The organism is Rhodococcus sp. SG20037 (assembly GCF_031763325.1).
GTDB classification, from domain to species: Bacteria; Actinomycetota; Actinomycetes; order Mycobacteriales; family Mycobacteriaceae; genus Rhodococcus_F; species Rhodococcus_F qingshengii.
On record NZ_CP134497.1, the window covers coordinates 3,832,479 to 4,755,224 of the forward strand.

The following is a 922,746-nucleotide window of genomic DNA, read 5'->3' on the forward strand; positions in this document are numbered from 1 at the left end:
AGCGATGCGGGCCGTTCCGGGGGTGTCTAACCCGATGGATTGCCCGACGGGGATTCTCGGGGGCGATCCGCCGGAGCTTCTCGCGGTGAAACCGCAGGTGAAACATGGTGGGCGCGGAGGGTTTCGAACCCCCGACCGCTGGTGTGTAAAACCAGAGCTCTACCACTGAGCTACACGCCCGAACTCCCGGTGAGACCCTCACCGGGAGTGCTCTAAGACTCTAGCGCGGCAAGCGCGTTTGCCCAAAGTCCGTGGTCACGGGCTTCTCCGGGGCCATTCATCTCGGCAAAACGAATGATTCCGTCTTTGTCGATGACAAAGGTGCCACGATTCGCGAAGCCCAACTTGTCGTTGAACACCTCGTACTTCTGAGCGACCTCACCGTGCGGCCAGAAGTCCGACAGCAAGGGAAATGTGTATCCCTGCTCAGCTGACCAGATCTTGTGAGTCGGCGAAGCACCGACAGAAATCGCGAGAATGGCGGTGTCGTCGTTCTCGAACTTCGGAAGCTCGTCACGGACCTTGCAGAGTTCCCCCTGACAAGTCCCGGTGAAGGCCAACGGATAGAAGACCAGCAGAACGTTCTTCTTACCGCGGAAATCTGCGAGCGAGACTTCCTGGTTGTTCTGGTCCTTCAAGGTGAAATCCGGTGCCTGGGCACCAACTTCGAGAGGCATGTGCGATTCCTTGGGAAAGTGCGGAAAGGACCGGGTCAGCGCTTGTTGGCCGGACGAGCCTTCGGCTGAACCAGTCGACTTCCCGACCAGTCACCGAGGTTGGCTGCCGATGTCTGCGTCAGGCCGGCAGTCGGCGCCGATTCGGCGATCTCGCTGGGCTCGACATGTCCGTCGAGACCGGTCTTGGGAGTGAGAACCCACACGAAGCCTTCGTCGGCGAGGGGCCCGATGGCATCCATCAAAGCATCTACCAGGTCACCGTCCTCGTCGCGCCACCACAGCAGCACGACGTCGATGACCTCGTCGGAATCCTCGTCGAGCATTTCCCCGCCGATGGTTTCCTCAACCGCGGCACGAATGCCGTCGTCGGTATCCTCATCCCAGCCCAGTTCCTGCACCACCATGTCAGTGGTAATCCCGAGTTTCTGAGCGTAGTTCTGGGCATCCGCCGCGGCGACCACGGTGGGGTCCTCCTTTTGTTGATGGTGTGTGGCGACCCCGCACACCTACCGTTTGACGATCAATTAGGGAAAGCGAACATGGTCTGAGGCGTTAGCGCAAGCCGACCACGCCGAAAACTTTCACCAAAGATCGTCTTCTGACACTCGGCGAACCTTACGCCTGCGGATTACCGCAGGTCACAGGGATCCACATTCATCGAAGATCGACTTGCGAATCGAATTGCTCGTATCGCTGATCGAATTGATTTCATCGGCCGAATGATCACTCTCGATCACGACAGCAGATGAACGTAGGTTCGCGGCCAATTCGGCGAACAGCCCGGAAAGTTGCGTCGGAAGTTCACTCGAGACCGAGTCGAACCACGAGGCCGTCTCCCTTGCCGAGGAAGCAGCAGCGCTTGCTTCGGCTCTCAGGTCGGTCTCACCATGATTTCCGGCGTCGACGTAGGCATTGAACGCAACCACGTCGTTTTTCGATCGAGAGACCGCTTCCTCACAGATCGCGAACGCCGCCTCTGCCGCATCTGCCGCCGCTTTCGACGAGGACGCGGCGGCCATCGAAATACTCACCTCGGATTGGTATGCAGCCACGTGCGCTTCATTGGGTACTGCCGATCCGGTCACCGCCGCCGAACATCCCACGATCACCGACAGTCCCACTGCGATCGATCCGACCGAGACCCACGCCCCGACCCTGCCGTAATTGATTTCTTTGTTTATTTTTTCCCACCCCTTCATACGTTCCGATCGATCCCCCAAGCCTGTGACTACGGGGAACCATCACACCCCTGCGTCACGCCGAAAAACGCTACCCGAGAGTAACCAGAGGCGAGGTGTGCCGGACCGACCGGGATGGTGAAAGATGAGGTACGCGCCATATTCACGATGGAAGTGCGTCGGACCTAACAAGGCCTCGATCACCTATGTAAGGACGCCCCACCACGCGTCCCCAAACCAATGAGGAGCACACGTTGTCTGACCTGATCCAGGGTCCCGCGTCCGGGCAGAACGCCGATTCCGGCGCCGCCGGCGAGTCGGGTTCGCCCGCGTCGAATACGCCGGGGGGAACCGACGGTCGCGTTCGCGTCATTCGCGAAGGTGTTGCGTCGTACCTGCCGGACATCGATCCGGACGAGACCACCGAATGGCTCGAATCATTCGACGGACTTCTGGATCGATCCGGACCCACGCGTGCCCGCTACCTCATGCTCCGCATGCTCGAACGCGCCGGTGAGAAGCATGTCGCACTCCCCGCGCTCACTTCGACCGACTACGTCAACACGATTCCGACCGAAAACGAGCCGTGGTTCCCCGGTGACGAAGAGGTCGAGCGCCGCTATCGCGCCTGGATCCGTTGGAACGCCGCGATCATGGTCCACCGCGCTCAGCGACCGGGCGTCGGCGTCGGCGGTCACATCTCGACCTATGCATCCTCGGCAGCGTTGTACGAGGTCGGCTTCAACCACTTCTTCCGCGGCAAGGACCATCCCGGCGGCGGCGACCACATCTTCATCCAGGGTCACGCCTCCCCCGGCATCTACGCCCGCGCCTTCCTCGAGGGCCGGATCCCCGCGGAACAGCTCGACGGATTCCGCCAGGAGAAGTCCCACGCCGACTTCGGCGGCGCACTGCCGTCCTACCCGCACCCACGGCTGCTTCCCGACTTCTGGGAGTTCCCGACGGTCTCGATGGGCCTCGGCCCGATGAACGCCATCTACCAGGCCCGGTTCAACCACTACCTCAACGACCGCGGCATCAAGGACACCACCGATCAGCACGTGTGGGCGTTCCTCGGCGACGGCGAAATGGACGAGCCCGAATCACGCGGCCTCGCTCACGTCGCGGCAACCGAAGGCCTCGACAACCTCACGTTCGTCGTGAACTGCAACCTCCAGCGCCTCGACGGCCCGGTCCGCGGCAACGGAAAGATCATCCAGGAACTGGAATCGTTCTTCCGCGGTGCCGGCTGGAACGTCATCAAGGTCGTCTGGGGTCGCGAGTGGGATGCGCTGCTGCACGCCGATCGCGACGGCGCACTCGTCAACCTGATGAACGTGACGCCGGACGGTGACTACCAGACGTACAAGGCCAACGACGGCGCGTTCGTACGCGATCACTTCTTCGGACGTGACCCCCGCACCAAGGAACTGGTCAAGGACCTCACAGACCAGGAAATCTGGAACCTCAAGCGCGGTGGCCACGACTACCGCAAGGTCCACGCCGCCTACGCAGCGGCCATGGCACACAAGGGCCAGCCGACGGTCATCCTGGCGCACACCATCAAGGGCTACACCCTCGGTAAGCACTTCGAGGGCCGCAACGCCACGCACCAGATGAAGAAGCTGACGCTGGACGATCTCAAGGCGTTCCGCGACATGCAGCACATCCCGATCTCGGATGCCGAGCTCGAGAAGGATCCGTACCTGCCTCCGTACTACCACCCGGGCGCGGACGCTCCCGAGATCAAGTACATGCTCGACCGTCGTAAAGCACTCGGCGGGTTCCTGCCTTCCCGCAACACCGACGCTGCTCCGCTCAAGCTCCCCGAGGACAAGACGTACGACGTCATCCGCAAGGGTTCGGGCAAGCAGGAAGTCGCCACCACCATGGCGATCGTGCGCATCCTCAAGGAACTGTTGCGCGACAAGGAAATCGGCAAGCGCATCGTGCCGATCATCCCGGACGAGGCTCGCACGTTCGGTATGGACTCGTGGTTCCCGTCGCTGAAGATCTACAACCGCAACGGGCAGCTCTACACCTCCGTCGACGCCGAACTCATGCTCGCCTACAAGGAGAGCCCGATCGGCCAGATCCTGCACGAGGGCATCAACGAGGCCGGCTCGACGGCATCGTTCACCGCAGTCGGCACGTCGTACGCCACCCACGGTGAACCGATGATTCCGCTGTACATCTTCTACTCGATGTTCGGTTTCCAGCGCACCGGCGACGGCCTGTGGGCGGCCGCCGACCAGATGGCTCGCGGATTCGTTCTCGGCGCCACCGCCGGTCGTACAACTCTGACCGGTGAAGGTCTCCAGCACGCCGACGGACACTCCCTGCTCCTGGCATCCACCAACCCCGCAGCTGTCACCTACGACGCCGCGTTCTCGTACGAGTTGGCGCACATCGTCAAGGACGGCTTGCGCCGCATGTACGGCGGCACCGAGGGCGTCGACGGTTTCGGTGGCGAGAACATCTTCTACTACCTGACCATCTACAACGAGCCGTACGTTCAGCCGGCCGAGCCCGAAGGTCTCGACGTCGAGGGCTTGCTCAAGGGCATCTACCTCTACAAGACGTCCGAAGCATCCGGCCCGAAGGCACAGATCCTCGTATCCGGTGTCGCGATGCCCGAGGGGCTGCGCGCGCAGAAGCTGCTCGCCGACGAATGGGGCGTCTCGGCCGACGTCTGGTCGGTCACGTCCTGGGGTGAGCTGCGCCGCGAAGGCGTCGAGTGCGAACGTCAGGCGCTGCTCAATCCGTCCGAGGATGCTCCGGTTCCCTTCGTCACCACGGCGTTGTCCTCGGCCCAAGGCCCCGTCGTCGCGGCTTCGGACTGGATGCGGGCGGTCTCGGATCAAATCCGTCAGTGGGTTCCCGGCGACTACACCACGCTCGGCACGGACGGGTTCGGGTTCTCCGACACCCGCACTGCAGCGCGTCGCTACTTCAACGTCGATGCCGAGTCCATCGTCGTTGCCGTGCTGATCGGTTTGGCGAAGGAAGGATCGATCGAGCGGTCGAAGGCCGTCGAAGCAGCGAGCCGATACCGCATCGACGACGTGAATGCTGCTCCCGAGCAGACCGGGGACACCGGTAGCGCCTAAGTCGTAGGGCAACAGTCCCAGCGATCGAAAACAGACCTACGCCCATCGCCGCGGGTGTCATCTCGACATCCGCTGCGGCGATGGGCGTAGGTTTTTCTCATGCCCGAACCTGATCCCGAGAAACCCGAAGAGGGCGTACGCCGCACTCGACCACAGTCGTCCGGGTTGCAGGCTGTACTCGCCCGCCGTCGTCAGGTTCGCGATCCACTTCCAGAAGCCTTGCTCCGCCGCGTCAAACAGTTCTCCGGCCGGCTCTCCACCGAGGCCGTGACCGTGATGGAGGAGCAGCTTCCGTTCTTCGACAGTCTCGACGCTTCGCAACGCGCCGACGTTCAACTGTTGGTGCAGACGTCGGTGGTGAATTTCCTGGAATGGCTGCGGCAACTCGACTCGGAGATCAGCTTCGGATACGAGTCGTTTCCGGTCATCCCTCAGGATCTTGCTCGACAGCTCACGCTGCGCCAGACCGTCGACATGGTCCGGGTGGCGATGGAGTTCTTCGAGAAATGGCTGCCGGCTCTCGCCCGCAACGATCAGCAGCTGATCGCGCTGACAGAAGCCGTCCTGCGCTACGGGCGTGAACTCGGTTTCGCAGCAGCGACGGTGTACGCAAGCGCTGCCGAGTCGCGGGGTGCCCTGGACACGCGACTGGAAGCGCTCGTCGTCGACGCCGTCGTGCAGGGAGACACCGGCTCGGACATGCTCTCTCGCGCCGCCACCTTGAACTGGGATGCCACGGCTCCGGCCACCGTCATCGTCGGGTCTCCCCCGCCGGACGAGCGGGTCTCGGTTGCCGGCACCGTCCACGCGACTGCCGCCGCGCACGGGCGCGCTGTTCTCGCCGTGGTGCAGGGTCCGCGACTGGTGATGATCGTCAGCGGCGAGCTGAGCAGTAAGACGGAAGGCAGCCAATTCCTTCAAGACCTGCTCATGAGTTTCGCCGACGAGCCGGTGGTGATCGGCCCGACGACACCCTCGTTGAGCGCAGCGCACTTCAGTGCGTCCGAAGCTCTGGCGGGAATCAAGGCTGTTGCCGGGTGGCGCGGCGCACCTCGTCCCGTTTTCGCGACTGAACTGCTCCCGGAACGGGCACTACTGGGAGACGCCGCTGCCGTGAAGGCTCTTCGCGATTTCCTCGTCGCACCTTTAGCTGAATCCGGCACAGTCTTGACCGATACTTTAGACAGTTATCTCGACTGTGGAGGTGCGGTTGAGACTTGTGCACGTCTTCTGTTTGTTCATCCAAATACCGTTCGGTACCGCTTGAAGCGAATCGCCGAAGTTACCGGCCGGGATCCAACGAATCCACGCGACGCGTATGTACTACGGATCGCCGCTACCGTGGGCCGATTGACACAAATCGATCTCAAATCGAACAATTCGGTTACTTCAGTCACATCTTTAACATCCGGACAAACAAACCTGTAACCCCTGAGCGTCCAATTTCGATGGCCGAGCGCGACGTGGGATTTTGTGGGAACCCTACAAAACACTTCGCCAGAGTTCATCGCGACCGACATCTCGCAGGTCGCTCGCGGCGGTGTTCTCTTAATAAGTGATTTCGTTGCTCGCCCCGGGACAGGGCTCTCAGACACCCGGCATGCTCAGCCCCTGGCTGGCACTGCCCGGAGCACAAGACCGCCTCGAAGTGTGGTCGAAGGCAGCCGGCCTGGACCTCGTCCGACTCGGCACGACCGCGACCGCCGAAGAAATCACCGACACCTCGGTAACCCAGCCCCTCGTCGTTGCCGCTGCTCTGCTGGCATACGAGGAAATCGAATCACGTGGGCTCCTCGGCGCCGACGTCATCGCTGCCGGCCATTCGGTGGGTGAACTTGCCGCTGCTGCGGTCGCCGGTGTTATCTCCGCTGACGACGCGGTCGCGCTTGCCGCCCTCCGTGGCGCCGAGATGGCCAAGGCTTGTGCGCTCGAGCCCACGGGCATGTCAGCCGTTCTCGGTGGAGACGAAGCCGAAGTGCTCGCACGAATCGAAGAACTCGGGCTGGAAGCAGCCAACCGCAATGCGGCCGGCCAGATCGTGGCGGCCGGACTGCTCACCGCGCTCGAAGAACTCGCAGCAAACGCACCCGAAAAGGCCCGAGTCCGCGCACTACCCGTCGCCGGAGCTTTCCACACCCGCTTCATGGCGCCTGCGCAGGACGCCGTCGCAGCTGCTGCCGCCAAGATCACCCCTTCCGATCCGACGCGCACGCTGCTTTCCAACTCGGATGGCGCACCCGTCTCCTCGGGCGCCGACGCCCTCACCAAGCTTGCCGCGCAGGTAACCCGCCCCGTTCGTTGGGACCTCTGCTCCGCGTCGTTGCGGACAGCAGAAGTCAGCGCGATCGTGGAACTCCCGCCGGCCGGAACCCTCGTCGGAATTGCCAAGCGTGAAATGCGTGGCACACCGACGGTGGCCCTCAAGAACCCGGAGGATATCTCCGCACTGTCCGAGCTGACCTAGCTCGGACGCCCACCCGGCCGATCAGCCCGAACGGCGGCCGGACGTTTCACCCCACCTCAATCGATCAAGAAGGGAGCCACACCAGTGGCCCACACTCAGGAAGAAATCATCGCGGAACTCGGCCAGATCGTGGAGGAGGTCACCGGTATCGAGCCTTCCGAGGTCACCGTTGACAAGTCCTTCGTGGACGACCTCGATATCGACTCCCTGTCCATGGTCGAGATCGCCGTTCAGACCGAAGACAAGTACGGCGTGAAGGTCCCCGACGAGGATCTTGCAGGTCTGCGCACCGTCGGCGACATCGTCGCGTACATCCAGAAGCTCGAAGCCGAAGGCGCCGAAGCCAAGAACGCAGAGTGAGCCGACCGTGACTTCCGCTTCTACCCGCAAAGGGAAATTCCCCGACATCGTCGTCACGAGCCTCGCGACGTCGACCTCGGTGGCTGGTGATGTGGATGGCACGTGGAAGGCGCTACTCGCCGGCGAAAGCGGCATCGGAATCCTCGATGACCCGTTCATCGACGAGTTCGACCTTCCCATTCGCATCGGCGGGCACCTGAAGGTTTCACCGGACGAGGGCTTGTCCCGCGTCGAAATTCGACGGATGAGCTGGGTGGAACGCCTTGCCCTCACGTTGAGTCGCACGGTCTGGAGCAACGCCGGCAGCCCTGAAGTCGATCAGGACCGCCTGGCCGTTGTCATCGGCACCGGACTCGGCGGCGGCGACACGCTCATCGACGCCGTCGACAAGCTCCGTGGCGGCGGATACCGCAAGGTGTCCCCGTTCTCGGTGCAGATGGTCATGCCCAACGGACCGGCCGCAACAGTCGGGCTCGAACTCGGGGCCCGCGGTGGCGTCATCACTCCGGTGTCGGCATGTTCATCAGGTTCCGAGGCAATTGCTCACGCTCACCGCATGCTTGTCATGGGTGACGCGGACATGGTTGTGGCTGGTGGAGTCGAGAGCTTCATCGACGCCGTTCCGATCGCGAGCTTCGCCATGATGCGTGCGATGAGCACCAACAACGACAATCCGGCCGCAGCTTCACGTCCTTTCGACAAGGACCGCGACGGATTTGTCTTCGGCGAAGCCGGCGCCCTGATGATCCTCGAAACCGAGGAGCACGCCAAGGCACGCGGGGCAACGATTCACGCCCGCCTGCTTGGTTCCGGAATCACTTCGGACGGGTACCACATCGTGGCACCGCATCCGGAAGGCCTGGGCGCGGCGCGAGCCATGACCCGAGCAATCGAGATGGCCGGACTGACGAAGTCCGACATCAAGCACATCAACGCCCACGCCACTGCGACGCCGATCGGTGACATCGCAGAGGCAAAGGCAATCAACGCAGCGGTCGGCAATCACGCTGCGGTGTACGGCCCGAAATCCGCGCTGGGACACTCGATCGGCGCTGTCGGCGCCCTCGAATCAGTCCTCACGGTTCTGGCAGTGCGTGACGGGATCATCCCGCCCACGCTCAATGTTGACAGCCAGGATCCAGAAATCGATCTCGATGTCGTCAAGGGTGAACCCCGAACCGGCTCTTTCGATTTCGCACTGAACAACTCGTTCGGTTTCGGTGGGCACAATGTCGCGCTCGCCTTCGGTCGGGCCTAGCCCGAACCGCGGTTTGCACCTGTCCGCGGGTGTCGTTGCAACACAACGCCACCCGCGGACAACACCGACCTTTCGTTCCACCCAAGGCTCGTACTGAAGGAGGACGCGATGACCATCCTGGCCCCCGTGACAAAGTCCGAATCATCGACAGACCCGCGCGATCCTCTTGCGCGCCTGGAAAATCTGTTCGACCCCGGCACAACAGTGCCGCTCCACGCCCGTGACAAGTCCGGTGTGCTCGCTGCGTCCGGAAACATCGACGGCGTCCGCACCATCGCATACTGCTCCGACGCCACTGTCATGGGTGGCGCCATGGGCGTCGACGGTTGCAAACACCTCGTCAAAGCCATCGATACCGCCATCGAGGAAGAGTCCCCGATCGTGGGCCTCTGGCACTCCGGTGGCGCGCGTCTGGCTGAAGGCGTCGAGGCGCTCCACGCCGTCGGACTGGTCTTCGAGGCCATGGTCCGCGCGTCGGGTCTCATACCTCAAATTTCCGTCGTGCTCGGCTTCGCGGCTGGTGGAGCCGCATACGGTCCAGCCCTCACCGATGTCGTGATCATGGCGCCGGAAGGCCGAGTGTTCGTCACCGGCCCAGACGTAGTTCGTAGTGTCACCGGCGAACAGGTCGACATGGTGTCACTCGGCGGTCCGGACACACACACCAAGAAGTCGGGTGTCGCGCACATCGCCGCACACGACGAGGCCGACGCATTGCACCGCGCGCGCCGCCTGGTCTCGATGATGTGCGAGCAGGGCGAATTCGATCAGCGGGCAGCGGAACTCGGCGACAGCGATCTGCGCGCCATGATGCCTGCCTCCGCGAAACGCGCGTACGACGTTCGTCCGATCGTTCACGAAATGCTCGACAACGTCGAAGGCGAGTCGAGTTTCGAAGAACTGCAAGGCAATTACGCTCGGAGCATCGTCACCGGTTTCGGCCGGATGGCCGGACGCACCGTTGGCGTCATTGCGAACAACCCACTGCGACTCGGGGGGTGCCTGAACTCCGAAAGTGCAGAGAAGGCCGCTCGATTCGTGCGACTGTGCAACGCATTTGGCGTGCCGCTCGTGGTCGTCGTCGATGTTCCCGGGTATTTGCCGGGCGTCTCGATGGAGTGGGAAGGCGTTGTCCGACGCGGAGCGAAGTTACTTCACGCCTTCGCCGAGGCAACGGTCCCCCGCGTCACCGTCGTCACTCGAAAGATCTACGGCGGCGCCTACATCGCGATGAACTCGCGAGCACTGGGAGCCACGGCCGTATTCGCTTGGCCCAACTCCGAAGTAGCCGTGATGGGTGCGAAGGCTGCTGTCGGCATCCTGCACAAGCGGGCCCTCGCAGCTGCACCGGACGACGAGCGTGAAGCATTGCACGACCGACTCGCTGCCGAGCACGAGGCAATCGCGGGCGGCGTCGACCGCGCGGTCGAAATCGGCGTCGTCGACGAGGAAATCGACCCGGCGAAGACTCGCAGCATCGTGACCGCTGCCCTCGCGTCTGCACCATCTGTCCGCGCGCGGCACAAGAACATTCCGCTCTGACAACCCTGGACAGCAAGGTGGGCCTCGCCGATACGGCGGGGCCCACCTTTGTCATTCGAGTCTTTGTCGTTCAAGCCGCGAGAGCGCTCAGGGTTCAGGATGGACCTCGGTCAGCTGACACGCCTTCGCAGCCATGTCACTTCGGCACCTTCGCCTGAACTCCGGAAGGGTTCGAGTTCCTCGTCCCACGGTGCGCCTATCGCCCGATCGATTTCCGCGGCGATGTCTCCACCGGAATTCATGATGGACCGCAGTTTCATCTCCCCTACGACGACATCACCGTTCGCACTGGTGGATCCGCGCCACAGGCCCAGACCGGGCACATGGCTGTACCGTTCGCCGTCGACGCCGTGACTCGGGTCCTCGGTGACCTCGAACCGCAACATCGGCCACGCGCGTAGCGAGTCGACCAGGCGGGCACAGGTTCCGACGGGACCCGTCCAGTCCGTCGTCGCACGCAGAAGCCCGTCGTAGGCAGGCTGTGAGGTCCATCTGAGCTTGGCAGGGCTGTCCAACGTGGCGGACAAAGCCCAATCCACGTGCGGGCACAGCGCCGCGGGCGACGAGTGGATGTAAACCACACCAGTCGTCACGTCCGCGAATTGATTCATTTCGCGCACTCGAGCCTCCTGCTTCGACGAGGGACGTCTTCCCCAACGACCTCTGTCGAGTTCGTGCAGCACGCTCGATTGAACAGTGTGCCTTGTGTTACCCGTGTTGCGCCAGTGGAAGGAGAGAAATTTGTGCTCTACCGCGAAACTTCACCGACCACGCCATCCGACAATTCGGTCCACAAAGGCTTGGCCCAATCACCGAAATCGCGATCGGTAAGCACGACGCACGCAGTATCGATCGTGGGATCGACCCACAGGAACGTCCCGGACTGGCCGAAATGACCGAAGGTAGCGGCCGAGTTCTCGAGACCCGTCCAATGCGGACGCTTGTCGCCCCGAATTTCGAATCCGAGCCCCCAGTCGTTGGGGCGCTGAGAGCCGTAACCCGGAAGAATTCCGTTGAGCCCCGGGAACTGCACAGTTGTCGCCTCTGCGAACGTCTGCGCCGAGACCAGAGTCGGCGAGAGCAGTTCAGCCGCGAACTTGGCCAAGTCGTCTGCCGATGCCTGCGCACCGTGACCGGCCGGACCGACAAGAGCCGCGCTGGTCATCGCCAACGGCGCGAACACCGCCTCGGCCAGATAGTCGGCAAATTCGATCTCGGTCTCCCGGGAAACCAACTCGGCAAGCACCTCGAACCCCGCACTCGAGTAGATCCGCTTCGACGCCACCGGCGCCTGAACAACACGTTCGGCGAATGCCAATCCCGAAGCATGTGCGAGGAGATGACGAACGGTCGACCCCTCAGGCCCGGCCGGCCCATCCAACTCGACCGCCCCCTCCTCCACTGCCACGAGAATCGCGTAGGCGCACAACAGTTTTGTCACCGAAGCCAGGGGGAAAACATGCGCCTGGTCGCCACTGAAACCACGAATGCGGTCGCCCTCACCGGGATTCTTCCCGGAGAGGACGACCGCTGCCGCATTGTCGACCGGCCACTGCTGGATTACGTCGAGACTGTGAGTACTGGGCACCCGATCAGACTACTGGCACAAGAGTTGCGCTTCCGATCACCAGTCAGCTTCGGTGTAGCGGATGACGCCGCGGATGTTCTTGCCATCCAACATGTCCTGGTAGCCGTCGTTCACGCCTTCGAGCGTGTAGGTCCGAGTGACCATGTCGTCGAGGTTCAGCTTGCCTGCCTTGTACATCGCGAGGAGGTTCGGCACGTCCTGGCGAGCGTTGCCACCGCCGAAAATGTTGCCCTGAAGGTCCTTCTGAAGCATCGCCATCAGGAACAGGTTCAGCTTCACATCCATGTCCGTCAGGTGCCCCATTGCGGTGACGACACAACGGCCGGCCTTTGCCGTCAGAATCATCGCTTCTTCGACGTACTCACCCCTCATTTCGCCGACGGTGATGATCGTCTTCTGTGCCATGCGGCCATACGTAGCGTCGATGATCGGCTGAATGGCAGCGGCAGCGCTTTCGAAAGCGTGCGTTGCGCCGAACTTCAGAGCCTGCTCACGCTTCCACGGCACGGGGTCGATGGCAAAGATGTACCGGGCGCCCGATGCAACTGCACCCTGTAGCGCACTGATACCGACGCCGCCGACACCCATGATCACAACGTCTTCGCCGGGCTTCACATCGGCGATGTGGGTTGCCGATCCCCAACCGGTCGGGACGCCGCAACCGACGAGTGCGGCAACCTCGAACGGAATGTCCTTGTCGATCTTCACCACTGACGACTGGTTCACGACCATGTAGGGCGAGAACGTCCCTAGCAGGCACATCGGGATCACGTTTTCGCCGCGAGCCTGGATCCGGTACGTGCCGTCACTGATGGCCTGGCCGCTGAGGAGGCCCATCCCGAGGTCACACAGGTTCTGATGACCGGCCGAACACGCCGGACAGGTTCCACAAGCCGGAATGAAGGACAGAACGACGTGGTCGCCGACCTCCAGACCCTTGACCTCCGGGCCGAGCTTGGTGATGACGCCCGAACCCTCGTGCCCACCCATGACGGGGAACGACGGCATCGGGGTCGCGCCGGTGACGATGTGGTGATCGGAGTGGCACATTCCGGCCGCTTCCATGCGAATCTGAACTTCGCCGGCTACCGGCTCGCCGATCTCGATCTCCTCGACGGACCACTTTTCATTGAGGCCCCACAGGATTGCACCCTTGGTCTTCACGTCACTTCACCCTTTCATTCGCACACCCGCATCTAACTCTGTGACCATAGCCACAAATCTGCGAAATTGGAACGTGTTCTAACAAAAGATTTTGCGGTGCAGGTCAGCCGTCCAAATGACCTGGCACAACCGGCGCGGCAACAACGGAATAATGACCCACTGAGTGGGACAGGCCACACGGGCACCCGAAAGTAGAGCCGCCCCGAAAGCACGCAACCATTCGACTCCACCTCCCACCAATCGGTCGGACACAGAGCAGCGGGTCTGAAACAGACCTGGGCATGTTCTGGTGCATCTGAGGTTCGTCCTCAGGTTTTGAAGGTGGTGTTCGCCGGCCGCGGGTGCTGCCCGGGGTCGATCGAGGGCGGCGGGATGAACCACGGTTTGTTGTCGACACCGATTCGGATCGCCCATTTGCCGACGAACCCGGATTTGCGGTGCATCAGTCGGTGATGTGAACGGCACAGCAGGACCAGGTTGTTCATCACCGTCGGGCCACCGTTCGCCCAGTGCCGGATGTGGTGCGCATCAGTCCAGGCCGGCACGCATGTGCAACCCGGGAACGCGCAGCCTCTGTCGCGGGCAATCAACGCAGTCCGTTGTTCGGCGGTGACCAACCTCTTTCCTGGTTTCGCATCCAAGGGCGCGCCGTGATCGTCGAGCAGAACGGTCGACAGGAAACAATCACACCCGAGGAGCCTGGTCTGCGACACCGACAGCGGGCCCAGCCAGGGCATGTGCCCGACATCGAGATCCGACACAGCCATTCCGTCATCAGAAGCAGCGGGTGCGGCGGCGCAGTCCCGATGCTCCGCCAGATCCCGAGCGTTGATGTGCACGTTCACGTGCGGCCGCTGACCACCATCGGTGCCGGTCTTAGCGCAATCGAGATACCGCCGGATCAGTTCCGTGAACCCGTCCGCGGTCCGCTTCGCCGCCGACCGAGAATCCGGCGTCCCATCCGGTGCCTGGGTCGGCATCGTCAGATTCGACAACGCCGACAACAACATTTCACCGGTGAGGGCGTCGAAATCACCGCGCACCACCACTCGACCGTTCAATGTCGACGCGATCCGCAGCTCGTTGAGGTCGGTATCCTCGGCGGGTGGAATCTCATCCGATTCGAACAACCTCTCCAATGTCGCGATCACGTTCCGCACCTTCGTCGTCGTCGCCTCCACACCCGACGCAGCCGCCAACAACAAATCGATGCACTTCGGTAATGCCTCCTCCGGCATGCCTTTCGGCGGTGACTCGCAGAACGCCACGATCAACACGGCATGCTCGAACGAGCAATCCCCGCCATCGAACCGAGCAGCCACCGCCGGAAACGGCCGCAAAGCTGCACCTAACGCGGCGATCTTCTTCCCGTCCCGAACCTGCAGCATCGTGTTAGCCGCCAACCACGCACCCACCCCGCGACTGGCGATCACCTGATCATCCGGGCGCAACGAGAGTTCGTCGACCACCGCCACTCGAACGGCTTCCAGGCGCAGAATCTCCGCACACGCCTCGACAGCAGCCTCACGCAACTCAGAAGCAGACAACTGCCACAGGCGTCCGCGTAACCCCACCGCAGAACCCGAAACCACGTCCGACAGATAGACACTCATTGAATCCCCCGATCCCCTCCCCATATCGTACTCGAACACCCGTTCGAGTCAAGAGTTTCTCGAGTCAATCCACCGAGCGTCCCGGAATCACCACACCGCATTGATATGCGAGAACCACCAGTTGCGCACGGTCGGGAACATCCAGTTTTGTCATCGCACGATTCACATGGGTTTTTGCCGTGACCGCGCTGATCACCAATTCCGCGGCGATTTCGTCGTTGGACATCCCGAGGGCAACGAGGGTTACCACTTCGAGTTCGCGTGGGGTCAACTGACCGAAAATCCCAGAAGTCGAGTCGGCCCGCGACGGAGTGGAAAGGAACCGAGAAATCAACGCGCTGGTCGCAATCGGCGACAGCAAAGAGTTCCCACCTGCGACCGTCCGAACAGCATCGAGTAGATCCTCGGCTCGGATTCCTTTGCCGATGAAGCCGCTGGCTCCAGCCCGGATCGCCTGTGCCACATGCTCATCCACTTCGAAGGTGGTAAGGATCAACACGTGCACGTCGGTCAAATCCGGATGATCGGCAATCATGGCGGTCGCTTCGACTCCGCTGGTGCCTGGCATTCGAATGTCCATCAATACAACGTCGGGTCGGTGCTCGAGCGCCGCCTGGAATGCCTGCTCTCCGTCTGCAGCCTCGGCGACCACCTCCATGTCCTCTTCCGAACCGATCAGCAGCGCAAGCGTTTGACGGAAGAGCGCCTGATCGTCTGCCACTACCACCCGAATACTCACGACTCCCCACTCTCCGAACCCCTGGACACCGAGACAAGCGGCAGTTGGGCGTCCACACGAAATCCCCCGTCCGCGCGGAATCCTGCTGACACTTCGCCTCCCATTGCCTGAGCCCTCTCTTTCATTCCGAGCAGTCCGTACCCGGGTGGCGACGTCGAAGGCACTGCTGTTCCGGAGTTTTCGACCGACAGCACCAGAACCTCGGCTTCGTACGACAACGACACGGTGACGGCCCCTGGCAACGCATGCTTGCTCGCATTCACGAGTGCTTCCTGGACAATTCGGTACGCCGTGAGGTCTACTGCTGGCCCGAGAGGGCGCAGCGAACCCACAGCGCGCACTTCGATTTCCATTCCCGCACTGACGAATTGATCCACCAGTGCCGGTAGATCCGAAAGCCCCGGAGCCGGTTTCATCGAGCGATCACCGTCCTGAGCGTCACGGAGAACTCCGACCGTGGCCCGAATTTCATCGAGTGCCGCCTTGGACGTTTCCTCCACTCCGCGTAGTGCAGTCGTCGCCTTCTCGGGGTCTTTCCCGATCAAGTGCGACGCGACCCCGACTTGCAGGTTGACCAAGGCAATGTGGTGCGCGACAACGTCGTGCAGGTCTCGCGCAATCCGCATCCTTTCTTCGACGACGCGGTGTCGGGCCTCGTCCTCGCGCATTCTTTCCGCTTGCACCGCGCGCGCCTCGACGGACTCCAGATAGGCTCGGCGAGAACGGACCTCGGCGCCGGCAAAACTTGCCATCAGCAACCAAGCCAACAACCCCAGTGCCTCCTGCAGGAGATTGTTCCCCACTCCCAGGAAGATTGTGACGAGCATCAGCGGGCTGACTGTGCTCGCCGCTGCGAAGAAGGTCCTCCGGCGGTCACTCGTGCTGGCAACGTAGTAGAGGCACACCATCGCTGCGGAACCTGTGCCGGCATTCGGCGGCGCTGACAGTGCAATCATCAATACGCCGAGGAGTACTGCCACCGCCAGTGCCGAGAACGGATAGCGCCTTCGGAACACGATGGTTGCCGCTGCGATCGCTGTTACAAGCACTCCCACAACCGTGACCTCGCGGGTGTCATTGCCGTCGAGCGCGATGCGGTGCGCCGTCCACGTGGCAAGGAGCACGAGAATCGCCAGTGCCAGGTCGATGGTGCGCGGGTGTTCCGCACACCATCGACCCCACGTCGATGTCGAAGTCATCGATCTACCGTATCCGGGTCACACCGACAACTTGTCGCTCGTGGGTTCACTGGATTCCTTCGAATCTGCGAGCAGCGCAGTCAACTGCTCCCCCTCGACATCGACGTTCGGGACCAACCGGTCCAGCCATGAGGGGAACCACCATGCCTTCGAGCCCAACAGGGACATGACGGCCGGTACGACGGTCATACGAATCACGAAGGCGTCGAACAGAACCGCGAACGAGAGTCCGAGTCCGATCTGCATGATGAAGGCGTCGCCGCCGAAGATGAAGCCCGCGAAAACGGCGATCATGATCAGCGCCGCGGCCGTGACCACTCGGGCACCCTGGTCGAAGCCCTTCACGACTGCTTCATCCGGTCCGTCACCGTGGACGAACGCTTCACGCATTCTGGTCACCAGGAACACCTGGTAGTCCATCGCCAACCCGAAGACGATGCCAATCATGAAGATGGGCAACATCGCCACAACTGATCCGGTTTGACCTTCGATTCCGAGAATGCCGGCGAACCAACCCCACTGGAAGATCGCGACCAGCACACCGAACGTCGCACCGATCGAGAGCAGAAATCCGAGAGTTGCCTTGAGTGGTACCAAGATCGAGCGGAACACCAACATCAGGAGGATGAAGGCGAGGCCGACGACCAATGCGAGGTAGGGAACCAGGGCGTCGGCCAGGCGATCCGAAACGTCGATCGTCAACGCTGTCTGACCGGTGACCGACATCGTGGCTCCGGTCTCGTCGGTCAGTGATCCGGCGACCTCACGTATATCTGCGACGAGCGCCTTTGTTGCCTCGGTTTCCGGGCCACTCGAGGGAACCACCGTGATGACTGCTGTATCGCCGGCCTGATTGAGTGCTGGCGGCGTCACTGCCGCTACGTCGGGCAGAGCACCGAGCTTTTCCTGGGCGCCGCTCAATGCCGCTGCCGGATCTGCGGCGTCGGCAACGTCGACGACCACCATGAGCGGACCGCTGAACCCGGCACCGAACCCCTCGGATAGTCGGTCGGTAGCCCTGGCGGCAGTTGTGTCGGGCACTGGTGGGCTCGCCAAACTCAGGTTGATTCCGAATGTGGGGATCGCCAGCAATCCCAGCCCGAGGACTGACGCGAGCAAAACCGGAACTCGACGCCGGATCACGAACTTGGCCCATCGCGAGCCCGCCCCCTCCGACTGTTTCCGGTGTGTCAGTTCACCGCCGGACGCCAGCAGTCGACGATCAGACCGACTCATGACGCGCGACCCTGCAAATCCGAGTGTGGCGGGCAGCAGCGTCAGTGAAATCACCACTGCAACAGCAACTGCGAATGCTGCAGCCAGACCCATGCTCGTCAGGAACGGGATGTTCACGACGAACAGTCCTGCCAATGCGATGAGCACCGTCAACCCCGCGAACACTACGGCCGAACCCGCAGTCCCCGCTGCGCGGCCCGCAGCAATTTCTGGATCATGTCCGTCACGTAGTTCGGAGCGGTAGCGCGAGACGATGAAGAGCGAATAGTCGATCGCCACGGCGAGCCCCAGCATCATTGCCAGGACGGTTGTGCTCGAACCTAATTCGATGAAACCAGTTGCGATTGTGATCGTGCAGATCGCGATGCCGATGCCGATCAACGCGCTGATCAAGGGAAGCCCCGCCGCAACCAAGGAACCGAAGGTGACGGTCAGCACCACCGCGGCGATCGCGACTCCGATCACCTCTCCCATCGATTCGGCGCTGCTTTCCATCAGCACGTTGCCGGCAACATCGACTGCCAGCCCTGAATCCGCGGCGTCGTGGACGGCGGACTCGAGCAGTTCTTTCGAACTGTCCGGTAAGTCCATCGAGTCGGCGGTATAGGAGACCTGCATGTATCCGATCGTCCCAGTCGGCGACACTCCGCCGGAGGCATACGGATCCGATACCGCTGCAATCTCAGGATCCTTCCCGAGCGCAGAGACCAAGTCACTGACGGATTGTCGAATCGCCGGATCGGTGAGCGTCGTGCCCGCCGGAGATTCGAAGACGATGCGAGCACTGGCTCCGTCGGTGGACGATTGCGGAAATCTTTCAGCCAGAAGATCTTGCGCCGCTTGTGATTCGGTGCCCGGAATCGACAACGTATTGACGGTCGGACCGGACAGCGTTGCTGCGCCTACTCCGCCCGCCACCAGCAGGACGACCCAGAAGCCCACCATTGCCCAACGGCGCCGAAACGCGAGTCGCGAGAGTTTGTACAGGAATATCGACATGCGTGTCACTGTGCCGATACACGACCCCGTCGCACATCGTGCACAGGTAGGCAGTTCGACGTACTGCGCTCGCAGTAGGGCGGTGGTCCCCAGTGCTAGACGGGCAGGCCCAACTCCCTTGACCACGGCGGATCCGCCCCGGGACGTGACACGGTGACGGCTGCCGCGCGTGCGGCAAAGGTCAACGCGGCCGACCAATCTGCCTCGGTGAACGCACGCACAACAGCGACGTCGAGTGCGTCGTGACGATCAAGGTAGGCCAACAGGGCTCCGTGAACGGTATCGCCCGCACCGATCGTGTCCGCGACGTCGACCGCGGGCGCCGGCACCGAAACATCGAGTTCCTCGGTGATCAACCGCAACCCGTCACCACCACGGGTGAGCAGGACGGCGCCGACGCCTTCGTGGAGCCACTCGGCGCCGTCGACCGAACCCAACCACTTCGCGTCGTCGTCGCTCACTTTGAGAATATCGATGGCGGGCAACCACGAACGAAACCGTCGTCGATACGCGTCCGGGTCGGAGATCACCGCCGGACGAATGTTGGGGTCGACCATGGTGAGTCGACCGCGGGCGTGTGCTTCGTGCAGCAAAGCTTCGTAGGCAGAGGCCCCGGGCTCGAGCACCAGCGACAGCGTTCCGAACGAGAATGCCCGGGCAGAGGGAAGTTTCGGCAGCGCGAACTGTCGATCCGCCGTTCCCTCGAGGTAGAAGGAATACCGCGCACCTCCGTCCGCTGCAAGGTTCACGACGGCCAGAGTTGTCGGCTCGGGCCCACGTTCGACCCCAGTTGTGTCGACATTGGACGCGGCCAGCGAGTCGATCATCCGATCTCCGAAAGCGTCGGTGGACAAGCGAGAGACGAATCCCACGTCGGATCCGAGTCGACCCAGTGCAATCGCAACGTTGAACGGTCCACCGCCCAACTTGGGTGAGAAGTTCTCCCCCACCGGAACCAGATCAACCAGTCCCTCACCACACACCACGACGGATCGTTCGCGTGTATCACTCATCGGTAGACCCTAACCTTCTCACCAGTCGAAGATAGATGTGATGGGATTCAGCTACCCACACGCTCGCCCGTAGCCGGGTCGAAGAGGTGAACGAGGCCGTCCACCCGCTCGAAGCCCAGCGTCTGGCCGTACTGCAGCTTCGATCGACCGCCGGTGCGTGCAACGAGCGAGATCGGGTCGGCTTCGGTACCAGGCACGTGTGCGTAGATGTACGACTCGTTGCCCAGTTCCTCTACCAGGTCGATCTGAGCTGCGATTCCGTCTCCGGCAGCAACCACCTGGAATTGCTCGGGCCGAATTCCCACTGTGACCGAAGCCAGACCGGCCGCGGCGATTGCCGCCATCTGCTCGCGGTCCAGCGGAACCTCGACGTCGCCGAAACGCACCCCACCCGAACTGACCGGCGCCGTTACCAAGTTCATACCTGGAGATCCGATGAAGCCGGCAACAAACGCATTGGCCGGCCGATCGTAAAGTTCGGTCGGAGAAGCGAATTGTTGCAACTTGCCGCCCTTGAGCACTGCCACGCGATCACCCATCGTCATCGCTTCCACCTGATCGTGCGTGACGTAGACGGTGGTGGTTCCGAGACGACGCTGCAACGCCGCGATCTGCGTGCGGGTCTGGACGCGTAGCTTTGCGTCGAGGTTGGAGAGCGGCTCGTCCATGCAGAACACTTGCGGTTCACGAACGATAGCTCGGCCCATGGCAACTCGCTGCCGTTGACCACCGGAAAGCTTGGCCGGCTTGCGGTCGAGATAGTCAGTCAGGTCAAGCAGTTTGGCCGCTTCGGCCACTTTCTTCTTACGCTCCTCGACGGGCACACCGCGCATCTTCAACGCGAACCCCATATTTTCCCCGACGGTTTTGTTGGGGTACAGCGCGTAATTCTGGAAGACCATTGCGATGTCGCGATCCTTGGACGGGACATCGGTCATGTCCTTGCCGTTGATGGTGATCGCGCCGGAATCGATGTCCTCGAGCCCTGCCAACATGCGCAGGGCCGTGGACTTTCCGGAACCTGACGGACCGACGAGCACGATGAACTCCCCGTCGTTGATGTCGAGATCGAGTGAATCGACAGCGAGGGTCCCGGCACCTTCGTAGATGCAAGACGCTTTCTGGTAAGAGATTTCAGCCATGACGAACTCCTGAGAGGGTGAGGAGAATTATTTGATTGCACCGAAGGACAGGCCGCGCACCAGTTTGTTCTGGGCGAACCAACCGGCCAGGATGACGGGCAATGCCGCCATGGTCGCTGCCGCGGAGAGCCGAGCCCAGTACAGGCCCTCGCCGGTGATGAACCCGACCAGGAAGACCGGAATCGTCTGTGCTTGAACAGCTGTCAGGTTGACGGCGAAGAAGAATTCGTTCCACGAGAAGATCACGCAGATCAGCGCAGTCGCAGCAATTCCGGGCGAGATCAGCGGGAGGATCACCTCGCGAACCGAGGTCCACAAACTCGCGCCGTCCATGCTGGCAGCTTCGAGAAGTTCGCCGGGGACTTCGAGAAAGAACGAACGCATCATCCACACTGCGATCGGCAGATTCATCGATGTGTACAAGATGACCAGCGCCCAGATGTTGTCAAGCAATCCGATGTCGTTGACGATCACGTACAGCGGCACGATTGCAGCGACGACTGGGAGCATCTTGGTACTGATGAAAAAGAACAGAACGTCCTGAGTCTTGGCTACCGGGCGAAGCGACAATGCAAACGCAGCCGGAACACCCAGTAGCAGAACAAGAATCGTCGACATGGCCGTCGCAAATGCGGAGTTTGCCAGCGTCGTGCCGAGACCGGAGTCGAGGACGGCACGGAACTGTTCGAGGGTGGGAGTGAAGAACAGCTTCGGCGGATCCGTGTAGGCGTCTGCCTCGGTCTTGAACGCGGTCAGGACCATCCAGAAGACCGGGAAGAAGAATCCGAGAGCGGCGATCCACGCCACGACCGACCACGGACTGAACTTACTGCTCTTCTTTTTCTTGACGACGGGTTTGTCGGTCGTCGCGCTTGTCGTCTCTACGGCAGTCATCACGCCGCCTCCTCGTTGCCGGTGAAGCTCTTGAAGATCAATCGGAGCGCAAGTGTCGACACGATGATCGTCGCGATCACTGTCACGACACCCATCGCCGCAGCTTGACCTACGTCGAAGCCGAGGAACGCGCGCTGGTAGATGTAGAACGGCAGGTTCGAGCTGGCCACGCCGGGCCCGCCCGACGTCATCATGTACACCGCGTCAAAGGTGTTCACGAGGTAGATCGCACCCAGAACTGCACCGAGTTCGATGAAGCGGCGCAGGTGCGGCAACGTCAGTTCGCGGAACATCGCAAACGGCTTGGCTCCGTCCACTCGTGCGGCTTCGAGAATGTCTCGGGGCATGGACTGCAAACCGGCCAGAATGAGCAGCATCATGAAGGGCGTCCACTGCCAGATCAGATTGATCATGACGGCGGCGAGCGGAAACTTGCTGACCCAGTCGACCTGGCCGACGCCGAAAGGCTGGAGTACGAAGTTCACGATACCGAACACCGGGTCGAACATTGTTGTCTTCCAAAGCAATGCGCCGGCGACGGGAGTGATGAGAAACGGCGTGATCAGCAGTGTCCGGACGATGCCCCGACCAAGGAATGCGCGGTCGAGCAGCAGCGCCAGCGCGAGTCCGAGGATCACCGAAACGATGACCGTACCCACGATCATGATGACCGTGTTGACCGCGACTTCCCGAAACTGACTGTCCTTGAAAACCTCTATGTAGTTATCGAACCCGTTGAAGTGCCGCGATCCCGGCCGGACAAGGTTCCACGACTGCGTCGAGTAGTAGAGGGTGAACAGAAACGGAATCTGAGTGACGACGATCGAGAAGATCAACGCCGGCATCAGGGGACCTCTACGACGCCAACCCTCGGCGCGGGAGATCTTCTTTTCGACACGGACCGGTGGCGCGTCGTCCACCGTAGTTCTGGGCTCGGCAACCGTAGTCATCGGTTCTCCTGATAGGTCTTGCCGACCACCTCGGCATACTGCTGGGATTGTTCGAGTGCTTCTTTCACGCTCTTCTGACCCGCGATGGCCGCACTGATCTGCTGGCTGACGCGAGTGCCCAGGTCCTGAAACTCAGGGATGGTGAGGAACTGGACGCCGGTGTACGGAACCGGTTGCACTGTCGGGTTTTTCGGATCTGCATTATTGATCGATTCGAGGGTGATCGGACCGAATGCCTGTGCGGCCTCTTGATATTCCGGAATCTCGTAGGTCGATAGGCGACTTCCCGGAGGAACTCTCGACCAGCCGAGTTCGGTTCCGACCTTCTGGATGTAGTCCTTGTTCGTCATCCAGGAAATGAACTTCCAGGCGTCATATTTGTTCTGTGCCGACTCCGGGATTCCGAGCGCCCACGTGTAGAGCCAACCAGGATCGGACTTCTCGACCTTCGGGGCCTTCGCATATCCGATGTTGCCGACTACCTTCGACGACGCAGGGTCCTCGAGAACCGACACAGCCGACGTCGCGTCGTACCACATCGCCGTGTTGCCTTGCGCGAATTGTGTTGCACATTCACCGAATCCGCTTGTGGCAGGACCCGGCTGACCGTGCTCCTTGACCGTGTCCACGTAGAACTGAACCGCATCCTCGACCTGCGGACTGGTCAGCTGCGCATTCCAATTCTCGTCGTACCAGCGTCCACCGAAGGTGTTGATCACGGTGTTCAGCGGTGCGAGTACCTCACCCCAGCCAGGCTTTCCGCGCAAGCAGATTCCCGCCATCTTGGCGTCCGGGTTGTCGAACTGTGCTGCCCAACCTGCAACTTCTTGCCACGTCGGGTCTTCGGGAACTGTAATCCCCGCCTGATCGAACAGATCCTTGCGGTACATCAGGAACGACGACTCCCCGTAGAAGGGGACCGCGTACATACTGTCCTCGTACGACAGAGAAGTCTTGATCGACGGTACGAAGTCGTCCTCGTCGTAACCGGGCGTCGTGTCTGCATAGTCGGACAGGTTCGTGAGCCAACCGTTGGCGGCCCACTGAGGTGTCTCGTAGTTGCTGATCATCACGACGTCGAACTCACCGCCGCCGGTTGCCGTCGACGCCGTGATCTTGGCGCGCGCCTGGTTCTCGGAAAGGCTGACGAATTTGAGGTCGATGCCAGGGTTCTCGGCTTCGAAAGCCGGCGCCAGTTTGATGGCGTCCTGCATCTGCGAGTTCGACACCATCGCGATGGTGACTGTTCGTTCGCCGGAACCACCGAGCGCACCAGCGCCCGCACATCCCGACACCAGGAGGCAGAGCGCCGCCGCGGCAGCGCCCCACACTCGTCTTCCTGTTTTCACGGATTACCTTCCTTCACACTTGCGTGTCAGTCGCGCGCTCGGACCGCGAAACTCGTGAGATCGCTAGCCTTCGAGCAGCCACTGGGCGCACTCGACGTCGGTGACGAGTACGTTTGCCAAACCTCCGCGCAATGCGCCCAGAACGGCCTGGCGTTTGTGTGTTCCTCCCGAAATCAGAATCGTCTGATCGCAGGATTTCACTGCGTCGAGCGAGACGGAGACCGTTCGCTCAGGTAGTGGCCCCTCCACTGGATTGCCGTCGACCGAGTAGAAACGGCCGCCGATTTCACCGACAGCGCCTCGACTTTCCAACTCGTCCAGCATGGTCGAGTCGACGAAGCTACCGGCAAACAAGGTCGTCGCGGTCGAGACGGCACCGACTCCGAAAACCATGATGTCGGAATCAGTTCCGGCTTGCAGCGCCTTCGAGATCACCGAGTCGTTTCGCATCGACTCCACGGTCGCCGGGTCGGCATACAGCGGAGCGTTGAGACGAATAGGATTGGCCTGCAACTGTTGTGCACATCGGCCGATGGTGAAGTCGACACCGGTTTGGTAGTCGGTCACCGTCATGGAGCCGTCAAGTTGTACCACAGCCGAGCACTTCGCGGCCTTGTCCGGCAAAGATCCTGCTACCGCAACGGTTTCCGGACCCCAGGTAAACCCGAGAACGCTCGAAGGCTGCAGACGACGAACCAGAACTTCCGCTGCTCGTCGACCGAGTGCGTCGAAGTCCGGGTCGTCCGCATCCGAAATCGCTTCGGGGACGATCAACACTTCGGCCAACCCGAAGTGCTTCTCCAGCTTCGATTCCAACTCCGTGTTCACCGAACCTTCGAGCTCCGGCGGTACCAAAATCTCGACCCTGACCAAACCTTGCGTCCGCGCCCTGGCCAACAGTCGCCCGGCTGTCGGCCGCGAGACGCCCAATTTCGCTGCAATCTCCGCCTGAGTGGCGCCTTCGAGGTGATACATCGTCGCCGCCCGCAAGGCGAGCCGCACATCCTCGGAAGCGGGCAACTTCGACGACTTGAGTCCTGTGGGCTGAGCCGACTGGTTCACACGGTCTCCTTGTGTATCAGGTTCAAAGTTTCTGGATCGTGAGCAAATGCTCACTAGATGTTCTTATGCTCATTAAGCTAACATCTACGTTGTGACCCACACAACAGTTTCCGGAGAATCCGTCGATCTACCTGCGACAATTCGGGCAAATGTCCTCGTCGAGACCGGAAAGATGCAGATGGTCGAGAGACCACGACCGTCCCCGAAGGCGGGTGAAGTCCTCGTTCGCATCCATGCCGTGGGCGTGTGCGGGTCGGACGCGCACTACTTTCACGAAGGTCGCATCGGCCCTTACGTAGTCAACTCACCGCTCGTTCTCGGACACGAAGCATCGGGACGCATCGCTGCGGTCGGTGACGGCGTCGACCCAAGACGCATCGGGCAGCGTGTCTCCATCGAGCCTCAGAAGCCCGATCCGACAAGTCCCGAATCCAAGGCAGGCAGATACAACCTCTGCCCTCATATGGAGTTCTTCGCGACGCCGCCGATCGACGGTGCGCTGACCGACTACGTCACGATCGGTGCCGACTTCGCCCATCCCATCGCAGATTCCGTGTCCTACGAGGCAGCTGCGCTGTTCGAGCCACTTTCCGTAGGGATCGCCTCAGCCCAGAAGGCGGGGATCACTGCCGGCTCTCGGGTGTTGATCGCCGGCGCCGGCCCGGTAGGAATCGTGACGACGCAGGTGGCCAAGGCATTCGGCGCGACGGAAGTCATCGTCTCGGACATCGACGCGGCCCGGCGTGATGTGGCACTGAAATTCGGCGCAACAACCGTCGTTGATCCACGTGAGAGCGACGTACGCTCGCTGGCCGTCGACGCATTCATCGACGCGTCGGGTGCCACGGCCGCAGTGATCGACGGGATTCACGCAGTTCGGCCCGCTGGAACCGTCGTTCTGGTCGGAATGGGTGCCGACGAGATACCGTTGCCGGTCCCGATCATTCAGAATCGCGAACTGATGCTGACCGGAGTGTTCCGGTACGCCAACACGTGGCCGATCGCCGCCGCATTGGTCGCTGCCGGGCGCGTCGATCTGGACTCGATGGTCACAGCACGCTTTTCACTCGAACAGTCGCAAGAGGCCCTGGTGGCCGATCGCATTCTCGGCAGCATCAAAGCCGTAGTCATCGTCGCCGAAGGAGACTAGTACTTTCATGGAACTCAATACGAAGACCCTGTTCGACTTCGATGCTGCACTCGAAGTGCCGAACTACGACCGGAGCAAAGTCACTACTGGCATAGTGCATTTCGGTGTCGGAGGCTTTCACCGTGCACACCAGGCCATGTACATCGATGATCTCCTGCGACGCGGTGAGGGCTTCGACTGGGGAATCTGCGGAGTGGGAGTGATGCCGTCGGACAAGCGGATGAAAGACGCTCTCCGCGCGCAGGACTGCCTCTACACGCTGGCGCTCAAGCATTCTGACGGAACCCTCGAGGCCCGGGTCATCGGGTCGATCGTCGAGTACCTGTTCGCTCCGGAGGATCCGGAGGCGGTGATCGAAAAGATGGCATCCGAATCGACGAAAATCGTATCTCTCACCATCACCGAGGGCGGATACAACATCTCGCACACTACGGGTGAGTTCGACGCGTCCGATCCCGATGTAATGCACGATCTCGAGCCGGGAACACTCCCCCACACCACCTTCGGTCTGATTTGTGCGGCACTCGCACTCCGTCGCGACCGGGGCCTCGCCCCGTTCACGATCATGAGTTGCGACAACATCGAAGGCAACGGATCGGTCGCCAGGACGGCAGTCGGAGCGTTCGCCGCCCTGAAGGATCCCGAACTTGCGGAGTGGATCGACGAGAACGGCGCCTTCCCCAACTCCATGGTCGACCGGATCACACCCGTCACGACAGCCGAGGTGACCACCGAGATCGCCGAGACGTTTGGCGTGGAAGATCAGTGGCCGGTCGCGGCTGAGCCGTTCACCGCGTGGTTCCTCGAGGACGAGTTCACCTCAGGCAGGCCACCTCTGGAGAATGTCGGCGTCAATCTCGTGCCGGATGTTCGCCCGTACGAACTGATGAAACTGCGCCTTCTCAATGCCGGCCATCAAGGCATCGCGTACTTCGGCTACCTTGCCGGATACCGCCTGGTCCACGAGGCATGCCAGGACGAACTCTTGTCGGGGTTCCTGCTCGACTACATGAATCTCGAAGCGACGCCGACCCTTGACCCGGTACCCGGCGTCGACCTCGATCAGTACAAGAAGACCCTCATCGAAAGATTCTCGAACCCCCAGATCCGCGACACGATTGCACGTCTGTGCGCCGAGTCGTCCGATCGAATTCCCAAGTGGCTGTTGCCCGTCATCCGGAACCAACTCGACACCGGTGGGTCGATCAACCTGTCCACCGCAATTGTCGCTAGCTGGGCCCGCTACGCCGAGGGCACAGACGAGAACGGAGATCCCATCACCGTCGTCGATCAGCTGTCGGACACTCTGGTGCCGCTCGCCCAGAAACAGTCGAGCGACCCGTTGGCCTTCATCGGGTACCGCCAAGTGTTCGGCGATCTCGTGGACGATCGCCGATTTGTCGCTAGCTTCCGAAAGACCCTCGACTCATTGCACTCCGTCGGAGCCAGAAGAACCCTCGAGGAGGTGCGCGGGCTCTGACTACACCGAGACGTCGTGCAGGTGATGGATCGGATCGTGAATGAAGTAGGCCGCCAACGATTCGACGGTGAACGCCGATCCGTCACTGCGGAGACCCCGTCGTTGGCGGCTACCCTCTGGCACGGTTTCGAAGGCATTCGCGACCTCCGCCGCGGCGTCGGACAATTCCGATGCCACCTTTGCCGGATCTTGGTCGTTGTACCGCTCGGCCTCAGCTGTTGCGTCTTGATCCCAGTTCTCGAATAGCGGATCGTCGAATTCGAGCATCTGTTCCAACCTCACCTTGAAGATCCTGAACACGTCGCGTACGTGGGCGGAATACTCCAGCGCTGACCATGTTTCGCTGTCCGGTCGCTCCGTCACATTCTCGCCCTCCAGTACCTCGGCCCACGAGACGGCATTGCTACGCACAAGATCTGGAACATCCGCGAACGCAACAGCGGACGAATCAAACCCGCACTCGCCGCATGGGCGTTCGAGGACCCAGGTCCAGTTCTTTGTATCCGGGGTGATCGGCATGCATCGAGAATAGTCCGCGGGAGCGGAGTCGGTCTGCTTCGATTGGCCGATGAAGCGCATCATGGTCGGTATTGCGATTCCATTCGTGCTGATGCTTACTTCGTGTGGCGGGGACGGGGGCGACGCCGAACCACACGAACTCGCCTTCACATGCGACGACGCACATGCGTACCTCGAAGTTTTCGGGACGGTCGAGGCGGCGTTGGCCCGGCTACAGAGCCCTGGATGGAACGATGTCCCTGAACTCGCGGGTTCCGCCAGCGCCTGGGCAGCGTTCACACCACAACAGCAGACTGCGATAGTCAATTCACTTCATTCGGCTTCCCGAGGTGAATGTTGATCCGTATTTCGGTGCCGGTATCCGGCATCTGACTCCGTCGACAAGATTTGCCGGTCGATACTCGGATCGGCCGAAGAACTGGACATACTCCGACTGATTCCACGTCGCCGATCGATCAAGTCCGCGATGACATGAGCGGGCCGCACGACGACTGGAGAGGATTCGACGCTGAGGCGCGTGAGCGCACCAAGAAGCCTTCGAAGCAGCGGAATCGGGATCGTGCGACTGAGCAACGCCGGAGGCCTGATTCGCCGGTCGCACAACAGAATTACAAACGACGACGTAACTACGTCATTCCGATCGTGACAAAATACTCGTTCGTCGGCGACGGACCGATCACTTCGATTTCCTCGACGGGTCTCGTCGCCCCTCAAGTGAAGGGCGTCGAGTCGACATGTACCCCTTCCGAACGCAGTAAATGCTCGGCCGCACAAATCAACAGGGAAAGGGATTCGTACGAGAGTCCCTCGATCGCATGCATCAGCCTGTCAGGCGCCGGAATCGACCGGTCGACCGGCGAACCCTCGGATCTCCGCACAGAAAGCACGGTCGAGAGTTCTCGTTGATTCACCACCTGACCTGCGCTGTTCGCTCGCTCGAACATGGCATTCAGCCGCTGGACCAGTTCCTCACCTTCAGCTGATCGAATAGTGTTGCCAAACAGCCTGTTTCCATGATCGGCTTCGACACCAGGCCCGATCGAGTTCTTGATTGTCACAGTATGTTCTCCGTTACGTTGGTCTGTCAGGTTGATCAGGGGTGCGACCCGGCGCAATTCACAGAGCCTTTATCCGTGCCGCCCAACGGCGTCGCGTCCATCGACAGCAGACGAATCTCCCCCGGCGCCCATCGGCTTCCGGTAGCGAGACCTTGAAGTTGCTGTTCACTTGCAGTTCGTCGTTACACTTTAACAATATTTGTAACGCATCGACAAGTGTTTTGTTCCGATTGCCCGGTTTTGCACCCGATCGAGGCAACTACTGAGCTCTCACGGGCTGCGGATTCTGCAATTCACGAAGCTCGGCAAAATGGATCCGACGCAGACAAGGACGGCGAGACAGCCCTCGTTGGCTCTCATTTCCAGTGATCGAGCACGAAGTCCTCAATGGTGATGACCCAAGTCCGACAGCGCTTTTCAGACAGGGAAAGGGCCCCGCAGTTGCGGGGCCCACTATCGTTGCCGTTCCTTGCGTAGAGTCGTTTCCGACAGTCGGCTGCCGGTCAGCGCGTCAACATTTGGGTGCAGCCGAGCCGCGGGGGGGACGGCTCGACTGCCTTGTACCTACACCGGTAGGCACGTCTAAAGCGTGACACTTCTGTACGTCGAGCACATACGCTGAAATACCCGGATAGGTACCTACTTTTCCTTCACGTCCGGCACGTCGCTCGCTCGGTTGCGCCCAATTGCACTGCGCTCCCGATACTTGTCGAGGATTGGGTATCCGGATCCGAGACTTTCACCTCGTCCGAGATCGACGATCGCGGTACGACATTTACTTGTGTAGCCACGAAGGATCAACTCAGCCGTACCCGCATGCGCGTTGCGTGCGATTCAATACCAACTACGTGTGGGCAACTGCACCAACTACCTGTGGGCAACTGCCCTGTTGATTGCACTCTGCGCACTTGTCGCCGTTGCGATCGTCGGCAGCATGACTTTCGACAAACGTCATTGGGTCTGACCTGCGGGCTCACGGCAACTGAACGTGGGGCGGGCGGGGCTCGAACCCGCGACCAATGGATTATGAGTCCACGGCTCTAACCGACTGAGCTACCGCCCCATCCGGATGCGATGCATCGCGGCGAATCCGAATGTTACCGGCACATCCGACGCGGATCACAATCGGGCAGGCGGTGACGCGTTGCACTCTTTCGAGTCGAGTCTTCCAAGGTTGGTCGGCACAGGCGCGATGAGCCGATACCGTGGGAGTGCACACCCCACGGAACAGGATCACCACATGAAGCTTGCACTGACCGAATTCAAGAACTCGAAGGCCACGATCCGGATCATCATGTCCGACGGCGCGAAACTGAACGGCACCGTCACCGATTTCACCGAAGACACTCTCGTTCTCAATTCTCCGAATGGTGTCTACTACATCAACCCCAGCCACATCATCCGGCTGTTCGAGCCGTCGGATCGCGCAGCGAAGTAGGCGCACCGGTCAAACAGTTCGACGGTTCCACCGAAAGCCCGACGCAGACACTTGCGTCGGGCTTTGGTGTATCTGTCGCCAATATCTTCGCGTCGCGTTCACGGGTGCTGATGCCGCCTATCCTCTCCGACATGGCGAACGACAGCGGACCACCTGAACTCGTGTTGTTCGACTTGGGCGGTGTGCTGTGTCGATTCGAGCCTGACCGTCGCGCCGCAGAACTGGCTGCGGCCATCGGCGTCACGGAAGACGAGATTCATGCCCTCGTGTTCGCGTCCGGGTTCGACCAGGAATGCGATCTCGGCATTCACTCCGAAACCGCGATCCTGGAACGCTTTCGACGACTCGGGTTTCCTGGTGACCGCGACGAGCTACGCCGAGCCTGGGCCAAGGCCTTCATCCCGGACCGCGCGGTCATCGATCTCGCAATCGCGCTTCGAAGCGAGGGGGTCGTGGTCGCCACACTCTCCGACAACGGACCTGTTCTCTTGGCCGCCATCGAGAGTGTCGTAACTCCATCGGCAATCGACGAGCATGTTTTCTCCTGCATGCTCGGAGCTACCAAACCCGAACCTGCGGCCTTCCTGGCTGCGCTGGAGTTGCTCGATGCGCGTCCACAGCAGACCTTCTTCGTCGACGACAACCCGGTGAACGTCCTCAGCGCTCGACGGCTGGGAATTCGCGGCGAACAAGCAAACAAGGCGGCAGACGTCGAATCGGCACTTCGATCGGTGGGTCTGCTGCGAGCGCACTAGGTCAGACAAAAACAAGGTCAGACCACAACAAGAAAGCCCCCCACCCGATTTCTCAGGTGAGGGGCTTTGCTGCTCCCCCGGCTGGACTCGAACCAGCAACCGTCCGATTAACAGTCGGAAGCTCTGCCAATTGAGCTACAGGGGATTGTCTTGCTCGCTTCGCCCGTTCCGGCGTTGCCTGAGAAACTGTAGCGAATCCTTCACCGAAGTACCAAATCGCCTGCCCAGCGAGTCATCAGGCAGGATGGAGTCAGGACGATCGGTGCTGGAGGGAAGCAGGAATGATGCGTTTGTTGATCGGTGTTGCAGCTGGGTACGTCCTGGGAACCAAAGCGGGCCGCGCACGATACGAGCAGATCAGCCGGGCCGCGAAGGCGGTGGCCACCAGTCCGGCCACCAAGAAGGTGTTGGACGCGTCACGGCAGAAGCTGGCCGACTCACTGAGTACTCAGCCCAAGCTCGAGCCGATGAAGCCGATCAACGAGGAGACTACGATTCTGGTCCCCCACGACCAGTTGAAGAAAAACCGCTAGGTCAGACGCTTTGGTCGCCGACAGCCTGCTCACGCAGCTGTCGGCGATACTGCTCCAGCGCCACGAGGTCGCCGAACAGTGAGTTGTACTCCTCGGGGGCTGCAGCAGGTGAAACGCGCTGAAGCTTGGATTTGAGGTCGGCAACCTGCTCGCCCACCCACGCTTCCTGCAGTCGTGCGAGCACTCCGTTGATGTAGCGCGGAACCGTGTCTTCGTCACACGGCATCGGTTCGACGGCCAGCTCAGATACAACCGAGGCCACCGTCATGTCTTCGACGCCCTTGGTGACGACTTCGATCCACTCGGCGCCGCCGAGTCCCTTGCTCGTTCCACCGGCGTCAGCCATTGCCTGTCTGATGACAACGTAGGCGGGGTGGGTGAACGTCTCGGGCGGCAACGAGTCGAAGACACTGCCGGCGATGCCAGGGTGCTGCAATGCGGCCTTGAGGACAGCTCGCTGCGTCGAGAGCGCGGGATCGTTGGGCCGGGGCCTGGAGATTCCGATCGGCAGCGCAAGCGCATCGGCAGCAGGTTGGTCGACAACCTGACGACGCTTGGGCGCCGGTGACGATCCGCGCGTCGACGCCCGTTTGCGAGCTTCGTCACGCACGCGTCGTCGAACCGACGGAAGATCGTCCCAACCGACCCATCCGCACAACAGATTCGCGTAGCTGTCGCGCAGAGTTGATTCCTTGATCTGCGCAACGACGGGCACGGTACGACGCAGTGCCTCGACACGACCTTCAGCGGTCTCCAGATCGTGTTCGGTGAGGATGGACTTCACCACGAACTCGAACATCGGAGTGCGCCGTGCCACGAGGTCGCGAACGGCGGCGTCACCAGACTTCAGACGCAGATCGCACGGGTCCATTCCGTCGGGCGCGACGGCGACGAACGTCTGCCCGGCCATCTTTTGATCACCCTCGAACGCCTTCATCGCAGCGGCCTGCCCCGCGGCATCACCGTCGAAGGTGTAGATGATTTCACCGCGAAAGTAGCTGTCGTCCATCAGGAGTCGACGGAGCATCGCAAGGTGCTCCTCACCGAAGGCGGTCCCGCACGAAGCGACGGCGGTCTTGACGCCGGCCAAATGCATCGCCATGACGTCGGTGTAACCCTCGACGACTACCGCCTGGTGTCCCTTGGCGATGTCGCGCTTGGCGAGGTCCAAGCCGAACAGGACCTGAGACTTCTTGTAGAGAATCGTTTCCGGCGTGTTGACGTACTTACCCGGCATGGTGTCGTCGTCGAAGAGCTTGCGGGCACCGAAGCCGATGACGTCACCGGCGACGCTGCGGATCGGCCACAGAAGTCGGCGATGGAACCGGTCGATCGGACCTCGCCGGCCTTCTTTGGACAGCCCGGCTGCTTCTAGTTCTTTGAACTCGAAACCTTTGGACATCAAGTGTTTTGTGAGAGTGTCCCAACCTTCTGGCGCGTATCCACACCCGAACTGCAGGGCCGCTGCACCGTCGAAGTTTCTCTCGGTGAGGTAGTCGCGAGCCGCCTGGGCATCGGGTTCGCGCAGACGAGCGGCGTAGAACTCCTGAGCCGCCGCGTTTGCTGCGATCAAGCGTGCACGGGTGCCGCGATCGCGCTGAACGGACGGTCCGCCGCCCTCGTACGAAATCGTGTAGCTGAGTCGATCCGCCAACTGCTCGACGGCCTCTACGAAGCTGATGTGATCCATCTTCTGCAGGAACGAGTACACGTCACCACCCTCACCGCAGCCGAAGCAGTGGTAGAGGCCGTGGTTGGGTCGCACGTGGAACGACGGCGACTTCTCGTCGTGAAAGGGACACAGACCTTTGATCGAATCGCCACCGGCACGCTTGAGTGAAACGTATTCACCGACGATGTCCTCGATGCGAGTGCGTTCGCGAATGGCCGCGATGTCTCTGTCAGAAATTCGGCCCGCCACGTACATCAGTCTAGGCGGTCCCCCGGCACCTCCTGACAACGATATGTTGATGGCCGACTCTGCACCGCAGCGATGGGACCGACGATGACTGAAAACGCCTCGAGCGCGCACGAAGGGCGATCAGGAACCCGATTCGGCGTGTACGAGTTGCGTAGCCTCCTCGGCCGAGGCGGAATGGGTGAAGTGTACGAGGCGTACGACACCTCGAAGGATCGCCTGGTCGCACTCAAGTTGCTCCATCGAGAGCTTGCGGCCGACCCGTCATTCCAAGCTCGTTTCCGCCGAGAATCTCGCGCCACCGCCGCCCTGAACGAACCGCACGTGATCCCGGTGCATGACTGGGGCGAAATCGACGGAGTCCTCTTCATCGACATGCGTTTGGTCGAAGGCCACACATTGCGAGCCGAGTTGACCGAATTCGGCCGACTCACCCCGGCGCGAGCCGTCGACATCGTCTCGCAGATAGCGTCAGCGCTGGACGCAGCGCACGCGCGCGGACTCATCCATCGCGACGTCAAACCAGACAACATCATTATCACGAAGACCGGCTTCGCGTACCTCGTGGACTTCGGAATCGCATATTCACAGACAGACACGAAAATCACCACCGAGGGAAGCGCGGTCGGTTCGTATGCGTACATGGCGCCGGAGCGATTCGGTATCGAAACACCGACGGCCGCAGCGGATGTCTACTCCCTGGCTTGTGTTCTCTACCAGTCCCTCACCGGAACAACGCCTTTCAACACCACAAGCATCGGCCATCTCGTCAATTCGCACCTGAACGCTCCGCCGCCGCGCCCCACCCTGACGGTTCCGTCGCTCCCGCAACGTTTCGACACTGTCGTGGCCCGCGGTATGGCAAAGGATCCCGCACACCGCTATCCGACCACCGGAGCGCTCGCACTCGAAGCGCGGCAAGCACTCTCGGCCGACAACGCCACCAGTGCGGCCGGCGGACTGCAATCCACAATCGTCGGGCCGCCCGCCTACACCACAGTGAATCCCGCTTACGGGAACTACACGCACATCGCGACAAAGACCAAGCGAAACCGAGCCCCGATCGCGATCGGAGCGGCTGGAGTTGCACTCGTTCTGGCCGCAGGAGGCGCGGCGGCTTGGGCGATACAGGGAAGCTCGGGGCCCGAATCACCAACCGCTGTAACAGCTTCCACCGCCACGACGGAACCGGCACCCATCCAGGAGCCGGTCAGAACGCCAAACCTGGAGCCGCTACCCACCGCCGGACTGCAGGCAACCACGACCACGCAGGCGTCCACCCCGTCCACGAAGAACGGCGATCTCGGGGTGAGCAAGCCGATCACCGTCCCCTCGTGCAAGGGAACCGGAATCGTGGTGTTGGCCAATGCCACCGATCCGGCCACGTATGCCAGTGAGATTCAGAACTACCTTGACGCGTTCCCGGGCTCGAAATACCTACGCACAGACCAGTCCTGCCCGTCACTGCGTCAAGTCTCGGATTCCGGGACTGCGATCTACACCGTGTATCGCGAATCCGGAAACAGCGAGTCGAAGATCTGCAAGGACGTCCGCGCAGCAGGAGGCGACGCTTACGGCAAGTGGCTCGACACCACTACCGATCCGTCGACGCGAATGACCTGCTGAGAGCGCGGCCGGCTCAGCCCCAACTGGCCTGCGCGCCCAGGCTTGCCTTGTCCACCCGCTCCAGCCGACTTTCCGTGTACGACGCGATCTGATCCACCACCACGCGGACCCGAGCACCGTCGTCCGCGGCGCGCTCCCATGCGGGCAGCAAGATCGGATCGAGCCCGGCGGGCGCCGTGGCCAACAACCATTCCGCGACGCGATGAACACGATCACGTTGCCGATCCTGACGCGCCTTGTGCCCGGCGTCGGACATCACGTAGTAGAGCGCCACGGTCTTGAGCAACGCGACCTCGGATGCGACGGCCTCGGGTATGTCGAGGTCGGCTTGATAGCGCGAGAGGGGTCGGTTGCCGTTTGTGAGCCGAGTGCTGGCGATCGCGGCCGTGGCGAAGCGTCCCACCAATTCACTTGTCAGGTTCTTCAACGCGACGGAACTTCCCAGCGTCCCGTCGAAACTTCCGACTCCGCGTACGACGGGGAGTTCGGACAACCGCTGAGCGGCTTCGATCAGATCGTCGACTACCAAGCCGCGGAACTCGGAGGCCCCCAGTTCTGCCAGTGCGCGCTGCTCGGACGGATCAGCAAGCGAGCGAAGGTCGATCCGGCCTGCGATCACCCCGTCCTCCACGTCGTGCACGGAATAGGCGATGTCGTCGGCCCAGTCCATGACCTGAGCTTCCAGGCATTGCCGTCGCTCGGGCGCTCCCTCGCGAACCCAGGCGAGCACCTCTGCGTCGTCGTCGTATGCCCCGAACTTCGCGCCGGGCTCAGGGCGGGTCCAGGGATACTTGATAGCTGCGTCGAGTGACGCCCTGGTGAGATTGAGGCCTGCGCTCAGACCGTCGGGGCGCAGGATCTTGGGTTCGAGGCTGGTCAAGATCCGCAGATTCTGCGCATTGCCCTCGAAACCTCCGCAGTCCTTGGCGACTTCGTCGAGGGCCTTCTCGCCGTTGTGACCGTACGGTGGGTGCCCGATGTCGTGCGCGAGACCGGCGAGGTCCACCAGGTCCGGATCGCAACCGAGTCCGTCGGCAATCCCTCGCCCGATCTGTGCGACCTCCATCGAGTGTGTCAACCGCGTACGAGGCGTGTCACCGTCGCGCGGGCCGACAACCTGGGTCTTGTCGGCCAGCCGCCGCAAAGCCGCGGAGTGTTGGACGCGGGCCCGATCTCGCGAGAAGTCCGAACGATGCTGCGCCGCTGCGATCTGCGAACCCGGCAACCCCGCTCGCTTCGGCGCCTCGACGACACGACGTTCGAGGTCGTGTTCGGAGTAGGTGCCGCCTCCGTAGGTGGTGTGAGCTGTCATGGTCTCTATTGCCCTGCCGTGTAGGGGAAGTCTGCCGAGAAGTGCGTGAGCTGATACCAGAGCAGTGCGCCGGTTTCGCGAGCGATTCCGTGTAACTGGGATTCACGGGTGAACACAGCCGGGCCTTGACGAGTAGGTGCGGTCCACGCTTGAAGGCCCGTGTCGCGGGCCATCGTCCGTGTTCGCAAGGAGTGCCACGGATCACTGACCAGGACGGCGGAATTGATTCCCTGCGAAGACATCTCGGCACTGACTGCGTCGATGCTGAGCAGTGTGTCCGAACCGGTCTCCACCGCGGTGATCGCACTCGAAGGAATTCCGCGATCGGTCAGATACATCTTTCCCGACGCCGCTTCGGTGTACTCGTCGCCTTCTTGTTTACCGCCGACAGTGATGATCTGCGGAGCCACTCCGCGCTTGTACAGCTTGTACGCCTGCTCGAGTCGGGCCTCGAAGACGGACGACGGAGTGCCGGAATACTGAGCCGCGCCCAGAACGACTATCGCGTCGGCCGGCCGCGTGTCGTCGATGCGCGCCACCTGCCACACCCGGAACGCAGTACCCCCGACCAGAACCACGGCCATCAACACCGCACCGGCGATCAGACGGCGCGTCCAGCGAGCCAATCCTGCCCCGAAGCCGCCCGCCCGCGAGGGTGATGGGTCGTGGGGGCGGTTACCGAAAGCAGGTTTCACTCCCGCAATTCTGCCAGTTCGCAGCGATCACCTCCGATGCCGACGCGCCACAACGGATAGATTTGCGTCATGGCCCTCGCACCACACTTCGCGCAGTTGTCCTCGGTAGAGCAGAGTCGGACAACCACCCGACCCGTTCGGCGTCGGGGAAGCGCCGCCGCCGTCGCTGCGATTTTCGCTTTGCTGGCGCTCGTCTTCAGTCCTGCGCTCGCCTCGGCGGACGCCCCGATGGTGTTGCCGAATCACATCACCGACACCTCCGGGGTCCTCGATTCCGGGCAACGCAGCGACATACAAGCCGCGATCGATCAACTCGGCGAGGACCACCAGATCGATCTGTGGGTCGCGTTCGTCCCCGATTTCAACAACCTGGGTGGCCAGGCGTGGGCACAGCAGACAGCCACGAAGTCGACGCTGAGTACCAAGTCCGTCCTGCTTGCAGTTGCCACGGCAGAGCGTGCTTACTACCTCGACGTCCCGGCCGAGCTGCGCAACATCACGGATTCCGACATCGAATCGATCAATACCGACGCGGTGGAACCGGCTCTCGCCGAGGATGATTGGACCGGCGCGGCGATTGCCGCGGCCGGCGCACTCGGCGACGCGAACAACACGAGCGGCGGAATGGGAGTCGGAACACTCCTCATCGCGGGCGGCGCTGTGGTGGTCGGGACGGGCGGCGTGGTCCTGTACTCACGCAAGCGCAAGAACGACAAGAACAAGGCAAGCGTCGAAGCCGCGAAGAACATCTCCCCCGACGACATCGCCAGCCTCAACGCACTCCCGCTGCCGACGCTCGACGAACGCGCGAAGGAGATCCTCGTCGAGACGGACAACGCGATCGCCGGCAGCCAGGAGGAGCTCGATCTGGCCCGCAGCGAGTTCGGAGATTCCGCCGTCGCACCCTTCTCGGCAGCATTCGACAAGGCCAAGGCCACCCTCGCCGAAGCCTTCGCGATCAGGCAGCGACTCGACGACGCCATCCCGGAAACTCCCGATCAACGCCGACAGATGCTGATCGACATCATTTCCTCGTGCGGTCGAGCCGACCAAGAACTCGAAGCTCGCGTCGAGGAGTTCGACGGGCTTCGCGACCTTCTCATCAACGCCCCCGCACGTCTCGATGCGTTGACGCAGAGTGTTGTTTCTCTCAGCGTGCGCTTGCCCGAATCCGAGGCGATTCTGACCAAATTGAAGGATCAATTCCCCGCGCCGACGCTGGCATCTGTCGTGAACAACGTCACGATGGCGAGTGAGCGCCTGACGCTCGCCGAGAAGTCGATCGAGGAAGGACGAGACGCGACGGCACTGCCGGCCGGTAAGCAAGGCGCTGCCGTCACTGCGATTCGCACCGCCGAAGCCGCCCTCGATCAGGCACGCAAGCTACTCGACGGCGTCGATCACGCCGCCGACGACATCCGAAACGCCATCGCGACACTTCCGTCCGCGATGGACGACGTCCAGCAGGGCATCACCGCTGCGGACGCTTACCTGGCGCAAGGCGGGCAGAAGTTGGCGGACGCGAAGGCCGCAGCCCAGGCAGCGTTGGCGAATGCTCAGACGTCGAAGGACAGCGATCCGCTGACAGCCTTCAACCAGATCGTCGCAGCCGACGCCCAACTCGACGCGCTTCTTGCCGACGCTCAGGAGCAGAAGCAGCAGCTCGAACGTGCACAGCAGCGCCTCGCCCAGGACATCCTGGCCGCACAGGCTCAGGTGACCGCTGCAGGCGACTTCCTCGGAACCAGGCGCGGCGCGATCGGGGCGGAGGCGCGCACTCGCTACGCCGAGGCTCAGCGGCACCTGCAGGCGGCCCAGCAATTGCAGGCCTCGGATCCGTCGAAGGCACTGCAACACGCCCAGGCCGCGACCACCTTGGCGACGCACTCACTTCGCGCCGCGCAGAACGACGTCAACACCTGGGAAGCAAACCAACGACCCCGCGGTGGCGGCGGCGATGCGACGGGAGCGATCCTCGGCGGCATCCTGATCAACAGCATTCTGCGAGGTGGCGGAGGGCCCCGCTCGTACGGCGGACCGAGCAGCAGCGGACGCTCCGGTCGCGGTGGCGGCGGCGGTGGTTTCGGCGGCGGGGGCGGCGGCCGAACCAGTCGAGGCGGCGGCGGCCGGTTCTGACGGATCCCGTCGAGGTAGTAAAATCCCTACTTTGTTCACGACCGCACTCGTCGTACGCTTCATCCGGCAAGTCGGGATCACAGATCATACGAAGGTGTTATGGAAAGCGTCGCCCCGCAGATAACCGTCGTTGTACCTACATACAACGAGCGTGAGAACCTGCCAAAGCTCGTCGATCGCCTCGCCGCGTTGAAGATCCCGAACCTGCACGTCCTCGTGGTGGATGACAACTCCCCCGACGGCACGGGTGAGGTTGCGGACAAGTTGGGTATCGACGGTCCCATCCCGGTCGGAGTGCTTCACCGCACGGTCAAGGACGGACTCGGCCGTGCTTACGTCGCGGGCATGAGCCGGGCTCTGGCGGAGAACGCAGACATCGTCATTCAGATGGACGCAGATCTCTCGCACCCGTCCGAGGCGATCCCCGCCATGATCGAGATCCTCACCACTACCGATGCGGCAGTCGTTCTCGGCTCCCGCTATGTCGAAGGCGGCGCAGTCGCCGGCGACTGGCCGTGGCACCGCAAGGCTTTGTCCGCCTGGGCGAACTTCTACGTCAACGCCATTCTGCGACTGCACGTCAAGGATGCGACCGCCGGCTTCAAGGCGTGGCATGCAAAGACCTTGCGCGACATCGACGTCGAATCGGTGCAGAGCAACGGCTACGCGTTCCAGGTCGAGATGAACTACCGAGTTGTTCAGCGCGGCATGAAGATCGCCGAAACGCCCATCCGCTTCGAGGAGCGCACCGAAGGCGTCTCCAAGATGAGTCTCTCGGTTCAGTTGGAGTCTGCACTGGTGCCGTGGAAGCTCAAGTTCGGCAAGAAGTCCCTGTGACCTCGGCGGCCGATCGAAAGTAGTCGGCCGTCTGCGTGTCCGACGGGTAGAACGATTCGATCGCAATCTCTGCGAGCGTGACGTCGCGCGGCGTACCGAACACTGTGGTGGTGCTGAACATCGCCAGTTCGGTATCGCCGACGCGTAGACGCAACGGAACCAGCAGGGAATTCGCGCGGTCGTCGTGCCAGTCTCCGCCGCTGGGATAGGCGCGCAGCTCGTCGAGCAACGACGACAGCTGCGCATCCGCACTGACCTCCACTTCCCGAGCCAGCCTTGTGAGCAGGTGGGCCCGCCACTGCGCGAGGTTCACGATCCGCGGCGCCATGCCCTCGGGATGCAAGCTCAGACGCAATACGTTCACCGGTGGTTCCAGGAGGAAATCAGCGGCGCCCGCGGTCAAAATTCCCACGGCCTGGTTCCCGGCGACCATCTCCCACTGCTGATCGACCACCACGGCCGGATACGGGTCATGCGCGTCGATGATGCGATCGATGGCCTCACTCACCGCTGACATCGGCGCTTCTGCCAACGACTTCTGCGAGTACTCCGGCGCGTGGCCACTTGCCAGCAGAAGCGTGTTCTGTTGTCGTAGAGGAACATCCAGACATTCGGACAGGTGAAGAATCATGTCCCGGCTCGGCTTGGAGCGGCCGGTTTCGATGAAGCTCAGATGCCTGGTCGACACTCCTGCCGCCGCCGAGAGACCCAACTGAGTGAGCCTTCGCCGCTCCCGCCACCGCTTGAGTTCGGAGCCCACGTCCATCGTCTCGAAGGTCATTCTTTCAAGTTAGCGACCCGAGGTAGCCGAGGCCATGACCTCAGAGGTAATCGACCCGAAGCAGTTTCGGAGGAACAGTGGTCTCAGCCGGCGAGGCCGCCGGACATTCACCACCGGAAACTGATCAAGGGAGCGACCATGAGCGACTTCGACGCAATCGCCGACGCCTACATCGACATGTGGAACGAAACCGATACCACCGCCCGTAAAGCACGGGTCGAGCAATTGTTCGCACCCGGCGGTCGCTACACCGATCCGCTCGCGGACGTCACCGGACACGATCAGATCGACGCGATGATCAACGCTGTGCAGCAACAATTTCCGGGCATGCACTTCACCCTCGTCGGACCGGTGGACGCGCATCACCGACAGGCCCGATTCGGTTGGGCTCTCGGCCCGTCGGGGGCCGAGTCACTGATCGACGGATTCGACGTACTCGAACGCGACGACGACGGCCGGGTGACGCTTGTCCTCGGGTTTCTCGACAAGGTGCCTTCGGCCTGAATCGGGACTACCACCGACAGCGTTCGTCACGAAGGTTGTCGGTGGTTCGTGGCATCATCGGTGCCGATGAACGCCGACGGATTTACCTGGTCCACACCGATTCCCGAGTCCGAGGGTGCTGAGTACGACGCTCACACGCTGACCGTCAACGGCCTTCCCACCGTCTATCGAACCGCCAAGACGACGCCGACCAAGCTCGGTCAGTTCGTCACACTGTGGCGCCGTTCAGAGGCCGGGCCCATCCGCCCATTCGACGCCAGCGACCGCGTGATGCTGTTCGTGGTGAAGGTATACGACGAAGAGCATTCGGGGCACTTCGTCTTTCCCGTCGAAACCCTCGTCGAACACGACATCGTCTCGACGAACTTCTCCGGCGGTAAGCGCGCTGTCCGGGTCTATGCACCCTGGGTTACGCCGACCAGCGCGCAAGCAGTCAGAACTCAGCGCTGGCAGATCCGGCATTTCGGCGAGTTCCCTGATGTACTCAGCTCGACTGTGTTCAGCTCAACTGTGTTCAGCTCAACTGATACGTCGCGATGATGACGCCTGTTGTCGTGGGGACGCTGTCGGTGAGGGTGAACTGAGCGAGCGCAGCTCCGTCGGGGAACAATCTGCGCCCGGTTCCGAGAACCAGCGGATGTATCAGCAGAGTGTAGGTGTCGACGAGACGTCGCTCGGCCAAGGACGTGATCAAGTCGCCGCTGCCCAGAATCACCAGATCCGGGCCCTCACTTTCCTTGAGCGTGGCGACCGCGTCGGCGGCATCACCTTTCAACAAGGTCGAGTTCTTCCACGGCAGCGGTTCACCCAAAGTCCTTGACGCTACGTACTTCTGCGTGTTGTCGAGCACCTCGGTGAACGGATTGTCGGTCTGAAACGGCCAGTACGAGGCGAAGTTTTCGTAAGTTCTGCGACCGAACAGCAACGCCGATTTCTTCGCCATCCCCTCCCCCATCTTCTGCGCCATGACGGAATCGTTGAAGGGTGCTGCCCACCCACCGTGCTCGAATCCGCCACGACGGTCCTCGTCCGGCCCACCAGGTGCCTGCATGACACCGTCGAGAGTCACGCTGTTGGTCACGCTGAGTTTTCTCATAACTTCGATCCTGCGCCTGAAGGACCATCGGGGAAAGAGAAAACGGGCGGTCCTTCTCGATTGAGAAGGACCGCCCGTCAGCTTCGAACGAGAATCAGGAGCCGATCAGCCGTGCGGCCAGGTAGCTTTCCACCTGATCGAGGGCGACGCGTTCCTGCGCCATGGAGTCACGCTCACGCACCGTCACAGCCTGGTCTTCGAGAGTGTCGAAGTCGACCGTGATGCAGAACGGTGTGCCGATCTCGTCCTGGCGACGGTAACGACGACCGATGGCGCCGGCGTCGTCGAACTCGACGTTCCAATTCTGACGCAGCTGCGCTGCAAGATCTTTGGCCTTCGGCGTCAGGTCCGCGTTACGCGAGAGCGGCAGAACGGCAGCCTTGACGGGAGCGAGTCGACGATCCAGGCGGAGCACTGTGCGCTTGTCGACGCCGCCCTTGGAGTTGGGCGCCTCGTCCTCGGTGTAGGCGTCGACCAGGAAGGCCATCAGCGAACGCGTGAGACCGGCCGCCGGCTCGATGACGTACGGCGTGTACCGCTCGCCCGTCGTCTGGTCGTAGTAGTTCAGCTCGGTGCCCGAATGCTTGGAGTGCGTCGAGAGATCGAAGTCGGTACGGTTCGCGATGCCCTCGAGCTCGCCCCATTCGCTGCCCTGGAAGTGGAAGCGGTACTCGATGTCGGTCGTGCCCTTCGAGTAGTGCGAAAGCTTTTCCGGCGCATGCTCGTACAGACGCAGGTTGTCCTTGTTGATACCGAGGCCGGTGTACCAGTCAAGGCGGTAGTCGATCCAGTACTGATGCCACTGCTCGTCCTCGCCCGGCTTGACGAAGAATTCCATCTCCATCTGCTCGAACTCACGGGTGCGGAAGATGAAGTTGCCGGGGGTGATCTCGTTGCGGAAGCTCTTGCCGATCTGGCCGATGCCGAACGGCGGCTTCTTACGCGAGGTGGTCAGCACGTTGGCGAAGTTCACGAAGATGCCCTGAGCGGTCTCGGGGCGAAGGTAGTGCATACCCTCTTCGCTCTCGACGGGGCCGAGGTACGTCTTGAGCATCATGTTGAAGTCGCGCGGCTCGGTCCACTGGCCGACGGTGCCGCAGTCGGGGCAACCGATGACATCCATCGAGACGTCGTCCGGGTTGTCGAGCTTCTTCTTCTCCGCGTACGCCTCCTGCAGGTGATCCTGACGGTGACGCTTGTGACAGTTGAGGCACTCGACGAGCGGGTCGTTGAAGACACCGACGTGACCGGACGCGACCCACACCTCGCGGGGCAGGATCACCGACGAGTCGAGGCCGACGACGTCCTCGCGGCTGGTGACCATGTTGCGCCACCACTGGCGCTTGATGTTCTCCTTGAGCTCGACACCCAATGGGCCGTAGTCCCATGCGGACTTGGTACCGCCGTAGATCTCACCGCACGGGTAGACCAGGCCTCGCCGCTTGGCGAGATTGACAACGGCTTCGATCTTGGACTTGGGTGCCACTCGATTGCTCTCCATCTGGGTAATAGATGCATGATTTTCGTGCGCTTTTCGCACCATCAGCCTATCTGGCGGCTGCCACGCACTTCCGTCCAAGGTTGACATGCATACTTGTGCATATCAAAATGAAAGTGATTTGCAATAATGTGGTGAGATGGCTATGCCCGGACATCATGATCTACCCCTCGAAGGAGCCTCGCTGTGAGCATTGCGGATACCGGCGATCTCCACAAAAGCCATGATCATTCCGACCTCGGACACGCGCACGACCCGTTCGAAGCCGCACCGCCCGCGCCCGTGCCGCCCAAGGAAACCCTGGCGGCCGCCGGCGAAATTCTGCGGGCGCTCGCTGCACCCGTTCGGATCGCGATCGTGCTTCAGTTGCACGAGTCGGAGCGTTGCGTTCACGAACTCGTCGGAGCTCTCGGTGTCACTCAGCCACTCATCAGCCAGCATCTGCGCGTACTCAAAGCAGCGGGCGTCGTCCGCGGCGAGCGCAACGGACGAGAAGTTCTCTATCGACTCGTCGACGATCACCTTGCACACATCGTCGTCGACGCTGTCGCCCACGCCGAAGAAGGATGAGATTCCACCGCATGAACACCCCGGGCAGTACGACCTCGAAACGTGGACCGGCCACAGTCGGCGTTCGTTCCACGAAACAGCGCAGCGCCATCTCCGCCCTGCTCGACGACATCGACGAATTCAAGTCGGCACAGGAATTGCACGACGAACTGCGCAAGCGAGGTGAAGGCATCGGCCTGACCACCGTCTACCGCACGCTGCAGGCACTCTCCGACGCCGGAACCATCGACGTCCTACGCACCGACACAGGTGAGTCCGTCTACCGACGCTGCTCCTCCGGGCACCACCATCACCTGGTGTGCCGCAACTGCGGATTCACCGTCGAGGTCGAGGGCCCGACGGTCGAGCAGTGGTCACAGACCATCGCCGAGGACAACGGTTTCACCGAAGTGAGTCACACCGTCGAGATCTTCGGCACCTGCCGCGACTGCGCCGCCGCCTGAGAGCGTCAGGGAATCAAACCCTGCCGGGCGGTATCGGCACCGGTGAGCGCCAGTAGCAACATCGTGGTCAGTGCCTCGTCGTCCAGTCCGGCGGCAGGGAACGTGTAACGCAGGATGACGTCCGCCAGACTGCCGTGGCCGAACACCGCGATGGAGCCGAATTGGATGGTGCGATTTCGCTCGGCCACCTTGCGATGCAGTGCCGCGCTGACCGGTCGGTCCCATGCGAGAACGCACGTCATGGACAGCACGTCCAGACCCTCGGACAGATTCATCGCCTGGATGGAACACAGCGCGCCGGAGTACTGGAAACCCAGTGATCCGTCGGCAGCCACATCGACCGTCACGAAATGCGCCAGCGAGGCGGCCGCGCGTTCTTGTAGGCGGGCTGCTTCGTCGGTGGTGTCGGTCATGTTCTCCCCTGTCATTTGACGCCACCGAATCTACGGTCACGTGAGGCGTACTCGACGCAGGCGGCCCAAAGGTCGCGGCGGTCGAAATCGGGAAACAGCTTCTCCTGGTACACCATTTCGGCGTAGGCGGATTGCCAGATCAAGAAATTGGACGTCCGCTGTTCCCCCGACGGACGCAGGAAGAGATCGACGTCGGGCATGTCGGGTTCGTCGAGGTACTTGGCAACCGTCGCCTCGGTGATCTTGTCCGGATTGATCTCACCGGCCGCGACACGCTTCGCGATTTCCTTTACCGCATCGGCAATTTCGGCCCGGCCGCCGTAGTTCACACACATGGTCAAGTTCATGACGGTGTTGTTCTTGGTCAGTTCTTCGGCGATCTCGAGTTCCTTGATCACGCTGGCCCACAGGCGTGGCTTACGACCGGCCCAGCGAACACGCACACCCATTTCGTTCATCTCGTCGCGTCGACGGCGGATGACATCACGGTTGAAGCCCATCAGGAATCGAACCTCGTCGGGACTGCGCTTCCAGTTCTCGGTGGAGAAGGCGTAAGCGGAGAGCCACTCGACACCCATCTCGATGCACCCGCAGACGGTGTCCATCAGGACAGCTTCGCCGCGTTCGTGCCCGGCGGTTCGGGGCAGACCGCGCTCCTGCGCCCATCGTCCGTTGCCGTCCATCACCAAAGCGACGTGGCGCGGGATCAGTTCGGTCTGCAGGATCGGCGGGGTCGCCCCGGACGGATGTGGGTCCGGTGGTCGGATCACCCGGTCAGCAGCAGAATCAAGCGGAGTTCGCGGTTCGCGTCGTCGAATCACGTGTTCCATCCTGCCTCACGGGCAAGTCGACCTCGACGGCTGCATGCGGCCTCGAACGCTCGATCAGCGGCAACGTCCGCAATTGGCGCTCGAGATGCCACTGCAGGTGTGCCGCGACCAGTCCGCTGGCTTGCGTCCGCAGCGTCGCGGGCGCCGAATCGGTACCCTCCCACTCCCCTCGGAGCAGGGCTTCCATCAAGTCGAGCACTCCGGGCGACGGCGTCGCAGCACCCGCCGGGCGGCAATAGGTACACACGGCTCCGCCTGCGGCGACATGAAAGGCCCGGTGCGGTCCAGGAGCACTGCAGCGGGCGCACTCTTCGAGGGCAGGCGCCCAACCCGCATAGCCCATGGCTCTCAACAAGAACGCGTCGAGCACGAACTCGACCGGTCGTGCCTGCTCGGCGATCGCACGCAGTGCTCCCACCGTCAATCGCTGAAGCTGCGGGGCCGGCGCGCGTTCCTCGCCGGCCAACCGCTCGGCAGTTTCGAGTACGGCGCAGGCCGTGGTGTACCGGCTGTAGTCGTCGACGATGTCGGTGGCGAATGCGTCGACCGTCTGCACCTGAGTGATGATGTCGAGATTCTTGCCCGGAAGTAGTTGCACGTCGATGTGAGCAAACGGTTCGAGTCTGGCACCGAATTTGGAGGTGGTTCGGCGGACACCTTTGGCCACGGCACGTACCAACCCGAACTGACGGGTGAGCAACGTGACGATGTGGTCGGCTTCGCCCAGTTTGTGCAGGCGCAGCACCACCGCCGTGTCTCGATACAACCTCACTCGACCAGTGTCCCACGTTGTACCGACGACCGATCCCGATGCCGCGCCCGATGACAAGTCGGAAACACGGCAGGTCCGTCCGGATAGACTGGCGCGATGCCGAGCGACGCAATTGTGCAACCTGTCACTGCAGAGTTGACCGGTCGCGAAGCGCGGTGGGAGCGACACAACTCCGAGCGTCAGAAACGGATACTCACCTCGGCGGTCGAACTGATCGAAGAGCGTGCGGCAGGTGCCGAGGTGTCCGTCCAGCAGATCGCCGATCGTGCCGGCCTCGCCAAGTCGGTGGTGTACCGCCAATTCAGCGGCCGAGACGACCTCGATCGACGAGTGCGAGCGTTTGTGCTCGGCCAATTTGCGGCGGCCCTGGATGCTTCGATGAGCATTTCGGTAGGCACTCTCGACCAGATCCTGACCCGAACCATCAGCGCCGTCGCCGAGTGGATCACCGAGCATCCGCGGATTCACGAGTTCATGGGTACCGGCCCCACCGACTACGACGACGAGAGCATCGACGCGATCAGCAGTCTGAAGGCCACAATCGCCGACTCCGCCCGCACCACTATCACCGAAGTCGGTCGATCCGTGGGGATCGACTCCTCACCCTTCGATTCACTACCGTTCGCAGTGGTGACAATGGTCGAGGGCACGCTCACCCACTGGGTCCGAAGCACCGATCCGAAACCGAGCCGCGAAGAGATCGTCGCCGACCTCGCGAAATACACCTGGTACATGTTCGACGGCGTTGCCCGCTCGAGCGGACTACAGATCGATCCCCATGTCGAATTGTCCACGCTCATAGCCGAGCTGGTGTCCTCCGACGGAGGAACTTCGCGGCCGGACTAGATCCGGGTCTTGTCGGAACGCTTCGGCTCGCCGCGGTAGCGGGCGTAGTCGCCGTCGATGCGCAGCTTTCGCCACGCACGCTTCGACACCGGATTCATCAATCCGAGTTCGTCTGCCAGGGCTCGCATTTCGCCGAAGTAGTTACCCAGGATGCGGCGTGAATGCGGGCTCCCCCAGAAGGCGCTCTTCATCACCTCGTCCGGGATTCCGAATTCTTCGGCGAATTCCTTTGGCGGTGACATGATTTCACCCGCAAGCCAACGCATCGCGCCGGGGAAGGCGACCGATGTGATGGCTCGACTCGTACGACTGAGTCTGGGGACGTGATTGCGCAGGAACTCGTGAGCAAACGAGATGTGTCTCGCTTCTTCGGCGATGTGGATCTCCATGGTGCGGAGCATCGCCGGCGGCGTGTCCTTACCCTCACGGATGAGATCCTTCTGGAAGTGGTCGATCGGTTCTTCACCAGCCAGAATGCCGATGAAGAAGATGACCGGGAACTTTGCTCCCAGCACTCCGATGATCGGCGACAGTCGCCGGAACATCGGACGCATACCCGGCACGTCGATGTCCATGCGATTGACGAGTTCCTGGAACATCTGGATGTGATTGCACTCTTCGGTCATCTCGTGCAGGCAGTACCGAAACTCAGGCGACTGGTTGGGTAGCGCCATGATGTATTGCAGCATTCCCCGGATCAAGATGCTCTCGAAGGCCGAACCCACCTTGGTCACGTTCGCCTGACGCCACATTCCCATGGCGATTCGACGCTCCAACGACTGATCCTGGTACCACTGCGTCGCCCCGAGGGGGTCCGACACGGACGAGAGCACCCATCTCGGATCATGCGGATCGATCGCGAACTCTGGTGAATCCCAGTCGATGTCGAGATAGGGATCGAAACTGCGGGCAACTGAGCCCTCGGACAAAGTCTGCAGTACCTGGTGGTACGGCTTTTCCACTTCGATCGACGCTGACCGAGCCATCGGTGTCTCCTCACGGCCAGTCCGTCGATTGCAGTCGACGGACTTGAATGAGGTCAAACATAATGGGACACCGCGTCCCACGCAACCCCCTCGGGGCCTATTTCAGGCCCGACGCAGCGGGATGATCTCGCGAACCTTCTCGTCCCGGAGATACAGTCCCGCCCACATGACGATTCCGGTGTAGACGGCAAACAGGGTCGTGCTCAGCAGAGGCTGTTCAGCTCGAAGGTTGGTCAACACCGCTCCCCCCAGGTAACCGGTGAGCAGAATCGCGCCGAGTATCGACGTTCGCGGAATCACGTACAGCGCAAGGCAGATCAGTTGCACCACCCCAGCCGTCAATGCCAGCGAGTCCGGCAACCCAAGTTCAGCCGACGCATCCTTGACTGTCTGAAGGTTGAGAATGTGGATGATGCCGTCGAAGAGCATGAAAACGACGAACAGCCCACTCAGGACGTATCCGAGCTTGCGAGCCGTGGCCGAAGGTGTCGTCGTCGTGGCGTTACCGGAAACAGTGTGGACGGGCTGGGTGGTCATCGGAATCTCCTGGGGCGAAGGCGAGCGGCCGGTTGCCACTTCGCTTGCAATTACGACTCCCGCGCGATCGAAAACTCATCGCGCCGGCCGTTACAACGCACCCGGCGTTCAGGACGATTCACCTCACGTGGTCTGATGGACGGTGACACGGGGTGCCGAAAAAGTCGGCTGAGATCAGACCCGATGAACCTGACCAGTTAGCACTGGCGGAGGGATGTCGACGTGACCGAACAGCAATTTCAGCGCGCATTGAACCTCGACGAGCAGATCGTTCTGATCACCGGTGGCGCCCGCGGGCTCGGCGCCGCACTGAGCCGAGCATTCTCCCGCTCGGGCGCCCGCGTAATCGTGAACTACAACAAGAGCCGCGATGCCGCCGAGGCCCTGGTCGCCGAACTGGGTGAGGATCGCACCTTCGCAGTCCAGGCGGACGTGACGGACCGCAGTTCCGTCGACCAGTTGTTCTCCGCTGCACGCGAGAGATTCGACGCACCGATCTCGACCGTGGTCGACAATGCACTGGTCGACTTCTCGTTCAACGGCGATGCACGGCCGAACGCGGACACGATCACCTGGGCCGACTTCGACTCTCAACTACGCGGAGCTGTTGCCGGAACACTCAATACCACCCAGGCAGCGCTACCAGGCATGCGCGAACTCGGCTTCGGCCGAATCATCACTGTCGGAACCAATCTGGTCCAGAATCCGGTAGTTCCGTACCACGACTACACCGCTGCCAAGGCCGCACTGTTGGCACTGACACGGACGCTGTCCGCCGACCTCGGTCCGGACGGGATCACAGTCAACATGGTCTCGGGCGGCTTGCTCCGCACCACCGATGCGAGCGCCGCAACACCGGAAGCCGTGTTCGACATGATCGCGGCAAGCACTCCCCTGCGCCGAGTCACCACGCCGGACGAATTTGCCGACGCTGCACTCTTTTTCGCCTCCCCATGGTCGCGGGCCGTGACCGGCCAGAACCTGGTTGTCGACGGCGGACTCGTCAAGAACTGATGGGCGCACAGCTGCGGATAGGTGCGTTCCTGCTCGGTTGCGGACATCACAGTGCGGCATGGCGTCATCGCGACTCACCGGTCGAAAGTCTCGGCGACATAACGTATTACGAGTCGCTCGCCCAGATCGCCGAACGCGGCAAGCTGGACGCCGTCTTCTTCGCTGACGGTCACAGTGTTCGCGAACCCGAGTCGGGTGCGTCGTGGTTTCTCGAGCCGATCACCGCATTGACTGCCATGGCACGAGCGACAGCGGACATCGGCCTGGTGACCACCATTTCCACCACTTTCTACACGCCGTTTCACGCGGCGCGACTGTTGGCCTCGCTCGACCACATCAGCGGCGGACGGGCCGGCTGGAACGTCGTGACCTCGATGTTCGACCAGGAGGCGCGCAACCACGGACTCGAGGCGATGCCCGATCACGCATCCCGATACGAACGAGCCGACGAATTTGTCGAAGTGGCCCTCGCATTGTGGGATTCATGGTCGGAAGACGCGCTGATTCTCGACCGGTCGGGGCGTTTTGCCGACGCAAACAGGATTTCTCGAATCGATCACGACGGCAAACATTTTCGGGTGGACGGGCCGTTGACGGTTCCGCGCTCCCCGCAAGGCCGGCCGGTGTTGTTCCAGGCCGGGGCGTCCGAGCAGGGCCGCGATCTGGCGGCGCGTCGCGCCGAGGCAATCTATTCGGTTGCCTACGACTTACCCAGCGCACAGGCCTACTACGCGGACGTGAAATCGAGAATCGAGCGAGCCGGCCGGGATTCGAACTCTGTCGCCGTGATGCCGGGACTGGTCACCTACGTCGGCAGCACCGTCGCCGAGGCCAGGGCGAAGAAGGCCGAACTCGATCTCCTGCTGCCCACCGAACAGTCGATACGCCAACTCTCGTTGTTCACCGGACAGGATTGCGAGAACTGGGATCTCGACGGGCCCGTGCCCCCGTTGCCTTCACTCGAAGCGTTCACCGGGCCGCAGGGACGCTACGCCACTATTTTGCGGATCGTCGAGAAGGACGCACCGACTGTGCGGGAACTCCTCGGGACGCTCGCTGCGGGTGGTGGTCACGCAACGATGATCGGAACACCGGAGTCGATTGCCGACGAGATGGGATCCTGGTTGAACGGCCGCGGTGCCGACGGTTTCAATCTGATGCCGCCGACCTATCCGCAGGGCCTGGAAGATTTTGTCGATCACGTGATTCCAGTGCTGCAGGCGCGTGGGTTGTTCCGTCGCGAATACGAGGGAGCGACTCTGCGAGAAAACCTCACCTAGTCCGGCAGTAGCGGCACCGACAGATCCGGATCGCGTCCCAGGAGCACTCCCCTCGTGAGGGCCGCGGAGCCGAACTTCTTCCGGACACTGTCCATTGCCGAGTCGAGGGCGGCAGTGTCCGGACCCGCGAATCCTGGACCGTCGAAGGGCAATTCGAGTTGTTCGGCGCCGTCCCGATCCAGGTTGGAGACAGCGACGCCGATCAACGTGATGCCCTTGTCCGCGATCATCGGTATCGCTTCGTCCAGCAGCACCATCGAGGCGTTCAGCAATTCCGCTGTGTCGGCGGTGGACCGGCGCAGCGTGTGAGATCGAGTTGCCCGCGTGAAATCCGCGAAGCGGAGCCGGAGCGTGACCGTGCGCCCCGTCCGCTGCGCCGAACGCATGCGTCGACTGACACGGTCGACAAGGGACATCAACGACGCATCGAGTTCTGCGCGGGGATGGGATCCGCGACCCAGCGCATGCTGAGCACCCATCGAACTGCGGCCACGATAGGCGCGGACGGGGCGCGGATCTCGATTGTGTGAGAGTGCGTAGAGATGGCGACCGGCGCCGCCCCCGAGAATCGAGACGATCGAGGATTCGTCGTGCCGAGCGATGTCACCCACCGTCACGATGTCGAAGTTTCGCAGCTTCTGGGCCGTGATCTTGCCGACGCCCCACAGCTTCTCGACCGGCAAGGGATGCAGGAACTCGGTCTCGCCCTCCGGCGGCACTCGCAGCAATCCGTCGGGTTTCGCGAATGCACTGGCGACCTTGGCCAGGAACTTGGTGCGTGCGATTCCGACCGTGATCGGTAGTCCGACCTGCTCGGCCACATCGCGTCTGAGGTTGGCTCCGATCTGCAGCGGGTTTCCCACGATCTTGGCGAGCCCGCCGACCTCGAGAAAGGCCTCGTCTATGGAGATTCCTTCGACCAGCGGCGACGTGTCGTGAAAGACGTCGAACACGTCTTTGCTCGCCTGCGAGTACGCCGACATTCGCGGAGGGACGACTATCGCCTGAGGACACAGTGATCGGGCCTGACCACCGCTCATGGCTGTGCGAACCCCGAACGCCTTGGCCTCGTAGCTTGCCGCCAAGACCACCCCACCACCGACGATGACCGGCCTGCCGGCCAGAGTCGGGTCGTCGCGTTGCTCGACTGATGCGTAGAACGAATCGAGGTCCGCATGCAGGATTGTTGCGTCACCTGTGGACCGACTACCGCCAGAATGATTACCGCCGGAACGAGCACCGCCAGGGTGATTACCTGGCGTTTCTTGATCCAGCGGTTCATGCGACACGAACATATGTTCCCATGCGCCACCGACACAATGAAAGGCCGCAAATAGATTCCATGGAATTAATCACGAATCGGGCGTACGGTGAGAAAATGATTCCACGGAATGCATATCGGTTCGGAGTCTGCTCTTGACCAGATCAGCCCTGAGCAGGCACTTCGACAACCTCGTCCGCTTCGAAACCGAACTGTGGACGGCCGTCGACCAGCGACTCCGAATCGAGCACGACCTGCCACTGAGTCGATTCGAGCCGATGCAGATCATCGACAGGCTCGGCTCCTGTCGGGTCTTCGACATCGCCGAGGCCCTCGCGATCACCGTCGGTGGCACGAGCAAGCTGGTGGATCGAATCGAAGCGGCTGGACACTGCCGTCGAAAATCCAATCCCACCGACAAACGATCCTCACTCATCGAGTTGACTCCCGAGGGCAATGAGCTGTTGCGGCGGGCGAAGGCAACGTTCGACGACGAATTGGAGCGCCGTCTCGGTTCCGTGCTGACGCCCGACGCTCTCGATCGATTCGGCGCCACACTGGCCACGCTGCGTGAAGCCAATCGAAACCTGACACCGACCACGAAGGAAAAAGCATGACCGACACAATGCGCGCAATCGTGCTCGACGCCCCCGGCCCGCCAGAAGCATTGACTATCAAAGTGATTCCGATACCCGTGCCGATTGCGGGCTGGGTACTGGTCCGGGTGAAGGCTTTCGGCCTCAATCGATCCGAACTTCACACCCGCCTCGGCCTCGCCGAAGGCGTGACATTCCCGAGGGTGCTGGGCATCGAGGCCGTCGGCGAAGTGGTGAACTGCCCCGGCGGGGAGCTCACCGAAGGCCGGCAAGTCGCCGCCATGATGGGTGGGATGGGGAGGACGTTCGACGGCGGTTATGCCGAGTACACGTGCGTTCCCGTCAGTCAGGTCGTTCCCTTCTCGAGCGAACTGGACTGGTCGACAGTGGGAGCTGTTCCCGAGATGCTGCAGACGTCCTACGGCTCGCTGACGGTAGGACTGGACGCGAAATCCGGTCAATCCCTGTTGATCCGGGGAGGAACCTCCTCGGTCGGCATGGCAACCGCAGTCCTGGCGAAGCAGTGGGGACTCACTGTCCTTGCGACCACCCGAGATGCGAACAAAGCGTCGTCGTTGACCGCGATCGGGGTTGACCACGTTATCGTCGACGACGGTGCTGTGGCCGGCCAGGTTCGAGACATCCTCCCGGGCGGTGTTGATCTGGCCCTCGAATTGGTCGGAACACCAACACTTCCCGACACGTTGCGCGCGACCCGCGTCCACGGCACCGTGTGTTTCACGGGAATGCTGTCCAACGAGTGGACAGTCAAAGACTTTTATCCGATCGACTACATTCCACGCGGAGTGCGATTGACCTCGTACGGTGGGGACGCGTCCGACCTGCCTGCCGGCGTACTGCAAGACTTCCTCTCCGCTGTGGCGTCAGGCGAGGCGGTGGCACCGATCGACGAGGTGTTCGCGTTCGAGGACATCGCGCGAGCACATGCCAAGATGGAAGCCGGTACGGCACGTGGCAAATTGGTAGTTGTGCTCTGACCTGGCTTCTCACACCACGAATCGATAACCCATTCCTGCCTCGGTGATCAGATGCTTGGGGTTCGCCGGGTCATCCTCGAGCTTCCGACGAAGTTGAGCCAGGTAGACACGCAGATAGTGGGTCTCGGTGTCGTACGCCGGTCCCCACACTTCCCGAAGCAACTCCTTCTGCCCGACCAGCTTTCCGCGGTTGCGCACAAGCATCTCGAGCATGCCCCACTCGGTCGGAGTCAGGTGCACCTGTTCACCGCGCCGACTCACTGTTTTCGCAGCCAAGTCCACCGTGAAGGACGCGGTCTCGACCGACGGTTCCGAAGTGTCCGCCGCGGAGGTTCCCCGCCTCGCCGCAGCGCGCACGCGGGCCAGAAACTCGTCCATCCCGAAGGGTTTGGTGACGTAGTCGTCCGCACCGGCGTCGAGAGCCTCGACCTTGTCCGCGGAATCCGTGCGCGCCGACAGCACGATGACCGGCGCCGTGCACCAGCCACGCAGGCCGGCAAGCACTTCGGTGCCGTCCATGTCGGGCAGTCCGAGATCGAGTACCACGACGTCCGGTGGACGCTCGGCAGCAGCCCGCAAGGCACCGGCGCCCGTCGACGCGGTCACCACCTCGTACCCGCGCACCGAAAGATTGATACGCAGAGCTCGCAGAATCTGCGGTTCGTCGTCCACTACCAGGATTCGACTCATGATCCATTCCCATTCGTACCGGCCGCAGCCAACTCCACGATCATCGTCAATCCCCCACCAGGTGTGTCTGTGGCGCTGACCGTTCCGCCCATCGCATCGACAAACCCGCGCACCACGGAAAGTCCGAGGCCCACTCCGCCGGTGTTGTCGCGATCTCCCATCCGTTGGAACGGCTGGAACATCGTTTCGGCCTCACCTCGCGGAACACCTGGGCCCGTATCGGCAACACTGATCACCACACGATCACCGAGTTGCGCCGCCCCGACGCGCACCGGGGTTTCTCCCCCGTAGCGCAGAGCGTTGTCGACGATGTTCGCAATCACCCGCTCGAGCAGACCTTGATCTGCTTGCACTGCAACGGTACCCACGTCGACGACTACACTTCGAGCCCGCGAATCCGAGCGTCCACCGATGCCGAGGCCCAGCAACGCGCGGTGAACCACCTCGTCCAGATACACCGGCCGCAGCGTGGGTTTCACCACCCCGGCGGCAAGTCGGGACGAGTCGAGCAAGTTCCCGACCAGCGCCGTCAACTGATCCGCCGACTCCTCGATGGTTGCCAACAATTCAGCGGTGTCTTCGGGCGAGAACTCGATGTCGTCGCTGCGCAGACTCGACACCGCCGCCTTCACTCCGGCGAGAGGCGTTCGCAGGTCATGGCTTACCGCTGACAGCAGGGCTCGACGCAGTTGATCAGCCTCGGTGAGCGCGGCAGCCTTGCTCGCCTCGACTGTCAGTTTCTCCTGGCGGATCATCCCAACTGCTTGGTGAGCGACCACCGTCAGCACTCGTCGGTCCCGCGCGCTCAGGTCGGGCCCAGCCAACAACAGCGCGTATTCCCCGTCGTTGACCTCACAGACCGTATCCGCTTCGTCGTCCGTGGTCGGCGGCTGCGTACCGACGGCAGCGATGACTCCGTCGTCGTGATGAATGACGGAAACCCCTCGCTGGCGATAGATTTCGAGTGCCTTCGCCAGAAGTGTCGACAGATCCGCTCCGCGGAGAACTGATCCCGCGAACAGTGTGAGCAGTTCGGCTTCCTCGGATGCGCGCTTCGCCTCGCGGGCGCGCTTTGCTGCGGCGTCGACCAGAACGGCAACTGCCACAGCCACGATCAACAGCACGACAGTAGTGATGAAGTTGTCAGGTTCGGCGATGGTGAAGCTGTACCGCGGATCGGTGAAGAAGTAATTGAGCAGCAGTCCCGAGATCAGTGCCGACAATATCGCCGGGCCGACGCCGCCGAGGAGGGCAACCAGAACGACCACGACGAAGAACAGCGCGTTCTCGCCGTTGACCCCGGAGATTCGGTCGACGAGACCCATGATCGCGGCCGCGAGCGAAGGCACGACGATCGCCGCAATCCACGACAGGACCCGGCGCTCCGAGCGCCCCAGCACCGAAATGCGTCGTCGCGCCGTCGCTTCCTCGTGCGTGACCATGTGAACGTCGATACCACCGGACTGCTGAACCACCGCAGCGCCGATCCCCTCGTCGAGGATGCGAGCCAGGCGGGAACGCCGCGACGTTCCCAGCACCAACTGTGTGGCGTTCTCCTCACGCGCGAACTCGAGGAGCGTCGACGGTACGTCGTCACCGACAACAGTGTGAAGCGTGGCGCCGACTCCGACAGCCAACGCGCGCACCTTGCCCATCTCGGGGGCTGAGACACCGGTGAGTCCGTCACCGCGTACGACGTGGACCACCATCAGCTCGGCGCTCGACTTCGACGCGATTCGAGATGCGCGTCGTACCAGGGTTTCCGACTCCGGTCCCCCGGTCACGGCAACGACGACACGCTCGCGCGCCTCCCAGGTATCGGTGATCTTGTTCTCGGCCCGGTATTTCGCCAGTGCGGCGTCCACCTGATCGGCCACCCACAGCAGTGCCAGTTCGCGTAGCGCCGTGAGGTTTCCGCGTCTGAAGTAATTGCCCAAGGCCGCATCGACCCGTTCCGGTGAATACACGTTTCCGTGAGAAAGTCTGCGGCGCAGCGCCTCCGGGGTGATGTCGACCAGCTCGACCTGCGCCGCACTACGTACTACCGCGTCCGGAACCGTCTCCTGCTGAACCACGCCGGTGATGTGCGCGACAACGTCGTTGAGGCTTTCGAGGTGTTGCACGTTGACCGTGGACAGAACGTCGATCCCGGCTTCGAGCAGTTCCTGTACGTCCTGCCAGCGCTTGTGATTCTTGCTCCCTGGCGTGTTGGTATGTGCCAACTCGTCCACCAGGACAAGGGCCGGACGCCGAGCCAACACGGCCTCGACGTCCAGTTCCGGCATCCGTGTTCCGCGATAATCCACCAGCTTGGGCGGCACTATTTCGAGGTCTCCGATCTGCGCCGCGGTGCGGGCGCGGCCGTGTGTCTCCACGACGGCCGCGACCACGTCACAGCCACGATCTCGACGCCGATGAGCCTCACCGAGCATCGCGAAGGTCTTTCCGACGCCAGGCGCAGCGCCGAGGTAGATACGCAATTCACCACGTTTGCGTGCCCTACCGAAAGATTGACCGACCTTCTCCGAAGAACTCACGTGACAATCATCCACCAGTCGTCGGTGCAGCACACGTAGGTGCCGTCAATCCGAGTGCCAGGTTCAATTCCAGTACGTTGACTCGCTCGGCTCCGAGAAATCCGAGTTGCCGACCGTCGGTGTGCTCGGCCACCAAGTCCCGCACCTGGTCTTCCGAGATGCCGTTGTTGGCCGCCACCCTCGCGACCTGCAGTTCGGCGTACGCCGGACTGATGTGGGGATCGATACCCGAGCCCGAACCGGTGACTGCGTCGACGGGAACCGATGCCGGGTCGACACCCTCACGTGCCGCGATGGCTGCCCGGCGCTCGATGACGAATCCGGCCAGAATCTCGCTGCTCGGCCCCTGGTTGGACGGCAGTGCCGCAGCGGGATCACCGGTGGCAAACGGATCCTCGTCCGAAACGGATCCGACAACACGATTGTGGAAGAACGGGTCCTGCTGCCCTTCGGCGACCTGCGGATCGACACCCACCCAGGCACTGCCGACCACGCAACCGGCGGCATCGGTGACCGGTGAGCCTTCGGCAGATCCGGAGCTGATCCGGCTGACACCCCACACCGCGGCGGGATAGACCACACCGAGAACGACGGTGAGCGCGAGCAATACGAGCAAACCCGCCCACACCTGTTTGGCAAAACCGATAGTGAAACGCATGTCAGGTCACCCAATTCCAGGAATCAAACGTACGACGAGATCGATCAACCAGATACCGACGAACGGTGTGATCACACCGCCGAGACCGTAGACGAGCAAGTTACGTCCGAGCAACTGCGATGCCGTCGACGGTCGGTATCGAACACCCTTGAGTGCCAACGGAATCAAACCGATGATCACCAAGGCGTTGAAGATCACGGCCGAGACGATCGCCGATTCGGGGGTGGCGAGACGCATGATGTTCAACGCGTCCAGCTGCGGGTAGATGCCGCTGAACAAGGCCGGCAGGATTGCGAAATACTTCGCCAGGTCGTTCGCCAACGAGAATGTGGTCAACGCGCCGCGGGTGATCAGCAATTGCTTGCCGATTTCCACCACCTCGATCAGCTTGGTGGGATCGGAGTCGAGATCGACCATGTTCCCGGCCTCTTTGGCTGCCGAGGTTCCCGTGTTCATCGCGACCCCGACATCGGCCTGGGCAAGGGCGGGAGCATCATTGGTCCCGTCACCGGTCATCGCGACGAGACGTCCGCCTTCCTGTTCCTTCCGGATCAGGGCCAGTTTGTCTTCCGGGGTGGCCTCCGCCATGAAGTCGTCGACGCCCGCCTCGTCGGCAATCGCCTTCGCAGTCAACGGATTGTCGCCGGTGATCATGATCGTGCGAATACCCATCGCCCGGAGTTCGGCGAACCTGTCAGCCATTCCCGGCTTTACGACGTCGGACAACGCGATCACGCCGAGGATCGAGGTACTCTCACCATGCTTGACGGCAACTACCAGCGGCGTTCCGCCCGCTTGGGCGATGTCGTTCACGGTGTCGGTCACCGCGCTCTCCGCGTGTCCACCGCCACTGACGACCCAGTTCATCACCGCATCTGCTGCACCCTTTCGGATTTGGCGTCCGGAATGGTCGAGTCCGCTCATCCGGGTTTGTGCCGTGAACGGAACGAACTCTGCGCGTTCCTCGTCCAGCGTCGGCTCGGCAGCGAGACCGAAATCCGCTGCGCACAGCTCGACGATGCTCCGTCCCTCGGGAGTTCCGTCGGCCAGGCTCGACAAGCGAGCTGCCGCAGCAAGATCGTCGGCGGATACACCGGGCGCCGGATGGAGTGCGGTGGCCCGGCGGTTACCGAAAGTGATGGTTCCGGTCTTGTCCATCAACAGGGTGTCGATGTCGCCCGCAGCTTCCACCGCGCGTCCCGACATCGCGAGAACGTTGCGCTGGACGAGGCGGTCCATGCCCGCGATACCGATCGCCGAGAGCAGCGCTCCGATGGTCGTCGGGATCAGGCAGACGAGAAGTGCGATCAGCTTGATCGGATCCTGCTCGTGCCCCGCGTACAAGCCCATCGGGCCGATGGCTACGACGGCGAGGAGGAAGATGACGGTCAACGACGCGAGCAGGATGTTGAGCGCAATCTCGTTGGGTGTCTTCTGACGTGAAGCACCCTCGACGAGCGCGATCATCCGGTCCACGAACGAACTGCCCGGTGCTGCGGTGATTTCCACGACGATGCGGTCCGAGAGAACCGTCGTACCACCGGTGACGGCGCACCGGTCACCACCGGATTCACGGACCACCGGCGCGGATTCACCGGTGATCGCCGATTCGTCTACGGAGGCAATACCTTCGACCACGTCGCCGTCGCCGGGGATGACCTCGCCGGCAACCACTATCACCCGATCGCCGACCACCAGTTCGGTGCCGGAAACCGATTCGATCGCACCGCTCATCGTGATCCGATGTGCTGTGGTGTCCTGCTTCACCTTTCGCAGGCTCGCCGCCTGCGCCTTGCCGCGCCCTTCGGCCACGGATTCGGCGAGGTTCGCGAAGATCACCGTGAACCAGAGCCACAGGGTGATCACCCAGGAGAACACCGAGGGATCGGCGATCGCCATGACAGTGGTGATGACGGAACCGACGAACACCACGAACATGACCGGGTTGCGGGCGAGGTGGCGTGGGTCGAGTTTGCGCACGGCCCCCGGCAACGCGGTGATCATCTGCCGCGGGTTGAAAATGCCTGCGTGTACTTGACGGGACTGCCCTGGATCAGCCTTGTCGGCGGCGTCTTGCGCTACCACGGGTTTCTCACTGATACGCACGGTCATTGAAGAGCCTCCGCTAGCGGGCCCAGCGCGAGGGCCGGGAAGAATGTAAGTGCAGCAACAAGAACGACGGTGCCGGTCAACAAACCGGTGAACATCGGTCCGGACGTCGGGAGGGTGCCGGCCGTCGGCGCCACCTTCTTCTGCGAGGCAAGAGCACCGGCCAAAGCGAGAACGAAGATGATCGGCAGGAATCGGCCGAGAAGCATGCAGATTCCGAGAGACGACTGGAACCAGTCGCTGGTGACCGTCAGACCGCCGAAGGCGCTGCCGTTGTTGTTGGAGGCGGAGGCGAAGGCGTAAAGCACCTCACTGAACCCGTGGATCGATCCCGGCGTGCCCGGATCTCCCCCATTGCCTTGATAACCGGTGGTCGAACCGAGGATGACGGTGATGGCGGTACCGATCAAGACCAGCGCGGGCATGACCAGAATCGACAGCGCCGCAAGGGTGATCTCGCGTCGACCCAACTTCTTGCCGAGATATTCGGGCGTGCGACCGACCAGCAGTCCGCCGACGAACACTGCGATCAATGCCAGCACAAGAATCCCGTAGAGGCCGGTTCCGACTCCACCTGGCGCAATTTCGCCGAGCAACATGTTGAGCAGGACCGCGCCGCCGCCGAGGGGTGACATGCTGTCGTGGGCCGAGTTCACCGCGCCCGTCGACGTTCCCGTGGTCGCCACCGCGAACAACGCCGATCCGGGGATTCCGAAGCGAACTTCCTTGCCCTCCATCATCGAACCAGCTGCTGTGGCGGCAACACCGCGTGCGCCGGATTCGGCAGCGAGCGTGACTGCGAGCAGCCCGCTCCACAGGATTCCCATCACTGCCAGCAAGGTGAGGCCTTGCCTACGATCCCCGACGAGAGTTCCGAACGTTCGGGTGAGGCAGACCGGAATCAACAGGATCGCCAGGATCTCGACGACATTGCTCAACGGGGTGGGGTTCTCGAACGGGTGCGCCGAGTTGGCAGCCAAGATCCCGCCACCGTTGGTGCCGAGTTCCTTGATCGCTTCCTGGGACGCGACGGGGGCCAGTGCATTGGTCACCGCATTGCCGTCGAGGCCGGTGGAGGCGAAACCGCTGTGGAACGACTGGATCACACCCTGGCTCAACAGGATCAGGGCGATCACGAAGGCGAACGGGAGGAGGATGCGCAGAGAACCACGCGTCAGATCGACCCAGAAGTTGCCGATCTCGCCGCCCCTGGCCACCCGAATGAAGCCGCGAACCAATGCGATGGCCACCGCCATGCCGACCGCTGCCGAGACGAAGTTCTGCACCGCCAGACCGACGGGCTGAACGAAGTTGCTCATCGTCGTTTCCGGCGTGTACGACTGCCAGTTGGTGTTCGCCACAAACGAAATCGCGGTGTTGAACGCTACGGCGGGACTGACCCCGGACAGACCGTCACTGAGCGGCAGTACTCCCTGAATCCGTTGCAGGAAGTACAGGAACAATGCGCTGGCCAGCGAGAATCCGAGAACGCTTGCGGCGTAGCCGTACCACGTCTGCTCGGCCCTGGAGTCGATCCGACCGACGCGGTAGATCACACTCTCGACCCGAAGATCTCGCGTCGACGAGTAAACACGCGCCATGTAGTCGCCCACCGGGACGTAGGCGATTGCCAGAACGACGAGGACAAAAGCGATCTGCAGGCCGGCTGCAAGAGCGGGCGACATCAGAACCTCTCAGGATCTACGAGTGCAACGAGCAGGTAAATGACCAATGCCGCGGCGACGGCGATCAGAACCACGCTGACCACACCGGCAACCGTCATTTGGGAGCGCTCGCCTGTAGGGCGCGCAGTACCAGCGCGCACACGAGAAAACCGCCGAGAATCAGAGCAACGTAGGCCAGATCGGCCATGAGCTTCCCTCTTCGAAATCTTTTGCCGTGCTGCTGTGCATCGCAGCCATGACGCGCGGTCGCCCTCGACCGGATGCGCTCTCTCAGCTTCGACCTCCGGAAAGGCCGATTCCGCGTCTCTGACGATCCGCTTACGCACTGACCTGGCGTCTTGACGCGATCTTGACGCGAAACCGAAGTTCACTAATACTGAAACAAGTTACTGTTCGTTCGAACGAACAGTTTTGCGAAGGGAACCTGATGACTTCTCGAACCGACCACGATCTCGCCCCCGGTCTTGTCGACCAGGTTGCGAGTCTGGCCTCGGGCGCCACCTCGTCCGTCGCGGCCACGGAGGCAACGCTGAGCCGGATCGAGGCCACTCAGCCTCACCTCAATGCGTTCAAGATCGTGCGGCGAGAGAAGGCACTCGAGGAAGCTGCCGAGGCCGACAGACGTCTCGCACGCGGCGAGCGTCTGCCGCTGCTCGGTGTGCCGATCGCAGTGAAGGACGACGTCGACATCACTGGCGAACCCACGGCCTTCGGTTGCCCTGGCGATTTCCCGGCCAAGACCGAGGACTCGGAGATGATTCGACGCCTTCGCGACGCCGGCGCAGTGATCGTGGGCAAGACTAACAGCCCGGAATTGGGCCAGTGGCCCCTCACGAGCGGTTCAGCCTTCGGTTACACGCGCAATCCGTGGTCGCGTCACCACACTCCAGGCGGATCGTCGGGCGGCACCGCCGCGGCCGTCGCCGCCGGATTGGTCAGCGCCGGAATCGGTTCCGACGGTGCCGGTTCCATCCGAATCCCTGCGGCCTGGACCAACCTCGTCGGAATCAAACCGCAGCGCGGGCGCATCTCCACCTGGCCCGACGCCGAAGCGTTCTACGGCCTGACGGTCAACGGCCCGCTCGCTCGCACCGTCGCCGACGCGGCACTGCTGCTCGACGTCGCTGCCGGCAACCATGACGGCGATCTCCACAAGCCGACACCGGTAACGGTCAGCGACGCGGTGGGACGCGACCCCGGAAAACTGAAAATCGCGCTTTCCCTTCGCAATCCGTTCACCGCCACTCCCGTGAAGCTGGACCCGGAAGTGCGCCTGGCCGTGCATTCGATCGCCGACACGCTGCGGGAACTCGGACACCACGTCGTCGTCGACGATCCCGCATACGGCCTGATCTTCGGCCTGAACTTTCTGCCCCGCTCACTCGTCGGGGTCCACGACTGGCTCGGACGCGTTCCCGACCCGAAACTGGTCGATACCAGAACACGCGGAAATGCCCAGAACGGCAAGCTACTTCGCGGCGCACCTCTGCGCGCGGCCCGCGCGGCCGAGCCGCGGATGCGAAAGCGGATCGGAGCGATCTTCGACACCTACGACGTCGTCCTGGCACCCACGACGGCAACTCCACCGATCATGGCGACCGCGATCGACGGCATCGGTGGCTGGGACACCGACAAGGTCATGACCGGCGCCTGCCCCTACGCGTGGCCGTGGAACGTCCTCGGCTGGCCCTCGGTCAACGTGCCGGCCGGATTCAGCAACACCGGCCTTCCCATCGGTGCGCAGTTGATGGGCAACGAGAACACCGAACCTCTGTTGGTCTCCCTCGCTTCACAATTGGAATCGGTCCTGCGTTGGGATCAGATCCGACCCGAGCCGTGGTGGTGACCCGATGAGTAACCGGGACGTCCGCGAGCGAATACTCGACGCCGTTCTGCACGTCGTCGGTACCGACGGCATCCCGGGTGTGAGCAACCGGCGCATCGCCGCGCAGGCCGGCGTCTCACTCGGATCGATCACGTATCACTTCGCCAGCCAGTCGGACATGCTCCGCGCTGCTCTGTCTCGTTTCGTGACCGACGAGACGACGCGCCTGCGCGCCTTGGCCGAGGAGTACCGCGACAAAGGTCTGAGCGTCGAGGACGCCGCGGCAATAGCCGAAAAGGTGACGCGAGATCTTTCGTTCTCGGCCGAGCGGATCGCGCCGTTCGAGATGTACATCGCCGCCGGGCGCGACCACGAACTCCACGAAGTCGCCGTCGAATGCTTCGCCGCCTACGACGATTTGACCGTCACGATTCTGACGGCACTCGGTGTACCTGATCCGGAGTCGATTGCATCGACGCTCGTCGCCGTCATCACCGGGCTCCAACTCCGACGCCTGGCCACCGGCGTCGACGAGCAGGACATCGGCGCGGCGATCCTCAGGGTCCTCCGGCCCTAGAAGCCCAGCCGGCCGAGCTGCTTCGGGTCGCGCTGCCAGTCCTTGGCGACCTTGACGTGCAGCTCCAGGAAGATCCGCACACCGAGCAGCTTCTCGATCTGCAGGCGCGCACTGGTACCGACTTCCCGCAGACGCGCCCCGCCCTTACCGATGACGATGCCCTTCTGACTGGGCCGCTCGACGTAGAGCAACGCATGCACGTCGAGCATCTCGCCCTGCTTCTCGGTGCGACCCTCACGCGGGATGACCTCCTCGATCACCACAGCCAGAGAGTGCGGCAATTCTTCGCCGAGCCCCTCGAGCGCAGCCTCACGGATCAGTTCGGCCATGAGCACCTCTTCGGGCTCGTCCGTCAATTCGCCGTCCGGGTAGAAGGCCGGGCCCTCGTCCATCAGACCGGCGAGGACGTCGACCAGGATCTCGACCTGTTCACCCGACTTCGCGGACACCGGAACGACCTCGGATTCGGGGCCGAGCAGGGTGGACAGCGCGAGCAACTGCTTTCCGACGGCGTCGCGGCTGACCTTGTCGATCTTGGTCACGATGCCGACAAGCTTGGTCTTGGGCGCCATCTGACGGACCTGCTGCACGATCCAGCGGTCTCCGGGCCCGATGGCCTCGTCGGCCGGGATGCACAGGCAGATGACGTCGACCTCGGAGTACGTGTCGCGAACCAGGTCATTGAGGCGCTGCCCGAGCAAAGTGCGGGGCTTGTGCAGTCCAGGGGTGTCGACCAGGATCAGCTGCGCATGCTCGCGGTGAACGATGCCGCGAATCGTGTGGCGCGTCGTCTGCGGGCGCGAGGACGTGATCGCGATCTTGCTGCCGACCAACGCGTTGGTCAGCGTGGACTTGCCCGTATTGGGTCGACCCACGAAACACACGAAGCCTGACCGGAATTCGTTCTTGCTCATAACTGCTCCTCGCTGAACTCTCGCTCAGTCATCGGTGTCTTCTGTCTCTTCGTCTTCGGACGGCGGGATGCGCTGCACGAACACCGTGCTGATGCGTACCCGGCCTCGGCCCGTATTGGTTCCCTCGCCGCGCAGGATCAAACCGTCGTACTCCACTTCGGAACCGGGAAGTGGCACTCGGCCGAGTACGTATCCGATCAGCCCGCCGACGGTCTCCACCTCGTCGAGTTCGAGTTCGAGATCGAACAATTCACCGAGGTCTTCGATGGGAAGTCTCGCGGATACGCGGAACATTCCGTCTCCGAGATCCTCGATGGGCGGCGTCTCGTCCTCGTCGTACTCGTCGGCGATCTCACCGACGATCTCTTCGATGACGTCCTCGATCGTGACGAGCCCGGCGATTCCGCCGTACTCGTCGACGAGTATCGCCATGTGGTTGCGGTCGCGCTGCATCTCGGCCAGCAAGCTGTCGAGCGGCTTCGAGTCGGGAACGAAGACGGCGGGCCGCATGACGTCGCAGACGTTGACGTTCCGGCCGCCGTCGGGCAGGTGGTAGGTCTGCTTGACCAGATCCTTGAGGTAGACGACACCGAGCACGTCGTCGACGTTCTCCCCGATGACCGGCAGGCGCGAGTGACCACTGCGGACGGCCAACGACGTTGCCTGCCCGGCATTCTTGTCGTTCTCGATCCACACCATGTCGGTGCGCGGCACCATCACCTCGCGCGCCGACGTGTCTCCCAGTTCGAAGACGGACTGGATCATTCGGCGTTCTTCGTCGGCCACGACGCCGCGTTCCTGCGCCATGTCCACGAGTTCACGCAACTCGATTTCCGACGCGAACGGGCCGTTGCGGAAGCCCTTACCCGGGGTCAATGCGTTACCCACGAGGATCAGGACGCGACTGATCGGCCCGAGCAGAACCCCGATCCACAGCAGTGGCAGCGACGCGGCCATCGCGATGGAGTACGCATGTTGGCGCCCAAGCGTTCTCGGTCCGACGCCGATGACCACGTACGAGACGAGAACCATGATCACCGCGGTGACGGTCAGTGCCCAGCCCAGCGAGAGGACGTCGATCAGGCCGCCCACGAGTACGACGGTGGCCGTGATCTCGCACAAAATGCGAAGCAGGACCATCAGATTCACGTATCGCGGACGATCGGTCAGGATGCGTTGCACTCGCGCGGCGCCGGCTCGCTCTTCCTTTGCCATCTCGTCGATCCGCGCCGACGAAATGGTGTTGAGCGCCGAGTCGACGGCCGCGAACACACCACCGACCGGGACAAGAGCAATCGCCAGAACAAAGAGCGCTATGGCGCTACTCACTACAGAACCCCCGGATAACTGTTATCGGTCCACTCCGTCGACGAAACCGGTCTTACCGAGCAGCTTCTGATCGCGTTCGGCCAGTGCTGCTTCGCGGTCGATACGGCGAAGGTCTTCGTACCACTCTTCGAGGAGGCTGTTCTGCAAGCCGAACATCTCCTTCTCCTCTTCCGGCTCCGCATGGTCGTAGCCGAGAAGGTGCAACACACCGTGGACGGTCAGGAGGGCAAGTTCGTGAGCCAGTGAATGCCCGGCCTTGTCAGCCTGATCCGCGGCAAAAGACGGACACAGCACGATGTCGCCGAGCATCGACGGCCCCGGCTCGGGGGAATCGGGACGGCCACCCGGCTCGAGTTCATCCATCGGGAACGACATGACGTCGGTCGGACCCGGCAGGTCCATCCAGCGAACGTGCAGATCCGCCATCGTCGCGGAGTCGACGAGAACCATCGACAGCTCGGCCGCCGGATGGACATCCATCCGAGCGATCACGAAACGGGCAACGCTGATCAACTCCGGTTCGGAGATGTCCATGCCCGATTCGTTCGAGACCTCGATGCTCATGTGCGACGCTCTTTCCTGGGAAAAGTAGGGGTTGATGCGTCGCTCAGCCTACCGTCGCGGTGAATGAGCATGTGCAGCGCGGCGCTGCGCCCGGTTTCCGACCGCCAACTCGCCGGACCGATCCGATTCGTGACGCTCGTAAGCGTCGACGATGTGAGAGACCAGCCGATGACGTACGACGTCGCTGCTGTCGAGAGTGGCGAAATGAATATCGTCGATCCCGGTGAGGATTTCGGATGCCGCGCGCAGACCCGAACGGGCCCCGCCCGGCAGATCGACCTGGGTCACGTCTCCGGTGACCACGATCTTGGAACCGAACCCGAGGCGGGTCAGGAACATCTTCATCTGCTCGGCCGTGGTGTTCTGCGCTTCGTCCAAGATGATGAAGGCGTCGTTGAGCGTCCGGCCACGCATGTAGGCGAGCGGAGCGACCTCGATGACTCCGGCCTGCATCAACTTCGGAATCGCCTCGGGATCCATCATGTCGTGCAATGCGTCGTGCAGCGGGCGGAGATACGGATCGATCTTCTCGTGCAGCGTGCCGGGCAGAAAGCCCAGTCGCTCCCCGGCCTCGACTGCCGGCCTGGTCAAGATGATCCGAGAGACCTGCTTGGCCTGCAACGCCTGAACGGCCTTGGCCATGGCGAGGTAGGTCTTGCCGGTACCGGCCGGGCCGACTCCGAACACGATGGTGTTCTCGTCGATGGCGTCGACGTAGCGTTTCTGGTTGAGGGTCTTCGGCCGAATCGTCTTGCCCCGACGCGAAAGAATGTCGAGGGAGAGCACCTCGGCCGGAGACTCGCCGACCTCGTTGGTGAGCATGCCGATGGTTCGTCGAACAGCGTCCGGGGCAATGGGCTGCCCTCGACCGGCCAGCGACGCCAATTCACTGAACACACGTTCTGCCAGCGCCACGTCTGCAGCCGTCCCCGACAAGGAGATGGTTCCGCCACGTACATGAATGTCGGCACGAAGCTCACGTTCGATCGCGGTGAGATTCTCGTCCGTCGCCCCCAGGATTTGACGCACGGTCTCCGGCGCCAGATCCATACTCGAACGGACGGTGCGCTCTGCGGGCAGAGCGCGCTCGGTGATGGTGGTTACACGGTTCCCGTCGAGTTCACTGTGTTCACTCACGTGGTGAATATGGCCTGCTTTCTGGTCCGATCAGCCCACTCGACTCGTGAGCCTCGATACTTCGAAGTCTAGCGCCAGAGTCGGACACGGCCCACTTGTTAATCGTCCCGGCCTAATCCTCGCGGCGACCGGACGGCAGCGATTCGCGGATCCATTCCGACGCTTCGGCGACGATCTCGGAGCTTCTGTCCGGACTGATACCCGCGATGACCAGGCACACGGCGGCAAAGGATTCGCCCGAGTCCGTGATCAGCCCACTGTTGGCCTGATCGAACAAAGTGATCGTGATCGCCTCGGTCATCGCTACCAGAGTCTCGGCCGGCAGGTATTTCGAGAAGGTTCCGTCACGCTGACCGCGCTCGACGACGCTGATACTCACGGCGCGCGCGGGCTCCATCAGATCGAGAATCCGCTGCTCCCCCAACTCTTTGCGAGCAAAGCTGAGCAGCATCCGGAAGCGATCACCGACCGGCCATGACAGCAATGCCAGTACGGCAGTCGCCAGATCCGGGCGCTCGGGCGGCTCGCCGGCTTGGCTCAGCGCAGCTACGAGATCGGTCGACGCCTCGTCCACGATGCCGTTGATCAGCGCCTCTCGGCTGTCGAAATGCGCGTACACGGTTCGCCTGACCACACCGGCGGCCTTTGCGACGTCGTCCATGCTCGCATCCGGATCAGCAGCGAACGCCGTGATCGCCGCCTCGATGATGCGATTGCGATTGGCCGCGGCCTGACTACGACGCTGCCGTCCGCCCGATTCGGCAGTTCCCGAAACGACTGTGCCCGAATGCGTCAATGCGCGTTCCACCTCTTTCGACTGCCCAACTGTGATCTAGGTCAATCATAGTTGCACATCGGTGTGCAAGTTATTAACTTACACATCAGTGTGCAAATAGATCGAGGAGTGTCTTCGATCATCAGGAACGGAGTCGCGTCATGACGACACTCATGAGCAAACCTGTCTCGGAGATGGACCAGCCGTACTCACGGCGGTGGGCCGCGCTCGGGGTGTTGTGCCTGAGTCTGCTGATCGTCGTGATGGCGAATACCGCGCTGATCGTCGCGGCGCCGGACATGACCAGAGACCTCGGCCTCACCAGCACGCAACTTCAATGGGTCATCGACGGCTACACCGTTCCCTACGCCGCATTGATGCTGCTGTTCGGCGTGATCGGTGACAAGTACAGTCGCCGCGGCGCACTTCTCGCCGGACTCGCCGTGTTCGCCGGCGGCGCCGTCTTCGGCAGCATCGCGGACACCACCAACGCCGTCATCGCGGCACGAATGATCATGGGCGTCGGCGCCGCGATCATCATGCCCGCGACGCTTTCGCTTCTGGTCGCTACCTTTCCCAAAGCGGAGCGATCACGCGCCATCGCGGCGTGGGCGGCGACATCGGGTCTCGCGATTGCACTCGGTCCGCTGTTGGCCGGATGGATTCTCGACAGTCATTCCTGGAGCATCACTTTCCTGATCAACGTCCCGATCGCCGCAGTCGCTGCCGTCGCCGCCGTAATTCTGGTGCCGCCGAGCAAGGCCGAGCACCTGGGCCGGATCGACTGGATCGGCGGCGCACTCTCGGTGGTCACCATTGGCTCGCTCGTGTACTCGATCATCAACGGATTCCACTTCGGGTGGACCGGCGGACCCATCGGTGCCGCCGTACTCGCTGCGATCGGCCTCGTCTCGTTCGTCGTCTGGGAACTGCGTCACCCGCAGCCACTGCTCGACGTCCGTAAGCTCGGCCAGCGCATGGTCGGCGGCGCGACGCTCGCCGTACTTCTGCTGTTCCTGGCCGCCTTCGGCGCCATCTACTTCATCTCACAGCAGTTCCAGTTCATCCTCGGCTACGGCGCACTCGAAACCGGTGTTCGTCTGCTGCCCTTGGCAATTGCCGTCTCGATCGGCGCCGTTGTCAGTGGGCGGATCACTCCGCTGATCGGCGTCCGGGCATCCATCGTCGGCGGCATGGTGGTCGCCGCGATCGGCGTTCTGATTCTCACGCAGGTCGACGGCGATTCGGGCTACTGGATGTTCGCAGTCCCACTGATCCTGCTCGGCCTGGGCATCGGTCTCAGCGAACCGCCGGCCACCGACGCCATCATGGACAACTTCTCCGAGGACGATCTCGGTGCTGCGGGTGGCCTCAACGACACCGCCATCGAACTCGGCGGCTCGCTGGGTATCGCGATCCTCGGCTCGATCCTCGCTGCGAGCTACAAGGATTCGATTGCCGGATTCATCAATGGAATGCAGGTTCCGCAGTTGACGGGCGAACTTGCACAACAGGCTGCGTACGCGATGGAGGTGTCGGGCGAATCCGTCGGCGGCGCTTCGTTGGTCGCCGAAGAGATGGCAGGCAACCCGTTGGCTGCAGCTCAGGCAGGGCCGCTGCTCGACGCCGCAGGCAGTGCCTACGCCGACGCGATTTCGGCGGCCAGTTGGGCGGGCGGTCTTGCACTGTTCGTGGGGGCAGTTGTCGTGGCGTTCATCCTGCCGGGCAAGAAGGCCCCTGTGGAAGTGGACCCCGCGTCAGTCTGACGTGCTCGGAGCCAGCGGGTCTTCGGCGAGAACCAACTCGCGGGAGACCCGCCACGACTCGGTCGAGGGTGAGAGAAATGCGTCGTGTCCTTCGCCCTCGATCACACGCAGTGACACGGGATCACCAGCCGCTTCCGCGGCTTTCGCGTACCGGGAGCTCACCTTGGCCGGCACCTGCAGGTCCTCCGCACCCGTAACGCACACAACGGGGACGCCGATCGGCAATCGATGCTGCGGCGACGCACTGCGATACAGATCCGGGTCCGCGTCGAACGGAACGCCGAACAGATCCTCGATGAAGCTGATCCGTCGTCCACGCTCGCCTGCCGACGCCAGATCGAGTGCGGCCGCCTGGGCGATGACCCGTTCAGGCCGGGTGAACGTGTCCTTCTCCCCCGCCAGCCACACTGCAAGATGTCCTCCGGCCGAATGCCCGAGCAAGCGAATCTGATTCAGATCCAATTCGGCCGAGGACTTCGCGGCAACCAGTCCGGGGATTTCGTCGTATGCCGTTTTCACGTCGGCGGACATCTCCGGCCAACCACCGCCCGCCCCGAGACGGCGGTATTCGATGTTCCACACCGCGACGCCGTGCCGCGCGAGTTCGACAGCAAATGCGGTGCCCAGAGTCAATCCGTACTGCCCGCTCCAGAAGCCGCCGTGGATCTGCATGACGACCGGGATCGGGCCGTCAACGACTCCGTCGGGAACGTAGAGATGCCCGAACTGCTGCTCGTGTCGGCCGTACGGAATCTTGAATCGAGGCACCGAGGAAATCTATCTCAGGCGAGGGCGCTGCCTGCGGCCCAGTCTGCCCAGGAAAGGGTCCAGTCGCCGTTCTGCCACACCTCCAGCGGAGCGCCGCCGGTGTTCTTGATCTCGACGACATCTCCCGGCTGCGAGAAATCGAAGAACCATTTGGCATTGGCCGCACTGAGATTGAGGCAACCGTGCGAGGTGTCGGTGTTTCCCTGCGCCCAGACGGTGCTCTCCAACTCGTGAAGATAGATACCGTCCGTGCTGATGCGGGTGGCCCAGTTGATGGATTCCTTGTAGCCCAGGCGCGAGTTGATCGGCAGACCGTAGGTCGACGAATCCATGATGACGGGATTTGCCTTGTCCATCACGGTGTACGTGCCGGGCTGGGTCCAGAACGAGAGCGTCGTGCCGCCGATCGTCTCGGTGCCGCCCATTCCCATCGAGGTCGGCATTTCCTTGATCACCTGACCGTTTTCGTAGACGGTCACCATCTTGGTGTTGTCGTCGGCGACCGAGACGTGGGAGTCGCCGATCTTGAAGGACACGGTGTCGTCCTGCTGGCCGTACAGTCCGTTGCCGAGCTGCTTGCCGTAGATGTTCGCGTTCACCGAGACCGTCGTGCCTGGTGCGTAGTAGTTCTGCGGTCGCCAGTGAACGTTCTGACCGTCGACCCAGTACCACGATCCCTGTACGGGCGGATTGGTTGTGACCAGCAGAGACTTCTCGGCCGCGGCCTTGTCACCGATCAACTCGTCGAAATGAACGGCGACGACGGTGCCGACACCGTACGTGCCACCGTCCGATATCGAGGCGCCACCGGTGGTGTTGATGTACGCCCGGGTCTGGTTACTCGGCGCGACGGTGGTCAGCGTCGTGTTCTTGGTCGTGGCAACACCGTTCGCGTCGACGGCGTCGACGACCAGCTTGTAAGTCTTGCCGTATCCGAGTGGTTCGCTCGGTTTCCAGGACGTCTTGTCCGGCGTGGTGATACCGGCGACTTCCTTACCCTCGGGATTGGTCAGCGCGACGGTCGTCAGTGTTCCCTTCGCGACCTGGACCTCGATGGGGTCGAGTGGACTCACCGGAGTTCCGCCGTCCGCCGGTGTGACGGTGACGAGCGCCTCGCTGGTCGGAGTAGTGGTGACGGCGCTGCTGGAGGAACCCGTGTTGTCTCCGGTGGAGACCGTGCACCCCGCGACGAGCATCAACGCCGCCGCGGCACACACCGCTCCAACGATTCGCATATGCGCACGTGACAACATCTGGCCTCCTGAAATCCCCGAACCAACTCACGCCGAAGGCGACCCCCGACGTCTTTACGATAGTGCGCAAATCTGACACTTCGCTGAGCGCCGGATCCGATTCAGCTCGGGATCACAACAAGATCAGTGCAGTGGCCGTGGTCCCCAGCGATCGGTCAGCACTCCGATCGCGCCCAGAGCAACAGCCCCGGCGGTCGACGTGCGCAGGACCGTCGGGCCGAGAAGCACCGGAGTGGCCCCGGCCTCCGACAACGCGCTGATCTCCGAATCGTCCAGCCCACCTTCGGGACCGACAACCAGAAATACCTCGTCCGCGCTCGCCAGCGGCAAACCGGCCAACGGCGTCGTCGCCGATTCGTGAAGCACCGCAACCACAGCGCCACGGGCAACGGCGTCACGAACCAACGCGATCACCGCCGGCGTCTTGTGCAGTTCCGCAATTTCCGGGACGAACGCGCGTCTGGACTGCTTTGCCGCAGACACTGCCGCACTTCGCCAGCGTGCGACGCCCTTGGCGAGCTTGGGGCCCTCCCACTTGGCGACACAACGCAAGGACTGCCACGGGATCACCGCGTCGATCCCCGCCTCGGTCGCCAGTTCGACGGCCAACTCGGAACGCTCGGCCTTGGGAAGTGCCTGAACGAGGGTCACCAACGGCTTGGGCTGCTCGAGAACCTGAACGTCACTGACCAACAGTTCCAGGCGGTCCTTGCCGACGCTCGTCACCTCGGCGTCGGCTACCCGGCCACGGCCGTCGGCCAACACCAATCGCTCGCCGACGCCGATCCGGCGGACAGTGGCCGCGTGGCGACCCTCCTGTCCGTCCAGAACTGCGATTTCACCGACGCCGGGAACCGGGTCGAGAAAGAAGACCGTTGCGGCCACCGTCAGCGGCCGCTGAATGCTTCGCGAAGACGCGAGAACAATCCACCGCTGTTCTGCGAGGCCGTCGAGACAACCTCGGCCTCGTCGCGATCGCGGAGCAGCTTGAATTCCTTGAGCAGCTTGGACTGCTTGTGATCGAGACGGCTCGGGATGACCACCTCGAGGTGAGCGTGCACGTCGCCGCGCACTCCCGACCGCAGTTTCGGCATGCCATGACCGCGAAGAACAGCAACGTGTCCGGGCTGGGTGCCTGGCTCGATGGTGATTTCCTTGGGTCCGTCGATGATGGTGTCGACGGTGACAGTCGTACCGAGCGCTGCGTCGACCATCGGAACGCGGATCGTGCAGTGCAGGTCTTCACCGTCTCGAACGAAGACATCGTGCTGCTGCTCGACGATCTCGACGTAGAGGTCGCCGGGGTGTCCGCCACCCGGGCCCACTTCACCCTGCGCGGTCAAACGGATGCGCATGCCACCGGCGACGCCCGCGGGAACCTTCACGGTGATGTCACGCTTGGCCCGAACTCGGCCGTCGCCGCCACACTTGTGGCAGGGATCCGGGATGGTCTCACCGGCACCGCGGCACGTCGGGCAGGGACGCGAGGTCATGACCTGACCGAGGAACGAGCGCTGGATGGATTGAACTTCGCCGGCACCGTTGCAGGTCTCACAGCGGACAGGCTTGGAGTCGCCGTTGGTTCCGGCTCCGGTGCAGCTGTCGCACAGAATGGCCGTCTCGACGGTCACGTGCTTGCTGACTCCCGTCGCACATTCTGCGAGGGTCAGCTTGGTGCGAAGCAACGAGTCGGCTCCGGGCTGAACGCGACCGCGCGGCCCACGACCTGCGCCGCCACCGCCGCCGAAGAATGCTTCGAAGACGTCGCCGAGGCCGCCGCCACCGAATCCGCCGCCGAAGCCACCACCGCCGCCACCACCGGACTCGAGCGGGTCTCCGCCGAGATCGACGATGCGACGCTTCTCCGGGTCGGTCAGGACCTCGTAGGCCGTCGAGATCTCCTTGAACTTGGCCTGCGCCGCCTCGTCAGGGTTGACGTCCGGGTGCAGTTCGCGTGCCAGCTTGCGGTAAGCGCGCTTGAGCTCCTGGTCTGTCGCGTTCTTGTCGACGCCGAGCAATCCGTAGTAATCCCGTGCCACGTTGAGTCTCTCGTCCTTCTCTTACTTCTAGGTTTTCCTCAGTCCTCGCGAGGAGGCGTGCCGACGAATGTCGACGTCCTTCATCGCTCGGAGAGAACTTCGCCGATGTATCTGGCAACGGCGGCAACCGATGCAATTGTTCCCGGATAGTCCATCCGAGTGGGTCCGAGCACACCGACACCACCGAAAACGGTACCGGCCGCGCCGTAGCCAGTCGAAATCACAGAGGTTCCGCGCATCTGTTCGACCTGCGTCTCTTCACCGATCTGAACGGTGACCGTGCCGGAGTTCTGCGTCGCAGCGAGCAGTTTGAGGACCACTACCTGCTCTTCCAGTGCTTCGAGCACAGCGCGCAGCGAACCGGGGAAGCCGGCCAGACCGGAGAAATCGGCGGCGTTGCGCGTGAGATTCGAGGTTCCGCCCAGAACGAGACGATCTTCCGGATGTTCGACCAGGGTCTCGACCAGAACCGTTGCCGAGCGGATCACGGCGTCGCGAAGGTCGGCCGGAGACTCGTCGGCCAGTTCCGCCACGGCAATCGACGCGGCGGCCAGGCGCTTGCCTTCCAGTGCTCCGCCGAGAAGCGTGCGCAACCGGGAAAGGTCTTCGTCTTCGAGGACGTCTCCGAGTTCGACGATTCGCTGATCGACGCGGCCGGAATCGGTGATGAGAACGAGAAGCAGGCGCGCCGGCGTCAACGCGACCACCTCGAGGTGGCGAACCGACGACGCGGACAGCGACGGGTACTGGACAACCGCGACCTGACGGGTCAGTTGCGCGAGCAGTCGCACACCGCGGCGCAGAACGTCGTCGAGATCGACACCCGACTCCAAGAACTCGAGGATCGCTCGACGCTCGGGCCCGGACATGGGCTTGACGTCGGCGATGCGATCGACGAATTCGCGGTATCCCTTGTCGGTGGGGACGCGGCCGGAACTGGTGTGCGGTTGGGCGATGTAGCCCTCGGCCTCGAGGAATGCCATGTCGTTGCGCACAGTGGCGCTCGACACTCCGAGGTTGTGACGCTCGACCAGTGCCTTGGATCCCACCGGGTCCTGGGTGGAGACGTAATCGGCCACGATTGCACGTAAGACCTCGAAACGCCTGTCGTCGGTACTCGACATCGTTGCCACCTCCGTTTCCTGAAAAGAACGAACACCGACATTTACACATCGGTTTCCACTGGCAGTCTAATCGCCCGAGCGCCAGAGACGGCTGTTGCCCTTACTGTGGAGTGAGATCGGCGAAAGGTCGATCGCACAACCATGGACAAGGCGGCACATGATCTTCAAAGGCGTGATGGACGGCAAACCGTATCCCGATCACGGACTGTCTCTACGCGACTGGTCGAAGTTCCCTCCACGTCAGGTTCGACTCGACGAGATCGTGACCACCACGAAGGTCCTCGAACTCGATCGCCTGCTGTCGGAGGACTCGACCTTCTACGGCGATCTGTTCCCGCACGCAGTGCAGTGGCGCGGCACTCTCTACCTCGAGGACGGTCTGCACCGAGCGGTTCGTTCGGCCCTGCGAAACCGCGTCGTGCTGCACGCGCGTGTCTTCGACTTCGACGCGATGCCCGGTGTCATCGAGGGAGTCCGCTGACGCTCAGGCGATAGTCACGAGCAACGCAGGTGTCGTTTGCCCCGGCCAGGTTCCGGTGAGCGTCGCCGAGCCTGACACTCGATCTGCGTCGATCACTCTCACCACGGTCAATTCCAGATCTCCCGCGCTGATGATCGTGTCGGTGCCGACTGTCGAGCAGGTCACGGATTCGACTGCCGGTACGGAAGCGCCGGCCGTACCGCTGCCTACTACGTGAGCCGTCACGGGGATGCGATCGGCGGTGTCCGCGAAGACCAGTTCGACTCCGGCCCCACCGGTCAGAATCGCGGTCGCCACCGCGCTGACGTAGACCGGATCACAGCATGCGTCGTACACCCACCGTTCGCCGAGTACCGAATGATCCATGGTCGCGATCAGTGCGGCGTCCGCCACGTCCAGCGGAGCACCACGATAAGTGAGCGGGACCTGAAGAATTCGACCGTCGGCAGAGCGCATCAGGTGCGTCTCGATTCCGACCTCGCCGTCCGGGTCGTCGAAACGATAGGCGTCGACGCGTTCGAGCGTCGAACAGTCGACCGACCCGAGCCACGGCTGCTTGGGCACCCACGCTCGGAGCAGGTCGTTCTTGGACGGATTCAGCTGCGCACGATGAATGATGGCCACCACGGCCACATTACGCGGCGAAGGATGGTTGCGCGTCAGGTCAGGATCGTGCGAATCACCGCATCGGCGAGCAGGCGACCACGGTCGGTGAGAACCACGTGATCGTTCTCGATCACGGCCAACCCGTCGACTACCACCTGTTCGGCCGAAAGACGTTCGGATGCAGACAGTTCCGACAACGGAAGTCCCGTACGCAACCGTGCGGTCAGCATGACTCGCTCCATGTGTTCGTCCTCGGCGGTCAGTTCTTCGCTGCCGCCGACGGGAAGTTCGCCGAGCGCCAACTGTTCCGCGTACCGCGCCGGGTGCTTGACGTTCCACCACCGCACTCCGCCGACGTGGCTGTGCGCGCCCGGACCGGCACCCCACCAGTCACCGCCGTCCCAGTAGCCGAGGTTGTGACGACACCGGGTGTCACCGGAGTCCGCGGTTTCCGCCTTTGCCCAGTTGGAGACCTCGTACCACCGCAAGCCTGCCTCGGACAGGCGTGAATCGATTCGTTCGTACCGCGAGGCCAGCACGTCGTCGTCCGGGGCGGGCAGCTCGCCGCGCCTGACCTTGCGAGCCATGGCGGTGCCGTCCTCGACGATCAACGCGTAGGCCGAGACGTGATCGACATCGGCGGAAAGGACCGCATCGAGTGAGGCGTCCAGGTCTTGATCGCGCTCCCCCGGGGTTCCATAGATCAAATCGAGATTCACGTGCGAAAAACCAGCTGCGCGAGCCTCTTTCGCGGCAGCGACGGCGCGACCGGGGGTGTGCGTGCGGTCGAGGATCTTCAGAACGTGCTGGGCGGCCGACTGCATGCCGAGGGAAATCCGGGTGAATCCAGCGCTGCGGAGAGCACCGAAGAACTCCGGCGACGTCGATTCGGGGTTCGATTCCGTGGTCACTTCGGCGCCGGACGCCAGGCCGAAGCTGCTCCGCACCGCCGACAGCACGTCGGACAATCCGTCACCACCGAGCAGCGACGGCGTTCCACCGCCCACGAACACGGTCTCCGCCGCCGGGGCGCCCGTCATCTCGGCCGCGAGATCGAGTTCGCGCCGCAGACCTTCCAACCACGATTGCGGCGAGGCGGAAGTTCCGAGCTCTCCGGCCGTGTAGGTGTTGAAATCGCAGTACCCACACCTGGTGGCACAGAACGGGACGTGGATGTAGATCCCGAACGGCCGTTTCCCGACACCCTCGAGCGATCGCGCGGGCAGGGCGAAGGGCGTCGCCTCGCTCTGTCGAGTGGGAGTCGTGCTGGTGGCATTCACGCCTCCAGTGTCCCAGCATCCGGAACGCACACCTATTCAGCCTGCGATGCAGGTCGGCGTACGGCTTGAACTCGATATTTCCCCCGTTTTTCGTGGAAATACGCACCCGAGTCGGAATTATCGAGTTGACGTGGCACAATGGTCCGCATGACCGGACTCGGAGTGCGACTTGTGGCGCGTCGCCATGTCGACTTCAAGCGTGTGTGCAGCTCGTCGTGTCTGCACCTGTGTAGCTGTTGATCTTTCACTGATCTTCCAGCCTTTCCCGCTCATCTCCATCTGCTTCACCGAAACACTCTCTGCAGAGACATGCCTTTTCAGGGACGCAGCTTCTCCAGCTGTTCGTTTTCGTGAGCACACCTGCCGGCCGCGAGCTTTCCGAGACCGAGGACAGCCCCCTCGATTTCCGACACGGACCGGTGCGTCCCGATCAGACACCGCCACAGTTCATCGATAGTGCGTGCCGCGTGCCGATCAACCGCCCAGATCCAGGAGTTCATCGATGACGTCGACCACCGACGCCGCCACACCCGCCGATTCGGCAGCAGCTGCCGAAGCCCGGCCTGCACGCGCTGCGCGTCCCGCCAAGCGTCGCGCCGAAGGTCAGTGGGCCCTCGGTTACCGCGAGCCGCTCAACGCCAACGAGCAGGCCAAGAAGGACGACAACCCGCTCAACGTTCGGGCCCGCATCGAGAACATCTACTCCAAGCAGGGATTCGACAGCATCGACAAGGGCGACCTTCGCGGCCGCTTCCGCTGGTGGGGTCTCTACACCCAGCGCGAAGAAGGCTACGACGGCACCTTCACCGGCGACGAGAACATCGACCTGCTCGAGGCCAAGTACTTCATGATGCGCGTGCGTTGCGACGCCGGCGCTCTCAACGTCGAGCAGTTGCGCACCATCGCCGGTATCTCGAAGGAATTCGGCCGGAACACCGCCGACCTGTCCGACCGCGAAAACGTCCAGTTCCACTGGATCGAGGTCGAGAACGTTCCGGAGATCTGGAAGCGCCTCGAAGCCGTCGGACTCAAGACCACCGAAGCGTGCGGTGACTGCCCTCGCGTCGTCCTCGGTTCTCCCCTGGCCGGCGAATCGCTCGACGAGGTCCTCGATCCCACCCCGGCGATCGACGAGATCGTGCGCCGCTACATCGGCGACCCCAAGTACTCCAACCTGCCGCGCAAGTTCAAGACCGCTATCTCCGGTCAGCAGGATGTTGTTCACGAGATCAACGACATCGCCTTCATCGGCGTGAACCACCCCGAGCACGGCCCGGGCCTCGACCTCTGGGTCGGCGGCGGACTGTCCACCAACCCGATGCTGGCGCAGCGCGTCGGCGCCTGGATTCCGCTCGACGAGGTCCCCGATGTCTGGGAGGGCGTCGTCTCGATCTTCCGTGACTACGGCTACCGCCGTCTGCGCGCGAAGGCCAGGCTCAAGTTCCTCGTCAAGGACTGGGGTATCGAGAAGTTCCGCGAGGTTCTCGAGACCGAGTACCTGAAGCGTCCGCTCATCGACGGCCCCGCGCCCGAGAAGCCCAAGCGCCCGATCGATCACGTCGGTATCCAGAAGACCCGCAACGGCCACAACGCAGTCGGTTTCGCTCCGATCGCCGGCCGCGTCTCGGGAGACATCCTGGCTCAGGTCGCCGACGCCGCCGAGAAGGCCGGCAGCGACCGGATCCGCTTCACTCCGTACCAGAAGCTGATCATCCTCGACGTCGCCGACGAGACGCTCGAGCCGCTCATCGCCGATCTCGACGCGCTGGGTCTTCCCGCCCGTCCGTCGCACTGGCGCAAGAACCTGATGGCCTGCTCCGGCATCGAGTTCTGCAAGCTCTCGTTCGCCGAGACCCGCAAGCGTTCGCAGGTGCTCGTGCCCGAACTCGAACAGCGTCTTGCCGACATCAACAGCCAGCTCGACGTGCCGATCACCATCAACATCAACGGTTGCCCCAACTCCTGCGCTCGCTCGCAGATCGCCGACATCGGCTTCAAGGGCCAGCTCGTCGACGACGGTGAGGGGAATCAAGTCGAGGGTTTCCAGGTTCACCTGGGAGGCAGCCTCGGATTCGACAGCGCCTTCGGACGCAAGCTGCGCCAGCACAAGGTCACCAGCGTCGAGATGGGTGACTACATCGACCGCGTCGTACGTCAGTTCGTCAAGAACCGCAACGAAGGTGAACGGTTCGCCGAATGGGCAGTGCGCGCAGACGAAGGAGATTTGCGATGACAGTGGACATTTCGCGAGCAACTGCCGACGAGCTTCGGTCCATCGCCGAGCGCGGTGCAATAGAACTCGACGGAGCCAGCGCACAGGAACTGTTGCAGTGGACCGAGGACACGTTCGGTGACTCGTACATCGTGGCGTCGAACATGCAGGACGGGGTGTTGGTTCACCTTGCCGCACAGGTGCATCCGGGCGTCGACGTACTCTTCCTCGACACCGGCTACCACTTCCCCGAAACCATCGGCACGCGTGACGCGGTCGAGCAGGTGTACGGCGTCAACGTCATCAACGCTCGTGCGCTGGCAAGCGTCGCCGAGCAGGATGTCGCCGAGGGCAAGGATCTGTTCGCCCGTGATCCCAACCGCTGCTGCGCACTACGCAAAGTCGCGCCGCTCAAGCAGACACTGTCCGGGTACAGCGCGTGGGTGACCGGCATCCGCCGCGTCGAAGCGCCCACCCGCGCCAACGCTCCCCTGATCTCCTTCGACGAAGCCTTCGGACTCGTGAAGATCAACCCGATCGCTCCCTGGTCGGACGAGGAGATGCAGAACTACATCGATACCAATTCCATCCTCGTCAATCCCCTTGTCGACGAGGGATATCCGTCCATCGGCTGCGCACCCTGCACCAGCAAGCCAGCCCCCGGCAGCGATCCGCGTAGCGGTCGTTGGGCCGGTGCCTCCAAGACAGAATGCGGGTTGCACGCATCATGACAGTTGACTTGACACCTTCGCGGCCTCAGCTCGACGGCACACAGTTCGATACTCTCGATGCCCTCGAGTCCGAAGCGATCCACATCTTCCGAGAGGTGGCCGGCGAGTTCGAACGCCCGGTCATTCTCTTCTCGGGCGGTAAGGACTCCACCGTGCTGCTGCACCTGGCGATCAAGGCATTCTGGCCTGCGCCGTTGCCGTTCACCCTGCTGCATGTCGACACCGGCCACAACCTGCAGGAAGTCCTCGACTTCCGCGACCACGTGGTGGCCAAGTACAACCTGCGCCTGCACGTGGCCAGCGTCGAGGAGTACATCGCGGACGGCCGCCTCACCGAGCGTCCCGACGGTATCCGCAATCCTCTGCAGACCGTGCCGTTGCTGGACGCGATCTCCGAGAACCGCTTCGACGCCGTCTTCGGTGGCGCTCGCCGCGACGAGGAGCGGGCCCGCGCCAAGGAGCGGATCTTCTCGCTGCGCAACGCTTTCGGTCAGTGGGACCCCAAGAAGCAGCGCCCGGAACTGTGGAACCTGTACAACGGTCGCCACTCCCCCGGCGAGCAAGTGCGCGTCTTCCCGCTCAGCAACTTCACCGAGCTGGACATCTGGCGTTACATCGCCCGCGACAACGTCGAACTCGCCAGCATCTACTACGCCCACCAGCGTCCGGTGTACCAGCGCGACGGCATGTGGATGACGCCCGGCGTCTGGGGTGGACCGGCTGACGGCGAAGAGCTGCAGACCCTTTCGGTGCGTTACCGCACCGTCGGCGACGGTTCGACCACCGGTGCTGTTCTCTCCGATGCCGCTGACAACGAGGCCATCCTGGCCGAGGTTGCGGCATCACGTTTGACCGAGCGCGGCGCGACCCGTGGCGACGACCGAGTTTCCGAAGCGGCCATGGAAGACCGCAAGCGAGAGGGCTACTTCTGATGAGCGATCTGCTCAGACTGGCAACTGCCGGCAGCGTCGACGACGGAAAGTCCACCCTCGTGGGCCGCCTGTTGTACGACACGAAATCCGTTCTCGCCGACCAGATCGACGCCGTGACCCGTGCGTCGGTGGACCGCGGTCTCGACACCCCTGACCTCTCGCTCCTGGTGGACGGACTGCGCGCCGAGCGTGAGCAGGGCATCACGATCGACGTGGCGTACCGCTACTTCGCGACCCCCAAGCGCACCTTCGTGCTCGCCGATACACCGGGCCACGTGCAGTACACCCGCAACACTGTCTCCGGTGCCTCGACGGCTCAGCTCGTGATCCTGCTGGTCGATGCTCGCAAGGGCGTCATCGCGCAGACTCGCAGGCACGCAGCGGTTCTCGCGTTGCTCGGTGTCCCGAAGCTCGTTCTCGCCGTGAACAAGATCGACCTCGTCGAGAACCCCGAAGAGGTCTTCACCTCGATCTCCGCCGAGTTCAACGAACTCACCAGCTCACTTGGCTGGGCAAGCGAAGACGTCGTCGAGATCCCGGTGTCGGCACTGCACGGTGACAACGTCGCCATCCGCTCCGACAAGACCCCGTACTACACCGGCCCCACACTGATCGAGCACCTCGAGTCAATTCCGGTCGACGCCGAGCCACATCGCGTCGGTCTGCGTTTCCCGGTGCAGTACGTGATCCGCCCCCGCACCGCAGAGTTCCTCGACTACCGCGGCTACGCCGGTCAGGTCGCTGCAGGTTCCGTCGTGCCCGGCGACGAAGTGGTGATCCTGCCCTCGGGTACGCGCACCACCGTCACACGTATCGACACGGCCGACGGCGAACTGGACGTCGCCCACGCCGGACGCAGCGTCACGCTGATCCTGGCCGACGACGTCGACGTCTCTCGCGGCGACACCATCGCATCGCCGTCCGACGCACCCGAGCCGATCGGCGAATTCGACGCCACTGTCTGCTGGCTGGCCGAGAAGTCGCTGCGCCCCGGTGCACGTCTGCTGCTCAAGCACGGCACGCGAACGACGCAGGCCATCGTGGGCAGTTTGGTGGAACGCTTCAACGAGCAGGACCTCACCACGGATCAGGGCCCGGACACTCTCGAGCTCAACGAGATCGGCAAGATCTCCATCCGGGTGGCCGAGCCGATCGTGGCTGACGACTACGCCGTCAACCGCCACACCGGCAGCTTCCTGCTGATCGATCCCGCTGGTGGAAACACTCTCGCAGCCGGCCTGGTGGGCGACGTCATTTCCGCTGTCGAATTGGGCGAGCGCGTCTAAGTCGATGGTTCCGCTCATCGCTGTTGCGCACGGTAGCCGTGATCCCCGTTCTGCTCGGGTGATCGCGGCTGCTGTGGCAGCTCTTCGTGAAGTCCGGCCAGACCTCGATGTCCGGCTGGCGTTTCTCGACCTCAATGCACCGTCCATCGATCAGGTCCTGGACGGGGTTGCACACGACGGCCACACTCACGCCGTTGTTGTTCCGATGCTGCTGGGCAATGCCTTCCACGCCCGGGTAGATCTGCCCGGACTCTTGGCCGCTGCCGCGACACGCCACCCCCAGTTGACCGTGTTCCAAGCAGACGTACTGGGTCGCGATGCTCGGCTGATCGAGGCAGTACGCGAGCGAATTCTCGAAGCGGGTGCCCGGCCGGACGATCCGTCGGTCGGTGTCGCTCTTGCGGCAGTCGGCTCGTCCGATGCGCGCGCCAATGCCGCGACCGCAGAATTGGCGTCCACTCTCCTCGGCGGAACCAACTGGTCGGGCGTTCGAATCTGTTTCGCGACATCCGCGGAACCGACAGTTGCCCAGGCGATCTCCGCACTCGAGCAGGACGGCGCCGAACGTGTTGTCGTCGCGCCGTGGTTCTTGGCTCCCGGCCTACTGACCGATCGACTCAGCGCTGCCGCAGCAACTGCATGTCCGCGCGCGCGTTTCGCCGACACGATCGGTGGGCACTCTCTACTGATCGAAACGATGATCGACCGTTACCGACAAGTCGCTGATGCACTACCCGGCCGTCTGGTCCGCTCCGCCTGATTCGGTTTCACAGGCCGTTATCAGATTGTTACCGTAGTGTTGGATCTGTCCAGCTCGCGAAGGTACCTCCTTCGCCTGCGAAACAGATCTTTGGGTGCAATCCCCTCAGAGCGCCGCGAGAGGGAACACCATCACTCACAATCTTCGCCTCGGCACAGCCGGCATCGCATGGGTCCTGTCGGTGCTCTACCTGCTTGTCGAAATCTTCACAGCCGGAGCATGGAAGACGCCGTACAGCTTCGCGCGCGACTCCATCAGTTCGCTGGGCGTGACGACATGCAGCGTGGATTCATGTTCGCCGATGCACGACGTGATGAACGCGGCCTTCATGATCCTCGGTGCGCTCACCATCCTCGGTGCGGCCTTGCTGCACAAGTACATTCCGGACGGTCGTGCGAAGAAGTGGATTCTCGGTCTTGCCGTCGTCGTTGCATTGAGCACCGCGGCCACCGGCCTCTTCCCGGCGAACGACGGGACCTTCGTTCATTGGACCGCCGTACTTCCCGGCTTCGTCGCACGTCATGCCGTTCTCGTCCTCATGGCAATTCAATTCTGGAAGCACAGCAAATGGATCGCAGTGTGGTCAGGGCTGTGCGCGGCTACCGGAATCGTCGGTGCCGTACTGCTTCTCGGACGAACCCTCACTTTCGGCCTTGGTGAACGCCTGACGCTGTACCCGCTGCCTATGTGGATGGCCGTCACCGGCGTCGCGGCCCTGCTCGCGTTGATGCGCCGAACCGTGTTGAAGAACGTGGAACTGACACTGTCCGGTAACGGATTCATCACCGCTCTGTTGTCGTTGCGCCCGCGTCGATCTCGCGCGGCAGTGCCCACCGACGTTCTCGCACCACGGGAGCTGACCGGTTTGTAGCGAACCGGGGGTGAGCAGGGACACACTGGTAAGGAGGCGACGCGAGGAGACTTCCATGACCAGTGCATCTGTTCGACACGGAATCGTGGCCGGTATCGACGGCTCGGCAAGCGCGGTCAACGCCGCGAGGTGGGCAGCTTCGGCTGCAAAGAGATTCGACGAACCACTTCGCCTGACCCACGTGCTGCCAGGACAACCCGAGTCCGGTGGCGGTACCAACGTCACCGACGAAGAGATGTTCGACCACCACCTTCGCGTCGAGGGTGCAAAACTGCTCGACGAGGCCGAGGACGCCATCCGCGATGATCACACCGACGTCACCGTCGAACGTGGCCTCGTGACCGGTACTCCCGCAACCACACTCGTCGAACTCTCGAAGTCGGCTCGCATCGTTGCACTGGGTCAGGCCGGTACCAGCGAAATGCAGTCCGTGTTTCTCGGATCCGACACCATTCGGGTGGTCAACCGTGCGCACTGTCCCGTGGCCGTATTCCGCGGTACGGGTGATCACGCGATGGCCGACACCAGGCCCGTCGTCGTCGGCGTCGACGGGAGCAAGCTCAGCGAACTCGCCGTCGCGCATGCCTTCGAATTTGCCGCGTTCCTCGGCGCACCTTTAGTTGCGGTCCACACGTGGAACGAGCACGCCTCGCTGGGCGGGTACTCCGAAGCCAGGCGCTTCGTCGACTGGGGACCGTACGAACAGCATGAGCATGCACTGCTGTCCGAGTGCCTCGCCGGCTGGACGGAGAAGTACCCCGATGTCGAAGTCACCCGCAGTGTCCAGCGCAGCGGACCGATGAAGGCACTGCTCGAGCACTCGGCGGAAGCGCAACTCGTAGTCGTCGGTAGCCACGGCCGCAGCCCGTTCATGGCGTCGATAGTCGGATCGACCAGTCAGAGCCTCATCCACCACGCCCAGTGCCCGGTCCTCGTCTGCCGAGAGGGCTGAACTCGTCTCGCTGTTGCCCGACCACCTGCTCTGAGCGAACGGCACTTTCGGCGCCATCAGGAGGCCGAAAGTGCCGTTCGCTCAAACAGGAGTGGGGGTACAACAGGTCAAACAGGGCGAGCGGGTCATACCTGGCCGACCACGCTCACCGTGACCGGCTCCTGCACCGGCGTCGACACCGGGGTCTCCGGCAGATCCGGCACCCGGGTAGCACGCGCGTACACCGTCTCCCCCGCCTCGAGGTGCAGCGCTGCACTGTCACCGCGCGTGACCTGAGCCGAGAAGAGCTCGCCGGTTGCCTCGTTGCGCAGGTCCACTCGAACCTCGAAGCCGAGGTACACGACGCGCTCGACTGTTGCGCGTGTGACGCCGAGCGACTCGGCCGTTCCGGATTCCTGCGCGAGAGCCATGCTCGGATCGCGGCCGAGGCGGATGTCGTGCGGACGGACCAACTGCCCGTTGAGCTTCGCGACGGATCCGAGGAAGGACATCACGAAGTCGTTGGACGGGCGGTCGTACAGGTCGGCAGGTTCACCGATCTGCTCGATCCGCCCCTTGTTCAGCACCGCGATGCGGTCGGCGACGTCGAGAGCCTCTTCCTGGTCGTGTGTGACCAGGACGGTGGTGACGTGCACCTCGTCATGCAGGCGACGCAACCACGTGCGCAGGTCGGCACGGACCTTCGCGTCGAGGGCGCCGAAGGGCTCGTCGAGCAGGAGCACCTGCGGATCCACCGCCAGAGCGCGCGCCAACGCCATGCGCTGGCGTTGACCACCGGACAGCTGCGCGGGGTACCGATGCTGAAAGCCGTCGAGGCCGACGATCCCCAGTAGTTCGTTGACCTTCTTCTCGATCTCCGGCTTCGGGCGCTTGCGGATCTTGAGCCCGAACGCCACGTTGTCTCGCACCGTCATGTGCTTGAACGCTGCGTAGTGCTGGAACACGAAACCGATGTCACGCTTCTGCGGCGACACGCCGGTGACGTCCTTGCCTGCGATAGTGATGGTTCCCGAATCGAGTTCTTCGAGCCCTGCGATCGAACGCAGCAACGTCGACTTTCCCGAGCCACTGGGCCCGAGCAATGCCGTCAACGAACCCGAGGGAATGTTGACCGTCACGTCGTCGAGCGCCGCGAAATCACCGTAGTTCTTGCGGGCCCCGGTCACTGTGATCATGTGGTGCTCCTCTTACGGTCCAGCAGCGTCATCAGCAACAGGACAATGATGGCGATGCCCATCAGCAGCGTTGCCGCCGAATACGCACCAAAGGTGTTGTGGTCGTCGATGTATCGCGAGTGCACCAGCAACGTCAGTGTCTGGGATACCCCCGGGAAGCCGGAAGAGACCATGATGACTGCGCCGAATTCACCGAGCGAACGCGCCACCGTCAACACGATTCCGTACGTCAGGCCCCAACGGATCGCGGGCAAGGTGATCCGCCAGAACGTCTGCCAGCCCGAGGCACCGAGCGTCGCGGCCGCTTGTTCCTGCTCGTCGCCGATCTCGTGAAGTACGGGTTCGACTTCCCGGACGACGAAGGGCAGCGTCACGAAAATCGTCGCGATCACCATGCCTGGCAACCCGAAGATGACCTTGAACCCCAACGATTCGATGCCTCCGAACCAACCGTTGGCACCCCACAGAAGAATCAACGACACACCGACGACGACGGGCGAGACTGCGAAGGGCAGGTCGACCACCGACTGCAGAACTCCGCGGCCCGGGAACCGACCACGCACGAGTGCCAGAGCGGTGACCACACCGAACACGACGTTGATCGGGACCACGATCGCCACGATGATCAGCGAAAGATTCAACGCGGAGATCGCTGCCGGTGTCGTGATCGATTCGAGAAACGGGCCGATTCCGTTCTCGAACGTTCGCGTCAGGATCACACCGATCGGCACGACCAGCAACACGAACAGGTAGACGAGAGCGATGGTCCGCAGACCGATCTTCGATCCTCTGGACACGTTCATCGGGAACTCTCCTCACGTCGCTGTCCCCGCGATGCGAAGATTCGCAGGACGAACAGCGTCACGAATGCGATGGCCAGCAACGCTACCGAGACGGCAGCGGCGTTGGTCGGACGATCGATCTCGATCTGCTGCTGAATGTACTGCGACGTCATCTGTGTCACGCGTGGGATGTTGCCGCCGATCAGAACGACCGAGCCGTATTCACCGATCGCTCTGGCGAACGCGAGGCCCGCACCGGAGATGACGGCAGGCGCCAACGTCGGGAGAACAACCGAGCGAAAGATCGTCCAGTTGGAAGCTCCCAACGACGCAGCGGCTTCCTCGACTTCGCGGTCGACCTCCATCAGCACCGGCTGCACGGAACGGACGACGAACGGCAAGGTCACGAAGGCCAATGCCACGATCAGTCCGGGCTGAGTTGCATTGAGATGGATGTCGATCGGTGACTGCGGGCCGTAGAGGGACAGCAGCACGATCGATGCCACGATGGTCGGTAGCGCGAACGGCAGATCGATCATCGAGTTGACGATGCGCTTGCCCGGGAAGTAGTCCCGGACCAGCACCCACGCGATGATCGTGCCCATTACGACGTTGATCAATGCCACGATCACCGAGACCAACAACGTCACGCGCAACGACGCCAAGGCGACGGGTGCGGTGACGGCGTCCCAGAATCCGGAGATCCCCTCGTCGAACGCGGTGGCGGTCAACGCGGCGAGCGGAAGCAGAACGATGACGGAGAGCCACAGGGTGGCCACTCCGATTCCGAGCGGCCCCACACTCCCCGTGACCCGCGCGAGTTTTCGCCGACGAGCCACGGGGGTGGGGTCAATAGTGTCAGTCACGTCAGTCTTACTTGGTCGCGTTGTCGTAGATCACTGCGATCGAACCGGTGTCCTTGGTGAACAGAGCACTGTCCACGGCCTTCCATCCGCCGAGGTCTGCAATGGTCCACAGCTTGGTCGGCTCGGGGAACTTGTCGGTGAACTTGGCAGCGACGGCGGGATCAACGGGACGGAATCCTGCTTCGGCCCAGAGCGTCTGACCCTCGGTCGTGTACAGGTAGTCCTTGAACGCGGTCGCCTTGTCGAGGACCTTGCTGTTCGAGATCACGGCAACGGGGTTCTCGATCTTGAAGGTCGTGGGCGGGGTGACGTGCTCGACCGGGTCGCCGTTGCCTTCGATGAACAGTGCTTCATTCTCGTAGCTGATCAGAACGTCACCGCTGCCCTGCAGGAAGGCTTCCGAAGCCTCGCGTCCCGACTTGGGCTGGATCTTGACGTGATCGTTGACCAAGGCGGTGACGTAGTCGAGCCCCGCCTGCGGGTTCTTGCCACCGTCGCTCTTGGCGGCGTACGGCGCCAAGAGGTTCCACTTGGCCGAGCCGGAGCTGAACGGGTTCGGCGTGACGACCTCGAGGCCGGGCTGAAGCAGGTCGTCCCAGTCCTTGATGCCCTTCGGGTTCCCCGGACGCGTCACGATGGTGACTACCGATCCGAACGGAATTCCGTTGTAGGCGTCCTGGTTCCAGTTCTGATCGACCAGACCGGCATCGACCAGGCGGGTGATGTCGGGCTCGACGGAGAAGTTGACGAAGTCTGCCTCGGCGCCGTCCTTCACCTTGCGCGACTGGTCGCCCGAGGCGCCGTAGGAAGGATTGAAGTTGACGTTCTTGCCCTCGTCGGTCGCCTGGAAGGCTGCGGTGAGCTTGTCGAAGCCAGGCTTCGGCACGGCGTAGGCGAACAGGTTGATCGTGCCGGCGCTACCGTCGCTGGCGGCGCTGTCACCACCCACGGTGTCGCTCGAGCCACCACTGCACGCTGTGAGTACCACGGCCCCCATGGTCGCGATAGCAGTGAGAAGTGTGCGGGAACGGCGTTTCATTGCAGATACCTTCCTGAAAGGACTGACAAACGAGGGTTGGTCAAACGACAAGTCCGAGACCTCTGGGGCTGATTCCATCGGGATGTTCAGACATGGAGAGCCGACGGGCGATGAGCCCTGAATCGGGGGCGCGAGTTACGCGCAGAGAAGTTCGAGTGGGGTGCGCAGCACCACCGGAGAGGTCGAACTCAGGAAATCAACAACAGGCGACGTCAGCGACGTCGAGCATGCCGACAGCAATCAACGCCAACTGGTGGCGGATTACGGGAGCTGTTGCTTCGGACACGCGGTGGACTTTAGCAGAGCACCGGCGCCCGCTCTAATCGGGAGAACTAACGGGTGAGAAGCCACGCGACGATCACGAGGAGAATCAGGGCTATCAGGGCGAGAGTGACCCGTGAGCGGGGCATCAGCTTTCCTCTACTTCTCGAGAATTCCTACGCAACCAGCCGAAGAGCGGCAGAGCGAGAACGGCGGCCAACGCGCGATCCAGACCGATGGCCACCAGGCGGCACAGCGGAACGACGACGACCAGGACCAACGCGACCTGCGGGATGAACGGGAGCCCCGCCATCCACAGCTCGAAGCTGTCCCACCAATCCGCAATCCGATCCACGCCAACACCCTATCCTTCGGACGATACGGTCCCGACAGCGTGTGGATTGGACGTGTGCCGATTCTGGCCGGATGATGGCCGAATGAGTGCTGACGACGAAGTGGTGCAGACGATTCCTCCCGCCTCCACGGGTCACCATCGAAGCAACTTTCCCCCGATCGACGACTATGCGTTTCTTTCCGATTGCGAAACCTCGTGCCTGATTGCCCGTAACGGATCTGTCGAGTGGATGTGCGTTCCCCGCCCGGACTCCCCCAGCGTGTTCGGTGCCATCCTCGACCGCAGCGCAGGCCATTTCCGTATCGGCCCCTACGGCCAGAACGTGCCGGCCGCTCGGCGCTATCTGCCGGGTGGACTCATTCTCGAGACCACCTGGCAGACCGAGACCGGCTGGCTCGTCGTCCGCGACGCCCTGGTTCTCGGTCCCTGGCACAACGTCGACAAGCGATCGAACACGCACAAGCGCACACCGACCGACTGGGATGCCGAACACACCCTTCTCCGTACGGTCAAATGCGTCAGCGGCACCGTCGAACTCGAGATGAGCTGTGAGCCCGCGTTCGACTATCACCGTGGCACGGCGAATTGGGAGTACACCGGAAAGGTCTACGAGGAAGCAACGGCAACGTGTCGCTCCGCCAAGCCCGGCGACCATCCCACTCTGCGCTTGACCACCGATCTCCGACTGGGTCTGGAAGGTCGTGAGGCACGGGCCCGGACGCGACTGGTCGAAGGCGACAACGTGTACGTCGCGCTCTCGTGGTCGGATCTTCCCGCGCCGCAGACGTTCGACGAGGCCGCCGACAAGATGTGGCAGACGTCGAAGTCCTGGCGTGAGTGGGTGACGATCGGCAAGTTCCCCGATCACCCGTGGCGCGGATACCTGCAGCGCAGTGCGCTCACACTCAAGGGGCTCACCTACGCACCGACCGGAGCCCTGCTTGCGGCTTCGACGACCTCGCTACCGGAAACACCAGGCGGAGAACGTAACTGGGACTACCGCTACGCGTGGGTTCGCGATTCCACCTTCGCGCTGTGGGGCCTCTACACGCTCGGGTTGGACCGTGAGGCCAACGACTTCTTCAACTTCATCTACGACGTGTCGAGTTCGGACAACGGTCAGCCGCATCCCTTGCAGGTGATGTACGGCATCGGCGGCGAGCGCACGCTCGAGGAATCCGAACTCAACCATCTGTCCGGCTATGACGGCGCCCGTCCGGTGCGTATCGGCAACGGGGCGTTCGATCAACAGCAGCACGACATCTGGGGCACCATGCTCGACTCGGTGTACCTCCACATCCGTACCCGCGAGCGTGTCCCCGAAGCGCTGTGGCCGCTACTCAAGAAGCAGGTCGAAGAAGCGATCAAGCACTGGCGCCAACCCGACCGTGGGATCTGGGAGGTGCGCGGTGAACCACAGCACTTCACGTCGTCGAAGATCATGTGCTGGGTCGCACTCGATCGCGGCGCCAAGCTGGCGGAGATGCAGGGCGAGAAGAGCTTTGCGCAGCAATGGACGGCCATCGCGGACGAGATCAAGGCCGACATCCTCGCGCACGGAGTCGACTCGCGTGGAGTTCTGACGCAGCGGTACGGCCACGATTCACTCGACGCGTCGCTCTTGTTGGCACCGCTGCTGCGCTTCCTGCCGGCCGACGATCCGCGCATCCGGGCGACGGTGCTGGCGATCGCCGACGAGCTCACCGAGGAGGGGTTGGTCCTGCGCTATCGCGTCGACACCACCGACGACGGTTTGAGCGGTGAAGAAGGAACATTCACCATCTGTTCCTTCTGGTTGGTGTCCGCCCTCGTCGAGATCGGCGAACTGGATCGCGCGAAGCATCTCTGCGAGCGTCTGCTCGGGTTCGCGAGCCCGCTCAAGCTGTACGCGGAGGAGATCGACGCGCACACCGGTCGCCATCTGGGTAACTTCCCGCAAGCGTTCACACACCTGGCGCTGATCAACGCCGTGGTCCACGTGATCCGCGCCGAGGAAGCTGCCGAAGCCGGAGCTTTCCAGCCCGCGCACAACGCGACCTAGACCCCCTGCTGTGGCCTTTATTAACCGCCCGCGGTTAATAAAGGCGCACAGCAGGTCTAGCCGGCCACCGCTTCGAGCTGCGGCGTGATCGATTCGAGCGAGTACTTCAGCGACAGCGACGACGGAGTGTTCAGGCCGGCAACAGTCGGATAGTCGACGATGGCCAATCCGCCACCCTTGACTGCAGGCAGGTCGGCAAACCCCGGCAGCTTCATCATGTCGTCGAGCGACCCGCCGTTGGGCAGCAGCACCACGACGTCGGCGCTGAGAGCGTCGACCCGTTCCGGGCTGAGTATCAGCCGGCCACCGGTCACACCGGCCTCGTCGACCAGCTTGGGCGGCAACGACATTCCCAGACGCGTGAACAGTCCCGAAGCACCGTCCTTGGGATCAGCGACGATCACCAACTGCGACGTCGGGAAGACGTACTGCGACAAAAGAGCGGTCTTACCCTTCAGCCCCGGCAACCGCTGTGCGAGCGCATCGATCTGCCCGTTTGTCGCCTCGACGATCTCGTCGGCTCGCGACTCCTTGTCGAGAACCCGGCCGAGAATCTCCACCTGGTCCTGCCACGGATCGACCTGGACGTCGGACAGACCGGCAATGGTCGGAGCGATCTTGCTCAACTGGTCGAAATCGTCCTGATCGGCGACGGAGAACCCGCCGAGAATCAGATCGGGATCCAAGGCTGCAATTTCTTCAGCTTTGAGCGGGACACCGAACTGCTGGATCGCCGAGCGATCGAGTTCCTTCGCCGACGCGTCCACGCCACTCTCCCACGGGAACAGACCACGCTCGTCGCCCATCGGGCCGGCAGCCAGGTACCCCACCGGCTGGATTCCGAGTTCGAGCAGAGCGTCGAGCCACTGGGTGTCGGCCGCGACGATGCGCGTCGGCGTCCCGGTGATCGTGGTGGCGCCGAACTTGTGGTCGATCGTGGTGACCCGACCGCCCGCGATCTCGTCGGCGTCCGAGGACGAACATCCGCTGATACCTACGACCAGCGCTCCCAAGAGAGCCACCGCCGAAAACTTCATCGCACGCACGAAAATACTCCTCCACTAGTTAGCAGAGGCTTACCTTCTCATATGGGACCCGGTTGTGTCCGACCTTGCTTTCAGGCGAAACGAGAGAGCAGACGCTCCGCATCGGCGCCGATGCGTCGAACCACGTCGCCGGCCGGATGGGTTCCGTGTACGAGTCCGACAGCTTCTCCGGCGTAGACGACTCCGCTGTGGGGATCCGACGGGTCGTACGCCTTTGCCAGCATTTCCTCATCGGCGTCGACTCCGTGCCAGGCGGCAGTGAACTCGTTGGCCACCGCGCGGCCACCCCACCGCTGCGGCCACGGTTGACTGCGCGCTCGGTCGAACACCGAGGTGTAAATCGTGTCGGCACTTCCGGCTTCGACGACGCGGTCGCGGGCATAGTCCGGCCCGACCGTCTCCGGGCTGGCGAGCAGCGCCGTTCCGATCATCACGCCTTCCCCGCCGGCTGCCAGGACTGCGGCCAAACCGCGGCCGGTCCCGATTCCGCCGGCCGCCAGTACTGGAAGTGATGTCGTTTCGAGGATCTCCTGCAGCAGCGGCAAGGTTCCGATTCGGCCCGTGTGACCGCCTGCCTCACCGCCTTGCGCGATCACGCCGTCGACACCCGCGGCCTCGACAATGCGAAGGTCTTCGAGCGTATTGATCTGTGACACAACGGGAATGCCCGCATCGTGGATTCGTCCGACATACGAGGCGGGATCACCGAACGACAAGGTGATCATGGTCGGCTCGACGGCAATCGCGGCGTCGAGCATCAACTCGTTCTCGGGCAGCGACCACGTCATCAGGCCGACGCCGAACTTTCCGCCGATCGAGCGGGCCACTTCAGCTTCGGCCTCGATCCACTCCGGTGTGTTGTACCGAGCCGCGCCGAGCAGCCCCAACCCGCCGGCCGCCGATACAGCTCCGGCGAGCGCGCCGCCCGCGCGACCACCCATGGGCGCCCCGAGAACCGGGATTTCGATTCCGAACTCTCGGGACAACCAGGTGGTGACCATGCGCTCCTACTTCTTGGGCTTCTCGCCGACCGATTCCGATGTCAGGGCCGCCACGAATGCTTCCTGCGGCACCTCGACGCGACCGATGGTCTTCATGCGCTTCTTGCCTTCCTTCTGCTTCTCGAGCAGCTTGCGCTTACGGCTGATGTCGCCGCCGTAGCACTTGGCAAGAACGTCCTTGCGGATTGCGCGAATGTTCTCGCGCGAGATGATCTTCGCGCCGATCGCGGCCTGAATCGGAACCTCGAACTGCTGGCGAGGAATCAGCTCGCGAAGCTTCGACGTCATGCGTCCGCCGTAAGCACCAGCGTTGGAGCGGTGCACGATCGAGGAGAACGCGTCGACGGCCTCGCCCTGCAGAAGGATGTCGACCTTCACCAGGTCGGCCTGCTGCTCACCGGCCTCCTCGTAATCGAGGCTGGCGTATCCCTTGGTGCGGGACTTGAGGGCGTCGAAGAAGTCGAACATGATCTCGCCCATGGGCAGTTCGTAGCGCAGTTCGACGCGAGTCTCGGAGAGGTAGTCCATGCCGCCGAGCTCACCGCGACGGGACTGGCACAGCTCCATGATGGCGCCGACGTACTCGCTCGGGGCAATGACGGTGCACTTGGCGACCGGCTCGTAGACCTCGCGCACCTTGCCTTCCGGCCAGTACGACGGGTTGGTGACGATGACCTCGGCCCCGTCCTCCATCACGACGCGGTAGACGACGTTGGGCGCAGTGGAAATCAGTTCGAGGCCGAACTCACGTTCGAGGCGGTCGCGGGTGATCTCCATGTGGAGCAGGCCGAGGAAGCCGCAGCGGAAGCCGAATCCGAGGGCAACCGACGTCTCGGGTTCATACGCCAGCGCCGCGTCGTTGAGACGGAGCTTGTCGAGGGCATCGCGCAGCACGGGGTAGTCCGAGCCGTCCATCGGGTAGAGGCCCGAGTAGACCATCGGCTTGGGATCGCGGTAGCCGACCAGCGGTTCGGTCGCGCCGTTGCGGGTGGTGGTGACGGTGTCACCGACGCGCGACTGACGGACATCCTTCACACCGGTGATGAGGTAGCCCACCTCGCCGACGCCCAGACCGATACTGGCCTTCGGCTCGGGGGAAATGATGCCGACCTCGAGCAGTTCGTGTGTAGTGCCCGTGGACATCATCGTGATCTTCTCGCGGGGACGGATCCGACCGTCGACCACACGCACGTAGGTGACCACGCCGCGGTAGGCGTCGTAGACGGAGTCGAAGATCATCGCGCGGGCGGGACCGTCAGCATCGCCGACAGGCGCAGGTACCTGCTTGATCACCTCGTCGAGCAGTTCCTTGACGCCCATACCGGTCTTACCCGAGACGCGCAGGACATCACCGGGCTCGCAGCCCGTGATGTGCGCGATCTCTTCGGCATAGCGGTCGGGATCCGCGGCCGGGAGGTCGATCTTGTTGAGGACGGGAATGATCTTGAGATCCTTCTCCATCGCCAGGTAGAGGTTCGCCAGCGTCTGAGCTTCGATGCCCTGAGCAGCGTCGACCAGCAGAATTGCGCCCTCGCATGCTTCGAGCGCACGGGAGACCTCGTACGTGAAGTCGACGTGGCCGGGAGTGTCGATGAGGTGGAGGACGAACTCTTCGCCGTCGACGGTCCAGGGCAGACGAACGTTCTGAGCCTTGATGGTGATGCCGCGTTCACGCTCGATGTCCATGCGGTCCAGGTACTGCGCACGCATCGCCCGCTCTTCGACCACACCGGTGAGCTGAAGCATGCGATCTGCCAGCGTCGACTTACCGTGGTCGATGTGCGCGATGATGCAGAAGTTCCGGATCTGCGCAGGATCCGTGAACGTCTTGTCGGCGAAGCTGCTGATGGGAGACCCCTTAGTCGGACCGGCACCGGCCCGGATCCGGGCCACTGTCAACCCTCAGGATATCCAAGTCTCGGCGCCGCCGTACCAGGGGTTCCCACGGGTGGGTGATTATGCTCGAACGCTATGGCAAGCATGTGGAAGCAGATCGGCAGAACCCTCGGCGCCCTCGCGGTGGAGAAGGGCCCTGCGTTGCTGCGCCAGCTGCAGTCGTCCACGTCCCAGTCGTCTGCCTCGAAGCCGGGTCCGACCGGCCGCCCGATCGCCGCGCGAACGTCTCCGACCGCACATCGCGCCCGCAAGGTCGAGTACTCCCCCGACCTCGACGGCAAGGCCGATCCGGGCGAGATCGTCTGGACCTGGGTTGCCTACGAGGAGGATCCGACCCAGGGCAAAGACCGCCCAGTGCTGGTTGTCGGCCGCGACGGCGACACGCTGCTCGGCCTGATGTTGTCTTCGCAGAGTAAACGCGAGGGTGAGCGCGATTGGCTCGCAATCGGTTCGGGTCCATGGGACGGCGAGGGAAGGCCCAGCTGGGTCCGGCTCGACCGGGTGCTCGACGTTCCCGAGAGCGGGATCCGGCGCGAGGGCGCCGTCATGGATCACAAAAAGTTCGACGCGGTCGCGGCAAAACTTCGGGCCGACTTCAGCTGGAGCTGAAGCCGACCCGGACGATGGAAACAGTGTCGATCAGCTGTCCATACGGTTGAACCGTCCGAAGAGTGCTCGATAGATGAGTGCACCGAGCGCACCGCCGATGAGCGGGAACACGATGAACAACCACACCTGACCGAGTGCACCGTCCTGGAACGGCGCGACAGCGAGGCTTCGAGCAGGGTTGACGGAGGTGTTGTCGATCGGGATCGAGATCAGGTGAATGACGGCCAGGGTGAAGCCGATGGACACCCCGGCGAGCGGCACGTCGGAGATCTGGTCGGTCGACGCGAGAACGACGAACACGAGCAGAGCGGTCAGGAGAATCTCGATGATCATCGCGGCACCGATGCCGTAGCCGTCGGAAACCACCTGTCCGAGAAGATTCTTCTCGGCCGACGGACTGTGTGCGCCCCAACCGTTTGCGCCGAGGCCGTCTGCGGCCCGGTTGTACGCCGGGAGACTGTTGGCCACCGTGTAGATCACGACGCCTGCGACCAAGCCGCCGATCACTTGCGCGACAACGTAAATCGCCGCATTGACGGCTGAGATTCGCCCGATCACGAATTGGCCGAGAGTCACGGCTGGGTTGACGTGGCAACCGGAAATCGGGCCGATCGCATATACGAGGAACAGCAGGGTCAGGCCGAATGCGAAGGCAACTCCGAGGTTGCCGACTTTCGCACCTGCAAAGACGGCAGTTCCGACTGCGGAGAACACGAGCACAAATGTTCCCACCGCTTCGGCCGCATACTTCTTCACATCCGAGATCGGTTCGATCTCAGTCAATTCCTGTGCAGTTGGAGACATATTCCCACCTTCTTCTCATCGAACGGTAGTAATGCTCACGCGCCTAGATTTGCCGGACTTTACGCAAGCCTGGTGATCTCCACAACAACTTCGAGATCTGTGGAGCGTCCACCGGAAAAGATTCCCTTCAAAGGCGGCACATCCGAATAGTCCCTTCCTATTCCGACCGAGACATGCTGTTCATTCACAGCTATCGCATTGGTCGGGTCGTATCCCCACCACGCGCCGGTCCACGCTTCGATCCACGCGTGCGATTCCCCGACCACCGTGTCCCCGACTGCCGCATCACGTTTGGGGTGGAGATAGCCGGAAACGTATCGACACGGTATCCCCATCGTTCGAAGCAACACCAAGGTCAGATGCGCATAGTCCTGGCAGACACCTTTCCTGGCCGACCACGCCTCGACCGCCGACGTATGCACTCCGGTCGTACCCGGCACATATGACATTTCACCGTAAACCCATTGCGACGCAGCCACTACTGCATCTTCAGGTGATTTATCTTTGCGCAATTCCTTGGCAATTGTCGCCAGCTTACGATCACGCGGAACATATCTCGTGAAACTCAGTTGTTCGTTGAATCGATCTTTAATCGCGTTTCCCGACAATTCATCCCAGTCGACGGTTTCCTCGGGCTGAACGAACGGTTCCGTCTCCACCACCGACAGTCCGGTCACTTCGAGTTCCGTATGCGGGGCGTGCAAGTCGAAGGCGGTCACCGCGGTGCCCCAGTAATCGGTGTATCGGTAGGAACGCGTTGCCGGCTGGGTTTCGACGCGCGTGAGTATCACCGTCTGCCTGGTGTCGCCGCGAGGTGTCAATCGCGCTTCGTTGTACGACGACGTCACCGGGGCGTCGTACGCATATCCCGTGGTGTGCACGACCCTCATCCGCCAGCTCACAGCTCTCCCTCCACCGTCGACTCCGCATACGCGGCGCCGGCATCCGTCCACGCGACCCACGGCGCAGCGTGGAAGTACTGCAATGCAATTGCCTCACCCAGTTCGCGGCAGGTCTCCTGCCAACCGAGCAACCGTCCCTGCAGATCCTCGAGCAACACGCCCTGCGGCAGGAACTCGAGTTCGCTGCGTGCGCGGCCCAGAAGCCGCGGCGCCTCCGCCCGGATTCCGACGCGACTGCCCGGCTGCGGGTCGAGCTCCTGCAGGCACTTCTCGGCCTGCCTGATCGAGTGGAACACCGAGCGCGGAAAGAGCCTGTCCAACAAGATGAACTCGACGACGCGATTGGCGTCGAGTGCTCCGCGATACGTACGCAGATACGTGTCATGTGCGCCCGCCGAGCGAAGAACGCTGACCCATGCCGGCGACGACGGGCGGTCACCGGCGCGCGCCAGAAGCATCCGCACGATCATGTCGACACGTTCGATCGACCTGCCCAGCAGAAGGAACCGATAGCCGTCGTCGCGACTGAGCGTGGAATCCGCCAGGCCCGCGAACATCGCTGCGCGTTCCTCCACATAGCGGAAGAACTCGTGTGGCCCCAGCCTGCGTGAGGCACGTTCACGCTCGGCCAGTCCGTTGTACGTGGTGTTCAGGCACTCCCACATCTCACTCGACGTGACCTCACGCGCCCCGCGAGCATTCTCACGAGCACTTGCCAGCGAGTCCACGATCGAACCAACCTGGTTGCGGCTGAACGCAACCAGATCGGTGAGCGAGCGCACGTCGAGCTTGCCCTCCGGCGCCTCGATGCCGAGGACACGCAGGAGCAGACGCGACGTGCGGTCCGGGTCGACGGTGGCGTCGTCGAGCAATTGATGGACGGCGACGTCGAGGATCCGAGCAGTGTCGTCGGCGCGCTCGACGTAGCGGCCGATCCAGTAGAGGGACTCTGCGTTGCGAGCAAGCATCGGTCACCACGCTCCGTTCACTGATAGTTCTTGGTAGCTGGGCACTTCCGAGGTGTTCACTGTTGCTGCTGCTGTTGTTGCTGCGAGGTGCTCAGTTCGGGACCCTGCACCGGCTCCGCGGATTCCGGGGGCTCGGACACCAGTTCCTCGCCTGACAACTCTGGGTCTTCGTCAGAGGTGCGACTCGCAAGCACCCACGTGTCCTTGCTTCCGCCGCCCTGGCTGGAGTTGACCACCAGCGAACCTTCCGGAAGTGCCACCCGGGTCAGGCCGCCGGGCAACACCCACACGTCCTCACCGTCGTTGACGGCAAAGGGCCGCAAGTCCACGTGGCGCGGCGAGAGAACATCGTCGATCTTGGTCGGCACCGTGGACAACTGCACGAGTGGCTGCGCAATCCACCCGCGCGGGTCTGCCTTGATCTTGCGGGTTATCGCGGCGAGTTCCTTGGGGCTCGCGTCGGGTCCGAAGACGATTCCGTAGCCGCCGGACCCTTCCACCGGCTTGATGACCAGTTCGGCGACGCGGTCGAGGACTTGCTCGCACTCCTCGTCCAACCAACAGCGGAACGTGTCGACGTTCTGCAAGAGCGGCTTCTCACCGAGGTAGTAGTCGATGATCTGCGGAACGTAGGTATAGACGAGTTTGTCGTCACCGACTCCGTTGCCGACGGCGCTCGAGATCACCACGTTGCCCGCCCGCGCCGCATTCAGTAGGCCTGCGACGCCGAGAATCGAATCCGGACGGAAGTGCATCGGGTCGAGATACTCGTCGTCGATGCGGCGATAGATGACATCGACCTGGCGCTCGCCTTCCGTAGTGCGCATGTACACCATGTTGTCGCGGCAGAACAGGTCGCGACCTTCGACGAGTTCCACACCCATCTGACGAGCGAGCAACGAATGCTCGAAATAGGCGGAATTGGCGATACCCGGTGTGAGAACAACCACTGTCGGGTCCGCTTCGTTGAGTGCAGCACCCGCACGCAGCGCCCTCAGCAGGTGTGTTGCGTAATCACCGACCGCCCGCACCTTGTGGGACATGAACAGATCCGGGAACACCCGAGTCATGGTGCGACGGTTTTCCATCACATAGGAGACACCGGACGGAGATCGCAGATTGTCCTCGAGGACTCGGAACTCTCCCGCCTCGTCTCGGACCAGGTCGATACCCGCGACGTGAATTCGCACACCGTTGGGCGGCACGATGCCGGCTGCTTCACGGTGGAAGTGCTCGCACGAGGTCACCAAGCGGCGCGGCAACACGTGATCGCGCAGGATTCGCTGCTCGCCGTAAATGTCCGCGAGGAACAACTCGAGCGCCTTCACTCGCTGCTTGATGCCCTTTTCAAGCCGCGACCACTCCTGCGCGGCGATGACGCGCGGCACCAGATCCAACGGAAACGGTCGCTCCTGCCCGGACAGCGAGAACGTCACGCCCTGGTCGATGAATGCGCGTCCGAGTGCGTCGGCACGCGCGGCAAGGTCGGCGCTGCTCGTCGGCGCCAGGGCTTTGTACACACCCTTGTACGGACCACGCACCGAGCCGTCGGGCTCGAACATCTCGTCGAAAGCCAACTCGTAGCGACCGATGTCTGAATATCCGTCGAACACTGCGGCAGGACGCGCTCGGGTGGTGGTCGAACCTGTTTTACTCGAACTTTTCGAAGGCGGCGGCGTCATAGGGCAACATGCTGCTACAAGTGGGGCTATTCGGCAGCGCGGCGAGAAATCGGGCGCTCGGTGTACCCTTCTCGACAGACGCAACGTGCGACGGTTTGGGTTCTTGGGCCCTCGGCTGGTAATCTTGCCAGTCGGTGCATCAGTGCGCCCACAGCTTTCTCGACCGTAACCAGCTAAAGACGACAAGGATTTTACGCGTGGCCAACATCAAGTCCCAGGTGAAGCGAATCCGTACCAACGAGGCGGCCCGACTCCGTAACCAGTCGGTGAAGTCCTCGCTGCGTACCGCGATCCGTTCATTCCGCGAGGCTGCGGCAGCCGGTGACAAGGACAAGGCCAACGAGCTCCTCGTCTCCACCAGCCGCAAGCTCGACAAGGCAGCCAGCAAGGGCGTCATTCACGCCAACCAGGCTGCCAACAAGAAGTCTGCACTCTCGCAGGCTGCCAACAAGCTCTGACGTTTCCACTGTGACGGTTCGCCGTCACACTGGTTCGTCTCGATAGCCGCCAGGTCGAAAGACCAGGCGGCTATTTTGCGTATTCAATCGGGTCAGTGCGAAGACCCGCCATCCATGTCTTGCAGCGAATATGTGGAGCAAGCTGCAACCATCTGATGATGGCGATCAACGGGCACGGGAAGCGCCCTCGCAGCTGGTTGTTCACGACTGTCTTCTGGGCGGTCGTCGCTTTCGGCGTAGTGGCCGCCCTGGGAATCCCTCGTTGGTGGGAATCATTGACGGTTGCAGTCGTCGGAGGTGCCGCAAGCTACGGATGGTGTAAGCGCAGGCAACGTAGCGAATTCCGGATCTTCTTCGGCGTGATGTGTTCACTCGTTGCGATTCTGGCGTTTCTCGCCGTTGGACGAGCGCTACTCACCACCGTGAAGGTGCCGGTGGACAGCATCGGCCAAGAAACCATTGTCTGCGGCAGTGTGGTGAATCCGGTGTCGCACGACTCACTACGGGTGACCGACATCAGAACAGGTGAACCAACGACACGGCCTCAGGCCATTCCGCATACTCAGTTGGAGCAAGCCTGCGTGAAACGCCTCGACTACCGGGCGGGTGAGGCCACGGCCGCCACTGTCGTCGGACTACTTCTGACCGGACGCGCAGTAGGCCACGTTGTACTCAGTTCTTCCGCAACGCGCACACTTTCCGCACTGCCATCTCCAGGGCGAAGGACGAGTCGACTGCGGCACCCTTCACGTCGGCATTGAGGGCGGCGACGATCTGCATCGCAGCGCCGATCGACGTGGGATCCCAGCCGCCGACCTCCTTGATCGCCTTCTTGACCTTCCACGGCGGCATTCCGAGATCCGACGCCAACCGGAACGGGTCACCGCCCCGTGCAAACGGGCCGACCTTCGCGATGGTGTGGACTGCGTCAGCGAGGGCGTCGGCGAGCAGAACATGGGCTGTTCCGATCTGATCTGCCCATCGGAGCGCCTCGAGCGCACCCCGGGTATCGCCGACGATGACTTTGTCGGCCACGTCGAATCCGGAAACCTCGGCCTTGCCCGAGTAATACTTGTGGACCGCATCGACGTCGATCTTGCCGCCCGTATCTGCCGCCAATTGCGAGCAGGCCGACGCTAGTTCGCGGAGGTTGGAGCCGACGCTTTCGATCATCGCAGCGATCGCATCTGGCGCAACCCTGACGTCTGCGGTCCGAAACTCACCCCGGACGAAGTCGACAAGCTGACTCTTGTTCAGTTTTCCGCAGTTGTGAACCGTCGCGCCGAGCTTCTCGAGGGCCGGCGCCAACGCTTTCGCGCGACCGCCGCCCGAGTGCACGACGATCAGAACCACACCTTCTGCCGGCTCGCGTGCAGCCTCCAGGACAAGCGCTACGGCATCTTTGCCTGCTTCTGCAGCCGATTCCAAGACGATCACACGGTCTTCGGCAAAAAGAGAAGGGCTGAGCAACTCGGCCAACTCGGGAGCATTGGTGTCGCCCGCACGCATCTTGGTCACCGGGAGATCCGAAATACCCTGGCCGCGGTCACCGCGGACAGCTCTGATGAGCTGCGATACCGTGCGGTCGATCAGGAACTCGTCGTCCCCGAGAACAAGATGCAGCGGATCGACTCCAGACGGATTACTCACCCGAAGATGGTCCCACGAGGAACCGACACGATCGACACAGACCCGCCGCCCCCGCCGTACACAGCGACGGTGCCGTCGACGTCGGTCCGAACCACCGCCCCGCCCAATGAATCCAGTTCATCGAGAACCTCCGCATTCGGGTGCCCGAAACTGTTGCCGACGCCGACGCTGATCATCGTCAACCTCGGACGCACCGCTTCCAGAAATGCCGACGACGTGGTCCGAGAACCGTGATGGGGCAGCTTCAACACATCGGCCTTCACGTCCGCTCCCGATCGGAGGATCGCCTCCTCCCCCGCAACTTCGGCGTCGCCCGTCAACAGAATTCGACCCGCGCCCGTGTGCGCCATCACCACCAGCGACTGATCGTTGGCTGCATCTGCGGCACCGACGGAATCGCGGGGAGCTGGAACCAACGGACCGAGAACCTCCACGTTCACCGATCCCAACGTCAACTCCATACCTGCGAGCAACGAGACAACCGGAACGGCCTGCGAGTCGGCGGCATCCTTCACCGCCCGAAAACCTGACTCCGGCAACAACATCGACCCGACTCCGATCGCAGCGACCGAACGCCCACTCAGGACTGCTTCCAATCCACCGATGTGATCGGCATGAAAATGACTGATCATCAGCAACGCGATGTCGTTGACGTCCAACATGTTCAGGCAACGATCCATCGACGTGGGATCAGGACCGACATCGATCACGATCACCCTGCCGTCTCCAGTCGAGAGCACAAGACCGTCCCCCTGACCGACGTCGCACATCACCAGTGCCCACCCCGGAGCAATGCGGCCACCCCCGAACACGTGTTGAAAGATCAGGGCCAGAACAACTCCCAGAACGAGAACGCCGAGCACCCATCTCGAAATCCGATTCCACAGCGTCAGGGCCGCTGCCAGTAGGACTCCCACGACGACGAGAGCACCGATGAGTCCTGACGGCACTACCACCGACGCTCCGGGAAGCGCCGCCGCCCGCTCGGACACGCACAGCAGCCACCCCATCGGCGGCCGCACCAATGGCGCGACGAACACCGCGATCGGTGGACAGATCAGCGCACACAAGGCAATCACCGCACCGAACACCGTGATGATTCCGATCACCGGCGCCACCGCCATGTTCGCGGCAATCGTGACCACGCTGAAGGTTCCCGCCATGGCGCCCACCAACGGTGCAGTCACGACAAACGCAGCACCCGAGACAGCTGTCATCTCCGAAAACCAACGGGGCCAGCCTCTTCGGCGAAGCACGTCCACCCACACCGGAGCAATGATCACCAGCGCGCCCGTGGCAGTAGTCGACAGCGCAAATCCCCAGTCGACGGCCAGCTCGGGCCTCACGACTACCAGAACGATGACGGCGGCGGCAAGCGCAGGCAGCGCCTGTTTGCGCCGACCAGTGACCAGACTGAGCAGGCCTACCAAGCCCATCACCGACGCGCGTAGAACACTCGGCGACGGCCTCGCGACGACAACAAAGGCAACGAGGGCTACCACCGCCAAAGCGGCGCCGACCCGTGGACTGAGCGCCGCGGCTCTGACCAACAGCAGAACGGCCCCGAGCAGAATGCTGATGTTGGCGCCGGACACCGCGGTGAGATGGGAAAGTCCGGCAACGGTGAAGTTGTCCTTCACCACCGGCGACAGCGCCGACGTGTCTCCGACGACGAGGCCAGGCAGCAGACCCGCCTGATCCGGCGGGAGTGCAGCCGAGCACGCAGCGGCGAAACGAATGCGCACCACACTTGCCCACCGCTGATACCAGGGCACTTCTCCCACCGCGACGGGAGGCCCTTCGGACGTGATCACGGCGAGCGTGGAATCGCTACGCCATGGCTGACTCGCCCGGCCACGAACCGTGAGGCTCTGCCCTGGAACAACTTCGAGCCACGACGAACTGGGCGCCCGGATGGTGACCAAGCCGCCTCCGGAGTACCTGCGGTTCTGGGCAGTCACCGAATTGACGGTTGCCCTGAAGACGACCTGACCTTGACCCACCGCGCCGGAGACCGCGTGCGGATCCTCCGAGGGTTCCACTTCGACACTCACCCAAGCTCCCTCGAGAGAAGCTCGGGTCAGTGGGTGCCTCTCCGCCTCGGACGCCCGCCACCCGCCGACGGCACTACACCCGGCACCGAACAGCAATGCAACCAACATGATTCGTACCCACCCCGCTGATGTCCGGCGCACAACCACGTAAGTGAGGAGTGCCGCTGGAACCGCACACGCCACCGCCAGTACCCACGCGGCGACCGGGCCGAACAGGATCCCCACCGCACTGCTCCCCCACACCGCGACCGCCGACAGAAGCAGTCGAGCGTCGAGGACCGGCGAGGCTTCCGGTTCGTTCACACCGACACCAGCACTCGCAATTTGGCCAACCTTGCCGGGCCGATCCCGTCGACTTCCCCCAATTGTTCTATGTCCGTGAATTTTCCGTTGGATGTGCGCCAGGAGATGATCGCCGCAGCCGTTACCGGCCCTACCCCGGGAAGCTCGTCCAGTTCGGCCTCGGTGGCGGTATTGAGGTTCACCAGCCCAGCCCCGCCGGATTCCCCCGTAGCTGCGGGGCTGGTCCCTCCTGCAGTGGTACTCGAAGAAACACCACCGGACTGATCGGCCGCACCAACCACGATCTGATCGCCGTCGACAAGTTTCTGAGCCAGATTCAGGCCCACCGTCTCCGCTCCGTCGAGCACGCCACCTGCCGCAGCAAGCGCGTCGGCGATGCGCGAGCCCGAATGTAGATTGACAAGCCCAGGCGTACGCACCAATCCGACGACACTGACCACCACAGCCTCAGGCGGCTGCTCTGTTACGACGCCGGTCGGTACAGGACTGGCTGATTCACCATCGCCGGCAGTCACATTCTCCGCCGTGACATTCTGGGGCGAGGGCAGCGGTGGGACCGCCTGCATACTCGGAGAATCCCACCATACGGCGAACAAGCCGATTGCCGTAGCCAGAACTGCAATGATCGCCAACACCCAGGTCGCCGACCGACTCGGGCGCCAACGTGTACCGCGCCAATGTTCGGGCAATCGGTCGAACCGTGACGAGTCGGGCTGAGCTTCGTAGTCGTCCTCGTCGAAGTCCTGAAGCCACTCGGGGGATCTCTCGAATGGCTGCGGGGATCTCGCGAAAGACGCTGAATCCTCGAATTCGTCGACGTCCTCGTGTCGCCGCCTGTAGTTGCCGTCCATCGCCGCGAGGCGATCACGCGCCCGCTCGCGCTCCTCGCTGATCCTCATGACTGGACGCTAACGAGAGACCTCGCCGCCAACGACGAACAATTTCTGTCTGTGGAGAACTCGCGGATTGTGGAGAAACGATCAGGCGCTCGTGTCGATCTCCGGCAACGGGCATACCACAACACCGATCGCGCCGACACCAACGTGCGCTCCGATGACCGCGCTGAAGTCGGTGACCACGGATTCCGCTACATCGGGAATGCGCTCGGCCAACTGTTCCGCTATCCCGTCGGCACGCTCTCGTGCTCGCATGTGATGCACGGCTATCGCCACGCGGCCGAGACCGGCGCGCTCGACTGCCGAATCAACCAAGCGTGCAAGCGCTTTGGTGGTGGTGCGCGTTTTTTCGCCGAGCACGAGTTTGCCGTCCACCAGATGCAGGATCGGCTTCATCGCCAATGCAGTACCCAGCAACGCAGCGGCGGTTCCGATTCGTCCGCCCCGACGCAATTGATCAAGTTTGTCGACGACGATGTAGCAGCGCCCACGGCTGGCGACGTCGACCGCCCGGCCGTACGCCTCTTCGAGTGAAGCGCCCTTCTCGGCCAAGCGTGCAGCTTCGAGAGCCGGATAGCCCAAACCCATACCGGCGGACTGTGAATCGACGATCCGGACGGCGCCACCGAATTCCTGGGCTGCGACTCGTCCGGCTTCCCACGTTCCCGACAGTTGACGTGAAATGTGAACGGCGAGAACGCCGTCACCGTCGCTCATGTCCAGGGCGCGTGCATACGCTTCGGACAACTCGGCGGGCGACGCTCCGGCCGTTGTCACTCCCGACAGGTCGCTCGGCATTGCGTCGACGCCCTCTCGCAAGTCGCAACCGTCACGGAGCACGTGGAGCGGAACAACCTGAATGCCACATGCGTCGGCCGACTCCTGCGGGATGCAGGCGGAGGAATCCGTGACGACGACGACCGGCATTCTGCTACCCGACTTCGCTCGGCGGTGATACCAGTTCCGGCGAAACCAGTTCCGGCGAAACCGTTTTCTGCGACTCGACCCCGCGAATCGCAGCGATCATCGCGCGGGCTACACCGACGTGACCGTCCCAACCCCAGTGAATGCCGTCAGGATTGCCGTTCTCGGAAAAGACGTTGTCACGCACTGCATCTGCAAGGTCGACTACGGGAACGTCTTTCTCCGTAGCCCACTCGGTGATCGCGGACACCGCGGCAGGTCGTCCGGCATGCACGCTGGCGTAGGCATCACTGCGGTGCACTGACGGCAAGGTCGCGATCATCGGCAGTTCCGGCCGCATGTACTCCAACGCATTTCGCGAGCTTTCCAGATACTCGACGCTCAGCTTGGGAGGAAGTGCGACCGGGCGGCCCAGAGGTGCAAGCCGCGGCTGCAGCCATTGATAACCCTCGCGCACCACGCGTCGAAGCGCGGGTGGCCGAACGTAGCGAATGGTCTCGCGGAGCGCGGTAGGCAGCGGAGACGGTAGCGAGTCCATCCCGCCGACCGCGAACACGACGGCGCCGGCCCGCGGCACCGCCGCCCACACACGAGGATCCTGAGTCAGTGCCCACCACGCGTCGCGACACGTCCATCCGATACGGGCGACCAACTCGACGTCCCAGCCGAGTTCGTCGGCCACGATGTTGGGCCAGATGCGTGGATGATCTGCCGCGAGGCCGCCTTTGGGGCCGAAATACGACAGCGAATCCGCGAGTACGAGGAGGACGGGGCGCTGCCCGTCGGCACTTTCAGAGGACGTCATTTGCGACACTCGCAGAAGCATTCCATACGTCGAGTCGCCACTCGATCGACTTGACGTCACCATGTCCACTGAGTTGCACCCAACTGGTGTTTCCCAATCCGCCGAGGACGGCCCAGCGATCGACGGGTAGGTCGAGCAATGCCGCTGTCAGTGCCGCGATCAAGCCTCCGTGCGCCACCAGAACCACGGGCCGCTCGGCCCAGTCCGGGTGCGTGTCGAGCAATTCGTGAACTACGGGGAGGCTGCGATTCGCGACGTCGATTCGGCTTTCGCCGCCGGGCGGCGCCAACGTGGCATCCGCTCGCCACGCAGATCGCACACCGGGAGTGCGCTCGTCGACGTCATGATGAGTCAGGCCCTGCCATTCCCCCAGGTGTGTCTCACGCAGACGCGTGTCGGTGAGGACCGGAAGTCCGGCGGCATCACCGACTGCGACGGCCGTGAAGTACGCCCGACGCAGATCCGAGGACACGATCGTCAACGGCCTGCGGTCGGCGATCACCGGACCTGCACTCTTGGCCTGCGTGCGTCCCAACTCCGACAGGTCGGTGTCGAGTTGCCCCTGCATCCGAGAGTCGGCGTTGTATTCGGTCTGTCCGTGACGCAGCAGGATGAGCCGGCGGACAGGGTTCGACGCCGCACTGGGCGCCGACGAAGTCACAGCGAGGGATCCTGCGCGTCCGGCTCGGAAACCGTGTCGGTCTCGAACACCGTGTTGGCGTCGGCGGGGCCGGGACGGTTCTGTCCGAGGCCTTCGACCTCGACCGTCGGGCAGTCCTTCCACAGTCGATCGAGAGCGTAGAAGTTGCGCTCCTCGTCATGCTGGACGTGGACGACGATGTCGGCGTAGTCGAGCAGTGCCCAGCGGCCCTCGCGGGTGCCTTCACGGCGGACCGGCTTGTGTCCCGCTTCGCGGAGACGGTCTTCGATGTTCTCGACAATCGAGTTGACCTGACGCTCGTTCGTCGCAGATGCGATGACGAAGCAGTCCGTGATGACCAGCTGTTCGGACACATCGAGCACCACCACTTCGGTGGCCAGCTTCTCGTCGGCTGCCAAGGCCGCGATGCGTGCCATGTCGATGGCTTCGGTGTTTGCGCTCACTCGATGTTCTCCAGTTTCGTCTTCAGAAAGTACTTGTTGTGCTCGGCTAGCTCGATTCGGCGCCCGGGACGGCTTCCGACTTCCCCGGTGCGGGCTCCGACATCGTTGTAGCTCCGTCGCGGCGCTCCGCGTCGACAGGTCGATACAGGTTCCGCTTCGAGATGTACTGCACCACTCCGTCCGGCACCAAGTACCAGACGGGGCGGTCTTCACTTGCCCGACGCCGACATTCGGTCGACGAAATGGCAAGTGCCGGAATCTCTATCAACGTGACCGCGTCGGCGGGCATGGTGTCGAGGTGACCGGCCAGGTGCTCTGCATTGAGATCGAAACCCGGTCGCGATACCCCGACGAACTTCGCCAATGCGAACAACTCTTCCCAATCTTGCCAGGAAAGGATGCTGGCCAGCGCATCGGCACCGGTGATGAAGAAGAGTTCGGCGTCAGGGTGGTAGGCCCGGAGGTCTCGCAGCGTGTCCACGGTGTACGTCACTTTTTCACGGTCGACGTCGACCCGAGAGACGGAAAACCGCGGGTTGGAAGCGGTGGCGATGACCGTCATGAGGTACCGGTCCTCGGCAGGACTGACGCCCTTCCCCTGCTTCTGCCAGGGCCGCCCGGTGGGGACGAAGATCACTTCGTCGAGTCCGAACCGGTCGGCGACCTCACTGGCCGCAACGAGGTGGCCATGGTGAATGGGGTCGAAGGTGCCACCCATCACTCCTAGGCGTCGAGCACGTTCCACCGATAGTCCCTTCTGCACGAGTGTCGAGCTTACGGGTCAGACCGGCAGCAGACGGGACACGACGTCGGCAAGCTGCTGGGCCGAGCGGCACTCGTGCATGCTGATGACCTCGTTGTAGACCTTCGCCGCGGAGTCACCCGTTCCCCATTGCCCCTTCGGCTCGGGGTTGAGCCAGTGCGCGTGCTTGGCTACTGCCACCATCTGCGACAGCGACTGAAGGTTGGGATCGCGGTAGTTGTTGCGACCGTCGCCGAGTACCAGTAGCGACGTGCGACTGGTGATCGACTGCGCGAACTTCTCCTGGAACACTGCGAAGGCGTGTCCGTAGTCTGAGTGGCCGTCGTAGGTGATCAGTTCGGCCTCACGCACCATCCGTGACATCGCTGATCCGAGGTCTGCGTTCGAGTCGAAGAACCGCGTGACCTCGTCGGTCGTGTCGATGAACGCGAACACCCGCACGCGCGAGAACTGCTCACGCAAAGCGTTCACGAGCAGCAGAGTGAAATGGCTGAACCCCGCCACCGAGCCGGACACGTCGCACATCACCACAAGTTCGGGCCGCGCCCGCTTCGGCTTGCGCTGCACCAGATCGATCGGCACTCCGCCCGTCGACATGGACTTGCGCAACGTACGACGTAGGTCGATCGAACCCGCGCGAGAGCGGCTACGACGCACGGCGAGACGACTGGCCAACAAGCGAGCCAGGGGTGCGACGTTCTTCTTCAGCGTGGTGAGTTCGGCATCGGACGCTCGCAAGAAGTCGACTTCCTCGGCGAGTTTCGGAACGCCGTACGTGGCGACCCGCTCCTTGCCCAAATTCTCGGCTGTGCGTCGACGCGTTTCCTTCTCGACCATCTTGCGGAAGTCCGCGATGCGCTGCGCTGCCGTGCGCTTGGCGACCTCGGATTGATAGTCGGAGTTGTCCTTGCCCTCTGACCCGGAACCCTCCTGGTTGCCGAGCAGGCCCTGCAGGATCTTGTTGAGCAACGTCTCCGGGGCGACGTCACGCAGCGCCTGATAGGCGGAGAACGACGGGCCGTTACTCGACTGGTACTGCCCGAGTTCCTCGACCATCGCGGCGGTCAGGAGTTCGGTCATCTCCATCGCCTCGTCACTGCCGTCTGTCAGCAGTTCGGCAATGAGCTCACGCAAGGCCTGCAGGTCGATCGAGCCGTCTGGCTTGCGCGGCAGTGTGACGTCGACGTCGCCGACCGCACGGTCACCGATCGCCTTGGGGAACCACAGGTCGAAGACGGCGTCGAACGTCGCCCGGTGGGTCGGCCTGCGCAGGAGCGAGCATGCCAGCCCTTCACGAAGCGCTTCACGATCGAGCAGGTCGAGAACAGACATGACCTGACCTGCGTCGACTGTCTCGGACGGGCCGACCATGATTCCGCGTCGTCGCAGAGCCTCGACAAAATCGACGAGGTGACCGGGAATCCCGTGCGGCGCTGCCAGGCCGCCAGGTGAGAGCGGCGACGTCGATCCTGCGGGAGCCATGTCAGACCTCAGTTCAGCCGAAGTTCAGCGGCGGCACGCACCTGGTCCGACTGGTGCTTGAGGATCACGCCGAGCGTGGCGCGAACGGCATCGTCGTCGAGAGTGTCCATGCCCAGAGCAAGAAGGGTGCGTCCCCAGTCGATGGTCTCGGATACCGAAGGGACCTTCTTGAGCTGCATTCCGCGAAGAACACGAATGGTGTTGACCAGCTGCTCGGCAATCGCTTCAGGAAGCTCCGGCACACGGCTTGCGAGGATGCGACGCTCGAGGTCGGCGTCCGGGAAATCGAGATGCAGGAAGAGGCAACGACGCTTCAGAGCCTCCGAGAGTTCACGAGTGGCATTCGAGGTCAACACCGTGAACGGCTTGCGGGTGGCGGTGATCGTTCCGAGCTCGGGGATCGTGACCGCGAAGTCGCTGAGCACTTCGAGGAGCAGACCTTCGATCTCGACGTCTGCCTTGTCCGTCTCGTCGATCAACAGCACCGTCGGGTCCTCGCGGCGAATGGCCTTGAGCAGTGGACGTGCGAGCAGGAACTCCTCCGAGAAGACATCCGCCTTCGTCGAATCCCAGCTGTGGTCGACCGCGACATCACCCCTCGCTCCGCTCGCCCCGCCCGACTGAATCCGAAGAATCTGCTTCGCGTGGTTCCACTCGTAGAGTGCACGAGCCTCGTCGACGCCCTCGTAGCACTGCAGACGCACCAGTTCTGCGCCCGTGGTCTGGGCGACTGCGCGGGCGAGTTCCGTCTTTCCGACACCGGCCGGGCCCTCGATGAGCAGCGGCTTGCCCAGACGATCGGCCAGGAAGACTGCCGTCGCGGTGGCCTTGTCGGACAGATAGCCGGTTTCGGCCAGCCGTTCGATCACGTCGTCGACGGTCGAGAAGAACGGCGTCGTGTCGGGAAGTGCTCGGTCCACGGTTAACTCCTTGAGAGGTGGGGCAAGTCTGGTGAACTTTTCAGGCGGGTCGGGTATGCCCGTCGCCCCAGACGATCCACTTGGTGGACGTCAGTTCCGGCAACCCCATGGGGCCACGCGCATGCAGTTTCTGGGTGGAGATGCCGATCTCGGCGCCGAACCCGAACTGCTCACCGTCGGTGAAGGCAGTCGACGCATTGACCATCACTGCCGCAGCGTCGACTCGAGCGGTGAACTCGCGGGCAGCCGAGAGATCGGACGTCACGATGGCTTCGGTGTGGCCGGTCCCGTACTGGTCGATGTGCTCGACGGCAGCGTCCAGGTCCTTGACGACCTTGAGGGCGACGTCGAGGGTGAGGTATTCCTTCGACCAGTCGTCCTCGGTCGCGGGAACCAGTCCCGGCAGATCACCGTGCACGACGACGTCGTGCATCTGAAGCGCTTGGAGCAGCTTCGGCACGGCCGTCTCGGCAATAGCGGCGTCGACCAGCACCGTCTCTGCCGTGTTGCACACACTGGGCCGACGGGTTTTGGAGTTGAGAAGAATCTTCTCGGCCATCAGTAGATCGGCGGCCGAGTGAACATAGACGTGGCAGTTACCGACACCGGTCTCGATGGTGGGCACGGTGGCATCACGCACGACGGCGCTGATCAAGCCGGCACCGCCGCGCGGGATGACGACGTCGACGAGGCCGCGGGCCTGGATGAGGTGCGTGACCGTCGACCGATCCGCACTCGGCAGAAGTTGAACGGAATCCTCGGGCAGTCCCTGGTCAATCAACGACGCGCGCAGAGCCGCCACTAACGCTTCGTTGGACTTGACCGCCGAGGACGAACCACGAAGCAGCGCAGCATTTCCCGACTTGAGAGTGAGCCCGAAAGCGTCGACGGTAACGTTGGGGCGAGCCTCGTACACCATGCCGACGACACCGAGCGGAACGCGCTGCTGGCGTAGCTCCAAACCGTTCGGCAAAGTAGATCCACGAAGCACTTCACCGATCGGATCGGGTAGTCCGGCAACCTGACGCAAACCCGACGCGATGCCCTCGATCCGCTCAGCGGTCAGACGAAGACGGTCGAGCAGCGATTCCTCGGTGCCGCCCGCCTTCGCGGTGTCGATATCGAGAGCGTTGGCCGCGAGAATCCGATCACTTGCCGCGAGTACCGCGTCGGCTGCGGCGTTGAGCGCAGCATCCTTCTGCGCGGTGGTCAGCAGAGCCAGGACGCGCGAAGCCTTACGGGCTCGGCGTGCGGCGTCGTGCACGACGGACTTGGTGTCGGACGCGTTCGAGTCGACGGTTTCTGCGTTGGAAGTCACAGCGGTCATGAATACACATTAACCACCCACCGTGACGGCCTGCTCGGCGGAACGAGGCTGTGACCACCCGGGACCATTCCGGCGGACCGCCTGCGAACATTTCGGCGGACCGCCGGGGAACAATTCCGGCGCGCGACACTGTTGCACCCACCGACCTTCTTCTTCGAGTCAGGAGCCATCCGTGAGTGTGTTGTTCGAGCCTTTGACCCTGCGCGGCGTCACCATCCCGAACCGCGTCTGGATGGCACCGATGTGCCAGTACTCCGCTGACGTCATCGGCGACCAGGTCGGAGTGCCCAACGAGTGGCATCGCACGCATCTGGTGAGCCGTGCAATCGGCGGCACCGGCCTGATTCTCACCGAGGCGACGGCCGTCAATCCCGAAGGCCGCATATCGGCAGCTGATCTGGGGATCTGGAACGACACGCAGGCGCAAGCCTTCGCCGAGATCAACGCGCAACTCGCGTACTTCGGCGCAGTGCCCGGAATTCAGCTGGCGCACGCCGGACGCAAAGCGTCGACGCAGGTTCCGTGGCGCGGCGGCAAGAGTCTGCCCGCCGACGACCGACTCTCGTGGCAGACGGTTGCCCCGAGCGCGGTTCCGTTCGGTCACCTTGCCGATCCGGTCGAGCTCACCACGGAGGGCATCGAGAAGGTCGTCGCGGACTTCGCAGCGGCGGCTACCCGCGCATTGAAGGCCGAATTCAAGGTCGTGGAAATTCACGCGGCCCACGGATACCTGATCCATCAGTTCCTCTCCCCCGAGAGCAACAAGCGAACGGACCGCTACGGAGGCAGCTTCGAGAACCGCATCCGATTGCTCCTCGAAATCCTGAGCGCAGTCCGCGAGGTGTGGCCGGCCGAGCTACCGCTCTTCGTCCGGGTCTCGGCGACCGATTGGCTCACGGAAGAACGTGGGCTCGAGGTCGACAGCTGGACCGCGGATCAGACCGTTGCCCTCGCCAACATCCTCTCCGACTACGGCGTCGATCTCGTCGACGTGTCCACCGGCGGTAATTCACCGGCGGCCGAGATTCCGGTGGAGCCGGGATACCAGGTTCCGTTCGCCCGTCGCCTGCAGAACGAGAGCCTGCTACCGGCCGCCGCCGTCGGCCTCATCACCGAACCCGAGCAGGCCGAGAAGATCGTCGAAGACGAAAGCGCAGTGGCGGTGCTCCTCGGCCGCGAACTGTTGCGAGATCCCTACTGGGCGCGCCGGGCGGCCCGTGAACTGAACGCCGAGGTAGGACCGCATATCCCGTCGCAGTACGCCCGCGCCTTCTAGCCCGAAAATCGGCTCCCGCGCACAACTTTGATAGCGTAAGCGTCTTACTTGCCGGTAGTCCGGAGCCCTGAGGGCTCCGGACACTGCCGCGGGCCAGAGCCGTGCGACGGGGGTCGCAACGAGCCACAGGGCACGCGGACGCTCGATTTCCCGACCGGCTCATCGGCGAGTGGGCAACGAAAAGATGCGTGCATCAGGTACGTGCCCCGCTCGGTTCGATGATTGCGCTGGGGAGCGCATGTCATGACTACACCAGAGAACTCGATCAGCGCTCTCGAAGTGGCCGAATCACCCGATGTCTGCGTCACCGACAATGCGTCCGTCAAGCGCGCTGTCAAGGCAACGATGCTCGGAAATGCCATGGAGTGGTTCGATTTCGGCGTTTACGCATATCTAGCTACCACTATAGGAAAAGTGTTCTTCCCGGACGCGAGCGGCAGCGCTCAACTCCTCTCTACCTTTGCAATTTTTGCGGCAGCCTTCATCGTCCGCCCACTCGGCGGATTGTTCTTCGGTCCACTCGGTGACCGCATCGGACGCAAGAAAGTCCTGGCCACCACCATCATTCTGATGGCGGGCAGCACCTTCGCCATCGGCCTCATCCCGAGCTACGAATCCATCGGTATCGCCGCCCCGATCCTGCTGGTACTCCTACGCCTACTGCAGGGCTTTTCCACCGGCGGCGAATACGGCGGAGCCAGTACGTTCGTCGCCGAATACGCACCGGACAAGCGCCGCGGTTTCTTCGCCAGCTTCCTCGAATTCGGGACTCTGGCAGGATATGTGGCGGCAGCGGGCATCGTGACGATCATCCAGACCGTCGTCAGTGCCGAGGACCTACTCCAGTGGGGCTGGCGCATCCCCTTCCTCATTGCCGGACCTCTGGGTCTCATCGGCCTGTACCTCCGTCTGCGTTTGGAGGAAACCCCCGCATTCCAGATGATGGAGCAGGCCGAAGAGCGCTCCCTCGCAGATGAATCCACAGGCAAGAAACTACGCGAAACTCTCGTCGACAACTGGCGTCCGCTTGTTCTGTGCATCGTCCTGGTGGCCACGTACAACATCGCTCACTACGGACTGCTCAGCTACATGCCGACGCATCTGACCAACACGTTGGGTTACGACGAATCCCACGGACTCGTTCTGATGATCATCGTCATGATCGTGATGATGATGGGAATCAGCTACGTCGGAAAGTTCTCGGACCGCGTCGGGCGTAAACCCTTGCTGCTCAGCGGTTTCATCGGATTCTTCGTCCTGTCCCTGCCTGCCTACCTTCTGATCGGCGTCGGCAACTACGTGACGGTCTTCCTGGGACTCGCAATTCTCGGCGGCTTGCTCCTGCTGTTCGTCGGTGTGTTCCCGTCCGTGCTTCCCGCACTCTTTCCGACCGGAATCAGGTACGGCGGCTTGGCAATCGGATACAACCTCGCGGTCTCCATCTTCGGCGGGACCACTCCCCTGGTGCTCACCGCCCTCGAAAGTGCAACGGGCAGCAACTTGGTCGCACCGATGTACATGATGATCGCCGCCGTGATCGGCGGTATCGCAGTCCTGATGATCCCCGAGACCGCACGCAAGCCACTCGACGGCTCTCCGCCCTCCGTCGCCACCGACGAGGAAGCACGTCGGATCATCCGCAAGGTTCGTCGAAAGAGAATGAAGGCCGATAACCTCGAGGTATGAGCACGCCTCGAATCGTCGTCGTCGGCAGTATCAACATGGATCTGACCACGTCTGTGTCCAGATTCCCAGCTCCGGGGGAAACGCTGCTCGGCACTGCCTTTGCCACCGCGGCGGGAGGCAAAGGCAGCAACCAGGCCATCGCCGCCGCGAAGGCCGGTGGGGACGTGTCGTTCGTCGGCGCGGTCGGCGACGACGGTTTCGGCACCCAATTGCGCGAGACCCTGCAAGACGCCGGGGTCGACACCGCGTTGCTTCGTAGTGTCGACGGCCCGAGCGGCGTTGCCGCCATCACCGTGAGCGAGGACGCGGAGAACAACATCATCGTCGTCCCGGGCGCCAATTCCTCGGTCACCTCGTTGTCCGAAGTAGACCTCGACGCGATCGCACACGCCGACGTTCTCCTGTGCCAACTCGAAATACCCCTCGACACGGTCACCACAGCGGCCCGGCACGCGCGTGCCAACGGAACAACTGTCATCCTCAATCCTTCACCGGTACAAGACCTTCCGGGCGCCCTGATCGAGTCTGTCGACATCCTGATCGTCAACCAGACCGAGTCGGAGCAGTTGTCCGCGGTCACCGGTCGCGTCCGATACCTCGTCACGACGCTCGGGGCCGGCGGCGCGGATCTCCGGTCGGGCGAGGAGACAATCCACGCCGACTCCCCGGCCGTGACACCCGTGGATACAACTGGCGCAGGCGATGCTTTCACCGGCGCCTTCGCCGTGGAGTGGGTGCAGGGCCAGGACCGCGCCCTGCAGTTCGCTGCCACGGCGGGAAGTCTGGCGACGACGGTCCGCGGCGCGTCGGTGTCGTCACCCACTCGCGCTGCGATCGAAAAAGTCCTGAACCGACAGCTTGACTCTGACACCGTGTGAGGTCGTAAACCTGTAGGTATCGGGTTTGTGAGAGAGAAACGGGGCGAGCAAGGTTGTTGAGCATCGGAGACTTCGCGAGAGCAGGTCGTGTGTCGGTGCGCATGCTCCGCCACTACGACGCCATCGGTCTGCTCAGACCCGCGAGGGTCGACGCATCCACCGGGTATCGCTCGTACACCGCGGGCCAGTTGGCGCTGCTCAACCGCATCGTCGCTCTCAAGGAGTTGGGCCTGACTCTGGCCCAGGTCCAGCAAGTGGTGGAGTCAGCGGTCACCGTCGACGAGATCCGCGGGATGCTCACGCTTCGCCGAGCAGAACTCGAAACCCGAATCCAGGAAGACACCGCGCGACTGGCGCATGTACAGGCGCGCCTACGGATCATCGAAAGTGAGGGACAGATGTCCGCATACGAGGTTGTGATCAAGTCAGTTCCGGCGCTGCGGGTCGCGGAGTTGGCCGGTACCGCCAAGACGATGGATCCGTCGTCGATCGGCCCGGTGGTTCGCGGGTTGTACGAGCGCCTTTGTACCGGTTTGGATCGTGCCGGTATCGCCGCGATCGGACCCGCTGTCGCTTACTACGAGGATGCCGGTGACGACGAGAACGTCGTCGTCCATGCGGCGCTACCGGTAGACGCGAATCCCGATGGCGACTACGAGTTCGCTGTGGTGGACCTGCGGGCCGAAGAGCACGTGGCCTCGCTGCTGCACAAGGGTTCGATGGACAACTGCCTGCCCGCTTATCAGGCGTTGGCCCAATGGATCGACGCAGCGGGATACCGCAATGCCGGCCCCAGCCGTGAGGTGACGCTGGCGTGCCCGGAGGATGTCGACGGCTGGGTCACCGAACTGCAGGAACCTGTTGCCAAGGCCTGAAGCCCGCACGTGTCGGCAGGGTCGTGCACCATGGGGTCCATGACCACCGCCACTGCCCCAGCCATGCGCGACGAAGCCGAGCGACTGCTCCGCGAACTCGCGGGGCCGGATGCCCGCCTACGCGAGGACCAGTGGACGGCCATCGAGGCGCTGGTGGTGCAGCGCAAACGCGCGCTCGTCGTACAGCGGACCGGCTGGGGCAAATCTGCGGTCTACTTCATCTCGGCGAAGCTGCTCCGGGCAACGGGCCACGGCCCCACCGTCATCGTCTCTCCGTTGTTGGCCCTGATGCGAAACCAGGTCAGTTCTGCCGAACGTGCCGGAGTGCGCGCCGCAACCATCAATTCGGGCAACGTCACCGAATGGGACGACATCCATGCCCGCGTCGCAGCCAATGATCTCGACGTCCTTCTGGTCAGCCCCGAGCGCCTGAACAACCCTGACTTCCGCGATCAGGTGCTCCCGGCCCTGGCAGCTGATGCCGGCCTGGTCGTAGTCGACGAGGCTCACTGCGTTTCCGACTGGGGCCACGACTTCCGTCCCGACTACCGCCGCATCAGGACCTTGATCGCCGAACTCGGCGAGGGCATTCCCGTCCTCGCAACCACGGCGACGGCCAACAACCGCGTCGTCGAGGACGTGTCCGCCCAACTCGGCGTCGGCGGTGAGGAAACCCTCGTCCTTCGCGGCGGGCTCGAACGCGAGTCGCTTCACCTCTCTGTAGTCCACATTCCGGAGGCGACGGCGCGCGCTGCCTGGCTTGCCGACATGCTCGAGACGCTGCCGGGTTCGGGCATCATCTACACGCTGACGGTTTCGGCCGCGCGCGACCTCGCAAGCCTGCTCTCCGAGCGCGGCCATACCGTCGCCGCCTACACGGGCCAGACCGATCCCACTGAACGTGAATCTCTCGAGCAGGACTTGTTGGGTAATCGCGTCAAGGCTCTGGTGGCCACCTCGGCACTCGGGATGGGCTTCGACAAGCCTGATCTCGGGTTCGTCGTCCACCTCGGCGCACCGTCGTCGCCGATCTCGTACTACCAGCAGGTGGGCCGCGCCGGTCGTTCCACCGACAGGGCAGACGTGATCCTCCTGCCTGGCGCCGAGGACAAGCAGATCTGGAGTTACTTCGCCTCGGTCGCCTTCCCCCGCGAGCACCTGGTCCGCAGCGTCATCGAACACCTCGACACCGAAAAGGCCACGTCGACACCGGCACTCGAACCTCTGGTGGAGCTCAATCGCACGCGTCTCGAGATGGTCCTCAAAGTCCTCGACGTCGACGGCGCGGTCAAACGCGTCAAGGGCGGGTGGATCAGCACCGGCGAACCCTGGGTGTACGACGCCGAGCGCTACGGCCGACTCGACGACGCTCGCCAGGCCGAGCAGGCCGCAATGGTCGAGTACCAGAGCATCACGACGTGTCGAATGACCTTCCTGCGTGAACAACTCGACGATCCTGGTCTGACCTCGGAGAACTCACAGTGCGGTCGCTGTGACAACTGCACAGGCAATCGCTACGACACCACTGTCGACACCGCCGCCCTCGACGAGACTCGGGCGCGCTTGCAGCGCCCCGGATTCGACCTGGAGCCGCGCAAGATGTGGCCGACCGGCCTGAGCAAGCTGGGCGTCAAGCTGTCCGGGAAGATCACCGAGGGGCCCGAAACCGGGCGCATTCTCGGACGGATGTCGGACCTGGGCTGGGGTCAACGTCTCCGCGCGCTTTTCGACGGTCCCGACGCCGAGGTACCCGATGCGGTGGTCAGCGCGTGTATCAGCGTTCTGGCCGCCTGGAATTGGGCCGAGCGACCCACCGGTGTCATGGCCCTCGAATCCACAACGCATCCTTTGTTGGTGTCGAGCCTGGCTGCCAAGTTGGCCGAGGTCGGGCGATTGACCGACCTGGGCACTCTTCGCTTGCGCCCCGACCACCCTCCGGTGTCGGCAGCGAACTCCGCCTACCGCGTGTCCGGACTGGTCGATGTTTGGGAAGTCCCGGACATGAGCATCCACCAGGGACCGATACTTCTTGTCGACGCAATCGCCGATACCGGTTGGACTTTCACGATGGCCGCGCGCGCACTTCGACAGGCTGGTGCTCACTCTGTACTTCCGTTGGCGCTCGCAAGCCCGAAATAGCGAGTTTTTGCCCGAAATAGTCGCTCCGACAACGGCAAAAGTTACATAATGTGAGCACCATCACATTCATGTCCTCACCTGGGGCGCAACGGGTTCCACACGGCCCGAAACGGACATCTGCATGACTTCGACAGCAATGATTGTTACGTTCAGATGACCGATGAAGCCTGTTGATACGAGAGCTATCCCGACCACCGCGCCGGACGCGGTGTTGTTCAGAAGCCCACAGATCGATGACGGAGTCCGGCTCTGGGAGATCGCACGTGATTCGAAGGTGCTCGACCTCAATTCGAGTTATGCATACCTGTTGTGGTGCAGGGATTTCAGCGCGACGTCCATCGTCGCGGAGGTAGACGGCCGCGTAGTCGGATTCGTTTCCGGTTATACCCGTCCCAGCGCGCAGGAAACCCTGTTCGTGTGGCAAGTTGCGGTCGACGAAGACCAGCGCGGCAAGGCAATTGCTGCCCGCATGCTGTCCGACTTGATGGATCGCACTGCCCCACTGGGTGTTACACATCTGGAGACCACGATCAGCCCCGACAACGAGGCTTCGATCGCACTCTTCACCGCGCTCGCACGTCGACGCGAAGTACCGATAACCAGGCAGACCTTGTTCTCGCCCAACGATTTTCCCGATGGACACGAAGCCGAAGATCTTTACACGATCGGCGCCTAGCGCACTTCGCGCTCGGCATACAGCATGCCCCGGAGGAACAAAGAAGATATGAATATCAACGAAGCAAGCATTTTTGAAACCCTCGAGTCCGAGGTTCGCAGCTACTGCCGTGACTGGCCCGCAGTGTTCACCAGCGCATCCGGATCCTGGATTCGTGACGAGAACGGACGCGACTACCTCGATTTCTTCGCCGGTGCCGGCGCCCTCAACTACGGCCACAACAACCCGGTGCTCAAGTCCGCACTGGTCGACTACATCATGAGCGACGGCATCACGCACGGCCTTGACATGTCGACAGTCGCCAAACGCGAATTCCTCGAGACCTTTCAGCGCAACATCCTCGAGCCGCGCGGCCTGGACTACAAGGTCCAGTTCCCCGGCCCGACCGGATCGAACACCGTCGAGGCTGCACTGAAGCTGGCCCGCAAGGTCACCGGACGTTCGGCAGTCATCAACTTCACCAACGCATTTCACGGAATGACACTTGGTGCACTCTCCGTGACCGGCAACTCGATGAAGCGCGCGGGCGCCGGTGTCCCCCTCGTGCACACGACACCGATGCCCTTCGACAACTACTTCGACGGCGTCACCGAGGACTTCCAGTGGTTCTCCCGCGTTCTCGATGATTCCGGCAGTGGAATCAACCGCCCCGCGGCAGTGATCGTCGAAACCGTGCAGGGTGAAGGTGGCGTCAATGTCGCTCGCCCCGAATGGCTTCGGGCGCTGGCAACACTGTGCTCGGATCGCGGAATCCTGTTGATCGTCGACGACGTCCAGATGGGTTGCGGCCGTACCGGCCCGTTCTTCTCCTTCGAAGAGGCCGGAATCGTTCCCGACATCGTCACGTTGTCCAAGTCGATCAGCGGCTACGGAATGCCGATGGCGCTCACGCTGTTCAAGCGTGAACTCGACGTCTGGGGACCGGGCGAGCACAACGGCACCTTCCGCGGCAACAACCCGGCGTTCGTCACCTCCAAGGTGGCACTCGACCACTACTGGTCCGACGACGCACTCACCAAGACGACGTTGAAGAAGGGCGCACGCATCAGCGAATGCTTCGCCAACCTCTCCGATCAGTTCCCCGGCGAGGTCTCGCACCGCGGGCGTGGCTTGGTTCAGGGCCTCGTCTTCGAACAGCCCGAGCGCGCCGGCAAGGTCTGCCAGTTGGCATTCGACGAGGGATTGCTCGCCGAGACCTCCGGACCCTCCGACCAGGTTGTGAAACTGCTTCCCGCACTGACGATTACCGACGACGAGCTCGAGCACGGCCTCTCCATCCTGGCCGAGGCGACACTCAAGGTCTGCAGCTAGAGGAAGGACTCTCCCATGATCGTTCGCACCACCACCGAGATCACCGACACCGACCGCGACATCACGAGTGAGGACGGAAACTGGCGCAGCAAGCGCATCGTCCTCGGCGGCGACCGCGTCGGGTTCTCGTTCCACGAGACCACCATCAAGGCGGGTTCGGTCAACGAGTTCCATTACGCCAACCACGTCGAGGCTGTCTGGCTCGTCGAGGGCACCGGCAAGCTGATCGACCTCGACAACAACAAGGAATACGATCTCGCACCGGGGTCGATGTACCTGCTCAACGGCCACGAGCGTCACCGCGTCGAGCCGGACACGCAGATGCGCATGCTGTGCGTGTTCAATCCGCCGGTCACCGGGCGTGAGGTGCACGACGAGAACGGTGTCTACCCACTGGTGGAGGTCCCCGCGTAGCGTCTAGTCATGGCGACTGACACCTCTCCACGCGTAGCGATCGGCCCCGTCCCCGATGCACTGCTCGACAGCGCGGTGCTTCGGGGCGGTGGTCTGATCAGTCCGATCGACACTGCGGACGCCCTGATCTGGGCGGGCTCACCCGAGACCTTTCCGTCGGAGTTACCGGCGTCGGTCAGGTGGGTGCAGCTTCCGTCGGCGGGAATCGAGGATTGGTTCGACTCCGGTGTGATTCCGAAGGACACAGAAATCACGTGGACCTCGGCGGCCGGTGCGTTTTCGGCGTCGGTGGCCGAGCATGCACTCATGCTTCTCTTGGCCGGAGTTCGTCACTTGCCTGCACACATCGAGGCTCGAACGTGGCGTCAGTTCGAGTTCTTTCCCAAGATCGGCACCCTTCGTGGCTCGACGGTTGCGATCATCGGCGCGGGCGGTATCGGCCGCGCGCTGATTCCGATGCTGGCCGCGCAGGGGGCGGACAGCATCGCAGTCAATCGTTCCGGTAGCCCGGTCCCCGGGGCGATCTCCACGTACCCCGCATCCAGAATGGATGAAATCTATTCTCGCGCAGATCACTTCGTGATTGCTGCGCCCGCCACCCCGGCCACCCGTCACCTCGTGGGCCGTGCGCAGTTGGCGGCGATGCAACCCCATTCCTGGGTGATCAATGTCGCGCGCGGATCACTGGTCGACACCGACGCACTGGTCGAGGCCATCGAGTCGGAACAGATCGGCGGCGCCGGTCTCGACGTCACCGATCCCGAACCCCTCCCGGACGGTCACCCACTGTGGGATCTGACGAATGCGATCATCACACCCCACGATTCCAATCCGCCAGGCGTTCGCCCCGCCGCGTTCGCGGATCACGTCTCCAAGAACGTGACCCGCTTCGCGAAGGGTGAGGCGCTGGCTGCCCTCGTGGACCCCGTAGCCGGATACTGAGAACGCCGCCGAAGCTCGAATTCTCGGACCACGGTTGCCACAAATTACTGTGGCGACTGCGTCTCCGGAAAGAAGAGCGCCCGCGCCCGGCGAGCGACCTCTTCGGCAGGTACATCCTCGACCTTCGTGCATACTGCCCACCTGTGGCCGAACGGATCGAGAAACACTCCATGCCGGTCGCCCGAAAATGTATCGGCCACAGCCGTGACCAGCGTGCCCCCCTCGGCGACTGCCCGAGCGACAAACTCGTCCGTGTCCTCGGTGTAGACGACGATCGACGAATGCACCCAGCCGTCCTGCGGTGATTTGAGACCGAAGTTCGGCATCTCCTGCGAAAGCTGCAGCATCGAATCGCCGATCCGGATCTCCGCATGCATGAGGGAGCCGTCAGGTGCATTCATCGCATCGACTATCTCAGCTCCAAGTGCTCGTTTGTAGTAGTCGAGTGCGGCGTGGCCGTCCGGCACCGCAAGGTAGGGAGTGATCGTGCGGTAACCAGCGGGGATCGGGTTCACTGTGTTCATGTGTACGAGTATTGGCGATCGCACACGTGTTCTATTGAACATTTCGGACTTCCTCCGCGCCTCCGTCTCGCACACGCGCCTATCCTGGAACGGTGCCTACCGACAACAGCCGCCTCGACGCCCTTCCCGAGCTCCTGGCCGGCCGTCGCCTGGCAGTTCTGACGGGCGCCGGCATCTCCACCGACTCCGGAATCCCGGACTACCGCGGACCTGATTCACCCCCGCGCAATCCGATGACGTTCCAGCAGTTCATCGGCGATCCGGCGTTTCGGCGGCACTACTGGGCGCGCAACCACATCGGCTGGCGATACATGGACAGCTCCCGCCCCAACCAGGGCCACCGGGCCGTCGCGGCACTGGAACGAACAGGGCGAGCCGTCGGCGTGATCACCCAGAACGTCGACCTCCTGCACACCAAGGCCGGCGCGCGAAACGTCATCGACCTCCACGGCACCTACGCGCAGGTTCGATGCCTGAGCTGCCAGCGGCTGATCTCCCGTACCACTCTCGCGGAGAGACTGGAAGAAGCCAATCCTGGATTCGCCGAAACAGTCGCTGCTGCAACAGGAGTCGAAATCGCACCCGACGCAGATGCCGTGATCGAATCCACCGCACACTTTCGCGTCGTGGATTGCGCCGTGTGCGGTGGCTTACTCAAACCGGACATCGTCTACTTCGGCGAATCCGTCCCCAAGGAACGCGTCGCCCGTGCATACAGCCTTGTCGACCAATCCGACGCTCTGTTGGTAGCCGGGTCGTCGTTGACCGTGATGTCCGGCCTACGTTTCGTCCGGTATGCCGCCAAGACCGGGAAGCCGATCGCCATCGTCAATCGAGGCACGACTCGCGGCGACGAATTCGCCGACCTCAAGCTCGAAGTCGGTTGCGCTGAAGCACTTTCCGCCCTCGTCGAACACGAAAGCTACAGCGCCACCAAGTCGTCCGCGTGAACCACAGGACGCTGCATGTCGGCCGGTAGATCGGTGGTGGAGCGCCCCAGGATCTCCTCGATCTCCGCAGCGTCGAACGCAACGACACCCCGGGCGACGGGCTTCTCCCCCGGCCCCATCAGGGACACTACGTCGCCGGCGTGGAAGTCACCGGATACACCGACGATGCCAGCGGACAGAAGGCTTCGACGCTTGGACACGACCGCGCGGACGGCGCCTTCGTCGAGGTGGAGGTCACCCGATGTGTCAGCGGCGTGACGAACCCAGAATCGGCGGGCCGACAATCGCGTCGGCCGGGGCGCAAATGCCGTTCCGACATCGGCACCACTGAGTGCCTGCGCAGCGTCCGATGCTGCCGCGAGCAGAACCGGCACGCCGGAATCAGCGGCCAGGCGTGCTGCTGAGAGCTTCGACGCCATGCCTCCGGTACCGAGGGCGCCACCCGAACCGGCAACCACACCGTCGAGATCCTCGGGACTGTTGACCTCGGGAATCAGTGTGGCATCGCCCTTTCGGGGATCCCCGTCGTACAGTCCGTCCACATCCGACAGCAGGATCAACGCGTCGGCGCCGACCAGATGAGCAACCAGTGCAGCCAGCCGATCGTTGTCACCGAATCGAAGTTCGGTGGTGGCAACGGTGTCGTTCTCGTTCACGATCGCCACCGCGTGCAATGCCCGTAGACGATCGAGTGTCCGTTGGGCGTTGCGGTGCTGCGTCCGTCGAGCGATGTCGTCAGCCGTGAGTAGAACCTGCCCGACGGTACGGCCGTAACGGGCGAACGACGTACCCCAGGCGTGAGCCAGAGCCAACTGACCGACGCTGGCCGCAGCCTGCTTGGTCGCGAGATCGCGAGGCCGCTTGGTCAGTCCCAGCGGCGCCAGTCCGGCGCCGACGGCACCGGACGAGACGACGACGACATCGGAACCCGCACGCATGCGAGCCTCGATGGCGTCGGCCAACAGATCGAGTCGGTGAGTATCGAGTCCCGCCACCAGACTGGTGAGCGCAGACGACCCGATCTTCACGACGATACTGTGAGCCGACGCTATCGACTCCCTGGTGGACCCGAGCACAGTCCCGTTCCCTCTCTTCGGTTTTCGTCCTGAAATCGCGTGGGTCAGGCGTCTTCGTCGAGCAAGCCGCGGCGGACACGACGCGCGTGCTTGCGCTCGTCGGCGCCGATGCGCTCCACCTGATCGAGACGCGGGTCGGTTCCACGGCCCGTGCGGGTCAGATCGATACCGGCCGGCGTCATCGGCTCCCACTCGAAGCTGACGTCGCCGATGGTGACGGAAGCTCCTGGCTGAGCGCCCTTCTTGACCAATGCGTCCTCGACGCCCAATCGAGCAAGACGGTCGGCGAGGTAACCAACGGCCTCGTCGTTGTCGAAGGCGGTCTGACGAATCCACCGCTCCGGGCGGGTGCCTCGGACGACGAACCCACCGGGAATATCGGGATCCTTCTCGATGGTGAAGCTGGAATCCTTGACCTTGACCGGGCGAATGACCTGGCGCTTCGGCTCGGGCTTCGGATGAGCTTCGCGGTAGTCGCGGACCATCTTCGCCAGCGCGAATGTCAACGGTCGCAATCCTTCTCGGCTCACCGCCGAGATGGTGAAGACCGGCCATCCGCGAGCTTCGATCTCAGGCGTGACCATTTCGGCCAATTCGGCGGCCTCGGGAACGTCGGTCTTGTTGAGGATGACGACGCGCGGGCGCTTGTCGAGGTCGCCGAGTCCCGAATCGCCGGAGAGCGCAGGCGTGTACGCAGCCAGCTCTGCTTCCAAGGCGTCGATGTCGGAGATCGGGTCACGTCCCGGATCGAGGGTGGCGCAGTCGATCACGTGCGCCAATACGGCGCAGCGTTCGATGTGGCGCAGGAAGTCCAGGCCCAAACCGCGGCCTTCGCTGGCACCGGGGATCAGCCCGGGCACGTCGGCGACGGTGAAGGTGGTGTCGCCGCTCGAGACGACGCCGAGGTTGGGGACCAGAGTGGTGAAGGGGTAGTCGGCGATCTTCGGCTTGGCCGCAGAGAGAACGGACACAAGCGAAGACTTACCGGCGGAGGGGAATCCGAGCAGACCGACGTCGGCTACCGACTTGAGTTCGAGAACCAGGTCACGCTCGACACCGTCCTCACCGAGGAGTGCGAAACCGGGAGCTTTGCGGGCTTTCGAGGCGAGTGCTGCGTTGCCGAGTCCGCCGCGGCCGCCCTGAGCGGCGTCGAAGCGTGAACCGACTCCCACGAGGTCGGCAAGCACGTTGCCGTCGGTATCGAGAACCACAGTTCCATCCGGAACCTTGAGGATGAGGTCTTCACCGTTTGCACCCTCGCGGTTGCTGCCGGCGCCCTGCTTGCCGTTGGTCGCCTTCGCGTTGGGATGGAAGTGAAAGTCGAGGAGGGTGTGGATGTTCTCGTCGACCACAAGGATGACGTCGCCACCGCGACCTCCGTTGGCACCGTCCGGACCGCCGAGCGGTTTGAACTTCTCGCGGTGTACGGAGGCGCAACCATTGCCGCCTTTTCCAGCGCTGACGTGCAGCACAACACGGTCAATGAATCGGGACATGACTGCCGGATCCTTCCTCAGTCAATTGCGGGTCTCACGCGATGAGCTGAACTTCTGGTGAGCAGGGTTGCTCGGGGCAAAACGGGTACTGCTTAAACAAACGATAGGGGCGGACCGGGTTATTTCAACCCTGGTCCGCCCCTATCGGGAGCTTGGAACGCGTCACTCTCTTACCGAAAGCAGAACCGGCTTACCGAAGTAGAACCGATGACGCACAACTAGCGAGAAAGACTAGACCTCAGCCGCAACGACGGCCGGAACGATGTTCACGGTCTTGCGTCCACGCTTCTGGCCGAACTCGACTGCACCGGCAGCGAGAGCGAACAGGGTGTCGTCGCCGCCACGGCCGACGTTGACGCCGGGGTGGAAGTGCGTGCCGCGCTGGCGAACCAGGATTTCGCCTGCGCTGACCGACTGGCCGCCGAAGCGCTTCACGCCGAGGCGCTGGGCGTTTGAATCGCGACCGTTACGGGAGCTGGATGCACCCTTCTTATGTGCCATGCTATTGACCCTCCTCGGGTGAAATTAGCTAGAAAGAACTGGTTACTTGATGCCCGTGACCTTGAGCACCGTGATCGGCTGCCTGTGGCCCTGACGCTTGTGGTAACCGGTCTTGTTCTTGAACTTGTGGATGCGGATCTTCGGGCCCTTGGTGTGCTCGACGATCTCACTGGTGACTGCGACCTTGGCCAGCTTGGCCGCGTCGGTGGTCAGGTCAGATCCGTCGACCACGAGAACGGGAGCAAGCGAGACAGCAGTGCCGGGCTCACCCTCGATCTTCTCGACCTTGACGAGGTCACCAACAGCGACCTTGTACTGCTTTCCGCCGGTCTTGACGATCGCGTACGTTGCCATCGGAGGGCTACCCCTTGCTTCTTCGAACTTGCTCGCGCTGCTGCCTGAGGCTTCAAATGCATCGCGACTGGTCTGGTTTATGTCACCTCGGCTCGGCACTGACGTACCGGGACATTCACGCGCACTCTAGGCACACGGAATCTCTACCGCCGGGTGGCGACCCTCCAAGGTTACGGGAAAGCAACCGTCAGGGTCAAACCGCCCCGCCGAGGGGTGGTGCTTACTACTCTGTACTGCTTCTACCAGCTGAAACTTCGGATAGCGGTTGGATGTCCTCGCTCATCGCGAAGTCATCCAACCGACCGAAAGCCAGTAGTTCTTACTCTCCGTCTACCGGAGGACCTGCGGGACGTGCTGCTGCACGCCTGCGACGGGGTCTCTTGACGACGACAACTTCTTCCTCGGCCGGAACTTCGGTGGCCGGAGCCGGAACGTTTTCCGCGACCGCGTCCACCACGGGTTCCGGAGTCGGAATCACGAAGACCGTGCCCACCTCGGGAGCTGCCTCGGCAACCGGTGCCGACGCTGCCCGCGACGCCCGGCGACTACGCCGACGACCGCGCGGAGCTGCTTCGGTCGAAGCTGCGGCCGACTCGTTGTCCACTGCGGATACTTCTTCCGCAGCAGAGTCCACAACAGGAACGTCATGGTGCTCAGCAGCAGCAGGAGTATCGATCGGCCGATCTTGTTGCCGATCGGCACTTTTGGATGCATCGTCCCCCGAAGACACACCGGCGGAATCAGACTCGGTCGAGTCGGCCGCGACGGTCTCGTCGTCGTCGTGGTGATGCGAGGCCATCGCCAATGCCACCGGATGAGCCCGCTTGACCGTCGCGTCGACGGCCGGAACCTCCGGCGCCGGAGCTTCCTGTCCGTTGGACTCGGTCGAAGCCGACTTGTCTCCGCGGCCACGCTTGTTCTTGCGCGAGGTACCGGAATCACTGCGCTGCGAGCCCGAACGCGATCCTCCGTCGTCCGAGGACTTCACCTCGACGGGCTCGGAATGGACGATGATGCCGCGGCCGTGGCAGTGCTCACAGGTGGTCGAGAAGGCCTCGACCAATCCGGTGCCCAACTTCTTGCGCGTCATCTGCACGAGCCCGAGTGACGTGACCTCCGACACCTGATGGCGCGTGCGATCGCGACCCAGGCATTCGGTGAGCCGACGCAGGACCAGGTCCCGGTTCGATTCGAGAACCATGTCGATGAAGTCGACGACGATCATTCCGCCGATGTCCCGCAGGCGCATCTGGCGAACGATCTCCTCGGCCGCTTCGAGGTTGTTACGGGTGACGGTCTCTTCGAGGTTTCCGCCGGCTCCGGTGAACTTGCCGGTGTTGACGTCGACGACGGTCATGGCCTCGGTGCGGTCGATCACCAGGGTGCCGCCGGACGGCAGCCACACCTTGCGATCGAGTGCCTTGGCCAACTGCTCGTCGATACGGCGAGCCGCGAAGACGTCGATACCGTTGTTCGGCGTGTACTTCTCGAGCCGCGGAAGCAGGTCGGGCGCAACGGAGTTGATGTAGTTCTCGACCGTCGTGTGCGCCTTCTCGCCCTCGATGACCAGCTTGGAGAAGTCCTCGTTGAACAGATCACGAATGACCTTGACCAGCATGTCAGGCTCTTCGTACAGCGCCTGCGGGTTGCCGGACTTACCGGTGTCCGCAGCCGCAGCCTGCTCCTCGATGCCGGCCCACTGAGCCTGCAGACGAGTCACGTCGCGCGCCAACTCTTCTTCGCTGACGCCCTCGGACGCCGTGCGAATGATCACGCCCGCGTCGGCGGGCACGATGTCGCGCAAGATTTCCTTGAGACGCTTGCGCTCGGTGTCCGGAAGCTTGCGGCTGATACCCGTGGACGTACCACCGGGCACGTAGACGAGGAAACGACCGGCAAGCGAAATCTGTGTCGTCAGTCGAGCACCCTTGTGGCCGACCGGATCCTTGCTGACCTGAACGAGCACCTGATCGCCAGGCTTGAGAGCCTGCTCGATCTTGCGCGAGTTGCCACCGAGACCGGCAGCCTCCCAGTTGACCTCACCGGCGTAGAGAACACCGTTGCGGCCACGTCCGATGTCGATGAACGCAGCTTCCATGCTGGGGAGCACGTTCTGGACACGTCCGAGGTACACGTTGCCGACCATCGACGCGGACGCCGAGTTGGTGACGAAGTGCTCGACCAGCACTCCGTCTTCGAGGACTGCTACCTGTGTAGTCGCATGCGGCTGACCGCTGTCTGCCCGATCGCGCACAACCATGACGCGATCGACGGCCTCACGACGCGCGAGGAACTCCGACTCGGTCAGGATCGGTGGGCGACGTCGGCCCGCGTCACGACCGTCGCGGCGACGCTGGCGCTTCGCTTCCAGACGTGTCGAACCACTGATGCCCTGGACCTCGTCCTTGACGCGGGTCTTGTTGCGCGGCTCGCGCTCGTGAACGACGGTGTTCGGCGGATCGTCCTCGGACGTCGCAGCCGCGTCGGTGGCGCCGTCGGTGCCGGTCTTGCGACGACGACGACGACGGCGACGGCGGCTCGATCCGTCGGCATCGAGATCGGAATCGTCGGCGTTCTCGGAATCCGCATCAGCGGTGGACTCGGACTTATCACCGGATTCTTCGCCGGCAGCGTCGTCGGTTTGCTTCTCGACTGCCGCAGGGGCAGATTCCTGCTCCGATTCGGTAGCGGTATCCGACTCTTCGTCCGAACCCTGCTCGCCACCCTGTTCACCGCGACCACGTCCACGTCCACGGCGTCCACGACGACGGCGACGCGGCTGATCGTCGTCCTCGTCCTCGGACTCGGCGCTCTCGCCCTCGGTTTGCGGTGCGGTCACAGCCGGCTCTTCGACGGCAGGAACTGCAACCGGCGCTGCCTCGGGAACGACGGTTTCGGCTTCCGCGGTTGTCTGCTTCTCTTCGACGACCGCCGGTGCAGCAGGCTCGCGGCGTGCGCGACGGCGACGCGGAGCTACCTCGGCGGCTTCGAGATCCGGCTGCAGGAACAGCGGGACCTGCGGCGCGGCGGGAGCCACCTCGGGCTGATGGGTCTGCGGCGCCTCGAAGGAAGTGAACAGATCGGACTGCTCGGCTTCCTTGCTCTGCAGCGCAGCAGCGGCGTCGAGTCCAGCGCTGATCTCGGCGACAGCCGGATCCACTGCTTCTTCTGCTGCAGGTTCTTCGACGACGACCTTTTTGCGGGTGCGACGAGCCCTGACAGGCTTCTCGGCCGGAGCCTCTGCAACAGGAGCCTCCACGGGAGCTTCTGCAGCAGGCTCCTCGGCAACCGGCGCCTCGACAACCGGGTCGATGAGGGTGTCGAGCTCGGCGACGACGGGCTCGATGGCCTCGGCCGCGGAAGTCAACGAGGCATGAATCCGCTGAGCGACGTCACGGTGGAGACTCGACTGCGCGCTGCGCAATTCGGTACCGAGCGCTGCGGCTTCGGCAAGGACCTGCTTGCTGGTGACGCCGAGCAACTTCGCCAGCGCGTGTACGCGCATCTTGTCGGGAAATTCCGGGGTGGTGCTGGAATCTGATTCGGTTGGGGATTGATCGGCCACGTAAGTCTCCTCAGCCCCCGGGCGCGTCCAACCCAGAAGTCGAGTTGTCACGCGGCCACGCGGGAGCGTGCTGTGTGTACTCGCACTCAGAAGTGAGTACGAGATTGTAAGGTCTCGCTCCGCATGGTCCGCAATGCCCGTTATTCACTGCGAGCACATGAAGTGCCTGGCTGGATGGCCGTTGTCCTGTGCGCGAGCGCCTGATCATCCAGCGTGCAGAGGTCCAGGGATTTCCTGTTGACCTGGAGCAGCGATGAAAGGGCATCGAACCTAGGTGTCATCCGGTTGAACGTGCGTAAAACAAATTGCGGTTCAACTGAAAGCAGTATCCCACACCAACGCGCCTGCAACTGCAAAGGGCGCACCGATGTGGGATACGTGCCGAGAATTCGCTGTGGAGATGTGGGCCGAAGGCCCGTTCATGTGGGCCAGAGGCCCGATCGGAGATTCAGATGGACGACAGCGCCGGGAACCACAGAGCGATTTCACGCTCTGCCGACTCCACGGAGTCGCTGCCGTGAACGAGGTTCTGCTGCGCTTCGAGTCCGAAGTCGCCGCGGATCGTACCCGGAAGAGCCTTGTCGACCGGGTCGGTTCCGCCGGCCAACTGACGGAAAGCAGCGATGGCTCGGGGGCCTTCGAGCACTGCGGCCACCAGCGGACCGGAGGTGATGAACTCCAACAAGCTCGGGTAGAACGGACGCTCGGCGTGTTCTGCGTAGTGGCTACCAGCCACCTCTTCGGAAGCTACGCGGAGGTCGAGTGCTGCAATTGTCAGGCCTTTGCGCTCGATACGGCTGAGGATTTCTCCTACGTATCCACGGGCAACGGCGTCGGGCTTGATCAGTACGAGGGTGCGCTCAGTCACAGCGGACAGCCTAAATGGTCAGTCCCGCTGACCGGGAAGCAGGCCCTTGTCCATCCGGCGCTTGATGTCTCTCTGCAGGTAGACGAGGTATCCCCAGACGATCCCGAAGGTGATCGCCACACCGGCGATCGACGGGTGGACGAAGAAACCGAACAGAAGGATCACCTGCAGCGCGACGTTGAACCCCATCGCCCACGGCTTGCCCTGGATGCCCGCACCCAGAATCATCAGTACCGCCAACCCGATGATGAATCCCGCGGAGGCCGCGGTGAGGCCTCCGCCGACGACCGCGACAACCGGCAAAGCCAGCAGCACGACGATCGCCTCGAGGATCAGGGTTCCGGCCATCACTCCGCGGAAGCTTTTCCACGGGTCCTTGGTCGGCGGCCCGAACTCGCCGGCAGTGTCTCCGGGCTCGTGGTCTCCGGACTCGGGATTGGCATCTGACGGGGTACTCACGCGGGGTCCTTTCCGAACAGCGTGCGGGCGGCGCCTGCGGTCACGACGGATCCCGTCACCACCACACCCGCCCCTGATACGGCCTCACCGGGTTCGGCGACCTGCTCGGCGATTTCGATCGCGACTTCCAAGGCGTCGGCAAGCACCGGCGCAACGACGACCCGCTCGTCGCCGAACTTCGCGACGGCGATGTTCGCCAGTTCTTCGACGTCCATCGCCCGGGGTGACCCGTTGTGGGTGACGACGATCTCGTCGAAGACGGATTCGAATGCAGTCAGGATGGCGTCGACGTCCTTGTCCGCCATGACGCTGACCACTCCCACGAGCTTGCGGAAGTCGAACTCGGCGGCCAGTGCGGCCGCGAGAGCGCGGGCACCGTCTGGATTGTGGGCGGCGTCGAGAAAGACCGTCGGCGCACTCCGAACACGTTCGAGGCGACCGGGATTGACGACCGAGGCGAACCCGTTGCGGATTGCATCCTGATCCAGTTGTCGATCCGGACCGGCACCGAAGAACGCTTCTACGGCAGCGAGCGCGAGCGCGGCGTTGCGCGCCTGATGCTCACCGTGAAGGGGGAGGAAGATGTCGGTGTACACACCGCTCAAGCCTTGAAGTTCGAGCTGCTGTCCGCCCACCGCGATCTGGCGAGCAAGCACCTTGAACTCCGAGCCTTCACGAGCGACCGCGGCCTCCACCTCGACAGCACGCCGCAGCAATACCTCCATGACTTCGGGAGTCTGCTCGGCGATGATCGCGACGGTGTCCACCGGAACCAGGTCCTCGCGGCCCTTCTTGATGATCCCGGCCTTCTCCTCCGCGATCCCGGCCAGGTCGGTGCCCAGGTACTCGGCGTGATCGAGGCTGATCGGGGTGATCACCGCAACCTGCCCGTCGATCACGTTGGTGGCGTCCCAGCGTCCGCCGAGGCCGACCTCGACCACGGCGACGTCGACCGGCGCCTCCGCGAAGGCCGCATAGGCCATGGCGGTGAGCACTTCGAACTTGCTCATCGCCGGTCCCCCGGCTTCCTCCGACTGTGCGTCGATCATCTGCACGTACGGCTCGATCTCGCGGAACGTGTCCACGTAGAGCCGCGGCGAGATCGGATGACCGTCGATGCTGATCCGCTCGGTCGCGATTTGCAGATGAGGGCTGGTGGTTCGCCCGGTGCGACGATGCAGAGCCGTCATCAACGAATCGATCATGCGCGTCACCGACGTCTTACCGTTGGTTCCCGTGACGTGCACCGACGGATAGTTGTGCTGAGGCGAGCCCAGGACATCCATGAGCGCCTCGATACGAGTCAGTGACGGCTCGATCTTGGTCTCGGGCCAACGCTTGTCGAGTTCTGCTTCCACCAGCGCCAGTTCGGCGATGTCGACCGGAGTCGGAACCGAACTCTGAGCGTCGAATTGGGACGGCTCGTACGAACTCACTTGTCGGCCAGCTCCTTCAGACGTCCCGTGATGCGCTCGATCTCTTCGACGGCGATCTGGCGACGTGTCTTGATCTTGTCGACGACGGCGTCGGGCGCCTTCGCCAGGAAGGCCTCGTTCGCCAGCTTGTTGTCAGCGGTGACGAGCTCCTTCTGCGCTGCCGCGAGGTCCTTTTCGAGCCGCTTCTTCTCCGCGCCGAGGTCGATGGTGCCCGAGGTGTCGATGTCGACAGTGACGGTGCCCTGGCTCAGGCGCACCTCGACGGAGATCGACGCGGTGAATCCCTCTTCGGGTTCGGTCAGCTTGGCCAGCGCCGCCACGTAGGCGAACTGGCCGTCCATGCCGGCCTCCGAGAGCCCGGACGCACGAGCCGGGACCTTCTGGGAAGGCTTGAGTCCCTGATCGTTTCGGAATCGTCGCACCTCGGTGATCAGCTTCTGCGTGTCTTCGATCCTGGTTGCGGCCTGGGCGTCGACTGCCTCACCGGACAACACGGGCCATTCGGCGACGACCACGGACTCGCCGCCGGTGAGCACCTTCCACAGGGTTTCGGTCACGAACGGAATGACCGGGTGCAGGAGGCGGAGCAGTGCATCGAGAACGTTGCCGAGCACGGCGCGGGTGTTCGCGGCGACGGCCTCGTCGGCGGCGAACTGCACCTTGGCGAGTTCGAGGTACCAGTCACAGACCTCGTCCCACGCGAAGTGGAACAGGCCTTCGCACGCCTTGCTGAACTCGTAGCGATCGAATGCGGCGTCCGCCTCGGCCTGGACCGTGTCGAGACGGTCGAGGATCCAACGATCGGCGTCGGTCAGTTCGCTTCGAGCGGGCAGCGGCGCGGGAGCAGCGCCGTTCATCAGAGCGAACTTGGTCGCGTTGAACAACTTGGTCGCGAAGTTGCGCGAGGACTGCGCCGAATCCTCACCGACGGACAGGTCGCTGCCCGGGTTGGCGCCGCGTGCAAGTGTGAATCGCAGGGCGTCGGCGCCGAAACGATCGACCCAGTCGAGTGGGTCGATACCGTTGCCGCGAGACTTCGACATCTTCTTGCCGTACTGATCGCGGACCAGTCCGTGCAGGAACACGTCCTTGAACGGCATCTGCGCGCCGGACTTACCCGGACCGGCGGTGATCGACTCGTCCTCGGACACGTAAGTGCCGAACATCATCATGCGGGCGACCCAGAAGAACAGGATGTCGTAGCCGGTGACGAGAACACTGGTGGGATAGAACTTTTCGAGTTCGGGCGTGTTGTCCGGCCAGCCCATCGTCGAGAAGGGCCACAGTCCGGAGGAGAACCAGGTATCGAGGACGTCGGGATCCTGGACCCAGCCTTCCGGCGCCGTTTCGTCAGGACCGAAGCACGCAACTTCACCCTCGGGGCCGTACCAGACCGGAATGCGGTGACCCCACCAGAGTTGACGGGAAATGCACCAGTCATGCATGTTGTCGACCCAGTCGAACCAGCGTGGCTCCTGGCTCGCCGGGTGAATGACGGTGTCCCCGTTGCGAACCGCGTCACCCGCAGCCTTGGCGAGCGTCTCGACCTTGACCCACCACTGCAACGAGAGACGAGGCTCGATGGCCTCGCCACTGCGCTCGGAGTGCCCGACGCTGTGCAGGTACGGGCGCTTCTCGGCGACGACGCGTCCCTGCTCGGCGAGAGCTTCGCGAACCTTGACGCGAGCCTCGAAGCGGTCCATTCCGTCGAATTCGGTTCCGGTGTCGGCAATCTTGCCGGTCTTGTCCATGATGGTGGGCATCGGCAGGTTGTGCCGCAGGCCCATCTCGAAGTCGTTGGGATCGTGAGCCGGCGTGATCTTCACAGCGCCGGTTCCGAACTCGGGGTCGACGTAGTCGTCGGCGATGATCGGGATCTGACGCCCGGTGAACGGATGATCGAGAGTGGTGCCGATGAGGTGCTTGTAGCGCTCGTCCTCGGGATGGACCGCTACTGCGGTGTCACCGAGCATTGTCTCGACGCGAGTGGTCGCGACGATGACGTGCGGCTCGTTGTCGTCGAGCGAGCCGTAGCGCAGGGAAACCAGCTCACCCTCGACGTCCTCGAACTTCACCTCGATGTCGGAGATCGCGGTCTGCAGCACCGGCGACCAGTTCACGAGACGCTCGGCGCGGTAGATCAGGCCCTCGTCGAACATGCGCTTGAAGACGGTCTGGACGGCGCGGGAGAGGCCCTCGTCCATCGTGAAACGATCACGACTCCAGTCGACGCCGTCACCGATGCGCCGCATCTGGCCACCGATGGTTCCACCGGATTCGCGCTTCCAGTCCCAGACCTTGTCGATGAACAGCTCGCGGCCGAAATCTTCCTTGGTCTTTCCGTCGGCAGCGAGTTGCTTCTCGACGACGGACTGCGTGGCGATACCGGCGTGGTCCATGCCTGGCAGCCACAGCACCTCGTAGCCCTGCATCCGCTTGCGACGGCTGAGCACGTCCATGAGGGTGTGATCCAGGGCATGGCCCATGTGCAGGCTGCCGGTGACGTTCGGGGGCGGCAGCACGATGGAGTAGCCGGGCTTGTCGCTGGTCGCGTCGGCCTGGAAGTACCCGGCGTCTACCCAGCCTTGATACAGATCGGCCTCTACCGCGCTGGGGTCCCAGCTCTTGGGTAGGGCGTCGGCGGGGGTCTGGGGGTTCTCTGGAGCTGCACTGGTCACCACTTGATCCTAATGACTCCCCCGTCGTGAACGAATTCGCCCGTCGGCCGCCGCAGCGCACACGAACGACTGCCCCGCGGTCCGGGGTCAGCCGAACAAACGATATTCACCGATCCGCTCCGCTGACAGGATCGCTCTGAAGGACGACCGACCAACTACCCGTGGAGCAAATATGTTGAACAACTGGAGTTCTCGCCGTCCCGGCGTTCGAACCTTGGCGGCGGCCGCGACGATCGGAGCGGCGGTTGCCCTCGTGCTTCCGGCGACTGCGTCCGCTGCCCCCGGCATCGAAGAAAGTGTGCAAGGAAGCATCGACAGTGGCAGCGCCACGATCAACGGAAGCGTCGGCGATATCGGGAACGACATCGCAAACGGCATCGCCAGCGGCAGCGTGGGTGACATCGTCGGCGGGATCGCCACCGGGAACCTCAACGACGTCCTCGGCGGCCTGAACGCCGGCTCGACCAGCGCGACGGACATCGTCAACGGCCTGGCCAGTGGCAACGTCAGGGACATTCTCAGTGGCCTGGCCAGCGGCAGCGGCGGCGGCGGATCGTTTGCGCCCACGCAGCGCTGCGACGCCTCGACCGTCTCGGGCGGCGCAGGAATCACCAGCACCAAGCACGAACTCGGCCGCGGTGGCCCGACCTCGTTCGTGCTCGGCTACGAGACCGAAAACGTCCCGGACCTGATCGAGGTGTACTACGAAGGTCGGTTGATCCACAGCACCGGATACATCGGCGACAACATCAACGAGGGAACTGGTTCAGCTGTCGTCAACGTGCCCGCCGGTGGGGCGTCGTCCGTTCTGGTTCGCGTCACGGGCCCTGACCACACCGAGTGGTCGTACACCGTTCGTTGCCCCGGCGCCTGATTCCGGTCCGGATCCACGCGAAGACGCTCGTGCCTCGTTCGGTGTTTCATCCGAACGAGGCACGCGCGGGTTCAGCCCAGAATCTCCGGTAGCGCGACATCTTCGCCGAGAACGTGCTCGGAGAGGAACGCGGTGACCACCTCGTACCAGATCTTGGTGTGCTGCGGCTTGAGCACCCAATGATTCTCGTCGGGGAAGTAGAGGAAGCGATGGTCCGTTTTCCCGTCGTCGTCGGCGGGCAGACCTGACTCGGCAAGCAGTTCGTACCAGAGTCGCAAGCCCTCACCGATCGGAACCCGGTAGTCCTTGTCGCCATGGATGACCAGCATCGGAGTCGTGATGTCCGCGACGTACAGATGCGGCGAATTCTCGACGGCCATCTCAGGCGACATCTCGCGCTGCCAGTACCAGGCAGCGTCCGTCGTCGGGCCGAATTGATCGAGTGCCCACAGACTCGCGTGGGTGACGATGGCGTCGAAACGGTTGGTATGTCCGGCAATCCAGTTGGCCATGTAACCACCGAACGAACCACCCATCGCGCCGGTTCGCTTGGGGTCGATCTCGGGCTGGGCGACAGCAGCATCGGTGATCGCCATCAGATCGGTGAAGGGCGCCTTGCCCCACTGACCCCACCCCCGCTGGACGAAGTCCTGGCCGTATCCGGTCGAGAGCGCGGGATCTGGTAGCAGTACTGCATAGCCCTTGGCGACGAGCAGCCACGGATTCCACCGCCAGGACCAGGTGTTCCACGAACCGAGTGGGCCGCCGTGGACCCAGAGAAGCAATGGCACCGGTGCATGCGGCGCGGCGCCCGTCGGCAGCGCCAACCAGCTACGCACCGTCGAACCGTCCTCGGCACGCGCGGTGATCTCGGTCAGTGTTCCCGGCAGCTCCGGCAAAGTGTCGGGCCCACGAAGTGCGGTGATCTCACCTGATCGCAGATCGACCCGCACCACGTGCGGGGGCGCTTCGTACGAGGCTCGCAACGCGTAGATCGACTCACCGTCCGGCGCCACTCGAAGGTCGGTGTACGCCGCGTCGTCGGCTGTCAGGCGCACTGGTTGGCCCCACAGGTCGATGGTGAAGATCGGACCGCGGCCGCCGTCGTCAGCGGTGACGACCAGCCCGGATCCGTCGGGTAGCCAGGCAAGTGAGGTAGGCCAGCGATCCCAGCCGTCGGCGACGCCGGTCACGGCACCGGATCCGAAGTCGTAGAGCTGCAGAGTCATTCGTGGTGCGGACTCCGGTGTGGTGAGTGTCTCCCGGATGAACGCGAGCTTGGTTCCGTCCGGCGAGAGCACCGGGTTGTAGACGTCCGCGTCGGCCTCGTCGACAAGCGTGACTCGGTCACCGGTCACCGTGTCGATCCGAACCAACGTCGATCGGCGGGCGGCACTCGCATCGCCGACAGTCCACGTGGTCACGACGAAGAGACCGTCGTCGGAAATCGTGGTCGACGTCTCCCGCAGCGCTGCGCCTGCCGTCGATGTGATGTCCCGCAACTCGACGGATTCCTTCGAATCCGTCTCGGCCACAACCAGATGCGGATGATCGGGGCCCAGGTCGTGGTCCCAGTGGCGCACCGGATAACCGGTGTGCAGCATCGCCGTGACTTTCTTGTCCTTGCGCGCCGATCGCACCTGATCGTCCTGGTCGAGGCTGATCGCCGAAGCCATGACCGACGTCTGGGCCACGAACGTCGGCGCCGCCTTCGCCGCTGATACCGACGAGACACCACCGGGACGCGAGATCAGCAGCTGAGCTTCTCCGCCCGCCGCTGGTAGGCGCCAGAGTGCTGGTTGCGGATCACTCTCGCCCAGCACGGCTCGCGTGGCAGTGAAGAGCACGTCGCCGTCGAACGCGAAGGCAGCACCGGACTCGCTGGTCGAACCCCAGGTCAACCGACGCGCAGGACGCCGGCCTTCCGGGTCGATCTCCCACAACGAGGACACGTATTCGGCGCTCTTGTCGTCGAGAACGGCGCGCGCGCAGATCAGCAGCGAGCCGTCAGGTGACAACACCAGGCCGGACAACCTGGCCAGAGCGATGTAGTCGTCGAGTTCGTCGAACGGTGTGCCTGCGTGGAGCTCGGGAATCTGGGTCACCACTAGTTCGTATCACGCGCCCCGCGGTTGACGCATCATTGCGTAGATCGTCGGCCCGCCGCCTGGCATGACGATGTCACGGGTCACTTCGAAACCGAAGCGGTTGTAGTACGGGATGTTCGATTCCTTGCTGCTCTCGAGGTAAGCGTCGACATGTTCACGGTCACAACGCTCCAACCGAGAGTTCAGCAGCGCTTTGCCGTATCCCCCACCGCGCGCCGCGCTGCCGGTCCCGACGGTCGCGAGATACCAGTGCGGCGAATTCGGGTGTGCTCCTTCGAGAACGGAGCTGACCTCGGCCGCGTGTCGTAGCCCCCTGCCGAAGACACGCACCATTGCGGGCAGGCTCACGAGCCCGGAAATCCACGACTGCTTCCACCGCCCCGGCGGATCCCACAGAGTTGCCCCGCCGATCAGGCCGTTGTCGTCGGTGGCCACCTCGACGCCGCCCCCGGCGAGGTGGTGGTAACGAGCTTCTGCGGCAAACAGTTTCGTCAGGCGATCAGCCCTGGTGGCCTCGTCCGGCAACATCCACGCCATCAAGGGATCATCTTCGAACGCCTCGGCCAACACTGCCGACAGTGCCGGAATATCGGATCGGACAGCCGGCCGTACGTGTACACCCATGAGGCGAGAGTACCGCCGACTGTCCGAATCACTGGACTTTGAACAGCGCTGTCCTTGAACCGATCAGACGAGCAAGCCCGCAATCCGCGGCGGAATCTGTTCGAGCGCGTACGGCAAGCTCAGTACGGTGCTCCACGTCATGGCTTCGGCAGCAGCGTCTTCCAGAATGATCGCGCGGCCGTCCTTCACGACGTCGAGTTCCTGGTAGATCGGGGTCTTGTCCAGCTCCGCGCGAAGCTTGTCGCCGTAGCCGCCACCGGCGTACCAGACGAGTACGTCGACGTCCGCGAGCGAGAGTTGCTCGGTGCTGATCTCGGCGAAGTTACCCGTGATCTGATCGGTGACAGGCGGATTCACGAATCCGAGTTCGGTGAAGAACCGCACCTTCGGGTCTTCCGGTCCGTAGACCCCGAACTGCCCCGGCCCCTTCAACGCGCCGACCAGAACGGTCTTGCCGGCAAACGCCGGATTGGCCGTCTTCACGTCGGCGAACTTCTGGTCGACGCCGGCGATCAGCTCGGTGGCCTTACCCTGCTGCCCCAACGCTTCGCCGATGATGGTCGTCTGGTTCTGCCAGGGGATTCCGTAATCCGCGAACTCCTTGGGCTGCGCCACCGTCGGCGCAATGGCACTGAGTTTGTCGTATTGCGCCTGAGTGAGCCCGGAGTAGGTGCCGACAATGAGGTCGGGTGTCGTGGCCGCGACCTTCTCCATCTGAATGGTGGTGCCCGCAGTTCCGATGATCTCGGGAGTCGCCCCGTTCAGCAGCGGCTGCGCCCAGGGCCACACTCCGTAGGGGTAATCGCCGTACCAGTCGAAGGTTCCGACCAAGGTCCCACCGAGCGCCAGGATCGCATCTTGATCGTTGTATCCGACACTGACGATCCGCTGCGGATCCTTGGGCAACTCCGTAGCCCCGAACTTGTGGGTGATCGATTCCGCAGAGTCACCGCTGGGAGGTGTGTCCTCGTCGTTCGAACTGGAGCAGGCTGCGGCGAATGCCAGCAACGCTCCCGACGTGCCGATCAGAAATCCGCGCCGGGTCAGCCGACCTGCGTCCGTTCGATCCATGTTCCTACCCCTTAAAGTCTGCTGGTTCGGTAGGTAAGGCTAGCCGATGAAAGCTTCATTCCGGCTAGTTCGACCGGCCCATTCGATGGCAGTACCGCGCCGTTCGGGCCACTATGGAGACATGACGCGCCAGGGCCCCTCGAAGGACATCGACGAATCGGATCTCGAAGTCACGCACCCCAAGGACTACGCCGCCGGAGTTCCGGCCGTTCTGGTGTCGCTGCAACGAGGAATCGAGCAGATGGGAGCCTTGCGGACCGCCCGAACGCTCACCAGACTCAACCAGCGACACGGCTTCGACTGCCCGGGGTGTGCGTGGCCGGAGACTCCCGGACATCGCAAGCCCGCCGAATTCTGCGAGAACGGAGCGAAGGCTGTTGCCGAGGAAGCAACGCTTCGCACCGTCACACCCGAATTCTTCGCGGAGCACTCGATCGCCGATCTCGAAGGCAAGACCGACTACTGGCTCGGACAGCAGGGGCGACTGACGCACCCGATGGTCCTGACGCCGGGAGCAACCCATTACCGGCCGATCGACTGGGACGGCGCGTACGCACTGATCGCCGAACATCTGAACGGCCTCGCATCGCCGGACGAAGCGGTGTTCTACACCTCCGGTCGCACGTCCAACGAAGCCGCGTTTCTCTACCAGTTGATGATTCGCAGCTACGGCACCAACAACATGCCCGACTGTTCCAACATGTGTCACGAGTCGTCCGGAAGCGCACTGACCGAATCCATCGGCATCGGCAAAGGCTCGGTGACGGTTCCCGACCTCGAGAACGCCGATCTCATCCTCATCGCCGGACAGAACCCCGGCACCAACCACCCTCGAATGCTCTCGACGCTGGAGAAGGCAAAGAGCAACGGCGCCAAGATCATTGCCATCAATCCTCTACCCGAGGCGGGATTGCGCAGGTTCAAGGATCCACAGAAGGTGTCCGGCGTGATCGGGCACGGAGTCGACATCGCGGACGAGTTCCTGCAGATCCGGCTGGGCGGCGACATGGCGCTGTTCCAAGGCCTGGGGAAGCTGCTGCTCGAGCAGGAAGATCGCGCTCCCGGGACGGTCGTCGACCGCGCTTTCGTCGACCGGTACTGCGCCGGTTGGGACGAATACGAGAAGCACATCCGCGCGGTCGATCTCGACACGGTACTCGAGGCAACGGGTCTGTCGATGGCACAGCTCGAGGAAACGGCTGCCGCACTTGCCCGATCCGAGCGAACCGTCACCTGCTGGGCCATGGGGATCACTCAGCACACACACGGAGTCGCCACCATCGAAGAAGCAGTCAACCTGCTGCTCATGCGTGGAATGATGGGCAAACCCGGTGCCGGCGTTTGTCCGGTGCGAGGACACTCCAATGTCCAGGGTGACCGCACGATGGGCATCTGGGAAAAGATGCCGGAAGAGTTCCTGGCCGCGCTCGATACCGAGTTCTCGATCTCGAGTCCCCGCAAGCACGGATGGGACACCGTCGACGCGATCCGCGCCATGAACGCAGGCAAGGCAAGCTTCTTCATGGCGATGGGCGGCAACTTCATCCAGGCAAGCCCGGACACCGCAGCGACCGAAACAGCGTTGCGTCAATGCGAACTCACCGTGCAGGTGTCCACCAAGCTGAACCGCAGTCACGTCGTCCACGGGCAGACCGCGATCATCCTCCCCACCCTCGGACGCACCGACCTCGACGTCCAAGCCGGCGGAAAGCAGCTTGTCTCCGTGGAGGATTCGATGTCCATGGTGCACCTGTCGCGCGGACGCCTCACACCGGTCAGCCCCTACCTGCGTAGCGAAGTCGCCATCATCTGCCAACTCGCCCGCGAACTACTCGGCAACGATCACTCCGTCCGCTGGTCGGCCTTCGAGGGCAACTACGATCTGATCCGCGATTCCATCTCACGGGTAGTGCCAGGCTGCGAAAACTACAACTCCCGCGTTCGAGAGCCAGACGGATTCCAACTCCCCCACCCGCCGCGTGACTCGCGTGAGTTCCGCACGCACACCGGCAAAGCCAACTTCGGCGTGAACGACCTGCACTGGATACCCACTCCGAGTGGGCGCCTGATTCTGCAGACGATGCGCAGCCACGACCAGTACAACACCACGATCTACGGCCTCGACGACAGATACCGCGGCATCAAGGGCGGACGCAAAGTCATCCTCGTCAACGCCGAAGACATCACCGCGCTCGGATTCCGTGACGGCGATCTCGTCGACATCGTGTCCGAGTGGACAACACCCGACGGCACACTCGAAGAGCGTCGGGTCACGGAATTCCGCATCGTCTCCTACGACACCCCGCGCGGCAATGCTGCGGCGTACTACCCCGAGACAAATCCGCTCGTTCCCCTCGAACACGTTGCAGCCAAGTCGAACACGCCGGTGTCGAAGGCCGTCACCGTTCGACTCGAAGCATCGGGCGCCTGAGATGGGACGAGTCACCGCACGAACACCGGTCGTTCGAATCTCGGGTGATCGGGTCGTCACGCGCCCCGACACGCTGGCCGTCGAGGAACCACTCGAAATGAGAGTTGGCGGTCAGGTGCTGGCAGTGACGATGCGGACCCCCGGCAACGACGTCGATCTCGTGCACGGATTCCTTCTCAGCGAAGGTGTCATCGCCACCCGCGACGACGTGAGCGTCGTCCGCTACTGCGACGGCGTCGACGAATCCGGTGCGAACACGTACAACGTCCTCGACATCGCTCTCGCTCCCGGAGTGCCGTTGCCCGACCACACCACCGACCGCAACACCGTCGTCAGTTCCGCGTGCGGAGTGTGCGGCAAGACCTCGCTCGACGCCGTCCGAACCACGACGCGACATCCGCTGGTCGGTGACACGACTTCCGTCACCTCGACCATCCTGTCGGCCATGCCGGTCACACTGCGGGAGAGCCAACGGATCTTCGAGCGCACCGGTGGCCTGCACGCGGCCGGATTGTTCACCGCCACCGGCGAACTCCTGGCACTGCGCGAGGATGTCGGCCGTCACAACGCCGTCGACAAGGTGATCGGTTGGGCCATCACCGACGGCCGAGTGCCCCTCTACGACACGATCTTGATCGTCAGCGGGCGGGCGTCGTTCGAACTCGTCCAGAAGGCCGTCATGGCCGGCATTCCGATCCTCGGTGCTGTCTCCGCGCCGTCGTCGCTGGCAGTGGAACTAGCGCAGGAGTCCGGGCTGACTCTCGCCGGTTTCATCCGCGGCGATTCGATGAACGTCTACTCGCACCCGCACCGAGTCGAGGTCACGTCGAACTCGCACGCAACTGAGCCGACAGTCGCACAGCGGAGTTGACTTCCCCGTAGCCCTCGTATCCACCCACCCGCTGCACGACCTCGAAGAACAGGTCTCCCCCGACGGTCGGGGTGAACAGGTGGAAGAACTCGCCGTGAGCGTCCGCGTCGTAAAGAATTCCGGTGCTGCGCATCCGGTCGAGCAGTTCCGGATTCAGTCCGAAACGCGCGTCCAGATCGTCGTAGTAGTTCGGGGAAATGGGTAGCGGAGCAAATCCCCAGTCCTGCATGGACGCAGCGGCACCGAAGATGTTCTCACACGCGAAGGCGACGTGGCTGACGCCGCCGCGACGGACCGTCGGCAGCCCACTTCGACTTCCCTCCACCATGTTCAGCGAGATGCGCAGGGTATGTCCGTCACCGCCTTGAACGAGCGTGAGCGCCTGGCTTCGCATGAGGCCGACAGAATCGGTGACGTCCTGCCCCTCGTGTGGTTGCATCTCGAACACGGACCGTAGGAGCAGCATGATGCCGTCCCAGCTCTCGGCCGGAACCGCCAGTGCCACGTGGTCGATCCCGGTGAACACTGCGCCCTGTTCACGATTGCGCTCGGCGGGCAGCGGGTAGATCTCGAATGCCGATTCCCACGCTGCAGCGCTGCCGGGGCCACGAAGGTCGATCGATGTCGCATCGGTGACCTTCAGGCGTACGACGTCCGGTACCTCGGAGTTCTCGTCGCTCGACCCCGGCAACTGCACGCGCGTCGCCGGCACTTCGAGAGCCAGAGCGCGCTCTCCCCACACCTCGGGTTCGGTTGCCCGGATGCCGATCTGAGTGAGAACCGGTAGATCCGCAGGCAGCCCGGGCGCCGTCCACACCGTGCCCGCAGTCGCATCCACGGCAACGGTGAGCGGTCCGTGCCGCCACAACTGCAAATCGTGATCGTGGTGCCGTCCGACCAGATGAAAACCGACGCGAAAGAGCATCGAGTGTACCTGGTCCTGTTTCGCCGGACCCGCCGCGATTCGCAGAGACACGATTCCTTCGAGCGGTGTGCGCTCCGGGGCGGTGAACAGCGTGGGTCCACCGGCGGCAGGGTTCGCGGCGGCGACCTGTTCTTCCAGATGCAGGAGCGACCGATGAGCGTCGATTGCCGTCCGCTGGGTGTCGGCGCGGCGGAATACGTCGTTGAAGATCTCGAGCGACCACGGTCCGTCGTAACCGGTGGCGTAGACATGCTGAGCGAACGCATTGAGATCGAAGCTGCCCTGCCCCGGGAAGTTTCGGTGATGCCGGCTCCACTGGAGGATGTCCATCGCCAAGAACGGAGCGTCCGCCAACTGGAGGAAGAAGATCTTCTCGCCGGGAATCTCGCGAATTCCGGCGGGATCGTCACCGCGCGAGAGGATGTGAAAGCTGTCCAGACAGGTACCGAGCGAAGGATGGTCGACGCCCTCGACGATCTGCCACGCATGGCCGTACGTGTTGACGTGGGCACCCCACGCGAGCGCCTCATAGGCAACCTTCTTGCCGTGCTCGGACGCCAGTTCGGCGAGAGCTCCGAATTGCCCTGTCAACTGACCGTCATCGTGACTTGCGGTCGGCAGGGGCGAGGAGCACACCAGGAGCGTCTCGCACCCCAGTTGATCCATGAGCTCGAATTTGCGTTGCACTCGAACAAGATTCCGAGCAAATTGGGCCTCGTCCACCGTGTCGAAGTCACGGAACGGCTGATACAGATCGAGGGTCAAGCCCAGATCCGCAGCCCTCGTTCGTAATTCCTTCGGGGACCACGGCGAAGCAACAAAATCCGGCTCGAACACCTCGAAGCCGTCGAAGCCGGCAGCAGCGATGGCGTCGAGCTTCTCCTCGAGAGTGCCACTGAGCGATACCGTCGCGATCGACGTCCGGACCGGGGCACTCACAGCGCTGCCGCAGTCTGTTCGCCGTGTACAAGTTCCGTCATGTGCGCGAGCATGCGCTTACTGTCGGGCTCGATGCCCGTGAAGATCCGGAACGCGTCGACGGCCTGGAAGACAGTCATTCCGCCTCCGCTGAGCGTCGGGGCTCCGATCAACCTTGCCTGACGCAACAGTTCGGTTTCGAGTGGACGGTAGACGATTTCGGCCACCCACAGATCAGGGCGAAGCAGATCTGGCGAGAACGCCATTCCGGGATGAGCCGCCATTCCCATCGGCGTCGCGTGGATCAATCCGTTTGCCTTGCCGAGCACTTCGGCGAGGTCGCTCGTATGCCGCGCCTCGACAACCTGCGCCGGAAACTGCTGCGCGAAGGTTTGTGCAAGTTCCTGCGCGCGAGGCAGGCTCGAATCGACCAACGTCAGTGTCCCGACGCCACGGGTGAGCGCGGCATAGGCAACCGCCGCACCGGCTCCGCCGGCACCGAGCTGCACGACACGATCGAGCTGTGCTCCGGGAAGTCCGTCGTCGAAATTTCGGCCGAAGCCCGACCAATCGGTGTTGTGTCCGATCGCCTTGCCGGAGTCGAAGAGGACCGTGTTCACCGCGCCGAGCCGGCTCGCATCGGGCGAGAGCTCGTCGAGGTGCTCGATCACCAACTGCTTGCACGGGTGAGTGATGTTGAGGCCGCGGAACCCGAAACGTCGTGCATAGGTGAGAAGTTCACCGATGTCCGACGGCGCCATGCCCATCACGTCGAGATCGAGGATGCGGTAGACGTACGGAAGACCCTGTCTGCGCCCTTCTTCCTCGTGCATGATCGGAGTCAAAGAGGCTCCGATTCCGGTGCCGATCAGACCGCAGAGCATCGAATCGCTCATCAGTTCTTCCCTTCTCGGATGCAGACGAATTCGACTGCGGCGCTGTATCCGTCGATTCCCAATCCACAGATGACGGCGTCGGCGATGCCGGAGACATACGAGTGGTGACGGAATTCTTCGCGACTGTGGATGTTGCTGATGTGCACCTCCACGACGGGGGCATCGAGTGTGACCAGAGCGTCACGCAACGCAACGGAGGTATGCGAGTACCCACCGGGATTGATGACGATGCCCGCGACTCTTCCCCTGGCCTCGTGGATCCAATCGATCAGTTGGCCCTCGTGGTTCGACTGCCTTGCCTCGACCACCGCTCCGAACTTCGCGGCCGCCGCTTCACAGCGGGAAACGACGTCGTCCAGCGTGTCTCTCCCGTAGAACTCCGGTTGGCGCTGGCCCAACAAATTCAAGTTGGGCCCGTTGAGGACCAGGACCGGTAGAGATGAAGTCATCAGGGGCACCTCGGGGTTGACGCTCGAAACTAATGTACGAACTAGTGAGTTAGTTCACTGGACGTTACTCCCCCGACGCGGACTCGACAAGCAAAGTCGACAAACTGCTGACAGATAGAGTGAGCACATGGTTTCCGAGCAGTCAGTGAACTCCGTGGTGTCGAAGCCGGAGAAACGACGCCGAAACAGCGATCTGACCAGGGTGAACATCATCGCCGTCGCCACCGAGGAGTTTGCCGACAAAGGCTTTGCCGGCGCCCGAGTGGACGAGATCGCAACCAAGACTCACACCACCAAGCGCATGATCTACTACTACTTCACCGACAAGGAAGGGCTGTACAAGTCCGTCCTCGAACACGCGTACAGCGTCATTCGTGCGCAGGAACGTGAACTCGACCTCGAGGGGTTGAACCCCACGGCAGCAGTCCGCGCCTTGGCCGAACTCACCTTCGACCACCACGAACAACACCCGAACTTCATTCGGCTGGTAGCCAACGAGAACATGCTCCGCGGTGAGCACATCGAGAAATCCGAGCTACTCAGCGGTCTCGGCGCCCCCGCCGCCGACCTGGTCTCGCAGATCCTCCACGACGGACAGCAGTCGGGAGCATTCCGCTCCGACGTAGATGCTCTCGATATTCACATGTTGATCAGCAGTTACTGCGTCTTTCGTATCGCCAATCGTTACACCTTCAAAGCGCTCTTCGACCGCGACCTGACCGACTCGACGCATCGTGAGCATCTTCGAACCATGCTCGGCGACATGGTTGTTGCGTTCTTGACCTCGAAGGCGCCGTCCTGACCCACCCCGAAGTCCGAAAAATCCCCCTACGGTGGTGAGTGGAACTCACAGCTGCCACCGGGAGGAATGACGTGACCGAGAATTACGTAGACGGGCTTTCACTCGAGGAGAAGGCGTCGTTGACGTCGGGCTCGGATTTCTGGCACAGCCAGTCCGTTCCCGGAATCGAATCGATACTCCTGACCGACGGTCCGCACGGAGTCCGGAAACAACCCGAGGGCGGCGACGCACTCGGACTCGGCCACAGCATTCCAGCGACATGTTTCCCACCGGCGGTCGGGTTGGGCTCGTCGTGGAACCTCGACCTCATCCGCCAGGTCGGTGAGGCTCTGGGCGACGAGGCCAAAGCCGAACAGGTCTCGGTCCTCCTCGGCCCAGGCATCAACATCAAACGATCACCCTTGTGTGGCAGGAACTTCGAATACGTCTCCGAGGACCCATTCCTCTCCGGCCGCGTCGCGGCAGCCCTGATCACCGGCATCCAGTCTCGCGGCGTCGGAACCTCGCTCAAGCACTTCGCTGCCAACAACCAAGAACACGACCGGATGAGAGTCAGTGCCGACGTCGACGAACGGACACTGCGCGAGATCTTTCTGGCCGGCTTCGAATACGCCGTCAAGACCGCGGCCCCGACGACGGTCATGTGCTCGTACAACAAGATCAACGGTGTGTACTCGAGCCAGAACCATTGGCTGCTCACCGAGGTACTCCGCGAACAGTGGGGCTTCGACGGCCTCGTCGTTTCGGACTGGGGAGCGGTCAACGACCGCGTGGCGGCACTCGCCGCGGGCCTCGACCTGGAAATGCCGCCGACCGGAACCGATACCCAGATCGTCGACGCCGTGCGCGGCGGCGACCTGGACGAATCAGTGCTCACCACTGCCGCCGAGCGCCTGGCGACGCTGGTGGCACGCACCGCCGCCGCGCGCACCGAAGGCCACACGTACGACGTCGAGCGTCACCACGAACTGGCACGGACCGCTGCAGCGGAGTCCGCTGTCTTGCTGGCCAACGACGGAGAACTACTGCCGCTGACCCCCGGCGGGCAAACCGTCGCGGTGATCGGCGAATTCGCGTGCAGCCCGCGGTACCAGGGAGCCGGCAGTTCACAGGTGGTCCCGACCAAGCTCGACAATGCCTTGGACGCGATCCTCGACCGCGAAGGCGCCGACCGCGTCACTTTCGCACCGGGCTTCACCTTCGACGGCACTCTGGACGACGACATGGTCACCGAGGCTGTCGACGCCGCACGCCGCGCCGACGTCGCGGTGCTGTTCCTCGGACTACCGTCCGCCACGGAATCCGAAGGATTCGACCGAACCGACATCGAACTGCCGGCTGACCAGATCGCCCTGCTGGAAGCGGTCCACGGCGCGAACCCGAACACGGTCGTCGTGCTCGCCAACGGCGGTGTGGTTTCGATCGAGCCTTGGAAGGATCATGCCGCCGCAATCCTCGAGGGCTGGCTACTCGGCCAGGCGGGCGGCTCGGCGATTGCCGATCTTCTGTTCGGCATCACGAATCCGTCCGGCCGCCTGACGGAGACCATTCCGCTTCGCCTCCAAGACAATCCGTCGTATCTGCATTTCCCGGGATCACAGCAGCACGTCCGCTACGGCGAAGGACTGTACGTGGGATACCGCTACTACGACTCCGCACTGCGTGAAGTGGCGTACCCGTTCGGGTTCGGGCTGAGCTACACCACCTTCGACATCACCGATACCTCCGTCGAGGCCGGTGAGAACTCCGCCGAAGTGACCGTCACCGTGCGCAACAGCGGCGACCGATCGGGCAGCAGCGTCGTTCAGGTCTACGTCCACGACGCCTCGGCAAGCATTGATCGACCCGCGCAGGAATTGAAGGGCTTCGCCAAGGTCCACCTCGACCCCGACGAATCCGCGAGTGTGACCATCACGCTCGACACCAGGGCATTTGCCTATTGGTCCGTCGCGGCGCAGGACTGGGCGATCGAACCTGGCGACTACGAGATCCGCGTCGGCTTCTCGTCTCGGGACATCGCAACCACCGACACGATCACCCTGGCCGGGAACGTCGGCGTCGGCACGCTCGACGCCATGTCGACCATCGGCGAATGGCTCGCCCATCCCGTCGGCAGCGCAGTTCTCGGCGCCGCCATGGCTGCCGCAGCGGACGACGGTGCACAGGCGGTCAGCCCCGAGATGATGGCACTCGCAGGCTCGATGCCGCTCGGAAAACTCGCCACCTTCGGCCTCGGGATCACCGAGGAACAGGTGGAGCAGTTGGTGGCGGCCGCAGCACAGCCGGCCTCCTAACTCTCTGAACTGCGGTTTCGACGAGCAGCGTGACCGCCAGTAGATTTTTATGAACTATTTGGTTAATAATCTTGTGTAGTTGCTGTGGCGTCGGTTACATTCCTTGTATCGCTCTCCGCACAGACGTTCTTGATACGAACACAATCGGCGGATGTAGAGCCTCCACGACGCTTCCACCCAGGAGATGAGCATGTCAGCTAGCACGGTTACACCGTCCGGGCCCGAGGCGGGATCCTTGGCAAGGCCGGATACGACCAAGGTCAAGCGCGCCGCAACGTCGTCGTTTCTCGGCAGCATGCTCGAGTACTACGACTTCTACATCTACGCCTCCGCCGCTGCGCTCATCTTCCCCACGGTGTTCTTCCCGGACAGCGGGCATGCGGCTCTACTTTCGCTGGCCACCTTCGGTGTCGCGTACGTCGCGCGTCCCCTCGGCGCTGTAGTCCTCGGCCATTTCGGTGACCGCGTCGGCCGCAAGAAGATCATGCTGCTCACGCTCATTCTGATGGGCGCAGCCACCTTCCTCATCGGATGTATTCCCAGCGCCGATTCGATCGGAGTTCTTGCACCGATCCTTCTTGTCCTGATGAGAATCGCCCAGGGCATCTCCGCCGCGGGTGAACAGAGCGGTGCCAGCTCACTGACGCTCGAACACGCCCCCGAAGGCCGACGCGCGTTCTTCTGCAGTTGGACCCTCAACGGCACCCAGGCCGGCTTCATCCTCGCCAGCCTCGTATTCCTGCCCATCGCCGCGCTCCCCGACGACATCCTTTACACGTGGGGTTGGCGAATCCCGTTCTGGGGCAGCCTGATCGTTCTGGTCGCGGCATACATCATGCGTCTCAAGCTCGAAGAGCCCGAAGAGTTCACCGAGCAGCAGGAATCCAAGACCGTCGCCAAATTGCCTGTTGCCGATCTTCTTCGCACCCACAGCGCAAATCTGATTCGCGTGATCTGCTGCGCTTTCATCGCCGTCGTCTCGACCATCTTCTCCGTCTTCGGTCTCGCTTTCGCCACCACCGAAGAAGTGGGGATTCCGAAGTCGACCATGCTCTGGGTTGCCATCGCAGCCAACGCCGTAGCCCTGCTCAGTCAGCCCGCCTGGGCGATGCTCTCCGACCGGATCGGTCGCAGGCCGTTGTTCATCGGTGGCGCCCTCGGTAGCGCGGTGTTCATCTACGTGTACTTCGGCGCAATCGCCAGCGGCAACGTTCCCCTGATCTTCCTCGCCGCAATCGGATTGATGTCCGTCTTCTACGCTGCCCCGAATGCCATCTGGCCGTCGTTCTACTCCGAGATGTTCAACACCAAGGTCCGCTACTCGGGCATTGCGATCGGCACCCAGGTCGGCTTCGCCCTCGCAGGCTTTGCCCCCGCCATCGGCAACGCCCTCATGGGCGGCGACAAGACACACTGGATGCCCGTTGCCATTCTGACTTCGGTGGCCTGCGTCATCTGCGCGATCTCGGCGTTCACCGCCAAGGAGACGTTCCGCACCCCCCTCAAGGAGCTCGGCAACCCGATCTAGCCGAATACCCCACAGACACCCTGCACGAACCACTGTGTTGCACGAACCACTGTGTTGCGCGAACGACTGTGGCCCGGCATCTCGCGAGAGATACCGGGCCACAGTCGTTTTGAAGTTCTACGCCGTCTTGTCGCGACGCTCGCCACGTTCCGGCTTACGCGGAACGATGGTCGGAAGTACGTTGTCGTTGACGGTCTCCGCGGTGACGACCACCTTTTCGACGTCGTCACGGCTGGGAATGTCGTACATCACGGGAAGAAGAACCTCTTCCATGATGGCGCGCAGGCCACGAGCGCCGGTTCCACGCAAGATCGCCTGATCGGCGATAGCGTCGAGCGCTTCTTCGGTGAACTCGAGTTCGACGCCGTCCATGTCGAACAGGCGACGATACTGCTTGACGAGAGCGTTCTTGGGCTCCGACAAGATCTGAACGAGCGATTCCTTGTCGAGGTTGGTCACCGACGCGATCATCGGCAGTCGGCCGATGAACTCCGGAATCAGACCGAACTTGATCAAATCCTCCGGCATGACCTCGGCGAAACGATCGACCGTATCCAGTTCGGCCTTCGACCGAACCTCGGCACCGAATCCGATACCGCGCTTACCGACACGATCGGAGACGATCCGCTCGAGACCTGCGAAAGCGCCCGCGACGATGAACAGCACGTTCGTGGTGTCGATCTGAATGAATTCCTGGTGTGGATGCTTACGGCCACCCTGCGGCGGGACGCTTGCCTGCGTACCTTCGAGGATCTTCAGCAACGCCTGCTGAACACCTTCGCCGGACACGTCACGCGTGATCGACGGGTTCTCGCTCTTACGGGCGATCTTGTCGACCTCGTCGATGTAGATGATTCCGGTCTCGGCGCGCTTGACGTCGTAGTCGGCAGCCTGAATCAGCTTGAGCAGAATGTTCTCGACGTCCTCACCGACGTAACCGGCCTCGGTCAACGCCGTCGCGTCAGCGATGGCGAACGGGACGTTGAGCATCTTCGCGAGAGTCTGAGCGAGATACGTCTTGCCACAGCCGGTGGGGCCGAGCATCAAGATGTTGGATTTCGCGAGCTCAACCGTCTCACCCCGCGCGTCACGGCCCTTGTCGCCGGCCTGAATGCGCTTGTAGTGGTTGTAGACGGCCACGGCCAACGTCCGCTTGGCGGAGTCCTGACCGATGACGTAGTTCTCGAGGAATTCTCGGATCTCCGCAGGCTTGGGAAGCTCGTCGAGCTTGACCTCGCTCGATTCGGCCAATTCCTCTTCGATGATCTCGTTGCAGAGGTCGATGCACTCGTCGCAGATGTACACCCCGGGTCCTGCAATGAGCTTTTTGACCTGCTTCTGACTCTTACCGCAGAAAGAGCACTTGAGCAGATCCCCGCCGTCGCCGATGCGTGCCATCTCGTGAGGTCCCTACTTTCCATCATGTACGTGCACTCGCCGCCACTCGATCGGTCGAGACGCTCCGCAGTACTTCGGTAGTTGTCAGATCAGACAAACTGATCGAACAAATCTGGTCGAACAATCGCAGAACGCCGGTCGAGAACCAGCCCGTGAAGTGACGGTACCCGCAGATCCCGAACGGGGTCGACCTGTTCTCGGCGTTTCGTCTGCGGATAAAAAAGAAAAGAGTCGAGATTTCAGCCTGGCAAGCGCTCCACCAGGCACTTCTCGACGTGTCCGCCTCGTGTCGGGAATCGGGTAACAGATCCTCGACACGAGGCGGAAATCGACTACTTCTGTGCGCTGAGCTTCCGGTAAGCCAGCACGTCGTCGATGATGCCGTACTCCTTGGCCTGCTCGGCCGTGAGGATCTTGTCGCGATCGGTGTCGACGCGGATGGTCTCCGGATCCTTACCCGTGTGCAGCGACAGCGTGCTCTCCATGAGCCGACGCATACGCTCGATCTCCGCAGCCTGGATCTCCAGATCGGAAACCTGACCCTGGATGCCGCCCGTAGCCGGCTGGTGGATCAGAATGCGCGAGTTGGGGAGCGCGAAGCGCTTGCCCGGCGTACCGCCGGCCAGAAGCACGGCAGCTGCCGAAGCAGCCTGACCGAGGCAGACGGTGGAAATGTCGGCACGGACGTACTGCATCGTGTCGTAGATCGCCATCAGCGCGGTGAAAGAACCACCGGGCGAGTTGATGTACATCGTGATGTCGCGGTCCGGATCCTGCGATTCGAGAACCAGCAACTGCGCCATGAGGTCGTTGGCGGACACGTCGTCGACCTGCGAGCCGAGGAAGATGATGCGCTCCTCGAACAGCTTGTTGTACGGGTCGGACGTCTTGACGCCGTAGCTGGTCTGCTCCGTGAACTGGGGCAGGATGTAACGCGATTGGGGGCCCGACGGCGCCTGGCCGCCCAGCGAGTTAGCTCCGAAAAGATTGGTCATCAGTTCTCCAAAGTATGAATTGGGCAGCGAAAGGATGGGCGAACCGGCTCAGTTGCCGGTGCCGCCGGCCTGATTCGCACGGGAGACGACGTGGTCGACGAAGCCGTACTCGAGAGCTTCCTTCGCCGTGAACCAACGGTCACGATCGGAGTCCGCGGTGATCTGCTCGACCGTCTGGCCGGTGTGCTGAGCAATCAGCTCGGCCATTTCGCGCTTGGTGTGCTTGAACTGCTCGGCCATGATCGCGATGTCACTGGCGGAACCACCGATACCGGCGGACGGCTGGTGCATCATGATGCGGGCGTGAGGCAGCGCGTAGCGCTTGCCCTTGGTGCCTGCCGAGAGCAGGAACTGACCCATCGACGCCGCAAGGCCCATGCCGAAGGTGGCGATGTCGCACTCGGCGAACTGCATCGTGTCGAAGATCGCCATACCTGCGGTCACGGATCCACCGGGCGAGTTGATGTAGAGCGAGATGTCTCGCGTCGGGTCCTCGGCCGAGAGCAACAGGATCTGTGCGCACAGCTTGTTGGCGATGTCGTCGTCGACCTGGGTACCGAGGAAAATGATGCGCTCTCGCAGCAAGCGCTCGTACACCGAGTCGCTGAGGTTCAACCCAGCGGTCGCTGAAGTCATGGCGGGACTCTGCAAAGTCTCCAGGTGATTGGAAGTCACGGTACCTGCCTTCTATGTGGATCTACTTGTGCGGTGGATCGTCTATGCGAAACACTTCTACTGACACAGACAGTAACGAAGTAGGGCGGCACCGGAGTCCCGGTGCCGCCCTACTTCGCTCAAAGCGGAAAACTCAGTGCAGTCGATCGTGGTGAAAACACCCGTCCGCCTGCGTTTTTACTTGTCTTCGCTCTCGGCGGAATCAGACTCGTCCGCTTCGGTTTCGGCCTCACTGCTGCCGAACAGCTCCGCGGTGTCGACAACTGCGCCGGAGGTGTCCTTGACACCGGCCGACTCGACGACGGACGCGAGAGCCTTGCCACGACGGACGTCTGCGAAGACGGCGCCGAGCTGGTTGGCCTGCTGGATCTGCTGGATGAACTGCTCAGGAGCCATACCGTAACGCTGCGCCTGGAACAGGATGCGCTCGGTGAGCTCGTCCTGACCGACGGTGACGTTGCCCGCATCGGCAATCGAGTCGAGCAAGAGCTGCGTCTTGACGGAGCGCTCAGCGGCTTCCTGTGCATCCTTGTCGAACTCTTCGCGGCTGCTGCCCTGCTCTTCGAGAAGCTTGTTCAGTGCCTCTTCGTCGTGATCGAGACCGTGAACGGCGTCGTGCAGTGCAGCGTCGACCTCAGCCTTGACGACAGCCTCCGGCAACGGAACCTCGACGGTCTCGAGCAGCTGCTCGAGAACCTTGTCGCGGATCTGACCGGCCTGCTCGACCTTGCGGACGCGTGCGACGCGCTCACGGAGGTCAGCCTTCAGTTCTTCCAGGGTGTCGAACTCGCTGGCGAGCTGAGCGAACTCGTCGTCCTCAGCCGGAAGCTCGCGCTCCTTGACCGTCTGCACGGTCACGGTGACAACAGCTTCCTTGCCTGCGTACTCGCCGGCGACCAGCGTCGACGTGAAGTCCTTGGACTCCCCCGCCTTGAGGCCGATGATGGCTTCGTCGAGGCCCTCGATGAGCTGGCCCGAACCGACCTCGTGCGACAGTCCGCTCGCGGTTGCCTCGGCAACGTTCTCGCCGTCGACGGTGGCCGACAGATCGATGGAGACGAAGTCGCCGTCCTCGACTGCGCGGTCGACGCCGGTGAGGGTGCCGAAACGCTGACGCAGCGAAAGCAGCTGCTCTTCGATGGCTTCGTCGGTGATCTCGATCGGATCGACCTCGACGTTGATGGAGCTGAAGTCAGGGAGCTCGATCTCGGGGCGCACGTCGACCTCGGCGGTGAACTCGAGGAGCTCGCCGTCTTCGATCTTGGTGACCTCGATCTCGGGCTGGCCGATGGCCTTCACGCCGGCGCTGGTGACAGCCTCGGAGTAACGCGACGGCAGAGCGTCGTTGACGACCTGCTCGAGCACAGCGCCGCGACCGACACGCGCTTCGAGGAGGCGGGCCGGAGCCTTGCCGGGACGGAAGCCGGGGAGACGAATCTGCTGCGCGAGGGCCTTGTAGGCCTTGTCGAAATCAGACTTGAGTTCCGCGAAGGGCACCTCAACGTTGATACGGACTCGCGTCGGGCTGAGCTGCTCGACGGTGCTCTTCACGAAACTTCGCTCCTTCGTCTGGTCTTGCTCACAACTTGTGTTGAATCGGTACTGCTGTGTGTTCGGTACTGCTGCCTGGCGCGGCACTTCACTCCCGGACTTACTGGAGGTGAAGTGCCATGTACGTACTTGTCGGGATGACAGGATTTGAACCTGCGACCCTCCGCTCCCAAAGCGGATGCGCTACCAAGCTGCGCTACATCCCGTTTCCGATCACATGAAACACACGATACGGCCATCCGAGGCCACTAAGACAGCGGGCCACAAAGGCAGCCACCATCGGTGACCGCGCACAACCCTATCGCGCTCACTACTCTCTCACGAACCCGACCGCCATTTGTACACGGCCCGGCTGTCGACCCCGTCAGTATGTCATCCGACGGCAGCCACATACAGCCTTGCCTCAATTGCCATTCAGAGCCGGAATCAGAAGCCGCGCCTGCGGCCGAGACACCCCGACTCGCCGAGCAATTCGCCAATTCCCCAGGTGAACGACGATCTCGAACTTCTCCGACCCCCCGATTATGAAATCCGGTGGGGCATTGGGTACAGTTTCGTATCGCAGACGACGAACACGGCGATCCCGAGTTGTCGTATGCACGGGGATGTAGCTCAATGGTAGAGCCTCAGTCTTCCAAACTGATCACGCGGGTTCGATTCCCGTCATCCCCTCCATCAGGAGGGAAACTCCACAAAAGATCCGCATCGGCCCAGCCGGTGCGGATTTTTTGTATTCCGACTTTGTCCACTCAGACCACCCCCCTGCGGTCCGTATCCTGGAGTTGTCCGGATCGATTCTGCTCGGGAGGCCACTCGTGACCACGATTCTTCTCATACTCGTCGTTCTGGCCGTAGTCGTATTTCTGGTCATGAAAAGCCAGCAACGCGGTTCCGGCCACAGCGCAACACAACTCGACGATGCGAAAGCCGATGCCCGGCAGGCGATCGAACGCCTCGGCGGTCAGGTCTACAACCTGACCGGCAGTGACGACGCGTCGCGCCAAGCCCTCGCCGACGCGGCCGAACGGTACAACGCCGCAGGCTCGCAGATCGATCAGGCCGCAACGCCGGTCCAAGCACGTCTCGCGAAACAGACTGCACTGGAAGGGCTTTACTACATCCGCGCGGCACGGGTGGCGATGGGCATGGATCCGGGACCGGAAGTTCCTTCCATCGACGGACAGAAGGCTGCCGGTTCGGTCACCGAAGACCGTGAGGTCGAATTCGAGGGCCGCAAGGTCGCGGCATCACCCAATCCGTCGTCGCACACACCCAACTACTACCCCGGTGGCCGAGTCGCCGGACGCCCGGTCCCGGCCGGCTGGTACTCCGAACCCTGGTGGAAGCCTGCACTCGTCGCCGGCGCCTGGGGTCTGGGTTCGATGATGCTGTTCTCGACCATGTTCTCCGGCATGGCCGGGGTTCCTTACGGCGCAGAGGCTTTCGCCCAGGGTGGCGATCCCGGCGCCGACACAGGCTCCGGTGACTCGGGAGATCAGGGTATGGACGCCGGTGATCCCGGCGCCGACCAAGGAAGTATCGACAACACGGACTACACCGCTGACGGCGGAAGCGACTACGGGGACTTCGGAGGCGGCGATTTCGGTGGCGGCGACTTCGGAGGCTTCGACTTCTAAGCCGACTGACACACCGGGCACCAGAACAGGTTTCGTGCCTTCATGACGGAATGCAGGATCGGTGTGCCGCACACGCGGCACGGCGATCCTGCTCTTCTGTAGACATAGGTACGCGGACGATCCTTCGCGTACGCCGGATCTCCGTTGTCGTGCTCGGCGCGAACGACGTGCATCTTCCCCCGTCTGACGCCGACTTTCATCAATTCGACTAGGTCTGCCCACATGGCGGTCCACTCGCCGTGAGAGACGAGATTCCCCGGTCGTTCAGGGTTGATTCCGTGACGAAAGAGAAGTTCGGCGCGATAGACGTTGCCGACACCCGCCAGGACCGCCTGGTCCATCAGCAGGGCGCCGATTGCCGTCTTGGACTTGGAGATTCGCAACCAGGCCTTCTCTGGATCCGCGTCGCGGCGCAGTGGGTCCGGCCCGAGTCTGGCCTCGATCGCGGCGACCTGAGGAGGTAGCAGGACTTCGCAGGCGGTGGGACCACGAAGGTCGGTGCCGAAGTCGGCACCGACCATTCGCATCCGGACCTGGCCTACCGGTTCTTCCATCGGCAGGGTGGCGTCGGTGAACTTTCCGTACAACCCGAGGTGTACGTGAACTGTCAGACCGTTGTCGTACGTGTGCCAGAGGTGCTTTCCCCAGGCATCCGAGGACGTGAGTACGTGTCCGTCCACCAGGCGCGCATCCTCGGCGAATCTGCCTTGCGGACTGAGGACGCGGACCGGTGAACCGACGAACTTGCGGGCATGCAACCGTGCCAGCCGGTGCAGGGTATGACCTTCAGGCACGGAACAACTTTCGGATCAGGCTTGCGGCAGAGCCGGTGCGACGCCGGTCTTCTCGTACTCGGACAGGATGTCGATACGACGCTGGTGGCGCTCTTCACCCGACCATGCGGTGGCGAGGAAAGCGTCGACGATGGCAAGCGATTCCTCGAGGGAATGCATACGTCCGCCGATGCCGATCAGCTGAGCGTTGTTGTGCTCACGTGCCAGCTTCGCCGTTTCGACGCTCCAAGCGAGGGCGCACCGTGCGCCGGGAACCTTGTTCGCGGCGATCTGCTCGCCGTTGCCACTGCCACCCAGGACGATTCCCAGGCTGCCCTCGTCGGCGACGACGCGCTTTGCGGCTTCGATGCAGAAAGCCGGGTAGTCGTCCACGGCGTCGTACTCGTGAGCACCACAGTCGATGGCCTCGTGGCCGTTCGCTTTCAGGTGTTCGATGATCTCGTTCTTACGTTCGAATCCGGCATGGTCGGCACCCAGGTATACGCGCATGGCGACAATTCTCTCAGGCCCGACCAGCCGGGCGCACCCGGGTCGACGTCACACTTTCAGGAACACGCATCGCCGCGCGAGCACACCTATCGTGGTGCCCATGTACCCCGTCAACGGCCAGGCCGCTGCACCCGCCGTTCGTGTGTCACCGGGCAGTGACGCCGTTCGCCACCCGTGGGAAATCCCGCTACTCGTGCTCGCGGTGCTGACGACGGTCGTCACTTATGTGGTGGCGATCGTTCTGATCGCTGCGGGTGATCTGTCGACGTGGATCCTCGTGGTGCTCGCGGCTCCGATCCTGCTGTTCCTCGCGCGAGGTCAGCTGTACGGATCGCAACAGGTCAACGGAATCAAGATGACGCCTTCACAGTTTCCGGAGGGGTATCAGCTGGTTGCCGAGGCTGCGGCACGGTTCGGCATGAAAACTCCGCCGGATGCCTACGTCGTGCTGGGGAACGGACGGATCAACGCGTTCGCGTCGGGGCACGGATTTCGCCGTTTCGTCGTCGTCTACAGCGACCTGTTCGAAGTCGGTGGGCAGGCACGCGAGCCCGATGCGCTCGCATTCATCATCGGCCACGAGGTCGGCCACATCGCTGCCGGGCATGCGTCGTACTGGCGCCAGTGGGGACAGTTCGCGTCGAACTACATTCCGGTGATCGGGTCTTCGCTGTCGCGTTCCATGGAGTACACGGCGGACAACTTCGGCTTTCACATGCGTCCGCAGGGTGCACCGGGCGCGATGGGCGTCCTCGGCGCGGGAAAGTATCTGGTGGGTCTGGTCGGGTTCGACGAACTGGCCGATCGGGCGACACTCGAATCCGGGTTCTTCCCGTGGTTCGTCAACATCTTGTCGTCGCATCCGGTGCTGACCTGGCGTGCGGCTGCGCTTCGCAACCGCACGCACTCAGGGCATCTGTTCTTCCGGCCGGGTCAGCTCTACCGAAATCCGGCGCTCACTGCCGCTCAGTCGAACTGAGGATCCTCGTTGCGGGTCCGCTTGAGCTCGAAGAAGTGGGGGTAGCCGGCCAGCGCGACTGCGCCGTCCCACACCTTGCCTGCGTCCTCGCCGCGCGGGATGCGTGAGAGCACGGGGCCGAAGAACGCCACACCGTTGACATGGATCGTCGGGGTTCCGACGTCGGGTCCGACGGCGTCCATGCCCTTGTGGTGGCTCTCGCGCAGAGCCTCGTCGTACTTGTCGGTGTCGGCGGCCTCGGCCAGTTCAGGTGGCAGGCCGACCTCGGCGAGGGACGACTTGATGACGTCGGCGAAGTCCTTGTTGCCCTCGTTGTGAATCTTCGTCCCCATAGCCGTGTACAGCGGCAGCAGGATCTCGTCACCCTTCAGCTGCGCTGCAGCGATGGCGACACGGACCGGGCCCCAGGCCTTGGTCATCATCTCCCGGTACTCGTCGGGAAGGTCACGGCCCTCGTTGAGAACCGCAAGGCTCATCACGTGGAACTTGGCCTCGATGTCGCGTACCTGCTGGGCCTCGAGAATCCAGCGTGAGGTGATCCAGCACCACGGGCAGAGCGGATCGAACCAGAAGTCAGCAGTGTCCGTGGTCTTGCTCGAGGTTGCGCTCACGAAGAAACTCCCTATCAGTTCATGTCGGTCAGGTCATATCAGTTCGGGGACATACTCCCGTTCTGCCAACAATCATGAACCCGCAATCCTTCCCGCGCTTTCCCCCGAACCACCTCCCGATCGCAGTAGTGTCGAAAAGAAACGAGTACGAAGGAGTGGTTCAGTAATGAGCACCAACCGGAGATTCGTGATCGTCGGCGGCGGGCTCGCGGGCGCAAAGATCGCAGAAGCCCTGCGTGACAGAGATTTCGACGGTGAGATCACCGTATTGAGTGAAGAAGACCACCTCCCGTACGAGCGTCCGCCGCTGTCGAAAGAGTTCTTCGCAGGCAAGAAGACACTCCCCGAATTCACCGTCCACGACGGCGAGTGGTTTCGCGACCATCGCGTCGATCTTCGCCCGGGAACGACGGCAACGGCCATCGACCCCGCTGCGCACACCGTGTCACTTCCGGACGGTTCAACGATCAGCTACGACAAGCTCGCCTTGGCCACCGGTTCGCGGTCGCGGCGCCTCGACATCCCGGGGTCCGACGCCGAGGGTGTTCACTACGTGCGAACAGTCGATCAGGCCGCCGCGCTGCTGCGCACCCTGGCCGCCGACAAGAAGCTCGTCGTGGTCGGTGCCGGCTGGATCGGCCTCGAAATTGCCGCGTCGGCTCGCGGTTTCGACGTCGACGTCACCGTGCTCGAGCATGCCGGACTTCCGCTCGAATCGACCCTCGGCCCGGAAATGGGTGAGGTCTTCGCCGCACTGCACCGCCAGAACGGGGTGGACTTACGCACCGGCACGGACGTCACCGCAATCTCTGTCGACGGCGGTCACGCCTCGGGCGTCACTTTGAGCGATGGAACCGTGATTCCGGCCGACGCCGTGTTGATCGCTGTCGGCGCATTGCCGAACACCGAGTTGGCATCGGAGGCGGGTATCGACGTCGAGAACGGGGTTCTCGTCGACGCCGGTCTGCAGAGCAGCGACCCCGACGTGGTCGCAGTGGGTGACATCGCGGCCGCACAGCATCCAATTCTGAATGCACGAATTCGGGTGGAGCACTGGGCAAACGCACTCAACCAACCCGAGACGGCCGCAGAGACCATGTTGGGACGGCCCGCCGAGTACGTCCGCATGCCGTATTTCTTCACCGATCAGTACGACCTCGGAATGGAATACGTAGGTCACGCACCGCACGGCGGCTACTCGAGTGTCGTCACTCGCGGCGACGTCGACAAGCGCGAGTTTCTGGCATTCTGGCTCGATTCCGCGAACAAGGTGCTCGCCGGCATGAACGTGAATATCTGGGATGCCGGTGACGCCATCAAGGAATTGGTCGCGTCTTCGCGTCCCGTCGATCCGGAGCGGTTGGCCGATCCGGAGATTCCGCTGGCAGAAGTGTCCGCTTGAGTGAAGTCGTTCTCTTCGTGATGGGATGGACGTAATAGATCCGCACCATCTACGAGGAGATCTTTGTGGTCGCACCGAACCTGACACGCGAAACCGCAGCGCAACGGTCAGCAATCCTGACCGTCGAGAACTACCTGATCGAACTCGATCTCACCGACGGCAAAGACGCACCCGGAGAGGAGACGTTCTCCTCGAAGACCACCGTCACGTTCACCGCCACGGCCGGAGCAAGCAGCTTCATCGACATCGTCGCGGCCAGAGTCCATTCCGCGGTCCTCAACGGCACCGCGCTCGACGTCTCCGGCTACGACGAGTCGACGGGCATCAGCCTGCCTGATCTCGCTACCGACAACGAGTTGGTCATCGAGGCCGATTGCATCTACTCCCACACCGGCGAGGGACTGCACCGATTCGTCGACCCGACCGATGACTCCGTCTACCTCTATTCACAGTTCGAGACGGCCGACGCCAAGCGCATGTTCGCGTGCTTCGATCAGCCTGATCTCAAGGCCACGTTCGACGTCCGCGTCACCGCTCCCACGTCGTGGAAGGTCATCTCCAACTCCGCGGTCGTCGAGACCCTTGCCGCCGATCCCGGCAAGCACGTTTTCCGGACCACCCCGAAGATGAGCACGTACCTGGTGGCACTCATCGCCGGTCCCTACGCGCAGTGGACCGACAACTACTCCGACGAGCACGGCGACATCCCGCTCGGAATCTTCTGCCGCGCTTCGCTGGCCGAGTTCATGGACGAGGAGCGACTGTTCACCGAGACCAAGCAGGGATTCGACTTCTACCACCGCAACTTCGGTGTTCCCTATGCTTTCGGCAAGTACGACCAGCTCTTCGTCCCCGAATTCAATGCGGGCGCGATGGAGAATGCCGGCGCCGTGACATTCCTCGAGGACTACGTCTTCCGTTCCAAGGTGACCCGCTACTCGTACGAACGTCGTGCCGAAACGGTCCTGCACGAAATGGCGCACATGTGGTTCGGCGACCTCGTCACGATGGCGTGGTGGGACGACCTGTGGCTCAACGAGTCGTTCGCGACCTTCGCTTCGGTCCTGTGCCAGACCGAGGCCACGGAGTACACGAACGCCTGGACGACGTTCGCCAACGTCGAGAAGTCGTGGGCGTACCGCCAGGACCAGTTGCCGTCGACGCACCCGATTGCCGCGGACATTCCGGACCTGGCCGCCGTCGAGGTGAACTTCGACGGCATCACGTACGCGAAGGGCGCCAGCGTCCTCAAGCAGTTGGTGGCATACGTCGGACTCGAGCCGTTCCTCGCCGGACTGCGTGAGTACTTCCGTGAGCACGCATTCGGAAACGCAACCTTCGACGATCTGCTGGGCTCACTCGAAAAGTCCTCGGGCCGTGACCTTTCCGACTGGGGTCGGCAGTGGCTCAAGACCACCGGTTTGAACATCCTGCGCCCCGACTTCGATGTCGACGCAGACGGAAAGTTCACCCGCTTCGCCGTCCTGCAGGACGGTGCTGCACCAGGCGCCGGCGAGCGGCGAATCCACCGGATCGCCATCGGCATCTACGACGACGTCGACGGCAAGTTGGTACGAAGCCATCGCGTCGAACTCGACCTCGATGCTGTGGAAAGCACGGATGTCCCCGAACTTGTCGGCGTCGCCCGCGGTGCACTCGTGTTGGTCAACGACGACGATCTCACCTACGGCTCCGTGCGACTCGATCCCGAATCGTTGGCGACGGCGATCGAGCGGGTCGGCGACATCACCGACTCACTCCCCCGCACCCTGGTCTGGTCGGCGGCGTGGGAAATGACCCGTCAAGCCGAACTGAAGGCACGCGACTTCGTCGCGCTGGTCGAGCGCGGCATCAGTTCGGAGACCGAAGTCGGTGTGGTGCAACGTCTCTTGCTCCAAGCCCAAACCGCCATCGGCTCCTACGCAGATCCGGCCTGGGCCGAGGCCGAAGGCGCGGCGAGCTTCGCCAATCGGTTGCTCGAACTCGCACGTGAGGCAGAGGCCGGGTCCGACCACCAGCTGGCATTCGTCAACGCACTCACCGGCGCAGCACTCTCCCCGTGGCACACCGAGGTACTGCGCGAATTGCTCGACGCCGATCCCTCCACCGTTGGGCTCGACGGCCTGATCGTCGACACGGACCTGCGCTGGCGCATCGTCGGGGCACTCGCGGCCGCCGGTGAGATCGACGCCGAAGCAACCGCAACTCCATTCATCGACGCCGAAGCTCAGCGTGACCCGACCGCTGCGGGCGCTCGTCAAGCCGCGGCGGCCGCGGCCGGACGTCCGCAGGTCGCTGTCAAGGAAGAGGTCTGGGCAAAGGTCGTCGGCGACGACTCCGTGCCCAACATCACCGCGCGATCGATCATCGGCGGGTTCGCTCGCGAAGGCCAGGACGAATTGCTCGAGCCCTTCGTCTCCCGCTACTTCGCCGATATCGCGGCGGTGTGGGAACGACGCTCGAGCGAAGTGGCACAGACGGTCGTCATCGGGCTGTACCCGTCGTGGTCGATCTCGGACGAATCCGCAGCGGCAGCAGACCGGTTCCTCGAAGGCGACATCCCTCCCGCGTTGCGTCGCCTGGTCGTCGAAGGCCAGGCCGGCGTGGTTCGTTCACTCGCAGCACGAAAGTTCGACGCGAGCTGACATGCGAAAGGCCGGTGCCCGCGTCGATTCTCACGAATCGAAGCGAGCACCGGCCAGTGTCTTACAAGTCAGGGCGCTGAAATCGCGGCTGCCATAACGCGGATAGCGCTGATCAGTCCGTCGATCAGGTTGCCTTCACTGAAGGATGCAACAGCTGCCGTTGCTCCGAGCTGGGTAACACGATCGGTGACCCGATCGGCGATTGCCCGACCGCTGCGAACCTCGACGGTGCGCTGGTTGGGCGAAACGGCGATCAGGACGGAACGCTCGGCTTCGGGCGTGGTCGGGAACAATGCGTCGGCACCCGCTGCCGGATCAGAACCGAGATCACCGACGTACGCGTTGAACCGCACCTTGGTGGCCCGCGTCGCTTCGGTCATCGCGACGTCGAGCGCGACCAGATCCATGGTCTCGAACGGAAGATCGTCGGTGAACGGCTCGCCGATGCGATGCACACCGGATACGCGTCCACTGGACGTGACGACGCTGCCGACGGGCAGGTCCTCGGGCGCTACTGCGAGCGCGGTCGAATGATCACCACTTGCCACTTGCGGACCCTCCGATCAGATCAGCCGAACCGGCTTCGATTGCGTGTGCACTGCCGTGATGGCCACCGCGAACGGTGACCTCGTCGACAGCACTCCACAGCACGGGAGCGTGATCCCACGACTCACCGAGATGGAACGCCGGCGGAACCGGTCCCGGCGTCTTCTTCCCGAGGAAGGACGCAGCCGCGAAGAACGCGGTGATCAAGGCCGGAATCCCAACGTATATCAGTACTACCTCGAGAATGCTCACACCAGATAACGTAGCCCAGAACGCCAGGAAGGAAAGCGTCAGGGCCACAAATTCTCGGGCAATTTCGTTTCGGTGACGCTAGAACTCAATTCAGGCTGCGCCCACGCCGACACATTGCTCAGGCTGCGCCCACGCCGACACATAGCTCAGGCTGCGCCCACGCCGAGATAAGGCATCCACGCCGGATGCAATTCCTTGGTCGCCGCGAGCAGACGCCAGTGAGGTCCGGACGGCGGGACCAATTCCGCACGGAGGGTCCATCCGAGTTCGCTGAGCATCTTGTCGGCCTTGCGGTGATTGCAGGGGGCACAGCACGCGACGCAGTTCTCCCACGAATGCCCGCCACCTCTGCTGCGAGGAACGACGTGGTCGATGGTTTCGGCTTTGGCTCCGCAGTACGCACATCGGAAGTGGTCACGATGCATCAGCGCGGCACGAGTCATGGGGATGCGGGCGCGATACGGAACACGCACGTAGGTGCGCAATCGAATGACCGAGGGAACCTGCACCGACCAGTCCGCGGAATGGACTACCGGGCCCTGTTCGTCCTCGTGGACGGTATCGGCCTTGCCGCAGGCCATCAGTACGACCGCGCGCCTGGCAGGAAGGGCGGTCAGCGGTTCGTACGTGACGTTGAGCAGTAGCACCCGACGTTTCACCCACTCGGGGACTACGCGATCGGGAGGGAACATCTCGAGGTGAGAATGCTCGTCTGAAAAGAGTGGGTCGGCAGTGTGCGCGAACCCGTCAGGAACAACTTCCAGAACAGCCCCTAACGCGTGGTCGTTCCGCGCGCTAGTGGGCTGGAGTTGTCGGTGATTGCGTGCAGCATGTCGGTTCTTCATACGACCTCCGGGAGACTGCCCCCAAGTTGACCACGGATGATCGCGTTACGCACTCCCATTTCGAACAAAATTGCCAGGACGGCCGGTGAATTTCCGGTGAATGGGTACGCACTCCGACTCGATACAACCGTCGTCGACCCGGAAACCGACCACTACGGCCGTCAGGCACAATGGAACTTGCCATGAATGACGTACAGCACGACGTGCAGCAGACCTTCTACGACGCCGTCGGCGGAGCCGAGACGTTTCACAAGCTCACCGCGCGATTTTACGAAGAGGTCGCGAAGGACGAGGTTGTGCGCCCGCTCTACCCCGAGGCCGATCTCGGCCCGGCCGAGCGGCGGATGCGGATGTTCCTCGAGCAGTACTGGGGCGGACCGCACACGTACTCGGAGGAGCGTGGACACCCGCGTCTGCGGATGCGCCACAATCCATTCGTGATCGGCCCGATCGAGCGTGATGCGTGGCTGCGGTGCATGCACGTCGCCATCGCGTCCATCGACGAGAAGACTCTGAGCCCGGTGCACCGCAAGCAGTTGATCGACTACATGGAGATGGCTGCCGCGTCCATGGTGAACTCCGCTATCTGACCGTCTACTTAGCCTTCGGCCTGAACACGCGCGCGACCCGGCGGACTGCTCGTACCCCGAACGACACCGTGGGATGCAGGGGCGAACTCAAGATTGCATGCTTGCGCACGTACTCTTCGACCTCCCACTCCGACCAACTGCCCGCACGGAAGAGTGCGGCATCGCCGACACTCAGGGTTCGCTCGGCGATTCCGTCGGCCTGAACGGTGACCGACCCTTCGATGATGTGCACGATTTCGTCCGCGTGGAAGTACCAGCGGAAGCGCCCCTTCGTGCAATCCCAGACGTGTGTAGTCGTGGTCCCGTCTTTACTCGCCGACCATTGCGCCGACCGTGCAACCGGTGTGCCGAAGATTATCCAGTCGCGGTTGATCGGATCATCTTCGAGCAGTACATGATCCAAACTGACCGCTTCGATTGCCGACAAAGTCAAGGCCAAGCCCCCTTGGTTGAATTCCCGAATACTTCTCCCCCGGCAGTAACACCAAAGTTGCCACATGGTGTCACCGCGTGAATGCAAAGTACACCAAGGCTAGGTAAAGAGTCACGCTTTTGCCGTGTCCAAGTCGTGAGAGTGCCAGACGTTTGGCACTATGAACTGCTGTGAGCACCCCCGCGGATTCGTCCTCTGTAAGCCGGCCCGAAGCCCCGTGGTGGAACGAGGCGGTCTTCTATCAGATCTATCCGCGTTCTTTTGCCGATTCGGGCAGCGACGGTATCGGCGACCTCGGCGGAGTCGAGGAGAAACTCGGCTACCTCGAACTGCTCGGCATCGATGCAATCTGGTTGAGCCCGGTGATGAAGTCACCGATGGCAGACCACGGCTACGACGTCTCGGATCCTCGCGACATCGATCCCTTGTTCGGCGATCTGGCGACGATGGATTCACTGATCACGTCAGCCCACGAACGCGGAATCAAGGTCACGATGGACCTGGTCCCGAACCACACGAGTGATCAGCACGAGTGGTTCAAGGCAGCCCTGGCGTCGGCGCCCGGTTCTGCGGAGCGATCCCGTTACATCTTCCGAGACGGCAAAGGTGAGAACGGCAACGAACCGCCGAACAACTGGCCGAGCATCTTCGGCGGCCCGGCGTGGACCCGCGTCACCGAAGCCGACGGAACACCCGGCCAGTGGTACCTGCACATCTTCGCCAAGGAACAGCCCGACCTGAACTGGGACAACCCCGAGGTCTTCGACGACCTCGCCAAGACTCTGCGGTTCTGGCTCGAGCGCGGAATCGACGGATTCCGCATCGACGTGGCCCACGGAATGGCAAAGCCCGACGGTTTGCCGGACCACGACTGGGAGCTCAACGAGCTCATGCGCAATTCCGACGACGACCCGCGGTTCAACAACCCGGCAGTTCACGAAATCCACCGCGGCATCCGCAAGGTCATGGACGAGTTCCCGGAGGCGATGACCGTCGGCGAGATCTGGGTGAAGGACAACCAGAAGTTCGGCGAATACATCCGGCCAGACGAACTGCATCTCGGATTCAACTTCCGACTTGCAGAAACCGAATTCTCCGCCGAGTCCGTCCGGGAGGCCGTGGAGAACTCTCTTGCGGCCGTCGCCGAGGTCGGGGGTGTGCCCACGTGGACGCTGTCGAATCACGACGTCGAACGTGAAGTCACGCGCTACGGCGGGGGTGAGATCGGAACGCAACGCGCACGGGCGATGATCCTCGTCGAACTGGCGCTTCCGGGCGCGAGCTTCATCTACAACGGAGCCGAACTCGGCCTGCCGAACGTCGACCTGCCCGACGAGGCACTACAGGACCCGGTCTGGGAACGATCCGGACATGCCGAGCGAGGACGCGACGGCTGCCGAGTGCCCCTTCCGTGGGAAGGAAGCGAACCCCCGTTCGGATTCACCACCGGCGCGAGCACCTGGTTGCCGATGCCACGCGAGTGGTCGACACTCACGGTGGAGGCGCAGATCGAGGACGTCGACTCGATGCTCTCGCTTTATCGCGCCGCCCTCGAACTTCGTAGCGCCAGGCCGGAGTTCTCCGGCGCCGACATCGATTGGTACGGCAGTCCCCCCGGCTGCCTCGCTTTCCGTCGACGCGGTGGTCTGATCTGTGCTCTCAACACCACGGAGGTGCCGATCGCACTGCCGAGCGGGCAGCTGCTGTTGAGCAGCGCACCACTCGTCGACGGTCAACTACCCGTCAACGCTGCGGCGTGGCTGATCTGAGAGAACACGCACCCGCCACCTGAACTCCTATCGTGCGACCATCAGCGGTATCGAACCACCGCGGTGACGGTAGATCGAACCGAACCGTGCATCGAGCCGCACCCAGGATTTGCTCGCCCGCACCCGAACCAGTTCCGAGGCGTCGATCTGCTCGAGGTCGATGTCGGCGGTCATCGCCTCGGACCCGGCGTGCGGAACGAATCCCATTGCGGTCAAGGCAAAAATAACCCGCATCGAGATCCCGACCGTGCCGGACGGACCACTGACCTCGAGCACGTCCTGATCGAGCAACGACGCCGGCGGACCGTGACTACTTCCATGCTCCAGTGCCAAGGCGTTGCCCCGCTGCGCCAGTTCGATCAGCACCCGGGCGGGTACGTCGTCCAGGTGCTCGAAGCCGTCCATCGGCGGCAACGCCCCACGCCACGCCGAATCCATGGCGAACCCCGGATCGATCAGCTCACTTGTCGCCTGCTCCACCGCCGAGAGCAACTGATCGCCGGCAGCCGAGGTGTCGTCAGGGTTGATGGTGCCCGCCACGGTTCGCGTAGCGAGAGCGTCGAAACCCGTTGACGCCCAAACGCTCAGGTGAGCATCTCCGCGTCGACGCATCCGGATGACCGTGGACTCGTCCAAACGCAAGGCATGACCGATGAAGCCGGCCAAGTTCTTTCGCTCGGCCTCCTCGGGCACGGTCAGTACACGTTCATGCACGTTGCCAGCTCTCCAAGTACTCGCGCTCGGGCCCGCTGAGGCGACGCAAACGTTGAGTGTCGATATCGAAGGCCGCGATCTGAGTCGACGCCACGATGGACGGCGGGACACTGAGATCCGCACCGCGGGGGCGAACCTCGTACGCGATGGTGAAGTCCACCGCGCGCACCTTTTCCACCCACATGAAGACGTCGAGCGGCGAATCGTCGTGCCGCAGTTGGCCGCGGTACCGCACATGGAGATCGGCAATCACGGCCCCGTCGCGCAGGGTGACCGTCGGGCGCGAGTCTTCGAACAACCAAGGAATCCGCGCCTCTTCGAGCAACGTCACCATCCGTGCGTGGTTGATGTGCTGGAAGGCATCCATGTCGGACCACCGAACCACAACTTCGGCGTGGAATCCTTCGCTCAACGTCCTACCTCCGATCGGGTGCCCATGCTGCGCACCATGCTACGAACCTGACGCGCCGCCACCGAGAGCGTCGCGAGGTCAAGCGTCCCAGACTCGAAGATCTCGACGAGAGCTGCCCTCGCCCGGCTCAGACGCGAGGCATTGGTCGACTCCCATTCGTCGATCTTCTCCTGCGGCGACTCCCCCGGTTCGCCGCCGGCCAGAACCTCCATCGTCAGCTGCCGAAGCGAACTGTAGAGGTCGTCTCGCAACGCGAGCCTCGCGAGCGAGTGCCATCGATCGCCGCGCTCGAGTCCCGAGACCGCGCTCAGCAACCAGTCGATTCCCAGATGCGCGTCCAAGGCGTAGTACAGCTCCGCAACTTCGGCGATGTCGTGATCTGCGATGTCGGCGATATCCGCGATGTCGAGCAGGCAGTAGACATCCAGCAGTCGGAACACGTCCAGCGCCAACGCTTCCGGAGCCCCGCGATCGATCACCGATTGAGCCCGCACCAGCAGATCGTCGAGTTGATGGCCCGCAAGCAGCCCCGGGACCAGAGGTGCCGTAGCCCGATACGCCGCCGAGTAACGCGCAACCTCGGCACCGACGGCGATCGGCTGGGGCCGATTGGCCAGGAACCACCGCGACGCGCGGTCGAGCAAGCGGCACGACTCAACGATCAACTCGTTTTCGATCTCTGCACTGACGCCCGCCGAGCGGATTCGCGACCACACCTCGTCGAGCGCAAACACCTCTCGCACAGCGGCGTAGGCACGGATCGAGTCCGTACTGCTCGCTCCGGTCTCCTCGGCCAAGCGGTAGGCGTACGTGATTCCGCCGTTGTCGATCACTTCGTTCACGAGCATCGTCGCGACGATCTGCCGCCGCAACGGGTGTGCCTTGATCTCCGTTTCGAACCGATCGCGAACAGCGGTCGGGAAGTACTGCGGGATCTGCTGGGCGAAGAAATCGTTGTCCGGCAACTCGGTTGCGAGCAGATCGTCCTTGAGTGAAAGCTTCACGTGCGCCGTCAGCGTCGCCAATTCCGGCGACGTCAGACCCACACCGGCCTCGAGTCGACGCTCGATCTCCTTGTCGGTCGGCAACGCCTCGAGTTTGCGGTCAAGGCCACGTGCCTTGGTCAGATCCGTCAACTGACGGCGGTGAACACCGAGCATCTGAGAAGCGGTCACGCGGGAGATTCCGAGCAGCGCGTTCTGAGCAATGTTGTCCGCCAACACCAGCGCCGCCACGTCGTCGGTCATCGACGCCAGCAACGGATTCCGTTCCTGCGTGGGCAGTAACTGCGAACGCACGAGCGAATCGAGAAGAATCTTGATGTTCACTTCGTGATCGGAGCAGTCGACGCCGGCCGAGTTGTCGATGGCGTCGGTGTTGATGTGACCGCCGCTGGCGCTGAACTCGATTCTTCCCAGAGCAGTGACGCCGAGGTTGCCGCCCTCCCCGATCACCTTGACCCGCAGATCTTGACCGTCGACACGCACGGCGTCGTTGCTCTTGTCGCCAACCTGCGCATTGGTCTCGGTCGACGCTTTGACGTATGTACCGATTCCGCCGTTCCACAGCAGATCCACCGGTGCCGACAGAATCGCCTGCATCAATTCCGGCGGCGAGAGCTTCGTGACCCCCTCGGCCAGACCCAGTGCGATCCGGACGCTTTCGGCGATCGGAACCGACTTGACCGTGCGGTCCCATACGCCGCCACCTTCACTGATCAGGCTCTTGTCGTAGTCGGCCCATGACGACCGTGGCAACTCGAAAAGTCGTTGACGTTCGACGAACGAGCTCGCTGCATCCGGGTTCGGATCGAGGAAGATGTGTCGATGATCGAACGCGCCCACCAGACGGATGTGCCGACTGAGGAGCATTCCGTTGCCGAACACGTCTCCGCTCATGTCGCCGACGCCTACCGTCGTGAAATCCTGCGTCTGCGTGTCGACCCCGAGTTCGCGGAAGTGCCGCTTGACGCTTTCCCAGGCGCCGCGAGCGGTGATACCCATGCCCTTGTGGTCGTATCCCACGGAGCCACCGGAGGCAAACGCGTCGCCGAGCCAGAAGTCGTACTTGGCGGCAACCGAATTGGCGAGATCCGAGAACGTCGCCGTGCCCTTGTCCGCGGCGACCACCAGGTAGCGATCCTGATCGTCCTTGCACACCACTCGATCCGGCGTCACAACTTCGCCGGTAGCCGCGTGCACGTTGTCGGTGATGTCGAGCAATCCGGAGATGAACGTGGTGTAGCAGGCCTTGCCGGTTTCCAGCGTCGCCATTCGATCAACGGCCGGATCACCCGTCGGCAGGGGCGGATTCTTCACGACGAAGCCGCCCTTGGCGCCGACCGGCACGATCACCGCGTTCTTGACGGCCTGAGCCTTCACCAAGCCGAGCACCTCGGTGCGGAAATCTTCGCGCCGGTCGGACCAACGGAGCCCGCCGCGCGCGACTGCGCCGAATCGCAGGTGGACGCCTTCGACCTCGGGTGAGTACACGTAGATCTCGAAAGCCGGCCGCGGCTTGGGCAACTCGCTGATCCGTGAGGGATCGAGCTTGACCGACAGGTAGTCGCGAGAGCGGCCATCGGCGTCGACGACGTAGAAATTGGTACGCAAGGTCGCCTTCACCAAGGAGAACATTCCACGCAGAATGCGATCGGCATCCAAGCTGAGTACCTCGTCGATGGACGCACGCAACTGCTCGTCCAATTCGGCGACTCGGATGTCGTCCTGCTTCTCGGGGTCGAACATGGCCTCGAACAACTGCACCAATGCAAACGCGGTCTGCGGGTGTGTAAGCGCGATTCCTTCGATGTGGAACTGACTGTACGGAAATGTGGCCTGGCGCAGATACTTTGCGTAAGCACGCAGCACCACGGCTTGCCGCCAGGACATTCCGGCCCGCAGCACCAACTCGTTGAATCGGTCAGCTTCTGCCCGGCCGAACCAGACTGCACCGAATGCAGCCGTGAATCGCTTCTGGACCTCGGTCAGCGGGGCGGAACTGGTCTCGAGCGGCACCTGCGCATCGAGGTCGATCTCGACCGACGCCCGAAGATCCGCCGGTACCGACAATCCGAAATCGTAGATCCAGCACTGAACGCCGTCGAGGCGCTGCACGACGTGCGGCCGCTCGTCGAGAACTTCGACGCCGAGTGACTGCAGCACCGGCAGCACCTGGCTCAACGAGATACCGTAGCCGCCGACGAAGAGCGTGAAGCGCCAGGCACCGGGCGCGGAGTCCACGGCACGATAGAGCAGCACGTCGATCGCGCCTGGCGCCAACGCCTCGAGCCTGGCGATGTCGGCCAGCGCACGTGACGGTTCGAAGTCCTCCTTGTATCCATCGGGAAGCACCCGCGAATACCGCTGCACCAGTTCCGGATCCACACCCGGACTTTCACGAACAAGGTCGTTGATGCGGTCGTCCCAGCTACGACTGACTTCGGTCAACAGAGCCTGAACTCGCTCGCGGTTGGCCTCGGAGACATCCAGATGAACCGGCTCACTGTCCGGATCGCGCCGGATCGTCACGTGCAACAGCGCAAGATCGTTCTCGGTAACCCGGGCGGTGTAATCGACTGTGCCTGGTCCGAATTCGCGCCACAACAGGTTTTGCATCGCAAGTCGCACCCGCGTCGTGTACCGGTCGCGGGGTAGATACACCAAGCAGGATACGAACCGTCCGAACGTGTCCTCGCGGACAAAGAGTCGCACCTGTCGACGCAGCCCGATGCTGTGCACGGCGTGCACAGTCTCGAACAAGGTCTCGGCGTCGCTCGAGAACAACTCGGTGCGTGGGAACGACTGGACGACCTCGAGCATCGCCTGACCGGAGTACGAATGCAGGTCGACACCGGCACGCGCGATGACCTCGCGGACGCGGCGCTCGATCAGAGGAATCGCGAGGACGTTCTCGTGGAGTGCGACCACGGTGAACACACCCAGGAATCTGTGTTCCCCCACGATGTTTCCCTCGTCGTCGAGGATCGAGACACCCACGAAGTACGGGTAGACAGCGCGGTGCACCGTGGCGGGGAACGATCCCTGCGTCAGGACCAGAAGCGGTCGATCCGGGAGATCTGCGACGGGAGGCAAACTCATCGGGCCTTCGGTGACCGCGTCGGAGCGCAGCACGCCGAGTCCACTGCCGGCTACCGTGCGTGAACCGTCCTTCGTGCCCTCGAACCGCCGGTATCCGAGCACGGCATAGTTTCCGTCCGCCATCCACCGCAGCAGCCGGGCGGTGTCGGAGAATTCTTCGGGGGTGATCCTCCCGGAGGCAGTTTCTGCGGCACTCTCCAACTCGTCGGCAACGCGCAGTTGCAATGCCTTCATGTCCGGGGTGTCACCAACCACCTGGCGGACGTCCGCGAGCACCTTGCCGAGGTGTGCTTCGATCGCGTCGAGAGCGGAATCCTCGACTTCGGAGTCCAACTGGACGTGCATCCAGGATTCTTGGATACCGCTGTCGCCCAAGGACATCAGATTGCCCGAGTCATCGCGTTCAACCGTCAGGATCGGATGGGCGAATTGACTGATTCCCACACCTTGTCGGTTGAGCATCGCGGTAACGGACTCGACGAGCAACGACATGTCGTCGGTGACGATCTGGACGGCAGCGCCGAGACCCTCGGATCCTGACGGGCGGTACACACGCCATACGGCCGTGCCCGGGGTCCGCTGCCTCCCGAGCGCAAGATGCGCGAGCAGGACTCGATCCGATCGACCGTTGATGACGTCGTCGCTGTCACCCTCGTCGATATGCGTGAAAAAGGCCTCGCGAAGACGCGTCAACAACGTCGCTTCGTCGAGGCCTGTGCCCTGCTGCCGTACACGGTCTGTCATTCCTGGCTCACATCCTTGTGGGTTCTGATCGCCGCGACCAATCTCTGACTCGAGACTAGCCGCGGCAACCAGTACCTAGGGTGAACTGAGAAACGAAATCTACGATGTCGTCATCTGAACAAGCGATGCTTCGAGCACCGCGCGTTCGCTGTCCGCCAGCGGTCTGGACTTTTCGGACACCGTGTCGAATCCGACCATCAACGCGTCGCCGAAAGCGCATTCGACACCCGCGTTGTCACGGATGACGTGCCGAACCGTGAACGAGGAAGTCCCGACGTGAGTCGTGAAGATCTCCACGTTCAAGGGACCGGACCGATCGGTGACCGGCTTGAGGAACTCGACGGTCATCTTTCGAACCACGAGGTATCCCGGCCGGCCGCCGAGCGGCGCCAGTTTCGCTTCCAGGAACTGGATGCGCGCTTCCTGCATGTACTCGACGTAACGCGTGTTGTTGACGTGACCCAACCGGTCGGAATCGCCCCACCGGACCTGGATCTGCGCCGTGTATACGTCGGACACCGGATCAGTCCCTGGTGAGCTTGCGGTGAGTCACGCGGTGCGGGCGTGCGGCGTCGGGGCCGAGTCGCTCGACCTTGTTCGCCTCGTAGCCCTCGAAGTTGCCCTCGTACCAGTACCAAGCTGCCTCGTTGTCGCCGAAGCCACCTTCCCACGCGAGGATGTGGGTACAGGTCCGGTCCAGGAACCAGCGATCGTGCGAGATCACGACGGCGCAGCCGGGGAACTCTTCGAGAGCGTTCTCCAGCGAGCCGAGGGTTTCGACGTCGAGGTCGTTGGTGGGCTCATCGAGCAGGATCAGGTTGCCGCCCTGCTTGAGCGTCATCGCCAGGTTCAGGCGGTTGCGCTCACCACCGGAGAGGACGCCGGCCGGCTTCTGCTGATCGTGGCCCTTGAAACCGAACGAGCTGATGTACGCGCGCGAGGGGAACTCAGTCTGGCCGACGACGATGAAATCGAGCCCGTCGGACACGGTCTCCCAGACCGTCTTCTTGGGGTCGATTCCGGAACGGTTCTGGTCGACGTAGCTCAGCTTGACCGTCTGACCGATCTTGACCTCACCGGCGTCAGGCTCCTCGAGACCGACGATGGTCTTGAACAGCGTCGTCTTACCGACGCCGTTGGGGCCGATGACGCCGACAATTCCGTTGCGCGGCAACGTGAACGAGAGATCCTTGATCAGAACGCGACCGTCGAAGCCCTTGTCGAGGTTCGAGACCTCCACGACCACGTCACCCAGGCGCGGCGGTGCCGGGATCTGGATCTCGTCGAAGTCGAGCTTGCGCGTCTTCTCTGCTTCGTTCGCCATTTCCTCGTAGCGATCGAGACGAGCCTTGTTCTTGGCCTGGCGGGCCTTGGCGCCGGAACGAACCCATGCGAGCTCGTCCTTGAGGCGCTTCTGCAGCTTCTGATCCTTCTTGCCGGCAACTTCGAGGCGTGCAGCCTTCTGCTCCAGGTAGGTGGAGTAGTTGCCCTCGTACGGGTACAGGCGTCCGCGGTCGACTTCACAGATCCACTGCGCGACGTGATCGAGGAAGTAACGATCGTGAGTCACGGCGAGGATTGCGCCGGGGTAAGCAGCGAGGTGCTGCTCGAGCCACAGGACAGATTCGGCGTCGAGGTGGTTGGTGGGCTCATCGAGGAGCAGCAGGTCGGGCTTGCTCAGCAGCAGCTTGCAGAGCGCAACGCGTCGCTTCTCACCACCGGAGAGGTGGGTGACCATCTCTTCCGGCGGGGGGCAGCGCAGGGCGTCCATAGCCTGCTCGAGCTGCGAGTCGATCTCCCACGCATCTGCGTGATCGAGCTTCTCCTGCAGCTCGCCCATCTCTTCCATGAGCTCGTCGGAGTAATCCGTGGCCATCAGCTCGGCGATCTCGTTGTACCGCTTGAGCTGGACCATCGTCTCTCCGAGACCGTCCTCGACGTTCTCGCGAACAGTCTTGGTCTCGTCGAGCTCCGGCTCCTGCATGAGGATGCCGACGGTCGCGCCCGGAGCCAGGAATGCCTCGCCGTTGCCCGGCTGGTCCAGTCCGGCCATGATCTTGAGGATGCTGGATTTACCAGCGCCGTTCGGTCCGACGACACCGATCTTCGCGCCGGGGTAAAAGCTCATCGTGACGTCATCGAGGATGACCTTGTCACCGTGCGCCTTGCGCACCTTCTTCATCGTGTAAATGAACTCAGCCATGACCGCCAGCCTATCGGTGTTTGCCCTATAACCCACATTGCGCGTTGGCCGTCACTCCGATGCGGGTTCTGCGGACAGTCCGAGGTCATCGACCAGATTCACCGACATGCTCATCGACCCCCACGAAAACCGCGATGGGGACACCTCCGGGTGTCCCCAGGACGGCTCAGATCATTGCCCTGTGGATGCCCTTCGGCTCGCCACCGAGCTGCGAGAGCGTCGACGCATGGAAAATGGAGCCAGGTACGTGGATCGCATGTGCCAAACCGGCATGAGCATCACGCCAGAACCGCTGCATCGGCGTGTTCAACTGCAAAGCCCCACCACCGGAACGAGCAAAGATCTCGTCCACCGCCCGCACCGCCCGCCACGCCGCAGCAGTCTGCGTACGCCGACCGATCGCACGAAGCTCGAACGAAACTTCCTGCCCCTTCTCCGTCATGTCCCAGAAACGATCCACCGTCTCCAAGATCGCAGCCCGAGAAGCAGCGATCTCGGCCGCCGCCTCACCGATCGCGAACAGCACGTACGGATCTTCCTTGATCGGAACACCACTGACCGTCACCCGCTCACGCTGCGCCGCCATGTTGCACGCCAACGCACCTTCGGCGATACCGATCAACGACGAGGTGATCCCCAACGGGAAAATGCACGAGAACGGGAACTTGTACAACGTCTCCGTACGACCCGCTTCCTTCCACGCCGTCCCGTCGAAAACCTTTCCGGCGTCGATCGTGCGGTACGTCGGCAAGAACGCATCCTTGACGATCAGATCCTTCGACCCCGTACCGCGCAGACCCACGACATTCCAGCTGTCCTGGTCGATGTCGTAATCCGAACGCGGCAACAACACGTGCAGAATCTTCGGCGGCATCAACGGCTTACCGGACTCGTCACCGACCATCGCACCGATCATGATCCAGTCACAGTGATCGGTGCCGGAGGAGAACGACCAACGACCGTTGAGGATGTACCCACCCTCGACCGGCCTCGCCACACCCATCGGCGCATACGGCGACGCCATCCACGTATCAGGATCGGTTCCCCACACCTCTTCCTGAGCCTTGCGGTCGAAGAACGCAAGCTCCCACGGATGCACACCGACGATGCCGCTGACCCAGCCCGTGGCACCATCCATCGCACCGATAGCCATTGCCGTCTCGGCGAATTCACGCGGATGCGCCTCGAGGCCACCGAACTCCTTCGGCTGCAACATCCGGATGACGCCGGAGTCGCGCAAACGCTTCGCGCTGCCGTCCGTCAAGCGCATCAGCTTGTCGCCCTCGACCCCGTCAGCGCGGATCTCGTCGGCGAACTGTGAGATGTTGTCCAGAACCTGACCCATGATCTTTCCGCCTCCACTGATAGTCGATCAACGACCATTAAAGTAGAACACGTTCTAGAAACTTGCGGAAGTGAAATGGCCGACATTTCTTACACTCACACGGTCTGCAGTTCCGACGGGAGTTCGACGGCGTCGCTACCCGAGGCCGCAAGCAACTGTGCGTATCGCCCACCTTGTTGCACAAGTTCGTCGTGGGTGCCCTTTTCCACAACCACGCCCTGGTCGAGGACCGCGATGAGATCCGCATCTCGAACCGTGGAGAGTCGGTGCGCTACAACAAGAGTGGTGCGTCCGACCATCAGCTCGTCGAGCGCGTCCTGCAACGCACGTTCAGTGCGATTGTCCAAGGCGCTCGTCGCCTCGTCGAGGACGAGGATCGGCGGATTCCGCAGGACTGTGCGCGCGATCGCTATGCGCTGTTTCTCACCGCCGGAGAATCGGTAGCCGCGCTCGCCGACCATGGTGTCGTACCCGTCGTCGAGACCGGAAATGAACTCGTGGATCTGCGCGATGCGCGCTGCCTGCTCGATCTCGGCGTCCGTGGCGTCGGGTTTCGCGAACCGAAGGTTCTCACGAATCGTCGTGTGGAAGAGATACGTCTCCTGCGACACCACACCTACCAGGTCGGAGACCGTCGCCAGATCGAGGTCCCGCAGATCGACGTCGTCGATTCTCACCGATCCCGCAGTCGGGTCGTACAGACGTGCGGCCAAGTATCCGAGAGTGGTCTTGCCCGAACCCGTGGAGCCGACAAGCGCCAAGGTTCCGCCGGCCGGGACCGTGAGGTCGATGTTGTCGAGGGTCTTGCTGTCGGTTCCTGGATACGAGAAGTCGACGTGGTCGAACCGAAGTTCGCCGGACATCTTGGTGCGGTCGAAGCTCTTCGACTCTTCCGGATCCGCGATGTCGATCGGCAGATCCAGGTACTCGAACACGCGACTGAACAGTGCCATCGAGCTCTGCACCTCGACGCCCGTGTTGAGCAGCATCATGGTGGGGCGGAACAATTGTGTTTGCAGCGTGGTGAATGCGACGAGGGTGCCGACGGTGATGGTGTTGCCGTGATCGAGAGTGAAACCGGCAAACCAGTAGACCAGTGCAGGCATGGCTGCGAAGGTGATCGACATGGTCGCCATGCGCCACTTGCCGGCCATCATGGCTCGGAGTTCGACGTCTGCGACTTCCGCTGAACGCTCGGTGAATCGATCCGTCAGAGCCGACTTCGCGCCGGTCGTCTTGCCGAGGAGAATGCCACTGACGGAGAGAGATTCCTCCACCTGGACCGACAGATCACTGAGTAGCTTCTGCCGCTTACCAGAGATCTTGCGGCGCTCGTCACCGATCTTGCGTGCGATACGGATGAACACCGGCAAGATCGCCAGCGAGAAGATGGCAAGCCGCCAATCCAGAAGGAACAGAGCAACAATGGTGGCTGCCACGGTCGTTGCATTCTGCGCGATGGACGTTGCCGTGTTGGTGACCACCGACTGCATACCGCCGATGTCGTTGGCAATACGCGACTGAACTTCTCCGGTTCGGGTTCGAGCGAAGAATCCGAGCGACTGATTCTGCAGATGCGAGTAGACCCGCACGCGCAGTTGGTGCATCAGTTTCTGGCCGATGCTGTTGGACATCCATGTCTGGGCCACGCCGAGACAGCTCGTGATCACGGCAATGGCGATCATGCCGATGGCCAGAACGCTCACGAGTCCGAGGTTCTTGTCCGGGATCGCCTTGTCGAGCATTTCGCGTAGGAGCAGCGGGCTGCCCAGCGCCACGATCGCGCTGAGTGTGATGACCGCGGTGACGATGGCGATCTGAGTTCGATACGGCGCGAACAGTCCGAGTACGCGCTTTGCCGGTACGGATTCCGCCGGAGTGATCTCGACAGCGGATCGTTCGATGTTTCGCATGTGATCTGGTTTCACGTTCTACCTCCTGGAGGCTTTCTCACCCTAGTTTCATATTGATGAGGTTACCTCACTATGAGGCTGACACCAACAACGCTAGACTGACGCCATGCATTCCCGAGAGCGCGAACTCACCGACGTCGTGATGTCCGTGGCACGGCTCATCCGCCGACGTCAGGTGGCAGCGCTGGAACCATTCGGTCTCTCGCCGTCGCAAAGCCGAGCGCTGCGAGTACTGACCCGAGTGGGCGAGCCGGTTCGACTCGGGTTTCTTGCCGAGCGATTGCGCATCGTTCCGCGGTCGGCGACCGACGTCGTGGATTCCCTCGAAGAGGCCGGATGGGTGCGCCGCACTCCCGATCCGAACGATCGGCGAGCCGTGTTACTCGAGCTCACCGACGCCGGCGCTACCCTCGCTGCCGACGTCGCAAAAGCTCAACGACGCGAATCTTCGGATGTGTTCGACGACCTCGACGAATCGGAGCGAGCAACTCTCACCGAACTTCTCGAGCGAGTGGACGCGGGGCACGACTCGCGGCCCCGCGACTGCCCGAAACCTTCGGTCTGATTCCTCACGCAGCGACGGTGTCGACTGCGTCCTCGACATTCTCCGCCGACGTCGGCTTGCTCTGACGCTCGATCTTCGAGATGCAACGAGCAAGGTCCGCGCCTACCGCAGTCGCCCGTAGCTCGAGATCGGAACGAGGCACACCCTCTTTGGTCGTGTACTCGTTGGTGCGCAACTCCCCCGCCACCATGACCGGATCACCCTTCATGATGGATGCGCCGACGCCGGTGACCAACCGCCGCCAGCAGCTGACCGTGAGATAGAGGGTCGCTCCGTCCGTCCACTCTCCGGTCACCGCGTCTTTGCGACGCGTGTTGCTCGCCATCCGAAAGCTCAGCACCTCTTCGCCATTGGTGGTCTGCCGCTTCACCGGATTGGTGATGACGGTTCCGACAACCGTTGCATGCGTTTCGTACATGTCCGATCCCCCTTCGAACTCCAGAACCCGCCAACTGCCGCGGGGCCGATCACTGCGTCGGCAGTTTCGATTGTGGAACGACAAACGCGTGGCTCGGGATCTTCGATTTCCACCTGTGCATCGGTGGAACAGCTGTGGAGAAACAGCACTGCCCGAGCCAAACGGCCCGGGCAGTGTCGGAGCTAAGTGCTAGTGGAGGATTCGTCGGATTTCTTCTCGCTGGGTGTCTCGTCCGCAGAGTCCTCGCTTGCAGTCTCCGCGTCAGCAGCCTCACGGGGTTTCCACCCTTCGCGGTCTCGCCTGGCCAATTCGGCGAACATCGCGTTGTGCGCGGCGAGGTCGGCGTCGTGGTCGCGCTCGGCCGCACGGTCGGTTCGGCGCGCTGTCCTGCCATCGCTGCGCGACCACTGAACCAGTAGCGCGAGCATGACCACCATGAGCGGGATCTCGCCGGTCGCCCACGCGATGCTGCCGCCCAGCTGCTGATCGCCGATCAGGTCGTTGTTCCAGCCGAGGCCGAGCGAACGGAAGTACGCGCCGCCCATGACGGCGGTGGTGCTCATCAATGCCACGCCGAAGAAGGCGTGGAACGGAAGTGAGCCGAAGACCATTGCCAGCTTGGTCACTGGCTGCAATTGACGTGGTGACGGGTCGATTCCGATCGCCACCCAATAGAAGAGATAGCCGCTGAGGATGAAGTGCAGGTTCATCAGCAGGTGAGCGCTGTGCGAGTCGACCGTCGCACCGTAGATTCCGCCGAGATACAGCGCGTAGAAACCGCCGACGAAGAGAACTGCCGCCACGATCGGGTGGGTGATGAATCGCGAGAACGGGCTGTGCAGAGCGGTCAGAATCCACTCGCGAATGCCGGGCACGCCGTCCTTGCCTGCCGGATCCAGGGCCCGCAGAGCCAAAGTGATCGGCGCACCCAGAACCAGCAGGACTGGGCCCAACATCGACAGCGCCATGTGCGCACCCATGTGAACGCTGAATACTGCCGGCGCGTACTTGCCGACGCCCGAAGACGTGGCGATCAAGAGCACCGCACAACCGCTCATCCAGGCGATGGTTCGGCCGACAGGCCAGGAATCCCCACGCTTGGCCAGCTTGCGCAGGCCGATTCCGTACAGAATCGCCGCGGCGATCGCGGCGGTGCCGAACATAAGGTCGAATCGCCAGTCCGTCACGAAGGCCATGAACGACGGCGGGTCCGGAAGGTTGTAACCGAGTTCGACCTCGGGGATCGAGGGAATCGACAGCGGCGGGGGCGGCGGGGTACGACCGAGGCCGATCGCGAGACCGATGGTTGCCGCCATCACGATGCCTTCAGCGCCGGCAAATCGAACCAGGGCAGAGCGACTCTTGGGGTTCTCCGCCAGCGCCGGTAGCGCCCGACTCCGCTGAGCCCAACCGAAGAACCCGAGGATGATCAGTGCAACGGTTTTCGCGACGATCAATCGTCCATACGTCGTGGTGAATACGTCGTCGAGAGGCAGACGGACAATCGCATTGATGACGCCGCTGAATCCCATGACGACGAAGCAGATGGATGCGACCGTCGAAAAGCGTCGGGCTGCTACGTCGGTGTAATCGCCGCCGCGGCGCGCGTGTGCCAGTAGCGCGAACAACCCGCCGGCCCAGAGCGAAGCCGCCACGAGGTGCAGGATCAGACTATTGGTAGCGATGTCATGCGAGCCGCCCGAAGACGAGTGACCGGTGAGAGCAAGCGGCATCAGTCCGAGGAGACCGACCAGCAGCAGGAGCGGAGTCCACCACCAGCGCAGTGTCAGTCGGGCCAGGATCGCCAGAACAACCGCGATGATCGCCGTCCAACGCCAAGCGCCGGCGATCTCGACCTGATCGAGTCCCGACCACAGGTTCGCCGGTTTGATCGCTTCGGCAAACGGCTGACCCGACGTGTCAGAGAGCGTCAGAGGCACCATCATGAACGAACAGATCGCCCACACGATCGCGGCGTGCGATGCAGTTCGGACTGCCCGATAGCCGTCGACGTCGAGGACACCCGACTTCTGCGGCGGCACGAAGAACGCGGCCAGCAGCAGTGACCCGATCGCAATAACCGCGGCGATCTCCCCCAGTGCCCGCATCGCGGGCAGGCCGTACGTGGTGATCGGGCCTGGATCCGGGATACCCAGAAGAGTCAGTGCCTGCGACGCGGAGAATCCCACCACGATGGCTGCGGTGAGCCCTGCGATGAGTCCACTGACCACGAATATCGCGGTCGAAGAAGCGGGTGCACCGCTGTGCTGTGTGGACTCCGGTGGGGAATCTGTCGGCGCGAGGTCGGGTGTAGCCATACCTCAAGGGTAGGACCTTCGCGAACCGACTACGACAACGCGTCGGAGTTGGGCGGCGCGCGTCACATCCCGAACCCTCGAGTATGATGTTCCACGCGCCTCCGTAGCTCAGGGGATAGAGCAAGAGCCTTCTAATCTCTTGGTCGCAGGTTCGAATCCTGCCGGGGGCACTTTTGTATCGTTTTCCCAGGAACGAATACCCTCTACACCTGCACGTACGAAGCCATGACCGACGCGGCATTCCTGCGTTATCCCACTCAATCCCGGCCAAAGTGTTGAGTAAGTGTTGTTGTGCGGTTCTCAGGTGAGTCCAGTGGATACACCATAAGTTGGGCGCCGAATCCCGGCTTGTCATCGACAATCTTGCTGTCCAGCGGCGGAGCGAATTGGTACGGAAGACGAGTTCTGGAAAGCCCTGCAATGCTTCTGTCACACCCGGAACTCCAAAGGGAACCAGGCTATTTGGGCCCACATCAGTAATGGGCCTCTCAGATTCAAGCTCGGGCGCCAGCACGTCTGGCGCAAGAGTGTCGTACTCGCGTGGGCGCCGAACAGGAACCCCCGTGGTGTCAAGCGCGGCACCCGACCCTCCCCTGAAGTTTGGGCGCAGCGTTCGTTCGAATGGTGGAACTCTGTACGATCCGCACGCTAATCGGTAGATCGCGAATTACTTTCGTTGAGTCGGACGCTGCGGTGGCCGATCAAACGCACGTCGCGATTCGTCATTTCGCCCTGCATTGATCCACCGGCCTCGACCTGGCCGGTCGCCCAGTGGGTCATCCTGGGTGCACGTGTTCCCGACAGCTCAGGTGCGCCGACCTGCCGGTGTGCACGCGGGGGCCACCCCGGCAGGCGACCCCACTACAAGGGGCAGCCACAAGGCAGCTCGTTCTCACTCGCTGAGAAATCACAAGTGCCGATTCACACAAACCTTGATCGTAATTCGCGCGGGAAACCGAAATACGTTACTTGCCAGCCTTTTTCCTTGGACAACCTTGGGCAATCGTTCCCCATCCTCAACATTCACAAACCGAACAGTCTGTGCTAATTTTTACAGACCTTCACCCCCGTTTTACCCTCCGAGAGGTTCATCACGCATGTCTAAAGCCACCCGCCGCGCCGGAATCGTTGCCGCACTTGTCGGCTCCGCTGCATTGATTGCACCGGCTTTCGCGGGCGCAGCACCCACTGGTTCACTCGGTTCCGCAGAGCCGGAAGCGGGCTTCACCTGCTCCACAACGTCTACCGAAACCACCGCGAACGGCTGGGGAATCCCGTTCACCGACGAGAAGGACCAGATCGCCTCCTACGCGGCCGATAATGTCTTCGACAAGGACGGCTCACTCAAACTCGAAGTCACCGACGTCAACGACCGCTCGGTGTCGTACCACGCGGCTGGAAGCATCAAGCTCGCCGACGCGGCTGCCAAGGAAATCGGGTTCTCCGAGCGCGCCGTAACCACCAGCGCCGCGTTCCAGCTGCGTTTGACCGGTACCACGAATCCGAAAGACAACGGTTTCACCACTCTGGTGTGGGTGCCGAGCCAGAACGACGCACCTGTCACGGACATTGCGGTCAAGCACGAGAACATCCAGGACGGACTCTGGTGGAGCACCCGTACCATCGGCGGTGCAGTAAAGGGCGAGCCCACCTCACTCGATGCCATCGTGGCAGCCAACCCCGGCGCGAAGGTCGAGCACTACGGTGTGAGCGTCGGCACCGGCTCGGCGGCCTCGAGCGTCTTCGTCGACGCGGTGAAGTTCAACGGCTGCACCACCAACTTCGCCAAGAAGGATCCGAAGCCCGAGACAGGCACCGGTTCACTCGGTTCACTCGGCGACATCTTCGGCAGCTAGCAGCAACAGTTCTACTGCGGATGACGAAAGCCCCCCACCCTCATTGCGAGGTTGGGGGGCTTCCCTATCGAGACATCGCAAGGAAAGACAGGACTTTCGTCGCACAATCCGCGCACCAAAATCCATAGGCCAACACACCGGTTTACCGGACAATGAAACGATGGCTCACCTTGCGCAGGACCGTGTCGATGCTTGAACCTGAAACAGTAGACACCGCGATCCTCGCCATCTTCATCGGAACGGCCATTTCGGCAGTCACTGCGAGCGTCATGCCATGGGCATTCGGAAGGGTGCCACGAACCAAGTCGACGACATATGACAATTACCGACGAGTTTTCGGATTGCTTGCCGCCGTGCCTATGCCGTGGTTTCGCTCCGCGTTCTGCGCAGCATCAGTACCTGGAATATTTCTGATTCCGATAAAGCCCCTGAATGGATGGCCCCGATGGAGTAAGGCGCTCATTGGGGCGGCCATCGGGGCTGCATCTATGATCGCCGTCAGCGCTTTCCTTCAAGGAGTGCCGCTTCCCGTGACAGCGGTCGTATCGCTTCTCGCTGCGGCACTGTTCGCATCATCGGCGGTTAAGTTGACGGCCGGCGAACGAGATGCAGGGCAATTGATCGCTTGGACCGCTGCTGGCCATGCCTTGTTTTTCATCTTGATCGGCACTAGCAATACATCAGACTCATTTGAACACTTGTGGAAGTATGGGATCGCCACACCCGTGACGATAATTCTGATTTACATGGCCGTGTCGACTGGTAAAACATGGGTGTCAGTTGTACTGCTCGCAACCCTGGGCGTCACCAGCATGTCTCTAGGGTTCCGGTCCCACGCACTCGTCTGCCTGATTTCTGTGGTCATGCTGATAGCGAAGGGTCCATCAAGCCGTCCCAGATGGGCTAAGATTGGGGTCGCACTAGTCGGCATCTATGCTTTGGCGGTGCTCCTGCCGAATGCTATTTCGTCTGGCACTTTCGGAGCTGACGTACAGGCTCGGACCATTGCTCAGGAACAAGTTTCCGACGCGCCATCCTTTCTCGCAGGCCGGGTCGAGCCCCCATTCTCAATCGCGGCCATCTCAGAGAAGCCGCTAATAGGGTGGGGCAATCTGAACAAGATTGACCGCGCCACCGAAGCGTCGGGCGTCCAAATCGCCAAAGACCTCGGAATGGCAAACCCCGACTCGTACCGAAAGATCTGGATTCGAGACGGGGGGCAAGTCTCCCTGCATTCGGTATTCTTCGAATCGTGGGCCGCTGGTGGAATCTTGGCCGCCGGATTCCCTGCCTTGCTAATCTTCCTATTTTCCGCTGCAGCCATCCGAGCGCGAGGGCAATACGCCGCGTTGGTGATCCTCGTGTCGATACAAGGCCTTTGGGATGTAGTATTTTCACCCTGGGGCTACAACCGCCCAATCCTTTTCGCGACCTCGGCAGTGCTCGCGTGTTGGTCCATCGCGGAGCACCGCCGAGTGAAGAGTAAGCCTCAGCCATATCCTTCGTCGGACGCGGGCCCTAGCCATTTGGTTGGGGATTTCGCACAGAATCCCACGTAGGAGAATCTTGCGTCACCGCGACTCTCCGACATGTCGCCAGTCATGGCACACTGCACGGTCGAAATCGGTCTAGATTGCGGCGCCCGCTGCACCACAGCCCGCCAGTTCGCGAGAGGTGTCTTGTCGGTGCTGTGGTGCACTTAGTTGTGTGGCCGCAGGTTCGAATCCTGCCGGGGCACCACAAGATTTGCATCACGAATAGTCACGCTGCGTGGATAAAGCGATCTCTCTTCAGACCGATCCGATCCGGACCGAAACCTAGCCCACAAATTGCGTACCGTCCGCAGTAATCTGCCTCGCATGAAGAAGGCGCTTCCGAAGACCCTGAAGTCACTCGCCCGGACCGTTGGAATCCTGGCACTCGCGATCGTCGTTGTATCCGTCGTCGAGCGGTTCACCGGCGCACACCAACCGACTACCGGTCCCGCCTCGTTGACCGGACCCGACCAATCGTTGTAGCCCTTCCCTGCGACTCGTTGTAGCCCTTCCCTGCGACAAGGTCGTCTCACGAAGTTCTACGACGACGAGTCGGTAGGCAAGAGTCCACCAATGGCGGCTGAGTCGCATGCAACACGCTGCGCGGAGCGGCCGCGACTGTCACAGAATCTCTGCGCTCCGGATCCCAAGGCGTCACAGCAGCCGGGGCAGTCAAACCTTGCGGGCAGCCGCGGGTGTAGCGCCATTGACACAAGCTGCGTCAGAATGGTTGCGCGAGAACTCGATTCGAAGGTCCGATTTCGCGAAGTGTCCAGAGAGCTGCGAAAAGTACCGGCTGAGGGACCTCGCGGCCACTCGGTGCGGTTGCTCGGATGTGGCGACTGCACGCCGATCGAACCGGTCGCATCCACCGTCAGCAACTACGCAACGACCGTCACCATTTGACTCCGGGCATCGAAAGCGCTTGAAAAGTAAGCCAGTTCATCGTGCCGAGGCGCGCGAGAACGACCTGAACTTGCGAGGTCTCGAGATCTTCGAAGAAGCCTCCGACGTGGCATTTTCCGAGATCCACACACATCCCAGACAGTGCCTCATCCGTGCGCACAAGAGCGTCGCCCAAAGTCGCTGCGGCGCGTGATCAGCTGGACTGACGTAACCGTACCGAAGGCCTTCTACGAAAAGCTGGGCGATTCTTCGTCTCGAAATGCCATGTCGGCCCCCGAAGCATTATCGACAGTTAACTGAGGCCGGAATCCAATCTGCTAAGAAAAACGAATCTAATGTGACCCCTATCTCTGGATCATTTCAGAACAGGGGTTTCGATGACCCGCGACTGAATTCACCCCCTAATTCACCCTCCTCCTATACACAGAAAAATGATTTGCATTTATGTCGAGCGTGTGTACACAGATAATTCGCTCCACACCTTGTCGTTCCGACAGCAAATAAGGGGCAGTGAACTGCATAAAGGCTCATTCGGTACAGCAGCGCCGACTCGGCTCGGCCGCTCACCGATTGTCGACAAGTGCCAAGGCAGGCATGCAACTGATGGTCGAGATCGAATTGTGATGAACCAGCCAGTTAACTTGAAAGAAATCAACGGAAGATAGATATACCCAGGTAAGCGCAGTTTTTCTTGCATGGACGCACGTCCATGGCGTGTCCAGCTATGCGATTTGCTCGTGTTAGATTCCTGATTGCGCATCGCCCGGTTTGCGCCTTCTGCGTTGTTTGCGCGGAATTTGCATCTTCTCGCGAACGGCCCCGCGCACATTTCTTTACGTTGTGCCAAAGAAAGGAATTTCATGAAAACCGTCACGGCAGCGAAGCACGTAGCACGAAGACTCCCCCCTCGGAGCCATCGCACTGTTGCTTTTGCTATCCGGGATGGTGCTCATGCTCGAACTGCAATGAATCGCGCAGGAAAGATCCTCGGCCGCAGCCTTTAGTACCTCGAAGGTCGTCGCGTTAGGTAATACCGGCGGTCGATTTTTCTTGGAATTTCCTGGCCTACCCAGAGCCGGCCGTCGGTCTGCGCTGGCGCCAACCAGGTCCGATTACCAACTGTTCGGCTCCGCAGTAGGTCGCCTGAGAATCACCAACGCTCGCAACCAGGCTCCAGAGCGGCTCAAAGGTCCCGTTTCCCTATTCGACGGCCCCGGAAACGGGGCCTAAATCATGTGTTCTGAACGAAAGGTGTTCGTCATGCGTAACCGTGTCTTCCCACGCCGTGCCGGGGAGGGGGTGGTGTCTCGGTGGGCAGCTTTGGGGATGATCGTTGCGGTCCTGGCGCTGGTCGTATCGTCGTTCTCTTTCGTCCAGGTTGCCTCGGCCGATGACGTCGGGACCTCGACCACCATAGTTCCGACCACAATAGTTCCGACCACACCGAAGCCGCCCGCGACTACGACGGAGGCGCCACTGAAGACGACGGCACCGCCTACTTCCACGTCGGAGTCACCCACTTCTGCGAAACCGCCGATCACGACGGCGTCCTCGTCGACGACTCCTGTGGCGGCGCAGCGACTGGCCGCACGCGGAGTCAATCCCGGCATCGATGTGAAAATCACCGACATCCAGGTCGAAGGAAAGAACGACCAGCAGATCACGGTCGGGGACTCCGTCACGGTGAAGGGCATTTGGGACGCGTCAAGCGCGAGTCCGCAGCCGGGCGACCAGTTCACCATTGAATTCCCTGGCGAGCTGAAGCTTCAGTCCAACCCGACGATCGCGCTGGAGGGCGACGATGGGACGGTTTGGGGCACATGCGATCTGGCTGCTTCCACCAATCTCATGACCTGCGTGCTCTCCGACGCTGTGGCGGATCGGCCGGACGAGGTGAAGGGCGATTTCTTCGTCTACACGAAGGCAGTCGAGTACACCACGTCAGAGACTGTGGATTTCACGATCAACAACAAGGTCACGCAGGTCGACCTGCCCGGCACGGGCGGCATCACCGACGGCCGCGTAATCGGCGAGTCGACGAAGTCCGGCAAACTCCAGGACAACAAGCAGTCAGTGCGGTGGACCATCGACATCCCCGGCGCAGATCTGGCCAAGTTGGACACAGGCAACACCGGTTCGGTGACCCTGAGCGACGAGCTCTCCGACAACATGAAGGTGTGTGCGGGCAGCCTGCTCAACGCGAAGCTGTGGTCCGGTCGCCCGGGCGATCTCAAAGAGACCCCTGGCGGCGTCACCGTCACCCAACCCGACGCGGGTGATCAGGTCACGATCAACATCAACAACGGCGGGCCCTTCGAGGGCAGCAAGCTCTACCGCATCGAGTACACCTCATGCACGACCAGCGGCGTTGTGGATCTCAAGGGGACTCAGTACACCAACTCCGTGACGATCGGTGACAACACGGTGGCTTCGGATGGCGTGGGACAGGACTACGCGCCGCAGACCGAGCCCTGGAAGGGCGGCTACCTCGACGGTGGTAAGCGCAATATGGAAGCCGTCTGGACGATTGTGGTTCCGGGCACCGACATTGCCGCCAACAACCACAAGATCGACATCACCGACACCTTCGGCGGCCCCCATGCGGTCTGTGCCTCGGGCGTGCAGGTAGTCATCGAGAAGTCTGACTACCTCCCAGGGCGGGAGAACGAACCCAACTACCGCACTCCTGCCGCAGGATTCACCATTGCTCCCATCGGCGCAGTAGCCGGCGCGAGTACCTTCACCGCGGCGATCACTGTGGATAACCCGGACACATTCAACGAAGAACAGTATTACTACTTCACGTACCGGACCTGCCTGACCACCACCGAGGTGCCGGACTCCGAGGACCATCTCACCAACTCGGCGGTCGTCAACAAGACGTCGATCACGGGAAAGACTGAGGGACCTGGGTTCACGAGCGGCAAGAACGGCGCGATCAACACCACGTCGCAGACGATCGGCGGTGTGGAGCAGCCGGCAGGCACCACCCTCAATTGGACCGTGGAAATCTCCGGACACGATCTCGAGGGCCTTACGGAACCGGCGGTCATCAACGACAGGTTCTCACCGAACATGACGGTGTGTGAAATCGGCGGCGATCTCAAGAGCAACCTCAATCTCAAGGTCGTCGCGCAAGACTTCTTCGACGGCAACAAGAAACGCGATATAACCGACGCCACCTCGGTGGCGCGCGCCGACGGCGGTTTCGATCTCACCCTCCCTCGGGACGCGGACGGTTACAGCCGTCAGACGAAGTACCTCGTCAGCTACACCCTGTGCACCAGCAGCGGCGGACTGGACCAGCGCGACACGGAATACTCCAACACCCTCACCTATGCCGGCAAGCAGACGCTGTCGAAGAGCGTCAAGCAGGAATGGGGCGGCGGCGGCACCGGCCAAGGTGTGTCGCGGGGCTCGTTCTCGCTTCTGAAGGAGATCGCTCCCTTCTCCGAGAAATTCCCGGAAGACACCGAGTTCACTGTGAAAGTCGAGGAGTTCGCCCCCGGGCAAGATCCAGCGACCGACGCCCCGGTGAGCTCCTACGAGATCAAGGTGAAGGCTGACGGGACACCCGTCAGTGGGATCAACCCCCGCGGAACCGGCTGGCAGATCCGCCTGTCCGAGATCAACCTCCCGACCGTTGACGGTGTGTACTTCGAGAGAGGGACGTTCCGCCCGTCGGAGGGTGTGACGCTCAACGGGGACCGCACCGAGGCGCTGGTGACCATCACGCCGAAGAGCAATGTCGGTGTCACACTGCTCAACAAAGCGAGCCTGGGATCGGCGAGGATCACCAAATCCGTCATCGGTGACGGAGCGCGCACGGGGCTCGAGGCTTTCGTCGTCAACGCAGAGATCGCCTTTGGTGACGACGCCGCCGGCAACGAGCTGCGTCAATTCACCCTGAAGGACGGTCAGCACTACGACCTGGGCAAATTGCCCATCGGAGCGAAAGTCACCTTCACCGAGGTCCAACCGACGAACACCGACCTCGTGACGTGGTCGCTGCCGGTGATCAGCCCGAAGACGCTCACCATCGGCACCGACGCGTCGGCGAACACGGTCTCCGTCACCAACGAGGCCACGATCACGCAAGGCACCTTCGAAGTGAGCAAAAAGCTCACGGGCCCGAAGGCTTCCGACAAGGCCGTACCGGCCAGCTTCGACGTGATTGCCACCTGGCTCGATACGGACGACAACCCGCAGAGCAAGACGCTGTCTCTTCCGTCCGACGGCACCACGGTTCCGTTCGGCGAGAACCTGCCGGGCGGCACCGAAGTCACACTGACAGAGCTGGTTCCGGCAAACGGTGATGGTCTCGCCTATGGCGTGCCCGCATACTCCGGGAATGTCAGGATCAGTCCGGACAACGAGGCCGTGGTGACCATCGGCAAGGATCTGCGCAAGATCGAGGTGTCGAACTTCGTCGACGTCAACGACGGCACTCTGCGCATTGCAAAGCAGGTCGGCGGTGAGGCCGCCGAGGCCGTCGGCGACGACGTGGAGTTCACGGTCGAGGCGCGTTGGCGCGACGGTGTGGAGTACCGCACCCAGGTGCTGAGCGTCAAGCAGGGACAGACCACACCGCTCGGCGTCGACCTCCCTGTCGGCACCGAGGTGACCTTCACCGAGACCGGCCGTCCCGATGTCGACGGAGTCGAGTGGGGCACGATCTCCTGGGGCACCAGCCCGGAAGGCGAATCGTGGCTGCACTCGAACCTCGACGGCACCGCGACGGGCATAGTCTCCGACGACCCGACCGACGGTCGGCTGATCACGCTGTCGAACGAGGCGCTGTGGAAATTCGGATCGGTCGAATTCACGAAGTTCATCCTCGACGCTGACGGCAACCCCGTCCGCGCACCCGAGGCCGACCTGCCTGACAGCGCGACGTTCGAGGTCCGCATCGACGGAATCGATCCGGCACTCCCCGCTGGAACTGATTTCCCGGCAGTGGGCCAGAGCATCACCCTCGATGCCGGAAACGACTGGAGCTGGACGTCCGACGAGGTTGTGCCGCGGAACACCGTGATCACCTTCTCCGAGGTCGACCCCAAGCCACTGGCCGGTATCGACTGGGCGCGGCCGTACTACTACGTCTCCGCGGATGCCGGTGACGCCGATTACCGCGACACCGTCAAGGCGGTGGCCGGTGAGAAGGCTGTGGTGGAGATCCACAACCGCCCGATCCCGACCACCGAGGTGGATATCGACAAGATCGTGACCGGCCCCAAGGGCAGCCAGGTGGCCAAGGACGGATCCACGATCTTCCAGGTCACGGCTACGTGGACGGACATCGACAATGAGGCGCGGTCTTGTGTCCTCGATGTCAAGCCGGGCGCTTCGGTCACTCCGACCGCCCAGTGCGACGCAGCCGTCATCGACGGCCGAGTCCAGTTCCCGCTGAACACCGACATCACTTTCACAGAAACCGGTGCTCACACCGACGTCACCAACGTCAAGTGGGGTGACGTGATCTGGGGCGTCAAGGAAGGCAAGGCGGACGTCTCGACGATCGACGGCGAACCGACCGCAACTTCCGTCGAGCTCACCGGCGAAGCAAGCAAGTCGGTGGTTCTGGGACTCGAGAACAAAACCAGCAGCAATGGGCTGATCATCATCCCGATCCCGATCCCGCTGCCGCCGTGGGAAATCCCGACATGGCCGGGCTCTGAAGTACCCGGAGGACCAGGCACTGACGTGTCGACTCCCGGCAACAACGCTCCCGGCAACAACGGTGGTGGACACAACGGTGCTCCGGGCACACCTGCTCCGGGAAATCCTGCTCAGGCCAAACCGGACCAGTCCTCGTCCCTGCCGGTAACCGGCGCGAACGTCATCTGGCTCGCCGGTCTGGCGCTGGCACTGATCGGCGGTGGCGCATGGCTCACCCTGCGTAACCGCAAGCGTGGACCCGGCCAGGAGTAACTCCCAACCAGGAATACCGAAACAGGGCGGGTGCGACATACGCCTGGTCGCACCCGCCCTGTCACCGTCACGACGTATTCATCTCGCGGCCGCCCCCGTGGCCCACCCTTCGAAGGAGAAACACCATGTCATTCCTCCCGTTCCCGATCGTCATCGAAGGCATCGAGACCACTGGTTCTGCCGCGATCGACGGCCTCGGTCGCCTGTCCGTACTCCTTTACGATCTCCTCGGCGGTACCGGAAGCGCCACGATCAACGCGGGCAGCTAGTTCGATACGGCACCAATTCGACACATCAGTTAGCTCGGTAAATCTGTGAAGAGGAGACCCCGGTCCGTGAGCGATACCGAAGTTCCAGGGCGTCGTCGGCCGGGCGCAGGCCAGGTAATCGGCGAACTGCTCCTCACGGCCGGGGTCGTCATCCTGCTGTTCGTCATCTATGAGGCGTTCTGGACCAATATCGTCTCAGGGCGGCTGCAGGACGAGCTCAACAACAGTCTGGAGGAATCCTGGGCCGAAGTCCCCGAAGCCTCAGGAGCGATCGATGGTCAGCCGGTGTCCCCGCTGATCCCTGTGCTCGGCGAGGGATTCGCGCGCGTGCATTTCCCCACACTCGGCGCCGCGTACGCAATCGTCGAGGGCACACGCAACGAGGACCTGCGGGCCGGCCCCGGCCACTACCCGGACTCGCAGATGCCCGGCGAAGCCGGAAACTTCGCGCTCGCCGGGCACCGCAATGGTTCCGGCGCAGTCTTCCAACACCTGGATCGACTCGATGCATGCGATGCCGTCGTCGTGGAGACCGAGTTCCAATGGATGACGTACCGGTTGCTCCCACTCGACCAGGCCTCGCCCGAACGTCGCGCTGCGGCGAAAGCCTGCTTGAATCCCGAGCAAGCCGATCGTGTTTCCGAAGGCGACTACGTCCATCTCCTCGGGCGGCACATCACCGTGCCCGGGGATGTTGCGGTCGTCAACCCGCTGCCCGGAAACCCTTGGGCCGAGCCCGACGCCACGCTGGAAAGTATGTTGACACTGACCACGTGCCATCCGCTCTACTCGAACAGCGAACGCTTGATCGTCCACGCGGTTCTCGTCGAAACAATCTCGAAGACTTCGGGCACCATTCCCGCGGCATTCCAGGAGCAATGAATGTACGGATACCTCTGGGGAGCGCTCCCCGGCCCCCGACCAGTGAAGGCCCTGCTGGCGATCGTTCTCGTGGTCGCGGTGGTGCTGCTACTCATGGAATTCGTATTTCCTTGGGTGTCAGAGCATATGCCCTACTCCGACGTCACCGTATAGAGCGCCCGTGCAGGTCGGCCGACACCGGCACGAGGCCCGGCTGGCGCCCGAAGGCGCTGTCCTACAGCGGACTCGACGGACCTACGATGATTCTGGCGTGTCGATGCAAACCAGTTTCCGCGTGTGTCGGAACGGGTCGCCTAGTTGACACTCGAGGCTCTCCGGAATGTTCGTTCGACGCCTGAGCGAGCACTGAGACCTGACTCCGCCGCTACAGAACCTTCGTGAAGATCTGCGCCGGCGCTGCCGTCTCGAGCTTGGCCAGCGCCTCAACCAACCTGACGAAGTGCTCGGTATGGGTGTGGGCGTCGAGGTGCTCCTGAGATTCCCATTCCTCCACCAACACGAGCTCGCAGGGATTGTCGGTGCGCTGCAGTAACTCGTAATTGATGCAGCCGTCCTCTTTTCGGGTCTCGGTGACAAGTTCGTCGTACAACCGAAGCACTTCCGCGAGATCGCCCTGCTCCACTGTGGTTGGCACCAAAACCCTGATCACAAAGACTCTCCGATTCGTCTGACCCGCGTTGAACCCTCCGCTCGAAGTCTGCCGTAGACCTCCGACAGATCGACATTTCCGTTGTGACTCGAAGTTTGCGGACAGGCGCAATACCTACGAAACACCCCCGATACCGGAGGTTCGTAGGGTTTGCCGAAGTCGGGCTCGCAATCAGCAGCGCAGCCCTGGGCCCGGGCGAGGGGTAAGCACATGAGTGGAAATGCAGTTCGCTTGCAAGCGATCAAGGACGTCGAGGCCTACACACCTCCGGTGGTCAGTTTCACGACCGACGAGACACCCGGAGAGGTGTTCGGAGCCAACGTCTTCAACAAGGTGGTCATGCAGAAGCGACTGCCCAAGCTTGTCTACAAATCGGTGATGGCGACGATCGAGCAAGGCAAACCGCTTGATCCCATGGTCGCCGATGCGGTCGCGTCGGCGATGAAGGACTGGGCGTTGGAGAAGGGCGCAACCCACTACGCCCACGTCTTCTATCCACTGACCGGGTTGACGGCCGAGAAGCACGACAGCTTCCTCGAGCCGGTCGGCGACGGCAGTGCACTGGCGGAGTTCGCCGGCAAGATCTTGATCCAAGGTGAACCCGACGCTTCGAGTTTCCCGAACGGCGGGCTGCGCAACACATTCGAGGCTCGCGGATACACCGGCTGGGATGTCACGAGCCCGGCCTACGTTCTCGAAAACCCCAACGGCAACACACTGTGTATCCCGACCGTGTTCGTTTCGATGACCGGCGAAGCGCTCGACCACAAGACTCCCCTGCTGCGTTCACAACAGGCAATGGGTTTCCACGCCGAAAGAATCCTGAAGTTGTTCGGCCACGACGACCCCGAGCACATCGTATCGTTCTGCGGTCCCGAGCAGGAGTACTTCCTGATCGATCGACACTTCTTCCTCGCCCGCCCCGACCTCCTCAACGCCGGCCGAACACTCTTCGGCGCAAAGCCGCCCAAGGGCCAGGAGTTCGACGACCACTACTTCGGGGCGATCCCGGAACGTGTGCTCGGATTCATGATGGACACCGAGCGGGAACTTTTCAAACTCGGTATCCCCGCCAAGACACGGCACAACGAGGTTGCGCCCGGCCAGTTCGAAATCGCCCCGATGTTCGAGCGAGGCAACATCGCCGCGGACCACCAGCAGTTGCTGATGACCACCTTCAAAACCATCGCCAAGAAGCACGGCATGGAATGTCTGTTCCACGAGAAGCCGTTCGACGGTGTCAATGGCTCCGGCAAGCACGTCAACTTCTCGCTGGGCAACTCCGAACTCGGCAGTTTGCTTGTCCCCGGCGACAATCCGCATGACAACGCCCAGTTCCTCGTATTCTGCGCCGCAGTCATCCGGGCCGTCCACAAATACGCCGGCCTCCTGCGCGCGTCGGTCGCATCGGCAACCAACGATCACCGTCTCGGTGCCAACGAGGCTCCCCCGGCCATCATCTCGATCTTCCTCGGCGATCAGCTGGCCGACGTCTTCGAGCAGATCGCCAAGGGCGCAGCGACATCGTCGAAGGACAAGGGCACCATGATGATCGGAGCCGACACCCTTCCCGTCCTACCGACCGACCCGGGCGACCGCAACCGCACGAGCCCATTTGCCTTCACCGGCAACCGTTTCGAGTTCCGCGCGCCAGGATCGCTGCAAACAGTCAACGGCCCGATGGTCACCATCAACACGATCATGGCCGAGGCCTTGGACTACATGGCCACCGAACTGGAGGCCGCGGTCGCCGACGGCGCCGATTTCGACACCGCCGTCCAGAATCTGCTCACCGAGATCATCACCAACCACGGTGCGGTTGTCTTCAACGGCGACGGGTACTCGGAGAACTGGCAGATCGAGGCCGAGTCTCGCGGCCTGCCGAACCTTCGCACGACGCTGGACGCCCTTCCTGAACTGATCACCGAGTCCTCGATGGAACTCTTCGAGAAGTACAAGGTCTTCAACCACCGGGAGATGCACAGTCGCTACGAGGTCGGACTCGAACAGTACGCACTGAGCATCGGCGTCGAGGCACGCCTGGCCGCCGAAATCGGTACGACGCTGATCCTTCCGGCCGCAGTGCGCCACCAGACGGAAGTTGCGCAGAACTTCGTCGCACTGAAGTCCGCCGGCCTCGAACCGGATTCAGCACCGCTCGAAGAAGTGTCGGCGCCCGTTGCGGCTCTGCGCACAGCGCTCGCGGCCCTGCGCGCAGCAATCGACACCGACGCCGGCGAGTCGCCATTCGATCAGGCCAAGCACGCACAGGACGCACTCCTGCCCGCCATGGCAGAGGTACGTGCAGCGGCCGACTTCCTCGAAACCATCGTCGCCGACGATCACTGGCCACTCCCGACGTATCAGGAAATGCTCTTCATTCTCTGAGCATCACCCGAATATCACTACCCACAGAACTATGGCCTGCAACTCGATCGAGTTGCAGGCCATAGTTGTCGAATCTTGCTCGGCTAGCGGTCTTCCGGCATCGTGACTTCGAGGACGCGAGCCTCACCGGTGGTCGCGGGGTCAGGACGATCGCGCGAATCCGACGACGCCATCTGGAGTCCGTTCAAATCGGTCCGCATGTAGATGACGTTGTAACGGTCCCACGTGGTGGCGACGAATTCGAGGAACTGTCCGCTCGCCCACGGGTGCATGAATCCGCCGTACAACGCGGGCAACGTGATTCCACTCAACAGGGTCTGCGTACCACTCCACGGGCCTTGCGGTTGGTCGGCCTGACGGATCACCAGGTTGCCCTCGGCACTGGTGTACATGGCAACGTACTTGTTCAGGTAGTCGTTCCACTGCACTGCGAGTTCACTGACCGGTGCCTTGATGACCTGAACGGCATCGGTATCTCGCGGACTCCAACCGGAGCCGTCCCAGTATTCGTAGGCGCCGAGGTTTCTGATGTCGGCGCCGGCCACTCGCGCCAGGATCGCCTTACCGAAACGACCTGAGGGAGTTCCGTATTCGTAAATGTAGCCGTCCCGACCGTCGAGGAAGGCGCTCTGCTGGAAGTTGGAATTGATCGGCGATACTGCCGGAATCCCCGGAATGCCAAGTCCTTCGGTATTGGCGCGAACTGTCGCCGGATCGAGTTCCCAGTTCTCACCGTTGTCCGTGGAGAAAGCCAGAGCCGAGTAGTTGGTGGTCCAGGCTCCGGGTTCGTCCCACGACCGAACGGACATGAATCTGATGTACTGCACACCACCGTAAGAGATTCCAGCGGTCGGGATGGTGGTGAACTCACCCGGAATGCCGAATCCCGGAATGATCTCCTTGGAATGATTGGGGCCGTCCAAAGGAGAACTGTCGATCTTCATCCCGTCGGCAATGGCGGTGTCGTTGCTGCGGAACAATACGTTGCTGCGCCAGTCGTCACCCGGGGTGTCGCAGTCGCCCACCGTGTCGCCGAATGCCATCAGCACGTCGTGATCCGGCCCCGAAAGACCGTTGTCCCACATGATTCCGAGGTCGGTACCCGACACGTTGAACCGCTCGATGGTGTTGTTGGGACTGCCTGGGCCAGTGACCATTTCGATCGCCTTGGTCCGGCCGGTCAGCACCGGCAGAGCACCGTTGGGGGCGCCGGTGATCCAAGGCAGCGCGTTGGCGAGGGAGCCGGTACCGGCGGAACCACTGCCGAGCGATCCGGTCAGCGAGCCGAGCGAACCCGTCATCGATCCGGCGGAACCACTTCCTCCCGAACCGCACGGTCCACCGATCGCCGACGCAGACGGTGCTGCGGCAATCGTCGCGGCAATCGTGACGACGCCTATCGACAACATCGCCGACATGGAGTGTTTATTACGCACGTGCAGCCCCTCTGATCATTTCGACTCGTTCGGACCACAGGCACAGTGATCCCCGACCGCAGAAGCAAACCATTTGGACTGTGTTAAGAGAGTGAAAGCTGAGCAAATTGTTATAAATCGCCCGTTCAACTGACACAAGTGACAGCTGTGTCCGATTTCACCTTCACAGGACAGTTGTCCGATACAGCAATAAAGGCGCCTAGTATGTAACGGAAATGTAAAAGAGTTCTCACAACGAGGTAGGTGAGCGGTGTCCGTACGTGACCGCGTAGCGCAGATTTACGATCAGGTTTTGGTTCGCAATGCAGGAGAGCCCGAGTTCCATCAGGCCGCCGCAGAGGTCTTCGAGTCTCTTCACGTAGTGCTCGAACGCCACCCCCGCTACGCCGACGCCGGACTCATCGAGCGGCTCTGCGAGCCGGAACGCCAGATCATCTTCCGCGTGCCGTGGACCGACGACCAGGGCAACGTTCACGTCAACCGTGGCTTCCGCGTTCAGTACAACAGTGCACTCGGCCCCTACAAGGGCGGCCTGCGCTTCCACCCCAGCGTCAACCTGGGCATCGTGAAGTTCCTCGGCTTCGAGCAGATCTTCAAGAACTCACTGACCGGCCTGCCCATCGGCGGCGGCAAGGGTGGCTCGGACTTCGATCCCAAGGGCCGCTCCGACGCAGAGGTCATGCGCTTCTGTCAGTCCTTCATGACCGAACTGCAGCGTCACATCGGTGAATACACCGACGTTCCGGCCGGCGACATCGGCGTCGGCGGTCGCGAGATCGGCTACCTGTTCGGTCAGTACAAGCGGCTGACCAACACGTACGAGTCGGGCGTCCTCACCGGCAAGGGCATCACCTGGGGCGGATCGCAGGTTCGCACCGAGGCCACCGGATACGGCGTCGCGTACTTCGTCGCCGAAATGCTCAAGGCGAAGGGTGAAGGCCTCGAAGGCAAGAACGTCGTGATCTCCGGATCCGGCAATGTCGCCATCTACGCAATCCAGAAGATCCACCAGCTCGGCGGCGTCGCGATCGCCTGCTCGGATTCCTCGGGATACATCGTGGACAAGAAGGGCATCGATCTCGACCTCCTCAAGGAGATCAAGGAAGTTCGCCGCGGCCGCATCAGCGAGTACGCCGACGCAGTTCCGCATGCCGAGTTCATCGCCGACGGTTCCATCTGGGACGTGCCGTGCGACGTCGCACTCCCCTGCGCGACTCAGAACGAGCTCGACGAAGATGCCGCAAAGACCTTGATCGCCAACGGCGTTCAGGCCGTTGCCGAAGGCGCGAACATGCCCACCACCCCCGGTGGCATCCAGCTCTTCCGTGACGCGAACGTAGCCTTCGCACCCGGCAAGGCGGCCAACGCCGGTGGCGTTGCAACCTCCGCTCTCGAAATGCAGCAGAATGCTTCGCGTGATTCCTGGAGCTTCGAGTACACCGACGAGCGTCTCGCCGGAATCATGCGCGGCATCCACAAGCGCACCATCAACACCGCTGCCGAGTACGGAAAGCCCGGCGACTACGTGCACGGCGCGAACATTGCCGGCTTCGTGAAGGTGGCCGACGCCATGATTTCACTGGGCGTCATCTAGAGATTTCCGCACCACAGACAGCAGTACAAAAAGGGTGATTTCATCCTGAACCGGTTCCCGTACATCGGACTGGTCGAATCAATACCTAGGCCTCGAGGGCCCTGGGTCCGCGAGGACCCAGGGCCCTCGAGCTTGCTCCGAGCAAATCGCCCGCGACGAGCACCGTAGGCGCGGCAATGATCCCAGACCGAACTCGTGGTGTCCTCCGAAACCGTTTTCCGCTCTGACGTCGAAAAACACCGTAAGTGGACGATTGTTTAGGTCCGCAGCGCGTGGGGCATATGGACTTATCTTCACATTTGTCCATTTCACAGTTGGACGATCGTTCATGTGGTAGAAATCACAACGCCTGGCGCAATTCGATCCGCAAATTTCAGCGGCGAGTATGCCCCCGAACAAGGCCTCAGCGTGTACCCCGCTTCGTAACGCGCCGAGCCTCCGGGTGCCTGTGCCAGGCGACGCACCTGTCTAGAGGAGGCCACCCATGTCCCCAGCGCTGCTGAACAACCCGGGACCGCTCATGTTGGGAGGCAAGCCCGCCTCCACAGCGGTCAACGACGTCATCCCACTGGCAAGCGATCTCGTAGATCACCTGTCCCGTGCCAACCCGACGTTGACTTCCCTCCAAACGGAGGCAGTACGTCGGGAACTGATTGCGGTGATCGTGCAGGGGCTCCAAGTGGGGATCCAGCTATTGGATCACCGCAAACTTCCCACCGACCAAGAGTTGGACGGCATTCACACGATGACCGTCCAACAAGCATTGAAAGGCGTGCCACTCAGCGCGATCCTCAACTTGACCAACGAGGGCATCAGCACTTTTCGCACCCTCATCCTCAGCCGGGCCGACGCCGAGGACTCCGCCAATCTCGGGGATCTCAACGAGTTCTTGTTCGCACTTGCGCAGCGGCTTCACTCGTTCATCTCGATCAGCTATCTTTCGGCTCTTCCTGCCGGTTCCCAACTCGGGGAATACTCCGCCGGCGCTCTCGTGAAAGCCATGCTGGACGGCGACGATCCCACCCAGCTTGCGTTGCAGATGGGCGTTGAACTCGCACCCCGCTATCTCGTCCTGCGGCTCCTGGTGAACCTGCCGCCCATCCGCCCGGGAGCACGCAACGGCAACCACCAGCGCATACAGGCCTACCGTGACCTCTCCGTCGCTCAATCGAAAATCGCGGCCCACTTCGGGTCGGCACTGCTCGAAGCTCCTGCACCGCAACGTGGTCTGGTGCTGATCGAGGGCACACCCGACTGGGGAACAGTGTGCGAGGTCATCCAACGCGCACGCGCAACGGTCGGGGTGGAGATCACAGCAATCGCCGAGAACGCCGCGGTACGAGATATCGCCGCCGCCCAAGCAACCACTCACGAATTGGCGCAACTCGTGCGGCGCCTGAGACTGCCGGCGCGGTCCTACCGAATGGAAGACCTCGCGCTCGAGTATCAACTCACTCGGGGTGGCGCAGGCCGCGACAGCTTGATCAATCTTCTCAAGCCACTCGACGGCAATCCGGAACTGCTGCAGACATTGTCCATACATCTCGCCAACGGCCAGCATCGTCAGCGCACCGCGTCGGCGCTCGGCCTGCACACCAACACCGTCGACAATCGAATCAAGCGCATCGCAACCCTGACCGGATTGGATCCGGCCCTGCCCTCTGAACTGCTCAAACTGCGCGCTGCCATGATCTCGCTGACCTTCGCAAGCACTGATGTGGACAATCGTCCAGCGAAAATGTGAACACTCACATCCTCGCTATTAGCTGTCCACGTGTGGCGCCTGGACCCCACTTTTCCGCTCCGAACCGGGCTATAAAAGTGTGGTGCGAATCACCGCGCAAACCAGTAACAATTAAGGGGAAACACATGATCAACGGCCAGGATAACGCTCTCCTCGGTGCCTTCTTCGACACCATCCTGCAGCTCTTCAACGCGGGCAGCACCGGCACGGGCTCGACGGATGGCGGCGGCGTCTCCTAGGACGAATCTCGGGCCCTGTGCGAGAGAATTTCTCGCGCAGGGCCCGCTCCAAGCCGCCTGACACTGTGATGGCGGTGACCACGGTGACCACCACGTCGCCACCGCTGAAACCAGGAGCAAGCACATGATCGCCGCACCAACCACAGGCGCTTTGGCCGTCGTCTTGAACACCGTCCTACAGATGTTCAACGCCGGCAGCAGTTTCCTCTACACCGACAACTCTCCGATTGGCGGCGGCGGCGGAACTCCCACGACGCCTGCTCCCTGATCGACTTACCCGCTCGCATCACACAGTCGCGGCACAGACAGGAACCACCGTGATAAACCAGCACACCCTGGGCAGCCTGGTCATCGACTTCGGCTCACTCTCCCGAGCACTCGGCTTCGGCAACGGTTCCATCGTGTCGCTCGGCAGCACCGGAAGTGGCTGAAACAGCCCGCCTGACCACGTCGACGATCCCGTCGCCGCTCACCTTCTCACCACATCTCGAAACAGAAAGCAGGTCCCCCTGTGCCTACAATTCCGCTCACCGGCGACCCCATCGTCATCAACATCATCGTCCAGCTACTGAGCGCGGGCAGCAGCAATGCACTCGCACTGGGCGGAGTCGGGAGCAGCGGTCTCGGTAGCACCGGGCTCGGCAGCTTCGACTCGGCGAGCCTCGGCAGCGCTGCTTAGGACCTCACTTGTGATCGGTGTTCGATCCGCGTCTTCGGCCGCCGAAACAGTCCACGAAACCCACGTTGCCCTCCGTCATCTGTGACGGAGGGCAACGTGGTCGTTCAGGCGAGACGGCTCGCGGTTGCGCGATCAGGCCGTCCGCCGCGATGAATCAACGCCAGTCTTCAGGTGGATCGCTGTCGTCGTGCTCGATGGTCACGGACTCCGAACGATCGTCAGCTGCAGCCTTTTTCGCTGCTTCACGCATCTCGATTCCGTCGGACACCCAGTCGCCGATCTCGCGCGTCACGTCTCGAACGGCCCCGGCGATGATCATCGCGATCGAGCCCACGTGGTTGGCTGCACTTTCGGTCAGTTCCTGGACCGTGTCCTTGCGGCGTTCGAATTTCCCGACCATCAGTGTGTGCCTCTCAGGCTGCAGTTCGCTGGCGCTCGACGATAACACCGGGAGGGGTCGTCGACTTGACCAAACCGGGCGGAAGAGCGAGCTTGAAGATCTTGCCCCATACCGAACCGATCTGCTTGAAGAACCCACCGGTGTTGTACGGCAAACCGTACTTCCCACACAATTCTTTCACCTGGGGAGCGAGTTCCGGATAACGATGCGCAGGCAGGTCCGGGAACAGGTGGTGCTCGATCTGGTGCGAGAGGTTGCCGGACATGATGTGGAAGAGCGGGCTTCCCTCGATGTTGGCGCTGCCGAGCATCTGACGCACGTACCACTGCCCGCGAGTCTCGTCGGCCGTCTCGTCCTCGGTGAAACTCTGGACACCGGTGGGGAAATGGCCACAGAAGATGATCGAGTACGTCCACACGTTCCGGACCAGGTTGGCGGTGACATTCCCCGCGAGAGTGGTCACGAACAGCGGCCCCGTGAGAACCGGGAAGATGACGTAGTCCTTGAGGACCTGCTTGCCCGCCTTGTTCCACCAGCCCTTCAGAAGCGGCTTGACGTCGTGCCACTTGCGTTTGCCCTGGATGACGTTCTCGATCTCGAGGTCGTGCATCATCACGCCCCACTCGAAGAGCATCATCAAGGCAAAGGCCCAGACCGGATTACCGAGGTAATAGGGGTTCCACTTCTGCGCGTCGTCGATACGCAGGATGCCGTATCCGATGTCACGGTCTTTGCCGAGAATATTGGTGTACGTGTGATGCATGTAGTTGTGCGAGTGACGCCACTGGTCGGCCGGGCACACCGTATCCCATTCGAAGACTTCGGAATTGAGCCCTGGTTCACGCATCCAGTCGTACTGACCGTGCATGACGTTGTGGCCGATCTCCATGTTGTCGAGGATCTTGGACACGCTCAATGCACCGACTGCCGCGAGCCACACCGGAGGCAGGAAGCCGAGATACATCAAGCCGCGACCTGCGACCTCGAACCCGCGCTGCGCCTTGATGATCTTGTAGATGTACTCCCGATCCTCCGCCCCGAGCGAGGCGACGGTGCGATCGCGCAATGCGTCCAACTCGCGGCCGATCTCCTCGACCTGCTCGTACGTCAGGACGACGGGAGCGTCGTCCTTCGCATCGGAACCGTTGCCGAGGAACGGGAGGGTGGGAAGTGAAAGTCCAAACATGTCGGTCTCCAGACAGTCGTGTGGAAAATGGGACTTCAGATGTCGACGGTGACGTCGCCGACGGGAGCACTGACGCACAGCTGGATCTTCTTGTCCGGCTCGTCGTCTGTCTCACCGGTGCGCACGTTTCGGGTACGGCCCGCCTTCTTGACGGAGGTGCAGGAGAAGCAGATTCCCATCCGGCATCCGTACTCGGGATTGAGGCCCGCAGCTTCTGCTTGTTCGAGAAGTGTTTCGCCGGAGTTCTCGGCCGCCACCCCACTTTTGGTGAATGACACCTCGCCGCCGGCCTCCCCCGGCTCGGCCACCGCCGGCGCGAACTCCTCGGTGTTGAGCAAGTGCTCGACGTCGACCTCACGGAACACCTCACGCACTCCCCGCATCAGACCGGGAGGTCCGCAGAGATAAGCCTGGGCGTCGATCGTGTCCGGATCGGCGATCCACGGAGCCACGGCGTCGAGGTGCCCGCGATCGAAGAAACCTTCGAGGTCACCTCCACCGCTTTCGGTGTACACGAGTACCAGTTTCACGTTCGGGTTCTGCTCGGCGATGGTCTTCAGCGCGCGCGTGTATGCCACGTCGGCATCGGTGTTCGCGTAATGCACGAACACGATCTCGCCCGAGTGATCCTCCTCCACCAGCGTCCGAAGCATCGACATGACCGGGGTGATTCCACTGCCGCCACTGATCAACAACACCCGACGCGGGCGGTCGACGGGAAGGGAGAACACACCGTCTGCCTGCGAGAGGCTGACAACGAGTCCGGGTGCCGCGTTGGCGTACAGATACTGCGACACCAGGCCACCCGGATGCGCTTTCACGGTGAGCTCGATCAGCCCGCTGCGCGTAGACGCACCCCCGGCCGGCGAGTAGCAGCGAGTGTGACGAACACCGTCGATCACCACGCCCAACTGCACGAACTGGCCCGCCTGAAAACCGCGCCACTGGCGAGTCGGGCGCAGCGTGAGAGTGACTGAGTCAGCCGTCGGATGGTCGACGGCGACAACCTGCGCGCGGATGTCACGAACGGTCGCCATCGGGTTGACCAACTCGAGGTACCGATCGATCTGATGTGGAGCAGCCATGGCTTCGATCAGTCCCACCAAGGACAGTCCGCGCCGAGGTGCGGACTTCGGTGTCGTGTTCTCAGGAGCAGATGCGATTGTCATGACCCTCCTCGTACTTCGATTGCCGGGTGTATCGATTGCTGGGCTAGCTTCCCCCGACTGCGTGAATTCAGTGTACAAATGTTCACCGAAGATAGTGTGACAGGTGCACACAAGTACATGTCAACAAGAATGTGATCCGAGTTACACGAGTTGCCGAAAGGAGCCGGAATGCCTGTACCTACACTCGACGTCGTGACGAAGGCCGGACCGGTGAACCCAGAGCGCAGGGAACCCGACAACAGGGAGCCGGAAAGTCGTGCCGCCAAGAAGGAACGCACACGCCAAGCACTCCTGGACACTGCCATGGACCTCTCGGCCGATCGCGGCTTCGCCGGAATCAGCTTGCGAGAGGTAGCCAGGGAAGCCGGGATCGTTCCGACGGCGTTCTACCGCCACTTCGCTTCACTGGAGGACGTCGGTGTCGTCCTCGTCGAAGAGAGCATGCGCATGTTGCGCCAGATGCTGCGCGACGCAAGGCGTAATCCCAGCACCAAGGACGCCGCTACGTCACTGGGCATCCTTGTGCGACAAGTGCATACACACGAGCGACAGTTTCGCTTCCTCTGCCGCGAACGCTACAGCGGCGTCAGTGAGGTACGACGTGCGATAGCCACTGAAATGCGGTTGTTCGTCAGCGAACTGACCATCGACCTCTCCAGAATTGCCGGACTGGAAAGCTGGTCGTCGGACGATCTGGAAATGGCTGCCGACCTGATCGTCTCGACGATGTTCAGTGCTGTCGTCGAACTGCTGGACGCCGGGACCGCCGGGTATCGCGACGAAGCCGCCGTCATCACACGAGCCGAGAAGCAACTGCGAGTCATCATGCTCGGAATGGCCACCTGGAATCCACCTCGAAACTGACCTCGGGTTCACCTTTTCGACGTACGGTGAGAGTCATGTCTTCCACGAGTACATACGAAATCCCCGTTGGCGACCTCACCTTCGACGTACTGATCTCGGGCCCGGACGACGGCATTCCGCTGGTAGCGCTGCATGGCTTCCCGGAGAGCGCCGCATCCTGGGGCAAGGTCACACCACTGCTCACCGCAGCGGGCTACCGCGTAATCGCACCGAATCAGCGCGGTTACTCCGCCGGCGCACGCCCCGAAGGGGTGGATGCCTACAAGATCGAGCACCTGGTAGCCGACGTCGTCGGATTGCTCGACGCGCTCGGCCTGTCCGACGCGCATCTTGTCGGTCACGACTGGGGTTCGGCGGTCGCCTGGCAGGTCGCCGGTCGCCATCCGAACCGGATCCGCAGCCTGACGGCGATCTCGGTCCCCCACCCCACCGCCTTCGGTTGGGCACTCCGCGAGGACGAGGACCAGAAGCAACGCTCGTCCTACATCGGACTTCTCCGACAGGAGGGAAAAGCCGAGGAAGTGTTGTCGGAGGACAACTTTCGCCGGCTGCGTGCCATGTTCGACGGCCAGATCGATCCTGAATTCGCCGACGAGCACATTCGTGTCCTGAGCGGGGAGGGCGCGCTGACCGGCGCCTTGAACTGGTACCGCGCGATGACCCGCGACTTCGGCGACATCGATCGCACCACTGTGCCGACTACGTACGTCTGGAGCACCGGCGACACAGCGCTCGGCCGCGCAGGCGCAGAACGCTGTGGCGAATTCGTGGACGCCCCCTACGAGTTCGTCGTGCTCGACGGCGGAAGTCACTGGATTCCGGAAGAGCGAGCCGAAGAGTTGGCCGAGACGATCCTCGCACGTGCAGGATCCTGATCGCCGCGACGAATTCGGCTCTATGTATGTTGTCATACATAGAGCCGAATTGATTCCATCACCAGGAGTTCTGCGATGACCGAGACCGTTGCACCACCCCATCCTTTCGACGCTGCTGTCGGATTGACGCCACTCACCGCCGGCCTGTCGACCGGCGAGACCAATCCGGCGTACAACAACATGGTCGGGCCGTTCGGCGGCGTCACCGCTGCCACGTTGCTCGAATCTGTACTGAAGCACCCCGAACGCCTCGGCGATCCGCTGTCGTTGACCGTCAACTTTGCCGGTCCGATCACCGAGGGCGCCTTCGAGATCTCCGCCCGGCCGGTGCGCACCAACCGCTCGACGCAACACTGGTCCATCGAACTTTCTCAGGACGGAACCGTCGCCACTACCGCGACGGCAGTGTTCGGTACCAGGCGTGAAACCTGGTCGTCGACCGAAATCACGATGCCGGAGGTTTCGTCGGCCGAAGACGTTGCGCTGCTGCCGTTCCCCGAGTTCATCGCCTGGGCACAGAACTACGAGATGCGCTTTGTCGAAGGTGCAATCCCCGACCTGGAGTCGGGCGAGCATCCCGACTCGACCACGACGCTCTGGGTGCGCGATCGGCCGGCTCGCGCTCTCGACTTCACGTCGCTGACTGCACTGTGCGATGTCTTCTTCCCACGAGTTTTCTTGCGCCGAGGCAAGATGGCACCGGCTGGGACGGTCTCGATGACCATCTACTTCCACGCCGACGCTCAGACGCTGACCGAACAGGCAGACAATTCCGTGCTGGGAACCGCGCGGACCCAACGGTTCGGCAACGGGTACTTCGATCAGTCGGCCGAAATTTGGGGCAGTGACGGCGCATTGCTCGCTACGACACACCAGTTGGTCTACTTCAAGGATTGACGGGAAGCGCACTGTCCCCTTCCGGCGCCTTCACCATCGACAATGCGGCAAGACCGACGCCGAGAACCACCAGCAGTCCGATGATGCCGGCACGGTCTGCACCGAAGAGCCATGCGAACAGGCCGAACAGTGTCGGTGCCAAAAACGACACTGCTCGGCCTGTGGTCGCATACAGGCCGAACATCTGACCTTCACGACCAGGCGGGGTGATGCGCGCCAGGAAGGTTCGTGCCGAAGACTGAGCGGGCCCGACGAAGAGGCAGAGCGCGAGACCGAAGATCCAGAACATCACCGACCCTGACACCGCGATCAGGATCGCGCCGACCACGATCATCGACGCCAGCGAGACGGTGATGACCTGTTTCGGTCCGATCCGATCGTCGAAACGTCCGGCCACCAATGCACCGATTGCGGAAATCACGTTGGCCGCAACACCGAACAACAGCACGTCGGCCGCACTGATTCCGTAGACGTTGACAGCCAGCACGGCTCCGAAGGTGAACACGCCCGCGAGACCGTCACGAAAGAGCGCGCTCGCGATCAGGTACCAGATCGTGCGCCTGTCGACGTTCCAGAGTTCGCGCAGATCGCGCCACAACACCCGATAGGAGTCGAGGAACCCGGCCTTGGACGCTCCCGGATCGACCGCGGGGCTGGGCAACTCGGGAACCTTGAAGAACACCGGAATCGCGAAGACCGCGAACCACACTGCAGCCAGCAGTGCCACCATCCGGATGTTCATGCCGCCGTCGGTGGTCAATCCGAGGAATCCCCGAGTGTCGCCGTCGCCGACGATGAACCCGAAGTAGCACAGCAACAGCAGCACGATTCCGCCGAAATATCCCATGGCCCAGCCGAAGCCGGAGACTCTACCCAGATTCTCCGGTGTCGACACCTGCCGCATCATGGCGTTGTAGGGAACGCCGGCCAGTTCGAAGATCACCGAACCGATTGCGAGCAGAACCAATCCGAGCCACAGATAGCGGTAGTTGTCTTCGACGAAGTAAAGGCCCGCCATCGAGAGCACGGTGATGCCGGTCAGTATCGCGAGCGAGAGTTTACGTTTACCCGACGCATCGAAACGTTGTCCGGTGATCGGAGCGAGAATCGCGATGAAGAAGCCGGCGATTCCGAGTGCCCAGCTGAGCCACGTAGTTGCCGAAATCGTGCCGGGAAGGTCGTCACCGACCGCGTCGGTGAGATAAACCGAGAAGACGAACGTGAGGATCACTGCGTTGAATGCGGCCGATCCCCAATCCCACAGCCCCCATGCGAACACTTGACTCTTCGTGGCCGCACCGCCGATGCCTGCGGGTGGCTCTGCCTGCGTGCTCGTGGACTCGGCGCTCATACGGCGAAGCCTAACTGCGCGCGGGCGACTCGGCGCCTCTCTCCGAAGTCGACATACAAGACGCTCTATGCACCCGAGTTAGTACGCACTTAGTTGCATACGCACCTGAGTGCATAGATACTTTTTCCATGGCACTCGAACATGCGTTGCTCGTCTCCCTTTCCGAACAGGATGCGTCGGGATACGACCTCACACGCCGGTTCGACAAGTCGATCGGCTTCTTCCACAGCGCGACGCACCAGCAGATCTACCGAGTCCTCAAGCGAATGGACGAGGCAGGCTGGGTGGAGGTGGAGGCCATCGCGCAGGACGGCCGACCGGACAAGAAGATGTACCGCGTCAGCGATTCCGGCCGCGCCGAACTGACCCGATGGATCGCAGAGCCGTCCGAACCGAACCACCTGCGCAACGAGTTGGCCATCAAGATCAGGGCCGCTGCGCACGCCGATCTCCCCGCTCTACGACGCGAAGTCGCTCGCCACCGCGACGGCCACGCCGCCCGCCTCGACGTCTACCGACTCATCGAAAAGCGTGACTTCCCCAATCCAGCAGCGCTTTCCGGCTCTTCACTGCACCAGTACCTCGTACTTCGCGGCGGCATCCGCGTCGAGGAAGGATTCACCGACTGGTGCCAGGAAGTTCTGGACGCACTGCCCACTGGCGAGTACGCCACCGAAGACACTGGCGAGTACGCCACGGAAGGACATCTTCAGTCATGACGGATACACAGTTTCCCCGCCTGCTCGAACCGCTCGACCTCGGATTCACGACGCTGAAGAACCGCGTCGTCATGGGATCGATCCACACCGGCCTCGAAGATCGCGCGAAGGACACCGACCGCTTGGCCGAGTACTTCGCCGAACGTGCCCGTGGCGGAGTCGGCTTGATCATCACCGGCGGCTACGCGCCCAACCGCACCGGTTGGCTCTTACCCTTCGGCGCCAAGCTGACCAACCGCATCGAAGCGCGCCGTCACCGCCGGATCACCAAGGCGGTTCACGACGCGGGTGGAAAGATCGCCATGCAGATCCTGCACGCCGGCCGCTACAGCTACCAGCCGTTCAGTGTCTCCGCGTCGTCGATCAAGGCCCCCATCAATCCGTTCCGTCCGCGCAAGCTGACCGGCCGTGGGGTGCGTTGGCAGATCCGCAACTACGTTCGCTGCGCGCGTCTGGCCAAGTCCGCGGGTTACGACGGCGTCGAAATCATGGGCGGTGAGGGCTACTTCATCAACCAGTTCCTCTGCGAGCGCACGAACAAGCGCACCGACCAGTGGGGCGGCAGTTCCGAGAACCGTCGACGCATGGCAGTCGAAATCGTGCGACGCACACGCAAGACCGTCGGCCCGAACTTCATCATCGTGTTCCGGTTGTCGATGGCAGACCTGGTCGAGGGCGGTCAGACCTGGGATGAAATCGTCTCATTGGCAAAGGAAGTCGAAGCTGCCGGCGCCACGATCATCAACACCGACATCGGATGGCACGAGTCACGGGTGCCCACCATCGTCACCTCGGTTCCCCGAGCAGCCTTCGTCGACATCACCGGCAAACTCGAGAAGCACGTCGACATTCCGGTAGCCGCCTCGAATCGGATCAACATGCCCGAGACTGCCGAAGAGATCCTCAACCGCGGTGACGCGCAGTTGATTTCGATGGCCAGGCCGATGCTCGCCGATCCCGACTGGGTGAACAAGGCCGAGCGCGGAGCGTCCGACGAGATCAACACGTGCATCGCCTGCAACCAAGCCTGCCTCGACCACGCCTTCGTTCACAAGCAGGTCTCCTGCCTGCTCAATCCGCGCGCGGGCCGTGAGACCACGCTGATCCTCTCCCCCACTCGGCGGACCAAGAATCTCGCCGTCGTCGGCGCCGGTCCTGCCGGACTTTCCGCAGCACTCAATCTTGCTCAGCGTGGTCATTCGGTCACGTTGTTCGAGGCCTCGGACAAGATCGGCGGACAGTTCGGGATCGCACAGCTCATTCCGGGTAAGGAAGAGTTCGCCGAAACCATTCGCTACTACACCCGCATGCTGGACGTGGCCGGAGTGACAGTCAAGCTCGAAACCCGCGTCGCACCAGCAGATCTCATCGGATCCTTCGACGAAGTCGTGGTTGCCACCGGCGTGACGCCGCGCGTTCCCAAGATCCCCGGCATCGAGAACCCGAAGGTGCTGACCTACGCCGAGGTCGTCCGAGAGGGCAAGCCCGTCGGCAAGTCCGTCGCCGTCATCGGTGCCGGCGGCATCGGCGTCGACGTGAGCGAATTCCTCACGCACCCCACTTCCCCCACTCTTCATCTCAAGGAGTGGAAGCAGGAATGGGGCGTCACCGAACCCGAAATGGCCCCGGGCGCTCTCACCACTCCGGTACCAGAGCTCTCCGAGCGGGAGGTCTATCTCCTCCAACGCAAGCCAGGACGCATCGGCGCCGGCCTCGCGAAGACCACCGGCTGGGTCCACCGGGCGGCCCTCAAGAACAAGGGCGTCCACGAGCTCTCGGGCGTCAACTACGAGCGCATCGACGACGCCGGCCTGCATATCACCTTCGGTGAGAAGCACGAGAAGCCCCGACTTCTCGAGGTCGACACCATCGTCATCTGCGCCGGGCAGGAGTCGGTTCGCGATCTGGTGGACGAACTGACCGTCGCGGGTGTGGTGACCCACATCATCGGCGGCGCGGATGTCGCTGGCGAACTCGACGCCAAGCGTGCCATCGAACAGGGCACACGACTGGCCGCGAAGATCTGACCGGCTACGCTGACTGATCGTGAGCCTGCCGACACCCACAACCACAGCCCGCGCCGTAGTGACCGGCGCCTCCTCCGGCATCGGAGAGGCACTGGCCGCTGATCTGGCATCACGCGGACACTCCCTGATCCTCGTTGCCCGTCGTGGCGAGGTCATGGAGGCCCTCGCCGAGAAGCTTCGCGCCGCGCACGGCGTCGAGGTGGAGGTCCGTGCATCGGACCTCTCCGACAGCGCGGCGCGTGCCGTTCTGGTCGAGGAACTCGGTGGCCGCGACATCAGCATCCTGTGCAACAACGCCGGTATCGCCACCTTCGGGCCGATCGCCGAGCTGGACCCGGCCTACGAGCGCGACCAGGTCGAGCTCAACGCCGTTGCAGTGCACGATCTCACGCTGGCCGTGCTGCCCGGCATGCTCGCGCGCAAGTCCGGAGCCATCCTGATGGTCGGGTCCGCGGCCGGCAACATGCCGATCCCCAACAACGCGACGTACGCAGCCACCAAGGCGTTCGTGAACACCTTTGCGGAATCGTTGCGAGGTGAACTCAAGGGCACCGGAGTGAACGTCACCCTGCTCGCCCCAGGCCCCGTACGCACCGAAACCCCGGACCCGGCCGAAGCGTCGATCGTCGACAAGCTCGTCCCGGACTTCTTCTGGATCTCGAGCGAGTACACCGCCAAGGTCTCGCTCGACGGCCTGGCCGAGAACAAAATGCGCGTCGTACCGGGCATCTTGAGCAAGGCGATGTCCGTCGCGGGCGGTTACAGCCCGCGTGCGGTCGTTGCGCCGATCGTGGGCACGTTCTACAAGAAGCTCGGCGGCTGATTCACGCAAACTTCTCAGAGCAGGCCATAGCAGACCGTATAGTCGGTTAATGGCGATGCGAAGAACACTGGCAGTCGGGGCAATCCTTCTTTTGACCGGAGGGTTGCCCTTACTGCTGCCCACGGCAGCGAAGGCATGTTCGTGCGCATCATCGGCTACCCCGGAAGAAGCCGTGAGCGTCTCCAGCACCGTTTTCCTCGGGACTCCGACGGAGAAAACTTCGGACGGATTCGAGGACACCTACCTGTTCGACGTCAGCCGGGTCTACAAAGGCGATCTGGCATCGGTGACGTCGGTGGGGACACTCGCGAACGGGAACGGTTGTGGCACAAGCTACGTGCTCGGCACCGAGCAGCTGATGTTCGTTTCTGCGCCGTACGACGTCGACGCCGAGCACGAGGGGCACAGCTGCGGGCCGGCTACCGAAACCGGGTTCGACATCCAAGCGGCGGTCGAGTCCGTGTACGGCGCCGGTTACGCCCCGAGCCCCGGCGGAACTCCGTCCGTTGGTGTGTCCGCCGACCGATCGACGGTCATCGGCGGAGGCGCCGCGGTGGCATTGCTCGCGGTGCTCGGTTGGTTCGGATGGAAGCGGCGGCGAGCACAGTGAGTCGACAGGCACAGTGAGTCGAGCCCGTCAGGGCCGCGTCAACCTCGTTCGGCGGCGCGTCAAGTAAGCGTCAAGAACCACCCCACCGGTGATCTTCGGGAGTAGATCTGAAGGTAGCCCGCAACACGGCGGGTCACCTTCAGGAGATCGACGTGACGCTACTCGAAATCTTCCCCTCCCTACGCGGCGCAATGACACCGCGTATGGATCCTGCGTTGTGGCCCATCAGTACTCGCCACGACCACAGCGGGCGTGTCTGCATCGGCGACGTCTCCCTCGAAGAGATCGCGGACCAGTACGGCACACCGACGTACGTCGTCGACGAGGCGGACGTGCGGCACCGCTGCCGCACGTATCGAGAGATCTTCCCCGACTCGGAGATCGTGTACGCCGGCAAGGCACTGATGATTCGAGCGATGGCTACCTGGGTCTCCGACGAGGGACTCGGGGTGGATGTCTGTTCCGCCGGTGAACTCGCCGTCGCGCTTGCCGCGGGCGTGGACCCCCACCGAATCATCCTGCACGGCAATGCCAAATCGGTTTCCGAACTGAGGGCGGCGGTCAACGCGGGTGTCGGCCGGATCGTCCTCGACTCCCCCAGCGAAGCGGTACGGCTCGCGTCGGTGTGCACCCACCGACAGAAGGTGTTGGTCAGAGTCACACCCGGCATCGACATACACGGACACAGGGCAGTGTCCACGGGCATCGTGGACCAAAAGTTTGGCCTACCAGCGTTTTCCGAAGAACTGGAACATACGGTATCCGTCGTCGCCAACGCGACGCACCTGCAGCTCATCGGCCTGCATTGCCATCTCGGCTCCCAGATCACCGATCCCGAACTCTTCCGCCCCGCGATCGAGACGATGATCGCACAGATGGACGACATACGACGCACGCATCGAATCATCCTCACCGAACTCGATCTCGGCGGTGGCCATGGGATCGCCTACGTGCCGGGAGATGCCCAATTGGATCTGACCCGCCTCGCTCACGTCATCGACGAAACTCTCGACGACGCGTGCACCCGAAACCGCTTCCCTCGCCCCGAAATCGTGCTCGAGCCTGGCCGAGCGATCGCTGCGCGGGCCGGAGTCACGCTCTATCGCGTACAGAACATCAAGTCGATCAGCGGGGGACGAACCTTCGTCTCCGTCGACGGCGGGATGAGCGATAACCCTCGGGTGTCGTTGTACGACAGCCACTACGACGTCGAACTGGTGAACCGACATTCGCGCGCACCGCTCCAGGAAGTCACCGTCGCCGGGCGCCACTGCGAATCGGGCGACGAAATTGCCGTCGGAGCAAGGCTTCCCGCCGACCTACATGAAGGTGACCTGTTGGCAGTGCCGTGTACGGGCGCATACCACCACAGCATGGCCTCCACCTACAACAGCGACGGCCGGCCGCCGGTCGTCGCCGTGCTGGGCGGGATTGCGCGGCCGTTGATCAGGCGCGAATCGATCAACGACCTGCTGGCCCGCGAGGTCGGCATCTGACCTCGCGGGCGCCTGAGCCTCAGCGCCTGCGGCGACTACCGGTGCCGAAGATGTTTCGCGAAATCTCGCGTCCCGCAGCCGAAGCCGCCGAGCGCAGGAAACTCTTGACAGCCGAGTTGCCCAAGATCTGCTCGGCGATGTTGGGGCCCTCCGGCTCGGCCGGCGGCGGTGGCGGCAGATCGGGCAGCGACGGAAGATCCAGAGACTGATCCGCCGTCGGAGCACCGGCCACCTTGGCCGTCAGCTTCTCGTACGCCGACTCGCGGTCGATGGTCTGGCCGTACTTCTGATTCAGCGGACTCGACGACGCGGCCGCCTTGATCGCGTCGTTGCCGATGGTGTCCATCAGCGACCTCGGAGGACGAATCTTGGTCCAGGCCACCGGCGTCGGCGCACCCTTTTCCGAGAGTACGGTCACGATGGCTTCACCGATGCCGAGTGAAGTCAGTGCCTTTTCCAGGTCGTAGTGCTCGGTTTTCGGGTACGTGCGGACGGTCTTGTTGAGGGCTTTCTGATCGTCGGGCGTGAAGGCACGCAGGGCGTGCTGAACCCGCGCACCCAACTGTGACAGCACCGAATTCGGAATGTCGGTCGGAAGTTGCGTGCAGAAGAACACACCGACGCCCTTGGAACGAATGAGCTTGACCGTCTGTTCCACCTGCTGAAGGAAGGCCTTCGACGCGTCCGCGAACAGAAGGTGCGCCTCGTCGAAGATGAACACGAGCTTCGGCTTGTCCAGATCTCCCTCTTCGGGCAGCGTCTGGAACAGGTCCGCGAGCACCCACATCAGGAAGGTGGAGAACATTGCCGGGCGCGCCGCCTGGGCACCGAGTTCGAACAGCGTGATCACACCGGCACCGCCGACGACACGCAGCAGATCCTCGGTTTCGAGTTCCGGTTCACCGAAGAAGGTGTCACCACCATCTGCTTCGAGGTTGACCAACGCGCGCAGAATCACTCCCGCCGTCGCCGAGGAAACTCCGCCGATACCCTTCAGATCGGCCTTGCCCTCAGCGCTCGTCAGGTGCGCGATGACCGAACGCAGATCCTTGAGGTCCAGCAGGGCCAGGCCCTGAGTGTCGGCCCAGTGGAAGATCAGCCCTAGAGTCGACTCCTGGGTCTCGTTGAGGCCCAACACTTTACTGAGCAGGATCGGCCCGAAACTGGTGATGGTCGCGCGCACCGGGATACCGGTTCCGTCCGTTCCCAACGACAAGAACTCGACTGGCATCCCAGCGGGAGTCCACGAATCGTCGCCCGTCTCGACTGCGCGAGCCTTCATCTTCTCGCTCGGATCCCCCGCCTTCGACAGACCCGAGAGATCGCCCTTGACGTCGGCCATCACAACCGGCACACCCGCGGCGGACAGCTGCTCGGCGATGCCCTGCAACGTCTTGGTCTTGCCGGTACCCGTCGCACCGGCGATCAGACCGTGACGGTTGATCGTCGCCAACGGAATCCGCACCCGTGCGGTGGGATCTGCCACACCGTCGATCACCACCGAGCCGAGCTCGAGTGCCCGCCCCTCGGATGAATAGCCCGCCGCGATTTCAGCGGCAGCACCCGAGGGCACCTGAGCAGCGGGGGTGGCTCCGGCCGATGCTTCGGCCTCGGCGGCAGCCGCTTCCTTCTCTGCTTCCTCAGCTGCTGCAGCGGCTTCAGCTGCAATCCGAGCGGCTTCGGCAGCGGCAGCCTTGGCAGCTTTCGCCTTCTCCGCCGGCGTCGGCGGCGCGGCTCCGTCCTTCGGATCCACGGTCATCGAAAAGCCCTCCTCGTTGCAATGCGGCGAAGTTCTTGTCATCACCCGAACGCCGTCTTACACACGTCGAGTTTCCACCGCAGACCTTATCCCGCTCCCGCGCGCACTACTGTGTTCCTGGTGCAGGACAAATTGGTATGGATCGATTGTGAAATGACCGGGCTGCGACTTGAGTCGGACAAACTCATCGAGATTGCGGCTCTGGTGACCGACAGCGACTTGAACATCTTGGGCGAAGGTGTGGACATCGTCATCCACGCCGACGACGACGCGTTGGCTGCAATGCCCGACGTCGTGAAGAAGATGCACGCAAAGTCGGGACTGACCGAAGAGGTTCGTAAGTCGACGGTCACCCTCGCCGAGGCGGAGAAAGAGGTGCTCGCGTACATCCGCAAGCACGTTCCCGTCGCCGGTACGGCTCCCTTGGCAGGCAATTCAATCGCCACCGACCGCGGATTCATCTCACGGGACATGACGGCACTGGACACATACCTGCACTACCGGATGATCGACGTCAGCTCCATCAAAGAACTCTCCCGCCGCTGGTACCCGCGAATCTACTTCGGCCAGCCCGAAAAAGGTCTCGCCCACCGGGCACTCGCCGACATCAAGGAATCCATCCGCGAACTCAAGTACTACCGCGGCACTGCATTCGTCGCGGCGCCCGGACCGTCGAGCGCGGAGATTGCAGCCGTCGTAGAGGGCTTGGGTCCCGCCTGACCTGCCGATTGGCTTCCTGACCGACTTTCGCGCTAGTATCTCTTTCGTCAAAGCAGCCGGGTCGAACCGGTGGCCGAGGCAATGGTGGGCGTAGTTCAGTTGGTAGAGCACCAGGTTGTGATCCTGGCTGTCGCGGGTTCGAGTCCCGTCGCTCACCCAAGCGGAACCCCCGAGAATGTCGGAAGACATTTTCGGGGGTTCTTTTGGTTTGTGCGCCAGCCCCAATCTCCCCTTCCACAGCCGGGTGGGGTGGCGACCGCGACAAATCGCGCGCTCCCGAGCAACCCGTGCCCGGGCCGAGCGAACGTACCTCTCGTCGCCTCAGACAGACCGAAAGCCACTTTCGCTCACGTCGGGGTAGCTGGAATTCGCCGCAAATAGCCCCAGCCGTCGATCACTCGGGCGACGGTTGCGGCTCCCAGACACCTGCGACGGTCCCCTCGCGAACGTGTCGCTCGTATGCCGAGACCTTGTCGTGGATGACGGTCAGGTTGTCCTGCAGCGCAGAGATCCTGGATCGAATCAACTCCTCATGCGACTGCAAAAGTGAAAGCCGCTCCTTCTCGTGTCCTGGACCTGACCTGACGAGAGCGGCGAATTCGCGGATCGTGGCGATCGGCATACCCGAGTCTCGGAAGCGATTGCACAGCTTCAACCAAGCGACATCGCTTTCGGAGTACACCCGACGCCCACCTGCCGAGCGCGCCACCTCGTGAACGAGCAATTCCTCACGTTCGAAGTATCGAAGGGAATCGATACTGATTCCGGTCCGGACAGCGACGTCACCGATTGACAGTTCGCGCATTGCCTGGCGACCTTTCCTTGACCTGGAGTGCACTCCAGATTTTACGGTCGCAGTCATGAATTCCATCCAGCGCAAAATCAACACCGGATTCTCCCGAGTCTCCACTGCCGACGACGTACTTGCCGGACAAGATTTAACGGGCACTACGGTTTTGGTCACTGGCGGGTACTCCGGACTCGGATATGAGATTTCGCAGTCACTTTCTTCGGTCGGCGCGCGAGTTGTAGTTCTTGCCCGCCGACCAGAACAGGCACGGAGGGCGGTGGCCGACCTTCCGGGTATCGAAGTGCGAGCGTGCGACCTGTCGGACCCGAGCAGTGTCAGATCGTGTGCGCGAGAAATTCTCGAATCCCGGATCACTCCGGACATCATCATCTGCAATGCGGGGGTCATGGCCTGCCCGGAACTCCGTGTCGGCTCCGGATGGGAATCACAATTCGCGATCAATCACCTCGGGCACTTTGTAGTGGTGAACCTGCTTGTGCCAGCCATGCCCGCAAACGGTTCTCGCGTAGTCGCTGTCTCGTCGGCGGGACATTTTCTGTCGGGAGTGCGTTGGGATGACATACATTTCCGCAACGGTTACGACCGCTGGCTTGCGTACGGTCAAGCCAAGACTGCAAATGCTCTATTCGCTGTACAGCTGGCGAGCTCCGGTGCTTCACGCGGTATCAGTGCGTTCTCCGTCCATCCCGGGAGCATCCTCACTCCCCTTCAACGTCACTTCTCGGCATCGGAGAAACACGATCTCGGATGGACGACGTCGAATGGCGACGCCGTGCCGGGGTTCAAGACTCCCTCCCAGGGCGCCGCTACAACGGTGTGGGCAGCGACGGCACCGATACTCGCCGATCACTCCGGCGCGTACCTCCAGGACTGCAACATCGCGGACGTCGCGCAGACTGATGACATGAGCGTCGGCGGAGTGAAACCTTGGGCTACCGATCCCGCCGACGCACGCAGATTGTGGACACTGTCCGCTGAGATGACCGGAGTGGACGCGTTCGGTCGACGCTGACACCGAGCGAACGTACCTCCCGTCGCCTCAGATAGACCGAGAGGCACTTTCGCCCACAAAAGGTGTGCAGATGCAGAATGCCCCCAACCGGACGGTCGGGGGCATTCTGCCGTTCAAGGCTTCAGGGACGCACTCAGACGTCCGCGTTGCCGGTCTTCCAGACGCTCCAGGGGATGTTCCAGTCACCGAGGCCGTCGGTGCCGGAGAGAGTGCCGCCGACGGTGTTCTTGACGACGACGATGTCCCCACGCTTGGTGTTGTCGTAGACCCACTTGGCGTTGGACGGGCTCAGGTTGAGGCAGCCGTGACTGGTGTTGGAGTAGCCCTGCTGCCCGACCGACCACGGCGCCGAGTGGAAGAAGATACCGCTGTAGGACATTCGGGTCGCCCAGTCGACGGGGGTCTTGTAACCCTGCGCCGAGGTGACCGGGACGCCGTACGTGGACGAGTCCATGATCATGTTCGCGAAGCGGTCACCGATGATGTAGACGCCGTTGTCGGTAGGAGTGCTGTCCTTGCCCATGGAGGTGGGCATGGTCATGACGGTCTCACCGTTGACCTGGAAAGTGACCTGCTTGGTGTTGTCGTCCGCCGTGGCGATGACGGCATCACCGATGGTGAAGGAACTCTTCGCGTCTTCCTGCCCGAAGACTCCCTTGCCGAGATTGCGCCCGTACACGTTGACGCTCACGTCGACCTTGGTGCCCGGTGCCCAGTAGTTCTCCGGACGCCAACGGACCTCACGATTGTTGACCCAGTAGAACGCACCTTCGACGGCCGGAGTCGTGGTGACGGTGATCGCGGCTTCGGCAGCCTTGCGATCGGGGATGTTCTCGTCGAACTGCACCGCGATGGGCTGACCGATGCCGACCACGTCACCCTCGTTGGGCAAGACGTACGGCTTGGTGACGTTGCCGGGTGCGCTGGTGGTGAAGGACGTGACCGTCGTACTGGCGCCACCCAATCCGAATGCGCGGGCCTCGATTTTGTACTTGCGGTTGTAGCCGAGTGGCTCGGTGGTGGTCCACGACGCACCGTCGGCAGCAATCGCGCCGGCAACTGCCTTGCCGTCCTGATTGACCATCGTCACGTCGGACAGAGCGCCGTCAGCGACGTTGATCTTGACCGGGTCGCCCGGCGAGAAGCCGACAGCGCCGTCGGCAGCGGTCGAGGTGAGTTTCGGCTTGATGAGTTCGGTGAGCGGATTGGAATCGATCGGCGCCGACCCTTCGGTACTGACGTCCTTGCCGCCCGACGTGCACGCGGTCATCAGAACGAGAGCACCGAGAGACGCCGCGATCATCGCCGCGCCCTTCGACGCTCGACCGTTCCCCCCGCGCACGGACAGACCCCACCTTTGACGACTCATCGTTCGACTCCGCTTCACAATTTCTCCGACTAACTTCCGCGTCACATGCGAATCCCACTTACCGGAAGGCAAGTGGGACTTGCGGTATGACTGCGCTGCACCAATGATGCCAGGCGCGCTCGTTACCAACGGTCATGAAAGGCCACGCCGTCAGTAACGTTCAAGTATCAATCGCTCCGAACCGTCCGTTTTGTTACCGCTTTCAGCGGATTTCCTCCGATCGGACTACAGCGGTGACGCCTCCACCTGGCGATTTGCTCCCGAACCGGCGATTCGGCTAATGTTCTGTCTCGCAAGAGCGAGCGCCTATAGCTCAGTTGGTAGAGCAAGTGACTCTTAATCACTGGGTCCGGGGTTCGAGTCCCTGTGGGCGCACTTGCAAAGGTCCCCACCTTCTTCGGAAGGTGGGGATTTTTCTTTGTGTCGTGGTGGACAGGTTGTGGTGAATAGACTTCACAGTTATCGGAACCACGGCCTGGAGGATTGATGACCGAGCGCGAAACCACACCGGGCAGCGAGCTGGCATTTGCCGGGGTTGCGGGTCAGGCCGCTCTGATCCGGTCCGGAGAATTATCGGCCCGCGAGCTCACCGAGAACACACTTCGCCGTATCGAACGCCTCGATTCGACGCTCAATGCTTTTGTGCGGGTTCTCGCAGACGAAGCGCTCGACGAAGCGACACGTCTCGATCAGCGCCAGGCCGACGGCCACAGCCTGGGCCCACTGCACGGAGTCCCGATCGCGATCAAAGACGAGAACGACGTCGCCGGAACGCCGACGACGTACGGCGGTGCGGCAGCAACTCGCATCGCATCGGCCGATTCAGAGGTCGTCCGGCGGTTGCGCGAGGCCGGCGCGGTGATCGTCGGCAAGACGACGATGCCCGAGTTCGGCATCTGGCCCTTCACGGAGACTGCTGCAAACGGCTACACCAGAAACCCTTGGGACACCGGCGTATCCACGGGCGGATCGAGCGGAGGATCTGCGTCGGCCGTCGCGTCGGGCATGGTCGCAGCGGCAATCGGCGGCGACGGCGGCGGTTCCATCCGACTGCCTTCGGCGTTCTGCGGGTTGTTCGGACTCAAACCGCAGCGCGGTCGGGTGAGCACCGCGCCGAACCGAAACCTCTGGCGCGGACTCGGCACACTAGGGCCTCTCACTCGTTCCGTCGAGGACAGCGCGCTCGTGTACGACGTGATAACCGGTACCACCGGGATCGACGACTACACAGCCGAAACGCTCCGCACCAGCTTTGCCCAGTCAGCCGCGTCGGCGCCCGGGCCGCTTCGCATTGCAGTGTCCACCCGGAGTCCGGTCCGGGGCGTCCGCCCGTCCCCGGAGGTCGTTGCCGCGGTGCATTCGATCGCAGAGATGTTGAGCGCGTTGGGACATCACGTCGAAGAGCACGATCCCGAGTACCCGGACGCAACTGCAGCATTTCTCCCCCAGGTGCTCGGCGGCGTCCGCGACGAAGCACTGCGCGTCGATCATCCGGCGCTCCTCGAGAAGCGCACACGAGCACTCGCGTCGATCGGCCGGATAGCCGCTCCCGCGCGCGTCGGGAAATTCGCTTACCGCAAAGGTGAGCGAATCGCAGCGACGGTCAACCAGGTCTTCGACACCTTCGACCTGGTCCTGATGCCGACCACGCCCGCGCTGCCACGCCCGATCGGACAACTCGAAGGAACCGGCCTTCTGTCAGCAGTCCGCAAGGCGTTGCCGATCGCCGCCTACTGTTCGATCTGGAATGTCTGCGGCAACCCGGCGGCCGCTGTGCCCGCCGGGTTCTCCGAACGCGGACTCCCCCTGAGCGTCCAACTGGTCGGGCGCAGCGGTGGTGAACCGACGATTCTCGCCGTCGCACAGCAGTTGGAAAGCACCGTCCGCTGGCCGGATTCGCACCCTCCACACTCGTGAATTCCGGAAGCGATGTAACCATCGTCACCACGATGAACACGCGTTTTGCAAACTCCTGAGCCTGTCGGCTAATGTTCTGTCTCGCAAGAGCGAGCGCCTATAGCTCAGTTGGTAGAGCAAGTGACTCTTAATCACTGGGTCCGGGGTTCGAGTCCCTGTGGGCGCACTTGCAAGAAGGCCCCCACCTCACCAGGTGGGGGCCTTCTTCATGTTCTGTCTTCGACAACTCGGGTCAGCGAATGATCTTCCGGACCACGAGTAGTCCCACCACTGAACCGACTGCGATCAGCGCGTACTTCACTGCCGGCTCGTTGAGCTTGGCGAGCACCGTCTTCTTGGTGTTCTCGACCAGCCGCTTCGGGTTGGTGCGGACCGTCAGTTCGTCGAGTGTGCTCGCGAGCTGGTTACGCGCCTTCTCGATCTCGCGTTCGATGCTCTCGGTGTCCCTGGGCACGTGTCCTCCAACTTGTCTGTGTTCTGCTGCTCTGTGTGCGGGTCTGCTGTGCGGACGCAGCGCGCCGACACTTCGCTCTACCGTAGAGGAGCAGAATGCCCTCGCGCCCACCTGCCGCGCAATTTCTCGACTAACCTCGATTCCCGTGACCGAGAACAGTAGATTGTCCGCCGGCGACGTCGCGCCGGATTTCACGCTCCCAGACGCCGATGGCAACGAGGTTTCCCTTCACGATTACCGCGGCCGCAAGGTCATCGTGTACTTCTACCCGGCGGCCAGCACCCCGGGGTGCACCAAGCAGGCCTGCGACTTCCGTGACAGCCTCGCCGAGCTGAACGGCGCCGGCCTCGAAGTCATCGGAATCTCGCCGGACAAGCCCGCAAAACTCGCGAAGTTCCGCGATACCGAAGAGTTGACCTTCCCGCTGCTCTCCGATCCCGAGAAGGCGACGCTCGAAGCCTGGGGCGCGTTCGGTGAGAAGAAGATGTACGGCAAGACCGTCCAGGGCGTCATCCGCTCGACGTTCCTCGTCGACGAGGAAGGCAAGATCGAGGTGGCCCAGTACAACGTCCGGGCCACCGGTCACGTCGCCAAGCTACGACGCGATCTGTCGGTCTAACTCCCGTACCGGCTCAAGAACAGAGCCTCCGCGAAAGCGAGATTCTCGATCTCCGACGGGTCGACGCTTTCGTCGGGCGCATGAATGCGGCATTGCGGTTCCTCGACGCCGATCAACGCGATCTCCGCGTCGGGGAACTGCTCGGCCAGTGCACTGCACAGCGGTATCGATCCCCCTTGGCCGGCAAATCCGACTTCGCGGCCGTAGGCATCGGTGAGCGCGGACTTCAGCTGCGCGAAACCTGCACCCTCCGTCGAGGACGAGAACGGCGATCCCGTCGATTCCGGAACGACCTCGATGTGGACGCCCCACGGCGCCGCCGCGCGGAGGTGGTCCGTCAACAACTTCTGTGCCTGCGCCGGATCCGTGCCAGGCGGGACACGAAGATTCAGGCGTGCCGACGCGCGGGGCGTGATCGCCGCCGCCGAACCCACGACCGGCGGGCAGTCGATACCCAGGATGGTCAGCGCCGGACGAGCCCACACCTGCTCGGCGACCGAACCGGAACCAGTCAGCTGCACCCCTTCGAGCACCCCGGCGTCGGAGCGGAACTGATCGCCGTCATAACTGACACCCGCCCATTCCTGGTCGTTGGTCAAGCCTTCGACAGTGGTGTTTCCGGCGCTGTCGTGCAGCGTCGAGAGTATGTGCACCAGCGCGGTGATCGCATCGGGCGCCGGTCCACCGAAGACACCGGAGTGAATCTCACCCTCGAGCGTCGACACGTGGACCACAACGTTCGCGATCCCGCGCAATGACGTCGTGATCGTCGGCTCCCCGACTTCGGTGTTGCCGGTATCGGCGATCAGGATCATGTCGGCTGCAAAAAGTTCGGGCCGCTCTCGCACCAGATCCTCGAGACCGCCAGTGCCCATCTCCTCGGATCCTTCGGCGACGAGCGTCAGGTGGACGCTCGGATCCACACCGGCTGCGGCGAGCGCTCGCAGAGCTGTCAGATGCATGACGACGTTGCCCTTGCAGTCGGAAGCGCCCCGTCCGTACCACCGTCCGTCGCGCTCGGTGAGCGTGAAAGGCGGGGAGCCCCAGAGCTCTTCGTTTCCGGGCGGCTGAACGTCGTAGTGGCAGTACAGCAGAACGGTCGGAGCACCGCCCGGGCCTGGTCGACGCCCGACAACCGCGGCCGAACCGTCGGAGGTCTCGATCGCCTCGATATCGGCGAAACCCTGAGCCCGGAATGCCTCCAGGACCCAATGCGCAGCGGCCGCGCATTCTTCCGGCGGGTACTGCCGCGCATCGGCGACGGACTTCATCGCCACAAGTGCACTCAGATCCTCACGGGCACGCGGCATGAGTTCACGTACCGCGGTTCGCAGTTCTTCCGTCATCGTCTCCCTCTCCTCGGCATCGAATCTCGGTGTGCCCGAAGAATCTCAGTCTGCCCGAATCGGACGTAGGCAGGCGCCAGGATCGCCGTTGCGCCACACCGCGCAGCAACCTCTTCGGCTACTGGACAGTTGGTCACCTAGTATCGAGGTGTGGCAACAGCATCGGGACTCGTGTGCGCGCACCTGCGCGGTGCGTTTCGACCGATCACGACCGCCGAAGTAGGTGGCCGATGACACCGGATAATGCACAAGTCCCAAATTCGACAGAAAACACCGATAGCCTGGAAGACGTGCAGCCCACGACTCGTCACCGCGCGCGGCGACGAGTCGACCCAGCACTGGAGAATCCCCAGAGCCTCGAAGAACCGCAGGAACTGCTGCCGCGCAAGCGTCCGACGCAAGAGCGCAGCCAGCGTAAATTCGACGCACTCCTGGCTGCGTCACGGGAACTCCTCACCGATGTCGGTTTCGAATCGTTCACCTGTGAAGAAGTCGCGGCACGTGCTGACGTCCCGATTGGGACGCTTTACCAGTTCTTCGCAAACAAGTACGTCATCGTGTGCGAATTGAACCGCCAGGACCTCGTCGGGGTCCAGCACGAGCTTGCTCAGTTCGGCGGCGAAGTACCCTCGCTCGACTGGTTGCGGTTCCTGAACAGTTTCGTCGATCACATGGCCGGGCTGTGGACGTCTGATCCGTCGCGCCGCGAGGTCTGGCTGGCGATGCAGTCGACGCCGTCCACGCGGGCAACCGGAGTCATTCACGAAAAGCAGTTCGCCGAGACCGTAGCGAAAATGCTCGGCCCGTTGACGCCTCGTACGCGGCGAGATCGTCGCCTGATGATGGCGGAAGTTCTTGTCCACGTGGTGTATTCGATGCTCAATTTCTCGGTTCAGGACGGTCAGTCGCATGCCGACGCCGTCGCCGAACTGAAAAGGTTGATGATCGCGTATCTCCTCGTCGCCGAGAAGGAATCCCGCACGAAGGACTAGTCGAACGACAAAGAGCCGGTCTCCCCTTGGGAGACCGGCTCTTTCGTGTCCGGCAGTGCTACTCCGGGTCGGATTCGATGACCGCGAAAGCGCCCGCCATGTCCCCGTCGTGCGTGAGCGAAATATGAATCTTCACTCCGGTCAGGTGTTTGGCCACGTCACCGCGAAGCCGGATGCCGGGGCGCCCCCAGGCGTCCGAGACGACCTCGATCTGATTGTGGATCATTTCCCCCAGCACCGGTGGGCCGGCGAAGAGAGCAGTGGACCATGCCTTGATCACTGCTTCCTTCGCAGCCCACCGGGCGGCGAAATGTCGTGCCGGTTCGGAGCTCCGGGTAGCGGCGTCTCGACGCTCGCCCGGTGTGAAGTTGTCGAGCATTGCCGTTCCCGGCCTGTTCAATTGCTCGGCGAACTCCGACACCGTCACGAGGTCGAAACCGATACCCAGAACTCCCATACCGTGACTACTACTTGCAGCCGGGCAGATTCGAGCGGTACACCTGGTCTGCGCCGAGTCGTGCGTCCTCGCTCAGCAGCATGTCCGCTTCGAGCTGACGCGACGCCTTGGCCGGCGTTCCGTCGGCACCGAGGCGACGATCCGCCGGGCGCTCGTAGAGGCTGTCGCCACCGCACATCGCCTTCGCGAGGCGACGCTGACCGTCGATCGTCCGCTGCTGGGCCGCAGCAACATAGGCGTCACGCTTGTCGGCCGGAACCGACTCGACGAATGCCTGCGGGTGCACGACTGCGATCAGTCCGGAGACGTGACCGAAGCCGAGGCTGGTCAGCAGGCCCGCGCGCAGCGGAAGATGCTCACCGAACTTGAGCGGCTGACGTGCCCACACGAGGTGCTCGAATTCGGCCATCTTGTCGTCGACGCAGTCGAGGCTGCGGTTCGGCGGGACGATGCCCTGGCTCAGTACCTGGCAGAGCCCGATCAGCTGGAAGGCTGCGGCACCACCCTTGGCGTGACCGGTCAGGCTCTTCTGCGAGACCACGAACATCGGCGCGCCTTCACTGCGTCCCAATGCCCCGGCGAGGCGCTCGTGCAGCTCTGCCTCGTTGGGATCGTTGGCGGCAGTGGAGGTGTCGTGCTTGGAGATCACGGCGATGTCGTCGGCGCTCACGCCGAGAGCGTTGAGCGAGAGTGCAAGCTGTGAATCCGCTCCCCCACGTCCGGCGCCCAGTGCTCCGAGTCCCGGTGCCGGGATCGAGGTGTGGACACCGTCGGCGAACGATCCGGCCCAGGCGACCACACCGAGGACGGGAAGACCCATCTCGAGTGCCAGGTCACCGCGAGCGAGGAGAATCGTTCCGCCGCCGGCCGACTCGACGAATCCGCCGCGGCGACGATCGTTGGCCCGCGAGAAGCGGCGATCCTCGATGCCCTTGGCATGCATGTCCTCGGTCTTGGCAGTGGCCGACATGTCGCCGAAGCCGATGATGCCTTCCGTGCTCAGATCGTCGAACCCGCCGGCAACAACCAACTGCGCCTTGCCGAGTCGGATCTTGTCGACGCCTTCTTCGACGGATACCGCTGCCGTGGCGCAGGCGGCGACGGGGTGAACCATCGCGCCGTAACCGCCGACGTACGACTGAACGACGTGCGCTGCAATGACGTTCGGCAGCGCTTCCTGCAGGATGTCGTTCGGACGGTTCTCGCCGAGCAGCGTGTCGATGTACAAGCTCCTCATGGAGGTCATGCCGCCCATGCCGGTGCCCTGCGTGTTGGCGACCAGGCTCGGGTGTACCCAGCGGAGCAGTTCGCTCGGAGTGAAGCCGCCGGTGAGGAAGGCGTCCACCGTTGCGACGATGTTCCAGAGGCCGACGCGGTCGACCGAATCTGCCATGTCGGCGGGGATGCCCCACTTGGTGACGTCGAAGTTGGTCGGAATCTGACCGCCCACACTACGAGTCAGCTTCATCTTGCGCGGGACGCGGATCTCGGTGCCTGCGCGGCGGGTGACCGTCCAGTCGCCGGACTCGGCGGAAACCGTCGCCGTCGTGTTCTCCGGATCGGATTCGACGAAGGCCTGAGCCTCTGCCTCACTGCCGACCACGAAGCTCAGATCCTTGTCCAGGAACACGGAGGTGAGCAGCGGAGCGGTGTTGTCGATCATCGCGCCCTCGTCGACGTAACGACGGATGCCGCAACGCTCGACGACTGCGTCGTGGTACTTGTCGGCGATTTCCGCCTCGGGTACCAGGTCACCGGATTCGACGTCGTACCAGCCCGGCTTGGGGTCGTTCTCCCAGACGATGAGTCCGGTGTTCCACGCCAATTCGAGAACGCCTGCGGCAGAGAGCTGCTCGTCGACCTCCATCTCGAAGCGGGTACGCGAGGAACCGTAGGGTCCGAGCTCTCCGGCACCCACGATGACCACGAGGTCCGCGGGGGTGACGTCCAGTTCGGGCCAGCTCGGAGCCTTGACCGAGTCGTCGATGCGAGCCGGCGCGGGCAGCGCCAGGATGCTGGACTCGTCCACTGCTTCGTCGACAGCTTCGGCGATCTCGGCAACCTCGGCAGCTTCCTTGGCCAAAGCACCCAGATCCAGGTTGGCCTCGGACAGTCCGCCGGTCAGGTCGACCTCGAGCGGGGCCTCTGCTGCAGCGCGCCGCGACTCGCGGGTTGCCGTCTTCAGCAGTTGGGTCGCCATCTCCTGGGTGGACCAGGTGCGGACGCCCGCAGCTTCGACTGCGTCGACGATCGGATCGTTGTGACCCATGAGTCCGGTTCCGCGAACCCAACCGATGATTGCATGTGCCAACGTGACCCGCTCGGCCCAGTTGCGCTCGGCCTTCCAGCGGTTGACCACGGCGATCAGCGAAGCCTTGGCCTCACCGTAAGCACCGTCGCCGCCGAACGTTCCGCGGTTCGGCGAACCGGGCAGCACTACGTGCAGGTGCGTGTCGACATCGCTGTCGTAACCGATCTTCGACAGACCGCCGATGAGGCGCTCCACCGACCAGAGCAGCACGCGCATTTCCATTTCGGCGCGAGCGCCGGCGTCGGAGAGTTCGCCGCCGACACGGGGAGCTGCGAACGGGAAGAGCATCGTCGGCGTCATGGCCGGCTTGATGAGCTTCTTGGCGCCGCCTGCGTTCTCGGTGGCCTCGTTGCCGATCCAGTCGATCAGTGCGTCGACGTCGGTGTACGACGCCATGTTCGCGGGAACCACCCAGAGGGCGGCACCGGCGCGAGCGTTCTCGCGGTACAGGTCGCGGTAGAAGCCCAGACGCTGACCGTCGAGTCGCGAGGTGGTCACGAATACCGTTGCGCCACCGGCAAGGAGCTTGCCCGTGACCGCTGCCGCGATGGAACCCTTGCTGGCGCCCGTCACTACTGCGACCTCGCCTGCCCACTCGGGTGCGTCGGATTCTGCCGCAGCAGCCGCATCAGCGATGCGGGTGTAGACCTCGGCGAGTGCGGTGCGGCCTTCGTCGGTTGCACGGGTGGCCCACCACTTCGCCTGTGCGGCGACGGTGGAGCCGGCACCGATGAAGTTCTCGACCGACAACGCGGTGTCACCGAGCCAAATGCGAGCGAGATCCTCACGCGCACTTGCCCAGCGGTCGTCGAGCAGCACGGCCTTCTGCGCGTCGAATGCCGGAGCAACCAGACGCGGCCAGTCGGAGCCGAGTTCAGCCGAGACCAGGTCGACCAGTTCGGTGTCCTCGACCGTCGCGACTGCCGTTTCTTCGTTCAGTCCGAGCTGCTCGAGTACCAGGCGTGCGGCCGAGGCCAGAACGCCGTTGCGACCGGTGATGTTCTCGGTGAACTCACCCAGAGCAGCTGCGTCGACAGTTCCGCCGCTTCCGCCGCCGGTAGCGGGCAACGAGACACTAACTCCACGAGCAGACCCGACCGAGGCAACTGCGCTGTCGATGACTGCGTCCACTGCTGCCGCGTCGGCCAGTGCGCCGGAGCTCAGGCCACCGAGGTCGCCGCCGCGGATGCTGGCGCCGTCACGGGTACCGAGAGCCACTGCTGCGGTGACGTGGTGTGCCCAGCCGTCGCCCAGTTCCCAGACCTTCTTGACGCGGTCGGCGATGTAGCCGGGACGCTTGCCCGAGGGGCCGAAGACCTTACGCAGGTGATCGTTGATCGAATCGGAGAGCACCGGTCCGAACGGCTTGTACGTACGGGCGAGCTTGTCGACGGTTGCCCCCAGGGAGCCCATGTCGGCGTCTGCGGCCCCGTCGATGGCACCGAGGGAGAGCTCGGAGCCGAGGTCGACCAGAAGCTGGTTGCGACGCGAGGAAACGCCGTCGCACAGTGCCTCGATCGTGTCCGCGGGGCCGACCTGATCGGGACGGAGCTTGGTCCACAGGCTGATCAGGACCTTCGTGGCGTCGGGCGCCTTGAAGGTGAGGTCGTCCGGACGCGGTCCACCCGAAGGTGCAGCCGGCGCGGCAGCGGCAACCGGAGCAGCGGCCGCGGCGGCCGGAGCAGCCTGCGCGGCAGGCGCTTCGATCTCGTCGTCGTCATCGACAGCGGGGTCGACGTCGGTGCCGTAGACGATCGCGGCTTCGCGCTCGACGTTGAGAACCTCGACCGGGTAGCCGAAGCGGCCCGGCAGCTTGAGGGTCTGCGACGCGAGGTTTGCAACGGTCGGGGCAGCGCCGAGACCGATCTCGACGAAGCGTTCGACCCCGAGTCTACCTTCGGACTCGTCACCGAAGAGCAGGTCCTGCGTCTCGATCCAACGGACCGGGCTGGCGAACTGCCAAGCCAGCAGCTCGATCAGGATGATGCGGGACAACTCGTGAGTGCGCGTTGCGTAGCTGTCGAAGTCTGCGAGGACTTCCTGAAGCGGCTCGGACGGCACCAGGTCGGCGATTTCCTGAACGAAGTCACGACGCAGCGAGAACGGCTTCGGAACCAGGTTCGGGATGTAGCGGCCGATCAGGATGTCCGGATCGATGTCGTGCGGGAGCAAGTCCTGCAGGCACACGCGGAAGTCCGCCACGCCACCGCGAAGGACGGTGGAGTGGAACGGCACGTCGATGCCGGGAACCTGGATGTATGCCCGCTTGCCACCGAATTCTGCTCGGCGACGATCGATTTCGACCTCGAGTGCGTCGAGACCGGCTACCGAACCGGCAATGGCGTACTGGCTGCCGCGCAGGTTCAGGTTGACGATTTCGAGGAACTCACCGGAAGACTCGGCGACACCGGCGACGAAGCCCTGCACGTCGTCGTCGGAAACACCGATCTGCGACGGGCGGATAGCGGCCATGCGGTAGTCGGAGCGTCCGGCTTCGTCGCGGGGAACGAGCTGGTGCATGGCCGAGCCACGCTGGAAGACGACCTCGAGAAGCGCTTCGAGCGGGAAGACCTCGGCGACAGCGGCGAGTGCGTTGTACTCACCGACAGAGTGACCGGCCAGAAGCGAATCCTCGATGAAGGTTCCGGACTCGCGCAGCTCGGCAACCTGGGCAACACCGAGAACGGCCATGGCCACCTGGGTGAACTGGGTCAGGTGCAGGACACCGTCGGGATGCCTGTGCTCGACACCACGGGCCTTGACGGTCACCGGGTTGTCGCGCACGACAGCGAGAATCGAGAATCCGAGCGCCTTACGAGTGTGCTTGTCCGCGCGCTCCCAGACGTCGCGGGCGGCCTTGGAGCGTGCGCGAGCGTCGAGGCCCATGCCCGGGCGCTGAATGCCCTGGCCGGGGAAGGCGTAGACGGTCTTCGGTGCGGCAGTGCGGCCGGTGGCGACCATGACCAGTTCGCCGTCGATGCGGCAGCCGACCTCGACGATTTCTGCGCCCTGGTCGATGCCGACACGGTCGACGCGGACGTCGATCTCGGCGCCGGGGCGAACCATCCCGAGGAAGCGGGCGGTCCAGGCGGTCAGGCGGCGCGGCGGGACGCGGGTCTCGGCCGGGTCGACTGCGGTGACTACCTGCTGCGCTGCGGCGGAGAGCCACATGCCGTGCACGATCGGCGTTCCGAGGCCGGCCAGCAGAGCGGCGTTGTCGGAGGTGTGAATCGGGTTGTGGTCACCGGAAACCTGAGCGAACGCGCCCATGCTGACCGGAGCGAGGATCTTCGCGTCACGGCGACGACGACGCGAGGTGTCGACAGCCGCATCGCTGATCGATCCACCGGCGCGAGCCGGGTCGGCGAGTTCGCCTGCACCGGTGCGTCCGCGGATCGCGAAACGCTCGGTCATGGTGACGACTGCGGGGGCGTCGAGGCCCTCGCCGAGCATGGCACCGACCTCGACCTTGACCTCGACGACACGACCGAGGTCGGTGTCGAGAACCGAGGCGACCTCGGCATTGACCACGAGAATGCTTGTCTCGGAGGGAAGTTCACCGACGAAGTCGACGGTGTGGTCGAGGTGGACCAGGTCGAGCATGCCTTCGATAACGGAAAGACTGTCGAGCTTGGCTGCGCCGAGGACTGCGAACACTGCAGGCCAGCATGCTCCGACGACGACGTCCGGAACAGCCTTGCCGCTGACACTGAGCGTGGCGGGCAGACCCGAACCGGTGACACCGGCGTGATCGGCGATGCGATCGGGAACCCACGCGACGTTGAGGCGAGCCTTGCCGTTCTTGACTGTCGGAAGTTCCTGTCCGGCAGCAACTGCCAGGAGCGCGGACATCGCACCTTCGGCATCGGCTTCGGTGACAACCGGAGCGCCGCCGTCGACGACGGACTCGGGGATCGTGATCGTGATGTCGACGGACTTGCCTGCCACCAACGGAACCGAAAGCAGCACGTGCGAGGAATCGACGACGGTCAGACTGGAACCGGTGGTGCCGTGAACTGCCTTGTCGGCAGACTCTGCACTCCACTCGTCGAGGTCGCCGAGACGACGGACGGGGTTCTGGGTCAGGCGGCCGGCCCACTGGAGGTCAGGAGCCGAGAGAACGGCGTCGAGAAGTCCGGGTGCGGAATCCTGGTGGCGACGGCTCGCGAGTGCAACCGGAGTGGTTCCGGCAGCAACCAATTCGTCGTAGGTCGCCTTCTCGAAGCGATCGAGCAGGTCACCGACCGGCTCGTCGACACGGGTGATGCCGGCGACGGCAACGGTGCCGGGGATGACGCAAACCTGATCGGCGGTGTAGCGGGGGTCGTGTGCCTGCCACAGGGAGTCGCTGCGCCACCAACGACGCACGTCACCGTCGACGACGGGAACGAAGTTGACCGGCTTGCCCGGCGTCTTGCACAACGAGATGAAGAACGAGACGTCTGCGGGATGCAGAACGGTGGTCGAGTAGTCCGGGTACGACGCCTGCAGTGCGCAGATTGCAGCCTCGGGGCGCTCGAGGGTCTCGGCGTCAGCGAACAGCGTGGGGATCGGGCCGCGGTCGACCGGGTGCAGACGCGCCTCGGTGCGCTGGAGCATCTCGCCGAAGCGAGCACGCCAGGTGATGTCGAGCCACGGGCTCGACGTCGCCTCGACGATGGCGTCCTGAAGATCGGCGCCGCAGTCGAATTCCTTCGCCGCGTCGATGCCGACGGTCAGCTCGAGGTAGCGGCGCAGCCACTGTGCGTACGTCATGGTCTCGACGTCGCCGAAGTACGGCTTGGCGGTGACGTCGAGGGCGGCGATGATCTCGTCGCGGCGCTCGGCCACTGCCTCGGAATCGCCGGCAACCTCGTCGAGGAGGCGCCCGGTACGCGAAGCCGCGTTGTCGATCTCGTGGATGTCGGCACCGAGCTGGCTACGGCCGGAGGCCATTCCGCCTTCAGCGGTACCTGCACCGACCCAGTCCGGCGTACCGGGTGTGTCGACGAGGAGCTGCTTGACCTCGGGAGAGGTGGTGGCCTCGAGAGTCGCCATGGCTGCGGTGCCGACCAGGATGCCGTCGACGGGCATGGCCGGGAAACCGGCTGCGGCGGACCAGCGACCGGTCAGGTAATCGGCTGCGCGCTCGGGTGTTCCGATGCCGCCACCGACGCAGATGACCAGGTTCGGGCGTGTACGCAGCTCGGCGTACGTGTCGAGGAGCAGGTCGTCGAGGTCTTCCCACGAGTGGTGTCCGCCGGCGCGGCCGCCTTCGATGTGGACGATGACCGGGAAGTTCGGAACCTCGTTGGCGATGCGGATCACGGAGCGGATCTGCGCCACGGTGCCGGGCTTGAATGCAATGTTGGTGATGCCGATCTCGGACAACTCGTCGATGAGAGCAACAGCCTCTTCGAGTTCCGGGATACCGGCGGTGACGATGACGCCGTCGATGGGAGCACCGGCGGTACGGGCACGCTGCACGAGGCGCTTGCCACCGAGTTGCAGCTTCCACAGGTACGGGTCGAGGAACAGGGAGTTGAACTGGACCGCGCGGCCCGGCTCGAGCAGCATCTTCAGCTCTGCGACACGGTCTTCGAAGATTTCTTCGGTGACCTGCCCGCCACCGGCAAGCTCGGCCCAGTGACCGGCATTGGCTGCCGCGGCAACGATCTTGGCGTCGACCGTCGTCGGCGTCATACCTGCTAGCAGGATGGGTGAACGACCGGTCAGCTTCGTGAACGCGGTCTCGACGCCGATACGGCCGCCGGGAAGCGCAACGGGCTTCGGCGCGAACTCGGACCACGAACGTGAGACCTCAGGTGCTGCACCGGGGGTGAGCAGATTGCGGTGTCCGCCGCGGGTGGCTGCGGCAATGATGCCGATGCCCCGTCCACGCAGCGAAGAGGACGTCATACGGGTCAGCTGATCGCTGGGTCCGAGATCGAGAATCCACTTGGCGCCGGCGGAGATTGCGCCGTCGACAGCCTCGACCCAGTCGACCGGATCGACGAGGACACCCTGCGCAAGTTCGCGCGCACGGTCCGCGTCGAGACCGCAACGGGTCGCCCAGCTGCCGACGAGTTCGACGGCCTCGGTCAATGCGGGGTGATGGAAGCCGATTTCGGTGTCGAGCGGATCGAAGGACGGCGCGAAGACGGAACCGCCACGCTTCTTGCCCTCACGCTCGCGGGCTTCCTCGGCTTCGATCTGTTCACAACGCTCTTGCACGCGTGCCAGCTGAGCGGGCGGCCCGGCGAGAACGACGCGGCGACGGCCGTTGCGGATGGCGAGGACAGCCGCGCGCTCAGGCGCCACACCCTCGGCAAGCTCGGCGACGATGGCGGCGAGACGCTCGGGATCGACGCCCGAGACCGCAACCATCGGCTTCGCGGAGGCGCCGGCGATGACGCCGCGGCGACGGCCGACCAAGCTGGCAGCAGCACCGACGAGCTGTGCGACGGCGAGGAGTTCACCGTCGTCGTTGCCCTGCGCGGCTACGGCAGCCGTGGCCAGAAGGCCCTGCGAGTGGCCGATGACGGCAGCCGGCGGGTTACCGGCTACATCCAGACCCTGAGCGGAGAGTGCACGCAACGCCGCAAGCTGCGTGAGGAAGACGCCGGGGAGTGACACCGGAGCTGCGGTGAGCGCGGCAGCCGAAGGCCCGGCCGACTTCTCACCTTCTTCTTCGTCGACGATCTCGGCTTCGAGCATCCACGCGATCGGATCGAATCCGACCGGGCGAACCACGAGGAGATCCTGTGCGACGGGCGCGAGGCGTGCGGCTGCGTCATTGACCAGATCGGTCAGAACGGGCTCCAGTCCGTTGTCACGGCTGAGCTCCTCGAGCGAGGTGAGCCAGGGAGCGCCCTGTCCACCGAAAGCGATTGCGTAGGAAACGCCGTTGTTCAGCGAATCGACGAGGGCACCTTTGCTGGTCGTGCGGGACTGTCCCCCATCGACGCCGAAACGGCGTCCACCCTTCGAGTCGCGTCCGTTTCCTGTAGGTGTCGTGTCATCGATCGTCACGCGTACGTCCTCTCCTGGTCACCTCTGCGGCGAGGTGGGATTTGCGGTGTGCTGCCCGGCTGAAGTGCTCGCGAATTCGTCGAGAGAATCGACGGAGTCAGGGCGTTCGTGCAAGACAAGGTTTACACAGAATCATGAGGATTTCCTCACGTTTGTCGGCACCCTGGAAATCTGGACTTTCGGGGCCGTGATCTTCCTCACGAGACTTCGAGAAAGTGACTCGCGAGTAGGTCGCGAACGCCCTGCCTGGGACTGTTACCGGGATTTTCAGAAACCTGAGGAACCCCTCATATTTATTGTTACCAATTCGTGACCTCCTTGACGGACGGTCGATCCCGTGCGTTCCGGGCCACAATCTGTCGGACCCCCTCGCTACGTTCAGCGCGTCCACACCGGACAACTTCTCGGGGGGAGAAATCATGAAAGACACAGACGTAGTCAGAGCGGCCGAATTCATCGGCGCCGAGCTTCCGTGCGAGGCGTGGCCGCATTGGAACCAGGGATGGCCGCGCGAGTCCGAAGCCGCCCTTCTCGATGCGATCTTCTCGTCGCGCGCCGCCTATGGAACACCGAAGACCGGAGTCCGCGCCGTCGTCGACCGTTGGCGCACACACCGCTCGGTAGCCGCCGACGATCGCCTCGACAGCTTGCCCGCTCTCGCCGCCTTCACCGACCGTGGCGACGAGCTCGCAACGATTCTCGGCAATCGCCAGCGCGTGCCGGGCAACTACTTCACCAAGGCCGAGGGTGCGGCTCGTGCGGCCAAGGCGCTCGTCGAATCCGGTTGCCGGTCCAGTGCCGACGTCGAGGACACCGAAAGCCTCCGTTCGGCAGTCGTCTCCGTTCCGGGGCTCGGCCCCAGGACCTTCGAGACACTGATGTTCCTGTCCGGGAGGTTGACGGTAACTTCGATCGACCTGCTTGCACGGTTCGCCACCGAAGCAAGCAGTAGCGAGAAATTGTTGTCGAGCACCGACGCAGCCGAGTTGCTCGTTGCGGTTGCCGAACATCTCGATGTCGATGTTCAAACGCTCACCCACGCTGCGTGGCGGTATCAACGCACGGCCGAGCAACCTCGCCGGTCGAAGAAATCCACCATGCCGCCCGCAGCGGATCCACTCGCCGAAACGGCCTGAGAGCGGGCGGGCGCATCCCGACCAGGGTGGTGTGCCCGCGAGCGATTCCACTCGCGTATCCTTTGAATTCCGCGCGCGAGTGGCGGAATTGGCAGACGCGCTGGATTTAGGTTCCAGTGTCTCAGGACGTGGGGGTTCAAGTCCCCCCTCGCGCACAACGAAGAGCCCCGCCGGATCTGATCCGGCGGGGCTTTTTCGGTTCTCGTGAGCAAGGTCAGCGCTTTCGATCCTTGACCGGTGGAGTCATGTACGTCGTCCGACTCGGTGTCAGCCCCAGACGGACCGAGCTCTCCAACCAGGTGATCGCCGAGGCCGTCGGATCCACAACCGGAACGTGAATCCCTTTGCCATGCAGTTTGTCTCGGACCGCACTGGTCACACCGAGCATCCCGGTGCAACCGAGAACGACGGTGTCGGCCTCGCCGTTCTCCACTGCCGCAGACGCCTGAGCGGCCAGTCGATCGATCAGTTCCTCCCGATCGGTGAGGCCCAGCACCGGCATGTCCACGACCCGAATACTGCCCAGCCGATTGTCCAGCCCATACCGCCGAGTGAGCGATCGGAGCATCGGCACGACATTCGGCAGGATGGTCACGACACCGACGCGATCGCCCAGACTCATCGCTGTCAGAAATGACGGCTCGAAGCCGCCGACCACCGGAGCGTCGATGATCTCTCGGGCGGCATGCACTCCGGGATCGGCGAAACACGTGATGAACACACCGTCGACGCCGTCGGCTGCCGCCTCCTCGACCCGCTGCACGATCCCGGGGCCGGCAAGTGCCTCGTCGTACTCGGACTCGATGCTCGCCGTGCCAGAGAGCAGTGACACGACGTCGACCGTCGTACCGGGCGCCGCCCAGTGCTCCACATCGGCTGTCACCGCCGGAGTCAGTGTGGTGTCGATGACCGGGCGAATCACTCTGATGTGCATGAAACACTCCCCTGCTTTCGGATACGCGCCGAGGTTATCGATGCAGCACAGCCGGGAGAATGTGTTCAGTGCCCTGGCGTTGCGGGTGAGGATGGGCATAGCGCACAGGTGCTGCGGGACGGCCTCTACGACACGCCGTGGCACGGCCTCTACGACACGCCGTGGCACGGCTCCTACGACACGCCGTGGCACGGCTCCTACGACACGCCGTGGCACGGCTTCTACGACACCGTGTCGGAGATCGCAGGGCGAGGCACTATAGCTCTCAGGTACCGTCTTAGTGTGTCCAAGAACGCTACTAAACGCCGACCTGCGCTGATTCTGCTGGTCATCGTGTCAGCTGCCGGCTGCCTCGCGCTCGGCTGGTGGCAGTGGGAGCGCTTCGAAGCCGTCGGAGGCTCGGGACAGAATCTCGGGTACGCGTTCCAGTGGCCGCTGTTCGCGGCGTTTGTCGTGTACGCGTATCGCAAGTTCGTTCAGCTCGAAGACGTGGACCCCGAAGAGGCCGAAGCCGAGGAAGCCGCCGCGGAGCCGCGTGAGATTCCCGCCGACCTCTTGCCGCAACGCCCGCGGGCCGAGTTCGACGATGTGAACCTCGACGTCGACGACCCTGAAGCCCGCCAAATGCTGGAATACAACGACTACCTTGCGCAGCTCGCCGCTCGCGAGTCCGATAGGAGCACGACGTGAGTACCGGTTCGGAAGCGAGCATCGCTACCCCCGCAGTCAACGCAGAAAAGCAGAAGAAGGTTGCGTCGGCGCTGGTCCGATACCGCGTTCTCGCCTGGATCACCGGCCTCTGGCTGCTGTTCCTGACCGGTGAGATGGTCTACAAGTACCTGATTCTCGACAATTCGGCGGACGCACCGTCGTGGTTGTTCTACATCGGCCAGATCCACGGCCTGTTCTACATGCTCTATCTCGTGTTCACGATCGACTTGGCGATCAAGGCTCGGTGGAAGCCCGGTACGACGGTTGCCACCGCGCTCGCCGGCACGATCCCGTTCCTGTCGTTCGTGTTCGAGCACAAGCGAACTGCCCAGGTGAAGCAGGCTTACCAGCTCTGAGAGTTTCAAAAAGTGGAGCCCTGAACGCAGACGCGTTCAGGGCTCTACTTTTCGGATTCGGTTCAGCCGGCCAGTGCCGCCAGCGCGGGAACGAGCTGTACGAGCGCGCGCCCTCGATGTGACGCCGCATCCTTCTCGGCCGGGGTGAGTTCTGCGGCCGAGCGGGTGTCGCCGTCCGGACGGAAGATGGGGTCGTATCCGAAGCCGCCGTCGCCGGCTGGTTCGCGGCCGATCACCCCGCGCCATTCGCCGCGCACGACGGTCTCGTCGCCGCCGGGGATCACCAGTGCACAGGCGGAGACGAATGCCGCGCCTCGACGCTCGTCCGGCACGTCTCCCAGCTGAGCCAGGACCAGAGCCGTGTTGGCGCCGTCGTTTCCGTGAGTGCCCGACCATCGCGCGGACAGCACACCGGGCATACCGTTGAGTGCGTCGATCTCGACACCGGAATCGTCTGCGATGCAAGGCATTCCGGTTGCAGCTGCTCCGTCACGCGCTTTGGCGAGCGCATTCTCCTCGAACGTCGCTCCGGTCTCGGGGGCTTCGGGGAACGGCGGGACCTCGTCGAGCCCGACCAGTTCGATTCCGTTCACTCCAGCGGCGTCGAGCACCCGGTGAAGTTCCTTCAGCTTCTTGGCATTTCGGCTGGCAACCAGTACTCGTACGCTCACAGCTCAGGCACCGAACTTCTTCTTGGGTTCCGGATTCTTCGGTTCGGGTAGCACCCCGGGATACGGCTCGGCCAGCGCTTGACGCTGGATCTCGAAAAGTTGCTCACAACCAGCCAGAGCGGAGTCGAGCAGCTTGTCCAGCGTCGAGCGTGGGAACGTGGCGCCCTCACCGGTTCCCTGGATTTCCACCAGCGTGCCGGTATCGGTGGCCACGACATTCATGTCGACCTCGGCGCGCGAATCCTCTTCGTACGGAAGATCGAGGCGCACTCGTCCGTCCACGACGCCGACGCTGACGGCCGCTATGCCACACGAGATGGGCTGCGGGTCGGAGAGCAGGTCGGCTGCGCGCAGGTACGTCACGGCGTCGACCAGGGCTACGTATGCCCCCGTCACTGCCGCGGTGCGGGTGCCGCCGTCGGCTTGGAGGACATCACAGTCGAGGGCGATGGTGTTCTCACCGATTGCCGCGAGATCGATGCACGCTCGAAGTGATCGGCCGATGAGTCGACTGATCTCCTGCGTGCGGCCGCCGACCTTGCCCTTGACCGATTCGCGGCCACTGCGTGTGTGCGTGGCGGCGGGAAGCATCGCGTATTCGGCTGTCAGCCAACCCAAGCCGGAGCCCTTGCGCCAGCGGGGTACACCCTCTTCGACGCTGGCCGTGCACATGACGCGAGTGTTCCCGAACTCGACCAGAACGGATCCGGCCGGGTGACTGGTGAACCCGCGGGTGATCTTGACCGTGCGGAGCTCGTCGTCCGCCCTACCGTCTTCTCGTGTAGTCACCTTCGTGAGCCTAGCGGTCGCCCGGTGAGCGCTGCACCGAATGTGAGGGGAATCAGATGTCGTAGACACTTCCGGCGGAGACGGCATGGACCGGTCCGGAGAATTCGGATTTCGCTTCGGCGATCACGTCTTCACGCGATGTCCACGGCGGGATGTGCGTTAGGAGAAGTTCCTTGACGCCGGCGAGCGCAGCCACACGGCCGGCTTCCTTACCGGAGAGGTGAACTCCCTCGGGGCGATCCGGACTGTCGGGCCACGACGCTTCGGAGAGCAACACGTCTGCACCACGCGCGAGTTCGACGACGTTGTCGCACATTCCGGTGTCGCCTGTATAGACGAGGACGCGGCCGTCGGCGCCGGTGATCCGGAAACCGTAAGCCTCGGGTGGATGATTCATCCGGCGGGCGACGACGCTCAGTTCACCGAACGTCACCGGCTCGTTCTCGGCCCAGAGCCGGACGTCGATGGTGTCGGAGATGTCGTCCATCTCGCCGGCGCACTCGGCGGAGGACACTCCGATGCGGCACGCGGTGTCGGTGGGGCCGTAAACCAGAGCACGGCCGACCGGCGGGTTGGGGTGATAGCGACGCCAGACGAGCAGGCCGGGCATGTCGAGACAGTGGTCCGCATGAAGGTGCGAAAGCAGGATCGTCACCTCGCCCGGATCGGCGTATCGCTGCAACGCCCCAAGAACTCCCGGGCCGAAGTCGATCACGAGCGGCGGAGTTCCCGGTGCCGTGAGCAGGTATCCCGAAGCCGGTGAATCCGGACCCGTGACGCTGCCGGAACACCCCAGGACGGTCATGCGCATACCGGTCATGCTGCCACGTCTACCCGTCTGGGAAAAAGCTCTTGGTGGTTTTGGCGCGTCGAAGTCACACCGCAGTGAGGGTGTGACCCACGTCCGTTCAGAAACTCGGTGGTCGAACGGCCGGCGCCGACCCGGCGCGCTTGGCCCTCTCCCCCGACGTGAGCGCCCAGGCGGCCACCACGCCGCCGATCGCTCCGAACAGATGTCCTTGCCAGGAAACCCGTGGATCGCTCGGCAGAACGCCCCACAGCACTCCGCCGTACACGACGAAGACGGCAACGCCGATCAGGATCTGTGTGAAGCTCCGCGTGAAGAACCCGCGCACCAACAGGTAGGTGACCCAGCCGAAGATCAGCACGGACGCACCGACGTGATTCGAGTTCGAGCCGGCGAACAACCAGGTCCCGACGCCGCCGATCACCCAGATGATGCCGGTCGCCGCGAGTCCTCGCGCAATTCCCGACACCAGCACGAGGTATCCGAGGATCAGCACCGGAATGGTGTTGGCGATCAGATGACCCCAGTCGTCGTGCAGCACCGGGGCGAACAGGATTCCCCACAGGCCGTCGAGCGTGCGCGGGGTGACGCCGGCGTTCTGGACATTCTGACCGGAGATGACATCCACGATCTCGATCACGTAGAGCAGGATCGCGAAGCCGCCCACCAACACGGCCGACTGCTTCCACACCGAGGGCGGACCGGATTTCGGTGCCGGCGTCCGGGTGCCGAAGTCCGGACTGTTGAAATCCATCGTCATCGTGTGCGTCCTCCACCGTCGATCCGGTCTTCTGATCCGGTCACTCGCGACCAGGCTCAATTCGAGATTACCGCCGATTCCAGGAGTGCTGCCTAGAGAAATGCGGACGGGAAGAGTTCGCGGTAGCTCGGGATTCCGGCTACCGACGTGGCGTCGAGAATCGCTGTGACGATCGCACGTTCGACCACCTGGGCCGAAGCCGCGCACACCGCGTCGAGTATCGGCAGATCGTTCGGGAAAGCGTCCGGAACCGTGATCTCCGAATTCGGAGTGTGATCACAGGTGGCGAGCGCAAAGATCGTGTCGCCGTCGAGCGGCGAATGTGCGGGCCGAATCGCTCGGGCCAGGCCGTCATGACCTGCGACGGCGACGCGTCGGCACCCGGCTTTCGTCAAGGCGGCGTCAGTGGCGACCACACCGATCGTGGTGTTGAGGACGGTTCCCTTGGCTGCAACGGCGTTGGCCGCCGCGAGTTCGGACGCGTCGGGGAGCCTGAGGCCGAACGACTCCGCGCCGTCCGAGCCGACGCCCCACGGCAGGCCTGTTCTGGGGTCGAAGACCGAACCCACCGGATTCGCCACGATCAAGGCGGAGACCGTCGCCCCCTCGGCGGGGCCGTCGACGATCACGACGCTGGCCGTTCCCACCCCACCCTTGAGCGCCCCGGCTCTGGCACCTACCCCCGCGCCGACCGTGCCGGTGGCGAATTCGCGCGAAGCAGTGTCGGCAGCGAGGAATCCGAAATCGCCGGTCGGACGAACGGTCCAGTCCCCCACCGGCAGATCGAAGATCACGGCGCCGGGCACGATCGGTACCACCTGGCCGGGAGCGCCCATCGCGATCCCGTGATCGTGTTCCTCGAGCCAGCGCATCACTCCGTCGGCCGCGGCAAGTCCGTAGGCACTACCACCGGTCAACAGCACGGCATTGACCTGCTGAACCGAATGGCTCGGGTCGAGCAGGTCTGTCTCGCGGGTACCCGGACCGCCGCCCCGGACGTCGACTCCGGCGACCACACCGGCCGACGCGAGCACGACCGTGCAGCCGGTGGCTGCGCCGCTTCCGAGAGTGGCTCCCTCGTCGAGCTTGTGGTGATGACCGACGGCGAGGCCGGCGACATCTGTCAGTGAATCAGTGGGCCCGGTCCGCGTTGTGGTCATGGCATGAGCGCCTGGACGAGGGAGTCCTGCATCCACGTCAACCAGTGATAGACGTCGAGATGCGGGGCTCGCGGGTCGTCGGGTTCGAGGCTCTCCGGTGTGTCGGCGTCGATGCCGAGATTGGTTCCGAGCGCGAGACGGACGTCGTTGAGCGAGGACAGCCAGGCGTCGGCCTGTTCCTGCGTGAGAACGACCTTGCCGCCGGCCTCCGGAAGCGAAGCCAACAACATGCGAGCGGACTCACGCTTGGCGTCGATGATCTCGGGTTCGTGCAAACTGCGCAGCGCGCCGTTGACATTGGCGCCGGCGTCGTCGAGATCGTCACTGTCCGGAGCGACCTTGTCCGGATCGGTGCGCTGGAAGTCGGGCAGCAAACGCGCCAATACCGGATTGTCGGGTGTCTCCGAATTTCCGGTACGAAGGCCCGTCAGGGCGGCGAGCTCGTCTTGCGGCGCCGAAGACGCACGCTCGTCGAGAAGCCCGGTCACCGACTCCACGAGCGAGCGCAGAACCGCCGCCTCGTGGCCGTCCATCTCGGACTTGAACTTCACTCCGCCGAGTGAACTCTTCCTACTCCACGTCCGCACGCGTCGGACTCCCGTCTACGAGTTAGGCGAACAAATCGGTCGAAAAAGTGCTTTTCTCAGGTGTCGTCGCGTTGCATCGTGGCCCAGAGACCGGCAGCGTGGAGGCGACGAACATCGGCCTCCATCTTGTCGCGCGAACCGCTCGAGACCACGGCCTTGCCCTCCGAATGGACCTGCATCATCAGGTCGGTGGCCTTGGCTTTGCTGTAGCCGAACAACTTCTGGAACACGTAAGTCACGTAATGCATGAGATTGACCGGGTCGTCCCAGACGATGGTCACCCAGGGCCGATCTGCGGCTTCGATGGTCGAAACAGCCTCCGACTGCTCGGGCGTGGCTTGAGGAGAGGAAGCCGTAGCGCCTCTCATCGTTACGTTCGCCGAGTAAGTGCCGGACACGGTCGCGCCGCCGAAAACCATGTATCCAGGGTACGGCGCGACGAGAGGCGACAACACCCACCCACGTCGTCTCGCGCATAGAGTTGTGTGCGTGCCTACGCAAATTTCCGACATCCGCGACGCCGGTGCCAGCACCGCACTGCTCACCGATCAGTACGAACTGACCATGCTCTCGGCGGCTCTCGCCGACGGATCTGCCTTCCGCAACTGCAGTTTCGAGGTATTTGCACGGCGGCTGCCAGACGGCCGTCGCTACGGCGTCGTCGCCGGTACCGAGCGCCTTCTCGACGCACTCGAGCAGTTCCGGTTCGGTGAACCTGAACTGGCGATCGTTGCAAAATTTCTCGACGACACGACCGTCGAGTGGCTGCGCAACTATCGATTCTCCGGTGACATCGACGGCTACCGCGAGGGAGATTTCTACTTCCCCGGATCACCGATCCTCTCGGTCCGCGGAACGTTCGCCGAGTGCGTCATCCTCGAAACCTTGATTCTCTCGATCCTCAACCACGACAGCGCGATCGCTTCGGCCGCTGCCCGCATGGTGAGCGCAGCGGGCGGTCGACGGATGATCGAGATGGGCTCGCGTCGTACACACGAACAGGCCGCCGTCGCCGCTTCACGTGCCGCCTATCTCGCCGGCTTCGACGCCACCTCCAACCTCGAAGCCGCGCGGCGTCACGACGTACCCAGCGCAGGTACCAGCGCGCACGCCTTCACGCTCCTGCACACCACCGAGCACGGTCCGGACGAGGCAGCGGCATTCCGCGGTCAGGTCGCCGCTCTGGGCGTATCCACCACCTTGCTCGTCGATACCTACGACATCACCGAGGGTGTGAAAACGGCTGTCGCCGTTGCCGGTCCCGAGCTGGGCGGGGTTCGCATCGACTCCGGCGATCTCGGCGTTCTTGCTCGTCAGGTACGCCAACAACTCGACGATCTCGGTGCTACCAAGACACGCATCGTCGTCTCCGGCGACCTGGACGAGTACGCGATCGCGGCTCTGCGCGCCGAACCCGTCGACTCGTACGGCGTCGGTACTTCCCTGGTCACCGGATCAGGCGCCCCCACCGCAGGCATGGTTTACAAGCTGGTCGAGGTCGACGGAATCGCGGTCGAGAAGAGAAGCACCAACAAGGCATCTCGCGGCGGCGCCAAGAAGGCACTGCGCGTAGTGCGTCCGACCGGCACGATCGTCGAAGAAGTCATCTACCCCGCCGGATCACCGTCACCTGTCTCCGAGGCGGACGGAGCGACCGAACTGCTGATCCCGCTGGTTCGCGAAGGCAAGGTCGTCGACAGCGCGCCGACGCTCGAAGAGAGCAGAGCGGTTCTGAAGGCAGGGCTCGTGAGCCTGCCGTGGGAAGGCCTCAAGCTCTCGCGCGGAGACTCGGCTGTGCCCGTTCGATTCACCGGAGGTGAGCACCAGTGAGCGCAAAAGCACTGATAATTGTCGACGTTCAGAACGATTTCTGTGAAGGTGGCGCTCTTGCAGTCGACGGCGGTGCTGCGGTTGCGGGAGCCGTCAACGATTTCGTCAACTCCCACGAGTACGACGCCGTAGTCGCGACTCGCGATTTCCACATCGACCCTGGGGCGCACTTCTCCGAGAATCCCGACTTCATCGACAGCTGGCCGGTTCACTGCGTCGTCGGGACAGCCGGCGCCGAGTTCCATCCGGCGTTCGACGCTTCCGTCGCCGGGTCGGCGATCTTCTCCAAGGGCGCCTACAGCGCGGCCTACTCCGGTTTCGAAGGAGCAGCCGAGGACGGCACGACGCTCGAGGACTGGCTCCGCGCCCACGAGATCACCGACGTCGACGTGATCGGAATTGCCACGGATCACTGTGTCAAGGCCACGGCCGTCGATGCCGCGCGCGCGGGGTTCGCCACGACTGTCCTTCTCCCCTTCACCGCTGGTGTGTCGACCGCCACGATCGAGTCGGCATTGGTGCAGATGCGGGAGGCGGGAGTGCAGCTGATCGGGCGAGACGAGGCGTCGCCGGAAGAAGACTCGAATGCCGGGGAACTACCCCGGGAATCATCCGTGGACGTTTCTGACGTAGGGATCCATTAACCTTCGTGGGTGGCCGATCAACTCCCGAACGTTCCCGAACTGCTCCAGACAGCGGTGCGGTCGCTCGGCGGTGCCGAACGAACCAGTCAGCTGACGATGGCGTCCGCCGTGGCGCACTCGATCGACACCGGCGAGCATCTGGCCGTCCAGGCCGGCACCGGTACCGGTAAGTCGCTCGCCTACCTCGTTCCGAGCCTGCGCCACGCGGTCGAATCGGGACGCACCGTGGTCGTGTCCACCGCCACCATCGCGCTGCAGCGTCAGCTCGTCGACCGAGATCTGCCTCGACTCGCCGATGCCCTGAAGAAGCCACTCGGCCGACGCGCAGAGTTCGCAATCCTCAAGGGCCGCAACAACTACCTGTGCATGAACAAGATCCATACCGGCGCGTCCGAGCAGCCACCCGAGGACGAGTTGTTCGATCCGTTCACGGTCTCGCGTCTCGGCCGGGAGGTCGTCCGCCTCACCGAATGGTCCTCAGACACCGAAACCGGTGATCGGGACGAATTGGTGCCGGGCGTATCCGATCAGGCGTGGCGGCAGGTCAGTGTCACCTCCCGCGAATGCATCGGTAAGAACCAGTGCCCGGTCGGTGAGGACTGCTTCGCCGAGCGCGCCCGAGTCGAGGCGTCGAAGGCCGACGTAGTGGTCACCAACCACGCACTGCTCGCGATCGACGCCATCACCGGCATCCAGATCCTGCCTGACCACGACGTCGTGGTGATCGACGAGGCCCACGAGTTGGTCGACCGCGTCACCGGCGTCGCCACGGCCGATCTCACTGCCGCCTCGATCAGTGCCGCGGCCCGGCGTTGCGGCAAGATCGCCGAAGAGCAGGATGCCGATCGCCTCGAAGCTGCCGGCGAGGGGTGGGCTGGACTCCTCGAGGAATTGCGCCCAGGTCGCTGGGAAGGCCTCCCGGACGGGGCGGCACCCGCACTGGCTGCGATCCGCGACGCGGCCTGGTCGCTGCGCACCGCTATCGGTCCGGCCAAACCGGGAATGGCTGCTGCAGATCCCGAAGCCGCTGCGGCCCGCAACGCCGCACTCTCGTCCGTCGACGACGTCCACGACAGTGCCGTGCGTATTCTCACCGCTTTCGACGAACCCGACCCGGCCAAGCGCAAGGACGTCGTCTGGCTGTCCTCGGACGAGTTCCGCGGATCGGTGCGGCGCTCCGTCCGGATGGCTCCGCTCTCGGTCGGCGGATTGCTGCGCTCGCGACTGTTCGCCGAATCCACCGTCGTTCTCACTTCCGCGACACTGACCGTCGGCGGATCGTTCGACGGTCTCGCCGTCAACTGGGGTCTTCCTGCGGAATCGTCCGCGCGCCCCGACTCGGGTACCGCCATCGGCACCGAAGCACCTTCTGACGCTTCGGCTTTCCGCTGGAACTCACTCGACGTCGGGTCGCCCTTCGACCATGCAAAGGCCGGCATCATCTACATTGCCCGCCACCTGCCCACGCCCGGCCGCGACGGCCTCTCCCCGGTCTATCTCGACGAGATCGCCGAACTCGTCGAGGCTGCGGGCGGACGCACCCTCGGCCTGTTCTCGTCGATGCGCGCCGCCAAAGCCGCCTCGGAGGCGATGCGTGAACGCCTCGACACCCCCATCCTGTGCCAGGGCGACGACGCCACCGGCACCCTCGTCAAGGCCTTCGCCAAGGACGAACCCACGTCACTGTTCGGCACGTTGTCCCTGTGGCAGGGCGTCGATGTTCCGGGTCCGTCACTGAGCCTCGTCATATTGGACCGGATTCCGTTCCCGCGCCCGGACGATCCACTGTTGATGGCTCGCCAGCAGGCTATCGAATCCCATGGCGGTAACGGCTTTCTCAGCGTCTCGGCCAATCACGCGGCGCTGCTCCTGGCACAGGGCGTGGGTCGCCTGCTTCGTAGCACCGACGACAAAGGTGTGGTGGCCGTGCTCGATCCGCGTCTGGCCACGGCGAGATACGCGGGTTACCTTCGCGCATCACTGCCTCCGTTCTGGGAGACGACCAACCCCGAAGTCGTCCGCAAGGCACTCACCCGCATCCGCGACTCACGTCCCTGAGCCGGTTCTCACGCGGGCACAATTCTGCCCCGGTACCGACCGAACGGACCGGGGCAGAATGCAATACGTCAGACGCTCGGAGTGGTCACCAACCCGAGTTCGGACGCATCGACCAACAACCGGTGATGCGGCAACACCCGCACGGTGTAACCCACGGAGCCGGAGACCGGAAGCGCAACCTCGGCTTCGAAGATCTCGGTTCCGTCCTCGGCGCCGAAGTGCGTCATCGGGAACGTCACCACGTCGGTGAGTTCCTCGCCTGGGCTGACGCGTCCCAGGACTGCCTGAACCTCCACATCCGAGACCGACAAGCCGCCGAGGCGGACCTTGGCCTTCAAAGAGATGGTCGCACCGATCTCCGGAGTGTCCGGCAAGCCAGAACCGTCCACCTGCTCGACGGCGACCGACGGCCACTGCGACTCGATACGGCGACGGAACTCGGCCACCTCACGCGCGCCGGCAAAATCATCCGCCACTACCGCTCGAGCTGATTCCGCCGAAGGGGCGTAGTAGTCGACGGCGTAGTCACGAACCATGCGTGATGCCAACACCTTCGGGCCCAGATTCTCGAGGGTGTGGCGAACCCTCTCGACCCAGCGCGTCGGCAGATCGGCTGCATCACGGTCGTAGAACGTCGGCAGTACCGCGTGCTCGAGAAGTTCGTAGAGGGCGCTGGCTTCCAGATCGTCACGCCGCACGTCGTCGAGAACACCGTCGGCCGTCGGAATGGCCCACCCGTTCTCGCCGTCGTACATCTCGTCCCACCATCCGTCGCGAATGGAGAGGTTGAGGCCGCCGTTGAGCGCGGATTTCATGCCGGAAGTACCGCACGCCTCGAGGGGGCGAAGCGGGTTGTTGAGCCACACGTCGCAGCCCCAGTACAGGTAGCGGGCCATCGACATGTCGTAATCAGGCAGGAAGACGATGCGGTGACGCACATCCGCTTCGTCGGCGAACCGCACGACCTGCTGGATGAGTGCCTTACCGCCGTCGTCGGCGGGGTGCGACTTGCCGGCCACCACCAACTGCACCGGACGTTTCTCGTCGAGCAACATCGCACGCAGACGCTCGGGATCACGCAGCATCAGCGTCAACCGCTTGTACGTCGGAACGCGCCTCGCGAATCCGACTGTCAAGACGTTGGGATCGAATACTCCAGTGGTCCAGCCGAGTTCGGCCTCGGTCGCGCCGCGTTCGAGCCAGGACGCTCGGACGCGACGACGAACTTCGTCGACCAACTTGCCGCGCAACGCATTACGTGTTTCCCACAGTTCGGTTGCCGACAACTCGTGCAGGCGCTCCCACCCGCGTGCTTCTTCGAGTTGCTCCTGACCGACGATCCGCCTGGCCACGTCCATCCACTCCGGCGCCGCCCACGTCGGCGCGTGAACACCGTTGGTGACCGAACCGATCGGCACCTCGTCGGCGTCGAAGCCCGGCCAGAGACCGTTGAACATGTCGCGGCTGACGATGCCGTGCAACTTCGAGACGCCGTTGGCTCGCTGGCCCAGGCGAAGACCCATGTGCGCCATGTTGAAGATCGACGGATCGGCTTCACGCCCCATCCCGACGATGCGGTCGACGGTCAGGCCGGGAAGCAAACTCGATTCGTTCTCGCCGTTCGCTCCGCCGAAGTAGTGACGGACCAGATCCGCCGGGAAGCGGTCGATTCCGGCGGGAACCGGAGTGTGCGTCGTGAAGACCGTTCCGGCACGGACCGCGGCCAGAGCCGAATCGAAGTCCAGACCGCTGGTGGTGACAAGTTCCCGAATCCGTTCGATGCCGAGGAATCCGGCATGCCCCTCGTTCATGTGGAACACCTCGGGATCGGGCAATCCGTACGCCGCGGTGTAGGCGCGCACCGCGCGGACGCCGCCGATACCCGCGAGGATCTCCTGCTTGATGCGGTGATCCTGGTCCCCGCCGTAGAGACGGTCCGTGACGCCGCGCAGATCCGCGTCGTTCTCGGCGATGTCGGAATCGAGCAGCAGCAACGGCACTCGTCCGACCTGAGCGATCCACACTCGCGCACGCAGCACCCGGCCACCGGGCATGGCGACGTGAATGACGACCGGCGATCCGTCTTCGGAAGCCGGGCCTGCGTCCGTCAGCAAACGAAGAGGCAACCCTTGAGGGTCGTGCGGCGGGTAGTGCTCGGCCTGCCAACCGTCGGCGGTCAGCGACTGGCGGAAGTAGCCGGATCGGTAGAGCAGTCCGACGCCGATGAGCGGCAGCCCGAGGTCGGACGCGGCCTTGAGGTGATCGCCCGCCAGGATGCCCAATCCACCGGAGTAGTTGGGCAGAACTTCGCTGACTCCGAACTCCATGGAGAAGTACGCAATTCCGCTGGCTAACGATGTGCCCTTGGCCTGCTGGGATTGGTACCAGCGCGGGGTGCTCAGATAAGCGTCGAGATCGGCTGCTGCAGTGTCGAGGTCACCGAGAAATGCCTCGTCACTGCTGAGTTCGTCGAGACGGGTGGGGTCGACTTCCCCGAGCATGCGGACCGGATCGAACTGGACTGCTTGCCAGAGTTCGGGGTCGAGTCGCGAGAACAGATCCTGTGTCTCGGGATGCCACGACCACCGAAGGTTGGTGGACAGGGGGCCGAGCGCGGCGAGGCGCTCCGGAAGGTGGGCTCGGACAGTGAACCGACGCAAGGCTTTCACCCCGCGAACCCTAGTCGAGTTCCTTGCACTCTGTCCGGTGGAACCGAACGCCCGAGCCGACCTGACCACCGACAGACCCGAATTCGTCGTTATCAGCACTCCAGCGCCGCACCCACTACGGTTGAACCCGGCGAAAGAAAGTTTTACCGCGATCCATCACCAGAAATGGAGCTTCCCGTGTCAGGACGCCTCGGTATCGACGACGTGGTACCCGAGATCTCGGGTAACTATCCGGCAAAGGCCGTGGTCGGTGAAGTCTTCCCAGTGCACGCCACCGTGTGGCGAGAAGGCCACGACGCCATTTCCGCCACTCTTGTCGTGCGTGGTCCGCGCGGTACCAAGCCGCTGCGCATTCCGATGGACCCCGGCACCGAACCGGACACCGTCGACGCGGTGTTCACACCGTCCGCCGAAGGCATGTGGTCATTTCGGATCGAGGCGTGGAGCGATCCCATCGCCACCTGGAAGCACGCCGTGGAAGCAAAGCTCGCCGTCGGGCAGGGGGCGGCCGAGTTGGCCAACGACCTGGAAATCGGTGCGCGCCTGTTCGAACAGGCCGCGCACGAGGTACCGCGGGGCAACAGGTCCAGGCTCGAGGCCGTCACGGCGTCGCTGCGCAGCGATCAGGCGCTGACTGCTCGCGTCGCGCCGGCCTTCGCCTCCGACGTCGCCGAACTGCTCCGCGCCACTCCGCTCCGTGAACTGGTCACCAAGGGCGAGTCCCACCCCGTCGTCGTCGATCGCAACCGTGCACTGTTCGGATCGTGGTACGAGTTCTTCCCCCGCTCGACGGGCGGTTGGGACGAGAACGGGGTGCCGCAACACGGTACTTTCCGAACCTCGGCCGAAGACCTACCCCGCATCGCCGCAATGGGTTTCGACGTCGTCTACCTTCCGCCGATCCATCCCATCGGCGAGATCAACCGCAAGGGACGCAACAACACTCTCACTCCCGAACCCGGTGACGTCGGCTCGCCGTGGGCCATCGGCTCGGTCGACGGCGGGCACGACGCTGTTCACCCGCAACTCGGCACGCTCAAGGACTTCAAGGCCTTCGTCGCGGCGGCCCGCAAGCTCGATCTCGAAGTGGCACTGGATCTCGCGCTGCAGTGCGCCCCGGATCATCCATGGGCCAAGAAGCATCCGGAGTGGTTCAACGTCCTTCCCGACGGCACCATCGCCTACGCCGAGAACCCGCCCAAGAAGTATCAGGACATCTACCCGATCAACTTCGACACCGATCCTCGCGGTCTGGACAAGGAAATCCTGCGAGTCGTCCGACACTGGATCAGTGCCGGAGTCAAGATCTTCCGGGTCGACAACCCACACACCAAGCCGCCGAACTTCTGGGAGACGCTCATCTCTGAGGTCAAGAAGACCGACCCCGACGTCCTGTTCCTCGCCGAGGCATTCACTCGTCCGGCGCGCATGTACGGCCTTGCCCGGCGCGGGTTCACGCAGTCGTACACGTACTTCACCTGGCGAGTTGCGAAGTGGGAACTCACCGAATTCGGTAACGAGCTGGCGGCGAAGGCCGACGAAGCCCGACCGAACCTCTTCGTGAACACGCCGGACATCCTGCACGAGTCCCTCCAGCACGGTGGGCCCGGAATGTTCGCTCTACGAGCAGCTCTCGCCGCCACCCTGGCGCCGACGTGGGGCGTCTACTCCGGTTACGAACTCTACGAACACCAAGCCGTTCGCCCCGGCAGCGAGGAATACCTCGACTCCGAGAAGTACGAACTTCGGCCGCGCCGTTTCGCCGAAGCAGCAGCGCGAGGCGAATCTCTCGAGCCGTGGATCACCGCACTCAATCGCATCCGGCGTGCACACCCGGCCCTGCAGCAGTTGCGGAACCTGCACTTTCACCACATCGACAACGACGCGTTGATCGCCTACTCGAAGTTCGACGCCTCGACCGGTGACGCCGTCCTGACGGTGATCAACCTCAACCCGTTCGCTGCAGAAGAGGGCACCGTCTGGTTGGACATGCCGGCGCTCGGACGCGAATGGCACGACCACATGACCGTGCTCGACGAGGTAACCGGTGAGCAGTTCAATTGGGGCCAAGCCAATTTCGTCCGCCTCGAGCCCTGGCGTTCGGTGGCGCACATCCTCGCGCTCCCACCCGTTCCGTATCCGGCCCGGATCTCTCTGGCCTACCAAGCACGCAATGCGCACCGCGCAGGTGGAGGCAAGTGATGTCAACCGAGAAGTTCCCTTCGGGTATCGCACCGGACAATCACGATCTGGAGCTGTTGGCGCGCGGTGAACATCACGATCCGCACAGTGTCCTCGGCGCCCATCCCCACGCCGACGGCACCGTTCTGAGAGCGTTGCGTCCCAACGCCGAGTCCGTCAGCGCCGTCATCGGCGGCAAAAACTTTCCTCTCGAACATGTTTCGAACGGAATCTTCGCGGCTCTGGTCCCCTACCCCGACCTGATCGACTATCGCTATTCCGTGACGTACCCGGGTGGACACACGGTTCTCGCAGCCGACCCTTACCGGTTCCTGCCTACTCTCGGTGAACTCGACCTACACCTGTTCGGCGAAGGTCGGCACGAACGACTGTGGGACATCCTCGGTGCACATCCGCGTTCTTACGAGACACCGGACGGCCCCGTCGACGGCACCTCGTTCGCCGTCTGGGCTCCGGCCGCCCGCGGCGTGACCGTCGTCGGCGACTTCGACGGGTGGAGTGGGCAATTCGCCCCCATGCGAGTCCTCGGATCCACTGGGGTCTGGGAACTCTTCCTGCCCGACATCGCAGTCGGTTCGCTGTACAAGTTCCGGGTCCACGGCCACGACGGCTCCGTTCGCGACAAGGCCGATCCCATGGCATTCGGTACCGAGGTCCCGCCGGCGACTGCATCGCGAGTGACCACCAGTTCGCATGAGTGGAACGACGCGGCCTGGCTCGAAACCCGCGCCGGTGTCGATCCTTCGCAGTCCCCGATGAGCGTGTACGAGGTGCACCTCGGATCGTGGCGTCCCGGGCTCGACTACCGGCAGATGGCCGAGCAACTCGCCGTCTACGTCACCGAAACCGGATTCACCCACGTCGAACTGCTGCCCGTCTCCGAGCATCCGTTCGGTGGATCGTGGGGATACCAGGTCACCTCGTACTACGCACCGACCTCCCGCTTCGGCACCCCGGACGACTTCCGCTGGTTCGTCGACCACCTGCACGCCGCAGGGATAGGTGTCATCGTCGACTGGGTGCCTGCACACTTCCCCAAAGACGAGTGGGCCCTGGCTCGTTTCGACGGAACTCCCCTGTACGAGCACGCCGATCCGCGTCGCGGCGAGCAGTTGGACTGGGGCACATACGTATTCGACTTCGGTCGCCGCGAGGTGCGCAACTTCCTCGTCGCCAATGCACTCTTCTGGCTCGAGGAGTTCCACATCGACGGACTTCGCGTCGACGCTGTCGCATCGATGCTGTACCTGGATTACTCACGCCCGGAAGGTGGATGGACTCCCAACATTCACGGCGGCCGCGAGAATCTCGAAGCTGTTGCGTTCCTGCAGGAGATGAACGCCACCGTCCACAAGAACCATCGAGGAGTCGTCACCGTCGCCGAGGAGTCGACGGCGTGGCCCGGAGTCACTCGGGCGACCAATGTCGGCGGCCTCGGATTCAACATGAAGTGGAACATGGGGTGGATGCACGACACCCTCGGGTTCCTCGGTCACGACCCGGTACACCGGACCTACCACCATCACGAGATCACGTTCTCACTGATGTACGCGTGGAGTGAGAACTACCTGCTACCGATCAGCCATGACGAAGTGGTGCACGGCAAAGGAACTCTGTGGACCCGGATGCCCGGGAACGACTTCGCCAAGGCGTCCGGCCTGCGCTCACTGCTTGCATACATGTGGGCGCATCCAGGCAAGCAACTGCTGTTCATGGGACAGGAATTCGGTCAGAGTGCGGAATGGTCGGAAGAACGCGGCCTCGACTGGTGGCAGCTCGACGATCAGTACACCGGCACTCTCCATCGCGGCGTCCAGCGACTGGTCGGCGATCTCAACTCCGCGTACCGACGTCATCCGGCCATGTGGACCCTCGACACCTCGCCCGGTGGATACTCCTGGATCGACGCCAACGACACCGAGAACAACGTCCTCAGTTTTCTGCGTTACGGTACTGACGGTTCGATTGTCGCCTGCCTGTTCAACTTCTCGGGCAGTGAGCACTCGAGCTACCGCGTCGGGCTACCAGAGCCCGGCCGATGGGTGGAAATTCTCAACACCGATGCCGAGGTGTACGGCGGCTCCGGAGTCGGGAACCTCGGAGCGGTCACAGCAACGTCGCATTCGTGGCACGGTCGGCCAGCCTCCGCACAGGTGGCGCTGCCAGCTGCTGGAGCGATTTGGATAAGTCTGGAGCGTTGATGGTCGGCCGGCGAGTAGTCATTGTCACGTCGTCACTGTTGGCAGTGGCAGCACTGCTCGCCGGTTGTGCCCAGGGAACGAGTGGCCACGCCGTCTCGATTTATCACGATCCCTTCCGCGTCGCCGGACTCGACGCAACGGCAGGACCAAGTGGGTTGCGTCCGGGAGCCCCCAACGCCGACCGAGCAATCACCGGCACCGACGGCGGGGACATCGACGCGCTGGCAGCCAACGCCATCACAGACATCGAAACCTACTGGGCCGCCGAGTACCCGGCTCTGTTCGACAAGCCCTTCGAACCGGTCGACGAGCTGATCTCGTGGGACCCCACCGAATCGAACGGCCCGGACTTCTGTGAGGAGACCACCGAAGAACTCATCAACGCCGGGTACTGCAGCATCGATCACACCATCGGTTGGGATCGTGAATTGCTGCTGCCCGAGGTGCGGGAGAAGTTCGGTGAAGTGGCCGTCGCGTTCATCTTTGCGCACGAGTACGGCCATGCCGTTCAACGCAAGGCCGGGATCGTCGGCGGTAAACGAGACGCAGCCCTGGTGCGCGAACAGCAAGCCGACTGTTTCGGTGGCGCCTTCTTGCGGCACGTCGCCGAGGACAAGGCCGCGCACTTCACGATGAACACCTCCGACGGACTCAACAAGGTGTTGGCGTCGGCGGTCGCCATCCGCGACGAAGACCCTAATGATCCTGAGAGCCACCATGGTTCGGCGTTCGAGCGCGTCACCGCCACTCAGATCGGCTTCACCGACGGCGCCGGTGCGTGCGCGAAGATGGACGCCGACGAAATCGAGTCACGACGTGCAGACCTCCCGCAGCAGTTCGCCGAGGGCAACGATTCCGGAGAACTGCCCGTCACCGAGGCAACTCTCGACGAGTTCGTGAAGACCTTCCAAGCGATCTTCGATCTACCTCAGCCACCGAAGGTCGTGTTCACCGGCGCAGACACCGGGTGCAGCGATGCCGTTGCGACCGAACCCGTCTCGTACTGCCCGTCGACGAACACCATCGGAATCAGCGTCGACGACCTTGCCGAGCGCGGCACGCCGGGTCGCGTCGGGCGACGCGAGTTGATCCAGACCAACATCACCGGTGACTACAACGCTTATGTCCTGCTCGCGTCGAGGTACACCCTCGCGATGCAGAAGGAGAACGGCCAATCGCTCGACACTCCGCAGACTGCCCTGCGCGCGGCCTGCTTGTCCGGCGTCATCACCGCAGCACTCAGTCCCACCAACGCCGCGGCGTCCGGAGCACAGGTCACACTCTCCCCCGGCGACCTCGACGAAGCCGTATCGGGGCTGCTGACCGACGGCCTGGCTGCCAGTGACGTCAACGGTGAGACGGTCCCGAGCGGGTTCGCACGTGTCGACGCGTTCCGGACCGGCGTTCTCGGTGGCCGGGAAGTGTGCGACAGCCGCTACACGGAGTAGCGACTGCCGGTCCACACGTCAGTAGAGAGCGGAAGCCAACTTACGACGGGCCGCGATGACGATCGGTTCTGCCGGGTCGAACAGTTCGAACAGTTCGAGCAAGCGCGTCCGAGCGGCAGCCTTGTCGTCGCCGGCAGTTCGCGAGACCACCGAGATCAAGCGGGCGAACGACGCCTCGGGTTGCTGGGCGAACATTTCCAGGTCGGCCGCAGCGAACTGCAGTTCGAGATCGGACGGATCAGCATCCGCGGCCGCAATCGACTCGGGATCGACACCCTGAACCCGAGCCATGAACTTCACCTGGCGGACAGCGCTCTTGGCCTCCGCATTGTTGGGTTCGGCGTCGAGAATTTCCTGGTACGCAGCGATGGCGGCGTCGAGATCGCCCTCGTCCAGCGCGGTTTCAGCGGCCACGAAGCGAGGATCCTCGACCTCCTCCACCGGTTCGTCCGCGTCGGAGACCGGCCCACTCAACTTGCCCTCGACAGCTTGGAGGACTGCGTCGAACCACTGGCTGAGCTGCGCCTCTGGCTGAGCGCCCTGAAAATCGGCCAACGGCTGACCAGCCGCGACAGCAACAACCGTCGGAACCGACTGGACACCGAATGCCTGCGCGATACGAGGGCTCACGTCGACGTCGACGTTGGCAAGAATCCACTTGCCGCCGGCTCGCGCTGCAAATGATTCGAGAACTTCGGTGAATACGACCGAGGGCTCGTATGCGCGGCCACCGATGTTGACGATCACCGGCACCTGGCTCGACTTCAGCAGGACTTCGCTTTCGAAGTTCTCCTCGGTCACCTCGATCACTGCCCCGGAGACAGCAGAAACGGCCCCGTCGCCGCTGGTGTTACGCGGCGGTGGTAGGGCCGTGGCCCGCTCTTTGAAGGCGGACAAGTCGACTGCGCCGCTCATGGCGGCAGCAACTGCGGACGAACGCGCGGGGGGCCTGGAACCTGGTCGAGTCACGGCTCCCAGTTTGTCACGAGTTGCGAGAAGCTACGTAGAGGGATGCAGCACTCAGACGAGCGCCGCGTTGCCCTTGGACGCCTCGAACTCCGTGGACAGCTCACCGAGCTTGCCGTTTCGCACTGCCCAGCGTTCGAAGATGACGGTGCCGAAGGGCGGAACGCTCGAGATCAGCGCAAGGATCGTGGTCTTGACGTCCCACTTGAGCGACCACGCGGTCAGGAGTGCAACAACGATGAACACCAGGAAGCCGGCGGTTCCGTGGACCATTCCGGGGATGCGAATCGCTTCTTCGTGTCCGAGGACCCACTTGAAGAACATGGCAACCAGCAAGGCCGCCCAGGTCACAGCTTCCCACCACGCCACCAGACGGAAGCGTTTCGCGGGAGTGGATACGTCAAAGATGTTCGCCATGAGGCCATTGTGCCCGAACAACTACGACGCCCCGTAGTTGTGTGAGGAAAACCACGGGGCGTCGCAGAGCGAGAGCGCTCGTTCAGGTGTATTTAGACACTCACGCCTTGGGGACGCGGACGATGAGTGCGTCGCCTTGTCCGCCGCCGCCGCAGAGTGCGGCTGCGCCGATGCCGCCGCCGCGGCGTTGCAGTTCGAGGGCGAGGTGCAGGGCGATGCGGGCGCCGGACATGCCGAGGGGGTGGCCGACGGCGATGGCGCCGCCGTTGACGTTGACCTTGGCGGGGTCGAGGCCGAGTTCGCGGGTGGAGGCGATCCCGACGGCGGCGAATGCTTCGTTGATTTCGACGAGGTCGAGGTCGGTGGGGTCGATGCCTTCCTTCGCGCAGGCTTTGGCGATGGCCCGGGCGGGTTGGGACTGGAGGGTGGAGTCGGGTCCGGCGACGACGCCGTGGGCGCCGATTTCCGCGATCCAGGTCAGGCCGAGTTCTTCGGCTTTGGTTTTGCTCATCACGATCACGGCGGCGGCGCCGTCGGAGATCGGGGAGGCGGAGCCGGCGGTGATGGTGCCGTCCTTGCTGAACGCGGGACGCAGTTTGCCGAGGGATTCGGTGGTGGTGTCGGCGCGGATGCCTTCGTCCTGGGCGAAGACGATGGGCTCGCCCTTGCGTTGGGGGATGGAGACGGGGACGACTTCGTTGTCGAAGAGGCCGTCTTTCCAGGCGCGGGCCGCGTTCTGGTGTGAGGCGGCGGCGAAGGCGTCCTGCTCGGCGCGGGTGATGTGGGCGGTTTCTTGTTGGTTGACTTGTTCGGTGAGCAGGCCCATGGCCTGGTCGGTGAAGATGTCGTGGAGGCCGTCGTAGGCCATGTGGTCGCGGAGGGTGACGTCGCCGTATTTGAAGCCTTCGCGGCTTTTTTCGAGCATGTGGGGTGCGCGGGACATCGATTCCTGCCCGCCGGCGACGACGATGTCGAATTCGCCGGCGCGGATGAGTTGGTCGGCGAGGGCGATGGCGTCGATGCCGGAGAGGCACACTTTGTTGATGCTCAGGGCGGGGACGTTCATGGGGATGCCGGCGGCGACGGCGGCTTGGCGGGCGGGCATCTGGCCGGCGCCGGCGGTGAGGACCTGTCCCATGATGACGTAGTCGACCTGTCCGGGTGCGACTGAGGACTTGTCGAGGGCGCCTTTGATGGCGATGCCGCCGAGGTCGGACCCGGAGAGGTCTTTCAACGATCCGAGGAGTCGACCCATCGGGGTACGAGCTCCCGCAACAATCACAGAACTGGTCACGATTTCCTCCGGCTGCAAAAGAGAGATAGTCGTCGGTTCCGTGCGGCCTAAGAGCCAAGTCACATCCCGACGTGTACTCCTCAAACGGTAGCGCTACCGTGAAAGGTATGACACAGACCTCCCCCAGTTCTGCACTCGCACCTTTGTCGTCCGACCTCGTCGTCGCGATCGATCACGTCGGGATCGCGGTGCCCGATCTCGACGTGGCAATCGAGTGGTACACGCAGCACCTGGGCATGGTGTCGACCCACGAGGAAATCAACGAATCGCAGGGCGTGCGTGAGGCCATGCTCTCCGTCGTCGGCTCCCCCGCCGGATCCACTGCCGTTCAGCTGCTCGCGCCTCTGGACGAGAACTCGACCATCGCCAAGTTCATCGACCGAAGCGGCCCCGGCCTCCAGCAGCTCGCCTACCGGGTCACCGACATCGACGCCATCTCCGCCGAGCTTCGCGACCGCGGGGTTCGGTTGCTGTACGACGCTCCCCGACGCGGTACGGCCAACTCGCGCATCAACTTCATCCACCCGAAGGACGCCGGCGGCGTCCTGGTGGAACTGGTCGAACCCGACGCGAGCCACTAGCAGACCCGACTCCAGCTCGTATGCCAGGTAGATTGTCGCCATGGCATACGAGCAGGACCGCGGTTCGATCCAACTTCCGTTCCAGATCGCACGGAAGGGATACGACCGCGACGAGGTACGTAACTACTTCGAGCGATTCGACGCGGAGCTGCGAGTTACCGCGGCTGATCGTGATGCTGCCGCTGCGCAGGCCCGTGACCTCGCCAAGCAGCTCGACGATGCACGCGACGACATCGACGACCTCCGCAAGGACGTAGACCGCCTCTCGGTACCGCCCACCACTGCGGAGGGCATGAGCGATCGCATCAGCCGCATGCTGCGCCTTGCCTCCGACGAGGCCTCGGAGGTGCGCGCGAAGGCCGAGGCCGACGCAGCCGAGATGACCTCCATCGCCGAACAGGACGGCGCCCGCCTTCGTGGTCACTACGAGTCGCTGATCGCCGAACTCGAGGACCGTCGCAACGCGATGGAAACCATGCACGAGCAGACCATGGCACAGGCCCGTACCGAAGCCGCCCGGATCGTCGAAGCCGCGCAGGCCGAGCGGGATCGACTGGCTGCCGAGTCCGAGGCCAAGCGCACTCAGATCCGCGAAGACTTCGACATCTCGATGTCGGAGCGCCGCGCCAAGGTCGTCGCCGCCGTCAACGAGCTGGAGTCGTCGAGCAAAGCAGAGGCCGAGCGTCGACTCGCCGATGCGTCGCACGAGGCTCAGCGCAGGCTGCAGGCCGCCACTGATCAGTCCGAGCGCAAGATCGCTCACGCGAAGGAACTCACCGAAGAACTGCGCGTTCTCCGAGGCCGAATCCTGGCTCAGCTCTTGGGCATTCGCGGACAACTCGATTCGGTTCCGGCCATGCTCGCATCGGTCAACCGGGAGAGCGAACTCCTCGATGCACCGCCCGCTCCGGTCATCGTCGAAGCCGAGGAAGATCTCGAGATCGAAGACAAGAAGGCCGACGCAGATCCGGTCGACTCAGATAAGGTCAAATCAGAACCGAGTATCGACGAAGACGACGTTCTCGAGGACTCGGACGAGACGAACACCGCCGAGATCGACACCCGCGCCGTCGAGCAGCGAGCCCAGTCCAGGAACTGATCGACGCTCAGGACCACCGTCTGGTCAGGCTGCGCGTACCGCGGCCTGACCAGCATCCGGTGTGCCAGTGTCGACGCTCGTTCGCGCCGCCCGGTTCCGAAGGCCACGTCACCACGTGAGCGACGCCGGGTCTGATGTCGTGATCACAACCGGGGCATCGATAGAACTTCGTCGCGTTGGAGCCGGGTATCGGCCTGACCATGTACATTTCACCGCCCGGCCCGGGTTCCTCCCGGACCAGCGCTCCGCCGAACAACACGCCGCTTGGTGACGCCGACTCCGCGCTCGAATCCCGAGCACGCCGAGTATCCGTTCGACGGGTTTGCTTCGGCGAAGGTTTGCGGCGCGGCATGGTTCGAGTCTAAACAGCGTCAGAAGAGGCGGAACTCGGTGCTTTCGGTGCCCCGCAAGGCCTCGTAGTCAAGGACCAGGCAACGGATCCCACGGTCGTTGGCCAAAGTCTTTGCCTGCGGCTTGATCTGTTGCGCTGCAAAAACTCCCGTGACCGGCGCGAGCAGCGGATCGCGGTTGAGCAATTCGAGGTAGCGCGTCAACTGCTCGACGCCGTCGATCTCGCCGCGACGCTTGATCTCCACCGCCACCGATGCACCGTCCGCGTCTCGGACCAGAAGATCGACCGGCCCGATGGCCGTCATGTACTCACGCCGCACCAACGTGTAGCCGGGGCCGAGTGTCTCGACATGCTCCGCCAGAAGTTCTTGAAGGTGTGCCTCGACACCGTCCTTGATCAATCCCGGATCGAGACCGAGTTCATACGACGAATCGTGCTCGACCTCTTCGAGAGTGATCCGCAGTTCCTCGCCCGCCTTGTTGGTGACGACCCACAGGATGTCGTCGCCGTCCCCGGTGGTCTCGACCAACCAGCACGGCGGACTCATCCAGTTGAGCGGCTTGTACGCCCGATCGTCGGCATGGATACTGACCGAGCCGTCGGCTTTGACCAACAGCAGTCGTCTTGCGGTAGGGAGGTGGGAGGTCAGGCGTCCCACATAGTCGACACGGCAACGAGCAATAACTAGGCGCACCGGACCACCCTAAGCGATCTTTACGACTACTCTCGACACACTATGCAGCGAAGCCGTGTCCCGAGTGCGCCCCTGGGGTCGTGGCTGCTCGGATCCACCGACGAAAGCCCCAGGCGCCGCCGAATCCGCGTCCAGGCACTACTCACCGCGCCCCTCCTGGTCACAAACCTGATCGGAGCGGTACTGGCGATCGTGCTCATCGGATTCGTGGTTCCCGGACCCGAGATCATCCACCCCGAATTCGCATGGATCAACTTCATTGCCGTGCCCGTCTTCATCGGGTGTGTCTTTCTCATCGGACTTCTGTGGGGCACCAAACGGCTGATGCGGGATCTTCGATGGGCCACCGAGGATCACCCACCGACAGAGCAGAATCAACGCGCGGCGCTGCGCGGGCCGTGGCGACTGACCCGAGTGCAAGCCGTCCTGTGGACGGCCGCGCTCATCACCTTCACGACCATGTACGGAATCGTCGACCCCGACACCATTCCGAAAGTTCTGTTCACCGTGGCTTTCAGCGGTATCACCACGTGCGCTTTCTGCTACCTGCTCAGCGAGTTCGCACTCCGCCCGATTGCTGCGCGTGCACTCGAATCCGGAGCACCCCGCAAGGCTGCCGTTCTCGGACTGACCGGCCGGACAATCCTCGTCTGGCTGCTCGGAAGCGGAGTCCCCGTCACCGGTTTGATGCTCGTAGCGGTCTTCAGCTTCATCCGGCCTGCTTCGTGGCAAGCCCTCGCGACCGCGATCCTCGTCATCGGCGGGATCACTCTGTGCGTCGGACTCGGGCTGACATACATCAACATTCGGTCCGCCGCGGCCCCCATTCGGTCCGTGCGACGAGGAATGGAACAAGTCACCCGTGGCGACCTCACCGCGTCCGTCGTCGTGTACGACGGAACGGAACTGGGACTACTGCAGGCCGGCTTCAATCGCATGGCCGAGGGTCTGCGCGAGCGAGAGCGAATACGCGACCTCTTCGGGCGCCACGTCGGACACGAGGTTGCCGCAAACGCGGTTCGCCGAAACCCGGAACTCGGCGGTGAAGAACGTGACGTTGCCGTACTCTTCGTCGACGTCATCGGATCGACCACGATCGCGGCCACCAACTCCCCTACGGCGGTGGTCGCTCTACTCAACCGTTTCTTCGACGTCATAGTCGACGAGGTCGACGCACACGGCGGATTCGTCAACAAGTTCGAGGGCGACGCAGCGCTGGCGATCTTCGGAGCGCCGACGACACTCGACGATCACGCCGGCAGCGCACTCGCCGCTGCCCGCAAGATTCAGCAGCGCCTGCGTGCCGAGGTTCCGGAAGTGAGCGCGGGAATCGGCGTCGCCGCAGGTGTTGCCGTAGCCGGGAACGTCGGTGCGCGAGAAAGATTCGAGTACACCGTCATCGGTGATCCCGTCAACGAAGCGGCGCGACTGTCCGAAGTTGCCAAGACGGTTCCGGGTAACGTCGCCGCATCCGGTCGGGCTGTGGCTGCCGCTGACAGCGCCGAGGCTGCACAGTGGTCGATCACCGAGAACATCACCCTTCGCGGCCGCCTCGAACAGACCGAGCTCGCGATTCCGTGCGACGCTCTGGAGTCCGAGACCAGCCCGTCAGACTCCGTGCCCGTTCAGCCCTGACCCCACCTCCCCCCCTGAGCGAACGGCACGTTCGGTCGGTCCAAGGCGATCAACGCCACGTTCGCTCGATGACTTTCCCGCTTCTCGACGGTCTATATCGGCACAGCGAAAATCCGACGACGCCTGGGAGATGGGTACGACTATGAAACTGACAACCTTTACCATCGTCACCCTCGACGGGGTGATGCAAGGACTCGGTGGTCCGGACGAAGATCGCCGTGGCGGATTCGAGCGGGGCGGCTGGTCCGCGCCATTGGTGGACACCGAAGCCATGGATTATCTCGTCCAGGTCTACCAGCGAGCTGACGCGTTCCTGTTCGGGCGACACACGTACGAGATCTTCGCCGGCTATTGGGGCGCGTTCGAGAATCCCGACGTCAACCCCATTGCAAGCGCACTGAATTCGCGGCCCAAGTACCTTGCGTCGACGACGCTCACCGATCCGCAATGGAAGAACACGACAGCCCTTTCAGGTGACACCGCCATCGCTCTCGGCGAACTGAAAGCCAGACCCGGCGGTGAGCTTCAGGTGCACGGCAGTGGCAACCTGTGCCGCTGGCTTCTCGCGAACGATCTTGTCGACGAGATGATCCTGCTGATCGTTCCGGTGGTGGTAGGCCAGGGCACGCGACTGTTTTCCGACTCCGGACCGGACATCGCACTCGAGCTGGCCGAATCGCGAGCCACATCAAAGGGCGTGACGATTCAGAGGTATCTGCCGGCCGGCCGGCCGAAGTATGCGACTGCCACCGCCGACGGCATCGACTGATCCGGGCAAAGCGCCTGTCGTCCTCAGGCGTGTTCCCGCCCCTGATGGTGTGAACGTACCGTTCCCCTCGTCTAAGAGGGTGAGCGTGTCGTTCACTCGATCCCGGACGGGGTGGTGAGTCGGCGGAGTGCCCGCCCCTTTGATGGTGTGAACGGTACGTTCGGTCGATCTGAGGCGACGAACGTACCGTTCGCTCGAAGTCGGGGGCCGGCGGGGGTGTTTTGGTGGGGTGTTTTGGGTACGAGAAAGCCCCCCAACCAGTACTGGTTGGGGGGCTTCTCTAATGTGTGTTCGGCGGTGTCCTACTCTCCCACACCCTGTCGAGTGCAGTACCATCGGCGCTGAAGGGCTTAGCTTCCGGGTTCGGAATGGGACCGGGCGTTTCCCCTTCGCTATGACCGCCGTAACTCTATGAAACTGTCACAGTAACCTTCTTCTGATCACCTGGTTTCACCACCCGTCAACACCAGTTTCTGGTGTTGGGGGATGGAGAAAACAGGGTTTCTCATCAGTATCTGTGTGTTGTTTCAGATACCGCACAGTGGACGCGTAGCTTCTTTGTGGTAAGTCCTCGGCCTATTAGTACCAGTCACCTGCATGCATTACTGCACTTCCAGTTCTGGCCTATCAACCCGGTGGTCTGCCGGGGGCCTTACCCCCTCGAGGGGGTGAGAAACCTCATCTTGGAACAGGCTTCCCGCTTAGATGCTTTCAGCGGTTATCCCTTCCGAACGTAGCTAACCAGCGGTGCTCCTGGCGGAACAACTGGCACACCAGAGGTTCGTCCGTCCCGGTCCTCTCGTACTAGGGACAGCCTTCCTCAAGTTTCTAACGCGCGCGGCGGATAGAGACCGAACTGTCTCACGACGTTCTAAACCCAGCTCGCGTGCCGCTTTAATGGGCGAACAGCCCAACCCTTGGGACCTACTCCAGCCCCAGGATGCGACGAGCCGACATCGAGGTGCCAAACCATCCCGTCGATATGGACTCTTGGGGAAGATCAGCCTGTTATCCCCGGGGTACCTTTTATCCGTTGAGCGACACCGCTTCCACTTGCCGGTGCCGGATCACTAGTCCCGACTTTCGTCCCTGCTCGACCTGTCAGTCTCACAGTCAAGCTCCCTTGTGCACTTGCACTCGACACCTGATTGCCAACCAGGCTGAGGGAACCTTTGGGCGCCTCCGTTACATTTTGGGAGGCAACCGCCCCAGTTAAACTACCCACCAGGCACTGTCCCTGAACCAGATCATGGTCCGAGGTTAGAGGTCCAATTCGATCAGAGTGGTATTTCAACAACGACTCCACGATAACTGGCGTCACCGCTTCACAGTCTCCCACCTATCCTACACAAACCGAACCGAACACCAATACCAAGCTGTAGTGAAGGTCCCGGGGTCTTTTCGTCCTGCCGCGCGTAACGAGCATCTTTACTCGTAATGCAATTTCGCCGAGTCTACGGTTGAGACAGCTGAGAAGTCGTTACGCCATTCGTGCAGGTCGGAACTTACCCGACAAGGAATTTCGCTACCTTAGGATGGTTATAGTTACCACCGCCGTTTACTGGGGCTTAAATTCTCAGCTTCGCTCCGAAGAACTAACCGGTCCTCTTAACCTTCCAGCACCGGGCAGGCGTCAGTCCGTATACATCGTCTTACGACTTCGCACGGACCTGTGTTTTTAGTAAACAGTCGCTTCTCACTGGTCTCTGCGGCCCCACCCAGCTCAGACAGTAAATGTCGTCACCAGACAGGGCCCCCCTTCTCCCGAAGTTACGGGGGCATTTTGCCGAGTTCCTTAACCATAGTTATCTCGATCGCCTTAGTATTCTCTACCTGACCACCTGTGTCGGTTTGGGGTACGGGCCGTGTGAAAGCTCGCTAGAGGCTTTTCTCGGCAGCATAGGATCACTGAATTCGCCTCAATCGGCTACGCATCACGTCTCAGGCTATGTGCGACCCGGATTTGCCTAGGTCACGCCCTACACGCTTACACCAGTATTACCACTGACTGGCTCAGCTACCTTCCTGCGTCACCCCATCGCTTGGCTACTACCAGATCAGGTCCCATGCATCCACCAACTCGAGACCCGAAGGTCTTCTCGTGGCTTCAGGATGGTTAGTATCACTGATTCACCATGGGCGCGTTCACACGGGTACGGGAATATCAACCCGTTGTCCATCGGCTACGCCTGTCGGCCTCGTCTTAGGTCCCGACTCACCCTGGGCGGATTAACCTGGCCCAGGAACCCTTGGTCATTCGGCGGACGAGTTTCTCACTCGTCTTTCGCTACTCATGCCTGCATTCTCACTCGTGTGGCCTCCACGGCTAGGTCACCCTGCCGCTTCCATGGCCACACGACGCTCCCCTACCCATCCACACACCTGCCAGAAAATCCTTGGATCAACTGGGGGCTATTGCGTGAATGCCGCAGCTTCGGTGGTGTACTTGAGCCCCGCTACATTGTCGGCGCAGGATCACTTGACCAGTGAGCTATTACGCACTCTTTCAAGGGTGGCTGCTTCTAAGCCAACCTCCTGGTTGTCTTCGCGACCCCACATCCTTTTCCACTTAGTACACGCTTAGGGACCTTAGCTGGCGATCTGGGCTGTTTCCCTCTCGACTACGAACCTTATCGCCCGCAGTCTCACTGCCGCGCTCTCACTCACCGGCATTCGGAGTTTGGCTGATTTCGGTAAGCTTGTGGGCCCCCTAGACCATCCAGTAGCTCTACCTCCGGTGAGAAACACGCGACGCTGCACCTAAATGCATTTCGGGGAGAACCAGCTATCACGGAGTTTGATTGGCCTTTCACCCCTACCCACAACTCATCCCCTCAGTTTTCAACCTAAGTGGGTTCGGTCCTCCACGACGTCTTACCGTCGCTTCAACCTGGCCATGGGTAGATCACTCCGCTTCGGGTCTAGAGCATGCCACTACGATCGCCCTATTCGGACTCGCTTTCGCTACGGCTACCCCACACGGGTTAACCTCGCGACATGCCACTAACTCGCAGGCTCATTCTTCAAAAGGCACGCCATCACCCCCAGCAGTAAACTGCTCGAAGGCTCTGACGGATTGTAAGCGCACGGTTTCAGGTACTATTTCACTCCCCTCCCGGGGTACTTTTCACCTTTCCCTCACGGTACTAGTCCGCTATCGGTCACCAGGGAGTATTCAGGCTTATCGGGTGGTCCCGACAGATTCACACCAGATTTCACGGGCCCGGTGCTACTTGGGTTTCCATTACAACAGTCACAAAGTTTTCGTGTACGGGATTCTCACCCTCTACGACAGGCCGTTCCAGACCACTTCCACTAACCCTGTGATTTCTTACTGTTGGCCAACACGGCAGTATTGACAAAATGAACCCCACAACCCCACGAATGCAACACCTGCCGGCTATCACACACCCATGGTTTAGCCTCTTCCGCTTTCGCTCGCCACTACTCACGGAATCACGGTTGTTTTCTCTTCCTGTGGGTACTGAGATGTTTCACTTCCCCACGTTCCCTCCACACGCCCTATATATTCAGGCGCGGGTAACACGACATCACTCGTGCTGGGTTTCCCCATTCGGACATCCTCGGATCACAGCTCGGTTGACAGCTCCCCGAGGCTTATCGCAGCCTCCTACGTCCTTCATCGGCTCCTGGTGCCAAGGCATCCACCGTACGCTCTTCATTACTTACAACAAAGATGCTCGCGTCCACTGTGCAGTTCTCAAACAACACACAACACTCAGGCTCCAAGCAGACACCAACAAGAAAAAATTCTTGCGGTATGACCGCGCCTGAACATTGTCGTTACTTCCTAGAGAGGAAACACTCGCGTGTTCTCTCAGGACCCAACAGTATGTCGATATATTGCACTCGCCGGCAGATCATGTGATCTGCCGTGATGCGAGGAAGTTTGTCAGCGTCCACCCATGAGCTCCTGCCGGACCACAAGTGGGTCCGAAACAGGCTCTGCCAACCAACCATCCACCTGTGTGGATATTGGATTGGAGAATGCTCCTTAGAAAGGAGGTGATCCAGCCGCACCTTCCGGTACGGCTACCTTGTTACGACTTCGTCCCAATCGCCGATCCCACCTTCGACGGCTCCCTCCCACAAGGGGTTAAGCCACCGGCTTCGGGTGTTACCGACTTTCATGACGTGACGGGCGGTGTGTACAAGGCCCGGGAACGTATTCACCGCAGCGTTGCTGATCTGCGATTACTAGCGACTCCGACTTCACGGGGTCGAGTTGCAGACCCCGATCCGAACTGAGACCAGCTTTAAGGGATTCGCTCCACCTCACGGTCTCGCAGCCCTCTGTACTGGCCATTGTAGCATGTGTGAAGCCCTGGACATAAGGGGCATGATGACTTGACGTCGTCCCCACCTTCCTCCGAGTTGACCCCGGCAGTCTCTTACGAGTCCCCACCATAACGTGCTGGCAACATAAGATAGGGGTTGCGCTCGTTGCGGGACTTAACCCAACATCTCACGACACGAGCTGACGACAGCCATGCACCACCTGTATACCGACCACAAGGGGGGCCACATCTCTGCAGCTTTCCGGTATATGTCAAACCCAGGTAAGGTTCTTCGCGTTGCATCGAATTAATCCACATGCTCCGCCGCTTGTGCGGGCCCCCGTCAATTCCTTTGAGTTTTAGCCTTGCGGCCGTACTCCCCAGGCGGGGCGCTTAATGCGTTAGCTACGGCACGGATTCCGTGGAAGGAACCCACACCTAGCGCCCACCGTTTACGGCGTGGACTACCAGGGTATCTAATCCTGTTCGCTACCCACGCTTTCGTTCCTCAGCGTCAGTTACTGCCCAGAGACCCGCCTTCGCCACCGGTGTTCCTCCTGATATCTGCGCATTTCACCGCTACACCAGGAATTCCAGTCTCCCCTGCAGTACTCAAGTCTGCCCGTATCGCCTGCAAGCCAGCAGTTGAGCTGCTGGTTTTCACAAACGACGCGACAAACCGCCTACGAACTCTTTACGCCCAGTAATTCCGGACAACGCTTGCACCCTACGTATTACCGCGGCTGCTGGCACGTAGTTAGCCGGTGCTTCTTCTGCAGGTACCGTCACTTGCGCTTCGTCCCTGCTGAAAGAGGTTTACAACCCGAAGGCCGTCATCCCTCACGCGGCGTCGCTGCATCAGGCTTTCGCCCATTGTGCAATATTCCCCACTGCTGCCTCCCGTAGGAGTCTGGGCCGTGTCTCAGTCCCAGTGTGGCCGGTCACCCTCTCAGGTCGGCTACCCGTCGTCGCCTTGGTAGGCCATTACCCCACCAACAAGCTGATAGGCCGCGGGCCCATCCTGCACCGATAAATCTTTCCACCACCCACCATGCGATAGGAGGTCATATCCGGTATTAGACCCAGTTTCCCAGGCTTATCCCGAAGTGCAGGGCAGATCACCCACGTGTTACTCACCCGTTCGCCGCTCGTGTACCCCGAAAGGCCTTACCGCTCGACTTGCATGTGTTAAGCACGCCGCCAGCGTTCGTCCTGAGCCAGGATCAAACTCTCCGTTGAAGACTCTAGATTTCGCGGGCAAGCCCACTAATCAGTCATAGACAAAAAGAGTCAAATCACTAGCAAAAAACTCAACTAGCAAAAAATGTGTCGGCAACCATTCAGACGGAAGAATGAACAATCACCGACGAAAAATACTCACACCACACACAAACCAACCAAACCCCAAGAGGCGGTTGATCATTCGCGGATGTGAAGTACCAAAAAAATTTTGGCACTGACATTCATCGACACACTGTTGAGTTCTCAAAGAACACGCACACACCATCACCACGACCCTATGGCCGCCGCTCCGGGGCAACTTTTCCAGCCTATCCCATCATGATCATCGGCGCAAACCGCTGAACATTTGGGGAAGAACTGGAGGTGAAGAACAACCATACACGATGGAAACTACTTCGAAATTTGGTCAGGCACTTCGTACAACCTCGTGTCACTCGCCGTGAAGCGGGAGTCGGTGTCCGTGTCGCTCTGACTTGGAATAAGTTACGCGAACCTTCAATCAATTCACAAATCGCCTGGTCACTACACCGAATTGGCCGATTAAGGCCAGGTCAGACCGTTGAGCCTTTCCGCCAACTGCGAATAGGCCCGAGTGTGACGCCGAGCACCGATACCTAGTCGGTGCCCACCCGCTCGATCACTCCCCCGAGTCCACGGAGATTCTCGACGAATCGCGGGTACCCACGGTCGATGTGGAAAATATCGTGAACTTCGGTGGTTCCGTCCGCAACCAACCCCGCAAGCACGAGCCCGGCGCCGGCCCGAATGTCCGAAGACCACACCGGTGCACTCGACAACACCGGAACTCCGCGGATCACCGCATGGTGACCGTCAGTACGAGCGTCGGCGCCGAGTCGGATCATTTCCTCGACAAATCGGAAACGCGATTCGAATACGTTCTCGGTGATCATCGACGTGCCTTCGGCAACCGCAGCCAAACCGATTGCCATCGGCTGCAGGTCGGTCGGGAATCCGGGGTACGGCAATGTTGCGAAATTGACCGCTTTAGGCCGTTCACGCTGAATGACGCGGAAACCGTCAACCTCGGGAGTCACCTCCGCGCCGGCCGTCCGAAGCTTGTCGAGGACCAGTCCGAGATGCTTGTGGTTCACCCCACGAACGCGGACGTCACCCCTGGTCATGGATGCCGCGACACCCCACGTTGCAGCGACGATCCGATCGCCGATGACACGGTGCGTAGTCGGTTCCAACTTGCGGACGCCTTGAATGGTGAGCGTCGAACTTCCGCCGCCAGATACCTTGGCGCCCATCTCGTTGAGCATGTTGCACAGATCCACGATCTCGGGCTCACGTGCAGCGTTGTCGATCACTGTCTCACCACGGGCGAGGACCGCTGCCATCAAGATGTTCTCGGTTGCACCCACAGACGGGAAGACCAGGCGGATGTTCGCTCCATGCAGGTCGTCTGCCTCGGCAACTACACATCCGTGTTCGATCTCGCTGCGCGCACCCAACAGGCGGAGCCCGGATTGGTGCATGTCGAGGGGCCTCGAACCGATGGCGTCACCGCCAGGCAAGGCAACAACAGCGCGTCGACAACGCGCGACCAGCGGACCGAGAACACACACTGACGCTCGGAACTGTTTCACCGCATCGAAGTCAGCGTGATACTTCGGCTCGGCCGGCGTCGTGATCCGCACTTCGGAATCTTCGAGTTCGACTTCGCAGCCCAGACCTCGCAGAACGTCCGCCATCAGCGGTACGTCGAGAATGTCCGGGCAGTTGGTCACGACAGTGGTGCCTTCGGCCAACAGCGCCGCGGCCATCAGCTTCAGCACACTGTTCTTGGCCCCTCCCACCAGTACTTCACCTTCGAGGCGGTTACCCCCGGTCACAAGAAAGTGCTCACTCACGGTTCACAGCCTAGAGCCACAACCTCGTCGGCACCGCGCCGGTACCGTAGCCCTATGTCTGTTCACCTGACGAAGATCTACACCCGGACCGGCGACGACGGGACCACGGGCCTCAGCGATTTTTCCCGCGTGTCCAAGAACGATCCGCGTCTGATCGCATACGCGGATTGCGACGAGACCAATGCAGCGATCGGTGTGGCCGTTGCCCTCGGCACTCCCCCGGAGAATCTCCTCGCAATGCTGCGCCAGATCCAGAACGACCTTTTCGACGCAGGGGCCGACTTGTCCACCCCCGTGGTCGAGAACCCGAAGTACCCGCCGCTACGAGTGACTCAGTCCTACATCGATCGACTCGAAGGATGGTGCGATGAGCTCAATGAGCAACTGGCACCGTTGAATTCGTTCATTCTGCCGGGCGGTACCGCCTTGGGGGCCCTGCTTCACGTAGCAAGAACCGTCTCGCGGCGTGCGGAGCGTGCGGCTTGGTCCGCCATCGATGCGAACCCGGAAGACACGAGCATGCTCCCCGCGAAATACCTCAACAGATTGTCGGATCTGCTCTTCATCATGGGAAGAGTGGCAAATCCTGAAGGTGACGTGCTCTGGAAGCCCGGCGCCGGGGCTTGAGCGGGACCGGTCAGGCGGTGCGTCGCCTACGGGCGCGCCCGTCCGGCCGCGATTCCACCCAGGACAGGAACGCTGTCAATGCTCCACTGTCCAAAGCGATTTCGTAGGCCGACGAGCCGTCATTGACCTTGACCACGACGATGTCGTCGCTCATGATGTCGAATTCGGTACCCGAGGGAGAACGACGGCTCTCGACCTCGATACCTTGACGATCGATCCTGGAGTCCGGGCCCGGCCGCAGACTCGACAGTTTGAAAAAGACAAAGGTGCTTTCGCCGTAGCGAATGATTCCGTGACGCCACCCGCTGTCCCCCGGAGATGGCAGAACACGAAGCAGTGCAGCGGTACCGCCGCGACGCAGAACCAGCAGACGATACAGAAAAGCCGCGACGAGAACCGCGAGCAGCACAACCAGAATGATCAACACAGTCATTCCGAATGTCACTGTTCGTCGGCTCCCGTCGCGGCTTTACTCGAGTAACTTACGCGCGCTCGACGGCCCGGAGCTGACCCTTGGCGACCGCAATCGCTTCGAGGTCGCCCGAGTTCTCGGCCAAGACAGCCTTGGCTGCCTCGACGTCGATGTCCTGTGCCATGTCCGCGGACTCGGCAAGGATCGTCACCGTCGTCGCAGTGACGGAGAGAAATCCTCCGTGTACCGCAGCAACGATACGCTCGCCGTCGACCGAGGTGATCGACACGGTTCCGCCCTCGATCAGCTGGCCGAGGACCGGCTCATGCCCAGGCATGATTCCGATTTCACCCTCGGTGGTCTGAGCGCTGACCAGCGTCGCCGAACCAGACCACAAGCGCTGCTCGACGGCAACGAGTTCTACGGTCATCTCAGCCATCGTGGACTACTTCCCGGCCATCTTCTTGGCTGCAGCCTCGACGTCGTCGAGTCCACCGCAGCTGTTGAATGCCTGCTCGGGCAGGTGATCGAACTCGCCCTTGCAGACGCGGTCGAAGGCTTCGATCGTGTCGCGGAGCGGCACGACGGAGCCGGGCTCACCGGTGAACTTCTCGGCAACGATGAAGTTCTGGCCGAGGAACTTCTGGATACGACGGGCGCGGCCGACGAGGACCTTGTCCTCTTCCTGAAGCTCGTCCATACCGAGGATGGCGATGATGTCCTGCAGTTCCTTGTACTTCTGCAGAATGCGCTTGACCTCGTTGGCAACGCGGAAGTGCTCGGCACCGACGATGCCGGGCTCCAGGATGCGGGAGGTCGAGCTCAGCGGATCCACAGCGGGGTAGATACCCATCTGCGAAATCGGGCGCGAAAGCTCGGTGGTGGCATCGAGGTGCGCGAACGTCGTAGCCGGCGCGGGGTCGGTGTAGTCGTCGGCGGGCACGTAAATAGCCTGCAGCGAGGTGATCGAGCGACCGCGAGTCGAGGTGATGCGCTCCTGGAGCTCACCCATCTCGTCCGCCAGCGTGGGCTGGTAGCCCACTGCCGAAGGCATACGGCCGAGGAGGGTGGAAACCTCGGAGCCTGCCTGCGTGAAGCGGAAGATGTTGTCGATGAACAGCAGAACGTCCTGGCCCTGGACGTCGCGGAAGTACTCCGCCATCGTCAGTGCGGACAGGGCGACGCGCATACGCGTTCCGGGCGGCTCGTCCATCTGGCCGAAGACAAGGGCGGTGTCCTGGAGGACGCCCATCTCTTCCATTTCCAGGTGGAGGTCGGTGCCCTCACGGGTACGCTCACCGACGCCTGCGAACACCGAGGTGCCCGAGAACTCGCGAGCGATACGCGTGATCATTTCCTGGATCAGAACGGTCTTGCCGACGCCGGCGCCACCGAACAGGCCGATCTTTCCACCCTTGACGTACGGGGTGAGAAGGTCGATGACCTTGATGCCGGTCTCGAGGATCTCGGTCTTACCTTCGAGCTGATCGAAGGCTGGTGGCTTGCGGTGGATGCCCCACTGCTCGCCGTCGCGGCCGAGGCCGGGGGTGTCGAGGCAATCGCCCAGGGCGTTGAACACGTGGCCCTTGACGACGTCACCGACGGGAACCGAGATCGGCTTGCCCGAGTCGGTCACTGCAGTGCCGCGGACGAGGCCGTCGGTGGGCTGCATGGAGACGGTGCGGACCAGGTTGTCACCGAGGTGCTGTGCAACCTCGAGCGTCAGCGTCTTGGCGACCGAGGGAAGCGTGATCTCGGCGTTCAGGGCGTTGAACAGTTCAGGAACAGCGCCACGCGGGAATTCAACGTCCACGACGGGACCGATGACCCGCACGACGCGGCCGGCTACGGCCGAAGCCGAACCTGCCCCGTTGTTTTCGGTTACTGCTGCGGTCATGTGCTAGTCACTTCCTGCGCTCGAGGCGAGCGCGTTGGCGCCGCCGACGATCTCGCTGATTTCCTGGGTGATCTGGGCCTGGCGAGCCTGGTTGGCCTGACGGCTCAACGTGTTCACCAGTTCGTTTGCGTTGTCCGTCGCGGCCTTCATGGCAGTACGACGGGCTGCCGACTCCGATGCCGCAGCATCGAGAAGCGACGAGAAGATACGAGTGCTGACGTACTTCGGGAGAAGAGCGCCGAGAAGCTTCTCGGGCTCGGGCTCGAAGCTGAAGTCCGCGACGGGGCCATTGTCATGGTCGTCGTCGTGGCCGTTGGTCAGCATGTCGTCACCGAGTTCGATGCGCTCTTCCGACACGAAGACCTCGAGAGGAGCCATACGGCGAACCTCGGGAGTCTGCGTCAGCATCGACACGAAGCGGGTGTAGACGATATGGAGTTCGTCGACGCCCTCGATCGTGCCTTCACCGTTCGGAGCCGCAACCTGGTTACCCGAACCAGCCATGAACAGCTCCACCAGGTGGCGGCTGGCCTTCGCTGCATCCGAGTAACCCGGATCCTGCGAGAAGCCCGTCCACGCAGCACCGATGTCGCGGCCGCGGAACGTGTAGTAGCCGAGCCCCTTGGAACCGAGCACGTACACGACCGGCTCCTTGCCCTCGCTGCGGAGGAGAGCCATGAGCTCTTCTGCCTGCTTGAGAACGTTGGAGTTGTAGCCACCACACATGCCGCGGTCACTGGTGACAACGAGGACCGCTGCCCGCTTGGGCTCCGGACGCTCGTTGAGCAACGGGTGATCGAGCGAAGCAGACGCACTCGCCAATTCGGTGAGTACCTTCGTGATCTCCTCGGCATACGGCTTGGACGCGGCGACGCGAATCTGAGCCTTGGTGATACGCGAAGTCGCGATCAGTTCCTGTGCCTTGGTGATCTTCTTGGTCGAGTTGACCGACTTGATACGAGACCGCAATTCGAGAATGCTCGCCATCGATCAATCACTCTCCCTTCGGAATTCGCAGTGTCATGGGCGCGTACGTCACTTGCTGACGGTCTTGCGCTTGACGTTGATCTGCTCGTTCGCGACCTCGTCGGCGCCCAAAGCGTCAGCCTCGGCTTCGTTCACGACCCGGCTTCCGTCGGATGCGATGAAGCCTTCCTTGAACTTGTTCGTCGCGGCGATCAGCTCAGCAGCGTTGTCGGCATCAAGTGCCTTACCGCCGTTGATGCTGGAGTAGACGCCAGCAGCCGAGTGCTTGAGGTCTTCGAGCAGTTCCTTCTCGAAGCGACGGACATCGCCGATCGGAACGCTGTCGAAGATGCCTTCGCCGGCCAGGTAGATCGAGACGATCTGGTCCTCGACGGGGATCGGGCTGTACTGATCCTGCTTGAGCAACTCGACCAGACGGGCGCCGCGCTCGAGCTGAGCCTTGGAGGCAGCGTCGAGGTCGGATGCGAAGGCGGAGAACGCTTCGAGCTCACGGAACTGAGCCAGTTCCAGACGCAGCGAACCGGAAACCTTCTTCATGCCCTTGGTCTGTGCAGCGCCGCCGACGCGGGAGACCGAGATACCGACGTTGATCGCGGGGCGAACGCCCTTGTTGAACAGGTCGGACTCGAGGAACACCTGACCGTCGGTGATGGAGATGACGTTGGTCGGGATGTAAGCCGAGACGTCGTTCGCCTTGGTCTCGATGATCGGCAGAGCCGTCAGCGAGCCACCGCCGAGTGCGTCGGACAGCTTCGCCGAACGCTCCAGCAGACGGGAGTGCAAGTAGAAGACGTCACCGGGGTAAGCCTCGCGTCCCGGCGGGCGACGCAGCAGCAGCGAGATGGCGCGGTACGCCTCTGCCTGCTTGGTCAGGTCGTCGAACACGACCAGAACGTGCTTGCCCTGGTACATCCAGTGCTGGCCGATGGCCGAGCCGGTGTATGGTGCGAGCCACTTGAAGCCTGCGGAATCAGATGCCGGAGCAGCAACGATGGTGGTGTACTCCATCGCGCCCTTCTCCTCGAGGGCAGCCTTGACGCCCGCGATGGTGGAACCCTTCTGACCGATGGCAACGTAGATGCAGCGCACCTGCTTGTTGACATCGCCGGAATCCCAGTTGGCCTTCTGGTTCAGGATGGCGTCGATGCAGACCGCGGTCTTGCCGGTCTTGCGGTCGCCGATGATGAGCTGGCGCTGGCCGCGGCCGATCGGGGTCATGGCGTCGATAGCCTTGATACCGGTCTGGAGCGGCTCTTCGACCGGCTGGCGCTCGAGCACCGAAGCAGCCTGGAGCTCGAGTGCACGGTTCTCGGTGCTCTCGATCTCGCCGAGGCCGTCGATGGGCGCACCCAGCGGGTCGATGACGCGGCCGAGGAAAGCATCGCCGACGGGAACCGACAGAACGTCGCCCGTGCGCTTTACTTCCTGGCCTTCTTGAATGTTCTGGTAATCGCCAAGGATGACGGCACCGATTTCGGTGGCATCCAGGTTGAGCGCGACGCCGACGATTCCACCGGGGAACTCCAACAGCTCGTTGGACATAGCCGAAGGCAGGCCAGAGACGTGCGCAATGCCGTCACTGGTGTCGGTCACTGTGCCGACCTCCTCACGGGAGGCCTCCGGGGAGTAGCTCGCGGTGTAGTTGTCGATCGCGCTACGGATCTCGTCGGAGGAGATCGTCAGCTCCGCCATGTTTTTCCTGCTCTCGGTGTCTGGTCTTCGAAAAGATCTGGAGTATGTGTTCGGCTGAAGGACTACTTGAGGTTCTTCCGCAGTGCTGCGAGTCGACCCGCTGCGCTGCCGTCGATAACCTCGTCGCCCACCCGGACGACCAAGCCGCTGAGGAGTTCTGGATCGACCTCGACGTGCACTGCTACCGGCTTCCCGTAGGTGCGGGTAAGAGTGCTCGCCAAGCGATCCGACTGCTCCGAGCTCAACGCCGAGGCGCTGCGAACGTGAGCAACGGTGGTATCGCGCTGCGCTGCGGCAAGATTCGACAGCTGATCGAAAGTGTCTGCGGGTGCAGACTTCAACCGGCCGACGGCCTGTCCGGCGAGTGCCTCGGTGACCGCGGTGACCTTGCCGTAGAGCAAGCGGGAGAGGAACTCACGCTTGCGGGCTGCGGGAACCGACAGATCCGAGAGCGTCTGCTCCAGGCTGGGATCCCCTGCCACGATGCGACCGAGACGGAAGAGCTCGTCCTCAACGGTGTCCAACTGGCTCTGATCGGCTGCGGCGCGGAGCAGAGCTTCGCGTCCGAGCAGTTCGAGCGAGTTGACCAAGTCGCGGGCCGCAGACCAGTCCTGGCCTGCAGCTGCCTTCACGGTGGCGAGCGCCTCGGCGCCGACCTTTCCGGAGAACAACTGCTCTGCCAAAGCCTGGCGACCAGCGGCCGGTGCCGAAGCGTCAGCCAGCGCGCTGCGAAGAGCGCGCTGGCCGTCGAGTACCTCGACCACCGAGAAGAGCTCGGACCCAGCCTGAGCAGAAGCAGCAGTTGCGGCTCCTGCAGAGACGGCGCCCAGGGCACTGCTCAGCGCAGAACGAGTCTGCGCCAAGGCTTCACGGCTCGCTGCGTACATGTTGCTCACTTCCTGGCTGAATCAGCGCTGACGGTGTCGAGCTCGTTGAGGAAACGATCAACCGTTCCGGCGCGCTTCACGTCGTCGGCGAGGGACTCCCCGATGACCTTCTCGGCCAGGTCTACAGCGGTCTTGCCGAGATCCGAGCGGAGCTCAGCGACAATCTGCTGACGCTGGGCGACGAGCTGGCTGTGGCCTGCGGCCACGATGCGGTCGCTCTCGTCCTGCGCCTGAACCTTCATGTCAGCGATGATCTGCTGACCCTGGGTACGCGCTTCCTCACGGATCTGCGCTGCCTCGGTACGAGCTTCGGCGAGCTGCGCGCGGTACTGCTCGAGCGCTGCTGCTGCCTCCGCCTGTGCGTCTTCGGCTTTCTTGATGCCGCCCTCGATCTGCTCGGTGCGTTCGGCCAAGACCTTCTGGAACTTCGGAAGAACGAGCTTCCAGAAGACGAAACCAACTACTACGAGCGCGACCGCGGACCACACGATGTCGTATGTCTCGGGGATGAGGGGATTGTGTTCAGTCGTCCCCTCCGCCGCGAGAATTGCGATGGTGGCTGCCATGTCGGTCTTAGAAGATGAAGCCGGCGACGAGGCCGATCAGCGCGAGGGCCTCGGTGAATGCAATACCGAGGAACATGGTGGTACGAACCTGGCCGGCCATCTCGGGCTGGCGGACCATGCCTTCGATTGCCTTGCCCACAACGATGCCCACGCCGATGCCGGGGCCGATTGCTGCGAGGCCGTAGCCGATGGCTCCGTAGCCGCGCGACTTGGTCTCGACAACTTCCTGAGCGAGGTAAGCGATGCTCATGGTGTTCCATTCCCTTTCTGTTGACCTCCGCCGGATTCGGCAAGAGGCTCAGTTCTTGGTGTAGCTGGTGAGGAGGTAAAAGGTCAGTGCTCGTCGGCGTGGAGCGCCAGATCGATGTACACCGCGGTCAGCAGCGCGAACACGTAAGCCTGCAGGAAGATGACCAGCAGCTCGAAGAACGTGAATGCGATACCGGCAATGATCGACGGAACACCGAAGATCGCCTGGAATCCGCCGGACACGAAGAAGAAGTAGTTCGTCGCGCTGAAGAACAGCACCAGCAGGATGTGGCCGGCCAACATGTTGGCCATGAGACGAACCATCAGCGTGAACGGGCGCAGGATGAAGGTCGAGATGAACTCGATGGGCACCAACAGGAAGTGCAGGGGCAGCGGGACGCCGGGAACGACGATGCTGCTCTTGACGTACTTGAAGAAGCCGTACTTCTTGATTCCCACGTAGTTGAACACGATGTAGGCGAGCGCTGCGAGTACCAGCGGCATACCGATTCGTGCGTTCGGCGAGATGTTCAGGAAGGGAATGACGCTGGCCAGGTTGCTGGCGACCACGATGAAGAAGATCGTCGTGATGACCGGCAGGAAGCGCTTGCCCTGTTCCTTGCCCAGGATCTCCTCGGCGATGTTGATACGAACGAAGTCGAGCGCGAGCTCAGCTGCGTTCTGCAGTCCACGGGGAACCAGTCGAGGGCTGCGCATTGCGATCACGAAGAAGGCTGCGACCAGCACCGACATCAGCAGACGAATCAGCATCAGACGGTCGAGCTCGAAGGGGCCCGCGTGAATCAACACGGAGGGCGGGAAAAAATCGTCTAGTGACGGCGCATGGAATTCATCCGCGGCCAGGGTGGTGACGCTCAGCGTTCTCTCCCGTAGTCGGTCCGCAGCCATCATTGACTGCGGTTCGATCGGACATTGACGATCTACAAGTCGACAAGTTCGACTCGCGCATTCGTCAGCAGCTGGAGAACCCTAGAGGGGCCTGGCGTCTGTCGGTGTCGGCGACTCTCGTCGACTCAGTGGTCAGAATTTCGACCACCTGCGAGCACATGGCATCGTCGGCTGAGTGTTACTCGGCCCACCATTGCTCTCGCTTGAACCGAACCTTATCAAGTCATCTACGACATTGTGTAGATGGGGTACCTGGAAGTCCGATTAGTTACCTCTTGTAGTACTACTCGTCGTCGTCGACGTTGCTGCTGGGAGCGGGATCGACGTACGGAGTTTTGGTTCCCAGGACGCCGTAAGTCTCCGCACCGAGCACCACGACCAGCGACATGATGATGACCAGGACGAGAGCGGTCTTGTTGTAGAAATCCATGTCCGAGAGGACAAAGAGAACCACCATCGCGAGAATCATCTTCAGCAGCCAGGTACCGAGCAGAACGGCACCGGCCGTGAGCGCAGGCAGCTTCGCTGTGAGCAGCACGCCCAACGCCGTGAACAAGATGAACCCGCCGCCGACGGCTGCGCCGATCAGAGCGCCGTAGACGCCTTCCTTACCGGCGAAGAGCCCGCCCAGGAGCGCGCCGACCACGGCCAGCGCGATCAGCCCCATCACACCCCACTTCACGGCCGACTTCATGGCGGCGGTCGAATCAGGGATGGGTTGCGAGGCAGGTACAGGCTGCGGCGTGTTCGTCACGATGCCCAAGGGTAATGGATCGGAAAACTTGGCTAGCGACGCTGCTGCTTGCGATCGATCAGCGAAGGCACCGCAGTGAAGAACAACGCAAGAACCAAACCGGCCGCGACGAGTACAACAACCAGCTGACGATTGAGCAGCGAGGATCCGACGGCACCGAACGCCAGGACGCTGACCCACAGGTAGATGACCAGCACAACTCGTCGGTGCGTGTGTCCGATCTGCAAGAGGCGATGATGCAGGTGCATCTTGTCCGGACTGAACGGACTGACGCCCGCTTTCGTCCGGCGGATCACGGCCAGGAGCATGTCCAGCATCGGGATGAACATCACAGCCCCGACCAGCAACAACGGCGCGAGGAGGCCGACGAGGTCGCGGGTTCCGTAAGCAGCGAGCGGAATACGACCGGATGCACTGGTGGAGATCGCGGCCAGCATGAGACCGATCAACATCGACCCGGAATCGCCCATGAAAATGCGCGCTGGATTGAAGTTGTGTGGAAGAAAACCGAGACAAGCGCCTGCCAAAGCCGCCGCGATCATCGCCGGCGGGTAGACACTCGCGTCGCCGCCCTGATCGTGGAGAAGACCGATCGAGAAGATGAGGATGGCGAGCGCCGCAATCAGACCCAACCCGGCGGCCAATCCGTCGAGACCGTCGACAAAATTCATGGCGTTGATGGTCGCGACGGCAACAGCAACGGTGAACAGTCCGGATTGAATCTGATCGAGGATGATGGTGGACCCACCGTCACCGCCGAACGGGTTGTAGATGATGAACCAGCTGACGCCCATCACCACGAGAACGCCGGCAGCAGTCACCTGACCGACAAATTTGGTGAGGGCATCGAGGCCCCACCTGTCGTCGATCACACCCACGAGGACGATGACGGCGCCAGCTACGAGCGCAGCGTGTACGTCAGGACTGCCGAAGCCGAAACCTCTTGTGAGCGCGGGTAATTGCTGCGCGAACAGCAGACCGACAGCCATGCCGACATACATTCCGACGCCACCGAGGCGCGGAATCGGCTCGACGTGAACGTCCCGATCACGAGGAATCGCGACAGCGCCGAACCTCAGCGCCAACAACCGGACTGCGCCAGTCGCCAGGTAGGTCACCACCGCCGCCGTACACAGCACGAGCAAAAGTTCACGGATGGGAACACCCGCTCCCCCGCCACCCTGTGCCAGATACGTGGTCGCCTCGTAGGAAGTGATCACTGCTCGAGATCACCCGTCTGGCGGGCATAGGCAGGCTTTGCCCGGACCAGTTCGCGAACGCCGTCGGCAACTGCTGCCAACTCGGCCTCTCCTGACGTGGTGGCGGGGTCCGCGACAACTGCGCGCGCGATCAACTCCCCCACCACGCTCATGTCGGAGAGGTTGAAACCCTGGGTCGTCACGGCCGCGGACCCGACGCGGATTCCGGACGTGACGGCGGGCGACTGCGGATCGAACGGAATCGCGTTCTTGTTGAGCGTGATCGAAGCCAGTCCGCACCTACGCTCGGCGTCGACGCCGGTGACACCGCTTGCGCGCAGGTCGAGAAGCGCCAGATGTGTGTCGGTTCCACCGGACACGGTGCGCAGACCGCGAGCTTCCAACGACAGCGCGAGCGCCGATGCGTTGGCAACCACTTCCTGTGCATACCAACGATATTCCGGCGTCGACGCTTCCTTGAAGGCAACCGCCTTCGCAGCGATCGCATGCATCATCGGGCCGCCTTGAATGAAGGGGAACACCGCGCGATCTACAGCCGAGGCGTGCTCGCTGCGGCACAGGATCATTCCGCCGCGCGGGCCTCTGAGGACTTTGTGCGTCGTCGCGGAGACGACGTCGGCGTACGGAACGCACGACGGTATCGCCCGGCCTGCCACGAGTCCGATGAAGTGGGCGGCGTCGACCCACAGGATCGCACCGACCTCGTCTGCGATCGAGCGGAAGGCTGCGAAGTCGATGGTGCGGGAGTACGCGGTCGCGCCGGCGACGATGATTTTCGGCTTGTGCGCCAGAGCCAGGGTGCGAACCTCGTCGTAGTCGATCAATTCGGTGGCCGAATCGACGTGATAGGGAACGGTGGTGAACCACTGCCCAGAAAAGCTGACGCGAGACCCGTGAGTCAGATGCCCACCGTGCGGCAGACTCATCGCCAATACGGTGTCGCCGGGCTTGGCGAATGCGGCGTACACCGCGAGATTCGCGGTGGCCCCCGAATGCGGTTGGACGTTGACGTGCTCGGCGCCGAACAGTGCCTTTGCCCGGTCGATCGCCAGATTCTCGGCTACGTCGACGTACTCGCACCCGCCGTAATAACGCCGACCCGGATAACCCTCGGCGTACTTGTTGCTCAGGGTCGAACCCAAGGCAGCCAGTACCGAGGAGCTGGTGAAGTTCTCGCTCGCGATGAGTTGAAGTCCGTCGCGCTGACGCTCGAGTTCGGCCAGCGCAACAGCCGCGATCTCGGGGTCTGCCGTGGCAAGCTCACCGAAATCCGGTCCCCAATACGTGGATTCCCCCGCGCGCTCGCCGCCGGCGCCGACCATCGTTACGAAACTCCCTCTACGAGACTTTCCGGACTGGTGCCCAATACCTCGGCGATGGATTCTGCCGAGACGGCACCCACTCGCAAGATACGCGGTGAATTGCCGGTCAGGTCGACGATCGTCGAAGCAACGGCATGTTCGGCCTTGCCCCCGTCGAGATACACGCTGGCAGATCCGCCGAGCTGATCTCGGGCTTCCTCGACGGTAGTTGCCGGCGGACGCCCCGAAATGTTGGCGCTCGAGACGGCAAGCGGTCCGACATCGCGCAACAGTTCGAGGGCAACCGGGTGGAGGGGCATGCGGAGCATGACGGTTCCGCGGGTATCACCGAGGTCCCAGGCAAGTGAAGGCGCCTGCTCGACGACCAGGCTCAGTCCGCCGGGCCAGAATGCGCGGATCAGATCCCGTGCCTGCGGGCGCACGCTGTAGACGAGCCCGTCGATGGTGTTCCACGATCCGACCAGTACCGGGACGGGCATGTCTCGCCCGCGTCCCTTGGCGCGCAACAGACTCGTGACAGCTTCGCTGTCGAACGCGTCGGCGGCGAGTCCGTAAAGGGTGTCGGTAGGGAGAACTACGAGTCGGCCGGCCTTGAGCGCGTTCTTCGCGGCGGCCAAGCCTGCGGTTCGGGAATCTGTCTGACTGCAGTCGTACACGGTACTCACTCAGCCATCCTTTCACTCTGCGCTTCGGGCGTTCGATTCCGCTGTGCTTCGACGTCGGTGGCGACACGTCTGGCGACGACGAATCGCGGACGACCGGCAAGATCTGGATGCTGCGCGACCTCGCCGAATACCCGGCGCGCAGAGAACAGCGCAGCGACGCCGTCCCCGTTGGTGTCGTCGTGCTCGATGCCTGCCGCGCCGCCGATTCGAAGCCACCGCGCGATGTTGCTGATCATGGGTTTGATGACGGACAGACCGTCGACGCCACCGAACAACGCGGTGTGCGGGTCGTAATCCATGACCTCAGGCTGCAATTGCGCGCCTTCGGGGATGTACGGCGGATTGGAAACGACCAGATCGACGCCGCCCTCGAGTCCTGGCAACAGGTTCCGATCGGTGACATCGCCCTGATGCAGATGGATCGGTGTATCACCGGCGGCCTCGCGGTCGGCAGCATTACGACGCGCCCACGCCAACGCGGCGGGCTCCTTCTCCACGGCGTGAACGACGGCGTCCGGACGGGCCTCGGCGATGGACAGCGCGAGTACACCCGATCCCGTGCACAGGTCCAGAACTACCGGCGGCTTGCTTCCGCAACCTTCGAGGAACGAGAGTGCCCAACCCATGAGCAGTTCGGTTTCCGGCCGCGGAATGAAGACACCCGGCCCGACAGCGACGTCGATGTTGCCCATCGACGCGACTCCGATGATGTGCTGCAACGGAATCCGCTTCACCCGTTGCGCAACCAACTCGTCGAACGCCGCGATGACCTCGGGATCGACCAACGGAATCAGCCCGAGACGCGTGCGTTCGACCCCGAGCAGGTGGGATGCCAACAACTCGGCGTCGGTGCGTGGGCTGGGCACACCTGCGGCGTCGAGCTGTTTTGCAGCTTCGATCAGCGCCAAACGAAGTGGAAGTCGACTCACGGGTACAGCCTGCCACGCTCGACCGACACGCGGTTCACCGAGTTCCCGGCGGGATGGAGGTCAGTCATGGTCTGCATCTACTCGGCCGCGAGACGCGCCTCTCGGTCCGCCTTGCCCAATGCATCGAGAAGTGCGTCGAGCTCACCGTCGAGCACCGCGTCGAGGTTGTGCGACTTGAATCCGATGCGGTGATCGGTGATGCGGTTCTCGGGGAAGTTGTAGGTGCGGATGCGCTCCGAACGGTCCACCGTCCGAACCTGACTCTGGCGACCTGCCGACGCTTCAGCGTCCGCGGCTTCCTCGGCGACTACCTGCAAACGGGCTGCAAGGACCTGCATGGCGCGCGCCTTGTTCTGGAGCTGCGAACGCTCGTTCTGGCAGGTGACGACGATGCCGGTCGGAAGGTGCGTGATTCGGACAGCAGAGTCGGTCGTGTTGACGCCCTGACCGCCCTTGCCGGACGAACGGTAGACGTCGATACGCAGGTCACTTTCGTCGATCTGGACCTGCTCGACCTCTTCGGGCTCCGGGTAGACCAGAACGCCGGCAGCCGAAGTGTGAACGCGCCCCTGGGATTCGGTGACGGGCACTCGCTGGACGCGGTGAACGCCGCCCTCGAACTTCAGCCGCGCCCACACTCCGTCCGGGGTGTCCGACTTGCTCTTGATCGACAGCGTGGCTTCCTTGTATCCGCCGAGATCGGAGACCGTCGCGTCGAGAATCTCGACGCGCCAGCCATGCCGTTCCGCGTAGCGGACGTACATGCGGGCCAGGTCCGAGGCGAAGAGCGCGGATTCTTCGCCGCCCTCACCGGACTTCACTTCGAGGACGATGTCGTCGCCGTCATGCGGATCACGCGGCGCCAACTGATCGGTAAGCGTCTGCTCGAGCTGCGCGACCTCGGCTTCGAGATCGGGGATCTCGGCGGCGAAGCTGGAATCGTCGGCGGCTAGTTCGCGCGCGGCTTCCAGATCGTCCTGCGCAGCGGTGAGCTTGTTGTACGTCGACATGATCGGCGAGAGCTCGGAGAACCGCTTACCGACGCGCCTGGCAGCGGCAGGGTCGTTGTGCAGCGCCGGATCGGACATCTGTGCTTCGAGACCGGCGTGCTCCGCCAAGATGTCGTCGATGGCCGAGGGCTGGGTTGCGCCTGCCATGGTTCGCTCCGCTCTGAGTTTCGATTCCTACGGTGCGCGCTTGAAGGTATTTCGACGCCGGGACCCGGGAAACGCGCAAACCGAGTGCAGGCACAAAAAAGCCGACGCCCGATCTGCGCATGGCAGATCGGGCGTCGGCGGAACAGCTAGGACTCGGTGGCCGGGACCTTGCTGTCTGCGCGCTTGCCGTAGCGAGCCTCGAAGCGAGCGACGCGTCCACCGGTGTCGAGAATCTTCTGCTTGCCCGTGTAGAACGGGTGGCACTGCGAGCAAACCTCGACGTTGATGCGTCCGGACTCCTTGGTGCTGTGGGTCTCGAACGTGTTACCGCAACCGCAGACGACGGTGGTCGCTACGTAGGTTGGGTGGATTCCTGCCTTCATGGTGTCCCTTTCAATGGTCGCCGGGTCGACGTCGCCAATCGACATCGTGAACCGGAACCGGACTCGGCCGTTCAGTATGCCAGATGCGGTACCTCACCGGATAATCCGCGTCTCGCACGCCTCGGGGTGGCTGTACGAAGTTGTCAACGCACTGCCCCTCGGTTTTGTTCCGCCCACGCAAAAGGCCCACAACCAGCTGGTTGTGGGCCTTTTGACGTCGAATCGATCAGTCGTCGATCGCACCCGGTGCGGTCTTGGAGACCTGCATCAGGAACTCGAGGTTGTTCTTGCTCTTCTTCAGTCGATCGATCAGCAGATCGATGGCCTGATGCGAGTCCAGACCGGACAGGACGCGACGGAGCTTGTGCAGCACCGCAGCTTCGTCCGGGCTCAGGAGCAACTCGTCCTTACGCGTGCTGGACGGGTTGACGTCCACGGCCGGGAACACGCGGCGTTCGGCGATCTTGCGATCGAGCTTGAGCTCGGCGTTGCCGGTGCCCTTGAACTCTTCGAAGATCACGGTGTCGCCGGTGGATCCGGTCTCGACCATTGCGGTAGCGATGATGGTGAGCGATCCACCGTTCTCGATGTTGCGGGCAGCACCGAGGAAACGCTTCGGCGGGTAGAGCGCCGTCGAGTCGACACCACCGGAGAGGATGCGTCCCGACGCCGGCGAGGAGTTGTTGTACGCACGACCCAGACGCGTGATGGAGTCGAGCAGTACGACGACGTCCTTACCCATCTCGACCAGGCGCTTCGCACGCTCGATTGCCAGCTCGGCAACTGCGGTGTGATCTCCCGGCGGGCGGTCGAAGGTGGAGGAAATGACCTCACCCTTCACGCTGCGCTGCATGTCGGTCACTTCCTCGGGACGCTCGTCCACGAGGATGACCATCAGGTAGCACTCAGGATTGTTGGTGGCGACGGCATTCGCGATCGCCTGCAACACGCTGGTCTTACCGGCCTTGGGCGGGCTCACGATGAGGGCGCGCTGGCCCTTACCGATGGGCATCACCAGGTCGATGACACGCGTGGTGAGAATGTGCTGCTCGGTCTCGAGGCGCAGACGCTGGTTCGGGTACAGCGGCGTGAGCTTGTTGAACTCGGGGCGCTTCTTCGCGGCCTCGACGTCGCCGCCGTTGACCGTGTCGATACGGACCAGCGGGTTGAACTTCTGACGCTGGCTGCCCTGCTCACCGTCACGCGAGACGCGGACGGCACCGGTGATGGCGTCGCCACGGCGAAGGCCGTTCTTGCGGATCAGGTTCATGGAGACGTAGACGTCGTTGGGACCGGCGAGGTACCCGGACGTACGCACGAAGGCGTAATTGTCGAGGACGTCGAGGATGCCGGCGACCGGCTGCAGGACGTCGTCCTCACGAATCTCGGTCTCGCGTGAATCGTTGGGTGCGCCACCCTCACCGCGGTCACGACCACGGCCACGGCGCTCGCGGAAACGGCGTCCGCGGCGTCCGCGTCCACCCTCTTCGTCGTCGTCCGGCCCGTTGTTGCGGTTGTCCGTGCGAGGACCGGCGTTGTTCTGGCCGGCGTTGTTCTGATTGCCGCGATCCTGACGGTCCTGGCGATCCTGGCGATCCTGGTTGCCCCGGTTGCCCTGGTTCTCGCGCTGGCCCTGGTTGTCCCGCTGGCCCTGGTTGTCCCGGTTTCGCTCGCGGCGGGGACGCTCGTTGCCCTGCTCGGCGGGAGCCTGATCAGCGTCGGACTTGCCCTCGGTGCGCGCAGGACGCTCGGCCGGAGCCTCGGCCTTGGCGGTCTCGGCGACCTTCGAAGAATCGGCGGCCTTCGCGGTGTCCGCGTCGGACTTCACCGAAGGAGCTTCCTGCTCGATGCTCAGTTCGCCCTGGTCGGGTGAACCTGCACGACGAGCGGCGCCACGACGCTGACGTCCGCGACGGGGTGCGCTCTGATCGGAATCCTCGGCGGATTCCGTACGCGCAGGCGCGGCCTCGGCAGGAGCCGACTCGGCTGCCGGAGCTGTTTCGGCTGCGGGGGTTTCGGTGCGTGCGGCGCGAGTGCTCTTGGCACGAGTGCGCGCAACGGGTGCGTCGTCGAGAGTGAGTTCACTCTGTGCGGGTGCAGCCTTTGCGCTGCCGCCCTGGCGCTCCTTGATGGCTGCGATCAGATCACCCTTGCGCATGCCGGAAGTGCCTTTGATGCCCAGTTCACCCGCAAGAGTGCGGAGTTCGGTGAGCACCATGCCGGAGAGTCCGGCACCACGGCGCGTTTCGGCACGCTTCGTGGAGGTCGCCACCGCACCGTTCGATGCTGAAGATGACGCCTGAGAATTGTCGCCTGATTCCGACCCGGCGGGTGCAGAAGTGGCGATGAGGTCCGTATCGGTCACGGAGGTCCTTTCCTTCCCTCACTCGCACTGCGCAAAGTCGAGGGTTCGTCCCGCAGTTCGATTGAATACCGAACTCGGTGGTGCCGTACGTGGTTGCTGTCCAGAACTGCCGGCTTGTCCGCCGTCACATGATTGTCGGAAACTCTCGCCTCAAACTTTTCATGCGCTCGCAAACCTGCCCAACGCGCCTTCGTCGACGATTCACTCCCCCGTGTGTTGAACCCCAGAGTGATGGAACCTCTGAGTGTTCGATCCGCGGAGGATTCAAACCTTCGGAGAAGGTACAAGCGTGAGGATCATGCCTGCGAGAATCATGCCAAGGACTGTGGACCCCGATTGGGAAGGAGTTTTGCCCCCTGGTGATGCACCGGCGACTGACGCGCACGATGTACGGACATAGCCCAGGATAGCGCCCAAACCTGAGTCCGGCAAGAATTTGGACGACTGGGTGTGTCAGTTCACTACCGATCGGTAGTGGGCGATCACCAGGACCAAGGCAGGGATCAGACCGTCGTCGTGGATACTTCGACGCCGTCGGCGATGTCCAATTCGAGCACACGTAGTCCGTCTGCCCGCGCCGCTTCCGCGAGTTCGACGGGGAAAGGTTCTGTGCTGAGCGCCAACACGGTGGGGCCGGCTCCCGAAACGGTCGCAGCAATACCCGCCTCGCGCAGGATCCCGATCCATCGCGTCGTGAGCGGAAGCGCGGGTGCGCGCTGTGCCTGATGCAGGCGATCCTCGGTGGCCGCCATCAACAGATCGGGCCGAGCAGTGAGCGCAACGACGGCGAGCGCGCTGCGGCTCGCGTTGAACGAGGCATCCTGGTGCGGAACCAATTCGGGCAGGAGCCCGCGAGTGTGTGCGGTGGACGACCGCTCCTCGGGAACCAGTGCCACAGCACGGATGTCGGGATGGACGTCGAGTTTGGCCGCGGAGTAGATCGGCTCGTCGCCTTCGACGGCCGGTGGGCAACTCCACGAGACGACTGCGCCACCGAGAACACTGGCAGACGCGTTGTCCGGGTGACCTTCGAACTCGGACGAGAGTTGAACCAACTGCTCTTCCGTCAAGCCGATCTCGGCATCGAGAGCGCGCGCCAGACCGTTGGCTGCTGCCAATCCACCGACAGCCGCGGAAGCCGAGGATCCCAACCCGCGCGAATGTGGAATCGCGTTGCGGCACAACACGTCCAGGCCACTGGCCCACACTCCGGCCGCCTCGAGACCACGCTCGATGGCGCGGACCACGAGATGCGAAGGACCCCAGGGCACGTCGGCAGCGCCTTCACCTTCGACGCGAATCTGAAGGCCTGAATCCGTTGTGGTGACCACGATTTCGTCGTACAACCCCAACGCCAGACCGAGGGTGTCGAACCCCGGCCCCAAGTTTGCACTCGAGGCCGGGACGCGAGCAGTCACCGAAAGGCCGATAGGCAGGGTTATAGTCATGTCAGACACCGGATTCCGCGGAGTGGTCGATGAATCCACGGACACTATGCAAGCTCGAGGGCAGCCGCGACGGCAACGGGATCGACACCGATCGGCTCGACGTTCGGCATACCCTTCAAAGCCGTGTCAGGATCCTTGAGACCGTTACCGGTCACCGTGCACACGACGGTCAGGCCCGGCTCGAGCCAGCCCTCTGCACGTGCGGCGAGCAGGCCGGCGACGCTGGCTGCCGACGCCGGTTCGACGAAGACGCCCTCGGTGGCGGCGATCAGACGGTAAGCCTCGAGGATCTTCTCGTCGGTGGCGGCACGGAATGCACCGTTCGACTCTTCCTTCGCGGCGACAGCGCCGTTCCAGGAAGCGGGAGAACCGATTCGGATTGCCGTGGCGATGGTTTCGGGATCCTTGACGGGTGCACCGTTGACCAGCGGAGCCGCTCCGGCTGCCTGGACGCCGAGCATGCGGGGCTTGACCGTGGTCAGACCGTCCGCGTAGTACTCGGAGTATCCGCGCCAGTACGCGGTGATGTTACCGGCGTTTCCGACCGGGAGTGCGTGCACGTCGGGAGCCTTGCCGAGGACATCCATGATCTCGAATGCCGCGGTCTTCTGGCCTTCGATCCGCACCGGGTTGACCGAGTTGACGAGACCGATGGTGGGGAATTCGGCCGTGGTCTTGCGTGCCAGCTCGAGGCAGTCGTCGAAGTTGCCCTGGACCTGAATGATCTTGGCGCCGTGCATGACTGCCTGCGCAAGCTTGCCCATGGCGATCTTGCCCTGCGGGATGAGCACGGCGCAGGTCATGCCGGCCTTGGCTGCATACGCAGCGGCCGAGGCGGAGGTGTTGCCGGTGGACGCGCACAGAACTGCGCGCTGGCCACGGGCCAAGGCGTCGGTGACGGCCATCGTCATGCCGCGGTCCTTGAAGGAACCGGTGGGGTTGAGGCCCTCGACCTTGAGGTAGACGTCGCAGCCGGTGATCTCGGAGAGGTGGCCGGCCGGCAGGAGCGGGGTGCCGCCTTCGCGCAGGGTGACGGTCTTCCAGTTGTCACCGATCGCGAGACGGTCCCGGTATGCCTCGATGAGACCCGGCCATGCCTTGTGGACGGGGTTGACGATGCCGGTCATTGTTCAGTGCCTTCCAGTCGCAGCACGCTGGTCACAGCGGTGACGAATTCGAGTTCGTTGAGGGCCGCCACGGTCTCGGAGAGAGCCGCGTCGGTTGCTACATGAGTGACGACCACCAGACGCGCGCCGGCGCCGGCGCCCTCCTGGCGGACTACGGAGATGCTCACGCCGTGCTTGGCGAACTCGGCGGCGACTGCGGACAGCACACCTTCCTTGTCCGCGACCTCCATGTTCACGTAGTAGCGCGTGAGGATGTCGCCCATCGGGGCGACCTTGAGCTTGGCGTACTTGGACTCGCGGGGGCCGCGGCCGCCGTGAACCTTGTTGCGCGCAGCCATCACCAGGTCACCCATCACCGCGGAAGCGGTGGGGGCGCCGCCTGCGCCCTGGCCGTAGAACATGAGCCGGCCGGCGTTCTCTGCTTCCACGACAACGGCGTTGAACGCGCCGTTGACCGAGGCCAGCGGATGGCTGAGCGGAACCAGCGCCGGGTACACGCGAGCGGAAATCCGCTCCTTGCCCTTGGGCGTGACGATGCGCTCGCAGATCGAGAGCAACTTGATCGTGCAGTCGAGTGCCTTCGCCGACGCCAGGTCGGCGGAGGTGATCGTGGAGATTCCTTCGCGGTACACGTCCGCGGCAGTGACGCGGGTGTGGAACGCGATCGACGCGAGGATCGCTGCCTTCGCCGCGGCGTCGTAGCCTTCGACGTCCGCGGTCGGGTCGGCTTCCGCGTATCCGAGGCGTCCGGCTTCGGCGAGGGTCTCTTCGTAGTCGGCGCCGGTCTCGTCCATCGCGGAGAGGATGAAGTTGGTGGTGCCGTTCACGATTCCGGCGACCTTGTTGACACGGTCTCCGGCTAACGACTGTGTGAGCGGGCGGATCACGGGGATCGCGCCGGCAACAGCGGCCTCGAAGTACAGGTCGACAGAGTTGGCCTCTGCAGCCTCCGCCAATTCACCGGTGTGGTCCGCGAGCAGCGCCTTGTTGGCGGTCACGACCGACTTGCCGGAGTTGAGCGAAGAGAGAATCAGCTTGCGAGGGAGCTCGATTCCGCCGATCACCTCGACCACGATGTCGACGTCGTCACGACCGACCAGGGACTCGGCGTCCGTCGTCTGCAGTTCCTCGGGAATTCCGCGGTCCGAGCCGATACGGCGGACGGCAACCCCCCGCAGTTCCAACGGGGCGCCGACGCGAGCTTCGAGTTCCTCGGCCTGCTCACGAATGATCCGGACGACCTCGCTCCCGACGTTGCCGAGGCCGAGAACGGCCACACCGATAGCGCGATGCGCCGATTCGCTCGTCACTGCGATACCTCCAAGCTGAGCAGATCTTCCACTGTTTCCCTCCGCAGAATCACGCGTGAGACTCCGTCACGCACCGCCACCACGGCTGGGCGGGTGAGCAGGTTGTACCTGCTCGACATCGAATAGCAGTATGCACCGGTCGCTGCTACCGCTAGTAAATCACCGGGCCCGACGTCCTCGGGCATCCAGGTGTCCCGAATGACCACGTCACCGGACTCGCAGTGCTTACCGACGATACGTGCAACGACGGGATCAGCCTCGGAAGTTCGCGAAACCAACTTGGCTTCGTACTCCGCACCGTAGAGGGACGTGCGGATGTTGTCGCTCATCCCGCCGTCGACGCTGATGTAGCGGCGTGTCAGCGAGCTACCCACCGTGACGTCCTTGATGGTGCCGACCTCGTAGAGCGTCACCGTGCCAGGTCCGGCGATGGCGCGGCCGGGTTCGACGGCAAGCGTCGGCTCCGGCAATCCGGCCAGTGCGGACTCGTTGCGCACGATGTGGCCGAGCTTTGCTGCCAGTTCGTCGACGGGCGGCGGGTCGTCGGAGGGGATATACGAGATCCCCATGCCGCCGCCGAGATCGATGATCGAAATCTGCTTGGTCTTCTCGACTCCGAACTCGGTGACGACGTCGCGGAGCAAACCGATCACGCGGTGCGCTGCCACCTCGAAACCGTCGACGTCGAAGATCTGCGAACCGATGTGGCTGTGCAGGCCGACCAGTCGCAAGTTGTCGGCAGCGAAGACGCGACGGACTGCGTCGATCGCCGCTCCCCCGGCCAGCGAGAAACCGAACTTCTGGTCCTCGTGTGCGGTGGAGATGAATTCGTGGGTATGCGCTTCGACGCCGACGGTCAGTCGGATCAACACGTCCTGAACGACACCGGCCTCACCGGCGACACGATCGAGTCGGTCGATCTCGATCGACGAGTCGAGCACGACGTGTCCGACGCCCGCGGCGACACCAGCGGCCAGTTCGGCGACTGACTTGTTGTTGCCGTGCATGGCAATTCGCTCGGCCGGGAAGTCCGCGTGCAACGCGATCGCCAGTTCGCCGCCGGAGCAGACGTCGAGCGAGAGGCCTTCGTCGGCGACCCAGCGTGCGATCTCGCCACAGAGGAATGCCTTGGATGCGTAGTGCACCTTGGCATCCGGGCCGAAGGCGCGGGCCATGTCACGGCAGCGCGAGCGGAAGTCGTCCTCGTCGATGACGAACAGCGGGGTGCCGTACTTCTCGGCAAGTTCACCGACCTTGACACCCGCGAGGGTCACTTCACCGTCGTCGCCACGAGAAGCGTTGCGCGGCCACACCTGCGGTGAGAGTTCGCCGAAGGCTTCGGGGCTGGTCGGACGGTCGGGCAAGCCGGGGGCCTGCAACTGCTCGGCGTGCTTGGGGCCGGCGGGGTGCGCGTTCACATTTGCTCCGGTGCGGTGACGCCGAGCAGTTCGAGACCGTTGGCCAGGACCTGTCGGGTGGCGGCGCAGAGAGCCAGACGCGCGCGGTGCACGTCGGTGGCGTCTTCGTCGCCTTGCGGAAGGATGCGGCACGCGCCGTAGAAGCGGTGGTACGCACCCGCGAGTTCTTCGAGGTAGCGGGCAATACGGTGCGGCTCACGCAGATTCGCAGCGCTCGACACGACGCGTGGGTACTCGCCGATCGTGCGGATGAGGTCACCCTCCTGCTCGACGGTGAGCAGGGCGAGGTTGCTCGCGTCGGCGGACAGACCGAGGTCTGCGGCGTTGCGAGCGATCGCCGAGAGGCGTGCGTGCGCGTACTGCACGTAGTAGACGGGGTTCTCGCTGCTGGTCTTGGTCCACAGGTCGAGGTCGATGTCGATGCTCGAGTCGACCGACGAGCGGATCATGACGTAACGCGAGGCGTCGACGCCGATTGCCTCGACCAGGTCGTCGAGGGTGATGACGGTGCCTGCACGCTTGCTCATCTTGACGGCAGTGCCGTCCTTGACGAGGTTGACCATCTGGCCGATCAGCACCTCGACGGTGTCCGGATCGTCGCCGAATGCGGCAGCGGCAGCCTTGAGACGGCCGATGTAACCGTGATGGTCGGCGCCGAGCATGTAGATACAGAGGTCGAACCCACGGGCGCGCTTGTTCTGGAAGTAGGCGATGTCACCGGCGATGTAGGCGGCGTTGCCATCGCTCTTGATGACGACGCGGTCCTTGTCGTCGCCGTAGTCGGTGCTCTTGAGCCACCACGCACCGTCTTCGTGGAAGAGGTTGCCCGAACCCTTGAGGGATTCGACGGCCTTCTCGACCGCACCGGATTCGAAGAGCGAGTTCTCGTGGAAGTAGACGTCGAAGTCGACGCCGAAGTCGTGCAGGGTCTGCTTGATGTGCGTGAACATCAATTCGACGCCGATGGCGCGGAAGGTTTCCTGCTGCTCGTCGGCAGGCAGATCCATGACGTCGGGACGCTGCTTCAGAACCGAGGCGGCGATGTCGGCGATGTATGCACCGGCGTAACCGTCTTCGGGAGCAGGTTCACCCTTCGCTGCAGCGATCAGCGAACGCGAGAAGCGGTCGATCTGGGCACCGTGATCGTTGAAGTAGTACTCACGTGTTACCAAACCACCCTGCGCGGACAGAATGCGTCCGAGCGCGTCTCCGACTGCGGCCCAACGGGTTCCACCGAGGTGAATCGGTCCGGTGGGGTTGGCGGAGACGAATTCGAGGTTGATCTTCTTGCCGGCGAGGGAGTCACCCGAGCCGTACGACGCACCGGCTTCGAGAACCGACACGACGATCGCGCCCTGGGCGTCCTTGTCCAACCGAATGTTGAGGAAGCCGGGCCCGGCGATCTCGGCGGATTCGATTCCGTCGGCAGCGGTGAGGGCTTCGGCGATCCAGCCCGCCAGCTCGCGGGGATTCGTGCCGACCTTCTTGGCTACCTGCATGGCAATGTTGGTGGCGTAATCGCCGTGCTCGGGGTTGCGTGGTCGCTCGACGGTGAGGGTTTCGGGTAGCACGGATACGTCGAGGCCACGATCGGCAAGGACGCTCGCTGCGGTTCCGCGGAGCAGTTCGGCAAGGTCAGCTGGAGTCACAGGTATTCATCCTATTGCCTGCACACCGGAAGTGGAGACTCGCCTCACGCCTCGCTCTCCGTGAACGTGCGCGGGGCCGCTGTGGCGTGTCGCACGCCACTCTCAAAGTTTGCCCTCAGACTCGGAAAGTACAGTGGTAATGCCCGAGCTACCACCGCGTACCTTCATGCGCGGGCGCGCCACACCTCAAGCCCACACACCGAAAGAGCCCAATCGATGCCAAGCGGTTCCGATAGTCGCGGTCCCAACAAGAACTCCGGGGCCAAATCAGCCAAGGCCATCAAGGCCGCCAACAAGAACAGTCGGCCGGCCAAGAAGGGCAAGGGCGGCGTCCCCGCTCCCCGCCAGATCCCCTGGCTGTCGATCGGCGCCGGTGTGGCTGTGCTCGCACTCATCGCCGTGCTCGGTATCAATCTGTGGCCCAAGGTCGAGGAGCGGCAGGCCCTTGAGCCGTACAAGTACAGCTCCGAGAACAAGGATCCGTCCGACAAGATCGACGGCGTCCTCAAGATCGAGTACCCGGCCGGCCAGCACGTCGATTCCACTCAGCGCGTGGCGTACGACCAGACCCCGCCGTTCGGTGGCCCGCACGACGCCACCTGGGCTAACTGCACCGGAACCGTGTACGCCGACCCGATTCGCACCGAGAACGCCGTCCACTCGCTCGAGCACGGCGCCATCTGGATCACGTACAACCCCGATCTCGTCGACCAGGACCAGATCGACAGTCTCGCCGGACGCGTGAACGGCAAGTCCTACATGCTGATGTCGCCGTACCCCGGTCAGAGCAGCCCCATTTCTCTGCAGTCGTGGGGCCATCGCCTCGAGATCGACAAGGCCGACGACGATCGCATCGATCAGTTCATCACTGCGCTGAACCAGAACCCGAACGTCTACCCCGAGGTCGGCGCGAGCTGCACCAACCCGCTGTTCACTCCGTCGACGTCGCCGTTCGATCCGACACCTCCGGGCGCCGACGCCATCCAGATGGACGGCACGGGCGCTACCCCGGCCACCGACGAACAGATTCCCGCCGGTGGATAGTTCGACGAACACCGATCAGTCTTCGAAGCCGAGTCAGCGCACCGCACTGCTGATCATCGGTCTGATCGGCGCGATCGCCGTCGGTTTTGCGCTCGGCGCACTGACCAACCTCCTCGGACCCGATGCGAAGTCGTCACTGACCGTTCCGGCTTCGGATTCGGTGGACGTGGGCTTCGCGCAGGACATGAGCGTGCATCACAGCCAGGCCGTCGACATGGCGTCCATCGCCCTGACGAAGTCCACGGACAACGACGTACGCACGCTGGCGTTCGACATCTTGACCACGCAGCAGAACCAGCTCGGTCAGATGCAGGCGTGGCTGACCATGTGGGATCAGCCGCTGTCCAAGGTGGGCCCGTACATGGAGTGGATGTCGTCGGATTCGGGCTCCGGCCATGGATCGCACGGGACTTCGGCCACGATGGACATGAGTCATTCCGGGCCGGTCCACACCATGCCCGGCATGGCGTCCCCCGAGGACCTTGCGGCTCTCCGCGCAGCGGAAGGTCTGCAACTCGACACTTTGTTCCTGCAGCTGATGCTTCGTCACCACGAAGGTGGGCTTCCGATGATGGAGTACGCAGCAGCCGACGCCACCGAGGGGCCGGTGCGCAGCCTGGCGCAGACGATGGTCAACACGCAGCAGAGCGAGTCCAAGCTGATGACCGACATGTTGGCAGCTCGCGGCGCAGTGCCACTGCCCATGAACTGAGCAGAACTGAACTGAGCCGAGAATGTTCAGACCCAACTGGGCCTGGTCCTGAATTTCAGGACCAGGTCCAGTTTTCTACTTCCGGCATGTCTTCGAGGTGCTCGACGATGTAACGCGAGTGCTTTTCGAGTTGTGTGCGGCAGAACTCCGCCAACTCGGACGCCCCGGCCGGCCGACGCTTGGAGCGTCGTAGCGCCTCGATCACCAGGTGGTAGCGGCTCATCTTGTTGAGGACGACCATGTCGAACGGTGTTGTGGTTGTTCCCTGTTCACTGAATCCGCGAACGTGGAAGCGCTCGGGACTCGGACGCCCGTGAATCAGTTCGTGCACGGCACGCGAGTATCCGTGGAATGCGAACACGACGTCGGTCTGCGCGGAGAACAGATCGAGGAAGACCCGCTCCCCGAATCCGTGGGGATGCTCGGTTGGCGTCAGCAAGGCCATCAGATCGACGACGTTGACGACGCGGGTGATCAGTTCGGGTGTGTGATCGCGCAGCAACTGTGCAGCAGCCAGGATCTCCTGCGTCGGCACATCTCCCGCGGCGGCCAGGACCACGTCCGGTTCCTGTCCGCGAGCCTCGGTTCCGGCCCATTCCCAGACCGAAGCGCCCGCCGCGCAGTGCTCGTGCGCTTGCTCGAGCGTGAGGTACTGCAGGTGCGGTTGCTTGTCCACGACTATCAGGTTGACGTGGTCGGTACTACGCAGGCAGTGATCCGAGATCGAGAGCAACGTGTTGGAATCCGGCGGCAGCCACACGCGGATCACACTGGGTGCCAAGGGAATAACGGCGTCGATCATGCCGGGGCCCTGATGACTGAATCCGTTGTGGTCGTTGCGCCAGCACGTACTGGTCAACAGCACGTTGAGCGAAGCAACAGACGCCCGCCACGGCAGGTCGACGGCATGTTGGAGCCACTTGGCGTGCTGGATGAGCATCGACACGCTCACCATCGCAAATGCTTCGTAGCTCGCGAACATCCCGTGTCGGCCCGACAGCAGATAGCCCTCGAGCCAACCCTCGCAGAGGTGCTCGCTGAGGACCTCCATGACACGACCGTCCGCGGACAGCCCGTCGTCGTAGTCGGTGATCGGCAGTTGCCAGCAGCGATCGGTTGTCTCGAATACGGCGCCGAGGCGATTGCTAGCCGTCTCGTCCGGACAGAAGAGTCGGAAGATCCCGCCGCTGTCCTCGGTTTCCGTGGCGGCGTAGATGTCGCGCAGAAGCTCGCCGAGCACTCGCGTCGTCTCGTGGAAGGTCGAACCCGGCGATTGGATGGGAAGCGCGTACTTTTCGAGCGGCGGCATCGGGAGATCGACGCGAAGTCGTCCACCGTTCGCGTAGGGAGTGCTCCCCATGCGCTTGTCCCCCGTCGGCGAGAGCGCCGCCAGTTCCGCGGCCAGTGATCCGTTGGCGTCGAACAACTCGTCCGGACGGTACGACCGCATCCACTCTTCGAGTTGCCGCAGATGCGATTCGGTGGTTCGCACGCCGGACAACGGCACCTGGTGCGCACGATGTGTGCCCTCGACCAAAATTCCGTCGACGGTGTGTGGACCGGTCCATCCTTTTGGCGTCCGCAACACGATTGCCGGCCACGAACCCGTCCACTCCTCTCCGCGGCGTGCGGCACCCTGCATCTCGCGGATCTTCTCGTGCGCCTGCGAGATCGCTTGATACAGCTGAGGAAACACCGCGTCGGGGTCGTCACCGGAGACGACGATCGGCGCCCACCCCTGTCCACCAAGATAGGCCTGGATGTCTTCGTCGCTGCTGCGTCCGTAGACCGTCGGCCCGGCGATCTTGGCACCGTTCACGTGCAGGATCGGCAACACCGCGCCGTCGCGTCGTGGATTCAGGAACGCCGGGAGCTTCCACGAACCGGACAACGGCCCGGTCTCCGCTTCGCCGTCGCCGATCACACAGGCCACCACGAGGTTCGGATGATCGAAGGCAGCGCCGGCCGCATGGGCAAGGGCGTAGCCGAGTTCGCCGCCTTCGTGGATGCTTCCGGGTGTCTGCACACTCACATGGCTGGGCACTCCGCCGGGAGCGGAGAATCGCCGACACATCCGGTGGATGCCCTCGGCGTCGTCCGAGACTTCCGGATAGATCTCCGAGTACGTTCCCTCGAGATACGTCGACGCGACCAGCGCCGGACCGCCGTGCCCGGGACCGGTCACGTAAAGCCAGTCTGCGCCGGTGGCGACGATGTGCCGATTGAGGAGCGTGTAGATCATCGACAAGCCGGGGCTGGTCCCCCAGTGCCCGAGCAGTCGGGGCTTGATGTGCTCGGCACGCAACGGTTCCCGCAGAAGCGTGTTGTCCTTCAGATAGATCTGCGCGACGGTCAGGTAGTTGGCCGCTGCCCACCACTTCAGGTCGAGCGCGAGCTGGTCTTCGGAATAGTGGTGATCGGTCATCAACGACTCCCGTACCTCACGAGGGTGCCCGAGCAGTCCGCCCGAGCCTGTGCTCAGAGCCGAGCCTAGGCGTAAAAAGCATCCGAGTCAGTCGGTACAGATGATTCGACGACCATGGTCCCCGGCCGCATCCTCGACTACCTCACGCGAGGACGCCATGCCGAGACGGGTGCCGGTTTGGTCTTGTCCCCCCGTGATGCGCTACGCTAACGCAGCCCAATCGGCACACCGAAAGTTCGGTGCGCCCCCGTAGCTCAGGGGATAGAGCGTTCGCCTCCGGAGCGAAAGGTCGCAGGTTCGAATCCTGCCGGGGGCACCACGAAGACGCAGGTCAGCGATTGATCGTCGACCTCTTCACGGTGCCACACCAAAATATTCAGGGCAATCTACCCGACTACTGTCGATCTCATGCCTCGCATCGATCCTGCTCCCACGTACACGATGCGTCAGCTTGCTGCGTTTGTCGCGGTAGCCGAGACCGGAACGATCAGTGCCGCGGCCGAGCGCCTGCACCTCTCTCCTTCCGCCCTGTCCGCGGCGCTCACCGAACTCGAACGCGCGCTCAAAGTTCAACTGTGCGTTCGCCGTCGCTCATTCGGCATTCAACTGACCCGCACCGGTGAATCCGTTCTGGTGCGCGCCCGGGCGCTACTTCAGCAAGCCGGGGAACTCGAATCCGATGCGCTCGGAACCGGCGGAAGCGTATCGGGGCCCATCGCGATCGGCTGTTATCCCGCTCTGGGGCCGACGGTGTTGCCGTCGATGATCGCCGGGTTCACCCGTGAGAATCCTGACGCGCAGGTGGAGTTCCGCGAGGACACTCAGAATCGGCTCCAGACACATCTCGAGAACGGCGAGTTGGACCTCGCAATCGCTTACGACCTGGACCTGTCTCCACAATTGCGCACAGTTCCGTTGGCCATCCGCGAACCCTTGATCGTCCTGGGTGCAGAACACCCACTCGCGCGGTCCGAGCGACCGATCCATCTTCCGGACCTCGCGGAACACCCGATGGTTCTCCTCGACGCGCCGCCGAGCACCAAACACGCGCTCGACGTCTGTCGCGCAGGCGGATTCGCCCCGAAGGTTGCCTACAGAACTGCGAACTTCGAGACGGCGCGGGCATTTGTCGGCCGTGGCCTCGGCTGGACGCTGCTACTCCAGCGGCCCAAGATCGACGTCACGTACGAGGGGCTCGAGGTGGTCGTCAAGACCATCGCTTCCCCCGCCGTGCCGTCGGTGCACGTAGTTCTCGCTTGGCACCAGAACACTCGCCTCAGCCGCGTCGCACGCGCTTTCATAGAATTCGTTTCACCCTCAGAACCTGCCCAATAGTCCCGCTACCAGGCAGCGGAGCTGGTTCCACGTATTTTCCGTGCAAGAACCTCCATTTCTTTCGCTTTTCAATTGTTGTGGCGCACGTCATTGTTTCTTCAAGCCACATTCATCTCGAAAGGCACTTCATGACCTCCATCGCCTCACCGACCGCAACGCGCGCCGCCGCGACGGTCAAGGCGCGTAAGGCCGCCCTCGGCAGCTTTGTCGGCACCGCCATCGAGTGGTACGACTTCTTCATCTACGGCACCGCCGCCGCACTCGTGCTCGGCAAGCAGTTCTTCCCCGGCACGTCCGATCTGGCCGGCACCCTCGCCGCCTTCGCCACCCTCGCCGTCGGATTCGTCGCGCGTCCCATCGGCGGAATCGTGATGGGCCACTTCGGCGACCGCATCGGACGCAAATCCATGTTGGTCACCTCGTTGATGCTGATGGGCTGCGCCACCGTTGCCATCGGGCTGCTACCCAACTACGCCGCTATCGGCGTCTTTGCCCCCATACTCCTGGTGACCTTGCGATTCGTTCAGGGACTCGGTGTCGGCGGCGAGTGGGGCGGCGCAGTTCTGGTCGCCACCGAAAACGCACCGGAGGGCAGGAAGGGGCTGTACGGCAGCGCACCACAAATCGGTGTTCCCGCAGGAGTACTGGTGGCCAATCTCGTCTATCTCCCCCTCGCCGCCTTCATGGACGACGATGCATTCAACTCCTGGGGATGGCGAATCCCGTTCCTGCTCAGCGCAGTTCTGGTGGGCGTTGCGATGTGGATCCGTCTCGGCCTCGAGGAAAGTGACGAGTTCACCGCGTCCAAGTCCGAGGCACCGGCGGAGTCCATGCCGATTCTCGAGGTTCTCACCAGACACTGGAAGACTGTGCTCCTCGCCGGTGGAACCTTCATAGCCACCAACGGAATCGCGTACGCGTACATGGTTTACGTCCTCAAGTACGGCGAGACCGAACTCGGCTTCAGCAAGACCACGATGCTCTTTCTTCTCATCGCATCCTGCCCGTTCTGGATGGCGGGAATGGCTTTCAGCGCTCACAAGTCGGACACTCTCGGACGCCGGACCGTCTACATCCGCAGTTCGATCACCCTGGTAGTGGCGGCAGCGGTGTTCTTTCCGCTGATCGACACAGCGATCGTTCCGGTGATGCTCGTATCGATGATCGCCCTCGGCTTCACGCTCGGCTGCTGCGCCGGCCCACAAGCGGCACTGTTCGCCGAATTGTTTCCCGCACACATCCGCTACAGCGGAGCGTCACTCGGCTACCAGATCGGCGCAATCCTCGGCGGCGGTCTGGCCCCGATGATCGCCACCGCGCTCTACGCCGCCTTCGGCACCTCGTTCGCCATCACCGCCTACTTCGTGATCATTGCCGTGATCAGCCTGGTTTCCATCCTGCTGCTCCCGGAACCTCAATTGATCCCGAAAAACACTGCCGCACAGAAAGCCTCGTGACCATGTCGACCTACTTTCATCCGAAGAAGTACGCACCCGAGGACTTCGCCTCCCTGGCGCCTTCGGCCGACGCACTTCCCGTCGTGATCGTCGGAGCCGGCCCAGTCGGCATGGGCGTAGCCATGGGCTTGGCGCAGCGCGGCATTGCCGTCACGATTCTCGAAGCGGCCGATCAGGTCTCGTTCGGCAGTCGCGCGATCTGCGTGTCACGCCACAGCCTCGAAGTTGCCGAACGCCTCGGCTTCGGTGCCGAGCTCGAAGACATCGTTCTGCCGTGGGTGGGTGGTCGGAGTTACTACCGCGATCAGGAAGTACTGCAGTTCCGCATGGCATCCGCCGAGCACGACGCGCGTGGACCCATGGTCAACGTCTCGCAATCAGAGTTCGAGCAGATCATGACCGACAAGCTGCTCGCTCACCCACTGGTGAACTTCCACTGGTCGTCGTCGATCGCCGGCATCTCCGTCGGTGACGACGAGGTGACTCTGACCGTCGACACCGCGTTCGGAACCCGCGAACTGCGCGCGGCGTGGGTCGTTGCCGCCGATGGTGGACGCAGCAAGATGCGCGAACTCAGCGGAATCCGCTTGCAGGGCAACAGCTACGAGGGCAACTACGTCATTGCCGACATTCATTGGGAATCGGAACTCCCGGCCGAGCGCCTGGTGTGGTTCGACGCACCCAGCAACCCGGGGTCCACGATCATCATGCATCGCCAACCACGGGACATCTGGCGCATCGACTACCAGCTCGACGCCTCGGACGATCCGGAAGCGGAGACGCAAGAAGATCGCATCCGTGACCGCATCACGCGTCACCTCGAATGGCTCCAGAGCGACATCCCCTGGACCCTGGAATGGTTCGGCTTCTACCGCGCCCACGCACTCGCTCTGGAAGATTTCACTCACGGCCGTGTGCTTTTTGCCGGCGACGCCGCGCATCTCGTTCCGATCTTCGGTGTTCGCGGCCTGAACTCGGGCATGGAAGACGCCGAGACCTTGGTGTGGCAACTAGCCGCCGTCATCAACGGAGCTGCCGATTCCACCATCCTCGACGCGTATTCGAAGGAACGTCGCAGCGCGTGGCAGCAGAACGTCGACAACGCAGGCAAGTCGACGCTCATCATGTCGCCGGGAAGTCACGGCTACCGGACCACCCGCGATGCCGTACTCGAAATCGCCACCAAGCGAAGCGAATTCGCGCACCTCATCAACCCGCGCCAGTCGAGTGCGACGCACGCCCGGCTCTCCCCGCTGACGTGGCCGACAGCTGCGGGCGCCGAGGGCGTACTACCCGGCGATCCGTTGGAAGACAGGGTCGTCCAGGTCTCGGCGGACGGTTCATCTACCTCCTTGAACAGTCTGCGCGGTACTGGATTCGGCCTGCTGGCTTTCGGACTGTCAGCTGAGCTGGTATCCGAACTCGACACGCAAGCCGAAATCCTTGCTCAGGCCCTTGCACCGGAAACCGTACGCGTGATCACCGTGGGAACTACCGACTCCACGGTTCCCGATGCCGAAGGCAATCTCGCATCTGCCCTCGGCGCTCGTGTCGGCGAAATCTTCGTGATTCGGCCCGACGGATTGGTGCTGTGCCGCATCAGCGATCCCACGCAATTGAACGACGTGGCCAAACACCTCACCGCCGGCACTGCGCCGACGCACTTCGATACGGCACAGTCGGCGACAACTGCGGTGGTCGACGACGAGGGCCACCGCGAACACGTCTGGTTGGCACTGTCGAATGCACTGGATCAGGCTGATCCGTCCGACCGCGAAGCCATGTTGGCGCGCCTTGCCTTGATTCTCGGTTCGCAAGCTACGTCGACGACCTTCGACGTAGCACTGAAAGACGCTGCCCTGAAATCTGCCACGCGATAGTTCAGACACAGCAACTCGGCCGCGCAGGATTGTCCCCTACGCGGCCGAGCGCATTCGCGGATGAAGCGAGTATTCAGTTGACCTCGGCCAATTCCTTTTCTTCCTCAGCGCGCATTTCACGCACGGATCTTCCCCGCTGCGACCTTCCACGTAACAGCGGCGAGACGGTGATCGCCAAGCCCACCAGCGCGACTCCGGTAACCAGGATCAGTCCGGGATGGAACTGCTCGAATCCGGCGGTACCGGCGCCGGACGCGGCGTGCGATCCAGCGGTTACGAGGGCAGTGGTGAGAGCGAGCACGAGCGCCGCACCGACCTGAGCGGAGGTGTTCACCAGCCCGGACGCCAAACCCTGCTCCGAGTCGTCGACACCCGAGGTGGCCTGGGCCATGATCGAGGTGTACCCCAGCGCGAATCCGAGTCCGAGCAGGATGACGCTCGGCAGAATCGCCACGACGTACGACGGTGAATCGCTGCCCGCGAAGAGGAACCAGAGGTACCCGACGCTGAGCGACGTCAGTGCCGCGATGATGAGCTTGGCACTGCCGTACAGGTCGACCAGCCGTCCGACGAACGGTGATCCGAAGGCGACGATGATGCCCGCGGGGAGCAGTGCCATCGCCATCTTCAGGGGCGACCAGCCGAGGGCCGACTGCAGGAAGATCGTCATCATGAACTGGAAGCTCAGGTAGGAACCGAAGAGCGCGATGATGGCCAGATTTGCACGAACGATAGTGCCGACGCGCAGAAGCCCAAGTCGCACAAGCGGATGCGCCACCTTCTTCTCCACGAAGAAGAACGTCGCCAGAAGCACGGCTGCGACGGCGAACGAACCCAGCGTCATCGGGTGTGCCCATCCACGGGTCGGAGCCGAAACCATCGTGTACACCGTGAGAAGCATTCCCGTCACCAGGGTGACGGCGCCGACGAGATCGTGTCCCCCGGTATCTGCGGGACGGTCCCGCGGAATGAGGAAGTACCCACCGATCAGCGCGATGACGGCAAACGGAACCGGCATCAGGAACGTGAATCGCCAACCGGCACTGGTCAACAGCCCACCGAGGATCAGACCGGACGAGTAACCACTGGCGCCGAACACGGAGAACACCGACAGCGCACGGTTACGGGCCGGACCTTCCTTGAACGTCGTGGTGAGAATGGACATTGCGGTCGGAGCGGTGAAGGCCGCGGCCAATCCCTTCACGAATCGTGATGCGATCAGCAGTGTTCCGTTGTCGACAAGGCCACCGACCAGCGAGGCGATTGCGAACACGGTCAGTGCGATCAGGAAGACCTTCCTGCGCCCGAGAAGATCGGCGGTACGTCCACCGAGTAGCAACAGGCCGCCGAATCCGAGGACGTAGCCGTTGATGATCCACTGCAGCGAGGTAGTGGACAGGCCCAGTTCATTGCCGATGGACGGAAGCGCGACGCCCACCATCGACACATCGAGACCGTCGAGGAACAACACGAGGCAGAGCACCGCGAGGATGCCCCACAGCTTGAGGGACCAGCCCTCCCCTGTGGCCGGATCCGAGGATTCCGTAGAAACCGGGGCGTCCGGCGAATCGAATGGTTTGAGTGTCGAGTCTGTGCAAGTCACGTCAGCGAGAATAGATGCACATGCACATAATGCACAAGCATTTAATGCAATTGCACGTAATCGAGTCTTCAACTAGAATGCGGTCGTGACGTCGGAATCCGAATTGCGCAACACCTGGCGCTCGCTGTCGACCAGCTACAACGACATCGCGTGCGAACTCGATCGCCAGATGCAGTCGGCGCATGGGCTGAGCATGAGCGACTTCGAGGCTCTCGACCGACTCATGGACGCCACGTGCGAACGTCCACGCATGCAGGAGCTTGCCTCGGAGATGTACCTGAGTCCCAGCGCGCTCTCCCGTAGCGTGGCCCGTCTCGAGAAGGCCGGACTGGTTCAGCGAGCACTGTGCGAGGCCGACCGGCGCGGAGTCTTCGTCGACGTCACCGACAAAGGACGTCAGGTACACGCGGACGCCAGCAAAATTCAACTGGCCGTACTGGATTCACGCCTGCGCGAGCAGTAGCCACACGTCAGCGGAGCACAACACAGCGCCCGGCCACCGGGCGAGGGCCGTTCCGGACTAGACTGAGCACATACCGACGCGCCTTTCTGTTGCCGTCGGCGATCGACAGCAGCGCAGCCAGCACGCTTTCACGCGGTCCTGGCCGAGGCAATCTGCCAGCGTTCCTGCGGCTTCTGCTAGTCCCTCAGGCTCCTGCCTGACATCTCTACCTGCTCCTATCGAGAGATACACAATTGAACAACGCACGCACCCTTGGAGTCATCGGACAGTCGAGCAAACCGGCAGAACGCCGGTTGCCGATCCATCCTGCGCATTTCGATCGCATCGATGCCGAACTACGTTCTCGGATCTACCTCGAAGAAGGCTACGGTCACCCCTTCGGCTACTCCGACGACTACCTCTCGCGCCTCGTTGCCGGAATCCGCACGCGCAAGCAGATTTTGGCGGAAACCGATGTGGTTCTGCTACCGAAGCCGTTGGTGCGTGACCTCGCCGAGCTACGATCAGGTCAGGTTCTCTGGGGCTGGCCGCACTGTGTCCAGGACACCGAACTGACACAGATCGCGATCGACAAGAAACTGACTCTCATCGCCTTCGAGGCCATGAACTTCTGGCACAGCGACGGATCGTTCAATCTGCATGTGTTCCACAAGAACAACGAGCTCGCCGGTTATTGCTCGGTACTGCACGCCCTGCAGTTGATCGGTTCCACCGGTGACTACGGCCGGCGTCTCACCGCTGCCGTGATCGGTTTCGGAGCCACTGCACGCGGCGCGGTCACAGCACTCAAGGCGCACGGTATCCACGAAGTGGACGTCCTCACCCAGCGTGGAGTCACCGCCGTCAGCTCCCCCATCCACTCGGCGCGCATGGTCTCGTTCGACAACAACAACGGTGACGTCCGTGGCAGCCACGTCATGCTCGACAACCACAGCGTGCCGGTGCCCGGCTTCTTGGCCGAGCACGACATCGTCGTCAACTGCGTACTGCAGAACACGGACGCCCCACTGACGTTCTTGACCGAGGAAGACCTCATGGACTTCCAACCCGGCAGCCTCATCGTCGACGTCTCGTGCGACGAAGGCATGGGGTTCAGCTGGGCTCGTCCCACCTCGTTCGCGGATCCGACCTTCATCGTCGGCGACAACATCACTTACTACGGCGTCGATCACAGCCCGTCGTACCTGTGGAACTCCGCGTCGTGGGAGATCAGCGAATCACTTCTTCCCTACCTGCCCACTGTGATGGCAGGAGAGACGGCCTGGAAGGCAGACGAGACCGTCGATCGGGCCATCGAAATCCGAGACGGCGTCATCGTGAATCCCGCCATCACACGTTTCCAGCACCGCTCGTCGGACTACCCGCACGCTTTCATCGCGGAGTAGGCGCCCCGATCAGGCCTGGCCGGCTGCCGCATTGATCGGTGCCATGTCGAAATAGTCGCGCCAGGCTTTGATCTTTCCGTCCTCGACTTCGAACACCCCCATGACCGGGAGCGCTACGTCGGCGCCGTTGATGGTGAAGACGTCGACGCGCTCGTTCATGACGGTGTTGCCGTCCGCGACCTGACGCTTGATCTGAAAGTCGATGTTGCCGAAGGCACCGACAAACTGCTCGATGAACGCCCGGACGGCCTCGCGACCGACCACGGGCTCCATCGGGATGTTGTGATAAACGACGTCATCGGTGAAGTACTCGACGATTTTCGCGACATCGGCATTTGCCCACAGTGCGCAGAATTCGGCGACCAGCTTGTCCGGTGTCATTGTGTGCCAGCCTCTTTCGAATCGTCTCCGTGGGGTTCGATGATTGCCATGATGCTTTCGATCTCACCTGCCGGTATCCCGAAGTACTCGGTCACGAAAACCGTGACGGCCCGTGCCTGGCCAGGTGTTCCGAGGTCGAGCAGATACCGGGCTACGACGCTCTCGCCCCACTCACGCAGCGCGAGTTCACGTATCGCCACGATTCCGCGATATTGCTGGCCTTGTTCGAGCTCGTTGCTGATGAATGCGCCGCTGTCACCGGTTCGCTGACCGTTCTCGACCCGCCAGGCGTCGGCGGCGAAGCGGACCTTCGTTGCGTCATGAGTGAGCAATGCGTTCACGTATTCACGCGCCATGGCGACGCGTCCGCTGACCGCAGACTCCGTGGAGTGCTTGGCAATTGCGCCCAGGATCGACTCCGACAACTCAGGTCGGCAGATCACGAGATCCGGCAGGTACGGATGAGATTCGTTGTAGAGCAGCGGCGAACCGTCGATGCGGCTGCAATGCAGTCCCGCCGCCTGTGCGACGCCGACGGGTGCAGCCGAATCCCATTCCCACTGCCCACCGGCGTGCAGGTACGCGTCGACCTCGCCGCGCACCACCGCCATCGCCTTGGCGCCGGCCGATCCCATGTGCACCACGTCGGCGCCGAGTTCGGCTGCCACCGCTTCGGTGAATGCGGGTGGTCGCGATCCGCTGACTACTACGCGGAGCGGCGAGTTGGCGGCAACCGAAGCTGCCTCGTCGCCACTGGAGTACACCGCTCCGAGCGCCGGCTGAGCAACCGCGGCTGCGGTAATTCCGCTACCGCGCTCCCAAAGCGCCACGTGCACTGCCCAATCCGCATGATTCGGCAAGCCGTATTCCTTGGAGCCGTCCAGCGGATCGATGATCCAGACCCGAGCTGCATCCAGACGACTGCGATCGTCGGCAGATTCCTCAGAGAGCACGGCATCGCCCGGCCGCTCGGCAGCCAACCGGTCGAGGATGTAGGAATCGGCGGCCTTGTCGCCCCGGCGACCCAGTTCACGACCGTCGTCGACACCCAGACCCTCGGCTCGGATCCCCAGGAGGATCGCACCGGCGGCCTGCGCCAATTCCGCCGCGAGTGCCTCGTCGGCGATTCTGCTGTGTGTGGATTCGCTCACCGGTCCAACACTTCCATAATTTGCAGCGCAAGTTCGGTAGGCGTTCCGTCTTCGGGTCTGATCACCAGCTCGGGACTTTTCGGAGCTTCGTAGGGATCGTCGACTCCGGTGAATCCCGTGATTTCCCCGGCCCTGGCCTTGGCGTACATGCCCTTGGGGTCTCGGGCTTCACATTGCTCGATCGGGGTGTCGACGTAGACCTCGACGAACTTCAGCCCGGCGGCCTCGTGCGCCGCCCGCACTCGATCACGATCTTCGCGGTACGGGCTTATCAGGCAGGCCACTGCCACTGCACCTGAATCAGCGAACAACTGCGCCACCGAGCCGACTCGGCGGACGTTCTCGGCGCGGTCATCGGCACTGAATCCCAGATCCGCGTTCAATCCGTGCCGGAGGTTGTCGCCGTCGAGGCGGTACGCCGGGATACCCGCGGCCACCAACCGCCGCTCCAGTTCCACCGCGATCGTCGACTTACCCGAGGCCGAGAGACCGGTGAGCCAGACGGTGGCGCCGGCAGTCGCACGTTCCTCGCGAGAAACCTCCGAACTGTGCCAGACGACGCGCGATTCCTTGAGTGTCGGACCATTGATCATTCCGGCGGCGACGGTATTGCCCGTGGTCTCGTCCACGAGAATGAAGCTGCCCGTCACGCGGTTGCGGCGGTAGGGATCGAACATCAACGGCTGCTGCGTCTTGATCGAGATGCGGCCGATCTCGTTGAGGGACAGAGATTCTGCCTTCTCGTCGCGGTGCAGAGAATTGACGTCCAGCCGGTAGTCGAGCTTGACGATCTGCGCTTTCGTGGAGCGCGTGGTGTGCAGCAACGAGTAGCGATTGTTCTCCGACAGAGTTGTCTGTTCGGTCAACCAACAGACCATCGCATCGATTTCCTGCCCGACCTGCGGCCGGTTGTTGAGCCGACACAATTGGTCCCCGCGGCTGACGTCGAGGTCGTCGGTCAGCTCGATGCATACGGCCGAGGGCGCAAACGCTTCGTCGATCACGTCACCGCCCGGCCCGTGGACTGCCTTCACCGTCGAGGTGAATCCTGAAGGCAAAGCCACGATTTCGTCGCCGGGCTTGAAGACGCCACTGGCCACCGTTCCGGCGTATCCACGGAAATCGTGGAGGTCGGCGTCGGTCTGTTTCTGCGGACGGATCACGTACTGCACCGGGAAACGCGCGTCGATCAAATTGCGATCCGACGCGATGTGCACCTGCTCGAGATGGTGCAGCAGAGAAGGCCCGTCGTACCAGGACATGTTCTCGGTCCGGGCAACGATGTTGTCCCCCAACAGCGCCGAGACCGGAATGAACGTCAGGTCGTGGACGTCCAACTTGATCGCGAACTGTCGGAATTCTTCCTTGATCTCCTCGAACCGTTCCTGAGACCAGCCCACCAGGTCCATTTTGTTCACACACAGCACGAGGTGGGGTATCCCCAGGAGAGTGGACAAGAAGGCGTGCCGCCGCGTCTGTTCGAGCACCCCTTTGCGAGCATCCACCAGGATCAGGGCAAGGTCGGCCGTCGACGCGCCGGTCACCATGTTGCGGGTGTACTGCTCGTGCCCGGGAGTGTCCGCGATGATGAACTTCCGATGAGGGGTCGCGAAATACCGGTGGGCCACGTCGATCGTGATGCCCTGTTCACGCTCGGCGCGCAATCCGTCGGTCAGTAGCGCGAGGTTGGCGTACTCGTCGCCGCGTTCTCGACTGCTCCGTTCCACGGCCTCGAGTTGGTCCTCGAAGATCGACTTGGAGTCGTAGAGCAAGCGGCCGATGAGTGTCGATTTTCCGTCGTCGACACTGCCCGCTGTAGCGACTCTCAGCAGTTGCGGCATCAGAAGTACCCCTCTTTCTTACGATCTTCCATGCCAGCTTCGGAAATCCGGTCATCAGCTCTGGTTGCGCCACGCTCCGTGATACGGCTCGCCGCAACTTCTTCCACGACAGCGCCCGGTGTTTCGGCCGACGATTCGACACATCCGGTACACGTTGCGTCGCCGACCGTACGGAAGCGCACCAACGCCTCGTAGGACTCTTCGCCGGCGCGAAGCTCGAGGAAACGGGTGCGTGCCAACAACATTCCGTCGCGTGGAACCACCTCGCGACGATGGGCGTAGTAGATGCCGGGGAGGTCGATCTGCTCGCTCTCGATGTACTGCCAGATGTCGAGCTCTGTCCAGTTGGAGAGCGGGAAGATCCGAATATGTTCGCCCTTACGGTGTTTGCCGTTGTACAGGTTCCACAGTTCAGGTCGCTGCACCTTCGGATCCCATTGCCCGAACTCGTCCCGGAAGCTGAACACCCTCTCTTTGGCGCGCGCCTTCTCCTCGTCTCGGCGAGCACCACCGAACACGGCGTCGAACTTGTTGTCGCGAATTCCGCGCAGCAACGCGTGCGTCTGCAGGCGATTGCGACTGGAACCGACTCCGGTGTCCTCGATGACGCGTCCGGCGTCGATGTCGTCCTGCACGCTGGAGACGACAAGACGCAGGTTGAAGCGATCGACCGTCTGGTCGCGGAATTCGATCACCTCGTCGAAATTGTGACCGGTGTCGACGTGCATCACAGCGAACGGCAGTGGGGCAGGCCAGAATGCCTTGGCCGCTACGTGCAGCATCACGACGGAATCCTTACCTCCGGAGAACAGGAGGACCGGCTTTTCGAAAGTCGCTGCGACTTCGCGGAAAATATGGACCGCCTCCGCTTCGAGTGCTCGCAGATGCGACAACTCGTAGGCGGGCGGGGTCTGGAGTGTTGCCATGTCTTTCGCTCCTGAGCATCACGTACTCCGTGCGGAACACCATTTCCGCATCGGTACATTTATGTACCGGACTGGTTCTAAATTGAACGCAATCACAGAATAGAACTCGTTCTACCCAAAGGTCAATGACCGGCAATAAGACGTCACAGACCGCGAACCGGACTCCTGCCACCAACTTCCGCCGTCACCGCATCCGCCGCCGCAACCAGCACCGCGGCGCGGCGCTCGATCTCGGCGCCCGTGATCGCCCCACCCACATAAAGTGTCAGCACAAGGGCCTGATGCCCCTCGGCGTCGTAGGTCGGGGCCGCGATGAGACTGACGGGATGCTCGTCGTCAGAGCTGATGTCGCGTCCGAGATACACCCTCTCGCCCAGGCTCGACACCATCTCACCGAGCAGTTCACGCACCTCCGGCGGAAGATCGTGCGTCGCAACGCCCGCCATCAGCGTGTGCAGTCGCTGCCCGACGGGATCCAGACTCTCGACCAGGTACCCCGCGGCGCGACACTCCCGGACCACGTTCCACAGACGCTCGCGATCCAAGCGCACCGGCAAACTGGGTTCCTTGCCCAGCCAACTATCCATGTCGTGATCCGAACCCCAGAGGACGTACATCAGCCCGACCGGCGGAGCGAACGGGTACACCTGACCGACCTTGGCAGCGCGACGCGCGCCGATCGGTCCGGTCACTTCGAGAACGCTGATCTGATCACCGATCACACCGGACGCCGTGCACGTCGTCCCGAACTCCGTGCTCACTTTCTCCAGATGGGTGCGGGCAATGGGTCCGACGGCAAATCCTCGCTGAGCTGCACGTCCGGCCGCGATCAAGGCCGGACCGAGCCCATAGGTCTTCGACACCTCGTCCCGAGTCAGGTATCCACGATCAGCCAGCGCCGTGAGGATTCCCAAGCAGGTGGGCTTGCTGATCTCGAGCGCGCGGGCCAGTTCCGACAGCCCGAACCGCTGATCAGGGCGGCCGACGAGGTAGTCGAGCACCTGAACCACCCGTTCGGTGGGAGGCGATTGTCTCCCCCTCGGGCGTCCCTCTTCAGGCGTCTTCTCCGGTCCACCCATTGACCACTCCCTAGAACGCGTTCTATTGTCGAAATACCCAACATCTACCAAATAGGTACATATTTGTACCACGACGCTCTGGACCGGCGACATAGTCGGAACTGTGAGGAGCCAGCGTGCTGACGGACCCGTTTGCCGAGGCGATCGCCGAAGCCGAGAAATTGATCGAGACTGCGCCGCACATCAGATCCGAACAGGATCTACTGGAGGGATACCAATATCTGGCCGGCGGAATCATCGCGACGACGCATGCCGCCTGGGCCGGCGAAAAGACCCATCCGAGTTTCATCCAGGGCACCGGACCATTCACCAAGATGGGCCTCGACAACCCCGACACTCTGTACTTCGGCGCCCGAATCAACGACGACAAGGAATACAAGGTCACCGGAAAGCGCGGCACCACAGCCGATCTCAGCTTCCAGGTGTTGAGTGGGAACTACACCAACTCGAACGTTCCCGGCAGCGAAATCGCCTTCGACGACCGCGAGCTGGAGATAGATGACGACGGTAACTTCGTCGCTTGGTTCGGCCCCGGCCCTGCCGACGGCCGAGCCAACTACTACACCCTGGCGCCCGGATCCTCGCAGCTGGTCGTTCGCGAGGTCTACAGCGACTGGAGTCAGCAGCGCGGTGTGATCCGCATCGAGCGCACCGATTCGATCGGGATCGCGCCGCCACCTCTCACCGCCGAAGAGACCGAGAAGCGTTACGCCCGGGCTGGGAAGGCACTGGTCACGCGGGTCAAGACGTGGCTCCAGTTCCCGGAGTGGTTCTACCTCAAGCTCACGGTCAACACCATGACCGAACCACGCCTGACACCGGGCGGGCTGGCAACGCAGTACTCGTCGGTGGGACATTACGAACTCACCGACGAGCAGGCGATGATCATCACCGTTCCCGCCTCCGACGCACCGTATCTCGGCTTCCAACTGGGGAGCCTCTGGTACATCTCACTGGACTACGTCAATCATCAGACCTCCCTCAACAACGGCCAGGCACAGGTCGATCCGGACGGGATGGTTCGAATGGTGGTCAGCGAGAAGAACCCCGGTGTCACCAACTGGATCGAAACCGTCGGACATCCGCGCGGCATTCTGCAGTTCCGTTGGCAGCGCGTGTCCCGCGAGCTGACGCCGCAGGACGGTCCCACCGTCGAAATCGTCGCCGTCGCAGATATTGCGAAGCACCTGCCGCATTTCGACACCAACGCCATCACCGCCGAGGACTGGGCAGCACGCATTGCCCAGCGCCAGGCCGCCATCGACAACCGAATGCTGGGGTAATCATGACCGCCTTGCTCGAAGACCGTGTAGTAGTCATCTCCGGAGTCGGCCCGGCACTCGGCCGCGCTCTGGCCCTTCGATGTGCGTCGGCCGGCGCGAGTCTTGTTCTCGCAGCACGTACGCAATCGCGACTCGACGACGTTGCGAAAGAAATAGTCGATGCCGGTGGGCGCGCCGTCACCGTTGCCACCGACATCACCGACCAGGCTTCCGCCGAGAATCTGGTGGCCGAGTCCATTGCCACCTACGGCAAAGTGGACACTCTGATCAACAATGCATTCTCGATTCCGTCGATGAAACCGTTGGCTCGCACCGATTACCAGCACATCCGCGACAGCATCGAACTGACCGTTCTCGGGGCGTTGCGCCTGACTCAGCTGTTCACGCCGGCACTTGCCGAGTCGGACGGCTCCGTGGTGAACATCAATTCGATGGTGTTGCGGCATTCGCAAGAGCGTTACGGCAGCTACAAGATGGCGAAGTCGGCCCTGCTCGCCATGTCGCAGTCCCTGGCCACCGAACTCGGCCCGCAGGGAATTCGTGTCAATTCGATTGCACCCGGCTATATCTGGGGCGACACCCTCAAGGGATACTTCGCGCACCAGGCGGAGAAGTTCGGCATGACCGTCGAGCAGATCTACGAGCACACTGCGTCGAACACCGACCTCAAGCGCCTGCCGACGACGGATGAAGTATCCGATGCGGCGATCTTCCTGGCGTCCCCGATGGCCAGCGCGATCACCGGCCAATGCATCGACGTCAACTGCGGCGAATTCCATCACTAGGAGCACCATGACTGAACGCACTCACGTCGGCACCGTCGAGGATCTCCACGCCTCGGCGACGCGGATGACCGGCCTGACGGACTTCGGCGTCGACGATTACACCGAGGCTCTGTCGGTCCTCCTCGAGTCTTACGACCGCGACGAGGATCTGACGCCCTTCGGCAGCAAGATCTCTCGGGTATTCCTTCGCGGCGCCCTGGTGGCCCGTCTCCTCAGCGAATCGGCGTGGAAGGAGCATCCGGAACACGCCGACGTCAAGATCGAGCGGCCGATCTTCGTCACCGGATTGCCACGCACGGGCACCACTGCCTTGCACCGCCTCCTCACGGTCGACCCGGCTCACCAGGGCCTCGAGATGTGGCTGACCGAGTTCCCTCAGCCTCGCCCGCCTCGCGATACGTGGGAATCGAACCCGGTCTTCGCCAAGATCGAGGAGACATTCGGTCAACACCACGTCGAGCATCCCGAATTCATGGGCGTGCACTACATGTCGGCCAGCGAAGTCGAAGAATGTTGGCAACTCTTGCGTCAGACGTTCAAGTCCGTGTCGTACGAGTGTCTGGCCAATCTACCCACGTACTCCGCATGGCTGAAGGACCAGGAGTGGTCGAACGCCTATGCACGACACAAGAAGAACCTGCAGCTGATCGGTCTGCCCGATCAGGATCGACGGTGGGTCCTCAAGAACCCGAGCCACCTGTTCGCGCTCGACGAATTGATGGAGGCGTACCCCGACGCGCTTGTCATCCAGACTCACCGCTCCCCTTCGACGATCATTCCGTCGGTATGCAGCCTGGCCGCCCAGGCGACAGAGGGTTGGTCGAACACGTTCACCGACAAGGTGATCGGCGAAAGTCAGCTCGAATTGTGGGCCAGGGGGCTCGAGCAGTTCGACAGTGCACGCGCACACCATAATCCCGCGCAGTTCATCGACGTCGACTATCAGGACTTCGTCACCGATCCGCTGGGAACCGTCGAGAACATCTACACGCATTTCGACATCCCGTTGACATCTACCGCCCAGCAGTCGATGGAGGCCATGCACGAGGAAAGCCGCTCGGGTGCTCGCAAACCGTCGCACAAGTACACGCTCGAGGAGTTCGGCCTGACGAAGGAGCAGGTGGAAGAGCGATTCGGAGCTCGCTGACCACGGTTGGTCGACGACCTTGCTGACGACTGAAGCCCCCGCCGAACGGCGGGGGCTTCAGTACGAAACTCGGTCAGCTGCTGAAATGCTCACCGAGCAACCGATCCAACTCCGTCGGCGCCTCGTCGGGGATCCAGTGGCTCACACCCCGGAGAACTTCGAACCGGTACGGACCGTCGACAAACGCGGGGGTGAGCGCAGACCCTTTGGGTCCGATGGCGGCGTCGCCGTCACTCCAGACGTGCAGGGTCGGCACGGTGACCCGGGCAGCTTCCGGGTTCGGCTTGGTCATCCACATCGCGCGATACCAGTTCAGACCACCCCGCAGCCGGCCGGGAGCCAGCATGGCATTCAGATCGCGCCGTGCGTTCTCCGGCGTCTGCCCGCTCGAGATCAGGAACTTCTCACCCGCCGAGGTGGAGGACAGAACCTTCTCGGGAACGAACGGCAATTGGAACGCCCCCATGTACCACGACTTCAGTCCTTGTGTGCTGGTCACCATCGCCTTGATGAACGCCAGTGGGTGCGGAACCGACACCGCGGTCACGGTATCGAGCAAGTCCGGCCGTTCGGCGGCCACCTGCCATGCGACTGCGGCACCCCAGTCGTGGCCGACCAGGTGCACTTTGCCCACCCCGAGTGCGTCGATCAGTGCGACAGTGTCAGCAGCTAGTTCGGACCCGCGGTACGCCCAGCGCGCTTTCGGCCGCGCGCCGGGTGAGTACCCTCGCTGATCCGGTGCGACGGTCCGGAAGCCGCGGTCGTGCAGTAGCGGTGCGAGCTGATCCCACGAGCTCGAATCCTGCGGAAATCCGTGCAGGAGAACCACGACCGGACCGTCGGCGGGTCCTTCGTCGCGTACGTCGAAGGTCAGCCCGGACCGGGAGTACGAGGAGAGGCGATCCGCCGGTGTAGTCATAGCGCCACGCTAGTCTTCGCGGCCCGCGTAATCGGAGCCTTTTCACCGGCGCGCAGGAACTGGCCTGTCTTTTCGATGCCGAATCCGGGGGCGAATTCGCCGTCGCGGTAGACGAGTCGGCCGTTGATCACCGTAGCGACGGCTGCGTCGTCGCTGCGGTTGACCATCCGGCTGATCCCGCCGTACTCGGGAACCTTTGCCTCGAACAACCCGTCCACCGACTCGTCGAGGCCGGCCGGGTCGATGACAACGAAGTCCGCGCGGTCACCCTGGCGCAGATGTCCGGCGTCGATGCCGTACCAGTCCGCCAGTTCGCCGGTCAGGCGGTGGATTGCGCGCTCGATGGTGAGGAACGGCTTGCGGTCACTCTGAGCGTCCTTGACGCGCTTGAGGAGTCGCACGGGGTAGTTGTAGAACGCCATGTTGCGCAGATGTGCGCCGGCATCGCCGAAGCCCATCTGCACACCGGAACTCGCGGCGAGTTTCTTCGCGAACTTGGGCCGGTGATTGGCAATGGTGGTGCGCCAGCGAAGATCTCGCCCGTACTTCACGACCAGGTCGAGGTACGCGTCCACCGGGTGCACTCCGCGGATGTCACCGACCTGACCGAAGTTCTTGCCGATCAACGTCTCGTCCGGGCATCCCACGATGACCGCATCGTAGAAATTGCGATGCCAGATGCGGGGTGAGAACTTGTTGTCGTAGTCCTTACGGAATGCGCGACGGTACGACTCGTCCTGGAGCAGTTCGTTGCGCTCCACCTGGTCCTTGAGGTGCAAAGCGGCGGCGCCGGCACCGAACTCCTCGAACACGACCAGGTCGATTCCATCCGCGTAGACGGTGAAGGGAACCGGAAGGTGCTGCCACTTGAAATCGGTCTTGGCGAAGCGATTGAGCAGTGGGGCCACAGCGAGCATGAAGTACACGATCACCGGGTAGGCCTTCGAATCCGCACCGGAGAGCAGCGACGTCTTGAGCGGCTTCTTGCGTCCGATCGCCGAGCTTTCGGCGAAGAACGCCGCGACGTTCGGATGCAGGTTGATGGTCGGAGCGCTCTGCAAGATCTTGCCGCGATCGCGAAGGATGCGGTTGAGGAATCGGAACTCTTTCCACCGTGCATACGTAGACGGCAAAGAGCGAGAACGATATTCGTCGCCGTCGATCTTGTCGAGGGCATTGGTCATCGACGACAGGCCGAGCATCCCAGCGTCGATGGCGTCCTCGAGCATCGAGCCCATCCGGCCGAGTTCCGAGCGAGTCGGCTTGACCTTCTTGTCGGTACCGCGCCCCAGTCCGAGTACGTGCGTGCGGATATCGGAATGACCGATGAAGGCCGCGACATTGGGTCCGAGGGGAAGGGCTTCGAGGGCGGCGGTGTACGCCGCGGGACCGGTCCAGGTCTTGTTCGCTTCGAGGATGCGCAGCACCGCGTCGTGGGGAACTGCTTCGACCCGGCTGAACAGATCCGCGATCTCGCGCGGCGTCGAATACACCGTCGACAGCGAGCAATTGCCGAGCACGACCGTCGTGACGCCGTGGCGAACCGATTCCGGAAGCCCTGGACTGACCAAGGCTTCGGCGTCGTAGTGCGTGTGGACGTCGACAAAGCCGGGGAGAACCCATTTGCCGGCCGCGTCGATCACTTCTGTGTCCGGCCCGATCTCGAGGCGCGTCGTGGACACCTCCGCGACCACGCCCTCTCGAATTCCGAGATTACGACGCAGACCTGGAGCCCCCGTCCCGTCGAACCACAACCCGTCGTTGACCACGATGTCGAAAGCAGACACTGTTGGACTCCTCGCCTCACGTATGTGTTACCTCACGTTATAGACAGCGTTGAGTAAAAGTCAATGAACCATTCGAACCAATACATAAGATGACGGAATGGCTGCAGTCCCCCGCTCCCCCGAAGACCGTCAGAGGCAAATCCTCGAGGTGGCAGTACACATGTTGCGGACCGAGCCTTTCGACCAACTGTCGATGGATCGCGTCGCAGCCGAGGCCGGTGTCTCGCCGCCACTGCTGTTCCACTACTTCAAGAACAAGAAGGGTTTCCAGAACGCCATCCTCGAGGCCGCCTCGGCCGATCTCGAAGATCAAATGCGACCGGATCCCGAGCTACCCATCACGTCCCAGCTGCGCTCAGGTATCGAGACATTCGTCGACGCCGTTATCGAGCACCCCACCATTTACCTCGCCGTGATGCGTATGGCCGGCAGTGGCGACGTTCGAATGCGCACGATCTACCGAGGCATGCGCCGCACTTTCACCACGTGGATCGTCGCTGCGCTGACGAATCTAGGCATCGAATCGAATGCGACCGTGGAGGCGACAATCGCCGGGTGGCAGGCATTCATGGAGGAAATCGTCGTCAACTGGATCGACGAGCCGACGCTCGAGCGAGGCGAAATGGTCGACCTCTGCGAACGAATCTTCTACCACTGCCTACCGGCAGCGGGCATCAGCGTGGAGCAAATAGTGGCAGCCACCGTTGTCGCGACGGCCAGTGAGTCCGGCGCAACACAACTGTGATCTTCGTGCCGGGGTTTCACAGGTGGTCACGATTGGGTATCTTGCTTGCAGTGGCACTGGACCACGACCCCAACACATGAAGGATCCAACATGGAGTCTGTCGAAAACGTATTGCCCGAGGGTGTCAAGCTCGAAGACGTCTTGAGTGTCCTCAAGGTCGCAGTTGCGGGCATCGGCCTCATCAGCGCACTTTCGGCATTCAGCTGATCGCAAAGCGTCATCGACAGGCCGGACTTCGGGGAGTCCGGCCTGTTTTTTGTTTACGTTCCTGAACAATCCGTGAACTTTTCAGCAACTTCAGCGCAAAGCGGTCGTTTCGACCCAAACAAGCGTCCAGTTTGCTAACTTGTGTCTGCGACACAAGGTCGTACAGAAACCCCACGCAGACACAACCTTGTACATACACACCTGTACATACGACACGGAGGACCGAAACATGGGTTCCATCAACACCCTCAGCGCCGTCATCGACATCATCAAGGTCGTCCAGCCGTTGATCGCCAAGCTCAACCTCAGCTGATTCGCTTGGACCACACCCCTGCCAGGGCGTAACTCGAAATGGGGCCGACATCGTCGGCCCCATTTTCCGTAGGTGCCCTATCTCAGCCGAGTGCCTTCTTGATCTCTCCTGCCAGTACCGACGCCAGCTGCGGCGGCACCGCATTGCCGATCATCGTGCGCACCGCTCCCCACTTACCCTCGAAGACGTAGTCGTCGGGAAAGGTCTGGAGGCGAGCAGCTTCTCGAACGGTCAACGATCGCGTGTGTTTCGGATGCACGTTGCGTGAAGCCGAGATCATCCCGAAAGTGGTTCCGACCGTGGACGCCGGCTCGTCCCACCGGAGGCGCTTGTACGTCGTGTTGTATCCGGACGACGGTCGCATCGCCGGATCTTCGTTGTCGTGAGCCGACATTCCTTCTGGTACATCACGCAGCCACCGCAAGACGTGCTCGGGATGTTCGACGGCCCAGTGCAGCGGGTCCGTCTCGCAGGCCTGCCCGGATTCCAGCGGGGCCAGATCGACGGTGGCATCGCGGAAAGTCCTCAGCGGCGCAACATCATTCACGCCGTGAGTCTTCGACGGGAAACGCAGCGGCCCGATACCACTGTCGCGGCGGGTCGCCACGATGAACACTCGTTCCCGGAACTGCGGGACGCCGTAATCCTGCGCATTGACCGTGTTGACCGACGCGTCGTAACCGCATGCAGCCATCTCGCCGAGAATCCGGTCGACGACCATCCCACCGTCCGGGTCTTTCATGCTCAGCAGCAGCCGAACATTTTCCATCACCACGACCTTCGGCCTCACCAGATCGGCGAGCTCGAGTAGGTTCCGGAAGAGATGGTTACGCGGATCGTCGCGGTCTCGCCGGCCGGCGAGACTGAAACCCTGACACGGCGGCCCCCCGGCCAACACATCGATATTCACCTGTGCCAGAAGATCTTTCACCCGGGCTTCGTCGATCGCCCGAATGTCCTCGCCGAGGCACTTCGCGCCGGGGAAGTTCCGATCGAAGGTCGCGCGCGCCTCCGGCACGACTTCGATGTATCCCTCCACCGAAAACCCCGCCATCCGAAAGCCTTCGGCCATACCGCCACAACCGGAGAACGCCGTCAATACGGTGGGGCCACCGTTTCCTGCCCCCGCGACCGCACGCCTGGCCACCGAGGCGGGGTCGTTGACCGGTGTCGCTCGACGCGCACGGGTACTACCGCTCGATCGCTTCCGGGGGGCCGCGTACGTGCCCTCACGCTTGGCCGCTTCCAACGCGGAGAGGGCCGTGAGGACTGCTCGCTCAACCAGCGGCTTCGGATATGCCTTGTCGAGTTCCCACGCGGAGACGACTGCTGACGAGACTCCCGCTTGGCGGGCGAACTGGAACTGACTGATTCCCACGTGCAAGCGCCGCGATCGCAGGTCCTGTCCCGAAATCAATTCAGTGCCTCACTCATGTGGTCCGCTCGCTCCGGCAGCCCAGACTATCGCAGCCGACCCCGCGAACCGGGACCACACAAGAGAGACCGGCAGGCGATATGCCTGCCGGTCTCCGACACGAGCGGATGACGGGACTCGAACCCGTGTGAACGGCTTTGCAGGCCGGTGCCTAGCCACTCAGCCACACCCGCGTCAGTGAGTAACTCTGCCCTGAGTGACGATCTCGAACCACAGTTCCGCTCAGCATGATTCGAGTGCATTCTCACCAAGCGTTCCAGTCTCTGGGAAAAGTGCGGGCCTTTCGGGAACAAATCGGTCAGTCTCGATGCTGACTCCCTCGGTGGGCGCAGGTCATTCGATTGCGGCCCGAATTTCGCCCGAACGACCGAGCAGTTCGCCAGACCCAGACAACCCAGAAGGTTTCATGAGTGCCGAGAACACCGCCATCGCCCCGCTTGTGAAGGCAGCCCCGCTGGAAACGAGCAGTATCGACCGTAAGCCGAGCGTCGGGAAGATTCTTGCCCTCGGTTCCATGACTGCACTCGGACCCTTCACCATCGACATGTACCTGCCCGCGCTGCCGGATATCGGTGCCGATCTCGGAGTCTCGTCGTCAACGGTTCAGCTGACGATCACCGGAACCCTCATCGGCCTCGCACTCGGACAGCTGTTGGTCGGGCCGCTCTCGGACACTCTCGGCCGCAAGAAGCCGCTGCTCGCCGGGATCGGTGTGCACATCCTGGCTTCGCTGCTGGCGGTCTTCGCACCGAGCATCGCTGTCCTCGGCATCCTGCGGGTTTTCCAGGGCATGGGCGCGGCGGCCGCGGCAGTGGTCACCATGGCGATCGTCCGCGACCTCTACAGCGGTAACACCGTTGCCGTCGTGATGAGCCGGCTGATGCTCGTGCTCGGCGTTGCGCCGATCCTGGCGCCCAGCATCGGTGGCGCCCTCCTCGTCGCCCTCGACTGGCGCGGGATCTTCGTCGTCCTGGCACTGATCGGCGTCGGCACGGCGATGATCGGTGCGTTCGGACTGTCCGAAACACTGCCGAAGGAAAAGCGTCGCCCGAGCGGATTGACGTCGGTTCTCCGCACCTACGGTTCGCTGCTCGGCGACCGCACGTTCATGGTCCTGACGCTCGTCTCCAGCGTCGGTATGGCGTCGTTGTTCGCGTATGTCTCGGGCGCGTCGTTTGTCTATCAGGATCAGTACGGCCTCAATCAGCAAGAGTTCGCACTGCTCTTCAGTGCGGGCGCGATTGCGTTGATCGGCGCTTCGCAGGTAAACGTCCGACTGCTCGACCGCTGGACTCCTCAGCAGATCACCAAGTGGGCCCTCGTGGCTGCCGTTGTCTCCGGGGCCGTCGTCATTGCTGTCGCGGTCCTGGAACTGGGCGGGCTCGCCGGATTCGTGATCGCACTGTGGGTCATGGCCGGCGCCATCGGGTTCGTTCTGCCCAACGCCCCGGCACTGGCACTCGCTCGTCACGGCGAAGCGGCCGGTACTGCCGCGGCAATGCTCGGTGCATTCCAGTTCGGCGTCGGTGCGGCCATCGCGCCCGCCGTCGGCCTACTGGGAAACACGAGCACAGCCCTGGCCGTCACGATGACGACGTGTGTGTCGCTCGGTCTGATCGCTCTTCTGGCTACGACCCGAAAGAGTGAATCGGTCTAACCGGCAGCGGAGAACCACTCGCTGTAGAAGGTGGCAAGTCCCAGGACGCACGAGATCGCGACGAAGATCCAGAATCTTGCGATCACGACGGTTTCCGGCCAACCGAGTAACTCGAAGTGATGATGGATCGGGGCCATCTTGAATACGCGTCGACCGGACGATCGGAAGACCAGAACCTGGATGATCACCGACAGGATCTCAGCGACGAACAGGGCGCCGATGATGACCATCAGCAGCTCGGTGTGCGTCGTGACGGACAGGCCGACAACCAGGCCGCCGAGTGCCAAGGAGCCGGTGTCGCCCATGAAGATCTGAGCCGGGGCGGCATTCCACCAGAGGAAGCCGAGGCACGCCCCGCCTGCTGCGGCAGCGACGATCGCTAGATCGAGAGGGTCACGAACGTCGTAGCAACCGGCGGCAGGCTCGAGGACACACGAGTTCCGGTACTGCCAACCGGCGATGACGACGTAGGTCCCCAGGATCATGCCCATCGAACCGGCCGCGAGACCGTCGAGGCCGTCGGTGAAATTGACGGCGTTGGACCAGGCGAACACCAGAATGCAGAAGAAGACCACAAAGCCGATGGCACCCATGGAGAACACCGAGATGTCACGAACATGGGACAGGTACTGGCTTCCGGGAGTGACTCCGTTGTTGTTGGAGAACTGCAGGAACAAAATGCCGAAGATGATGGCACTCGCCAGCTGACCGACGGTCTTCGCTGTCTTGTTGAGCCCGAGATTGCGCTTCTTACGGATCTTGATGAAGTCGTCGAGAAAGCCGACGATTCCCAGTGACGTGGCGAGCGCGAGAACCAGCCAACCGGATGCAGACAGCCGCGGTAGCCGCGAGCCGAATCCGATGATGTGTGCCGCCAGGTAGCCCGCCCACATACCGGCGATGATCGCGATCCCGCCCATCGACGGGGTGCCACGCTTGCCCTGATGACTCTGCGGACCCTCGATCCGAATCTCGTGCCCGAGCCCCTGCCGCGAAAGCACACGAATGAGAAACGGAGTCAGGAAGAGCGCGACGAACAACGAGACGCCACCCGCTACGAGGATTGAAATCACCCGTGGGACTCTACAGACGTAAGCGGCTGCGACACACAATCAGACAAGGCACCCGACCGCTTGCCAGCATGGGATGATCGAACTTATGTCTCCCCCCGCGCCGCTCCCCCTCGACCCCATCGAAGAGGCGCATCGTCAGTGGACGAAGCACGGTTGGAGCGATGTCGCCGACGGTATGGCTGCGGTCACGTCGGTGATGCGTGCGCAGCAGATCATGATGGCGCGGGTCGAAGAGGTACTCAAGCCTCTCGGGCTGACCTTCGCCCGCTACGAACTGCTGACGCTTCTCACCTTCACCAGGTCGGGCGCACTCCCGATGGCCAAGGCAAGTGCCCGACTCCAGGTTCACCCCACCAGCGTCACCAATGCCGTCGACCGTTTGGAGAAAGCGGAGTTGGTCAGGCGGGTCCCGCATCCCAGCGATCGCCGTGCAACGCTCATCGAGATCTCGGACGCCGGTCGCGCACTGGCCCTCGAAGCGACCGAAATGCTCAACAGCAAGGTGTTCGCTCACCCCGGACTCCAGCAGGACAAGCTCGAGCAATTGGTGACGATCCTCACTGAACTTCGCAAGACTGCGGGTGACTTCGACACCGGCGGCGCACCGACCAAGTGGTGAACCGACCACCCGTACACACAAAGAAACTGCCCTCACACTCTCGACGAGTGTGAGGGCAGTTTCAGCGCTGTTGAAATTCAGCGGTGCTTGAATTCTGCCGACCGCTTCTCCACGAACGCGGTCATGCCTTCCTTCTGATCCTCCGTCGCGAAGGTCGAGTGGAACACCCGACGCTCGAAGCGGACGCCCTCGGCGAGGGTGGTCTCGAAGGAGCGGTTGACTGCTTCCTTGGCCATCATCGCAATCGGCAGCGACATCTCGGCGATGGTGGTTGCGGTCTTCAAGGCATCGTCGAGCAGATCGGCGGCCGGAACGATCCGGGCAACCAGGCCTGCACGTTCGGCTTCTTCTGCGTCCATGTTGCGGCCGGTGAGGCACAGCTCCATGGCCTTGGCCTTGCCCACGGCGCGCGTAAGGCGCTGCGAGCCACCGATACCCGGAATGACACCGAGCTTGATCTCGGGCTGGCCGAACTTCGCGGTATCCGAAGCGATGATGAAATCGCAGAGCATCGCAAGCTCGCAGCCACCACCGAGCGCGTATCCGGAGACGGCGGCGATCAGCGGCTTACGAGCTGCTGCGACGCGATCCCACGGGGTGAAGAAATCCTCGACGTATGCGTCCATGTACGTCTTGGACTGCATTTCCTTGATGTCGGCACCGGCGGCGAAGGCGCGCTCGGAACCGGTGATCAGGATGGCTCCGATGCCGTTGTCCGCTTCGAGGTCGGCAACCGCGGCGACGACCTCGTTCATCAGCTCGGAGTTCAGCGCGTTGAGAGCCTTCGGGCGGTTGAGCGTGATGACGCCGACGCGACCCTTACGCTCGAGGATGATGGTGTTGAAGTCGGTCACTACTGTCCTTCGGTCGAACGGTCACGGATGTCGTTGATGATGGCAGAGAAGTCCTGACCGCCACCGCCCGCGGCATGGAAGCGACTGTAGAGTTCGGCGGCCTTGAGTCCGATCTCTGCATCGACGCCGTTGTTGCGCAACGCATTTGCTGCCAGACCCAGGTCCTTGTCCATCAGTGCAACAGCAAAGCCGGGCTGGTAGTCGTTGTTGGCCGGGCTGGTGGGCACAGGTCCCGGTACCGGGCAGTTGGTAGTCAGTGCCCAGCACTGCCCCGAGGCGTTGGACGCCACGTCGAAGAGCGCTTGGTTGCTCAGGCCGAGCTTTTCGCCCAACACGAACGCCTCGCTGATCGCGATCATCGAAATGCCGAGGATCATGTTGTTGCAGATCTTGGCTGCCTGGCCGACACCGGCGTCGCCGCAGTGAACGACCTTGCGGCCCATCACGTCCAGCAACGGTGACGCGGCTTGGAAGTCAGCCTCGGAACCGCCGACCATGAATGCCAGCGTGCCTGCGGTAGCCCCGACGACTCCACCGGAGACCGGTGCGTCGACGCTGCGGTGACCGGCCGCTTCGGCCTTGTCGTGTGCCTCGCGGGCGTCGGCGACGTCGATGGTGGAACAGTCGATGAACAGCGTGCCCGGTGTTGCCACCGGCAGCAGCTCTTCGTACAGACCCAGAACGTGCTTACCGCTCGGCAGCATCGTGATCACGACGTCGGCACCGCGAACGGCGTCGACCGCCGAATCCGCCACCGATGCACCGTCTTTGACTGCCTGCTCCAGCGCCGCAGGTGCCAGGTCGAAACCGACGACCTTGTGTCCGGCCTTGACGAGATTGGCCGCCATCGGGCCACCCATGTGACCGAGTCCGATAAATCCAATGGTGCTCATTAGTGATGCTCCTTCGGCGGTGATCAGTTGCCTTGCGGTTGAGGGGCGAGTCCGAGCTCGTTGTCGCCCAGCCGGGCGAAGTAGGCGTCGACGGATTCTGCCGTGACGTCGTCGAGAGTTGCCGGCAACCACTTCGGGTTTCGGTCCTTCTCCACGACCTGGGCGCGAATGCCCTCGACCAGATCGTGTGAGGCGAGCGCAGCGGTCGAGACCCGGAACTCCTCGTTGAGGACTTCTTCCAAGCTTGCTGCTTCCTTGGCATGCCGCAGAGATCGCAGGGTCACCGACAGTGCAATCGGGGACTTGCCGAGAATCTGCTCCGCTGCCTTCTCCGCTTCGGGGATTCCACTTGCGCGAAGACGCTCGACGATGGTGGATACGTCGTCGGCGGAGTACGCGGCGTCGATCCAGCTCTGCTGGGCCAACAGTTCCGACACCGGAGCCGGCTCCGCGTACTGCGCCACGGCGTCGGCAACCGAAGACGACGCGAGTGCGGCGATGAACGTCTCGATGTTCTCCGACGGGATGAAGTGGTCAGCGAAACCTGCTGCGATGGCATCGCCGGCGCTCAGTCGCGCCGTGGTGAGCGCGATGTGCGTCCCGAGTTCACCGGGAGCACGCGAGAGCAGGTAAGTTCCGCCCACGTCTGGAATGAAACCGATTCCGGTCTCGGGCATTCCGATCATCGAGCGCTCGGTCACAATGCGAATGTCGCCGTGTGCGGACACTCCGACGCCACCGCCCATGACGATCCCGTCCATGATCGCGACGTACGGCTTCGGGTAGTTCGCGATCTCGGAGTTGAGGATGTACTCCTCACGCCAGAAGTCGAGCGAACCGGTCTTGCCGTCCTTGGCGTCATGGTAGATCGAGACGATGTCGCCGCCGGCGCACAGACCACGCTCGCCGGCGCCCGTGAGTACGACTGCCTTGACGTCGTCGTCGGACTTCCATTCCTCGAGGGCCTTGGCCATCGCCTTGACCATCGAGTGGTTGAGGGCATTGATCGCCTTGGGACGGTTGAGAGTGATGAGCCCCAGCCCGTCACGCTTTTCGATCAATACCTCGAGCTCGTCGCTCATGCTGCTCCCTGCTTTCCCTGACCTGATGCGACCACGCTGCGGGCGATGACCACCCTCATGATCTCGTTGCTGCCTTCGAGGATCTGATGAACCCGAAGATCGCGGACGATCTTCTCGATCCCGTACTCAGCAAGATAGCCGTACCCGCCGTGAAGCTGGAGGGCCTTGTTGGCTACGTCGAATCCGGTGTCGGTGGCAAAGCGCTTGGCCATCGCACACAACTCCACGACGTCGGACGCTCCGTCTTCGAGTGCGGCAGCGGCGCGCCACAGCAACGTCCTGGCCGCTTCGAGTTCGGTACGCATGTCGGCGAGCTGGAACTGCAGGGCCTGCGACTCGATCAGTGCCGAACCGAAAGCTTTGCGGTCCACCAGATATGCGACTGCCTTCTCCAGCGCTGCCTGGGCCCCACCGACCGAACAGGCGGCGATGTTCAGCCGGCCGCCGTTGAGACCTTTCATGGCGATGCGGAATCCGCTGCCCTCTTCACCGAGCATGTTGGCGGCAGGAACTCGCACGTCTTCGAAGATCACCTGACGGGTGGGCTGCGCGTTCCAGCCCATCTTGATCTCGTTGGCACCGAACGACAGTCCGGGCGAATCCTTGGGCACGATGAACGCCGAGATCCCCTTGGCACCGGCAGATCCGGTGCGTGCCATCACGACGTACACGTCGGAAGTGCCTGCGCCGGAAATGAACTGCTTGACGCCATTGAGGATGTAGTCGTCGCCGTCACGAACGGCCTTGGTGCTCAGGCCCGCAGCATCGGAGCCAGCGCCGGGTTCGGTGAGGCAGTAGCTGCCCAGTTGATCCATCGAGCAGAGTCCGGGAACCCACTTGTGGCGCTGTTCGTCGTTGCCGAACTGGTCGATCATCCACGTGACCATGTTGTGGATGGAGATGTACGCGGCGATCGACGGATCGCCCTTGGCCAGCTCTTCGAAGATCCGTGCAGCGTCGACGCGGCTCAGTTCACTGCCACCCACGTCTTCACGAATGTAGATACCGCCCATCCCCAGGGACGCCGCCTTACGGAGGACGTCCACCGGGAAATGCTTGGTCTGATCCCACTCCACTGCGTTGGGCGCCAGATGCTCGGCCGCGAAGTCGCGGGCAGTGTCACGAATCGCCCGCTCGTCATCGGTCAGAGTAAACATGGAAAGTGTTCCGATCAGTTCATCGTGGGGATGACGAAGTGGTTGTCAGGAGCGGAGTCTACGGAGCGACCCTCCTGACCTGCTTCCTTCTTGCCGGAAGGCCAGCGCTGCGTCACGGTCTTGGTCTTGGTGTAGAAGCGGAAGGAGTCGGGACCGTGCTGGTTCAGGTCACCGAATCCGGAGCGCTTCCAGCCACCGAAGGTGTGGTACGCGATCGGGACCGGGATCGGCACGTTCACGCCGACCATGCCGACGTTGACGCGAGCGGTGAAGTCACGCGCGGTGTCGCCGTCGCGGGTGAAGATGGAGACGCCGTTGCCGTACTCGTGTTCGGTCGGAAGACGCAGTGCCTCTTCGTAATCGGCAGCGCGGACCACCTGAAGGACGGGTCCGAAGATCTCTTCCTTGTAGATGCGCATGTCCGAGGTGACGTTGTCGAACAGGGTTGCGCCGGCGAAGAATCCACCTTCGTGGCCTTCGAGGGTGAAGCCGCGGCCGTCGACGACTGCCGTTGCGCCCTCGTCGATGCCGATCTGCACGTAGTTGTTGACGCGGTCGAGGGCATCCTGGCAAACGAGCGGTCCGAAATCGACGCCTTCGTCGTCACTGCGACCGATCTTGAGCTTCGCGACGCGCTCCTTCAGCTTCGCGACAAGAGCGTCCGCGGTCTCCTCGCCGACGGGAACGGCAACCGAGATGGCCATGCAACGCTCGCCGGCGCTGCCGTAGCCCGCACCGATCAGGGCGTCGGCAACCTCGTCGAGGTCGGCGTCCGGCATGACGATCGCGTGGTTCTTGGCGCCACCGAAGCACTGTGCGCGCTTGCCGTGAGCTGCGGCCGTCTCGTAGATGTACTGAGCGATCGGCGTGGAGCCGACGAAGCCGACGGCCTTGATGCGATCGTCGGTGAGCAGAACGTCGACAACTTCCTTGTCACCGTTGACCACGTTGAACACACCCGCGGGCAGTCCCGCTTCGAGGAACAACTCGGCCAGGCGCAGCGGCACGGAGGGGTCGCGCTCGGAGGGCTTGAGGATGAAGGCGTTACCGGCGGCGAGGGCGGGGCCGGCCTTCCACAGCGGGATCATCGCGGGGAAGTTGAAGGGCGTGATGCCGGCGACGACGCCGAGCGGCTGACGCATGGAGTACACGTCGATGCCGGTGCCGGCACTCTCGGTGAATTCACCCTTGAGCAGGTGCGGAGCGCCGACGGCGAACTCGATGACCTCGAGGCCGCGCTGGATGTCACCCTTGGCGTCGGCGACGGTCTTGCCGTGCTCGGACGAGAGGAGGCGGGCCAGAGAATCCATCTCGGCCTGAGCGAGCTGCAGGAACTTCATCAGCACGCGGGCGCGCTTCTGCGGGTTGAACGCTGCCCACACCTGCTGCGCCTCTTCGGCATTGGCGATGATGGCTTCGGTCTCGGCCTTGCTCGCGAGGGGGACGCGGGCCTGCACCTTGCCGGTGTTGGGATCGAACACGTCCGCAAATCGATCAGATGTCCCGGGAACACGCTTGCCACCGACGAAGTGCGTCAACTCGTGAACCGTCGCATTTTCAACCATTGTGCTAACCCGTTCCTTGCTCGTATGGACCGCCCAGGAGGCAGCAGTGAATATGTCTACCATCCTATAGTTGGATGTCCATGTATGTCTAGAGCCCAAGGGCTGTGCGCCTTTATTAACCGCGGGGGGTTAATAAAGGCGCACAGCGCGGAGCGCGGCTGCCGCTTCCTGCGCGACTACTGCATCGGTGACGTCGTATCCGTCCGATCCCCCACCAGGTCCGCCGGAAACTGCGACAACCTTGCGCGCCGAGAGATGCACCGCATCGACGCCGACGGCGGCGATTGCCGGGATGTCGTCGACGGTTATTCCGCCACCGGCCATGATCTGGATCCGGCCCGCGGCATGTTCGACCATTCGACCGATCTCGTCGAGTCCCTCATTGCAAGTGTCCGCACCCCCGGACGTCAGCACGCGGGTCACGCCCAGGTCGATCAGTTCGTCCAGCGCGGTCAGACGGTCGGTCACCACGTCCATCGCACGATGTACTGTCACCTCGACTCTCGCCCGGTCCACGCATCCGATGATGCGGCGCAGCACGACGGTGTCGATCGAATTGTCTTCTGTCAGCGCGCCGATCACGATGCCGGAAGCTCCACCGGCCACAGCAGCATGTACGTCGTGCTCCATCACCCACACTTCGTCGGGTGAGAACACAAAACCTCCGGCGCGCGGACGGATCAGCGGGTGAACCGCGATCCCCACTTCCGACACAGCCTCGATCACTCCGATGCTGGGCGTCAATCCCCCCGTCGGGCCGAGTGCCGCACACAACTCGACTCGAGTCGCTCCCACCGAACGCGCGATCCTCGCCCCCCGCACGTCCTGCACAGCCAGCTCCAGAACCGTCATGTCAGAAGGACTGCCACGACGGCTTGTGTTCGAGCGCATACCGGTAGTAGTCGGCAAGTTTGAGTGAACTGGCCGCAGCTTCGTCGATGACGACGGTGACATGGCGATGCAATTGCATCACCGAAGCCGGGCAGAAGGCAGACAACGGACCTTCGACGGCAGCGGCGATCGCGTCAGCCTTGCCTTCTCCGGTCGCGATCATCACCAGATGCCTTGCATCGCTGATGGTTCCGAGCCCCTGGGTGAGCACGTGATGTGGGACGTCGTCCACACAGTCGAAGAAGCGTGCGTTGTCGATCCGGGTCTGCTCGGTCAGCGTCTTCACGCGGGTTCTCGAGGTCAACGACGATCCGGGCTCGTTGAAGCCGATGTGGCCGTCGGTACCGATGCCGAGCAACTGCACGTCCACTCCCCCGGCCGCCGCGATGCTCTGGTCGTACCGGGCGATCTCCTGCTCCGGGCACGGCGCTTCACCGTTGGGACTGGACACCATCGCGGGATCCAGGTTGACGTGATCGACGAACTCCGACCGAATCACCGAGTAGTACGACTGCGGATGGCGTTTCGGCAATCCCAGGTACTCGTCGAGCAGGAATGCCCGAGCCAGCGAGAAGTCGAGTTCGGCGTCGCGATGCCTCGCTGCCAGTTCACGATAGGTTCCGATCGGCGACGACCCCGTTGCGAGACCGAGCGTCGTCGCCCCGGCTCTGACGTAGCCTTCGACGATGTCCGCGACGGTCGAGTCGACCTCCGCGGGTGTCGGCTGAATTACGATTTCCATGATTTTTCCTTTCCGGCGACTTTTCCGCCGAGTAGTACACGCCCCAGGCGCAAGTGACGATCGGTGATCAGGATGTCGGCTCGGCAGCCCACGGCTAGCGATCCGATCAGGTCGCCAAGTCCCAGCAGACGCGCTGGGCTCCGAGTTGCCGCTGCCACAGCGTCTTCCAGCGCGACGCCGCCGTCGAAGACAGTGCTGCGAAGCACGTCGAGCAATCTTGCAGTCCCTCCGGCGATGGCACCGGAACTGCCGTCGGTGGTCGCGAGTCTTGCCACTCCGTCGGCAACCGTGACGTCGAGCGCACCGAGTTGGTAGTCGCCGTCGTCCATTCCCGCCGCGGCCATCGAATCACTGACCAAGGCGATCTGGTCCGGTCCGACAGCGTCGAAGACCATCGACACGGTCTCGGGCGCAAGATGCACACCGTCTGCGATCAGTTCCACCACCATCTCGCCTCTCGCGGCAGCCGCCAGGCACGCCGCGACGGGACCCGGAGATCGATGGTGCAGGGGCGGCATCCCGTTGAAGAGGTGGGTCGCGCTGATCTGTCCGGCCCAATCCCCCTGCACCGCAGCATCGATCCGCGCCGACGTCGTTGCCGCGTCGGCATCGGTGTGACCGAAACTCGGCACGATGTTGCGATGACGCATGATCGCGAGCAACTCTTCGAAATTCTCGGTCTCGGGCGCCAAGGTCATGGACCGCACGGTCCCACGCGCGGCGTCACACACGGCTTCGAGCAGATCCGGATCACCGGGAATGATCGCCGCCGGATCCTGGGCACCGCAGCGGACGCCGTTGATGAACGGCCCCTCGAGGTGGATACCCAGAAGTTCTCCGCGTTCGACCAGATCGGCGAGCATCGTTGCTTGTCGCACCAGATCTGCGCGCGGTGCGGAGACCAGGCTGGCCAGCATTCCGGTCGTGCCGTGCTCACAATGATGCGCCGCCGCGCGGCTCGCTCCATCGGCGTCGGTGTTCGGGAAACCAGCACCCGCGGCGCCGTGGCTGTGGACATCGATCAGGCCGGGCATGATCACCGCGTCGGTGCGTTCCGGAATGACGACGACGGGTGTGGACGCCACATAGTCCGCAGCCGAGCCGACCCAACTGATCTTTTCGCCGTCCACGACGACGACTCCGTCGTGAATCTTCCCGGCCGGAGATCCGATCACAGTTCCCCGCAATACGATCGGATCGCCGACAGTAGCCGAGCCTGATGTACTCATGCCGACTCGCGAATCCGCGCGACGGCCGCTCTACCCTCGATCGGGTTTCGCGCGCCCCGCGCCGCCGCGGCCATGTCCTTGCACACCGCCAGATCGAGAGAGACCAGTTGCGCGCGAACTGCGCCCAATGCCGGGACCGACATCGACAGACTCGTCACGCCCAAACCGACCAGAACCGGAGCCAACAGCGGGTCCGACGCGGATTCTCCGCACACACCAACAGGTTTTCCGGCATCGGCGCCCGCCTGACCGACCATCGCGATCAGATCGAGGACCGCCGGCTGCCACGGATCGAGCAGTTGCGCCAGGCCTCCGGCCATACGATCCACGGCGCAGGTGTACTGGCTCAGATCATTGGTACCGATACTGACAAAATCGAGGTGCTCGAGGATATCCTTCGCCCGCAACGCTGCAGCTGGAACCTCGATCATTGCTCCGACCTTGCCGATCCCCCGCGAACGCGCAAGTTCTGCAAAGTCTTTCGCCTCGTCGGCCGTAGCTACCATCGGCGCCATGACCCACAGATCGGCACCCGTCGCATTGCCGGCCGCCGCGAGGGCGTCGAGCTGGCTGATGAGGGTGTCGGGATAAACCGTGCCGACACGGAGCCCGCGGATACCAAGGGCCGGATTCTCCTCGACCCCGAGATCGAGAAACGGCAACGGCTTGTCCGAACCCGAATCGAGAGTGCGGACCACCACCTTCTGTCCGGCGAAGTGCCCGAGCACCGACGCGTACGTCTGTGCTTGCTCCTCCACCGACGGTGCGTCGTGACGCCCGAGATACGAGAATTCGGTACGGAACAGTCCGACGCCCTCGCAATCCGCCGCTCCGGCCCGCGCCGCGTCCTCGAGGGTTCCGATGTTGGCCGACAACCTCACCGCGAACCCGTCACGCGTGCGTCCTGGACCCTGTGCCGAAGCCGACTGCTCTGCCACGAACGATGCTTCGAGGACTGCGCGCTCGCGCGTTTCTGCCGAGGGATCGATGGTGACCGTCCCGGTGGTGCCGTCGAGGATGAGAGGTTTCCCCTCCGCCAGCAGATCGGTTCCCGAGCAGTTGACCACGGCCGGGATTCCGAGCGACTTCGCCAAGATAGCCGTATGGCTGGTCGGACCTCCTTCGGCAGTCAACAATCCGACCACGTCACTGCTGCCCAGCGTCGCCGTATCCGCCGGAGCGAGGTCGCGCGCCACCAGTATGTACGGGTAACCGGGAGTGGGGATTCCGGGCATCGGCTCCCCTCGAAGAACGGCCACGGCTCGCTGCCCGAGATCGCGCAGATCGGTTGCCCGTTCGGCCATGTACCCGCCGAGCGCCGTGAGCTTTTCACAGAAGGCGTCGAAGGCGACTGCGACGGCGTGTGCGGTCGGCAGCCCCGATTCCAGGTTCGCCTTGGCCGCCTTCACGATGCCCGCGTCGCGCGCCATCGCAGCCGACGTCGTCAGGATCTCCGCGGAGACGCCCTCGACTGTCTTTGCACGCGAGAGCAGTTCCTCCGCGACGGCGTTCAGTGCCTCACGGATCCTGATCAGCTCCGCCTCGGGACTGCCTGTGATCGGGTCCGACGCCGAGGTCGGCTCAGGCGTGGAGAATCGCAACCACGGCGCGCAGACCGAACCCGCGCTCACTCCGATACCCGCGATGCGGTGGTCCACACTCGCCGTCATCAAGCTTCGTCCAGTTCGGATGCGAGAAGCTCTGCGAGCGAACCGACCGCAGCGTCGGCGCCGTCACCGTCAGCACGCAAGGTCACCGAATCCCCGAATGCTGCACCGAGAGTCATGACAGACAACATGCTGGAGGCATCGACGGGTTCGCCGTCGCCGAGCGCGATGGTGACGTCTACCGGTAGATCGGCTGCGGCGCGCGCGAAGAGCGCTGCGGGTCGTGCGTGGAGTCCGACGCGGGATCCGATTGTCGTGGTTGCGATCGCCATGTTCAGCGTCCTTCCAGTTCCTTGTCGAGCTTGTTTTCCAGTTCGGCGACGAGCGGGGCGTCGGTGCGGCTGTCACCTTCGGCAGCCAGTGCCAGTTCGGCCTCGAGCAGCGCTGGGTCGGGCTCACCTGCGGCCACCTCGACCTCTTCTTCTCGTCCTGGCGTGCGCAGATTCCACTTCTTGATGACGAAGCTGAAAAGGAAGTAGTAGATCACGGCGTAGCCGAGTCCGATCGGGATCAACATCCATGCGTTGGTTGCCTTGCCGAAGTTCAACACGTAGTCGAAGAAGCCTGCGGAGAACGTGAATCCGTCGTGAATCCCGAGCGCATTGACCAAGGCCATCGACGTTCCGGTCAGGAGCGAGTGGATGACGTACAGGGGCCACGCGACGAACATGAAGGAGAATTCGAGCGGCTCGGTGATACCGGTGAGGAATGCGGTCAGGCCGGTGGAGAGCATGATGCCGCCGACGAGCTTCTTCTGAGAAGGCTTGGCGTTGCGCCAGATTGCGAAGGCTGCAGCGGGGAGGGCGAACATCATGATCGGGAAGAAGCCGGTCATGAACGTACCAGCGGAGGGGTCGCCGGCGAAGAACCGGTTGAGGTCACCGCGAACGATCTGACCGCTCGCGTCCTGGTAGTCGCCGATCAGGAACCACACGGCGGAGTTCAAGATGTGGTGCAGGCCCGTGGGGATCAGGAGGCGGTTCGCTGCGCCGTAAATGCCGCCGCCCACAACGGTATTGGAAGCAACTGCTTCACCGACCCAGTTGAGGCCGGAGTTGAACAAGGGGTACACGAATGCCATCAGGACACCGACCACAAGACCGGTGATCGCTGTCAGGATGGGAACGAGCCTGCGCCCGTTGAAGAACCCGAGATAATCGGGAAGCTTCGTTCGATAGAACCGCTGCCACAAGATCGCCGACAGCAAGCCCATCACGATACCGGCGAGCACACCGTAGTTGATCAGGGATTGATCCCCGTTCGGGTCCGTCTTCCCTTCGAGGACGATCGGCGACATCGCCTTGAACACGCCGTCGATCACCATGTAGCCGACGACGGCTGCCAAGGCAGTCGATCCGTCGGCCTTCTTGGCCCAGCCGATCGCGATACCGACGGCGAAGATCAGCGGCAGCCACGTGAAGACTGCTTGTCCTGCCGCAGAGATCACTGCAGCAGCACTGTGCATCGAACTGAATCGCCCGAGCAGGTCGTCCTGGCCGAGGCGGAGCAAGATTCCCGCAGCCGGCAGAACGGCGATCGGAAGCATCAAGCTTCGGCCGAGGCGTTGAACCCCGGCGAACACTTTCGATTCCTTCTTCGGGGTGTCTTCGAGAGTCATCAAGGACCTTCTTCGTTCGCCGGGCCGCGTCGCGATCGGCCGCTGGTTCTGGAAATTCGGGTGTCGTACACGTGCAGGTTTCGTGAAAATGCAGGTCACGGTTCTTGCTCGGAAGTGAGGCCGAAACCGTTTTGTCGAAACTGTTGTGGAGCCGGACTTCCAACGGGTACTGTCCGGTCATAACCAGTTGTAGTTTTACCTGGTGGAGGCGAGTTGTCAACACCCAAATGTGACATACGTAACCGGGATAGCCTTGACCAGCAACTAGTCAGCCCACCTGTACGACCGTTCAACGATCACGACCAAGCCGACAATCAGGAGCAGCAAATGTCGAAAGCGGAAGCAATCATCAAGGGCCTCGGCGGCGCAGAGAACATCGTCGAGATCGAGGCTTGCATCACCCGCCTGCGTACCGAGGTCAAGGACGGAGCGAAGGTGAACGAGTCCGCTCTCAAGGCTGCCGGCGCACACGGCGTGCTCAAAGCCGGAACGGTTGTCCAGGTCATCGTCGGGCCCGAGGCCGACACCCTTGCCGAGGACATCGAGGACATCCTGTGACGGTCGTCCTCGCCCCGCTGCCCGGCCGGGTCGTCGCACTCGCGGACGTCCCGGACCCGGTGTTCGCTCAGCAGATGGTCGGCTCGGGCGTCGCGATCGAACCCGCCCGCGGTCAAGGCCCGCTCACGGTCGTGGCGCCGATCAGCGGAAAGATCCTGAAACTGCACCCCCACGCGTTTGTGATCTTCGGCGAGAAGGCCACCGGCGTGCTGGTCCATATCGGCATCGACACGGTCAAGCTGGAAGGCGACGGATTCACGCTCATCGCCGCCGAGGGTGACACCGTCGATGCGGGTGATCCCATTGTCAGCTTCGATCCAGCGCACATCGACACGACCGGCTACTCGGCGATCTGCCCGGTTGTCGTAATGGATTCCAAACCGGACACCGTCGAATCCCCTTCCGTCGGTAGGGACGTCACCACTGGCGACACTCTGTTCGACTGGTCGGCGTAGCGCAAAGGGCGAGCACACCGGAAGGTGTGCTCGCCCTTTCGCTTCGAACGATGACTATTGGTCGCCGCGCGTTTTGGGCCGCGCTTGGCCCTGGACTTCCATCTGCAACTGGTAGCGGTCGGATCGGTACCAACTGCGAGTGTGCTCGACCGGTGCGATCTCGCTGAACGACACTCGATCGAAGTACAGAACCGGAGCGCCTTTACGAGTGCCCAGGAGAGTCGCGATCTCCGTACTGGCACCATCTGCACTGACTGTCTGCTCTGCCCGATCGATCGGCTTGTCGTACTTGTCGGCGGTTGCCCGATAGATCGAACCCGTCAAGTCCATGTCGAGTAAACCCGGCAACAGTTCGGGATTGAACCAGCCGTCGTCCACGCTCACCGGCTCGCCGTCGGCAAGGCGCAAGCGCTTGACGTGGTAACCGTCGGAACCCGGTCGCATATTCAGTGCGGCAGCAGTGTTTTCGGGGACCGGCCCCTGTTCGCTGACCAGGACCACCGTCGTGGGGTGATGCCCCTGGGCGCGCATTTCCTCGGTGAAGGATGCAAGGTGCAGCTTGGATTGGACAGCACGGTGCGCAACGAAGGTTCCCTTGCCACGCACGCGAACGAGGTGTCCGTCATTGACCAGTTGCCCGATTGCCTCGCGAACCGTGATCCGACTGACGCCGTAGTCCTGCATCAGGTTTCGCTCGCTGGTCATCAAGTCGCCAGGCTGGAGCTCTTGGGTGCACTTGCGCAGGAGAATGGTGCGCAACTGCTCGTGTTTGGGTATTGCGCTGTCGCGCAAATGAACGGGCATCACAGCGACTGTCCCTCCGAGAAATGAATAGTCGTCTATTCGCCGACGACAACGACCTGAAATCGCAGGCAGGTCCCGACCGGACCGGTCCAATTAACGATACTGGAATTTACGACAGGAAACTAGCACCAGTCCGGAGTTGTCCGATTTCAACCGTCCAACCGTCGGTAGATGGACCGTATTTCGTCCAAGGCGACGTTCTGCTGAGCCATGTCCAATCCCAATGCCGCAACCGCCTCGCGCAACCGCCTGATATCCAGATCGTCGATCGCCGCGCGAAAAGGCACCTTCGGTAGCGCAGGGAGGGCAGCCGCGATTCCGAACCAATTCTCGACGTCCACCGAAACAGTCGACTCGTCTTCCACTCCCCCGATCAACTGCTCCAGGTCGACCCCGCGAAGTCTCAGCAACCTGAGCGGATCGGTGTCGATCCGCTCGGCAGTCAAGAACGCCACGGCCGCAGCGTGTTTGCACGGCCAGCCGACATCGGGGCAGGTGCAGTCGAATCGGAAAGCCGACGGGCCGTCCGGTATCAGTTGGGCAGCAAGCATGTCCGGGACAGTGCCGGACACCAGCGCGGCAAGGCTTCCCGGCACTCGGCGGATCTTGGTGATGATGTCGTCGATATCCGATTGATCAAGAGTGTCGATCGACAGCGTGGAAACGAAAGGTTGAAGTTGGCTGCCCTGAACCTCGGCCGTCACCACTCCCGGTTCGATGTCGAGCGCCAAAACCTGACCCGAACGCGCATACGTTCGCCCACGCGTGACACGAGGTTTGTCGCCGATCTCTTCGACGACGCGGACAAAAGCCTTGCCCCAGAATGTTCTCCCGAACGCTGGACGAGGCTTGACCGGCGCGGGTGCTCGCCGTCGGGACCCGGTGTACTCACTGAAATCGGGGCCCTTACCGCGCGGACTCATTCGCCCACCGCGTCGTCGCCGAGTCGCAACAACTCGTCCAGTTGCTCGACGCTCATCTCCGTCACCCAGTTCTCACCGGTCCCGACTGCAAGTTCGGCGAGTTCACTTTTACTCGCGATCATCGTGTCGATTCGCTCTTCCAAGGTTCCGACGCACACCATCTTGCGTACCTGAACGTTCTTTCTCTGACCGATGCGGAAGACACGGTCCGTCGCCTGGTTCTCTACCGCCGGGTTCCACCATCTGTCGAGGTGAACCACATGGTTGGCCGCCGTGAGATTCAGACCCGTGCCGCCGGCCTTGAGCGAGAGCACCATGATGGGCGGGCCGCCTTCACCTTGAAATGCCTCGACCATTGCGTCGCGCCCGGCTTTCGACACTCCGCCGTGGAGAAACGGAACTTCGGTGGTGAACCGGTCGGCCAGGTACGGCACCACCAATTCGCCGAACTCACGAAACTGTGTGAACAACAGAACCTTCTCGTCGTCGCCGATGACCGACTCGACGATGTCCTCGACCAGTCCGAGCTTTCCCGAACGGTGTTGCCCGCGGCGCATCACCGGCGAACCGTCGCGCAGGAAGTGCGCGGGATGATTGCACACCTGTTTGAGTTTGGTCAGCGCAGACAGGACGGCGCCCTTGCGCTTCATCCCTTCCGTCCCCTTGATCTGCGCCATCATCTCGTCCACCACGGCGCGGTACAACGCGGCCTGCTCTTCGCTGAGATTCGCTCGAACCGTCATCTCCAACTTCTCCGGGAGATCCGCGATCACGGCGGGATCGGTCTTCACGCGCCGCAGCACAAAGGGGGACGTGACGGCTCGCAGTCGCGAGACGGCAAGCTGATCTTTTTCCCGCTCGATCGGCACGACAAACCTTTTGCGGAACATCTGCTCCGAGCCGAGTACACCGCGATTGGCAAAATCGAGGATTGACCGCAGCTCGTCCAGTCGGTTCTCCACCGGCGTTCCGGTCAGAGCAACGCGATGATCCGCGGGGATGCTGCGAGCAGCTCTCGCCTGAGATGTCTTGGCGTTCTTGATGTGTTGAGCCTCGTCGAGCACTACGCGCCGCCAGTCGATATCCTTGAGGGCCGCGACGTCGCGGGTCATGAGCGCGTAGGTGGTGATCACCAGATCACTCTCACGAACTGCCTGTTCCAACTCCGCCCCGGTAGCGCGATCCGAACCGTGATGAACGTAGACGCGCAAGCTCGGCACGAATCGCGCCGATTCACGCTGCCAGTTACCCACAACCGACATCGGGCACACCAAAAGGGTTGCTGTCTTGGACTTCTCGTGCGCAAGTAACGCCAACAGTTGCAGCGTCTTACCCAGACCCATGTCGTCGGCCAGAACAGCGCCGAGCCCGAGAGCACTCATGTACGCCAACCAGTCGAGACCGCGTCGTTGATACGGACGCAAAGTCGCGTTGACCGTCGACGGTACCGCGACCTGCCGCGGAGCCACCGACTGGTCGAGCAGTGCCGAGGCCCATCCAGTTGCTTTCACTTCCTCGACCGGCAGGTCTTTGAGGTCGTCGGCGATCAAGTCCTTGATCAGATCGACGATCGCTCGGTCCCCGCTCGAGTGCCGCTGACTGACAAAACGAGCCGCGCGGGCCAGGACGTCTTTGTCCGCCTGAACCCACTCGCCGCGCAACTGGACCAGATCGGACTTCGCATCGACGAGTCGGGTCATTTCCTCGGCGGTGAGTACCTTGTCTCCGAGCGCCAATTCCCAATCGTATTCCAGCAATTGGTCCATACCGACCGTACGATTCTCCGCAACGATCGGAGATGCCGCCGAGGTCACGCGCACACGCAGGGATGGAGACACCACGTTCCATGCGCGAGGAAGCAGCAGCGTGATCCCTCGCTCTCGCAGGACAATCGCGCCGTGTCCGACCAGGTCCATCACGACAGGTGTGGGCAGCAACAGGTCGAGGCTGTCCTCGTCACGCGGCACGTCGCGAAAACGTGGGTAAGCCTTGATTGCCTCTTCGAGTTTGCGGCTGCCGAGCTGGATACGTTTGGGATCTGCCCGGTGCAGTCGAACACGTTCGGGCGCTTCACCTTCAGGACGCAAACACACTTGCAGACGCCACAGCGCATCGTCGTCGGGATCGGAATTGTCGTCGAGTTCAGGCTCGATCAGCCGCAGAACCAGGTCCGGCTCTCCGGCGGTGAACGTCGACCCCCATTCGGCGAGTCCCTCGGCCGCTCGTACCGACACGTCGTCGAAAGCATCCCCGGACAATACGGCCTGCCACAGCGGGGTCTGCACCACCGGATTTGAGTCCCCGAGAGCACGACGGACGATCGGGTCCGTGAGTTCGTTCGTGATGTCTTCGATCGTCGCCCTCGGCGAACCGACCGCCCGCTGCACCGGCGGCATGGCCACTACCAATTCGCCGATCCAGGCGCGCTGGCGTTCCCCCACAGACAACTGCCACCGCGGCCACCAACTACCCTCGGCTCGCGTCAGCGCCGGCACCACCCGTCCGGCGCGCACCCACCGGTCTATTCCTCGCGCCACATGTACGAGAAAGTGCAGGTCTCCCGCAATTCGCTGATCGTCGGCCTTGAACCGCAGCAGGAGATCGACTGCGTCCGGCGGCGCCAACGCAACAGCTGCGTACTCACTCTGCAAAGGCCCGCCAGGTACGGGCGGCATAGCGACATTCACACGATGACGGAACTTGCGATGCAGGACAGCACTGACCGGATCACGGGGATCGTCGGTCCCGGCACCGTCGTGCCCGTCGACCCACAGTTTGAGCCCCGATCCCGGTGACCAGAGTCCATGCAGCATCCGACCATCCAATCAGGTGCCACCGACACCACTTCCCGCCTACCGGGCAATAGGCTGGCAGGCATGACGACGGCATACGGCTTCACCGAGTACGGCGGACCCGACACACAGTCCTACTTCGACGTCACCTTGCCCCCACCGGGTGCCGGCCAACTGCTGGTGTCGGTCCGAGCGGCGGGCGTCAACCCCGCTGACTGGAAAGTTCGCGCGGGTACTCGAAAAGATACTGTCCCGGTGACGCTGCCTGCGGTTCTGGGCCGCGAAGTGTCCGGTGTTGTCATCGGAGTAGGTCCGCGGGTCACCGAGTTCGAGGTCGGCGACGAAGTGTTCGGCGCTACCGCGACCGGCTTCGGCGGCTACGCCGCGTCGACATTGCTCAACGTCTCCTCGACAGCACACAAGCCGCCTACCGTGTCCTGGGCCGATGCCGCAGTGCTGACGGTTGCGGCAGGAACGGCCTACGACGCACTCCACGATCTCGGTCTGAAACCCGGGGCGACACTCCTGCTGCTCGGCGCCGGCGGCGGCGTTGGTCGCAGCACGATCGCGCTTGCACTGGCGCGGAGTATCAACGTGATCGGTGTCGCGAGCGAGTCCAAGAGAACCGCGATCGAGGAAGCGGGAGCACGTTGGGTTGCGTCGGGGGACGGCTTCGCAGACGACGTGTCCGCGTTGTCCCCAGTCGGAGTGGACGCGGTTTTCGACCTGGTCGGCGGGGACACTCTCACTCGCGGCGCTGAGCTCGCCCGACCGGACGCACCGATCCTGAGCATCGCCGATCCTCTGGCTGCGAGCCGACTCGGCGGCGGTGGTGTCGAACGCCGAAGAACTACAGCAGTATTCACGGAGGTCGCGGCGCTCGTGGCCGACGGGATCCTCGACCCGTCCGTGTCCGGGCGGTACCCATTCTCCCGCGCTGGGGAAGCGCTCGCTGCAGTCGAAGACGGCCATGCCGCCGGCAAAGTAGTGATCGAGTTCGGCTGATTCCTGTCGGCCCCCGATGGTTCAATCACCGTCTACGACGGACGGCGTTGAATCACCGTCTACGACGGACGGCGTTGAATCACCGTCTACGACGGGCGGGGGCACAGGTGGTTGCACGGTTATTTGCGATCCTGTCGACGCTCGCGCTCGTATGTCTCGTCGCGTCCTGCGGATGGTTCGGGGACGAGCGTCTCGAGTCGGCCCCTGGCAGCCCCACGCGATCGGAACTGGAAGAGTTGCTGTCCCGGACAGCGATTGTCGACACCCGACCACATCCGGGTGGATACCAGCGCGGCTGCGGTAACGGCGAGGCCCCGTTGACTGAACTAAATGCCGAATGGTGCAGGTCTGAAGGGGTGGGGTCGATGTGGGTCGGTAGCTTGCGGACATGAGCGAAGGGGAAAGTTCGAGAGATCTGTCGGGGCTTGTGGTGGCCCGAGTGGGTCGGTTGATAGCGACAGGTCAGGCGGCGGAGCCTTACGTCTTGCAGGGCAGCGACGATGAACGAGTGGAGTCCGTCGAGGTGTTCTTCCGGGAGCTGATCGCTTCCGGGAGGTCGGTGGCGACGGTGCGTTCATACGGTATGGATCTGCTCAGATGGTGGCGGTTCCTTCACGCTGTGGACGTGGCGTGGGATCGTGCCGATCGGGTCGATGCCCGCGATTTCAGTTGTTGGATCCAGTTGACGGCGAAGGCACGACAAGGATCAGTGGTGCCGGCCAGCGCCGAGGCGGCTGCTACTGCTGCGGCATCGCCGAATCCTGTCACCGGCAAACCGGCTCTGGGGGCCGGGTACTCGCCGGCGACAGTGGCGCACAGTGAGACGGTGCTGCGAAGTTTCTACGATTTTCATCGGGACGCAGGTACTGGCCCGCTCCTGAATCCGTTCCCTCTCGATCTCTCTCGCCGGTCGAGACGGGCTCATGCGCACCACAATCCGATGGATCATTGGGCACCTGAGCGTGTGGGACGCTACCGGCCTCGGGTCTCGCAGCGGATTCCCCGAGCGATTCCCGAGGATCTGTTCGATAAGTTGTTCGCGGCATTGTCGTCGGATCGGGACCGGGCGTTGGTGGCGTTCTGGATTTCGTCGGGGGTGCGAGCGTCGGAGTTGTTGGGAGTCCGCGAGTGCGATGTCGACCCGGGGCAGCAGTTGATTACTGTGGTGCGCAAGGGAACACGTGCGGTGGAGCAGGTACCCGCGTCGGCGGACGCGTTCGTCTGGTTGCGGTTGTATCAGGAGCAGGTGTGGGGCGAGGTGCCACTCGGACGGACGCAACCGTTGTGGTGGACACTGCGGAAACCTCGCCGCCCGTTGAATTACCATGCGGCGCATCGGATGTTCGAGCGTGCGAACGCCACTCTCGGTTCGGATTGGACTCTGCACGACTTACGTCACAGTGCAGCGAGGCGGATGGCCAACGACCCGCACTTGTCCTTGGTGGAGGTCAAAGAGGTGCTGGGGCACGCACATTTGTCGACGACCGAAATTTATCTGACACCCGACAAGGACGAGGTGATCGCCAGCGTCCTGGCCCACCACGCTCGTACTGCTGATCAGCGGGAACATCCGAGGACTCCTCCACCGCCTCCTGCACCTGGGTACGATCCGGCAGCGTTGAGCGTGCTGTTCGGGAGGTCGTTGTGAGCACTGCCGTCAAGCACATGACCCGCCCGGAACGCTTCGAGGTCACACCGGTGCCACATTCGAGGATTCACCAACTGCACAAACAGTTTCCACCACGCGAATTTGAACTCTGGTGGCCGCACACCGCTGCCTCTGCCGAAGCTGTCGAGGCCCGACTGAACTGCTCGGTGCTTGCCGAGGCTGCGGTCACCACCCGAGCCGGACGGCACCGAGGCGTGATCAAGATACTGACCTGGTTGGCTTCGGTGCCCGGCGATACCTGGCAAGCCCGGTGGCTCGCCAGCGGCGCCGAGAACATCCGCGGATCTCGTTACGGCGCGACAGCCTCATGGGCCGATCTCCCGGTGGAATGGATTGCCGGACACGGGCGCCCTGTCAGACACGATCGCAACGACCTGGCTGCAGGACTGCTGATGTTGCTGTGCCTGGACGTGATCCGGCCACAGCTGTCGTGGATGCTCTCCCGGGCGCACCCGTTTCTCGCGCCGATGATGGCAAAGCTGCGAGATCCGGACGGATTCGCGCGGTTGGACGAGCTTGCTGCCACTCAGCCGGATACCTCGCGAGACGATGCACGAATCGCAGCGACCAGAATCGCGACCCTGCTGGTATCCAAAGGCGGGACTGTCGCAGAGATCACTGTCGGCGATTGTGTGGAGCTGATCGACACGATGGCGCAGGTGCACTCCCGCCGCGGTCAGAAGAAGATCGATTTCTACCTGCGACTACGTGCGATGGGCATCTTTCCCGAGGACGCACCACACAGCATCCGCGCGTTCGGCGCTCCGGTCGGACAGCTGACGATCGAACAACTCGTCGACCGCTACCCGATCGAGAACCAACCGATCCGAGATCTGCTCATCGACTATCTGCGCGAGCGTCAACCCGCGCTGGACTACACCAGCCTCAACTCTCGTGCCCGAGGACTTGCCGGGCTGTTCTGGAGCCGCGTCGAGACACTCGCCCCCGGTATCGACACCCTGCACCTGCCGCCTGACGTCGCCCGCGCATGGAAGGACGACCTGAGATCGATCACACGCACCGCCGTCGACGCGGCGGGACGAAAGCACGAAACAACTTCGCCCCGAAAGAATTACAAAGACAATCTGTTGCAAGTGCGCGCGTTCTATCTCGACCTCGCGCACTGGGCCGTCGAAGATCCGTCCCGCTGGGCGCAGTGGGTGGCGCCCTGCCCGATCAGTGACGGCGAGGTCAAAAGAGGCAAGGAACTCAAACACCGCAAAGCGCGGATGGACCAACGCACCCGCGAGCGGTTGCCTGTCCTGTCTCAGTTGGTTCGGTCCGCCGCTGACCGCCGCGCGGCCGCAGCGGCACTACTCGTTGCGGCGCAGAACACCGAACCAGGTGAGGTGATCGCGGGAACCGACGGAGAACTGCGACGATCCTTGATCCGTCGGGGAACCGGCCGCGTCGTATGGGCCGACAATACTGTCAGCGGTGTTCGCCGCGATCTCACCTACGAGGACGAGGAAGCATTCTGGGCATTCGCCACCATCGAAGTGTTGCGGCTCAGCGGTATCCGTCATGAAGAGCTCCTCGAGCTCAGTCACCACAGCATCACCGAATACCGACTACCCAGTACCGGTGAACTGGTTCCGCTGCTGCAGATAGCTCCATCGAAGACCGATACCGAGCGGCTGATCTTGGTCAGTCCCGAGCTCGCGGAAGTCCTCAGTGCGGTCGTTCAGCGTTCGCGGCAACCCAACGGATCGATACCTCTCGTGGCTGCCTACGATACGCAGGAGAAGCTGTGGAATCCGCCGATGCCGCTGCTCTTTCAGCGGGGAATCGGAAACGAACGCCGAGCGATCCCACCGAGTTTCGTCCGCAAGCTCCTCATCAATGCGCTCACCGTGGCAGCTCTCACCGATGCCAGTGGCGATCCGTTGATGTTTCAGCCCCACGACTTCCGGCGAATATTCGTCACCGACGCGATCATGAACGGCCTGCCACCCCATATCGCACAGGTTATTTGCGGGCACAAGACAATTGACACGACGATGGGCTACAAGGCCGTCTACCCCTCGGAAACTATAGAAGCGCACCGAGCGTTCATCGCGCGTCGTCGTTCGATGAGGCCCAGCGAGGAATACCGGACACCGACCGACGATGAATGGGATGCGTTCTTGTCTCATTTCGAGAAGCGGAAAGTATCGGTCGGGACCTGCGCACGGTCGTTCGGCACACCCTGCATCCATGAGCATGCTTGCGTCAGATGCTCACTCCTGCGGCCGGATCCAACGCAGCGAGGCAGGCTCGAAGAAATCCGAGACAACCTCGAAGCCCGCATCATCGAAGCCAAACAGGAAGGCTGGCTGGGTGAAGTCGAAGGACTGCAGGTCAGCTACACCGGAGTCAGGGACAAGATCGCACAGGTCGATGCCACGATGAAACGAGGATCGGCAACAACTGACCTCGGAATGCCTGGATTCGGATCGATCTCGGGAAGGACTTCCACATGATTACCAAGCTTGAATTCTTGTTCAGAGAAGCCTGCGTCTTCGGCCCCGCGTGGTCCGACGACCAGGACGCACCTGGTGGCCACGACGGGTGCGATACCCGCAACAACGTCCTGGCCCAAGATCTCTCGGACGTGGTGTTCAAACCAGGAACACGTGACTGCGTCGTACTGTCCGGCGCGATGACCGACCCGTACTCCGGAGATCGCATCGAATTCGAACGCAGCCAGGCCAAGTCCGTCCAGATCGACCACGTCTTCCCGCTCGCCGCGGCCTGGGACTTCGGCGCGAACTCCTGGACTCCTGCGTTGCGGATGAGGTTCGCGAACGACATGTCTCTGAACCTGTTGGCCGTCAACGGCCCCGACAACCAGGCGAAAGGCGACAGCACGCCCAGTGACTGGTTGCCGCCCGATCCTGCGTACCGATGCTTCTACGCCGGCAAGTACCTGACCGTCGCGATTTCCTATGGCTTACCAGTCAGCCGAGCTGATCATTCGACCCTGACGGACCTTGCCACTCGCTGCTGATCTAGCGGCAGTCCTTCACCACTCGCCCACTCTGGATGACGAGTGCGATCCGCTCACGATCGGCAAAGATCGAGGGATCCGTCAACGGATTGCCGCGGAAGGCAACGAGGTCGGCGAACTTACCGACTTCGATGGTGCCGACCTCGTCGGCGATACCGAGAATGTCGGCGTTGATCCGGGTAGCGGAAACCAATGCGTCCATCGGGGTTTCGACCTTGGCGCGCAGGACCAGCTCCATTCCCCGGCCCGTTTGATCGGTACCGATGAGGTCCGATCCCAAGCCCACTCTGACGCCGGCATTTCGAGCAGCAAGAAGCCCGTCGATCTGACCCTGCATCATCTGGCCGATCCGAGCCGAAATCGATTCGGGTAGACCTGCTGACGCCGCGCTGTCCGAGAGTGCCTGCACCACAGCCAACGTCGGCACCAACGCGACGTCGTGCTCGGCCATCAACTTGGCAGTCTCGTCGTCGATACCTGAGCCGTGCTCGACGCATTTCGCGCCGGCAGTGACAGCGTTTCGGATTCCCTCGTTGTTGTGGGCATGCACCGTGACATAGGTACCGCGCGCATTGGCTTCCTCGACGGCAACTTCGATCTCGTCGACCGTGAACTGGGTATCGGTGAGCTTGTCATGAGTCGATACCACTCCCCCTGTGACACACAGTTTGAGGAAGTCCGCACCCCTGCGGAACGTCTCGCGAACGTTCTTTCGCATTTCGTGCGGACCGTCGGAAAGCAGAGACATACACCGTAATCCGGGGATGTCATGATCGGACCAGTCCGAAGTCGGCTCCCATTCGGCCGCCAGGTGTCCGTGTCCACCGGTCTGGCACTGGATCGGGCCGCACTGAATGATCCGCGGACCCGGAATCTTGCCCGAGGCGACAACTCCGGCGAGTCCACCGTCGATTCCGCCGCAGTCACGAACAGTGGTGAATCCCCCGTCGAGGGTCGATGCGCAGGTCGCGAACATGTCTGCAGCGAGCTCGGCTACCGAGATCTGACGCCGCAGGCTCGGTGCGAGATCGCTCGATCCACCGAGATGAACGTGTGCGTCGATGAGGCCGGGCGTGATTGTCAGCCCAGCGCAGTCCAGCACCTCCGCCCCCGTGGGTGGCGTGCCACCGAGTGCACTGATGCGCCCGTTTTCCACAGCAACAGCGCAGTTCTCGATCGGGTCGGCGCCCGTCCCGTCGATGATCGTTGCACCGGTCAGCCATACGACAGACATATTGAATGTTCCTCCGACGTGTACCGATCGCCGGAAGATTCCGCCGACATACCGAATAGGGTTCGGTTAGTATGATGCATATCGGCTCCCGAAATCAAGGAGTTGTCATCAATCGATCAAGTCCGAGATTGCCGACGAATCCCTCACCAGGAGAATCGATGCCGCGTCCCACTCAGCCGATACTGTCCACGCGAAACATCACCGACGCGGCTCTGGATGCTGTCGACGCAACCGGCGACTTCACCATGCCCGGGATCGCCAAGCAACTGAACGTGACTCCGTCTTCGCTCTACACACATATTTCGGGTCGATCCGAGATCGTCGAACTCATGCGCATCCGCGTGATGTCGTCGATCTCTGTCCCCGAACCACCCGCAGGATGGAGCGAGCGGATCAGCGCGTGGGGGTGGGCCTATCGCCGAGCTGCCGTCGAACATTGGCGCCTCATCCCGCTACTCATGACACGCAGCGTCCGCACCGAGGTGACTTTTGATATCGATACTGCACTGGTTCAAGCATTTTCGGACGGGGGTTTCAATTCGGCCGATACTCGTCACGCAATCTCCACGCTGGACAGTCTGGTTCTCGGATCCGTCGTGAAACTCTCGACGCCGGATGTCGCGTGGACTCAATCCTCCAATCCGAGCGAGATCACGCGCGAGGCTACGACCCCACTGCGAACCGACGACACCTTCGACTTCGGACTGCGAACCCTGATCGCCGGATGGATGGCTCAGCGAGTCGTTCGCCTGTATACCGAACCCCATTCGGATTTTCCCGTCACTTCACGGTGAACGACCTGGTGTGCCATCCCGTGGCTCCACCGGGGATCGGCGGAGTGCGCTCTTCCACCTGAACGTTCCCGTCCAAATCCGTCGCTCTGACCTGCACGGTGTGTAAACCTGAGCCTGCATCCCACATCCACGACCATTGACGCCAGGTGTCGATCGAGTACTCCTGGGCCAGCGTCGCCGGTTGCCATTCACCGTTGTCGACGCGAACCTCGACCTTCTCGATCCCGCGATGCTGAGCCCAGGCCGTTCCCGCCACCAGCACCTGGCCCGGCTCGATCGGCGCCAAAGCTGCCGGCACCTCGATACGCGAGGACGTCTTGATCGGTGCCTGCGCACCCCAACCGCGCTGGGTCCAATAGGCCTCGACCTTGTCGAAACGCGTCAACTCCCACTCCGTCACCCATTTGGTGGCGGAGACGAAACCGTACAGACCGGGAACGACCTGCCGAACGGGATAGCCGTGCTCGAACGGCAACGGCTCACCGTTCATCGCCACGGCGAGAATCGCGTCACGGCCGTCGGTGACTATCTCGACCGGGGTGCCGACTGTGAAGCCGTCGACGCTGGTCGAGAGGAGCATGTCGGCGTCGGGATGGACACCGACTTCGTCGAGCAGGTCCTTCATGGGATAACCGATCCACTTCGCGTTTCCGGCCAGAACGCCGCCCACCTCGTTGGAGACACACGTCAGCGTGATGACCCGCTCGATGGGCGTTCGCGCCACCAGATCGTCGAACGACAACGTCATCTCCCGGTCCACCATTCCGTGAATCCGCAGTTCCCACGAATCCGTCGTCAATTGCGGAACGAGGAGAGCCGTGTCGATTCGGTAGAAGTCGTCGTTGGGCGTGATGTACGTCGATGCACCCGAAATCCCGATGTCCGCACCCGCCGGAATCGGCGGCGCCGGGTCAGCGGCGGTGGGCACGACAAAATCTTCACGATTCGCTACTGCTCCGGCGATTCTCTGCCCCACGAACTTCCCGGCCGCACCCGCTGCCGCAGCCACTGCCAACGCCGCACCTGCCAGCAGAAGAAACTGACGACGAGGCAACCACGAGTCGGCGACGCCCGGCGAGAGCGGCACTTCGAGTTGTGTGATCAGCAACCGCAAGGTTGCGACGCCCGCCACCACACCGACCAGCGTCGGGAACACGTACATCGCATCGGCAGTCGGGCGCTGTATCGCCGCATACACACCAACCGCGCCCAGAAGAACGAGAATGACGCTGCCGATCGGGCGGCGTCGCCGTTCCAGGAGCCCGGCCACCGCACCGAGCAGAACGATCAAGATCGACATTCCGATGAACAGCGCCGGCTTGTCATTGGTACCGAAAGTATCGATCGCGAACTCGCGAGCCCACGCCGGCGTTCGGTCGACGGTAGTCGCACCTACCGCGTAGAAGGGCGACGCGTCCGGGTTGATCGGCAACGCAACCAGTTCACCGACGCCCAGGACGACAGCCGCGGCCAAGACCCCGGAGATCGCGTGAGCAGCCCATCTACGACGCGGTGGACGAGATTCGGTGCTCGGGTGCTCGTCGATGTTCTGTGTGACCATGTCGTCTCGGCTCTGTCGGTGCGAGTGGTGCTTCGATCGGATACCCGACATTCGGCGCTGCGGGCCATCCGGATGGGTGCACTCCTCCATCAAGAACTACTCCGAACTCGCGATTAGAGTGGGAACGATGACCGTCGACCTCAACAAGGACACGCTCCTGTGCATGTCGCTCTCCGGGCGACCGAGCAACATCGGCACCAGATTTCACAATTACCTCTACGAAGAATTGGGCTTGAACTTCGTCTACAAAGCCTTCACCACCGAAGACGTGCCAGCCGCGATCGCCGGCATACGAGCACTCGGGATTCGAGGCTGTGGGGTGTCGATGCCGTTCAAGGAACAGGTCATCGAGCACATCGACGTCATGCATGATTCGGCCAGCGCCATCGACTCCGTCAACACGATCGTCAACGAGTCCGGAGTGCTGCACGCCTACAACACCGACTATCAGGCGGTGGCCGATCTACTGCGTGACAACAACGTCGACACGAGCCTGTCCGTCGCTGTCGCCGGCAGCGGTGGCATGGCAAAAGCAGTCGTCGCCGCGGTGCGCGACACCGGATTCACCGACGTCACCGTGATCGCCCGCAACCAGCAAGTGGGGTCATCGCTTGCGAAGCAGTACGGCTTCGACTGGCAGGCCGAACTCGGTGAGCTTCGTCCCGGTGTGCTGATCAACGCCACCCCGATCGGTATGTCCGGCGGCGCAGAAGCAGATGCACTGTCGTTCCCCGAGCACGCAGTGCGCGCAGCCGATGTCGTCTTCGACGTCGTCGCGATGCCTTCGAAGACGCCACTGATCGCGTTGGCGACCGAACTCGGCAAAACGGCGATCACAGGAGCATCGGTCATTGCCCTTCAGGCCGCCGAGCAGTTCGTTCTCTACACCGGTGTGCGCCCGAGCGCGGAGCAGATCCAGCGAGCGTCGGAATACTCACGGGCGTAGGAACCACGTCGCCGTGAACGAGACCGGGGAGACTCCACCTCAACAACTCGCGCGGAACTTCAACGAGTTGTTGCAAGAACTGCGCGTCGCGCTCTCTGGTGTGCAGATCCTGTTTGCCTTCCTGCTGGCCGTGGCATTCACCGAACGCTACGAGGAAGCGTCGGCGTACATCCGCGGCATCCACTTGGTGACGGTGATCCTTGTTGCCATCTCGTTCGGGTTCCTGATGGCACCCGCGGTCTGGCATCGCATGCTTTTCCGCCGTGGGCACCGCGAGAACATATTGCCCGTGGCCAACCGATTCGCCCTGTGCGGCATAGCCTTTCTGGCCGCCTCCATGACCGGCACGGTCCTGTTGATCGCCGAGGTCGCCGTCGGCGGAGTTGCCGCAAAGGTTTTGGCAGCGTGCGCCGCGATCATGTTCACGGCGCTGTGGTTTCTCGTGCCGTCATTCATCGATCGCACCAAGAGCTGACTCAGGCTCCGGTGTCGACGGCGCGAGTGCTGTCGTTGGACCACTGTGACCACGAGCCCGGGAACAGCGTCGCGTCGTAACCGGCGATCGCGAGCGCCGCGATCTCGTGCGCTGCAGTCACTCCGGATCCGCAGTACACCGCCACCTTGTCTCCGACGCCCAGTCCGGCGAATCGCTCACGCAGGTGGGTCGTATCCAGGAATCGCCCGTCGCCGGTGATGTTCTCGGCGGTCGGCGCGTTCACCGCACCGGGGATGTGCCCTGCGACGGGATCCATCGGCTCGACCTCGCCGCGGTACCGCTCCCCGGCTCGGGCGTCGAGAAGCACACCGCCCGCACGCGTCCAGTCGCCGACGCCGTCGATGTCGACCGTCGGCATGTTGCCGCCGGTGAAAGTCACGCTGCCCGGAGTGACCGACTCACCGATACCGGCCGCCAACGGCAGTCCCGCGGACTCCCAGGCCTGTAGCCCGCCGTCGAGCAGTCGGACATCCGAGAGCCCGGCCCACCGCAGCAGCCACCAACCACGGGCAGCGGCCGTGTTGCCGGTGGCGTCGTAGAGCACCACCGAATCACCGTCGTCGATTCCCCAACGACGCGCAGCGGCCTGCAGGTCTTCGAGACTCGGCAGCGGATGCCTCCCCTCGTCCGGCGACGGCGGCGAGGCAAGTTCCTCGTCGAGGTTCACGAATACCGCACCGGGAATATGGCCGTCGCGAAAATGCTGCTCGCCGTTCGAATCACCCAGCGCCCATCGGACATCGAGCAATCGCGGCGCAGCGCCGGCCTCGATGAGAGCGGACAGTTCTTCGACGTCGATCAGCACGGGAAGTGTCATGAGCCCATCCTGACACGACCACTCATGCAACCCCGAAGAAGGCACCGAGGCCCACCAACAACACTCCCGTCACCACGTCGATTCGCTTCCCGACGCCAGGGCGACGCAGCTTCTTGCCGGCTCCGGCCGCCAACACCACCACGATCGCCCACCACAGTGCCGCGGCGACCACCGTCGCGCCCGCCAACATCAACGTCCGCAGCCCTGCGCCTTCACCCGGCTCGATGAATTGCGGGAGTAGCCCGAGAAAGAACAACAACGCCTTCGGGTTCAGCAGGTTCGAGAGGAAGCCGTAGCGAAATGCCGTGGTGACCGCGATCGGTTCTTTCGCTGCCGGAATTCCCTCGTCCGAGGCGCGGGCTTTGAAAGCACTTCGAATCGCGGAGATGCCGAGCCAGGTCAGATATGCCGCCCCGGCGTAGGTGAGCGCGGAGAGCAACTGTGGCCGTGTCGCCACAAGTGCGGAGAGACCCAGTGACGCGGCAGCGGTGTGAACGAAGAGCCCGGAAATCACACCGGCGGCCACCACCGCGCCGGTCCGACGATCTGCTAGAGAATGACGCAGGATCAGGACAAAATCCGGTCCCGGCGTGAACAGGACGATGGATAGCAGGGAGCCGAAAGCGAGCCATTGACCGACACTCATCCGAAATACCTCACACCCGAGCTGATTCGAGACACATGTTCATGCCAGGAGTGTGCAACTGGATCCGGGAAGTTCAAAACGACTCCGGATATAGTTCGGCAGATGACGAAGAATGAGCCTCTGGATCCGGTGGACTGGAAGATTTTGGCCGAATTGCAGAACGACGCGTCGATCACCAACAAGGTGTTGGCCGATCGAGTCGGTTTGGCGACGTCCTCGTGCCACGAGCGCGTACGACGCCTACGCGCCAACGGCACGATCAGCGGCATCCATGCGGTTGTCGATCCGGCAGCCGTTGGCCGGTCGATGCAGGCGATCATCGCCGTTCAATTGCGACCACACCGCCGCGACCTCGTCGACCGGTTCACCGCCGACGCGCTAGCGCTGCCGGAAACGCTTGCGCTCTTTAACGTCTCGGGGCCCGAGGACTTCTTCCTCCACGTCGCGGTCCGTGACAGCGCTCATCTACAACGGGTATTGATCGACCACCTCGCCGCACATCCCGAGGTCTGGCACGCCCAAACGCACCTCATCTACGGCAAAGCGGTCACCTCACCCATCCGACCGGACAGGTAAATCGGGTCTGGGGCGGGTCGGGCAGAATCACTGACCATGTCGGACTCCACAGATACCACCGAACCGGAAGCCGTTCGCAGCAACTCGCAACCGATGAGCGCAGGCATCGTCACGGCCCTCGTCGGCTTCACCAGTTCGTTCGCGGTGGTGCTCACCGGCCTCGCGGCTGTCGGTGCGGACGCAACCGAGGCGGCGTCCGGACTGCTGGTTCTGTGTGTGACCCAAGCGTTGGGAATGCTCTGGCTCTCACGCCGGTATCGGATGCCGATCACCCTGGCCTGGTCGACGCCCGGTGCCGCTCTGCTCGCCGGCGCGGGAGCCGTCGAGGGTGGGTGGCCGGCGGCGGTCGGAGCATTCATCGTCGTCGGAATCGCGATTGTTCTGACCGGACTGTGGCCGACGCTCGGAAGGATCATCTCGGCAATCCCGACGCCCCTCGCGCAGGCGATGCTCGCCGGGGTTCTGATGCCGTTGTGCCTGGCGCCGATCATCGCCGTCCGGGACGCACCGGCAGCGGTCGCGCCCGTCATCCTGGTTTGGCTTGCCGCGCAGCGCTTCTCCAAGCGATGGGCGGTTCCGCTCGCGTTTCTCACAGCAGCGGTCGTGATCGGGATCAGCCTCGTCACGTCGGATCGAGTGCTCGACGCCGGCGCCATGATTCCCCGCATCGATCTCACCGCGCCGTCGTGGACCTGGCAGGCAATGATCGGCATTGCGATTCCCCTCTACATCGTCACGATGGCTTCGCAGAACATTCCCGGTGTGGCCGTGATGAATTCGTTCGGCTACACCGTTCCCTGGCGGCCGTCGATGATCGTGACGGGTATCGGCACCATCGTCGGCGCACCGGCCGGTGGCCATGCGATCAACCTCGCGGCGATCAGCGCAGCCCTGGCCGCCGCCCCCACCGCACATCCGGATCCCAAACGTCGATGGATCGCTGCCTTCACCGCAGGCTGGGCGTATCTCGTTCTCGCTGCCGGCGCGGCCGCGGTGGCCGCTCTGGTAGCCGCCGCACCGGCCGGAGTCGTGGAAACTGTTGCCGGACTGGCGCTCCTGGCAACGCTTGCCGGCGCCCTCACGTCGGCGCTGAGCGAGGCGAGTGAACGTGAAGGCGCCGTGGTCACGTTTCTGATCGCCGCATCCGGGGTCAGTATCCTGGGAATCGGATCGGCATTCTGGGCGCTGTTAGTGGGGCTGATCGTGCGTGCAGTCCTAGAGGGCACCACCCTGCCCCCACTCTCTCGAAAGTCCTCACTACAGTCGAAGCCGTGAGCACAGCGCAGACGCCCCCGTCGATCAGCGAGTTTCCCGTTCTCTGGCCCGTCCCGACGCGGTGGGACGACAACGATCACTACGGCCACGTCAACAACGTGACCTACTACTCGTACTTCGACACCGCGGTCAACGCCTGGCTGATGTCTTCCACTGGAACCGACATCCGCACCCTGCCTGCCATCGGCGTCGTCGCCGAGACGTCGTGCCGGTACCTGAGCGAACTGTCGTTCCCCGAGCAGTTGCAGGTGGGTATCTCCGTCGAGAAGCTGGGCACCAAGAGCATCGTCTACGCCCTGGCGATATTCCACGAGGTCGACGGTGGCAATTGGGAACCCGCTGCCACCGGCCACTTTGTCCACGTCTACGTCGACGCCGACACCCGTAAGCCGGTGGAGATCCCGGCGGCCATCAGATCTGCAGCCGGGACCTTGACCGAAAACTAGCTCAGACCGAGCTGATCTGCCGTCAAGACGGCGCGTGCAACGATTCCGTCGATCAGCGCGACCGTCGGGCCACCGTGCTCGGCCTTGTTGCGCGGATCGTCGAGGATACGTCGCAGCACGCCCTCCGCGATGATCGAGAGCTTCCACAGAGCGAGTACGTGCCAGTATCCGACCGCTGACACGTCGCGGCCAGTCGCCTCGACGTAGGCAGCGACCAGCTCGTCACGGTTCGGGAAGCCTTCCAGCGTGGACGCCATGAACGGACCGGCAACCTTGTCACCGGCTTCCGGCCAGTACGCGAGTAGCGCACCGAGGTCCGCGAGCGGCTCCCCCAACGTGCACAGCTCCCAGTCGACGACGGCAACGATGCGCCCCTCGGCCGGATCGGTGATGACGTTGTTGAGGTGGAAGTCGCCGTGAACCAACGTCACTTCGTTCTGTTCCGGAATGTTTCGGTGCAGAATCTCGGCCAATCGGTCGACATCCGGAACATCGCGGGTCTTCGACTTCTCCCACTGCGCCGACCACCGCTTGAGCTGACGCTCGGCAAAGGGCTTGCGGCTGGCCAGGTCGTCCAGCCCGGTCTCTTCCAGGTCAACTCCGTGGATGCTGGCGAGGGTTTTGGGCATCGCCAAGCCGACCGCGCGACGCTCGTCCTCGGTCAACTTCTGAGCCACCGGAACGCCGTCGATCACAACGCCGTCGATGTAGCTCATGAGGACCAGCGGAGCGTCCGTGATCTCCGGATCTTCCGTGATGCCGAGGATCTTCGGAACCGGCACTTTGGTTCCCTGGAGCGAGGACAGGATGCGGTGCTCGCGAACGACGTCGTGCGCGGAAGCCAACAATGTTCCCAGTGGAGGTCTGCGCAGTACCCACCGTCCTCCGCCCGCATCCGTCACGGAGTAGGTCAGGTTCGATTGCCCGTTACCGATCCTCTCGAAAGTCAGTGGTGTCGTGGCGCCGACCCCCAGTTCGGCGATCCACGCGGAAACAGCTTCTTCGTTCAAACCGACTGCAGTCACCGCACCGATGCTAGCGGTTGAAGTCCGATCGGTTGGCCGTACCGACACGTTTGTTACTCGTCAGTTCGCAGCTCAGGTCTTGATACGGCAGTGAAAATACTTGCGGATTTCCCAATCAGGGGGATCCTGATGGTAGAGCGACAACTGCATACAACACATCGGGATTGTGCGGCGTACTCACGAGGCGCGCCGGGCATGAGCAGAAACCGAGGTGAGCGAAGATGGTCGACAACCTCGATTATCCGGTCCAACTCATCCAACCGAACGGCGCACGGGTGTGCCGTCCCGAATTCGACCGCCTGATAACGGACATCGGGCCTGACGAACTGCTGTCGTTGTATCGCGATCTCGTCGTGAGTCGCCGCATCGACACCGAAGCTGTTGCCCTGCAGCGTCAAGGCGAAATCGGGTTGTGGGCTCCGATGCTCGGTCAGGAAGCCGCGCAGGTCGGTTCCGCGAGAGCGCTCGCCCCAGGCGACTTCGCCTTCACCAGCTATCGCGAACATGCCGTCGCGTGCTGCCGCGGAGTTCCACCCGAATTGCTGACCACCATGTGGCGCGGAATCTCCCATTCCGGTTGGGATCCAGAACAATTCAACGTCACCAATCCGGCGATCGTCGTCGGCTCCCAAGGTCTGCACGCCACCGGATACGCACTCGGCGCACACCTGGACGGCGCCGAGATCGCAACGATCGCCTACTTCGGTGACGGCGCAACAAGTCAGGGTGACATCGCCGAGGCGATGGGATTTGCCGCCAGTTTCCGTGTCGGCGTTGTCTTCTTCTGCCAGAACAACCAGTGGGCCATCAGTGAACCGGTATCCCTGCAGTCCCGTACACCCATCTCGCATCGGGCGATCGGTTACGGTATTCCGGCGATCCGCGTCGACGGTAACGACGTCCTTGCCGTGCTCGCCGTGACGCGCTCGGCGCTCAATCGCGCACGCGAAGGCAGCGGCCCGACGTTCATCGAGGCGATCACCTGCCGGATGGGCCCGCACACGACCTCCGACGATCCGAGCAGGTACCGCACCGATACGGATATGTCGGAGTGGAAAAGCCGCGATCCGCTCGAGCGAATGCGTCTGCTCCTCGGCCGTCGCGATCTTCTCGGAGAAAACGAACTCAGCACCATCGCGGCAGCCGCCGACGACGTCGCCGCTGGACTGCGACGCGCAACCATCGCGCTCGCCGATCCGCCCCCGTCAGCGCTCTTCGATCACGTCTACGCCGAGGCACACCCACTGATCGACGCTGAACGCGAAGAGCATCGCGCGTATCTGGGCAGCCTGGAAGGGGCTTCGTCATGACCGTCATGAATCTGGTGACAGCGCTCAACACCGGCCTGCGACGCGCACTCGAAGACGATCGTCGCGTTGTCATCATGGGCGAGGACGTCGGCCGTCTCGGCGGTGTATTCCGGGTTACCGACGCCTTGCAGAAGGACTTCGGCGATACTCGGGTGATCGACATGCCCCTCGCCGAATCAGGGATCGTGGGAACAGCTTTCGGTCTTGCCTTGCGCGGATATCGGCCTGTCTGCGAAATCCAGTTCGACGGTTTCGTCTACCCGGCTTTCGATCAGATCGTCTCGCAGGTGGCCAAGATCCAGTACCGCACCCGAGGCGCTGCGTCTGCGGCACTGACGATCCGGATTCCCAGTGGCGGCGGAATCGGTGCGGTGGAACATCATTCGGAGTCGCCGGAAGCGTACTTCGCTCACACCGCGGGACTGCGGGTGGTGTACCCGAGCAATCCGAGCGACGGTTTTCACATGATCCGCCAATCCATTGCGGCCGACGACCCGGTGATATTCCTCGAACCCAAACGGCGCTACTGGGACACCGCCGACGTGGATACCGATGCCGCGCCCGAGCTTCCGCTCCACCGTGCCCGCGTCGCTCGCCCTGGAGACGACGCGACAGTGGTTGCGTACGGATCCATGGTCGCCACCGCACTCGAGGCCGCGCGGATTGCCGAAGAAGAAGGCCACGATCTGGAGGTCGTGGATCTGCGTTCACTCTCCCCCATCGACTTCGACACGATCGAGGCGTCGGTGAACAAGACAGGCCGGCTTGTCATCGTCCATGAGGCGCAGAAGTTTCTCGGCGTCGGCGCCGAAATCGCAGCACACGTCGCGGAACACTGCTTCTATCAGCTGGAGTCACCGATCCTGCGGGTCACCGGATTCGACATCCCCTACCCGCCCGCCAAGCTCGAGCGATTTCACCTTCCGGACGCCGACCGGATCCTCGCAGCACTCGACCGGACGCTGGCAGCATGAGTACAGGGCACGAATTCCGGTTGCCGGATCTCGGCGAGGGCCTGACGTCCGCCGATCTGGTCGAGTGGACGGTCGGCGTCGGCGACACGGTGGCACTCAATCAAGTTCTCGCCCAGGTAGAGACAGCCAAAGCTCTTGTCGAACTGCCGTCGCCCTACGTCGGCGTTGTCAGAGAACTCCTCGTCGAACCTGGCACTACCGTTCCGGTGGGTACTCCGATCATCCGTATCGAGGAGCCTGCAGATTCACCGTCTCCAAGTGATTCACAGTCTCCGAGCGTGCTGGTCGGATACGGACCCGCGGCGGAGAGACCGAGCCGACGACGGAGCAGGATCACGCCATACTCGCAATCCGCGGCGAGTGCCGAGCGTCGGCCCGCAACCCCCGCGGCGCGGCGCGCGGCCCGCGAAGCCGGCATCGATCTGAGCGAAATCACCGGCAGCGGATTCGACGGTGCCGTCACCGCGGCTGACGTCGCAGACGCGCTTACCGTGCAGGCGCCTTCGGATAACGCGACACGCCTGGCCTCGTCCGGCATACGAAAACAGATGGCGTCGGCGATGGTTGCCAGCACCCGTGCTCCGCAGGCCAGCGTCTTCCTCACCGCCGATGTCACGCCTTCGATGGAACTGCTCGGCAGGCTCCGTTCCTCGGAGGCGTTCACCGGACTGTCTCTCACTCCGCTGACACTCGCTGCCAAGGCAATGGTGGCCGCCATCGCCTCGCACCCGATGGTGAACGCGCATTGGGACGAGGCCCGCGGCGACGCCGCCGTCGACGATGACGTGAATCTCGGCATCGCCGTCGCCTCCGAACGTGGACTGTCCGTGCCCAACATCAAAAGCGCCGAGACACTGAGCCTGGTCCAACTCGCACGCGCGGTGACCGAACTGACCGTTGCTGCCCGTGAGGGAAAGACGGACGTCCGTCACCTGACGGGTGGCACCGTCACGATCACCAATGTCGGAGTCTTCGGCGTCGACGGCGGCATTCCGCTTCTCAATCCAGGAGAAGCCGTCATCCTCTGCCTGGGCTCGGTGAGCGAGCGTCCGTGGGTGATCGAGCGCAAGATCGAAGTGCGGAGCGTCGTGACACTGACGTTGACGTTCGACCACCGCGTGCTGACCGGTGAGCAGGCCGCGAGATTCCTCTCATTTGTCGCAGAGATGCTCGCGAACCCGGACCTGTTGCTGACTCACCTGTAGAAAGGAACGAGTGAGCGTCAACCCCACCGACCGCGCAGTCCCCACCTCCGCCCTGGTGCGCGCCCGCGCCGGCATCTTCGGCATTTTCGGCATCAACGGATTTCTCCTCGCGATGTGGGTCGTCCACATCCCGTCCATCGAACACCGAGTGGGGATCAGTCACTCGACGCTCGGCTCACTTCTTCTCCTTCTTGCAGTCGGAGCCATTGCCGGCATGCAGTTGAGCGGCCCGCTCGCAGATCGATACGGCAGCAGACGCATGGTCGTCCTGGCGGGTAGCGGGCTGGCATTCGCCACTCTCGGCCCGGGGTTTGCCACGAACACCTGGCAACTGGGCGCTGCACTTGTCGTGTTCGGCTTCGCGAACGGCGCGTTGGACGTGTCGATGAACTCGCAGGCCGTCGAGGCCGAACAGTTGTACCGGCGCCCGATCATGGCGGCCTTTCACGGCATGTTCTCGGTCGGTGGCGTATTGGGCTCTGTCATCGGATTCGGCACTCTCGCACTGGATCTTCCGCCGTATGTCACGCTCAGCATCGCGTCGGCAATCGGCTTGCTGGCAGTCTGGTTGTGCTCGCGACCCCTTCTCCCTCACGTCGACGTGCATGCCGAAACGGCGTCGACTGCCGGAAAGACGCACGGCAGATTCTCGGCTCGCGTACTTGCCCTCGGAACCCTCGCCTTTGTTCTGATGCTGGCCGAGGGAGTGGCAAACGACTGGAGCGCGCTGCAGGTCAAGGAAGATCTCGGTGTTTCGAATGCCGTTGCTGCACTGTCGTTCGGCGCATTCTCCGCCATGATGACCGTCGGTCGGTTCACCGCGGATCGGATCAGCGCGGCAGTAGGCCCGGTGGCCGTGGTTCGCTACGGCGCGTTGCTCTCGTCGGTCGGCATGCTGACCGTCGTGGTGTCCGGCTGGCTACCGCTGACGCTGCTCGGTTGGGCACTGTTCGGCGCAGGCCTGTCGGGATGTATTCCACAGATCTTCACCACGGCCGGAAATCTGGGCTCAGGTTCGGCCGGTACCAACATGTCTCGCGTAGTCGGCATGGGATATATCGGATTTCTCGCCGGGCCGGCAACCATCGGGTGGGTCACCAAGCTTGTGCCTCTCACCACAGCGATGTTGATCCCGTTTGCATGCGTCCTGGTCGCAGCGGGTTGTGCGGGTGTCGTTCGGCGCGATTCTCCGACCGCCTACAGACCTCACAGCTGATCCTCACGATCGGCACAGACTCAACAGGGATGCTGGTACTCGTGACCGTCTCGACCTCCACCCAGCACCCCGCTCCCTCCACAACCACTCGCTTCCTCGTCCTTGCTGCGATCGCCGTCGTAGCGTTGGGCGTCTTGTATTTCGTGCGACCCACCTCGCCCGGTTTGAGCGTCCCGGAACAGGTGCGCGCACTTGCCGAGTGGACGGTAAGCCGATTCGACGTCACCGCTGTACTCGCAGCTACTACCGCTCTGGCCGTCGTCTCGATGGTCCGCGGACTGCCATACGGCATCGGCGCGATCCTGCTCCTCGGAATGGGCGCCAATCTCACGAACGCGGCATTCGGTTCCTGGCTTCCCGATGTTCCCCAGGACCTATTACCCAGCGGTCACGTCGCAGCGGCGACCGCGCTGTACGGCTCGGCGATCTTGATCTCCGCCCCGCAGTGGCGTCCAGTGGTCGCCGGACTCGGGTTCGCCGGGGTTGCTGCGATCGGTGCCAGCGCACTAGCCGCCGAGTTGAGCGGCCTTTTCGGAGTGATAGCTGGAGTTCTGATCGCTCTGGTATGGGCCTGTGCCGCAGCCATTTTGATGGCACGATCGCCCATCGCCGCGAAACGTGAAGAGTTACGCCCGGATACGGCTGCAATCGCGTTCTCCAGACACCGGAGCATCCGACTTTAGTCCTAAATCTTTGTGATCCAGAGATTTTCGCCGATAGCTCTCCCGCCACGCTCGGACATGACGTACGTTCGGAAATGTCCGAATCAGGTAGTTCCACAGCGAAGGAGTCTTTACCGTGAGCCTCGAAGATCTGAACCCGCTCGAACTGATCCAGAAGTTGATCGAACTACTTTCCGGCTTCTCTTCCGACCCCGAAACCCCCGAGGTTCCGTAAAACGTCGCCAGAGGCGCCTGTTCCGAGTTTCGTCTCGGAGCAGGCGCCTTTGTCGTTTCAGCACAAGAAGTCGTTTCAGCACAAGAAGTCGTTGCAACACACGACATCTTTGCAACACACGGCCACGAAAAAAGGCGTCCACTCGCAGCTGCGAGTGGACGCCCCTTCCGAGTACCAGCGCTAGAGCGCCTTGAGCTCCTCGGTTACTTCGGAGACCGACTTCTTGGCGTCACCGAAGAGCATCGAAGTGCCCTCGGCGAAGAAGAGCGGGTTCTCGATACCGGCGAAACCGGAGTTCATCGAGCGCTTGAGCACGATGACGGACTTCGACTGGTCGACGTTGAGGATCGGCATTCCGTGAATCGGTGAGCTCGGATCGTTGCGCGCCGCCGGGTTGGTGACGTCGTTCGCGCCGATCACCAAGGTGACATCGGTACGAGAGAACTCGTCGTTGATGTCGTCCATTTCCTTCATCGCGTCGTACGAGACATCCGCCTCTGCGAGAAGAACGTTCATGTGACCGGGCATACGGCCGGCGACCGGGTGAATGGCGTACTTGACCTCGACGCCCTTCGACTCGAGCAGTTTCGCCATGTCCTTGACGGCATGCTGAGCCTGCGCGACGGCAAGTCCGTATCCGGGTACGACGATGACCTGGTTGGCGTAGGCCATCTGGATAGCCGCGTCGGCGGCCGAGGTCGCCTTTGCCGTGCGCACGACGCCGTCGGAGGATGCGGCTTCACCGCCACCACCACCGAAGCCGCCGGCAACGATGGCCGGGATGGACCGGTTCATGGCCTTGGCCATGAGGTTGGTCAAGATGGTGCCCGAAGCACCGACGATCATGCCGGCGACGATCATCGCCTGGTTGTTGAGCGCCAAACCTGCAGCAGCAGCTGACAAACCGGTCAGAGCGTTGAGCAGCGAGATGACGACGGGCATGTCCGCGCCGCCGATGGGCAGCACGACCATCAGTCCGAGGATGCCCGAGAGCACGAGCACGCCGACGATCCACAGTGAGCTGGTCGGGCCTTCCGGTGAGATCGCCTTGATACCGATGATCACCGAGAACGCGACGGCGGCAATGAGCAGCAGAGCATTGAGCGGCTGCTGGAGCTTACCGATTCCGATCGGACGACCAGGCAGAGTTTCCTGCAGCTTCAGGAACGCGATCACGCTGCCCCAGAAGGAGATCGATCCGATCACCGCGGCAAAGAGCGACGCGATGACGATGTGTACCGTCGGCGACTCGCCGTGCTGGAATGCGGTGAAACCGTCCGAGTCCAGGAACTCCGCGTACGCGATCAACGCGACCGTGCCGCCGCCGACACCGTTGAACAGTGCCACCAACTGCGGCATGGCCGTCATCTTCGTCCGGAGCGCCGGCGGAACGCCGAGCACGACACCGATGACAAGGCCGGCAGCGATGAGGATCCAGTTCCCCATCTCCGCATCACGAATGGAGATCAGAGTTGCAACGACGGCGATGAGCATGCCGACCGCGGCGATCTGGTTGCCGCGGACTGCGGTCTTCGGGCCGGTAAGACCCATGAGGCCGTAGATGAACATCGAGAACGCGACAATGTAGAGCGCATTGACCAGGTATTCCATTACTGGTCACCATCCTTCGACACAGACTTGGCGGCCGGCTTGGCCTTGAACATCGCCAACATGCGGTCCGTGACCACAAAACCACCGACAACGTTCACGGTTCCGAAGACGAGCGCTACGAACAAGATGATCTGCAACCCGATCGAGGGATCGTGCACCTTGCCAAGGACAACCAACGCACCCAGGACGACGATGCCGTGGATGGCGTTCGTACCGGACATCAACGGGGTGTGCAGGGTGTTCGGAACTTTGGAGATCACAGCGAAACCGACGAACCCGGACAACACCAGGATCGCGATGTTCGCCAGCAGTGATGTGTACATCAGGCGCCCTTCTCTTCACGGGTGACGCACGCACCGGCCAGAACCTCGTCGGAGAAATCAGGCGCCAAGGCGCCTTCCACCAACATGAGTTCGATCAGCGCGGAAATGTTCTTCGAGTACAACTCGGACGCATGCTCCGGCATGGACGCCGGCAAATTCAACGGAGAGCAGATGGTCACGCCGTGCTTGACGACGGTTTGACCCGGCTCGGTCAGCTCGCAGTTACCACCGGTTTCACCCGCGAGGTCGACCACGACACTGCCCGGCTTCATGCCTTCGACCGCGGCAGCGGTCACCAGGCGCGGCGCGGGACGACCCGGAACCAGAGCTGTGGTGATCACAACGTCGAAGCCCTTGATCGCATCTTCGAGTGCTTGCTGCTGCTTCGCTCGCTCGTCGTCGGTCAACTCGCGGGCGTATCCACCCTCGCCCGCCGCATCGATTCCCAGGTCGAGCCACTGTGCACCCACCGAACGCACCTGGTCGGCGACCTCAGGACGCACGTCGTACCCGGTAGCGCGGCCACCGAGACGCTTGGCTGTCGCCAGCGCCTGCAGACCTGCCACTCCCACTCCGAGGACCAGAACCGTCGCAGGCTTCACCGTGCCCGCAGCGGTGGTGAGCATCGGGAAGAACCGCGTCGACTCCGATGCTGCCAACAGAACAGCCTTGTACCCGGACACGTTCGCCTGCGAGGACAACGCGTCCATCACCTGCGCGCGGGAGATACGAGGAATCGCCTCCACGGCGTATCCCTCGATGCCGGCGGCCTTCAACTCGGCGATGCGGTTGTCCGCATTACGCGGATTCAGGAAACCGATGAGCTTCGCGCCGGTACTGATCCGGGCGATCTCTTCTGTGGACGGAGGCGCAACCTTGACCACCACGTCAGCAGTCCACGGATCGCCGATCTTCGCGCCGGCAGCGGTGTACAACTCGTCGGGAATCAACGCCCCGAGACCGGCCCCGGACTCGACGACCACGTCGACACCCTTGCCGATCAAAGCGGACACAATTTTCGGCACCAATGCGACCCGACGCTCACCATCACTCGATTCTCGAGGGACGCCGACCGACGGACGCACTTGTGCGCTCTTCGATGTTTCCATTTTCCATTACCTTCTGCGGTTGGTGGTTCGCCTGCTGCGACGAGCGGCAACCAGCATGTGATGAGCGGAAGATGACCCGCTTTTGGGTGAATGGTGACTGATAGTAGCCAGAGTTAACGCGGCGTAGGGAAACCGACGACGCACTTTCTCCATCTGAATCGAGTCCGAACAGTATGTTTGGACATACCTGAAGAAGCCTACTGTGAGGCCGATCACACCGGAATGGCGGACTATTCCACTATTTGAAACGGCCGAAAGACGTAAAGGCATCAGAATGACGCGCCGAATAATCACCCTCGAGCGAGTTTACGAACCAGCTTCCGAATGTAACGCCGTCCGACTCCGCGTAGACCGACTCCGGCCACGCGGCCTCAAACGTGAAAACCTGCAGTACGCCTCGCACCGGCCTCGGATGCTCGACCCGTTGTTCTACTGACAGCAAGCAAGGACCTGCCATGCAGTCACGCGCAGGTCCTTGCCGACTATCTCGCAGAATTACTCTGATGTCCTAGTATTTCACTAGAGCATCAATTGCTCACATATTGAGACCGCAACTTGTGCTTGACGAGCTTTCCTGTAGCGGTCCTAGGCAATTCGTCGGCAAAGTCAATGCTTCTCGGAGCTTTGAAATGTGCGACCTGACTGCGAACGTATTCCAGCAATTCCTCGGCGACATGGGCACCAGGCTCGATTCCCTCCGCTAGTTGGACAACCGCCTTGACCTGCTCACCCATTTCCTCGTCGGGAACACCGATGACCGCCACGTCGAACACCTTCGGGTGCAAAGTAAGGATGTTCTCGGACTCCTGTGGGTAGATATTCACACCACCGGAGATAATCGTGAACGCGGCGCGGTCGGTCAGATAAAGGAAACGCTCGGAGTCGATATAGCCGATATCTCCACTCGTCGTCCACGTCGGATGATCCGGATGCTGCGCGGCAGCCGTTTTCTCGGGATCATTGTGGTACCGGAACGGCAAAGTCTCCCGCTCCCAGAACACGGTACCGATCTCGCCGACCGGAAGATCGCGCCCGGCGTCGTCACAGATGTGCACGATCCCCATCACTCCGTCACGCCCGACGGAACCCGGATGCGACAAGGCCTGCTCACTGTTGATGAAGGTAGCGCCCGAACCCTCGGTCGAGGCGTAGTACTCGTAGATCACCGGCCCCCACCAGTCGATCATTGCTGTCTTCACTTCGGGCGGGCAGGGAGCAGCAGCGTGAATGGCGACCTTCACCGTCGAGACGTCGTAACGATCACGGGTCTCCTTCGGAAGTTTCAACATTCGAACGAACATCGTCGGTACCCACTGACTGTGCGTCACAGCGTATTTACCGATCAACTCCAGCGCGGTTTCGGCTTCGAATGCATCCATCAAGATCACGGTTCCGCCGACCGAATTGATCACGCCGCAAAAACGCAGGGGCGCCGCGTGATAGACCGGAGCCGGGCACAAATAGACTGTGTCGGAATCGAACCCGTACATCGGTGCGAACACCGCGGTGTACGGATCCATGGTGGTGTTCACCTCACCCTCCGGGAGATCTCCTTTGATCCCCTTCGGCCTGCCGGTGGTTCCCGACGAATACAGCATGTCAGCCCCACGCGGCTGCGAGTCGAGTGGAGCAGTGGACTGCGCATCGACCGCTTCTTCGTAGTCGTCGAAGCCCTCGAGGGCGCCGCCGTACACCAATCGGTGTCGCACGCGTGGAATCAGCTTCTCGTCCAACGGAACTGCTGCGGACGCCTGCCCCGACGCCACCAGAATTGTCGCCTCGCAGTCGTCGACGATGTAGGCAGCCTCCGAAGCCGTGAGATGCCAGTTCACCGCGGTGATGTAGAGGCCGGATCTCAACGCTGCCCAGTACACCTCGAACGCCCGGAGATCGTTGTTCGAGATGAGAGCGACGTGGTCCCCAGGCTTGGCACCGACACTTCGGAAGTATCGCGCCAACTGCGTCGACCGTTCGTCGAGTTCCCGATAGGTGATGGACTCACCCGTCGCAGGGCGAATGACGGCGGGCTTGTCCGGCGTGGACTGGACAAAATTTCCTGGAAACACGAAGACTCCTCTGTCGGTGACGACAACGCCGCGTGAGCCTGCTTCGGCGTCGACAATCCTGGTCTACCACAGGAACTCTGCCACCCTCGGAGGTTTGGTGACACCGACTCGAAGCATGGGAATGTCCGCTCACTTATCCGCCGGGACATACAGTGAGGAGAACCGCACCGTCCGAAACAGGAGATGTCCACATGAGTGGTTGGCCCCAGGACTCAGTAGTCGACGCATTGACCGAGGAATGGAGAGTCATCGACGCACTGCTGGCCGAACTCGACGGCGATCAGTGGTTGGCACCGTCGAACCTTCCGGGGTGGACGGTTCACGACATCGTGTCCCATCTGATCGGTACGGAATCACTGCTCTCGGGCATCAATCCGCCGTCGATCAATCTGGACGTGCACGCATTGCCCCACGTCCACAACGAGATTGCGGCGTTCAACGAGCGCTGGGTCGAAGGCCTGCGGCGGACACTGCACTCGGACCTGCTGACCCGATATCGCGAGATCACCGCCGAACGAACCGAAGCGCTGCGCTCGATGACCAGCGCGGACTGGGACGCCGAGACACAAACACCGGTCGGTCTTGCGCCCTATGGCCGGTTCATGCGTATTCGGACCTTCGACTGTTGGATGCACGAACTCGACATCAGAGATGCAGTTGGCATTCCGGGTGAGGAAGGCGGATTGCGCGCGGAGACTGCATTCGGCGAAATCACCAGCGCGCTCGGATTCGTCGTCGGAAAACGAGGAAAGGCGCCAGAGGGAGCACGGATCACTTTCGAACTCGAAGGGCCACTTGCCCGTTCACTTCACGTCTCGGTCGACGCGCGAGCAACACTCGTCCCGGAGTTGGACGGTCCGGCGACCACGACCATCTCGATGAGCTCACCGCTCTTCACCCGAATTGCCGGTGGCCGCGTCCACGCGTCGGATCACCGAACCGACATCTCGCTTCGCGGTGACACCACGGTGGGCACACGCGTCGTCGACAATCTGGCGTTCACGATTTGAGGGCTGGGTGGGTAGGTCGCGAAGGTACTGAGAAGTGAAACTGTTTCTCTCGTCCTACCGATTCGGCGACCACCGCGAGGCTTTTGTCGATCTCGTAGGCCGCGGCGCTCGCATCGCGGTCATCGCCGCGGCTGCAGATTCGTGGCCCGCGAATGCCCGCAGTTCAGCAGTCACCAGCGAATTGACTCCGCTACGGGCAGCGGGCTTCACCGCAGAGGAAGTGGATGTCCGAGACTTCCTGGGTGCATCGGAAGCACTGGAACTCCGGCTCCGCGAATTCGACTGCCTGTGGGTTCGCGGCGGAAACACGTTCGTCCTGCGAGCTCAGCTAGCTCGAAGTGGCGCTGACAGGGTCATCGAGATGCTGGTTCGTTCAGGCGTCGTGGCCTATGCGGGATACAGCGCCGGAGCGTGCCTGGCGACTCCGACTCTGATCGGGCTGGACGCGTCGGACGACCCCGCTGAAGTCATGCCAACGTGCGGTATCGACCCGATCTGGTCCGGGCTCGCGCTGATCGACTTCGCGATAGTGCCGCACGGCGGCGATTCGCTACTCGAAGATCCACAGGTGACTGCGCGGACGGTTGCGGCCCTGACCACGGCGGGCGCGCAATTCACCGTGCTTACAGATCACGAGGCGATACTCGTCGACCGTTGATGTAACGCAGACGGTTGATCTTGACGCAGACTGAGCAGTCGACTCGGCCCGACCGGATCAGCCGTGCTCTGCCACCGCGGTTCCGGCTGCCGGCGACTGACGCTCGAGCCTCGTCCACGCGATCTCCCAGCGCTTGACAGAGACCTCGTCAGCGTCCTCGAGAAGGGCGTCGAGGAGCAGGCGTGGATTTTCGCGCCATGCCAGTTCAGCGGCATGGACTTCCGCAGCCGAGAACAACCCGGAAGCCTCGAGATCACGAATCCATTCGCAGATCTCGCCTCGGTGAATCCGTGCGATGGTCTCGTATCCCAGACCTTCGTCAAGGAAGTCGTACGAAAAAATTGCGGCAAAGTAACTGTTCGACTCACGCTGCCCGAAAATCATGTGCGTTCCTTCCTCGAAGTTGTCCGACGAAGACTCGAAATCGAACCGTTGAGCAGCGACGCCAAAGTTTTTTTGGCGAAGTTGTAACGCTTCTTCTATCCCCGACGATTCAAACGCTAACCCCCCGAGCGGGTCTTTGGGATCACGTCCGAGAAACGATCTGATGACCAACGCAATACCCCTGGGGTTTCCGGCCACTCGCACCCATCATCGACACGCAACCAGCGCGCCGCTGACCTGCAATTTGCCCGTTTCAGGCCCTCCACTTAATCCATCCGAACAGACGACAAAAAACTTTGTGACCGGTCCCACATATTGGGATAGTTACGATCGTGATGCATATGTATCACCCGTTGTGGGCACAAAAGTACGGGCAAATCGGCACGTACAGACCAGTTTTGTTCGTTCTCCATGGCGACGAAGGTCCCTTGAACGGTCGTCCAGTTGTAGTTGCGCTAAGTAACGGATCCCACGTCGGCAACCGATATTGCGGACGGCCTGCCAGGTAGCGTGCTCCAGAGAACGTAGACGCGGCGCGGCGCAACCGGCCGCCCTTTCGAAACGGAGCCCGAAGATGACCGAGACAGTGGCGCACAATCCCGCGGAAACGCGTTTCGAGATCCGAGTCGACGGCGAACTCGCCGGTTTCGCCGAGTACTCGGACCATTCCGGCGTCCGTGATTTCCACCACACGGTGACCTATCCGCAGTTTCGTGGGCGCGGGCTTGCCGCCATCGTGGTGCGTGAAGCGCTCGATCAGACCCGGAACGAGGGATTGAAGATCCTTCCGACGTGCTCGTACGTCGAGAAGTTTGTTGCGGAGAACCCCGCCTACCAGGCATAACCGAACGAGAACGGCCGGCGAAAAACCAGTCGCGAACCTGCAGACCCCGCTGCTAGCGTCGATGGTGCCGTCGTCGAAATCCTGGGCGGCACCATCTCGGGGAAGGAAAGAACGTGGTCGCCTCAGCAGATCGGCGTCCACCTGCGTCCACGGACGTAGTTATCCCCAGCTATCTCCCTCTCGTACTGGTCAATCTCGCGACGCTGTTCTCGGCGATCGGCAACGGTATCGCCATCGTCGTGCTCCCCTGGCTGGTTCTCGAACGAACCGGTAAGGCTACCGACGCGGCGATAGTTGCCGGCGCAGCAGCCATTCCGCTACTCGTGTCGAGCCTGTTTTCGGGGACATTCGTCGACAAGTTCGGACGCCGTCGAACGTCGATGATTTCCGACGCTCTCTCTGCGATGTCCGTTGCAGCGATTCCGATCATCGCGGCCACCGCGGGCTTGACGATCCCGGTGATCGCGGCGTTGGCCGCACTCGGCGCCGTGTTCGACCCCGCCGGAATGGCGGCGAGGGAGTCCATGCTGCCTGCAGCGACTCGGACCGCCAAGTGGAAGCTCGATCGAACCAACAGTGTGTACGAGGCCAACTTCAACGTCGCGTATCTGATCGGCCCTGGCATCGGCGGTGTCCTCATCGCAACGATCGGAGCGGTGAACACGCTCTGGGTCACGGCGGCAGGTTTTGTGTTCTCGATAGTCATGGTCGCCTTCATCCGGCTTCCCGGCGCCGGAGTGCCCGAACACGAACACCGTCCGAAATCGATCTGGCACGGCACACTCGACGGTCTTCGGTTCGTCTGGAACAACAAACTGCTGCGCACCCTGGCGCTGATCGACATGGCAGTCGTCGCGCTCTACATGCCTGTGGAGAGTGTCGTGTTCCCGGTGTACTTCACAGAGTTGGATCAACCGGCCCAACTCGGATCGGTGTTGATGGCCTTGGCGATCGGCGGCATCATCGGCTCTCTCGCCTACGCCCCACTGGCGCCGATCATGTCCCGGCGGCTGATCATGATTTTTGCCGTCGCCGTTCTCGGCATAGCGATGCTGGCCATGGCGCTCCTACCTCCACTGTGGGTGATCCTCGTACTTGCCGGACTGCAGGGCCTCGTCTACGGACCAGTCGGCCCGATCGCCAACTACGCCATGCAGACGCACAGCCCGGAGCACATGCGTGGACGCGTCGTCGGTGTCATGACGTCGACGGCCTACGCCGCAGGCCCGCTCGGCTACCTCGCGGTCGGCCCGCTGCTCGATCAACTCGGAATCGCGTCGACCTTTGTGGCCCTGTCGATTCCGATCATCCTGATCGCCGCAGTCTGTGCCTCTCTGCCGGTGCTTCGCGAACTGGATCGTCCGCGGCACTCGACCGACGTCAGTTGAACCCCATCACGTCGTTGCCCCAGGCGACGCGCAATCCGTGATCGGGGTCGCTGACGAGGGTGTCGGCGGAGTCGATCAACAGCGTCGACCGCTTCTCTTCCTCGTACGGCGCCCAGTGCTTCGAGCCGTCGAGGGCCGCCGGCACGGCATGCCTGGCGAAGGCCAACCATCGCCGTTGGATACGGCCGGCCACCTCCATCGCGGCCTTCCGACCGCCGAGCCAGAACGTGGGGTCGACGTTCAGGGTTCCGAAATTGCCGAATACATAAGGTAATTCGGTCGCGTGGCCCGCGCCGATCCGCGCCGCCTTGAGCATCGGCGTCGCGTGATCGAAGCGGTAGACCCATGTAGGGGAATGCCTGCAGTGCGCGTCTGCGATCCAGAGGGTCGGCATGCGAAACGCAGCGTCCCGTGACAGTGCCAGCGCGCCACTCGGTTTCGCATGGTCAGGGTAAGCCGACATGATCTCGGCAAGTTTGGTCGCGGAGATGTCGGGGTGATCGTCGGCCAGTAATTGGAGCATTGCCTCGACGGACTGCGCACTCACCGGCATCAGCGGAGACTTCATGAACTTGAAGATCGACGCCTCGTCCTTGTTGGAACCGATGATCAGTGGGATTCGGTGCGCGTAACCCTTCTGGAAAGCCGCAACCGGGTAGTGCGGCACCAGATCGCGATCGACAACGGGTGCCATCGCCAAAGTTCCCGGAATCCGGGTCGGAATTTCGTTGACCAAATCATCGCTTGCCTTGACGAGCAGTTCCAGATCCGTGGTCAGCAGATCGCCTGCGTCTTCGGGGTCGATCGAGAGCAGTTCGAGAAACCGCTCTGCAACGGTCTTGGCGCGCTCGGCCCCGTAGACGGAGGTCGCGGGCGGACTCTGGGCAATCGCACGATGGAACAGACCTTCGGCGCTCGGACAGGTCATGAGCGTCGTGATGGATCCTGCGCCGGAGGACTCACCGAACACGGTCACCGCACTCGGGTCACCACCGAAGGCGTCGATGTTGTCTCGAACCCATTCGAGTGCCGCAATCTGGTCTCGCAGACCACAGTTCGATTCGAAAACAGTATCCGCGGTGGAGAATGCAGACAGGTCCAGGAATCCGAGTGCGCCGACGCGATAGTTGAAGGAGACGAGAACGACGTCACCGGTTTCAGCCAGATGACGGCCGTCGTAGATCGTTTGGGCGGCGGATCCGAGGCAGTAGGCGCCGCCGTGAATCCACACCATCACCGGTCGCGGCGTGCCGTCGGGTCGCGGGGCCCAGACGTTGATCGACAGGCAGTCCTCGTCGATTTTGAAGGCCCGATCGATCGGAACCGCCGGACTCTGGCCTTGCGGCGCGATCGGCCCGAACTCACGACAGTCGCGCACCCCGTCCCACGGCTGTGCGGGTTGTGGCGCTCGGAACCTCCGCTCACCCACCGGCGCCGCTGCGTAGGGCATGCCCTTCCACGCGAATACACCGCCATCCGGATACCCGCGGGCTTCTCCGCCTCGCGCCCGGATCACCAGAGTTCCGTCCTCGCCGAGATTTGGTCGAACGTCGGTCTCCATGTCTGAATCCCCTCCCGACCCGCGCGTGTGGCAATCAAGACCAAACCTACCAATCTCGGACGGGTGTGCGCCGAGTACGCAACCCCTCGGTGTTAAGGTCGCCTAGTTCTGACACGGGGTGCTCCGCATGGGCGGGGCTGAGAACACACCCGGGAACCTGATCAGGTAATGCTGACGAAGGGATGTCATGGCTACTACGCAGCCTGCATACAATTCTGCCGAAAACTCGGTGGCCACAGCGCCGTCGACGGATCGGTTCACAGATCGACTCTGGGCCGAGACGAAGGCCCTCCGCGAGTCGATCGACTCACTGGAGTTCCTCCGCCGCCTCGGCGACGGAACATTGCCTCTCGACGCGTTCCGCACGTACATCGAGCAAGACAAGCTTTATCTCGAGGGGTATTCGAAAGCGTTGTCCCTGGTCGCGGCCCATGCCCCGGATCCGCAGTCCGCGGGCTTCTGGTCGAATTCCGCGTCCACGGCAGCGACAGTGGAATCTGCGCTTCACGACGGACTTCTCACCGGTGGAATTCTTCCAGCGGGATCGGGAAGGCTCGAGCATTCGCAGGCCTGCCTGGGATACGTCTCGTATCTGACGGCGACTGCAGCAACTGCGCCTTACCCGGTCTCCGCAGCGGCAGTACTCCCCTGCTTCTGGATCTACGCCGAGGTCGGCCGCGATCTTGCCGCTTCAGCGCGCGAGGTACTCGACGCCGATCCGTCGCATCCGTACGCACAGTGGGTCACGACCTACGACGCACCCGAATTCCACGAGTCGGTGGCGCAGGCCCGCGTACTGGTCGATGCTGCGGCCGAAGCTGCCACCGAGACAGAGCGTGAGGCGATGAGTGAAGCATTCCGCATCGCCAGCCGCTATGAGCTGATGTTCTGGGATTCCGCACTCCACCAGCAGCCTTGGCCGGCGTCGTGATGTCGTTTGCGGCGCTGCGCCGCACGCTTGCCACGTCTGCCGCGATCGCAGCCGCGTTCACAGTTCTGACCGGATGCGCCTCTGACACCGGCTCTTCCGACGGGACCATTCGGTTCGCACTCGACTGGACACCGAACACGAACCACACCGGTTTGTACGTAGCACTCCAAGAGGGCTACTTCGAGGACGCCGGCCTGGACGTCTCGATCCTGCCGTACAACAACACCTCGCCCGACACCCTGGTCGATGCCGGCAATGCCGAGTTCGGCATCAGCACACAGAGTCAGGCCACGTTCGCCCGTGCAGCCGGCGCCGCCACGAAGTCCGTCATCGCGCCACTTCAGCACCGCGCCACCGGCATCGGCGTGAAGGCGGATCGTGCGGACATCACGCGCCCACGTGATCTCGACGGGAAGACGTACGCCGGGTTCGGCGATCCCGGCGAAGTCGAAACGCTGCAGCAGATCATCCGCAACGACGGCGGGACCGGGAACTTCACGACGGTCACGCTCGGAACTTCCGCGTACGAAGCCGTGTACTCGGGCCAGGCAGACTTCACCGTCTCCTACTTTGCTTGGGAAGGCCTCGAAGCGGAGCGAAACGGAACTCCGATGCGGTACTTCCAGTACACCGATTACGGCTTCCCCGATGCATATTCGATCGTGATCAACGGCAACCAGCAGTGGTTGAAGGACCATCCCGACGAGGCACGCAAGTTCGTCAAAGCCGTTCAACGCGGATATCAGACTGCTGCCGACAACCCGGACCAGGCCGCGCAGGATCTCATCGACGCGAACCCCGGAGCATTCACCGACGAAGACCTCGTGCGTGAGAGTCAGCGGATGCTCGCCGCCGACTACATGAAAGACGCCAACGGTGTTGTGGGCGCCCAGAATCTCGAAACCTGGTCGGGCTACTCGGGATTCCTCTTCGAGAACGGATTGCTCGCCGGACCCGACGGGAAGCCGTTGACCCAGAAGCCGGACTGGTCGGAGTACTTCACCAATGAGTATCTCGACGCGTCCTGACGTGAGCGGACGGTTGGTCTCGACCATGCGGCGGGCGCTTCCCGCGCTCGCCGTGGTGGTGCTCCTCGTGGCGGCGTGGCAGATCTACGTCGAGATCAGTGGGATTCGGCCGCAAGTACTTCCGTCTCCGGGGCGCGTTCTGTCCCAGGGGTGGGACAACCGCGAGATCATCTCCGGCCACGCCTGGTCGACATTGCAGGTCACGTTGGTCGGCTTCACTGTTTCATTGGTGTTGGCCTGGATTCTTGCTGTGGTCGTGGACTTTTCGCCGTGGTTGTCACGCGCGCTGGTACCACTTTTCGTCGTCTCGCAGACGCTGCCGATCATCGCCATCGCGCCGCTGATGATCATCTGGTTCGGCTTCGGGCTGTTGCCGAAGGTGTTGGTGATCGCCCTTGCGACGTTCTTCCCCATGACCATCGGACTCATCGAGGGATTTGCCGCGGCCGATCGGGAAGCGGGCGCTCTCCTGCGCAGTATGGGCAGCACTCGCTGGCAGGAGTTCCGATACGTTCGCCTTCCTTCGGCAATTCCGCGATTCTTCACTGCCCTGCGCATCGGCATCACGTATGCGGTCGTGGGTGCGGTGTTCTCCGAATACGTCGGCGCTACTTCCGGTTTGGGTATCTACATGAGCACCCAGAAGAACTCCTTCCGCACCGACCTGGTGTTGGCGGCCGTACTGGTGACCGCGTTGATCAGTGTCACGCTGTACTTGCTGACGTTCGCCATCGAGCGCATCGTTGCACCATGGGCGATGAACGAAAGGTCGCGGACATGACTGACCCGATGGTCGAGGATGCAATGGTCGAAATCCAGGACCTGACCAAGAGGTTCGACACGGCCGGAGAACCGCGTCTCGTGCTCGATTCGGTGTCCTTTGGCGCCGACGCGGGCGAATTCGTGTCGGTGATCGGGCCGAGCGGCTGCGGCAAGAGCACGATCTTCAACGTCCTGGCCGGGCTCGAATCCCCGACCGCGGGTTCGGTCCGTGTGGGCACGCGCGCAACGGAATCCGAAGCAGCCGCCGAGGTGCACACCGCGTACATGCCGCAGAAGGATCTTCTGTTCCCTTGGCGCTCGGTACTGGACAACACGGCCCTCGGTTTGGAAGTGCAGGGAGTCGGCAAGAAGGAAGCACGCGAGCGCGCTCGCGAGTTGTTCCCGGCGTTCGGACTGTCCGGATTCGAGGACGCCCGGCCGTCACAGCTGTCCGGCGGCATGCGCCAGCGAGCGGCGATGCTGCGCACCGTTGTTCAGGGCAAACCTGTCCTGCTGCTCGACGAGCCGTTCGGCGCACTGGACTCGTTGACCCGCACCGAGATGCAGGCCTGGCTGCAAGACGTGTGGCAGCAGTACCGGTGGACCGTGCTGATGATCACCCACGATATTCGTGAAGCGATCTATCTGTCCGATCGCGTGGTCGTTCTGTCGGCGAGGCCGGCAACGGTCAGGTGCGTCGTCGACGTTCCCTTGCCGAGGCCACGCGAACTGGACATGATCACCTCGCCCGAGTTCGCCGACGTCGAGCGTGAGCTGCTTGCCGTACTCCACGACGAGACTCGCAAGTCGCTACAGCCCTAGCGGTTACTGACAATGCGCTGAGAGCGCGCCGATTTCACCTGCCGTTCAAGAGAAAGTGCATCGCAACGGTGCAACTTCGCGTAGGATGTCGCGGCGCGTTCGCCCAAAACGCCTTAATATCAGCAAGATCCGAACGCTCGACACGCAATCCGTCAACGCTGCACAATTCTCTGTACTCTTCGGTAACGTACACTCGGTCGCCTACGAGACCAACGGCCAGAAGGTAACTGGACGGTAAAGCGGAATCGTGGAGGCACAGTCATCGCAACAGATTTGGAAAGGGACAGCGTGAGCACACTGCAGTCAGGTCAGAGCCTCGGAGTCGGCCAGGAACTCAAGTCCGACAACGGCGCATACACCCTCACCTTGCAGGACGACGGCAACCTGGTTCTGTCCGAGGGCGGACAGGCTGTTTGGGCCGCAGGCACCAACGGATCCGGCGCCAACCGCGCCGAGGTGCAGGCTGACGGAAACTTCGTCATCTACAAGGACTCCGACGCCGTGTGGGCATCGCAGACCGCAGGCAACGACGGTGCCTCCCTCTCGGTTCAGGACGATCGCAACGTCGTTCTGTCCGCCGGTGGAAATGCTCTGTGGTCTTCGGACACTGCAATCGAGGCTCCGGCCGCCGAGGCTGCCCCGGAGCCCGCTCCGGCACCGGAGCCCGAGCCTGCACCCGCCGCTCCGGCAGCGCAGAGCTACACCGTCGAAAGCGGCGACACCCTGTGGGCAATCGCGGAGCGTTTCTACGGTGACGGCAACCAGTACCAGCGCATCGCGGATGCAAACGGCATCCCGAACCCGGATCTCATCAACGCCGGTCAGGTACTGACGATCCCCGCCTGATTCACTGCTTGACCTGGCCCTGGGTGCCGACGTCCGCGTCGACGCCCGGGGCCTTTTGTGTTCTACGCCACACAGATTCGCGTCCCGCCCAGCAGGCCCTGATACTCCATTGCGGCATCTTTTCGCCTACAGTACTTCCGTACTGCTCCCGAAGGACAGGTGTGCATGAAAGACAGAACAGTCATGATCGGCGCTGTCGCAGTGGCCGCTCTCTCTCTGACATCAGGCCTCGTTTTCGGCGGAGCAGCCGGCGCATTCGGTTCCGGCGGCCCTGTGGTGAAGCCTCCCGCTCTGGTCTCTTCGGTTTCCGTGGAGTCCGTCGCCGGGATCGAACCGGCCGCGTTCTACAGCTCGGTTGCAGTTCCCACGGTTGTCATCCCGCCGACGCCGACCTGGCGAATCGCCGACGAGACGACTGCTCCTCGTAATCAGCCGCTGGTGGTGACCGCGACAAGCACGAGCTCCGCCACCTCGACTACGACGGCCACCAGTACGACAACACCGGTCTCGTCCACGACAACTGCGTCGGCTACCGCGACCTCGTCACCGACCGCGACGGCCACAACCACCAAGACCAGCACCACCCCCGTTGTCACGACCGGATCCACGCCGCCCGTCGTCGAGGTCTCGCCCGTTCTCGCCGGATAACCCTCGCTCTTTCGCCCGCACACCGCCTGGCGTGACGGCGGTTACAGGCACACTTCAGTCGCCGCTCTCGAATAACCGATCTACCTGCGACTACCTTCCTCGTCCTCACGGTTCGTGGTCCGCTGCAATCCGGTCGACCGGAAAAGGACAGCAGCATTGTCGGAGCCTCGCGATACCGTATAGGTCTGAGCTTTTGCGGAAGGAGGTGGCTGATGAGCGCAATGGGCTTCGATCTCGATGTCAGTGTCGACCGGGCGTGGGCAGAATTTCAACGTCGCCTCGGCGATCACATTTCCATCATGGTCGACGGCGACGTTCTTGCCGTGGAATCGTCCACCGGCGACTTCGATCCAGCTGACGGCGCAGCGCCATGCGTTCAGTTCCTCGTGTGGGACGAGAACACAGTCCGCTGCGAGGTTCCTTCCAACGACTTCCTTCATCCGCGCTATCGACTCGAAGATGCCGACGAACAAAAGTTGATCGCACTCGGCTGGAATCCGCCTTCCGAGAATCTGGAGGATCCGAACAACTCCCCCGCCTTCTGCGTCGACAAGGCGCAGAACTGGGCCGATCAGCTCGCAGCGATGACTGTCGCTGCATTCCGTGATGTGTTCGGTGTGCACCACCCGGCTTTTCTATCCAGCGATCTCACCGGCAACGAGCAGACTCCGGATTTCGATCCGTCGGTCGTCGAGTCGACAGAACTTCCGACACTCGACCCCACCGCGGCCTACATGCCCAACGACATCGACCACCTCAAGGAGTTGGTCACTCTCGCTTTGCTTCCCATGCTCGGCACTCTTCCCGAGCGAGACAGCGACGGCGACATACCCATTCGTGTCGGTTCGACTGTCATGTTCGTCGGTCCGCTTTCCGAGTCCATGGACGTGCAGTTGTTCTCCCCACTCGTTCAGGACATCAGCAACCGCACTCGTGCAGCCGAGGTCATCGCCGATCTCAACCGCAAGTGGTCGCGCATCAAGTTCGTCTTGATCGACGACCGTCTGTCGGTGTTCCTCGAGGTGGCGGGTTCGCCATTCGTTCCCAAGCAACTCACCGATACGTGCGCCGCCCTGACGTCGTTCCTGCGTACCGTGGACGACGAGTTCGCCGCACGCGTCGGCGGAGACCTCTTCTTCGCGAACAAGAGCGGTGACTCCTCCTCGCTGCAGCCCGATCTGACGGCCGAGGACCTGCCTCCCGAACTCGAGACCCTGCTGCACCTCGATCTGGACGTGGCCGAGGATCTCGACGCGGTAGCCGATGTCTGTGGTCGTGATCGCGATCTGATTCTTCAGCTCCTCCACATCAGCAACGAATGGCAGATTCAGCTGCGTAGTCAGGCTGTGGACGCCCACAGTCGCGGAGACGCCGAAGAGGCTGCGGGATACGAGGATCAGGTCGGCGGGTGGGAACTCATGGTCGACCGTCTGCGAGGGGCTTTGCGACTGGTGGTCCTGCCCAATTCTCGAACCGAGACGCCGGCAAAGCCGCAACCTGAGCAGATGGGCTTGTTTGCCGATCCCTTGCAACAGAGCCTCTTCGACGATCCGTCCTGACAACACGGATCGGCTTTCCCGCTATTCGAAGTGGGATTTGAAGATCTGTCCGTGGACGCCCACGGTTCGATCGACTACCTGTGAGACCGTGAAATCGGCTGCGGCAGAAAGATACGCGTAGGCCGTCGCTCGATCCATACCGCGATCATGCTCGAGGAAGTCGAGTGCGTTGACCACCGCACGTCGCATGGCACCGTTGAGGTCACTGTTCTGCCCATCGACCGAACCGTTGGGGTCGGACAGGCCGATCGGAATCCAGGCCTCCTCGGTCTCGGCGAACGGGTATCCGAAAGCCACCGATGGAGCCTCACCGGAGTTCTTCTTGCACACGCTTAGTCGGAACGTGCCGCGCAGCGAACCTTCCATCGCCGTCAGCGCTGCCTCGCCGTCGCCCATGGCCATGTGGGGGTCACCGACGTAGAAGAGGGCGCCTTCAGCGAATACCGGCAAATAGAAGGTTGATCCGACACCGAGATGCCTGATGTCGATGTTTCCGCCGCCCAGGGTCGGAGGAATGGAGTTCGACGACGGGGATGTCGGGTCTGCATCCGCAGAATAGGCAACTCCCATCATTCCCATGAAGGGCCGCAGGGGAAACCGCACCTTCGACTGTCCGAAAGGCATCACGCCCTTGCCGTCTTCGATCGCCGTGAAAGTGGAAACACCGCCGTACTTCAACGGGTCCTTTGTTGCGCGCCCGTCTGTGGCGACCGGCGGCATGACTTCGTCCAGAGTGATTCCCGCTGGAGCGGTTCCGTCTGCTGTGACGGCGAGAGCGCCCTTGCCGTGTCTGCTCGACACAACGCCGTACGGCACGCGGGGAATGGCTTCGAGAGTCTCGATCTTGAGTACGTCTCCAGGCTGGGCGCCTTCGACGAAGACCGGGCCGGTGACAACGTGCGGTCCGTCCTTGTCGAAGTTTCGTTCGGTTCGGTTGTATTCGGCCGCAACGGCAATCGCATCCTCGAGCACGTCCTTCTCGGAAACGCCTTTGCTACCGAAGTATTCGAGAGGATTGCGCCCTTGATCCTCGAGAATTCCCTCGTGCGAGAGGGCGTCGATCGTGACGGTCTGGCCCGACTTCATCCGCATCACCTCGCGGGTGTGGATGTTGGGCACATAACCCCACATGACGTCCGACGGATCCGAACTCAGATAGTGATCGCCACTGACGTTTCCGCTGCCCGGTTGCAGAATCGGAATGCCATCGGCGAACGGTAGTGCAGAGGAGGACGATCCAGCCGGTGACGCGTTCGAGTGCGCGCATCCCGAAGCCACACCGGCAACTCCTACGCCCGCACCGAGGGCAGCGACTGCCCTCATGAATCCGCGTCGGCCAAGACCTTTCGTCAGGTCTTCGGCTGCGTTGCGGGCAAGAGTGTATTCCATCGAGATTCCTCCGGAGTGCGTGACGATGTGCGACTGCGAAGAAAGCTAGACCCGATTTGTTACTCGTTCATTACCATTTCATGGCAAGGAAATACCGCTGACTGAGAATGAATTCAGCGACGGCGAAGCCGCCAGAGCGAGGTCGTCTCTCGTGCCCGGGCAGCGTGAAGCGCATCGGTTCGGTCACTGACCTTTGCGTGCGTCGGTTTGACGTCCATGCGATCGACAACAGTGAGCCCACCGGCCGCAATCAGATCGTGCAGTTCGGATCGCGTTCGGAGACCGAGGTGTTCGGCAATGTCCGAGAGGATCAGCCACGCTTCTCCCCCGTCGTCCAGATGCGCTGCGACACCAGTCAGGAAGCCCTTCAGCATCGCTCCAGCGGGGTCGTAGACGGCGTATTCGATGGGCGAGGTGGCCTTGGCCGGAATCCAGGGAGGATTGCAGACCACCAACGGAGCGGTGCCTTCGGGAAAGAGGTCTGCTTCCACCACGGTCACCTGATCGCCGTAGCCAAGCCGCGAGAGGTTGCTACGAGCGCATTGCAGTGCCCGGGGGTCCTGGTCGGTGGCCGTCACCGTCTGAACTCCACGCCGCGCCAGGACGGCAGCAAGAACGCCGGTGCCGGTGCCGATGTCGAAAGCCGATTCCGTCGACGGCAGTGGCGCAGACGCGACAAGATCGACATACTCCCCGCGGACGGGTGAGAACACTCCGAAGGCGGGATGCACTCGTGCGTCGAGAGCCTCGATGAAAACACCTTTGCGGTGCCACTCGTGAGCGCCGATCGCGCCGAGGATGTCACGCAACGAGCGAACCGAAGGCTCACCGGTAATCCCGAAAGCTTCGGTCAACGCGACTTGCGCGTCCGGGGCTCGCCGGAGTGGAATCGACAGATCTGCATCCAAGGGAATTAGCAGCATGCCGAGGATCTGCGCGCGGCGTCCTTGGGTCTGCCGGTGGAGATGGAAGGCTTTGGCTGGGTCGTCGGACGCTCGGCGCGGCTTGCGGTCGATGCGCGACGCGACGGCCTTCGACAGTTGGCGAGCGTTCTGAAAATCTCCGCGCCACAACAACGCCGTGCCTTCGCATGCCAAGCGATAGGCGTCGTCGGCCTTCATCGTGTCGTCGGCGACAACGATGCGCTTGGGCACCGGGGCATTGCTCGTCGAACCCCAACGGGCCGATTGCTCGACGTCGTTCTCGGTCCACACTGCGAATTGTTCAGTCATGTAAGCCCTTCCGGCGTCCGACGCATAGCGGCCGGTCTACCGGCTGATGTGGTCCAGATCTGCAAAATCTGCTCGTCTGGTGTCCACACTAGTCGGGACCGGCCGCGCTACATGACTGCGAGAGGGATGTCAGCCCTTGGCTACGCGAGCTGCCTCGGCGATCCGAGCCTCGGCGACCGCGTCAGCAGCCTCGCCGGCGAGGATTCCGTCGTTCTTCGACTTCGCGAAGATCTCGGTGACCGTGTCGAAGATCTTCTCGACCTTGAGCTTGACCTCTTCGGCCGAGTTGCCCTTCAGCTCGCCGGCAACCTGGATGAGGCCGCCGCCGTTGGCGACGTAATCGGGGGTCCAGGTGATGCCGCGGTCGCGGAGGATGTTCTCGACCTCGGGCACGGTGAGCTGGTTGTTGGCAGCGCCGCAGACAACCTCGGCCTTGATCGAGCGTGCGGTCGTGTCTGTGAGGGTTGCGCCCATCGCGCAGGGTGCGTAGACGTCCAGATCGGCGTCGATGATGCTGTCGACGATGCTCACCTGCGGGAAGTCCGCCTTGACGCGATCGAGCGCTGCGGCGTTGACGTCGGTCGCGAGAACGGTTGCGCCGTCTGCGAGGAGGAGCTTGATCAGCTCGTAGCCGACCTTGCCTGTGCCCTCGACACCAACAGTCTTGCCTGCGAGCGACGGAGTGCCCCAATGCGACTGTGCCGCGGCGCGCATCGACTGGAATACGCCGAGGGCCGTCATCGGAGCGCTGTCGCCGGAACCGCCGACCGTAGCGTTGCGGCCGACGACGAAGTCGGTGTTACGACCGATGATGTCGAGATCGTTGGAGTTGGTTCCGACGTCACCAGCGGTGATGTAGCGGCCGCCGAGGGTCTGGACGAATTTTGCGTAGGCGCCGAGCAATTCGTCGGTCTTGGCCGTTGCGGGGTCGCCGATGATGACAGCCTTGCCGCCGCCGAGGTCGACGCCGGCAACCGCAGCCTTGTAGGTCATGCCGCGCGAGAGGCGCAAAACGTCTGTGACTGCGGCGGATTCGTCGGAGTACGGGTAGAAGCGCGTTCCGCCGAGCGCGGGACCGAGCGTCGTGGAGTGGATGGCGACGATGGCCTTGAGGCCGCTCGCGGGATCCTGGAAGAAGCTCACCTGCTCGTGGGGGTAATCGCGCAGGTAGTCGGCGCGATCGAACACGCCCGCAGTGTCGTCATGGGAAACAACGGAGTTCACGGGCTCGGCGGTGAGAGTCATTGTGGGATAGACCTTTCCGAAGGATAAACGGGGCGCAGTCGAAATATTGGGACGAATTGGCCGTTGGGTACTATTAGGGACAAATAACCCAAAGAGAATCCCGCTGAGCAATTCGTGGAACCAATGCTCTGCCTGAGTTACGATTTGGTCAATGCAAATCTCTTGAACTAGTCAATTCGATCATCCAGTGACTCATATCACTGAGGAGAGGTTCACAAAGTGCTCAGCATCGACAAGCTCGACGTCCAGTTGCTCGGACTGCTCAGCAAGGACTCGAGGATGAGTGTGGCCGAGTTGGCCAACTCGTTGGGCGTCGCCCGCAACACCGTCCAGTCGCGAATGAAGCGCATGGAATCCAACGGACTTCTCACCGGGTTTCGGCCGAATCTCAATCTCCCCGAGGTCGGTATCCCGATTCAGGCATTTGTCGGTCTGGAACTCGAGCAGGGCAAGATCAGCGCAGTCGCTCGGAGTCTGACCGAGTTGCCCGAGGTGATCGAAATTCACGCCACGACCGGTCGCGAGGATTTGCTCGTTCGCGTCGCCACCTCGACGCACGCGGCGCTGCAGAAGTTGGCCGAGCAGATCGTGTCACTTCCAGGCGTCACGCATTCGACCACGACCATCGCTCTGACCAATCCCCTTCCGTATCGAATTCAGCCTCTCCTCGAGCACCTCACCAATGACGCCGGCTGGGGTCGTTCGACCGCCTTCCCCCGTCAGCAGGACTAGGACGGGTGGTCGCGTCGATGCTTCCCAGTGCGCTAGTTTCATGGTTATGAGTGAGATCCAGGGACAGCGCATCGCGTTCATTCAGGCGACGTGGCATCGCAACATCGTCGACCGTGCACGCGACGGATTCACCGACGCGATCGTCGAGCTCGGCTACCCCAAGGACACGGTTGATTTCTTCGAGGTACCGGGAGCTTTCGAGATCCCGCTGCACGCCCGGCGGTTGGCCAAGACCGGCCGCTACCAGGCGATCGTTGCCGCAGGTCTGGTCGTCGACGGCGGTATCTACCGGCATGACTTCGTGGCGACGGCTGTCATCGACGGTCTGATGCGCGTGCAGCTCGACACCGACGTTCCGGTTTTCTCCGTGGTCTTGACGCCGCATCACTTCCACGAGCACGCCGAGCACGTCGACTACTTCAGCACGCATTTCGTGAAGAAGGGCGCCGAGGCTGCGCGCGCGGTCGACGCCACCGTCAAGTCGTTGAAGGCCCTGCCCACCAACTAGTCGTTACCCAAGTCTCGCTGAGTCGAATGCCATCGACTCAGCGAGATTTTTTGTGTCTATCGAGGGGTCTCGACGCTTGCCAGTGCAGAGGCATTCGAGTCGTCGACTTCGCCGTAGCGGTCGACGCATTGCTGGAAGAAGTCCCGCATCTCGGTGATCACCTGGATGTGGCTGCTCAACGACTTCTCCAACGAATCCTCACCGCCTACCGCCTTCTTGGAGAATTTCGCGGCGAGGTTGATTCCAGACTGGAGTGTCCCCATACCTGAGACATTCTCAATCCCCAACAGATTCCTATGCGCCTCGTTTAGTACGCCGAGAAACTCAGCACACGCCAACACGACATCCCGCGCAACGTCTGGAGCAAGGTCCAACTGAGAACCCGCCGTCACATTGTTCCAACCTGATCTAGTCACAGAGACCTCACTTTGGTAGGACATGTTCAATATCGACCGATACTCGCTGCGCTACAACACAACTGGGCTCTTCCTGAGCTTCGGACAGCATTCTTTCGATATTGACCCAGATTGAGCCTTGCTCGACTGGGAACGCAATATAACAACCATTACCGTCCACATCGTCAACGCGTTGGAATTGGATACCGTGCCGTGAACCGGCGCGCAGTTCCTCGACACCTCGGTAGTCAGCATTCCGTCGCACATCGTCGACGGCGCGCGCTGTTGAATACACGGTTAAGAAGTACCAGGACCCGCTCCACCCACAGATCTTCCATCCTGGCTGCTCAACGCCCGCGATATCAACTTCCTCGGTAGCCGGATCAAGCCCCACTTCTTCCAACACCGAGTCCGGGATGTCCTTGCACGGATCGAACAGACCCTCTTGGCCGGATGCAGGCTCAGCCGCCCCCTCCACGACTGAGCTGCATCCTGCCGCAGCCCACACCAACACCCCAGCCATGAGCAGTCGCCCAACCCCCACCGACCCCCGCATGACACCCCCTGTTGATGTGGACCCACTGTATTGGATGCACCGGAGGCTCGATCGGTTCCCGCAATCTTGAAATTCCCAGTTCAGGTTCGCCGGTTCACTCAGAGCGCATCTTCAGCGATTGACGCTCAGCTCAGCAGTCGCATACTGGAGAGGTTGACTACAACTTCGGGAAGGCACCGAGTGAGCGCACCGAAAGCCCCGGCCAAACCAGCGATCCTCAGCGTCGACGACGATCCTGGTGTTTCGCGTGCCGTCGTTCGAGACCTCCGCAAACGGTACGGAGAGAAGTACCGAATCATTCGTGCGGAGTCCGGCGACCAGGCTCTCGAGACCTTGCGTGAAATGAAACTTCGCGGCGATGCAGTCGCTGTCATCGTCGCCGATTACCGCATGCCTGGTTTGAGTGGAATCGAGTTCCTCGAACAGGCAATGGACCTGTATCCCGTAGCTCGGCGCGTTCTACTGACCGCCTACGCCGACACCGATGCTGCGATCGACGCCATCAACGTAGTCGACCTCGACCACTACCTCCTCAAGCCTTGGGATCCGCCGGAGGAGAAGCTGTACCCCGTCATCGATGCGCTGCTCGATGCCTGGGCAAGCTCGAGTCATCACCCCGCCGAGGAAACAAAGGTGATCGGCCATCGTTGGTCCGAGCGATCATCCGACGTCCGAGAATTCTTGGCACGCAACCAACTTGCCTATCGCTGGTACATGTCGGACGAGCCGGAAGGCCAACGACTGCTCTCGGCCGCCGGTACCGAGGAACTGCGGCTTCCCGTCGTCATCGCATCCAATGGGGATGTCCTCGTCGAGCCCACTGACGCCGAACTTGCCGACAAACTCGGGTTGAGTACTACTCTCTCCGAAGACTTTTACGATCTCGTTGTCATCGGCGGCGGCCCTGCGGGTCTGGGAGCTGCCCTGTACGGCGCTTCGGAGGGACTTCGGACGGTCCTCATCGAACGGCGAGCGACCGGCGGTCAGGCCGGCCAGAGTTCACGAATCGAGAACTACCTCGGCTTCCCCGACGGAGTTTCCGGCGCACAGTTGGCCGATCGGGCGAGACGCCAGGCAACCAAGTTCGGCGCCGAGGTCATCACCGCTCGCGACGTCACCGGTTTGGAAATCAACGGCTCTGCCCGCACAGTACGTTTCGACGACGGTTCGTCGGTCGACGCCCATTCGGTCATCTTGGCGACCGGTGTTTCCTATCGCCAACTGTCGGCGCCGGGGCTCGATACCTACACCGGCCGAGGGGTTTACTACGGATCGGCCGTCACCGAAGCTGCACGGTGCAGCGAGCAGGATGTGTACATAGTCGGCGGCGCCAATTCGGCCGGCCAAGCTGCGGTCTATCTCTCCCGCGGAGCTAGGTCCGTCACCATTCTCATTCGCGGCAACTCGCTCGAAGCCTCGATGTCCTACTATCTGATTCAGCAGATCGAAAAGAATCCGAAGATCACCGTGCGCACGTGCACGGAGGTAGTCGGCGCTGAGGGTGACGATCACCTCGAACGAATCACGCTGCGTAACAGAGCCACCGGAGAAGAAGACGCTGTCGATGCTCAGTGGTTGTTCATCTTCATCGGAGCCGCTCCCCTCACCGACTGGCTCGGCGACGTGGTGGTCCGCGATGGGAATGGCTTCGTTCTTGCCGGCCCGGACCTTCCGTCCGAAGGTGTCACCCCGGACGGGTGGCCGCTTGATCGCGCACCACATCATCTCGAAACCAGTGTCCCCGGAGTATTTGTCGCCGGGGACGTACACGCCGAATCGGCCAAGCGCGTCGCGTCGGCCGTCGGAGAGGGCGCGATGGCCGTGATGTTCGTCCACCGCTATCTCGCTCAACAATAGGGAGATTCGATGTCCATTCCTGAATGCAGCCCAGACTTGCTCCGCACCCTGTTCCTGTTCGAGAAGCTCACCGACGATCAGCTCGAATCACTCTGCCAGGCAGGCCATATCACCGAGATCGATCGAGGTCAGGTCTACCTCGAAGGTGAGCCTGCCACCTGCTTCTACGTCCTCATCGAGGGCGAGGTGGTGCTGTCCAAGCTGTCGGGCGGCGAAGACATCGAGATCAACAGGACCACCCAGCGCGGCGTCTACTCGGGAGGATGGACGGCGTATCTCGGCGATCGGGTACCGCAGGTGTACGCCGGTTCGATGCGGGTGACGACGCCCTCGACGTTTTTCGTCCTGGACGCCGACAAATTCGGCAATGCGATGCGCGAGTGGTTTCCGATGGCGGTTCATCTACTCGAAGGTGTTTTCTTCGGCAAGAAGAACACCCAGCAGATCATCGACCAACGAGAACGGCTATTGGCGCTTGGATCACTGTCGGCGGGATTGACTCACGAGCTCAACAACCCTGCAGCTGCGGCGGTTCGAGCGACGGCGTCGTTGCGTGAGCGTGTTGCAGGTATGCGTCACAAACTGGGAATGGTTGCATCGGGCACCTACGACCGCGATGCCCTCGTCACTCTCATGCGACTTCAAGAGGAAGTTGCAGAGGTTGTCGCCAAGGCGCCGACGCTCACTCCCCTCGAAGCCTCGGATCGAGAGGATTCGTTGGGTGAATGGTTCGAGGATCATTCGATTCGAGAAGGTTGGGATCTGGCTCCGACCTTCGTGCAAGCTGGTCTCGACACCGCTTGGCTCGAGAATGTTGCTGCAGCCGTTGACGAGTCCGTACTCGAAGGCGCAATTCGCTGGCTGAATTACACCATCGAATCCGAACTCCTGATGAACGAGATCGCCGACTCCACAACGAGGATTTCGACTCTCGTCGGTGCAGCCAAACAGTATTCTCAGATGGACCGCGCACCCTTCCAGACCATCGATGTCCACGAATTGCTTGACAGCACGTTGATCATGTTGGGGCAAAAGATCGGAAGCGGAATGGAAGTCGTCAAGGAGTACGACCTTGCGTTGCCTCCGATCGACGCCTACGCCGCCGAACTCAATCAGGTGTGGACCAACCTCATCGACAATGCGGTGTCTGCCATGGACGGATCGGGAACACTCACCGTTCGGACAAGCCGCGATGGCGACCGCGTGTGCATCGAGATCTGCGACACCGGCGCCGGGATTCCCGATGACGTCATCGACAGGATCTTCGAACCCTTCTTCACGACTAAGCCTGTCGGTGAGGGAACCGGTCTCGGCCTTGATATTTCGTGGCGAATTGTGGTCGGCAAGCATCGTGGTGAGCTGCGGGTCACGTCTGAGCCCGGTAACACCCGGTTCAGAGTTTTGTTGCCAATCGCGGGCCCACCGCGGGATACGCGCGACGACTAGTCGCCCTTGCACGGCCGGTAGGCAAAGCGCACGATGAAATGACCGACTTCAGTCAGCGAGAGGGTGGACCATGACCGACGGACTTCCAGCGGGGATCGATCCGAGCGTGCCGCCCAGTGGCGCGGGATGCGTTGAATGCGATGCGAGCGGCGGCTGGTGGGTGCACCTGCGTCGATGCGCGCAGTGCGGGCACGTCGGTTGTTGCGACTCGTCACCGTCACAGCACGCGAGCAAGCATGCGGCCTCGACAAAGCATCCGTTCATGCAGAGCTACGAACCCGGTGAGGATTGGTTCTGGAGCTTCGAAACCAACGAGGCGTACGACGGACCTGAATTGGCGGCGCCCACTTCACATCCCGTAGATCAGCCGACGCCGGGACCTAAGGGTCGTGTCCCAGCCGATTGGCAGCAACACATCCACTGACTCAGTTCGGTTGGTCGATCGACCTCAAAGTCGAGGCGTTCGACGACTCCTGATCCAATGCGTTGTCGATGCAGGCTTGAAACTGAGCCTGCATTGCCTCCACGACCGCGATATGACTCGCCAACACATCGACGAGCGCATCCGGGCCGCCAACCGCCTTTTCCTCGAACTTAGCCTGTAGCGCCTGTGCGGATCCTAGGGTTCCAAACCCTGTCAATTGACCGAGTAGTGCGGCGGAGTTCAATGCTGCCTCGAACTGCGCGCGGAGTTCAGCGCAAGCCGCGATCAGCTCGCCGGCGACTTTGGCATCGAGATACAAATTCGACATGTAACTCCTGTGTTCGAGGGTGAAGCTGCAATCAGGACCGCTGTCACGGGAGCAATGGAATCACTGTCTCGGCAATTCGTTCCACCAGCGTGCACGGCGTCTCGGGGCGCGCCACACCGACCTTGGCGCCGACGCGGATCAACGCAGTGGATTGAGAGGTCGCGAAGGCGACGTTGCAAGCAGAATCTGTTTTGTCATTGCGTTCCTGGTATTTCAGAACGTCGCGCCCGGCGATTTGGGCTCGATGAAGGTCGCGCATGACTGGATTCTGTTCGACCTCTACGAGCGAATGATCGGTCGATGTCAGAGACAAGAAGTACCACTCACCGTTCCACGAGCAAATGTTGAAACCATCGATATGCGTGTCAACGATGTCAACCTCTTTTGTTGCCGGGTCGACTCCGAGTTTCTCCAATTCCTCATTGCCGAGAACCTCACACGGATCAAACATCCCAATCACATCGACAGGGAAAGCCTCGCCCTCGACCGTCGACGAACACCCCCCAACCAACAACGCGGCCGCGACCAAGACCACTGCACCCCTCACTCCCACAGCACTCCCCCTCGTTCGCGGCCCGCTCACAGTATTGGACGCTCACCAGCACCGATCGGTTCCACCCCATTGCATTCCGTTGCAACCCTTCACCCACGCCGATAATCGGCCTAGCGTCGATCTACCAGGGGATTCACAACGAAGTGAGGTGCGGATCAATGAAGGCAGCACGGTTCCACGGGCAGAAAGACATCCGGATCGAAGAGATCCCTGAGCCCGAATTGCGGCCAGGAACAGTCAAGCTGAAGGTCGCATGGTGCGGAATCTGCGGCACCGATCTCCACGAGTACCTCGAGGGACCGATCTTCATCTCCGCACCGGGCCACCCGCATCCACTCTCACACGAGAATGCGCCGGTCACGATGGGCCACGAGTTCTCCGGCACCGTCGAAGAGGTCGGCGAAGGTGTCACGGACGTCGAGGTCGGTGAAAATGTTGTCGTCGAGCCGTACTTCGTCTGCAACGAGTGCGCCCCGTGCAAGGCGGGCAACTACCACCTGTGTACGAAGATGGGGTTCATCGGCTTGGCCGGCGGCGGTGGCGGACTCAGCGAGAAGGTCGTCGTCGACCGTCGCTGGATCCACAAGATCGGCAACATCCCGCTCGACGAGGCAGCTCTCATCGAACCGTTGAGCGTCGCCCATCACGCCGTCGTACGCAGTGGAGCCGAAAGCGGCAACGTCGCCATCGTGGGCGGAGCCGGACCGATCGGACTCCTCGTTGCGGCAGTCCTCAAGGGTCTGGGTGTCACGACGATCGTCACCGAACTCAGCGAGGCCCGCAAAGCCAAGGCCCTCTCCAGTGGAGTCGCCGACTACGTCATCGATCCCACCACCGAAGACGTCAAAGCGCGCGTCCTCGAACTCAGCGGAGGCATCGGCGCAGACATCGGTTTCGAGTGCGCAGGCGTCAACGCAGTACTCGACACCATGCTCGACACGGTCAGGCCTGCTGGAGTTGTTGTCAACGTGTCGATTTGGGGCAAGCCCGCGACCATCGACATGCAGAAGCTGGTCCTCAAGGAGATCGATCTACGCGGAACCATCGCGTACGTCCGTGACCATGAAGCGGTCATCAAGATGGTCCAGGACGGTGTCGTCGATCTGGCGCCATTCATCACCGGTCGTATTCAGCTCGAAGAGTTGATCTCCGAAGGATTCACCACTCTGATCGAGCACAACGACACTGCGGTCAAGATTCTCGTCAGGTCGTGACCGGACGGGGCACCTCGGGACCCACCGCGGTCAGCGACCCTGGTGCCCGCCCCTTGCCCCATCCGATCTTCTCTCGGTAGCGGCCGATGTGATCGTCCTCGATCACATCGGCCGTTTCCAACGGTGTGGATTGCGGATGCACATACAACGCATCCGTCGGGCAATATGCCTCGCACATGAAGCAGGTCTGGCAATCCGATTGGCGCGCAATCACCGGGACGCCCGAGGGCGTCCGGTCGAAAACATCTGTAGGACAAACGTCTACGCACTTGTCGCAACCGATGCAGTCAGGCGCGGACACCAGCTCGATCATGACGCCACCAATGCAGACCCGACAGGTTCCGACGTTCGGGTCCACACCGAATCCAAACCTCCGGTGAGAACGTGATGATGCTGCGTTCCATCGAGTTCGGGATAATCGTCACGCTTGCTCATTCCCCGAGTCTCGGTCCGCGCCAACGTCGAGTGGTACATCCAGCGACCGACGGCCGTGATCGCGGCAGCCTGCCGCGCCGCCATCCGACCTGCTGGATCCGCGCCCAGATCCGCACTCACTGCACCCCACAGCGATTCGAGCTCACCGAGCGCTGCGGATACTCGATCACCGCTGCGGAGGTAGTTCTTGTCGAAGGGAATCAGCTGCGCCTGAGCAGCTTTCACCACATAGTCGGCAGTAAACCCGGTACGTACAGGATTACGCAATCCGACGGTTCCGGCTCCGCGAAGAACACTGGCAGACCCGCGTCCGGCCGACAGCGCATAGCGCGCAGCACCGGTTCCCGCCCACGAACCAGAAGACATCGCCCAAGCTGCGTTGTGACTTCCCCCGCCGGTAAACCCTCCGCAGATTCGCTCTCGGGTTGCAGCGTCCCCGGCGGCAAACAGTCCTGGAACGGATGACGCGCAATCGTCATCGACGACGTTGATTCCCCCAGTGCCGCGCACCGTGCCTTCAGCGAGCATGCCGACCTCGAATTTGTCGGTGAAGGGATCGATTCCGCGGCGATCGAATTGCAGGAAGAAGTTGGGTTGCCCCAGCCTCATTCGACGCTGTACATCAGCGTCGGCCCGATCGATCTGCGCGAAGACCGGCTCGTTCCGCAACGTGCTGGCGATGACGGACCTCCCCTTCGCCGAACCGGCCCCTTCGAGCACGCTTCCGTCTGCGTGAAAGAACGTCGCGTACGCGTAGTAAGCCGTCTTGGTGATCGTCGATCCGGCCGCTGCGATTCCGTACGCGTTGGAGAACTCCATCCCAGAGAACTCCGCTCCGACTTCGGCTGCCATCAATGCACCGTCACCGGTATCGACGTTGGTACCCAACGCACCGGACAGAAACGCACAACCTCCGCTGGCGACAACTACCGCGCCTGCCGAGACTCGGTAATCCTGTTGCTCGTGGCGTTGGTAGCCCGCCGCTCCGCGAACTCGCCCGGCGTCGTCCACCAACAACTCCAGTGCCGGCGAATGGTCGAGGATCCGCACCCCGGCTCGACGAATCCAGGTGCGCATCCGTCGCATGTACTCAGGTCCCTGCAAGCCGGTACGGATCTGCTTGCCCGTGCTGGGGTCGATGGGGAACGGATATCTGCCCTCCACCGCGAGGAGATCCATGTTGGAGTAGGTCTGCTCGAGAACGCGGTCCATCCAATGGTGGTCTGCAAGATATCCGCCGAGCGCCTCACGACCGGCCTTCGCCCGCTCACGGGCAGTCGTATCCGGTTCGACGTACCAAACACCTGTTCCGGAGGGGGCCGTTGCGCCGCTCGTTCCGCAGTAGCCCTTGTCGACCAGGACGACGTCTGCACCGGCCTTGGCCGCGCGCAACGCTGCCCATGCGCCGGCGGGGCCACCACCGATCACCAATACATCGGTGGAGAGTTCGAGGACGTCCGTCACTGGCCAGCTCCTGTCAGAGGTCTACGCAACACTTCTGTTGCCGCAATATTCCTCGAACGAACTACGCAGCGCCACAGTCAGAATCACTGTGAACTCAACCGGTCGCTACGACGCTTCCCGCTCCTCGTCGGTGCACAACGCGGAGTACTTGGCGAAGGCTTCCTGCAAGGTCAGCGATTTGCGTCGCTCGGCGATGTCGCGGGGCTTTCCCTGTGCAACGCATCGACGAGCATGCTCGATCACAGCTTCACGAATGACGCTGGAAATGTCCGCGCCCGTGAGCTCTTGGAGGGTCTCTAGGGCCCTCAGTTCCTCTACGTCGAATCTCACCGTTACCGATCGTCTAGCCACGCTCAGGATGTTACTTGCGGGTACACCAAATTTGGTGAGTTACATATGCGTCGAGTCGAATATCTTTGGGCGCCAAACCCTTCGAATTCCGATCTACGTGGGTAAATAGTTTTCCACTCACGGCACTCATGTAATGCAACGCACACGGCGCTAGCCAGCGTGCCGACGGACACTGTCGCTGTCTATGCTTGCGAAACACTGCCTTCGATCGGAGATATACCGCGTGAGCATCGACCACATCGTTTCCGCAGTCGACGGCGATGCTGCCGAGCGAATCAAAACGGCCCTGACCCAGAGAGCCGCAACCTCGACGGACACGACCACGCTGGTGTTCGACGGCGTCCGGATCGAGATTCCACCGTCGGTCGGCGACGCCGTCGTGCAGCTCCTGACCTACCTCGCTGCCGGGGACAGCGTCGCCCTCGGGCCAGTCGCAGAGCTCCTCACCACCTCGCAGGCAGCAGAGATCCTCGGCGTTTCGGACACGTATGTGCGCAAACTCGCCGACGCCGGGAAACTCCCGATCGAACTACGCGGCACCCACCGCAGGTTCCGCCTCGACGACGTGATGGCTTACCGCGAGCAGTTCCCCAAACGCGCCTAGCTCTTCGCGTACATTCCTTCGATCTCTTTCGAGAACCGATCGACGACGACATTGCGCTTGATCTTGAGCGTCGCTGTCATCTCACCGTCTTCCTCGGTCAGATCGCGATCGAGAATGACGAACTTCTTGATCGACTCTGCATGTGAGACAGCGGCATTGGCGTCGTCGACGGCCTTCTGCAGCTCCGCTCGAAGGTCCTTGTCGTCACGTAGTTCGGCGACGGTGGCACCAGAAGGCTTGCCGTTCTCCGCCTTCCACTTCTCGAACACCTCGGGGTCGACGGTCAGCAACGCCGTGATGTAGGTCTTCCCGTCGCCGACGACGACTGCCTGCGAGACGATGGAATGCGAACGGATACGGTCTTCCATCGGGCCGGGCGAGACGTTCTTGCCGCCCGCCGTCACCAGAAGATCCTTCTTGCGTCCGGTGATGGAAAGGTAACCTTCGCTGTCGAGTTCACCGAGATCACCGGTTCGCATCCAGCCGTTGACGAATGTCTCTTCGGTGGCCTTGTCGTTCTTCCAGTATCCCTTGAAGACGACTCCACCGTTGAGTTCGATCTCGCCATCCTCGGCGATGCGAACCCCGTTGCCGCCCATCGGCTGTCCGACGGTTCCGATCTTCTGAGCACCCGGGACGTTGACGCAGTGCGCTGCTGTGGTTTCGGTGAGGCCATAGCCTTCGTAGATCGGAACTCCGAGCCCACGGAAGAAGTGCCCCAGCTCAGGAGTGAGGGCGCCGCCGCCGGAGATCGCGAACCAGCACTCGCCGCCGAGAGCCGCGCGAAGTTTCGAGTACACGAGCTTGTCTGCCACTGCGTGCTTCACCTTCAGGATCAGCGAGGGACCGCCCTTGTCGAGAGCCTGGCTGTACTCCTTTGCAGTGGCTTCTGCGAAGGCGAAGATCGCGCCGGGAATCTTTCCACCGGATTCCGCCTTGCGTGCTGCGCCGTCACGAACTTTTTCGAAGACACGCGGAACACCGAGGATGGTGTTGGGCTTATAGCGCTCGAATTGCGTTGTGATGGTGGCAAAGTCGGACCAGTGCGCCTGCGACGCACCAGCTTCGAACGTCGCAAGGGACACCGCGCGGGCCAGTACGTGCGCGAGCGGGAGGAAGGTCAGGACTCGGTTTCCCGGAACCGCCACCTTGCCGATCGATGCCGTGAGAATCCCGCGCACCTCGGACAGGAAGTTACGATGCGTGAGGATGCATCCCTTGGGACGGCCTGTGGTGCCGGAGGTGTAGACGAGTGACGCCAGATCGTCGGCCTTGATGCCCGCGAGTCGCTTCTTCAACTCGGTATCGTCAACGTCGGCGCCCTGTGCGGTCAGCTTTTCGACTGCTCCGTCGTCGATCTGCATGACGGCCTTGAGAGAGCTTGGCGCGTCCTGGAACAGCTGCTCGTGCGCGCCGGTTTCGACGATCGCGATGACGGCCTCGGAGTCTTCGAGGATCCAGCTGACCTGCCCCTGAGACGACGAGTCGTAGATCGGAACGGTAGCGGCGCCGGCAGCCCAGATGGCGAAGTCGAAGAGCGTCCACTCGTATCGGGTCGCGGAGAGGAGTGCGACGCGGTCGCCTGCCTGCACCCCGGCTGCAATGAGACCGTTTGCGACGCCGGTGACCTGCTCGGCGAACTCTTTGGCTGTGACGTCTACCCAACCCTCTCCCTTGGGGCGGGAGAACACCGTCAGTTCGGGCGTGCGCTCGGCGTGAGTGAAGACGGTGTGCACCACGGACTCATTGTCGGAGATGGTGAACTGGGCTTTGGCGCTGTACTCACTCACAGGGTGTCATCTCCGTTGGTCTGCGATTCGATGCTGATTCTGAAGCGGTGGAGTGCGCGGGCGAAGTCTGCGACCTCGGACTCGGTCCAATCGTGCAGCCTGCCGGCGACTTGGTCGAGCCGACGCGCGTCGGCGGCGTCGAGGTATTTGCGGCCAGCCTCCGTGAGGTGCAGCGGATTGCCCTGACGAACGGATCCCGGATCGGCATATACCCAGCCTGCCTCGATGCACCCGCGCACTTGGCGCGAGATGGTCGAGCGGTTGACGCCGAAGACTTCGGAGATCTCCGTGGCCTTGCATCCGTCATTGCGGCCGATGAAGGAGAGGAACGAATGCTGGGCGATCGACGGGTGGTCATCGGAATGCCGATCCCCCGTCATCAACTGCCGCGTCAGGTGCACCAGCTCGTCATGAACGGCTGGTGGACCGGTGAGCGCCATTGCTCCGTCGTGTTGCACTGGGCAACTATAACGCTGCCCCCAGTCCCGATTGCAATATGACCGCCGCCACCGACAAGAAGTCCGTCGGTGGCGGCGTGAAAAGTTAGACCAGATCCTCACCGTTGCGGCGAGCAGTTGCCCAATCCTTGAAGAATCCCTTGCTGATGACTCCCAGCACGACCAAGACCAACGCCGGCCAGATCAGAACATAAATGGTCAGTAGAGCTGTACTCATTCGTATTCCTTCCACTTGTCTCGACGGTTACTTTCCGGACGCTCCCACGGCAGGAAGCTCGTCATCGTCGAAGTCTCCCGTCCGCTGCTTGATCAGTTCGAAATCGAACGTCTCACGCTGATTGACGGACATCGCAAAGCACACGACGGTACTGACGGCATAGGCCACCAAAGATCCGCTGAGCGTTGGGTAGTCGTGGAGGAAGCCGATTGCGAACGGCGCGGACAGCACGATCGCCAGGCCACCGACGATCTGCGCAACCTTCAGACCGAAGAATCCAAATGTCATGAGCCCCAGCACCACTCCGATACCGACAACGGCGACGATGTCGGAGAGTATCCCGAACATCCCATCCATCGGCACCCAACTGAATCGGACGGGCAAGAAGGCAGCAAGAGCCACCAGCACCGACACAGTGAAGGCTTTGTTGGTGACCTTGCCCCAGTAGAAGCTCGCAATAACCGGGAACACCAAAGCGCCCCACAGCGCGCCGACGAACACCAACAGATCCAGAATGCTCAATTGCAGACTTGCCAAGGAGATAGCCGCCGCCGTGGCAACAATCATCGTTACTCGGCCGATGAGCAGCATCCGTCGAGGGTTCGCATCAGCCTTGCCTGCGACGGCTTGGCCGTAAACGTCGGTCATCACGATGGACGAGAGCGCAGCAAGGTCCGAGTCCGCCGTCGATGACAGCGCGCCGATGATCATGACAAAGAAGACAGCCAGCAAAATTCCGGGCAGGTACGACGCGGCCATCTGCGGAATCAGATTGTTGACGTCACCATCCATCGGCTCGATTCCGAGGTACAGCGCAAGAACACCCAGCATTCCGACACCAATGACCGTTGCGCCGTATCCGACGGTTGCGGTGATGAAGGTGGGCTTGATCAGGTCTTCGCGGACCGCGAACAGACGTTGGGCAATGGTCTGGTTGCCGATTGCGTAGGCAAGAACTGCCGCGATGTACGGCGCGCCCTGCTCGAAGAAGGCAACGCTCGAGAAGAAGTTGCCGTGCTCAGCAGTAAGGTTGACTGCCCCGGATTCGAAGGCTGCCGGGAACCCTGCCGCAAAGAAGATGAACGGCACCAAAACCGCTACCGCACCGAGCATTCCGATCAGCTGAACGAAGTCGGTCAACACCGAAGCGCGGAAGCCCGACCACAACGTGTACAGCAAAACGCCCAGCGCAACGATGAACACACCCTGGATGAAGTTGAACGGCGAAAGCAACGCGATCAGCAGACCACCAGCGAGGAAGTTCGACATCAAACTGATGAGACTGCCGACGATATTGGAGCCCGCGAGCATCAGCTGACTCGAGCGTCCGTGCCGCGCGTACATGACCTCAGCCAGGGTGTGGGCTTTCGGCGCTACTTTGCGAATTCGCTGGCCAAACGGATAAATGAAGAGAATCATCAACGCACCCCATAAACCGTAGTGAATGGGGCCAGAGATTCCATAGGTGTAACCAGAAGTGGCAGATGCATACATCGACGACGCCCAAATCCAGGTGGCCGTCATACTCGCGGCCGAAACACCAAATCCTAACTTATTTCCGGCGGTCATAAAACCGTCGGCATTTTCCTGTTTCTTACCAATACGAAGAGAAATCAGAAAAGTTCCACCATAAAAAGCAACAAGCAGTGAAACAATTACCAAGGTACTGAACTGGACCATGTCGGACCCCGTCACATGCCACATCCTTCGCACATAATCGGCAGAACAAAGCACAAAACCCCTGTTCAGGATCTTTGCGCTTCGTTTCTGCACGCCCTAGGAGCGACCGCCATACCAACACCGGTCACATATTCAATTGACTAGCAACACGCACTTCGTCTTTTCGGAAACCCAACCTCCACAAAATAAATCTTCTGCGCAAGCTTTTGGCTCGACCACGCAATTTAACAACCGAGAATCGACCATAGCATGATGGCAATTTCGAGCAAAAACTCCAATATTTTCCCACCCGAAAATATTCATGATTCCGCCGCAGAAAAATCATGCGCTTCCAGCGCATATAACAACTCCGCATCGATTGAAATCGATGCTCGATTCGATCGCTCAGCTACTTCGACAGGACCATCCTGGCAAACCGTCGACCCCACTCGGGATCGGCGGAAACATGCTGGTCCAGCGGATTGGAGACAATCGCCCCGATCATTCGCAGGTACACGAGAGTGTCTCGCACCATCCACGTCCAATCGTCGTCCCCGAGTCGTGTTCCGTCTGTTGTCGACCAACCCAATGCCGTGAGGCCTTCGATCATCACTTCACTACGTTCGGACTCCGACAAGCCGGCAGCCAACGTAAGGAACAGAATTCGGCCGGCTTCCTGCGCCAACTCACCCTTTCCCAACGGCATGGCCGTCACGATGTGACGCCACAGCTCGCCTTCATATGCAAGCACTGACGCTCCGAGTCGAGTCAGAATCAAAGTGCCTCGGAGTTTCCGGACAAATAGCAGTGTCTTGGCGGCTTCAACGAGTACTGCCAATTGCGAGTCACTCCCTGCCGTGACATCGATCCAGTCACCGCCCCAATCGAGTTCGTCTCGGGCGTCCGCAACATGGTCCGAAGGAAGTGCCCCGGACGCCGTCAAAACAATCCCACCACCTCGCGCGGAGTTCAGCAGCCACAGCAGTTGGCGGGTTACTCCTTCACGCATCACCTCGAAATAGTTGTCATATCCGCCACGAAGCTCCGATTTGGCAACTGCGGCAAACAGTTTCGGCGCGGAATGAACCGACAGGCGGCGCAAGAACTTCTCGAACACCGAGCTTCCCACAGGTGGTGACTTATGCAGTGCCACTGCAATGGTGACTGCTGCATTGGACTCTGCGGGAACAAAACGTTCGGGATCGAACAGTCCGGTACTCGCCTGCACGTTCAGGAACTCGCGATACCCGATCGGACCGCCAGAATCCTCCGGCGGGCACGCTCTCTCGCCGTCGAGACAGGATGGCTCAGAAATCGGCTGGTCTTCGACAATCTGCTCGAGAACCAACGTGTGACTCCACCTTGCGCGGGCGTTGTACTCATAACGGACGTACTCCCCGACCGCGGTAACTGCCTCGTCGATCCGGACTTCGTCCTCACCAAACTCGTCTTCCTGGTATCCGTCGCGCTCGATCACCTCTGGCGCGATATACCGATCTGGGCCATTGTCCGTTGAATGATGGACACTCACCCACTGATGAGCGTGTTGATCTCCCCACCCCATCACCGCCTGCACAATCGAATGAAGTTGGTCCAGTTCGATATTCGACGGGACCGAAAACCGTCTCCAAATAGGCGGCGTGATGCAATCGAGTTCGATCCGCATGACAAAGTTCGCCACCTCCGGCCGTCGACGCTGATTCCGCATCTGCCTCGGCGTAAGGACCTTCATCTGGCTTTGCGTCGCTTGATGTGCAGGTACCAAACGCAGATGTGAAGCTCGCCGAACTCGCTGACCCGTCATGTATGGAGGCTAGATCTACCTACCGACAGCCGAGATACTCACTGGCACAAGGTTGCCCGATTTGTCGGGGCTCGCATCTCGTCGCTGGTCGGCTGTCAAGTCCAGATCAACACGGACCTACCCAGGCATCTTTGATCATCCACTGCGCGGACAATAGTGTGCGCCGATTACCGTAGACCTGACAGCTACCGTACGAAAACAGTGCCCAGCGCCTGCTCGGACTGGCACAGAACATGAGGATCCATGAGCGACCAAGACACGACCGCCGACCAGCCCCTCCACATCAACGGCGCAATTGCCTTGGTGACGGACGAGCGCGACGAGTTGGTTCGCCTGTGCGTCCAGACCCTCGCCGAACTACTGGGTAGTGAGCCTGCCACCGATGACGATGGCGACATCGTCGTACCGGTTCACGGATTTGTCGTCTACGTGACCGTCGCCGACGACGGACCCCAGATCAACGTCTGGTCCTCGGTCCTTACCGGCCTCGGCAATCCCTCGCACGCTGCGACTCGACTCATCGAACTCGCGCAGGAATGGCCGCGCCTCCGTTTCGCCTTCAGCGGTGACCACCTGCTGGTCTCCACGATGCTCGACGCGGACCCCTTCGCTCCACAACATCTGCTGAACCTGATCGACGAGGTTCACGACTTCACTCACGAACTCGACGACGATTTTGCTGAATCTTTCGGCGGGTCCCTCGACTGCGACGCCGATGACGACAGCTACGCCGGAGGCTGCAATCCCGGCGGTTGCGGCGGAGACTGTGACTGCGCGTGCGGCGATGACGCAGACGGCGAGCTCAGCATCAGGGCCGTCACCTCGACGCCCAGCAAGTAGTGACTGTCCGTCCTGATCTTGAGTCGGAATCGACAAAGTCGACCCTGCAGGCGCATGCACCTCCGCAAGGTGCATGCGCCGCGAAGTACTTGATTATCGAGCACGCAAATCCACGATCATCCACCGGCGATCATGCCAAGCAGCAAGTCCGCGTCAGCATCGACAATATTGATTACCTTGTACCCATCTGCACCCAGTCCGCTGTCTCGATCTGGATCATCACCTTCCACGAGCACAATCCGCGAGTCAGGCCAGACGGCCTCGATTGGCCAATAGTGCGTGCCGAGATCTATGCCGATATCTGGCTTCACCGCGCCACGCAACGACAGTTCGAGTAGCAGTTCGACAACGGATTCTGGTGTGTGCACGAGGTTTTCACCCCATGGTCCGGCTACCGCACCATCAACGCCGACGACCTCGAGCCATTGGAAGATGGCCAACGCTCCATCCCTCGTAAGCCGTTCATGAAATCGTTCGTTGCGGAATGAGCGTAGGCATCCGTAGCACGATGTTTCCGAGCCACAATCACAATGACTAACCCGATCGACTGCAAACTGAATAACCTTTTCAAGATTCTCTGCAATCTTCTTTGCAGCGCCGGCACCGGCGGGAACAGTGTCAAAGAGAACAATGCTTCGTTTACGTTCCTTACTCCACGACAATGTGCCATCAATATCGTCACGGCTAATCTCTAGCGCCTCTGAAGCGCCTTCCAGGAGGGCGTACAGCACCGATAGCCAACGTGATTCAGATTCCTTGTCATAGGACATGTCTCCGAACGTGAACTCTGCGACATCAGTCTCGTAGCGATGTGCCAGTGAAACTACCTGTGGTCGTCCCTCGCACGCACTCCCGGTCGCAGGCCGCTGGTGCCCGCCCTTGATTGGCTTTCCTGTCGACGCCTCGGCCCACCCACACCAGCCGCAGAGGTAGAAACCGGCTCCATTGCCCTCGGATATCACGGCCATCCGCGCGCGCGTGCCTGCACGCGCCTTCACTTCCATTCCACCTGTCGATTGCCACTCGAAAGTCTCAGTAACTTTGCCGATGCTCTCAACGTAACTTGCACCACCCCAAAGCCTCTGGGGAGGTTCTGTTTTCACATCGTCAACCTTCCTGTCGGCCACAAATCCGAACTCAGGCACGACGAACGTGCGGATCCTGCCAAACTCCTGCTCACAACTGGGACACTGAGTCTCGACATCAAGTTCGTGTCCGCACTCAAACTCGTTGCAGTTGCGACACACCCGATATTTGAGTTCCTCAAGTTCCCGTTTAGGTAGCTTGTGGAGTCCGCGGGAGGTCCACAACTTGCCCCCTGCTACCACCTGATTGCCTGGCGCGTAGTCGAAAATGGCTTGGCTCAGATCACGAGAAAGCTCAAGCCGCGCACCAACGTCACCCTCACAATGCGCGGTTCGCAGTTCGACGGTGTCCACTGGGAAGCCGTACTTAGGAAGGATGTTCTTGTTCGCTAGATATCCGAGTAACTGACGTTCTTCAATGGTCTTGAGCGTCTTCTGCAGCCGTCCACCGAATGCGAGTTTGTCTGATGTCTTGGCTTCCTCAATCAACGCTTTGAAGGTATCAATGTCGTTGCACATCTCTTGCTCAGCTGTCGCCATGAGCTCACAAAGCCGATCAACCCAGGTCTCGTCGTGCACTCCGATGATCTCCGCAACTGGCGACGGAAGAATTTGTAGGAGTGCATCGTGGATGCTTTTGGGAACTGGAGTGAGGAACATTCGAACCTGGGACGCCGGAGAATCCTGGCCGTCATCACTTGGCGAGAAGAATGCGCCCGCATGCTTCCACGTAAGCCCATCTCGTTCAAAGCGATGACGGAAGTATGCAGAAAGCGCGACAGAATGCGCATGCCTGCGCCCGATTCGTTCGTTCTCGATGGGGATCCAAGGGATGCGCATCTCACCAGCGATCATGGACTCCGGCTTCTGGAACTTCGTCAGGTCGTGGGAACTACGTTTCGCATAAGTCAGGACCAATGCCGCAGATGCGGCGCGACGACCTGCCCGTCCAGCCCGCTGGACGTAATTCGCTGTCTTTGGTGGCATGTTCCGAAGAACCACGGCCTGCAGTTCACCTACATCGACGCCGAGCTCAAAAGTCGTAGAGCAAGAGAGCACGTTGATTCCGCCAGAGACGAACTCGCGCTGGATCTCCGCTGCCTTTGTGGCTTCCCACTGGGCCGTATGCTCCTCGGCGGCAAGTGGGACTGCGTTAAGAGTGCGATAGACCGAGCGGTAGTGATTGGCATCGTGCTCCACTGGTGGGACTTCGAATTCACGCAAAGTCCCATCGCAGGTTCCATGCGCGCAGAGATCGCGAACGTTGTTCGCGCTCAGGCGTCTGCACGCGGAACACTGGTGCCACCTGCTCTCGACGCCAGGTCGAATACGGAGTTGTTCGTGATCTACCTGATAGACATCACCGGCAAAGTTGTCAGTCTTGGGAGTCACGTATCCCTCGTCAAGAAGAAACTTCCAACAACTGTTCAGAACCTTATCTGCAGGCACGTCGGAGCCGAGTGCGGCAAGCACCTTCCGTACGAAAAGGATTCGATTGTTCGTTGTGCCCGCGTGGCCTCCCGGGAGCCAGCTGATAATGCGCTTGTTTCGATCCGAATCCATCGACCGAATACGGATCTGAGTATTCCGTGGCTCGAAAATCGACGCTTTGATATCGACCTCGGGCAGCAAGGTCATCGCGCCTTGCAATCGAATGGTTTTCAGAAGTTCTTCGAACAAGCCCCATACTTCGTCCGGCGTGAGCCCCAAATGCAAGAACCCCTTAGGCAGTTCAGTCTTCCGCGATCGAAACAAGGAAACTCGCATCAGTCCCAAACCTTCGAGCGACTGACGTTCGTCCATACTCATCAGTTCCGCCATTATCCAAGGATTTACGACGCGAAGGGTAGTTTTCCGGGTGGCCCGCTCGTCGAAGTACTGCGCCTTCGTCGCAATTCTTCGAGTTTCATCGGCGAGATCCTCTACCGAGAATTCCTCGTCGATATTCTTCGGATCCGACAGCGCTTGAGTGACGTATCGACGCTCAAGCATCCGACCATACGTGCGCGCAAGATACGGCGCAGCGAATGCTGCGGCTTGCCGCGAGTCGGAGAACATCAGGAGCTTGCGTCCCTCGCCGACCTGTTCGACGGTTTCGTCGGCTGCACGCGGCAGATGTTGATAGAGCGCCGTGGTAATCACTGCAGGCGCAGCATTGGTATCGGTCCGAAGTCTACGAATCACCTGGCGGGACCGCGCTCCGCACTCGGTGCACTTGCTCATCACGCGAGTCGCCGCAGCATGTTCACGTACTTGCAGTACTGGACCGCCTGGGCATTCACTGTCTACACATTCAGACGAACCGCTCAACAGGCCGCAGCCTGTGCAGAGGTTTCTCATACCGGTCGACACCCCGGTATCGAGATCCTCCGCAAGTGTCGTCTCATCCTCGTCGACCATGCCGACGTCGTCGGTACCTGTCAGTACGAGCCAACGTACCGACGAATCGTTTTTCGCTGGACGGAAGAACTGGCGACCCTGATGCACAGAAACATTCCCGGCCAAATGCACTGCGCCGCAACGTAGACAGGTACCGAATTCAAATACCGCTCTCCTCGTCTCGGGATCAATCTCATGACGCCCAAGAAAAACGCGGGGTAGCTCGTCGGTGAAACTGACGTAAGCTCCTTCCGTTGCGCGCACAAACATGTGATAGCGCGCAGACAGAACTGGATTACCACTTGCATCACTCACTTTGGAACCGAGCGCCACTAGCGCCTCAAGCCTTACCATCGCTTCAGGGTCGTCTGGCCACAGCTTTGATGCCAATGTACGGACGTCGGCAGGACCTCGGGAGACTATCGACTTGAGATCCGCAATCCGCTGTTCATCATGGAGTGCGTCTGCGAAATCCCCGCTAACAGAGTGCCCACCCAGTGAACTTAGATCAGCATCAGGCCGAGCAAGATCCATCAACGAATCGTCATCGATGGTCCACGTCGGTGCGCCGCGTCGCGGTAGCCGTGCCGCCGTCACTAAGTCCTGTCGACTGTCGTCGTCGCCAACGAACTCGAAAGGTACGTCAAAAAGTTTGTGGGCGAAGGTCGTTGCCTCTGAACCTTGAGTTTCCGCGCTCTTTCCCGTCAGCGAGGCGGACGTCGCAATGCACTGCAGCGATTTCCCGCGCGCTACCCGTTCCCGCAGGCGCCGCAACAGCAACGCAACTTCCGAGCCCTGTGCACCGTCGTAGACATGCGCTTCGTCTAGTGCAATGTACTTCCACGTGCCAGCGTGCTCACCGTCGAACAGATCCAGATCGGCAGGTCGCAGCAGTAGGTACTCAAGCATCGCGTAGTTAGTCAGCAATATGTGCGGTGGCCGTTCGCGCATTTCCTCACGACTGAGCATCTCGTTCGGCAACGGCGCCTGCCCCGGGTGGAGCGTTCGAAAGATTGATCGTGCGTCCTTCTCTGATTCCTTAGTCTCACCCGTATATCTACCAAAGGTGATGTCCGGCATCGTTGCGAGCATTGTCCGTAACCTCTTGAGCTGGTCGTTGGCAAGCGCGTTCATCGGATACAGCAGCAACGCCCGCACACCCGGCGTCAACGTTCTATTCGCCCGCTCCTCAATCAATGAGTTGAGAATGGGAAGCAGGAAACTCTCGGTCTTACCAGAGCCAGTACCTGTACTGACAACTAGGTTTCGACCCGCAACGACCTTGCGGATTGCGCTCTCCTGATGTCGATAGAGCGGACGATCGACCGGGACTGCTTCGCTGTCCAATTCAACAAAATCTGGGTGCAGTACACCATCACCAATTAATTCTCGAAGCGACGCACCGGGCGCGTACGGCGGCGTCAGCTCGAGCATCGGCCCCTTCGTGAGCAACGAAGTATCGTCCACCGCAGCGTCAAACGCGGCCGCAAGCTTCGGATCTCTAGGGGCAAGAAGTGTTTTCAGATAGCGCTTATAACTAGCCTCAATCCCTACACCAGCCGCCAAAGGATCGAGTCGGTCTGTCATGCGATTTCTCCGATCAGGTCACCAAAGATTGTGTGAGTAACAAGTGCATCCGCGATTAGGAGATCCGTTGCGACCATTGCTGGGAAGAGATCAGCCATCCGCGCCCACCCTTCGCGCATGTCGGACGTCATCGGTGAACACTCAAACTCACCTCGCGCGTCCAACCGCGCAACTGCTGCCATGGTCAGAGACTGTACTGAAAGCGCCATCCATGGGTACTCGGCCAAGTCAACGCCGGCTATTGCGACATTCCGGACCTGGATGGCATCAAATATCTGTGGTGCAACTGCTTTGATCTCTCGCAAGGCCCTCCTCGAGTCAGCTGCAAAGTCCGTCTGCACTGGATCAGAAGACCACTCACCACGTCGATGAAAGGCGTCAACCGTCGCCGCTGTCCTCATATCAGCATCCAACAATGCCCCAGGTGCCAGCTCGAATGTAAGAAAGAATTCGTCTCTTGCTTCGTGCGTCCACTCGGCGATAACCAGTGCTGCCCGGTCTAATACACCGGGCTTGGGCAAGGAAGATTTTCCATCGCTCAGAAGTTCAATTAGCGTCGTGCCACCCTGATTCTCCAGATACCCGAGCGTTTCTGATCGTTCGGCAAACACCTTGTCCCTGCGGGAATACAGCGAAGGCAAGTCAGCGATCTCCACCATGCACCCCACCCACGCGTGCGAATGCACTTCATTGAGGGTGAAGCTAGCGGAGAATGCCATTCCAACTAAGTACGTTCGTATAAGCAGCCCCATCATCTCGTCTGATGGAATTATGCTGTCGCCCAATGCTTCCAGCGAGGAGCGTGGATGCCGGCACAGAATCCTGGTGAGAGCACCGCGAACTCGTTCACTGTGAGCGTCAGTCGGTTCCTTCGGCAACAGCACCAATGCCGCTACGGCAGCCGACACCACGTCCTCGGACATCGGTGGCGCACCGTTTCCGGACAAGAATCGGGAGAGGGCTTCGTAGCCGCCAGCATCATCCCGAACCCAACCCTGTTGCTCGATCCGATGCGCGGTCCAGTCTGGGCGACTAGGACGGGCGATCGTTACCCACGGATCATCGACGAAAACTTGCACGAGCAACGCGCCCGCGGCATGTAGGCCTTCCGGCAAAGTTGCCCGATTTCCCAAGATGTCGATCCGGGCCACTGGCTTCCAGGGCGCAGTAGCGGCCCAGAGAAACACTGCCAGGTTTTCCTCGTCGGCAAGATCTTCAAATACAAGATCTTTCCCGCTCAGTCGAACTGATCCACACAGTCGTGCTTGTCGAATCTGGGCAATTGTGAGCGTATGGGTACAGTCGCGCTGGTCGTCAATTCGCGCTACCAGTTGGCAAGCCCCGTTTTTCCGAGCCGTGTCCACGAAAGTTCGCGTAGATATCTGAAAGATATTGTCCGCCCGCGCTTCCGAATCTTCCTCCTGGAGAACAGAACCAGCATCATCTGTCAAGGCGAATTTGACCGTCACCTCGCCCGGAACCCGGGCTGCAGCTACTGCATGCACCTCGAGGTCTGAGGGCTTGAGAATCTGGGCCGTGGTCCGCCATTGCGCAGGCGTTCCCATTGTATCGATTCGCGATTCGAAGTACGGCGGCGTCACAACTAGCTTGAATGATGCTGTGCCACTATCAATTCGGACATAGCTATCCCGAACATCAGTCGAAAAATTGATCGACGCCTGGTCGACAGAAAGCGGTTGCGCACATTCCACGTTTGTAGCGCTGGGCGTCAAACCACCAACGACCGGACAACGGAATTCGATTCCATGGTCGACGTGTAGCCCTTCGGCAATGAACAACGTATGGCGAAGGTCTGATCCCACCGCGCCACTGACCACAATCTCATACAGTCCGAGCAACCCCGCTGGCACACCGTCGAAGGGATCGAGATAGGTGTCCACGCTGCCCGATTCCCATTGCTCTTGGGCTATCCAATTCGTCTCACCCGAGCGCCGAACCTTCACGCTCCACACTTCGGGATGACTCCCCAGATGCGGCGGCAGCTTAATGGTCGGCCTCCCTCCGTAAACCGACAATCCATTGGTCGTCTTGAGGCCCTTGACCGGGTCGGCGGGCTCGTAACGTGGAGCGCCGAGCGAACGCACACCACGTATCGGCGCGTCGATGCCCACTCGCTTGACCACTATCGACGTTTTGGCACTTAGATCGATGCCCCAAACTTTCCAGCCTCGCCAACCCGAAGGAACCCGCGGGTCGGCCAGCGGCTCAAGATTATCTCCGGTCATCGCGTCGATAATCGTTGCGTCGTGCGGGAATACCGCCCACACGACCCCACGAGGAAGAGGAGTATGTCGCTGAATTAATCGACCATCTGCGGTGAACAACAAGAGTGGATCTGCCTTGTCCACCAATGGTATTCGATAATTTGCCCCCGTAGATTCGTGACGTAGGAGTATTTCCCGAGCAGGGGCCGTGACTGTCACTGGGGTCAAAGGATGCTCACCATCAGCATCGACGCCCCAGCCACGGTCGGCATAGATCTCACGCGTATTCCCATTGAGCGAAAGTTTCCAGGGCTTTTCAGCGGAGTCGGCCGGGTAGGGCACACCAATCATGATCTGGTCGTCTTGCACGGAAAATGACAGAGTAGGCTTGCGTGATCGAGTGCGTCGCATCGGCTTGTCAATAGATTGCCCAAACGGCCGCTCCTGCAATCTCTCGATCAGCCCATCGAGGATCAGAGTAGGTAACCCCGTTGTCGATGTTTCAAGGTCGAGGTCATTCCACACATCAGGTTTCACAGATGTGAAGCACACGAATTCGATAATTCGGTCCAGAATGTCAATCGCAACCTCGCCACCTAGCTGAAGAAAGTTCCGTACGGGAGAATCGAGCCTGTTTAGCCGATAACCCATTCCAGGTTCAGTGAGCCACTCGAGAAGTGACGCCCCACTGGGATCGCGCCCATGTAAGAGATGTTCCTCGATCAGGTCGATCACATCATCTAGACAATGCACTGGAATTCCCGCGTGCATAGCCATCACCCTGATGTAACTGCCCGAAATCTCGGGAAACTCCCTCAATCCGAACTTCTTGAGTAGGCCAGCGAGCGCACCCCTCAGAGCATTTTCGACCTCGGCGTCGTGCTCTAGGTCCAGCTCTGCCCAGAAACTCTCCCAGTAACGCCCTTGTTCATACGCGAGACCTGCGTGCCCCACCAAAGTCGTCAGCGTCAGCGCCGGATACTTCTTAATCAGTGCGGCAGCACCATGCAACGGAAGAAATCGCACAGCAACCCGGCCGTACAGCTCTTGCGTTCTACGAATTTCATCCTCGTCAAGATTCATTTCGAAGAAGAGCGCAACCTTGTCCAGCTCACGGGCCAAGCGAAACTCCTCGTCATTCGCCTGGTCTGACAAATACCCATTAGTCACGATCAATCCGCCCTTAGTCCCAGTTACTCCGACTGTGCCACAGGTCACCGACAAACCTGCCGAACCAGGCGTCACACACTCAATCGCGTCCGAACGCTAAGTTGATACGTCAGACCGTCAATCCTCAGGAGTAACCACAGCATGACCATCGCCGAATCTCGTGAGGCCCTCAACATCGCCCCTGGCTCGATAGTTGTCGTTCGCGACGAGGAATGGCTGGTCACCTCAGCCGAGCAGGGGTCCGACGGATGGCTCGTCCGGGCCCGTGGCCTATCGGAGCTGGTGGCAGACACGACTGCGTCATTCTATTCAAGTCTCGACCACATCGAGGTTATGGACCCAGCCAAGACCGAGGTTGTTGCTGACGGATCCTCGGGATACCGGGATGCACGGCTGTGGCTCGAGGCACTGCTCCGCAAAACGCCATTCCCCTACGGCGACCAGACTCTGACGGTCTCGACGCAGATGCTGGCCGATTCGCTCGGCTACCAGCGCGCTGCGGTCGCAAAGGCCCTTGATCCGCAACATATCCGTCCGCGCATCCTCATTGCGGATGCGGTGGGCCTGGGCAAGACCCTCGAAATCGGCATGATCCTTTCGGAGCTGGTTCGACGTGGCCGGGGCGAACGCATCCTCGTCGTGACGCCCAAGCATGTGCTCGAGCAGATGCAGCATGAGCTGTGGTGCCGGTTCGCGTTGCCATTCGTGCGCCTCGACTCTGCTGGTATCCAGAAGGTTCGGCAGAAGTTGCCGGCCACCCGTAACCCGTTCACATATTTCAAGCGCGCAATCATCTCCATAGACACTCTCAAGAGTCCCCGATACAAGGCGCATCTCGAACGTCAGCATTGGGATGCCGTGGTTATCGATGAGTCGCACAACCTCACCAATGTCGGTACGCAGAACAACGAGCTGGCTCGGGTCCTCGCGCCCAACACCGAGGCACTGATCCTCGCCTCCGCTACACCGCACAACGGCAAGGAAGAATCGTTTGCGGAGCTGCTCCGCCTTCTTGACCCCACTGCGGTCAAAGCGGATGGCACGTTCACCAAGGACGATGTTGCCTCGTTGTTGATTCGACGCCACAGGCACCACCCGGAGGTAGCGGCAGAGGTGGGCAGCGACTGGGCCGAGCGCGCCGAACCCGTCCACAAACTGATCGCACCATCGCCTTCGGAAGATGCTGTGGCGAGGGAACTCTCACACACTTGGCTGCACCCTCAGGAAGGCCGCTCACCATACTCGGGCGAGACCAAGGCACTATTCCCCTGGACGCTGGCAAAAGCCTTCCTCTCTTCCCCTGCTGCGCTGGCCGAGTCAATCAAACAGCGCCGTTCCAAACTTGACCCACTTGTTCCCGAGCAGCGAATCGAATTGGATGCTCTCGAAACTCTCGGTGCCCTCAACGACTCCGCTTTGAACGACTCCGCCGGCAAGTCCTCTGCGCTAGTCACACGGCTTTCCGAGATCGGCATCGGACCGAAATCGTCCACCCGAGCTGTCGTGTTTGCCGAACGCATCGCGACCTTGCATTGGTTGCGCGAACATTTGCCCAAGGCACTCAAACTCAAGCCGGAAAACATCGCCATGCTGCACGGCGGGCTCTCCGACGTAGAGCAGCAGGAAATTGTGGACAGCTTCAAGCTGGAGACCTCCCCGATCCGAGTGCTCATCACGGGCGACGTGGCATCGGAAGGCGTGAACCTTCATGCCCAGTGCCACCATCTGATTCACTACGACATCCCGTGGTCGCTGATCCGGATCGAGCAGCGTAACGGCCGCATCGACCGTTACGGGCAGAAGTTCCCGCCCGTCATTTCTTCGCTTATTCTTGAGCCGTCCGATCCGAATTTCTCCGGCGACCTGAGGGTGCTCTCCCGCCTCCTCGAACGTGAAAACCAAGCACACACCACCCTCGGTGACGTTGCGTCATTGATGGGCAAACACAGCGTGGGAGAGGAAGAGTCCGCGATCCGCGACGTTCTTGCACGACGCACAACACTCGACGAACAAGTCCGGGAAGTCGACGATGTTGCAGACGGCGACGATCTCGACGCCTTCTTCGCACAATTCGACGCGGTAGAAGACGAGCCCACAGCACTACCCGAATCACCGCGCCAAAGCCTCTACACCGACGACATCACATTCCTCGACGAAGCCCTCCGCGCTGCATTCCACGACGTTCCGCATGCTTCATTGGACGACGGTGGCGTCGGTTGGAAGATCCATGCCAATCATGCGATCGCGGAACTAACCCCACCGAAAGATCTGCGCCAGCGGCTCATTCAGTTGCCTCAGAACTACCTACAGCACGGTCGTGTCCTCGAACGTCTGACGCTCGCGACCTCCCACACCGTCGGCAACGCGCAGCTCCGCGCTGCAAGGGAAGGCAAGGGCGTGGCCGGCACTACCTGGCCTGAGGCACACTTCCTCGGTCCCCTTCACCCCGTGCTCGACTGGGCGAGTGATCGTGCTCTGAGTGCACTTGGTCGAGGACAGATCTTTGTCATCCGCGGCGACGTCGACTCTCCCACAGTGCTGTTGATGGGCACCTTGATGAATCGACGAGGACAGCTGATCTCACGAGTGTTCTCCACTGCCGAATTCCCGAACCTGGACCGCCCTTCCTTCTGCCTAGTAGAACCTCGGGAGGACCTCGACTTTCTCGCCGATGAGACGGGACTCAAACCAGGCTCCGCCAATCCCGGGCCAATTGAGAACCCTGAGACGTACCAGGCGCTGATACCTATCGCCGTTGAAGAAGCCAGCAAGGCCATGTCCATGGTTCTAGCCGCTCAAGAGGACGCCGCAAACGAACGGCTGACGCGCTGGCGTCAGCGTGCCGACCGCTGGCGCACCGGTGCAGAACAGCTTGAGCTGTTCCCGGGCCAGAAGAAGAAGGTCGACAAACTCTCTCGCCGCATTGCAGTGGAACAACGCCTCGCCGAATCTCTCGCGCCCACCCAGCAACTGGTCCGCCCGCTGCTCGTTATCGTTCCCGGTAAGGACCTGTAATCATGGCCTCTTTCGATTCCATCGTCATCGGCGAAGACTGGATTAGCGAGCACTACTTCACCACCGATTCGGTGAAAGAGTCTTTCCACGGCAAAGTGATGGAGCTACGCAAGGTCTGGGATGCCGAGGCAAAGGAAGCTCGCTCGACAGTCCGCAGCGAACTGCTAGCCACCTGTGCTGAACTCCAGGTAGCTCTCGCAGGTTTGGCCGAGAATCCGGAAGGAGCCCCGAAGGCACATGCAGTGGTGCGCACAGCCTTAGGTTACCCGGCTGTCCTGACGAACTTCACTGCCGAGCGCGCAGGATCAGACCTTGAGATCCCCGATGCACAACTCGACGGCATTGCGAGTGCGCTCTTCCTACAAGCTGTTCCCCTGGATTCAATCGAAGACCTACTTGATCCGGCAACCGGATTGCTGCTCACCCCTGCTACCGAAGACGGTAAGCCGATCGCATCGGCATCCAAGGCCATCTCCGCAGCATTCCGTTCGGATACCCCACCTGCATTTGTGGTGGTGCAGGCCGGTCAGTGGATGCTGCTCGCTGAGGCGGAGCGCTGGGCAGAGGGTCGATACATGGCCGTCGATCTGCTGGTTGTCACCGAACGACGCCACGAAGCCCGTGGCGGTGAAATCGACCGGGTCGCAGCCATCTTTGGCAAGCAGGCGCTCGTTCCCAACGCTGACGGAAACCTCTGGTGGACTGGCGTTCTGGAAGATTCGGTCAAGCACACGGTGGGTGTGTCGAAGGATCTGCGTGAAGGCATCAGGCTTTCCATCGAAATCATCGCCAACGAGGTAGTGCGCCGACGCAGAGAGAAAACCCTGAGCCTAGAGAGCATCAACGGCCAGGACCTGGCGAAGCATTCGTTGCGATTCCTGTACCGAATTCTCTTTCTTCTCTATGCAGAAGCATCGCCCGAGATGCGGGTTCTGCCCACTGGCGCAGCAGAATACGAGGAAGGTTACGGCCTGGATCGGTTGCGTGAGCTGACGCTCACCGAGCTGGTGTCAGCTCACGCGCGGACAGGCACACACCTGTACCAATCTCTGGCGACGCTGTTCCGACTTGTCGATCGAGGCCATACTCCCGTTGAGCGAGAAGACATTCTCGATGATCCTGCGCCGGGCTTGTTGTTCAACCCGCTCCGTGCAGACCTGTTCGATCCCAAGTCGACATCGCTGATCGACGAGGTCGGCCTCGGCAATGAGGTAACCCAACGGGTACTCGAGCACCTGCTGCTGTCCAAGGAATCCAAGAACCGCAAGGGCAGTGATCGCGGCTTCATCAGCTACGCCGAGCTGGGCATCAACCAACTTGGCGCGGTGTACGAGGGATTGATGTCATACACCGGCTTCTTCGCTGAGGAAGATCTATACGAGGTCGCAAAGAACGGTGACCCTGAGAAGGGTTCGTGGGTTGTTCCCGTCGACCGCTCCGATCACCTTTCCGAATCCGACTTCGTCCGGGTGATCGACGAAACCACCGGCGAAGAAAAGCCAGTTCTACACCGCAAGGACACCTTCGTATTTCGACTCGCGGGTCGTGAACGCCAACAATCAGCCTCGTACTACACACCGGAAGTATTGACGAAGTTTGTCGTCTCCCAAGCATTGGAGGAATTGCTCGATCAGGATGGTAGCTGGACCGCTCCGGAGCAGATCCTTGAGCTGACCATCTGCGAGCCGGCCCTTGGTTCAGGCGCATTCGCGATCGAGGCAGTTCGCCAGCTTGCGGCCGAGTACCTCAAACGCCAGCAGGAGGACTTGGGCGAGCTGATCGACGCTGATAAGTATCCGATGGAATTGCAGAAGGTGAAGGCGCACATCGCTTTGCACCAGGTTTACGGCGTGGACCTCAACGCCACTGCCGTCGAGCTTGCGGAAATCTCTCTGTGGCTCGACACCATGGTGGCCGGGTTGCAAGCCCCGTGGTTCGGGCTACACCTGCGCCGCGGCAACTCCCTGATCGGAGCCCGGCGATCGGCCTACGCACCAACTCTGCTGACAAAGAAGCAATGGTTGAAGACTCCCGCCAAGGACGTACCGCTCGGCGAGGAAATCGGTGCAGGCATCCATCACTTCTTGTTGCCATCCGACGGTTGGGGCGCGGTGATCGATACCGCCGAGGCCAAGACTTACGCACCGGACAAGCGCGAAGAGCTACGTTTGTGGCGCAACGAGATTCGCAAGTCGCCAAGTAAAGAGATCACCAAGCGGCTCGCCGCCCTCTCGAAGCGCGTCGAGACGTTGTGGGAATTCACATTGCGGCGCTTGACAATTGCCGAATCGGAGATCCGACGCGACATCAACCTCTGGGGTTTGGAACCCGCCAACCACACGCCAGCAGTTACGCGCGAAGACATCGAAAATGTTCTCAGCAATCCGAATGGCGCCTACCAACGTCTACGGCAAGTCATGGACGCGTGGTGCGCAATCTGGTCTTGGCCGCTGACTACCGATACTGAGCCGCCAGACTGGGATCAGTGGGTTGGCGGACTCGAAGCTGTATTGGGCGTGCCTCCCAAGGTCGGGAAGTTCGAAAAATACGGCCAGACCAGCCTCGCGGGCGACATGAGCTGGCAGGAACTCGACGTTGCCGAGGACACCGATCGAACCTTCGCGCAGGCCCAGTCAATCGATGATGCGCTCAACGGGTTCCCATGGCTGACCCTTGCCGCTGAGATCGCCGACACTCAGGGCTTCTTTCATTGGGAACTCGACTTTGCACCCGTATTCGCGAAGGGTGGCTTCGACCTGCAGGTTGGTAATCCACCGTGGGTGCGGCCAGATTGGGATGAAGCTGGCGTACTGGCTGAGTTCGATCCGTGGTGGCAACTCGCCGAAAAGCCTTCTGAATCTGTCAAACTCCGTAAGCGCGAGGAGACACTTGCCCAGTCGCGTGCACTTATCACCCTCTTAGACGAGCGAGCCCTGCAGACCGGAGTCATTGAGAATCTCGGGTCCGGCGTGGATCGTCCGGTGCTGACCGGACTCCGCACAGACCTATACCGCTGCTTTATGGAACACACCTGGCGTGTTATGGCACCGAGCGGGATAGTTGGCCTAATTCATCCAGAAAGCCATTTCTCCGAACTGCGCGCAAAAAACCTCCGCAGGGAGAGCTACCAACATCTACGCCGACACTGGCAGTTCCGAAACGGTCTCCGACTTTTTGAGATCGGCCACGCTCGTGAGTATGGGGTACATATCTACGGGTCGGCTTCCGAGATCCAGTTCCTTCAAGCCTCATCGATATATCACCCGGATACAGTTGAGCGTTCACTCCTCCATGACAGTTCCGGCCCGGAACCTGGAGTACGCGACGAAGATGGGGTATGGGACCTACGACCACATGCCCATCGCGTCACGGAGATCACCGATGTCAACCTCCAAACTTGGGCTACCATCATTGACGAGCCCGGGACCCCGCCCAACGAAGCCCGCATGCTGTATCCAGTAAACCTGGCTAGCGCCAACGTACTCGGCAAAATTTCTGTGGCTTCACGCTTGGGTGACGTCGGATTCGAGTGGACTACAGGATGGAATGAGACGACCGACCGGAAGCGGGGCTTCTTCGAATCCAACCAGGCCATTCCGTCGCGGTGGGAGGAAGCGATCCTACAAGGGCCGCATTTGACAGTCGCCACACCACTGCATCAGCAGCCTGATAACCAAATCGGGCGTAGTCACCTCTACCTTCCGCTCGACCTTGAGACTATTCCCGAATCTTTCATCCCCCGTACTAATTACCAGGTCGCAAAGCCATTCGCCGAATATACGGCCGCGTACACGAGATGGCATCAACGTCCGTCGTCGACCTACTTCCGCGTTGCCTGGCGTGAGATGTGCGACATAGCAACCGTTCGCACACTACAGACCGCAATAATTCCGGCAGGCCCAACCCATGTCCACGCTGTCAATTCATTCACGCTACCAATGCAAAACCGGACCCTAGCCGTAATGGCAGGCGTGAGCCATTCAATCATCGCCGACTTCATGGTCAAAGTCATCGGAAGTGCACACGTCAAGTCTTCGATCTGGAAGCAGCTCCCTCTACCCATTGGGCATACTCTTGAACCCGAACTCATTCACCGAACACTTCGCCTGAACTGCATTGTCCGCCCGTACGCTCCGTTCTGGGAGGAGCTGTACAGCCCAACCTGGCAACAGGATTCGTGGGTCCGTGGTATCTGCATCGATTACTCAGGCCGCAAATCACTAGGTGCCATACGACCAGAATGGGAGTGGGCCACTCCCCTTCGACGCGCCGCAGACCGCCGCCAAGCCCTCATCGAAATTGACGCAATCGTCGCAGTCATGCTGGGAATTACGGCAGCGGAGTTATTGACGATCTACCGTACTCAGTTCCCAGTGCTGCAGAAGTACGAGCGCGATGCTCTCTACGACGTCACCGGCCGCCAGCTCCCCACAAAACTCGCGTCCGAGTACCGCAAGAAGGGCGCCCTCAAGCCCGCCGATCTCACCGTCGACGGAGTCACATATCAGGAACCGTTCACAGGCGTCAACCGCGAGCGAGACATGGAACTGGCTCATACACACTTCATCGCACTGCTGAAAGATTCCGAAGCGTCGAACCCAGGAGAACTTGCCAAGTGAAGAAAATCGACGGAGAGGCGTTGTCTCTCAACGCAATTCTGAAAGATAATAAGTTCTCGATCGACTACTACCAGCGCGACTACAAGTGGGAACAGAAGCAGCTCCAGGAGCTCATCGACGACCTCACTTCGAAATTCCTGGAAGCTTACGATCCGGCGCACACCCGGGAACAGGTCGCCCACTACCCCTTTTACTTCCTCGGATCAATTGTCATCAGCGACCGAGGTGCACAGAAATTCATCATCGATGGTCAGCAGCGGTTGACTACTCTCACACTCCTTCTCACGTATCTGAGACGCCTGCAAGGTGATGCGCGGGAACCTAACATCGACGACCTCATCGTGTCTATGAAGTACGGAAAAAAGTCATTCAATCTTGATGTTGAAGACAGGATTTCGTGCATGACAGCACTTTTCGAAGGTAAACCATTCTCTCCGTCTGATGACGACAGCGAATCCGTTCAGAATCTCCACGCCCGATTCGAGGACATTGCAGAGCTTTTGCCTGACGAGGTCCAGGACAACGCGTTGCCCTATTTCATCGACTGGCTCCTCGAATGCGTACAGATTGTTCAGATCACCGCATTCAGCGACGACGACGCCTACACGATCTTCGAGACCATGAACGACCGTGGCCTGCAACTACGTCCGATCGACATGCTCAAGGGTTACCTGCTAGCCAGCGTCGACGCTTCAAGTCGGAAGACCCCGACGACATTGTGGACGACGCGGGTACAGGAGCTCGCGGCGATCGGCAAGGACACCGACACTGACTTCTTCAAGTCGTGGCTGCGCAGCCAGTACGCCGACACAATCCGCGAGCGGCGCAAAGATGCGGAGCCGCTCGACTACGACCGCATTGGCACCGAGTTCCATCGATGGTTACGTGCAAACACCGATCGTATCGGACTCGCCCGGTCGGATGACTTCGAGCAATTCATCATGCGCGACTTCGAGTTTTACAGTCGCACCTACCGAACGATCATGTCGTCCATCAAGAGCGATAGCCTCGTTCCCGGCTATGAGCACGTCCGATACAACGCGGATCATCGATTTACCTTGCAGGTGCCGATGCTGCTCGCACCGCTGGTCCCGACCGACAGTGACGCTGTGGTCTCGAGAAAGATCGAAATCGTCTCCAGATTCGCAGATATCCTCCTGGCTCGTCGAATCTGGAACCACAAAGCGATTGATCACTCAACCTTGCAATACCGAGTCTTTGTAGCCACCAAGAATATTCGAGGTCTCGACATCGCTGAACTGAGCCAGGAACTGTTCAAACAGCTCGATGAACTCGACGAACGATTCGACAGCATGGATCGTCTACGCTTGAACCAGCAAAATCGCAAGCCCCTTCACCGTGTGCTTGCACGACTCACCGACTACCTCGAAGTCGAGTCCGGCAATGGCCCGACATACCTGGAGATGACTGGCGGCGCACGCGTCAAATACGAGATCGAACACATCTGGGCGAACCACGCCGAGCGCCATACAGACGAGTTCGCTCACCCAAGCGATTTCGCGGATCACAGAAACCTAGTTGGTGACTTGCTGCTGCTGAATAAGAAGTTCAACGCAAGTTTTGGTGACAAAACGTACGAAGAGAAGCTGCCGCACTACTACGCCCAGAACCTTCTCGCTCGATCACTCAATTCCAAATGCTACGAGAACAATCCAGGATTCGTTGCCTTCGTCAAGCGAACTGGCCTGCCGTTCAAGCCGTACGAGAGTTTCAACGCCGAAGCGGTCATCGAACGTGGGGAGCTGTATCGGCAGCTTGCCGGTGTCGTTTGGAATCCAGATCACCTGATTGCTCTCGGCCACAAAGCCCTCTGAACCGTCTGCCCTGCTTTCACCGCCCGAACGAACCGAGGAGAAGTCGACCATGGGAGCCCTACTTCCCACCCTCCAAGCCAAGCACCTGCGCGAGGGCCTCACCGACTACCTCGCAACCACATTCGCGCTCACTGACCCCGACGCTCAAGGGTCATTGAGCGACTTCGTGGGTGACCCCGCGTCGGGAATGTTCAAGGGACCTTATGTGCGGCTGCGACTCCCCTTCGCACCAGCCCGAGGAAACTGGGGCATGCACCTCGACTGGCGCCCAGACGACTTCACCCCGTACGGACACCAGACCAGCGCATTCGAGCGGCTCTCCTCCAAGTTCCAGACCCGCCCGCAGCCGACCCTCGTCACGACGGGCACCGGCTCCGGTAAGACCGAAGCATTCCTCCACCCGATCCTCGATCATGTTTTGCGCGCCAAACGGTCCGGCATCACCGGAATGAAGGCGCTCATCCTCTACCCGATGAACGCTCTGGCCAACGACCAGGCAGAGCGTCTCGCAGGGCTCATCACCAATCATCCTGAGCTGTCAGGAATTTCCGCCGGCCTCTACACGGGCGAACAATCCGCTGGCGGACGCACCAAAGTCTCCGAAGACGGCCTCATCACCGACCGTCGACTGATGCACGACTCTCCCCCAGACATCTTGCTCACCAATTACAAGATGCTCGACCACCTGCTCCTGCACCCCGACCGCGCTACTATCTGGCGACTGTCCGCAGAGTCTCTGCAGTACGTCGTCCTCGACGAGTTCCACACCTATGACGGCGCTCAGGGGACTGACGTCGCGATGCTTTTGCGCCGTCTCGGGCTCACAGTCAAAGCGCACTGGACGGACTTCTCACCCGTCACCGAAGACGACCGCGCTCGACCGCTCGGCCGAATCACACCCGTTGCCACCTCGGCAACCCTCGGGTCCAAAGCCGAACCTACGGCGATGCTCGACTTCGCACGTACAGTCTTCGGCGAAAGATTCGATGCCGACGCCGTTATCGGTGAAACTCGCCTCACGGCTGCTGAATGGCTCGCTGAGCGAGACGCCTCGCTGGACCGCCTGTACCGACCAATTGCCCCTGCTCTCACCGACGCCGTCAAGAGTATCTTCGACGCCGCCGATTCTTCAGCTGGTAATGCAGGCATCACCGCGGCCGTTCTGGCCGAAATGTTTGAGCGCGCTGATGATCTCGATATCGATCGCCGCCTCGGCGCAGCAGATATCCGTGCCCTCACCGACATCGAACAACTGAACCTCCTCAAAGCTCACCCGCTGGTGATCTCACTCCTCGACCACGCCGTCAACGCCATCTCCCTTGCTGACCTCGCCGAAAAACTGTTCCCCACTGCTGCACTCGCCGGCGATACACGACACACCCACTCAGATCAGCAAAAGTTTCTCGACTACTTGTTCGCAGCACTATCTCACTTGCGAGCAGAGGTTGGTCGCGCGGGATTGAATGTTGATGTGCACCTGTGGATTCGGGAACTTTCGCGAATCGATCGAGCTGTCGCTGCCGCGACGTCGTACCGCTGGTCCGATGACGGCGCCCACGAGGACGCCGACGGCATGCACCTACCTGCCGTCTATTGCCGGCATTGCGGCCGCTCCGGCTGGGGCGCCCGGCTGGCTCCTACCGGCACTACCCTCGATGTTACTGACGAGTCGATTCGTGCAGACCACGCGTCGGGTGGCTCGCGCTTCCGCGCCCTGATCTCTGCCCCAGCTGAGGCGTTACTCGACCCCACCACCATGGACCAGGCGGTCGAAGGATTGCGCTGGTTCCGCATTGATGACCGAGAAATCACTGATGTAGCACCCGATCCTGACGGGACTGAACAACTCGAAGGAAAGATTCTTCCTGTCCTCGTACTCACCGGCGATGATGTCGAAGAGAACTCGAAGAAGGACATGTGCCCGGCCTGCGGCACCGCCGACGGCATTCGATTCCTCGGTAGCGCAATAGCTACCCAACTCTCGGTGACACTGTCAAACATGTTCGGAGACAAGAACCTCAGTGCTGATGAAAAGAAGGCACTCATGTTCACCGACAGCGTGCAGGATGCCGCGCACCGCGCCGGATTCGTCCAGGCTCGCTCCCACACGCTGAGCCTCCGTTCCACCCTGCGTAGCGCCTTGAACGAACCCGACAGCTCGGGTTCCGGCGTCCTCGCTCTGGACGAGCTTTGCCGGGCAGTCGTCGCCCGAGCAGGTGAAGATCCGATTCGTCGTTACCACCTGTTGGCACCCGACATCGTCGATCATGATGACTTCACTCCGTTCTGGAAGGCCGATTCGTCCACGCAGGCGCGCAAGAAGGCCACCGAAAAGGTGCTCACGCGCCTACTGTTCGACATCGACCTGGAATTCGGTCTCCAGTCCAGACTGGGTCGAACCCTCGAGCTAACCGGCAGCGCCGTTGCTGAGGTCAATCTAGGATCAGTCGAGCGTCCCGCCAGACTCGGCGCTGCAGCACTGAATGCCACCGAACATCAGATGACCATCACCGCACCGGATTCCGCCGCAATCACCCGCTGGGTTCGCGGAACCGTCGAGCGCGTCCGAACCCGAGGCGCCATCCACCATCCGTGGCTGCGCACCTACGTCGAGAAAGACGCCAACCGCCGCTGGGTGTGGGGAGCTCGCCCCAAGGGGGGCGGTATGCCGGCTTTCCCAAAAGGCCGGCCCGCACCTGCATTTCCGGCCGTCGGATCACGCACTGTCCCCGAAGGATTCGATGCGATCACCGCGCCATCCTCCTGGTACGCACGGTGGGCGTCGCAATGCCTCAACGTCTCCCCCGTCGACGGCGGCTTCCTCGCCAAGTCACTGTTCTCGGTACTCGCCGAACAGCGCGTACTCGCCGCTGTCCTCACCGAGACTGGTCCTACTGCCTACGGTTTGCCCCCTGCCACAGTGCAGGTGAGCGCTCCCAGCCTTGATGATCTCGAGAGTGAGAAGCATCTGCTGGTGTGTGGGGTTTGCCAAACTCCCACGCCTGGCAGCTTGACTGTCATCGACCAGCTCGACGGTGCGCCGTGCCTTTTGGTCCGCTGCCCCGGAACGCTCGGACGAGCAAAGAAGCTGCAGAACTTCTACCGCAAGCTCTACGACTCTTCCGAGATGAAGCGCGTCGTTGCTCGCGAGCACACCTCACTGCTCCCTACCGAAACCCGTCTGAGCTACGAGACCGCGTTCAAGCGCGGCGGCGCTGACCCTCAAGCACCAAACGTCCTGGTCGCGACACCGACTCTGGAAATGGGTATCGACATCGGCGACCTCTCCACAGTCATGCTCGGATCGCTGCCCCGTACAGTCACTTCGTACCTTCAGCGTGTCGGCCGAGCGGGGCGCCTGACCGGAAACTCCCTGGTTCTCGCGTTTGTCAGAGGTCGCGGTGAACACCTTCCCAAACTGTTCGATCCCACTTCGGTCATCCAGGGCGACGTGCGACCACCTGCCACGTTCCTCACCGCCGAAGAGATCCTGCAACGCCAGTATGTCGCCCACATTGTTGATCGTCTGGCACGCGATCCCAACACCATCGCACCGCGAGACGCACGCGCCGCCCTCGGCAGTTTCGACGAGGGAAGTTGGATGGCAACACTTCTCGATTCCGCCGATGTGCAGTCAGAAGTTCTTCTCGACGGATTTCTCACGCAGTTCGACGATGAACTCGACGACGTCACCGTAAATGCACTGCGCCAGTGGGCGACTACACCCGGCGACGGTAATCCCAGCAAATTGGTGGCCGACCTGAGGGAAGCCGTTCATCGCTGGAATCGCGATCTGGTGGAACTGACAACCCGCCGCGCCACCATCGAGGAGGAACTACCCGAGTTCGAGCGTCGGGCGGCCGCACCTGCATCAACCGACGATGACCAGCGAGACTTACGAACTGCCTACGGATCAATCAAACTTCTGGGCAAGCAACTGGTCGAGCTCAATTCGGTGTATTGGATCAGCGCACTCGAACGCTACGGCGTTCTACCCAACTACACGTTGCTCGATGACTCCGTAGTGCTCGACGTAGGTATCACTTGGATCGACCCTGAAACCAACAAATACATGGGCGATGCCACCAGCTATCAGCGCGGCTCCCGAGTTGCACTCACTGAGCTGGCTCCCGGCTCCACGTTCTACGCACAAGGTCTCGCCGCGAAGATCGACGCCGTCGACCTCGGCGCCGGCGAGTCCAACATCCATACCTGGCGACTGTGCCCACAGTGCGGCTGGGCCGGGATCACCCATGCAGGCGAAGAAGCACCGACCCTGACTGCGTGCCCACGATGCCAGAACAGCGCCATCACCGACGTCAGCCAGCAGCTTCAGGTCGTGGAGATGGCACGGGTATCTGCTGAAATCCGTCGCGACGAGGCATCCATCAACGATGGTCGCGATGAGCGGCACAAGGAATCGTTCACTGTAGTCACCGCTGCGGACATCGATCCCGTCAACGTCGGTCGGTCCTGGTTTGTTGAAGGTCGCGATTTCGGCGCGGAATATCTGCGCCGCATGGATATTCGCTGGATTAACATGGGCCGACGCACATCTCAGGGAAGTAAGCGGACAATCGCAGGACAGGAAACTGCCACTGGGCTGTTCCGAGTGTGTTCCTCGTGCGGTCAGCTCGACCGCACTGCCGGCCGCAACAACAGATATGAGCATCGCAGCTGGTGCCGTCACCGCAACTCCACTCTCGAGAGCGTCCGTGAAATCGCGCTGGCACGGACTTTGCGAACCCAGGGAGTGCTCCTGCACCTACCCGCTTCGCTCGAATACGACTCGTTTGCGCATCCGAGCCTGAGCGCAGCAATCCTGTTGGGCCTGCGGCAGGTGATCGGCGGCTCACCCGAACACCTCGACGTCGCCACCATCACCGACGCCCTACATGCTCCTGATCAACGCGCGCTGCTTATTCACGACACTGTTCCTGGTGGCACCGGGTATCTCGCTGAGTTTGCCGACCCTGCAAAGGTCTGGGCAGTATTGGCGGCAGCTAGGAAGCTGGTGCATGAATGCAGCTGCGCCGCAGAAGATCGTCTCGCATGTCACATGTGCTTGCTGCCGTTTGCTCCCCCACATGAGTTGGACAAGGTGTCCCGCAAGACAGCAGCCAAGGTGCTCGACCTACTCCTGGGCACTTCAGACGGATCTGTACCCACCCTTGAGCCATGGTTGGCGGCTGTTACCGAAGAGGCACCGGCTGAACGAGTTGGCAGCGAGGAATCACACCTGGAGAAAGAGTTCTACGTCGCTTTCGTCGAACGCCTCCGAGCGATGGGTGCCAGCGTCCGGGAAAAGCCCGGGACGTACGGTCCTTCTGCAACCATCATCATGCCAGGAACGAAGATCCGTACGTGGAAGCTGACCCCGCAGGTATTGATGGCAACATCCAAACCTGATTTCGAGCTCAGCACAAACGATTCCGAGATCCCTCGAATTGCACTCTTTGTGGACGGCCGCAGGTTCCACGCTATGCCTGGCTGCAATCGAGTTGCCGACGACGCCACCAAACGCGCCACTCTGCGAGCCACCGGCCATCTCGTATGGTCTTTCGGTCACGAGGATCTGCAACGTTTCAAGAACAACGAGACAGTGACGCCGTCCTGGTACACGGAAGGTGCCGCGTCAAACACCATGAAAGCGGGTAACTTACGCCCCGCACTCCTCAAGTTGCTGACAGCTGACCCCGTGACGCAATTACTGGCGTTCATCACCGACCCGGATGTCGACGCATGGGAATCGATGAGTCGTTCGCTTCCGCTCATGTTCGTGCGCAACAACAATCGTGCCAAAGCAGATGCCGAATCCGTAGCCGAGAACGCCTTGGCTGAGCTGAACGGTCAGCAACCGTTCTCGTCACCGGGAACCGACATGTGCTGGTCCTTCACCGACGGTTCGCTGACCGTCGTTGCGGCAATGCGACCAGGAACTCGCACCAGCAACGCAGTTCTCGCAGTGGACGACCGAGACGAGATGCTCGAGATTCTTGACGGGAGGGCCTGGAAAGAATGGGTCCGACTGTCCAATTGGTTGGGCATCAGTTCCCACCACCGCGTCACGACCCACAGCTTGCTCACCGCTGATACCTCAGCACCCACAGCCGCACCATCCGCAACCAGTGCGCAACTGACGCCGCAATGGCAGTCGTTGTTCGACGAGACCATTTCTGACGCGGAAAAAACACTCGTTCTGGCATTGGCGGCGACCGGAATCGAGCTGCCAGTGCCTGTCCTCGGATTCGAGACCGACGATGGCGAGGTCCTCGACCTTGCTTGGAGCGCCGCCCGAGTCGGCGTAGTTCTCGACCCGGATTCCGAGGCTGCCAATACGATGAACCAACAGGGGTGGACCATGTGCCCACCGGACGCAACACAAATTGTGAACGCATTGAAGACGAACGGGGTGCTGTAAGTGGCAAATCTGGTATTGGCGACCAACACCAAGGCGATGCCCAAGCTCGACGGGTCGATCAAACACAAGGTGTACGACTTCTTCGAGAAGGTCCGAGCCGACGACACGACCCCGGGCCTCCACATCGAACCGATCAAGGGCGCCGTCGACTCCCGAGTTCGGACCGGCCGCGTCGATCTGCAATTCCGCGCCATCATGTTCCGCGTCGACAGCAAGCTCGGCGACACCACCTACATCTACATGGGCACCTGGCCACACGACGAGGCCAACTCACTTGCTGAACGGTCGACACTGCGCGTCAACCCGATCAACGGCGCACTCGAGGGCATCATCGGTGAACTCGACGGCAACGCCGACCGCAAGAAGCGGTCCGTGGTCCATGATCCCAGCGGGCATATCGGGAAACTCGTCGCCGAGGAAGTGAAGCCATTCCTCCTTGCCCTTGGATTCACGTTCGACGATTTGACCGAGAAGCTCGGCCTCGACCCCGAACTTGCCACCCTTGCACTCACGGCCGCAGACGACCATGCCATTACGGCCATCGCTGCCGACGTGATCGGTTGGCAAGGCAGTGCCCTTCTCGAGCTTGCTGTGGGCACCAGCATCGATACCATCCGGGAAAAGCACGGATTCACTGAAACTCCCATCGATCGCACGCTCGATGAAGACGAGCAAATTCTGGTGGCGCTGGAACACCCTGCGTCGAAGATGCAGTTCACCTTCATCGACGACAACGAGGAATTGCGACGCGTCATCGAAGGTGGCGACTTCGCCGCATGGCGAACCTTCCTGCATCCGGAACAGCGCACGTACGCAGAAAAGGACCACAACGGCGCCTTCCGGCTCTCTGGCGGAGCGGGTACCGGCAAGACCGTGGTCGCGATCCATCGCGCGCGTCACCTCTCCAAGCGCAATCCGGACGCACAAATCATCCTGACTACCTACAACAAGACTCTTGCGATGGGACTCGAAGCAGACCTGCGTGCGCTCGATCCCGATGTAGTAATCGCCAAAAAGCCGGGTGACCCCGGCGTGTATGTCGCGGGCATCGACAAGCTGGGCAATGCCGTATTGAGCCAGTCAGGTGCTATCTCGGATGCCTGCGAGTCTGTTCTCGGTTCTCGCAGCGTCGAGGTCACCAACAACCGAACCAATTCCGATAAGGCATGGCGCGAGGTGGTGCAATCGGTCGCGAGTGGACTCGATCCCAAGCTCGCAACGCCAACATTCCTCGAAAATGAGTATGTGGCAGTGGTTCTCGCCAACCGCGTGACAACCCTCGAACAGTATGCAAAAGTTGCCCGGCCGGGACGAGGTGTACGCCTGAGCAGGCCACAGCGAATTGCAGTGTGGAAGTTGGTAGAGGCATACCGCCGTTACAGCCGAATGGATGGCAGCCTCAGTTTCCCCGAAATCCTGGCGCTAGCCGCCGAGCATCTCCGATCGCGAGGTGAACAAGGTAAGGGATATCTGGCAGACCATGTCATCGTCGACGAAGCCCAGGACCTCCATGCAACTCACTGGGCAGTGTTGCGTGCGCTTGTCGAAGAAGGTCCCAACGACCTGTTCATCGCCGAAGACTCACATCAGAGGATCTACGGGCAACCAGTCGTGTTGTCTCGCTTCGGAATCAAGATCATCGGCCGATCACGCAGACTAACCTTGAACTACCGGACCACTGCACAGAACCTGCACTTCGCCGTGAGTATCCTGTCCGGTGCCGACTACAAAGACTTGGAACAGGGCAACGAATCCACCGAGGACTACCGATCCGCACGTCTCGGCCCCAACCCTGAACTACTCGAATGCGACTCTGTACCTGATGAACTCGACAAGGTTGCCGAGAAGGTGCGAAGCTGGCTCGACGACGATGTCGATCCATCGACGATCGCGATCCTCACCCGAGGCAAAACTGACAGGACTCAGTTTGTTCGCGCACTCGGCGAGCGTGGCGTTGATGCCCGAGCTCTCGAAGACAACCCAGCCACGATCGGCCATGTTCAGGTTCTGACTATGCACCGGTCCAAGGGCATGGAATTCTCGCGTGTTCTGCTCGCCGGTATCGACGACACTCATGTTCCTTCGGCAGCAACGCTCCGGACCGTGCCGGAGGAAGAACAAGCAGAAGCACTCCTGCGTGAGCGGTCCCTTCTCTATGTCGCCGCCAGTCGAGCTCGAGATGAACTTGTCGTGACGTGGAGCGGCAAGCGTTCGGAACTTCTCGGCACCACTTCCATGTCGTAGCCCATCTGTACAGTCGCAATCCGAACAGGTGGAAGGGACACGACGCCAGGTACGGACAGTACCCTCGACGAGCTGACGTCACGGCTAAACTGCCCCGGCCCGGCCCCTGCGACAACAGGGAACATCCCGAATCGAGTTGGGACAGCTATCGCTGTCCCGTGTGCAGAGACATCTATCGGGGTTTACCTCGTCAGGTGCTCTGCTATGGCTGGGTGAGATCGGCGTCGACGGCACGACGCCCATTGACGGTGACGCCCCGAATTTGTCAGACCTCACTCTGCGGCATGTTGATCCGAGCAAGCTACTCTTCGAGCATCACGACCCGGTTGATCCCGAATGGCGACCATCCTGGTTCGGGCTTGTTAACGACGGCGTTCTTGCTCCTACCGGTTAGCTCGGCGCCCCCAATTCAGATACCGTTGAGGTAGACGACTCTGTGTCGTCGCGCGACAGACGACGAGCGACTGGAGTCTTGCATTCGGGCGATCCGAGAGTTGTATCCGTATCTCCTTGCAGAACTTCAGATCCTAAGTAGCCGAATGTCGGGCTATTCCGGGATCGCGCTACAGCCCGAACCGCAAATCAATGTGGCACTCGACGACGTGTAACCGAAGCTCGTGCGTCAATCCAATCGACTCGCGGCCTAGCAACCACTCTACAAACGACACGAAAATTCGTCCGCTCACCTTGAGCTAGGCAGTCTCAAATACCCCAACCGATTTCTCGTAGGTGCATCCAACATCGTTCTCCGCCAGTAGTTTCAACAAATCTTCGACAGGTCGCTCAGGAAGCAGAACCGACACTTCAGGACGAAGGTCAAAGCCTCTCCGATAATCAAGTAACTGCCCCAACGCCATTCGTACCGCCTCGCGCGACGCTGACGCTTTCGCCTCGTACAAGTGATTATTCGAGACGTCGTGAATATCTACGAAGAGTGGACGGGTAGTGCCCTCTGGCAGAATTCGGTAGCCTTGCACTTTGTGGTTCAGAGCAGTTAGATAGTCCGCAAACCTGCTGACCAGTTCCGACTCGACCTTCACCGCCGTCGTCGACGCAAAGCCTGTGAGGTCGTATGACCCAACCCTATGCCTTTCGAGTGCACATGGACCGGAATGTCGCCCACCCGCACGAGTGACACTTCCACCCAGCCAGGGATTTCCGTCGCGCAGGGCCAGCTTCCCAACATGGTCCTTCCACATCGAATCAAGCATCTGGTCCGATGGGCTGTAGACTTTCCGTCCCGAACTCTGAACCGGGAACTTGAAATCAGTAAGGGTGCTTTTCATCTGGTCGTACGGAAGTCGATCAGACGGATCGATCAACACCTCCCATTCCGCGGTGATGTAGGGTGCCATTTTTCCGGGTTCTGACCAATGCGGGTGGAATTCCACACCACTGGAAAGTATCTGGCCACTGGCGATTATCCCATTTCTAATACCGGTCTTGTGAAGGAAGATTTGATCACCAGGCTCCGGATCGCCGTGACCCTGACCGAAACTCCACCGTATCGGCGCCGTATATCCTTGGGCAGTAAGCCGAACGTGTTCGGCGAACTCGTCGGGGTCGTAGCCCCCATCGCTCCCGTCCCAGAGCACAACGAACGTCCTTGATGCGCGTGCTTCCATGGAACTGATCCTTCCGCGGACCCTAAACCGGTTTGACAAACTACAAATCGTCTCGCCAGGTCCTGCTGTTACACGAGGACCACTGTTAGCCAGCCGACTGAAACTTCTTGTAGCTCAACGCGAGCAGCTCCGGATCAGGCCGCTCAGCTCGTAGGGCTGGTATCACCATCAGTTTCTGACGGTGCCGTTCCTTGAGTCCATGTTCGAGCATCGGACCATCGATCTCTTCGAGAAGATCCTGCCTGATCTCAACTACAAGATCGGGACTGATTCCAAGAATGTGCACGTCGAAGGCCGCATGGTGAATCTTGCACATTGCCAATCCATTTCGAACCGAGGCAACGCCGGCCTCATCTGAGTCAGGGACGATATGCGCTGCATCGAGCAACGAACTGTGCCCCAAAGCGCAAACAGCACATCGAGTTTCGTAGGCTCGCATCACCGTCGCCCGAAATACCGGCTGGTGCAGACGTCTCTTCGTTTCGGAAATCAAGTGGCGTCGCAAGTGGGACTCGATCGGAGAATCCGTCACATGGAGATCACGAGCAAATTCGGTAGCGACAACAAACTGATGGAGACCTACCTCCTCATCAACGAGGTACACGGGAAATATCGGCTGAAACTGGCCCGGCCCGACACCGAAGAACCAGATCAACGGCACCTTCTGCTCCATCGCCGCGCGCAGCCCACGATTGTCCTGGTGATCCGGATCCACACCACTCCACTTGTAGCGGAGAAAGCCATCGGCTCCGACTGCATCCTCATACGGCCGATCGGCACCTTGGCGGCGATAAACTGTACTGATCGAAAGAGCTGACGAGAGCTGACGTGGCTTGCGGATACCTCGCTGAGGATCCATTAATCTGAACATCTCACCGTCGATGGTGAAGTCCAGCAGTTCCTGCTTGCTAATCGAGTCGAGTCCGTCGTTGGTTCGTACTGTGAGGAACTGCATTGCTTCTCGCCGAAGCCGCGTATCAAAATCCTCAGCACCGTGCGCAATACTCACAATGTCAGTCAACTAAGCGTCCTCTCCCCCACGTGTTGGCCACACGCAGTGATGTTCACGTTATCCGAGGCAACGGACTCGATCCCTGGCACCACGCCGGCGAACGGCAGTCCATATGTCGGCGAGGCGTGCCAGGATCTGCACATCGCGCACTGATAGCGCATTCGACGACCAGCTGTCGCGTCCAATCAAATTTGCGGCGGGTACGGTTGCCCCGGGGGTGTACTCGACCGACGCGTAGGTTGCACCCGCGGATACAGGACAAGATTTCGGGGGCTGGGGATGATTCGAGATGACTATAGGGCGATTGACGTCGTGCGATTCTGGAGAGCTGTCGAGTTATTCAGTCCTCAATCGGTACCCAAACCAGATCCCACCGAACCCAATTTTCCGGTAGAACTCATCCGAGACGACCGCCCCCTGCCGTGGGAATGCGGCCATCGACTGCACGCGCCCCCAACACGAAAAGGTTTCACTCGCCGACACACGATCTACCTCGGCATATATCGGATCGACGATGTTTGGAAGTCATTGGACGGGATCCTCGACCCTGGTGCCGAGAATTTCGATCCGCGACCGAGTGGCGAGTGTGCACTCGCCGCAATAGTCGTGGATGAACAAGGTTGCTATGTAACAGAATCCGGTGTGATGTCCAGTCTTGCATGGGCTGCCGGCCGCGCATTCAACCCGGGCCCGAAATGCCGCGGTTGGCTCGATGGATTCGACCAAATGGCAGAAAAGTTCAATCTCGCCGTCGCTGATGTTCTCAGCCACACGGAATTCGTCGACGATCAACTACCTTTCGACCACGACACCCTTGAAGTGCTGAGAGTGCGTTGTGCAGCGTTACTCGGAGCCGAAAGCCTCGGCATCAACGTCAACACAATCCGAATTGCATCACGTGAAGTTGCAACGCCCGCTGACGAAGGACAAGGCGACTTCCTGAACAGCTTTATCGCCAACGACCTCGCACATGTTGTCGAGCACATGAATACTGGCAACACTGGCCAAGGTCTCACGCAGTATCTCACCGAGGACGCTGCGATCAACCACACGCAACGAGTCGACCTTCGTACGAACGTCAGCGCAACGCTCAACGGTTGCAGACCCGCCGCAACCCCGCCAGGTCGGTGGCCTAGTCCGTTGGACCAACCACTCGCGCTGAGTCAGCAGTTTGCAGTGAATGCGATTATGGGCGAATTAAACAGCTCTGCGGGGATATTCGCGGTGAACGGCCCGCCTGGAACAGGCAAAACAACTCTCCTCAAGGATCTGGTCGCTGGAATCGTTGTTGAGCGCGCGCAACGAATCGCAGCCCTCATCCACCCCCGCGACGCCTTTGTCTCGAACTCGCCACATCGCTGGAACTCCGGCGACTACCCGCGAACTGTCCAACGATGGAACAGTGCATTTCACGGATTCGAGATCGTCGTCGCTTCCTCGAACAACGGTGCCGTCGAGAATATCAGCAACGAAATACCTTTGGTCGGAAAGCTCGCTGCATGCACTGACGATGCTGACTACTTCGCAGAGATCGCAACCGACTTACTGAACGTCGACAACGCGCCAGGTCCGCAAGCAGAACCCCAGACTGCGTGGGCGCTGTTGGCTGCGCGACTCGGAAAGAAGTCGAACCGTACTCGCTTCGTCGACACACTCTGGTTCGACAAAAAGATAAAATCCGCCGACGATCACACGCGACTCGGACTTCAGTCCATGTTGAAAGAGCTCGAGATTCGCGGACCCGAGCGGCCATGGCTTGATGCGACCAACGCGTTCAAGAAGGTTCACGACAATGTCACTAAAGCCATGCATGAACGTGACCGGGCCTACTCGACGTGGAATGACCTCATCACGTTGGAAAAACAGCTCCCAAATACTGTTCGCCGGCTCGACATCGAAAACACTCGTCTCGCTACGGCGGCTGCCGCCGAACAGGAATGCGCCGAAATTCTTCGCCGTGAACTCAACGGCCGTCAACACTTCGAGGAAGAGTTGCGCCGCCATGCCGAACGGCGCGGGCAGTGGTGGCAACGCCTCGGTAAGACCGCCCGTGCCCAGCACCGCCAGTGGCTGACTCAACTGAGCCAACTCACCGCGCATCTAGGTCGATACGAACATGCCTACACACAGGCCTGGACCGACCACCAAGCAGCCTCCGCGACATTGGTCGGCACCCAAAATGACAACTATATCGTTGCCGCGGAACTGCACTCACTCACCACGCACATCGCACATCTCAACCTCACTATGGCGGAGTACCGCACTCGATGGGGCGACGCAGTGCCGAACCCAGAACTTCTCGAGGACCCGCAGCGCCGCGAGAAATCAGCATTATGGGCCGATCAAGAAGTCAACGAACTTCGATCGCAGTTGTTCGTCGCCGCACTCGAGTTGCATCGCGAGTTCCTCGGCCACGTACCGAAGCAGATGAGGCAGAGCCTTCATGGCGCCATGGACGTCGTGGGAGGTTCCGCGCCCAAGGACCTCGCTCCAGATATTGTTGCCGACGCCTGGCGTGCCTTGTTCTTTCTGGTGCCGCTGGTCTCCACAACGTTCGCGTCGTTCGACCGGGTATTCCGCGGACTCGACGCGGCAAGTCTCGGTTGGCTACTCATCGACGAAGCCGGGCAGTCGACGCCGCAGAATCCCGTCGGCGCGATCTGGCGATCACAGCGGACCGTCATAGTTGGTGATCCTTTGCAACTCGAACCCGTGGTCACGATCCCGTTTCGCGCTCAGCAGGCCGTTCGTCAGGAGTTCGGCGCGAGTGAAACATGGTTACCTGCACATGCTTCGGCGCAATCGATCGCAGACCGCCTGAACCGATGGGGAACAACCCTCAACAGTTCTGACGGGCCGATCTGGGTGGGCGCACCACTGCGAGTACACAGGCGATGTAAGGATCCTATGTTCACTGTCGTGAACGAGATCGCCTATGCCGGAACGATGGTTCACGGTGGAAACCCCAAGCCTCAGGACCCTCTTCGGCCTTCTCAATGGCTCGACGTCACGGGTCCCGCAGTAGGGCATTTCGTGCAGGCGGAGTACATACTTCTACTGCGGTGCCTAGAGTCATTGGTCGCTGAAGGCCAACCGATGAGCGAAGTGATCGTTATCAGCCCCTTCCGTGATGTAGCACGCAGACTCACCAACCTCCCAGAGAAATACCCGGGCATCAAGGCCGGAACAGTCCACACCGCGCAAGGCAAAGAGGCCGATATAGTCTTTCTCGTCTTGGGTGGAGACCCGTCAAAGGCCGGCGCGAAACGATGGGCGTCGTCGAAGCCCAATCTGCTCAATGTGGCTGTCAGCCGGGCGAAGCTGCGACTGTATGTAATCGGGGACCGCGCGGCGTGGTCTCAGCACGCGCGATTCGACGTTCTTGCCCGGGAGTTGGACCGAACCGGGGCCGCATGATCTGATCATCAGTCACTGCGTTTATCCCGAGTGGCCGACAAGCCGTGACTGGCCGAGCACGTCATTGTCGACGAGGCAAAAGATTTGCACGCCACTCATTGGGCCCTGCTGCGCGCGTTGGTCAATGAAAGGCCCAATGATCTTTTCATTACGGAGGATTCTCACCAGAGGATCTACGGACGTCCTGTGGCCCTATCGCGACTCGGCGTCAAGATCGTCGGTCGCGCACGCCGACTCACACTCGGTTACCGGACCACCGCACAAAACCTCAATTTTGCCGTCGGCATCCTGGCTGGAGCCGAGTACAAGGACCTCGAAACTGGCACCGAATCAACCGCGGAATATCGCTCGGCACGCAGCGGACCGATACCGAAGATGGTCGAATGCACTAATCAGAGCGACGAGCTCGACCAGGTGGCGCAGCACGTCTACGAATGGATCGAAGACGGAATCGTTCCCGAGACGATCGCAGTTCTCACTCGCAGCCATGATGACCGACTTCGATTCGTCGACGCGTTGGAAGAGCGAAGCGTGGAGACACGGGCCTTGGACAGCAATCCCCAACTCCTGGATACGTGCAGGTCCTGACTATGCACCGCTCGAAGGGTATGGAGTTTTCCCGCGTCGTGCTCGCCAGTGTCGATGACGCCAACATCCCGTCTGCGGCATCGTCGAAGGCTGCAACACCCGAAGATCGTGAGGAAGCTCTTCTGCGGGAACGCTCACTGCTCTACGTCGCCGCAAGCCGCGCCCGCGACGAATTAATCGTCACGTGGAGCGGCCAGAGATCTGAACTGCTAGGCAAGATCTAGGTCAGTCCTCGTCCACCTCGACGCCGTAATCGACTGCCATGACGCCGAGGTCGTGGTTGTGTCCCTGGCCTACTGCCCGGAGACGCCAGACGTCGCCGCGGCGGTAGATCTCGGCGAGCACCATGGTTCGTTCGACAGTTCCAAGATCGAGCACAAATGTGGCAAATGTTCCGTCGGGACCATCAACGCAGACCGATACGGCACCCAAATCGCCGAAGGTCCGTTCACCGTCCACTGCAGCCGCGATTACAACACGCTTGCATTCGGCAGGCAGAGAGTCGAGATCTGCACGAATACTCTGCTCGCTGTCCCCGTCGACGGAAAGCTCCACTGCGCCGTCCTCATCCACGGTGTTGTTGTAGAAGACAAAATCCTGATCGGAATCAACCTTGTTCGCGCCGTCCAAGAGGAAGGCAACTACGTCAACGTCGAATTCGTCGCCGACATTCTCGGCCCGCCAAGCAACATTGATCGACCACGTCGGCTGAGCTACAGGGAGATCAACAACCTCGCCCCGCATCAAAATCGGTGCAGACAAGCGTGATTCGAGCTTCATGTGTGCCGGAACAGCGCCCGAAACCAGGGACTCGTTGACATCGGATTCCTTGATCTGCGGAAGCCCTCGTTCGATGACCCGTGCCATTCGTTTGTCAGACTCTGCGCCCTCCAACACCAAGACCTCGGTGACAGCGGTTGTCAGGTTGAGAGACGGCCTGGCACCCAATTGGAGAATGCGCGACCGCATGATCACACCGTCGAGGTGATTGCCACCAAGAATGAGCACGCGACGACCCTGCCACGCCTTCGCCTTCCGATTCGCGAGAGGCGATGCGGCTGCAATCATCGCGGGACGTGCAACGGAGTTCGGCTCAGCGGGGCGCGATTGTGCCGGCACGACGATCTCCGGAACCAGAGCGACTGCACGCTCAGGCTCGACGATCTCCGGAACGAGAACGACTTCCGGTGCCGCAGGGAATACTGGCACTTCAACCGGATCGATGACGACGGTGCCACCGTTCTTGAGCTCACCAGGGAGTGCACGTACCAACAACTCTTCGAGTTGCTGCTCCGAGATAACGGGAATCCCGTCTGCACCGGCCTTACGCACCTTGCTGCTCTGCGATGCCGCGTTGTCGCACACCACAACGCTGGTCTGGCGGCTCACCGAATTCATGACATCGAGTCCAGCCTCCGTGAGGCGAGCGGCCAATTTGATTCGAGGAGTTTGCGTCGACCCGCTAATCACGACCTTCATACCCTGAACCAAGCCGTACGCCATATTCAGGCGTCCAGGATTGGTGAACGACGACGGCACCCGCTTGATCTGATCAGGATAAACTGCGACGCGGCGATCCTTGCAACTGACTACAGGGAGCGGGAGCTGCAGAGAATCTGCCAGGGATGCACTCCGCCCGAAGATCTCGACAAGCACGCGGGCATCGTCGTACGCGTCATGTGCGTTGAGTTGCTCGATCTTCCAGTACTCGGCCAACGTTCCGAGCCTGTGGTTGGGCACGTCGAGTTCCAGACGGCGCGACAGTGCCAATGTACAGAGGCGTTTTTCGATCGGAGTTCCGAAGCCAGCTCGCTGAAACTCTGCGTCCAAGAAGCCGTAGTCGAATGACGCGTTGTGAGCCACCATGGTCCGGCCCGAGAGCAACTCACCGAATTCCTCGGCGACGTCTTCGAAACGCGGCGCACCGGCCAAGCGGTCGGGAGTGAGGTTGTGAACGTGGACGGGCCCCGGATCGCATCCCGGATTGAGCAGCGTCGAGAACTGGCGCTCTACCGATCCATCCTCACGCAGGACTAATGCGGCGATGCTGAGCACACGATGCGACGCCGACCGCATTCCTGACGTCTCGACATCGAGAACGACCCAGCGGTGGTCCGCAGGCAGACAAAGCGTCTCGGCGTGGCTCAACGCACTAGTCATCGAAATTCCTCCATCAGAAAACTATGCAAGAGATATTGTCAAGACCTGTGGATGAGGGTGTTTCAGGCGACCTCCGTTTCGCTTGATTCGTCGGGCTCAGCGGGTGAGATGTCGATGGGTCGTTCGAGCAGCTTGCCTTTGTGGAACACCGCGCCGGCACGGACCAGCGCGACCAGATGGGGGGCGTTGACCGCCCGCCAGCGGGCTTGTGCGGCGTCGATCAGCTTGTAGGCCATGGCAATCCCCGCTGCGCGTGACCCAGGGCCCTTGGTGACCTTGGTTCGCAACCGCACGGTCGCAAACGTCGATTCGATCGGATTCGTAGTGCGCAAGTGGATCCAGTGCTCGGCCGGGTACCGGTAGAACTCCAGGAGCACGTCGGCGTCGTCGACGATCTTGGCGACCGCCTTGGGGTACTTCGCGCCGTAATCTACCTCGAAGGCCTTGATCGCGACCTGGGCCTTGTCGATGTCCTCGGCGTTGTAGATTTCCCGCATCGCCGCGGTCGCACCTGGATGAGCCGACTTGGGCAGCGCAGCAAGCACATTGGCCTGCTTGTGAAACCAGCAGCGCTGTTCACGGGTATCCGGAAACACCTCCCGCAGTGCCTTCCAGAACCCCAGCGCCCCATCACCGACGGCCAGCACCGGGGCGGTCATCCCGCGGCGTCGGCATGAGCGCAGCAGATCAGCCCACGACTCTGTGGACTCCCGGAACCCATCGGTGAGCGCGACGAGCTCCTTGCGGCCGTCGGCGCGGACGCCGATCATCACGAGCAAGCACAGCTTCTCCTGCTCCAGGCGGACCTTGAGATGGATGCCGTCGACCCATAGGTACACGAAATCGGTGCCCGAGAGATCCCGGTCGGCGAAGGCCTTCGCCTCGTCCTGCCATTGCGCGGTCAGCCGGGTGATCGTCGAGGCCGACAGCCCGGCACCAGTGCCGAGGAACTGCTCCAACGCCGCACCGAAGTCGCCGCTGGACAGCCCGTGCAGGTACAGCAGCGGCAACACCTCGGTCATCTGCGGGGACTTGCGTGACCACGCCGGCAGGATCGCCGAGGAAAACCGTTGCCGTTCACCGGTCTCGGCGTCGACACGGCGGTCGTTGACCCGCGGTGCGGTCACCGTCACCGCCCCCGCCGCGGTGAGCACGTCACGCTCGTGGTGATAGCCGTTGCGGACCACCAGCCGCCGGCCGTGCTCATCGAGATGCTCGGCGAACTGCTCGATGTATGCGGCGACTTCGGCGGCCAACGCCGCCGCGAGCATCTGCCGGGCACCGTCGCGAACGATCTCGTCAAGCAACGACCGACCAACACCGCTGTCGTCGTTGGAGGATTGCTGATCCTGAACTACCGTGAGCATGGGCGTACCTTCCCGAACCAGCGCGCCAACGCCGGTCCTGATCAGAGCTGATGGAATTTCAGATCATTCCCGGGAAGGTGCGCCCACTCACGCCGCCTCGCCGAGAACCATCCACAGGTTCTGATCATTGCTCACTATGCAAACGATCGGCTCGGTGGTCGATTGACATCGACATCATTCCTGAACCGTCCGACAAAATCGTATTACGAGATACTGACAGTCTGTTGGCCCTATCGAAATGGCCCGATCAAAAACCGTCCGGAAGCGGCCCCCGCACTAATCTAGCGAACACTCATAGCAATCTTGCGTTTGGAATCAGATGAAAGTTGAGTCTCGATAAAGTCGTTCAACCGTTCCGGCGTCGTTTCGACGCGGAGCGCGACTTCCAGGATCGACCATGTGTCGTAGTTATCTTGTTCTCCGAAAGTTATGACACCGACTCCATGCTCCGCTGCAACACTTCGCACTGACAACAAGTCATCGGCCAAGGAATCTCGGCGCACCTGTGGAATATGCAGCAATACATAGGCATGGGTGGCACTCCTCCTGTGCGCTAGCGCCTCGTAAACCGCCGTAACATTGATCTGATCAGCAGTCTTGACCTCGAATGACACCACTTCGATGTACTTGCCTGGGAGGTAGTCGTACTCCTTCAGATTGATGGCGACGATGTCAGGGCGGGTCCAGCGACCGCCGGTGGAGCGCCTCCCTTGGTCCGAGGTATCTTCGACAACAATCGAATTCGAGCGAGTCTCGCGGCTCCATGATTCACGAAGCGTGTCGACAAGTGGGCCGTACAGGTGACGTTCTCTAACCCGCGCGGGAATACGCACCCCACCAACCGATTCAATGACCTGGCCTGCGAGTTCAATTCCATCGACTTGGTCCGGCGCGCGGCGCAGAGTTCCCCCACCACCAAGCCCCGCAATCGCGGCCTGTTTCCGGATCAACCCTTCACGAGTTTCCCAGTATTTTGTCTTCCTCCAACGTAGAGCTTTTCGGGTAGTGATATTCCCCTGGGCAGATCCGTCCTCAGGCAATGCTTGGTAGAGCGTGTATTCGTCGGTATTCAACTGAAAGTCGATCACTGCGGTCTCCAATACGAGAGGAAATTAGGACATCTCTGTTTGAAGTGAAATCAGCGGAACGCACTCCCCTTCGAGGTCAGTGCCTTCACGCGCTCGACAGTCCAGATCGCAAGCACATCCACCTTGCGCTTGCGACCCGTCTCCTTGTGCGTATCCATTTCCTGTTCCGCAATGATGTCCTTGATACCGTCTGCGTCGAGTGCCGAAAGACGCTCCAAGAGAGCCTCTTCCCCATCGAGCTTGAAGACCTCGAACGGGTCGAAAGCCCCCGGCTCCCGCTTCACCTTCGGAGCCGCCGCACGACGGCGCGGCGCCGGTACTGGGGCAGCTACTGCAGCGGCGGATCCATCGGCCGGAACCGCAAAAGCCTCTTCGATTGCCTTCGCGAAACGCGGGGTACGGGCAGCTTCCTCCGCGACTACCTGAACCAGCTTGGCCAGCAACACCGATGCCGAGGCATTAGTTGCACCCAACTTCAAGAGCGCAGCACCGGTCTCCTGAACCTGCACCCGACGACGCGCCTCATCGATACCCGCACTCATAGCTTCGCCTGCGCTTCCGTGAGAATGTTCTGCGTAATTGCACGCATCTGATCGAACTGACCTGCATTGCCGTACTTCACCTTCAAAGTGCTGTACGGGTGAAACTCCGCCGACGCGGCAATCTGATTCGACTCCGCGAGATATTCCGGCAATACGTGAGGGACGTTGGGATCGCGTCGAAGATTTCGCACAGTCGTACGGTGCACCGCTGAGTTGGACTTGTACTTGGTGATCACCAGACCAAGTTCGAAGAGTTCCCGACCAAGTTCCTTGCCGAACTTCGCGATGTGCGTCTGGATCTGCGGAATGCCGTACGTGGAGAGCACATCCGGGATCGTGGGGATCACGTAGCCGTCAGCCATGGCCAATCCGTTGAGTGTGATCGGCCCGAGATTCGGCGGGCAATCGATCAGGACGTAGTCGTAGTACGGCATCACCGGTGCGACGGCATCCCTCAACAATTCGACCGGCTTGGTGGAGTTCCGATCAGCAACCCGAAGGGCACTGATCTCCTCCTGCAGCTCGATCAAATCGAGAGATGAGGGAAGCAGATCCACACCCGTCACTCGCTTGACCGGCGAGACTCCGCGCTGAATCGAGGCTTCGAGATCGAAGTTCGACGTGCCATCGACGGCGTCGCGGAAAATGGTTGCGCTGGTCAGCCCTTGCTTGTTGAGTTCGAGCCAGTGATCCTCACTGATCATCATCGTCGTCAGATTGATCTGCGCATCGAGGTCGATCAGCAGCACGCGCTGACCGAATTCGAGCGACATGAACTCGGCCAACCCCGCGGTGATCGTCGTCTTACCGACGCCGCCCTTGAGGTTGATCGTCGCAATCGTCTTAGCCATCAGAACCCATTCCTGTCTCCCACCACAACACACCTAGTTCGCATCGACGATCGCCCCTGTCCCTGACTGCTTCACCCGAAAACCGATTCGCCCCAACGGCTCCGCCGCGTGCGGAAGCGCGTACGAGAACAACGTCGCAAAATCGCGCGAGTCCACGGGACCAGCCTGTGCCCGTTTCAACTGACGAGGAGCCGGATCGTTCGCAAATACCAGAATCAATGCACCGCGAGTCTTCCGATGAAGAGCACGCGCAAGCGGTCCACCGTTCTTCTTCGGGCTGCCCGCAATGTGCTCGATCGCATCGCGCTCACGGACGGCCGTACCGGTGAAACCTGTTCGGTACTCGCGTTCCTGACGCTTGCGATTGACGATCGGAAGTTTCTCGTGCCAACCCTTGATCTCGATCGGCTCCCGGGTCTTGGGGTACGGCAGCAGAACTGCGAAGTCTTCGAGCAATCCGGATTCGATTGCGGTCGAGAGCGCTTCGCGGTGGGGACCGAAATCCCACCCGTTCGCCCACTCGAATCGGTCCACAGCGGCCAGCACCACATGGGCAGGGACGATGCCGTATCGCGCAGAGAACGATCGCGAAACATCATCCTTGTCAACGAAATTGAAGGACCCTGTTTCGCCCAACGACTTCAATAATGGTGCAACCGCGTCGAAGTGCCGGGCGTTGATCGAACCGTCGCCTCGCGGGGGCTGCATCGTGAAACTGAAACTTTCACCGCCCATACCGCGATAAACCAGATCGGCGTTGAACATCTTGTTTCGAGCCGTTGGCCTCAGCCACGGTAACTGCTGAAACACCATCGGCGGCACATCGCGTGGAGTGACCCACGGTTCGCCCTTCTCGTTCACGCCGCTGAACCTGGTGAGCTCGTTCCGGAACTCCTGCTCGTCCCGAACGATCGCCTCGAATGCCTTGTACATGTCGTAGTCCGCGCCGGCGGGTCCGCCCACCGTGCGGCCGATGAACAGGCGCACCAGGTCTCGGTACCCGGGGCGGAATCCGAACCAGCGTCCCATCTGCATCAACGTGTCAGCTTGGCCCGTTCGACGCGTGTAATAAGTGATGGTCAGGCCCTCGACTGTGAAGCCGCGACTCAGCTTTGTTCCGCCGACAAGGATCTTCCATACTCCCCGTTCCTGGAAGTCAAGGGAATCCTGTTTGTAGTCCTTCTCGGCCGCCCCGTTGACCACGATGACGGGGCTGGTTCCCTCGGAAATCTTGTCGTAGGCGGCGCCGATGAACTCCTCCAGCTCACCGAACGAGCTGGGATTAGCCAACTCGCTACCACGCGCAGCACTCACCACAGCAAAGTCCTCGGCCCAGAGCTTTTCCAGCCTCGAGAGACTCTTAGCCTGGCTGTACCCCGCCGACTTCCACAAGGCCTTGAAGTCGTCGGCTACGGCGTCATGCTCGGCCTGCTTCACCGATTCGTGCACCAGCATCGTGTGGTGCCGATACGGCTTGGCGCCCTTCGATTCCCGGAATAGCTTGATCGCCCCCGTCAGGACAAACGAGTCGAGCGCTCGCAACTGCTCGGCTGAGCGATCCTCGTCGCACTCGGCCCGGAGATCCCGTACGTACGCTTTCTGGTTCGAATTGGCCGGAGTCTTGTCGTCGTCTTCGAGATCGTCTAGATCGTGGAAGTCCGCACCACCCATGTACGGGCCGGGCCGCTCGAGACTGACGATGAAGTCCGAAGGAAAGACGTTGACGCTGTCTTCCGGATCGACAAACACATTGGCAAAAGGTGTTGCGGTGTAACCGATGTACTGGGCACGCTCGAGTCGACCGAGGATCTCAGCAATCTGACCGTTGATCGCCGTCCGCTCGACCTGCTCGGTTTTCATCTTCTTCGGATCGATCGTGTTCACCGATGCCTGATCGGCTTCGTCGTCGATGATCAGGGCAGGAATCTGATCGAGTTCGGTCGGCACTTTCTTCAGATCGGCCACCAGCTTCTTGAGGCTGGAGACGTTCTTCTTCACGACCGCGATGCGAATATTGCTGGGGTACAGATTCTTCGGATCATTCAGCGGAAGGGAGTGATCCACGGTTTCGAAGTGCAGTGCGCTCAGGCCCGCGAGCAGGCTCTTGTAGTCAAAGGTCGAGGTGGTGAGTCGACGGATAGCCGGGATTTCATTGGTCTTGTTCGGATCGATTTCGTGTTCGAGAAAGTTCCCGTTTCGCCAGTCCTCGTCGTTGGCGTAGTCGTCATCCACGCCTGCACTGATGTTTTGACGACCGACCAATTCCATGTCGAGGCGTCGCTGAGTCTGGCTCCGGAGAATCTCGATAGTGCCGGTCAGAACGATGACCAAGCGGTACCCAGCGTCGATCGCCTTGGCCACTACGCCACTGAAATTCGCCGTCTTCCCGCTCTGGACGTAGCCGACCACCAAACCTTTGGACTGATACGGCTCGGGCCGCGTCGGATCCGCAAGCCGGTGCACAACCTCAGTGGTTGCAATGTCCAGCTTTCCGATTGTCGCCTCGTCCCAGTTCTTGTCGGCTAGAACTCGCTTGTAAGCGCGCCAATAGAAGTCGTGCTCGCGCCGGCGCTCGGAGGTGTACCAGGGGTCCCACGGCTGCTGAGCAGCAATGACAACCGGCCCACCTTCGCGAGGGAAGTGCGCATCCATCTCGGCGTGGGTGTCGACCGGCAATCCCAACAAGTCGTAGATCCGAGCTCGCCGTTCCGGGCTCTGCGGAACAGTCGAGCCTACCCACGTCTCAACACTTTCCGCATCCCACTGCCGGAGACGCGAGGTGAGCGCCGTTCGTACACCGACAGCACTGTCGTCGAGGAACACATCGATGATGTCCGCGATGGTCAGGCCGTCCGGATAGCTCGCTCGCAGGCGCGCGTTCACCGGGTACAGCACGTTCTCGGGCGGAAACCCGTCACCGAGTTCACGTGCAACCGCACGGAATACTTCATCACTCACTGCACTACCTGCTCCCGGTGCGCTGCCACTGCGGAAATCAACACTTCCTGCCACGCCTGCATCTTTTCCCTCTGACGAGCGCCGATTCTCGTTCCTTCGAACATCTCACTCACCAACAGGAAGACAAGCGTCTTGAGCACCGGAGCATCAGCCGGGTCGAGACTGCGACGTCCGAGCAGATCACGCCGAAAACGCGCATTGATCCACAAAGTCCGAGTCTTGAGGTCGACTTCGAAGAACTGATCACGCGCCAAGGCTCGCCAACCCACAGCAACAGGATCATCACCGACGCTGAATTCGAAGGCGTCGCTGAAGGAATCGAGCACGTCTTCCGGAAAGCCGGATGCCGGCTCGATGACGCTGATCGGCCGAGGTGCAGAACTTCGGGCTGCCCGCACGACGCGCTCGGCATCGATCAGATACGAACGGAATCCACCGTTGCAATCCGTGAAGACGGCCCCGTCGACGGCAGCCGACGCAGTGGCGTCGAGCGTCACCCCCGATTTCTCGGGATTGATGGTGATGTGCTGCAGCAGAGAATCGTTCAGATCGACAGCAATTCGTGCCAATCCGTAGTCCGGTCGGCCCCGCACTATCGCGTTCCAGCCGCCGATCTGCAGGAGTCGATCGTGCCGATAGAAGTAGAGCCCCTGCTGGTCGCGGCCGGGGGCGCCGTGGATGCGAAATTCCGGTGCATTGCTCCGGGCGGGCCACAGGTGAGCTTCGGCGGTTACTGTGGCACCGGCGATCGACACGGTAAGTGTCCGAGGGTAGTTGGGGTCGCCGGTGCGCGGATACCGGAACGGGTCGATGGCACTGACTGTGCGCAGCGCGCCGGCGCGTCCCGCTTCGACGTCGAAGACATCCACAGTCAGAGCGATCCGGCCGGATTCGATGAGACGGTGAAATACGACGCCGAGGTGACTGCGCACGTCGTTGATGGTCTGTTCGAGCCAGCTGGTCTGCTCGTCCGCGTGCGCGGACATGAGAAATGTTGTGATGCCGCGCCATTCGACAACACTTCCGGTGTCGAAGGGAAAGCGGGGCGTGACTGCGTCGAAGAATTCTTCGGCTTGCCGGTCCTCGATCACCGAAACTGACTGACGCCCCTGCACTGAGGCCGAGTCGATCTCGCGGCCCTGCGTCGGGTGCCCGGACTTTCGAGACCACACTCGGAGCAACCGAGCCTGACTCAACGACGCCGCCTTCATCCCTACACCGAAATGACCCAGGTCCCCGGCGGCATAGTCGCGTCGGCGGCCGTAGGTCATCGCGGAATCAATGGTGTCACTGTCCATGCCGGAGCCGTTGTCGATCACCATCATCGACACGATCCGTGTGCCGTCCTGAACGAACCTGATCAGCACGTGGGAGGCCTCGGCGTCGAGGCTGTTGTCGATCAGATCGGCGAGCGCTGTCGCGATGGTGTGGTGCAATCCGATGGCGCCGGCGAGGGACTCGTCCGCAGCAAGGATCTTGGTGCCCACTATGCGGGTGTCCGCGACGTCAGTCATGGGATGCATCCTTACCCTCTACCTCGTCGATTTCGGATGCTTCGCCGCGCCTCCATGCCGCCTCCAGGAAGTCCAAAACCACGTCTTCACCACGATCTTCGTACGCGCGCAGTATCTTTCGTGGACGGTCTTCGCCGTCCAGACACACGGCTTCGGCGAGAATCCGCACCACATGTCTCTCGGCAGTTCGCAATGGCTCGCGATTGCCAACCTCTGCAAGTGCCTGACGTAGTGGGTCGATGTCAGAGTGAACGATCGCCGGTCGGACCACGCGGAAGGTTCCGTCTTGCCACAGCTCGAGCAACACGTCTTCGCCCTCCACAGCGGAGAGTTCACGCAGGAATCGGCGGATAGTGCCGAACGTCGGCTGCGCTCCGGTCCACCGAACTGCTTGAACGCCGAGGTGGCTCTCCAACTCGATGGTCTCACCGCGCACACAGCCGGCAGCGACTGCAACACCGGCGGGTACAGCAAATCCGGAGCCCCGCAGATGATCTGCGGTCACAGTCAGTCGATACCGCCACGTACTACCTGACCGGTACAGGCGGCGAGTCAACTCTGGCGTCTTCGCAGTGTTGCGTGTCCGCTTGCGCCGGACTATCCCGTCACCACCAATGTTGAACTCACTGGCTTCTTCAGCCTCTCCCGAAGAAACCGGTTCCTCCCCAACGGAATCCGCGCTTCCCCAGGCGTGCAGCCGCCACACTGCGCCGTCGAGCGCCACGCGATCGTCGGCCTCGAGCGCGCGCTCGATCGACCGCTCACTGCGATCGGACTTCAGTAAGTCCACTAGCTCGACGACGGACTTCGGCGATCCGACGGCTTCGAGCGCGCCGACTGCCAGATCGGAGATCCGACGCGCACGCGTCAGCGCAGACTCCGCCACAACGACAACGCCGCACCACGCAAGCCACTTCTCCAGTTCGCCGCGTGACATCGACACCACTTCGGCGACGTCGTCGAGTGCAACCACACCGTTCGGGGACTCAAAGTCCTCGAGCAAGGTCTGAGTCCGCTTCTTGGCCTCCGCGACGCCCGGAGCGGCAGCCCAACCGTCAGTCACCTCGAAGTAGTCGTCGAGACGGTCCAGAACCAACCACAGCGGAACTCCGTAACCAGGCACCTCCGCCGCGATGCTCGGATGCACGTCGAGGAGGCGATCAAGCGAAGCTACCGGCTGAATCTCGACCCGCAGGCTGGCAAGCAGGTTCCCCACCGCCGTCCCGAATCCGCACGCCGCGTTGAGTTTGGCTTTCACGTCGGCCTCGATCTGCCCGACTCGCCCCGAGCCCACACCGAGCTTGGCTCCGATCGCTCCCCTGCGCTGCGGAACTCGCGCCACGATCCGCTCACGCAACACCAACGACTCCCGCTCATCCAGCTGCGAGAAGAGATTGTCGATCTCGTCCATCGCGTCGGTACGGTCCGTGTCGGGCAAGTCGTTCGGCGTCAGAGCCGAGATCCGGGCGGCAACTTCCTGAATCGAGGCCGGAGATTCGTCGTCGATCTCGACGGTGACGAGTGGTCTGCTGTCCTGACCTCGGACCCGTCGCCACATAGCAAGCTGAGCGAGATCGTCGAGCAGCGCTGTGATCGCGGGTGGGGCACCTGCTTCCTCATTGGCCTCGACGCGGGCGAGCGGAGTCGTCATGACCGCACAGACCAACAGGTTGAGCACTATGTCGTGCACCGTCTGTTCGCTCGTTCCGCGCACGCCGAAGATCTCAGCGGTCGTGTGCATCAGCAGTCCGCCGATTGCTTTGTCGGTGGTGAGCCGAGACAGTGCAGTCACTGCGCGAGTATCGAGACTCAACACCTCCAGCGGGAGATCTTCACCAAGTAGCGGAAAGCTCGCTCTTAATACCGCTGCCGCGTGGTGAGCGATGTAGAGGGACGCCAGCTCGGAGAGAACCTTCTCGAGATCGACCTCGAGAACAGTGAACGACGGCGCTTCGCTGAACCACCAATCAGGTGACGGTGCCAGCGGCTCGAGCAGCGCAGCACGATCGGATACGTAGTCGTCCAGCCAAGGAAACAGATCGACCCACAGCGTCTGACTCAGCTCGTTCGCGGGAAGCGAGTTCACACCCAACGTCAACGCACTACTCCCACTCACGGATACCTTCATTGCGGTCAAAACCGACCGCGATGTCGGTAACAAGTTACTGCAGCTCGTGAGCGGTCGCAGCGCCGGACCCGCTTACCCGACAGTCAGACTTCTCCGCTCAGTCGACGGCGGTGAAACCCTTCACCCGATCTTTGTCGGCCGAGGTCCACAGCGTCGTCGACAGTTCCGCCTTCACCAGCGGGATGACCTCTTCCGCAAAGCAGCGCAAAGTGTCCTTCTGCTGCTCGAAGTCGAGCACGTGATTGACCGACACCGATTGGAAATCGTGGCCGTAGCTCTGGTGGTAATCGAGGATCTTCTCGGCGACTCGCTCAGACGACCCGACCAACGCCGGCCCGCGATCGACGGCCTCTTCGATGGTCCGGAAACTCGTCGACTTTCCGACAGCTTTGGGATCGTGCTTGCGTTTGTCGGCCTGCGCAACGGCGCCTTCGTAGATCGGACGGAACTCTTCGATCGCTTGTTCGGTCGTGTCGGCGAGGAACAATCCGCCCGAACCCGATCCGACGTACGCCTTGGACGGGTCGTGCCCGTACGCCAGGTACTGCTCGCGGTAGTGGTCGATCAGCACTTTGTAGTTCTCACGAGGCTGGAAGGCGTTGGCGGTGACGATGGGGTCGCCCCACTTCGCCGCGAGTTCGACGGCCTCGAACGAGGTAGCCGATCCGTGCCAGATACGGAACGGGCCGTCGAAAGGACGCGGTAACGTCGTCGCGTCCTCGAGCGAAGGCCGGTGCGTTCCCACCCACTTGACGTTTTCCTCGCTGATCAGCAGTTTGAGGAGTTCGTAGTTCTCGGTGAGGTACTCGTACTGCTTGGTGATGTCCAGACCGAGGAGCGGGTATTGAAGAACCTCGTTGCCCTTGCCGATCACGATCTCGAGGCGTCCCCGGCTGAGTTGATCGATGGTTCCGAAATCTTCGGCGACTCGGATCGGGTCGAGTAGCGACAGGACGGTGACACCTGTAGACAGCAGGATTCTGTCCGTGGCCTGCGCAATCGCCCCCAAAACGACGGTTGGCGCCGACGAAAGAACCGGCCCGGCATGGCGCTCACCCACCGAGAACGAATCGATACCCAGTTCTTCGGCGAGAACGGCCAGTTCGACGACGCGGTTGAGCCGATCGGACGGGGCAACTTCCTCGCCGGTCACTGGATGGGGTGGGTTGAAAATGATGTCCAGAACCTGAAAACGCATGACCCGTCTTTCTCGATAACCGCACAGCGCGCCTGTCCCTCGGAGGCTAGTGCGCGACTCGTCGACGGATCCGCCATCCGAGGACGCCCCTGACACGACGAGATCACGAAAAACCCTATTCAACAACTACTTTCGAATCAATGGCACTATTCGGTCAATAAAACTCTCCCCGATCCGAAGTCGCCCGAAAACATGCCGAACTCCCGCCAGGCAGGACCTGTGTCACCAACCAAACGAGCGCACGGTAAACATGAAGTACTAAGAGTGCGTTCCCTTATCGTTAAGAGGTACTTGTTATGAACGGTGCGGCGGCCATCGGTGATGGCATATTCCAGATTCCTGTCCCGATCACGGACAACCCGCTCGGGCACACGCTCGTCTACGCCATGGAATCCCCCGGCGGACTGATCTTGGTCGACGCTGGCTGGGGTGACGACAACGGCTGGCAGGGCCTCAACGCGGGGCTCGCCGAGATCGGGCATTCGGTGACCGACATCGAGGGCGTCGTGGTCACGCACTTCCATCCGGACCACACCGGACTGTGCGGACGGGTCCGCGAGGCATCCGGCGCCTGGATCGCCATGCACGAGGACGACCACTACCTGTTCGATCAGATGGCCACTGCGCGTAACGAGGAGTGGATGGCGTACCAGCTCGACAACATGAAACGTGCCGGAGCGCCCGCAGCTGACCGTGATGCCTTCCGACTGGCTGCCGCGGGTGAGTCTCCGGTGGGCCCCGAGTCGGCTCCCGACCGCCTTCTCGCGGACGACGAGATCATCGCACTCACCGGCCGAGGCCTCCGCGTTGTCTACACCCCCGGCCACACGCCTGGTCACGTCTGCTTCTACCTCGACGACGCCGACGTCATGTTCACCGGCGACCACGTCCTGCAGAAGACGACACCGCACGTCGGCAATTTCGTGTACCCCCTCGACGAGCGTGACGCCCTCGCCGATTTCCTCGACTCGCTCGCACGGGTGCAGAACATGAACATCACCCGCGGTCTCGGCGCTCACGGCATTCCGATCGACGACGTCGGAGGTCGCGCCGGCGAGTTGATCGAGCATCACCAGGAGCGACTCGATCATTTGCTCCAGGAGTTCGCCGACGACAAGCTCACCGTGTGGGACGTCGCGGCAAAGATGAAGTGGTACAAGCCGTGGGCCGAGATCTCCCCGATGGGAAAGACGATGGCGTTGTCCGAAGGTGCAGCTCACCTTCGCCATCTGGTTGCCCGAGAACAGGTCTCTCAGGTTCCCGGCTCCGAGCCCGCGCTCTTCGCCCGCTCGATCTGAAAGATCAGGGCCGACAAGCACTCCGCTCGTCGGCCCTGATCTCTATTCCGCTTCGGCCTGATCGACTATTCGGGTCGACGCCGATCGCGGGACCACCACCACCGGAACCGGTGAGTACCGCACGATCTTCGCCGCCCGACTGCCGAGGAACACCCGCGCCAGTGGACCTGCCTTGCTCGAGCCGACAGTCAGAACGTCACCTCGATCCCACTCGACGCCCTCGAGCGCCTCAGCCCAGTTACGACCATGGCTGATAACCGATTCCATGACGTCGGGTATTTCGGGCAGTGCACGCACGCGCTCGAAGGCAGCGTTGGTCTCACGCTCGACCACCTCGGCCCACTCAGAGATGATCGGTGAATCCCCCTCGGTCCCGAGTGTGGTCGTGTACTGCGCGTTCGCACGAACTGCAAACGCCGCCAGCCTGAGTCCGGCATCGACACGCGCAGCCACGGTCGCGGCGGCGAGCACCAGATCGTCTTGATCGGGTGTGCCCGAGTATGCGGCGGTGACGCGGCGAACCACCTCACCGGGCTTGGTTCGAAATCCCCTCGGCGCCAGGGCGACCGGAACGTCGGAGCTGTGCAGCAAGCGTGAGGTGACACTGCCGAGAGCCACATGACCGAACACCCCGTCGGTCGACGAATCCAGGACGATCATCTTGGCTTCGTGCTCGTGAACGAGATCAAGTAGGCCACTCGACGTCGACTGAGCCTCATGCACGACATAGGTCACGTCGACGTCCGAGGGCATGTCGGCCCGCGCTTTCGCCAGCGCCGCTTCGGCTTCGGCTCGCAACTGCTGGTGGTATTCGGCGTCGACCCGCGCCATTCCGGGCGGTGGCGGCGAGGGAATCACCGCGCAGATCACCAGCGGTTCACCGGACGAGCGCGCCAACAGCGTTGCAAGATGGACGGTTCCGGAACTGTCACCGTCGGGTGCGTATCCCGCGAGCAGCGTCATGACTCGGACTCCGATCCCAATTCGGCGCGGTTCTTCGCACCGAGGCGCGAGTGCTTCATACCGTAGGCGAAGTACCAGATGATCGCGACGGTCACCCAGACGAGGAACACGTAGATCGTGACGGTTCGGAGGTCCTTGATGATCCACAGGCAGCCCAGGATCGAGAGGATCGGCGTCACCGGATAGCCGGGAACTTTGAAGCTGCGCGGCAGGTCCGGGTCACTGCGCCGCAGGATGATGACCCCGACCGAAACCACGAGGAAGGCCACCAGGGTTCCGATGCTGGTCATTTCGGCGAGGAAGTTGATGGGAATGAAACCGGCCAGAATGCTGATGACGACGCAAACGATGATGGTGTTGGGCACCGGCGTCAGAGTCCGCGGGTTCACCTTGTGGAAAATCGACGGAATCATGCCGTCGCGTGACATCGCGAACAAAATACGGGTCTGACCGTAGATGACCACGAGCGTGACGCTGCAGATCGAGATCACCGCACCGGCGGCCAGAAGCGTTCCCGGCCAGGTAGATCCGGTCACCTGTTCGAGGATCGCGGACAGTCCGGCTTCCTGACCTTCGAACGATGCGGAATCCTGTGCACCGATCGCGACGGCGACAACGGCGATGTAGATCGCGGTGACGGACACGAGTGCAATGAGGATCGCAAGAGGGAGATTGCGACGTGGGTTCTTCACTTCTTCGCCGGCGGTGGACACGGCGTCGAGGCCGATGTACGAGAAGAAGATGATTCCGGCGGCGGACATGACGCCACTGAATCCGAACGGTGCGAAGTCGGCGAAGTGATTGCTGTTCCATCCGGCGATGCCGACCACGATGAAGAGCAGCAGAATTGCGAGTTTGATCGAGACCATGATGGCGTTGGCCTTGGCCGATTCACTGGCGCCGCGAATGAGCAGAACACCGCACAGGCACACCAGGATCACTGCGGGCAGATTGATGATGCCGCCCTGCTCCGGCGCTTGTGACAACGCGTCGGGAATCTGGAACCCGAAGAGGTTGCCCAGTAACTGGTTCAAGTATTGCGACCATCCGACGGACACCGCCGCGGCCGAGACTCCGTACTCGAGAAGCAGACACGCGCCGACGGCCATGGCCGGAAGCTCTCCGAGCGTCGCGTAAGCGTAGGAATACGACGAGCCCGACGCCGGGACAGCTCCGGCCAACTCCGCGTAACAAATCGCTGTGAGTCCCGCGACGACACCGGCAACAACGAAGGAGATGATCACTGCCGGACCGGCAACCGGGACCGCCTGCGAGAGGACGAAGAAAATACCGGTGCCGATCGTGGCGCCGATGCCGAACATGGACAACTGCGCCAAACCGATACTGCGGGTCAGCTCACCGCCGTTGGTATCTGCGCCGGTCTCCTGGTCTATCTGCAAAGCCGGCTTGCGCCGAAGTACGTGTTTGACGAGAGTAGCCATCGACGCTCCTCTAGAGTGCCTGGTAGGAAACTGTTGTATCCTCATACTGCACGTAAGTGTCCTGCGACACAACAGTTGGAGCAAAGTTGCCCAGCTCACGCCAACCGTCCGGTCTGGAATGCCCGGATCGTAAACCGCCTTCGGAGAAAACGGGGAGATCATGACCGGACCGACCATCACCGTCGACCTGCGTCGTATCGAACAGAATGCGCGCGTCCTCGTCGAAGCGTCCAATGCCAAGGGTATTGCGGTGGCGGGCGTCAGCAAATCTACATGTGGCTCCCCCAAAGTGGCGCGAGCAATGGTCCGCGGCGGCGTCGCACAGATCGCCGACTCCCGCCTGGACAACCTGGCCCGCATCCGCCGCGACGGCATCACCGTTCCCCTGATGCTGATCCGCGCACCGTCGTTGAACGAGATCGACGACACGATCCGCTACGCGGACATCAGCCTCAACTCGGAGTTGACGACGATTGTTGCTCTGGGCAGAGCAGCACGGGCGCGAGGAGTAATCCACGACATCGTGCTGATGATCGACCTCGGAGATCTCCGCGAAGGGATCCTGCCGGCGGAGGCGTTGGATGTAGTCGCCGAAATCCTTCCCATCGAGGGCATCAGACTGATCGGAATCGGCGCGAATCTCGCGTGCGTCGGCGGCATCCAGCCAACCGTCGACAACCTGTCGAATCTGGTCTACATTGCCGACGAAATCACGAAGCGGTTCTCGATCGAACTGCCGATCGTTTCCGGCGGCAATACGTTCTCTCTGCCACTCCTCGAGACCGGAACGATGCCCGAGGGGATCAACCATCTGCGTTTGGGTGCCAGCATCGTTCTGGCCGAATCACCGACTCCCCCCGGACTGTACGAACTGCTGAACAACGACGCCTTCACTCTCACCGCGGACATCATCGAGGCCAAGATCAAGCCGTCGCGGCCGTATGGAGTCTCAGGCGAAGACGCGTTCGGCCGACGCCCCGTCTTCGACAACGAGGACAAGCCGAGCCGACGCCTGATCTTGTCCATCGGCCGCGAAGACATCTCGCCGGAAGGCTTGACCCCGATAGATCCGCGCCTGAAAGTGATCAGCGCCAGCAGCGATCACCTCCTCGTCGACGCCGGAGAAACAGGTGACGAATACCGACTGGGTGGCACGGTCGACTTCACGATCGACTACGGCGCGCTCTTGATGGCAATGACATCGCCCTACGTCGAAAAGCGATACGTTCTGGGCACCGAACCGATCGATGCCAATGCGACCGTCGAATTGATCGACCTCGAAACTACCGGCCTGGCAAGCCATCTCCTCGATCACGGTCTACGTGAGGACATGTCCGGAATCGGTTTCGACTGCATTCAAGCAGAGAATGCCGCCGCGGATCTCACAACGCTGCCGCTGTGGCTCACTGCCGAAGCCTGGCAGAACACCAGAATTCCGATCGCCACCGAACCTGGAACCGATTTGGGCGCAATCATTTTCGCTTCACACGGTGACATCGAACAATTGCTGTCGTCGGCGGCGGATCTGCACGGCCCCAGTTTGGAGAACACCGTCTTGGTGGGCGTCAAGAACGCCACGGTCGATCACAAGCGCGCACTCGACGAGTACGGGGTATTGCTGGTGACGATCGACGAGATCGATCGCCATGGCATGGCGGCCTTGATGCCTCGCGTTCTCGCCGCGGCGGGCCAGGGTGTGAACGGCGTCCACGTCCATTTCGACATGGACATCATCGACGGACGTGTTCTCGGAGTCGACGACACGACACATCTGGGCGGCCTCACATTCCGAGAAGCGCACCTCGCCGCCGAATTCATCAGCGAGACCGGCCTGACGAGATCGATTTCGATCGGCAGCGTTGCGGCAGCGGATTCCGATCCTCTCGGCCGTCAGGCGATCTTCGTCGACGGACTGGTTGCATCGCTGCTCGGGCGCAAGGTGGTCAAAGCCTGACGTTGTCGGCAGCCCTTGCGAGAATCGTTCGATGATCACGCGGAGCTCCGGTCAGCACGTATTCATCGCACTCGGCACGCCATGGATCGATGCCGTGGTCGCGTTTCTCGAACCCCGGGCCCGTGTCGATCCCTGGATCATGCACGGAAAGATGGTCATCGGTGACCTGCTGGTCACGGTTCTCGACACCACTCCTCGCACGCTGCTCTGCATCGAAACCGTGGCTGCGCCGTTCGACGGCACGTCGCGGATGGAAGTCGATGAACGCCCGTACGAACTCCACGGTTTGCCCACCGTTCCAGAACTCGAACAACGATGCTCCATCACGTTTCCCACGGATCCAGGGCCGGTCGACGACGCACTGGCCGACCGGATTCTCACGGCCGGCCAGTCACACTATGCGCACTACTTCGGCGACATCGACACGCTGGATCCGACGTCCACAGCTGCCCACGCCCGAACGTTGATGAACGAGAGGGGAAACTGCACAGGTTGCCGCTCACCGCTACCGTTGCGAATGTTCAACAGCGGCGATCGCCTTCACTTTCATTCCGCATCACGGATCTTCAGGCAGGCTGAACCTGGTGACGACTACCCAGCCGTCCTGTGCCGCAAGTGCACCGGAAGGATGGCCACGTCCGGGCACACCAACTTCATCGACTACATGCTGTCGAAGAATCCGTCGTGCCCACTCTGCGGTGCACACAGAACCGCTCAGTGTTCCCCGGGGATGCCGGTCCATCCATTCGATCACCTACCGTGGCTCGCCGGAACAGGCTGCGTCGTGGGACCGGACACCCCGGAATGGACGTGCCGAGCATGCAATCACTCATGGGGACAGATGTTCCCGCCGGATCACCCGCAGCACGACTGATCAGTTCGCGACAAAGCCGGGAAGCCGATCGATGTCCGCGATGATCGAATACTCCGCGGCGTCACCCTGGAGGATTCGACTCTGCTCGCCGTGGACGTCGACGGGGACGTCGCCGGCCAATGTCACACGGTGCACACTGCGGGCCTGAGTCCCGTAGTCGGCGATACCGTAATGCTGAGTCGCCTGGTTGTCCCAGATCGCCAGGTCGCCGGCCGACCAGTTCCATCGAACAGTGTTTTCCAACTTGATGATTCGTGCCTGCAGGATCTGGTAAAGAGCGACCGACTCTGACGGCTTGAGCCCGACGAACTCCTTGAAGAAGTGACCGAGCAGGAGGGTCTTCTCCCCCGTCGCCGGATGGATACGCACCACCGGGTGTTCGGTCTCGTAGATCTCACGGGTGAATTCGGCGTAGTAGGCCTGGCGCTGCGCGTCCACCGGGTTCGCCTGATCGACAACCTCGGCATAGTCGTAGGCATTGGTGTGAACGGCCCGCAAATTCTCGACCAAGACTTTGAGCGAAGGCGGCAGTTGGTCGTACGCAGCGGTGGTCGACGCCCACGTGGTCGCTCCGCCGTACTCGGGAATGGTCGTCGCTCGCAGAATCGAGGCTTTCGGAATGCGGTCGACAAACGTCACGTCCGTGTGCCAGCTGTTGGCGGCACGGTCGAGCACCAACAGCTTGTCGCCCCTGGACTTCACCGTCGGATGCGGGGTGGTCTGGGTGCCGAGGGTTCCGGCGAATTCGTACTGCGACGTGTCGTCGAGATGATGCTGCCCACGGAAGAACACAACCTTGTGCGCTGCCAGCGCATAGTTGATCGCGTAGGCGGTCTCTTCGGACAGATCCCCAGAGAGGTGTACGCCGTCGATGCGGGCGCCGATCAGCTCACCGACCTTGTGGACAGTGATTCCGCCGGCAGCGTAGATCTGCTCCGGGGTCTGGGTGACACGTTCGAGTTCGGTGACGGACATGGCGATCTCCTGTGAGTCGGTCAAGCCTACGGGCGCGGCAGTCGTCATGGCGCCGCCTACTGTGAACACTCAATCATTTACGCTGCGGGCTCGAATACGGTTGAACTCGAGGTGATCTCAAAGTTCGCCGCTCCCTCGCCAGAGAATATTGCCGCTCACTGGGACGAGGCCGTCGTCGTTGTCGTCATGAGCTGTAGCGTGCGATCTGCCGCACCCACGTCTACGGAGGACAGCATGCAACCCGAGGGCCCTGCCGAACAGATTCGTTCAACGCTCGCTCGCATCGCGCATCTTGCCGATACCGGCTCGGTCGAGGATTACGTGGAGCAGTTCACGCGCGAGGCCGAATGGAACATGCCGGCCAATCCCGATCGCGGTATCCCCGCACAGGTACGACGTGGCCGTGAAGAAATTGCTGCTGGAGTTCGCGAGCGTCGCGCGGCCGGCATTCAAGGGCCTGGCACGTTCACACGTCACGTCACCACGGCGATCGCCGTGGACGTGACGTCGGAAACTACAGCCCGCGCGGATGCGGTGTGGACGTTCTACGTCGACACGACCACAACCCCCAAGCTCAGCGGCGTCGGGAGCTACGCGGACGAGTTCGAACTCGAAGATGGGCGGTGGCGACTCTCGCGACGGGTGATTTCGCGCGGCTGACGCTCAGTCTTCTTCGCCGGTGATCGCCTCACACCAGTCTTCGACCTGATCGATCCCCTCTTCCGTCCATTCCGGGCTCATGTCTTCGAGTGCATCGAAGACAACCTCGCAGGTCAGCATCTCCGGTGAACCCTCCGACCCCGCTGCCTCGGTTCGCTCCGCAGACGCTGTCGCAACTGGGCCGGCGGCCAGCGCAACCGCCATCGCGCCTGTTCCGACCATCGCTTTCACACGCATCGGTTCTCCTCCTTCACTCTCGCTTCGGTCCTCGGGGTACCCGACTCGCCCCGCGCTACCCATCGCCGTCACTCATGTCCGACTTTCGGCGCCGACGGCATAGACTGAGCTCGTCGCCACCACGCTCTCGCAGCGTCGGGGGCGACAGATACACAGCTGGATCAGAATCGGAAGGCATCCCATTACAGAATCTCCCGCTCCGCACGACATCTACTTCGTACCTCCGGAGCAGGACAGCCCCAATCCTGTGGAGCCGGCGTCGGCCGCGTCACGCGCACGGATGGGCGAGCTACCCGAGACCGTCCGATTCAAGAATCGTTTTGCCCTCGCGATCACGACCACCACGCCGCTCGAAGCGATGGTCGAAGATCTCCTCTTCATCCGCGACATCCTCGACGCCGCAGGAATCGAGTATCTACTCGTCCGCGGAAACGACGAGCGCCCGGTCATCGCGGTCAGCTGGACGGAACGCAAGAACCTGCGGCAGGCACTTGTCGAGGGATGCGCAAACGCACCCTTCTATTCCAAAACCGTCGACGCGAAGAAGAGTCCAGCGCTCCTTGTCGCGGACGGTGCCCTGTCGAAAACCAACAAGTCACGGATCTTCCGCTTGTTCCGTCCGAGGGTTCACGTCGCAAGCGGTATGAACTACGGCGCGAACATCGGCGTTCAGATCGAATTGTGGTCGATTTCCGACGAAGAAATCGTCCTACCCGTCGAGAACTCACTGACACGACGAACCGTCCTCCCCGAAGAAGCTGTCCGAGGAACCGTCGAGCGATTCGGCCGGATCTGGCCGACCATCGAGAACATGTTCGCCGATCATGCCTCCGATATCAGCTTCGATATCGATCTTGTCTTTTCCTGGGTCGACGGTTCTTCCAAAGAGTTTCAGGCTCAGCGCGCCAAGCGCATGCAGAACTACATCGTCGGCGAGGGCGACGAATCAGAGGCGCGCTTCCGTCAGATCGACGAGCTCAAATACGCACTTAGATCTATCCACATGTACGCGCCGTGGATCCGGCGGATCTTCGTCGCAACCGATTCCGATCGTCCGGACTGGCTTGCCGACGATCCGCGAGTCACGTTCATGCCCAGCGAAAAGTTCTTCGCCGATCCAAGTGTGTTGCCCACCCACAATTCTCAAGCTGTCGAGTGCCAGCTGCACCATATTCCGGGTCTGGCAGAGCATTTCCTCTACTCCAATGACGACATGTTCTTCGGTCGCCCCGTCGGCCCTGACATGTTCTTCTCCCCCGGTGGGATCAGCATGTTCATCGAGGCCGACACCAGAATCGGATTGGGACACAACGACAACGACCGCAGCGGGTTCGAGAATGCGGCCCGCGTCAACCGCCGTCTGCTGCAGGACCGCTTCGGTCTGATGACCACCAGACATCTGGAGCACGCAGCGACGCCACTACGCAAGAGCGTGATGGCCGAGATGGAACGCGAGTTCGCCGAAGACTTCGCGGCCACTGCAGCAAGCACCTTCCGCGCGAGTTCCAATATCTCGGTGACCAATTCGCTGTACCACTACTACACGCTCATGAGTGGACGGTCGGTGGTGCAGAAGTCCGCCGCCGTCAAATACGTCGACACGACGGTCAAGGCCGGTTTGCGCGACATGGACTCACTGCTCGCCAAGCGCTCCATGGACTTCTTCTGCCTCAACGACGGCAGCGCTCCGGAGATCGATCTGGAACTTCGGACACGCAAGATCACTGAGTTCCTGGAGAGCTACTACCCCATCCCGGCGCCCTGGGAAGCCTAGACGAAACAAGGGCCCAGCCGATTTCGGCTGGGCCCTCGCCACTTCGGTCGATCAGCGTGCTGTCACATGCTCCCGTTGCACCGGAATGGGCAGACCGAGATTGTCACGCAACGTCGTTCCTTCGTAGTCACTGCGGAGAACACCTCGATCCTGCAGCAGCGGCACCACGTCGTCGACGAACTCGTCGAGGCCGGTCGGCACAAGGTGCGACCCGAGGATGAACCCATCCGAACCGTCGTTGCTGACAAACGAATCTATTTTCTCGGCAACCTGCTGCGGTGTACCGACGATCGGTCCACGCTCGAACTGATCGATCACCACTTCGCGCAGATTCAACTTCTTGCTCTCCGCTACCGCGCGCAGTTTTGCGACGGTCGCGAAACGATCTTGGTGAATGAAGGCGCGGCCCTGGATGATCGGCGGAGCCTCGGGATCCGGAGCGATATCGGGTAGTGGTCCTTCGGGGTCGTACTTCGACAGATCGAGATTCCAGATCTGTTCGAGCAGAACCAAAGCGGTCTGGCCGGTGACCTGCTGGTCGCGAATCTCTCGGTACTTCTCGATCGCATCTGCCTCCGAGGTGCCGAGAACAAAACTCGCCGACGGCAGGATCTTGATGTCACCCGGGTCACGTCCGGCCGCAACGGCACGTGCTTTGATATCGCGATAGAAATCGGCCGCCTCGGGCAACTGACCGTACGGTGAGAAGATCGCGTCGGCATTGCCGGCAGCAAAATCGCGCCCCTGCGGCGACACCCCGGCCTGCAGAATAACCGGGCGCCCTTGCGGGCTACGCGGCACTGTGAATCGGCCGTTCACGTCGAAATGCGATCCATGAAAAGCGAATTCACCGGCATCCGGTCGCGCGAGAAAGCGCCCTGATGCCTTGTCGGCCACGATGTCGTCGCTTCGCCACGAATCCCAGAGTTCACGCACCAGCGCTACGGTCTCCTCCGCACGCTCGTATCGTTGCGCGCGGTCAAGGTATCCGCCGCGGCGAAAGTTCTGGCCGGTGAATGCGTCGAACGAGGTGACGACGTTCCAGGCGGCACGTCCTCCGGACAACTGATCGAGCGTCGCGAATTGGCGGGCCAGTTCATACGGCTCGTTGAACGTGGCATTGATAGTGCCGGCCAATCCGAGGTGTTCGGTTACCGCCGCCAACGATGCAAGGACCGTGAAGGTGTCCGGCCTACCGATGATGTCCTGATCGAAAATCTGTCCCGCACGCTCACGAAGGGCAAGGCCTTCGGCGAGGAAGAAGAAGTCGAACTTCCCACGCTCGGCGGTTCGAGCGGTGTGTTCGAAGGAATCGAACTCGATCTGGCTGCCCGCCTGCGGATCCCACCATGCAGTGTGATGGTTGACGCCGCCGAGGTAGGCACCCAGGATGACCTGCTTACGCTTCTGAGAACTCATGAAAATGTATTCCTCGTCTGTCAGGCGGCCGGAGTACCGGCGGCGTAGCGGTTGGGAACGTCGATGGGTAGGCCAAGCAGTCCGCGAAGATTCGTCTGCGGATACTCGGTGCGGAATACGTTGCGTCGCTGCAATTCAGGTACCAGCTCACCTGCGATCGCGTCGAGGTCGTCCACGACGACGCCCGGCCGCAACCGGAAGCCGTCGATTCCCAACTGCTGCCACCGGAGCAGAAGATCTGCCAACTCAGCCGCGGTGCCGGTGAAGGTCAGCGCGTCCGAACGGTATTCGGCGCCGGCCTGCGCGTCGAGGCGAGCGAGCCGTTCCTTTCCGGTTTCTTCCGGAGCATCGAAGAATACGACGATGTCGGTGAAGACCCGAAGCGGTTCGCCGGTGCGCTGCACGTGTTCTTCGGCTGCTCGCACTTCACCCAGGATTGCCGTGACCTGCTCGTCGTCGAACGGCGTCACGAACACCAGATCGGCCGTCCGCGCCGCCAGCTCGTACGCGACCCGCTGATGTGCCAATGCGGTGACGACGGGATGCCCCTGCGGCGGGCGCGGAGTCACCGACGGTCCACGGACCGAGAGGTACTTTCCCTCGAAGTCGATGTAGTGCAACTTGTCTCGGTCGATGAACCGGCGCTGCTCCACGTCGCGGATCTCGGCGCCGTCCTCCCAGCTGTCCCAGAGTCGCCGGATTACGTCAGCTGCCTCCGCAGCTTCGTCGAACAGGTCGCGCACGAAGTCCGGGAGGACGCCTGAAACGATCGACTGACGGTCGGCATCGGTGAGCGCGGGGATGTCGCGACGCCCGAACTGTGCTGCCTCGGATTCCGACGCCGACACCTTCACCTGCCACCCGGCGCGACCGCGCGAGGTGTAATCCAGCGTGGCAACGGCTTTGGACACGTGGAACGGCTCGGTGTGAATGGTGGTGATGGTCGGGATCAATCCGATGTTGCTCGTGATCGGTGCCAGTCGGGCGGCCACGAGATGCGCGTCGAGCCGAGCGCGCACCCGGTCAACCGCGTCGTCGACGGGCGCGAGTGGGTCCGCAGGAACCGAGAGACTGTCCTCGATGGTGACGAAATCGAGCAGACCACGCTCGGCGGTCGTCACCACGTCAGTCCAATACGACGCGCTGAACAGCTCACTCGGGCGCGAGTGCGGCTCTCGCCAGGCTGCAGGGTGCCAACCGGCACCGTCCAGCGCTACGGCGAGATGCAACGGAGCAAGATGAGAGGAGGGGGTGGAGGTCATCGGCGCATACTCCTGTTCGAGAACTACTCGGGAGCGCACAGTGCCGACCGCAGAAACCGTCAGCACCCGACTGACGGTTCTCGTGGCGACTGCCGCTTGCGACACGCACCGCGCGTATCGCCAGGTGTGATTCCGGGGCACCCCATCGGCATGAAGGGTTGCCGTCCAGCTAGCCGGTCCTTGTTGCTGGAGCTCTGCACCTACCTCGACGGTAGTGAGTACGCGACCGCCCGGCAATCACCCAGAACTGCGCGTGGGTGTCGGAAACCGCCTGCCACCTCAGATGATCGAACGTGCCGCCTTTTCGCTCTCGAGGATTCGAATGCCGGCAGCGCTGAGCCTCCGGGCACCCTCGGCCGCGTCGACGGGCTCACCGACCGTCACGTGCGCGCCGAGTGGAACGACCGAATGAACAATTGTCTCGTCGTACACGTGCACCAGATTGCACCCCTGAGCCCCGTCACGACCACGCTGACCACCGACTTCCACGTTCAAGTCCTGGGTGTAACACGTCGACGACGCCACGGAAACCGGAATGCCGGCGAACGTCGCCGTCGTCGAATAGTGCAGGTGCCCGGCAAGAATCGCCCGGACGTCGCTGCCACGCAAGACGTCTGCCAACCGGGACTGATCGCGCAACTCCACCAGAACCGCGAGATCCTGAATACACGGAACAGGCGGATGATGCAGCGCCAGAATTGTTCCGTCGGGCGCCGGCACCGCCAATTCTGCTCGTAGCCAATCCAATTGGACATCCGTTATCTCACCGTAGTGATGCCCGGGAACCGACGAATCCAGGGTGATCACCCGCAGTCCGTCAAGGTCGTAGACGTTGTCGACGGGATGATCGGTGGCGTCCTCGCCCAACAGCAGAGATCTGAACGTAGGGCGGTCGTCGTGGTTGCCCATCGCCCAGACGACCTGCGCATCGATCTCGGCCGCCACGGGTTCCACGATGGCTTTCAATTCCGCGTATGCGTCGGGGTGTCCCTGGTCGGTCAGGTCGCCGGTGAATATCAGTGCATCCGGGCGTGCGCCCGAGGCCACGATCCCGCTGAGAACTTCCCGCAATCTCGTCGACGCATCCACGGCGTCGTACAACTCCCCCTGAGCCACCAGATGCGTGTCACTGAGGTGCACCAGGAAATGCTTCGGACGCGGGTACTCGGCATTCCGAACGCTCATCGGTCTCTCGCTTCCGCTTGCCGACGCGTAGGCGCCGGTGCGGCACCTACTGATCGTCGAGACTAGTCAACCGACCAACAGTGACTGATCGGGGCACACCCGACGAACACGAAGCGAACTCCCGCGGCGACCCTCGGGATCGAGTAGTTGAAGCTGCGAGTAGTGTGTGGACAGTGTTGTTCCTGACCAGTCGGCGTTACGTCGACCTTCGCCTGCAGGCGAGCGCAATGTGTACGCGCTCGCTCTGACCTGACGCGTACCAGGAAACATTTCTTCGAATCTGCCCGGCCTCTGGTGCCGCGCTGCGTTTCGCTCCCTTGATTTTCGAAAGGCATAGTCATGCCCAGCTCCACCTCCACCGGCGTGCCGGAAAAGTCCACGTCCCGTTTTCCGTCCTGGGCGACGGCATTCGGACCGCAGATCGTCGCCGGTCTCGTACTCGGCGTCATCATCGGTCTCGTCGCCCGGGCAATGCCTGATGCGGCCGACGGCAACGTCAACTGGTTGGTCGGCACCGTGCAGACCATCGGTTCGAGTTACGTCAAGCTGCTCACCGTTGCGGTGATCCCGCTGGTGTTCACCGCCATTGTCAGCTCCATCGCCAACCTGCGCCAGGTCGCCAATGCAGCTCGCCTGGCCGTACAGACCTTGCTCTGGTTCGCGATCACCGCTTTCATCGCTGTGATCATCGGCATCATCGTCGGCCTGATCACCGATCCCGGTTCACGGACCGACGTCGCCGCCGAAGCCGCGAAGGAACCCAAGAGTTCCGGTTCGTGGTGGGCGTTCATCACCGGACTGGTTCCGAACAACTTCCTGGGGTTGGGTGCAAAGACTTCCGTCGCCGAAGGCGTGGCGACTACATCGCTGAGCTTCAACGTCCTGCAGCTGCTCGTCATCGCCGGCGCAATCGGCATTGCTGCACTGAAGATCGGCCCCAAGGCTGCGCCGTTCCTCGAGTTCAACGCTTCGCTGCTCGCGATCGTCCAGAAGGTCCTGTGGTGGATCATTCGCCTCGCCCCAATCGGTACGGCCGCACTGATCGCCAACGCTGTCGCCACCTACGGCTGGGATGCAATCGGCTCGCTCGGCGTATTCACCGCGGCCATCTACATCGGTCTGGCCATCGTCTTCTTCGTGGTCTACCCCATCCTGATTGCCGCGCACGGCCTCTCGGTCCGAAGCTTCTTCTCCGGTGTCTGGCCTGCAACTCAACTCGGCTTCGTCTCGCGCTCGTCGATCGGCACTCTGCCTCTGACCGAACGCGTCACCGAACGCAACCTCGGTGTTCCTCGTGAGTACGCCTCGTTCGCCGTTCCGCTCGGTGCCACCACGAAGATGGACGGTTGCGCCGCAATCTATCCCGCGATCGCGGCGATCTTCGTCGCAGGCTTCTACGACGTTCCGTTGACCTTCACCGACTACCTGTTGATCGTCGTCGTTTCGGTCATCGGCTCGGCAGCAACGGCCGGAACCACCGGTGCGACAGTCATGCTCACACTCACGCTCTCCACCCTGGGTCTTCCCCTTGCCGGCGTCGGACTGCTCCTCGCAGTCGAACCGATCGTCGACATGGGCCGCACCGCAGTCAACGTCACCGGCCAGGCTCTGGTTCCGGTCATCGTCGCAAAGCGTGAGGGAATCCTCGACAAGGAGCGCTTCGACGCTCCCCGCAACGGTGATCCCTTCGCCGAGGAACTTGTCGACGCGTAACCCTCGATGACAACAGCAGCGTCCCCGCACCTGAGCAATACGTTGCGGGGACGCTGCTTTTCACCCCAGATTTCACCCTTACCGAAATAAACCATTTGGTCGTTATGACAAGTATGCTCAGCCGGCACAGCCCTCAGAAGTGGAAGGGCTGCCCAGTTGAACACGAGGTCACATGAAGCTCCGCCGTCTGGCATTCAGCGTCGCAGGTTGCGCCGCAATCACTCTGGTTGCCGCACCCGCCGCTCAGGCATCCACGGTTTTCGATTTCCTACCGATCGAGATCGCACGCATGATTCCGACTGGCTCTGCCGACGCAGTCCAGCCGTTCCTTCCCCCGGTCTTCGCACCGCCGGCGCCGCCCGCTCCGCAAGCGCCCCAGAACCAGCCGGCGCCGCAGAACACTCCCGCACCAGCGCGGTACTACCAGAACTGCACAGCCGTTCGTAATGCCGGCGCAGCTCCGTTGTACCGGGGCCAGAACGGATACGCCCCGCATCTCGACCGCGACAACGACGGCATCGCCTGCGAGTGATCCAACGCTCGGGTTGTGGTGCATCCACAACCCGAGCACTGTTGTCGAACCGTCAGACGCCCAATGCCCGGGACAGAGTCGGCCACGCCTTCGGCAGTCGTTCACGCCAATACGCCCACGCGTGCGTGCCGTTCGGCTCGTAATCCACCTGCGCCGGAATCTTCAGCTCCTGCAACCGCGCGTCGAACATCGTCGTGCAGGCGTGGGCGGCAACCTCGATGCCGCCGCCGATCACCAGACGCTCGAGCAGTTCAGGAGTCTGCAGCGTCTCGTCAGATCCGGGACGACCGTTTGCCGTCGACACGTAGATTTCCTTGCCACGCAACTTCTCTGCGTTGATCAACGAATCGTGTGCCTCCCACTCCGGGCCCCCTGGCACACCCCAGATGTTGGCCGGATCTCCGCTTCGAGAAGAAATCGTGGCCTGGATGGCAGTTCGGCCGAGCGGATCCATCGTGGAATAACAACCGCTGAACACGGCAACGCCGCGATACATGTCCGGAAAGCGTTGGGCGAGCATCATTGCACCCATCGCGCCCATGGAATTGCCGGCAATCGCGTTGATTCCGTTGGTCTCGAGTCGCGCGTCGATCAGCGGTGGCAACTCCTCGGTGATGAAGGTTTCCCACTTGTGCAGTCCCAGCCGCGGATCCGGATTCTCCCAGTCCGAGTACAGGCTCGCGATTCCGCCATTGAGCATCACGACGTTGACGTTCTTGTCGGCGAAGAACGCCGGGGCGCCGCCGATCGTCATCCATCCGCTGCTTTTCTCTCCGGCGTCGACACCCTCGAGCATGTACAGCGCTGGGCGCGGAACCGAATTGTCAGCGGGTAGCAAAATCTCGACGCCGACCTCGCGTCGAAGTGCAGGCGACGCCACCGTCAGCCTGACCGCCTGTGGTGCGGTCACCTTCTCGCCGACGATGGCCGGGACGACGATGTCGTCGCGCAGGTCCGGTTTGGGGCCCGGATCCTCCTGAAGTGGTCCCGGGATCGTCGACCCCGAGCTCACGCTTCCCTCGACGCTGCCCAGACTTCCCGAGCTTCCCGAACTACCCGAGCTTCCGGAACTCGGCGCTGCCGTCGACAGTCCGCCCAATTGCAAAGAAAGTGCACAGACGGCCAAACACACCGCACCTGTGCGCGCAGATCGAATCCACGCACGCCGCTCAGTCCTCATGAAACTCCCAAACCAGTCAAAGATGTTTCCGTGAACATACCGTGCAGTTCGGACTTTCTTGGACAAACGACCACGACAAGATCTGTCGGTCGCCGCTACTAGGCTGGCCCCCGTGCAACCGGATTCAGTCAGGGCCCTCGACCTCGACCGAATTCGCGCTGTCGTGGGCACAACCACCTACGACCGCGGACTTGTCTACCTGCGGGAGAATGCAGTCGAATCCATCGGATGGAACGACACCGCTGACATCTTGACCGGCGCTGTATCGGGAACTGCGCGAGAGCCGTACACCTGCACGATTTCGGTAAGTCGCGGCGCGGCCGGTACAGCAACGTTCACGCGTGGCCTCTGCACGTGTCCCGTGCGGATGAACTGCAAGCACGTAGTCGCGTTGGTGCTCGCAGCGGTTGCCGAGGCGAACAAGACTCCACAACACCTCGGATGGGACAGCTCGCTCGAGGAGTTGCTCCGACCAGACCTGGCCGGCCGCACTACACGTGGACTTGGCATTCAATTCACCACCCGAACCAAGGGCGCATCGACAAGGCTCATCATCAAACCCGTACAACCAGGAGCGAGAGGGTGGATCTCCGGCGGGCTCGCCTGGAACAAACTCGGAAGCACTTTTCAGTTCCCCGCAGATCACCTCCGGGTTCTACGCGACATACATCTCCTCCACAGCGCCGGCAACTACTACCGAAATCAAAATGCCGCGGAAATCGATCTTGCCGGGTTCGCGAGCCCGCAACTCTGGTCGCTTCTTCGTGAGGCCATCAGCGTCGGCGTTTCACTCGTTCACTCGAAAGCCGGCCTCGGCAACATCTCCCTACTCTACGACGCCAACATCTGCCTCGACGTCCACGGAGCGGAAGACAACAACCTCCGTCTCACTCCCCGAATTCAGACCGATGGGCACATCGTGACTCATTCCGACTGGGGACTGGTCGGCACGCCGGCACATGGCGTCTTCGCGCTCGACGCCGCCAACGCGATCACTCTCGCACCACTGCACACGCCGATAACTCACCAATTGAGGCAGTTGATCGACTCCGGAAAATCGGTCGACATACCCGCCGAGCATCGGGATGCATTCACGTCGCGGTTCGTGTTCAAACTCGGAAACCTCGCTCCCGTCATATCTTCCGACGGTGCTTACAACCCACCGACTGTGTCCGGTCCTCGGCTACAACTGATGGCCACTTACGCGGACAACCACCGCATCGACATCGAATCGGCATGGAAGTACACCGTCGATGCCGACGAACTGATCATTTCTACCGCAGACACAACCACCGACGAGTCCGAGATCCGCAACCACGTTGCCGAAGATGCCATTGCCAAGAGCCTCGGTGCGGCCGCGGCGAAGGCCACTCTCGCGGGAACTTTGACCGGCCTCGATTCCATGCAGTTCACACTCGACCTCCTGCCCCAACTCGAAGCGCACGACGCCATCGACCTCAAGGTTGCAGGAACCCCTGCCGACTACCGGCCTGCAGACGACGCTGTCGTGATCGGCCTCAGCACATCAGCCCCCGACGGGGACAGCGGATCCGACTGGTTCGACCTCGATGTCACCGTCGATGTTGCGGGACAAAGCGTTCCGTTCACAACACTGTTCTCTGCTCTGAGCAAGGGCGAGACTCACATACTGCTACCGGACGGCGCCTTCTTTCGGCTCGACGCACCTGAACTACTCGGCCTGCACCGTCTCATCACCGAAGCGCGGTCGCTACTCGATCGGCCTACCGGCAAACTCGGGATCAGCAAATTTCAGGCCGGACTGTGGGAAGAATTGACGGCGCTCGGAAGAGTCGAACATCAAGCAGCAGCATGGAAGAAGCAGATCGCAGGATTGCTCGGCAGTTCGGGCATCGATCCGGTCGAAGTCCCGGACACGTTGACGGCAACGCTACGTCCCTATCAGGTCGACGGATTCCGTTGGCTCAATTTCTTGCGCCAGCACAGCCTGGGCGGCATACTCGCCGACGACATGGGCCTGGGCAAGACACTGCAGACCCTCGCAATGATCTGCGCTGCAAGGCAATCGAATCCAGCCGCGCCTCCCTTTCTGATCGTCGCTCCCACCAGCGTGGTCTCCAACTGGAAGTCCGAAGTGGCGAAGTTCGCACCGACCCTCCACACCGCTGTCATCACGGATACTCTGCGGCGCAGAAGAACCGACCTGGCAACACTCGTCGACGGGGCGGATATCGTCGTGACGTCGTACGCTCTCTTTCGCCTCGACACCGATGCGTATTCCGCCGGCCGCTGGTCCGGACTGGTGCTCGACGAAGCCCAATTCGCCAAGAACCACAAGTCCAAGGTCCACCAGTGCGCGAGGGCGGTGAACGCACCGTTCAAACTCGCGATCACCGGTACACCCATGGAAAACAATCTCATGGAGTTGTGGTCGCTCCTCGCAATCACTGCACCAGGACTGTTTCCCAGCCCCACGACCTTCACCGACGTCTACCGCACTCCCATCGAAAAAGACGGTAATGCAGAACGATTGGCGCAACTGCGACGACGCGTCAAACCGCTGATGGTGCGGCGCACCAAGGAACAGGTGGCTGCAGACTTGCCGCCCAAGCAGGAGCAGGTACTCGAGATCGAGTTGCATCCGAGCCATCACGCGATATACGACACCCACCTGCAACGCGAACGGCAGAAGATTCTCGGACTGCTCGACGACGTCGACAAGAACCGATTCACGATCCTGCAATCGCTGACGCTGCTACGCCAACTCAGTCTCGACGTCTCGCTGGTCGACGAGGAAAGCGGACCCGTCCCATCGGCCAAGGTCGACGCTCTCGTCGAGCAATTGGACGACGTCATTGCCGGCGGACACCGTGCGTTGATCTTCAGCCAATTCACCGGGTTCCTCGGTTCTGTCCGCAACCGACTCGACGAGGAAAGAATTCCGTACAGCTATCTCGACGGTTCGACGCGCAATCGCGGTGAAGTGTTGGAGGAGTTCAAGTCTGGTGCAGTCCCCGTCTTCCTGATCAGCCTCAAGGCTGGTGGCTTCGGCCTCAATCTCACCGAGGCCGACTACTGCTTCATTCTCGACCCCTGGTGGAACCCGGCCGCCGAGGCACAAGCGGTCGACCGTACTCACCGCATCGGGCAGACACGAAACGTCATGGTCTACCGCCTCATTGCCAAAGACACCATCGAAGAGAAGGTCATGGCGCTCAAAGCCAAGAAGTCGGCATTGTTCTCGAATGTCATGGACGCCGAAGGCACACTGGGCACCGGACTCGACGCCGAGGATCTTCGCGCGCTGTTCGAGTGAGGTGCCTATTCGGTCGAACCGCACCTACCCGCTCACGGTAATGTGAGTCGCGAACGGACAACACAGAACTCCCGAACGAAGAAATCCACTTCGTTCGAACGAGAGGAACCTGAATGGGCGTCACACTTGCCAAGGGCGGCAACGTATCTCTGTCGAAGGCCGCACCCAATCTGACCAAGGTCGCAGTCGGTCTCGGCTGGGATGCACGCAGCACCAGTGGTGCCGACTTCGACCTCGACGCCAGCGCGTTGGTCACCGGCCCGGAACGCAAGGTCCTTTCCGACCTTCACTTCGTCTTCTACAACAACCTTCGCTCGCCCGACGGATCCATCGAGCACACCGGCGACAACCTCACCGGTGAAGGTGACGGCGACGACGAGGTCATCAACGTCGACCTCCCGGCTGTACCGCCCAACGTCACCAACATCTTCTTCCCCGTCTCGATTCACGACGCCGATGCGCGACTCCAGTCCTTCGGACAGGTCACCAACGCCTACATCCGCGTCGTAGATCTGTCGAACGGCTCCGAACTGGCACGCTACGACCTCTCCGAAGATGCATCCACCGAGACAGCCATGCTTTTCGGTGAGCTCTACCGCCACAATGGCGAATGGAAGTTCCGTGCAGTCGGACAGGGATACGCATCGGGACTAGCCGGAATCGCCCGCGACTACGGCGTGAACATCTGATCTCTATCGGTAAACTAAACGGGGTTCGATTCGGCATTGCCGGATCGAACCCCGTTTCGGTTGTCTGCGTCGACGCGCGAGTTAACGCCGCAGGATCGCCCTCGCGAGGTGAACAGCCCAGGGCGAGTCCGCTTTGCTGCCGAACTTCCCCAACTCGTACCCCGTAGCGCCGATCAATCCGAGCACCTCTACGGTGCTCCCGGACGTGTCACGTCTGGAAGTCTGAGCTCCAGCCATCAGGATGCTCGACGACCGAATCGACTCCAGCGCTCCCGCGACGAAACGATGACGATCCGCCGGCGACATGCCGGCGGCTACGGCAAGGAGGACGAGGAGTTCCACCGCTCTCTGCGAGCCGCCGGGCGCAACCGGAACTCCCTCGACGATCACCGACCACGTCATTGACGCGTCCCGCTCTGCCGACTGTCCCCGCTTCGTCAGAACAATCTGCCCTTTGTGCTTTCGCACCAGGCCGAACTTCTTGAGCACTGCGAAGAGTGATCGCCCTTGGGGAAGGTTTACAGGTCCCAGTTCAGGTTCGTCGAGCATCGCGTCGACCGTCGTGAAGAAATCATCGGCACCGATCCCTTCGACACCGATCAGAGCCAGAACCGCTTGAATGCGTTGGCCCGCCTCGACGTGGACCAACTCCCCGATTGCCGACTGATCGTCAATGCCTGCTCGGGCGAGGACCGCATGCAGTTCCGGGACTCGCGAGGGTCCCAGGCATTCGACGAGCTTCGCAATGTCGTACGACGCAGCGATCTCGTCCGGTCTAGGACTATGCAGTCGATTATTGACCTCAGCGATCTCGAATCGTGTCGGCTCGAAATCAGTTTGTGGCCATTCGAGGGTCCATTCATGGGAGCGCAGCTTCTCCGAAGCGAGAACACCGAGGAGTTGCTCGTACTCGTCAGGTCCGACGCATTCCTCCGGCGGACAAGCACCGCGACCCGCGGCACACACAACTTGGAACCCGTCGGGCAGTACTTCGGAAGATTCAAGTGTCAGCGTGTGGCGCCAGTTCCCGAAGCGTCCATAGCGATAACTGATTTCATCGCCAGGCGAGACCATGACCTCGTCCAGGCGTACCGCGGACTCTACGATCGCCGCTCGGCCGGCCCGACGCTGCTCGGCGTTGCTCCCGGAAGCTACGTACTCTTCGACCTCGCCGGGAAATCGGCTGCCGGACTTGGACCACGCGTGCGATTGACGGTCACTCCACCCCATTGCCCGTTGAACCACCGAATGCAGGTCATCCAGATTCAGATCCGACGCGACGAGGATTCGTCGCCAGATCTGAGTGGAAACATTGTCGACACTGATACGTATCGCGTATTGCGCCGGTACCGCGCGCCTCTTCGAACGCAACGATCGCGCAATCTGAATGCCCCCACGCCCTCCGCCAGCTTCTTGTACAAACCTTTGCAGTTCTTCAGGTTCCGTCGGAACGAGTCGCAAATGCGACACCCTCGAGCTGCTCAACCCCACCATGAGACTCAGCCTAGGCCAAAGTGCTAGGGACGAAGGCACAAAATCGGAGAGTACTTCGGACTTATGAGACGGTTCACAACCTATACCTTGGCTAACAAGTCGCTACGTGCGTCGGCGACGGCATCTTCCTGGCCCAATTCCTGCCCTGATGGTGAACGGCACGTTCGGTCGATCTGAGGCGACGAAAGTGCCGTTCACTCGATCCGGGGGTGCCGGCGACGGGATGTTTCGGGGTGTTTTGGGTACGAGAAAGCCCCCCAACCAGTACTGGTTGGGGGGCTTCTCTAATGTGTGTTCGGCGGTGTCCTACTCTCCCACACCCTGTCGAGTGCAGTACCATCGGCGCTGAAGGGCTTAGCTTCCGGGTTCGGAATGGGACCGGGCGTTTCCCCTTCGCTATGACCGCCGTAACTCTATGAAACTGTCACAGTAACCTTCTTCTGATCACCTGGTTTCACCACCCGTCAACACCAGTTTCTGGTGTTGGGGGATGGAGAAAACAGGGTTTCTCATCAGTATCTGTGTGTTGTTTCAGATACCGCACAGTGGACGCGTAGCTTCTTTGTGGTAAGTCCTCGGCCTATTAGTACCAGTCACCTGCATGCATTACTGCACTTCCAGTTCTGGCCTATCAACCCGGTGGTCTGCCGGGGGCCTTACCCCCTCGAGGGGGTGAGAAACCTCATCTTGGAACAGGCTTCCCGCTTAGATGCTTTCAGCGGTTATCCCTTCCGAACGTAGCTAACCAGCGGTGCTCCTGGCGGAACAACTGGCACACCAGAGGTTCGTCCGTCCCGGTCCTCTCGTACTAGGGACAGCCTTCCTCAAGTTTCTAACGCGCGCGGCGGATAGAGACCGAACTGTCTCACGACGTTCTAAACCCAGCTCGCGTGCCGCTTTAATGGGCGAACAGCCCAACCCTTGGGACCTACTCCAGCCCCAGGATGCGACGAGCCGACATCGAGGTGCCAAACCATCCCGTCGATATGGACTCTTGGGGAAGATCAGCCTGTTATCCCCGGGGTACCTTTTATCCGTTGAGCGACACCGCTTCCACTTGCCGGTGCCGGATCACTAGTCCCGACTTTCGTCCCTGCTCGACCTGTCAGTCTCACAGTCAAGCTCCCTTGTGCACTTGCACTCGACACCTGATTGCCAACCAGGCTGAGGGAACCTTTGGGCGCCTCCGTTACATTTTGGGAGGCAACCGCCCCAGTTAAACTACCCACCAGGCACTGTCCCTGAACCAGATCATGGTCCGAGGTTAGAGGTCCAATTCGATCAGAGTGGTATTTCAACAACGACTCCACGATAACTGGCGTCACCGCTTCACAGTCTCCCACCTATCCTACACAAACCGAACCGAACACCAATACCAAGCTGTAGTGAAGGTCCCGGGGTCTTTTCGTCCTGCCGCGCGTAACGAGCATCTTTACTCGTAATGCAATTTCGCCGAGTCTACGGTTGAGACAGCTGAGAAGTCGTTACGCCATTCGTGCAGGTCGGAACTTACCCGACAAGGAATTTCGCTACCTTAGGATGGTTATAGTTACCACCGCCGTTTACTGGGGCTTAAATTCTCAGCTTCGCTCCGAAGAACTAACCGGTCCTCTTAACCTTCCAGCACCGGGCAGGCGTCAGTCCGTATACATCGTCTTACGACTTCGCACGGACCTGTGTTTTTAGTAAACAGTCGCTTCTCACTGGTCTCTGCGGCCCCACCCAGCTCAGACAGTAAATGTCGTCACCAGACAGGGCCCCCCTTCTCCCGAAGTTACGGGGGCATTTTGCCGAGTTCCTTAACCATAGTTATCTCGATCGCCTTAGTATTCTCTACCTGACCACCTGTGTCGGTTTGGGGTACGGGCCGTGTGAAAGCTCGCTAGAGGCTTTTCTCGGCAGCATAGGATCACTGAATTCGCCTCAATCGGCTACGCATCACGTCTCAGGCTATGTGCGACCCGGATTTGCCTAGGTCACGCCCTACACGCTTACACCAGTATTACCACTGACTGGCTCAGCTACCTTCCTGCGTCACCCCATCGCTTGGCTACTACCAGATCAGGTCCCATGCATCCACCAACTCGAGACCCGAAGGTCTTCTCGTGGCTTCAGGATGGTTAGTATCACTGATTCACCATGGGCGCGTTCACACGGGTACGGGAATATCAACCCGTTGTCCATCGGCTACGCCTGTCGGCCTCGTCTTAGGTCCCGACTCACCCTGGGCGGATTAACCTGGCCCAGGAACCCTTGGTCATTCGGCGGACGAGTTTCTCACTCGTCTTTCGCTACTCATGCCTGCATTCTCACTCGTGTGGCCTCCACGGCTAGGTCACCCTGCCGCTTCCATGGCCACACGACGCTCCCCTACCCATCCACACACCTGCCAGAAAATCCTTGGATCAACTGGGGGCTATTGCGTGAATGCCGCAGCTTCGGTGGTGTACTTGAGCCCCGCTACATTGTCGGCGCAGGATCACTTGACCAGTGAGCTATTACGCACTCTTTCAAGGGTGGCTGCTTCTAAGCCAACCTCCTGGTTGTCTTCGCGACCCCACATCCTTTTCCACTTAGTACACGCTTAGGGACCTTAGCTGGCGATCTGGGCTGTTTCCCTCTCGACTACGAACCTTATCGCCCGCAGTCTCACTGCCGCGCTCTCACTCACCGGCATTCGGAGTTTGGCTGATTTCGGTAAGCTTGTGGGCCCCCTAGACCATCCAGTAGCTCTACCTCCGGTGAGAAACACGCGACGCTGCACCTAAATGCATTTCGGGGAGAACCAGCTATCACGGAGTTTGATTGGCCTTTCACCCCTACCCACAACTCATCCCCTCAGTTTTCAACCTAAGTGGGTTCGGTCCTCCACGACGTCTTACCGTCGCTTCAACCTGGCCATGGGTAGATCACTCCGCTTCGGGTCTAGAGCATGCCACTACGATCGCCCTATTCGGACTCGCTTTCGCTACGGCTACCCCACACGGGTTAACCTCGCGACATGCCACTAACTCGCAGGCTCATTCTTCAAAAGGCACGCCATCACCCCCAGCAGTAAACTGCTCGAAGGCTCTGACGGATTGTAAGCGCACGGTTTCAGGTACTATTTCACTCCCCTCCCGGGGTACTTTTCACCTTTCCCTCACGGTACTAGTCCGCTATCGGTCACCAGGGAGTATTCAGGCTTATCGGGTGGTCCCGACAGATTCACACCAGATTTCACGGGCCCGGTGCTACTTGGGTTTCCATTACAACAGTCACAAAGTTTTCGTGTACGGGATTCTCACCCTCTACGACAGGCCGTTCCAGACCACTTCCACTAACCCTGTGATTTCTTACTGTTGGCCAACACGGCAGTATTGACAAAATGAACCCCACAACCCCACGAATGCAACACCTGCCGGCTATCACACACCCATGGTTTAGCCTCTTCCGCTTTCGCTCGCCACTACTCACGGAATCACGGTTGTTTTCTCTTCCTGTGGGTACTGAGATGTTTCACTTCCCCACGTTCCCTCCACACGCCCTATATATTCAGGCGCGGGTAACACGACATCACTCGTGCTGGGTTTCCCCATTCGGACATCCTCGGATCACAGCTCGGTTGACAGCTCCCCGAGGCTTATCGCAGCCTCCTACGTCCTTCATCGGCTCCTGGTGCCAAGGCATCCACCGTACGCTCTTCATTACTTACAACAAAGATGCTCGCGTCCACTGTGCAGTTCTCAAACAACACACAACACTCAGGCTCCAAGCAGACACCAACAAGAAAAAATTCTTGCGGTATGACCGCGCCTGAACATTGTCGTTACTTCCTAGAGAGGAAACACTCGCGTGTTCTCTCAGGACCCAACAGTATGTCGATATATTGCACTCGCCGGCAGATCATGTGATCTGCCGTGATGCGAGGAAGTTTGTCAGCGTCCACCCATGAGCTCCTGCCGGACCACAAGTGGGTCCGAAACAGGCTCTGCCAACCAACCATCCACCTGTGTGGATATTGGATTGGAGAATGCTCCTTAGAAAGGAGGTGATCCAGCCGCACCTTCCGGTACGGCTACCTTGTTACGACTTCGTCCCAATCGCCGATCCCACCTTCGACGGCTCCCTCCCACAAGGGGTTAAGCCACCGGCTTCGGGTGTTACCGACTTTCATGACGTGACGGGCGGTGTGTACAAGGCCCGGGAACGTATTCACCGCAGCGTTGCTGATCTGCGATTACTAGCGACTCCGACTTCACGGGGTCGAGTTGCAGACCCCGATCCGAACTGAGACCAGCTTTAAGGGATTCGCTCCACCTCACGGTCTCGCAGCCCTCTGTACTGGCCATTGTAGCATGTGTGAAGCCCTGGACATAAGGGGCATGATGACTTGACGTCGTCCCCACCTTCCTCCGAGTTGACCCCGGCAGTCTCTTACGAGTCCCCACCATAACGTGCTGGCAACATAAGATAGGGGTTGCGCTCGTTGCGGGACTTAACCCAACATCTCACGACACGAGCTGACGACAGCCATGCACCACCTGTATACCGACCACAAGGGGGGCCACATCTCTGCAGCTTTCCGGTATATGTCAAACCCAGGTAAGGTTCTTCGCGTTGCATCGAATTAATCCACATGCTCCGCCGCTTGTGCGGGCCCCCGTCAATTCCTTTGAGTTTTAGCCTTGCGGCCGTACTCCCCAGGCGGGGCGCTTAATGCGTTAGCTACGGCACGGATTCCGTGGAAGGAACCCACACCTAGCGCCCACCGTTTACGGCGTGGACTACCAGGGTATCTAATCCTGTTCGCTACCCACGCTTTCGTTCCTCAGCGTCAGTTACTGCCCAGAGACCCGCCTTCGCCACCGGTGTTCCTCCTGATATCTGCGCATTTCACCGCTACACCAGGAATTCCAGTCTCCCCTGCAGTACTCAAGTCTGCCCGTATCGCCTGCAAGCCAGCAGTTGAGCTGCTGGTTTTCACAAACGACGCGACAAACCGCCTACGAACTCTTTACGCCCAGTAATTCCGGACAACGCTTGCACCCTACGTATTACCGCGGCTGCTGGCACGTAGTTAGCCGGTGCTTCTTCTGCAGGTACCGTCACTTGCGCTTCGTCCCTGCTGAAAGAGGTTTACAACCCGAAGGCCGTCATCCCTCACGCGGCGTCGCTGCATCAGGCTTTCGCCCATTGTGCAATATTCCCCACTGCTGCCTCCCGTAGGAGTCTGGGCCGTGTCTCAGTCCCAGTGTGGCCGGTCACCCTCTCAGGTCGGCTACCCGTCGTCGCCTTGGTAGGCCATTACCCCACCAACAAGCTGATAGGCCGCGGGCCCATCCTGCACCGATAAATCTTTCCACCACCCACCATGCGATAGGAGGTCATATCCGGTATTAGACCCAGTTTCCCAGGCTTATCCCGAAGTGCAGGGCAGATCACCCACGTGTTACTCACCCGTTCGCCGCTCGTGTACCCCGAAAGGCCTTACCGCTCGACTTGCATGTGTTAAGCACGCCGCCAGCGTTCGTCCTGAGCCAGGATCAAACTCTCCGTTGAAGACTCTAGATTTCGCGGGCAAGCCCACTAATCAGTCATAGACAAAAAGAGTCAAATCACTAGCAAAAAAACTCAACTAGCAAAAAATGTGTCGGCAACCATTCAGACGGAAGAATGAACAATCACCGACGAAAAATACTCACACCACACACAAACCAACCAAACCCCAAGAGGCGGTTGATCATTCGCGGATGTGAAGTACCAAAAAAATTTTGGCACTGACATTCATCGACACACTGTTGAGTTCTCAAAGAACACGCACACACCATCACCACGACCCTATGGCCGCCGCTCCGGGGCAACTTTTCCAGCCTATCCCAACCAAGTCACCGGCGCAAACCGGAACCCCGTGAAGAAAAACTGGATTGTGTTCGCCAGGCACTTCGTACAACCTCGTGTCACTCACCCTCGCAGGTGGGAGTCGGTGTCCGTGTCGCTCTGACCTGGACAAAGTTACGCGAAGATCAACACAACACCAAATCGCCAGGTCAGAGCACTGACGCCGGTTAACAGGCGATACTTTTCTCGAATTTTTACTTCTCGCGATGACTTTCTGCGCCCACTGCGGTCTGTATGAGCAGGAACCAACAGGAACCGAAGCGTTCAGTAATCAGTCAACCGAGTTCAAGGAGCACCCAATGTCTCGTCTTCTCTTCGTCAACATGCCTGTCAAGGACGTCGTCGCTACCCGTGCATTCTTCAGTGGCCTCGGCTTCGAGTTCAACGACATGTTCAGTGACGAGAACACTGTCTCGATGATCGTCAGCGATTCCGCCACCGTCATGTTCCTGAACGAACCGCGTTTCGGGGACTTCATCGCCGACGACATCTGCGACACGTCGAAAGCTCGTGAAGCACTGATGTGTGTGTCGGCCGACAGCAGGGAGGAAGTCGACACCTTCGTCGACGCGGCGATTGCTGCCGGCGGCAGCAAGTGGATGGAGCCCCAGGATCACGGCTTCATGTACGGACGCGCATTCCGCGACCTCGACAATCACGTCTGGGAGGTCATGTGGATGGACCCGGCTGCGACTGTTCCCCAGCAGTAACGCACAGCAACAGCAGTAACGAGCAGTCGCGCGGGTCCCTCCATACTGGGGGGGCTCGCGCAACTCCTTGCCCCTACAACTCGGCAGGGCCCCTACAGCTCGGCAGGCAATCCGAACCGTGCGAACAGACTCAGATCGAAGAAACACGTCACGTGCGAGATCCCGGACTCGGTGACATCGAGAACGTGCAACTGGAAAGCGCGGTGAACACCATCGGGCTCGCGCATGTAGAGGCCGAACGCCGGCTGTCCGTTCGCAGCGGTCGGAAGCAGGCGCATCGCTCCTGGTCCGTCGGCCGGGCATTTGGTTCCGATGAGTTGCCCGATTGCCTCGGGGCCCTGGTACCAACCCTCGAACGGAGGCATCTCCCAGATGGCTTCGCGCGTGAACAGTTCGACGATGGCCTCGACGTCGTAGCTCTCGAAGCTGTGCACGTAGTCGCGAAGCAACTTCCGGGCAGCCTCGGTAGTCGGTTCCACGAGATCGTCCTCGGTGGGTCCGATGTGATTGATCTGCGCGCGAGCCCGCTGCAGCAGGCTGTTTACCGCAGTGGTTGTGGTGTCCAGCGCCTCCGCAACTTCCGACGCCTTCCACTGGAGAACGTCACGTAGAACCAGAACCGCACGTTGGCGCGCGGACAAGTGCTGCAAAGCGGCAACAAGCGCGAGCCTGACCGAATCGCGATTGACGACCATGACGGCCGGATCATTGACGTCGCCCAACGCAGAATCGGCGATCGGTTCCAACCAGGCAATCTCGTTGCGCTCGATCAAATCGTCGGCCGGGTCCGAACTAGGTGCGCCGAGGCCGGTCGGGAGGGGACGCCTCGATCTCCCCTCCAGCGCGGTCAGGCAGGTATTCGTCGCGATGCGGTAGAGCCAGGTCCTGAGAGATGACTGGCCCTTGTAACCGTCGAACCCGCGCCAAGCCCGGATGAACGTCTCCTGGACCTGGTCTTCGGCGTCGTGAATCGACCCCATCATGCGATAGCAGTGCGCCAGCAACTCGCGGCGGTACGGATCGGCAAGAGTGAGGAAATCACTGTCCAACGCCTGATCGACTGTCATTTGTTCAGACTAGTGGCCGAGCGCCCGAAACACAGGCGTCGGCGAGAATTCGATCAGGCAGGCGCCTGCACCGCAGTCAACCTGGATCTCTTCCGGAGAACGAACCCCAGTGATTCGTAGAGTCTGATCGCATTCGTATTCGATTGCACTGCATGGAGAAATGGCAGCTCGCCGCGCTCGCGAATCCCGGCAGCGACGGCACGGATCAGCGTCGTACCCAGGCCTCGCCCCCGAAAGTCGCTGTCAGTGCACACCGCACTGATTTCCGTCCATCCCGGAGGGTGCAACCGCTCCCCCGCCATGGCAACAAGTCTTCCGTCGACGCGAATGCCGTAGTAACTGCCCATCTCGACGGTACGAGGAAGAAACGGTCCTGGCTTGGTGCGCTCGATCAATGCCAGAATTTCGGGAACGTCGCCCGTTCCGAGAAGTTCGACCGACGGATCAACGGAGACTTCGAGTGCGGATCCGTCCATCTGCACCGAGCCGAACTGATCCACAACGCGCCACCCTTCCGGCGGGCGGTGATCAAATCCTCGCAAACCTACTGTGCCGCCAGGACCTACGAGCGTGAGTAGGTTCTCCCAGTCCTCGGCGTCCAACTCGGGCGGATGACCGACAAACGGCGCGACCGTCGGGTCGTATCGCGCAACTCTCCCTGCCCAGCGAGCGAATTGCGCATGATGTCCGCGAAGTCCTTGTCGCACAGGATCGTCCAGCGGATGGGTGTCGACATCCGTGTCAACTGTCTCGACAAACGACGCCAGGGTCGCCTCCGTGGTCATCGAACCTCTTCCTGCCCTATTTGCCTGTGATGGAGGCGAACGAACCTCCCCGCCCACCTCTATGACAACGCTAGGAACACTTGCTGTCGTAGTCGCCAGATAGAATCAAGATGATTCTGACCTCGACCTGTATTTCCGGCGTCAATCAGGGCTCGATTGCAGATCTGCACCAGGACATTCGTCGCGACGCCTCACCAACCGGAAGGCTATTTGGCATGAGCAACTCCGACCCGATCAGGTCTGCATTCGACCAGTTGCCCCTGAAGGAGATGGACGCTGCAACGCTGGTCTTCGCCATCGAGAGCGCCGTCGACGAGCTGGCGATCTCGGGTGAAACCCTACGGCTCGCCATGGAGGTCGCGACCCTTGCGCACCTCGATCAGTTCAGAAAGAACGGGATCAAGTCCGACGAGGATCCCTACATCGTTCATCCCCTACGAAATGTATTGCGGCTGCTTCGGTACGGGTGCTCCGATGTCGAGATCCTGAGCGCAACCGCGCTTCACGACACGGTCGAAGACCGACCACACGCCGTCATCGCGCTCCTCGGTGGCCAGACTGCAGACGACATGTCCGCATCCGAAGCGCAGGAACGTGCGTCAACACTCATCGCCTCGCGCTTCGGCCACAGAATCTCCGAACTTGTTGAGGCAGTGACCAATCCAATCGACTACCCATGCGACAACACCACCGCCGGATATCAGGATCACGTCATCCGCGCGATAGCGGATCCCGCAGTGTTCCTCGTGAAGTTCAGTGACTTCGTCGACAACGCGGGAAGCGTGAAGTACCTGAGCCAGACCGACAGGCTGAGACTGGTCACGAAATACGAACCACTCGTGGAGCACTTCAAGCGGACTTCACTTGCTCTCGGCAACGGATTGCACCTCCCCCCCCTCAGGACTCGACGCGATCGCAAAGCACATCGCAACCATCGAAGGCGATTTCTCGAATACGGTCCGACCGGACATAAAAAATACTCGCCAGTAGTACCGATCAGTAATAATCGAGCAACCCAGAGAATTCTCCGAATATGCGATTTTGTTACCAGTGAGTATTCACTTTCTTGCCGATTTCATTACCATCGTGATCCGTGTCACAAGTCCGAATTCGATTGCACCGCAATGATTTAACGCCATATGTGTAACCGTGGTTCACGTTGACTAATATTCTTCAATTCGCCCAGGTGACATGAGCGTCGACATACTGCATTCTTAGATAAACCAGGGATTCCCTGGAAGCAGACACAATATGTTGCTGATTCGTGATTGGAGCGGTTCTGAGTCCACGCCTGCAGGGTGGCGCACAAGGCACACAGTGTCTCAGCGCACACAGCGCCTCGGTGCACACAGTGCTTCAGCGCAGGGGACTCGACGAACCGGAAGGGCAATCACTTGCCGACGCGCAACCGGGGGAAACACAGCGCATCGCGGCGTAGTTCACGAACCGGGGAATCCGGGTATGTGGGACACGGTCGGCTCATATCGCAACGTACGTGACGAAGAATCTCATCAAGGACGGTGGCAGTGACAATGTTCAAACGAATCGCAGTGGTCAATCGAGGTGAGGCCGCGGTCCGGCTGATCAGGGCTGTACGCGAACTGAACGCCGAACACGACTACGGCATTCGCGTCATTGCACTGCACACCGAGGCCGAGCGCCGCGCCATGTTCGTCCGCCAGGCCGATGAGGGCGTGACCCTGCGCAGCACCGGCACCGGTAGCCCGTACCTCGACTACGCCGAACTCGAGCGAGCACTGCTCGCAGCCAAGGCCGACGCAGTCTGGGTCGGCTGGGGCTTCGTGGCCGAGGATCCCGCCTTCGCGGAGATCGTCGCGAAACTGGGCATCACGTTCATCGGCCCGAGCGCCGACGCGATGCGCCTGCTCGGCGACAAGGTTGCCGCCAAGATCCTGGCCGAGAAGGTCGGCGTACCGGTCGCCCCGTGGAGCGGCGGACCGGTCGAAACGCGCGCCGACGCTCGTCGTCATGCTCAGTCCATCGGATATCCCCTGATCATCAAGGCCCGAAGCGGCGGCGGCGGACGCGGTATCCGCAAGGTCTGGGCCGAAGACGAACTCGAAGTTGCACTCGAGCGCACGCAGGGCGAAGCAGAGCGGTCCTTCGGCGACCCCGTCGTCTTCCTCGAACGCCTTGTCACCGATGCACGCCACGTCGAGGTACAGGTCATCGCCGACAACCACGGCAATGTCTGGGCTCCGGGCGTTCGCGACTGCTCGATTCAGCGTCGCAACCAGAAGGTCATCGAAGAATCCGCCTCCCCCGTCCTGACCGAAGAACAGTCGGACCACCTCAAGAAGGTGTCGGCCGAACTGGTCAAGGCAGCCGGATACCAGGGCGCAGGCACGGTCGAATACCTCTACCAGCCCGAGAACAAGCTCTTCACGTTCCTCGAGGTCAACACCCGTCTGCAGGTCGAGCACCCGATCACCGAGGTCACCACCGGAATCGATCTCGTCAAACTGCAGATTCTGGTCGCCAGTGGTGACGAATTGGTCGGTGACTGCCCGCCCGCATTCGGCCACGCCGTCGAAGCCCGCCTCAATGCCGAGGACGCGGACAACGATTTCGCGCCGGCACCCGGCACCGTTCAACTCCTCAAGTTTCCGCTCGGCTCCGGCATCCGGGTCGACACCGGTATCGCTGCCGGGGACGTCATTCCGCCCGACTACGACTCGATGGTCGCGAAGGTCATCGCCTGGGGCCGCAACCGCTCCGAGGCACTTGCGCGCCTGCGTACCGCCCTTCGTGAAACCACTGTCGTACTCGACGGCGGCACTACCACCAAGTCGTTCCTCCTCGATCTACTCGATCGCGACGAGGTCATCTCGGCATCCGCGGATACCGGCTGGCTCGACCGCACAGGCGCCCTGACCGGCACCACTCGTCGCGCGGACGTCGCACTGATCGCCACCGCCATCGATGCTTACGACGCCGAGGAGTCCCTCGAGCGTGCGGCCTTCCTCGCCTCGGCACGCGGCGGCCGTCCCCGCGCCAACCACGCGATCGGCCGTACCGTCGAGCTCAACTACCAAGGTCAGGCATACAAACTGACCGTCGGGCGTATCGGCCCGCACCGCTACCGCGTCGACGGAGACGCCGGCGACATCGAGGTCGACGTCGATCGTCTCGGCGACTTCGAGTCACGGCTGGTGATCGGTGATCGGCGCTTCCACGTCGTTTCCGTCGTGAGCCCGGCTCGCTATCTCGTCGAGGTCGACGGCATCAGCCACCAGATCAGCCAGGACGACGCCGGAGTGGTCCGCGCGCCGGCTCCCGCCGTAGTGGTAGCAGTACCGGTCGCGGTCGGCGACGACGTCGAAGCCGGCTCCACCCTGGTCGTACTCGAATCCATGAAGATGGAGACCGCCGTTCGCGCACCGTACGCGGGCAAGGTGCGTGAAGTTCTCGCTACCGTCAACTCTCAGGTCGATGCCGGCGCGCCGCTCCTGCGCGTCGACCAGGTCAGCGAGGAAGCTGTCACGGAGAAGGCTCCGCGAGTCCAATTCGATCTTCCGGCGGCAACTTCCGGTTCCGATACCCGCGCAGATGCATTGGCACAGCTGGAAGCACTGACCGCGATGATCAGTGGCTACGACGTCAGCGGTAAGCACGCAAATGCTGTTCTGGCCGAGTACGACGCACTTCGCAGCGCACTCGAATCCGAGGACCGCGAACTGGTACAGGCCGAACTGGCTGTGCTGACCACCTTCGCCGACATCTGCGAACTCTCGCGCAACAAGCCCACCTCGGGTGAGTCCGCGAAGGACGAATCCGTCCACAGCCCCCGCGAGCACTTCCACACCTTCCTGCACTCACTCGACTCCGAGCGCGAAGGTTTGCCGGCGTCGTTCCGCACGAGACTCGAACGGGCACTTCGCCACTACGACGTCACCGATCTGGAAGATCGCCAGGCCGTCGAGGAAGCGGTGTACCGACTCTTCCTGGCTCTGCAGCGCATGGAAGCCCAGATCCCCGTCATTGCAGCACTTCTCGAAGGCTGGCTCGTCGGCGACAAGGCTCCCGGTTGCTCGGCGCAGGAGCTCAACGAGGTTCTCGATCGACTCATCGTCGCGACGCAGGTCCGCTACCCCGTCATCGGCGACGTCGCCCGCAACCTTCGCTTCCGGTTCTTCGACGAGCCGCGCATCCGCAAAGTTCGCGAAGACGTCTACGACGGAGTACGCGGCAACCTCGCCTACCTCGAAGAGCAGCCGGACGCTGCAGATTTCGACGAGCGAATCGCCAATCTCGTCGCCACTCCCGAACCGCTCCTGGACCTGTTGGGTCGAAAGATCGGCCTCGGCAACCGCGATGGCGGCCCTCTGCTCGAGGTCATCACGCGTCGCTACTACAAGATTCACTCCTTCGAAGACGTCCGCGTTTTCGAGCACGTCGACCGCCGTTTCGTGACCGGCAACTTCGACCTCAAGGGCGACGGGCTACATCTGGTCTCGACGGTGGCCGAATTCGACGCTCTCGGAACGGCTCTCGACGATGTCGCAACAATCGCGCAGGATGCTCCATCCGGTCGCGGCCTGGTAGTCGACATCTACCTCGACTGGCCGAATCAGCCCGCCGACGGCGACACGCTCGTCGAGACGCTGCGCACCGAACTCTCGCGCAACGAGACGATCACCCGGTCCCGCCGCGCGACTGTGATCATCTGCAATCCGAATGGGGAGCCGGTCCGCTGGGTCACCTTCCGCCCGATCGACGGTGAACTGGTCGAGGACAACATCATCCGCGACATGCATCCGCTCACGGGTCAGCGTCTGGACATGTGGCGTCTGAAGAACTTCAACGGCAAGCGTCTGCCGGCTCCGGAGAACACCTACCTGTTCCACCTCTCCGCCAAGGAGAACCCGAAGGACGAGCGCCTGATCGCTCTCGCGGAAATCCGTGACGTGACACCGCAGCTCGACGACGAAGGCCAGATGGTTGCGCTTCCGGCCATCGAGCGCACACTTGCCGCGTGCCTCGACGGCATCCGCCGTGCGCAGTCCCAGCGCGGAGACAAGCGTCGACTGGCAGCCAACCGCGTCGTGCTGTACGTGTGGCCGGTCGCCGACGTTCCCAGCGAACGCTTCTCCGTGATCGCTCAGAACGCAGCCCGACTGACCGTCGGCGCCGGGCTAGAAGAGATCACACTCATCACCCGCCTGAAGGACCGAAAGGGCGGCGCGCCGAAGGAAGTTGCGCTGCGATTCTCCTACCGCGCAGGTGCCGGTGTGGTCATCAACAAGACCACGCCTCCCACTGAACCGCTGCTCCCCCTCGACGCGTACGCCCAGAAGGTCCAGAGTTCGCGGGCACGCGGCACGGTGTACCCGTACGAGCTGATTCCGCTCCTGACCGGCACCAAGGGCACCTTCGTCGAGCACGACTTCGACGAAGCGGGCGTCCTCTCACCTGTCGAGCGTCCGTACGGGCTCAACAAGGCCGGCATCGTCGTCGGCCTCGTGAACACTCCGACGCCGCGCCATCCCGAGGGAATGACCCGTGTCGCGCTCTTCGGTGACCCCACCAAGGCGCTCGGTACCGTGGCCGAGGCCGAATGCTCACGCGTGGTCGCTGCCATCGACCTGGCCGAGAAGTTGAACGCCCCGGTCGAGTGGTTTGCACTGTCCTCGGGTGCCACCATCTCGATGGAGAGCGGCACCGAGAACATGGACTGGGTCTCCCGTGGCCTGCGCCGGATCATCACCTTCACCCAGAACGGCGGTGAAATCAATATCGTCGTCACGGGAATCAACGTCGGCGCTCAGCCCTACTGGAACGCCGAAGCCACCATGTTGATGCACACCAAGGGCATTCTGGTGATGACCCCGGACAGCGCGATGGTGCTGACCGGCAAGCAGTCTCTCGACTACTCCGGTGGTGTGTCGGCCGAGGACAACTTCGGTATCGGTGGTTACGACCGCGTCATGGGCCCCAACGGCCAGGCGCAGTACTGGGCACCCGACCTCACTGCGGCGTGCGAGATCCTGTTCCGTCACTACGCACACTCGTACCTCGCTCCCGGCGAACGGTTCCCGCGCCGCGCAGCGACGACGGACCCCGTCGATCGCGACGTGCGTAGCTTCCCGCACACCCACCCGTCGAGCGACTTCGAGACGGTCGGCGACATCTTCTCCTCGGCGAAGAACCCGGATCGCAAGAAGCCCTTCGACATTCGCACCGTGATGCGTTCGGTGGTCGACCAGGACCACTCTGTTCTCGAGCGTTGGGCCGACATGGCCGGCGCCGACACGTCGGTCGTTCTGGACGCGCACCTCGCCGGACATCCGGTCACAGTGGTGGGCATCGAATCCCGCGCGATCCCACGTAAGGGGCACTTCCCCGCCGACGGTCCCGACACTTGGACGTCGGGAACGCTGTTCCCGAACTCGTCGAAGAAGACTGCCCGCGCGATCAATGCTGCGAGCGGCAACCGTCCGATCGTGGTGCTGGCCAACCTGTCCGGCTTCGACGGTTCCCCGGAGTCGCTGCGCAACATCCAGCTCGAGTACGGCGCCGAGATCGGCCGCGCCATTGTCAACTTCGACGGACCGATCGTGTTCTGCGTCGTCTCCCGCTACCACGGCGGCGCGTTCGTCGTGTTCTCCGGTGCGCTCAACGACAACATGGAAGTTCTTGCTGTCGAAGGCTCGTTCGCGTCGGTACTCGGCGGCGCCCCCGCCGCCGCAGTGGTCTTCACCCGTGAGGTGAACACCCGCACCAACAACGACCCGAAGGTGCAGCAACTGGAGGCAGACTTGGCAGCAGCCAAGGATGACACGGAGAAAGCACATCTGCGCGTAGAACTGAACGCTCAGCGCATCGCCGTCCGCTCCGACAAGCTCGGCGAAGTGGCATCCGAATTCGAAGCGATCCACAACATCCAGCGGGCCCGAGAGGTCGGCTCGGTGGATGAGATCGTCCCTGCCGCAGAACTGCGTCCGCAGATCATCGCAGCAGTCGAACGCGGCATGAAGCGCGCACTCGCGCAGTAAGTTTCTCCGCACGTCGAGCGGTCCCGCGAAATGCGGGGCCGCTCGATTTGTGTCCAGGCAGCGCCTGCGTCAGACGCCCTCGAGCGCCTCTCCGATCTCTTCGAGGACGTGATTGTGCTGCTCTGTTGCGAGCAGATGCCCCGCTGCAATGGTGACTGCCACGGGCCACTCGATGATCTCGAAGGCGACCATCAGTCCCATCACCGCAAAGTAGGCGATCTGCTCGGGTCTCGGAACAGGGATGGCACCGACGATCGGTAGCTCCAACTCGATGCTCCGTGCCGAACGGACGGATTCGACTACCGCGCGGTGATCGACGGGGTTCGTGTGGTCGACGGTGTTCTGGGACATGTCACGATTCCTCAGGATTCATCTCGGGTCGCCCGGGAGTTCGGCGACGTGTCACTTCCAGCAGCGACGCTCACAAGCGTGTCCGATTCACCGGTTTCCGCTTCTTTGATTTCCACGTCGCTGATTTCCACGCTGTCGCGGGCGCTGACTCCCCCGGTTCGGGAGGTGTACGCAGTGCTCGTTCGCGTCGGGATCTTGCGAATCGTCGACTGACCGTTCGCGTTCTCCTCAGTTGCGGCAATCCGCTCCAACGCCCGCGGGGCCAGCGCCGCGAGCAGCGTCGCCGCCGACGCGCAGACCACCGCTTGGCCCCAGGCGATGGGACCAAGCGGCGTGCAACCGAGAAATTGGCTCACCACGGGTGTGCTGACGAGCGTCGCCAGCGCCGCAGCGGATCCGGCAACGGTTGCGACCACCAGCGGACTGCGTGATTCGAGCAGCGTCTGCCCCAGTTGGGTGCCCACCAGGGCAACCAACGCCACCGTCGACGCTCGCCGCCTCCTACCGCTCGCCCGGGCCAGAAGCCACGCTGCCAGCGCACCGATTGCCGTGGCACCGCCGCGGACAGCGATCGTCTGCCACAACGCATGAGCGTCCATCTGTTCGGACTTCTCGGATCCGTTCTCGGACGGGGTGCTCACCGCAAGCGCGGCAGCGGGCAAGGCGTCCGTCATCAGATTGACCAGTAGCAACTGCCTTGCGTTGAGCGGTGATTCGCCGGACAACGCAGAACCGATCAGCGCGAATGCGACTTCACCCGCGTTGCCTCCGAGCAAAACCCCTACCGCTGATCTGACCCGCCGCCACAATTGACTGCCCTCGTCCAATGCGTCGGTCACTCCGCCGACACGGCCGTCGAGGAGCACGATGTCTGCGACGCCGCGCGCCGGATCACTGTCGGTCGACGCCACCCCGATTCCCACGCTGGAAACTCGGATCGCCGCAGCATCGTTCGCGCCGTCACCGACCATGGCGCACACCCGCCCGTCGGTCTCCAACGCTTGCACGATCTCGACCTTCTGCTCGGGTGTCACGCGCGCAAAGACGCTGCTGCCGCGGACCGCATCCCGTCTTTCGGCGCGAGAGAAGTTCTCCCAGTCAGGACCGGTGACAACATCCTCGCGTGCGACGTCCAACCCCAGTTCGGTGGCGACCGCGGCCGCTGTTGTCGGATGATCCCCGGTCAGCACGCGCACTTGCCGTCCGTCGCCTCGAAGTTCTCGAACAAGTTGCGTTGCTTCGGGTCTGAGCGTGTCCGAGAGTCCGAGAAGGCCGACCGCTTCCAACCCCTCGGAGCAACACTGTTCGAGAAATTGCGAGTCTTCGCCTGCGCGTCGCGCGTCGTGTTCCGACAACTCGCGCTGGGCGACGGCAACCACCCGCAGTCCGCGTCCGGCCATGCTTTGAACGTGCTTCGCCGACACAGCATTCGGATCTCGTCCTGCTTCGGTCACGAATTCCGGCGAACCTTTGAGTGCGATCCGCCTGCCGAGCAAAGCTGCCGAGTACGGCCGCCCCGACCTGAACGGAACGAGGTTGTTCGCCTCGACGTCACCGAAAACCGAAGCATCGTCCAGAGCTTGCTGGGCTGCATCGACGACGGCGGCATCCGTCGAATGAAACACGCGATCGTCGCGACTTCCCAAGGCACTGCGCGCCGCAACTTCCAGAATCTCGCTTTCGTCCCAGCCGTCGACGCGTTCGACCGCGGCCACCCGTAGCTTGTTCTCGCTGAGGGTTCCGGTCTTGTCGAAGCAGACCACGTCGACACGACCGAGCGCTTCTATCGATCGTGGCGCACGAACCAACACTCCTGCTGCAGTGAGCCTTCGCGCTGCGGCCTGCTGAGCCAGAGTGGCAACCAGAGGCAGCCCCTCCGGCACGGCAGCCACAGCTACGGCCACACCTCCGGTGACGGCGCGGCGCAGACCGGTACCACGAAGCAGACCCGCGACTGTCACCAACGCCCCACCGCCGATACTGGCCGGCAGGGTCGCCCTCGTGAGTTCGCGAAGTCTGTTGGTCAGGCCCACAGCAGGTCCGGATCGGGACACACCGACATCGGCACGCCTGGTCACCGTTCGGGCTCCGATGGCCGTGACCACGCCACGACCGGATCCGGCAAGCACTGTTGTCCCTGCGTAGGCCATGCACCGTCGCTCGGCCAGTGGCATCCCAGGGGTCGGGTCGGTCTGCTTGTCGACGGGCAGGGACTCTCCCGTCAACGACGACTCGTCGACTTCCAGTGATTCGACGCTCAACAGGCGACAATCTGCGGGCACGATGTCCCCGGACTCGATTGCCACGACGTCACCGAGTTCGAGCGCGTCGGCCGCTGTCTCGACCGTGCCGTCGTTGGTTACTCGCCGAGCTACCGGTTCCTGAGTCCGCAAGAGCCGCTGCACCGCCCGCTCCGAATGAAGCCGTTGAACAGCGGACATCGCGGCATTGCCGACCAAGACCGAGCCGACCAGGACGGCGTCTACCGGTGAACCGAGGACTGCACTGGCAGCGGAGCCGGTCGCCAACACAGGCGTCAGTGGATCCGCCAATTCTGTTCGCAACGCCGACAATCCGTCACGGATCAACCTGAACCGTGCGGGCGCTCGCACACGAGCTTCCGCACGGTGCGGTGTATGTCGGATGGATTCGGATAGTTCGCGAACGACAGCATCACCGTCCATCTCATGCCAGGTATCGCTCGGAGTACCGACAGGGACGGGCGCTTGAATCACAGATCGGGACAGGGTGTATCCGGTCCACAGTCCCGCGGCCGAACCAGCCGTGACCGGCCCCGGCCCTGCCCCTCGAACTCCCGGAAGCATGATCAAGGCACCCAATGCCGAAGAACCTGAGGAGAGTTCGACACCGCGCCTCGTCGCTGTTCGAGCAGCCGGGAGCGCATGGACAACCCGCCACGCCCCGGCCAAGTCGGTGTGGATGTCGGCACTCACGTGCTCGCCACTCGGTGGTGAAATCCCGATGCGTAGCACTGCCTGCCCCGCTATCGCCCTACTCGACACGATCGCAACTGTCCGACCCTCGGCCACCAACGCCGAGAGAGCCTCGCGCAGGCCGGCTTCGGCAGTCGATTGCGCCGGATAGAGCTCGTCGAATCCACTTCGCAGTGATCCGAGCCCGTCGTCGTCGATCGTGACGGCTGCGACCCCGGCCGCACGTATTTCGCCTATCAGTTTTTCCGCCAGACCTTTTCGCACGGGTCGCACGACCACTTCGGCGCCGCCGATGCGGTGCCTTCCCACTCCGACAGTTCCGTCGTTCAGAGCTTTCCTGGCTTGTTCCCACACTGCGACGCGATCCGACTCGGCCACCTCTCGTATGTCGGAAACCCGGAGCGAGTCGTCGAAGAGGACGCTCGGATCGACGAGGACGGTGTCAATACGATCGAGCATGCGTAGAGCCGCAGAGTCCGAAACGGCGGTGTGGTGCGTCCGACACAGACCGTATGACACACCAGCAGCGAATGATTCGCGCGACATCCGAAGCGGCCGCGGCGCCGAAACCTTGATACTCGTCGCGACGGTGTCACCGCCGGCGGACACGGTAGCCAGTGCAGCCCCGGCCGCCAGCTGAACCCCAGCGATCCTGTCGGCATAACGCTCCCCCGGACCACTCGGGTCAGGCCTCGTGGAAGCACCGCGACCGCCAGGTTCGAATGACCACACCCGCCGAGAGTTTCGCGCCGCCAGAGTTTCGCGCAGCAGCATCGTCCGCAGCCCGAAATCCACGCCCAATGACGCAGGCGCATAGGTCAGAACATCCGCGAACGACGTCGCCGACTCCAATGCGAAGTCGGTGAGCGAACGGCCAAGGCGCTGTTCGATTCGCCGACGCACCCGGGGTTGATAATTGATCGCCGACGCGGCCGCCGAGACATAGGCGGAACCTGGGATTCGCGGGGCACCGAATATCGATCCCGCTGCTGCAGGAATCATCCCCACACCCGCCAACGCGAGGGTGCCGGTCCGCAACGCCACGTCACTGACAGCGGTTCGCGGAATCGTCGAACCGCCCACCAACGCGAGTCCCGACAACGCCAGGCGCGGCGGCAAAGTTGCCACCGACACCGCACGCCGGGCCATCGCTGAGAACATCAGTGAGAGGATCGAGTGTGCGAAGAACTGTGAGTTCGATCCTGTGACCGGCCGGCCGCCTTGTGGGAGTTTCCGCTCGATTCCTTCTTTACCTGTTCCGGCTTGCTCGTGCGGCCAACCGCCTTGACCTCGCGATCCGGCCGACCGCTCTTGCGATCCCATTCGTGGAGTACCAGGGCCGTGCCGCCGACTGCCAAGAGCACCGGCCATTCCACCAATCCCGCCGCACCCACGGCCGCCATCGTGAGAACCGCCGTCGGCGTCGAGGAACTACCCGCACGAATTCCGTCTCGGACACCCTCCGCCGATCCGCGTATCCCGCCCGTCACTCCACCGATCACTCCACCACCGACGGCTCCGGCCACCGTCGTCGTTGCGTCTGCCACACCACGAACGACGCGGGTGGCTTCGTCCACAATCATCATCGGACGCTCCTATCAGCAGTCCATCGAAGAATTCAGTATTTGAGGCCATACCCAACACCGACGGCGGCAATCACGATCCGATACATTTTTCGGCGAACCTGGCGAGGGCGCGCCATCGCCAGCGCCGTGAGAGGGTACGGTGCGGGATGCAGCGACCACCTTCATCGACGGGAGTTCCACACAGTGGCGATCATCGGAAATTCGGACCTCGACATCTTCCGTCTTAGCTTGGGCGGCAACCCTTTCGGATGGACAGCAGACGAGAAGACGTCCTTCGAGATCCTCGACTCGTTCGCCGAAGCCGGTGCAAACTTCATCGACACCTCCGACTCGTACACGGCGTCGGCTCCCGGCAATTCCGGCGGGGAATCCGAAACGATCATCGGGAAATGGATCACCGATCGGGGACTGCAGAACGACATCGTCGTCGCCACCAAGGTGGGTAGCCATCCCGATTTCAAGGGCCTGAAGGCCGACAACATCGCGGCCGCAGCTGAGGCGTCGCTGCAGCGACTGCAGACGGACTGCATCGATCTGTACTACGCACATTTCGACGACCCGCAGACTCCGCTCGAAGAAACGCTCGAAGCCTTCAACGCGTTGGTCGTCGCCGGCAAGGTTCGCTATCTCGGAATCTCCAACTACAGCCCCGACCGCGTCCGGGAGTGGCTGCGGATCACCGAGGAGAACGGTTACGCCGCGCCCATCGCGCTGCAACCGCACTACAACCTGGTTCACCGCAAGTCGTACGAACCCGAACTTGCCCAGATCGCCACCGACAACAACATCAGCGTCTTCCCGTACTTCGCTCTCGCTTCCGGCTTCCTGACCGGAAAATACAAGACCCGCGCGGACATCGAAGGCAGCTCCCGCGAACGACTGACCGCCGGATACTTCAGCGACGCCGGACTCGACGTCGTCGCGGAACTGGCGACAATCGCGCAGGCACACGACAGCGAGATCTCGACCGTCGCGCTGGCCTGGTTGCTGACTCGACCGGGCATCACCGCACCGATCGCGAGCGTCAGCCGGCCCGAGCAGCTCCCGGCGCTACTGGATGCCCCGAATCTGGTGCTCTCGTCGAATGAACTGGACACTCTCGAACGGGTGTCGGCGGCAGTCGGAGCCTGAGATCAGGCAGTTTTGAGATGAGCGCCGAGGGCCGTGTTGTTGATCGTCCAGAACGACCAACCGTCATGGCTCTCGGTGTCGCCTGAGATGTGACCGGTGACAGCATTTGCGGCCGCGGTCGGATCTGGGAATCGGCGGCCTTCCATCGGTCCGCGCATGATCTCGACGACCTCGGTGGTTTCGTCGAAGCGCCCGACCCAGCGATATCCGTGGCAATCGGCTGTCATCTCGAGGCGATTGTCGACGACTTCGATCTCCTCGACACCGCTGGCGCGACGCTTCTTCGCGGCAACTGGCGACGTCTTACGCTTGGTCGCAACCGGGGTCTCGACGTAAATGCTCGGATCCTTGACCGCGGCCAAGCCCAGCGCATCCCAACGATCGTGACCGTGCACGACGCGCCCACGCGGAATCGCGTGATGGCCGGTGCGATTACGTCCGGGGCTGTCCATGATCCACAGGTCGACCTCGGCGCGGATGTCGTCGGCGACCTCGTTGGAGGGCAACATGTAGAACTCGTGCGGATCTGCTGCCAGATCGACGAACACCCAGAACTCGGAGCGGGTGTCGTCACTCTCGAGCGACTCGTCCTGACGCCTGGCCTGCCAGTCACCGTCGAGCTTGGACCGCACGCGGACGATTCGGCTGACACCGTCAGCGCCCGTCACCTCGACGGGATTACGACGTGAGTGCGTGAGACGGACAGCCTTGCCCCCACGCTGCGTAGCTTCGGAAATGAACGCATTGATGCCGCGGCTTGCGGTGTCTTCCATGATCGACCTGTCTCGAGCGGGTACGCCCGCATCACCGGATCGGCATCGGGGTCGAGCATTGAGCGAAATCCCGGCCTTTACTTCGATCGTGTGGCCGGTCAGTACCCCCGACCTTACAGCTCCGGCGACGGCCTGACTACGGCGCCCGACGCTCGTTCCCAGAGGTCAGCAGTGCAATGTCCCCGTAAAGCGCCGCCCGGTGAGCGAACATCAGCTCTTCCACACCGTCGAATTGATCCCCGACGTAGTGCGTGTTTGCAGCCGAAAGTTCACGTGAGCCGGAGCGCGCAAGTAGGTCGTCGATCCGGCTGTCGAGGCTCGCTGCATGCGCAACCGCGCGCTGCGAACTCAACTGATCCTCGGCCCGTGCGACCAGGTCACCGATCCGCGCGAGGGCCGCCACGCGCTCGACCAGCTGGTCCCAGACCGCGCCGAGCGCTTCCCTGCGCGAAGCGATTCCGGCTCGGGTTCCCTCGTCGCGTGCCAGTGTTTCCGCGTCGTCCAACTCCGCAAGAATCGAACGCAGCGCGACGGTGTCGACCGCGATCTGGGTGATCTCGTCGGCCAGGTCGAGTTGGTTGCGTTGAATGACGAAGTGGTCGGAATGCCACGCGCTGGAGCTTTCGATCCGGTCGAACAGATTCCCGGCGAGGTAAAGCAAGGCGTCGTACTCACCGGCGCGTCCCTCGGGTTCTGAATCGACCAGTCCGTCGAGGACTTCCGCGATGCGCCTTCCGGCATCGGCGATGACACCGGTTCCCTGGACCTTCCCGAACTGGGCGGCAAGTTTGTCGAGTGCTGCGTTTCCACTGCTGGCCACGACACCGAGCCCCACCGGCAGCTTGGCTGGAACCGGTGTACGGGTGAGCCCGGCAAAGAGAGCCTCGCGTTGCTCGACGTCGAGATGCAGGCCGTCGCGCCGGTCCTTGCGGATGGCACGGACACTGCTCGCGAAGTGACGATTGGAATGCACGATCGCCGATCGCATCGACTGAACGCGCTTGTCGAGCGCCTGCACCCGTCGTTCGAGGACAACCTGAACAGGGCCGATGCGAGTCGCGAGCAGTCGACGTCTGGTGCGGGCCAGCTCGTCGGTGAGATACCGCAACTCCGAGAAGCCGCCGATCTCCGGGAACGAACGTCCGACACTGCGCCGGTTCGCCAGGATCGATCGCGTCGACTCGTCCCCATACCCCCCGGCAATCAGCAGCGCGACATCATCGGACAACTCCGGCCGGTTCGACTCGACGGTTCCCGCCGCACACCACTCCCTCACTCGGGTGGAGATGAGCGTTCGCCGTTCGGTCACCGATGCCACGACAAAGACGTCGTCAGTTCCGTCTCTCATCTCACGGCCATCCGTCATCTCACGCCTCCTGCTGGGTGCCGGTTACCACTGTTCCAGAATCTGCCGACACGCGCCGGACCCCTGCGACCCAGCTCGACGCACCCCTGCCATACCGTAGGCGGGTGACCTCCCTGCGATCAGACGCGCACGCAGGTCACTCGCGCGCATCGAAGACTGATCCAGCAGTTCAACCGCTGCTTCCCGACCTCGCGATCGAACAACTTCAGTCCTTGTTGCAAGTACGTTCCTGGACTCTCGCGGAATGGTTCGCGATGGCCGACCAACGCGGATTCCTCGCGCCCGCTGCCAGCGTTCCGCTCTTCATGGAAGCCGCGCTGAAGTATCCCGAGCACCGCGAGGCGCTACTTCGCCTCGCCGGTCGACGCGGGCAGTACCTGGCGGAGCAGAACCCGGATTGGGCCCAGCTACGACGAATCGGATCACGCCGGGACGAGCTGTGGCTTTCGCCCGATCCGGACGACCGTACGGCCTGGTTCGATTACATACGTACGGTCGACCCGGAACTGGCGAGCGAAGAGCTCGAGATCGCTTGGGACGACGAGGCCACGGCAAGCCGGCTGCACTTCCTCGACCATCTCGACGTCGGGCTGGGTGAACACGACTACGCACTCCTCGAGCGTGCACTCGACGATCCAGCCGTGCGGGTCCGTGAGCGTGCAATTCAACTACTACGGCAACTCCCCCGATCTCCGTTTGCCTCTCGAATGGTCACTCGGGCTCGGTCCTGGGTGCGGCTCGAGACGAAGCCCTTGCGGCCGCGCCTTGCCGTCCGATTGCCCGGCTCGCTCGACGACCTCGCATTTCGTGACGGCATCGAAGACGTCCACTACAAGAACAAGGGCATCCGGCGCTGGTGGTTACGGCAAGTCGTGACCGCCACTCCGCTGACGCTGTGGGAATCTATGGCCGGTTCGCCACGCGAGGCCCTCACCATCCCCATCGAGAAGCAATGGCGCGCGGTGATGATCGAATCATGGATTGCCGCAACCGTTCTCCAGAAGAACACCGCGTGGGCGTCGGCATTTCTGGAGCGGGACGGGCGCACGACCGACCGGAGAATCGTCGCCATCGCGGACCCACGCGAGCGCGTCGAGTACATCGTTGCCGGCCACGCGGACGAGTACCTTCTGGGCGTCGACGGCAGCGCACTACTCGACGGCATCGACCGCCCATGGCCCCTGGCCGTCGCCGAAAAGTTGTTGAATGCCTTGGAGAACGAAGCGATGGAGCATGCTGCGACGGGTGAGGACTTGGGCATCCACTCGCGTCACAGTCACTTTTCCACCCTGCGAAGCGTGCAGGCGCGCTTCCCTTTCGACGCCGTACCGCTTCTGCAGGACGCGGCGGCCCGAACGAGTGACCCCGGGTGGCAACACGCATTCACCGACAGCGCCGTCAACATCGAGCAGCGCCGACTCCGCTTGGACATTCTGCGCAATCACCGCTGAACGACGAAGGGGCCGCATCCTTGGAACGGAATGCGGCCCCTTCGTCGTTCGTGAAAGATCAGACCACGCTGACCATCTCGTGATCAGCCACACCGGCGGCCAACACCCGAAGGTGATCTTCGGTGCTGCCGAGGGTGTGCTCGATGGCGACGAGTCGGCTCACGTAGTGCCCCACCGGGTACTCTGCGGTCATACCGATACCACCATGCATCTGGATCGCCTCCTGGCCGATGAGCCGAGCCGGACGCCCGATCTGCAACTTCACCCGCGAAGCGATCACTGGATCGACGACGCCGTCGGCAAGGGACATCGTTGCGTACAGACTCATGCTGCGTGCCAACTCGAGCGAGACGTACAGGTCGGCGGCGCGGTGTGTCAGTGTCTGGAACTTTGCGAGGGGAACCCCGAATTGCTTACGCGTCTTGAGGTATTCGGTGGTCAGGCGTAGCGCCTCTTCCATCGCTCCGACAGCCTCGGCGCACAGCGCGGCCTGCTCACGGATCTGCGCGGCCTGGATCAGAGCAGTAGCGTCACCGCCCTCACCGAGTGCTTCGGCCGGCGTATCGGTGAACTCGATCTGCGCCCCGCGCAACCCGTCGTGAGTGGCGTAGGACTTGCGTACCAAACCGGAGGCATCGCTCTTGACGAGGAACAGTCCGACGCCACCGCTGGGGAGCGCAGCGCTCACGACCAAGATGTCCGCCGTCGCGCCGTGGCCGACGGGATTCTTGATACCGGTGATGGTCCAGCCGCCGTCGACCTGGGCCGCCGCGGTGGCCCGTTCGGTTGCCGGCCAACGGATTCCGGGTTCCTGGTCGGCGAACGCGAGGAACGTGGTGCCCTCGGCCACTCCGGGAAGAATCGACGAGCGCTGCTCTGCGCTGCCCCCTTCGGAGATGAGCCCGCCCGGCGTCACGACCGCGTCGAGTAGCGGCTCGGGTGCCAAGCGTCGACCGATCTCGGTCATGACCGCGCCGATTTCCACTGGGCCGGCGTCCATGCCGCCGTCGTCCTCCGAGAATGTCAGGCCGAGCAAGCCGACCTCGGCCAACTGCTTCCAGACCTGCGGGCTCCACCCGGGATCGGAGTCGATGATCGCGTTGCGCTTCTCGGCGTCGTAGCTACGCGCGAGGAGATCCTTGGTGGTGTCGCGGAGAAGTTTTTGTTCGTCGTTGAGTTCGAAGTCCATGCCACGCCTCACAATCCGAGGATCGAGGAGGCGATGATGCTGCGCTGCACTTCGCTCGATCCGCTGTAGATGGATACCTTGCGGTAGTTCAGGTACGTCGGGGCAGTGTGCTGCGCCCAGCTCGCGGAGGCGATGTCGCTGCCCGCGTCGTACGGCAGTGAATCAGGGCCGGCCACGTCCATCAGCAGTTCGACGCTCGCCTGCTGCAATTCGGAGCCACGAAGCTTGAGCAGCGACGACGCCGGGTTCGGCTGGCCGTCAGCGGAACTGGCTACCACCCGGAGCTGAGTGAGCTCGAGGGCAAGCAATTCGTTTTCGAGTTCGGCGAGGCGAGCAGCGAAGAGCGGATCTTCGAGCAGTGTTCCGTTGCCGACCTTGACCTCGGCAGCGCGGGCCTTGGCCTGGGCCAGACGAACCTTCGAGAACCCGACGCGGGTGACACCGGTTCGCTCGTTGCCGAGCAGGAACTTGGCGTAGCCCCAGCCCTGGTTCTCTTCACCGACCAGGTTCTCTCCCGGAACGCGGACGTCCTCGAAGAACACTTCGTTGACCTCGTAGCCGCCGTCGATCAGCTTGATCGGGCGGACCGTGACGCCAGGCGTCTTCAGATCGACAAGGATGAACGAGATGCCGGCCTGACGCTTGGGCGCATCGGGATTGGTGCGCACCAGGCAGAAGATCCAGTCGGCGTACTGTCCCAGCGTCGTCCAGGTCTTCTGACCATTGATGACCCAGTCGTCGCCGTCGCGGACCGCACGGGTCTTGAGCGAAGCGAGATCGGAACCGGCCTCGGGTTCGGAGAATCCCTGGCACCACCAGATGTCGAGGTTCGCAGTCGCCGGAAGGAACTTCTCCTTCTGCTCCTGCGAGCCGAAGGCCGCGATGACCGGACCGACCATGTTGGCGTTGAACGCCAAAGGTTCGGGAACCGACGCAAGCTGCAGTTCGTCGAGCCAGATGTTGTGCTGGACCGGGGTCCAGTCCTTGCCGCCCCACTCGACCGGCCAGTGCGGTACCGCCAGACCGTGAGCGTTGAGGATCTGCTGCGCCTCGACCATACGGTCGCGCCCCAACTCCTCGCCGTGGGCGTACGCCTCCCTGATGTCCGCGGGGATTTGCGTACGGAAGAACGTCCGCATCTCGTCGCGGAACGCTAGTTCCTCGTCGGTCAATGCCAGGTTCATCGGGATTCCTTCGCACTCGAAACCGGATTCATGTTCGGTTCGACCGTACCCCGACAGCTATGGAGGCGGAACAGGTACCGCAAAAGACGGCACTCAGGGCCGACCCCCTACACGGTTTTCAGGACCAACAGGTAACCCCCGCCCGCGGCGTCGATACTTGTTTCGACATTCAACGCGGGAGCCAGACGCGACAACCGATCGATCAACCAATCCGACGCTTCCTGGGCGTCGTCCTTGCCGGGGCAGCGAGCGACGGCGACGCGGCCACCCTTTCGCTCGAGCTGCTCCACGACCCCGATGATCGGAGCGGGATCCACGACGAACAGCCGATCCGGCCATTCCACAACAGGTTTGACCGCACCCTTCTTGGTGTTGCATGCGCGGTGCGCCAAGCGTTCGACGCCGCCTTTGGTCTTGCCACCCTTTTTTGCGGTGTTGATGCTGTCGATACTCGGGCCGCGCGGATCATTGACGGACATGTCGGGATCGACCGGTTCGTCACACAGCCAGCAGCGCCAGGATTCACGTTCGCCGACTTCTTGAAGGGTGCTCATGTGGCAACGGTACCGTGCGCACTTTCGGCTGTTACCGCTACCAAAAGTGCGCACGGGGGCCGAAGGCCCTACATGTCTGCAATCGCCTCCAGCGGCTTTGTCTTGGCCGCTCGGTTGGCCGGCCACAGCGCCGCCAAGACACCCACCACACCCGAGCCGATCAGCATTCCGACCACCTGACCCCACGGGATCGTGATCTTGTCGAGGCCCTGATCCGCGAGAGTGCTCACGAAGGCCCAACCGAACGCGATGCCGAGAACAACTCCGACCGCCGCGCCGTACACCGCGATGAGGACCGACTCGAGGTAGATCGTGCGTCGCATCTGTCCTCGCTGCATGCCGACAGCTCGCAGCATTCCGATTTCTCGTCGCCGCTCGACCACCGAGAGTGCCAGGGTGTTGATGATGCCCAGGATTGCGATCACGACCGCGAGTGCAAGCAGTCCGTAGAGGATCGCCAACAACGTGTTGATCTGCTGGCCCTGAGTTCCCTTGAACTCCTCACGATCCTGCACCTGGACGACGACGTACTTCTCCGTGGCCGTTTCGAGCTCGGATCGCAGCGTTGTCAGATCCGCGCCAGGCTTCGCCTTCACCAGCACCACGAAGTCCGGCAGACTCTCGGCCGGCATCAGCTTCCTGTACGCCTCGTCCGAGACGATCCACGAGCCGATCAGCTGGTTGTCCTCGAACACTCCCGCGACAACGGTCTGGTACTCGACGCCGCCAGGACCGGTCAACGTCTGGGTCGAGCCGACAGTCCAGCCCTTGTCATCCGCAGTCGACTTCGAGACGAGCATGTTGTTGCCGGTCAGATCGACCGTGCCCTCGAGGATCTTGTACTCGAGCACGCCTTCGATCGGGCCGTCGAACGAAGCGCCCTGCTCGTCCTCACCGTCGACCTTCGCACGCACTCCGTGCAACGACGTCGCGCTCTGCACGTCGGGCACCTGTCGGACCGCGTCGGCCGCACCTCGCGGCACGCCGATCGCGTTGGGACCGGTCAGGATGTAGTCGGCCGAAACACCCACGTCGACAAGAGCATTGATGCTCGCCTTGGCCGAAGAACCGAACACTCCGATGACCGTCACCAGCATCAGACCGAGAGTCAACGCGAATGCCGTTGCGGCCGTGCGACGGGGATTGCGCACCGCATTGGTACGAGCCAATCGCCCGATGGCACCGAACGGCTTGGCGAACACGGCACCGAGCGCGCCGACGATCGGCCGCGACAGCGCGGGAGCCCCGAGAAGCACCGCGATGATCAACGAGAACGCACCGAGCCCGACGATCAGCGCCGCGCCACCACCGGTACCGCGAGAGCCGAACACGAGCAGTGCCACACCGATCACGCCGAGAATCGCACCGATCAACGTCCGCACTCGCAGTGAGTCGCCGGTGGAGGCGAACTCCTCACGCATGGCCGCCACCGGCGGGATCTTCGACGCACGACGAGCCGGGGCGTAAGCGCTGAGCGTCGTGACGACGACGCCGACCACCAACGCGACGATGATCGTGCGGGCACCCACCTGGAGCGGGCCTTCCGGCAGACCGACGTCGAATGTGTTGAGCAGACTGCGCAATCCGTAGGCGAGACCGATACCGCCGAGCAGACCGATGATGCTGCCGATGAGTCCGACCACGAGCGCCTCGGTGACCACCGAACGGCCGACCTGCGCTCGGCTCGCACCGATCGCGCGCAGCAGCGCCAGCTCACGAAGACGCTGCGCCACGATCATCGAGAAGGTGTTGTAGATGATGAACGTTCCGACGAGTAGAGCAATCGCGCCGAACGCCAACAGGAAGTAGTTGATGAAGCTCAGCGCCGAGTCGACCTCGGCCTTGGTCTCCTCACGAACCTGGTCGCCGGTCTGCACCTTGAGATCGGGGAAAACCTGCTCGACGCGTTGCTGCAGTTCCGTCTGCGACACCCCGTCGCCCGCGACGTCGATGTACTCGACGTGTTGGCCGTCGGTGAAGAGTCCACGGGCCTGCTCGTCGGTGAAGAGCGCGCCGATGAACCCGCCGGTGTCACTGCCCGCCCCCTCGTAGATGCCGGACAACGTCACGTCCACGATTCCGCGGGCCGGTGCCAGAACCTTGGCGGAGTCCCCCACCTTCAGTCCGGCTCGCTCGGCGGCGCTGGTGTTCAGCGCGACCTGACCGGTCTGCGTCGGAGGCGCGCCCTCGACGAAGGTGTCGGGTTCGGCAATCGCCTGGCCCGGCGGTAGGTAGGACTGCCCGATACTCGGCGCGCCGCCGGTCTGAACAGCGCCGCCGTCTGCGTTGATCAGGACGATCTGTCCGCTGACAGCCGGCGCCACCGCTCGGACACCGTCGACTGCGGCAAGTTTGTCGACATCCTCGACCGGAACGCCACTGGTGTTGCGCTCTTCCATCGATACCCGGACGTCGACGCCCTGGGCGGTGTTCTCGAAGATCGAATCGAAAGTCTTCTGGAGGGTGTCGGTGAAAACGAACGACCCCGCGACAAAAGCCGTGCCGAGCACCACGGAGAGAACCGTCAGCGCAAGTCGCACCTTGTGTGCCGCCAAGTTGCGCAGGGAAACCTTGCGCATCGGCGAGTTACTTACCGAAGCCATGTGCTCAAGCCCCGGCTTCCACGTTCACGACCGCCTGCGGAGCGTCCAGACGCTTCATCCGGTCGAGGACCGAATCCGCCGTAGGCTCGCGCAATTCGTCGACGATCTTGCCGTCCGCGAGGAACACCACCCGGTCGGCATACGCCGCTGCCCGCGGATCGTGCGTCACGATCACCACGGTCTGGTTGAACTCGTCGACGGCCGCCCGCAGGATGGAGAGCACCTCACCGGAGGACTTCGAATCGAGGTTTCCGGTCGGCTCGTCGCCGAAGATGATCTCCGGCTGACCCGCCAGCGCACGCGCACACGCCACACGCTGCTGCTGACCACCCGAGAGCTCTCCCGGCCGATGATCGAGGCGATCCCCGAGACCCAGCTTGGTCAGGACGCTGTTCAACCAGGTCGGGTCCGCTTTGCGTCCCGCGATGTCGAGCGGCAACGTGATGTTCTCGAGCGCGGTCAGGGTCGGCACCAGGTTGAACGCCTGGAAAACGAAACCGATGCGATCGCGTCGCAATTGGGTCATCTGTTTGTCGGAAAGCGTCGTGAGTTCCGTGTCACCGATGAGAACGGAACCCGAACTTGCGGAATCCAGACCGGCGAGGCAATGCATCAGCGTCGACTTACCGGAACCGGACGGCCCCATGATCGCCGTGAACTCACCGCGGGCGAAATCTGCGGACACCGAACTGAGGGCGTGCACCTGGGTATCTCCGGTGCCGTAGGTCTTGGACAGGCCGACTGCGCGGGCCGCGACATCCTGGGCGTGCGAACTCATGATCGCCTTTCCTGTTCACTTCGGTGCTACTTTGCGGGCGTGACGGGCGCCCGTGAAAACACGGACGCCCGCAATGGTTGGTTCCATCCTGTCGGGTGGCGGGCGCGCCCGCCATCGGGGACCACCCTGATATCTGCGGCCGAGCCGGTCAGGGTCGGGGGAATGCGACCCCTCCTGCTTGTGCGCATTGACTGGAAACAGCGATACGAAGACCGGGCGCACATTAACCTTGTGACACCAATCACACGAGAGAGGCGGCCGAATGTCCGACGCCACCGCTGGAATCATTTTCGATCGGCTAGAGCACTGGGCGACGGTCAAGCCTGATCAAGCAGCGATGACCTTCCAAGGGACCGAATTCACGTGGGCTCAGTGGCGGGACCGCATCTTGCGTATCGCCGCCGCCCTCGCCGAATCAGGCATCGGTGCCGGCGACACTGTCGCGTTCGTCGACAAGAATCATCTGTCCTGTCTCGAAGTCACCTACGCCGCCTCACTACTCGGCGCCGCGAATGTCGTTCCCAACTGGCGACTTTCGAGCGAAGAGCTGGATTACGTTCTCGCGGACTGTGGCGCTCGCATTCTGTTCGTCGGCAGCGAACTACTCCCCCAGGTCGTCGCGATGCGAGACCGCTTGACGGCCGTCGAATCGATCTTCGCCGTCGGCGGTGAACACGACGAATTCGAGCCGTGGATCGACGAGGTCACACCGCTGCACTCCCGCCCCGAGGTGAGCCCCGATGCCACCGCTCTGGTTCTCTACAGTTCCGGGACGACCGGTCGCCCCAAGGGTGTCCAGCTCACGCATCGAAACCTGTTCGCGCACAGCAACAATGTCCTCGAAATCCTGCCGGCCCACGAGGATCACCGATTCTTGATCGCGATGCCGATGTTCCACGTCGGCGGAACGTGCTACGCCATCATGGCAATTCACACCGGTGGCCGCTGTTACTTCACGAGAGAAGCCGACGGACCGTCGATCTTCGCCGGTCTCGCCGCCGGAGCCAACATCGCCTTTCTCGTCCCACCGGTCATTGCCGGAGTCCTGGCCGCAGGCGAGCAGACGGTCGCCGCCTTCAAAGCATTCAAACGCATCACCTACGGCGCCGCCCCCATGCCGCTCCCACTGTTGCGCGCGGCACTCGCAGCGTGGCCGGACACCGAATTCGTGCAGGTCTACGGCATGACCGAAATGGCAGGCGTCATTACCGCGTTGATGCCGGACGTTCACCGCGACGAGTCGCAGGTCGAGCGCATGGCATCAGCAGGTACGGCGATCCCCGGCGTCGAGATGCGCGTGGTGGACCCCGTCACGCTCGAGGACGTGCCCACCGGAACGACCGGTGAACTGTGGTGGCGATCCGAACAGTGCACACCCGGATACCTGGGCAAGCCTGAGGCGACGGCCGAAACGATTACCGCAGACGGGTGGCTACGTAGCGGCGACATGGGCCGCGCCGACTCCGACGGCTTCGTCTTCATCGAGGACCGCCTCAAGGACATGATCATCACCGGCGGCGAGAACGTCTACTCCCCCGAGATCGAACGAGTACTGGTGGAGCATCCGGCAATCGCCGAGGTCGCGGTCATCGGCGTTCCCGACGACCGTTGGGGTGAAACCGTCAAGGCTGTCGTGGTTCTCACTGCCGAAGCGCAGATCGACGAAGCCGAACTGATCACCTATACACAGGAACGCCTCGCAAAGTTCAAGTGCCCGACCAGTATCGACGTCGTCGAGATTCTTCCCCGCAATCCCACCGGAAAGATCCTCAAACGCGACCTCCGCAAACCGTACTGGGACAACCGCGAACACAAACTGGTCTGAGTTCGCGTGCTGTAATGGGGCGGTGACTTCGCGCCGCCCCACCACACCCAATCCGACCGATCCGTGCCCGTGCGGCAGCGGCAACGCGTTGGCCGAATGCTGCGGCAAGTACATCAGCGGAGTAGCGCACGCACCGACCGCCGAAACCCTGATGCGTTCGCGTTACACGGCTTTCGCTGTGATGGACGACGAATATCTCACGCGGACTTGGCATCCCGACCATCGCCCAGCCCAACTCGATCTCGACCCCGACCAGAAATGGCTCCGGTTGGAGATCCTGGACACCGAACGGGGCGGGCTGTTCGATTCCGACGGCGTCGTGGAATTTCGCGCTCACTACACATTCGGACGCGAGCGGGGAATGCTCCACGAACGCAGTCGATTTGCGCGAACAGAGGGTAAGTGGCTCTATGTCGACGGCGATATCGGTTAGGTAACTCCGGGCACCGCCGCCGCGGATCCCGATAACGCGAGCCCTACGATCGAGTCATGACAACGAACCGGACGAGATCATTTGCCGCTGTCGCTGCCATCGCAGTGGGCGTGAGCCTGACTGCCTGTTCGCAGGACGCGGAGACCACTCCCACGGCAGCCACCTCGGCCGTCACCTCGACCTCGAGTGCAGCAGCGTCGACCACAGAACCAGTCCCGACGGACAGCTCCGACAAGACGTCGGCTGCGGGCACCGAATCCAAGCTCACCGTCGTCGACATCCGAGTGGGCGAGCACGACGGATTTGATCGTGTCGTCTACGAAATGGGCGGAACCGGCACACCCGGTTGGCGCGTCAAGTACGTCGACGCGGCGACGCAGGAAGGCAGCGGTAAGCCCGTGGACATCAAGGGTGCCGCAGTGATCCAGGTCCTGATCGACGGTTCCGCATATCCCTTCGACAGCGGAGTCGAGCAGTACTCCGGCCCCAACCCGGTCCCCGGCGTCGGCGGAGTCGTGACCGAGGTCAACGGGTCCAACGTCTTCGAGGGAGTCACGCAGTCGTTCATCGGCGTGACCGAGAAGCAGCCGTTCACGGTCACGACGCTCAGCGACCCTCCTCGCGTGGTGGTCGACGTGGCCCGCTGAGGCCGCACTTGACCTGAAGTTTGGTTGAGGTTCTACCTTCGTGTCGTACCGGCCACGTAATCTTCGTGGCCGGCGACCGGAGGGGCGAAGTCATGAGTATGGAAGTCACCGCGTGGAACGCGATGTACAACGCGATGCACGCGCAAGAAGATCGGCGCCCGTTCTCGAAGGCGACACTGAAGCGGATCGCGACGTTCGCAGTTCCACAGAAACGCAACCTCAGCTGGTACCTCGTACTGAGTGTCGTCACTGCTGCGCTTGCCGTGGCAACACCTGTCCTGGCCGGGCGTGTGGTCAACGCGATAGTCGGCGGCGACGCCGTCGACGTGGTCGTCAAACTTGCCGCCCTGATCGCACTGGTAGCACTTCTCGAAGCCGCTCTGGGCCTGTTGACCCGGTGGCTCTCGGCCAGCATCGGCGAAGACCTGATCCTGCATCTGCGCACCACCGTCTTCGATCACGTCCAGAAGATGCCCATCGCGTTCTTCACCAGAACTCGAACCGGAGCACTGGTCAGCCGTCTCAACAACGACGTCATCGGCGCTCAGCGCGCCTTCAGCGACACCTTGTCCGGAGTGGTCAGCAATCTGGTCACCCTGGTGATCACGCTGATCGTCATGCTCGGGATCTCCTGGCAGATCACCGTCCTCGCGCTGCTACTTCTCCCGATCTTCGTCATCCCCGCACGGCGCATGGGCGCAAAACTTGCAGCACTCAATCGTGAAGCAGCCAACCATAATTCGCTCATGAGCACCCAGATGACGGAGCGGTTCTCCGCTCCCGGCGCGACTCTGGTCAAGCTGTTCGGCCGCCCGTCGCAAGAGTCGGCGGAGTTCGCGGTTCGCGCCCGGCGTGTGCGCAACATCGGAGTCCGGACCGCAATGCTGCAGTCCGTCTTCGTCACAGCGCTGACACTGGTCTCGGCCCTTGCTCTTGCCCTCGTCTACGGACTCGGCGGCTTCTACGCGCTGCGCGGACAGTTGGACGCAGGCGCCGTCGTGGCGATGGCACTGTTGTTGACGCGGCTGTACTCACCGTTGACCGCACTGGCCAGCGCCCGGGTCGATGTCATGAGCGCCCTGGTCAGCTTCGAGCGGGTATTCGAGATTCTCGATCTGGCACCGCTCATCACCGAGAAGCCCGATGCACGCACGGTGCCGGATGGCCCGGTGTCCGTCGAGTTCAAGAACGTCACTTTTGCGTACCCATCCGCGGACAAGGTGTCACTAGCTTCTCTGGAGGAAGTCGCGATCCTCGACACCCGCGGCAGCGAGGACGTGTTGCACAACCTGTCGTTCCGCACCGAAGCAGGACAGATGGTCGCCTTGGTCGGCACGTCCGGTGCCGGAAAGTCGACCGTGGCGCAGATGATTCCCCGCCTCTACGACATCGACTCCGGATCGGTCGAACTGGGCGGTGTCGACGTCCGAGACCTCAGTACCGATTCCATCCGGGAGACCGTCGGCATGGTCACGCAGGACGGGCACCTGTTCCACGAGAGCCTTCGATCCAACCTGCTCCTCGCGCGACCGGATGCCACCGAAGAAGATCTGCGTGAGGTTCTGGAGCGCGCACGGCTCACCGACCTGGTTGCGTCGCTGCCCGACGGACTGGAGACCGTGGTGGGTGAACGCGGTTACCGCCTCTCGGGCGGCGAGCGTCAACGCCTGACCATCGCACGCCTGCTCCTGGCCCAGCCTCGCGTCGTCATCTTGGACGAGGCCACCGCGCATCTCGACTCGACGTCGGAAGCTGCGGTTCAGGAAGCACTCGGCGAAGCACTCGCCGGGCGGACTGCGGTGGTGATCGCTCACCGATTGTCGACGATCCGTTCCGCGGACCTGATCCTTGTCGTCGAGGCAGGCCAGATCGTCGAGCGCGGCAACCATGAGGAACTGCTCGCGCGCGGTGGCCGCTACGCCGAGTTGTACCGCACGCAGTTCGACACCAACGCCCGGAAGAACGGCGCCCTCGCACCGACGCCGATCTGATACCGCGCAGCGCCTTGCCCCCCCACACAGAAAACAGGCGCTGTCCTCCTCGCGGAGGGCAGCGCCTGTTTCAGTCTTCATGACAGTCGTTGAAGCTGTATGTCAGTCGTTGTAGCGATCGCGTCCGCCACCGCGGCGGTCGTCACGTCCACCACGATCGTCCCGGCCACCACGGTCGCCACGGCCACTCGGACGTCCCTGCGGCGGCCCGAAATCAGGCTGCAGCTGGATCAGGACGCCGGAGATGCGTGTGCGACGCAAAGCTTCGAGAGTCTCGTTGGAGAGGTCGGCCGGCAGCTCGACGATGCTGTGATCCGGGCGAATGCTGATGTGCCCGAAGTCGCTTCGACGAAGCCCACCCTCGTTGGCGATGGCACCGACGATGGCACCCGGAACGACGCGGTGACGCTTGCCGACTGCAATGCGGTACGCGGCCAGCTCCTGGCCCTCGGGCCCACGCGAGCGCGGGGCCGGGCCATCGTCGAAACGACGGGGAGGACGTGGTTCACGAGGCTCGCGCTCACGACGCGGCGGTGCCGGCGGCTCGGGAGAAAGCAAGAATGCTTCGCCGTCGCGCGACTGCAACGCCAGAGCGGCAGCGATGTCGATGAGCGGAACGTCGTGTTCCTGGTCGTAGTCCTCGATCATCTTGCGGAACATCGCGAGATTCTCCGAGGCCAGGCTCTCGGTGATGGAGTCACCGAACTTGGCCACGCGCTGGGCGTTGACGTCGTCGACACTGGGAAGCTGCATCTCCGCAAGCGGCTGACGGGTCGCCTTCTCGATGGACTTGAGCAGATGACGCTCACGCGGGGCGACGAACAGCAACGCGTCACCCTGACGACCGGCGCGGCCGGTACGACCGATGCGGTGGACGTACGACTCCGTGTCATGAGGGATGTCGTAGTTGACGACGTGGGAGATTCGATCCACGTCGAGGCCTCGAGCAGCAACGTCGGTCGCGACCAGGATGTCGAGGGCGCCGTTCTTGAGCTGACCGATGGTCCGCTCACGCTGGGCCTGGACGATGTCACCGTTGATCGCGGCAGCCGAGTGCCCGCGGGCGCGCAGCTTCTCCGCCAGGTCTTCGGTGGCCTGCTTGGTACGGACGAAGATGATCATCGCCTCGAATGCCTCGACCTCGAGGACTCGGGTCAGTGCATCGAGCTTGCGCTGATGAGCAACCTGAATGTAGCGCTGCGTGATGTTCGAGGCGGTCGACGTCTTGGACTTGACGGTGATCTCGACCGGATTGTTCAGGTACTGCTTCGAGATCCGGCGAATCGAGCCGGGCATCGTTGCGGAGAACAGGGCGACCTGCTTGTCGCCGGGGGTGTCGCGGAGGATGCGCTCGACGTCCTCCTGGAACCCCATCTTGAGCATCTCGTCGGCCTCGTCGAGAACGAGGTACTTGAGATTGGTCAGATCCAGGGTGCCCTTTTCGAGATGGTCGATGACACGACCCGGGGTACCGACGACGACGTGTGCGCCGCGGCGCAGGCCCGACAGCTGGACGCCGTAGCTCTGGCCACCGTAGATCGGCAGGACGTTGAGTCCGGGGATGTGCGCGGAGTACTTGCCGAAGGCCTCGGCAACCTGAAGCGCCAGCTCACGCGTGGGAGCAAGCACCAGCGCCTGGGTCTGCTTGATCGACGTGTCGATCCGCGACAGAACGGGAACTGCGAAGGCTGCGGTCTTGCCGGTACCGGTCTGTGCGAGACCGACGACGTCCTTGCCTTCGAGCAGTGGCGGAATGGTGGCAGCCTGAATGGGCGAGGGCGACTCGTAGCCCACGTCTGACAGTGCCTTCAGTACCCGATCATCGATGTCGAGGTCGGCAAATGTTGGGGGTTCGGGGTCACGCTCAATATCACTCATTTGACCAGCAGTTTAGCGGATAGAGTATAGACACGACGACATACCGGGGGTGCATTTACGACAGATCCACCCTCCCAGCGGGTTTCGCCTAGCGTAGGAAGCATGACCGCAGCCACCGCAGCCACCCCCTCCCAGACCGTTGTCGCGATTGCCCAATTCGCCCCGGGGACGGACAAGAAAGCCAACCTCGAATCACTGCGATCACTGGCTTCCGATGCAGCAGCACGCGGCGCGAAAGTTGTCGTGGCGCCGGAATACTCGATGTTCACCGCACCGAAGACGGATGAGCGTTTGATCGAGTCCGCGGAGGACCTGGACGGCGAATTCGGTTCGGCGCTGGCGTCGGTCGCCGCGGAGTTCGGAATCTTCCTCGTGGCAGGAATGAACGAGCGGATCGACGACGTGAGCAGAATCTCCAACACCCTCGTCGCGATGGACCCGAACGGCGAACTGGTGGCGACCTACCGGAAACTGCATCTTTACGACGCTTTCGGTTACCAGGAGTCGGCCGTGATCCGCGCGGGCGAGATCACCGAACCGCAGACTTTCGGGTGCGACGGCCTGACCTTCGGCCTCCAGACCTGCTACGACCTGCGCTTCCCGGAAGTCACCCGGCGCATCGTCGACGTCGGCGCAGACATCTTGCTCCTGCCCGCCCAGTGGGTGCCGGGGCCGCTCAAGGAAGACCACTGGACCACTCTCGTGCGCGCCCGGGCCATCGAGAACACGATGTACATCGCAGCGGCAGATCAGAGCGCGCGCGGCGGCGCGGGTGCCAGCATGATCGTCGACCCGATGGGCGTCGTGATGTGTTCACTTGGCGAGCAGGTCGGGGTCGCCACCGCACTCGTTTCGGCTGCTCGCATCGCCGAGGTACGCGAGAAGAATCCCGCTCTCGCGCTGCGGAGGTTCACAGTCTCGTCGCGGTGACCTGCAGCGAGTAGCGTCGAACTGGTCGGGGTTCGAGCTTCTCGAGGACAACGCAGTGACCCAGTATCGGGATCGATCTTCCGCCGGCAAATTTCTGGCCGGGCGGCTCGAGACCTTGCGTATCGACAAGCCCGTCGTTCTCGGACTCCCGCGCGGCGGAGTTCCGGTCGCAGCCGAGGTGGCTGCGGCACTGAACGCTCCGCTCGACATCGTGGTGGTGCGCAAGCTCGGCAGTCCGTACAACCCGGAACTGGCGATGGGCGCTATCGGTGAGGGCGGCGTGCGGGTCCTCAACCACGACGTCATCGCAGCGGTTCGCGTCTCGAAAAGAGAACTCGTCGCCGTCGAACGCGATGAGCGAACCGAATTGGAACGGCGGGCGCATCTCCTGCGCGAGGGGCGGACCCCGGTTTCCCTCCACGGACGCACTGCGGTGATCGTCGACGACGGAATGGCTACGGGCGCGAGTGCCGCGGTTGCCTGCCGATGCGCGCGCACCGCGGGTGCTGCCGCCGTGATCGTCGCGGTCCCAGTAGCCTCCCCCGAAGCCATGAGAGTGATCGCGTGCTCCGCCGATCGGGTCGTCTGCCCCTTCGTTCCTGCCCTGTTAGGCGGCGTCGGTGCTGCATTCGAGGACTTTCATCAACTCAGCGACGACGAAGTGCTGTCCTTCCTCGCCTGAGTGCACACCTCTCCAGCCTGAGCACAGTCCAAGAGATCCCTGAGAATTTGTGATGTGTGCAACATTTCGCTCCTCGGTGCCGATAGCCCAAATGGAACAAAAAGAATTCGGCTTTCTGGAGGAACCGTGACCATCTCGACCGATACCGTCGACGCCGTCGCAGCTGCGTGCCGTGACCGCCTGGGCGACCCTTCCGCCTGGGTTGCGTCAGACGCTTATCGACAGAGCCTCGCCCTGTGCATCATCGAATCCGTTCAGTCCACGTCGGGTCACAGCGAAGTGACCGTCGTCGATCGCTACCTGGCGTACCGGAAAGCCCGCGAGGACAAACCCGTCACGGATGGCGCACGTGAACTACTCCGCACCTTCGAGGAAGCCGGCAGTTCGGACCAGTGGGCAGGCAAGATCGGCTCGTACAAGCGTCGCTACACGGCGACGGGTGTCCCGATCGAGGCACGGCACATCCAACAGGTCGCCGAGAAACTCCATCACTTGCGGATCAACAGCGTCGAGGACCTGCTGTCGGCCGCTGATTCCGACAACGCTCTCGAAGCCGTTCACCATGCCTGGGTGGACGCGTGCGGAGACGGTTCCGAAGTGACCTGGGCCCACCTGTTGATGTTGGCCGGAATTCCGCACACCGATCTGGGGACCGCTGCCGACACCTTCATCAGCGCGACACTCGGCACCACCGAGTTGCCGGGAGACACCTCGGAGATCCTTGCAGCTACTGCAGAGCAACTCGGAGTGGATCCGGACCGATTGGACTACGCAATTCGGCGGTGGCTGTCCGTGCACGGTCGCGCGCTCCAACACGTCGCCTGAGTACCTGTAAACAGGCGGTCACACTAAACTGCAGGTCAGCGCCCGACCATTTCTACCGAATAGTAACGACAGTGCAAAATGACGACTAATGTGATGCAATGCACATCAGAAATGTCAGTAGTCACTGGAGGGGTCAATAGTGCGCGAGTTCTCAGTTCCACAGTCGTTCTCAATTCCGGAGAACGTATCCATGGCCGACTCCGTGTTCCGTCACGCCGAAGAAGACCCCACATTCGTGCCGTTCAAGAGGCCGTCGAACGGTGGATGGGTCGACGTCACTGCAGCTGAATTCGCGAAGCAGGTCTCCGCAGTTGCCAAGGGCCTGATCGCGTCAGGTGTCGAGCTCGGCGACCGCGTCGCTATCCTGTCCGCGACTCGCTACGAGTGGGTCGTTCTCGACTACGCCATCTGGACTGCCGGCGGATGCACCGTCGCGATCTACGAGACCTCCTCCCCTGATCAGGCGCAGTGGATCCTCGAGGATTCAGCGACGACACTTCTGGTCGTCGAAACGGCCAAGCACGCGGAGACTCACAAGGAAGTCACCGACGGCGCAGAAGCCCTCCGCGAGGTTCTTGTCATCGAGTCGGGTGCGATCGACGAGCTGTCCAGTCGCGGTTCGGCAATCACCGACGAAGAACTGCACACTCGTCGTCACCAGGTCACCGCCGCCTCGCCCGCGACCCTGATCTACACCTCCGGAACCACCGGACGCCCCAAGGGTGTCCAGCTGACGCACTCCAACTTCTACGCCGAGTCCAACGCCTGCCGCCTGGCGATGCCGGAGTCCATGGTCCCCGGCAAGAAGACTCTGATGTTCCTGCCGCTTGCCCACGTATTCGCGCGGGCGATCTCCTTCGGCGCTTTCGACGCCAAGGTCACCGTCGCCCACACGTCGGACCTGACGACGCTGCTCGAGCAGTTCGCCGGCTTCAAGCCCAACTTCATCCTCTCGGTGCCCCGCGTGTTCGAGAAGGTGTACAACTCGGCTCGCCAGAAGGCAGTCGACGGCGGTAAGGGCAGCATCTTCGACAAGGCTGCTGCCACCGCCATCGAATACAGCGAATCCCTCGAAAAGGGTGGCCCCGGCCTGGCACTCAAGCTCAAGCACGCGGTATTCGACAAGCTCGTCTACTCGAAGTTGCGTGCAGCTCTGGGTGGCGAGTGCGAGCGTGCAGTCTCCGGTGGCGCAGCCCTCGGCGCGCGCCTCGGCCACTACTTCCGCGGCGTCGGCATCCCGATCTACGAGGGCTACGGACTCACCGAGACCAGCGCCGCAATCACCGTCAACACCTCGAGCGCGCAGCGCGTCGGCACCGTCGGCAAGCCGATCAACGGCCATGCAGCACGGATCGCCGAAGACGGCGAACTCCTCCTGCAGGGCCCGGTCGTCTTCGCCGGCTACTGGCACAACGAGAAGGCCACCGCCGAATCCATCGTCGACGGCTGGTTCCACACCGGCGACCTCGGATCGATCGACAACGAAGGCTACGTCTCCATCACCGGACGCAAGAAGGAAATCATCGTCACCGCGGGCGGCAAGAACGTCGCACCGGCAGGCCTCGAAGATTCCCTGCGCGCGCACGCTCTGATCAGCCAGTGCCTCGTCGTCGGCGACGGTCAGCCGTTCATCGGTGCACTGATCACCCTCGATCCGGAAACACTGCCCGGATGGGTCGAGCGCAACGGCCTACCCGCCGGCACCCCGATTGCCGATCTGGTGAAGAACGCCGACCTGATCGCCGAGATCGACTCGGCCGTTGCCGACGCCAACAAGAAAGTCTCCAACCCCGAGCAGATCAAGAAATACACGATCCTCGAGGTCGACTTCACCCAGGAGACCGGCGAATTGACGCCGACGCTCAAGCTCAAGCGCAACATCATTCACGAAGCTCACAAGACCAAGATCAGCGACCTGTACGCCTGATCGATCGTCTTTCACGAGTCTGGCCCGGTTCGAATGCGAACCGGGCCAGACTCGTTTCACTGTCCGGCGCAGAGTAGTTCCTCTTCGATCTCGGATGGAAGGCCGTGCACCGCACGATCCTCCCGCTGAGTCGGCAGAGTTTCTCGCTGCATCCACTCCCAGGTATCGCGCACGGTGTCTTCGACGGGCCGGCACCGCAGCCCTGCTTGCCCCGCCTTGGCGGTGTCGGCTTCGAGGAAGCCCGCGAACTCGCCCTCTTGCGGAACCCAACACGGAAGTTGTGTCCACGGCTGCACTCCCGCAGCGGCCAGCCTGTCCTCGTCGATCCACACGAGTTCAGCGTCCGAACCGGTGGCATCCACGCACGCCTGGAGGAGCCCGGAGGTAGTGGTGTGGCCGGACGGGCTGATGACGTCGTATGCCCCGCTGATCCCGGCGGCCAGTCCGGCCAGGACAAAGGTTGCGATGTCGCGGGCATCGACGTACTGCAACGGTCTGGTCGGCACTCCGGGAGCAACGACACGTCCGCCCGCCGCGATGCGCTGCAGCCACCACGGCAACCGCCCGATGTCCTCGCGCGGGCCGAGGATCAAACCTGCCCTCGCGAGTAACGCGTCCGGGAAGGATTCCAGGACAGCGAGTTCGGCCCCGCGTTTGGCGGACGCGTAATCGCTGTAGTCATCGGAGGTCGCAGATGCGGCCACCACTGGTGAGGTCTCGTCTACGTGCAAGCCCCATTGGTAGACGGATCCACTGGAGATGTATGCGTACCGGTCGACGTGACCGCGCAAAACGCGTGCATTCTCACCGACCACTCGGGGGCTACCCGACCAGGTGTCGACGACAAGATCCCATCGACGATCACCGAGCGCATCAACCATCGCACGCTGATCGGTGCGATCCGCGAACAGGACCTCCGCTGTAGGTGGTGGCGCTCCGGTGAGCCCACGATGGAGCACTGTCACTTCCCAGCCCCGAGCCAAAGCGTCATCGACGAGAGCGTGGCCGAGGAACCGTGTTCCTCCGAGCATCAACAGCTTCATGAGGGCCATCGTCACTTGAAAAGCGTCGTGCGGCAACACGTTCGTCTGGTAGCGCAATTTCCGGCGACTGAGGCACGGACGAACCGCTCAGATACCTCGTCTGGGATTGAGAACGTTCTTCGGATCGAATGCGGCCTTGACTGCAAGCATCATTTCGCGTTCGGTCTGGCCGACCATGTCCGCCATGTACGGCGCTTTGAGAACCCCGATACCGTGTTCACCGCTGATCGTTCCGCCCAACGCCAGTGCGCCGGCAACGATGTCGTCGAAAGCTCCGCGCGCACGATCCTGCGCACCCGATTCGGCAGCGTCGAACACGATGGTCGGGTGGAGATTGCCGTCGGCGGCGTGACCGAAGGTTCCGATCGTGACGCCGTGGCGATCGGCCGCTTCACGAATGCATTCCAACATGGACGGCAACGCCGGCACCGGCACCGCGACGTCGTCGAGAAGTACCGTGCCCAACGCCTCGAGAGCCGGCAAGGCCATGCGGCGCGCGGCGGTGAACTCTTCACCTTCCACCGGATCGTCGGTGTGGAAAACCTCTCGGGTCCCGGCACTTTCGCACGCCGCGGCGCAGTCCGCTGCCTCGGCGGCCGCCGACCTACCGTCGCACTGGATGAGCAGCATCGCCCCGGCCGATTCGTCCAGCCCCATCTTGGTCAGCCGATTGACGGCGCCGATGGTGACGTCGTCCATCAACTCCATCTGACACGGTTCGGCCACTGCCGACACGGCGAGGACGGCATCGATCGCGGACTCCGCGGAATCGAAGAAGGCGACCACAGTGGTCGCGGCAGTGGGCGCCGTACGCAACCGCATCGTGGCTTCGACGATGACCGCGAGAGTGCCCTCCGACCCGACGAGCAGATGTGTCAAGTCCAGCCCCGCAACATTTTTGCGCGTCCGTGCACCGGTACGGATCACACGCCCGTCGGCGAGTACCGCCGTCAGGGCCGCAACGTGATCACCGGTGACGCCGTACTTGGCGCAACAGATGCCGCCTGCATTTGTCGCCAGGTTGCCGCCGATACTCGAGATGGACCGGCTTCCCGGATCCGGTACGTACCAAAGTCCCTGCTGTGCAGCAGCTTCCGCCAGGTCACCGTTGATCACTCCAGGCTCCACCGTGGCGGTGCGCGCGGCAGGATCGATCTCGAGAATGCGATCCATGCCCGCGACGCTCAAGACGATGCATCCGTCGAGTGCGTTGGCGGCGCCGGCCAACCCGGTACCTGCCCCTCGTGTCACCACCGGAACGGCGAGTTCGTGGGCCACCGCCATGACCGCAACGACGTCGTCGACCGTCTTCGCCTTGACCAGCGCGGCGGGCCTTCCGGCTGCGGTGAGCAGTGATTGATCCCGGACGTACGCACCCATTCGGTCGGGATCGGTTGTCGCCCTGTCCCCCACCGCTTTCTGCAAGCGTTCACCCAACAGATCGATACTCGTGGTCATTGTGTTCGTCCTTCGTAGAATCCGCGCACATGGCGCTCGACCAAAACGGCGGCCTCGTCAGCTGCACCGCGCTCGATCGCGTCGGCGATACCCTCGTGCTCGGCCAACAGTGCGCCGAGCGTGGCCGCCGAGTTCTCGCGCGAGTCGAGTTCGCTCAGCAGGTAGCCGGCGATGCTGTCGCGGAGAACCGTCATGACCAACCCGAACGCCTTGTTCCCGCCCGCTCCGGCCAGCGCAACGTGAAAGTCGACATCGGCGTCGTGGAATGCGACCGAGTCGTCGGCAAGGGTTGCGACGCGCATCCGCTCGATCGCATCCCGGGCGCCGTTCGGCACCGCGACGACAGTGCGCAGCGCAGCAGCTTCGAGCAGCACTCGCAATTCGACAAGATCGCCCAATGGAACTGCACCCACCTGCAACGCCGTGCTGAGAGCTGTGGCCGCGGAATCGGCCGTATGCTCGTGCGTCACCCGAGGCCTGGCAGTAGAAGTGGTGTCCGCGCCGGTCAACAATCCCTGCGCTTGCAGGACACGAAGCGCCTCACGGACCGTCGATCGCCCCACCGAGAACGTCTGTGCAAGTTCCTGTTCGGTGGGCAATGCCTCGCCGACGGGAAGCGAGCCGTCGAGTATGGCAGCACGGATTCTTCCCGACACGGCAAGGCTGAGCGGCATGCGCGACAACGGAGTCGTATCCATGCCGCGACGCTACCACCCCTTGCCTGCTTGTCTGACAAACTGTTTAATTGAGGAGATTCGTGACCCGGACCACAACAGAGAAGGTGCCGACCATGACCGACAAGCTCGAATTGGATCCCGCGACCACCGCCGTCGTGCTCATCGAGTACCAGAACGACTTCACCACCGAGGGCGGTGTTCTTCACGAGGCCGTCGCACCGGTCATGGAATCGAACGGACTCCTCGCGAACACCGCCGCGCTGGTCGATGCGGCCCGTGCGGCGGGTGTCACCGTGATGCACGCACCGATCACCTTCGCCGAGGGGTACAACGAAATCACCTCGCATCCGTACGGAATCCTCAAGGGCGTCGTCGACGGAAAGGCCTTCGTGAAGGGTTCGTGGGGCGCCGCTATCGTCGACGACCTCACTCCGAAAGACGGCGACATCGTCATCGAGGGCAAGCGTGGACTCGACACTTTTGCCAGCACCAACCTCGATTTCATTCTGCGCAGCAAAGGAATTCGCACGATCCTTCTCGGCGGTTTCCTGACCAACTGCTGCGTCGAATCGACCATGCGCACCGGATACGAGAACGGTTACCGGGTCATCACACTCACCGATTGCGTGGCAGGCACTTCGGTCGCCGAACACGAGAACGCGATCACCTACGACTACCCGATGTTCTCGCACCCCGTCACGTCGAAAGAGGTGCTCGGCGCGCTCTCCTGAGAGGACTACCTGGAATGCGCGAGAAGGAATTCACGGCTGACGTTGGTGACACTGGCGTGAACCTTCTCGTGCAGCAGGTCGTGACCGGCGTCCTCGAACTCACGCATCTCGACGTTGCGCAGCGTCCGCGCCCAGTCCCGGACGGGATCGACCGGGGCGATCCGGTCGTCGGTACCGTGAACGACCAGGACTGGGATGCCCGCGTCGGAGAGTTCCGCCCACCCGTGTTGCTCGACCGCACTGCGCGGGATGCCGCACAACACCGCGGACGCGAATTCGTGATCGCGATGAGCCAGCACCGTCAGCGCAGTCACAGCACCTAACGAATGACCCATCACCGCCTGCGGAACGTCGGGCAGTTCCGCCAAGGCGATGTCAGCCAGCGCGGCTGCATCGGCAGCAAGATCGGAGAGCGGAGCCCCGACTCCCGGATCACCCTCCGACAAACCGTGCCCGGTGTGATCGATCGCCCACACGTCAATCCCCGACGCCGTCATTGCGCTCGCGAAACGGTGATACTGCCCGCTGTGCTGACCGAGGCCGTGCAGAAAGACCAAAGACACAGTGGGCACTGCGCCCCCTGCCGCCGGCCAATGCCGAAAGTGCACCTGACCGGTTCGTCCGTCGAAGAAGGGCATGCTCGTCATTCTGCACTCTCCTACGGGTATCCGCGGGCGGTGGGCGATTACTGGTGGGTTGCCTTGTCGGTGAGCGATGGCACAATCTCCGTGTGTTCCTACTCGATGATCAGATCGTCTACAGCGCCAGCGACCTCTCGGCCGCGGCCTCGTGCGAGTTCGCACTGTTGCGGCAACTCGACGCCCGAACCGGTCTGATCTCAGCCGAGGCGGCCGAGGCGGATCCGATGCTCGAGCGGACGTCGAGCCTCGGCGACTCGCACGAGCGCGAACAGCTTCAGAAGTTCATCGATCAGCACGGAGACGGCGTCGTCGTCATGGCGCGACCGGAACACTCACGCGCAGGCCTGACCGCTGCCACGTTGGCCACCGTCGAGGCAGCACGATCGGGCGCGCCAGTCATTTATCAGGGAACCTTTTTCGACGGCCGATTCCTCGGGTTCTGCGATTTCCTCGTCCGCGAAGGCGACACCTACGCGGTCTACGACAGCAAGCTCTCCCGGCACGCCAAGGTGTCGGCACTTCTACAACTCGCCGCATACGCGGATGCGTTGGAGCGCAATGCAATTGCCGCCTCCGATCAAGTTCATCTACTGCTAGGCGACGGCAGCACGTCGTCGCACGACATCGGAGACATCGCGCCGGTATTCGCGGCACGTAGAGCTGAACTCGAACGAGTCCTCGACGAGCACCGCGCCGAGGGGAAACCGACACAGTGGCTCGACGATCGGTACCTGCGTTGTGGTCGATGCGACACCTGCAGCGTCGAGGTCGAAAGCCATCGAGACCTGCTGCTGGTTGCGGGTGTCCGCGGCAATCAGCGTGAACAGCTGATCGTCTCGGGGATCACGACAATCGACGAACTCGCCGCGAGCACCGGCCCAGTCGAGGGAATCCGCCGGGAAACACTCGACAAGCTCCGTGCACAGGCAGCGGTTCAACTACGCCAGGAACTGTCCGGCGACGCCGAATTCGAGGTCTACGAACCCTCGGCGCTCGGCGGACTCCCCATCCCCGACGACGGCGACATCTTCTTCGACTTCGAGGGCGATCCGCTCTGGGCCGAGGACGGGTCCACCGATTGGGGGTTGGAGTATCTGTTCGGTGTGGTCGAAGGGCCTGCGGACGACTACGTGTTCAAGCCGTTCTGGGCACACGATCGCGAGGGTGAGCGCCAGGCGCTCCTCGACTTCCTCGATTACGTCACCGCGCGTCGAGAAGCTCATCCAGGCATGCACATCTACCACTACGCCGCGTACGAGAAATCGGCGCTGTTGCGCTTGGCCGCACGTCACGGTGTCGGCGAGCAGACCGTGGACACCCTGCTCAGCGAGAACGTGCTCGTCGACCTGTACCCGATCGTCCGCGCGTGCCTGCGGATCGGACAACGCTCGTACAGCATCAAGAAACTCGAGCCGCTCTACATGGGTGAGCACGGCCGTGACGGTGACGTGACCAACGCCGCCGCCTCGGTCGTCGCCTATGCCGACTACTGCGAATTGCGCGACGGCGGACAAGCCGACCAGGCCCGGGAACTTCTTCAGGGCATCTCCGACTACAACGAGTACGACTGCGAATCCACTCTCCGCCTGCGTGATTGGCTCGCCGAGCGCGCCGCAGAACATGGTGTCGAACTTCGAGAGCCGACCGGACAGATCAAGATTCCACTCGAAGAACTCACCGAATCGGAAATCGCACTCCGCGACTTCGCCGGCCACAAGGCCGGTTCGACACGCACCCCCGATCAGCAGGCTGCTGCTCTATTGGCCGCAGCAGTCGGTTACCACAATCGCGAGCGGAAGCCGTACTGGTGGGCCCACTTCGACCGATTGGTCACACCGATCGAAGACCTCGTGGACATCCGCGACGTCATGGTGGTCGAACAGTCCGAAATTGAAGCGGACTGGCACAAGAGCACCCCGCGGCAGAAGAAGTTTCGTCGCCACATCCAATTGACCGGAAGTTTCGGCACCGGAACATCTTTGAGTCCGGGCAGTGATTTGTTCGCTCTCTACGCAACCCCCTCCCCCGATGCCGTTGCCAGCGAGAACCCCACCCAACGCGGCACCAGCAGCGTCAAGGTCACCGCCGTGGTCAAGTCCGAAGGGCTCGACGTGGTCACCGTGGAAGAACTGCTCGGCGGTGACGAATACCTCGATACCCCAGTCGCATTGGCACCTGGTCGTCCGATTCCCACGGGACGTATGGAGAAGTCGATCGCCGCTGCCGCATCCGACGCCAGCGAGATCCTGCCCGAACTGCCATCCGTCGCAGCGGTCGACATTCTCCGGCGCAGCACCCCGAGGACACGCTCGGGTTCACCGCTCCCTCCCGTCGGGACCGACAACAACTACGCGGAGGCCATCACCGCCGCACTTCTCGACCTCGACGATTCCTACGTGGCAGTACAGGGTCCCCCTGGTACGGGCAAGACCTACACGGGCGCTCGTGTCGTCAAGACACTGATCGAACAACATCAGTGGCGAATCGGAGTGGTGGCACAATCACATTCGGTGGTCGAGAACATGCTCGGCGGCATTCTGAAAGCCGGCGTGGACCCTGCACTGGTCGCAAAGAAGGGCAGCCGCAGCAAGACCGCGGAATGGCAGGACATCGCGTCCGAAGAATACGCCGGATTCATCGCCGAAGCGGAAGGCGTCGGCTGCGTCATCGGCGGCACTGCATGGGACTTCGCGAACACCGATCGTGTTCCCGCCGGCAGTTTGGACTTGCTCGTGGTCGACGAGGCAGGTCAATTCGCGCTGGCCAACACGATTGCCGTCGCGATCTCCGCGCGAAACCTGTTGCTACTGGGCGATCCACAGCAACTGCCGCAGGTCAGCCAAGGTACTCACCCCGAACCTGTCGACGAATCGGCACTCGGTTGGCTCGCCGAGGGACACGGTGCACTGCCACCCGAACTCGGCTACTTCCTCGAGAAAACGTGGCGGATGCACCCCGATCTGTGCGCCCCCGTGTCTGCACTGTCGTACGAGGGCAAACTCCACTCCCAGGAAACCGTCAGTGCAGCAAGGAAACTCGACGGACTCGCTGCCGGAGTGCACACGGTGTACGTCGATCACCGCGGCAATTCCACGTACTCCCCGGAAGAGTCGCAGGAGATCGTTCGCCAGATCCAGGGCCTTCTCGGTACGCCTTGGACCGACCCGAGCGAGTTCGAGGGAACCAGGCCGCTGGAGCAGTCGGACATTCTCGTGGTCGCGGCGTACAACGCCCAGGTGGGCACCGTCGAGCGCGATCTCACCGAGGCCGGTCTCACGGAGGTCGAGGTCGGGACCGTCGACAAGTTCCAGGGCCGCGAGGCTGCGGTGGCAATCGTGTCGATGGCCGCATCTGCCGTCGAGGACGTCCCGCGAGGGATGTCGTTCCTGCTGTCGCGAAACCGCCTCAATGTTGCTGTCTCACGCGGCAAGTGGTGCGCGATCATCGTCCGATCGCACGCGTTGACGCAGTACATGCCCAGTACGCCTGCGGGATTGGTCGAACTGGGCGCGTTCATGAGGCTGACGAGCTAGCCGAAGCCTGTCTTACCCGAAGCACTGCCTTACCCGAAGCACTGCCCTTCGCCGCGATAGGTGGGAACCGAGGTTCGGGTGCCGTCGGCTTCGACCACGTACACGCGGTCGAAGCGCTCGCACAGCTCGCCGGCTTTGGCGTGACGGAACCACACACGGTCGCCGATCGCGATGTTGCCGGCTTCCTTCCCGGTGACCGGCGTCTGGACTTCGCCGGCACCTTCGTTGCGGAGCAGTTTGAGACCGGCGGGCCAGACCGGCGACGGAACGCGGGTGGCTCCCGCAGGTCCGGACGCGATGTATCCGCCACCGAACAGGGTCGTGACGGACGGCGTCGGTTTGCGCACTGCCGACAGTGCGAAGAACAGCGCCGGATCGGGACGGAAGGCACGGTAGCGGTCGAACAGGGTCGGTACGTACAGTCCGGAGCCTGCTGTTACCTCGGTCACCACAGGATCGGCCGAGCTGACCTCCAGCGACCCCGTACCGCCGCTGTTGACGATCTCGAGTGCACCCACGGCATCGGTGACGGCCGCGACCACAGCGCCCCTTCTGGACGCCAGTTCGCGGGCAGAGGCCTTCTTGACCCAACCGATCGGAGCGCTGGTGTCCGGGAGGCCGGCGATCTGGGCTTCGTAGAACATCACTCCGACGACGGAGAATCCGCGTTGGCGCGCACGCGCCGCGAGTGCGGCGACCGCGGCAGGTTCGCGCAGCGGCGAGCGTCGTACGCCCAGATGGATCGGACCGATCCGAAGCGACGCATCGACGTCGAGACACACCCGGACAGGCGCATCCCCCGTCGACGCCGAACGAATGAGGTCCAACTGCGCATCGTCGTCGACCATCAAGGTGATCGATGCGAGTGCTGTGTCATCGGCAGCGAGATCCGCGATGGCGCCACGATCGGCGGTCGGGTAACCCATCAGGATGTCCCGTGCGCCCAGCCCGACCAGCCACAGAGCCTCGCGCAGTGAGTACGCCATGATTCCGCGGAATCCGCCGGACGCGGTCAGTGTGTCGCCGAGAGTTTCAGCCAGAACCGTCCGACAACGAACCGATTTGCTCGCCACTCGCACCGGGGTTCCACCGGCGCGGCGCACCAGGTCGGCTGCATTACTGCGCAGGGTGGTCAGATCCAGAGCAGCCAGAGGCGGGTCGAGTTCTCGCGTGGCAGCAGTGAGTCGATCAAGGGTCCGGGTCACAGATGATCCAATCGTCGCGGCGTGCGACCAGTCAATCACCAATCCTGGACGTATGTCCAGGATGGCGGTTCTACTGAGGCGCGACCACGGCTTTATTGGCGATTACCTGAACCATTTCTCCGAACTCGGCAATAGTCGCGTCGGAGTCACGATCGACCAGCCATCGCAGAACAAGGCCGTCGATCATTGCAAGACTCAGTCGCGCAATCGAACTCAACGGCTCCGTCCACACCGTGCCCGATATCTTGGCGCACTCTTCGAGAAACGACACCGCGAGCTCATCCATGATTCGGTACTGCTCAAATGCAACCGCCCCAGCACGTTCGGCTCCGAGATTGCGACTACGCAGTGCCTGCGCGGTAATTTCGTAGGTCAACAACTGGCGATCCGGGGTTGCCTCGATGGTCGGCCACATTCCGGTCAGGCCGATGTGCAGCAATTCCCTGAGCCCCTGCACGCCACTGAGATCCGGCGCATGGCGGACCTGCGCGAACGCATACTGCATCGACGCACTGAGCTGCAGAATGAGCGTTTCACCCATTGCCGCGATCAGCGCTTCCTTGCTCTCGAAGCAGTAATGAACGACGCCGAGCGATACCCCGGCCTCCTCTGCCACCGCCCTTACCGTCACAGAACTGACACCGCGCTGTTCCGCAATAGACAAGGCGGACTCGACCAATTGTGTGCGGCGTTCGTCCGCCGGGAGCCTGTTCAGCATCCAATGATCGTAGAACGCAAATGACAAAATCTTCGCGCAATACTTGCCTGGACGACCGTCCAAGTACATTATTGCGTAATGGCTTCGGACACTTGGCAGAACTGGGCGGGCACTCAAAGCGCCGCGCCGCGTCGCTTTGCGACGCCGACAAATACCCGTGAACTTTCGTCGTTGGTCGCCGAGGCCGCTTCGCGTGGCCAACGTGTGAAGGCCGTCGGCGCCGGCCACTCGTTCACCGGTGTCGCGGTCACTGACGGTGTCCTCGTCAGCCTGGACAACTTGAGCGGAATCGACTCGATCACACCGACCGACGACGGTGCGCTGGTCACTGTTTTTGCAGGCACTCGCCTTCATGCTCTCAACGACGCCTTGTGGCAACGCGGATATGCGATGGCCAATCTCGGTGACATCGACGTCCAGTCACTGGCCGGCGCGACGTCCACCGGCACACACGGCACCGGCGCACGATTCGGCGGTATCGCCACGCAGATTCGCGGAATCGAGATCGTTCTCGCCGACGGATCCGTCGTTACCGCAAGCGCCGACGAAAACGTCGAATTGTTCGAAGCAGGCCGCCTCGGATTGGGCGCAATCGGCATCATTTCGAAGATCACTCTCGCCTGCGTCCCGCGATTCACACTTCGCGCAATCGAGGAACCCGACACGCTGTCTCACATACTGGACACCCTCGAGAGCGATCGTCTGGGCTTGGACCACTTCGAGTTCTACTGGTTTCCGCACACCGACCGTGTCCTGACGAAGAGCAATACGCGACTGCCCGGAGATACCGAACCCGATCCAGTGGGCAAGGTCCGCGCGTTCGTCGACGACGAACTCCTCTCGAACACACTCTTCGAAGGCGTCAACCGCGTTGCCACCCTGGCGCCGGCCGCGATCCCGAGAATCAACAACGTGTCGTCTCGATTGCTCGGCGCCCGGGAGTTCACCGATCGCAGCTACCGAGTATTCGCGTCTTCGCGCCGGGTGAAGTTCAAGGAGATGGAATACGCGATCCCCCGCGAACACGTCACCGAGACACTCCACGAAATCGACCGCTGGATGAAGAAGTCCGGAACTAACGTCGCATTCCCCGTCGAAGTACGTTTTGCTGCCGCCGACGACCTCTGGCTCTCCACTGCTCACGGACGCGACACCGCATACATCGCCGTACACCAGTACCACCGACGCCCCGAAACCGAATACTTCGCCGCAGTGGAGGCAATCGCGCGCGCCGTCGACGGCCGGCCGCATTGGGGAAAAATGCACAACCGGACCGTCGACGACCTGCGTCCTACGTACGACCGACTAGACGACTTTGTCGCCGTTCGAGACAAGTACGACGCGAATCGTGTGTTCGACAACGAATACTTGCGTCAGGTACTCGGCGACTGACGGTCAGTACCGCAGTAGTTCCGCTTTTCGCGCATCGCTCGCAAACGAGGCCTTGATCGAGTTCCGGGCGAGGGTGTCTCGCTCGGCCTCCGTCAGACCCAGGGCTCGGCCCAGTTCGGTGAAATTGTCGTCGACATATCCCCCGAAGTAGGCCGGGTCGTCGGAGTTGACCGTGACGATCAAACCCATCTCGAGCATCGATCGAAGCGGATGATCCGACAGCGAATCGAACACCCGCAGACGAACGTTCGACAACGGGCAGACCGTCAGTGGAATCTCCTCGTCGACCAGACGCTCGATCAGGGCAGGATCCTCGAGTGCCCGGACTCCGTGGTCGATCCGCTCGGCGCCGAGAATGTCGAGCGCCTGCCAGATGTACTCGGGCGGTCCCTCTTCACCGGCGTGAGCCACAACGTGCAAACCCTCGGCACGCGCGCGGGCGAACACGTCCTCGAACAGTGACGGCGGGTTGCCGACCTCCGCGGAGTCGAGTCCGAGCCCGACGATCGGAGCCTGCAGGCGAATTATCTCGGAGAAGATCTCCTCGGCGTCTTTGACGGGCTGATCTCGGAGGATGGCGGCGATTGCCGCGCTGCTGAGCCCGAACTCGCGCTCACTCGATGCCACCGCATCCATGATCCCGTCCAGGACCTCGGTCAGCGGAACACCACGGACCACGTGCGCCTGTGGATTGAAGAAGAACTCGGCATGCGCGACGCCGGCGGCAGCCGCGCGGCGGAAGTACGCTCGCGTCAGGTCGGCAAAATCCTCCGCGGTGCGCAGGACGGCCATGTTGGCGAAGTAGAGATCGAGGAACGACTGCAGATCGGTGAACTCGTACCTCGACTTCAGATCGTCGATATCCTTGTACGGCAAGTCCATTCGATTGCGCTCGGCAAGTCGGTAAATCTGTTCGGGTTCCAGAGAACCCTCGATGTGCATGTGCAGCTCTGCGACAGGTGTAGCCATGTCGGTGTTACCGCCCCTTCCAGACCGGGGCGCGCTTCTCGGCGAACGCCGTCGCGCCCTCGCGTGCATCTTCGGACGCGAACACCGGCGCCATGACCTGCAACTGCTTCGCGAAAGCTTCGTCGTCGGACCAACCGCCGGCCTTGACGATGATCTCCTTGGTGACCGCAACCGCGAGCGGTCCGTTGCGGGTGATGCGCTCAGCCAGCTCCAGCGCGCCTTCGAGCGCCTTACCTGGCTCGGTCAACGTGTTCACGAAGCCGTAGCGGTAGGCCTCCTCGGCTGTGAAACTGTCACCGGTCAGGGCCAGTTCCAATGCCTTCTGGTACGGAATCCGCTTGGGCAGGCGCAACAATCCGCCTCCACCTGCGACCAGCCCTCGCTTGACCTCCGGGATACCGAACTTCGCTTCGGACGACGCGACCACCAGGTCGGTGGCAAGCACGAGTTCCGTGCCGCCTGCCAACGCGAAGCCCTCGACCGCCGAAATGATCGGCTTACGCGGCGGCCCTTCCGTGAATCCGAGACCGCGTCCCGGCACGAGTACGTTCTCGCCGGCCACGAATGCCTTCAGATCCATACCGGCACAGAAGTTTCCGCCGGCTCCTGTCAGCACCGCCAAGGACAGATCGTCGTCCGCATCGAGCTCTTCGACCGCAGCGGCCAATGCGTGACTGACCGCCGAGTTGATGGCGTTACGCGCCTCGGGCCGGTTGATGGTGATGATCAGTGTCCGCCCGCGCCGCTCGGTGAGAACCTCGTCCGCCATGATGTCCCTCTCGTTTGTCGACCACGCTCGCGTGACTACGCGACGTTGCGTTCGACAATACGGACGAAGCCATCGGGGTCGATCTGCGCGGTGTCGTGAGTGCAGAACCACCCCTGGGTGAACCTCGTCGAGGTCGCTTGCGGCGAGTTCCAATACCGACGCGTGACACTCGGTCCACGGCACAGCAACTCACCGAAACCACCTGGAGCATCCGGGCCGTACAACGCCACTTCCATTCCACCGAAAGCGATTCCGACGCTTCCGAGGTGGGTGGGTGCCGACTCGGTTGGCAGAATGAGACCAGCCCCACAGGTCTCGGTTTTGCCCCACCCGATCACATGCCGAGCGGCCGGGAACAGGGTCAGCAGCTTGGATTCCTGTTCGGCCGTGATCGGCGACCCGCTGCAATCGATCCACTGAACCGACCTCGAACCGGCACGCGCCGCCGGTCCAAGGGTGAGCAACCGTGGCTCGAGCAGGTCCTCGGGCCGCCCGGTCACGATGTCGACGGTATGCACACTCTCACGCCAGAAGTCGCCGGCGAGGACCACCGTTCCACCGACCACCAACGTCGCGAGCACGTGCACGAACTGCCGCACCGACTTGAAGTCATTGTCCACCAACAGATTTCGCACACCTTCGACGCCGTAATCGCGCGAGTGCAGAATGCCGACGATGGCGGAGAGCACGTTCTCGTTGCTCAACTCGACGCCCAGCATTTCGCCCGAAGAATCGGCGGTGTACGCGAGGATCGCCATCTCCTCCGGGGCGGCACCGTCGTCGATGAACGGAACACCGTGTGGGAGTTCCCCGTCGAGCACCAACACCGAGCCACTGTCCGCGATGACGAAGTCCGCCGCGTCGTCGCTCAGATGAACACCCACGGAGACTGGAACACCGCCGGCGAGAATGACGCCGAGGCACGCCTCCATCCACCTCACCCCGGCGGCGACGCGAATGGCCACACGGTCCCCGATCTCGACGCCTCGCGACTTCAGCCCGCCTGCGACCCGCGACGCCTCGGCCCACAACTCCGCGAAGGTGACCTGTTCGCCGTCGACCTCCTCCACCGCGATGCGTGAGGAGAATCGATGAACGGCGATATCGAGGAGTTCGGACAGCGACGGGTCGAGTTGGCTGTACCGAAGCACCCCGTCACCCGCACGGGTGACACGGGCGTCGGCGAGGAGCTGAGTCGAACACGGGTATTCCACAAGCGTCGACCGCATCGATACCTCCACGTCACTGACAACCCACCGGCCATTCGACTATATGACGTGGATCACAGTTCGTGGAGGTCTCTGGCGATAATCGTCGCAAACTTACTTTCCGGAGTAGACCGCTTTGCCCGGTCCGACCTCGAGGAAACTGCGGACAGCGCCGCGTAGGTCATCGGTGGCGAACAGCGCACCGGACACCCCGGGAGTCACCGAATCCGCGTGGGCGATCCCGCCGGAACGCCAGGCCGCCACGATCTGCTTGGTGGCGTCGTGGGCTCGCGTGGGCCCGTCCGCCAACCGGGCCGCCAGGGCACGCGCCGCAGCATCGACATCGTCGTGAACGGCATTGACGACGCCCCACGAGTGCAGAGTTGCGGCGTCGTAGAGATCGCCGGTCATGACCAACTCCCGAGCCCGTCCAGAACCGGCGCGCTCGGCCAAACGCTGCGGTCCACCCATGGACGGCGTCAGACCGACCACTGTCTCGACCAGTCCGAACTTCGCCTTCGGCGCCGCGAGGATGATGTCGCAGGCCAAGGAGATCTCGAAGGCAGCAGTCAGCGTCAGCCCGTGCGCCGCGTAGATGACCGGGCACGGCAACGCCTCGAGCGGATGGCAGATCTGGGCGAACAGTTCGCGCCACAATTCCGCTCCCTGCTCCGGGTTCAGTCCGTCGAACACATGGACGTCGACGCCGGCCGAGTTGACCTTGCCCTCGGCGCGCAGAAGCACAGCGCGCGGTGGGTTTTCGGTCAGCGCTGCAACATCGGCGATGACGGCGTCGAACATGGCCTGATCGAACAGATTGAGTGGTCCGTGCGCGAACGTCAGGACAGCCACCTCGGCACCACCATCGGTGGTGAAGCGCTCGAGACGGGTGGGATGCGATTCGGGAGCAGTCATGCCGCCACACTGCCACATCGAACCGGCCTACGATCGTCGGGTGGACGGTCTGAGAAATGCACTCGCGGACGTTGTGGGACATCGGTTCGTCGTCGACGACGCCGACGTGTTGGCGACCCGTTCCACCGACCAGACAGGGCGCTACAGCGGGCGCGCCAGCGCTCTGGTCCGACCCGGAAATACCGCCGAAGTCTCGGCAGTGCTGAACGTGTGCCGCTCGCGCGGCGTACCGGTCACCATTCAGGGCGGGCGAACCGGTCTGGTCGCCGGGACGGTGCCCGAGCACGACGACGTCCTGCTCTCCACCGAACGCCTCGAGGCGATCGGCGAAGTCGATGTTGCCGCCGGTCGGATCACCGTCGGTGCGGGAGCGACACTCGCGCAGGTACATTCGGCGGCCGCCGCCGCCCGCCTGAAATTCGGGGTGGACATCGCTTCTCGGGATACAGCGACGATCGGCGGCATGGTCTCCACCAATGCCGGTGGGCTGCACACGGTTCGATACGGGAACATGGCCGAACAGGTGCTCGGCCTCGAGGTGGTGCTCCCCGACGGGACCACGGTGCGCCGGTCACCGAAAGTGTTGTCCGACAATTCCGGATACAACCTGCCCGCACTGTGGGTGGGCAGCGAGGGAACTCTAGGGGTGGTCACTTCCGTCGACCTGAAATTACGGAAGATACCGACTCACCGCGTCACATCGCTGACCGGTTTCGACACACTCCAAGACGTCGTCGAGGCGGGGCGAGTGTTGCGCACTCTCGACGGCGTCGACGCACTGGAGTTGTTGGACGGGCGCGGTCTCGAACTGGCCGCCCACCATTTGAACGCCGCGGTTCCGACGGGGCGACCGTGGTACCTCCTCGCCGAGGTGTCCGCGGCCCACGATCCGCTGGAAGACCTGGCCGAGCTGCTCGAACGCATCGACCCACCGCAGACCCCGGCCGTGGCGGTCGACGATCCCGGCTCGACGCGTTTGTGGGCGGCGCGGGAGTGTTTCGCCGAAGTGGTCGGACTGTTCGGCCCCCCACTGAAATTCGACGCGGCGCTGCCGCTGGACTCGCTTGCCACCTTCGCCGAGGACGCCGCGGCGGTGATCGCGAGTCGTGCCCCCGCGGCAATTCCGATCCTCTTCGGACACGTCGCCGAGGGAAATATCCACCTCAACGTCCTGAACTGCCCGAACGCCGACACCGTGTACCGCAGCGTCCTCGAACTGGTTCGCGATCACGGCGGAAACGTCAGTTCCGAACACGGGGTGGGCTCGCTCAAACGCAACTATCTGAACCTGGCCCTCTCTGCGGAGGACATAGCCACGATGTGGGCGATCAAGCGAGCCCTGGACCCGAGCGACTATCTCAATCGTGCAGTGATGTTTCCCGACGCGCTTCGGCACTGACGGCCATCGCGTCGTCGTGTGCGTCGCCGCGCAGAGGCCGAGCGAAGCACACCGAAGCGACGAAGCCGATGAGCAGCACGCCTGCGGGCAGCCAGATCGACTCCGACATCGCCGTGCTGAACGGTTCACGGACGAACTCGGGTAGGTGACCCACTCCGGCTTCGGAACTGCCGCCGGTCAGACCCTGAGCCGCCAATCGTGCGGTGATCAGTGCTCCGATCGCGGCACTGCCGAGAACCGCACCCACCTGCCGGGTGGTGTTGTAGACGCCGGCGCCGGCGCCGGCCTGCATCGGAGGCAGGTTGTGTGTGGCGGTGGCCGCGAGCGGCGACCAGATGCATGCGTTGGCGAAGCCGATCAGGCCGATCGGCAGGAGCAGTTCCCAGATCGCGACGTCGGGAGACATAACCAATGCCAGCCAGCCCAGGGCGATCGCGAACAGCAGGAAGCCGGTGCCCGCGATGTAGCGCGGATGCGTCTTGTCGACGAGCTTGCCGATGATCGGCGCAAAAATGCCGGTCAGCACGGCCATCGGAACGAGGAGGAGCGCCGACTGCGTCGGGGAGAGTCCGCGAACTGCCTGGGTGTAGAACATCAGCGGAAGGACCATCGATGTGATCGCGAAGCCCATCGCGGTGATGGCGACGTTGGCGAGCGAGAAGTTGCGGTCCTTGAAGAGTTCGAGTGGAAGCAAGGGCTCGTTCTTGTTGCGCGACTGGTAGAACACGAACACCGCGAGCAACACCACACCGGCGCCGATCAGGCTCCAGACGAATCCGTTCCAGTCGTACGAACTGCCTTCCTGGATTCCGAACACGAGCAGGAACATGCCTGCGGCGCTGAGAATCACGCCGGGAATGTCGAACTTGTGCTCGCTGGTCGGCAACGACGGAACAAGCTTCCACGCGAGGAGGAAGGCGATGACACCAACCGGGACGTTGACGATGAAGATCCATTCCCAGCCGAGATTGTCGACCAACACACCACCGGCAAGCGGACCGACCAGCGTCGCAACACCGGCAACCGCGCCCCACAGGCCCATTGCGGCGCCACGCTTGTTCGGCGCGAACGTGCGTGTGATGACGGCCATCGTCTGAGGCGTCATCATTGCGGCGCCCAGACCTTGGAAAGCCCTTGCCACGATGAGCATCTCGACGCTGCCGGACAGACCACACCACAGTGAAGCGCCGGTGAACAGTACGAGGCCGATCATGTACAGGTTCTTCGGTCCGAACCTGTCACCGAGCCGGCCGGTGACGAGCAGCGGCACCGCGTACGCCAGCAGGTACGCGCTGGTGACCCAGACGACCTTGTTGATGTCGGTGCCGAGGTCCTCCATGATCGCAGGGTTGGCGACAGCGACGATGGTGCTGTCCACCAGAATCATGAAGAACCCGATACACAGCGCCCACAGCGCGTGCCAGGGATTGACCTGCTTTTCCATCTTCAGTCCTTAGGTAGTGCGGACGAGCCTGCGGAGCCGGCCAGCCGGTCGAGAAGTTCTTGTGAGAGCCAGGGCATTTCGCCGCTCTCGATGTCTGTCACCAACGCGCCGATCCACTCTCTTTCGGCGACGGTCAGTGCGTGGGCGTAGTCCGCGCCCACCGTGAAGATTCGTGGTTTTTCCGCCGCCTTCACCGCTTCGTAGTCGACCTCGAATTTCGCGATCGTCTTGTCGAGGTGCGCGAGACGAATTCGAAGCATCTGACACGCGGTGGACGCGGAGAGGTTGTGCATTTCAGCGAGCGCGAGCGGCAACCGCGGATACTCCCGCACCGGAACCGCCAACATCTCACGTAGTTGATGCTCGAGGGCCTCACGGCCCCGGGCGGTGATCTCGTACGTCGTCCGTTCGGGCCGGTTGCCCTCACGATCGGTCCCGATCGAAGCCAGAAGTTCCTGCTTCTCCAGCCGGGAAACCGTGTGATAGAGCGATCCCGGCTTGATCTTCACCAACTGATCGCCCCGGCGAACCGAGGCAAGTTGATACATCTCGTACGGATGCATCGAACGCTCGGACAGCAGGCCCAGAACGGTGATTCCCAGAGGCGTCAGTGACACGTCACCCATGAGTCCCCCTCCCTGACAAGCCGCAATTGACTATTTCTTGACTATTCCACCTGAAATAGTCCACATGGAATATACGACCTCTGTCCATCTCGATCAACCCGTTCGAATCGGACTAGCCTGTAGCGAGTGGACGAACATCACCTCGACATCATCCGACTCGCTTGGGCACGTGAACTGGGCCTCGGCGACTCGGCACTTCGGCCGGCACACACGGCCCGCGTCGTCGGCGACGACATCCACGTTCTCGATCTGGCAGGCTCAGGTGCAATCGTCGGGCCGCAGTGGTTCATCGAGCGCACCGAGGACATCTCCGTCGACGCCCTGCTGCAACCGGCGCGTCTACTCGAGATCGCCGGCGATCACGGCGGCAGAATCACCGGCCCCGTCGATCTCGCTTTCCTCGGCGACTACACGGACGCGCCACCCGACGAGCAACTACTGATTTCCCACGACATCGACGACGCCCTCGCCGTCGCTGCGCTGTGCCCACCCGACGACAGCACCACAGCCGACCTCGGGAACCGGACGCGGTGGTTCACCGCCCTCACCGATTCCACCGAGGTGCTCGGATGCGCGGCGTACTCCGAATTTCAGGGATTCGTGGCAGATCTCACGACCCTGACTGCTCCAGCGCATCGCCGTCACGGAATCGGCTGCGCAGTAACGCTTCTCGCTGCGGAGGATGCTCTCGATTCCGGATTGATCCCGCAGCTACGCACAAGTCGCGGCAGTGCGATCGGAGCGACGCTTCCACGTAAAGCCAAATTCGACGTTCTGGGGGCATACGCTCGGGTACACGTGCACCTGCCCAGTTGACACTCGAACGAGAGGGACCGCAGATGAGTACGGAAGACGGCGCGAGCGAACCGACATTCGTCGAAGAGGGTCGTGAATTCAAACGCGACACCAACTACATCCCGACCCGGATCACCGAGGACGGCCGCGACGGTTATCCCGTCGAACCCGGGCGATACCGGTTGATCGTGGCACGTGCCTGCCCGTGGGCAAACCGCGCCATCATCGTACGCCGCCTGCTCGGCCTCGAAGACGTACTGTCGATGGGCATCTGCGGTCCGGTTCACGACAAACGAAGCTGGACTTTCGATCTCGACCCGGGAGGCGTCGATCCCGTACTGAAGATCCCGCGACTGCAGGACGCATACCTCGCCCGAGATCCCCACTACCCCAGGGGAATCACGGTGCCCGCCATGGTGGAGATCGCCACGGGCAAGGTGATCACGAACGACTACCCACAGATCACCCTCGACTTCTCGACGCAATGGAAGAAGTACCACCGCGAAGGCGCACCGGATCTGTACCCGGAGCCTCTGCGAAACGAAATCGACGAAGTGGCCGAGTACGTTTTTCGCGACGTCAACAACGGCGTCTACCGCTGCGGTTTCGCCGGTTCACAGCAGGCGTACGACGAGGCATACGACACGCTGTTCGCTCGCCTCGACTGGCTCACCGAACGTCTTGCCCGGCAACGTTTCCTGGTGGGCGACACCATCACCGAAGCCGATGTGCGCCTGTTCACCACGCTGGCGCGGTTCGATCCCGTCTATCACGGCCACTTCAAGTGCAACAGAAGCAAACTCAGCGAGATGCCGGTGCTGTGGGACTACGCGCGCGATCTGTTCCAAACCCCCGGATTCGGTGACACCATCGACTTCACACAGATCAAAGCGCACTACTACATCGTGCATTCCGAGATCAATCCCTCCGGAATCGTGCCCAAGGGACCGGAATTGACACACTGGCTCGAACCGCACGGACGCGAACAGTTGGGTGGCCGACCGTTCGGGGACGGCACACCACCTCATCCGCCCATCCCGTCGGAAGTGGTTCCGGCAGAGCACTGGGCCACCAGGTAGGTCGCGGGGGGCTACTCCCCTGCGTACGTGCCGAAACTCCAGTACACGCCTTCGGGATCACGGCAGGTGAACCCCCGCGAACCGTAGTCCTCGTCGCGCAATCCCTGCGTGATCGTGGCGCCCGCCGCGACAGCGCGTTCGTGGAGTGCATCGGCGGCGTCCGCGTCGTCCACGACGATGTACACCGAACCGATTCCAGGCGGCAGGCCGGCGATCGCAGAATCGGTGCGCGGCGAACCCAACATGATGCCGCCACCGCCCGGCCAGTCGAGTTGGGCGTGGTCCACCACGTCTCCCTCTCCGTAGACGGCCTTCTCCACGAAACCGAAGGTGCTCACCAGAAAGTGGATTGCCGCACGGGCGTCGAGGTAGCGCAGCGTCGGCCAGATGGTCGTCGAACGAGATTCCGAAGTGGCGGTCATAACACTCGAACTCCTGCCTGGGAAAACTCACGAAGAAAACCGAGTCTCGTACGAGCCTATGGCCCCGGTGATCACCGCCGCCAGCGAAAACTTCACCTATTCTCGAGATACGGTCCACCTCGCTTCAGAGGAGGACAACTGTGGAGGGGCAGCAATGAGCAAGTCGACGAACAACGACAGCGGGCGTATCGAGAAGGTCCTCGTTTCCGTTCTCGACAACGGAAGCCGCCTGCAAGCGCCCGCAGTGGCCAAATACGTCAACCATGTCCGTAAGGCCCACCCCGACGAGTCACCTGCTCAGATCGTCGAGCGGATGGAGAAGATGTTCATTCTCGCCGTGACCGGAAGCGGCAGTGCCGTCGGCGCCACCGCCGCCGTGCCGGGCGTCGGAACGGTCGCGTCCATCGCTGCCGTCGGTGCGGAATCCGCTTTCTTCCTCGAGGCGTCAGCGCTGCTGACGTTGGCAATTGCATCAGTGCATGGAATCTCCGTACAGGATCACCAGCAAAGACGTGCCCTGGTCCTGGCAGTCGCCCTCGGCGAATCCGGTATGGAGATCGTGCAGAAGGCCACCGGAATCACAGCCAAGAACTGGGGAACGGCAATCACGAGCAAGATTCCCGGACCCACGATGAGGGGAATGAACAGCACCCTCGTGCGGAAATTCGTGACCAAGTACGCCGCCAAGCGCAGCGCACTGATCCTCGGCAAGCTCGTTCCGGCCGGAATCGGTGCGGTCATCGGCGGTGCGGGCAACCGTGCAATCGGCAAGGGCGTCGTCAAGAATGCGCGCGAAGCCTTCGGACCGGCACCGGCCAGGTGGACCGACCACCTGATCGTGATGCCTGCCGACGATGCCGCAGTGCTTCCCCAGACGGAGACACGCCGGGCCATCCGCAGATAGCCGTCCGGGCCGTAGGCTCGCATCACGTATTCGCCGCCGACCCGGGAGCAGCATTGACGAACACCGCAATGGGATCCTTCTCTGCCCCCATCGAGATTCGTGGGTTGACGAAGACGTTCAAGGCGGCGCGCGCGGTCAACGACCTGAGCTTCGACGTTCAGGCGGGCTCGATCACCGGGTTTCTCGGCCCGAACGGTTCGGGCAAGACGACCACGTTGCGGATGCTCCTCGGACTGGTGTCACCGACGTCGGGATCGGCCACGATCAACGGCACCCCGATGCGTTTGCTGCCCAACCCGGCTCGGACCGTCGGCGCAGTACTCGACGTCGGCAGTCTCCATCCGAAACGAACGGCGCTCGGACACCTCGAGATCTACGCGGCCGCTATCGGCATGCCGACTCAGCGCGCGGCGCAGGTGCTGGACATGGTCGGTCTGAGATCGGTCGGAGCCCACAAGACCGGCACCTTCTCGCTCGGGATGCGCCAACGCCTGATCCTTGCCACCGCGATGCTCGGTGATCCCGAGATCCTCGTGCTCGACGAACCCGCGAACGGACTCGACCCCGAGGGCATGGCGTGGCTTCGTCAGTTCCTGCAGACCTTCGCCGGTTCCGGCCGAACGGTTCTGATCTCGAGTCACGCGCTTCGTGAAGTGGAAGCGACCGTCGACAGCGTGGTCATCGTCAGCGCCGGCTCACTCGTCTACCAAGGGACCATGGACGAACTTCGCCGCTCGCAGCGCAGTCGACTGCTCGTCTCGTGTTCCAACCCAGCGCTCCTCGCCACGGCATTGGCCGCTCGCGGAATCATCGACGCCCAGATCACGCAGAACGGACGGCTCGCCGTGGGCGGCACCGACACGTCGGTGCTCCCACCGGTGGCATCCGCCGCCGGTGTCACGATCTTCGGCGTCGCAACCGAAGGCGCAGATCTCGAGCAACTGTTCCTCGCGATGACAACACCGCAGTACGCGGTTCCCCAGGTCGGATACCACCGCCCACCCGGTCCCGGTTCCGGACCGGGCTATTACGGCCCTGCCGCATACGGACCTTCCGGAGGACACCGATGACCACGCTCGTGCGCGCGGAGACACTCAAAGTTCTCACCCTGCGCTACTGGTGGGCACTGGCCATCGCACCGGTCGTCGTGGCCGTGCTGATTGCTGCCTCCACCAGGACGTTCGTCGAAGCCGTGGCCGATTCGGCAGACACCACCTTCGACGTCGATGTCGTGTCCACCGGCGTCAGCCTCGGTGTCTCCAACACGCTTGTCCTGGTGTTCGCGGCTGTCTTCGGAGCACTCACCGCCGGATCCGAATTCGGCTACAAAACTCTCACCACGACGTTCCTCACAGCTCGCGGCCGTGACGGAGTTCTCGGCGCAAAACTTGCCGTCGTCGCGGTATTCGCCGTCGGCTACGCGTTGGCGGTCGAAGTAGTCAGCATCGGCGCGATGTTGCTCTTCGGCCGGGACTTCAGCTTCACCACCGATCTCTTCGCCATCTGCGCCGCAGGCATTCTGGCGTGCGCTCTGTGGGCACTGCTCGGCGCCGGGGTGGCACTGCTCACCGGTTCGTCGATGGCCGGTGCCCTCTCGGTCATCCTGTGGTTCGTCTTCGGTGAATGGATCGTCCGCGCAGTGCTGCTCGCGATGGATCTCGGCGGGGTCGGGGCCGCGCTTCCGGTGTCGGCCACGATCGGCACGATCATCAATGCGGCCCCGTCGATCGACGTCGACGCGTTTGCGTCCTGGCCGAGCGGCCCGATGATGCTGGCAGCTTGGGTGGTTCTGTTCTGCGGGCTCGGTTGGCTGCGGACCAGGACCCGCGACATCACCTGAAAAGGCTGTCTGGGGCCGGGTCTACCGTGGATCTCGATGAACACGATCAACACGGACAGTCCGGTAGCTGGAGAGGTCGATCGAGCTCCGGGCTGGATCCGCCGCTTGGCGCACGCATGCTGGTTGCACCGAAGAGTTGCCATCGGCGCGCTTCTGGTGACCGTCATCGCTTCGGCGATCGACATCTCGTTTCCTCTTCTGACCCGCTATGCGCTCGACGCCGCAAGCCAGGAGAACCCAGGCAAGGTGATCGGGTTCGTCGCGCTGGCGATCGCGCTGCTCGCGGTCGTCCGCTTCGCGTGCCAGTACGGCCGACGGATGCTTGCCGGCCGACTCTCGCTCGATGTTCAACACGACTTGCGGCTCGCCTTGCTCGGCTCGCTGCAACGCCTCGACGGACGAGGGCAGGATCAGATCCGCACAGGCCAGGTGGTATCCCGGTCCATCACCGATTTACAACTCGTCCAGGGTTTGCTCGCGATGGTGCCGATGTCCGCGGGTGCGCTCCTGCAATTCGTGCTCGCGATCGGCATCATGGCGTGGCTCTCGCCGCTGTTGACTCTCGTCGCTGTCGCCGTCATCCCCGCAGTAGGGCTGGTGGTGTTCCTGATGCGACCGATGCTCTTCGCCGCAACATGGTCCGCGCAGCAGCGGGCCGCCGACCTCGCCCAACATGTCGAGGAAACCGTCACGGGCGTGCGCGTCGTCAAGGGATTCGGGCAGGAACAACGAGCCGTCGACCAACTCGAAAAGCACAGCCGCACGCTGTATTCGGAGCGTCTTCGCGCCGCGTGGTTGAACGCGAAATTCGCGCCGACCATGGCCGCCTTGCCCCAGCTGGGGCAGGTGGGAGTGATCGCCCTCGGCGGGTATCTCGCACTGCACGACAAGATCACCGTGGGAACGTTTCTCGCGTTCGCCACCTACATCGTGACGATGACCGGCGTCACCCGAACTCTGTCGTCGGTCATCGTCATGGCGCAGCTTGCGCGCGCCGCTGTCGAGCGTGTCTACGACGTCATCAACGCTCAGCCGGACATCGCCGATCCTGACCATCCGGTGGACCTGCCCGACGGTCCGCTCGGCGTCACCTTCGACGACGTGGCATTCGGATTCGACACCGAACGCGACGTCCTGACCGGGCTGAACCTCCGCATAGAACCGGGCGAGACCGTCGCCGTCGTGGGGCCGGCCGCGTCGGGCAAGACCGCGTTGTCCTTGCTTCTCCCCCGGTTCTACGCACCGACTTCGGGTGCGGTGACAGTCGATACCGCCGGCGAGACGTTCCCCATCGGCGAACTGCGCAGTGAGCAGCTTCGTGCCGCCGTCAGCCTCGTCTTTGACGAGCCCTTCCTGTTCTCGGACACCATTGCCGCCAACATCGCACTGGGTCGCGAGGACGCCTCCGACGAGGACATCCGCGACGCAGCAGCACTGGCACAGGCAGATTCGTTCATCGAGGCACTCCCGGACGGATACGACACCGTTGTCGGTGAACGAGGTCTGACGCTGTCGGGCGGCCAGCGTCAGCGCATCGCACTTGCCAGGGCACTGCTCGTCGACCCACGGATCCTGGTCCTCGACGACGCGACCTCCGCAGTCGATGCGGCTACCGAAGCCGCGATCTTCGACGCGTTCCGGGCCAGACGGCGCCAGACCACGCTCATCCTCGCTCACCGGCGGTCCACCCTGACGCTCGCAGACCGGGTCGCGGTTCTCGACGGCGGACGGATCATCGACTCCGGAACCGTGGACGAACTGGAAGCGCGATGTCCGCTCTTTCGTGCCCTGTTCTCCTCGCCGCCGGAACTACCGGCCGAACTCGACGACGTCGACTCCGATGCTTTCGGACGTGACCGCAGCGAGCCGACAACCGAGCAGTTGTGGCCGCAGGCGCCGGAATCCGAAGCCGACAGCACAGCCGCTACGACGCAGGGTGCGGGCGGACCGATGGCCGGAGCGCTCAGCGGAATCGCGGTGACGCCGTCCCTGCGGGCAGCAGTCGACGCTCTCCCACCCGCACGCGAAGACCCCGGAATTGCTCCTGAGAGCCTGCGCGAATCGAATCCACAGTTCTCACTCCGACAGATCTTGAGGCCGGTCCGGTGGGTTCTACTGGCGGTTGTCGTGTGCCTTGCCCTGGACTCCGCAGCGGCGATCGCATTTCCCTCCCTCGTCAGATACGCGATCGACCACGGAGTCGTGACCGCGGACAGCAGCACGCTCTGGATAGCGACGGCATTCGGCGCGCTCCTGGTCGCAGCGGACTGGGTCGTCGTCGCGGTCATGACGGTGCTCACCGCCCGGGCCGGCGAACGCGTGTTGTTCGGGCTCCGCGTACGCAGCTATGCACACCTGCAGCGCCTGGGTCTGGACTACTACGAACGGGAATTGTCCGGCCGCATCATGACGCGTATGACCACCGACGTCGACGCGCTCTCGTCGTTCATCCAAACCGGTATGTCGACGGCGATCGTGAGCGTCCTGACCGTCGGCGGAATTTCGATCGCCCTCCTGGCGACCGACGTGACGCTCGGCCTGGTGGCGCTGGCCGTCATCCCACCGCTCGTGGTCGCGACCGTGGTCTTCCGCAAGATCTCCTCGGTTGCCTACAGCCAGTCCCGCGAACGGATCTCGCTCGTCAATGCCGACTTCCAGGAGAACATCGCCGGTCTGCGAGCGGCTCAGGCCTACCGCCGCGAAGAAGGTGCTGCGCGTAGGTTCGCAGAACGCTCCGAGAGCTACCGCCGATCGCGGATGCGGTCGCAGCGAGCCATTTCGATCTACTTCCCTTTCATTTCGTTCCTGTCCGACCTCGCGTTGGCCGCGGTCGTGTTCGTCGGTGCGCACCAGATCGCCAACGGATCGACTTCGCCCGGCGTACTGATCGCTTTCGTGCTCTACCTCGGTCTGCTGTTCGGACCGATTCAGCAACTCTCACAAGTGTTCGATGGTTACCAACAGGCAAACGTCGGATTGCAACGAATCGGCGACCTACTACGCACTCGCAGTTCGATCGAGACTGCCGACAGCGAGGATTTGATCGCGATCTCCGGACGACTCGACGGCGCCGTCCATCTCGACGGGGTCGGGTTCCGGTACTCGGGTGCGGACGTCGACGCCCTCTCCGATTTCGATCTGCAAATCCCGCCGGGCACGACCGTCGCTCTGGTCGGCCGAACCGGTGCCGGGAAGTCGACGGTCGTGAAGTTGCTCGCCCGCTTCTACGACCCGACGTCCGGATCGGTCGACGTGGACGGAACCGACATCCGGAACTTCCACCTCTCGCAGTACCGACGTCGCCTCGGCGTGGTCCCACAAGAAGCCCATCTGTTCACCGGCACGGTCGCCGACAACATCGCGTACGGCAGGCCGTCGGCGTCGCACGCGGAGATCGAGGAAGCGGCACGTTCCGTCGGCGCACTGAATTCGATAGCCGACATGCGTGGAGGCATGAATCATCCCGTCGGCGAGCGCGGCCAGAGGCTCTCGGCGGGCCAACGCCAACTGATCGCATTGGCCCGTGCCGAACTCGTCGACCCGGACCTTCTGCTCCTCGACGAGGCGACCGCGACGCTCGACCCCGCGACCGAACGAATGGTGCTCGAAGCAAGTCGGTCGGTCACCCGGAAACGGACTTCCGTCGTCGTAGCTCACCGCCTCGCGACAGCTGCCCGAGCGGACCTCGTTGTCGTAGTTGACCGGGGACGTATCGTTGAATACGGCCCGCACGATGTTCTGCGGTATGCCGGTGGTCACTACTCGGGACTCTGGGATGCATCGCAGGCGCGTGAGGGGAATAATCTGACGTCGAGAACTGTCATCGAAGGCAACCCCGTCGCGTGACAGTCGGCACGGATTTGTACCGCCGAGAGGTAGTGCGCGATCGCAAGATCACGGACTTCCGTGAGACAGCTCACAAATTGTGTGCCGCACAATTGCTCGTCACACGCTCGGGCTAATCTCATGTATATAGGCGCTCTGATCGGGTACCGAAATAGAAACGAGGCGAACACCTGCCGTGAGCAGCAGTTCTACATCCCAATTCGGACAGAACCAGTGGCTGGTTGACGAGATGTACCAACGCTTCCAGGACGATCCGTCGTCCGTGGATCCCAGTTGGCACGAATTCTTGACCGATTACTCGCCGGACTCGGCGAACACGGGAGGTGGAAACGGGACTGCCTCGAACGGCAACGCGGCTGCACCCGCCGCTGTTGTAGCTCCGCCTGCTGCTCCCAAGGCCACGCCTCCCGCCCCCAAGACCGCACCTCCTGCGCCGGCTGCCAAGGCTGGCGCTCCGGCCCCCGCGAAGACGGCAGCGCCCGCCGCCAAGGCCGCCCCGGCCCAGCCCGCAGCAGCCAAGCCCGCGGCCGCTACTGCCAAGCCCGCCCCTGCCGGCGGAGCCGAGGAAACCAAGGTTCTCCGCGGCGCCGCAGCCGCAGTCGTCAAGAACATGTCGCTCTCGCTCGAGATCCCGACTGCAACCAGCGTGCGTGCCATCCCCGCGAAGCTGATGTTCGACAACCGCATCGTCATCAACAACCACCTCGCGCGTACCCGCGGCGGCAAGATCTCGTTCACCCACCTCTTGGGTTACGCGATCGTCCAGGCAGTCAACGCGTTCCCCAACATGAACCGGCACTTCGCCGAAATCGACGGCAAGCCGAACGCGGTCACGCCCGAGCACACCAATCTCGGACTCGCGATCGACCTTCCCGGAAAGGACGGCAACCGCTCACTGGTAGTTGCCGCCATCCGGAACACCGAGTCGATGAACTTCGTCCAGTTCCACGCGGCATACGAGGACATCGTCCGACGCGCCCGTGAAGGCAAGCTCACCGGCGAAGACTTCACCGGCGTCACCATTTCGCTGACCAACCCGGGCGGTATCGGCACGGTTCACTCCGTTCCTCGCCTGATGAAGGGCCAGGGCGCCATCATCGGTGCCGGCGCGATGGAATACCCCGCCGAGTTCCAGGGCGCCAGCGACGAGAAGCTGGCCGAGATGGGCGTCGGCAAGTTGATGACTCTCACCTCGACCTACGATCACCGCATCATCCAGGGTGCCGAGTCGGGCGATTTCCTGCGCACGATCCACAACCTGCTGATCAGCGACGAGTTCTACGACGAGATCTTCCACGCGCTCGGCAACCCGTACGAGCCGGTGCGGTGGCGCAAGGACGTGCCGGAAGGCGCTGTCGACAAGAACACCCGCGTTCTCGAACTGATCGCTGCATACCGTGACCGCGGCCACCTCATGGCCGACACGGACCCGTTGCAGTTCGTCAAGGACAAGTTCCACAGCCACCCCGACCTCGACGTCATCAGCCACGGCCTGACGCTGTGGGATCTGGACCGTGAGTTCAAGGTCGGCGGCTTCCACGGCCAAGAGAAGATGAAGCTGCGCGACGTGTTGAGCGTGCTGCGCGACGCGTACTGCCGCCACGTCGGCGTCGAGTACACGCACATCCTCGAGACGGATCAGCGTCAGTGGATCCAGGACCGCGTCGAGGGCCATCACGCCAAGCCTTCGGTCGCTCAGCAGAAGTACATCCTGAGCAAGCTCAACGCCGCCGAGGCCTTCGAGACGTTCCTGCAGACCAAGTACGTCGGCCAGAAGCGCTTCTCGCTCGAAGGCGCAGAAGCAGTCATCCCGATGATGGACGCCGTGATCGACCAGGCCGCCGAGCACCAGCTCGACGAGGTCGTCATCGGCATGCCGCACCGTGGCCGTCTCAACGTCCTTGCCAACATCGTCGGCAAGCCGTACTCCAAGATCTTCACGGAGTTCGAGGGCAACATGAACCCGGCAGCCGCTCACGGCTCCGGCGACGTGAAGTACCACTTGGGTGCCAGCGGAACGTACATCCAGATGTTCGGTGACAACGACATCGCTGTCTCCTTGACCGCAAACCCGTCGCACCTCGAGGCCGTCGACCCGGTTCTCGAAGGCCTGGTCCGCGCCAAGCAGGACATCCTCGACAAGGGCGAAGAAGGCTTCACCGTCCTGCCGCTCATGCTGCACGGTGACGCTGCATTCGCCGGTCAGGGTGTTGTCGCCGAGACGCTCAACCTCTCGCTGCTTCGCGGTTACCGCACCGGTGGCACCGTGCACATCGTCGTGAACAACCAGGTCGGCTTCACCACCGCTCCGGAACATTCACGCTCGTCCGAGTACTGCACCGACGTCGCGAAGATGATCGCCGCACCGGTCTTCCACGTCAACGGCGACGACCCCGAGGCTTGCGTCTGGGTTGCTCAGCTGGCCGTCGACTTCCGTGAGAAGTTCGGCAAGGACGTTGTCATCGACCTCATCTGCTACCGCCGTCGCGGTCACAACGAGGGCGACGACCCGTCGATGACCCAGCCGGCCATGTACGACGTCATCGACACCAAGCGCAGCGTTCGTAAGAGCTACACCGAGTCCCTCATCGGCCGCGGTGACATCTCGCTCAAGGAAGCCGAAGACGCACTTCGCGACTACCAGGGCCAGCTCGAACGGGTCTTCAACGAGGTCCGTGAACTCGAGAAGTTCCAGCCCGAACCGTCCGAGTCCGTCGAACTCGACCAGACTCCCCCGGCTCGCCTGACCACGGCTGTCGCTCCCGAGGTTCTCGAGCGCATCGGAGACGCGTTCGTCAACGTCCCCGAGGGCTTCACCGTTCACCCGCGCGTCAAGCCGGTTGCCGAGAAGCGCCGCGAGATGGCCCGTGAGGGACATGTCGACTGGGCGTTCGCAGAATTGCTTGCGTTCGGCTCGTTGGCCGAGCAGGGTGCCTTGATCCGCCTCGCGGGTCAGGACTCCAAGCGAGGAACGTTCACGCAGCGTCACTCGGTCCTCATCGACCGCAAGACCGGCAACGAGTACAGCCCGATCGCCAAGATCGCTGCCGACGCCGAAAACGGCGGCAAGTTCATGGTCTACGACTCCGCACTCACCGAGTACGCAGGTCTGGGCTTCGAGTACGGCTACTCGGTCGGTAACCCCGACGCTCTGGTCCTGTGGGAAGCGCAGTTCGGTGACTTCGTCAACGGCGCGCAGACCATCATCGACGAGTTCATCTCTTCGGGTGAGGCCAAGTGGGGTCAGCTCTCCGACGTCGTGCTGCTCCTGCCGCACGGTCACGAGGGTCAGGGTCCGGACCACACCTCCGGTCGCATCGAGCGTTTCCTTCAGCTGTGTGCAGAAGGCTCGATGACCGTTGCGGTTCCGTCGACTCCGGCCAGCTACTTCCACCTGCTGCGTCGCCATCACCTCGACGGCATCCGCCGTCCGCTGGTGGTTTTCACGCCCAAGTCGATGCTGCGTAACAAGGCTGCCGTCAGCAACGTCGAGGACTTCACGACGGGCAAGTTCCGTTCGGTCTTCGAGGAGCCGGCATACGAGAGCGGCGAAAGCGCACGCGAATCGGTCAAGCGGGTTCTGCTGGTCAGCGGCAAGCTGTACTGGGAACTCCTGGCGAAGAAGCACAAGGACGAGCGTGACGACATCGCCATCGTGCGCATGGAGCAGCTCTACCCCGTGCCGAAGCGTCGCCTCAAGGAGACCCTGGACCGTTACCCGAATGCGGATCAGTTCCGTTGGGTCCAGGAAGAGCCCGCAAACCAGGGTGCGTGGCCGTTCCTCGGGCTGGCTCTGCCGGACCTTCTGCCGGAGACCTTGACCGGTATCAAGCGCATCTCGCGTCGTCCGATGTCCGCTCCCTCTTCGGGATCGAGCAAGGTCCACGCGGTGGAGCAGCAGGAGATCTTGGACGAGGCGTTCCTGCCGACCAACTGATCTCAGTAATTTGACAAGGGCCGGGCCCCACATTCCGCAAGGAGTGTGGGGCCCGGCCTTTCTGCGTTCACGTCAATTCGATTGCAGCAGACCCAGATCCGGCCCGGCATCGAAGCCGACGGCGGCCAGTGCCAACGCGGGCAACGACTGAACCGTCAGGTCGATCAGCTCCTCGCGGGTGATGGCGGGCGCTCGGAGCCAACTGATGGTGGCTTCCTCGACAAACGCGATCCAACCGCGAACGGCCAACTCCACCTGAGGTGTTCGAGTCAGGCCGATCTTCGGGAGCTGATCGAGGGTTCTCTTGGCCATGATGTCGCGAGTCTGCTCGAACACCTCACGCATCTGCGGATCCCCGCTGGCGGTCCCCCGGAGCAGCGAGACGTAGGTATTGCGGTTCTCGGTCACGTAGTCGACGTACGACGCCAGCACCGAGCGGAGGGTGAGCATCGGATCGTCCGACTCGCTCGGCTCGGTGCGCTGGAGCATCTGTTCACTGCTGTGTCGGACGATCGCCAGATGGAACTCGCTTTTCGACGCGAAGTAGTGGAACAGAAGCCCCCGCGAGACACCAGCCTGATCGGCGATGTCCTCGACGGAAATCTGTTCGAGCGGCCGTTCGGCCAGCATCCGCGCCCCGAGGTCGATGAGTTGCGCTCGGCGTTGCGCAGGGTCGAGCCGCGTTCGCTTTACTGCGTCCATGCCCAATAGACTACTGAATATTCGTCAATAAGCTATTGACCGTGACTCAATAAAGGCATATCGTTCCCTACATGAGTCTTCCAGTTACAGATACCTCAGCACCTGCCGCGGATACTCGCCACGTCGGCACACTGATCATCGGCAGTGGTTTCGCCGGTCTCGGTGCGGCGATCAAACTGGCACAGGCCGGCATCACCGACTACGTCGTTCTCGAGCGCGGCAACGACGTCGGCGGGACCTGGCGTGACAACAGCTACCCGGGCGCCGCGTGTGACGTGCCGTCGCATTTGTACTCGTACTCTTTTGCACTCAATCCGGAGTGGACGCGCTCCTTCTCCACTCAGCCCGAGATCTACAAGTACATCCAGTCGGTGGCCAACCGCCACAAGGTGCTCGACAAGCACATCTTCGACTGCGACGTTCTCTCCGCACGCTGGGACGAGGCGTCTGCTCGGTGGCACGTCAGCACCAACAAGGGCGAATTCGTCGCAAAGATCGTCGTCTCGGCCGTCGGCGCATTGTGTGAGCCTTCACTTCCGGACATCAAGGGCATCGACGGCTTCAAGGGCGAGATCTTCCACTCCTCGCGTTGGAACCACGACGCCGATCTGACCGGCAAGCGTGTGGCCGTCATCGGAACCGGCGCCTCGGCCATCCAGATCGTGCCGGCCATCGGCAAGAAGGTCTCGCATCTCGACGTGTACCAGCGCACGGCGCCGTGGATCCTGCCCCGCGCAGACCGCGAGTACACCAAGATCGAGCACCTCGCGTTCAAGTACCTCCCCGGCTTCCAGAAGTTGTGCCGCACCGGTATCTACTGGATGCGAGAGACGCAGGTCGTCGGCCTGGCCAAGGCGCCGGTCTTCATGAAGCCGCTGCAGTTCGCCGCCGAGCGTCACCTGAAGGCCCAGATCAAGGACAAGGATCTTCGCAAGAAGGTCATGCCCAACTTCCAGATCGGCTGCAAGCGCATGCTGATCTCGAACAACTACTTCCCCACCCTCGCCCAGGACAATGTCGACCTGGTGACCGAAGGCATCGAGGAGGTCACCGCCAACGGGATCGTCTCGAAGACCGGCACCACGCGTGAGATCGATGCCATCGTCGTGGCGACCGGATTCCACGTCACCGACTCCCCCACCTTCGCGGGAATCTTCGGCAAGGACGGACGCTCGCTCGCCGAGGTCTTCGAAGAGACCGGCATGCAGGGATACAAGGGCGCGGCAGTTGCCAACTTCCCCAACATGTTCTTCCTCGTCGGACCCAACACCGGCCTCGGACATTCGTCGATGGTCTTCATGATCGAGTCGCAGATCAACTACCTGGTCGACGCGATCGCCACCATCGACAAGTACGACATCGGCACCATCGAGGTGCGCAAGGACAAGCAGGACAAGTACAACAAGGACCTGCAGGCAGCTATGTCCAAGAGCGTGTGGAACAACGGCGGTTGCGCCAGCTGGTACATGGACAAGCACGGAAACAACACCACCCTGTGGCCTGGCTTCACCTTCCAGTTCCGCAATGCCACCAAGCATTTCGACCTCGCGGCATACCGCAGCGTCGCCACCTCGGATCTTGGCGCCGTCGGCACCGCGACCACTTCACAGATCGACCTCGACGACGAGAAGGCAGTAGCACAATGAGTGATTTTGCAGGCAAGGTCGTAGTCATCACCGGAGCGGGATCGGGCATCGGTCGCGCACTAGCACTGAACCTGGCCGGCCAGGGCGCCAAGTTGGCAATCTCCGACGTGGACACCATCGGGCTCGCCGAGACAACGCGTCTGGTGGAAGCCATCGGCGCCGAGGTGAAGTCGGACCATCTCGACGTCACCCAGCGCGAAGCGGTTCTCGAGTACGCCGACGCGGTTGTCGCCCATTTCGGCAAGGTCAACCAGATCTACAACAACGCCGGAATCGCCTACCACGGCACCTTCGAGAAGTCCGAGTTCAAGGACTTCGAACGTGTCATGGACGTAGACTTCTGGGGAGTTGTCAACGGCACCAAGGCATTCCTTCCCCACGTCATCGCCTCCGGTGACGGGCACATCGTGAACGTGTCGAGCCTCTTCGGTCTGCTGTCGATGCCGGGTCAGAGCGCATACAACTCGGCCAAGTTCGCCGTTCGCGGTTTCACCGAGTCGCTTCGCCAGGAAATGCTGATCGCCAAGCACCCGGTGAAGGTGACCTGTGTGCACCCGGGCGGAATCAAGACGGCCATCGCACGCAACGCCACCGCAGGCCCGGGTGAAGATCTTGCGGTCTTCTCCGAGTTCTTCGACCGCAAGCTCGCACGCACCACACCGGAGGACGCCGCCAAGACGATCGTCAACGGTGTTCGCAAGAGCAAGCCGCGAGTTCTCATCGGGATGGACGCAATCGCACTCGACGCCTGGGTTCGCCTCGTAGGATCGGGCTACCAGCGCATCGTCGCGATCGTCGCCGGCCGAATGATGCCCAAGTCCAGCTGAGTTCGTTTCACAGCGCAGTTCGCACAAAGAGTTAGGAGCCCTGCCGGTGAGCACGTTCACCCTTCCGCTGCCCGTGGTCGCATTCTTGTTGAAGCCGTACTTCCGTCTGGCTTTCAACTCGCGGCTGCCGTATCGGATTCAACGTCTGTTGCTCGAGGCCGGGGCACCGCTACAGCAGGTTCCAGCGGGCGCCGTCGTGCGCCCGCTGGAGCTGGCTTGCCGACCGGCAGAGAAGATCACCGTCGGCGCAACCGAGCGCCCCACCGCAGTTCTCTACCTGCATGGCGGGGCGTACACGCTCGGTTCGCTGTCCACACACCGTTCTCTCGCAGCTCATCTCGCCCGTGAGTCGTCCAGTGCGGTCTTCACCTTGGACTACCGTCTCGCGCCGGAGAATCCGTATCCCGCCGCTCTCGACGACGCGGTCTCGGCCTTCATGCAGTTGGTCACCGAGTTCGACTATTCGGAAGACCGCGTTGCCATCGCCGGCGATTCGGCCGGTGGCGGCCTGGCCGCGGCGACCGCTATTCGTCTGATCGAGCGTCACGGCGTGACCCCCGGCGCGCTTGCACTGATCTCACCGTGGGTCGATCCCGGCGATCGGGGTGCCACCAAAAAGGCCGACCTGGTGGTCAACACAGCGTGGTCCTTCGACGCCGCCGACGCCTACCTTGCGGGAGGCGACCGTACTGATCCTGGCTACGCGCCGATGCACGGCAAGCTCGACGGGTTGCCGCCCACCAGGATTCACGTCGGTTCCGAGGAAGTCCTCTACCCGCAGATCATGACGTTCACCGACAAGCTCTCCGCTGCCGGCGTCGACGTGTCCCTGGTGGAGTACGCGCGACTGTGGCACGTGGCTCACGCACAGGCGTCACTGGTGAAGGAAGCAGCAGACGCCGTTTCCGACCTCGGCCAGTTCATCGCATCGAAACTGATTCGTGCCAAGGATGATTCGAGTTCAGCAGTGGGCTCGAACAGTCACTGACGGGTGGCCCACTCCGTCCATGTCACTGACGGGTGTCCCACTCCGTCCATGTCACTGACGGGTGTCCCACCAGGTGCGGGCGACTTCCGAGGCTGACGCCCTGCCGGTCCGCACCTGCTCGATCATTGCGGCGAGATCGGTGGTGGACAGTTCACCGGCAACGACGCTGAGCGCCTTGACAGCCGAATCTCCCAGTGCGCCCGCTCGAAAGAGCGGAACGACATTCTGCGCAGCCAGAACGTGATTCGAATCAGCGAGCACTGTGACGGCATCGGATTGTGCCAACGCCGACAGCGTCGTGGTTCCAAATACTTGTGCACCGGGTACGTCTGCCGGCGTTGCCTGATCGACACCGGCGAAGACACACTCGGCGCCCTCGGCCAACTGTTCCACTGCCCCGTCCTCGACGAATCTCGCGGAGACGAGCGGCGTCGCCGCGGCACACGAAGGAGCAAAGGCTTCTATCGTCTTCGCTCCCAACGACTGTGCGTATCCGGTGTCGAGTGCGAGGACCGCACGATCTTCGGCCATCGCATAGTCGGAAACCGAAAGACCCTCCGGCAGAGAGCGACTCAAGGCTTCGAAGACGTCGTCGGCCTTGCGGGCCGGGGATGACGGGTCGTAGTGATCGAGCAGCGCGCCGGTGAACTCGGGCACCAAAGTGACTCGCGCTGCGTCCAGAGCCTCGAGTGATTGGTTTCGGCCACCACCCACCGATTCGACGCGAGCCGACAGGCCGGAGGAGGAGAGCACCGTCGAATACACCTCGGCCAACACCGAACTCTCCACCGATGCGTCAGCAGCCACCACGATCTGGTCACGAGACTCCGCTTCGACACCCTCTACCACCGAATCACCGTTTGCGCATCCGCTGAGAATCGGCAGGACCATCAGTGCTGCAACAACAGTCGAATACTTCGTGCGTGTGCTCTTCACTGAAATCCTCACATCCAATCCCATGGATCGAAAACCGTGCCATGTCGGTACCTATCGTTACACTTGTCGGGCGATGCGCGGTAACCAGTCCTGACGCAGCCACTCGGTGGCGGCGCCGTCGAAGTCACTCGGGTGGCTTCGCCACAAGGGAATGGTTTCCGACGCCCGAAACACGGGACGCCCGAAAAACCGGAAGGACGCTCATGCGCACCTCACGATTTCGTTCCAACCGTTGGCTCGTAGCCGCGGCAACCGTTGTCTCTCTGACTGCACTGACAGCGTGCGGTAGCAGCGACGGCGACTCCAACAGCGATCCCAACGCGATCGTCGTCGGCTCCGCCAACTTCACCGAATCCGAGACGATCGCCAACATCTACGCCGAAGCACTGCGTGTCAACGGGTTCGATGTGTCCACGTCGTTCAACGTCGGCAGCCGCGAGGCGTACATTCCGGCACTCAAGGACGGGTCCATCAGTGTCATTCCGGATTACACGGGAAATCTCCTGCAGTACTTGGATCCCGACAGCACGGCCACCAGCTCCGCTGACGTCCTCGCTGCTCTTCCCGCAGCTCTCGGGTCGGAATTGGCAATTGCGACGCCTGCATCCGCCGAGGACAAGGACGCCGTCGTCGTCACGAAGGAAACGGCTGACAAGTGGAACCTGAAGACGATCGCCGATCTGGCTCCGCATTCCGCCGAGGTCAAGTTCGGTGCTCCGGCCGAGTTCCAGGAACGTCCAGCCGGATTGCCCGGTTTGAAGTCCAATTACGGCCTCGACATCTCGGCAGCCAACTTCGTTCCGATCGCCGACGGCGGTGGACCGGCAACCGTGAAGGCTCTCTCCTCCGGTGACATCACCGCGGCAAACATCTTCACGACGTCGGCCTCCATCCCGGAGAACAACTTCGTGGTTCTCGAAGACCCGAAGAACAATTTCCCGGCTCAGAACGTGGTGCCGGTGCTGCGTGCCTCGAAGTCTTCCGACAAGTTGAAGACGGTCCTCGATGCGGTGTCCGCCAAGCTCACCACCGAAGAGTTGTTGGCACTCAACGTCCAGGTGTCCGGCGACACCAAGACGGAGCCGGCAGCGGCGGCCAAGGCGTGGGTGACGGCCCAGGGCCTCGACAAGCCGGTCTCGTAGTCACGTGATCACCTTCGAGGGCGTCACCAAGCAGTATCCGGACGGCACCACCGCCGTCGACCGTCTCGATCTCACCATCGAGGCCGAGTCGTTCACGGTGTTCGTGGGGCCGTCCGGGTGCGGCAAGACGACGTCAATGCGCATGATCAACCGGATGATCACACCGACGTCGGGCAAGATCTTCGTCGACGGTCGTGACATCGCCCAGACCGACGCGGTGAAGCTGCGTCTCGGCATCGGGTACGTCATCCAGAACGCCGGCTTGCTTCCGCATCGCACCGTGATCGACAACGTCGCAACAGTTCCGGTACTGCGCGGTGAGTCCCGCCGCGCAGCGCGCAAAGCCGCGTTGGGGGTACTCGAACGAGTCGGTCTGGACATCTCCCTTGCCACCCGCTATCCCGGACAACTCTCGGGTGGGCAGCAACAACGTGTGGGAGTTGCGCGAGCATTGGCTGCCGATCCGCCGATCCTGTTGATGGACGAGCCCTTCAGCGCCGTCGACCCGGTGGTGCGTGAGGATCTGCAGACCGAAATGCTCCGTCTTCAAAGCGAACTGAAGAAGACGATCGTCTTTGTCACCCACGACATCGACGAGGCAGTCAAACTCGGTGATCACATTGCCGTCTTCGGTCCCGGCGGGCGGCTTCAGCAGGTTGCGGCACCTCGCGACGTGTTGGCCGCACCGGCAACGGATTTTGTCGCCGGATTCGTCGGACGCGATCGCGGCTATCGGGGATTGTCGTTCCGCGCTGCCGACGAGGTTCCGTTGCACCCTGTAGGCACGGCCGTCGAGAACGAATTGAAGGCTCTGCGTCTCGAATTGGGCGAATGGGTTCTCGTGGTCACGGACAACGGAACTCCGCAGGGATGGATCGACGTGACCGGCGTCGAAGGCCTGCGCTCGGGACGAACCCTTGCTCAGTCGACGTCTGCCGGTGGTTCGCTGTTCTCCCCCGGCGGCGATCTCCGCCAAGCACTCGATGCGGCAATCTCGTCGCCTTCCGGTATCGGCGTTGCCGTCGACGGCGAGGGAGCGGTCATCGGCGGGATCCTCGGTTCCGAAGTCGTGGCGAAATTGGCAGATCAGCGTCGACGCGAGGACGAGGAACGCAACCGCGTCGCCTTCACCGAGGGATTCGGGTCGTAGCGGCATGCGCTGGCTCATCGACAATTTCTCGACGGTCGTGGATTACTCGAAGACCCATCTGTATCTGGCACTGCTTCCTTTGCTGATCGGTCTCCTGATTGCCGTTCCGGTCGGAACAGCGATCCGCAACGTCAGATGGCTGCGCCGAATCACGTTGACCCTGGCGAGCATTGCGTTCACGATTCCGTCGCTCGCGCTGTTCGTCACCATCCCCCAGTTGTTCGGACTCAAGACCCTTGATCCTCTCAACGTCGTGATCGCACTCAGCGTGTATGCGACGGCACTGCTCATCCGGGCTGTACCCGAAGCACTCGACTCGGTGCCGGACAACGTCATCGACGCCTCCACCGCCGTCGGTTTCACACCGCTACGACGCGCTCTGACGGTCGAGTTGCCATTGGCGCTGCCGGTGATGATCGCGAACATCAGAGTTATTGCCGTTACCAATATTTCGCTGGTGTCAGTCGGATCTCTGATCGGAATCGGCGGGCTTGGAGTCCTGTTCAAACAAGGCTACGACCGCGACTATCCCGACCAGATCGTTGCGGGCATCATCGCGATCGTCGTGCTGGCACTGGCGCTCGATCTGATCCTGTATCTGATCGGCCGATTCCTGACCCCGTGGACCAGAACGTCGACCTCGTCGAAGGTTCCCGCCGTCCTGTCAGCCGAGGGGGAACCCGTATGAGCATCTTCACCGGGGCCTGGGACTTCATCGTCGATCCCGGAAATTGGAGCGGCGACACCGGAATCGGCACCCGCATCCTCCAGCACCTCTGGTACAGCGTTCTGGCCGTGGCACTTTCGGCTGTGATCGCGGTGCCCATCGGATTACTCATCGGCCATCTGCGTCGCGGTGAGATCGTGGTCGTCAGTCTGGTCAACGCACTGCGGTCACTGCCCACTCTCGGCCTGCTGACCTTCCTCGTTCTTCTCATGGGTCTGGGAGTGATGCCGCCGATTCTCGCCCTCGTCATTCTTGGTATTCCCCCACTACTCGCCGGCACGTACGCCGGAATCGCCAGCGTCGACCGCGGCGTCGTCGAGGCCGCACGGGCGATGGGTATGACCGAACTCCAAGTGCTCTTCCGCGTCGAGATACCCAATGCGCTGCCATTGATTCTCGGCGGACTGCGTAACGCGACACTACAGGTGATTGCCACGGCAACGGTCGCCGCCTACGTCAACCTCGGCGGCCTCGGCCGGTACATCTTCGACGGTCTCGCGCTCTACAAGTACGACCGAGTGGTCGTCGGCGCAATCCTGGTCGCGGTTGTGGCTCTCGTCGTGGACGGCTTACTGGCGCTGGTGGTCTGGGCATCGGTTCCCGGGACCGGCAGGCTGCGCCGAACACCCGACCTCACTCGTCTGTAGCTCTCGGTACACACGAAAAAGCCCCGATCGGAACCTTGTGTGCGGGTTCCGATCGGGGCTTTCGTAGTCCCTCTTAGCTGGTCACGCCCTCAGCATGCGCTGCGGCCGCGACGGCTTCCGCTACTGCGGGTGCCACGCGAGGGTCGAGTGGGCTGGGGACGATTTTGTCCGCCGCCAACTCGTCGCCGACCACCGACAGGATTGCCTCGGCGGCAGCGAGCTTCATACCTTCGGTGATGCGACGGGCGCCGGCGTCGAGCGCGCCCTTGAAGACACCGGGGAAGGCGAGAACGTTGTTGATCTGGTTCGGGAAATCACTACGGCCCGTCGCCACGATCGCCGCGTACTTCGACGCGGTTTCGGGGTGAATCTCCGGGTCCGGGTTGGAGAGTGCGAACACGATCGACTCGGGAGCCATCGAAGCGATGAGCTCCTCGGGGATCTTGCCCGCCGAGACACCGAGGAACACGTCAGCACCTTCGAGAGCCTCGATGGCACCACCATGCAGGTCACGGGGATTGGTGCGGGCCGCGAGTTCTGCCTTCACGTCGTTGAGGTCGCTGCGCTCACCCGAGATGATGCCCTTCGAGTCCAGCACGATGACGTCGCTGATTCCGGCGGCGAGCAGGATGTTCGCGCAGGCAACACCCGCAGCGCCGGCGCCGGAGATGACGACCTTGAGTGTGGTGATGTCGCGGCTCTGGACCTTCACGGCGCCCTTGAGTGCCGCGAGGACCACGATGGCGGTTCCGTGCTGATCGTCGTGCATGACGGGGCAGTCGAGAGCTTCGATGACGCGCTTCTCGATCTCGAAGCAACGCGGCGCCGAGATGTCCTCGAGGTTGACCGCGCCGAAGCTCGGACGCAGTCGGATGAGTGTCTCGACGATCTCGTCGGGATCCTTGGTGTCGAGAACCAGCGGAATGGAGTTCAGTCCGGCAAAGTTCTTGAACAGCGCCGACTTGCCCTCCATGACGGGCAGCGACGCGCGAGGGCCGATGTCGCCGAGTCCGAGAACCGCGGTGCCGTCGCTGACCACGACGACGAGTCGGTTGGTCCACGTGTATCGATCGGCAAGGGTTTCGTCTGCAGCGATGGCGCGGCTCACCTGAGCAACACCCGGCGTGTAGGCGATCGAGAGTGCCCGCTGCGTATCGAGCGGTGCTGTGGTCTCGACCGAGAGCTTGCCACCGACGTGAGCGGCAAAGATTTCTTCGTCGGTCAACTCGACCTTGGGTACGTTGATGGCTTCAGTCACGAGGGACACGATGACACTCCTGATTAGTCCAGCCTCAAGCGGGGCTGGGTTACTGGGAAGTAATCCTTCAGACCGCTGCGAAACTACGTTCACAACGGTCAGAGATCATTTCTTCCGCGAACGACTACTGAGAAGAAGAGCATTCGGCGTGCGCGAGAAAGTGGGCCGCAATACATCCGAAGCGTCATGGTGTGGGGCGGGTGAGCCCTGGCGTATCCATGCAATCTAGGTTTCGGGAGAAATTCTGACGAAACCTGCACTTCGGGGCCGGGCTGTGGCGCCGCCTCGAAGTAACTCCAGTTTGCCACCAGAGTCGGATCACAATCAAATCCTCCAAGCGGTCGGATTCCTCACCACACTCGAACCCGAGCCGTCATCCCCACCGTGTCATCCCCACCCAGTCATCCCCACCACTGCGTCACCAACAACAGCCCCGCCACCACGAGCACGACCACCGATCCGGCAACCGCCGCGATACCCCGCCTGCGGTCGCACCAGATCTGCGCGGCGAGAGCAACCACCGAGGCCGCAATGTGCGCGGTGATCGACGTTGTTCCCGGACCCGGGAATCCGCGGTTGCCGCCCAGATATGCCGAACCGATGATCACGAGTGTCAAGACCACGATTCCGGCCGCCACGGTGCCACTCAGGGCGCGTAGAGCGCGGACCAGCAGCCATTGTCGTTTGTCGGCGGGATAGCCGTAATCGTCTTCGTACTGATAGTCCTGATATTCCTGGTACTGGTAGTCGTCCTCGTACCTGTCGTTCCGGTCGTACCTGTCGTCGTATGTCATCTCTTACGCTCCCGCGACGAATCCGCGGACTGATTCCGCAATGAGTTGAACCGCGATGGCGGCGAGCAGAAGACCGGCGATGCGTGCCAGCAGACTGATGCCACCCTCGCCCAGTATCCGGATCAGTGCGGTCGAGAAGCGCAGGACCACGAACAGCACGAGGTGGATGGACAGAATCGCCAACGCGATCGCCAGATACGACGCCGCTTCACCGTCGGCCTGGGCGACAAAGACGATGACGGCTGCAATCGCACCGGGACCGGCCATCATCGGCGTTCCCAGAGGAACGAGTGCGACGTTTACGTCGTCGGCTCCCTGCGGACGGTTGGAGGCCTTGCCGGTCAGCAGTTCGAGTGCGATGAGAAGCAGCAGCAATCCGCCGGCGCCCTGCAACGCCGGAATGCCGATGTGGAGGTAGTTGAGGATCGCCTGACCGCCGATGGCAAAGACCGAGATGACCGCAAGGGAGACGGCGGGGGCCTGCCATGCCGCTCGGTTGCGATCTTCACGGCTTTTGCGGCCGACCAGTGACAAGAACACCGGGATGACTCCGGGCGGGTCCATGATCACGAACAGCGTGATGAACACGGTGAGGTAGAGCGTGGTGTCGAGCATCAGCGCCCAAGTACCTCCACGCCGGTGGCAGCCGAGACGAGTTTGTCGAACTCGGCCTCGTCCGTGAGCTCGTCGCCGAGTCCGATCGTCTTGTTCTCGCCGTGGTAGTCCGAGGATCCGGTGACTGCCAAACCCAGGTCCACAGCCAGGCGGCGCAGGACGTCACGATCGTCGCTGCGATGGTCTGGGTGATCGACTTCGAGACCCCCGAGACCCAGCTCGGCCAGATCACGGATGTGGTCGAGCGCAAGCAATCCGCCGCGCGAACGGGCCCGTCCATGCGCAAGGACAGTTACTCCCCCGGCCGCTGCCACCAGTTCGACGGCGTACTCGAGCGGAGTGTCGTACTTGGGAACGTCGTATCGCCCTCGACTGGACAACAGGTCGGAGAAAGCCTCACTGATGCTCGACACCACTCCCGCTCGCATCAAGGCCGCTGCGACGTGCGGGCGTCCGACGGACGGACCGGCGTCGGCGAGGATCTGATCGGGATCGACGGGCAGACCGTCACGCGCCATCATGGTCGTCATCACCCGGATACGTTCGACGCGTTCGGCGCGCAGTCGCTCACGTTCTTTTGCGAATTCGGGGTGCGTCGGATCGAACAGGTACGCAAGCAGATGTACAGCGACCGGCCAACCACGCTCACCTCGACCTTCGCACGACATCTCCATCCCACGAACCAGGCTGACGCCGGCCGGCAAGGCCTGCGCCGCCTCGGCCCAGCCCGAAGTCGTGTCGTGATCGGTGATGGCGACGACGTCGAGTCCGGCGTCGGCTGCGGCGCGCATGAGGGCAGCCGGGGTGTCGGTGCCGTCCGATGCGTTGGAGTGGGTGTGAAGATCTATTCGCACTGTTCCAGTGTGTCAGCAATCGGCAACTTCATCGCGCTCCGGTGGGCGAGCCGGAAGCTGACGTACGATTACGCCGCAGCGGCAGCGCAATTCGATCAGGTGTCGCTGTAGTGCCGTTCCCCTGCCGTTCCACTGCATTACAGACCGAGAAGGAGCGAGCGTGCCAACCATGCCGTCACTGCCGAATTGGTCGAACGGCAAATCGACGCAAGCCGATGCGCCCAAGATCCCCGTTCCGGCTGCCCGCGCGATCGTCGACTGCGCGGTCTACGTGGATGGCGTGCGGTTGCCGGGCAAGTACACGCACCGCGCCGCGTTGGCCGAGGTTCGTAGTCGCGACAACGCGTTCGTCTGGGTGGGCATGCACGCTCCCGACGAAGGTCAGATGCAAGATGTCGCAGCAACTTTCGGACTCCACGAGCTGATGGTCGAGGATGCCGTCCATGCACACGAGCGCCCGAAACTCGAACGCTACGACGACGTCATGTTCCTGGTGCTGCGCACGGTCGTCTACGTACCGCACGAGTCCGTCGCGACGGCGAGCGAGATCGTCGAAACCGGCGAGATCATGGTGTTCGTCGGCCCCGACTTCGTGGTGACCGTCCGGCACGGGGATCACTCCGAACTGGCAAGCGTGCGCAAGTCACTCGAGCAGAACCCCGAGCGCCTCACCATGGGCCCGTTCGCGGTGTTGCACGCGATCACCGACCACGTCGTCGACAGCTATCTCTCCGTCATCCAACTCGTCGAACAGGACGTCGACAGCATGGAAGAGTTGGTGTTCAACCCGCGGAACACCGTTGCCGTCGAGCACATCTACCTGCTCAAACGTGAAATCGTCGAACTACGACGCTCGGTCACTCCACTCGGATTGCCACTGCTCCAGCTGACCCAGCCCGCGGGCGGCCTCGTCCCGAAGGAGATCCGGCGATACTTCCGTGACGTACGAGATCACCACACGATCGTGGCCGAACGTATCTCGGAATACGACGAGGTGTTGAGTTCGCTGGTCGACGCCGCACTCGCGAAGATCGCGGTGCAGCAAAACACCGACATGCGCAAGATCTCCGCGTGGGTCGCTATCGCCGCCGTGCCGACCGGCGTTGCCGGTATCTACGGGATGAACTTCGAGAACATGCCGGAACTCGGTTACAAGTACGGCTATCAGTCCATCCTGTTCCTCATCGCGTCGGTGTGTGTCGGCTTGTTCTTTCTCTTCCGTCGCAACAACTGGCTGTGAACCTCGCACGCTGACTCCCTGTACTTGCCACCGTCGCAGGCGGACAATGGATATGGGTACGCATTTTCATTCCGTTCCCGAAATCCATTTTGCGACAAGCAAATTCAGATCCAAAGAGAAGTGGAGGAGCAACCATGCCTACAGTCGAGCAATCCGTGGAGATCGCGTTGCCACCCAAGGACGTCTGGGAGTACGTCGCCGTCGCCGAGAACTGGCCCAACTGGGAGAATTCGATGGTCGAGTGCAAACAGATCACCGACGGCCCGATGGGCGTGGGAAGCCGCTGGCACGGTGTCTCGCGAATCCTGGGCAAGCGTCTCGAGTGGACATCCGAATTCACCGAGTACGACCCACCGAGATCGTCGAAATCGACGTCCGTCGAAAGTCCGGTCAGCTTCTCGCAGACCACGACCTGCGAAGAAGTCGGTGACGGCACTCGGGTCACCTACCGACTCGACAGCGAAAGCGGCCTGGGAGGAGTATTCGGCAAGATGGCCGACCCGATCGTCACGAAAGCATTTTCACGGACGGTTCGGGTAAGTCTCGAGAACTTGGCGGACATCCTCGTGCACGCCGAATGATCTGACGGACAAAGCGCCAGCGCAGCTAGAGCGAGGCAGCGGAACGGTGCGGATCGCGGATGTCGATCCCCGCCTCGGTCCACGCTTCCCTCAGTGCCTCCGCGCCGCGCAGACGCACCCAGGCGGCTTCGGTACCGGTCAGGGGGACCACACCAAGGAAGCGCACCGGGTCGAACGGCTCCGGCAGCGTCAGGTCTTCGATCCCGCTGTCACCGAGAAGCACCGCCGTGAACGCAGTGTCCTTCCACAGCGGCTCGCCCAGGTCCAACAGTGCGTCCTCGAGCAGCACGACGCCTTCGACGGACGGCGCCGCGGCCAGCACCGCGAGCGTCCTGGCCACACCTGACGCCACACCGGTGCCACCGCGCAGCGTGAGTACCAACTCGGCGCGGGGTCCGCGTGTGGGGTCTGCGACCAGTTCGTTGGGGTCGCCCATCGGATGACGCGAGCACCCCAGTGTGACGTAGCGGACCAGGCCGTCGGGTGATTCGAAACGCAGCACGTCCAGCGGTTCGACACCGAGGAACGTCACCGAGGCCGCGGTGGGGTCCGGCCCCTCGATGCTGCTGACGAGATGGGCCCGGACGGAAGATACGACGCTGTCTGACACTCGTCCATCTAAACACCGTGCCCGCGAGGTTCGCAGCGCAGATACCTCGCGGTGGCGGTAGCGTCGTCGAAATGGTCTCCGTTCTCGCTGTCAGCGACGAGACCGTCGAATTCCTGTGGAGCAGTCAAGTTCGTTCACTCGGAGTCGACGTGATCCTGGGCGCGGGCGATCTGCCGTTTGCGTATCTGGAGTACCTGTCTGACCAACTGAATGCGCCTTGCGTGTTCGTTCCCGGAAACCACGACGCCGATCTGTCCGGATATTCGAACAAGAGATCGGGTTGGACGCGGGCCGGGATGCCTGCGCAGTGGCCGGGGCCTACCGGCGCAGTCAACGCCGACGGACGCATCGTGACCGTCGCCGGTCTGCGGATCGCGGGCCTCGGTGGTTCCATCCGATACAACACGGGTCCCAATCAATGGTCCGAGCGCCAGCAGAGCCGACGCGCTCGCTCGCTCGCTTGGCGAAACGCCTGGCAATCGCGACTTCCCGGCGGCCGGGCGGGCGTGGATGTGCTGCTCACCCACAGCCCCGCCCGCGGTGTCGGCGACGCCGAGGATCGGCCACATCGAGGGTTCGAATGCTTCACGCCTTTGATTCACAACCTCGATCCGACGGTGATGGTCCACGGACACATCCACCCGCACGGGCGAACCCCTCTCGATCTGGCGGTAGGCCGGACTATCGTGCTCAATACCGTCGGCTTCACGCTGATGGAGATTTCCCCAGGTACTCCGCCGACGATCGTGAGGCGCCGACATGGCTCGTGACACCGGATTTCCCACAGCCGACGCGGAAAACGACTTCGCTCGTCAGCGTCGACGCGCCGACGTGGCACGTCTGGTCAGTTGGCTACGACGCGAACCGGACGACGTCAACGCGATCCTGCCGTTCGACGAGGTTGTCGCAGCTCTGGGCAAGGTCGGCGAGAAGTCTCTGGGGCTGCAGGTCGTCACCATCGAATCAATAGTCGGAAGTGTCGACCGCACAGGTGATTTCGACAGGTACTTCCGTCCGACGTCCACTCACTCGCGCGCTCGTTGGGAGCGACTTGCGGTGGCGCAACGACGCGGCGAATCGGTACCACCTGTTCAGTTGTATCGCGTCGGCTCCATGCATTTCGTGATCGACGGGCACCACCGAGTGTCCATTGCGTGTGCGATGCACCAGAAGACAATCGACGCGTACGTCACCGAGATCATCACGCGTATCTCGCCGGAAGGCATCACTCAGCGCGCCGATCTGCTCATCAAGGATCATCGTCGACTCTTCCTCACCCGCGTTCCGCTGCAGGGTTCACAACGCGAAGCCGTCCAGGTCACCGACCCGTGGGAGTACGCCGAACTCAGTGAGTGTGTGGAGGCGTGGGGTTTTCGGCTCATGCAGGAGAAGGGTGAGTTCCTCGGCCGAGACACCGTCGCCCGCCGCTGGTTCGGCGAGGAGTTTCTGCCCGTCGTGCGAATGCTGCGGGGTGCCGACATGTTGCCCGAGCACACCGACGCCGAGGCCTACTTGTGGATCGCCCGGGAGCGGTACCGACTGGTGCGGCGGCACATGTGGAACGACGAGATCGTGGCCGAACTACGCGATCGAGCACCGCGAAAGCACAAGCCCGCTACGTAGATGCAGTGAAGCGAACCTCGCGGTTCGGGATCTTCGGGTGCATGAACTTCAGCAACGAACGCGCTTCTTTCTCGATGGACGCGAGGGCGGTCTTCGGTTGCTGCGCAAACAGAGTCGCACCCAACTCGACCGTCTCCTTTGCCGGCGTCACCGTCGCATATCCCACCACCTTCCCGCGCACCAGGATGGCGGGCTTGATGATGCCGTTCACGGTGACGACGCGAGTTCGGTACTGCTCGTCCATGATTCGAGATCGGTCGGCGTGCGAGAGCAAGATGTTGTCGAACGGTGCAAGTATGCGAACCGGGGGTGTTCCGGAGGTCGGTCGTGGCGCGTCCGGCAGGTCGAACACCTCGACCCCTTTCGCGTTGACAAAGGTGATCAAGCCGGGTCGTAGCCGCTCGAATACTTCGGCGAGTCTGGTCAGACCCGACCACGCCTGAGCGTCCTTCACGCTCGCGGGGCCGAAGGCCGCCAGATAGCGCAGCACCATCGCGTCGGGATCCGGCGATGAACTCACTTCCGTGCCAAGCCAATTCTCCAAGGTCGTCAGTGCCGGTACTCCGGATCGTCCCCACAGGCCTCGCGGTGGGACCTGCACCATCGGCAGAAGTCCTCGAACGCCGTGCGCCAGCCCCTCGGCCGCGTGGCCGGGAAAGCGCTCTGCCAGTATCGGTCTCATCTGCATTTGGGTGAGCGGCCCGTCCGCTACGAGGTCCCGTCCCGCCCGCGCCAGAGCGTCGAGATCCAACCCGGTGAGCGCCGCACGCTGTGTGCTGTTGGTGTGGAGATCGCGTTCCATGATCGTCTGAACCGTGGCCCGGAATGGGCCCGCATCCGCGGCCGAAAGAGCAAAGACCGTGCCCCGCATGGCAACAAGCCGCACCACCTGGCGCTTCTCGACAAGGGTGGAGAGGTCTTCTGCCGCAAAGTTCTTCAGCCGCGCCCACAGCGCCAGGTAGGGCGGGTTCGGCGCCTGGGCCTGCAGACCTGCCAGGTGCTCGATCGCATCCAACGCACTGACCTCGGCCCTCCGCAGCAGGAACTGCCGCGCCAGAGTCGCCAGGTTGAGCTCGCGATCGGTGATCAGTGCAGCCATCGACAACTCCTCAACGATCGTGGTCAGTGGCGGTGACGATCTGGAACGGTATCTCGACTCGCGCGAGGGTTCCAGACTCTTCACCCGGTCCGACCGAGAACGAGCCACCCGCGGCAACCACTCGCAGTTCGTGCGAGAGCAGTCCGATGTGCCCGGCAGCCCGTCGTTCGGCAATCCGATCGGCGCTGATCCCCCGACCGTCGTCCGAGACCACGAGCACCGCACGGTGGTCCAGTCGTGCAAGCTCGATCCGGACGTTCTGCGCGCCGGCATGTTTGACGACGTTGCCCAGAAGCTCTCGGGTGGCGCCGAACAAGACCTCGTCGGCAGACGTGCGTAGATCGTCGTTCCAGCCCGAAGTGTCGACGTCGACCACTACTCCGCCGCGTCCCTGCGCCGATCGCGCGAGGTCCCCGATCGCGCGGGCAAGACCCACGTGAACAAGGACAGTGGGATGCAGTTCCGAGACGGACGATCTCAACAGCGTGGTCGCTTCACCGAGCGCTTTTCCGGCTCGCGCCAAAGCGACAGGCTCCGCACTGTCTGCCAATTCGTCGAGATCCATCCGCGCGGCGAGAACGTACTGGAGCGCCCCGTCGTGCAACTGCTCGGACAGTTCCGTGCGCTCTCGCTGCTCGAGCCCCATGAGTTCGGCCAGAAGGCTGGTTCGATGCCCGACGAGTTGTCCGATGGTCAACACGCGTGATCTTTGAATCCGAGTCAGTCCGATTGCGCCTGCGCCCACTCCGGCCAAGGCCATGGTGCTCAGCAGGATCGACGGCCACGGCTCGGAGTTCGAAGTCATCGTTGCCCAACTGGAAACGAAGAACACACCGATCGTGCAGGCAACGACGCCGACACACACGTCCGTCCGCAGTTGCGTACACGCCAGAACCGGAATGACGAAGAGCCCGTTACTCAAGATGTCGGCGGTCCAACTCTGCTCGGCCGCGAGACCGGTCAGCAATGTCAGAGTTGCGAGCACGGCAAGGTCGACGAACAAGCCGAGCCAGATCATCGTCACCGGGCCGGTGCCGCCCTTGCGGATCCACAGCGCCACGGCTGCCGACCAGAGTGCATAGGCGCCCAGAATCGCGAAACACCATCCCGCGTCGTTCATCGGCGGGACGAAAATCAGTGTCAGGGCGATGAACAGCACCAGAGCGCCGCGCACCGTCAGTTGGAGGTACGCACCGCGGTAGGCGTGTTCGCGCATGATCCGCTCGAGGTCCGGGCCACCGGGCAGGTGCTCGGTTCGTACCGAGGATTCGTTCATCTGTCCTCCTGTGCCGCCCATCCCAGTTCCCTGTGAATGAGCTTCGCACACGAGATTTCACAATCAACCCGCAATACCGTGAATGGCACAGCATTCACCGAACCTCGAAACCACGCAGGAGTGCTCATGATCTCGACCCGAGCAAGCAAGCGCCGCATCGCCACTCGATTTGCCGTCGCCGGCGCCCTGGCAGCGGCGCCGATCGCCGTGGTCGCCGGGACAGCGCAAGCCGCCCCGGCCTCCACCCATCACGAACAATTCGGCCGCCTGGTCCCCCTACCCGAGCCGGCCGACGCAGCGCCCGGCCCCGAACAGGTACCGCTCACCTGGGGCGCGACGTATTCGGTCACCTTGCCCGGGTAAAGGTCACAGCAGCAGATTGGCTCCCGTACCGCCGTCGAACACTGCGATCTTGGCGGGATCGAACCACAGATCGACAGACCTGCCCTGGGCCACCGTGGACTCGGACGAGAGCCTGGCAACCAGTTGACCGCCACCAGCGACGGCCGTTCCCGAATCGGCGGCGAGTTCCTCGAGTTCACGAGAATTGACGGCGGGGCCACCAGCGAGGAAATACGCGTACTTGTCCGAACCCATCGATTCCAGCACGTCGACGTCGACGGTGAACGTCCCGCCGTGCGGCTTCTGCGCTGCATCGACCAGCGCCACGTCCTCGAAATGTTCCGGCCTGATACCGACCACGACGTCCTTGCCCGAGCCGCTGCCCGAGATCTTCGACTGCGCCGCCGCGGGCAGGCGAACATCGCCGATCGGCGTGCTCACACCGTCGGCCGTCAACTGTCCGGGGAAGAAGTTCATGGACGGGGACCCGATGAACCCCGCCACGAACAGATTGTTCGGTCGATCGTAGAGTTCCTGCGGCGCACCGATCTGTTGCACGATTCCGCCGCGCAGCACGACTACCCGATCGCCGAGCGTCATCGCCTCGGTCTGGTCGTGGGTCACGTAAATCGTTGTCGTACCGAGTCGCTGCTGCAGACGGGCGATCTCCGTCCTCATCTGCACGCGCAGTTTGGCGTCCAGGTTCGATAGCGGCTCGTCCATGAGAAACGCCTTCGGGCTGCGCACGATTGCGCGTCCCATCGCGACACGCTGACGCTGACCGCCCGACAGGTTCGCCGGTTTGCGATCGAGATGCTGGGTGAGGTCGAGGACCCGCGCCGCGTCGTCGACCTTGGCGTTGATCTCGTCCTTGGACATCTTCGCCAAGGTCAACGGGAACGCGATGTTCTGGCGCACCGTCATGTGCGGATACAGCGCATACGACTGGAACACCATCGCGATGTCGCGGTCCTTGGGGGCGCGTTCGTTGACGCGTTCACCCGCGATCCGCAACTCACCGGTCGAAATGTCTTCCAGCCCGGCAATCATGTTGAGAGTCGTGGATTTTCCACAACCGGACGGGCCCACGAGAATGATGAATTCTCCGTCGGCGATGGTGATGTCGACATCACTGACCGCCTTGGCTCCGTCCGGGTACAGCTTGGTCACCTTGTCCAGCACGATCTCGGCCACAGGCTTATCCCTTCACTGCGCCGGAAGTAAGCCCGGCCACGATACGACGTTGGAAGAACAGAACAAAGATGATGATCGGAATGGTGATGACCATGGCGGCCGCGGCGATCGACCCGGTGGGCTCCTCGAATTGTGAAGCGCCGGTGAAGTTTGCGATGGCCGCAGGGGCGGTGATGGAGCGTTCGGTCGACGTCAGCGAAATCGCGAACAACAGATCGTTCCAGCAGAAGATGAACACCAGAATGCCCGCAGTGACGATGCCGGGCGCGGCCAGTGGAGCCACCACCTTCCGGAACGCCTGCCCCGGCGTCGCGCCGTCCATCTGAGCCGCCTTCTCGAGTTCCCAAGGAATCTCTTTGAAGAACGCGGAGAGCGTGTAGATCGCCAACGGCAACGCAAAGGTGATGTACGGCAGGATGAGTCCGGCCCAGGTGTCGAAGAGTCCGAGCCGTCGTTCGATGTCGAACAGCGGGCTCACCAATGAAATCTGCGGGAACATCGCGATCAGCAGGGCAACAGCCACCAGCAGCTTCTTGCCCGGAAAATCCAGGCGCGCAATCGCGTAAGCAGCCATGGTTCCGATCACCACGGCGATGACCGTCGAGATGAGTCCGATGCCGATGGAGTTGATCAGAGCACTGGTGAAGGCGCTGGTGTCGAAGATTCCTCGGTAGTTGTCCAGGGTCCACTTCTCCGGAATGAACTTGCCGTCCTTGATGGTTCCGGCGGGCTTGAAGGACAGGCTCGCAATCCACAGGACGGGAACCAACGCGTACAGCAAGACCAGAAGGTTGACGACGGACCAGCTGATCTTGAGTCTGGGAGTCACGGTCATGTCAGCGTCCTTCCGTATCGGATCCGGGAGCCGAAGCACCGAAAAGTTTGATGAAGATGAACGCGATCACTGCCACACACACGAAGATCAGCACGCTGATCGCGGATCCGATGCCCAAGTTGAATGCCTTGAACAGATTGTCGTAACCCAGAATCGACACCGACCCGGTGTCGTTCGCTCCCTTCGTGAGCACGTAGATGTTGTCGAAGATGCGGAATGCGTCGAGTGTGCGGAACAGCAGAGCGACGAGGATGGCGGGCTTCATCAGCGGAAGGATGATGCGTACCAACCGGGTCCACGCGCCGGCGCCGTCCACCTGAGCCGCCTTGAGAAGGTCATCGGGCACGAGCGCCAAGCCGGCGAGCAGGAGCAGCGCCATGAACGGCGTCGTCTTCCAGACCTCGGCAAGGACGATGATCGCGAGCGACGGGATCTGGTCGGTGAGCGGCGCACTGCCGTCGGGCAGGAGATTGGCGAGGTAGCCGGTCCCCGGCGTCCACGCGTAGTACCAGCTGTATGCCGCCGCGACGGTGACGATGCCGTACGGGATGAGCACAACGGTGCGGACGAGCCCCTTACCCACGATCGTTCGGTGCATCACCAGTGCGATGGTCAGTCCGAGAACGAACTCGATGACGACCGAGACGACAGTGATCGACGTCGTCACCGCGAACGCTTGCCACCAGTAACCGTCGGTCAGCACCGACACGTAGTTGTCGAACCACACGAACTTTCGTTGATCCGGGAAGCGCAGGTCGTAGCGCTGCAAACTCAGCCACACGGCGTAGACCACCGGATATGCGGTCACCGCGATCATGAGAATCGCGGCCGGGGCCACCAGCCAGAGACCGAGGCGACGCTCGGCCGCCTTTCCGTCGGACATCTTCGTTTTCGCGGAGTGCTTCGGCTCCGGCGATGCCGTCGCGACTGTTGGTGCAGCTCCCGAATTCTCGCTGTCGATCGTCACGGAATCAGCCCCTCGGAATTGACTGCCTTGCGTACCTGCTCGGCAAGATCGTTCACGGTCGATTCCGGATCGATGTTTCCCACAGGGTTCAGCGTGGCAGTGATGAGCGTCGAAATACTCTGATAGGCAGGAGAAACCGGACGAACCGAAGCGGTGTCCAGGCTGTCGCGAACCTCACGCCACGCCGGGTACGCCTCCTGGAACGCCGGGTCGTCGTACAGGCTCTCGAGAGTCGGCGGAACGCCACCGGCTACCGCGTTGTTGCGCTGATTCTCCTCGTTACGCAGACAGGTGAGCGCCTCGAACGCGAGGTCCGGATGCTGGCTGGTCTTGGCCACCGCCACGTTGAAGCCGCCGATCGTGACCTCGGCCGGCTTACCCTCGATCACCGAGGGATACGGAGCGGCAAGGAAATTCCGTTCTCCGTTCACCGTGAGCACCGTGTTTCCGGTGTTCTCACTGGTGACGTTGCCCTTGTCGTCGATGTACGGCAGATCGCCCTTCTCGGCATTCTCCATGATGCCGGGCAGCACGAACGGCCAGTTGACCTGGAAGGCAGATTTGCCGCTCTCCATGCCCAGTCGCGACGACGCTTCATCCCCCTGCGAGATCGAGGGATCCGCACCCTTGGCGGTAGCGACGCGCTTCATGACGGTCAGCGCTTGCTGGGCAGCATCACCGTCGGCCACCGTCACGGTTGTTCCGTCCGGCCCCACCACCGATCCGCCGGCACTGGCGAGAAGAGTGTTGAACCAGACCATCAATCCTTCGTACTGCTTGCCCTGCACACCGATCCAGCTGGGGCGCCCCTCCGCGGCCAGGCCTTCGGAGATGTCGATCATCTGATCCCAGGTCTGGGGTGGTTGCCCGTCCGGCATCAAATCCTTTCGATACCAGAGCAATTGGGTGTTGGTGTTCAATGGCGCCGCATAGAGTTGGTCCTGCCACTTCGCCGACTCCAGCGGACCCTCGAGCGTCCCGTTGCTGACCTCGGCCGCCACGTCGTCAGGAAGCGGCAATGCCCATCCCGCTTCGGCGAATTCGGCAGTCCACACCACGTCGAGCGTCATCAGATCGAGTGACTTGTCGTTGCCGGTCAGACGCCGGGCCAACTGAAGTCGCTGGTCGTCGGCACCCTTGGGCAGAGTTTTCTGCTCGACCCGGTACGCGCCGTTCGACGCCGCCGAGCAATTGGCGGCGGCCTCCGCATACTGCTCGGCGCCGTCGGCAGCGGTGTAGAAGGACAGCACCACGCCGTCGTCATTGTCCGATCCGCACGCACTGAGCAAGGGCGCCAACAACAATGTTGCCGCGCCGAGCAGCCCCGCCCGCAATTTCTTCTTCTGTCCCGCCCGCGATCTCTCGTTCTGCCCCGCCCGCGATCTCTTGTTCTGCACAGCCGTCCTCCTCGGGCGGCGAGACGGCGCAGTCGTTACGGCTGGCCGACGCACCACACATCGGCACTTTTGCCGGAGAAGGGACCTATTTCCTTGTCCGGCAAACGGTCACGGGAAGCGAGTACTACCTCGCCCGCGTGTACATAAAGTAACCGAGATCACACAAGTTGGCAGCCCGAGCGAGAATGTCAGATGGCGAGCTTGGCGAGCAGGTCGCGCGCCGACTCCGCCGTCTTGGGCTCACACAGTACGTCGTAACGTCCGGCGACCAACTGCATCGTCGAGGCGAAGTCCCGCTGCCCACGCGTCGCGGCGTACGGAATCGTCGTGGAGATGACACCGAAGATGATGCCGCCCACGATGCCCGCGATCAGCGGAGCGAGGAAACCACCGGTGACGATTCCGAGCACCAGGCCGAAGAAGACACCGAGCCAAGCACCGGAGACGATGCCGCCACCGATCACCTTGGCCCACGTCAACCGACCGAGAACTCGCTCGACCTGCATCAGGTTCACGCCGACGATCGTGACGTCCTGAACCGGGAATTCCTGATCGGAGAGGTAATCGACTGCGCGCTGCGCCTCGGCGTAGGTGGGGTACGACCCGATGGGCCATCCCGAAGGCGGTGTCGGCAACGCTCCACGGCGCGACCCATTCGACGATTGACCGAGCGGATTGGACATGGCTGGCTGCGCTCCTCTTTTCGGGCACGTCATCCACGCGGATGACGCAAGTACATCTACCCCCTATTGTGCCCTTTACAGACCTGATTCGTTCGGCTATGCGAGCGTCAGGCGTGTTCGGGCGGCGTGAATTCCGAGGTGCGCGTCATCCCCGCGGCGCGGCCCTTGGCCGAAATCACCAGTGCCATCTTGCGACTCGCCTCGTCGATCATCTCGTCGCCGAGCATGACGGCGCCCCGCCCTCCCCCGGCAGCCGAGGTGTGGAACGCGTACGCGTCCAAGATGAGTTCCGCACGGTCGTAGTCGGATTGGCGCGGACTGAACACCTCGTTGGCCGCCTCGATCTGCGTGGGGTGCAGAACCCACTTGCCGTCGAAACCGAGCGCTGCCGTTCGCGCAGCCGACCGAGTGAAAGCCTCGACGTCGCGGATCTGCAGGTACGGCCCGTCGATGGCCTGGACGCCGTGCGCCCGCGCGGCCATCAAGATGGTCATCAGGATGTGGTGATACGCGTCACCGCGGTCGTAGCCGTCCGGTTGCTCACCGACGACCAGAGTTCGCATGTTCAAGCTCGCCATGAAGTCGGCCGGGCCGAACACGAGCGCCTCGACGCGGGGACTCGCGGTGGCGATCGCGTCGATGTTGGTCAAGCCGATCGCGTTCTCGATCTGCGGTTCGATCCCGATCCTGCCGACCTCGAGACCGTTGGCCTTCTCGACCTGCGTCAACAACAAATCGAGCGCCTGGACGTGACTCGCATCGGGAACCTTGGGCAGCAGAATGGCGTCCAGATGCGCTCCGGCGCGGCCCACCACCTCCACGACGTCGGCATACGTCCATTCGGTGGTCCAGTCGTTGACCCGGACGACCTTGACCTGTTTGCCCCACCCGTCCTCGGCCAACGCGTCGCCGATCGACTCCCTGGCCGCCTGCTTCGCCAGCGGCGCCACCGCATCTTCGAGGTCGAGAAAGATCTCGTCGGCGGGCAATCCCTTCGCCTTGTCGATCATCTTCCGACTGCTGCCGGGAACTGCCAATACCGATCGACGGGAACGGTTGCGTGAAGTCATTGCGGACTGCCCTTCTCGATTTTCGGTGGCGCCGTTGCAGATTTTGACGCTGGACGAATTAGCCTTGCAATCATGGCAGCAGCAGGCAAGGTATTTGCAGCCAGGCTTGCCGGCCTGGTTGTACTCGGCCCGGACGGCGAATCGATCGGTCGTGTGCGCGACGTCGTCATCACGGTCCGCATCGGACGCCAGCAACCCCGCGTTCTCGGTCTGGTGATCGAAATGTTCACGCGCAAACGCATTTTCGTTCCGATGTTGCGTGTGACAGCAATCGAACCGAGTGCAGTCACCCTCACCACCGGTAACGTCAGTCTGCGGCGCTTCAACCAGCGCCCGGGCGAAGTGCTCGCTCTGGCGCAGGTACTCGATTCGCATGTGCGCGTGGACGACCCGGAACTCGAGGAGCTTCACGGCGTCGACACGATAGTCGTCGATCTCGGAATCGAATCGACGCGGACGCGAGACTGGGTGGTCTCCAAGGTCGCGGTTCGCGGCCATCGCGGACGCCTCGGTCGACGCGCGGCGATACACATCGTCGACTGGCAGCACGTCGCCGGCCTCACCCAGAGCGATCTCTCACTCCCCGGCCAGGGCGTAGCTCACCTGCTTCTCCAGTACGAAGGCATGCGACCCGCCGATGTGGCCAACGCCATGCGCGAACTGCCGGAGAAGCGCCGCCACGAACTGGCCGTGGCGCTCGACGACGAACGCCTCGCCGACGTCGTGCAGGAACTGCCGGCGGACGACCAGACCGATCTGCTGATGCACCTGGAAGTCGAACGCGCCGCCGATCTACTCGAAGCGATGGATCCCGACGACGCCGCCGACCTGTTGGGCGAGCTGCCCGAAACCGAGGCCGAGTCACTGCTTCAGTTGATGGACCCGCAGGATTCCGAACCTGTTCGACGCCTGCTCGAGCATTCCCCGGACACGGCCGGTGGTCTGATGACGCCCGAACCGGTGGTACTGACGGCCTCGACGACGGTCGCGGAGGCCCTTGCCCGCGCCCGCAACTACGACGTGACCCCGGCGCTGTCGAGCATGGTCTTCGTCGTACGTCCGCCGACGGCGACTCCGACCGGGCGGTATCTCGGCTGCGTCCACTTGCAGAAGCTTCTCCGCGAGCCTCCCGCCAGCCTGGTAGGCGGACTACTCGACACCGACATGCCCCGGTTGGCCCCGGACGACTCGTTGGCGTCGGTCACCCGATATTTCGCGACGTACAACTTGGTATGCGGGCCGGTCGTGGACGACGAGAACCACCTGATCGGGGCCGTGACGGTCGACGACGTGCTCGATCACCTCCTGCCGGAAGACTGGCGTGAGGATTACTCCGACGACGAGGAACTACTCCGATGAGCGAACGGGCGTCGAGCACGACCGCACGGCAACGACTGGAAACGCCTCGCGGAAGCCGCCGGTTCAATCTCGATTTCGACGTCGAAGCTGTCGGGCGCGTCAGTGAACGCATCGCCCGCTTCCTCGGCACCGGGCGTTATCTCGCAATCCAGACGATCATCGTGATCGTCTGGATCCTGATCAACGTGTTCGCGGTGGCCCTGCAGTGGGACCCGTACCCGTTCATCCTGCTCAACCTGGCCTTCTCCACCCAGGCCGCCTACGCGGCGCCGCTGATCCTGCTGGCCCAGAACCGTCAGGAGAACCGCGACCGGGTCTCGCTCGAGGAGGACCGCTCACGCGCCGAGCAAACCAAGGCGGATACCGAATTCCTCGCCCGAGAACTCGCAGCTCTGCGTATCGCCGTCGGCGAGGTTGCCACCCGCGACTACCTGCGACGGGAGCTCGAGGAGATCAAGTCGATCCTTGCTGCCGACGGCGAACCGACCCCGAAGAAGAAGCACCGTGACTCGAATACTGCGAAACAAAGTCACAACTAGCTGAGCGTTCGCTGAGTTTTGCTGCACGCACCGTGACCGATATGTAACGTAAGTCACAGCAATATGGATATCACGGTGGGTACTCCGGAGCGGGAGCGCCAGCAAAGGGGAATCGTGCGAGTACGCGGAATGATTGCAGCATCCACACTGGTGGGGGGACTGCTCGTCGTCACAGGTCCAGCGGCCCTCACTGCCGGAAGCGCACCGACCGGAGGGTCACAGGTTCCGATCGCACTGGCGGGCTCCGCCTCGATTGCGCAGCCGGACTCTGTCGACTTCCTCCCGACGCCCCGCACGGTCCGAACGCAAAGATCGGCCCCGCCCAGCGATACGGTCGCCGGCGCCCCGGCAGCGCCCAACGCTGCGGCCGTCGTCCTCACCTCTCTGGGCATCCCCGAGATCGTCCTGAACGCGTACCGCTCCGCGGAGCTGGTGATGATGACCGAGGCACCGGGATGCGGAATCCCCTGGCATCTTCTGGCCGGCATCGGACGCATCGAATCCGGTCACGCCAACGGCGGCAAGACGACCTCGGTGGGTACGACGGTCACCCCGATCCTCGGCCCCGTCCTCGACGGACGGCTGGCAGGCAACGAAGTCATTCGGGACACCGACAAGGGCGCAATCGACGGCGACCCCACTCACGACCGCGCCGTCGGGCCGATGCAGTTCATTCCGGCCACCTGGGCCGGATATGCCAGCGACGGCAACGGGGACGGAATCAAGGACCCCAACAACGTCTTCGATGCGGCACTCTCGGCAGCGAAGTACCTCTGCAGCGGCGGACTCAACCTGCGCGATGTCGCCCAGGAGACCAAAGCTGTTCTGCGATACAACAACTCGGCCGCTTACGCAGCAAACGTGATCATGTGGTCGACGGCATACAAGAACGGTGTCATTCCTTCCGGTCAGCTGCCGTACACCTCGGGCATCAACACCGGCAGCTCCGCGATCAACGCCGCCGCCTCGGCAGACTCCGCCGCTTCGGCCGTACTCGCCGCGGCTGCGGCTACCGATCCGGCGGCCGGCGACAAGGAATCAGCGTCGACGACGCCGACCCCGACCACCGCTCCCCTCTTCCCGGGTCTGCCGGACATGCCTGCACTCTCACCCGAGATCCAGGCACTGATCCCGCCGGGCGTCATGCCAACCAGCCCCGCTCCGGGACCCAACGCCGCCCGGAACGCAGCTCCCGGTCCGATCATCCCGCTCCCCGTCCTCACCTCACGGGGTCTCGTGTGGCCGATTCTGACGGCCGAGGGATGGCGCTGGCCCGACGACATGTGTGTGATCCTTCCGGACCCCGCAGCCCTCGACGCCTTGCAGGACGGCATCCTTCTGCCGTGCACGATCCCGGGCATGGCAGTGGCCGCCACGGCACCCGCCACCACCGACGCGGCTCCCGCGGAATCCTCTCCACCCGCCGCCCCCTCTCCGGAGCCCGCACCGGCACCGGCACCCGCACCGGAGCCCGCTCCGGCCCCGGCTCCGGCATTCGTGCCGTTCTTCCCGGGCCTGCCCGGCATGCCCGCTCTGTAACCGAAAAATCACGAAAGAACAGTGCATATGCCCCAAACTGCCCTTCTAGATCACGGTTGAATAACGGAAACGCAACAAATCAGGTAGCCTCGACTCCGTCAGTTGAACGGAAAACCTCCTCGCGGAGGTTCAGGAGGCATACACAGTGGGTCGGCACAGCAAGAAGACAGATTCGCACATCCGTCGAAATTCGGTCATCGCGCTCACCGGACTCATCCCTATCGGACTCGTCACCGCAGCCAACACGGCCGGCGCCGCTCCCAAGGTCCCGTTCTTCAACACCAGCTCCGCCGAAACGGTGGACACCGCCGCACAAGCCACGCAGGAGCCGCAGGCGCAGATTCTGCCCGCCGTCGAAGCAATCGCCGAGCCGGCTCCCGCCCCCGCGCCGGAACCCGCGCCGCTGGCTCCCGTGCAGGCCACTCCCCCGCTCCCCGCGTCCATGGCCGAGGGAGCACTCGGAATCCCGAGCGTGAGCGTCGCCGCCTACCAGAACGCCGAGCGGATCCTCGCTGTCGAGAAGCCCAACTGCAACATGCACTGGACGCTCCTCGCCGGTATCGGCCGCGTCGAATCCGGCCACGCCAACGACGGCAAGGACGCCGACGCGAACGGCAACCTCTACAAGCCCGTGATCGGCCTGCCACTCAACGGCAGCCTCCCCGGCCAGGCCGTCATCATGGACACCGACGGCGGCGCCCTCGACGGCGACACCGTCTACGACCGCGCAGTCGGCCCGATGCAGTTCATCCCGTCCACGTGGAACCAATACGCCGGTGACGGCAACGGTGACGGAATCGCCGACCCGCAGAACCTTTTCGACTCCGCACTGACCACCGGCAAGTACCTGTGCGACGGCGGACTCAACATGCAGGACGTCACCCAGGTTGCCTCCGCGATCCACCGCTACAACAACTCGGCCGCCTACGTCGCCAACGTTCTGGCCTGGTCGCTCGGGTACTCCACCGGCATCGTGCCCGCCGCATCGGACCTGCCGCGCATCCACTGACCTACCTGGACTTACCATGGAGTCATGTCTGTACTGACCGAGTCCGACGTTCGCTCCGCGCTCGCGCGAGTTCTGGACCCAGAGATCCGCAAACCCATCACCGAACTGGGGATGGTCAAGGGGATCTCCCTCTCCAGTGACAACAGCGTCGACATCGGCATCTATCTCACGACCGCCGGCTGCCCGATGCGCACCGAGATCACCGAACGCGTCACCAAGGCCGTCGCCGATGTCGCCGGGGTCGGCGCGATTCGCGTCGAACTCGACGTCATGGACGACGCTCAGCGAACCGAGCTTCGCAAGTCGCTTCGCGGCGATTCCGCCGAGCCCGTCATCCCGTTCGCCCAGCCCGGTTCACTCACCCGCGTCTACGCCGTGGCCTCCGGCAAGGGCGGAGTCGGAAAGTCCAGCGTGACAGTCAATCTCGCGGCAGCAATGGCCGCGCGCGGACTGTCCGTGGGTGTACTCGACGCGGATATCTACGGCCACTCGATCCCCCGCATGCTCGGCACCGACGCCAAGCCGACTCAGGTCGAGCGCATGATCATGCCGCCCGTCGCCCACGACGTGAAGATGATCTCCATCGCGCAGTTCACCCAGGGCAACACACCTGTCGTCTGGCGCGGACCGATGCTGCACCGCGCGCTCCAGCAGTTCCTCGCCGACGTGTTCTGGGGCGATCTGGACGTGCTGCTGCTCGATCTGCCGCCCGGCACCGGTGACATCGCCATCTCGGTGGCTCAGCTCATCCCGAGCGCCGAGATCCTGGTCGTCACCACACCGCAGCAGGCTGCTGCAGAGGTCGCCGAGCGCGCGGGCGCGATCGCCCTGCAGACCCGCCAGCGCGTCGCCGGCGTCGTCGAGAACATGTCCTGGCTCGAACTTCCCGACGGCACCCGTATGGACGTCTTCGGCGAAGGCGGCGGGCAGACCGTCTCCGATCGCCTCACGAAGGCCGTCGGCGCCAAGGTTCCGCTTCTCGGACAGATCCCGCTGGATCCGTCCGTCCGCGAGGCAGGCGACGCCGGGACGCCGATCGTCCTCAGCGCTCCCGATTCACCCGCAGCCATCGCACTCAAGGACATCGCCGACAAGTTGGCCGTCCGTCAGCGCGGGCTGGCCGGAATGTCGCTCGGTATCAACACGGTTCGCAACCTGTAGAACCCCCTCATACGGAAGGGCGCCTGTCACCGATCGGTGACAGGCGCCCTTGCGTATGTCGAATCTAGGTGGCGTCGAAGTCCACAGGAGGACGTTCGCCGGCGGTGAGTGGCTTGTCCTTCGACAGCGTCTTCGGCTCCTGCACTCCGCTCTGCGGCTTCTTGTCGAAGTTGCCCGTGAAGATGGAGTCGTCGCCGTCGAGGAGGTGCTGGGTGATCACAGCGCGCGGCGTCATTCCGCGCAGCTTGTTCAGATCTGCGAGCGGTTTACGCAGATCCTCGAAATCGGTGCCCAGTTCTTCCTTGAGCTGATTGGAAGCGCCCGAAGCATATTCGCGCACCTGCCTCAGGGATTTCGTGACCCAGGAGACCGCACCAGGAAGCCGCTCAGGTCCCAAGATGACCAGAGCCGCTACGAGGAGGATCATGAACTCGCCCCAACCGATGTTGCCAAACACAGGGTCAGCCTACTGTGTGCTCGCTCGGTGCGCGCATGTCCGGATCAACCTCACAGGAAGATCGCAGGGTCCGATCAGTCCGACACCGGCGTGACCGAAATGTCGACCTGCCGTCCGTCGCGGATCAACTGAACGTTGACAGGCTGATCGACGGTCGTCGCGTTGACCGCAACCACCAATTCGTCGGCGCTTGTCACCGGTCGGTCACCGACCTTGACGATGACGTCACCCTCGACGATCCCCGCACGTTGAGCGGGGCTGCCGTCGCGCACGTTGGCCACCGCAGCACCACTGGTCGCGTCATTGACCGCGGTGCGGGCATTCACGCCGATGTCGGGGTGATGAACCTTGCCGTCACGGATGATGGTCTGAGCCACCTCGGTGACCGTGTCGATCGGAATCGCGAAGCCGAGCCCGACCGAACCACCGGACTCACTGAGCATTGCGGTGTTGATGCCGATGACGCGGGCTTCATCGTCGACGAGCGCACCACCGGAGTTGCCGTGATTGATCGCCGCGTCGGTCTGGACGGCGTCGATGACGGCGTTGGTGTCAGTGCCTTCACCCGACAACCGCAGAGGCCGGTTCAGTGCACTGACGATCCCGCGGGTGACAGTCTTGCTCAATCCGAGCGGTGAGCCGACGGCGACGACGTCGTCGCCCACCTGAACATCCTCGGATTTTCCGAGCTGAGCGACCGTCAGATTGTTCGCCGACACCTTGAGCACTGCGAGGTCTGTCTTGACATCACGTCCGACGATCTGGGCGTCGGTCTTGGTTCCGTCGGAGAAGATCACCTGGATCTTCGCGTCCTGAGCGGGCGGAACAGCCGAGGAGATCACGTGGTTGTTGGTGACGATGTATCCGGCGCCGTCGATGACCACACCGGAACCCGTGCTGCCCTGGTCGCCGACGGCGACCTGAATCGACACCACGGATGGCAGTACGGCGTCGGCGACTTTCGCCACCTGAGACTCCGGCTGTTCCCCACCGCCGGATTGAACGAGCGTGACACGTGAGCTGGTGAGTGAACTGCGATCGGCAGTGATGACAGTGGCAAGCAATCCACCGACGAGAGCGATGACAAGCGCAATGCCCGCAAGCGCGGCCAGTGCCGAGGGGGCGACCTTGCGACCGAACAACAGCTCACGCACGTCGAGTTTCTGGGCGGGAGGCAACTGCACCGGCGCCTCGGACTCTGCGGGCTTGCCCAGCGAGACGGCGGATTCAGGATCACGCCACGGATCACTCGGCGTTTCTTCGTCGGGTGTGTTGTTCGCCGACGCCTCGGGATCGCGACCGATCGACTCGGTGGCGTCTGCCGGTCGACCGAACGCTTCGGCCAGAACCGGGTCCGGATTCCCGATCACGACGTCGGAAGACGGGGTCGATCGCGTGGCAATCGGAGTGAACGAGCCCTCGACTCCACTCGGCCGACCGAACACCTGGCGCGAGGCCGGATCGATCTGGGGTCGATAGACCGGACGGGGGTCGAGAACCGGCGCATCTGCCGGTCTGTCCACCGAACCGTTTGCCGAAGAATCCGAACTCACTCCGGAGTGCCCCCTTTTTCCGTCAGTCACATGGTCCAGTATCACTGATCCGCGCCGGGAAGCTGGCGCGCGGCGTCATTTGCGCCAGCGACGGGACAACCTCTTGCTGATGGTGGAGAAGCCGGCGGGTTGATTACCGACGGAACTGTCGGCGTTTTCCGAATTCGGCCCGGTAGTCGGACTGTTGCACGAAGGAATCTGGCTGAGAAGTCCCACCAGGGACAACGGCATCGTCATCTCGCCGCTTCGACGCAGCGCACCACGTGCCTGCTGCTGAGCATCGACGGCCGCAGCGCACTCGGCGCAGATCGAGATGTGATGCGAGGCCCGCAAGTAGGCCTGCATTCGGAGTTCTCCGTCGACGTAGGCAGCGATTGCCTCGCTGGCCAGATGTTCGGTCGAACCGAACTGGCGATGTGCCCGCGCCTCCGTCATTCGTCCCTCCAGGTGATTGACCACGTCCCGCTCTGTAGCTCGAACCCGACCGTCAGAAACCGACGAGTTCGGATTCGGCTGCGCGCTGCGCTGCCAGATGATCACGAATCGCCTGTCGCCCACGATGGATACGGCTACGAACCGTTCCGAGCTTCACTCCCAGTGTGGCACCGATTTCCTCGTACGACAGACCTTCGATGTCACAGAGCACGACAGCGGCACGAAATTCAGGTGCGAGTGAGTCCAGTGCGGCCTGCAGACCTGCGTCGAGGCGCGCGTCGTGGTAGATCTGCTCGGGGTCGGGACCGGGCGAGGGAACGCGGTCGTAGTCCTCGGGCAGCGCTTCCATACGGATGCGATTGCGTCGGCGAACCATGTCGAGGAACAGGTTTGTGGTGATGCGGTGCAACCAGCCCTCGAAAGTTCCGGGCTGATAATCGGAGAGCGAGCGGAACACCCGGATGAAGGTGTCCTGCGTCAAGTCCTCGGCGTCCTGGGCATCGCCTGACAACCGGTAGGCCAGGCGGTACACCCGGTCACCGTGCTGACGCACGAGTTCGTCCCAAGACGGCATGGAGGACTTCTCACCAGTTGCATCGAACACAGCAGTGCCGATCAATTCGGAATCCACAGCCGATTCCGTCGTCAAAACTTCCGACTCTCGAGGGCGAGGCTCGTCGTTGACCTGGTAAATAAGTTGATCCTCCTGCTCGGGATCGCGTAGTTCGATCACCGCGTTGTCCGAATCACGTGATGCGCGATATTCGGGAGAACCAGCCGTTGCTGTGATTTGTTCCCGATCACCGAGCTGCGAAAGATCAACTTGGTAGAAATCGATACCGCCGTGCGATCTTCGATCCGGCGATGTATACACCTTTTCTCATCGCGGTGTGCACGCCATATGAGGAGCCTGAGGGATTCCTGAGAATCCTGGTGACTGCGCGCCTTGCAGCGACAATCCGAACCGCCCGATAACCTCATGAGCGTGACCCACGCCGAACAGATACTCCGCCACGTCGAGGACGTAGTTTCCGAGGACGAGATTTTGACCGCGGCGCGAGATCGAGCGCTGGATCTCGGAGCCCATCCGGTGACGCCCGCCGTCGGTGCGACGCTCGCGATGTTCGCGAGGATGCTCGACGCGAAGACGGCCGTCGAGGTGGGTACCGGAGCCGGCGTGAGCAGCCTGTGGCTTCTGCACGGAATGCGCGACGACGGCGTCCTGACCACGATCGACAGCGAACCCGAACATCAGCGGGCCGCCAAGCTGACCTTCCGCGAAAGCGGAATCGCTCCGGCACGCACTCGCCTGATCAACGGACGGGCTCTCGACGTGCTTCCCCGGCTCGCCGACGGCGGCTACGACCTGGTATTCGTCGACTGCGCCGCGATCGACCACCCGCACTACGTCCGCGAAGGTGTCCGCCTGCTGCGCTCCGGCGGTGTCATCGTTCTGCACAACGCCCTGGCCGACGGCCGCGTTGCCGACAGCTCCGCACGCGACGCGACAACGGTTGCGGTCCGAGAAGCGGCAAAGGCCGTGACCGAGGACGAGCGACTCATTCGAGTCCTCCTCCCCCTCGGTGACGGCCTCCTCTGCGCGAGCAAGCTCTAGATCCAGACGCCCTTACCGATGGCGACGACGCCACCCTGACTGACGGCAAATCGTTCGCGGTCACGTTCGAGATCGACGCCGATGATTTCGCCGTCACCGACGACGACGTTCTTGTCGAGGATCGCTCGCCGTACGACGGCACCCTTGCCGATGCGCACACCCGGCATCAGCACGCTGCCCTCGACGGTCGCACCGTCCTCGATCATCACGTTGGAACTGAGTACCGAATTGCGCACGGTCGCCGCGGACAGGATCGACCCCGCACCGACGACCGATTCCTGCGCGAGTCCGCCCTTCACGAACTTTGCGGGCGCGAGATTCTCGGTGGCGCCGCGGATGGGCCAGCGACGGTTGTAGAGATTGAAGATCGGGTGCACCGACACCAGGTCCATGTGAGCGTCGTAGAAGGCGTCGAGGGTACCGACGTCACGCCAGTAGCCGCGGTCTCGATCGGTGGCACCGGGAACGACGTTGTCCTTGAAGTCGTAGACCGACGCCTCACCCGCGGCGACCAAGGCGGGAATGATGTCTCCGCCCATGTCGTGATCGGAATCGGAATTCTCTGAATCAGCGCGGATGGCGTCCACGAGTACCTTGGTGGTGAACACATAGTTACCCATGGACGCGAACGTCGAATTGGGGTCGTCCGGTGTCCCGGGAGGATGGGCGGGCTTTTCCAGGAACTGGGTGATGCGTCCGGACTCGTCACTGTCGATGCAGCCGAAAGCAAAAGCCTCACTTCGCGGTACACGAATACCCGCGACCGTCACGCCTGCCCCGGATTCGATGTGGTGCTGAACCATCTGTTCCGGATCCATCCGGTACACATGGTCGGCACCGAAAACCACGATGTACTCGGGGTCCTCGTCGTAAACGAGATTGAGCGACTGCAGGATTGCGTCGGCACTGCCGGTGTACCAGCGCGGCCCGAGCCGCTGCTGGGCCGGGACCGGGGTGATGTACTCACCCGCGAACCCGGACAATCGCCACGTCTGCGAAATGTGGCGGTCGAGTGAATGTGACTTGTATTGCGTCAACACACAAATACGCAGATATCCCGCGTTGACAAGGTTGCTCAACACGAAGTCGATAAGTCGATATGCACCTCCGAAGGGCACTGCGGGCTTCGCTCTGTCCGCGGTCAGCGGATACAAGCGTTTGCCCTCGCCCCCGGCGAGCACGATTCCAAGCACATGCGGCTGGCTTCTCACACCGCTAACCTATCCGCACTGGTGAACTCCCGCTAGCGAAGCAGTCCGAGAGGTCCGATCGTGTCCCCCTCCGAACGGTCGGGGATAACGTGATCGGTAGCCGGATCGACCACGGGCGGTTAGGTTTAGCGCGTGCGAGTCGCGATGATGACCAAGGAATACCCGCCGGAGATCTACGGCGGCGCAGGAGTACACGTAACCGAGCTCGTCGCTCAGATGAAACGGCTGTGCGAGGTCGACGTGCACTGCATGGGCGCCCCGCGCGAAGGCGCGATCGTCCACTCTCCCGACCCCGCTCTCGCCGGATCCAACCCGGCCCTGACGACGCTCTCCACCGAACTGCGCATGGCGGACGCCGCGGCCGGTGTCGACATCGTCCACTCCCACACCTGGTACACCGGACTGGCCGGGCATCTCGCGTCGGCTCTCTACGACGTGCCGCACATCCTCACCGCGCACTCACTCGAGCCCAGACGCCCGTGGAAGGCCGAACAGCTAGGCGGCGGCTATCGGATCTCGTCGTGGTCCGAACGCAACGCCGTCGAGCACGCAGACGCGATCATCGCCGTCAGTTCCGGTATGCGACTCGACGTCCTCGACGCGTACCCCGCTGTCGATCCGAGTCGCGTTCACGTAGTCCGCAACGGAATCGACACCGAGGTATGGCATCCCGGGGGATCTGCGCCGGGAGCACAGTCCGCACTCGCGTCGATCGGCGTCGACCCGGCAAAACCCATCGTGGCCTTTGTCGGACGCATCACGAGGCAGAAGGGCGTCGGGCACCTCGTCGCGGCAGCCCACCACTTCGACCCGGAGATTCAGCTCGTGCTGTGCGCCGGCGCTCCCGATACGCCGGAGATCGCCGCCGAGACGGAGAAGGCGGTGGCCGAACTCGCCCGGCACCGGGGCAATGTCTACTGGGTGCGCGAGATGCTCCCGACCGAGCAGATCAGGGAAATACTCTCGGCAGCAACGGTATTCGTCTGTCCTTCGGTGTACGAACCCCTCGGGATCGTCAATCTCGAAGCCATGGCGTGTGAGACCGCCGTGGTCGCTTCCGACGTCGGCGGCATCCCCGAGGTGGTCGCCGACGGCGTCACCGGTCGACTCGTGCACTACAACGCCTACGAGCCGAACGCATTCGAGGAATCGCTCGCGGCCACCGTCAATGCCGTTGTCGCCGACCGAGAAGGCGCCGACGCGATGGGTCGTGCGGGCAGGATCCGTGCGATCGACGAGTTCTCCTGGGCCGAAATCGCCAAGCAGACGCTCGAGGTCTACGCGGACGCCGTCACGAGACGCTGATCCGCGTCAGATCTTGCGATAGGTCGAGACCGTCGCCGACGCGGTGACGGTGCTCGGCTGCGGCAGCTTCGCCACGGCGGCAGCCAGATCAGCGGGCGTCAGGTGTCTCGCCGACGGTCCCATCCCCACCAAGTCGAGGACGTCCTGGTGTGAGAGTGACATCGTGAACTCGACCTCGTCGCTACTCACACGCTCGAAGTATCCGGCCATCGACGATTCGAGACGTTCCACTTTGCGGTCGTCGACCCGGACCATCGCGAGAATGTCGATCAGCTCGCGCAGATGCCTGTCGGTGGGCGTCAGGACCACCAGAACTCCGTCTTCGGCGAGAACTCGATGGGACTGCGGACCGTTACGAGGAGCAAACACACAGAGCACGTGAGAGAGCGCTGCGTCGCGAATGGGTAGTGGTTGCCAGACGTCTGCGACGATCGAACCGATTCTTTCGTGGACCTTCGCGGCACGCCGGGCCGCGAACTTGGACACGTCCAACGCTATCGCCCGAGAATCAGGCAGCGAATCCACGACGTGTGCGAGGTATTGTCCTGTGCCTGCGCCGATTTCGACGATCCGCGCGGGGTCCGACCCCGCCGTCGTCGCGCAGGCCCGGGTGACGGCATCCATCAGCGGGCCGAAGTGGCCGGCGCCGAGCAATCGTGCACGCGCGGCAATCATCTCGGCACTGTCGCCGGTGAACTTCGTGGCACCGCCACTGATCAGGCTCACGTAACCCTGACGAGCGATATCGAATCGATGTCCGCGGTCGCACTCGGCGGCGCCGTCCACCAATTCCAGATCAGCAGCACACTGCGGGCAGGACAGAAGATCGATCACGGCGGCAAGCATTGATCCGTCCTTTCGGCTACCGGCGGTGCGCACACACTTCAGGCCCCGTACCGAAACGGATACGGAGCCTGCGTGCAATCACGTGCTGTTGTTCGTACTGCTACAACCTGGACCCGACTAGCTGGTGACGTTCGTGAGTTCCACACCGAGCGCTGCAGCTTCATCCGGGGTCAGCTCGACGACGAGGCGTCCGCCACCCTCGAGTGGAACCCGCATGACGATTCCTCGTCCCTCTTTGGTTGCTTCGAGGGGACCGTCCCCGGTCCGGGGCTTCATGGCCGCCATCCTCTGCTCCCTCCAGATCTGCGCTGCATTGCTCTGCGCCTCGACTAACGGTGCGCCCCGCCAACAATCAGCGAGGCTCGTACCCTCCATTGTTCCCTATGGATGCGGGAACCGGGAATCTGAGTCACATTTAGGGGTGTTCAGTCGACCGTCACACCTGCGCCGGAACCCAGCAATCAGCCACGTGATCATCGACCATTCCGGTGGCCTGCATGAGCGCATAAGCCGTGGTAGGACCCACAAACTTGAACCCGCGCCGCTTGAGTTCCTTAGCCATGGCAGTCGACTCGGGAGTGACCGCGGGAACCTCTGCAATTGATGTCAGTCTTCTGGTGCGTCGAGGCGGCGAGAACGACCAGAGTAACGAATCGAGGTCCAGATCGGGCGAATTCACGAGCACTCGGGCGTTGGAAATCGTCGCCTCGATCTTCGCGCGATTGCGGACGATCGCGGCATCGGAGAGCAATCTCTCGACATCCGCAACTCCGTACGCTGCGACCTTGTCCGGATCGAACCCGTCGAAGGCTTCGCGGAACGCCTCGCGTTTGCGCAGAATCGTGATCCACGAAAGTCCCGATTGGAATGCTTCGAGGGCGAGTCGTTCGAACAGTTCGTCGCGCCCGTGCAGCGGACGCCCCCACTCCTCGTCGTGATAGTCGCGGTAGAGCGTGTCGCCGGGCGTCTCGACCACCCAGCCGCACCGAACCAGTCCGTCGGCCATCAGCCCTGGGAATCCTTCGATTCGGATACGGTCTCAGGCTCCTCCTGCGATGCTTCTGCCTTGGCCGGAGCATCCGCTTTCGCCAGGACCTCAGACCGCTCGTCACGGCCCAGTTGTGCACGCAGAGAATCGATTTCCAACCCGAGGCGATGCAGGGCCCAATCCACTTCACTCGCCTTGTAGCCACGCAGCACCTGCTGAAAACGCAGCGCGTCGACATCCGCCCCGGTGACGTCCTCTGCCGGGAGTACGGTCGCCGTCGTGCCAGGAGGCAGCGGCGGCAGCTCTTCCGAGCGCCCGAACACAGCGCTGGCGGCGAGGAAGATCATCGCGCCGACCAGAGCCATGACAATCAGGTACAGGAGGATCGTCATCATGGACCGATACTCCCATACCCGAGTGTGAGCGGTCAGACCCCCGCGGTGCGCACTATCGAATTCATCGGGGGTCGATCGAGTAGCGAAACCTCGGTGGTCTCGGGCACGAAAGAATCGCCGTCGACCAGGAATTGGGTCAACCCGGCACCCGAATCCTCGATCCCGCACCGCCTGAGCATCGTTCCGATGATCTGCCGGCTCATCACGCCGAGGTCGGCGAGCGGCCGGTTGCGATGCTTGCGCACGCCGAGATTGACCTGACCGATCGCCGCCAGCCCCAACGTGTCGTACGTGTCGAGCAGCAAACCGATCTCGACGCCGTAGCCGGGCGCGAACGGGACAGCGGACAGCAGCTCACGGGTGCCCGCGTATTCACCGCCAAGCGGTTGCAGTACCGACGTGAGTTCCGGCCGCAGCGCGGCCAACATGGGCCGCGCAACCAATTCCGTGACTCGCCCGCCGCCGTTGGCATCCTCCGTGCCGCTCACGCGCAGCGGACGGCGGTAGTAGCCCTTCACCAGATGGATGCCGTCAACCGTGAGCAGTGGCCCCAGCAGTTTGGGCACGAACGCCGGATCGGGATTGATGAGATCGGAGTCGACGAATGCGATCAGATCACCGGTCGTTGCGGCGACCGAACGCCAGAGCACCTCACCTTTGCCCGCAGTCGGCGGGATGGACGGGACCGCGCTCTCACGACTGATCACCGTTGCTCCAGCAGCGCGAGCACGCTCGGCGGTTCTGTCGGTCGAACCGGAATCGAGAACGATCAACTCGTCGACCAGGCCACCGAGCAACGGATGAATGGTGTCGACCACCGCGGCAACGGTGTCCTCTTCGTTGAGTGCGGGCAACACCACCGAGACGGTTCGGCCACCCTTCGCCCGTTCGAGCTCGGCGACCGTCCAACTCGGATGGTCCCAACTGTTGGCGTCTGCCCATACGCGGGTCGGGCCCGCACCGGTGATGCTCATGCCAGACCTCGAACCGTACGTACCGGGGCACGGCGTCCCTGGATCGCGGCCACCATGTCGACGACTCGACGGGTGGACGCCACCTCGTGAACACGGAACACCCGGGCGCCGCCCGCCGCGGCCATTGCTGTCGCTGCCAATGTTCCCTCCAACCTCTCGGAAAGCTCCACACCAAGAGTCTCCCCGATGAAGTCCTTATTACTCAGCGCCATCAGCACTGGCCACCCGGTGTTTACAAGAACGTCCACTTTCCGCAACAACTCGAGCCCGTGAAAGGTGTTCTTACCGAAATCGTGGGTGGGATCGATCAGGATCGCGTCACGCGGAACCCCGAGTGCCAGGGCGCGCTCTGCCGCCGACACGACCTCGGTGACCACATCTGCGACGACGTCGTCGTAGCGGACACGATGCGGGCGGGTGCGCGGAACCGCGCCACCCGTGTGCGAGCAGACGATCCCGGCACCAGTCTCGGCAGCAACCAGGACGAGGTCGGGATCCGCACCCGCCCACGTGTCGTTGATCAGGTCGGCGCCTTCGACGCGTGCCAACCGCGCGACGCCGCTCCGCCAGGTGTCGACGCTGATGATCAGCTCGGGGTACTTGGCTCTGATCGCGGCGACGAACGGAACGACTCGCCTGACCTCTTCGTCGGCGTCGACGAGGTCACCGGGCCCAGCTTTCACTCCCCCGATGTCCACCAGATCGGCGCCCTCGTCGACGGCCCTGTCGACGGCAGCCATCGCTGCCGAATCCGAGAACGTCGCGCCTTGGTCGTAGAAGGAATCGGGAGTGCGGTTGACGATGGCCATCACCAGTGCACGGTCGACCGCGACCGGACGCCCACACAGGGTGGGCGCCGGACCTGGCTGCGCGGTAGAACCGGGGAGTGAAGACATGCCACTCATACTGGCATGACGGAACTCGGTCTAGCCCTTGGGTACCGAGCCCGCCGCGACCTTTCCGACGTATTCGTCGTACGAGTCCACGTAACCACCCTCGCGGCCTTCGAGAACGTGCAGAGTGTCGGCGCCGACGTCGTAGCCCTCGTTGCGCAATTCCACCTTGCGCGACTTGAAAGTGCTGGTGTGTTCGAGTGAGTCGACGATGCGGATGAACAGCGGGACCGCGTAGTTGGGGAGCTTGCCGTAGAGGTGTGCCGCGACTTCACTTCCCTCCAAGCTTTGACCGTCCCGCAGCTTGACCGCCGCCATGCCCGCGCGACCGTCGGTGCCCGGAATCTCGACGCCGTAGACAACTGCTTCCTCGACGGCCGGGTGCGAACTCAGTGCGCCCTCGACCTCCGTGGTGGCGACGTTCTCTCCCTTCCAACGGAAGGTGTCGCCGAGGCGGTCGACGAAGGCGACGTGGCCCCATCCCTGCTTGCGCACCAGGTCTCCGGTGTCGAACCAGGTGTCGTCGTCCTTGAATCCGCCGCGTACCAGTTTGCTGTTGCTCGCCGCTTCGTCGGTGTAACCGTCGAAAGGCGCCCGGTCGGTGACCTTCGACAGCAGGAGTCCGACCTGACCCGTGGAAACCTTGCGGAGTCGACCGTCGGCTCCACGCAACGCTTTTCCGGTGTCCTCGTCGAACTCCACGACGGCGTGCGGCAACGGGCAGATGCCTGCTGTCTTGTCGACGTTGAGTGCGTTGACGAACGCGATGTTGCATTCGCTCGCACCGTAGAACTCGGCGACGCGGGGTATGCCGAACCGCTGGGTGAATTCGGCCCAGATCTCAGGGCGCAGACCGTTACCCACCATCAGCCGAACAGCATTGTCGCTGTCGGTCGGCTTGACCGGCTGGTTGAGCAGATAGCGGCACAGTTCGCCGATGTAGGTGAACGCGGTCGCCTTGTTGAGTGCGATGTCGTCCCAGAACCGCGAGGCCGAGAACTGACGTCCGATCGCGATTGTCGCACCGGACGCGAGCACCGAGGACAGCGAGACCGTCAACGCGTTGTTGTGGTAGAGCGGCAGGCAGCAGTACAGGGTGTCCGAGCCGCGCAAGCGCACGCCCATCAACCCGAGCCCCGACATCGACTTCAACCAACGGAAGTGAGTCATCAAGCTGGCCTTGGGCATTCCGGTGGTACCCGAGGTGAAGATGTAGAACGCCTTCTCCTTTGCCAGCACCTCGGGGGTGACCGCGGGGTTGGACGGATCAGCCGTCTTCGCCAGATCCGCGAGTTCGCTGACGAGAAGTTGGTTCGGTCCGCTAAATCCGGCGGGCAACGATTCGAGGGCTTCTTCGCACTCGTCGGCGACCACCAGGACCCGCGCATCGAGGAGAGTAAGGCTGTGTGCCAGAACGTCGTCGCGCTGGTTGTAGTTCAGCATGCCCGCTGCCGCGCCGAGTTTTACCGCGGCCAAGGCGATCAGCAGCGCTTCGGGAGTGTTCTTTGCCAGCACTCCGACGACGTCTCCGCGGTCGACTCCTCGACCACGGAGAACGTCCGCGTAGCGGTTCACCAGTTCGTTGGCCTCCGCGTAACTGGTCGCGTGGCCCTCGAACCGGATGAACGGGCGCGACGGGTGCGCGTGCGCGGCCTTCTGGAAGATCAACCCGATCGATTCCTTGGCCGAAGGCTTACGGGTGAGCCCGGCGGCCCCCCGCGCCAGGATCGGCACCTCGGTGATCATCGACGGCAGTTTTGCCGCCAGATCGAGCAGGCCGACGGTCGAACGGGCTTCCGAACTCATGGCTCCCCTAACACGTATCCGGCGCCCATTCGGCCGCCCAGTCTGCGGCCACCTTACTGCACGGTAATAAAGCCCGCCATGCCCCAGGTCAGGGTTTCACGCACGCGTCTGATCAGGATTTGACGCACGCGTCGAGCGCGGCCTCGACGTCCGTCCTCACCAGCAGAGTGTCCAGCGCCTGACGCCCGACGAAGCCGGTCCCGTCGAGCTTGTTCAACCACTCGAGCAGGCCGGTGAAGTGGCCGACGGGATCGAGCATCACGACAGGTTTCTCGTGCATTCCCAGGTAGCCGGCTGTCCACGTCTCGAACAACTCTTCCAGCGTCCCGATTCCGCCGGGCAGCGTGATGAACGCGTCGGCGTGGTCTTCCATCAGCTTCTTGCGTTCGCGCATGGTGTCCGTGACGATCAGCTCGTCGGCATCGACGTCGGCAACTTCCTTGTGCACCAAGGCCTTCGGGATGACGCCGACGGTCCAGGCACCCGCCGCGCGAGCGGACTCGGCGACAGCGCCCATCATCGACACGTTGCCGCCACCCGAGACCAACTGCCATCCGCGTCGACCGATCGCGGTTCCCACCTCGGCAGCCAACGCCAGGAACGATTCGTCCACCGGACCCGACGCGCAGTAGACGCAGATCGAGTACTTCTTGTCGGAATCGGTCACCATTCTTCTTCTTTCCCCAGATCTGCGGCCTCGTCGACGCCCTTGTCGGCGTTGAGGACGATTCGTACTGCTTCTTCCACGCTGTCGGTGACGTGCAGCAGATTCACGTCACCTTCGGAAATCTTGCCGTCCCGCTCGAGGGTGCCGCGAATCCAGTCGACGAGTCCGGACCAGTACTCGGTACCGAACAGGACGATCGGGAAGCGCGTGACCTTGTGGGTCTGGACCAGGGTGAGTGCCTCGAACAGCTCGTCGAGTGTTCCGAAGCCGCCGGGCAGGCAGATGAATGCCTGGGAGTACTTCACGAACATCGTCTTGCGTGCGAAGAAGTACCGGAAGTTGATTCCGAGATCCACCCACTCGTTGAGTCCCTGCTCGAACGGCAACTCGATGCCGAGGCCGATCGAGTACCCGCCGGCCTCGCTGCAACCGCGGTTGGCAGCTTCCATCACTCCTGGCCCACCACCGGTGATGACGGCGTACCCGGCCTCGGCCAACGCCGTTCCCAGCTCGCGCCCGGATTGGTACTCGGGATGATCGACCGTGGTGCGGGCCGAACCGAACACCGTCACCGCACGCGGGACCTCGGCGAGTGCGCCGAAACCTTCGATGAATTCGCTCTGGATACGCAACACACGCCACGGATCGGTGTGTACCCAATCCGTGGGTCCGCGCTTGTCGAGCAAGCGCTGATCCGTCGTGGTCTTCTCGTCCTTGCGCTTGCGTCGAAGCTGAACCGGCCCGCGGTGCTTGATCGACGAGCTCTGCTTCTTCGAAGCCGAATTCTTCTCTGGTGCCATGCGGCAAGGCTAACGGTCAGGCCGACAGATACTTCCTCAGCACGGCCGCGACGTCGGTGATCTGCTGCACCGGAACGTGCTCGTCGCGCTTGTGCGCGAGGTTCGGATCACCCGGTCCGTAGTTCACGGCAGGAATGCCGAGCGCCGAGAACCTGGACACGTCGGTCCACCCGTACTTCGCACGGAACTGACCACCGGCCGCCTCGATCAGGGCGGCAGCGGACGGGTTCGCCAAGCCAGGCAGCGCGCCGGGCGAGGAGTCGGTGACCTCGAATCCGAGGCCCAGACCGTCGAACACTTCGCGCACGTGCGCCTCGGCTTGTACCTCGCTGCGATCGGGTGCGAATCGGAAGTTGACGTCCATCTCGGCTTCGTCCGGGACGACGTTTCCGGCGACACCGCCGGAGATCCGCACCGCCGACAAGCCCTCGCGGTAGCCGCAACCGTCGATGTCGACCGAGCGCGGCTGGTACGCCGACAACCGCTCCAACGCTCCGCCGAACTTGTGAATGGCATTGTCCCCCAGCCAGGACCTGGCCGAATGGGCGCGAGTTCCCGAAGCCGTCAACCGCACCCGCATCGTGCCCTGACACCCGGCCTCGATGAAACCGGCCGTCGGCTCACCGAGAATTGCGACGTCCGCCGCGAGCCATTGCGGGATCTCGCGTTCGATCCGTCCAAGGCCGTTGTACGTTGCGGCGATCTCTTCGCAGTCGTAGAAGACGAGGGTCAGATCGTGGGCCAGGTTCTCGATGGTGGCCGCAAGGTGCAGGAAGACCGCGTCGCCCGACTTCATGTCCACGGTCCCGCAGCCGTGCAGGATGTCGCCGTCACGCCGCGAAGGAACGTTGTCCGCGATCGGCACCGTATCCAGATGTCCGGCGAGCATGACCCGACTGGGCAAACCACGCGACGTACGCGCCAACACGGCATTGCCGTTGCGGATGATCTCGAAGCCCGAAGTCTGCTCACGCAGCGCATCCTCGACAGCCTGCGCAATGACGGATTCGTCGTGCGAGACGCTGGGGATGTCGACCAGGGCGGCCGTCAAGTCGATGGGGTCCGAAGCAAGATCGAGGATGCTCACACGCACCAGCCTAGGCCGGTGCACCCACCACCCAGTAATCTCTAGTCCCGTGAGCGCACAGGGAGCAACAGCAGTAGGTATCGCCAACGTGACCGCGGACGGAACCGTCCTCGACACCTGGTTCCCGGCACCGGAGCTGGGAACATTCGACAAGACCGGTACCGAGAACGTCGAGGGAACAGATATTCCTTCCGATCTTGCACTGCTGGCAGGCACTGATGACGCTCGCGAGGTATCGCAGGTCGTCGTGCGCACCACCATCGCCGATCTCTCCAAGGCGCCGGTCGACGCACATGACGTCTACCTGCGCCTCCATCTCCTCTCGCACCGTCTCGTCGCACCCCATGGTGTCAACCTCGACGGCCAGTTCGGCCTGCTCAGCAACGTCGTGTGGACCAACTTCGGCCCGTGCGCCGTCGAAGGTTTCGAGCAGGTTCGCTCGCGTCTGCGCATCCGCGGCGTCGTGACCGTGTTCAGCGTCGACAAGTTCCCCCGCATGGTCGACTACGTCGTGCCGTCCGGAGTTCGCATCGGTGACGCGGACCGTGTCCGACTTGGTGCACACCTCGCCAGCGGAACGACCGTCATGCACGAGGGCTTCGTCAACTTCAACGCCGGCACCCTCGGCAACTCGATGGTCGAAGGTCGCATCTCGGCGGGCGTCGTCGTCGACGACGGATCCGATGTGGGCGGCGGCGCCTCGATCATGGGCACCCTCTCCGGTGGAGGCAAGGAAACGATCTCCCTCGGCAAGCGCTGCCTCCTCGGTGCAAACGCCGGCCTCGGCATTTCGCTCGGCGACGACTGCGTCCTCGAAGCGGGCCTCTACGTCACCGCCGGCACCAAGGTCACCGGCCCGGACGGAACCGTCGTCAAGGCCAAGGAACTGAGCGGCAAGTCGAACCTTCTCTTCCGTCGTAACTCGGTCTCGGGTGCCGTCGAGGTCGTGCCGTGGAAGGGCACCGGCGTCGAACTGAACGCTGCTTTGCACGCTAACGACTGATGAGTAGCACCGACGTCTCCGACGGAACAACCACTGCTCTCGGCCACGGTCTCAAGGTCCGCCATCTGACGATGATGGGCTTGGGCTCGGCCATCGGCGCCGGCCTGTTCCTCGGAACCGGCGTCGGTATCGCCAAGGCCGGGCCGGCCGTGCTGATCTCCTACATCCTTGCGGGCGCCGTCGTGGTGTTCGTGATGCGCATGCTCGGCGAGATGGGCGCCGCGATCCCGGCCAGCGGTTCCTTCTCTCACTACGCGCGCCTGGGGATCGGCGAGTGGGCCGGCTTCGTGATGGGCTGGCTCTACTGGTTCATGCTGATCATGGTGCTGGGCGCCGAGATCACCGGGGCTTCGGCGATCGTGAACGACTGGGTGCCGTCGATCCCGCAATGGGTTGTCGCCCTGGTCTTCGTGGTGTTCTTCGCCGTGGTGAACCTGGCGAAAGTCAGCAACTTCGGTGAGTTCGAGTTCTGGTTCGCCGCAATCAAAGTCACCGTCATCATCGGCTTCCTGATCATCGGTGTCCTGCTGGTGTTCGGCATCCTCCCCGATACCGACCCGGTCGGTACGAGCAATCTGTTCGGGCAGGGCGGCTTCATGCCCAATGGATTGTCCGGCATAGCCGCAGGACTTCTCGTCGTGGCATTCGCCTTCGGTGGGATCGAGATCGTCACCATCGCCGCAGCCGAATCCGAGAATCCGGAACGCTCCATCGCCGTCGCTGTCCGGAGCGTCGTGTGGCGCATCAGCGTCTTCTACATCGGCGCCATCTCGATCATGGTTCTGGTGCTGCCCTGGAACGACCCCGAACTCGAGAGCGGCCCGTTTGTGGCCGTCCTGAACAAGGCGAACATTCCAGGCGTTGCCGGGTTCATGGAACTCGTCGTAGTGGTGGCGTTGCTTTCCGCCTTCAACGCCAACATCTACGGCACCTCTCGCATGGCGTTCTCACTTTCGCGCCGCGGCGACGGACCCGCCTTCATGGCGAAACTGTCGAGCACCGGAGTTCCGACCAATGCCGTTCTGCTGTCGGTGTTCTTCGGCTTCGTCAGCGTCCTGCTCAACTGGCTGCTCCCCGACGACCTGCTCGGCATCCTGCTCAACGCAGTCGGCGCTGCGCTGCTGGTCATCTGGATCTTCATCGTCGTCTCGCATCTGCGACTGCGAAAACAACTCGAAGCGTCGGGCAAGCTGACGGTTCGGATGTGGCTGTTCCCGTATCTGAGCTACGCGACACTCGCGATGCTTGGCGTCTTCGTCGTCCTCATGCTCTTCGACGCCGATGCCCGTGCACAGTTGATCTCGACCACCGTGTTGTTCCTCGTGATCGCGGCATTGGGTTTCCTGAACGCCCGTTGGCGTAAGCAGAATCAGCCCGTCTGATCCGTGTGCCTATGCATCCCGCCTGTTCACGACGACGATGCTGAGACCGAATACGACGAGCACGAAGAGGGCGAAGTAGATCAGGCTGCCCCAGGGTCCCCAGTGGAAATCGACGCTACCGCCGGAACCGAGAAAATTGTTGGCGTTCATGAACGGCAGGAACGGCATGATCTTCTCGCCGATACTTCCGAACAGGTTGAAAAGATTCTCGATCAGCAAGGGCCACAACAGCAGAAGCGCGATCGCACCTGCAGACTGCCGGAGCAACGCGCCGACTCCGACTGCTAGAACTACGCAGAAGAACGCGTAGATCGGTGTTCCGTAGACGACCCGCCAGTTCTCGTCGCCGGACAGAGTCAGGAATCTTCCGGCGTCACCTGATGTGGCCTTCGTGAGGCCGAAGGCGCCGAACGACAACACGAGAGTCAGCACCGCTCCGAACCCACCGATGAGGCCCGCTTTGGCGACGAGCACCGAGGCGCGGTTCGGAACCGCCTGGAAGGTGGTGCGGATGGTCCCGAAACGATATTCGCTGGTGATCGCGAGAGCCGCCATGATCATCAGAACCAACACACCGAAGCCGGTCACTCCACTGAGTGCCCCCGAAACTGTCGGCATCATTGCAACGTTGGGGTTGCTGACCGACGACTTGGCGCTCAGTCCGAAAACGGTAGCGAGTCCCAACCCGAGCACGATGATAATGATCGTGCACCACAGCGGCGACTTGGTCGTGGTGATCTTGATACGTTCAGCACTGAGAACAGCCATTACAGTGCACCTCCCATAGCCTGCTGCGTGTTTGCCTGCTGCGTGTTTGCCTGCTGTGTATTTGCGTGGTGTGCACCGACACCCGGATCGATACCGGATGCGTGGTACTGGACATCGTCCCCGGTCAACTTCATGAACGCATCCTCGAGCGACCCCTGCTGAGAAGCCAACTCGTACAACACGATCCCCTGCGAACCAGCCAACCCACCGATCACATCAGTGGTCGAATCCACCACCACCAATGCCGGGGCAACACCGGAACCGTCCTCACGCACCGTCAACCCCTGCGAGAGCAACACACTGCGCAACGCATCGAGCTGAGGACTACGCACCCGCACCGTCGACTCCGACGAACGATCCACGAACTCCGCCACCGTCGAATCCGAAATCAACCGACCCCGACCGATCACCACCAACTGCTCCGCCGTGAGCGCCATCTCCGACAGAAGGTGACTCGACACCAACACCGTGCGGCCCTCGGCCGCCAACCGCTGCATGAACTTACGAATCCAGACGATGCCCTCCGGATCGAGACCGTTGACCGGCTCGTCGAACAACAACACCTTCGGATCCCCCAACAACGCACCCGCCAACCCCAGACGCTGCGACATACCCAACGAGAACCCGCCGGCCTTCTTGCCCGCCACCTCGGACAACCCGACCAACCCGAGCACCTCGTCGACGCGGGACTTCGGGATCCCGTTCGAAGCAGCCATCCACTGCAGATGCGCACGCGCACTGCGATTGGGATGCACCCACTTCGCATCCAACAACGCACCCACCGTCCGCAACGGCGTCTTGAGCTCCCGGTACGGCTTGCCCTCGATCAACGCCGCACCCGACGTCGGCTGATCCAAACCCAGGATCATCCGCATCGTCGTCGACTTACCAGCACCGTTCGGGCCCAGAAAGCCCGTCACGATGCCCGGCTTGACCGTGAACGACAAATCGTCCACCGCTTTCGTCGGTCCGTAAACCTTGGTCAATCCCCTCAGCTCGATCATGAGGACCAGTCAACCACGAAAACCGAACTGTCGGAACTTTCAGACGCCAACAGAGAAAGGCGTTGCGTCCGTTCGCTGTCGAGGCTAGTATCGAATGTATGTTCGACACTACCGGGGGGTAAAAGTGACGACGCAAGTATCTGAACAGGCCATATCCAAACAGGCGATATCCGAAGAGACCATCGGACAATTCCGGGCATCACTCGCCAGCATGGATCGATCCATCGACAACGCAGCACGCGTGGATCTTCTGCGCGCATTGGAAGAGTTGAAGGCCAGTTGCGCTGGTGCCCAGGCATTGCTGGCTGCCGATCTCGACGCGTTCACCCGCAACGACCGCGGCGAACGGGGAGTGCCGCGCGCATACCAAGGCCGTGGAATCAACGCGCAGATTGCCCTCGCACGGCGAGAGTCGGCTTGGTTCGGAACTCAGCATCTGAACCTGGCCCGCGCACTGAACGACGAGATGCCTCACACACTTCGACTACTCGTCGACGGCTCCATCAGTGAGCATCAAGCGACGATCCTCATGCGCGAGACTTCATGTCTCACCGCCCAGGATCGCGCTACATTGGATCGCGAGTTCTGCTGCGACGCTGCAATCTTGGACGGATGCGGCAACCACCAACTGACACAAAGAATCCGCGCACGCACTGCCGAAATAGACTCCGACAGTGTTGCCAGACGAGCACGCAAAGCCGTGGGAGACAGACGAGTGACGTCACGGCCTGCGCCCGACACGATGTGCTGGCTCAATGTATTTCTTCCCGTGGCCGAAGGTATCGCCGTGCACGCCACGCTCAGGCGCGACGCAGATTCCGTACTTGCCGGCGGGGACAAGCGCACCCGAGCGCAAATCATGGCTGATCTCCTGGTCGAGCGAGTTACCGGAATCGGCCGCGCCACACCGACAACCGTCACCGTGAATCTGGTTGTCTCCGACCAGTCATTGTTGGGCGAAAATTCCGACCCGGCGTACGTCCACGGGTACGGACCTGTACCAGCCGCTATTGCACGCGAATGGATCACCAAGGCCAGCGAAGACTCCGAAACGGTGGCAACGCTCCGAAAGCTCTACGCACGCCCCGATACGGGCGCACTGACCGCAATGGAATCCACGGCGAGAACCTTCCCGAAGGGGTTGGCGCGATTGATCGAACTCCGTGATCGAAGCTGCCGTACTCCGTGGTGCGACGCGCCGGTTCGCCACCGCGACCACATTCGCGATCACTCGAGGGGTGGCCTCACCAGCGCAGCCAACGGTGCCGGGTTGTGTGCGGCATGCAATTACGCGAAACAGGGCTCGGACTGGACTGCCGAACCTGTACCAGGTAACCGGCACACCTTCACCACAACGACACCTACCGGGCACCGGTATTCGTCTGAGGCTCCGCCACTTCCGGCACCCTGGACCAGTCCGGATGCGGCCTAAGTTCCTCGGTGAGCCAATGCGTTCACGAACACCTCGGAAATCTCCGAGGGGTCACGAGCGATGTACGTCGAACCGCCCGTCACGCGGGAGATATCGGCGAGCGCCGCCGCATCTGCGTCATCGGTGATGCCGATGGTGACGATGATGACCGGACGCGCCGGATCCTGCTCGCGTGCAAGAACATCGAGCAACTGTTCACGGCTGATGCTGTCAGGATCTTCGTTTGCGCCGTCGGTCAAGATGATGACGCTGTTGACTGCTCGCGGATCGTACGATTCCTGAACCTTACGGAATGCGGCCAGCGTCGTGTCGTACAAACCTGTGGCGCCACGTTTGAGTTCGGTGAGCCGGTTCGCCTGATCTGCCATCAACTTTCGTTGAGTCACACCGTCGACGATCGTGTCGTAGCGCCTGATCGGCACCAATTCCTGGAAGTCCTGGGTTCCGTTCATACCTTGGGAAAACGCCCAGAGACCGGCAGCGACGCTGTCTGGGAAGACCTGATTGCCGGCCAGAGCAGCAGCAGTGGTCAACTGCATGCGCGTCTTGCCGCCTGCCGCCGGGTAGTCCATCGACGCAGACACGTCGATCGCAACGAGTGTCCGGATCGGCTTGGCCATCAGAGCCCAAGCGCCCAGCGTTTGATCGGCCACCGACTGTTCGGACACGGTCAGTGCCGTGACGTCACCGACTCCACCTTCGACGGCTCCACCGCCGGAAGTACGGAACCCGCTGCGCGTCAGCACTTCCTGAGCAGATTCACTGTGCAACAGCTCGGCGATGGCGTCACCCTTCTTGGCTGCGGCGTAGTGCCGGTCCGGTGCCGAAGCACTGACCACCAGGGGGTAATCCATGATCATGGTTCCCGTCGCCGGTACTGTCGCGGAAATCTTCGACTCAGCCTTCGTGAACTCGACGACCTGTTGCTCGGTCGAAACACCGACCTTTCCGGAGCTGACCAATTCGGTGAGCATCTTCTGTCCTACCGGCTGATCTTCGGTACGAACACTCTCCGCTTGCGCATGGGGTACGAGTGCCGCTCGAACGGATTCGGAGGTGGCCCCGGTCTCCGCGAGAGCTCCGAGAATGGGCGCCGACGCAACCCCTGTGAACAACGGATTGCCCAACGCCAGGTCGGGAACCTGAAGCGCCGTGAGCCAACTGGCAAACTGTTCGCCACCGCCGGAGGCGAGAACGACAGGCGAGGTGGCGATCGAACCTCCCGCGGCAGCAACCGGCCCCTTGGCCGTCAATGCAGCTTTGCCGACCCACGCTGTCGAATCCGGTATCCACATGTCCGGAGCGTCCACGCCCTTACCTAAAGTTCCCGCAACGTCCCCGGGCAGCGCAGAGGTGACCGTGATCCGTGAACAGCCTGTCTGCTCCGGCGACGATTCTGCGAGGATCTCCGTGACTGCCGGCGCGATCGCAGGATCCGCTGCCAGCGAGTACTCGTCGACGCTCTCGCAGGAATCGGACTGTGTTGCCTTGAAGACCACCACCCCGGTGGCGACTACCGCGACGGCAACCAACCCACCCACTGCGTAGAACCCGATCGACCGCCCGCTGTCAGGACTCGAATGCCGTCCGCCCGCCATGAAATCTGCCCTTCCGAGGCCACTCGCACTCAGGCATACCGACGGTATGCGCGCGACTGGAACTGTCCCTACCGGGCGGTAGTGTAGCCAAGAACACAGAAATTCCAACTAGCGCTGAATCGTCGGAGAACCGGCGAGCCCACATTTCGGGACAGGCCGGCCGAATTCACGAACCTTCAAGCGTCGCAGCGACTTTTCAGCAAACTGACCTGCCTAGAGCAGCTCACGCTTCTGAACCTTGCCCATCGCGTTACGTGGCAGAGTCTCGGCAAATCGAACCTCACGGGGACGCTTGTGCGCCGACAACTCCGCCCCGACCAACTCGACCAATTCGGCTTCGGTGACCTCGGGAGTCCCGGGCTTACGGACTACGACGGCGATGATCCGTTGCCCCAGATCGGCGTCGGGGACACCGATCACCGCAACTTCGGACACCGAAGGGTGCCCGAGGATGGCGGTCTCGATCTCGCCGGCGCCGACTCTGAATCCACCGGATTTGATCAAGTCGATGGATTCGCGGCCGACGATTCGGTGGAACCCACCCTCGTCGATGACGGCGACGTCACCGGTCTTGAAGTAGCCGTCCTCCGTCCAGGACTCGGCGGTTGCGTCCGGACGGTTCAAGTAGCCGTCGAAAAGCATCGGCCCACGTACCTGTAGGCCGCCGATACTCTCGCCGTCGTGCGGCACATCGTTGCCCTTCTCGTCACGAAGACGAGTCTCGACTCCGCGCAGCGGCACGCCGACCCACCCCGGGCGTCGCTCGCCGTCGAAACGCGTGCTCAGGGTCAGCATCGTCTCACTCATGCCGTAACGCTCGATGAGCGTCAATCCTGTTCGCTCCCGCAGCTTTTCGAAGACAGGCACGGGAAGCGGCGCACTACCGGAGACCAGAAGTCGGGCACCGGACAACGCGCGGGCAGCTTCTTCGTCTTCGGCGATACGCGACCAGACGGTGGGGACACCGAAGTAGAGGGAGCCTTTGGCCCTTGCGTAGTTTTCCGGCGTCGGCTTGACGGTGTGGATCACCCGGCTGCCGATCCGGAGGGGGCCGAGGATTCCGAGAATCAGTCCGTGCACGTGGAAGAGCGGAAGCCCGTGTACGAGGGTGTCTCGCCACGTCCAGTCCCAGGCCTCGGCGAGCGCGTCGAGCCCGGCTGCGATAGCCGAGCGACTGAGCAGAACGCCCTTCGGTGGGCCGGTAGTTCCGGACGTGTACAGGACGAATGCTGTGGACTGCGGTGCCGGTTCGGGATAGCTGTGCCACGAGCGAGCGTGCAATCGGACGGGAACCACGGGCAGACCTTCGCAGTGGTCGTCCGTTTCGCCGAGCCACGCCTGGGCACCGGAGTCACGCAGAATGTGCTCTCGCTCAGCCTTCCCCGAGTCCGGCGGGACCGGCACCACGGTGACGCCGGCAATCAACGCCCCAACGACGGCGAGAATCGTTTTTGCTGTGGGAGTTGCCAATACGGCAACCCGATCGGCCTGCGCCACTCGCTCCGCGACCGAGGTCGCGGCACCGAGAATGGCACTCCGCGAGAGAACCGTGTCACCGATCGTCACGGCGTCGTCGAGGTCGTCACCGCGGGCAACAGCAAGGGGGTTCAAGGATCTCAGCAGCACCACGACAGCATCTCACAGCGCGGATGGTCGCAAACTTTCTCCTGCCCGACGCGCGTCCATCGAGTGCGGAGGGAACAGCGTCACCAGCGCAGCCCCCAAGAGCGCCCCGGAAAGCACCGCGAATCCGTGTGCGTCGTCGACCGTCACCAATGTTGCGCCGCCGACGACAATCACGACCGTCAGAACAATCTCAGGCATTCGCGGGCGCACCAGAACGCCGATCCCCGCGGCCGCCGCTGCCAGAGCAAGCGTGGCACCGGAGTTGCCTGCGCCGGTCGACGGGAAGACTGCGGTGGTGAGCAAACCGAACAACAGTTGACCGAGCAGGAAGAGAGCCCAGCCACGTGCGGCGCCCCAGAGCCGAAAAGCAGGCGGCGCCACCACTGCCAACGTGAGAAGGTTGGCAACCGTCCCGGCAAGGCCGCCGTCCTGGACGAACACCGACGTCAGAATCCGCCACCACTGACCGTCGCGGATCAACGTGGGATCACGGCGAAACATGTCCAACAGTCCCGGCATCAGCGCCTGCAAAATTGACGGCACTGCCACCACGAGCCAAAGCACAACGGCCGAAAGAGGTAGGTCTCCGAATATTCGACGATCCTTCAGCCACGCGAGCATCAGCGCGATCGAGGCAACAACGACGGCGACAATCAGTACCGCGTCCAAGCCGCCGGTCCCTGAGGTGGTCACAGCGCGACCTTACATCGGACCGATACCGACATCAGGGAACCTGACACCTGGGAAGCACACGATTCAGGCGGAGAGGCGCTTTGCTGCCGCAGCGATTCGTTCGTCTGTTGCAGTGAGCGCGATCCGCACGTGCTTGCTCCCGCTCGGTCCGTAGAACTCACCGGGGGCAACGAGGATCCCACGATCGGCGAACCAACTGACCGTCGCTCGACATTCCTCGCCGCGCGTCGCCCAGAGGTACAGACCTGCCTCGGAATTGTCGACGGTGAATCCGGCGCCTCGAACAGCTTCGATCAACACACTACGACGCTCGCGGTACCGCTCGCGCTGGATGTTCTCGTGTTGGTCGTCGCCCAAGGCTGCGGTCATCGCCGCCTGGATCGGTAGCGGCAGGATCATGCCCGCGTGCTTGCGCACCTCGAGCAGTTCCGACACCAGAGCCGGATCACCGGTGACGAACCCGGCGCGATAGCTCGCGAGATTGGACGTCTTCGAAAGTGAGTGGACCGCAAGCAAACCGGTCAGATCACCGTCGTTGACACGAGGATCGAGAATGGAGAGCGCATCCGCTTCCCACGTCAATCCGAGGTAGCACTCGTCGGAGACGACAATGGCGCCGCGCTCGCGCGCCCAGGCCACGACCTTCTGCAAGTGCTCGAGGCCGAGCACCTTGCCGGTGGGATTCGAGGGCGAGTTCACGAAGATCATCGCCGCCGACTCGGGACCGAGCTTGTTCAAGCCGTCGGCGCGCAGGACGCGAGCACCTGCCAGTTTCGCTGCGACCTCGTACGTCGGGTACGCCAACTCCGGAATGACCACCAGATCGTCGGCTCCGAGACCGAGCAATTTCGGCAGCCACGCGATCATTTCCTTGGTACCGATGGCCGGCAGCACCGCTGCCGGATCGACGTCGGGAATGTTGTAGCGGCGATCCAGTGACTCCGCCACGGCCTCGCGAAGCGCGAGCGTGCCATGAGTCGTCGGGTATCCGGGCACCTCGGCAACAGAGGCCAGAGCCTCCTGAATCACCGGGTCCACCGGATCCACCGGCGTCCCCACGGACAGGTTCACGATGCCGTCGGGATGAGAGTGCGCCTTCGCCGTGACATCGGCAAGCGAATCCCACGGAAAATCAGGAAGCCCAGCGGCCACCGGAGTACGAGACAAGATCTCTATTCCTCACCCATGGGAGGCAGCGCCTTGATGAACGGCGTGTCGTAGTCGACCTTGCCGAGCTTGGCCGCTCCACCCGGTGAGCCGAGATCGTCGAAGAAATCGACGTTGGTGCTGATGTACGCGTTCCACTGGTCCGGGACGTCGTCTTCGTAGAAGATGGCTTCGACGGGACAGACAGGCTCACACGCGCCGCAGTCGACACACTCGTCGGGGTGGATGTAAAGCATGCGTCCACCCTCGTAGATGCAGTCGACAGGGCATTCTTCGATGCACGCCTTGTCCATCACATCTACACACGGTTCAGCAATCGTGTAGGTCACTGCCGATCTCCCTGCCTTCCTGTCGTGCATCGCCGCCGCAACACGCAGTTGCAAGGGGCCGAAAATCCGATACGACTCTCACGTACCGCGGGAACAGCCTATTATCCCCCTGCCGACCGACTCTGAGCACGCGGGGGTAACACATTTCAGCCTACTGCGGTGATGTTCCTCGACCGAATCGCGATCCACTTCTCCCCCAGAGCGGCCGCGCGTACCAGTGCGCCCCGCTCACCGAGGTAATCCGCCACGACGCCGACCACCGGAATCTTGCCGAAAATCTCGTACGGTTTTGTCCGAGACGGCCGCTTGTGCAACTCGTCCGTGATGGCACGAAAAGTCTTGGACGTGCGCCACAACGTTCCGATGAGCGCGAACGGGCGCCAGGTCTCGTCGGCGCCGCCGGCTGATTTCTCGGCGAAGTCCTCTCCGGTGAGAAGCTCTCGAGACTTCGTCTCACGCCGGCACAGCACCGACGCCAGGAGGTCCACCTGCTGATCCCGTTCGGTCACTCCGTGTTCACGGGCAACCGCAACGAGCACAACGGCCTGATTCGCGAAGGCCAGCAGGTCCTGGATCGGCAACCGATTGAGGAGGACGCCGAAGATGCCGGGGAACGCGACGGCAACGGTGTTGAGTGCACCCAACCGGGTCGTCCACCACTTCGAGCGCTGCTCGTCGGTCATCACCGACCACGCCGCCGTCCCGGGGAACTTGACGACGTCGAGGACCCAAGCGGCCGCGTCCAACACCATCGCAGCAGCGTTTCGCTCGGGATCGGTCGGCTCGAACGTCCGACGCTTGATACCGAGCAGATCGCTGTAGGCGAGGTCGAGAACCGGGTTGATCCCCCACACCGCTCGATCGAGAACCTCGACGACCTTGCGGTCCCCCAGTACGTCAGCCATCAGGCAATCGCTCCTTCGCGTCGTGCATGTGTGGTGGTTCGTTCGCGTGCCGGACGTCCGATTCCCTCGGCGATGGCGCGCAGTTCTGCGACGGTCTTCTCGGAACCGTGTTCGGAGCCGGCCATCCGCGAGATCGTCTCTTCCATCAGCGTTCCGCCGAGGTCGTTGGCGCCGCCGTTGAGCATCATCTGCGTTCCGGTGATGCCAAGTTTGACCCAGCTGGTCTGGATGTTGGGTATGCGGCCGTGCAGCATGATGCGTGCCAACGCGTGTGCAGCGCGGTTGTCCCGATTGGTCGGCCCTGGCCGGGAAGCGCCCGCCAGGTACAGGGGCGCGCTCTGGTGAACGAACGGCAGCAGCACGAACTCTGTGAATCCGCCTGTACGGTCCTGGATTCCGCGAAGAACGTTCAGGTGCCCGACCCAATGGTGCGGCTGATCGACATGCCCGTACATCATCGTCGAACTCGACCGCAGCCCCACCTCGTGCGCCGTGGTGACCACTTCGATCCATTCCGCCGTCGGCAATTTGCCCTTGGTGAGGATCCAGCGCACCTCGTCGTCGAGGATCTCCGCTGCCGTACCGGGAATGGTGTCCAGGCCCGCCTCACGAAGGGCCGTCAGCCAATCCCTGATGCTCTCACCACTGCGCGATGCACCGTTCACGATCTCCATCGGAGAGAACGCGTGGACGTGCATCGACGGCACGCGCTTCTTGACGGCCCGGACCAGGTCGGCGTAACCGGTGACGGGAAGTTCCGGATCGATACCGCCCTGCATGCACACCTCGGTTGCGCCGGCGACGTGCGCTTCCCACGCACGGTCGGCGACCTGCTCTGCCGACAGCGTGAACGCGTCGGCGTCACCCTTGCGCTGCGCGAACGCACAGAATCGGCAGCCCGTGTAGCAGATGTTGGTGAAGTTGATGTTCCGGTTCACCACGTAGGTGACGTCCTCGCCGACGGCATCCTTGCGCAGCGCATCCGCCAGTGCCACAACGGCTTCCAGGCCCGGGCCCTCCGCCGTGGCAAGGGCCAGGTACTCGTCGTCGGAACATCCGGCCGGGTCGCGTTCGGCACTGCGGAGCGCAGCCAGCAGATCGGTGTCGACGCGAATCGGAGCACTGAGTTCGAGGACCTGTTCGCGCACGGTCTCCCAGTCGCCGAACGCACTGCCCAGGTCACTGCGGGTCTCGGTGTTGCGCCCGTCCGTGTCGATCTCGGTATTGAGATCGACGCGTCCGCTCGATTCCCACGACTCGTCCGGTTCCTGCCACGGCCGGCCCACCGGCTTGGTGTCGGGCAGGGCGAGGCCGGTCTTGGGATCCGCCAGCGCCTGCACGTGGCCTGCGATGCGCGGATCGATCCACGGAGCCCCCGCCAAGACATACGCCGGCTGAGCTGCGGTGCGTTCGGTCAGGATGAAGCCGCCCTCGGCGCTGATCTCGGCCAAGGTCTCGAGGTTCGGCCACGGACGCTCGGGGTTGACGTGATCGGGGGTCAACGGTGATACCCCGCCCCAGTCGTCGACGCCTGCGCCGAGCAGCGCGAGGCACTCGCTGTTCGAGACGAGATTCGGCGGACTCTGAATCCGCATCGTCGGCCCGAGCAACAGGCGTGCGACGGCGATGGCCGCGAGAAACTCGTCGAGTCCCGCATCAGGCGTATTGCGCATCGCGGTATCAGGCTTGGCCAGGAAGTTCTGAATGATCACTTCCTGGATGTGGCCGAACGCCTTCTGCGACTTGCGTATCGCCATGATCGACTCGGCACGTTCGAGGAAGTTCTCCCCGATGCCCACAAGAATTCCCGTGGTGAAGGGGATGTTCAGTCGGCCTGCGTCGGTCAGGGTGCGTAGCCGAACCGCCGGGTCCTTGTCCGGGCTGCCGTAGTGGCACTCACCCTTGTCGGTGAACAGCCGGGTAGCGGTCGTCTCGAGCATCATGCCCATCGACGGCGCAACGGGCTTGAGCCGCGAGAGTTCCTGCCAGCTCATCACACCGGGATTGAGGTGTGGGAGCAGGCCTGTCTCCTCGAGTACCCGGATCGACATCGCTCGCACGTAGTCGAGGGTGGAGTCGTAGCCGCGTTCGTCCAGCCATTGCTTGGCTTCCGGCCAGCGAGCCTCGGGGCGATCCCCCAGCGTGAACAACGCTTCCTTGCAGCCCAATTCGGCGCCTGCCCGGGCAATGTCCAAAACCTCGTCCGGTTCCAGGAACATGCCGTGCCCAGCGGCACGCAGCTTCCCCGGCACCGTGACGAATGTGCAGTAGTGGCACTTGTCCTGGCACAGACGGGTCAGCGGAATGAAAACTTTTCGCGAATACGTCACGGTGTTCGGCCGACCCGCTGCCAGCAGACCGGCATCGCGAACCTTGGCCGCCGAAGAACACAGATCGGTCAGATCGGTTCCCCGTGCCTGCAGCAGCGTTGCCGCCTCGTCGACGTTCAGGGTCGCTCCGTCGCGTGCACGACGGAGAACTCGCCGCATCGCCGACGCTGACGGGCCGGGCGACGGACTGGACGAGGCGGACGCGGAAATACCTGGCATCGGAAGCATGGTGGGTTTGCCGGAGTCATCACCAGTTCGGTTCACCTAGCGATCATGCGCCATGTGGGACGACTAGTGCCACCCGGTGCCAGAAGTAGGAGGCCTCACCGCCCCCACACCGCCTCGATCACGACGGCCGGTAGTCGTCGTCGACCGCAACCTCGACTCGTTGATCCACCACGTCAGCCACTGGCGCGTCGAGCGGAATGTCGGTCAGATCGGGTTCTTCAGGGGCGTTCGGATCTACGGGTGTCGATTGTTCGAGCGCATCTGATTCCGGAGCCTCCGGGTCGAATGTCGCATCTTGTTCGGTCATCACGTGCTCCCTTCGCGGTCGCCACACTCCACGATAGGGCCGATGTCGACAGATCGCCCCTCACTCGACCAAAGTAGTGCCCATGACTGCGCCGCAACCGCTGACCATGGCCGACCCGTTATGGCGACCCAGCACCAAAGCCCCGAGGCTGTGGGCAATCACTGCCTCACTGTTCTGGGTACCCGTCATCGTCGCCGAAATCGTCTGTGCCGTCTTGGTACCCGGAATCCCGTCCTGGGTGGTCGGCACCGTATTCGCAGTCACCGTGCTCTTCGCTGCCACCTACATTCTGATGGTCCCGGCGTGGCGGTATCGCGTCCACCGATGGGAGATCAGTGACACCGCGGTGTACACACGCACCGGCTGGTTCACCCAGGAGCGACGCATCGCACCGATCTCGCGCGTGCAGACCGTGGACACCGAGCGCGGACCGATCGACCGCATGTTGGGTCTGGCAACCGTCACGGTCACGACAGCGTCGTCGGCCGGGGCCGTGAAGATCTCCGCACTCGACCAGGAAGTCGCCGACCGCACGGTGGCTCAACTGACGGAGATCGCGGGTACCAACGTCGGAGACGCGACGTGAACGAGAAACAGTTGGGCGACCCGACCGCGATCGAGATCCCGGTAGAGGCGGAAACGGCAGCTGCCGAGGCCGCGGAAGAGGAACAGCCCTGGCTCCGCCTCGACCGACGCATGCTTCTGGTCCACCCCGTCAACGAAGTCGTCAAACTGCTCCCGGTCCTACTCGTCTCCGTAGTTCTCGGCAGCCAATCCGGAAACCACTGGTGGGGACTCGGCGTCGTCACTCTGCTCGTCATCTTCGGTTTGTTGCGGTATTTCACCACCACGTACCGAATCGGACCCGTCCACGTTCAACTGCGCACCGGGGTCTTCCAGAAAAAGCTGCTCTCCGTCCCGCGTAGCCGCATCCGATCCGTCGACGTCGAGGCCGGGGTCATGCACCGGTTGCTCGGACTGTCGATCGTGCGCATCGGTACCGGCCAGCGCGCCGGGAGCGGCCACGATTCGAACAAGTTCGAGCTCAACGCCCTGTCGACCGCCCTGGTTCCGGACCTACGCGCCGCACTGTTGGCCGGCGCCCAGCAAGCACGGCGACTGGAAACCCCGGGCACGCCGGTCGAAAGCATCACCGAACCGGTCGACACCGAAATCGGTCACTGGGAACCGAGTTGGGTTCGCTACGCCCCCTTTTCGTTCACCGGAATCGCCATCATCGCAGCCATCATCGGCATCTCGTTCCAATACGGCATCGGCACTGCCGTCGCGAAATCCTCGGCAGTGAGCGACAGCTTCGACTCACTCGAGAGCCTCGGCATCGCACTGATGGTCGTCATCGCACTCGTCGTGCTGCTGGTGCTGTCGAGTGCACTCGCCTGCGTCCAGTACCTGATCGCGTTCGGCAACATGAAACTCACCGACAACGGCCGCATCCTGCATGTCAGTCACGGCCTGTTGAAGACTCGGCAAACCACACTCGACCGCGCCCGCCTCCGTGGCACGACGCTCAAGGAACCGCTCCTGCTGCGATTGGCCCGCGGCGCGCGTCTCGACGCCATCATGACCGGGGTCAGCGCCGAGAAAAAGGAATCTTCGCTGCTACTCCCACAGGGACCACGCAGGGAAGCCGAGCGAGTGATGGCCACCGTGATCGGTGACTCACGCCAGGCGTCCGCCCCGCTGATCCCGCACGGCCCGGCCGCGCGGCGTCGCCGGTACACCCGAGCACTGTTCCTCGCCGCGGTGGCGTTCCTGGTCTGTGTGGCGTGCGCGGCTTCTGGACTCGATGTACCGATCTACGCGTGGTTCGGGGTCGCCGTACTCGCCATCGGTGGCACCGCCCTCGCCTTCGACCGATACAACGGCCTCGGCCACGCAGTACTACCCGGATGGTTGATCACCCGAAACGGCTCGCTCGATCGCCAGCGTCACAGTCTCGAATCCGAAGGTGTCATCGGATGGACGGTGCGCGAGACGTTCTTCCAACGACGCGCGGGAGTGGCAACCGTCGTCGCCGCGACGCCCGCCGGCACCGGAAGCTACGAGGTGATCGATCTCCCCGCCGAGAACGCGTGGGCATTGATCGAAGCCGTCACTCCGGGCGGTGGCGACGTGTGGGCAGGTCGTCGATGATGAGCCGCGCCAGCGAACCGAGCCGCGATCGCTCCGGCTGGATGGTCGGAACACCGAGGAGTTCCAGCGGGGCGGCCGTCACCGGTCCGACGCAGTAGGTCGGTACCGGTCCGCGCATAGCTGCGACGAACCGCTCCAGCTCGCCCATTTCTTTTGCCGTGCTGAGCATCGAGGAGACCGCGGGGGCACTGGTGAAGGTCAGCGCGTCGATCGCACCGGAACGAACTGCAGCGACCAACGCGCGGACCGGCGACTGATCCGGCGGCCGGATCCACCGATAGACCGATACCGGAGTGACAACCGCGCCGATGTCGGCGAGGGAGGCGCTCAGGTCCGTCAACGGCTCCCATTCGGTGATGGTGCCGTGCAACTGGACTGCGATGCGCAAGCCTGCCACTCCCTCGCTTCCGAGATGTGCCAGAACTTCCTCGGACGACTCACCCGAAGGCGACCATTCCTCGCGCAGTCCGGCGCCTCGGATGGCACCCGTCGCCTTGGGGCCGCGGGCGATGATGCGCGTGTGGGCGAGAGCCCCGAGGAACTCCTCGGTCAAACCCCACGAGGCGACGGCGTCGAGCCAACCCCTGAAGCCGATCCCGGTACTGATCACGACCAATTCCGGAGGATCGGCAATCAAAGCGGACGTCTGAGTCCTCAGGTCTCGATCGTCCACCAACGGCAGCACATGGATCACCGGTGTCCGCACGATCTCCGCGCCTCGACGTTCGAGGAGCGTCGCAAATTCTTCGACACGCCGTTCTGCGGTCAAGGCGATAGTCGCACCCGCCAAATCATGTTCAGCCACAGGCTGAGTGTCCCTTATGCACGGGTCAGTTTCCTACGCGCGCGCCGAGAACTATTGCGAGCTGAGGGTGGCGAGTCTGTTGATCGCCACTTTGAAGAGGAAAACGGCGGCCGGAGCGATCGCACCGACCAGCAGCAGGAAGGTCAGAGGGGACGAAAGCACGAGTACGTCGCCGCCGGGGCCGCCCACCATGCACACCAAGAACCCGACGATCCAACCGGCGAGCGGCAATGCGGCCCTACCCGGCGTCGTAACCGTGCGGGCGGCGATCACCAATACGAGGTTCGCGGTCGCGGCTACGAGAATGCTGATGGGAAATGCCGTCGTACCGAGATGAGTCGGCAAGAACAGGACGGACAACACCGCGCACAAGAACCCGTCGAAAATCAGGACGCCGAGGATGACAGGGTCGAGCCACGACAGCGACGTTCCTGTCGAGGCGTCCGTGTTGTTCTCGACCGTCGTCATGGTTTTGATAGTGGTCTATCGGTCGTCATCGCGCGAGCGCGGGGTCCCTCCCGACAAGCACCCCGGCTCGCGCCCGAAAAGCACGAAGCTGATCAGGGAACCGGCGGGAACCCGAGCAGAGTCAGCAAATGACTCTGCTGATCTGCGAATGCGTAGAGCGACCCGTAATACAAGTCGTGGTAATAACCAGCCATCGGACGCAACGAATCGACGAAGGCGACGATCTGGTTCTGCAGGTCCCAGTTGTACATTTCTTCAGCCCCCAGGCTTTGCTGTTACCGAAAGGACCACCCATCCGGTGACACGCATCACACACCACTACGGCGTCGATCGCAATGCCTGAGAGCCGACGCCCAGGTCAGCTGTGCAGCCCGCCGAACAGATCGCGCTCGCGGCCGTCCTCACCCACCGGACCGAGCGCGCCGGCGGCCAATACGAAATGCTCGACCGTCAGGATCGGTTGGACCACGTTGTTCGACAATGCGAACTCGGCTCGGCTCGGGGCTACCGTCACCTGAGTGGCGTGGGCGCTCAATGCCCTCGCCTTCGCATCGATGACGCCTCGAACGTCGATTGCCGTCGTCACGTCTGCGTCCTCGACACTCGGCAATTCCCCGGGCTCGGGCAGACGCCAGTTCTCCGGGAACTCGGAAATCGCCGCGATGCCGCGTTCGAGTCCGCTGCGCTCGGTCACGGTCCAGTAGAACTTCGGAGTCGACCACGGCTCGCCGGTCTCGGGATACGCGGTCGTTCCTGCAGCTTCGACCGCCGCTGTCGTGATCGCGTGCGCCTGGATGTGATCCGGGTGCCCGTAGCCGCCGTTGGGGTCGTACGTGATCACGACGTGCGGCCGAATCTCACGAATGACGGCGACCACCGCGCCAACTGCTTCGTTGAGTCGAGCATTGACAAAAGCACGGGGATTGGCGGCCGAAGGTGTGCCGATCATTCCGGAGTCGCGATACCGACCGGCACCGGCGAGGAAGCGAGGAGCGGCACTGCCCAAAGCCGACAAAGCAGCGCTCAGTTCCGCGATCCGGTAGCCACCGAGTTGATCGGCCTCGGAAGCCACGAGCCCGGCCCACGCATCACCGATCACTTCGCCTTCCTCCCCCAACGTGCAGGTGAGGACTGTGACCTCGACGCCTTCGGACGCGTATCGCGCGATGGTGCCACCGGTGGTGATCGTTTCGTCGTCCGGATGTGCGTGTACCAACAGAAGTCGCTTCGCCGACGCGGTCACTTTTCCACCCTCACCCAGTCCGTAGCGTTTCCGAATATCCCCACCTGCACCGGCCCGTCGAGGACCACGCCCTCGACTCCGGTCCCGACCGCGACCAGCGCTCGGCTCTGCACGATCGGCAAAACCGCCGCAAGATCCCACAGCCTGGGTTCCGCATCGGCGATCAACGACCCCAGATCCCCGATGCCACTGAGCGCTTCGTCGATCCGACCTTGCAACGCCGGATCACACAGCCCGGACAGGTTGCTCGGAGCCTCGACGCTTGTCGTTCGGATGGGCTCCGGTGTCTGCGACGGCGTCGGTGCGGGCACTGCCGAACTTGTTGCCGGAGTGGAAGGTGCGCTCGGGCAACTGAACCGCGAGGCCAGCGAAGTGGCCGTGTCGGCGCCTGCCCGGCTCCAACCGACGATCATGTCGACGCGTCCTGTCGTCAGGTCCTCGCCGTAGAGTTCCTCCGGCGCCACCGATTCGACGGTCGCCAGGATTCCCACGTCACGCAATTCGTCGGCAGCGGTGTTTGCCACGGCGATCGCGATGTCGTCGTTTTCGGGAGCGCCGATCAGCAGTGTCAACTGGGCGCCGTCACGGACGATCGATCCGACCGTTCCAGTGCCCGTGACGATTCCGGTGGGCGGTGCCGTCAGGTAGCCGGCTGCGGTCAGCTCGCCCAGTGCTTGCTCCCTGCTCGGTTTCGGCGGCGCGGTGGGCGCATATCCCGGATCCGACGGAGCGAGGATCTGAGCTTTCACCGGGGCGGACGCCGATTCACTCCCTGCCGCCACCACGGCGAGCAGGTCCGGATCGAGCAGTCCCAGAACACCTTTACGCACCCGAACATCCGCGAAGTTCTTGCTTCGCCCGTTCACGTTGATGTCGAGAGTGCGCGGAACGTAGGAGAATGCCGTCCTGACACCCGGGATTGCAGACAGCTGAATATCCGTGGCACTACCCGAATGAACCTGCGCCACTTGGGCATCGTCGGTACGCAGCGCATCCGCCAACTGCGCAGCCGTTCCTCCGCGTCGCAGAACTATCTGATCCGGGTCTGAAGGCTTGCCCCAGAATCGGTCGTTGCGTTCGAGCACGATTTCGTCCCGGCCGCGGTCGACCGAGCGCACGTGAAAGTGGGCTCCCGACACCGGAATCCCCTCACTCAGGCCGGTGCTGAAACCGCCGGGAGTGTCCTTGATCAGGTGGGACGGAAGAATATCGGTGAACAACTCTCGCCATGCCGGATACGGCGCACGCATCACGACGTTGACCGTTTTGCCGCCGCCGGACGAGTTCACGTCGTCGATCATCTGATAGCCCGCGGGATTGACCACACCGGGAACCGAGATCATCTGCTGCCACAGGTAGCGAAAGTCTTCTGCCGCAATGGGAGCGCCGTCCGACCATTGGGCTTCGTTGCGCAGTTGGTAGCGAATCGTGAACGGGGCCTCCGACGTCACTTCAGCGGAAACGAGGAAAGAATCGTCGATCGCCCACTCCGTCGCGCCAGGTTGTGTGGGCGAATTGATCGGGCGAAACGCACTGGGCAGTACGAGGTTGCCGACTGCGGAGTTGACCGGCGACTGATCCGCGAGCAGGTGCGGGTTGAATCCGCCTCCCACCTCGTCGATTGCCACAGTGACCTGCTTCATCGCCGGAACGACCGGAGTCGGTGTGGGCTTGACGGTTTCGGTGCTCTCGACCGGAGGCGGCGGATCGGCTGTACATGCAGTCAGTGACAACGCCGTCACTGCCACTGCCAACGCCAGGTAGCGACGTCCTGAGGCCACAGACAATTCCTTCCGTACGGGGCCGCGTCGCCCCTTCGCACTCGATTTCCAGGCAGAACTTTGCCTGGAAACCATGAAGGCGAATGTACCTTTCCGCCGAAAACTCGGCTGAAAGGCACATCCGCCTGTCAGGTTGTAACCGACGAAAGACTACAGAGCAGCCTTGTCGCGTGCCTTACTACGTGAACGCTCGCGAGCGCGCTCGGTTGCGTTGAGGTGCACCTTGCGGACGCGAACGTCCTCCGGGGTGACCTCGACGCACTCGTCGCTGGAGCAGAACTCCATCGCTGCTTCGAGTTCGAGCTTGATCGGCTTTGCGAGGGTCTCCATCACGTCTGCGGACGACTGACGCATGTTGGTCAGCTTCTTCTCGCGGGTGACGTTGATGTCGAGGTCTTCCTGACGCGGGTTGATACCGACGACGTGTCCCTCGTAGGTGTCTGCGCCGGGCTCGACGAAGAAGGTTCCGCGGTCGGCCAACTGGATCATGGCGAACGGCGTCACCGTGCCGGAGCGGTCCGAGACGAGCGAGCCGGTGTGGCGCGCACGGATCTCGCCGGCCCACGGGCCGTATCCGTCGAACACGGCGTTGGCGATACCGGTTCCGCGGGTTTCCGTGAGGAAGTCCGTGCGGAAGCCGATGAGGCCACGCGAAGGAACGATGAACTCCATGCGAACCCAGCCTGCGCCGTGGTTCGACATCTGGACCATCTTGCCCTTGCGGTTGGCCAGGAGCTGCGTGATGGCGCCGAGGTACTCCTCGGGGCTGTCGATGGTCAGCTCTTCGAAAGGCTCGTGAACCTTGCCGTCGACGAGCTGCGTGACAACCTGCGGCTTACCGACGGTGAGTTCGAAGCCTTCACGACGCATCTGCTCGACGAGGATGGCGAGCGCGAGCTCTCCACGACCCTGGACCTCCCACGCATCGGGGCGACCGATGTCGAGGACCTTGAGCGAGACGTTACCGACGAGCTCCTGGTCCAGGCGGGACTTGACCATGCGTGCAGTCAGCTTGTGACCCTTGACGCGACCGACGAGCGGTGACGTGTTGGTGCCGATAGTGACCGAGATTGCCGGCTGGTCGACGGTGATGCGGGGCAGTGCGACCGGGTTCTCCAGATCGGCGAGGGTGTCGCCGATCATGATGTCCGGGAATCCTGCGACGGCGCAGATGTCACCGGCGACGGCGACCTCACCGGGAACGCGCTCGACACCGATGGTCGTGAGGAGTTCGGTGATCTTGGTCTTCGTGACGACGGGCTCGCCGTCGACCTCGCGGCACCAGGACACGGTCTGGCCCTTGCGCAGCTCGCCGTTGTGGATGCGAACGAGTGCGAGGCGACCGAGGAATGCGGATGCGTCGAGGTTGGTGACGTGAGCCTGCAGCGGTGCGTCGACCGAGCCCTTCGGCGCGGGGACGTACTCCATCAGCACCTGGAAGAGTGCGGTGAGGTCCTCGGCGTCGGGAGCCTTGCCGTTCTCGGGCTGCACGGTCGATGCCTTGCCTTCGCGACCGGACGCGTAGAGGACGGGAAGTTCGAGTGCGAGCTCAGCGGCTTCGGCGGCCTCGTCGGACAGGTCCGATGCGAGGTCGAGGAGCAGGTCCTGAGCCTCGGTGACAACCTCTTCGATGCGGGCGTCGGGGCGGTCCGTCTTGTTGACGACCAGGATGACGGGCAGCGAAGCGGCGAGTGCCTTGCGCAGCACGAAACGCGTCTGCGGCAGGGGTCCCTCGGAAGCATCGACGAGCAGGACGACGCCGTCGACCATGGACAGGCCGCGCTCGACCTCGCCACCGAAGTCGGCGTGGCCGGGGGTGTCGATGACGTTGATGACGGTGATGGAACCGTCTTCGTTGACCTTATGTACTGCGGTGTTCTTCGCGAGAATGGTGATGCCCTTCTCGCGTTCGAGGTCGCCGGAGTCCATAACGCGATCGACCAGCTCGGCGCGCTCCTCGAACGCGCCGGACTGACGAAGCATGGCGTCGACGAGGGTGGTCTTGCCGTGGTCGACGTGTGCGACGATGGCAACGTTACGGAAGCTGGTGATGGTCACGCGATGGCTCTCCTGGCTGAGTTGATTCGGCCACGCGAAAGTCAAGTCGCACGGCTCTTCTGGTGGCCGCTGCACGAGTGTGTGATCCGAATCAGGGCACGAATCGCCTGAGAAGGCACCGCGGCCTAGTAAATACTACTCGCTCCGGGCTGATACTCCTGCATTGTGCGGCCTCTATCACCGCCCCCACCAGCGAATAGTGATCTGCACCACGCCGATGCGCGTAGGATTACGACCTGGAGAAACAGGTCATTTAAGGGTACGCTAACCTCGTTCCAAGAGCGGGCTCTCCGCCGTAGTGAAACAGGAAAGCCGCAGCGTCACATGGGAAAAGTCAAGGCAAGCAAGGTCTCGCAGCTCAAGCCGAAGAAGAAGTGCTGCCGCAAGAAGACGCGGTGCATCAAGTGTCCCGTCGTCATCATGCGGATGAAGAAGCTCGAGAACGAGGGCGCATCCAAGAAGGAACTGAAAGCGGGTCTCAAGAAGGCTCGTGCGGCGTAAGCGCGCTCAATTCCGCGAGTAACTCGGGGATCCAGGCTCGATCGTTGTCCACCAGATCCATCGACAACAGTTCTTCGGCGTCGACCCATGTCAATTGAGCATGGTCGAGCGCGACCGGTTCTCCCGACACCAACTCCGCCCGGTAGGCCCGCAGGACCAACCCCGGCGACAGTGGCACGTCGACACCGATTCTGGCGCCGCATCTCACCTCGACCGCCAGTTCCTCGAGCAGCTCCCGCGCCAACGCGTTCTGTGGCGATTCGAATTCTTCGACCTTCCCGCCCGGCAGCTCCCAACGACCGGCCAAAGCCGGCGGACTCGTCCGCTGCGCGAGGAGCAGCCTTCCCTCGCGGAAGATCGCACCGGCGACAACTTCCCGATCCCTTGCAGGTGCATCACTCATCGCACCATGATGGAGTATGGCCACTTTGTTGTCCGACTCCGCGATCCAAAACGCTCTCGACGAACTGCCCGCCTGGCAACTGTCGCCAGGGTCGATCACTCGCACGGTCGACTCCGCGACATTCCCGGACGCCATCGCGCTTCTTCAACGCATCGCGGCAGTCGCCGAGGCCGCGGATCATCATCCCGACATCGACGTTCGCTGGCGAAAGGTCACGTACACGCTTTCGACACACTCGGCGGGCGGTCTCACGGAACTGGACTTCGACCTTGCCCGTCGAATTGACGTACTCGTCGACGATTCGGTCCGTTTCGACTGATCTTCGAGTGAACAAACCTCGCAATCTGACGTAACAGTTGCATCAACTTTCACATAGATCACTTCAGTCACAGGTATGGTCGCCGTAAATCACGATCGAGGCCGGTCATGCCATAGACTCCCCCCGGTGCGTAGCTGCTCAGCAACTGAACAGCTGTACAACCCGGGGGCTCTGTACATAGAGTGACCCCTCGAGCCGTCAAACGCGGAGCTCGCCTAGGCGCCCGCGCGGTATGACTAAGGATGGGGAAACAGTGCTTCGAACCCGAGGTATGCGAAAGGCGTTCACCGCCGTCGCTATTGCCGCAGTAGCAGGACTGGCATTGCCGGCACAGGCAATGGCCGATCCGGCAGCACCGCCCGCACCCGAAAGTGTGCCGATCGAGTTCCTCGCATCGTTTGCGCCCGCCATCATCGGCGCCGCCGCAGGTCCGGCCGATGTTGCAGGCGGACCGCAGCAAGCGTTGCTCGACCAGGCTCGCGCGATCCTGAACTCCCCCGGCATTCCGCCCGAGATCAAGGCCACCCTCGAGAAGGTCATCACCTTCCTCGACGGCAGCGGCGGCGGCGGACCGGCGATCCCGGACGAGAACGCCCCCGTCATCGCGCAGTTCCTCTACCCGACGCTTGGCAAGGGCTGCATCTCGGCCACCGCCGATTCGGTCGGAACTGCACTTGCCGTTCCCGGCCCGGCTCACCTGCCTCCTCCCGGTCCCGCTGCCGGTCAGGCCGGATTCGTCTTCACCGCTCTCGGTACGGCTCCCGCCGTCGACGACCAGCCGGTGCCGATGACCGTCACCTGGGTCAACATCGACAACCAGCGCAGCGCCACCCAGAACTTGACCAACGCCGCACGCATCAACCCGGACGGCCCAGCCACTCTGTCGGCTATCGCCGATACCGGCCCCGGACGCGTTCTCTCGGTGATCAGCGGTTCGCTGACCACCCAGCCGGAAGGCGCAGATCGCATCACCTGCAGCTTCCTTCCGACCGTGGGCATGTTCGCGGTAGCTTGATCGAAGTCTTGTGAAAGGGACCCACCGAATTTCGGTGGGTCCCTTTTACATCTCCGATCACCGTGATAGACCCGATAGATGGGACATCTACGAGTGGACATCACGCACGGTCGTCCAGAGAAGAAATCCGGCCCAGACCAGTCGATACGGTCACACAAGTCGACGCGATCGATACTGTCCATCCGATCCGAGGGGTCCATTCTCTCGATCGGATCGGCGTACTCGATCCTGTCGATCGGTAGCGTCGGCTCTTTTCTTTCGATCGGAAGCATCGGGTCTACGGCGTCGGTCCTGAGTTCGGGCTCGTTCGCCAGTCTCGGGTCCGCGCTGTCCGGTCTCTCACGTTGGTCACTGCTCTCCTGGCGTGGAAATCATGCAGCCCCCGAAGAGCACCCGAAACTTGTTGTCATTGCGCCGGAATCGGATTCGAGCGATCCGGACCGCTCACTACGATCCGTCTCGCACTCTCAGACCTGATTCGGTCGCGGCCATTCGCGGCCTTCCAGCGCTTCGACCGAGGTATTGAATTGCCGCAGTAGGTCACCGAGCGCGAGACGCTGCTCCGGCGTCCACTCGCGGAGGACCTTTTCGACACCGGCTGTCGAATGTTCGCGATCAGCACGAAGTTTCGACAGCCCCTGCGCCGTCGGCCGGACCTTTCGCGCGAGCCCTCCGTCCGGATCCTCCACTCGCTCCACCAAGCCCTGACGCCTCAGCGCGCCGATCTGCCGGTTGATGGTGGAGATGTCGAGCGAGAAAGCGCAGGAGAGTTCCTTGAGGCTCATGGGATGTTGCAATTCCAGTCGACCGAGCAGTAGATACGCCGACCGGTCCAGATGAAGTTCGGCCCGTTGTGCGAGCGCGTGGTAACGCGAGAGCAGAGTCAACTCGTACTCGATATTCACCAGATCAGGGTCCCGGTCCATCCTCATATTGTGCAGACTACACACGATGTGTAGCGTGCACACTGGGGCGAACGCACCAATCAGAACACGCCATGGCGGGAGCCGCATGTCCGTTCACGCAGGGTCGTCCAATGTCGACGAGAAAATCCCCGACACGAACTACGCATCCTCGGGTCCAGTGCTCACCGTTCTAGGACTGTGCGGAATCGTCGTCGCCTTGATGCAGACGCTGGTAGTCCCCATCATTCCGCAATTGCCGCACCTGTTGAACTCCACTCCCGCCGACACCTCGTGGGCGGTCACCGCAACACTCCTCGCCGCCGCGGTGATCACGCCGATCAGCGGGCGCCTCGGCGACATGTTCGGCAAGAAACGAATGCTGCTGGTCAGTCTCGCGATGGTCGTTCTGGGCTCGGCCATCTGCGCGATCGCACCTTCACTGATCGTGCTCGTTGTCGGCCGTGCACTTCAAGGAGCATCGGTCGGGGCAATTCCATTGGGCATAGCCATCATTCGTGACGTTCTTCCACCGAAGAAAGTGGCCGGCGCGATGGCGGTCATGAGCGCCACCCTCGGCGTCGGCGGTGCGATCGGACTGCCGATCGCCGCGGTGATCGCCCAGAATGCCAACTGGCACTTCCTCTTCGTCACATCGGCAGCGTTCGGGCTGATCTGCATCGCACTGGTTGCGTTCGTCATTCCCGAATCGACCGTACGACGCCCGGGACGTTTCGACTTCGTCGGTGCGCTCGGCCTCACCGTTGGTCTGATCACCCTGTTACTCCCCATCACCAAGGGCGGAACCTGGGGATGGGGCGACGCGAAAACCCTGGGGCTCCTTGCGGTTTCCGCGCTCAGCTTCCTGGTGTGGGGATGGTGGGAACTTCGACGCAACGCACCGCTGGTGGACCTCCGCGTATCGGCCCGGCCGCAAGTTCTCTTCACCAACTTCGCGTCGATCGCCGTCGGTTTTGCCATGTACGGCAATTCCCTGACGCTCCCCCAACTGCTCATGGCACCGACGTCCACCGGTTACGGACTCGGACTGTCCATGGTTGCAGCGGGGCTCGCACTGGCCCCCGGCGGACTCGTCATGATGGCGCTCTCGCCCGTCTCCGCTCGAATTTCGGCTTGGCGCGGCCCGCGAATCACGTTTATGCTCGGCGCCCTCGTCATCGGATTGGGTTACGCCTTCGCATATTTCACGGTGTCGAGCGTCTGGCAGGTCGCCGTGGCCGGAATGTTCATCGGAGCGGGCGTCGGGCTCTCGTACTCGGCCATGCCGGCCTTGATCATGGGCGCAGTCCCCATCACGGAATCTGCAGCCGCGAACGGACTGAACTCACTGATGCGATCGATCGGCACGTCGACGTCTGCCGCGATCGTGAGCGTCGTCCTGGCCGGAATGACCATCACCGTCGGCACCGCAGTGATCCCCTCGTTCGAGGCGTTTCGTGCCACGTTCCTGATCTCCATCGCCGCCGCCGTCGTGACGATGGTGTTCGCCGGGTTGATTCCCAAACAGAAAGTCTCGTAAGGGAATCAACCCGGCGGAGGACTCACTTCTCCGAAGAGCCTTCGATGCTGCCCGTCTGCAACTTCGACAGAAGTGTGTAGATGAAATTGATGATGATATCCACGTGGTGCCCTCTCACATAACGGGTCCCCGACCCGACAACGACGGTACCGCAGAACTCTTCTCCATCGAATCGCCGACAATCAATTCTGCAACGTGTTCTAATTTGAGGCGACGACTACCCGAGGAGCCTTTCATGACCTGGACACGCACCGAACTCGAAGACGCCTTCGCGGGTTACCAGAACACCGTTGTCGAGTGCACTCGTTCCGGCGATTGGAACGCCTTCGCGGACATGTTCACCGAGGACGTCGTCTACGTGGAACACGCTTTCGGCACCCTCAATGGCCGAGAGGCCGTACGCAAGTGGGTTACTCGCACGATGACGGAGTTCCCGGGGCACCGCATGACCGAATTCCCGGCCAACTGGTTCGTGGTCGACGAGCAGCGCGGATGGATCGTGTGCGAGATCGACAACCCGATGGAGGATCCGGGTGACGGATCCAAGCACGGAGCCGCCAACATCACGATCCTGCACTACGCCGGCAACGGACTGTGGTCTCGCGAAGAAGACGCCTACAACCCGATGAACTTCCTGTCGATGGCAAAAGCATGGTGCCTCGCCGCGGAAGCGGCGGGCACCCTCCCCGACGACGCCAAGGCCTGGCTCGCCAAATTCGGCGCTATGGTGCGATAGATCCTGTCGGCAACGAGGATCCGACCGGCTGGGCCGGACCGACCGCACCGGCCAACGACCACTGCCCGTAGTCCCGAGTGAGGATCGAGTTCAGATCCACGCCGACGCCGTCGACCTTGCGCTTGTCGATCTCGAACTGATGCAGGTTTGCCCGCGGGTGCACATACCCTGCGGGCGAGCCCCAGTTGTGCTGCCAGAACCAGGTTCCGACGCCGGCACTGATCATTGCGTCGATCACGCGAGTGTTTCCGTAGACGCCGAGCGCTCCGTTGCCGACAACCGAGGCCCACCCCTCGAGGTACGGCGTGATCAGCGTAGTGATTTCAGTAGTGGTCGGGTTGTCGTCGATCGACGCGTAGATCGGCCGACCGGACGGCCCACCAGCCGCCGCATGTAGTTCGAGGCCACGGGCAGCATGACGCTTGCCCGCTTCGCGGGCCCCGCGCCAGTCCGCCGTTCCGCCCTTGCCGAATTGATAGCAAGAAACGACTTGAAGTCCGGCCGCGGTCAACGCGTCGGTTTCCCGCGCCAGTACGGGCTTGCCGACCATCCAATCGGCGCCCGGGCGCCTGTCCGAGACGTATCGAATGGCGCCCGCATACCCGGCGGCCTTTATCGCCTGAGCGGACGGCACACCGGCGGCGTAATCGAGCAGGGTCCCGAGCGAACCGGCATTGGCCACCGACGTCGTACCGCTCAATGCAGCGAGTCCGGCAGCCGCCGATCCAGCCGCTGCGTACTTGAAGAGGTTTCTTCGCGAGACGTGCACAAAGCTCCGATCATCGGCGTGTCCCGCTCGAAGTGGCGGGCAGGCAAGCTATCTTCTTTCGCTCGCATTCCACCACAGTCACATCAACCCCGCCATGCACTTGGTCAACAATGCTCACATTGTCACCAAATTGGACGCCTGACAGACAACAGTGGCCCCCGAAGGCATCGCCTTCGGGGGCCACTGAGTCGGCCTAGCGGCCGGAAGCTATCAGCTGAGCGAGGTGAAGAAGCTCAGAGCGCTGAAGAGATCAGACGCGTTGCTGAAGAAGTCGTTGAGGAAGGTGAAGGCATCCGAGAATTCTGCGCTGCTCATGCGATGTGCTCCTGTCGAAGATACGGTCCAGAGGATTGCCGCCACGTGAGTGGCTGCTGGCGATAAGAGTAGAGGCCTTCCGTTACTTCCGCGACACCAAATGTGTCCGGGACGTTACATTTCGACCCCTTCGGGGCGCGGACATACACACAGGTAACACCCACCGGCAGTGATCAAACTGTCACCTAAGGACGATTTATTGACGTATTCCGAACATCATTCCCGATAGCAGCTACCGAGCAGCATCAAACCTGTAGGCCGACCACAAGATTGGCAAGCCTTACTTAACAGGATGGGTGTTGCTCCCGATAGAGGGCGTACCAGCAGATTGGCCAAATCCCCCGCGGCAATGTAGCCACGCGAGCTTAGTGCGGGCGCAAACATTCAGCCACAGTTCGAGTTAGCGAGATCTTTACGCCGAAAACGACCGGCCCGACGGCCCGCGGGACCATACCTATCGGTCATCATGGTGACGCTATTCACACTGATTTGAGGAACTCCCGGCACCGATAACAACCGGATCTCGACACCGATTGGACGTTCGAGGGCACAGTGGAGTTCATGAACCTCACAAAGAAGAAGTCCTGGAGTGAGCTGTCACCCGCGCAACGCCGCGTCGTCGCCGTGCTCGCAACGATTCAGTCCCTGTTGGCGATCGCCGCGTGGACAGACCTGGCGCGACGCCCTGCCAATACGGTCAACGGCAGCAAGAAGAAGTGGGCGGCGATCATCTTCGTCAACTTCTTCGGGCCACTCACCTACTTCCGCCGAGGCCGGATTCAGTCGAAGTAGTCCCAGAACTGCAGCCACTTCACCGACGCGAAGAGCGTCAGAGTCACTGCGTACACCGCAATTACCGCCGCGACGCCGCGCCAGTTGGTGCGGGGAACGGCGCCGTCGACCGGGTCCAGCCAATGACGGAACCATCTCGTGACCGTCGGCATCAGGAACCACGTCATGGCGCCGACGCTGACTATCTGGCTCAACCACATCGACAGCCACGGCGGCGCTCCGATCCCGTCGAGCAACGGCCCGAGAAACCTCGACAGCGTCATCACCGTCGGATAGAGGACGAGCAGGATGATCATCGCCGTCTTCCAATTCGGCGTCGCGCGAGTCTGCCCGTTCTCCGTACGCAGAATGGTGCCGAACGGTGTCGACCGCGTGGTCTCGGTGAAGTCCTCGGCCAACTCGGCCCGCAGTTTCGGTAGTGCTGCGGCCCTCTCGGGCGACGCCATCCACACCGCCAACTGCTGCTCTGTCCGAAACCGAAGGACGGACTTCCACTGGGTGGAGTCGGTGACCGACCGCAACAACATCACCGACTCGTAGCCGGAGAATCGCGAACTGAGATCGATGAGGTGTCGTTGCGTTCGCAGAAACTCGTTCTCCTTACCCACGACGACGGCGTGGTCGTACACACCGATACCGGGCGGCGGCAGCACGCCGTCGATCAGAACGAGATCACTCGTCTGCGCCAGAATTCCCGTTGCAGCAGCTGATCTTTCGAGATCGCGGCGATCAGTCGACTCCAGCCAACGATGAAGATCGTCGGCACTGTCGAAAGTGACGGACACGCCGTGCGACACCGGTTCCGGTTGATCACTGATGCCACAGCTCAGGTAGCCGTCGAATCGACCGGCGGTCTCGGCCGCACGCTCGACCCACGCCCGGAATCCCGAACTCGTTCGGTGGTACCCGGTGATGGCAGTTGCGGACACGTCAGCCCGATATCCGGCGCCCTTGCACGTACACGTGCGCAATCGCGGGCTCGCGCATCGCCATCAGGAGCCCGAAGAGCGTCTGGTCGCGGGCGAGTATCGGATCATCCGAACGCGTTCCGTAGTTGACGAGCCCGGCGAGCGGCGGCCACCCGGACGGATCGATCACCAGGAAGTCGGCCTCTTTGCCCTCGTCGAAGTTGCCGATCCGGTTCTCCATGTCCAGCGCGCGAGCACCGGCGAGTGTTCCGGTGAACAGCAGTTCGGCAGGGTGCATCGACACTCCGTCGTCGCCGGCTTCGGAGATGTGAACCTTGAAGGCGTCGCCGAGGACTCGGGTGAGCAGGCACTCGTCGCCGCCACCGAAGTCCGATCCGATCGCGATGTTGACCCCTGACGCAACGGTTCGTTTCCACGGCATGGTGCCGGAGCCGAGAAACTGCTGGGAAGTAGGGCAATGTGCGATCGAGGTTCCGGTCTCGGCCATTCGTGCGAGTTCGGAGTCCTGGCAGTGCACCGAGTGCGCGAGTATCGCGCGTGGACCCAGGAAGCTCTTTCCGCCGACCTGTGAGCCGGGGAGGAACTTGCCGTCGTACGTGTCGAGATAGGTCTCGACCTCGTACTCGGCGAGTGTGGTCGCCACCTCGCCGGTTCCGGGCCGATTGTTCTCGTTGAGATGACTGTGGAAGTAGACGCCCCGGTCACGGACGGAGTCGTACAACTCCCCCAAGTCCTTCAGCGTCCGTGTTGTCACCGCGAGAGAGAAGCGGGGAACCACTGCGACGTGAATGAGCGCAGTGTTCACGTCGCCGGTGTCGGCCGCGTGCCACTTGTCGATCTCCTCGCGGGTGAGTCTGATCGCGTCCTCTTCCGAGGTGATCAGTGCAGCGGCGGAGGCCGGGCCGGTGGTCTGAATCCCGCGTCCGCTGACCACTCGAAGGCCGCGTTCCAGAGTTTCCGAGAACAGGGCGTCCTGCGCGTGCGGGAAGGCCGATCCGAACACCATCGCGGCCGTGGTTCCCGTGGCGATTCGGCGAGCGCAGAAGGCCTCGGCAGCGTGCTGGGCGAATTCCGGATCAGCGAATCTCGATTCGGAGGGAAAGACGCACAGGTCGAGCCACTCAAGGAGTTGGCCGCCGCCGTAGGCGTCGCCGGCGTAGGTCTGCGGGAAATGAATGTGTGCATCGACGAATCCGGGCAGCAGGAAACCCGGTCGGTGGTCGTGAATTTCGCCGCCCGCGAGGTCTCCGGGGAGCGATTCGAATTCTCCGCAGTAGACGATCGTTCCGGCATCGTCGATCGCCAAGACGCCGTCGGGGATCGAGACGAGCGACTGCGCCGCATCCTCTACCGTCGGACGACCGGAGATGTGGAAGACATGGCCTCGATGAAGGTGCGTCACTTACTGAGCAAAGCACAAAACTACCCGGCGCCGCGCGGCGAATGCTGTCCTTTTTGTCAGATATTGGGATCAAGCAAGAGTTGCATGCCAAACAAGAGCCGCAGCCAGCGCACCTGCACCGTTCAACGACCAATGCAGAGCAATCGGCGCAATGAGGCTGCCGCTGCGATGACGAAGCCAGGTGAATACGAGACCGGCCGCAGCGGTGGCGAGAACAGCTCCGAGGATGCCGGCGACCTGGCCGACGACTCCGGTACCGAGAAAGCCGGACAGCCCTTCGTTACCACTGGTCAAACCCATCGAAGACGCGATGTGCCACAGTCCGAACATCAGAGAACCGGCAGCGGCGACGCCGCGGAATCCACTGACCCGGTTCAACGTGCCGTGCAGGACGCCACGGAAAGCCAACTCTTCGGGAATGACGGTCTGCAGCGGGATCACGATCATCGACGCGACGATCGCGCCGGAAATTGTGGCGTAGCGATCCGCCATGAAGAAGGGGCGTGTGAGCGGAAGCAACGCGCCGACGGCGACAACGGTCAGGACCAGGCCGACGGCGGCAAGGGCGTACTTCGAACCCCGTCGGAGATCGCGAGGGGACAGCCCCAATTCCGCCCAACCCATTCCCCGGCGCTTGGTGAGCGCCAACAGGACGAGAGCAGAGATGGGTACCGTCGCGATGCTTGCCCAGGCGGTGGTGAAATGCGCGATCAGATTGGTTCCCACCAGCACCACGATCACAACAGCGATATCCACGTATGCATGCATCCGCGGAAAACGAGGAGCGGTCGCTTCGATCTCCACTGGGCCGCCGCTCGTTAGCTGAAAGTTCACTTTGTCCAGTGTACCGGCGCACGAGAACTGCCCGCCACTGTTTGCGAACACGCTCACAGTGACGGGCAGGTCCCGAAACAGCTCTGATCAGGCGCCGAGCGTGCTCGCAAACTTCGGAACGGCGTTGTCGATTGCGTAGGTCAACCCCGGTACCGAGCCACTCGAGAACGCATTGACGAGTGCCGGGTCATCGAGGATCAACAGATGTCCCTCCTGAGCCGACGGGATTGCGCGCAGTAGCGGATCGTTCGCAAACGCACTGCTGTCGAGGAAGATCGGAAACAGCACCGTGAGATCCGCGTCGAACAGGTTCAGGTTCTCGTTGGCGACCGGGATGTAGAAGTTTCCGGTGGCTTTTTCGGTGATCGCCGTCGGGATCGTGAAGCCGAGGCGGGTCATGAAGTCTGCGCGTGCGTCGCCGGGTACGTAGGCGCCGTAGCCGTCGGAACTGTAGGCGCCGACCGCCGCGGTCTTGCCCGCGAAGTTCGGATTGGCGGCAATCGCGGCCTCGAACTTGGCGTCGAGGCCGTCGAGTAGCGCCTTGCCTTCCGATTCTTTGCCGAGTGCCTTGGCGACGAGTTCGGTCTGCTGCTCGACCGTCGTCCCGTAGGCCGTGGCGAGACCCGGCGGCGGCCCGACCGTCGGTGCGATGGCACTGAGCTTGTCGTAGGTGGCCTGCGTGTTGTCGCTTCGCGTCCACAGAATGAGGTCCGGTTCGAGCGCGATGACGTCTTCGACGCTCAAGTCCATCGTTCCGAGGATCTTCGGGTCGGTGGTGAACTCGTCCGCAATCCACGGTCCGACGCCCTTGCCGCCGAACGCCATCCAGTCCGCGACGCCCACTGGTTGAGTGCCCAGAGCGAGTGCCGTCTCGGCATCCGACCAACCGAGCGCGACGACGCGCTCCGGGTTGGCCGGGACCTCGACGTCGCCGAACATGGTCGAGACGGTTGCTCCCGCCTCCGCGGGTGCGTCAGCGCTGTCGCTGCTGCAGCCGGCAAGTCCGGCGACGGCGAGCGAGGCGGCCAAGGCGGTGACTGCAATCTTCATTCGAGAGACTTTGATTCGCATGGTTACCAGCACTCCTCCAACGCTCCAGCGAGAATTAGGGAAGGCTAGCATCAGCTAACGAAGGCTGTCGCCCATCGGCCAGATCGTGTTCAGGACGCGTCTGCGGCCCGTTCGAGCTCCGCGATATCGATCTTCTTCATCTTCATCATCGCGTCCGTGGCGCGTTGCGCCTTGGCCCGATCCGGATCCTTCATCAGTTCGAGAAGGCGATTCGGGACTACCTGCCAGGACAATCCGAACTTGTCCTTGGCCCATCCGCACGGGCCCTCTTCCCCACCCTCGGTCAGCCTGGACCAGTAATGATCGACCTCAGCCTGATCGACGCACGGAATCTCGAAAGACACTGCTTCCGAGAACGTGAACATCGGTCCGCCGTTCAATCCGGTGAATCGCTGACCGTCGAGCTCGAAGCTGACGGTCATCACCGATCCCGCCGGCATTCCGGAAGGCGATCCCTCGACGTATCTTTCGATTCCCAGGATCTGCCCGGAACCGAACACCGAGATGTAGAAGTTGGCTGCTTCTTCTGCTTGGTTGTCGAACCACAAACAGGGAGTGATGGAAGGCATGTTCTGTCCTTGTCGGAGAGGTTACGAAACAGGTGTACAGGGTTATAGACCCGGCCCGAACCGGAAACTCATCGCAAGGAATTACTCAAGCCGACAACGCAGAGTCAAGCATCGGCCAGGAGCGAACGAGTTCGTCGCGCCAGTACGGCCAACCGTGCGTCCCCACCGGTTGAGCGCTGCGGGTGACATCGACTCCGCGATCACGCAACACCTGAGTGATCTGGTTGGTGCACAGGTTCGATCCCAGTTCCATGACCCCGCCGACGACCAATACCCGGCCCAGGGCAGGAGTATCGAGAGTTTCGTGCGGACCTGGTAGTCCCGATCCCGAGGCGAGATACACCTTGGTGCCGCGCAGCTTGTCGGCATTGGCGAAAATGTCGTGCTCTTGCCAAGCCTCACTGCCGGCCGGACCCCACATCTGCTCCGAACGGGCATTTCCGTTGATCACCACAAGATCGGTCAACGCCTTGCCGAATCCTCCGACGGTTGTGTAGCAGCCGCTGTAGCCCGCGACCACGTCGTACAACCCGGCCGAGCGTTGGGCCAGGATCAGCGCGGCTTCTGCACCCATCGAGATCCCGCCGATTGCGTTGTGCCCGTTGGTGGCGAACCTCGTGTCGATCAGTGGGGGAAGCTCTTTTGTCAGGAATGTCTCCCACTTCAGACGACCGAATTTCGGGTGGTCTTCCTGCCAATCGGTGTACATGGTGCCGGTTCCACCGATGGGGAGTACGACGTTCACATTCTTGTCGGCAAAGAACGGGACGATATCGCCGTTAGCCGGGGCCAACCAGTTGTTCTCTTCGATCTGCCCGGAATTGCCGTCCAGGAGATACAGCGTCCCGCGCGGTTCCGAGCGGTCGGCAGGAAGCAGCACTTTCACCGCCATGGTGCGCCCCATGGCGGGACTCGCGACGTCGAGAAGCACCAAGCGCGAAGACAGTTCGGTGACACTCGTTATCTGCGGAGTCTCGTCGGCGAGCGCGGTCGAAGGCGGCGCCAGTACTGAAATCAAGGCGAGCGCGCCTACGAGAACGACGCTTCGAAGACTTGCTCGTTGGGGCCTCACACGCCGAGCGACGCGGCGATCATCGGCCACGAGTCGTGTAAGTCGTCTTCCCAGTATCCCCATGAATGCGTTCCTGCCGGCTTGAAGTTGTAGCGAATGTTGTTCATACCCAATGCGTTCGTCCTGTCCGCAAGCTGGGTGGTGCAGTAGTGAGTTGCCGCCTCGATTCCGCCACCGAGAACAAGCTGCAACGCCAAATCTGTGACGTCGTTGTCGATCCGCGGATCGGCAAGTGTGTCGTACGGACCCGGAATTCCGGTTGCGGTTGTGATGTACATCGGGATTCGAGGTAGCTTGTCCGCGTTGACAACCGGATCGTGAGCCGGCCAACCCGGGCCGTCGTACGGACCCCACATGTTTTCCGCGTCACCCCCACCGACGGCAACCACGAGTTTCACGAAGTCCTGCCCGATGCCCGGACTCGTCATCGCGCACCCGCTGAAGGACCCGACACTGTTGTACAGCGCGGGCGCCGCCATAGCCAGATCCAGTACCGACGTGCCTGCCATCGACAGGCCTGCCAGTGCGTTCTCGCCGGTCGTCCCGAATGTCGAATCAATGACTGGCGGTAGTTCTTCCGTCAGGAACGTGGTCCACATGTTGACCCCGTTGTTGTTGCCGGATTTCGCGAGGCCGGGGTCCGGCCGCTCCCAATCGGTGTAATAGCTGAATGCTCCACCGAGAGGGGTGACCACGTTGACGTGCTTGTCCGCGAAGAACTTCGGTGCGTCGGTCCGCACCGACCACGTCGCGTCGTCTTTTCCTCCGTCTACTCCGTTGAGTAGGTAGAGCGTCGGAGCAGGCGTCGAAGTATCAGCCGGCCGCAAGACCTGCAACGGAATGTCGCGCCCCATCGACGGTGAGTACACCGAGATGTCGACCAGCCTGCTGTCCGCCGACTGCGCGTGACCCGGTGCTGTGAGGAGCTGGAACCCACACACTGACGTGGCCAACGCCACGAAGACACGGAAAACCCTTCGTAACGCACGAGTCTCGATCATCCGGGTCACTCTCTTCCGCAGCGGAACCTTTCGAACGGTACCGCCTGAAACAGGCAAACCCGACGTGATCGGAAAAACTCGATCCGGTCGACACGGAAAGGCTCACGCACCGAGTGCGTGAGCCTTTCGGAACCTATAGCCCTCCGATCAGGCCGGAGGGGTTCCTCCGCTGAGCGAAGTCAACAGGTTGACGATCTCGGTGCCAATCGCACTCGAACCCGTGGTCAGAATCTTGATGATGTCGAGCGAACCCATGTGAACTCCTATGTTGGTGGGCGCTTTGTACGCCAAGCTGAAGCAGATGACTGCAGACCCCTGAGAGGCCAGACTTTTAGCCGCCGAAGCTACCGAGGTTGGTCTCAACCGAACCCATGAAAGTTTCGAGAAGACCGTCAGCAGCAAACAACGAGCCCAAGCCGCCGAGGGCAGCGGCGAGAATCGATTCCATCGAACCCATGTGAATCTCCTTGAGAGGTCAGAGGTCAGCTGCCAAAAGCACCCGACAGTGCTGTGACAGCTGCATCACATCTGTAATGTATCCGTGACGTGGGTAACAGTAATCATACGAACGACCAGTTGGCAAAGGATTCCGACAATGGGGTCATTATTTCGACTAATAAGGTCTGCTACTGAAAAAATTCCGGCGAATCGGTCGAATTTGACCAATTCTGTCGCCGCATTGATCAACCGCCCTAAATCCTGCGGTTACCCACCAGTAAACTGAAATCATGTCTAGCGCAACCTCACTCACGCAGGTAGCTAATTTCCGGTGGCACCGCCATCAACTCGACCGAGCGGTTGTCGGTGACGCCGATCACAGCGATTGCAGCATTCTCGATCTCGGGATTCAGAACACCGGACCTGACGGAGCCGCCTGGGCCCTGCGGATCCGCGGCATCCGCGGCGACGCCACTGAGCTCGCTCTTGCCTGGACGTTGCGCGGAGCTCCCCACTATTACCGTCGGGGCGACCTGCCTGCCATCGCCGTCGCCACGTCGCCGTTCAGCGAAGCCGATGCAGCCAAACGCATTTACGACGCGAATCGGCCACTGAAGGCCGCCGGCATCCCGACGATGACCTCCCTGCAAACAATTGCTGCAGCGATGCGGGACATCATCTCGAAACCAACCGTCAAGGGCGAGATGTCCGCGCAATTGACCAACCGAGTGACCGAGCCCTATCTGAGATTCTGCCGCCCGTGCAATGCCACTCATCTGTACGAGATGCCGTTCCGGCTCGCGGCACTCCAGGCAGGCCTCGAGCTACAGCCGGACACATCTCCCCCAGTGCTCGAACGCATTCCGGGTTGGCGCCGACGCCCATTCAGCGCCACGGGCGCAGACGCAGATTCCCGCTTCGACGTGATCCGGGGTTATCTGCGGTTCTACGGCCCCGCGACTCCTGCTCACGTCGCGTCGTTTCTCGATGCTCCGGTCAGGGATGTCAAAGCCCACTGGCCAGTCGATGCCGAGGAGATCGAGGTGAACGGCGAGAAGCGGTGGATTCTCGAACAGGACCGCGAAGACTTGTTCGGCTCCCCCACCGATTCGAGTACGCGCTTGCTCGGGCCTTTCGATCCGTATGTACAGCTCAAGGATCGGGAGACCCTGGTTCCCGATCCGACCGCCCAGAAGACGGTGTGGCCGACCCTCGGGCGACCGGGCACGGTGGTGGTCGGTGGCACGATCACCGGATTGTGGCGACCACGAGCATCCGGAAAGAAGCTGAAGGTCGCGATCACCCCGTGGGGAACGTGGTCTCGATCGGCCCGCGCAGCAGTGGCCGAGCAGGCCGAAATACTTGCCGAATTTCGCGGCGTCGAGCTCTCCGAACTGGTCGAAGTATCTTGATCGAGCCAGTGGCATCCGGATAATTCCAGCTCACACCCGCCCCGATTCGGAGAAGGAAACCCCCAACGATAACCTGAATGCGACCTTCGCACGCACCCTTGTTCAGGAGAGATGATGGCCGACTTCCTCTATGAGGACCTGTTGCCGATCGGTGATGACACCACCGAGTACCGATTGCTCACCACCGAAGGGGTGTCGACAGTCGAGGGACCGGACGGCCGCACCTTCCTGCAGGTCGAGCCGGAAGCGATGCGCTTGCTGACCGAAACGGCGCTGCACGACATCTCTCATTACCTGCGCACAGATCACCTGACGCAGCTCGCGAGCATCCTCGACGATCCCGAAGCGTCGAACAACGACAAGTTCGTCGCGCTCGATCTGCTCAAGAACGCCAATATCGCCGCTGCCGGCGTTCTGCCGATGTGCCAAGACACCGGAACCGCCATCGTCATGGGCAAGCGTGGACAGCATGTGCTCACCCCCGGCGACGACGAGAAGTCCATTGCCCGCGGTGTCTACGACGCCTACACGCGTCTGAACCTGCGCTACTCGCAGAACGCCCCCATCACGATGTGGGACGAGAAGAACACCGGCAACAACTTGCCCGCGCAGATCGAGCTGTACGCCGATACTGCTGCCGGACATGAGAACTCGTACAAGTTCCTCTTCATGGCCAAGGGCGGCGGAAGCGCCAACAAGTCCTACCTGTACCAGGAAACCAAAGCGATCCTGAACCCCGACTCGATGATGCAGTTCCTCGAGGCGAAGATCCGCTCACTCGGCACCGCAGCCTGCCCGCCCTACCACCTTGCAATCGTCGTCGGCGGTACTTCGGCCGAGTTCGCGATGAAGACGGCGAAGTACGCGTCGGCGCACTATCTCGACGAATTGCCCACCGAAGGCGCCATCACGGGTCGCGGCTTCCGCGATCACGAGCTCGAGAAGAAGGTTTTCGAGCTGACACAGAAGATCGGCATCGGCGCACAGTTCGGTGGCAAGTACTTCTGCCACGACGTCCGCGTCGTCCGACTCCCCCGCCACGGCGCTTCGTTGCCCGTCGCCATTGCGGTGTCCTGCTCGGCAGATCGACAGGCGAAGGCCAAGATCACCCCGGAGGGCGTGTTCCTGGAACAGCTCGAATTCAACCCGGGCCGTTTCTTGCCCGAGGTCACGGACGCTCAGCTCGACGAAGAGACGGATGGCATTTCGGGTACCGGCAAGGGTGCTGCGGTCAAGATCGATCTGACCAAGCCGATGTCGGAGATCCTCGCCGAGCTTTCCAAGCACCCGGTGAAGACTCGTCTCTCCTTGACCGGTCCGCTCGTCGTGGCACGCGACATCGCGCACGCCAAGATCAAAGAGCGTCTCGACGCAGGCGAAGAGATGCCGCAGTACCTCAAGGATCACCCGGTGTACTACGCCGGCCCCGCCAAGACGCCCGACGGCATGGCGTCGGGTTCGTTCGGCCCGACCACAGCCGGCCGTATGGACTCGTACGTCGAGCAGTTCCAGGCCGCCGGTGGCTCGATGATCATGCTCGCCAAGGGAAACCGCTCCAAGCAGGTCACCGACGCCTGCAACTCGCACGGCGGTTTCTACCTCGGGTCGATCGGTGGACCGGCCGCTCGCCTGGCGCTCGACTGCATCAAGAAGGTCGACATCCTCGAGTACGCCGAACTGGGAATGGAAGCCGTCTGGAAGATCGACGTCGAGGACTTCCCCGCCTTCATCGTCGTCGACGACAAGGGCAACGACTTCTTTGCGCACACCGGTGAAGTGACCCTGACGATCGGCAAGCGCCCGGGTCTGTAGACACGTCAACAGCAAAGAGCCCCGGCGAGTTTCGATCGCCGGGGCTCTTTTGTGTCTTTGTCAGGTCCAGAGCGCGGCCACGAATACGGTCACGATCGACAACCCGCCGACGACGTGTACCAGATTCGGATTGGGCTGGCCCTTCTTCTGCTTCGCCCGGGTGATCTCGGCAAGCGCCACGATGACCAGCGAAAGCACCAGCTTCACAGCGATCTTCGCGTGAATGTAGTTCTTGTCCAGGGCGCCTTCGCCCAACCCGACGATGATCAGGCCGGACACGAACTGCATCCTGGCACCCCACACCATGACCTCGGTGATCGAAGGAGCCTTGAGGACGGTGAAGTAGCTACCGACCAGGGCAGCCATGCCGAGTAGGTGAATCACTACAAAGACGTTGTATAGAACAGACATACAAGCACTTTAACTTGTACCTTGTTCTGGCCGAACGGAACTGCGACTTCTCTCAGAGAATTCCGGCTTCGGATGCGGCGGAACGATATTTCGCTGCCAAGGTGTCCACCGTCTCGTGTGCGTTGAGACCACTGGGATTGGGCACGATCCACAGTTTTGCCCCCTCGAAATCACGGTCCTGACGCCCGGCCTTCGCCTTCTTGTCACCGAAAGCTGTTCGATAGGCGGTGATCCCGGCGAAGGCAACGACTACTGGATTGGTTGCGCGCACGATGTTTCGGACCCGAACTCCGCCAGTTGCGAGTTCCTCCGACGTCAATTCATCGGCGCGCGCAGTTGCCCGCACCGCCAAATTGGTGATGCCCACTCCCCGATCGATCAGATGCTGTGTGTCAGCGTCCGACATACCCGCGGAAGGATCGATCGCATGCTCGATTATGCCTGCCCGCAGCAGTGCCGGATAGAACCGATTACCCGGTCTGGCGAAATGCGCGCCGGTCGCCGCCGTCCACAGTCCCGGATTGATACCGACGAACAACAGCCGGCAATCCGGCCCGATCAGATCCTCGATCTCGGCGTCTCGGAACGATTCCAGTTCGGCGCGCGTGAATCCCATGCAGCCAGTACATCAGGCCGTCACGACAGCGCTTCGCGCACCTCGTCGATCGCGTCGTGCATCATCTGCTCGTACACATCGATGTCCGGAATCGAGGCCGGACTGCTGGTGATGCTGATCGTCACAGTGTCCCCGATCCCGTGTACGCCGTGGGTCAACGACATGACCGGCGACAAACTCGGGAAGCCCGCTGTGAACCGAACGACGCCGCCTCCGAGCACCAGATCCGCGTCACCGCGCGCGACACTCGACACCACGGTGTTTCCAGTGACCTCGTCGGGTACTGCCGTGAAATCGTATTGCTGCACGCCCCAACGGACCAGCGGGCCGGGAACCGCGTTCAGCGCGAGATCCGACGCTGCGCTGGATGGATGGGACGCACGTGCGCGACGCTCGTCCATCGACTCCCTGATCAATTGGGCTCGCTCACGAAGATCATCGACTTCCGGGAACAGCCCGACACCTGCATTGCGGAAGTGATTGCGCGCCGTGGGTGTACCTGCCTTGGCGATGGTCACCTCAGCTCCCAATTCGGGCGGTACCGAGCCGTCTCGCTCGGTGAGGTAGTTCGCCATCGCTACCGAGATGGCTGTCATCGCTCCGACTGTGACGGATACGCCGTCGCCACGGAAATCTGCGCTGTCCCGCACGACCATGCGCACCAGTCGGTGCGGTCCGGGAGGGATGTTCGAGCGCACCTTCGGACGGCTCGCCGCTTGCGGCGCAACAACTCCCGATTCGGTGTCCGCCTGCAGCTGTAACTGCGCGCGGTGCCCCGCCCGGCCGTCGCGGAACAGCGAAACAAGTTGGCCCGGAAGGCGCAGGGCGGCGCGGCCCAGAATCTCGGCTGATCCGCTACGCCGCACGTCCGTCTTCTGCTTCGCGGGCGGTTGCGGCGAGAACAGCTGGCGAGCAATCGCTGACGCGCGTTTGCCGTCCGCCAGAGAATGAGCGACCTGCAGAACTGCGATCAGCGCCGGGCCACTGCAGCGCGGCACGCCGGTGACGCCGTGAAACAGGTGCAGCGTCCACGGGGACTCGCGCGGGTCGACGTGGTTCTCGAGTAGTTTCTCGATTCCGTGAATGCACGAGAGCCACGAGTTTTCGGGCAGCTCATGCACTCTCACCAAGGAGGCGTCGACCGGCATGGGCTCCCACACCGGATAGTCGAGGTGCCACGGTGATTCACGAATCCGAACATTGAGATCCGGAATGAGCGACGCTCTTTCGACCACCGAGCGTCGTAGCTCGTCCATGTGCTGGCTCTGCCCGTCGAAACAGTAGAGCAGCAGCTGATCGTTCGGGATCTTCTCCGAAATCCAGAAGGTTTGGGCATCGGTGGGCGTCATCCGTAACACCGGGAGACGGTACCACCGGCTTGTCAGCTCTTTTCTGCAGCAGCTTTCAGCTGGGACAGGCCCTTCTCGAAATCCTTTCCGACAAGCTTGTCCATGCTGAAGATGAAACCGAAGATCTTGAAGAACAGATTCTTCTTTCCGGTCATCTTCCACGTCACCTGAACTTCACCGGAATTCGGCGAGATGAGAAACGTGGTGACGTTCTGCGCCTTGAACGGCTTGAGGAAGGCCAGGTCCAAAACTACTCGTTCATTCGGGACGGATTCGGTGATCACCATCGAACCGGAGCCCGCCTTCTTGTTTCCCGCCCAGGCGTACGAAGCCCCGACGCCCGCGTCAGGACCCGCGTACGTACGCTGCATCGCCGGGTCGAGACCTTCCCACGGCGACCACTGAGTCCACTGATGGAAATCGTTGATCAACGCGAAGACGACCGGTGCTTCTGCCTTGACGATCGTCGTACGTTCTACCAGGAATTCGTCGGAATTCTGCGAAGCCATCGTCGATCTCCAATTCTCGGGCGTGACAAGTGTTCGGAATTATCCACAGTCGACGAGATCGGAGCGAGTCGACACTCAGTCCCGCAGGCACAGGCAGAAATAGTGACCGACCGGGTCGCGGTACACGCGGAAAGTCTGATGCTCCGGAATGTCGGTCACCCGCTGCGCTCCAAGGTTCGTCACCCAAACCTCGGCGGGGTCGAGAGAATCCACGAACAGATCCAGATGGATCCCGACACCGGAGGTCGGCCAGTCCACCGGAACGAAATCCGGAGCGAGCTGAAACGCGAGCCGTTCCCCGCCGGGTCCTTCGATCACGTGCCAATCATCCTCGTCGCGAACACTTTTCCACTCGAGGACCTGGACGTAGAAGCTGGCCAATGCGGCCGGATCCGGGCAGTCCAGGACTGTGTAGTCCATACCGATGTTCGGGCGCGTCACTGTGCCTTCTTCTCCTGAACTTTCTTACGCACGAACAACAACGGAAGAACCAGCGTCGCAACGGCGGTTACCAGCCACACGACGACGGTTCCCAGAATCCACGTCGAGACACCGGAGATCGACAGATTGGAGAAGAGCGACGCCACCAACAGCGCGACAAATGTCGACACCAATCCGATTCCGCCGAGAAATGCCGGTGCATGGCGCTTTGCCACCGTGGCGATGAACGGCGCCAGGACCGACTGCGCAATCGCAAAGATCACGACCGCAACGATGAATCCGGATGTGGGCGCCGAGAAGCCCGAAAGAATCAACGACGCAACTAGAAGCCCGACAGCGGCAGAACCCAGGAAGATCGCGGCGCGAATCAGGAAGCTGATCATTTGTTGATCCTATATGTCGGATATCAAGGAGAACAGATATTCACAATCCCAGAGATTCCTGCACCTCTCGCAATGTCCGGGCAGAAGATCGGAGCCCCGAAGCCTCCTTTTCCGATAGCGGCACTTCGAGGACTCGGCCGGCACCAGCACGACCAACCATCGTGGGAAGGGACAGGCAAACGTGCTCGAGTCCGTGGACGCCGCTCTGCAAAGTCGACACCGGCAGAACCCGTTGTTCGTCCCGCAACACGACTTCCGCGATGAATGCGCTCGACAATCCGATGGCGAGGTTGGTCGCGCCCTTACCCTCGATGATCTCGTAAGCACTCTCGACTACAGACTTCGCTACTTTCGCGCGTAGGTCGGGGCCGAGGACGCCACCCGACGGTCCCACGAACGAGGTTGCCGGCAATCCGCCGATGGTTGCGCTCGACCAGAGCGGAATCTCGGAATCCCCGTGCTCGCCCACGATGAAGGCATGAACGTTCTCCACCGCGACTCCGAGTTCGGTAGCCAGCAGGAATCGCAATCGGGCCGTGTCCAGCACGGTCCCAGATCCGAAAATTCGGCCGCGGTACGACGGTCCCGCGGCCTGGATCGCTGCGTAGGTCGCCACGTCGACCGGGTTGGTGACGAAGAGAAGGACCGCGTCCGGTGACACCGCCAACAGTTGTTCGGTCAGTGTCTGCGCGATCTTGACGTTCACCGCGGCAAGTTCGAGCCGCGACTGACCGGGATGCTGTTTGGCGCCCGCGGTGACGACGACCAAGTCGGATCCCGCGGTGACCGAGATGTCATCGCCTCCGTCGACAGTGCACGGCGGTGTGAACTGGGTGCCGTGGTTGAGATCGAGAACTTCGGCCCGGACCTTTGCGCTGTTGGTGTCGTAGAGGGCGAGCGCGTCGGCCGATCCGCGTATCAGGCACGCATACGCAATTGCGGTGCCGACACTTCCCGCACCGACAACGGACACTTTTCGTCTGGATGAACGATTCGGCGTCGTCATGGGTAAATGGTGCTCGCTCGATAACGATTTCGCAGTACAACGGATTGCCAGTCTCTTCTCAGGGTTTGGATGCAGACCTCTCAGAATCGACGTGGATGATCGCTGACATGGCTGAGGTAACCGTTCTTGCAGTTGGCGGCACCGGCGAATCCCACGTCGGCGACCACGGCGCCCGTGTGCGCGGACTCCTCAGTGCCGTCACCGACGAACTCGACAGTCGATTCGATTCTCGCTGGGTCGCTTATCCCGCATCGTACGGTCCGGTCGCCGACGGCGGCCTGAGCTTTCGGCACAGCACCGCGATGGGTGTGAAAGCCCTCACCGCCGAAATCGCACAGACAGACGGCCCGGTCATGCTGATCGGATACTCACAGGGATGCACCGTGATCCGCTCGGCTCTTCCGACGCTGAACCGCGCCAACATCATCGGAGTCGGACTGATCTCCGATCCTCAACAACCGGCAGGCATGATCGAAGGTTGTGAGGGACACGGAGTTGCCGGCGACGGACCCGATATCCAGCCGTGGATTCCGGTCAAGTGGATCGGGCACCCGCAGGACATGATCTGTAATGCCAGCGACGACAGCTACATTCGCGACATCGCAGACTTGACGCGCTGGATGTCCTTCTCGCAGGCACGCGTGTGGGCAGGAAAGGTTTGGGAACTACTTCGTAGCAATGCTTTCCAGAATGCGCAGAAGACTCGTTTCAGTCCCAAACAGTGGCGTACCGATCTACGACGCATTCGCACCGCGTTCCTCGAAGTGCTTGGTTACCTGCCGACGAAGTTGAACCTGAACCGATTTCAGCTCAAGAACCCTCGCGGCGGTAGACACATCAGCTACGCGATCGAACCTCTCGACGAGAGCGGACTGACCGGGTGTGAGCTTCTGGCGTCGTGGATGAAGGTCCACGCGAGCGGCGTCGGGCAGCACATTCACGCGGCCTGACCTTTACCGTTAGTTTACCTAACGAACCCCGGCGAGCCATTCGACGCCTCTACGTTCCTTTCATGCAACTGAGCAGAATATTGTCGTGCGCCGCCGTGACCGTCGCACTCCCCCTCACCGCCCTGGCGGCCCCGGCCGCCGCATCGCCAACCGGCAGTCTCGACTGGTCCGGTTCGTTCGGTAGTTCAGCGCCCCAGCCGGTTTCGACGTTCGACGTCCAAGCCCACCGCGGCGGGCTCGGCCTGTACACGGAAAGCAGCCTGGCCGCGTTCGCGAATGCCCTCGAAATGGGCGTCAGCACACTGGAACTCGATACCCAGATCACCGAGGACGGGATCGCTGTCGTCACGCACGATCGTAAGATCTCGAACAAGAAATGCCTCGACACCGAGCCCGCAACTGCGGGTGACCCGGAGTTCCCGTACGTCGGCAAATTCGTCAACACGCTGAGCCTGCAGCAGATCAAGACCATGGACTGCGGCACTCTCCCCCTTGCCGGATACCCTGAACAGCAGAATGTTCCGGGAGCGAAAATGCAGACGCTCGAAGAAGTGCTTGCCCTGGTGAAGTCGTACAACGCACCCGGAATCAAGCTCAACATCGAGACCAAGGTGGAAGCGGGAGCGCCTCACGAGACCGCCCCGCGTGAGCAGTTCGTCTCTGTAGTCCTCGATACGATCCGGGCAGCCGGATTGTTGGACAGCGTCACCATTCAGAGCTTCGACTGGGGCTCGCTCATGCTCACCCGTCAACTCGCGCCGAGTGTCCCCGTCGTTGCGCTCACAAACGGCGACTTTCTCCAGGTAGGCAAGGACGGAGCGTCACCGTGGCTCGGCGGTCTGGACATCGATGATTTCGGTGGCGACGGCATCGCGGCGGTAGCAACCTTTGGTGCCTCCGCCTACTCCCCCGTCCAAGGAACTCCGCAGGGCGGAAAGGTCGGGGATCCCGGTTTCACCCTCTATCCGACAGCCGACATGATCGCGAGCGCACATGCGCGTGGCATGAAGGTCATCCCGTGGACCGTCGATGATCCCGCCACCATGCACGCCCTGATCGACCTCGGTGTCGACGGGATCATCACCGACTACCCCGATCGTCTCCGAGCCGTTCTGGCCGAGCGAGGCATGCCACTACCTGCACCTGCGGTCAAGAAGTAGCCTCCACCGCGCACCGAAGCAGGTACCTGAACAGGTACTACGGCCGATGTCCCCGGGGTCCCGTCGGCCGCATCCTGGACAGGTACTTGCTCGGGTGATCGGAGGTGAATTCTGATGATGTCTTTGAAGGATCAGTTGGACAACTGCGAATACCTACTTGCCGACGCGGAAATGGCCGGCGACTGGAATGCTGTCCGGCGATTCAGGGAATACCGGCTCAGGCTCGTTCGACAACTGTGCAGGCAAAGGGCCGCCGGCCTCTGCGCCTAGAGGCCCGACCTCAACCGTATCTGAGCTGGTCCCTCTGGGCGGTTACGATCCGCCGTCGCCCGAGTCACAGTCGGGTGCTCTCACCAATTGAGCTACAGAAGGTATGGCCCGCAGTGCTTTTCGACTGCGATCTTTCTCTGCCGAACCATACGGGCCCGCATCTCTTCCGCGCTACTGATTTTCGAGTAGACGATCTACACCGACCACCGCTGCGAGTTCGGTTTCCGCGTCCCCGCGGGGACGTCCCCGTCGAGGCCACACCGAATCACCGCTGACCAGTAGTCGATGGGATGATGACCTGCGTGTCCATGTCCCCACCGCTGCCCGTCAAGAACGGGGTTGGCCCGACGCGCCTACGCATCCCGCTCTCTGGGCCGTGGGCGACGATCGCCGAGTACGTCGTAGCCAAGTTCGACCATCTGGACGCCGAGAACCTGTATCGGCGGTTCGACGACGGCGAGTTCGTAGATACCGACGGCCACTCGATCTGCCTGAACACAGAACTCAGCGCGCACCGGTTCGTCTGGTACTACCGCGAGTTGCCGGCGGAGGACCCGGTGCCGTTCCACGAGGAGATCCTGCACACCGACGACGATCTCGTCGTCATCGACAAGCCACATTTTCTCCCGACCACTCCGAGCGGGCGATACCTGCGTGAGTCGGCGCTCATCCGCCTGCGGGTTCGTCTCGACAACCCAGATCTGACCCCGATCCATCGACTCGACCGCGGCACCGCAGGGGTGGTGATGTTCTCGGCCCGCCCCGCGACGCGCGGCGCGTACCAGTCACTGTTCGAGAAGCGTCAGGTCACGAAGGTTTACGAGGCGGTGTCGGCGCGACCGACCCGGCGGGGCCGGGATGCACCAGCGCTCGACGTCCCTCTCGTTTACCGCAACCACATCGAAGCTCGACGCGGCGAGTTGCGAGTCGTCGTCGACGACAGCCGTGAACCCAACTCCGAGACCATGATCGAGGCGCGAGGGATGGGCGTGAGTGCCTCCGGACGTGCTGTGCTGCACACGGTTCTACGTCCGCGCTCCGGACGGATGCACCAGTTACGGGTGCATCTGGCGGCTCTCGGCGCCGGGATCCTGGGCGACCGGCGATACCCCGACCTGCTTCCCGACGCCCCGGACGATCATTCTCTCCCACTCCAATTGCTCGCGAGGGAACTCGAATTCACCGACCCGCTGTCGGGGAGAGCGCGGCGGTTCGTCACCCGTCGGACGCTCAGCGAGATGCCCGTGGGGTGACGACCAGAAGCCGCGGATTTAGACGTTGAAGCGGAACCCTAGCGACGCACCCAACACAGCTATCTACCTGAGCTAATACAGTTTTTTTGCGTTGGTCTTAGCCCCGCTCCAGCCCCACCTACAGTGCGACGTCCGGGTCTTCATTGCGTGCCCGCGCAATCACGTTGTTCACGGCGTTTGGGTGGCCACGCAAAAACTCGTCGATTTCTTCGGCAGGGCGAACGAAGGTTTGAAAGTCCTCATAATTCCTTTGCTTCGCTTCCCAGTCTGCCTCAAGGTGTTCCATCGGCCCTCCGGTGAAAGCGCGAGCAACATCGGCAAGATCTTGATGCCACCGGGGGTCCATAATCTCGTCGTTCGCCATAGCATTCCGGAAGCAGTACGCCACAAATATCGCCTCAGCTGTCAACTCATAAACTACTGCGCGCAGTTCATCTTCGTCGAACACTGGATAGGGACGAGGGCGAAATTCTGCGTCCGGGGTGAACAAAAACGGTAGTGAACTCTTTGCCGAAGGGTGTGCGTAAGCACTCGCGTGTTTGTAATACTGCTGATATGGAATCTTAGCTTCCTCGTCACCACCGGATAGTGCCACTGCGAAGTCTCGCGACGCGCGGTCTGGAACCCACTCCGCCTTGCGCAGCCACCTTTCTGCCAGAGGCACGTCATGAGCCAGCATCCGCGACAGACCTCCCGACTCGTATGCTCCTCGGATTACGGCACGAGCATCTGTATAGAAGCCAGTTGCCGCCAATTGGGCACCCGATTGGAGGCCCTGATATGCCCTAATCAGGCAACAGAGGGCGGCAACCTCGTTGGCAAACGCCGCACGCAGGTCAATCGCGTTGCTCGCGAATCTGAGTCCATGTTCGATAATTCCCATAACTCTGTCGAGCATCTGCCACTCCGGCTGAATTGCCTTTTCGGACTTCTCAAAAACTGAGAATCCGCTAAACAGCCGATGCAGTGGTGCGGGGTCACCGTCGGCGTGTATCTCGCTCATCCGCTAAGGGTAGATCGCCAGCCCGACCAATTCACCACGATGTCAACCACTGGCGCTCTTCTGCCTCCGACACTGTCGAGGAGTATAGGCAAGTACCTAAAAGATGCACTGCGGCGTAGCTACCGTTTCTGAACAACCCAGGATTCCCGGTGCCACTGCATAATTGTCGCCGCCAACGCCACCACTGCGCGCGCTTCCGCCTCAGACGGCGTGCGCTTTGCCATGATTCCTCCATGCCGATCATGGTTCGGCCACATGAGGCGCAACATCGCGACCAAGGGCGCAACATCGCGAGACTTGTCAGCGCCGGGCAAGATCATCTGCCACAGCCCCGAGGTCTTCCTGTTCTCCAACTCGTGAAGTACCTGTCCTAGCGTTGCCTTCGGTTTACTCGGCAGAACAACAGGTATCAAAATGTCCTCGACGGCCTTGATCGCGTGATCCCAGGCGTCCGAAGGATCGCCATTGCGGCCGAATGCGTTCGCCCACGCGGTGCGCAGCTCGTCAGACGCGTCGTCATGAACGGACGTTGCTTGCTCGTAAGCAGCTTGGGTCTCATCTTGCACCACCAACATCAATGAATCATCGCCATCAGCGACCGTCCAAACAGATGCTCCCAGAGCAAGGATCAATCGGAGTCTGTCCGCTGCACCCCCATAATTGCCCACGAAGTGCAGTACCGCATCCGCCATGTCCAAGCACAGGTTTTGATCCCCAGAGGCAGCTGCTACCAAAAGTCTGGCCACCTTAAACTCTGGAAGTCCGGACGACATACCCACGCGAAGCTGAATAGCAACCGTCGACGCAATTGACGCATTTTGCAGAATTTCAAAAAGCCAGTCGCCTAGCGGACCAGAAATATGGTCTGGAACCCCCTCGTACGGGCCGTCCGGTCGAGTTCCACTCGCTCTCTGCGAGAGCCGCTGCCACGTCATGCCCTCAAGTTAGCGGTGAACACCGACACATCGGGCACTAACTCCACATCTGTCGTACGTTCGTCGGCTTCGGCATGGGCGGGGCCGCGAATGCAGCGCCCATTGCGTCGGTAACGGCGTCGCTAACGTTCTCATACAGGTGACCGTAAATATCCATCGTCACCTTGAACGATGTGTGCCCCAGATGTGCCTGGATCGCCTTGGTCGGCACGTTGGCCGCGATCAGCAAGGCCGCGCAGGTATGACGGAGGTCGTGTGCGCGGAGCTTGTTCGGTAATCCCGCGAGCTGAACGGCCTTCTTCCAGTAGGTCAGGTAGAAGTCGCGGCCCCAAGATCGCCTCTACCGCTAAAGGCGCTCGCACTGCAACCAGGACTGCGACGACGATCGGATCGAAGAAGGTGGCGAGGGGTATCGGCAACAGTTACGCGCCGGGCTCCCTCTCCAAGAACCTCGCCGTCGACCAGGGTAGCGAATACAAGCGCATTCGCGTCGGCGCTGAGTTCAAGACGCCGAAGGGCCGGGGCGTGGTCGTCAAGGGCGTCGTGGGATTTCACGGCAAGCCCAACCGCCGCTTCGACATCACGCCCACTAACCTTCACGGCCAAGCCGAACCCAAACCGCAAAGCTGCCGCAGGCACGAAATTGAAGCGATAACGCTTGACGTTTGTGCCGGGTGCGCGCACCCGGCACGGCCAACCCGGTCACATACTCGGTAGGCCTGTCTAAAAGGCATTGCAGGCCAGTAACCACCAGCCCGCTGCGCACAACTGCACAGGCATTTCCGAGCGATACGCCCGCGACGATTACTTCCCTCCATCCCAATCGCTCGACTAAAACCGGACGCATGGTTCAATTCTGGCATTATCGCCCGGTGATTCCGCTGGGCTCTTCACATCAGGAGTCAGAATGAAGAGATTATTTGCGGGTGCGTTTGCTGCCCTTGCTATATGCGGACTCGCTGGATGTGGGAGTGAAACCGCGAATGATGTCAATTCAGCCCCCACTCAGACCGTCGCCGAGGACGCCTCTCTCCGCGCGAGAGCGTGTGATGCGTATCAGGGAATGGGTGAGCGGCAATTGAGGCAGAGTGAGACGCTCAGGGAATCAATGGACAAGTCTCTGTCGGCCGAGCAACGTGCGGATGCACAGCGGCGACTCGACGCGATTCTCGCTGATAAATCGGTTTACGACGCGAATGTGAACCCTGACGAGTGCAGCGGGCCTACTTGGGAGAAATACCACGCATCGGTCATACAGAACTCCGCCGACATTACCGCGACGTCCGCAGCCAAAGCATCGGTCGCGGAAACCGGCGTGATCAATTGGAAGTATCTCCAGAGCGAATACTCCAAGTTCCTCGGCATGGATTGTGGCAATGACTCCAAGGCGTCGTCGTACGTTGTGTGCCTCGGACTTCAGAACGCAGGGATCAATTCATTCGCACGCGATGCAGAGGAGCTTCCTAAGAGCAAAGCCAGGTCCGACCTCCTGGGTTCAATCGACAGCTACAAGGACGACCACGATAAGTACACCGATGCTAGGTGTGAGATGTCGAGAACACCGTCAGCTGGCTGCATGACGGCATCCCTCGGTATGTCGCTGACTTATAACACAATCGTGGTGATCGTCAACCGCGAAGCCGCAGCCCAGTAAGTACGCCTTCCAACAAGAGAACCCCGCCGTACTCACGGCGGGGTTCTTTCGTATTCGAGGTCGGTGCTGCTAGCCCGGTTCTAGCCCCATCGCGAGGCGTTTCAGGGCTAATACGGGGTGCGCACGAAGCGAACACAGGATGACAAAAAACGTACTCTCCCCAGCATTCTTGCCGGAGGATCGCACTGCCCACCTGGGAAACACAGCACTGCTAAACGTTGAAGCGGAACTCCACCACATCGCCGTCGGCCATGACGTATTCCTTGCCCTCCATGCGGACCTTGCCGGCAGCCTTGGCCGCGGCCATGGAACCCGCCTCGACGAGATCGTCGAAGGACACGATTTCAGCCTTGATGAAGCCACGCTCGAAGTCGGTGTGAATGACGCCGGCAGCCTGGGGCGCGGTGTCACCCTTGTGGATCGTCCAGGCGCGAGCTTCCTTCGGACCAGCCGTCAGGTAGGTCTGCAACCCGAGAGTGTGGAAGCCGGTGCGCGCGAGAGCGTGCAGGCCGGGCTCGGTCTGACCAATGGAGTCGAGCATTTCCTGGCGATCTTCCTCGTCGAGCTCGAGCAGTTCCTGCTCGACCTTCGCGTCGAGGAACACGGCGTCGGCAGGAGCGACGGAAGCGCGCAGTTCCGCGATCTTCGCCTCGTCGGTGAGCACCGACTCGTCGGCGTTGAAGACGTACAGGAAGGGCTTGGTGGTGAGCAGGCTCAGCTCACGCAGCAACGAGAAATCGAGCTTGTCCTTGACGCTGAAGAGCGTCGTGCCCTCGTTGAGGAATGCCTGAGCCTTGAGTGCCTCGTCGTGGGCCGGCTTGAGCTCCTTGTTCTTGCGAGCTTCCTTGTCCAGACGCGGGAGAGCCTTCTCGAGAGTCTGCATGTCGGCGATCACGAGCTCGGTCTCGATGACCTCGATATCGGAGGCCGGGTCGACCTTGCCGTCGACGTGGATGACGTCGTCGTCGGCGAAGACGCGAACTACCTGGCAGATGGCGTCCGCTTCACGGATGTTGGCCAGGAACTTGTTACCCAGGCCTGCGCCCTCGGACGCGCCCTTGACGATGCCGGCAATGTCGACGAACGACACGGTCGCGGGGAGGATGCGCTCGGAGCCGAAGATCTCGGCGAGCTTCTGCAGCCGCGGATCGGGCAGCTCGACCAGACCGACGTTGGGTTCGATGGTCGCGAACGGGTAGTTCGCTGCCAACACGTCGTTGTTGGTCAGTGCATTGAAAAGGGTGGACTTGCCGACGTTGGGCAGTCCGACGATTCCGAGGGTAAGGCTCACGGTCTGTGGATTCTACGGCCTCGCGGCGACGTGACGGGTACTCGCCCCACCGTCACGTCGCGGCAGGTGATCAGTTGTAGGTATACGAATCGACGGACGACACGATCGCAACCAGGAAGATCACGTAGAACGCGATGAACAGCACCCAGCAGATGACGGCTATCAGGAGCGAAATCTGCCCGAGCTTCTTCACCCGCTCGGACGCGTACTGCGCGCCCTGGTGATCGCCCATCGCCCACTTCGGGTAGATGTCGTGGAGATGGTTGAACGCGGCGAACGCGATAGGCCAGAAGAAGATGATCGACGCGACGGCCCATCCCGCGTTGGACTTCGGCGGACCGTACTGAGGCGCCGCGTACGTGGGAGCAGCGCTGTACTGCTGGGCTGCGCTGTACTGCTGACCGGTCGGATACTGCTGTCCGGCTGAGTACTGCGGGTCGGTCGGGTACTGCTGGCCCGTCGGATATTCCTGGCCTGCTGAATATTGCTGACCGGCTGAATACTGCTGGCCCGCCGGATACTGCTGCTCCTTCGGATCCTGCGGGTCGGTCGGATATTGCGGTTCGGTCATCATTCCCCCAAAGAGTCGGATTCGGTTCTCTATCGCAGAACCTAGTGGAGACTTACCGCTGCCGTGTCACAGTGAGCGCCTACGCTCTCGAGGTGACTCGGATGCTGATCGTGCTCTTGATATGGATAGTGGGTCTCGGCACCGCCGCGCTCGCAATTGTCGCCTCGCCCGGATGGTGGGTGATCGCTGTCGTCACACTCGCGCTGGCGGCCATGGGCACCTACGACCTCACTCAGAAGTCCCACAGCATCCTCCGTAACTATCCGGTCCTGGGGCACGCGCGATTCCTCCTCGAGAAGATTCGACCGGAGATCCAGCAGTACTTCGTCGAATCATCCACCGATGGAATGCCATTCGATCGCGAAACGCGAGATCTGGTTTACGAGCGGGCAAAGGGAACACTGGCGGAAGAGCCCTTCGGGACCGAGCGCGACGTCAATGCGATCGGCTACGAGTTCATGACGCATTCGATTCGCGCACGGACCGCCCCCGACACCGTTCCCCGAGTTCGCCTCGGCGGACGCGATTGCACGAAGCCGTACGACATCGCTCTCCTGAACGTCTCCGCGATGAGCTTCGGGTCGTTGTCCGCCAACGCAATCGAAGCCCTCAACGCCGGCGCCGCCAAAGGCGGCTTCGCCCACGACACCGGCGAAGGCGCGATCAGTCCGTATCACCGCAAACACGGCGGCGATCTGATCTGGGAAATCGCCTCGGGATACTTCGGATGCCGAACCGAGGACGGCCGATTCGATCCTGACCGTTTTGCCGAGCGTGCCGGACTCGATCAGGTGAAGGCCATTTCGATCAAGCTCTCGCAAGGTGCGAAACCCGGGTTGGGTGGCGTGCTTCCCGGAGTCAAGGTCTCCCCCGAAATCGCCGAAACCCGCGGGGTACCCGTCGGCCAGACCGTGATTTCGCCACCCGCGCACACCGCGTTCAGCACCCCGGTCGAACTGGTCGATTTCATCGCGACCCTGCGAAAACTGTCTGGAGGCAAGCCGGTCGGGATGAAACTGTGTGTCGGCTCGCGTCGTGAATTCCTCGGAATCTGCAAGGCGATGATCGAACGCGGTATCACGCCCGACTTCATCATCGTGGACGGTTCCGAAGGCGGCACCGGCGCAGGTCCGGTGGAGTTCGAGGACCACATGGGCATGCCGTTGACCGAGGGCCTGATGCTGGTGCACAACGCTCTGGTGGGAACTGGTTTGCGCCCTCTCGTGAAAGTCGGCGCTTCCGGAAAGGTGGCGAGCGGTTCCGACATCGTCAAACGCATCATCCAGGGCGCAGACTTCACGATGGCGGCCCGCGCAATGATGTTCGCAGTGGGCTGTATTCAGGCCCAGATGTGCCACACCAACCGCTGCCCGGTCGGCGTTGCCACTCAGGATCCGGCACGCACCCGCGCACTCGACATCCCCGACAAGAGCGAGCGCGTCTACCGATTCCAGAAGGCAACCGTCGCCAGCGCGCAACAGATGATCGCGTCGATGGGCATCGATTCCTTCGACCAACTGCAACCGGGAATGCTCAACCGCCGCGTCGACGGTCTCACCACTCGCACCTATGCCGACCTGTTCGACTGGCTGATGCCGGGCGAACTGCTCGACTCCCCGCCGCAGAGCTGGCTCACCGATTGGATCGACGCCGACGCTCACCGATTCTGACGTCGGTCGACTCCCGCGTTTCAGATCGCGCGGATTCACCCTTCTGGTCCTACAGTGACAGATGGCCCGCTGTGACGGCGGCCACACGTGCACTAGTGGACGGAGTTCGACGATGAGCTTGACGACTGCGCCGGAACCAAATGTCGAGTACCTGAAAACCGATCCTGACCTGCCACCTGTCGGCGTCATCGACAAAACACCCATCTCCACGACTGCGCGCGTCGTCTTCCTTGTTCTCGGACTGGTCGGCGCGGGCGCCTGGTACATGATTGCGATCGTCCGCGGTGAACACATCAGTGCCGTCTGGTTCGTGTTGGCCGCAATTTGCACTTATCTGATTGCCTACCGCTTCTATGCGCGGTTGATCGAACGCAAGATCGTCAAACCCCGCGACGACGTCGCCACTCCCGCCGAGATCATGGAGAACGGCGCCGACTACATGCCGACCGACCGTCGGGTGCTGTTCGGTCACCACTTCGCGGCAATCGCCGGTGCCGGCCCCCTGGTCGGACCCGTGTTGGCCGCGCAGATGGGATATCTTCCGGGAACGATCTGGATCATCGTCGGCGTCGTGTTCGCCGGGGCGGTGCAGGACTTCATGGTCCTGTGGATCTCGTCGAAGCGCCGCGGGCGCAGCCTCGGTCAGATGGCCCGCGAAGAACTCGGCCTTGTCGGCGGCGTCGCCGCACTGATCGGCGTGTTCGTCATCATGATCATCCTCATCGCGGTGCTCGGACTTGTGGTCGTCAATGCGCTCGCCGAGTCCCCGTGGGGAGTGTTCTCGATCGCGATGACCATCCCCATCGCGCTGTTCATGGGCGTGTACCTGCGGTATCTGCGGCCGGGCAAGGTTTCCGAGGTCTCCCTGATCGGCGTCGTCCTGCTTCTCCTTGCCATCGTCTCCGGCGGATGGGTTGCCGATACCGGTTGGGGCGCAGACTGGTTCACACTCTCGAAGGTCACCATTGCGTGGCTGATGATCGCGTACGGATTCGCCGCATCGGTGCTGCCAGTCTGGCTGCTCCTGGCACCGCGCGACTACCTGTCGACGTTCATGAAGGTCGGCACCATCGCGCTGCTGGCCATCGGAATTCTGGTCGCACGACCCGCTCTGAACATGCCGGCAGTGACGCCATTCGCCTCCAACGGCGAAGGCCCGGCCTTTGCCGGTTCACTGTTCCCGTTCCTGTTCATCACCATTGCCTGTGGCGCACTCTCGGGCTTCCACGCACTGATCGCGTCCGGTACGACGCCAAAGCTGCTCGAGAAGGAAAGCCAGACCAAGATGATCGGGTACGGCGGCATGCTGACCGAATCGTTTGTCGCGATCATGGCTCTGGTCACCGCCTGCATCCTCGATCAGCACCTGTACTTCGCACTCAACGCTCCCGCGGCACTGACCGGTGGAACACCGGAAACCGCAGCCGAATACGTCAACAATCTGCCCCTCGGCACTGCCCCCATCACACCGGACGTGCTGACTCAGGCAGCCGAGGCCGTCGGCGAAGAATCGATCATCTCGCGAACCGGCGGCGCCCCGACGCTCGCGTTCGGAATGTCCGAAGTGCTCAGCGACGTCTTCGGCGGCGACTCGCTGAAATCGTTCTGGTACCACTTCGCGATCATGTTCGAGGCGCTCTTCATCCTCACCACGATCGATGCCGGCACCCGCGTCGCTCGATTCATGCTCTCCGACTCGCTCGGCAACTTCGGCGGTCCGGCAAAGAAGTTCAAGGACCCGTCGTGGCGCATCGGCGCGTGGCTGTGCTCGCTGATCGTCGTCGCTGCCTGGGGCGCGATTCTGCTCATGGGTGTCACCGATCCGCTGGGCGGAATCAACACACTCTTCCCGCTCTTCGGCATCGCCAACCAGCTACTCGCCGCGATCGCGCTGACGGTGGTCATGACGATCGTCATGAAGAAGGGCCTGTTCAAATGGGCCTGGATTCCCGGCGTGCCGCTGGTGTGGGACCTGGTCGTAACCATGACCGCGTCGTACCAGAAGATCTTCTCCGACAACCCCGCGATCGGGTACTGGGCTCAGCACAACGCGTTCAAGGACGCGAAGGCTGCCGGCGAGACGGCGCACGGTTCCGCGAAGACTCCGGAGGCCATCGATGCCGTCATTCGCAACACCTTCATCCAGGGCACGTTGTCGATCATCTTCGCGTCACTGGTGATCGTCGTGGTCATCGCCGGGATCATCGTATGTGCCAAGGCAATCCGAGCGGGCGGGCTGCCGACCACCGAGTCCCCGGAAGAACCGTCGAAAATCTTCGGACCCGCCAGCTTCATTCCGACGCCCGCGGAGAAGGAAATCCAGAAAGAATGGGACGAGCTGATCAAAGCCGGGAAAGTCCGGGCGCCCGGCGCCGCACACGGAGGTGGGCACTGACCATGACGACGGCGACCATGACGGCAAAACTCACCACAGCGTTCCGCGGAACGCTGTGGTGGGTTCGCTCGGTGATGGGTGATCTCGACTATCAGCGCTACGTCGAGCACACCCGACGCCACCACGCCGACTCACCGGTGATCAGCGAACGAGAGTTCTGGCGCCGCCGACACGCAGCAGCCGACGCCAACCCAGGCGCCCGCTGCTGCTGAATCCGGTCAGGGGCAGGTGGCCTTCGCGAGTTCGTAAATGTGGCCGGCCTGCTCGTCGGTGGGCTTGTTGCCGTTGTTCTCGGCCAGGTCGGTGATCTTGGTCTTGACCTCCGCCTCGTCCGTGCCGTTGGCGACCTCGGTACACGTGGTCGTCAAGATCTCCTCGATGTCTGCGTCGTCGCGGTTCTCCGCCAACGGTGCGTAAGCCCCACGGAACGTGGCGACGAACAGCGCCGTCTTGCCCTGATCGATGGCGTTGCCCGCTGACTGTTTCGCCGTCTCGAGCGCCTGTTGCCCGCTCGTGACTGCCTCGCTGATCTTGTTCTGCGCGTTGTCCTGATCCTCGGTGCTACACGCGGTGAGCCCGAGAACGACGATTGCTGCTGCCCCGACTGCTGCTGCGATTCTCATGACGGAAATGTTAGTCCGATCAGCATGCTTCAAAACACAGTATTGCAGCGCAACACACGAGTTATCGCATGCAGTCGTTACGATCAGCTCAGCTAGATCACCGGATTCGCACATCGGCGAGGAGATCCCTGCGCCGACGGAAAGGACGATCAGTGAGCGAGCAAGACAAGGGGACGTCCGCAGTGGTGCGCAAGCGCGACCGCGGCGAGATCATCGGGCAAGGGGGTATGTGGCTCGCAAAATGGTCGTTGGTGTTGGCGTCGATTTCGCTGGGCGCCTGGATTTTCGGCTGGCTGATCGAAAAGCTCTGGGTCATCATCCTGCCGGTGGCTCTGGCTATCGTTGTTGCGACAGTCATGTGGCCGCCGACCCGCGGCATGATCAAGCGCGGTATGCCACCGGCCGCGGCAGCCGGCATCACCCTGGTGCTCTCGATCGGAATCCTGGCCGGTGTGATCGCCGGCATCGTTCCGTCAGTGGTCAGCCAGGCCCCCGAGCTCGCGAACAAGACCACCGAGGGCATCAACCAGGTTCAGGACTGGCTCCAGGGTCCGCCGCTGAACCTGAAGGACGACCAGATCGACAACGCCGTCCATGCCGTCATCACCAAGGTGCAGGAAAGTGGAACCGCCATCGCTTCAGGCGTTTTCAGCGGGGTGAGCACAGCGAGCTCGTTGTTGGTCACGCTCGGTTTGGTCCTGATTCTCGCTTTCTTCTTCATCAAGGACGGACCGAGGTTCATCCCCTGGCTCCACGCTGTCGGCGGCGGCCGTGCCGGTCGGCATCTCGAAGAGGTCCTCACCCGCATGTGGGACACGCTCGGCGGATTCATCAGGACACAAGCACTGGTGAGTCTGATCGACGCGGTCTTCATCGGCGCCGGATTGCTGATACTCGGGGTCCCGCTGGCACCGGTGCTGGCAATTCTCACGTTCATCGGTGGCTTCATCCCGATCGTCGGTGCCTTTGTCGCCGGCGCCCTGGCCGTGTTGGTTGCGCTGGTGGCCAACGGTCTCACCACCGCCATCATCGTGTTGATCATCATCCTGGCCGTTCAGCAGATCGAAGGAAACGTCCTTCAGCCTGTGCTGCAGAGCAAGTCGATGAAACTCCACGCCGTCATCGTGCTGCTTGCCGTGGCCGCCGGTAGCTCGCTGTACGGCATCGTCGGCGCCTTCCTCGCAGTGCCCGTCGCCGCTGTGGCAGCAGTTGTCATCCGGTACATCGGCGAGCAGATCGACGAACGCGCAAGCGACAACGAGCCGATGCCCGCCGGCGATGCGTCGGACATCCTCGAGGATCAAGACGACGACGCCGAGTCAGAGGTAGAGAACAAAAAGGCCTGATCAGCCCGCGATCACCTTCACCGAGGAGCCTGCACGTCCGCGAATGACGTGCAGGCGACTCGGGATTCGCTGCCTCATCTCGTCCACGTGACTGACGATGCCCACCACTCGTCCACCGTCGCGAAGCTCGTCCAACACAGCCATCACCGAGTCGAGGGTGTCGGCGTCGAGAGTGCCGAATCCTTCGTCGATGAACATCGTGTCGAGAACGATTCCGCCGGACTCCGCCGCAACCACATCGGCAAGTCCGAGGGCCAAAGACAATGACGCCAAGAATGATTCACCGCCCGAGAGCGTCTTCGCCGAGCGAACGACACCCGTGAAGTCGTCCCGGATGTCGAGCCCCAGACCGCCGCGGCGACCCCGAGAACCTGCCTCGTCACTGTGCACGAACTCGTATCTGCCCCCGGACATCCGCTGCAGCCGAACCGATGCCGACACCGCGATCTCTTCCAACCGCGACGCGAGTACATAAGCCCTCAGCGACATCTTGCGACTGTTCTGCCCTTTACCGGCGATCACGTCGGCGAGGGCAGCGAGTTCGTCGTGCAGTTCCCGCTCAGGTGCAACCGCTTCGTATGCTTTCTCGAGTTGTCCGCTGAACCGTTCGAGATCCGACACACGGTTCTCGGCCAGGGAAGCAGCTGCAACAGCCGAGTTCACCACCTCGGCGCACTGAAGAGCACGCTCGCGAGGACCGTCGACGTCGACTGTCTCGACTTCGCTCACCGCAACGACCTCGGGGTCGTCGAGGACCGTCCGAGCGGCCACCTCGAGGTCGCGTGCTTTGGCGAGTTCCGTTTCGATCGCTGCGATTCGGGCCGGCGATCTCACCCCTTCGATCGCAGCCTCGACCGAATCGAATCCAGCAGCGGCCGCCGCAGCGGCCAGTTTGGTCGACAGTTCCGCCGATCGCGCCTGCGCACGAACGGCGTCGTCACGCATCTCAGACGCCGCCGAGGCAGCGGAGGCAAGCCTCTCGAACCGCGAGCGCTGAGCAGCGATGGTCGAATCTTCTCCCACCGCAGCGACGATCGCCGCTCGAATCTGCTCGACCGTGGCCGACAGAGTCGTCGTACGCTCGGTCAGTGCCGCCAATTCGGCCGTCAGAGAAGCGGATTCCTGTTGCAGCTCGCCGTCACGCTCGTTGAGATGCCCGAGCTTGTCGGCCAACCCTCCAACCTGACCGGCAGAGTGGGTCGCCTCGTCAACGGCGTTCCGAGCCGCGGCGCGGAGCCTGTCGAGTTCTGCGACGTCGCCGTCCCCGCCGCGGGCGATCACCCGGTCGATGTCACGGTCGACGGTTACCTGGCGGTCGACTACCTTGCTCAGGGCTTTCTCGGCCGCACGCTCGGCTGCGGACGCGACTTCCAGATCGGGCTCGGTGACCGTCACGACATCAGACTGCGCCGGCGCAGGGTGTTCACGCGAACCACACACCTGGCATGGGTCACCGGGCGCGAGTGAACTCGCCAACTCCGCAGCCATGCCCTCGATACGCTTCTGCACGAGGTCGAGCCAGCGCCCGCGAGCACTCTGATGGGCGTCGCGCGCATCCAACACCTGCACACGAATCTTCTCGGCTTGCGCACGCAGAGAGACGAATTCATGAGCCGCTGTCGCAGCATCCGATGCTTTGGCCAGTGCAGCTTCGAGGCCGGGCAGAGCCGCGTGCGCGCGTTGCGCATCCTCCAGTCGTTGGCCGGCCGAGCGCACCATTTCTGGCAGTTGAGTGCGTTCAACCGCGATGGCATCGATGCGCTCGGACAGAGCGTCTCGCCGAACTCCGAGTTTCTCGATCTCGGCTTCTGCCGCATCGGCTCTGCGAGCATCCTCCGCCATTGCGTCCAGGCGAACGATCTCGTCACGCCAGGTCCGGATCCGAGCTACGACGCGTTGACGCTCGTCGTCGGTGGGTGGCCACACCTCCGGCACGAAAATCTCCGGACCGCCCGTTGCGGAGTAGGTCGACATCGCTGCGGTCATCGATTCGAGTGCGGCAGCGAGGTGCAAGCCGGCAGCGTCCACATCGCCGGCGACAGCGGCCACCGGCAGTGCGCGCTTGGCGGTCTCGAGTTCAGCGCCGATCACAGCTCTTTGGGCGGCGCCCGTATTGAATGCTGCGAGTTCAGCGGTCGCACGATTACGACGAGCGACCAGATCTGCGGTTCGCTGCGCCGCCGACAGAACCCGATTAGCCTCGGCTGCTGCATCTTTCGCGGTCACCAGCTCCGCAAGACTTGTATCGCGGGTGTCCTGAGCCTCGGCGAGGAGTTTGCGCGACCATTCCAGTGGGTGTGCCTCGGCGCCTACCTCGAGTCCCGCAGCTGTCTCGACCTTCGCGAGCAGCAGCCGCACGGATTGCTCCCTGGCCGCGAGCGCGGTCGCACTTGCCTTTCGCTTGGCGTCGAACCATGCCTCGACGGAGACAAAACGCTTGGTGTCGAACAGACGCTCGAGCAGTTTGCCTCGCTCGTCACTCTCGGCACGCAGGAATTTGGCGAACTCACCCTGCGGCAAGAGCACCACCTGGAAGAACTGATCAGCGCTCATGCCCATGAGGCGGTTGATCTCGTCACCGATGTCAGGGATGCGCGAAAGATTCTCGCCGCGGCCGTCCAACCACGTCAGTGTGGCCTTTGCATTCTCGGTGATCGAACCGGTGCCACGCTTCTTCGGGCGCGAATACTCTGGACTACGAACAAGTTTGATTCTGCGACCACTGATGGTCGCTTCGAGTTCCACGCGCGGCACCGAACCGGCGGGCGCGTGATCGGACAGTAGCCGTTTGCCCTCGTTGCGCGTACCCGGCACCCGCCCGTACAGGGCAAACGCAACCGCGTCGAGGATCGTGGTCTTGCCTGCCCCGGTGTCACCGTGCAGAAGGAACAGCCCGTCTGCACCCAAACGGTCGAAGTCGACTTCGACCGTGTCGGCGAAGGGCCCGAAAGAGCTGACTTCGAGTTTGTGCAGCCTCACGCGGTTTCACTCAGTTCTACCGTGGACTCCTCGGCGCGCGCGGCAGCGCTGAGCGCTTCGGCCATCAACGTGACCTCACGCTCGGACGGGTCACTACGCACTGCCGAGACAAAGCCGCGGGCGATCTCCATGTCGGATCGACCCCGTACCGCGTCACGGTACTTGAGATCCGATTGCCCTTCCGGCCTTTGCCATTCGAGATGAACGGCAAAGGGAAAACGCGCCTGAAGTTGCCTCATGGCATCGACGGGACGAACCGGATCAGTGAGCAATGCGGAGAGGTAGCACTGCTCGGAACCGGTGTACTTCGACTCACCGAGTAGTTCCTCGAGAGTTCCCGTCACCTGGCTCAGCCCCCGAATGACCGGGAGATCCAGGCGCTGCACCGACGACAGGCCGGCTGCGTCGAGTTCTATCAGCAGCGCCGCCTTACGGTGGCTGCGCTCACCGAACGAATACGGCAACGGTGAACCTGAGTACCGCACACTCTCCGAGAGCATCTGCGGAGAATGCAGGTGTCCGAGGGCGACATAGTCGACGCCGTCGAATTCGCCCACTGCGACGGTCTCCAGTCCGCCGACCGAGATGGAGCGTTCCGATTCAGAGGCCTCACCGCCCACGACGAAGGCATGGGCGAGCAATACCGATCGAGTCGCGGGGTCGGCAGCCGTTCGTTCGGCGAGATCTCGCCGAACACGCGACATGGCCGCTCCGAGGATGTCGGAATGAGTACGAGCCCGGGGCACGTCCAACTCCACGCGCGTGATCTCCGGCTCGAGGTACGGAATCCCGTAAAAGGCGACAGGACCGAACTGATCGCTCAGCATCACCGGAGTACCGATCTGGCCGACGCGAGTGATCAAGTGCAAGCCGCCGGCAGCGGCAAAGGATGCCCCGGCTCCGAGCCGCACCGCGGAATCGTGATTGCCGGACGTCGCGACGATGACCGCCCCCGCCGCCCGGATTGCCTCGAAGCCTCGATTGCACACGGTGACCGCGTCGGAACTGGGAATCGAGCGGTCGTAGATGTCACCGGGCACGACCACGACGTCGACGCCGTGTTCGCGGACGGAATCTGCGATGGAACCGAGCACACTCGCCTGATCGGCCAACAGATCGACGCCGTGAAAGGTGCGACCTATATGCCAATCGGAGGTGTGCAGAATCTTCATGAATCCGACGGTAGAGCAGCCCACCGACACCGCCGATCTCCCACGCTGACGGCTTCGTCGGTGTGCCCCAACCCACGAGCGTCCGGTGACCCTGCACACAATCCGTCCGGTTCGTTTGGCGAAGAACCCGAAACCATCGCGCCATCGCGTCAATAAATGCGCCAGCCACGACCCGCACAAACTCGGCCGACAACGCAAGAACCGCTAATGTCGTTATGTGTCTGCAACCCAACGTGCTCGCTCCGGGGTACCGCTGGACAAGCGATCGCTCATCGTGACCGTCCCCGGCCTGCCCTGGTGGGGAGTGATCCTGCTTGCTGCCGGTGTGACCGCCGTCGGCGTACTGATCGATGCCACCGGAGGCGGCGGAGAGCTCACCGCGGTGTTCTCGACGTTCTACTTCCTGGGCTGTCTCTTCGCTGTGGTTGCCGCTTCGAACAAGGCCCTCTTCACCGCGATGGCCCAACCGCCGTTGCTGCTCTTCGCTGCGGTGCCGATCGGGCACACGCTCATCGGCAAGGACAACAGCACCGCGCTGCGCGATATCGCGATCAACATCGCGTATCCGTTGGTCAACCGCTTTCCGATCATGTTGGCCGCAACCGTGGTCGTGCTGATCATCGGTGGCTTCCGATACTTCCTGCTCAATCAGCGCCCCACCGGACCCGCGCGCTCGACCCGCTCCCGCCGCTCGGCGGCCACCACTCGTGACTCCTCTGCAGCTGCCACGCGAGAACAACCCGCACCCGAGACCGGGCGTCGACGCAGAGTCTCGGACGCGCCCGTCCCCGGGCCCCCGCGTCGCCGCGCCCCCGAGGTGGACGAGCAGCCCGCCTACCGAAGCACCCCCAGGCGCGAGCCGATCCAGGACGAGCGTCCGCTGCCGCCTCGGAGAAGCCCTCAGCCACCCAGGGTCGATCGCACGCACCAACCGCCTACGCGTCGCCCCCAGCCCGACAGTCGGCCCGTGGCAGACGACGACTACCCGTCGTACGGTCGCCGCCGGGCGCCCGAGCCCACTCCGTCGCCCAGACGTGAGGAGCGGATGGAGCCCTTCTTCGCTTCGGGTGACGACGTATCGCCGCCGCTGCCCCCTCGCCGCCGCCCACCCGGAGTCGATCTTCCCGCGTATCCGCCGCCGCGAGTTCGGTACCGCGATCGCGAAGAGCCCTGAACAGACGCGCCCGGTAGCACAAAAATGCGGGGCACCTTCCAGATGGAAGGTGCCCCGCATTTTCTTGTTTCAGGACGTGCGCGCTGCTCGCAATTCACGGGGAAGGGCGAACACCAGAGTCTCGTTGGCAGTGGTGACGGGTTGAACGTCGTTGTATCCGTGCTCGGCAAGAAGTTCGATCACGCCGCGCACGAGCACCTCGGGTACCGATGCGCCTGACGTGATGCCGACTGTCTGGACACCCTCGAGCCACGCGAGATCGACCTCACGGGCGTAGTCGACCAGGTACGACGCGGCAGCGCCCGCCCCGAGCGCGACCTCGACCAGGCGAACCGAGTTGGACGAGTTCCGCGAACCCACCACGATCACGAGATCGCACTCGGGAGCCATCGCCTTGACCGCGACCTGACGGTTCTGCGTGGCGTAGCAGATGTCGTCGGACGGCGGGTCCTGCAGATTGGGGAAGCGCTCACGCAGGCGCGCGACGGTCTGCATCGTCTCGTCGACGCTCAGTGTGGTCTGGGAAAGCCAGATGACCTTCGACTCGTCACGAACCGTGACCGCGTCGACCGAATCCGGGCCGTCGACGATGGTGACGTGATCGGGAGCCTCACCTGCGGTGCCCTCGACCTCCTCGTGGCCTTCGTGGCCGATGAGCAGAATGTCGTAATCGTCGCGGGCGAATCGCTTTGCTTCCTGGTGCACCTTCGTGACCAGGGGGCACGTTGCGTCGATCGTGCGCAGGTTCCGCTCGGCAGCCGAGTCGTGGACGGCCGGCGACACACCGTGCGCCGAGAACACGAGCAACGATCCCTCGGGAACCTCGTCGGTTTCGTCGACGAAGATCACGCCTTGATCTTCGAGCGTCTCGACGACGTGGCGATTGTGGACGATCTCCTTACGCACGTAGATGGGTGCGCCGTGCTTCTCGAGGGCCTTCTCGACGGTCTCGACCGCGCGGTCGACGCCGGCGCAGTAGCCGCGAGGCTCGGCGAGGAGCACGCGCTTGGCGCTGCCCTTGCGGGTGGACGGCGAATCAGCCGAGTGCGCGATACCGAGATTGAGAGGAACAGCCGAAGACATGTGACCAGCCTACTGGCACCTCGAACGTGAGACACTCCGGCAAACGTGAACACCTCGGTTTCGGGCTCCGATCGAAGGTTCCGAAGTAAACGAGTACGGCCGTCACAGGCAAGTCGGCTACCGATTGTCGGAGCTTTGCGGCAAGCTGTGGGAATGATCCGACCACCGTTCGTGGCGCGCGTTGCCGCGGGACTCGCCGTCACCGCGATGGAAGAGGCAAAGAAGTTGCCCACCACCGCCGTCGCCCTGCCGATGACCGCCGTGAGCCAGATGCTGCAGACAAGCATGCGCGTGCAGCAGTCGATCACCTCGTTGGCCATCAAGGGCGATCAGGCATTTGCACTGATCAACTGGTCTTCCGAGGACGAACAGCCCGAGTGGGCGGTCTTCGACGAAGACGTCGACGCGCCTGCTGACCCGACGTCTTCCACCGGATCGACCACCGCTGACACCCCGACCAACGCCGGTCGCTTCGCGCTCTACTCGCTCGAGCCGACTGCCCCCATCGAGGAACCCGCACCCGTCGCCGAGTCCGAATCCACGGCAGCTACGACGGACGGACCTGCCGAAGAGCCCGAGATCGTCACCGAACTCGACTACCCCAACCTCACACTCGCACAGCTCCGTGCGCGCATCCGGACGCTCAGCATCGACGAGCTGACCGCAGTCCTGGACTACGAGAATGCGACGCTCGCCCGGGCACCGTTCCAGACCATGCTCACCAACCGCATCACCACAGCCAAGGCAAAGTGACTTCCGCAACGCCCCCCGCTTCATCGCAGCGATCGTCCGGCGCCAGCAGCGCTGAGCAGCCGTGGCCGGTCCGCACGGTTTCCGCCAAGGTCGCCGGCTGGATCGATCGGCTCGGCAGCATCTGGGTCGAAGGCCAGATCACCCAGATCAATGCACGCCCCGGCACCCGAACGGCCTTTCTCGTCCTGCGTGATCCGTCGGCAGACATGTCGCTGTCGATCACGTGCTCACCGCAGTTGTTGCACAACTCCCCGGTGCCGTTGACCGAGGGCTCGCGTGTCGTGATGTTCGGCAAGCTCTCGTTCTACACCGGACGCGGAACGGTGTCGTTGCGTGTCACCGAGATTCGCGCCGTGGGTATCGGTGAGCTGCTTGCCCGCATCGAGAGACTGCGCGCCTTGCTCGCCGCCGAGGGCTTGTTCGATCCGCGGCTCAAACGGCCGCTTCCGTTTCTGCCCGGCACGATCGGCCTGATCACGGGCCGAGCCAGTGCGGCCGAGAAGGATGTCGTCTCAGTCGCCCATCGTCGTTGGCCAGCAGTTGCCATCGCAGTGCGTAACACCGCGGTTCAGGGCCCGACTGCTGTTCCCCAGATCATCGAAGCGCTGAAGGAACTCGACGCCAACCCGGTAGTCGACGTCATCATCCTCGCTCGCGGCGGCGGTAGCGTCGAGGATCTCCTGCCGTTCTCCGACGAAGCGCTGTGCCGCGCCATCGTGGCCTGCACGACGCCGATCGTCAGTGCCATCGGACACGAGCCGGACAGCCCGCTCAGTGACCACGTCGCCGACCTGCGCGCAGCCACACCCACGGACGCGGCCAAGCGCGTCGTACCCGACGCGGTTGCGGAAGCTGCCCTGGTTGCGGATCTGCGTGACCGCAGCGCTGCGGCACTGCGCAGCTGGGTCAAGCGTGAGTCTCATCTGATCGAACAGTTGCGCACTCGACCGGTCATGGCATCGCCGCTGCTCGCGGTGGACCGTCGCGCCGAGGAGGTCGAAAGGCTCCAAGCCGCCGGGCGACGCGATGTGACTCGGTTGATCGACTCCGAGTCCCGAACGATCGAGCATCTGCGCGCCCGGCTCACCACGCTGGGCCCCGCCGCGACGCTGGCCCGCGGGTACGCAGTCGTGCAACGTGTTGTCGCCGATGGCGATCCGGAGGTTCTGCGCTCGGTCGAGGACGCGCCACCCGGTACCCAGATTCGAGTTCGACTTGCAGACGGCGCCGTTCGCGCCGCAGTGATGGGAAGAGAAAAATGAGCAACGCCACCGACACCGACATCAACGAACTCGGCTACGAAGCAGCCCGGGACGAACTGGTGAGCGTCGTGAAGATTCTCGAACAGGGCGGTCTGGACCTCGACGCGTCACTCTCACTGTGGGAGCGAGGCGAAGCGTTGGCCAAGCGCTGTGAAGAGCACTTGGCCGGCGCGAGGGCCCGCGTCGAAAAGGCTCTGGCCGAAGCGGACGAGTAGCGTCCGCTCCGACCGCAAATCCTATGGCGTGATCGGCTGCGCTGCGCCGACCTTCTCGGCAAGTATCCGGAACTCTTCCGGCGTCGCCGCGCCCGTGAGCAACAGGCGAACATCCCCGACGTCCGTGACCCAGATCGACTCGACACCTTCGCCGCCGAAGACGTTCCACGTATCGGCACCGACGGTCTCGACTCCGGTCGCGAATCGCTGTCCACCGGCAACATGTGACACCAACGGGAATTCCTCGGCGTTGCTCTGTGTCAGCTGGATGTAGCGACCACTGGTCGTGATGAATCCCACAGTGCTCGAATCTCCGCCGCCGTCGCCGGAGATGATCTTGCGACTGCCGGAGTTCGGAGTCCACCCGTCCGGAACACCGGGATTACGGATGGGAAATCCGAGTTCCTTCGCGTCGTAGTTCAGAGCTGCGTCCACGTCGACGCTCGGGATAGGCCCCTGTGTCGGGCCGCCAGGACTGAACGTGCACTGGCTGGCGATGCCCGCAATGATGATGCAGAACAGCACCAACGGTACGAGAGACCAGACCATGTCTTTGTTGTCTTCGAGAATGCGGGGTTTCTTCGATGCCACACCCCCAGTATCCAGGTACTGCGCAGTAGATACGATTCCCGGTCCCCCTCGAGCGAGACAAAACGTCTCTGCGGCGACCCGACAGCGCACGTAGCCGCTCCCATCTGGGACAATGACGCCTGAAGAAACCACTGCGTCGACACACCCCGTCGACCGCGACCGCGCCAGGAGGCACCGCACATGACGGCCAGCAGCACTCATCGTGAGACCCCGGACCGTAACCTCGCACTCGAATTGGTCCGAGTCACCGAAGCCGGTGCTATGGCTGCCGGCCGCTGGGTAGGCCGCGGCGACAAGGAAGGCGGCGACGGAGCAGCCGTCGACGCCATGCGTCAGCTCGTCTCGTCAGTCTCGATGCGCGGCATCGTCGTCATCGGTGAAGGCGAGAAGGACGAAGCGCCGATGCTGTTCAACGGCGAAGAGGTCGGAAACGGCGACGGCCCCGACTGTGACTTCGCCGTCGACCCGGTCGACGGCACCACCTTGATGTCCAAGGGCATGCCCAACGCGATCTCTGTTCTGGCTGTTGCCGAGCGCGGCGCGATGTTCGATCCGTCGGCCGTGTTCTACATGGAGAAGATCGCTGTCGGGCCGGATGCCGCAGATGTCATCGACATCAGCGCACCGATCGCCGAGAACATCAAGCGCGTGGCCAAGGTCAAGAAGGCGTCGGTCTCCGACATCACGATCTGCATCCTGGACCGCCCGCGTCACAACCAGCTGATCCAGGACGTTCGCGACACCGGCGCTCGTATCCGTCTGATCTCCGACGGTGACGTTGCCGGCGCGATCGCCGCAGCGCGTCCGGAGTCCGGCACCGACATGCTCGTGGGCATCGGCGGAACGCCAGAGGGCATCATCGCCGCAGCAGCCATGCGCTGCATGGGTGGATCGTTGCAGGGCAAGCTGGCCCCCACCGACGACGAAGAGCGTCAGAAGGCCATCGACGCCGGTCACGATCTCGATCGGATCCTGTCCACCGAAGATCTCGTCTCGGGCGAGAACGTCTTCTTCTGCGCCACCGGCGTCACCGACGGTGACCTCCTGCGCGGCGTCCGCTACTACGGCGGCGGCGCCAGCACGCAGTCCATCGTGATGCGTAGCAAGTCCGGCACCGTTCGCATGATCGACGCGTACCACCGTCTCGAGAAGCTGCGCGAGTACAGCTCCGTCGACTTCGACGGCGAAGAGGGCGCGGTTCCCCCGACGTTCTGATGGGCTCCGCCCCGTGAGTGGTTAGGGAGTCCCTGCATTCCTCAACCGCTCACGGGGGACGTAGTCCCCTACCCGCTCTCGAAAAGTGGCAATGTGGAGCCATGACGGAGAGCAACGATCAACAGTTCCGAATCGAACACGACACCATGGGCGAAGTTCGGGTGCCCATCGACGCACTGTGGCGAGCACAGACCCAGCGTGCAGTCGAGAACTTCCCGATCAGCGGGCGCCCGCTCGAGCGCACCCAGATCCGCGCAATGGGCTTGCTGAAAGCAGCGTGTGCGCAGGTCAACAAGGACCTCGGACTCCTCGACGCGGACAAGGCCGACGCAATCATCGCCGCCGCGAACGAGATCGCCGAAGGCAAGCACGACGATCAGTTCCCCATCGACGTCTTCCAGACCGGCTCGGGAACCAGTTCGAACATGAACGCCAACGAGGTCATCGCATCCATCGCGAAGGCCGCCGGTGTGGACGTACATCCCAATGATCACGTCAACATGTCGCAGTCCTCCAACGACACCTTCCCCACCGCCACGCATGTCGCAGCTACCGAAGCAGCGGTCACCGATCTTGTTCCGGCACTGGAACATCTGCATGCTGCGCTTGCCACGAAGGCGACCGAGTGGAAGACCGTCGTCAAATCCGGGCGCACCCATCTGATGGACGCTGTGCCGGTCACGCTCGGTCAGGAGTTCGGCGGCTACGCACGTCAGATCGAGGCCGGCATCGAGCGCGTCAACGCAACACTCCCCCGCCTCGGCGAGCTGCCGATCGGCGGAACAGCAGTCGGCACCGGTCTCAATGCTCCGGATGGATTCGGCCCCAAAGTTGTTGCCGAACTGGTCAAGTCGACCGGTGTCGACGCGCTGACTCCGGCGAAGAACAGCTTCGAAGCGCAGGCCGCGCGTGACGGACTGGTCGAGGCATCGGGCGCGCTGCGGACCATCGCCGTCTCACTGACGAAGATTGCCAACGACATTCGGTGGATGGGATCGGGTCCGCTGACCGGACTCGGCGAGATCGCACTCCCCGATCTGCAGCCGGGAAGCTCCATCATGCCCGGAAAGGTGAACCCGGTCCTGCCCGAGGCAACCACTCAGGTTGCGGCTCAGGTGATCGGAAACGACGCCGCCATCGCGTGGGGTGGCGCCGCCGGAGCTTTCGAACTCAACGTCTACATCCCGGTCATGGCCCGCAACCTGCTGGAGTCGTTCACCTTGCTGGCCAACGTCTCTCGACTGCTCGCCGACAAGTGCGTCAGCGGACTGGTCGCGCACGAGGAGCACCTCAAGACACTCGCCGAATCGTCGCCGTCGATCGTGACGCCCCTCAACTCGGCAATCGGTTACGAGGAAGCCGCAGCCGTCGCGAAGCAGGCGCTCAAAGAGAAGAAGACGATCCGTCAGGTCGTCATCGAGCGCGGACTCGTCCCGGACAAGCTGAGCGAGGAAGAACTCGACAAGCGTCTCGACGTTCTGGCGATGGCGAAGGTCAAGGACTGAACAAACAAAAGAGTGGCGGTTTCCACTTCGGAAACCGCCACCCTTGCACTCACACCGCAGCGGTTGCCCGCCACTCGTCGGTGCGATCGGGGCTCGCCTCGGCCAATGCCTTCAACGTCGCTTCTCGATCGAAGTCCTTGCCGTACACCGGAGTTCCCGGCTGCTGACGCCAGGAATCGTCGATCGTTCCCGCATCGACGGGATCGAAGCCCAACTGATTGATCAGATCGAAGACGACCTGCTTGTTCGCGTCGTCGTCGCCGGCGACGGGTAGCGCAATGCGCCCCTCTGCACCTTCGGGAAGCCCCTTCTCGAGGAGATGCTTCCACCAGATTCCGTTGAACGCCTTGAACACCGGTACACCCAGGTGTTCCTGCACCCATCCGCTTTCGGTCTGTCCGTCCTCGATGGCGGCGATCAGACCGTCACGCTGTTGCGGGTAGTAGTTGTTGGTCTCGATGACCGGGGCACCGGCGACCGCACCGCTGAGAATCCCCGCCGGTAGATCAACCACGTTCTTCTGCGGAATGCTCACGATGACCAGCTCGGCACCCTCGGCGGCCTCGGTGCTGCGGACTGCCTTCGCACCCGTCTCGGCTTCCAGTTCTGCAAGCGTGTCCGGTGTCCGCGAGTTCGAGACGCGCACGTCGTGACCGAGCGCAGCGAGCCTACGTGTGAGCGTGCCACCGATCTGACCGGCTCCGATGATTCCGATGCGCATGATCCTGCTCCTTCGTCGTGTGGAGTGGCGATCGCGCCACCGCTGCATTCGTCAACGACGAGAACGCACCGGGTCACTCCGCACCGGCCATTTCAACTCCCGTTGATTCAATCGGTTGACGAATCGAGTGCGAGTTTGATGCGAACACTGACCGGGTCGGTCTGCAATCCGCGAAAGGCAGAGGCCGTCAGCGCCGATCTGATCTTCCCCGACGCAAATGTCTTCACCCGCGCCGGCACGTCGTCGTCCGGCATGATCTGGGCCTGTCCGTCCACCCACTCGCCGCGGCGACGGATCCGAACCTTCGGCGTCGCAGAGATATTGGCACCCCACCCCGTGCCGGTGCCATGCTGCGCAATGACCCACGCCTCGTCACCGTCGTAGGTGATCGCAACGGGCACTCGGCGGGTCAGACCGGTTCGGCGTCCAACCGTCTCGATCTCGGTCATCAACGACGGCATCAAACCGATCCGATTCAATCCGGTGACCAGCGGATTGGCGAAATACTTCCCGACTGCGACTTCGATTCTTCGTTTTCGTGCAACTGACGTCGGTACCGGCATGTCGTTTCCTCTCCTCCGAAGCTGGTGCTCGAAGCAACAGCTCTATACCGCACGATATAACCACTGTTCGGGGAGTTTTGCCACCAAGAATCTCCGTCGATACCCACCACCTGCACACAACACTTGACTGTGTCTGTCGGTTACATCTAGTCTCAGATTCGTTCCTATACCGATCGACATACTGGGAGGCAGTGATGAACACACCTCGAGACGCCTCGTTGCCATGACCGGCCCGCAGACGCGTTGTCCGATCGCCGCAGCGCGTCGCAAGTGGGGAGTACCAAGAGAATCAGCGGCACCAGATGATTCGAACAGCACTGCGATTGCATACGATGGCGGGATGGCCGACTCCGATTCCCGCACTCTGATGCTGGTCGGCGCCATCAATGCCTTCCGTGAACACGGGATCGCGACGACCTCGCTCACCGAGATCGTCGAACGCTCGGGAGCTCCCCGAGGGTCGGTGTACCACTACTTTCCCGAGGGCAAAGGACAGCTGGCCGGCGAAGCAGTTGCCTACTTCGGCCGGGGCGTCAGTGCCGCCATCAGTTCGATGATCGCTCAGTCTTCCCCACCGGAGATCATCGACGCGGTTGTCACGATATTTCGAAACAGCTTGGTAGAGAGCGATTTCACCTCCTCCTGTCCGGTCGCAGCCGCGGCAGTGGAGGGCGCGTCGACGCCGGCGGCATTAACTGCTGCGGGCGAATCCTTCACCTCGTGGGAATCGCTTCTCACATCGTTCTTCTGGCAGCAGGGACAGCCGTCCGAGACTGCAGCACAGTGGGCAACCGTCGTGATCGCGTCAATCGAAGGCGCAACGCTGATGGCAAAAGCTCAGCACACCACGGCGCCTCTCGATCGCATCGGCGCTCACCTCAAGGCTCTGGTCTCGGCCCCGAGCTGACCAACCCTCTTTCTTCCAACCGCTGCTGCCGTCCGCGCAGGAGCAGAGATGGCGTACAAACATGTCTCACACACTTGCACCGGCGCCCTCGGCGCCCATGATGACCAAGTCACGTCGATTCACTGCGCTGATCTTCATCTGCCTCGCCGAACTCCTTGTCGTGCTGGACAACACAGTGGTCAACGTCGCACTGCCGACGATGAGCGTCGACTTGTTCGCCAGCGTCAGCGACCTGCAGTGGATCGTCGACGCGTACACGTTGACCTTCGCCGGGTTCCTACTCACTTTCGGCCACCTGGGTGACCGCTTCGGACGCCGCCGAGTGATGATCATCGGCTTGATCGGCGTCGGTGCGATGTCGCTCGTCGGCGCCTTGGCTTCCAACCTCGAACAGGTGATCATGGCGCGAGCCGCCATGGGTGTCTTTGCCGCAGCGGTCTTTCCGGCTACATTGGCCATGATCACCAACATCTTCACCGACGCCAGAGAACGAGCCATCGCCATCGCGGCCTGGACCGCAATGGCCGGCTTCGCGATTGCCATCGGCCCGACTGCGGGCGGCTGGCTTCTCGAGCACTTCTCCTGGCACTCGGTGTTCTGGATGAACGTTCCGGCAGCATTGTTGGTCATCGTGGGTGTGCTGCTGGTTGTTCCGGAATCGAAGGCGCTCCACGTCGGCCGATTCGATTTCGTCGGAACAATCTTGTCGCTACTGGGCATCGTCATTCTGGTGTGGACCATCATCGACGCACCACATCGCGGATGGGTGTCGACATTCAGCATCACGGGATACCTCTCTGCGACAGTGTTGTTGGCCGCATTCGTCGCATGGGAACTGCGCACCGACGCGCCGATCCTGAACATGAATCTCTTCCGAATCCGGCGGTTTTCTTTCCCCGCCTTGGCTATTGCTGTCAGCTACTTCAGCATGTTCGGATTCTTGTTCCTGATCACGCAGTACTTCCAGGGCGTTCGGGAGTACTCGCCGCTCGAATTCGGCATCCACTCTTTGCCTTTCGCTGCAGCTGTCGCCGTGGGCGCCCCAGTCGCCACCTTGGCGGCACAGAAACTCGGCACGACTGCAGTGATGGTGTTCGGCCTCCTGGTACTCAGCGGCGGGATGTACCTGGCGGGTCGGACGACCGTCGAGACGCCCTACCTCGGACCCGTCGTGATCTCGATGGTCCTCATGGGTCTGGGCCTCGCAATTGTCCAGGGACCGGCGACCGACTCCATCATGTCCTCGGTGCCCCTCGACGAAGCGGGGGCAGGTTCGGCAGTCAACGACACGACGCGTGAGCTCGGCGGGACCCTGGGCGTCGCCGTCATCGGTTCGATCGTCGCCTCGTACTACACGTCCAAGGTGGCTCCGATCGTCGACGCCATTCCCGACGCCGTGATGTCGGCGCAGGAGAAAGGCTTCGCTCGTGAGTCCGTGCTCAGCGTCATCGAAATCCGCTCCCGCGACATCAGTCCGCTCTTCGAGCAGCAGAAGGACAGTCTGATCTACACGATGAAGACCGCATGCCTGGAAGGCTTCGCCATCGCGTCGTACTTCACGGTCGGAGCAGCATTGATCACCGCTCTGCTGGTCGCGTTGTTGCTCCCTTGGAAGCCGGTCACGGAAGGCTCCATTCTCGGCAGTCTGACAACCAAGACCCCGAAGTAGCTACAAGGTTTCCCGATTTGTCCCAATATCAGCCCGCCGTTCCCCGATACTGGATTGACCGAGTGGTACCGACGACAACCCTGCTAGGGAGAATCTCGTGTCCATCACCAGTAGAAACAGCTCGCGACTGTCGGCAGCGGCGGTTCCGGTAGTACTGACGGTCGCCCTGCTCGCCGGATGCTCGTCCGATTCAGACACCACCTCGGCGCCCGAGCCGGTCGTCAGCGACGCCAGCCCGGGTCTCGACGCCGGGGTGCCGATCCCGGACGGGCAAATCGACGACGCGGTCGGGAAGCTCGACGACCTCGCGAACGATCTCATGGCAAGTTCCGGTGTTCCCGGCATGGCGGTGGCCGTGGTGCACGGAGGTAAGACTGTGTACGCAAAGGGATTCGGGGTTCGCGAGTTGGGTAAGAGCGCCACCGTCGATGCCGACACCGTGTTCCAACTGGCATCGGTGTCGAAATCGGTCGGGGCCACGGTGGTCGCCCACGAAGTCGGAATCGGGACCGTCGACTGGGACACTCCGGTGATATCGAAACTGCCGGGGTTTGCGCTTGCCGATCCGTGGGTGACCGACCACCTCACGATCTCCGATCTCTACACGCATCGGTCGGGGTTACCGGACCACGCCGGCGACGGGCTGGAGGACCTGGGCTACAACCGGGCCCAGGTACTCGAAAAACTTCGCCAACTACCGCTCAATCCATTCCGAATCACATACGAGTACACGAACTTCGGCGTCACAGCCGGTGCGGAGGCCGTTGCAGCCGCGGCGGGCACCGATTGGGAAACGCTGTCGCAGAACACGATCTACGGTCCGCTCGGTATGACTTCGACGTCTTCGCGGTTTGCCGATTACCAAGCCCGAGAAAATCGAACAGTCGGCCATATCCTCGAAGACGGAAAGTACAAGGTAGGGCCGGTTCGGGACGCCGACGCCCAATCCCCCGCCGGTGGAGTCAGCTCCTCGGTGAACGACATGGCCAAGTGGTTGGACATGGTGCTGTCTGGCGGTCGGTATCAGGGGCAGCAGGTCGTTCAGACGGATGCGCTCGTGCCCGCAGTCAACCCGGAAATCGTCTCGCGCCATGCGCAGGAAATCGGGGAACGTTCCGGCTTCTACGGCTACGGGTTCAACGTTTCCGACAGCGCGGCAGGCCGTGTGACCGCCAGCCACTCCGGCGCCTTCCTGCTCGGTGCCGGGACCAATTTCGTGACGATTCCCTCCGCTGACGTCGGCATAGTCGTTCTGACCAACGGCACGCCCACCGGCGTCGCAGAGACTTTGACCGCCGAATTCGCCGATCTGGTGCAGTTCGGGAAGATCACCCGCGAGTGGCGCCCGCTGTACGAAGCGTCCTTTGCCTCACAGGCCGACCCTGAGGGCGAACTTGCCGGGAAGACGCCGCCGGCCTCCCCCGCTCCCGCGCCACCGACAGACCAATTGACCGGCGACTACGGCAATCCGTACTGGGGTCCCGCGCTCGTGACGCAGCAGAACGGTGCGCTGACCTTGACCATGGGTCCCGCGGCCGCGACGTACCCTCTGACCCACTGGGACGGAAACACCTTCACGTTCCCGCTCAGCGGCGAGAACGCACCGGCCGGGACGGTCTCGAAGGCCACCTTCGACGGAAACTCGCTAACCTTGGAGTACTTCGATCACGATCATCTCGGTACCTTCATCCGGGCAACACCGGCCGAATAATCAGCCAAGGACACCCCATGAGTAGTTCGACAGCCACGGTGAACGCAATGTTCGCGGCCCTCACCGATTTCGACGTGGACGCCGCAGCCGAATTGATGACAGACGACATCGTCTGGCAGAACGTCTCGCTCCCCACCCTGCGAGGCAAGAAGACCGTCGTGCGAGCGCTACGTCTGGTCACCAAGCCTTCACTGAAATTCGAGGCGGAGATGCACCACATCGTCGGCGACGAGTCCACGGTGCTCACCGAACGCACCGACATCCTCACCGTCGGACCGCTGCGCATCGAGTTCTGGGTATGCGGAACTTTCGAACTGCGCGACGGCAAGGTCTGCGTCTGGCGGGACTACTTCAGTCTGCGAGACGTCGCGTGGGGCGTGGTGACCGCGGTCGGCCGCGCAGTCGTCGGGACCGGGACACGAAGTAGGCTTGCTCCGGCCTGAAATCACCTGCCGAAAGCGAGCGAACCTGCCATGTCCGAAAACACCACGCCTGACTCCTTCGACGCCGGATTGGCTGTGCGCACCGAAGTCATGGGGGCCGATTTCGTCGACGCCGCCTTCGAGCGCACCCGGGGAACGGACAGCGAAGAACTGCAGAACTTCGTGACGGCCAACGTCTGGGGTTCGGTATGGACGCGTCCCGGACTCGATCGCCGCAGTCGCAGTCTGATCAATCTGGGGATGCTGATCGCGCTGCGCGCCGAGAACGAACTCAAAGGCCACGTACGTGGGGCATTGCGAAACGGCTTGACGCGCACCGAGATCGTCGAAACCGTGATCCACGCGAGCGCGTATTGCGGCGCTCCGGCCGGACTGGCGGCGATGCGTGTGGTGCAGGAAGTTCTCGACAACGAACTGGGACCGCTGCAAAACTGAACAACTTCAAACCCAGGCATCTCCCCGTGCAGACCGAAGTCCGCACGGGGAGATCACTTCTCAGGAAGTGGGGCCGAACTCCTCGAGCATGTCGGTCACCAACTCGGCGATCGGCGAACGCTCACTGCGCGTGAGTGTGATGTGCGCAAAAAGCGGGTGCCCCTTGAGCTTCTCGATGACGGCCGCAACTCCGTCGTGCCTGCCCACTCGCAGGTTGTCACGCTGCGCGACGTCGTGCGTGAGGACCACTCGCGAGCCGGTTCCCAGACGAGAAAGCACTGTCAGCAGAACATTTCGTTCGAGCGACTGCGCTTCGTCGACGATCACGAACGAATCGTGCAGCGACCGACCGCGAATATGCGTCAGCGGCAACACTTCCAGCATTCCGCGGGCGAGAACCTCCTCGAGAACCTCTGGCGAGGCCAACCCGTCGAGAGTGTCGAAAACGGCCTGAGCCCACGGGCCCATCTTCTCGCTCTCACTACCGGGAAGGTAGCCGAGTTCTTGTCCGCCAACGGCATACAACGGACGGAAGACGACAACCTTGCGCTGAGTGCGGCGCTCGAGAACCGCTTCCAGACCTGCCGTCAGAGCCAAGGCCGACTTACCGGTGCCCGCCTTACCACCGAGAGAGATGATGCCGATGCTCTCGTCCATGAGGAGATCGAGCGCAATGCGCTGCTCGGCGGAGCGGCCGTGCAACCCGAACGCCTCGCGCTCACCGCGCACCAACTGGATGCGCTTGTCGGGAGTCACCCGACCGAGGGCGCTCGACGAACCACCGAGCAGGCGAAGACCCGTGTGACACGGCAGATCTCGCGCTTCGTCGAGGTCCAGGAAACCCTCGTTGAACAGCTCGTCGATGTCCGTCGAGGCGACGTCCAGCTCAGTCATGCCCGTCCATCCGGATGGCACGACGTCGTGAGCGTGGTACTCGTCGGCAGGTAGTCCCACCGCGCCTGCCTTCACGCGAAGCGGAATGTCCTTGCTGACGAGGACTACATCCTTGCCCTCCGCAGCAAGATTCAGCGCACACGCCAGAATCCTCGAATCGTTACTGTCCGTGCGGAATCCGACGGGCAGCACCGCAGGGTCGGTGTGATTGAGTTCGACCTGCAGTGTCCCGTTCTCGGTGCCGATCGGCACCGGACGGTCGAGGCGGCTGTATTCGATCCGTAGATCGTCGAGCATGCGGAGCGATTCTCGGGCGAACCATCCCAGTTCGTGGTGGTGCCGTTTGCCTTCGAGTTCACTGATCACGACCAGTGGGAGTACCACGTGGTGTTCGGCGAATCGAGTGACAGCCCATGGATCGGACAGTAGTACCGAGGTATCCAAGACGTACGTGCGAAGTGCATCTCCCGAATGATTCCCGGCTGATTGATCAGCCCGGGCCGAGTGGGCAGAGACGGAGCGTGATGCAGTCACGTTGGGCTCCTAGGTCTGCGCGGCACCCGCGCAAACTCAGCTCGCTGGGCCGGACGGCTCTGGTGTCAGGTGACGCTGTGTCAGCTGAAACAAGGGCCGGGCGCCGGCCCTCTCGTACTGAGTGTTTCAGTCACGATCAGAACCTCCCGCACAAGTAACTTCTGGTTACTCGTTACTGCCGACGGTACTGCGGATCGGACACTCGCGCCACGGAACGAGCCGCACATCTGGTGAACGCCAGGTAACAAAATGCCACTCGTGTGATTCGGCGTCACTCAGGACTCGATCAGACCCCACTTGGCGGCGCGCACCGCTGCCTGAACCCGCGAATTGGTTCCGGTCTTGACGAAGATGTTCTCGAGGTGGGTGGCGACGGTGCGACGGCTGACGAACAACTCCTCGGCGATCTCGACATTGCCCGCGCCCCTGGCCACCAATTGCAGTACTTGGATCTCCCGTGGGCTCAGATGGACACGATCGAGCGCCACCTGGTCCCCCACGACGCGCGAGCAGGCCGCGCTGGACGCCGCCACCACCTCGCGCACGCGGTCGACGACGCCGGAATCCGCGAAGCTCATGTGCAGCAATCCGGTCACCTCACGGCCGGAGAACCCCAATGCGACCGACGCGCCCTCGGCGTACCCGGACGGCCGCAGAACATCGGTAACCATCTCGACCTGCTCGAATCGTGGCACGTCCTGCCAGAACACGGGCACGCCCGAAGCCTCGCGAATGATGCCGAAGAGATTGCGATCGGCGACGAAGTCGTCGAGCAGGAACTCGAGCACCCTGGCGTCGTATCCGGAACTCGCCAGAGCCCGATGCCTTCCGCTCGACGGGTCCCGGTACGTGACCGCCGCAGCCGAGTACGCGAGTCCACGTGCGCGGAGTTCTTCGGCGCACAGGCCGAGAATGCCGTATGCCCCGGCCGCCGGCGATCGCGGCGCGAACATGTCAGGTCCAGCGCCGCGATCAGGCAGTACAGACGTCATCACACCAATCTAGCCAATCGTGTGAGCTAGGCCACCACCAGTGAACCGGCCGGCTTCCTGTCCGCCCACGGACGCACCGCTTCGAAGTTCGCGGCAGTCCGCAGGACCAGTGCGTCCTGGCGGTGGCGTGCGGCGATCTGCAGCCCCACCGGTCGACCGTCGGCGGTGAATCCGGCCGGCACGGTGATCGCGGGGGTGTTGAGCATGTTGTACGGGTAGGTGAAGAGCCAATCGAGCAACTGCTCACGCAACGACGCACCTTCGAGCCACGACGGCGCGAACTGACTGAGCGGGAACGTGGCCGAAGCCAAGGTCGGCGAGACCAACACGTCGTAGTCGTTCATGAACGCGGTCCACGTGTCCCACATGACGCCGCGGAATGCGTCGGCCCGCCCGACGTCGACACCGGTGAGCCGCTCGGCCTCGTGCATGATCTCGATCAGGTTGTCGTCGACCTCGCCGCGCTGGTTCTCCCAGTCGAGCAAGTCGTATTCGGAAGCGAAACCGGGAACCCAGATGCCGTTCCACATCGACTCCGACGGATTTCCCCACTGCGGGGTCGCCTCGGTGATCCGGGCACCCAATTCCTCGAATGCCGACAACGCGTCGAGACACACCGCCAGCACCTCCGGATCAACATGGCCGAGACCGAGATTCGTCGACCACGCCACGCGAAGGCCCTTCACGTCGCCCTTCGAGGCTTCGACGTACGAGGTCTCGGCACGCTCGATCGAGAGCGGGTCCGCATTGTCCGGCCCGGCCATGATGTCGAGCATCAGCGCGTTGTCGGCAACAGTCCGGGTGATCGGACCGTGATACGCCCAGTTGTAGAAGCGCCCGGCCAGGATGGTCTGCGGGATGACGCCGGTGGTCGGCTTCAACCCGACGACCCCGCAGAGCGCCGACGGGATACGCACCGATCCCGCGCCGTCACTGCCCTCGGCGAGTGGCCCGAGGCCTGCAGCCACGGCAGCCGACGCACCGCCACTGGACCCGCCCGCGCTGTTGCCGAGCTTCCACGGGTTGTGCGTCGGCCCGTACAGGTGGTTGTCCGTGCCACCGTAGTAACCACTTTCGGGAGTGTTCGTCTTTCCCAGGAACAGTCCGCCGGCGCCTCGCAGCCTGTCCACGACGACGGCATTTCCCGTCGCGATGTTGTCGGCCATCGGCTTCATCCCGAACGTGGTCGGCAGCCCGTCGACTGCCGTCAGATCTTTGATCGTGAACGGAACGCCGTGCAGCGGGCCGAGTTTCTCGCCCGCTTCCTGTTGCCGTGAGAGTTCGGCCGCATCGCGCGTCACCTGCTCGCGATCGAACTGGACTATCGCGTTGATCGACGGATTGACGGCGTCGACGCGCTGGATCATCGCTTCGGCAATCTCGTTGGGCGAGAGACTGTTCGACGCGACCGACGCCGCCATCTCGGTAGCGGAGAGCCAATGCAGATTCTGTTCGGTCATGGGGTTTCCTTCGCCGGAGGGGTGATGCTCTCAGGCTAGGAAGCACCGAACTCGGCCACCATCGGTCATGTGACCGATGCCACAATCCGCGACTGGAAAAAACCAGCGGCCCGGCCCCTCGAAAGGGACCGGGCCGTCGGTGAAGGAATTCCTAGACGTTCTTGCTGAGCAGGCCCCAGTTCTCGAGACCGTCGTACAGCGGAAGGTCGAGAGCGAGCTTGGCGACGCGCGCACGCAGCGCCGGCAGATCCGCGTTGCCGGCCAGAGCGGTACCGATGATGTCGGCGACCTCGGTGAACTCGGCATCACCGAATCCGCGAGTGGCCAACGCTGCGGTACCGATACGCAGACCGGAGGTGGTCATCGGCGGGCGGGGATCGAACGGAACAGCGTTGCGGTTGACCGTGATGCCGATTTCGTGCAGAAGGTCCTCACCCTGCTGGCCGTCGAGCTGCGAGTTACGCAGGTCCACGAGCACGAGGTGGACGTCAGTGCCGCCGGTCAGGACGCTGATGCCCTGGTCTGCGACGTCCTTGTTGCCCAGACGCTCGGCAAGGATGCGCGCACCGGAAAGGGTGCGTGCCTGACGATCCTTGAACTCTTCACCGGCAGCGATCTTGAAGGTGACTGCCTTGGCCGCGATGGCGTGCATGAGCGGTCCACCCTGCTGACCGGGGAAGACAGCGGAGTTGAGCTTCTTGGCCCACTCTTTCTTCGCCAGGATCAGGCCCGAACGCGGACCACCGAGGGTCTTGTGGACGGTCGAGGAGACGACGTCTGCGTACGGGACGGGCGACGGGTGCAGGCCTGCGGCAACCAGTCCGGCGAAGTGAGCCATGTCCACCCACAGGTACGCGCCGACCTCGTCGGCGATCGCACGGAACGCCGCGAAGTCCTGCTGACGCGGGTATGCGGACCAACCGGCAACGATGACCTTCGGCTTCTCGGCGAGGGCGATCGAGCGCACCTCGTCCATGTCGATGCGGTGATCTTCCTTGCTGACGCCGTAGGACGCGACGTCGTACAACTTGCCGGAGAAGTTGAGCTTCATGCCGTGCGTGAGGTGACCGCCGTGTGCAAGGTCGAGGCCGAGCAGCTTCTCACCCGGGTTCATCAGTGCCATCAGAACAGCAGCGTTGGCCTGTGCGCCCGAGTGCGGCTGAACGTTCGCGAACTCTGCACCGAAGAGTTCCTTCGCACGGTTGCGCGCCAGATCCTCGATGACGTCGACGTGCTCGCAACCGCCGTAGTAACGACGTCCCGGGTAGCCCTCGGCGTACTTGTTGGTCAGGACGCTGCCCTGAGCCTGCAGAACCGAGCGGGGAACGAAGTTCTCCGACGCGATCATCTCGAGCGTGTCGCGCTGACGAGCCAATTCACCAGCCATCGCCTCGGCGACTTCGGGGTCGAGTTCGGCGAGTGATGCAGAGTTGACGTCGGAGCCGGGCACAGCGGTCATCGAGGAATCTCCAAGCTGGATGCGGAAACGAATGCGTCCAGTCTACGAAGTTCGCTCCCGCCGTCTCCACCCGGCACTAGGCAGCACGCAGAGAGCTGGGGACCAGCGGCTCGTCGAGCAGCCTGCGGAAGCGTTCGGTGCGCTCCGCGCCCACCGGCACCTCGTCCAGCCAGCCCCCGAGCAGCCGGTATCCCTCGACATACGTGCTGGTGTATGCCCGCCACAGCGGCGAAGACAGGAACTTGAGCGATTGGCGAGCGCGTTCCGGCGTCGACAGCGACCACCGTTCGAGGAACAGCGCCACGTCGTCGAGGCTGCGCCCCTCGTCGTGCAACATCAGCGCCGCATCCTGCCGGACACTCAGCAGTTGCCCCGACGCGGCGGAGAGCCGTTGCGCCTTTTCCCCGTCGAAAGACAAGCCGAGATCGGCGTAGATGTCCTGCGCCCACAAACCCCAGTCCGGGCCGACAATCGCTTCCAGCGCCAAATCCGCGAGGCCTTCGGCCATGATGCACTGCGGCGTGTTGACCAGGAACAGTGTCTGCTCGAGCTGGCCCGAACCGACCAGACCGGCTTCCTTACGGCAATGCTCGGTGTGATGGCCGGGGTAGGACTCGTGCGCGATCAGCCGCGGCAGGTTGGCCATGAACTGCGGCAGATCCGAATTGATCGCAACCTTGGAGCGGTAGTCACCGAGGTAGTAGTTGAAGCCGGACCACGGCTTGTCCCCCACCACTTCGTATTCGACGGTTTCCGACGCGGGAAGCCCGAACGTGCCGCGGACCAGATCGCGCAGCGCACTCGACATTGCCTCGACGCATTCGTTCAGTTTCGCCGCGGGGATCTCGTCGGCCTTGCGATGGGCCTGCACCCGCTCGGCCAACGGTCCCGGACCGGGCAGAACTTCACCCATCAACCGGTGAGCGTCGCTGTAGGCGTCCTCGTTTCCCTTCTCGATTCGGACGTCGAAGTACGCCTCGACCTCGTCCACGAAGCCGATGTCCTCACCCGCGAACTTGCGCCCGGAGCATTCCAGGGCGCGAAGGTGTACGTCGACGAAGTGGGAGCGTTCGGCATTTAGACCACTTCCGGCCAACTCGCCCCGCAATTCACGTGCCGTGCGGGCAAGTTCACGCGGATCGGGCTTCGGGGCGCTCTCGATCTGCTTTCGCAGCGCCGGGTCACCGGTGAACGCGTCGACGAACCCGTCTTCGAGACGGTCGAAACCCAGTCCGAGCAGCAGGTATTGGCGAACAAGTGTGTCTGGATCCATAACGACCGAGCCTAGTCGCTCGCTCCGGAATGCCACCCGGCGAAAGTCCCGGACGTGGCACCGAGCACAATCCGACTATGCACTCGGATCGTGCGCACACGCGCCTGGCTTGCTCGCATAGCTGTTTCGTCCGCCGGGCCCCGGGTTCACTACGTGCCGGTGAGCTGGGCTGATGGCGCGCACCAACGAATCGAGTCCCTACGTCGAGTTCGACCGCAAGCAGTGGCGGACACTGCGTAAGTCGACGCCACTGGTGTTGACCGAGGACGAGTTGTACGGCCTGCGTGGTCTCGGCGAGCAGATCGATCTCGAAGAAGTTGCCGAGGTTTATCTCCCCCTCGCACGTCTGATCCACCTACAGGTAGCGGCACGCCAACGACTGTTCGCGGCCACCGCGACCTTCCTCGGCGAGAAGCATCCCGACCGTCAGGTGCCCTTCGTCATCGGCGTCGCCGGTTCGGTCGCGGTCGGAAAATCCACGACTGCTCGTGTGCTGCAAGCTCTCCTGGCCCGCTGGGATCACCATCCGCGCGTCGACCTCGTCACCACGGACGGATTCCTCTATCCGACCAGGGAACTCCAGCGTCGGGGCATCATGCACCGCAAGGGTTTTCCCGAAAGCTACGATCGCCGCAAGCTGTTGCGCTTCGTCACCGAAGTCAAGTCCGGGGCGGAAGAGGTAGCGGCACCGGTCTATTCGCACACGTCGTACGACATCATCCCGGGCCAGTACCACCTGATCCGCCAGCCCGACATCCTCATCATCGAGGGCCTCAACGTCCTGCAGACCGGCCCGCGTCTGATGGTCTCCGATCTGTTCGACTTCTCGATCTACGTCGACGCCCGCATCGAGGACATCGAAGCCTGGTACATCCAGCGGTTCCTCGCGCTACGCAACACGTCGTTCGCCGATCCGAACGCTCACTTTCACCACTACTCCGGCCTCTCCGACCGTGACGCGACCATCGCGGCGAAGGAGATCTGGAACTCGATCAATCACCCGAACCTGGTGGAGAACATTCTCCCCACCCGTCCCCGCGCAACCCTGGTGCTGCGCAAGGACGCCGACCACACGATCAACCGGCTGCGGCTGCGCAAGCTCTGAGACGGCTCAGGCGCCGAACCGGCGGTGGCGCGCCGCGTAATCGCGCAAGGCTCGAAGAAAGTCGACTCGACGGAACTCGGGCCAGTACGCCTCGGTGAACCAGATCTCCGAATAGGCGCTCTGCCACAACAGGAATCCGGAGAGCCGCTGCTCGCCGGAGGTGCGGATCACCAGATCCGGATCGGGCTGTCCCGACGTGTACAGATGCCCGTCGATGCCGTCGACCGTGACGGCCTGGATCAGTTCGTCTCCGCTCAGGCCCGCACCGATCTTGTCGCGCAGGAGCGATTGGACGGCGTCGGCGATCTCCTGACGCCCGCCGTATCCGATCGCGACGTTGACATGTGTCCCGGTTCGGCCGCTCGTCCCCGCCGCCGCTTCCCGCAAGCGCCTGGACTGCTCGGGAGGCAGAAGATCGAGAGCACCGACGATCTGCACACTCCAGTTCTTGCCGGGCCCGGAGATCTCTTCGACGACGTCGGTGATGATTTCGAGGAGGGTGTCGAGCTCTTCCGGCTCGCGGCGCAGGTTCTCGGTCGAGAGCAGGTAGATGGTTGCCATCTCGATTCCGGCGGCGTCGCACCACTCGAGCAATTCGGCAATTTTGAGCGCGCCCATGCGGTGCCCGTGACTGACATCGGTGAAGCCGTTCTCGCGAGCCCATCGCCGATTTCCGTCACACATCACGGCTACGTGCCGTGGGTGCGCGAGACCGTCGAGATGACTGAGGAGTCGTCGCTCGTAGATGCTGTACAGCAGTCCGCGCAGATTCACCGTGACATCACCATGGTGTCAAAGACTACGCCCGGCAGTGACAGCCACATGCGAGCGCCGTCACGCTTTTTGTACGCGTCGAAAACCCGCAGGTAGGTTATGCTACTGATGCGTAACCTACGGTACCGTAGGTTACGCGGTTTGCAACAGTACGGAACGAGAGGGGTTGCACATGACGGCATTCGGGCTCGACGAGCTTCCGGTCAAACCACGCATGCGCGGTTGGATCCATCTGTGGGCGCTCGGTGTCTCCGTCGTCGCGGGCATCGTTCTCGTCTCCGTAGCCGGCGCTCAGGTCGGCGCCAAAGCGGCTTGGGCAACCGCGATCTACAGCGTCACGATCTGCGGCCTCTTCGGCATCAGTGCGACGTATCACCGCATCCAGTGGCAGACGGTCAAGGGCCGTACGTGGATGAAGCGTGCGGACCATTCGATGATCTTTCTCTTCATCGCCGGCAGCTACACACCGTTCGCCATGCTCGGCCTCCCGACTCACACCGGCAAGATCATCCTCGCGATCGTGTGGGCAGGCGCGCTCGCCGGCGTCGCACTCAAGATGCTCTGGCCCACCGCCCCGAAATGGGTGGGAGTCCCGCTCTACCTGCTCCTCGGTTGGGCGATCGTTCCCGTGGTCGGTGAACTGACGCACCAGGTCGGTGTGGCGCCGATGGTGCTGCTGCTCGTCGGCGGAATCTTCTACAGCGTCGGCGCAATTCTGTACGCGACGAAATGGCCAAACCCGTGGCCCACGACGTTCGGGCATCACGAGTTCTTCCACGCCGCGACGGTCGTCGCAGCGATCTGCCACTACATCGCGGTATGGCTCGTCGTGTTCAACTGACTCGCCAGTTCCACCACCGTCGTCACCGGCCGATCACACACGAATCCCCGACAGATGTACGCGGCTTCACCTCCGTCGACGAGGGGTCGATCTGCAAGCAGCGGTGAAGAATCCGGCGCTCCGCCGACAACCACTGCACCACCCGGGGCAAGCAGCCGGGCATAGGCCAACAGCGAACCTTCCCCGACGACGGCCACCTGTATCGGACCACGCAACGACGCTTCCGCCACCGCGAGCCAGTGCCCCGCCGACCGAGGCGCACGCTCGAGCGGCAGCGTGGCCCTCGCCAGCGCGTCCGCCGCGGCCTGGGCGTAACGAGAAGAGCGCTCGGCATCGGTCAACGCCGCTGCGGTCAACAGAGCCTCCGCGACGCTCGACGCACCGGACGGCGTCGCGCCGTCCAACGGGTCTCGGGGCCGAGTCACGAGCGACTCCGCGAAATCGGCCGTGTCGAACCAGCTTCCCGGCTCGGACGGATCAGCGAAGTGGTCGACAGTGACGTCGAGCAACTGCTGCGCCGCATCGAGCCACCGCGCCAATCCCGTTGCCTGGTATAGAGCCAGGAGGCCGGTGGCCAGCATTGCGTAATCCTCGAGCACGCCCGTCGGGGCGCCGACAGCCCCGCCGAGGGAAGCGCGACGCAAGTGACCGTCCACCAGGTGAAGGTCGAGAAGAGCGCCTGCGCACTCGGCCGCCGCGGTGATCCAGTCGGGTCGGTCCAGGGCAAGTCCGGCTTCCGTCAAGGCCGTGACGGTCAGCCCGTTCCAGGCCGTCACCACCTTGTCGTCGCGGCCGGGCTGTGGACGCTGAGCCCGGACGGCGCGTAGAGCGTCGGAGATCGTCTGCCAGCGCGACCAGTCGTCGGGGTCACGGGGCAACTGCAGTACCGACGCACCCTCTTCGAAGGTTCCGGTATCGGTGACCCGGAACAACTCCGACGCCCACTGCCCGTCCTCCGCGCCGAGTACCTCGACCAGCTGCGTCGGCGTCCATACGTACGTGAGGCCTTCGACGCCGTCGGTGTCGGCATCGAGAGCCGAAGCGAAGCAACCGTTCTCGGTCAGCAGATCGGAGAGCAGGAACCTTGCGGTCTCCTCGGTGACGCGAGTGGCGAGGTCCGATCCGGTGCGCCGCGCCCAGTGCGCGTAGAACCGCAGGAGCAGCGCATTGTCGTAGAGCATCTTCTCGAAGTGCGGAACCACCCACTCGGCATCGACCGAGTACCGCGAGAAACCGCCACCCAACTGGTCGTAGATCCCGCCACGTGCCATTGCTTCGGCGGTGCGCTCGATGCCGCCGAGGATCTCGCCCGAACCCGTTCGCTCGTACTGTCGGAGCAGCCCCTCCAGTAGTGCCGACGGTGGAAACTTCGGTGCCCCACCGAATCCCCCGCGCGGGACGTCCTCGTCGCCGAGGATCGACCGACCCGCCGCGTTCAGCAGCTCGGCGTCGATGGGTGCTCCGCCGTACGGAATCCCGCCCGACGCGCGCTGAAGTTCCGTGACGATCGACTGTGCCGCGTTGTCGACCTCGTCGCGCCGATTCGTGAAGGTGTCGGCTATCGCTTCGAGAAGCTGTGTGAACGACGGCATTCCGCCGCGAGGCGTCGGCGGGTAGTACGTGCCGCAGTAGAACGGTGAACCGTCGGGAGTCAGGAAACAGGTCATGGGCCAGCCGCCCTGGCCGGTCATCGCAACCGTCGCATTCATGTAGACGGCGTCGATGTCGGGACGTTCTTCTCGGTCCACCTTCACACAGACGAAGTTCGCGTTCATGACGGCCGCGATCTCGTCGTTCTCGAACGACTCGTGCGCCATGACGTGGCACCAGTGGCACGCCGAGTATCCGATCGAGAGGAGGATCGGCACGTTGCGCTCGCGCGCCCACTCCATCGCTTCTTCGCCCCACTGTTGCCAGTGGACCGGATTGTCGGCGTGCTGACGCAGGTAAGGGCTCGAGGACCCACCCAGGTTGTTCCGCATCCGTGGGTCCATCGCCGCTACCTCGTTCGTCTCAGGATTCTTGCTTGGGCTTCTTCTCGGTAGAGACGTTGGGATCCGCCGGGCTCGGAGCAGTGATAGCTCCCCGGTCGGTGCCTTCGTCTGCCTGCTGATCGAGTTCGGGATGATCCGGTTCGAACGTCTCCGGCAGCTTCTTGAGCTGGCGGTTCATCGACCGAACCAGGAGGATCACACCGATGAGCAGCGCAAGAATCACCAGCAGGCCGACCGGAGACGACTTTCCGAACTCCGGGCCGGATGGGTTACTGGGCGTCTGAGCAAGAAATTGTGTGGTGCCGAGAACTACCTCGGCGGACAGAGCATTCACTTCTGAGCGTCCTCTTCGAGACCTGCGAACAGGTCGGTTTCCGGAATGGACGTGGTGACCCGCGTCTTGGCGAGCTCGAATTCCTCGGTGGGCCAGATCTTCTGCTGAATGTCGAGCGGCACAGCGAAGAACGAACCGTTGGGATCGATCTGCGTCGCGTGTGCGCGCAGAGCATCGTCACGCTGGGGAAAGTAGTCGCCGCACGTGACCTGAGTGGTCACCCGGACCATCATGTCGCCGCGTTCGGTCTTCCACTTCTTGAGCCAGTCCGCCATCGGGAACGGCTCTCCGCGACGCTCGTACTCCTCCTGGAAGAGTTCGAGGCGCTTACGGATGAATCCGTGCGAGTAGTAGACCTTCTTGATTTCCCACGGCTGACCGTCCTCGGGGAAGTACTCGGGATCGGCGGCGGCTTCGTAGGCTGCCATCGTCACCTCGTGGCACCGGATGTGATCCGGGTGCGGGTATCCGCCGTTCTCGTCGTACGTCGTGACGACGTGGGGACGGAACTCGCGAATCACCTTGACCAGAGCGCGCGTCGACTCTTCGAGCGGAACGAGGGCGAAGCACCCTTCGGGCAGCGGCGGAAGAGGGTCGCCCTCGGGAAGCCCGGAATCGACGAAACCGAGCCAGCGCTGCTTCACGCCCAGGATGCGAGCGGCCTCGGCCATCTCCTCCTGGCGAACTTCGCTGATTCGATCGCGGACACCGGGAACGTCCATGGCCGGGTTGAGAATGTCGCCACGCTCACCCCCGGTGAGCGTCAGGACCATCACTTCGTGGCCTTCGGCTGCATAACGGGCGGTGGTGGCCGCACCCTTGCTCGACTCGTCGTCGGGATGGGCATGGACGGCCATGAGCCGGAATCCGCTCACGTGTTCGTTCACCTCAACTTCACCTGTAGCCGTTGCCGGCAGTTCACCTGTAGCCGTTGCCGGCAGTTCACCTGTAGCCGTCACCGGCAGTCTTCGAATCACACGCTGTGCACCGCTCGGATTACTCCGGGCCGTTGCCGTCAAACGTACCGACTGCCGACAAACCTACCGACGGCGCGACGGGATACGTCCTCTATAGTTCCACCCGAGAGTTCCTGGCGCAGCCGTGACCCCTTCGGTAATCCGGCGGGACACAGTCAGTTGCTGCACGACACGCGAACTCGAGTCTTCGAGAGCAGAGTGATGAGCAAACCGCTTCCCCAAGATCGGTACCCGAGCACAACTCGCACGGGCAGTCCCCGCAAGTGGATGGTGTGGGCTCTGACCGCTCTCGTCATCGTCGTAGGCGGCGGAATCGCGTACTACGCGTACGGAAAATTTGCGGTCAAGGAAATCGAGACCGAGACCATCTCGTTCGACATCGCCAACGACTCCACGGTGAAGATCCGTTTCACCGTCACACGCGACGACTCGTCGCGTGAAGCGATGTGCATCGTGCGCGCACGCTCGAAGGACGGCTCCGAAACCGGTCGACGTGAGGTCTACGTCCCGTCGTCGGAACATCAGACCCTCGAGTTCAACACCGAGGTCAAGACGTCCCAGCCGCCAGGCATGGCCGACGTCTACGGCTGCAGCTTCGACGTTCCGGAGTACCTGACCAAGAGCTGACCTCGGAACGCACCCACCCTGCCGGACGTTTGACGCCGGACAGGGCGGGTAGTCATGCGTGATAGAATTGCCCGATACACGGTTCCGGGTGGAACCGTGTATTGCTGCATTGACGCAAGGTTTGACGGCAAGGTTGCATCCCTGGTGGTGCTTCTGTGTCGTTGTTCGCTGCTGTTGCAGCGATCGTCGAGGGAGCCCCCGGCTCCGACTACTAGGGAGTGATCGAGATGACCGAGACCCAGGTGACCTGGCTTACCCAGGAATCACATGACAGGCTCAAGAACGAACTCGACCAGCTCATCGCCAATCGCCCGGTCATCGCCGCCGAGATCAACGAGCGTCGCGAAGAGGGCGACCTGAAGGAGAACGGCGGCTACCACGCTGCCCGCGAAGAGCAGGGTCAGCAGGAAGCCCGCATTCGCCAGCTCCAGGAGCTGCTGAACAGCGCAAAGGTCGGCGAGGCCCCCACTCAGTCCGGTGTCGCACTGCCCGGATCCGTAGTCAAGGTCTACTACGACGGCGACGAGAGTGACACCGAGACGTTCCTGATCGCTACCCGCGAAGAAGGCGCACGTGACGCCAAGCTCGAGGTCTACTCGCCGAACTCACCGCTGGGCGGCGCGCTGCTCGAAGCCAAGGTCGGCGACACGCGTGAGTACAACCTGCCCAACGGCAGCACCATGAAGGTCACGCTGCTGAGCGCGGAGCCTTACCACAGCTGATCGGCTGTACCAGCTCTGAAAAGAAGCGCCACCCGACTCGGTCGGGTGGCGCTTCTTGCTCTGTCGACGCTCGCCGTTTCCTGCCCACTCACACCACGCGGCGAGCCTTCATGCCGGCGAAGATCGGGCCGACCTTCACCACGTCGCCGAACGTGGGTGCGTGAAGCATCTGACCGTTGCCGACGTAGATCGCCACGTGGCCGGGGCCGCCTGCCTGCCAGTTGCCGAACAACAGGTCACCGGGCTGCGCCTGATCCAGCGGGATCTCGACGCCGACACCCCACTGCGTCTCCGAGGTCCGGGGCAGAGTCACCCCGGTGGCCGCGTGGATCGCGTACGACGTCAGCCCCGAGCAGTCGAACCCGCCCATCGACGGCCCGTTGATGTTTCCGCCACCCCACACGTACGGCAATCCGAGAAACTTCAGACCGGCCTCGACGACGCCGCCCACCGCTGCGGCGAGGTTGTTGTAGTCGAAGGGCGCAAGCATCAGGGCGAACGAGTCCTGCAACGATTTGATCTGGGCGACGAACGGAGCGGCGACCGCCTGCTCCGCAGGAACCTCGCCCGACTTGTCTGCCGGAACGCCGCCCGCTTCGCGAACTGCGTCCGGCCCGACGTCGTAGGCAGCGAGCGCGAGGTCGACGGTATCGCCCTCGACCTCACCGGACTTCTGCCAGGACTGCGCTTGCTTCACGAGATCGCACAACCGGTATCCGGTTGTCATCACCGGATCGGCAACGCCCAGGATGTCCATCTTTCCGTCGCCGTCACCGTCCTTGCCGTATGCCGTCCACGCTGCGGTGGTGAAGCGGCCAGGCCCGCGCCCACCTTCCGGTGAGATGTCGGTATCGGGTCCGTACTTGAATCCGTTCTCGACCGAGTACAGCGAGGCGATCACCGCGGGCGTGATCTCCGAGCACAGAGCACCGGCCTTTTTGATCCACGGCGCGAACACTGCCACCGCTCCCACGGGCGCCAATGTCGCTCCCGGAAAGTTGGAGGGTACGGAAGGCACGATTCCCTCAGGTGTGTCCTGAGTTCGTGCCGGTCCGTTCCAGGCTGCAAGTGAGACTGCAGCATTCGAAGACTCGTTCTTCTCGACTTGTGCGGGCGCTCCGAGAGTTCCACTCATCACGCCCAGTGCGGTGCCGATCGACACAGCGATCGCCAGGACACCGACTGCCATCCGAACCTCCGATAAACCTCTGAAAATCCATGTACGTGGTCGTACCCGAAACTTGTCGGTGCGAACATCTACTCTTTCGAACATGCATTCGACACGGCTCAGTCTCGCGACTCCTGTAACCAATGTCTCATTTATCTCCGCGGGCGTTACGCAAATGACTACAGACGCCAAGGCTTTTCTCAGGTTCGGCGTGCAAGCTGAGTCCATGAGCGACGATCGGCCACGACCCGCCCGGGGACGCACTACGGTGTATCGACCCGTTCGCCTCGCCCTCGCAGCCACGGCTGTGGCGGGAGCACTCGCAAGCGGCGGACTTTCACTCGTTTCTTCTCCCACTGCCACGGCACTCGCACCGGACACGTCGGCTTCTCACACCAAGAATCCCGTAGCGAAGCGGCCCGTCGTGGTCGCCGGATTCGGAACCCCGGACGCCGTCTCCAACGGTTCGTGAGTACTCCGCGCTCGGCCTCCGAGTGGCTCACGTGGGGGGTTCAGGCCCGGGTCGTCGTCACCGACCCTGAAGTCCTTCCCTCCGCGGCCAGCCTGGTTCGCGGGTACCTCACCGCTGCCGACGCCGCCACCAATCGAGATCGTGCCGACTCCGAGATTCGTACCTATGTCAGCGCCGCGAGCAACGTCGACGGCGTCGCCGTGACCCCGATGTTCGCGCACTTCCTCGAAGACGCGTTGGCTGTCGCACGACTGACCGACGGCAAACTCACGCCGACGGCCGGGTCGGCAGACCCTCACTCCTGGTGGAAGATTCGCGTCGAGAACAACCGCGTGTACAGCCCGGACGACGTCGTTCTCGATCTGTCCGCGACGGCCCGCGCCAGTTCAGCGGACCACTGTGCCGCGTCCACTGCGACTCTTCTCGGGTGTGGCGTGCTGGTCGGCCTCGGCGGGGACATCGCGGTTGCCGGCCCGGCGCCGGAAGACGGCTGGCAGATTCAGGTGCAAGACCTGCCCGGCGACCCGACCTGCCAGGTAGCACTTCCGTCCGACTGCGGGATCGCCACGGCCAGCACCGTCAAGCCACTGCACCGCGAATCGACGGCGACGCCGATGTGGCGCACGGTGTCGGTGATTGCATCCTCCTGCGCCCAGGCCGCCGCATTCAGTCGGGTTGCGGTCGGCATGGGCGGTTCGGCCATCGACTGGCTACATCAACTCGACGTACCCGCCAGGCTGGTCGACCAGGAGTACCGCGTGACGGTTCTGGGCGGCTGGCCTGACGAGTAACTCGCCTCAGTTCTGCAGTCGTACTGCGTAACCGGCGCGGTCGAAGGCCGTCAGAAGTTCCGCCTTGTTGTCCGGACCACGCGTCTCGACGGTGAGGAAGACTTCCACTTCGTCGAGTGCAAGTTCGCCACCGGTACGGGAATGGATGACATCGACCACGCTGGCGCCGTTCGCTCGAACCACTTCGAGCAACGAGACCAGTGCGCCCGGCCGATCGTCGATGGTGATGTGAACGCCGAGGAACCGTCCGGCCGCTCGCAGACCGTGCGAGATGACGTGCGTGAGAAGTAGCGGATCGATGTTGCCGCCGGAAAGCACGGCGCACACCGGCCCTGTCAGTCCCAGCTCCTCCGGAGTGCAGGTCATCAAGGCCGCGACGGCCGCGACGCCGGCCGGTTCGACGATGAGCTTGGCGCGTTCGAGGCACAGCAGGAGCGCCTTGGACAGCGCTTCCTCGCTGACCGTCACCACGGCGTCGACATGGGCGGCTACTTCGGCGAACGGAACCTCGCCCGGGCAGCCAACGGCGATACCGTCTGCCATCGTGGACATCGACGCCAAGGCGGTCGGCTTCCCGGCTGCCAACGACGCCGGCCAGGCGGCCGCGGTCTCGGCTTGCACTCCGACGATGCGGACCTGCGGGCGCACAGCTTTGACGGCTGCAGCCACTCCCGCGATCAAACCGCCGCCGCCGGTGGGAACGAGGATCGTGCCGACCTCAGGCAGTTGCTCGAGGATTTCGAGCCCCACAGTCCCCTGCCCCGCCACGACGTCCTCGTGGTCGAACGGGTGGACCAGAACTGCTCCGGTTCGGTCCGCGAATTCGCGAGCGGCCACGAGCGCTTCGTCGACAGTCGAACCGTGCAGGTGGACCTGAGCTCCATATGCCTTGGTGGCCACCAACTTCGGCAGCGGCGCACCCGTCGGCATGAAGACGGTCGACTTGATTCCCAATTCTGTTGCAGACCAGGCAACTCCCTGCGCATAGTTACCGGCACTGGCCGCCACCACGCCCGCTGCCCGTTCCTCTGCGGAAAGATTGGCAATGCGGTTGTACGCACCGCGCGGTTTGAAAGAGCCGGTGCGCTGCAGATTTTCACATTTCAAACTCACGGCGAAGCCGGTGGTTTCGGACAACACTCGCGAGGCCACGACCGGGGTGCGTCGCATGACCGGGGCGAGCAGTTGCTGTGCAGCCTTTATCTGTTCGAGATTCACGCATGCCTCCAGAAAGTGCGCCTCCACACCCTCGTGAGGTGTGAAGGCGCACTGCAGATTCGAAGTCGAATTACTGTAGAGCGAAGATCAGGACAGCGCTTGCTCGATGTCGCCGACCAGATCGGAGGCGTCTTCGATGCCGACCGACAGGCGAACCAGATCGTCGGGAACCTCGAGAGCGGAACCGGCCGTCGAGGCGTGGGTCATCGCACCGGGGAATTCGATGAGGGATTCGACTCCGCCGAGAGATTCTGCCAGCGTGAAGATCTCGGTGCGCGAGCACAGGTCGAGAGCTGCCGCCTTGCCGCCCTTGAGGCGGACGGAGATCATGCCGCCGAAGCGTCGCATCTGCTTGGCCGCGACCTTGTGCGACGGATGCGAAGCCAGTCCGGGGTAGATGACGCTGGCAACCGCGGGGTGGCCGTCGAGCAATTCGACGACCTTCTCCGCGTTGTCACTGTGACGCTCCATGCGCAGCGCCAGTGTCTTGATTCCGCGCAACGTCAGGAACGCGTCGAAGGGGCCGGGAACGCCGCCGGATCCGTTCTGCAGGAAGGCAAACGCGGTGTCCAGTTCTTCGTCGTTGCAGACGAGAGCGCCACCGACCACGTCGGAGTGTCCGCCGATGTACTTGGTCGTGGAGTGCAGCGCGATGTCGGCACCGAGCTGCAGCGGCTGCTGCAGGTACGGCGAGGCGAAGGTGTTGTCCACCACGATCTTTGCGTTGCCCTCGTGGGCGACCTCGGCAAGGAGCTCGATGTCACCGATATTGAGCAGCGGGTTCGTGGGCGTCTCGACCCAGACCAGCTTGGTGTTGGACTTCATCGCCGCGCGCACCGCATCGACGTCGGACACCGGAGCCGGGGTGTACTCGATCCCCCACTGCGTGAACACCTTGTCGATGAGACGGAAGGTTCCGCCGTACGCGTCGTCGGGGATGACCAGGTGATCGCCGGGTCGAAGTACCGAACGGAGCAGGCAGTCGGTGGCCGCCATTCCCGAACTGAACGCTCGGCCGTAGGTTCCGGATTCGAGCGCGGCGAGGTTCGCCTCGAGTGGGCGACGGGTGGGGTTACCCGTTCGCGCGTACTCGAAGCCACTGCGCATTCCACCGACGCCGTCCTGGGCGAAGGTGGAACTCGCGTAGATCGGCACGTTGACCGCACCGGTCAGCGGATCGGGTTCGTAACCCGCATGCACCGCTTTCGTGGAGAAACCCTGCCAGCTGATGTTGTCGGCCTTGCTGCGTTGCTCACTCATGGTCCCCAGCCTAATGGCGCCGGTGCCGGCGCAGGAATCCGAACTCAGGAATCCGAACTCAGGAAACCCAGGAGATCGTGGCGCGTGATGACACCGACCGGCTTGCCGTCGTCGACGACCATGAGTGCGTCGGTGTCCCCGAGCGCCTTCGTGGCAGCCGAGACCGGCTCGCCGGAACCGATGAGCGGGAACGGCTTGCTCATGTGCTTCTCGACGGAATCCGCAAGGTGCGCACGGCCTTCGAAGACCGCGCTCAGCAGATCTCGCTCGGACACACTTCCGGCGACCTCGCCTGCCATGACCGGCGGTTCCGCACCCACGACGGGCATCTGGGACACGCCGTACTCGCGCAGGATCTCGATCGCATCGCGCAGGGTCTCCGACGGGTGGGTGTGAACGAGGTCCGGCAGCTCGCCCGACTTGCCACGCAGAACGTCGCCGACGGTGGGGACGTTGGTCTTGCCGTCGAGTGGGGTGCGCAGGAATCCGTACGACGCCATCCACTGATCGTTGAAGATCTTGGACAGGTAGCCGCGGCCACCGTCCGGGAGGAGGACGACGATCAGGGCGTCAGGACCCTCACGCTTGGCTACTTCGAGGGCAGCGACGACGGCCATACCGCAGGAACCGCCGACCAGCAGTCCCTCCTCGCGGGCGAGGCGACGCGTCATCTCGAAGGAATCGGCATCCGAGACGGCGATGATCTCGTCCGGGATGGACGGGTCGTATGCCGACGGCCAGAAGTCTTCGCCGACGCCTTCGACCAGATACGGACGACCGGTGCCGCCGGAGTAGACGGAGCCCTCGGGGTCTGCGCCGATGACCTTGACCTTGCCGCCCGAAACTTCCTTGAGGTAGCGGCCGGTGCCGGTGATGGTGCCGCCGGTGCCGACGCCCGCGACGAAGTGCGTGATCTTGCCGTCGGTGTCGGCCCAGATCTCGGGGCCGGTGGTCTCGTAGTGGCTCTCCGGTCCGCCCGGGTTGGAGTACTGGTTGGGCTTCCAGGCGCCGGGGATCTCACGGGTGAGACGGTCGGAGACGCTGTAGTAGCTGTTCGGGTTGTCCGGCGCGACGGCCGTGGGGCACACGACCACCTCGGCGCCGTAGGCGCGCAGGACGTTGCGCTTGTCTTCGCTGACCTTGTCTGGGCAGACGAAAACGCACTTGTATCCACGCTTTTGCGCCACGAGCGCCAAGCCGATTCCGGTGTTGCCCGAGGTCGGCTCGACGATGGTGCCGCCCGGCTTCAGTTCACCCGAAGCCTCGGCTGCGTCGATCATCTTGACGGCGATGCGGTCCTTGGAGCTACCGCCAGGGTTGAGGTATTCGACCTTGGCTGCCACCGTGCCGAAGTTTTCGCCCGTGACGGACGTGAGCTTGACGAGTGGGGTGTTGCCGATGAGGTCGACGACGTGTTCCGCGATGCGCATTCGTCCATGTTCCCAGATGAAAGAAAACGGTGCGCGCGGACGTCGGGCGAAGGTGGTGCAATCCGGCTAGATTGGCAAGTGTGAGTCGAACCGGACTGAAAGCGTCGGTGGCCACGGTGGTGGCCGGATCGAGTGCAGGCACGCTCTCCTGGTTGGGCTACAACTATCTGATGTCGCAGGCGGGGGCGGCCCGCGGGGTGATCGGTCGCAATATCGCCAAGCCACCCGAGGCGGATGGGGTGTACGCGCCCGGCGCCGACAACCCGGAACTCTGGTGGCGGGCCGTGCCCTTCGATCTCCACTTGATGATCTTCGGCGATTCGTCTGCGGCCGGCGTCGGCGCGCTGACGGCCTCGGAAGTACCGGGTGTTCAGGTCGCGAAGCTGCTTGCGAGTGAAACCGGGAAGCGAATCCGTTTGAGCACCAAGGCCATCGGGGGCGCCACCTCCCGCGGGTTGAGTGGGCAGGTCGACGCCATGTTCGTCGCCGGTCCTCCCCCGGACGCTGCGGTGATCCTGATCGGCGCCAACGACGTCACCGCCAAGAACGCGATTCACGCGTCGGCTAAACGCCTCGGCGACGCGGTTCGACGCTTACGCGAGAGCGGCGCCGTCGTTGTTGTCGGCACCTGCCCGGATCTGGGGGTGGTCACGGCGATCCCGCAACCTCTGCGCTCCGTGGTGCGTGAATGGGGCCATCGCCTCGCACTCGCCCAGGCGGCCGCGACCAGAAACGCCGGGGGTCATCCCGTTCCACTGGCCGACCTGCTGGCCAAGGAATTCCTGGCCTCGCCCGACACGATGTTCTCGGCCGACCGTTTCCATCCGTCCGCGGCCGGATACGAACTCGCGGCGAAGCAGATCGTCCCGGTTCTCGCGTCGGCTCTGGGTGAATGGCAGGGTGGCCCGCTACCCGAGCTCCCCCACGTTTCAGAGGCGGCGCAAGCCCGCACCGTCGCGGCCCGACTGACGGCGGCGGCAACCCAGTGGAAAGCCTTCGCGAGACGCACCAAACCTGCAGGTCAGCGCCCCGACGTCAACTGAGTGAGACTGCGTGACCACCATCTGGGAGCGGCAACGTAAATTGTAAGTCGAAGCTGCATTCAACTTGCCCTGCTCGACGGCGTTTCAAGCCGCCCGCGAGCAGTACACAAAAGGAGTTTTCATGCCCGAGGCAGTAATCGTCTCAGCAGTACGGTCGCCCATCGGCCGCGCAATGAAGGGTTCGCTCAAGGACATCCGCCCGGATGACCTCGCAACTCAGATGGTTGCCGCCGCGTTGGCAAAGATCCCCGAGCTCGACCCCACCGAGATCGACGACCTCATGCTCGGTTGCGGCCAGCCCGCCGGTCAGTCGGGCTTCAACATCGCCCGCGTCGTCGCCGTCCAGCTCGGCTACGACTTCCTCCCCGGTGTCACGGTCAACCGTTACTGTTCCTCCTCGCTGCAGACCACCCGCATGGCGCTGCACGCCATCCGCGCAGGCGAGGGCGACGTCTTCATCTCCGCCGGCGTCGAGTCCGTCTCCAGCTTCATCACCGGCAACGCCGACGGCCTCCCCAACACCAAGAATCCGCTCTTCGACGCAGCGCAGGCCCGTAGCGCCAAGCTCGCCGAAGGTGGAGTCGCCTGGACCGATCCTCGCGAAGAGGGCCTGATCCCCGACGTGTACCTGGGTATGGGCCAGACCGCGGAGAACGTCGCTTCCGCCACCGGAATCACCCGCGAAGACCAGGACCGCTGGGCAGTTCGCAGCCAGAACCGCGCCGAGGAAGCCATCGCTCGCGGCTTCTTCGAGCGTGAGATCACGCCCGTCACGCTCGCCGACGGCACCGTCGTCTCCAAGGACGACGGCCCCCGCGCCGGCACCACCTACGAGGGCATCAGCGGCCTCAAGCCCGTCTTCCGCCCCGACGGCACCGTCACCGCCGGCAACGCCTGCCCGCTCAACGACGGCGCAGCCGCACTGGTGATCATGTCCGACACCAAGGCGAAGGCACTCGGCCTGACCCCGCTCGCTCGCATCGTCTCCACCGGCGTCTCGGGCCTGTCCCCCGAGATCATGGGCCTCGGCCCGATCCAGGCCGTCAAGAACGCCCTGAAGATCGCCGGCAAGTCGATCTCCGACATCGACCTGTTCGAGATCAACGAGGCATTCGCAGTGCAGGTCCTCGGATCCGCTCGCGAACTGGGCATCGAAGAGGACAAGCTCAACATCTCCGGTGGCGCGATCGCGCTGGGTCATCCCTTCGGTATGACCGGTGCCCGTATCACCAACACCCTGATCAACAACCTGCAGGAGCAGGACAAGACCTTCGGCGTCGAGACCATGTGTGTCGGCGGCGGACAGGGCATGGCAATGGTGATCGAGCGCCTCAGCTGATCCCCTGAGCACGTCGAAAGCGGCCGCCCGGCTTCTGCCGGGCGGCCGCTTTCGTGTGGTCGTGTTTCAGGAAGTCGTGAACTTCCGAGCAAAACTCCCCAACTCGCGAATCAACTCTCGCGCAGCGTCGTCCTCACGCTGCACGGCAGCGCGAGCTTCGTCCGCCCATCCGTGACGGAGCAGTCGTTTGGCGGCAAGGACTGCCGGTCCGACGTTGGCGGCAATCTGCTCGGCACTCCCGCGGGCGCGTGCCTGTACCTGGTCGGCCGGCACGGCGGCTGTCGCCAGTCCGTAGGCGGCAGCTTCGACGCCGCTGAGCCACCGGGCCGACAGGATCAGCTCGGCGGCTCGCTGCGTTCCGATCACCTTGGGCAGCAACCAACTACTGGCAGCTTCGGGAGCTGTACCCAGCGAAGTGAACGGTGCACGCAGACGTGCGTCCTCGGCAACGTAGACGACGTCGCAGTAAAGCAGCATGGTCAGGCCGATGCCGACGGCAGCGCCGTGTACCGCGGCGATCAATGGCTTCGGGAACTCCACCAGCGCGACGATCAGCGGCGCGAATGCGTGGCCGAAGTCGGCGTTGTCTGCGCCTGGTTCGGCGAGTGCGCGTAGGTCGACGCCACTGGAAAATGCCTTGCCTGCGCCCTCGACGATCACCACGGCCACGGCTTCGTCCGACGCCGCGTCGTCGAGCGCTTTGGTGAACGCTCGAAAACCGGCTGCATCAAATGCGTTCAGGCGACTCGGATTATTGAAGGTCAGCGTTCGCACTGCTCCGGCATCCGCGACCAGGATGGGTTCAGAGGTGTTTGTCGACATTCGCTCCCCTTCGTTCCAAACCAAGCAGTTGCTAGGTATCCAAGCACCGTAACCGTCCACAGACGACAAAAGAAGGGCCCCTCGCGGGGCCCTTCTTCGTGTTACGGATCGACTCGAGAACTAGTCGTTGTTGAAGTAGCTCAGCAGACGCAGGATCTCGACGTACAGCCAGACCAAGGTGACGGTGAGGCCGAATGCGACGCCCCAGGCTGCCTTCTCGGGCGCCTGTGCGCGGATCAGCTGATCAGCGGCGTCGAAGTCGAGCAGGAAGCTGAAGGCTGCGATGCCGATGCAGACGAGGCTGAAGATGATGGCGACGGTTCCACCGTCACGCAGTCCCAGTCCGCCCTCGGTGAAGAAGCTCGCGACGAGGTTACCGAGCGCCAGAACGACAACACCGATCAACGCACCGATGATCATTCGCGTCAGACGAGGTGTCACCCGAATCGCACCGGTCTTGTAGACGACCAACATGCCGAAGAACACGCCGAAGGTTCCGAGGACCGCCTGCGCAATCAGCATCGACGCGTCAGCGCCTTGGAGCTGGAAGGTGAACATGAACGACAGCGCACCGAGGAACAGGCCCTCGGCCGCGGCGTACGCCAACACGATTGCCGGGTTGTCCATTTTGCGACCGAACGTCGCGACCAGAACCAGAACGAGGCCGACGAGACCGCCGCCGATGACCAGCGGGGCTGCGAGATCGGCGTTGTTGTTGACCAGGAAGTACGACACCAGTGCCGAGATCGTCAGCACACCGAGCGTGATGCCCGTCTTGGTGACGACGTCGTCGATCGTCATGGCCCGCGAGGTGGGACCGGTCTGGTACGGCTCGGCCGGAGCGTACTGCGGCTGACCGAACTGCTGGGTTGCCTGCGAGGCGCCCGCCGTCGCAGATCCGAACGAGGCGTATCCGTTGCCCTCTTGCTTGGGCAGATTGCGGAACACCGGGTTGCTGGTGGTGCGCACCGTGATCATCCCTTCATCGTGGTGGCCTACGACGGGTGCGTCGCGGGTTCGCCGGACGGATCCGAGTTTCCGACACGGTCCGTGTACCTGACTAAAAGTAAAGCACTCGTAATTTACAACGTCGAAGCTTCGGTTGTAGTTCCCGGCGCATTTCCGGAAGATCAACACTCGTCGACACTCGTCCCATTTCGATACTAGGACGGTTTGACCGACTTCATCACGATGAACTTCGCGTTCTTCGCCATCGCCTCGCTCGGACCCACCGCGGCTTTCAACGGTTCGCGATACCCCAGATGCGCGTTGTGAACAGTCCACAACTCGCCACCGGGACGCAGGACACGGCCGGCAGCTTCGAACATCTTGAGTGCTCCGCCGGTGTGGACCGCCGCGCCGACGTGGAACGGCGGGTTCAACAGAACCAGATCCGCGCTCGCACTGGGCAACGAACTCACGGCGTCGTCGCGCAGGCCGCTCACTCGATCGCCGACGCCATTTGCGGACGCGGTCGCCAGAGCCGAAGCGACGGCTGCCGAGGACTGATCCGTTGCGATCACGTGCACGTCCGGGAACTTCCGCGCGATCGCCGCCGCGAGAATACCGCTGCCACAACCCAGGTCGATCACGTCACTCAGCGGATCGACCGCAATCTTTCCGAGGTTCTCCAGGAGCAACCGGGTGCCGATGTCCAGGCTCGCACCGGCAAACACGGCGCCGTGAGCAACGACGTCGAGGTCGAATTCGTCGAGGCGTTCGGTCATCGGGAACGTGATAGCAACCTCGGCCTTCGGTTCCGAAGCCTTGAGTACGCGGGACTTCTGCCGTCCACGCGAGGCGCTGACGTCGGAAAACGATTCGCCGAGAACCTTGTTCATCGCCGGGGTGATGTGCTTGTCACGCCCACCGGCGAAGACACGAACCGCCGGGTCGGCGTGGAGCGCGATCAGCTGAGCGATCTCGGCAAGTTCGGCGAGGCTACGCGGCAATTGCATGAGCACGACGCGGGCGCCGCTGAGCAACTCCTCGTCCAGTCCGTGCGAGGTGAAGGCGTCACTGAATCCGAGTTCGCGCGCATTGTTCGCGAGGGCCAGCTCTCCGGTGAGCGGATCCTGGTGAACGCGCACGGCGGCGATTCCGTGCACGAGCGCAACACCGGCAGTCAGCGCACCGTAGTGATCGCCGATCACGACGACGGTGCCCGCCGGTGCCGCGGCAAGAGCGTCGGCGGCCTCGTCGAGGATCAGACGATCAGCCGCATCGACGGCAAAGAGATTGGGTGCCTCGACATCGGGGAATCGGCGCAGACGATCGAACAGTTCGGGTGTGTCGGACATGCCACCAGTCTTTCAGGTGGAACTACGCAACACTCAATCCCCCGACCAGCAGGTGATCAGTTCGACATCCCTGTCAGTTCGACATCCACTGCACGACGTTGTCGACGGTTTCGCGTTCGGTGCGGAATCCGTTCACCGGGTGGTCGGCGTCGGGGTATCCGAACGAGATCGCGCAGACAACCTTGCGAGTGTCGTCGATACCGAAATGCTCGTGAATGAACTTGGAGCTGCCCGCGAGCGCCGCCTGCGGAATGGTGGCGACCCCCAGACTCTGGGCCGCGAGCAGGAAGCTGTTCACGTACAACCCGCAGTCGACTGCGCCGTAGGTGCCCAATGCCTCGTCGGTGGTGATGATCGCGACGTGGGGAGCGCCGAAGAGCTCGAAATTCTTCATCGTCTGTGCCGCGGATCCGGCGCGGTCACCGTGCTCGATTCCGACGCTCGAATACAGCGCCATCGCGCAGTCGAACCGACGCGACTTGTAGATGCCCTGGTACGCGCGCGGGAACTCGAAGTCCGACTCCTGGGCGTTGGCCATCACGTACTCACCGAGGCCGGCGCGGAATCGCTCGGTGCCCTCCCCTTCGGTGATCGCGACCTGCCACGGTTGCGTGTTGCACCACGACGGCGTCTTCTGCGCCAGCCGAAGGATCTCCTCGATCACCTCACGTGGCACCTGACGGTCCTCGTAGGCGCGGCAGCTGATCCGGGCGTCGAGCAACGCTTCCAGGCTCGTATCCACGACGATGCTCTCGGTCATGTGTTCTCTCCTCGATCAGGCTGCACTACAACACTTCGCACGATAGAACTACCGCCTCGACGCAATCGTCAGCGGGTCACCTTTGCGAAGGCCGCCACCAGCTCGCCGAACTCTGCCATCGCCGCATCCGGATCCGGATCTACTGCCGCCAGCGCGACCAGCACATCGGTGGCACCGGATTCGAGCAGCTGCTCGGCGCCGATCATCGTCGCCGGGAGGTCGATCGAACCGTCGGACCCGCGTACGACGGTCAGTCGCCCACGGACCTGCAATTCCGCTGGATCGCGTCCGAGATCCGCCATCGCTTTGCCGATGACGTCGATCCCTTCACGTAGGTCCTCGTCCGCGGCACCCATGATCGGAATCCACCCGTCACCCCAGGTTGCGACGCGTCGTACAACGGCCTTGGAGAGCGAACCGGACACCCAGATCGGGATTCCAGCGGCCGGACGGGGCGCGCAGTACACGTCGTCGAACTTCAGACGAGGGGTGTCGATGCTCGCCGGCGCCGAACTCCACAGGGCCCGGCACACTGCGAGAGCGTCGTCGAGCAGTGGTCCCCTTTTACCGAAGTCCATACCTGCCGCCTCGTATTCACGTTCCTGCCAACCTGTTCCGACGCCAAGGTCGAGTCGGCCCCCGGAGAGCAGATCGAGTGTCGCGGCCGTCTTGGCCAGTACCGCTCCCCCGCGCAGCGCCGCGATGACGATTCCGGTCCCCAAGCGAATTGTCTTCGTCTGTCCGGCAACAAAAGCCAGGACGGTCAGCGGCTCGAGCCAGTTGGCGTCGGGCTCGGTGGGGAACGCCGACCACGTGTACGCCGAGTTGTCCGAGCCCATCACCACGTGATCGGTGACGAGGACCCGGTCGAAGCCGGCAGCTTCCGCGTTCTGACAGACCTGCACGAGTTTCGCGTAGGAGTCCTCCGCGAGAGTGGTGCCGAAGTTGGGAACGTTCAGACTGAAAGTTGTCATGTGTCAAGCCTTTCGGGGCCGGTTGGTCCAGCCACCCTCTTCTGTGGGGAACCAGCCTCCGGCAGCGTGCGAGCCGCCGTCGACGTGGATCACGGTTCCGGTGATGTATCTCGCCAGGTCGGAAGCCAGGAACAGTGCGGGGCCGGCAATGTCGACCGGCTGGCCCGGTCCGCCCAACGGTGCCCACCCCGGCCACTTGTCCCAGTCGTCGGCAGGAACGATCGTGCGATACGGCACCTGTACCGACTCGATCAGATCCGGGGCAATGGCGTTGACGCGCACTCCGGTTCGACCGATCTCCACACCAAGGCTTCTGGTGAACTGTGTCAGCGCGGCCTTGTATGCCGAGTACATCGTGTGGCCCGGGATCGCTCGATGCGCCTCCACCGTCGTCAGGTTCACGATCGATCCACCCAAACCGCGGTCGATCATGCCGGGAAGCAGGGCATGGGTCAGACGCACGACGTGATCGAAATTGATGCTGCCGGCCTCGGACCAGAAACCTGGATCCGTACCGGTGAACTCTGTCGGCGGGTTCAGGAAATGACCCACGTTGTTCACCAGGACGTCCGGCGCGAACTCGGTCAACGCTACGGGGACTTCCCGCGTCCGCACGTCGTACTCGAGATAGTTGATCGAACCACCTGCAGCCGAGTCGAATTCGACGTCGCCAAGAGGAGCCACGTCGACAACCAGAACTGACGCGCCATGCGATGCAAATGCTCGAACAATCGCTGCGCCGATTCCCTGGGAACCGCCTGTGACCACTGCCTTCTTACCCACCAACATCGGCCCTGGGGAGTACGCCGATCCGACCACCACGAAGACACCCTTCTGCAGTTCGATGTGAAGCACTTCGGCGTACCGTCACACATCGATCGGCAAAACGGGCGCAAAGTTCTCACTCAGTGGTAGCCGCGACACCCCACCTGCTCGAACCGCCGAGTCGCCCATTCAAATAGTGCGGAATCTCGGCTGCCCGTATCGGCATTCCCTCGAGGTACCCCTGGATCACGTCACATCCGCACTCGGTCACTATCGCGCGCTGCCTCTCCGTCTCCACGCCCTCGGCGACGGTGTCCAGCCCCAGAGACTTGGCAATCGCGATGACGGCTCGCAAGACAGCGAACCTCGAATTCGAGGGATCCGCGTCCAGCGGTGCGACGAACGCCCGATCGATCTTCAACCGATCGAGCGGCAGCCGGGCCAAGCTGGCAACCGAGGAGAACCCTGTGCCGAAGTCGTCCATCGCAATGGCGATGCCGAGCGCCGAGAGCTGTACCAACACATCTCGGTCGGCGTCGTCGATGACCAACGATTCGGTCACCTCGATCTCGAGTCGGCTGGGGTGGAGGTTCACCTCGATCAGTGTCCGGCGTACCGAGTCGACGTATCGACTCGAACGCAGTTGCACCTGAGAAACGTTGACGGCAACCCGAATGTCCTCCGGCCACGTTGTCGCCGCCGTGCAGGCAGCCCTCAGAACACCTGCACCGATCGGCACGATCAAGCCGGTTTCCTCGGCGACCGAAATGAAGTCTCCCGGCGAGACGAGACCTGAAGTCGGATGGTTCCACCGCAGCAGAGCCTCGAACCCGACAACAACTCCCGTCGCGGCCGAGACCTGTGGCTGATAAACCAACTCGAACTCTTCGTCGATCAACGCACGACGAAGATCCAACAATGCCCTGGCCCTACCCGTCGCACGATCCCGCAAAGTCGCATCGAAGGCGCGAATCTGGTTCCGACCGCTCTCCTTTGCGTGGTAAAGCGCGAGGTCCGCGACAATCACCAGGTCTTCGAGGCTGTCGGCGTCGTCGGGCATCGAGCCGTACCCCAGACTGGCACGAATGCGAATCTGGTTGCCGACCAGTGAAAATGGTCGTTCGAATGAGTCGAGAATCGTTTGGAATCTCTTCTCCACCTCATCTGCACTCCCGATGTCGTCGAAGGCTACGTCGTCGAAGGCGATGGCGAACTCGTCACCCCCCAGTCGGCCACAGATCTCGTTCGATCGCAGAACGCTGTGCAGTCTGCCGGCAACATCGCGAAGCACGTCGTCTCCGATGTGGTGTCCCAACCGGTCGTTGATCGACTTGAAGTTGTCCAGATCCAGAATTGCCAGCCACACCCTGTGTCCGTCCCGAATCCGCGAAGACAGTTGAGCGTTGAAGCTGTACCGATTTCTGAGCCCGGTCAACGAATCGATCTCTGCCAATCGCAAGATGTTCTGGCGCTGGTGATACGAGTGCGTGATATCGGATCCGACACCGCGCCACCCGTAGGTCGCCCCATCGCCACTGCCCGGGTGACCTGACATCGACCACCAGCGAGTATCGCCCCGAACGACGACCTGCATGGTGAGGTCCCGAAACGCCGTCCCGGCTTGAAAATTCGCGGCGAGGAGATCAAGGGACTTCCTGCCCACATCTGTTCGGGACGCGCCGATCCCGATCAGGATCTCGTGCATTGTGCGGCCCCGAATCTGTGCTGCCGGCAAACCGACCTGCTCGGCGAATCGATACGACACGGTACTGGCGATACCGCGCGAATCGGTCTCCCAGAGCCAATCCTGTGCTCCGTCTTCGAGATCGTTGAGCAACAACTCGACGAGATCTCGTTCGTCCTCGGCTATGAGTTCGGCGCGTAGCCGTCTCTCGAAAAGTTTGGCCAACAGCAAAGTTCCGCTGTAGAGCGAACCTACAAAGACGACCAGCACCCCGATCAGCACGAAACGCGATGTGCCCGGTTCCGTCCAGAACGCCCCGGCCAACCCGACTCCCACCAGGCTGATCCAGACCACAGTGATTCCGCGAAACATCATGGTGGGAAACACGCCGACCGCGATCCCACCGATCAAGGTCGAGCTCAGTACCAACTCGTCACGAGGATCGAGCATCGGGAAGAGAACGAGAGCCAAGCACGCCAGGAGCACTCCCCAGACAATGATTTCGACTGTGAGTACCACCAGTTCGGTGGTCTGGGACTCGGAGACGCCGAGACGCGAGCGCCGGAGCCAATACACACTGAATCCAGCGCTCGACAACAGCATGACGCTCGACCAGGCGAAGGTGAACCATCCGGCATCCACCGGCAGAAGCACCACGATCGCTGACAAGGCAACCGCCGCGGTCAGAAACGACCACGGCAGTACGCGCGCGGTGAACCGCAGTCGTCGATCGAGTAGGCGACGGCGATCGTAATCCGAGAGGTGTTGTTCCGTGCCGCTGCGACCGAGTTTGCGCACCGACGTCCCGACGCGACGCCTACGGAGTATTGCCGGGTCACCCACGTCGGCCTGCTACCGCCGCTGCGACCGCGTCGACCGACATGGCTCCGCCGGCGATGTATCCCTGAACAGTCCTCACCCTTGCAGCGGCCACGGACTTCAAGTCTTCCTCACCGTCGACTCCCGAGACGACGACCTCCATTCCCAACGCGTCGACCAGATCCACGACAGCTTCGAGGATCGACCGTCCACCAGGCACTGCACCCGAAATGGAGCGCTCTATCCGGACTCGGGTGAACGGAAGGCCGGACAGTGATGCGAGCGAGGAGAATCCGGCGCCGAACTCGTCCACGGTCAGCGCGATTCCCATGTCCGCGATGGCGTGCAACGCAAACTTGGACTCGTCGGTGATCGCCGATGATTCGTTGAGTTGGAGCTCGAGCTGATGTGCACTGACACCTGATCGTCGAAGCGAGTCCCCTATCGCGACGACAAAGGAATCCGATTCGAGCTGACGCGTCGATACCGCGACGGCTACCCGCAGGTGATCAGGAAGGCGGGACGCCGCCTCGCAGGCCAACTCGAAGACGGTAGTCCCCAGTGAGTACGCCAAACCGGTGTCGTCTGCGACGCTCATGAATTCGGCGGACGTAACGGCACCGAGGCGGGCGTTGTGCCAGATCACGCGGACTTCCACGGCCACGATCTCGCGGGAAACCACGTCGATCCTGGGCAACAGCTCGAGTTCGAGGTCCTTCTCCGCGACAGTGTTTCCCATATCTTCGAGCAGGCGGGCCCGCCGATCGGCCACGGACTTCATCGAGTCTCGATATTCACGTACGGCCCCGCGCCCGGATTCCTTTGCCGCGAACAAAGCCAGGTCCGCAGCGCCCATCATCTCGTCGGCGGAGGACGGCAGCTCGTCGGGGAGGTAGTACCCGATGCTGCATCCGATCTCCAACCGCGTACCGGCCACTGTGATCGGCTCGTGCAGAGTTTCGATGTAGCGGCCGAGCAGAGTACGAACTTGTGAGCTGTCACCCACATCGGTGAAAAGAACCGCGAACTCGTCTCCCCCCAGACGTGCGAACAACTGTGACACCCTGCCGGCTTCGGACAGGCGATCCGCGACCTCTCGCAGAACCGCGTCGCCAACGGTGTGTCCCAGTGTGTCGTTGACCGACTTGAAGTTGTCGAGGTCGAGCATGGCCAACGCGAGACCACTTTCGCTTGTGTACGGCTCGCGCAGCAGTCGCTCGAGCTCGGTCCAGAAGCTGTGCCGGTTCGGCATACCGGTGAGTGCGTCCACACGACCCATCCGCACGATCTCGTCACTCTGCAGTTTTACTTCCGTGACGTCGGAACCGACTCCTCGCCAGACGAACTCGTCGGGTGTACGGCCGGGGCGCGGGCGTCCGGAGATCTGCCACCACCGAATTTCACCGTGAACTCGGACCGGAACGAGCACGTCGACGAATGCGGTCTTCGTGTGGCGGGCCTGCTGCAACTCCATCAGCGCATCGATCCCGCCGGGGATCCGTAGGGTGCCCAACTCCATGAACAGGTCCTGCCACGCCGTTCCCTGCAACTCGGTGGAGTCCAGCCCCGCTTCGACCGCGAGCCGCGTCGGGATTCGGTTGAACTTGCCTTTCTGGTCCGTCTCCCACACGAAGTCCCCGGCGTTGCCTTCGAAGTCTTCGAGAAGCATCTGCACGACCGATCGTTCCGACGCGGCGCTCAATTCAGCTCGATAGCGAGATTCCAGGTTGCCCGAGACCACTATCGTGCCGCCGATCAGAGCCGCGCCATAGGCGATCATTCCAATGAGAATTCGTTCGAACTCGGGTCCCGGCTGAAGCCAGAATGCCACCCCGAGGATTATCAGATTGGACAGGACCCAGGTGACCCCCACCACTCGCAACATCGCGGTGGCCACGGCTCCGGCACCGGTGATCGATGTGGTGACCGCTATCAGGATCAGATCGCCGGAATCGTCCAGGATCGGGTACAGGACCAGGGCGAGCGAGGAATACAGGATCCCGACTACAGCAAATTCGACGATGAGAAACGCGTAGGACATCCGGTACGTGGGCGTGATCAGGTTGAAATGAATGGCGAGACCCACGCACATCCCCACCAACCCGATCACGCCGGACAGCAATGGCCACACACGCGGCAGCGGTCCGCCGTCCGGGGGAATTACATACAACGTCAGCCCGAGTGTGACGACGAGGTGGACGGCAGCGGCCCATGGCAGCACGCCGAAGGTAACGGCTATCTGCTCACGAGTTACGTCATCACGTTGGGCGGGCGTCAGTCTTTCTCTCTGGCGGGGTTGCAGAAGCGACAGGACTGGCATCACTTACCTCCCGCTCCCACGACGCAATTGAATCGGACGTCCGACTCAGCAATTCTTCCGTAATTGGACGTTGCCGTGTCAACCAGTGCGTCCACCCTATTTCGGAGTCGCGTCTGCCCACAGACACAGTAATCAGCAAACTGCTGGTCTGCCGCAAGTTGGCGCCGCAAGTTTGATGCCCATGGGTTGAAATCAGACATGAGGGACAATGGCCGGAGATCGCCGATCACGTCGGTGGAGATTCCTCGACGGGTAACACGATCGGACTCATTCGAGTTCAGACAAGGACTATCACGATGGCAATCGACTACACCCGACGTTCCGGCGAGTCCACTCCGTCGCAAGCACCGGTCAGCCTGAGCAAGATCACGCTCACCAAATCGGCACCGACGGTCAACCTCGCGAAGGCGGGTGAACGACAAGGCAATATGCGCGTGAACCTCAACTGGTCACAGGGGGCACCACCGAAGAAGACCGGTTTTCTCGCCAAGCTCGCCGGCGCAGGCTCTGGTGCGGTCGACCTGGACCTCGGATGCCTCTACGAACTTGCCGACGGGTCCAAGGGAGTAGTTCAGGCCTTGGGTAACAGTTTCGGTTCACTGACTTCTCCGCCCTACATCTCCCTCGACGGCGACGACCGCAGTGGTGCGAACACCGGCGGCGAGAACATGCACGTCAATCTTGGTGACCCAAGCGCTTTCCGGCGAATCCTGATCTTCGCGATGATCTACGACGGCGCTCCCAACTGGGCGGCGGTGGACGGCGTCGTCACCTTGTATCCCACCAACGGGCCGGAGGTGGAAGTGCGACTCGACTCCGCCAGCAACCAGGAGCGACTGTGCGCGATCGCTCTCATCCAGAGTTCAGGTCAAGGCGTGACGGTGACGCGCGAAGTGCAGTACATCAACGGCAGTCAGTCAGATCTCGATCGGGCCTACAACTGGGGAATGAAATGGGCTGCCGGACGAAAGTAGGGGCTGCGGACGGGATCTCCCCCATCCGAATGACAATGTCCGAATCATCCACAATGTCGCAAGTTACTGGATAGTGTCGAGAAGTGGGGTCGGACATGAGGGGTCACGCTCGACACCGATAGTGGGTCGGTGACGCTATGTGCTTGGCGACGCCGACGTTCGACCGGAAAGGCCCTCGATTTCCCCCGAGATCGAGGGCCTTTTCGTATCTTGCGTCACTGTTCGCACCCTTTCATTAGTTGATCGTTAAACTAGGCGTTCGTCCAACATGCACCGATGGAGAACGTGAATGTCCACGAATTCAGATCGACGCCCGCGCCTGCCCGTGAGAATCGCCTACCTCGCCGCAGGAGTTCTCTTTGTCGCCGCCATGCTCCTGTTTGCAAGCGTCGTCAACCCTGATCGGGACCGCGATTTCTCGATGAACCACGTCCCCGCGGGGACGTCGACGACCGCCTTCGCCGCAACGTCCGACCTCGGCTAACGAAGGTACCGGTACGTAAGTGGCGCACGTCACGAACTGTGGGTAGTTTCAACGCCGATGGTTCGCCGTAGGTCGGTATTGAGAGGGACGGCCAACCACTGCCCTGCCTGGTTGCCCCACCCAAGCACGCAGGGCACCCCAGATCAGGCAGGCACCCCCGATAATTTAAGCCTCAAGTAACTGTTACTCGGGAAAGACTTGTATGAAACGGGGACGAATCGTACATTTCATCCGGCAGTCGGCCTTCGTCCGACGCCTTTGCCGTCAATGTCGACGGAACTTCTCTGAACACCACCACAAGTCGGCCACTTGTCGTGACCGCATTCGTCCTCGCGAAAGGCTCGCCCATGTTCGATTTCTTCGGCGCAATCTCCGGCTTCTTCGGCCTACTGTTCGGCACCGGCTCGTCGAGCGGGAGCTCGGGAGGAAGCAGCGACGCACCCGTCGCCCCGCCTACCTGATCCACAAGCCTCACCCGGCACCGATCCGCCGGGTGAGGCTCTCGCGAATCTCTTTGAAACACAACGTAACAGCACTTCAACCCCACCGACTTTTCTGCGGATCCACGCCGACACACTCCGGCGTCCGGACAGTTTCACCACATCGCCTGCAGTAATGGGTCCTGTGTCCGCCATTCTCCGTCGAGGCACACCCGCAGACCTCCCAACCGACAAGGCATGTGTTCGCCGTGAGCCGGTGTCCGTTAGGGCAGCAGTCCGGGGATTGCTCGGTCAACCGCATCTCCACATTTTCGCACACATGTTCGACAACTTGGTACTGCACGCTGCACATTCGATTACACCGGACGCTTCCGGTCGGCCCGAGCGCAACTATCCCTTCCGTCACTTCGGTCTGCTTTAATACGAAGGCTTTGTCGGGGGTTTACCAATGTCCGAAGTTGTCGAGTTTCTGCGAGCACACGCAGGCGAACACGGGGTTGAACTATGGGTTTCTTCAAGAAGGCGGCTGTGACTGCTCTAGCGGTCGCTGCAGTCGGAGCATCAACAGGGATCGCATCAGCTGATCCGTCGACCGACGTGAATTACGAAGCGAAGGTCGTCGACAAGTCGATCGTCACCACCATCGACGCCGGGCTGTTCAAGGTGTCCGGCGACGGCAAGTCCGTCGTCTTGCAGGACAGCAAGGGAGCCGACCTTGTTTCCCTGCCTCTCGCATACAACCTCGGGGATCTACAGTTCCCCTTCGATCGCACGATCAGTGAAGACGGTAAGACCCTCACGCTGACACCGATCACCGATTCTGCGAAGGCAACACCTCGACCCGAGAGTGCGCCTGCGGCAAAGGAATGGACGCCCGTCGCCTCGCCCGAGGAGAATGATCGGGCGATTGCGCACTTCCAGAGCCAACTCGGACTCGGCACTCAGGTCGGCAGCCTGCTCGGCACCATCGTCGGCGCCGGAATCGGTTGCGCTGTCGGCGCTCCGCTGGGCTTGACCATCGTCGGACTCCCCGTCGCCGCGGCACTGTGCCTGGGTGGCCTCGCAACAGGCGCCGGAATCGGCGGTGTCGCCGGAACGATCCTCGGCGGCGGCGGCGCGGCTGTCGTAGCCGGCATCGATCTCGTCAACACGCTGAATGCTCCTGCAGGGACGACCGTCTGGGCTCAGTAGCCACTTGGTGGTCAGTCACTGCTCCACGGAAAACCCCGCCCGTCCGAAGAGGACGAGCGGGGTTTTTCGATTCAATGTGCAGGAGGATCTACGTGGTGCCCCCAGTCGGACTCGAACCGACACACCGCAACCCAGGTCGCCCAACTCAGCGGAGAGGTTGCGTCGATGTACCCGATTTACGGGCTAATGGTGAGCTTTCTGGCGTACAGCGGACTTCGCGCATCTGAGAACTCGGGGTTGGAGATTCGGGACCTCTCGTTTACGACCGGCCCAGCCAAGGCCGACGGCTCCCCCACTACCCGATGCGCAATCAGCGTCCTACGAACCAAGAACCGAAAGGAGGGTCGGTGGGAGTCGAGCACGCCGAAATCTAAGCGGTCCCGCAGGACCGTTCCGCTACCGACTTGGCTGGCTGAGCGCATGCGCGACTACCTCGCGGAAGAACACCCGAGGTCCACCGAGCCGACTGCTCCGCTGTGGCCGTCGAGGAAGAACGGCGGTGGCTTCCGGCCTGCGGGCGAGCGGCACGCGGTTCCGCTCGACTGGACCCAACCAAACGCAATGGGCGCGTTCTACGACACAATATTTCGTCCCGCGCTGGTGGTGGTCGGACTTCCCGCTAGCGCCCCAGCGACCACCGACCTTTCCGCCACTCGCGGAGTACGACTCCACGACCTCCGCCACACCTTCGCGACGATGCACCTTATGGCCGGCACCCACTTCATGCAGGTCTCAAAGTGGCTGGGGCACTCAACCTTTACGCTCACCCTCGACACCTACGGCGATTGGATACCAGAAGAGGATGGTGGCGCAGGCAATGATCTTCCCGAGCCTACCGCCGTCCTCACAACACCAGCCAATGGACTGTCGAACGTAGTGCCGCTGTTCGGTAAGCGATCTGCCGGGCAGCCCGGTCGGTCATACTCGAGAAGTTCTTGACCGATAAACCGTAGAAGAACTGGGCTTCCATCGGGACCGCAGGACATGCCGGTCGGAGCCATGTAATCCTTGAGATCAGTATCGATAGCTGCTTCAATCCGGACCCCCGAGGAGTTCAAGCCCAAGCGCCTCGCGCACGTTACTGGACCAGCCACTAAACAACTCTCAGTATCGTGTGCGCCAGTCGTCTATCGTGACCTGCAATCTTTCCGGGTAGTAATTTGTTCGGCTACCGTTCGGGTCTGTTGACTGTGCCTCATATAGTGACAACGCACACTCAGTGTTGATGAGTGCAAGATTGATCGAGTCCGCCATCATTCCGAAAGATTCCATCGGATTTCCGAGCAGATGGATTGGCCATGCATGCCCGTGGGTGAAACTAGAGCAAACCCTGTATCCCAGCTTAGAGACCGTCTGATAGTGCACCCCGGCCACGTCGGACGTGTGCTTTGGTGGATTGGCAGCGATCCAATTCGCGGCCTTCCGAACCATTTCCGAGTACTGTCGTGCGTTTGCAGGCTCAAGGGTTTCCAAGACCTCAAGCTCCTTGGTGTGGAACTCGAACCGATGCTTGTTCTGCGCATAGGCTTCGTCAGACATCGTTCGAAGCCCATTGTCGTGAGCGTTCTGTGTCTCTCCATGCCATTCTCGCGCGTGCTCAATTCCCACCTTTGCGAGACCAGCAGCTCTCTTGCGCCTTGCGTCTCGATCTTCGGAACTCATTATCCAAATAGCTTGCGCTGAGCACTCGACTGCTGTTCTGCACAGTGAAAGAAAAGCAGCAGGGTGATGGTTGAATGGAGCGTCTGCCTTCGCCTGTACAACCAATGCCCTTGTCGAAGCAATCGCGTCGATAGCATTCATGATCGGGTACATCACGGTGCCAGACAAGCCCTCTGGGATCTTCTCATAGTATCCATCCGCGTCGTCCTTAGCCATTGGCGTGCCGGGATCAGGACGATGGGGTTTCAGCCCCCATGCCTTGAGGGTCTGACCTCGCTCAGCCCGTTCCGAGACGCGACCGAGAGCGGGGTTCAACATTGCAGCGAGTGCATAACGCACGTCCGGTGGGTTCATGAGCTGAAACCATACCGACCGCCCCCGACACTCGCGCCTACGTCCGCCTGGGGTACGCCGCACGTCACGGCCTTTTCACGGCCCTGCAGGACCTGGGGCGCCATTCGATTTACAGGGAAGGCGTCGCGACCTGCGGCTACTTGGTGCCCCCAGTCGGACTCGAACCGACACTTGACGGATTTTAAGTCCGTTGCCTCTGCCAATTGGGCTATGGGGGCCTTGCCGCACCCGACGGGTCGGGTGCGGCAGGGATCAGACTATCGGGTCGGTCTGAGCTACCGACATCGCGATGCCGTCGAGTATGTCGTGTTCGCTGACAACCAGTTCGGTGATCCCGGCTTCGGCTTCGAACGCTTGAGCCAGCACCGTGGTGATGATCGCTCCGCCGCCGATGACGTCCACCCGCCCCGGATGCATCGGGCCGAAGGCAGCACGATCAACCCGAGGCATAGCAATGAGACGCTCGCACACGTCGAACAGTTGATTGAACGAAATCCTCGACAGGTGCACCTTCTCGGCGTCGTACTCCGGAAGATCCTGCGCGATCGCGGCCAGCGTCGTCATGGTTCCAGCGACACCCACCCACGTGTGCGCCTTCTCGACGGGTACGGCCTCGAACGCCTCGGCAAGTTTCGCGGTCGCGAAAGCCGTCGCCTCGGAAACCTGCTCTGCTGTAGGCGGATCCGACGGTAAGCAACGCTCCGTGACGCGCACACAGCCGATGTCGGTGGAGTACGCAGCCTGGACGCCCGACGTGTCGCCGAGGACAACTTCGGTGGATCCGCCGCCGAGATCGACCACCACGAAGGGGCCCTCCGACGGATCGAGTTCTCCCACAGCACCGCTGAACGAGAGGCGCGCCTCTTCGTCGCCGGTGATGACCTCTGCTCCGGATCCGGGAATCACCGCGCCGAGCACGTCCCGCGTCATCGTGAAGAATTCTTCCCGATTCGCAGCGTCGCGAGTAGCCGAGGTGGCGACCATGCGAACGGCGGTTGCTCCGGCATCGGCGATCATCGACGCGTACTCGACCAGCGCGACCCGGGTGCGTTCGATGGCCTCGGGCGCGAATGTCCCTGTCGCATCAACACCTTGACCGAGTCGCACGACGCGCATCTCGCGCCGGACATCCACCAGACGACCGTCGGCGCCGACGTCGGCGATCAGCAGTCGAATGGAGTTGGTACCGCAATCGACTGCGGCGACACGGCGAGTCACCGGTCGGTGTTGTCGGCATCGTCGATGCCAGGCCAGTCCGCGGGAATTGCAGTGCCGCGCAGCTTTCCGTGACCGGCCAACGCGACGGACTCGTCACCGAGCGGATTGACGCCGGGTCCCTTGGCAAGCGAATGTGCCATCAGCACGTGCAGGCACTTGACACGATCCGGCATCCCACCGCCGGCAAAGTCGGTTCCCAGAGATTCGATCGCGTCCCGCTCGGCAAGGTACGACTCGTATGCCCGTCGATAGGCCGCGGCAAGTTCCGGATCCTGGGTCAGGCGTTCGGTCATTTCACGCATGACGCCGGCGGATTCCTGACGGCTCGCTTCGGCAGTCAGTCGCGGGTCCGTGAGGTAGTACAACGTCGGGAACGGTGTTCCGTCCGGAAGTTTGGGGGCGGTCTTGACCACGCCCGGCTGACCGTCCGGGCTGCGGTACGCGATCTCGATCACTCCGCGTGGCTCACGGCCCAATTGAGCGGCAACGGCGTCGAGATCCGCTTGTGAAACCTGTGGGGAATTTTCGGACGTGTTGCTCACCCGGTGGGTACTCCTTGTTCTTCTGGCTCTATCGGCGCCAACGGCATCGGGGCCGGTGTCGTCGTCTCGGGAACCACTGGCGGTTCCGAAATCGTTTGCCACAGATCGCGATACCACGGACCTGTGAGCGGTGTTTCCTTTTCCTGCTTCTTCTCGGGTTCCTTGTAGTCACCGGGAAGCTGAACCTGGAACGGGGTCTCGCCCGGTTTGACGTACCGAAGGCGTTCTCGTGCAAGAGCTTCGATGTACGCAGGGTCGTCGAAGCGCGCGTTCTGCCCTTGCAGCTTTCGCAGTTCTTCCTCGAGTACCTGACGTTCGGCCGCCACCTGCGCGGCATCCGAACGCTGGCTGATGTAAGTACGGAGCGGCACTGCCAGTGTCAGCGCCAGCATGAGCACAACCATCGCGAGCACAACTGCCCGACTGGTGGACAAGCCGAAAATGGTGTTGTCCGACTTCGGAAGCCGAGACCAGAACTTGTTGGTTCCGCTCTTCCCCCGGGCCGACTTCGACCCTCGCGCCGACGCTTTCTCGGCGGAGACCCCCGGTTGCGCGGGGTCTGTCACAGCGGAATCGACTGCTTCCGGATCTACCGAAGGTTCCGACACGCGCGGGCGTCGGGCGCTGTCCCGACGCGCACGCGACGGTGTGTCCCCACGACGGGAACCACGACCCCCCGGACTTCCGCCGGGGGATCGTGGCTTACCGCGCTGTGCAGACACTACTGAATCTTAGATTTCCGTCAGGCCTCGAAAGCGAAGCGCGGGAACGCAACCTCGCCGGCGTAACGTGCTGCGTCGCCGAGGTTTTCCTCGATGCGCAGCAGCTGGTTGTACTTGGCAACGCGCTCGCTGCGTGCCGGAGCACCGGTCTTGATCTGGCCGCTGCCGACGGCAACCGCGAGGTCGGCGATGGTGGTGTCCTCGGTCTCGCCGGAACGGTGGCTCATCATCGTCTTGTAGCCGTTGCGGTGAGCGAGATCGACGGCGTCGAGGGTCTCGGTCAGGGTGCCGATCTGGTTGACCTTCACCAGGAGTGCGTTGGCCGCACCCTTGACGATGCCTTCTTCGAGGCGCTCGGGGTTGGTGACGAAGAGGTCGTCGCCGACGAGCTGGATCTTGTTGCCGATCTGATCGGTGAGTGCGACCCAGCCGTCCCAGTCGTCTTCGTCGAGCGGATCCTCGATGGAAACGAGCGGGTAGGCGTCGATGAGCTCGGCGTAGAACGCCGCCATCTCGGCCGCGGTGCGGTTCTTGCCCTCGAACTTGTAGCCGGTGCCGTCGGTGTAGAACTCGGTGGCAGCGACGTCGAGAGCGAGCGCGACGTCGGTACCCAGCTTGAGGCCGGTCTTGTTCACGGCGATCGTGATGAGGTCGAGTGCTTCCTTGGTGCCTGCGACGTCGGGCGCGAATCCGCCTTCGTCGCCGAGACCGGTGGAGAGGCCCTTCTCCTTGAGAACCGACTTCAGGGAGTGGTAGACCTCGGCGCCCCAGCGCAGCGATTCCTTGAAGCTCGGTGCGCCGATGGGAGCAACCATGAACTCCTGGACGTCGACGCCGGTGTCTGCGTGCGCGCCACCGTTGAGGATGTTCATCATCGGGACAGGGAGAACGTGAGCGTTGGGGCCACCGACGTAGCGGAACAGCTCGAGGCCCGAGGACTCGGCGGCGGCGCGAGCCACGGCAAGCGAGGCACCGAGCAGAGCGTTTGCGCCGAGACGCGACTTGTCCGGGGTGCCGTCCGCGTCGAGCAGCGCCTGGTCGACCGTGCGCTGCTCGGTTGCGTCGATGCCGATGATGGCAGGAGCGATCTCGCCGAGCACAGCCTCCACGGCCTTCTCGACGCCCTTTCCGCCGTAGCGTGCGCCACCGTCGCGCAGTTCGACGGCTTCGTGCTCACCGGTCGAAGCGCCGGACGGCACCGCAGCCCTGGCGAAACTTCCGTCTTCGAGCAGAACCTCGACCTCAACCGTGGGGTTACCACGGGAATCAAGGATCTCGCGAGCTCCGACCTGCTCAATACTGGCCACTGTGTGGTTCTCCTTCGAATGGGCTTCGCATTGGGGCACGCTCTGCGTGCTTGACACTTGGGCTCCGACCCCTCCGGTCGAAAGAGGACCACGATCGCGGCTGGGCCTCTGCAGTGCCAGCACCTCTGTAGTGCCAGCACACAGCCTAACCGCACGGGCCGAAGGCTTCTTTATCGACGCGCGGTCACGGGTCCGACCTGCGGATCGATCACCGTCAGTCCGGCCGTACCCCGACTGAATACGCCGACGCACGATCACGAACGAGCGCGAGATAGTCGCCCGAGAGGTTGTACGCCATCAGTGCCTGCTGCCATCCGGCAGCGGAAGTGAGGTCTCCCCCGCGTGCACACAGGTAGCGGGCGGCCGTGAGGGCAGCGTCGTCGATGTTGTCGGGGTCCACCCGGCCGTCGCCGTTGGCGTCGACTCCCCATTTGAGCCACGTCTCGGGGATGAACTGCATGGGCCCCATCGCACGGTCGTGCACTGGATCGCCGTCCATCGCCCCGCCGTCGGTGTCGGGGATCTCGGCAACTCCCGGGCCACCGTCGAGAGGGATTCCCCGAATGATCGGAGCAACCTGGCCGAACGCGTCGACCGACGAGCCGTCGTAGGTCCCGTGGCGGCTCTCGACGCTGCCGATACCGGCCAAAGTTGTCCACCCGATTCCGCAGCCGGGAAGCGTCTCGGCCATGACCGCAGCGGCGTACCCGTAGGCCTCGAGTGCCGTCGTCCCGATCCCGATGTCGTCCGACAATCCCGCTGCCCAGTCGGCGAGTTGATCAGCACTGCGGCCGGGAGCATTGATGTCGATCGGCGGCGTCGGAGAGCCGGTACCTGGGGGTATGCCCTCCGGAATGGCTACTTTCGGTTCGTTCGATCCACACGCCACGATGCCTGCGCCCAGCAAAGCTGTTCCGGCAGCTACTGCTGCTACGGCTCGCGAGAGACGCCGGGGACTTCTGCGGGCTGCGGGAGTTCGGTACACCCCTCCATCATCCACATGCGAGTGAACTACTCCCGAATCCATTAGTAAAGAACAGCAAAAGTACAGGTGAGAGCATGGTTCGCCGTCGATGATGGAGTATCTTCTTCTGAGTTAAGGCTGGCCTAGCCTCATGCGTTCGTCAGAAGCTGTTGCACTCACTCAGTCAGGAGTCGCCCGTGCCCGTGTCGGTACTCGCTGCCGCGAGCACACCATCAGTTGCCACCCAGTTATTCGGCAGTGGCCTGATCGGTCTGCGCGAAGGTCTCGAAGCGGGCATCGTGGTGATGATTCTCGCCGCCTACCTCGTGAAGGCCCAGCGCAAGGACGCACTGAAATGGGTGTGGCTCGGCGTCGCGATCGCCGTCGCGATGGTGGCGATCATCTTCTTCGCGATCCACTACGGAACGTCGACGGTCGACGGCCTGACCGCGGAGATCATCGCGGGCGTTGCCTCCCTGATCGCCGTCGTCATCGTCACGATCATGGTCCTGTGGATGCGCACGGCCGCCAAAAACATTTCCGGAGATCTGAAAGCGGGGATGGAGAAGGCGTTGATCGCCGGACCCGTCGCCATCTTGTCGCTGTCGTTCTTCGCGGTCGGTCGTGAAGGCGTCGAGACTGCGTTGCTCATGGTCGGTTACGCCGAGAACACCGCAGGCAGCTCCTGGCCGTTGGTCGGACTGCTCCTCGGAATTCTCCTGGCCGCCGTCTTGACCGTCGCCATGTACTTCGGCGCCCTCCGTCTCAACCTGACGACCTTCTTCCGGTACACGGCGATCTTCCTCATCGTCGTAGCCGCCGGAATCCTCTCGTACGGTGTTCGCGCTCTGCAGACCGGAAACGTCCTGCCGGGCGGTTCGAATCTCGCGTTCAACCTGACACCCGGCTACGACCCGTCGACCTGGTACGGCACCGTCCTCGCCGGAATCTTCAACTTCCGCCCGGACCCGACCGTCCTGCAAGCCGTCGCATGGGTCGTCTACCTCGTAGTCGTCCTCGCGCTGTTCCTACGTCCCCTTCCGTCGAGCCCATCGGAACCGACAACCCCGCCTGCGCACGACACACACGTTCCCGAAAAATCCTGAGAGGCATTGCCGACATGCGTAAATCCACCCTCGTACTGGCCACGGCCGCGGTACTACCCTTCTCCCTCGCCGCATGCACCGAGAAGACGACCGCGAGCGACGGCGACATCGTCGTCACGGCCACCGACGATTCGTGTGACGTCAGTGCCACCACTGGAACCACTGGCAGTTCGACGTTCCAGGTGACGAACAACGGCTCGAAGGTCACCGAGTTCTACGTCTTCGCCGAGGGCGATCGAGCGATGGGCGAAGTCGAGAACATCGGCCCCGGCCTTACCCGGCAGCTGATCGTCTCCCTCCCCGAGGCTGCGACCTATCAACTCGCGTGCAAGCCGGGCATGGTCGGAACCGGCATCCGTCAGGACTTCGTCGTCACGGGCGATTCGCAGGCGGCCACCGACGAGAGCGGCCAACTCGCCGAAGCTGCCGACGGCTACCGGAGGTACATCCGCAGCCAGATCGTCGCGCTGCAGGACACCGCAGCTCAGTTCGTCGCCGCCGTCCAGTCCGGCAACGTCGACCAGGCGAAGGCACTCTTCCCGATCGCACGTACCTACTACGAGCGCATCGAACCCGAAGCCGAGAGCTTCGGCGAACTCGATCCCAAGCTGGACCTGCGCGAAGCGGATCTGGAGCCCGGTCAGGTCTGGACGGGATTCCACCGCCTCGAGAAGGATTTGTGGGTGACCGGGCTTCAACCGGATACCAACGCGGTCGCCGATCAACTGCTCGAAGACATTCAGTATCTTGCCGACCAGCTGAATGCCGAGGATTACACGATCGATCCAACCAAGATCGCCGGCGACGCCCAAGGACTGCTCGACGAGATCTCGACTTCCAAGATCACCGGCGAGGAAGACATCTTCTCGCACACCGACCTGTGGGATTTCCAGGCCAACGTCGACGGCTCGCAAGCGGCGATCGCGGCACTGAACCCGATTCTGCAGGAACGTGATCCCGAGCTCGCCCAGCGCATCGCTGACCGATTCGCCGACCTCGACGCTGCGCTGGCGCAGTTCCGGGTCGGCGACGGATTCGTGTACTACGACACCGTCACCGAGGCGCAGCGTCAGGAACTCTCGCGTAAAATCGATGCACTGTCCGCCGAGGTCAGCCAGGTCCAGGAAGTAGTCGCGGGACAGTAGATGACTGATTCACCAGAAGGCACACCCGCTGCGGAAAACGCAGCACCGCACGCAGTCTCACGGCGCCGACTGTTCGGCGCCGTGGGGGCCGGCGCCGTCCTGGCCGGTGCCGGTGCCGTCATCGGGCGGGTGACCGCCGACGAGAGTTCCGGCGACGATCACGCAGACGTGGTCGCCTTTCGCGGCGAGCATCAGGCAGGCATCACGACGCCGGCCCAGGATCGTATGCACTTCGTCGCTTTCGATGTGACGACGAAGTCGCGCGACGAACTGATCACGCTGCTGCAGACGTGGACGGCGATGGCCGAACGAATGACGGCGGGTCAGGAAGCAACCGAGGACGGAGCGACCGGCGACGGTCCGTATGCACCACCGAGCGACACGGGTGAGGCACTCGATCTCGCGCCGTCGCAACTCACCCTGACCATCGGATTCGGACCGTCACTTTTCGACGACCGTTTCGGTCTCGCAAACAAGAAACCTGCTGCCCTGCTCGATCTCCCCCACTTCCGTGCGGACAACCTCGATCCGAATCGCAGCGGGGGCGACATCGCCATCCAAGCGTGCGCCAACGACCCCCAGGTTGCCGTCCATGCGATCCGCAACCTCGCGCGAGTCGCGTTCGGGACCGCGTCGGTCAAATGGTCGCAACTCGGGTTCGGACGAACATCCTCGACCTCGACGACGCAGGCGACACCACGAAATCTGTTCGGGTTCAAGGACGGAACAGCCAACATCAAGGCGGAAGATCCAAACGCACTCGCCCAGCACGTCTGGGTTGATCCCACTGACGATCAGGCCTGGATGGCAGGCGGATCATTCCTCGTCGCCAGACGAATCCGCATGCTGATCGAGCAGTGGGATCGCGCAGTACTCAAGGAACAGGAAGCCGTCATCGGCCGCTCCAAACGGAGCGGAGCGCCGCTCGGCGGCAAGGACGAGTTCGACGAGCTCGATCTCGATTCCAAAATGGGACACGACTTCGTCATCCCGGAGGATTCACACGTGCGCCTGGCCTCTGCCGAGGAACTCGGTGGGATTCAGATCTTGCGCCGCGGATACAACTTCACGGACGGCTCCGATGGCTTCGGCCACCTGGACGCGGGACTGTTCTTCGTTGCGTACTGCCGGAATCCGGTCGAGCAGTTTGTTCCGATGCAGCAAAACCTTTCACGACACGATGCGCTGAACGAATACATCCAGCACGTCGGTTCTGCGGTCTTCGCTTGCCCCGGCGGTCTCGCCGACGGGAGCTACTGGGGCGAAACACTGTTCAACCCCAAATAGTCGATCAATTGGTTGGATACCACACTTGCTAACAAACTTCGAGTAATTTTATATATCGAACCGATAACAATCTTGGGATCAATGGTCCCGAAGGTGATATCTCGCCCATACGATCTGCGCATGAGAATTTCAGCACTTCTTCGAATTGCCCTTCTTTCAACGACTCTGGCGACGGCAACGATTAGCTTGCCTCCTCTTATGTCGCCAGCACGCGCAGCAGATCGTTTTACGGTCTATGCATACGACGAGTTCAATGGCCCTGCAAATTCAGCCCCCAACCCAGCCATCTGGCGCTACGAAACCGGCGGAGGTTGGGGGAACAACGAAAAGCAGGTGTACACCGACTCGCGGTCCAACTCGAGACTGGATGGGCAAGGAAATCTCCTCATTCAGGCCCAAAAAGTAGGCAACACAATCACTTCCGCACGACTTGGAACTTTCGGCAAGGTCGACTTCACTTACGGACTAGTCGAGGCGCGAATAAAACTGCCAGCAGGAAAGGGCATGCATCCGGCATTCTGGACGCTCGGCACGAATCTATATACAGCCGGTTGGCCCGGCTGTGGCGAAATCGACGCAATCGAAACCATCAACGATGCGAAGACATACACGAGCGCCGTGCACGGCCCTACCAAATCAGGAACACGAGTGACCGGAGTTTGGGACCGCAGTGTCGGCGGCGCACGACCCGGCACCGACTTCACCGCATTCCACACCTACGGGATACTCAAGCGGCCCGGACGAATCGAGACCTACATCGACGGCGTTCGAATGCTGTACCTCGATCGGTCACAGGTATCCGGAGCGGAGGCATGGGTGTTCGACGCTCCCGCATACACCTTACTGAATATTGCCGTTGGTGGAACCTGGCCAGGTTTAACCGATTCCACCACACCTTGGCCATCCACGATGACTGTCGACTACGTACGTTGGTTCCACGAGAACTGATACGCGGAGTTACCGACATTCATCCAGCAGTGCGGTGGGATCGCAAGCGACCGCTCGAAGCACCCTCCTGATCATTTCGGTATCGAATACGTTGCTGTGGAAGGTAACTGAAAAGTGACGTCGCCCATCGATCTCTGCACCGAGGAACGCGATTCCTTCCGCTCCATATGGATCGGTGGCCGCCACACACAGCGGATCGCCTGTCCATCTGATTTCATCCGAATTGGGAAGACGACCTATGTCCGAGTATGAAACCAAGGCGTGAGGCTTGATGCTCACGCTCGCCTCGGCGACCGTGGCGTGGGACCTCCCGAGGACCGAAGCTACAGTCGCCTTCGCACTGATCGCTGAAAGGGTCAGCAACGGGTGACCCGAAACGAGTGCCCCCGCGATACCCCGACTGACCTCCGACAAAGTCACGGATTCACCCACCGGAACATATTGCCCCACAGCAAAATTACCATTGACCACGGTCGACGGATGCGCATATCTGCGCGCGTCCATCAACACGAGCGCATTGGACGCGGTTTCCACTCCATGACCTCGCAAGGCAGCAAGAAAAACAAACAGTGTTATCGCGCGCACAGACGCCGACGGTGCGTGCTCGTCGCGCCAGCACACTAGTCGACGTGCAACTTGCGGATCCATCGGGAGCGAAAGACTGACCGGGTTGGGCCGCCAGGGCGTTCGGCGAGTCGCCGAAACCGCCTCAATCCGTGTTCCACGCACGTGCGAATGCCATCGAACGGCCGCTCCGAGCCGCCGAGGATCAGCTGCAAAAGACCGAATAATTGTGCGCGACAAAGGAAGTCTCGACTCCGCTGTATGCAGAGATGAGGGTAGTTGCCCTGATTGAGCGGTGCTGACAAGGGCAGCCCACAATCGCGAACCACCGATCCCGTCGGAGATGCCGTGCGAACCCAAACATGCAACATACTCCCCCGACGCAACGATTCGGATCGACGAGTGCGTCAAATCCGAATTGAATACGGCGGTCGCAAATCTCGAAATGTCCGCCGCGTCGGTGGGCGGAACTTCTTCGACTGCCGCGCCAACAGCATCCGGATCGAACAGCCAACGACGGCGAGAGGAATCCGCGCGCAATCCGAACCTCGTCTGCGGACCGATCCGAGCAATCTCGATCAGCGCGCTCCGCAGATCACTCGACGAGATGACACCAACTGGTCCGCCGATGACGAGCGCACGATCACGAACCCGCATCTGATCAACTGCAGAAATTTTGTACCTAGACATTATTCACTTTCAAGGCGTGAATCGAATCCAGTCGACGGTCAAGGTCGACACCTCCGGGGTGGTTGCATCCGTCGGCCCGGGCCATTCTCCGCCCACCGCTATGTTCATTACGACATAGAACGGCTTGTCGAATACCCATTTGGAGCCGTCCGGCGACTCGCTGCGCAAATACTCGCCCACCATTACACCGTCGATGAAGATCGAGATGGAGTCAGATCTTCTCGTCACCTCGTAGACATGGAAGGTGTCCGAGGCATCACCGCCGAGATAACCATCCGACGACATCTTCCACTTGCCTTCTGTGTGTGCAGAAGGATCGGACCACGGACCGTGGATTGCGTTGTGATACTCAGTGGCATTGTGCACCAACTCCATTACATCGATCTCGCCGCTCTCCGGATAGCCCACCGTCGCCAAATTCTCGCCGAGTAACCAGAATGCCGGATGGATTCCCTGCGCCATCGGGAACTTTATGCGGGCAGAAATCGTGCCCTCGGTGAACGAAAACTTGTCCCTTGTCACGATCCTCGCCGAAGTGAATCCCCCCAGGACCCGACGAGCTTCGAGCACGAGATTACCGTTTCCATCCAAACGCGCGTTTTCGGCGTTGTCGGTATAGATCTGCTTCTCCTGATTTCCCCAACCTCCGCCCCCGACATCGAATCCCCACATCGCCGCGTCAGGAGAATCCCCTGCAGCACCATCGAATTCGTCTGTGCCGAAATCGCTCGAGACCATTCGCATCATTGGACTCGGGGGTTCACCGGTGGTGCACGAAGTAGCCAATAGTAGTGAGGCCACCGAGAGAATCATCCCAGCCCGCACCACGACACGCGTACTCCCACTCATTTCGCAACCCTTCGATAGACGTCAATCAGTCGATCAGCTCGCGCTGAGACCGCGTGGTCCTCCAATACCGACCTGCGTGCACCGGTCACCAACCGAGCGCGAAGCTGCCTGTCATCCAGAAGGGACAGAATTCTCCCGGCCACGTCTGCGGAATCACCCGGTACGGACAGCAGTCCGTTTTCACCATCGACGACGTAATCGAGGAAACCGTCGGTCCGACTGGCCACCACCGGAGTACCAACTGACATCGCTTCGATCGCTATGAGCCCGAAGGGTTCTCGCACGGAGGGAACACACAGGATGTCAACCGACCGCAAAATGGCCGCAACATCGTTCCGTTGTCCGACAAATCTGACAGCACCAGGAGCCAATTCCGCAGCTTTTCGGCGAAGATTCTCGCCATAGCGCTCGTTCCCCGGGCTCGACCTGCCAACGATGACCAGATGTAAGTCCTTGCCGCGGGAACGGATCTGGGATACTGCCTCGATCAAGGTGTCGATTCCTTTGACAGGGTCGACCCGTCCAATGACTGCGACCAATGCAGAATCGGGGGCATCGGTGAGCTCAGCTCGCACCGTAGCTGGTCCTGGCGCAAAGACCGCCGAATCGACGCCCTGAGGAACTACTGTCGTCTTTCCCTGAGCCGCCTTCGAAAGCTGCTGCCGTGCAGCATTACTCACTGCGATCGCGGCTGAGGCCCCACGAACGGCCGAACTCAGCAGACTCCGACCTCGCCCCGGGTCGAGTATGTCGTGAATCTCGAGCACAACAGGTGTTCGCGCCAACCTGCCAGCCGCAACGCAATCCAGATGTGACAAGAGCGAATTCGAGTGGACGACATCAGCACGCCGAGCATGTACCAAAAGCTTTGAAACCCACGTCGCAGACCGCGGGATCTGCGACAACAACTTCGCCGGAGTCTGAGAAGCGCCAGAGGAATCACGCAGACCGACACGCGCCCCGTCTGGCATCGGTATGAATTCGAGTCCCATCTCGTTCCACGTCTGTTCGAGCTCACCACCAGAGGGCGCGGCCATGACAACGTTCACACCTTGCTCACCGAGACGTGGGAGCAACCGAATAACACTGTGCTCGATACCCGTGACATCGCGAGTCAGCGTCGACGCAAGAATTCGCAGCCTGCGATCAGCCATCGTTACCACTTTCATCCTTAACGGCCACTCGCTCGAAGACTACGAATCCACTACCTTCGAGGAAGACTTTCCACATCGGGTCCAACCGCATTCGTGCCTCCAGATTCGGCAATGCGTCCCGTGGGGAGAGCCCGAAGTACCAATTGTAGAAAACCATTTGATCGGAAATCGCGAAGTACGTTGTCCGGTGGTCAGCGACGAAGTATTCATTGAACTTCGCGTACTCTTCGTCAGTCGCAAAGTCTGCACCGTAGAAAAGAGTCGCGGCCTCCGGTTGCACATCGAACTTCGGATCGAGGCCGGCCAACCGCAGATAAGCCTGAGTTGGCCGATCAGGCCACGCCGGGGACGGAACCCTCAGTACACCATAGGGATCCGCCGACTCCAACACCTCGGAAGCGCCCTTGACTACTGCAGGTTTCGTCAAGTAGGCGAACCACGCACCAAAATACGCTTCTGATGAAGACAGCGTGACACCGATGAGCAGGATGCCCGCCGCTATTAGCTTCATCCTCGAGGCTCGGCACGCGCGGAGCATCGCAGTGACCGGAAATGCAAGCAGCAGGGAACAACCCACCAAACAGTAAAGATAGACACGAAAGATCGCTTCACCACCATAGCCTTGCCCGGCCAGAATGGCGAGGGGAGAAAACGCGACAATCGCGAGAGCAAGTACCGGCATCTTCTTGCGCCACATGATAATTGCCGTGACCGCGGAGGAAACCAACAGTCCGACAGTCAAGAAACGCATCGTCTTACTTGCAAATGCCTGTCCTGCAGTCGGCGTGAGATTCGCTCCGGCGAGGTTGGACTTCGCGTTCGACGTCACGTCGAAAGAGAATTTCGCAAAGTCACCTGCACTGTCCCAGTTGTAGATGAGGAAACCAATGGCTATTGCAGCGAACACGAATGTCAACCACCACGGCCGAAGCATTCGAAAGATCATGAGCGCCAACAGGATCAATCCCATCCAATACGGAGTGAGTTGGTGAGTGACTACTATCGCGCAGAAGACCACGATCATGACGACGACAAGGTTAGGTCGGTCTCGCGAGGATCCAACCAGGGTTAAGAACGCAAGAACTAGGATCAGAGCCAGCGATTGAGGGGCGAAGTAATCCTGCGCCACCCAATTGAGCACCTCGAAGAGAAACGTGGCGGAAATAGCGGTCGGGACATCCAGCCTCCACGCCCTCGCCATGCAGTAGAACAGAATCACCATGAGGAGATGCGCAGCGATCGCGAACCAGTTCGCAACGGTTATGTCCGGCACGCCGGTAACGCGAGAGAACCAAGCCGTTGCCGTGAAGAGGCCAGGCCACCCGTTGTACACATCGACACCTCGTGCCAGGAAATGGCTTCGCTGGATCAGATCCGTGACCCCAAGATGCTTGTACGTCCAGGTATACAGCGGCACATCGGACGCCATGAGTGTCGCGGTCCTCTGCACGAGCGCAACAGTCACCACCGCGCCGAACGCTGCACGGTCGTTCCTTCGTGACATTGCGACTGCGAAGCCGATCACCGACAAAGTGATTGCACCGGCGAAGAACGGTGACGCCGCGAACAGCAGGCCGAAATCCGACGCCTGTGCAGTCGACAGCGAAGGGGCAGCGATCCACCAACTCACCAGTGCTGCAACGAGAATCCCCCACGAAATCCAATCGCGCCTCTTTCTGTCGGATACGACAGCAATCGTCAGCCGGTCAGTCGGAGCATCATATGACTTCGTCGACGACAGCTCGTTACGCTCCTTCAATCTCGTCATGACCGCCGGAACCCCGACAGGACAGCCCCGATACGTCGCTTGAGGTTTTCGCGACCGGAAACTTCCGGGCGATTATCGAGGGTGAGAAGTCGAACTAGAGATGCTCCGATGGTAGCGAGACTGGGAATCACGAGCTGCGAAAAGGGATAGTACTCCTCGATTGTGGTCATCAGGAATGTCATCAGCACGACGATCGAGATCCCCAGGGCCGGAACAGCTGCGACCCGTACGTAGCCAGGTTGATCAGGCATGTACGACATAATTGCCGCACCCGGGCCGACCGCGACAAAAACGATCACGGCTACACCGGTGAGAGCGCCGATCGCGCCCAGGCCGGCGCCGACCAGACCACAAACTCCACCGACCAATCCCAGAATTGCCAGTCTGTGCTCGTCGGTCGGCCACCGCGCGTCAACCATCGCAGTCGCCCGACGAATCGACCTAGCGCCGGGAAATTCGACGGCTATCGAACTGCGCACCGGGCGCGTTCCCTTCGGGAGAAGTGGTCGCCCCCGCAATCCCCCCAAACGCGAGCGCACCAACGCTGCGGGGCCTCGCAACAATGCGCGCCGCTCGATCCAAGGCAATTTGTCAAGATCGGGTGTAAGTCGAATCTGACCTTCTTCAGGTTGGGAGACGCTCCCGAAGTGCGAAAGTCCCTTGACCATACGCGTCGCCAACATCATCGCTATTCGCGGATCCATAGCGAGTTTCGTCAACCAGGCTCCCAAGCCGAGGCCGTAGTCGGCCATCTGTTTACTCAATCCCGCTGAATCGATGCGATGGCGGTGCCAGACTCGCGCAGCAGGCGCGTAGACCAGCGCACCCCCGTCGAGAATGACCCTGACGAACATGTCGATATCTTCACCGCCGCCTGACGGCGATCCCACCCCTAGCCCCTCGTCGAATCCGCCGAGTTCGAGCATCACGGATCGTCTTACCGCGAAATTGGCACCCGTCCCGAAATCGCCCACACGGAAAGGGAACAGAGCGTCGTTCTCAGGCGGAGCTGACAAGCGGTACGTCGTTCGCACAAGATTCTTCGACCAACTCACGCGACGATCGAAAAAGGCTTGAGCAGGAGTCGATACCTCACCTGTCGGCACGAGACCTGTGACGATGTGGACGTCCTCCGCGACTGCGAATCCGCCGACCAACTCACGGAGCCAGTTCTTGTCAATCACGACATCGTCATCCGTAAATGCCACGAACTCTTCAGTGGCCGCAACTAGGCCTATGTTTCGTGCCTTGGACAGGCCACGTTCCGGCGCATCAACGATCCGAACTCCGGCAAAAGCGTCCACTATCGGCGGTGTCAACCCGGACGAAGGATCGTTGTCCACGACAAGCACGTCGTAGTTTCGGTAGTCGAGATCGGCGAGTGAAGTCAAAACTTCACGGAGCATGTCCGGTCGATTCATCGTGCAAATGATCAATGTGACAGGCACTTCGGGAGCCGGTGAAGTGGTTACAGGCTCGGAATCCGGCAAGTAGGCCAGTACTTCCTTCGATCTGATCATTCCGTTCGCGACTTGAACCTCGACAAAGGCAAATGATCCGTTGAGTCGGGCGACCAGCAGGCGAGCACGTCCGTACGCTGTTCCCCCGGTCAATTCGATGACACTCGATGCAAGTAGCTCCCACTCGTCCACCTGACCTATCCAAATGGCCCCTGCCCACAATTCGATTCCGGCCGTCGGCGTCATCACCGGATCGAGATTCGTGAGTCCATCACGCCGAAGGCCCTGTGCGGCTGGCTCACCGGCGTCCTGATTTCTGACATCTTCTTCAAACCTCATACTGAAACACCCGCCTTCTTATTGCATCTCGACGCCGAGCTATCCCGAAGACTGCGGCGATGCTAGCCGCCGTCTGGGCCACACCGACAGCAACCGCAGCACCCACAGCTCCCCAGAGAAAGCACGCGAAAGGCAAGACCACCATGAGAAGTCCGGCGAACAGACCGTTGATGACCACCAATGGTCCGATCTCGCGCCTCGCTCGCTGCAACGCAGACCACACCACGAACATCGTTCTCATCAACGACCCGATCGCAAGGATGATCACGACAAGTTCGGCATCCAAATCCAGATACTCGGGATCGAGTATTCCGAAGATAATCGGTGCACCCAGCGAGACCAATACCCCGCCCACCGCGACCAGAACAGAAACCCTCACAAACAAAACCAACGCCATCTTGGAACCATCTTTCGGGTTCTTCGAGGCGTGAACCACGAGGGAAGTCCCCATGGCAGAGCCGACGAATTCGAGAGTCTGTGCGATGCTCATCGAAAGAGAGAAAACTGCGCCCTGAACTGGACCGGAATAGGCGGTGACGAGAAATGGCATCAGAAGGATCACCCCGACACCCATGGCTTGGGTCGGGACAGCTTGCCTGCACATTCTCACGACCTCAGCCGACGCGTTGCCTTCAGTCCACAGGCCAGGGGGCGAGGTAGCCGATCGCCGTTCGACGATACGGCCGATCATCAACCGCATGAACACAACCGACGCTCCGCCTACCACGACCGTCGACATGACCACCGGTTGCCAATTCGCTAACCACACCAACGCGAGAAGAACACCAATGCGACCAGCGCTGACGATCCCGTTGATCAAGGGCAGCTTCCGGGACTCGTCCAAACTGGTCAAAGTGCTGTTCTGCAGAATGAACATGCCCCAGACGACAACACCCACAAACACTAGGCAGGCAACCGGAATCGAGCCCCTCACTTCCGGAATGAACCAAACCGCCGCGACTGCTGCAATGACGCCCACAGGAACCGACAACATGTAGAACACCCGCAGACCTCGCCGGTGCACGGCGCCGAGGCTTGCACCTGCTGCGGGCATCATCGAATTGAAGACATCGCCGACTCCGGTACCGATTACCATTGCCGGAGCGGTAACGAGCGCAAGCAGCGCTGTCATGACGCCCAGCTGTGCCGGCGGTAAAACTACAGCCGCGACTGCCCAAAATCCCATGCCTAGTGCGGCATTGATGACCTGGGACGACGCCATCGACGCTGCATCCGCGTAGATTCGCGGTCCCTTGTTCGTCATCACGGGCCTACAAAGTGCCGACGCCTGCACACGATAGCGGACAGGGCGCCCATACCCGCCGAAACGATTCCGGCAACTACGGCCCCTGCCCTCGACAGGGACACCCGACCCCCCAAGACGTATCGCCGAAGCCCGCTGGTGAGAACACTGCGCACGTAGTCACGCTCATCGTCGAGTTCCTCCGAGCCGTTCCGGTCGTCTCGCAGTTCGATCTTTCCCTTCCCCTCGGAATAGCAGCGGGCCAGGAAGAAGCGAAACGTGCTGCGTTCCAAAGGAATATCGTGATCGATCACCGATGTCGGCACGTACATCCAATGAAAGTCGTTGCCAAGTTCCGCCATTCGGATACACAGGTCGGTATCCTCGGGTTGCGATCGCTCGCCGCTCTTGCCGAACCCGACTCGAAATCCTCCGACCGCGCGGAAAGCCGCTGTACGAACGGCCATGCTGCCACTCCAGACGTTGCGAACACGGGAGGTCTCGATCGGCATTCCGTGAAACGATTCTCCGACGACCCACCCGAATTCGTCCGGAAACCAATCAGGCTTGGGTGATCGCCATACTGCCCTGTACCGTCCGCCCGTCCCGACGACCCGCTCGTCCGCGAACGGTTTGATCAGCTCCGACAACCAGCTGCTGTCAGCAATCTCGTCGTCATCGATGAAGGCAGTGTAGGGCGTCGACACGACAGCAACTCCAGCGTTGCGAGCGCCAGACGCACCTCGAGGCCCGTCCTCGTAGGAGATCACACAGATGCCCGGCATTTCGCGGCGCAAGGTGTGCGCGAGCGAGCGATTGTGGTCGACCGCAACGATGATCTCGGCAGGCTGCAAGGTCTGCGCTGCAATCGAATGAACAGCAGCAACTATCCCCCGCAACCGCTCCATCGAATAACAAGCCATGACGACGCTTACCGCACCGCTATTCGAATTGAGGCCATGTCGTGTGACCATGGTCACGTCTCCAATCATCGTGCCGGCCGATTTCCCGTCCCGCTCGCGTCCGGACCACCGCCTGGACACACAGACCAAAACATCTCAGTCGCCACAAAAGCCCAGATTGACAGACTATCGGTCTGTTCTTTGGCTATTTACTTGACGGTTCCCCCGCCGACTGTCGTGGACCAATGTACCCCAGTAACGTCCCAGCGATCATTTCACCGATGCGGTACAACCGAGGTTGTGACGTTTCTGAAATGGGCATGCTGGACCACCCTCGTCGTGGGCGCAGGACTGCTCGTCCTTCGATACTTGCCGCTACGCAACCCCGCACTGCTTTCACTGGTGATCGCAGTGCCATACCTACCGCTCGCAATGGTGCCTGCAACGCTGACATTGCTCGCCACTCGCGAGTGGGTCGGCTCGATCATCGGGCTGGCGATGATCATGTTTGCAATCGGCACACAGGTCGCGGTGCCCGTCACCCCGCCTCGGACAGGCGAGGCCATGCGAATCATGTCGATCAATGTCGCAAAGGGTGCGGCCGACGTGGACGCAGTCGTCGATGCAGCGAGACTTCACAACGTCGACGCTGTCGCGGTACAGGAATTGACCCCGGCCTTTGCGGCCGCACTGGAAGTTGCAGGAATGCCCGGGATCTTCCCGTTCAGCGTCATCCGGCCAGACAATGACGCACGAGGAACCGGACTGTGGAGCCGATTCCCGATCAGCGAACCCCGTCAAATGGAAGGGTTCGGGTTTGCCTGCGTCGCAGGAACAATCGAATTCAAAGGCGGAAAATACGACCTGGTGGCGACACACATCACAGCCCCGATACAAGATCAGGATTCCACGAACTGGATCAATGAACTCGCACAAATCCGCGCACTATTGGACACGAATCTCAACCCACTCGTTATCGCCGGCGACTTCAACGCAACCGTCGATCACAGACAGTTTCGAGGTTTACTGCATGGTGGAACGCAGGATGCCGCGAGGCAGGCTGGTCGGTTCTACGTGAACACCTTTCCCGCGAACTGGTCGTGGCCGCCATTCGCCGCTCTCGACCATATTCTCGTCCCGCCCGAACTGACGGCGACAACGTTCGATACCGTCGAGATCGCTGGCTCCGACCACCTCGCAATCGTGAGCACACTCGTTCAGCGCTGACGAAAGTCAACTTTCCGCAACTGTCTGGCAATTTCCAAAACAAACCTGTAGATTGTTTTGTGGCAGATCAGCTGTCGATGAGTACGTTCTCGACTGAGGACATCCTCTCAGTCCAATCGGATGTCGAAGGATTCAGATGCGGTTAGCGCGCGGTCACGTCGAACCGGCAAGCTCGACATGTCATTTCGGAGCGTCACCGAGCACTGCTGGGAACACCATCGAGATAAACAAGAGCGCATCCTCAACGCATGTGGCCACCGATGGCGGAAAGTTCACGACTTGGTTCGGCAACGAGGCTTCGCCACTGTTCGGCACACTGCACGTTCCGGCTGGGGGCACAGCACGCGGAGGGGTCGTGCTGTGCCCTCCGATCGGAAAGGAGCATGTCGATTCTTATCGCGGCCTGATGCTCCTGGCTCAAAAACTTTGCGCGCAGGGCATGTTAGTCCTTCGGTTCGACTATCTAGGCACAGGTGACTCGTCCGGTGAACAGACCCGAGAAGACGCTGTCCAGATATGGGAGTCGAGCGTCGTGGAGGCTGCTGAGTTTCTCCAGTCCTGCGGAGTTCGCGAGATCACACTGGTCGGGCTGCGAGTAGGCGCGTTGGTCGCAACTTCCGCGGCGTCGAGGATACGAGATATGACGACGCTGGTACTTTGGGACCCCGTCATCCGTGGGCGCACGTTCGTTCAGCAGCAGAAGGCATTGAATCGGCTCACAGCGGCCCCCGATGCCGACGATCCACTCATCCCGCTCGTCGGGATGTCGGTGCACCCACTTGCTGCACAACGTCTTTCGGGTATGAATCTCACTGCGCTCCCCATCGACCCTTCAATTAAGGTCCTAGTTGCGTCGCGGCCAGAGCACGCCGACACTGCACGAGTAAGACAACTCGTAGAATCACTGTCAGCTGACCACATGAACATCGACGGCCAGGCCCCCTTCATCGAGCCAGCCGACTTCGCGGTCCAAATACCCTGGCATACAGTGTCTTCTCTGGCGCAATGGATTGGCGATTCGACGCGCTCGCCACGCACAAGTGTCACCGCACATCTTCGTCATTCCACGACCTTGTTGAACTCTCAGTTCGAAATCCCGATCACCGAATACATCTCCTACGCCGGCACGAACCGTATGCTGACTATCCGCACAGCGCCGGCCTCGAGCATCCCCGGCGGCCCGACTCTAGTTCTATATGGCACCGCGTCCGAACACCGGATCGGTCCCAGTCGCCTTTGGGTTGAGTTGGCAAGAGAGTTGGCAGGCTACGGAATCACGACTATCCGCTTCGACCGCACTTCAACCGGCGAAACGACCGCTGCGCAGGATCGAGAAATCAGCACCATCTACACACCCGAGCAACGCGCTGATGGCGTAGAGGCAGCCAGAAACGCTGGCGTGTGCCCAGAAAACCTGGTAGTTGCCGGCTTGTGCTCCGGATCGTGGAGTGCCGCAATCGCTGCCGCAGAACTCGGAGCAAATCGCGCAATACTAGTCAACCCCCTTCGGTGGACTACGCGACAATTAGAGTTCACGCGAAGCCAGTCTCTCGCGCCTGCAGAATGCTCGCGAGGAACCTTCGCGCTTCGAGCACACAACTGGGCCGTCAGGTTCAAGGACAAGCTTCGTGACCGATTGCCGTATCGCGTCTGGCTCGCATTGGGTCGGATTGGTCTCGTGCAGGTCCCAGAGGTGCTTCTCGCGCCGTTGGTCCAAGCAGGCGTCGCAACGACAGTGCTTGTATCACCAACCGACGAGGAATGGTTTAACGAGAATCGCGGTCGCAGCGGAGTCCAACGCCTACGGAAAGCGTTCGGCACCATCGAGATTCGACAGCTTTCGCAGGGTGATCACGCGTTGATCGGACCAAGGATTCGCGCCTCGGTTCACAAGGAAATGAAGAATTCAATCTTGACGACGTTTGGAATCCCGAGTTCACGACTACTCTCAGTGCCGCCGGAGGCTTTGAGTGATTCGGCTCAGGAGACCACTGCTGCGGCGAAATCGAGTGCATTCACATAAGCCACAATCACTCCCCGACCGCAAGTGCCGGTGGGCGTCATTTGCATGTCCGCAGCGACACTGCAGATTCGAACCGGTGAGGCGAAATGTCGACATCCAACAATGTTGACACATCGAGATCGTCTCGTGCGGGGATTGAACGTAGGAAGGCCCTCCCGCCGGACAGGTGGGAGGGCCTTCGCCAGTCACCGACTACTTTGCGCGAGCCGCTTCCCGTAGCGGAACCCGACGCTCACTCCGGATGGTTCGCAGTACTCGAAATCCGTCACGTACTGCGTTGAGATTGCTCTCGCCATAGATACGGTCGCGCTCGTAGCTCGGCACTTCGGATATCTTCAGTCCTGCATTGGCTACCCGAACATTGATCAAGGTTTCGATCTCGAAACCGTCGCCCCATTGCGCCTCCGCGGTACCAGTCTCCGGCAGGTTCATGACAGGTATGTGGCGACGCCAGAACGCGTTGTAGCCGTAGCATAGGTCGCTGAAAGACGCACGGAACTTGATGTTTACGATTCCATTCAGTGCTTTGTTTCCAAGTTTACGAGAAAAAGTGATGTCATCGCTCCCCCCTCCTTGCGCAAACCGTGTCCCCTTGGCAAAGTCGGCCCCCTGCACAAGCGCATCGACGAACAAAGGAATCTCCGCAGGGTCCGTCGAACCGTCAGCGTCGATCATGACGACAATGTCACTCGTTGCCGCCCGAAATCCACATGCGAGTGCGTTGCCTTTCCCTCGTCTCGTCTGCGTTACGATCGTCGCCTTCGGCCACAACCGCTTGGCAACATCCACCGAATCATCGATCGAATGGCCATCGACGAAAACGATCTCATCGATTCCGTCAGGCATCCGCTCTGCAACGTAAGGCAGATTTTTCGCCTCATTCATCGCCGGCACCACCACCGTCACAGAGGGACGCTGTGAAGCCGGTGCATGCTCCTGCTCGGATATCTGGATGCGGTCAGTTGTGTCCACGCTCATTGGTCCTCTGTCTCCCCGGTTGCGTCCCCCGCCAGATATCAAAAACGGTGAACCTTTGGCTTCAAGCAAATAGTTGGCCAACCGCCGAACGCCCCACCGTCCGACGAAGACTGGCTCGCCTCTCGCTTGACCTGTACCGAACCAACGGTTGGTACCCCCAACCCTGCACGCAGAGCGGCACGGTTTGCTTGTCTGGAGATAAACATACCTTGAGTTTGTTTATTTCGCAGCCTCGAACTCAGGTGACCTTCCACTCAGCTACAGAACGGCAATCAAATCACGGGAGCCGCCGAATTCGCCAAGCATCAGCCCACCGTGCGGTCGAACGAGCAGAAGGCTCCTCGCCCTGCACATTCACCGAATTTCTCGCCGACGACTGAATCATCGACTCCGCATCACGAAAGTGTTCAGCAAAGCGCTGAGCCTCGAGGCGAAGAGCCTCGTCGGCGTCAAGGGACCGCGCAACCGCGTCCCGCAACTCAACCGGTACCAGGTCCTCGGGGAACCCTCCACGGACAGCCCTCTTCACATACTGCTCAGCCAGCATCGCTGCGGGTTGGCTTTGTGCAATGCCGTCGAGCTCTGAGGCACGCGACTTCTCCTCCGCCTTTCGCTGATCCCATGCTCGCTCCTGCGCCGCAATGTCGACCGACTCCGACGGTTCGCCGGCCAGGTGTGGGCTCCGGTGGCAGAGTTTCGCCACCAATGCGCCGGCAATCGTGTCTATGTCGACTGGCGGTGCAGTTGGCTCGCACTCCGCTATCCGTGCATGAAACAACACCTGCAACAAAAGGTCACCGAGTTCCTCGTTCAGCGCCTCGCGGTCGCCGGCCAGAATCGCATCGAGCACCTCATACGTCTCTTCCAGGAGGTAGTTCGACAAGCTCTCGTGAGTCTGAGCAACCTCCCAGCCGCCAAAACTCCACATCCGGTCCATCAACGCACTCGCTGCGACAAGTCCGTCGCCCTTCACGCGTTCAGCGGCAATCAAACGTGCACCATCCTCGAGCCTGCTGCGCGCCGCCTCACACTCGCGGTCGGTCGTCACCAATACCCGGGCGCCGGGTACAGACTCGGCAAATCGGTCCCGAACCTGCGATGGCACATCTTCGGCAATCTCGACAGGACCGGCGAGGGCAGTCAAGGCATCAATTGGAACGGACATGGGGCGAAACGGGTCGAGCACGACCACAGTCGGCTGGTGGTCGCCATCTGATATCTCGTTCACCGTGTGCTCACGCCTCGACCAGGACGGCACCGGCGGCGCGCCCGTCAATCGCCAGGACGAAGTCCGCGATGTATTGAAGTAGTTCGACGTCCCGCAGGCGATCCGAGCCGACTCCGCCGGTGCGAGGCAGCGGGAGTTGCACGAGCCCGGTCGTTGCCCGGTACTGCGCGCTCGGATAGATCCTCTTGAGCCTGATCTGTTTGGAATCGGGCAGTGACATAGGCGAGATCTTGAGCTGAGTTCCGGTGACGGCGACTTCCTCCAGTTGATACTCGCGGCAGAGCAGTCGAAGCTTGGCCACCGAGATCAGCCGTCGAACCTCTTCGGGCAGTGGGCCGTAGCGATCGACCAGTTCTTCGACTACGGCAGCGATGCCGTCGGAATCAGTTGCCGCAGCGAGCTTGCGGTACCCCTCCAACCTGAGCCTGTCACTGGTGACGTAGTCGGGCGGGATGTGTGCGTCCACCGGTAGGTCGATCCGGACTTCCTTCGTGCCCTCGTCCATGGTGATCGGTTTGCCGTCGGCTGCAGCCCGGAAGGCTTCGACCGCCTCACCGACCAGCCTGACGTACAGATCGAACCCGACCCCCGCGACGTGGCCGGACTGCTCTGCGCCCAGAACGTTTCCGGCTCCACGGATTTCGAGGTCCTTCATCGCGACGGCCATACCCGCGCCGAGGTCCGAATTCTGCGAAATCGTTGCCAGTCGGTCGTATGCAGTTTCCGTCAAAGGCTTTTCGGCCGGGTACAGGAAATAGGCGTATCCACGTTCACGACTACGCCCGACGCGTCCGCGAAGCTGATGCAACTGCGAGAGGCCCAGCGAATCCGCGCGTTCGACGATCAGTGTGTTCGCGTTCGAGATGTCCAGACCGGTTTCGATGATCGTGGTACAGACCAACACGTCGAAGTCGCGTTCCCAGAATCCTTGCACAGTCTTTTCGAGAGTGTCCTCGTTCATCTGACCGTGCGCGACGACGACGCGAGCCTCCGGGACGAGTTCGCGGATCTTCTTGGCTGCCTTGTCGATCGAGCTGACACGGTTGTGAACGTAGAAGACCTGACCGTCGCGCAGAAGTTCACGCCGGATGGCCGCGGCAACCTGCTTGTCCGCATACGCGCCGACGTACGTGAGGATAGGATGACGTTCTTCCGGCGGTGTGAGGATCGTGGACATTTCACGGATCCCGGCCATGCTCATCTCGAGAGTACGAGGAATCGGGGTAGCCGACATCGTCAGGACGTCGACGTGGGTGCGTAGCGCCTTGATGTGTTCCTTGTGCTCGACTCCGAATCGCTGTTCCTCGTCGACGATCACAAGCCCGAGGTCCTTCCAGCGAATACCGGTCTGCAGCAACCTGTGAGTACCGACGACGATGTCGATCTCACCTTCCGCCATGCCGGCGATGATTTCCTTCGAGTCCTTGGCGTCGGTGAACCGGGACAGCCCTCGCACCTTCACCGGGAACGACGCCATTCGTTCGGTGAAGGTCTGAAGATGTTGCTGTGCAAGCAGAGTCGTCGGCACCAGCACCGCCACTTGCTTGCCGTCCTGCACTGCCTTGAACGCGGCGCGGACGGCGATCTCCGTCTTGCCGTACCCGACGTCACCGATGACCACCCGGTCCATCGGAACCGGCTTCTCCATGTCGGCCTTGACCTCACTGATAACGGTCAACTGGTCGATCGTCTCGGTGAACGCGAATGCGTCTTCGAGTTCCTTCTGCCACGGTGTGTCCGGGCCGAACGCATGCCCGGGAGCAGCCTGACGCGCTGCGTAGAGCTGAACCAGCTCGCCCGCGATCTCACGAACTGCCTTGCGGGCCTTACGCTTGGTGTTTGCCCAGTCGGATCCACCGAGCTTGCTCAGCGCCGGCAACTCCCCACCGACGTATCGGGAGAGTTGATCGAGCGATTCCATCGGGACGAACAGACGATCGCCCGGGTGACCGCGCTTGCTCGGCGCGTATTCGATGACCAGGTATTCACGACGCGCCCCACCGATGGTGCGTTCGACCATTTCGACGAACCGGCCGATACCGTGCTGATCATGCACGACCATGTCCCCTGCCGACAGCGCGAGGGGATCAACCTGATTGCGGCGCTTGGCCGGCAAGCGCTTTCCGTCGCCGACCGCAGCAACGCGGTTGCCGGTCAGATCGGACTCGGTGACGATCACCATCCCAGGCGTCGAGTCGTCGCCGGCGAGTACCAGTCCGTCATGCAGTGATCCGCGGAGCACCGCGACCTGTCCACGGGCGGGGGTAGCGCCGGCATCGAGCATCTTGGCGGGCACTTCGGCTTCACCGAGTCGCTCCACGACGCGGCTTGCGGTTCCGGCACCTGCCACCACGATCGCCGCGCGACCGCCCGTGCTCACGTGCGCCCGAAGGCTGACGAACAGCTCGGCCAACAGGTCGTCGGAACCGCGCACCTGCGGTGCCGCATGCACCGGGAGTTCGAGTTCTTCACCGTTTCCCGACGCCAGCGGGCTGACTGTCCACCAGGGTCGGCCGGCAGCTTCGGCAGATTCGCGAACATGACGAAGCGACCGGTACGCGGAGGCACCGAGATCGACTCCTCCGCCGTTGAGGATCGACGTGTCGAGCGGTGCAGCGCCGCCGATCGACGCCGCCGTCCACGATGCTTCCAAGAATTCCTGGCCGGTGCGCACCAGGTCGGTGGCGCGGGTGCGCACCTTTTCCGGATCACACAGAAGAATGTGCGCCCCTTCGGGAAGTACATCGGAAAGTAGTTGCAGTTCACCGGGTTTGAGAACCGGGAGCAGAGCTTCCATCCCCTCGACGGGGATACCTGCCGAGATCTTGTCCAGCATCTCGACCAACGACGCGTCAGCCTGGTTCTCAGCAGCGAGTGCGGCAGCTCGATCACGAACATCAGCTGTCAGAATCAGTTCACGACACGGCGGCGCGATCACGGAATCGACGTCGACGTCCGCTAGCGAACGCTGATCGGCAACTGAGAAGTAGCGAAGCTCCGATACCTCGTCACCCCAGAATTCGATACGGACCGGATGATCCGCCGTCGGCGAGAACAGGTCGAGAATGCCACCACGGACCGCGAACTCACCACGCTTTCCCACCATGTCGACGCGGCTGTACGCCATCTCCACCAGACGAACCAGAACGGAATCGAAATCGATCTCGGTGCCGACGCGCAACGTGATCGGTTCTATCTCGCCCAGGCCTGGCGCCATCGGCTGAACGAGAGAGCGCACCGTGGTGACGATCACCCGAAGTGGCGATCCGTACGAGGCGTCGTCTGGTCTGGCGAGTCTGCGCAGTACCTCCACCCGTCGCCCAACGGTATCCGCGCTCGGCGACAGTCGCTCGTGCGGCAATGTTTCCCACGACGGAAACTGCGCCACTCCTCCACCGAGCATCTCGGTGAGTTCCGAAGTCAGATCGTCGGCTTCACGACCGGTGGCTGTCACCAGCAGCACCGGCGTGCGAGCGGCGAGTGCAGCGGCGATGAACGGTCGAGCCGGCTTCGGAGCCACGATGTCCAAGGCGGCCGATCCGATGGATTCGATCACCGGAGTGAACGCGGCATCTGCGAGGGCGACCTCGGCGAGTCCAGCGAGCGCAGTCTGGGCAGAGGACAAGGAAGTCAACGAACGCGCTCCTGAACAGTGATGACGGGTTGCGGACGCACAGCCCGAGCGCAATATCCCCACCGAGGCAGAGTTGTGCGCCGGTTCGATTCTATCGGTGTGCGATCTCGCAGCGCAGTCCGATCCGTTCAGTTTCCCGTAGCACTCGTCTTCTTCGACGTCCGCTTGGACGGCGAGGATTGTGTGACCGGAGTGATCGGCGGCGCCACGGCCACACTCACGTGCGAGTTGAGCGCCCGAACGCGACCGATCACTTTCGTCGCCTGACCGGTTCTCCGTAGGCGTACAGTCCTGCGACCGTTCGGCGCGAGGTGGAACCAGGAGTCTTCGGGCTCGAAGCACTGCAGTTCGAGGGCAACGTATTGGGCTGAAGCATCCGTCGAGACGTCGACTACCCACTCCGAGTCACCGACGTTGCGCGCTGTGGCAACAAGTCCGACCGATCGCTCGCGAGGCCGCGCCGGACCCCCCAGGAGGTGGACCACTTCGTCCACCATCTCGCCGTCTTCGTCTTCGAGTGTGACGGTGACGGCGTCGTATGTCCGCGCCCCGAACCGAAAGACGTGAGTGAGGTCGGTGAAACGGCCGACAAGGCTGTCCACGGACCAGGTCAGACTTGAATGCGCTTCCACCTTGACCGGTAGCGCGACGTCGACCGGGACGACACCTGACCGACTGTGCGCTCGAAACCTGATCTCGCCGACGACAGGTTCGGCGGTCTCGTTGATCGCGTCGAGCCTCAATCCGTCCATACCGTCGTCCGTGACGAGGAGCGCAATCGGTTTGGCGCTCCTACGGAGCACGAACCACGGAGCTTTGGGGCTGCCGCTCCAATCGAGGACCCCCCATCCCGGTCCGGGCTCCAGGTCTCGCAGTGCGAGTGTCAAGGCGCCGTCGCACCGAGAGTCCGGGCGACGCCAGTATCCGAGCGTGGATGCGAACGCCTCACATACAGCTGCTCGCCCCAGGTCGAGATAGCGTTCCGGGTCGGACCACCGGACTTCACGAGCGTCTTCGCCGAAAAGCGCGTGGACGTAGTGGTCCCGAACATCCTCGAAATCCCACGACGATCCGTTGTCCCGAGGCACCGCGGCTTTCCATGCCGGGTGGTGCCCCGCGACGGCGAGTGAACCGAATTCGTTCTCGATCACCGCATTCGACGGTGGAATCGAAAATGCCAATGATTCGGTCGCAAAACGTACTCGCGCGCTGAGCACGTCGGCCAGTGGACGACGATAGGCACCCACCCCGAAGTAGTGAGCGACCCCGCTTCCGACATGCGTTGCCAATTGCTCGCCCCCGCGAGGCGCCGAGGGGGACGAAGTCACGTACTCGAGTTCGGGTGCCACCGTCGAGATCAACTCCGGCAGTCTCGAATGAATGAGCGGGATGTGTTGATCGACCAAGCCCAGCATGGTCGGCTGCTGTTCGGTCTCGCTGCCGCCGCAGAAGACTGCCAAAGCGGGATTTCCGCGCACTCTGTGCAAGAACTCGGTGACCTCGGAGGCAACGAGTTCGAAGAATTCGTCGGTGTCGGGCGGATCGAGCGTCGCCAACATCATGTCCTGCCACACGAGAATGCCCAGTCGCGCGCATTCCTCCCAGAAGTGGTCGCTCTCGTAGACCATCGTCCCCGGGATTCGAATCATGTTCAGGCCGGCCTCTGCCAGGCGTTCCAAGACGCGAGTGGTGCCGGCGTCGCCTTGAAGCGAGATCGGGTCGGTCGGCACCCACACCGAACCACGGCAGTACACCCGGATGCCGTTGACATACAAACGGAATCCACCATCGGATCTGTCGAACTCCACCGTCCGGAAGCCAACTGAACCGAGATGCTCGGAGACTCCGACCGCTTCCATCGTCACCCGATAAGTGCGCGGGGTGCCATGAGTGTGCGGCCACCACAACTGCGCGTCCGGCACTTCGACGACGCCGGACACCTCGAGAAATCCATCCGGTCCGGCGGATACAGCCAATTGCCGCGAGTGATCGCCGACGCGCACGGTCACGTACTCCAGCGAGGCCGGCAATCCGGTGAGCCGAGCACTGACGGCAACACGACCGGTTGTGCCGTCAACACTCGCATGCTTGACAGCAGAGACTAAGGCGGCAATCCCCTTGTCCAACAAGCGGATACCCCGCCACGGACCCACCGGTACCGGTACACCACTGAACACGGGAGCCATACCGAGCATCGTGGTTCGTATCCACCGAAGACCCTGTTCACGGACCATCGACGATCGCCAACGTCCTCGAGGACGCCTCGATCTCAAAATCGCGGAGAGAGAATGAAAATGAACAGCCACCTGGACACGTTTACCAGCGCCGACTCCGGCCGGAATGCTCACTTCCCCAGGTGCGAACATGGATTCAGTGGACGCGACACGGACACCGCCGATCCAGACATCCGCAAACGCCGTCATACCGTCGAACTGGAGCAGCCACGACCCCTCACCAGTCGTGGCCACGGTAGTCACGAACCACCAGTCCGACGATGAAACGGATGATTCTGAAACAGACGACGACGAAACGGACTTCGTGCGTCCGGCGTCCGTCTGCTCCGCACGTAACGCACCGACGACTGTTCCAGGCACGGACGCTGCGACCCACTCGGTCACGGCTTCGAGGGCATCCGGGTCAGATATGGATCCGGGTTCGGTTGCAGCGCATCGCCATATCGCGCCGGCCAGCAGGTCTGCTGACGAACGAGGCACTGTCAGACCAACCTCAGGTGTCGATGCGAGTCGACGCCGACTGTGTCGGCAACGATTTCCATCGCCCTCTTCCACGACACGGCCATCTCGTCGAGTTGCTCACGCGGGTCCACCGCGCGACCCCTGGAGGCACGCGCCATCTGAAACTGCACGCTCTTGGCACCGGATGCCACTTTGCGGAAATCTGGCGCAGCTTCGCCTGTCCCGGAGAAACCTGCAGTGTCCAAGAACTCGCTGGCGTCGGCAGCCAGCTCCGCGCTGGCCCCGCACTGACGAAGTAGCCCGAAGGACCAGAGGTGAAAGGCATCCATACCCGCCCCCTGCACCCATTCGAGGTCTTCGATCACCTTGCGTCCCAGCTCTCGCACGGGATTACCCACCGCTCGAACCGCTACATTCCGCCGAGCCACTTCGGCGATGTTTCCGGCGTTGGTCGCGTGAACCGGATTCAACCTGATCTGTTCGACATAGGGCACGAACGAAGGAAGTGAGGAACGATCGAGATCGAAGACGCCGGAGAAATCGTCGCCTCGCAGCAAGTAGTACCCGCTGTTGTGAAAGTACTCGAGCTCGCCGGCAACGCGATCGATCCGATTGGGCACGATCGTGGTCTTGGTGTGCCCCTCGTGATAGCTCGTTCCAAGAGTGTCGGGAAGCCAGTATCCGTCCACTTCAACCGTCGACAGCATCCCAACCGCGAGGTTGTCCTCGACATGGATCAGCGGTGCCCGCCAGACGTTCATCTCGGCGACTTCGATTCCGTACAGCGCGTAGATGTCCTCGGCCTTGAGCTTGAGGAACGTCCACTGAGTCCCGTCGAACCGCGATGAGAAGGCACATGCCAATGCCGGGACGGGGTCCAACCCCAGCGAATGCAACACTTCGATCCACAGATCCGTGTAGCAGTTGGTCTGCGCCCACACGCGGTCGTCCTGGTGCAACGAATGGGGCCGGTAGCGATCAGGTGAAATGTCGATGAGCCGTGACATCAGATGCCCATTCGTTCACGAACGGAGGTTGGCCATGCAGCCACGTCAAGACCATGAGTCCGCAACAAGGACAACGCGATTCGCTCCATCCCGAAGCCGACGCACGAGCTGTGTGCCACCTCCCCCTCCGCCGTTCGGATGTCGAAGTTGACACCGAAATGGTCGAGATGGTTGTTCGAGGACACGATCGCCGTGCCCTCGTCGAGATCTCCGTAGAGCCGAACTGTCAGTTCCGTCTTGAGATTCTCTTCGCGCTGGTTGGCTGCAAGCATCTTTCCGGCGCGCCCGAAGAAAGGATCATTGGCGATCACCGGGGTAGCGTCGAGTTCGAGCCGGCCGAGCACCTCGAGCCCCCGCTCGATCCAGTGCTCGCGATGCGCTCGCGCTGCCGCGGCGTCACCGATCGTCACGAACTCGTGCATCCGAAACGCTTGCATGCGAGCCGGATCGATGGCCGGTTCGTGCCGGAAGCAAAAACCGTAGATGTCCAGCAGCACGCCGCCTTCGGGCAGAACTCCGGTGTACCGCGCATAGGCAGGATGGCACGCTGCGGACACGAGCATGGTCTCGGTCGGCTCGAGGTGGCGGTCCCACGATTGTCCGTCGGCGCGATCGGCCAGCAGTCGCGCGTGATCGCGATTGGAACCGGCGAAGGTGTTGATGGCGCCGGTGAGGTTGGGAAACGAAGCGATGTAGTCGGTGCGCTCGAAACTGCTCCGCGGGAACACCGGCGGGAACCGCAGCCGAGTCGCGGCGTCGCCTGGCCCCGCTGCAATCACCACTCGGTCGATACCGTCGACGATGTCCTCGAACACTCCGGAACGCCCGTAGAGTCCCGGCACCTCCGTCTCGACGAGAAGTCCTTCGACGAGCAGTTCACGTTGAAATGCAGCCCGGGCCCGATCCAGATCGGTCTCGCCTGTCACAGTCTCGGTCGTCACAGTCTCGTTCGTCATAGCGTTCCCCGGTATCCGATAGCCATGTGCGCTGAACCTGCCATGATTCGATCGTTGTTCACCATCACCGCTGCGCCGTGCGCGTCACGAAGGTGCCGACCGAGCGAGAATTCGGTGTCCTCGCGATATCCCGAGATTCCACAGATCAACATTGTCTGCCCCACGATTTCCACCACCGCTGTCGACGCTGTGACTTTCAGGTTGTTCATTGCGAGCGAAAATCCCACCGCTCCCGTCGCCTCGAAATCGGCAACGCCTTCCTCCGCGTGGACTGCGCGGTCGTACCTGCGTGCAGAGGCGCCGACGAGATCGGCGAATTGTTGTGCCGAAGCGGCAACTTCGGCGAGCCGCAGCGCTCCGGGGGAAGTGACCCCGGGCTGCTTGCGGGCGGCGGCACGCACGTACTTGCGCGCCTTCTCGACTGCAGCGTCGGCAATTCCCAACCACACCGAACTCCAGACGACGTGCGAGACCGGAAGCATCGTGTGGGTGGAGATATCGGAATACGGTACGTCGGCGACCATCTCCGGCGTCGAGGTGGCCCGAAGGATGTAACCGAGACTGCAAGTTCCCCTCAGCCCCAGCGTGTTCCACTCGGTGGTGCGTTCGAGCGTCAGGTCTGGGGTACGACACACCACGAGAACCTGATCGTTCGGCTGACTCTCCGGTGTTCGCCGAGCCGTCACGACTATCGCGTCGGAGTGTTCACCGTACGAAATGACAGGCGCGTTCTTGATCAACAGCAGGTGACCGCCCAAGTCTTCCACCGCGCAGTAACTCCGGCTGACGTCACCACCGATTCCCAGCTCAGTGGTTGCCGATGCCAACAGCAATTGCTTGTCGACCGTTTCTTCGACAAACTCGCGTAGTGCTTCGGTGTTGCCGTGCTTGACCAACGAGTATATCTGCGTCTGATGCATCGCGAAAATCATTCCGCTTGCTGCACAGCGTGTTCCGATCACACGGGCGATCTGCGACACTTCCTGCAGCGAGAGCCCTTCGCCGCCTAGTTCCCTCGGCACAGCTACGGACAGCAGCCGTTCGCTTCGCATGGCGTCGACAGCTTCACGCGGAAACCTTGCTTCTGCATCGACTTCGTCGGCCCACACCGCTGCAACTTCGTCGGCCAACCGTGCGGCCCGCTCGAGGGCCGTTCCGGTGGAGCACTGCGATTGCGGAGCGTTCATGCAGCACCCAACTCCGTCAACGCACCCTCGATCGCCTTGACGCTTGCGAAAGTACTCTTCCGCAACAACTCGTCAGGGAACTCGATGTCGAACGAATCCTCCAGCGCCAACATGACATTCACGCTCGCGTGCGACGTCAAACCCAACTCGTAAAGATCGGCCTCTCCGTCGATCGTGCTCACGTCGACTGCCAGCCGACCGTGCTCGACGAGCACTTTCCGAATTGCCTGATCAATCATCAGCGATGTCGTCCTTCTTTTCGATGCGAGCGCCCGAGCGTGTTGCGATCACCATTGCGATGGCCACGTCCGCTTCGTGCGAGATAGATACTTGAAAATCGTGCAGATCCTGGGCCCGCGCGAGTTCCGCGGCATTACCGGACAGTGTCACCCCACAGCCACCCCACTCGGCCCGAGTGATTTCGATGGAACTCCACGGAACGGGAACGTCACCAGGCCGCAGTACCTTCACCACAGCCTCTTTGGCGGCGAAACGTGCAGCCAATCGTTGATCCCGCGCCGGCCCGGCGCACGTCTGCAATTCGTGCGGGGTGAAGGTCCGATCGAGATACCTCCGCCCGAAGAGTTCGATACTTCGAGTGACATCCACGACGTTCACTACGTCACAGCCGATCCGCGGGCCGATGTCGAGCATCGGCGTCGGCGCAGTGTCACCCATCTGTTGACTCCCCATCTGGGGTCGTACACGCCGGGCAGCCCCCTATGCTGCCCGGTGCGCCGACGCCGTCACCCTGCCCTGACAAACCTTCATAATCAGCAATTCTTCAGCTACCGATAGAACATACCGCAATCCGAAGATTGACGGCAAGATCGGACTTCCAGATTCCCATCAACACTATAAACATACTCTCAGTTTGTTTCGAATGCAGAATAAAGAGAACAATGTCCCTACCAGGACATTTGCAGCAAATTGACCAAAGGAGCAGTGCGGAGAGCCAGTGATTTCAGTGATCACTGGCAAGGCGACGGGCCGCGAATTGCCTGAAGTACTCCACTTTCGATTCCGGGACCACGATCGGAAGTATCAGATTCCACGATGCCTTCATGGAGTCCGAAAGCTCACGAACGGTCCCGGTCGCGGCTGCCATCAGCCGAACTCCCGACGCAACTTCCAACAGGAAACGAGCAATGTCAGCAGAATCCGCGTCCGAACGCAGATCACCTTCGTCGGCGGCACGGCTGGCAAGTTCACGGTAAATGTCGAGCCACACGTCCAGAGTCGCCGGCCCGGAGCCCCGGTAGTCCCCGATCTCGACCAACAAGCGGAACGTCGCTCTAACCATGGCGTCATGCGCACCGATGTCGACGATGACCGACGAAATACCGATCAGTGACTCGAGTGCGGGAGTTCGACGGTCCAACCAGAGCTCACATTTTGCGTCGAAACGTGCCGAACCCTCGTCTATCACCGCCCGCGCGAGTTCTTCCTTGGACCCGAAATGGAAGTACAGGGCGCCTTTCGTCACCTGCGACTCGGCGATGATCTCGCTCAAGCTGGCATTGGCATAGCCCAGGCGCAAGAACACACCCGCTGCTCCGCGCAGCACCGAATCACGGGTGGCTTCTGCCCGCTCTTGCCTCACCATCGATCCGGCCTCCAATCACCACACATCGAACGAATTCTTGGTCTTACCCGTTCACAGCGTCAAAATGGATGGCACGGTTCGGCATTCAACCCACCCTGCAAACAAATGAGACATTTGCCCATCAAACGATCGTGATACAGCGAACACAGCTTAGACCGCGATCCATCTCTGCGCGGCAGGCGCGCCTGGTTAACCCTCCAATTGTGGATCGGCTTCCAGATTCGTCAGCCCATTCCAACACAAATTCACGAGGTGAGCGGCGACAACTTCCTTCGACGGAGTCCGTTCGTCGAGCCACCAAGTAGCCGTAGTAGACACCATGCCGACAAGCGCCTGTGCGTACATCGTTGCTAGTCCGGGGTCGAAACCGCGTCTGGAGAAGTCCCCCGCCAACAGGTAGCCCACCTGACTGATCGCGTCGTTGAGGAGGCTCGAATATGTCCCACTGGGCGCGACAACGGACGAATCGCGCACGAGTATCCGAAATCCGTCGGTGTGCTCTTCCACGTAGGTGAGCAAAGCCAACGCAACCCGCTCGACTCGAACTCTCGAGCGATTTTGTGAGAGCGAAGACGTGATCATCTCGAGGAGTCGCGACATCTCCCGGTCCACTACGACGGCGTACAGCCCCTCCTTGCCGCCGAAGTGCTCGTACACGACAGGCTTGGACACGTTCGCGCGCTGGGCGATCTCCTCGATCGAGGTCGCTTCGTATCCCCGTTCGGCGAACAATGCCCGCCCGATCTCGATCAGCTGTTGCCGACGTTGGGTACCGGTCATCCGGATCCGTGTCACTCGTTCGGGAACTGGATCCCCGCCACCCGAACCGGACACCGTCGCCATTGTCTTCCTCTCGCCGACACACAAATTACTGCTGTGGACGCTCAGCCTATCGGGACTTCAGGGGCCCGATCGGAGGAGCGGTTCGACCTACGGCGGGTCGGCATGCGATTATTCTTTCGCGCGTTCGGCCGCAAGGCTCGGCAATGCGTGGCAATCCGCCGTGGTGTAATGGCAGCACCTCTGATTTTGGTTCAGATAGTTCAGGTTCGAGTCCTGGCGGCGGAGCTGGTGAACAACATGCTTTCCCGAGCGGAATGTATGTCTTGATCGACAGTTTGATCGACAGTTTGATCGACAGAGGGAGCTCAAACCAGTGCAGACCGCCGTGATCGTTCTCGCAGCGGGTGCCGGTACACGAATGAAGTCGAAGACTCCCAAGGTCCTCCACACTCTCGCCGGACGCAGCATGCTGGCACATTCGCTTCACGCGGCAACCTCACTGAATCCCACGCACCTGGTGACCGTCGTCGGTCACGATCGTGAGCGTGTCACCGAAGCCGTGAACGCAGTCGCCGGGGAACTGGACCGTTCCGTCACCGTCGCTGTTCAGGACGAGCAGAAGGGCACCGGGCACGCTGTCAGTTGTGGGCTCGAGGGGTTGCCGGCCGACTTCTCCGGGACCGTACTCGTCACAGCCGCCGACGTGCCTCTGCTCGACGGAAAGACCATCGCAGACCTCCTCGCCCAGCACACGGCTGCTCCCGCGGCCGCGGTGACGGTGTTGACGTCGACGGCCGTCGACCCCACCGGCTACGGGCGAATCCTTCGTACGACGGACGGCGAGGTGAACGCCATAGTCGAGGAGAAGGAAGCCACCGATTCGCAGCGCTCGATCACCGAGGTCAATTCAGGGGTCTACGCCTTCGACTTCGAAACTCTGCGCGACGCGCTGGCGTCCCTCGACTCCAACAACGCACAACACGAGTTCTATCTCACCGATGTGATCATGATCGCCCGTCGCGCGGGCAAGCGTGTTCGTGCTCAGCACATCGCGGATTCGGTTCTCGTCGCGGGCGCCAACGATCGCGTGCAGCTCTCGACGCTCGCCCGCGAGATGAACCGTCGGATCCTCGAGAAGTGGATGCGTGCCGGCGTCACCGTCGTCGATCCTGCGAGCACATGGATAGATTGCGACGTGCACATCGCACAGGACGTGACGCTCCTGCCCGGAGTTCAGTTGACCGGCACGACCTCGGTGGGCGAAGACGCCGTGATCGGCCCGGATACCACCTTGGACAACGTGAGAGTCGGTGAGCGCGCAGTAGTCGTCCGCTCGCACGGGACCGACTCCGTTGTCGGCGCGGACGCGACTGTGGGCCCCTTCGCCTATCTCCGGCCTGGTACCCGCCTCGGGGCACACGGCAAGATCGGCGCCTACGTGGAAACCAAGAACGCGGATATCGGCGAGCATTCGAAGATTCCGCATCTTACCTACGTCGGCGACGCCACCATCGGCCATCACAGCAATATCGGAGCTTCGAGCGTCTTCGTCAATTACGACGGGGTGAACAAGAGCCGTACTGTGGTGGGGTCGCATGTCCGAACAGGCTCCGACACCATGTTCGTCGCCCCTCTCGTCGTGGGAGACGGCGCATACACGGGTGCGGGCACGGTCTTGAAGAACGACGTACCGCCTGGGGCGCTCGCCGTCTCGGGTGGGGTGCAGCGCAACATCGAGGGCTGGGTCCAGAAGAATCGTCCCGGCACACCCGCGGCCGATGCCGCTGCAGCAGCTGCACAACCTGACGGCCCTGCAACAACCTGACAGCCCTGCACAACAGACAGCACAGATCACCACCAGATCGACCGGCAAGTACAAAAGGACGGCATGAACCAGTGACTGCGAATTGGATCGACAACCAGAAGAACCTGATGTTGTTCTCGGGTCGCGCACATCCCGAGTTGGCGGAGCAGGTGGCGAAGGAACTCGACATCCGCGTCACCCCGCAGACCGCGCGCGACTTCGCGAACGGTGAGATCTTCGTTCGATTCGAAGAGTCGGTTCGCGGCTCCGATGCGTTCGTCCTGCAGAGTCATCCGGCACCGCTGAACACGTGGGTGATGGAGCAGCTCATCATGATCGACGCTCTCAAGCGTGGATCGGCAAAGCGCATCACCGCCGTTCTTCCGTTCTACCCGTACGCCCGCCAGGACAAGAAGCATCGCGGACGCGAGCCGATCTCCGCTCGCCTGATTGCCGACCTGCTCAAGACCGCCGGCGCCGATCGCATCATCACGGTCGACCTGCATACCGATCAGATCCAGGGCTTTTTCGACGGCCCCGTCGATCACATGCACGCACACAGCCAGTTGGCCAACCACATTCGCGCGGGCTACAACCTCGAGAACATCACGGTGGTGTCCCCCGACTCGGGGCGCGTTCGTGTCGCCGAGAAGTGGGCCGACTCGCTCGGCGGAGCACCGCTGGCATTCATTCACAAGACGCGCGACCCGTTGGTACCCAACCAGGTCAAGTCCAACCGCGTCGTCGGTGAGGTCGAAGGTCGCACCTGCATCCTGATCGACGACATGATCGACACCGGCGGAACCATCGCCGGCGCGGTCAAGGTGCTCAAGGAGGCCGGTGCAGGTGACGTCGTCATCGCTGCAACCCACGGCGTCCTCTCCGACCCTGCGGCCGAGCGTCTGTCGACGTGTGGCGCGAAGGAAGTTGTTGTCACCAACACACTTCCGATCGACGAGTCGAAGAAGTTCCCGACGCTGACGGTGCTGTCCATCGCACCGCTGCTCGCTCGCACCATCAAGGAAGTTTTCGAGAACGGTTCTGTGACTTCGCTGTTCAACGGCAGCGCCTAGTCTCGCGCCGCACTACGGGCGCGTACCTGTGACTTCACGGTCACTGGTACGCGCCCGTCGTCGTCTTCGTGAACCCCTCAGAAACAGACCACCCGGTCATCATGAAACCACCTGTGGGACACACGAATACCACCGAATGCGACGATTGACATGATCTTGATCACGCTCCCGTCGAGAAACCCAGGTCGATGTTGGGGCGGTGTTCACCGCGCCGCAATCTTCGCCTAGTGTGGCTCGTCGTGATCGACGCGCAAACCCTGGAATCCCGGCCCGAATCTCATTCCCTGAATTCATCAGTTCCGACGATCCGGCGGTGGCGCCCAGGATCTTGTGTCTGGTGCGGAGACGACAACTCCGTGGACATGTTCCGCAACGAACCCCGCTGCGGAAAATGCCGTGAAAACGAAGGCATCATCGACGACGCCAAGCGCTTCCTCGGCATGTACGGTCTGCGCCCGCTCGGCGGCACGCTGCAGTCCGACGACGACGAAGAGCGCGAGTACCGCGTCAACGCACGCGAGGCCCGCCGAGTCCTGAACGAGATCCGTATGGACGTCCTTCCTGATGCGGCCGCTGTTCGCAAGGCAATTCGGCCCCGCGCCGCAACGGTTGTCGCCGACACGTCACCCGCACGCGCTTCCCGCCCCGCCAGCACGGGCACAGCGACGCGTGTTGCCGCTCCGGTCAAGACCGACACCGTGGACATCGACACGCTCCAGACGCGCGTCCTAGGGCTTCTCGATCAGCTCGGTTCGATCGACGAGCAGATCAAGGTCGCCGAACTCGCACAAGGGTTGCCGGCTCGCGCACGACTGAGCGATCTGAACAAGCAGAAGGCCACGGTTCTTCGCACGCTGGCCGCTCTCGAGAAGGCCCGCATCGCCGCCTCCAACTAATTCTCCTCGCGTCCGTCCCACGGCCCCGTCTCACTTGCGAGACGGGGCCGTTCTGTATGAGCAGGTACCTTTACGAATCGTGAATGACATCACCATCACTTTCGTCGTGCTTGCACTGGTCGTGGCGCTGTTCGTGATCGGCCGAATCCCGGTCGGCATCATCGCGATCGGCACTGCCCTGGCGCTGTACGCCACCGGTGTGATCACGATGGAGCAGGCGCTCGCCGGATTCGGCGATCCCACGGTGGTGTTCATCGCCGCGCTTTTTGTCGTCAGCGAAGCCCTCGACGCCACCGGTGTCACCACGTGGGCGGGCGAGAAACTGCTGGCTAAAGTCGGCGAATCCCGAGTCCGTCTCGTGAGTGCGATCATGTTGCTGGTTGCCGCGTTGACCGCATTGATCAGCGTCAACGGGGCCGTAGCCGCGTTGGTACCGATGGTGGTCGTCTTGGCGGTACGTCTCGGTAAATCGACGTCACAACTGCTTCTGCCGTTGGCATTTGCCGCCCATGCCGGATCGATGCTCACCTTGACCGGAACACCGGTCAACATCATCGTTTCCGAAGCCGCCGAGGAATTCGGGGCCGGTGCTTTCGGGTTCTTCAGTTTCACCTTGGTCGGTGCGCCGCTCGTATTGGGAACGATTGCGATCGCCGTACTTCTCGGTCCTCACGTCCTCCCCCATCGTGCTGGGACGTCGATGTCGCCTGACCTGAGCCGGCATGCCAAGACCCTCGCGAAGCAGTATCAGCTCATGGGAAAGGATGCGCCGTCCGCAGAGCCCTTGATCACCAAGCACGACGGCGTGGTCGAAGTGATCATCCCGCCGCGCTCGGAAATGATCGGCGACAGGGCTTTTCCGGGCATGGTGACCGACAGTGGAGATCTGGTGATACTCGCAGTCCAGCGCGCCGGTGAGGACTGCGGCCCCAAGGGCGTCAAGTTGGCGGCCGGTGACACGCTTCTCCTGCAAGGAAGCTGGGACGATCTCGACACCCACACCGCCGTCGATCCGAACGTCCTCGTGGTCGACGCACCTGCCCAGATCCGTAAGCAGGCAGCCCCGTTGGGAACCCGCGCGGTCATCGCTCTCGTCGTCGTCGCGGCGATGGTAGTGATGCTGACGTTCGGATTGGTGCCGTCCGCGATAGCCGGACTCCTCGCGGCATGTGCGATGGTGCTGCTACGAGTCATCAGCGTCGAGCAGGCGCATCGGTCCATCTCGTGGACCACGTTGATTCTCGTCGGCGGAATGATCCCGCTGTCGACCGCAATCCAGCAGACCGGCGCGGCCGAAAAGCTCGCGCATGCGTTTGTCGACGTCGTCGGTGGGGCAAGCCCGTATGTCGTCGTCGCCGGACTCTTCGTCGTGACGGCGACTCTGGGCCAGCTGATCAGCAACACTGCAACCGCGTTGATCATCACGCCGATCGCGATCTCGGTCGCCATCGAACTCGACATCTCGGTGCTGCCCCTTCTGATGACGGTCACCGTCGCTGCCGCGGCCTCCTTCCTGACGCCTCTAGCCACTCCCGCGAACATGATGGTGATGGGCCCTGGTGGTTACAAGTTCGGCGACTACTGGAAGCTCGGACTCCCGATGTTGTTGTGGTTCCTGATAGTTGCAACGGTGTTGATCCCAGTGATCTGGAGTTTCTGATGTGCTCACCGAAGGTCTTGTCGGAGGTCTACGAATCGATCGGACGCGAGGGCAGGAAGATCAGCCGTCGATCGATGTTCGCGGCGCTGGGCACCGGTGCCCTCGGCGCGACCGTCATGGCCGGCGCTGTACAGCCCACTGCGTCGGCGACGCCAACAGGTCAGACCATCGTCGATCTGACCCACGTACTGACGCCGGAGTTCCCGGTGTGGCCGGGCGCGCGCTCGTTCGAGATGAGGAACCTGGCGAAGATCGCCGACGCCGGCGGGTCTCTGGGCTCGCTCGGCTCCGCCGGCTCAGGTGGAAACTTCTACCTCAACGAACTCCGCCTCGAAGAACACACTGGTACTCACATCGACGCTCCCGCACACGCCAGTGCGGACGGAATCACCGTCGAGAAGATTCCCGTCGCCGACCTCGTCGTGCCGATTGCGGTCGTCGACATCAGTGCCCGAGCCTCCGTCGACCCCGACACACTGCTCACCCGCCAGGACATCCTCGATTGGGAGTCCCTCCACGGGACCATCGCTCCCCGCAGCCTGGTTGCGATGAACTCGGGTTGGGATACCCGGGCCGGTGCCGGTGGCGCCTTCACGAATCGAGATGCACTCGGCGTGCAACACACACCGGGATTCAACCCCGAGGCGATCGACTTTCTCGTCCGCGAGCGCAACATCGTCGCCGTGGGCTCGGACACCCTCAGCATCGACGCGGGCCGAAGCACCACCCACGGGGCTCACCGAAGCGCTTTGGGCTCAGGAAAGTACGCAGTCGAAGCCCTCGCAAATCTGTCCGCACTTCCGGCCGTCGGCGCCACGGTGATGGTGGGAGCGCCGACGCATGCGGGTGGTTCGGGTGGTCCGTGCCGGGTCATCGCCTGGTACTGAAGATCAGGGCGTAGGCGTCACCCGCAGCACCTTGTCGCCGGCGCCGTTGTCGGTGGTCACCAGGAGCGAGCCGTCGGGCGTCGGGGTCACCGACCGCAAGCGACCGAACTGGTTCTCCAACCCGAAGGTCTGCGCGTCGACCGAGCGTCCGTCGGCACTCAGGCGGAGGAAGATCAGTTCCTTGCTCTTGAGGCCACCCATTACGAGCGCACCGTCCCAGGCACCCCATGCAGCTCCACCGGTGAAGGCAGCGCTGGCGGTAGCCAACGTCGAGCTACCCGAACGCCACACCGCCGCAATCGCTCCCGGCACTCGCACGGGATCGGTCATCGGCACGGATTCGTCGTACGTTCCGGGAAGCCGATCCGGGCGGTAGCCGTAATTTCCGCCGGGGGTAAGCAGGTTGACTTCGTCGTCGACGCTTGTGCCCTGTTCAACCGAGTACACCCGGCCGGTTCCGGGTTGCACGGCCAAGCCTTGGACGTTGCGGTGCCCGAGCGTGTAGACCGGGCTGGAAGCATTCGGATTCCCCGCCGCCGGAGTTCCGTCGGCGTTGATGTGCAAGACCTTGCCGCCCAGCGAATTCGGATCCTGGGGGACGCTCGGCGTCGCGGTGTCACCCGTCCCGACGAACAGCGTTCCGTCCTGCGCCGCAAGAATTCGGCAACCCCCGTGACGCCCGGACGAGACCGGGATTCCTGGCAATACAGTTCCGGTTCGCGTGAGTGCGGTCCATCCGGCGTCGACGGTCCACGCGATCACTCGAACGTCCGTGACTCCCCCAGCACTGAATCCTTGGCAGGTGTACAGGGTGCGCGACTGAGCGAAGTCGTGAGCAAGCGCGATGCCCATGAGCCCGGTTTCGGACTGCGCGTAGAGATCCGAAAGGTCAGCAGCGACTGGACCTGTCGTGTTGTCGCCTCGGCGAACGAAGAATCCGCCGGATCGTTGTCCGGTCAGGATTGCACCGTCCGGGGCCGCCACCACGTCCCAGGGGTGGTCGAGTCCGTCGACCAGTGTGGTGACCGACAACTGCGGGAGGGTGTCCTCGATGGGTATGTCCGGGTCGTCGCTCCCCAACGATCCGGTGCTTCCGTTGCCGAAACTGCCGGGGTCGAAGGGGAATGGTTGAGCCACGCTCTGCGTTACCGGCATCACCAGTACTGCAGTCAGGGCCACGGTCAATGCGGCGAGCTTCGGATGACGCACGCGTTCTCCTCGGGTCGGAAACCGTTCTGCGCCTCACTATAAACAGACAAATCGGTCTGCGCTGCCGGAACTGAGCGCACAGAAGTCGTTCCCAGACGCGGAAACCCGCGTTTCGAGTCGATTAGAGAACGCTCACGCCCGCTGCGCGCACAACAGCGCAAAGCGCTGATCCTGATCCGTCCACACCTTCCGCACCCCGAAGCCCGCGGACGCGAGTTCCGCGGCAATCCCCTCCTCGGTGAACTTCGCCGAGATCTCGGTGCGCAGCTGCTCGCCCGCTGCGAAGGTGATCTCCAGATCCAGGTCGTCGATATGCACCGAGACTTCACGAAGTGCTTCCAGGCGCATCTCGATCCACTCGTTATCGGCATCCCAGAGCGCGACGTGACGGAAGTCCTCCAAGGGAAAGTTCGCTCCCAGTTGCTTGTTCAGGACCGAGAGAACATTGAGATTGAACTGAGCAGTCACACCGGCAGCGTCGTCGTAGGCGGGCACGAGGACTGCGGGATCGATCACCAATCCCACGCCCAGGATCAGGTTCTCACCGGGATCGAGCACCGCTGCAATGCCCGAGAGGAACTCGGCGCGTTCTGCCGGAACGAGATTGCCGAGAGTTCCACCGAGAAACGCGACCGCCCGCCGTCCACCACCTGGCAGATGATGCAGCGAACCGGTGAAGTCACTGACCACTCCGACCACATCGATGCCGGGGAATTCGGCACCGACCTGCCGCGCCGCGCCTTCCAGTGCTGTCACCGAAACATCTTGCGGTACATACGTTCGCAGAGTTCCACGAGCAGTCATTGCATCGAGCAGCAACCGCGTCTTCTCCGAGGAACCGGAACCCAGTTCGATCAGGATCTCAGGATCGGTGAATGCAGCGATCTCGTCGGCGTACCGAGCGAGCAGGCCGCGTTCGGTACGGGTGGGGTAATACTCGGGTAAGGCCGTGATCTCCTCGAACAGTTCACTTCCACGCGCGTCGTAGAACCATTTGGGCGAGAGCCACTTCGGCGTAGCGGTCAAGCCCTCCCTGGCCTCGGCTCGCAATGCGTCGACCGATTCGGCCGGTGTCAGATAAACCTCGAGCGTAGGGGTTTTCATTGTTCTCCCATCGGTATCGGGGTGATGATCAAATGGCCGGGACGCGCGCAGACGATGTGCCGGTCCGGCACCTGCTCCCAGTCCGGTGAACGATCGGACGGTTCGGAAACCATCAGTGCCCGCGACTCGTCGACCCGCGTGTACAACGTGTGGCCCCACGCCGTGGCCCACAGTTCCTGCCCGTCGCCGAACAGGAGGTTCAATCGTGAATCCGGTGCCGCCGCAGCCACATCGTGAACCAGGCTCGTCACGGCGGCTTCCGCGGGCTTCGACTTCAACCGATGCCGAAGCACTGTCCACAACAAGGCAGCATCCGTCGGCGCGGGCATCTTCAGCAATTCGACGGCCGGAACTTCTGCTGCCAAGTCGGCGAGTGAGCCAGGCCAACCGGATACCGCTCCGTTGTGGCTGAAAGCGTAGGTTCCGTCGACGAACGGTGCGCAGGCACCGATCTCGACGGCCATCCCCTCCGTCGCGGAACGTACGGCGGCGAGAACGGATCCGGAAATGATGTGGGACAACGTCTCGTCGACTGTCGGGTCCGACCAGATCGGCGAGATACTGCGGTACCGTCCCTGCCTTCCACCGTTCCACCACACCGCGCCGAATCCGTCGGCATTGATGGTCCCGCCGCCACGCATCTCGCGAGGTGCCCACGACTGTCGCATCAGTGAGTTCTCGCCGTCGTGGAGGAGTTCACGAACCGAACGCGGCGGCCCGAGATACCCGAGGTGCCGACACATGTCAGGATCTACCCGAAATCGTTCTGGCGCAGCGAAAACCCGAGAAGATCTGGCGCCTGATCGGATGGTCCCAGTTGCGGAACGTCCCCCGGCAGGCAACGCTGTCGGTCCCGAACGATCCCCCTCGCAACACTTTGTAGTCGCCGCCGAAGAACACCTCCGAGTACTCCCGGTAGGGGAAGGCCCGGAAACCCGGATACGGATGGAAACCCGAAGACGTCCACTCCCACACGTCGCCGATCAACTGCTCGACACCCGCTGCCGACGCACCCGCCGGGTACGAGCCGACGCCGGCGGGACCGAGATGGCGCTGACCGAGATTGGCATGATTCTCGTCTGCGGACACGTCCCCCCACGGGAATCGTCGCGATCTTCCGGATTCCGGATCCCACCGCGCGGCCTTTTCCCATTCCGCCTCGGTGGGAAGCCGTTTGCCTGCCCAACTCGCGTAGGCCTCGGCTTCGTAGAAGCTCACATGCACGACGGGCTTGTCCGGTGGGACCGGCGCCTCGACGCCGAAAGTCTCGTGCCACCAACCCGAACTGTCGCGTTCCCAGAACAGCGGTGCACGGAGTTTCGCGTCGACGCGATGCCGCCAACCGTCTCGAGACCACAGTTCCGGTCGGGAATAGCCGCCGTCCTCGATGAATTCGACGAACTGCCCATTGGTGACCGGGAATCTGTCGATCGCGAAGTCGGTGAGATAGACCTGATGCGCAGTGCGCTCGTTGTCGAGTGCCCACGGTTCGTCGTCGGTCCCCATGACGAAGGGGCCGGCGGGGATCGTGACCTCGTCGAGTTCCGGCATGCGGGCCGCTTGCGGAGCGGGAGTCGCAACGAGTGCCGTGGGTCCCGAACGCAATTGGTGTGTTGCGAGCATGGTTTCGGCGTGTTGCTGCTCGTGCTGCGCGATCATCCCGAAGGCAAAACCGTCCATGTCGAGTTCTGTGCGTCCGAAGGTGCTGGCTTCGAGCACATCCCAGACCTTCCCGCGAACCGTACGTACGTATTCGCGTGCCTCGGCCGGGTTGAGCAGGGGAAGTGTGGGTCTCGACGATCTCGAATGCTTGAACGCGTCGTACAGCTCGTCTATGTCGCTACGCACCGGATCGCGGCCACCGACATCTCGCACCAGCCAGAGTTCCTCTTGATTGCCGATATGCGCCAGGTCCCACACGAGTGGACTCATCAACGGAGAATGCTGAGCGACCAATTCGGTATCGTCGACGCAGTCGGTGAGCAGCGTCGACCGTTCACGCGCTCGCAGAAGTACGGCCTCGACCGCTTCCTTGGTGATCTCCCCCGTCATGTGTCGCTCTCACCGGGCACAATTGCGCGACAACACCGTTCGGCTGCGGCATCGAGAAGACGGACAAACTGCGGCTCCGGCGCGTACGACGCGGCAAGCGACATCAGAGAGGTTGCCGCCGAACGCAGTTCGACGTCGTCCAAACCGTACTCTGCCGCATCCCGCCATCTCCCGGCCGTCGACGCTGCGGCATCACTCGCCTCACGCATCACGGCAGGCCCGGACAGTAACGCGTCGATCGCTGCTACCGGTACTCGCCACAGATCTCCCGGCTGCGCATCGATGTAGCGAACCTCCAGATGGCCGACAGCGCGAACCGGCGGGAACAGCGTGGACAGGTGATAGTCCAAGTCCGCCCAGACGGGTCGGCGTCCGATCTCGGCATCCACAGCGCCGTCTATCCAGTCCCCGAAAGTGGCACCCCGCGGAGCCGTCCAATCGTCGCCCTCGTTTCGCACACACATCAGCGGAACATCGAGCGCCCAGCCGGCGTAGTCCTGCACTTCCGGGACTGCGACCGTTCGCCAGGAATCGAGTTCGAGCCACGTCCGCATGCGTTGGGACGCCCAATCCCCTCTCGGAACCCCTTGCAAGCGTGGAGAACACGCAAACGCAGCGATGAGCGCCGGCCCCATGTCCCCGAGGAGCCGCCAACGCTGGGCAATGGACTCCGGGCTGCCGCCGGCATCGACACTGACCTGCACTGCTGCTGTATTGCACATCATCAAGGTGCCATACGGTCCTATCCCGGCGAAGCGGGATTCCATTGCGCAATAACGTGGCAACCGGAGAATCCGGGAAGGTGGGCGGGCGACGTCGGCCGCGGCAGAACTGATTTCGATGGAGTACGACGCGAGGAGTGTTTCGAGAGTACGACGGTCTTCGTCGAGACAGTCACACAGTTCTCGGGCGGACGTCCGCGGCGCTGACGAGAGTTCGATCTGTCCGCCAGGTTCTACGGTGACGAGGCTGCCACGAGGAAGCGGAACCGCTGGTGAATCCGGGTCGATACTGGTGGGTGCGTGTCGCCCGAGTGCCTTTGCCAGAGTCGCTGCTGACGGCCGCTCCCCACCGGGAACCTGGCTGGTCAGCCATTCGAGCTCAGCTCCGACCAAACGGGGTGGCCCCTGTTTGAAGCACACACCACCGACGTAGGCCTCGGCCGCAGGACGTGAATCCACCTGCGTGGTCTGTGCTGCTGTCAACGCTGCTGTCACCATTCGACTTCCCCTTCGGGCGGTCTTCGCGGGCGCTACCGACGATAGAACGCCAACGTCCGAGATGCACCCTTTGTGGTGTTACGTGTCGTTGAATTTCTTCAGTCGTATCCACCGGTACCCACAACCGGCCAGAACCACACCTGCCCCGGAAACAACCGCGATCCACGGAAGTGTGACCACCAGAACGACACAACCAGCCGCGCCGACCGCTTGCAGCCACTTCGGATACATCCGGTCCACACCGCGTTGGCTGTACGCACTCACGTTCGCGACGAAGTAGTAGAGCAGCACTCCGAACGACGAAAAGCCGATCACCCCACGAAGATCGGTTGTCGAGACCAAGGCGATCACAACGGCACCGACCACAAGTTCCGCATGGTGAGGGACCCCGAACCGTGGATGGACTGCAGCGAGGGCCACTGGCAGATCGCGCTCGCGGGCCATCGCCATCGCCGTACGACTCACGCCGGCGATCAGAGCCAGCAGCGCCCCCGCCGACGCCGCCGTGGCACCGATCACCACTACGGGAACGGCCCAACTCCAACCGACTGCGCCCACCGCATCTGCCAGTGGTCGCGCCGAATTCGCCAGCCGATCAGGTCCCAGCGTCACCAACAGCACCACCGCTACCAGCGCATAGAGGATGACGGCGACGGTGAGTGCGATCAGGATCGCCCGCGGAATCGTTCGACGCGGATCACGCACTTCCTCCCCCAGCGTCGCGATCCTGGCGTACCCGGCGAAGGCAAAGAACAGCAGGCCCGCCGATTGCAGAATTCCGTACCACGACCCGAATGCGAGATCCGGGAACTCGCGCACCGCACCAGGACCGACGACGGCAACCACCAGCGCTACACACAGCGCCGTCGTCGACACGGCGACGATCACCCTGGCCATGTGCGCCGTCCGCGTGACTCCGCGGTAGTTGACTGCAACCAGCGCTGCCACCACCAATACCGCGACGGGGACACGCCAGGCCGTAGGCGCAACATACGTCGCGAAAGTCAGAGCCATTGCCGCGCAGCTCGCGGTCTTCCCGATCACGAACGACCAGCCGGCGGCAAACCCCCACCAGGGTCCGAGCTGCTCACGTCCGTAGACGTAGGTCCCGCCTGAAGTGGGGTATCTGGCCGCAAGCTGCGCCGACGACGTCGCGTTGCAGAATGCGATGAACGCTGCAATCGCCAGGCCCACAAGCAACCCGGTACCGGCTACTGCGGCAGCGGGCGCGAACACCACGAAGACTCCGGCGCCGATCATCGCGCCGAGGCCGATCACCACGGCATCGGCCGTGCCCAGTCTTCGCTCCATCGGGACAGCTTCGTTCACAGGTAGTTTGAACCACACCGACATGAACGGAAGGTGCCATGTTCGATCTCGACACGATCCGCCGCGACACTCCCGGATGCCTTGACAAGGTGTTCCTCGACAGCGCGGGATCCTCGCTCCCGCCCGAGCCGGTGCCGGCCACGATGATCGAGCACCTGCGACGTGAAGCCGACGTCGGCGGATACGTCGCAGCTGCTCATCAGAGCGGCGCCCTCGCTGCTGTTCCCCATTCGCTGGCCCGGGTCATCGGTGCTCAGGCAACCGATATCGCTTTGACGGACAGCGCGACCCGCGCGTGGAACGACTTCCTCGCTGCCGTTCCGCTCGGACCCGGTGATCGAATTCTCATCAGCGGAGTCGAATACGCGAGCAACGCCATCGCTGCACTGGGGCGGGCGCGTTCGACCGGTGCCCACGTCGAGATCATCCCGAGCGATCAGTACGGACGCATCGACCTCGACGCACTCGAGAACATGCTCGACGATCGTGTTCGCGTCGTCTCCGTCGTCCACGTCCCCACCAACGGCGGCCTGATCAACCCCGTCCGCGAGGTCGTCGAACTCGCGAGGGCCCACGGCTCGCTCGTTCTGCTCGACGCATGCCAGTCCGTCGGCCAATTGCCCATCGACGTCACCGAACTCGGCGTCGACGCCCTCAGCGCAACCGGCCGCAAGTGGCTCCGCGGGCCACGCGGAACCGGATTCCTGTACGTCCGCCCCGGACTCGTCGACGCACTCGAACCCGCTGCGATGGACCTGCACGGAGCGGAATGGACCGGCGAGAACAGCTTCGTACCCGCACCGGACGCAACACGATTCGAGCTCTGGGAAACGAGTGTCGCTGCGCGCCTGGGTCTCGGCGTCGCCGCCGACTATCTGCTCACGATCGGCACCGACACGGCGTGGGAGCAGATCGAATCCCGAGCAGTCACGCTGAGGGAAGGTCTGGCAGCGATTTCCGGAGTCGAAGTCCGCGATCGAGGAACCCATCTGAGCGGCATCGTTTCCTTCACCGTCGACGGTATTTCCGAGCACCTGGTTCGGGATCAGCTTGCAGCACAGAACATCACCGTCACCGTCAGTGGTCGCGGGTCCACCCTCCTCGACATGGATGCCCGCGGGCTCGATGCCGTGGTTCGCGCATCGCCGCACTACTTCGTCGACGAAGCCGACCTGGACACATTTCTGGGCGCGGTCAGGGGATTACAAACCTCCCGTTGACCGGGACCATGCCTGATCTGTGGAAGTCGAAACTGCAACTGTGGGGTGATCAGCAGTTTCGCCTTCCGAGAGGACTATTCGCATGGCCGACCCCACCGTCAGACCGATCTCCGCTGCCGACATCACCACCTGGGACTACGAGGCCGACGTCGTCGTCGCGGGATACGGCATCGCCGGCGTCACCGCTGCGATCGAAGCAGCTCGTGCCGGCGCCGAGGTGCTCGTCATGGAGCGGACGGGCGGTTGGGGCGGAGCCGCGTCACTGGCTGGTGGATTCATCTACCTGGGCGGTGGAACGCCGTTGCAGAAGGCGTGCGGGTTCGAGGACTCGGTCGAGAACATGAAGACGTTCATGAAGGCAGCGCTCGGCCCCGGAACCGACGATACGAAGATCGACGCGTACTGCGAGGGCAGCGTCGATCACTACAACTGGCTCGTCGACGCCGGGGTCCCGTTCAAGGAATCGTTCTGGGGTCAGCCCGGCTGGGAACCGCCGTACGACGACGGCCTCATGTACTCGGGAGGCGAGAACGCCGCGCCGTTCAACACCCTCGTCGATCCCGCGCCCCGCGGACACGTTCCGCAGATGTCCGAGAAGAACACCGGCGAGAAGGGCGGCGGCTACATGCTGATGAAGCCACTCGTCGAGACGGCCGAGAAGCTCGGTGTCCGAGCAGAATACGATCTGCGCGTCCAAACTCTGGTGGTAGACGGCGATCGGGTTGTCGGCGTCGTCGCCAAGCGTTACGGCAAGGACGTCGCGATTCGCGCACGCAAGGGCGTCGTGCTGGCGATGGGCAGCTTCGCGTACAACAACGAGATGGTGCGCTCGAACGCACCGCGTATCTTCGGCCACCCGGCGGCCTCCATCGAGGCGCACGACGGCCGCGCAATCCAGATCGGTCAGGCACTCGGCGCCGACACCGCACACATGGACGCCACCGAGGTCGCGTTCTTCTGCGACCCACAGTTGATGGTGCGCGGCATTCTTGTCAACGGCCGCGGTCAGCGATACATCCCCGAGGACACCTACCCCGGCCGCATCGGCCAGGCAACGCTGTTCCAGCAGGACAACCAGGCATTCCTCGTGATCGACGAAGCTGCGTACGAGGAAGGCATGAATGCCGAATCGTCCAGTGCACAGTTGCGGGCGCAGCCGAGCTGGGTGGCGGAGACCGTCGAGGAACTCGAAGGCGAGATGGGATTGCCCGCCGGATCGCTGCAATCCACCGTCGACCTCTACAACCGGCACGCGGCTGAAGGTTCGGATCCGGTGCTCGGCAAGAAGTCCGAGTGGGTGAAGCCGATCGTCGGCCCGTTCGCGGCAATCGATCTCCGTGGCCGCACAGGCGGATTCACGCTGGGAGGATTGAAGACCACCGTCGATTCCGAGGTTCTGCACGTCTCGGGTGCGCCGATCCCCGGACTTTTCGCAGCGGGTCGCTGCACGTCCGGTGTCTGTGCGGGCGGTTACGCCAGCGGGACAAGTCTCGGCGACGGCAGCTTCTTCGGACGTCGTGCCGGAATCAGCGCGGCGCGCTAGATCACCACAGCTCGCACACCGTCGGCAAAGCGGTACGGCTGAGTCTGCAGGACCGCGCCGAGGTGTTTCCTCAGTCTGGACACCTCGGCGCGCACTGCTACGACATGCTCGCGATCACCGAAGAGCACTTCGCTCAGGCCTGCGGCATCCACACCTGCCGAACCGACGGCTGCCAGTGCCCGCAAGATCTGAGCGTGACGCGGCGAAAGCGCGCGCGTCCAGTTGGCGTCACCACGCACCGTCACCTGCGGCGATGCTCCGAGGGCCAGCTCCAGCTCGATCAACGGCCCGCCGACGCCGGTGCGCAACAGCCAGCCGTCTCCGAGCGGCTCAGGCAGACACATCCCCAGACCTGGCACGATGACGGGCTTTCCCGCACTGGGTGCTGCCACACGGTCGGGCGCGGCAATCCCGCTGGCGCCGGCTACCCAGCCGAACTCGTCGACCACCAATGCCGGACCTGTGCCTGCCGCGAACAACGGCGCCGCGCGCGAGCGCAGGCGCTCGAGCGAAGCTGCGTGCTCGCGCCACAGCGTCGCCTCCGCGAGGCGAACCGCGGTGCGCACCAGCGCGACGGTGGTGGGATGAACCGAAGCTGCGGATCCACTGATGTCCACCACGCCCAGGATCTCGCCCGTCCGTGGGTCGTGCACGGGCGAGCCGGTACACGACCAGTTGTGATGCGTGGGCGCATAGTGCTCGGCCGAGAAGAGTTGCACCGCAGAGTCTTCGATCAGCGCGGTACCTATCGCGTTGGTCCCCACCGACTGCTCCGACCAGCGTGCGCCTTCCGCGAACCCGAGAGCGTCCGCCGCACGTTTGACGGTCTTCGCCCCTTCGCGCCAGAGCAGGACACCGTCGGCGTCGGCAACGACCACGATGAAGCCCGCGTCCTCGGCGACCTCGGTGAGCGTGGTTCGCAGTTCGGGCAGAACGCTTCGCAGCGCGGTACGCGAACGCCTCGCCTCCAACTCGGAGAAATCGGCGACAGTAGACGCACCGCAGTGATCCGGCGTGAGCCCGCCGGCGGCCACCCTCGACCACGACCGCGCCACGACGGTCCGCGGCTGCGCCGGTGGTTCCTGGCCGGAGAGAACTGCGTCGTGCACCCGACTGAGTAGGCGAGCATGCTGCGACAGGTCGGTACCCGGCACGACGGCACCGAGCCGACTGCCTTCGGGAGCGTTCCCCACGATGGTCACTCCGTCAGGCTACCGCTTTCGATGTGACGCGAACCACGTCCACACGGCCAGGTCCCCACCACCTGCGATTAGCGGCCGGGAGCAAACTCCGGTAACGTATCCAAAGTTGTCTCGGCGAGGGTGAATCGCAGCAGTTCCACACGTTGCAGGTTTACCGTGATCGACGCGGCTACGGCTCAGCTCGAGCGTTTCGCTCCTGGCCGTGTGCGCGCCTGTCCGCCTTGCCGCAGGCAAAACCACACGTCAGTAAACCGAGCACGAACCCCGTGAGTTGTAGGAGCCGTTTCATCATGTCTGAAGAAAACAACCTCGTCGCCGTCGTCCGCACCGAATTCGGCAAGGGCGCAGCTCGCCGCGCACGTCGTGACGGCCAGGTCCCCACGGTTCTGTACGGCCACGGTGAAGATCCCCGCCACCTCAATGTGCCGGCTCGCGACTTCGCCGCCATCCTCCGTGCACACGGCACCAACGCCATCCTCACCCTCGACATCGAGGGCACGGAGCAGGTTGCACTGACCAAGTCGGTCGTCGTGCACCCCATCCGCAACTACATCGAGCACGCCGACCTCCTCGTCATCAAGAAGGGCGAGAAGGTCACGATCGACGTGAACGTCATCGTCGTCGGCGATGCTGCTGCAGGCACGATGGTCGCGCAGGACGCATCCACGATCTCCATCGAGGCCGACGCGCTTCACATCCCCGAGCAGATCGAGGTTTCGGTCGAGGGTCTCGAGATCGGCACCCAGATCCTGGCCAGCCAGCTCGAACTGCCCAAGGGCTCGACCCTGCAGGCTGACGCCGACACCCTGATCGTCAACGTCGTTGCTGCACCCACCGAGGCAGACCTCGAAGAGGGCGCAGAAGCTCCCGCCGCCGACGAGGCTGCAGAAGAGGCCTGATCCTCTCGGTTCCAACAGAACTCACTGCGCGCGGCGCGTCATTCCGATTCGGAGTGACGCGCCGTTCGTGCGTAGCAGGAAAAATCAAGCCAGAAAGTAGCGTCCGTTGAGCACAGATACCGCCCTCGTCATCGGCCTGGGTAATCCCGGCCCCCAGTACGAGAAGACCCGGCACAACGTCGGCTTCATGGTCGCCGGCACCCTTGCCGGGCGCATGGGCGGAAAGTTCAACGTACACAAGAAGAGTGGTGCCGAAATCGTCGAAGGTCGCCTCGCCGGCCGGCGCGTGATTCTCGGAAAACCACGCTCGTACATGAATCTCTCGGGTGGCGCTGTCGCCGGTCTCGCGCGGTTCTTCTCGGTCGACGCCGCGAACATCATCGTCGTCCACGACGAACTGGATCTCGATTTCGGGACGATCAGACTCAAACTCGGCGGCGGCGAAGGCGGCCACAACGGCCTGCGGTCCATTTCGAGTTCGTTGACCACCAAGGACTACCTGCGCACGCGCGTCGGGATCGGTCGTCCGCCGGGCCGCATGGACCCGGCGGACTACGTTCTCAAGCCGTTCTCGTCCACGGAGCGAAAAGAACTCGATCTCGTATGCGAAGAGGCTGCGGATGCAGTGGAGCTACTGCTCGAACTCGGGTTGGAAGCCGCACAGAACCGCCTGCACTGACGGTCAGTTACCCAGCAGTGCAGCCGAATTGGCGCGGCGGAGCTTCCCCGACGACGTCTTGGGGATACTGCCGGGACCCAGGACCGCAACGGCGCGAGGTCGGACACCGACGTCGGCAACCACGGCGTGGACCACTTCGCGTTCGATACGCTTGACCTCTTCCGGATCTTCGAACGCGTTGGTCTCGACGGCGACTGCAAAGCTCTCACGCTTCTGGCCGGCGTCGAGACGAATCGCGACGGCATTTCCGGGACGCACACCGGCAACGGTTCCGGCCGCCCGTTCGATGTCTGTGGGGTACACGTTCCGGCCGCCCATGATGATGACGTCCTTGACGCGCCCGCACACCACGACCAGTCCTTCTTCGGTGAAGTACCCGACGTCACCGGTGTCGAGCCAACCGTCGGCGTCCTGGGCCGGCTTGTGTCCGTCGACCGTGACGTACCCGGGAGTGACTGCCTTGCCGCGAACCTCGATGATTCCGACACCGCGGGCCGGAAGCACCTGACCGTCACGGTCGACGATGCGTCCCTCGAGGTCAGGCACCATCTTGCCGAGTGTGGCGAGGGCACGAGCGTTGGGGCGATTGGACGGCACCGCTCGAGACATCGATTCGAGAAAGTCTGGATCGACGTAGTCGAGGACCTGACCTTGATCGGGATCCGGAATCGACACGGCGAGCGTGGTTTCCGCCATTCCGTACACGGGCGCCAGCGCAGTCGGGTTCAAACCGAAACGCGCACCGGCCTCGGCGAGTGCATCCATCGTGTCGGGATCCACCGGCTCGGCGCCGTTCCACATGTATCGGACGCTGGACAGGTCGACTGCCCCGTCTTCCGCCTGTGCGAGTCGACGAGCCAAGAGCGAGTACGCGAAGTTCGGTGCGGCGGTGACGGTTCCGCCGTACTTGCCCATCAGTTCGGCCCACAGCACCGGGGTACGCAGGAAATCCATCGGCGTGATGCTGATGACCTCTGCGCCCACCTGCATCGGAACCGTGAGAAAACCGACCATGCCCATGTCGTGGAAGAGCGGAAGCCAGCTCACCATCACGTCGTCTTCGATGGAGAACTTGATGCGGTTGATCATGGCGTAGGCATTTGTGTAGAAGTTCTCGTGCGTGATCTGCACGGCCTTGGGCGAACCGGTGGAACCGGACGTCAACTGCTGGAGTGCGATATCCGATTCGGCCGTCTCCACGGGATCGATCGACGTTCCGCTGCGAAGCTCGTCCACCGTCACGACGGTGATGCCACGCTCTTCGAGGAGCGGCTTGGCCGCGTCGAAGGGCGCACCCAGAATGACGGCTTTCGCGGAGATCATGTCGATCACAGTCTCGGTGTCCTGAGCCCAGACGCCCAGATCCGTTCGGGGGGTCGGCTGATGCAGCATCGTCACCGACGCACCGCGCATCCACGTCGCCTGGCAGGCAGGTGCGATGTCGACGGGCTGTCCGGCGAGAATGCCGATCGCGACGCCGCGATCGATACCGACCTCGGCCAGGCCGCCGGCCATGCGCCGAGCCTCCTGGTGGATGTCGCCCCAGGTCTGACGGAAAGCGTTGTCCGGCTCTCCCGTCACCAGGCCGCGGTCGGTGACTGCGGCGGTCGCATACATCTCTTCGGTGAACTTGCTCAACGCAACTCCTCGGTCAGTGTCACTCTTCGATCAGTGCAACTCTTCGCAGGACACAAATGGCTGTGTGTTCGAACACACACATACATGGATAATCAGCGATCGTTCGCCGAGTGTTACGCCGCAGTGGCTATTGCATCGTGGTCTGCGAGTATCCTTTCTCTGTTGTGCTGCCGCACTCTCCACCTGTCCGCGCACCGGCACGTCGCCGGCACCGACGCCCACTTCGAGAGGTTCTTCGTTGACTACCCCGTCCGACTCGACCGTCCCTTCCGACTCGACTGTCCAGTCCGACACCGAAGGCCCCGATTCAACCGAGAGCGGGTCGGTCGCGGTCACGACGACGACCAAGGGCCTGTCCGCAGAGGCAGAGCGTCGCCGCACCTTCGCCGTCATCTCGCATCCCGACGCCGGAAAGTCGACGCTGACCGAAGCGCTGGCACTGCACGCGAAGAAGATCTCGGAGGCAGGAGCCGTCCACGGCAAGGCAGGCCGCAAGTCGACGGTCTCGGACTGGATGGAGATGGAGAAGGCCCGCGGCATTTCCGTCAGTTCCACCGCACTGCAGTTCAACTACCACTCGTCCGAGACCCCGGACGAGCAGATCAACGTCATCAACCTCGTCGACACCCCCGGTCACTCCGACTTCTCCGAGGACACGTACCGCGTCCTGACCGCCGTCGACGCGGCGGTCATGCTCATCGACGCTGCCAAGGGCCTCGAACCGCAGACGCTCAAGCTGTTTCAGGTGTGTCGTCACCGCGGCATTCCGGTCATCACCGTCATCAACAAGTGGGACCGTCCCGGTCAGACTCCTCTCGAACTGCTCGACGAGATCAGCGAACGGATCGGCCTCACACCCACCCCCCTGTACTGGCCGGTCGGCATCGCCGGCGACTTCCGCGGACTGCTGCGGCGCGGTGAAGACGGTCAGGCTCGCGAGTACGTCCGCTTCACCCGTACCGCAGGCGGCGCGAAGATCGCCCCCGAAGAGGTCATGGACGCCGACGCGGCGCTCGCCAAGGAAGGCTCCGAGTGGGAGACCGCGGCCGAGGAGAGTGAACTGCTCTCCGCTACCGGCCAGGACCACGATCAGGAGATGTTCCTCGCCGGTCAGACTTCCCCGGTGATCTTCGCGTCCGCGATGCTCAACTTCGGCGTCCGCCAGATCCTCGACACCCTCGTCGAATTGGCGCCGCCGCCGCGTGGGCGCGAAGACCTCAGCGGCAAGCCGCGCGAGGTCACCGATCCGTTCAGTGCGGTCGTCTTCAAGGTGCAGGCCGGTATGGACACCGCGCACCGCGACCGTCTGGCGTTCATGCGCATCGTCTCCGGCGTGTTCGAGCGCGGCATGGTTGTCACACACGCCCAAACCGGCAAGCCCTTCACGACCAAGTACGCCCAGACGGTATTCGGACGTGAACGTTCCACCGTCGAATCCGCGTTCCCCGGCGACGTCGTCGGCCTCGTCAACGCCACCGCACTCGCACCCGGCCACACGCTGTACACCGAGAAGAAGGTGGAGTTCCCGCCGATTCCGTCGTTCGCGCCGGAACACTTCTCGATCCTGCGCGCCGAAAGCGCCGGCAAGTACAAGCAGTTCCGCCGTGCTGTCGACCAACTCGATTCCGAGGGCGTCGTCCAGATTCTCCGCAACGACATCCGCGGCGACGCCTCCCCCGTCATGGCGGCTGTCGGCCCGATGCAGTTCGAGGTCGTCGCAGCGCGCATGAAGGCCGAGTTCAACGTCGAGGCCAAGATGGAACCGCTCGGCTACGCATTGGCTCGCCGTACCGACGCCGCGTCCGAGGTCGAACTGAACCGTCAGCGCGGTGTGGAGGTCTTCACCCGATCCGACGGTGTTCTGCTCGCCCTGGTCAGTGACAAGTGGCGCCTGCAGTACATCCAGAAGGAACTCCCGGATCTGACGCTCGAACCCCTCGTCGCTGCTGCGGACTGATGAGCCTGATCGAGGCGCTGTTCGACGCCGAACTGCACATCGGCAGCGCCACGATTCTCTGGCGAGAGATCATCGGAAACGCGTTCGGAATCGGCTCCGCGATCGCGGGCGCGCGACGCTCGGTATGGGCGTGGCCCGTCGGTATAGCCGGAAATGCCTTGTTGTTCACGGTGTTCATGGGCGCACTTTTCCACACTCCGCAAGAGCTCAATCTCTACGGCCAGGCCGGCCGTCAGTTGTTGTTCATCACCGTCAGCGTCTACGGGTGGACTCAGTGGCGACGCGGGGCACGCGACTCCGGTCGCGCAGTCCTGCCCCACTGGGCGACAACTCGCGAGCGCGTCGCCATGATCGCCGTCATGGCCAGCGGCACAATCGCTTTCGCCTGGATCTTCGACCTCCTCGGCTCGTACGGAGCGTGGGCGGAGGCCTGGATCTTCACCGGCTCCATCCTCGCGACATACGGCATGGCGCGCGGCTGGACCGAATTCTGGCTCATCTGGATCGGCGTCGACGCCGTTGGTGTTCCGCTTCTTTTCCGAGCCGGCTATTACCCTTCGGCGATCCTCTATCTGGTCTATGCATTCTTCGTACTGTGGGGCTTCGCAATGTGGCTGCGCATTCAACGCCGAACTCCACAAGGGGTGTGACCGTAAACCAACTCCTGGTATGTTTGCGTCGATTAAGCAAACCGGCGGTCTGTTTACGGGCATCAGGAGCGAAACAATGGAAGACAAGAATTCTCACGGAATAGCGGGCCCCAACGGTTCCGGCAACGGATCGAGAGCCAATAGTTCCGCAAGTAATGGTTCTGCAAGCAATGGTTCTGCAAGCAATGGTTCTGGGAGCAACCTTTCCACGGGTAACGGTTCCAGCAGTGCCACCGCCACAGCGGATTTTCTGTCGACCGCACCCAAGCAATCCGATGCATTCACGTTTCCGCTCCCTGCCCGAACCACGGCCGCACACAGCAGCGGAGAGGACCTTTCAGTGCCAGCTTCAACACGCGAATCATCGAGGACGCTCGAAACTCGGAGTCGTACCGTCGTACGTCGCGACGCGATGGGCGTAGCCGCCGTTCGAGTGGCCGGTCGACTCACCCACACCGAACTCATCGCAAATCAGGCCTCACCCTCGAGCGCACATTCCTCCGATCCCACGACGGATCTGGACGAGTTGCTCACGATGCTCGGCAGCTACCTGTTGTCCTCGGGGTTCGAACATCCCGAAATCCACGCCAAGCTGGGCGGACAGTCGATCGTCGTCAACCTCGTATCGCCGGAGATCAGCGCGAGCTGATCTGGGCCCAGCTGCCCCTTAGGGCCACAGCACTGCTCGTGTCCATGCTCGGTCCGAGCCGCGCCGGTACAACCACCGCTGATGTCGACGCCCGGAGTCTGCCTGCCAGAACTCGACAGACTCCGGCTCGAGGCACCACGCACGCCAGTCCTTCGACACGAACCCTGGGTCGTCGCTGATTCTTGCTTCCGCAGCGGCCACCGACGTGTCGTACGCCCCTAAGTCTTCGAGCACCTCGCTCTGCTCACTTGCCGTCGCCACCGCTCTCGCCGTGACGGAGCGTTCGACGAAGTCTCGGCGTCGAAGTGCGTCGTCGCCCTCGCGAACCGTTCCGCGAATCCGGACCTGTTGGCCTGTTTCGCGCCAGTAGAAGGCGAGCGATGCTCGCGGATTTTCTTTCAACTCAACACCTTTCGGCGAAGCAGCTGAACCCGAGAACCAGAACCCACCCTCGGTCACGTCCTTGAGGATGAGGAAACGAGAATCAGGCATACCGTCGCCGTCCACGGTCGAGAGCGCACACACGTGTGGCTCGACGACGCCGAAGGCCACGGCCGCGCGGAGCCAGTCGAGGAACAACTCCCCCGGCTTTTCCGGAAAACACTCGGGCGCGGGCGGCGGAGTTCCGGTCAGCGCGGGGATACCGCGAATCCACGTCCGTACGTCAGGCAGCGAAAAATCTGCATCAACCATGAGCCGACTCTAATCGCGGGTGGCCTCAGGAGACGTTGCGAACTACCGAGTCGCCGAACGACGGTTGCTGCAGCAGCGCCCACTTGTTGGACGTCAATCGGAAACTCGGCATGTCGGCGAGCGCCACCACCGATTCCCAGGTCCGCTCGTAGCTCGTGTGGGAGATTCGCCATTCACCGTCGCTGCAGCGGGTGTATCTGTCGTGATAGAAGGCCGATCCGCGAAGCAGCATGCCGTCTTCGGGGATGACCACTGTGTCCGCGAGGCACCAGATCCCGGTTGCAGTGTCTCCGTCGACGTCGATCTCGGGTTGCCCGCACTGATGTTCGGTGATGATGTGTGATCCGAGAGTGTTCTCGAGGAAGGAGACGAACGAATCTCGGGAATCGAAACTGAGTTGTTCTCCGTAGATCGCGGTGGCGTCGACGGTCAGAGTGTCGGCGAATTCGACCCACGATTTGGTGTCCAAGGCGCGTGCGTATCGGTACTTGAGTCTTTGGATGAGAACAATCGCTTCGAGATCCATGATCCCCGCCTCCCGGTGCAGCAACCACCCGTCCTATGTGTGCACATTAGCCTGTATCACGCCGAAACGGGCATTACTCTCAAAGCTAGTAGAAATGTCAGCCGATAACACGCTTTTCCAGGCCGTCGAGCATGATCGTGATCTTCTCGTCCAACCAACCTCGCCCGTGCCACGTCGATTCGTCGCCGATTCCCTCGATCAACGACTCCGATGCATTCCAACTTTCCTGATACGCCTGTCGCGCGGAACGTGAATCGGCGGAGCTGACGGTCTTGTCCATCGCCGCCATCATTGCGAACTGCGTCATGGTCACCTCGGAGATGAAGTCCACCGCCAATATCGCATCGTGGGGTGTGAAGCCTTGCGCAGTCAACGAACCGACCAGTTTCTCCACGATCTCGATTATCGCCGGCGGCGTGCCCGGAACTGCGAGACCGACCTGGGCCAGACCTGGATAGCGCTCGAACGAGGACCACAGAACGTCGCAGAAATCCTTCAGGAATTCGCGCCACGGACGATTCGTATCGGGCCATACAGTCTGACGCACAACATGATCCGAGCAGGCACGCAGCAGCGCTTCGCGGTCTGCGAAGTAGCGATAAAGTGCAGAATGACTGACGCCCAGCCGCTTTGCCACGCTCGGCATGGTCAGTTCACTCAGATCACCGGCCAGGGCGGCCTCGACGATGTCCGTTGTCGACAACGTCGGCGGCCGCCCCGTCTTCTTTCCGGTCTGCATTCTGCTCAGCTTGCCACCAACCGCCATCCCGACGCACGGTGGCGCTGGTTCCAGAACGCGGCGTAGTTCCCACCGGCTGCGAGCAGAACTTCGTGGGTTCCCACTTCGACGATCGATCCGTCGTCACCGAGCACGATGATCTGATCTGCGGCCACGACGGTCGACAGTTTGTGAGCGATCACGAGCAGTGTGCTTTCCCTGGCGAGTTCTTGCATCGCACGCTGCACGTGTGCCTCGTTCTCGGGATCGAGCGCGGCCGTCGCCTCGTCGAGCAGAACGACAGGTGCGCGTTTGAGGAGTGCGCGCGCAATGGAGACCCGCTGCCGCTCTCCACCGGACAGTGCCGTCCCGCCCTCACCGACACGGGTGTCCCAACCCCGCGGAAGCCGCTCGACGATTTCCGCGACGCCCGCGATCCGAGCCACGTCGAAGACTTCCTCGTCCGTGGCTTCGGGGCGGCCGAGGCGGATGTTCGCGATCAACGTGTCGTCGAAGAGGTACACGTCCTGGAAGACCAGAGACAGCTGCGACATCAGGTCGGCACTCGTGAGGTCCCGCACGTCGACGCCGCCGACACGCACCACACCGGAGTCGACGTCGTAGAAGCGCGAGATCAACCGGGTGACGGTGGTTTTGCCGGACCCTGACGGACCGACCAACGCCGTCAACGACTTCCGTGGCACGTCGAAGGAGATGTTTCGCAGAACCTGCCCACCGTCCGCGTATCCGAAGTCGACGGCGTCGAACTGCACTGCCGTCTCCCCCGTCGCCGTCCCGCTGGTATCGGGTTCGACCATTGGTTCAACTTCGAGGATCTCGGACATTCGCCGGATTTCATTGCGTGCCATTCTGATTGCACCGCCGAACTCGCCGATCTCACCCAGCGGCTGGATGAACCGTGCGGTCAGTCCGAGTAGCGCGATCAACGTGACCGGATCGATGTCGCCGCCGAGCGCGAGGAACGCGCCCAAGATGATCACGGCAGAGAACACGAATTGCAGGGCGATCCCGTTGACCACGGACCCGATCACCACGAACCACAGTTGTGAACGACCCGCAGTGTGTTGCGCTTCGATCGCGTCGTCGAGCGGTTCGTACACCCCGTGGGTGCGTCCGAAAGCACGCAGGACCGGTTGGCAACGCGCGTATTCGAGCACTCGATTGTTCGATTCGACGGCCGCTGCATGAGCCCGATCGTCGGCCTTGGCAGTCATCGTCGAGGCAAATCGTGCTGCCCCGAAGAGAATCGGAACGCTGATTACCAGCGCGAGCCCGAGCCGCCAGTCGAAGAACAACATGCACACGACAATGGTTGCCGGGCTGGCAATTCCGGAGATGATCGGTGTCATCAGGTGCGCAGCGGCCCCCATCACCGAGATGGTGCCCTTGCTGGCAACCTGCGATACCTGCCCGAGTCGGCCGGCGCCGAACCAGCCGAGCGGCAGAGTGACGAGATGATCTCCCATGCGCAGATGCATCGTCCGCAGCAGAGTGAGGGCCGACTCGAAACCCTTCATCGCCTGCAGGTAGTGCGCAATCGAACTGATCACAGCGCATACGGCCATGGCGGCGAGCCACCGAACGAAACTGCCCCAATTCTGATCGAACAGTGCCTGCACCGCAGGGACCAGAAGCGCCACTGCCAAACCCTGCATCACGCCGTACAACACTGCCCACACCAGGAACTCGCGATAACGGCCCTGATTCTGCGGGCCGAGTATCCGGAAGAGGTCGCGAATCATGAGTTGGCCCTTCCTGCTGCGTCAGACTTACCTGCGGTGTTGCGTTCAATCGAGTCGGCCCGACTGTGTTCAATCGAGTCGGCCCGACTGTGCTCAATCGAGTCGGCCCGACTGTGACTCGCCCACATCCGGGCATAGGTTGAACCACTCGCCACAAGCTGATCGTGCGTGCCCTTCTCCACGATCCGTCCGGCGTCGAGGACCACGATCTGATCGGCACTCACGATCGAAGCCAACCGGTGCGCGATCACCAGCACGGTGCGCCCCACCGTCAAACGCGACAGCGCTTCTTGGATATCGGCTTCGGACTCCGGGTCGGCGAACGCGGTTGCCTCGTCGAGCACGAGAACAGGAGTGTCCGCGAGAATCGCACGCGCGATGGAGACTCTTTGGGCTTCACCACCCGAGAATCTGGCGTCGACCCCGACCACCGAGTCGTACCCCCTCGGGAGCGCTTCGATTCGGGTGTCGATCTGCGCGGCTGCGGCAGCGGCCTTCACCTCGGCCGAAGTCGCCTGCGGTCGGGCAAGCCGAATGTTGTCGAGCACGGTCGCTTCGACCAGCTGCACGTCCTGCAGAACAAATCCGACGTGGCGGTACAGCTCGTCGGTAGCGACTTCCCTGACGTCGACACCACCGATGGCCACGGATCCGGCACGCACGTCGTGGAACCTCGGAACCAGCGTTGCCAGCGTCGACTTACCCGAACCCGAAGGTCCGACCAACGCCGTCACCGTGCCCTCCGGCAGCGTCAGATCGATGCCGGTCAGAACGTCGGCGCCGTCGTCGTATGCAAAGGAAACTCCGGAGAATCGAACTTCGTTCCCCACAGGCTTTTTCGGATGATCGGTTTCCGGCAGAGCGTCGGTTGCGAACAGCGCGATCAGTCGCGCCGCAGCGGCGGCTGCCTCACGGCGTGCCTGCATACCGAAACCGATGGTCGTCAGCGACACCGGAATCACCATCGCGACAAGAGAACTGGTCAGCACATCGATGGGTGACACCCATCCGGAGTGAACGAACCACGAGCCGAGGCCAAGGTTGACCACCAGCACAACCGGTGCGCTCAACGCAATCGAGGCCAGCGCCTCGGTCCGGAGCATCGGGCGAACCCAGCCCTCGTACGAGACGGCAAACGCCTTGGCAGCGTCGCGGTATCGAGAATGTGACTGCTTGTCCTGACCGAAGGTCTTGACCACTGCGATGCCGGTGACGAACTCGACGATGGTGTTGCTGATGGCCGCGATGCCCTCATTCATCCGGCTCAACTTGACGGCCATGTCCTTGGTCATCATCGCGTAGGCGATCATGTAGATCGGGAGGGTGGCAATCGCGACCAGTCCCAGACGCCAGTCGATCGAGATCACGTAGCCGAGCCCGACGAGCGGCACCGCAATGGCGCCGGTGGTCTCGACGGCGCTGTGCGCAACCAGGTAGTGGAGATCGGAGATGTCGTTCTGCGCGGCTTTTCGCACGGTTCCGGACGAGTGGGAGGTGAACCAGCCCAGTGGAAGTCGACCGAGTGTCGCTGCGATTCGACGCCGAAGCACAGCTTGAAGATTGACATCGGCGAAGTGCGTCACGATCAATGCACCGCCTCCGAAGAACGCGCGCATACCCAGACCGAAGACGACCACCCACACGATCGTCCAGACGCGAGACGAGTCGATGTCACCGCCCACGATCAGCGTCTTACCCAACTCGGCGATGGCCACGTACGGCACGATGGCCGCGACCGCGGCGATCACCTGCATCACCATCGCGATGGTGGTCCGTGTACGAACTGGCGCAAGGAGTTCGCGAAGCGCGCTCTTGTGCGCCGCCGCTTCAGCTTTGGCTTGCGAGGCTTCGGCCGTCGCTCCTTGTGATGCGTCGGCCTCTTCAGATGAAATGTCTGCTTTCGTAGCCTGTGTCGTCGTCATTTCGAGAACGCCTTCCATCGGGTTACTGCGTCGGCGTCGGATGCGATGCGGCCTTGGAGTTCCGCGCCGGTGAGAGTGAGATCGGCAAGAGCCTCGAGGTCTTCGAGGATCCAGTAGACCGCGAAAGGATAACTGCCGAACCAAAGTTCACCGCTCACGTCCACTGTGCGTCCGGCCTTCACTGCGGAGATCTCGTTGAACAGTGGATTTGCGTGAACTAGAGCGCCGTCGTAGATGTTGCCCGAGGTCACGACCATCGCGTCCGCCGCGTGCTGTCCGACCTCCTCGCCTGACACCGAAGACGTGGCAACACCTGTGTTGGGGCCGATCTTCGCGTCGAGTTCGGCTTGCGGGCGCCCGAAACCGGCTTCCTCGATGATCGAGGACATCGGCGACTGTGGGATGACGGTGTAGATGCCGCCGGAGAATCCCACCAGCACTGACAGTGTCTGCGGTTGCGCCTCGACCGTTCCGGATACTTCGGCAAATTTGGCCTCGAGCCTCGACACGATTTCGCGAGCTTCGGACTCTCGACCCAGTGCAGTCGCCGCGGTATTCAGAACTTCGCGCCACGGCGCCGCATAGGCGAGCACCGTCGTCGGGGCAATCTCGTTGGCCTGCACGGTGATCGACGTCAACGAGCCGACATCACTGAGCAGGATTCGGTCAGGATGAACGGCCGCGATCTGCTCCGCATCTGGTGATTGGAAGAACGTCGGTTTGTCGACGACCTCGATCCCCTCACTCTGCAATATCTCCTTCGCCGCCTGCGACTGCAGCGTGGCGAAGACCGTATCGGGCTTGACCCCGAGCGTGAGTGCGTTGAGCGCTGCGAACTCGTCCAGTGCGAGCAGTTTCTGAGGTGCAGGTACGGCCGACGACTCGCCTGTTTCCGATGCGTCTGCGTCATCGCCGCCCACGGAGCAACCGACAAGCGCCGTTGCTGTCGCTGCGAGTGCCGTTGCTCGCAGGCCCCACTGCTGCCGCATCCTTCTCTCCCCGCTTTAGTTACACGCTGTCTCGATTAGGGGAGCCTACAATAAGTCACGCCTTTTGTGCAGTCCTCGTCGCTGGAAGTGCAATCGCCGGCAGACAGGCGACAACACTGATGACGGCACCCATCACGAACGCCAGCGCGAACGAGTCGCCGGAAATGCCGATCGCCAGGACCGCTGTGGTCACCGGGGCGCCCACCGCCGAACCGACGGTTCTGATCACACTGTTGACTCCACTGGCTGCTGCCATTTCCGATGGCGGGACGATCGAGGCAACCAACAGAGCACAGACCGCGAACCCCACGCCGTTCCCCAATCCGACGAGGGAAAAGAACGCCACGATCGCAACCACCGAACTCGGCCAGATCGCGAGTCCGACTGCGCCCGCCGCCATGAGGGCCAGCGCTATGACAGCGGGCACCCGCGGCCCGAATCGCCGCGCGAGAGCCGGCGTCAAGCGGCCACCGAGAAAGACGAGGACAGCGGCGGGCAAGAGCGCCAAGCCGGTCTGCACAACGGTGAATCCGCTTCCATACGTGGACGTTTCCGGCGCCTGGAGGATCCGCGGCAGACAGAGATAGAAAATGTACGGCACGAACCCGAACACCAGGGTGAGTGCGCTGGTGATCATCATCGGCTTGTCCCGAAAAACTCGCATGTCGACGATCGGCGCGTCGTGGCGGGAATCGACGGCAATCAGTGTCGCGAACGAAACGAACGCGACTACCACCAGACCCCAGAATCCGAGCGACAAAACTCCCCAGTCGGAGGCTTTCGTGATCGCCAATAGCAGGCTCACCAATCCGAACGCCAGAGCGCCGGCACCGGCCCAGTCCGTCGGCATACCCGGGCGGCGATGCGAGCCCGGAACCACGGCCACCACTGCGACCAATGCGAGCACGATCAAGATCCCGGTGATCACGAACAACCACTGCCAACTGAGATACTCGAGGATGACACCGCCGATCACCAGTGCACTTCCGGCACCGATTCCCAAAGTCCCAGCGAGCCAACCTATCCCTGAAGACAACTCGGGACCTACTACCGTTCTCCGCAGTACTGCCATCGCAAGCGGGAAGCTCGCCATGCTCACTCCCTGGACAGCTCGAACGACAAGCAGCACCCCGATATTCGGGGCGGCTGCCGCGGCAAATGTCGCGAGAGCGAAGATGATCAGGACGATCACCAGGACTCGCTTGTCGCCGAATCGGTCACCCATCGCGCCGACTATCGGAGCCATCACCGCGGCCGCCAACAGGTACGCCGTCAGGATCCAGCCGGTCACCGCCACGGACGTGTCGAAATGCTCACCCAACACCGGCAACGCCGGTACCAGCATGGTCTGCATGAGCGAGTAGACGAGTACCGCCCCCGCAAGCGCGGCGATCACCCGGCTCCCGGATCGCGTGGGCGCCTCCGCCAAGGTTGTCATCGACACCTTCCTCCAATCATGAATCGAATCGGAACGGAACACTCCGTTCCGATTGAGTAAACCATGCATTGCTAGCCTGTGGGAATGGCGAAAGAGAATGCGAGCCTCCCCGGACGCGCCCGAGAAGCCGCAGACAACGACGTCACCGTACTGCGAGCAGCGCGCGAGATTTTTGCCGAACAGGGTTGGAATGCACCGGTATCGGCAATTGCCACCCGGGCCGGAGTGGGAGTAGGCAGCATCTATCGCCGATACCGAGGCAAGGAGGAACTGGCGCAATCCCTGCGCGTCTGGGCGATCGACCACCTCGCCACCCTCGCCCGAGAGTGCATGAGCACCGCGAAAACCGATGAAGCCGTATTGAAGACGTTCTTCTCGCGATATCTCACCGAATCAGTGGGACCGCTCATTCCGGTCCTCGGCGGCAAGTTACCTGAACACGCCGAAGTCACTCGTGCCGCCGAAGAATTGGAGGCCGCACTGCAATCGATGGTCGACGTCTGCATCGACGCTCGCGAAGTCCCGCCCGACTTCACTGCTGCTGACGTCATGCTCATGACAGTGCATCTGCGGCCGACTCTGCCGATCGAGGGTGATCGAGCCACCGAAATACACACGCGCTATCTCGACTTCATGCTCGACGGACTTCGTGGCGGAACACCTCGACCAACGATCACTCCCCCGTCTTGGAGCGAATGGCTTCAGATGTGGCAGGGCAACTGACCCCGAGAACACCCGAATGACATGTCAGGTTAGGCTTACCTAGCTTATTTCGCCATGTTCGGAAGGTTCTCATGAAAATCAATCGCCGGCTCGCCGGCTTCGCCGCACTACCCGCCGTCGCCACGCTCCTACTCGCCGGTTGCGGAAGTAGCGACGCAGCGCCCTCTACCGAGACCAGGTCTGCCGACCAGTCCTGGAGTTACACAACGGGATACGGAAACACGATCACCCTCGACCACGCCCCGGAGCGGATCGTCGTCGACGCGTACTCCGCTGCGGCTCTGTGGGACTACGGCATTCGGCCGGTCGGCATCTTCGGTTACGGCGTCGGCAATCCAGACGTCACCGATCGCGCTGACGAGTCGACGATGACCGTCGTCGGCCGTGAAGGTGAACTCAGCGCGGAAGCTCTTGCGGCGCTGGACCCAGACCTGGTCATCGGGTACGGCAACAGCGACGACCCGACACGATGGACTTGGTGGGACGAGCCGATGGGCAAGACCGTCAACAATGTTGCACCGTTTGTCGGCGTCAAGTTCTCCGGAGCCTCGACACCGGACGTGTTGAACGAGTACGCCTCACTCGCCGAAGCACTCGGCGGGAACACCGACACAGTGGCAGCACGCGAGGGCAAGGAAGCATTCGAATCCGGTGCAGAGCGCATCCGAACTGCTGCGGCCAAGGTCGACGACATCGAAGTCCTCGCCCTGAACGGTGACAGCTCCGAGTTGTACGCAGGCACAACGGCGCTCGCTCAGTTCGGGTACCTGAAGGAACTGGGCGTGAAGTTCACCGGTCCGGGAGGCGACAAGGGCTGGGCCGATCTCAGCTGGGAACAGGTACCGGACTATCCGGCGGACATCGTGTTCCAGTTCGCGAAGTCGGCAGAGGCATTCGCGGCATCACCCGTGTTCGTCAAGCTGCCCGCGGTGACCGCGAACCAGGTGATCGACTTCGACGACAAGCGTCCCAACACCTACGCCAATTACGGCGCCTGGTTCGAGCAGGTTGCACAACTACTCGACCAGGCCCGCAACGTCGCCTGAATTACTGCCCAGCAGTGATTCGTCCGGCCGCTTCCTCGAGAACGTCGAGGAAGATGGCCGCGGTGAGCGCAAATCCTTGGTTGTATCGCGCGTCGCTGGTCAACACGTTGCCCGCTTGAACTGCAGGCAACCGCTGCCACGTCGGCTGCGACTTGATCGCGTCGAGCGCTTCCTGATCGCGTGCTTGGGCGATGATCACATCCGCCGGAGCCAAGGTGTCGAGTTGCTCGAACGACAACTCGAACGAGTTCTCTGCATTGTCGTCGTCACGGAAAAGCACGTCCAGGCCGGCATCGAGTGCAACACTGATTCGCAGATTCCGCTGATGCACAAGGAAGCCCGTCGGCGTCTGAACGCCGAACACGATCTTCTTTCCGCCCAGCTTCTCCTGCAACATCGGTCGCAGTCTCGCGAGCTTGTCGTCGTACTCCGCAATGGAAGCCTCGGCGATCGTCACCCGGTCGAGCTGGCTCGCCTGCGCCATCAGAGCACCTCGCCAGTCGACCGCGTGCCCGGCAATCGGTTCGACGTCGTCGCCGACGACCAACAGCGGCGCGATGGAAGACAAGCGCTCGGTGCCGTACCAGTCACTGGTGTATCCGATCGCAGTGATGACGATCAGATCGGGCTCGAGAGCGAGCAGAGCCTCGAAGTTGGTGGAGAAGTCGCCGGCGACGTTGACGAAGCTCGCGTCCTCGATGGTGCGGCCGGGAAACTGGAATCCTGCCTTGGCGTCGGGGAACCAGAAGTTACCCGATCCGACGATCGGGTAGTCCATCATCATCGCGAATTCGAGGTCGACGCGGCCGTCGAGCACCACCACACGCTTCGGGTCGCGCGGAACGTCGCCGCTGAACTCGGCCCACGTGTACGGGAGAGTGTCACTGGCAGAGTCGGATTCGCCATCGGAGCTTCCGCAGGCGCTCAGCGCCAATGCTGCAGCCACACCAGCTGCGCCACCGAAGAATCGGCGTCGCGAAATGCGGTCGACGATCTGAGCCCACTCCGTGTCGGTAACCTGCGCATCCAGGACGAGTGTCATACCTTTGCTCCTTCGATGTTTCGCTGACGCTCGCGTCCCAGCGGAATGACCAGCGGTGTGTGGGAAACCGGATCGTCGATGATGCGGCACGCCATGCCGAACACCTCCTGCACCAGTTCTTCGGTGATGATCTCCGCGGGCGGGCCCTCGGCGACCACCGCGCCGTCCTTCATCGCGATGATGTGAGTTCCGTAGCGGCACGCGTGATTGAGATCGTGAAGCACCGCCACCAGCGTGTGTCCGTCGTTCTCGTTCAGATCGCGGCAGAGTTCCAGCAGCTCGATCTGGTGCGCGATGTCGAGGAACGTCGTCGGCTCGTCCAGTAGCACCAACGGAGTCTGCTGCGCGAGAACCATAGCTACCCAGACACGTTGGCGCTGACCACCGGACAGTTCGTCGACCGGCCTGGCCGACAGATCCGTGACCTTGGTTGCCTCCATCGCCTTGATGACGGCGGCCTCGTCCTCTCGGGACCACTGGCGGATCAGCTTCTGGTGCGGATAACGCCCTCGCGCAACCAGATCGGCGACTTTGATTCCGTCCGGCGCGATCGACGTCTGCGGCAGAAGCCCGAGTCGCCTCGCAACTTCCTTTGCCGGGTACGACGTGATCGCCTTACCGTCGAGAAGGACCTTGCCGGTGGTCGGCTTGAGCAACCGGGACAGCGCACGCAGAAGCGTCGACTTGCCGCAGGCATTGGGACCGACGATGACGGTGAAGCCACCGTCGGGGATTTCGACGTCGAGGTGTTCCGAGATGACGCGCTTGTCGTAACCGATCGTGACGTCCTCGGCGCGAAGCCGATTCGTCCTTTCGACCACGACGGCGGCCGTACTTGTCTCGTTCACGCTGTTCCTCGTTCCTTCACCGATCACTGCTTACGTGCCTCTCGCGCGAGAAGCCATACGAAATAGATGCCACCGATGGAGACGGTGACGACGCCGACCGGCAACTGTGTCGGCGCGAAAGCTCGCTGCGCCACCCAGTCGCTGACCATCAGCAACGCGCCACCCATTGCTGCCGACGGCAGCAGGGTCACTCCGGCACTACCGGTCAATCGCCTCACCAACTGCGGAGCCGCAAGAGAGACGAACCCGATGGGACCGGCCGCTGCTGTCACCATGGCCGTCAGGGCGACGCCGAGAACAACCAGGGAAAGCCGCGTGGGTTCGGCCCGGACGCCGAGCGCCTTGGCGGCGTCGTCGCCCATCTCGAGCATCTGCATCCGCCTGCCCAACACCAGGATCAGCGGAACGAGGATGGCCAGCACGACGACCACCGGCCACACCTGAGTCCAGCCGAGTCCGTTCAACGAACCGGCACCCCACACTGCGGCAGCCATGGCGTCGTCAAGTTTCGCCTTGAGGATCATCCAGGTGTTGACCGAGCCCAACATCGCGCTGATGGCGATACCGACGATGATCAACCGGAATCCCTGCACACCTCGCTTGTACGCAAGGAGATAAACAACTGCTGCGGTGGCGATTCCGCCCACCAGAGCACCGACTGCGATCTCGTAGTAAGTACCACCGATGAGGAGGATGACCACCAGAGCGCCCGTGTACGCACCGGAGTTGAAGCCGATGATGTCCGGGCTACCCAACGGGTTCCTGGTCAGCGATTGGAAGATCGCACCGCTCATACCGAGCGCCGCACCGAGCATCAGCGCCAACAGAACTCGGGGCAGACGCCATTCCACGACGACCATGTGGATACGCGCGGGGGCTTCGCCGAACAGTGCACCGAGGACGTCCCCGATCGGCACTTGGTAGTCACCACTACCGAGCGCGATGACACCGATGGCCAATGCAAGCGCAACGAGGACGAGGCAGACTGTGACCGTGCGGACGTCGATCCGCGCGGACCAGCCTTCTTTGGGTGAGCGCACCACCGTGGTGGCGCGCCCGAAATCGATGCTCACAGACCGCTCACCTTGCTTCGACGCACCAGCATGATCAGCACCGGAGCGCCGATGAAGGCCGTGACGATGCCGACCTGAAGTTCACCCGGGCGCAGCACGATTCGGCCGACGACGTCGGAGAAGAGAAGAAGAATCGGCGAGCACACCAACGTGTACGGGAGAATCCATCGCTGATCCGGTCCGACGAACCATCTCGCGACGTGCGGAACCATCAAACCGACGAATCCGATCGGCCCGGCCGCAGCTGTCGCCGCGCCGCACAGCAATGTCACCGCGATGACACCGAGGATGCGAGTACGAGTGATGTTGGCACCGAGCGAACGTGCCAGATCGTCACCCAGGGCCACCGCGTTGAGTTGGCGCGCCAACGCGAGCGCCAGGAAGAGCCCGATGAGAATGAACGGTGCGACGGCGAGAACGATTTCCAACGAACGCCCGCTGAGTGAGCCGGCATTCCACTGGCGCATCTGGTCGAAGGCGGTCGGGTTGAGCAAGGTGATCCCGGACGAGATACCGCCGAGCACGGAGCCGATGGCAACACCGGCAAGCGTCAGCCGAATGGGCGTCGCACCACCTCGACCGATCGAGCCCAGCGTGTAGACGATCGCCGTGGCTATCACCGCTCCGAGGAAAGCGAACCAGATGTACGACCAGATGCTGGTCAAGCCGAAGACCGCGACGGCAACGACCATCGCGAAGCCCGCGCCGGCATTGACACCGAGAATTCCGGGATCAGCCAAGGGATTTCGTGTCATCGCCTGGATGAGGCCACCGGCCACACCCAGTGCCATACCGACTATCAGACCGAGCAGAGTACGCGGTAGTCGCAGGTCACGGATGATCACGTGATCGTTCGAGTCGTCGTAGTTCACCAGCGCGTCGATCACGGTCCCGAACGGAATGGTCTTCGATCCCACCGCGATACTCAGAAGAAGCACGGCGGCGAGCACCACCAGGCACACCAGAAGACCCGCCATACGACGAGAGTTGGTCGATACCAGGCCGTCCGGTTGCTTCTGCTTCTCGTGCAGCGACTCGTCGATCAGTTCTTCGGTGTGTTTGTCGACTGCACTCTTGTCCGCCGCACCGCTGTCGACAGCACTCTTGTCGAATCCAACGGTCACAAGCCGGCGCTCTCTAGAGTCTTCTCGACCTCGTCGCGGATCTCTTCCTCGTCGCGGTCCGATTCCCAGGCCGCATCGAGTGCCGCGCGGACACTTTCGTCGAGGGCCTCGTACTTCGCGTTCCACACCTCGGCTTTGTACGTCCAGTAGCCGATGACCTTGTACTGCTCACCCGGCAACTTCAGTTCGTGGCGAAGGTACTTGCGGATGTCACGGAGCATCGTGCTCTCGCCTGCAACCCACACGTATCCGAGTTCGGTGGGCAGGTTCATCGAGCGAACCGCGTCCGGCAACTTCGACGGTGCAACACCGTTGCCACTGCCGACCAGCCAGATGAACTCGACGTCGGCGTCCGAGGTGATCTGCTGCTTGTGAGACTCGTCCACCACCTCGACGATCGCCTTGGCCGACATCCCGGCGGGCAACTGTTCGATCAAGCGCCCGAGTGCGGGGAGTCCAGTCGCGTCGGCGACGAACACCTGCCAACGTGCGTCGGCCGGGGGCTCGTAGAGGCCACGAGACTCGCCGATCGCCAACTTGTCACCGATCTCGGCCTTCTGCGCCCAGTCGCTGGCGATACCACCCTCGTGAACGACGAAGTCGATCGTCATGCAGCTGGTTTCGGAATCGAACCGTCGCACGGTGTACGGCTGGCACGGGGACGGTTCCTCTCCCTCCGGGTATCGCCAACCGCGCGGTGCATCCGGATCTTCCGCCGGAAGAACGAACTTGCCTGTAGCCGGGACCGGGAAGTGGAGGCGCAGGTATTCGTCACCGGTACCGGTGGTTTCGAAGGCGGTCAGCTCCTCCCCACCGAACACGATACGAACCATTCCCGGGGTCACGTACTCCTTGTGAAGTACCTCGCCGAACACAAGACTCACAACAATCTCCAACATCGATGGAACATGAACCGGACCCGAACACGAGGATCTATCCGACTTCCGGACATAGTTAACCCGTGCTAAGTAAGGTAGACCTTAATTTATTGCAGTGTCGTCGATGAGTCGATGCCTTCTCCGCTGCAACGGGGCCAACTACTATCGCAATTCGGCCAACGCAATACGTATGGCCTGTTCACGACAAGTATTGGCACCGGTGTGACTTCTGACTACCGCCCACGATCCCTAGCGTGGACCCAGTGCCTTCGACACCACTTCTTTCGGCCGAGACAAACGGTCCCCCAACCAGCCCGGCGATCACGCCGCGTCAGGTAATCACACGCGCGATCGCTTCCGAAGGTCGCGGAGCCAAGCTGGCGGCCGCGTCCGTCGGCTTCACCGGCCACCAGGTCGCGGAAGCGTTGGTGCCGGTGGTGATCGGTGCGGTCATCGACCGTGCTGTGGCGACCAACGATGCCGCCGCACTCGGAAAGTGGATCCTCGTTCTCGGAATTCTCTTCACCGGCTTGTTGCTCAGTTGGCGCTTCGCGGCGCGCATCTCCGATTCCGTCACCGAGCACGGAGCACATCGCTTGCGGATGGACATCGCGCGCCGAGGCCTCGATCCGCACGGCATGTCGCCGCGGCGTATGCCGGGCGAGGTCTACTCGATTGCAACATCCGACGCGGGTTCGGTGGCCGGATTCACGCACACGCTGAGCACCAAACTTGCGGCCGCCTGCGGAGTGCTGACCGCCGCGATTTCGCTACTGGTGATCTCGGTGCCACTCGGCCTGCTCGTCATCCTCGGCACTCCCCCGGTGCTGGCTCTCATGCAGGTGGTCAGTCGGCCGCTCGAACGCCGAGCCGAAACAGATCAATGGCAGGGCGCCAAGGCCGGCGCGCTAGCCGCAGATCTACTCTCCGGACTCCGAATCCTCTCCGGAATCGGCGCCGGAGATGCTGCAGCGCAGCGGTATCGGGGAGCCAGCCGGACTTCGCTGGAAGCGACCCTTCGCGCACAGAGATACCAAGCGATGTACTCCGCCGCCAACGTTGCGATCGCCGGCGCTTTCCTCGCCGTCATCGCGTACGTGGGTGGACGGATGGCTGCGTCCGGGAGCATCTCGGTCGGTGAATTCGTTGCCGTGGTTGGTCTGGCACAGTTCCTTCGCGGTCCGTTGATCGACATCATCTACTTCGGCGCCGGCCTGGCACGGGCACGCGCCTCGGCCAACCGCGTCGCAGCACTTCTCGGGACCGGCGAGGCTGTCACTCCCGCGGGTGAACCTGTGTCCCTGAATCACTCCGAGTTCCTGACGCTGCGCGACGTCGTGTTGGCCGGAGCGTCACCAGTCGATCTCGACGTCAAACGCGGCGAGATCATCGGCATCGTCACCGAGAATGCCGCCTGGGCGGATGCGTTGGTCGACGCACTGGCGCGTCGAATCGAGCCTTCGAGCGGAACAATTCATCTCGGCGACAACGCCATTCACGAGCTGCACATCGACGAACTTCGCACTCACGTTCTGGCAGCACCGCACGACGCGGCACTGTTCATCGGCACAGTCGGCGACAACATCGACGCCGTCGCACCGATCGGCAGCCGCAACGACGAGGCCATCGCCGCTGCTGCGGCAGATCAAGTGATCTCGGCACTGCCGCTCGGCCTCGCAACCCGAGTCACCGAGCAAGGGAATTCTTTGTCCGGCGGTCAACGTCAGCGCATCGCGTTGGCGAGGGCACTGGCGAGCGAAGCTCCCGTCCTGGTCCTGCACGATCCCACCACTGCCGTCGACTCCGTCACCGAAGCGCGCATTGCTCGCGGGATCGCCGAGGTACGCGGGGCGCACGCCACAATACTTCTGACCAGCAGCCCCGTGCTGCTCGATATCTGCGATCGGGTGATCGAGCTGTGAACGAACTACTCCCCACCGCAACACCGAAACAAGCGCGGCGCGCGGCACTTCGGTTGATGGGACCCCACCGGATTTCCGCGATCGCAGCAGTCGTCACCCTGACCGCCGCGACCGCGATCGGTCTGCTCACACCGCTGGTCCTCGGCGCCATGGTCGACGCCGTGACCGACGCAGACGGCGACGCTGTCTCTCGCATCGGCACACTGACTCTCGCGTTGGTCGGTATCGCGGTTGCCTCATCCCTTCTCGTCGGAGTGAGCAACTACCTGCTCGCCGGCGTCGGCGAGCGCGTTGTCGCCGACCTTCGCGAAGAAGTCGTCGTCCGGGTTCTCGACCTTCCGCAGAGCGACGTCGAACGGGCCGGGCGCGGAGATCTCGTCTCCCGCATCACCGGCGACGTGCGGTTGGTGACCCGGGCCGTATCCGAAGCACTTCCGGTTTTTGCCACCGCGGCACTGACCATCGTGTTGACCCTGATCGGATTGGGTAGCCTCGATTGGAGATTCGCCGTCGCCGCGGTGATCGCGGCACCCATCCAGATCCAGGCGCTGCGTTGGTACCTCTCGAGGTCGGCACCGGTCTACCGCGAGGAGCGGGAGGCAGAAGGTGCACGTGCGCAACAGCTCCTGGACTCGCTGAGCAACTCCGACACCGTCGGATCGCTTCGCCTGGCCCAGCCGCATCTCGAACAGATCGAATCTCGATCGATGACGGCCGTCCGGCTGAGCTTGTTGACCACGCGTCTACGCACCAGGTTCTTCGGCCGGCTCAACATCGCGGAGTTCATCGGTCTGTCCGCCGTGCTGATCACTGGCTTCTGGCTGGTGAAAGACGGGCAGATCAGCATCGGTGCCGCCACAGCCGCAGCCCTGTTCTTCCACCGCCTCTTCGATCCGGTGGGCGCAGTTCTCAGTGTGTTCGACGAATTGCAGGAAGGCACAATAGCGTTGGCTCGCCTGGTCGGAGTCACGCTTGCGCCCGTGCCATCTGCACCGACCGATCCGCGGGAACCTGTCGACAGCTCAGCTTCTTTGGAACGCGTCACATTCTCGTACCGAAGCGGCGACGCTCCTGTTCTGCGAGACATCGACATCACCATTCCGGCAGGAACCGTCACCGCACTGGTGGGCGCTACCGGAGCCGGAAAATCTACAGTCGCAAAGCTGATCGCGGGAACCTACGAACCGACCGAAGGCGTCGTGAAGATCGGGACGGTGCCCCGGAACGAACTGCCACCGTCGACATCTCGGAGCGCGGTGGCCCTCGTGACTCAGGAGGTCCACGTCTTCGCCGGCACGTTGGCCGAGGATCTGCGGCTGGCCGACCCGTCGGCAACCGACAACGACATCACCGCGGCGCTCGATACCGTAGGCGCGTCGGATTGGCTGCGGGCTCTCCCGGACGGACTCGAAACCGTGGTCGGAGACGGTGGACACCGGCTGACCGCAACACAGGCACAACAACTTGCGTTGGCAAGAATCGAACTACTGGATCCGCCGCTGCTGATTCTCGACGAGGCGACCGCCGAAGCGGGCAGCGCCGGAGCCAGGGTCCTCGACGACGCCGCTCTCGCTCTGACCCGGGGTCGCACTGCTGTCACAGTGGCACACCGACTCTCACAGGCCGTCGACGCCGATCAGATCCTGGTGATGGACGACGGCCGCGTCGTCGAGCACGGCTCTCACGACGAGTTGGTCAACCTCGGGGGTCGGTACGCGGAGCTGTGGGAAGCGTGGTCCGCGCCGCGGAGTTGACCGCGACGGTTGCACCGACACTTCCGCCCGGTGCAACCCAACTCAAGCGTGCAGAAGGTACGGCACCGATTCGGGCGCCACACTCCCCTTGTTCATCATGCTGCCGGGTGTGCGGCCGGTGACCCGGCGGAACACTGCGACAAAGGCACTCGGAGTTTCGTATCCGACCCGCCTACTGACAACCGAAACCGGCACTCCAGCAGCTAAATACGTCAATGCTGCGCGGACACGTACCTGAATTCGCCACTGCGCAAAAGTCATTCCCGTGCCCTGCGCGAACACACGCGTCAGCGTACGGACGCTACCGCCAGCCGTCAGCGCCCATTCGGACAGCGACCGCTGGTCTGCCGGATTGGCGACCAACGCTTCGGCAACGAACAACGCTCGCGGATCGGTCGGCATCGGAACCTCCACCGCAGCGACTTCGAGCGGCTGCAACATGTCGAAGGCCACCCGCTCGGCGCGACTGCGCGCCTCGTCGGGCATGTTCCGCCGATGCATGTGCAGGAGTACCTCACGCAGGAGAGCGCTGACACCGAACAAGCCCGGAACACCCGACGGCGCCTCGTGAGCCTCGGGCCGGAAGTAGGTGCAGAAGAACTCCGTACCCGGACCGGCCTTCACGGCATGCAACGCCCCGGCAGGCAGCCACAGTCCGGCCGAAGGCGGCACCTCCCAAGTGATGCCGTCAGCGACAACCGTGAGCATTCCACCGGAGTTTCCCCAGATCAGCTCATGTTCAGGATGACGATGCGGGGCCCACTGCCGCTGATGAGAGAGCTTCAGAGTCACCGTTGTCATCGAGTAGGGGTGATCGATGGAACGCGGCCCCACGGGCACCGAAATTCTCTCTGCCACAGCTGTCATGAAGACGAGTATAGGACTTTCGTTAGGCATACCTAAATAGGAACCCGAAAATCGTTGACTGTGACCCCAGAGTTACACATACCAGGGTCCCCGATATCGTGACTGCAACTCCCGGCTACGGGTCGGCAACGAGAGGTACATGATGGTTGACGCATCACGAATCCCGGTCATCGTCGGCGTCGGCGATCTGCGCCGGAATCCTGCCGACGGGCACCGCGAACCCCTCGATCTGATTCACGACGCCACCGTCGCCGCGTTGAACGACAGTGGACACGCTGAACTGGGAACACAGATCGATTCCGTGTTCGCGATCAAGACAGTCAGCTGGTCGTACGACGATCTCCCCGGGCTGCTTGCCTCACGATTAGGCGCGACCCCCACGGTCACCTCTACCTCGCCGATCGGTGGCCACTGGCCCGCGGCGCTCCTCGATCGGATCGGCGCGGCCATCGCTCGCGGTGAATCCTCGGCTGCTCTGCTCGTGGGCGGCGAATCGCACGCCAGCAGTACCGCCCTGCGAAAGTCCGGAGTCGCCCCCGACTCGATCGGGTGGACAGCCGCGCCGGGTGGGCCTCCCGGATTCGATCCGACCGACCTGGGAAGCGCCGAAATGCAGCGCGCCGGTTTCATCGTGCCGACTCGTGTCTACCCGCTCTTCGAGAACTGTTTCAGTGCTGCCGAGGGCCACGACGCCCGTGAATCGCTCGACTGGTCCGCGCGGATGTACGCCGCGTTCTCGGAACTGGCTTCGAAGAATCCCGCCTCCTGGACGTCGGAGATCCGATCGGCAGACGAGATCGGCACCGTCGGCCCCGGCAATCGGATGGTCTCCGAGCCGTACCCGCTGATGCTCAACGCCATGCCTTTCGTCAATCAGGCTGCGGCCGTTGTCGTCTGCTCGTTGTCGACGGCCCGCGAGTTCGGGATCGATGAAAGCAAACTGGTGTACCTCTGGGGCGGCGCAGGTGCGAGTGATCCGTTGGACATCCTCAGCCGCAACAGCTTCGACAGCTCGGCCGCGATGCATGACGCCGTACATCGCACACTCGACGGTGCCGGAGTCGGCGCCGACGCACTCGACATCGTCGATGCCTACAGCTGCTTCCCGATCGTGCCCAAGCTGTTGATCCGCGAACTCGGACTTCCCGATACCGCGATCCCAAGCGTCACCGGAGGACACTCGTTCTTCGGCGGACCGCTCAACAGCTACACCCTGCATTCCGTCGCTGAAGTCACCAGGCGAATTCGCGACGGCGCGAACCTTGCCCTCGTCCACGGCAACGGTGGATTCCTCACCTACCAGCACTGCGTACTGCTGTCGTCCGCCGCTCATGCCGACGGGTACGTCGGTGATCCCGACGCACGCGCTTTGACCGCGGAGGCGCCGGAACTGATCACCGATTACCAGGGCACTGCAGAAATTGTCACTGCCTCTGTCGAATACGGTCGCACCGGGGAGCCTGAGATCGGGTTCGTGATCGCGGCAACGCCGGACGGCCGCCGCGTCGCCGGTCACACCGGTCCCGAGAATGCCTCCGAACTGACCCAGCTTCGCGGTGACAACCCTCCGTCGATCGGGCGAACTGTTCACATCAGCGACGAGAACGGGCGACTCACGCTCACGTTCTGACAGTAGCGTTCTGACAGTAGACAGCCGTCAGCACCGGGGCATGGTGATGCCCCGGTGCTGATGTATTCGATTGTCGCGATTCACGCCGCTGTGGGTGGGCTGTTCCCGCCGATCGGCTGTTGATACGGATCGATCGACATCGGTGGATAGAACACCGTCTTTCGATCCGGTCCGATCTCCACCCGCCACTCCGTGTGATGCATCGTCCGATGATGATGACCGCACAACAAGATCAGGTTGTCGAGATCCGTTGGGCCACCAACGTTCCAGTGAACAATATGATGGGCATCGCACCACCCCGACGGAGTCCCGCACCCCGGAAACGCACACCCACCATCCCGAACCGCCAACGCCCGCCGCTGCGGCACCGTCGCTGTTCTCGCTTCCTTACCGCACTCGAGCGGAACACCACTCTCATCCAGGAGGATCCGGGTGACGGTGCAGTCGCACGCCAACATCCGCGCGGTATCGATACTGATCGGGCCCACCCAATCCGCCCACGCGAACCCCAACTCCTCAGTGGACGGCAAGAGGTCTTTCAGAACTTTAAGGTCCGTCATATCTTTTGCCGACGCGGTCACCGTGACGTGCGGTTTCACCCCGCCCTCGATCGGACCCAACCCCGCCCGCTCGTACCGCCGCAGTAGTTCGCAGAACCCGTCCGCGCGCCGCAGCGCCGGAGTACGGGTGTCCTTCACGCCGTCCTTCTCCGGTGTCGGAGCCGACAGGCTCGACAACAACGTGATCAACCGGGCCCCGTTCACAGCATCCAGGTCGCCCTTCACAGTTACTCTGCCGTACAGGCCTTTCGACGCGTAGAACTCGTTACGTTCGGAATCCTCACCGACCGGAACCCCGTCCTCGCGTTTGCCGTACTGCTTCTCGATCCGCCGGATCGCCGCCCGCACCGCATCACAATCAGCAATGTTCTGCGACGCCAGGACAAGCAGGATCCCGCGGGCCTTGTCCACATCCGCCAGAGTCATGTTCTTCGGTGGATGCTGACAGAACGACGCCACCTGACGGGCTTTCAACGCATCAACCTCACCGCGATGAAACGCATCCGCGACAACCGGTTCGAGCATCAGCAACCGCGCCAACCCGACCAGCAGACTGCACTCACCGATCTCCAGATTCGTCGAACCATGCAACCACTGCGCGATCGCCCGAAAACCCTTCCCACCGAGAACCTCCCGGGAAAACATCTCCACGATCAACAACACCATCCGCGACTGCAACTCGTGCCGGACACGCACCAGACCTAGAACCTCACCCTTGAGGTCCTCGCCATCCAGCTGCCACGCATCCCGACTGTCCATGCCCAAAGTCTAATCGAACACACTTTCGATAACCAGAGACAAACCGGACAACTTCGGGAACATGAAGTCTCGAGACCTGTTGAAGTACATAAACATTCGCCTAGTCGTCCAATATCACGCGATAGAAGACATACCCCGCAAAACACGCAATCGCAACAACGCACAGCACGAGCAGGATGTCGAAAAAGACGGGCCGGGCTGGGTTTCGAGCCTGGTCGATGAGAGGCGTCGAAGACGAGGCGGGCGTGCCACACGGCAGCGCACGGCACTACTTCGCAAACCAGCGTGGACTGATAGTCGAGGTGGTGCGACACCTTCTGGACGGTGATCTTCCTCGCCCGGGCGAGACGCCGAAGCAACAGGTGGCCCGGTGGCTGGGGCCTGAATCCGGCCGCACTCGCGCGCGTTACGAACTGATCATCGCGTCATTCCACGATCCCGACCTCGCAGTGGAACTGGTGCGTGGTCGGGATCGGTTTGTCGACATCCTGGTCGAACGCGGCATGACCTCGTCCGATGCAACGGAGTTGGTCGCAGCACTGGACGGGCTCGTTCTGGACGCACTGCTGCGCAGGCATGCTCCGGAAACCCTGGATCCCGAGCGAATCTTCAAGAGGTTCGGGGCGAAGTTCCCCTAGCCGTCCAGCTCGGCGAAGAGCTCCATCCACTGCTCTTCGGCGGCTTCCTTGTCGGCGATGACCTGCTTGAGTTCTGCGCCGAGTTTCTGCAACTTGTCCGGGTCGGTGGCTGCGTCGGCGAGGGAAGCGTGCAGCTTCTTCTCTCGGTCGTCGAACTTCGCAATGGACCGCTCGAGCTTCGAAAGTTCCTTGCGTGCAGCGCGATCCGCGGCGCCGTCACGGACCTGCTTGCTCTTCGACGCACCACTCGCCGTCGAGGCCACCGACGGGTTGTCGCCATCCCCCATTGCTGCGCGCCGACGCAGGTAGTCCTCGATACCACCGGGCAGGTTGGTGAGCTTGCGGTCACCGAAGAGCGCCCAGGTGGTGTCACAGATGCGCTCGATCAGGTACCGGTCGTGCGAGATGACCACCATGGTGCCCGCCCAGCCGTCGAGCAGATCTTCGAGTTGCTGAAGCGTGTCGATGTCGAGATCGTTGGTCGGCTCGTCGAGAAGCAGGACGTTGGGCTCGGCCATGAGGACACGCGTCAACTGCAGACGTCGGCGCTCACCACCGGAGAGATCACCGACTGGGGTGCGCTGACGCGCCGGTGTGAAGCCCAACCGCTCAGCCAGCTGACCCGCCGATACTTCCTTGTCTCCCAGCGTGATTCGCTCGGCTACATCCTTGACCGCGTCGAGTACGCGCATGTCGGTCGGTAGATCGTCGAGTTCCTGCTTGAGCCAACCGATGTGGACGGTCTGCCCCTGAATGCGCTTTCCGGCGGCAGGCTCGAGTTCGCCGGCCAGAGTCCGCAACAGAGTCGTCTTGCCCGAGCCGTTGACACCGACCAGGCCTACACGCTCACCTGGAGCGAGACGCCAGGTCAGATCCTCGACGAGTACACGACCGTCCGGAGTCTCCAGACGCGCGTCTTCGAGTTCGATGACAACCTTGCCGAGCCGACGCTGCGCGAACGACGCAAGAGCGACCGCGTCACGAGGTGCCGGAACGTCGGCGATCAGGGCCTCTGCGGCCTCGATGCGGTACTTCGGCTTGGACGTACGGGCCGGCGCACCGCGGCGCAGCCATGCGAGTTCCTTGCGTGCAAGGTTGCGTCGACGCTCTTCGGAAGCGTCAGCCTGACGCGAGCGCTCGGCGCGAGCGAACACCCAGTCGTTGTAGCCACCCTCGTAGCTTTCGACGCCGCCGCCGACAACCTCCCAGGTGCGGGTGGCGACGGTGTCGAGGAACCAGCGATCGTGGGTCACGACGACAAGCGCGCTGCGACGCGAGACGAGGTGCTCGGCCAACCACTGAACACCTTCGACGTCGAGGTGGTTGGTGGGCTCGTCGAGCACCAGCAGGTCGAGGTCCTGAACCAGAGCCGCAGCGAGAGCCACGCGGCGACGCTCACCGCCGGACAGGCCGTCGACCTTGGCGTCCAATGCGGACCGCTCGCCACCGGCGCCCAAGTTGTCGATGCCGATACCCGAGAGCACCGAACGGATGCGCGCGTCGCCGGCCCATTCGTGTTGCGCCACTCCGAGCGGCCCCAGGACCACTTCACCGACAGTGGAGCCGGGAGGCAGCACACCGCGCTGCGTCACGACGGCCATACGCAATCCGCCGACGCGGCTGACGCGTCCCGAATCCGGCTGCTCCACACCCGCGAGGACTTCGAGCATGGTCGTCTTACCGCCACCGTTGAGGCCGACGACGCCGATGCGCTCGCCCTCCTCGACGCCCAGGGAGACCCCGTCGAGCAACGGCTTGACGCCGAAAGACTTCGACACGTTTTCCAGATTGATCAGATTCGCCATCAGTGCTGTCCCTTTGCCGCATTGTCGAGTATTCGTGCTCCGGGAACGGGTCCGCTCGCCACGCGAACGGTGCGGCACACCCCCGCTCCCGCAAGTTCTGCGCTCACTTCCACCGCGGACTGTGCGTCGGCGCAGAGAAAGGCGCATGTCGGTCCGGAGCCGGAGACGATTCCGGCCAAAGCTCCGGCTTCGACGCCCGCTCGAAGCGTCCGTCGTAGATCCGGGTTGAGTGAGAGTGCCGCAGCCTGCAGATCGTTGCCGAGCAGCGACGCAAGCAGATGAGCGTCACCCGTGGTCAGTGCCTGGATCAACGCATCGGCGCTCCCCACCCGTTTCGGGGAGCCTTCTGCCCGCAGCTTGTCCAGCTCGCGGAACACGACTGGTGTGCTCAAGCCGCCCTTGGCCAGCGCCAACACCCAGTGAAAAGTGTGGCGGGTCAAGACGGGGACAAGTTGTTCGCCGCGGCCGGTTCCGAGGGCAGCGCCACCGTGCAGCGAGAACGGAACGTCACTCCCGAGGCGTGCCGCAAAAGCGTCGAGATCAGGCCGCGAGAAGTCGAGCTTCCACAAAGCATTGAGCGCAACCAAAGCGGCGGCTGCGTCGGCACTCCCGCCGGCCATTCCGCCTGCGACGGGGATGCCTTTCTCGATGACTATCTCGACGTTCGGGGCCACGCCACCCTCGACGGCGAGCATCTCGGCGGCACGCCACACGAGGTTGGTGCGATCGGTCGGCACGGCCGCGGCGTCGTCGCCGATCACCCGCACGGTCAAGGTGTCCGCAGGCGCCACCGTGAGGGTGTCTGCCAGCGACAAAGCCTGAAAAACCGTCGTCAGCTCGTGATAGCCGTCGTCTCGCAGGTCCCCGACGGCAAGGTGGAGATTCACCTTGGACGGGGCCCGGACGACTACGGGGCGTGGAACGACGGAGAGCACAAGGAACAACAATAGGCGCTGCGAACACCTGGGCGAAAACCTGCGACCGCAGCAGCCCGTCCGACAGCCAGCACACCCACGCTATTTCACCGCGCGCACACCTACGCCCAGACCGACCACCGCCACGCCCAAGGCGGCGACGATTCCTGCCAGAACGCTGCTCGACGCGAAGTCTCCGGCAAAGAGTGCCCGCTCGGCGTCTACGACGTAGCCGAGCGGATTGATGTTCACGAGGACCTTCATCCAACCTGGTGCGTCCTCGAGTGGAAGCATGGTTCCCGACAGGATCAGGAGCGGGAACATCAGCGTCTGCTGAACGACCCAGAACATCCAATCCTGCTCCCGCACAGCCAGAGCGAGAGCGTACGAGAGCGCACCGAGTCCGACGCCGAACACTCCCAGCAGGACTATCCCGAGCGCGGCTCCCGCTGCATTGACGTCCAATCCGAGCGGAAGTGCGACCAGAATGATCAGAATCGCCTGCGCGGCAAGCGGAACCATCTCCTTGCACGCTCGCCCGATCAACAAGGACGAGCGTCGGAGCGGAGTCACCAACATTCGCTCGTGCGATCCCTGCTGCATCTCCATCAGGAGGTTGGACCCGGTCATCGTCGTTCCGAAGATCGCGATCATCACCAACACACCGGGAATGAACCAATTCCATACGCCGTCACCGGTACCCGGAACCCCTTTGAGCAGAGGCCCGAACAACGCCAACAGGATCAGCGGCTGGATGAGGCTGAAGATGACGCTGACCGGGTCGCGCAACATCGGTCGTAGCTCACGGCCCATCACGATTACGCTGTCTCGAACGATGTTGCCGTGCACGGTACGTGGGGTATCGAGTGTGATTGTCATGGCGGATTCCTGTTCGTCGAAGTTCTTTGTCGTGTTTCAGGAAGCGACCGCAGCGGCGCTCTCGCGCAGGCTGCGGCCGGTGAGAGTGAGGAAGACGTCGTCGAGAGTCGGCCTGGTGATGTCGGCAGTGAGTGCGCGGGCACCACGGGCATCGGCTTCACGCAGCAACACCGGTAGCGTCGAATCACCCTCGCCGGCACGGATACTCACCGAACTCGCCGCGACGGTGACGTCACGCACAGTGACAAGTCGCTCGGCCACCGACGCTGCGACGGCGGCCGCCTCGACGCTGTCGAAGGTGAGCAGAAGATGATCCCCCGCAAGATCCGCTTTGAGTGCAGCGGCGGTGTTGTCCGCGATAACAGTGCCCTCGTCGATGACGATGACCCGCTCCGCCATCGAATCCGCTTCTTCCAGGTAGTGCGTGGTCAGCACAATCGTGGTGCCCATCTCGCGCCGCAACCGCAGGATGTGGTCCCAGAGGTTGGCCCGACTCTGCGGGTCCATGCCCGTGGTCGGCTCGTCGAGGAACAGGAGCGGTGGGCGATGCACCAGGCCGAGGGCGATATCGAGCCGCCGGCGCTGCCCGCCGGACAGCGTACTGACCTTTCGAGTACCCAACTCGGTGAGTTCGAGATCACGCAGCAATTCGTCGGCCCGGACCTGCGAGTCGCCCTTGGGCATTCCGTAGCACAACCCCTGCGTCACCAACTCGTCGCGAACCCGCTGGTTGTGGCCGGCTCCGTTCCCCTGCCCGACGTACCCCAGGCTCGATCGCACCTCGTTTCGTGCCGCAGCGATGTCGAATCCTGCGATTCGCGCGCTGCCGGACGTGGGCTCGAGCAAGGTGGTCAGCATGCGCAACGTCGTCGATTTCCCGGCGCCGTTCGGCCCCAGCAAGGCAACCAACTCACCCTCCGCTACATCGAGCGTGACTCCCTTGACTGCTTCAACTAGTTTCTTGCCCTGAGCGAAGTGCTTGGTGAGCGCCTTCGTCTCGATCATCGGTCCGCCGTCGTTGATGCGACTCATGATGTGGCCCCAATTTCTTCTCGATTGGTCGGATGCGGACCAACCTAAATTCAATTGAGGACGCATTGGGTCCTAAATGTTTGGCAGACTTCTGGCCATGAAGGAGACATCGGCTCGCCTACTGCGGTTGCTGTCACTGCTCCAGACGCGTCGAGACTGGTCCGGTGCCGAACTCGCGGACAAACTCGCGATCACCCCGCGCACAGTCAGACGTGACGTGGACCGCCTCCGCGATCTCGGCTACCCGGTCGACGCGACAGTCGGAGTCGGTGGCGGATATCGCCTGGGAGCCGGCGCGGAGATGCCCCCGCTACAGCTCGATGACGAAGAAGTGCTCGCGGTGGCACTTTCACTGCAGTCCGGAGCGACCGGCTCGGTGGTCGGCATCGGCGAGGCCTCGATGCGCGCGCTGGCGAAGCTGCGGCAGATCATGCCGTCGAGGCTGCGACACCGTCTGGAGTCGCTGTCGATCGACGTCGTGCCACGCGAGCCCGCCGCGAGCGCAGTCGATGCGTCGGTCTTGTCCGCCATCGCGTCGGTGTGCCACAACCACGAACGCCTGCGATTCGACTACAGCACTCACGACGGCACCCAGAGCCGGCGCGAGGTGGAACCGTACCGGCTCGTACGGTCGGGTGTCCGGTGGTATCTGGTGGCATGGGATCTCGCTCGCGAAGACTGGCGATCATTTCGCGTAGATAGAATGGAACCCAAGATCCCCACCGGCCCACGATTCGTGCCGCGGGAACTACCCGCCGGTGGTGCAGCAGACTTCGTTTCCCGCGGTGTCGCTCGGGCCTATTCCTCCACGCGCGCAACAGTTCTACTGCATGCACCCATCGAGCAGATAGCACCCATGGTCAGCGAACAGTGGGGATCGGTGGAGTCCACCGACGAAGGGCGTTGCGTCATAGTGCTTTCGGGCACTTCTCTGCGATCGATCGCACACTGGCTCAGAGCTTTCGACGTCGATTTCACCGTTGTGAATCCACCTGAACTCCGCGAGGAATGCCGCACGATCGCGGCGGAGACGGCAGTCGCCACTCAGCGGTATCTCGATGCATGACAGCGTTTTTCACCCAAATACAACAAGACCCCAACTCCGAAGAGTTGGGGTCTTGTCAGTACGTCATGCGTCGGTTGCCCGACTCACATGGACGTCTTAGACGATGGTAACGCCGGTGGCCTGCGGGCCCTTGTTGCCCTGACCGATCTCGAACGCCACGCGCTGGTTCTCCTCGAGAGTGCGGAAGCCGCCACTCTGGATCTCGGAGTAGTGAACGAAGACGTCAGCACTGCCGTCTTCGGGAGCGATGAAGCCGAACCCCTTCTCGGAGTTGAACCACTTCACGATGCCCTCTGCCATGTAAATCTCCTCTAACACAGTGTCAACAGGCAGTCGCTTCGACCGCCCGGGTCACTTACTACGACCGTTCTGAGACAAATCCGTGGAGGATGTCCAAACGCTCGCAACCTAACCATTTGCGAGCGTGGAAACACAAACACAAACACTTACGACCACCACAAGTAGACCACACATCCGCCGTGTTGTCTTCCCTGAGGCCTTCATCACTGCCCAGCCCGTTGACAGGCATACCCCCTGGGGGTACCTTCGATTGCAGAGCGATACCTACACCGGGTATCCGTAAAATAAGCTTTCCACAACCGAAGGGACCTGCGATGACCACCGCCGAATACACCGTTTCCGGAATGACCTGCGGACACTGCGTCGGATCCGTCAAGGAAGAGATCGGCAACATCGCGGGAGTAACCGCGGTGGATGTCGAACTGGCGAGCGGACGTGTCGTCGTCACCAGCGATGCTCCCGTCTCCGCAGCCGACGTCGTCGCAGCAGTCGACGAAGCCGGCTACGCAGTCGTACCAAGCTGAGTCAGCCGTGCGCACCTCGACAACACTTGCCACCTACGCCGTAGGGCTGGTCGCCGTCTTCGGCGCCGCCCTCGGCGTGGGGGCCGCAATCGGAAGCCCGATAGACATGTCCACCGCCCAGCACAGCACCCACGAATCAACCACAGAATCGATGCCAGGCATGGATTCGGCAACACCTGCAGGACTCGAAGTCTCTTCCGGCGGATACACACTCACCGATGTGACCGCACCCGGTCGAGCTGGGGAGCCGGGAACCTTGACCTTCCGGATTCTCGACGACACCAATACGCCCGTCGTCGATTTCGACCTCCTGCACGAGAAGAAACTCCACCTCATTGTCGTCCGAAACGACACCAGCGAATTCCGCCACGTACATCCGTCCCTCGCTGCAGACGGCACCTGGTCGATCGACTGGGCCTGGCCCGCCGCCGGCACCTACCGAGTCTTCGCGGACTTCGATCCCACCGACGGCACCCAACTGACACTCGGCCGAAACTTCGACGTGGCAGGCGAATTCACTCCTGCGCCGCTACCTGCGAAGAGCGCGACCGCAACCGTCGACGGATACACCGTGACTCTCGACGGTGATCTGACCACTGCCGGCGGCCCGATCACGCTGAGCGTTGCTCGCGACGGAGCCCCGGTCACCGATCTCGATCCGTACCTCGGTGCCTTCGGTCACCTCGTTGCCCTGCGCACCGGCGACCTCGCCTACCTGCACGTGCACCCCGAAGGCGAGCCAGGCGACGGCGTCACAGCTCCTGGTCCGGACATTTCCTTCCACGCACAGGCACCGAGCGAAGGCACATACCGGCTGTTCCTCGACTTCCAGCACGAGGGCGTGGTTCGGACCGCCGAATTCACTGTTGATGCAGGCATTTCCACAGCTTCAGTTCCAGACAATCACGAGGGAGGGCACTGATGACGTCACCGACTGCGGTCGACAATGCTGCCAACTCGAGCAGCGTCGAACTCGCGATCACCGGGATGACCTGCGCCTCCTGCGCGTCACGAATCGAGAAGAAGCTCAACAAGATCGACGGCGTCACAGCCACCGTCAACTACGCGACGGAGAAGGCCAAGGTCACCTTCCCGGACGGGGTACCCGTCGAAGATCTGGTCACTGCCGTCGAGAACGCCGGTTATTCCGCCGCGCTCCCCAAGCCGCCCAGCGCGCCGGACACCGTCGACCCGGATGCGGAAACCCCGCAGGATCGTGATCTGCGCGAGCTCCGTACCCGCCTGATCATCTCGACTCTTCTCTCCGTGCCGGTCATCGCTATGGCGATGATTCCTGCGCTGCAGTTCGACAACTGGCAATGGCTCTCCCTCACACTGGCCGCACCGGTCATCGTGTGGGCGGCCCTCCCCTTCCACCGGGCTGCCTGGGTGAACCTGCGTCACGGCGCGGCCACGATGGACACGCTCATCTCGCTGGGCACCATCTCGGCCTTCGTCTGGTCGCTCTACGCACTGTTCTTCGGCACTGCGGGCGAAGCCGGTATGAAGCACGCCTTCCGGCTGACGGTCGACCGGATGGACGGCAGCGCCAACATCTACCTCGAAGTTGCCGCGGGCGTCATCACGTTCGTGCTGGCCGGACGCTACTTCGAGCACAAGTCCAAGCGCACGTCCGGCGCCGCACTACGCGCACTCATGGAACTCGGTGCGAAAGACGTCGCGGTATTGCGCAACGGCGTCGAAGTACGAATCCCCGCCGAAGAACTGGCAGCGGGCGACTCCTTCATCGTCCGGCCCGGCGAGAAGATCGCCACCGACGGCATCATCACCGAGGGCCGCTCAGCCGTCGACATGAGCATGTTGACCGGCGAATCCGTGCCGGAGGAAGTCGGTGTCGGGGACACTGTCGTCGGCGCCACCGTTAACGTCGGTGGAACCTTGACCGTCGAGGCCACCCGGGTCGGGAGCGACACCCAACTCGCCCAGATGGCGGCACTGGTCGAAGACGCACAGAACGGCAAGGCCGAAGTTCAGCGCCTCGCCGATCGGATCGCCGGTATCTTCGTGCCGGTCGTCATCGCGATTGCCGTTGCGACACTGGGCTACTGGCTCGGTACCGGTAACCCCATCGAGATGGCCTTCACCGCTGCGGTCGCCGTGCTGATCATCGCGTGCCCCTGTGCCCTCGGATTGGCAACGCCCACAGCCCTGTTGGTGGGCACGGGTCGCGGAGCTCAGATGGGAATCCTCATCAAGGGACCCGAGGTGCTCGAATCGACGCGCGCAGTCGACACCGTCGTGCTCGACAAGACGGGAACCGTCACCACCGGTCAGATGACATTGCTGGACACCGTGGTGGGCGAAGGAACAACCGTCGACGAGGTCCTTCGGCTGGCCGGCGCACTCGAACATCGCTCCGAGCACCCCATCGCCGCAGCGATCGCGAAGGGTGCGACCGAAGCCGTGGGCGAATTGCCTACGGTCGAGGATTTCGTGAACGTCGCCGGGCGCGGCGTGCAGGGAATGGTCGACGGTCACGCCGTCGTCGCGGGCCGAGACGCGCTGCTCGCCGACTGGTCGATGCCGTTGCCGGAAAATCTCCGCGAGGCGAAGGCTGCAGCAGAGAAGGCCGGGCGCACCGCAATCGCGGTGGGCTGGGACGGCAAGGCGCACGGCATCCTCGTGATCGCCGACGCGGTCAAGGACACGAGCGCCGAAGCAATCGCGCAGTTGAAAGCACTCGGCCTCGAACCGGTTCTGCTGACCGGTGACAACGCCACCGTTGCTCGCACTGTCGCGGATCAGGTCGGGATCAGCACCGTCTTCGCCGAGGTCATGCCTTCGGACAAGGTCGACGCCGTCAAGAAACTGCAAGCGGAAGGACGCGTCGTGGCCATGGTCGGCGACGGCGTGAACGACGCGGCAGCCCTGGCTCAGGCCGATCTCGGCCTGGCGATGGGCACGGGTACCGACGTTGCGATCGAGGCCAGCGACATCACTCTGGTGCGAGGTGACCTGCGGTCGGCAGCCGATGCAATTCGACTGTCCCGCAAGACGCTCACGACCATCAAGGGCAACCTGTTCTGGGCATTCGCCTACAACACGGCTGCGATCCCGCTGGCTGCGGCCGGCCTGCTCAACCCGATGCTCGCCGGTGCCGCAATGGCATTCAGCAGTGTGTTCGTGGTGAGCAACAGCCTGAGGTTGCGCCGGTTCAAATAAGGGGGCAAGCCCCCTGTGCGCGGTTAGGGAGTCCCTGCACTCCTTAACCGCGCACCGGCTATTCGCCTCCAGCCAGCCGAACGAAGGCTGCTGCGTCGAGCATCTCGCCACGCGTCTGAGGCTCGATACCGGCAGCGAGGAGCCGTCGTTCGGCCTCGGCAGGCGAACCTGCCCAACCGCTGAGCGCGGCACGCAAAGTCTTGCGGCGCTGCGCGAATGCGGCGTCGATCGCCGCAAAAACCTGCTTGCGGTGCTTCTCGTCCATCGGCCACGGCGGCTCCGCGTACCGATCGATACGAACCAGTCCGGATTCGACCTTCGGCACCGGCCAGAACACGTTGCGTCCGACGGCACCGGCGCGGCGAACCTCGCCGAAGAAGTTGGCCTTGACGCTGGGAACGCCGTAGATCTTGCTTCCCGGATCAGCCGCCAGGCGATCGGCAACCTCGGCTTGCACCATCACGAGTGCGGTCCGCAGACTCGGAAGCGACGCGAACAGGTGCAACAGCACCGGCACCGCGACGTTGTACGGCAGGTTCGCGACCAGCGCGGTCGGCTCGCCGGGAATCTGCGAAGGCAGCACACGCATCGCGTCGGCATCGACGACGGTCAGGCGATCGGCCAGTTCCGGCGCTCGCTCGGCCACCGTCTTCGGCAGGCGAGCCGCGAGGTTGGGATCGATCTCGACCGCGATGACCCGATCGACCACGTCCATCAGCGCCATCGTCAGCGAACCGAGACCAGGCCCTACCTCGAGAACGACGTCGTCACGTGTGACGCCTGCCGTGGTGACGATGCGCCTCACGGTATTGGCGTCGTGAACGAAGTTCTGCCCCAACTGTTTCGTGGGCCGGACACCGAATTCCTCGGCAAGAGCGCGCACCTCGACCGGACCGAGCAGGGCTGCCTGCCCGCGCGGAGTAGCGATGGGTTCGTTCGATTGTTCGGCGTCTGACACCAGTAGAACTTATCCCAGTCCGAGGCGACCCGAGCACGACGGCCATGCGCCCCAGCCCTGAGTGCGCTGGGTCTGTGTCGCAATCGCGATCTGTTCTTCACGGGTGGCGAGGTCGGCGCGGGGCGCATACTTCAACCCGCCCTGTCGTTCCCAGGTGTTCTGATCGAACTGCACGCCGCCGTAGAAACCGTTGCCGGTGTTGATGGCCCAGTTACCGGTGGCCTCGCACTGTGCGAGCGCATCCCACGTCGAACCGTTCTCCACGGGCGGCACCTCGGTGCCCGGCTTCGTTCCGACACGCACGACCTTCGGCTGCGCCGGTGTGGTGATCGTCTCCGAGACCTGGGTACGTCCGGCTTCGACACCGTTGACGAGATTCACGGCGAACGTCACGTCACGCACGCCGGGCACGCCCGGGTTCTCGACGATCGTGCGACTCTGGTTCATCGTCGGATCCTCGATGCGCTGATCCGGCGGATCGAGCGGCAAGGTTTCGACCTTGTTCTCGGTGCGGTTGCGCGTCACCGTGACCTCCAGGCCCTCGGTCAGTGGAGCGTCGGCGGCTGGAACCACCGTGTCCGACTGCTCGAGCGGAGTGCCGTTGGCGGTAAGGAACTCCCCGACCGTCGGCGCCGCGATACGCACGTCTGCTGCCGCGTTTGCGCCGTCGACCAGTTTTGCGACGACCGGTGTCAGCACGTCGAGCGCGGCGCCGTCCAGCGGAAGACGCTGCGAGCGCGAAGCCGACACGTGCACATCCGCCGCGACGTCCAACTGCTTCAACGCGTCGTCGACGGTCAAGGCTGTGGTCCAGAGCTTCTGCGGCTGACCGTCGACCGTCAGCGTGATCTCACGGGCACGACGGAGCACCACGGTGTCGCCGTCGGACAGCGAAGCGTCGGCCGCGGGAGCAACTGCATCCTTGTCACCGATCGGGTAACCCGCGTCCTCGAGAGCGCCGTCGACGTTGGTCGACATGGTGCTCAGGCGAATCTGCTCACCGTCGACATCGAGAGTGATGGTCTTGTGCCGGACGACGGCCAGAACACCACCCACGAGAACCGTCAGGAGAAGAGCGGCGATCGCCGAGTACAACAACGGCGACCTGGTCGAGTTGATCTTGGCGAACGGTGACATCGGTTCCTGTGTTCTGTGAGGTGTGAGCGCGTCAGCGCAGGCCCAATTTGCTGGTGCAGGACGGCCAAGCACCCCAGCCCTGACCGGCGCGGACTTTCTCGCCGATCGCGATCTGCTGTTCACGTGATGCGAGGTCGGCGCGAGCTGCGTACTGACCGCCGCCGAATGCTTCCCAGGTGCTCTGGGTGAACTGAAGTCCTCCGTAGAAACCGTTGCCGGTGTTGATGGCCCAGTTTCCGGTCGCCTCGCACTGAGCAATGGCATCCCACGTCGACGCGTTGGACACAGCGGGAGCGGAAGCCTGCTTGGTACCGACCTTCACCACTGCTGCGACCGGTTCCTTGATCACGGTCGCGGACAGTTCGGTTCGTCCGGCCTCGACGCCGTTGACGGTCTTGACCTCGACAGTGGCCGTGCGCTCACCCGGAACACCCGGGTTCTCGACGACGGTCTTGTCCTTCTCCAGCTCGGGATCCTCGACCTTGTTCTCCGGCGGCGCGATCGGCTGCGTCTCGACGCGAGTGTCCGTGCGGTCGCGAGTGACCTGGATGGTCAGGCCGTTGGTAACGGGTGTGTCGGCGGTGGGAACCACCGAGTCGGCCTGCTCGAGCGGCGCATTCTTGGCCGCGAGAAGATCGCCGACGGTCACGGCGGCGAGCTTGACCTCCGCCGCGGGAGCGCCACCGTCGCTGACGCTGACGGTCTTCGGGCTGACGACGTCGAGCTCGGTCCGTTCGAGCGGCAGACGATGCGAGCGCGAAGCCGAGACTGCGAAGTCGTCGGAAACATCTACCTGCTTCAATGCCTCGTCGACCGTCAATGCGGTGGTCCAGATGGTGGTCGGCTGACCGTCGACGGTCAGAGCCAACTCACGGGCACGGCGCAGTACGACGGTATCGCCATCGGACAGGGAGGAATCGGCACTGGGTGCGAGCGCGTCCTTGGGATCGACCGGGTATCCGGCGTCCTCGAGAGCGGTACCGACGCTGCTCGACATCGTGGACAGCGAAATCATGTCGCCGTCGACATCGAGGGTGATCGTCTTGTGCCGAACCACGGCGAGCGCACCCCCGACGATGAGCGTCAGAAGCAACGCACCCACCACTGAATAGAGAAGTGGTGACTTCGTGGAGTTGATCTTGGCAAAAGGCGACACAGGAAATCCCAAGGCAGACGACGTTCGATCACAATACGGTAACGACCGAGCGTTGTATCGGCAACTAAATCACAACGAAATGCGACTTTTGTCACGGAACGGCAACGGCGTGTCGTGTGTTCTGCACTTTCCGGCTCCGATACCCGTGTATCGATTCAGCTCTGGGCGCAGTATGTTCTCGTCTGGTTCAAAGCAGTCCGGCGATCCCGGGCGCGACAGAAGAAAGCTGGGCGATAGTGCGAAGAAGATTCGACAGACCACGTAATGCCAGGTGGCCGATCCTGGCCATCCTGCTGGCGCTGATCGCAGCGCTGTTCGCCCCCGGAATCGCGAGCGCGCAACCCGGCCGCACCTACACGATCGCCACCGATCTGACATTCGCCCCGTTCGAATTCGAGAACGAAGACGGCAAACTCGTCGGCATCGACATCGACCTGCTCAATGCGATCGCCGAGGACCAAGGCTTCAAGGTCGACATCAAGCAGCTCGGCTTCGACGCTGCACTGCAGGCCGTGCAGGCCGGGCAGGCCGACGGCGTCATCGCGGGCATGTCCATCACCGACGCCCGCAAGCAGGTGTTCGACTTCTCCGACCCGTACTTCGAGTCGGGCGTGCAGATGGCGGTCCTCGAGACCGACAACGACGTGAAGTCGTACGAGGATCTGAGGGGCAAGCGCGTCGCCGTCAAGAACGGCACCGAGGGCGCCAGCTTCGCCGAGTCCATCAAGGACCAATACGGCTTCACCACAGTCTATTTCGCCGACTCCGCCAGCATGTACGACGAGGTCCGCACCGGGAACTCCGTCGCAGTCTTCGACGACTACCCCGTCCTCGCCTACGGCATCACACAGGGCAACGGCCTCAAGACGGTCACCGAAAAAGAGGTGGGCGCGAGCTACGGCTTCGCAGTCAACAAGGGCCAGAACGCCGAACTGCTCCAGATGTTCAACGCCGGACTGCAGAACCTGCGCGACGACGGCCAGTACGACGAAATCGTCTCGACCTACCTCGGTCAGGGCGCGTCGACGTCGGACAACTCCATCATCGGCTTGATCAAGAGCACCTACCCGCAGCTTCTCAAGGGCCTGTGGTTGACGATCGTTCTCTCCGTCGTCTCGATCGCGATCGCTCTGGTCCTAGGCGCGATCTTCGGTCTCTGCCGCGTGTCCACCAACATGTTCGTCCGAGGTATAGGCACAACCTACGTCGACATCTTCCGCGGCACACCGCTGTTGGTGCAGGCATTCTTCATCTACTTCGGCATCCCGGCAGCCCTGCATTTCCAGATGTCCGCCTTCACCGCAGGCATCATCACGCTCTCGCTCAACGCCGGCGCGTACATGGCTGAAATCGTCCGCGGCGGCATCCTGTCCGTCGACAAGGGACAGATGGAGGCGTCACGAAGCCTGGGCATCAGCTACATGAAGTCGATGCGAAAAGTCATCATGCCGCAGGCAATTCGCACGATGATCCCGTCGTACATCAACCAGTTCGTGATCACCCTCAAGGACACGTCGATCCTGTCGGTCATCGGACTCGCCGAGCTCACTCAGACAGGGCGCATCATCATCGCGCGCAACTTCCAGTCGTTCAACATGTGGCTGATCATCGGCGTCATGTACTTCATCATCATCATGGCGCTCACCAAGCTGTCTAACCGCCTCGAGAAGAGGATCAACAAGTGACCGAAACAGCCGTCAACATGGGCAAGTCCGCCACCGAGGTCAAGATTTCGGTCAAGGGACTGAAGAAGTCGTTCGGCGACAACGAGGTCCTCAAGGGCCTGGACGTCGACATCAAGAGCGGTGAAGTGGTCTGCGTCATCGGGCCTTCCGGTTCCGGCAAGTCGACCTTCCTGCGTTGCCTCAACCGCCTCGAAGACATCACCGCCGGATCCGTGCGCGTCGACCAGTTCGACCTCACGAACAAGGATGTCGACATCGACAAGGTGCGCCAGCACATCGGGATGGTGTTCCAGCACTTCAACCTGTTCCCTCACATGAGCGTCGTCGAAAACGTGATGCTCGCTCCGGTGCAGACCGGGCGATCGACCAAGGAGCAGGCTCGCGAGATCGCCGTCAAACTGCTCGGCCAGGTCGGTCTCGCGGAGAAGGCAGATGCCAAGCCCGCCAGCCTGTCCGGTGGGCAGAAGCAGCGCGTTGCCATCGCCCGCGCACTCGCGATGAGTCCGGACATCATGCTCTTCGACGAGGCCACCAGCGCCCTCGACCCCGAAATGGTGGGTGAGGTTCTGCAGGTGCTGCGCGACCTCGCCAAGCAGGGCATGACCATGGTCGTCGTGACCCACGAGATGGGCTTCGCCCGTGAGGTTTCCGACCGAGTCATCTTCATGGCCGACGGATACATCGTCGAAGAAGGTAAGCCGGAGAGTCTGTTCGGCAACCCCCAGCAGCAGCGCACCCAGGACTTCCTGGCGAAGGTTCTCTAGGGGCAAGCCCCCTGTGCGCCTTTTTGGTAGTGGGGACTACTGGAAAGGCGCACGGGTGGTGGCCAATTCGACGACCAGCCCGGTCTCGATCCGATTCTGCGGCTCGAAGTCGAAGTCGCCGAACCTTCGGAACCACCGAGGACTGGCCTCGACCCTTCGATAGGTCTCGCTACCTTCGACGGGCAACCACATGCGTGGACTTCCGACTTCCTCGTACGTCGTCGTGACCACGAGAATCCCGAGCACCACACCCGTGGTCACGACTCCCGACGCCGGCATCCCGCCGTGAACCCAACCGTCGAACGCGTCGTCCTGCGATCGCGGTGTCAATGTCCACGAGCATTGTTCACCGACTACAGGAAACGGTCCGCAGCACTCGACTTCGACCGCGTCGACATGAACGCTGACGATCTGGACCGAAGAGTCGACCGGCGTCGGCTCAGTGAAGCTGTGCGCCTTCATTCCCTCCCGGGATGCGAGAAATTCGCAGCGCTCGCGCCGGATCGAGAGGACTGTTCGTCTATGTGTTCGACGTCGTCGGGATCGACGTCGGAGGGATCGATGCGGTCATTCATCTGAATACTCCGCGCAGTAGACGAACCGGGACACGACGGTCCCGGGCGCGGAGTTACCTGTCAGACCACCATAGCGTCAGAGCTTGTAGACGCGCTCCGCTGTCGCCGTGGACGCTGCTGCCAGCGCCTGCGGATCCTCGCCGCGGATGTCTGCGAGTGCGCGCACCGTGTACGGCAGGCAGTACGACTCGTTGGGCGCACCGCGGAACGGGTGCGGCGTCAAGAACGGCGCATCCGTCTCGACGATCAGCTGATCCGAGGGCACCAACAGCGCGGCCTCACGCAGCGCCTTCGCATTCTTGAAACTCACGGTTCCCGAGAAACTCAACACGTAGCCCGCGTCGATGCACGCACGGGCCATCTCCGAATCCGAGGAGAAGCAGTGGAACACCACAGTCTCCGGCGCGCCTTCCTCGTGCAGCACCCGCAGCAGGTCCTGATCGGCTTCGCGATTGTGAATCATCAGCGTCTTACCGAGACGCTTCGCGAGGTCGATGTGCCACCGGAAACCGTCGACCTGCTCCTCGATGGTGGCGCACCCTTCGAGCTTGCCCGGCCAGTAGAGATCCAGCCCGGTCTCCCCCACCGCGACGACCCGCGGATCGGACGCCAACCGTTCTATCTCGGCTCTGGTGTCGACATCGAGGACGTTCGCCCTGGTCGGATGGATTGCGACGGCTGCGTAAACCCTCGAATCCCAGTTCGCAGCGTCGACGGCAAAGCGTGCGGCATCAAGGTCGTCGGCCACCGTGACGACCCGTCCGACGCCGACGGCCTCGGCCCGATCGACAATTTCGGCCACGGTCGCAGCGTCGTGCGCACCACAGGCGTCGAGGTGCGTATGTGCGTCGATCAGAGGCGACAAGGGCTCAGGGGCATCGGGGGCGGGACGGTCTTTGCTCACGCCCGATAGAGTAAGCCCACCATGACTGTGCCTGCCTCACCCTCCCAGACCCCGCGCCCGGACTCCGCTGCCCCGGAAGGCGCGGAACGATCGCCGTTCTACATCACGACAGCGATCGCGTATCCCAACGGCGCTCCGCACATCGGCCACGCGTACGAGTACATCTCCTCGGACGCGCTCGCCCGTTTCAAGCGGTTGGACGGTCATGAAGTGTTCTTCATGACCGGCACCGACGAGCACGGTCTGAAGATGCAGCAGACAGCGATCAAAGAGGGCATCGACGTCCGCGAACTCGCGGCTCGGAACTCCGACGTGTTCCAGAACCTCGACAAGGTCCTCAACATCTCGTACGACCGGTTCATCCGCACCACCGACGCCGATCATCAGGTCGCCAGCAAGGCGATCTGGGAAAAGATGGCCGCATCGGGCGACATCTACCTCGACACGTACTCGGGGTGGTATTCGGTTCGTGACGAGGCCTTCTACACCGAAGCCGAGACCACGCTTCTGGACGACGGCACCCGTCAGTCGACGGAGACCGGCACTCCGGTGGAGTGGACCGAGGAGTCCAACTACACCTTCCGTCTCTCGGCCTACGAGGACCGTTTGCTTGCTCTGTACGAAGAGCATCCCGAGTTCATTGCCCCCGCGACTCGTCGCAACGAGATCGTCAGCTTCGTCAAGGGCGGCCTCAAGGACCTGTCGATCTCGCGCACCACGTTCGACTGGGGCGTCGAGGTTCCCGGAGACCCCGACCACGTCATGTACGTCTGGGTCGACGCCCTCACCAACTACCTGACCGGCGTGGGTTACCCGAACGTCGACTCGGCGGAGTTCGAGAAGTTCTGGCCCGCGAGCCTGCACATCATCGGCAAGGACATCACGCGTTTCCATACCGTGTACTGGCCGGCGTTCCTCATGTCTGCCGGCATCGAACTGCCGGAGCGGGTCTTCGTCCACGGGTTCTTGTACAACAAGGGCGAGAAGATGTCGAAGTCGGTCGGCAACGTCGTCGACCCCATCGCGATGGTCGATCAGTACGGCCTCGACGCGGTCCGTTTCTTCCTGCTCCGCGAGATCTCGTACGGCCAGGACGGCAGCTACAGCCACGAAGCAATCGTGACGCGTATGAATGCAGACCTGTCCAATGAACTGGGCAACCTCGCGCAGCGTTCACTGACGATGGTCGCGAAGAACTGCGATGCCCAGGTACCGACCCCCGGCGAGTTCACCGAGGACGATCTGGCGATGCTGGCGTCGGCGGATGCCCTGCTTGCCAAGTGCCGCAGCGAGTTCGACGTGCAGGCGCTGCATCTCGCACTGGAAGCCATCTGGGGCGTTCTCGGCGAGACCAACCGGTACTTCTCCAAGCAGGAACCGTGGGTTCTGCGCAAGACGGATCCGGCACGCATGGCGACGGTTCTGTACGTGACGCTCGAAGTGGTCCGTATCGTCGGGCTTCTCGTTCAGCCGGTGATGCCCGACGCGGCGTCACGCATCCTCGATCTGCTTGGCCAGAGCGAAGAGAACCGGCAGTTCGCCGACATTGCGGTTCGCATCGACGCGAACCGGAAACTGCCTGCTCCGGCGCCAGTTTTCCCCCGCTTCGTCGAGGAATGAGCTAAGCGAGAGTGCCGCACGTGGGGTCCGAGATATCCGGTTACAGGCGGATGTGTCGGACCCCACGTGCACACTCCAGCCATGACGACGAATAGAACATACATTCGAACCAGCGCTTCGGCGCAGACACTGCCATGGAACGGAGCGCGGGTGTCCACTCAGGAGGTCAGCCCTCAATCCGTTTCCGCGGTGCGAGATCTCGTTTCCGAACTGTCCGCGGCGTACGACCGCGGATGGCAGCCGGCGGATCTGATTCATCTGGCGCGTCGAAGCAAAGAAGCGTCCGACGCCGATCTCGCCGCCACCACCATCCTGTTCGACGCGAAGGCGTCGCGCGCCTCCGATCGCGCTCCGCTCGAATGGGTGGGGCAGTTGCAGACGATCGGCGAGCAGTATCCGAAGTCTCGGCACATCGCTTCTCGAATCACCGTGGACGACGACGTTTTTCGCTCCCTCGCGGCCGGCCTTCTGTTCCAGGATCCCTACTTCCTCGTTTCGCAGATCGTCGACGTCGCGCGATCGTGGATGCGCCTACCTCAGTGGACGGTGTTGCTCGCGCCACCATCCACCTGGCCGTCGCAACGCACCGATACCAGCTATGCCGGCGTCGGCGATACCGAGGCCGACGCCAAGGTACTCAAGCGAATTCGTGGACTACTCGCCAAAGCGGAAGCAACCAACTTCGCGGAAGAAGCCGAGATTTTCACCGCGAAGGCCCAGGAGTTGATGACCCGGTACGCCATCGACTCCGCACTGCTCCACAGTCGCGCCGGGGTCACCGACACATCCGTCAATGCCCGACGCATTCACATCGAGAACCCGTACGTGAAGGAAAAGGTTCACCTCCTGACCGAGATCGGCGAATCGAATCGTGTCAGGACTGTCTGGTTCAGCGACATTGCACTCGCGACCGTCGTCGGCACTCCGGTCGACCTTCAGCAAGTCGACATGCTGTTCACTTCCCTGCTCGTACAGGCAACCCGTGCAATGCAATTCGCCGACTCGAGCAATCGTGGCGGCTCACGCACCACCTCGTTCCGCAAGGGATTCCTGGCCGGGTTCGCCAGCCGCATCGGACACCGCCTGCGTGACGCCGGCACCAAAGCCACCGCCGAAGCGGCCGACGCGGCATCGATGGACGTCGCGGATCTTCTGCCGATCCTCGCCACCACATCCGAGGCCGTCGACGCCGAATTCGATCGATTGTTCCCGACAACCCGCAAGACTCGCGGACGGTCCGTGGACGCCGAAGGCTGGCACGCCGGCCAGGCTGCAGCCGACGACGCCAACCTGCGTCCCGGCGCACCCGCCGTGAACCGCTCCCGCTAGTCCTTTCGAGCGGCCAGGACCGTCTCGTACAACTCACGCTTGGAGACTCCGGCCGTTGCGACCAGAGCACACGCGTCCTTCAATCGTGCTCCCCCCTCGACCAGCCTTTCCACCTCGTCGACCAGATCGGCAGGATCAGATGCCACCAGCACTGCGCCTTCGAGCACCACCGTGATCTCACCGCGAACGCCCTCGGCGGCCCAAGCAGCTAACTCCCCGAGAGTGCCGCGCTTCACTTCCTCGTAGGTCTTGGTCAATTCCCGGCACACGGCCGCGCGCCGATTCGGCCCGAGAACTTCCACCGCATCTGCGAGGCAGTCGGCAAGGCGATGAGGCGCTTCGAAGAACACACACGCTCGCTGCTCGGTTGCCAAGGCAGAGAGCCACGTCTTGCGCTGCCCCTGCTTACGCGGCGGGAACCCGTCGAAGCAGAACCGCTCGACGGGCAATCCGGAGAGTGCCAGCGCCGTCGTCACCGCCGACGGACCGGGCAAGCACGTGACGGCGAGGTTCTCGGCTACGCAGGCGGCGACAAGGCGATATCCGGGATCGCTGACCGACGGCATGCCCGCGTCCGTGACCAGCAGGACGGTCTTGCCTTCGGCGACGTCGGCGACCAGCGCGGGCAGCCGGGAAATCTCGACCTGATCGTAGAAACTGACGATCTTCCCGGTGATGGTTACCTCGAGCGCGGACGCCAGAGACTTGGTGCGTCGTGTGTCCTCCGCAGCAACGACGTCGGCGGTTGCGAGAGCAGACCGAAGACGCGGAGACGCGTCACCGACATCTCCCATGGGTGTTGCGGCGAGTACCAAGCGACCAGTCATACCTGACAGCCTACGATTGCCAGGTGACTGTGCAGACGGACGAGCGGCCAACGCCCGCCACGAGCGATCGGGTAATGCGTAGTCCCGGCCCGCTGGTACCGGATCCTGATTTCGGCCCGACCGACAGATTGCGCGGCTGGATCGTCACCGCTTTCGTCACCGCTATCGCGGCGATCACACGCTTCACGATGCTCGCCTACCCGACCGACGCCGGCACACCTGTCTTCGACGAGAAGCACTACGTTCCGCAGGGCTGGCAAGTTCTGACCGGTGGCGGCATCGAGGACAATCCCGGTTACGGATTGGTGGTACACCCGCCGATCGGTAAGCAGATGATCGCGATCGGCGAAGCACTCTTCGGTTACAACGGTTGGGGGTGGCGATTCTCGTCGGCCCTGGTCGGAACCCTGATGGTCCTGCTGATCATCCGGATCGTGCGCCGCATGACGCGCTCCACGCTGATCGGCGCGATTGCCGGAATCCTGCTCATCGTGGACGGCGTCACCTTCGTCTCCTCACGCCTGGGGATGCTCGACATCTTCCTGGCTTTCTTCGTCCTCGCTGCTCTCGGATGCCTGGTGGTCGATCGCGACCAAGTCCGCGAACGGATGGCGAAAGTATACGAAGAGGGCCGAATCGGCGACTCGGCCTGGGGTCCGCGGCTGGGTTTCCGGTGGTGGAGGTTCGGCGCCGGCATCCTGCTCGGCCTGGCCTGCGGCACCAAGTGGTCCGGCATGTACTTCATTCTGTTCTTCGGATTGCTCAGTGTTGCCTTCGACCTGTCAGCGCGCCGCGCCTACCGCGTGCAGCGCCCATGGGTCGGCACTGCAGTTCGCGACATCGGGCCGGCTCTGTATGCGTTGGTGATCATTCCGCTCGGTGTGTACCTCGCGAGCTACTGGGCCTGGTTCACCAGCGAGACCGGCGTCGACCGTCACGCCGTCGGGAACGAGATCGGTGAGGGTGGCACATGGAGCTTCATTCCCTCCGCACTGCGTTCACTCTGGTACTACAGCGGAAACGTTCTCCAGTTCCACGCCGGTCTGACCAACTCCGCCGGAAACCACCACCCGTGGGAGTCGAAACCGTGGACGTGGCCGATGGGGCTACGACCGATGCTCTACTACTACGCCGACGGCGAGCAGGTCACCGGTTGCGGGGCCGCCAGCTGCGTCAAGGCCGTGATGCTGATCGGCACACCGGCGATGTGGTGGCTGGCCCTACCGATGTTGGCGTGGGCGATCTGGCAGACGTTCGTGCGCAGGGACTGGCGATACGCCGTGGTCCTGACCGGCTACGGTGCCGCTTACCTCCCGTGGTTCGCGACGCTCGACCGCCAGATGTACTACTTCTACGCAGTTGCACTCGCCCCGTTCATGGTCATGGGATTTGCGCTGGTCCTCGGCGATGTACTGGGCAAGGCGAGCGCGTCCGTCGAGCGTCGTACCACCGGACTTCTGGCAGTCAGTCTGTACATCGGTCTGGTCGTGGCCAACTTCGTCTACCTCTGGCCGATACTCACCGCCATGCCGATCACGCCGGAATCGTGGCAGAACCATCTGTGGTTGCCCAGCTGGAAATAACCGGACGACAAAAGGGGCACCGAACCGCAGTTCGGTGCCCCTTCACGGTTCAAGTCCTACTCCGCTCAAGTCCTACTCCACTGACTTACCCACACGGCGTCCTCGGCGCGGGCGTAGGAGAGCACGTTTCTGCTCCTTCGCCGCAATGATGATCGGGTCGTGCGAAAGATCCTTGTACAGCGAGAAGCATAATCCGATCATGACCAGCACGAACGGCGCCGCAGCGATGATCGTCATGGTCTGCAAGCCGTCGAGCGCTTCGGAACCACCGGTCCACAGCAGAAGCGCCGCGACGCCACCGGTCAACATGCCCCAGAACACCACGACCCAGCGACTCGGTTCGAGCGTTCCGCGCTGCGAGAGCGTCCCCATCACCATCGACGCAGCGTCGGCGCCGGAGACGAAGAACACTGCGACGAGCAGCATGACCAGGACAGTCGTCACTCCGGCCAACGGCAGATTGTCGAGCATGCCGAACAGTTGAGCCTCTTCCGAGCCTCGGCCGGACAAGCCGATTCCGTCGCGTTCCTCGCCGATGCCTGCGCCGCCGAAGATCGCGAACCAGAGCAAGCTGACAGTCGTGGGAACGGCGATGACGCCGACGATGAACTGGCGGATCGTGCGGCCGCGGCTGATGCGGGCCAGGAACATGCCGACGAACGGCGTCCACGACACCCACCATGCCCAGTAGAAGATCGTCCACGACGAAAGCCACGCGCCGGTTTCAGGATTCGACGATGCACCCGTGCGGGCCGACATCTGGGCGAGGTCGGAAACGTATGCACCAATGGTCGTCGGGAGCAGATTGAGAATCAGTACGGTGGGCCCGAGAACGAACACGAAGAGGGCCAAGATCAACGCGAGCACCATGTTGATGTTGGAGAGCCACTGAATTCCCTTGGCCACACCGGAAACTGCCGAAGCGACGAATGCCAGGGTCAGTACCGCAACGATGGCCACGAGCAGGAATACGCCGGCTTCTTCCATCCAGCCGACTACCTCGAAACCGGAGCCGATCTGAAGTGCGCCGAGCCCCAAGGATGCTGCGGTGCCGAAAAGTGTCGCAAAGATTGCCAGGATGTCGATGACCTTGCCGATCGGCCCTTCGGCTTTGCGACCGAGCAACGGGATGAAGGCCGAACTGAACAGTTGCTTGCGTCCGCGTCGGTACGACCCGTACGCAATGGCAAGGCCCACAACGGCATACATCGCCCAAGGATGAAGACCCCAGTGAAACATGGTGGTAGCCATGGCAGTTCCGACGCCACCGTCGGTGCCGGGAGGCGGAGTCACGTAGTGCGCAAGCGGTTCCGCGACACCGAAGAACATCAGGCCGATGCCCATGCCGGCGCTGAACATCATGGCGATCCAGCTGACGGTTCGGAACTCGGGCTTCTCACCGTCTTTGCCCAGCGGAATGTCGCCGAATCGACTGACAGCGAGGTAGATGGAAAACAGCACGAAAGCCGAAGCTGCGAGTACGAAGAGCCAGCCGATGTTCGTCACCAACCAGCCGAGAACACTTCCGGTTACCGAGTTCAGGTTGTCGGGAGCTACGAGACCCCACACGACAATAGCCAGCACCGCTGCGGCCGCCACGGAAAACACCACGTAGTCGGTCCGAACGCCTACCCGAGTAAAGCCCGTCTCCGGGCGCTCTTCGTTGGCCCCGGAATCTTGTTCGGATCGATCAGATTTCGTCACCATAGATGACTACGTTCGTCACTTTGTGGGCCAAAAGCAAGCTGGAAGGCGGGCTCAACAGCCGTTGAACCCGCCTTCTCACCCCGATCAAGCTGGGGTTTTAACCCAACCGTTGCCCTTGCCGATCAATCCGTCGATGCTGATGCGTCCTGCGCCGATAACAGCGATCAAGAGCGAACCGACACCGAGTGCGACGACGAGTTCATAGCCGCCGTTGTCTATGAAGACGCCCTTGTCGGCGTGCACGATGAAGAACGCGCCGACCATGTCGAGGAACAGCAGTGCGCCGACGAGCGGGGTCAGCAGACCCGCGATGAGCAGGATGCCGCCACCGAGTTCGATGGATGCTGCCAGAACTGCAGAAATCTTGGGGAGCGGGGCGCCCATCCCTTCGAATGCGGCCTGCGTTCCGGCGATCTTGTAGGTGAAGAACTTCTGCCAACCGTGGGCGATGAAGATGATCCCGAGGCCGACACGGGCGATGAGGAGTCCGAGGTCACGAGCAATCGACGAATTCATGAGCCAAGACTGACAGCTTTAAGTTGAAGCGTCAACTTAATCAATGTGTCACGCACCTCTCAATGCCGACTCCACCATGGCGACGATCTCAGTGTCGGAGTACCCGAGCGAGCGGACCTTATGCGCAAACGCGGTCGCCGCCTGCTCCGCCTGCGCCTGCACCGGATCGGTCCCCGAAGCGATGAACGTCCCTTGCTTTCCCCTCGTCTCGATCACGCCCTGATCGCTGAGCGCGCGATAAGCCTTCGCGACGGTGTTGGCCGCCAATCCCAGCTCCGAGGCCAATGCACGCACCGTCGGGATCTTGGTTCCCGCAATCAATCCGCCGCCGTGAACCTGCTCGATAATCTGTTGCCGCAGTTGGTCGTACGGAGCTGTGGAGGAATCGTGTTCGATCGCGATCTTCATCGTCACCCTCGTCGTATCTTCTCGGTCACAGCATCTTCTCTCTCACAAACCCTCGATCGCTTCGCGGATCGTATGCGGGCCGGAGGTCAGAACCAATATCTTGCCGACACTGGACGGCGCGTCGATGAGCGCTTCGATCACTGCGGCGACATCTGCACGAGGCACAGAGCCTCGATCGACGGGCGGCTCTGCAAGAAGGACTTCACCGGTGGGGTCGTCGTCTGTCAGAAGGCCTGGCCGAAGAATCGTCCAATCCAGCGAAGTCCTTGTCTTCAGGTCTTCCTCTGCTGCAGTCTTCGCCCGCAGGTAGGCGGCAAAAACCTCGTCGGTGTTCTCCGGTATTTCGTCACCAGCACCCATGGCGCTGATCTGTATGAACCGACGCACTCCCGCTTTCTCGGCGGCATCGGCCAACAGCACCGCCGCAGCTCGGTCTACGGAGTCCTTCCGCTCGATCGAGCTACCAGGTCCGGCGCCCGCGGCGAAGACCGCGACGTCGGCACCGTCGAGTACCTTCGCAACTTCCTCGACCGTGGAGGATTCCAGATCGATCACCACGGGGAACGCGCCGAGTGTGCGGACCGCACCCTCGTGCGCGGAGTTGCGGATCAGCGCTACCGGCCGATCACCATGTCCTGCCAGCAGGTACGTCAGGTGCTGCGCGATCTTGCCGTGCCCACCGGCAATGACCACGCGCCGTTCGTCCACACTTCGATGTTCCGTCATCGTTTTCTCCTCACAAGTCGGTACTTCAAGTGCAGCGCGCCGGAGGTGTCCGTTGTTCCCCTGTTTGTCCCACGAGTTCGGACACAGAGGCAGAATGACGGACATGGCATCTGCAACCATCTTCCACAATCAACGGTGCAACACGTCGCGGACTGTTCTCGGACTTATCCGCGACGCCGGCATCGAACCGACCATTGTGAAGTACCTCGATACTCCGCCTACCCGATCCGAGCTGGAAAAACTCCTCGCCGACGCCGGCCTCGAGCCCAGCCAAGCCGTTCGCAAGCGCGAAACGCAGTACAAGGAACTCGGGCTCGCCGATGCATCCGAATCCGAGATCCTCGACGCGATGATCGAGCACCCGATTCTGATCGAACGCCCGTTCGTGGTCACCGACAAAGGCACCGTCCTCGCGCGGCCTGCAGCCAAGGTGGAAGAAATTCTCTGACAGCGTCGACGGCTTACAGCGGATCGCGGGCGATCGGGCAGGACATGCACCGAGGACCACCTCGGCCGGACCCCAGTTCCGAACCCGCGATTCGCAAAACCTCGATACCCGAGGCCTCCAGCCTGGCGTTCGTTTCGACGTTGCGCTCGTAAGCGACGACGACGCCAGGCTCGACGGCGAGGGTGTTGTTTCCGTCGTCCCACTGCTCACGCTCGGCAGTCACCGTGTCGAGTCCGGTGTCGATCACACGCAGTTTTCCGATTCCCATGGCGTCGGCCGCCGCTTCGAGGAACGGCGTCGCACCGCGAATACTCACCCCGTCGTCCTCCTTGCGCAGAGTGAACGCCGCCAGGGTGTCCTGAATGGCCGGATACATGACGACCGCGTCGGCCTCGACCATGGTGCAGACCGTGTCGAGATGCATCGACGCTCGACGTTGCTCGATCGGAACAACCAACACCGTGTGGGCGAGGCCGTCGTCGAACACGCTACGCGCCAATGCTTCTGCTCCGGCGGGTGACGTACGTTCACCGACACCGATTGCGATCACCCCCGGCGCGAGAAGCAGCACGTCACCTCCCTCGACAGGAGCCGTGTGCGACTCGTACGCGCGGCGCACGCCTTTGAATCGAGGGTGATGCGCGTAGACGAGATCCGTTATCGAGGATTCGCGAGCTCGCGCTGACAACGCCAAGGACGTGATGATGACCCGTGGCCCGACCCAGAACGACGAATCACGGGTGAAGAGCAAGTTGGGCAACGGGTCGATCACGAAGTCACCGCCGTGATGCATCCTGCGCACCAACGAGGTCGAGTCGGCATCGATCGGCAATTCGTCGAACGTCATTCCTGCAGTAAGGATCGACGAAAGCTCCTTCGGCTCCACCTTTCGCAGGTAGGCGGCCAGGTGTTGCCCGAGCGCGTGGCCGATCTTGCGTGCGTCGACGGCGGCCGCGATTCCCTGGATCCTCGCTGCGCCACTGACCTCGAGCGCCTCGGTGAGGAGATCGGACAAAAGCAGTACCTCGACGCCGCGCTCACGAAGGACGGTCGCAAACTGATCGTGTTCTTCCTGCGCGCGGTCCACCCACGGCAACGCGTCGAACAGCAGCTCGTCGTTGTTGCGCGGAGTCAATCGTTTCAACTCGTCGCCAGGACGATGAAGAATGACCGATCGCAATCGGCCCACCTCGGAATCGACACCGAGGGGGACGGAGCCAGAAGCGTTCATGAGTGAACACTAATCCCGTAGGCCCCACCCAGCAGGGACAAGCAGCTGTCGTACCGGTCCGCGTAACGTCTGATCCGACGCAGGCGAGAGGACCAGGCAATGAGTAGTACGGATCAGGCGGCGCTGAACGGCGCCGGAATCGAGAGGTTCACCGGGCGCTGGGTCGGCGCTGGAGCCGGACATTTCCCCACCATCGACGACTTCGAGTACTCCGAGGAGATCGAGTTCGCGCCCACCCCGAAACCGTTTCTCACCTACTCGTCGCGCACTCGTGGGCTCCCCGACGGACGACCGCTTCACATGGAATCGGGATACCTGCGCCCAACACCGGGTGGTGAGCTCGAATTGCTGGTCAGCCAGCCCACCGGATTCGTCGAGATCCATCGCGGCACCCTCGACTCCGAAGGCACTCTCGCCTTGACCCGTCTCACGCTCGCAGCATCACCCGACGCAAAACCGGTTCACGACGTTCGGCGAGTCATGCGCGTTCAGGGCGACACGCTGACATACGACCTGTGGATGGCGCACGGCGACACCCCGCTGACGCATCATCTCCACGCCACCCTCCACCGCGCGACGGACCGGTAGTCGCCATGGAGATGCCGTCGTGGAAGGCAAAGGAACTCACGCCCGGCCAGCTCTCCGAGCGCAGCGGTGTCGCCGTCTCGGCCCTGCATTTCTACGAACGAGAAGGCCTCATCGTCAGTCGCCGGACCAGCGGAAACCAGCGCCGATACCAACGAGACACGCTTCGACGCGTCGCCTTCATCAGAATCTCGCAACGCGTCGGCATTCCGCTGTCGGAAATCAGAGAGGCCCTCGGCACACTTCCTGAAGGCCGTACCCCGAACCGCGCAGATTGGGAAAGATTGTCGACCGGGTGGCGGCGCCACCTCGATCTACGCATCGAGCAACTGGAACGTCTACGGGACAACCTCACCGGTTGCATCGGTTGCGGGTGCCTCTCGTTGGAGGGGTGCGCCCTCGCCAACCCGCACGATCAACTCGCATCCGCCGGCCCGGGTGCGCGCGTTCTGGAAGTAGATTTCGGTGCAGGCTCAGGCGAGAAATGACTCGACGGCGTCCCGATCGCGCCCCAGCAAGTCCTCGACGGTCTTCTTCAGCAACTTCTCGATCTGGCCGCCGATGATCGGCATCTTCACCTCAGCCGTTCCGTCGACGACCAACCGCGTGCAGGACTCGGCGGCGGTGAGATCGAGCGTCGTCTCGATTCGGATCGGCAGTCCCCGCGCGATTCCGGTGACCGACCCTGCTGCACGCCCGTCCGACAGAGGTCCCCACCGATCGACCCGTTTCAGACCGAGCCGACTCGGCGCAACCTTGGCGACCAGGCTCGGGAGGGAGGCGGAGTCGATTTCCTCGGACACGGATACTTCGATCGATCCGTCTCGAACTTCGATGTCCGAGGTGGCATAAAGGTCTCCGAGTCTGCCTTTCCAATAATTCGGGTCGGTCAAAGTTCGATGCACGTCGTCGATCGGATATTTGAATTCGATATCGAAGTGAAAACTCTTCGGCATGACTTTGGTCCCTATTCGACTAGATAAAAGTCCCGGCGGAGTTAACGCTCATCGCTTGAGCAATTTACTGAACTGGTCGTTCGCTTTTTGCATCACGAACTCGTAAGGCAGGGCGAATTTGCGCGCCCACCAGTATCCGAATCGGATGTCATTGGACGTATATACGAGGTACGTATTCTTCTCGATTCCCCGCAGAATGCACGACGCCACCTTCTCCGGGGAGACAGCACGCGCCTCGAACCGGTGCGTGAGTTTTTCGACCCGCGGGTCGTTCCTGTCGATACCCGCTATTTCCACGGTTCCCACCAATGGCGTCTTCACCCCACCCGGCACAACCAGACTGACCCCGATTCCGTGCCGCTTCAGATCGAATCGCAGCACCTCGGACACCCCGCGAAGGCCGAACTTGCTCGCACTGTAGGCGGCGTGCCACGGCAGGGCCAAAAGTCCGGCAGCCGAAGACACGTTGACCAGGTGTCCACCCTTGCCGGCACGAATCATGGGTGGAACAAACGTCTCCATGACATGGATCGGCCCCATCAGGTTGACGTCCACCATGGACTTCCAATGCCGATGTTCGAGGTTCTCGATAGTTCCCCACGCTGAAATGCCGGCGATATTCATGACGACATCCATCGAAGAAAATTGAGTGTGAATCTCGGTACCGAATTTCACGACCTCGTCGTAGTCCGAGATATCGAGTGCCTTCGCCATGCTGACCGTGCCGCCGCCGGCGCCGACCATCGCGACCGTCTCTTCCAATCCGACGCTGTTGATATCGGTGAGAAACAATTCGGCGCCGACCTCTGATGCACGCAGCGCAGTTGCACGTCCAATTCCACTACCGGCGCCGGTGATCAGGCATTTCTTGCCGTCGAGCGACCTTACAGACATGGATGAACACTCCCCCGCACTCGTACTGTGGACATGCGGGAAAGTCTACGCACGCACGGTGCGGCCGCCCTGAAACACGCAAGACGACCTGCGGGACACGGCCGTACTCCGCGCAAACACCGCACAGAGACGACCGCAGCGAGCACTAGAGACGCTGCATCATCTGCTCTTGATAGCCCTTGACCGTACGGTCGAGTTCTTCCGCCGCTACATCGTCCCCACGCTTGCGTGCGTCGTGGGCTCGATCCTGAATTTCACGGATTGCGCGGCGCAATTCATCATCGCTCATCGTGTGTTTCATGTCACAATTCTGCACCCACCCGGAGGGTTTAGCTAGCACAGATCGCAATCCGGCAAACCGTTCAAGGTTCAACCCGGAGGTGATCCGCATGACATCGCAACCAGCCACCCTGATCGCGACCCTAAACCTTCAAACATCGCTTGAACTGCAGTTTTTCAATCGAAATAGTTGTGAAAAACCAGGCTAACGCATAGCTAATATCGCCAAAACGGGTAAAAGGTTTGATATTGGGCGGATTGGCCAAGTACTGGAAGGTTCGAATAGCGCAGTCGTAGCTGCACATTTCCGTGTGGCGGAAACTCAATGTGCGCTGAGACATAGCTGAGCACTCATTGGGCGGACGAATCGAATCTCGGACACATTTGACAACTAGTCCACTAAACAGACTACGGTGAGCTACCGATCGGTTATCCGCGTGATACCGTAGGATTCACTGAACGGACAATTGCTAGCTAGAGAGGATTACGGGGCGGTTCACAATGGCTGACTTTGCAGAACGATTGAACAAACTGTTCGACAGTGTTCATCCTCCGGGGCGCAAACCCCATACCAACGCCGAGGTTGCGGCAGCGCTCATCGAAGACGGCCATCAGATCTCCAAGCCGTACATCTCGCAGCTCCGCTCGGGACAGCGCACCAACCCCTCAGACGAGACAGTCGCAGCCTTCGCCCGGTTCTTCAAGGTGAAGCCCGACTACTTCTTCAACGACATCTACGCAGCCAAGATCGATCACGATCTCGAACTGCTCTCACAGCTCCAAGGCTACGGGCTTCGCCGCCTCTCGAGCCGTGCATTCGACCTCTCGGAAGAATCGCAGAATCTACTCACCACGATGGCTGAAAAGCTCCGCGCGAGTGAAGGTTTGCCAGAGGTTCCGCCTGACGCGTCACGCTGATGTGACCGTGCTGAAGCACTGACTCGATCTCGAGCACTGCAATGACATGGAGTAGGTCGACTACGAACGTCGACCTACTTTTGTCGTTTCATCGAGTTCTTTCGCCAACAACAACACCCAGCGGCGCGCCGACATCTTCTCAGGAGGCGCAATCCACCTGGTGTCCAACACATCCGAGGCCAAGGGATCGGCGATCCACCCCGCCAAAATCCCCGCGTGTGCAGTGACGGCCCGCGGCGGTTCCTGACCACCGACGTCGAACATCCCGGCGCCGGACTGGATGTACATCGCATCCATGATCTGCGCGATCATGTCCGATGCCCGCAGCACAGACGTACTCCCGGCGCTGTCCGCGTCGACTACCTCGGGGAATCGCTTGACGAGAAGCGCGTGCATCCGCCGCAGCCGGTACAGATCTCGTCGCGCACGTAACCAGGTCTCGAGAAGCACCCACGTGATGCCCAGCGCAATCAGAACACTCGAGGCAGCGATGAACCACACCCCTGCGCCCGTCCAGATATCCGATTCGAGTGCGCCGGTGCCACCGATCGATTCGACAAGCATCACGACGACCACGACGAGCAGGATCGACGAACCGGTCACGATCAACGCGATTCCGCGCCCCAACGGCGCCCACGCAACGTGCCGTAGCCCCGTCGAAATGACAAGGGACAGAGCGACGACGATAAAGATCAGGGCCGGCGCCGGGTAGCCGAAGAGAACCGCGATCGCCACCAGGAGCCCCACCGAGTACAGCACGGTGGCGAGGCCGCGCATAGCCGGACGTGACATCACAGGCCAGGCAGACACGGCGCCGACTGCACTGGCCGCAGACAACGCTGTCCACAAGACGATGACGATCATCGCGGCGGCATGCTGCTCCGGCGCAATGCGATCGACGATGTCCCATACCGCCGGCACCATGACCGTCGACGACAATGCGACCGAGAAGCCTGCAAAGACCATCGACATTCGCAACGGCGTCGCGGTGCGCGCGACAACTCGACCCAGTCTCGCGCCGGCTGCAACCCAGACGAGAAGGGCCACAGCCCAAAAGATCATCCGATCGCCTCGTCGTACCGCAACACCGACAGCGGTGTCCCACGGCCACTCATCGTTCGCAGACGCATGATCAACATCGACGCGAACGTCTCGGCTTCCCACTCCGCGATGTCATCCATCGGCACGGGTTCGTTGCGCCGCAGAGAACGTTGACTCAACATGTAGGCGATCAAATCGTCACTGACCTCGAGCGTCGCCTCGGCGATCTCGGCACCCTCGTGCCGAAACACTATGTGCCCCAACTCATGTGCCAGAGTTCGCTCGACATTGGGAAGTCCGGGGGCCAAGACAATGACGTCGTGGTCGTCGTAGGCTCGGCGCTGACCGCACACTCCGGTGGCGAGCGGGGTTTCCAGATCGATCTCGATCGGGCGCCCACGCTCGCGGGCGACTGTCTGCACTACCGTCAGCAGTGACACAGCCTCCGACGACGCTGCTGCGTCGCATACGGCATCCACCGCGGCCAGAACGCGGCGATGTGAACGTCTGTCCGGCACGACTCACGCACCTCCCTGTGATCCGGGTGCCAGGAATTCGGCACGCGCGGCAGCCAATCGTGCCTTCTGCAGCGATGCTCCGCGGAAAGTCAGTGCTCCCGCACCGGCCGCTACCACTGCCATTCCGCCTACACCGCCGGCGACGGCGGCGGCGTTGAGAATCGGCGGAAGCCCTTGAGTGAACGCCGTCGGAAATGCCTGCGGGTTGTCAGTCGGAGCCGCGACGTTCGGAACGTTCGACGGTACCTGCGGAGCTACGGGTGCGGGTGCGGCCAGAACCTCGGGTGCGGAAGGGGCTGCGACTGCGCCCGGCGCAGCGTTTGCCGGTCCACCGGCAGAGGGTGCAGGCGCTCCGCCGCCCGCTGACGGTCCCTGCGGATCAGACGGTCCAGCCGGCGGAGCCGCTACCGCGGACGACTGCTCGGAACTCGGCTGCGATTCGGAAGGAGACTGTGTCTCGGAGGGTGCTTGGCCCGAAGGACTCTCGGTCTGCGAAGTTGCGTTGGTCGCGGGGGAAGCGCTGCTGCTCGGACGTTGCGACGCCGAAGGGTTGGTCGTGGGCTCAGTCGTGGTCGGCTCAGTCGTCGTGGTCGGCTCAGTCGTCGTGGTCGGCTCAGTCGTGGTCGGCTCAGTCGTCGTCGTCGGCTCAGTCGTCGTCGTCGGCTCAGTCGTCGTCGTCGGCTCAGTCGTGGTCGTCGGCTCAGTCGTGGTCGTCGGCTCAGTCGTGGTCGTCGGCTCAGTCGTCGTGGGCTCAGTCGTCGTCGTCGTCGGCTCAGTCGTGGTCGGCTCAGTCGTGGTCGGCTCAGTCGTCGTGGTCGGCTCAGTCGTGGTCGGCTCAGTCGTCGTGGGCTCAGTCGTGGTCGGCTCAGTCGTCGTGGTCGGCTCAGTCGTCGTGGTCGGCTCAGTCGTCGTGGGCTCAGTCGTGGTCGGCTCAGTCGTCGTGGTCGGCTCAGTCGTCGTGGTCGGCTCAGTCGTCGTGGGCTCAGTCGTCGTCGTCGGCTCAGTCGTGGTCGGTGTCGGTGTCGGAATTACGGTCGTGCCGCAGTTGTGACGGTGACAATGCCAGCCATAGTTGCCGTTGCCGTTGTTGCCGCCACCGTTGCCGTTGTTGCCGTTGTGACCGCCACCGTTGCCGTTGTTATTGCCACCGTTGTTGCCGTAATTGCCGTTTCCATTGCCGTTGTTGCCACCACCGCTGTTGCCGCCAGGTTGGGCGGCGACGATGGCGGGGAAGACCGATACGGCAAGGACGCCGATACCCATCAGGCACATCACAGCAACAAGCATCATCGCTAGCCGTCGTGGCTGGCTCATCGACATTCCTCCCCGACACATACGTCCGACCTGCGGAAAACTGCGGCAGACTCACCGTGCCTATCGCACCGGACACACCCTCGTTACATTTCCGGCAAACATGTATCCGCCCAAGGATCATCCCTCACTTGGAAGCTCAACGGTCCGGATCAGCGGTCGCAATCGTATGAAACGGCGCACACTCAGATCGAATCTTCGCAATTCGGGCAGGCCCTGAAAATGCAGGAAAGGGTCGTTCAACTTTCGTTGAAAGACCCTTTTCGCTGGTACTTCTTGGTGGAGCTGAGGGGAATCGAACCCCTGACCTCTTCGATGCGAACGAAGCGCGCTACCAACTGCGCCACAGCCCCGTGCCACCGCCTCAGCGGTGCTCGGCAACTCTAACAGGAACGAATACTCCCGTTGGAATCACCCGACACGAACTTTCGGCCCGACAAGATCGGCCCAGAAGATCACTGACCGGACGCGCGACGCATCTCGGTGTGCCTGATCTCTTCTTCGTAGTGATCCAGGTGATCGAACACCGGATCTTCGTCGTCGACCTCGAGGACAACCGCTCCTGGCCGACGCAGTCGCGCCGGAATCAGGCGAAGCTCTTCGTCGGTGTGCGATTCGACTCCGAGTCGCGATCGGTTGAGGCGTTCGGTACGACGGCGGCGAATCTCCTGCTCGATCCGAACCTGCCGACGCAAGTACGCCATGTACCCGCCGAGGCCGCACACGGTCAGCGCAAACAACCACCACACCATCGGCGAGATGATCAATGCGAGAGCGCCCGAGAGAATCGCGACGAACGCAAGGCCCAGCAACGTCCGCTGACGGAATGCATACCGCGCCTCCCGGGCGATGGCATCCGCTTCGGGGTCGAATCCGCCTCGGCCGCGCCGAACCGGAACAAATTCTCCGACCGGTGCACGACCGCCGGCGTAGTCGTCTTCTGCGTGAGTGTCCATCTGGTCCTCCGCGTCGTAGCTGCTGCGCACTGGTTCTGGTTGCCAGTTCGGATCGCTTCGATGTCCTGCTGCCGGCCCGCGCTGAACAGGGTTGCTGTCGCCGCGGTGGAGTACTCGAGTCGCGAGTGCCGCGTCACTCGTCTGCCGGATCCTGGGGCGCTTGTTGACAAGCATCGGCACCAGGACGAACAGCCACACGGCCACCAGCCCGATCCACACGAATGAGCTAGGCATGCCGCGGCCTCCTCCCGATCACCTACCAGCACCTATGCCAGCCGTTGACGAGTCAAGGTTAACGGCCGACGCCCTCGCATCGTTGCCGACGCGCCGAACCCCACCATACTCATGTGTCACACGCGTACCGAACTGAACTTCCGGTTCAGTCCCAAAAGTCTCAAGTTCTGGTTGAATCAAAAACCACATTTTCCCGACCGAAAGTAGGACTACTCAGCGGTAACTGCTGTTTAGCTCGCGTTTCTCACGCTTCTGGCGCCGTCTTCGTCACACCCACGAAGCGCGTCCGGACCGCACCAATCTGTCGACGACGGTGGTGGGTACTTCCTCGATGGTCATTCCGACCAGAAGATGATCACGCCATTGGCCGTCGACATCGAGGTAGCGCTTGAGAAGACCTTCCTCCCGGAACCCCACGTTTCGTAGGACTGCGCGACTCGACGCGTTCTCCGGCCGAACAGTGGCCTCCACTCGATGCAGACCGACCTTCGAGAATGCGTGATCGAGTGTGAGTGCAACGGCAGCTGTGGCTACGCCCCCACCGGTCACGTGCGAGGCGACCCAATAGCCCACCCAGGCGGACCGCAGAGCGCCGCGCACCACATTTCCGATGGTGACCTGCCCGCAGTACTTCCCGTCGAGTTCGATCACCAGGGGGAGGATCCTGCCCTTGCGCGCTTCGGAGCGAAGGTTTCCGCACAGGGACGGCCAGACGGTGATGTGGTGGCGAGCATCCCAGGGCGATTCTCCGGTGGGCTCCCACGGCTCGAGGTGCTCGCGATCGCGAATGCGGAGACGACTCCACACAGCAGCGTCACGGAGCTTCACGGGGCGGACGGTCACCACTCCCGCGGGCACTCGCAGCGGGCCGAGATCTTCCGGCCATCCTGGATGGACTGACATCACACCCCACTCGGGTCGGCGTTACCCACGTTGGGCGAGAAAAGCTACGTCGACTTCTTCACCGATGTGCACTTCGGTGACGTCTCGATCGACCAGAACCAAGCAATTGGCTTCCGCCAAGGTCGCGAGGAGATGTGAGGACGCACCGGGCGCACCCCCGAGGGCCTGCACCAGGTACTCCCCTGTCGCTTCGTCACGCATCAGCTGACCACGCAGAAAACCCTTGCGATCGGCAATCGACGTGATCGTTCCCACTGTCCGCGCCTTCACTACTCGCCGCATCGGCTGGCGGCGTCCGAGCGCGATTCTGATCAGCGGGCGAACCATGACTTCGAATACCACCAGTGCGCTGACCGGGTTGGACGGTAGGAGAAAGGTCGGAACCTCGTCCCTTCCCAGCTTTCCGAAGCCCTGCACTGATCCCGGATGCATGGCAACGCGCTCCACCTCGAGTGTCCCCAGGTCGGCAAGCGCCTCACGAACCTCGTCGGACGCTCCGCCGCCCACGGCACCGGCGATGACAACGATTTCCGAGCGAATCAGCTGTCCCTCGACTACTTCGCGAAGACGACGCGAGTCGTTGCCTGCGATTCCCACACGGTTGACGTCGGCGCCGGCATCGCGCGCTGCGGCGGCGAGGGCATACGAATTGACGTCGTAAACCTGACCGGGTCCCGGCGTGCGATCCACGTCGACGAGTTCTCCACCGACGCTGATGACGGAGAGGCGCGGACGCGGATGGACGAGTACTTTGTCGCGGCCGACCGCGGCAAGCAACCCGACCTGTGCGGCTCCGATGATGGTGCCTGCCCGAACGGCCACGTCGCCCGGCTGGACGTCGTCGCCTGCACGGCGAACGTAATCGCCCGAACGCACCGGCTCGAAGATCCGAACGCGAGCGCGACCACCGTCGGTGTTCTCGAGCGGAAGAACTGCGTCGGCCAGCGTGGGCAACGGCGCGCCGGTGTCGACTCGGACGGCCTGGCGAGGTTGCAAGCGGATCGGTTGGCGTGAGCCCGCCGTCACCTCACCGACCACCGGCAAGCTGAGGTCGGTAGGCTCGCCGTCCTCGCCTCGGAGGTCGGCTCCGGCGCCGGCGACATCGACACTACGAACCGCGTAACCGTCGATGGCAGCTTGATCGAATCCCGGCAATGGGCGTTCGGTCACCACTTCCTCGGCACACAGCAGTCCCTGCGCCTCCGAGATGGCGACCCGAACCGGACGGGGTGCCACTGCAGCAGCGGTAACCCTGGTCTGCTGCTCCTCAACCGACCGCATCTGGTCCGCGTCCTCCTGTGTCTGGAAATTCGGTGATATCCGTCAGCTCATGATGCCTTGCCGCCGAAAAGGGACAAGCACATTGATACTGCGTTATCGGGCGATCAACCACCGTGGCGACACGCTCAGCGGTCGAGCCGATCCGCGAGCCACTTACGCAAGGACGGGCCGTAATCGTCACTGTCGAGTGCCAGGTCCACCGAAGCGCGGAGGTACCCGCCGGGGTTGCCCAGGTCATGACGCGTTCCGCGGTGCACCACCACGTGAACCGGATGGCCCTCGGAAATCAGGAGAGCGATGGCGTCGGTGAGTTGCAACTCACCGCCGGCTCCCGGCTCGATGCGACGAAGTGCGTCGAAGATCGCACGATCGAGCAGATAGCGACCTGCAGCGGCAAAGGTCGACGGCGCGTCTTCCACAGCCGGCTTCTCGACCATGCCGACGACCTTGAGGACGTCGGGATTGACCGCGTCGGGAACGATCTCGACGTCGAAGACGCCGTACGCGCTGACTGCGTCTTTCGGGACGTCGATTGCACAGAGAACGGACCCGCCGCGCTTGGCACGAACACGCGCCATGATCTCCAGGACGCCACGCGGTAGTACGAGATCATCGGGCAGAAGGACCGCGATGGCGTCTTCGTCGTCGTCGAGAACCGACTCGACGCAACCGACTGCATGCCCGAGGCCGAGGGGCTGCTCCTGAATCACGGAGTCGACTTCGAGCAAACCCGGCGCTTTGCGCACCTTCGCCAGGGCAGCGAGTTTTCCGCTTGCTTCCAGCTTGCTTTCGAGCACGAGATCCTCGACGAAGTGGGCAACCACGCCGTCTTTGCCCGGGGACGTCACGATGACGAGCCGCTCGGCTCCCGAGTCCGCAGCTTCACCTGCCACCAGTTCGATACCCGGTGTGTCCACGACCGGCAGCAATTCTTTCGGAACCGTCTTGGTGGCAGGCAGGAAACGCGTACCAAGTCCGGCTGCGGGAACCACGGCCGTACGGAAGGCCCTCGTGCTGCTAGCGACAACGTCTGTCATGCCAACACCTTAGCCGCCGCTTGTTACCGCTCGGTCAGCACGACGAATATCGTTGCGGGGTGACACCTCAGACAAAAGCACAATGGCGACAAATCACACTCGCAGCACGTGATGCAGTCTCCGAGCACACTCGAAACACGGAAACTGCGGCGTTGATCACGCACATACGTTCAGTGATTGTCGACGGCTCGGTCGTCTGTGCGTACGTCCCCACCCGCACCGAACCAGGATCCACCGATTTGCTCGACGCCGTTGCCGAGATCGCTCAGCGTGTACTACTTCCGATCACCGGGGAGCCGGGACCGTTGTCCTGGGTCGAGTACAGCGGCGCGGACGGTTTGCGTCCCGCGAAGTACGGCATTCGGGAGCCTGTCGGACCCGTCTTGCCACCGGAAGCCCTGTCCGACGTGGAATGCATGCTTGTCCCTGCTCTCGCGGTGGATCTTCGCGGAACACGCCTCGGCCGTGGCGCAGGCTTCTACGACCGGACGCTCGGGTCGGTCGGACCACAGACTCGGCTCGTGGCAATTGTCAGAGACTCCGAACTCGTCGAGGCCTTGCCTGCCGACGACCACGACATTCCCATGGGCTGGGCATTGACGCCGCGCGGCGGCCTCACGCAACTCAAAGGCGATTGATCTGCGGGAATAGATCCCTGATTAGCGCTGTTGGCACTGTCACTTGTAGAGTGCTAAAGGCTGCGGTGTAAATACGCGGCTGCTCGAACATCACAGTGCGGAGGAAGCCCGGTGCCCACCTACTCATACGCATGTACGGAATGTGACAACCGTTTCGACATCGTCCAGTCCTTCAGCGAAGATTCGCTGACGGTCTGCCCAGCTTGCTCAGGCAAGCTCCGCAAGCTGTTCAACTCTGTTGGCATCGTGTTCAAGGGCAGCGGCTTCTACCGCACCGACAGCCGCGGCGGCTCCGGGACTGCGAGCGAGCCCGCCAAGAGTGATTCGGCACCCGCTGCGAAGTCCGAGTCCAAGTCGGACTCCTCTTCGACATCGAGTTCGTCGACCAGCACGCCGGCGCCCGCAAAGGCTGCCGCGAGCTGATTTCCACAACCTCCGGGTTGTCCACAGTTTCACATGGTTAGGGCCGGAAGCACCGCTTCCGGCCCTAACGTGCATGAATGCCGTCAGCACGTTCTCGCTCGCCGAGGCGCTCCGATCCACTGCGCGCCCAACTCGATCTCAGCCCGAGCACCTTCGATCGCGTCGTCGAACTGACACGGGGCACACGATTCCGCACGGCGACAGTCCGTAAGATCGCAGCCGTTGTCCTCGCCACACTCGGCGTTGTTCTCTTCTTTCGAGGCGATCCCGCGACCGATACGGTCGCCGTAGTTGTCTCGAGCCGCGATCTCACTCCGGGGCAGGTGATAGCGGATTCGGATGTCGAGATGCGAGAGATCGACTCGAAACAACTTCCCGAAGGAGTTGTCTCCGACACCGACCTGGTAGTCGGGAGAACCGTTGCCGGCCCGATTCGCTCCGGAGAAACCGTCACCGACGTGCGCGTTCTCAGCCCACGGCTGGCCGGGTTGTCGGTAGGAACCGACGACGCCCGCATCGTCCCCGTCCGATTGGCCGATGCGGCCGTCGCGGACATGTTGCGCAGCGGGGACGTCGTCGACGTCCTGACCGTCGGCCCTGACACATCCCGCCCAGACACGCCCCACCCCGACACACCCAACGAATCAGTTGCAGACAAGGCCCCACAAATTCTTGCGGCAGGAGCGGTAGTCGCGTTGGTCACCACATCGGAAAGTACACGTAACCAGCAGGAACAGGTGATTTTGCTGGCCCTGCCGACACCAGCAGCCAACGTCGTAGCCGCGGCATCTCTGTCCAATGCGATCACCGTGACATTCCGCTGACCGCACAAAGCGTCCGAAGCTCCTCTAGGATTTTTCCAGTCGGTTCGGTATCAACGGACCATCTGGCACTTGCCATCGGAGACTCGAGGGGACACCGACATGCTCAAGGGATTCAAGGACTTCCTGCTTCGCGGAAACGTGCTCGACCTGGCCGTCGCGGTTGTCGTCGGCGCAGCCTTCACCGCCATCGTCACGGCATTCACCAGCAACATCATCAACCCACTCATCGCAGCTATCGGCGGATCCGACGAATTGGGCTGGGGAAAGGAGATCATTGCCGGTAATTCCGAAACCTTCGTGAATATCGGTGCTGTGGTCACCGCGATCATCAACTTCATCATCATCGCAGCGGTCGTCTACTTCGTGCTGATCGTCCCTGCGAATGCAGCGAAGAAGAAGTTCGTCTCCGAGCCCGAGGACAAGGAAGCCAGCGAAACCGATCTGCTCATCCAGATCCGCGACATCCTCTCGGCCAATGCCGGTGGCGCCGACACGGGAGCGCACGCCAAGACTCTCGAATAGGCAGTGCCCACAGATCAAATCAGGCCCTCGGACAATTGTCCGGGGGCCTGATTTACTTCTCAACCGCCGTGGTGCGGGGGCCGCTGACTGCGCAGCCAGTCGTCGTCCGAGGACCGCGAGGATCCTTCGGGACCCCGCTCGTCCGACGTCGTCTCGGGAAAGACGTCCCCGAAGATGCGCGCCAGGCGCTTCTTGTCGACTGACGGCTTCTTCGGGGTATCTGGTTGCTCCGACAAGCTGTCTCAGCCCTCGAGGCTGGACAGCTCGGCGATCACGTGACTCGCCAAAGCCGTCAGGGTTGCCATGCCGTCGCGAATTGCCGGCCTGGTCGACGCCAGATTGGCTACCACGGTGCTTCCCGAAACCCCGACGAGGCCGCGGGACAAGCCTGCTTCGAGCGATCCGGCCGAAAGACCGGAGGCACGAAGTGCTTCGGCAATTCCCGGGATCTCGCGATCGAGAACCTCAGCGGTCACGTCAGGAGTGACGTCACGCGGGGATACCCCGGTACCGCCGACCGAGATGACGAGGTCGACGCCACCGATGACTGCGGTGTTGAGAGCGTTGCGGATCTCCACTTCGTCGGCGGCGACGGCGACCGTCGCATCGACGAGAAAACCCGCTTCGTTCAGCAGTTCCGTGACCAGTGGACCGATGGAGTCGGTGTTGTCGCCGTGGGCTGTGCGATCGTCGACGATGACGACCAGAGCGCGGCCGGCCGATGTGGCTTCGAGTTCCATGACTCCTACCGTAGTGTCCGATCCCGACGCCGTTGCGATCTGGCCGAAGATCGGGTCGATCGTCTGCTGATCGCCGAACATCATCGACCGCCCTGCGCTGCCGCGGTTCCCAACGTGACGTCGACGGTCTTGGTCTGCCCGCCGTCGCTGTACGTGATCGAGACCTTGTCGCCGGGAGCATGTGAACGCACTGCCGCGATCAGCGAATCACCATCTGCGACAACACGATCGTCGACCTTGGTGATGACTGCACCCTTCGGGATACCGGCCTTGGCGGCCGGCCCGTCAGCAGTGACATCCATGACGGTTGCGCCGTCGGCGTTGTCCTGCGACGGCACGGTCACGCCGATCATGGCCTGAGTCGCCTTGCCGGTCTTGATCAGTTCGTCGGCGACGCGGCGTGCCTGATCGATCGGGATGGCGAAACCGAGGCCGATCGAACCGCCTTGGGTACCCGACGACGCTCCGAGCGAGGCGATCGCCGTGTTGATGCCGATCAGCTGGCCGTCCATGTTGACGAGGGCGCCACCGGAGTTGCCGGGGTTGATCGCTGCGTCGGTCTGCAGAGCGTCGATGACGGTGTTCTGGTTGCCGGACTCGCCGCTCGTGGACACCGGGCGATCGAGTGCGGAGATGATGCCTTCGGTGACCGTGCCGGCCAGGCCGAGTGGGGACCCGACGGCAACCACCTGCTGTCCGACCTGGACGTCGCCGGAGTTGCCGAGATCGATGGGGGTGAGGTCGTTTCGACCGTCGACCTTGATGACGGCGATGTCGGAGACGGGGTCGGCACCGACAAGGGTGGCCGAGGCCTTGGTTCCGTCGGAGAACGCAACGCGAAGTTGCGCTCCCTGTGCGCCGGCAACGTGGTTGTTGGTCAGGATCAGACCGTCGGAGGACAGGATGACACCGGAGCCCTCACCGCCCTGTCCCTGCGCGGTGGCTACCTCGATCTGCACGACGCTCGGCACGACCTTCGAGGCAACGGCCTGAACCGAGCCGGCGGGAGCGTTGGACGTGTTGGTCGCAGTGGGCTTCGGAGCGTTCAGAGAGTTGGTGACCGTCGCGGTTCCACCGTTGCGGTCCGCGACGACGGCGCCGACCACGCCACCGACACCACCACTGACCAGGACCAGGGCGAGAGCGCCGGCAACCAGCGCCATGCGTCCCGACTTCGGCTTGGTGGTGGTCGAACCGGAGTTCGGCCCCTGCAGCGGTGCGGGGATCTGATTGTGGCCGCCGCCCGGGCCGTTCGGACCGCCGGGGCCACCAGGGTTGGGTGCGCCGTACGGGGCGCTCTGCTGGTACGCGGCCTCATGGGCACCGTGCGGGTGGCCGAAAGCCTGCGTGGGCTGCTGCTGTGCCTGCCCGAAGGCTTCGGCGGGTCGGGCGAACGACTCGGTCGGCTGGTACGGCTGCTGAGGCGCCTGCCCCTGAGGCTGCTGCGGCGGCACGGGAGGCTGTGCTTGAGGTGCTGTCGGCTGCGCCTGGGTGGTGGGCTCGCTGTTGGGCTGCTCGGGCCGGGTCGGCCCGACGTTACGGTCCTCGGTCATCGGCTCGCTTTCGTCTACGGTGACCACCGGACGGGCAGTCACAACTGTTCTGCCGACAATGCTGCCTTGCGCTGCTGAGAAGGCGCTGAGACGTGCCTGTCACTTTACCCAGAGTTCGACGTGAAAAACCGGTGTTGTCGGTTCGGCCCGAAAGACTTTCGGGCCGAACGCATTAAGCCGTGACGTCAGTCACCGAAGCGCGGGACCAACGGTCTACAGAACACGCTACTCGGCACTCGGCCCCGGTTCACCGGGAAGCACGATACGAACAAGCGCTCCCCCACGATCGGATTCGTCGATCGCGATTGTGCCGCCGTGCTTGACGACGACCTGACGCACAATCGCAAGTCCCAGACCCGATCCCGGCATCGAACGTGCCGCGGTCGACCGGTAGAAACGATCGAACACCAACTCCCGATCCTCCTCCGGAATTCCAGGTCCCGCATCACTTACGGTCAATTCCAACAATCCTTGACCCACCGGACGCATTTCGACGCGTACCTGTTCGCCCTTCGGACTCCACTTCGCAGCGTTGTCGAGGACGTTCAGCACGGCACGCGACAGGCCCGCTTGATCTCCGTAGACGTACCACGGAGTCGTGACCGCCTCGAACTCGATTTCGTTGCGCCTGCGCCGCGCTCGTTCGAGCGCACGCTCGACGACGTCGCTGACGTCGACGCGCTCGTACACGGTTTCGGGTGCGTCTTCGCGGGCCAGATCGACAAGGTCACCGACCAGAGTCGACAGTTCCTCGATCTGCGCGACGACATCGGCACGAAGTTCCGCCATGTCCTCGTCGGGAATCTGCGGCGCACCGGGGCGACTTGACGCGATCAGCAATTCCATGTTGGTACGCAACGAAGTCAACGGTGTGCGCAACTCGTGTCCGGCGTCCGCAACGAGGCGCGACTGACGCTCACGGGACTCGGCGAGCGCCCGCAGCATCGTGTTGAAACTCTCTGTCAGGCGCGCTAATTCGTCGCTGCCGGTAACGGGGATCTGCGTCAGATCGTCGGTCCGGGCGACTCGTTCGGTGGCGGCAGTCAGCCTGGCGATGGGCCGTAAACCGGTGCGGCCCACGGTAGTACCCGCCACCGCAGCCAGGATGACACCACACCCACCGACCACGAAGAGCACCCAGGCCAGCCGATCCAGTACCGCAACGGTCGGCGCGAGCCGCTGACCAATCACCAAAGTGCTTCCGTCATGCGTCCGTTGAGCAAGCACTCGCTGGCCGTCGACGGTTCGCAGCGAAGAATCCGATTCACCACGCGCAACGGCATCTTCGGCTTCGCCGATCGGCACGTCGGAACCGGGCGGCTGGTACGTGCTCAGGTCCGAGAAGATCAGGGCCACACTGATGTCGGTGGTGTACAGCGTCGCACCGGAGATGTAGCGAGGATCGAATCGCACGACATTGCTGTCGATGAGCACCGCTGCCCTGGTACGCAACTGGTGATCGACGTCCGCGTAGAGCGCACGCGAAACCACCGCGTAGGCAGCGATCGCCATGACTGCGACGGCAATGGCCACCACCGACGCGGCGAGCAGCGTCACACGCCAACGCAATGACACCGAACGGGTCAGTGGCATCGGCGGGCGCATTTCGACGGACGCTTGGGTGGTGGAGGATTTCTTAGGTTCGGCGTTCTTGCCGAACGGAGCGGTGATCACGGAGGCGTCTCCCGCAGGACGTAGCCGACTCCGCGGACGGTGTGGATCAACCTCGGTTCGCCGTCGGCTTCCGTCTTGCGACGCAGGTAGCCGACATACACCTCGAGGGCATTGCCGGACGTCGGGAAGTCGTATCCCCACACTTCTTCGAGAATGCGTCCACGGGTCAGCACGCGGCGTGGGTTGGCCATGAGCATTTCGAGGAGGGAGAACTCGGTGCGCGTCAGGCTGATCGATCGCTCTCCGCGCTTGACCTCACGGGTGACCGGGTCGAGGGTGAGGTCCTCGAACGCCATCATTTCGGAATCGGCGTCCAGATCGGGCGCGGTGCGGCGAAGTAGTGCACGCAACCTGGCAAGCAACTCTTCCAAAGCGAAGGGCTTGGGCAGGTAGTCGTCCGCTCCGGCATCGAGGCCGGCGACTCGCTCGCTGACCGAATCGCGGGCGGTGAGCACGAGGATGGGCAGGTCGTCGCCGGCACTGCGAAGACGACGGCACACTTCGAGTCCGTCGAGTCGCGGCATCATGACGTCGAGCACGACGGCGTCGGGCCGGTTGGCGAGGATCTTCTCGAGTGCGTCGAGCCCGTCGACCGCGAGCTCGACCGTGTAGCCGTTGAAGCTGAGCGACCGCCGAAGCGACTCGCGAACCGCCCGGTCGTCGTCGACCACCAAAATACGCATACCGACAGTTTGGACTGAAGTGCTGAGATGCGGCTGAGAGGGTCCGATTCCGGCCTCCGGCGTGTCGCGGTCAGTCCCGGGTTCGCCTCGGCCCGGGCAGGCTCCAATGACGCCATAAGGCAAGCAGTCTGAACACCGCGGCGAACGCCGTGCCGCACACCAGCGCGGCGTTGGTGGACAGTCCGGCTTGCGAGACTGTGACCACCAACGCAGCGCCGAGCAGTGCGGGAACCGCGTACAGGTCCTTGTGCAGGAGCAGTGGCACCTCGTTGACGAGAACGTCGCGGATCACGCCGCCGCCGATCGCCGCGGTCGCACCGATCAACGTCGCCGCCAGCGAACTGGCGTTGTTGTCCAGCGCGATGACGGCGCCGGTGCTCGCGAACAAGCCCATCCCCAGTGCGTCGAGCGCCAGGATTTCACGACGCAGTCGATTGAGCGGCTCGTGGAGGTAGAACACGGCGAGTGAGGTGGCGGCGGCGGTTCCGAAGTACGGCCAACTGCTCAGAGAGCTGGGCGGATGGACGCCGAGGAGAACGTCGCGGACGATACCGCCGCCGATGCCGGTGAACACACCGACCGAGCACACCCCGAAGATGTCGAGTCGCTTGGTGACGCCCACCAGGGCACCCGAGGCCGCGAACGCCACGATGCCCACCAGTTCGAGGATCCTCAGCAGCACCGGCCAAGGATCGCACGGTCAGATGCGGCTCGGGTCGATCACCCCGAGCCGAACTGCTTTGACCAGTCGCCGAGGCACCCGGTGGGTCTGGCCGAAGGCCGTGACCTCGACCAGATCGGGCGCCGTCGCCTTCCACTGGGCACGACGGCTGCGCGTGTTGGAACGGGACATCTTCCGCTTGGGAACGGCCATCAGAGTGCCTTGCGCTTCCCGTAGCGCCGCTCGAACTTCTCGACGCGTCCTGCAGTGTCCATCACACGTTGCGCTCCGGTCCAGAACGGGTGAGAGTCGCTCGTGACATCGACGACCAGCAGCGGGTACGTGCCACCATCTTCCCATTCGACGGTGCGCTCACTCGTCACGGTCGATCGGGTCAGGAAGCTCTTGCCGGTGCTGGCGTCCTGGAACACCACCGGGTGGTAGTCGGGGTGCATCTGCTTCTTCATTCGTTTCCCTCTCGCGTTGATTCGGTTTCGGCATAAGGTGATTCGGATTCGTCACACGGGTCTTCATGAAACTCGCCGAACGGGTCTTCCCACGTTGCCCACGACGCTTCGTCCGCCAATTCGTCGTCGGTGACCAAGGCGTGCTGCAGTGTTCGGTCGATCTCGAGCGGGTTCGCACCGCAGGTCAGAACGACCATCGAGGTGTCGCGATCACCGAAACGCTCGTCCCATTTCAGGGCCGCGAGTGCACGGCGTTCAGCTGGAACGCGGTCTCGTTCCTCCGGCGTCATCGCGGCAAGCCAGGTGTCCGCGCTGGCAACTCGCAGGCCACCGCCCGCCGATTCGAGCCAGAGCGCTTCACCCGGTTGCGTCGCCACCCAGACTCGTCCGCGGGAGTACACGACGCCTTCGAGCAGGACGTCGATCGCCTCGTGCAGACGACCGGGGTGGAACGGCCGGTTCGCGGTGAACTCGACGAGCATCACTCCGCCGTCGTCGTCGAGCGGCGGCTGGCGACGCAACAGCGGTGAGTGAGCGTCGGCCAGTTCACCGCGTCGCGCATCCGCAGGCACCTCGAGGAGCAGTGCCTCGATGTCGTCTCCCTCATCGAAGACGGGTACCCGTGGAGCGATGCGCGCGAGAACCGCGTTCAAGCGGGACCGCTGCCAGCCGTCGAGCGCATCGGACCCGCGTAGGACGAGCGCGTCGGCGAAGTCGACCTGCCCGACGACGACCTGAGCCAGGGTGCGGTCGTCGTCGAGAGCTTCGTCGCCGGTGGCGTCTGCCAGCCAGGTCGCCGCGTCGATGCACGTCACGACGGCGTCGACGCGGACGTCCCGCTGCGCCGGTCCGTCCAGTTGGCCGACGACGCCGGTTACGACGACGTGCTCGATCGCCCAGCACAGCGCCTCGGGCTCGAGTTGCCGGTCCAACAGCAACACGATCCGCTGCACCGAACTGTGCGAGTGAAGCCGGCGCAGGAGCGGCAGCAAGTCTTCGCGCAGGGTGCAGGAGACGCAGCCGTGCGCGAGCTCGAGGATCGTCTCGCGCTCGGACACAGTGCCGGCAGACCCGGCACTCCCGGTCATCGAGGTGACCGTCCGCCGGACCACCCCTTCACGGACGTGGCTCAGGTCGTGGTGGACCAGAACAGTTCCGGTTCGCAGCAACGCTCGTGCGGTGTGTGGGGTGGATTCGCTCATGCCGGCGACCAGGACCAGCGGAGTCCTGCCGTCCAAGATCGTGTTCACAGCGGGCCTTTCTGGGAATGATTGTCATTACCGAGGTTGAACGGTACATTGATCTCACCGCATTGTCGAAAATGATTGTCATCTGCAAGTTGAAAGGAACACCCATGTCGGCTCACTGCCAAGTGACCGGACGTGTGCCGGGGTTCGGAAAATCCGTCTCGCACTCTCACAAGCGTTCGAACCGTCGCTGGAACCCGAACATCCAGCGCAAGACCTACCTCCTGCCCAGCGAGGGGCGTCGCATCACACTCACGCTCTCGACCAAGGGCATCAAGACGATCGACCGCGACGGCATCGAATCCGTCGTCGCCCGGATCCGCGCGCGCGGCGAGAAGGTCTGAGCAGATGGCACGCAACGAGATCCGCCCGATCGTGAAACTCAAGTCCACCGCGGGCACCGGGTACACGTACGTGACCCGCAAGAACCGTCGTAACGACCCCGATCGACTCGTACTGAAGAAGTACGACCCGGTGCTGCGAAAGCACGTCGATTTCCGAGAAGAGAAGTAGGCATGGCCAAGAAGTCGAAGATCGCGAAGAACAACCAGCGACGGGTCGTCGTCGAGCGGTACGCGGAGCAGCGGTCCGCTCTCAAGGAGACGATCCGCTCCCCGAAAAGCTCGGCAGAGGAGCGCGCGAAGGCCCAAGCGACCCTGCAACGTCTACCACGCGACGCCAGTCCGGTACGATTGCGCAATCGAGACGCTGCGGATGGACGTCCGCGCGGCCACCTGCGGAAGTTCGGGCTCTCCCGGATTCGCGTGCGAGAAATGGCGCACCGTGGGGAACTGCCTGGCGTACACAAGTCGAGCTGGTAAGGAAGTCGGATGGCAGTCAAGCGTTCACCGTCGAAGAAGCCACGCCCCGTAGAGGGTCGTAAGCCCAAGAAGAACCCGTTGTTCGCAGCGAAGATCACGCATGTCGATTACAAGGACATCAACTTGCTTCGCACGTTCATCTCGGACCGCGGCAAGATCCGCAGCCGTCGCGTCACGGGCCTGACCCCGCAGCAGCAGCGTCAGGTCGCCGTTGCAGTGAAGAACGCACGCGAAATGGCGTTGCTCCCCTTCACCGCCGCCCGGTAGTCATACGTGCTCGGTAGTCACACGTAGAAGTACCGAAGAGGTCGCGCAGTCACTCGACTGCGCGGCCTTTTTGTTGCCCTGACTAAGATTTTCCCGAAGTCGTTCATTCCAGTCGAGAGGTGCCCGCAGCGTGTCGGGAGTTGTTGCGGGTTTCACCGTAATTTTTGTTGTCATCGCGGTCGGGTATCTCCTCGGCCGTCTCGGCACCCTCGGTAGCCAAGGACAGTTCGTTCTCGGTCGACTCGTCTTCTTCGTCGCGACGCCTGCCCTGCTGTTCACCACCCTCGCGTCGTCCGATCTTTCGGTGATCTTCTCGCCGACGCTCGCCGTTGCGTCGGCTACTGCCTTTGCCGTCGGCGCTCTGTACGTCGTCGTCGCAAAGATCTGGCTCAACCGGCCGCTACCCGAACTGACCATCGGCGCGCTGTCGGCTTCGTACGTGAATTCAGCCAACCTCGGAATCCCGATCGCGGTGTTCGTGCTCGGCGATGCCACGTTCGTCGCGCCGCTCCTGCTCTTTCAGATCGTCGTGTACTCCCCGATCGCCTTGACGATCCTCGATCTGACGGCCCTTCGCGGCGCGGATGCCGAGAAGCTCTCGTTGATCGACACCGTCACCGCCCCGTTCAAGAATCCGATCGTGCTCGCGGGCGCTGCGGGGTTGATCGTCGCGTTGATCGGTTGGGTACCGCCCCGGCCGCTGATGCAGCCTTTCGAATTGATCGGCGCGACGTCGGTCCCCGGTGCGCTGTTGGCATTCGGGCTCTCGCTCTACGGCGTGCGGGTGCTGGAGAAGGGCTCGAGTCCACGCCGCGACGTGGCGCTGGCGTCGACGCTCAAGATCGTGGTCCAACCTGTGCTGGCCTATCTGATGGCGCATTTCCTCCTCGACATCGACGGTCATCAGTTGTTCGCCATCGTGGTCGTCTCGACGTTGCCGACGGCGCAGAACGTCTTCATCTACGCAAGCCGCTATCGGCGCGGAATGGTCCTCGCCCGAGACAGTGCCTTTGTCACCACTTTGGCGTCAATTCCGGCAATTGCGCTGGTCACAGCGCTACTCGCTTGAGCAGGGTTACGGTGGATTCATGCGTGTACTAACCCTCGCCGTTCTGGCCTGCCTTGCTGTGGCCGGATGCTCCGTCGGGGCCCAGACCACGGGGCCGGTTGCCGCACCGAATCCGATGGCGGCCAACGAAGCAAGTCCCGCCGACTGGTCGCTCGGAACCCCCGTTCCCGACGAGGTCGACGACAGCGAGATGGGCACGGAGTTCGACAGCCGCACCGACATCGTGGGTGCGACGGCCACGATGTTCGAATCGTGGTCCGAGGTCGACGATCACACGGTGGCCGTCCACTTCGTGACCGGCACTCCGGAGTGCTACGGCGCGTACGCAACCGTCGAAGAGACCGATACGACGGTGATCGTCACGCTCCGAACCGGGGCACTGCCCGAGGCCGCGGACAAGATGTGCATTCTGGTTGCCGTGTTCGGCAGCTTGGATGTCCCGCTGAGCCGACCGCTCGGCGATCGTCACGTCATCAACGGCTAGCCGCGCCTAAACGGCACAAGTTCGACGATCGAACACTCCGTTTCGTCAGGTGTGGTGTGCGTCTCCTCGGGACAGACTGAAAACCGACACCCGTTCACTCGCTCGTCGGCAGCTTTCGACTCGAGCGGTGCTCAACATGAAGGAGCTCGCAAGTGCCTACTCTCCAGAGAGACGTTGCAATCGTCGGCGCCGGCCCCTCTGGCCTGGCAGCTGCAACCGCGCTGCGCAAGGCCGGTTTGACCGTCGCTGTAATCGAAGCGCGCGACCGCGTCGGCGGCCGCACGTGGACCGACACCATCGACGGAGCAGTTCTGGAAATCGGCGGCCAGTGGGTCTCCCCCGACCAGACCGCGCTGATCTCCTTGCTCGACGAACTCGGCCTGAAAACTTTCGAGCGCTACCGCGAGGGCGAGTCCGTCTACATCTCGTCGGCAGGTGAGCGGACGCAGTACACGGGTGATTCCTTCCCCACGAACGACACCACGAAGAAGGAGATGGACCGTCTCATCGACGAGATGGACGATCTCGCAGCACAGATCGGCGCCGAGGAACCGTGGGCACATCCCCTCGCCCGCGATCTCGACACAGTCTCCTTCAAGCAGTGGCTGATCAATCAGTCTGACGACGCCGAGGCACGTGACAACATCGGCCTCTTCATCGCCGGTGGCATGCTCACCAAGCCCGCCCACTCGTTCTCTGCCCTGCAGGCCGTACTCATGGCCGCTTCCGCAGGTTCGTTCTCCCACCTTGTCGACGAGGACTTCATCCTCGACAAGCGAGTGATCGGCGGAATGCAGCAGGTATCGATCCGCATGGCGGAGGCCCTCGGTGACGACGTCTTCCTCAACGCACCCGTGCGAACGGTGAAGTGGAACGAATCCGGTGCAACGGTGTTGGCGGACGGCGATGTTCGCGTCGAGGCAAGCCGAGTGATCCTGGCCGTACCGCCCAACCTCTACTCCCGAATCTCGTACGATCCCCCGCTGCCGCGTCGTCAGCACCAGATGCACCAGCACCAGTCCCTCGGCCTCGTCATCAAGGTTCACGCGGTGTACGAGACGCCTTTCTGGCGCGAAGACGGCCTCTCCGGCACCGGCTTCGGCGCGTCCGAGGTAGTGCAGGAGGTGTACGACAACACCAACCACGAGGACGATCGCGGCACCCTGGTCGCGTTCGTCTCCGACGAGAAGGCCGACGCGATGTTCCAGCTTTCCGTCGAGGAGCGTAAGGCCACGATTCTGGCCTCACTTGCCCGCTATCTCGGCCCGAAGGCCGAAGAGCCGGTTGTGTACTACGAATCCGACTGGGGCTCGGAGGAATGGACCCGCGGTGCGTACGCAGCGAGCTTCGACCTCGGAGGCCTGCACCGCTACGGCGCGGATTCCCGCACGCCCGTCGGCCCGATTCACTTCTCGTGCTCCGACATTGCGGCCGAGGGGTACCAGCACGTCGACGGTGCCGTTCGGATGGGTCAGCGAACCGCAGCCGACATCATCGCTCGCAGCAAGGCCTGACGGCCGCTTTGCCAAGTCTCGATCATTGCCCGGCAGTCACGATTGCCGGGCAATGATCGAGAGCAGTAGTTCGGCCCGAACCCTGGCCACTTCCAGCCGACAGTCGATCAGGCTCTCCACCTTCGCCATTCGGCTCCGCAGTGTGTGCCGGTGAACGCCCATCGTGATGGCGGCCGCTTCCCAGTGTCCGTTGGCCTCGAGAAATGCCCGCAACGACGCCAGCAGTTCGGTGCCGTTGTCACGGTCGTAGTCCTCGATCGGTGTGATCATCGTTTCCGCCAACGTGTTGAGCACTTCACGCGTCGAATCGAAAGACAGCAGCACACTTCCGGTCAGCGCCGCGAATTCCAAAGGTTCGCCACCGATTTCGGCCGCCGACGCACACAGCTGGGACTGTTCGACGGCGACCGCCAGCGCAGCGACCACCCGTCGCGCGCTCAAGCCGACACGAAGCGCGCGAAGATCCGACCTCGATACCCCGCCGAGCAGCTCTCGGGCGAACTCGACGTCGTCGGTTCCACGCAGCAGCACCGTGACGCGAGTGTCGTTGATCCGCGAGAACAACTGCCGCCCTGCCTTGTTCATGAACTCGGCAATCTCGGCTCCGACGCGTCCCGCTACGTCGGACGTGTCGGCAAGAACTGTCAATCCTCGGATCATTCCCTCGCCGTCGGCGGCCTGCCTGATCTGTTGCCACGCCGGCGCCGGGTCGCGATCCTCGGTAAGCAGCAGCCCGAGGGCGTGCGAATTCAACTGATCCTGAGTAGCACGCAGGCGCGCAGGTTTCTCGAAGTCCAACGCCAACAACGAGTTCGCGTGACCGAGCAGTATCTGATCGACGTAGCTGAGCGCCGAAGCACTGATCACCGCCAGGTATCCGTACGGCGTTCGCCCGACGCTGATCTGCTGCACCGCGATCGACGCTCCAGACCTTGCGAGCGTCACGCTACTGGAGGCACCGCCCCCGAGAGTTGCTCGCAGTTCGTCGATCACGTCGTCCGTCGGCAGTTGAGGTGAGCTCTCGAGAACTCGTCCGGCGACGTCGAGAAGAAGCACCGTCGCCGAGGTTGCGATCGCCAGTTCACGCACGGTTGCGGCAGTTCCGCCGGAAATGACGGCACGCGTCATCCGCGGTTGCGCCCGCGACGCCCGGAGGACCGCTTCGTATTCCTGCTCTGCCAACCGGCTCATCACACGCTTGACGACGGCAGCAAACGGCGTCGGCAGCGGCACCTCGATCAGCGGGAGTCCGATCTCGTCGGCGACGGCCACCAGATCGGCCGGGACCTCGGGGTACGAGAGCCCGGTTCCGAATCCCACCGCCGCCACTCCCGCCGCGTCGAGCATCCGGAGATAGCGGCCGCGCTTTTGCTGAGTGGACGGCAATCGGATGCCGGTGGTGAGGATGAATTCGCCGCCGGTCAACCATCGAAACGGGTCGAGCAGCTCCGTGGCGTGCGCAAATGTGATTTCGCGACCGACACCCTGGGCGCCACCTTTGAGTTCCAGCGCGAGATCCGGCTGCGCCAACATCCACCGCACAGCGATCGTCATGGGCAGGACTGTACAACTCGGTGCGTCGGCGATCAAAGATTTCACCTTTTTGGCAGCTGCCTTTACTTGTGAGTCAGCGCACACTTGCTCACACACGCCCCACAAAGTGCGAGTTCCGTGCTGATCACCTCGGCCGGAACTCGTTCGACCTCGAGAGGAACCGGTACCGATGTCGATCGTCGTACTCGAGAACTACATCAACGGTGAATTCGTCGCCTCAGCCGCGACGGAAACACTCGACCTGATCAACCCCGTGGACGAGAGTGTGGTCGGGCGTACGCCGGTCTCCACGAAGGAAGACGTCGACGCCGCCGTCGAAGCCGCACAGAGAGCATTCGAGACCTGGGGCAAGACGACGCCGAGCGTGCGGCAGGCTGCACTCCTCAAGCTCGCCGACGCCATCGAAGCGCACAGCGACGAAATCGTCGCAGCCGAAAGCGCCAACACCGGCCAGGCTCACCAGATGATCGCCGACGAAGAGGTCAAGGTCGGAGCCGATCAGATGCGGTTCTTCGCCGGAGCCGCACGACTTCTCGAGGGCAAGGCGGCCGGAGAGTACATGGAGGGTTTCACCTCCTACGTCCGTCGTGAACCGATCGGCGTCGTCGGTCAGGTCACTCCATGGAACTACCCGTTCATGATGGCGCTGTGGAAGATCGGGCCCGCCCTCGCGGCCGGCAACACGATCGTCCTCAAGCCCAGCGACACCACACCGGGCAGCACGCTGGTCCTGGCGAAGCTCTCGAAGGGCATCCTGCCGGACGGCGTGTTCAACGTCGTGCTCGGCAACGGCGGAACCGGCGCGACGTTGGTGGAGAACCCGGCCCTCGGTCTCGTCTCGATCACCGGTTCGGTGCGGGCAGGCATCGCTGTCGCCGTGTCCGCAGCACAGCAACTCAAGCGCGCGCACCTCGAACTGGGCGGCAAAGCGCCGGCGATCGTCTTCGGCGACGTCGACATCGAGAAGACCGCCACCGGTATCGCCGAGGCAGCGTTCTTCAACGGCGGCCAGGATTGCACCGCGGCCACTCGCGTGATCGTTCACGAGTCCATCCACGATCAGCTCGTCGAAGCCCTCGTCCGGAACGCCGAGAAGCTGCGCCCCGGAGCGCCTTCCGATCCTGATGCCTTCTACGGCCCGCTCAACAACATCAACCACTTCAACGCCGTGAGCGACAAGATCGCGAACCTGCCGGCGTCGGCCAAGATCGTTACCGGCGGAAAGCGTTCGGGCGAAACCGGATTCTTCTTCGAGCCGACCGTCATCACCGGCGTCGCACAATCGGACGACATCGTGCAGGAAGAGACTTTCGGTCCTATCCTCACAGTCCAGAGCTTCTCCGACGAGAAGGAGGCGATCACGCTTGCCAACGACGTTCGGTTCGGCCTGGCCTCGAGCATCTGGACCAAGGATCACGGTGTCACGCAACGCGTCTCCGCTGCTCTCGACTTCGGTGCGGTGTGGATCAACTGCCACATCCCGCTCGTCGCCGAAATGCCGCACGGCGGCTTCAAGTATTCCGGTTACGGCAAGGATCTCTCGGCCTACGGAGTCGAGGACTACACCCGTCTCAAGCACGTCATGAGTTCGCACGACTGAGTCGCCGCCCCTCCTGCTGTGCGCCTTTATCAACCCCCCGCGGTTAATAAAGGCGCACAGCAGATTCCTCCAATCCGGAAAAGAGCCACCATGCGCCTTATCGTCGGATACCTCGCCACACCCAGCGGTAAAGACGGGCTGGTCCTCGGGGCCCAGCTCGCGCGCAGTCTCGGCGCGCAACTCGACATCTGCATGGTCCTCCCACCGGATCGGACACTGCCGGCCAAGGTTCCCTCGGAAGCCGGCTACGACGACATCCTCGCCGCGCGTGCACACGACTGGCTCGCCGAGGCGAAAGCGTCGGTGCCCGAGGACATCCAAGTGGAAGTACACCTGAGCTTCCACGAGTCATTCGCTCAGGGCCTGCTCGACGAAGTGGACCGACTGAATGCGCTCGCGATCGTGGTGGGAGCTTCCGGCGACGGTCTGCTCGGCCGTCACGCGATAGGTTCGGTCTCGACCGAACTGCTTCACTCCGCCCATGTCCCGGTAGCACTGGCGCCTCGCGGAACGCGGAACTCGGCGGCCACTGCGATACGAGAGGTCACCTGTGCACTCGGCACCCGTGTCGGCGCCGACATCGTCTTGAACACCGCCGTGCGCGCCAGCGAACTGATGCAGGTTCCGTTGCGACTGGTCTCACTGGTAGCGCTCGACCCCCAGAACGATCTGCGCGATCATCGCGACACCGCCGAGTCGGCCAGGGAGCGTGCACGAAATCACGCTCAGGACACACTCGACGTCGCAAGAGCCGCGCTCCCCGCGGAGTTCCCCATCGAGGTCATCATTGCCGACGGATCTACCGTGGAATCGGCAGTGCGTCAACTGGACTGGCAGGACGGCGACCTCGTGATGGTCGGTTCCAGCCGTCTCGCGCAGCCCCGCAAACTGTTCCTGGGCTCGACCGCCGCCAAGATGCTGCGCGTACTGCCCGTACCCATGGTCGTAGTGCCAAAGCACGAATTCACCCAGCCGGAGGCACTGTCATGACCAGCACCGAACTGAGTTCCAAAGGCCTCGCCACCGGCAAGATCGGCATGATCTCCGGCGCGGTGCTCGGAATCTCCTCCGTGGCACCGGGTTACACCCTGACGGCCAGCATCGGATTGATCGTCGCCGCGGTCGGTCTCAAGATGCCCGCCATCTTCATCGCCGGCTTCATCCCGATGTTCCTCACCGCGTACGCGTACCGCGAACTGAACTCCGACACTCCTGACTGCGGAGCGTCATTCACGTGGTCCACCAAGGCATTCGGACCGTACGTCGGCTGGATGTGCGGCTGGGGCATGGTGATCGCCACCATCATCGTGCTCTCGAACCTCGCTGCGATTGCCGTCGACTTCTTCTATCTGTTCATCGCGCGGGTGGCCGACAATCCCTCCATCGCCGATCTGCCGGGCAATAAATTCGTCAACGTCGGCACCACACTCGTCTTCATCGCGTTGGCCACCTGGATTGCCAGTCGGGGAATCACCACCAGCGAGCGCGTACAGTTCGCGCTCGTCGGCTTCCAGATGGTGCTGCTGGTCGTCTTCGCCGTCGTTGCACTGGTTCACGTCGGCGCCGGCGACGCCCCGGCCGGATTGTCCTTCGACCTGAGTTGGTTCAACCCGTTCAGCGGACTCGCCATCGGTGCGTTTGTCATCGGACTCACCGGATCGATCTTCGCGTTCTGGGGCTGGGATACCTGTCTCACGCTGGGCGAGGAGTCGAAGAACCCCAAGAAGACCCCCGGCCGCGCCGGTTTGCTCTGTGTCGCAACCATTCTCCTTACCTACCTGCTGGTCGCCGTTGCCGCGATGATGTACGCCGGCGTCGGCGAGGAAGGCCTCGGCCTCGGCAATCCCGACAACTCCGAGAACGTCTTCGGCGCTCTGGCCGACCCGGTACTGGGCAACTGGGGCGGAATGCTTCTGTTCCTCGCGGTCTTCGTCTCTTCAGTCGCCAGCCTGCAGACCACGTTCCTGCCCGCGGCACGAACCATGCTCGCCATGGGTGCATACGGAGCTTTCCCCAAGAAGCTCGCCGAGGTCTCGCCTCGGTTCCTGGTGCCGTCGTACGCGACCGTCGTGGCAGGCGCGGTAACCGCAGTGTTCTACAGCGTCGTCACGTTCCTGTCCGAAAGTGCTCTGCTCGACACGATCGCCGCACTCGGCATCATGATCTGCTGGTACTACGGCATCACCGCATTCGCGTGCGTGTGGTACTTCCGCAAGACGCTTTTCGAGAGCGTACGAAACTTCGTCTTTCGGCTCGCGTTCCCACTCATCGGTGGCCTCATGCTGCTTGCGGTGTTCGTCATTTCGGTCCAGGAGAGTATGAATCCGGACAATGCCAGCGGAGCATCCATCGGCGGAATCGGCCTGGTCTTCTTCCTCGGCTTCGGAATCCTCATCCTCGGCGCGGTCCTGATGATGGTCATGCGAGTGCGCAATCCCGAGTTCTTCGAGGGCAAGACCCTCAACCGCGACACGGAGGCTCTGCGCGACGAGAACGACCTCAGCGTGTCCTAGGAGACAATAGATTCGGGGGCCTGCGCGATCAGGCCCGCCATCAACACGCGCAAGCCGAATTCGAAGGCGGCGTCGGCACGTTCGGGATTTTTCCCGGATGTTGCCAACGCCGCCTTCATCGCGTCGTTGGCTTCGGGTCCCGACGCCCACTGGACGTCCGGCGCCGCCAGGTCCAAGGCCGAACCGAGAACAAAACTGTCGACGGTCGTGATCGCGTGCAGTGTTTCGGTCGGGTCGAAGCCACCATCGGCAAATGCCTGCGCCAATGCGTTGTACAGAGTGAACGCCACACCGGCCTGCACCGTCTGGGCCGTGAAGAGCGGAATCAGACGAGGATGCGCGGCGTAGCTTCGCCGGTACTCGGCTGCCAGCGCCGCGACGGTCTCACTCCAGGTCCCCGAGGCCGACTCGACGTCGATTCCTGCCATCAGCTGAGCCCTCATCAGTTCGACGATCTCGGCTCGTCCGGAAACGTGATTGTAGAGCGAGGACGGTCGAACCTTCAGTCTTGCGGCGAGTCCCGGCATGGTGAAGTCGCCGGATTCGTCCACCGACTCGATCGCTGCCTCGGTGATGATCGCCGGTGAGAGCAGTCGTTGCGATGGCCGCGGCATATGTCCTCCTGTAGTGATCCACACCGTTCGGGGCGCTGCAAAAAACAATTCCTCGAAAGTCCTTGATCAATCAGCGCTCACCCACCATACTTAACGAATCACATTCGTTTTACGTTGAACGTCGAATACCCGAGCACCGAGGAAACCCCATGCTGACGATCACCGCCCTCACCCCACCCGAGTCACCGGCCGCGACTTCGCCGTCCACGTCCACTCCTCTGCGTGTAGGTCTCGTCCAGCATCGCTGGCACGAGGACCAAGACGACCTCCACGCTGAATTGAGCGAAGCCATTGCGTCCGCAGCGAAGCTGGGCGCTTCCGTGGTCTTTCTTCCGGAGCTGACGCTCAGCCGCTACCCCGCCTCCACCCCGGCCGGCGACAATCCCGGACGCGCGGCGGAAGACCTGCTCACCGGACCCACTTTCGCCTTCGCCACCAAGGCCGCCGCGGAGAACCAGGTTCTCGTTCACGCGTCGTTGTACGAGCGCAGTGACGCCGAGGACGGCCTGGGCTTCAACACCGCGATCCTGGTCTCGCCCGGGGGTGAACTTCTCGGTCGTACCCGCAAGCTCCACATTCCGGTGACGGCCGGGTACTACGAGGACACGTACTTTCGCGGCGGTCCGTCCGAGGACGCATACCCCGTTCACGAGGCACTCGGCGCCAAGTTCGGACTCCCGACATGCTGGGACGAGTGGTTCCCCGAGGTCGCACGTGCATACTCCCTCGCCGGTGCCCAGGTCCTGGTGTACCCGACGGCGATCGGCTCGGAACCCGATCACCCGAACTTCGACACCCAACCGCTGTGGCAGCAAGTGATCGTCGGAAACGGTATCGCCAACGGCACTTTCATGGTTGTCCCCAATCGCCACGGCAGTGAAGGTCTCATCACCTTCTACGGTTCGTCGTTCATCTCGGACCCGTACGGACGCATCCTCGTTCAGGCTCCGCGCGACGAATCAGCCGTCCTGGTCGCAGATCTCGACCTGCAGCACCGTGAAGACTGGCTTGCGCTGTTCCCGTTCCTGGCCACTCGCCGACCCGACACCTACTCGGCCCTGACCGCACCGGTGAACACTGCAGGAGCCAACCGATGACCTGGCGCATGCCCGCGGAAAGTGAACCGCACGAACGTACCTGGATGGCGTACCCGAGCGCCGGATACTCTCTCGGGGACACCGCGGAAGAACAGCACGAAGCGCGCTCGACGTGGGCGGCCGTCGCCCACGCCGTCGCCGAATTCGAGCCGGTCACCGTCGTCGTCGATCCCGCCGAAGTCGAAGAAGCACGAAAGTACCTGTCCGAGAAGGTCGACATCGTCGAGGCACCTCTCGACGACGCGTGGATGCGCGACATCGGGCCGACGTTCGTCCTGTCCGACGAAGGCCGTCTCGGCGGAGTCAACTGGGTGTTCAACGGCTGGGGTGCACAGGATTGGGCGCAGTGGGACAAGGACTCGAAGATCGGCGCATTTGTCGTCGAACAATCCGGTGCCCAGTTGATCGACTCACCAATCGTCAACGAGGGCGGCGGTATTCAAGTCGACGGTCTCGGCACCGTCTTGGTCACCGAAACCGTCCAACTCGATCCGGGACGAAACCCCGACCTGACGAAGGCCGACATCGAGGCCGAACTCGCCCGCACCATCGGCGCCAAGCACGTGATCTGGCTTCCCCGCGGATTGACTCGCGATCAGGAGACGTACGGAACGCGCGGACACGTCGACATCGTCGCTGCCATCTCTTCCCCCGGAGTTGTACTCGTCCATGACCAACGCAATCCGGTGCACCCCGACTACGCCGTCAGCAAGACGATCATCGAGTTGTTCGAAAGCTCGACGGACGTCGGCGGTCGGCCGTGGAAGGTCATTCGGGTACCTGCGCCCGAGATCCTGCGCGACGACGAGGGATTCGTCGACTACAGCTACATCAACCATCTCGTGGTCAATCGCGGAGTGATCGCCTGCAGCTTCGACGATCCGGCCGACGCCGAAGCGGCCCGGATCCTTGCGGCCGCCTACCCCGGGCGCACCGTCGTCACCGTCGACGCCAGACCGCTGTTCGAACGTGGCGGCGGCATCCACTGCATCACCCAGCACCAGCCCGCTGAACAAGACTGACGGCGGCAGAATTAGCGGCGACCTCGCATGTAGTCACTCACGACCGCGGCGCCGAGGCCGTCCAGGTCCGGCGCGATGACGCGTCCACCCACCCGGTGCGCCATCCGGTCGACCACCCTGGCCAGACCTGGATCCTCACCGAGGCGGAAGAACGTGACCTTGGCGCCCAGCCTGGCCACCGCGTCGAGTGCTCGAACCGTCAAACCGAGGGTTCGCGCACTCGGCGGGTAGTCGAACCTGGCTTCTCCGTCCGCTTCGAGATGAGCCGTCGGCTCACCGTCGGTGACGATCAGTACCACCGGCTGTGCGTTGGAGTGGCGTCGAAGATGCCTGGCCGCCAACAACAGTGCGTGGTGCAGGTTGGTTCCCTGGTCCCACGCGCCGTCCAAACCAGCGAGCTCCGACGGGCTCAGCACGTGCGCGTGGCGTCCGAAGGCGATCAACTGGAGTTCGTCGCTGCGAAATCGCGTACTCACCAGATGATTGAGTGCCAGAGCGGTGCGCTTCATCGGCACCCAGCGATCTTCCATCACCATCGAGAACGACGTGTCCACCAGGAGAGCAACCGCAGCCTGACTGCGCTGTTCGGTTTCGGCCACCTCGACATCGACGACGCTCAGCCGCACCGGCATTCGGCCCGGGTCACGCAGGACGGCGTTGGTGATGGTTCTCGTGACGTCCCACGGTTCCGTGTCCCCGAATTCCCATTCGCGGGACGCTCCGGTCGGTTCACCCATCGCACCGGCCCGACGCGTATCGCGTTGACCGGTTCGTGACGACAGTTGCCCGGCGACATCGCGCAGAGCAGTCTGTCCGAGCTGTCGCATGGCTTTGGGCGACAAGCGCCATTGACCATCCGGTGCACGATCGAAGAAACCCTGTTCCTGCAAAGCCTTTTCGAGATCGGCCAGGGTGCGAGCATCAGCGGCGGCTTCGTCGCCGAGTTGCCGCGCGAGTAGCTCGGGGTCGATGTCGTCGAGCGCCGCGCCCGCGTATTGCTGCGACAGTTGATCCGCCAAGGATTCCAGCTCGGCGATGTCCTGCAGGGCACCGGTCCCCTCACCCAACCCCATTCCGTTGTCGCCGCGGAACTGTTGCGAACCTTCCCAGTCCTCACCCGGCCGAGCCGCCTGAAGGAACTGGTCGAGTTGACTCAGCTCACTCATCAGGCTCGGATCACCGAATGCCTGCTGCGCCAACGCATCCAACTCGTCACGCTGCTCCTGCGAGAGCGAGTTCCGCAATCGTTGTGCAGCCGCCGCGCGCTGCGCCAAAGAATCCAGAAGTTCCTCGACGTTGCGCGGGTTGTCCGGGAAATACTGCCCGTGCTTGTCCATGAACTCCGCGAACTGCTCCGCAGTGTCGACCCCGCGAGAGTGCGCGTCGAGCAGTTGATTCAGATCAGCCAGCATCTGGCGTATCTGCTCACGATCCTCGTCGGTGGCGCCCTCGAGTGCCTGCTTCATTCCCGAGAAGCGTTGATCGAGAACCTCACGTCCGAGCAGATCACGAATCTTCTCGTAATCCGCGCGAGCCTGTTCGCTGCGCCAGTTGTAGTCGGCCAGATCTTGCACGGCCTGAGCTGTCGACGGCGGTAACTCCTCGATCCGCATTTCGTTGAATCGTGCGTCGTCGTCGAGAGCACGTGCCAGTTCTTTGCGCTCTTCGAGCACCGCCTTGTCGAGAAGCTTACGAACCTCGTCGAGCGTTCCGTCGAGATTGTTGCGGCGTAGCAACTCACGTCGGCGCCGGTTCGCCTGGGCAGCAAGGTCGTCGAGCCCGCGCATGTCCCGGTTGCCTCGGCGCAGGAGCTCTCGGAGGGCATGGCGCGGCGACGTGCCCGACAACACGTCGTCGCCGATTGCTGCCAGGGCCTCGCGCAGATCCACGGGAGGCGCGAGCGGATCGGGACCACCGTCGTAAGGCCCGTACCGCGGATTGTGGATCATCACTGCCCCTTACGAATATACCGAGCGGCCGCCCGGGCCTTGATCTTTGGAGATCCGGCGCGCGAGGTAAAGCCCTTCGAGGGCAAGTTCGGCACCGGCGGCACGCTCGCCGTCGGATTGCGCACCGAGACGTTCGGCTACTTCGTCCAGGACCTCGAGGTCCGGAAGCTCGTCGAGAAATGCCTTGGCCGTGACAGATTCACCGGTGACGATCGTGTTGCCCATCTCCACCGCAGCAACCAGCATCCCCAGGTCGATCCCGCCGAGACGTACCCGAACCGTATCGGCGGTCGCGCGACGCAGCAGGTGCTCGAGCACCTCCAGTTCCCGTCCCTCTTCACCGGATTCGAACTCGACCTTGCCGCGAAGAACCTCGACCACGGACTCGAGATCGACGGGCCGTGCAACAGGATCGGCTTCGCCGAGCACCGCTGCCCGTCGTACCGCGGCGGCACTGACGGTTTCCGCGCCGGCGACGGCAAAGCGTGCCGACACACCCGATCGCTGGTCCACCGAGGTGGATTCGCGGAGCAGGCGAGTGAATCTGGCAAGAATTTCGAGAAGGTAGTCGGGCACCTCCGCGGCCAGGTGCGCCTCCTGCTCGATCACCGCGATCTCGCCCGCCAGCTCGACGGGGTAGTGAGTGCGGATCTCGGCGCCGAAGCGGTCCTTGAGTGGTGTGATGATGCGCCCGCGGTTGGTGTAGTCCTCGGGGTTGGCGCTCGCGACCAGAAGAACGTCCAACGGAAGCCGAAGCGTGTACCCGCGGACCTGGATGTCCCGCTCTTCCATCACGTTGAGCAAAGAGACCTGGATGCGTTCGGCGAGGTCGGGGAGCTCGTTGATGGCCACGATTCCGCGATGCGCGCGAGGCACGAGGCCGAAGTGAATGGTCTCCGGATCGCCGAGGCTCCGGCCTTCGGCAACCTTGACCGGATCGACGTCGCCGATCAGGTCGGCGACCGAGGTATCCGGCGTCGCCAACTTCTCGGAGTACCGCTCGCTGCGGTGGCGCCAGGCGATCGGGAGGTCGTCGCCCAGTTCCTTGGCTCGACGTATCGAAGCCGGGGTGATCGGCTCGTACGGGTGCTCCCCCAGTTCCGAGCCTTCGATGACGGGCGTCCACTCGTCGAGCAGGAGCCCGAGAGTGCGAAGCAGCCTCGTCTTTCCCTGACCTCGTTCGCCGAGCAGAACCACGTCGTGGCCGGCGATCAGCGCCCGCTCGAGTTGCGGGGCGACCGTGTCCTCGAACCCGACTATCCCGGGCCAGGGGTCACGGCCGTCCCGCAACGCGGCGAGAAGATTCTCTCGTAGTTCTTCCTTGACACTTCGCTGTACGTGTCCGGAGGCGCGTAGCTCTCCGAGGGTTTTTGCGACAGTCACCACTCCACGCTACGAGTGTTTTCGGGGTTTCGCCTCTCGCCGAGGAAGTTCGGTCGCTCAGCCCTCGATGTTCTCGGGATTCATCCAGATGATTTCCCAGATGTGGCCGTCGGGATCCTGGAAGCTGCGGCTGTACATGAAGCCGTGATCCTGCGTCGCGTTTCCTTCGGAACCGCCGGTCGCGAGCGCCTTGTCGACGAGGGCGTCGACGGCCTCACGGGTCTCGGCCGAGAGACCGAGCAGCGCTTCCGTCGACGTCGAGGTGTCGGCGATGCCCTTGGTGGTGAAGGTCTTGAAGAAGGGCTCGGCCAACAGCATCACGACGATGGTGTCACTGATGACCATCGACGACGCATTCTCGTCGGAGAACTGCGTGTTCTTGGAGTATCCGAGGCCCTCGTAGAAGGTGGTGGCCTTGCCGAGGTCCTTGACGGGCAGGTTGAGGAAGAACATCGGCTGCGGGTTTGTCGCCATGAAAGGTCCTTTCCGAGACTTTGCTGTGCGCCTTTATTAACCGCCGGCGGTTAATAAAGGCGCACAGTAGACCTAAACTCCACCCATGGATACCTGGGTGTTGCCGGCCATGCTCGGCCTCGGACTCGCCGCAGCGTCCGGAATGCGAACCTTCCTGCCGCTGCTGATGCTCAGCGCTGCCGTCCACTTCGAACTGTTCGGGACCACCGTCGGCGAGTCGATGCGGTGGATCGGATCGACCGGCGCGCTGGTCGCATTGGCAATCGCCGCGGTGGTCGAACTGGGTGCCGACCTCATTCCGTTCGTGGACAACGCACTCTCGGTGATCGGGAACGTCACCGGACCGATTGCCGGAGTGATCGCCGCCTGGGCGGCATTCAGTCATCTCGACCCTGCGATGGCCGCGTTGGCGGGCATCATCGTCGGAGCGCCGACGGCGTTGACGTTCAGCGCCGCGCAGACCGGCACTCGCGCGGTCAGTACGGCCACTACCGGTGGGCTGGCAAATCCCGTCGTTTCCGTCATCGAGGATGTGCTGACTTTCTTCACTTCCTTGATCGCGATGATCTTGCCGCTCCTGATCATTCCCCTGCTCGCCGCGCTCTTGTGGTTCAGCTGGCGTGGCTGGCGTCGTGTCCGGAGTCTGCGCACCGCCTGACCGCACCGACCTGGTAGACAAGTCGTCATGTCCGACACCGAGATCTCGTTCCAATCCGGCGACGTCACCCTGTACGGGAGTCTTCGCCTGGCCGCCTCACCCGACGCCCCTGCCCCGGCCGCGCTGATTCTGGCCGGCAGCGGCCCCACCGATCGCAACGGCGACAGCGCCCTCCTCGAAGGCGACATCGGAACTCTGCGGTTCATCGCGGATCTTCTTGAAAAACAAGGGATTTCAAGCCTGCGTTACGACAAGCTCGGCAGTGGCGAAACCGCCCTCGGTGACTACGACATCGAGGACATCGCCGATCTCGGCTTCAACACTTTTGTCGACGCCGCCTCCGACGGACTGGACTACCTCGCCGGGCAACCCGGTGTCGATCCCGAGCGCTTGTTCGTGGTCGGACACAGCGACGGCGCCGTAGTCGCACTGGCTCTCGCCACCGCGAAGGAGGGCGCCAGAGTCAGTGCCCTCGCACTGCTCGAGCCACTGAGCGTCAGACTTCTCGATCTACTCACGACGCAGATTCACCGCCAGCTCGATGCGGTCGTCGGCGCCGGTCAGTTGCCGGTCGAACTGGCTGACGAACTGCGCGTCGCGCTCGCCGATGCCGTCGAGTCGCTGCGATCCGAGGGCACTGTTCCGGATGACCTGCCCGAGCCGCTGCAGAATGCGGGACTCGTACACGCCAATGCCAAGGCACTCGCCGAGGAAGACGCATTGGACCCGGTTGCGCTCGTGGCGGCGCTACCGGCGGGCATGCCCGTTCTCACGAGCTGCTCGGACAAAGACATCCAAGTCATTCCCGCCGATGTCGCGGCACTCGACGCCGCGCTCTCACATACAGCGCTGACTTCCGTGCGGATGCGCAACGCCAACTTCGTACTCAAGGACATCGGCGACGAACAGTCCACCGGTGCCGACTACGTCGCGCCGCTTCCGTACTCGGCAGAGTTCTCGGAGCCCTTCACAGCGTGGGTCCGTTCGTTCTCCTGATCACGTACAGACCGAACGTCCTCTTTTTCAGGTAGAAGGGAATTCTGCTTTCTACGCCTGACCTGCAATGAAGACTCTTTCAATCCGGCGAACCTGGGGACAGAAGTCACCCGGAGTTTACGTTCGCGGCGCTTTTTATTGGTGCGAACCCTCGATCCGTACTGTACGGTCATCCATTAACCAGCAACGCCACACAGAAAGGAACGGACATCATGTCGCTACACCCGCACGTCGTATCCGTACCTTCGTGGCGCAGCTGCACCGCAGACAAGCACATTTTTTCGGCCGCAATGTCGGCCAAGCACATGGGCAACAAGCGCGGTGTACCCCGAGAATGATCCCCAGTTTCACCGGATTCGTTCTCGGGCACCCAGGGCAAACGCCTCGGGTGCCTTTTCTTTTACCTTTCACACGCAGGAGCACCACATGAAACTTCGAGTCAACCAACTGTCCATCGCGCCGCCGTATGTCGATCTGCCCGGTGACCTCACCGGATACGCCGTCACCCTGGATCTTTCACACTCCGATGCGGCCCACGAAGCTACCCTCGGCGCATTGATCAGCGAGATCCGCAGTCGCGGAGCCTCACGCGTGGTCATCACCGGCTCACCGCGCGAACTCCAGGGCACCCACAGCAGCGCCGCCTGAAAGACCCGGGCGGCCTGAATGCAGAACGGGCCCCGAACTCCCGTTGAGGAGTCGAGGCCCGCTACCGAGGCAGGAGTCAGTGCGCGAAGTGGCGCGCACCGGTCAGATAGAGAGTGACACCGGCTTCCTTTGCTGCGGCAATCACTTCGTTGTCGCGAACCGAACCACCCGGCTGCACAACAGCCTTGACGCCGGCGTTGAGCAGCACCTGCAGACCGTCAGGGAACGGGAAGAACGCGTCCGAAGCTGCAACCGAACCTACGACGCGGTCACCGGCTCGCTGAACAGCCAGATGCGCTGCATCGACGCGGTTGACCTGGCCCATACCGACGCCGACGGACGCGCCGCCGGAGGCCAGCAGGATCGCGTTGGACTTCACCGAACGGCTGGCGCGCCAAGCAAATTCGAGGTCAGCGAGAGTCTCGGCATCGGCAGCCTCACCGTTGGCGAGGGTCCAGTTGGCCGGGTTGTCGCCGTCGGCGTCCAGGACGTCGCGCTGCTGGAGCAACGTACCGCCGGAGATCGGACGCAGTTCGATTCCGGTAGCGGTCGGAGCGGCTGCCTTCAGAACACGAATGTTCTTCTTACGCTGCAGAACCTCGACAGCTCCGTCTTCGTACGAGGGCGCGATGACGACCTCGGTGAAGATGTCGGCGATCTGCTCGGCCAGTTCGACGGTGACCTCGCGGTTGGCAGCGATCACACCACCGAAAGCACTGACCGGATCGCATGCATGCGCCTTGCGGTGGGCGTCGGCGATGTCGGTGCCGATGGCGATGCCACACGGGTTGGCGTGCTTGATGATTGCGACGGCCGGATCAGTGAAGTCGTACGCTGCGCGCCACGCTGCGTCGGAGTCCGTGTAGTTGTTGTACGACATCTCCTTGCCGTGCAACTGCTCCGCCTGAGCCAAACCTGCAGGCGCAGCCGGGTTTTCGTACAGCGCAGCGTCCTGGTGCGGGTTCTCGCCGTAGCGAAGAACAGCGCTGCGGTTCCAGGTAGCACCGACCCAGGCCGGGAACAGCGAGCCGTCCTCGTCAGCGGCGATCGTGCTCGTCATCCAGCTCGCAACAGCGACGTCGTACGACGCAGTGTGCTGGAAAGCCTGCGCCGCAAGCACAGTGCGCTCACGCAAGGTGAATCCGCCACCGGCAACGGCAGTCAGGACGTCGGCGTAACGAGCCGGATCGACCACGACGGCAACCGACGGATGGTTCTTGGCTGCAGCACGCACCATCGACGGGCCGCCGATGTCGATCTGCTCGACGCACTCGTCCGGGCTAGCGCCCGAGGCAACCGTCTCGGTGAAGGGGTACAGGTTCACGACAACCAATTCGAAGGTCGCGATGCCGAGTTCCTCGAGCTGAGCGAGGTGATCCGGCTTGCGGGTATCGGCGAGAACGCCGGCGTGGACGCGCGGATGCAGCGTCTTCACACGGCCTTCGAGGCATTCCGGGAATCCGGTCAGAGCCTCGACCGGGGTCACGGGGATTCCGGCGTCGGCGATCTTCGACGCGGTCGAACCGGTCGAGACCAACTCGACACCGGCCTCGTGCAGGCCCGTGGCCAGCTCGATCAGACCACTCTTGTCGTAGACGCTGACAAGTGCACGGCGCACAGCCTTGCGTTCACTCACTGGGGATCACGGCCTTTCGTCCATCGGAAACCACTCCGCGCGTAGCAACAGCGGCGATGACGTCCGCCAACAACCGTCGCTCCACAATTTTGATGCGTTCATGCAACGAAGACTCGGTGTCGTCGTCATGCACCGGCACAGCTTCCTGCGCCAAGATCGGCCCGGTATCAACTCCGCCGTCGACGAGATGCACCGTGGAACCGGTGACCTTCACGCCGTACGCCAGAGCGTCGGGAACCGCGTGCGCGCCGGGAAAGGCAGGCAGCAACGCGGGATGAGTGTTGATGATTCGGCCGCCGAAACGCTCGAGAAAGCTGGGGCCGAGGATTTTCATGAAGCCTGCGCTGACCACGAGATCGGGTTCGTACTCGGCCACTGCTGCTGTCAGCGCCTCGTCCCAGGCGGCACGATTTTCGTAGGTCTTGATCGAGACCTTGAAGGACGGGATCTTCGAATCCGCAGCGTGCTCGGCGGCGAGGCAGTCACGATCTACACCGACGGCAACGATCTCGGCGGGGTATCCCTCGGCATGCGAAGCGTCGATCAGCGAAGTCAGCAGGGTTCCAGCGCCGGAAGCGAGTACGACTACCCGCGCGACCGAGTCGCGAAATTGGACCCTGTCGGGCATTGTCGGCTGCGGATTGTCGGCCGAGGCAGTCAGCGCACTACTCCTGAGAACTGGAAGATGATGCGGCCGGAGTATCGGCCGCATGACAGCCTAGTCGCTGGACTCCTGCGGCTTCGAGGGCAGGTCGGTCTCCGGCTCGGCCCCGGCTGTGGGGTCCGCCTCGGGTGCCGCGACAACCTCCGCGTCGACTACTTCGATCTCGACGGTTTCCTCTGTCACTACCTGCACGGGTTCGCCTGATTCTTCGACAATTTCGGCTTCGACGACCTTGGTCACTACCACCGCAGATTCCTGGGCGAGCACTTCGTCGGCGTTTTCGTCGTCCTCGCCATCCGTTGTGGCCGCGGCCGTGATCGCAAGTTCGGGCTCGGATGCTCGAGCCGGTTCAGCCGTCGGCGGCGCAACCTCGTCCTTCATGTGTCCGCGGTGTGAGAACCACATCGCGAACAGCGCCGAGACGGTTCCGAACAATCCCAGCCACGCAAAAGTCAGAAGACCGAAGCCCCACCACAGGACCTCGACGGTGCCGAACTGCCCGAGGTCTCCCCCCGCAGCAAGGGCAAGCAGAGCCATGACGACGCCGGCACCGGCAGCTGCCGTCAGCACTGCGAGCACACTGTCCTGCCCGGCGATGCGTCGAGCGCAATCGCGGCCGAGCATCACACCCACCGCAGCCGGAACGATCAACAGCACCGGCCAGATTCCGCCGGCGACGCCTTCCGGAACCGCTCCGAGAAGGGGCAAGGGTGGCAGATCTCCACCGATGTTGCCGAACACGCTGATGGAGACGTTTCCGAAATCGGCCGTCGATCCCGTCATCACCGCGGCTGCACCGACCACGAGGTTCGGCAGGTAGAGCAGCGACAACACCGTCAATCCCAGCACGCCGACAAACCCGTTGCCTCGTGCGAGTAGGTCACCGACCGTCGACCACGACACGAGTAGTGACACCACGACGGCCACGGCGCCCGCAGCCAGCAGCGCTGCCGACGCGGCCGCGGCCGGACGAACAGCGGCAGATGCCCACGGCGGAATCTCGGCGACGACGCGATCCCAGTGCGCAGCAGCAACACCGACGGACGCGGCGATCAGGTGAATCCCGGCGACCCAGCCGAAAGCGGCCAACGTGTTGGGGCTCGACAGCGGAATTGCCGCGGAGGCGTCGGCGACAACGGCGAGAGCGATTGCCGTGATAGTCAACGGTCCGGCTACCGCCGCCCCCACCAGGCGGAGGGTGTCGTCACGGGAGTCGGTGTGCACCGCAGTCGACGCGCATCGGCGTGCGACCACCCACATCATGACGGCCGTCGGAAGCAATGGCAGTACACCGAGTTGGACGCCGCTGATAGTCGCCGGCACCTGGTGGATGACCAACCAGGTGGTGGCAATGGCGCCGAAGGTTCCGGTCAGGTCGCTGCTCGCCGATACCAAAGTGACCACGACGACAGCCGCGATCAGCAGCATCGTCAGGCCCGACGGTCGGAAGGCGACGGTCAGCAGCTTGCGCGCCAGGTCCGGGTTCGGTCCCGGGCGACCGCCGCCGACGCGGCCGCTGCCAGTACGACCACGTCCGGGTCGTGAGGACGTGGGACGGGACCGGGTGCCATCAATCAAAGAACTCATCCCCTCGAGGGTTTCACTCGACAGTGCGCCGCGCACTCAGGCGCGCCGTCGGGCTCACGGAATGTGGCCTCCACCCGCAGCGGGTCGGAGGCCACATTCATGTTCGTGAAACGAAGAAGTACTACTGCTGACGCTCGTCGGGGTTCTGCGAGCCGAAGACCTTGGTCTCGGCCGCGGAATCGCTGCTGCCCTGGTCAGGTTCCGCAGACGGCGTCGGCGCTTCGAAAGTGGGCGGCTCGAAGCCCGTCGGCTGCTCGGTCGAGCCAGTCTGCTGCTGGTTGTACGGCTGGCCGTAACCGCGTGGAGCGGTGAACTGATCCGACGAGTAACTCGGGTTCGGCTGGCCACCGGGCTGAGAGGTCAGCGGATAGTAAGACGACGTCGTCGCGGCCGACGAGTCGGTCTGTCCGGGATTTTGCACCGGGTTCTGCCCGTAGGGAGACGCAGTCTGGCCGTAAGGCGGCTGCGAAGCGGTCGGGTCTGTGGGGGCGGCGTGCGCTCCCCCGTATCCCTGCTGCTGCGCCTGCCCGTACTGCGGATTCTGCTGGTACTGGCCCGGCTGCTGAGCCTGCTGAGGCTGGCCGTACTGAGCCTGTCCGTATCCCTGTGGCTGACCTGGCGCCTGCCCCGGCGCCTGGCCGTAAGGCTGCTGCTGACCGTACTGCTGAGCTACCGGTCGGGGCGCGGGCGCCTTCAGGATTCCGATCTCGAACAACAACGCGGCGACTGCGACGACGGTCTGCACGAACGAGAGGATCAGCACGATGATCAGGCCCCAACCGAGGCTGATGTCGACGTAGTCGCTGGTACCGACGGAGAACGCGGCGAACACCAAAGCGAAGAAACCCGTGAGGGTGAGCGCTGCGGCAATGCCTGCATACGACTGCTTCGGGAGCAACGAGACGCCTGCGACCACACCGCCGGCGAAAACGAATCCGAGGCCGTAGATGCTCGATTCGAAGAAACTCGAACTGGTATCCAGGCCGCTACCGATGCCGCTGCTGCTTCCACTGATCGACGTGAAGGGCGCAAAACCGAGCAGGAAATTGATCAGGCCGAGTGCCGCGACGGCGATGAGCAGGATGAATCCGAGATTCTTGGTTCCACCGCCCGCTGCCGGCTGATTCGGTGGCCCGAAGCTGGGCCCTTGCGGCGTGAACGTCATGACTTCTCCTCGTAGACGGTCTTCGATGGTTACCAGCGTATGTGTCTCGACTTCGCACGCTAACACCGACAGGAGACAATGGGCAGATGCCCTTCACCCTCGTGCCCGGCGCCGACCACGTCGTCGAAACCGAGGTGAAGCACTCACGATTCATCGCCGCGCTTCACCGAGTAGACGACGCCGAAGCCGCCACGGAGTTCGTCGCGGAGCAGAAATCGCTGTATCCCGATGCGCGCCATCATTGTTCGGCTTTCGTGATCGGATACGAGGCGAACTCACGCGTCGAACGTGCACACGACGACGGTGAACCGGGCGGCACTGCCGGGGTGCCGATGCTTCAGGTTCTCAAGTCTCGAGATCTGGTCGATGTGATTGTTGTCGTCACGCGCTATTTCGGCGGAATCAAGCTCGGCGCCGGTGGATTGGTCCGCGCGTATTCGGGAGCGGTCTCGGTGGCTCTCGATTCGGCCGAGCTTGTGGCCAGGGAGAGAAAGGTCCTGCGCACTTTGGCGATCCGGCACTCAGAGGCCGGTCGGGTGGAAGCGGAGCTGAGAGCGCGGGGCGTCTCGGTGCTCGGAACTACGTATGGATCGAAGGCGGTGATGACACTCGCCGCCGGTGACGCCGACGATCTCGACTCGATCGTCGCATCCATCACATCCGGTGCGGGGCAGTTGGAACCTGCCGGGTCGATGTGGGTCGATACCACTGTGCGTGGTTAAGGAGTCCGGAGACTCCCTAACCACGCACGGGGGCGAAGCCCCTTACAGGGACTGAAGAATCTCGCGAGCGAGAGCAGCGGTAGCGGACGGCGTCTTGCCGACCTTCACGCCTGCAGCTTCGAGAGCTTCCTGCTTTGCCTGAGCAGTTCCCGAGGAACCGGAGACGATGGCACCGGCGTGGCCCATGGTCTTGCCTTCGGGAGCGGTGAAGCCTGCCACGTAGCCGACGACCGGCTTGGTGACGTTGGCCTTGATGTAATCGGCTGCACGCTCTTCGGCGTCGCCACCGATTTCACCGATCATCACGATGACCTTGGTCTCGGGATCCTTCTCGAACGCCTCGATGGCGTCGATGTGGGTGGTTCCGATGACCGGGTCGCCGCCGATGCCGATGGCGGTGGAGAAGCCGAAGTCACGGAGTTCGTACATCATCTGGTAGGTCAGGGTGCCCGACTTGGAGACCAGGCCGATGGGGCCGGTGCCTGCAATGTTGGCGGGCGTGATGCCGACGAGGGCCTCACCCGGGGTGATGATGCCGGGGCAGTTCGGTCCGATGATGCGCGTCTTCTTGCCCTTGGACTCGTTGTACGCCCAAGCGTAAGCGGAGTCCTGAACCGGGATGCCCTCGGTGATGACCACGAGGAGCGGGATCTCCGCGTCGATGGCCTCGACGATGGCGTCCTTCGAGAAGGCCGGGGGAACGAATGCGATGGAGACGTCTGCGCCGGTCTCCTTGATTGCCTCTTCGACCGTCGCGAAGACGGGGAGCTCGACAGGGGAACCGTCAGCTGCAACGTGCGAGACCGTGGTGCCGGCCTTGCGAGCGTTGACGCCGCCGACGACCTGGGTGCCGGCCTTGAGCATCAGAGCGGTGTGCTTGGTGCCCTCGCCGCCGGTGATGCCCTGGACGATGACCTTTGAATCCTTGGTGAGGAAGATTGCCATTGTTCTGTGAGTCCCTTACTTCGCTGCGTGAGCGAGTTCGGCGGCCTTGTCGGCGGCCTCGTCCATGGTTGCGACGACCGTGACCAGCGGGTGGTTGGCCTCGGCGAGGATGCGACGACCCTCTTCGACGTTGTTTCCGTCCAGGCGAACGACGAGCGGCTTGTTGGCCTCGTCACCCAGGGTCTTCAGTGCGCCGACGATGCCGTTGGCAACTGCGTCACACGCGGTGATGCCGCCGAAGACGTTGACGAACACGCTCTTGACCTGTGCATCGTTGAGGATGACATCCAGGCCGGCAGCCATGACTGCAGCGGAAGCTCCGCCGCCGATGTCGAGGAAGTTGGCGGGCTTGACGCCACCGTGGTTCTCGCCGGCGTATGCGACGACGTCCAGCGTGGACATGACCAGGCCTGCGCCGTTGCCGATGATTCCGACCTCACCGTCGAGCTTGACGTAGTTGAGGTCGTTTTCCTTGGCCTTGAGCTCGAGGGGATCGGTAGCGTCGCGATCCTCGAATGCCTCGTGGCCGGGCTGACGGAACGCTGCGTTCTCGTCGAGGGTGACCTTGCCGTCGAGGGCGAGGATCTGATCGTCAGGCGTACGAACGAGGGGGTTGACCTCGACGAGGAGTGCGTCTTCGCCGATGAAGACCTCCCACAGCTTCTGGATCGTCACGGCCGCTGCGTCGAGCACCTCTGCGGGCAGCTTTCCTGCCTCGGCGATGCTGCGCGCGAACGCGAGGTCGACGCCCTTGACTGCGTCGACGGGGATCTTGGCGAGAGCGTCGGGGTTCTCCTCGGCGGTGACCTCGATCTCGACGCCACCCTCTACCGAGCACATGGCCAGGTAGGTGCGGTTGGTGCGGTCGAGCAGGAAGGAGATGTAGTACTCCTCGGCAATGTCACTTGCCTCTGCGACCAGCAGCTTCTTGACGACATGGCCCTTGATGTCCAGGCCCAGGATTGCCTCGGCGTTTGCCACTGCGGCATCCACGTCGGGCGAGTACTTGACGCCACCGGCCTTGCCGCGGCCGCCTACCTTGACCTGTGCCTTCACCATCACGGGCTTACCAATTTCTTCGGCAATCTCGCGTGCGCCGGCGACTGTGTCTGTAACACGTCCAGCCGAAGTCGGCACTCCGTGCTTGGCGAAGAGTTCCTTCGCCTGGTATTCGAAGAGATCCATCTGCTCACCGTCTCGTCTGCGTTGTCACCCGCTCGAGGGGTAGGAGCGGGTCTGTTCTGGACTTTAACCAGTTGCCGCGTTCGGTTTGCGCCCGCATTGATGCTATGTGGCCCAAGTCACGCGCAATTGCCCGATGAGGCACGCCTCACCGATTCGGCAAGGTGGCCACACCGAATTTGTCAAGCATCAGTCTCACTGATTCTTGCGCTCGAGAACGCTGCAACGAGAAGCAACACTATGCCCGTGGCCGCTGTGATCGCACCCACCCCCACGGTTGCGTCCGATATGCGCGATGACGTGAGTGGCCACTCACCGACGTACACCAGAGCTGCCACGGCAGATCCGATCAGCAATGCCGCGCCCCGCGACGGCCGCGCGGACGCTGCGATCACAGCGGCGATCACGACGGTGACGCCGACGAGCAGTTGACCCCAGACGTCAATTCCCCACGGCCACTCCAGAACTGAGGCCGCCGTATAGGCGTCGCCCTGATAGAGGGGAAGCGCGGTTCCGATCAGGACAGCGACGGCGCCGATCCCACCGACGAGAAGCACCAGCCCTCTCGAACCGCCACCTACCGACGTGTCGACATCCTCACGCTCGGCGCTTCCCGCCAGCCAGACGAGCAGTCCCGTCGCCGCAGCGAGGAAAGCCGCGCCGCAGAGCACGAAGGCACCGGCCCCCAACCCGACGCCCGGTACGTCCGTGGCGATGACAGCCGACTGCATGACAGCGGCGACTCCCATCACGACCGTGGTCCACAACACGCCGACGGCCGGCCGCACCACCGCGGCGCGGCCCGGGGCGAACAGGCCCAGACCGGCGACCAGCAGTACAGCAGCCGCGAGCAAGACAACTCGAGACGAAAGCATGGACGGTTCGGGGATGTTCTCCGGCAACGACAGGACCGGAAGTGCCACCCCCAGGGCTGCCACTGCTGCGGTGACAACTGCGCCGATACCGGCAACGCGGTGAAGTCTGTTCACCCGCGCTTTCGCCGCCCGGGACTGAGCCACCATCGCCGCTTTCAGCGCACCCTTTGTCGTCTTCGCGGGTGCGCGAACCACACTTTCAGCGGGAATCGCATCTGTTTCACGCCTGGAAGCGAGGTAGGGAGCTGAAACTCCGATCACGGCGATGACCACAGCGGCCAGTGCCCCGACCACCGATCCCGAACCGACGCCGATCCGATCGCCGGCCGCGAACCCAGCCATCACCCTGGTTCCACTGACTGCGAGTGCCCCGAGACCGACACCGATCAGGGCGCCGCAGCCCACCGGTAGCGAGATGGACGTCAATGCCGCCGCGACCGCAACGAGTACCGCGACGCCGACCAATCCCGTACCGACGGCGGTGGCCGCCGCCGAGTCGACGAGCGGTTTGACCAGAAAGATCGGATCCTGCGAACTGAAGGAAGGACCGAACAGGGAGAGCACGAACACCACCGCGGCCAGAATCAGCAGCGCAGTCGGCCATCCGCCGATCCGCCCGCCAACCGATCGCCCGTCGAATTCCGCGGCGCGAGCGCTGCCGTATCCGTCCCGCTCCGATTCACGATGGACGACCATGAAGCCGAGGACACCGGACACCACAAGAAGTCCGTGGCCCGCGAGCGCGAGATAAGCGCCCGGACCCGCATCGATCGAACCCGCCGAAATCGGACGGAAAAGGTCCAAGCGGTTTGCATCGATTGCGTCGACGAACAACTGAACGTCGAGGATCGCCGCGCCGAGGGACACCGCGCCGATACCTGCCAGGAGTCCACCTGCGAAGGCGGGCCTGCGCCCCGAGGTGAGCACCGCAACCAGCGGCACGACGATCGTGCAGACGGCAGCGAAGAGAGCGGCAGAAGCAAGAGCCCCCGTCGTGTCGACCCCGCGGCCACTCCCGACTCCGACGACGGGACTGGCTGCCACTCCGACGGCACCGAGCAGTCCGATTACCGCCGCGAGTGGCGCCCCGGACTTCACTCCGGGGTCGTCGATACGCGCCTGCGACGTAGTTCCAGGTGTTGTGGACACTCGATCGACGGTAGTGCCTGAACGGACCGGTGATCCGGTTGTGACACGCGCGATCACGAAACGAGATGATTCGTCCGTTTTGCCCGGATCGACATATTCCCAGGTCAAGCTGTGAGGCACGTCACATAATCGGACAGGTTTCCGCTACGGCTTGCGCCCATCGCAATCATTTCGTTACCGTCAGTCGGTCTAAGTCACGGGCTGATCACGAACTCGAGGAGAGAACCGGCATATGCATCACCGCAGCCAGTTCACCGCTAGTAGGTTCTCGAACTCAGCTCCAGACGAGGTCACGACCACTTATCCAACGCACTCGGCCAGGCGTTACACCGAGACCAAAAGTTCTGAGATCTCTACCGATATGTTCACTCGAAATTCATCCTCCACGTCGTCAGATTCCGACTCTCACGAGTTCGTCGAGTCCGACGTGATCAGCACCCCCACTTACGCCTCCTCCGCACCGACAGTCGATGTCGAATCTCCGGTTCGCCGCAGCGGTGCTCACCGACTCCCCACCCCTCCCTCCGCTCTCAAGGGCCGCGCCGCCGTTCTGGCAGTTGCAGCCGGCGCGGTTGTCGCCGCGGGCCAGGCAGTTGTCAACGACGGTTCCTCTTCTGCCGCCGACCACTCGGAAGTTGCACTCGCCAACGAGTCCTCCGCGATCGGTACCACCGCAGAACCGCAGGCCGCTCAGTTCGCTCCGGCCACCTCCACGGCAGCCACCACCGAGGCCGACGCTCCGCAGGTCCTCAACGTCGCAGCGCCGACCGACCTCTCCCAGTTCAGCAACCTGCTTGCCAAGGGCCAGCGTTTCAGTGACGAGCGCGCAGCACGCGAAGCCGCTGCCCGTCGCCCGCTGTTCGTCCTGCCGGCAGTGGGCACGTTCACGTCCAACTTCGGCACCCGCTGGGGCACCCTGCACGCCGGCGTCGACATCGCCGCCCCGATCGGGACGCCCATCGTCGCCGTCGCCGACGGCAAGGTCATCGATTCAGGTCCGGCTTCCGGGTTCGGCATGTGGGTACGCCTACAGCACGCAGACGGAACGATCACCGTCTACGGCCACATCGACACGTCCACCGTCACGGTTGGTCAGCAGGTCATGGCCGGCGACCAGATCGCCACTGTCGGCAACCGCGGCTTCTCCACCGGCCCGCACCTTCACTTCGAGGTTCATCTCGCCGGCGAGAACAAGATCGATCCCCTCCCCTGGCTCGCCTCACGCGGCATCAGCCTCGGCGTCGAGCAGGACTGATCGCAAGCCCAACGCTTCTGATGAAAAACTTCCGGCCCGCACCTTTCCAGGTACGGGCCGGAAGTTTTTGCCTGTCTTCTACAGCTTGACCATCGGCACACCGCCGATGAGCATCAACCGCACCTTGCCCGCGCTACCGAAGTCGATGGTGACCGTCGCGGTGGGGCCAGTGCCCTTGGTTTCCAACACGGTGCCCAGACCATACTTGTCGTGACTGACGCGGTCACCCGTGGCGAGGACCAGAACGTTGTTGCGGCCACGCGCGGCACCGAAACTGGGAGTCGACGCGGCCTTGCCGGACCCTCCCCCGTAGTTCTGCCCGCCGCCGTATCCCTGGCCGCCCTGGCTGCCGTAGCGGCTTCCGCTGCCGTAACCCGGCCTGCCGCTTCCGAATCCGCCACCGGTGCCCGGATCCTCACGGCGCCAGTTGATCAGGTCCTCCGGGATCTCCTGGATGAACCGCGACGCCGGGTTCTGGATCGGTTGCCCCCACGCCGAACGCATGATCGCGCGCGTCAGGTACAGGCGCTGCCTGGCACGGGTGATGCCGACGTAAGCAAGTCGACGCTCTTCGGACAGCTCCGCCGGATCGCCGAGGGCGCGCATGTGCGGGAACTGCCCGTCCTCCCAACCGGTGACGAAGACGACCGGGAACTCGAGGCCCTTGGCGGTGTGAAGCGTCATCATGGTCACGACGCCGTCGTCGGAGTCCGGCAGTTGATCGGCGTCGGCGACAAGCGATACCCGTTCGAGGAAGGCGGCAAGCGAACCCGGATCGGGTTCACCTTCACGCATTGCTGCGGTTTCCTCGTCGTCCGGATCGATCAGCCCGGCCGCGTTTCGCGCGTCGGAACTGAATTCCCTTGCCACGCTGACGAGTTCGTTCAAGTTGTCGAGTCGCGCGCCATCCTGCGGATCGCTGCTCGCCGCAAGCTCGGCGCGGTAGCCGGTGCGCTCGAGCACCGCCTCGGCAACCTCACCGATGTCACCGAGCTCGAACGGTTCGTCCTCGTCGGCGGCCGCTGTCGGTAGCAGGGCCCGCAGCCCGTCCATCATCTCGAGGAACGACGCGATGGCCTTCTGTGACCGCGTATTGAGCAGCGCCACTTTGCCTTCCGCGCCGTCACGGAGAGCGGCGGCGAAGCTGATGTTGCGATGCTCGGAGTGCACGGCGACGCAGGCTTCGGCTCGATCACCGATACCGCGTCGGGGCGTGTTGAGAATGCGTCGCAGGCTCACGGTGTCGTCCTCGTTGGCGAGGACGCGCAGATACGCGACGATGTCCCGAACTTCCTTGCGCTCGTAGAAGCGAACGCCGCCGACCACCTTGTACGGCACTCCGAGTCGAATGAAGATCTCCTCGAGCGCGCGCGAGGAGTTGTTGGTCCGGTAGAACACCGCGATGTCGGCGAACTTGGTCTCGCCCTGGTCCACCAGCCGATCGATCTCCGAGGCGACAAACGATGCTTCGTCGTGCTCGTTGTCTGCAACGTAGCCGACGATCAGTTCGCCTTCACCCGAATCGGTCCACAGACGCTTTTCTCGTCGGCCGGTGTTCTTGGAAATCACGGAGTTGGCCGCAGACAGAATGTTCTGCGTCGAACGGTAGTTCTGTTCGAGAAGGATGGTCCGAGCATCCGGGTAGTCGCGTTCGAACTCTTCGATGTTGCGGATAGTGGCTCCGCGGAACGCATAGATCGACTGATCGGCGTCACCGACGACGCACAGTTCGGCCGGGGCAACGGCGTGGTCGGACTCGCCGGCTCCACCGACCAGTTCACGCACAAGCATGTACTGCGCGTGGTTGGTGTCCTGGTACTCGTCGACGAGCACGTGACGGAAGCGGCGGCGGTAGTACTCGGCGATCTGTGGAAACGCCTGAAGAAGCGCGACGGTCTCACCGATGAGATCGTCGAAGTCGAGTGCGTTCGCCGCACGCAGCCGCTGTTGGTAGTGGCCGTAGACCTTGGCGATCAGTCGCGGAAGTTCGGCCAGATCCTGATCGGCTGCGACAACCGCCTCTTCCGGTCCGACGAGTTCGTTCTTCAGATTGGAGATATGCGTAGCGAGAAGCCGCGCGGAGAATCGTTTGGTGTCGAGCTCGAGGTCCTTCGAGATCATCGTCAGCAGTCGACGCGAATCGTCGGAATCGTAGATCGAGAAATTCGAGTTCAAACCGGGTAGGAGCGCCGCCTGTGCTCGCAGAATCCGCACGCAACTGGAGTGGAACGTCGAGACCCACATGGCGTTGGCACGCGGTCCGACAAGAGCTGCCACACGCTCGCGCATCTCGGCCGCAGCCTTGTTGGTGAACGTGATGGCCAGGATCTGACCGGGGGTGACACCCCGTTCGGCCAGCAGATAGGCGATACGACGCGTCAGCACTGCAGTCTTGCCCGAGCCGGCGCCCGCGACTATCAGCAACGGCGAACCGGCATGGACCACGGCCTCGCGCTGTTGCGGGTTGAGACCCTCGAGGAGGGCGTCCGAACCCGCGTCGTGTCCCCGCGCGCCGCCCCCGTCGTGCTGGGAATGTCCGTCGTGCTCACCGAGTGCTGGGTACGTGTTCATCGCCTGTCCACGCTACCGGCGTCCACCGACACGGTCGTCAGTGCGTCCACCTGCTGGTAGAGGCACTTGGATTACCTGTGTCGAGCATGGCAAACTGGACGCTATGTTCAGCATTTCCGTTCGCGACAACACGGCCGACCCCGTCGGCCCGCTGTGGCGTTACTTTACGTGCCCCGGACCTCGGTGCACGTGATCTGAACAGCTCACCCGCCCCTGGTCCGAATCGGATCCGGGGCATTTTCGTCAGTGTGCCTGGATCGGTAACGACCCGAGCCGAGACCACGATCCACGCAGTAGGAAGAGGAGACGAATAGCAATGAGCACCCAGGCTGCAGCCCCCCATGGAAATACTGTCGATACTGTAAAAACTGCTCCGACAGACGTCGAGATCCCCCAGAGTGAGGCGGAGATCGACGAACTACGGAAAGAAATCGACCGTCTCGACGCCGAGATCCTCGCGGCCATCAAACGCCGCTCCGAGGTCTCCCAGATCATCGGCCGTACCCGGATGGCATCGGGTGGTCCGCGTCTGGTGCACAGCCGCGAGATGAAGGTCCTAGAACGATTCAACGAGCTGGGCCAGGAAGGCCACACTCTCGCGATGCTGCTCCTACGCCTGGGCCGCGGACGCCTGGGCCACTAGCGCACACCCAGATCACTTGCGAACGGCCACATCGGATGCCTCTGGCAGTCCCGATGTGGCCGTTCGCGTGTGTATCAGCTCTCGAGCGCGATGTACTTCGTGTTCAGGTATTCCTCGATCCCCTCGGTCCCGCCCTCGCGGCCGAATCCGGATTCCTTCACGCCACCGAACGGCGCTGCCGCGTCCGAGATCACTCCGCGGTTGACGCCGATCATTCCTGATTCCAGTGCGTCGGAAACCCGAAGCGCACGGTCGAGATCCCTCGTGAAGATGTACGCGGCCAGTCCGAACTCGGTGTCGTTGGCGGCTGCGATTCCCTCGGCTTCGGTGTCGAAGCCGGTGATCGCGGCGACGGGTCCGAACACCTCTTCTTTCAGAATCCGCGCGCTGGCCGGAACGTCTGCCAACACCGTGGCTGGATAGAAGTACCCTTCACCACCCGGCGCTTCGCCGCCCAGTCGCACCTTCGCCCCGGCATCCACCGCATCTGCAACCAACTCCGCGACCGTGTCGAGTTGGTTCTGGTTGATCAGCGGGCCGAGCTTCGTCTCCGGGTCGGTACCGGGTCCCATCGTGAAAGTCGCCATCTTCTCGGTCAGCTTGGTCGTGAACTCTTCACGCACGGCGTTGGCGACGTGGAACCGGTTGGCGGCGGTGCATGCTTCGCCACCGTTGCGAAGCTTCGCCAGTACCGCGCCCTCGACTGCCTTGTCGACGTCCGCGTCGTCGAACACCACGAAGGGTGCGTTGCCACCCAATTCCATCGACGTGCGGAGCAATCGCTTCGCGGACTTCTCCACCAGCATCTTGCCGACGCCGGTGGACCCGGTGAAGGTGAGCTTGCGCAGTCGAGGGTCGTCGATGAGAGGGCCGGTCACTTCACCGGATTTCGATGTCGGCAACACCGAGAGGACTCCGTCGGGCAACCCTGCTTCGGCCATGAGCTGAGCAAGCAACAACATCGTCAACGGGGTCTCCGAGGCGGGCTTGACGATGATCGTGCAGCCGGCGGCCAACGCCGGGCCGATCTTGCGGGTACCCATCGCCAACGGGAAATTCCAGGGAGTGATGGCCAGACACGGTCCGACCGGCGCTTTGGTGACAAGGATCCGGCCGTTGCCCGCCGGGGCCGGCGTGTAGCGCCCGCCGATGCGAACGGCCTCCTCGCTGAACCACCGGAAGAACTCAGCCCCGTACTTCACCTCGGCGCGACTTTCGGCGAGTGCCTTGCCCATTTCGAGGGTCATCAGCAGCGCCACGTCCTCCGCTCGCTCGGTGATCTTCTCGAAGACGGCTCGCAGGATTTCACCACGCTCGCGCGCAGGTGTGCTCGCCCACTTCGACGAGACGGCCACGGCTTCGTCGAGAGCGCGCAGCGCGTCCGCGGGGCTCGCATCGGCGACATCGGTCAACGATTTCCCGGTCGCCGGATCCGCCACCGGGAAGGTCGCGTTGTTCTCCGCGGGCACGAACCGACCGCCGACGAACAACTGGGTGGGAACTGATCGAATGAATTCGAATGTGTCCATGGGTTCCATGATGCTCGTCGGAGCCGCGTCCGTCTGCCCGCGAGCGAGACTCACGCGGAAGTTTCCAGCTTGTGCCACTAAAGTCGATGATCGTGAGCACTGACATCACCGGAACCTCAGCCTGGCAGAAACTGCGCGCTCATTACGCCGACATCGAAGGCGTTCACCTGCGAGAACTCTTCCAGGACGATCCAGCCCGCGGGCGAGAGCTGACGATCGACGCCGGTGATCTTCACATCGACTACAGCAAGCATCGCGTCAGCCGCGAGACTCTCGCGCTGCTCGTCGACCTGGCCCGCGAGGCCGGCGTCGAGGCACGACGCGACGCGATGTTCGCGGGCGATCACATCAACACTTCCGAAGACCGCGCCGTACTGCACACAGCGCTGCGTCTGCCCAAGGATTCTGCTCTGACCGTCGACGGTCAAGACGTCGTCGCGGACGTTCACGAAGTTCTGGACGCGATGGGCGCTTTTGCCGATCGTGTGCGCAGCGGCGAGTGGACCGGAGCTACCGGCAAGCGCATCCGCACCATCGTCAACATCGGCATCGGCGGTTCCGACCTCGGGCCGGTGATGGTCTACCGCGCACTACGGCATTACGCCGACGCCGGAATCAGCGTCCGGTTCGTCTCCAACATCGACCCTGTCGACCTGGTCGGGCAGCTCGACGACCTCGATCCGGAGACGACGCTCTTCATCGTCGCATCCAAGACGTTCTCCACCCTCGAGACCCTCACCAACGCGACAGCGGCAAAGCGTTGGCTGTTCGCCGGTCTGGGCAGCGAAGACGTCTCGGCCGTAGCCAAGCATTTCGTCGCAGTCTCCACCCACGGTGACCGTGTGGCGGAGTTCGGCATCGACACCGCGAACATGTTCGGGTTCTGGGATTGGGTCGGCGGGCGCTACTCCGTCGACTCGGCGATCGGCTTGTCGGTCATGTGTGCCGTCGGACCCGTTCGCTTTGCGGAGTTCCTCGACGGTTTCCACCAGATCGACACGCACTTCCGAAACCAACCGCTCGAGCAGAACGCGCCGGTCCTCCTCGGCCTCATCGGGCTCTGGTATTCCAACTTCTTCGGCGCACAGTCCCGCGCAGTGCTGCCCTACTCCAACGACTTGCTGCGCTTTCCCGCCTACCTGCAGCAGCTGACCATGGAATCCAACGGCAAATCGGTTCGCGCCGACGGCTCACCGGTGACCACGTCCACCGGTGAGATCTTCTGGGGCGAGCCCGGAACCAACGGCCAACACGCCTTCTACCAACTCCTGCATCAGGGCACCTGGCTGGTGCCTGCCGATTTCATCGGGTTCGCGGAATCCACCGACGATCTGCCTACTGCGGACGGCACGGGATCAATGCACGATCTGCTCATGAGTAACTTCTTCGCTCAGACAAAGGTTCTCGCGTTCGGGAAGACTGCCGAAGAAATCGCGTCAGAGGGCACTGCTCCGGAGCTGGTGCCACACAAGGTGATGCCAGGCAACCGACCGTCGAGCACTATCTTGGCGAAGGAGCTGACCCCCTCGGTCGTCGGTCAGCTGATCGCACTTTACGAGCACCAGGTATTTGTCGAAGGTGCTGTCTGGGGTGTCAATCCGTTCGATCAGTGGGGCGTCGAACTCGGCAAGACACAAGCCATGGAACTGGGGCCTGCGCTCTCTTCCGAAGCAGCACCCGGCGACCTCGGCGACACATCCACAGATGCTCTGGTGCAGTGGTACCGCAGAGAGCGCGGACGGGCCTGACTCACGCGGCCGCCGGGCCGAACCAACTTTCCGTTGTGTACACGCGTCCGGATCGGTCGACGAGCCGAGCGCGAAGCTCTTGCTGTTCAACCCATTTGATGGCGCTTATCCCCCGGATCAACGCAGCCTCGCTCGCGGCGTACGCCCACACCGCGTCGTCAGCAATCACCGAGACCTGTGCCCATTCCGTGGAGGGCCGCTCCTGGTTCGGCTCCCAGGAGGGCAGCTCCAGCGCCCGCGCCGTCGCCATCGCGGTTCCGTTGATCAGTTCGACTTCTTCGCTGTCCGGCACCGGAATCTGCCAGCCACCAGCCGGTGCATGGCCGGCCGTGGCGATCACGTCGCCGATCCGCACAGCAACGCCGCATTGTAATTCGGCGGCGACGATCTGCGCGGCGCGATCGACGGTGTCGGCCTTGGCAACTCCGGTGATGTCGAACGACGCACCCCAGGGCGCGTACACCACGTCTCCGTCGAGCTGTACGTCCTCGAACGTCGGGGTCGGGTGCACCGGAGGGATGGATTCGTCCTCGGAGTAGTTGTCGGCAAGCGGATTGACTGCACCGCCGGTCATACGGGCAGCCCACAGCGCCGACCGCAGCAGAGCCGACATACGTCGTGTCACTTTGACCGGAGTTCCCTGAGCGAGGTTGACGGCGTGAATCTCGGCGTCTCCCCGGCGAAGGTCGCAGACCGCTTCGGTTTCGTCGATGGCAGCTGCGATCAACGCGTGCGCAGTAGGCAGCGCAGCGCCCTCGGTGACGTCCACCTCCACGGCGGAATCCCACATCGCCCACTTCTCGACACTGACCATGTCAGTCCTGCCCTTCGAACACACTGTGTTGTAACCAGTATGCGCCGGTCAGCAACCCCCGTGCCATAAAGCGCTTCCGAGGCCGAGGCACACATGCCGCAGGTTGAGCAGCGCACGGCGGGGACTGGATGGTAGATCTGTGCGACAGAATTGCCGCCCGGACTGTCGCCCTCCGTGTGCAAGACGTGGAATCCTCCACATGGTTCTGACATGCACCTGACTGCGACGACGTCGACTACTACTGGCGCAGCGGGCAATTCCGATCCGAAAGACGCAGAGTCAACGCTCGACATGTCCGGCCGGCCGGCTGCGCTTCGAGCCCGGTCCGCCGCAGCAACACGCCCGGGCGGCGCTGATGTCACCGCATGAACCTTATGTCACCGCATGAAAAATGGGGACCGACGAGAAGCACTGTGTTCCAACGTCGATGACATACCAATCGGCCGCTTTCGATGCGCGTCACTTTCGCAGGTGGACACACCTGAGCGCTCACTCTCGAGTGCAGCAAAATACGGGCCCACCACTGCGCGCGAGCGTCGAGCAGAGCACCGAGAAGAAGTCCCGAACACGCGGCGCGCCAACCGCCGGCACGACGACGCCCGGTGCCCGGCGGTAGCGCTTCGCACGTTACAGACCGAGCAGGAATGCATCGACACAAAATGGATAGGACCGGCTGAAAGAACCTGCAGCACAATGGCGTAACCACCACCGTTCGGCTTATACGCTACCGCCGTACACCTTGGCAAAACGAACGGTCAGTACGCGGCGAAAATCACATACTTTACAAAGTCTTTGGAATTTTTCTGCGCCAAATATCCGCAGGTGAAAGGACTTTCGACCAGAGTCCAGAATAACCGTGTCGTCTACTATGTGAAAACTGCGAAGTAGCTGTGACGCTGGGTCACGCTCGAGGGAGGAATTGTGACCGATTCATTCAAGGACCGTTTGAACGCCTTGTACCCGGCCACAGCACCGAGACTCACCAACGCACAAGTTGTGGAAGCCCTTTCGCAACGTGGATGCAAGATTTCGACACCGTACCTCTCGCAACTCCGGAGCGGTGTGCGCACGAATCCATCGGAGCAAGTCGTTTTGGCATTGGCCGATTACTTCGGCGTGGCAGCAGAGTACTTCTTCGGCCCGACACCTCGCCAAGATCCCGAACTGATTCCGGAAGAAGACCGTTCGGTTGTCGAGGAGTTCCACGACAGCGAATTACGTTCTCTGGCCATAAAAGCGGTCGATCTCTCCCCTGAATCGCAGGACTTGCTCTCATCGATTGCGGAGAAACTTCGCTCGTCCGAAGGACTCCCGGCCGTCCCTCCGGATTGCAGCACCTACACCCCACCGTTCACTCGCGACTAGTCCGGAGCGGAGTTCAGCGAGTCAGATCAGCGAGTCAAGCGGCCCAATAGTGCCGAAGCTGTGATGATTCCGAGCAGCGCGGCCCCGATCAGCACGCCGAAGTCGACGAGGTAGTCGGTCGGCATTCCGATCAGCAGACCGCGCAGCGCTGACACCTCGTAACTCAGCGGATTGATGCGACTGAGCCACTGAACCCACGTCGGCATGAGTTCGACCGGGTACAGAGCGTTGGACGCGAAGAACAACGGCATGGTGATCGCCTGGCCGATGCCCATCAATCGATCTCGTTTGAGCACGATCCCCGCGATCGCAACCGACAGACAGGCGAAGAACGCCGAGCCGAGGACAACGACAGCCACGACGCCGAGCAGCTTGATCGGGTTCCACGTCATGCTCACGCCCAGCAGCGCCGCTACAACGACTACGACCACGGCCTGGGCGACCGCACGGATACCGGCTGCAAATGCCTTTCCGGTGACCAGTGCGGCTCGTGGCGTCGGCGTCACCATGAGTTTGGTGAGGACTCCCGCGTCACGCTCCCAGATGATCTGGATTCCGTAGAAGATCGCAACAAAAAGCGCGGACTGCGCAATGATGCCCGGCGCGAGAAAGTCGAGATACGGTACGTCGCCAGTCGGGATCGCTCGGATATGACTGAACGTCTGACCGAAGATCACCAACCAGAGGATCGGCTGGATTGCGCGCGTGACCAATTCAGATCGGTCGTGCCGCAACTTCTGAACTTCCACGAGGCAGAATGTGTAAATTCTCGAGAGCAATCGAGCAAGACTGTTGGTAGTGGGATCAGCCCAAGCGGCGCGCTGTGCGACGGGCAGTGCGGACATCGCGGAGACCTCCTGACTTGCCGCCGGTGAGGTCGTCGCCGGTGTAGTGACGGAACACGTCTTCGAGAGTGGCCTCCGGCCCCAGTTCGGCGGCCAACGCGCTCGGCTCGCCCACTGCACGAAGTTCACCGTGATGCATCAACGCAACACGATCACACAACTCCTCGGCTTCTTCCATGTAGTGCGTCGTGAGCAGGACGGTCATGCCGTATCGCTTCTGCATCTCCGCCACTCGCTTCCAGACGGATTCGCGGGCAATGGGATCCAACCCCACCGTCGGTTCGTCGAGTACCAGCAGCGACGGTCGGTTCACCAGTGCCTGCGCAAGTTCGAGCCGTCGCACCATACCGCCGGAGAAGCTCGACGCGAGACGCTCACCTGAATCGAGCAGATCCACCATCTCGAGCGCTTGGTCGACCCGCTCGCGTCGTTCGGACCGCGGAACGTCGTACAGGCGCGCGAACCAGGTCACGTTCTCGCGTGCGGTCAATGCGCTTTCGATCGAGAGCTGTTGTGGCACGTACCCGAGGTAGCGCCGAATGGTCATCGCTTCGCTGCGAACGGAGCGACCGAGAATTCGAATGTCACCCTCTTGCAGAGGAAGTAACGTGTTGAGCAATCTGATCGTCGTCGTCTTTCCTGCACCGTTGGGACCGAGCAGGCCGAAGCATTCCCCCGCGTTGACGACCAGACTCAGGTTGTCCACCGCCCGATGACCGCCGAACTTGTATGTGACCGAGTCGATCTCGACCGCGGGTGCGTCAGGGTCAGGCATGTGCACTGCTCGGCTCCTCCACCACTGCGTCAGCATCTCACTGCCCCCCGCCTTCCGATCCGGCTGCTGCCAGAGCGCTCGCCAATCGAGACAGGGCCGGTAGAGCAGCCTCGATACTTGCCCTGTCCTCTGCGGTCAGAGTCGACAATGCCTGACCGACAATCACACTCCGGCGATCACGCCACACCTCGACGCGGGCGCGCGCCTCGTCCGCGAGCACCAATCGCGCGACGCGGCGGTCGGCCTCGTCGGCAACGCGTTCGATCACTCCATCGTCGACGAGCTGCCGCACCAAGGTGGACACCGTGTTTGCCGCGACACCCAATCGCCCGGCAGCCTCGGCCACCGACAGACCCGGGTTGCGTCGTAGCAGCCTGACGAGTTCGATCTGGGCGCCGGCGAGCGGTCGTTCCGCAAACGGCCGCCCCGACGCCTTCCTCGTGCCCCGGCGCAATTGTCCGAGCGTCTCCAGGACGTCATCCGCAAGATTTGCTCCGCTTCCATCCACAACCTCACAATAGCTCTGTAACAGAGCTATTGTCGAGGAATCCGGACGCCCGGCGTTTTCAGCTCGTCCGCAACGGGTATCCCCGATTGCTTGTCCCGAGCACTCCCGCCCAGAACGGAGACGTCATGCGCAGACAGTGGTTGTTCGCGACGGTTGCGAGTACCGCCCTGATCCTCACCGGTTGCTCGCCCGACGCCCTCGATTCCGGGGACAGCGCAGACAACGTCACTGCCATTGCGACGTCGCTGTCGCCACCCGCCGCCGCTGATGCACCCCTGCTGAAGACCGCCGACTCCCCACTCGGGACGATCGCCGTCGACGGCGAAGGCATGACCGTCTACGTCTACAACCCGGACGAGGAGAACTCACAAGCCGGGTCGTGCGACGAAGCGTGCCTGCGTTACTGGCCGGCGGTCACCTCGGTGACCGATTCACCCATCGTCGAAGGAATCGACGCCGTCATCGACACTGTCGACGGGCCTGAAGGATCTTTCCAGATCACCGTCAACGGCAAGCCTGTTTATCGGTACCTCGACGACAAGGTTCCCGGCGACATGCTCGGACAGAGCGTCGGCAGCCTGTGGTGGATGATCGACGCCGCCGGAAACCCCGTGTTCAAGACCGAGTAACCCTCAGTTGTACGGCTGCCGCGCGGTTTCGGGGTCGCCGTACGTGATTGCCCGTTCCCGACGCGTTTTCGACGCCAAGGTTGCGCCCCAGTTCAGCACCGTGCTGGCGCGATTGCGGAACCCCGCGAGAAACGCGATGTGGATGATTCCCCAGGACACCCATCCGATGAACCCGGACAACTGGACCGGCCCTGCCTGAAGCAACGCGTGGCGTCGCGAAATGTAGGCCGCGGTTCCAAGATCGCGGTACTTGAACGGTTTTCGGCTGGGCACTCCGTTTTCCACGGTTGCCGCGATCCGGGCACCGGCGTGCCGACCACCCTGCATCGCGACCTCGGCCACCCCGGCAAGTTTGTCCCGCGACATGAGGTCGCCCACCACGTAGACGTTCGGGTGGCCGGGAACGGTCAGATCGGCTTCCACCTCGATGCGGCCACCGCCGACCTGCTTCACACCCAGCGCCGTGGCCAGTGCCTCGGCGAACGGCACTGCTTCGACGCCCGCGGTCCACAGAATCGTGCGGGTCTCGTACTGCCGCTTCTCTTTTGTCTTCTTGTCCGTCGTCTCGATGCTGGTCTCGCACACGTCGGTGACGTGCACGCCGAGGTGAGTCTCGACGCCGATCCCGTCGAGAGTACGTTTGGCGGCGGCCGAGAGCTTGCGACTGAACGAAGGGAGCACCCGATCGTCGCCGTGGAAGAGCAGTACCCTTGCCTCGTCAGGGTCGATGGACCGGAACTCGTTGGTGAGCGCGTGCATCGCCAATTCGCGGATCTGTCCGGCTAATTCGACGCCGGTGGGTCCGCCGCCCGCCACGGCGAATGTCAGCCACGGTCGACGTTCTTCCGCAGTCGGGAGCGATTCGGCCATCTCGAACGCAGCAATGAGACTGCGCCTGATCGCCAAAGCGTCGTCGAGGGTTTTCATGCCGGGCGCCCATTTGATGAACTCGTCCTGGCCGTGGTAGGACTGGCGCATTCCAGCCGCCACGATCAGGTAGTCGTACGGCAATTCGAAGGTCGACCCGTCGAAGCGACTGGCAGTCAGTATCCCGGCGTCGGCGTCCACCGACTTGGCCTCGCCCAGAACGACGTTCGTGTTCTTGTTGTCCTCGAGCAGATGTCGCAGCGGACTTGCGATCTGCCCTTCGGAGAGCAGACCCGTGGCGCACTGGTAGAGCAGGGGCTGGAAGACGTGGCTGGTCCCTCGGTCGATCAGAACCACCTCGACGTCAGCCTTCTTGAGTCGTCTCGCTGCATACAGTCCACCGAAGCCGCCACCGACGATCACTACCCGGGGCTTACCGTTCGAGATGTGGATGCTCATCAGACAAACCTCGCTGTCACGGAGTTGGGCAGGAATCGTAGGGCCGCATCTATCCCTTGCCACTTGAGGCCGGGTAGCGCCGCTCGGGTGGTTTCCTTCTCGATAGCGTCGACCATGGCACTGACGCCTTCGTCCAGACTGGCCATGAGCGCAGCGTCGTCGCCGGCGCCGGCGGACATGTCGGTCTTGATGAAGCCCGGCAGCAGCGTGGTGACCCGAATAGGTGTGCGCGCCAACTCGATACTGAGCGCCTCACCCAGCGCCGCTACTCCCGCCTTGCTCGCCGAATAGGCCGCTTTTGGCCCGGGTAGCCCCCGATCCGCGCTTATCGAGGACACGAGAACCAGGTGTCCGGAGTCCTGCGCGCGGAAGATCTCGAGCGCAGCTTCACACTGCGACAGCGCGCCGACAAAATTCGTCTGCGCTGTTGCAAGATTCGCGTGCGCTTTTCCGGTTCCGATCTTGGCGCCCTTGCCGAGCCCGGCGTTCACGATCACCCGGTCCAGGCCACCCAACTCGTCGCGCAGCTCACCGAAAACCCGGACGACGGAATCGTGTTCGGTCACATCGAGTTCGCGCACTGCGACGCTGATCGACGGGTACTGCGCCACCAGCTCCCCACGCAGCGTGTCGAGACGATCCGTCCGCCGGGCACACAACGCGAGGTCGCGACCGGCCGCGGCGAATCTCCTGGCCATCTCCTCACCCAGACCCGAACTGGCACCGGTGATCAAAATCTTCTGCCGCGTCATGGGTGCAACTGTAACCATCATCGAGTTCTCGTACCCGGCGGTAACCGAGCGAACTCGGACCGATCCGACATACCGTGGAGCAATGACCGACGAATTCGATGTCATCGTGATCGGCGGTGGACCCGCCGGCGAGAACGCCGCCGCATACGCCATCGCCGGAAGTAATCGCACCGCCGCAATCGTGGAACACGAACTGGTCGGCGGTGAATGCTCGTATTGGGCCTGTATGCCCAGCAAGGCACTACTGCGCCCGGGGCAGGTCCTCGAGGCGGCCGACGCCTTGCCCGGGATCCCGGCCGGACCGCTGGACGTCGATGCCGTTCTGAAACGGCGCGACTCGTTCACCCACAACCACGACGACTCGTCCCAGGTCGACTGGGCAACCTCCGCGGGCATCACCGTGATCAAAGGCCACGGGGTCATCGACGGCGAGCGAGCAGTGACCGTCGACGGGACCCGTAAGCTCCGTGCCCGCCGTGCCGTCGTACTCGCCACGGGAACGACCGCCACCGTCCCGAAGACACCGGGATTGCGCGAGGCACTCCCGTGGACCTCGCGCGACGCCACCAACCTGCACGAGGTTCCGTCGCGAGTGGCGGTCATCGGCGGCGGAGTGGTCGCAACGGAGTGCGCAACGTGGTTGTCGTCGTTCGGCGCTCACGTGACGTTGCTCGTGAGGGGCGATGCTCTGTTGAAATCAGCAGAACCGTTTGCCGGAACGATGGTGGCCGAAGCACTCGGTGCCCGCGGTGTGGACGTTCGACTGAGCACTGCCGTCAACTCGGTCTCACGCCCCGATGCCAAGGACACCGGCGAAGGTCACATCCACGGTGGACCCGTCAGCATCGAGACATCGTCCGGCGTGATCGAAGTCGACGAGGTCATCGTCGCGGCGGGCCGCGGGCCGACATCTGCCGATCTCGGCTTGTCCGTCATCGGCCTCGAGGACGGCAAGTACGTCACCACTGACGATCACCTCTGTGCCCAAGGTGAGTGGCTCTACGCCGTCGGCGACATCAACGGTCGTTCTCCCCTCACCCACATGGGCAAGTATCAGGCGAGAGTCTGCGGAGACGTCATCGCCGCGCGGGCCGAGAGCCGCGGACTCAGGGGACCTCGGTACACGGCGTCGGCGGACAATGGACAGGTCCCCCAGGTGGTGTTCACCTCACCCGAAATCGCCTGGGTGGGACGCACCGAGAAGAAAGCTCGCGACGACGGCTACGACGTCGAAGTCGTGGAGATCGAACTCGCAGTCGCGGGATCTTCGCTGCTGCGCGACGACTACTCGGGGCGCGCGAAGTTGGTGATCGACAAGGCCACCGACGTGATCCTCGGCGCTACCTTCGCCGGGCCCGAAGTATCCGAGCTGGTGCATGCGGCGACAATCGCGGTCGTCGGCGCCGTACCACTGGAAACTCTCTGGCATGCGGTGCCCTCGTATCCGACGGTCAGTGAAGTCTGGCTTCGATTGCTGGAGGCTCGCCGCTGACGCGCTCCCGAAGTACGTATAGTCGCGACATGGCGTCCGACATACTTGTGACCACGGCCGACGGCACCCTGCGCGGCCGCCGGGTGGGAAAACTTCGTGCCTGGCGCGGAATTCCCTACGCCCGGCCGCCGGTCGGAACACTGCGTCTGACGCGACCACAGCCGGTCACGCCGTGGACCGGAGAACGCGACGCGATCAGGTTCGGCGACGCGTCTGTCCAACACAAGAAGGGGCTGTTGCTCGCGCCCGGGAAGTACCAGCCGAGCAGCGAGGACTGCCTGACGCTCAACGTGCTCGCCCCCGCGAACACCGGCAATACTCCGCGTCCCGTCATGGTTTTCATCCACGGTGGGGCAAACACCATCGGGACCTCGGCCACCGGCTTGTACTCGGGCGTGTCCCTCGTCGAACGCGGCGACGTCGTCTACGTCTCGATCAACTACCGGCTCGGCGCTCTGGGCTACCTCGATTTCACCCCGTTCTCAACATCCGAGCGCGTATTCGACTCCAACCTCGGACTGCGCGATCAGGTCGCGGCCCTGCAGTGGGTGCAACGCAACATCGCCGCCTTCGGTGGGGATCCTGAAAAAGTCACGATTTTCGGTGAATCCGCCGGAGCCACCGCCGTCACTACCCTGATGGCGACTCCGGCCGCCAAGGGACTCTTCGCCGGCGCTATCGCCGAGAGTTCGGCTCCGGATCTGGTCTCGAGCACGCAGCGATCGCATGCCTGGGGCGCGCGTTTCGTCGAGATCCTCAATTCCGGCCTACCACCCGCGAAGGCCCTGACCTCGGCGACAGCCGTCGAATTGGGCAGAGCCGGAAGCAGACTGGGCGCCGAGGTACTCGCGAACACACCTGGACTACATCCCTTCGGACCGGTCGTCGACGGCGACTTCCTCCCCCGCTCCCCCTTGGACGCATTCAAAGAAGGATCGGCACACCAGGTGCCGATGATCATCGGCACCAACAGACGGGAGGGGACGCTGTTCCCGAAGGTGCTCGACGCACTTCCGACCAACCCGTCGCGCATCGACACCATGTTTGCCCTCACCGATCCCGAGGCCGGGAAGCGCATCCTCGCGACCTATCCCGGCTACCCGGACGAGCAGTCCGCGATCGACGTCGGCGGAGACGTCACGTTCTGGCACCCGTCCGTGGAGTTGATGCAAGCGCACGCACAATCGGCGCCGACGTACGCCTACCGATTCGACTTCGCGCCGACGATGATGCGCTGGCTCGGCCTCGACGCCACACACGGATTCGAGATGTTTGCAGTCTTCGGCATCGGTGACACCCTTGTCGGGCGCGGCCTCACCCTTCCCGGCGGTCGACGCGGACTGCGCGCAGTCACCGAATCTGTTCAGGGACACTGGCTTCACTTCGCCGAGCACGGCTCGCCGCGCGGATCGTGGCCGCGCTACGAGGGGCAGGAGCGTCGGACCATGATCTTCGACGAGATCGTCCGCGTCGAGAACGATCCCAGACGTGAACAACGCTTGGCCTGGGCGGGATACAGCGGTTACCGTAGCCACGGCACCGACATCTCCCTACCGTGACGAGCCCCCTCGAGATCACTCTCGATTCCGGGGTCGTACGCGGGCGCCTCGATCGAGGACTGCGCACCTGGCGAGCAATCCCCTACGCGGCGGCCCCGACCGGTCCTCGGAGATTTCGCGCACCGCAGCCGGTCGAGGCTTGGAATGGTGTCCGCCCGGCGGAAGCATTCGGCTCTCCGTCTCCGCAGCGCAAGAGCAATTTCGACGAGAACTCACTCTTCGTCAATGTCGTGGCCCCGCAGGTACCGTCGGATTCGTTGCGACCGGTCATGGTTTTCATTCACGGCGGCGCGTACAACGGCGGGAATCCGTCGACGCCCATGTACCGCGGAACGAGCCTGGTCGAACGTGGCGACATCGTCTACGTCTCGATCCAATATCGTCTCGGCGCGTTGGGCTACCTCGATTTCAGTGAATATTCCACTGCGGAAAGATCATTCGAGACGAACCTCGGATTGCGCGATCAGATCGCCGCGATGACGTGGGTCCAACGCAACATCGCCGCTTTCGGCGGCGACCCGAACGCCGTCACCGTCTTCGGTGAATCGTCCGGCGCCAACGCGGTCACCACTCTGATGGCAACGCCGGCGGCACGAGGGCTGTTCGCCCGGGCCATCGCTCAAAGTCCGCCGGCTGCTTCGGCATACGGAAAAGAGCGAGCGCACCGTTGGGCACGCGAGTTCCTCGAGATCGCACAGGCTCCGGATGCCGATCCGGCATCGTGGCTGCGCTCCGCTTCGGTGAAGGACCTGGTCGCTGCCGGCGAAGAACTTGCGCGCCGCGGCGCGGACGAAGAACCCGGAACGCGGCCATTTGCCCCCGTGGTGGGTGACGACGTCCTTCCCGAACACCCGCTCGACGTGTTCGCCGCCGGACGCGCCCACCCCGTTCCGCTGCTCGTCGGTTCGAATCTCCACGAGGGAAGAATCTTCCCGCGCGTTCTCGACATCTTGCCTACCGACCCGGTTCGGATCGAGAAGATGTTCTCCCACACCACCCCTGAAGTGAAAGCACGTGCGCTCGCGGCGTATCCCACGTATCCGCACCGGTTTGCTGCCGCAGATCTCGGCGGCGACATCACGTTCTGGGAGCCCGCGATACTCTGCGCACAGGGTCATTGCCAGGTAGCTCCTACCTACAGTTACCGCTACGATTTTGCGCCTCGCCTGCTCAGACTCGTCGGCATGGGCGCTACCCACGCCACCGAATTGCTTGCGGTCTTCGGGCGTTCGGATGCACTCACCGCGGCCTTGACCGCGGTCGGTGGGCGCCGCGGACTGACTGCGGTGACCTCCACCATGCAGCGCCACTGGATCCATTTCGCCCGCCACGGAGTGCCGGACCGGGATTGGCCCGCCTACTCCGTACCGGAGCGGCAAACAATGATCTTCGACGAGACGTCCCGAGTGGAGAACGACCCGATGGGTGAGCGTCGACGGGCTTGGATCGGCTACGAGCACAGGCGCTGAAGCCCGATCAGAAGAACTGACCTTTCACGAAACCTGCGAGTAGGACGGCAAATCCGCCCACCTCACCGACGATCAGCAGAAACATCCCGAGGTGCAGGGGCGGACCGGCGGACTCGAACTGATTGTCGGTGTCCTTCATCGCACCGTGAGCGATGTAGCTGAATATCGCTGCGAGAAAGAAGAACACGACCACTGCGGCACTGGTCAGGTTGATCCACGTCGGCCACGCACTGAGTTCGACGAACACCGCGATCAGCAGCGTCGCAAACGAGTACATCAGGGCAGCGCGGTGTGCGATGTCGACATACGGATGGGCGAGGTGATTGTCCGAAGTGGCCATCTGTCGGTATTTCCAGATTCCCAGGCACAGGGAGAGAAGGAAGATCAGACCGGCAGCGAGAAGCGTCAGTGTCGTGTCGATCCCCAGCGTCATCTGCCCACCCCGCAGTGCGTTTCCAGCGAGTCACCGCTGGGTGATCCAGCCGAAGGCTTGTCGTAGACGACAACCAGCACCACCGCACGATCCGCCGACACCGACCGCATCCGGTGCGGCGTATTCGCGTCGAAGTACAAGCTGTCGCCGGCGTCGAGGTGCATCGTCTGCCCGGGGATTTCGAATTCTACGGATCCGGAATGCACGAACACGAACTCCTCTCCCGTGTGGTCCATGAACTTGGGACCCATCACCGAGGCCGGATGAACCACGAACGGCTGCATGGCCTTTCCGACCAGTGAGGGCGCGATCGGATCGTAGACGGAAGACTGCACGGAGTTGGCCGGGTCGATCACGCGGTCCTTCGCGCGCACGATCGTCATGGCATTTCCCTCCATACTGTCCGAGAACAGTTGCCCCACATCGGCGTCGAGCACACGCGCAATCTTGAGTGCCACCGCGATCGACGGGGTACTGATACCCCGCTCGACCTTGGAGAGATAGCTCTTCGTCAGACCGGTCTGCTCGGCCAGGCCCTCGAGCGTCAGACCAGCGCGACGCCGATGTGTTCGCAAAAACGCTGCCATTCGGTTCCCCTCACGAGACTTTGTGTCATCACCCTACCAATACATTGACCTGCGGCGATCAGCGATGCAGGAATCGAAGGTTGCACATTTCCGTCCTATATGACACTTTGTGTCTTATAGGTGACTGAATGTCATTGATTCCCGGGTCCCGAGAAAGGCACACCCTATGACCGACACGATGCATGCGAGCAAGCAGGAACTCATGGCCACCGCCGAGACGAAGATGCTCACCGAAGTAGCGACAGGTAGTTGGACTCTTCGACAGAAGATCGCACTGACCTGCCGGGCACTGTCGGACGCCGGCCACGACTCCGGCCTTGCCGGACAGATCTCCGCCCGCGGTGAGCAGCCAGGAACGTTTGTCACACAGCGACTCGGCCTCGGGTTCGACGAGATCACCGAGGACAACCTCCTGCTCGTCAACGAGGATCTCGAAGTCCTCGACGGGGAAGGCATGCCGAACCCCGCCAACAGGTTCCACAGTTGGATCTACCGCGCACGACCCGACGTCAACTGCATCGTCCACACACACCCGCTACATGCGACGGCGCTGTCGATGCTCGAGATTCCCCTCGTCGTCTCCCAAATGGACATCGCGCCGCTCTACGACGACTGCGCATTTCTCGCCGACTGGCCCGGGGTTCCCGTGGGAAACGAGGAGGGCGAGATCATTTCGGCTGCACTCGGCGACAAGCGGGCAATTCTGCTCGCCCACCACGGCCAACTCGTCGTCGGCAACACGGTCGAAGAGGCATGCTCTCTCGGGCATCTGATCGAGCGAGCGGCCAGACTGCAGTTGCTGGCGATGGCTGCCGGAGACATCAAGCCGCTACCGCCTCGCCTGGCGAAGGAGGCACACGATTGGACACTGACTCCTCGGCGCAGCGAGGCGAACTTCGCTTACTACGCCCGTCGCGCTCTCCGCAATCATCCCGACACACTGACCAACTGACTTTTGTTTCCCACCAACAGAACTGAGAGCCTCATGAGCAGCACCATCAAGGGAATCGTCGCCTATCCCATCACCCCGTTCGACCGGGACACCGGAGCATTCGACCCCAAGCCGCTACACACGCTCCTCGACAGCATGATCAGCAGTGGTGTCGACGCGATAGCCCCACTCGGCAGTACCGGCGAGAGCGCCTATCTCGACGATGCAGAGTGGGAGACGGTCGCTCGGGAGACTGTCGACTACGTCGACCGCCGAGTCCCCACCGTCGTCGGAGTGTCGGATCTGACGACGGCGGGAGCACTCCGCCGAGCATCGATCGCGGCAGACGCCGGAGCCGACGCAATGATGATCCTCCCCACGTCGTACTGGCATCTGGGTGAGCAGGAGATTCGTGAACACGTCACCGCGGTGGCCGATTCCGTCGACATTCCCACGATGATCTACAACAATCCGGCCACCACCGGGATCGACATGTCGCCGGAGTTTCTCGTCGATCTCGTCTCCACCGTCGACGGCATCACGATGATCAAGGAATCCACCGGCGACATCACCCGGATGAACCGCATCAACGAACTGAGCGGTGGCACGATCCCCTTCTTCAACGGCAGCAATCCTCTTGCACTGCAATCTTTCTCTGCCGGTGCAAGCGGATGGTGCACGGCAGCCCCGTGTCTGGCCCCCGAACAGGTGGTGCACTTCTGGCGTCTACTCGAATCCGGTGATCGGTCGGGTGCCGCCGCTGTGTTCGAACAGATCGAGCCGCTACTGAAGGTCCTCGTCAGTCGCGGACTGCCGTCGACGGTCAAAGCCGGGTTGGAATCTCTCGGCGTCGACGCCGGCCTTCCCCGCCGGCCCCTGCTGTCCCTCGACGACAACACCAGGACAGCTTTGTCCGACGCTCTGTCGGTGGCTCGCGGTGTAATCGTCGCGTCGTGACCTGACGTGGGAGTGGGTTCCGGCAAGATGGGATGCACACCGACCGAAGGAGGGGCACCATGTCCGTAGATTCACGGTCTGCGAGGATCGCCGTCACCGGCGCGACCGGTCATATCGGCGGACTGGTGGCCCGGTCGTTGGCCGACGCCGGTGTCCCGCAGCGGCTGATCGCACGGTCGGTCAACCGATTACCGCAGCTCCCCGGTGCCGATTCGGCCGAGACCACGTACGGGGATCAGGAGCGCGCTCTCGCGGCTCTGGCCGGAATCGACACCCTCTTCATGGTCTCGGCGGCCGAAAGCGCAGATCGCCTGGATCAGCACCGCACCTTCATCGACGCCGCAGCGGAGGCCGGGGTCAGGCACATCGTGTACACGTCTTTCCTCGGCGCTGCTCCGGACGCGACGTTCACGCTCGCTCGCGATCACTGGGTCACCGAAGAACATATCCGCGCTTCCGGGCTCGCATTCACCTTCCTGCGCGACAGCTTCTACCTCGATTTCCTACCCGCTCTCGCCGGTGAAGACGGTGTGATCCGCGGACCCGCAGGGGACGGTCTCGTCGGCGCGGTAGCGCGCTCCGACATTGCTGCCGTCGCTGTGTCGGTTCTGCAGGATCTGGATTCTCATGTCGGACAGACGTACAACCTGACCGGACGGGAGGCACTGACGCTCTCCGAGGCCGCGAGCATCATCACCGAAGTCACCGGCAAGCGAACCACGTACGTCGAGGAAACGCTCGAGGAAGCTTACGAATCGCGGGCGTCGTACAACGCACCCGCTTGGGAACTCGACGCATGGGTGTCGACGTACACCGCAATCGCGCAGGGTGAATTGGCGCTGATCACGGGCACCGTGGAGGACCTTGTCGGCCGGCCTGCGCTCACGCTGCGTGAATTCCTCACAGCAGAAACCGCCTGATGCCACCACGCAAAGCAACCACGGCACGCAAGGCTGCCGCAAAGAAGGCTGCACCGCAGAAGGCTGCACCGAAGAAGGCTGCACCCAAGAGGAACACGACCAGAAAGACCGCCCCGAAGAAGACTGTCGCAAAGAAGAGCTCACGCGCGACGATGCCGGATGTGCCGACTGCCGGCCCTGGTGAGAGAGTCTGGCTCCTCGACGTTCCCTTTCGGACGCCGGCGCCTGGTGCGCAATTCGTCAAGAAATGGAAGAGCTACGCGTGGGTCGGTACGGAGTTACCCGTAGAACTCGCTCCATTCAAGGCACTCCCCTTCTCTTATCAGCAGTGGGTAGAGGACGACATCAATGACAGCACCGGTGAACGTCCCGTTGCTGCACCCAAAATTCCTCGGCCCGAGCAGGTTTCGGGGGCTGCAGCCGTCGTCGATGCCGCTCGCGCCGGCAAACGCGGATTTCTGTTGGCAGACAATGCAGGCCTGGGTAAGACGCTGATCGCAGTGATGTCTGCCAAGACGATTGCCGAGGAGCGTGGCGAAACCAACATCCTCGTCCTCGTCGATCGACCCGCACAGATCACCATTCCGCATTGGCGCTATTCCATCGCCTCGGTGGGCGACGGTGGATTCCGCTGGTTGATCATGTCGCCTGACCAATTGAAGAAGCTGATCGCGCGAAACGGCCGCCCCAAGTACACGTTCGGTGTGGTGATTGCCGACGAGGCCCAGCTGTACAGCAACGACACACAGCGCACGGCGGCATTCGAGAAGGTCGCGCGCTTTTCGAATGCTCACGAGCAAGCGCCGTTCGTCCTGTCCGTGACGGCAACACCGGGACACACGCCGGCCGACCAGCGTTACCTGGCACCGCTTTTCGCGCAGCTGCATTCAGAACCTTCGGAGTACTGGTCCGACCTGGGCGCCAGGCTGGTCGAGTCCGGCCTTCCGCTGGACAAGTCCTACGGGAAGTGGACGTGGAGCGCAGAGGCGAAGGAATCACCTACGCTGCAATCTCGCGCGCTCGAGACCGTGCGTGGGTGGATGTCGAACAGCAAACCGCCCTTGATGATTCATCGACCGACTCCGTGGGGACCTGTTCCGCTCGACGGTATGCCGATCGACCTCACCCATGCCCAGCGCGCCGAGTACGAGACGGAGTGGGCCGAGTACGCCTACGAAATGGGATTGGCCCGCAAGAGTCGCAACATCGCGCGCGGCCGTGCGCTGGTTCTGCGCTACCGACAGAAAGCGGGCATGATCCGCGCCGAGTCGACGGCCCAGTGGGCGCAGGCGCAGGTCAAGGCAGGCAAGCAGGTGTTGGTGGCCGTCGAATTCGTCTCCACGGCAGGTGATCCACTGGTCGAGATGATCGAAGACGCCGGGATCTCGGTGGCAAAACTGTTCGGCGCGGTGCCGGACAAGGAGGGTCAACGTCTGCGGTTTCAACGCGGGGACGCACCGGTCATCGTCTTCAATGTCACGACCTCGATCTCGCTCCATGCCAACGAAGCACTCCCGGACGGCACTCACGCGTCCCCGTTGCCACGGACGGGAATCTTTCATCAACCGCGCTACTCAGGGATCGCGGCAGAACAGACGTTCGGTCGGTCGCATCGCGACTACCAGACGTGCCCGTGGGTCATACCCTTCGGCGTGGGCACCAAGGAAGAGGACGTCGCCACGGTCATGTTGCGCAATCTCAATTCGGTCACAGGTCTGAAAGGTGGTGATCGATCCGGTCTGCGGTCGCTGTCCGAACTGCTCGGCGTCGAGTGGCTAGAGCCTGATGTCTTGACCTCGGAGGGTTGATCTTCCAACGACCGTCCAACGCGCACAAACGAACGGTTTCGGCGGTATGCCCCAATTCTACTCCACCAAAACCGAATTCGGCTGACCGCTTCATTCCTTTCGGGACCTTGGGACTCAGGTATCTGTGACCAGACGTGGCAGACTCTTTCGAGTCGAGGTGCACCAGCCTCGAAACAGTGCCGAGAATGCGAGGGGTCCGATGCGCAATATCTACCGGTCATTGATGCGCAATGTCGGCCATACACAATGGTTCTCGGATCTCGGCAAGGATCTGGTTCCGCTCGATCGAGCAGTGCAGAGAGTGTCGGGAGGCAAGCTCTCGCTGGTCGGAGAGAACACCGTGACTCAGCTACTGCTCACCACGACGGGCCGTAAGACCGGCCGTTCTCGAACCACGCCACTCCTGTACGCACCCGACGGCGATGCGTTTGTCGTCGTCGGTTCGAACTGGGGGCAGGATACGCATCCAGCATGGACACTCAATTTGATGGCAAACCCCACCGCAATCGTGACAGTGAAGGGCGTCGAAATACCGGTCGGTGCGAGTCTGGCGGAGGGCGCCACGCGTAAGAAGCTGTGGGAGCTCGCGACCACCACGTGGCCGCCGTACGAAACCTACGCCGATCGAGCATTCGGGCGCCAGATCCGCGTATTTCGACTCCAACCTGTCAAATAACTGCTGCCGGGCGCAGGATGGGAAGGACCACCCTGCCGATCTCAGGAGCATTCGCGAATGTCCACAGCACTGACTCACGCAGAAGACACACAGATCAAAGCTTCCAACGGGCGGATCGCACTGGAGCCGAACCCCCGCCGAATTCGAGCCTTCTTCGCTGGTCACGCCGTCGCAGACACCACTCGTTCGGTATACCTTTTCGAACGCGGCCGCCTGCCGATGTACTACATCCCCCTCGCGGACGTTCGTACCGAATTCCTCGTCCCGACGTCGACGACCACCCATTGCCCATGGAAAGGTGACGCCACCTACTGGACGATCGAGATCGGGGATCGCCGGGCCGAGGACGCCGTCTGGACCTACCCTGAACAGTTCGACGGTTCCCTGGATCTGAGTGAGTACGTCGCATTCTATTGGGATCGCATGGACGCCTGGTACGAGGAGGATCAACAGGTCTTTGTCCACGCCCGCGATCCATACGTACGTATCGACGCACTCCCCTCGTCCTGCCACGTCCAGGTTTTTGTCGGCGACGTACTGGTCGCCGAGACGAGACGACCCAGACTGCTCTTCGAAACCGGACTGCCCACGCGGTACTACATTCCGAGAATCGACGTTCGCAGCGAGTACTTTGCGCCGTCCCCGACCACCACGGCCTGCCCCTACAAGGGCACTGCGTCGTATCTGTCGTTCACCGGCACAACCGAACTCGCTCCGATCGAGGATCTGGCGTGGTTCTATCCGTTCACTACCGCCGAAGCGTCCGGGATCGACGACCACGTGTCGTTCTATCCCGAACGCGTCGGCAAGATCCTGGTGGACGGTGCCGAAATCTGAAAGGTGCTGGAGCCGAGAAGGTGTGGGTGCCTACCCCACTGCAACAGGGGATTCCGGGATTCGCAGTTCAGCCGTCTCCAGTCGGCGATCATGCACCCACACCATCGCCGTTGCAACGGAGAAGACCAACCCGGCGATGCATACTCCGTTCCAGCCGTACGACTTCCACACCACTGACCCCACCGCCGAGCCCACGGCAGCACCGACGAAGTAGGTGGTCATGTACACGGAATTCACACGCGAACGTGCTTCGGGGACAAGGGCGTAGATCACGTTCTGGTTGCTGACGTGCACTCCCTGCAGCGCGAGGTCGGCAAGGACGATGGCAACGAGAAACCACACCACGTGGGTGGCACCGGCGACAAAGGGAAGCCACGACACCAAGAGAATCGCGATGGCGCCGCCGGTCGCCAGCTGACCCAATCCCCGATCGGCCAGTCTGCCCGCCACCGTCGCCATCAAAGCTCCCGCCACACCGAGTAGTCCGACCAAGCCGATTTGAGTGTCGCTGTAGCCGAATTCGCCGGACAGAAGAAAGGCCATCGTCGTGAAGACGGTGCTGACAGCAGCAAAAGCCAGTCCGCCCATGGCCGATCGGGTTCTCAGGCGCGGCAAGGTCGCAGCCAACTTCCCTACCGAAGCGAGCGTTGCGCGGTAGCTTGCCTTCGGGCGATCTGCGGAATCGGAAGGCAGAGATCGCCACAATGCCACGGCCATCACCACCATCAGCACCGCCGCAACCTTGTATACCGTCGACCAACCCCCCAATCCGGAGAGGACGCCGGCAACGCTGCGCGCCAGCAGGATTCCGATCAGCAGTCCACTCATGATCGTGCCGACCACCTGACCGGACCTCTCAGGTTCGGCCAGCGAGGCGGCAAACGGAATCAGCACCTGGGCGGCGACCGAAAAGACGCCAGCGACAGCGATTCCCACTGCCAGCGTGGCAAAGTTGGGCGCAAATCCGCTGACCGCTTGACCGGTCGCCGCCAGCAGCATGAGCCCTACCGTCAGCTTGCGTCGGTCCACCATGTCGCCCACCGGAACCAGAAGTATCAATCCGAGTGCATACGCGACCTGCGCGATGGTCACCGTCGCGGCCGCTGCGGAGGCCGACACATTCAGGTGATCTGCGATGGAATCGAGGAGTGGCTGGTTGAAATAGTTACCGCCCGCGCACAGGCCCGTCGCCGCAGCCATCAGCAGCACTATCGGTAGTCCGAGCCTCGGACGCGCGTCGCTTGAAATCATGTCGTCAAGCATGACCGCCTACACCGACGCGCGTCCAATAGATAGATATGCATGATCTATCTCCAGAAACGATAGATTGGTGCAATGGAACTACGTCACATCCGCTACGCCCTGGCAGTCGCGGAAGACAGACACTTCAGCCGAGCAGCGTCGCGGTTGCACGTTTCCCAGTCCGCCTTGAGTGCCCAGATCAGAGACCTCGAAAAGGAACTGGGAGTCGAATTGTTCAACCGGAACAGCCGAAACGTCGGCCTGACTGCTGCAGGCGAGGTTTTTGTCGCCCGCTCCCGCGAGGTACTCGGCGCCGTGTCGAGACTCGTCAGTGATGTCTCGGCACGGAGCAACGAGCAAGTGCGGTTGACGGTCGGCACCATCACCTCGGCGGGGCGCGTCGACGTCGGACGCGCCCTGGCAGATCTGACACGGCGCCACCCTGCAATCAACATCACCGCGCGACCGTACGGCAGTGAAGTAGTTATCGAGGGAGTCCGGTCCGGTGCAATCGACGTCGGCATTGTCGGATTGGCCGCAGGTCGCCTACCCAAGAGCTTTGCCGCCGCACCGCTGTGGAGTGAACCCACCGCAGCGTTCGTTGCTCCCGACCATCCCTTTGCCCAGGCTTCGTCGATCAGGCTCGAAGACCTACGCGATCACACTCTCGTGGACTTCGCCTCCGGCAGCGAGGCCCGTGTCCAAACCGACCAAGCCTTCGCCGAATCACAGGTCCCTCGGGGAAAAACCCTTGAAGCCAACTCGGTAGACCTGATCTGTTCACTGACCGCCAACGGCCTGGGCGTAGGTTTGCTCCCCCAGTCCATGAGCGCCCTGCACCCCGAATTGGTCTGTATTCCGATCACCGATGCGCCGCATCGGATCGTCCACGCAATCACCGAACCCACCCATTCGTCGGCGCTCGCCCGCGAGTTCGTCGAACTACTCGCAGCGCAGTTCGCTACTTGAGCAGTTTCGACATTCGCCTGTCCGCCAACGGTTTACCGCCGGTCTGGCACGTCGCGCAGTATTGAAAAGAGCGCTCCGCGAACGACACTTCGCGTACGACGTCACCGCACACCGGGCACGGAAGTCCAGTACGAGCATGTACTCGCATCCCCGAGCGTTTCTCACCTTTGAGCCGGGCCGCGTCCTGACCTTCCGAACGCTCGATCGCGTCGGCCAGCGTAGATCGCATCACGGCATACAACGTCGAAATCTGATCCGGCGTCAGCCGCGACGAGGTCGCGAAAGGCGAGAGTTTCGCGGTGTGGAGGATCTCGTCCGAGTAGGCGTTCCCGATACCGGCGATCAACGACTGCTCGACTATCGAGTTCTTGATCCGCGCCGACGTTCCGCCCAGAATCTGTGCGAACTCGGCTTCGGTCACAGCCATCGCGTCCGGCCCCAACCGGGCGATGCCCGGAACCTCCTGCGGATCGTTCACGACCCAGACGGCGAGGCGTTTCTTGGTGCCGGCTTCGGTGAGATCGAATGCCGGCGTCAACCCTTCGGGTGTGAAGAAATGAACGCGCAGCGCCAACGGCCCCTTCCCCGGCTTCGGCGGCGTCGCCGATGGATTGTCCAGCCAGCGCATCCAGCCGGCACGGGAGAGATGCGTGACCAACCACAACCCGTCGCAATCCAGAGCCAGATGCTTCCCGAAGCGGGCGGCGCCCGTGACGTCACGCCCCTGCAGAGCGGTGATCGGCGGATCGAAGGTCTTGAGCACACTCAATGCAGCGATGTCGACGCGTCCCACCACTGCGCCGACCGCGTGCTGACGAAGGAACCCTGCCAGCGCTTCCACCTCGGGTAGTTCAGGCATGGCAACAGACTAACGCCGACCACGGACACTCACAGCGCGCTCAGTCCGTTTCCGTCTGCAGCACCACAGAATGCCCACCGCGTGCCTTCGCGGAGTACATCGCCCGATCCGCTCGCCGCAGCAGAGTCGGGTAGGCGACCAGCGCATCATCCGCTGATTCGAAAGGCCCTGCGATCTTCGCGATTCCGACGCTCATCGCCACCTCGGGATGATCGGGCGAGGTGATCGTCGAACGGAGTAGCTCATGTTCGAGTCGATGGAACGAGCGTTGATCGACCGAATCGACGATGACGAACTCGTCGCCGCCTATCCGTGCGATCAAGGCCGCCGGGCCGGCGCATTCGACCAGTCTCGATCCGACTTTTTCGATCACGGCGTCACCGACGGTATGTCCGTACTCGTCGTTGATGGCCTTGAATCGATTGATGTCGACGGCGGCGACTACCAAGAGCGCCGAGTGCGTGTACGACCGCTCCAGCAACAGTCGTACTTCGTCGGCCAGTCCCCTCCTGTTGAGCAGTCCCGTCAGTGGGTCCAATTGCGAGTTCAACGCGTCGGTGCCGAGGATCGAGAAAATGAACTGACAGGCAAAGGGAATCACGTAGATTGCCGCGCCGACCAGTACTACCAACGCGACCAGAACCGGAACATCCACATCGTTTTCGACCACGGCCGTACGTGTCACGATGCCGATGACCACGACGAACACCCACAACATGTGAAGGCTCTGTATTCGAGCATTGTGGAAGAACGCGATGTATCCGCCGATCACCGAGAACATCACGGCGTGTGCCAGTGCTGCAAGTGGATTGGAGTACAGCAGCATTGCGGCCGCTATTCCCACTTCCGAGTAGAGCACAAAGGCGTAAGACCAGGAACGGGAGAGATTGCGCCTCGTCGAGAGGGCGACGGCCATCATCACGGTTATGACCATGATGGCTGCGTTCGCGGAGCGCGCGTGCGCAGTGGTCGGTCCCTGTGGACTGAAGCGAGTGAGGAACATGATCACGGTGACCAGTACCAACGAGCAGACGACGAGAAACCGCGAGGCGACGGTCAACCCTTTGTCCGCGAGATAGCGATTGAAGGTGTCGAATTGGTCCGGACGCCGATACCAATCGACAAGTTGAGAAGAGATCAGCCGGAACGCGGGACCCGAGAGCGGTCGTCGAGACGCCACGGCGTCCGAACGCTCAACACTCTCGGCAGATTCCATAGTGTCAGGGTAATCCAGTCAACTCCCCGCAATCAGACAATTTTCACTGTTTGCCGTCCCACATCACAACCTGATCGCCGCCGGCGGCCTTCGCGCGGTACATCGAGGCATCGGCTACTCGAAACAGTTCCGTCAACTCCTCGTCGGAAATAATCGACGACCATTCGGCAGAGGTGATCGCGACTCCGACGCTGGTGGTCACTACCGGATCACGATCGTCGATTCGCAAGTGCCTTCGCAGATTGTCTTCGAACGCAGGCGCTGCGCCGACGTCTATCGTGTCTACCAACACGAACTCGTCCCCACCGAATCTGGCGAAGAGCGCCTTCTCGCCGCCGCACCACCGCAGTCGATCAGCAATCTGGCGAAGTACGAGATCGCCTTCCTCGTGCCCCTGTGAGTCGTTGACGCTCTTGAACGAATCGACATCGACAATCGCGACGACATACGACGACTTGCTCGACGCATGCCCCGTCGCCCCCATTTCGACAACAGCTCGCTGCAGCCCGCGCCGATTCAGAAGCCCTGTCAACGGATCCACATCCGAACTGTCCGCGTCGGAGCCGAGAAGTGAGAGGACGAACTGGCAGGCGAACGGAATGACCACGATCCCGGTGGCGATGATCAGACACAGTGCGGTGGCCAACGCAGGATCCGCGAAGACCGCAACCTTTCGGCCGACCACTGCCAGAACCACGATGGACAGCGCGATGTGAACCGCCTGGAGTCTCGCGTTGTGAAAGTACGCGATGTAACCACCGATCAGTACGAAGAGCACACACTGGATCAACCCGATGAAAGGGTCGTTGTTCAAGAACACACCGACGAATACGCCGACCTCGCAGTAGGCGACAAAGAAGTACGACCACCGACGCGTGATTTCGGGCAGAAGGCAGAAGAGCACGATCACCGCAATCGTGACGGCGATGATAACGGCGTTGACGACGCTGGTGACGTGGTTGTGCACGCCCGCGTCGCTGAAGCGCAGCAGAGTCATCGCAATGATGACCGTCGTCAGCGAGCCGATGACCAGCAATCGGACAGCTAGCTCCAGGCCCTTCGTGGCGAGGTATCGATTGAAACTGTCGAATTGATCAGGACGCCGATACCACTGAACCAGAAGGTCGAAAGCCGACTTCACAGCAGATTTTTCACGGCCACGCGGCGCGGGCAGAATCGACTGCAGTCGGTCCTGCCCGAACGATGTCATGCGCAGATCATAGGTGCGCAGACCGTCGTTCGGGATCAAGAGTGCAGGATCGAGGCGGCAAATTCAGGGTCGGTTGTCAGCGCCGAACGAGGTACGTATCCATGATCCAACCGTGCTTCTCACGCAACTCCGCCCGGCGAGCGACGATCTGATCTTCGACGTCACGCAGTTTGCCGGAAATCAACTCCTCGTCCGGGGTCCCGAGGTACGCGCCCCACCAGATCTCGGCGTCGTTTTCGCTTACCTGAGTGAAGGTGCAATGCGCGTCGAGCATCACGACGGCATTGTCCACGCCGTCGGGCAATCCCTCGGCCAGTTTGCGGCCGGTCGTGATGTGGATGGGTTCGCCGATTCGGTTCAGGACGATCCGGTGTTGTGCAGCCAGCGACTGCACGCTGGTGATTCCCGGGATGACGGAGTAGTCGAACGAAACTCTCCCGCGAGCGAGCACACGCTCGACGATCCGCAGAGTGCTGTCGTAGAGGGAAGGGTCACCCCAGACGAGAATCGCGCCGACGCCAGGTTCGGCCGCGAATTCCGCTTCGAATTTCGCGGCCCGACGCTCGTGCCAGTCCTCGACAACCCCCTCGTAATCGGTGGGGGTTCGGTCCCGCGGCGGGTCCGTGATCTCGACCACCTTGTAGTCGAGGTGAACGTGCTCGTCGAGAATGCCGGTGCGCAAGTCGACCAGGGCCTGCTTCTCGTCACCCTTTCCGATGATGAAGAAGGTATCGGCCCTGTTCATAGCCTTGATCGCCTGAACCGTCACCTGGTCGGGATCACCAGCACCGATACCGATCACCAAGAGTTCGCGCATGTGCCGAGGCTATATTGCCGTGCGCCCTTATTAACCGCCGGAGGTTAATAAAGGCGCACAGCAGGGCAGGCCCTAGACTGATTCCCGTGACTGTCTCCACTGCTTACGAAGACCTCCTCCGGCTCGTCATGGAGACGGGTACCGCCAAATCCGATCGAACCGGAACCGGCACCCGCAGCATCTTCGGTCACCAGATGCGTTTCGATCTTGCCGACGGCTTTCCGCTCGTCACCACCAAGAAGGTCCACCTCAAGTCGATAGTCAACGAACTCCTGTGGTTCCTGCGCGGCGACTCCAACGTGGCGTGGCTGCACGAGCACGGCGTCTCCATCTGGGACGAGTGGGCCGACGAGAACGGTGAACTCGGCCCCGTCTACGGCGTCCAGTGGCGTAGCTGGCCCACCCCTTCGGGCGAGCACATCGACCAGATCACGCAGACCGTCGAGACTCTGCGCTCCAACCCCGATTCGCGGCGGATCATCGTTTCGGCGTGGAACGTCGCCGACATTCCGCAGATGGCCCTGGCGCCGTGCCACGCTTTCTTCCAGTTCTACGTCGCCGACGGCAAGCTCTCCTGCCAGCTGTACCAGCGCAGCGCCGACATGTTCCTCGGCGTTCCGTTCAACATCGCCAGTTACGCGCTGCTCACCCACATGATGGCCCAGCAGGCCGGACTCGACGTCGGCGAGTTCGTCTGGACCGGCGGCGACTGCCACATCTACGACAATCACGTCGACCAGGTGACCGAGCAGCTCGGCCGCGAACCGCTGCCGTTGCCGACCCTGAAGCTGAACAAGCGCGACTCCATCTTCGACTACACCTTCGAGGACGTGGAGATCGTCGACTATCAGCACCACCCCGCGATCAAAGCCCCGGTAGCGGTCTGACGATGACCGATCGCACAGTCACCCTCATCTGGGCGCAGGCCCACGGCGGCGTCATCGGCGCCGACAACTCGATCCCGTGGCGCGTGTCCGAGGACATGGCTTACTTCAAACGCGTCACCATGGGCCATCCGGTAATCATGGGGCGGCGCACCTGGGACTCCATTCCATCGAAGTTCCGTCCGTTCAGCGGGCGTCGGAACATCGTCGTCACACGCGATCCGCAATGGCACGCCGAAGGCGCCGAGGTAGTCCACAGGCTGGACGACGCCCTGGCGTTGCCGGACGGTGACGTCTTCGTCGTCGGTGGCGGGCAAATTTATTCGGCTGCACTGCCATTCGCAACGCATCTACTGGTGACCGAGATCGACCTCGACATCGCCGGCGATGCTTTTGCTCCCGAGATCGGCCCCGAATGGAACCTGAAATCCGACGAGCCCTGGCAGACCTCGGAGAAGAGCGGCCTGCGCTTCCGCTGGTTGGAGTACACGCGCTGACCGACTTCCGCCGATAACGAGGCACCTCGCGAGTGAGTCGGTCATACTCCAAGAAGGACATTCACCGCTTCCGAGAGGTCTTCGATGGACAAGAAGTCACTGACCGCTCTCGCTCGCCAACAGTTGAAACTGGCGGGCTCGGCGACCAGCGGTCGCAGTTCACAAACCGTCTACGGTGGCCACCAGCGCAGCCTGCGACAGACGGTGATCGCGCTGAGCGCCGGCAAGAGCCTCGCCGAACACGACAGTCCGGGCGAAGCCACATTGTTGGTCCTGAGCGGGAAGCTGAATCTTGTGTGTGGGAGCGACCAGTGGAAAGGATCCACGGGTGATTTCCTGACCGTCCCGGCCGACCGGCACAGCGTCGAAGCGCTCGAAGACGTTGCATTTCTACTGACCGTCGCCATGAAGGGCTGAAATCGGTAGCGTCTTCCGCGTGAGCGAAACCGTGATCGAAGTGTCCGTCGTCGCAGCCCCGTCCGTACTCTGGCCCGCGCTGCGCGACCCGTCGCTGATTCGACGTTGGTTCGGCTGGGAGTACGACGGACTCGACGACGAAATCACCCAGATCTACTCCACCGCTGAGGCCGACCCCGAAGCGTTGACGCTGAAACTCGGAAACGGCGACCGTTTCTCACTTCGCGAACAGGACGGCAAGACGGTCGTCCGCATCGATCGGCCGGCCAAATCTGCCGACGACGACTGGTACGACGACATCACCGAGGGCTGGACGACATTCCTCCAGCTGCTCAGATTCGCAGTGGAGCACCACGGACTGGCCGAGCGTAAAACCATTTATCTCGACGGCCTTCTGCTCCCCGGTGAGAACGTGGCAAGCGTCCTCGGGTTCACCGAAATCGAATTGGAAGCGGGAAGTCGGTACGCGGTGACAATCGCTCCCGGCGACTATTTCGAAGGCGTAGTCGACTACGTCACCGACCACCAATTCGGGTTGACAGTCGAGGATCTCGGCCCTGGCCTGCTGTCTGTCGCCACCCAGTCGGTGACGGCGCAGCGGCCCGACGGAGGCATGTCCATCCTGCTGACCACCTACGACCTGAGCGATGACGAGTTCGACGAGATCAAGCATCACTGGTCGTCGTGGTGGGAAGGTCGCCGCCAGGAGAGCTGACGTTCGGTGAGGCGATATGCTTCGACCATGGTCGAAGCTTCGGGTCACAGTCCGGCACGTACGTTCGGCGAGTTGCTCGACCGCCTGGGCGATTCCAATGCCGACATACCGACACTCCACCGCCTGCTCGAGGCGGTCCTGGTGGTCGGCTCCGGCCTGGACCTCGACCTGACGCTTCAACGGATCATCACCTCTGCGACAACGGTTCTGGATTGCCGCTACGGCGCCCTGGGGGTCGCGGCGCCGGGGGGCGGGCTCTCGGAATTCGTGTACGAGGGAATCTCCGGGTCCCAACGCGCGACCATGGGACATTTCCCCGAAGGTCATGGCGTGCTGGGTGTTCTGATGAATCACCCGCAGACTTTGCGTGTGGCCCATCTCGGCGACCATCCCGAATCGGTGGGATTCCCCGCAAATCATCCACCGATGGAGAGCTTCCTCGGAGCGCCGATCATGATGCGGGGAAAGGTGTTCGGAAGCATCTACCTGACCGAGAAACGGGGACAGGCCGAGTTCACCCAGGAAGACGAGGTCATTCTCGAAGCCCTCGCCATCGCAGCCGGTATCGCTGTGGAAAACGCCCGACTGTTCGAGCAGTCACGAACTCGTGAAAGATGGCTCACCGCAACATCTGCCATCCGCTCGCGGTTGCTGGCCGGTGACTCGCTCGAGGACGGCCTGCAACTTCTTGCCAGTCGCGTTCGGGACCTGACCGGCGTCGACGACGTGATCGTGGTGATCTGCGAGAACGGCTACGCACAGGTTCACGCCGCGGCCAGCGCCCGGACCACGTCACGTGGAGTCAGAATCCCGGCGACCACTTATCCGTTCGACGTGGTGCGGAGCACTCGAAAGCTACAGGTACTCACCACTTTAGGCGCACTCACCGAACTGGTGCCGTCGGCCGGGAGTGCGGTCGTGGCACCGATGTGCGTCGCCTCGGGTGTAGTCGGCGCGGTCATCGTGGCGTCGAATTCCACCAACACGCACTGGGATCACGACGAACTGACCCGGATCGAGTCGATGGCCGAACTCGGCTCCGTTGCAATCGAGTTCGACGAGAAACAAAAGGCGCAACGCCTGTTGTCCGTTCTCGCCGACCGCGACCGCATCGCACGAGACCTGCACGACAACGTCATCCAGCGACTGTTCGCGAGCGGAATGAGCCTGCAGAGCACGCTTCCGGACGAGACCCTCCCGGAGTCGGCGCGCGCGATTGTCAAACGATCCCTCGAACAGCTCGACAAGACAGTCCGCGAGATCCGGACAACCATCTTCGATCTGCAGACTCCCACAGCCACCGATTCGTCGAGCCTGCGCCGGCGCCTCCTCGATGTCATCGGCGACGCCACCGCACAGTCCGCTGTGACCCCGAGCGTCCAATTCTCCGGCGCCATCGACACTCTGGTGAATCCCGGGATCCACCAGCACGCCGAAGCCGTGCTGCGTGAGGGGTTGAGCAACGTCCTTCGGCATGCACACGCACGCCACATCACCATCGCTGTCACCGCGGACGTCGAATTTGCGATCACGATCGAGGACGACGGCGTCGGACTCCCCTCCGACTTCCACAAGAGTGGACTGCACAATCTGGAGCGCCGCGCCGAACATTGCGGCGGTACGTGCACGATCGTCAATCACGATCCGAGCGGTGCACGCCTGCTCTGGCGAGTACCGCTCGGTCGCACCAACTCGAATCGACCGAAATCCGGTCGTTAGATCCTAGCGACTGCCGCTACGGATTTCGGTCGCCAGCACCGCAGCCTGAGTACGACGCTGCATGCCCAGCTTCGAGAGCAGACGCGTCACGTAGTTCTTGACCGTCTTCTCTGCGAGGAACAATCGCGCGCCGATCTCCCGGTTGGTGAGCCCTTCTCCGATGAGGTCGAAGACTGCTCGCTCCTGATCGGAAAGTTCGGCCAACGGATCTGCTGTACGGTCGCTGCGGATCCGCTGCATCAGCGCCTCGGTTGCACGACTGTCGAGCAGTGAACCGCCGCGCCCGACTGTGCGGACTGCAGCGACCAAGTCGGTTCCGAGAATCTGCTTGAGGACGAATCCCGAGGCGCCCGCCATGATCGCGTCGAGCAACGCCTCGTCGTCGGCGTACGACGTGAGCATCAGGCAGCGGAGGTCGGGAAGCATCGAGCGGAGTTCTCGGCACAGTTCGACGCCGTTGCCGTCAGGCAGGCGTACGTCCAGAACAGCGACGTCGGCGTTGCTCTGCGGTACCGCAGCCAGCGCTTCCCCCACGGACGCCGCCTCGCCCACCACCACGAAGTCCTCGACCCCACCGAGTAGGTCGAACAATCCGCGTCTGACGATCTCGTGATCGTCGACCAGGAATATCCGCGTTGTCATCGAACCCCTCCAAAAGACATCTCACGTCGAACGGTACCGGAGACGGTGGACTCAGAACTCATGGAATGCATTCTCTTCACTTGTTGACGTGCCGGACGATGAGAACCGGGCAATCCGCGGTGTGCAGGAGCGCCCGACTGGTCGATCCGAGGAGCATTCCTGCGAATCCGCCGCGCCCGCGACTGCCGACGACTATCAACTGCGCCGTCTCCGCGTATTCGCTCAGGACTCGGACCGGACGGTCACGCGCGACGACTCTTTCGACGACGACGTCCGGGTAACGCTCGGTGAATCCCGCCAATTGCTCGGCGAGGACAACTTCCTCACCCGTCTGGATGCTGCTCCACAGTGGGTCGTCGGGGGTGGCGCCCAACGAGGGCTGCACACTCACGTCGCTCCACACGTTGACGGCAATCAAGGTGGCGCCCCGCGCGGAGGCCTGCTCGAAAGCGTGCTCGACTGCCTCGATGCTGCTTTCGGATCCATCGACACCGACGACGACGGGGCCCTCGGTCGGCGGTCGACCGTCGAGCGTCCGTCCTCGGACAACTGCAACCGGAGATTCGCCGTGCGAGACAACCGAGACCGTCGCAGAACCGACGACCAATCCGGTGAATTCGCCGTGCCCGCGAGGGCCGAGCGCAATGATGTACGCGCCCTTGGACAATTCGATCAGGCGATCGGAGACGCTGCCGTCGAGTAGTTCGGTGACGATCTCGAGGTCGTCGTCGATGCTTTGCCGCGCGAGGATCTGTGCGCTGTCCAGACGAGCGGTGGCAGTGCGCCGCAGTTCGTCCTTGAAGCTCTCGGCGAGGTAAGGCTCGGAGTAGTAGAAGGCTGGGATGTGCACCACCGTCGCGATGTGGAGCGGTCGACCGAGCGCCACCGCGGTCCTCGCCGCCCAGACGACAGCCGACGACGCCGATTCCGAACCGTCTACCGCTACGACGACGGGTTTGGTTGCACTCATGTTCGTCCCTCCACAATCGACCACAGAATCTCTTCGCCCTCACACTATTGCCCAATGACGGCAAAAAGGATTCATCAGCCGACGCGAGTCCCAAATCGGACATTGGGTGTTCGGGTGGACTGCGGCAACGGCCCCGCCAACATCCCTTTCGGGCGTCAACGAGGCCACCGGTGCCGGATTCGCACGCAAACCCTGGCTACTCGATCCACGTTAGGTGAAGAACCCGACCGGTCAGAAGTGAAAAAAGTCCTGTCAACAAGCGCCCAAAATCGGGTTTCGTACGCAGGAGATCCCGAACCACCCGCTCTGCTGTGCGCCTTTGTTAACCGCGGGCGGTTAATAAAGGCGCACAGCAGGGTCAGTCACAAATCTTGCGGAACTTCTCGATCAGCTGCACTCGGCCGTTGCGGTCGGCCGCCAACGGCGTGACGTTGAGCGTCGTGACACCGGCTTCGGCGAAGGCTGCGACGCGTTCCTTGACGTAGCTCTCGGGACCGATCAACGACACTGCGCGAACCAGTTCGTCCGGCACTGCTGCTGCGGCTTCGTCCTTCTTGCCCGCGAGGTAGAGATCCTGGATCTTCTCGGCGGCCTCTTCGTAGCCGTAGCGCACCGCGAGGTCGTTGTAGAAGTTCTTGCCCTTGGCGCCCATGCCACCGATGTAGAGCGCAAGGCTCGGGCGTACCCAGTCGAGCATGTGGTCGACGTCGTCACCGATGGCCAGTGCCGGCGACGCGTACACCTGAAGCTCACCGAGGCTCGGATCGCGCTTGGCCTTGCCCTTGGCGATCGGCTCACCCCACACGCTTGCTGCCTTCTCCGGATGGAAGAAGATAGGTTCCCAGCCTTCGGCGATCTCCGCCGTCAGCTCGACGTTCTTGGGTCCGAGCGAAGCGATCAGGATCGGGATGCGCTCACGCACAGGATGATTGATCAGCTTGAGCGGCTTTCCGAGTCCGGTGCCCTTCTCGGCGGGGAGGGGAACCTGGTAGTACTTGCCCTGGTACTCGACCTTCTCGCGGCGCCATACCTGACGGCAGATCTCGACGACCTCACGTGTGCGTCCCAGCGGAGCGTCGTACTTGACGCCGTGGAACCCCTCGATCACCTGCGGTCCGGAAGCGCCCAGTCCCATCACGAAGCGACCGTTGGAGACGAAGTCCAGGCCAGCCGCCGTCATGGCGGTCAACGAAGGGGTACGGGTGTAGATCTGAAAGATTCCCGAAGCGAGTTCGATGGTCGACGTCTTGGCCGCCAGGTAACCGAGCTGGCTGACGGCGTCGAAGGAATACGCCTCCGGGACGAAGGCGATGTCGAGGCCCGCCTTCTCCAGGTCACCGACCTCTTCGACGGTTTCGGCGAACCCGCCGCTGTAGTTCAAACCCATACCGATACGCACGTTGTAACCCCAATCCTGACGATTGCTGCCGTGTGCGACGCGCACACGAGCAGTGGTACTCCCATCGAACACTTACTCACATCGAACACTACGGAACCTGAGTCCGCATTCATGTGACTACCCCGTTCATATTCGATGACCGAAATGAACGGGGTAGTGGGAGAGCCTGTCGAGGGTCAGGATTCTTCGGGGCGAACCACCATGACGGGGCACTTGGCCGAAGCGATCAGGGTGTTGCTGGTCGAGCCGAGCAACATGCCGCGGAATCCACCGCGACCACGGCTTCCGACTACGACGAGCTGCGCTTTTGCCGACCAGTCCAACAGCCGTCCGCGTGGGTTGTCGAGGTATACCTCGCGCCGGACCTTCACGTCCGGGTATTGCTCGGACCATCCGGCCAAGCTCTCGCTGAGTACCGCGTGCTCTTCCTCTTCGAGAGACTGCGGGGCAAGCGCAGCGGCCCTCGGGTCTTCGAATGCCGCACTGCCGAGGTCACTCCACACGTGCAACGCCACCAACTCGACTCCGCGGAACGACGCTTCCTCGAAAGCCGCACCGACGGCCTGGGCGCTCAACGCGCTGCCGTCGACGCCGACCACTACGGGTCCTTCCGAGGGCACCGCACCATCGCGGTCCCGAACGACGATGACCGGACACTTGCCGTGACTGGCCACACCGACCGCGGTATTGCCGAGGACTGCTGTCGCCGCCTTGCCTGACGCCGACGCTCCGACGACTACCCGCCTGGCTTGTGCCGAACTCTCGATCAGCCACTGAGTTGCGCTGCCGATGGCGATTTCGGTGTGAACTTCGAGTTTCGGATCGATCTCACGGGCGAACTGTTCCGCCTCCGCCAAGATCGCTTTTCCGGCCTCTTCGACCCATTCGTACACCCCACCCGCGTCGACGTACGGTCCGCCGAAACCGTAAGGCGCGAAGTCGAGAGCGTGGATGATGTCGAGTCGCAATTCGCGCTGGGCGGCGATTTTCGCGGCCTCGCGGAGCGCTGTGGACGCAGTGTCCGAACCCTCGACTCCGACAACAACACTGTTATGTTCGCGTGAACTCATGTGCCCACCTTCCTGAAGAAGTAACCGAGCCACTTTCACTCTAACCATCCCACTTGTCCGGCTTTTTTGGGGTCGCCCCCTCTTCATTTCGGGGACTTAGGTCCCCGAAACTGTTGACGGATAGGAGAATTAGCAGAGCAATCAGGACCAGGTGTGAACAGGATCTCCCGTCCGCATGTTCTCCACGTAACCGCGGAGCATTCCGGTGAGCGCAGTCGAGCGGTCCGCGCCCGAGGCCTCCGCGTGCGCCACTTGCTCGCGTTGCCAGGCGGCACCGGTCTGCCGATTCATGCACCGCCCTTCGATCACGCCGAGGTACCGATCGCGGGCCGCGACGGACAATCCGAAATCGGCCAAACCCTCGTCCGCCAACGGCAGCAGCCTTCGCAGGACCAACTCGTCGGCACCGACCCAACCGATCTCCGGCCAGTACAGGGTGGCGTCGAGTCCGTACTTGGCGCCGATGTGCAGGTTCTCTTCTGCCGCATGGAACGACATGTGCGACCACAGTGGCCGCTCCGCGTTCACCAATGCGCGAACGGTTCCGTAGTAGAAGGCCGCATTGGCCATGATGTCGACGACGGTCGGCCCGGCCGGCAGCACCCGATTCTCGATACGCAAGTGCGGCTTGCCATCCGAGCAGTCGTAGACGGGCCGATTCCAGCGATAGACCGTGCCGTTGTGCATCTGAAGCTCGCTCAACTCCGGAACCCCGCCCGCCGCGAGCACTTCCAGCGGATCGGTGTCCGAGACATCAGGGAGCAGCGCCGGGAAGTACCGTGAATTCTCCTCGAACAGGTCGAGAACCGAATGGATCCACCGCTCACCGAACCACACTCGCGGTCGCACACCTTGGTTCTTGAGCTCGAAAGTTCGGGTGTCCGTTGCCTGTTCGAAGATCGGAATGCGTGATTCGTGCCAAAGCGCCTTCCCTGCCAGGAAAGGAGAATTGGCCGCAAGCGCCACCTGTACTCCGGCCAGACACTGCGCGGCATTCCAGTGCGCTGCGAATTCTTCCGGCGCGACGCGCAGGTGCAACTGCATGGACGTACAAGCCGCCTCCGGCACCACCGAATTGGTGTCGGCCCGAAGGATTTCCACGTCGCCACCGGGTAGCGCGACACCTTCGACGTCGAGTTCGATGTCCTCTCCTCGCGCGGCAAAAATTTGCTCGTTGAGCAATTCGTAGCGCGGGTTGGCGGTGATCCACTCACGATCGAGATGCTCGAGCTGCAGTGTCGGCAGCATCCCGATCATCACCATCTCGGCGTCGTGCGCGTGGATTCGCGCGTCTGCGACGTCGAGGGACGCCCGCAGTTTCTTCTCCAATTCGAAAGTCGCATCACCGGTGAGTGGGCCGGGCTCGACGTTCATCTCGACGTTGAACTGTCCGAGCTCGGTTTGGAAAACCGCAGAGTCGTCGATGGATTCGAGCACTTCACGGTTGGACATCGCGGGCGTCATGTCGCCGGTCACGAGGTTGAACTCGATCTCCATGCCCAACAGCGGAGCGGGCTTGTCGACGGCGTCTCGGAAGTCACCACCGTCGAGCATCTGCTTCATGGCGTCGACGCACGAGCGCACCTTCTTACGAAAGAGCCTACGGTCGGCTCTGGTGAATTCTCGCGCCGTGACCTCTGCACCCATTGCGCATTCCCCCTTCGACGATCAACGTCACTGAAGGCTATCCGTCCGGTGTCACCGACAAACGAGAACTGCGGTGGCACCGGGAAGAATTTCCCGACGCCACCGCAGTTCTCCGAAAGTTTCTTCTACGAGTTGTCGACCCAGGTGACAGCTACGCCGCGAGCCTGCAGCCACGCTGCGGGATCGACCTTTGCGCCGTTCTCGGCAACCTCGAAGTGCAGGTGCGGGCCGGTGGACTGGCCACGGTTACCCACGGTGGCGATCTGCTGGCCGGCGTTGACGCGCTGGCCGACGTTGACCTGGTAGTCGTTGACGTGGCCGTACGTGGTGACCGTGCCGTCGTCGTGCTGGACGCGGACCCAGAGGCCGAAACCTGACGCCGGGCCGGCGTCGATGACCTGGCCGTCGGCTGCAGCCAGAATCGGCGTACCGATCGGAGCCGCGATGTCGAGGCCACCGTGGTGTGCTCCCCAGCGCGAACCGAAGGTGGAGGTCAGCGTTCCGGACACCGGCTGCACGGTACGAGCTGAGGTGCCGGGGTTGATCCCAGCGAGGAACTGCTGTGCCTGCGTGTTGAGGTCGGCAGCAAAATCGGGAAGCTCGGGGATGTCGAGAGCCGGAAGTGCCGCCAATTCAGCCGGAACGACAACGCCCTCGGGGAGCAGACCCTGCGGGATTTCGATGCCGGCGATGGTCTGTGTTGCCGGCGCCGCAGCAGCGGTTCCTGCGCCCATCTGGCCTGCACCGACGAGGAGTGCACCGGTAGCCGCAGCTACGACACCTGCCTTGACACCGGCACCAGGGCCAGCCGACGGGGTGCGGTGGCGGCCGCTTGCTGCCTCGGGATCGATCTCGAAGACAACATCGTCATTGCCCGTGCGGTGGTGGTTTCCCACAGTGTGTACTCCGTCAGTCGTCGGCGTGCAGCGTCCTTCTGATGAAGCCCGCTCCTCTGTCTGCCGAAGAATGTAACAGTTTGATCAAGGCGGCCGCCACCGTTACCCGATCTTGACCAAAACTATTTCTCGCCGTTCTGTCGGCTGGCGTCCAGTTCTGACTTGAATGCGTCGTATCGTGCCCGGTGAGCGGGTCGACGCCGGATGATCGCCCACGCGATGCCCAGAACCACGAACCAGATCGGCGTGACGAGAAGTGCCTGCAGGGTGTCGTCCTTGGTTGTCAGTGCCCAGAGAATGAAGACGAAGAACGCGAGCACGACCCAGCACATCACGATGCCGCCGGGCATCTTGAACTTCGACGCCTCGTGCAGGTGCGGACGACGCTTCCGGTACACCATGTAGCTCGCCAGGATGATCGTCCACACGAACATGAACAGCAGCGCCGAAATGGTCGTGACGACGGTGAAGGCCTCGATCACGGAATCGCCCGAGAACAGCAGGATCAACGACGCCAGCAGGAAGATGCACGAGAACATCAGGGCGTTCGCGGGGACCTTGCGTGAGTTCAGCTTGCCGAGGGCCCTCGGTGCGTCGCCTTCCTGCGCAAGGCCGAACACCATGCGCGAGGTGGAGTAGATACCCGAGTTGGCCGAAGATGCAGCGGAGGTCAGCACGACGAAGTTGATGACAGAAGCAGCGATGCCGAGGCCGGCGAGTGTGAACATGGCGACGAACGGACTCTTGTCTGCGCTGATTTCACGCCACGGAGTCACCGCGATGATCACGGTCAGTGCAACGACGTAGAACAGCAGGACACGAATGGGGATGGAGTTGATGGCCTTCGGCAGGTTCTTCTCCGGGTCCTTCGCCTCGGCTGCCGTCGTACCGACGAGCTCGATACCCACGAAGGCGAACACGGCGATCTGGAAGCCGGCGACGAAGCCCATGAATCCGGTCGGGAACATCCCGCCGTCGTTCCAGAGGTTGTCGATACCGGAGGTGGCACCGTTCGGCGCCGTGAACCCGGAGACGACCATGACGATGCCGACGACGATCAGGCTGACGATGGCGATGATCTTGATCAGCGCGAACCAGAACTCGGTTTCACCGAAGGCGCGAACGGTCGGGAGATTGAGGAGCAACAGCGCCGCGATCGTCAGCAAAGCAGGAATCCACGCCGCGAGCCCTGGCCACCAGTACTTGAAGTACCCGGAAATCGCGATGACGTCCGCGATGCCGGTGACGATCCAGCAGAACCAGTAGGTCCAGCCGGTGAAGAATCCCGCCCAGGGGCCCAGCAGATCCGCGGCGAAGTCGGAGAACGACTTGTACGCCATGTTCGAGAGCAGCAGCTCCCCCATCGCCCGCATGACGAAGAAGAGCATGAATCCGATGATCATGTACACGAAGATCACGGAGGGCCCGGCGAGCGAGATCGTCTTGCCCGATCCCATGAACAGTCCGGTGCCGATGGCACCACCGATGGCGATCAGCTGGATATGCCGGTTGGACAGCTGACGTGAGAGGTGGGGGTCTTCGCCGGACGGCTTCGTCAGGTCTGGTGTATTCGCGTGGTCGGACACGGAGGATCCCCCTCGTCATACGGTTCATCCGGGGCATCGAAATCGTGCCCGTCGGGGGAACCTCGGAAAATGTGCTCTCTCAAAGTACGCGTGCACTGGCTCACATCACGCATCGGAAAGCGGACGCCGATAACCTGTCGAGGTGAACACTGACAGCACGGCCCATCAAGACGGACATATCGCCGCGACGCTGTTCGATTTCTCCGGAACCCTCTTCCGTTTGGAGGAGAGCGACGATTGGACCGAGCACCTCGTCGATCACCAAGGCGATCCGCTCGACGTGCACGCTCAAGCCGAGCTGATGCGTCGGATGACCGCGCCGGTGGGCAGAACCGTGGAGATGGACGAAGCGGGGATCTACGCGTGGGAGAACCGCGACCGGGATCCGAAGTTGCATCGTCAGGCTTACCTCGACGTGTTGAGTAAGTCCGGGGTGCCCGATCCGGTTCGGGCCGAAGCTTTCTACGCCCTGCTGGTCGATCCGGATCAGTGGTCGCCGTACCCGGATACCGGCGAGGTCCTGAAGTCACTGTCGGAGAAGGGCATACGCACTGCCGTCTTGAGCAACATCGCCTTCGACATCCGTCCGGCGTTCGCCGACCGCGGCTGGGACGTCTGGGTCGACGAGTTCGTTCTCTCGTTCGAGGTGGGTGCAGTCAAGCCCGAACCGGCGATCTTCGAGTACGCCCTCGCACAACTCGATGTGGATGCGGCGCAGACTCTGATGGTCGGTGACAGCGACATCGCCGACGGCGCTGCCCGTGACGTCGGTTGCCAGTTCGCACTCGTCGATCCCCTGCCGACGACCGAACGCCCGCACGCGCTACTCGACGCAGTGCGGAAGTTCGGGCTTCTGTAGGGAGCGCTCAGACACCTTCGGTGAGTTCGCGCAACGACGCGTAGCGCTCGCGCACGTGGGGAGCTGGTTCGGCGTCGAATCGTCGCTCTTCCGGTTTCGGCCACACCGGCGGCTGCGTGTCCCCGGACAGTGCCCATGCTGCTTGCCTGCATGCCCCTTCGGCGACGTACTCACCCGGAGCAGGGATCACGACCGGCACTCCGAGAATTGCCGGCGCGATCTCACAGAGAGCGCGCGACTTCGCTCCGCCTCCCACGAGGAGAACTCGCTTCACCTCGACGCCTTGACGAACCAGGTCGTCGACGCCGTCGGCCAAGCCGCACAGGAGCCCTTCGATTGCGGCTCGTGCAAAGTGCGCAGGCGTCGAGTTCTGCAGCCGGAATCCGTGCATGGCCCCCGTGGCGTCAGGGCGGTTGGGCGTCCGTTCACCCTCGAAGTACGGAATCATGACCAGCCCGTCGTTTCCGAGGGGCGCCGTCGACGCCAACCGCGACAGTTCGGCGTGATCGACACCGAGAATGGACGCCGTCGCATCAAGAATGCGCGCGCCGTTGAGAGTGCACACCAGCGGCAAGTGCAGGCCGGTTGCGTCCGCGAATCCTGCCACGTTCCCGCCGGGATCATGCGTGGGGGTGGCCGATACAGCCGAGACGACGCCGGATGTTCCGATCGAGATGATCACGTCACCGGGAACTGCCCCCAAACCCAGTGCGGCTGCGGCATTGTCACCGGTGCCAGGCCCGACAATACCTCCGGAACGTGTACTTCCGATCTTTTCGTTCGGCGATGCAACTCGGGGAACATGCGGGGTTCGACCGCGAAATGCCAACGCCAGCAAATCTTTACGATATTCGCGCGTCGAGGCAGCATAATAGCCGGTTCCACTGGCGTCGCCCGCGTCGGTAACAAGCTCCTCGATCGAGCCGGACCCACCCAACTTCCAGGACAACCAGTCATGCGGAAGACACACCGCGGCAGTGCGATCGGCATTGCCGGGTTCGTGATCTGCCAGCCATCGAAGCTTGCTTGCCGTGACCGCGGCGACCGGAACTACACCAACTGCGTCGGCCCACGCCTTGGGTCCGCCGAGCTCTTCGACCAGATCGGTCGCAGCCTTCGCCGAGCGAGTGTCGTTCCACAGCAACGCCGGTCTGACGACCTCGCCGCCACTGTCCAGACACACCATGCCGTGCTGTTGAGCTCCGACCGATACGGCTGCGACGTCGCCGAGCCCACCCGCTGCGGCGATTGCACTGTCCATCGCCTCGAGCCAGCATGCCGGATCTATCTCGGTACCGACGGGATGCGCCGCCCGCCCTTCTCGTACCAGCTCTCCCGAATCGGCATCACGGACAATGACTTTGCACGACTGGGTAGACGAATCGATACCGGCTACGAGGGCCACACTGGCGTCCTTTCCGAAGGACCGTCAGCTCGCGTTGGCGACCGCGGGCATCCGGTTGCTGCGCTTACGCAGCGATCGCACATATTCTGCGCGCTCGGTCTCCGTCATTCCACCCCAGATGCCGTACGGCTCGTGGACGGAGAGTGCGTGTTCGCGGCACTGCTGGAGTACAGGGCACGTCGCGCAGACCTTCTTGGCGTTGCGTTCACGGTTCTCGCGGGCGTGTCCACGCTCGCCGTCCGGATGGAAGTACACCGCGGAATCGTGCCCGCGGCACGCTCCCTGCAGCTGCCAGTCCCACACTTCGGCGGTCGGGTACGGCATCGGAAGGTGCTTGTGCATGATGGCGACCTCAATTCCTTACTCGGGTGACACGGATTCGGGTGACTCTGGGCTGACGCCGGGTCGGACTTATCGACGCCTGACCGATTGGCCGAGTCGATGTGCACAGACCGTTGCGAGTTCGCCGGTGACCGGCGGAGTCAGCGCTACGACGCCGTCGTCGAGAATTGCCTGCAGCCTGCGGAAATACTCGTCCGGGGCGAGGCCGAAGGTTACAAAGATCTCTTCGTCAGGTCCACCGTCGAACTGCTGCCACTTACGTGCGAACTCGACGATCTCTTGTGTATCGGTGCGGCTCATCAGGTTCTCCCCTGTTTGTGCGCCCTGCTTCACAGAAACTGCGACTCGTCTCCTCGGACGCCCGTGGCAGTGAGTCAAGACACAGACTATGCCTACTTCTGCTTTTTCACAAGACCTACTTACGTCTTTTTGTGGACAAAGTATGCGAACTTTCGCACGCTGAAGTTACCGACGAGGAATGCTTGAATAGGACAATGACCCGACCGTCCACGACTCCGGCTACCGCGGGAGAGGTATTCACGCTGATACGCAGCGGTTCCGCGACCACGCGCAGCGAGATCGGGAAGCTCACCGGCCTGTCCAGGACGGCGGTATCGGCCAGGGTTGCAGCACTTCAATCGCTTGGTTTGATCGCCGATGACGACGAGGGCCCGTCGACGGGCGGCCGGCCGCCGTCCACTCTCACCTTCGCGAACTCGTCCGGCGTGGTTCTCGTCGTGGCCATCGGTCGATCGCGGGCACAACTTGCCGTCACCGACCTGGCGGGCACGATCCTCGCGGCAGAAGACATCGACAAGTCGGTCGGGGTCGGCCCCGACGAACTGATGCCCGAAATTGCCGAGCATCTTTCGTCACTACTGGCCCAGGTCCACCGCGCGTCTACCGAGGTCATCGGAATCGGACTGAGCATTCCCGGAACGGTCGACGTCGCCGCGGGAGCAAGCCTCGACTCTCCGATGATGGCGGGATGGGACGGAGTCGCGCTTGCCCCCTATCTGGCATCGGTGACCACGGCT

801 protein-coding genes, 17 tRNA genes, 6 rRNA genes, 2 pseudogenes and 3 riboswitches (1 of these 829 cut by a window edge) are annotated in these 922,746 nt (G+C 62.5%); of the genes and pseudogenes, 340 read left to right on the plus strand and 486 right to left on the minus strand.

Annotation, left to right across the window (positions count from 1 at the left end):
- Positions 1 to 105 precede the first annotated feature (105 nt).
- The 4 genes from RHP72_RS17555 to RHP72_RS17570 form a co-directional block, all read right to left on the minus strand.
- Positions 106 to 180: transfer RNA gene (locus RHP72_RS17555), tRNA-Val, on the minus strand.
- 32 nt (positions 181 to 212) lie between these two features.
- Positions 213 to 677, minus strand: coding sequence for a peroxiredoxin (locus RHP72_RS17560; RefSeq protein WP_003941619.1), 465 nt, complete (start codon positions 675 to 677; stop codon positions 213 to 215).
- A 35-nt stretch (positions 678 to 712) separates the two neighbouring features.
- Positions 713 to 1,138 carry a DUF3052 domain-containing protein gene (locus tag RHP72_RS17565; RefSeq protein ID WP_003941575.1) on the minus strand — a complete coding sequence of 142 codons (426 nt, stop codon included), beginning with the start codon at positions 1,136 to 1,138 and terminating at the stop codon, positions 713 to 715.
- Between the two features lie 177 nt (positions 1,139 to 1,315).
- Positions 1,316 to 1,729, minus strand: a complete 414-nt coding sequence (locus RHP72_RS17570; protein WP_223304496.1) for a hypothetical protein — start codon at positions 1,727 to 1,729, stop codon at positions 1,316 to 1,318.
- A 380-nt stretch (positions 1,730 to 2,109) separates the two neighbouring features.
- Between RHP72_RS17570 and aceE the strand changes: the two genes are divergently transcribed.
- The 6 genes from aceE to RHP72_RS17600 all read left to right on the plus strand — a co-directional run bounded on the left by aceE (position 2,110) and on the right by RHP72_RS17600 (position 10,589).
- Complete coding sequence (gene aceE / locus RHP72_RS17575; protein ID WP_042445740.1) at positions 2,110 to 4,965, plus strand: pyruvate dehydrogenase (acetyl-transferring), homodimeric type; 2,856 nt, start codon at positions 2,110 to 2,112, stop codon at positions 4,963 to 4,965.
- 99 nt (positions 4,966 to 5,064) lie between these two features.
- Complete coding sequence (locus RHP72_RS17580) at positions 5,065 to 6,393, plus strand: CdaR family transcriptional regulator (RefSeq protein ID WP_003941635.1); 1,329 nt, start codon at positions 5,065 to 5,067, stop codon at positions 6,391 to 6,393.
- A gap of 127 nt (positions 6,394 to 6,520) precedes the next feature.
- Entirely contained in the window at positions 6,521 to 7,429 is a 909-nt protein-coding gene (locus RHP72_RS17585; protein WP_064689135.1) for an ACP S-malonyltransferase, read from the plus strand.
- A gap of 84 nt (positions 7,430 to 7,513) precedes the next feature.
- Positions 7,514 to 7,789: a meromycolate extension acyl carrier protein AcpM gene (gene acpM, locus RHP72_RS17590; protein WP_003941649.1), complete on the plus strand. Its 276-nt coding sequence runs from the start codon at positions 7,514 to 7,516 to the stop codon at positions 7,787 to 7,789.
- A 7-nt stretch (positions 7,790 to 7,796) separates the two neighbouring features.
- Positions 7,797 to 9,047 carry a KasA/KasB family beta-ketoacyl-ACP synthase gene (locus RHP72_RS17595; RefSeq protein WP_003941591.1) on the plus strand — a complete coding sequence of 417 codons (1,251 nt, stop codon included), beginning with the start codon at positions 7,797 to 7,799 and terminating at the stop codon, positions 9,045 to 9,047.
- 108 nt (positions 9,048 to 9,155) lie between these two features.
- A complete protein-coding gene (locus RHP72_RS17600) occupies positions 9,156 to 10,589 on the plus strand; it encodes an acyl-CoA carboxylase subunit beta (RefSeq protein WP_003941597.1) in 1,434 nt (477 codons plus the stop codon).
- Positions 10,590 to 10,699: 110 nt separating this feature from the next.
- Here RHP72_RS17600 and RHP72_RS17605 read toward each other — a convergent pair whose 3' ends face one another.
- From RHP72_RS17605 to RHP72_RS17665, 13 genes are all read right to left on the minus strand, one after another.
- Complete coding sequence (locus RHP72_RS17605) at positions 10,700 to 11,209, minus strand: DUF3145 domain-containing protein (RefSeq protein ID WP_003941617.1); 510 nt, start codon at positions 11,207 to 11,209, stop codon at positions 10,700 to 10,702.
- A gap of 128 nt (positions 11,210 to 11,337) precedes the next feature.
- Positions 11,338 to 12,177, minus strand: a complete 840-nt coding sequence (locus RHP72_RS17610) for a serine hydrolase (protein WP_007735479.1) — start codon at positions 12,175 to 12,177, stop codon at positions 11,338 to 11,340.
- Positions 12,178 to 12,213: 36 nt separating this feature from the next.
- On the minus strand, positions 12,214 to 13,341 hold the full coding sequence (locus RHP72_RS17615) for an NDMA-dependent alcohol dehydrogenase (RefSeq protein ID WP_007735481.1): 1,128 nt from the start codon (positions 13,339 to 13,341) through the stop codon (positions 12,214 to 12,216).
- 308 nt (positions 13,342 to 13,649) lie between these two features.
- Positions 13,650 to 14,954 (minus strand): DUF222 domain-containing protein, encoded by a 1,305-nt coding sequence (locus RHP72_RS17620; RefSeq protein WP_311093643.1) that lies wholly within the window; start codon positions 14,952 to 14,954, stop codon positions 13,650 to 13,652.
- A gap of 64 nt (positions 14,955 to 15,018) precedes the next feature.
- On the minus strand, positions 15,019 to 15,693 hold the full coding sequence (locus RHP72_RS17625) for a response regulator transcription factor (RefSeq protein WP_311093644.1): 675 nt from the start codon (positions 15,691 to 15,693) through the stop codon (positions 15,019 to 15,021).
- Positions 15,690 to 16,892: a sensor histidine kinase gene (locus RHP72_RS17630; RefSeq protein WP_161120650.1), complete on the minus strand. Its 1,203-nt coding sequence runs from the start codon at positions 16,890 to 16,892 to the stop codon at positions 15,690 to 15,692. The genes RHP72_RS17625 and RHP72_RS17630 overlap by 4 nt, the downstream gene beginning before the upstream one ends.
- Before the next feature lie 18 nt (positions 16,893 to 16,910).
- Positions 16,911 to 19,127 carry an MMPL family transporter gene (locus RHP72_RS17635; RefSeq protein WP_161120651.1) on the minus strand — a complete coding sequence of 739 codons (2,217 nt, stop codon included), beginning with the start codon at positions 19,125 to 19,127 and terminating at the stop codon, positions 16,911 to 16,913.
- Between the two features lie 95 nt (positions 19,128 to 19,222).
- On the minus strand, positions 19,223 to 20,140 hold the full coding sequence (locus RHP72_RS17640; protein ID WP_007731141.1) for a carbohydrate kinase: 918 nt from the start codon (positions 20,138 to 20,140) through the stop codon (positions 19,223 to 19,225).
- A gap of 47 nt (positions 20,141 to 20,187) precedes the next feature.
- A complete protein-coding gene (locus tag RHP72_RS17645; protein ID WP_042450146.1) occupies positions 20,188 to 21,282 on the minus strand; it encodes an ABC transporter ATP-binding protein in 1,095 nt (364 codons plus the stop codon).
- A 27-nt stretch (positions 21,283 to 21,309) separates the two neighbouring features.
- On the minus strand, positions 21,310 to 22,176 hold the full coding sequence (locus RHP72_RS17650; protein ID WP_050657016.1) for a carbohydrate ABC transporter permease: 867 nt from the start codon (positions 22,174 to 22,176) through the stop codon (positions 21,310 to 21,312).
- Positions 22,176 to 23,126: a sugar ABC transporter permease gene (locus RHP72_RS17655; RefSeq protein ID WP_311093646.1), complete on the minus strand. Its 951-nt coding sequence runs from the start codon at positions 23,124 to 23,126 to the stop codon at positions 22,176 to 22,178. The genes RHP72_RS17650 and RHP72_RS17655 overlap by 1 nt, the downstream gene beginning before the upstream one ends.
- Complete coding sequence (locus tag RHP72_RS17660; RefSeq protein WP_081558017.1) at positions 23,123 to 24,475, minus strand: sugar ABC transporter substrate-binding protein; 1,353 nt, start codon at positions 24,473 to 24,475, stop codon at positions 23,123 to 23,125. The genes RHP72_RS17655 and RHP72_RS17660 overlap by 4 nt, the downstream gene beginning before the upstream one ends.
- Before the next feature lie 63 nt (positions 24,476 to 24,538).
- Positions 24,539 to 25,537, minus strand: coding sequence for a sugar-binding transcriptional regulator (locus RHP72_RS17665; protein ID WP_054781980.1), 999 nt, complete (start codon positions 25,535 to 25,537; stop codon positions 24,539 to 24,541).
- Positions 25,538 to 25,676: 139 nt separating this feature from the next.
- Between RHP72_RS17665 and RHP72_RS17670 the strand changes: the two genes are divergently transcribed.
- Complete coding sequence (locus tag RHP72_RS17670; RefSeq protein WP_042450271.1) at positions 25,677 to 26,687, plus strand: NAD(P)-dependent alcohol dehydrogenase; 1,011 nt, start codon at positions 25,677 to 25,679, stop codon at positions 26,685 to 26,687.
- Between the two features lie 7 nt (positions 26,688 to 26,694).
- Positions 26,695 to 28,167 (plus strand): mannitol dehydrogenase family protein, encoded by a 1,473-nt coding sequence (locus RHP72_RS17675; RefSeq protein WP_081558018.1) that lies wholly within the window; start codon positions 26,695 to 26,697, stop codon positions 28,165 to 28,167.
- Here RHP72_RS17675 and RHP72_RS17680 read toward each other — a convergent pair whose 3' ends face one another.
- The 3 genes from RHP72_RS17680 to RHP72_RS17690 all read right to left on the minus strand — a co-directional run bounded on the left by RHP72_RS17680 (position 28,168) and on the right by RHP72_RS17690 (position 30,807).
- Complete coding sequence (locus tag RHP72_RS17680; protein ID WP_054781979.1) at positions 28,168 to 28,686, minus strand: DinB family protein; 519 nt, start codon at positions 28,684 to 28,686, stop codon at positions 28,168 to 28,170.
- Positions 28,687 to 29,396: 710 nt separating this feature from the next.
- Entirely contained in the window at positions 29,397 to 29,801 is a 405-nt protein-coding gene (locus RHP72_RS17685; RefSeq protein ID WP_232329877.1) for a hypothetical protein, read from the minus strand.
- Between the two features lie 932 nt (positions 29,802 to 30,733).
- Positions 30,734 to 30,807, minus strand: a tRNA-Ile gene (locus RHP72_RS17690).
- A gap of 177 nt (positions 30,808 to 30,984) precedes the next feature.
- Between RHP72_RS17690 and RHP72_RS17695 the strand changes: the two genes are divergently transcribed.
- Both RHP72_RS17695 and RHP72_RS17700 read left to right on the plus strand, forming a co-directional pair.
- Positions 30,985 to 31,182 (plus strand): hypothetical protein, encoded by a 198-nt coding sequence (locus tag RHP72_RS17695; RefSeq protein ID WP_003941659.1) that lies wholly within the window; start codon positions 30,985 to 30,987, stop codon positions 31,180 to 31,182.
- A 131-nt stretch (positions 31,183 to 31,313) separates the two neighbouring features.
- Positions 31,314 to 31,937, plus strand: a complete 624-nt coding sequence (locus tag RHP72_RS17700; RefSeq protein WP_223304513.1) for an HAD-IA family hydrolase — start codon at positions 31,314 to 31,316, stop codon at positions 31,935 to 31,937.
- A 72-nt stretch (positions 31,938 to 32,009) separates the two neighbouring features.
- Here the strand turns inward: RHP72_RS17700 and RHP72_RS17705 are convergent.
- Positions 32,010 to 32,082: transfer RNA gene (locus tag RHP72_RS17705), tRNA-Asn, on the minus strand.
- A gap of 136 nt (positions 32,083 to 32,218) precedes the next feature.
- On the opposite strand from RHP72_RS17705, the gene RHP72_RS17710 reads away from it, so the two are divergent.
- On the plus strand, positions 32,219 to 32,470 hold the full coding sequence (locus RHP72_RS17710) for a hypothetical protein (protein WP_003941570.1): 252 nt from the start codon (positions 32,219 to 32,221) through the stop codon (positions 32,468 to 32,470).
- Position 32,471: 1 nt separating this feature from the next.
- Here RHP72_RS17710 and dnaG read toward each other — a convergent pair whose 3' ends face one another.
- Positions 32,472 to 34,391, minus strand: a complete 1,920-nt coding sequence (dnaG, locus tag RHP72_RS17715) for a DNA primase (RefSeq protein ID WP_030536590.1) — start codon at positions 34,389 to 34,391, stop codon at positions 32,472 to 32,474.
- 72 nt (positions 34,392 to 34,463) lie between these two features.
- Here dnaG and RHP72_RS17720 point away from each other — a divergent pair, with 72 nt between their 5' ends.
- Entirely contained in the window at positions 34,464 to 36,014 is a 1,551-nt protein-coding gene (locus tag RHP72_RS17720; RefSeq protein WP_311093647.1) for a serine/threonine-protein kinase, read from the plus strand.
- Positions 36,015 to 36,027: 13 nt separating this feature from the next.
- On the opposite strand, the gene RHP72_RS17725 is transcribed toward RHP72_RS17720, so the two are convergent.
- Together RHP72_RS17725 and RHP72_RS17730 are read right to left on the minus strand one after the other, a co-directional pair.
- On the minus strand, positions 36,028 to 37,326 hold the full coding sequence (locus RHP72_RS17725; protein ID WP_166502415.1) for a deoxyguanosinetriphosphate triphosphohydrolase: 1,299 nt from the start codon (positions 37,324 to 37,326) through the stop codon (positions 36,028 to 36,030).
- 5 nt (positions 37,327 to 37,331) lie between these two features.
- The gene (locus RHP72_RS17730; protein ID WP_128638009.1) at positions 37,332 to 37,910 is read right to left on the minus strand and encodes a YdcF family protein; all 579 of its coding nucleotides are present in this window, start codon (positions 37,908 to 37,910) and stop codon (positions 37,332 to 37,334) included.
- Positions 37,911 to 38,090: 180 nt separating this feature from the next.
- Between RHP72_RS17730 and RHP72_RS17735 the strand changes: the two genes are divergently transcribed.
- Together RHP72_RS17735 and RHP72_RS17740 are read left to right on the plus strand one after the other, a co-directional pair.
- Positions 38,091 to 40,157 carry a TPM domain-containing protein gene (locus tag RHP72_RS17735; RefSeq protein ID WP_065456300.1) on the plus strand — a complete coding sequence of 689 codons (2,067 nt, stop codon included), beginning with the start codon at positions 38,091 to 38,093 and terminating at the stop codon, positions 40,155 to 40,157.
- A gap of 99 nt (positions 40,158 to 40,256) precedes the next feature.
- Complete coding sequence (locus RHP72_RS17740) at positions 40,257 to 40,994, plus strand: polyprenol monophosphomannose synthase (RefSeq protein WP_003944487.1); 738 nt, start codon at positions 40,257 to 40,259, stop codon at positions 40,992 to 40,994.
- On the opposite strand, the gene RHP72_RS17745 is transcribed toward RHP72_RS17740, so the two are convergent.
- A complete protein-coding gene (locus RHP72_RS17745) occupies positions 40,969 to 41,775 on the minus strand; it encodes a helix-turn-helix domain-containing protein (RefSeq protein WP_042924110.1) in 807 nt (268 codons plus the stop codon). The two genes, RHP72_RS17740 and RHP72_RS17745, sit on opposite strands and share 26 nt — an antisense overlap.
- Before the next feature lie 138 nt (positions 41,776 to 41,913).
- On the opposite strand from RHP72_RS17745, the gene RHP72_RS17750 reads away from it, so the two are divergent.
- Together RHP72_RS17750 and RHP72_RS17755 are read left to right on the plus strand one after the other, a co-directional pair.
- Complete coding sequence (locus tag RHP72_RS17750; protein WP_054781579.1) at positions 41,914 to 42,279, plus strand: nuclear transport factor 2 family protein; 366 nt, start codon at positions 41,914 to 41,916, stop codon at positions 42,277 to 42,279.
- Positions 42,280 to 42,327: 48 nt separating this feature from the next.
- Entirely contained in the window at positions 42,328 to 42,819 is a 492-nt protein-coding gene (locus RHP72_RS17755; RefSeq protein WP_054781578.1) for a MepB family protein, read from the plus strand.
- Here RHP72_RS17755 and RHP72_RS17760 read toward each other — a convergent pair.
- Positions 42,794 to 43,375, minus strand: coding sequence for a dihydrofolate reductase family protein (locus RHP72_RS17760; protein ID WP_217017343.1), 582 nt, complete (start codon positions 43,373 to 43,375; stop codon positions 42,794 to 42,796). The two genes, RHP72_RS17755 and RHP72_RS17760, sit on opposite strands and share 26 nt — an antisense overlap.
- Before the next feature lie 94 nt (positions 43,376 to 43,469).
- Positions 43,470 to 44,861: a glycine--tRNA ligase gene (locus RHP72_RS17765; RefSeq protein WP_003944491.1), complete on the minus strand. Its 1,392-nt coding sequence runs from the start codon at positions 44,859 to 44,861 to the stop codon at positions 43,470 to 43,472.
- Positions 44,862 to 45,059: 198 nt separating this feature from the next.
- On the opposite strand from RHP72_RS17765, the gene RHP72_RS17770 reads away from it, so the two are divergent.
- The gene (locus RHP72_RS17770; protein WP_397517591.1) at positions 45,060 to 45,443 is read left to right on the plus strand and encodes an ArsR/SmtB family transcription factor; all 384 of its coding nucleotides are present in this window, start codon (positions 45,060 to 45,062) and stop codon (positions 45,441 to 45,443) included.
- Positions 45,444 to 45,454: 11 nt separating this feature from the next.
- Positions 45,455 to 45,886: a Fur family transcriptional regulator gene (locus RHP72_RS17775; RefSeq protein WP_003944514.1), complete on the plus strand. Its 432-nt coding sequence runs from the start codon at positions 45,455 to 45,457 to the stop codon at positions 45,884 to 45,886.
- A gap of 5 nt (positions 45,887 to 45,891) precedes the next feature.
- Here the strand turns inward: RHP72_RS17775 and RHP72_RS17780 are convergent, their stop codons facing one another.
- The 3 genes from RHP72_RS17780 to recO are packed head-to-tail and all read right to left on the minus strand — an operon-like array spanning position 45,892 to position 47,901.
- Positions 45,892 to 46,314 carry a YbjN domain-containing protein gene (locus tag RHP72_RS17780; protein ID WP_019749000.1) on the minus strand — a complete coding sequence of 141 codons (423 nt, stop codon included), beginning with the start codon at positions 46,312 to 46,314 and terminating at the stop codon, positions 45,892 to 45,894.
- The gene (locus tag RHP72_RS17785; protein ID WP_003944543.1) at positions 46,311 to 47,129 is read right to left on the minus strand and encodes an isoprenyl transferase; all 819 of its coding nucleotides are present in this window, start codon (positions 47,127 to 47,129) and stop codon (positions 46,311 to 46,313) included. Before RHP72_RS17785 ends, RHP72_RS17780 begins: the two co-directional genes overlap by 4 nt.
- Positions 47,086 to 47,901, minus strand: coding sequence for a DNA repair protein RecO (gene recO / locus RHP72_RS17790; RefSeq protein WP_029255636.1), 816 nt, complete (start codon positions 47,899 to 47,901; stop codon positions 47,086 to 47,088). The genes RHP72_RS17785 and recO overlap by 44 nt, the downstream gene beginning before the upstream one ends.
- Positions 47,902 to 47,997: 96 nt before the next feature.
- Here recO and RHP72_RS17795 point away from each other — a divergent pair, with 96 nt between their 5' ends.
- The gene (locus tag RHP72_RS17795) at positions 47,998 to 48,747 is read left to right on the plus strand and encodes a TetR/AcrR family transcriptional regulator (RefSeq protein WP_003944575.1); all 750 of its coding nucleotides are present in this window, start codon (positions 47,998 to 48,000) and stop codon (positions 48,745 to 48,747) included.
- Here the strand turns inward: RHP72_RS17795 and RHP72_RS17800 are convergent.
- On the minus strand, positions 48,744 to 49,733 hold the full coding sequence (locus tag RHP72_RS17800; RefSeq protein ID WP_003944493.1) for a diiron oxygenase: 990 nt from the start codon (positions 49,731 to 49,733) through the stop codon (positions 48,744 to 48,746). The genes RHP72_RS17795 and RHP72_RS17800 overlap by 4 nt on opposite strands.
- Positions 49,734 to 49,835: 102 nt before the next feature.
- A complete protein-coding gene (locus RHP72_RS17805; protein WP_054781580.1) occupies positions 49,836 to 50,270 on the minus strand; it encodes a DoxX family protein in 435 nt (144 codons plus the stop codon).
- 138 nt (positions 50,271 to 50,408) lie between these two features.
- Positions 50,409 to 50,502: riboswitch (TPP riboswitch) on the plus strand.
- Between the two features lie 17 nt (positions 50,503 to 50,519).
- On the opposite strand from RHP72_RS17805, the gene RHP72_RS17810 reads away from it, so the two are divergent.
- Together RHP72_RS17810 and RHP72_RS17815 are read left to right on the plus strand one after the other, a co-directional pair.
- Positions 50,520 to 51,284: a 3-oxoacyl-ACP reductase gene (locus RHP72_RS17810; protein WP_046379952.1), complete on the plus strand. Its 765-nt coding sequence runs from the start codon at positions 50,520 to 50,522 to the stop codon at positions 51,282 to 51,284.
- Positions 51,284 to 52,564 (plus strand): LLM class flavin-dependent oxidoreductase, encoded by a 1,281-nt coding sequence (locus tag RHP72_RS17815; RefSeq protein ID WP_311093648.1) that lies wholly within the window; start codon positions 51,284 to 51,286, stop codon positions 52,562 to 52,564. The genes RHP72_RS17810 and RHP72_RS17815 overlap by 1 nt, the downstream gene beginning before the upstream one ends.
- Here RHP72_RS17815 and dinB read toward each other — a convergent pair.
- Positions 52,561 to 53,859: a DNA polymerase IV gene (gene dinB / locus RHP72_RS17820; protein ID WP_162113806.1), complete on the minus strand. Its 1,299-nt coding sequence runs from the start codon at positions 53,857 to 53,859 to the stop codon at positions 52,561 to 52,563. The genes RHP72_RS17815 and dinB overlap by 4 nt on opposite strands.
- 121 nt (positions 53,860 to 53,980) lie before the next feature.
- Here dinB and RHP72_RS17825 point away from each other — a divergent pair, with 121 nt between their 5' ends.
- Positions 53,981 to 54,442: a MarR family winged helix-turn-helix transcriptional regulator gene (locus RHP72_RS17825; RefSeq protein ID WP_030536603.1), complete on the plus strand. Its 462-nt coding sequence runs from the start codon at positions 53,981 to 53,983 to the stop codon at positions 54,440 to 54,442.
- Positions 54,439 to 55,419, plus strand: a complete 981-nt coding sequence (locus RHP72_RS17830; RefSeq protein ID WP_054781575.1) for a zinc-binding alcohol dehydrogenase family protein — start codon at positions 54,439 to 54,441, stop codon at positions 55,417 to 55,419. The genes RHP72_RS17825 and RHP72_RS17830 overlap by 4 nt, the downstream gene beginning before the upstream one ends.
- 9 nt (positions 55,420 to 55,428) lie before the next feature.
- Here the strand turns inward: RHP72_RS17830 and RHP72_RS17835 are convergent, their stop codons facing one another.
- The 6 genes from RHP72_RS17835 to kdpF are packed head-to-tail and all read right to left on the minus strand — an operon-like array spanning position 55,429 to position 63,196.
- The gene (locus RHP72_RS17835; RefSeq protein ID WP_003944545.1) at positions 55,429 to 56,109 is read right to left on the minus strand and encodes a response regulator; all 681 of its coding nucleotides are present in this window, start codon (positions 56,107 to 56,109) and stop codon (positions 55,429 to 55,431) included.
- A complete protein-coding gene (locus tag RHP72_RS17840) occupies positions 56,106 to 58,646 on the minus strand; it encodes a sensor histidine kinase KdpD (protein WP_058039501.1) in 2,541 nt (846 codons plus the stop codon). The genes RHP72_RS17835 and RHP72_RS17840 overlap by 4 nt, the downstream gene beginning before the upstream one ends.
- A gap of 7 nt (positions 58,647 to 58,653) precedes the next feature.
- A complete protein-coding gene (locus RHP72_RS17845; RefSeq protein WP_007731080.1) occupies positions 58,654 to 59,304 on the minus strand; it encodes a potassium-transporting ATPase subunit C in 651 nt (216 codons plus the stop codon).
- 6 nt (positions 59,305 to 59,310) lie between these two features.
- A complete protein-coding gene (kdpB, locus tag RHP72_RS17850) occupies positions 59,311 to 61,416 on the minus strand; it encodes a potassium-transporting ATPase subunit KdpB (protein ID WP_311093649.1) in 2,106 nt (701 codons plus the stop codon).
- Positions 61,413 to 63,098, minus strand: a complete 1,686-nt coding sequence (kdpA, locus tag RHP72_RS17855; protein ID WP_166502425.1) for a potassium-transporting ATPase subunit KdpA — start codon at positions 63,096 to 63,098, stop codon at positions 61,413 to 61,415. The genes kdpB and kdpA overlap by 4 nt, the downstream gene beginning before the upstream one ends.
- Complete coding sequence (kdpF, locus tag RHP72_RS17860; protein WP_007731078.1) at positions 63,098 to 63,196, minus strand: K(+)-transporting ATPase subunit F; 99 nt, start codon at positions 63,194 to 63,196, stop codon at positions 63,098 to 63,100. The genes kdpA and kdpF overlap by 1 nt, the downstream gene beginning before the upstream one ends.
- A 329-nt stretch (positions 63,197 to 63,525) precedes the next feature.
- On the opposite strand from kdpF, the gene RHP72_RS17865 reads away from it, so the two are divergent.
- Both RHP72_RS17865 and RHP72_RS17870 read left to right on the plus strand, forming a co-directional pair.
- Positions 63,526 to 64,944: an amidase gene (locus RHP72_RS17865; protein ID WP_311093650.1), complete on the plus strand. Its 1,419-nt coding sequence runs from the start codon at positions 63,526 to 63,528 to the stop codon at positions 64,942 to 64,944.
- 4 nt (positions 64,945 to 64,948) lie between these two features.
- Positions 64,949 to 65,500 carry a TetR/AcrR family transcriptional regulator gene (locus RHP72_RS17870; protein ID WP_030536607.1) on the plus strand — a complete coding sequence of 184 codons (552 nt, stop codon included), beginning with the start codon at positions 64,949 to 64,951 and terminating at the stop codon, positions 65,498 to 65,500.
- On the opposite strand, the gene era is transcribed toward RHP72_RS17870, so the two are convergent.
- The 5 genes from era to RHP72_RS17895 all read right to left on the minus strand — a co-directional run bounded on the left by era (position 65,497) and on the right by RHP72_RS17895 (position 70,252).
- Positions 65,497 to 66,414, minus strand: a complete 918-nt coding sequence (gene era, locus RHP72_RS17875) for a GTPase Era (protein WP_003944451.1) — start codon at positions 66,412 to 66,414, stop codon at positions 65,497 to 65,499. The genes RHP72_RS17870 and era overlap by 4 nt on opposite strands.
- Before the next feature lie 24 nt (positions 66,415 to 66,438).
- On the minus strand, positions 66,439 to 67,743 hold the full coding sequence (locus RHP72_RS17880; RefSeq protein ID WP_003944509.1) for a hemolysin family protein: 1,305 nt from the start codon (positions 67,741 to 67,743) through the stop codon (positions 66,439 to 66,441).
- Positions 67,744 to 67,764: 21 nt separating this feature from the next.
- Positions 67,765 to 68,307, minus strand: a complete 543-nt coding sequence (ybeY, locus tag RHP72_RS17885) for an rRNA maturation RNase YbeY (RefSeq protein WP_003944525.1) — start codon at positions 68,305 to 68,307, stop codon at positions 67,765 to 67,767.
- Positions 68,308 to 68,355: 48 nt separating this feature from the next.
- Positions 68,356 to 69,444, minus strand: coding sequence for a PhoH family protein (locus RHP72_RS17890; protein WP_003944580.1), 1,089 nt, complete (start codon positions 69,442 to 69,444; stop codon positions 68,356 to 68,358).
- Positions 69,445 to 69,556: 112 nt separating this feature from the next.
- Positions 69,557 to 70,252: a TetR/AcrR family transcriptional regulator gene (locus RHP72_RS17895; RefSeq protein ID WP_007731067.1), complete on the minus strand. Its 696-nt coding sequence runs from the start codon at positions 70,250 to 70,252 to the stop codon at positions 69,557 to 69,559.
- 128 nt (positions 70,253 to 70,380) lie between these two features.
- Here RHP72_RS17895 and RHP72_RS17900 point away from each other — a divergent pair, with 128 nt between their 5' ends.
- Complete coding sequence (locus tag RHP72_RS17900; protein WP_007731066.1) at positions 70,381 to 71,985, plus strand: MFS transporter; 1,605 nt, start codon at positions 70,381 to 70,383, stop codon at positions 71,983 to 71,985.
- On the opposite strand, the gene RHP72_RS17905 is transcribed toward RHP72_RS17900, so the two are convergent.
- The 5 genes from RHP72_RS17905 to hrcA all read right to left on the minus strand — a co-directional run bounded on the left by RHP72_RS17905 (position 71,977) and on the right by hrcA (position 77,169).
- Entirely contained in the window at positions 71,977 to 72,753 is a 777-nt protein-coding gene (locus RHP72_RS17905; RefSeq protein WP_050654648.1) for a S9 family peptidase, read from the minus strand. The two genes, RHP72_RS17900 and RHP72_RS17905, sit on opposite strands and share 9 nt — an antisense overlap.
- 14 nt (positions 72,754 to 72,767) lie before the next feature.
- Positions 72,768 to 74,006, minus strand: coding sequence for an Ig-like domain-containing protein (locus RHP72_RS17910; protein ID WP_003944568.1), 1,239 nt, complete (start codon positions 74,004 to 74,006; stop codon positions 72,768 to 72,770).
- Positions 74,007 to 74,129: 123 nt separating this feature from the next.
- Positions 74,130 to 74,891 carry a 16S rRNA (uracil(1498)-N(3))-methyltransferase gene (locus RHP72_RS17915; RefSeq protein ID WP_003944495.1) on the minus strand — a complete coding sequence of 254 codons (762 nt, stop codon included), beginning with the start codon at positions 74,889 to 74,891 and terminating at the stop codon, positions 74,130 to 74,132.
- A gap of 2 nt (positions 74,892 to 74,893) precedes the next feature.
- Entirely contained in the window at positions 74,894 to 76,045 is a 1,152-nt protein-coding gene (dnaJ, locus tag RHP72_RS17920) for a molecular chaperone DnaJ (RefSeq protein ID WP_003944460.1), read from the minus strand.
- Between the two features lie 80 nt (positions 76,046 to 76,125).
- The gene (hrcA, locus tag RHP72_RS17925) at positions 76,126 to 77,169 is read right to left on the minus strand and encodes a heat-inducible transcriptional repressor HrcA (RefSeq protein WP_003944583.1); all 1,044 of its coding nucleotides are present in this window, start codon (positions 77,167 to 77,169) and stop codon (positions 76,126 to 76,128) included.
- Positions 77,170 to 77,326: 157 nt separating this feature from the next.
- On the opposite strand from hrcA, the gene RHP72_RS17930 reads away from it, so the two are divergent.
- Positions 77,327 to 77,650 carry a type II toxin-antitoxin system VapB family antitoxin gene (locus tag RHP72_RS17930; protein WP_003944521.1) on the plus strand — a complete coding sequence of 108 codons (324 nt, stop codon included), beginning with the start codon at positions 77,327 to 77,329 and terminating at the stop codon, positions 77,648 to 77,650.
- 3 nt (positions 77,651 to 77,653) lie between these two features.
- Here RHP72_RS17930 and RHP72_RS17935 read toward each other — a convergent pair whose 3' ends face one another.
- On the minus strand, positions 77,654 to 78,274 hold the full coding sequence (locus tag RHP72_RS17935; protein ID WP_311093651.1) for a CG0192-related protein: 621 nt from the start codon (positions 78,272 to 78,274) through the stop codon (positions 77,654 to 77,656).
- A gap of 35 nt (positions 78,275 to 78,309) precedes the next feature.
- The gene (gene hemW / locus RHP72_RS17940) at positions 78,310 to 79,536 is read right to left on the minus strand and encodes a radical SAM family heme chaperone HemW (protein WP_042450186.1); all 1,227 of its coding nucleotides are present in this window, start codon (positions 79,534 to 79,536) and stop codon (positions 78,310 to 78,312) included.
- Between the two features lie 502 nt (positions 79,537 to 80,038).
- Here hemW and RHP72_RS17945 point away from each other — a divergent pair.
- The 7 genes from RHP72_RS17945 to RHP72_RS17975 all read left to right on the plus strand — a co-directional run bounded on the left by RHP72_RS17945 (position 80,039) and on the right by RHP72_RS17975 (position 87,280).
- Positions 80,039 to 81,769, plus strand: coding sequence for a nitrite/sulfite reductase (locus RHP72_RS17945; protein WP_042450188.1), 1,731 nt, complete (start codon positions 80,039 to 80,041; stop codon positions 81,767 to 81,769).
- Positions 81,766 to 82,479 carry a phosphoadenylyl-sulfate reductase gene (locus RHP72_RS17950; RefSeq protein ID WP_047270796.1) on the plus strand — a complete coding sequence of 238 codons (714 nt, stop codon included), beginning with the start codon at positions 81,766 to 81,768 and terminating at the stop codon, positions 82,477 to 82,479. Before RHP72_RS17945 ends, RHP72_RS17950 begins: the two co-directional genes overlap by 4 nt.
- Positions 82,476 to 83,411, plus strand: a complete 936-nt coding sequence (cysD, locus tag RHP72_RS17955; protein ID WP_007731054.1) for a sulfate adenylyltransferase subunit CysD — start codon at positions 82,476 to 82,478, stop codon at positions 83,409 to 83,411. Before RHP72_RS17950 ends, cysD (RHP72_RS17955) begins: the two co-directional genes overlap by 4 nt.
- Positions 83,411 to 84,697 carry a sulfate adenylyltransferase subunit 1 gene (locus RHP72_RS17960; protein ID WP_020969973.1) on the plus strand — a complete coding sequence of 429 codons (1,287 nt, stop codon included), beginning with the start codon at positions 83,411 to 83,413 and terminating at the stop codon, positions 84,695 to 84,697. The genes cysD (RHP72_RS17955) and RHP72_RS17960 overlap by 1 nt, the downstream gene beginning before the upstream one ends.
- Before the next feature lie 4 nt (positions 84,698 to 84,701).
- Positions 84,702 to 85,457 (plus strand): sirohydrochlorin chelatase, encoded by a 756-nt coding sequence (locus tag RHP72_RS17965; RefSeq protein WP_081558035.1) that lies wholly within the window; start codon positions 84,702 to 84,704, stop codon positions 85,455 to 85,457.
- 94 nt (positions 85,458 to 85,551) lie between these two features.
- Positions 85,552 to 86,328, plus strand: coding sequence for a DUF998 domain-containing protein (locus RHP72_RS17970; protein ID WP_030536614.1), 777 nt, complete (start codon positions 85,552 to 85,554; stop codon positions 86,326 to 86,328).
- Positions 86,329 to 86,383: 55 nt separating this feature from the next.
- Complete coding sequence (locus RHP72_RS17975) at positions 86,384 to 87,280, plus strand: universal stress protein (RefSeq protein WP_064689230.1); 897 nt, start codon at positions 86,384 to 86,386, stop codon at positions 87,278 to 87,280.
- 125 nt (positions 87,281 to 87,405) lie between these two features.
- Here RHP72_RS17975 and RHP72_RS17980 read toward each other — a convergent pair whose 3' ends face one another.
- The 6 genes from RHP72_RS17980 to RHP72_RS18005 form a co-directional block, all read right to left on the minus strand.
- Positions 87,406 to 88,455 carry a sulfate/molybdate ABC transporter ATP-binding protein gene (locus RHP72_RS17980; RefSeq protein WP_007731046.1) on the minus strand — a complete coding sequence of 350 codons (1,050 nt, stop codon included), beginning with the start codon at positions 88,453 to 88,455 and terminating at the stop codon, positions 87,406 to 87,408.
- The gene (gene cysW / locus RHP72_RS17985; RefSeq protein WP_003944503.1) at positions 88,452 to 89,258 is read right to left on the minus strand and encodes a sulfate ABC transporter permease subunit CysW; all 807 of its coding nucleotides are present in this window, start codon (positions 89,256 to 89,258) and stop codon (positions 88,452 to 88,454) included. The genes RHP72_RS17980 and cysW overlap by 4 nt, the downstream gene beginning before the upstream one ends.
- Positions 89,255 to 90,103 carry a sulfate ABC transporter permease subunit CysT gene (gene cysT / locus RHP72_RS17990; RefSeq protein WP_283377248.1) on the minus strand — a complete coding sequence of 283 codons (849 nt, stop codon included), beginning with the start codon at positions 90,101 to 90,103 and terminating at the stop codon, positions 89,255 to 89,257. Before cysT ends, cysW begins: the two co-directional genes overlap by 4 nt.
- A 7-nt stretch (positions 90,104 to 90,110) precedes the next feature.
- Positions 90,111 to 91,142, minus strand: a complete 1,032-nt coding sequence (locus RHP72_RS17995; protein ID WP_003944569.1) for a sulfate ABC transporter substrate-binding protein — start codon at positions 91,140 to 91,142, stop codon at positions 90,111 to 90,113.
- Positions 91,143 to 91,338: 196 nt separating this feature from the next.
- Positions 91,339 to 91,428 carry an Ms4533A family Cys-rich leader peptide gene (locus RHP72_RS18000; protein ID WP_309599318.1) on the minus strand — a complete coding sequence of 30 codons (90 nt, stop codon included), beginning with the start codon at positions 91,426 to 91,428 and terminating at the stop codon, positions 91,339 to 91,341.
- A 123-nt stretch (positions 91,429 to 91,551) separates the two neighbouring features.
- Positions 91,552 to 91,758 carry a hypothetical protein gene (locus RHP72_RS18005; RefSeq protein WP_311093653.1) on the minus strand — a complete coding sequence of 69 codons (207 nt, stop codon included), beginning with the start codon at positions 91,756 to 91,758 and terminating at the stop codon, positions 91,552 to 91,554.
- Positions 91,759 to 91,840: 82 nt separating this feature from the next.
- Here RHP72_RS18005 and RHP72_RS18010 point away from each other — a divergent pair, with 82 nt between their 5' ends.
- Positions 91,841 to 93,799 (plus strand): glycoside hydrolase family 15 protein, encoded by a 1,959-nt coding sequence (locus tag RHP72_RS18010; RefSeq protein WP_003944557.1) that lies wholly within the window; start codon positions 91,841 to 91,843, stop codon positions 93,797 to 93,799.
- 56 nt (positions 93,800 to 93,855) lie between these two features.
- On the opposite strand, the gene RHP72_RS18015 is transcribed toward RHP72_RS18010, so the two are convergent.
- The 3 genes from RHP72_RS18015 to lepA all read right to left on the minus strand — a co-directional run bounded on the left by RHP72_RS18015 (position 93,856) and on the right by lepA (position 97,745).
- A complete protein-coding gene (locus RHP72_RS18015) occupies positions 93,856 to 94,836 on the minus strand; it encodes an ABC transporter substrate-binding protein (RefSeq protein ID WP_207624322.1) in 981 nt (326 codons plus the stop codon).
- An 80-nt stretch (positions 94,837 to 94,916) separates the two neighbouring features.
- Positions 94,917 to 95,846, minus strand: a complete 930-nt coding sequence (locus RHP72_RS18020) for a nitronate monooxygenase family protein (protein WP_030536619.1) — start codon at positions 95,844 to 95,846, stop codon at positions 94,917 to 94,919.
- A 6-nt stretch (positions 95,847 to 95,852) separates the two neighbouring features.
- Positions 95,853 to 97,745 (minus strand): translation elongation factor 4, encoded by a 1,893-nt coding sequence (gene lepA, locus RHP72_RS18025; RefSeq protein ID WP_003944564.1) that lies wholly within the window; start codon positions 97,743 to 97,745, stop codon positions 95,853 to 95,855.
- Positions 97,746 to 97,817: 72 nt separating this feature from the next.
- Here lepA and RHP72_RS18030 point away from each other — a divergent pair, with 72 nt between their 5' ends.
- Entirely contained in the window at positions 97,818 to 98,351 is a 534-nt protein-coding gene (locus RHP72_RS18030) for a type II toxin-antitoxin system PemK/MazF family toxin (protein ID WP_007731034.1), read from the plus strand.
- Between the two features lie 30 nt (positions 98,352 to 98,381).
- Here RHP72_RS18030 and RHP72_RS18035 read toward each other — a convergent pair whose 3' ends face one another.
- The 4 genes from RHP72_RS18035 to RHP72_RS18050 are packed head-to-tail and all read right to left on the minus strand — an operon-like array spanning position 98,382 to position 102,707.
- The gene (locus RHP72_RS18035) at positions 98,382 to 99,155 is read right to left on the minus strand and encodes an aquaporin (RefSeq protein WP_042952240.1); all 774 of its coding nucleotides are present in this window, start codon (positions 99,153 to 99,155) and stop codon (positions 98,382 to 98,384) included.
- A gap of 59 nt (positions 99,156 to 99,214) precedes the next feature.
- Entirely contained in the window at positions 99,215 to 100,045 is an 831-nt protein-coding gene (locus RHP72_RS18040) for a transglutaminase family protein (RefSeq protein ID WP_007731033.1), read from the minus strand.
- Positions 100,046 to 100,053: 8 nt separating this feature from the next.
- Entirely contained in the window at positions 100,054 to 101,025 is a 972-nt protein-coding gene (locus RHP72_RS18045) for an alpha-E domain-containing protein (RefSeq protein ID WP_003944483.1), read from the minus strand.
- A 56-nt stretch (positions 101,026 to 101,081) separates the two neighbouring features.
- A complete protein-coding gene (locus RHP72_RS18050) occupies positions 101,082 to 102,707 on the minus strand; it encodes a circularly permuted type 2 ATP-grasp protein (protein WP_003944471.1) in 1,626 nt (541 codons plus the stop codon).
- Positions 102,708 to 102,904: 197 nt separating this feature from the next.
- Between RHP72_RS18050 and rpsT the strand changes: the two genes are divergently transcribed.
- Positions 102,905 to 103,165 (plus strand): 30S ribosomal protein S20, encoded by a 261-nt coding sequence (gene rpsT, locus RHP72_RS18055; RefSeq protein WP_003944567.1) that lies wholly within the window; start codon positions 102,905 to 102,907, stop codon positions 103,163 to 103,165.
- 672 nt (positions 103,166 to 103,837) lie between these two features.
- On the opposite strand, the gene holA is transcribed toward rpsT, so the two are convergent.
- The 11 genes from holA to RHP72_RS18110 all read right to left on the minus strand — a co-directional run bounded on the left by holA (position 103,838) and on the right by RHP72_RS18110 (position 115,393).
- The gene (gene holA / locus RHP72_RS18060; RefSeq protein ID WP_003944476.1) at positions 103,838 to 104,815 is read right to left on the minus strand and encodes a DNA polymerase III subunit delta; all 978 of its coding nucleotides are present in this window, start codon (positions 104,813 to 104,815) and stop codon (positions 103,838 to 103,840) included.
- Entirely contained in the window at positions 104,812 to 107,172 is a 2,361-nt protein-coding gene (locus tag RHP72_RS18065; RefSeq protein ID WP_311093654.1) for a ComEC/Rec2 family competence protein, read from the minus strand. Before RHP72_RS18065 ends, holA begins: the two co-directional genes overlap by 4 nt.
- The gene (locus RHP72_RS18070) at positions 107,169 to 108,071 is read right to left on the minus strand and encodes a helix-hairpin-helix domain-containing protein (protein WP_311093655.1); all 903 of its coding nucleotides are present in this window, start codon (positions 108,069 to 108,071) and stop codon (positions 107,169 to 107,171) included. Before RHP72_RS18070 ends, RHP72_RS18065 begins: the two co-directional genes overlap by 4 nt.
- Before the next feature lie 81 nt (positions 108,072 to 108,152).
- Positions 108,153 to 108,995 (minus strand): DegV family protein, encoded by an 843-nt coding sequence (locus RHP72_RS18075; RefSeq protein WP_003944515.1) that lies wholly within the window; start codon positions 108,993 to 108,995, stop codon positions 108,153 to 108,155.
- 4 nt (positions 108,996 to 108,999) lie between these two features.
- Positions 109,000 to 109,797, minus strand: a complete 798-nt coding sequence (gene octT / locus RHP72_RS18080; RefSeq protein ID WP_124569244.1) for a diglucosylglycerate octanoyltransferase — start codon at positions 109,795 to 109,797, stop codon at positions 109,000 to 109,002.
- Positions 109,784 to 110,458, minus strand: a complete 675-nt coding sequence (locus RHP72_RS18085) for a histidine phosphatase family protein (protein WP_019749053.1) — start codon at positions 110,456 to 110,458, stop codon at positions 109,784 to 109,786. The genes octT and RHP72_RS18085 overlap by 14 nt, the downstream gene beginning before the upstream one ends.
- A complete protein-coding gene (rsfS, locus tag RHP72_RS18090) occupies positions 110,455 to 110,901 on the minus strand; it encodes a ribosome silencing factor (protein ID WP_003944502.1) in 447 nt (148 codons plus the stop codon). Before rsfS ends, RHP72_RS18085 begins: the two co-directional genes overlap by 4 nt.
- Before the next feature lie 46 nt (positions 110,902 to 110,947).
- Positions 110,948 to 111,664 carry a nicotinate-nucleotide adenylyltransferase gene (gene nadD, locus RHP72_RS18095; protein ID WP_003944462.1) on the minus strand — a complete coding sequence of 239 codons (717 nt, stop codon included), beginning with the start codon at positions 111,662 to 111,664 and terminating at the stop codon, positions 110,948 to 110,950.
- Positions 111,665 to 111,682: 18 nt separating this feature from the next.
- Positions 111,683 to 113,146: a VWA domain-containing protein gene (locus RHP72_RS18100; RefSeq protein ID WP_311093656.1), complete on the minus strand. Its 1,464-nt coding sequence runs from the start codon at positions 113,144 to 113,146 to the stop codon at positions 111,683 to 111,685.
- Between the two features lie 8 nt (positions 113,147 to 113,154).
- The gene (locus RHP72_RS18105) at positions 113,155 to 114,066 is read right to left on the minus strand and encodes a MoxR family ATPase (protein WP_003944506.1); all 912 of its coding nucleotides are present in this window, start codon (positions 114,064 to 114,066) and stop codon (positions 113,155 to 113,157) included.
- Positions 114,067 to 114,106: 40 nt separating this feature from the next.
- The gene (locus RHP72_RS18110; RefSeq protein WP_063316232.1) at positions 114,107 to 115,393 is read right to left on the minus strand and encodes a glutamate-5-semialdehyde dehydrogenase; all 1,287 of its coding nucleotides are present in this window, start codon (positions 115,391 to 115,393) and stop codon (positions 114,107 to 114,109) included.
- A gap of 172 nt (positions 115,394 to 115,565) precedes the next feature.
- Between RHP72_RS18110 and RHP72_RS18115 the strand changes: the two genes are divergently transcribed.
- The 9 genes from RHP72_RS18115 to RHP72_RS18155 all read left to right on the plus strand — a co-directional run bounded on the left by RHP72_RS18115 (position 115,566) and on the right by RHP72_RS18155 (position 125,590).
- Positions 115,566 to 116,669 carry an NADH:flavin oxidoreductase/NADH oxidase gene (locus RHP72_RS18115; RefSeq protein ID WP_311093657.1) on the plus strand — a complete coding sequence of 368 codons (1,104 nt, stop codon included), beginning with the start codon at positions 115,566 to 115,568 and terminating at the stop codon, positions 116,667 to 116,669.
- Between the two features lie 243 nt (positions 116,670 to 116,912).
- Positions 116,913 to 118,355 carry an MFS transporter gene (locus tag RHP72_RS18120; RefSeq protein WP_311093658.1) on the plus strand — a complete coding sequence of 481 codons (1,443 nt, stop codon included), beginning with the start codon at positions 116,913 to 116,915 and terminating at the stop codon, positions 118,353 to 118,355.
- On the plus strand, positions 118,352 to 119,233 hold the full coding sequence (locus tag RHP72_RS18125; protein ID WP_064689239.1) for a ribokinase: 882 nt from the start codon (positions 118,352 to 118,354) through the stop codon (positions 119,231 to 119,233). The genes RHP72_RS18120 and RHP72_RS18125 overlap by 4 nt, the downstream gene beginning before the upstream one ends.
- A gap of 53 nt (positions 119,234 to 119,286) precedes the next feature.
- Positions 119,287 to 120,108, plus strand: a complete 822-nt coding sequence (locus tag RHP72_RS18130; RefSeq protein ID WP_311093659.1) for a MerR family transcriptional regulator — start codon at positions 119,287 to 119,289, stop codon at positions 120,106 to 120,108.
- 39 nt (positions 120,109 to 120,147) lie between these two features.
- A complete protein-coding gene (locus tag RHP72_RS18135; protein ID WP_030536630.1) occupies positions 120,148 to 122,247 on the plus strand; it encodes a DEAD/DEAH box helicase in 2,100 nt (699 codons plus the stop codon).
- Positions 122,248 to 122,407: 160 nt separating this feature from the next.
- Positions 122,408 to 122,923 carry a diaminobutyrate acetyltransferase gene (gene ectA, locus RHP72_RS18140; RefSeq protein ID WP_003944572.1) on the plus strand — a complete coding sequence of 172 codons (516 nt, stop codon included), beginning with the start codon at positions 122,408 to 122,410 and terminating at the stop codon, positions 122,921 to 122,923.
- Positions 122,924 to 122,971: 48 nt separating this feature from the next.
- Entirely contained in the window at positions 122,972 to 124,234 is a 1,263-nt protein-coding gene (gene ectB / locus RHP72_RS18145) for a diaminobutyrate--2-oxoglutarate transaminase (RefSeq protein WP_007731008.1), read from the plus strand.
- A 15-nt stretch (positions 124,235 to 124,249) separates the two neighbouring features.
- The gene (locus RHP72_RS18150) at positions 124,250 to 124,648 is read left to right on the plus strand and encodes an ectoine synthase (RefSeq protein ID WP_003944463.1); all 399 of its coding nucleotides are present in this window, start codon (positions 124,250 to 124,252) and stop codon (positions 124,646 to 124,648) included.
- A gap of 9 nt (positions 124,649 to 124,657) precedes the next feature.
- Positions 124,658 to 125,590 carry a D-isomer specific 2-hydroxyacid dehydrogenase family protein gene (locus RHP72_RS18155; RefSeq protein WP_007731007.1) on the plus strand — a complete coding sequence of 311 codons (933 nt, stop codon included), beginning with the start codon at positions 124,658 to 124,660 and terminating at the stop codon, positions 125,588 to 125,590.
- A gap of 44 nt (positions 125,591 to 125,634) precedes the next feature.
- Here the strand turns inward: RHP72_RS18155 and RHP72_RS18160 are convergent, their stop codons facing one another.
- Positions 125,635 to 126,156: a VOC family protein gene (locus RHP72_RS18160; protein ID WP_134929644.1), complete on the minus strand. Its 522-nt coding sequence runs from the start codon at positions 126,154 to 126,156 to the stop codon at positions 125,635 to 125,637.
- A gap of 50 nt (positions 126,157 to 126,206) precedes the next feature.
- Here RHP72_RS18160 and RHP72_RS18165 point away from each other — a divergent pair, with 50 nt between their 5' ends.
- Positions 126,207 to 127,064 carry an NAD-dependent protein deacetylase gene (locus RHP72_RS18165; RefSeq protein WP_007730998.1) on the plus strand — a complete coding sequence of 286 codons (858 nt, stop codon included), beginning with the start codon at positions 126,207 to 126,209 and terminating at the stop codon, positions 127,062 to 127,064.
- Here the strand turns inward: RHP72_RS18165 and proB are convergent.
- From proB to RHP72_RS18210, 9 genes are all read right to left on the minus strand, one after another.
- Entirely contained in the window at positions 127,037 to 128,140 is a 1,104-nt protein-coding gene (gene proB, locus RHP72_RS18170) for a glutamate 5-kinase (protein ID WP_003944552.1), read from the minus strand. The genes RHP72_RS18165 and proB overlap by 28 nt on opposite strands.
- A 44-nt stretch (positions 128,141 to 128,184) precedes the next feature.
- Positions 128,185 to 129,636 carry a GTPase ObgE gene (gene obgE, locus RHP72_RS18175; protein ID WP_003944579.1) on the minus strand — a complete coding sequence of 484 codons (1,452 nt, stop codon included), beginning with the start codon at positions 129,634 to 129,636 and terminating at the stop codon, positions 128,185 to 128,187.
- 231 nt (positions 129,637 to 129,867) lie between these two features.
- The gene (gene rpmA / locus RHP72_RS18180; RefSeq protein WP_003944532.1) at positions 129,868 to 130,137 is read right to left on the minus strand and encodes a 50S ribosomal protein L27; all 270 of its coding nucleotides are present in this window, start codon (positions 130,135 to 130,137) and stop codon (positions 129,868 to 129,870) included.
- 42 nt (positions 130,138 to 130,179) lie between these two features.
- Positions 130,180 to 130,491, minus strand: a complete 312-nt coding sequence (gene rplU, locus RHP72_RS18185) for a 50S ribosomal protein L21 (RefSeq protein ID WP_003944533.1) — start codon at positions 130,489 to 130,491, stop codon at positions 130,180 to 130,182.
- Positions 130,492 to 130,810: 319 nt separating this feature from the next.
- A complete protein-coding gene (locus RHP72_RS18190) occupies positions 130,811 to 134,056 on the minus strand; it encodes a translation initiation factor IF-2 N-terminal domain-containing protein (RefSeq protein ID WP_311093660.1) in 3,246 nt (1,081 codons plus the stop codon).
- A gap of 448 nt (positions 134,057 to 134,504) precedes the next feature.
- The gene (ndk, locus tag RHP72_RS18195; RefSeq protein WP_003944527.1) at positions 134,505 to 134,924 is read right to left on the minus strand and encodes a nucleoside-diphosphate kinase; all 420 of its coding nucleotides are present in this window, start codon (positions 134,922 to 134,924) and stop codon (positions 134,505 to 134,507) included.
- An 18-nt stretch (positions 134,925 to 134,942) separates the two neighbouring features.
- Entirely contained in the window at positions 134,943 to 135,383 is a 441-nt protein-coding gene (locus RHP72_RS18200) for a DUF4233 domain-containing protein (RefSeq protein WP_003944448.1), read from the minus strand.
- Complete coding sequence (locus tag RHP72_RS18205; protein WP_007730993.1) at positions 135,380 to 136,819, minus strand: folylpolyglutamate synthase/dihydrofolate synthase family protein; 1,440 nt, start codon at positions 136,817 to 136,819, stop codon at positions 135,380 to 135,382. Before RHP72_RS18205 ends, RHP72_RS18200 begins: the two co-directional genes overlap by 4 nt.
- A complete protein-coding gene (locus tag RHP72_RS18210; RefSeq protein ID WP_064074827.1) occupies positions 136,816 to 139,497 on the minus strand; it encodes a valine--tRNA ligase in 2,682 nt (893 codons plus the stop codon). The genes RHP72_RS18205 and RHP72_RS18210 overlap by 4 nt, the downstream gene beginning before the upstream one ends.
- Before the next feature lie 172 nt (positions 139,498 to 139,669).
- Between RHP72_RS18210 and RHP72_RS18215 the strand changes: the two genes are divergently transcribed.
- Positions 139,670 to 140,371, plus strand: coding sequence for a hypothetical protein (locus RHP72_RS18215; protein WP_019749074.1), 702 nt, complete (start codon positions 139,670 to 139,672; stop codon positions 140,369 to 140,371).
- A 71-nt stretch (positions 140,372 to 140,442) separates the two neighbouring features.
- On the opposite strand, the gene RHP72_RS18220 is transcribed toward RHP72_RS18215, so the two are convergent.
- From RHP72_RS18220 to RHP72_RS18230, 3 genes are all read right to left on the minus strand, one after another.
- Positions 140,443 to 142,476, minus strand: coding sequence for a S9 family peptidase (locus RHP72_RS18220; protein WP_311093661.1), 2,034 nt, complete (start codon positions 142,474 to 142,476; stop codon positions 140,443 to 140,445).
- A gap of 12 nt (positions 142,477 to 142,488) precedes the next feature.
- Positions 142,489 to 143,103: a GNAT family N-acetyltransferase gene (locus tag RHP72_RS18225; protein ID WP_030536638.1), complete on the minus strand. Its 615-nt coding sequence runs from the start codon at positions 143,101 to 143,103 to the stop codon at positions 142,489 to 142,491.
- A gap of 63 nt (positions 143,104 to 143,166) precedes the next feature.
- Positions 143,167 to 144,174, minus strand: a complete 1,008-nt coding sequence (locus tag RHP72_RS18230) for an iron-siderophore ABC transporter substrate-binding protein (RefSeq protein WP_030536639.1) — start codon at positions 144,172 to 144,174, stop codon at positions 143,167 to 143,169.
- Between the two features lie 121 nt (positions 144,175 to 144,295).
- Here RHP72_RS18230 and RHP72_RS18235 point away from each other — a divergent pair, with 121 nt between their 5' ends.
- Together RHP72_RS18235 and fdhD are read left to right on the plus strand one after the other, a co-directional pair.
- The gene (locus RHP72_RS18235) at positions 144,296 to 146,605 is read left to right on the plus strand and encodes an FdhF/YdeP family oxidoreductase (protein WP_030536640.1); all 2,310 of its coding nucleotides are present in this window, start codon (positions 144,296 to 144,298) and stop codon (positions 146,603 to 146,605) included.
- Between the two features lies 1 nt (position 146,606).
- Positions 146,607 to 147,476, plus strand: a complete 870-nt coding sequence (fdhD, locus tag RHP72_RS18240; RefSeq protein WP_003944453.1) for a formate dehydrogenase accessory sulfurtransferase FdhD — start codon at positions 146,607 to 146,609, stop codon at positions 147,474 to 147,476.
- On the opposite strand, the gene RHP72_RS18245 is transcribed toward fdhD, so the two are convergent.
- The 3 genes from RHP72_RS18245 to aroQ are packed head-to-tail and all read right to left on the minus strand — an operon-like array spanning position 147,427 to position 150,664.
- Positions 147,427 to 149,340 (minus strand): TIM barrel protein, encoded by a 1,914-nt coding sequence (locus RHP72_RS18245; protein ID WP_311093662.1) that lies wholly within the window; start codon positions 149,338 to 149,340, stop codon positions 147,427 to 147,429. The genes fdhD and RHP72_RS18245 overlap by 50 nt on opposite strands.
- Positions 149,337 to 150,215 (minus strand): shikimate dehydrogenase, encoded by an 879-nt coding sequence (locus RHP72_RS18250; RefSeq protein ID WP_054187687.1) that lies wholly within the window; start codon positions 150,213 to 150,215, stop codon positions 149,337 to 149,339. Before RHP72_RS18250 ends, RHP72_RS18245 begins: the two co-directional genes overlap by 4 nt.
- On the minus strand, positions 150,215 to 150,664 hold the full coding sequence (gene aroQ / locus RHP72_RS18255; protein WP_058227172.1) for a type II 3-dehydroquinate dehydratase: 450 nt from the start codon (positions 150,662 to 150,664) through the stop codon (positions 150,215 to 150,217). Before aroQ ends, RHP72_RS18250 begins: the two co-directional genes overlap by 1 nt.
- 127 nt (positions 150,665 to 150,791) lie before the next feature.
- Here aroQ and RHP72_RS18260 point away from each other — a divergent pair, with 127 nt between their 5' ends.
- The 3 genes from RHP72_RS18260 to RHP72_RS18270 all read left to right on the plus strand — a co-directional run bounded on the left by RHP72_RS18260 (position 150,792) and on the right by RHP72_RS18270 (position 155,288).
- The gene (locus tag RHP72_RS18260) at positions 150,792 to 151,466 is read left to right on the plus strand and encodes a TetR family transcriptional regulator (RefSeq protein WP_019749082.1); all 675 of its coding nucleotides are present in this window, start codon (positions 150,792 to 150,794) and stop codon (positions 151,464 to 151,466) included.
- A 71-nt stretch (positions 151,467 to 151,537) separates the two neighbouring features.
- Entirely contained in the window at positions 151,538 to 153,760 is a 2,223-nt protein-coding gene (locus RHP72_RS18265) for a glycoside hydrolase family 3 C-terminal domain-containing protein (RefSeq protein WP_311093664.1), read from the plus strand.
- Positions 153,761 to 153,950: 190 nt separating this feature from the next.
- Positions 153,951 to 155,288: an MFS transporter gene (locus tag RHP72_RS18270; RefSeq protein WP_003944496.1), complete on the plus strand. Its 1,338-nt coding sequence runs from the start codon at positions 153,951 to 153,953 to the stop codon at positions 155,286 to 155,288.
- A gap of 117 nt (positions 155,289 to 155,405) precedes the next feature.
- On the opposite strand, the gene clpX is transcribed toward RHP72_RS18270, so the two are convergent.
- From clpX to RHP72_RS18295, 5 genes are all read right to left on the minus strand, one after another.
- A complete protein-coding gene (gene clpX, locus RHP72_RS18275) occupies positions 155,406 to 156,686 on the minus strand; it encodes an ATP-dependent Clp protease ATP-binding subunit ClpX (RefSeq protein WP_003944582.1) in 1,281 nt (426 codons plus the stop codon).
- A gap of 332 nt (positions 156,687 to 157,018) precedes the next feature.
- A complete protein-coding gene (locus RHP72_RS18280) occupies positions 157,019 to 157,681 on the minus strand; it encodes an ATP-dependent Clp protease proteolytic subunit (protein WP_003944539.1) in 663 nt (220 codons plus the stop codon).
- A gap of 48 nt (positions 157,682 to 157,729) precedes the next feature.
- Complete coding sequence (locus tag RHP72_RS18285) at positions 157,730 to 158,317, minus strand: ATP-dependent Clp protease proteolytic subunit (protein ID WP_007730960.1); 588 nt, start codon at positions 158,315 to 158,317, stop codon at positions 157,730 to 157,732.
- 216 nt (positions 158,318 to 158,533) lie between these two features.
- Positions 158,534 to 159,907, minus strand: coding sequence for a trigger factor (gene tig / locus RHP72_RS18290; protein ID WP_007730958.1), 1,374 nt, complete (start codon positions 159,905 to 159,907; stop codon positions 158,534 to 158,536).
- A 132-nt stretch (positions 159,908 to 160,039) separates the two neighbouring features.
- A tRNA-Pro gene (locus RHP72_RS18295) sits at positions 160,040 to 160,113 on the minus strand.
- Positions 160,114 to 160,508: 395 nt separating this feature from the next.
- Between RHP72_RS18295 and RHP72_RS18300 the strand changes: the two genes are divergently transcribed.
- Both RHP72_RS18300 and RHP72_RS18305 read left to right on the plus strand, forming a co-directional pair.
- Positions 160,509 to 160,582 (plus strand) — tRNA-Gly (locus RHP72_RS18300).
- A 194-nt stretch (positions 160,583 to 160,776) separates the two neighbouring features.
- On the plus strand, positions 160,777 to 161,544 hold the full coding sequence (locus tag RHP72_RS18305; protein ID WP_311094877.1) for a DUF1542 domain-containing protein: 768 nt from the start codon (positions 160,777 to 160,779) through the stop codon (positions 161,542 to 161,544).
- On the opposite strand, the gene RHP72_RS18310 is transcribed toward RHP72_RS18305, so the two are convergent.
- Positions 161,541 to 162,338, minus strand: a complete 798-nt coding sequence (locus RHP72_RS18310; RefSeq protein WP_050654623.1) for an Fpg/Nei family DNA glycosylase — start codon at positions 162,336 to 162,338, stop codon at positions 161,541 to 161,543. The two genes, RHP72_RS18305 and RHP72_RS18310, sit on opposite strands and share 4 nt — an antisense overlap.
- 15 nt (positions 162,339 to 162,353) lie before the next feature.
- Positions 162,354 to 162,827, minus strand: a complete 474-nt coding sequence (locus RHP72_RS18315; protein ID WP_003944571.1) for a ribose-5-phosphate isomerase — start codon at positions 162,825 to 162,827, stop codon at positions 162,354 to 162,356.
- Between the two features lie 100 nt (positions 162,828 to 162,927).
- Here RHP72_RS18315 and RHP72_RS18320 point away from each other — a divergent pair, with 100 nt between their 5' ends.
- Positions 162,928 to 163,806 (plus strand): M48 family metallopeptidase, encoded by an 879-nt coding sequence (locus RHP72_RS18320; protein ID WP_042923839.1) that lies wholly within the window; start codon positions 162,928 to 162,930, stop codon positions 163,804 to 163,806.
- On the opposite strand, the gene RHP72_RS18325 is transcribed toward RHP72_RS18320, so the two are convergent.
- Positions 163,794 to 164,417 carry a DsbA family protein gene (locus RHP72_RS18325; RefSeq protein WP_003944541.1) on the minus strand — a complete coding sequence of 208 codons (624 nt, stop codon included), beginning with the start codon at positions 164,415 to 164,417 and terminating at the stop codon, positions 163,794 to 163,796. The genes RHP72_RS18320 and RHP72_RS18325 overlap by 13 nt on opposite strands.
- Positions 164,418 to 164,583: 166 nt before the next feature.
- On the opposite strand from RHP72_RS18325, the gene RHP72_RS18330 reads away from it, so the two are divergent.
- Entirely contained in the window at positions 164,584 to 165,819 is a 1,236-nt protein-coding gene (locus RHP72_RS18330) for an NAD(P)/FAD-dependent oxidoreductase (RefSeq protein ID WP_064074812.1), read from the plus strand.
- A 65-nt stretch (positions 165,820 to 165,884) separates the two neighbouring features.
- Positions 165,885 to 168,464: an aminopeptidase N gene (gene pepN, locus RHP72_RS18335; protein WP_311093665.1), complete on the plus strand. Its 2,580-nt coding sequence runs from the start codon at positions 165,885 to 165,887 to the stop codon at positions 168,462 to 168,464.
- A 68-nt stretch (positions 168,465 to 168,532) separates the two neighbouring features.
- Here pepN and RHP72_RS18340 read toward each other — a convergent pair whose 3' ends face one another.
- The 3 genes from RHP72_RS18340 to RHP72_RS18350 form a co-directional block, all read right to left on the minus strand.
- A complete protein-coding gene (locus RHP72_RS18340; RefSeq protein WP_003944512.1) occupies positions 168,533 to 169,012 on the minus strand; it encodes a DUF5130 domain-containing protein in 480 nt (159 codons plus the stop codon).
- On the minus strand, positions 168,999 to 169,262 hold the full coding sequence (locus tag RHP72_RS18345) for a hypothetical protein (protein ID WP_007730943.1): 264 nt from the start codon (positions 169,260 to 169,262) through the stop codon (positions 168,999 to 169,001). The genes RHP72_RS18340 and RHP72_RS18345 overlap by 14 nt, the downstream gene beginning before the upstream one ends.
- Positions 169,263 to 169,408: 146 nt before the next feature.
- A complete protein-coding gene (locus tag RHP72_RS18350; protein ID WP_003944465.1) occupies positions 169,409 to 170,107 on the minus strand; it encodes an HNH endonuclease in 699 nt (232 codons plus the stop codon).
- Positions 170,108 to 170,289: 182 nt separating this feature from the next.
- Here RHP72_RS18350 and RHP72_RS18355 point away from each other — a divergent pair, with 182 nt between their 5' ends.
- The gene (locus tag RHP72_RS18355; RefSeq protein ID WP_003944464.1) at positions 170,290 to 170,697 is read left to right on the plus strand and encodes a globin; all 408 of its coding nucleotides are present in this window, start codon (positions 170,290 to 170,292) and stop codon (positions 170,695 to 170,697) included.
- 4 nt (positions 170,698 to 170,701) lie between these two features.
- Here the strand turns inward: RHP72_RS18355 and RHP72_RS18360 are convergent, their stop codons facing one another.
- Positions 170,702 to 171,130 carry a cupin domain-containing protein gene (locus RHP72_RS18360; protein WP_030536649.1) on the minus strand — a complete coding sequence of 143 codons (429 nt, stop codon included), beginning with the start codon at positions 171,128 to 171,130 and terminating at the stop codon, positions 170,702 to 170,704.
- 170 nt (positions 171,131 to 171,300) lie between these two features.
- Between RHP72_RS18360 and RHP72_RS18365 the strand changes: the two genes are divergently transcribed.
- Positions 171,301 to 172,899, plus strand: a complete 1,599-nt coding sequence (locus RHP72_RS18365) for a glycoside hydrolase family 13 protein (protein ID WP_030536650.1) — start codon at positions 171,301 to 171,303, stop codon at positions 172,897 to 172,899.
- Positions 172,900 to 172,926: 27 nt separating this feature from the next.
- On the opposite strand, the gene RHP72_RS18370 is transcribed toward RHP72_RS18365, so the two are convergent.
- The 7 genes from RHP72_RS18370 to RHP72_RS18400 form a co-directional block, all read right to left on the minus strand.
- Positions 172,927 to 173,613 carry a hypothetical protein gene (locus RHP72_RS18370; protein ID WP_007730934.1) on the minus strand — a complete coding sequence of 229 codons (687 nt, stop codon included), beginning with the start codon at positions 173,611 to 173,613 and terminating at the stop codon, positions 172,927 to 172,929.
- Positions 173,606 to 174,025 (minus strand): thioesterase family protein, encoded by a 420-nt coding sequence (locus RHP72_RS18375; RefSeq protein ID WP_003944573.1) that lies wholly within the window; start codon positions 174,023 to 174,025, stop codon positions 173,606 to 173,608. Before RHP72_RS18375 ends, RHP72_RS18370 begins: the two co-directional genes overlap by 8 nt.
- A complete protein-coding gene (locus tag RHP72_RS18380) occupies positions 174,022 to 178,869 on the minus strand; it encodes an NAD-glutamate dehydrogenase (RefSeq protein ID WP_311093666.1) in 4,848 nt (1,615 codons plus the stop codon). The genes RHP72_RS18375 and RHP72_RS18380 overlap by 4 nt, the downstream gene beginning before the upstream one ends.
- 99 nt (positions 178,870 to 178,968) lie before the next feature.
- Complete coding sequence (locus RHP72_RS18385; RefSeq protein ID WP_003944475.1) at positions 178,969 to 179,388, minus strand: thioesterase family protein; 420 nt, start codon at positions 179,386 to 179,388, stop codon at positions 178,969 to 178,971.
- A gap of 4 nt (positions 179,389 to 179,392) precedes the next feature.
- Positions 179,393 to 181,072, minus strand: a complete 1,680-nt coding sequence (gene ettA / locus RHP72_RS18390) for an energy-dependent translational throttle protein EttA (protein ID WP_007730925.1) — start codon at positions 181,070 to 181,072, stop codon at positions 179,393 to 179,395.
- 166 nt (positions 181,073 to 181,238) lie between these two features.
- Complete coding sequence (locus RHP72_RS18395) at positions 181,239 to 182,417, minus strand: acyl-CoA dehydrogenase family protein (RefSeq protein WP_211921292.1); 1,179 nt, start codon at positions 182,415 to 182,417, stop codon at positions 181,239 to 181,241.
- Positions 182,418 to 182,512: 95 nt separating this feature from the next.
- On the minus strand, positions 182,513 to 184,330 hold the full coding sequence (locus RHP72_RS18400; protein ID WP_054801009.1) for an ABC transporter ATP-binding protein: 1,818 nt from the start codon (positions 184,328 to 184,330) through the stop codon (positions 182,513 to 182,515).
- A 106-nt stretch (positions 184,331 to 184,436) separates the two neighbouring features.
- Between RHP72_RS18400 and RHP72_RS18405 the strand changes: the two genes are divergently transcribed.
- Positions 184,437 to 184,895, plus strand: coding sequence for a MarR family winged helix-turn-helix transcriptional regulator (locus RHP72_RS18405; protein WP_003945320.1), 459 nt, complete (start codon positions 184,437 to 184,439; stop codon positions 184,893 to 184,895).
- 4 nt (positions 184,896 to 184,899) lie between these two features.
- Here RHP72_RS18405 and ssb read toward each other — a convergent pair whose 3' ends face one another.
- Positions 184,900 to 185,313, minus strand: coding sequence for a single-stranded DNA-binding protein (ssb, locus tag RHP72_RS18410; RefSeq protein WP_007733347.1), 414 nt, complete (start codon positions 185,311 to 185,313; stop codon positions 184,900 to 184,902).
- 182 nt (positions 185,314 to 185,495) lie between these two features.
- Complete coding sequence (locus tag RHP72_RS18415; protein ID WP_283377257.1) at positions 185,496 to 187,631, minus strand: cytochrome c oxidase assembly protein; 2,136 nt, start codon at positions 187,629 to 187,631, stop codon at positions 185,496 to 185,498.
- 97 nt (positions 187,632 to 187,728) lie between these two features.
- Here RHP72_RS18415 and RHP72_RS18420 point away from each other — a divergent pair.
- The 7 genes from RHP72_RS18420 to RHP72_RS18450 all read left to right on the plus strand — a co-directional run bounded on the left by RHP72_RS18420 (position 187,729) and on the right by RHP72_RS18450 (position 199,163).
- Positions 187,729 to 187,801, plus strand: a tRNA-Arg gene (locus tag RHP72_RS18420).
- 927 nt (positions 187,802 to 188,728) lie between these two features.
- Complete coding sequence (locus RHP72_RS18425) at positions 188,729 to 189,487, plus strand: hypothetical protein (protein WP_161120685.1); 759 nt, start codon at positions 188,729 to 188,731, stop codon at positions 189,485 to 189,487.
- A 1,859-nt stretch (positions 189,488 to 191,346) separates the two neighbouring features.
- Positions 191,347 to 191,505, plus strand: coding sequence for a hypothetical protein (locus RHP72_RS18430; RefSeq protein ID WP_003945304.1), 159 nt, complete (start codon positions 191,347 to 191,349; stop codon positions 191,503 to 191,505).
- A gap of 1,749 nt (positions 191,506 to 193,254) precedes the next feature.
- A complete protein-coding gene (locus RHP72_RS18435; RefSeq protein WP_397517616.1) occupies positions 193,255 to 197,859 on the plus strand; it encodes a DUF5979 domain-containing protein in 4,605 nt (1,534 codons plus the stop codon).
- A 125-nt stretch (positions 197,860 to 197,984) separates the two neighbouring features.
- Positions 197,985 to 198,128, plus strand: coding sequence for a hypothetical protein (locus RHP72_RS18440; protein ID WP_003945342.1), 144 nt, complete (start codon positions 197,985 to 197,987; stop codon positions 198,126 to 198,128).
- Between the two features lie 66 nt (positions 198,129 to 198,194).
- Positions 198,195 to 199,010: a class E sortase gene (locus tag RHP72_RS18445; RefSeq protein WP_058038880.1), complete on the plus strand. Its 816-nt coding sequence runs from the start codon at positions 198,195 to 198,197 to the stop codon at positions 199,008 to 199,010.
- Positions 199,011 to 199,163: a hypothetical protein gene (locus tag RHP72_RS18450; protein ID WP_003945315.1), complete on the plus strand. Its 153-nt coding sequence runs from the start codon at positions 199,011 to 199,013 to the stop codon at positions 199,161 to 199,163.
- Positions 199,164 to 199,374: 211 nt separating this feature from the next.
- On the opposite strand, the gene RHP72_RS18455 is transcribed toward RHP72_RS18450, so the two are convergent.
- Positions 199,375 to 199,644, minus strand: coding sequence for a putative quinol monooxygenase (locus tag RHP72_RS18455; protein WP_231915233.1), 270 nt, complete (start codon positions 199,642 to 199,644; stop codon positions 199,375 to 199,377).
- A gap of 225 nt (positions 199,645 to 199,869) precedes the next feature.
- Here RHP72_RS18455 and RHP72_RS18460 point away from each other — a divergent pair, with 225 nt between their 5' ends.
- Positions 199,870 to 202,047, plus strand: coding sequence for a glutamine synthetase III (locus RHP72_RS18460; RefSeq protein ID WP_311093668.1), 2,178 nt, complete (start codon positions 199,870 to 199,872; stop codon positions 202,045 to 202,047).
- A gap of 83 nt (positions 202,048 to 202,130) precedes the next feature.
- Here RHP72_RS18460 and RHP72_RS18465 read toward each other — a convergent pair whose 3' ends face one another.
- Entirely contained in the window at positions 202,131 to 203,465 is a 1,335-nt protein-coding gene (locus RHP72_RS18465) for a DUF4185 domain-containing protein (RefSeq protein ID WP_007733338.1), read from the minus strand.
- A gap of 268 nt (positions 203,466 to 203,733) precedes the next feature.
- Here RHP72_RS18465 and gdhA point away from each other — a divergent pair, with 268 nt between their 5' ends.
- The 4 genes from gdhA (at position 203,734) to RHP72_RS18485 (ending at position 207,739) form a co-directional block, all read left to right on the plus strand.
- Positions 203,734 to 205,077: an NADP-specific glutamate dehydrogenase gene (gene gdhA / locus RHP72_RS18470; protein WP_003945368.1), complete on the plus strand. Its 1,344-nt coding sequence runs from the start codon at positions 203,734 to 203,736 to the stop codon at positions 205,075 to 205,077.
- Between the two features lie 484 nt (positions 205,078 to 205,561).
- The gene (locus RHP72_RS18475) at positions 205,562 to 206,821 is read left to right on the plus strand and encodes a CdaR family transcriptional regulator (RefSeq protein WP_003945374.1); all 1,260 of its coding nucleotides are present in this window, start codon (positions 205,562 to 205,564) and stop codon (positions 206,819 to 206,821) included.
- Between the two features lie 363 nt (positions 206,822 to 207,184).
- Complete coding sequence (locus RHP72_RS18480) at positions 207,185 to 207,328, plus strand: hypothetical protein (RefSeq protein ID WP_311093669.1); 144 nt, start codon at positions 207,185 to 207,187, stop codon at positions 207,326 to 207,328.
- Between the two features lie 243 nt (positions 207,329 to 207,571).
- Complete coding sequence (locus RHP72_RS18485; protein WP_003945367.1) at positions 207,572 to 207,739, plus strand: hypothetical protein; 168 nt, start codon at positions 207,572 to 207,574, stop codon at positions 207,737 to 207,739.
- A gap of 154 nt (positions 207,740 to 207,893) precedes the next feature.
- Here the strand turns inward: RHP72_RS18485 and RHP72_RS18490 are convergent, their stop codons facing one another.
- From RHP72_RS18490 to RHP72_RS18500, 3 genes are read right to left on the minus strand one after another with little or no spacing between them, the layout of a single operon-like run.
- Entirely contained in the window at positions 207,894 to 208,139 is a 246-nt protein-coding gene (locus RHP72_RS18490; protein ID WP_003945295.1) for a hypothetical protein, read from the minus strand.
- A gap of 13 nt (positions 208,140 to 208,152) precedes the next feature.
- The gene (locus tag RHP72_RS18495) at positions 208,153 to 209,325 is read right to left on the minus strand and encodes an acyl-CoA desaturase (protein ID WP_064689260.1); all 1,173 of its coding nucleotides are present in this window, start codon (positions 209,323 to 209,325) and stop codon (positions 208,153 to 208,155) included.
- A gap of 35 nt (positions 209,326 to 209,360) precedes the next feature.
- Positions 209,361 to 210,494 carry a ferredoxin reductase gene (locus RHP72_RS18500; protein WP_042923877.1) on the minus strand — a complete coding sequence of 378 codons (1,134 nt, stop codon included), beginning with the start codon at positions 210,492 to 210,494 and terminating at the stop codon, positions 209,361 to 209,363.
- 168 nt (positions 210,495 to 210,662) lie between these two features.
- On the opposite strand from RHP72_RS18500, the gene RHP72_RS18505 reads away from it, so the two are divergent.
- The 3 genes from RHP72_RS18505 to RHP72_RS18515 all read left to right on the plus strand — a co-directional run bounded on the left by RHP72_RS18505 (position 210,663) and on the right by RHP72_RS18515 (position 213,130).
- Entirely contained in the window at positions 210,663 to 211,358 is a 696-nt protein-coding gene (locus RHP72_RS18505; RefSeq protein WP_003945327.1) for a TetR family transcriptional regulator, read from the plus strand.
- A gap of 35 nt (positions 211,359 to 211,393) precedes the next feature.
- Positions 211,394 to 212,233, plus strand: coding sequence for an alpha/beta fold hydrolase (locus tag RHP72_RS18510; protein ID WP_161120687.1), 840 nt, complete (start codon positions 211,394 to 211,396; stop codon positions 212,231 to 212,233).
- Positions 212,234 to 212,308: 75 nt separating this feature from the next.
- On the plus strand, positions 212,309 to 213,130 hold the full coding sequence (locus tag RHP72_RS18515; protein ID WP_311093670.1) for a thioesterase family protein: 822 nt from the start codon (positions 212,309 to 212,311) through the stop codon (positions 213,128 to 213,130).
- On the opposite strand, the gene RHP72_RS18520 is transcribed toward RHP72_RS18515, so the two are convergent.
- Positions 213,120 to 214,481, minus strand: coding sequence for an MFS transporter (locus tag RHP72_RS18520; protein ID WP_311093671.1), 1,362 nt, complete (start codon positions 214,479 to 214,481; stop codon positions 213,120 to 213,122). The genes RHP72_RS18515 and RHP72_RS18520 overlap by 11 nt on opposite strands.
- 128 nt (positions 214,482 to 214,609) lie before the next feature.
- Here RHP72_RS18520 and RHP72_RS18525 point away from each other — a divergent pair, with 128 nt between their 5' ends.
- From RHP72_RS18525 to lysA (RHP72_RS18545), 5 genes are all read left to right on the plus strand, one after another.
- On the plus strand, positions 214,610 to 215,200 hold the full coding sequence (locus RHP72_RS18525) for a PadR family transcriptional regulator (protein ID WP_161120688.1): 591 nt from the start codon (positions 214,610 to 214,612) through the stop codon (positions 215,198 to 215,200).
- Positions 215,197 to 217,227, plus strand: a complete 2,031-nt coding sequence (locus RHP72_RS18530; RefSeq protein ID WP_283377273.1) for an NADPH-dependent 2,4-dienoyl-CoA reductase — start codon at positions 215,197 to 215,199, stop codon at positions 217,225 to 217,227. The genes RHP72_RS18525 and RHP72_RS18530 overlap by 4 nt, the downstream gene beginning before the upstream one ends.
- Before the next feature lie 19 nt (positions 217,228 to 217,246).
- Positions 217,247 to 218,050: a mycolate reductase gene (gene cmrA / locus RHP72_RS18535; RefSeq protein ID WP_007733327.1), complete on the plus strand. Its 804-nt coding sequence runs from the start codon at positions 217,247 to 217,249 to the stop codon at positions 218,048 to 218,050.
- A gap of 172 nt (positions 218,051 to 218,222) precedes the next feature.
- Positions 218,223 to 218,660, plus strand: a complete 438-nt coding sequence (locus RHP72_RS18540; protein ID WP_070160904.1) for a hypothetical protein — start codon at positions 218,223 to 218,225, stop codon at positions 218,658 to 218,660.
- Between the two features lie 152 nt (positions 218,661 to 218,812).
- Positions 218,813 to 220,156, plus strand: a complete 1,344-nt coding sequence (gene lysA, locus RHP72_RS18545) for a diaminopimelate decarboxylase (protein ID WP_311093672.1) — start codon at positions 218,813 to 218,815, stop codon at positions 220,154 to 220,156.
- Positions 220,157 to 220,175: 19 nt separating this feature from the next.
- On the opposite strand, the gene RHP72_RS18550 is transcribed toward lysA (RHP72_RS18545), so the two are convergent.
- Positions 220,176 to 221,915 (minus strand): helicase HerA-like domain-containing protein, encoded by a 1,740-nt coding sequence (locus RHP72_RS18550; protein WP_161120691.1) that lies wholly within the window; start codon positions 221,913 to 221,915, stop codon positions 220,176 to 220,178.
- 120 nt (positions 221,916 to 222,035) lie between these two features.
- On the opposite strand from RHP72_RS18550, the gene orn reads away from it, so the two are divergent.
- Positions 222,036 to 222,635, plus strand: a complete 600-nt coding sequence (orn, locus tag RHP72_RS18555) for an oligoribonuclease (RefSeq protein ID WP_024487359.1) — start codon at positions 222,036 to 222,038, stop codon at positions 222,633 to 222,635.
- 84 nt (positions 222,636 to 222,719) lie between these two features.
- Positions 222,720 to 222,792, plus strand: a tRNA-His gene (locus tag RHP72_RS18560).
- Between the two features lie 237 nt (positions 222,793 to 223,029).
- On the opposite strand, the gene RHP72_RS18565 is transcribed toward RHP72_RS18560, so the two are convergent.
- A complete protein-coding gene (locus tag RHP72_RS18565; RefSeq protein ID WP_311093673.1) occupies positions 223,030 to 223,440 on the minus strand; it encodes a MerR family transcriptional regulator in 411 nt (136 codons plus the stop codon).
- 55 nt (positions 223,441 to 223,495) lie between these two features.
- On the opposite strand from RHP72_RS18565, the gene RHP72_RS18570 reads away from it, so the two are divergent.
- Complete coding sequence (locus RHP72_RS18570) at positions 223,496 to 224,458, plus strand: oxidoreductase (protein ID WP_311093674.1); 963 nt, start codon at positions 223,496 to 223,498, stop codon at positions 224,456 to 224,458.
- Positions 224,459 to 224,591: 133 nt separating this feature from the next.
- Here the strand turns inward: RHP72_RS18570 and RHP72_RS18575 are convergent, their stop codons facing one another.
- On the minus strand, positions 224,592 to 225,761 hold the full coding sequence (locus tag RHP72_RS18575) for an Ig-like domain-containing protein (protein WP_125052658.1): 1,170 nt from the start codon (positions 225,759 to 225,761) through the stop codon (positions 224,592 to 224,594).
- Between the two features lie 368 nt (positions 225,762 to 226,129).
- Between RHP72_RS18575 and RHP72_RS18580 the strand changes: the two genes are divergently transcribed.
- The 3 genes from RHP72_RS18580 (at position 226,130) to RHP72_RS18590 (ending at position 227,910) form a co-directional block, all read left to right on the plus strand.
- Positions 226,130 to 226,202 (plus strand) — tRNA-Lys (locus RHP72_RS18580).
- A 111-nt stretch (positions 226,203 to 226,313) separates the two neighbouring features.
- Positions 226,314 to 227,744, plus strand: coding sequence for an amidase (locus RHP72_RS18585; RefSeq protein WP_311093675.1), 1,431 nt, complete (start codon positions 226,314 to 226,316; stop codon positions 227,742 to 227,744).
- A 93-nt stretch (positions 227,745 to 227,837) separates the two neighbouring features.
- Positions 227,838 to 227,910, plus strand: a tRNA-Lys gene (locus RHP72_RS18590).
- A 66-nt stretch (positions 227,911 to 227,976) separates the two neighbouring features.
- Here RHP72_RS18590 and RHP72_RS18595 read toward each other — a convergent pair.
- Positions 227,977 to 228,198 carry a DUF3618 domain-containing protein gene (locus tag RHP72_RS18595; RefSeq protein WP_003945299.1) on the minus strand — a complete coding sequence of 74 codons (222 nt, stop codon included), beginning with the start codon at positions 228,196 to 228,198 and terminating at the stop codon, positions 227,977 to 227,979.
- Positions 228,199 to 228,343: 145 nt separating this feature from the next.
- On the opposite strand from RHP72_RS18595, the gene bcp reads away from it, so the two are divergent.
- Positions 228,344 to 228,817 (plus strand): thioredoxin-dependent thiol peroxidase, encoded by a 474-nt coding sequence (bcp, locus tag RHP72_RS18600; protein ID WP_007733290.1) that lies wholly within the window; start codon positions 228,344 to 228,346, stop codon positions 228,815 to 228,817.
- Here the strand turns inward: bcp and RHP72_RS18605 are convergent.
- The gene (locus RHP72_RS18605; protein WP_311093676.1) at positions 228,814 to 230,163 is read right to left on the minus strand and encodes a dipeptidase; all 1,350 of its coding nucleotides are present in this window, start codon (positions 230,161 to 230,163) and stop codon (positions 228,814 to 228,816) included. The genes bcp and RHP72_RS18605 overlap by 4 nt on opposite strands.
- Positions 230,164 to 230,453: 290 nt before the next feature.
- Here RHP72_RS18605 and RHP72_RS18610 point away from each other — a divergent pair, with 290 nt between their 5' ends.
- Positions 230,454 to 231,155 carry a TetR family transcriptional regulator gene (locus RHP72_RS18610; RefSeq protein ID WP_003945379.1) on the plus strand — a complete coding sequence of 234 codons (702 nt, stop codon included), beginning with the start codon at positions 230,454 to 230,456 and terminating at the stop codon, positions 231,153 to 231,155.
- 58 nt (positions 231,156 to 231,213) lie between these two features.
- Here RHP72_RS18610 and RHP72_RS18615 read toward each other — a convergent pair whose 3' ends face one another.
- The gene (locus RHP72_RS18615; protein WP_003945362.1) at positions 231,214 to 231,612 is read right to left on the minus strand and encodes a holo-ACP synthase; all 399 of its coding nucleotides are present in this window, start codon (positions 231,610 to 231,612) and stop codon (positions 231,214 to 231,216) included.
- 10 nt (positions 231,613 to 231,622) lie between these two features.
- Entirely contained in the window at positions 231,623 to 240,934 is a 9,312-nt protein-coding gene (locus RHP72_RS18620; RefSeq protein WP_311093677.1) for a polyketide synthase, read from the minus strand.
- Positions 240,935 to 241,353: 419 nt separating this feature from the next.
- On the opposite strand from RHP72_RS18620, the gene RHP72_RS18625 reads away from it, so the two are divergent.
- Complete coding sequence (locus RHP72_RS18625; protein ID WP_311093678.1) at positions 241,354 to 242,070, plus strand: hypothetical protein; 717 nt, start codon at positions 241,354 to 241,356, stop codon at positions 242,068 to 242,070.
- 73 nt (positions 242,071 to 242,143) lie between these two features.
- Positions 242,144 to 242,225, plus strand: a tRNA-Leu gene (locus RHP72_RS18630).
- A 59-nt stretch (positions 242,226 to 242,284) separates the two neighbouring features.
- Here the strand turns inward: RHP72_RS18630 and RHP72_RS18635 are convergent.
- On the minus strand, positions 242,285 to 243,004 hold the full coding sequence (locus tag RHP72_RS18635) for an aspartate/glutamate racemase family protein (RefSeq protein ID WP_283377277.1): 720 nt from the start codon (positions 243,002 to 243,004) through the stop codon (positions 242,285 to 242,287).
- Between the two features lie 282 nt (positions 243,005 to 243,286).
- Between RHP72_RS18635 and RHP72_RS18640 the strand changes: the two genes are divergently transcribed.
- A complete protein-coding gene (locus tag RHP72_RS18640) occupies positions 243,287 to 243,694 on the plus strand; it encodes a hypothetical protein (protein WP_020970031.1) in 408 nt (135 codons plus the stop codon).
- Positions 243,691 to 244,071, plus strand: coding sequence for a DUF3817 domain-containing protein (locus RHP72_RS18645; RefSeq protein ID WP_003945334.1), 381 nt, complete (start codon positions 243,691 to 243,693; stop codon positions 244,069 to 244,071). Before RHP72_RS18640 ends, RHP72_RS18645 begins: the two co-directional genes overlap by 4 nt.
- Before the next feature lie 62 nt (positions 244,072 to 244,133).
- On the opposite strand, the gene rdgB is transcribed toward RHP72_RS18645, so the two are convergent.
- From rdgB to clpS, 7 genes are all read right to left on the minus strand, one after another.
- A complete protein-coding gene (gene rdgB, locus RHP72_RS18650; protein ID WP_019749148.1) occupies positions 244,134 to 244,742 on the minus strand; it encodes an RdgB/HAM1 family non-canonical purine NTP pyrophosphatase in 609 nt (202 codons plus the stop codon).
- A 3-nt stretch (positions 244,743 to 244,745) separates the two neighbouring features.
- Positions 244,746 to 245,531 (minus strand): ribonuclease PH, encoded by a 786-nt coding sequence (gene rph, locus RHP72_RS18655; RefSeq protein ID WP_003945332.1) that lies wholly within the window; start codon positions 245,529 to 245,531, stop codon positions 244,746 to 244,748.
- A gap of 52 nt (positions 245,532 to 245,583) precedes the next feature.
- Positions 245,584 to 246,342: a cyclic nucleotide-degrading phosphodiesterase gene (locus RHP72_RS18660; RefSeq protein ID WP_311094878.1), complete on the minus strand. Its 759-nt coding sequence runs from the start codon at positions 246,340 to 246,342 to the stop codon at positions 245,584 to 245,586.
- Positions 246,343 to 246,439: 97 nt separating this feature from the next.
- Positions 246,440 to 247,099 (minus strand): rhomboid family intramembrane serine protease, encoded by a 660-nt coding sequence (locus RHP72_RS18665; RefSeq protein ID WP_007733273.1) that lies wholly within the window; start codon positions 247,097 to 247,099, stop codon positions 246,440 to 246,442.
- A 92-nt stretch (positions 247,100 to 247,191) separates the two neighbouring features.
- The gene (locus tag RHP72_RS18670; protein ID WP_311093679.1) at positions 247,192 to 248,259 is read right to left on the minus strand and encodes a P1 family peptidase; all 1,068 of its coding nucleotides are present in this window, start codon (positions 248,257 to 248,259) and stop codon (positions 247,192 to 247,194) included.
- Complete coding sequence (locus tag RHP72_RS18675; protein WP_003945318.1) at positions 248,256 to 248,846, minus strand: DUF2017 domain-containing protein; 591 nt, start codon at positions 248,844 to 248,846, stop codon at positions 248,256 to 248,258. Before RHP72_RS18675 ends, RHP72_RS18670 begins: the two co-directional genes overlap by 4 nt.
- A gap of 56 nt (positions 248,847 to 248,902) precedes the next feature.
- Positions 248,903 to 249,214 (minus strand): ATP-dependent Clp protease adapter ClpS, encoded by a 312-nt coding sequence (gene clpS / locus RHP72_RS18680; protein WP_037132099.1) that lies wholly within the window; start codon positions 249,212 to 249,214, stop codon positions 248,903 to 248,905.
- A gap of 121 nt (positions 249,215 to 249,335) precedes the next feature.
- Here clpS and RHP72_RS18685 point away from each other — a divergent pair, with 121 nt between their 5' ends.
- From RHP72_RS18685 to RHP72_RS18695, 3 genes are read left to right on the plus strand one after another with little or no spacing between them, the layout of a single operon-like run.
- Positions 249,336 to 250,676 carry a nicotinate phosphoribosyltransferase gene (locus tag RHP72_RS18685; RefSeq protein ID WP_193595179.1) on the plus strand — a complete coding sequence of 447 codons (1,341 nt, stop codon included), beginning with the start codon at positions 249,336 to 249,338 and terminating at the stop codon, positions 250,674 to 250,676.
- Positions 250,673 to 251,320 carry a nicotinamidase gene (locus RHP72_RS18690; protein ID WP_063316261.1) on the plus strand — a complete coding sequence of 216 codons (648 nt, stop codon included), beginning with the start codon at positions 250,673 to 250,675 and terminating at the stop codon, positions 251,318 to 251,320. The genes RHP72_RS18685 and RHP72_RS18690 overlap by 4 nt, the downstream gene beginning before the upstream one ends.
- Before the next feature lie 9 nt (positions 251,321 to 251,329).
- A complete protein-coding gene (locus tag RHP72_RS18695) occupies positions 251,330 to 253,378 on the plus strand; it encodes an ATP-dependent DNA helicase (RefSeq protein WP_058038870.1) in 2,049 nt (682 codons plus the stop codon).
- Positions 253,379 to 253,446: 68 nt separating this feature from the next.
- Here the strand turns inward: RHP72_RS18695 and glgP are convergent, their stop codons facing one another.
- Positions 253,447 to 256,047, minus strand: coding sequence for an alpha-glucan family phosphorylase (glgP, locus tag RHP72_RS18700; protein WP_210377421.1), 2,601 nt, complete (start codon positions 256,045 to 256,047; stop codon positions 253,447 to 253,449).
- A gap of 177 nt (positions 256,048 to 256,224) precedes the next feature.
- Between glgP and RHP72_RS18705 the strand changes: the two genes are divergently transcribed.
- The 3 genes from RHP72_RS18705 to RHP72_RS18715 are packed head-to-tail and all read left to right on the plus strand — an operon-like array spanning position 256,225 to position 261,898.
- The gene (locus tag RHP72_RS18705; RefSeq protein ID WP_030537901.1) at positions 256,225 to 258,249 is read left to right on the plus strand and encodes an alpha-1,4-glucan--maltose-1-phosphate maltosyltransferase; all 2,025 of its coding nucleotides are present in this window, start codon (positions 256,225 to 256,227) and stop codon (positions 258,247 to 258,249) included.
- The gene (glgB, locus tag RHP72_RS18710; protein ID WP_003945366.1) at positions 258,249 to 260,450 is read left to right on the plus strand and encodes a 1,4-alpha-glucan branching protein GlgB; all 2,202 of its coding nucleotides are present in this window, start codon (positions 258,249 to 258,251) and stop codon (positions 260,448 to 260,450) included. Before RHP72_RS18705 ends, glgB begins: the two co-directional genes overlap by 1 nt.
- Positions 260,450 to 261,898 carry a neutral zinc metallopeptidase gene (locus RHP72_RS18715; protein WP_003945377.1) on the plus strand — a complete coding sequence of 483 codons (1,449 nt, stop codon included), beginning with the start codon at positions 260,450 to 260,452 and terminating at the stop codon, positions 261,896 to 261,898. The genes glgB and RHP72_RS18715 overlap by 1 nt, the downstream gene beginning before the upstream one ends.
- Positions 261,899 to 261,916: 18 nt before the next feature.
- Here the strand turns inward: RHP72_RS18715 and RHP72_RS18720 are convergent, their stop codons facing one another.
- From RHP72_RS18720 to RHP72_RS18730, 3 genes are all read right to left on the minus strand, one after another.
- Positions 261,917 to 262,813, minus strand: a complete 897-nt coding sequence (locus RHP72_RS18720) for a tetratricopeptide repeat protein (RefSeq protein ID WP_311094880.1) — start codon at positions 262,811 to 262,813, stop codon at positions 261,917 to 261,919.
- Positions 262,814 to 262,918: 105 nt separating this feature from the next.
- Positions 262,919 to 263,281 (minus strand): DUF3817 domain-containing protein, encoded by a 363-nt coding sequence (locus RHP72_RS18725; RefSeq protein ID WP_003945330.1) that lies wholly within the window; start codon positions 263,279 to 263,281, stop codon positions 262,919 to 262,921.
- Between the two features lie 100 nt (positions 263,282 to 263,381).
- Positions 263,382 to 264,575 (minus strand): acetyl-CoA C-acetyltransferase, encoded by a 1,194-nt coding sequence (locus RHP72_RS18730; protein WP_311093680.1) that lies wholly within the window; start codon positions 264,573 to 264,575, stop codon positions 263,382 to 263,384.
- A gap of 107 nt (positions 264,576 to 264,682) precedes the next feature.
- On the opposite strand from RHP72_RS18730, the gene mce reads away from it, so the two are divergent.
- Both mce and RHP72_RS18740 read left to right on the plus strand, forming a co-directional pair.
- Positions 264,683 to 265,156 (plus strand): methylmalonyl-CoA epimerase, encoded by a 474-nt coding sequence (gene mce, locus RHP72_RS18735; RefSeq protein ID WP_007733251.1) that lies wholly within the window; start codon positions 264,683 to 264,685, stop codon positions 265,154 to 265,156.
- Positions 265,157 to 265,196: 40 nt separating this feature from the next.
- Positions 265,197 to 266,255, plus strand: a complete 1,059-nt coding sequence (locus tag RHP72_RS18740) for a hypothetical protein (protein WP_042452411.1) — start codon at positions 265,197 to 265,199, stop codon at positions 266,253 to 266,255.
- Positions 266,256 to 266,262: 7 nt separating this feature from the next.
- Here RHP72_RS18740 and RHP72_RS18745 read toward each other — a convergent pair whose 3' ends face one another.
- Both RHP72_RS18745 and nucS read right to left on the minus strand, forming a co-directional pair.
- Complete coding sequence (locus tag RHP72_RS18745; RefSeq protein ID WP_054828484.1) at positions 266,263 to 266,607, minus strand: hypothetical protein; 345 nt, start codon at positions 266,605 to 266,607, stop codon at positions 266,263 to 266,265.
- Between the two features lie 19 nt (positions 266,608 to 266,626).
- Positions 266,627 to 267,301, minus strand: coding sequence for an endonuclease NucS (gene nucS, locus RHP72_RS18750; RefSeq protein WP_007733244.1), 675 nt, complete (start codon positions 267,299 to 267,301; stop codon positions 266,627 to 266,629).
- Positions 267,302 to 267,343: 42 nt separating this feature from the next.
- Here nucS and RHP72_RS18755 point away from each other — a divergent pair, with 42 nt between their 5' ends.
- Entirely contained in the window at positions 267,344 to 268,936 is a 1,593-nt protein-coding gene (locus RHP72_RS18755; protein WP_118606755.1) for an adenylate/guanylate cyclase domain-containing protein, read from the plus strand.
- A gap of 142 nt (positions 268,937 to 269,078) precedes the next feature.
- Complete coding sequence (locus tag RHP72_RS18760; RefSeq protein ID WP_283377281.1) at positions 269,079 to 269,705, plus strand: dihydrofolate reductase family protein; 627 nt, start codon at positions 269,079 to 269,081, stop codon at positions 269,703 to 269,705.
- A gap of 289 nt (positions 269,706 to 269,994) precedes the next feature.
- On the opposite strand, the gene rrf (RHP72_RS18765) is transcribed toward RHP72_RS18760, so the two are convergent.
- The 4 genes from rrf (RHP72_RS18765) to murA form a co-directional block, all read right to left on the minus strand.
- Positions 269,995 to 270,111: ribosomal RNA gene (gene rrf, locus RHP72_RS18765) — 5S ribosomal RNA — on the minus strand.
- Between the two features lie 153 nt (positions 270,112 to 270,264).
- Positions 270,265 to 273,397, minus strand: a 23S ribosomal RNA gene (locus RHP72_RS18770).
- Between the two features lie 327 nt (positions 273,398 to 273,724).
- Positions 273,725 to 275,242: ribosomal RNA gene (locus tag RHP72_RS18775) — 16S ribosomal RNA — on the minus strand.
- Together the 16S, 23S and 5S rRNA genes form the textbook arrangement of a ribosomal RNA operon.
- A gap of 617 nt (positions 275,243 to 275,859) precedes the next feature.
- Positions 275,860 to 277,119 carry a UDP-N-acetylglucosamine 1-carboxyvinyltransferase gene (gene murA, locus RHP72_RS18780; protein ID WP_030537339.1) on the minus strand — a complete coding sequence of 420 codons (1,260 nt, stop codon included), beginning with the start codon at positions 277,117 to 277,119 and terminating at the stop codon, positions 275,860 to 275,862.
- A 54-nt stretch (positions 277,120 to 277,173) separates the two neighbouring features.
- Between murA and RHP72_RS18785 the strand changes: the two genes are divergently transcribed.
- Positions 277,174 to 277,746: a cob(I)yrinic acid a,c-diamide adenosyltransferase gene (locus RHP72_RS18785; RefSeq protein ID WP_311093681.1), complete on the plus strand. Its 573-nt coding sequence runs from the start codon at positions 277,174 to 277,176 to the stop codon at positions 277,744 to 277,746.
- A gap of 10 nt (positions 277,747 to 277,756) precedes the next feature.
- Here the strand turns inward: RHP72_RS18785 and RHP72_RS18790 are convergent, their stop codons facing one another.
- From RHP72_RS18790 to argS, 22 genes are all read right to left on the minus strand, one after another.
- Positions 277,757 to 278,179: a DUF2550 domain-containing protein gene (locus tag RHP72_RS18790; RefSeq protein WP_029255703.1), complete on the minus strand. Its 423-nt coding sequence runs from the start codon at positions 278,177 to 278,179 to the stop codon at positions 277,757 to 277,759.
- A gap of 49 nt (positions 278,180 to 278,228) precedes the next feature.
- Complete coding sequence (locus tag RHP72_RS18795) at positions 278,229 to 278,597, minus strand: F0F1 ATP synthase subunit epsilon (protein ID WP_003941287.1); 369 nt, start codon at positions 278,595 to 278,597, stop codon at positions 278,229 to 278,231.
- Between the two features lie 6 nt (positions 278,598 to 278,603).
- A complete protein-coding gene (gene atpD, locus RHP72_RS18800; RefSeq protein ID WP_003941349.1) occupies positions 278,604 to 280,055 on the minus strand; it encodes a F0F1 ATP synthase subunit beta in 1,452 nt (483 codons plus the stop codon).
- Positions 280,056 to 280,058: 3 nt separating this feature from the next.
- Positions 280,059 to 281,042, minus strand: a complete 984-nt coding sequence (locus RHP72_RS18805) for a F0F1 ATP synthase subunit gamma (protein WP_003941320.1) — start codon at positions 281,040 to 281,042, stop codon at positions 280,059 to 280,061.
- A gap of 48 nt (positions 281,043 to 281,090) precedes the next feature.
- Entirely contained in the window at positions 281,091 to 282,734 is a 1,644-nt protein-coding gene (gene atpA, locus RHP72_RS18810; protein ID WP_007726218.1) for a F0F1 ATP synthase subunit alpha, read from the minus strand.
- Between the two features lie 62 nt (positions 282,735 to 282,796).
- Positions 282,797 to 283,621 carry a F0F1 ATP synthase subunit delta gene (locus RHP72_RS18815; protein WP_003941304.1) on the minus strand — a complete coding sequence of 275 codons (825 nt, stop codon included), beginning with the start codon at positions 283,619 to 283,621 and terminating at the stop codon, positions 282,797 to 282,799.
- 5 nt (positions 283,622 to 283,626) lie between these two features.
- Positions 283,627 to 284,187: a F0F1 ATP synthase subunit B gene (locus tag RHP72_RS18820; RefSeq protein WP_003941337.1), complete on the minus strand. Its 561-nt coding sequence runs from the start codon at positions 284,185 to 284,187 to the stop codon at positions 283,627 to 283,629.
- Positions 284,188 to 284,194: 7 nt separating this feature from the next.
- Complete coding sequence (locus tag RHP72_RS18825; protein ID WP_003941327.1) at positions 284,195 to 284,437, minus strand: ATP synthase F0 subunit C; 243 nt, start codon at positions 284,435 to 284,437, stop codon at positions 284,195 to 284,197.
- Positions 284,438 to 284,520: 83 nt separating this feature from the next.
- Entirely contained in the window at positions 284,521 to 285,348 is an 828-nt protein-coding gene (gene atpB, locus RHP72_RS18830; protein ID WP_003941403.1) for a F0F1 ATP synthase subunit A, read from the minus strand.
- Positions 285,349 to 285,628: 280 nt separating this feature from the next.
- Complete coding sequence (locus tag RHP72_RS18835) at positions 285,629 to 286,099, minus strand: glycine zipper family protein (protein WP_030537336.1); 471 nt, start codon at positions 286,097 to 286,099, stop codon at positions 285,629 to 285,631.
- Positions 286,100 to 286,131: 32 nt separating this feature from the next.
- Positions 286,132 to 287,319, minus strand: coding sequence for a glycosyltransferase family 4 protein (locus tag RHP72_RS18840; RefSeq protein ID WP_030537335.1), 1,188 nt, complete (start codon positions 287,317 to 287,319; stop codon positions 286,132 to 286,134).
- On the minus strand, positions 287,316 to 288,641 hold the full coding sequence (glyA, locus tag RHP72_RS18845; RefSeq protein ID WP_311093682.1) for a serine hydroxymethyltransferase: 1,326 nt from the start codon (positions 288,639 to 288,641) through the stop codon (positions 287,316 to 287,318). The genes RHP72_RS18840 and glyA (RHP72_RS18845) overlap by 4 nt, the downstream gene beginning before the upstream one ends.
- A gap of 2 nt (positions 288,642 to 288,643) precedes the next feature.
- Positions 288,644 to 289,306 (minus strand): L-threonylcarbamoyladenylate synthase, encoded by a 663-nt coding sequence (locus tag RHP72_RS18850; RefSeq protein WP_003941345.1) that lies wholly within the window; start codon positions 289,304 to 289,306, stop codon positions 288,644 to 288,646.
- Entirely contained in the window at positions 289,303 to 290,235 is a 933-nt protein-coding gene (gene prmC, locus RHP72_RS18855) for a peptide chain release factor N(5)-glutamine methyltransferase (RefSeq protein ID WP_054186744.1), read from the minus strand. The genes RHP72_RS18850 and prmC overlap by 4 nt, the downstream gene beginning before the upstream one ends.
- Before the next feature lie 77 nt (positions 290,236 to 290,312).
- Positions 290,313 to 291,392, minus strand: a complete 1,080-nt coding sequence (gene prfA / locus RHP72_RS18860; RefSeq protein ID WP_003941341.1) for a peptide chain release factor 1 — start codon at positions 291,390 to 291,392, stop codon at positions 290,313 to 290,315.
- Between the two features lie 146 nt (positions 291,393 to 291,538).
- Positions 291,539 to 291,775: a 50S ribosomal protein L31 gene (rpmE, locus tag RHP72_RS18865; RefSeq protein ID WP_003941310.1), complete on the minus strand. Its 237-nt coding sequence runs from the start codon at positions 291,773 to 291,775 to the stop codon at positions 291,539 to 291,541.
- Positions 291,776 to 292,001: 226 nt separating this feature from the next.
- Complete coding sequence (gene rho, locus RHP72_RS18870; protein WP_007726195.1) at positions 292,002 to 294,140, minus strand: transcription termination factor Rho; 2,139 nt, start codon at positions 294,138 to 294,140, stop codon at positions 292,002 to 292,004.
- A gap of 503 nt (positions 294,141 to 294,643) precedes the next feature.
- Positions 294,644 to 295,588 (minus strand): homoserine kinase, encoded by a 945-nt coding sequence (gene thrB / locus RHP72_RS18875; RefSeq protein ID WP_007726194.1) that lies wholly within the window; start codon positions 295,586 to 295,588, stop codon positions 294,644 to 294,646.
- 44 nt (positions 295,589 to 295,632) lie between these two features.
- Positions 295,633 to 296,715 carry a threonine synthase gene (gene thrC / locus RHP72_RS18880; protein WP_003941280.1) on the minus strand — a complete coding sequence of 361 codons (1,083 nt, stop codon included), beginning with the start codon at positions 296,713 to 296,715 and terminating at the stop codon, positions 295,633 to 295,635.
- Positions 296,712 to 298,025 carry a homoserine dehydrogenase gene (locus RHP72_RS18885; protein ID WP_007726192.1) on the minus strand — a complete coding sequence of 438 codons (1,314 nt, stop codon included), beginning with the start codon at positions 298,023 to 298,025 and terminating at the stop codon, positions 296,712 to 296,714. The genes thrC and RHP72_RS18885 overlap by 4 nt, the downstream gene beginning before the upstream one ends.
- Positions 298,022 to 299,443, minus strand: coding sequence for a diaminopimelate decarboxylase (gene lysA / locus RHP72_RS18890; RefSeq protein ID WP_003941384.1), 1,422 nt, complete (start codon positions 299,441 to 299,443; stop codon positions 298,022 to 298,024). The genes RHP72_RS18885 and lysA (RHP72_RS18890) overlap by 4 nt, the downstream gene beginning before the upstream one ends.
- A complete protein-coding gene (gene argS / locus RHP72_RS18895) occupies positions 299,440 to 301,092 on the minus strand; it encodes an arginine--tRNA ligase (protein WP_003941360.1) in 1,653 nt (550 codons plus the stop codon). The genes lysA (RHP72_RS18890) and argS overlap by 4 nt, the downstream gene beginning before the upstream one ends.
- A gap of 216 nt (positions 301,093 to 301,308) precedes the next feature.
- Between argS and RHP72_RS18900 the strand changes: the two genes are divergently transcribed.
- Together RHP72_RS18900 and RHP72_RS18905 are read left to right on the plus strand one after the other, a co-directional pair.
- Positions 301,309 to 302,136 carry a DUF3105 domain-containing protein gene (locus RHP72_RS18900; protein WP_003941378.1) on the plus strand — a complete coding sequence of 276 codons (828 nt, stop codon included), beginning with the start codon at positions 301,309 to 301,311 and terminating at the stop codon, positions 302,134 to 302,136.
- Entirely contained in the window at positions 302,129 to 302,848 is a 720-nt protein-coding gene (locus tag RHP72_RS18905) for a DUF305 domain-containing protein (RefSeq protein WP_311093683.1), read from the plus strand. The genes RHP72_RS18900 and RHP72_RS18905 overlap by 8 nt, the downstream gene beginning before the upstream one ends.
- Positions 302,849 to 302,903: 55 nt before the next feature.
- Here RHP72_RS18905 and RHP72_RS18910 read toward each other — a convergent pair whose 3' ends face one another.
- Entirely contained in the window at positions 302,904 to 305,273 is a 2,370-nt protein-coding gene (locus tag RHP72_RS18910; protein ID WP_063316876.1) for a phosphoketolase, read from the minus strand.
- Positions 305,274 to 305,516: 243 nt separating this feature from the next.
- Here RHP72_RS18910 and RHP72_RS18915 point away from each other — a divergent pair.
- The 4 genes from RHP72_RS18915 (at position 305,517) to RHP72_RS18930 (ending at position 309,945) form a co-directional block, all read left to right on the plus strand.
- Positions 305,517 to 305,592: transfer RNA gene (locus tag RHP72_RS18915), tRNA-Arg, on the plus strand.
- An 89-nt stretch (positions 305,593 to 305,681) separates the two neighbouring features.
- On the plus strand, positions 305,682 to 306,608 hold the full coding sequence (locus RHP72_RS18920; RefSeq protein ID WP_030537328.1) for a LysR substrate-binding domain-containing protein: 927 nt from the start codon (positions 305,682 to 305,684) through the stop codon (positions 306,606 to 306,608).
- 128 nt (positions 306,609 to 306,736) lie between these two features.
- Positions 306,737 to 308,065: an MFS transporter gene (locus tag RHP72_RS18925; RefSeq protein WP_063316877.1), complete on the plus strand. Its 1,329-nt coding sequence runs from the start codon at positions 306,737 to 306,739 to the stop codon at positions 308,063 to 308,065.
- 2 nt (positions 308,066 to 308,067) lie between these two features.
- On the plus strand, positions 308,068 to 309,945 hold the full coding sequence (locus RHP72_RS18930) for an FAD-dependent monooxygenase (RefSeq protein WP_063316931.1): 1,878 nt from the start codon (positions 308,068 to 308,070) through the stop codon (positions 309,943 to 309,945).
- A 73-nt stretch (positions 309,946 to 310,018) separates the two neighbouring features.
- Here RHP72_RS18930 and RHP72_RS18935 read toward each other — a convergent pair whose 3' ends face one another.
- On the minus strand, positions 310,019 to 311,548 hold the full coding sequence (locus RHP72_RS18935; RefSeq protein WP_311093684.1) for an MFS transporter: 1,530 nt from the start codon (positions 311,546 to 311,548) through the stop codon (positions 310,019 to 310,021).
- A gap of 85 nt (positions 311,549 to 311,633) precedes the next feature.
- On the opposite strand from RHP72_RS18935, the gene RHP72_RS18940 reads away from it, so the two are divergent.
- Both RHP72_RS18940 and RHP72_RS18945 read left to right on the plus strand, forming a co-directional pair.
- Entirely contained in the window at positions 311,634 to 312,011 is a 378-nt protein-coding gene (locus tag RHP72_RS18940) for a MarR family winged helix-turn-helix transcriptional regulator (protein WP_003941367.1), read from the plus strand.
- A 233-nt stretch (positions 312,012 to 312,244) separates the two neighbouring features.
- Positions 312,245 to 313,396, plus strand: a complete 1,152-nt coding sequence (locus RHP72_RS18945; protein ID WP_042445537.1) for a N(5)-(carboxyethyl)ornithine synthase — start codon at positions 312,245 to 312,247, stop codon at positions 313,394 to 313,396.
- 9 nt (positions 313,397 to 313,405) lie between these two features.
- Here the strand turns inward: RHP72_RS18945 and RHP72_RS18950 are convergent, their stop codons facing one another.
- The 5 genes from RHP72_RS18950 to RHP72_RS18970 form a co-directional block, all read right to left on the minus strand.
- The gene (locus RHP72_RS18950) at positions 313,406 to 313,777 is read right to left on the minus strand and encodes a limonene-1,2-epoxide hydrolase family protein (protein WP_058037048.1); all 372 of its coding nucleotides are present in this window, start codon (positions 313,775 to 313,777) and stop codon (positions 313,406 to 313,408) included.
- On the minus strand, positions 313,774 to 314,928 hold the full coding sequence (locus tag RHP72_RS18955) for a 3'(2'),5'-bisphosphate nucleotidase CysQ (RefSeq protein WP_311093686.1): 1,155 nt from the start codon (positions 314,926 to 314,928) through the stop codon (positions 313,774 to 313,776). Before RHP72_RS18955 ends, RHP72_RS18950 begins: the two co-directional genes overlap by 4 nt.
- Positions 314,925 to 316,769: an adenylyl-sulfate kinase gene (gene cysC, locus RHP72_RS18960; protein WP_311093687.1), complete on the minus strand. Its 1,845-nt coding sequence runs from the start codon at positions 316,767 to 316,769 to the stop codon at positions 314,925 to 314,927. Before cysC ends, RHP72_RS18955 begins: the two co-directional genes overlap by 4 nt.
- Complete coding sequence (gene cysD, locus RHP72_RS18965) at positions 316,769 to 317,695, minus strand: sulfate adenylyltransferase subunit CysD (RefSeq protein ID WP_003941285.1); 927 nt, start codon at positions 317,693 to 317,695, stop codon at positions 316,769 to 316,771. Before cysD (RHP72_RS18965) ends, cysC begins: the two co-directional genes overlap by 1 nt.
- Before the next feature lie 143 nt (positions 317,696 to 317,838).
- Positions 317,839 to 318,774: a helix-turn-helix domain-containing protein gene (locus RHP72_RS18970; protein WP_075833734.1), complete on the minus strand. Its 936-nt coding sequence runs from the start codon at positions 318,772 to 318,774 to the stop codon at positions 317,839 to 317,841.
- Positions 318,775 to 318,890: 116 nt separating this feature from the next.
- On the opposite strand from RHP72_RS18970, the gene RHP72_RS18975 reads away from it, so the two are divergent.
- From RHP72_RS18975 to RHP72_RS18985, 3 genes are read left to right on the plus strand one after another with little or no spacing between them, the layout of a single operon-like run.
- Positions 318,891 to 320,057: a hypothetical protein gene (locus tag RHP72_RS18975; protein WP_064075259.1), complete on the plus strand. Its 1,167-nt coding sequence runs from the start codon at positions 318,891 to 318,893 to the stop codon at positions 320,055 to 320,057.
- A gap of 2 nt (positions 320,058 to 320,059) precedes the next feature.
- Entirely contained in the window at positions 320,060 to 320,842 is a 783-nt protein-coding gene (locus RHP72_RS18980; protein WP_311093688.1) for an SDR family oxidoreductase, read from the plus strand.
- A 7-nt stretch (positions 320,843 to 320,849) separates the two neighbouring features.
- Positions 320,850 to 321,989: a sulfotransferase gene (locus tag RHP72_RS18985; RefSeq protein ID WP_042445529.1), complete on the plus strand. Its 1,140-nt coding sequence runs from the start codon at positions 320,850 to 320,852 to the stop codon at positions 321,987 to 321,989.
- Positions 321,990 to 322,062: 73 nt separating this feature from the next.
- Here the strand turns inward: RHP72_RS18985 and RHP72_RS18990 are convergent, their stop codons facing one another.
- A complete protein-coding gene (locus RHP72_RS18990; protein ID WP_042923176.1) occupies positions 322,063 to 322,908 on the minus strand; it encodes an alpha/beta fold hydrolase in 846 nt (281 codons plus the stop codon).
- Positions 322,905 to 324,695, minus strand: coding sequence for an amidohydrolase family protein (locus RHP72_RS18995; protein WP_311093689.1), 1,791 nt, complete (start codon positions 324,693 to 324,695; stop codon positions 322,905 to 322,907). Before RHP72_RS18995 ends, RHP72_RS18990 begins: the two co-directional genes overlap by 4 nt.
- 97 nt (positions 324,696 to 324,792) lie before the next feature.
- Here RHP72_RS18995 and RHP72_RS19000 point away from each other — a divergent pair, with 97 nt between their 5' ends.
- Both RHP72_RS19000 and RHP72_RS19005 read left to right on the plus strand, forming a co-directional pair.
- Entirely contained in the window at positions 324,793 to 325,440 is a 648-nt protein-coding gene (locus RHP72_RS19000; protein ID WP_311093690.1) for a TetR/AcrR family transcriptional regulator, read from the plus strand.
- A 394-nt stretch (positions 325,441 to 325,834) separates the two neighbouring features.
- On the plus strand, positions 325,835 to 325,960 hold the full coding sequence (locus RHP72_RS19005) for a hypothetical protein (protein ID WP_003941303.1): 126 nt from the start codon (positions 325,835 to 325,837) through the stop codon (positions 325,958 to 325,960).
- 82 nt (positions 325,961 to 326,042) lie between these two features.
- On the opposite strand, the gene dcm is transcribed toward RHP72_RS19005, so the two are convergent.
- Both dcm and RHP72_RS19015 read right to left on the minus strand, forming a co-directional pair.
- The gene (gene dcm / locus RHP72_RS19010) at positions 326,043 to 327,338 is read right to left on the minus strand and encodes a DNA cytosine methyltransferase (RefSeq protein WP_311093691.1); all 1,296 of its coding nucleotides are present in this window, start codon (positions 327,336 to 327,338) and stop codon (positions 326,043 to 326,045) included.
- 159 nt (positions 327,339 to 327,497) lie between these two features.
- Positions 327,498 to 327,568: transfer RNA gene (locus RHP72_RS19015), tRNA-Cys, on the minus strand.
- A gap of 233 nt (positions 327,569 to 327,801) precedes the next feature.
- On the opposite strand from RHP72_RS19015, the gene RHP72_RS19020 reads away from it, so the two are divergent.
- Complete coding sequence (locus RHP72_RS19020) at positions 327,802 to 329,052, plus strand: multidrug effflux MFS transporter (RefSeq protein WP_311093692.1); 1,251 nt, start codon at positions 327,802 to 327,804, stop codon at positions 329,050 to 329,052.
- On the opposite strand, the gene mraY is transcribed toward RHP72_RS19020, so the two are convergent.
- Positions 329,049 to 330,125 (minus strand): phospho-N-acetylmuramoyl-pentapeptide-transferase, encoded by a 1,077-nt coding sequence (gene mraY / locus RHP72_RS19025; RefSeq protein ID WP_003941316.1) that lies wholly within the window; start codon positions 330,123 to 330,125, stop codon positions 329,049 to 329,051. The two genes, RHP72_RS19020 and mraY, sit on opposite strands and share 4 nt — an antisense overlap.
- An 85-nt stretch (positions 330,126 to 330,210) precedes the next feature.
- Here mraY and RHP72_RS19030 point away from each other — a divergent pair, with 85 nt between their 5' ends.
- The gene (locus tag RHP72_RS19030; protein WP_020970065.1) at positions 330,211 to 330,744 is read left to right on the plus strand and encodes a MarR family winged helix-turn-helix transcriptional regulator; all 534 of its coding nucleotides are present in this window, start codon (positions 330,211 to 330,213) and stop codon (positions 330,742 to 330,744) included.
- 77 nt (positions 330,745 to 330,821) lie between these two features.
- Here RHP72_RS19030 and RHP72_RS19035 read toward each other — a convergent pair whose 3' ends face one another.
- The 11 genes from RHP72_RS19035 to RHP72_RS19085 all read right to left on the minus strand — a co-directional run bounded on the left by RHP72_RS19035 (position 330,822) and on the right by RHP72_RS19085 (position 342,442).
- On the minus strand, positions 330,822 to 331,598 hold the full coding sequence (locus tag RHP72_RS19035; protein WP_003941374.1) for an enoyl-CoA hydratase: 777 nt from the start codon (positions 331,596 to 331,598) through the stop codon (positions 330,822 to 330,824).
- Entirely contained in the window at positions 331,598 to 332,491 is an 894-nt protein-coding gene (mmsB, locus tag RHP72_RS19040) for a 3-hydroxyisobutyrate dehydrogenase (RefSeq protein WP_003941308.1), read from the minus strand. Before mmsB ends, RHP72_RS19035 begins: the two co-directional genes overlap by 1 nt.
- Positions 332,492 to 332,514: 23 nt before the next feature.
- Positions 332,515 to 333,573 carry an enoyl-CoA hydratase/isomerase family protein gene (locus tag RHP72_RS19045; protein WP_125051518.1) on the minus strand — a complete coding sequence of 353 codons (1,059 nt, stop codon included), beginning with the start codon at positions 333,571 to 333,573 and terminating at the stop codon, positions 332,515 to 332,517.
- Positions 333,570 to 334,730, minus strand: a complete 1,161-nt coding sequence (locus tag RHP72_RS19050) for an isobutyryl-CoA dehydrogenase (RefSeq protein WP_064075262.1) — start codon at positions 334,728 to 334,730, stop codon at positions 333,570 to 333,572. Before RHP72_RS19050 ends, RHP72_RS19045 begins: the two co-directional genes overlap by 4 nt.
- A 14-nt stretch (positions 334,731 to 334,744) precedes the next feature.
- Positions 334,745 to 336,295, minus strand: coding sequence for a CoA-acylating methylmalonate-semialdehyde dehydrogenase (locus tag RHP72_RS19055; RefSeq protein WP_042445510.1), 1,551 nt, complete (start codon positions 336,293 to 336,295; stop codon positions 334,745 to 334,747).
- Between the two features lie 129 nt (positions 336,296 to 336,424).
- On the minus strand, positions 336,425 to 337,147 hold the full coding sequence (locus RHP72_RS19060) for a copper homeostasis protein CutC (protein WP_050655248.1): 723 nt from the start codon (positions 337,145 to 337,147) through the stop codon (positions 336,425 to 336,427).
- Between the two features lies 1 nt (position 337,148).
- Entirely contained in the window at positions 337,149 to 337,928 is a 780-nt protein-coding gene (gene nagB / locus RHP72_RS19065; RefSeq protein WP_311093693.1) for a glucosamine-6-phosphate deaminase, read from the minus strand.
- Complete coding sequence (locus tag RHP72_RS19070) at positions 337,916 to 339,157, minus strand: N-acetylglucosamine-6-phosphate deacetylase (RefSeq protein ID WP_080712786.1); 1,242 nt, start codon at positions 339,155 to 339,157, stop codon at positions 337,916 to 337,918. Before RHP72_RS19070 ends, nagB begins: the two co-directional genes overlap by 13 nt.
- Positions 339,154 to 340,827: a phosphoenolpyruvate--protein phosphotransferase gene (ptsP, locus tag RHP72_RS19075; protein ID WP_311093694.1), complete on the minus strand. Its 1,674-nt coding sequence runs from the start codon at positions 340,825 to 340,827 to the stop codon at positions 339,154 to 339,156. The genes RHP72_RS19070 and ptsP overlap by 4 nt, the downstream gene beginning before the upstream one ends.
- Positions 340,827 to 341,096: an HPr family phosphocarrier protein gene (locus RHP72_RS19080; protein WP_003941322.1), complete on the minus strand. Its 270-nt coding sequence runs from the start codon at positions 341,094 to 341,096 to the stop codon at positions 340,827 to 340,829. The genes ptsP and RHP72_RS19080 overlap by 1 nt, the downstream gene beginning before the upstream one ends.
- A 2-nt stretch (positions 341,097 to 341,098) precedes the next feature.
- A complete protein-coding gene (locus tag RHP72_RS19085; protein WP_003941307.1) occupies positions 341,099 to 342,442 on the minus strand; it encodes a PTS transporter subunit EIIC in 1,344 nt (447 codons plus the stop codon).
- 327 nt (positions 342,443 to 342,769) lie between these two features.
- Here RHP72_RS19085 and RHP72_RS19090 point away from each other — a divergent pair, with 327 nt between their 5' ends.
- Together RHP72_RS19090 and RHP72_RS19095 are read left to right on the plus strand one after the other, a co-directional pair.
- Positions 342,770 to 343,000, plus strand: coding sequence for a glucose PTS transporter subunit EIIB (locus tag RHP72_RS19090; protein WP_003941324.1), 231 nt, complete (start codon positions 342,770 to 342,772; stop codon positions 342,998 to 343,000).
- Positions 342,997 to 343,455: a PTS glucose transporter subunit IIA gene (locus tag RHP72_RS19095; protein WP_063316888.1), complete on the plus strand. Its 459-nt coding sequence runs from the start codon at positions 342,997 to 342,999 to the stop codon at positions 343,453 to 343,455. Before RHP72_RS19090 ends, RHP72_RS19095 begins: the two co-directional genes overlap by 4 nt.
- A 54-nt stretch (positions 343,456 to 343,509) precedes the next feature.
- Here the strand turns inward: RHP72_RS19095 and RHP72_RS19100 are convergent, their stop codons facing one another.
- The 3 genes from RHP72_RS19100 to RHP72_RS19110 form a co-directional block, all read right to left on the minus strand.
- Positions 343,510 to 344,259 (minus strand): GntR family transcriptional regulator, encoded by a 750-nt coding sequence (locus RHP72_RS19100; RefSeq protein WP_007726130.1) that lies wholly within the window; start codon positions 344,257 to 344,259, stop codon positions 343,510 to 343,512.
- A gap of 149 nt (positions 344,260 to 344,408) precedes the next feature.
- Positions 344,409 to 345,182, minus strand: a complete 774-nt coding sequence (locus RHP72_RS19105) for an SWIM zinc finger family protein (RefSeq protein WP_081558094.1) — start codon at positions 345,180 to 345,182, stop codon at positions 344,409 to 344,411.
- A complete protein-coding gene (locus RHP72_RS19110; protein ID WP_234552397.1) occupies positions 345,179 to 347,995 on the minus strand; it encodes a DEAD/DEAH box helicase in 2,817 nt (938 codons plus the stop codon). The genes RHP72_RS19105 and RHP72_RS19110 overlap by 4 nt, the downstream gene beginning before the upstream one ends.
- Positions 347,996 to 348,058: 63 nt before the next feature.
- Here RHP72_RS19110 and RHP72_RS19115 point away from each other — a divergent pair, with 63 nt between their 5' ends.
- From RHP72_RS19115 to RHP72_RS19135, 4 genes and pseudogenes are all read left to right on the plus strand, one after another.
- Positions 348,059 to 348,979 (plus strand): NADP-dependent oxidoreductase, encoded by a 921-nt coding sequence (locus tag RHP72_RS19115; protein WP_054827462.1) that lies wholly within the window; start codon positions 348,059 to 348,061, stop codon positions 348,977 to 348,979.
- Between the two features lie 388 nt (positions 348,980 to 349,367).
- Positions 349,368 to 350,627, plus strand: a complete 1,260-nt coding sequence (locus tag RHP72_RS19125) for a site-specific integrase (RefSeq protein ID WP_209909218.1) — start codon at positions 349,368 to 349,370, stop codon at positions 350,625 to 350,627.
- Positions 350,624 to 353,110 carry a site-specific integrase gene (locus RHP72_RS19130; protein ID WP_296554630.1) on the plus strand — a complete coding sequence of 829 codons (2,487 nt, stop codon included), beginning with the start codon at positions 350,624 to 350,626 and terminating at the stop codon, positions 353,108 to 353,110. Before RHP72_RS19125 ends, RHP72_RS19130 begins: the two co-directional genes overlap by 4 nt.
- Before the next feature lie 26 nt (positions 353,111 to 353,136).
- A pseudogene (locus RHP72_RS19135) lies at positions 353,137 to 353,637 on the plus strand (HNH endonuclease family protein); the annotation flags it as partial.
- Position 353,638: 1 nt separating this feature from the next.
- Here RHP72_RS19135 and RHP72_RS19140 read toward each other — a convergent pair.
- Positions 353,639 to 354,871, minus strand: a complete 1,233-nt coding sequence (locus tag RHP72_RS19140) for an amidohydrolase family protein (RefSeq protein WP_054781514.1) — start codon at positions 354,869 to 354,871, stop codon at positions 353,639 to 353,641.
- 158 nt (positions 354,872 to 355,029) lie between these two features.
- On the opposite strand from RHP72_RS19140, the gene RHP72_RS19145 reads away from it, so the two are divergent.
- Positions 355,030 to 355,665, plus strand: coding sequence for a TetR/AcrR family transcriptional regulator C-terminal domain-containing protein (locus RHP72_RS19145; RefSeq protein WP_311093695.1), 636 nt, complete (start codon positions 355,030 to 355,032; stop codon positions 355,663 to 355,665).
- Here RHP72_RS19145 and RHP72_RS19150 read toward each other — a convergent pair.
- On the minus strand, positions 355,652 to 357,226 hold the full coding sequence (locus RHP72_RS19150) for a molybdopterin-dependent oxidoreductase (RefSeq protein ID WP_311093696.1): 1,575 nt from the start codon (positions 357,224 to 357,226) through the stop codon (positions 355,652 to 355,654). The genes RHP72_RS19145 and RHP72_RS19150 overlap by 14 nt on opposite strands.
- A 127-nt stretch (positions 357,227 to 357,353) precedes the next feature.
- On the opposite strand from RHP72_RS19150, the gene RHP72_RS19155 reads away from it, so the two are divergent.
- Both RHP72_RS19155 and RHP72_RS19160 read left to right on the plus strand, forming a co-directional pair.
- On the plus strand, positions 357,354 to 358,172 hold the full coding sequence (locus RHP72_RS19155) for a shikimate 5-dehydrogenase (RefSeq protein WP_064074733.1): 819 nt from the start codon (positions 357,354 to 357,356) through the stop codon (positions 358,170 to 358,172).
- Positions 358,173 to 358,185: 13 nt separating this feature from the next.
- Positions 358,186 to 358,647: a DUF6328 family protein gene (locus tag RHP72_RS19160; protein WP_003941357.1), complete on the plus strand. Its 462-nt coding sequence runs from the start codon at positions 358,186 to 358,188 to the stop codon at positions 358,645 to 358,647.
- Between the two features lies 1 nt (position 358,648).
- On the opposite strand, the gene RHP72_RS19165 is transcribed toward RHP72_RS19160, so the two are convergent.
- Positions 358,649 to 359,485 carry a sulfurtransferase gene (locus RHP72_RS19165; protein ID WP_311093697.1) on the minus strand — a complete coding sequence of 279 codons (837 nt, stop codon included), beginning with the start codon at positions 359,483 to 359,485 and terminating at the stop codon, positions 358,649 to 358,651.
- A gap of 22 nt (positions 359,486 to 359,507) precedes the next feature.
- On the minus strand, positions 359,508 to 360,131 hold the full coding sequence (locus RHP72_RS19170) for a LysE family translocator (protein ID WP_003941342.1): 624 nt from the start codon (positions 360,129 to 360,131) through the stop codon (positions 359,508 to 359,510).
- 102 nt (positions 360,132 to 360,233) lie between these two features.
- Here RHP72_RS19170 and RHP72_RS19175 point away from each other — a divergent pair, with 102 nt between their 5' ends.
- The 3 genes from RHP72_RS19175 to RHP72_RS19185 are packed head-to-tail and all read left to right on the plus strand — an operon-like array spanning position 360,234 to position 362,428.
- Entirely contained in the window at positions 360,234 to 360,707 is a 474-nt protein-coding gene (locus RHP72_RS19175; RefSeq protein WP_003941284.1) for an Lrp/AsnC family transcriptional regulator, read from the plus strand.
- A gap of 36 nt (positions 360,708 to 360,743) precedes the next feature.
- Positions 360,744 to 361,982, plus strand: coding sequence for a benzoate/H(+) symporter BenE family transporter (locus RHP72_RS19180; protein ID WP_311093698.1), 1,239 nt, complete (start codon positions 360,744 to 360,746; stop codon positions 361,980 to 361,982).
- The gene (locus RHP72_RS19185; protein WP_269613884.1) at positions 361,979 to 362,428 is read left to right on the plus strand and encodes a thioesterase family protein; all 450 of its coding nucleotides are present in this window, start codon (positions 361,979 to 361,981) and stop codon (positions 362,426 to 362,428) included. Before RHP72_RS19180 ends, RHP72_RS19185 begins: the two co-directional genes overlap by 4 nt.
- On the opposite strand, the gene RHP72_RS19190 is transcribed toward RHP72_RS19185, so the two are convergent.
- Positions 362,425 to 363,453 (minus strand): phosphotransferase family protein, encoded by a 1,029-nt coding sequence (locus RHP72_RS19190; RefSeq protein WP_003941376.1) that lies wholly within the window; start codon positions 363,451 to 363,453, stop codon positions 362,425 to 362,427. The genes RHP72_RS19185 and RHP72_RS19190 overlap by 4 nt on opposite strands.
- 221 nt (positions 363,454 to 363,674) lie before the next feature.
- Here RHP72_RS19190 and pdhA point away from each other — a divergent pair, with 221 nt between their 5' ends.
- From pdhA to RHP72_RS19215, 5 genes are read left to right on the plus strand one after another with little or no spacing between them, the layout of a single operon-like run.
- Positions 363,675 to 364,763 carry a pyruvate dehydrogenase (acetyl-transferring) E1 component subunit alpha gene (pdhA, locus tag RHP72_RS19195; RefSeq protein ID WP_311093700.1) on the plus strand — a complete coding sequence of 363 codons (1,089 nt, stop codon included), beginning with the start codon at positions 363,675 to 363,677 and terminating at the stop codon, positions 364,761 to 364,763.
- Positions 364,760 to 365,737, plus strand: coding sequence for an alpha-ketoacid dehydrogenase subunit beta (locus RHP72_RS19200; protein ID WP_311093701.1), 978 nt, complete (start codon positions 364,760 to 364,762; stop codon positions 365,735 to 365,737). The genes pdhA and RHP72_RS19200 overlap by 4 nt, the downstream gene beginning before the upstream one ends.
- Positions 365,734 to 366,942: a dihydrolipoamide acetyltransferase family protein gene (locus tag RHP72_RS19205; protein WP_311093702.1), complete on the plus strand. Its 1,209-nt coding sequence runs from the start codon at positions 365,734 to 365,736 to the stop codon at positions 366,940 to 366,942. Before RHP72_RS19200 ends, RHP72_RS19205 begins: the two co-directional genes overlap by 4 nt.
- A gap of 10 nt (positions 366,943 to 366,952) precedes the next feature.
- The gene (locus RHP72_RS19210) at positions 366,953 to 368,158 is read left to right on the plus strand and encodes an MFS transporter (protein WP_065456333.1); all 1,206 of its coding nucleotides are present in this window, start codon (positions 366,953 to 366,955) and stop codon (positions 368,156 to 368,158) included.
- Positions 368,159 to 368,187: 29 nt separating this feature from the next.
- Positions 368,188 to 368,841 carry a hypothetical protein gene (locus RHP72_RS19215; RefSeq protein ID WP_311093703.1) on the plus strand — a complete coding sequence of 218 codons (654 nt, stop codon included), beginning with the start codon at positions 368,188 to 368,190 and terminating at the stop codon, positions 368,839 to 368,841.
- Between the two features lie 394 nt (positions 368,842 to 369,235).
- Here the strand turns inward: RHP72_RS19215 and RHP72_RS19220 are convergent, their stop codons facing one another.
- The 4 genes from RHP72_RS19220 to RHP72_RS19235 form a co-directional block, all read right to left on the minus strand.
- Positions 369,236 to 370,666, minus strand: coding sequence for an NAD(P)(+) transhydrogenase (Re/Si-specific) subunit beta (locus RHP72_RS19220; RefSeq protein WP_003941368.1), 1,431 nt, complete (start codon positions 370,664 to 370,666; stop codon positions 369,236 to 369,238).
- The gene (locus tag RHP72_RS19225) at positions 370,666 to 370,989 is read right to left on the minus strand and encodes an NAD(P) transhydrogenase subunit alpha (protein ID WP_003941319.1); all 324 of its coding nucleotides are present in this window, start codon (positions 370,987 to 370,989) and stop codon (positions 370,666 to 370,668) included. The genes RHP72_RS19220 and RHP72_RS19225 overlap by 1 nt, the downstream gene beginning before the upstream one ends.
- Positions 370,989 to 372,098 (minus strand): Re/Si-specific NAD(P)(+) transhydrogenase subunit alpha, encoded by a 1,110-nt coding sequence (locus tag RHP72_RS19230; RefSeq protein ID WP_003941381.1) that lies wholly within the window; start codon positions 372,096 to 372,098, stop codon positions 370,989 to 370,991. The genes RHP72_RS19225 and RHP72_RS19230 overlap by 1 nt, the downstream gene beginning before the upstream one ends.
- A gap of 527 nt (positions 372,099 to 372,625) precedes the next feature.
- A complete protein-coding gene (locus tag RHP72_RS19235; protein WP_003941397.1) occupies positions 372,626 to 374,164 on the minus strand; it encodes an AMP-binding protein in 1,539 nt (512 codons plus the stop codon).
- A gap of 191 nt (positions 374,165 to 374,355) precedes the next feature.
- Here RHP72_RS19235 and RHP72_RS19240 point away from each other — a divergent pair, with 191 nt between their 5' ends.
- Both RHP72_RS19240 and RHP72_RS19245 read left to right on the plus strand, forming a co-directional pair.
- Entirely contained in the window at positions 374,356 to 375,174 is an 819-nt protein-coding gene (locus RHP72_RS19240) for a maleylpyruvate isomerase family mycothiol-dependent enzyme (RefSeq protein ID WP_075833799.1), read from the plus strand.
- A 34-nt stretch (positions 375,175 to 375,208) separates the two neighbouring features.
- Complete coding sequence (locus tag RHP72_RS19245; protein ID WP_075833801.1) at positions 375,209 to 375,832, plus strand: Type 1 glutamine amidotransferase-like domain-containing protein; 624 nt, start codon at positions 375,209 to 375,211, stop codon at positions 375,830 to 375,832.
- A 57-nt stretch (positions 375,833 to 375,889) separates the two neighbouring features.
- On the opposite strand, the gene RHP72_RS19250 is transcribed toward RHP72_RS19245, so the two are convergent.
- The gene (locus RHP72_RS19250; protein WP_003941297.1) at positions 375,890 to 376,216 is read right to left on the minus strand and encodes a hypothetical protein; all 327 of its coding nucleotides are present in this window, start codon (positions 376,214 to 376,216) and stop codon (positions 375,890 to 375,892) included.
- A gap of 574 nt (positions 376,217 to 376,790) precedes the next feature.
- On the opposite strand from RHP72_RS19250, the gene RHP72_RS19255 reads away from it, so the two are divergent.
- A complete protein-coding gene (locus RHP72_RS19255; protein ID WP_042923125.1) occupies positions 376,791 to 377,060 on the plus strand; it encodes a GNAT family N-acetyltransferase in 270 nt (89 codons plus the stop codon).
- Between the two features lie 161 nt (positions 377,061 to 377,221).
- Positions 377,222 to 378,448, plus strand: a complete 1,227-nt coding sequence (locus RHP72_RS19260) for an MFS transporter (RefSeq protein WP_075835366.1) — start codon at positions 377,222 to 377,224, stop codon at positions 378,446 to 378,448.
- Here RHP72_RS19260 and RHP72_RS19265 read toward each other — a convergent pair.
- Entirely contained in the window at positions 378,441 to 380,009 is a 1,569-nt protein-coding gene (locus RHP72_RS19265; protein ID WP_007726092.1) for a carboxylesterase/lipase family protein, read from the minus strand. The two genes, RHP72_RS19260 and RHP72_RS19265, sit on opposite strands and share 8 nt — an antisense overlap.
- Before the next feature lie 104 nt (positions 380,010 to 380,113).
- A riboswitch (TPP riboswitch) is annotated at positions 380,114 to 380,209 on the plus strand.
- Between RHP72_RS19265 and RHP72_RS19270 the strand changes: the two genes are divergently transcribed.
- The 7 genes from RHP72_RS19270 to RHP72_RS19300 all read left to right on the plus strand — a co-directional run bounded on the left by RHP72_RS19270 (position 380,197) and on the right by RHP72_RS19300 (position 386,605).
- Complete coding sequence (locus RHP72_RS19270; protein WP_007726090.1) at positions 380,197 to 380,940, plus strand: TenA family protein; 744 nt, start codon at positions 380,197 to 380,199, stop codon at positions 380,938 to 380,940. It overlaps the preceding riboswitch by 13 nt.
- Positions 380,940 to 381,968, plus strand: coding sequence for an ABC transporter substrate-binding protein (locus RHP72_RS19275; protein WP_311093704.1), 1,029 nt, complete (start codon positions 380,940 to 380,942; stop codon positions 381,966 to 381,968). Before RHP72_RS19270 ends, RHP72_RS19275 begins: the two co-directional genes overlap by 1 nt.
- Positions 381,946 to 382,749: an ABC transporter permease gene (locus tag RHP72_RS19280; RefSeq protein ID WP_003941393.1), complete on the plus strand. Its 804-nt coding sequence runs from the start codon at positions 381,946 to 381,948 to the stop codon at positions 382,747 to 382,749. The genes RHP72_RS19275 and RHP72_RS19280 overlap by 23 nt, the downstream gene beginning before the upstream one ends.
- An 8-nt stretch (positions 382,750 to 382,757) precedes the next feature.
- The gene (locus tag RHP72_RS19285) at positions 382,758 to 383,552 is read left to right on the plus strand and encodes an ABC transporter ATP-binding protein (RefSeq protein WP_075835368.1); all 795 of its coding nucleotides are present in this window, start codon (positions 382,758 to 382,760) and stop codon (positions 383,550 to 383,552) included.
- A gap of 288 nt (positions 383,553 to 383,840) precedes the next feature.
- A complete protein-coding gene (locus RHP72_RS19290; RefSeq protein ID WP_020908363.1) occupies positions 383,841 to 384,398 on the plus strand; it encodes a LysM peptidoglycan-binding domain-containing protein in 558 nt (185 codons plus the stop codon).
- A 165-nt stretch (positions 384,399 to 384,563) separates the two neighbouring features.
- The gene (locus RHP72_RS19295) at positions 384,564 to 385,046 is read left to right on the plus strand and encodes a hypothetical protein (RefSeq protein ID WP_020970103.1); all 483 of its coding nucleotides are present in this window, start codon (positions 384,564 to 384,566) and stop codon (positions 385,044 to 385,046) included.
- Between the two features lie 212 nt (positions 385,047 to 385,258).
- Entirely contained in the window at positions 385,259 to 386,605 is a 1,347-nt protein-coding gene (locus tag RHP72_RS19300) for a T3SS (YopN, CesT) and YbjN peptide-binding chaperone 1 (RefSeq protein WP_003941353.1), read from the plus strand.
- A gap of 21 nt (positions 386,606 to 386,626) precedes the next feature.
- Here the strand turns inward: RHP72_RS19300 and RHP72_RS19305 are convergent, their stop codons facing one another.
- From RHP72_RS19305 to RHP72_RS19315, 3 genes are all read right to left on the minus strand, one after another.
- Complete coding sequence (locus RHP72_RS19305) at positions 386,627 to 387,994, minus strand: acetamidase/formamidase family protein (RefSeq protein ID WP_058227701.1); 1,368 nt, start codon at positions 387,992 to 387,994, stop codon at positions 386,627 to 386,629.
- Between the two features lie 113 nt (positions 387,995 to 388,107).
- Positions 388,108 to 389,226, minus strand: a complete 1,119-nt coding sequence (locus tag RHP72_RS19310; protein ID WP_042923118.1) for a class I SAM-dependent methyltransferase — start codon at positions 389,224 to 389,226, stop codon at positions 388,108 to 388,110.
- Between the two features lie 129 nt (positions 389,227 to 389,355).
- Positions 389,356 to 390,471 (minus strand): Glu/Leu/Phe/Val dehydrogenase, encoded by a 1,116-nt coding sequence (locus RHP72_RS19315; protein ID WP_007726076.1) that lies wholly within the window; start codon positions 390,469 to 390,471, stop codon positions 389,356 to 389,358.
- Between the two features lie 219 nt (positions 390,472 to 390,690).
- On the opposite strand from RHP72_RS19315, the gene RHP72_RS19320 reads away from it, so the two are divergent.
- A complete protein-coding gene (locus tag RHP72_RS19320; RefSeq protein ID WP_003941343.1) occupies positions 390,691 to 391,203 on the plus strand; it encodes an Lrp/AsnC family transcriptional regulator in 513 nt (170 codons plus the stop codon).
- Positions 391,204 to 391,249: 46 nt separating this feature from the next.
- Positions 391,250 to 391,711, plus strand: coding sequence for a 6,7-dimethyl-8-ribityllumazine synthase (locus tag RHP72_RS19325; RefSeq protein ID WP_007726074.1), 462 nt, complete (start codon positions 391,250 to 391,252; stop codon positions 391,709 to 391,711).
- Positions 391,712 to 391,767: 56 nt separating this feature from the next.
- On the opposite strand, the gene RHP72_RS19330 is transcribed toward RHP72_RS19325, so the two are convergent.
- Together RHP72_RS19330 and RHP72_RS19335 are read right to left on the minus strand one after the other, a co-directional pair.
- Entirely contained in the window at positions 391,768 to 391,974 is a 207-nt protein-coding gene (locus RHP72_RS19330) for a hypothetical protein (RefSeq protein WP_230358883.1), read from the minus strand.
- A 160-nt stretch (positions 391,975 to 392,134) separates the two neighbouring features.
- Positions 392,135 to 392,662 carry a DUF3558 domain-containing protein gene (locus tag RHP72_RS19335; RefSeq protein WP_311093706.1) on the minus strand — a complete coding sequence of 176 codons (528 nt, stop codon included), beginning with the start codon at positions 392,660 to 392,662 and terminating at the stop codon, positions 392,135 to 392,137.
- Between the two features lie 180 nt (positions 392,663 to 392,842).
- On the opposite strand from RHP72_RS19335, the gene RHP72_RS19340 reads away from it, so the two are divergent.
- The 3 genes from RHP72_RS19340 (at position 392,843) to RHP72_RS19350 (ending at position 396,389) form a co-directional block, all read left to right on the plus strand.
- A complete protein-coding gene (locus RHP72_RS19340) occupies positions 392,843 to 394,519 on the plus strand; it encodes an FAD-dependent oxidoreductase (protein WP_311093707.1) in 1,677 nt (558 codons plus the stop codon).
- Positions 394,520 to 394,528: 9 nt separating this feature from the next.
- Positions 394,529 to 395,965 (plus strand): ATP-binding protein, encoded by a 1,437-nt coding sequence (locus RHP72_RS19345; RefSeq protein WP_063316901.1) that lies wholly within the window; start codon positions 394,529 to 394,531, stop codon positions 395,963 to 395,965.
- A 70-nt stretch (positions 395,966 to 396,035) separates the two neighbouring features.
- Positions 396,036 to 396,389 (plus strand): UBP-type zinc finger domain-containing protein, encoded by a 354-nt coding sequence (locus RHP72_RS19350; RefSeq protein WP_003941317.1) that lies wholly within the window; start codon positions 396,036 to 396,038, stop codon positions 396,387 to 396,389.
- A gap of 1 nt (position 396,390) precedes the next feature.
- Here RHP72_RS19350 and RHP72_RS19355 read toward each other — a convergent pair whose 3' ends face one another.
- Together RHP72_RS19355 and RHP72_RS19360 are read right to left on the minus strand one after the other, a co-directional pair.
- Positions 396,391 to 396,717, minus strand: coding sequence for a hypothetical protein (locus RHP72_RS19355; RefSeq protein ID WP_063316902.1), 327 nt, complete (start codon positions 396,715 to 396,717; stop codon positions 396,391 to 396,393).
- A gap of 43 nt (positions 396,718 to 396,760) precedes the next feature.
- Positions 396,761 to 397,252, minus strand: coding sequence for a DUF3558 domain-containing protein (locus tag RHP72_RS19360; RefSeq protein ID WP_242430861.1), 492 nt, complete (start codon positions 397,250 to 397,252; stop codon positions 396,761 to 396,763).
- A 176-nt stretch (positions 397,253 to 397,428) separates the two neighbouring features.
- Between RHP72_RS19360 and RHP72_RS19365 the strand changes: the two genes are divergently transcribed.
- Complete coding sequence (locus tag RHP72_RS19365) at positions 397,429 to 398,484, plus strand: 2,3-butanediol dehydrogenase (RefSeq protein ID WP_003941279.1); 1,056 nt, start codon at positions 397,429 to 397,431, stop codon at positions 398,482 to 398,484.
- On the opposite strand, the gene RHP72_RS19370 is transcribed toward RHP72_RS19365, so the two are convergent.
- From RHP72_RS19370 to RHP72_RS19380, 3 genes are all read right to left on the minus strand, one after another.
- The gene (locus tag RHP72_RS19370) at positions 398,474 to 398,797 is read right to left on the minus strand and encodes a ferredoxin family protein (protein WP_007726052.1); all 324 of its coding nucleotides are present in this window, start codon (positions 398,795 to 398,797) and stop codon (positions 398,474 to 398,476) included. The two genes, RHP72_RS19365 and RHP72_RS19370, sit on opposite strands and share 11 nt — an antisense overlap.
- Positions 398,794 to 400,383: an FAD-binding protein gene (locus tag RHP72_RS19375; RefSeq protein WP_311093708.1), complete on the minus strand. Its 1,590-nt coding sequence runs from the start codon at positions 400,381 to 400,383 to the stop codon at positions 398,794 to 398,796. Before RHP72_RS19375 ends, RHP72_RS19370 begins: the two co-directional genes overlap by 4 nt.
- Before the next feature lie 105 nt (positions 400,384 to 400,488).
- Complete coding sequence (locus tag RHP72_RS19380; protein ID WP_020908376.1) at positions 400,489 to 400,734, minus strand: hypothetical protein; 246 nt, start codon at positions 400,732 to 400,734, stop codon at positions 400,489 to 400,491.
- Between the two features lie 223 nt (positions 400,735 to 400,957).
- On the opposite strand from RHP72_RS19380, the gene RHP72_RS19385 reads away from it, so the two are divergent.
- Positions 400,958 to 401,338, plus strand: a complete 381-nt coding sequence (locus tag RHP72_RS19385; RefSeq protein ID WP_007726046.1) for a helix-turn-helix domain-containing protein — start codon at positions 400,958 to 400,960, stop codon at positions 401,336 to 401,338.
- Here the strand turns inward: RHP72_RS19385 and RHP72_RS19390 are convergent.
- From RHP72_RS19390 to RHP72_RS19410, 5 genes are all read right to left on the minus strand, one after another.
- The gene (locus RHP72_RS19390) at positions 401,335 to 403,128 is read right to left on the minus strand and encodes a long-chain fatty acid--CoA ligase (RefSeq protein ID WP_030536812.1); all 1,794 of its coding nucleotides are present in this window, start codon (positions 403,126 to 403,128) and stop codon (positions 401,335 to 401,337) included. The two genes, RHP72_RS19385 and RHP72_RS19390, sit on opposite strands and share 4 nt — an antisense overlap.
- The gene (locus RHP72_RS19395; RefSeq protein ID WP_003941330.1) at positions 403,125 to 403,586 is read right to left on the minus strand and encodes a MarR family winged helix-turn-helix transcriptional regulator; all 462 of its coding nucleotides are present in this window, start codon (positions 403,584 to 403,586) and stop codon (positions 403,125 to 403,127) included. The genes RHP72_RS19390 and RHP72_RS19395 overlap by 4 nt, the downstream gene beginning before the upstream one ends.
- Before the next feature lie 85 nt (positions 403,587 to 403,671).
- Positions 403,672 to 403,803, minus strand: coding sequence for a putative transporter small subunit (locus RHP72_RS19400; protein WP_003941363.1), 132 nt, complete (start codon positions 403,801 to 403,803; stop codon positions 403,672 to 403,674).
- A 27-nt stretch (positions 403,804 to 403,830) separates the two neighbouring features.
- A complete protein-coding gene (locus RHP72_RS19405) occupies positions 403,831 to 405,483 on the minus strand; it encodes a sodium:solute symporter family protein (RefSeq protein WP_172403526.1) in 1,653 nt (550 codons plus the stop codon).
- Between the two features lie 388 nt (positions 405,484 to 405,871).
- A complete protein-coding gene (locus tag RHP72_RS19410; protein ID WP_311094881.1) occupies positions 405,872 to 407,170 on the minus strand; it encodes a plasmid pRiA4b ORF-3 family protein in 1,299 nt (432 codons plus the stop codon).
- Between the two features lie 339 nt (positions 407,171 to 407,509).
- On the opposite strand from RHP72_RS19410, the gene RHP72_RS19415 reads away from it, so the two are divergent.
- Complete coding sequence (locus tag RHP72_RS19415) at positions 407,510 to 408,106, plus strand: T3SS (YopN, CesT) and YbjN peptide-binding chaperone 1 (RefSeq protein ID WP_047270235.1); 597 nt, start codon at positions 407,510 to 407,512, stop codon at positions 408,104 to 408,106.
- Positions 408,107 to 408,222: 116 nt separating this feature from the next.
- On the opposite strand, the gene RHP72_RS19420 is transcribed toward RHP72_RS19415, so the two are convergent.
- Together RHP72_RS19420 and RHP72_RS19425 are read right to left on the minus strand one after the other, a co-directional pair.
- Positions 408,223 to 413,157, minus strand: a complete 4,935-nt coding sequence (locus RHP72_RS19420) for a DEAD/DEAH box helicase (protein WP_311093709.1) — start codon at positions 413,155 to 413,157, stop codon at positions 408,223 to 408,225.
- A complete protein-coding gene (locus tag RHP72_RS19425) occupies positions 413,154 to 416,504 on the minus strand; it encodes a hypothetical protein (RefSeq protein ID WP_311093710.1) in 3,351 nt (1,116 codons plus the stop codon). Before RHP72_RS19425 ends, RHP72_RS19420 begins: the two co-directional genes overlap by 4 nt.
- 189 nt (positions 416,505 to 416,693) lie before the next feature.
- On the opposite strand from RHP72_RS19425, the gene RHP72_RS19430 reads away from it, so the two are divergent.
- The 5 genes from RHP72_RS19430 to RHP72_RS19450 are packed head-to-tail and all read left to right on the plus strand — an operon-like array spanning position 416,694 to position 434,686.
- Positions 416,694 to 419,567: a helicase-related protein gene (locus tag RHP72_RS19430; protein ID WP_283377525.1), complete on the plus strand. Its 2,874-nt coding sequence runs from the start codon at positions 416,694 to 416,696 to the stop codon at positions 419,565 to 419,567.
- A 2-nt stretch (positions 419,568 to 419,569) separates the two neighbouring features.
- On the plus strand, positions 419,570 to 424,186 hold the full coding sequence (locus RHP72_RS19435; protein ID WP_283377526.1) for an Eco57I restriction-modification methylase domain-containing protein: 4,617 nt from the start codon (positions 419,570 to 419,572) through the stop codon (positions 424,184 to 424,186).
- Positions 424,183 to 426,021 carry a DUF262 domain-containing protein gene (locus tag RHP72_RS19440; protein WP_161121847.1) on the plus strand — a complete coding sequence of 613 codons (1,839 nt, stop codon included), beginning with the start codon at positions 424,183 to 424,185 and terminating at the stop codon, positions 426,019 to 426,021. Before RHP72_RS19435 ends, RHP72_RS19440 begins: the two co-directional genes overlap by 4 nt.
- Before the next feature lie 49 nt (positions 426,022 to 426,070).
- A complete protein-coding gene (locus tag RHP72_RS19445; protein WP_311093711.1) occupies positions 426,071 to 432,442 on the plus strand; it encodes a DEAD/DEAH box helicase in 6,372 nt (2,123 codons plus the stop codon).
- Positions 432,443 to 434,686 carry a 3'-5' exonuclease gene (locus RHP72_RS19450; protein WP_161121789.1) on the plus strand — a complete coding sequence of 748 codons (2,244 nt, stop codon included), beginning with the start codon at positions 432,443 to 432,445 and terminating at the stop codon, positions 434,684 to 434,686.
- 692 nt (positions 434,687 to 435,378) lie between these two features.
- On the opposite strand, the gene RHP72_RS19455 is transcribed toward RHP72_RS19450, so the two are convergent.
- Both RHP72_RS19455 and RHP72_RS19460 read right to left on the minus strand, forming a co-directional pair.
- Positions 435,379 to 436,311, minus strand: coding sequence for a hypothetical protein (locus RHP72_RS19455; protein WP_311093713.1), 933 nt, complete (start codon positions 436,309 to 436,311; stop codon positions 435,379 to 435,381).
- A gap of 85 nt (positions 436,312 to 436,396) precedes the next feature.
- A complete protein-coding gene (locus RHP72_RS19460) occupies positions 436,397 to 437,332 on the minus strand; it encodes an HNH endonuclease (protein WP_283377528.1) in 936 nt (311 codons plus the stop codon).
- Between the two features lie 636 nt (positions 437,333 to 437,968).
- Here RHP72_RS19460 and RHP72_RS19465 point away from each other — a divergent pair.
- Both RHP72_RS19465 and RHP72_RS19470 read left to right on the plus strand, forming a co-directional pair.
- A complete protein-coding gene (locus RHP72_RS19465) occupies positions 437,969 to 440,740 on the plus strand; it encodes an ATP-binding protein (RefSeq protein WP_172436608.1) in 2,772 nt (923 codons plus the stop codon).
- A gap of 48 nt (positions 440,741 to 440,788) precedes the next feature.
- Positions 440,789 to 441,552, plus strand: a pseudogene (locus RHP72_RS19470) (3'-5' exonuclease); the annotation flags it as partial.
- A 1-nt stretch (position 441,553) separates the two neighbouring features.
- Here the strand turns inward: RHP72_RS19470 and RHP72_RS19475 are convergent.
- The 9 genes from RHP72_RS19475 to RHP72_RS19515 form a co-directional block, all read right to left on the minus strand.
- Positions 441,554 to 443,488 (minus strand): TerD family protein, encoded by a 1,935-nt coding sequence (locus RHP72_RS19475; RefSeq protein ID WP_161121786.1) that lies wholly within the window; start codon positions 443,486 to 443,488, stop codon positions 441,554 to 441,556.
- A 62-nt stretch (positions 443,489 to 443,550) separates the two neighbouring features.
- Complete coding sequence (locus tag RHP72_RS19480; RefSeq protein ID WP_042927240.1) at positions 443,551 to 444,855, minus strand: IS256-like element ISRer3 family transposase; 1,305 nt, start codon at positions 444,853 to 444,855, stop codon at positions 443,551 to 443,553.
- Between the two features lie 281 nt (positions 444,856 to 445,136).
- Positions 445,137 to 445,943 carry a hypothetical protein gene (locus RHP72_RS19485; RefSeq protein WP_161121785.1) on the minus strand — a complete coding sequence of 269 codons (807 nt, stop codon included), beginning with the start codon at positions 445,941 to 445,943 and terminating at the stop codon, positions 445,137 to 445,139.
- A 50-nt stretch (positions 445,944 to 445,993) separates the two neighbouring features.
- Positions 445,994 to 446,485, minus strand: a complete 492-nt coding sequence (locus tag RHP72_RS19490; RefSeq protein ID WP_095971505.1) for a hypothetical protein — start codon at positions 446,483 to 446,485, stop codon at positions 445,994 to 445,996.
- Entirely contained in the window at positions 446,482 to 447,336 is an 855-nt protein-coding gene (locus RHP72_RS19495; RefSeq protein ID WP_003940667.1) for a ParA family protein, read from the minus strand. Before RHP72_RS19495 ends, RHP72_RS19490 begins: the two co-directional genes overlap by 4 nt.
- Before the next feature lie 33 nt (positions 447,337 to 447,369).
- Entirely contained in the window at positions 447,370 to 450,294 is a 2,925-nt protein-coding gene (locus RHP72_RS19500; RefSeq protein WP_311093715.1) for a Z1 domain-containing protein, read from the minus strand.
- Positions 450,291 to 451,808, minus strand: coding sequence for an ATP-binding protein (locus RHP72_RS19505; protein WP_311093716.1), 1,518 nt, complete (start codon positions 451,806 to 451,808; stop codon positions 450,291 to 450,293). Before RHP72_RS19505 ends, RHP72_RS19500 begins: the two co-directional genes overlap by 4 nt.
- Positions 451,801 to 453,924 carry a hypothetical protein gene (locus RHP72_RS19510; protein ID WP_230358890.1) on the minus strand — a complete coding sequence of 708 codons (2,124 nt, stop codon included), beginning with the start codon at positions 453,922 to 453,924 and terminating at the stop codon, positions 451,801 to 451,803. Before RHP72_RS19510 ends, RHP72_RS19505 begins: the two co-directional genes overlap by 8 nt.
- 109 nt (positions 453,925 to 454,033) lie before the next feature.
- Complete coding sequence (locus RHP72_RS19515) at positions 454,034 to 455,134, minus strand: LLM class flavin-dependent oxidoreductase (protein ID WP_311093717.1); 1,101 nt, start codon at positions 455,132 to 455,134, stop codon at positions 454,034 to 454,036.
- 296 nt (positions 455,135 to 455,430) lie between these two features.
- On the opposite strand from RHP72_RS19515, the gene RHP72_RS19520 reads away from it, so the two are divergent.
- Complete coding sequence (locus RHP72_RS19520; RefSeq protein ID WP_083059546.1) at positions 455,431 to 456,432, plus strand: MBL fold metallo-hydrolase; 1,002 nt, start codon at positions 455,431 to 455,433, stop codon at positions 456,430 to 456,432.
- Positions 456,433 to 456,474: 42 nt separating this feature from the next.
- Here RHP72_RS19520 and RHP72_RS19525 read toward each other — a convergent pair whose 3' ends face one another.
- Together RHP72_RS19525 and RHP72_RS19530 are read right to left on the minus strand one after the other, a co-directional pair.
- Positions 456,475 to 457,395 carry a universal stress protein gene (locus tag RHP72_RS19525; protein WP_083059549.1) on the minus strand — a complete coding sequence of 307 codons (921 nt, stop codon included), beginning with the start codon at positions 457,393 to 457,395 and terminating at the stop codon, positions 456,475 to 456,477.
- Complete coding sequence (locus RHP72_RS19530) at positions 457,392 to 458,837, minus strand: amino acid permease (RefSeq protein WP_007729264.1); 1,446 nt, start codon at positions 458,835 to 458,837, stop codon at positions 457,392 to 457,394. Before RHP72_RS19530 ends, RHP72_RS19525 begins: the two co-directional genes overlap by 4 nt.
- 160 nt (positions 458,838 to 458,997) lie before the next feature.
- Between RHP72_RS19530 and RHP72_RS19535 the strand changes: the two genes are divergently transcribed.
- Positions 458,998 to 460,791 (plus strand): alanine racemase, encoded by a 1,794-nt coding sequence (locus RHP72_RS19535; RefSeq protein ID WP_058227729.1) that lies wholly within the window; start codon positions 458,998 to 459,000, stop codon positions 460,789 to 460,791.
- Positions 460,792 to 460,822: 31 nt separating this feature from the next.
- Entirely contained in the window at positions 460,823 to 461,665 is an 843-nt protein-coding gene (locus tag RHP72_RS19540) for a hypothetical protein (RefSeq protein WP_083059551.1), read from the plus strand.
- Here RHP72_RS19540 and RHP72_RS19545 read toward each other — a convergent pair whose 3' ends face one another.
- Positions 461,666 to 462,640 (minus strand): TauD/TfdA family dioxygenase, encoded by a 975-nt coding sequence (locus RHP72_RS19545; protein ID WP_083059573.1) that lies wholly within the window; start codon positions 462,638 to 462,640, stop codon positions 461,666 to 461,668.
- A 234-nt stretch (positions 462,641 to 462,874) separates the two neighbouring features.
- Between RHP72_RS19545 and RHP72_RS19550 the strand changes: the two genes are divergently transcribed.
- Positions 462,875 to 463,300, plus strand: a complete 426-nt coding sequence (locus RHP72_RS19550; protein ID WP_083059576.1) for a nuclear transport factor 2 family protein — start codon at positions 462,875 to 462,877, stop codon at positions 463,298 to 463,300.
- 3 nt (positions 463,301 to 463,303) lie between these two features.
- On the opposite strand, the gene RHP72_RS19555 is transcribed toward RHP72_RS19550, so the two are convergent.
- Complete coding sequence (locus RHP72_RS19555) at positions 463,304 to 463,537, minus strand: hypothetical protein (protein WP_007729258.1); 234 nt, start codon at positions 463,535 to 463,537, stop codon at positions 463,304 to 463,306.
- Between the two features lie 280 nt (positions 463,538 to 463,817).
- Here RHP72_RS19555 and RHP72_RS19560 point away from each other — a divergent pair, with 280 nt between their 5' ends.
- Positions 463,818 to 465,311, plus strand: a complete 1,494-nt coding sequence (locus RHP72_RS19560; protein ID WP_020970156.1) for a stealth family protein — start codon at positions 463,818 to 463,820, stop codon at positions 465,309 to 465,311.
- Between the two features lie 51 nt (positions 465,312 to 465,362).
- Here the strand turns inward: RHP72_RS19560 and RHP72_RS19565 are convergent, their stop codons facing one another.
- The 3 genes from RHP72_RS19565 to RHP72_RS19575 form a co-directional block, all read right to left on the minus strand.
- On the minus strand, positions 465,363 to 466,730 hold the full coding sequence (locus RHP72_RS19565) for an NtaA/DmoA family FMN-dependent monooxygenase (RefSeq protein ID WP_007729254.1): 1,368 nt from the start codon (positions 466,728 to 466,730) through the stop codon (positions 465,363 to 465,365).
- 20 nt (positions 466,731 to 466,750) lie between these two features.
- A complete protein-coding gene (locus tag RHP72_RS19570; RefSeq protein WP_172403524.1) occupies positions 466,751 to 468,097 on the minus strand; it encodes an LLM class flavin-dependent oxidoreductase in 1,347 nt (448 codons plus the stop codon).
- Positions 468,080 to 468,193: riboswitch (SAM riboswitch) on the minus strand. Its footprint overlaps the gene before it by 18 nt.
- A 78-nt stretch (positions 468,194 to 468,271) precedes the next feature.
- A complete protein-coding gene (locus RHP72_RS19575) occupies positions 468,272 to 469,177 on the minus strand; it encodes a phosphodiesterase (RefSeq protein WP_083059554.1) in 906 nt (301 codons plus the stop codon).
- 339 nt (positions 469,178 to 469,516) lie between these two features.
- Here RHP72_RS19575 and RHP72_RS19580 point away from each other — a divergent pair, with 339 nt between their 5' ends.
- Positions 469,517 to 470,890: a dicarboxylate/amino acid:cation symporter gene (locus RHP72_RS19580; protein ID WP_003940669.1), complete on the plus strand. Its 1,374-nt coding sequence runs from the start codon at positions 469,517 to 469,519 to the stop codon at positions 470,888 to 470,890.
- A gap of 172 nt (positions 470,891 to 471,062) precedes the next feature.
- Positions 471,063 to 471,422, plus strand: a complete 360-nt coding sequence (locus RHP72_RS19585) for an excalibur calcium-binding domain-containing protein (RefSeq protein WP_003940648.1) — start codon at positions 471,063 to 471,065, stop codon at positions 471,420 to 471,422.
- A gap of 52 nt (positions 471,423 to 471,474) precedes the next feature.
- Here RHP72_RS19585 and RHP72_RS19590 read toward each other — a convergent pair whose 3' ends face one another.
- On the minus strand, positions 471,475 to 472,602 hold the full coding sequence (locus RHP72_RS19590) for an alpha/beta hydrolase family protein (protein WP_311093719.1): 1,128 nt from the start codon (positions 472,600 to 472,602) through the stop codon (positions 471,475 to 471,477).
- A gap of 112 nt (positions 472,603 to 472,714) precedes the next feature.
- Between RHP72_RS19590 and RHP72_RS19595 the strand changes: the two genes are divergently transcribed.
- Together RHP72_RS19595 and RHP72_RS19600 are read left to right on the plus strand one after the other, a co-directional pair.
- Positions 472,715 to 475,897 carry a DEAD/DEAH box helicase gene (locus RHP72_RS19595; protein WP_311093721.1) on the plus strand — a complete coding sequence of 1,061 codons (3,183 nt, stop codon included), beginning with the start codon at positions 472,715 to 472,717 and terminating at the stop codon, positions 475,895 to 475,897.
- A gap of 113 nt (positions 475,898 to 476,010) precedes the next feature.
- Positions 476,011 to 476,586: a TerD family protein gene (locus RHP72_RS19600; protein WP_003940660.1), complete on the plus strand. Its 576-nt coding sequence runs from the start codon at positions 476,011 to 476,013 to the stop codon at positions 476,584 to 476,586.
- Between the two features lie 81 nt (positions 476,587 to 476,667).
- Here the strand turns inward: RHP72_RS19600 and RHP72_RS19605 are convergent, their stop codons facing one another.
- The 4 genes from RHP72_RS19605 to RHP72_RS19620 all read right to left on the minus strand — a co-directional run bounded on the left by RHP72_RS19605 (position 476,668) and on the right by RHP72_RS19620 (position 483,621).
- Positions 476,668 to 477,957, minus strand: coding sequence for a plasmid pRiA4b ORF-3 family protein (locus RHP72_RS19605; protein ID WP_223304601.1), 1,290 nt, complete (start codon positions 477,955 to 477,957; stop codon positions 476,668 to 476,670).
- Positions 477,958 to 478,373: 416 nt separating this feature from the next.
- Positions 478,374 to 478,490 (minus strand): 5S ribosomal RNA (gene rrf, locus RHP72_RS19610).
- 153 nt (positions 478,491 to 478,643) lie between these two features.
- Positions 478,644 to 481,776: ribosomal RNA gene (locus RHP72_RS19615) — 23S ribosomal RNA — on the minus strand.
- Between the two features lie 327 nt (positions 481,777 to 482,103).
- Positions 482,104 to 483,621, minus strand: a 16S ribosomal RNA gene (locus RHP72_RS19620).
- A 638-nt stretch (positions 483,622 to 484,259) separates the two neighbouring features.
- Here RHP72_RS19620 and RHP72_RS19625 point away from each other — a divergent pair.
- Positions 484,260 to 484,670: a VOC family protein gene (locus RHP72_RS19625; RefSeq protein ID WP_042923411.1), complete on the plus strand. Its 411-nt coding sequence runs from the start codon at positions 484,260 to 484,262 to the stop codon at positions 484,668 to 484,670.
- Between the two features lie 92 nt (positions 484,671 to 484,762).
- Here the strand turns inward: RHP72_RS19625 and RHP72_RS19630 are convergent, their stop codons facing one another.
- Positions 484,763 to 485,737, minus strand: a complete 975-nt coding sequence (locus tag RHP72_RS19630) for a sigma-70 family RNA polymerase sigma factor (protein WP_003945115.1) — start codon at positions 485,735 to 485,737, stop codon at positions 484,763 to 484,765.
- A 53-nt stretch (positions 485,738 to 485,790) separates the two neighbouring features.
- On the minus strand, positions 485,791 to 486,522 hold the full coding sequence (locus tag RHP72_RS19635) for a GNAT family N-acetyltransferase (protein ID WP_003945124.1): 732 nt from the start codon (positions 486,520 to 486,522) through the stop codon (positions 485,791 to 485,793).
- Positions 486,523 to 486,737: 215 nt separating this feature from the next.
- Here RHP72_RS19635 and RHP72_RS19640 point away from each other — a divergent pair, with 215 nt between their 5' ends.
- Positions 486,738 to 487,655 (plus strand): hypothetical protein, encoded by a 918-nt coding sequence (locus RHP72_RS19640; protein ID WP_311093722.1) that lies wholly within the window; start codon positions 486,738 to 486,740, stop codon positions 487,653 to 487,655.
- Between the two features lie 399 nt (positions 487,656 to 488,054).
- On the plus strand, positions 488,055 to 493,538 hold the full coding sequence (locus RHP72_RS19645) for a carboxyl transferase domain-containing protein (RefSeq protein WP_311094882.1): 5,484 nt from the start codon (positions 488,055 to 488,057) through the stop codon (positions 493,536 to 493,538).
- Between the two features lie 69 nt (positions 493,539 to 493,607).
- Here the strand turns inward: RHP72_RS19645 and RHP72_RS19650 are convergent, their stop codons facing one another.
- From RHP72_RS19650 to RHP72_RS19660, 3 genes are read right to left on the minus strand one after another with little or no spacing between them, the layout of a single operon-like run.
- Positions 493,608 to 493,889 carry a hypothetical protein gene (locus RHP72_RS19650; RefSeq protein ID WP_165639647.1) on the minus strand — a complete coding sequence of 94 codons (282 nt, stop codon included), beginning with the start codon at positions 493,887 to 493,889 and terminating at the stop codon, positions 493,608 to 493,610.
- Between the two features lie 11 nt (positions 493,890 to 493,900).
- On the minus strand, positions 493,901 to 498,004 hold the full coding sequence (locus RHP72_RS19655) for a cation-translocating P-type ATPase (protein ID WP_165639646.1): 4,104 nt from the start codon (positions 498,002 to 498,004) through the stop codon (positions 493,901 to 493,903).
- On the minus strand, positions 498,004 to 498,429 hold the full coding sequence (locus tag RHP72_RS19660) for a hypothetical protein (RefSeq protein ID WP_064075510.1): 426 nt from the start codon (positions 498,427 to 498,429) through the stop codon (positions 498,004 to 498,006). The genes RHP72_RS19655 and RHP72_RS19660 overlap by 1 nt, the downstream gene beginning before the upstream one ends.
- Before the next feature lie 183 nt (positions 498,430 to 498,612).
- Between RHP72_RS19660 and RHP72_RS19665 the strand changes: the two genes are divergently transcribed.
- Entirely contained in the window at positions 498,613 to 499,560 is a 948-nt protein-coding gene (locus RHP72_RS19665; RefSeq protein WP_007732210.1) for an aldo/keto reductase, read from the plus strand.
- A 2-nt stretch (positions 499,561 to 499,562) separates the two neighbouring features.
- Here RHP72_RS19665 and RHP72_RS19670 read toward each other — a convergent pair whose 3' ends face one another.
- On the minus strand, positions 499,563 to 500,333 hold the full coding sequence (locus RHP72_RS19670; protein WP_003945109.1) for a hypothetical protein: 771 nt from the start codon (positions 500,331 to 500,333) through the stop codon (positions 499,563 to 499,565).
- Positions 500,334 to 500,469: 136 nt separating this feature from the next.
- Entirely contained in the window at positions 500,470 to 501,699 is a 1,230-nt protein-coding gene (locus RHP72_RS19675) for a hypothetical protein (RefSeq protein WP_065351180.1), read from the minus strand.
- Between the two features lie 104 nt (positions 501,700 to 501,803).
- Between RHP72_RS19675 and RHP72_RS19680 the strand changes: the two genes are divergently transcribed.
- Positions 501,804 to 503,150, plus strand: coding sequence for a DUF5691 domain-containing protein (locus tag RHP72_RS19680; protein ID WP_311093723.1), 1,347 nt, complete (start codon positions 501,804 to 501,806; stop codon positions 503,148 to 503,150).
- Positions 503,151 to 503,208: 58 nt separating this feature from the next.
- Here RHP72_RS19680 and RHP72_RS19685 read toward each other — a convergent pair whose 3' ends face one another.
- The 5 genes from RHP72_RS19685 to RHP72_RS19705 form a co-directional block, all read right to left on the minus strand.
- On the minus strand, positions 503,209 to 504,339 hold the full coding sequence (locus RHP72_RS19685) for an acyl-CoA dehydrogenase family protein (protein ID WP_311093724.1): 1,131 nt from the start codon (positions 504,337 to 504,339) through the stop codon (positions 503,209 to 503,211).
- 8 nt (positions 504,340 to 504,347) lie between these two features.
- Positions 504,348 to 505,523 carry an acyl-CoA dehydrogenase family protein gene (locus tag RHP72_RS19690; protein ID WP_007736177.1) on the minus strand — a complete coding sequence of 392 codons (1,176 nt, stop codon included), beginning with the start codon at positions 505,521 to 505,523 and terminating at the stop codon, positions 504,348 to 504,350.
- A gap of 107 nt (positions 505,524 to 505,630) precedes the next feature.
- A complete protein-coding gene (locus RHP72_RS19695) occupies positions 505,631 to 506,077 on the minus strand; it encodes a hypothetical protein (RefSeq protein ID WP_007736175.1) in 447 nt (148 codons plus the stop codon).
- Positions 506,078 to 506,145: 68 nt separating this feature from the next.
- On the minus strand, positions 506,146 to 508,680 hold the full coding sequence (locus RHP72_RS19700; RefSeq protein WP_019749299.1) for an ABC transporter permease: 2,535 nt from the start codon (positions 508,678 to 508,680) through the stop codon (positions 506,146 to 506,148).
- Between the two features lie 4 nt (positions 508,681 to 508,684).
- Complete coding sequence (locus tag RHP72_RS19705; protein ID WP_003945134.1) at positions 508,685 to 509,458, minus strand: ABC transporter ATP-binding protein; 774 nt, start codon at positions 509,456 to 509,458, stop codon at positions 508,685 to 508,687.
- A 262-nt stretch (positions 509,459 to 509,720) separates the two neighbouring features.
- On the opposite strand from RHP72_RS19705, the gene RHP72_RS19710 reads away from it, so the two are divergent.
- The 4 genes from RHP72_RS19710 (at position 509,721) to RHP72_RS19725 (ending at position 514,354) form a co-directional block, all read left to right on the plus strand.
- Positions 509,721 to 511,283 carry a long-chain-fatty-acid--CoA ligase gene (locus tag RHP72_RS19710; protein ID WP_311093725.1) on the plus strand — a complete coding sequence of 521 codons (1,563 nt, stop codon included), beginning with the start codon at positions 509,721 to 509,723 and terminating at the stop codon, positions 511,281 to 511,283.
- A 22-nt stretch (positions 511,284 to 511,305) separates the two neighbouring features.
- The gene (locus RHP72_RS19715; RefSeq protein WP_042923391.1) at positions 511,306 to 511,716 is read left to right on the plus strand and encodes a YchJ family protein; all 411 of its coding nucleotides are present in this window, start codon (positions 511,306 to 511,308) and stop codon (positions 511,714 to 511,716) included.
- A 56-nt stretch (positions 511,717 to 511,772) separates the two neighbouring features.
- Positions 511,773 to 512,363: a hypothetical protein gene (locus RHP72_RS19720; protein WP_019749302.1), complete on the plus strand. Its 591-nt coding sequence runs from the start codon at positions 511,773 to 511,775 to the stop codon at positions 512,361 to 512,363.
- A 92-nt stretch (positions 512,364 to 512,455) separates the two neighbouring features.
- Positions 512,456 to 514,354, plus strand: coding sequence for an ABC transporter ATP-binding protein (locus tag RHP72_RS19725; protein ID WP_311093726.1), 1,899 nt, complete (start codon positions 512,456 to 512,458; stop codon positions 514,352 to 514,354).
- 102 nt (positions 514,355 to 514,456) lie between these two features.
- Here the strand turns inward: RHP72_RS19725 and RHP72_RS19730 are convergent, their stop codons facing one another.
- Positions 514,457 to 516,232 (minus strand): DEAD/DEAH box helicase, encoded by a 1,776-nt coding sequence (locus tag RHP72_RS19730; protein ID WP_003945121.1) that lies wholly within the window; start codon positions 516,230 to 516,232, stop codon positions 514,457 to 514,459.
- Between the two features lie 102 nt (positions 516,233 to 516,334).
- On the opposite strand from RHP72_RS19730, the gene RHP72_RS19735 reads away from it, so the two are divergent.
- The 4 genes from RHP72_RS19735 (at position 516,335) to RHP72_RS19750 (ending at position 520,596) form a co-directional block, all read left to right on the plus strand.
- Entirely contained in the window at positions 516,335 to 517,162 is an 828-nt protein-coding gene (locus tag RHP72_RS19735; RefSeq protein WP_007736163.1) for a carbon-nitrogen hydrolase family protein, read from the plus strand.
- 55 nt (positions 517,163 to 517,217) lie between these two features.
- Positions 517,218 to 517,844, plus strand: coding sequence for a phosphoribosyltransferase (locus tag RHP72_RS19740; protein ID WP_007736162.1), 627 nt, complete (start codon positions 517,218 to 517,220; stop codon positions 517,842 to 517,844).
- Between the two features lie 126 nt (positions 517,845 to 517,970).
- Entirely contained in the window at positions 517,971 to 518,669 is a 699-nt protein-coding gene (locus tag RHP72_RS19745) for a heme peroxidase (RefSeq protein ID WP_311093727.1), read from the plus strand.
- 139 nt (positions 518,670 to 518,808) lie between these two features.
- Positions 518,809 to 520,596, plus strand: coding sequence for a long-chain fatty acid--CoA ligase (locus RHP72_RS19750; RefSeq protein WP_042450345.1), 1,788 nt, complete (start codon positions 518,809 to 518,811; stop codon positions 520,594 to 520,596).
- Between the two features lie 56 nt (positions 520,597 to 520,652).
- Here the strand turns inward: RHP72_RS19750 and RHP72_RS19755 are convergent, their stop codons facing one another.
- The 3 genes from RHP72_RS19755 to RHP72_RS19765 form a co-directional block, all read right to left on the minus strand.
- On the minus strand, positions 520,653 to 521,648 hold the full coding sequence (locus tag RHP72_RS19755; protein ID WP_311094883.1) for an NAD-dependent epimerase/dehydratase family protein: 996 nt from the start codon (positions 521,646 to 521,648) through the stop codon (positions 520,653 to 520,655).
- Between the two features lie 78 nt (positions 521,649 to 521,726).
- Entirely contained in the window at positions 521,727 to 523,097 is a 1,371-nt protein-coding gene (locus tag RHP72_RS19760; RefSeq protein WP_311093728.1) for an FAD-linked oxidase C-terminal domain-containing protein, read from the minus strand.
- Positions 523,094 to 523,795, minus strand: coding sequence for a FadR/GntR family transcriptional regulator (locus RHP72_RS19765; protein ID WP_007736157.1), 702 nt, complete (start codon positions 523,793 to 523,795; stop codon positions 523,094 to 523,096). Before RHP72_RS19765 ends, RHP72_RS19760 begins: the two co-directional genes overlap by 4 nt.
- A gap of 92 nt (positions 523,796 to 523,887) precedes the next feature.
- Between RHP72_RS19765 and RHP72_RS19770 the strand changes: the two genes are divergently transcribed.
- Positions 523,888 to 524,505 carry a cysteine hydrolase family protein gene (locus tag RHP72_RS19770; RefSeq protein WP_030536921.1) on the plus strand — a complete coding sequence of 206 codons (618 nt, stop codon included), beginning with the start codon at positions 523,888 to 523,890 and terminating at the stop codon, positions 524,503 to 524,505.
- A gap of 5 nt (positions 524,506 to 524,510) precedes the next feature.
- On the opposite strand, the gene RHP72_RS19775 is transcribed toward RHP72_RS19770, so the two are convergent.
- Complete coding sequence (locus RHP72_RS19775) at positions 524,511 to 525,152, minus strand: alpha/beta hydrolase (RefSeq protein ID WP_029255791.1); 642 nt, start codon at positions 525,150 to 525,152, stop codon at positions 524,511 to 524,513.
- An 83-nt stretch (positions 525,153 to 525,235) separates the two neighbouring features.
- On the opposite strand from RHP72_RS19775, the gene RHP72_RS19780 reads away from it, so the two are divergent.
- Positions 525,236 to 528,679 (plus strand): TM0106 family RecB-like putative nuclease, encoded by a 3,444-nt coding sequence (locus RHP72_RS19780; protein ID WP_311093729.1) that lies wholly within the window; start codon positions 525,236 to 525,238, stop codon positions 528,677 to 528,679.
- Between the two features lie 29 nt (positions 528,680 to 528,708).
- Here the strand turns inward: RHP72_RS19780 and RHP72_RS19785 are convergent, their stop codons facing one another.
- Both RHP72_RS19785 and RHP72_RS19790 read right to left on the minus strand, forming a co-directional pair.
- Positions 528,709 to 529,884 carry an amino acid deaminase/aldolase gene (locus RHP72_RS19785; RefSeq protein WP_003945107.1) on the minus strand — a complete coding sequence of 392 codons (1,176 nt, stop codon included), beginning with the start codon at positions 529,882 to 529,884 and terminating at the stop codon, positions 528,709 to 528,711.
- Positions 529,885 to 529,954: 70 nt separating this feature from the next.
- Complete coding sequence (locus RHP72_RS19790) at positions 529,955 to 530,602, minus strand: TetR/AcrR family transcriptional regulator (RefSeq protein WP_020908434.1); 648 nt, start codon at positions 530,600 to 530,602, stop codon at positions 529,955 to 529,957.
- A gap of 78 nt (positions 530,603 to 530,680) precedes the next feature.
- On the opposite strand from RHP72_RS19790, the gene RHP72_RS19795 reads away from it, so the two are divergent.
- Entirely contained in the window at positions 530,681 to 531,994 is a 1,314-nt protein-coding gene (locus tag RHP72_RS19795; protein ID WP_054781623.1) for a D-arabinono-1,4-lactone oxidase, read from the plus strand.
- A 3-nt stretch (positions 531,995 to 531,997) separates the two neighbouring features.
- Here the strand turns inward: RHP72_RS19795 and RHP72_RS19800 are convergent, their stop codons facing one another.
- From RHP72_RS19800 to RHP72_RS19815, 4 genes are all read right to left on the minus strand, one after another.
- Positions 531,998 to 532,963 carry an adenosine deaminase gene (locus RHP72_RS19800; RefSeq protein ID WP_311093730.1) on the minus strand — a complete coding sequence of 322 codons (966 nt, stop codon included), beginning with the start codon at positions 532,961 to 532,963 and terminating at the stop codon, positions 531,998 to 532,000.
- A gap of 7 nt (positions 532,964 to 532,970) precedes the next feature.
- Complete coding sequence (locus RHP72_RS19805) at positions 532,971 to 533,732, minus strand: crotonase/enoyl-CoA hydratase family protein (protein ID WP_058037437.1); 762 nt, start codon at positions 533,730 to 533,732, stop codon at positions 532,971 to 532,973.
- A 35-nt stretch (positions 533,733 to 533,767) separates the two neighbouring features.
- Positions 533,768 to 534,961: a class I adenylate-forming enzyme family protein gene (locus tag RHP72_RS19810; protein WP_030536925.1), complete on the minus strand. Its 1,194-nt coding sequence runs from the start codon at positions 534,959 to 534,961 to the stop codon at positions 533,768 to 533,770.
- 93 nt (positions 534,962 to 535,054) lie between these two features.
- Entirely contained in the window at positions 535,055 to 535,855 is an 801-nt protein-coding gene (locus RHP72_RS19815) for an enoyl-CoA hydratase/isomerase family protein (RefSeq protein ID WP_007736151.1), read from the minus strand.
- On the opposite strand from RHP72_RS19815, the gene RHP72_RS19820 reads away from it, so the two are divergent.
- Complete coding sequence (locus RHP72_RS19820; RefSeq protein ID WP_285183855.1) at positions 535,854 to 537,254, plus strand: FAD-binding oxidoreductase; 1,401 nt, start codon at positions 535,854 to 535,856, stop codon at positions 537,252 to 537,254. The two genes, RHP72_RS19815 and RHP72_RS19820, sit on opposite strands and share 2 nt — an antisense overlap.
- Here RHP72_RS19820 and RHP72_RS19825 read toward each other — a convergent pair.
- Both RHP72_RS19825 and RHP72_RS19830 read right to left on the minus strand, forming a co-directional pair.
- Positions 537,214 to 538,698 (minus strand): DHA2 family efflux MFS transporter permease subunit, encoded by a 1,485-nt coding sequence (locus tag RHP72_RS19825; RefSeq protein WP_003945132.1) that lies wholly within the window; start codon positions 538,696 to 538,698, stop codon positions 537,214 to 537,216. The genes RHP72_RS19820 and RHP72_RS19825 overlap by 41 nt on opposite strands.
- 2 nt (positions 538,699 to 538,700) lie before the next feature.
- Positions 538,701 to 539,324: a PadR family transcriptional regulator gene (locus RHP72_RS19830; protein ID WP_003945150.1), complete on the minus strand. Its 624-nt coding sequence runs from the start codon at positions 539,322 to 539,324 to the stop codon at positions 538,701 to 538,703.
- A gap of 126 nt (positions 539,325 to 539,450) precedes the next feature.
- On the opposite strand from RHP72_RS19830, the gene RHP72_RS19835 reads away from it, so the two are divergent.
- Positions 539,451 to 540,140 (plus strand): hypothetical protein, encoded by a 690-nt coding sequence (locus tag RHP72_RS19835; protein ID WP_003945114.1) that lies wholly within the window; start codon positions 539,451 to 539,453, stop codon positions 540,138 to 540,140.
- A 23-nt stretch (positions 540,141 to 540,163) separates the two neighbouring features.
- Entirely contained in the window at positions 540,164 to 541,198 is a 1,035-nt protein-coding gene (locus tag RHP72_RS19840; protein WP_003945145.1) for a glutathione S-transferase family protein, read from the plus strand.
- A gap of 11 nt (positions 541,199 to 541,209) precedes the next feature.
- Here the strand turns inward: RHP72_RS19840 and RHP72_RS19845 are convergent, their stop codons facing one another.
- Positions 541,210 to 541,620: a VOC family protein gene (locus RHP72_RS19845; protein WP_003945129.1), complete on the minus strand. Its 411-nt coding sequence runs from the start codon at positions 541,618 to 541,620 to the stop codon at positions 541,210 to 541,212.
- A gap of 154 nt (positions 541,621 to 541,774) precedes the next feature.
- On the opposite strand from RHP72_RS19845, the gene RHP72_RS19850 reads away from it, so the two are divergent.
- From RHP72_RS19850 to RHP72_RS19870, 5 genes are all read left to right on the plus strand, one after another.
- A complete protein-coding gene (locus RHP72_RS19850) occupies positions 541,775 to 542,524 on the plus strand; it encodes a hypothetical protein (RefSeq protein ID WP_003945111.1) in 750 nt (249 codons plus the stop codon).
- Between the two features lie 68 nt (positions 542,525 to 542,592).
- Entirely contained in the window at positions 542,593 to 543,594 is a 1,002-nt protein-coding gene (locus tag RHP72_RS19855) for an ATP-binding cassette domain-containing protein (RefSeq protein ID WP_311094884.1), read from the plus strand.
- The gene (locus RHP72_RS19860) at positions 543,591 to 544,364 is read left to right on the plus strand and encodes an ABC transporter permease (RefSeq protein WP_007736136.1); all 774 of its coding nucleotides are present in this window, start codon (positions 543,591 to 543,593) and stop codon (positions 544,362 to 544,364) included. The genes RHP72_RS19855 and RHP72_RS19860 overlap by 4 nt, the downstream gene beginning before the upstream one ends.
- A gap of 36 nt (positions 544,365 to 544,400) precedes the next feature.
- Positions 544,401 to 548,210 (plus strand): ABC transporter ATP-binding protein, encoded by a 3,810-nt coding sequence (locus RHP72_RS19865; RefSeq protein ID WP_311093731.1) that lies wholly within the window; start codon positions 544,401 to 544,403, stop codon positions 548,208 to 548,210.
- Between the two features lie 175 nt (positions 548,211 to 548,385).
- The gene (locus RHP72_RS19870) at positions 548,386 to 552,147 is read left to right on the plus strand and encodes a multifunctional oxoglutarate decarboxylase/oxoglutarate dehydrogenase thiamine pyrophosphate-binding subunit/dihydrolipoyllysine-residue succinyltransferase subunit (protein WP_165639638.1); all 3,762 of its coding nucleotides are present in this window, start codon (positions 548,386 to 548,388) and stop codon (positions 552,145 to 552,147) included.
- Between the two features lie 72 nt (positions 552,148 to 552,219).
- Here RHP72_RS19870 and RHP72_RS19875 read toward each other — a convergent pair whose 3' ends face one another.
- Entirely contained in the window at positions 552,220 to 552,849 is a 630-nt protein-coding gene (locus RHP72_RS19875; protein ID WP_007736130.1) for a TetR/AcrR family transcriptional regulator, read from the minus strand.
- 71 nt (positions 552,850 to 552,920) lie between these two features.
- On the opposite strand from RHP72_RS19875, the gene RHP72_RS19880 reads away from it, so the two are divergent.
- The 3 genes from RHP72_RS19880 to RHP72_RS19890 are packed head-to-tail and all read left to right on the plus strand — an operon-like array spanning position 552,921 to position 556,310.
- A complete protein-coding gene (locus RHP72_RS19880; RefSeq protein ID WP_003945071.1) occupies positions 552,921 to 554,495 on the plus strand; it encodes an NAD(P)/FAD-dependent oxidoreductase in 1,575 nt (524 codons plus the stop codon).
- A complete protein-coding gene (locus RHP72_RS19885) occupies positions 554,492 to 555,322 on the plus strand; it encodes an SDR family oxidoreductase (protein WP_007736128.1) in 831 nt (276 codons plus the stop codon). The genes RHP72_RS19880 and RHP72_RS19885 overlap by 4 nt, the downstream gene beginning before the upstream one ends.
- Positions 555,323 to 555,368: 46 nt before the next feature.
- Entirely contained in the window at positions 555,369 to 556,310 is a 942-nt protein-coding gene (locus RHP72_RS19890) for an alpha/beta hydrolase fold domain-containing protein (RefSeq protein WP_007736126.1), read from the plus strand.
- A 51-nt stretch (positions 556,311 to 556,361) separates the two neighbouring features.
- On the opposite strand, the gene RHP72_RS19895 is transcribed toward RHP72_RS19890, so the two are convergent.
- On the minus strand, positions 556,362 to 557,246 hold the full coding sequence (locus RHP72_RS19895; RefSeq protein WP_285183853.1) for an ABC transporter substrate-binding protein: 885 nt from the start codon (positions 557,244 to 557,246) through the stop codon (positions 556,362 to 556,364).
- A gap of 203 nt (positions 557,247 to 557,449) precedes the next feature.
- Here RHP72_RS19895 and RHP72_RS19900 point away from each other — a divergent pair, with 203 nt between their 5' ends.
- The 4 genes from RHP72_RS19900 to RHP72_RS19915 are packed head-to-tail and all read left to right on the plus strand — an operon-like array spanning position 557,450 to position 560,912.
- Entirely contained in the window at positions 557,450 to 558,388 is a 939-nt protein-coding gene (locus tag RHP72_RS19900; protein ID WP_003945094.1) for an ABC transporter substrate-binding protein, read from the plus strand.
- A gap of 4 nt (positions 558,389 to 558,392) precedes the next feature.
- On the plus strand, positions 558,393 to 559,538 hold the full coding sequence (locus RHP72_RS19905) for an ATP-binding cassette domain-containing protein (protein WP_311093733.1): 1,146 nt from the start codon (positions 558,393 to 558,395) through the stop codon (positions 559,536 to 559,538).
- Positions 559,539 to 559,542: 4 nt separating this feature from the next.
- A complete protein-coding gene (locus tag RHP72_RS19910; RefSeq protein WP_007736121.1) occupies positions 559,543 to 560,226 on the plus strand; it encodes an ABC transporter permease in 684 nt (227 codons plus the stop codon).
- Complete coding sequence (locus RHP72_RS19915; RefSeq protein ID WP_003945081.1) at positions 560,223 to 560,912, plus strand: ABC transporter permease; 690 nt, start codon at positions 560,223 to 560,225, stop codon at positions 560,910 to 560,912. Before RHP72_RS19910 ends, RHP72_RS19915 begins: the two co-directional genes overlap by 4 nt.
- Before the next feature lie 73 nt (positions 560,913 to 560,985).
- On the opposite strand, the gene RHP72_RS19920 is transcribed toward RHP72_RS19915, so the two are convergent.
- From RHP72_RS19920 to RHP72_RS19935, 4 genes are all read right to left on the minus strand, one after another.
- Positions 560,986 to 562,179 (minus strand): NADP-dependent malic enzyme, encoded by a 1,194-nt coding sequence (locus RHP72_RS19920; protein WP_003945072.1) that lies wholly within the window; start codon positions 562,177 to 562,179, stop codon positions 560,986 to 560,988.
- Between the two features lie 392 nt (positions 562,180 to 562,571).
- Positions 562,572 to 562,964: a hypothetical protein gene (locus RHP72_RS19925; protein ID WP_054781921.1), complete on the minus strand. Its 393-nt coding sequence runs from the start codon at positions 562,962 to 562,964 to the stop codon at positions 562,572 to 562,574.
- A gap of 3 nt (positions 562,965 to 562,967) precedes the next feature.
- On the minus strand, positions 562,968 to 563,582 hold the full coding sequence (locus RHP72_RS19930) for a MarC family protein (RefSeq protein WP_164490628.1): 615 nt from the start codon (positions 563,580 to 563,582) through the stop codon (positions 562,968 to 562,970).
- Positions 563,579 to 564,433, minus strand: a complete 855-nt coding sequence (locus RHP72_RS19935) for a PHP domain-containing protein (RefSeq protein WP_007736119.1) — start codon at positions 564,431 to 564,433, stop codon at positions 563,579 to 563,581. Before RHP72_RS19935 ends, RHP72_RS19930 begins: the two co-directional genes overlap by 4 nt.
- A 169-nt stretch (positions 564,434 to 564,602) precedes the next feature.
- Between RHP72_RS19935 and RHP72_RS19940 the strand changes: the two genes are divergently transcribed.
- Both RHP72_RS19940 and RHP72_RS19945 read left to right on the plus strand, forming a co-directional pair.
- Positions 564,603 to 565,673: a magnesium and cobalt transport protein CorA gene (locus tag RHP72_RS19940; protein WP_007736118.1), complete on the plus strand. Its 1,071-nt coding sequence runs from the start codon at positions 564,603 to 564,605 to the stop codon at positions 565,671 to 565,673.
- Positions 565,674 to 565,807: 134 nt separating this feature from the next.
- Complete coding sequence (locus RHP72_RS19945; RefSeq protein ID WP_311093734.1) at positions 565,808 to 566,254, plus strand: SRPBCC family protein; 447 nt, start codon at positions 565,808 to 565,810, stop codon at positions 566,252 to 566,254.
- A 25-nt stretch (positions 566,255 to 566,279) separates the two neighbouring features.
- Here RHP72_RS19945 and RHP72_RS19950 read toward each other — a convergent pair whose 3' ends face one another.
- Positions 566,280 to 566,864: a suppressor of fused domain protein gene (locus RHP72_RS19950; protein WP_007736116.1), complete on the minus strand. Its 585-nt coding sequence runs from the start codon at positions 566,862 to 566,864 to the stop codon at positions 566,280 to 566,282.
- Between the two features lie 71 nt (positions 566,865 to 566,935).
- Between RHP72_RS19950 and RHP72_RS19955 the strand changes: the two genes are divergently transcribed.
- Positions 566,936 to 567,634: a metallophosphoesterase gene (locus tag RHP72_RS19955; protein ID WP_042923373.1), complete on the plus strand. Its 699-nt coding sequence runs from the start codon at positions 566,936 to 566,938 to the stop codon at positions 567,632 to 567,634.
- Entirely contained in the window at positions 567,624 to 568,487 is an 864-nt protein-coding gene (locus RHP72_RS19960; protein ID WP_003945080.1) for a hypothetical protein, read from the plus strand. Before RHP72_RS19955 ends, RHP72_RS19960 begins: the two co-directional genes overlap by 11 nt.
- Here the strand turns inward: RHP72_RS19960 and RHP72_RS19965 are convergent.
- Positions 568,480 to 569,586, minus strand: coding sequence for a winged helix DNA-binding domain-containing protein (locus RHP72_RS19965; RefSeq protein WP_311093735.1), 1,107 nt, complete (start codon positions 569,584 to 569,586; stop codon positions 568,480 to 568,482). The two genes, RHP72_RS19960 and RHP72_RS19965, sit on opposite strands and share 8 nt — an antisense overlap.
- A 10-nt stretch (positions 569,587 to 569,596) precedes the next feature.
- Positions 569,597 to 570,862: a sensor histidine kinase gene (locus RHP72_RS19970; RefSeq protein WP_064075559.1), complete on the minus strand. Its 1,266-nt coding sequence runs from the start codon at positions 570,860 to 570,862 to the stop codon at positions 569,597 to 569,599.
- Between the two features lie 126 nt (positions 570,863 to 570,988).
- Between RHP72_RS19970 and RHP72_RS19975 the strand changes: the two genes are divergently transcribed.
- Complete coding sequence (locus RHP72_RS19975; RefSeq protein ID WP_230691567.1) at positions 570,989 to 571,225, plus strand: hypothetical protein; 237 nt, start codon at positions 570,989 to 570,991, stop codon at positions 571,223 to 571,225.
- 3 nt (positions 571,226 to 571,228) lie between these two features.
- Here RHP72_RS19975 and RHP72_RS19980 read toward each other — a convergent pair whose 3' ends face one another.
- The 6 genes from RHP72_RS19980 to RHP72_RS20005 form a co-directional block, all read right to left on the minus strand.
- Positions 571,229 to 572,398, minus strand: coding sequence for an ABC transporter ATP-binding protein (locus tag RHP72_RS19980; RefSeq protein WP_003945069.1), 1,170 nt, complete (start codon positions 572,396 to 572,398; stop codon positions 571,229 to 571,231).
- Positions 572,399 to 572,402: 4 nt separating this feature from the next.
- A complete protein-coding gene (locus RHP72_RS19985) occupies positions 572,403 to 573,233 on the minus strand; it encodes a carbohydrate ABC transporter permease (RefSeq protein WP_003945075.1) in 831 nt (276 codons plus the stop codon).
- 1 nt (position 573,234) lies between these two features.
- The gene (locus RHP72_RS19990) at positions 573,235 to 574,116 is read right to left on the minus strand and encodes a carbohydrate ABC transporter permease (protein WP_044480569.1); all 882 of its coding nucleotides are present in this window, start codon (positions 574,114 to 574,116) and stop codon (positions 573,235 to 573,237) included.
- Positions 574,117 to 574,196: 80 nt separating this feature from the next.
- Positions 574,197 to 575,534: an ABC transporter substrate-binding protein gene (locus RHP72_RS19995; RefSeq protein ID WP_037131899.1), complete on the minus strand. Its 1,338-nt coding sequence runs from the start codon at positions 575,532 to 575,534 to the stop codon at positions 574,197 to 574,199.
- Between the two features lie 251 nt (positions 575,535 to 575,785).
- Positions 575,786 to 576,280: a general stress protein gene (locus RHP72_RS20000; protein WP_003945065.1), complete on the minus strand. Its 495-nt coding sequence runs from the start codon at positions 576,278 to 576,280 to the stop codon at positions 575,786 to 575,788.
- A 107-nt stretch (positions 576,281 to 576,387) separates the two neighbouring features.
- The gene (locus RHP72_RS20005; RefSeq protein WP_003945087.1) at positions 576,388 to 577,350 is read right to left on the minus strand and encodes a CoA ester lyase; all 963 of its coding nucleotides are present in this window, start codon (positions 577,348 to 577,350) and stop codon (positions 576,388 to 576,390) included.
- A 72-nt stretch (positions 577,351 to 577,422) separates the two neighbouring features.
- Between RHP72_RS20005 and RHP72_RS20010 the strand changes: the two genes are divergently transcribed.
- The 5 genes from RHP72_RS20010 to RHP72_RS20030 all read left to right on the plus strand — a co-directional run bounded on the left by RHP72_RS20010 (position 577,423) and on the right by RHP72_RS20030 (position 582,957).
- Positions 577,423 to 578,709 carry a magnesium transporter MgtE N-terminal domain-containing protein gene (locus tag RHP72_RS20010; protein ID WP_003945077.1) on the plus strand — a complete coding sequence of 429 codons (1,287 nt, stop codon included), beginning with the start codon at positions 577,423 to 577,425 and terminating at the stop codon, positions 578,707 to 578,709.
- Complete coding sequence (locus RHP72_RS20015) at positions 578,706 to 579,248, plus strand: DUF1003 domain-containing protein (protein ID WP_003945067.1); 543 nt, start codon at positions 578,706 to 578,708, stop codon at positions 579,246 to 579,248. The genes RHP72_RS20010 and RHP72_RS20015 overlap by 4 nt, the downstream gene beginning before the upstream one ends.
- 114 nt (positions 579,249 to 579,362) lie before the next feature.
- Positions 579,363 to 580,787: a lytic murein transglycosylase gene (locus RHP72_RS20020; RefSeq protein WP_311093737.1), complete on the plus strand. Its 1,425-nt coding sequence runs from the start codon at positions 579,363 to 579,365 to the stop codon at positions 580,785 to 580,787.
- 145 nt (positions 580,788 to 580,932) lie between these two features.
- Entirely contained in the window at positions 580,933 to 581,796 is an 864-nt protein-coding gene (locus RHP72_RS20025; RefSeq protein WP_003945171.1) for a lytic transglycosylase domain-containing protein, read from the plus strand.
- Positions 581,797 to 581,820: 24 nt separating this feature from the next.
- Positions 581,821 to 582,957 carry an Mrp/NBP35 family ATP-binding protein gene (locus RHP72_RS20030; RefSeq protein ID WP_003945178.1) on the plus strand — a complete coding sequence of 379 codons (1,137 nt, stop codon included), beginning with the start codon at positions 581,821 to 581,823 and terminating at the stop codon, positions 582,955 to 582,957.
- A gap of 64 nt (positions 582,958 to 583,021) precedes the next feature.
- On the opposite strand, the gene tatB is transcribed toward RHP72_RS20030, so the two are convergent.
- The 4 genes from tatB to sigE all read right to left on the minus strand — a co-directional run bounded on the left by tatB (position 583,022) and on the right by sigE (position 586,051).
- Complete coding sequence (gene tatB / locus RHP72_RS20035; RefSeq protein ID WP_003945177.1) at positions 583,022 to 583,414, minus strand: Sec-independent protein translocase protein TatB; 393 nt, start codon at positions 583,412 to 583,414, stop codon at positions 583,022 to 583,024.
- A 74-nt stretch (positions 583,415 to 583,488) separates the two neighbouring features.
- Positions 583,489 to 584,967, minus strand: coding sequence for a S1C family serine protease (locus RHP72_RS20040; RefSeq protein WP_063316841.1), 1,479 nt, complete (start codon positions 584,965 to 584,967; stop codon positions 583,489 to 583,491).
- 75 nt (positions 584,968 to 585,042) lie between these two features.
- Positions 585,043 to 585,402 carry a hypothetical protein gene (locus RHP72_RS20045; protein ID WP_003945180.1) on the minus strand — a complete coding sequence of 120 codons (360 nt, stop codon included), beginning with the start codon at positions 585,400 to 585,402 and terminating at the stop codon, positions 585,043 to 585,045.
- A gap of 52 nt (positions 585,403 to 585,454) precedes the next feature.
- A complete protein-coding gene (gene sigE / locus RHP72_RS20050; RefSeq protein ID WP_029255812.1) occupies positions 585,455 to 586,051 on the minus strand; it encodes an RNA polymerase sigma factor SigE in 597 nt (198 codons plus the stop codon).
- Positions 586,052 to 586,381: 330 nt separating this feature from the next.
- Between sigE and RHP72_RS20055 the strand changes: the two genes are divergently transcribed.
- Positions 586,382 to 587,017 carry an O-methyltransferase gene (locus RHP72_RS20055; RefSeq protein WP_007736091.1) on the plus strand — a complete coding sequence of 212 codons (636 nt, stop codon included), beginning with the start codon at positions 586,382 to 586,384 and terminating at the stop codon, positions 587,015 to 587,017.
- Here RHP72_RS20055 and glgC read toward each other — a convergent pair.
- Positions 587,014 to 588,228, minus strand: coding sequence for a glucose-1-phosphate adenylyltransferase (gene glgC, locus RHP72_RS20060; protein ID WP_003945185.1), 1,215 nt, complete (start codon positions 588,226 to 588,228; stop codon positions 587,014 to 587,016). The two genes, RHP72_RS20055 and glgC, sit on opposite strands and share 4 nt — an antisense overlap.
- 132 nt (positions 588,229 to 588,360) lie before the next feature.
- On the opposite strand from glgC, the gene glgA reads away from it, so the two are divergent.
- Positions 588,361 to 589,533, plus strand: a complete 1,173-nt coding sequence (glgA, locus tag RHP72_RS20065) for a glycogen synthase (protein WP_003945186.1) — start codon at positions 588,361 to 588,363, stop codon at positions 589,531 to 589,533.
- A 6-nt stretch (positions 589,534 to 589,539) separates the two neighbouring features.
- Here the strand turns inward: glgA and RHP72_RS20070 are convergent, their stop codons facing one another.
- The 10 genes from RHP72_RS20070 to dapE all read right to left on the minus strand — a co-directional run bounded on the left by RHP72_RS20070 (position 589,540) and on the right by dapE (position 597,989).
- On the minus strand, positions 589,540 to 590,379 hold the full coding sequence (locus RHP72_RS20070) for a putative RNA methyltransferase (RefSeq protein WP_065455505.1): 840 nt from the start codon (positions 590,377 to 590,379) through the stop codon (positions 589,540 to 589,542).
- 117 nt (positions 590,380 to 590,496) lie between these two features.
- Positions 590,497 to 590,664 carry a DUF3117 domain-containing protein gene (locus RHP72_RS20075; RefSeq protein ID WP_003945169.1) on the minus strand — a complete coding sequence of 56 codons (168 nt, stop codon included), beginning with the start codon at positions 590,662 to 590,664 and terminating at the stop codon, positions 590,497 to 590,499.
- 151 nt (positions 590,665 to 590,815) lie between these two features.
- On the minus strand, positions 590,816 to 591,385 hold the full coding sequence (locus RHP72_RS20080) for a DNA-3-methyladenine glycosylase I (protein ID WP_003945189.1): 570 nt from the start codon (positions 591,383 to 591,385) through the stop codon (positions 590,816 to 590,818).
- Positions 591,385 to 591,762: a DivIVA domain-containing protein gene (locus tag RHP72_RS20085; RefSeq protein ID WP_311093739.1), complete on the minus strand. Its 378-nt coding sequence runs from the start codon at positions 591,760 to 591,762 to the stop codon at positions 591,385 to 591,387. Before RHP72_RS20085 ends, RHP72_RS20080 begins: the two co-directional genes overlap by 1 nt.
- A gap of 32 nt (positions 591,763 to 591,794) precedes the next feature.
- Positions 591,795 to 592,736 carry a glucosyl-3-phosphoglycerate synthase gene (locus RHP72_RS20090; RefSeq protein WP_003945188.1) on the minus strand — a complete coding sequence of 314 codons (942 nt, stop codon included), beginning with the start codon at positions 592,734 to 592,736 and terminating at the stop codon, positions 591,795 to 591,797.
- Positions 592,733 to 593,632 (minus strand): dihydropteroate synthase, encoded by a 900-nt coding sequence (folP, locus tag RHP72_RS20095; RefSeq protein WP_050656816.1) that lies wholly within the window; start codon positions 593,630 to 593,632, stop codon positions 592,733 to 592,735. Before folP ends, RHP72_RS20090 begins: the two co-directional genes overlap by 4 nt.
- Positions 593,633 to 593,662: 30 nt before the next feature.
- Positions 593,663 to 595,435 (minus strand): long-chain-acyl-CoA synthetase, encoded by a 1,773-nt coding sequence (locus tag RHP72_RS20100; RefSeq protein WP_311093740.1) that lies wholly within the window; start codon positions 595,433 to 595,435, stop codon positions 593,663 to 593,665.
- A gap of 112 nt (positions 595,436 to 595,547) precedes the next feature.
- Positions 595,548 to 596,105, minus strand: coding sequence for a TIGR00730 family Rossman fold protein (locus tag RHP72_RS20105; protein ID WP_003945191.1), 558 nt, complete (start codon positions 596,103 to 596,105; stop codon positions 595,548 to 595,550).
- Positions 596,099 to 596,902 carry a TIGR00730 family Rossman fold protein gene (locus RHP72_RS20110; protein ID WP_003945176.1) on the minus strand — a complete coding sequence of 268 codons (804 nt, stop codon included), beginning with the start codon at positions 596,900 to 596,902 and terminating at the stop codon, positions 596,099 to 596,101. Before RHP72_RS20110 ends, RHP72_RS20105 begins: the two co-directional genes overlap by 7 nt.
- Positions 596,903 to 596,918: 16 nt before the next feature.
- The gene (gene dapE / locus RHP72_RS20115; RefSeq protein ID WP_174519520.1) at positions 596,919 to 597,989 is read right to left on the minus strand and encodes a succinyl-diaminopimelate desuccinylase; all 1,071 of its coding nucleotides are present in this window, start codon (positions 597,987 to 597,989) and stop codon (positions 596,919 to 596,921) included.
- 49 nt (positions 597,990 to 598,038) lie between these two features.
- Here dapE and dapD point away from each other — a divergent pair, with 49 nt between their 5' ends.
- A complete protein-coding gene (dapD, locus tag RHP72_RS20120; RefSeq protein ID WP_019749368.1) occupies positions 598,039 to 598,992 on the plus strand; it encodes a 2,3,4,5-tetrahydropyridine-2,6-dicarboxylate N-succinyltransferase in 954 nt (317 codons plus the stop codon).
- Positions 598,992 to 600,374, plus strand: coding sequence for an amino acid permease (locus RHP72_RS20125; RefSeq protein WP_003945184.1), 1,383 nt, complete (start codon positions 598,992 to 598,994; stop codon positions 600,372 to 600,374). The genes dapD and RHP72_RS20125 overlap by 1 nt, the downstream gene beginning before the upstream one ends.
- A 9-nt stretch (positions 600,375 to 600,383) precedes the next feature.
- Here RHP72_RS20125 and RHP72_RS20130 read toward each other — a convergent pair whose 3' ends face one another.
- Entirely contained in the window at positions 600,384 to 601,142 is a 759-nt protein-coding gene (locus RHP72_RS20130) for an ABC transporter permease (RefSeq protein ID WP_311093741.1), read from the minus strand.
- Positions 601,142 to 602,146: an ABC transporter ATP-binding protein gene (locus RHP72_RS20135; protein ID WP_204855545.1), complete on the minus strand. Its 1,005-nt coding sequence runs from the start codon at positions 602,144 to 602,146 to the stop codon at positions 601,142 to 601,144. Before RHP72_RS20135 ends, RHP72_RS20130 begins: the two co-directional genes overlap by 1 nt.
- A 211-nt stretch (positions 602,147 to 602,357) precedes the next feature.
- On the opposite strand from RHP72_RS20135, the gene RHP72_RS20140 reads away from it, so the two are divergent.
- Positions 602,358 to 603,578 (plus strand): DUF222 domain-containing protein, encoded by a 1,221-nt coding sequence (locus RHP72_RS20140; protein ID WP_397517592.1) that lies wholly within the window; start codon positions 602,358 to 602,360, stop codon positions 603,576 to 603,578.
- Here RHP72_RS20140 and RHP72_RS20145 read toward each other — a convergent pair.
- The 8 genes from RHP72_RS20145 to RHP72_RS20180 form a co-directional block, all read right to left on the minus strand.
- Positions 603,575 to 605,176 carry a substrate-binding and VWA domain-containing protein gene (locus RHP72_RS20145; protein WP_269612956.1) on the minus strand — a complete coding sequence of 534 codons (1,602 nt, stop codon included), beginning with the start codon at positions 605,174 to 605,176 and terminating at the stop codon, positions 603,575 to 603,577. The two genes, RHP72_RS20140 and RHP72_RS20145, sit on opposite strands and share 4 nt — an antisense overlap.
- Positions 605,177 to 605,389: 213 nt before the next feature.
- Positions 605,390 to 606,802 (minus strand): acyl-CoA synthetase, encoded by a 1,413-nt coding sequence (locus tag RHP72_RS20150; RefSeq protein ID WP_269612954.1) that lies wholly within the window; start codon positions 606,800 to 606,802, stop codon positions 605,390 to 605,392.
- Between the two features lie 12 nt (positions 606,803 to 606,814).
- A complete protein-coding gene (locus RHP72_RS20155) occupies positions 606,815 to 607,495 on the minus strand; it encodes a rhomboid family intramembrane serine protease (RefSeq protein WP_218747578.1) in 681 nt (226 codons plus the stop codon).
- A gap of 63 nt (positions 607,496 to 607,558) precedes the next feature.
- Positions 607,559 to 608,662, minus strand: a complete 1,104-nt coding sequence (gene dapC / locus RHP72_RS20160; protein WP_003945226.1) for a succinyldiaminopimelate transaminase — start codon at positions 608,660 to 608,662, stop codon at positions 607,559 to 607,561.
- A 5-nt stretch (positions 608,663 to 608,667) separates the two neighbouring features.
- On the minus strand, positions 608,668 to 608,991 hold the full coding sequence (fdxA, locus tag RHP72_RS20165) for a ferredoxin (RefSeq protein ID WP_003945248.1): 324 nt from the start codon (positions 608,989 to 608,991) through the stop codon (positions 608,668 to 608,670).
- Between the two features lie 146 nt (positions 608,992 to 609,137).
- Positions 609,138 to 609,896 carry a hypothetical protein gene (locus RHP72_RS20170; RefSeq protein ID WP_269612950.1) on the minus strand — a complete coding sequence of 253 codons (759 nt, stop codon included), beginning with the start codon at positions 609,894 to 609,896 and terminating at the stop codon, positions 609,138 to 609,140.
- The gene (locus RHP72_RS20175) at positions 609,896 to 612,454 is read right to left on the minus strand and encodes a bifunctional FO biosynthesis protein CofGH (RefSeq protein ID WP_063316832.1); all 2,559 of its coding nucleotides are present in this window, start codon (positions 612,452 to 612,454) and stop codon (positions 609,896 to 609,898) included. The genes RHP72_RS20170 and RHP72_RS20175 overlap by 1 nt, the downstream gene beginning before the upstream one ends.
- Positions 612,455 to 612,572: 118 nt before the next feature.
- Positions 612,573 to 612,761, minus strand: coding sequence for a hypothetical protein (locus RHP72_RS20180; protein ID WP_003945217.1), 189 nt, complete (start codon positions 612,759 to 612,761; stop codon positions 612,573 to 612,575).
- An 82-nt stretch (positions 612,762 to 612,843) separates the two neighbouring features.
- Between RHP72_RS20180 and RHP72_RS20185 the strand changes: the two genes are divergently transcribed.
- Together RHP72_RS20185 and RHP72_RS20190 are read left to right on the plus strand one after the other, a co-directional pair.
- Positions 612,844 to 613,347, plus strand: coding sequence for a PH domain-containing protein (locus tag RHP72_RS20185; RefSeq protein WP_042926352.1), 504 nt, complete (start codon positions 612,844 to 612,846; stop codon positions 613,345 to 613,347).
- Complete coding sequence (locus RHP72_RS20190) at positions 613,344 to 614,915, plus strand: PH domain-containing protein (protein WP_081305368.1); 1,572 nt, start codon at positions 613,344 to 613,346, stop codon at positions 614,913 to 614,915. Before RHP72_RS20185 ends, RHP72_RS20190 begins: the two co-directional genes overlap by 4 nt.
- Here RHP72_RS20190 and RHP72_RS20195 read toward each other — a convergent pair.
- The 6 genes from RHP72_RS20195 to typA all read right to left on the minus strand — a co-directional run bounded on the left by RHP72_RS20195 (position 614,875) and on the right by typA (position 621,270).
- Positions 614,875 to 615,720 (minus strand): uroporphyrinogen-III synthase, encoded by an 846-nt coding sequence (locus tag RHP72_RS20195; RefSeq protein WP_003945251.1) that lies wholly within the window; start codon positions 615,718 to 615,720, stop codon positions 614,875 to 614,877. The two genes, RHP72_RS20190 and RHP72_RS20195, sit on opposite strands and share 41 nt — an antisense overlap.
- A gap of 51 nt (positions 615,721 to 615,771) precedes the next feature.
- Entirely contained in the window at positions 615,772 to 616,188 is a 417-nt protein-coding gene (locus RHP72_RS20200) for a hypothetical protein (protein WP_030536224.1), read from the minus strand.
- 92 nt (positions 616,189 to 616,280) lie between these two features.
- Positions 616,281 to 616,439, minus strand: coding sequence for a hypothetical protein (locus RHP72_RS20205; RefSeq protein ID WP_003945210.1), 159 nt, complete (start codon positions 616,437 to 616,439; stop codon positions 616,281 to 616,283).
- Between the two features lie 107 nt (positions 616,440 to 616,546).
- Positions 616,547 to 617,431 (minus strand): N-acetyl-1-D-myo-inositol-2-amino-2-deoxy-alpha-D-glucopyranoside deacetylase, encoded by an 885-nt coding sequence (gene mshB / locus RHP72_RS20210; protein WP_166502498.1) that lies wholly within the window; start codon positions 617,429 to 617,431, stop codon positions 616,547 to 616,549.
- Positions 617,428 to 619,212, minus strand: coding sequence for an ABC transporter family substrate-binding protein (locus RHP72_RS20215; RefSeq protein ID WP_311093743.1), 1,785 nt, complete (start codon positions 619,210 to 619,212; stop codon positions 617,428 to 617,430). Before RHP72_RS20215 ends, mshB begins: the two co-directional genes overlap by 4 nt.
- 150 nt (positions 619,213 to 619,362) lie before the next feature.
- Positions 619,363 to 621,270: a translational GTPase TypA gene (gene typA, locus RHP72_RS20220; protein ID WP_007726276.1), complete on the minus strand. Its 1,908-nt coding sequence runs from the start codon at positions 621,268 to 621,270 to the stop codon at positions 619,363 to 619,365.
- A 324-nt stretch (positions 621,271 to 621,594) separates the two neighbouring features.
- On the opposite strand from typA, the gene RHP72_RS20225 reads away from it, so the two are divergent.
- On the plus strand, positions 621,595 to 621,771 hold the full coding sequence (locus RHP72_RS20225; protein WP_003945207.1) for a hypothetical protein: 177 nt from the start codon (positions 621,595 to 621,597) through the stop codon (positions 621,769 to 621,771).
- Here RHP72_RS20225 and RHP72_RS20230 read toward each other — a convergent pair.
- Positions 621,749 to 622,174, minus strand: a complete 426-nt coding sequence (locus RHP72_RS20230) for a (deoxy)nucleoside triphosphate pyrophosphohydrolase (protein ID WP_007726279.1) — start codon at positions 622,172 to 622,174, stop codon at positions 621,749 to 621,751. The genes RHP72_RS20225 and RHP72_RS20230 overlap by 23 nt on opposite strands.
- 16 nt (positions 622,175 to 622,190) lie before the next feature.
- Here RHP72_RS20230 and RHP72_RS20235 point away from each other — a divergent pair, with 16 nt between their 5' ends.
- From RHP72_RS20235 to RHP72_RS20245, 3 genes are all read left to right on the plus strand, one after another.
- Complete coding sequence (locus RHP72_RS20235; RefSeq protein ID WP_003945236.1) at positions 622,191 to 622,493, plus strand: 4a-hydroxytetrahydrobiopterin dehydratase; 303 nt, start codon at positions 622,191 to 622,193, stop codon at positions 622,491 to 622,493.
- 271 nt (positions 622,494 to 622,764) lie between these two features.
- Positions 622,765 to 623,508 (plus strand): hypothetical protein, encoded by a 744-nt coding sequence (locus tag RHP72_RS20240; protein WP_003945233.1) that lies wholly within the window; start codon positions 622,765 to 622,767, stop codon positions 623,506 to 623,508.
- Between the two features lie 78 nt (positions 623,509 to 623,586).
- Positions 623,587 to 623,985, plus strand: a complete 399-nt coding sequence (locus tag RHP72_RS20245; protein ID WP_042448789.1) for a hypothetical protein — start codon at positions 623,587 to 623,589, stop codon at positions 623,983 to 623,985.
- On the opposite strand, the gene RHP72_RS20250 is transcribed toward RHP72_RS20245, so the two are convergent.
- Positions 623,976 to 624,434, minus strand: a complete 459-nt coding sequence (locus tag RHP72_RS20250) for a MarR family winged helix-turn-helix transcriptional regulator (RefSeq protein WP_003945257.1) — start codon at positions 624,432 to 624,434, stop codon at positions 623,976 to 623,978. The genes RHP72_RS20245 and RHP72_RS20250 overlap by 10 nt on opposite strands.
- Before the next feature lie 85 nt (positions 624,435 to 624,519).
- Between RHP72_RS20250 and RHP72_RS20255 the strand changes: the two genes are divergently transcribed.
- Together RHP72_RS20255 and RHP72_RS20260 are read left to right on the plus strand one after the other, a co-directional pair.
- Positions 624,520 to 625,950, plus strand: a complete 1,431-nt coding sequence (locus RHP72_RS20255; protein ID WP_311093744.1) for an MFS transporter — start codon at positions 624,520 to 624,522, stop codon at positions 625,948 to 625,950.
- A gap of 235 nt (positions 625,951 to 626,185) precedes the next feature.
- Complete coding sequence (locus RHP72_RS20260) at positions 626,186 to 626,686, plus strand: nuclear transport factor 2 family protein (protein WP_007726289.1); 501 nt, start codon at positions 626,186 to 626,188, stop codon at positions 626,684 to 626,686.
- Here RHP72_RS20260 and RHP72_RS20265 read toward each other — a convergent pair.
- Positions 626,673 to 627,455, minus strand: a complete 783-nt coding sequence (locus tag RHP72_RS20265) for a DUF1906 domain-containing protein (protein ID WP_030536231.1) — start codon at positions 627,453 to 627,455, stop codon at positions 626,673 to 626,675. The genes RHP72_RS20260 and RHP72_RS20265 overlap by 14 nt on opposite strands.
- 876 nt (positions 627,456 to 628,331) lie before the next feature.
- Between RHP72_RS20265 and RHP72_RS20270 the strand changes: the two genes are divergently transcribed.
- Entirely contained in the window at positions 628,332 to 628,562 is a 231-nt protein-coding gene (locus tag RHP72_RS20270; protein ID WP_007726301.1) for a PLD nuclease N-terminal domain-containing protein, read from the plus strand.
- On the opposite strand, the gene RHP72_RS20275 is transcribed toward RHP72_RS20270, so the two are convergent.
- From RHP72_RS20275 to RHP72_RS20310, 8 genes are all read right to left on the minus strand, one after another.
- Positions 628,550 to 629,491, minus strand: a complete 942-nt coding sequence (locus tag RHP72_RS20275; protein ID WP_007726302.1) for an antibiotic biosynthesis monooxygenase — start codon at positions 629,489 to 629,491, stop codon at positions 628,550 to 628,552. The genes RHP72_RS20270 and RHP72_RS20275 overlap by 13 nt on opposite strands.
- Position 629,492: 1 nt before the next feature.
- Positions 629,493 to 630,893: an amidohydrolase family protein gene (locus RHP72_RS20280; protein WP_003945240.1), complete on the minus strand. Its 1,401-nt coding sequence runs from the start codon at positions 630,891 to 630,893 to the stop codon at positions 629,493 to 629,495.
- 69 nt (positions 630,894 to 630,962) lie between these two features.
- Complete coding sequence (locus RHP72_RS20285; protein WP_051720844.1) at positions 630,963 to 631,661, minus strand: CPBP family intramembrane glutamic endopeptidase; 699 nt, start codon at positions 631,659 to 631,661, stop codon at positions 630,963 to 630,965.
- A gap of 153 nt (positions 631,662 to 631,814) precedes the next feature.
- Complete coding sequence (locus RHP72_RS20290; RefSeq protein WP_225320101.1) at positions 631,815 to 632,777, minus strand: iron-siderophore ABC transporter substrate-binding protein; 963 nt, start codon at positions 632,775 to 632,777, stop codon at positions 631,815 to 631,817.
- 110 nt (positions 632,778 to 632,887) lie between these two features.
- Entirely contained in the window at positions 632,888 to 633,367 is a 480-nt protein-coding gene (locus RHP72_RS20295; protein WP_003945229.1) for a VOC family protein, read from the minus strand.
- Between the two features lie 85 nt (positions 633,368 to 633,452).
- Complete coding sequence (locus RHP72_RS20300; RefSeq protein ID WP_311093745.1) at positions 633,453 to 634,385, minus strand: alpha/beta hydrolase family protein; 933 nt, start codon at positions 634,383 to 634,385, stop codon at positions 633,453 to 633,455.
- A gap of 50 nt (positions 634,386 to 634,435) precedes the next feature.
- Complete coding sequence (locus RHP72_RS20305; RefSeq protein WP_311093746.1) at positions 634,436 to 635,440, minus strand: alpha/beta hydrolase family protein; 1,005 nt, start codon at positions 635,438 to 635,440, stop codon at positions 634,436 to 634,438.
- A 331-nt stretch (positions 635,441 to 635,771) separates the two neighbouring features.
- On the minus strand, positions 635,772 to 635,897 hold the full coding sequence (locus tag RHP72_RS20310; RefSeq protein ID WP_257898927.1) for a hypothetical protein: 126 nt from the start codon (positions 635,895 to 635,897) through the stop codon (positions 635,772 to 635,774).
- 271 nt (positions 635,898 to 636,168) lie between these two features.
- On the opposite strand from RHP72_RS20310, the gene RHP72_RS20315 reads away from it, so the two are divergent.
- Positions 636,169 to 637,290, plus strand: a complete 1,122-nt coding sequence (locus RHP72_RS20315) for a winged helix DNA-binding domain-containing protein (RefSeq protein WP_311093747.1) — start codon at positions 636,169 to 636,171, stop codon at positions 637,288 to 637,290.
- 114 nt (positions 637,291 to 637,404) lie between these two features.
- The gene (locus tag RHP72_RS20320; RefSeq protein WP_007726313.1) at positions 637,405 to 639,102 is read left to right on the plus strand and encodes a fumarate hydratase; all 1,698 of its coding nucleotides are present in this window, start codon (positions 637,405 to 637,407) and stop codon (positions 639,100 to 639,102) included.
- A gap of 60 nt (positions 639,103 to 639,162) precedes the next feature.
- Here the strand turns inward: RHP72_RS20320 and RHP72_RS20325 are convergent, their stop codons facing one another.
- The 7 genes from RHP72_RS20325 to RHP72_RS20355 all read right to left on the minus strand — a co-directional run bounded on the left by RHP72_RS20325 (position 639,163) and on the right by RHP72_RS20355 (position 643,817).
- Positions 639,163 to 639,513 (minus strand): hypothetical protein, encoded by a 351-nt coding sequence (locus tag RHP72_RS20325; RefSeq protein WP_003945214.1) that lies wholly within the window; start codon positions 639,511 to 639,513, stop codon positions 639,163 to 639,165.
- Positions 639,514 to 639,565: 52 nt separating this feature from the next.
- On the minus strand, positions 639,566 to 640,129 hold the full coding sequence (locus tag RHP72_RS20330; protein ID WP_003945221.1) for a mismatch-specific DNA-glycosylase: 564 nt from the start codon (positions 640,127 to 640,129) through the stop codon (positions 639,566 to 639,568).
- Positions 640,130 to 640,149: 20 nt separating this feature from the next.
- Positions 640,150 to 641,478, minus strand: coding sequence for a WS/DGAT domain-containing protein (locus RHP72_RS20335; protein ID WP_030536239.1), 1,329 nt, complete (start codon positions 641,476 to 641,478; stop codon positions 640,150 to 640,152).
- A 32-nt stretch (positions 641,479 to 641,510) separates the two neighbouring features.
- Positions 641,511 to 641,987: an SRPBCC family protein gene (locus RHP72_RS20340; RefSeq protein WP_003945238.1), complete on the minus strand. Its 477-nt coding sequence runs from the start codon at positions 641,985 to 641,987 to the stop codon at positions 641,511 to 641,513.
- Positions 641,988 to 642,062: 75 nt separating this feature from the next.
- Complete coding sequence (locus RHP72_RS20345) at positions 642,063 to 642,428, minus strand: VOC family protein (protein WP_311093748.1); 366 nt, start codon at positions 642,426 to 642,428, stop codon at positions 642,063 to 642,065.
- Positions 642,425 to 642,811 (minus strand): phage holin family protein, encoded by a 387-nt coding sequence (locus tag RHP72_RS20350; protein WP_003945275.1) that lies wholly within the window; start codon positions 642,809 to 642,811, stop codon positions 642,425 to 642,427. Before RHP72_RS20350 ends, RHP72_RS20345 begins: the two co-directional genes overlap by 4 nt.
- A 40-nt stretch (positions 642,812 to 642,851) precedes the next feature.
- Positions 642,852 to 643,817, minus strand: a complete 966-nt coding sequence (locus tag RHP72_RS20355) for an L-lactate dehydrogenase (protein ID WP_058037407.1) — start codon at positions 643,815 to 643,817, stop codon at positions 642,852 to 642,854.
- Between the two features lie 107 nt (positions 643,818 to 643,924).
- Between RHP72_RS20355 and RHP72_RS20360 the strand changes: the two genes are divergently transcribed.
- Together RHP72_RS20360 and RHP72_RS20365 are read left to right on the plus strand one after the other, a co-directional pair.
- Positions 643,925 to 644,767: a PE-PPE domain-containing protein gene (locus RHP72_RS20360; RefSeq protein ID WP_311093749.1), complete on the plus strand. Its 843-nt coding sequence runs from the start codon at positions 643,925 to 643,927 to the stop codon at positions 644,765 to 644,767.
- Between the two features lie 62 nt (positions 644,768 to 644,829).
- Positions 644,830 to 645,927, plus strand: a complete 1,098-nt coding sequence (locus RHP72_RS20365; protein ID WP_179090764.1) for a glycerophosphodiester phosphodiesterase family protein — start codon at positions 644,830 to 644,832, stop codon at positions 645,925 to 645,927.
- A gap of 296 nt (positions 645,928 to 646,223) precedes the next feature.
- Here the strand turns inward: RHP72_RS20365 and RHP72_RS20370 are convergent.
- Positions 646,224 to 646,299 (minus strand) — tRNA-His (locus tag RHP72_RS20370).
- A 188-nt stretch (positions 646,300 to 646,487) separates the two neighbouring features.
- Between RHP72_RS20370 and RHP72_RS20375 the strand changes: the two genes are divergently transcribed.
- Positions 646,488 to 647,450 carry a pseudouridine synthase gene (locus tag RHP72_RS20375; protein ID WP_311093750.1) on the plus strand — a complete coding sequence of 321 codons (963 nt, stop codon included), beginning with the start codon at positions 646,488 to 646,490 and terminating at the stop codon, positions 647,448 to 647,450.
- 118 nt (positions 647,451 to 647,568) lie between these two features.
- On the opposite strand, the gene RHP72_RS20380 is transcribed toward RHP72_RS20375, so the two are convergent.
- The 3 genes from RHP72_RS20380 to RHP72_RS20390 form a co-directional block, all read right to left on the minus strand.
- Positions 647,569 to 648,453 carry a hypothetical protein gene (locus tag RHP72_RS20380; RefSeq protein WP_311093751.1) on the minus strand — a complete coding sequence of 295 codons (885 nt, stop codon included), beginning with the start codon at positions 648,451 to 648,453 and terminating at the stop codon, positions 647,569 to 647,571.
- A 119-nt stretch (positions 648,454 to 648,572) separates the two neighbouring features.
- Entirely contained in the window at positions 648,573 to 649,388 is an 816-nt protein-coding gene (locus RHP72_RS20385; protein WP_311093752.1) for a hypothetical protein, read from the minus strand.
- 37 nt (positions 649,389 to 649,425) lie between these two features.
- Positions 649,426 to 649,701, minus strand: a complete 276-nt coding sequence (locus RHP72_RS20390; RefSeq protein ID WP_311094887.1) for a tyrosine-type recombinase/integrase — start codon at positions 649,699 to 649,701, stop codon at positions 649,426 to 649,428.
- A 594-nt stretch (positions 649,702 to 650,295) separates the two neighbouring features.
- Here RHP72_RS20390 and RHP72_RS20395 point away from each other — a divergent pair.
- Positions 650,296 to 651,042 (plus strand): hypothetical protein, encoded by a 747-nt coding sequence (locus RHP72_RS20395; protein ID WP_311093753.1) that lies wholly within the window; start codon positions 650,296 to 650,298, stop codon positions 651,040 to 651,042.
- A 211-nt stretch (positions 651,043 to 651,253) separates the two neighbouring features.
- On the opposite strand, the gene ychF is transcribed toward RHP72_RS20395, so the two are convergent.
- Both ychF and RHP72_RS20405 read right to left on the minus strand, forming a co-directional pair.
- Entirely contained in the window at positions 651,254 to 652,333 is a 1,080-nt protein-coding gene (gene ychF, locus RHP72_RS20400) for a redox-regulated ATPase YchF (protein ID WP_054188760.1), read from the minus strand.
- A gap of 70 nt (positions 652,334 to 652,403) precedes the next feature.
- Positions 652,404 to 652,907, minus strand: a complete 504-nt coding sequence (locus RHP72_RS20405; RefSeq protein ID WP_030536246.1) for a CD225/dispanin family protein — start codon at positions 652,905 to 652,907, stop codon at positions 652,404 to 652,406.
- Positions 652,908 to 652,996: 89 nt separating this feature from the next.
- On the opposite strand from RHP72_RS20405, the gene RHP72_RS20410 reads away from it, so the two are divergent.
- From RHP72_RS20410 to RHP72_RS20420, 3 genes are all read left to right on the plus strand, one after another.
- Positions 652,997 to 654,574 carry an FMN-binding glutamate synthase family protein gene (locus tag RHP72_RS20410; RefSeq protein WP_042449196.1) on the plus strand — a complete coding sequence of 526 codons (1,578 nt, stop codon included), beginning with the start codon at positions 652,997 to 652,999 and terminating at the stop codon, positions 654,572 to 654,574.
- Positions 654,575 to 654,686: 112 nt separating this feature from the next.
- Positions 654,687 to 656,969, plus strand: coding sequence for a carbon starvation CstA family protein (locus RHP72_RS20415; RefSeq protein ID WP_283376208.1), 2,283 nt, complete (start codon positions 654,687 to 654,689; stop codon positions 656,967 to 656,969).
- A gap of 2 nt (positions 656,970 to 656,971) precedes the next feature.
- Positions 656,972 to 657,181: a YbdD/YjiX family protein gene (locus tag RHP72_RS20420; RefSeq protein WP_003945213.1), complete on the plus strand. Its 210-nt coding sequence runs from the start codon at positions 656,972 to 656,974 to the stop codon at positions 657,179 to 657,181.
- A gap of 6 nt (positions 657,182 to 657,187) precedes the next feature.
- On the opposite strand, the gene RHP72_RS20425 is transcribed toward RHP72_RS20420, so the two are convergent.
- Positions 657,188 to 657,592: a hypothetical protein gene (locus tag RHP72_RS20425; RefSeq protein WP_003945253.1), complete on the minus strand. Its 405-nt coding sequence runs from the start codon at positions 657,590 to 657,592 to the stop codon at positions 657,188 to 657,190.
- Positions 657,593 to 657,744: 152 nt separating this feature from the next.
- Between RHP72_RS20425 and RHP72_RS20430 the strand changes: the two genes are divergently transcribed.
- Positions 657,745 to 658,938, plus strand: coding sequence for an AI-2E family transporter (locus RHP72_RS20430; protein WP_065455435.1), 1,194 nt, complete (start codon positions 657,745 to 657,747; stop codon positions 658,936 to 658,938).
- Here RHP72_RS20430 and RHP72_RS20435 read toward each other — a convergent pair whose 3' ends face one another.
- Together RHP72_RS20435 and RHP72_RS20440 are read right to left on the minus strand one after the other, a co-directional pair.
- Positions 658,939 to 661,917 (minus strand): SMC family ATPase, encoded by a 2,979-nt coding sequence (locus RHP72_RS20435; protein WP_311093754.1) that lies wholly within the window; start codon positions 661,915 to 661,917, stop codon positions 658,939 to 658,941.
- Positions 661,914 to 663,089: an exonuclease SbcCD subunit D gene (locus tag RHP72_RS20440; protein WP_311093755.1), complete on the minus strand. Its 1,176-nt coding sequence runs from the start codon at positions 663,087 to 663,089 to the stop codon at positions 661,914 to 661,916. The genes RHP72_RS20435 and RHP72_RS20440 overlap by 4 nt, the downstream gene beginning before the upstream one ends.
- Before the next feature lie 217 nt (positions 663,090 to 663,306).
- Here RHP72_RS20440 and RHP72_RS20445 point away from each other — a divergent pair, with 217 nt between their 5' ends.
- Entirely contained in the window at positions 663,307 to 664,263 is a 957-nt protein-coding gene (locus RHP72_RS20445) for a DUF6542 domain-containing protein (RefSeq protein ID WP_042448843.1), read from the plus strand.
- 69 nt (positions 664,264 to 664,332) lie between these two features.
- Here RHP72_RS20445 and RHP72_RS20450 read toward each other — a convergent pair whose 3' ends face one another.
- Positions 664,333 to 665,346, minus strand: a complete 1,014-nt coding sequence (locus RHP72_RS20450; protein ID WP_003945273.1) for a 4-hydroxy-3-methylbut-2-enyl diphosphate reductase — start codon at positions 665,344 to 665,346, stop codon at positions 664,333 to 664,335.
- 153 nt (positions 665,347 to 665,499) lie between these two features.
- On the opposite strand from RHP72_RS20450, the gene RHP72_RS20455 reads away from it, so the two are divergent.
- From RHP72_RS20455 to RHP72_RS20465, 3 genes are read left to right on the plus strand one after another with little or no spacing between them, the layout of a single operon-like run.
- A complete protein-coding gene (locus RHP72_RS20455; RefSeq protein ID WP_134932325.1) occupies positions 665,500 to 666,099 on the plus strand; it encodes a lipid droplet-associated protein in 600 nt (199 codons plus the stop codon).
- The gene (gene xseA / locus RHP72_RS20460; RefSeq protein WP_003945258.1) at positions 666,096 to 667,361 is read left to right on the plus strand and encodes an exodeoxyribonuclease VII large subunit; all 1,266 of its coding nucleotides are present in this window, start codon (positions 666,096 to 666,098) and stop codon (positions 667,359 to 667,361) included. Before RHP72_RS20455 ends, xseA begins: the two co-directional genes overlap by 4 nt.
- Positions 667,358 to 667,576, plus strand: coding sequence for an exodeoxyribonuclease VII small subunit (locus RHP72_RS20465; RefSeq protein ID WP_003945276.1), 219 nt, complete (start codon positions 667,358 to 667,360; stop codon positions 667,574 to 667,576). Before xseA ends, RHP72_RS20465 begins: the two co-directional genes overlap by 4 nt.
- A gap of 21 nt (positions 667,577 to 667,597) precedes the next feature.
- Here the strand turns inward: RHP72_RS20465 and RHP72_RS20470 are convergent, their stop codons facing one another.
- Positions 667,598 to 668,167 carry a DUF4245 domain-containing protein gene (locus RHP72_RS20470; RefSeq protein WP_003945206.1) on the minus strand — a complete coding sequence of 190 codons (570 nt, stop codon included), beginning with the start codon at positions 668,165 to 668,167 and terminating at the stop codon, positions 667,598 to 667,600.
- 180 nt (positions 668,168 to 668,347) lie between these two features.
- On the opposite strand from RHP72_RS20470, the gene glpX reads away from it, so the two are divergent.
- Positions 668,348 to 669,382: a class II fructose-bisphosphatase gene (glpX, locus tag RHP72_RS20475; RefSeq protein WP_003945202.1), complete on the plus strand. Its 1,035-nt coding sequence runs from the start codon at positions 668,348 to 668,350 to the stop codon at positions 669,380 to 669,382.
- A 101-nt stretch (positions 669,383 to 669,483) separates the two neighbouring features.
- Positions 669,484 to 670,887, plus strand: a complete 1,404-nt coding sequence (locus tag RHP72_RS20480; RefSeq protein ID WP_058037241.1) for a class II fumarate hydratase — start codon at positions 669,484 to 669,486, stop codon at positions 670,885 to 670,887.
- A 49-nt stretch (positions 670,888 to 670,936) separates the two neighbouring features.
- Here the strand turns inward: RHP72_RS20480 and RHP72_RS20485 are convergent, their stop codons facing one another.
- Entirely contained in the window at positions 670,937 to 671,656 is a 720-nt protein-coding gene (locus RHP72_RS20485; protein WP_082661311.1) for an NADPH-dependent F420 reductase, read from the minus strand.
- A gap of 59 nt (positions 671,657 to 671,715) precedes the next feature.
- Positions 671,716 to 672,171 carry a nitroreductase family deazaflavin-dependent oxidoreductase gene (locus RHP72_RS20490; RefSeq protein WP_042920867.1) on the minus strand — a complete coding sequence of 152 codons (456 nt, stop codon included), beginning with the start codon at positions 672,169 to 672,171 and terminating at the stop codon, positions 671,716 to 671,718.
- 340 nt (positions 672,172 to 672,511) lie between these two features.
- On the opposite strand from RHP72_RS20490, the gene RHP72_RS20495 reads away from it, so the two are divergent.
- The 5 genes from RHP72_RS20495 (at position 672,512) to RHP72_RS20515 (ending at position 677,336) form a co-directional block, all read left to right on the plus strand.
- Positions 672,512 to 673,078, plus strand: a complete 567-nt coding sequence (locus RHP72_RS20495; RefSeq protein WP_003945239.1) for a TetR/AcrR family transcriptional regulator — start codon at positions 672,512 to 672,514, stop codon at positions 673,076 to 673,078.
- 97 nt (positions 673,079 to 673,175) lie between these two features.
- Positions 673,176 to 674,747, plus strand: a complete 1,572-nt coding sequence (locus RHP72_RS20500) for an MFS transporter (RefSeq protein ID WP_050656893.1) — start codon at positions 673,176 to 673,178, stop codon at positions 674,745 to 674,747.
- Between the two features lie 97 nt (positions 674,748 to 674,844).
- Positions 674,845 to 676,458: a serine hydrolase gene (locus RHP72_RS20505; protein WP_311093757.1), complete on the plus strand. Its 1,614-nt coding sequence runs from the start codon at positions 674,845 to 674,847 to the stop codon at positions 676,456 to 676,458.
- A 17-nt stretch (positions 676,459 to 676,475) separates the two neighbouring features.
- The gene (locus RHP72_RS20510) at positions 676,476 to 676,901 is read left to right on the plus strand and encodes a limonene-1,2-epoxide hydrolase family protein (protein WP_007726363.1); all 426 of its coding nucleotides are present in this window, start codon (positions 676,476 to 676,478) and stop codon (positions 676,899 to 676,901) included.
- 30 nt (positions 676,902 to 676,931) lie between these two features.
- The gene (locus RHP72_RS20515; protein WP_003945227.1) at positions 676,932 to 677,336 is read left to right on the plus strand and encodes a carboxymuconolactone decarboxylase family protein; all 405 of its coding nucleotides are present in this window, start codon (positions 676,932 to 676,934) and stop codon (positions 677,334 to 677,336) included.
- Between the two features lie 60 nt (positions 677,337 to 677,396).
- Here the strand turns inward: RHP72_RS20515 and RHP72_RS20520 are convergent, their stop codons facing one another.
- The 5 genes from RHP72_RS20520 to RHP72_RS20540 form a co-directional block, all read right to left on the minus strand.
- Positions 677,397 to 678,764 (minus strand): PhoH family protein, encoded by a 1,368-nt coding sequence (locus RHP72_RS20520; RefSeq protein ID WP_007726365.1) that lies wholly within the window; start codon positions 678,762 to 678,764, stop codon positions 677,397 to 677,399.
- Positions 678,765 to 679,039: 275 nt separating this feature from the next.
- Positions 679,040 to 679,756 carry a LuxR family transcriptional regulator gene (locus RHP72_RS20525; RefSeq protein WP_007726367.1) on the minus strand — a complete coding sequence of 239 codons (717 nt, stop codon included), beginning with the start codon at positions 679,754 to 679,756 and terminating at the stop codon, positions 679,040 to 679,042.
- A 26-nt stretch (positions 679,757 to 679,782) separates the two neighbouring features.
- Positions 679,783 to 681,216, minus strand: coding sequence for an amidase family protein (locus RHP72_RS20530; RefSeq protein ID WP_311093758.1), 1,434 nt, complete (start codon positions 681,214 to 681,216; stop codon positions 679,783 to 679,785).
- Between the two features lie 151 nt (positions 681,217 to 681,367).
- Positions 681,368 to 682,675, minus strand: a complete 1,308-nt coding sequence (gene glyA / locus RHP72_RS20535; protein WP_003945195.1) for a serine hydroxymethyltransferase — start codon at positions 682,673 to 682,675, stop codon at positions 681,368 to 681,370.
- A 76-nt stretch (positions 682,676 to 682,751) separates the two neighbouring features.
- Positions 682,752 to 683,948: a hypothetical protein gene (locus RHP72_RS20540; protein WP_007726370.1), complete on the minus strand. Its 1,197-nt coding sequence runs from the start codon at positions 683,946 to 683,948 to the stop codon at positions 682,752 to 682,754.
- A gap of 172 nt (positions 683,949 to 684,120) precedes the next feature.
- On the opposite strand from RHP72_RS20540, the gene coaA reads away from it, so the two are divergent.
- Positions 684,121 to 685,053 carry a type I pantothenate kinase gene (gene coaA, locus RHP72_RS20545; RefSeq protein WP_003945270.1) on the plus strand — a complete coding sequence of 311 codons (933 nt, stop codon included), beginning with the start codon at positions 684,121 to 684,123 and terminating at the stop codon, positions 685,051 to 685,053.
- Between the two features lie 6 nt (positions 685,054 to 685,059).
- Here the strand turns inward: coaA and RHP72_RS20550 are convergent, their stop codons facing one another.
- Positions 685,060 to 685,827, minus strand: coding sequence for an isoprenyl transferase (locus tag RHP72_RS20550; RefSeq protein WP_003945211.1), 768 nt, complete (start codon positions 685,825 to 685,827; stop codon positions 685,060 to 685,062).
- Between the two features lie 172 nt (positions 685,828 to 685,999).
- Here RHP72_RS20550 and RHP72_RS20555 point away from each other — a divergent pair, with 172 nt between their 5' ends.
- Complete coding sequence (locus RHP72_RS20555; protein ID WP_003945269.1) at positions 686,000 to 686,668, plus strand: hemolysin III family protein; 669 nt, start codon at positions 686,000 to 686,002, stop codon at positions 686,666 to 686,668.
- Here RHP72_RS20555 and RHP72_RS20560 read toward each other — a convergent pair.
- From RHP72_RS20560 to mca, 3 genes are read right to left on the minus strand one after another with little or no spacing between them, the layout of a single operon-like run.
- Entirely contained in the window at positions 686,635 to 688,662 is a 2,028-nt protein-coding gene (locus RHP72_RS20560) for a thioredoxin domain-containing protein (protein ID WP_311093759.1), read from the minus strand. The genes RHP72_RS20555 and RHP72_RS20560 overlap by 34 nt on opposite strands.
- Positions 688,663 to 688,681: 19 nt before the next feature.
- The gene (locus RHP72_RS20565; protein ID WP_003943283.1) at positions 688,682 to 688,996 is read right to left on the minus strand and encodes a hypothetical protein; all 315 of its coding nucleotides are present in this window, start codon (positions 688,994 to 688,996) and stop codon (positions 688,682 to 688,684) included.
- Entirely contained in the window at positions 688,993 to 689,871 is an 879-nt protein-coding gene (gene mca / locus RHP72_RS20570; protein ID WP_007726383.1) for a mycothiol conjugate amidase Mca, read from the minus strand. The genes RHP72_RS20565 and mca overlap by 4 nt, the downstream gene beginning before the upstream one ends.
- Before the next feature lie 303 nt (positions 689,872 to 690,174).
- Here mca and RHP72_RS20575 point away from each other — a divergent pair, with 303 nt between their 5' ends.
- Positions 690,175 to 690,600 carry a DUF4307 domain-containing protein gene (locus tag RHP72_RS20575; protein ID WP_007726384.1) on the plus strand — a complete coding sequence of 142 codons (426 nt, stop codon included), beginning with the start codon at positions 690,175 to 690,177 and terminating at the stop codon, positions 690,598 to 690,600.
- Between the two features lie 227 nt (positions 690,601 to 690,827).
- Positions 690,828 to 691,322, plus strand: coding sequence for a transcription elongation factor GreA (gene greA / locus RHP72_RS20580; protein WP_007726385.1), 495 nt, complete (start codon positions 690,828 to 690,830; stop codon positions 691,320 to 691,322).
- Between the two features lie 88 nt (positions 691,323 to 691,410).
- On the opposite strand, the gene RHP72_RS20585 is transcribed toward greA, so the two are convergent.
- Entirely contained in the window at positions 691,411 to 692,511 is a 1,101-nt protein-coding gene (locus RHP72_RS20585) for a bifunctional lysozyme/C40 family peptidase (protein WP_003943296.1), read from the minus strand.
- A 205-nt stretch (positions 692,512 to 692,716) separates the two neighbouring features.
- Between RHP72_RS20585 and RHP72_RS20590 the strand changes: the two genes are divergently transcribed.
- Together RHP72_RS20590 and RHP72_RS20595 are read left to right on the plus strand one after the other, a co-directional pair.
- The gene (locus tag RHP72_RS20590; RefSeq protein WP_153211881.1) at positions 692,717 to 692,962 is read left to right on the plus strand and encodes a hypothetical protein; all 246 of its coding nucleotides are present in this window, start codon (positions 692,717 to 692,719) and stop codon (positions 692,960 to 692,962) included.
- Positions 692,959 to 693,753: an FAD:protein FMN transferase gene (locus tag RHP72_RS20595; RefSeq protein WP_003943281.1), complete on the plus strand. Its 795-nt coding sequence runs from the start codon at positions 692,959 to 692,961 to the stop codon at positions 693,751 to 693,753. The genes RHP72_RS20590 and RHP72_RS20595 overlap by 4 nt, the downstream gene beginning before the upstream one ends.
- Positions 693,754 to 693,759: 6 nt before the next feature.
- Here the strand turns inward: RHP72_RS20595 and ilvA are convergent, their stop codons facing one another.
- The 3 genes from ilvA to RHP72_RS20610 form a co-directional block, all read right to left on the minus strand.
- Positions 693,760 to 694,923 carry a threonine ammonia-lyase gene (gene ilvA / locus RHP72_RS20600; protein WP_311094889.1) on the minus strand — a complete coding sequence of 388 codons (1,164 nt, stop codon included), beginning with the start codon at positions 694,921 to 694,923 and terminating at the stop codon, positions 693,760 to 693,762.
- Between the two features lie 135 nt (positions 694,924 to 695,058).
- Entirely contained in the window at positions 695,059 to 696,231 is a 1,173-nt protein-coding gene (locus RHP72_RS20605) for a cystathionine gamma-synthase (RefSeq protein WP_007728802.1), read from the minus strand.
- Positions 696,232 to 696,275: 44 nt separating this feature from the next.
- On the minus strand, positions 696,276 to 697,661 hold the full coding sequence (locus RHP72_RS20610; protein WP_003943292.1) for a cystathionine beta-synthase: 1,386 nt from the start codon (positions 697,659 to 697,661) through the stop codon (positions 696,276 to 696,278).
- Between the two features lie 71 nt (positions 697,662 to 697,732).
- Between RHP72_RS20610 and RHP72_RS20615 the strand changes: the two genes are divergently transcribed.
- Positions 697,733 to 698,704, plus strand: coding sequence for an SGNH/GDSL hydrolase family protein (locus tag RHP72_RS20615; RefSeq protein WP_042448870.1), 972 nt, complete (start codon positions 697,733 to 697,735; stop codon positions 698,702 to 698,704).
- Positions 698,705 to 698,825: 121 nt separating this feature from the next.
- The gene (locus RHP72_RS20620; protein ID WP_019744600.1) at positions 698,826 to 700,043 is read left to right on the plus strand and encodes an acetyl-CoA C-acetyltransferase; all 1,218 of its coding nucleotides are present in this window, start codon (positions 698,826 to 698,828) and stop codon (positions 700,041 to 700,043) included.
- Positions 700,044 to 700,109: 66 nt separating this feature from the next.
- On the opposite strand, the gene RHP72_RS20625 is transcribed toward RHP72_RS20620, so the two are convergent.
- The 8 genes from RHP72_RS20625 to RHP72_RS20660 all read right to left on the minus strand — a co-directional run bounded on the left by RHP72_RS20625 (position 700,110) and on the right by RHP72_RS20660 (position 710,487).
- The gene (locus RHP72_RS20625; protein WP_075833959.1) at positions 700,110 to 700,865 is read right to left on the minus strand and encodes an enoyl-CoA hydratase/isomerase family protein; all 756 of its coding nucleotides are present in this window, start codon (positions 700,863 to 700,865) and stop codon (positions 700,110 to 700,112) included.
- A gap of 120 nt (positions 700,866 to 700,985) precedes the next feature.
- On the minus strand, positions 700,986 to 701,834 hold the full coding sequence (locus tag RHP72_RS20630; RefSeq protein WP_020970268.1) for a Bax inhibitor-1/YccA family protein: 849 nt from the start codon (positions 701,832 to 701,834) through the stop codon (positions 700,986 to 700,988).
- Between the two features lie 194 nt (positions 701,835 to 702,028).
- The gene (locus RHP72_RS20635) at positions 702,029 to 703,165 is read right to left on the minus strand and encodes a class I SAM-dependent methyltransferase (RefSeq protein WP_047270315.1); all 1,137 of its coding nucleotides are present in this window, start codon (positions 703,163 to 703,165) and stop codon (positions 702,029 to 702,031) included.
- 73 nt (positions 703,166 to 703,238) lie between these two features.
- Entirely contained in the window at positions 703,239 to 703,925 is a 687-nt protein-coding gene (locus RHP72_RS20640; RefSeq protein ID WP_003943290.1) for a nitroreductase, read from the minus strand.
- 68 nt (positions 703,926 to 703,993) lie between these two features.
- Positions 703,994 to 704,899: a TIGR03619 family F420-dependent LLM class oxidoreductase gene (locus RHP72_RS20645; protein ID WP_311093760.1), complete on the minus strand. Its 906-nt coding sequence runs from the start codon at positions 704,897 to 704,899 to the stop codon at positions 703,994 to 703,996.
- A gap of 3 nt (positions 704,900 to 704,902) precedes the next feature.
- The gene (locus tag RHP72_RS20650) at positions 704,903 to 705,754 is read right to left on the minus strand and encodes an SDR family NAD(P)-dependent oxidoreductase (RefSeq protein WP_030536264.1); all 852 of its coding nucleotides are present in this window, start codon (positions 705,752 to 705,754) and stop codon (positions 704,903 to 704,905) included.
- Between the two features lie 46 nt (positions 705,755 to 705,800).
- Entirely contained in the window at positions 705,801 to 708,191 is a 2,391-nt protein-coding gene (locus RHP72_RS20655) for an EAL domain-containing protein (RefSeq protein ID WP_311093761.1), read from the minus strand.
- The gene (locus RHP72_RS20660; RefSeq protein ID WP_311093762.1) at positions 708,184 to 710,487 is read right to left on the minus strand and encodes an EAL domain-containing protein; all 2,304 of its coding nucleotides are present in this window, start codon (positions 710,485 to 710,487) and stop codon (positions 708,184 to 708,186) included. Before RHP72_RS20660 ends, RHP72_RS20655 begins: the two co-directional genes overlap by 8 nt.
- 296 nt (positions 710,488 to 710,783) lie before the next feature.
- Between RHP72_RS20660 and RHP72_RS20665 the strand changes: the two genes are divergently transcribed.
- The 3 genes from RHP72_RS20665 (at position 710,784) to RHP72_RS20675 (ending at position 713,576) form a co-directional block, all read left to right on the plus strand.
- Positions 710,784 to 711,461, plus strand: coding sequence for a tellurium resistance protein TerA (locus RHP72_RS20665; RefSeq protein ID WP_007728823.1), 678 nt, complete (start codon positions 710,784 to 710,786; stop codon positions 711,459 to 711,461).
- Positions 711,462 to 711,750: 289 nt separating this feature from the next.
- The gene (locus RHP72_RS20670) at positions 711,751 to 711,945 is read left to right on the plus strand and encodes a hypothetical protein (RefSeq protein WP_058037253.1); all 195 of its coding nucleotides are present in this window, start codon (positions 711,751 to 711,753) and stop codon (positions 711,943 to 711,945) included.
- 944 nt (positions 711,946 to 712,889) lie between these two features.
- Positions 712,890 to 713,576: a hypothetical protein gene (locus RHP72_RS20675; RefSeq protein ID WP_007728826.1), complete on the plus strand. Its 687-nt coding sequence runs from the start codon at positions 712,890 to 712,892 to the stop codon at positions 713,574 to 713,576.
- 93 nt (positions 713,577 to 713,669) lie between these two features.
- On the opposite strand, the gene RHP72_RS20680 is transcribed toward RHP72_RS20675, so the two are convergent.
- From RHP72_RS20680 to RHP72_RS20720, 8 genes are all read right to left on the minus strand, one after another.
- Positions 713,670 to 713,760, minus strand: a tRNA-OTHER gene (locus tag RHP72_RS20680).
- Between the two features lie 920 nt (positions 713,761 to 714,680).
- Complete coding sequence (locus RHP72_RS20690) at positions 714,681 to 715,592, minus strand: hypothetical protein (protein WP_143541184.1); 912 nt, start codon at positions 715,590 to 715,592, stop codon at positions 714,681 to 714,683.
- Positions 715,593 to 715,733: 141 nt separating this feature from the next.
- Positions 715,734 to 715,810 (minus strand) — tRNA-Leu (locus RHP72_RS20695).
- 34 nt (positions 715,811 to 715,844) lie between these two features.
- Entirely contained in the window at positions 715,845 to 716,810 is a 966-nt protein-coding gene (locus tag RHP72_RS20700; RefSeq protein WP_311093763.1) for a Ppx/GppA phosphatase family protein, read from the minus strand.
- Positions 716,807 to 717,352 carry a DUF501 domain-containing protein gene (locus RHP72_RS20705; RefSeq protein ID WP_003946286.1) on the minus strand — a complete coding sequence of 182 codons (546 nt, stop codon included), beginning with the start codon at positions 717,350 to 717,352 and terminating at the stop codon, positions 716,807 to 716,809. Before RHP72_RS20705 ends, RHP72_RS20700 begins: the two co-directional genes overlap by 4 nt.
- A complete protein-coding gene (locus RHP72_RS20710) occupies positions 717,349 to 718,074 on the minus strand; it encodes a septum formation initiator family protein (RefSeq protein ID WP_074447086.1) in 726 nt (241 codons plus the stop codon). The genes RHP72_RS20705 and RHP72_RS20710 overlap by 4 nt, the downstream gene beginning before the upstream one ends.
- Before the next feature lie 20 nt (positions 718,075 to 718,094).
- Positions 718,095 to 719,381, minus strand: a complete 1,287-nt coding sequence (gene eno, locus RHP72_RS20715; protein ID WP_003946309.1) for a phosphopyruvate hydratase — start codon at positions 719,379 to 719,381, stop codon at positions 718,095 to 718,097.
- Between the two features lie 214 nt (positions 719,382 to 719,595).
- Positions 719,596 to 720,408 (minus strand): lytic transglycosylase domain-containing protein, encoded by an 813-nt coding sequence (locus tag RHP72_RS20720; RefSeq protein WP_134929873.1) that lies wholly within the window; start codon positions 720,406 to 720,408, stop codon positions 719,596 to 719,598.
- Between the two features lie 140 nt (positions 720,409 to 720,548).
- Here RHP72_RS20720 and efeU point away from each other — a divergent pair, with 140 nt between their 5' ends.
- The 4 genes from efeU (at position 720,549) to RHP72_RS20740 (ending at position 724,831) form a co-directional block, all read left to right on the plus strand.
- Positions 720,549 to 721,451, plus strand: a complete 903-nt coding sequence (efeU, locus tag RHP72_RS20725) for an iron uptake transporter permease EfeU (RefSeq protein ID WP_003946279.1) — start codon at positions 720,549 to 720,551, stop codon at positions 721,449 to 721,451.
- Positions 721,452 to 721,465: 14 nt separating this feature from the next.
- The gene (gene efeO, locus RHP72_RS20730) at positions 721,466 to 722,596 is read left to right on the plus strand and encodes an iron uptake system protein EfeO (protein WP_064112909.1); all 1,131 of its coding nucleotides are present in this window, start codon (positions 721,466 to 721,468) and stop codon (positions 722,594 to 722,596) included.
- Positions 722,597 to 723,883, plus strand: a complete 1,287-nt coding sequence (gene efeB, locus RHP72_RS20735) for an iron uptake transporter deferrochelatase/peroxidase subunit (RefSeq protein ID WP_311093764.1) — start codon at positions 722,597 to 722,599, stop codon at positions 723,881 to 723,883.
- Positions 723,884 to 724,003: 120 nt separating this feature from the next.
- Complete coding sequence (locus tag RHP72_RS20740; protein ID WP_052416980.1) at positions 724,004 to 724,831, plus strand: glycoside hydrolase family 16 protein; 828 nt, start codon at positions 724,004 to 724,006, stop codon at positions 724,829 to 724,831.
- Between the two features lie 9 nt (positions 724,832 to 724,840).
- On the opposite strand, the gene RHP72_RS20745 is transcribed toward RHP72_RS20740, so the two are convergent.
- The 7 genes from RHP72_RS20745 to RHP72_RS20775 all read right to left on the minus strand — a co-directional run bounded on the left by RHP72_RS20745 (position 724,841) and on the right by RHP72_RS20775 (position 733,872).
- The gene (locus RHP72_RS20745) at positions 724,841 to 725,365 is read right to left on the minus strand and encodes a hypothetical protein (protein ID WP_144245859.1); all 525 of its coding nucleotides are present in this window, start codon (positions 725,363 to 725,365) and stop codon (positions 724,841 to 724,843) included.
- 729 nt (positions 725,366 to 726,094) lie between these two features.
- Positions 726,095 to 726,823 carry a glycoside hydrolase family 16 protein gene (locus RHP72_RS20750; protein ID WP_157770437.1) on the minus strand — a complete coding sequence of 243 codons (729 nt, stop codon included), beginning with the start codon at positions 726,821 to 726,823 and terminating at the stop codon, positions 726,095 to 726,097.
- Positions 726,824 to 726,930: 107 nt separating this feature from the next.
- Positions 726,931 to 728,088, minus strand: a complete 1,158-nt coding sequence (locus tag RHP72_RS20755) for a glycosyltransferase family 4 protein (RefSeq protein WP_042448895.1) — start codon at positions 728,086 to 728,088, stop codon at positions 726,931 to 726,933.
- Entirely contained in the window at positions 728,081 to 729,856 is a 1,776-nt protein-coding gene (locus RHP72_RS20760) for a hypothetical protein (RefSeq protein WP_052416974.1), read from the minus strand. Before RHP72_RS20760 ends, RHP72_RS20755 begins: the two co-directional genes overlap by 8 nt.
- Complete coding sequence (locus RHP72_RS20765; RefSeq protein WP_064443931.1) at positions 729,853 to 731,655, minus strand: glycosyltransferase family 2 protein; 1,803 nt, start codon at positions 731,653 to 731,655, stop codon at positions 729,853 to 729,855. The genes RHP72_RS20760 and RHP72_RS20765 overlap by 4 nt, the downstream gene beginning before the upstream one ends.
- Complete coding sequence (locus RHP72_RS20770; RefSeq protein ID WP_064443930.1) at positions 731,645 to 732,919, minus strand: hypothetical protein; 1,275 nt, start codon at positions 732,917 to 732,919, stop codon at positions 731,645 to 731,647. The genes RHP72_RS20765 and RHP72_RS20770 overlap by 11 nt, the downstream gene beginning before the upstream one ends.
- Complete coding sequence (locus RHP72_RS20775) at positions 732,919 to 733,872, minus strand: glycosyltransferase family 2 protein (protein ID WP_042449210.1); 954 nt, start codon at positions 733,870 to 733,872, stop codon at positions 732,919 to 732,921. Before RHP72_RS20775 ends, RHP72_RS20770 begins: the two co-directional genes overlap by 1 nt.
- A gap of 228 nt (positions 733,873 to 734,100) precedes the next feature.
- On the opposite strand from RHP72_RS20775, the gene RHP72_RS20780 reads away from it, so the two are divergent.
- Entirely contained in the window at positions 734,101 to 735,027 is a 927-nt protein-coding gene (locus RHP72_RS20780) for an endonuclease/exonuclease/phosphatase family protein (protein WP_052416977.1), read from the plus strand.
- 2,215 nt (positions 735,028 to 737,242) lie between these two features.
- Here RHP72_RS20780 and RHP72_RS20785 read toward each other — a convergent pair.
- The 11 genes from RHP72_RS20785 to RHP72_RS20835 all read right to left on the minus strand — a co-directional run bounded on the left by RHP72_RS20785 (position 737,243) and on the right by RHP72_RS20835 (position 751,185).
- Positions 737,243 to 738,028, minus strand: coding sequence for a glycosyltransferase family 2 protein (locus RHP72_RS20785; protein WP_003946311.1), 786 nt, complete (start codon positions 738,026 to 738,028; stop codon positions 737,243 to 737,245).
- A 277-nt stretch (positions 738,029 to 738,305) separates the two neighbouring features.
- On the minus strand, positions 738,306 to 739,193 hold the full coding sequence (locus RHP72_RS20790; RefSeq protein ID WP_080726611.1) for a MazG family protein: 888 nt from the start codon (positions 739,191 to 739,193) through the stop codon (positions 738,306 to 738,308).
- A gap of 70 nt (positions 739,194 to 739,263) precedes the next feature.
- Positions 739,264 to 742,890 carry a transcription-repair coupling factor gene (gene mfd / locus RHP72_RS20795; protein WP_042449219.1) on the minus strand — a complete coding sequence of 1,209 codons (3,627 nt, stop codon included), beginning with the start codon at positions 742,888 to 742,890 and terminating at the stop codon, positions 739,264 to 739,266.
- A 128-nt stretch (positions 742,891 to 743,018) separates the two neighbouring features.
- Positions 743,019 to 745,604: a glycosyl hydrolase 2 galactose-binding domain-containing protein gene (locus tag RHP72_RS20800; protein WP_218747600.1), complete on the minus strand. Its 2,586-nt coding sequence runs from the start codon at positions 745,602 to 745,604 to the stop codon at positions 743,019 to 743,021.
- Positions 745,605 to 745,606: 2 nt separating this feature from the next.
- On the minus strand, positions 745,607 to 746,593 hold the full coding sequence (locus RHP72_RS20805; protein WP_081558197.1) for a DUF1839 family protein: 987 nt from the start codon (positions 746,591 to 746,593) through the stop codon (positions 745,607 to 745,609).
- Positions 746,593 to 747,549: an amino acid--[acyl-carrier-protein] ligase gene (locus tag RHP72_RS20810; protein ID WP_054781160.1), complete on the minus strand. Its 957-nt coding sequence runs from the start codon at positions 747,547 to 747,549 to the stop codon at positions 746,593 to 746,595. The genes RHP72_RS20805 and RHP72_RS20810 overlap by 1 nt, the downstream gene beginning before the upstream one ends.
- Complete coding sequence (locus RHP72_RS20815; RefSeq protein ID WP_042448906.1) at positions 747,546 to 748,736, minus strand: acyl-CoA dehydrogenase family protein; 1,191 nt, start codon at positions 748,734 to 748,736, stop codon at positions 747,546 to 747,548. The genes RHP72_RS20810 and RHP72_RS20815 overlap by 4 nt, the downstream gene beginning before the upstream one ends.
- Entirely contained in the window at positions 748,733 to 748,975 is a 243-nt protein-coding gene (locus RHP72_RS20820) for an acyl carrier protein (protein WP_003946296.1), read from the minus strand. Before RHP72_RS20820 ends, RHP72_RS20815 begins: the two co-directional genes overlap by 4 nt.
- Positions 748,968 to 749,414, minus strand: coding sequence for a holo-ACP synthase (locus tag RHP72_RS20825; RefSeq protein ID WP_003946314.1), 447 nt, complete (start codon positions 749,412 to 749,414; stop codon positions 748,968 to 748,970). Before RHP72_RS20825 ends, RHP72_RS20820 begins: the two co-directional genes overlap by 8 nt.
- Positions 749,415 to 749,700: 286 nt before the next feature.
- Entirely contained in the window at positions 749,701 to 750,342 is a 642-nt protein-coding gene (locus tag RHP72_RS20830) for a ScbR family autoregulator-binding transcription factor (protein WP_003946317.1), read from the minus strand.
- Between the two features lie 189 nt (positions 750,343 to 750,531).
- A complete protein-coding gene (locus RHP72_RS20835) occupies positions 750,532 to 751,185 on the minus strand; it encodes a TetR/AcrR family transcriptional regulator (protein WP_003946303.1) in 654 nt (217 codons plus the stop codon).
- Positions 751,186 to 751,339: 154 nt separating this feature from the next.
- Between RHP72_RS20835 and RHP72_RS20840 the strand changes: the two genes are divergently transcribed.
- From RHP72_RS20840 to RHP72_RS20865, 6 genes are all read left to right on the plus strand, one after another.
- Positions 751,340 to 751,410: transfer RNA gene (locus tag RHP72_RS20840), tRNA-Gln, on the plus strand.
- A gap of 88 nt (positions 751,411 to 751,498) precedes the next feature.
- Positions 751,499 to 752,950 carry a bifunctional UDP-N-acetylglucosamine diphosphorylase/glucosamine-1-phosphate N-acetyltransferase GlmU gene (glmU, locus tag RHP72_RS20845; RefSeq protein WP_003946310.1) on the plus strand — a complete coding sequence of 484 codons (1,452 nt, stop codon included), beginning with the start codon at positions 751,499 to 751,501 and terminating at the stop codon, positions 752,948 to 752,950.
- Between the two features lie 71 nt (positions 752,951 to 753,021).
- Entirely contained in the window at positions 753,022 to 754,002 is a 981-nt protein-coding gene (locus tag RHP72_RS20850; protein WP_003946284.1) for a ribose-phosphate diphosphokinase, read from the plus strand.
- A 239-nt stretch (positions 754,003 to 754,241) separates the two neighbouring features.
- Positions 754,242 to 754,898 carry a hypothetical protein gene (locus RHP72_RS20855; RefSeq protein WP_030536285.1) on the plus strand — a complete coding sequence of 219 codons (657 nt, stop codon included), beginning with the start codon at positions 754,242 to 754,244 and terminating at the stop codon, positions 754,896 to 754,898.
- A gap of 79 nt (positions 754,899 to 754,977) precedes the next feature.
- Positions 754,978 to 756,558, plus strand: a complete 1,581-nt coding sequence (locus RHP72_RS20860) for an SLC13 family permease (protein WP_311093765.1) — start codon at positions 754,978 to 754,980, stop codon at positions 756,556 to 756,558.
- A complete protein-coding gene (locus RHP72_RS20865) occupies positions 756,558 to 757,445 on the plus strand; it encodes a cyclase family protein (protein ID WP_161120213.1) in 888 nt (295 codons plus the stop codon). Before RHP72_RS20860 ends, RHP72_RS20865 begins: the two co-directional genes overlap by 1 nt.
- Positions 757,446 to 757,448: 3 nt before the next feature.
- Here RHP72_RS20865 and RHP72_RS20870 read toward each other — a convergent pair whose 3' ends face one another.
- The 6 genes from RHP72_RS20870 to RHP72_RS20895 form a co-directional block, all read right to left on the minus strand.
- Positions 757,449 to 758,654 (minus strand): sorbosone dehydrogenase family protein, encoded by a 1,206-nt coding sequence (locus RHP72_RS20870; protein ID WP_161120212.1) that lies wholly within the window; start codon positions 758,652 to 758,654, stop codon positions 757,449 to 757,451.
- A gap of 132 nt (positions 758,655 to 758,786) precedes the next feature.
- The gene (gene egtD, locus RHP72_RS20875; protein WP_118603573.1) at positions 758,787 to 759,758 is read right to left on the minus strand and encodes an L-histidine N(alpha)-methyltransferase; all 972 of its coding nucleotides are present in this window, start codon (positions 759,756 to 759,758) and stop codon (positions 758,787 to 758,789) included.
- On the minus strand, positions 759,755 to 760,501 hold the full coding sequence (gene egtC, locus RHP72_RS20880) for an ergothioneine biosynthesis protein EgtC (protein ID WP_161120211.1): 747 nt from the start codon (positions 760,499 to 760,501) through the stop codon (positions 759,755 to 759,757). The genes egtD and egtC overlap by 4 nt, the downstream gene beginning before the upstream one ends.
- Position 760,502: 1 nt before the next feature.
- On the minus strand, positions 760,503 to 761,810 hold the full coding sequence (egtB, locus tag RHP72_RS20885; protein ID WP_003946306.1) for an ergothioneine biosynthesis protein EgtB: 1,308 nt from the start codon (positions 761,808 to 761,810) through the stop codon (positions 760,503 to 760,505).
- On the minus strand, positions 761,807 to 763,030 hold the full coding sequence (gene egtA / locus RHP72_RS20890) for an ergothioneine biosynthesis glutamate--cysteine ligase EgtA (RefSeq protein ID WP_054826087.1): 1,224 nt from the start codon (positions 763,028 to 763,030) through the stop codon (positions 761,807 to 761,809). The genes egtB and egtA overlap by 4 nt, the downstream gene beginning before the upstream one ends.
- Positions 763,031 to 763,108: 78 nt before the next feature.
- On the minus strand, positions 763,109 to 764,383 hold the full coding sequence (locus RHP72_RS20895) for an APC family permease (protein ID WP_063316790.1): 1,275 nt from the start codon (positions 764,381 to 764,383) through the stop codon (positions 763,109 to 763,111).
- Positions 764,384 to 764,397: 14 nt separating this feature from the next.
- On the opposite strand from RHP72_RS20895, the gene RHP72_RS20900 reads away from it, so the two are divergent.
- Together RHP72_RS20900 and RHP72_RS20905 are read left to right on the plus strand one after the other, a co-directional pair.
- The gene (locus tag RHP72_RS20900; protein WP_311093766.1) at positions 764,398 to 765,579 is read left to right on the plus strand and encodes an aminotransferase class V-fold PLP-dependent enzyme; all 1,182 of its coding nucleotides are present in this window, start codon (positions 764,398 to 764,400) and stop codon (positions 765,577 to 765,579) included.
- A gap of 82 nt (positions 765,580 to 765,661) precedes the next feature.
- The gene (locus tag RHP72_RS20905; RefSeq protein WP_064687520.1) at positions 765,662 to 767,122 is read left to right on the plus strand and encodes an FAD-dependent oxidoreductase; all 1,461 of its coding nucleotides are present in this window, start codon (positions 765,662 to 765,664) and stop codon (positions 767,120 to 767,122) included.
- On the opposite strand, the gene RHP72_RS20910 is transcribed toward RHP72_RS20905, so the two are convergent.
- Positions 767,119 to 768,324 carry a GAF domain-containing protein gene (locus RHP72_RS20910; RefSeq protein ID WP_311093767.1) on the minus strand — a complete coding sequence of 402 codons (1,206 nt, stop codon included), beginning with the start codon at positions 768,322 to 768,324 and terminating at the stop codon, positions 767,119 to 767,121. The genes RHP72_RS20905 and RHP72_RS20910 overlap by 4 nt on opposite strands.
- A 290-nt stretch (positions 768,325 to 768,614) precedes the next feature.
- Here RHP72_RS20910 and RHP72_RS20915 point away from each other — a divergent pair, with 290 nt between their 5' ends.
- Together RHP72_RS20915 and pth are read left to right on the plus strand one after the other, a co-directional pair.
- The gene (locus RHP72_RS20915) at positions 768,615 to 769,223 is read left to right on the plus strand and encodes a 50S ribosomal protein L25/general stress protein Ctc (protein ID WP_003946242.1); all 609 of its coding nucleotides are present in this window, start codon (positions 768,615 to 768,617) and stop codon (positions 769,221 to 769,223) included.
- 106 nt (positions 769,224 to 769,329) lie between these two features.
- Positions 769,330 to 769,902, plus strand: a complete 573-nt coding sequence (pth, locus tag RHP72_RS20920; protein WP_003946229.1) for an aminoacyl-tRNA hydrolase — start codon at positions 769,330 to 769,332, stop codon at positions 769,900 to 769,902.
- A 3-nt stretch (positions 769,903 to 769,905) separates the two neighbouring features.
- Here pth and RHP72_RS20925 read toward each other — a convergent pair whose 3' ends face one another.
- Positions 769,906 to 771,540, minus strand: a complete 1,635-nt coding sequence (locus tag RHP72_RS20925) for a fatty acyl-AMP ligase (RefSeq protein ID WP_007728923.1) — start codon at positions 771,538 to 771,540, stop codon at positions 769,906 to 769,908.
- Positions 771,541 to 771,892: 352 nt separating this feature from the next.
- On the opposite strand from RHP72_RS20925, the gene RHP72_RS20930 reads away from it, so the two are divergent.
- The 3 genes from RHP72_RS20930 to RHP72_RS29440 all read left to right on the plus strand — a co-directional run bounded on the left by RHP72_RS20930 (position 771,893) and on the right by RHP72_RS29440 (position 774,796).
- The gene (locus tag RHP72_RS20930; protein ID WP_371747846.1) at positions 771,893 to 773,497 is read left to right on the plus strand and encodes a peptide chain release factor 3; all 1,605 of its coding nucleotides are present in this window, start codon (positions 771,893 to 771,895) and stop codon (positions 773,495 to 773,497) included.
- Complete coding sequence (gene pnuC, locus RHP72_RS20935; protein WP_019744670.1) at positions 773,497 to 774,147, plus strand: nicotinamide riboside transporter PnuC; 651 nt, start codon at positions 773,497 to 773,499, stop codon at positions 774,145 to 774,147. The genes RHP72_RS20930 and pnuC overlap by 1 nt, the downstream gene beginning before the upstream one ends.
- Positions 774,148 to 774,487: 340 nt before the next feature.
- Positions 774,488 to 774,796 (plus strand): hypothetical protein, encoded by a 309-nt coding sequence (locus RHP72_RS29440; RefSeq protein ID WP_306669658.1) that lies wholly within the window; start codon positions 774,488 to 774,490, stop codon positions 774,794 to 774,796.
- An 18-nt stretch (positions 774,797 to 774,814) separates the two neighbouring features.
- Here the strand turns inward: RHP72_RS29440 and RHP72_RS20945 are convergent, their stop codons facing one another.
- The 7 genes from RHP72_RS20945 to RHP72_RS20975 all read right to left on the minus strand — a co-directional run bounded on the left by RHP72_RS20945 (position 774,815) and on the right by RHP72_RS20975 (position 782,845).
- On the minus strand, positions 774,815 to 775,489 hold the full coding sequence (locus RHP72_RS20945; protein ID WP_042920963.1) for a pyridoxal 5'-phosphate synthase: 675 nt from the start codon (positions 775,487 to 775,489) through the stop codon (positions 774,815 to 774,817).
- A gap of 25 nt (positions 775,490 to 775,514) precedes the next feature.
- The gene (locus tag RHP72_RS20950; RefSeq protein WP_003946235.1) at positions 775,515 to 776,015 is read right to left on the minus strand and encodes a nuclear transport factor 2 family protein; all 501 of its coding nucleotides are present in this window, start codon (positions 776,013 to 776,015) and stop codon (positions 775,515 to 775,517) included.
- Positions 776,016 to 776,112: 97 nt separating this feature from the next.
- Positions 776,113 to 776,754: a TetR/AcrR family transcriptional regulator gene (locus RHP72_RS20955; protein ID WP_235867843.1), complete on the minus strand. Its 642-nt coding sequence runs from the start codon at positions 776,752 to 776,754 to the stop codon at positions 776,113 to 776,115.
- 5 nt (positions 776,755 to 776,759) lie between these two features.
- On the minus strand, positions 776,760 to 778,496 hold the full coding sequence (locus RHP72_RS20960; RefSeq protein WP_311093768.1) for an ABC transporter ATP-binding protein: 1,737 nt from the start codon (positions 778,494 to 778,496) through the stop codon (positions 776,760 to 776,762).
- Complete coding sequence (locus RHP72_RS20965; RefSeq protein ID WP_311093769.1) at positions 778,493 to 780,418, minus strand: ABC transporter ATP-binding protein; 1,926 nt, start codon at positions 780,416 to 780,418, stop codon at positions 778,493 to 778,495. Before RHP72_RS20965 ends, RHP72_RS20960 begins: the two co-directional genes overlap by 4 nt.
- Positions 780,415 to 781,407 carry an ABC transporter substrate-binding protein gene (locus RHP72_RS20970; RefSeq protein ID WP_311093770.1) on the minus strand — a complete coding sequence of 331 codons (993 nt, stop codon included), beginning with the start codon at positions 781,405 to 781,407 and terminating at the stop codon, positions 780,415 to 780,417. The genes RHP72_RS20965 and RHP72_RS20970 overlap by 4 nt, the downstream gene beginning before the upstream one ends.
- Positions 781,408 to 781,462: 55 nt before the next feature.
- Positions 781,463 to 782,845 carry an MFS transporter gene (locus tag RHP72_RS20975; RefSeq protein ID WP_047270341.1) on the minus strand — a complete coding sequence of 461 codons (1,383 nt, stop codon included), beginning with the start codon at positions 782,843 to 782,845 and terminating at the stop codon, positions 781,463 to 781,465.
- Between the two features lie 84 nt (positions 782,846 to 782,929).
- On the opposite strand from RHP72_RS20975, the gene RHP72_RS20980 reads away from it, so the two are divergent.
- Positions 782,930 to 783,568, plus strand: coding sequence for a TetR/AcrR family transcriptional regulator (locus RHP72_RS20980; protein WP_030536301.1), 639 nt, complete (start codon positions 782,930 to 782,932; stop codon positions 783,566 to 783,568).
- Positions 783,569 to 783,639: 71 nt separating this feature from the next.
- Positions 783,640 to 784,614 (plus strand): ABC transporter substrate-binding protein, encoded by a 975-nt coding sequence (locus tag RHP72_RS20985; RefSeq protein WP_166502529.1) that lies wholly within the window; start codon positions 783,640 to 783,642, stop codon positions 784,612 to 784,614.
- Position 784,615: 1 nt separating this feature from the next.
- Here RHP72_RS20985 and RHP72_RS20990 read toward each other — a convergent pair whose 3' ends face one another.
- The 5 genes from RHP72_RS20990 to RHP72_RS21010 are packed head-to-tail and all read right to left on the minus strand — an operon-like array spanning position 784,616 to position 789,585.
- A complete protein-coding gene (locus RHP72_RS20990; protein WP_311093771.1) occupies positions 784,616 to 785,656 on the minus strand; it encodes an ABC transporter substrate-binding protein in 1,041 nt (346 codons plus the stop codon).
- Positions 785,653 to 786,504: an ABC transporter ATP-binding protein gene (locus RHP72_RS20995; RefSeq protein ID WP_050794099.1), complete on the minus strand. Its 852-nt coding sequence runs from the start codon at positions 786,502 to 786,504 to the stop codon at positions 785,653 to 785,655. The genes RHP72_RS20990 and RHP72_RS20995 overlap by 4 nt, the downstream gene beginning before the upstream one ends.
- A gap of 23 nt (positions 786,505 to 786,527) precedes the next feature.
- Positions 786,528 to 787,577: an iron-enterobactin ABC transporter permease gene (gene fepG / locus RHP72_RS21000; protein WP_003946259.1), complete on the minus strand. Its 1,050-nt coding sequence runs from the start codon at positions 787,575 to 787,577 to the stop codon at positions 786,528 to 786,530.
- Positions 787,574 to 788,701, minus strand: coding sequence for a Fe(3+)-siderophore ABC transporter permease (locus RHP72_RS21005; RefSeq protein ID WP_003946222.1), 1,128 nt, complete (start codon positions 788,699 to 788,701; stop codon positions 787,574 to 787,576). Before RHP72_RS21005 ends, fepG begins: the two co-directional genes overlap by 4 nt.
- Positions 788,698 to 789,585 (minus strand): siderophore-interacting protein, encoded by an 888-nt coding sequence (locus tag RHP72_RS21010; RefSeq protein WP_311093772.1) that lies wholly within the window; start codon positions 789,583 to 789,585, stop codon positions 788,698 to 788,700. Before RHP72_RS21010 ends, RHP72_RS21005 begins: the two co-directional genes overlap by 4 nt.
- A 257-nt stretch (positions 789,586 to 789,842) precedes the next feature.
- Between RHP72_RS21010 and RHP72_RS21015 the strand changes: the two genes are divergently transcribed.
- Positions 789,843 to 791,501, plus strand: a complete 1,659-nt coding sequence (locus tag RHP72_RS21015; protein WP_311093773.1) for an ABC transporter ATP-binding protein — start codon at positions 789,843 to 789,845, stop codon at positions 791,499 to 791,501.
- The gene (locus tag RHP72_RS21020; RefSeq protein ID WP_311093774.1) at positions 791,498 to 793,255 is read left to right on the plus strand and encodes an ABC transporter ATP-binding protein; all 1,758 of its coding nucleotides are present in this window, start codon (positions 791,498 to 791,500) and stop codon (positions 793,253 to 793,255) included. Before RHP72_RS21015 ends, RHP72_RS21020 begins: the two co-directional genes overlap by 4 nt.
- Positions 793,256 to 793,297: 42 nt before the next feature.
- Here RHP72_RS21020 and RHP72_RS21025 read toward each other — a convergent pair whose 3' ends face one another.
- A complete protein-coding gene (locus RHP72_RS21025) occupies positions 793,298 to 794,122 on the minus strand; it encodes an AraC family transcriptional regulator (RefSeq protein ID WP_042920975.1) in 825 nt (274 codons plus the stop codon).
- 139 nt (positions 794,123 to 794,261) lie between these two features.
- Between RHP72_RS21025 and RHP72_RS21030 the strand changes: the two genes are divergently transcribed.
- Positions 794,262 to 795,752, plus strand: coding sequence for an acetyl-CoA acetyltransferase (locus tag RHP72_RS21030; RefSeq protein ID WP_311093775.1), 1,491 nt, complete (start codon positions 794,262 to 794,264; stop codon positions 795,750 to 795,752).
- Between the two features lie 80 nt (positions 795,753 to 795,832).
- On the opposite strand, the gene RHP72_RS21035 is transcribed toward RHP72_RS21030, so the two are convergent.
- Positions 795,833 to 797,071: a DUF222 domain-containing protein gene (locus RHP72_RS21035; RefSeq protein ID WP_311093776.1), complete on the minus strand. Its 1,239-nt coding sequence runs from the start codon at positions 797,069 to 797,071 to the stop codon at positions 795,833 to 795,835.
- Positions 797,072 to 797,289: 218 nt separating this feature from the next.
- On the opposite strand from RHP72_RS21035, the gene RHP72_RS21040 reads away from it, so the two are divergent.
- Positions 797,290 to 797,709: a TetR/AcrR family transcriptional regulator gene (locus RHP72_RS21040; protein WP_245219182.1), complete on the plus strand. Its 420-nt coding sequence runs from the start codon at positions 797,290 to 797,292 to the stop codon at positions 797,707 to 797,709.
- Here RHP72_RS21040 and RHP72_RS21045 read toward each other — a convergent pair.
- From RHP72_RS21045 to RHP72_RS21060, 4 genes are all read right to left on the minus strand, one after another.
- The gene (locus tag RHP72_RS21045; RefSeq protein ID WP_003946255.1) at positions 797,706 to 799,514 is read right to left on the minus strand and encodes an ABC-F family ATP-binding cassette domain-containing protein; all 1,809 of its coding nucleotides are present in this window, start codon (positions 799,512 to 799,514) and stop codon (positions 797,706 to 797,708) included. The genes RHP72_RS21040 and RHP72_RS21045 overlap by 4 nt on opposite strands.
- The gene (locus RHP72_RS21050; protein WP_311093777.1) at positions 799,514 to 800,449 is read right to left on the minus strand and encodes a 4-(cytidine 5'-diphospho)-2-C-methyl-D-erythritol kinase; all 936 of its coding nucleotides are present in this window, start codon (positions 800,447 to 800,449) and stop codon (positions 799,514 to 799,516) included. Before RHP72_RS21050 ends, RHP72_RS21045 begins: the two co-directional genes overlap by 1 nt.
- 81 nt (positions 800,450 to 800,530) lie before the next feature.
- On the minus strand, positions 800,531 to 801,307 hold the full coding sequence (locus RHP72_RS21055) for an ABC transporter permease (protein WP_030536308.1): 777 nt from the start codon (positions 801,305 to 801,307) through the stop codon (positions 800,531 to 800,533).
- 36 nt (positions 801,308 to 801,343) lie between these two features.
- Positions 801,344 to 802,339 carry an ATP-binding cassette domain-containing protein gene (locus RHP72_RS21060; protein ID WP_311093778.1) on the minus strand — a complete coding sequence of 332 codons (996 nt, stop codon included), beginning with the start codon at positions 802,337 to 802,339 and terminating at the stop codon, positions 801,344 to 801,346.
- Between the two features lie 97 nt (positions 802,340 to 802,436).
- Here RHP72_RS21060 and RHP72_RS21065 point away from each other — a divergent pair, with 97 nt between their 5' ends.
- Positions 802,437 to 803,405: a YafY family protein gene (locus tag RHP72_RS21065; protein WP_030536310.1), complete on the plus strand. Its 969-nt coding sequence runs from the start codon at positions 802,437 to 802,439 to the stop codon at positions 803,403 to 803,405.
- Between the two features lie 96 nt (positions 803,406 to 803,501).
- Here RHP72_RS21065 and RHP72_RS21070 read toward each other — a convergent pair whose 3' ends face one another.
- Positions 803,502 to 803,705, minus strand: a complete 204-nt coding sequence (locus tag RHP72_RS21070) for a cold-shock protein (protein ID WP_003946232.1) — start codon at positions 803,703 to 803,705, stop codon at positions 803,502 to 803,504.
- A gap of 314 nt (positions 803,706 to 804,019) precedes the next feature.
- Between RHP72_RS21070 and RHP72_RS21075 the strand changes: the two genes are divergently transcribed.
- From RHP72_RS21075 to RHP72_RS21085, 3 genes are read left to right on the plus strand one after another with little or no spacing between them, the layout of a single operon-like run.
- Positions 804,020 to 804,229, plus strand: coding sequence for a heavy-metal-associated domain-containing protein (locus RHP72_RS21075; RefSeq protein ID WP_003946267.1), 210 nt, complete (start codon positions 804,020 to 804,022; stop codon positions 804,227 to 804,229).
- Positions 804,230 to 804,236: 7 nt separating this feature from the next.
- Positions 804,237 to 805,151, plus strand: a complete 915-nt coding sequence (locus RHP72_RS21080) for a hypothetical protein (protein ID WP_311093779.1) — start codon at positions 804,237 to 804,239, stop codon at positions 805,149 to 805,151.
- On the plus strand, positions 805,151 to 807,412 hold the full coding sequence (locus RHP72_RS21085; protein ID WP_311093780.1) for a heavy metal translocating P-type ATPase: 2,262 nt from the start codon (positions 805,151 to 805,153) through the stop codon (positions 807,410 to 807,412). The genes RHP72_RS21080 and RHP72_RS21085 overlap by 1 nt, the downstream gene beginning before the upstream one ends.
- A gap of 58 nt (positions 807,413 to 807,470) precedes the next feature.
- On the opposite strand, the gene rsmA is transcribed toward RHP72_RS21085, so the two are convergent.
- From rsmA to RHP72_RS21100, 3 genes are read right to left on the minus strand one after another with little or no spacing between them, the layout of a single operon-like run.
- Positions 807,471 to 808,370 carry a 16S rRNA (adenine(1518)-N(6)/adenine(1519)-N(6))-dimethyltransferase RsmA gene (rsmA, locus tag RHP72_RS21090; protein WP_311093781.1) on the minus strand — a complete coding sequence of 300 codons (900 nt, stop codon included), beginning with the start codon at positions 808,368 to 808,370 and terminating at the stop codon, positions 807,471 to 807,473.
- A gap of 9 nt (positions 808,371 to 808,379) precedes the next feature.
- On the minus strand, positions 808,380 to 809,507 hold the full coding sequence (locus tag RHP72_RS21095) for a resuscitation-promoting factor (RefSeq protein ID WP_007729017.1): 1,128 nt from the start codon (positions 809,505 to 809,507) through the stop codon (positions 808,380 to 808,382).
- A 31-nt stretch (positions 809,508 to 809,538) separates the two neighbouring features.
- Positions 809,539 to 810,663, minus strand: a complete 1,125-nt coding sequence (locus RHP72_RS21100) for a resuscitation-promoting factor (RefSeq protein WP_042921286.1) — start codon at positions 810,661 to 810,663, stop codon at positions 809,539 to 809,541.
- A gap of 236 nt (positions 810,664 to 810,899) precedes the next feature.
- On the opposite strand from RHP72_RS21100, the gene RHP72_RS21105 reads away from it, so the two are divergent.
- Positions 810,900 to 812,348: an amino acid ABC transporter substrate-binding protein/permease gene (locus tag RHP72_RS21105; RefSeq protein WP_003946214.1), complete on the plus strand. Its 1,449-nt coding sequence runs from the start codon at positions 810,900 to 810,902 to the stop codon at positions 812,346 to 812,348.
- Complete coding sequence (locus RHP72_RS21110) at positions 812,345 to 813,112, plus strand: amino acid ABC transporter ATP-binding protein (RefSeq protein ID WP_003946239.1); 768 nt, start codon at positions 812,345 to 812,347, stop codon at positions 813,110 to 813,112. Before RHP72_RS21105 ends, RHP72_RS21110 begins: the two co-directional genes overlap by 4 nt.
- A 36-nt stretch (positions 813,113 to 813,148) precedes the next feature.
- Here RHP72_RS21110 and RHP72_RS21115 read toward each other — a convergent pair whose 3' ends face one another.
- Complete coding sequence (locus RHP72_RS21115; RefSeq protein ID WP_054780871.1) at positions 813,149 to 813,574, minus strand: DUF6578 domain-containing protein; 426 nt, start codon at positions 813,572 to 813,574, stop codon at positions 813,149 to 813,151.
- Between the two features lie 189 nt (positions 813,575 to 813,763).
- The gene (locus RHP72_RS21120; protein WP_054780870.1) at positions 813,764 to 814,591 is read right to left on the minus strand and encodes a TatD family hydrolase; all 828 of its coding nucleotides are present in this window, start codon (positions 814,589 to 814,591) and stop codon (positions 813,764 to 813,766) included.
- A gap of 21 nt (positions 814,592 to 814,612) precedes the next feature.
- On the opposite strand from RHP72_RS21120, the gene metG reads away from it, so the two are divergent.
- Positions 814,613 to 816,211, plus strand: a complete 1,599-nt coding sequence (metG, locus tag RHP72_RS21125) for a methionine--tRNA ligase (RefSeq protein WP_003946248.1) — start codon at positions 814,613 to 814,615, stop codon at positions 816,209 to 816,211.
- Positions 816,212 to 816,292: 81 nt separating this feature from the next.
- Positions 816,293 to 817,540 carry a DUF2786 domain-containing protein gene (locus RHP72_RS21130; RefSeq protein WP_311093782.1) on the plus strand — a complete coding sequence of 416 codons (1,248 nt, stop codon included), beginning with the start codon at positions 816,293 to 816,295 and terminating at the stop codon, positions 817,538 to 817,540.
- Here the strand turns inward: RHP72_RS21130 and rsmI are convergent.
- Complete coding sequence (rsmI, locus tag RHP72_RS21135) at positions 817,537 to 818,367, minus strand: 16S rRNA (cytidine(1402)-2'-O)-methyltransferase (RefSeq protein ID WP_003946264.1); 831 nt, start codon at positions 818,365 to 818,367, stop codon at positions 817,537 to 817,539. The two genes, RHP72_RS21130 and rsmI, sit on opposite strands and share 4 nt — an antisense overlap.
- 74 nt (positions 818,368 to 818,441) lie before the next feature.
- Between rsmI and RHP72_RS21140 the strand changes: the two genes are divergently transcribed.
- Entirely contained in the window at positions 818,442 to 819,950 is a 1,509-nt protein-coding gene (locus RHP72_RS21140; RefSeq protein WP_003946230.1) for a dolichyl-phosphate-mannose--protein mannosyltransferase, read from the plus strand.
- 72 nt (positions 819,951 to 820,022) lie between these two features.
- Here RHP72_RS21140 and RHP72_RS21145 read toward each other — a convergent pair whose 3' ends face one another.
- From RHP72_RS21145 to RHP72_RS21160, 4 genes are all read right to left on the minus strand, one after another.
- On the minus strand, positions 820,023 to 821,657 hold the full coding sequence (locus RHP72_RS21145) for a BCCT family transporter (RefSeq protein WP_003946258.1): 1,635 nt from the start codon (positions 821,655 to 821,657) through the stop codon (positions 820,023 to 820,025).
- 84 nt (positions 821,658 to 821,741) lie between these two features.
- A complete protein-coding gene (locus tag RHP72_RS21150) occupies positions 821,742 to 822,173 on the minus strand; it encodes a DoxX family protein (protein WP_003946228.1) in 432 nt (143 codons plus the stop codon).
- Between the two features lie 48 nt (positions 822,174 to 822,221).
- Positions 822,222 to 822,581: a GntR family transcriptional regulator gene (locus tag RHP72_RS21155; RefSeq protein ID WP_003946225.1), complete on the minus strand. Its 360-nt coding sequence runs from the start codon at positions 822,579 to 822,581 to the stop codon at positions 822,222 to 822,224.
- Between the two features lie 42 nt (positions 822,582 to 822,623).
- Positions 822,624 to 823,307 carry an SDR family oxidoreductase gene (locus RHP72_RS21160; protein ID WP_003946268.1) on the minus strand — a complete coding sequence of 228 codons (684 nt, stop codon included), beginning with the start codon at positions 823,305 to 823,307 and terminating at the stop codon, positions 822,624 to 822,626.
- A 94-nt stretch (positions 823,308 to 823,401) separates the two neighbouring features.
- On the opposite strand from RHP72_RS21160, the gene arsC reads away from it, so the two are divergent.
- Positions 823,402 to 823,755: an arsenate reductase (glutaredoxin) gene (arsC, locus tag RHP72_RS21165; protein ID WP_003946209.1), complete on the plus strand. Its 354-nt coding sequence runs from the start codon at positions 823,402 to 823,404 to the stop codon at positions 823,753 to 823,755.
- Between the two features lie 13 nt (positions 823,756 to 823,768).
- Here the strand turns inward: arsC and arcA are convergent, their stop codons facing one another.
- Positions 823,769 to 824,986, minus strand: a complete 1,218-nt coding sequence (gene arcA, locus RHP72_RS21170; protein ID WP_003946210.1) for an arginine deiminase — start codon at positions 824,984 to 824,986, stop codon at positions 823,769 to 823,771.
- Between the two features lie 99 nt (positions 824,987 to 825,085).
- Here arcA and RHP72_RS21175 point away from each other — a divergent pair, with 99 nt between their 5' ends.
- Together RHP72_RS21175 and soxR are read left to right on the plus strand one after the other, a co-directional pair.
- A complete protein-coding gene (locus RHP72_RS21175) occupies positions 825,086 to 825,574 on the plus strand; it encodes an FABP family protein (protein ID WP_003946270.1) in 489 nt (162 codons plus the stop codon).
- 5 nt (positions 825,575 to 825,579) lie between these two features.
- On the plus strand, positions 825,580 to 826,059 hold the full coding sequence (gene soxR, locus RHP72_RS21180) for a redox-sensitive transcriptional activator SoxR (protein ID WP_003946250.1): 480 nt from the start codon (positions 825,580 to 825,582) through the stop codon (positions 826,057 to 826,059).
- On the opposite strand, the gene RHP72_RS21185 is transcribed toward soxR, so the two are convergent.
- From RHP72_RS21185 to RHP72_RS21195, 3 genes are all read right to left on the minus strand, one after another.
- A complete protein-coding gene (locus tag RHP72_RS21185; RefSeq protein WP_030536322.1) occupies positions 826,045 to 826,527 on the minus strand; it encodes a DUF2505 domain-containing protein in 483 nt (160 codons plus the stop codon). The genes soxR and RHP72_RS21185 overlap by 15 nt on opposite strands.
- A gap of 48 nt (positions 826,528 to 826,575) precedes the next feature.
- Entirely contained in the window at positions 826,576 to 827,421 is an 846-nt protein-coding gene (locus RHP72_RS21190) for an SDR family oxidoreductase (protein WP_007729029.1), read from the minus strand.
- Positions 827,422 to 827,566: 145 nt separating this feature from the next.
- Positions 827,567 to 827,722, minus strand: coding sequence for a hypothetical protein (locus RHP72_RS21195; RefSeq protein ID WP_003946253.1), 156 nt, complete (start codon positions 827,720 to 827,722; stop codon positions 827,567 to 827,569).
- Between the two features lie 479 nt (positions 827,723 to 828,201).
- Here RHP72_RS21195 and RHP72_RS21200 point away from each other — a divergent pair, with 479 nt between their 5' ends.
- Positions 828,202 to 828,618 (plus strand): helix-turn-helix domain-containing protein, encoded by a 417-nt coding sequence (locus RHP72_RS21200; RefSeq protein WP_003946231.1) that lies wholly within the window; start codon positions 828,202 to 828,204, stop codon positions 828,616 to 828,618.
- Between the two features lie 60 nt (positions 828,619 to 828,678).
- Here RHP72_RS21200 and RHP72_RS21205 read toward each other — a convergent pair whose 3' ends face one another.
- Both RHP72_RS21205 and RHP72_RS21210 read right to left on the minus strand, forming a co-directional pair.
- On the minus strand, positions 828,679 to 829,680 hold the full coding sequence (locus RHP72_RS21205) for a hypothetical protein (RefSeq protein ID WP_047272490.1): 1,002 nt from the start codon (positions 829,678 to 829,680) through the stop codon (positions 828,679 to 828,681).
- Positions 829,677 to 830,177 (minus strand): ImmA/IrrE family metallo-endopeptidase, encoded by a 501-nt coding sequence (locus tag RHP72_RS21210; protein ID WP_003946241.1) that lies wholly within the window; start codon positions 830,175 to 830,177, stop codon positions 829,677 to 829,679. Before RHP72_RS21210 ends, RHP72_RS21205 begins: the two co-directional genes overlap by 4 nt.
- Positions 830,178 to 830,355: 178 nt before the next feature.
- On the opposite strand from RHP72_RS21210, the gene RHP72_RS21215 reads away from it, so the two are divergent.
- Entirely contained in the window at positions 830,356 to 831,228 is an 873-nt protein-coding gene (locus RHP72_RS21215; RefSeq protein WP_311093783.1) for a hypothetical protein, read from the plus strand.
- Positions 831,229 to 831,230: 2 nt separating this feature from the next.
- On the plus strand, positions 831,231 to 831,473 hold the full coding sequence (locus tag RHP72_RS21220; protein WP_158170056.1) for a hypothetical protein: 243 nt from the start codon (positions 831,231 to 831,233) through the stop codon (positions 831,471 to 831,473).
- Positions 831,474 to 831,765: 292 nt separating this feature from the next.
- On the opposite strand, the gene RHP72_RS21225 is transcribed toward RHP72_RS21220, so the two are convergent.
- From RHP72_RS21225 to RHP72_RS21245, 5 genes are all read right to left on the minus strand, one after another.
- Positions 831,766 to 831,841, minus strand: a tRNA-Ala gene (locus RHP72_RS21225).
- A 102-nt stretch (positions 831,842 to 831,943) separates the two neighbouring features.
- Positions 831,944 to 832,678, minus strand: coding sequence for a gephyrin-like molybdotransferase receptor GlpR (glpR, locus tag RHP72_RS21230; RefSeq protein ID WP_007727521.1), 735 nt, complete (start codon positions 832,676 to 832,678; stop codon positions 831,944 to 831,946).
- A 267-nt stretch (positions 832,679 to 832,945) separates the two neighbouring features.
- Positions 832,946 to 833,581 (minus strand): GNAT family N-acetyltransferase, encoded by a 636-nt coding sequence (locus RHP72_RS21235; RefSeq protein WP_007727523.1) that lies wholly within the window; start codon positions 833,579 to 833,581, stop codon positions 832,946 to 832,948.
- A 21-nt stretch (positions 833,582 to 833,602) separates the two neighbouring features.
- Complete coding sequence (gene glp / locus RHP72_RS21240; protein ID WP_003946353.1) at positions 833,603 to 834,862, minus strand: gephyrin-like molybdotransferase Glp; 1,260 nt, start codon at positions 834,860 to 834,862, stop codon at positions 833,603 to 833,605.
- A gap of 125 nt (positions 834,863 to 834,987) precedes the next feature.
- Positions 834,988 to 835,899, minus strand: a complete 912-nt coding sequence (locus RHP72_RS21245; protein WP_003946415.1) for a UTP--glucose-1-phosphate uridylyltransferase — start codon at positions 835,897 to 835,899, stop codon at positions 834,988 to 834,990.
- Between the two features lie 59 nt (positions 835,900 to 835,958).
- Between RHP72_RS21245 and RHP72_RS21250 the strand changes: the two genes are divergently transcribed.
- The 4 genes from RHP72_RS21250 to mscL all read left to right on the plus strand — a co-directional run bounded on the left by RHP72_RS21250 (position 835,959) and on the right by mscL (position 838,306).
- Positions 835,959 to 836,537, plus strand: a complete 579-nt coding sequence (locus RHP72_RS21250) for a 5-formyltetrahydrofolate cyclo-ligase (protein WP_030536326.1) — start codon at positions 835,959 to 835,961, stop codon at positions 836,535 to 836,537.
- A 111-nt stretch (positions 836,538 to 836,648) separates the two neighbouring features.
- Positions 836,649 to 836,960, plus strand: coding sequence for an FmdB family zinc ribbon protein (locus RHP72_RS21255; protein WP_003946378.1), 312 nt, complete (start codon positions 836,649 to 836,651; stop codon positions 836,958 to 836,960).
- Between the two features lie 77 nt (positions 836,961 to 837,037).
- Positions 837,038 to 837,784: an SAF domain-containing protein gene (locus tag RHP72_RS21260; RefSeq protein ID WP_047272494.1), complete on the plus strand. Its 747-nt coding sequence runs from the start codon at positions 837,038 to 837,040 to the stop codon at positions 837,782 to 837,784.
- Between the two features lie 99 nt (positions 837,785 to 837,883).
- Positions 837,884 to 838,306, plus strand: a complete 423-nt coding sequence (gene mscL / locus RHP72_RS21265) for a large conductance mechanosensitive channel protein MscL (RefSeq protein WP_007727535.1) — start codon at positions 837,884 to 837,886, stop codon at positions 838,304 to 838,306.
- Positions 838,307 to 838,365: 59 nt separating this feature from the next.
- On the opposite strand, the gene RHP72_RS21270 is transcribed toward mscL, so the two are convergent.
- The 9 genes from RHP72_RS21270 to mrf form a co-directional block, all read right to left on the minus strand.
- On the minus strand, positions 838,366 to 838,542 hold the full coding sequence (locus RHP72_RS21270; protein WP_003946347.1) for a hypothetical protein: 177 nt from the start codon (positions 838,540 to 838,542) through the stop codon (positions 838,366 to 838,368).
- A gap of 6 nt (positions 838,543 to 838,548) precedes the next feature.
- Positions 838,549 to 839,046 (minus strand): molybdenum cofactor biosynthesis protein B, encoded by a 498-nt coding sequence (locus tag RHP72_RS21275; RefSeq protein ID WP_176720912.1) that lies wholly within the window; start codon positions 839,044 to 839,046, stop codon positions 838,549 to 838,551.
- Between the two features lie 80 nt (positions 839,047 to 839,126).
- Positions 839,127 to 840,599 carry a S1C family serine protease gene (locus RHP72_RS21280; RefSeq protein WP_230793089.1) on the minus strand — a complete coding sequence of 491 codons (1,473 nt, stop codon included), beginning with the start codon at positions 840,597 to 840,599 and terminating at the stop codon, positions 839,127 to 839,129.
- Positions 840,600 to 840,824: 225 nt separating this feature from the next.
- On the minus strand, positions 840,825 to 842,204 hold the full coding sequence (locus RHP72_RS21285) for a HAMP domain-containing sensor histidine kinase (protein ID WP_020908630.1): 1,380 nt from the start codon (positions 842,202 to 842,204) through the stop codon (positions 840,825 to 840,827).
- A 65-nt stretch (positions 842,205 to 842,269) separates the two neighbouring features.
- A complete protein-coding gene (locus RHP72_RS21290; RefSeq protein ID WP_003946387.1) occupies positions 842,270 to 842,956 on the minus strand; it encodes a response regulator transcription factor in 687 nt (228 codons plus the stop codon).
- A gap of 70 nt (positions 842,957 to 843,026) precedes the next feature.
- Positions 843,027 to 843,638 (minus strand): trimeric intracellular cation channel family protein, encoded by a 612-nt coding sequence (locus tag RHP72_RS21295; protein ID WP_003946409.1) that lies wholly within the window; start codon positions 843,636 to 843,638, stop codon positions 843,027 to 843,029.
- 18 nt (positions 843,639 to 843,656) lie between these two features.
- The gene (gene rpmF, locus RHP72_RS21300) at positions 843,657 to 843,830 is read right to left on the minus strand and encodes a 50S ribosomal protein L32 (protein ID WP_007727540.1); all 174 of its coding nucleotides are present in this window, start codon (positions 843,828 to 843,830) and stop codon (positions 843,657 to 843,659) included.
- A complete protein-coding gene (locus tag RHP72_RS21305) occupies positions 843,830 to 844,084 on the minus strand; it encodes a type B 50S ribosomal protein L31 (RefSeq protein ID WP_003946367.1) in 255 nt (84 codons plus the stop codon). Before RHP72_RS21305 ends, rpmF begins: the two co-directional genes overlap by 1 nt.
- Positions 844,081 to 845,334: a ribosome hibernation factor-recruiting GTPase MRF gene (gene mrf / locus RHP72_RS21310; protein ID WP_003946410.1), complete on the minus strand. Its 1,254-nt coding sequence runs from the start codon at positions 845,332 to 845,334 to the stop codon at positions 844,081 to 844,083. The genes RHP72_RS21305 and mrf overlap by 4 nt, the downstream gene beginning before the upstream one ends.
- A gap of 104 nt (positions 845,335 to 845,438) precedes the next feature.
- On the opposite strand from mrf, the gene rpmB reads away from it, so the two are divergent.
- From rpmB to RHP72_RS21345, 7 genes are all read left to right on the plus strand, one after another.
- Positions 845,439 to 845,675, plus strand: a complete 237-nt coding sequence (gene rpmB / locus RHP72_RS21315) for a 50S ribosomal protein L28 (RefSeq protein ID WP_003946346.1) — start codon at positions 845,439 to 845,441, stop codon at positions 845,673 to 845,675.
- Positions 845,676 to 845,679: 4 nt separating this feature from the next.
- Complete coding sequence (rpmG, locus tag RHP72_RS21320) at positions 845,680 to 845,844, plus strand: 50S ribosomal protein L33 (RefSeq protein WP_003946358.1); 165 nt, start codon at positions 845,680 to 845,682, stop codon at positions 845,842 to 845,844.
- Positions 845,845 to 845,846: 2 nt separating this feature from the next.
- Entirely contained in the window at positions 845,847 to 846,152 is a 306-nt protein-coding gene (gene rpsN, locus RHP72_RS21325; RefSeq protein WP_003946379.1) for a 30S ribosomal protein S14, read from the plus strand.
- Between the two features lie 9 nt (positions 846,153 to 846,161).
- Positions 846,162 to 846,419, plus strand: coding sequence for a 30S ribosomal protein S18 (rpsR, locus tag RHP72_RS21330; protein ID WP_003946414.1), 258 nt, complete (start codon positions 846,162 to 846,164; stop codon positions 846,417 to 846,419).
- Between the two features lie 130 nt (positions 846,420 to 846,549).
- Positions 846,550 to 847,488 (plus strand): AEC family transporter, encoded by a 939-nt coding sequence (locus tag RHP72_RS21335; RefSeq protein WP_007727548.1) that lies wholly within the window; start codon positions 846,550 to 846,552, stop codon positions 847,486 to 847,488.
- 19 nt (positions 847,489 to 847,507) lie between these two features.
- Positions 847,508 to 847,972, plus strand: a complete 465-nt coding sequence (locus RHP72_RS21340) for a hypothetical protein (RefSeq protein WP_007727550.1) — start codon at positions 847,508 to 847,510, stop codon at positions 847,970 to 847,972.
- A gap of 152 nt (positions 847,973 to 848,124) precedes the next feature.
- Positions 848,125 to 849,486, plus strand: a complete 1,362-nt coding sequence (locus tag RHP72_RS21345; protein ID WP_311093786.1) for an NAD(P)/FAD-dependent oxidoreductase — start codon at positions 848,125 to 848,127, stop codon at positions 849,484 to 849,486.
- A 36-nt stretch (positions 849,487 to 849,522) separates the two neighbouring features.
- Here RHP72_RS21345 and RHP72_RS21350 read toward each other — a convergent pair whose 3' ends face one another.
- The gene (locus RHP72_RS21350; protein ID WP_003946355.1) at positions 849,523 to 851,040 is read right to left on the minus strand and encodes a PucR family transcriptional regulator; all 1,518 of its coding nucleotides are present in this window, start codon (positions 851,038 to 851,040) and stop codon (positions 849,523 to 849,525) included.
- A gap of 169 nt (positions 851,041 to 851,209) precedes the next feature.
- Between RHP72_RS21350 and RHP72_RS21355 the strand changes: the two genes are divergently transcribed.
- The 3 genes from RHP72_RS21355 (at position 851,210) to RHP72_RS21365 (ending at position 855,153) form a co-directional block, all read left to right on the plus strand.
- The gene (locus tag RHP72_RS21355; protein ID WP_003946421.1) at positions 851,210 to 852,640 is read left to right on the plus strand and encodes a gamma-aminobutyraldehyde dehydrogenase; all 1,431 of its coding nucleotides are present in this window, start codon (positions 851,210 to 851,212) and stop codon (positions 852,638 to 852,640) included.
- Between the two features lie 90 nt (positions 852,641 to 852,730).
- Entirely contained in the window at positions 852,731 to 853,630 is a 900-nt protein-coding gene (locus RHP72_RS21360) for a universal stress protein (RefSeq protein WP_064074030.1), read from the plus strand.
- On the plus strand, positions 853,627 to 855,153 hold the full coding sequence (locus RHP72_RS21365) for an APC family permease (RefSeq protein ID WP_003946397.1): 1,527 nt from the start codon (positions 853,627 to 853,629) through the stop codon (positions 855,151 to 855,153). Before RHP72_RS21360 ends, RHP72_RS21365 begins: the two co-directional genes overlap by 4 nt.
- On the opposite strand, the gene RHP72_RS21370 is transcribed toward RHP72_RS21365, so the two are convergent.
- Complete coding sequence (locus RHP72_RS21370; protein WP_054781942.1) at positions 855,150 to 855,767, minus strand: TetR/AcrR family transcriptional regulator C-terminal domain-containing protein; 618 nt, start codon at positions 855,765 to 855,767, stop codon at positions 855,150 to 855,152. The genes RHP72_RS21365 and RHP72_RS21370 overlap by 4 nt on opposite strands.
- Positions 855,768 to 855,916: 149 nt before the next feature.
- On the opposite strand from RHP72_RS21370, the gene RHP72_RS21375 reads away from it, so the two are divergent.
- On the plus strand, positions 855,917 to 856,864 hold the full coding sequence (locus RHP72_RS21375; protein ID WP_073512729.1) for a nitrilase-related carbon-nitrogen hydrolase: 948 nt from the start codon (positions 855,917 to 855,919) through the stop codon (positions 856,862 to 856,864).
- Entirely contained in the window at positions 856,861 to 857,886 is a 1,026-nt protein-coding gene (locus RHP72_RS21380) for an agmatine/peptidylarginine deiminase (RefSeq protein WP_050656889.1), read from the plus strand. The genes RHP72_RS21375 and RHP72_RS21380 overlap by 4 nt, the downstream gene beginning before the upstream one ends.
- 11 nt (positions 857,887 to 857,897) lie before the next feature.
- On the opposite strand, the gene RHP72_RS21385 is transcribed toward RHP72_RS21380, so the two are convergent.
- The 3 genes from RHP72_RS21385 to RHP72_RS21395 are packed head-to-tail and all read right to left on the minus strand — an operon-like array spanning position 857,898 to position 861,692.
- Positions 857,898 to 859,835, minus strand: coding sequence for a VWA domain-containing protein (locus tag RHP72_RS21385; protein ID WP_058226066.1), 1,938 nt, complete (start codon positions 859,833 to 859,835; stop codon positions 857,898 to 857,900).
- 9 nt (positions 859,836 to 859,844) lie between these two features.
- Complete coding sequence (locus RHP72_RS21390; protein ID WP_102999408.1) at positions 859,845 to 861,221, minus strand: ATP-binding protein; 1,377 nt, start codon at positions 861,219 to 861,221, stop codon at positions 859,845 to 859,847.
- A 54-nt stretch (positions 861,222 to 861,275) separates the two neighbouring features.
- Positions 861,276 to 861,692, minus strand: a complete 417-nt coding sequence (locus RHP72_RS21395; RefSeq protein ID WP_007727590.1) for a VOC family protein — start codon at positions 861,690 to 861,692, stop codon at positions 861,276 to 861,278.
- A gap of 85 nt (positions 861,693 to 861,777) precedes the next feature.
- Between RHP72_RS21395 and RHP72_RS21400 the strand changes: the two genes are divergently transcribed.
- From RHP72_RS21400 to RHP72_RS21410, 3 genes are all read left to right on the plus strand, one after another.
- Positions 861,778 to 862,350 carry a DUF4126 domain-containing protein gene (locus tag RHP72_RS21400; RefSeq protein ID WP_311093788.1) on the plus strand — a complete coding sequence of 191 codons (573 nt, stop codon included), beginning with the start codon at positions 861,778 to 861,780 and terminating at the stop codon, positions 862,348 to 862,350.
- Between the two features lie 27 nt (positions 862,351 to 862,377).
- Entirely contained in the window at positions 862,378 to 863,346 is a 969-nt protein-coding gene (locus tag RHP72_RS21405; protein WP_003946348.1) for a S9 family peptidase, read from the plus strand.
- Between the two features lie 426 nt (positions 863,347 to 863,772).
- Positions 863,773 to 863,994, plus strand: coding sequence for a hypothetical protein (locus RHP72_RS21410; protein WP_003946391.1), 222 nt, complete (start codon positions 863,773 to 863,775; stop codon positions 863,992 to 863,994).
- Between the two features lie 76 nt (positions 863,995 to 864,070).
- Here RHP72_RS21410 and purH read toward each other — a convergent pair whose 3' ends face one another.
- The 4 genes from purH to RHP72_RS21430 all read right to left on the minus strand — a co-directional run bounded on the left by purH (position 864,071) and on the right by RHP72_RS21430 (position 869,046).
- Positions 864,071 to 865,630, minus strand: coding sequence for a bifunctional phosphoribosylaminoimidazolecarboxamide formyltransferase/IMP cyclohydrolase (gene purH, locus RHP72_RS21415; protein ID WP_003946407.1), 1,560 nt, complete (start codon positions 865,628 to 865,630; stop codon positions 864,071 to 864,073).
- Positions 865,623 to 866,342 (minus strand): phosphoribosylglycinamide formyltransferase, encoded by a 720-nt coding sequence (gene purN, locus RHP72_RS21420; protein ID WP_030534875.1) that lies wholly within the window; start codon positions 866,340 to 866,342, stop codon positions 865,623 to 865,625. Before purN ends, purH begins: the two co-directional genes overlap by 8 nt.
- 6 nt (positions 866,343 to 866,348) lie before the next feature.
- A complete protein-coding gene (locus RHP72_RS21425; RefSeq protein ID WP_007727603.1) occupies positions 866,349 to 867,881 on the minus strand; it encodes a DUF6350 family protein in 1,533 nt (510 codons plus the stop codon).
- 121 nt (positions 867,882 to 868,002) lie between these two features.
- Positions 868,003 to 869,046, minus strand: coding sequence for a DUF5336 domain-containing protein (locus tag RHP72_RS21430; RefSeq protein ID WP_081558240.1), 1,044 nt, complete (start codon positions 869,044 to 869,046; stop codon positions 868,003 to 868,005).
- Between the two features lie 86 nt (positions 869,047 to 869,132).
- Here RHP72_RS21430 and RHP72_RS21435 point away from each other — a divergent pair, with 86 nt between their 5' ends.
- A complete protein-coding gene (locus tag RHP72_RS21435) occupies positions 869,133 to 869,768 on the plus strand; it encodes a YigZ family protein (protein ID WP_311093789.1) in 636 nt (211 codons plus the stop codon).
- Positions 869,769 to 869,810: 42 nt separating this feature from the next.
- Here the strand turns inward: RHP72_RS21435 and sucD are convergent, their stop codons facing one another.
- The 3 genes from sucD to RHP72_RS21450 all read right to left on the minus strand — a co-directional run bounded on the left by sucD (position 869,811) and on the right by RHP72_RS21450 (position 873,919).
- Entirely contained in the window at positions 869,811 to 870,713 is a 903-nt protein-coding gene (sucD, locus tag RHP72_RS21440; RefSeq protein WP_003946432.1) for a succinate--CoA ligase subunit alpha, read from the minus strand.
- 15 nt (positions 870,714 to 870,728) lie between these two features.
- Positions 870,729 to 871,898 (minus strand): ADP-forming succinate--CoA ligase subunit beta, encoded by a 1,170-nt coding sequence (gene sucC, locus RHP72_RS21445; RefSeq protein WP_003946426.1) that lies wholly within the window; start codon positions 871,896 to 871,898, stop codon positions 870,729 to 870,731.
- 179 nt (positions 871,899 to 872,077) lie between these two features.
- On the minus strand, positions 872,078 to 873,919 hold the full coding sequence (locus RHP72_RS21450) for a hypothetical protein (RefSeq protein ID WP_235867893.1): 1,842 nt from the start codon (positions 873,917 to 873,919) through the stop codon (positions 872,078 to 872,080).
- 232 nt (positions 873,920 to 874,151) lie between these two features.
- Here RHP72_RS21450 and RHP72_RS21455 point away from each other — a divergent pair, with 232 nt between their 5' ends.
- The gene (locus tag RHP72_RS21455) at positions 874,152 to 875,174 is read left to right on the plus strand and encodes a M23 family metallopeptidase (RefSeq protein ID WP_030534879.1); all 1,023 of its coding nucleotides are present in this window, start codon (positions 874,152 to 874,154) and stop codon (positions 875,172 to 875,174) included.
- A 78-nt stretch (positions 875,175 to 875,252) separates the two neighbouring features.
- Here the strand turns inward: RHP72_RS21455 and pcrA are convergent, their stop codons facing one another.
- Positions 875,253 to 877,745 (minus strand): DNA helicase PcrA, encoded by a 2,493-nt coding sequence (gene pcrA, locus RHP72_RS21460; RefSeq protein ID WP_311093790.1) that lies wholly within the window; start codon positions 877,743 to 877,745, stop codon positions 875,253 to 875,255.
- A 316-nt stretch (positions 877,746 to 878,061) separates the two neighbouring features.
- Between pcrA and RHP72_RS21465 the strand changes: the two genes are divergently transcribed.
- The gene (locus RHP72_RS21465; protein WP_003946362.1) at positions 878,062 to 878,388 is read left to right on the plus strand and encodes a chorismate mutase; all 327 of its coding nucleotides are present in this window, start codon (positions 878,062 to 878,064) and stop codon (positions 878,386 to 878,388) included.
- A gap of 74 nt (positions 878,389 to 878,462) precedes the next feature.
- On the opposite strand, the gene RHP72_RS21470 is transcribed toward RHP72_RS21465, so the two are convergent.
- Positions 878,463 to 879,917, minus strand: coding sequence for an NAD-dependent succinate-semialdehyde dehydrogenase (locus tag RHP72_RS21470; RefSeq protein ID WP_007727613.1), 1,455 nt, complete (start codon positions 879,915 to 879,917; stop codon positions 878,463 to 878,465).
- Between the two features lie 92 nt (positions 879,918 to 880,009).
- Between RHP72_RS21470 and pgi the strand changes: the two genes are divergently transcribed.
- On the plus strand, positions 880,010 to 881,665 hold the full coding sequence (gene pgi, locus RHP72_RS21475; RefSeq protein ID WP_007727615.1) for a glucose-6-phosphate isomerase: 1,656 nt from the start codon (positions 880,010 to 880,012) through the stop codon (positions 881,663 to 881,665).
- Position 881,666: 1 nt separating this feature from the next.
- On the opposite strand, the gene RHP72_RS21480 is transcribed toward pgi, so the two are convergent.
- On the minus strand, positions 881,667 to 882,479 hold the full coding sequence (locus RHP72_RS21480; protein WP_007727618.1) for an FAD:protein FMN transferase: 813 nt from the start codon (positions 882,477 to 882,479) through the stop codon (positions 881,667 to 881,669).
- Between the two features lie 210 nt (positions 882,480 to 882,689).
- On the opposite strand from RHP72_RS21480, the gene RHP72_RS21485 reads away from it, so the two are divergent.
- Complete coding sequence (locus RHP72_RS21485; protein ID WP_155277906.1) at positions 882,690 to 882,848, plus strand: hypothetical protein; 159 nt, start codon at positions 882,690 to 882,692, stop codon at positions 882,846 to 882,848.
- A 552-nt stretch (positions 882,849 to 883,400) separates the two neighbouring features.
- Positions 883,401 to 883,844, plus strand: a complete 444-nt coding sequence (locus RHP72_RS21490; protein WP_003946341.1) for a helix-turn-helix domain-containing protein — start codon at positions 883,401 to 883,403, stop codon at positions 883,842 to 883,844.
- Between the two features lie 26 nt (positions 883,845 to 883,870).
- Here RHP72_RS21490 and RHP72_RS21495 read toward each other — a convergent pair whose 3' ends face one another.
- The 3 genes from RHP72_RS21495 to RHP72_RS21505 are packed head-to-tail and all read right to left on the minus strand — an operon-like array spanning position 883,871 to position 885,972.
- Positions 883,871 to 884,689, minus strand: a complete 819-nt coding sequence (locus RHP72_RS21495) for an ABC transporter permease (RefSeq protein ID WP_311093791.1) — start codon at positions 884,687 to 884,689, stop codon at positions 883,871 to 883,873.
- Positions 884,649 to 885,464, minus strand: a complete 816-nt coding sequence (locus tag RHP72_RS21500; protein WP_397517593.1) for an ABC transporter ATP-binding protein — start codon at positions 885,462 to 885,464, stop codon at positions 884,649 to 884,651. Before RHP72_RS21500 ends, RHP72_RS21495 begins: the two co-directional genes overlap by 41 nt.
- Before the next feature lie 37 nt (positions 885,465 to 885,501).
- Positions 885,502 to 885,972, minus strand: coding sequence for a MarR family winged helix-turn-helix transcriptional regulator (locus RHP72_RS21505; protein ID WP_058037873.1), 471 nt, complete (start codon positions 885,970 to 885,972; stop codon positions 885,502 to 885,504).
- Positions 885,973 to 886,097: 125 nt separating this feature from the next.
- Between RHP72_RS21505 and RHP72_RS21510 the strand changes: the two genes are divergently transcribed.
- Entirely contained in the window at positions 886,098 to 886,601 is a 504-nt protein-coding gene (locus RHP72_RS21510; RefSeq protein WP_003946334.1) for a hypothetical protein, read from the plus strand.
- A gap of 3 nt (positions 886,602 to 886,604) precedes the next feature.
- Here RHP72_RS21510 and RHP72_RS21515 read toward each other — a convergent pair whose 3' ends face one another.
- Together RHP72_RS21515 and RHP72_RS21520 are read right to left on the minus strand one after the other, a co-directional pair.
- Positions 886,605 to 887,927, minus strand: coding sequence for an NAD(P)/FAD-dependent oxidoreductase (locus RHP72_RS21515; protein WP_003946361.1), 1,323 nt, complete (start codon positions 887,925 to 887,927; stop codon positions 886,605 to 886,607).
- The gene (locus RHP72_RS21520) at positions 887,927 to 888,679 is read right to left on the minus strand and encodes an SDR family oxidoreductase (protein ID WP_007727631.1); all 753 of its coding nucleotides are present in this window, start codon (positions 888,677 to 888,679) and stop codon (positions 887,927 to 887,929) included. Before RHP72_RS21520 ends, RHP72_RS21515 begins: the two co-directional genes overlap by 1 nt.
- A gap of 82 nt (positions 888,680 to 888,761) precedes the next feature.
- Here RHP72_RS21520 and RHP72_RS21525 point away from each other — a divergent pair, with 82 nt between their 5' ends.
- Genes RHP72_RS21525 through RHP72_RS21535 form a run of 3 tightly spaced genes read left to right on the plus strand, consistent with a single transcriptional unit; the run spans position 888,762 to position 893,199 of the window.
- Positions 888,762 to 890,171 carry an NAD(P)/FAD-dependent oxidoreductase gene (locus RHP72_RS21525; protein WP_030534884.1) on the plus strand — a complete coding sequence of 470 codons (1,410 nt, stop codon included), beginning with the start codon at positions 888,762 to 888,764 and terminating at the stop codon, positions 890,169 to 890,171.
- A gap of 29 nt (positions 890,172 to 890,200) precedes the next feature.
- Entirely contained in the window at positions 890,201 to 891,730 is a 1,530-nt protein-coding gene (locus RHP72_RS21530; RefSeq protein ID WP_050655575.1) for a carboxylesterase/lipase family protein, read from the plus strand.
- Entirely contained in the window at positions 891,727 to 893,199 is a 1,473-nt protein-coding gene (locus RHP72_RS21535; RefSeq protein ID WP_075834059.1) for a carboxylesterase/lipase family protein, read from the plus strand. Before RHP72_RS21530 ends, RHP72_RS21535 begins: the two co-directional genes overlap by 4 nt.
- Before the next feature lie 7 nt (positions 893,200 to 893,206).
- Here RHP72_RS21535 and RHP72_RS21540 read toward each other — a convergent pair whose 3' ends face one another.
- Together RHP72_RS21540 and RHP72_RS21545 are read right to left on the minus strand one after the other, a co-directional pair.
- On the minus strand, positions 893,207 to 893,632 hold the full coding sequence (locus RHP72_RS21540) for a hypothetical protein (RefSeq protein WP_311093793.1): 426 nt from the start codon (positions 893,630 to 893,632) through the stop codon (positions 893,207 to 893,209).
- Positions 893,629 to 894,219, minus strand: coding sequence for a helix-turn-helix domain-containing protein (locus RHP72_RS21545; RefSeq protein ID WP_003946400.1), 591 nt, complete (start codon positions 894,217 to 894,219; stop codon positions 893,629 to 893,631). The genes RHP72_RS21540 and RHP72_RS21545 overlap by 4 nt, the downstream gene beginning before the upstream one ends.
- Positions 894,220 to 894,385: 166 nt before the next feature.
- On the opposite strand from RHP72_RS21545, the gene RHP72_RS21550 reads away from it, so the two are divergent.
- The 6 genes from RHP72_RS21550 (at position 894,386) to RHP72_RS21575 (ending at position 900,348) form a co-directional block, all read left to right on the plus strand.
- Positions 894,386 to 895,171 carry an aldolase gene (locus tag RHP72_RS21550; protein ID WP_063315946.1) on the plus strand — a complete coding sequence of 262 codons (786 nt, stop codon included), beginning with the start codon at positions 894,386 to 894,388 and terminating at the stop codon, positions 895,169 to 895,171.
- 33 nt (positions 895,172 to 895,204) lie between these two features.
- Positions 895,205 to 896,107, plus strand: a complete 903-nt coding sequence (locus tag RHP72_RS21555; protein ID WP_064687551.1) for a dihydrodipicolinate synthase family protein — start codon at positions 895,205 to 895,207, stop codon at positions 896,105 to 896,107.
- A gap of 59 nt (positions 896,108 to 896,166) precedes the next feature.
- Positions 896,167 to 897,027 carry an SDR family oxidoreductase gene (locus tag RHP72_RS21560; RefSeq protein WP_003946390.1) on the plus strand — a complete coding sequence of 287 codons (861 nt, stop codon included), beginning with the start codon at positions 896,167 to 896,169 and terminating at the stop codon, positions 897,025 to 897,027.
- Positions 897,027 to 898,835 (plus strand): DEAD/DEAH box helicase family protein, encoded by a 1,809-nt coding sequence (locus RHP72_RS21565; RefSeq protein WP_311093794.1) that lies wholly within the window; start codon positions 897,027 to 897,029, stop codon positions 898,833 to 898,835. The genes RHP72_RS21560 and RHP72_RS21565 overlap by 1 nt, the downstream gene beginning before the upstream one ends.
- 199 nt (positions 898,836 to 899,034) lie before the next feature.
- Positions 899,035 to 899,511 (plus strand): nitroreductase/quinone reductase family protein, encoded by a 477-nt coding sequence (locus tag RHP72_RS21570; protein ID WP_003946395.1) that lies wholly within the window; start codon positions 899,035 to 899,037, stop codon positions 899,509 to 899,511.
- Positions 899,512 to 899,568: 57 nt separating this feature from the next.
- Positions 899,569 to 900,348 (plus strand): DUF427 domain-containing protein, encoded by a 780-nt coding sequence (locus RHP72_RS21575; RefSeq protein ID WP_311093795.1) that lies wholly within the window; start codon positions 899,569 to 899,571, stop codon positions 900,346 to 900,348.
- 30 nt (positions 900,349 to 900,378) lie between these two features.
- On the opposite strand, the gene RHP72_RS21580 is transcribed toward RHP72_RS21575, so the two are convergent.
- Positions 900,379 to 901,611, minus strand: coding sequence for an MFS transporter (locus tag RHP72_RS21580; RefSeq protein WP_042921334.1), 1,233 nt, complete (start codon positions 901,609 to 901,611; stop codon positions 900,379 to 900,381).
- 72 nt (positions 901,612 to 901,683) lie between these two features.
- Here RHP72_RS21580 and RHP72_RS21585 point away from each other — a divergent pair, with 72 nt between their 5' ends.
- Positions 901,684 to 902,559 carry a LysR family transcriptional regulator gene (locus RHP72_RS21585; RefSeq protein WP_007727651.1) on the plus strand — a complete coding sequence of 292 codons (876 nt, stop codon included), beginning with the start codon at positions 901,684 to 901,686 and terminating at the stop codon, positions 902,557 to 902,559.
- Here RHP72_RS21585 and RHP72_RS21590 read toward each other — a convergent pair.
- The 4 genes from RHP72_RS21590 to cobF form a co-directional block, all read right to left on the minus strand.
- Positions 902,552 to 903,418 (minus strand): Fpg/Nei family DNA glycosylase, encoded by an 867-nt coding sequence (locus tag RHP72_RS21590; protein WP_007727653.1) that lies wholly within the window; start codon positions 903,416 to 903,418, stop codon positions 902,552 to 902,554. The two genes, RHP72_RS21585 and RHP72_RS21590, sit on opposite strands and share 8 nt — an antisense overlap.
- A gap of 40 nt (positions 903,419 to 903,458) precedes the next feature.
- Positions 903,459 to 904,634 carry a diguanylate cyclase gene (locus RHP72_RS21595; protein ID WP_081558246.1) on the minus strand — a complete coding sequence of 392 codons (1,176 nt, stop codon included), beginning with the start codon at positions 904,632 to 904,634 and terminating at the stop codon, positions 903,459 to 903,461.
- 43 nt (positions 904,635 to 904,677) lie between these two features.
- Positions 904,678 to 905,844, minus strand: coding sequence for a GGDEF domain-containing protein (locus RHP72_RS21600; RefSeq protein WP_232329900.1), 1,167 nt, complete (start codon positions 905,842 to 905,844; stop codon positions 904,678 to 904,680).
- Positions 905,845 to 905,920: 76 nt separating this feature from the next.
- Positions 905,921 to 906,661 carry a precorrin-6A synthase (deacetylating) gene (gene cobF, locus RHP72_RS21605; protein ID WP_042921340.1) on the minus strand — a complete coding sequence of 247 codons (741 nt, stop codon included), beginning with the start codon at positions 906,659 to 906,661 and terminating at the stop codon, positions 905,921 to 905,923.
- Positions 906,662 to 906,747: 86 nt separating this feature from the next.
- On the opposite strand from cobF, the gene RHP72_RS21610 reads away from it, so the two are divergent.
- The 5 genes from RHP72_RS21610 (at position 906,748) to RHP72_RS21630 (ending at position 910,893) form a co-directional block, all read left to right on the plus strand.
- Complete coding sequence (locus tag RHP72_RS21610) at positions 906,748 to 907,548, plus strand: thymidylate synthase (RefSeq protein ID WP_003946427.1); 801 nt, start codon at positions 906,748 to 906,750, stop codon at positions 907,546 to 907,548.
- 2 nt (positions 907,549 to 907,550) lie between these two features.
- The gene (locus RHP72_RS21615; protein ID WP_047272583.1) at positions 907,551 to 908,042 is read left to right on the plus strand and encodes a dihydrofolate reductase; all 492 of its coding nucleotides are present in this window, start codon (positions 907,551 to 907,553) and stop codon (positions 908,040 to 908,042) included.
- Between the two features lie 84 nt (positions 908,043 to 908,126).
- Positions 908,127 to 908,459 (plus strand): cupin domain-containing protein, encoded by a 333-nt coding sequence (locus RHP72_RS21620; RefSeq protein WP_003946336.1) that lies wholly within the window; start codon positions 908,127 to 908,129, stop codon positions 908,457 to 908,459.
- 19 nt (positions 908,460 to 908,478) lie between these two features.
- On the plus strand, positions 908,479 to 909,174 hold the full coding sequence (locus RHP72_RS21625) for a hypothetical protein (RefSeq protein WP_065351258.1): 696 nt from the start codon (positions 908,479 to 908,481) through the stop codon (positions 909,172 to 909,174).
- 27 nt (positions 909,175 to 909,201) lie between these two features.
- Positions 909,202 to 910,893, plus strand: a complete 1,692-nt coding sequence (locus RHP72_RS21630; RefSeq protein WP_042921348.1) for a GAF domain-containing protein — start codon at positions 909,202 to 909,204, stop codon at positions 910,891 to 910,893.
- Between the two features lie 3 nt (positions 910,894 to 910,896).
- Here the strand turns inward: RHP72_RS21630 and RHP72_RS21635 are convergent, their stop codons facing one another.
- The 7 genes from RHP72_RS21635 to cycA all read right to left on the minus strand — a co-directional run bounded on the left by RHP72_RS21635 (position 910,897) and on the right by cycA (position 919,103).
- On the minus strand, positions 910,897 to 911,535 hold the full coding sequence (locus tag RHP72_RS21635) for a response regulator transcription factor (protein WP_003946380.1): 639 nt from the start codon (positions 911,533 to 911,535) through the stop codon (positions 910,897 to 910,899).
- A gap of 76 nt (positions 911,536 to 911,611) precedes the next feature.
- The gene (locus RHP72_RS21640) at positions 911,612 to 912,505 is read right to left on the minus strand and encodes a universal stress protein (protein WP_003946389.1); all 894 of its coding nucleotides are present in this window, start codon (positions 912,503 to 912,505) and stop codon (positions 911,612 to 911,614) included.
- 358 nt (positions 912,506 to 912,863) lie between these two features.
- Entirely contained in the window at positions 912,864 to 913,904 is a 1,041-nt protein-coding gene (locus RHP72_RS21645) for an LLM class F420-dependent oxidoreductase (protein WP_007727670.1), read from the minus strand.
- Positions 913,905 to 914,080: 176 nt separating this feature from the next.
- Positions 914,081 to 914,974 (minus strand): universal stress protein, encoded by an 894-nt coding sequence (locus RHP72_RS21650; RefSeq protein ID WP_007727672.1) that lies wholly within the window; start codon positions 914,972 to 914,974, stop codon positions 914,081 to 914,083.
- Positions 914,975 to 915,115: 141 nt separating this feature from the next.
- Positions 915,116 to 916,621, minus strand: a complete 1,506-nt coding sequence (locus RHP72_RS21655) for a glutamate-cysteine ligase family protein (protein WP_042921350.1) — start codon at positions 916,619 to 916,621, stop codon at positions 915,116 to 915,118.
- A gap of 125 nt (positions 916,622 to 916,746) precedes the next feature.
- Complete coding sequence (locus tag RHP72_RS21660; RefSeq protein ID WP_003946431.1) at positions 916,747 to 917,517, minus strand: M23 family metallopeptidase; 771 nt, start codon at positions 917,515 to 917,517, stop codon at positions 916,747 to 916,749.
- A 122-nt stretch (positions 917,518 to 917,639) separates the two neighbouring features.
- Positions 917,640 to 919,103, minus strand: a complete 1,464-nt coding sequence (gene cycA / locus RHP72_RS21665) for a D-serine/D-alanine/glycine transporter (RefSeq protein ID WP_030534902.1) — start codon at positions 919,101 to 919,103, stop codon at positions 917,640 to 917,642.
- 142 nt (positions 919,104 to 919,245) lie between these two features.
- Here cycA and RHP72_RS21670 point away from each other — a divergent pair, with 142 nt between their 5' ends.
- Positions 919,246 to 919,962 (plus strand): HAD family hydrolase, encoded by a 717-nt coding sequence (locus RHP72_RS21670; RefSeq protein WP_007727677.1) that lies wholly within the window; start codon positions 919,246 to 919,248, stop codon positions 919,960 to 919,962.
- Between the two features lie 7 nt (positions 919,963 to 919,969).
- Here the strand turns inward: RHP72_RS21670 and xylB are convergent, their stop codons facing one another.
- From xylB to RHP72_RS21685, 3 genes are all read right to left on the minus strand, one after another.
- Positions 919,970 to 921,367: a xylulokinase gene (gene xylB, locus RHP72_RS21675; protein ID WP_007727678.1), complete on the minus strand. Its 1,398-nt coding sequence runs from the start codon at positions 921,365 to 921,367 to the stop codon at positions 919,970 to 919,972.
- 24 nt (positions 921,368 to 921,391) lie between these two features.
- Positions 921,392 to 921,709, minus strand: coding sequence for a WhiB family transcriptional regulator (locus tag RHP72_RS21680; RefSeq protein ID WP_003946343.1), 318 nt, complete (start codon positions 921,707 to 921,709; stop codon positions 921,392 to 921,394).
- A 69-nt stretch (positions 921,710 to 921,778) separates the two neighbouring features.
- Positions 921,779 to 922,009 (minus strand): DUF3263 domain-containing protein, encoded by a 231-nt coding sequence (locus tag RHP72_RS21685; protein ID WP_030534904.1) that lies wholly within the window; start codon positions 922,007 to 922,009, stop codon positions 921,779 to 921,781.
- A 194-nt stretch (positions 922,010 to 922,203) separates the two neighbouring features.
- On the opposite strand from RHP72_RS21685, the gene RHP72_RS21690 reads away from it, so the two are divergent.
- Positions 922,204 to 922,746, plus strand: partial view of an ROK family transcriptional regulator gene (locus RHP72_RS21690; RefSeq protein WP_003946405.1) — the 5' end (the start) only. It continues 645 nt past the right edge of the window; only the first 543 of its 1,188 coding nucleotides appear in the window; the start codon lies at positions 922,204 to 922,206; its stop codon lies beyond the right edge, outside the window.

What these genes read in the sequence shown, in the direction of transcription:
- RHP72_RS17560 (WP_003941619.1), bottom strand. Translation starts at nt 677, where the DNA reads ATGCCTCTCGAAGTTGGTGCCCAGGCACCGGATTTCACCTTGAAGGAC.
- RHP72_RS17580 (WP_003941635.1), top strand. Translation starts at nt 5,065, where the DNA reads ATGCCCGAACCTGATCCCGAGAAACCCGAAGAGGGCGTACGCCGCACT.
- RHP72_RS17600 (WP_003941597.1), top strand. Translation starts at nt 9,156, where the DNA reads ATGACCATCCTGGCCCCCGTGACAAAGTCCGAATCATCGACAGACCCG.
- RHP72_RS17620 (WP_311093643.1), bottom strand. Translation starts at nt 14,954, where the DNA reads ATGAGTGTCTATCTGTCGGACGTGGTTTCGGGTTCTGCGGTGGGGTTA.
- RHP72_RS17630 (WP_161120650.1), bottom strand. Translation starts at nt 16,892, where the DNA reads ATGACTTCGACATCGACGTGGGGTCGATGGTGTGCGGAACACCCGCGC.
- RHP72_RS17635 (WP_161120651.1), bottom strand. Translation starts at nt 19,127, where the DNA reads ATGTCGATATTCCTGTACAAACTCTCGCGACTCGCGTTTCGGCGCCGT.
- RHP72_RS17640 (WP_007731141.1), bottom strand. Translation starts at nt 20,140, where the DNA reads ATGAGTGATACACGCGAACGATCCGTCGTGGTGTGTGGTGAGGGACTG.
- RHP72_RS17645 (WP_042450146.1), bottom strand. Translation starts at nt 21,282, where the DNA reads ATGGCTGAAATCTCTTACCAGAAAGCGTCTTGCATCTACGAAGGTGCC.
- RHP72_RS17650 (WP_050657016.1), bottom strand. Translation starts at nt 22,176, where the DNA reads ATGACTGCCGTAGAGACGACAAGCGCGACGACCGACAAACCCGTCGTC.
- RHP72_RS17655 (WP_311093646.1), bottom strand. Translation starts at nt 23,126, where the DNA reads ATGACTACGGTTGCCGAGCCCAGAACTACGGTGGACGACGCGCCACCG.
- RHP72_RS17675 (WP_081558018.1), top strand. Translation starts at nt 26,695, where the DNA reads ATGGAACTCAATACGAAGACCCTGTTCGACTTCGATGCTGCACTCGAA.
- RHP72_RS17680 (WP_054781979.1), bottom strand. Translation starts at nt 28,686, where the DNA reads ATGCCGATCACCCCGGATACAAAGAACTGGACCTGGGTCCTCGAACGC.
- RHP72_RS17695 (WP_003941659.1), top strand. Translation starts at nt 30,985, where the DNA reads ATGAAGCTTGCACTGACCGAATTCAAGAACTCGAAGGCCACGATCCGG.
- RHP72_RS17700 (WP_223304513.1), top strand. Translation starts at nt 31,314, where the DNA reads ATGGCGAACGACAGCGGACCACCTGAACTCGTGTTGTTCGACTTGGGC.
- RHP72_RS17710 (WP_003941570.1), top strand. Translation starts at nt 32,219, where the DNA reads ATGATGCGTTTGTTGATCGGTGTTGCAGCTGGGTACGTCCTGGGAACC.
- RHP72_RS17720 (WP_311093647.1), top strand. Translation starts at nt 34,464, where the DNA reads ATGGGACCGACGATGACTGAAAACGCCTCGAGCGCGCACGAAGGGCGA.
- RHP72_RS17725 (WP_166502415.1), bottom strand. Translation starts at nt 37,326, where the DNA reads ATGACAGCTCACACCACCTACGGAGGCGGCACCTACTCCGAACACGAC.
- RHP72_RS17730 (WP_128638009.1), bottom strand. Translation starts at nt 37,910, where the DNA reads ATGGCCGTGGTTCTGGTCGGGGGTACTGCGTTCCGGGTGTGGCAGGTG.
- RHP72_RS17735 (WP_065456300.1), top strand. Translation starts at nt 38,091, where the DNA reads ATGGCCCTCGCACCACACTTCGCGCAGTTGTCCTCGGTAGAGCAGAGT.
- RHP72_RS17740 (WP_003944487.1), top strand. Translation starts at nt 40,257, where the DNA reads ATGGAAAGCGTCGCCCCGCAGATAACCGTCGTTGTACCTACATACAAC.
- RHP72_RS17745 (WP_042924110.1), bottom strand. Translation starts at nt 41,775, where the DNA reads ATGACCTTCGAGACGATGGACGTGGGCTCCGAACTCAAGCGGTGGCGG.
- RHP72_RS17750 (WP_054781579.1), top strand. Translation starts at nt 41,914, where the DNA reads ATGAGCGACTTCGACGCAATCGCCGACGCCTACATCGACATGTGGAAC.
- RHP72_RS17760 (WP_217017343.1), bottom strand. Translation starts at nt 43,375, where the DNA reads ATGAGAAAACTCAGCGTGACCAACAGCGTGACTCTCGACGGTGTCATG.
- RHP72_RS17775 (WP_003944514.1), top strand. Translation starts at nt 45,455, where the DNA reads ATGAACACCCCGGGCAGTACGACCTCGAAACGTGGACCGGCCACAGTC.
- RHP72_RS17780 (WP_019749000.1), bottom strand. Translation starts at nt 46,314, where the DNA reads ATGACAGGGGAGAACATGACCGACACCACCGACGAAGCAGCCCGCCTA.
- RHP72_RS17785 (WP_003944543.1), bottom strand. Translation starts at nt 47,129, where the DNA reads ATGGAACACGTGATTCGACGACGCGAACCGCGAACTCCGCTTGATTCT.
- RHP72_RS17795 (WP_003944575.1), top strand. Translation starts at nt 47,998, where the DNA reads ATGCCGAGCGACGCAATTGTGCAACCTGTCACTGCAGAGTTGACCGGT.
- RHP72_RS17800 (WP_003944493.1), bottom strand. Translation starts at nt 49,733, where the DNA reads ATGGCTCGGTCAGCGTCGATCGAAGTGGAAAAGCCGTACCACCAGGTA.
- RHP72_RS17805 (WP_054781580.1), bottom strand. Translation starts at nt 50,270, where the DNA reads ATGACCACCCAGCCCGTCCACACTGTTTCCGGTAACGCCACGACGACG.
- RHP72_RS17815 (WP_311093648.1), top strand. Translation starts at nt 51,284, where the DNA reads ATGGGCGCACAGCTGCGGATAGGTGCGTTCCTGCTCGGTTGCGGACAT.
- dinB (WP_162113806.1), bottom strand. Translation starts at nt 53,859, where the DNA reads ATGTTCGTGTCGCATGAACCGCTGGATCAAGAAACGCCAGGTAATCAC.
- RHP72_RS17830 (WP_054781575.1), top strand. Translation starts at nt 54,439, where the DNA reads ATGACCGACACAATGCGCGCAATCGTGCTCGACGCCCCCGGCCCGCCA.
- RHP72_RS17835 (WP_003944545.1), bottom strand. Translation starts at nt 56,109, where the DNA reads ATGAGTCGAATCCTGGTAGTGGACGACGAACCGCAGATTCTGCGAGCT.
- RHP72_RS17845 (WP_007731080.1), bottom strand. Translation starts at nt 59,304, where the DNA reads ATGCGTTTCACTATCGGTTTTGCCAAACAGGTGTGGGCGGGTTTGCTC.
- kdpB (WP_311093649.1), bottom strand. Translation starts at nt 61,416, where the DNA reads ATGACCGTGCGTATCAGTGAGAAACCCGTGGTAGCGCAAGACGCCGCC.
- kdpA (WP_166502425.1), bottom strand. Translation starts at nt 63,098, where the DNA reads ATGTCGCCCGCTCTTGCAGCCGGCCTGCAGATCGCTTTTGTCCTCGTC.
- kdpF (WP_007731078.1), bottom strand. Translation starts at nt 63,196, where the DNA reads ATGACGGTTGCCGGTGTGGTCAGCGTGGTTCTGATCGCCGTCGCCGCG.
- RHP72_RS17865 (WP_311093650.1), top strand. Translation starts at nt 63,526, where the DNA reads ATGACTTCTCGAACCGACCACGATCTCGCCCCCGGTCTTGTCGACCAG.
- RHP72_RS17870 (WP_030536607.1), top strand. Translation starts at nt 64,949, where the DNA reads ATGAGTAACCGGGACGTCCGCGAGCGAATACTCGACGCCGTTCTGCAC.
- era (WP_003944451.1), bottom strand. Translation starts at nt 66,414, where the DNA reads ATGAGCAAGAACGAATTCCGGTCAGGCTTCGTGTGTTTCGTGGGTCGA.
- ybeY (WP_003944525.1), bottom strand. Translation starts at nt 68,307, where the DNA reads ATGAGCATCGAGGTCTCGAACGAATCGGGCATGGACATCTCCGAACCG.
- RHP72_RS17900 (WP_007731066.1), top strand. Translation starts at nt 70,381, where the DNA reads ATGACGACACTCATGAGCAAACCTGTCTCGGAGATGGACCAGCCGTAC.
- RHP72_RS17910 (WP_003944568.1), bottom strand. Translation starts at nt 74,006, where the DNA reads ATGTTGTCACGTGCGCATATGCGAATCGTTGGAGCGGTGTGTGCCGCG.
- hrcA (WP_003944583.1), bottom strand. Translation starts at nt 77,169, where the DNA reads ATGTCGAGTACCGACGACAGGCGTTTCGAGGTCTTACGTGCAATCGTG.
- RHP72_RS17930 (WP_003944521.1), top strand. Translation starts at nt 77,327, where the DNA reads ATGATCTTCAAAGGCGTGATGGACGGCAAACCGTATCCCGATCACGGA.
- RHP72_RS17945 (WP_042450188.1), top strand. Translation starts at nt 80,039, where the DNA reads ATGACGTCGACCACCGACGCCGCCACACCCGCCGATTCGGCAGCAGCT.
- RHP72_RS17950 (WP_047270796.1), top strand. Translation starts at nt 81,766, where the DNA reads ATGACAGTGGACATTTCGCGAGCAACTGCCGACGAGCTTCGGTCCATC.
- cysD (WP_007731054.1), top strand. Translation starts at nt 82,476, where the DNA reads ATGACAGTTGACTTGACACCTTCGCGGCCTCAGCTCGACGGCACACAG.
- RHP72_RS17960 (WP_020969973.1), top strand. Translation starts at nt 83,411, where the DNA reads ATGAGCGATCTGCTCAGACTGGCAACTGCCGGCAGCGTCGACGACGGA.
- RHP72_RS17965 (WP_081558035.1), top strand. Translation starts at nt 84,702, where the DNA reads ATGGTTCCGCTCATCGCTGTTGCGCACGGTAGCCGTGATCCCCGTTCT.
- RHP72_RS17975 (WP_064689230.1), top strand. Translation starts at nt 86,384, where the DNA reads ATGACCAGTGCATCTGTTCGACACGGAATCGTGGCCGGTATCGACGGC.
- RHP72_RS17980 (WP_007731046.1), bottom strand. Translation starts at nt 88,455, where the DNA reads ATGATCACAGTGACCGGGGCCCGCAAGAACTACGGTGATTTCGCGGCG.
- cysW (WP_003944503.1), bottom strand. Translation starts at nt 89,258, where the DNA reads ATGAACGTGTCCAGAGGATCGAAGATCGGTCTGCGGACCATCGCTCTC.
- RHP72_RS17995 (WP_003944569.1), bottom strand. Translation starts at nt 91,142, where the DNA reads ATGAAACGCCGTTCCCGCACACTTCTCACTGCTATCGCGACCATGGGG.
- RHP72_RS18010 (WP_003944557.1), top strand. Translation starts at nt 91,841, where the DNA reads ATGAGTGCTGACGACGAAGTGGTGCAGACGATTCCTCCCGCCTCCACG.
- RHP72_RS18015 (WP_207624322.1), bottom strand. Translation starts at nt 94,836, where the DNA reads ATGAAGTTTTCGGCGGTGGCTCTCTTGGGAGCGCTGGTCGTAGGTATC.
- RHP72_RS18020 (WP_030536619.1), bottom strand. Translation starts at nt 95,846, where the DNA reads ATGGTCACCACCTGGTTGTCCCGAGAGTTCGGAATCGAAATCCCGGTT.
- RHP72_RS18030 (WP_007731034.1), top strand. Translation starts at nt 97,818, where the DNA reads ATGGCAAGCATGTGGAAGCAGATCGGCAGAACCCTCGGCGCCCTCGCG.
- RHP72_RS18035 (WP_042952240.1), bottom strand. Translation starts at nt 99,155, where the DNA reads ATGTCTCCAACTGCACAGGAATTGACTGAGATCGAACCGATCTCGGAT.
- RHP72_RS18040 (WP_007731033.1), bottom strand. Translation starts at nt 100,045, where the DNA reads ATGAGGGTCGTGCACACCACGGGATATGCGTACGACGCCCCGGTGACG.
- RHP72_RS18045 (WP_003944483.1), bottom strand. Translation starts at nt 101,025, where the DNA reads ATGCTTGCTCGCAACGCAGAGTCCCTCTACTGGATCGGCCGCTACGTC.
- RHP72_RS18050 (WP_003944471.1), bottom strand. Translation starts at nt 102,707, where the DNA reads ATGACGCCGCCGCCTTCGAAAAGTTCGAGTAAAACAGGTTCGACCACC.
- RHP72_RS18070 (WP_311093655.1), bottom strand. Translation starts at nt 108,071, where the DNA reads ATGAGGATCAGCGAGGAGCGCGAGCGGGCGCGTGATCGCCTCGCGGCG.
- RHP72_RS18075 (WP_003944515.1), bottom strand. Translation starts at nt 108,995, where the DNA reads ATGCCGGTCGTCGTCGTCACGGATTCCTCCGCCTGCATCCCGCAGGAG.
- octT (WP_124569244.1), bottom strand. Translation starts at nt 109,797, where the DNA reads ATGACGTCCTCTGAAAGTGCCGACGGGCAGCGCCCCGTCCTCCTCGTA.
- RHP72_RS18100 (WP_311093656.1), bottom strand. Translation starts at nt 113,146, where the DNA reads ATGGCTCCCGCAGGATCGACGTCGCCGCTCTCACCTGGCGGCCTGGCA.
- RHP72_RS18110 (WP_063316232.1), bottom strand. Translation starts at nt 115,393, where the DNA reads ATGACCGCTGTGACTTCCAACGCAGAAACCGTCGACTCGAACGCGTCC.
- RHP72_RS18120 (WP_311093658.1), top strand. Translation starts at nt 116,913, where the DNA reads ATGACTACACCAGAGAACTCGATCAGCGCTCTCGAAGTGGCCGAATCA.
- RHP72_RS18125 (WP_064689239.1), top strand. Translation starts at nt 118,352, where the DNA reads ATGAGCACGCCTCGAATCGTCGTCGTCGGCAGTATCAACATGGATCTG.
- RHP72_RS18135 (WP_030536630.1), top strand. Translation starts at nt 120,148, where the DNA reads ATGACCACCGCCACTGCCCCAGCCATGCGCGACGAAGCCGAGCGACTG.
- ectA (WP_003944572.1), top strand. Translation starts at nt 122,408, where the DNA reads ATGAAGCCTGTTGATACGAGAGCTATCCCGACCACCGCGCCGGACGCG.
- ectB (WP_007731008.1), top strand. Translation starts at nt 122,972, where the DNA reads ATGAATATCAACGAAGCAAGCATTTTTGAAACCCTCGAGTCCGAGGTT.
- RHP72_RS18150 (WP_003944463.1), top strand. Translation starts at nt 124,250, where the DNA reads ATGATCGTTCGCACCACCACCGAGATCACCGACACCGACCGCGACATC.
- RHP72_RS18155 (WP_007731007.1), top strand. Translation starts at nt 124,658, where the DNA reads ATGGCGACTGACACCTCTCCACGCGTAGCGATCGGCCCCGTCCCCGAT.
- RHP72_RS18160 (WP_134929644.1), bottom strand. Translation starts at nt 126,156, where the DNA reads ATGTTCAATAGAACACGTGTGCGATCGCCAATACTCGTACACATGAAC.
- obgE (WP_003944579.1), bottom strand. Translation starts at nt 129,636, where the DNA reads ATGTCCCGATTCATTGACCGTGTTGTGCTGCACGTCAGCGCTGGAAAA.
- rpmA (WP_003944532.1), bottom strand. Translation starts at nt 130,137, where the DNA reads ATGGCACATAAGAAGGGTGCATCCAGCTCCCGTAACGGTCGCGATTCA.
- rplU (WP_003944533.1), bottom strand. Translation starts at nt 130,491, where the DNA reads ATGGCAACGTACGCGATCGTCAAGACCGGCGGAAAGCAGTACAAGGTC.
- RHP72_RS18215 (WP_019749074.1), top strand. Translation starts at nt 139,670, where the DNA reads ATGTTGAACAACTGGAGTTCTCGCCGTCCCGGCGTTCGAACCTTGGCG.
- RHP72_RS18225 (WP_030536638.1), bottom strand. Translation starts at nt 143,103, where the DNA reads ATGGGTGTACACGTACGGCCGGCTGTCCGATCCGATATTCCGGCACTG.
- RHP72_RS18230 (WP_030536639.1), bottom strand. Translation starts at nt 144,174, where the DNA reads ATGGATCGAACGGACGCAGGTCGGCTGACCCGGCGCGGATTTCTGATC.
- RHP72_RS18235 (WP_030536640.1), top strand. Translation starts at nt 144,296, where the DNA reads ATGACGCGCCAGGGCCCCTCGAAGGACATCGACGAATCGGATCTCGAA.
- fdhD (WP_003944453.1), top strand. Translation starts at nt 146,607, where the DNA reads ATGGGACGAGTCACCGCACGAACACCGGTCGTTCGAATCTCGGGTGAT.
- RHP72_RS18250 (WP_054187687.1), bottom strand. Translation starts at nt 150,215, where the DNA reads ATGAGCGATTCGATGCTCTGCGGTCTGATCGGCACCGGAATCGGAGCC.
- aroQ (WP_058227172.1), bottom strand. Translation starts at nt 150,664, where the DNA reads ATGACTTCATCTCTACCGGTCCTGGTCCTCAACGGGCCCAACTTGAAT.
- RHP72_RS18260 (WP_019749082.1), top strand. Translation starts at nt 150,792, where the DNA reads ATGGTTTCCGAGCAGTCAGTGAACTCCGTGGTGTCGAAGCCGGAGAAA.
- RHP72_RS18270 (WP_003944496.1), top strand. Translation starts at nt 153,951, where the DNA reads ATGTCAGCTAGCACGGTTACACCGTCCGGGCCCGAGGCGGGATCCTTG.
- clpX (WP_003944582.1), bottom strand. Translation starts at nt 156,686, where the DNA reads ATGGCACGCATCGGCGACGGCGGGGATCTGCTCAAGTGCTCTTTCTGC.
- RHP72_RS18280 (WP_003944539.1), bottom strand. Translation starts at nt 157,681, where the DNA reads ATGACCAATCTTTTCGGAGCTAACTCGCTGGGCGGCCAGGCGCCGTCG.
- RHP72_RS18285 (WP_007730960.1), bottom strand. Translation starts at nt 158,317, where the DNA reads ATGACTTCAGCGACCGCTGGGTTGAACCTCAGCGACTCGGTGTACGAG.
- RHP72_RS18305 (WP_311094877.1), top strand. Translation starts at nt 160,777, where the DNA reads ATGAAAAGCCAGCAACGCGGTTCCGGCCACAGCGCAACACAACTCGAC.
- RHP72_RS18315 (WP_003944571.1), bottom strand. Translation starts at nt 162,827, where the DNA reads ATGCGCGTATACCTGGGTGCCGACCATGCCGGATTCGAACGTAAGAAC.
- RHP72_RS18320 (WP_042923839.1), top strand. Translation starts at nt 162,928, where the DNA reads ATGTACCCCGTCAACGGCCAGGCCGCTGCACCCGCCGTTCGTGTGTCA.
- RHP72_RS18330 (WP_064074812.1), top strand. Translation starts at nt 164,584, where the DNA reads ATGAGCACCAACCGGAGATTCGTGATCGTCGGCGGCGGGCTCGCGGGC.
- RHP72_RS18350 (WP_003944465.1), bottom strand. Translation starts at nt 170,107, where the DNA reads ATGAAGAACCGACATGCTGCACGCAATCACCGACAACTCCAGCCCACT.
- RHP72_RS18355 (WP_003944464.1), top strand. Translation starts at nt 170,290, where the DNA reads ATGAATGACGTACAGCACGACGTGCAGCAGACCTTCTACGACGCCGTC.
- RHP72_RS18380 (WP_311093666.1), bottom strand. Translation starts at nt 178,869, where the DNA reads ATGACAGACCGTGTACGGCAGCAGGGCACAGGCCTCGACGAAGCGACG.
- ettA (WP_007730925.1), bottom strand. Translation starts at nt 181,072, where the DNA reads ATGGCTGAGTTCATTTACACGATGAAGAAGGTGCGCAAGGCGCACGGT.
- RHP72_RS18395 (WP_211921292.1), bottom strand. Translation starts at nt 182,417, where the DNA reads ATGGGTCAGGTTCTGGACAACATCTCACAGTTCGCCGACGAGATCCGC.
- RHP72_RS18400 (WP_054801009.1), bottom strand. Translation starts at nt 184,330, where the DNA reads ATGCGAAACATCGAACGATCCGCTGTCGAGATCACTCCGGCGGAATCC.
- RHP72_RS18405 (WP_003945320.1), top strand. Translation starts at nt 184,437, where the DNA reads ATGCATTCCCGAGAGCGCGAACTCACCGACGTCGTGATGTCCGTGGCA.
- ssb (WP_007733347.1), bottom strand. Translation starts at nt 185,313, where the DNA reads ATGTACGAAACGCATGCAACGGTTGTCGGAACCGTCATCACCAATCCG.
- RHP72_RS18415 (WP_283377257.1), bottom strand. Translation starts at nt 187,631, where the DNA reads ATGGCTACACCCGACCTCGCGCCGACAGATTCCCCACCGGAGTCCACA.
- RHP72_RS18425 (WP_161120685.1), top strand. Translation starts at nt 188,729, where the DNA reads ATGTCTAAAGCCACCCGCCGCGCCGGAATCGTTGCCGCACTTGTCGGC.
- RHP72_RS18430 (WP_003945304.1), top strand. Translation starts at nt 191,347, where the DNA reads ATGAAGAAGGCGCTTCCGAAGACCCTGAAGTCACTCGCCCGGACCGTT.
- RHP72_RS18435 (WP_397517616.1), top strand. Translation starts at nt 193,255, where the DNA reads ATGATCGTTGCGGTCCTGGCGCTGGTCGTATCGTCGTTCTCTTTCGTC.
- RHP72_RS18440 (WP_003945342.1), top strand. Translation starts at nt 197,985, where the DNA reads ATGTCATTCCTCCCGTTCCCGATCGTCATCGAAGGCATCGAGACCACT.
- RHP72_RS18450 (WP_003945315.1), top strand. Translation starts at nt 199,011, where the DNA reads ATGTACGGATACCTCTGGGGAGCGCTCCCCGGCCCCCGACCAGTGAAG.
- RHP72_RS18460 (WP_311093668.1), top strand. Translation starts at nt 199,870, where the DNA reads ATGAGTGGAAATGCAGTTCGCTTGCAAGCGATCAAGGACGTCGAGGCC.
- RHP72_RS18465 (WP_007733338.1), bottom strand. Translation starts at nt 203,465, where the DNA reads ATGTCGGCGATGTTGTCGATAGGCGTCGTCACGATTGCCGCGACGATT.
- RHP72_RS18475 (WP_003945374.1), top strand. Translation starts at nt 205,562, where the DNA reads ATGTCCCCAGCGCTGCTGAACAACCCGGGACCGCTCATGTTGGGAGGC.
- RHP72_RS18480 (WP_311093669.1), top strand. Translation starts at nt 207,185, where the DNA reads ATGATCGCCGCACCAACCACAGGCGCTTTGGCCGTCGTCTTGAACACC.
- RHP72_RS18490 (WP_003945295.1), bottom strand. Translation starts at nt 208,139, where the DNA reads ATGGTCGGGAAATTCGAACGCCGCAAGGACACGGTCCAGGAACTGACC.
- RHP72_RS18495 (WP_064689260.1), bottom strand. Translation starts at nt 209,325, where the DNA reads ATGTTTGGACTTTCACTTCCCACCCTCCCGTTCCTCGGCAACGGTTCC.
- RHP72_RS18500 (WP_042923877.1), bottom strand. Translation starts at nt 210,494, where the DNA reads ATGACAATCGCATCTGCTCCTGAGAACACGACACCGAAGTCCGCACCT.
- RHP72_RS18505 (WP_003945327.1), top strand. Translation starts at nt 210,663, where the DNA reads ATGCCTGTACCTACACTCGACGTCGTGACGAAGGCCGGACCGGTGAAC.
- RHP72_RS18510 (WP_161120687.1), top strand. Translation starts at nt 211,394, where the DNA reads ATGTCTTCCACGAGTACATACGAAATCCCCGTTGGCGACCTCACCTTC.
- RHP72_RS18515 (WP_311093670.1), top strand. Translation starts at nt 212,309, where the DNA reads ATGACCGAGACCGTTGCACCACCCCATCCTTTCGACGCTGCTGTCGGA.
- RHP72_RS18520 (WP_311093671.1), bottom strand. Translation starts at nt 214,481, where the DNA reads ATGAGCGCCGAGTCCACGAGCACGCAGGCAGAGCCACCCGCAGGCATC.
- RHP72_RS18525 (WP_161120688.1), top strand. Translation starts at nt 214,610, where the DNA reads ATGGCACTCGAACATGCGTTGCTCGTCTCCCTTTCCGAACAGGATGCG.
- RHP72_RS18530 (WP_283377273.1), top strand. Translation starts at nt 215,197, where the DNA reads ATGACGGATACACAGTTTCCCCGCCTGCTCGAACCGCTCGACCTCGGA.
- RHP72_RS18550 (WP_161120691.1), bottom strand. Translation starts at nt 221,915, where the DNA reads ATGACCGTGGATCCGAAGGACGGAGCCGCGCCGCCGACGCCGGCGGAG.
- RHP72_RS18565 (WP_311093673.1), bottom strand. Translation starts at nt 223,440, where the DNA reads ATGCGCGAACTGTCAATCGGTGACGTCGCTGTCCGGACCGGAATCAGT.
- RHP72_RS18570 (WP_311093674.1), top strand. Translation starts at nt 223,496, where the DNA reads ATGAATTCCATCCAGCGCAAAATCAACACCGGATTCTCCCGAGTCTCC.
- RHP72_RS18575 (WP_125052658.1), bottom strand. Translation starts at nt 225,761, where the DNA reads ATGATCGCGGCGTCTCTCGGTGCTCTCGTTCTGATGACCGCGTGCACG.
- RHP72_RS18585 (WP_311093675.1), top strand. Translation starts at nt 226,314, where the DNA reads ATGACCGAGCGCGAAACCACACCGGGCAGCGAGCTGGCATTTGCCGGG.
- RHP72_RS18605 (WP_311093676.1), bottom strand. Translation starts at nt 230,163, where the DNA reads ATGACGGAAGAACTGCGAACCGCGGTACGTGAACTCATGCCGCGTGCC.
- RHP72_RS18615 (WP_003945362.1), bottom strand. Translation starts at nt 231,612, where the DNA reads ATGGGAGTTCTGGGTATCGGTTTCGACCTCGTGACGGTGTCGGAGTTC.
- RHP72_RS18625 (WP_311093678.1), top strand. Translation starts at nt 241,354, where the DNA reads ATGAAAGACACAGACGTAGTCAGAGCGGCCGAATTCATCGGCGCCGAG.
- RHP72_RS18635 (WP_283377277.1), bottom strand. Translation starts at nt 243,004, where the DNA reads ATGCACATCAGAGTGATTCGCCCGGTCATCGACACCACACTGACTCCG.
- RHP72_RS18660 (WP_311094878.1), bottom strand. Translation starts at nt 246,342, where the DNA reads ATGCGCATGACCGTCCTGGGGTGTTCCGGCAGCGTCACGGGTCCGGAT.
- RHP72_RS18665 (WP_007733273.1), bottom strand. Translation starts at nt 247,099, where the DNA reads ATGACGATGGATTTCAACAGTCCGGACTTCGGCACCCGGACGCCGGCA.
- RHP72_RS18670 (WP_311093679.1), bottom strand. Translation starts at nt 248,259, where the DNA reads ATGACCACAACGCGGACCGGGCCCACTGATTCACTGACAGATGTCGCC.
- clpS (WP_037132099.1), bottom strand. Translation starts at nt 249,214, where the DNA reads ATGAGAGGCGCTACGGCTTCCTCTCCTCAAGCCACGCCCGAGCAGTCG.
- glgB (WP_003945366.1), top strand. Translation starts at nt 258,249, where the DNA reads ATGTCAACCGAGAAGTTCCCTTCGGGTATCGCACCGGACAATCACGAT.
- RHP72_RS18715 (WP_003945377.1), top strand. Translation starts at nt 260,450, where the DNA reads ATGGTCGGCCGGCGAGTAGTCATTGTCACGTCGTCACTGTTGGCAGTG.
- RHP72_RS18720 (WP_311094880.1), bottom strand. Translation starts at nt 262,813, where the DNA reads ATGAGCGGCGCAGTCGACTTGTCCGCCTTCAAAGAGCGGGCCACGGCC.
- RHP72_RS18725 (WP_003945330.1), bottom strand. Translation starts at nt 263,281, where the DNA reads ATGGCGAACATCTTTGACGTATCCACTCCCGCGAAACGCTTCCGTCTG.
- mce (WP_007733251.1), top strand. Translation starts at nt 264,683, where the DNA reads ATGACACAGACCTCCCCCAGTTCTGCACTCGCACCTTTGTCGTCCGAC.
- RHP72_RS18740 (WP_042452411.1), top strand. Translation starts at nt 265,197, where the DNA reads ATGGCATACGAGCAGGACCGCGGTTCGATCCAACTTCCGTTCCAGATC.
- RHP72_RS18745 (WP_054828484.1), bottom strand. Translation starts at nt 266,607, where the DNA reads ATGCCGCGCCGCAAACCTTCGCCGAAGCAAACCCGTCGAACGGATACT.
- RHP72_RS18755 (WP_118606755.1), top strand. Translation starts at nt 267,344, where the DNA reads ATGCAGCGAAGCCGTGTCCCGAGTGCGCCCCTGGGGTCGTGGCTGCTC.
- RHP72_RS18760 (WP_283377281.1), top strand. Translation starts at nt 269,079, where the DNA reads ATGAAACTGACAACCTTTACCATCGTCACCCTCGACGGGGTGATGCAA.
- RHP72_RS18785 (WP_311093681.1), top strand. Translation starts at nt 277,174, where the DNA reads ATGTCTGTTCACCTGACGAAGATCTACACCCGGACCGGCGACGACGGG.
- RHP72_RS18790 (WP_029255703.1), bottom strand. Translation starts at nt 278,179, where the DNA reads ATGACTGTGTTGATCATTCTGGTTGTGCTGCTCGCGGTTCTCGTCGCG.
- RHP72_RS18795 (WP_003941287.1), bottom strand. Translation starts at nt 278,597, where the DNA reads ATGGCTGAGATGACCGTAGAACTCGTTGCCGTCGAGCAGCGCTTGTGG.
- atpD (WP_003941349.1), bottom strand. Translation starts at nt 280,055, where the DNA reads ATGACCGCAGCAGTAACCGAAAACAACGGGGCAGGTTCGGCTTCGGCC.
- RHP72_RS18805 (WP_003941320.1), bottom strand. Translation starts at nt 281,042, where the DNA reads ATGGCGAGCATTCTCGAATTGCGGTCTCGTATCAAGTCGGTCAACTCG.
- atpA (WP_007726218.1), bottom strand. Translation starts at nt 282,734, where the DNA reads ATGGCGGAGCTGACGATCTCCTCCGACGAGATCCGTAGCGCGATCGAC.
- RHP72_RS18815 (WP_003941304.1), bottom strand. Translation starts at nt 283,621, where the DNA reads ATGTACGCAGCGAGCCGTGAAGCCTTGGCGCAGACTCGTTCTGCGCTG.
- RHP72_RS18820 (WP_003941337.1), bottom strand. Translation starts at nt 284,187, where the DNA reads ATGGCAGCCACCATCGCAATTCTCGCGGCGGAGGGGACGACTGAACAC.
- RHP72_RS18825 (WP_003941327.1), bottom strand. Translation starts at nt 284,437, where the DNA reads ATGAGCATCGCTTACCTCGCTCAGGAAGTTGTCGAGACCAAGTCGCGC.
- atpB (WP_003941403.1), bottom strand. Translation starts at nt 285,348, where the DNA reads ATGATGGCTGCGGACCGACTACGGGAGAGAACGCTGAGCGTCACCACC.
- glyA (WP_311093682.1), bottom strand. Translation starts at nt 288,641, where the DNA reads ATGGTCGGCGCCGGCGGCGAGCGCGCGGGGGAATCCACGTATTGGGGA.
- prfA (WP_003941341.1), bottom strand. Translation starts at nt 291,392, where the DNA reads ATGGCAGGCGCAACCCAGCCCTCGGCCATCGACGACATCTTGGCGGAG.
- rpmE (WP_003941310.1), bottom strand. Translation starts at nt 291,775, where the DNA reads ATGAAGGCAGGAATCCACCCAACCTACGTAGCGACCACCGTCGTCTGC.
- thrB (WP_007726194.1), bottom strand. Translation starts at nt 295,588, where the DNA reads ATGACTATAACCCTGCCTATCGGCCTTTCGGTGACTGCTCGCGTCCCG.
- thrC (WP_003941280.1), bottom strand. Translation starts at nt 296,715, where the DNA reads ATGACCGGCATCGTCAACCCCGTCCACAAGGCATGGCCGGGTCTCATC.
- RHP72_RS18900 (WP_003941378.1), top strand. Translation starts at nt 301,309, where the DNA reads ATGCCAAGCGGTTCCGATAGTCGCGGTCCCAACAAGAACTCCGGGGCC.
- RHP72_RS18910 (WP_063316876.1), bottom strand. Translation starts at nt 305,273, where the DNA reads ATGACCGATCACCACTATTCCGAAGACCAGCTCGCGCTCGACCTGAAG.
- RHP72_RS18920 (WP_030537328.1), top strand. Translation starts at nt 305,682, where the DNA reads ATGCCTCGCATCGATCCTGCTCCCACGTACACGATGCGTCAGCTTGCT.
- RHP72_RS18925 (WP_063316877.1), top strand. Translation starts at nt 306,737, where the DNA reads ATGACCTCCATCGCCTCACCGACCGCAACGCGCGCCGCCGCGACGGTC.
- RHP72_RS18930 (WP_063316931.1), top strand. Translation starts at nt 308,068, where the DNA reads ATGTCGACCTACTTTCATCCGAAGAAGTACGCACCCGAGGACTTCGCC.
- RHP72_RS18950 (WP_058037048.1), bottom strand. Translation starts at nt 313,777, where the DNA reads ATGACACCGGACAAGCTGGTCGCCGAATTCTGCGCACTGTGGGCAAAT.
- cysC (WP_311093687.1), bottom strand. Translation starts at nt 316,769, where the DNA reads ATGCCGCAACTGCTGAGAGTCGCTACAGCGGGCAGTGTCGACGACGGA.
- cysD (WP_003941285.1), bottom strand. Translation starts at nt 317,695, where the DNA reads ATGGCAACACTCCAGACCCCGCCCGCCTACGAGTTGTCGCATCTGCGA.
- RHP72_RS18970 (WP_075833734.1), bottom strand. Translation starts at nt 318,774, where the DNA reads ATGGGTGGACCGGAGAAGACGCCTGAAGAGGGACGCCCGAGGGGGAGA.
- RHP72_RS18980 (WP_311093688.1), top strand. Translation starts at nt 320,060, where the DNA reads ATGACCGCCTTGCTCGAAGACCGTGTAGTAGTCATCTCCGGAGTCGGC.
- RHP72_RS18985 (WP_042445529.1), top strand. Translation starts at nt 320,850, where the DNA reads ATGACTGAACGCACTCACGTCGGCACCGTCGAGGATCTCCACGCCTCG.
- RHP72_RS18990 (WP_042923176.1), bottom strand. Translation starts at nt 322,908, where the DNA reads ATGACTACACCGGCGGATCGCCTCTCCTCGTACTCCCGGTCCGGGCTG.
- RHP72_RS19000 (WP_311093690.1), top strand. Translation starts at nt 324,793, where the DNA reads ATGGCTGCAGTCCCCCGCTCCCCCGAAGACCGTCAGAGGCAAATCCTC.
- RHP72_RS19020 (WP_311093692.1), top strand. Translation starts at nt 327,802, where the DNA reads ATGAGTGCCGAGAACACCGCCATCGCCCCGCTTGTGAAGGCAGCCCCG.
- RHP72_RS19030 (WP_020970065.1), top strand. Translation starts at nt 330,211, where the DNA reads ATGTCTCCCCCCGCGCCGCTCCCCCTCGACCCCATCGAAGAGGCGCAT.
- mmsB (WP_003941308.1), bottom strand. Translation starts at nt 332,491, where the DNA reads ATGAGCACCATTGGATTTATCGGACTCGGTCACATGGGTGGCCCGATG.
- RHP72_RS19045 (WP_125051518.1), bottom strand. Translation starts at nt 333,573, where the DNA reads ATGAGCGACGAGCTCGAGGTATTGATCGAAAAGCGTGACGGGCTGGGG.
- RHP72_RS19050 (WP_064075262.1), bottom strand. Translation starts at nt 334,730, where the DNA reads ATGTTTACTCTGACCGATGACGAGCGGGCGATTCGTGACACTGCCCGC.
- RHP72_RS19055 (WP_042445510.1), bottom strand. Translation starts at nt 336,295, where the DNA reads ATGGTTGAAAATGCGACGGTTCACGAGTTGACGCACTTCGTCGGTGGC.
- RHP72_RS19060 (WP_050655248.1), bottom strand. Translation starts at nt 337,147, where the DNA reads ATGACGGTTCTGGAGCTGGCTGTGCAGGACGTGCGGGGGGCGAGGATC.
- nagB (WP_311093693.1), bottom strand. Translation starts at nt 337,928, where the DNA reads ATGGAAATCGTAATTCAGCCGACACCCGCGGAGGTCGACTCGACCGTC.
- RHP72_RS19070 (WP_080712786.1), bottom strand. Translation starts at nt 339,157, where the DNA reads ATGAGTACATCAGGCTCGGCTACTGTCGGCGATCCGATCGTATTGCGG.
- ptsP (WP_311093694.1), bottom strand. Translation starts at nt 340,827, where the DNA reads ATGACGGCGAGTGTGGACCACCGCATCGCGGGTATCGGAGTGAGCGCG.
- RHP72_RS19080 (WP_003941322.1), bottom strand. Translation starts at nt 341,096, where the DNA reads ATGGCGATCGCAACCACGACAATCGGATCCCGCGTCGGACTCCACGCA.
- RHP72_RS19085 (WP_003941307.1), bottom strand. Translation starts at nt 342,442, where the DNA reads ATGACTCTCGAAGACACCCCGAAGAAGGAATCGAAAGTGTTCGCCGGG.
- RHP72_RS19090 (WP_003941324.1), top strand. Translation starts at nt 342,770, where the DNA reads ATGTCGAAAGCGGAAGCAATCATCAAGGGCCTCGGCGGCGCAGAGAAC.
- RHP72_RS19100 (WP_007726130.1), bottom strand. Translation starts at nt 344,259, where the DNA reads ATGCCCGTTCATTTGCGCGACAGCGCAATACCCAAACACGAGCAGTTG.
- RHP72_RS19105 (WP_081558094.1), bottom strand. Translation starts at nt 345,182, where the DNA reads ATGAGTCCGCGCGGTAAGGGCCCCGATTTCAGTGAGTACACCGGGTCC.
- RHP72_RS19110 (WP_234552397.1), bottom strand. Translation starts at nt 347,995, where the DNA reads ATGCTGCATGGACTCTGGTCACCGGGATCGGGGCTCAAACTGTGGGTC.
- RHP72_RS19115 (WP_054827462.1), top strand. Translation starts at nt 348,059, where the DNA reads ATGACGACGGCATACGGCTTCACCGAGTACGGCGGACCCGACACACAG.
- RHP72_RS19125 (WP_209909218.1), top strand. Translation starts at nt 349,368, where the DNA reads ATGAGCGAAGGGGAAAGTTCGAGAGATCTGTCGGGGCTTGTGGTGGCC.
- RHP72_RS19140 (WP_054781514.1), bottom strand. Translation starts at nt 354,871, where the DNA reads ATGTCTGTCGTATGGCTGACCGGTGCAACGATCATCGACGGGACGGGC.
- RHP72_RS19145 (WP_311093695.1), top strand. Translation starts at nt 355,030, where the DNA reads ATGCCGCGTCCCACTCAGCCGATACTGTCCACGCGAAACATCACCGAC.
- RHP72_RS19150 (WP_311093696.1), bottom strand. Translation starts at nt 357,226, where the DNA reads ATGGTCACACAGAACATCGACGAGCACCCGAGCACCGAATCTCGTCCA.
- RHP72_RS19155 (WP_064074733.1), top strand. Translation starts at nt 357,354, where the DNA reads ATGACCGTCGACCTCAACAAGGACACGCTCCTGTGCATGTCGCTCTCC.
- RHP72_RS19165 (WP_311093697.1), bottom strand. Translation starts at nt 359,485, where the DNA reads ATGACACTTCCCGTGCTGATCGACGTCGAAGAACTGTCCGCTCTCATC.
- RHP72_RS19170 (WP_003941342.1), bottom strand. Translation starts at nt 360,131, where the DNA reads ATGAGTGTCGGTCAATGGCTCGCTTTCGGCTCCCTGCTATCCATCGTC.
- RHP72_RS19175 (WP_003941284.1), top strand. Translation starts at nt 360,234, where the DNA reads ATGACGAAGAATGAGCCTCTGGATCCGGTGGACTGGAAGATTTTGGCC.
- RHP72_RS19180 (WP_311093698.1), top strand. Translation starts at nt 360,744, where the DNA reads ATGTCGGACTCCACAGATACCACCGAACCGGAAGCCGTTCGCAGCAAC.
- pdhA (WP_311093700.1), top strand. Translation starts at nt 363,675, where the DNA reads ATGGTCGACAACCTCGATTATCCGGTCCAACTCATCCAACCGAACGGC.
- RHP72_RS19200 (WP_311093701.1), top strand. Translation starts at nt 364,760, where the DNA reads ATGACCGTCATGAATCTGGTGACAGCGCTCAACACCGGCCTGCGACGC.
- RHP72_RS19205 (WP_311093702.1), top strand. Translation starts at nt 365,734, where the DNA reads ATGAGTACAGGGCACGAATTCCGGTTGCCGGATCTCGGCGAGGGCCTG.
- RHP72_RS19215 (WP_311093703.1), top strand. Translation starts at nt 368,188, where the DNA reads ATGCTGGTACTCGTGACCGTCTCGACCTCCACCCAGCACCCCGCTCCC.
- RHP72_RS19220 (WP_003941368.1), bottom strand. Translation starts at nt 370,666, where the DNA reads ATGGAATACCTGGTCAATGCGCTCTACATTGTCGCGTTCTCGATGTTC.
- RHP72_RS19225 (WP_003941319.1), bottom strand. Translation starts at nt 370,989, where the DNA reads ATGTACACATCACTGCTGGCGAACATCGCGATCCTGGTGTTGTCCGGG.
- RHP72_RS19230 (WP_003941381.1), bottom strand. Translation starts at nt 372,098, where the DNA reads ATGGAAACATCGAAGAGCGCACAAGTGCGTCCGTCGGTCGGCGTCCCT.
- RHP72_RS19240 (WP_075833799.1), top strand. Translation starts at nt 374,356, where the DNA reads ATGAGTGGTTGGCCCCAGGACTCAGTAGTCGACGCATTGACCGAGGAA.
- RHP72_RS19250 (WP_003941297.1), bottom strand. Translation starts at nt 376,216, where the DNA reads ATGATTTTCGGGCAGCGTGAGTCGAACAGTTACTTTGCCGCAATTTTT.
- RHP72_RS19255 (WP_042923125.1), top strand. Translation starts at nt 376,791, where the DNA reads ATGACCGAGACAGTGGCGCACAATCCCGCGGAAACGCGTTTCGAGATC.
- RHP72_RS19265 (WP_007726092.1), bottom strand. Translation starts at nt 380,009, where the DNA reads ATGGAGACCGACGTTCGACCAAATCTCGGCGAGGACGGAACTCTGGTG.
- RHP72_RS19270 (WP_007726090.1), top strand. Translation starts at nt 380,197, where the DNA reads ATGGCTACTACGCAGCCTGCATACAATTCTGCCGAAAACTCGGTGGCC.
- RHP72_RS19275 (WP_311093704.1), top strand. Translation starts at nt 380,940, where the DNA reads ATGTCGTTTGCGGCGCTGCGCCGCACGCTTGCCACGTCTGCCGCGATC.
- RHP72_RS19280 (WP_003941393.1), top strand. Translation starts at nt 381,946, where the DNA reads ATGAGTATCTCGACGCGTCCTGACGTGAGCGGACGGTTGGTCTCGACC.
- RHP72_RS19285 (WP_075835368.1), top strand. Translation starts at nt 382,758, where the DNA reads ATGGTCGAGGATGCAATGGTCGAAATCCAGGACCTGACCAAGAGGTTC.
- RHP72_RS19295 (WP_020970103.1), top strand. Translation starts at nt 384,564, where the DNA reads ATGAAAGACAGAACAGTCATGATCGGCGCTGTCGCAGTGGCCGCTCTC.
- RHP72_RS19300 (WP_003941353.1), top strand. Translation starts at nt 385,259, where the DNA reads ATGAGCGCAATGGGCTTCGATCTCGATGTCAGTGTCGACCGGGCGTGG.
- RHP72_RS19305 (WP_058227701.1), bottom strand. Translation starts at nt 387,994, where the DNA reads ATGGAATACACTCTTGCCCGCAACGCAGCCGAAGACCTGACGAAAGGT.
- RHP72_RS19310 (WP_042923118.1), bottom strand. Translation starts at nt 389,226, where the DNA reads ATGACTGAACAATTCGCAGTGTGGACCGAGAACGACGTCGAGCAATCG.
- RHP72_RS19315 (WP_007726076.1), bottom strand. Translation starts at nt 390,471, where the DNA reads ATGACTCTCACCGCCGAGCCCGTGAACTCCGTTGTTTCCCATGACGAC.
- RHP72_RS19325 (WP_007726074.1), top strand. Translation starts at nt 391,250, where the DNA reads ATGAGTGAGATCCAGGGACAGCGCATCGCGTTCATTCAGGCGACGTGG.
- RHP72_RS19330 (WP_230358883.1), bottom strand. Translation starts at nt 391,974, where the DNA reads ATGGGGACACTCCAGTCTGGAATCAACCTCGCCGCGAAATTCTCCAAG.
- RHP72_RS19335 (WP_311093706.1), bottom strand. Translation starts at nt 392,662, where the DNA reads ATGCGGGGGTCGGTGGGGGTTGGGCGACTGCTCATGGCTGGGGTGTTG.
- RHP72_RS19345 (WP_063316901.1), top strand. Translation starts at nt 394,529, where the DNA reads ATGTCCATTCCTGAATGCAGCCCAGACTTGCTCCGCACCCTGTTCCTG.
- RHP72_RS19350 (WP_003941317.1), top strand. Translation starts at nt 396,036, where the DNA reads ATGACCGACGGACTTCCAGCGGGGATCGATCCGAGCGTGCCGCCCAGT.
- RHP72_RS19355 (WP_063316902.1), bottom strand. Translation starts at nt 396,717, where the DNA reads ATGTCGAATTTGTATCTCGATGCCAAAGTCGCCGGCGAGCTGATCGCG.
- RHP72_RS19365 (WP_003941279.1), top strand. Translation starts at nt 397,429, where the DNA reads ATGAAGGCAGCACGGTTCCACGGGCAGAAAGACATCCGGATCGAAGAG.
- RHP72_RS19370 (WP_007726052.1), bottom strand. Translation starts at nt 398,797, where the DNA reads ATGATCGAGCTGGTGTCCGCGCCTGACTGCATCGGTTGCGACAAGTGC.
- RHP72_RS19400 (WP_003941363.1), bottom strand. Translation starts at nt 403,803, where the DNA reads ATGAGTACAGCTCTACTGACCATTTATGTTCTGATCTGGCCGGCGTTG.
- RHP72_RS19405 (WP_172403526.1), bottom strand. Translation starts at nt 405,483, where the DNA reads ATGGTCCAGTTCAGTACCTTGGTAATTGTTTCACTGCTTGTTGCTTTT.
- RHP72_RS19410 (WP_311094881.1), bottom strand. Translation starts at nt 407,170, where the DNA reads ATGCGGAATCAGCGTCGACGGCCGGAGGTGGCGAACTTTGTCATGCGG.
- RHP72_RS19415 (WP_047270235.1), top strand. Translation starts at nt 407,510, where the DNA reads ATGAGCGACCAAGACACGACCGCCGACCAGCCCCTCCACATCAACGGC.
- RHP72_RS19420 (WP_311093709.1), bottom strand. Translation starts at nt 413,157, where the DNA reads ATGACAGACCGACTCGATCCTTTGGCGGCTGGTGTAGGGATTGAGGCT.
- RHP72_RS19430 (WP_283377525.1), top strand. Translation starts at nt 416,694, where the DNA reads ATGACCATCGCCGAATCTCGTGAGGCCCTCAACATCGCCCCTGGCTCG.
- RHP72_RS19435 (WP_283377526.1), top strand. Translation starts at nt 419,570, where the DNA reads ATGGCCTCTTTCGATTCCATCGTCATCGGCGAAGACTGGATTAGCGAG.
- RHP72_RS19445 (WP_311093711.1), top strand. Translation starts at nt 426,071, where the DNA reads ATGGGAGCCCTACTTCCCACCCTCCAAGCCAAGCACCTGCGCGAGGGC.
- RHP72_RS19455 (WP_311093713.1), bottom strand. Translation starts at nt 436,311, where the DNA reads ATGGAAGCACGCGCATCAAGGACGTTCGTTGTGCTCTGGGACGGGAGC.
- RHP72_RS19465 (WP_172436608.1), top strand. Translation starts at nt 437,969, where the DNA reads ATGTCCAGTCTTGCATGGGCTGCCGGCCGCGCATTCAACCCGGGCCCG.
- RHP72_RS19475 (WP_161121786.1), bottom strand. Translation starts at nt 443,488, where the DNA reads ATGACTAGTGCGTTGAGCCACGCCGAGACGCTTTGTCTGCCTGCGGAC.
- RHP72_RS19480 (WP_042927240.1), bottom strand. Translation starts at nt 444,855, where the DNA reads ATGCTCACGGTAGTTCAGGATCAGCAATCCTCCAACGACGACAGCGGT.
- RHP72_RS19490 (WP_095971505.1), bottom strand. Translation starts at nt 446,485, where the DNA reads ATGAGTGCGGGTATCGATGAGGCGCGTCGTCGGGTGCAGGTTCAGGAG.
- RHP72_RS19495 (WP_003940667.1), bottom strand. Translation starts at nt 447,336, where the DNA reads ATGGCTAAGACGATTGCGACGATCAACCTCAAGGGCGGCGTCGGTAAG.
- RHP72_RS19505 (WP_311093716.1), bottom strand. Translation starts at nt 451,808, where the DNA reads ATGACTGACGTCGCGGACACCCGCATAGTGGGCACCAAGATCCTTGCT.
- RHP72_RS19515 (WP_311093717.1), bottom strand. Translation starts at nt 455,134, where the DNA reads ATGCGTTTTCAGGTTCTGGACATCATTTTCAACCCACCCCATCCAGTG.
- RHP72_RS19520 (WP_083059546.1), top strand. Translation starts at nt 455,431, where the DNA reads ATGAACGGTGCGGCGGCCATCGGTGATGGCATATTCCAGATTCCTGTC.
- RHP72_RS19525 (WP_083059549.1), bottom strand. Translation starts at nt 457,395, where the DNA reads ATGACGCTGCTCGCGGGATACGCACCCGACGGTGACAGTTCCGGAACC.
- RHP72_RS19530 (WP_007729264.1), bottom strand. Translation starts at nt 458,837, where the DNA reads ATGGCTACTCTCGTCAAACACGTACTTCGGCGCAAGCCGGCTTTGCAG.
- RHP72_RS19535 (WP_058227729.1), top strand. Translation starts at nt 458,998, where the DNA reads ATGACCGGACCGACCATCACCGTCGACCTGCGTCGTATCGAACAGAAT.
- RHP72_RS19540 (WP_083059551.1), top strand. Translation starts at nt 460,823, where the DNA reads ATGATCACGCGGAGCTCCGGTCAGCACGTATTCATCGCACTCGGCACG.
- RHP72_RS19545 (WP_083059573.1), bottom strand. Translation starts at nt 462,640, where the DNA reads ATGTCCGTCACCGAACTCGAACGTGTCACCCAGACCCCGGAGCAGATC.
- RHP72_RS19550 (WP_083059576.1), top strand. Translation starts at nt 462,875, where the DNA reads ATGCAACCCGAGGGCCCTGCCGAACAGATTCGTTCAACGCTCGCTCGC.
- RHP72_RS19555 (WP_007729258.1), bottom strand. Translation starts at nt 463,537, where the DNA reads ATGCGTGTGAAAGCGATGGTCGGAACAGGCGCGATGGCGGTTGCGCTG.
- RHP72_RS19560 (WP_020970156.1), top strand. Translation starts at nt 463,818, where the DNA reads ATGGGCGAGCTACCCGAGACCGTCCGATTCAAGAATCGTTTTGCCCTC.
- RHP72_RS19565 (WP_007729254.1), bottom strand. Translation starts at nt 466,730, where the DNA reads ATGAGTTCTCAGAAGCGTAAGCAGGTCATCCTGGGTGCCTACCTCGGC.
- RHP72_RS19575 (WP_083059554.1), bottom strand. Translation starts at nt 469,177, where the DNA reads ATGAGCGTTCGGAATGCCGAGTACCCGCGTCCGAAGCATTTCCTGGTG.
- RHP72_RS19580 (WP_003940669.1), top strand. Translation starts at nt 469,517, where the DNA reads ATGCCCAGCTCCACCTCCACCGGCGTGCCGGAAAAGTCCACGTCCCGT.
- RHP72_RS19585 (WP_003940648.1), top strand. Translation starts at nt 471,063, where the DNA reads ATGAAGCTCCGCCGTCTGGCATTCAGCGTCGCAGGTTGCGCCGCAATC.
- RHP72_RS19590 (WP_311093719.1), bottom strand. Translation starts at nt 472,602, where the DNA reads ATGAGGACTGAGCGGCGTGCGTGGATTCGATCTGCGCGCACAGGTGCG.
- RHP72_RS19600 (WP_003940660.1), top strand. Translation starts at nt 476,011, where the DNA reads ATGGGCGTCACACTTGCCAAGGGCGGCAACGTATCTCTGTCGAAGGCC.
- RHP72_RS19625 (WP_042923411.1), top strand. Translation starts at nt 484,260, where the DNA reads ATGTCTCGTCTTCTCTTCGTCAACATGCCTGTCAAGGACGTCGTCGCT.
- RHP72_RS19630 (WP_003945115.1), bottom strand. Translation starts at nt 485,737, where the DNA reads ATGACAGTCGATCAGGCGTTGGACAGTGATTTCCTCACTCTTGCCGAT.
- RHP72_RS19635 (WP_003945124.1), bottom strand. Translation starts at nt 486,522, where the DNA reads ATGACCACGGAGGCGACCCTGGCGTCGTTTGTCGAGACAGTTGACACG.
- RHP72_RS19640 (WP_311093722.1), top strand. Translation starts at nt 486,738, where the DNA reads ATGAGCAACTCCGACCCGATCAGGTCTGCATTCGACCAGTTGCCCCTG.
- RHP72_RS19645 (WP_311094882.1), top strand. Translation starts at nt 488,055, where the DNA reads ATGTTCAAACGAATCGCAGTGGTCAATCGAGGTGAGGCCGCGGTCCGG.
- RHP72_RS19650 (WP_165639647.1), bottom strand. Translation starts at nt 493,889, where the DNA reads ATGTCCCAGAACACCGTCGACCACACGAACCCCGTCGATCACCGCGCG.
- RHP72_RS19655 (WP_165639646.1), bottom strand. Translation starts at nt 498,004, where the DNA reads ATGTTCTCAGCGATGGCCCGGCGTGCGGTGTCGGTGGCAACTTTGCCG.
- RHP72_RS19660 (WP_064075510.1), bottom strand. Translation starts at nt 498,429, where the DNA reads ATGATGATTGTGGACGAAGCCACCCGCGTCGTTCGTGGTGTGGCAGAC.
- RHP72_RS19670 (WP_003945109.1), bottom strand. Translation starts at nt 500,333, where the DNA reads ATGGAAGACACCGCAAGCCGCGGCATCAATGCGTTCATTTCCGAAGCT.
- RHP72_RS19675 (WP_065351180.1), bottom strand. Translation starts at nt 501,699, where the DNA reads ATGACGGATGGCCGTGAGATGAGAGACGGAACTGACGACGTCTTTGTC.
- RHP72_RS19685 (WP_311093724.1), bottom strand. Translation starts at nt 504,339, where the DNA reads ATGGACTTCGAACTCAACGACGAACAAAAACTTCTCCGCGACACCACC.
- RHP72_RS19690 (WP_007736177.1), bottom strand. Translation starts at nt 505,523, where the DNA reads ATGAACCTGGCATTGACCGACGAGGAACTAGCGTTCCGCGACGAGATG.
- RHP72_RS19695 (WP_007736175.1), bottom strand. Translation starts at nt 506,077, where the DNA reads ATGAGCACCCTTCAAGAAGTCGGCGAACGTGAATCCTGGCGCTGCTGG.
- RHP72_RS19700 (WP_019749299.1), bottom strand. Translation starts at nt 508,680, where the DNA reads ATGGCTTCGGTAAGTAACTCGCCGATGCGCAAGGTTTCCCTGCGCAAC.
- RHP72_RS19705 (WP_003945134.1), bottom strand. Translation starts at nt 509,458, where the DNA reads ATGAGTTCGCACGCCCAGGATGTCGCGGCCCGCGCAGTCGGCCTGTCC.
- RHP72_RS19710 (WP_311093725.1), top strand. Translation starts at nt 509,721, where the DNA reads ATGTCCGACGCCACCGCTGGAATCATTTTCGATCGGCTAGAGCACTGG.
- RHP72_RS19720 (WP_019749302.1), top strand. Translation starts at nt 511,773, where the DNA reads ATGACAACGAACCGGACGAGATCATTTGCCGCTGTCGCTGCCATCGCA.
- RHP72_RS19725 (WP_311093726.1), top strand. Translation starts at nt 512,456, where the DNA reads ATGAGTATGGAAGTCACCGCGTGGAACGCGATGTACAACGCGATGCAC.
- RHP72_RS19730 (WP_003945121.1), bottom strand. Translation starts at nt 516,232, where the DNA reads ATGAGTGATATTGAGCGTGACCCCGAACCCCCAACATTTGCCGACCTC.
- RHP72_RS19735 (WP_007736163.1), top strand. Translation starts at nt 516,335, where the DNA reads ATGACCGCAGCCACCGCAGCCACCCCCTCCCAGACCGTTGTCGCGATT.
- RHP72_RS19755 (WP_311094883.1), bottom strand. Translation starts at nt 521,648, where the DNA reads ATGGCCCTCATGAAGCTGTTGATGCTCGGAGGAACACGGTTCCTCGGC.
- RHP72_RS19760 (WP_311093728.1), bottom strand. Translation starts at nt 523,097, where the DNA reads ATGACCACGAGTATCGATCTGTTGGGTGAACGCTTGCAGAAAGCGGTG.
- RHP72_RS19765 (WP_007736157.1), bottom strand. Translation starts at nt 523,795, where the DNA reads ATGGATACGACTCCGTTGTCGCGCATGCCGCTCAGCCTTGCCGTGTCG.
- RHP72_RS19770 (WP_030536921.1), top strand. Translation starts at nt 523,888, where the DNA reads ATGACCGACAAGCTCGAATTGGATCCCGCGACCACCGCCGTCGTGCTC.
- RHP72_RS19775 (WP_029255791.1), bottom strand. Translation starts at nt 525,152, where the DNA reads ATGACGAGCATGCCCTTCTTCGACGGACGAACCGGTCAGGTGCACTTT.
- RHP72_RS19790 (WP_020908434.1), bottom strand. Translation starts at nt 530,602, where the DNA reads ATGCTGAACAGGCTCCCGGCGGACGAACGCCGCACACAATTGGTCGAG.
- RHP72_RS19795 (WP_054781623.1), top strand. Translation starts at nt 530,681, where the DNA reads ATGGCTTCGGACACTTGGCAGAACTGGGCGGGCACTCAAAGCGCCGCG.
- RHP72_RS19800 (WP_311093730.1), bottom strand. Translation starts at nt 532,963, where the DNA reads ATGGCTACACCTGTCGCAGAGCTGCACATGCACATCGAGGGTTCTCTG.
- RHP72_RS19805 (WP_058037437.1), bottom strand. Translation starts at nt 533,732, where the DNA reads ATGGCGGACGAGGTTCTCACCGAGCGGCGCGGGCGGACACTGATCATC.
- RHP72_RS19810 (WP_030536925.1), bottom strand. Translation starts at nt 534,961, where the DNA reads ATGCGGTCGACGCTTGTGGAATACCCGTGTTCGACTCAGCTCCTCGCC.
- RHP72_RS19820 (WP_285183855.1), top strand. Translation starts at nt 535,854, where the DNA reads ATGCCGCCACACTGCCACATCGAACCGGCCTACGATCGTCGGGTGGAC.
- RHP72_RS19815 (WP_007736151.1), bottom strand. Translation starts at nt 535,855, where the DNA reads ATGACTGCTCCCGAATCGCATCCCACCCGTCTCGAGCGCTTCACCACC.
- RHP72_RS19825 (WP_003945132.1), bottom strand. Translation starts at nt 538,698, where the DNA reads ATGGAAAAGCAGGTCAATCCCTGGCACGCGCTGTGGGCGCTGTGTATC.
- RHP72_RS19830 (WP_003945150.1), bottom strand. Translation starts at nt 539,324, where the DNA reads ATGGGTGACGTGTCACTGACGCCTCTGGGAATCACCGTTCTGGGCCTG.
- RHP72_RS19840 (WP_003945145.1), top strand. Translation starts at nt 540,164, where the DNA reads ATGAGTACGGAAGACGGCGCGAGCGAACCGACATTCGTCGAAGAGGGT.
- RHP72_RS19845 (WP_003945129.1), bottom strand. Translation starts at nt 541,620, where the DNA reads ATGACCGCCACTTCGGAATCTCGTTCGACGACCATCTGGCCGACGCTG.
- RHP72_RS19850 (WP_003945111.1), top strand. Translation starts at nt 541,775, where the DNA reads ATGAGCAAGTCGACGAACAACGACAGCGGGCGTATCGAGAAGGTCCTC.
- RHP72_RS19855 (WP_311094884.1), top strand. Translation starts at nt 542,593, where the DNA reads ATGGGATCCTTCTCTGCCCCCATCGAGATTCGTGGGTTGACGAAGACG.
- RHP72_RS19860 (WP_007736136.1), top strand. Translation starts at nt 543,591, where the DNA reads ATGACCACGCTCGTGCGCGCGGAGACACTCAAAGTTCTCACCCTGCGC.
- RHP72_RS19865 (WP_311093731.1), top strand. Translation starts at nt 544,401, where the DNA reads ATGAACACGATCAACACGGACAGTCCGGTAGCTGGAGAGGTCGATCGA.
- RHP72_RS19875 (WP_007736130.1), bottom strand. Translation starts at nt 552,849, where the DNA reads ATGGACGCAGTAAAGCGAACGCGGCTCGACCCTGCGCAACGCCGAGCG.
- RHP72_RS19880 (WP_003945071.1), top strand. Translation starts at nt 552,921, where the DNA reads ATGAGTCTTCCAGTTACAGATACCTCAGCACCTGCCGCGGATACTCGC.
- RHP72_RS19885 (WP_007736128.1), top strand. Translation starts at nt 554,492, where the DNA reads ATGAGTGATTTTGCAGGCAAGGTCGTAGTCATCACCGGAGCGGGATCG.
- RHP72_RS19900 (WP_003945094.1), top strand. Translation starts at nt 557,450, where the DNA reads ATGCGCACCTCACGATTTCGTTCCAACCGTTGGCTCGTAGCCGCGGCA.
- RHP72_RS19910 (WP_007736121.1), top strand. Translation starts at nt 559,543, where the DNA reads ATGCGCTGGCTCATCGACAATTTCTCGACGGTCGTGGATTACTCGAAG.
- RHP72_RS19915 (WP_003945081.1), top strand. Translation starts at nt 560,223, where the DNA reads ATGAGCATCTTCACCGGGGCCTGGGACTTCATCGTCGATCCCGGAAAT.
- RHP72_RS19925 (WP_054781921.1), bottom strand. Translation starts at nt 562,964, where the DNA reads ATGACATACGACGACAGGTACGACCGGAACGACAGGTACGAGGACGAC.
- RHP72_RS19940 (WP_007736118.1), top strand. Translation starts at nt 564,603, where the DNA reads ATGCCGTCACTGCCGAATTGGTCGAACGGCAAATCGACGCAAGCCGAT.
- RHP72_RS19945 (WP_311093734.1), top strand. Translation starts at nt 565,808, where the DNA reads ATGCCTACAGTCGAGCAATCCGTGGAGATCGCGTTGCCACCCAAGGAC.
- RHP72_RS19955 (WP_042923373.1), top strand. Translation starts at nt 566,936, where the DNA reads ATGGTCTCCGTTCTCGCTGTCAGCGACGAGACCGTCGAATTCCTGTGG.
- RHP72_RS19960 (WP_003945080.1), top strand. Translation starts at nt 567,624, where the DNA reads ATGGCTCGTGACACCGGATTTCCCACAGCCGACGCGGAAAACGACTTC.
- RHP72_RS19965 (WP_311093735.1), bottom strand. Translation starts at nt 569,586, where the DNA reads ATGGCTGCACTGATCACCGATCGCGAGCTCAACCTGGCGACTCTGGCG.
- RHP72_RS19970 (WP_064075559.1), bottom strand. Translation starts at nt 570,862, where the DNA reads ATGAACGAATCCTCGGTACGAACCGAGCACCTGCCCGGTGGCCCGGAC.
- RHP72_RS19975 (WP_230691567.1), top strand. Translation starts at nt 570,989, where the DNA reads ATGATCTCGACCCGAGCAAGCAAGCGCCGCATCGCCACTCGATTTGCC.
- RHP72_RS19985 (WP_003945075.1), bottom strand. Translation starts at nt 573,233, where the DNA reads ATGACCGTGACTCCCAGACTCAAGATCAGCTGGTCCGTCGTCAACCTT.
- RHP72_RS19990 (WP_044480569.1), bottom strand. Translation starts at nt 574,116, where the DNA reads ATGTCCGACGGAAAGGCGGCCGAGCGTCGCCTCGGTCTCTGGCTGGTG.
- RHP72_RS20000 (WP_003945065.1), bottom strand. Translation starts at nt 576,280, where the DNA reads ATGTCCAATCCGCTCGGTCAATCGTCGAATGGGTCGCGCCGTGGAGCG.
- RHP72_RS20005 (WP_003945087.1), bottom strand. Translation starts at nt 577,350, where the DNA reads ATGACTTCACGCAACCGTTCCCGTCGATCGGTATTGGCAGTTCCCGGC.
- RHP72_RS20010 (WP_003945077.1), top strand. Translation starts at nt 577,423, where the DNA reads ATGGCAGCAGCAGGCAAGGTATTTGCAGCCAGGCTTGCCGGCCTGGTT.
- RHP72_RS20015 (WP_003945067.1), top strand. Translation starts at nt 578,706, where the DNA reads ATGAGCGAACGGGCGTCGAGCACGACCGCACGGCAACGACTGGAAACG.
- RHP72_RS20030 (WP_003945178.1), top strand. Translation starts at nt 581,821, where the DNA reads ATGTCTGTACTGACCGAGTCCGACGTTCGCTCCGCGCTCGCGCGAGTT.
- RHP72_RS20045 (WP_003945180.1), bottom strand. Translation starts at nt 585,402, where the DNA reads ATGACGGAGGCGCGGGCACATCGCCAGTTCGGTTCGACCGAACATCTG.
- RHP72_RS20055 (WP_007736091.1), top strand. Translation starts at nt 586,382, where the DNA reads ATGAGCGTGACCCACGCCGAACAGATACTCCGCCACGTCGAGGACGTA.
- RHP72_RS20070 (WP_065455505.1), bottom strand. Translation starts at nt 590,379, where the DNA reads ATGCTTGCCGCCGTGATCGATCTTCTGTCCTGCCCGCAGTGTGCTGCT.
- RHP72_RS20075 (WP_003945169.1), bottom strand. Translation starts at nt 590,664, where the DNA reads ATGGCGGCCATGAAGCCCCGGACCGGGGACGGTCCCCTCGAAGCAACC.
- RHP72_RS20080 (WP_003945189.1), bottom strand. Translation starts at nt 591,385, where the DNA reads ATGGCCGACGGACTGGTTCGGTGCGGCTGGGTGGTCGAGACGCCCGGC.
- RHP72_RS20085 (WP_311093739.1), bottom strand. Translation starts at nt 591,762, where the DNA reads ATGATGACGATCCTCCTGTACCTGATTGTCATGGCTCTGGTCGGCGCG.
- RHP72_RS20090 (WP_003945188.1), bottom strand. Translation starts at nt 592,736, where the DNA reads ATGAGCATCACCGGTGCGGGCCCGACCCGCGTATGGGCAGACGCCAAC.
- folP (WP_050656816.1), bottom strand. Translation starts at nt 593,632, where the DNA reads ATGTCTTCACTCCCCGGTTCTACCGCGCAGCCAGGTCCGGCGCCCACC.
- RHP72_RS20100 (WP_311093740.1), bottom strand. Translation starts at nt 595,435, where the DNA reads ATGAGTTCGGAAGCCCGTTCGACCGTCGGCCTGCTCGATCTGGCGGCA.
- RHP72_RS20105 (WP_003945191.1), bottom strand. Translation starts at nt 596,105, where the DNA reads ATGGTGACCGATTCCGACAAGAAGTACTCGATCTGCGTCTACTGCGCG.
- RHP72_RS20110 (WP_003945176.1), bottom strand. Translation starts at nt 596,902, where the DNA reads ATGGCACCAGAGAAGAATTCGGCTTCGAAGAAGCAGAGCTCGTCGATC.
- RHP72_RS20125 (WP_003945184.1), top strand. Translation starts at nt 598,992, where the DNA reads ATGAGTAGCACCGACGTCTCCGACGGAACAACCACTGCTCTCGGCCAC.
- RHP72_RS20130 (WP_311093741.1), bottom strand. Translation starts at nt 601,142, where the DNA reads ATGGCTGTTCTCAGTGCTGAACGTATCAAGATCACCACGACCAAGTCG.
- RHP72_RS20135 (WP_204855545.1), bottom strand. Translation starts at nt 602,146, where the DNA reads ATGATCGAGCTGAGGGGATTGACCAAGGTTTACGGACCGACGAAAGCG.
- RHP72_RS20140 (WP_397517592.1), top strand. Translation starts at nt 602,358, where the DNA reads ATGGATCGATCCATCGACAACGCAGCACGCGTGGATCTTCTGCGCGCA.
- RHP72_RS20145 (WP_269612956.1), bottom strand. Translation starts at nt 605,176, where the DNA reads ATGGCGGGCGGACGGCATTCGAGTCCTGACAGCGGGCGGTCGATCGGG.
- RHP72_RS20170 (WP_269612950.1), bottom strand. Translation starts at nt 609,896, where the DNA reads ATGGCTGACGTACTGGGGGACCGCAAGGTCGTCGAGGTTCTCGATCGA.
- RHP72_RS20175 (WP_063316832.1), bottom strand. Translation starts at nt 612,454, where the DNA reads ATGCTTCCGATGCCAGGTATTTCCGCGTCCGCCTCGTCCAGTCCGTCG.
- RHP72_RS20180 (WP_003945217.1), bottom strand. Translation starts at nt 612,761, where the DNA reads ATGACCGAACAAGATGCGACATTCGACCCGGAGGCTCCGGAATCAGAT.
- RHP72_RS20185 (WP_042926352.1), top strand. Translation starts at nt 612,844, where the DNA reads ATGACTGCGCCGCAACCGCTGACCATGGCCGACCCGTTATGGCGACCC.
- RHP72_RS20200 (WP_030536224.1), bottom strand. Translation starts at nt 616,188, where the DNA reads ATGACGACGGTCGAGAACAACACGGACGCCTCGACAGGAACGTCGCTG.
- RHP72_RS20205 (WP_003945210.1), bottom strand. Translation starts at nt 616,439, where the DNA reads ATGTACAACTGGGACCTGCAGAACCAGATCGTCGCCTTCGTCGATTCG.
- RHP72_RS20225 (WP_003945207.1), top strand. Translation starts at nt 621,595, where the DNA reads ATGGGAAAAGTCAAGGCAAGCAAGGTCTCGCAGCTCAAGCCGAAGAAG.
- RHP72_RS20230 (WP_007726279.1), bottom strand. Translation starts at nt 622,174, where the DNA reads ATGAGTGATGCACCTGCAAGGGATCGGGAAGTTGTCGCCGGTGCGATC.
- RHP72_RS20235 (WP_003945236.1), top strand. Translation starts at nt 622,191, where the DNA reads ATGGCCACTTTGTTGTCCGACTCCGCGATCCAAAACGCTCTCGACGAA.
- RHP72_RS20240 (WP_003945233.1), top strand. Translation starts at nt 622,765, where the DNA reads ATGCGAAAGGCGTTCACCGCCGTCGCTATTGCCGCAGTAGCAGGACTG.
- RHP72_RS20245 (WP_042448789.1), top strand. Translation starts at nt 623,587, where the DNA reads ATGGGACATCTACGAGTGGACATCACGCACGGTCGTCCAGAGAAGAAA.
- RHP72_RS20250 (WP_003945257.1), bottom strand. Translation starts at nt 624,434, where the DNA reads ATGGACCGGGACCCTGATCTGGTGAATATCGAGTACGAGTTGACTCTG.
- RHP72_RS20255 (WP_311093744.1), top strand. Translation starts at nt 624,520, where the DNA reads ATGTCCGTTCACGCAGGGTCGTCCAATGTCGACGAGAAAATCCCCGAC.
- RHP72_RS20260 (WP_007726289.1), top strand. Translation starts at nt 626,186, where the DNA reads ATGACCTGGACACGCACCGAACTCGAAGACGCCTTCGCGGGTTACCAG.
- RHP72_RS20270 (WP_007726301.1), top strand. Translation starts at nt 628,332, where the DNA reads ATGAACCTCACAAAGAAGAAGTCCTGGAGTGAGCTGTCACCCGCGCAA.
- RHP72_RS20285 (WP_051720844.1), bottom strand. Translation starts at nt 631,661, where the DNA reads ATGCATGCATACGTGGATATCGCTGTTGTGATCGTGGTGCTGGTGGGA.
- RHP72_RS20290 (WP_225320101.1), bottom strand. Translation starts at nt 632,777, where the DNA reads ATGAAGATTGCAGTCACCGCCTTGGCCGCCTCGCTCGCCGTCGCCGGA.
- RHP72_RS20295 (WP_003945229.1), bottom strand. Translation starts at nt 633,367, where the DNA reads ATGCCTTCCATCACTCCCTGTTTGTGGTTCGACAACCAAGCAGAAGAA.
- RHP72_RS20305 (WP_311093746.1), bottom strand. Translation starts at nt 635,440, where the DNA reads ATGATCGAGACTCGTGCGTTACGAAGGGTTTTCCGTGTCTTCGTGGCG.
- RHP72_RS20310 (WP_257898927.1), bottom strand. Translation starts at nt 635,897, where the DNA reads ATGGGTTCGATGGAATCGATTCTCGCCGCTGCCCTCGGCGGCTTGGGC.
- RHP72_RS20315 (WP_311093747.1), top strand. Translation starts at nt 636,169, where the DNA reads ATGTCTAGCGCAACCTCACTCACGCAGGTAGCTAATTTCCGGTGGCAC.
- RHP72_RS20320 (WP_007726313.1), top strand. Translation starts at nt 637,405, where the DNA reads ATGGCCGACTTCCTCTATGAGGACCTGTTGCCGATCGGTGATGACACC.
- RHP72_RS20325 (WP_003945214.1), bottom strand. Translation starts at nt 639,513, where the DNA reads ATGTCTGTTCTATACAACGTCTTTGTAGTGATTCACCTACTCGGCATG.
- RHP72_RS20330 (WP_003945221.1), bottom strand. Translation starts at nt 640,129, where the DNA reads ATGGGATTCACGCGCGCCGAACTGGAATCGTTCCGAGACGCCGAGATC.
- RHP72_RS20335 (WP_030536239.1), bottom strand. Translation starts at nt 641,478, where the DNA reads ATGACGCCCACCGATGCCCAAACCTTCTGGATTTCGGAGAAGATCCCG.
- RHP72_RS20340 (WP_003945238.1), bottom strand. Translation starts at nt 641,987, where the DNA reads ATGGCTTCGCAGAATTCCGACGAATTCCTGGTAGAACGTACGACGATC.
- RHP72_RS20350 (WP_003945275.1), bottom strand. Translation starts at nt 642,811, where the DNA reads ATGATCAGCTTCCTGATTCGCGCCGCGATCTTCCTGGGTTCTGCCGCT.
- RHP72_RS20355 (WP_058037407.1), bottom strand. Translation starts at nt 643,817, where the DNA reads ATGACGACGCCGAATCGTTCATCCAGACGAAAAGTGTCCGTTGTCGGT.
- RHP72_RS20360 (WP_311093749.1), top strand. Translation starts at nt 643,925, where the DNA reads ATGGCTGAGGTAACCGTTCTTGCAGTTGGCGGCACCGGCGAATCCCAC.
- RHP72_RS20365 (WP_179090764.1), top strand. Translation starts at nt 644,830, where the DNA reads ATGCAACTGAGCAGAATATTGTCGTGCGCCGCCGTGACCGTCGCACTC.
- RHP72_RS20375 (WP_311093750.1), top strand. Translation starts at nt 646,488, where the DNA reads ATGATGACCTGCGTGTCCATGTCCCCACCGCTGCCCGTCAAGAACGGG.
- RHP72_RS20380 (WP_311093751.1), bottom strand. Translation starts at nt 648,453, where the DNA reads ATGAGCGAGATACACGCCGACGGTGACCCCGCACCACTGCATCGGCTG.
- RHP72_RS20385 (WP_311093752.1), bottom strand. Translation starts at nt 649,388, where the DNA reads ATGACGTGGCAGCGGCTCTCGCAGAGAGCGAGTGGAACTCGACCGGAC.
- RHP72_RS20395 (WP_311093753.1), top strand. Translation starts at nt 650,296, where the DNA reads ATGAAGAGATTATTTGCGGGTGCGTTTGCTGCCCTTGCTATATGCGGA.
- RHP72_RS20405 (WP_030536246.1), bottom strand. Translation starts at nt 652,907, where the DNA reads ATGATGACCGAACCGCAATATCCGACCGACCCGCAGGATCCGAAGGAG.
- RHP72_RS20415 (WP_283376208.1), top strand. Translation starts at nt 654,687, where the DNA reads ATGAGCTTGACGACTGCGCCGGAACCAAATGTCGAGTACCTGAAAACC.
- RHP72_RS20420 (WP_003945213.1), top strand. Translation starts at nt 656,972, where the DNA reads ATGACGACGGCGACCATGACGGCAAAACTCACCACAGCGTTCCGCGGA.
- RHP72_RS20425 (WP_003945253.1), bottom strand. Translation starts at nt 657,592, where the DNA reads ATGAGAATCGCAGCAGCAGTCGGGGCAGCAGCAATCGTCGTTCTCGGG.
- RHP72_RS20440 (WP_311093755.1), bottom strand. Translation starts at nt 663,089, where the DNA reads ATGAAGATTCTGCACACCTCCGATTGGCATATAGGTCGCACCTTTCAC.
- RHP72_RS20450 (WP_003945273.1), bottom strand. Translation starts at nt 665,346, where the DNA reads ATGTCTTCGGCTGTTCCTCTCAATCTCGGTATCGCGCACTCGGCTGAT.
- RHP72_RS20455 (WP_134932325.1), top strand. Translation starts at nt 665,500, where the DNA reads ATGATCCGACCACCGTTCGTGGCGCGCGTTGCCGCGGGACTCGCCGTC.
- RHP72_RS20465 (WP_003945276.1), top strand. Translation starts at nt 667,358, where the DNA reads ATGAGCAACGCCACCGACACCGACATCAACGAACTCGGCTACGAAGCA.
- glpX (WP_003945202.1), top strand. Translation starts at nt 668,348, where the DNA reads ATGACGGCCAGCAGCACTCATCGTGAGACCCCGGACCGTAACCTCGCA.
- RHP72_RS20480 (WP_058037241.1), top strand. Translation starts at nt 669,484, where the DNA reads ATGACGGAGAGCAACGATCAACAGTTCCGAATCGAACACGACACCATG.
- RHP72_RS20485 (WP_082661311.1), bottom strand. Translation starts at nt 671,656, where the DNA reads ATGCAGCGGTGGCGCGATCGCCACTCCACACGACGAAGGAGCAGGATC.
- RHP72_RS20490 (WP_042920867.1), bottom strand. Translation starts at nt 672,171, where the DNA reads ATGCCGGTACCGACGTCAGTTGCACGAAAACGAAGAATCGAAGTCGCA.
- RHP72_RS20495 (WP_003945239.1), top strand. Translation starts at nt 672,512, where the DNA reads ATGGCCGACTCCGATTCCCGCACTCTGATGCTGGTCGGCGCCATCAAT.
- RHP72_RS20500 (WP_050656893.1), top strand. Translation starts at nt 673,176, where the DNA reads ATGATGACCAAGTCACGTCGATTCACTGCGCTGATCTTCATCTGCCTC.
- RHP72_RS20510 (WP_007726363.1), top strand. Translation starts at nt 676,476, where the DNA reads ATGAGTAGTTCGACAGCCACGGTGAACGCAATGTTCGCGGCCCTCACC.
- RHP72_RS20515 (WP_003945227.1), top strand. Translation starts at nt 676,932, where the DNA reads ATGTCCGAAAACACCACGCCTGACTCCTTCGACGCCGGATTGGCTGTG.
- RHP72_RS20525 (WP_007726367.1), bottom strand. Translation starts at nt 679,756, where the DNA reads ATGACGTCTGTACTGCCTGATCGCGGCGCTGGACCTGACATGTTCGCG.
- RHP72_RS20530 (WP_311093758.1), bottom strand. Translation starts at nt 681,216, where the DNA reads ATGACCGAACAGAATCTGCATTGGCTCTCCGCTACCGAGATGGCGGCG.
- glyA (WP_003945195.1), bottom strand. Translation starts at nt 682,675, where the DNA reads ATGACCGCTGTGCCCGGCTCCGACGTCAACTCTGCATCACTCGCCGAA.
- RHP72_RS20540 (WP_007726370.1), bottom strand. Translation starts at nt 683,948, where the DNA reads ATGGATCCAGACACACTTGTTCGCCAATACCTGCTGCTCGGACTGGGT.
- coaA (WP_003945270.1), top strand. Translation starts at nt 684,121, where the DNA reads ATGGCGCGCACCAACGAATCGAGTCCCTACGTCGAGTTCGACCGCAAG.
- RHP72_RS20555 (WP_003945269.1), top strand. Translation starts at nt 686,000, where the DNA reads ATGACGGCATTCGGGCTCGACGAGCTTCCGGTCAAACCACGCATGCGC.
- RHP72_RS20560 (WP_311093759.1), bottom strand. Translation starts at nt 688,662, where the DNA reads ATGGACCCACGGATGCGGAACAACCTGGGTGGGTCCTCGAGCCCTTAC.
- RHP72_RS20575 (WP_007726384.1), top strand. Translation starts at nt 690,175, where the DNA reads ATGAGCAAACCGCTTCCCCAAGATCGGTACCCGAGCACAACTCGCACG.
- greA (WP_007726385.1), top strand. Translation starts at nt 690,828, where the DNA reads ATGACCGAGACCCAGGTGACCTGGCTTACCCAGGAATCACATGACAGG.
- RHP72_RS20585 (WP_003943296.1), bottom strand. Translation starts at nt 692,511, where the DNA reads ATGGCAGTCGGTGTCCTGGCGATCGCTGTGTCGATCGGCACCGCACTG.
- RHP72_RS20590 (WP_153211881.1), top strand. Translation starts at nt 692,717, where the DNA reads ATGAGCGACGATCGGCCACGACCCGCCCGGGGACGCACTACGGTGTAT.
- ilvA (WP_311094889.1), bottom strand. Translation starts at nt 694,923, where the DNA reads ATGCGACGCACCCCGGTCGTGGCCTCGCGAGTGTTGTCCGAAACCACC.
- RHP72_RS20605 (WP_007728802.1), bottom strand. Translation starts at nt 696,231, where the DNA reads ATGAGTGAGCAACGCAGCAAGGCCGACAACATCAGCTGGCAGGGTTTC.
- RHP72_RS20610 (WP_003943292.1), bottom strand. Translation starts at nt 697,661, where the DNA reads ATGCGCATCGCGGAACACGTCGTCGACCTCATCGGCAACACCCCACTC.
- RHP72_RS20620 (WP_019744600.1), top strand. Translation starts at nt 698,826, where the DNA reads ATGCCCGAGGCAGTAATCGTCTCAGCAGTACGGTCGCCCATCGGCCGC.
- RHP72_RS20625 (WP_075833959.1), bottom strand. Translation starts at nt 700,865, where the DNA reads ATGTCGACAAACACCTCTGAACCCATCCTGGTCGCGGATGCCGGAGCA.
- RHP72_RS20635 (WP_047270315.1), bottom strand. Translation starts at nt 703,165, where the DNA reads ATGTCCGACACACCCGAACTGTTCGATCGTCTGCGCCGATTCCCCGAT.
- RHP72_RS20640 (WP_003943290.1), bottom strand. Translation starts at nt 703,925, where the DNA reads ATGACCGAGAGCATCGTCGTGGATACGAGCCTGGAAGCGTTGCTCGAC.
- RHP72_RS20645 (WP_311093760.1), bottom strand. Translation starts at nt 704,899, where the DNA reads ATGACAACTTTCAGTCTGAACGTTCCCAACTTCGGCACCACTCTCGCG.
- RHP72_RS20660 (WP_311093762.1), bottom strand. Translation starts at nt 710,487, where the DNA reads ATGCCAGTCCTGTCGCTTCTGCAACCCCGCCAGAGAGAAAGACTGACG.
- RHP72_RS20665 (WP_007728823.1), top strand. Translation starts at nt 710,784, where the DNA reads ATGGCAATCGACTACACCCGACGTTCCGGCGAGTCCACTCCGTCGCAA.
- RHP72_RS20670 (WP_058037253.1), top strand. Translation starts at nt 711,751, where the DNA reads ATGTCCACGAATTCAGATCGACGCCCGCGCCTGCCCGTGAGAATCGCC.
- RHP72_RS20675 (WP_007728826.1), top strand. Translation starts at nt 712,890, where the DNA reads ATGGGTTTCTTCAAGAAGGCGGCTGTGACTGCTCTAGCGGTCGCTGCA.
- RHP72_RS20690 (WP_143541184.1), bottom strand. Translation starts at nt 715,592, where the DNA reads ATGAACCCACCGGACGTGCGTTATGCACTCGCTGCAATGTTGAACCCC.
- RHP72_RS20720 (WP_134929873.1), bottom strand. Translation starts at nt 720,408, where the DNA reads ATGGATTCGGGAGTAGTTCACTCGCATGTGGATGATGGAGGGGTGTAC.
- efeO (WP_064112909.1), top strand. Translation starts at nt 721,466, where the DNA reads ATGCGTAAATCCACCCTCGTACTGGCCACGGCCGCGGTACTACCCTTC.
- efeB (WP_311093764.1), top strand. Translation starts at nt 722,597, where the DNA reads ATGACTGATTCACCAGAAGGCACACCCGCTGCGGAAAACGCAGCACCG.
- RHP72_RS20740 (WP_052416980.1), top strand. Translation starts at nt 724,004, where the DNA reads ATGAGAATTTCAGCACTTCTTCGAATTGCCCTTCTTTCAACGACTCTG.
- RHP72_RS20750 (WP_157770437.1), bottom strand. Translation starts at nt 726,823, where the DNA reads ATGGTCTCGAGCGATTTCGGCACAGACGAATTCGATGGTGCTGCAGGG.
- RHP72_RS20755 (WP_042448895.1), bottom strand. Translation starts at nt 728,088, where the DNA reads ATGGCTGATCGCAGGCTGCGAATTCTTGCGTCGACGCTGACTCGCGAT.
- RHP72_RS20760 (WP_052416974.1), bottom strand. Translation starts at nt 729,856, where the DNA reads ATGACGAGATTGAAGGAGCGTAACGAGCTGTCGTCGACGAAGTCATAT.
- RHP72_RS20765 (WP_064443931.1), bottom strand. Translation starts at nt 731,655, where the DNA reads ATGAGGTTTGAAGAAGATGTCAGAAATCAGGACGCCGGTGAGCCAGCC.
- RHP72_RS20770 (WP_064443930.1), bottom strand. Translation starts at nt 732,919, where the DNA reads ATGACGAACAAGGGACCGCGAATCTACGCGGATGCAGCGTCGATGGCG.
- RHP72_RS20775 (WP_042449210.1), bottom strand. Translation starts at nt 733,872, where the DNA reads ATGGTCACACGACATGGCCTCAATTCGAATAGCGGTGCGGTAAGCGTC.
- RHP72_RS20785 (WP_003946311.1), bottom strand. Translation starts at nt 738,028, where the DNA reads ATGAGCGTGGACACAACTGACCGCATCCAGATATCCGAGCAGGAGCAT.
- RHP72_RS20790 (WP_080726611.1), bottom strand. Translation starts at nt 739,193, where the DNA reads ATGTCCGTTCCAATTGATGCCTTGACTGCCCTCGCCGGTCCTGTCGAG.
- RHP72_RS20805 (WP_081558197.1), bottom strand. Translation starts at nt 746,593, where the DNA reads ATGTCACGGCTCATCGACATTTCACCTGATCGCTACCGGCCCCATTCG.
- RHP72_RS20810 (WP_054781160.1), bottom strand. Translation starts at nt 747,549, where the DNA reads ATGACGAACGAGACTGTGACGACCGAGACTGTGACAGGCGAGACCGAT.
- RHP72_RS20815 (WP_042448906.1), bottom strand. Translation starts at nt 748,736, where the DNA reads ATGAACGCTCCGCAATCGCAGTGCTCCACCGGAACGGCCCTCGAGCGG.
- RHP72_RS20820 (WP_003946296.1), bottom strand. Translation starts at nt 748,975, where the DNA reads ATGATTGATCAGGCAATTCGGAAAGTGCTCGTCGAGCACGGTCGGCTG.
- RHP72_RS20825 (WP_003946314.1), bottom strand. Translation starts at nt 749,414, where the DNA reads ATGGGTGACACTGCGCCGACGCCGATGCTCGACATCGGCCCGCGGATC.
- RHP72_RS20830 (WP_003946317.1), bottom strand. Translation starts at nt 750,342, where the DNA reads ATGGTGAGGCAAGAGCGGGCAGAAGCCACCCGTGATTCGGTGCTGCGC.
- RHP72_RS20835 (WP_003946303.1), bottom strand. Translation starts at nt 751,185, where the DNA reads ATGGCGACGGTGTCCGGTTCGGGTGGCGGGGATCCAGTTCCCGAACGA.
- RHP72_RS20865 (WP_161120213.1), top strand. Translation starts at nt 756,558, where the DNA reads ATGTGCTCACCGAAGGTCTTGTCGGAGGTCTACGAATCGATCGGACGC.
- egtD (WP_118603573.1), bottom strand. Translation starts at nt 759,758, where the DNA reads ATGAAAACCCCTACGCTCGAGGTTTATCTGACACCGGCCGAATCGGTC.
- egtC (WP_161120211.1), bottom strand. Translation starts at nt 760,501, where the DNA reads ATGTGTCGGCACCTCGGGTATCTCGGGCCGCCGCGTTCGGTTCGTGAA.
- egtB (WP_003946306.1), bottom strand. Translation starts at nt 761,810, where the DNA reads ATGACGGGGGAGATCACCAAGGAAGCGGTCGAGGCCGTACTTCTGCGA.
- egtA (WP_054826087.1), bottom strand. Translation starts at nt 763,030, where the DNA reads ATGGTGACAGCAGCGTTGACAGCAGCACAGACCACGCAGGTGGATTCA.
- RHP72_RS20895 (WP_063316790.1), bottom strand. Translation starts at nt 764,383, where the DNA reads ATGTCGGTGTGGTTCAAACTACCTGTGAACGAAGCTGTCCCGATGGAG.
- RHP72_RS20900 (WP_311093766.1), top strand. Translation starts at nt 764,398, where the DNA reads ATGTTCGATCTCGACACGATCCGCCGCGACACTCCCGGATGCCTTGAC.
- RHP72_RS20905 (WP_064687520.1), top strand. Translation starts at nt 765,662, where the DNA reads ATGGCCGACCCCACCGTCAGACCGATCTCCGCTGCCGACATCACCACC.
- RHP72_RS20915 (WP_003946242.1), top strand. Translation starts at nt 768,615, where the DNA reads ATGTCTGAAGAAAACAACCTCGTCGCCGTCGTCCGCACCGAATTCGGC.
- pnuC (WP_019744670.1), top strand. Translation starts at nt 773,497, where the DNA reads ATGAGCCTGATCGAGGCGCTGTTCGACGCCGAACTGCACATCGGCAGC.
- RHP72_RS20945 (WP_042920963.1), bottom strand. Translation starts at nt 775,489, where the DNA reads ATGGTTGATGCAGATTTTTCGCTGCCTGACGTACGGACGTGGATTCGC.
- RHP72_RS20950 (WP_003946235.1), bottom strand. Translation starts at nt 776,015, where the DNA reads ATGGATCTCGAAGCGATTGTTCTCATCCAAAGACTCAAGTACCGATAC.
- RHP72_RS20955 (WP_235867843.1), bottom strand. Translation starts at nt 776,754, where the DNA reads ATGCAGACCGGAAAGAAGACGGGGCGGCCGCCGACGTTGTCGACAACG.
- RHP72_RS20960 (WP_311093768.1), bottom strand. Translation starts at nt 778,496, where the DNA reads ATGATTCGCGACCTCTTCCGGATACTCGGCCCGCAGAATCAGGGCCGT.
- RHP72_RS20965 (WP_311093769.1), bottom strand. Translation starts at nt 780,418, where the DNA reads ATGACGACGACACAGGCTACGAAAGCAGACATTTCATCTGAAGAGGCC.
- RHP72_RS20970 (WP_311093770.1), bottom strand. Translation starts at nt 781,407, where the DNA reads ATGCGGCAGCAGTGGGGCCTGCGAGCAACGGCACTCGCAGCGACAGCA.
- RHP72_RS20975 (WP_047270341.1), bottom strand. Translation starts at nt 782,845, where the DNA reads ATGACAACCTTGGCGGAGGCGCCCACGCGATCCGGGAGCCGGGTGATC.
- RHP72_RS20980 (WP_030536301.1), top strand. Translation starts at nt 782,930, where the DNA reads ATGGCGAAAGAGAATGCGAGCCTCCCCGGACGCGCCCGAGAAGCCGCA.
- RHP72_RS20985 (WP_166502529.1), top strand. Translation starts at nt 783,640, where the DNA reads ATGAAAATCAATCGCCGGCTCGCCGGCTTCGCCGCACTACCCGCCGTC.
- RHP72_RS20990 (WP_311093771.1), bottom strand. Translation starts at nt 785,656, where the DNA reads ATGACACTCGTCCTGGATGCGCAGGTTACCGACACGGAGTGGGCTCAG.
- RHP72_RS21025 (WP_042920975.1), bottom strand. Translation starts at nt 794,122, where the DNA reads ATGACAGCTGTGGCAGAGAGAATTTCGGTGCCCGTGGGGCCGCGTTCC.
- RHP72_RS21030 (WP_311093775.1), top strand. Translation starts at nt 794,262, where the DNA reads ATGATGGTTGACGCATCACGAATCCCGGTCATCGTCGGCGTCGGCGAT.
- RHP72_RS21035 (WP_311093776.1), bottom strand. Translation starts at nt 797,071, where the DNA reads ATGGACAGTCGGGATGCGTGGCAGCTGGATGGCGAGGACCTCAAGGGT.
- RHP72_RS21040 (WP_245219182.1), top strand. Translation starts at nt 797,290, where the DNA reads ATGAGAGGCGTCGAAGACGAGGCGGGCGTGCCACACGGCAGCGCACGG.
- RHP72_RS21045 (WP_003946255.1), bottom strand. Translation starts at nt 799,514, where the DNA reads ATGGCGAATCTGATCAATCTGGAAAACGTGTCGAAGTCTTTCGGCGTC.
- RHP72_RS21055 (WP_030536308.1), bottom strand. Translation starts at nt 801,307, where the DNA reads ATGACAATCACACTCGATACCCCACGTACCGTGCACGGCAACATCGTT.
- RHP72_RS21060 (WP_311093778.1), bottom strand. Translation starts at nt 802,339, where the DNA reads ATGAGTCGCATCAACGACGGCGGACCGATGATCGAGACGAAGGCGCTC.
- RHP72_RS21065 (WP_030536310.1), top strand. Translation starts at nt 802,437, where the DNA reads ATGAAGGAGACATCGGCTCGCCTACTGCGGTTGCTGTCACTGCTCCAG.
- RHP72_RS21070 (WP_003946232.1), bottom strand. Translation starts at nt 803,705, where the DNA reads ATGGCAGAGGGCATCGTGAAGTGGTTCAACTCCGAGAAGGGGTTCGGC.
- RHP72_RS21075 (WP_003946267.1), top strand. Translation starts at nt 804,020, where the DNA reads ATGACCACCGCCGAATACACCGTTTCCGGAATGACCTGCGGACACTGC.
- RHP72_RS21085 (WP_311093780.1), top strand. Translation starts at nt 805,151, where the DNA reads ATGACGTCACCGACTGCGGTCGACAATGCTGCCAACTCGAGCAGCGTC.
- RHP72_RS21095 (WP_007729017.1), bottom strand. Translation starts at nt 809,507, where the DNA reads ATGTCACCGTTCGCCAAGATCAACTCGACCAGGTCGCCGTTGTTGTAC.
- RHP72_RS21115 (WP_054780871.1), bottom strand. Translation starts at nt 813,574, where the DNA reads ATGAAGGCGCACAGCTTCACTGAGCCGACGCCGGTCGACTCTTCGGTC.
- metG (WP_003946248.1), top strand. Translation starts at nt 814,613, where the DNA reads ATGACTGTGCCTGCCTCACCCTCCCAGACCCCGCGCCCGGACTCCGCT.
- RHP72_RS21130 (WP_311093782.1), top strand. Translation starts at nt 816,293, where the DNA reads ATGACGACGAATAGAACATACATTCGAACCAGCGCTTCGGCGCAGACA.
- rsmI (WP_003946264.1), bottom strand. Translation starts at nt 818,367, where the DNA reads ATGACTGGTCGCTTGGTACTCGCCGCAACACCCATGGGAGATGTCGGT.
- RHP72_RS21140 (WP_003946230.1), top strand. Translation starts at nt 818,442, where the DNA reads ATGCGTAGTCCCGGCCCGCTGGTACCGGATCCTGATTTCGGCCCGACC.
- RHP72_RS21145 (WP_003946258.1), bottom strand. Translation starts at nt 821,657, where the DNA reads ATGGTGACGAAATCTGATCGATCCGAACAAGATTCCGGGGCCAACGAA.
- RHP72_RS21150 (WP_003946228.1), bottom strand. Translation starts at nt 822,173, where the DNA reads ATGAATTCGTCGATTGCTCGTGACCTCGGACTCCTCATCGCCCGTGTC.
- RHP72_RS21155 (WP_003946225.1), bottom strand. Translation starts at nt 822,581, where the DNA reads ATGAAGATCGCGATCGAACACGATTCCTCCACAGCTCCGTACGACCAA.
- RHP72_RS21160 (WP_003946268.1), bottom strand. Translation starts at nt 823,307, where the DNA reads ATGACGGAACATCGAAGTGTGGACGAACGGCGCGTGGTCATTGCCGGT.
- arsC (WP_003946209.1), top strand. Translation starts at nt 823,402, where the DNA reads ATGACGGACATGGCATCTGCAACCATCTTCCACAATCAACGGTGCAAC.
- arcA (WP_003946210.1), bottom strand. Translation starts at nt 824,986, where the DNA reads ATGAACGCTTCTGGCTCCGTCCCCCTCGGTGTCGATTCCGAGGTGGGC.
- RHP72_RS21175 (WP_003946270.1), top strand. Translation starts at nt 825,086, where the DNA reads ATGAGTAGTACGGATCAGGCGGCGCTGAACGGCGCCGGAATCGAGAGG.
- soxR (WP_003946250.1), top strand. Translation starts at nt 825,580, where the DNA reads ATGGAGATGCCGTCGTGGAAGGCAAAGGAACTCACGCCCGGCCAGCTC.
- RHP72_RS21185 (WP_030536322.1), bottom strand. Translation starts at nt 826,527, where the DNA reads ATGCCGAAGAGTTTTCACTTCGATATCGAATTCAAATATCCGATCGAC.
- RHP72_RS21190 (WP_007729029.1), bottom strand. Translation starts at nt 827,421, where the DNA reads ATGTCTGTAAGGTCGCTCGACGGCAAGAAATGCCTGATCACCGGCGCC.
- RHP72_RS21195 (WP_003946253.1), bottom strand. Translation starts at nt 827,722, where the DNA reads ATGAAACACACGATGAGCGATGATGAATTGCGCCGCGCAATCCGTGAA.
- RHP72_RS21200 (WP_003946231.1), top strand. Translation starts at nt 828,202, where the DNA reads ATGGCTGACTTTGCAGAACGATTGAACAAACTGTTCGACAGTGTTCAT.
- RHP72_RS21205 (WP_047272490.1), bottom strand. Translation starts at nt 829,680, where the DNA reads ATGATCTTTTGGGCTGTGGCCCTTCTCGTCTGGGTTGCAGCCGGCGCG.
- glpR (WP_007727521.1), bottom strand. Translation starts at nt 832,678, where the DNA reads ATGCCTAGCTCATTCGTGTGGATCGGGCTGGTGGCCGTGTGGCTGTTC.
- RHP72_RS21235 (WP_007727523.1), bottom strand. Translation starts at nt 833,581, where the DNA reads ATGTCAGTCCATCCAGGATGGCCGGAAGATCTCGGCCCGCTGCGAGTG.
- glp (WP_003946353.1), bottom strand. Translation starts at nt 834,862, where the DNA reads ATGCGGTCGGTTGAGGAGCAGCAGACCAGGGTTACCGCTGCTGCAGTG.
- RHP72_RS21245 (WP_003946415.1), bottom strand. Translation starts at nt 835,899, where the DNA reads ATGACAGACGTTGTCGCTAGCAGCACGAGGGCCTTCCGTACGGCCGTG.
- RHP72_RS21260 (WP_047272494.1), top strand. Translation starts at nt 837,038, where the DNA reads ATGCCGTCAGCACGTTCTCGCTCGCCGAGGCGCTCCGATCCACTGCGC.
- mscL (WP_007727535.1), top strand. Translation starts at nt 837,884, where the DNA reads ATGCTCAAGGGATTCAAGGACTTCCTGCTTCGCGGAAACGTGCTCGAC.
- RHP72_RS21275 (WP_176720912.1), bottom strand. Translation starts at nt 839,046, where the DNA reads ATGGAACTCGAAGCCACATCGGCCGGCCGCGCTCTGGTCGTCATCGTC.
- RHP72_RS21280 (WP_230793089.1), bottom strand. Translation starts at nt 840,599, where the DNA reads ATGACCGAGGACCGTAACGTCGGGCCGACCCGGCCCGAGCAGCCCAAC.
- RHP72_RS21285 (WP_020908630.1), bottom strand. Translation starts at nt 842,204, where the DNA reads ATGCGCCCGCCGATGCCACTGACCCGTTCGGTGTCATTGCGTTGGCGT.
- RHP72_RS21290 (WP_003946387.1), bottom strand. Translation starts at nt 842,956, where the DNA reads ATGCGTATTTTGGTGGTCGACGACGACCGGGCGGTTCGCGAGTCGCTT.
- rpmF (WP_007727540.1), bottom strand. Translation starts at nt 843,830, where the DNA reads ATGGCCGTTCCCAAGCGGAAGATGTCCCGTTCCAACACGCGCAGCCGT.
- RHP72_RS21305 (WP_003946367.1), bottom strand. Translation starts at nt 844,084, where the DNA reads ATGAAGAAGCAGATGCACCCCGACTACCACCCGGTGGTGTTCCAGGAC.
- rpmB (WP_003946346.1), top strand. Translation starts at nt 845,439, where the DNA reads ATGTCGGCTCACTGCCAAGTGACCGGACGTGTGCCGGGGTTCGGAAAA.
- rpmG (WP_003946358.1), top strand. Translation starts at nt 845,680, where the DNA reads ATGGCACGCAACGAGATCCGCCCGATCGTGAAACTCAAGTCCACCGCG.
- rpsN (WP_003946379.1), top strand. Translation starts at nt 845,847, where the DNA reads ATGGCCAAGAAGTCGAAGATCGCGAAGAACAACCAGCGACGGGTCGTC.
- rpsR (WP_003946414.1), top strand. Translation starts at nt 846,162, where the DNA reads ATGGCAGTCAAGCGTTCACCGTCGAAGAAGCCACGCCCCGTAGAGGGT.
- RHP72_RS21340 (WP_007727550.1), top strand. Translation starts at nt 847,508, where the DNA reads ATGCGTGTACTAACCCTCGCCGTTCTGGCCTGCCTTGCTGTGGCCGGA.
- RHP72_RS21350 (WP_003946355.1), bottom strand. Translation starts at nt 851,040, where the DNA reads ATGACGATCGCTGTGCGGTGGATGTTGGCGCAGCCGGATCTCGCGCTG.
- RHP72_RS21355 (WP_003946421.1), top strand. Translation starts at nt 851,210, where the DNA reads ATGTCGATCGTCGTACTCGAGAACTACATCAACGGTGAATTCGTCGCC.
- RHP72_RS21360 (WP_064074030.1), top strand. Translation starts at nt 852,731, where the DNA reads ATGCGCCTTATCGTCGGATACCTCGCCACACCCAGCGGTAAAGACGGG.
- RHP72_RS21365 (WP_003946397.1), top strand. Translation starts at nt 853,627, where the DNA reads ATGACCAGCACCGAACTGAGTTCCAAAGGCCTCGCCACCGGCAAGATC.
- RHP72_RS21370 (WP_054781942.1), bottom strand. Translation starts at nt 855,767, where the DNA reads ATGCCGCGGCCATCGCAACGACTGCTCTCACCGGCGATCATCACCGAG.
- RHP72_RS21375 (WP_073512729.1), top strand. Translation starts at nt 855,917, where the DNA reads ATGCTGACGATCACCGCCCTCACCCCACCCGAGTCACCGGCCGCGACT.
- RHP72_RS21380 (WP_050656889.1), top strand. Translation starts at nt 856,861, where the DNA reads ATGACCTGGCGCATGCCCGCGGAAAGTGAACCGCACGAACGTACCTGG.
- RHP72_RS21385 (WP_058226066.1), bottom strand. Translation starts at nt 859,835, where the DNA reads ATGATCCACAATCCGCGGTACGGGCCTTACGACGGTGGTCCCGATCCG.
- RHP72_RS21395 (WP_007727590.1), bottom strand. Translation starts at nt 861,692, where the DNA reads ATGGCGACAAACCCGCAGCCGATGTTCTTCCTCAACCTGCCCGTCAAG.
- RHP72_RS21400 (WP_311093788.1), top strand. Translation starts at nt 861,778, where the DNA reads ATGGATACCTGGGTGTTGCCGGCCATGCTCGGCCTCGGACTCGCCGCA.
- RHP72_RS21405 (WP_003946348.1), top strand. Translation starts at nt 862,378, where the DNA reads ATGTCCGACACCGAGATCTCGTTCCAATCCGGCGACGTCACCCTGTAC.
- RHP72_RS21410 (WP_003946391.1), top strand. Translation starts at nt 863,773, where the DNA reads ATGAAACTTCGAGTCAACCAACTGTCCATCGCGCCGCCGTATGTCGAT.
- purN (WP_030534875.1), bottom strand. Translation starts at nt 866,342, where the DNA reads ATGCGGCCGATACTCCGGCCGCATCATCTTCCAGTTCTCAGGAGTAGT.
- RHP72_RS21425 (WP_007727603.1), bottom strand. Translation starts at nt 867,881, where the DNA reads ATGAGTTCTTTGATTGATGGCACCCGGTCCCGTCCCACGTCCTCACGA.
- RHP72_RS21430 (WP_081558240.1), bottom strand. Translation starts at nt 869,046, where the DNA reads ATGACGTTCACGCCGCAAGGGCCCAGCTTCGGGCCACCGAATCAGCCG.
- RHP72_RS21435 (WP_311093789.1), top strand. Translation starts at nt 869,133, where the DNA reads ATGCCCTTCACCCTCGTGCCCGGCGCCGACCACGTCGTCGAAACCGAG.
- sucD (WP_003946432.1), bottom strand. Translation starts at nt 870,713, where the DNA reads ATGGCAATCTTCCTCACCAAGGATTCAAAGGTCATCGTCCAGGGCATC.
- sucC (WP_003946426.1), bottom strand. Translation starts at nt 871,898, where the DNA reads ATGGATCTCTTCGAATACCAGGCGAAGGAACTCTTCGCCAAGCACGGA.
- RHP72_RS21455 (WP_030534879.1), top strand. Translation starts at nt 874,152, where the DNA reads ATGCATCACCGCAGCCAGTTCACCGCTAGTAGGTTCTCGAACTCAGCT.
- pcrA (WP_311093790.1), bottom strand. Translation starts at nt 877,745, where the DNA reads ATGAACACGTACCCAGCACTCGGTGAGCACGACGGACATTCCCAGCAC.
- RHP72_RS21465 (WP_003946362.1), top strand. Translation starts at nt 878,062, where the DNA reads ATGAGCACCCAGGCTGCAGCCCCCCATGGAAATACTGTCGATACTGTA.
- RHP72_RS21470 (WP_007727613.1), bottom strand. Translation starts at nt 879,917, where the DNA reads ATGGACACATTCGAATTCATTCGATCAGTTCCCACCCAGTTGTTCGTC.
- RHP72_RS21480 (WP_007727618.1), bottom strand. Translation starts at nt 882,479, where the DNA reads ATGGTCAGTGTCGAGAAGTGGGCGATGTGGGATTCCGCCGTGGAGGTG.
- RHP72_RS21485 (WP_155277906.1), top strand. Translation starts at nt 882,690, where the DNA reads ATGCACCTGACTGCGACGACGTCGACTACTACTGGCGCAGCGGGCAAT.
- RHP72_RS21495 (WP_311093791.1), bottom strand. Translation starts at nt 884,689, where the DNA reads ATGTCCGCACTGCCCGTCGCACAGCGCGCCGCTTGGGCTGATCCCACT.
- RHP72_RS21500 (WP_397517593.1), bottom strand. Translation starts at nt 885,464, where the DNA reads ATGCCTGACCCTGACGCACCCGCGGTCGAGATCGACTCGGTCACATAC.
- RHP72_RS21510 (WP_003946334.1), top strand. Translation starts at nt 886,098, where the DNA reads ATGCGCAGACAGTGGTTGTTCGCGACGGTTGCGAGTACCGCCCTGATC.
- RHP72_RS21515 (WP_003946361.1), bottom strand. Translation starts at nt 887,927, where the DNA reads ATGAGCATCCACATCTCGAACGGTAAGCCCCGGGTAGTGATCGTCGGT.
- RHP72_RS21520 (WP_007727631.1), bottom strand. Translation starts at nt 888,679, where the DNA reads ATGACGCGGCAGAAGATTTTGATCACCGGTGCCAGTTCGGGTCTGGGT.
- RHP72_RS21525 (WP_030534884.1), top strand. Translation starts at nt 888,762, where the DNA reads ATGACCGACGAATTCGATGTCATCGTGATCGGCGGTGGACCCGCCGGC.
- RHP72_RS21530 (WP_050655575.1), top strand. Translation starts at nt 890,201, where the DNA reads ATGGCGTCCGACATACTTGTGACCACGGCCGACGGCACCCTGCGCGGC.
- RHP72_RS21540 (WP_311093793.1), bottom strand. Translation starts at nt 893,632, where the DNA reads ATGACGCTGGGGATCGACACGACACTGACGCTTCTCGCTGCCGGTCTG.
- RHP72_RS21545 (WP_003946400.1), bottom strand. Translation starts at nt 894,219, where the DNA reads ATGGCAGCGTTTTTGCGAACACATCGGCGTCGCGCTGGTCTGACGCTC.
- RHP72_RS21550 (WP_063315946.1), top strand. Translation starts at nt 894,386, where the DNA reads ATGACCGACACGATGCATGCGAGCAAGCAGGAACTCATGGCCACCGCC.
- RHP72_RS21555 (WP_064687551.1), top strand. Translation starts at nt 895,205, where the DNA reads ATGAGCAGCACCATCAAGGGAATCGTCGCCTATCCCATCACCCCGTTC.
- RHP72_RS21560 (WP_003946390.1), top strand. Translation starts at nt 896,167, where the DNA reads ATGTCCGTAGATTCACGGTCTGCGAGGATCGCCGTCACCGGCGCGACC.
- RHP72_RS21565 (WP_311093794.1), top strand. Translation starts at nt 897,027, where the DNA reads ATGCCACCACGCAAAGCAACCACGGCACGCAAGGCTGCCGCAAAGAAG.
- RHP72_RS21570 (WP_003946395.1), top strand. Translation starts at nt 899,035, where the DNA reads ATGCGCAATATCTACCGGTCATTGATGCGCAATGTCGGCCATACACAA.
- RHP72_RS21575 (WP_311093795.1), top strand. Translation starts at nt 899,569, where the DNA reads ATGTCCACAGCACTGACTCACGCAGAAGACACACAGATCAAAGCTTCC.
- RHP72_RS21580 (WP_042921334.1), bottom strand. Translation starts at nt 901,611, where the DNA reads ATGCTTGACGACATGATTTCAAGCGACGCGCGTCCGAGGCTCGGACTA.
- RHP72_RS21585 (WP_007727651.1), top strand. Translation starts at nt 901,684, where the DNA reads ATGGAACTACGTCACATCCGCTACGCCCTGGCAGTCGCGGAAGACAGA.
- RHP72_RS21590 (WP_007727653.1), bottom strand. Translation starts at nt 903,418, where the DNA reads ATGCCTGAACTACCCGAGGTGGAAGCGCTGGCAGGGTTCCTTCGTCAG.
- RHP72_RS21595 (WP_081558246.1), bottom strand. Translation starts at nt 904,634, where the DNA reads ATGGAATCTGCCGAGAGTGTTGAGCGTTCGGACGCCGTGGCGTCTCGA.
- RHP72_RS21600 (WP_232329900.1), bottom strand. Translation starts at nt 905,844, where the DNA reads ATGACATCGTTCGGGCAGGACCGACTGCAGTCGATTCTGCCCGCGCCG.
- cobF (WP_042921340.1), bottom strand. Translation starts at nt 906,661, where the DNA reads ATGCGCGAACTCTTGGTGATCGGTATCGGTGCTGGTGATCCCGACCAG.
- RHP72_RS21615 (WP_047272583.1), top strand. Translation starts at nt 907,551, where the DNA reads ATGACCGATCGCACAGTCACCCTCATCTGGGCGCAGGCCCACGGCGGC.
- RHP72_RS21620 (WP_003946336.1), top strand. Translation starts at nt 908,127, where the DNA reads ATGGACAAGAAGTCACTGACCGCTCTCGCTCGCCAACAGTTGAAACTG.
- RHP72_RS21630 (WP_042921348.1), top strand. Translation starts at nt 909,202, where the DNA reads ATGGTCGAAGCTTCGGGTCACAGTCCGGCACGTACGTTCGGCGAGTTG.
- RHP72_RS21635 (WP_003946380.1), bottom strand. Translation starts at nt 911,535, where the DNA reads ATGACAACGCGGATATTCCTGGTCGACGATCACGAGATCGTCAGACGC.
- RHP72_RS21640 (WP_003946389.1), bottom strand. Translation starts at nt 912,505, where the DNA reads ATGAGTGCAACCAAACCCGTCGTCGTAGCGGTAGACGGTTCGGAATCG.
- RHP72_RS21650 (WP_007727672.1), bottom strand. Translation starts at nt 914,974, where the DNA reads ATGAGTTCACGCGAACATAACAGTGTTGTTGTCGGAGTCGAGGGTTCG.
- RHP72_RS21655 (WP_042921350.1), bottom strand. Translation starts at nt 916,621, where the DNA reads ATGGGTGCAGAGGTCACGGCGCGAGAATTCACCAGAGCCGACCGTAGG.
- RHP72_RS21680 (WP_003946343.1), bottom strand. Translation starts at nt 921,709, where the DNA reads ATGCACAAGCACCTTCCGATGCCGTACCCGACCGCCGAAGTGTGGGAC.
- RHP72_RS21685 (WP_030534904.1), bottom strand. Translation starts at nt 922,009, where the DNA reads ATGAGCCGCACCGATACACAAGAGATCGTCGAGTTCGCACGTAAGTGG.